We start from the raw sequence: 922,746 nt of genomic DNA, 5'->3' as shown, positions 1-922,746 counted from the left end.
ACCGGATAATAGACATCTTTTAAAAAAATAAGATAATTTTTATCTTGTAATAGGATATTCTAAAAATAAATTATTAAGAGCGTATGGTGGATGCATTGGAATTGGAAGACGATGAAGGACGCGATTACCTGCGATAACCTTCGGGGAGTTGGAAATAAGCTTTGATCCGGAGATTTCCGAATGGGGAAACCCACTATCTTTAATCAGATAGTATTGTACAATGAATTCATAGTTGTGCAGAGTGATACCTAGAGAATTGAAACATCTTAGTACCTAGAGGAAAAGAAAGCGAATGCGATTCCCTTAGTAGCGGCGAGCAAAAAGGGAGCAGCCTAAACCAGTCGTCAGACTGGGTGGGGTTATAGGACTGTCTATTAGGTTCGACCTATGAAGAGTTACAAAATTTATATATAGCAGAAGTTGTTGGGAAGCAACGCCATAGATGGTGAAAGCCCAGTATGCGAAATGTATAAATCTCTTGACAGTATCCTGAGTACGGCGAGGCACGTGGAACCTTGTCGGAATTTGCGCAGACCACTGCGTAAGGCTAAATACTAACCAATTACCGATAGTGAACCAGTACCGTGAGGGAAAGGTGAAAAGTACCCCGAGAGGGGAGTGAAATAGTTTCTGAAACCATATGCTTACAACAAGTCGGAGCCCGTTAATGGGTGACGGCGTGCCTTTTGTAGAATGAGCCGGCGAGTTACGATTACATGCAAGGTTAAGTTGAAAAGACGGAGCCGAAGTGAAAGCGAGCCTGAATAGGGCGTTTAGTATGTGGTCGTAGACCCGAAACCAGGTGATCTAGCCATTAGCAGGTTGAAGTTAATGTAACAGTTAATGGAGGACCGAACCAACGTTCGTTGAAAAGACCGTGGATGACTTGTGGCTAGCGGTGAAATTCCAATCGAACCTGTAGATAGCTGGTTCTCCCCGATATAGTTTTAGGACTAGCGTCAGAATTAGTGCAATGGAGGTAAAGCTCTGAATGTATGATGGCCCCACCTCGGGGTACTTAATGCAATTAAACTGCGAATGCCATTGTTACATATCTGGCAGTCAGTCTATGGGTGATAAGGTCCATGGACGTGAGGGAAATAGCCCAGATCATCAGCTAAGGTCCCCAAATCAATGCTAAGTGGAAAACGATGTGGAATTGTTCAGACAGCTAGGAGGTTGGCTTAGAAGCAGCCATCCTTTAAAGAGTGCGTAACAGCTCACTAGTCGAATGATTCTGCGCGGAAAATGTACCGGGGCTAAGCATTGTACCGAAGTTATGGGTCTATATATATGTTTACATATATTGTGGGCGGTAGGGGAGCGTTCTAATCTGCGACGAAGTTAGACCGGAAGGACTAGTGGAGCGTTTAGAAGTGATAATGCCGGCGTGAGTAACGAAGCATTTGATGCCATACTTCCAAGAAAAGTTTCTAAAGACATCACCATGGTGCCTGTACCGAGAACGGACACACGTGGTCAAGAAGAATATCCTAAGGCAAGCGAGATAACTATAGCTAAGGAACTCTGCAAAATAACCCCGTAAGTTAGCGAGAAGGGGAACTCATAGCAATATAAGTCGCAGTGAAGAGGTCCGGGCGACTGTTTAGCAAAAACACAGCTCTCTGCTAAGTCGTAAGACGATGTATAGGGGGTGACGCCTGCCCAGTGCTGGAAGGTTAAAGAGATTTGTTAGCGGAAGCGAAGCTTTGAACTAAAGCCCCAGTGAACGGCGGCCGTAACTATAACGGTCCTAAGGTAGCGAAATTCCTTGTCAGGTAAGTTCTGACCCGCACGAAAGGCGTAACGATCCGGACGCTGTCTCGGCTATAGACTCGGTGAAATATTAGTACCTGTGAAGATGCAGGTTACCCGCGATTAGACGGAAAGACCCCGTGGAGCTTTACTACAACTTGATATTGAATTTTGGTGTAGTTTGTACAGCATAGGTGGGAGACGTTGATATGCAGACGCTAGTAGGCATGGAGTCACCATTGGGATACCACCCTTGCTATATTGAAATTCTAACTTGAGACCATAATCTGGTCTAAGGACAGTGTCTGGTAGATAGTTTGACTGGGGCGGTAGCCTCCTAAAAAGTAACGGAGGCGCCCAAAGGTACCCTCAATATGAATGGAAATCATATGTAGAGCGCAAAGGTAAAAGGGTGCTTGACTGCGAGACATACAAGTCGAGCAGAAACGAAAGTTGGGCTTAGTGATCCGGCGGTGCTGTGTGGAAAGGCCGTCGCTCAACAGATAAAAGTTACCCCGGGGATAACAGGCTAATCTCTCCCAATAGTTCATATAGACGGGGAGGTTTGGCACCTCGATGTCGGCTCATCGCATCCTGGAGGTGTAGTTGCTTCCAAGGGTTGGGCTGTTCGCCCATTAAAGCGGTACGCGAGCTGGGTTCAGAACGTCGTGAGACAGTTTGGTCCCTATCTGTCGTGGGCGCAAGAAATTTGAGGAAAGTTGTTCCTAGTACGAGAGGACCGGAATGGACCTACCTCTGGTGCACCAGTTGTCACGCCAGTGGCACAGCTGGGTAGCTATGTAGGTCATGAATAAGCGCTGAAAGCATCTAAGCGCGAAGTCAGTTCCAAGATGAGATTTCTCATTCGAAAGAAGTAAGATCCCTTGAATACTACAAGGTTGATAGATCAGGTGTGTAAGCATAGTGATATGTTCAGCTTACTGATACTAATAGATCGAGGATTTATTGAAGAATATATTCTCTATTGCAAATCAAAAGTAATCAAATTTAAAGATGTCTGTTTCTAGTTTTTAGGGAGCAATTGCTAAACTATTTGGTGTCCATGGCGGAGTAGTCACACCTGTTCCCATCTCGAACACAGCAGTTAAGCACTCCAGCGGCGAAAATACCAGCAATGGGAAAATAGCACGATGCCAAATTTTTTTAATTTTTACATTAAAATAAGTAAATAATTTTATGGAAATTATCCCCACATGTACTAGTGTGGAGGAAAAAATGAATTGAAATGAATTCAATAGCATATTTCAAAATGAAAATGATTGTTTGAAATATATAGCGAAGTTTAAAGTAATGAAATGTATCAGGTGTGCTTCTTCTAGTTTGAATACTTCTGATTTAAAAAGAATAAGATGTTTGAAATGTCATCAAACATTTATTATTCTTCATGACACCATTTTTCACAAGTCACAAACACCTTTGACATCTTGGTTTTATCTCATCTTTAGATGAATAAACACAAAGCATGGTATACCATCAACAGATGTTGCAAGGGAATTGGGTGTGACATATAAAACAGCTTGAATAATGGTTCATGAAATCAGAACTAGAATTTGGAATCAAGATGCAGGGTTCATTGATGATGGCACAGCACAGATGGATGAAATGTATCTTTCACATGTAGGTTTTAAAAAACAAGGATCTTCCTTGTTTTTTAAAACCTTGATTGTTGGAGTTTATGAGAAAACCAGCAACAAACTAATTGTGAAAGTATTGAAAAAAGCAGATGAGAAAAACCTTTTATGATTTGCATTGAAACACATTTCTACTGGGTGTTGTCTATTTACGGATTATTGGAAGGGATATGGAAGTTTCAAAAACTTCTATCACAAACATGAAATCGTAAATCATGAAGTTGGGTATGTGTCATCAACAGGTGTAAACACAAACCAGATTGAATCTGCATGAAAACACATCCGACGAACTTTCCGAACACACATAAAAATTTCGAAACACAATATTCATTTATATGCAAATGAAGCTGCATATAAATTCAATAAGATACCTAGTTTTGAAACTATAATTTTGTGTTTGATTTAGATACATGTGGGGATAATTTCCTAAATAGGCTTTTATCTCCATTTATGTACTATTTTTAATTTATGATTGTTTTAAACTACTTATACGCTCTGCTATTGATAAATCATTTTTTATTCATCAATAAATAGTAATGATAAATCCAATTAATGATATATAAGTTATATATTGTAGTAAACTACAAAGTCCATAGATTAGTTTTTCTTTACGATTTGATCCAACATTAATTCCGGTGACGATTTCACCAACGGATCTAATATTAAAAATTCATAAAATAGCATTAATAATAAATAAAAAATTATTAATTAAACGTTTTGTTTGCATATTACTCTCCTTTAAACTAAAAATATTAATAATAATAATTTTAACATTTTAGCTATAAAATATATTATTTTAAACATTACCTTTATTATTAATAATAAAATAATATTAAATTAGAAATAATCTTGATGCTTTATCATAAGAAGTGTAACAAATATTAATGTAAAAGAAATTGATATTAATTATTTTCCTTCTTTTTTATATATAAAAAAGAAGGAAAAACAATGATAAAATATTATTAATAAAAATTATTAATAAAAATTAAAAGGAAAATAGTATGCCAAAATTATTAAAAAACAGGTATAATTACCAGTCACTCCAATATCTGGCTGTAACTATTAGAACCATATACCCTCTATTTAAATGGTTTTTCACTAATGTATTTTCCAGATTTTGTTGAAATCTATTGACAAAATAAACATCATCGGGATTTGTCAATAACTGCATTAGAAAGGTATACTCAATTTTCATCTTCTGAATTTGCAGTGAGACAATTTATTATAAAACATGAAAAGCGTATGATGCAACAAATGCTTGCTTGATCTAAGTATGATAATGACCATGTGCGACGACTTGCTAGTGAAGGCTGTCGTCCTCAATTACCATGATGACAGGCATTAACAAATTTTAAAAAAATCCATATCCAATCCTTAAAATTTTAGAACAATTAAAAGCCGATCCCTCTTTTTATGTTCGTAAAAGTGTATCAAATAATTTAAATGATATTTCTAAAACACATCCTGACTTGGTTACAAAAATTGCAAAGGAATGATATGGTAAAAATAATCAGACTGATTGGATTGTAAAGCACGGTTGTAGGACCCTTTTGAAAAAAGGCAATATGGAGGTAATGAAAATCTTTGGTTTTACCAATATTGATTGTGTAAATGTGATTGATTTTGCTTTAGATGCCGAATTTGTTTCTATTCGAGAAAATATGACTTTTTCTTTTAAGATTGAGACAAAAAAAATAATCAAGGTACGATTAGAATATGGTATTGATTATGTGAAAGCAAGTGGTAAACGGAATCGTAAAATATTCCAAATATCAGAGATATATTTAAAGGAAAATATGAAGAAATTTTACGCAAAAAGACATTGCTTTGCAGATATAAGTACAAGGAAACATTACCCAGGAATTCATTCAATTACACTTATTGTGAATGGTACTGATTGAGATACATTAGATTTTAAGATATTGTCTATTAAATAGTGTAACTAATTATTTGATTAACCTAAATATCGATTTTATTACGATTACAAAATTAGAAAATTAAAAGATTTGTTTTTTTATTTTAAAAGATTTAATATATATTGTATACTATAAAAAACTATTATTAGTATAGAAAAAAGGGTCTTTATGAAAAAAATAATAAAAACATTAAGTGTTTTAACACTTGCAACAACGACAGGAAATTTAACTAATTTATTAAACAGAATTGAAGAAAAAACTAATATTGCAACTAATTATATGCAAAATAAAAAAGGTTTAGAAAATAAACATAGTGCAATTAACTCAGATATAATAGTAAATAATAATTTAGGACTTATTAATAGCGGTAAGGATTTAGCACCATCTAAAATGAGTTTACTAATATGTATTATTGAAGCAAATCATGCAATTAAATCATTAATAGTTAATGATTTTGATATTAAAAGACAAGATACTAGTATTGCTACAATTATTGGTAAAGGTGATTATATAGGAACAGTTAATTTGTATTATAGTATTACTAATTTTGTTTCTCAAAAATTAACAAATGGAAACATTTATGCTTTAGGTGTTGATTCACAAGGTAATATTTTTAGAGCGCAAGAAGATAAGGTTTATAAGATTACTCCAACAGGATTACTAATTTTGATGGCAGGATTAGAAGGTTATTGGGCAGTTAGAGCTTTAGTAATTGATAATGAAGATAATTTTTATGTTGGTAGTGATAGTGGTGTATGCAAAATGAGTAAAAATAGAAGCACTAGTTTAATGCAAGAAACAAATGGTGATCATATTAGAAGTTTAGCGGTTGGTCCAGATGGTTCAATTTATGCTGGTGATGATAATCGTGGAATAATTTATAAAACTGATAAAATAAGTCAAACTTTTTGGAATATTTCAACAAATAAACGATGGACATCAAATTGATAGTTTAGTAGTTGACAAGGATAATACTGTTTTTGCTGGTTCTTGAAATGGTCGTCTTTATAAGATAAAGAAGGTAATATATGAGGTAATCTTAGAAACAAATCCAAACCACGAGGTTAAACGTTTAGTCATTGATAGAGATAATAATTTATTTGTTGGTATTTACTCCAATAAAGTATATAAAAAAATAGAAGGTACAGATTTATGTTCTGAATTATCTGGAATAAAAAATACTGATGATCATATTTTTGCTTTAGCAGTTGGTCCAGATGATTCAATTTATGCTGCTGGATCGCAAGGAATCTTATATACAACTAAAAATTTTAATAAAATATAGGTTATATATAAGTAATTAGTATTAAAATTAAATAAAAATAAAAGACTTGCTTGCTAATTATATAGTAAGTTTTTTTATTTTTATTTAATTTTATGTACTAACATATTAAAAAAAATCTTGTAATTTATTAAAAATCTAATATAATAATACTTGACATAAAGAAAGTAGTTTTTACTCTCACCTGATAACTAAGTTGTTATAGGTTCAATGCTTTAAATTTTTATTTTTAAAATAAAGTTTTGTAGTGGTGAGTGTGCTTTTTAGCACACTTTTATTTATGCAAATTAAAGGAGGTATGTATGGCTTTTAAAAATAATGATAATTTATGAAATAGTAATATTCCCTTTTATGAATTTTTATTAATTGGTAATGATGGTACTAATTATGGTTTAATGAAAAAAAATGATGCTTTAAAAAAAGCAGAAGATTTAGGATATGACCTATTATGTATATCACCAAATGCTAAACCACCTGTTTGTAAAATGTTTAAATTTGATACATATCGTTTTGAACAACAAAAAAAGGAAAAAGAAGTTAAAAAAGCACAAAAATTAACAATTGTTGAAGAAAAAGAAATTCGACTAAGTGTTGTTATTGATAACAATGATATTAAAACAAAGGCAAATAAGGCTCGTAAATTTCTAAGTAATGGTAACAAATTAAAAGTTACATTAAAATATCGTGGTCGTCAATTACATAATCCTGAAGCAGGATTTGAAGTAATTACAAAATTTTATAAAGAATTAGAAGATATTTGTATTTATGATAAAAACTTTGATAAAAAACAAAAAAATATACAAACTATTTATCTTTTTCCAAAAAATAAAAATCAAGAAAATTAATAATAGGAGGTAAAATATGCCAAAAATGAAAACAAAAAAAGCTTTAAAAAAAAGAATTAAAGTAACAGGAAGTGGTAAATGAATTCGTAGTGGTGCTTTTGTTTCTCACTTAGCTCAAAATAAAACAACAAAACAAAAACGTCAATTACGTGGGTGAAGTGAAGTATCTGCTTCTGACTATAAGCGTTTAAAAGATTTAATTTAGGAAGGTGACAAAATAAATGGCTAGAGTTAAAGGCGGTTATACAACTAATCATCGTCGTAAAAAAATACTAAAAGCAGCAAAAGGATATTATGGAGCAAAACATAGTTTATATCGTACAGCAAATGAACAAGTAATGAACTCATTAGCATATGCTTATCGTGATCGTAAAAATTGTAAACGTGAGTTTCGCAAGTTATGAATTCAAAGAATTAATGCAGCTGTTCGTAATTATGATTTATCATATTCACGTTTTATTGATGGCTTAAATAAAGCTAATATTAATCTTAATCGTAAAATATTGTCTGAGTTATCAATTAATCAACCAGAAGAATTTGAGAAATTAGTTTTGGCATCAAAATCTGCTTTAGCAAAATAATTAATTTCAAATTTTATATAAATTAAAAACACTTGAAATAAATTAAATTTATTATAAGTGTTTTTAATTTATAAAATTATGATAAGTTTTGGAAATGTATTTAATATAAATTTCAAAGAATATTTTTTTATTACAAACTTTGTTTTATAATATATTTAATGGTAAAATTTAAAAATAAATTCGCTTCTTAGTATAAAAATAAGAAAGAAATTTAAAAAAGAGGGAGCCATTATGCAATTTGTTTTTCTTGGATTTTTTGATGGTAATCCACAAGCAGTTATTAATCCTTTATTTGGTATGTATTATTGAATTGGCTTATCTATATCATTATTCTTGATAATTAGTTTATTTATTTTTAAAAGGTTTTATGCTAATTTAAGTAAGTGCTATAGTTTTAAATGTAGTTTAGGTATTTTTCAAATACTTTTATATATTAGTTTTTATATTGTTCATGGATTGAATGGTGATAATTATCAATGGTATGATTATTTTCCTTTTCAATTATGTTCGGTATTTAATATTACTAGTGGTATATTATTAATTATTCCTAATAAAAGTTTATTTAATATTACTTTTCCTTTAATTGGTCCTGTTATTTTGGCATTTTTATTACCAGATAAAACAAAATGAGTTTTTGGTCCACAGCATTTTCTTTATTGAAATTATTATTTTATTCATATTATTATTCTTTTTTCTTATTTACTTTTATATTTATATGGTCATATTGAATATGACAAAATATATATCAAAAAAAGTATATTATATTTAACTTTATTTGGTGGTGGTGTTTTAATTTTTAATACTTCTTTTGGTACTAATTACTTATTTATTGGAAATGCCGGTTATACAGCAAGTTTTGGTAAAAAAGTATTAGACACTTCAGTGTGGTTACCAATTTTACGTTTTACATTTATGTCTGTTGTTGGTATTTCATTACTAGTTTTAACATATATTTTTATTATAAAAACTTTATCTCCTTTTTATTTAGAAAAAGGAACAAAAATTAATCCTATTTACAAAGATAAAAAATCATTAATTACAAAATTTTATAAAAAATTAAATTTAAAAGATAAAAAAATAATGAAATCTTAATTAATAATTAAAAAAAGAAAGTGAGTTAATTATGTTAAATTCAAAACAATTTTCAACAATTATCCAACTTCAAAATGAGTTAGATAAAAAAATAATTATTAATCGCGGTGTTAGCGATATTAAAACATTAAATTCTAGATTTTTAGCACTTTTAGTTGAATTAGGTGAATTTGCAAATGAACAAAGATGTTTTAAATATTGAAGTTCAAAACCAAGTAGTGAAAAATCAGTAATGCTTGAAGAATATATTGATAGTCTTCATTTTATTCTTAGTATCGGTAATAGCATTAATATTGATTTTAAAAATTTTAGTTTTTCAGAAAAAACAAATTATCAAGATCTTAATCTTGCATTCATTGATTTATTTGCTTTTGTTACAACTTTTTTTAAATCAAAATCAAGTAATGATTTTTTTGAATTATTAAATATTTATTTTACAATTGGTAAAAAATGTAACTTTAATAGTGAAGACATTATTTCTTGTTATATTTATAAAAATGAAATAAATCATTTACGACAATCACAAAATTATTAATGGAAATAAGTGATAGTTTTATTTAGGAGATTAAAATGACTAATGTTAAAATTTTCAATTATAATAATACAAAATGAGAGTACATTATTACATATAAACAACAAAAACATATGTATTTAAAAGTGCGCAACGATCAAATTATTATTAGTGCTCCATTTTTTATGCAAGAAAAATTAATTGAAGATTTCATTTTAAAAAGTTTACCTAAAATTTTAAAAAAGAAAACTATATTAAAACCTAATATTGTTATTAATAATAATGACAGTTATCTTTATTTTTTAAGTAAAAAATATAAATTAATTACTAAGTATAATTCAAAAAAAACCATTATTTATTTTGAATTTAATAATTTTGTAGTATGCACAAATATTCAAGATGATAAGCAAATATTAATTAAAATTCAAAAATTTTTAAAAGAAGAGTCAAAAAATATTTTTATGATTCGTTTACAATATTGATCAGAAATTATGAATATTGAGTTTTCAGTACTAAAAATTCGTTCGATGTTAAATAAATGAGGTGTTTGTCAACCAAATACTAAAATCATTACACTTAATTATAAATTAATTCATTTTGATTATGCTGTAATTGATTATGTTATAATTCATGAGTTAACGCATATAATTCATGATCATCATAAAAAACCATTTTGAAATTTTGTTGCTCAATATTGTCCAGATTTTCAAGATTGTCAAAAAATATTAAAACAAGGAGTTATGGATGAAACAAATAACCTCACTTAAAAATCCAATAATTAAAAAATTAGTTTTATTACATGAAAGAAAACATCGCAATGTTAAAAAAATGTTTTTAATTGAAGGAGAACATTTAATTAGTATTGCATTATTAAAAAAAAGATTACTTGCAGTATATGTTGATGAGAAGTATTTAGAAAAATATGCAAATTTATTAAAAGATTGTAATAATATTGAAGTTATTGTTGTAAATAGTATGATTATTAAAAAAATTTCACAACAAAAAACACCACAACCAATAATTGGCGTTTGTAATATTGTTAAACCTTTAAATTATTTTTATTCTTTTCATATTCTTCTAATTGATACAATTCAAGATCCAGGTAATTTAGGAAATATTTTACGCAGTGTTGCTGCTTTTAATATCTCTGAAGTATATTTATCGAATGAAAGTGTTGATTTATATAATCACAAAGTAATTAGTGCAAGTCAAGGAGCTATTTTTTATACTAATGTGTATTATGAAAATTTTGATCAATTTTTATTAAAAGTAAAAAATGCAAATTATATTATTTATGGTACATTTCTACATGAAGATAATAGTACTAATTTATCTGAAATTACCTTTAAGCAAAAGAATGCTTTTTTATTTGGCAATGAAGGACAAGGCATTAATAAAAAGTATAAAGATAAAATTAATAGTAATGTTTTTATTCCAACTTCTTTTAATGTTGAATCATTAAATTTAGCAACAAGTGTAGCAATAGTAACGTATTGCTTATTTACTAGTAATATATCTAGTAATATATTAAAATAAATTATACTTATTTTGAATTATAAAAATTTAATTATACATATTAACAAATTAATGGAGGAATAGAATGTTAGCGGTTAACGATTTAAAAAAAAGATTAGAAATGATTAGACAGCAAGCATTTAATAATATTGATGAAGTTGCTGATTTACATAAATTGCAAGTTTTAAAATCACAATATTTAGGTAAAAATTCGGATATTAATAATATATTAAAATCTTTAGAAAAGTTTCCTCATAATTTTAGAATTGAAATCGGTAAAGCAGCTAATAAATTAAAAAAAGAAATTAATGAATATATAATAAAAAAATTTAATGAAATTGAGAAAGATAACATTAATGATCGTCTTAAATCTTCAGAAATTGATTTAACACTACCGGGTATTGATTTTAATATTGGTCACATCAATCCTCTATTAAAAACTGTTACCGAAATATCTGAAATTTTTAAAAATTTGGGTTATCAAATCATTAGTGGTAATGAAGTAGAAAATGAAGAATATAATTTTAATCGCTTAAATTTACCATTTGATCATCCAGCAAGAGATATGCAAGATACTTTTTATCTTGAAAATAATAATGACAAACTTAATCGTTGATTATTAAGAACACATGCTACAAATATGACTGCACGCATTCTTAGCGAGCAAGATAAAAATTCAAAAGAAACCACGGCTATTATTAGTTTAGGAAATGTTTATCGAAAAGATGATGATGATGTTACTCATTCTCATCAATTTATGCAAGTTGATGGGTTTTTAGTTGGTTCTAACATTACTTTTGCAAATTTAAAATGAACATTAAATTATTTTTGTCAGCAATTTTTTGGTATGGAAACTAAAACAAGATTACGTCCTAGTTATTTCCCATTTACGGAGCCTTCAGTTGAAGTAGATGTAAGTTGCCCAAAATGTAATACAGAAGGTTGTTCATTATGTAAGTATACTGGTTGAATTGAAGTTTTAGGTGCTGGTATGATTCATCCAAATGTTTTTATTGCTGCTGGTTTAGATGAAACAACAGCAGGTTTTGCCTTTGGTGTAGGCATTGAAAGAATTACTATGATTAAATATGGCATTGACGATATCAGATTATTTTATAATAATGATTTTCGATTATTAAAACAATTTTAAAAATTAAAAGGAGTATAAAATAAAATGATAGTTTCACGTAAAATCATTTCGCAGTGATTGAATATTAATAGCATTAAAGATTATGAAATCGTTGATGCTTTAAATAGTTTAGGTTTTGAGGTTGATCAAGTAAAAAATTTAATGTTTAGTAATACAAACTTAGTTGTTGGTCAAATTACTAAAATTACCAAACATCCTAAATCGAATAAATTAAATATTTGTGAAGTAACAGTAGGTACTGAAATGTTAACTATAGTTTGTGGTGCACCAAATGTAGTTATTGGTATTAAAGTTGTTGTAGCAAGGATAGGAAGTGTTTTAGGTAATGGTCTTACTATTTTTGAAAGAACAATTCAAGATGTTGTTTCTTCAGGAATGCTTTGTTCATTAACAGAATTAGGATTAAGGGGTATTGTTCAGAATAAAGAAGAATTAAGTGGTATTATTCATTTACCAGATGATGCAATGATTGGTAATATTAATCCGTTACAATATTTAAATTTAGATGATACAATTTTTTTTGTTGATTTAACAGTAAATCGTAGTGATTGTTTGGGTATTTATAGTATTGCTAGAGAATTAAGCGGTTATTTTAAAATTCCTTTAAAAAACATGGAAGTTAGTAGTATAGGAAAATTTGATAATAAAAGTCAAGTTAGTGTTCTTAATGGTAAAATTCAAGCTTTAGCAACATTAAAGATTGAATTTGATGATAAATCTGTAATAACACCAATTTGAATTAGAAGAACACTACAACTTGCAAATATTGTACCCAAAACTTTATCAGAAGATATTATTCATTTAGTAATGTTAGAATTGGGTCAACCCTTAATTACTTTTAGTGCTGATGTTTTAAAAAAACCATCTTTAAATATTTCACCTAAATCATACCCAGAAGGTAATTTGCAAATTAAAGAGGGCGATATTTTATTACACGATAAATATTTGGCTTTTAGTGTTTTAGGAGTTAGTCATAATATTGAATATGAAGTTAAACCAAGTTCCAAAGAAGTTTTTATATTTTCAATTAATCCTGATGTTACCTTAATGAGTAAACAAACAAAACGACATGGTGCTCTTATTAATACATTATTAGAACGTTTAACAAGACCAGTTGTTCCTGACTATTATTTAATTGCTTTACAACGTTATTTGTTTATTTTAGGACAATTGCAAGTTAAATATGAAATTACCGGTTTTAGTAATGAAGTTCCTTATCAAGTTAAAACAAAAGTGATTAACTTTAATTTTAATTTTATTAATAAAATTTTAGGTACAAAATTTGAGGTTAATGAAATAATTAATTATTTGACTATTATTGGTTGTCAAATTGAAATTGATGCAAAAAATAAAGAAATTTTAAAAGTAACAGTCCCTAATCATCGTAGTGATTTAAATAACGCTAATGATTTTAGTGAAGAAGTTGCCAGAGTATTTGGATATGATAAATTACCAGTTATTAAACCACAATTTAATGTATCATTTAAGTCACCAACAGCATTGGAAAATTTAATGATGAAATGAAGACAACATTTAACAAGTTATGGTTTTAATCAAGTAAAAACATATAGTTTAACAAGTATGCAGAGATTAAATGATTTTAATTTTTTTAAATATAAAATACCTGTAAAATTAGAAGCACCGTTGACATTAACAAGAGAAGTTATGCGTTTTAGTTTGACAGATAGTTTATTAAGAATTTGTCAATATAATTATGCACGTAAAGAAACACAATTAAAAATTTTTACTGATCAAACTATTTATACAGGTGATGAAACTGATGATAATCATCATTTAGCTTTTATGATTATGGATAATTTTTGGTCAAAAATTAATGCTAATAAAATTACTAATAGTACGTATTATTTTATTAAAGGTTTTTTAGATGGTTTTTTAGCAAAAGTTATGCCAAATTTATTTAACTCTATTGTTTATAAAAAAAATAATAATTCTTTAATGCATCCGTATTTAAGCGCAGATATTTTTTATGAGCAAGAACATATTGCTACTATTGGCGCACTGCATCCACAAACTGAAAAAATAATGAATGTTGAAAAAATATTCTTAGCAGAAATTAATTGTAGTAAGTTAGTTAAAATCATAGAAGAACAACAAAAAGTAGTTTCTAAATTTAAGATTTGATCAAAATTTAATGTTTTAAGTCGTGATATATCAATTATTGTTAATAGCGATATTCAATTTTCTGATGTAAAAAATGCTATAATGTTTGCAAATATTGATTTTTTAGAACAAATATCTTTGGTAGATTTTTATAATGATGAAAAATTAAAATCACAACATCAACACTCATTAACTTTTAATTTGAAATTTAATAGTCAAGAAGAACAATTAGATGAAACAAAAGTAAGTGGACAAATAAGTAATATTCAAGAAATATTAAAGAAAAAATTTCAAGCAATTATTCGTTAAAAATATAACAAAATATTAAATAATAACATTAATATATTTTTTATTATATTAAATTTTAAATTGGGTGAGATGATATGAAAATGTTAAACAAAGATAATTTAAGTTTTTATAAAATGGCATTATTATTTATGATTCCAATTTGTGCACAATCTTTAATTGAAACATTAATAAACTTAATGAATAATTTTGTGGTTGGTCAATTTGGAAATGATGATGCTATTGCCGGAGTTGCATTGTCAAGTAATATTTATGATATGGTTTGATATATCTTTTTTTCTATTGTTGCTACCGGTAATATTTTTACTGCTCAATATTTAGGTATTAAAGATAAGAAGAAAATTCAAGAAACTACTAATATAAAATTATTTTATACTTTAATTTTTTCAATATTTTTTGTTGTAATATTAGAATTATTTAGTAAACAAATTATGGGAGTAATTCTTGGTGCTGAAGATAATTCTCAACAAAATGCTATTGGTATTGCTGAAGAATATAGTAAATTAATTCCTTGAAATTACCCATTGTTAGGTTTTGCTTTTATTATGTCAATTACTATTAATACATGTGGTAATGTTAAAACACCATTGATAACTTCTATTTGTTCATTACTCTTAAATACATTTTTAGTTTGTATTTTATCATTACCATATAGTGGGGGACCACAATTAGGTATTGAAGGATTAGCAATAAGTTTAATTATTTCAAGAGCAGTAGAATGTTTTATATTGTTAGGTTATTTAATTTATAAAAAACCAATTTATGCTCATAATTTAAATATTTTTAAATTTACAAAAGATTTACATAAAAAATATATTATTACTTTTATTCCTTTATTTGCTAGTCAAGTATTATTTGGTTTTTCAGTAGTAATGTTAACAGCTTTATATTCTCATTTTGGTGATACTGAAGTTGTTGCCGCTGTGCAAATTGTTGGTAGTGTTGTTGCTATTTTTTATTCTACTTTTAGGGGATATAATGCTTTAGTTGGATATGCTATTGGTAGCAAGTTAGGTTCAGGAGAACTAGTACTGGCTAAAGAAAATGCTAAGAAGATATTAAAATTGAGTTTTGCTATTTCAACTGTTATTGCTTTAATTATGGCTTTTATCCCTTTATGTACTATTTTTAAATGTTATCACATAAATGGAGATAAAATCCTATCTAGGAAATTATCCCCACATGTATCTAAATCAAACACAAAATTATAGTTTCAAAACTAGCTATCTTATTGAATTTATATGCAGCTTCTTTTGCATATAAATGAATATTGTGTTTTAAAACTTTTATGTGTGTTCGGAAAGTTCGTCGGATGTGTTTTCATGCAGATTCAATCTGGTTTGTGTTTACACCTGTTGATGACACATACCCAACTTCATGATTTACGATTTCATGTTTGTGATAGAAGTTTTTGAAACTTCCATATCCCTTCCAAGAATCCGTAAACAGACAACAACCAGTAGAAATGTGTTTCAATGCAAATCATAAAAGGTTTTTCTCATCTGCTTTTTTCAATACTTTCACAATTAGTTTGTTGCTGGTTTTCTCATAAACTCCAACAATCAAGGTTTTATTCAGCAAGGATCTTCCTTGTTTTTTAAAACCTACATGTGAAATATACATTTCATCCATCTGTGCTGTGCCATCATTAATGAACCCTGCATCTTGATTCCAAATTATAGTTCTGATTTCATGACTCATTCTTCAAGTTGTTTTATATGTCACACCCAATTCCCTTGCAACATCTGTTGATGGTATACCATGCTTTGTTTTTATTCATCTAAAGATGAGATAAAACCAAGATGTCAAAGGTGTTTGTGACTTGTGAAAAATGGTGTCATGAAGAATAATAAGATGTTTGATGACATTTCAAACATCTTATTCTTCTCAAATCAGAAACATTCAAACTAGAAGAAGCACACCTGATACATTTCATTACTTTCAACTTCGGTATATATTTCAAACAATCGTTTTCATTTTGAAATATGCTATTGAATTCATTTCAATTCATTTTTTCCTCCACACTAGTACATGTGGGGATAATTTCCTTAATTATTTTGGGTAGTGCTTTTTGAGTTCCAAAAGTATTATTTCCAAATTTATCTAATAATGCTATGAAACTTGCAGTTTGATATATGGCTTTTTCAGCAGTAACTTATTTTTTTATTAATATGATGCAACCATTATTTAGTTTTCTTTATGTTGGCGGCTATACTTTAATTATTAGTATTGCTGATCTATTTTTAATTTGATTTATCAATATTTTTATTACTTTTGCTTTATTGCAGTGAACTGACTTAAGTATTAAAATGGTAATTATAATTTCGTGTTTAAGTAAATCAGCTGATTTTATTTGTGCTTATGTATTTTATAAAATAATTCCTTGAAATAAAAATATTATTAATTCTAAAGTAGAAAATGTACCTCATCCGACATTTGAACCGCATGGATAATATAAAAATCCCTTTTTAAAAACATATAACTCATATCTACTATATTTGATATATTTCAAGAAGATATGTTTTGATCAAATGTTAGATTATCAGCAAACATATTACTTAAAGAAGTAATTTTTGTTGGTAATTGATCTGGTACTTTTTCAACTATTCTTGGCATTTTAACAGCTTGAATTTCTCTAATTCCATTTTCAAAAAATCCGATTTGAATAATTTCTTTACTATCTATATTTGATAAATCTTTTTTATTTGTTTCTACTTTTGTTCCTGTTTTGTCAATATAAATTGTATCTTGCTGTATTTTATTTTGTGTAATATTAGTATTTTGTTTGATAGTGTTTAAGAAACTAGTTAAATTACCTGTGGTTGTTGCAAGTGTTAAAACACTTAATGTTTTGATTAATATTTTCATCAAGATTTCCTTTTTTGTTTTTCCCCAATAAATTCTTAAGTTTAAGAAGTTAATTTATATTTTAACTCGTTTAAAAATAAATGCAATAAGTGTTTAGTTTATGATAAAAATAAAAATATATAAATATTAGGAAAATTTTTTTATGTTATTAGTAAGGTTAAATGTAATAAAAAAGTTATATAATATATTTTTTGCATACAATTTGTTTTTTTAAAAAAAATATTATATATTAGGTTTATTGCGTTTAAAGTCAAGTTTTATATTGAATTTATTAGAAAGAAGTTAAAATATGGCAAACAGCAGAGAAGTTATTACTAATAATTTAAATAATCAAAGTATAAAAAGTTTATTATTAATTGATGAATTTAGTAATAAAATTGGTGATGCATTACTTATTATTGATTTAGAAAAAAAAGAAGCCATTTTAGAAAGTATATTTATTTAAGAAAAATATCGTAAGCAACAATATGGTAGTTTACTTATTTACAAAATTTTTGAGATATGTCATAGCAATAATATCGAAAACCTTATTTTATTATCAGATCCAACTAATGTTACTGTCGGTGAATTTTATGAAAAATTAGGATTCACTTATGCATGAAATAAAAAAAACTTTTTTTATGATTATGAAATTAATATACCTCATGCAATTTTTAATAAAAGAGATGATATTGAAAAGTGAAAAAATATTAAAATAAAAGAAATTTTTATTGATTTTGATAAGTCAAAATCAAAAGCTATAAATGATGAACAAAAGATATTAGAGGATAGTGAAATATTATCTAGTATTTTAGATGAAGTTTTAATACATGAAGAATCAATTTTAAAGGAAGATTATCAAAAAGTTATTGATTGATTTAATCAACAAAGAGAACAAATAATCAAAAATCCAAAACAATGATTAAATACTTTAACCCCCAAACAAGTAGAGGTTGTTAAAAATGAGGCAAAAAAATGATGAAATAACTTAAAACTAGAACAAAGAAAAATAAAATTATTAGAAAAACAAACATATCAAAAAAAGACAATAAAAAAAGATGATACTCCTTTATTGTGTGATTTTGATCAAAATATAAAAAATAAATTAGACTGCATGCAGTCTATGAAAACATCAACTTCTGTTCTTAAAAAAGATAATTTTAATATATAGATTTTTTCTTTTCTCAAATGTCTTGTTTTTTAAAATTAACAATGTAAAATAAAATACATAATTAATTTAAAATATAAAAAAGTAAAATTAAATAGTAATTTAGAGACTTAGTGGTTGCTGTAAACTAAGCAAGTTTAATTTGAAGGTAGTTTATATTATTAGTAATTTAAATAATAATTAAGTGCATTTACTTTGTAAATGAATTAGGATGGTACCGCGTTAAGAAACGTTCCTATTTGTGGAATGTTTTTTTATTTTAAAAAGGAGTATAACAAATGAATAGAAATTTAAACAAAAAATATAATCATATTGAAATTGAAAAGGATCGTTATCAACAATGAGTAAAATCTGGATTATTTAAGGCAAATGTTAGTTCTATTAATCCTACATTTTCTATTATCTTACCACCACCCAATGTAACCGGACTTTTACATTTAGGTCATGCTTGAGATAGTACTATCCAAGATTTATTAATTCGTTATAAACGTTTACAAGGATTTAATACTTTATTTATACCCGGTATGGATCATGCTGGCATTGCCACTCAGGTTAAAGTTGCACAACGTATTAAAGAAGAACAAAAACTTAATTTGCAAGAATTAGGTAAAGATAAATTTTTACAACAAGCATGAAAATGAAAAACAGAATATGCACAAAACATAAGAAAACAGTGAGCAAAACTTGGCTTAGCATTAGATTATTCGCATGAAGTATTTACTTTAGATGAAAATGTTAAGCAAGCAGTTAATGAAGTAGTTGTAAAGTTATATAAAGAAGGTTTAGTTTATCGAGGAAAAAAGATAGTAAATTGAGATCCAGAATTAAAAACCGCTATTTCTAATATTGAAGTGAATTATCATGAAACAAAAGGAAAAATGTATTATTTAAAATATTTTATAGAAAATAGTAGTGAATTTATTACTATTGCTACTACCAGACCAGAAACAATGTTTGCTGATCAGTGTATAGTTGTAAATAGTAAAGATAAACGTTATTTACAATTTATTGGTAAAATGGTTATTAATCCGGCTAATAAAATGTTAATTAAAGTTATTGCTGATGATTATGTTGATATGAATTTTGGAACGGGTGCTATGAAATGTACACCGGCTCATGATGCTAATGACTATGAAATTGCATTACGTCACAATTTAGCAATGCCTATTTGTATGAATGTTGATGGAACTATGAATGAATTAGCACAATCATATATTAATCAAGATCGAATGGTATGTCGTAAACAATTAGTTGAACAATTAAGAAAAGAAAATTTAGTTGTAAAAGTTGAAGACCATCTTCATCAAGTTGGTTATTCAGAAAGAAGTAACGCTATTATTGAACCATATTTATCACAACAATGATTCATAAAAATGAAACCATTAGTTGAAATGATTATTGATAAACAAAAAAATAAGAAAACAAAGATTGATTTTCATCCAATATTATTTGAACAACAACTTTTGCAGTGATTAAATAATATTCAAGATTGATGTATTTCCCGTCAATTGTGATGGGGTCATTCGCTTCCGGTTTGATATCATAAAAAAACTAAGAAAATTTATGTTGATACTAACCCACCATCACCAATTAACGATTATATTCAAGAATCAGACATATTAGATACATGATTTTCTAGCGGTTTATGACCTTTTGTAACCTTGGGTTGACCACAAAATAATGTTGATTTGCAAAAATATTATCCAATATCAGTATTAGTTACTGCTTATGATATTTTATTTTTTTGAGTTGCACGAATGATGTTTATGGGTTGAAAATTTACTAATCAAAAACCATTTACTAATGTTTTAATTCATGGTTTAATTCGTGATGAACAAGGTAGAAAAATGTCAAAATCATTAAATAATGGCATTGATCCAATGGAAGTTATTAAAAAGTATGGTGCGGATGCTTTACGTTACTTTTTAGTTAGCAATTGTGCTCCCGGTCAAGATTTAAGATTTAGTATTACTAAAGTTGAGTCAGCTTGAAATTTCAATAATAAGTTATGAAACGCTGCACGTTATGTACTAATGAATATTGATGATAAGTTTCAATTAGATGAAAATATTGTCTATAATAATTCGTTATCATTTATTGATCAATGAATTTTACAAGAACTTAATCAATTGATTATTTATGTAGAGCAATATATGGAAAAATATGAATTTGTTTTAGTAGTTAAAGCACTATCAAATTTTATATGAAATAAATATTGTTCTTGATATATTGAATTAAATAAAGTTAATTTCCAAAATCAAGAGCAACAAAGTAACTCATTACAAACATTATATTATGTTTTACAGCAAATTATTATTATGGTTCATCCCTTTATTCCCTTTATTACAGAAGCAATTTATGAAGAAATAGGGTATAAAAATAGCATTTTAACAAATAAGTTTCCTAAAGTTAAAGTTATGGAAAAAACAAAAGATGTAACACAATTTGTTGAAATATTAATTGAAATTATTGGTAATATTCGAGAAATTCGTAAAGAACTTAATTTATCTTTAAAATTACCGTTAACTATTCATATCAATACGACTAATTCTTTTTTTGAAGTAGAAAAAAATACTTTAAATCCTTATTTATTACAATTAACTAATAGTCAAATTGTTACTATTAGTGATAGTCAGTTGTCTGTTAATAATAAAATAATTAAAATTATTAATTCAGCAGTAATAGAAATTAATGTTTCAAATTTATTTAATAAGGAAGAACAATTAGCAAAATTAAAAAAGGAATTAGTTTATATTGAAAATGAAATAAAACGTAGTAAAGATATTTTAAATAACCAACAATTTTTAGCAAAAGCACCACCAACAAAAGTTGAAATAGAAAAGCAGAAATTAGAAAAGTATCAAAATCAAAAAAAATTAATCAATGCCAAGATTAAAGAATTATAAAAAACTTTTATTTTAATTCAAGTTGAAAAATTTTATTATTTTCCAATTTAATATCATCAATACCTACTGAAAAATCAATAAATTCTTTACCATTTCAATGCTCAATGTATCAAAATTTTTTATCTTCTTGAGTACCTTTTTTACCTTTTACAGCAACCAAAAATCTTCCCAATTGACTTTTTTCAACAGTAAAATCATTAGAACAAGCACTTAATAAATTACCAATTGTATTAAAAGTAGTAATATAATTAGTTTTTTCAAGAATAGTTTCCTTGCCGTTGATAGCTGTAATTTCAATATTAGTAGTAATGCTATTTTGATTAGTAGTACCATTTAAGAATTTTGGGATATAAATAATATTTAGTATTAATGAAGTTCCTAATATTAATATAATAGAAGGAAATTATCCCCACATGTACTAGTGTCGAGGAAAAAATGAATTGAAATGAATTCAATAGCATATTTCAAAATGAAAACGATTGTTTGAAATATATAGCGAAGTTGAAAGTAATGAAATGTATCAGGTGTGCTTCTTCTAGTTTGAATGTTTCTGATTTGAGAAGAATAAGATGTTTGAAATGTCATCAAACATTTAGTATTCTTCATGACACCATTTTTCACAAGTCACAAACACCTTTGACATCTTGGTTTTATCTCATCTTTAGATGAATAAACACAAAGCATGGTATACTATCAACAGATGTTGCAAGGGAATTGGGTGTGACATATAAAACAGTTTGAAGAATGGGTCATGAAATCAGAACTAGAATTTGGAATCAAGATGCAGGGTTCATTGATGATGGCACAGCACAGATGGATGAAATGTATCTTTCAAATGTAGGTTTTAAAAAACAAGGAAGATCCTTGTTTTTTAAAACCTTGATTGTTGGAGTTTATGAGAAAACCAGCAACAAACTAATTGTGAAAGTATTGAAAAAAGCAGATGAGAAAAACCTTTTATGATTTGCATTGAAACACATTTCTACTGGGTGTTGTCTATTTACGGATTCTTGGAAGGAATATGGAGGTTTCAAAAACTTCTATCACAAACATGAAATCGTAAATCATGAAGTTGGGTATGTGTCATCAACAGGTGTAAACACAAACCAGATTGAATCTGCATGAAAACACATCCGATGAACTTTCCGAACACACATAAAAGTTTCAAAACACAATATTCATTTATATGCAAAAGAAGCTGCATATAAATTCAATAAGATACCTAGTTTTGAAAATATAATTTTGTGTTTGATTTAGATACATGTGGTGATAATTTCCTAGATAGGCTTTTATCTCCATTTATGTGATAAAATTTAAAAATAGTACATAAAGGGATAAAAGCCTATTATTAATATAGAAAAACCTATTAAAATTAATTCATATAGTTTAAAAACTAATGAAATTAGAGAAAATAAATGAGATATTGAATTAAAAAATAATCCAACACCAAATATTAAAAATTGAAAAGAAGTAGGAACAAGAGAAAAAAATAAATGAGATAATTGACAAATTACTTATGATTTTCAAGAGAATAAACATTATAGAGTTTATTATTCTTGAAGTATATATAATCGATTTTATACTATTCAAGAATTTATTATAACGGATAACAAAATTGCTGGTGTACAAATACAAACATTTAATGATAGTGCTAATATAGTAATTTTATCAGTTCAACATGCAAAATGGATTACTATTTATACTGGAAAAGGTAATTTAAAAGGTAATTTATGAAAATTAGAAGAATTACAGGAATAATATTATGTTTTTTAAAATTATAAAAATTATTTTAGGTTTAATAGGAGTTTTATTATCTTCTGCGGTTGCTGGTTTAATTATATTCATTATTGTAAAAATTGTATTAAAAATTAATCAAATATTTTAAAAAAAAGTGGTGAATATTATTCTAGGTAGATTTTTAAGAAGAGATAAAAGCACTAATAATGAAAAAAAACTAAATTAACTTTTTTAAAAAGTAAAAGTACACATGCTTCTATTTTAAGTTATTTTGGTTTTAATGATTTTAACCATGAAACTTATTTTACTGATTTTGTAGCAGAAAATAATGCTAATTTATATAATGCTCCATTAGATATTAATAATGAAACCATTAAACATTATTTAATTCAACAAGAATTTTATAGAAAAAACTGAAACTCTATTTTTAAATTAAGTAAATTAGGAATTAGTGGTTATTTAATTTTTATTGCTAATGATGATTTATATTTTCAAGTCGTAGATATACAACAAAGAGTTTATGACATTACTGGTAAATTAATTCAATGTACTATTTTTTATGACAGTTATCAACAAAATGCACAAACTGTAAGATTATTTGAAGTTTATACACTAAATAATGAACAAGTAACAATTAACCGTGAATTTATAGTGTTAGTGATAGTAAAAAACAATTTCCATTATCTTTTAAAGAATATATTAATAATCCAAATTTAGAACAAGAACAAACATTAAATATTAATTATATTCCAATAGCAATTATGCGAAATAAAGCAAATGAGTTAGCAGATTGCAATAAAGTAACGGATAAAATTAAAGCATTAGATGTTATCTATGAACAAATTGTTTTAGATACTATTTTAAACTCACCCAAATTTATTTTTAATTCAGCTTATGCTAATGTAAAAGATTTATTAGAAGATGCTGTACAAATATTAGTTACTAAAAAAAATTATATTTTTAAAAGTGGTGGAGATAATAACGAACAAAACGAAAATATTAATATGACCAGTAGTAACTTTAAAGGTAAAAATTTAACTGATATATACGATTGAAATGTTAATGAAATATTTAAACGTTGTGGTATTCATATACCAAGTCAAAAGAAATCTGCACAACAATCAGTTCCCGAAAGTACAGCAGTAAATATTTCAACTATTAATTACATTGAATAAAAATTATGACAATTTAATATTGATATTATTAAATTTATTAAAATATTAGTACGTATGGATAAAGATGTATTAAATAGTAAAACATTTAATATTAATGATGAAGAAATTAATAATCTAACTGTTAAATTAAGATTATTTAATCCCGAAAATAACCAATTAATAGGAGAGAAAAATGGACAATCAAAACAACAAACCACAAACGAAGTTTCCACAGAAACAAACTAAACTTAATCAAGCAGAAATAGAAAATGATTATTTAATTGATAATATTCCTTATGACTTTACTAATATGATGAAAGGTACTAGTGACCCCGATATTAATAGAGCATAAGATGAATTTAAAAAAAGAACTATATATATTTATGAAATTGAACGTTTATTTAAAAATAATGAAAATAATACTTTAAGATTTTCAGCAAATACTATTAAAATTTGTTTTATTGATATTGATAAAGTATTAAAAACTACTGCTGTTGAAACATCTGATTTTACTATGCAGTTAAATCAAAGAGCAAGTACTAATATTAATGATAATACTATTGAATATAGTATGACTGATATTAGAAACTTAATATTTCAATAAATAAATTTATTAAATCAATTTAAGTTATATGCTGTATCTATTAATGAACCTTTAAGTGAAGATAATATTGATAATTTATATATCATTAATAACCATTCTCAACCTTATCAAAATCCAAAAACTAGAAGCACTAAAAGTATTACTATTATTAAAATTAAAGATTTTAAAACAAGAGATGGTTATCCAATCATTATTAAATTACAAAAACCATTAGATAAAGATACAAAAGTAATTAGTTTAAAAATTAAAGTCCCTAGAAGCATGATTTTCGGCAATATAAAGGTACTTGGTGAAGTTGACAATATGGAAGTATACCGGAAGTATACCCAAGTTATTTGTTAAAGATAAGATAGCATTTGCCCTATTATCAATGCCTATTGAAACTCAACCAAAAGTTAGAATATTACAACAATGATTTAGTGAGCAAATATTACCTTGAAATTTAGCAAAACAATTTATAGGTCAAGAAAAATCAGTTTTAGATTTAATTGCTATTGGTGGGGGAACTGAAACAAGAAAAGAAATTATTAATAATGCAAAAATAACATATGCAAAAATTGGTCAATATGATGGACGACCAGCACCAGTACCTAAAAAATTAGCTGATTTTGAAATGAAAAAGAATGAACAATATACATTATATAGTCATAGAGAACCAACCCCACCATATCCTAGTAGATATATTGCTATTTAATTATCACAGAACTTTAATGATATTGAAATTGAAGTAAATGATAAACCACCAATTGATAGTTTACAAAAAGTATTATTAGATATGTTAACTTATACATATAGTTATAATAGAAACCTTGATGGTGCACAGTATACTAATAATAATCCTTCCAATAAAATAGCAGAATTAAGACAAAAATTTGAAGAACAAAAACCAGAAGATGTAATTACTAATTTATTTAAACAATGAAAATTAGATTATCCAAATTATATAAATTTACCGCAAATACAAATATTTAAACAAATAGTTATTATGTTATCAAATAATATTTATTCAAATATGTCAATTAATAAAAGTTTAAATGATGATAACAAGATTTTATTACCTTATTACTTTGAATTAAAATCAAATTCTATTCATACTGGTACTGGTGAAATTTGAAATTTTAAAGACGCAAAAGTATTATTAAAATCTATATACTTTGATTTTACAGATATTAATAATATTAAATTAAAAAATAATGATATCAGTCAAAACGAATTGTTTAAACTAGATGATAACCAATTTAATTGATTATCTATTACAAATGAATTAGAAAGTAATAACATTCCGTCATTAATTCCAGCGGATTGGACTCTTGGTAATGGTGAATATGGAAAATACTTTACAAGAGTAGTTATTAAAAATACTAAGATTGAAAACGCATTAAACTTATATGGTTCAAATAAATTTCAATTATTTTCTAAATTAGAATTTTATAAAGAAATATCAAAAATTGATAATAATAATGAATTTGAATTACAAATTGAAAAACCGATTAATAACTTAAATAGGATTGAAATCAGTGTAATATTTGTTGCTGGTAGTTATGATTTAATTTTAGTAACTGATAAACAAGAAATAATTTTAAAAAATATTAATTTAGGAAATTATCCCCACATGTACTAGTGTGGAGGAAAAAATGAATTGAAATGAATTCAATAGCATATTTCAAAATGAAAACGATTGTTTGAAATATATAGCGAATTTGAAAGTAATGAAATTTATCAGGTGTGCTTCTTCTAGTTTGAATGTTTCTGATTTGAGAAGAATAAGATGTTTGAAATGTCATCAAACATTTAGTATTCTTCATGACACCATTTTTCACAAGTCACAAACACCTTTGACATCTTGGTTTTATCTCATCTTTAGATGAATAAACACAAAGCATGGTATACCATCAACAGATGTTGCAAGGGAATTGGGTGTGACATATAAAACAGCTTGAAGAATGGTTCATGAAATCAGAACTAGAATTTGGAATCAAGGTGCAGGATTCATTGATGATGGCACAGCACAGATGGATGAAATGTATATTTCACATGTAGGTTTTAAAAAACAAGGAAGATCCTTGTTGAATAAAACCTTGATTGTTGGAGTTTATGAGAAAACCAGCAACAAACTAATTGTGAAAGTATTGAAAAAAGCAGATGAGAAAAACCTTTTATGATTTGCATTGAAACACATTTCTACTGGGTGTTGTCTATTTACGGATTCTTGGAAGGGATATGGAAGTTTCAAAAACTTCTATCACAAACATGAAATCGTAAATCATGAAGTTGGGTATGTGTCATCAACAGGTGTAAACACAAACCAGATTGAATCTGCATGAAAACACATCCGACGAACTTTTCGAACACACATAAAAGTTTCAAAACACAATATTCATTTATATGCAAAAGAAGCTGCATATAAATTCAATAAGATACCTAGTTTTGAAACTATAATTTTGTGTTTGATTTAGATACATGCGGGGATAATTTCCTAGATAGGCTTTTATCTCCATTTATGTGATAAAATTTAAAAATAGTACATAAAGGGATAAAAGCCTTAATTTATTTGATAAATATAACGAAAATATTACCTATATTAACTTAGAAAGTTAATTATTAAAGTAATTTGGTGTATAAGTACCATCCCATTTTATTATCTTGTTCATTAGCAGTATTTAAAGCAAAATACAAGTATGTTTTGTCAGGACTTATTGCTTTATTTCATCATATAATACTGCTTCCATGTATTGCTTGTCCATCTGGTGTTAAATAATAATCTAATTTTTTATTTTCATGGGTAAGCACCCCCATGATTAATCATATTGTTTCAATGGTTGGACCAGTTAGTGCTAATGCTAATGTTATTTTACTTAAATTTGTTTTTATTCATGTTTTCATCTTAAATTACTCTTTTTTTCCTTGATTTTACTTATAAATTGTACTATTTTTGATTATTTTTACAAGTATGCTTTTAAATGCAAAATAACGCCTAAATTAAAGGTGTTTATTTTGTGATACCTATATATTAATTGTATTGAAATTGTTTATTATATAGCAAATATGAAGATGCTTTTTTTCACAGTAGCATTATTTTTACCCCTAATTACATTTTTATATGGATACAGTGCATAAAACAAAGCATCATATGGGTCTTGATACATATTTTTGTCAGGAATGTTAGTTTTTGCTTCATCATAACGTAATTCTTCTAAACATTGAATTGTTTTTGGTAAATCATCTTTATTTGGATAAAAATTTCCATAACTCATAATATTTCTCATTCAAACTACTCTATTAGTTAATCCGGCTTCTTGATTTAGATTTGAAGCATGTTTAATAGCAGTTTGTGTTATTAAAATAGTATTATGTTCATCAATTAATTTTTGATTTAATCAATCAATTGCTGTTCTTGCTTTATCATCATAAAAATAAATTGCTTGTTCAAAATTCTCAAAATTATCCATTAATCCTAAAATTTCATTAACATAAGCATTAATTTTTTCATTTTCATTTATAAAATCATTTGGGGTAACTACTAATTCACAAATAATATAAGCATCATAATAACCAGTATTATTATATTCTTTAAAACCAATTACCATAAATACAGTATGGTCTTTTGGTCCCGTAGCTCAATCAATACCAACTGAATAAAAATCAAATTTATACATATCTTTTTCTTGATTATAAAATTGTTTTAAATCATATGATTGTTAATATTTTACTGTTTTTTGAAATGGGAAAATTGTTGCATCACTATCTAAAAATTCAAAACCATAAAAAACAGTATTAAATTCATCTGGATTACTTTTTTTCATTTCTAATGATGTTCTTTTTTCAATCTCTGGCAATTTTTCTCAAAACGGTTGAATAGTGAATCTTAAAACAAATAAACCTAAAACACTAAACACATCTTTATTTTAATAATAAACTTTTCCAATTTTTTTAAGATTTTCCATTATTTTATCATTTAATGGTAAAAATGGCGTACATTATTTTAAATAAAATGGATGATATTTATCATAACGATTACATGTAAAAGTAATAAAGAAACTTTTATAAAAATAGCGAGTAATTTTTTTTCCAAAAGTATTACTATATATATTTTTATCAATAAATGTTCAACTTCATTCTTTAATAGGTTATTTTGATACTTTAATTCTGTTGCTTCTAAACATAGAGTTTTGTAAACGTTCATATCGATATGTTAATTGTTTTTCAGTTAATGTTTCTTTTTCTTCTGCCATGATTATTTCATCTGTTCTTGAACCTAAAAAACTTGAACCACCTGCTTCTTTTCCAAAAATTTTATTACCATTAGCATAACCAATAAAGTCAATTTGTTGATTATTAGTAAAGATAATACATCCACCATCCTTAGTAATTTTTCATTTAATGCCATGTGGATTATTCGGTAATAAATTAATATCATACTTATCTAATAAAACTTGACAAACATTCATTAAAGCACCAATTGTTGTTTCACTATGAGTATTTTCATAGCGCCTTACTTCTTGAACACTACTATCACTAAAATTACAACATATAAATAAATCAAATGCTAAACAGTTTCAAGTTTTTCTTGTTCCACGTGCTGTTGGTATAAAACGATAAAAACAATTAGTAGTAAAATATTCTGCTCATTCATCACCGTCCATATGCTTTAAAAATATCTCAACTAAAACCATAATTATTATCACTAAAATTAATATTATATTTTTTATTCAGTTGTGCATAACTACTAATAAAAACCATATTTTACTCCCTAATTTTTATAAAAAATATAATTAAATTATTAACAAACAAAATTTTGAAAGGAAGATTAAAAATGATAAATTTACCATTTGCAAATCATTTTGATTGAGACAAACACGATTTTAATCAAAATGAATTGAATTTAAAACAAACAGAAGAACTATTTAAAGAAATAGATGATTTTTTATGAAATACATGTGATAAAACTAAATATAAATCATATAGATTTAGAAAACGAAAATTAAAAGCAAAAAAAGGTTTATAAAAAAGGTTTATTAAATTATAAACGACGTATTTGTACATATTATAACTCAAAAACACAAAAAAAGGAATTTGTTTCATTGCTAGATAATTATCTTGGTGTTAAAAAATATAGTAAACTTGCACCTAATGTTATTAAACAAATTTTAAAATATTTTGCTGATGGCAAAAAGTATCGTGATGTTTGCGATACTTTTATTGAAGATTTAATAAGTAATAGCACAGTTTGTAGAACATATAAAAAGTTTGAATTACCAAAAGCCAATATTCCAAAAATACCATTGCAACCATTTCAAAATTTATATGTAAATATTGATGATGGACATAGAAAATTTAAGTTTAATGAAAAACACAATACTAAAAAATGTTCTATAAGATTATTAGTATTTTGTACTGGTAAAAATAAGAATAGAAAATTAATTAATAAAAGAGCAGTATGCAAAATAAGAGTATCAAAAACAGAAATTGGTGCTGAAAAAACTGCCAAATTAATTGAAAAATATGGTAATTTATATTTTTAAAATTTTGACCAAGCAAATTTAATAGTTTGTGGAGATAGTGCAAAATGAATTAGAAAAACTACTACAATTTTAAATGCTAAATTTGTTTTAGATAAATTCCATGCTTTTCATGTTTTATATCTTGTTATAATGGCTGGAAGAAGAAAAAATCAAATTGCTAAATTACACTATCAAAATGCAATAACTTTATTTGAAAAAGGTCAATATTATGAATTAATTGATTTTTTACAATCATTAACTTTGCAATATAAAAAATTAAAAGTTGGTTATTTTATTAATGCCAAAGATGGTTTATTAAACCAAGCATTAGTTGAAAATATTGGTTGCTTTACTGAAACTAATATTAAACAAATTTTAAAACATATGATTGGTGATAGAACTTATAACATTGATATGTATACAAAAATGATTAATTTTAAATGCTATCAAATAAATATAGCCATCCAGTTATTATAAAATAAAATTAAAATTTTTAAAAAAAACCAAAAATAAAATAAAACTTATTAAAGATGATTTAATAATAATTTTTGAATTATAAAAGTAAGTATTATTGTTGACTAATATTTTACAAGTGTTAATATTAACTCACAATTGCATATTAAAGTCAAAATTATTCTCGTCTAACTTTATAATTTTAAGACAAATTTGAATATTATTGACAACATCGGTACGCTCCCTAAAAGTTTCAAAAACTTCCATATCCCTTCCAATAATCCGTAAATAGACAACACCCAGTAGAAATGTGTTTCAATGCAAATCATAAAAGATTTTTCTCATCTGCTTTTTTCAATACTTTCACAATTATTTTGTTGCTGGTTTTCTCATAAACTCCAACAATCAAGGTTTTATTCAACAAGGATCTTCCTTGTTGAATAAAACCTACATGTGAAAAATACATTTCATCCATCTGTGCTGTGCCATCATCAATGAACCCTGCATCTTGATTCCAAATTCTAGTTCTGATTTCATGACTCATTCTTCAAACTGTTTTATATGTCACACCCGATTCCCTTGCAACATCTGTTGATGGTATACCATGCTTTGTGTTTATTCATCTAAAGATGAGATAAAACCAAGATGTCAAAGGTGTTTGTGACTTGTGAAAAATGGTGTCATGAAGAATACTAAATGTTTGATGACATTTCAAACATCTTATTCTTCTCAAATCAGAAACATTAAAACTAGAAGAAGCACACCTGATACATTTCATTACTTTCAACTTCGCTATATATTTCAAACAATCGTTTTCATTTTGAAATATGCTATTGAATTCATTTCAATTCATTTTTTCCTCCACACTAGTACATGTGGGGATAATTTCCTTAATTAATAAAGGCATTCAACATATTGTTGCTACTGATGTTCCAGATTTTAGTTTTGTACCAAAATATTATGGAACTAAATCGCAAGTTTTAGCAAAACAATTATCTGATGCTTATAAAACAATTTGAAATCATGAGATATCTTTATACAACTAATTATCCTAATTTTATTATAAGATTTAGTTTAAGAGAAGAATTAAGTAAATATGCGTTGCTATTTCAACAAGAAGGAAAAAAAATATTACTCAAAATGCAATTGAATCTGATTATGCTCATATGGCATTAGATGTTGCTGTTACAGAAACATATGTTAATGGTTCAACAAAAGAAACATTAAATAATTATTTCTTCTTTGATGAAGTTCATCCAACAACATTAGTGCATCAAGCAGTTGCTGAAGATCTTTATAATTTAGTTGAAAAGTGATAATGTTTTAAAACATTAGATATAACAATTAGTATATAAGATAAAAGTTCAATTTTGGAATATTATCAAAAACGAAAGTGTTTTCCGAATATTGAAACACTGAATAATCTTAAAAAAGTTTATTATTTAGGAAAAAATAAAAGTGTGATTATATATGAAACATTATGATATTATAACATTAACATAAAATATATTAATAATTTTGTGAGGTTGGAAACATGGTTTATATTGTTCATGGTCAAGATGAGTATTTAGTAAGAAAAAATATTGAACAATTAATTAAAAAAAATCATAAAAAAGAAAATTATGATTATAATCTATATGAATTACAAGATGATACAATTGTTAATATTATTAATGAAATTCAAATTATGAGTATATTTGAAGAAAATAAAGTAATCGTAATTAATGATAGCAGTAATTTATGGCAAAAATATATTAAAGAAAAAAAATTTGTTAATGCTTTGCTTAATCATAATCAAAAAACAATGATAATTATTAAAAGTTTAAATGTTGATTTTAAAATTAGTAGAGAATTTCAACAATTTAATATTATCAAAATTAAAAATTATACAAAATCACAATTATTATTATTAATTAATAAAGTTTGCAATAGTTTTAAAGTTAACATTACTAAAGAAGCAACTAATTTTCTTTTAGAATACTTGCCAAATGATGTCAGTATTATTTTAAATGAGTTATCAAAATTAAGGTTAATTGGAAAAAAAATAACTTCAGATATTATTATTGAGGTGGTTCCTAAATATTTTGAAACAAATATTTTTAAAACTGTTGAATATATATTAAAAAAAGATTATAATAATTTTTGAACACAATATAACTATTATAATGTTATTAATTATGATAAAATTAAATTGATTAATATTCTTGTATATCAATTAGAATTAATTAGAGATATCAAAATTTTAGTTAAACAAAAAAAAAGTAATGAAGATATTTCCAATATATTAAATATTTCTAAGTTTCAAGTAAAAATATTAGAACAATATTTAAATATTAATTTAAATATTAATAATATTTTGTTAAAATTATATGAATTAGATTACAATATCAAAAAAAGAAAGTTTAATAAAAATATTGCAATTGATTTATTTTTTTTGAATATTTAGTATATAATTATAGATGTTTTAAACTCAAGAGGTGATACATATAATGAAAAGTAATAAAAATACTGATGTTACAGAAAAAAAGTTAGTAGAAGAAAATAGTGACATTACATTGGTTAAACCAAAAGTAAAAAGAGTTACAAAGAAAAAAACCGAAAAAGTGTACTCAGAAGAAGATTTAAATGTTGCATTATACTATGAAATATCAAGTACTATATATAACAGTTTAAATAATTTAATTGTTAGAAAATATATTTTTGCTAATGAAGAACTTTTAAAAATTTTAGAATTACAAATTTCTAATTTATTTTTTCTTGAAAAAGAACTAAAAGAATTAAAAGATAAAAAGTATGCAATAGAATTTTTGCAGTTAATTTCTAATTTAGTAAATCGTATTTTGAGCATTACTAAAAGTTCTCCTAAAAATCGTATTGAAATTCTTGAAGAGCGTAACTTATTAATAGTTACAATTACTAATATTTGTAAGACTGTGGAAAAAGAAAGTCTTGAACGAATAAGACAGTTTGATAATAATACTTTTAATGAATTAAATGATCAAATTACTGCATTAAATAATTTTAGTGATGATTCTACTGAGGTTAAACCAAGTGTTATTCCAAATAATCAGAATGTTGATAAAAATCCTAATATTGGTGGCATTGGAAATTTAGGTAATAATTTAAATATTAATAATCTTGATAATAATAGTTTAGCAAATTTAGCGAAGTTAGGTGTATTACCGCAACATCCTGCTACAAATCCTAAATTTTACCCTTATATGAATAAACCAAAATATATTCCACTTTTAAAGAAAATATTATCTTCTTTTTTCTTATTAACAACAGTGCTAGCAATAGCTACTTATATACTAACTTATTTTATAGCAGGTACTTTTCAAATTAAAGATAATAGTACATCACCCGTTTATTATAATTTTGCACAACAATCAAAAACTATAGTTTTCACTATTTTTACAACAATAGTTTTAAATGGAGGCTTTTTATATTCAATTTTAAAACCACCAAAATTAGGTCGTGATTTATATTCAACATCATATTTTTTAATAGTTATTTTAATTTTTTGAATAATTTATACAATTTCAAATTTAATTTATATGACAACAGATGATTCATTATTAAGAACATTTACTTCTTTTTTAGATAAAGGTGACAAAATTAATCCTAATGCTTTACCCTGATTAAAAGGATTAGCAACTTTTGAAGTTTTTCAAATATTAACATATATTACAGTAGCATCAGCAATTTTACCAATTGCTATTATACTAGTTATTGCTATTCTTAATCCAAAAATTGATCGTAATAAAATTATGAGAGCCAATTCGGAATATCAAAATGCTATTAATAATGCTTTAAGTGGTAAACCCTATGAAATCGATCCATCACTTTTTGATGATAGTTTAGATAATGACAATAAAAAAGATACAAAAGATCATAAATTTTGACGTAATAGTGATTTATTTAAATAATAAAATTAAAAAGGACTTTTAGTCTTTTTTAATTTTATTATTTTTAATTATTATTTTTATTATGCTTGTCTACGTAATTTTGAACTTGCAACTATTGTGTAAATACCAATTAATCCAAGTGCAACTCCTAGATATATTCCATAAGTTTTTGTAAAAGTAAAACTTGTTCTACTTCAAGCTTGAATAAATGGATCCATAGCGTATTTGAATGGATTAAAGTAAGTTGCGTATTTTAAAACAGGACTACTATTAATTAACTCAGCCGGGGAAAATACCCAACTTAAAAGTGCAACTGGAAAATAAATTACATATGATGCTGCAACTAAAGCAGTTACTGATTTGAAAATTGAGGCTAATAACATTCCTAAACCCATTGATGAAAAGAAAATTAAGATAATAAATGGGATAGATTCTCCAATAAAATTTGCTGTTACTATATTACTTCACCCATAAGTACCACCAAACATAATTCCAACTCATAATAAAGATCATAAGAATGTTGCTATCATAAAGAAAAATACAATTATTATAACTGAAAGAACAAAGAAAATTGGTTTAATAATTGTTGCTCCAATTCGCTTCATTAAAACACTATTTTTAAAGGAAATTATTCCCACATGTACTAGTGTGGAGGAAAAAATGAATTGAAATGAATTCAATAGCATATTTCAAAATGAAAACGATTGTTTGAAATATATAGCAAATTTGAAAGAAAACAAATGTATTAGGTGTTTTATTTTTAATTTGAATACTTCTGATTTAAAAAGAATAAGATGTTTGAAATGTCATCAAACATTTAGTATTCTTCATGACACCATTTTTCACAAGTCACAAACACCTTTGACATCTTGGTTTTATCTCATCTTTAGATGAATAAACACAAATCATGGTATACTATCAACAGATGATGCAAGGGAATTGGGTGTGACATATAAAACAACTTGAAGAATGGGTCATGAAATCAGAACTAGAATTTGGAATCAAGATGCAGGGTTCATTGATGATGGCACAGCACAGATGGATGAAATGTATCTTTCACATGTAGGTTTTAAAAAACAAGGAAGATCCTTGCTGAATAAAACCTTGATTGTTGGAGTTTATGAGAAAACCAGCAACAAACTAATTGTGAAAGTATTGAAAAAAGCAGATGAGAAAAACCTTTTATGATTTGCATTGAAACACATTTCTACTGGGTGTTGTCTGTTTACGGATTCTTGGAAGGGATATGGAAGTTTCAAAAACTTCTATCACAAACATGAAATCGTAAATCATGAAGTTGGGTATGTGTCATCAACAGGTTTAAACACAAACCAGATTGAATCTGCATGAAAACACATCCGACGAACTTTCCGAACACACATAAAAGCTTCAAAACACAATATTCATTTATATTCAAATGAAGCTGCATATAAATTCAATAAGATACCTAGTTTTGAAACTATAATTTTGTGTTTGATTTAGATACATGCGGGGATAATTTCCTAGATAGGCTTTTATCTACATTTATGTGATAAAATTTAAAAATAGTACATAAAGGGATAAAAGCCTTTTTAAATTCAACAATTGTTTGTGGAATAATGAAAATTCCTACTGCCATTGGTTGTAACATTGAAATTTAACCAACTAAAGTATGTAAACTTTTTACATTATCACCTTCCATTTGTTTAAAAGCAAAACCTTCTAAGAACAACATTAGAATTGGAAATAAAACTAGAAAGAAGGGTACAAAAAATCCTCGATAATAATATTTAAACATTAAGTTTATTAATGGTCGACTTTTTTCGGGCATTTTGGCTTTATGAATTCATTTATTTTTTTTCTTATTTTTTTTGATTTCAGCATTTTTTTTATTTCTTCATATTGTTTTTTTAAATCAGCTTTTTTATTTTTATCAAACATTTTTCATGTAAAGTTATGAACTGAGCCATATTTTTTACCAATATCTTTAACATTTCCTGCTTCTTTTATAACTCCATTATGAATGTAAATATAATTTTCACAAAATTCTTCAACTTCGCTCATATTGTGAGTAACTAAGATCATTGTCTTATTTTTGTCAATAATATTTTTCTAAAGAATTCAAAAATTTCTGAACGAACTTCAATATCTAACCCCGTAGAAAATTCATCTAAAATAACTAGATCAGGATCATGAATAACAGCTAGTAAAATATTTAAACGTTGTTGTTGTCCACCTGAAAGTGTTTGAATAAACTTATTTTCAATTCCAAGTAATTGATATGTCTTCAGTAACTCTAATAGTTCATCTTCTTTCATTGAAATATTAAAAGTATGTAAATAATATTTAATCATATCCATAACAGATATTCCGGCCGGATATCTAGATTCTTGAAATTGTAAACCATTTACCAGATGTTCTTGACGAATTATTTCACCAGATGTTGGTTTACGAATACCACCAATAATTTCACTTAAAGTTGATTTACCACTACCATTTGCACCAATGATTCCAATTCGATCGCCAGGATTAATAGTTAAATTAACTTTATTTAATGCTACTTTATTTTTATATTTCTTTGTTAGATTTAAAATTTCTACTAGTGGCCGAGACTTATCTATTTTTTCCATATTTTGTTCATTATTTTCCATATATAATACCTCCTGCATTAGATTGTACTATAATTAAGTGTTAAAAAGCAATTATTGAAATTTGTAACAATAAAATAAACATTATTAATTCTAAATATTTTTCCAAAATATTTTTTAATTTTTGTTTTTCATGTATATATAATATAGATTTGAAAATAGTGATTATCTAGTATAGTAATTTAACACTTGCTTTAAATCAACATTTATGAATTCAAATCCCATTTAATTATAAAATCATATACTATTAATGATTACTTTTGTTGTTTTATAAATAAAAGTTATTATATTGTATAATTAATTATATTTGAGAAATTAGATAGAAACTCAGGAATAACCATTGTGGAAAATTTAGTAAGTGAAGAAATAATTGAAGAAACGTATTCAAAAATTAAAGATAAAATTAGTAAGACAAGTTTGATAAAAGCAGATAAACTTTCTTCATTTTCTGGTAATAATATATTTTTAAATTTAGAAAATTTACAAAAAACAGGTAGTTTTAAAATTAGAGGCGCTTTAAATAAAATTCTTAATTTATCAAAGGAACACCAAGCAAAGAGTTTAATTGCTGCTAGTTCTGGTAATCATGCACAAGGAGTCGTTTTAGCAGCTTCAAGTTTAAATTTAGTATCAAAGATATTTATGCCTGTAACAGCACCACTAGCCAAAATTGCTACTACTAAAGAATTTGGTGGTGCTAAATGTACTGTTAAACTTTGTGTTAATATGTTTGATGATGCAATGTCTGAAGCATTAAGACTTGAAAGAGAAGAAGGGTTAACGTTAGTTCATCCATATGATGATAATTTTGTTATTGCTGGTCAAGGTACAATTGGTTTGGAAATATATGAACAAATGAATGCAATGGGTAAAGAAATTGATTATTGTTTAGTTCCAATTGGTGGAGGAGGACTTTTAAGTGGTATTTCAATTTATTTAAAAAGTAAAAATCCAAATATTAAATTTATTGGTATTGAAGCACAAAATGTTGATTCTTATAATCAAGCTTTAAAACAAGGAAAACCATTTAAAATTCAAGGTAAAAGTTCAATTGCTGATGGAATTGCTGTTAAACAAACAGGGGAATTAACATTTAATATTTTAAAGAAAAATGTTAATAAAGTTATTACTGTTAGCGAAGAAGAAATTGCACAAGCAATGTTATTTTTATTAGAAAAATGTAAAATTGTAACTGAAGGTAGTGCTGCTGTTAGTGCTGCTGCTATTCTTTCTGGTAAATTAGATAAAATCATTGGTAAAGATAAAAATGTTGTTTGTGTAATTAGTGGTGGCAATGTTGATATTACTACATTAGGAACAATTATTAATAGTGCCTTAATTAGTTCACATCGACGAGTTCCTTTTTCAGTTAACGGTAAAATTAATAATAGTACTATTAGCGAAATTATTAATATTATTAATAAAAATGGTGCTTCTATTTATAAAATTCACAGTACATTTGATCGTAATAAATTAGATATTAGTAATTTTAGTATTTTTATAGTTATGGATACATGAGATGAATTTCAAAAAAATAAAATTTTTGCTGAGATTAGAGCATCGAGTTCTAACTTTACATTATTAGCTAAATAATTTTTGAATTTGGTATTTTATTAAAACAAAAATTTAGTTTAAAAATATCAATTATATTTTAAAAAGAGACACTATTAATAGTGTCTCTTTTTAAAATAAATTATAGTTATTTTGCTTTTGCTAATTTAGTCATAATTTTAGATTTTTGACGAGCAGCTTTATTAATGTGATAAATGCCTTTAACAACAGCTTTATCAATTAAACTACATACTTCATTAACAAGTACTGTAGCATTTTCTGCTTTGTTTTTTATTGATATTTCAGCTTTTTTTAAAGCAGTTTTAACTTTAGATTTATAACTTTTATTAATTTCATTTCTTTTTTGGTTTGTTTTAATTCTTTTAATTTGTGATGCAATGTTAGCCATTTTTTCTCCTTTTTTTTTGAAAATGTTTTATAGATTAATTACAACAAAAATAATTATAACAAAAATCATAAATGTTGTATAATATTTTTTATTTTTTCAGTATAATTAATGTGTTAGCTTTTTGTTAATAGTATATTTTAATTTTTTTACACTTTTAATGTAAATTATTTGTTTAAAAACTTTAATGATAAATGTAGGTGTGGTAAATAAATGAGTTACTATTTTCGTAACCCTTATCAATTTTCTTACCATAGTATTGGTAGGATTAGAACAAGATTAAAATTGCAGGACTTAAATGATATCCAATTACGTGAATATTGTTTAAAATTGATTAATGAGTCTTATGATATTGAAGAGACAAAAAGTTTTAAATATATTAGAGTAAATAAAACACATCTTTATTTTGTAGTTAAAAAAGATGTTAATTTAATTTTAACAATTTCACCGATGAGTCCAACTAAACTATTAGCAGTAATCGAGGAAAATTTATAAATCAAAAAAGAGGAATAAAAAATGGGAAATTTATCTAGTCAATGATGAATGTTAGCGCTTATAGGGGTAGTTTTAATAATTTTTATTTTTACAACTATTTCAGCAAAAAAAAAGAAAAAAGAAGAGAAAAAACAACGTCAAAAAGAAGTAAAAAATATTATTAAATCCTTTATGCGTGATGAATTAAAATTGCAACATAAAACAGTAGAATTTGAACAAGTAGTTTCACGTAGTAGTAAAGAATATCGCTATCGTGATGTTTTTGATGTAATTGTAAAATTATATGATTCTAAGAAAAATGATTTATTTGCAACTAAAGCATTTGAGGTAGAAGGATTTACTAAGCAATTATCAAAGAAAGAATTTGAAACAATTTGAAAAGTAAATTGTGAATTGGATTTAGAAGAAACACTTAAGAAAATTGAAATGTCAAAAAAACGTAGTGGTAAAATAAAAAAAAAGACAGCAGAAGAAAAAGCAGCAATTAAAAAAGAAAATGAAGCCGTTAAACTTGCAATTGAAGAAGAACGTTTACAAAATAAAGAAAATAAAAAACGTGCTAAAAATTTAGAAAAACCTAAAATTGCAATTCATGATAAATTTTCTGGATGAAAAGATAAATAAATCTTTATTTTTAAGTAGGCAATTGGGTGATATGTAATGAAAATTTATAAAGATGATTATAAGCATTTCCGTATTTGTTGAAAACTTTCATGATTTTTAAATGCAAAAAATTATGCTTTAGCTAAGCATTTAATTGAAGAGAAAAAGATAATAAATTTTGTTGAACTAACGCATACTAAAACAAGTAGTAAATTTAAATCTAATTTAATTACTATTTCTGATTTAGATGATGATACATTTGAAAATAATTATAATGAAGAAGATGATTCTGAATTTTATCTTGGTGAAACAATTGCAGATGGTATTGAAACTGGGCACTATGCTCAAGAATATTTTAAAGTAAAATATTCTTATTTTAATTTTGAGTCTGAACCGGGTAATAATGTCATAGAAATTATTAATAATAAAGAGTATGATGTTTTATTTGAACCAAGATTTGAATATCAGGGCTGTGTTACTAAGTGTGATATTTTAAAACGAAATAATGATGGTTGGGATTTAATTGAAGTAAAAGCAGTAACTTGAGTTAAAGAAGAACATATGTGAGATTTACTTTATCAGTATGATATTTTAACCAAATGTGGAATTAAAGTAGTTAATACTTATATTATGTATTTAAATAATAATTATGTTAAGAAAGAAAAAATAGATTTAAATGAATTATTTATTGTTAATGGATCAACTTGGCAAAAAAGTCCTAATACTAAAAAAAGTTTTAGTCTTTTTGAATCAATTCAAGATGAAATTTTAAATAATAATTTGAAATTACAATATGAAAATATTAAGAATATTATTAAAATTAGTGATATTGATGAAATAGTTAAATTATTAACTTTACCTTATTGTCATAAAAATAGTAATCAATTTTGTCCTCATATTTTTAAATATTTTTCTATTCATAATACTATTTTTGAATTATATCGTTTAAGAAAAACTAAGAAAGCATTGTGATATTATGAAGAAGATTTGTTAGAAATTAATGATGAAAGATTATTACCATTTTTAACAAAGTCTAATTTACATTTAAGACAATATGATGTAATTAAAAATGGTGAAAAATTAATTGATGGCAATAAATTTGTTGATTTAAAAATTCAATACAAAAAGTACCAATATCCAATTTATATGTATGATTTTGAGACTATGAAATCTGCAATACCTAAGTTTAAAAATAGTAAACCATATCAACAAATTCCTTTTCAATACTCTGTCCATGTATTATTAGCACCAGATTTTGATTTTAAAACTTATAAATCAATTAAACATTATGAATTTTTACCAGATGGCAATGATGATCCAAGAGAAATGTTAACAAAAAAAATATGTCATGATTTAATTAATATTCATGGTAAGGGTACGTATGTTGCTTATAATCAATCATTTGAGAAATCTATTCTTAAAAAATTAGCTTATTATTATCCTCAATATAAAAATAAATTATCATTAATCCATGATGGTACTATTGATTTACAAGATTTTTTTAAAGAATTTAAAATTTATAAAGAACAGTTTTATGGTTCTCTTTCAATTAAAAAAACTTTACCAGCATTTGAACCTTCCTTTTCTTATGAAGGATTAGTTATTAAAAAAGGAGATATGGCATCAGAAGTTTTTCGTAGAAGAGTTGAAAATAACATTAGTTTAACTAATTGAATTCATAATTTTCGTGAAAATATGTTAAAATATTGTGCTCAAGATACTTTAGGTATGGTAGTATTATTCTGACATGTAAAAAATATTATTGAAATGTACAAAGCAAAAATTGAGGGCAAAAATTATGAAAAAATTTAAAATTTTATTTATGGGTTCTTCTTTTTTTTCTGAAAATATTTTAAAAACATTGTTAATAACAATGAAAAATGAAGTTGAAATAGTTGGTGTTGTTTGTCAGCCAGATCGTAAAATTGGTCGTAAACAAGAAGTTGTTCCTTTAGTAATTAAACAATTGGCAGAAGAATATCAAATACCTGTTTTCCAACCCGAAAATATTATTGAAAGTTTAAAAGGTTTACAATTATTAAATATTGATGTTATTCTTACTTGTGCTTATGGTCAATTTTTACCAAAAACAATTTTAAATTTACCAAAATATAAATGTTTAAATATTCATGCTTCACTATTACCATCATTGCGTGGTGGTGCTCCTATTCAATGAGCAATTATTAATGGATTACAAACTACTGGTATTACATTAATGAAAATGGTAAGTAAAATGGATGCAGGAGCAATTTATGTTCAACAACAAGTTTCAATTGGTATTGAGGATACATATACTTCTTTAGTTAATAAGTTGATAACTTTAGCACAAAATATGTTAATAAAATATTTATTAAAAATCATTAATAATGAAATACAAGAGCAAGAACAAGATGAAAATAAAGTAACTTTTGGTTTAAATATTAAAAGAAGTGATGAAAAAATTAATTGAAATCTTTCAGCACAATTAATTTCATGTCATGTTCGTGGATTGTATAATACACCAATCGCTTATACTACGTTGAATGATAATATATACAAAATTCATCAAGTAGCAGTAACTAATGAATTATCAAATGCTCTGCCAGGAACAATTGTTGCAATAAATAAATTAGGTATTATTGTTGCCACTAAAATTAATAACATAGTAATTAAGGTTATTCAACCAGCAGGTAAAAAAGAAATTATAGCAGCTTGTTACTATGGTTCTAAAATTAATCCAATTGCAATTGGTTTTATCTTTAAATAGTAAAAAATAACTAATATTTTTTGGTAATCTAGGAGGAAAAGATGTATCTTTTTCGCTCAATTAAATATTTAGCAATGAATGGTATTATTACTGTTTTATTAGTAACAATTGGTTATTGTTCAACTTTTCTTTTTGGTTGAGCAATTACTAGTTTATTTGGTGGAAATTCTACTTTGCAATTATTTGATGCTGTTTTTATTCCGTTTTGTGCATATTTTTGAAGGGCCAATGCTGTTATTTGCAGGACCAATTGCGGGTGGTATTTTTGATTTAATTAGTGGTGTTAAAATTGTGGTTATTCCTATTACAATTTTTATTATAATTTTAATGTTTTTTGTTATTAAGTTATTAATTAATAAATCTTGATGAAGTACTATTTATAATTTCTTTTTTGCTGCTATTTTATTACTTATTTACCCATTGTCTTATTTAGTAATTTATCAAGATTATGCTATTACAGTTAATGAATTAATTACTGATAGTATTCAAGCTATCTTTGCTTATTTTGTTGCTGTTCCACTTTATTATACTCTTAGTAAAAATAAAATTAGATCAAATTATAGTTTTTGAAATGATCAAGAATATGATTTATTAAAAAAACTAAAAAAATAACTGTTTTAGAATAGTTTACTTATTATTAATTATTGATATCTAATATAGACAATATCGTATAATTTTATAAACTTAATATAAGTTTATACCCATTTACTTAAGTTTTAAGGTAAAGGGTTTTAATTAAAATAAGGAGAAAAAGGTTTTATGAATAAAAAAATTAAAAAAAGTTTTAAAAAAATATCTAAGTTAAAAAAAGTAATTAAAAATCATATAATCGATCCAACACCATCTGAAACAGTTATTGCAACTACTGTTCTTTCTGTTGCTGCTATTAGTCGTATTATAATTGGTGCTGGTGGGGTGGTGCACCCGTTATTGCTCCTGCGCTTGCTGGTGTTATTATTGCGGTGGGAACGGTTTCTGCTATGACATATATAGTAGAAAAAATAAATGAATCAGAAAATAATAGTGTTATTGAAGGTAGTAAATCTCAAACAAAGAGATTAACATCATTAATATAGATAAATTAATATAATGAAATGTTACTTTTAATATTTTTTTATTTTAAATAATAGTTAGCGTATATTCGTTATTAAATTGAATTTCACCAATTGAAAATTTTACTTTAATAACATCACCTTTTGAAAAATAAGTTCCATCATTTACGGACTTACTTACTTTAACTTTAAAGTGGTCACCTTGTTTCATAAGATCAGCAATTCTTTCTCCTAAAGAATAAATTGGACTTTTTAGATAGTTTGTTAAATCTGTATCAACTAATAATTTTGATTTAGGTTGTCCAATTTTAAATTCTGGAATATCATTAAAGTTATTTAATGATATGTTAGATGTGGTTGGTAATTTAGGTAATACAAGACCATCATTTGGTTTGGATAAAATATTTAATAAATAATTATCAGATAATTGTTTATTATTTTTTTCAAAAAATATAGTTACTGTACCACCTGTAATTACATAATCTGTATGATCTATTTTTTTATTAATTATTGGTAAGTAAGATTTAACTTTCATGTTAATGGATTGTATATCACTATGTTTAAAAAGTCTATATTTTCCTTGACCACTAACTGCTTTTAATTTTAAAATATCAACTAAAAAGTTAGCACCATCAGCAGATTTAGCTTTAGCAGTTTCGCTATCATTCTCTAATAAATTGCTGGCAGTAATATTGTTTAGTTGAATAGAGTTTCATTTTGTTAATTTAGTTATATTATTTTGATAGATATTTAATTTGATTGTTGAATTATTATTTGAATCTAAAAAATTAAAATCTTTTTGTACTTGTATATTCATTTTTAAATTATCATCTGATTGACATGCAATAAGTGAACTTGTACTAACTGTTGTTAAAATAACTGCTGTGATTAATTTAAATAAAGTTTTCATATTTTTCATATTTTTTCTTTCTCCTTTTAAATCTAGAAAAATTTTAGTTATTTTTAATAATTTAGAATTAATTAAAAATAATTTTCTGATATAAATTATATATGGCTTTTATCCCTTTATGTACTATTTTTAAATTTTATAACATAAATGGAGATAAAATTTAAAAATAGTACATAAAGGGATAATTTCCTTAATTAATTAATTTTCTTCAATAGAACGGTTATCTTTGGTTTTAAAACTGCCTGAATTAGTAAATTGCTTAATTCAATTATAAGTAGCTGCTCTTGTAACATTGTACTCTTTAGCAAGACAAGACACTGACTTACCGCTTTGATATAAAGCTACTATTTGTTTTTTAAATTCATCTGAATATGAGTTAATATTGGCCATAATTATAATTACTTTCTTTTAACTAATTTGTTCACTTGTCTACGTAATTAGTGTCCAATAAAGTGTAACCCATCCAATCTTTTCATATATTGTTAAGTGATAGTTTAATTATATTTATAAGATTATCTGCAACTTTCGATTTAATTTTATTTAAACTTTGATATACTAAAACATAGTAAATAGTTTATAAGCAAAAGATAGGTGAATAAATAATATTATGAGTATCGATAAAAAATACATTAGAAATTTTTCAATTATTGCCCATATTGATCATGGTAAATCAACTTTGGCTGATCGTATTTTAGAATTAACTAATGCTGTTTCAAAAAGGGAAATGAAAAATCAATTGTTAGATTCACTGGATTTAGAACGTGAACGTGGCATTACAATTAAACTAAATAGTGTACAACTTAAATATCAATCATTAGATGGTCATACTTATTTGCTTCACTTAATTGATACTCCAGGTCATGTTGACTTTACTTATGAAGTATCGCGTAGTTTAGCAGCATGTGAGGGTGCCATTTTAGTAGTTGATGCTGCTCAGGGTATTGAAGCACAAACTTTAGCAAATGTATATTTAGCATTAGATAATGACTTAGAAATTATTCCTGTTATTAATAAAATAGATTTACCAAGTGCTGAACCAGAAAAAGTTAAAGAAGAAATTGAAAAAGTATTGGGTTTACCTGCTGATTATGCGCCTTTAATTTCTGCAAAGACAGGTATTAATATTCGCGATGTTTTAGAAGCAGTTATTAAATATATTCCTTATCCAATTGATGCTGACGATAATGAACCATTACGTGCTTTAATTTTTGATTCATTATATGATAAATATCGTGGAGTGATGGCATTTATTAGAATCAAAACTGGTGTAATTAAAGTTGGTGATAAAGTAAGAATGATGTCAACTGGTGCTGAATATGAAATTACTGAATTAGGAGTACGCACACCAAAAGAAGAAAAGAGAGAAATGTTAACAGCTGGTGAAGTTGGTTGAATTAGTGGTGCAATTAAAATAATTAGTGATATTCATGTTGGTGATACGATTACTAGTGTTATTAATCCTGCTGATGCACCATTACCAGGTTATAAAACTTTAAAACCAATGGTTTATTGTGGTTTATATCCAATTGATACTAATAAATATCAAGAATTAAAGGATGCATTATATAAAATTCAATTATCGGATGCCTCATTAATTTTTACTGCTGAAACATCACAAGCTTTAACTTTTGGTTTTCGTTGTGGTTTTTTAGGGTTATTACATATGGATGTTATTCAAGAGCGTTTAGAGCGTGAATATAATTTAGTTTTAATTTCAACAGCTCCTTCTGTAATTTATGAAGTAAATTTAACTAATGGTGAAAAGTTAATAATTGATAATCCAGCAAAATGACCAACTGTGCAAACAATTAAAAGTGTAGAAGAACCATTTGTACAAGTAACAATAATGACACCAGAACAATATGTTGGTGCATTGATGCAATTATGTCAGGATAAACGCGGAACTTATTTAGATCTAAAATATGCTGATAATTTACGAAGAACTCTTATTTATAATATGCCACTGAATGAAATTGTCATTGATTTTTTTGATAAATTAAAATCAATATCAAAAGGTTATGCTTCATTAGATTATGAGTTAATTGGTTATCAGGAGAGTAAATTAGTGAAAATGGATATTTTATTAGCAGGTAATATTGTTGATACATTATCTGTTATTGTTTATAAGGATTTTGCTTATGATCGTGGGCGTGTTTTATGTGAAAAATTAAAAAAATTAATTCCGAAACAAAATTTTGAAGTTGCTATTCAGGCTGCTATTAATAATAAAATTATTACTCGTCAAACTGTGCAAGCAGTTAGAAAAGATGTTATTGCTAAATGTTATGGTGGTGATATTACAAGAAAAAGAAAACTTTTAGAAAAACAAAAAGAAGGAAAGAAAAAAATGAAATCGATTGGTAATGTTGAATTACCACCAGAAGCATTTCGTGCTGTTTTAAAAATAGATGAAGAAAATTAAAAAAATGTATAAATATTTGATTTGTATTTTTATAAATCATATTTTTAGATTAAAATCAGATTTCTCACAATTTTATGTTAAATATATAGTATTTTTTTTAATTCTGCAATTATTTCCGTTTTAATTTTGATGTAATTTTTTTGCATTTCAATATTAATTAAATTTTCTTGAGTTTTTGACTGATTATTTTTAATTATTGCGTGACACTCAATTTCTCTAGAGTAATTTTTAATCATATTTTTTATGTTATTAATCATTTTATATTCCCCATTTCAAAGTTTCATAAATAATTTATTTATATTTGGAAATTATCCCCACATGTACTAGTGTGGAGGAAAAAATGAATTGAAATGAATTCAATAGCATATTTCAAAATGAAAACGATTGTTTGAAATATATAGCGAAGTTGAAAGTAATGAAATGTACCAGGTGTGCTTCTTCTAGTTTGAATGTTTCTGATTTGAGAAGAATAAGATGTTTGAAATGTCATCAAACATTTAGTATTCTTCATGACACCATTTTTCACAAGTCACAAACACCTTTGACATCTTGGTTTTATCTCATCTTTAGATGAATAAACACCAAACATGGAATTCCATCAACAGATGTTGCAAGGGAATTGGGTGTGACATATAAAACAGTTTGAAGAATGGGTCATGAAATCAGAACTAGAATTTGGAATCAAGATGCAGGGTTCATTGATGATGGCACAGCACAGATAGATGAAATGTATCTTTCACATGTAGGTTTTAAAAAACAAGGATCTTCCTTGTTGAATAAAACCTTGATTGTTGGAGTTTATGAGAAAACCAGCAACAAACTAATTGTAAAAGTATTGAAAAAAGCAGATGAGAAAAACCTTTTATGATTTGCATTGAAACACATTTCTACTGGGTGTTGTCTGTTTACGGATTCGTGGAAGGGATATGGAAGTTTCAAAAACTTCTATCACAAACATGAAATCGTAAATCATAAAGTTGGGTATGTGTCATCAACAGGTGTAAACACAAACCAGATTGAATCTGCATGAAAACACATCCGACGAACTTTCCGAACACTGGAATGGCAACCTTTTTTAGGACTGTTTTTTGGTAGACATTTGTGCTTGGTGTTTTATGGGGGTTAAGTAGTTTAGAGTGCTGTGGATTATTATGTTATTGTATCAATCGATATAAGCAAATAATTCTAATTTTAATTGGATTAATGATGTAAAATTTTTATCATTAATAAATTCTGTTTTGAAAGTTTTGAAAGTTGCTTCAGCAACAGCGTTATCATAAGGACAACCTTTTTTGCTTAAAGAGTGGGTAATATTGAAGGCTAATAAAAGTTTATCAATAGTTTTATTATTAAATTCATTACCGCGATCGCTATGAAATATTTGAATATTTTTTAAACAACGATTTGAGCACATAAATGCTTGATATAATAATGATGCATCTTTTTTAGTACCTACACTATGTTCAATAATTTCGCTATTGTGCAGGTCGATTAATAAGCAAATATAGTTTCATTTACCATTAACTTGAACATAAGTTAAATCACTAACAATAACTTCATTTTTAAGCCTATTATTAAAGTCTCTATTAACAAGATTAGTAATTTGACTATCATTGACTTTATTATGATAATTTAGTGTATTTTGATATTAAATTATGTTTATTCATAATTTTTTTAATTTTTCGTCTTGATAAATTAATTTTCTTTTCTTTTAGAACAACTTTTAATCTTCTTGTTCCATAAGCTTCTTTATTTTCTTTAAAAGCACTAATAACAGCTTCATCATACATATTATTTTGAATTTTATCTTCTTTTTTCTTGAAATTAAAATAATATGTTGATTTATAGATTTTTAAAAAACGAGACATTGTGCTAATTTTATATTTAACTTTATTTTTAGTAACAATTTCTATTTTCTGCCTATTATTAGTGCTGCTTGCTTTAAAATATCATTTTCCATTCTTAATTGTTTTAATTCTTTTCTTAATTTAATTAATTCATTTTCTTCAAAAGAACGGTTATCTTTGGTTTTAAAACTGCCTGAATTAGTAAATTGCTTAATTCAATTATAAGTAGCTGCTCTTGTAACATTGTACTCTTTAGCAAGACAAGACACTTACTTACCACTTTGATATAAAGTTACTATTTGTTTTTTTAATTCATTTGAATATGAATTAATATTGGCCATAATTATAATTCCTTTCTTTTAACTAATTTGTTCACTTGTTTACGTAATTAGTGTCCAATAAAGTGTAACCCATCCACACACATAAAAGTTTCAAAACATAATATTCATTTATATGCAAAAGAAGCTGCATATAAATTCAATAAGATAACTAGTTTTGAAACTATAATTTTGTGTTTGATTTAGATACATGTGGAGATAATTTTTTATAATAAATCTAGTATTCATAGAAAAATAAATTAAAAGCAAGTTTAAATAAAATGATATAATAAAAAAGCAATTCCCTAAGAAATTGATAAAATTTTAATTTATTAATAAGTATATTAATAATAATTACTTAAATGGGGAGTAGGGGGTTATGTGAAATTTCTATTAAAAATAATTGATTGTTTGAACCCAATTTCTATTTTTAAAAGTATTAAAAAGTATATAGAAAATAGAGATAAGATTGAAGCAAAATTAATTGATAAAGAAAAGCAAAGACAACATGAAAAAAATTTACAAGATTCTAGATTTAAGCATGAATCACTTGAAAATGAAAAAGACAGAAAATTACAAAAAGAATTAGCTGAAGAAAAAACTAAAAGATTAGGGTTAATATTAGAAAATAAATTAACTATAAGTAGACAAAATTATTATTTAAAACATGATAATAATCCTAAATTAGAATTAGAACTTAAAAGAAAACGAATTAAAGGTAAAAAAATAAAGTAATATTGTATTTACAAAAATATGAGGTTAAAATTGATATAATCACTCTATTGAAGGTGATTTTAAGGAGTTTTGATAATGGATTTAAATATCAATAAAAATTTAAAAACAAAAGTTTTAAATAATTTTTTAAATTTATTAGCAATTAATTTAGCAGATACTTATTTAGAAAACTTAAAAAAATATAAATCAAAAGATGTAGATGAATTATTATTAAATTTTTTAGATCAAGTAGTTTATTTAGTGGATGAAGAAATTGATATAACAAACGTTAAAAATAGTTCTAAAATATCCAAAATGAATACTAAACAAAAAGAAAAATTTAATAATGCTTTAAGAAAAGATAATAAATATCGAAAAATGTGTTCAGTTCTTAATTTTATATATCGAGTAATAAAAGAAGAAGAAACACAAGAGCAAGTATTCAATAATATATATCATTTTTATGAAAAATCTGATACTGAAACTTTAGAAATATTTTCTAATGATTATAAAGAAAATGAAAAATTTGATTTTTTTAAAGAAATAAAATTAAAGTTAAAAAATAGTAATAGCTTTTTATATAAATCAAATTTACAAGCAAATATATAATAAATTAAATTTATTCATAAAACATCTCTAATATTTTATTAGAGATGTTTTATGAATAAACAAAATTATAAATCATTAAAATGATTTATAATTTTACTATTAAATTTTTCAATAAGTATTACAATTTTTTTAAAAAAAGAACTAACTTAAAATTAGTTATTTTAAATTAGATTATTTATTTTTATATATTCTATCAGTAGTTGTTGCATAAATAGTAAAATTATTAGAATTATAAATCAATTCATTAATTGAATTAAGTTTATTTTCATAGAATAAAGTGAATTTTTTTTCTTGATAACTTTTTCATATATTACCATCTTTATCACCAACTAAAACCCCTGTTCCAAAAGTTATTACTGTTGTATTTATTGTTTTTAAAGTTTGCTTATATGGTAAAAATTTACGAATATTAACAGGTTTATAATAAACTTGTTTACTCTTGTTAGTAACAAAAACTGTTTCTTTATTATCAACAGCAATGCTTGTAATACAACCATCTTCTAGTTGTCCAAATAAATTAAAAGGATTACCCCCAATACTTTTAAAAATCATTCCTTCTGTATTACCAGCATAAATTAAGCCATTTTTAGTTGTTTTTAAAACTGTAATGTTACCTGTTGTCCCATCTATTTTTTCTAATTCAGTTGTTGGACTTTAATTAGTATATACCCCTTGATTTGTTCCTATATAAATATTATTTTCTTTGTCAAAAGTCATTGGTAATAATTGATGTGAACTTAAAGTATATTTTTCAGCAAGTTGCTCATTTTTAAGAATATAAACTTTTAATTCATTATTTTTTTCATTATAAGTTCCAACGTAAATTGTTCCATTAGGTGTTGTAATTAGTGATTTTATTTTATAATCATAATTAAGTAAATTTATTTCTTCAAAAGATTGACCATTGTCACTTTTATAAACAATACCTTTATTATTAACAGCATAAGTTTGCTCACCCTTAAAAGTTAAACTATTAATTTCACCAGTAGTGCCTGTCATTTTATTAAAACTAATTTTAGAAACATTGTTTTTATTTAAAAAAGTAGTATTTTGATTGCTATTAATTATTTTATTATTTGATAATATCATCCCTAAACTTGTAACACTGGTAATTAATAATAATAATTGTTTAAATTTCATTTTTATTCCCCCTTTTTTTTAAAAAAAATAAATTAAGATTTAGCAAAAATACATTATTTTTTGTATTTGTTTTTTGGTAAATCTTAATTTAAGTTTATATTTGCAAAAAATAATATACAATAAAAAATCTAAAAAAATGTCAATTACAATTACACTTTATCAAAAATATATACGTAATATGTATTGTTTGCCTTTATTTATATTGTGATTATTAGTTAGTTATGGTATTCTATTATGGTATTCTATATTAAAAGATGGTCTTGTAAGTGAGGTGTTTGTTATGTTAAATTTAGATTTTGTTGGACCTCACGGCATTACTGATACTTATGGTGGATGATTTCATGTTTATGCATTTGCTATTATGTCAGGTATTTTTGCTTCAATTATTGCTTCTTGAGTAAAATTTAAACGTTATCGTGTTCCTACTGATTCTTTAGCATGATCAATAATATTTATTATTCCTGCTTCATTATTTGGTGCTAGTTTTCTTGGCAAGGATTATCCTGATAAGTCAATTATTTTTTTTGTAAAATTTGCATTTTGAAAACCAGGAATGTCTATTCATGGTGGTGTTTTATTTGGCATTATTGCTGGTGCAATTATTTTTTATTTTGTTGGTCGTAAGTATAAAATATCATTATGAATATATGGCGATTTAATTATTCCTAATATTTTATTAGGACAGATATTAGGACGTTGAGGTAATTTCTTTAATCATGAATTACTTGGTAACGTTGTAATTTATGATTCATTATCATGATTACCTGCTTTTATTCGTGATAATTGTTTTAAATTAATTGGTGGACCAAGTGGTAATCCCGAAACGATTAATGGTGAAATTGTTTATCGTGCACCAATATTTCTTTATGAATCGATTGCTAATTTAGGTTTATGATTAGCGATTACATTTATTGTTCCAAATCTTGTTAAATGATTTGGTAAAAAGCCATGAAAAGTGGAACCAGATAAGTTTCAATTTGATTTTAAAGATAATTTTAAATACTGAGGAAAAATAACTTTTAATCCAAAATATTGAAATAAAGTAAATCGTGACCCAAAGCATTTGACTTGAACTAAAATGTGAAATGAAGTTTACTATTATAATCAATTACCAAAAAATGTAGTAAATAAAGCATTAGCAGAAGTCAAACCTTCTGGTAAGAAAATTAATGATTATATAAATAAAAGCAAAAAACTTTATGAAATAAATAATCCACATCATTATCGAATGATGCATGCAGGTGTTCAAATGGGACTTTACTTTTTTGGATGAAATTTAATTAGATTTATTTTAGAGTTACAGCGCCCACCAGAAGATTTATTTTTAATTAATTGTCCAATCCTTGATTATACAATTTTATTATTGATTACTTTCTTTGGTCTGTTTCTAGCAATATTTGCACAATTTGTTGCAGCAAAATATTTACGTAGCGAAGGATGAACATATGAAAAAGAATATTAATAATATTCTTTTTTATTATTAAAATAAATATTATAACAGAAAATAAGCTATTAAATAGATAATATTAATTAGATTTGGTTTTTTTTGTTATAATATTTATATACTAATGTATGAGGTGAAATTAGTGTTAGCAGTAGTAAGTGATGATAGTAGTACTAATACCATTAAGTTTTTAGGTTTTGAGATTCCAATTACTACTTTTTTATATTCAATGGGTGGATTAGCACTTTTGATTTTTCTGTTATTATTATCAATTTTATTAATAATGTATTTACGCAAAAGGATTTCTATTAAAGGATACTTAAGTTTAGAAGAAAAAGATTATCAATTTGAAGATAAAATTTTGGAAATTGAACATGAAATTGCTAAATTACAAAGAAAATTTTATTCAAGTAAACATATTTCTAAAAAGACAAAAAAATATTTTAACTAATTAAATGTAGGTGATGTATATGTCTAAAATAAAATTTAAATTATTTGATAAATTTTTTTCACAAAAAAATAGGTTATCAGATAAAGAAGATTATCAAAAATCAACTAATAATAACACTTATTTTAGTAATGTTGTACCACCAATTAATAAAAATAAAGAAAATATTCATAATTCTGATTTTAATGAAAACGATTATAATGAAAAAAAATATGATGGTAAAAATATACAAGTTACTAGTTCTTATATAATACCTTTACAAGAAAAAAAGACAGTGCCGATCAATGAAAACTTTACTAAAGAAAAAGATATGTATTATTATCAACCACAAACATTTAATACTATGGAAATAGTTAGTTATAAAAATAGTTTTAAAATTCCAAAACCAATTAGCATAGAAATTAAATCAGAGAAGTTAAAACAATTGATTTTATTATTTATTGGTGTTATGACATTAATTATTGCTTCAACTTTTATTGGTTTATATTTTGGTATGATTAACATAAAAATTATTCCTCATCCTGTAATTACTATTCCATTAGCGATTATTGCTCTTACTATTATTTTGATTAATATTATTGAATTTGTGACATTAAGAAGAGAAGTGGATTTATATATTGAAAGAACACTAAAAGGATCGCTATTACCTCCTAATTTTATAATTAGAAATTATCGTAAAATTCATGCTAACTTGATAATTATTAATTGAATAAGTATTAGTAGTTATATTGTTCTTGGTATTATTATTGGCATTATGTTTTTGATTAGTGGTCAGAAATTAACTTTTATTATTCAAAAATGAACAGTTAATGTTCCTGATATTATTAAAGATGCAATAACATTAACAATTATTTTAGGTGTTATTTTCTTTATTCATATGATTAATATTGTTATTTTTAAATTTCGTAAACGTAATATTATAAGTTATTATGGCTATGAAATTATTAATGCACAAGAGTTAAATCAATACAAAAAAAAGATAAATAGAATATGTATGATTATTACTATTGGTTTTACTGCTTTAATATTTTTTGCAATTGTTATTCCAATATTTGTATTAAAAAGAAGAAAAAAAAAGTAAAAAAATATTGAATATTATCTACATATAATTAGTGTGTTATTAAATAAAAACTAATTTATTTTAGTAAATATTTTTATTAAATAATTTAATTTAAAAAAGTAAGTATTTATTAACAATATTTAATTGGTTAATAACTTTTTATAAATTTAATGTATTATTAACTTGTATAAAATATTGAATCCAAAAAATGAAATAAAAAAAACAAAATGGGAAATATGAGAAATTTATAGGGATAGATTTCAAAAGAGAATTAATTTATGAAAAAAATATTAACAACACTAAGTGTTTTAACACTTGGAACAACAGCATTAGCAAATTTAAACAGTTTTTTTAAATACAAATATACATAAGAATAATTTTGAAAAAAAATGATGTTCAACAAAAAACTCAACAAGACACAATTTATATTGATCAAAACGGAAATAAACAAACAACTAATGCACATGATTTATTACTTATAAAAACTAAAGAAATTGTGCAAATTGGTTTTTATAAAAATGAAAAGGGAGAAATTCAAGTTGTTAGAATGTCAGTAACAGTTGAGAAAGTACCTAATCAATTACCATCAGAAATCACATCTTTAAAAAATATGTTTTCTAGTGCTTTTGGTTTTACTGAAAAATTTAATCAAGATATTTCGTCTTGAAATACTTCAAATGTAAGAGATATGAACAGTATGTTTTCTAGTGCTATATCTTTTAATCAAAATATTGGAAAATGAAATACTTCAAAAGTAACAAATATGTCAGCTATGTTTGAAGGTGCAAAACAATTTAATCAAAATATTGAAAAATGAGATACTTCAAATGTAAAATTTATCGGTTATATGTTTAGCAATGTTTTTGATTGATTTTCAATATTTAATCAAGATATATCAAAGTGAAACGTATCTAATGTAGAAGATATGAGTTATATGTTTTATAATGCTAAAATTTTTAATCAAGATCTTTCAAAATGAAATGTAGAAAAAGTAACAGAACATAAAAATTTTAGTGTTAATTCAGGAATTGATAATTCTAACAAATTACCAAAATTTAAAAATTAATTCATTAAAATTTGTTCTATAATTTCTTATTAGTTATAAGTAATTTTTTTTGATTAATATATTATAAAGTGTGTTATATGAAACTTTTATTTTATTTTTAATTATTTTTTAAAAAATGTTGAAAATTTAAATTATAAATTTGTATTTCTCTTTTACTTTTGGAAAATTTTACTTGATAACTAATAGGAAGTTGTCACTAAATAATGATAAATTTTAAAAAAATGTTTTCATTTATTTTTTGATATTATAATTATTCACATTAACTAAAAATAGTATTTAAAAACTTTAATGAGTGTTTGCACATTATAGTTTTTTTATTTTTAATTAATTTTAATAAAAGTAAGGCATTGGTTTATTTTTTAGTTTAAATTTTACAATTAGAAAATTCGAGAATATATAGATAGGATGAGAAAGAAAAGATTAAAAAAATTAAAAAAACAATTTAATGATTATGAAAATAAGCTTAAAGTTTAAAGAAATAAATATTATAATAATAACATTAGAAGCAAAATTAACTGCACTTTTAGAAAAAAATCAATTTAAAATCAAATGATATCGTGAATTACCTTCTAAGTTTGAAGCAAGAGAATATGTTATTAATGTAAAAGATTTAGAAAATACAAAAAAATAGGAATCCCGATGTTATATGAAAAAGATCTTAAGCAATTATTAGAAAAATATAAAAGTACAATTAAAAATAAAAAATATAAAATTGATAAAGAAAATGGTAGTATTGTTGTTGCTGGTGTCAAGAAATTTGAATTAAAATTAGGAAGTTATGGTGGTAGTTTTGAAATTCCTACTTTATTGCAAATTCCTAGTTTTTCTCAAAATGGTAATAGTAATATTCTAGTGAGTGGTAATAATACTGTTAATGGTAATCAATCAGGAACATTATCAGAAAGCGGTGGTACTACTGATAGTGAACACGATAATGATGATAAAGAAACTTTATCAATATTTACTAGTTCAGAAACTTGTAATAATGGTATGTTAGATCAGACAATGTTAGAAACTAAAAATAATGTAGGTTTTTCTTTTTAATATTTTATAAAATATAGTCTATAAAATATTTTTATGAATAGTTTTTTTACATTAGATTGATTATCAATTATTACTCATTCATCTTCTTTGTTTATTTCTGATTTACCATCATTTAGCATATCATATTGTTCTTCATGATTTATTGCTATTGTTATTATCTAATATCATATTATATTCACATTTACTTATATTACTTGATTGGTTTGTTAGATTATTTGAGTTTAATGTAGTTTTCTTTTCATCATTAATTTCTTTAAAAATTTCATTTTTTTTCTATTACTTTTATATTTAATTCTTGTTTTTTATTTTTGTAAAAATTTCATGAATAGTAACCAATTCCACCAGCAAGACACACTAGTCCCACTGTAAGATGATTATTTGGAAGTATTGATTTTAATAAATTAGAAAGTATTTCAGAATTAATTTCGCTCTTATTTGTGTTTAAAAATTTCATTTTTATGTTCCTTTCAAATCAAAATAAAAACCTATTTATTTACAAAAATAAATAGGATAAAAACTTATATTAAATTTTTACTAAATAAATATAGCATAATTTATATATTAATTGTTAATAAGTTATTTAAAATTTGGAAATTATCCCCACATGTACTAGTGTGGAGGAAAAAATGAATTGAAATGAATTCAATAGCATATTTCAAAATGAAAACGATTGTTTGAAATATATAGCGAAGTTGAAAGTAATAAAATGATCAGGTGTGCTTCTTCTAGTTTGAATGTTTCTGATTTAAGAAGAATAAGATGTTTTATATGTCACAAACACCTTTGACATCTTGGTTTTATCTCATCTTTAGATGAATAAACACAAAGCATGGTATACCATCAACAGATGTTGCAAGGGAATTGGGTGTGACATATAAAACAGCTTGAAGAATGGGTCATGAAATCAGAACTAGAATTTTGAATCAAGGTGCAGGATTCATTGATGATGGCACAGCACAGATGGATGAAATGTATATTTCACATGTAGGTTTTAAAAAACAAGGAAGATCCTTGTTGAATAAAAAATTGATTGTTGGAGTTTATGATAAAACCAGCAACAAACTAATTGTGAAAGTATTGAAAAAAGCAGATGAGAAAAACCTTTTATGATTTGCATTGAAACACATTTCTACTGGGTGTTGTCTATTTACGGATTCTTGGAAGGGATATGGAAGTTTCAAAAACTTCTATCACAAACATGAAATCGTAAATCATGAAGTTGGGTATGTGTCATCAACAGGTGTAAACACAAACCAGATTGAATCTGCATGAAAAAACATCCGATGAACTTTCCGAACACACATAAAAGTTTCAAAACACAATATTCATTTATATGCAAAAGAAGCTGCATATAAATTCAATAAGATACCTAGTTTTGAAACTATAATTTTGTGTTTGATTTAGATACATGTGGGGATAATTTCCTAGATAGGCTTTTATCTCCATTTATGTGATAAAATTTAAAAACAGTACATAAAGGGATAAAATCCTAAAATTTTTATAAAAAAGCATATATCCAAAAAAATATTGACTTTCGCGTTAAAGTTATATATATTACAAAATAGTATTTTAATAAAGCTAATAAATTATATATAGAGGAAGATATAAGATGCCATCAAAATTAGTAATCATGGAATCTCCAGTTAAAAGTAAAGCAGTACAATCATATTTAGGTAATGATTATTTAGTGTTATCTTCCGATGGACACATTCGTAATTTAGCAATTAAAGGTCAATATGGTTTGGGAATTGATTTAGAAACTTTTGAACCAATTTACAAAATTGATCGCAAAAAAATGCCAAAGGCAAAAGAATTAAAAAGTAAATTAAAAAGTATTACTCATGTTTATCTAGCAACCGATCATGATCGCGAAGGAGAAGCAATTGCTTATCATTTAGATCAAGTATTAGCAACAAGTAATATATCATCACGAATAACTTTTAATGAAATTACTAAAGATGCAATTTTAACAGCATTTAAATCTCCACATAGTATTGATTTACCATTAGTTCGTAGTCAAGAAGCAAGAAGAATGGTTGATCGTATCATTGGTTTTCGCTTAAGTAATCTATTACAAAAAAAGATCGGTTCACGTAGTGCAGGGAGAGTACAATCAGTAGCATTAAAATTAATAGCAACAAGAGAACGTGAAATTACTAATTTTATTAGTAAAGAATTTTGAACAATTAATAGTACTTATCAAAAAAAAATAATATTAAATTGTGAAAAATATAAAGAAGAACTGTTAGTTATTAATAATGAACAAGAAGTAGTTGCTATTAAAAATGCATTAAGCGATAGTTATCAAGTAATTTCTGTTACTGAACAAAATCGTAAGCGTAATTCATTAAATCCATTTACTACTAGTAGTTTATTACAAGCAGCATCAACGCAATTAAATTTTAGTACTGCTAAAACAACGCTTATTGCTCAGCAATTGTATGAAGGAATTGATGTTAACGGAACACTTACCGGATTTATTAGTTATCCTCGTACTGATTCAATACGTTTAAATGATAAATTTATTGAAAATGCCAAAACATTAATTGTTAATGAATATGGTGACCAATATCTTGGGCAGAAGAAAGAACAGACTAATAAAAAAAATGTGCAAGATGCTCATGAAGCAATCAGACCAACTGATTTAACAATGAATAATAAACGTGCTATTGATTTTTTAAATAAAGATCAATTAAAACTTTATAATTTAATTTATTTTCGTGCCCTTAGTTCATTAATGGCACCAGCACAATTAATTAGTACTACTGTTTTATTTAAAAATAATGATTATCAATTTCGTTTAACAGGACAACAAATCAAGTTTAAAGGATTTTTAACGCTTGATGTAGAAAGTCTTGAAAATGAAGAACTTTTATTTTTACCAAAATTTGAAAAATATCAAATTATTAAAGTTGAGTCAGTAAATTTACAGCAACACTTTACTAAACCAAAACCAAGATACACAGAAGCTAAATTAATTAAAACATTAGAAGAACTAGGAATTGGTCGACCATCAACTTATAATCCAATTATGAACACTATTAAAAAACGCGGTTATGTTATTATTGAAAATAAGTCTTTTAAAGCTACTGAGAAAGGTCTTTTAACTAATGATAAACTTCAAGAGTTTTTTTATGATATTATTAATGAGACATATACTTCACAAGTTGAAACTCAATTAGATCAAATTGCTCATGGTAATTTTGATATGCATCAAGTGGTAAAAGACTTTTGATTTAAGTTTGAACCAAGAATTGATGATGCTTTTGATAAAATGACTGAGTTTAAAATTAAACCAGTTTTATTAGATCAAGATTGTCCACTTTGTGGTGCCCCACTTGTGCAAAGAACAGGAAGATATGGTAAATTTAACGGTTGTTCAGCATTTCCAAAATGTCGATATATTCAAAAACAATTAGAAAAAATTAAACCTTGTTTAGTATGTACAGATGGTTGAATGGTTGTTAAATTTTCAAAACAAAATCGAAAATTTTTAGGATGTACTAATTATCCAAATTGTAAACATGTTGAAAAGTATCAAGAAATAACTTCTGATAAAGAAGTAAAGTAGGTGAAACGCATGTTAAAAGATTATATATTATTAATAGATAAACCTTCATTTATGACATCACAAGATTGTCTTGTTGTTATTAAAAAACGTTTGAAATTAAATAAAATTGGTCATACAGGTACGTTAGATCCTTTAGCAACAGGACTAATGGTAGTACTTGTGAATGAAGCAACCAAAATTAGTGATTTTATTTTAAAAAGTGATAAAGTTTACATTGCAAAAATGCAACTATTTTTAAAAACCGACACCGGCGATATTACTGGTAAAATTATTGAATCAAAACCACATCTTGATTTAAAAGAATCAGAATTAGTTAAAGCACTTGAATTTTATAATAATCGTCAATATGAGCAAATAATTCCTGCTTATGCAGCAGTTAAAATTAATGGTAAAAAACTTTATGAATATGCTCGCGAGAATATTCCTGTTGAATTACCAAAACGTAAGGTTTATATTAAATCTTTAAAATTAATTAGTTTTAATAATGATTTAGTTACTTTTGAAGTAGTATGTTCAAAAGGAACTTATGTTCGAGCTTTGGTTACTGACATTGCTAGAATTTTACATACATCAGCAACTTTAACTTATTTGAGAAGAATTCATCAATCGGGTTTTGATTTAAGTAATACCTTAAATTTAGATGTTATCAATGAAGAAACAGTTAGTAAAAATCATATTAGTATTTATGATGGTGTTAAAAATATTATGCCAGCGATTGTTGTTGATAATAGTAAAAGTGTTATTGATGGTAAACCTTTAGTTATTTATAGTACTAATGAGCCATATGTTTTAGTTGTTAATTCTGAACATTTGCCATTAGCTATTTATCGTAATCAAAAAAATAATTTATACGTAAGCCAACGAGGTTTTAAATGTAATGAAGATATTAAAATTGAAAAATCTAAATATTCAAAATCAAAAATTGATGTCTAAACCAATTATTGCTTGTTGAGGATTTTTTGATGGTATTCATCAAGGTCATCAAGCCTTATTTAAACAATTATTAGTTAATTCAACAATAAATAATTATCAAACATGTATTATTAGTTTTGATAGAAAACCACAAAGTGTAATTAGTAATAAAAATAATGAGGTTTTATTAAGTAATGAAGATAAAATTAAAACAATTGCTAAATATAATTTTGATTATTATTGGGAAATTAAGTTTAGTAAAGAAATAGCAACACTTTCACCAGAGCAATTTATTTCGTGATTATTGGCAAATAATGTTAAAGCAGTAGTTGCTAATCCAAATATTAGGTTTGGTTATCAAGGGCAAGGTAATATTAAAACATTACAACAATCTTCATTACAAGTTTATCTTTGTAATAATATTATTGTTAATAATAACAAAGTTTCTTCAACTTATATTAAACAACTTTTACAAAATAAAGATATTAGTAGTGCTAATCTTTGTTTACAACAAGAGCCATATACAATTAGCGGTAAAGTAGTTCATGGTATTAAAGAGGCTAGAACGATTAATTTTCCAACTGCTAATTTATTGTTACTAACAAACTATTCATTACCAGGTCTTGCTACTTATATTACGCTTACTGAAGTAGATAATAAATGATATCAAAGTATGACAGTAATTATGTTACGTAATAATAAGCCGTTAGTTGAAACTTACTTATTAAACTTTAATCAAGATTTATATGGAAAAATCATTAAAGTTAGATTTTTAGATTTTCTTCGTGATAATTTAAAATTTACTAATTTAGATGATTTAAAAAAACAAGTGGATAAAGATTTAATAGAAACAATTAAATATTTTGCTAATTCTATTAGTAAATTATTAAAGCCATAATAATTGTGATATTCTTTATATTTACAATAATTATTAACATTATAAATACTATTTATTAAAAACTATTTCCAGTAAAATTTAAGGAAATTATCACCACATGTACTAGTGTGGAGGAAAAAATGAATTGAAATGAATTCAATAGCATATTTCAAAATGAAAACGATTGTTTGAAATATATAGCGAAGTTGAAAGTAATGAAATGTATCAGGTGTGCTTCTTCTAGTTTTAATGTTTCTGATTTGAGAAGAATAAGATGTTTGAAATGTCATCAAACATTTAGTATTCTTCATGACACCATTTTTCACAAGTCACAAACACCTTTGACATCTTGTTTTTATCTCATCTTTAGATGAATAAACACAAAGCATGGTATACTATCAACAGATGTTGCAAGGGAATTGGGTGTGACATATAAAACAGCTTGAAGAATGGGTCATGAAATCAGAACTAGAATTTGGAATCAAGATGCAGGGTTCATTGATGATGGCACAGCACAGATGGATGAAATGTATCTTTCACATGTAGGTTTTATTCAACAAGGAAGATCCTTGTTGAATAAAACCTTGATTATTGTAATTTATCAAAAAAAAACCAATAATTTAATTGTAAAAGTATTGAAAAACGCAAAGAGTAAAAATCTTTTGCAGTTTGCAAGAAACCACATTTCTACTGGGTGTTGTCTATTTACGGATTATTGGAAGGGATATGGAAGTTTCAAAAACTTCTATCACAAACATGAAATCGTAAATCATGAAGTTGGGTATGTGTCATCAACAGGTGTAAACACAAACCAGATTGAATCTGCATGAAAACACATCCGACGAACTTTTCGAACACACATAAAAGTTTCAAAACACAATATTCATTTATATGCAAAAGAAGCTGCATATAAATTCAATAAGATACCTAGTTTTGAAACTATAATTTTGTGTTTGATTTAGATACATGTGGGGATAATTTCCTAGATAGGCTTTTATCTCCGTTTATGTGATAAAATTTAAAAATAGTACATAAAGGGATAAAAGACAAATTAAATTTTATTGTATATGCTAATGAAAAATAAAAAATAAAAAAGAGAGTAAATAAATAATGAAATATTGAGTAAAAAAATTTATAAATCAAATAAAAAATAATAATGAAATTTGTGCAAACTGTGATTATAAAGAAAATTTACATAAAAATATTACTTCAAATGATAATTGTCAAATTGTAAATGATGAAACAATGCCATTGTTACAAGAACACACTTCAAATAATAAATGTATAGTTATTGAAATAGAATCAAATAAAATCAGCTGTTAATAATATAGTAGAAATAAATTTACAAGGAAAACAAATTGAACAAAAAAAACAGACTACTAATAAATTACCTAATTATGGTTCAATTTGTTAAGAAATTAAAAAATATAAGGAAATTATCCCCACATGTACTAGTGTGGAGGAAAAAATGAATTGAAATGAATTCAATAGCATATTTCAAAATGAAAACGATTGTTTGAAATATATAGCGAAGTTGAAAGTAATGAAATGTATCGGGTGTGCTTCTTCTATTTTTAATGTTTCTGATTTAAGAAGAATAAGATGTTTGAAATGTCATCAAACATTTAGTATTCTTCATGACACCATTTTTCACAAGTCACAAACACCTTTGACATCTTGGTTTTATTTCATCTTTAGATGAATAAACACAAAGCATGGTATACCATCAACAGATGTTGCAAGGGAATTGGGTGTGACATATAAAACAGTTTGAAGAATGAGTCATGAAATCAGAACTAGAATTTGGAATCAAGATGCAGGGTTCATTGATGATGGCACAGCACAGATAGATGAAATGTATCTTTCACATGTAGGTTTTATTCAACAAGGATCTTCCTTGTTGAATAAAACCTTGATTGTTGGAGTTTATGAGAAAACCAGCAACAAACTAATTGTGAAAGTATTGAAAAAAGCAGATGAGAAAAAACTTTTATGATTTGCATTGAAAAACATTTCTACTGGGTGTTGTCTATTTACGGATTCTTGGAAGGGATATGGAAGTTTCAAAAACTTCTATCACAAACATGAAATCGTAAATCATGAAGTTGGGTATGTGTCATCAACAGGTGTAAACACAAACCAGATTGAATCTGCATGAAAAAACATCCGACGAACTTTCCGAACACACATAAAAGTTTCAAAACACAATATTCATTTATATGCAAAAGAAGCTGCATATAAATTCAATAAGATACCTAGTTTTGAAACTATAATTTTGTGTTTGATTTAGATACATGCGGGGATAATTTCCTAGATAGGCTTTTATCTCCATTTATGTGATAAAATTTAAAAATAGTACATAAAGGGATAAAAGCCAAATATAATTAAGTAAAATGAATGAATTATTTAAATAACTTATTTTAATAGATTAGTTAATTTACTTTCACTAATTTCTTTATATATGTTTAAATTAGTTTGTTCGTATAAATAACAAGCTCAATAGTATCAAATTAAATTTTGATAATTCATTCATTTTTTGACAATAATTGTTTGTTCATTATTTAAATTAAAACAATTAAATCAAGCATTAATTTGGGTTTCAGAAGTTAAACTTTCAGAAGCAAAAGAGGCAATATCAAATAATTCATCATTTCAACAAGCAAAATCTCAATCAATTAAATATCAACAATTATTTTTTTTAACAAAATTATTTAATGTTAAATCATTATGAGATAAAACAATTGTTGTTGGTTGATAAGTAGCAATTCATTTGATTACCTCACTTGTTATTTTTTCTAAGCAAGGATTACTAGTAGTTAAATTACAGTATAAATTAAGTTGTTCTAAGCCTTTTCAAGTTTTAATTAATGATTTATTATCAAATTTAATATTATGTAGTTGTTTTACCAATGATGAAATTTGTTCTAATATTTGTTTATTAATTATTTGTTCGCTTAAATTAATTAAATTATGATAATATGGCATTAAGGTTAATAGTTTATTATTAATATTGACTTCATTAATAGGTAATGTAAATTTTTTTGATTTAATTAATTTAATAACATTAATTTGATTTGTAAAATTCAAAAAAGGTTGCAAAATATCTTTAAATTGTTTTAAAAAAAATGTTTATTTACTAAAAATAAGTCATTGGTTAAACCTTTTGTTTTTAATAGTTCTAATTGATATGGTGGTTTAATAGTTTTAAATTTCAAAATGGCACCTCTATTTTGCTTGTATTGTCCGTAATAAAATTATACAATTTATTAAATAAAAATTATTGAAAGTAAGTGATAGTATGTTAAAAAAAGGTTATATTCATATTTATAAAGGTGAAGGAAGAGGTAAAACCTCAATTCTTAATGGTATGGTAATTAGAGCATTGGGTAATAATCTTAATGTTAGTTACTTACGTTTTTTAAAAAATCGTCCTTCTGGTGAAATTAATTTTTTAAAACAAAATACTAAACTTAAAATTGAAAGTTTTTATGAATCTTCGCAAAAATTTTTTTGAGAAATGGATGAAGAAGAAAAAAATAAATTAAAACAAGAAACTAATTATGGTCTTACTAGATTAAAACTGTTAAGTCAAAGTGATAATACTGATCTTATTGTTGTTGATGAAATTTTAGGGTGTATTCAAAATAATTTGATTAAAGAACAAGACTTAATTGAAATTTTAAAAAATAAAAAAAGACATATTGAAATTGCATTATCTGGTAGATATGCATCTTTTGACTTAGAGCAATGTGCTAATTTAATTAGTGAAGTTAAATCAATTAAACATTATTTTGAACAAGGTCAAATTGCTCGTGAAGGGATTGATTATTAATGACTGCTAAAACCTTATGGTTTGCATCTAATAATATCGGTAAAATTAATGAATTAAAGAGTATATTACAAACAAAGGGATATAATGTCAAATCAATGTTAGATCTTAATTCTCCTCTTGAAATTAATGAAACAGGTACATCATTTATTGAAAATGCAATTTTAAAAGCAACAACACTTGCGAAATTAGTGAATGGTCCTGTTATTGCTGATGATTCAGGATTAGAAATATTGGCTTTAAATAATTTTCCTGGTATTAACTCAGCACGATGAAAGGGAGAAATGTCCTATCATGATGCAATGTTAGACATTTTAGAACAAATGGAAGGTGAAACTAATCGTGCAGCAGTATTTATTTCTGCTATTGCTTATGTTGATTTTGATCATAAGATTACTAAATCATTTATTGGTAAACTTGAAGGTGAAATCACTACTGAGATAAAAGGTAATGATGGTTTTGGTTACGATCAAATATTTTATGTTCCAGTAGTACATGCTACTTTAGGTGAATTGTCATTAGCAGATAAAAATAAAATTTCTCATCGTAATTCAGCAATTGAGCAATTATTAACATTTTTACAAGAACAAAATTAGATATTTAAAATTAAAACAAAAAGGATGATTTAATTTTGTAATAATCATTAACAGATTCATAATTACCATTATTAACTGGTAATAACAATAATATTAAAACTACCACTACTCCTATTTGAAAATCACGAATAAAACCATTTAGTGTAATGGCAACTTTTTTTAGGACTGTTTTTTGGTAGACATTTGTGCTTGGTGTTTTATGGGGGTTAAGTAGTTTAGAGTACTGTGGATTCTTATTTTGTTGTATCAATTGATATAATCAAATAATTTTAATTTTAATTGGATTAATGATGTAAAATTTTTATCATTAATAAATTCTGTTTTGAAAGTTTTGAAAGTTGCTTCAGCAACAGCGTTAGCATAATGACAACTTTTTTTGCTTAAAGAGCGGGTAATATTGAAGGCTAATAAAATTTTATCAATAGTTTTGTTATTAAATTCATTACCGCAATCGCTATGAAATATTTGAATATTTTTTAAACAACGATTTGAGCACATAAATGCTTGATATACTAATGATGCATCTTTTTTAGTACCTACACTATGTCCAATAATTTCGCGATTGTACAAGTCGATTAATAAGCAAATATAGTTTCATTTACCATTAACTTGAAAATAAGTTAAATCACTAACAATAACTTCATTTTTAAGCCTATTATTAAAGTCTCTATTAACATCATCAGTAATTTGACTATCATTGACTTTATTATGATATTTTTCGTTTTTTACTTTATTGTTTGCTAAATTTTCTTTTCTTTTAGAACAACTTTTAATCTTCTTGTTCCATAAGTTTCTTTATTTTCTTTAAAAGCACTAATAACAGTTTCATCATAAATATTATTTTGAATTTTATCTTCTTTTTTCTTGAAATTAAAATAATATGTTGATTTAGAGATTTTTAAAAAACGACACATTGTACGAATTTTATATTTAACTTTATTTTTGATAATAATTTCTATTTTCTGCCTATTATTAGTGCTGCTTTCTTTAAAATATCATTTTCCATTCTTAATTGTTTTAATTATTTTCTTAATTTAATTAATTCATTTTCTTCAACAGAACGGTTATCTTTGGTTTTAAAACTGCCTGAATTAGTAAATTTCTTAATTCAATTATAAGTAGCTTCTCTTGTAACATTGTACTCTTTAGCAAAACAAGACACTGACTTACCACTTTGATATAAAGCTACTATTTGTTTTTTAAATTCATCTGAATATGAGTTAATATTGGCCATAATTATAATTCCTTTTTTTTAACTAATTTGTTCACTTGTTTACGTAATTAGTGTCCAATAAATTGTAACCCATCCACTTTTTAATTTATCTTCATCAATACAAGCATATGTTTTATAATCAACTAAATAATATTTATTTTCTTTTTTATCTAAATAAACTAAATCTGGTGTTCCAGCAATTAAAGTATCACTAATAGGTTTTTCTATAATAAATTCATAATTATTTTTATCTTTAAATTTTTCTTTTAAAAACATAAGTGATTTTTTACAATAAGAATAGTTTATATTATTAGTTAATGGTTTTAATTTTTTTAATAAATTATTAATAATATTTTCTTCATTAATATTTTGTAAATATAATTAATTAAGTTTATGAACTCATTTACCTCGATTTGAAGCATTTTTTAATACTTCTGGTGCTATATGACTATAACCAAAACCTAAATAATTATCAATAATTCTCGAAACTGATATTAATTCTTTATCTTCTAAAAAATATTGATGAGTTTCTTTTTTAAAAATTAATTTACTCATATTCATTTAAACAAAATCCTTTGACACGATTATCAAGTTTAAAAATAATATCATCAATCTTAATAACATTAGTTCTTTTAATAACTTCTGCTACTAATTCTGTAGTTACAATATCAAATCCAAAATATTGATTTATTATCCCTTTATTAATTGATTCTTGATTAACTGTAAATATTTTCATTTTATTTATTCCTTTCATTAATTAAGTTTTTGATTTATCATGTCTGATTCTTCTTTTGAAATATAAACTTCCAATACTAATATTTCATAATGTGTAATAAAAGCATTTTCTAATAAATGATGTTTATAATTTTTATGAAAATTATTAGCATCTATAAAAGTACAAAAAAAACTTTATATTTTGTTTCATCTGTATAATTAAGTTAAGTATCATTTTTGTTACTATCATTAATTTTTATTAATGATATTTTTTTATTTTATAATTTTTATAAGATTTATATTTATTTAATTTAATATTTAATATTTATTTATAAATCATTTAATTTTATTAAAAATTCTGACCAGGAATAATTTTAAATGAATATTTCATATAATTTTTATTTTAAAAAAAATTTTATGCTTGTTATGTTAAAAATGTTGTTTTAACTATTGATATCATTAGAAATGATAGAAATAAATTAGGTATAAAGAATATTGGTAATATTACTAAATTAAGAAATAATAATGTTCCTACTAAGTCTAAATTAATTCAAAAAGCATTACATAATTTTTATAATGCAAGAGTTTTAAGTTTTTTAACTTATCGGCCGTTTAAAAAATGCGTATAAAGTATATTTTTTTGAGAGAAAAATATCTTTAATTGTTATCACAATTATAGCATATTAATTAAAAATTCCTAACTATTTAGGTTTATAATTATTTAATTTTATAACATTAACAAATAACAATATTTTGATTATTAATATGAGCAATTCTTGTATTTAACATATTTACAAATGTTTTATAATTATATGATTTTGCACCATAACCTTTTAAAGATTTAACTAAATGTGAAACAGTACTTTAAGCATGACAACCAATATTTCAATCTTTACCTTGATTAATAATTCCTTGTTCATTATTTTTAAAATAATTAAAAGTTTTTTTCATTAACATTAGGTTTTAAAATATTAATTAATTCATTATAATTACCATTTTTAAAATTAAATGATGTATCAAAATAATTAGGTCAATTTGTATCAGATTTTTTCTTTCCTTTTACATTAATAAATGCTTTTCATAAATAACTAATACCATGAAAATAATCTAATACATATTTTCCACCAAATCATTTAGCCATTGCTCTAATTCATAATGCACCATCTCCACCAATAATTAAATTATTATTTTGTCAAAATATATTAGTTAAATGATTAATTTTAAAATCATAATTATTAACAATAGTTTCGTATACAAATTCATATACTTTATCTTGAGTTATATTATCACTTGGTTTAAAAATCATATATGCTTGTATTTTATTTTGTAATTGATTTCTATTTTTATAAATATTAATTTTATGAGTATAACAATTAAAAATTCTAATACAATATTTTTCAATTATTCCTTGTTCATTTGCTAAATATTCAAAACAATCATCCATATCAATATGTAAATAATCTTTAACTTCATATTTATTTATTGTTAATTGAATTTCAATTTTTGTATTTTTTATTATATTACTATAAGTTTGTTTTGAAATTCCACAATATGGTAACATATCTTTAATATCACATTGTCTTTTACCTTTATGTATTTGTTTTATTATAAATAATGTTAAATTATTAGTACAATTTTTATATTTTTTAATTCCTATTGCTTGTTTAACTGGAATTATATTTTCATTTTTTTCTAAATTTTTATATATTCTTAATGGAAGATAAGATTTTCCAAAAGGATTAATTAATAATTTCATTCTTCTTTGTATTAATTTAAATTTACTTTTATCATATTTATTTTTATATCAATAATAATCATAATCTAATAAATCTTTATCATAATCTTCTAATTTTTGATTTGCATGCTGAATATCAAAAGTATCATAATCATATTTATCATTAATTCAAGGCATGATATTAAATTCTTTCTTAAATTTATGAAATGATTATATGACTATTAAAATTAAAATTTTGTAATTTAATAAAACTAGAAATGATATAATTAAATATATAAGTTTTAAATAAGGTGATAATATGCCAGCAAAAAGAAAATAATTAGGAAATTATAAAGAAAAGATAAATGAATATTTTAGAGATAATAAAAATGTTCCAACAAGAATGACAAAAACTGTTTTAAATTTAGCATTAGGAATTGATAGAAAATATATATTTGATTGCCGACGCTACCAGACAAAATGACAACAAAATTTTTTAAAAGAATATGATAAAGCATGTCAAAAAATTGCAAATTATTTATTACGAAATACTATGAAAGACTCAAAATATCAATGAGAATATTTAAGAAAATGTCATCCAGAAGAATTTGATTATTTACAAAATAATTTAGAAGAAAATAATACAAAAAGTAATATAATTATTAATCTTTGTGAACCAAGAAAAATAGAAAATAATGATTAGAAACCTATAATAAATATAGGTTTTTTTCTTTATTTTAAAGGATAAAAATGATATAATTTATTAAAGCGATTATGTTATTTATTAACATAAGTTACAAGGGAATTTATGAAAAATTTATTAACAAGGGAGCGCATTTAAAATGAATAATTTTAATGTTGATAAAAAAGAGACTTATTCTTTTGAAGAATTACAAGATATATTAAAACAACAAAAAAAATGTTGTATTTGCAGAAGCAAAAGATGAAGTAATTAAAAAAGAATTAGAACCAACAAAAAATAAATTAAATGAATATGAAACAAAAATAAAAGAATATGAAAATAAAATTAATAGTTTTGAAGAGCAACAATTATTTTCAAATATTAAAGATACTAAAAAAGTAAATTTAATTAAAAATTTAATGAGTACTGATAATTATAAATCTTTATCTAAACAAGAAGAATTTAATAAAATAAATGAAGATTATAAAGATTTTTTAATTGATAAAACAGAATCTATTAAACAAGAAAATAAACAACAAGATAATTCAATTAATACTACTGATTTAATTTTAAAATTACATAATAATTCATTAGACCATTTTAAAATTGCTCAAGATTTAAAAAATAAAGCAATAACACAAGGAATGACTAATCAAAAAGAATTAGAAGATTTAGTTGAAATTACTAGAAATGAAGCCTTTGAATCTATTGGTAAATAGAAAGAAGTTTTATTATGGGAGCAATAAAAATACCTGAAGCATTTTTTATTAAAGGTAATAATCCAACAGAAAATGCTATTTTAAGTGTACTTGAATCCCAAGTACGTGGTGAATTAACAAGTGAAAAATCAACAATGTTTATGCGTGGAACTTGTAGTGCTTCTCAAATTGGTGAAATGGCTGGAGTTGGTATTGCAATATATCGTGCAACAGTTCGTGTATTATGAGGTTCAACATGAGATGTAAAAAGTGGTACTAAAAGACAAATTGGTGATGTTTATACAACTAAATTAGAAATTAATAAATATTTAACAATTGATTTTGAAATTCCAGAATTTGATATTGAAATATTTATGAAAGCACCAAAAGATATTGCAGTACAAATTGTTTCAAATTGAACAGCTTCATTTATGAGAAATTTAGGTGAAAACTTAGAATTAATATTTTTAAATGGTATTCAAGATTATGCTGTTGCTAAATCATTAGTATTACCTTTAGATTTAATTAATATGAATGCAGAACAAGCAAAAGAAGCTTATTATAAAATTTGAGCAAGAAATAATAAATTAATTAAATTATTAAATTATATTACTGTAGGAACTAATAGAGAAGATTTAATGGGAGCAACTGGAATTGATAGTAATTTAGGTTTATCAAAAGCATTTACTGTTTTAAATTATAGTCAAATTTCAGCAGATACATTAGCATATGGTAGAAGATATACAAGTTTAATTGCTGGTATGGAATTTTGAGAAAGTTTTTATTTAGAACAAGAATTTATTCATGATACTGAAAAAGCAATGCATTTAGAAAATGATTATAATTTATCAAATACACATGGTTTTGTAGTTAATAGATATATGTGAGGTATGCCTATTTCATTTACTAAAATAAGACAAAAATTAGATAATGATACAGATAATATTAAAATTATTGGTAAATGTTTATTTGCATTACCAAGCGCTATTAGACCTAATTTAATGTATTTAATTAGACCAACTATGCCTACAGTTGAAGAAATAAAAGAAGCAAGAGCAAAAGATTTTTTAACTAATCATAAAAATGAAAACGCAACTTATCAATCAACTTTATATGATGATATAAATAAATTAAATTTAGAAGATGTTATTTATTATAAAAATTTAGGAAAAATTACTATGGCTGGTGATAAACCTACTAATGATGAATTAAAAAATGCAATAGTAAATGCTGGTAATCTTGGTTATGAAAAAGGTAAAAAAGTATAATTTAGTAATATTACATCAATAAGTGCAAAAATTAATGGTGCAAAAGATAGTCCTGATTATTATGGAGTAGTAAATTTAGAATTTACTAAAAAATAATTATGGAATATATTTATAAATATTTTGATGATTATTATTTATTCACCTAAACCAGAAGATTTAACTAGTAGTAATGATTTAAGAGCAATATTATTAGATGAATATCCTAAATTAAGAAATGATTATTTTATAGTAAGTGATGTACATGATAATTTTGCAATATGTGTTGGTAATAATATAAATTGTCAAGGAACAGTTAGAATTCAAATTAAAAAAAATAATCAATTATTAAAAGGAGAAAATAAATATGCCACAACATACTGACACTACACCATTGAGTAATTATACTTTAACTAAATTAATTAGAACTGGAATAAGTCCTATTTGTGCAATTATTGGTACAAGTGCTTATTATGGTCAAGTAATTGTAAATCCAGTATTAGGTTCAATTAATAGTTTATTATTTGGTAAAAAATTAGGAATTGATATATGAAATCTAAATCAAATGCCAAGTTTAAAAATTAAATTATTAAATTCAAGTAAAAAGATAGTATTAGGTTTAGGAACAATTGGTTTAGCAAATTATAGTAAATTTATTAACTCTTCCATTAATCCTAATCAAACAGAAAATCCAATAACAACTAATACTGTTGACCCATTTTCACCAGATTTATTATTAAGTACTACTAATACTACTGATAATCATTTAATGGATTGAGATACATATATTTCATTAAATGCTTATGGTATTGCTAATCTAATTGCAGGAATTACTGAATTAATACCAAGTAAATTTGAAACCATAAGAAAAATAGCAAATATGGCTACTGGTGGTTGTTTAATTTCAAGTGGTGTAGCTATGGGTATAAATAATGATTTTAATAATGCTTATGCAATTCCTACTATTGTTGCTGGTACTAGTGAAATAATTCATAATTTACTACCTATGGAAACAACTAATCATATTGAAGAAATGCAAGAAACATCATTTACTAATGAACATGCTAATTTAGTTAATGCTAATGTTAATAATCATGGTAGTGATTTTCATGAAGTACCATTAAATTGAGACTATAATAATATGAGTTTATAATGTTACCTTTAATTATTCAATGAATTTATTATGCTTTAGCAAGTAATGATATTAAATTAGCATTAATTAATGCTTTAAAAACTTATTATAAAAATAAATCATTAAAAGCAGTATTTGATAGTGAAAATATTAATGAAAAAGAAATACATCAACCATATAGTGTTTTTAATCCAAATATACTTAAAAAATTAACAACTATATTAAAACCAACTGAATTATCTATATTACAAAATGAAATTAATAAATTTAAAAATTCAATAAATAGTTTTAAAAAATCTATTATGCCAACAGAAATTAGAACTGTTAAAAATTATGTAAATAAATTTGATAATTTATTTAAAGAAAATGAAGAAGAAATCCCGAATAATGCATGAGAATTATTATCAAGTTCATGATTTAAAAAAGGAAGATTTATTGTTGATAATAAAAATTTAAAAATTGGAACTTTAACAACATTATTTCAAAGTGATAATGATAAAAGACAAATATGATATGGTCCATATACTTATCCGACATTTCCACAAGAAATATGAATATTAATGACACAAGCAAAAGGTAAAAATGGTACTGGTGCTGGAACTATATTTTGAAAATTTTGAAATAGAAAATGATTACCAAGTAAATTAAGAAAATATGTTAAAAGTGAATTAGCAAAAAAAGGTAAATATTATGGTTCACAAGATACTAGTGTAATTTATCCAAATAATATTAATGTACAAAAAAACTATGCATTTTATTAATAGATTAGAAAAAGGTTTTTTTAAATTAAAAGAATATAAAACTTTATCTAAAAATGAAATAGGAAGTAATCAATGAAGATATGAAAGAAAACAATTATTAAAAAATTCTTTACATACAAGAAAATATATAAAAATTAAACAAAATTCTAATTTTTATAAAACATGAAAGTAGGTGGTAATTATTATTGAATTAGATAAACCAATTAAACCAATTGGTATATGAAATACTATTAATCCATTAATTAAAGATAATAAAGAATATAAAAATTAAATAAGATTTGATTTAATAAAAATAGTAATCATATAGATAAAATTAAAATTTTAATATCAAATATTTTAAAAATAACTAGTCATAGTCTTGGTATGTTTATAATATTATTTTTTACAATAACACCTTGATTAATACCTAAAATACCAATATCAATGGGAATAGGTAATTATACAAATCAATATAATTTTACTTGACCAGACCATTTAATATTAACTTTATTTCCTATTTTTGGTCATATTGGATTAAACTTAGTAACTAAATTAGGTAATTATGGAAAATTAATTAAATATTTATTAATAATAATACCAATTATTATTACAAGTCATTATTTAATATATCAATATAAAAATATTAGAAAACATAAAAAAGAATGTCAATTATGTAAACAACATTCAAATAAAATACAATTGGAGGAATAAAAAATGAATTTTTCAATAGAATTAATATCAGCAGTAATAGGAGGAGCAGTAGCTAGTGGAATATGTATTACTTTAGCATTTTTATTATTTGGTAAATCAATTAAAAAATCAAAACAATCAAATTTAGCAAAAGAATTAAAAAATAATAAAGAATTAGAAACTACATCAACTGCTAAATTACTTGATAGTTTTAATGTAGAACAAGAACAAATTGATAATTTTGTAATAGCAGAAAAATCTAAAAAGAAAGAATTATCAGAAAAAGATAAAAAGAAAGCAACTAAATTTAAAATTTAAAGGGTTTAAATACCCTTTATTTTACATTAATGAGTAAATTATTATGGCTATTAAAGACTCATTAATGTTTATAACAATTGAAGAATTTAAAAATTGAAATGGTTTTAATAAATTAGAATTTGATGATACTACAACACCAAATAATGAAATTTGATTTGCTATTTCAGTAGCTTCTAATAATATTGATTATTTAAGTGGATATTCTATTTCAAAAAAATGACCAGAAACTACATTAACAGAATTTACTGATATTGTTCAAACTGCAACTGCATATTATGTTAGATTTTTATTAACAAAAGATAGTAATTATATTCGTGGTCAATCAAGTATTAGTCAAGGTGGTATGAATTATAGTAAAAATAATCCTACTGACCCTTATTTTATTGTTCCAGAAGTATTTAATTGTTTAAGAAAAATTAAAGAATATCCAAATATTACTGGATTTAATTTAGATGTTTTACCTAAAAGAAATGATTTTTTTAGTAATTTTTATAGTAATTGTGGAGAAGATAGTTCTTTAACAAGATATTTAGAATTAACAAATTTAAAATCATCAGACCCTAGAACTAAAATTACTATTACTCATCCAAAAAATATTATGGGTTCAGTAGTTGATATTGATACTACTGGTATTAAAACTGATATTGATAATTCATTATGAGAAGTTGATAAAGATAATCTTAATTTTATTAAACCAAAAGATAATAAAGATATTAGTGCTAATGATAAAAGAATTATTGATGTTGGTACACCTACTTTTGAAACTTACGCTACAACTAAAGAATATGTTGATAATTTATTAGATAAAAAACAAGATAAATTAATTGCTGTTGAAAATATTAAAATTGAAAATAATGTTATTAGTGCTACTGGTGGTAAAACTGATTTATCTGATTATTATAAAAAATCTGTTTTTGTAAAAGGATATTTTACATATAAAGATGATAGAGACCAATTATGAATAAATGATTCTTCAGATAGTTTTCTTGCTATTACATTATTACATAATAATAAGTATGAACAATTAAAAACAGAAAGTAAACAAATTATTGAAGCAATTAATGAAATATTAGAAAAACAACCACAACCAAGTCCAAGTGGTTCAAATTGAAAAGAAGTAGGAACAAGATAAAAAAATAAATGAGATAATTGACAAATTACTTATGATTTTATAGTTAATAAACGTTATAGAGTTTATTATTCTTGAAGTATATATAATCCAGTTTATACTATTCAAGAATTTATTATAACTGATAAAAAAATTGCTGGTGTACCAATACAAACCTTTAATGATAGTGCTAATATAGTAATTTTATCAGTTCAACATGCTAAATTGATTACTATTTATATTGGAAAAGGTAATTTAAAAGGTAATGTATGAAAATTAGAAGAATTACAGGAATAATATTATGAATAAAGAATTTACTTATTTACATGAAATTAGTTATTGATTATTAAATAAAAGTGATTTTACTCATAGTGAATATAATTTAAGTGGAAGTAGATATTCAAGTAAAACATATAGTATTGCAGAAGAATTAGCAATATTATTTGCTATTTCAATTAAAAATAATAAATTAATTGCTATATATTGTTTTAGAAAATTAAATAAAGATATTAATGAATTAACTAAAGAAATTGATGAAGCTTTAAATAATATTGGTTTTGATTATAAAGATTATAATTTAAAATATCCAAATAAACAAGCAGATTTTCGTTTTAAAGGTAGTAAATCATTTATTAGAGTTATGGGTGTATATAGTAATTCAAATGATATAATACCTTTAAAAGGGCTTTCTAGAAGTGAAATAAAAGGTATTGATTTAGCAATAGAATGATGTGAAGAAGCAAATGAATTTAGTCAACAAGAATTTCAAGCAATTACTTTTGCATTAGGTAATGCTAAAAAAAACTATTAAAATTAGAAGTTGTAATCCAGATAATATTTATCAATATTTTATTGAATATATGAATAATAGAGTACCTTTTAATTTAGATTTAATGAAAGAAAATAATGAACAAATTAAATTAGTATTTGATAATAATATGTTTAAATTATTTCATTATTCAAACTGAAAATTAAATGAACATAATTTAAAACAAGATAAAATTAATGATTTAGAAGAATTAAAAGAATTAGACCCTATTAAAGCACAAAGTTGATATTATGGAGTACCTAGTGTTTTAACTGGTTCTATATTTGCAAGATATTTAGATAAACTTAAAACTGAATTAGATTTTAATGTTAATGAAATAGTTGGTGTTTTAGATTTAGGTTTTGCTACAATTTCACAAGCTCATCCTACTGTTGCTGTTTTATGTTTTATTGGTGAAAATAATAAAACTAAAAGAATACATCAAGAAAGTTAATTTTATCATAGTAATGCAATAATGCAATTTAAAGATACTTATGAATTAGCAAATAATATTATTGATTATTATTTAGATGAAAGTATTAAATTTCAAGCGATGAAATTTGGATTTACTTGTTATGTTGATTATGGTATTGGTGGATTAGCTGTAATTGATATTTTAAAAAAAGAAGTAGAAAAAAGAAAAATAAATTGATTACATTTTACTCCAGTATATAAAACTACAATGTATTTAAGAGATAGAATTGATTGAGATACTATTTGTATGATTAAAGGTATATTAAGTATTAATTGAAAAAGATGTCCTAATACACATGAAGAATTATCAAAAATGCAATGATTAGCAAAATCTAAATTAGAAAATTCAAATAATGAACCACAAATGCTTGATTTATATGATAATTGTTGAGACGCAATAATGTATGCTTCAATGCATAAAATGAAATGATTAATTAATAATATTAATAATGAATTATTAATTAATAAAAATAAATTTTAGGAGTGATAAAAATGAATAATCCATTAGAATATCTTTCTTGTAATAGAAGAGAATTATATAGTGATATTCCTATGATAATTGCTCAAAAATCAACTAAATTATGATTAGGTAAAGGTTTATTATTTGATAGTGAAAAAGATGATATTTTAAAATATTTTACTAATAAAATTATTAGTGATAAATGATTTGAAAAATTATATAAATTTGTAATTCAAGAAATTTTACTTGGAAAAGTATATATAATGCCTATTATTTATAAAGATAATAGTACAAGTTTAAAAGTATTACCTAATTAATTTGCTGGTAGAGTTGCTAAATATAATGAAGAAGAACAATGTGCAGAATTCTTTTTTATAAATGAACAAGCAGATAGCGCAACATTAACTTGAGTAATTGCTGAAAATGGAAAAATAAGATTTGAAACTTATAAAAATGATAATAAAAATGAAAAAGAAATTATTTTAGGAACAGCACATACAAAATTAAAACCTAATTTAACATCAAAATATAGTTATGAAATTAAAAATCCTTGAAATTATTTACCAATATTAGAAATAACAAATTTACCAATGGTTAATTTTTATGGTAATTCAACAACTTTAAATTCATATCCAGATACTTATCCAGTATGAAATTTAATTGAATATTATCATAAATCTTATACTCAAAGAAATGTTGATAGAGAATTAAATGTTACAACTTTATTTGGTGCATTTGATAATGAAACTGTTAAAAATATGATTGAACATGGAAAAATTATTGATAATCCTAAAAAAAATATTGTAGTTAATGTTGGTACTGCTGGATATAATAAATCTGTTGCTGGTGGTATGGAAGTTATACAAGGTAATTTTATAGCAAGTAATTATATTTTAGATAAAGATGATTTAGGGAAAGATATATGAAATGGTGCTGGTTATGATTATAATGAATTTTCTGGTGTAAATTATGAAAATAAAACTAAATCATTATTTAATAATAAAAATGATATGGAAACTACAGAAACTAAAATAAGTCATTATTCATATTATTTTTATAGATTTTTTGATATGTTATTAATTCATGAAAAATTATGAGATGGTATTGGTGATAGACCTTATAGTTTTAAATTTTTACCTATTGCTATGACTGACCAATTATTAAAACAAGAAATGATTAGTCAAAGATTAGCAGATAGAACAATATCATATAAACAAGCTATTGAAGAATTAGATGAAGTAACAAAACAACAAGCTAAAAAAAACATTATAAAGAAATAATGGAAGAAGATAAAGAAGAAATAAAATTATTAGGAGATAATGAAAATGATACATCAACAAATTCAATTAATGAAACATCTACACATTCAATTAAAAATACAACAATTGCTAATTAAAATATGTAGTTATTGAAAAATATTTCCATTTGTTATAAATAATGGTGCTATACCTTTAACTGAAACTGGTTATAAACCTATTAATAGTAAAATAAGTGATTTTGGACAATATCAATTAATATTAACTGGTAATACTCCAGTTGTATGTATTTGAAAAAATAGTACAAAAATATATCAAAAAAATAAAGGAATTATTAATCCAGATACTCATAAAGTTACAGGTCAAGACCAATATTATACAAAACAATATAAAATTGGTGATTATTGAAATGCTTATTTAATTGATGATACAAGTGGTGTTGATTTTAGTAATTTACCAAATAATCAAATATTTAAAACAGTACAAACTAAAAGACAATATACTTTAGTAATGTTTGAAGAACATATTACAATTGATGATTATTTACAATTTTTTGTTGTATTTAATGATGAAAATGAAAATATTGGTGGTAATAGTGGAAAAAATCAAGATAGACAATTATTATATATTTCAAATGTAACCAATTATTATAGTCCTTATAATGGTGCATTTAGTATGCAAGTATTAACTTTTAGTAGTTTAAATGATAGAGTAATAAGTACTGGTCAAAATACACTTGATTTTGTACAATATGCAAGTCCTGGTAGTGGTTATGCTTTACCCTACTATTAAACAAGGAAAAGTAACGTTAAATCGTACTTTAATGCGTGATATAGGAGTAAGATATAGTCATAGACAATCATATGGATTAGAATTATTAACAAGTTGTTATTATTATGGAAGACCAATAATTCAAGGTCAAGAACCAATTCAACAAAATAATGAAGAAATATTTGAAAGTAAAGTATTTGCTTCAAGAAGATTATTTATTGCTGGTAATAATGAAAAATATACAACTGATATTAAAAATAATGGTGGTTTACTTGCTGGTATAAATGATAAAATAACAACAAGTAGTCATCCAGAAACAACATTTTATAATATTATGGACGCTAAACCTACTGGATTTACTAATTTTAAAAATTTTACAGAATGATTAAAAACTTCATTAAATTTTCAAGATAATTTATTTGTAACAAAAGATTTTAAAGGTATGCTTTCTTTTGATAAAGATAAAGCAAGATTAAGTAATGGTACATCAGTAGGAGAAGCAAAATTCTTTTGAGATAGTCAATAAAATATAAATAATTTAACGGGTAATTATAATGTTGATATGAGTAGTAATTTTAAATATAAAGACCCAGATACACATTTAATTATAGGAAGTCCAACTGTTGATTATAGTAAAATATCACAAAAATATATGTCAGCAATATTAAATTTTAATAGTGTTGTATTTTCTCCATTAATACAAATGCCTTATGATAGTAATCAATGATTACCTTTTGCATTAAGTGATATTCCTTTAATTGGTAAATTATTAAATTCTTTAACATTAGGTATATGAAGTAGTTGAGTTATTATTCAAAATGCTCAACAATATAAAAAAATGTTATATTTTAATGGTTTTATGTCAGCATTTTTTACAAGTAATTTAGAAAGTATTATTGGTATTGGTGGTTTAATTCCTTTAAATGTATTTACAAATGATAATGATTTTACTATTGGTAAATTATTAGGTGCCAATGTTTCAACAACTGCTATGACAATGAAATTAAGTGATAGAGTAAGTATTTATCCATGAGACCCTACTACTGGTAAGAAATTAACTACTAAAGAACAAATATCAACTGTTGATTTATCACAAAAGAAAAATAATAAAGTATATATATTAGCAGAAGATACAGAGTTTTTAGATATAGCTTCACCATTTACAAATGAAGATACTAATTGTCAATGAAATCCTACATCAAATGGAGTTATAGATGGTTCAAATTATGCTTATATTATCGATACAATAGTAACTCAAAGTTTACATCAAGGTGAAGAAAGACATACATTTTATAGTGATAATCCTTTTACTTATCAAGGTGATTATAATGAAATATCAGTTGCACAATTTCGTTATAATAATATGGGATTATTTACTAGTAATATGTTTAACTGATTAACTTTGTATAAATTAAATCATGATGAATATGAAGAAAGTGAAGAAACTACATTTTCATATCCTGCAAAAATATTACCACCAAGTCCACAAAATATAGCAAAATCAATAATTATTAATCCGGATTTAAAAATAGAAATGACAACAAATGATGTATCATTAATTGATACAAGTTCGGTATCATATAAACCTAATTTTAATGTTTGACTTACTAATAATTCAAATAAATTAGTTAATTATGAAGTTGATTTAAAATCATTATTAGACCCTACATTATTAATTAAATCTTTTAATAATTTAAAAAGATATTATAAATCAATAACTATTTATTATGATTATGATATTGAAACAAAAGAAGAAATAAAAAATTCTCATGATAATAAATTAGTAGTATATTCTACAAACGAAACTTTTAGACCGGCAAAAAGTGAAAATATAAGTAAAACTATTGATTTAAAAGATTTAATATTAAGTAATAATAATCCAACAATTAATGAATATAAACAATAATTTTTACATCCAAATGATAATAATGATGAAAATTGATTAGCATATATTTATACTTATAGTAATAATAATTCAATGCCATATAATTTAACTGGTTATGAATTTAATCTATCAGTACATTTTGAAAATTATGAAGAACAGTAAATAAAAATTATGAAACAAATTCATGTATTGCGATGAGTATTGTTGATAATAAAAATCTAAAATGAAATTTTTATTTACAAGCAAATTTAGGTAAGATTGAATGTATAAATGATTGAAAAAACAATTTAATATGGTAATGTTTAGTAATCTGTGTAACTTACAAAAATAACTATGTTTAATTAATTCTAGTAAATAAAATTAAATAACTAGAAAGAGTGAGTTACGTATGTCTAAAAAACAAAATATTAATAATAATGATCCAATATCAAAAGCAGTAGATTTATTATTAGAAAATACTGAGGATTTAACAACCGTATTTAAAGAGGGAGGTTTATATAAATAATTAACAAAAAGATTAGTTGAAAAAATGTTGAATTCTGAAATGCAAAATTATTTAGGATATGAAAAAAATCAACATAATAATAGTGATAATGCTCGCAATGGTATAAATTCAAAAAAATTAATAACCCAACAAGGTAAAATTGAGATTAATGTACCACGAGATCGTAATAGTAATTTTGAGCCAGTAATAGTTGCAAAAAGACAAAGAAGATTTGATGGTTTTGATCAACAAGTTCTTTCATTATATGTCAAAGGCATGACTTTATCAGATATTAGAATGCAGTTACAAGAGTTATATCATGGTGCTACTATTCCTGATAGTGTTATTAGTCAAATTACTGATGATGTTATTGATGATGTTAAAGCATGACAAAATCGGCCATTAGAAAGTGTTTATCCGATTGTTTATTTTGATTGTATAGTAGTTAAAGTACGACAAGATAAACGCATTATTAACAAATCAGTTTATATAGCATTAGGAGTTGATTTAGAAGGTAAAAAAAGATGTTTTAGGTTTATGAATTAGTGAAAATGAAGGTTCTAAGTTTTGATTATCTAATTTCACAGAAATGAAAAATCGAGGCTTAAATGATATTCTTATTGCTTGTAGTGACAATTTAACAGGAATGTCAGAAGCAATACAATCAGTTTATCCTAAAACCGAACATCAATTATGCATAGTTCATCAAATTAGAAATAGTTTAAAATATGTTTCATACAAACATAGAAAATCACTAGTTACAGATTTAAAACCAATTTATAGTGCATGTAGTGAAGAACAAGCAATGCAAGCTTTAGAAACTTTTGAAAGTAAATTAAATAAACAATATCCTCAAATTGCTAAATCGTGATATAAAAATTGATTTAATTTAATGGTTTTTATTAGTTATCCTGCAGAAATCAAAAGAGTTATTTATACAACAAATGCTATTGAATCTGTTAATAGTCAATTACGAAAAGTTATTAGAAATAAAAAAGTTTTTCCAAATGATATAACAGTTTTTAAAATATTTTACTTAGCAATTGAAAATATAACAAAAAAATGAACAATGCCCATTCAAAATTGAAATACAGCAATTGCTCATTTTATGATAAAATTTGAAGATAGAATTAATCTAAACTAGTAAATTTGTAAAACAAAGATACACAGATTATTAAAAAGCCTCTTTAATATATACACATGGCAAAAGATATATCAGTAATATTAAAAATAATATTTATAAAATAATTTTAAATTCAAGATAAAAATTATTTTATATGTTAAAATAATTATGTTTATGATAGATTTTTTTATGGAGTACTATTATATGAAAAATATTTTAAAAAAAACAAAATTTAAAGAAAAAAAAACATGATTAATAGTTATTAGTTTTATTTATTTAATTATATCAATTTATTATTTAGGAACATTAATATATTGAGATAAGTTTTATGATAATGTAATTATTATTACTGATGATATGAGTAAATATTTTAGTAGCGGAAGAATGTTTTTAATTAAAATGTTATCTTTATGATTTGTGGTTTCTATTGGTTTTTTTATAGGTTGAGTAATTTTAAAAGTTACAAAAAATAAGATAAAATCTAACCAAAATAATATTCCCCCACAATCTTAAATATTAATGTATATTTTAAAAATACTTACCTAAGGGGTTAGAAAAGGTAAGTTATTGATGTTATTGTTATTCATCTCATAGTTAGAATTAGGTTGGCACCTAATTAAAAATTTACCAATTAAGGTAACTTTTTTGTTTCTAAATTTATTATAAACTTGTTATATTATTTGTAACAAAATTTGTATTATTAATTATTGGTAAATTTTGTTCATTATTAATATTTTTTGAAAAATCATCTGTTCATTTAAATATATTTTTATTGTTTAAAACTTTTTCAGAATTTAATTCTACATTAGTTACATTTTCATTATCAACAAAAATACTTCTTTTACTTCTTTCAGAATAATCATTATATAATTTAATTCCAGAACCATATTTAAGTCAACATTCAAGACTAGCTGCAGAAGCTCTTCAATCTAAATATTGAAAAAGTATAAATTGAAAATAATAATTTTCATTTTCTCAAAATCAAGTAAATCCAACTTTTTGTTTTCCAAAAACTCTTGCTGAAGAATCATAATCATCAATATGTTGAAGAACAATATTAGTATATTGTTCAGCTTCTGCTGGAGAAATATTATCATTAACTTTTACATTTCTAATTATATCGAGAAATTTATAGTTTTTATCATACATAAAATACAAAAGATCATAAGTATCTTCTGGTTTATGATTTTTGGTTTGACCATCATAAATTCAACTTCCTCATTTTATTCTTACTCCTCATCCATCAGAATAAACATCACCTAAAAATTTCAGTCTATTATAATTTTCAATAGGATTTATTTTTCCTAATTTGAAAGTATAAATTACTTTTTGTCTAATTACAGAGTTTGTTGGATCAAAATACATATTTTGATTTTGATGTGCAAGTCCAGTTCAATAAAATTCTTTTGGTTCTATTTTTATACAATATAGAATATTATTTGAATTTCTTCTATTTAGTTTTTGATTATTGTTATATTGACTGTTTAAACAACTTCTTACAATATTATTAATATTTTGTGTTATTTCATTTACTCTGGCTCTACCGAGAAGTATACGTATACCTCCTAATGCAGCAATACTAACCAAATTTGCTAAATTACCATTTGTTCTAAAATTATTTATTATATTGTTAGTATACGCACCTCAAGATGTTACAATTCTATGATAAAAATCTCAAGAACTTCTTTCTGTATTTGAATTAGAAATATTTCTAAGCACTGTTTGAAAACGCATACTTTCTGATGTTGCTAAAATTATAAGTGATAAACTATTTCTTAAATTCGCTGTATTTTGTCCATGTATTATTCCTCCATTTCTATTTCAATTTATTACATCATTAAAAAATTGAAAAATATTGTTTAAACTAATACTGGCTGTATCTGATCCCCTTCTAAGAGAATGATAATCTGAACTAAAAGTTAAATCAATATTTCTATTTACATTATTTATAGTTGTTATTGTAGCATAAAGAAAATAATAATAATTGTTATTTATAGCAAAACCATCTAAATATAAATCATTTCGTCTAAGTACTAATTCTATTATTTGTGCTGTATTTTGTTGTCTATTATCTTGAATTACTCTAATAGGAATAATTAAATATTGATAATTTGAATCTTAATTCAGATAATATATAGTATTTGTTGTACTTTGGTCATTAAGTTCTCTAATAATATCATTATTAACTAAAATTCTAATAACTTCACTTATTCCTACAGAATAAATTCCTTGTTCATCATTTTCCATCAAATTTATAGTAGGAGTTGTTATATATCTATTATTATTTATTGCTCTTTTAATCTTATTTCTACTTTTTTGATGACGGTGTTTGTGATGTTCATTATGTGTAGTTAAATTACTATTTCATAATGGTAAATTTAATAATGATGTTTGATTGTTTGATAAACTTAATTCTTGTTTTTCTATTAATGTTATATCAGTACTATTTTTGCTAGCTCAATCTTTAATATTTTGATTATCAATTGACTTAGCATTAATACCTTGTGTTTTATCATTAAATAATGGTGCAGATAATACTCATAATTTAAATCAATAACTTGGATTAAAATATTTCATAATTTTATACCTCTTTAATTTTAAACATAAAAACCAATTTACTTTAAAATTAAATCAATGAGTTAAAAACTTATATTAAGTTTTATGAATTTATTTTACACCATTATTTTATTTATACTTGTTTAAACTTTTTTATAATATTATTTAATTTCTTTTATTTTATTTTTAAATTGTTTTTTATGAAAATAACACATATTAAAAAATTGAATTGTAGTATCTTCTATATTTAAAGTTTTTAAAGTAACCAATGCTTTACTATTACAATCTTTAACAATACATTTCAATAATACTTTTTCTTGTTTTTGTTTTTGCATTATTTCACTTCCTTAATTAAATAAATCTTCATCTTCTAAACAATTTCTTTCTAAACAATTTCTTCCAGTAAAAACAAAAATTATTATTCATATTATTGCTATTATTATTCATAAAGGTAATAATATTAATCTCATAGTAAATTCTAATAAGTCTTGCATTATTTATTCTCCTTATTTAAATAATATCAACCAATTAATAATGAATCTGCTTCATCATGATTTGATATAGTTATATTTCATTCACATTTTTCATTTAAATAAAAACATATATCTTCACTTATTTTTTTATTTCAATTTTTTAAAGAAATATTAGTAATATTATTATCTATATATCATTTCTTTCATGAAGAAGGACTTATTAACATATCTTTTGTTAATAATTTATTAAATTTTCCTGCAATAAACCCTCTTAAATGCTCTTGTGTTTCATAACCAATACCATTTTTTGAATGAAAAGTACCACGTTCCATTAATAAATCATATTTATTCATATCAATTAAATAACTTATTTGTACTTGTATTTTTTCTCAATCATAATTATAATTTTTAAAACTATAACTATTTATTCATATTGGTTTTTTATTTTCTCATAAAGTAAATCCAGTATTTTTAATACTTGGGTCAATTGAAAGTAAATAATTATTCATAATTTCTATACTCATTTTTATTATTATTTTTTAAATTTTTAAATCTTTCACGAATTTCTTTAAATTTATCAAATAATACTTTTAAATAATTTTCACCCATTAATATTAAAAAATCTTTATTATTACTTGGATTTAATCTTTCCATATCTTCTCTGATAAATTCATCAAATAAAACTGTATTTGTAATCATATATTTTTCAAAATAATCCAATTGTTTTTCACTTGGTTCTCATTTTTCATTAGATAATTTTATATTATTACTATAATTTTGTTGTTTATTATTATTTTGTATTAAATTAACATTATCATTATCTGGGTCAAGTTCATCTTCACTTAATAAAAGTAAATTCATTAAAAAATATCTATAAGCATATGTTTCTGCACTACCTTTTGATTTTGCTATATCTGTATTTTTAGCACAAGCAAAAATATTAAAATCTTCTCTAAATTCTGTATTATCTAAATCAATAATTGAATATTTTTTTTGATATGAAACTTCTATTTCTTTTGTTACATTTTGTATTTTATTATTATTTTTGCTAATAAATTATTTAATATTTTCTATTTTATTTATATTAATATTTTCTGAAATATCTGAATGTAAAATAAGTATATTTAATTCTCTGCATAATACTTTTAATTTATTAAAAATATCACTTAATAATCAATATTTATAATTATTATGAGTATTAAAACCATTTTTAGGTGTATTACCAATTTCTAATTGTAATTTAAGTATTTTTTTATATAAATTATTCATTATAATCACTATTTCTATTATTTTTAATTGCATTTTTAATTAAACCTCTTATAAATTTTGTTATTGTAATATTTTTACTTTGACAAAAATCTTTAATTTCTTGTTTTTCAATATCAGAAACACGAATTCTTATTCAATTACTTAATAATTTATCTTTTGAAATTTTATTTCTAGGTGCCATATTTATTTATCTCCTTTAACATTTAATAATTCTTTTATAATCAATAATTGCTTGTTCTAATTTGTTTACATCTTCATATATAAAATAATCATTACTAATTTTTAAATCTCCATCATCGTCAATTATAACTTCTAAACTACTTTCATATTTGTCATTAAATTCTTCTTGTAATTATTCAAATTTTTCTATTAATTTCATTGCATTTTGTAATTCTAATCTATTCATATTTACACTCCTTTAAAATTTTCTAATTGTAATTAATTAATATAATGGTTATATAACCTATCATAGTTATCACTTGTTAAATACATATCTTCTTCAATCATTTCATTAATACATTTATTACAATAATAACTATTATCAATCTCACTAATTCATATATATTTTTCATTATGAATATTACATTTCATTTTTTAATTCCAATTTATCTTTAATTATTTGTTTTTTTCTAATTATTTCTTGTTCTAATGAATAAATATATTCTGACATTCTATTTATTATTAAATTTATATAGTCTAATTCTTCGTAAATATTATTAAATGCAATAGTTCTTATTTTATTTTTTAAATTTTCTAATACTTTTTCCATATCTTTTTTCATTACTACATCACTCATTTGTTTCTGATTTTGATTAAAATTCATTATATTTTTTCTCCTTTTTGTAAAATATCTTTTATTATTTCTAGTTCGGTCATTCTAATTTCATTTGCTTTAATAAAATTTTCTAATTTTTTAATTTCTTCTTTATATTCTTTAATATTTTCTTTATGTTGATTAATTCTGTCATTAATATATTCTAATGTTGTATTTTTAATCATCATTATCACTCATTAATTTATAAAAACATTTATTACAAGTTCTATTTGCATATGATGAATTTTTATGACAAATATCACATGAACCTTTAATTCTATATTCTCTACATTCCATAATTATTAATCCCTTTCTATAATTTTTAATATTTCTTGTATTTCAATATATTTTTTATTTTTAAGTAATTTTTCATTACATAATTTTTTTATTAATTCTATTTTTTCAACATTAAGTAACATATTTTTTCCTTTAATACTTTAAATAAAATATTTTTTGATTATGAGTTTCTATATTTTTCATTGGCATAACAATATAATTTATTGCTAAATCATTATGTTTATATGGATTATTGATTTTAAAACTTTTCATATCTTGTTCTCATGTAATGTTATATTTAAAACATTCTTGATTTTTATCATTTTTAAAAATATAATAACCATTATATTGTTCATAAAAAGTACAAGCTATTAATTCATTTTCATTAGTAGTAATATCTGAAATATTTTTAATATATTTTAAAATATCACTACCTTTAATACTTTCAATATTTTCTGTAATTGATTTTTTACCTAATTTATAATTAAAATCTTCAATTATTTTTAATGTTATTTTTTTATTATTTTTATTAAAAGTAGTATCTTTAATTGGAAATCATGTTTCATATTCACCAATTTCTAATAACATACCTTTAGTTGTTTCTCTAACTTTATTTTTAATATCTAAATTAACATTAATCATTACAAATCATTTCTATGTATAAGCCTTATCACCTACAGTGATAAAAGGCTTATATACTACTAACTAAATACTTATACTACTCTACGTAAGGCTTATGCTACTGTAAGTAGCATAAGCCTTGGAGGGTAGGGGTTCTAGGGGAAGGGAACCAAAAAAATATCAAATTGTAAAAGAGCAACACAAAAATTACTATTGTAATATTCCAGCACAATAGTCTAAATAATATTTTTATTTAGTTATGTAATAATTAATTACTTTAATAAAGTGCTGGTTTAAGAAAATAATTAATTATAATTGTTTAACAATTAAAAATGAGAGTATTATCTCTCAAGTGATTTTTATAAAATATACCAATTTTTTATTCGGCCAACTTATCATAAAAATGAAACTGATATTAGAAAAGCAAAAAAAGATATTCGTTTATTTTTTATTTTGTTAAAACGTTGATGAAATGACCCTAAACGTTCTAAATATTTAGGTGAATTGAAATATTTTTATGTTTATGAATATCAAGACCGCGGAGAAGTACATTTTCATATATTATTTAATCGTAAAATACCTTATTCAATGATACGTCAATGATGACCACATGCTAGAAATTCTAAGGGTGTTGATTTAAGAGTTGTTTATAAAGGAACTAATGAATTTGTAGTTAAATATTTAATTAAATATGTAACAAAAGTACAAGAAAATATTAAATCATTAAATCAAAAAGATGTTGGCATTCAAGCATATTCTTTTAGTCGTAATTGTAGAAATCCGCTTATAGTTCGTGGTACTAAAATGTTAAATTTACAAGAATTAGTACAAGCATGTGAAAAAGCAAAAGAATTTTATTTATTTAAAACTAAACCAAATGAACAAAGTAGTGCTCAATTAATTGGTGGGAGTTATGATTATAATGTTACTAATGATTATTTTAAAGATTTTCAATACTATGTTAGTTTAGAAAGTTTACGATTTAGGTATTGATTAAAAAATAAGTTTAATAAAAATGATGTTTTAGATTTTCTTTATAAAATTTTTGATAAAAGAAAAATTGAAAAAATATTTTTAAAAAATCGTGTTTTACATTAATTTTAAATTTTTTTAAGTAATATATATATACTATATTTGTATTTTTTTGTGTTTTTGTTATACTTTTATTATAGTAATCATTATTATTTTTTATATTTATTGAAATTTTTGTTAAATATGTTATTATATTGTTATAAATAAATATTTTTTAAAATTAGTTTTTAAATATTATTTAACTTATTTGAATTAGTAAAGCAGTTCCCGACCAGGAATAGTTAAATACTTCATTTAAAAGTTTCTTTTATTAATTTAATTATTAAATAATTGTTTGCCAATTCTTTTATTATTTTTTTATTAAAATTTATAGAAAGGATTGGCAATTTTTATGTTTAAAACTCAATTAGTTAATATTGAAAAAGATAAGATGATACCCGATAAAAATAATCAAGCTAAATTTTTAAATTTTGATGTTTTAACTTTTTCGGAAATTAATAAACAAACAAATATTCCTACTGGTAAGGTAAGGGATAAATGTTATAATCCAACAGTTTTTAATGACTTTTCAAAGTATTTACATAAATTAAATTTAAAAGTTGGTAATTATTATAATTTAGTTTTGGATTTATCCGGTACTATTGTAGATATTACTGAATGAAAATAATAATGTATAAATTAAAAATTAAATAAGGGGTTCATATATGGATTATATATTTTTCATTTTGAACCACAATGGATTAGATTATAATTCATATATAAACTCCTTATATTTTATAAAATATAAGGAGTTTTATTTATGCCTATTAATGAATTTGAACAAACTAGTAATTATACTTTAACTAAAATTTTAAGAACTGGATTAAGTCAATTAAGTGCTATGGTTGGCGTAAGTGCTTATTATGGTCAATATTTAAAAGACCCAGTATTAGGTTTTATTAATTCTTTGTTATTTAGTAAAAAGTTAGGAATTGATATATGGAATATTAATCAAAGACTAATTACTAGAAATAAAGTTATTAATAGTTATAAAAAAATATTTTTAGGTTTAGGAACAATTGGTTTGATTAATTATGTTAATTTTGTTCAATATGTAGATAAGTCAGTGGATGGGTTACACTTTATTGGACACTAATTACGTAGACAAGTGAACAAATTAGTTAAAAGAAAGGAATTATAATTATGGCCAATATTAACTCATATTCAGATGAATTTAAAAAACAAATAGTAGCTTTATATCAAAGCGGTAAGTCAGTGTCTTGTCTTGCTAAAGAGTACAATGTTACAAGAGCAGCTACTTATAATTGAAGGCTTTTATTATCTTTATTAAGATTAACTATTTTTAAATTTTATCACATAAATGGAGATAAAAGCCTATCTAGGAAATTATCCCCACATGTATCTAAATCAAACACAAAATTATAGTTTTGAAATTTTTATGTGTGTTCGGAAAGTTCGTCGGATGTGTTTTCATGCAGATTCAATCTGGTTTGTGTTTACACCTGTTGATGACACATACCCAACTTCATGATTTACGATTTCATGTTTGTGATAGAAGTTTTTGAAACTTCCATATCCCTTCCAAGAATCCGTAAACAAACAACACCCAATAGAAATGTGTTTCAATGCAAATCATAAAAGGTTTTTCTCATCTGCTTTTTTCAATACTTTCACAATTAGTTTGTTGCTGGTTTTCTCATAAACTCCAACAATCAAGGTTTTATTCAACAAGGATCTTCCTTGTTTTTTAAAACCTACATGTGAAAGATACATTTCATTCATCTGTGCTGTGCCATCATCAATGAACCCTGCATCTTGATTCCAAATTCTAGTTCTGATTTCATGATTCATTCTTCAAGCTGTTTTATATGTCACACCCAATTCCCTTGCAACATCTGTTGATGGAATTCCATGTTTGGTGTTTATTCATCTAAAGATGAGATAAAACCAAGATGTCAAAGGTGTTTGTGACTTGTGAAAAATGGTGTCATGAAGAATACTAAATGTTTGATGACATTTCAAACATCTTATTCTTCTCAAATCAGAAACATTCAAACTAGAAGAAGCACACCTGATACATTTCATTACTTTCAACTTCGCTATATATTTCAAACAATCGTTTTCATTTTGAAATATGCTATTGAATTCATTTCAATTCATTTTTTCCTCCACACTAGTACATGTGGGGATAATTTCCTAATTAAATTAAGAAAAGCATGTAAAAAAATTAAGAATGGAAAATGATATTTTAAAGCAAGCAGCATTAATAATAGGCAGAAAATAGAAATTATTATCAAAAATAAACTTAAATATAAAATTCGTACAATGTGTCGTTTTTTAAAAATCTCTAAATCAACATATTATTTTAATTTCAAGAAAAAAGAAGATAAAATTCAAAATAATATGTATGATGAAAATGTTATTAGTGCTTTTAAAGAAAATAAAGAAGCTTATGGAACAAGAAGATTAAAAGTTGTTCTAAAAGAAAAGAAAATTAATTTATCAAGACGAAAAATTAAAAAAATTATGAATAAACATAATTTAATATCAAAATACACTAAATTATCATACAAAAAATATCATAATAAAGTCAATGATAGTCAAATTACTAATCTTGTTAATAGAGACTTTAATAATAGGCTTAAAAATGAAGTTATTGTTAGTGATTTAACTTATGTTCAAGTTAATGGTAAATGAAACTATATTTGCTTATTAATCGACCTGTACAATCGCGAAATTATTGGACATAGTGTAGGTACTAAAAAAGATGCATCATTAGTATATAAAGCATTTATGTGCTCAAATCGTTGTTTAAAAAATATTCAAATATTTCATAGCGATCGCGGTAATGAATTTAATAATAAAACTATTGATAAACTTTTATTAGCCTTCAATATTACCCACTCTTTAAGCAAAAAAGGTTGTTTTTACGATAACGCTGTTGCTGAAGCAACTTTCAAAACTTTCAAAACAAATTTTATTAATGATAAAAATTTTACATCATTAATCCAATTAAAATTAGAATTATTTGATTATATCAATTGATACAACAACATAAGAATCCACAGCACTCTAAACTACTTAACCCCCATAAAATACCAAGCACAAATGTCTACCAAAAAAACAGTAATAAATAAAGTTGCCATTCCACAGTTTCTTTATTAAGAGATGAACCATTTTTTTCACCACCTTGTCCTACTGAACCACCTAAGCCAACGTATCCACCATTTACAACCGTTAAACCGATAATTGATGTCCCTTTTGTAGATTGAGATACTTATATATCTTTAAATAGTTTTGGTATAGTAAATGTTATTAGTGGATTAACTGAATTAATACCTAATAGGTTTCAAAATATAAGAAAGATAGCAAATATGGGTACTGGTGGTTGTTTTATTAGTAGTGGTGTTGCTATTGGTATTAATAATGATTTTAATAATTATTTTGCTATTCCTACGATTATTGCCGGTGCAAGTGAGATTATAAATCAGTTATTGTTACCATTTGGAAATATTAATAATGTTGTTCAAATGCAAGAAGTTTTTACTGATGAAACTGCAAGATTAATTAATGGTAGTGTTAATGATTATCAAAGTGTGGATGATGATGGTATTGTTGATGTTGATTTAAATTATGATAGTGTTTCATTAAATTGAGATTATTCTTATGCTTATACATTAGGGGGTGTTTAAAATGGTTAAATGAGTGGTTGTGATAATTGCTGTGCTTGGTACTTCTTGATTTTTTAAAGATTCTATTAAAAAGTTATTTTGAAAATTTAAACATAAAAAACATGAAGTTATTGAGCATGATTGTTGATATTGTAAAGAACAAAAGCGTAAAGAAAGAGCAAGAAAAGAGTTATAGGAGGGAGGTGATTAGTATGCCAAAAGGATTAAGTGCTTTAATTGATATGATTAAAGGAATAGGTCAAAAATTATTAGAATCTTTTAGTTATGTTTTTAATTGAGTGTTTGCTGGTGATTCTATTATGACAAATTGACCGGTATTAATTCCAATATTTATGATAGTTTTAGTATTTATTAAAGAATTTATTGGACATATTATTAGTGGTTTTAGATAGAATTTATTAATTTGTTTTTAGGAGGTAATAGTTATGATTAAATTATTTTTTGCAATAATTTTTGTTTTTCCTTTATTAGGTAAACTTTTGCCTTCTTTAAATAATATTGTTCAAAATATTTTGCAAAGTTATATTACTGATTTTTCTGGTTTACATAATTTATCTCTCGTTATTAAAAGTTTTATTTTTGGTGATAGTTCACAACAAATAGTTTCTATGCCAGTACCATTATTAGCAATAATTTTAGTTGTTTTTACTTTTTCATTAATTTTAAAGTTATTAAAAATTATATAGGAGTAATCAGTTATGGGTGTTGCTTTTATTTCAAAAGTTTTAGAACTATTTGGACAAATTTTTATGAAATTTTGAAATTTACCAATGGCAGATTTAGGCTTTAATTTAGGTACTTTTGTAGTTTTTATTCTTTTAATTAAATTTGCTATGTCAGTGTTTTTAAGTATTGATATTCAACCAGTTTCTACTAGACAAGGATTTTCAAAAATTAGTAGAGGTTCTAAAAAATTGGGTAAAAGAGTTGCTAGTTCTATTAGAAAAAAAAATAAAAAGAAAGAAGATTAATTATGATGAGTGATTTTGTGAATAGTATATTGCATTTAATTTTTATATTTTCTAATAATGATATTGGTGTATTTTTAAATCAACCAAATATCACTAATGAAGTTTATATTTTATTTAATTTGACTTTTTGGTTAGTATTAGGTGTATTTTTTAATTTTATTTATCCTAGTATTAAATTCATTTTTAAGTCATTGCTTGGGTAGGTGTTAAGTATGAGTGTTTTAGAAATTTATAATAAAATACATCAATGTATTTTTGATTATTGAACTATGTTTATGGGTAATCCAATTGATGTTTTTACTACTATTTTATGAAATTTAGTAGTTTATGGAACTCATTTTTTTATTGGATTTATTATATTTTATGGTTTTTGAATAGTTTTAAAAATTTTCATTGGTAAATAATTATGTGATTTAAGTTTGCTAAATTATTTTTTGTTGTAAATACTTCTGTTCAAGCACCTACTAGTTTAATTGCTTCAAATGACCCTAATGTTGTTAATTATGATATTAAAAAAGAAATGATTAAACACATTAAGTATAATGATTTTAATGATTGATCAACTATTCCATGAAATTCTGCTTATTTTGATGTTGACCAACCGGATTTAAAATTAGTTAGTGGCGAAATTATAGGTGGTTTAGATAATGATTTGGATTTTGAATATCAAAGTGATGTTGTAGGTGTTAAAAAGATAACACTTAATACTGGAACTAGTGTTTATTCTTTTAGGAGATATCAGTTAGATGATATTTCTCGTATTATGTTTAATCATAATTTTGTTCAATATGGTAAAAAAAATCGACTTCTTATTCAAAACTTAAATCATTGAGTTAAACCTTTAAATTTACGTTTTGAATTAAATTTTGAAATTGATAAACCTTTAAGTTTTTATATTCAAGGTTTTATGTTTTATTTTAATTATGAGGCTTTTTTTACATTTACTGGTGATTTTGCTTTTAGTTTTTTAGATTATGTTGGTGATACAAAATATGTTTTTAAAGGAACAATTGGTAATGATGTTTATATGCAAGATTTGTATAATTTTGTTACTATGCCAGTTCGTGTTTCAAATTTAAGACATTTAACTGTATTTTTTGATATTCATGGAACTACAAATTTAACTATTTCGCCGGAGGTTTCATTTGGTCAGATTAATATTTTTTCAAGCGACAAAGTAACACCAGTACTGCCAAATAGCTCTTTTAACCCTGAGTATGAGCGTGTTAGTTGATATGATGTTTTTGGACATTTACGTAATGCTTTTAGATGAGTACTTTATGGAGTTGTTGGTACAGTTTTACTAGTTGAACCATTAAGACAGTTTCTTTTTACCACAGATAGTTTATTACGACATATTTTTTCAGATACTATTAGTACTGCTTTAAATGTTGATATTGTTAGTGGAATAGAAAATATTATACCTTTATGATTATTTGTTAGAGCAATTAGTTTAATTGTAGGTTAGGAGTTTATTATGCCTTTATATGGTTATGTATTATTAATTATAGGTTTAATTATGATTATTTATTTAATTTTTATAACTATTCGTAATGTTAAAATTTTAAAACGAGTTGGTAGTTATATTATTTCAGCACCACCATGTACTGGCAAATCTGCTCTTGCTTGTTGTCTAGCACAAACTCATAAGAAAAGAGTAGTTAGTCTTTTTCCTATTAAATTAAAAAATGGTTATTCTTATTTAGTAAATTATAATGATGTTTTTACTTTTAATCAGTTAGCAAGTAATTATGCTTTTGAGGAAGAAGATTTAATAATTTTAGATGAATTAGCATTAAAAATAAATTCTAATGATTTAGGAATGCAATTTAAAAATCAACAAGAAAGTTTAGGACAATTTTGTAAATTAATAGGTCATATGTTTAATGGTACAATGTATTTGATTGAACAACACCCTAATAGAATACCAGTACAAGCAAGAGAAAAAGTGGAATATGTTGTTCAAGTTAAAAAAATGCGTGTTTTATTATTTTTTGTTGTATTTAATATTAATTTGTATACTAATATTGATGATTATAATAAAGTAGTATTTTCACGACGTAAAACCAAGAAAATTTTTAAGAAAGGTATAATGCCTTCAAGTTATAGTGATGAAGCAATGACTATGACTTTATTTTTTCCTAGATATTGATTGAAAAGGTATAATTCTAGGGCATTGCATTATGTGCATGAACTTAAAAGTGAATTGTCACCTAAGAAACATCTCAAAGAAGCAAGTAGTATTGATATGACTTATAATGATATTAACTCTGCTGGTTTAGATAAATTAGATAATATTTTAAAGAAAAAGGGAGATAAAAATTAAAAAAATGGCCGGAACCAACAAAGAACCTTTTGTTGGGTTGGCCGCGGGGTTTATCCCCGCTGGGGTGAGTTGCGAAGCAACGAGGGGCAAAGCCCCTATTACTTGATATTTTATTAAATAAATGTATGACATATTTATTTTTCTCCTTTATGTTTTTTAATTGTGTTATGATATTGTTAATTAGGTATGTATTTATATATAAAACCCCCTATTTTCTTAAATAATACAAATGTAATTATTAATTAGATTAATTGGTTCTTTATTAAGCCATAATAAGGCTATTCAAATTAATCTATAATTACATTAAGCAATACAGTGTAACATTTTAACTTACTTAACATTAAATGCTCTTTTATTCTGATATAGAAGTATTTACATTTCGTACTCACTATTAGACTTCTACAACAGTTTTATGAAGTTTTAATCTTTTAACAAAAAAAGAACGATAGTTATATCGTTCTTTGTTATTTCTAAATCTATCTATTAAATTAATGCGCCCGAAATGTTTAGAATTATTGTTATTTTTATTAAATTTGCTTATCTACTAAAATTTTAGCACCTTATAAATAAAATACAATAAAAAATAAACACGTATTTTAGTTATATCAATTTATAAAAAATGGAATAAAAAATATTAAGAAATAAAAAAGTAAAAGAAGATATATAATTATCTTCTTTTAAAAATTATATAGTTTTTTAGCAGCAGTTTTTAATAGATTACCTGTGATTAAAGCTGTTAGTTGATCAAAAAACTGATTTGGACCATCAATAGTTTCTCATTCTTGACCAACAGTTATTAGTTTACCTTTATTAACAATAAAAACAATTGGTAAAGCTTTAAATGCTCTTTCTTTATCAACAGGATTTTGAATTTCTTTGACACCTGAATCAGCAACAGGTGCTGAACTATTATCAGAAATTTTATGTTCAAGTAGTCAATGATAAATTTGTTGTTGTCAACTAATTTTTTTATCATTTCAAAATTGGTTAACAATATCACTACTAGGGTTGGCATAAGGAAATTTTTCATAAATTTTAATATCAATAGTTCCATTAGTAGTAACACTGTTTATTTCAGTTTTCTTTTCTGTTAATCAGTTATCTCATTTACTTGCTGCATTATTATTTTTGATTTGCATTGTGTGTAAACCGTCAATAATTTGCTTAGAAAGTGGATTATCAGCAGCACCAAGGATGCCAAAAAAAGCATTCCCACTATTAACATCACTAATAAATTCTTGATATTTTGAATCATCTGTACAAGCACTAACTTGTAAAATGGTTGTTGTGCCTATTATTAAGGCTGCTATTAGTCAAAATTTTTTACGCATTTATTTTCATCACCTCCAATATAATATCATAAATTTATATGAGTAATAAATTAATAATTAAATATAACGTACTAAGTATACTATGTTATAATCTTAATAACAATATAAAAATCAAAAGGAGTAGTTTTTTTCTATATGGACAGTAATTGGTATATTTATTTAATAATATTGCTAGTTTTATTATTTTTAAGTAGTTTTTATTCATCTGCTGAAACATCATTAACTTCTTTAAATGTTATAAGAATTAAATCTATTGGTAAATTACGTAGTAAGAAAAGTCGTCGTGCTAATATTGTATTTAAGTTAGTTAAAAATTATAATGTAACTTTAACAACAATTTTACTTGGTAACACAGTAATTAATGTTGGAATTGGTACTTTAAGTACCATATTATTTATTGATTCTTTTCATGTTTCTCCTGCTTATGGTCCTTTAATATCAACTTTAGTTTCGGCGATTGTTGTTTTAATTATTGGTGAAATTATACCTAAAAGTGTTGCAAAATTACATCCTGAGACAATAGCTTTAAATTATGCATATATTTTGTATATTCTTAATATTATTTTTTATCCAATAACTTTTATTGTTACTTTATTTCAATTTAAAAGTAAAAAACCAACAAGTTCTGAACAAGAACTTATTGAATTGATTTCAATAATTGAAAGAGAAGGAGTTCTTGAAAAAGCAGAACGTGATTTAATTGAATCTGCAATTAAATTTGATGAAAAATCAGTTTTTCAAGCTATGCATCCCAAAAGTAAAATTAAATATATTTATGATGATACGCCACCTAAAGTTATTAAACATATATATTTAGAAGAAAAATATAGTAGAATTCCTGTTTTAGATCATGTTAATCAAAATGTAATTGGTATTTTAAATATTAAAGAATTTATTATTAATATGTTAGAAAATGAAAATCCAGATTTATTACAATTAATGTTACCAGCAATTTTTATTTCTAAGCGTACTAAGTTAAATGAAGCATTGGAAATTTTACAAACGGAAAGAATGCATATAGCTATTGTCTGCAATAATAAAGATAAAAAAGATTTTAATGGTATTATTACACTTGAAGATATTCTTGAAGAATTAGTTGGTGAAATTTATGATGAAACTGATGAAATTGGATTGATACAAGAAATAGGAACACATAAGTTTCGTGTTGATGGTTCTTCAAAACTTGAAGTAGTATTTAAACGTTATTTAAAAAGAAAACCTCCAAATTATAATAAACAAACTGTCCAAGAATGATATATGTTCAAAACAAAAGTAAAGAAAGTAAGGAAAAATAGTCCACTTTTAAAATTTCGAAATTTTTCATTTAAAGTTATAAAGATTCGCAAAGAATTTGCTGTTTTTGAAGTTGAAATTTTTACTAATAAAAAAATTAAAAATAACTGAGAATAGTTAGTGCAGTATTTTTATTTAAATGCTACAATGTAAAATCATAATTATAATTATGATATGAAGGGGAGGTTAATTATGAAAAAATGTATTAAATTAGTAACTATGATTACAGCATTAAATCTTGTAACAGTTAATGGTTTAATGTTAACGTTTTCTCCAGACAGTGATCATTATGTCTATTTAAATAAGCATGATGCTAATGCTAGTTTATTAAAATGAAAACTTTCACCAGAAGATGCAAAGATGGTAAAAAAATATGAATATAAAATCCATCAAATGGCAAGTAAAGAAAGTATTGATGAATTTAATAAGTTGTATGATAATAATAAAAGTGATGTAATTTGAAGTAATTATGATAGTTTACAATATGATTTAACTCATACTAAAATTGGTGGTAAAACCATTGATGTTAATTGAGTTGAAATGTATAAAAAAGCTGGTTTAAATAATGAACAATTACAATTAGCAGAGCAACAACAATTACGTTTTTATAATATTTTTGCTAAAGTTTTTCATAAAAACACTGTTATTAAACTAATTCAAAAAGTAGCACCAGTTGCTGTAAGTGATAGCACAGTAGCATGAACTGCTTTTAATTCAGAAACTGATAATCAATTTATGGGTTATGGTCCTGAATTTGCAAATATTAATTTAATTGATCAACAATTTCAAGAGGGATTTTGATCTTCAGATCAAATAATTAGTGTTACAACTCACGAATATGGTCATGCTTTAAGTAATTTTATTGGTTTAAGTGCTGATGAAAGAAATTCATTTAATGCTAATTGAAAGTGATCAGATAGCAGTTATAGTGATATTAATACTAATATGACATCAGTTTCTCATAAACTAACTGTTAACAATGATAACAAACAAATTTATGATCGTACTTGATATTTAATTGATTATTTAGGTCAACAAGTAAAATTAACTAATATTAAGCAAAAATTATTATTTGGCTTAATAACAGTTAATAGTAATTATGGTCGTAGTGCCTGATTTAATGGTAAATATAATATAAATCTTGATGATGAATTTTTTGCCGAAAGTTTTGCTAGATGAATTTTAACACCTCAGAATCAGCGTGATTGAGGATGAGAATTAGAAAATAGTTTTTTCTTACATTATTTACCAATGGTTTTATAACATTTTACTAGTTAAAAAGGAGAATTATTTCTCCTTTTTTATTATTTGGTATAATAAATTTAAATAAAAGAATTGAGGAAAGTAGGTAATTTTATGTTTGGCAAAAATATCCATGATCATGAATCACAGCAAAATAGTTGTTTAAAATGTCAGTATGAAAAACTTTTTAAAACAGGTAAAATATTATTTGATGAATGAGATAAACAACCACCAGCACCTGCTCAATTACTTAAAATAAAAAAGAAATTAAATGAATTAAAAATTAAAATTGAAGAACAAAAAAATGATTCGGAATTAAAGTTTTGTGCCAATCACCCAGAAATTTTTGACTTCTTGCCTTTAGAAGTTTTATAGTTTTTTGTATTAATAGTATTAAAATATGGCTTTTATCCCTTTATGTACTGTTTTTAAATTTTATCACATAAATGCTGAGAAAAGCCTATCTAGGAAATTATCCCCACATGTATCTAAATCAAACACAAAATTATAGTTTCAAAACTAGGTATCTTATTGAATTTATATGCAGCTTCTTTTGCATATAAATTAATATTGTGTTTTGAAACTTTTATGTGTGTTCGAAAAGTTCGTGGGATGTGTTTTCATGCAGATTCAATCTGGTTTGTGTTTACACCTGTTGATGACACATACCCAACTTCATGATTTACGATTTCATGTTTGTGATAGAAGTTTTTTGAAAACTCCATATCCCTTCCAAGAATCCGTAAACAAACAACACCCAGTAGAAATGTGTTTCAATGCAAATCATAAAAGGTTTTTCTCATCTGCTTTTTTCAATACTTTCACAATTAGTTTGTTGCTGGTTTTCTCATAAACTCCAACAATCAAGGTTTTATTCAACAAGGATCTTCCTTGTTTTTTAAAACCTACATGTATACATTTCATCCATCTGTGCTGTGCCATCATCAATGAACCCTACATCTTGATTCCAAATTCTAGTTCTGATTTCATGACCCATTCTTCAAGCTGTTTTATATGTCACACCCAATTCCCTTGCAACATCTGTTGATAGTATACCATCCTTTGTGTTTATTCATCTAAAGATAAGATAAAACCAAGATGTCAAAGGTGTTTGTGACTTGTGAAAAATGGTGTCATGAAGAATACTAAATGTTTGATGACATTTCAAACATCTTATTCTTCTCAAATCATAAACATTCAAACTAGAAGAAGCACACCTGATACATTTCATTACTTTCAAATTCGCTATATATTTCAAACAATCGTTTTCATTTTGAAATATGCTATTGAATTCATTTCAATTCATTTTTTCCTCCACACTAGTACATGTGGGGATAATTTCCTAAAATATTTATATTTAGTAGAAATTAATGCCCTATTGTTTTAAAAAATAAAACAATAGGTTTTTTTATTTTAGTATATTAAATTTATAAAAAACTTTTTTAAATAAAAACCTATTTACTTTAAAAATAAAGTAAATAGGTTAAAAACTTATATTAATTTTTAAAAACTATATCATATTACAAATATAGAAATAATAGTTAATATATTTTCATTCCTATTAAATATAAATTTCACTTTCTTCATAAAGATTTAATAATTTTGATAAATGATCACCAACTCCACCCTCATCATTAGTTTTAGTAGTAATATCATTGGCAATACTTTTAATAACAATATTACCATTTTTCATTGCTACACCATAGCCAACTTCCATCAACATTTCTTTATCATTAATTTCATCACCATAAGCAATAACATCTCTAATATCAACATTATAATATTGAGCCAAAATGCGAGCTGTCATTCCTTTATCAATAAATTTACTTGAAATTTCAAAGATTAGTTTATTATTATCATAGCGATTTCAAGTATTTACCTTAATTGAGTTTGAATATTTTTCTAAGTCACGATATACTTGATCAAGATTGGTATTTTCTTTAAATTCAATTAAAATGACATTAGCGCTCCCTTTTCAATCACGAATTAATTTACTAATTGTAAAAGTATCATTTTCAATAGTATCTAAATGAAAATAAGTTTCAAAGAAATCATCTTTTTTCAACATACTGCTTTGTTGTAATATTCAATAACCGCGTTTTCAATTTGTTGAAAAATATAGTCTTCATTTAAAATATGTTTAACAATTGTTTCAGAAATTGGAAAAACTAATCTTTTGAATTTTTTGATTGTTGGATCATGAATATGGCCACCATTAAAATTGCATAGTAATGTATTAAGACCTAATTCACGATAAAATTTAATTGATCCACGATAAGGTCGACCAGTGACAATACAAACAATATGCCCTTGTTTTTGAGCATCAATTAGTGCTTTTTTAGTATTAATATGAATTTCTCGACCACCACTTTTTAATAGAGTACCATCTAAATCAACTAGGATTAAATGTTTTTGTTTTTTATTGTATAAAGACATTGTCTCTTCCTCCTATCTTTCTTTCTCGATAAAATTAATACCCATTGTGTCTTGAACAAAGTTTAATTTTTTAGTAGCAATATTATTAGCAAAATTTGCACCTTCTTCTAAATATTTTGCTAATTGTGATGATTTTTCGTTAATAAATTCTTGGTGTTTTTTTTGCATTGGTTCTAATAAATCATTTATTACTTTAATTACTTCTTCTTTTAAAAAACCATAATTGTGATTGCTGAAGTATTGTTCACAAGTTTTGATATCTTTTTTAGTAATGCTAGCATAAATAGTTAATAAATTACTAACTCCAGGCTTATGTTCTGGATCAAATTTAATAATATTTTCTGAATCAGTAACTGCTTTTTTAATTTTATTGGTAACTTCTTGTTTGCTATCGCTTAAAAAAATAGTATTTCTTAGATTAGTATCAGATTTTGACATTTTTTTTTCAGGTTCTTGTAAACTCATAATTTTCTGTGCTTGTTTATCAATAATGATTTTAGGAATTTTGAATAAATCAGTTTTATAATTGTTATTCATTCTTGTTGCTAAAGTTTTTGTCAATTCTAAATGTTGAGTTTGATCAACACCAACTGGCACAAAATCAGCGTCATATAGTAAAATATCAGCAGCCATTAATGCTGGATATGTAAGAATACCTGTTGGAATACTAATCGTTTTATTTTGTTGATTTGTCATTTTTTGACTTTTATCTTTAAATTGTGTCATTCGTTCTAATTCACCGACATAACTATTACATAATAATATATATCCTAATTGACTATGAGCTAAAACATCAGATTGAATAAAAATATGAGATTTATTTGGTATAATACCAGCAGCAAAATATCAAGCAGCAATATCTTTAATATTATCTCTTAATTCTTGTGCTTTTATTGGTAGTGTTAATCCATGTAAATTTGCAACAAATATTAAGAGTTCATGTTCTTCTTGCGATTTTAAAAAATTATTAATTGCTCCCAAGTAGTTACCAAGAGTTAATTTTCCAGTGCTAGTTATTCCGGATATAATACGAGCCATATATTTTGCTTCCTCCAAATTAATTTTTTAATATAATTAATTATCAATGATAAAGTTAAATAATTCAATTAATTATATTAAAATTTGTTTGATTTTGATATAATAAAAACATAAATTAAAAATAGTTTTTTGACCCATAGCTTTTATTTTTTAAGAGTAATGATTTTTTTATTTTATAAAGGAGTTTTTTATGTTATTTGGAGAAGAAAAATATAAGGATGATTTACAAAAATATTTAAAGAAAATAAAAGATCGAAACAATGTGAAAGAATATCTTCAAACTCTTAGTTTAAAACTTAATGAATTAGAAATCAAGAAACAAAATATTGTTGAAAAACAAGCAATTTTTGAATTTGAAAGAAAACAACTAGAAGATATATTGAAGAAAGCTGAAAGTCAATTAAGAAATATCAAAGATAGTGAAGATAAAAAAACATTTATTGAAGAATATGTTAATCAGATGACTGATAAATTAAAAGTAGTTAATGAATATATATACTTTAGAAGTTGAAAGTAAAGAAACTAGTAAAGATATAAAAAACAGAAATCTAGACAGAGTAGATAACAGAAGAACCTTAGAGAGAATTAGAAATGAATTATTTAATTTAAAAAAAATAATTCAATAATCATCTTTTTTTAATGGTATTTTAAAAGCATTAAAAGAAAATATGACAAAATTACAAGAAGAAAAAACTAAAATATTAAATTTAAAAAAAGAAATTTTAAAAAAAGAAGAATTGAAAGTGGAATTACAAAGTTTAGAAAAGTTAATTGCATTAATAAAACAAAAATCAGAAATTGAATTAGAAATTGAAAGATTAGAAAAAAACAAGGAACAATTAACAACAAAGATTGATGTAAATAACGGTCAAATACAATCTATTTTTAATGATAATGAAACTTCTAAAGAACAATTAATCAAAAAAATAGATGAAATAAATTTAAATATTAAAACATTAAATGACAAAATAGATGCAAAAACTAATTCAATTTCTCGTTTAGAAGAAGAAATTGAAAGTAATGATAAAGATATTAATTTAAAAGTAAAAGATTGAACAGATAGTAATTGACGTCGTGTTATTGCACTATTAACTTTTGGTATTTTTTGTAGTTACAAAAGTGTTCAGAAAAAATTAGATAAAGAATTTGTTAATTGAAGTAATATAAATAAAGAAATTGCTGATTTACGAATGACAAATAAAAGTAAAATAAAACAAAAAAAAGATTTGTCTGATGAAATATTAAAACATAAAAAAAGAGACAAATATATTAAAGGAAAATTGACTAGTATTAAAAGCACAATTAAGCAAAAAGAATAATACTAAAGAAATAGAAGATTTAAAAGTAACTAATAGTCAAAAACAATTTTTATTAGAAAATACAATACTAAAAATTAAACAACAAAGAGAAAAATTAAAAAATATTTCAATTGAAAATACGCAACCATTAACTGATTTAGAAATACTTCAAAAAGAAAAAAGTGATAAATTAAATTCATTAAATGCCATTAGTTTAGATAAACTTGATAAAGATATAGAAACAGTAATAGTAAGAGAAAGTTAATTAAAAATAAAAATTAATGAAAATGAATCATCTATTTCAGATTCTAGTTTAGATAATTTTAAGATAGAAGTAGAAATTGAAACAAAAAAACAACTTTTAGAAATAGAACCATTTACTAAAGTAAAGCCACTCTTAGAAAAGATCGATTCTAACGATTCTGGTATGTCAATATCGAGTGAAAATTTCCCAAAAATATTTATAAAAAATATTTTTGGGAAGTTACAGTGTTAAATAAATATAAACACAAATGCCAAATAAACCTTAAAAAATTTAGTTCCAAATTTTATTTACGAACTTTTTTTATTTTTTTTAAAAAAAAGATTGCTTAATTTATAAAATTTGTTAAAAAAAAGAAGAACTAAATATTAGTTTTTAATCCATTAACTTTAATTCAAAGTTAATGGATTTTTATAAAATTGAAAGAAAGAATCAAAAGGTATAAAAATATATGAATACAGAAAAAACAGTTAATTTTTTATTAAAAAGTAAAGAATTTGAAAATTATGAACAAGAATTCAAAAAATTAATCAACATAGGTAATGAATTTCAATTTTTAGAAAGAAAATATATTGAAGAAGGAAATTATCCCCACATGTACTAGTGTATAGGAAAAAATGAATTGAAATGAATTCAATAGCATATTTCAAAATGAAAACGATTGTTTGAAATATATAGCGAAGTTGAAATTAATGAAATTTATCAGGTGTGCTTCTTCTAGTTTGAATGTTTATGATTTGAGAAGAATAAGATGTTTGAAATATCATCAAACATTTAGTATTCTTCATGACACCATTTTTCACAAGTCACAAACACCTTTGACATCTTGGTTTTATTTCATCTTTAGATGAATAAACACAAAGCATGGTATACCATCAACAGATGTTGCAAGGGAATTGAATGTGACATATAAAACAGCTTGAAGAATGGGTCATGAAATCAGAACTAGAATTTGGAATCAAGATGCAGGGTTCATTGATGATGGCACAGCACAAATGGATGAAATGTATCTTTCACATGTAGGTTTTATTCAACAAGGATCTTCCTTGTTGAATAAAACCTTGATTGTTGGAGTTTATGAGAAAACCAGCAACAAACTAATTGTGAAAGTATTGAAAAAAGCAGATGAGAAAAACCTTTTATGATTTGCATTGAAACACATTTCTACTGGGTGTTGTCTATTTACGGATTCTTGGAAGGGATATGGAAGTTTCAAAAACTTCTATCACCAACATGAAATCGTAAATCATGAAGTTGGGTATGTGTCATCAACAGGTGTAAACACAAACCAGATTGAATCTGAATGAAAACACATCCGACGAACTTTCCGAACACACATAAAAGTTTCAAAACACAATATTCATTTATATGCAGCTTCTTTTGCATATAAATTCAATAAGATACCTAGTTTTGAAACTATAATTTTGTGTTTGATTTAGATACATGTGGGGATAATTTCCTAGATAGGCTTTTATCTCCATTTATGTGATAAAATTTAAAAATAGTACATAAAGGGATAAAAGCCAAAAATAATATGATATAATATGTGGGTGAAAGATATAGCAGAAAAGATCTTTCATGTAGTTATTTTCTAATTTTGGTCAAAGATAGTGTGGAAATATATATTATTATAGTAATTTAGAGTTTATTAACTTTTATCTTTAAAAGATAAAAAAAATTAATTTTAAAAAAAGAGTATTTAAATCAAATGTAGTCTAAAAGCAAAGAGGGGTATTGTCATGATTAAAATATATGTTTCGCCAAGTTGTTTGTCTTCAAAAAAAGTTATTCAATTTTTTGATAAACATAAAATTCCATATATTAAACGTAATATTATCCATAATCCATTGACCGATACTGAAATTAAATTATTATTAAGATTTGTACCAAATGGTGTTGGTGATATTATTTCAACAAGAGCAAAGTTTATTAAAACACATGCTATTAATATTGAAAAGTTAACAATGTTACAAGTTTTTGATTTAATTAAAACTTCACCAACTGTTTTAAAACGTCCAATTATTGTTCAAGAAAATAAACAACGTATTCAAATTGGTTATAATGAAGATGAGATTGAATTATTTTTACGTGGTTCTATTGAAAACGAATTTGAAGATTCTTGTGAAATATTTTAATTGAAATATGATTGGAATACATGTTGAAAAATTATAAATTTGCAATTATTGCTAATAAATATGAGAATTCTCAATCATTAGCTAAGGAATTAAGGCCCAAGTTATTGGCCCTTAAAGCACTTGAAGATACTTCTTTTCCAGATATTGTTTTTATTATTGGTGGTGATGGAACATTTTTAAAAGCTGTTCATGATTATAATAATATACTCAATACTGTTAAGTTTGTTAGTTTTAAATGTGGTAATCTTGGTTTTTATGAAAACTTTTTAAACACAGAAGTTGACAAAGTATTAATGTTAATTGATAAAAAAAATAATAATTTAATAGTAAATAAATTTTCATTATTAGAAGTAAATATTAATAATAAGATTTTATATGCTATTAATGAAGTTAAATTTGTTAATTTAACAACGACTCTTTCATGTCAAGTGTTAATTAATAATCAATTATTTGAAAACTTTCGTGGTTCTGGTTTAGTTATTGCAACAAGAACTGGTTCGACGGGTTTAATGAAATCACTTGGTGGTGCTGTTTTAATTTCAAATCATAACTTAATGCAATTTCATGAAATTGCTCCAGTAGCTAATAATAGTTATCGCAGTTTAAATTCACCACTAATTTTGGATGAAAATCATGAAATTACTTTGAAAAATATTCAAAAAGATAGTAAATTGAGCGATTTTGGAAAATTAATTGTTGATACTTTTGATTTTAATGATAAAATAGATGATAAGGTAACAATTAAATTATCAAAATTAACGTTACAAGTTTTAGAATATCGACTTAATCATTATTCTTTACTTGCTAAATTAAAAAAAGCTTTTATTCAAGAAGATTAAGAAAATATTTAAAAATATATTAATTAAGGAAGGTAATCATGCCAATTTGACAAATAGTATTATTAGTTATTGCGTTGTTATTTGCTGTGGCTAGTATTGGGATTTGAATATGAAATATTAGTAAAGCTAAAAAATTACGCAATCAACAAGAAAGTAGTTTAAAACCCATTAATAAACCACAAAAATTCCCATTTAAATTACAAAATTTTATTGTTGATTTAGGAGGAATTGATAATATTAAAGGGACAACAGCAACAGCAAATAAAATTAAGGTAGATATTATTGATCATTCAAAAATTAATTTTAATAATCTTAAAAAAATTAAAAATCGTGGTATTTTAGACCAAGACGATAGTGTTAGTTTAGTCTTAGGAACTTATTGTAATAATTTAAGTATTGCTATTAATGATCTTATTAAATTAAATAATGAGAAATAAGTTATTTTTTGTAATATACATAAATACCATTAATTAAAACATAAGTGTTAGTATATCCCAATTCTCTGAGTGTTAGTGCAGCAGCAGTTGAACGATTTCCTGCATTACAAATAGTTATAATCACTTGATTTTTGCTTTCAATATATTTACTAGGATTTTTAATCAAATCATATTAAGGAATATTAACAATATTAAGTTCACCATTATCATTTGTTATTTTTTTTAAAATTTGATATTCAGCAACATCACGAACATCAATAATTAAAGTTTTATTTTTAATTTTATCAAAGTCTTTATTTAAAATTTCAATTTCATTTTGTATTTTATGTTTAAACATAAGTTATGACATCCTAAAATAAAATTGTTCTATAACTTATTTTAACATTTTATTATGTTATAATGCTCATAGTTGCGACAAAAAATGGAAGTTAAGGAGTAAAATAATGTTAAAAGAAAAATTCCTTTTTAAAGAAGGAAAATATGAATTAATTGTTGAATTAGGTACAATGGCTAATTTAGCAGAAAAATCAGTAAAAATTACTTATGGAAATACAGTTGTATTAACAACTGTATCTTATAATGAAGTTATTAATAATCAAGATTTTTTTCCATTACAAATAGTTTTTCAAGAAAAGTTATATTCAGTTGGTAAGATTCCGGGTGGTTTTTTAAAGCGTGAAGGTCGACCTAGTGAATATGCAACACTATGTGCTAGATTAATTGATCGTTCAATTCGTCCATTATTTCCAAAAGGTTTTGTTAATGAAGTGCAAGTTGTAAATAATGTTTTTGCGTTAGATGATGTTTGTGATGTTAGAGTAAATGCAACTTTTGGGACTTCACTTGCTTTAGGATTAAGTAGTTTGCCATTTCAGGGTCCTAGTGCTACTGTTGTTGTTGGTAAAATAAATGATGAACTTGTCCTTAATCCAACACAAGAGCAATTATTAAATTCAAAAATGGAATTAATTGTTGGTGGAACAAAAGATGCCATCAATATGGTTGAAGCAGGATGTCATGATATTTTAGAAAAAGATATGATTAAAGCATTAAAATTTGCACATGAACATATTATTAAATTAATAATTTTTCAAGAAAGTATCATTGAAAAATTAAAACCAAATAAATTTGAGCCACAGTTAGCATTAATTCCTGTTAATATTGAACAATTTGTAGAAACAAATTGTCAATCACAAATTAGTAAAATTAGTACTACTGTTGATAAAAAAAGTCGAAGTAACTTGATTAAAAATTTAGTTGAAGAAACATTTCAAATTTTTAAAAATGAATTTAATCAAGAAGTTTTAAATATTGGTGAAGAAACAACTATTCATAATTTACGCAAAAGTATTGATCAATTATTACAAAAAGCAATGCGTACTATGATTTTAAAAAATAATGTACGAGTTGATGGACGAAAAGCTGATGATATTAGAAAATTAACAAGTATGATTGATGTTTTACCTATTGTTCATGGTAGTGCAATGTTTACTCGTGGTGAAACACAAGTTTTATCAGTTTTAACTTTGGGTGCACTTGCTGAACATCAAATTATTGATGGATTAGGTAAAGAAGAGTATAAACGTTTTATTCATCATTATAATTTTCCTCCATTTTCTGTTGGTGAAACCGGAAGAATGAGTGTTCCTTCACGACGTGAGATTGGTCATGGCGCCCTTGGTGAAAAAGCATTATTACAAATTATTCCTCTTGAAAAAGATTTCCCTTATACAATTAGATTAGTATCAGAAGTATTAGCATCAAATGGTTCAACTTCACAAGCAGCAATTTGTGCTTCATCAATGGCATTAATGGCTGGTGGTGTACCGATTAGATTTGCAATTGCTGGTATTGCCATGGGTTTAATTAAAAAAGAAAAAGATTTTACAATTTTAACTGACATTCAAGGATTAGAAGATCACTTAGGTGATATGGATTTTAAAGTGGCAGGAACAGCCAATGGTATTTGTGCTTTACAAATGGATATTAAAATTACTGGTATTGATTTTAATATTATTACACAAGTTTTGGAAAAAGCCAGAGTTGCGAGATTACAAGTATTAGCAAACATGAATGAAGTAATTAAAAAGCCTAGAACTACATTGGCACCTAATGCTCCAAAAATTATTCAAAAGTTAATTCCAATTGATAAAATTCGTGATATTATTGGTGTTGGTGGGAAAGTTATTAATAAAATTATTACCGACTGTGATAATGTTAAAATTGATATTGAAGATGATGGACGATTGATGATTTATCATAATGAACAATCAGCCATTGATAAAGCTTGACAAATTATTGAAAGTATTGTTAATCCTGTTCAAATTAAAATCGGCTCTGAATTTGATAGTAAAGTTGTAAAAATTGTTAATTTTGGTGTTTTTGTTAATTTACAAGATAAGATTGATGGTTTAATTCATATTTCAGAATTTTCAAAAAAATTTAATAAACGTATTGATAATTTAAATAATGTTGTTAAAATCAATGATATAATTAAAGTTCGAGTAATTAAAGTTGAAGATAATAGTAAGCTTAGCTTAGAAATTATTGATAAATAATTTGAAACTATTTTTAATGAAAATTAATTACATTTTTATTATTAAATTAGTGTTAAAATACTAATAACATAATATAGCAGCATCTTGGGAATTTAAGTTAAAGTTTTAATTTTTATGTTATTCTAAGATATTAAATTTTATAAAATAAAAATAAAGAAAGTTTAAAACTGGTGAAAAAATGGCAAAGATAAAAGTATTTGCTCTGGGTGGATTAGATGAACGTGGTAAAAACTTATATGTTGTTGAAGTAAATTATAAGATATTTGTATTTGATGCCGGCATTAGACTCCCAGAAAGAGAAATCTTAGGAATTGATATTATTATTCCAGATTATACATATTTAAAAGAAAATAAACATCGTATTCAAGGTATATTTATTTCAAAACCATCTGATGATGCTTTTGGAGCACTACCTTATATTTTAAAAGATTTTAATAAAATAAAACCCGAGTATAAAGTTCCAATCTTTACTAGTAAATTAACTGATTTTATGATTAAGCAGAAATTAGAACGTTTTCGTTTTATTAATCAAAATGAAATTATAATTAAAACTATTGAGCCTGAACAAAAAGTATCGTTTGGTAATGTTATTGTTAAAACATTTAAAACAACTACTTCAATTCCAGGTAGTTTAGGTTTTTTTTTAACTGTAAATAATGGTGAAAATATTAAATTAAATGAAACAATTGTTTATACGGGTGATTATATTTTTGATGGTGAACATCGTAGTGATTTTACTACTGATATTCAACATTTAGCTAGTGTTTCTAAAAATGATGTTTTATTATTAATTAGTGAAGCAACATGTGCCAATAGAAAAGCTTTTACAGCTCCTAAGCATAAAATTCAAACTATTATTGAACCAGTATTAAAAGAAGCACCAGGAAGGGTTATTCTTGCATGTTATGATCAAGATTTATATCGTGTTAGTGAAATTATTAATGCTATTAAAGAAACTGACTCTAAACGTAAAATTGCAGTTTATGGTGCAACTTTATATGATATTTTATTAAAAGTTAATGATTTAAACGCTTTCAATATTGATAAATCACAAATTATTAATTTAGCACAAACAATCGGTACTAAAGATACAGTAATTATTGTTACTGGTAGTGGTGAACGTTTATTTACTAGAATGAATAAAATTGCTATTGGTAATGATGATTATTTAAAACTTGAATCGCAAGATACAATAATTTTAGCAACTCCACCAATTCCAGGAAATGAATTGGCTCATGCAGCCTTATTAGATGACTTAGCACGTACTGATGTTAAAGTTATTAATATATCAGAAAAACAAGCTTGAAGTTTAAATGCTTCTTATGAAGATATTAAGTTAATGGTTAATATTATTGAACCAAAATATTTTTTACCAGTTAAAGGTTTATATAAAGATTTTGTAGCAGCACAAGCAGCAGCCATTGATGCTGGTGTGTTACATAACAATGCTTTAATTCATGATAATGGTGAAGTTATTACTTTTGAAAATGGTAAATTAATTGATAATTTTGTTAAACAGTATGTTGCACGTCCTTCTCGTTTTAATGATAAAAATGCTACTAATAAAACAACAGATAACTTAATAAAAACTGGTGATGTATATGTAGATGGTATTGGTGTTGGTGATATTGGTTCAATTGTTATTAGTGAAAGAAAACAATTACAACGTGATGGTATTTTAATTACAGGAGTGACAATAAATCGTAAAAATAAAGAAATTGTTTCTTTAATTGATGCACAAATGCGTGGTGTTGTTTATTTAACTAATAATGAAGAAATGTTGAAAAAATTGCAAAACATTATTATTAATGTTATTGAAAAATATAAAACTAATAATGCTTTTAGTCTTAGTGAAGTTAAGACTAAAATGAAAAATGATTTACAAGATTATATTAAAAAAGAAACTGGTAAGTTACCTATGATTTTAACAGTTGTTAATGAAATTTAAGGTTAATGATAATATCATTAACCTTAAATTATATAATTTTTTCATACTTAAACTAATTTTAAAATTTATATAATGTTTAGTGAATTAGAACCAGTTTATAAAAATACTAAAGACTATTGAAAATCAATTTAAAATAATTTATAGTGCATTTAGTAAAAAAAACATGAAAATTATTGCTGGAAAATTTGAAAGTAATAAAAAAATTTCTTCAACTGAAACTAATATACAAGTTGAAGAAATTTTTTATTTTATTAATTAAAAATTCAATAACTTTGTAAACTACATTATATAAATTAATAGAAAAATTTAAAATTTAAAAATTTCATGGATTATAATGCCCTTTACCTTTTATTTTTGCTGCATTTTCTGCTTCTGCACGTTCTCTTTTTTGTCTTTCATCTTCTTCAACTGCTCTGGCACGTTCTCTTAATTCTTTAGTTCTATCTTCTTTTAATTTTTCTTGAAAAATTTTTTCTCGTTTTGCTTCTCTTTCTATTCTTTGTTTTTCCATATATTCATTTGCTTCTTTTACACGTTGGCTTTCTTCTTCGGCTTTTCTATTTTTTTCTTCTCTTTCTCTTTCTTTTTTTAATTTTTGTCTTTCTTCTCTTTCGACTTTTAATCTAGCTTGGTCTCTTTCAATTTTTCGTAGTTGTTCTGCTTGTTTTTCGGCTTCTTTTTGTCTTTCTTGTTCTTTTTTTTTATTTTTATTAAAACCTCACATTGTTTATGTCCTCTTTAAAATTAGAAAATAAAAACTTATTTTACTTTAAATAAAGCAACGGGTAAAACTTATATTAAGTTTACAATAATTATATAATATTATATAAATTAATTGTTAAATAAATATAAATAAGAAAAATGATTTATTTTAAATTTTTAAAATCTAGAAAATAATGAATATGAAATTTAAATAATACATTTTTTATGATAAAAGTATTAAAAAAATATTATTGTTTTTTTGCAATAATAAATCAAAAATCGATTATAGAAAGATATTACATATATCAATTATGTTATACTATTTTTATAAGTTATTTTGTGGAGACTGTTAAGAGGTGATATTCTTATGATTAAAAATGGCATTAAAATATCAAAATCTCAATCTCGTGGTGATGAAGTTGGGTTACTTTTTTTCTTATTAGTAATCTTCTTTTTCCTAATAGTTAGTTTAACTAGATTTTCAATAATTGGTAAAGTACTTGATGATTTTCTTTTTTCTTTTTTATTTGGATGAGTGAAATATGCTGTTTATTTATTTATTTATTTAATGATTATTCCTTTAACTTTTGGTTATCGCATGCAATTTAAATTGAAGTATATTTTTGTTACTTTTTTATTTTTAGTGATTAGTTGTTGGACAACACAAACTTTAACTTTAATAATTTTAGGAAAGAATAATTTATGAACTAGTTATTATAATTTAAACATATTAAATATTAGTGAAATATACGTTAAAAAATGATGAAATACAAATGCTATAAATAATTATCTAGGTTTTTTTGCTTCACCAATTTCTTTTAAAGACTTTAGTGTTGAAACCTTTTTTCCAGCATATTCTACTGGTGGCATTATTAGTAATGTTTTAATAGGTATTTTTAATTATGGTTTTTTTGTTACTAATTTAATTGCAAACTTTATTAGTATTTTTTCTTTAACTTGTTTATTTATTTTTAATAAACCTTTTATTTTCTTTAGCAAAATAAAACAAATTATTAAACAAATTATTATTATTAATAATAATAAAAATAAAAAGCAAAAAAATAAAATAAATGCTGATTTAAAACAAAAACATATTAAGTTAAAAAAAGAAAAATTATTAATTGATAAACAAGTTAAAAAATCTTTTAGAAAAGAAAATAATTTTAATAAGGAATCAAAGAAGGAACCACCTATATCACCAGTAAAAAAAGCAGAAATAAAACAAAATGAAATAAAAAAAAATGATAATAGTGACATTATCAATAAACCTTCTTCACCTATTGTTTATTTTAATGAAAATAGTTATTTAACTCCTTTTGGTAAAATTGACCCTGAAAAACAAAAAGATGTAATGAGTAATAGCAAAGGTACTCTTGTAGTTAAAAAAAGTTTAGAAGATAGTATTTTAAATCGTGAAATTATTAATGATAACGAGACTATTATTAATAACGAATCATAAGTAATTAATAATGAATAAAATTAAGAGTTTACTTTAGGATAAAACATTATATTAATGTTAAAATCAAAGTATCTTTTAATTTGTTAATAAATTTAGGTGAACTAATGGCAGAAAAATCTTTACTACAAATGAAAATTAAACTTTTACCTAATATTGCTGGATGCTATTTATTTAAAGATATACATAATAATTTAATTTATGTTGGTAAAGCTAATTCATTAAAAAAACGAGTAACTTCATATTTAAATAAAGCCAGTAATTTTAAAAAAATGTTATTAGTTAATGATATTCATGATATTGAATACATTATGACATCTAATGAAAAAGAGGCTTTAATTTTAGAACAAACATTGATTAAAAAACATCATCCTAAATATAATATTTTGTTAGCAGATGATAAAAAATATCCTTATATTCAAATTACTAATAATCGTGATCCACAATATCGTTATGTACGTAGTGCTACTAAAAAAGAGGGACATTATTATGGACCATTTCCCGATGGTACTGGTGCGCGTGAAATTTTAAAGTTATTGGAACGAATTTTTCCATTACGAAAATGTTCTGGTAATCTTGGTAAACCTTGTTTATATTATTATTTACAGCAATGTTCTGGCGCTTGTTTTAAATCAGTACCTATTACTTATTATGAAGATATGATTAGTAAAATTGATCAATTTTTCAAAGGGAATGTTACTGCTGTTAAAAAAATATTAATTAATAATATGAATATTAGTGTTGAAAACTTACAATTTGAAAATGCTAATCGTATTAAAATTTTGTTATCAAAAATAGATTTATTTTTATCACAACAAGTTGTTGAGTTTCAAGATTATGGAAATCGCGATTTTATTAATTTTTTAATTGAAGACGAAATGGTTGTTTTAATTACTTTATTTTATCGTAATGGTAAATTGCAAGCTAAAGATGAACAAATAGTTCAAAATAATTACTTAGAAATTCAAGATTTAATTCGTAATTATTGTCAACAACTATATAGTAAAAATACATTACCAAATGAAATATATTTACCATCAAATATTGATTTAAAACAATTAAAATTATTATTTCTACAAATAAAATTTATTAATCCAATTAAAGGAACAAAAGAACATATTTTAACATTGGCAAAAACCAATGCCATCTATGCATGAAATAATTATTTACAAACTAATCAGTTTAATGCGCCGTTAAATATGATGAAAGTATTATCACAATGATTAAAAATTCCTAATTTAAATCATTTAGAGGTTTTTGATGTTTCTAATCTTCAACAAAGTGCTAGTGTTGGTGGTATGATTGTTTATAAGAATGGTAATCCTAGTTTTAATGATTATCGCAAATTTTTATTAGATCCAAAAATTGTTGATGATTATCATCGTTTTTGTGAAATGATTTATCGTAGATATTATCATTTAGTTATTAATAAATTGCCACTTCCTGATTTAATTATTGTTGATGGCGGAAAACCACAAATTAGTGCTACATTAGAACAACTAACATTATTAAACTTAACAATTCCTATTATTGGATTAGTTAAAAATAAAAAACATCAAACTGATAAAATTATAAATGATAAAATGCAAATTATTAATATTCCTAAGACTGATGCTTGTTTTTTATTTTTGAGTAAATTACAAGATCAAGTTCATAATTATGCAATTAAATATCATAAAGCGAAGCGAAGTCAATCAATGATAAGTAGTGTTTTATCATCGGTGCCAGGAATTGGTTTACAATTACAAAATAAAATATTACAGCAATTTCCAACTTGACAATTATTGCAAAATGCTACAAAAACAGAACTTTCATCATTAGTTAAATCAAAAGTAATTTTAGAAAAACTATGAAAAGAATTACATAGTTTTGAATAATATGTTATTAAGAAATAAATAATAACGTAAATAATATATTTATCTAAGTTACTAATGTAAAAATATCTTAATGTTTTAAGATATTGAAAATTTTAACGTATTGCTTTCGTTTGTGAAAGAATTTTGCATTTGTAAATCGATACTACTAATATGTTCTCAACTCTCAATACTATTTTTATCTTTTTGCATATAATAGTCAATAATTTTTTTCTATTTTCACTAGCATTTTTATTAATTTCTTTTTTTTCAATTGGATTTCAATTTGGAGATGAAGGAATTAATTGTTTTATAAATACTTTATTTTTATAAGTTAATTGATGTTCTTTTTTAATAGTCAAAGTATTTTTTGGTTGTAATAACATACAAGCATGATTTCATGCCGAATTTCCCGAATTATCTTGATAATCAATATCAACTGGTCATTCATTTATTAAATAAGTTACTAATTTTTGTCAATCATTTAATACTGCTATATGTAATAATGAATAATTTTCTTTTCCAAACTTTAGAATATTAATAAAATCTTTTTTTAAAGAATGATTATTAAGTTCTGAATTAATATTTTTAAGTTTTTAATTTAAATTATGTTTATAGTTATCAATGATTTCAATAATTTCTTCTTGATTATTTTTTCAAATTTCATTATCATTTTGATTATCTTTTATTTCATTAGTTTTTTTAGTTGTTCATTTAAAACATTATTAATGTTTAGTATCATTTCTTTAGCATTTATTAAATTTTCTGCCTTTAGTTGATTTAGTTGATTTATTTGCTCGATTATTCTTGCTATTTTTATATGGTTATTTTTATTGGCCATCATTAAATCTGTATTACCATTTTGATTTGCATAATTAAGATTAGCGTTATTTTCTATTAAACTATTAATAATTTTTAAAAAAACCATTTTCAGCAGCTAAGATTAAAGGACTGTAACCAGATTGATCTGAATAATTAACATTAACATTTTTTGCTAGTAAAGTGTTAACTATTTCCAAATAACCTTTTCAAGTACTTCATATTAAAGTTGTATCACCTTTTTCATTTACATAATTAATATTGGTATTATGTATTATTAAACTATTAACTATATTTAGATAACCATTTCGCGCGCTTCATATTAAAGCATTATTATTTATTTGATTTGTATGATCGGCATTAGCATTATGCGCTATTATAACATTAGCTATATCTAAATATCCGTTTCTAGCGGCTCACTTGAAAGCAGTGTAACCTTTTATATTTTCATGATTAATATTAATATTATGTTGCATTATTAAGATATTAACGATATTTAAGTGTCTGTTTCTAGCGGCTCATATTAAAGTTGTATCACCATAACGATTTTCATGATTAATATTAGCAAAATTATCGATTAAGAGATTAATGATTTCATGGTATTCGTTTCTAGCAGCTAATAATAAAGCAGTATTACCAAATATATTAGCATGATTGATATTAGCATCATTTTCTAGTAAAGTTTTAACGATATTTAAGTGTCCATTTCAGGCGGCTAGTGTTAAAGCACTAAAATTATTTATATTTAAATAATTAACATCAGCACCATTATTTACCAGTAAAATATTAATTGTATCTAAATCGCCATTTCAAGCACTATTTATTAATTTTTCATTTAAATCGTCATTCATTTTTTTACTCCTTTAACAATAAAAAACCCATTTATTTTGTAAACATTAAAATAAGTAAGCGATAAAATTCTATAATCTTTATAAGATTATTATATTTATTTTTTTATATTTATTTTTATATCTGTTTTATTAATAATTAAAAATTATTAGTTAAATATTTATTTTAAATGTATTATCTTAAATTTTGTATAGAAACCTTTAAATTTAAATTATAAAATTGATTTAGTTCTTTTATCGAGATTATCTTTAAATAAATAAATATATGATAAAATGAAAATGAAATAAATTGTAGTAAGGAGTTTTTTTCATGGCAAATAAACCAAAAAACAGTGTTTATAATGAATTATCAATTCAAATTTTAGAAGGTCTAGAAGCAGTTAGAAAAAGACCTGGAATGTATATTGGTTCTACTGATAATCGTGGTCTTCATCATCTAGTTTGAGAAATTGTTGATAATGGTATTGATGAAGCATTAGCTGGTTTTTGTACTAGTATTGTTGTTACTATTAATGTTGATAAGTCAGTTACTGTTGAAGACAATGGTCGTGGTGTTCCAACTGGTATGCATGCTTCAAAAAAAAGTACTCCCGAAGTTATTTATACGGTTTTACATGCTGGTGGAAAATTTGACACTAATAGTTATAAAACCTCGGGTGGTTTACATGGTGTTGGTGCTTCAGTAGTAAATGCTTTAAGTAATTGAATGATTGTTACTATTCATCGTGATAAAAAAATTCATGAAATTAAATTTAAAAATGGTGGTAAGATTGATCAAAGTTTAAAAATGATTGGTAACACTTATAAAACAGGAACTAGGGTACAATTTTTACCTGATTTTCATCGTTTTTTTCTAGGTTGTGATTGAAATGTTCATTTATTTGAACAACATTTACGTGAAAGTGCTTTTTTAATTAATGATTTAAGTATTCAATTAATTGATAAGAGGACAGGTACTGAAGAAACTTTTCATTATGAAAATGGCTTAGTTGCTTTTATGCAATATTTAAATAAAGATAAAAAAAATTTATCACCAATTGTTAGTTTAAAAGGTAAACAAAATAATATTGACGTTGAAATTGTATTACAATATACGGAAGATTATAGCGAAACGTTAGTAGGGTTTGCCAATAACGTTAAAACTGTTGATGGTGGAAGTCATTTAGTTGGTTTTAAAAGTGGTTTAACAAAAGCTATTAATGAATATGCAAGAAAACAAGAATTATTAAAAGCAAAAGATAAAAATTTAGAAGGTAATGATTTGCGAGAAGGTTTGGTTGCTATTGTTTCGTTGCGTATTCCTGAAAATTTAATTCAATATGAAGGTCAAACAAAAGGTAAATTAGGAACGCCCGAAGCAAGAATTGTTGTTGATAATATTGTTAATGAAAGATTTTCATTTTGACTTCACGAAAATAGTGATGCTGCTAAAAAAATTATTGATAAAGCCATTAAAGCTCGTGATATTCGTAATGCTTTAAGAAAAGAACGTGAATCATTGCGTAATAAAAGTAAAGATACGCAAAAATTTTTAGTAGGTAAATTGGTGCCTGCACAAAGTAAAAATCCTAATATTAATGAATTATTTTTAGTGGAAGGAGATTCCGCTGGTGGCAGTGCCAAGTCAGGTCGTGATCGTAAGTTCCAAGCGATATTACCGTTAAAAGGAAAAGTAATTAATGCCGAAAAAACTAAAGTAATTGATCTTTTTAATAATGAGGAAATTAGTATGATTATTAATGCGATTGGTGCTGGTGTTGGTAACGAATTTAGTATTGAAAATTGTAATTATAATAAAGTCATTATTATGACTGATGCCGATACTGATGGTGCCCATATTCAAATTTTATTACTAACTTTTTTCTATCGTTATATGCGAGATTTAATTACTTCGGGTAATATTTATATTGCATTACCGCCTTTATTTAAAATTTCTTTTAAAGAAGAAGAGCAAGAGAAACATGTATATGTTTGAAATGAGTTAGAATTAAAAGATAAAGTTGAAACAATTAAAGGTAAATATGACCTGCAACGTTATAAAGGTTTAGGAGAAATGAATGCTGAACAATTATGAGAAACAACTATGGACCCAAACGTCCGTCAATTAATTAAAATTACTATTGAGGATGCTCTATCAGCAGAAACAGAAATTCAAATATTAATGGGTGATAAACCAGAAAAAAGACGAAAATGAATTGAAGAAAATATTTCTTTTGAAGCTAGTGATTATTAAGAAAAAAGGAGTTTATAAGTTATGAATAGTAAAGAAGAGATTCAACAAAATAATGAACAAATTTTATCTTATCCTATTGATGATATTGTTGCAGAACGTTTTGGTCGATATGCCAAATATATTATTTTAGAACGAGCATTGCCCGATATCCGTGATGGTTTGAAACCAGTTCAACGTCGAATTTTGCATGCTATGAATGATTTGGGTTTAACCAATGATAAAGCATATAAAAAAGCAGCTCGTGTTGTTGGAGAAGTAATTGGTAAATATCATCCTCATGGTGATACAGCGGTTTATGCTGCTATGTGTAGAATGGCACAAGAGTGAAAGTTAGCATGACCATTAGTACAAATGCATGGTAATAAAGGTTCAATTGATGGTGATAATCCTGCTGCAATGCGATATACAGAAGCACGTTTATCATTAATTTCAGAATTATTATTGAAGGATATTAAGAAAAATACTGTTACTTTAATTAAAAATTTTGATGAATCAGAAACAGAACCAACAGTTTTACCTGCCTATTTTCCAAATTTATTAGTAAATGGTGCTTCTGGAATTGCCGTTGGAATGGCAACTAATATTCCGCCTCATAATTTACAAGAAGTAATTAATGCAATTGTCATGAGAATTAATAATCCACAATGTAATTTAAGCGAATTAATGCGTGTTATTAAGGGTCCTGACTTTCCAACCGGAGGAATTATTCAAGGTATTAAAGGTATTAAAGAAGCTTATCGTTCTGGTAAAGGGCGAATTGCAATTCGTGCCAAAACTCATATTAATAATGAAGGTGAAATTCCACAAATAATTATTACCGAAATTCCATTTGAAGTTATTAAACAAGATTTGATTAAAAAAATTGATGATGTTAAAACATTAGCAAAAATTCATGGTATTAAAGAAGTACGTGATGAAACGGATCGTTTTGGTTTACGAATAGTTATTGATTTAGTAGAAGATAGTAAACCGCAAGAAATTTTAAATTATTTATTTAAAAATACCAATTTACAAATTTATTATAACTTTAATTTAGTAGCAATTGCTAACAAAAAACCAGTACAAATGAGTTTAATTAATATGTTAGATTTTTATATTAATCATCAAATTGATGTTGTTACTAAGCGTTCACAATATGACTTAGCACAATTAGAACGAAGATTAGAGATTGTTAATGGTTTAGTTATTGCATTAAGTGAAGTTGATAAAGTAATTAAAATTATTAGAAAATCAACTGACCGTATGCAAGCAAAATTAAATTTAATATCAGCTTTTAATTTTACTGATATTCAAGCAGAAGCAATTGTACAATTGCGTTTATATCGTTTAACTGCTACTGATATTCAATCATTAGTTTTAGAAAAAGCAGATATTGAAAGTAAAATTATTGTTTTACAAGAAATTATTAATAATGAAAATTCACTACGTCAAGTTATTATTACTGAGTTAGAACAAATTAATTCTCATTTTTCTGGATTAAGAAAATCACAAATTAAAGGTGAAATTTCTGAAATTACAATTGATGAAAAAGCAACATTGCGACAAGAAAATGTATTTGTTAGTATTAGTTATGATGGTTGAATTAAGGTAATAAGTAGTAAAGTATTTTTACAAAATCGTGATTATCACGATTTTGGACGTAAGCCAAATGATGTTATTATTGGTGGAGCAATGTTCAATAATTTTAATAATTTATTATTTTTTACAAATAAAGGTAATTATTTTTTAATACCAATTTTTAAATTAGAAGAAAATAAATGGAAAGATAATGGTATTCATGTTAATACGTTATGTAAACTTGAAGGAAATGAAAAAATTATTAGTGTTGCACAAGTTAATAGTTTTGAACAGCCAAATGTAAATATAGTAGTCTCTACTAGATATGGTTTAATTAAAAGAATACCACTTTTAGAGTTAGCAACTACCAGATTTAATAAAACCGCCAAATATGTTAAGTTAAAAGAGAACGATAGTGTTATTAGTGTTAATAGTACTACCGGTCATGATTTTATTGTTATTAGTACTCGCAAGGGTATGACTTTAAAATATTTAGAAACGAAAGTTCCATTATTAACTAAAACTGCAACAGGTGTCAAAGCTTTGAAAATTAATTCTGAAGAAGATGAAGTGGTAGGAATGGCTTGTGGTAATAGTAATGATATTTATGCAATGTTAACATCAGTTGGAACAATTAAACGAATGTTATTCAATACTATTGAACAAACTTTACGAACAACAAAAGGTAATAAAGTAATAAAAGTTCCTAAAAATAACAGTATTAGTATTATTAAAACTTTCTTATCACCAGCAACATCTTTTATTAATATATTAACGAAAAAAGAAAAATGATTAGTGATTAAAGCAAGTGACATTAATCTTAGCAAGGTAAATGAAGGAACTGGCAAAGTAGTTGCTGATGATATTATTGCTGGCGGTAGTAATTTAGTGATTGATTTAAAAACTGATGTTATTGATGCTGATATATCATCAATAACAGAAAATTTTGATGCAAAAGAAAGCAACAATGGTATTTAAAATAAACTTTTTTATTGAAAATTATGGACTTTTTAAAGAATTATTTTTTTTGATTTTCATAATATAAATTTAAATAATAATTTTAGTTAAGAGTGAATAGGATATGACTTATATCAATGCTATAATTATTATTGTAGTGATTTAAGGAGGAAGTATAGATGACAAATAATATTATTAAATATCAATCTCTAATTAATGGTGACTTGTATGAAAATGGTAATTGAATATCAGTTATCAACCCCACCACTAATAAAATAGCAGGCCAAGTTCCTGCCTTAACTAAAGTTGAAATTAAAAAAGTATATGAATCTGCAAAATTTGCTCAAAAAAATTGAGAACAAATGCCTATTTTAAAAAGAATTTCTTTTTTAAATTCTTGAAAACAATTAATTATTCGCGATAAATTAATACTTGCTGAATTAATGACTAATGAAATTGCTAAAGGCACAAAAGCAGCTTGCAGTGAAATTGATAGAACAGTTGAATATATTGAATATACTTTACAAGAAGCATTACGTCTTCATCCTGAATCTTATACAGGTGATAGTTGAGGAAGTATGAACAAATTAGCTTTTTTTGAATATGTACCAAAAGGAATAGTTCTTGCTATTTCCCCTTTTAATTATCCGATAAATTTATCAGTCTCTAAAATATTTCCAGCACTTGTGACTGGTAATAGTGTTGTTTTTAAACCCGCAACACAAGGATCATTAGTGGGATTACACTTAGCTAGATTAGCTAAAGAAGTTAACATTCCTAATGGTGTTTTTAATGCTATAAGTGGTAAAGGTAGTGAAATTGGTGATATTTTAGTTGAAAATGAAGCAATTAATGTTATTTCTTTTACTGGTAGTGCTGTTGTTGGTAATCGTATTTCACAGAAATCTTTAAAAACTGATTTGATTTTAGAATTAGGAGGTAAAGATCCAGCAATAGTGCTTAATGATGCTGATCTTGAAGATACAGCAACCAAAATCATTAAAGGTGCATTTAGTTATTCAGGACAACGCTGTACTGCTATTAAAAGAGTGTTAGTACAAAGAACAATTAGTAGCAAATTAATTCCAATTTTAAAAGAAAAAGTTGAAAAGTTAACTGTTGGTTTGCCCACAGATGATTGTGATATTACTCCTGTTATTGATCAACCAACAGTTGATAATGCTAAAAAATTAATTAAAGATGCTTTAGATAAAGGAGCCAATTGTTTAGTTGGTAATAAATTTAAAGAAAATTTAATGTGACCAACTATTATTACTGACGTAACAACAAAAATGAATTTAGCATGAGAAGAACCTTTTGCACCATTGTTGCCGATTATTATTTTTGATGAAGTAAAAGAAGCAATTAATATTGCAAATGATTCACAATATGGTTTACAAGCTTCTGTTTTTACTACTAATATTAATAGTGCAATGAGTATTGCTAAATTATTAGAAGTTGGAAGTGTTAATATTAACGATCAGTCACAACGTGGTCCCGATCACTTTTCTTTTGTTGGTGTTAAGGATTCGGGTCTTGGCGTACAAGGTATTCGTCCTTTGTTACTTGCTTTTACTAGACCAAAAGGTATTGTTATTAATTGAAAAACAAAAATTTAAAAGAAAAAAGAAAACTTATTTTAATAAAAAAATAAGTTTTCTTTTTTTATTAAAATAGTGGTAAGATAAAAATGTAATAAATTTTTGTCCTTGTTAATTAGATTTTTATTTTTTTAACATTCTTATATAAAAAGCATAATAAAAATATTACATATCATTGTAACTTTTATTTTAAAAAGTAAGTTATTAAAATAGTGCCGAGGATAAAGTACTGTTACATGAAATGCAAAAAATATGGAGGTAAGTAAATATGGCAAAACGAAAAATTGTCCTTGTTGGATGTGGAGCTGTTGGTAGTAGTTTTATTTACAGTGCCATTAATCAAGGTTTAGCCCAAGAATATGTATTAATTGATGCTTTTGATGGTATAGCTGAAGGTAATGCGATTGATTTTGCTGATTGTCAAGCAGCTTTAGATCATCCTTTTATTTCAATTAAGGCTGGAAATTACAGCGATTGTAAAGATGCTGATATTATTGTTATTACTGCTGGAAGACCGCAAAAAGATGGTGAAACAAGATTAAATATGGTAGCAGATAATGCCAAAATTATGAAGAGCATTGCTTTAGAAATTAAAAAATCAGGATTTAAAGGTGTTACTATTATTGCATCTAATCCTGTTGATATTATGACAACTGTTTATCAAAAAATTACACAATTTGATTATCATCAAGTATTAGGTTCTGGTACAATTTTAGATACCTTACGTTTACAATATTTAATTGGAGAAAAAATTTCAGTTAATCCAAAGTCAGTTGCTGCTTATGTAATTGGTGAACATGGTGATTCTTCAATGATTCCTTGAAGTTCGGTTTCGGTAGGTAATAAAACTATTTATCAACAAATTACTGAAAGTAGAATTAAAGAAAAAGATTTAGAAGAATTAAGAAAAGAAGTAGCACAAAGAGCTTATAAAATTATTAAATTAAAACGTACAACTTTTTATGGTATTGGTGCAGCATTGGCATTATTAGTAAGAAATATCCTTGAAGGACAAAATCACGTTTTAGTAGCAGGTGCTTATTTACAAGGAGAATATGGACAGCAAGGTTTTTATATTGGTGTACCAACAATACTTTACGAAAAAGGTTGAAAAAGAGTAGTTCAGTTACCATTAACGAAAGAAGAGCAAACGGCATTTGATAAATCTTGTGCAATTATTAAAGAAACTTTAGAAACAGCTTTTGCTGCTATTAAATAAAAGATAGGAGTAGTTTATTCGTGAATACAACTGTAGAAAATATCAATAATGAAGAAACATTAACAAGTATTGAAACTTATATTGCTGTTTATAAGTATGCATTAAAGAAAGCAGAAAGTCCGTTATTAAAAACTTTTTTAATTGGTATTGCAGTCAGACTTTTTGTTGGTATTGCTTATATTGCTTCTATTTTTGGTAGTAGAGGATTAAGTGATAATGGTATTAAAAATTTAACATTTGGTTTTATTTTTACTTTAGCAATTACTATGATTGTCTTTATGAGCGGTGAACTTTTTACTTCTAATTCCATGATATTTATGCCATTAATAAAAAAACAAGTTAAGTTAACAAGAATGTTAATTAACTTACTAGTATTATTAATTGGTAATTTTATAGGTTGTTTTATTCTTTCATTATTTATATGATGAGCAGGCTTTTTTGATAATCAAGCTTTTTTGGATAATGCTGTTAGTATTTTTAATCATAAATTAGTAATGTCTTGATGAAAAACCTTTTTTAGCGGGATATTATGTAATTTTTTAGTAGCAGGAAGTGTTTATATTTCTCATGCCACTCGTTCATCTACTGCTAAATTTTTATTAATAGGATTAGTAATTATTGTTTTTGCCTTATCTGGTTTTTCTCCCTTTTTATCAAATGCATATGTTTGAGGATTAGGGCCTTTGTTTAATATTTATGGAATTCATAGTGGATTTAATGACTTTTTACAATTTGGTTATCAAGTACAACTTCCAATTTTATTTGGTAATTTTATTGCTGGTGGTATTTTATTACCCGGTATGTATTATTTAATTTTTAGAAAAGAATTACCAAAAATAACATTATAAATATATTATTAGTTTAATATAAAAATTAATCCATTACTTTATTTTTAAGTAATGGATTAATTAATTTTATGAAAATAAATTAATTGTAAATAGAAGTTATTTGATAAGTATATTTTAAAATTTGTCAAATTAAAGATTTTAAAAAGGAGAATGGTTTTGATAAAAAATATTTTTTAGAAAATAGATTAGAATATTTTAATATTAATTTTTTATTGCATTTATTTTTTTTGAAAATTAAAATGTAATTAACTTCTTAAATTTAAGAAGTTAATGGGTAAAAAAGGGGTTTTTCATCATGAAAGCATTATTAAAAACATTAAGTTTTTTAACAATTGCAACAACTGTTAGCAGTTTAAGTAGTATTTTAAATACTAATAATATAGGTACGAATTCTAATCAGTTACAAGATTTAAAATGTAATCTTCAACAAAGTAAAGATGATATTTCTTTAATTAATTTGAATAAAAAAGGTAAATTTTATTTTTTTAATAATAATCTTGGTCTAGTGATTAATGGAAATTAATTATGATTTTTAGATAAGGATAAGAAGTTTTAAGAAATTTCTAATCCTAATCATATAAGATTCACTGAATTCACTAATGGTCAAGGAGGAAATTACGGAATTTTAACAGAAAAATCTACCAAAAACCTGTATTTATTAACCTCTAATTGTATTTTAACTTCATTAAAAATAGAAATATTTAAAGAATTTAATCTTTATGGCAAGGTAACAGTAATTAGTAATGCAAAATTATTAGTTGATACAAAAATTTTAAATGACACTATACTTACTCTTGGAGAAATAAAAGATCAAAAATTAATGCCATTAAAATTTGTTTCTTTATTTCATACAATAAAAGAAATTAACTATATTCGTGATGATGAAGTTATTATTAAGTCAGATAACGGAGACTATAGTCTTTTAATAAGTAATTCCGATTTTACTATTAATAAATTATCGTGAACAGCAAAATATTTTTTTAAAACTAATAGTTAATTTTGAGTAATTAAAGATGATAATAATCAAGTATTAATTTATGATTATGTAAGTAATACATATTCTGAATTAGATCTTTATGGAATTGATATTATTAGATTAAATATTAAAACATATATTTTAAAAAAAGATAGTAAAAATATTCAAATTATTGATTCATCAGGTCAAGTTATTAAAGAAAAATATAATTTTGAAATTTCTGATAATTATGATTTATTGAATATTAATAGTTAATTATTACTTTTATTTGATCGACAACAAAAAATGACAGTTAGAATAATTGAGAGAAATCTTAATTCTGAAAACGAATTAGTTGTATTAAAAAAAATTAATTTAACTAATGAAATAAGTGAAATAAAATTATTAAATAATCAAGAAAAAAGGGGTAAATCTTCAACTAATTTTTTTGTTAAAACATTAAATAATCCAAATTATGTTCTTAATATTGATGCAAATATAAACAAAATTGAGAATTTAGAAGTTAATACTAAAAGTATTCCTGATGGAATGAATGGTGAAATTAATAGATATAATAAAACAGTTAGTATTTTTACACAGTATAAAACTGATGACTTATATTGATATCAAGTGTTTTAAATAATTATCTAGTTACTAATATTTTTTATTTTTAATATTAGTAACATTTTTTCATATAAGGAAGTTTAAAAATAATTCCTTTATTTAATTGAACTAACTATTTAATTATGCAATAATGTTGTATTGTATATAACTCAATTATTATTAAGGAGGCGCACAATGCGTGATGGATTAACTTTAAGATGTGAAGTTTGCAAAGAAGAAAATTATATTGCTGATCGTAATAAAAAAACTAAGCCTGAAAAATTAGAAACAAAAAAACATTGTTCTCGTTGTAATCAACATACACTACATAAAGAAAAGAAATAAGTAAAACTTATTTCTTTTCTTTAATTTGCAGTACAATATACTTAGTTATTAATTAATAATTTATTAAAAGGATTGAATTTAAAATGAAAAATTTAAATAAAAAAGAAATTATTGAAACAATATTAACCAAAAATAAAATAGATGCTATGTTATTTTACTCTCCTGAAAATCGCTTTTGATATAGTGATTTTATTTCAACGTTAGGTTATTTATTGATTAGCAAAAATGATGCAAATTTATTATTAGACGGAAGATATATTACTGAGGGAAAAGAAAATTCCAAAAATGTTAAATGCATTCAATTTAGTAATATTTTTTCTTCGTTTAAAGATTTATTAAAATCACAAAAAATTAAAAAAATTGGTTTTGAAGCAGAATATATTACTATTGCTCAATTAGAAAATTGAAAGCAAGAAATTAAAGATATTGAATTTGTTCCAATTTATGTTAGTTCATTAAGAATGATTAAAGATGAAATTGAAATTGCACGAATTGCAAAAGCTTGTGCTATTGGTGATTTGGCTTTTAATGAAGTTTTAAGTTTTATCCGACCTGGTGTTAGTGAAAAAGATGTTGAAGATATAGTATTACGTTCATTTGTTAAAAATGGTGCAACAAAAGCATCATTTGATACTATTGTTGCTTCTGGAGAAAGAGGAGCAATGCCTCATGGTAAAGCTAGTAATAAAAAAATTGGCAATAATGAGTTAATTACTTGTGACTTTGGTTGTGTATATGAAGGTTTTTGTTCAGATATGACTAGAACTTTTGCGATTGGTAAAGTTAATCCAAAATTAATTGAAATTCATGAAATAGTTAAATCAGCACAAATGGCAGGAATTAAGGCTGTAAAACCAGGTATAGCTATTGCTGAAATTGATAAGATTTGTAGAGAATATATTAAAGAAAAGGATTATGAACAATATTTTACTCATGGTACTGGTCATGGACTTGGTATTGAAATTCATGAATCACCTTGAGTTATTAAAAATGAATCTACTATTTTAGTTCCGGGAATGGTTATTACTGTTGAACCAGGTATTTATATTCCTAATTTAGGTGGTGTTAGAATTGAAGATGATATTTTAGTTACCAAAGATGGTTATCAAATTTTAACAAAATCATCTCGTGAAATTGATATTTGAAAGGAGAAAAAATAAAAATGATTAACGTTAATGATTTTAAACCAGGAATTACTTTTTTACATAATAAAACTGATATTTTAATAGTTATTGAATCAGCACATTCTAAAAGTGGACGTGGACAAGCGCATGTGAAGGTAAAAGCAAAAAATTTAAGAACACAAGCTATTATTAGTATTACTTTTACCGGTGGTGATACAGTTTATCCAACTATTATTGATAAACGACCAGCAATTTATAGTTATGATGATGGTATGTATTCAGTTTTTATGGATAATGAAGATTATAATGAAATTAGGATTGATCAATCACGCTTATCATGAGAAAAAAAATTTTTAGTTCCTGGTAATGAAGTATCATTAAGGGTTTATAAAAATTTAGAAATATTAGGTATTGATTTACCTCATTCGGTAGTATTAGCGGTTGTTGATGCTCCACCAGGAGTCAAGGGAAATAGTGTTTCTAATACGACAAAAACAGCTATTTTAGAAACTGGTTTACAATTACAAGTACCAATGTTTATTAATAGTGGTGATAAAATTGTAGTAAGTACAGATGAAGGGAAATACAAAACTCGCGCTTAAGAAAGGTAAATATTATGGAAATACTTATTGAAGAAAGTAAAGTTGGAACATTAAAATTATCTTCGTTAGTTATTAAAAAATTTATTTATATGTTATTAATTAATGATAACTATCAATTAACATTAGAAGATGTTGAAGTTCTAATGTTAGAAACAACTGATATTACTGCTATTAATAATAATATTGTTGTGCGAATAAAATTAATTGTTAATCCAAATGAAGATTTATTAAATTTAAAAAATAAAATTAATAATTTAATTTTAAGACGTACTGAATCAGCTTTAAATTTATTTTTATTAAATATTCATATAATATTTATTGCTCAAACTAAGGAAGTAGAAATCAACAATGCAAGAACAAAAGAAGATAACCCAGCATCATAAAAGAATTGGCATGATGGAAGTATTATATCAATATTTCCTTGAAGGCCAATCACAACAAGCATTTAAACAATTTCTTTTTGAAGAAGAAGGTAAAAGTTTAATTACTGAACAATGTGAGATATTAAATAAAATAATTGATTATGAATATGATTTAATAGATTTAATTAATAAAAATTTAAAACAAGGATGAGATTTTGAAAATTTAAAACCAATCGAACAAGCAATTTTAATTTTAGCAGTGTATGAAATTGTCCATACTAAAACAGATAAAAAAATTATTATTAATGAAACTATTATTATAACTAAAGCTTATTGTCCAAATGATGCTTATAAATACATTAATGGTGTTTTAGATAAAATAAATAAGTAATTATAACTAGTATATGATTGAATTTAGTTAATAACTATATTTCTAATATAAATATATTATCTTATTTTAAAGATATTTTTTATGTTATAATGCAATATTTTTGTTCAATGTAACTATTTTTTTAAAATTAATAGTTAAAAAATAAAAAAATAAAGTATAATATAATTTAATAAACTTAATATAAGTTTTTACCCATTGTTTTTTTAAAGAAAATTGGTTCTTTTTGTTTTTAAAAAGGAGAAGTATATATGCCATTAACTAAAGAAGAATCTTTTTTTACTATTAGATAAAGAAATTAATAAATTAGATGAAAAAATATCTTATATTGATAAAAAAAATACAGAATTAAAATTAAATATTTCATTAATCGAAGAGGAGGAATTTTTTACATTAGATGAATAAATCAATCAATTAACTGGACAAATACTTGATGAAGAAGATAAAAATATAAAATTAATAGGAGAAATTAAAGTATTAGAAAAAAATATTAAAGTTCTAGAAAAACAAAAAAACCAAAAAAATTGAAAACTAACTTTTTTAAATGTATTTACTTTTGGTATTTTTAAATATTATAAAAACAAAAATATTGATAAGCAAATTAAAGAAATAAGAATTAAGAGAGAATGTTTGAAACAAACGATAAATAATAATAAAAATATTATTAAATTGTTAAAAATTCAAAAATTAAAAATTATTAAAAAAACTAATATTCTTTTAAAAAACTTATTTTTTGTTAACAATCGATTAATTAAAATTAATAAAGAATTTTTTCAACAGTTAGATAATTTAAAAAATCAAATAGCAAAAATAGTAGATCCTATTAATAACGATTCTTCATTAGAACAAAATTCTTCTGGATATAATAGTGATGATGATAGTGATATTGAAGTAATTTCTGAATATGAGCAAGAAAATGATAATGTAAAAATATATTCAAAGTCAAGCAGTATCAATTTTGAAAGACAATTATCAGATATACCAGAAGAAGAAATTACAATAACATCTTCAAGTAAGGATAGTGGTTTTAATGAAGATGATGATGGCAGTGATATTGAAGTACTTTCTAAATCAGTGGAAGAAGATGCTAAAATATTTGAAAGTTGTTGTTTTAGTCAAAATTTAATAAATAATTTCGCGAAAAGTTTTTCTACAGTACCTCCTATTTTACAACAAAGTATTTTAACTAGTTAAAATACTTTGTTTAAAACATATTAGTGAAAAAAATAAAAATAATAATTAAAAATAAAAAAGTAAGTATAATTTAAGTTAAGTATCATTTTTGTTACTATCATTAATTTTTGTTAATGCTATTTTTTTATATTATAATTTTTATAAGATTTATATTTATTTATAAATCATTTAAGGCTTTTATCCCTTTATGTACTATTTTTAAATTTTATCACATAAATGGAGATAAAAGCCTATCTAGGAAATTATCCCCACATGTATCTAAATCAAACACAAAATTATAGTTTCAAAACTAGCTATCTTATTGAATTTATATGCAGCTTTTTTTGCATATAAATGAATATTGTGTTTTTAAACTTTTATGTGTGTTCGGAAAGTTCGTCGGATGTTTTTTCATTCAGATTCAATCTGGTTTGTGTTTACACCTGTTGATGACACATACCCAACTTCATGATTTACGATTTCATATTTGTGATAGAAGTTTTTGAAACTTCCATATCCCTTCCAATAATCCGTAAATAGACAACACCCAGTAGAAATGTGTTTCAATGCAAATCATAAAAGATTTTTCTCATCTGCTTTTTTCAATACTTTCACAATTATTTTGTTGCTGGTTTTATCATAAACTCCAACAATCAAGGTTTTATTCAACAAGGAAGATCCTTGTTTTTTAAAACCTACATGTGAAAGATAAATTTCATCCATCTGTGCTGTGCCATCATCAATGAACCCTGCATCTTTATTCCAAATTCTAGTTATGATTTCATGACACCATTTTTCAAACTGTTTTATATGTCACACCCAATTCCCTTGCAACATCTATTGATAGTATACCATGCTTTGTGTTTATTCATCTAAAGATGAGATAAAACCAAGATGTCAAATGTGTTTGTGACTTGTGAAAAATGGTGTCATGAAGAATAATAAATGTTTGATGATATTTCAAACATCTTATTCTTCTCAAATCAGAAACATTCAAACTAGAAGAAGCACACCTGGTACATTTCATTACTTTCAACTTCGCTATATATTTCAAACAATCGTTTTCATTTTGAAATATGCTATTGAATTCATTTCAATTCATTTTTTCCTCCACACTAGTACATGTGGGGATAATTTCCTCATTTAATTTTATTAAAAATTCTGACCAGGAATGATTTTAAATGAATATTTTATATAATTTTTATGTTAAAAAAAATTTTTTATGCTTGTTATGTTAAAAATGTTGTTTTACCTATTGATATCATTAGAAATGATAGAAATAAATTAGGTATAAAGAATATTGGTAATATTACTAAATTAAGAAATAATAATGTTCGTACTAAGTCTAAATTAATTCAAAAAGTATTACATAATTTTTATAATGCAAGATTTTTAAGTTTTTTAAATTTAACTTATCACAAAAATGAAACTGATATTAGAAAAGCAAAAAAAGATATTCGTTTATTTTTTATTTTGTTAAAACGTTGATGAAATGACCCTAAGCGTGCTAAATATTTAGGTGAATTGAAATATTTTTATGTTTATGAATATCAAGACCGTGGAGCAGTACATTTTCATATATTATTTAATCGTAAAATACCTTATTCAATGATACGTCAATGATGACCACATGCTGGAAATTCTAAGGGTGTTGATTTAAGAGTTTTTTATAAGGGAACTAATGAATTTGTAGTTAAATATTTAAGTAAATATGTAACAAAAGTACAAGAAAATATTAAATCATTAAATCAAAAAGATGTTGGTATTCAAGCATATTCTTTTAGTCGTAATTGTAGAAATCCGCTTATAGTTCGTGGTACTAAAATGTTAAATTTACAACAATTAGTACAAGCATGTGAAAAAGCAAAAGAATTTTATTTATTTAAAACTAAACCAAATGAACAAGGTAGTACTCAATTAATTGGGGGGAGTTATGATTATAATGTTACTAATGATTATTTTAAAGATTTTCAATATTATGTTAGTTTAGAAAGTTTGCGATTTAGGTATTGATTAAAAAATAATTTTAATAAAAATGATGTTTTAGATTTTCTTTATAAAATTTTTGATAAAAGAAAAATTGAAAAAATATTTTTAAAAAATCGTGTTTTACATTAATTTTAAATTTTTTCAAGTAATATATATACTATATTTGTATTTTTTTGTGTTTTTGTTATACTTTTATTATAGTAATAATTATTATTTTTCTGGTCGGAAATAGTAATGATTACTTTTTATATTTATTGAAATTTTTGTTAAATATGTTATTATATTGTTATAAGTAAATATTTTTTAAAATTATTTTTTAAATAGTATTTAATAGTATTTAACTTATTTGAATTGGTAAAACAGTTCCCGACCAGGAATAGTTAAATACTTCATTTAAAAGTTTCTTTTATTAATTTAATTATTAAATAATTGTTTGCCAATTCTTTTATTATTTTTTTATTAAAATTTATAGAAATGATTGGCAATTTTTATGTTTAAAACTCAATTAGTTAATATTGAAAAAGATAAGATGATACCCGATAAAAATAATCAAGGTAAATTTTTAAATTTTGATGTTTTAACTTTTTTGGAAATTAATAAACAAACAAATATTCCTACTGGTAAGGTAAGGGATAAATGTTATAATCCAACAGTTGTTAATGACTTTTCAAAGTATTTACATAAATTAAATTTAAAAGTTGGTAATTATTATAATTTAGTTTTGGATTTATCCGGTACTATTGTAGATATTACTGAATGAAAATAATAATGTATAAATTAAAAATTAAACAAGGGGTTCATATATGGATTATATATTTTTCATTTTGAACCCCAATGGATTAGATTGTAATTCATATATGAACTTCTTATTTTAATAAAAGTAAGGAGTTTTATTTATGCCTAATGAGTTAGAACAAATTAGTTAAAAGAAAGTAATTATAATTATGGCCAATATTTAAAAGACCCAGTATTAGGTTTTATTAATTATTTGTTATTTAGTAAAAAGTCAGGAATTGACATATGAAATATTAATCAAAGACCAACTACTAAAAATAAAGTTATTAATAGTTATAAAAAGATATTTTTAGGTTTAGGAACAATTGGTTTGATTAATTATGTTAAGTTTGTTCAATATGTAGATAAGTCAGTTTCTTTATTAAGAGATGAACCATTTTTTTCACCACCTTGTCCTACTGAACCACCTAAACCAACGTATCAACAATTTACAACTGTTAAACCGATAATTGATGTTTCTTTTGTAGATTGAGATACTTATATATCTTTAACTAGTTTTGGTATAGTAAATGTTATTAGTGGATTAACTGAATTAATACCTAATAGGTTTCAAAATATAAGAAAGATAGCAAATATGGGTACTGGTGGTTGTTTGATTAGTAGTGGTGTTGCTATGGGTATTAATAATGATTTTAATAATTATTTTGCTATTCCTACGATTATTGCCGGTGCAAGTGAGATTATAAATCAGTTATTGTTACCATTTGTAAATATTAATAATTTTTTTCAAATGCAAGAAGTTTTTACTGATGAAAGAGCAAGATTAATTAATGGTAGTGTTAATGATTATCAAAGTGTGGATGATGATGGTATGGTTGATGTTGATTTAAATTCTGATAGTGTTTCAGATATTAATTTAGATAGAGCAAGTTTAAATTGGGATTATTCTTATGCTTATACATTAGGGGGTAAAAAATAATCGTTAAGTGAATAGTTGTGATAATTGCTGTGCTTGGTACTTCTTCGGCTTTTAAAGGTACTATTAAAAAGTTAGTTTGAAAATTTAAACATAGAAAACACAATGTAGTTGACCCAGATTGTTGATATTGTAAAGAACAAAAGCGTAAAGAAAGAGCACGAAAAGAGTTAGAGGAGGGATGTGATTAGTATGCCAAAAGGATTAAGTGCTTTAATAGAAATGATTGGAGGTATTGGCCAAAAATTATTATAATCTTTTAGTTATGTTTTTAACTGAGTATTTGCTGGTGATTCAATAATGACAAATTGACCGGTTTTAATTCCAATATTTATGATGTTTTTAGTATTTATTAAAGAATTTATTGGAAATATTATTCGTGGATTTAGATAGAAAAAATTAAAATTGTTTTTAGGAGGTAATAGTTATGATTAAATTATTTTTTGCAATAATTTTTGTTTTTCCTTTATTAGGTAAACTTTTACCTTCTTTAAATAATATTGTGCAAAATATTTTGCAAAGTTATATTACTGATTTTTCTGGTTTACATAATTTGTCTTTGGTTATTAAAAGTTTTATTTTTGGTGATAGTTCACAGCAAATAGTTTCTATGCCAGTACCATTATTAGCAATAATTTTAGTTGTTTTTACTTTTTCATTAATTTTAAAGTTATTAAAAATTATATAGGAGTAATCAGTTATGGGTGTTGCTTTTATTTCAAAAGTTTTAGAACTATTTGGACAAATTTTTATGAAATTTTGAAATTTACCAATGGCAGATTTAGGCTTTAATTTAGGTACTTTTGTAGTTTTTATTCTTTTAATTAAATTTGCTATGTCAGTGTTTTTAAGTATTGATATTCAACCAGTTTCTACTAGACAAGGATTTTCAAAAATTAGTAGAGGTTCTAAAAAATTGGGTAAAAGAGTTGCTAGTTCTATTAGAAAGAAAAATAAAAAGAAAGAAGATTAATTATGATGAGTGATTTTGTGAATAGTATATTGCATTTAATTTTTATATTTTCTAATAATGATATTGGTGTATTTTTAAATCAACCAAATATCAATAATGAAGTTTATATTTTATTTAATTTGACTTTTTGGTTAGTATTAGGTGTATTTTTTAATTTTATTTATCGTAGTATTAAATTCATTTTTAAGTCATTGTTTGGGTAGGTGTTAAGTATGAGTGTTTGAGATATTTATAATCAAATTCATAAATGTATAGTTGATTACTGAACTATGTTTATGGGTAATTTAATTGATGATTTTACTACTATTTTATGAAATTTAGTAGTTTATGGAACTCATTTTTTTATTGGATTTATTATATTTTATGGTTTTTGAATAGTTTTAAAAATTTTCATTGGTAAATAATTATGTGATTTAAGTTAGCTAAATTATTTTTTGTTGTAAATACTTCTGTTCAAGCACCTACTAGTTTAATTGCTTCAAATGACCCTAATGTTGTTAATTATGATATTAAAAAAGAAATGATTAAACACGTTAAGTATAATGATTTTAATGATTGAGCAACTATTCCATGAAATTCTGCTTATTTTGATGTTGACCAACCGGATTTAAAATTAGTTAGTGGCGAAATTATAGGTGGTTTAGATAATGATTTGGATGTTGAATATCAAAGTGATGTTGTAGGTGTTAAAAAGATAACACTTAATAATAGAACTGGTGTTTATTCTTCTAGGGGATATCAGTTAGATGATATTTCGGTAATGTTTAGTAATCTGTGTAACTTACAAAAATAACTATGTTTAATTAATTCTAGTAAATAAAATTAAATAACTAGAAAGAGTGATTTACGTATGTCTAAAAAACAAAATATTAATAATAATGATCCAATATCAAAAGCAGTAGATTTATTATTAGAAAATACTGAGGATTTAACAACCGTATTTAAAGAGGGAAGTTTATATAAAGAATTAACAAAAAGATTAGTTGAAAAAATGTTGAATTCTGAAATGCAAAATTATTTAGGATATGAAAAAAATCAACATAATAATAGTGATAATGCTCGCAATGGTATAAATTCAAAAAAATTAATAACCAAACAAGTTAAAATTGAGATTAATGTAACACGAGATCGTAATAGTAATTTTGAGCCAGTAATAGTTTCAAAAAGACAAAGAAGATTTGATGGTTTTGATCAACAAGTTCTTTCATTATATGCCAAAGGCATGACTTTATCAGATATTAGAATGCAGTTACAAGAGTTATATCATGGTGCTGATATTAGTGAAAGTGTTATTAGTCAAATTACTGATGATGTTATTGATGATGTTAAAGCATGACAAAATCGGCCATTAGAAAGTGTTTATCAGATTGTTTATTTTGATTGTATAGTAGTTAAAGTACCACAAGATAAACGCATTATTAACAAATCAGTTTATATAGCATTAGGAGTTGATTTAGAAGGTAAAAAAGATTTTTTAGGTTTATGAATTAGTGAAAATTAAGGTTCTAAGTTTTGATTATCTAATTTCACAAAAATGAAAAATCGAGGCTTAAATGATATTCTTATTGCTTGTAGTGACAATTTAACAGGAATGTCAGAAGCAATACAATCAGTTTATCCTAAAACCGAACATCAATTATGCATAGTTCATCAAATTAGAAATAGTTTAAAATATGTTTCATACAAACATAAAAAATCACTAGTTACAGATTTAAAACTAATTTATAGTGCATGTAGTGAAGAAGAAGCAATGCAAGTTTTAGAAACTTTTGAAAGTAAATGAAATAAACAATATCCTCAAATTGCTAAATCGTGATATAAAAATTGAGATAATTTAATGGTTTTTATTAGTTATCCTGCAGAAATCAAAAGAGTGATTTATACAACAAATGCTATTGAATCTGTTAATAGTCAATTACGAAAAGTTATTAGAAATAAAAAAGTTTTTCCAAATGATATGGTAGTTTTCAAAATATTTTACTTAGCAATTGAAAATATAACAAAAAAATGAACAATGCCCATTCAAAATTGAAATACAGCAATTGCTCATTTTATGATAAAATTTGAAGATATAATTAATCTAAACTAGTAAATTTGTAAAACAAAGATACACAGATTATTAAAAAGCCTCGGTTATTCGCCCAATGCTGTTAGTGAACTAGCAGTAAGTATGGGAAACGGCTTACTTCGAAATTTATTTTATAGTGCTAATCATCAACAAAACCATAATTTTAAAATTGATGATTTTGTTTTTTCCAAAGAAATTCGTAATTCAACAATAGGTATTATCGGAACTGGCCGTATTGGTTATCAAGCAGCTAAGGCATGACATGGAATGGGAGCAAAGGTATTGAAATATGATATTTATGAAAGTGATCAAGCAAAAAGTATTCTAACTTATTGTGATTTAAAAAATTTACTTAAAGAATCGGATTTAATTTCATTACATTGTCCATATATTAAAGAAGAAAATTATCATTTAGTTGACAAAAATTTTTTAGCAAAATGAAGCCTGGATCAGTTTTAATTAATGTAGCTCGTGGTGAATTAATGGATTTAGAAGCAGTTTATGATGCAATTAAAATTGGTCATTTAAAAGGTGCTGGTTTAGATTTTTTAGAAAATGAAATCAAAGTTTTTTTTCAAAGATTTTGCTGGAAAACCAACTCCCGATAATATTACAAATAAATTATTATCATTATATCCGCGTATTATTGTGACACCACATATTGGATCATATACTGATGAAGCTGTTAAAAATATGATTGAAATTACTTATGAAAATTTAAAAGTAATTTTATCTGGTCAAGAATTTAAAAATAAAATTTAATTTAATAATTGATTATAGTTATTTTACATACTGTATATGAAAAAAATAATATGAATTTTAATATATACTGATGTATTATGTTATAATAACATCAAACTTAATATTACCTATTTACTTTAAAATAAAGTAAATAGGTTTTTTATTCTAAATTTCAAATAAGAAAAATTAAAAGATATGTCTGTTATAGAAAAAAAGAGAAAAATTAAATAATAAAGTAAAAATAATGTTACTTCCATTGAACTTATTGCAGTGGGTGCTGCAGCGGGTAGCACTATTGGAGTTGTTACTGGTGCTGCAAAAAATTGTTGGTATTGGTGTTGCGGCTGTTAATTTAGTTGCTTCTACGGTTCCTAATGTTGCTACTATTGTTACTGGTGATGATGGCAGTGATGTTGCAAAAGTTGCTACTAATGTAGCCTCTATTACTTGTGCAGCCGGAGGAGTTGCTATTCTTGGTACTTATACTGTTATTGGTTTAGTTGCTGGGGGGGCTGCTGTTGGTGCCATTAGTGGTGCTATCGGTGGTGGTTTTGAAATAACTCAAATGTTAGCAAAAAAAGATGATTAAAAACAAGAAGAGCAAAAATTAGATTTTGAAGGTTCAAAAAAAATTATAAATTCAAATTTAGAAAATTTATATTCTTCAACAAGTGTATACAATTCTAATACATCAACAATGTAAAAAGTAATTTATTAAAACACATTAATTTCTTCTTTATTAAAAAAATATATTTTATTTTTTAAATTTATAGTAGAAAAATGAAAAAATTATTCTTTTTATTACACATTTTTACACTAATAATTTTATATTTATTTTATTTATTAAAAATAAAATAAATAATTGTTTTTTTTAAAAATATTATATAATTTTATTTGTATTATTTAACTTAAAGTTTAGTATAAATAAACAAAATGAGAAAATAATCAATATGAAAATTGGAAGAAAGTTAAAAACTTTAAGATTGAAACACAATTTAACTATGGAAGAGTTAGGGAAACGTTGTGATTTATCAAAGGGATTTATTAGTCAGTTAGAGCATGATGTTTCTTCACTCAGTATTGAAACACTAAAAAGTATTTTAGATATTTTTGATTGTCCATTATCAATCTTTTTTGCTGGTGAAGTAAAAGAAAAAATAGTTTTTAAATCACAAGATGTTACTGTTAGTGACGAAGAAGATTATCAAATAAAATGAATTATTCCTAATGCTCAAAAATTAACATTAGAACCAGTAATTTTAACTTTAAAACCATTTGGTAATTCAAATAAAATTCCGCCATTTCAAGGTCAGATCTTTGGATATGTATTAAGTGGAAAAGTATTTGTTCATTATGGTGCAACGAGAGTAAAAGCAGTAGCTAATGAAGCATTTTATATTAAAGGTAATGAAAAACATTATTTAGAAAATCCCAATAATTCAATTGCAACTATTTTATGAGTTTCAAATCCGCCAATTTTTTAAACCATTTAAAGGAGGAAATTATGAGTGTAAATATTTTAGAATTACGTAATATTACCAAAGAATATGATGGTAAAGTTGTTTTAAAAGGAATTAGTTTAAATATTCATGAAGGTGAATTTCTTACCATTCTTGGTCCTAGTGGTTGTGGTAAAACAACATTATTAAGGATTATTGCTGGTTTTGAACAACAAAACAATGGTCAATTATTGTTTAAAGGTAAGGATTTAACTAAAATTCCAATTCATAAAAGAGAAATAAATACTATTTTTCAAAATTATGCTTTATTTCCACATTTAAATGTTTTTGATAATATTGCTTATGGTTTAAAGTTAAGAAAAATTGATCGTGAAAAAATCAAAAAAGAAGTTAAAAAAGCTTTAGATTTGGTTAAATTAAATGGTATGGAAGATAAAGATGTTAATGATTTATCTGGTGGTCAAAAACAAAGAGTAGCAGTAGCTAGAGCATTAGTTCTTAATCCTAAAATTTTATTATTAGATGAACCTTTTGCTGCTTTGGATTTGAAATTACGTCAACAAATGCAAGTAGAATTAAAAAAAATTCAAGAAGAAATTAATATTACTTTTATCTTTATTACTCATGATCAAGAAGAAGCATTTATTATGTCAGATCGGGTAGTTGTTTTAAATCAAGGTCAAATTCAACAAATTGGGACACCACAAGATATTTACAATGAACCCGAAAATAAATGAACATCACAGTTTGTTGGTAGCTCGAATGTTATTGAAAATGGTTTATTTGTTAATGATTATTGTGTTTGTTTTGACGGTAAAAAATTTGCATGCTCTGATACTGGTTTTGGTGAACAAGAACGTAATATTGATATTGTTATTCGACCAGAAGATATTGATTTAGTTAATGCAGGTAGTGGTTTTTTTGATGGAACTATTAAAACTATTACTTTTAAAGGATTATTATGAGAAATTGAAATTATTGCTAATAAACGCAAATGGATAGTTCATACTACTGATAATTTTGAAGTAGGTAACCGTGTTGGTTTAAAATGAAATGTTGAAGATATTCATGTTATGTGAAAAGAAATTGAAGAGTAAAATGAAAAATTTGTTTAAACGTAATATTAAAACACAAATTTTAAAATCACAAGATATGTTAGTTAATAATTCAAATCCAGAAAAAATTATTGATAATCAAAATAAAAAAAAGTATAGATTTAAAAAATGGTTTAAACTTAAAAAAAATAATGTTTCTTTACAAGAGGTAGCAAAAAATAAATCGAAAATGAAACGAGTAAAAAAGAAAAAAGCATTGTTATGTTGAAAAAAAACAAACCAAAAAATAACTTTTATTAAAAATAAAATCAAAGATAAATCAGTAAATTTTGGTTTTAAATCATGAGTTACGCTTGCTTATCCATATTTATTGGTGATGGTAATTTTAATTGTATTGCCATTATTAATTGTAATTTTATATTCAATTATTAAAGCAACTAATAATGCTTGAATATTTCGTTTTACATTTAGTAATTTTAATGATTTTTTTAAAGAAAATAGATATGTTATGATTTTATTACGTTCAATTGGTTATTCATTTGTTGCCACTTTAATTGCTGTTATTTTTGGTTATCCCATTGCTTATATTATGGCTTTTATGTCCACAAAAATTGCTTCAAAAAATATTTGAGTTTTAGTTACTTTACCAATTTGAATTAACATTTTATTACGTACAATTGGATTACAAATTATTTTTAGTATTTTAGGTCCTAATGTTTTATTAGGAACTCCAATTGGTATTATTTTAGCAATGGTTTATATGTTTATGCCTTTCGTTATTTTACCAATTTATAATTCTTTAGAAAAAACAGATCGCAATTTATTAGAAGCAAGTCAAGATTTAGGAGCTTCTAAGATGAAAACATTTTGAAAAGTTACTTTTCGTTTTTCAGTGCCTGGTATTGTTTCTGGTTTTACTTTGATGATGTTAAGTGCTATGACTTCACTAGTAGTAGTTAAATATATTGGTGAAGGAAAAACTATTTTAATTGCAAATATTATTGAGTCATATTTTTATCGTGGTGCTAATTTTGCTTATGGTGCTGCTATTTCTGTTATTTTAGGTATTATTGTTTTAATTATTATTTTTACTTTAAAAGCGATTGATAGTTGAACTACTGGTAAAAAAATAGGAGGTATTAATTAATGAGATCTTTTTTTAAAAATAGTTATTTAGCTATTATCTTTTTATTATTTTATACTCCAATTTTAGTTTTAATGATATTCTCTTTTAATGGTGGTGATTCAGTTCGCAGTTGAAATTCTTGATCATTGCAGCCTTATTACGATTTATTTCAACAAAGTGAACTTTGAGAATCGGTTAGTGTAACATTAATTGTTGCTTTTATTTCTACTTTTGTTGCTGTTATTATTGGTACGTTTGCTGCTTTGGGTTTAAGTAAAACAAAAAAAATAACACGTAACATTACTTTAGGGATTACTAATATTCCTTTAGTTAATGCTGATATTGTTACTGCTGTTTCTTTAATGTTATTATTTATGGCATTTGGTGTTAGTTTTGGTCTTGGAACATTAATTTTCGCTCATATTTCTTTTAATATTCCTTATGTTATTATTACTGTTTTACCAAAAATTAGATCAATAAATATGTCACAATTAGAAGCAAGTCAAGATTTAGGAGCGACCCCTTGATATACGCTACTTAAAATTGTATTACCAACAATTAAACCAGCAATAATTGCCGGTTCAGCTATTGCGTTTGCTATGAGTTTTGATGATTTTTTAATTTCTTATTTTACTGGTGGTAATACTTCTAACGTTTCAACTTTTATTTATTCTTTAAAACGAATTAAGCCTTATATTAATGCTTTTTCAACAATTATTATTTTATTAATTGCAGTACTTATTATTTCTTGAAATACTTATGTTCTTTGCAAAAAACAAATTAAACAACGTAATGAAAAAATTGATAAAGGTATTTATCATGATAAAAAAATTATTAAAACTGAGAAGTTGTTAACTAAATATTATTTACAATTAAATAGTTTTAACTATAAAAAGGTTAAGAGTAAAGATAGAAAGCGTAAATCATTATATAGTGATGGTAATTTTGAAATTGTAACTGAGCAAGATATTATTAAAATTCAAGATTATATTAAAAATCACCCAAAACTTATTAATCAAATTTCTAAACTTGAAGCAAAACTTGAGATGCAATCAATTTGAATTGAACATATAAAGAATAAGATTAAAAAAAAGAAAGAGTTAAAAGAAGAACGCTCAAAATCAAGAAGAGAGAAGTATCGTTTTTTACTATGACCGTGAAAATTAATTATGATTAGTATCATCTTATTATCAAGTTTTATTAGTTTGGGTGCTTTCTATATTTATACTAATGTTTATGATTTATCAATTGCTAATTGAGGCGAATATATGAATCCCAATATTTTAAAAGAATTTGAAAATAAATATCAAGTTAAAATAAAATATTCAACTTTTGATGATAATGAATCATTGTATGCTAAATTGTATACTACTAGTTATGATGTAATGGTTCCTAGTGATTATATGGTTGCTAAATTAGCAAGTGAAGATAAACTTTTTCCAATTGCAACAAAAAATTCTGCAGGTGATATTGAGTATGATAGTAGAATTGATTTTAATCCAAAAGAAGATATTAATCATGATTTATATGAATTAATGAATAAATATCCAATTGAAAATAGTGATGGAATTTTAAATAAATTTGGTTTAAATAGTTATAGTATTCCTTATTTTTGAGGTGATGTTGTATTAGTAATTAATACTACTAATGCAAATATCATTCGTGATCTTGGTATTAATGATGATGGTTCAAATGTTCAATGAAGTGTTTTAACAGATGCTGCAAAATTGGGTAAACGTATCGTTTTAAATGATGATATGTATAACTTATTTATGACTGCGCTTACTGATTTACACTATAAAAATAAATGAGGAGAAAATACTGGTTCAGGTCAATATAATCAAGTAGGAAATGAATTTTCTGATAATATTAATGCTCATAGTTCAATCGAAATTAAAGATGCAACTGATTGGTTAGAACCAGTTATCAAAAATAAAAATACAAAATTATTAAATGATGATATTGTTGATGAAATTAGCGATAAAAATAAATGGGATGTAGCAATGATGTATAACGGTGATTTATTATCTGCAATTGCTGATAATCCTGATCTTTATAATGGTAAGTACCTTGTTGTTAGACCATATATGGGAACTAATGTTTGAAATGATGATATGGTAATTAGTAAAGATTCTCCTCATAAAGATTTAGCTTTTAAATTTATTAATTATATAATGCAAAAACAAACACAAGTTGATTTAAGTAGTGAATTTGGTTATACCTCACCTTTACAAGCAACTATGGATGAAGTTAGTACTAATTTTTCAACAGAAATTTGAAAGCATGTATATATTCCAAAAGATGGCCAATTACCCGATCCATTAGTTCCAAGTAAGCATCACGAAGGATATTTTAACGGTTTATATACTCGTAGTTTTGACCAACAAATGCAAACTGCTTATAATAGATTATTAGCACGTTAATAAAATAATGGATGGGTTACACTTTATTGGACACTAATTACGTAAACAAGTGAACAAATTAGTTAAAAGAAAGAAATTATAATTATGGCCAATATTAATTCATATTCAAATGAATTAAAAAAACAAATAGTAACTTTATATCAAAGTGATAAGTCAGTGTCTTGTCTTGCTAAAGAGTACAATGTTACAAGAGCAGCTACTTATAATTGAATTAAGCAATTTACTAATTCAGGCAGTTTTAAAACCAAAGATAACCGTTCTATTGAAGAAAATGAATTAATTAAATTAAGAAAAGAATTAAAACAATTACGAATGGAAAATGATATTTTAAAGCAAGCAGCACTAATAATAGGCAGAAAATAGAAATTATTACTAAAAATAAAGTTAAATATAAAATTCGTACAATGTGTCGTTTTTTAAAAATATCTAAATCAACATATTATTTTAATTTCAAGAAAAAAGAAGATAAAATTCAAAATAATATGTATGATGAAGTTGTTATTAGTGCTTTTAAAGAAAATAAAGAAACTTATGGAACAAGAAGATTAAAAGTTTTTCTAAAAGAAAAGAAAATTAATTTATCAAGACGAAAAATTAAAAAAATTATGAATAAACATAATTTAATATCAAAATACACTAAATTATCATACAAAAATTATCATAATAAAGTCAATGATATTCAAATTACTAATCTTGTTAATAGAGACTTTAATAATAGGCTTAAAAATGAAGTTATTGTTAGTGATTTAACTTATGTTCAAGTTAATGGTAAATGAAACTATATTTGCTTATTAATCGACCTGTACAATCGCGAAATTATTGGACATATTGTAGGTACTAAAAAAGATGCATCATTAGTATATCAAGCATTTATGTGCTCAAATCGTTGTTTAAAAAATATTCAAATATTTCATAGCGATCGCGGTAATGAATTTAATAATAAAACTATTGATAAACTTTTATTAGCCTTCAATATTACCCGCTCTTTAAGCAAAAAAAGGTTGTCCTTATGATAACGCTGTTGCTGAAGCAACTTTCAAAACTTTCAAAACAGAGTTTATTAATGATAAAAATTTTACATCATTAATCCAATTAAAATTAGAATTATTTGATTATATTAATTGATACAACAACATAAGAATCCACAGCACTCTAAACTACTTAACCCCCATAAAACACCAAGCACAAATGTCTACCAAAAAACAGTCCTAAAAAAGGTTTCCGTTCCATAAATTGTAATATTAAGTTTAAAAAAATATAAAAAAATATTGTAACTTATAGTATAATTTAATACGAAAGGGGTTAATTCATTGTGGCACGTCGTAAAAAGTGAGAAAAAGAAGACAAAGAAAAAATATGAAACTATTCTATTCAAAAAATGGAGAAATATTTTAAAGGATTATCTGAATTTTGAACATTGAATGTGCAAGTTCCTTGTCCGTGATGTTGTTTGCCAATGATAAAAGGTGCTTATCAAGGTGAACAACCAACTTCAGCATTTGCTTGAAATATTGATCACATTGATGGTGATCCAAATAATAATAGTTTAGAAAATTTACAACCAATGCATGTTGAATGTAATATTAAAAAAAATTAATCATAAATTAAAAATTCAATAGCATATTTCAAAATGAAAACGATTGTTTGAAATATATAGCGAAGTTGAAAGTAATGAAATGTATCAGGTGTGCTTCTTCTAGTTTGAATGTTTCTGATTTGAGAAGAATAAGATGTTTGAAATGTCATCAAACATTTAGTATTCTTCATGACACCATTTTTCACAAGTCACAAACACCTTTGACATCTTGGTTTTATCTCATCTTTAGATGAATAAACACAAAGCATGGTATACCGTCAACAGATGTTGCAAGGGAATTGGGTGTGACATATAAAACAGTTTGAAGAATGGGTCATGAAATCAGAACTAGAATTTGGAATCAAGATGCAGGGTTCATTGATGATGGCACAGCACAGATAGATGAAATGTATCTTTCACATGTAGGTTTTAAAAAACAAGGAAGATCCTTGTTTTTTAAAACCTTGATTGTTGGAGTTTATGAGAAAACCAGCAACAAACTAATTGTGAAAGTATTGAAAAAAGCAGATGAGAAAAACCTTTTATGATTTGCATTGAAACACATTTCTACTGGGTGTTGTCTATTTACGGATTCTTGGAAGAGATATGGAAGTTTTAAAAACTTCTATCACAAACATGAAATCGTAAATCATGAAGTTGGGTATGTGTCATCAACAGGTGTAAACACAAACCAGATTGAATCTGCATGAAAACACATCCGACGAACTTTCCGAACACACATAAAAGTTTTAAAACATAATATTCATTTATATGCAAAAGAAGCTGCATATAAATTCAATAAGATACCTAGTTTTGAAACTATAATTTTGTGTTTGATTTAGATACATGTGGGGATAATTTCCTAGATAGGGTTTTATCTCCATTTATGTGATAAAATTTAAAAATAGTACATAAAAGGATAAAATCCTTAAGAAAAATTATTTTACTATTAGTGTTCTTTTTAATTAAAAATATTCAATCTTTTTTAAAAAGAATATTGTCTTTTTTTATAATAAGTGTAATATTATTTTAAGGACAGAGTATTTCTTTCCTTATAATTTTAATAGGTGTATAGCAAAGTTTATATGATTATTAAAATTATTAATATTAAAATATAAAAACTAAATTTAATTGGTTTACTTTAAACCTTAGTTTTAATAAAATAAAACTAAGGTTTAAACTATTTTAATATTTTTTCCTATTTTAATATTTTAGTTAAAAATAGCAAGTTAAAGCGTTAATTTATATTTTTCACTTTAGATTATTTAAAAAATAATGCTAGGAAATGATTGTTAAAATGAAATATAAAATAAATAGTAATAGTCCGAGTAAAGATATGATTAATCAGGATAAACATAAAAAAATAAAAACAGGATCTAATTCAATATATACAATTAATGTTAAAAAAAATAAGAAGAAAAGAATCTTATTATTTTCGTTGTATTTATTAGCATTTGGTTCTACAACAGTTACTACAATATTACTCTTACATACTACTGCTGCTTTCAATAATTCTGAATTTAATCCTAATTATAATAATAAATTATGAGATGATTATTATCAAAAAAATCATCGTAACTCTGAACCTATTAGTTTAGATTCTACTATTGCTTATTTTAGTAAATCAACAAATATTGTTAATTTTAATGTTATTGAAAATGCTGCTGATAATGGTAATATTGATTTTACAAATGTTTTAAGTAGTATTGATAATAATTTACAAAAAACTGATCCTAAAATTGAAAGTGATATTGATAATGATAATTCAAATTTATTACCAATTAATTTTTTCTTAAATGCTAATTATAATCCAGCAGTTAAATTTACTGTTGGTAAGGATAAAAAACCGATAACTAATAATTCTTTTATTTTGCCAAAGAACTTTAATAAGTCTAAAAGTTATGTTTTAAATTTAACAACTAATGATCAAGCATCAATTTTTGGCATTGAAAATACTAACGTTAATATCGAAATTAATATTAATATTATAAATCAAGTTGCAATTAATATTGCTAGTTTACCAGTTAACTTTTCTGATAATATTATTAATATTACTAATCCTGAAAATGCTACTATTGATTTAATAAAAGATAAATGATTAATTCCAACAATTCAAGATCAATTTGCAACAACTTTAAGTAAAGCATTAAATGTAACCAAAAAAGAAATTAAACCTAGTTATTACAAAATTGAATTTCAAAATGGTTCAGAACCACAAAACTTTACTAAAAGTGTTCCTGTTCAATTTTCAATTACATCTTTAGATAATAATCCTTGAAACTTTACAGGAAAAAAAGATGATTGCACTATAAATGTTAAAAATGATATTGCTGATTTAAGTAGTATGAAAGAATTAACTAATGAAATTGAAACACAATATAATAATGATAAAGATAATAAAAACTTTCAAATTACTTTAGATAATCAAAAAGATAAAAATGGTAACTATATTAATGCTGATTTTAGTTTATCAGAAGATAATCTTAAATTTATTAATGATCAAATTATTAAATGTGTTCAAACAATTTGTCAAAATTATTTCCAAAAAAATTATTCAGATCTTAATATTGAAGATAGTGATTATATAATATCAACAAATTTAAAAGTTGGTGATAATATCTTTAATAATAAATTAGGTAAAAATATTGAAATAAAAATAACTGCTAGTCCTAATGATCATAAATTAACAAAAAGATTAGATAGCATTAAAGCGATTATTCATGGTCATAATCAAAATAATATTACCGGTAATTATTCTTCACCAAAAGATTTTGCATTAAAAGGTATTTGATTAAAAGATGGTCAAGATGCAAATATTTTACAAGAAGGTCAACATTTTTATGAACAAGATAATTTATTAGATAATTGAATTACTAATAAAAATAGTTTATTAAATACAATTAATAAAAATTATTATCATCCAGTTGAGGATGCATTTACTGGACAGTTCACTATGAATTATTTATTAGATGGTGACACAAAACCAAGTGGTATGTCAGTTGATATTAGTAAAGATATTAAAGGTGGTAAGGCAAATAATTTTTGAGATTTAATTACTAAAACAAAAACTATTTTTCTAGAAACCGATGTTGCAGTAACAACAAAATCGGGTTGAGAGTTAAATAATGTAAAACTAGTATTTACTGACAGGGAAACACAACCAACTAAAGATAATACACTTTATACTCTTGATTTATCAGAAAGGTTTGCTGGCAAAACTATTAGTAATCGTGCTACTTTAACATTCCCTGATTTTAATTTTAATTTTAATTACCAATTAGTAAGTTAAAAAAGGAAAAACTAATATGAAACAATTATTAATCATTTTAAGTACATTAACAACATTAACTTTAACAATTAGTAGTATTATTAATACTATTGATGGTAATAATACTACTATTAATAAATTATTAGCAAATAAATCATCAATAAGTGATTCTGTAACTTCATTATTTAATAATCAATATGGTTATTTAAATGATAGTGATATAATAACTAATCAATCAATAATAGATCATAAATATTATAGTTATGATACTAGTCATTCTAATTATTTATTAAGTGATGGTAAGACATTAGCACAAACATTATTTACTGTTGATAATAAAGGTGAATTAGTTTATAAAAAAGATGCTGTAATAACAGCAAAAAATAAAGTTGATGTTAATAATACTAAACAAGAAATGGTTAGTCATAAAAAAATTGATAATATTAATAATATTTATAATCAATATAGTAAAAGTGAATATTCTAAAACATGTTTTAGTGGTGATAATACTGGTTGAGAATATATTCAATTTGGTGGAGTTGAAAAACATATTGATATTTCCCAACAAACAGGTGCTGATAAAGTTGAACATAGCAGTAGTTTAAGCGAAACATTAGGTTTATATTATATTGCAAAAGCAGCACGTGAAAATAAAATTACTAAAGTAGTAGCTGTTAATTTAGGAACATATTTTATGAGTCAAACAAGTATTAAAGATAGTTTTAATAAAGATTTAACTAGTAAAATTATTAATTTAATTAGTACTAATAATAATATTTTTAATTTTATATATGGTTCACCAATGAACGTAAATGATAAAAATTATTCAATCAATTATATTTGTGATAGTAATAATAATATAATTTCTATTTATTATACAAAATGAAATAATGATAATCTTGTTTCAAATATCAATGTTAAAAATTATAAAAGTTATAGTGGTAATAATGATTATGGTATGTGATATTATGGACCTAAAACTGTTATTAGCAATTTTACGCAAGATGGTAAGATTGCTAGTTGAAAAGATTTTATTACTATATATCCAACATTAACTTTTGATGATAATTCATTTTTTTCTGTCTATTGTAAATATGGTAAGGAACAATATAGTGGTTCAAAATTAAGCATTGATACTTCTAAAATTGATACTAGTTACAATTTTAATCATAACTTTTGGTCAGTAAGTGTTAATCATGATGAAGGAATATTTGGATCTCATGTTGAAATAAAAGCTGATGCACAAATTTGACATGATGATCATAATATTTATATTAATTATAGATGATATGAATATTCTAAATTTGCAACGGAAAATGCTTTTTTCTCAACTACACTAAATAAATCATCTTTTATTAACATTATGAAATAAAATTTATAAAATGTTATATCTATTATTATAGATTAATAAGATATTTTAATTTATAAAAAATATTATTTTAGGATTCTAAAAATAGAAAGGGAAAATACAATGAAACAATTATTAATTACTTTAAGTACATTAACAACATTAACTTTAACAAGTAATAGTATTATTAATACTATTGATGCTACTAATACTACTATTAATAAATTATTAGCAAATAAATATCAATAAGTGATTCTGTAACTTCATTATTTAATAATCAATATGGTTATTTAAATGATAGTTATATAATAACTAATCAATCAATAACTGATCATAAGTTTTATAGTTATGACACATCAGCTTTAAAGAGTTATACTTTTGCTAACGCAAGAGATGTTTTTTTAGTAAATAATGAAGGAATTTTAATTTATAATCCTGATATTATTATTCCTGCTGATCAAAAATTAAATATTGAAAATACGATGCAAGAAATGATTAGTCATAAAAAAATAACTACAGTTAAAGCAAATTACAATTCTTATAGTAATAGTCAGTATTCATCTACCGATTTTAGTGGTGATAATACTGATTGACAATATTTGCAATTTGGTGGTGTTAATAAACATATTGATATTTCCCAACAAGCAGGTGCTGATAAAGTCGAACATAGCAATAGTTTAAGTTAAACATCAGGTTTATATTATATTGCTAAAGCAGTAATTGAAAATAATATTAGTCAGTCATTTGCTATTAATTTGGGAATATATTTTATAGCACAAAGTAATTTAAAAGGAAAAATAAAAAATGAATTAATTACTAAAATTATTGATTTAATTATTAATAATAAATATGTTTATAATTTTATGTTAAATATGCCATTTTCAAATGATGATACGAGTTATGCCATTAGTTATATTTTTGATCATAATAATATTATTGATTTAAATTATAATCATTATAGTTACGAAAAAAGTAATACAAGTAATTTTGAAACTCATGTTAGTCCTGGTCCTTTTGCTTCAGTTGATTATACAGGTGATATTTATATTAATTATCAAGATTTATATTATTTAATTAATAATCAAAATAATTGAAATGTAATTTATAAGTATTTTACTAATGGAAACTTATTTGATTATAGTAATATGGAGCATGAAATTGGTGATAATTGAAATTTTAAAAATTTTTGAAATTCTATATTTAAAGATAATTTAACAAAATTTTTAAATAATGTGGCTGTTAATGGAATAATAATTCATATTGACTGTTATGGTATAGATATATGACATCCTTCATTAGTTGATAAATTTTATATTAAAAGTATTTTTCAATGAAATTAAATACTTACATACTAAATTTACTTTTTAAAATGAGCATTTTATTAATCTTCTTAAATAAAATTAATAAAGTGTTATATTTAGTATAGATTAGACAGATATTTTTTATAAAATAATTTTTAGTAAACTTAAAACGAAAGGAGAATGTAACATGAAACAATTACTAATGACATTAACAACATTAACTTTAACAAGTAATAGTATTATTAATACTATTGATGTTGCTAACACTACTGTTAATAAACTATTAACAAATAAATTATCAATAAGTGATTCTGTAACTTCATTATTTAATAATCAATATGGTTATTTAAGTAGTAGTGATTGAATTACTAATCAAATAGATAATAACCATTATAGTTATGATACTAGTCATGCTAATTATTTATTAAGTGATTGTAAGACATCAGCACGAACATTATTTACTGTTGATAATAAAGGTGAATTAGTTTATAAAAAAGATGCTGTAATACCACCAAAAGATAAAGTCGAAGTTGATGCTACTAAACAAGAAATGATTACTCATAAAAAAATTACCACAGTTAAAGATAAATATAATTCATATAGTAAAAGTGAATATTCTCATACATATTTTAGTAGTGATAATACTGATTGACAATATATTCAATTTGGTGGAGTTGAAAAAAATATTGATATTTCTCAACAAGCAGGTGCTGATAAAGTTGAACATAGCAATAGTTTAAGTGAAGCATTAGGTTTATATTATATTGCAAAAGCAGCAAAAAATAATTTAATTGATAATGCTATTGCTAATAAAATAGGTCAATATTTTATGACACAAAGTAGTTTAAAAGAGCAAATTAATGATAATTTAATTATTATTATTATTAATTTAATTAGTAACAATAATAATATTTTTAATTTTATATATAGTGCACCAATGAATGTAAATGATAAAAATTATTCAATTAATTATATTTTTGATAAAGATAATAATTTCCTAGATAGGATTTTATCTCCATTTATGTGATAAAATTTAAAAATAGTACATAAAGGGATAAAAGCCTAATTTAATTGAAGTTTATTATACTGAATTTGATAAATCAAATATAGAAAATAACTTAAATTATAAATAAAATGATTCATATAATTGATTTAGTTCAAATTATAGTGATTATTCTAGTACATATACAATAGTAAAATGAACTGACTATGCAAGCGATTGAAATACTTTTACTAATAAATATCCAACTTTTAATTTTGATGCTAATTCATATTTAAAAGTTTCAACGGGAAGTGGTAAAGAAGACTATAAATCTTTAAATTCTCAAGTCGCAACAACAAATATAAAAACTAATCAACAAAAAGATATTTATAATTCAATTTTTTAAGTCAATATTAATACGTGACCACCATATGATCCAAATTACCCAGGAAGTGTAGGAACTGCTATTGATATTTATTTAGAACTTTGACGTGATGATAATAATATTTATTGAAAATGACATATAATGCAGCTACTTTTTTAGGTTCAACTTCATATTCTGATGTTAAATTAAATAATATAACATTTAATAATATTATGAATTAAATAAATATGTTTTTTCAAAGTAATTATTTATTATTAAATTTAATTACGATTTTAAAAATGGTAAAAAGTAAAAGAAGGTATTGTAAATGAAACAGTTTTTATTAACTCTAAGTACAGTAACAACATTAACAATAGCAAGTAATACAATGTTTAATAGTATGATGATAGTAGATCAAAAAAACAATAGTGCTAGTAAAAAGAAAATACTACCTGTCATTCCAATAAATAAAAATAAATCATTATTTAATAATCAATATGGTTATTTAAATAATAATGATTGAATTACTAATCAATCAATAATAGACAATAAGTATTATAGTTATGATACTAGTCATGCTGATTATCCATTAAGTGATGGTAAGACATTAGCACGAACATTATTTACTGTTGATAATAAAGGTGAATTAATTTATAAAAAAGATGCTATGATACTAGACAAAGATAAAGTTGATGTTAATAATACTAAACAAGAAATGATATTTCATCGTAAAGTTGCTACTATTAATAATCCAACTAACAGTTATAGTGGTAGCCAATATGATATTAATTATTTTGCTGGTGACGGTATTAATTGAAAATATGTTCAACAAAGTGATGTTGAAACTCATATTGATATTTCACAACAAGAAAATGCTAATAATGTTGAAAATAATAATAGTTTAAGTGAAGGTTTAGGACTATATTATATTGCTAAGGCAGTAATAGAATCAGATGGCTCTTTTAAAGAACAAGATGCTGATATTTTAGCACACTATTTTATTACTCAAAGTAGTCTAAACGGTAGTTTAAGTGATGTTTTAATTGACAAAATTGTTCATTTATTGATTACTAATGATAATGCTTATGATTATATGACTAATGTTCCGTTTTTAACTAATGATAATAGGAAGTATACAATTAATTACATTTTTGATGAGTTTAACAATATCATTCAAATTTATTACAGTTATTATGATAAAACTTTTGATCTTTCAACTTTGTCATTAATAATTCCACAACAAGTAATATCAGTAAAAACACCAGAAGCAACTCCAATTACTGATATAAAAGCTAATTTAGTTAGTAAAATTCAAACAGAATTTAAACAAAAATTAAGTCAGCAATTAAAAATTAATTCAGAAGATATTAATGATAAATATTATAATATTTTTATTAAAGATAATAAACAAAATCAAGATTTTACTAACGCAGTAAATATTTATTACAAAATAACTAGTTCTTGAAAAAATAGTAATCAATTAAATTTTGCAGGTACTTATCAAGGACAAGTTAGTGTAATTAATAAGTGTGTTGATTTAAGTAATGAAACAGATTTAAAAAATATTATCGAAAATGCTTACTATCATCAAAATTATAAATCTAAATTATTAAATGTTGATATTGATAATACTATTGATAATAAAAATGTTGACACTAAATTAACACAAACTACTTTTGATTTAATTAATACTAATATTAGTAATACTATTAAATTTATTGTTCAAAATTATTTTAAAACTCATGATACTGAACTTATTATTGATGAAACATATTATGATGTAACAACTACTTTAGCGGTGGGTGATAATATTTTTAATAATAAATTAGGTAAAGATTTTACAATCAGTATTAAAGATAACGGTTCTACTTATAAATTAAAAAATAGTTTAGATAATATTAACGTTACTATTCATTGTCATAATAAAAAAACTATTGCTGGTAATTTTTCAAGAACACCTTTTGATTTAGACGGTATTTGGTTAAAAGATGGTAAAGATGCAAACGTTTTACAGGAAGGTCAACATTTTTATGAACAAAACAAATTATTAGATAAATGAATTTCTAATAAAGATAGTTTATTAAATACAATTGTTAATAATTTTTATTATCCAATTGCTGATAGTTTTGGTGGAAACTTTATTATTAATTATATTGGATGGGTTACACTTTATTGGACACTAATTACGTAAACAAGTGAACAAATTAGTTAAAAGAAAGAAATTATAATTATGGCCAATATTAACTCATATTCAGATGAATTTAAAAAACAAATAGTAGCTTTATATCAAAGTGGTAAGTCAGTGTCTTGTCTTGCTAAAGAGTACAATGTTACAAGAGCAGCTACTTATAATTGAATTAAGCAATTTACTAATTCAGGCAGTTTTAAAACCAAAGATAACCGTTCTGTTGAAGAAAATGAATTAATTAAATTAAGAAAAGAATTAAAACAATTAAGAATGGAAAATGATATTTTAAAGCAAGCAGCACTAATAATAGGCAGAAAATAGAAATTATTACTAAAAATAAAGTTAAATATGAGGCTTTTTAATAATCTGTGTATCTTTGTTTTACAAAGTTACTAGTTTAGATTAATTCTATCTTCAAATTTTATCATAAAATAAGCAATTGCTGTATTTCAATTTTGAATGGGCATTGTTCATTTTTTTGTTATATTTTCAATTGCTAAGTAAAATATTTTGAAAACTACCATATCATTTGGAAAAACTTTTTTATTTCTAATAACTTTTCGTAATTGACTATTAACAGATTCAATAGCATTTGTTGTATAAATCACTCTTTTGATTTCTGCATGATAACTAATAAAAACCATTAAATTATCTCAATTTTTATATCACGATTTAGCAATTTGAGGATATTGTTTATTTCATTTACTTTCAAAAGTTTCTAAATCTTGCATTGCTTGTTCTTCACTACATGCATTATAAATTGGTTTTAAATCTGTAACTAGTTATTTTCTATGTTTGTATGAAACATATTTTAAACTATTTCTAATTTGATGAACTATGCATAATTGATGTTCGGTTTTAGGATAAACTGATTGTATTGCTTCTGACATTCCTGTTAAATTGTCACTACAAGCAATAAGAATATCATTTAAGCCTCGATTTTTCATTTCTGTGAAATTAGATAATCAAAAATTAGAACCTTCATTTTCACTAATTCATAAACCTAAAAAATTTTTTTTACCTTCTAAATCAACTCCTAGTGCTATATAAACTGATTTGTTAATAATGCGTTTATCTTGTCGTACTTTAACTACTATACAATCGAAATAAACAATCGGATAAACACTTTCTAATGGCCGATTTTGTCATGCTTTAACATCATCAATAACATCATAAGTAATTTGAATAATAACACTTTCACTAATATCAGCACCATGATATAACTCTTGTAACTGCATTCTAATATCTGATAAAGTCATGCCTTTGGCATATAATGAAAGAACTTGTTGATCAAAACCATCAAATCTTCTTTGTCTTTTTGCAACTATTACTGGCTCAAAATTACTATTACGATCTCGTGTTACATTAATCTCAATTTTACCTTGTTGGGTTATTAATTTTTTTGAATTTATACCATTGCGAGCATTATCACTATTATTATGTTGATTTTTTTCATATCCTAAATAATTTTGCATTTCAGAATTCAACATTTTTTCAACTAATCTTTTTGTTAATTCTTTATATAAACCTCTCTCTTTAAATACTGTTGTTAAATCCTCAGTATTTTCTAATAATAAATCTACTGCTTTTGATATTGGATCATTATTATTAATATTTTGTTTTTTAGACATACGTAACTCACTCTTTCTAGTTATTTAATTTTATTTACTAGAATTAATTAAACATAGTTATTTTTGTAAGTTACACAGATTACTAAACATTACCTCTTATTCTTCTCAAATCAGAAACATTCAAACTAGAAGAAGCACACCTGATACATTTCATTACTTTCAACTTCGCTATATATTTCAAACAATCGTTTTCATTTTGAAATATGCTATTGAATTCATTTCAATTCATTTTTTCCTCCACACTAGTACATGCGGGGATAATTTCCATTAAAAATTATTAAACATAAGGTTGAATATCGTTTTGATAAAATTATTATTAATTTTTGAAAATTTAGTGTTTTTTCAATTTTACAAGGAATTTCAGTTTTTATGATTAGTATTCCTACAGTTTTTGCATTAAGTCTTGATGTTGTTTATTTTAATAGTACATTTAATAATTACTTACTTATTTTTATTATGCTTGCTACTTTATTTTTAGTTATTGAGACAATTGCAGATTGACAAAAGTTTAGATTTTCCTTAAAGAAAAAACATGATTTATTTTTTATTAATTATGGTTTATGAAAAGATTGTCGTCACCCTAATTATTTAGCAGAAATTGGGTTTTGATATATGATGACAGCATTGTTTATTTGTTATTTATTATTTAAAAATATTAATAGTGATATAAATTAGGCTTTTATCCATTTATGTACTATTTTTAAATTTTATCACATAAATGGAGATAAAAGCCTATCTAGGAAATTATCCCCACATGTATCTAAATCAAACACAAAATTATAGTTTCAAAACTAGCTATCTTATTGAATTTATATGCAGCTTCATTTGAATATAAATGAATATTGTGTTTTGAAGCTTTTATGTGTGTTCGGAAAGTTCGTCGGATGTGTTTTCATGCAGATTCAATCTGGTTTGTGTTTAAACCTGTTGATGACACATACCCAACTTCATGATTTACGATTTCATGTTTGTGATAGAAGTTTTTGAAACTTCCATATCCCTTCCAATAATCCGTAAACAGACAACACCCAGTAGAAATGTGTTTCAATGCAAATCATAAAAGGTTTTTCTCATCTGCTTTTTTCAATACTTTCACAATTAGTTTGTTGCTGGTTTTCTCATAAACTCCAACAATCAAGGTTTTATTCAACAAGGATTTTCCTTGTTGAATAAAACCTACATGTGAAAGATACATTTCATCTATCTGTGCTGTGCCATCATTAATGAACCCTGCATCTTGATTACAAATTCTAGTTCTGATTTCATGACCCATTCTTCAAACTTTTTTATATGTCACACCCAATTCCCTTGCAACATCTGTTGATGGTATACCATGCTTTGTGTTTATTCATCTTTAGATGAAATAAAAACAAGATGTCAAAGGTGTTTGTGACTTGTGAAAAATGGTGTCATGAAGAATACTAAATGTTTGATGATATTTCAAACATCTTATTCTTCTCAAATCAGAAACATTCAAAATAGAAGAAGCACACCTGATAAATTTCATTACTTTCAACTTCGCTATATATTTCAAACAATCATTTTCATTTTGAAATATGCTATTGAATTCATTTCAATTCATTTTTTCCTCCACACTAGTACATGCGGGGATAATTTCCATTAAAAATTATTAAACATAAGGTTGAATATCGTTTTGATAAAATTATTATTAATTTTTGAAAATTTAGTGTTTTTTCAATTTTACAAGGAATTTCAGTTTTTATGATTAGTATTCCTACAGTTTTTGCATTAAGTCTTGATGTTGTTTATTTTAATAGTACATTTAATAATTACTTACTTATTTTTATTATGCTTGCTACTTTATTTTTAGTTATTGAGACAATTGCAGATTGACAAAAGTTTAGATTTTCCTTAAAGAAAAAACATGATTTATTTTTTATTAATTATGGTTTATGAAAAGATTGTCGTCACCCTAATTATTTAGCAGAAATTGGGTTTTGATATATGATGACAGCATTGTTTATTTGTTATTTATTATTTAAAAATATTAATAGTGATATAAATTAGGCTTTTATCCCTTTATGTACTATTTTTAAATTTTATCACATAAATGGAGATAAAAGCCTATCTAGGAAATTATCCCCACATTTATCTAAATCAAACACAAAATTATAGTTTCAAAACTAGCTATCTTATTGAATTTATATGCAGCTTCTTTTGCATATAAATGAATATTGTGTTTTGAAACTTTTATGTGTGTTCGAAAAGTTCGTCGGATGTGTTTTCATGCAGATTCAATCTGTTTTGTGTTTACACCTGTTGATGACACATACCCAAATTCATGATTTACGATTTCATTTTTGTGATAGAAGTTTTTGAAACTTCCATATCCCTTCCAAGAATCCGTAAACAGACAACACCCAGTAGAAATGTGTTTCGATGCAAATCATAAAAGGTTTTTCTCATCTGTTTTTTTCAATACTTTCAGAATTAGTTTGTTGCTGGTTTTCTCATAAACTCCAACAATCAAGGTTTTATTCAACAAGGATCTTCCTTGTTGAATAAAACCTACATGTGAAAGATACATTTCATCCATCTGTGCTGTGCCATCATCAATGAACCCTGCATCTTGATTCCAAATTCTAGTTCTGATTTCATGACCCATTCTTCAAGCTGTTTTATATGTCACACCCAATTCCCTTGCAACATCTGTTGATGGTATACGATGCTTTGTGTTTATTCATCTTTAGATGAAATAAAACCAAGATGTCAAAGGTGTTTGTGACTTGTGAAAAATGGTGTCATGAAGAATACTAAATGTTTGATGATATTTCAAACATCTTATTCTTCTCAAATCAGAAACATTCAAAATAGAAGAAGCACACCTGATAAATTTCATTACTTTCAACTTCGCTATATATTTCAAACAATCATTTTCATTTTGAAATATTCTATTAAATTCATTTCAATTCATTTTTTCCTCCACACTAGTACATGTGGAGATAATTTCCATAAATTATTTATATCATTTATTATGATTATTAAGTCCGTTGTATTTTAATTTTGTAGTAATTAATATTACCGACATACCAATATGAGAAGTAAAACAATGACAAAGGTTACACTCTAATGAAGATTATTACAAATATTTAAATGAAACTAGTTGTGTAATGTGTTATATTGGTAAAAAAATCCCAATTAATAAAGTGAAAAAATTAATATATAAAAAATAAGAACATATGTTCTTATTTTTTATATATTAATTTATTAAATTCTTTTTATTGCACTATTAACAAAATCTTCATTTGGATCAAATTTAGTTTCGTTATTAATATTTCATAATTTTTCTTGCTCTGTTTTAGTAACTTTATTAGGCATTTGTATATCAAGAATAACATGTAAATCACCACGTTTACTACTATTAGGGTAATAGAATCCTTGATTTTTTAAAGTAATTTTGTCACCGTATTGTAGTCCTAATGGTAATTTATGTTTAATTATTCCTTCAAAGGTAGGAATCATAATAATATTTCCCAAAATAATATCTAAGTAAGATACTGGTAATTTAATATACATATCACTACCTTGACGATTTAAGAAAGCGTGTCGCTTAATATTAATACCAACAAATAAATCGCCTTGAGTGCCACCATTATGACCAATTTTACCTTTACCTTTAATTCTAATTTGTTGACCATCAAAAATACTGCGAGGAATATCAAATTCTAATTTTTGATATTCAATATAATAGCGATGTCCTTTGCATTTTAAACATTTTTGACGAATAATTTTACCAAGTCCTTGACATTGGTTGCAAACACCTTGATGTCTAAACATACCTAATGGTGATTGTTGAACATATTCAAGAACTCCTTTACCTTTACATTTATCACATGTACTAATATCATTAGGAGTTCTAGCACCAGTTTCTTTACAATCTTTACAAGCAACATCAATGTTAATGCTAATGGTCATTTTTTTTCCAAAGAATACATCGCGATAACTAATTTCAACTTTTGTTAGGATATTATCACCTGGTGTTTTACCATTATAGCGTTGTTGTTGTTGTTGTCTTCTATTACCACCAAATAAGTCACCAAATAAGTCACCAAATGTTGAACTAAAGTCACCGAAACCACCAAAACCAGAAGAACTGCCAACTCCAGGCATATCATGACCAAATTGATCATATTTTGCTCTCTCATTAGTATCAGATAAAACTTGATAAGCTTCGCTTATTTCTTTAAATCGAGTTTCATCACCACCACTTGGTGAATCAGGATGATATTTTTTTGCAAGCGTACGAAACGCTTTCTTAATTTCATCTGGAGTAGCATTACGTGAAATTCCTAAAATTTCATAATAATCACGTTTTTTACTTGCCATTTTGTCTACCTCTAATTATTTTATTTAGTTGTTGCGTCAACATCAATAACATCATCACTTTTATTATCATCTTTTTTAATATGATCTGTTGGTTCTTGTTTTTGTTGGTTCATAAATTGTTGTGCAGCAGCAAACGCTTGTTTTAATTGTTCTAGTTTTTCTTTTAAATCATCATATTTTTTTTCATCTAGTGATTTTTGTAAGTCATCACGTAGTTTTTTCATTTCAGCAATTTGTGGATTTTCTGCTTCACCTTCTTTTGCTGATTTAGTAACTTCAGCAGTCATTTTATCAATATCATAAATATAGGCTTGTGCTTGATTAGATAATTCAATTTCTTCTTTATGTTTTTCATCGTTTTCACGATTCTTTTCAGCATCTTGTACCATTTTTTCAATTTCGTCTTTACTTAAAGTACCACTATTGCTGATAGTAATTTTTTGTTCTTTATTAGTTTTTAGATCTTTAGCACTAACAGATACAATACCATTAACATCGATATCAAAAGTAACTTCAATTTGTGGAACACCTCTTGGTGCTGGTTCGATACCACTTAATTGGAAACGACCTAGTGAATGATTATCTTTAGCTAGTGGACGTTCTCCTTGTAAAACACTAATATCAACAGCGGGTTGATTGTCTTCAGCAGTTGAAAATACTTGTGACTTTTTAGTAGGAACAGTAGTATTACGAGAAATTAATGGTGTCATTACTCCTCCTAAAGTTTCAATACCTAATGATAAAGGAGTTACATCTAATAGTAAAACGTCAGTAACATCACCCGATAATACTCCTCCTTGAATAGCAGCACCTAAAGCTACTACTTCATCAGGGTTAACACCACGATGCGGTTCTTTACCAATTTCGTTTTTAATAACTTCTTGCACAGCTGGGATTCTTGTTGAACCACCAACTAAAATAACTTCATCAATTTCATTTTTGCTTAATTTAGCTTCTTTTAAGGCATCACGAACAGGAGCAATAGTTCTTTCAACTAGTGATTTTGTTAGTTCATTAAATTTGGCACGTGTTAATTTTTCATTTAAATGTAATGGACCTGAGGCATTCATTGAAATAAACGGTAATGAAATATCAGCTTGTACTACTCCTGATAAGTCTTTTTTCGCTTTTTCAGCAGCATCTTTTAAACGTTGCATTGCCATTTTATCTTTTGATAAGTCAACACCATTACTTTTTTTGAATTCACTAACTAAATGTTGAACAATTAAGTCATCAAAGTCATCACCACCAAGTTTGTTATCACCACTAGTTGATAATACTTCAAATGTTCCACCCGCTAATTCTAGAACTGAAACGTCAAATGTTCCACCACCTAAGTCAAATACTAAAATTTTGTGATCTTTATCTTGTTTATCTAAACCATAAGCAATGGCAGCAGCAGTTGGTTCGTTAATAATTCTTTCTACTTTTAATCCCGCAATAATTCCTGCATTTTTAGTAGCTTCACGTTGTTCATTGTTAAAGTAAGCAGGAACAGTAATAACTGCTTTTGATATTTTTTTGCCTAGTTTTGATTCAGCAAAGGTTTTAATAGTGCGTAAAATTTCTGCAGACACTTGTTCTGGTTTACGTGTTTTAGTAGCGGCTTTAACTGTTTCTTTAGTTCCCATAATTCTTTTAATTGAACTAACAGTATTATCTGGATCAGTAATAGCTTGACGTTTAGCAACTTCACCAACTATAATTTGACCATCTTTGTAAGCAACAACTGATGGTGTTGTTCTTCCACCTTCGGCATTTTCAATAACTTTTGGCTTATCACCTTCCATTACGGCAACACATGAATTAGTTGTTCCTAGATCGATTCCTAAAATGATTTCTTTATTTGTTGTTTTATTTGTAGACATAATATTTTCACTCCTTAATTTTTTTTTGTTTCTGTTTTTTCTTCTTTAGTTTGAAAAACTTTAACTTTAGTGGTGCTAATGACACGATTATGCAATTCATAACCATTAACTATAACTTCAACAATAGTATTATTTTTTACATTTTGATAAACATTGTTTGTATTATCATTAATAATTTCTACTGCCTCATGTTGGTGAGAATTAAATTGATCTCCAACTTTAGCAGTAATTTCTTTTAAACCCTCTTTACCAAGTGCTTTAATTAATTCTTCATAGATAAATTTAAAACCAACTAGGAAATTTTGAACAGCTGCATTATCAGTTTTAAAGTTTAGTGCTCGTTGGAAATTTAATAAAGTATGAACTAAATCTTTAATAATTTTTTGATTAGCATATTTAATGTGTTCTTGATTTTGAATTTCTAATTCTTTAATGGTATTTAATCTAGTAGCTAGCATTAATTGCTTTTGCTGTGAATTAATTTTATTAAGTTCTGTTGTTAATTCTTTAATTTTTGTTTCTAATTCGATTTCTTTATTTAATGATATTTTTTCTTCTTCAACACTTACTGGTGTTTCAGTAACAGGAGTTGAAATAGTTGTATCTTTAGTTTCTGTTGCTGATACGTTATCAATGTTATCTTTTTTAGTTTTTGTCATTTTATCATCTCATTTCTATTTAAAGTTTTTAATCAATGTTTGATTAATCCAATTTAGAATTTCAGTTAGTTTTTCATATTCTAAACGTTTAGGTCCAACAATTGCAATTTGTCCTTGTTCACCATCATGAACTTTAAAAGTAGTAGTAATCATTGCCATATGGTTATTTTCATTGCCCAGTTCTTCACCAATTTTAATTTGTAGTTGATTATTATTTAATTCATCAAAATACATTCATGGTGATTGTGATTCAATGAATTTAATAATTGTTTTAACCTTATTAATATCATTAAATTCAGGATTTTCTAACATATATTGAACACCGTGTGTTGTTGATAGTGGTCGTGAGAAATTAATTAAAGTGTTAACAAATCCTTGAATAATATATTCTGATTTTTGTACTTGTTGTTCAAGAATTGGTTTTAATAAATTTACTTTCTCACTAATTTCACTAATTTTAGTACCGATTAATCTAGTGTTAAAAATATCAATAGCAATTGATAAATCGGTTAATGATGTTTCTTGAATATTAAACGTTTTGTTTTGAACATGACCATTACTAGTAATACAAATTGTTAAAGCATTATCATTACTAATCGGTATTAATTCAATTTTCTTTAAAGTATCTTCATTAAGATTAGGACCAGTAACAATACTAATCAAATTAGTCATTTCACTTAAAATACTACTAGTTTTATTTAATACTTCGGTAATTACTAAGTTACGGTTATTAAATACTTCTGCTATTTTTTTCTTCAAGATTTCTAGTTCTTGGTGTTCACCCATATTCATTAAATTATCAACATAATAGCGATAACCTTTTGTTGAAGGAATACGACCACTAGAACTATGTGCTTTTTCTAATAATCCTAATGTTTCTAATTCAACACATTCATTACGAATAGTAGCACTAGAAAAATTAATATTGTTATTATTTTCTAAAATAGTTTTGCTACCAATTGGTAATCCTGTTTTAATATATTTTTCAACAATGATTTTTAAAATCTGTGATTGTCTGTTACTTAACATTGTTCACCACCTTTTTTAGCATTCATTAACCTTGAATGCCAATACTTATATAATTATAACTGAGAGTGTAATAATATCAAGACTTAATTTAATTTTATTTTTTTACTGAGAATAAACATATTGTCTTTATTGATAGTAATTACCATTCGTTTGTGGGGTATTAGTTCTTCTTTAATAATAGCTTGTGCGATAATAGTTTCAATATGGTGCTGAATATATCGTTTAATCGGTCGTGCGCCATATTCTTCATCATAAGCATCTTTTAGTATTTTATTAACTACTTCTGATTCATAAGATAATTGTAAATTTTTTTCTTGTCTTAATCGTAATAATAAAGTATCTAATTCTTTAATAATAATTTCTGTTATTACTTTTTTACTTAATGGATTGAAGATAACAATTTCATCAATTCGATTAATAAATTCTGGTCGAAATGATTTTTTTAAGATATTTAATGCTTGTTCTTTACTGTTATCTTTACCACTTAATAGTTCTTGTGAACCAAGATTTGAAGTCATAATAATTATTGTGTTTTTAAAGTCAATTAAGAGACCGTGACTGTCTGTAATTCTACCTTCATCAAGAATTTGTAATAAAATATTTAATACTTCAGGATGGGCTTTTTCGATTTCATCAAAAAGAATGATACTGTAAGGATTTCTTCTTACTTTCTCGGTTAATTGTCCACCATTTTCATAACCAACATAGCCAGGAGGTGAACCTAGTAATTTGCTAACTGCGTGTTTTTCCATAAATTCTGACATATCAATACGAACCATATTTTTTTCGCTATCAAATAAAATATCAGCTAAGGTTCTGGCAACTTCAGTTTTTCCAACACCGGTTGGACCCAAGAAAATAAATGAACCAATTGGGCGATTGGGATCTTTAATACCAGCACGAGCTCTAATTAAAGCATCACTTACCAACTGTAGGGCATTACTTTGACCTTTAATTCTCGTATTTAAAGTTAAGGGTAATTTTAATAATTTTTCTTTTTGGGTTGCTAATAAACGAGTAACAGGAATGCCGGTTCATTTTGCAACAACTTTTCCAATATCTTCACTAGTAACATCTTCGCGTAGTAAAGGATTATCTTTTTTTATATTTTCACTATCTTTAAGTTCTTTTTCTAAGTTGGGAATAATACTATATTGTAGTTCACCAGCTTTTGTAAAATTACCTGATAATTGATACAATTCTAGTTCTGATTTAGCATTTTCTAATTTATTTTTTAAACTAGTAATATGGTCTAATGCTGACTTTTCTTTGATTCATTTATCTTCTAATTGTTGTAAAGTATTTTTTTTAGTTTTTAATTGTTTATCGACTTCAATTAGTCTTGTTTGCGAGTTTTCATCTTTTTCTTTGCTTAAGGCCGCTTGTTCAATTTTTAATTGTAAGACTTTTCTTCTTATATCATCTAAATCACTAGGAACCGAAGCAATTTCAGTTTTAATACTAGCACAAGCTTCATCAATTAAGTCAATTGCTTTATCAGGTAAGTAACGATCATTAATATATTTATTAGATAGATAAACAGCTTCTCGTAATGCACTATCATGAATTTTTACACCATGATAAGCTTCAAAACGTTCTTTTAAACCACGTAAGATAGCAGTTGTATCTTCTGTTGTTGGTTCTTTAATAATCATCTTACGAAATCTTCGTTCAAGGGCTGCATCTTTTTCAATGTATTGACGATATTCGTCAAGTGTTGTGGCACCAATACAACGTAGCTCACCACGCGCTAACATTGGTTTTAGTAAATTAGAAGCATCCATTGAACCTTGTGTTCTACCAGCACCAACAATTAAATGTAGTTCATCAATAAATAAAATAATTTTTCCATTAGAATTTTTAATTTGGTTAATAACCGCTTTTAATCGTTCTTCAAACTCACCTTGGAATTTAGCGCCAGCAATTAGTGCTCCCATATCTAGTTCATAAATAATTTTATCTTTTAAGTTACTAGGAACATCACCACGAACAATACGTTGGGCTAAACCTTCAATAATAGCAGTTTTACCAATACCAGGTAAACCGATTAAGACGGGGTTGTTTTTAGTTTTTCGTGAGAGTATTTCTTCTACTTTACGAATATCTTCATCACGTCCAATAATAGGATCAATTTTTCCTGTTTTAGCTTGTACAATTAGATTACGAGCAAATTTATCAAGAATTTTAGGATCATTACTATAGTTAGGGATTTCATTTAATTTCATAATGTCACTCCTCTTTTTAGCACTATAATTACTTGATTGCTAATCATATTAATATACTAACAAATAAAATTAGCAGTTTCAAGTAGTAACTGCTAATTTTATATTTAATTGACTTAGGGATAAGTATTTTCAATTAAAGAAACTTAATATAATATTAATATTTGTGATAGATCTTGTAGGTATTTTAGATCTTAAATATATATTTCTCGTGTAAATAATATATATCATATTTTTAAAAGAATTGATATACTAATTACATAATTGCTAGATAAAAATAAATAATAGTAATTTAATAACTTTTAAATATTAAATTTATAAGGAAATATTATGAAACAATTTAAACAAAAATTAATTTTATTACTTAGTGCTAGCAGTTTATTAGTAACCTCAGTATTAAGTATTAGTTTTAATAATAAAAATCATCAAACTAGTAATAGTAAAGTTAGCGGCTTTCATATTATTGTTAAGTCATCAAATCGTAACTTAGTTAATAGTATTAAATCTTGAAATAATGATTCACAATATTTATATAATAATGTTAAAAATACACCATTAAATGTTAATTTTGATAGTTATGATCAAATTATTAATAATGATTGAACACATAGTAATATTGAAACAAATGATATTATTAATGATCAAAGTTATAGTCAATTAAAAAATATTATTAATGATAATAGTAGTTATTTTAAAAATGCAGAAGTTTTTCTTACTGCAGGTGCTTTTGGTCATACTTTTAATGAAAAAAGTAATAATTTAATTTTACAATATCATCAAACAATTAAAGAAAATATTGATGCAGGACTTTTTGCAAAAATATATGAAGCAAGTGACATTAATAATTTAATGGAAGTTCCATATAATTTACAACCAACTATTAATTTTCAAAATTCTAATTTTGAAACGCGTGCTAAAATATTTCCAATTGGACCATTTGCAAATACTAAGGATAGTTTTAGTAATGAAATGTTTGTTTTATGTGCATCCTCCTTTTAAAAAATCAGGATTAGAAATTTCTATTAATAATGAAAACATAGCAATAAAAAAATTGTTAAAACTAATAGTAATAAAACTTTTGACTATGCTATTTTAAACCAAGATTATAGTAAAAATAAGCCCACTATATATAATGTTAAATGAAATGATAGTGGTGGTAGTACTGTTTTAAGACAAGAAACACTTACTATTAATAGTTCTATGCCAGACATTCAATTTATTAATGAAAAAGAAGATAAATCTTCATTAATTCATCAATATTTTATTAATGATGAAAAAAATAGTAATTTACAAATGATTGCTTTTAATCAAATTAAATCAGAAGCTGTTATTACTGCTAATGTTAGTGAAGATAAATGAACATATCAGCGTGTTGATGATAATCTTGTTCCGCAAGAAGAAAAGGTAACACCTATTTCAAATCAACCATTAAAAACATATCAATCTGAAGATCATACTATTTATTTATTACAAAGAATAGTAAATGATAAAGTTGATAATTCTTCAAGACAATATTTAAATATTTATAATATTAATTCTTTATCAACTAAGTTTTCTGGTTTTACTAATTTTGCTAATAGTCAATATGGTATTAATTTTAATCAGTATTTACAAGAAACTACTAATATAGATTGTGCAATTAATGTACTAAATCCAGGTCAATTACGTTATTGATTATTGTTTTATGAACACGATTTAATTACTCATTTATATGCTAATGTTAAACATGATGAAAAAAATAAAAATAACCCTTTTGCTTTACCAGAAATAAAACCAAAAACAACAACTTTAATTAATAATTGAAATATTATAATTATTGGTAGTACTTTTTTATTAGTTATTATTGCTGTTCCAGTAGTTATATCAATATTAAGAAGAATAAAAATTAAAAAGTAAGCGGTTAATTAAAGTAAGCCTAGTCATTATAGATATAGTTTATTAAATTTTAATCATATAGATAGTATAAAAATTTATGTAATATTGATAAAAATAATTAAATTTTCTATACTAAATATAGAAAATATGATATTATTTTTTTAAAAATTAATATAAGTTTTAAACTCATTACTTATTCAAAAGTAAATGAGTTTTTTTAATTTTTTTAAAAAAAGAGAAGTTAATAATGACTTGATTAGAAGTAGAAAAGGCAATTGCAGATTTAGATGAAAGACAAAAAGATGAAACTAATTTTATATTAGTTGATAGTAATTATCATCCAGAAATGACTAAGAAAAAATACAAATACTGAAAAAAATTTAAAACAAAACATTCAACAGCAGCAAAAAAAATAAAAATTATTTCTGCGTCTACTAAAGGACTTGTTAAGGGGGGTTATGAAGGTATTCCTGAAGGTGCTGTTAGAGGTACTATTATTGGTGCTGGTGCTTTTTTGGTTACATCTTTTTTTCTATCTCCACCTGCTGGCATTATTGTTGCAGGAACTGCTGTTTTAAATGGTGGTGCTACTTATGCAGTTGCTAAAGGTAGTCATGTAACTATTATAAAAGGAAAAGCAGCAGCAAAAAAATTTGATGAAAAGAAAAAAATTACAAAAACAAGATTTAGAAGAAGCACAAAAATACGCAATAAATTCTAATACAGATTTACAAAATAAAACAAAAATTAAATCAAAAAAATCAATTAATTTATAGGATAGGTAATTTTTAATTTCATTAAATTGTGGAAAACTATTTTTATTTTAAATTTTTGTATTAAAATAAGTGTTATTTAATAAATATAAATCTTATTTAATTATTGATAAAAGCATGTTAAAATTGTAAAGAATTATATTATAGAAGAGGATAAGTATGGAAAGTAAAAACCAAGAAGTTAATTTTGAAAATAATATTGAAAATACATTTCCAAGAACTAAGTTTTTTCTAAGTGTTGGTTATTTAATAATACAAGTATTAATTCCGGGAATTATTCTTTTTTTTACTACTAGTACTGATTTTACTTTTACTTTTAAATTGCCTTTTTGAATAATGGTACTTTCTAGTCTAAGTTTAATTATATTTACTTTTATTATAACCTTTATTACATATAAGTTAAAATTACATCAATTAGATCAATTTACATATAGTATTTCATTTGCTTTTGTTTTATCATTATTTTATTTGTCAGGATACTTTTTAACTCCTCAACAAATTTTAATACGTTTTATTATTTCAATCGCTGGTGCTGTTATTGGTATTTTTTTAACGAGTATTATTTTATTATTAGTATTAAGAAAAAAACAAAAAAAATCATATATTAAGATATAATAAGTGATATAAATCTAAAAAAATAAAAGGAAAAGAAGGTGCGTAATATATGTTACGCACCTTTTTAAGTATGTGTTTTTTATTTACTATATAAAAATTATTTAATATCTAATTCTCATACATTTGTAATCGTTCCAGCAAATAGTTTTTTGTCAACTATTAATGATTAATATACTGAAGCATTTAATTCATATTTGTTTTTTACTTGACTAAAACTTGAATCAAGTTCATAAAAATTATTATTATCAGTGGTAGCATATATTTTGTTATTTAAATCTTCTATTGATAAAGAAATAATTTTACCATCTTTCAAATTAATTTTTTCTTTTATTTCATTTTTGATTAAATCATACTGATAAATTTTGTCTTCTGTTGCTAATATTAATTCGGTATCAGATAGTGCTTTAATATCAAAAATAATATTACTTTTATTTTTAAAATCATATTTTAATTTATGGGTTTTAGTTTCTAAATCAATTTCTCATAATTTTCCTTCACTAGTGCCAGCGTATATTTTATTTTCTGTAACTTTAACTAGGGCATTTACATCACTTCAATCGTCAAAACGATATTTTTTAGTATTACCAGTATTAATATCTAATTCATAAACATTACCATCACCAGTACCAACATATAACTTATTTTTTGAACCTTCAATTAAAGTTTTAGAATCACGCTTATCACCAAATCCAGTGAATTTCTTATCTGCAGTTTCAGTTTCTAAATCAATTTCTCAAATTGTATTTGTTATAATACCAACATATACTTTACAATTTGATGCTTTAATTAAACTATTTATACGTTCTTCATTTAATTGATATTTATTGATTTTTGTATTATTAGTAAAATCAATTTCTCAAATATTTCCGTTTTCTGTTGCAGTAAATATTATACTATCTGAGATTTGAAGAAATTTATTTATTTTTCCATCATTTAATTCATATTTATTAAAAATTTGACTTTCACCTATGATAATTGTTAAATTAGTAGTTAATTTTTAAATGAATCATAATTATAATTAATTTTTGCATGGCTTTTATCCCTTTATGTACTATTTTTAAATTTTATCACATAAATGGAGATAAAAGCCTATCTAGGAAATTATCCCTACATGTATCTAAATCAAACACAAAATTATAGTTTCAAAACTAGGTATCTTATTGAATTTATATGCATCTTCTTTTGCATATAAATGAATATTGTGTTTTAAAACTTTTATGTGTGTTCGGAAAGTTCGTCGGATGTGTTTTCATGCAGATTCAATCTGGTTTGTGTTTACACCTGTTGATGACACATACCCAACTTCATGATTTACGATTTCATGTTTGTGATAGAAGTTTTTGAAACTTCCATATCCCTTCCAAGAATCCGTAAATAGACAACACCCAGTAGAAATGTGTTTCAATGCAAATCATAAAAGGTTTTTCTCATCTGCTTTTTTCAATACTTTCACAATTAGTTTGTTGCTGGTTTTCTCATAAACTCCAACAATCAAGGTTTTATTCAACAAGGATTTTCCTTGTTGAATAAAACCTACATGTGAAAGATACATTTCATCCATCTGTGCTGTGCCATCATCAATGAACCCTGCATCTTGATTCCAAATTCTAGTTCTGATTTCATGAACCATTCTTCAAGCTGTTTTATATGTCACACCCAATTCCCTTGCAACATCTGTTGATGTTATACCATGCTTTGTGTTTATTCATCTAAAGATGAAATAAAACCAAGATGTCAAAGGTGTTTGTGACTTGTGAAAAATGGTGTCATGAAGAATACTAAATGTTTGATGACATTTCAAACATCTTATTCTTCTCAAATCAGAAACATTCAAACTAGAAGAAACACACCTGATACATTTTATTACTTTCAACTTCGCTATATATTTCAAACAATCGTTTTCATTTTGAAATATGCTATTGAATTCATTTCAATTCATTTTTTCCTCCACACTAGTACATGTGGGGATAATTTCCTTTTGCATTAATAGAACCAATAACTGTGAAGTCTTCATCTTTTAAATCAATTTCTTTATTTTTAGTAATTTTGTTTAATGAAAATAAATTATTTTTAAAAGAATTTTTAATTTCAGAAATTAATGAATTTTTAATAAATTCAGCATTAATTGAATCATTTAATTCCATTACTGAACTTTGAAAATTAACTTTTGTTGTATATTTTGTTTCATTAATAGCATCAACAATTTTTTCAGAAGAAGCATTAATATTAATTATTAATAAAGTTTCTTTATTTTTAATTTCTCCATAATTAAAAATGATTTTAGCGTTAATTATACCTCATTTATCTAAATCTTTTTGTTTTAAATCTTCTTCATTATTAGTAATTTTATTAAATTTAAAATCTTCGAATTTAAAAGCATTTTTAATATAATTATTTTTTATTTCATTTTTAATAAATTCAGATTTATTAATTTTTTTATTGATAGATTCTAAACTATCTTTCATTGTTATATTAACTGTATATGTATTTTCAATAATATCATCAACAATTTGTTTATCTTAATATTTTACACTGATTTTTAAATCAACAAATTGATTTTTAATTTTTCCATAATTATAATTAATTTTTGCATTAATAAGTCCTATTTTTTTAAAGTCATTGTTATTAATTTCTTAATTTTTTTCATTTATAATTTTATTTAATGAAAATAAATTATTATTAAAATTTTTTTGATTAATTTTATCTAATGAATTTTTAATAAAGTCTGAACTAATGTTTGTTTTTAATTCATCTATAGTACTATTAATTATAATATTATCAAGTGAATAATTAGTTTGATTAATTGCATTTACTATTTTTTGATCATTATTTTTTTGTTTTTCTTTTATTGCATATGATGCAATACTTAAAGACATTGGTAATACAATAGTTAATACACCAACTGTTGCTAGCATTTTTTTGTAACTTAATTTTCTTTTCATCTTTCACCACTCCAAAGCGTTATTATATTGTTTTTCTGTTTGAATTTCAATACTTAAAAAGGAATGAGTTAAATTGAATATCAATTATATTTTAATTCCTAAATAATTTTTTAATGTTTTAATTTACTATTGATCAGTTTACATTAGTTTTAATTTATATTGATTTGTTGAAGATTTTTTTGTGAATTTAGTGAATTTGCTTCTTTTTTTATTGAAGAAAAATCTTGAATCTTATTTACTTTTTTATTGATTTTATATACTTGTTTCAATATTTGATATTCTGGTCTAGATTTTACATAACTACTGTCTTTATCAACAATATATTTACCACTTTTAGCAATTACAATACCACCAGCAGTTGCTTCTAATGTATTCATTAATGATGCTTCTGGATTTAATACTGCATTTAATACACCAGCTCCACCACCACAAATTAATGATGTTCCAACTTTAGTTTTATTTTTATCTTTATTTTTTACAGCTTTTTTAATTTGATAACCTGCTATTCCTCCAGCTGCAGCACCAATCGCAATGTTGGTAACAGGCACTGGATTTGTTCATGAAAGACCGTCAATTGCTCCTAATCCAGCACCAAACAACGGTAAATAATCAATTGTTTCATTAATGATATTTTTATCTTTAGCCATCTCTTTTAATCTTCTTTTCTAAAAATAAAAAAACTCATTTACTTTTGAATAAGTAATGAGTTAAAAACTTATATTAAGTTTAGAAAAATAATATCATAATTTCAATAATAATTATAAAAAGAATATTAATTACATAATCTAGTGTAGATATAATTATAGTTACATTAATTATTTAAATATTAAAGATATAATTTTTTTCTGATTTTTTATCATTATTTTATATTTAAATTATTTGTATAATTACTAATTTTGTATTGCTTTTAATAAAAAATACTTTATAATATTTAAGACTGTTTATGCAGTTTCAACCGCTCTACTTTAGGTTAACAAGTGATTTATTCCACCTATAAGGCGAGTCTAAACTGGAGGTAATAAGAAAAATGTTTGTGGTTATTCAAACAGGAGGAAAACAAATTAACGTTTCCTATGATCAAGAGATTTTTGTTGAAAAACTTGTTGGCAAAGTTAAAGATAAGATTATTTTTGACAAAATATTGATGATTGATCAACAATTCGGTAACCCTTTCCTAAAAGGTGCTGAAGTTCATGGTGAGATTATTAAACAAGATAAATCAAAAAAGATTCGAGTGTTTAAATATAAACCTAAGAAAAATTCAAAAACAATGTATGGACACCGTCAGCCATATACAAAGGTATTAATTACTGATATCTTACTTGGTGGTAAAAGTCTTGTTGATAAGAAAACTGAACAATCAAAATCAGTAATTAAAGATGAAGTAAAAAAAGAAGTAATTTCTGAAGTATTAACTCCTATTATTAAAGAGCCAAAATCAGTATTTAGTAAAGTAAAAAAAGAACTTACAAAAGAAAAAGTTGTTAAAACTAAATCAGTTGTTAAGGATAATATTACAGAGCCAGATAACACTAAAAATGTTGTTAGTGAAGGTAATTTAAAAACTATTTTTGATCATAAAAATATGACTGTTAAAGTTGTTAAAGAAGATGATGAAAATAATAACAAATAATTTAAGGTAATATTAAATTATGGTTAAAGTTACTTATAATTACCAAAATAGTAACATTGTAGAAGTTATAATTACTGGTCATGCTAATTTTTCAAAAATTGGAAATGATATTGTTTGTGCAGGCATTTCAGCCATTGTTATTGGTACATTAAATGCACTTCATGAACTTGATAATAATCAAGTTCAAGTAATTAATAATACTGCTGGATTAGTTAAACTTAAAGTTGCTAGTTTCACTAATAATAGTCAAATCATTTTAAAAACAATGCTTTGACAATTAAAAACTATTAAAGAACAATATCCAAAATATATTAACATAAAAGAGGTGTAATTATGTTTTATAAATTAAATTTACAATTATTTGCTTCAAAAAAAGGAGTGGGTTCAACTCGTAATGGTCGTGATTCACATTCTAAACGTTTAGGTGCTAAAATTGGTGATGGACAAAGTTTAAAAGAGGGAACAATTATTTATCGTCAACGTGGAACTAAAATTCACCCTGGTGAAAATGTAGGACGTGGTGGTGATGATACCTTATTTGCTTTAAAATCAGGAATTGTTAAGTATACTATTTTTAAAAAAAATAAAACACGAGTTTCAGTTATACTTGATAAAAAGTAAAAATAAATTTTTAATAATAAAAACCTATTTTCAATGCTATCATATTTTGAAGATGGGTTTTGTTTGTTTATTTTATGTTTAATGATATGATAGGAGAAAATAATGAAACATCTTACTTTAATAATTACTGGTAGTATTTCAGCAAACAAAGCCTTAATTTTATTAAAACAATTAAAAAAAGGGCTTTTATCCCTTTATATACTATTTTTAAATTTTATCACATAAATGGAGATAATTTCCATTATTTATATAATCTTTTAATTCTTTTTCTAATTGTGTTTTATTTTCTTGTATTATTTTTTGTAAATATCTAATATTTTTTTCTGTTTCTTTTAATTGTTTTTCTAATTTTTCTTTAATACCTTTAGATTCTCTTAATTCTGCTGCTTGTTTTGCTATAGTATATCTAGATTTTCTTAATTCTTTTTCTAAATTTTCATTTTTATCCTTATAATCTTTAAGTTCTGTTTCTAGTTTTTCTTTATCATTTTCTATTTCTTTTAATTTTATTTCTAGTTTTGCATTATTATCTTGAGTTTCTTTTAATTCTTCTTCGAATTTTTCTTTATTATCCATATAATCTTGGATTATTTCTTGTAAATCTTCAATACTTTCTGTTGCTTCTCTTTTAAGTTTGTTTCTAATTTTGTATTTTTATCTTGAATTTTTTTAATTCTTCTTTTAGTTCTTTAACTTTATATTCGAAATTTTTGTTTTCTTTTACTGATTTTGTATAAAGATTGCTTATTTCGTCTAATTTATTACATGTTTCTTGTAATTTTTTATTTAATTTTTCAATTTTTTTATCACATTTATTATTAGTGGTAATAACTCATCAACTATCAACATCAGATTTTTTTACTATATTTTTATCTTTATCATTTATCATTTTTAAAGTACCCCTTTTTAAATATAAATATTTATATTTAATAATTGAGATTTATTAAAATATTTTTGGCTTTTATCCCTTTATGTACTATTTTTAAATTTTATCACATAAATGGAGATAAAAGCCTATCTAGAAAATTATCCCCACATGTATCTAAATCAAACACAAATGGAATGGCAACTTTTTTTAGGACTGTTTTTTGGTAGACATTTGTGCTTGGTGTTTTATGGGGGTTAAGTAGTTTAGAGTACTGTGGATTCTTATGTTGTTGTATCAATTGATATAAGCAAATAATTATAATTTTAATTGGATTAATGATGTAAAATTTTTATCATTAATAAACTCTGTTTTGAAAGTTTTGAAAGTTGCTTCAGCAACAGCGTTATCATAAGGACAACCTTTTTTGCTTAAAGAGTGGGTAATATTGAATGCTAATAAAACTATTGATAAACTTTTATTATTAAATTCATTACCGCGATCGCTATGAAATATTTCAATATTTTTTAAACAACGATTTGAGCAAATAAATGCTTGATATAATAATGATGCATCTTTTTTAGTACCTACACTATGTCCAATAATTTCGCGATTGTACAGGTCGATTAATAAGCAAATATAGTTTAATTTACCATTAACTTGAACATAAGTTAAATCACTAACAATAACTTCATTTTTAAGCCTATTATTAAAGTCTTTATTAACAAGATTAGTAATTTGACTATCATTGACTTTATTATGATAATTTAGTGTATTTTGATATTAAATTATGTTTATTCATAATTTTTTTAATTTTTCGTCTTGATAAATTATGGCTTTTATCCCTTTATGTACTATTTTTAAATTTTATCACATAAATGGAGATAAAAGCCTATCTAGGAAATTATCCCTACATGTATCTAAATCAAACACAAAATTATAGTTTCAAAACTAGGTATCTTATTGAATTTATATGCATCTTCTTTTGCATATAAATGAATATTGTGTTTTAAAACTTTTATGTGTGTTCGGAAAGTTCGTCGGATGTGTTTTCATGCAGATTCAATCTGGTTTGTGTTTACACCTGTTGATGACACATACCCAACTTCATGATTTACGATTTCATGTTTGTGATAAAAGTTTTTGAAACTTCCATATCCCTTCCAAGAATCCGTAAATAGACAACACCCAGTAGAAATGTGTTTCAATGCAAATCATAAAAGGTTTTTCTCATCTGCTTTTTTCAATACTTTCACAATTAGTTTGTTGCTGGTTTTCTCATAAACTCCAACAATCAAGGTTTTATTCAACAAGGAAGATCCTTGTTTTTTAAAACCTACATGTGAAAGATACATTTCATTCATCTGTGCTGTGCCATCATCAATGAACCCTGCATCTTGATTCCAAATTCTAGTTCTGATTTCATGACACCATTTTTCAAGCTGTTTTATATGTCACACCCAATTCCCTTGCAACATCTGTTGATGGTATACCATGCTTTGTGTTTATTCATCTAAAAATGAGATAAAACCAAGATGTCAAAGATGTTTGTGACTTGTGAAAAATGGTGTCATGAAGAATACTAAATGTTTGATGACATTTCAAACATCTTATTCTTTTTAAATCAGAAACATTCAAACTAGAAGAAAAACACCTGATACATTTCATTACTTTCAACTTCGCTATATATTTCAAACAATCATTTTCATTTTGAAATATGCTATTGAATTCATTTCAATTCATTTTTTCCTCCACACTAGTACATGCGGGGATAATTTCCATTTAAATATAAAAGTAGTTTACTAATAGGTCAGTAATAAATTTTATTTTTTTAAATTACTTTAAATAAATATCAAATAAAGTTTATATGTGAAAAAAAACAATATACAATATATTTTTTCAAAGATAAAACTAAATAAAAAAAACTATTTATTTGATTTTAATCAAATTAATAAAAACACTTATAAGTTTTATTTTAATATATAATTTTTCATATATGAAAATAACTTAAATGATATTTAACATTAAAAAAAAACATTTTTTTAATTTTCATAAAGCAAAAATGGTTTACAAAAAATATTAACTAGATATAGTAAATTATTATTTTTTTAACAATAATATCTGTATACTAAAATTATATGAAAAATAAAATAGTATTTTACACAAAAATGTTAACACTATATAATAAGAGTTTTTATTAATATAAAAAAGGAGTAAGAAATGCGTTTTATAGATGTAACAAAATTAAAAGTTACTGCTGGCAAAGGTGGTGATGGTGTTGTTGCTTTTCGTCGTGAACTTTATGTAGCCAAAGGTGGTCCATCTGGTGGAGATGGAGGAAGAGGCGGTAATATTATCTTTATTGGTGATTCGGGTATGAATACTCTATTAGACTTACGTAAAAATAAAGAGATAACTGCTGAAGATGGTAAAAATGGTGCACCCAAAAATATGCATGGACGTAAAGGAACCAATACTTATGTAAAAGTTCCATTGGGTACTATTATTAGAGATAACAAAACTCAAAATATTCTTGGTGATATTATTAAAGATAAACAAGAAATAATAATTGCTGCCGGTGGTCTTGGTGGACTAGGAAATGCTCGTTTTGCTTCGGCAATAAATCGAGTACCTAAAATATGTGAAAAAGGAATGCCTGGACAACATTTTCAAATAATTTGTGAGTTGAAATTATTGGCTAATGCCGGATTAGTTGGGTTGCCTAACGCCGGTAAATCAACATTATTAGGAGCTATTTCTGCTTCAACTCCAACAGTTGCTGATTATCCTTTTGCAACTCTTAATCCGCATTTAGGTGTTGTTAAAGTTGATAAAAATAATAATTTTGTTATGGCGGATTTGCCTGGATTAATAGCGGGAGCTAGTTTAGGAAAAGGACTAGGTTTACAATTTTTGCGTCATATTGAACGTTGTCAAGTTTTAGTACATATGATTGATATTAGTGATAAGACTCAAGATCATTTTTTAAATTATCAATTAATTATGAGTGAATTAGAAAGTTATAATAAAGATTTGACAAAAAAACCGCATTTAATTGTTGCGAATAAAATTGATTTACCAGATGCAGAAACTAATTTAGAGAAATTAAAAGAACAAATTAAATTACCAATAATTGCAATTTCTGCTATGAAACATATTAGTTTGGATATATTAATTAAAGATATTGCTAAAGCTGTTGAAAAAGAACAACTGCATCAAGTTAATAATGATGAAAATAATGAAGAACATATTCTTTATGAATATATTAATAAAGAAGAAGTTCCACAAGTTTTTATTACTAAAATTGCAAGTAATAAATGAACTATTTCTGGTAAAGCCGTTGAAGTAATATATCAAAAAAATTCTTTAAATAATTATCATAATATTTTATTATTTAAAATTAAATTACAAGATTTAGGAATTTATGATGAATTAAGAAAGCAAGGAATAAAAAAAGGTGATCATGTTAAGATTTTTAATTATGATATGATTTGGGAAGAAGAATAAAAAAGAGCAAAGGAAAATAGGAAATGGAAATAGTAATTAGTTTATTGGTAGTTATTTTAATTATTAGTAGTATTGGGGGCTTAATAATTTATATGCAAATTAAAAAAAGTCAGAATGTTACTAGTGACCCAATTGCACAAGACTTTTTAAAAATGCAAGTAGAAACTTTAAAAGAACAATTAAATGATTTTAAAATATCATGAAATGGTTCAGATCGTGATAAAACCGAAAAATTAATTAATTTAATGAGTAATATTGATAATTTTCAAAAAAATTTAGATAAAAAAGAAGATGATTATAAACGCAATGCTGATGTCATTCAAAGACAAGTAGTAGATGTTATTAAAGATTTAGCAAAGTTACAAGAATCATCAACTGTTTTAGGAAAAATTAATGATAATATTCAAAGTTTACAAGAAGTTTTTATTAATACTAAAAAACGTGGTAATGTTGGTGAATTTGTTTTAGAAAAAATTTTGACTAATATGTTGGGTTCAAATCAAAAATTATGAGAACGACAATATAAAACAATTGATGGCAAAGTTGTTGATGCCTATGTAAAAACAGATTCTGAAAAAGAAGGAATTGCTATTGATTCAAAGTTTTCAATTGATAACTATCAAAGGTATTTAGTAAGTGAAGATATTAAAGTTAAAGAAAATTATTTAAAAGATTTTCGTAATGATATTCGTAAACGAATTGATGAAGTTGGAAAATATATTAATATTAAAAATAAGATTTCTAGCGCAGTAATGTTTATTCCTTCTGAAGAAATATTTGCTTTTATTTACGCACAATTTGCTGATGATATTGTTGAATATGCTTTTAAGAAACGTGTTTGAATTACCTCTCCTACTACTTTATCTGCTGTTTTATTTACAGTTGATAAAAATCGTAAAGACATTGATTTCAATAAAAATTTAGAAAAAATGGCAAAAAAATTATGTTTATTCAAAGATGATTTTGATCGTTGGGTTGATAGATGAGAAAAAGTTAAGTCTGGTTTTGATACAACTAATAAAGCCATTGAAACTTTAGATAAAACCCATAATAAAATTGCTGGACATTATAACAATATTTTTGAAATGTCTGAAGAAATAAAAGAGAGTGAATAATTATGAATTTAGAACAATATTTAGATGAAATTATTAAATTTTTACAAAGTGAAGTAAAAAAAGCAAATGCCAAAGGTTTAATTGTTGGTTTAAGTGGTGGTGTTGACTCAGCAGTAGTAGCATTATTGATTAAAAAAGTTTTTCCTAATGATCATTTAGCATTAATTATGCCTTGTTTTTCACCAGATATTGATTTACAATATGCAAATAATTTAGTTAATATTCATAAATTAAATGCCAAAGTAGTTAATTTAAATAATGTTTTTTTAAGTTTTAAAAAAACATTAGAAACTGAAATTAATATAGAAAAATCAAAATTAATTTTAGGAAATTTAAAAGCTAGATTAAGAATGAATACTCTTTATGCATATGCACAAAATCATAATTATTTAGTTGTAGGAACAGATAATAGTGACGAATGACACATTGGTTATTTTACTAAATATGGTGATGGTGGTGTTGATTTATTACCAATTATTCATTTGTTAAAAAAAGATGTTTTTGTTGCAGCAAAGATATTAAAAGTTAATGAAGAGATCATTATTCGTAAGCCAACTGCTGGTTTATGAGGTGGACAAACCGATGAAATGGAAATGCAATTTAAGTATGAACAATTAGATCAATATTTACTAGGAAATAAATCATTAATACCATCATCAGTAATTAATAAAATTGAATTTATGCATCAGAATAGTGCACACAAAAGAATACCTGTACCGCAAGCTCCAAAATGAACAAGAAAAAAATAAAGGAATGAGAATATGGCTGGACATTCACAATATGCAAATATTAAACATCGTAAAGATGCCCAAGATAACAAACGTGGTAAAATTTTTCAAAAATTATCAAGAGAAATTTATGTTGCTGTTAAATTAAGTGGTGCAAATGTTGAAAATAATTCACGATTAAAATTAATGTTAGAAAAAGCACGACGTATAAATATGCCAAAAGATAATATTAATCGTGCTATTAATAAAGCTAGTAATAAAAACGAAACAACTAATTATGAAGCAGTCACTTATGAAGGATATGGACCAATTAATATTGCCATAATTATTCATTGTTTAACTGACAATAAAAATCGAACTGCAAATAATATTCGAAGTTATTTTAATAAATTGGGTGGTCATTTAGCTGCTACTAATTCTGTTCAATATTTATTTCAAACAACGGGGGTAATTCAATTTTCAAGTTTATTATCAGTTGAAGAAATATTGGAGTTAATAATTGATTTTGAAATTTTTAATATTGAAAAAAATGAAGATATTATTGATATTGAAGTTAATCCTAAACAGTTAAATGCTGTAACTAATTTATTAGAAAAAAATAATATTAATGATTTTATTAGTAATGAAATTGTTAATATTCCCCATGAATTGATTACCATTACTGATCAACAACAAATTAAATTAATTGATATATTGTTAGAAACAATTGAAAATGATGATGATGTGCTTTCAATTGAACATAATTTTAAAAAATAAAAAGGTTTATTTTTCTTTTTCATCTAATTAATAGTAAGAATAGAAAAGGAGGAATAAGTCATGGATGAATATTTTTAGGTATTATTAAAGAATTTTATTTTCATAAAATTCTTTTTGAATGTAATGATCATGGATATTTTACTGAAGGTGTTAATTTACAAACATTACCATTAAATATTAAAGTGAAAATTTATGTTTATTTTCATCAAAAACCAACTTATGAACAATTTTTTGGGTTTGTATCAAAACCAATAAAAACCTTTTTTATTCATTTACTTAATATTAGTAATATTGGACCAAAAACTGCTTTAAGATTATTAAATCAACTATCACTTGATAGTATTAAGTTGGCTATAAGTAAACAAGATTATAAGATATTGCAACAGTGTAAAGGTATAACTCATAAAATAGTTAATAATATTATTAACTATTTTAGTAATCATATTAAAGTAGTAAGTAATTTAACAACTAGTCAAAATGAAAAATCAGATTTAGTATTTGATACATTATTAAAATTGGGTTTTAGTTCAATAGTAATTAATAATTTTTTATTAAGAAATATTAATTAAGATTTGGAAGTTGAAGAAATTATTGCATTAGCTATTAAGGAAATAAAATATGGGTATTAGTAGTTTTAATAATTTTATTGGACAAAATAATGTTATTGAACGTATTCTAATTTTAATCAAAGGTATTAAAATTCAAAATATTGCTTTAAGTCATATTTTATTGATTGGTCCTCCTGGTATTGAAAAAACAACTATTGCACGATTAATAGCAGAAGAATTGCAAGCAAATTTTCATATTTTGGAAGGAACAAGCATTAATAAAAATAGCGATATTATTAGTATTTTAGCAAATATCAAACAATCTGATATATTTTTTATTGATGAAATTCATGTTGTTAATTATGAAATACTAGAAGTATTATATTCTGCATTAGAAGGTAATTTTATTAATATTATGATTGGTAAAGATTATAATAATAAAATTGTTAAAATTAATTTACCCTCTTTTACATTTATTGGTGCTACTAATAAAGTAGGAATCTTAACTAAAGCGTTGATAAGTCGTATTCCTAATATTTTACAATTATCTGATTATAATTATCAGGATATTAAAAGTATTATTTAACAAGTTTCTTTAAGTTTAAATTGAAAATTAGAAAATAATATAATAAATATTATTGCTAATCATTGTCGTAATATTCCACGACTCATTATTAACATCATTAAACAATTGTATAATTATTGCGTTGTTATGAATGTAGATTTAAATGAAACTAATATTTTGCAAATTTTATTTTTTTTTGCAATTTTATCCTTTAGGTTTAAATAGTTTACAATTGGCATATTTAGCATTGTTTAATAATGTAAATTTAGATAAAAGTTTGAGTATTGAAACTATTTGTCAACTTTTGAATGAAGAAAGAAAAAATCTTAAAATTCATTATGAACCTTGACTTATTCATTATGGTTTAATTACTAAGACAACTAAGGGTCGTAAAATAACAATTATCGGTAAAGAGTATATTAATAATAATATAATTTCCTAGATAGGCTTTTATCTCCATTTATGTGATAAAATTTAAAAATAGTACATAAAGGGATAAAAGCCTAATTTTATTTAGAAAATAATTATTTTTGATATTACTGTAAAACAATTGTTATTTATAACGAATGTTGGTATTCTTATATAGTGCTTAAATAATATACAATCTATGTTTATACAAATAAATTGATTTAGGAGTGAAGAAATATGAACACTTCTTCTAAGACAATAAAAACTAAAAATCTTGGATTTTTTTTAAGAATTTTTAGTTTAATAATTATTGTTTCTACAATAATAATTTCAGTAGTGTTTAGTGCTAAATATGTTGAAAATAATAGTAAATTAAGTATTGAGTTTGCTGGTGGTTATCAAACACAAGTTGAATATGATGGTAAAGGTAAACAAAAAGATGTTATTAATTTATTAAAAGACAGAGTTGACGCTTTAGGTACTAGTAACGTTGACATTGAAAGCATTACTAGCAGTAATAATAATAAGTATAATTTAGCGTTGAGTAAAGATGCGGGAGTTGATATTTCTACTTTTGTTCATAGTGTATCACGACGTGGTTATTCTTATATTGTTGATAAAGATGGTAATGACTTATTAGCAACCGAAAAAAAAGATGACAAAGATACTACTTGAACAAAAAGAGATAAAAGATTATTAACTAGTGATGTGTTTTCTGCTATTAAAGTTGTTAATAATTATGTTAATCATCGACCAGAACTTGTTTTTGATGTTAAAAATGATTCAGTTTTAAAAGAACTTACTTCTGCCAAAGAAAATACATTTTATATTTATTCAGATATTGGTCAGTTATTAGATTATATTCGAAGTAGTATGGAGGGTATTCGCTCCCTTGCTTTTATAATTGATAATCTTAAAAATGATACTGATGGTAAGATTAAAGCATCATTAACATCATTATTAGATAATAATACACCAGGTCTTGGTAAAGGTACTGATATTTTAGCTAGAGCTAAAGCACAAGACCCTACTTTAGCACGACTATTAAATCCTAATCAAAATGGTCAATTTGGTATTAATTGAATTTATTCTGATAATTTAGGTTCAGTTCATAGTCTTTCTGTTGATACTAATGATGAAAAAAATACATATGATCCTGCTAATCGTTTTGATCCTTCTGCTTCTCCTATTGTTGGTTCACCTATGAATGCATGATTACCTTATATTAAAGATTTACTACGTTTACCAGATGTTTCAGATATTTTACATGAAGATGTTATTGATTATCGTTATATTCCATATTGAGTTGGTGAAGTTAAAGTAACTAGCAATAGTATTTCAATTAATTCAGATACTTTTAATCTCGAAACAGTTGAACAAATGAAAAGTGTTTTAACATCAGGATTTTCAAAAAATATTTTTACTATGTTATCTTATGCTAATGTTAGTCCAACGCTAGGTGCAACATCTTTAAAAATTGCAGTTGTTATTATTATATTAGTTACCTTTGCTCTTATGACTATTGTTCTGTTTTATTATCGTATGTTGGGAATTATTGTTCTAATTATAATATCATTATTTTTATTATTTACTATTGTTAGTTTTGTTTTCATTAATGGTATAATTGCTCCTGAAAGCGTAATTGCTTTAATTATTGGTTTTGCATTATTATTAGATACGATTATTAGTTTGTTGGAACGTTTTAAAAATGAATATATGCAAGGTAAAACTTTGATTAGTGCTTTTAAATCAGCAAATAAGAAAACATTATCCTCTTCATTAGATTGTAGCGCTATTATTTTAATTGTTAATTTAACTATTTTCTGATTTGGAACTCGTGTTATCAAAGGTTTTATTATTATGACTTCTATTGCTACTTTTGGTGTAATTATTTTTGGAATTATCTTATTAAGATTAATGTTATGAACATTATTACGAAATAACTGGTTAGAAAATAAACCTCAACTTTTAGGAACTAATAATATTAGTAGAAAAAGCACTATAGTTTTAAATAATTCAATAGATACAAATAATATTAAAACTGATGATAAAAAAATAAAAAAACAATTAATTTCAGAAAAATGTCAGCTTCAAATTAATTATAAAAATAAAGTTAAAGCATTAATTAAAAAATTTAAAGTTGATAAGCAGAAATTAAAAAAAGAACATAGTAAATCAAGATCAGTTTATAAGTCAAAAGTGAAAGATTTAAAATTAAATCTTTCACAAGAAATTAATAAATTGAAACAAGAGTTAATTAATGCATTAAAACCGTTAAAAATTAAAGAAGGAGAAAAAAATATGTTAAAAGCAGGAAGTATATTAATATTTATTATTTTTATTTTAGAATCAATATTTATAATTCCTTTATTATGAACAATACCCGGTTTTATTTTATACAAAAAAGTAAGTAAAGGTGAAGCGACTACTGATCAAAAAATTGCTTTAGCAATATTAGGAATTATCTTTGGTGCTGCATTAGGTATTATTGGTGGTATTTTTATATTAGTTGATTTAAAAAATGTTTTTTCAAAACTTAAAATAAATAACTGAAATTATTTTCATAAATTAACAAAATCAATTCTTTCGGGCTCTGCTGTTATTGTTCTTGCTTCAGGTATTACTTATGGTGTAATTGGTTCTAATTTTGGTTATGGTTTTGATCAACGAACTGATTTTGTTGGAATGGGTACAATTACTCAAGATCCAAGTGATTCTAGTTACAATATTATTAAAGAAGCAGAATTAGCAAAAGATTTTATTAATAAAGAAATTCAAAATAATAGTCAATTTATTAAATATTTTAAAAATATTAATTTTTCCTTAATTGCTGGTGGTGAAGGAAAACAATATCAGTTTAAGATTATTGTTCAAACAACAGTAAATTCTCAAAGTATGCAGCAAAGGTTTAAGAATTTTTTAGGAGAGATTACTAGAAATTGAAAACAAGAATCTATTTTACAATGAGGAGAAATTGATCTAGTTGTTGCTAAGTCAGGTGTAGATTTATTAGTTAATATGATTATTTCAATTGCTTTATCTTTTATTGTTATTTTAATTTATATTATTATTAGATTTCAATTGACTTATGTTATTCCTTTAATTTTAGCTATTATTTTTAGTTTACTAATGACACTTGCTATTATTAGTATTTTCCAAATTGTAATTTCTACTTCAATTGTTGGAATATTATTGGGAGTAATGATTTTAACAATAATTAGTATTATGTCAATTTTCGATAATATTCGTGAAATTAAGATTAATAATAATCAAACACAAGTTATTAGCACAGAAGAAATAATTAAAATTTCAAATAAAAGTGTTCAAAAGGCTTTACCAAGAACATTATTTATTAATGGTGTAGTTTTAATAACATCAGTAATTGTTATGTTTATTATTCCTAGTTTCTGAATAGTTAGTTTATCATTATTAATAGGTTGTATAGTAAGTTTAGTATCATCTTACTTTATTGCTCCTTTTATTTGAACTTATTTTGAGAAATGAAGAGTTTATAGATATAAAAAACGTATTAATAAAATTAAAAAACATTTCATTGGTGCAGATGAATATGTTATTAAAGGTATTAATGAATAGATGGTTGCAATGACAAAAGAATCATTAAAAAAAATTATTATTAATATTCCTGATTTTCCAATTAAAGGTATCCAATTTAAAGATATTAACCCAATATTAAGTAATCCAGAAGCATTTCAAAGTGTTATTAATATTTTTGTAGATTTTATTAAAAAATGTGAAGCAACAGCAATTTTAGCACCTGAAGCAAGAGGATTTATTTTTGGTGCTGCTATAGCATATAAGTTGGGTATTAAATTAGTTCTTGCACGTAAAAAAGGTAAATTACCAGGTAAAACCTATAAAGTAACTTATGATTTAGAGTACGGTACTGCTATATTAGAAATGCAGCAAAATTTACTTTCGACAAAAGATAAAGTAGTAATAATTGATGATTTGATCGCAACTTCAGGAACAATTAATGCTTGTCTTAATTTAATAAAGCAAAGTAACGCTCAATCAGTTGGCATTGCTACTTTAATTTCGCTTTCTGAATTTGCTAATAAACATCATTTTGATAATATTCCGCTGTTAGAAATAATTAAGTTTTAATAAGTAGTAAATAATGAATAATTTAACTTGTAAAGATTTTAATCAATTATTAGCGGAAGCAAAAACATTTATCAAAGATCCTAAGCAAATTACAAAAATTAAAGTAGCTTATGAATATGCATTATTAAAACATAAAGATCAATATCGAAAGAATGGCGATCCTTATGTTTATCATGTTTTATCAACAGCATATAATTTAGTATTATGACATTTAGATGTCTCTTCAATACAAGCAGGATTTTTACATGATATTTTAGAAGATACACCAACAACTTTTGATGAGTTAGTAGCAGAATTTGGTTTGGAAGTTGCTAATTTAGTTTTAGCTGTAACTAAAGTTAGCCATTTTGCAAAAGAAAAAAGAAATGAAATTAAAGCTAATTATTTACGTAAATTATATTTAAGTTTAGCTCATGATATTCGTGTCATTATTATTAAAATGGCAGATCGTTTACATAATATTAGAACTATTAATTTTTTAAATCCTGAAAAACAAATAATTATTGCTAAAGAAACTTTAGAAGTTTATGCTTCTATTGCTCATCGTCTAGGTATGCGTAAATTACAATCAGAACTAGAAGATCGTTCTTTTGCAGTATTACATCCTAAAGAGTATAAAAAAATTGATAACCTTATTAATTTAGATCGTGAAAAACGTGAAAAATTAGTTAATGAAATTATTAAAGAATTAAGTAAAACATTATCACAACATAAAAATTTAATTTTTAAAATTTATGGTCGTAGTAAACACTTATATTCTATTTATCGTAAAATGTATTATTTTGGAAAAGATTTTGATGATATACATGATATTTTAGCAATTAGAGTTGTTACTAATTCTATTGATAGTTGTTATGCCATTTTAGGTTATATTCATCAAAGTTTTACTCCTGTTCCGGGTAGATTTAAAGATTATATTGCAACACCAAAAAATAATATGTATCAATCATTACATACATCTGTTGTTTTTTATAATGAAATTTATGAATTACAAATTAGAACTGAAGAAATGGAAGATTTTGCTGAAGTAGGTGCAGCTTCGCATTGAAGATATAAAGAAGGGGAAAATAAAAATCCTAAGAAACGTCAAGCAGAAATTGATGAAAAATTAAATATTTTTCAAGAAATATTAAATTTAAATGACTTAAATCCAAATGTTGATGAAAACATATTAGCAGATAATATTGCCAAAGATAATAATTTAGAAAAAGAAATTCGACAAGATATTTTTAGTGATTTAATTTATGTATTAACTCCAAATGGTAATGTTATAACATTACCATTTGGTTCAACTATTTTAGATTTTGCTTTTAAAGTTCATACTGAAATTGGTGAAACAACAGTGGGTGCAAGAATAAATGGTATTTATTCTCCTATTAATACTGTTTTAAAATCAGGGGATATTGTTGAAATTAAAACCGCAAAAACCGCACGTCCTTCTCGTGATTGATTAAATATTGTTAAGACAAATTTTGCTCAACATAAAATAAAAAAATATTTAAATAATCAGCAAGAAAAATTTAATCAAGAAAATAAAATTAAAGATACAGAAAACAAAGAGAAAATAAAAAAAACAAAGAAAAAAATAGAAGAATATATTATTGAAAATCACATTCGTTGAAAAATTGCAAAACGTAATGTTATTATGTCAAGAATTAGATCATTAAAATATAAAACGTATGAAGATTTTTGCTTAGATGTTGCTAATGGAACTTATACAATTGAACAGGCGGTTACTACTATTTTATATAGTGATTCAGCAACATTTCAAGAATTAAAAACTAAACAACAAACAACAATGAATTTAAGTAGTAATAATGAAATTATTATTGAAAATGCCCCCAATACTAAAACATCATTGGCTCATTGTTGCTTACCTATTCCTGATGAACCAATTGCGGGTTATATTACTAAAGGGCAAGGTATTAAAGTTCATCGTTTAATTTGTCCTAATGTTAGTTTGCCAGAGCGGAAAGAACATATTATTGATACTAAGTGAAATTTATTAGCAACCAGTCATCATCTTTATAATTCAAAAATTCAAATTCAATATTTAGATCGACCAGCATTGATGACTGATGTTTTAAATATTTTGGGCTATTTAAAGGCACAAATTCAAAGTATGGATGCTAATAATAAACTTAAGGAAAATCATGGAAGTTTAAAAATTTTAATTAAAGTTTCTAATATTGAACGTTTACATCAAATTATTTCATCAATTAAAAAAATTCCTGATATTATTGCAATAAACAGAATAATTATGTAATATTTTAGTATAATATTTTCAGCATTTAAAAGTAAATTTAAGGTAAACATTAAGAGACGTTGTGGTTGGTGAAAACACTGGTTAACTAATTTTATGACATTAAATATCTTGTATTATTAATTAATTAAATATGATAAATTATAATTAAGTGCATTTATTTTGTAAATGAATTAGGATGGTACCGCGTTAAGAAACGTTCCTAAAATAAAGGAACGTTTCTTTAGAAGATTTATTTTTTATTAAAAGGAGTAAAAAAAAGTATGCAATTTCAAAAACCAAGAGGAACACGTGATATTTATAATGAAGAGGTTATTATATATCGTAATATTATTAAATCTTTAACACAGTGTGCAATTAAATATAATTATCAAGAATTTATTACTCCTATTTTTGAAAATGCTCAACTATTTTTACGAGCTGTGGGAGATACAACTGATATTATTCAGAAAGAAATTTATCAATTTAATGATAAAAATGATAGATTATTAGCTCTTCGTCCTGAAGGAACAGCAGGTATTGTTCGTGCTATAATTGAAAATAAATTATATAAATCTAAGCAAACGTTAAAGTATTTTTATTATGGTTCGATGTTTCGATATGAAAGACCTCAAAAAGGGCGTCAACGTCAATTTAATCAATTTGGTATCGAAACTGTTGGTGTTAAACATCCTTTAGTTGATGTTGAAGTAATGATGATGGCCTTAGAAATGATAAAAAGTTTTTCAATACCAAATTTAACTTTAAATATTAATTATTTTGGATCTAATGAAACAAAAAATAAATATCAAATAGCACTTAAAGAACAATTATTAAATCAAAGTAAGCAATTGTGTGAAAATTGTCAAATTAGAGTTAATGTATCACCACTAAGAGTTCTTGATTGTAAAATTTGTACTAAATTAAATTTAGAAATACCATATTTAAATGATTTTTTAACTAATGAAGAAAAAACATATTTTACAACTATTATTAATAGTTTAAAAAATAATAAAGTTAATTTTATTATTGATGAGCATTTAGTTCGTGGTTTAGATTATTATAATGGTATTATTTTTGAAATAACTACTATTGATTTACGAATTGGTGAAAGTCAAAATACTTTACTTGGTGGTGGTAGATATGATAATTTATTTAATGAATTGGGCTCACCATTAAAAATTACTGCTATTGGTTTTGCAATTGGTATTGAAAGATTAATTTTATTATTGGTAGAAAATAAAAATATTAATAAACCACCAATTATTGATTTACAAATTATTGCTTTAAGCGAATTAGGATTAATAATGTCTTCCGATTTATTATTACAATTACGTAAAGAAAATTATCATATTGATATGGAATATAATTTATATCAAGATAAAAATAAGTCACAGATTATTGATCGTAGTTTAGCCAAAAATATACTATTTTTAAAAGAAAAAAATCAGGTTAGTTTTTATTCTTTTGTTAAAAAAGAAATGATAAAATTAATTTTTGATAATGAACAGCAATTGCTTAGTAAGATTAAAAATTTATTATTAGAGGAGAATGAAGAATATGGAAAAACTCTTTAGAACTCATACATGTGGTAATTTAACGCAGGGTGATATTACAAAAGAAATTATTATTAGTGGTTGAGTTAAAGATATTCGTATTAATAAATTTGGTATTTTTATTGATTTACGTGATATGTACGGAACAACACAAGTCATTGTTAAACCAGATAACGGATATTATCAAGAAATAAAAAATGTTAAAGTTGAATCTGTTTTAAAAGTAATTGGAACAGTTGTCTTACGAAAAAATAAAGATGCAAAAACTGCTAATGATATGATTGAAGTAGTAGCAAAAGATATTAAAATATTAAGCAATTCTATTAATTTACCATTTGTTATTAAAAATGATAATACGCTTGCTAGTGAAGAATTACGTTTACAATATCGCTATTTAGATTTAAGAAGACCAGCAATGAATTATAATATTAAATTTAAACACCAAGTTCTTAGTTGCTTACGAACATTTTTGAATCAAAATAATTTTTTAGAAATTGATACTCCTTGCTTAACAAAATCAACACCAGAAGGTGCTCGTGATTTTTTAGTTCCTGCTCGTATTCAAAAAAAACATTTTTATGCTTTACCACAATCACCACAAATTTATAAGCAATTATTAATGATATCAGGTATTGACAAATATTATCAAATCGCTAAATGTTTTCGTGATGAAGATTTTCGTGCTGATAGACAACCCGAATTTCAACAATTAGACTTAGAAATGGCATTTTCTACTAGTAAAGAAATTAAATTAATAGTAGAAAATATGCTAATAAGTCTTTTTAATACTTTAAAAGTTGGTAATATCCCTTCAACATTTTCATCAATTACCTATGATCAAGCAATGGATTTATATGGTAGTGATAAACCCGATTTACGTTGTACATGTAAGTTAATAAATATTAATATTAACAATAATAGTGATGGATTTATTTATAAGGGTTTTATAGTTAATGATAAAATGAATGAAACAACTATAAAAAAATTAACAGAAATTAGCAATCAGTATGGAGGAAAAACATTAATAATTTATGACTTAATTAAGAAAAAAAATATTCATAATAATTCTAAAGTAAAGTTTGATGATTTAGTTTTATCAGAAGAAATATTAAAAATAAAATATAATAATATTTTTTTAATTTTCGTATATGAACAACAAGATATTGCTAATAAAGTTATGGGTGCTATTAGAAGTTTTTATATTAATGATTTGTCAAAACGAATTAATCATAAAGATTTTATGAATAATATTGAAAACTTTGAATTTATTTGAATTATTGATTGACCAATGTTTGAACAGGAAGAAAATAAATGACAAGCTTGTCATCATCCTTTTACAAGTCCAAAAAATTCTGAAAAATTATTAGATATAAAAAATAAAGATTTAGGAACTTTAACTGCAGATGCTTATGATTTGGTTTTAAATGGTTTTGAAATTGCTGGTGGGAGCATTAGAATTCATGATTATAAATTACAGAAAAAGATTTTTGAATTATTAGATTTAAGTAAAACAGAAATTGAAAATAAATTTGGTTTTTTCTTATCAGCTTTTAATTACGGAGTTCCTCCACATGGTGGTATTGCTTTTGGCATTGATCGGTTATTAATGATTTTAATTAAGAATGAATCAATTCGTGATACTATTGCTTTTCCTAAAAATAATCGTGGTATTTGTTTATTAACAAATAGTCCTAGTGAAATTTCATATGATCAGTTATCAATATTAAATTTGGAATTTAAGAAGTAAAATTTTAATTTTAAAGTGATTAGAAGTTTAATAAAATTAGAAAATATAAATATTAAAAATCTCTAATGAAAAATAATTTAATTATTTTTCATTAGAGATTAATTATGTAATTTAATTGAAATCAATTTTTCAATAATGTTAAATTAATAATTATTAATTTCAATTATATTTTTTTGATATTTGTTAATATTCAAGTTCAATAAATGGTTCACTATCTTTGGTTTTTAGATGTCATATAGCTGGTAAATTTTTTTGAACTAAAGTAAAGACATTATTTGTTGCTAAACATTTATAAAGTGAACCATCATTAGTTTTAGTTTTTCCATCTCCGTTTCATGTAGTAACATATAAAAAATTTGTATTTTTATTAAAAACTAATGATAGTACTCCCTCTTTTATTCCAGACATTGGTTTAAAGTTTGTTTCTCCTGCTAAACATTTGTAAACTTCACCATTACTAGGAGATTGATATGAACCGGTTCAAACTACTGCATAAATATTATCATCATTGTCAAAAGTTAAAGAAGAAACAGATTTATTTATACCATCCATTTTTTTAAAAGTATTTTGATTTTTTTGATATTTATAAACGTTACCTTTAAAACTACTTTCTCTAGTACCTATATAAACATTTTCATTTATTGTTCATATTTCACCATATATTCCTAATATTGGTTTAAAGTTTGTTTCTCCTGCTAAACATTTTATAAAAAGCACTATGTCAAGAACTATTTCTAGTTCCAAGATAAAGATTACCTTTTGTATCAGTTGCTAAAGAACATATTTCACCAGGTATTATTAAATTTATTTTTGGAATTATAATTTTTTTATTATTATTTTTTATTTCTGCTTGTTGTTGAGTTTCTGTTAAGTGTGTTTCTAATTCTGTAATTTTATTTGCAAGATTTGTAATTATTTTTCTTTTATCTAATGCATCTCTTTCTGATTTTGCATAGAGATCACTTATTTCTTTTAAATCATCAAGAGTTTCTTGTAGTTTTTTATTTAATTTTTCAATTTTGGTTTTATATTTATTATTAGTTAGACTTTCTTTTTCTAATATTTTCTTTTTATTATTTATCATTTTTTAATAAGTACCTCTTTCTTTAAATTAATATAAATATTAATTTTTAATGGCTTTTATCTCCATTTATGTGATAAAATTTAAAAATAGTACATAAAGGGATAAAAGCCAAGTTTAATTTTTGTAAAATTAAACTATGATAATACAACTGATAGTGAAAAATATTCGGTTATTGCAGATGATCACTTAATTAAAATTAATGATCTTTTTAAAAATAAATTGTTAAGAACAGGTGCACCACCTCATAAATATAGGTCAGAAAATGCTAATACAGAACATTTTTTAAAAGATTTAGGTTTCAAAACCGGTGATGAAATTGGCGTTTATTCAGATGAAGAATATGCTGAAATTGTTAGTTTAACTGTTAGTATTAAAAATACTTTTGCAGGAGAAATTAAAGAAAAATACACCGAAGATGGTTTTGAATTAGAAGCAGGTAAATGTCAAATTGATATTATCAAAAATAATGAAATTTTAAAATCTTATATTATTAATACAGCCGACAATAAGGATTTAGATGTTAGTGAAGAATTTCGAAAAATTTTACCTGATTTGAAACTTTATAATAATGTGGGAGTTAAAAAAGGAAGTTTAGTCTCTGGTTTTAAATTACAATTTCCATCATATAAACAAAAGCAATGAGAAGCTTTAATTGGTTTATTAAATACAAAAGTTTATACATTTTTTATGATGCCGCTAAAAATGGTAATAAAATTACTGGATTTATTAATATTCAGAGAGTGTGATTACAAGTAGATTTTGGGAAAGTAAATGCACTAAAAGATTCAAGAATTAGATCATTACCAGTTTTAGATTAAAACTATATTAACACAATTATATTTTACAAAAAGAGTAGTTAACAATGCTCTTTTTGTGTTAATTAATAAATTATTTTATCTAATCTTATTTTAATATTTGAGTTTGTTGAATTAATTTATTTTTTCTTTTATTCATAAATAAAATAATTTGATATTTTATTTATGAACTAAATTTATAATTATCAAATAAGAAGGGGTGTTAAAATGATAAATAATGTTGTATTAGTAGGTAAATTAATGAATGAACCAGAAATAATACCAACCAGAGAACAAATTCCAACAAAATGGACCAAGTTTATAATGGCAGTTGAAAGATCTTTTAAAAATCGTCAAAATCAATTTCAAATTGATTTTATCACTATTAAAACTTGAATAGTTAATACAGAGGAATTAAAAACACTATTAAAAAAGAATGCAATTATTGGTATTAAAGGTAGAATTCAAACATTTGCTAATAAATCTAATGATTTTTACTACTAATAAGTTTATAGTCGCTTTATATTTTTTCAAATTAAAACGATATATAGTAAAATAAATTTGTTATAATTTTACTATAATTTATTAGTATAAAAAGTTAGGAGCAAACAAAATGAAAATTGGAATTGTAAGTGATTCAGCTACTGGTTTTACCCTTGAAGATATGAAAAAATATCCTGAAATAATAATTATTCCTTTAAATATTATTGAAGGAGAAAATGCTTATGATGATAATAATATTGATATTGATAGTGAAACAATTCGTAAAAAGATGATTGATGAACACTATATTTTAAAAACTAGTCAAACTAGTCGTGGTAAACTTGAACAATATTGAGATAATGCTTTGAGTAAATATGATCAAATTTTATTTTTACCAATTGCTAATAATGCTTCAGGACAATATGCAAGTTCGCAAGTGTTACAAAAAGAAGAAAAATATAAAAATAAAGTCCATATTTTAGAAACAGGTGCTGCTTCAATACCTTTAAAATTTATGGTTTTAATCGCTTTTACTCTTGTTAAAAATGGAAAAAAAATTCCTGAAATTTTAGAAATTTTAAATAAATTCCGCAAAACTTATGAATCTTATATTGCTCCTAATGATTTAAAATTTTTAGCTCGTGGTGGTAGATTACCAATGAGTAAAGCAAGAATTGGTAATTTTTTACGTTTTAAACCAATTTTAAGATGTAAAGAAACAATTGATAATATTGGTAGAGTTAGAACGTTAAGTAAAACTATGGAAGAAATGTTAGATATTATTACTAAAATTAAAGATGTTACTAAAGAAACAATATATATTATTGATGGTTGATGTAGAAAAGATATTATTGATGAAGCAATTAAAAAAGTAAAAAATAGAGGATTTACCAAATATAAAGTTGAACCATTATGTAATATTTTAAAAACACATACTGGTAATAATACTATTGGTTTTTCAGTAGTACCTAATCAATGAGTAAAAGAAGTCTAATAAAAAAGTAGTTTTATAAAAGATTGATTAAGTAATTCTGTTTTTTTAGAAAAATATATAAAAAAATTTAAATCTAAAAAAGAATGTTAGTAAAGGTTAATTTAGTTTACTAACATTCAGATTTTTTCAACTTATAAATAATAAAATATTAAATATTATGATTTAAATTCTTATTAATAGTTAAAGTTTTAAACTAAAGAAATAATTGAAAAAATTTAATAAAATAAAATTGGCTTTTATCCCTTTATATACTATTTTTAAATTTTATCACATAAATGCTGAGAAAAGCCTATCTAGGAAATTATCCCTGCATGTATCTAAATCAAACACAAAATTATATTTTCAAAACTAGGTATTGGTATGGCAACTTTTTTTAGGACTGTTTTTTGGTAGACATTTGTTCTTGGTGTTTTATGGGGGTTAAGTAGTTTAGAGTACTGTGAATTCTTATGTTGTTGTATCAATTGATATAATCAAATAATTATAATTTTAATTGGATTAATGATGTAAAATTTTTATCATTAATAAACTCTGTTTTGAAAGTTTTGAAAGTTGCTTCAGCAACAGCGTTATCATAAGGACAACCTTTTTTTGCTTAAAGAGCGGGTAATATTGAAGGCTAATAAAAGTTTATCAATAGTTTTATTATTAAATTCATTACCGCGATCGCTATGAAATATTTCAATATTTTTTAAACAACGATTTGAGCACATAAATGCTTGATATAATAATGATGCATCTTTTTTACTACCTACACTATGTTCAATAATTTCGCGATTGTACAGGTCGATTAATAAGCAAATATAGTTTCATTTACCATTAACTTGAACATAAGTTAAATAACTAACAATAACTTCATTTTTAAGCCTATTATTAAAGTCTCTATTAACAAGATTAGTAATTTGACTATCATTGACTTTATTATGATAATTTTTGTATGATAATTTAGTGTATTTTGATATTAAATTATGTTTATTCATAATTTTTTTAATTTTTCGTCTTGATAAATTAATTTTCTTTTCTTTTAGAACAACTTTTAATCTTCTTGTTCCATAAGCTTCTTTATTTTCTTTAAAAGCACTAATAACAGCTTCATCATACATATTATTTTGAATTTTATCTTCTTTTTTCTTGAAATTAAAATAATATGTTGATTTAGATATTTTAAAAAAACGACACATTGTACGAATTTTATATTTAACTTTATTTTTAGTAATAATTTCTATTTTCTGCCTATTATTAGTGCTGCTTGCTTTAAAATATCATTTTCCATTCTTAATTGTTTTAATTCTTTTCTTAATTTAATTAATTCATTTTCTTCAATAGAACGGTTATCTTTAGTTTTAAAACTGCCTGAATTAGTAAATTGCTTAATTCAATTATAAGTAGCTGCTCTTGTAACATTGTACTCTTTAGCAAGACAAGACACTGACTTACCACTTTGATATAAAGCTACTATTTATTTTTTAAATTCATCTGAATATGAGTTAATATTGGCCATAATTATAATTCCTTTTTTTAACTAATTTGTTCACTTGTTTACGTAATTAGTATCCAATAAAGTGTAACCCATCCACCAAGATGTCAAAGGTGTTTGTGACTTGTGAAAAATGGTGTCATGAAGAATACTAAATGTTTGATGACATTTCAAACATCTCATTCTTCTCAAATCAGAAACATTCAAACTAGAAGAAGCACACCTGATACATTTCATTACTTTCAACTTCGCTATATATTTCAAACAATCGTTTTCATTTTGAAATATGCTATTGAATTCATTTCAATTCATTTTTTCCTCCACACTAGTACATGTGGGGATAATTTCCTTTTTAATTTTTTTAGATTTATTTGAAAAAATATTAATTAAACACTTTCTATTTTAAATTATTAAAAGTAAAATAATGTTATTTTTAATAAAACAAGATATAAATATATTAATAGTTTTAAAAAAACTACTAAAATATTTTTAAAATTTAATGGAGGATGAAAATGCAAACTTTTATTGGAATTATAGGTTATTTAGCCGGAATATTATCTATTATAACATTTATTCCACAAGCAATAAAAACAATAAAAACTAAGGAAACTAAACATATAATCTTATTAACTTATATTATTTATAATATTGCTAATCTTTTTTTCTTGATATTTGGAATACTTTCAGTAACATTACCAGTAATGTGACCAGAAGATGCTGATACTCTTGAAATTGCAATTTGAGGTTCTACCTTAATAATACCGTATACAGTAACAATGACTGCAACTAATTGTATTATTTATGTTAAAGTAAAAAATATGAAAACGTTGGGCGAAAATGCTAGAACTTTGGAGGAATAAAAATAATGGCAAATACTGAATGATGAATTATTACTATAATAGGGATTATTGGAGCACTTATTGCTGTTATAGCATTTTGTCCACAATCTTTAAAAACAATAAAAACTAAAAAAACAGATGGTATTTCTTTACTTACATTTATTCTTTATACAACAGCTAACAGTTTATGAGTATTATGGGGCATTATTCATTTATCATATCATGGCGGATCTGAATCAACAATTTTAATGAAAGATTTAGTTATAATTTGTGCTAATACACCTTGTGCAATATGATCAGGAATTATTCTTGGTATTAAAATTAATAATATGTATAAATATGGTGAAGATTGTAAAAAATGAAAAGGAAAAGTAAATATAAAGAGCAACTTTTAATAGTTTATTTTTTATTAAAAATAATAATTTATTACTAAAAATGCATTGTAATGATGCATTTTTTAATAGTTATAATAGTAAAATACTTATCAAAATTAAAATTAATAATTTAAGTTATAATATATGTATAATTAAAAATTTTGTGGGGTTAAATAATGATAATTCAAAATGATGTTTATAAAATTCTAGTACAAGTAATCCTAGAAAAAGGTCATTGTAATGTTTTATTAGCACAAATGATGCGAGATAAAAATCTAACATTATCAGAAAAAGAAGCAATTGAAAAGATAGTACTATGAACTTTAAAAAATCAAATTTATTTAGATTATATATTAAATCAAATATGAAATGTTTTGAAATCAGTAATTACTATTCCTTTTCACATAACTATTTTATTATGAATAGTTTTATATGAAATCTATTTTTTAGAAATTACTAATAAAGAAATCTTCATTGAAAATACTTTAAAAAAAGTAAGCACCATTGATAATAAACTAACATTTATTATTTCTAAAGTATTAGATTTATGTTTTACTGAATTTAGATCAGAATTTAACTTACAAAAAGAAAGTAAACAAAATATTAAATTAATTAAATATAGTTATCCTAGTTGATTATATTCTTTAATAAAATCACAATTTAGTATTAATATTGAAAATCAATTGATAAAAGATAACTTAAGAATGCCATTAATTAGTTTTAGAGTTAATACATTAAAAACTACTGTTAATAAATTGTTAAACAATGAAAATTATAAATCTTTTAACTTTTGTTTAAGCGAGATAGTATCTGATGGTATTATTAGTTCAAAGTCAATTTTTAACACAAAATTATATGAAAATGGTGAAATTATTAAACAAGACCAAGCAAGTATGTTAGTTAGTCATTTTTTAAATCCACAACCATATGATGAAGTATTAGATATGTGTGCAGGAATTGCTAGTAAAACAGCTCATATGGCAACTTTAATGTATAATCACGGTAAGATAGTTTCTTGTGATATCAATGAAGAACGATTAAAAATTGGTGCTACTTATTTAAAAAAATTAGGCGTAACAAATACTGAACTTAAATATGGTGATTCTACAATATTGGATTTTAATAATAAGTTTGACAAAATTTTAATTGATTCTCCTAGTACTGCTTGAGGTTTAATTAAAAGAAAACCAGAAGTTAAACTTATCAATTGAAGTAAAGAAGAAATTAATCACTTAATTACTGTTCAAGCAAAATTATTAAATAAGGCTTATCAACTTTTAAAACCCGAAGCGATAATTGTGTATGTTACTTGTACTTTCAATATTAAAGAAAATCAAAATCAAATTGAGAAGTTTGTTAAAAATCACGCAGATATGACAATCATTGCAGAAAAACAATTTTTTGTTTTTAATAACAATACTGATTTATTTTATATTTGTAAATTAAAAAAAGGAATATAGGGGGTCAGTTTATGAAAATAAATGCTAGTTATAAAACAGATGTTGGTAATTATCGTACAAATAATCAAGATGCCGTTTTATATTTAACAAATAATACGGGACAAGTTATTGGTGTTGTTTGTGATGGTTTGGGTGGTCATAAATGTGGTGAAGTGGCCAGTAATATGGCTGTTAGTATGTTAAAAAAAATTTTTGAAATAACAGATTTTACTAAATTAAAACATGATAAACAAATTCATGCATGATTACAAGAAAAGATAGATATTATTCAAATTGAAATGAATAATTTTAGTTTAAGTAATGAACAAGCGCTTGATATGGGAACAACTATGGTAATAATTTTAATTACTAATAACAAAGCTTATTTAGTAAATATTGGTGATTCACGTATTTATCAATATAGTGAACAAGGATTAAAACAGTTAACAGTTGATCATAATATTTTAAATTTATATTTACAAAAAAACACAACTAAAGAATCAAGTGTTGATTTAAATCACACTTATTGAAAGGCATTAACTAGTGCTCTTGGTCCATGTAAGCCATTAAAAACCGATATTTTTCATTTACCCTTAATAATTCCATCATATTTTCTTTTAACTAGTGATGGTGTTCATGATTTTTTAGAAGAATATGAAATAGTTAATATTTTAGAAAAAAATGGAAATATTAATAACAAAGTTAAGTTATTAATTAAGCAAGCATTACTTAATGTTTCAACTGATAATGTTACTGTATTATTAATGGAAATAAAATTTTAGTCTTTTGACATTTTTGTGTAAAATATAAATTATAAATAAGTTAGTAATTTTTAAAAAATAAAGGAAATTATCTCCACATGTACTAGTGTGGAGGAAAAAATGAATCGAAATGAATTCAATAGCATATTTCAAAATGAAAACGATTGTTTGAAATATATAGCGAAGTTGAAAGTAATAAAATGTATCAGGTGCGCTTCTTCTAGTTTGAATGTTTCTGATTTGAGAAGAATAAGATGTTTGAAATGTCATCAAACATTTAGTATTCTTCATGACACCATTTTTCACAAGTCACAAACACCTTTGACATCTTGGTTTTATCTCATCTTTAGATGAATAAACACAAAGCATTGTATACCATCAACAGATGTTGCAAGGGAATTGGGTGTGAAATATAAAAAAGCTTGAAGAATGGGTCATGAAATCAGAACTAGAATTTGGAATCAAGATGCAGGGTTCATTGATGATGGCACAGCACAGATAGATGAAATGTATCTTTCACATGTAGGTTTTATTCAACAAGGAATATCCTTGTTGAATAAAACCTTGATTTTTGGAGTTTATGAGAAAACCAGCAACAAACTAATTGTGAAAGTATTGAAAAAAGCAGATGAGAAAAACTTTTTATGATTTGCATTGAAACACATTTCTACTGGGTGTTGTCTATTTACGGATTCTTGGAGGGGATATGGAAGTTTCAAAAACTTCTATCACAAACATGAAATCGTAAATCATGAAGTTGGGTATGTGTCATCAACAGGTGTAAACACAAACCAGATTTAATCTGCATGAAAACACATCCGACGAACTTTCCGAACACACATAAAAGTTTCAAAACACAATATTCATTTATATGCAGCTTCATTTGCATATAAATTCAATAAGATACCTAGTTTTGAAACTATAATTTTGTGTTTGATTTAGATACATGTGGGGATAATTTCCTAGATAGGATTTTATCTCCATTTATGTGATAAAATTTAAAAATAGTACATAAAGGGATAAAAGCCAAAATAAATTTAAAAGTAATGGTGAAACTAATGGAAATAAATAAATTATTGAATAATCGTTATCATATTTTAAAAATTATTGGTTCGGGTGGTATGGCTAAAGTTTATGAAGCACAAGATAAATATTTAAATCGGCAAGTTGCTTTAAAAGTAATTAATCCAATTTCACCACTAGATGACTTAATAAAAGAACGATTTTTGCAAGAAATTAGAGCAGTATCTAGAGTTAGACATCCCAATGTTATTTTGGTATATGATGTTTTTATTGATAAGAAAGATTGATGCTTAGTTTTTGAATTATTAGAAGGTAAAACATTAAAAGAATATTTAAGTAATTATTCAGTTTTATCAGTTAATGAAGTTATAGTTATTATGAAAGAAATTTTAAAAGGGGTTAATGCGTGTCATGCAGTCAATATTATTCATCGTGATTTAAAACCTGAAAATATTATTTTAACTAGTAGTGGAGCAATTAAAGTTTTAGACTTTGGTATTGCTGTTATTGATGATTATGAAGTTAAAAAACACGCTAATCAAGTTGTAGGAACAATGAAATATATTGCTCCAGAAGTAGTAAAATTTCAAAAACCAACAATTCAAAGTGATATTTATGCTTTAGGTATTATATTATATGAATTATTAGTTGGTAAACCACCTTTTTTTCATAAAAATCCACAAATATTAGCGGTCAAACATATTAAAGAACCAATGCCATTAATTCATGAATTTAAAAAAAATATTCCACAAAGTTTAGAAAATATTATTTTGAAGGCAACTGCTAAGGATATTAATGATCGCTATCGGACAATTAGTGAATTGAGTAATGATTTAGATTGTTGTTTAAAAATGGAAAATAAAAATAATATTTTATTTAAGAAAAATTACTTAAATTCACAAAAATTAAAAAAACCATTTTATTTAAAAAAAGAATTTTTATCATATTTAATTTTAATTATATTATTACTTATTGGTGTTATTATAAGCATATTAATTTTATATTAATTGGAGGACACTATGAACTTTAAACAAGGAATAGTTATTGGAGTTGCAAATAACTTTGTTGAAGTAAGAATTGAAAATCAAATTTATTCTTGTTTAATCAAAGGAAATTTAAAATTTCAAACAGCAAAAATTTTAGTTGGTGATTATGTTAAAGTTAATTTTAAAGATGATAAAAATCCTTTGGTTGAATCAATTTTGCCTCGATTTAATGAACTATATCGACCAAGCATTGCTAATGTTGATCAAGTATTAATTGTTAGTTCTCTTGTTAATCCTTTTCTTAGTAGTTTTCTATTAAATAAATTATTAACTATTTTTAATTATTATCATTTAAAAATAATTTTAATATTTACAAAAATTGATTTGGTAACTAAAGATAATGAAGTTTGAACAAAAGTTAAAGCATATCAGAATTTAAATTTACCAACAATTTTTATTTCAAATGTTAAAAAAAATGGTATTGAAGATTTAAAAAAAGTTTTTACAAACAAGTTATCAATATTAACAGGTACTTCAGGAGTGGGAAAGAGTTCAACTTTAAATAGTTTGGATAATAATTTAAAACTATGAACACAGGATATTTCTACAAGTTTAAATCGTGGTAAACATACCACAACTAAAACTCGCCTTTATTTTTTACATGATGGTATTATTGCAGATACACCTGGTTTTTCGGTCTTTCAGTTGCAAGGTTTAAGTAGTATTGATATTGCTACTAATTTTCCTAGTTTTACTAATATTTGACAAAATTGTAAGTTTCGTACTTGCTTACATCAGCAAGAACCAGAATGTGCAATTAAAAAAGCAGTTGCAAATAAAATAATTTCTAGTTTTTTTTATGAAGATTATTGTAAAATTTTAATAGAATTCAATAAAATTAATAATTTAAAATAAAGGATGGTAATATATGAAAAAAGAAGTAACAATTGCCGCTAGCATTTTAAATGCTAACTTTCTATCTTTAAAAGATGATTTATTAAATTTACAAAATGCAGGAATTAATTGAATTCATTTTGATGTTATGGATCATCATTTTGTTGAAAATTTAAGTTTTGGTGCAAAAATATTAAGTGATGTATGTAAATTTAGTTCTAATATCAATATTGATTGTCATATGATGGTAAAGATAACAACATTAAAAGTATGTGATTATTTAAAACCATTTATAATTTTACCGCAAGTTAAAAATATTACTTTGCATTATGAAGCATTAACAGAAGATCAATTAAAAGAATTTCTGCAGTGAAAAAACCCTGGTTTTAAAAAAGGAATTGCCATTAATCCTGATACACCAATTTCAAAAATTTATGATTATTTGAAAGATCTTGATACAATTTTAATTATGAGTGTGCAACCAGGTGCGGGTGGACAACGTTTTTTAGATTTAACTATTAATAAAATTAAAATGTTAGTAAAACATATCGATAATAATTTTCCAAATATTACAATTGCTGTTGATGGTGGCATTAATAATTTAACAGCAAATGATTGTATTACTGCTGGTGCTAATTACCTAGTAGCGGGTAGTTATTTATTAAATAGTGATAATTCAGTAAAAAAACAAGTTGCGATGTTAACAAATTATGAAAAATAGTGATATTAAACAATTAGTAATTGTTTGTCGTGATTATAATTTAAATTGAGAACAATTTATTAATCCAATTTTTATTGGTGTTGAAAATGGTGTTTTATCATTATTAAAATATAAAAAACCAATTAAGTTTATTTGTGGTGATAATGATACCATTAATAAACAACAGTTAAAGATTTTAAATGATCAAAGTAAAATAAATAATTTTGAAATTATTACTTTTAATAAAGAAAAAGATTTTATTTATAGTGAACTTGCGATAGTTACTGCAATTTCCAAAAAAATTAATTTTCAACAAATAGTGATAGTAAGTGATGGAATACGTTGGGATATGTTACTTGCTAGTATTAATATAATAAAAAATATGAATGTTTTAACCCAATTTTATTAGGTGAAAATAATTATTGTTTTTTATTAAAAGCAAAATCAGAATATATTTTTTACAATTGACAATTAACATATAAATATATTTCTTAGAATGGCAACTTTTTTTAGGACTGTTTTTTGGTAGACATTTGTGCTTGGTGTTTTATGGGGGTTAAGTAGTTTAGAGTGCTGTGGATTCTTATGTTGTTGCATCAATTGATATAATCAAATAATTCTAATTTTAATTGGATTAATGATGTAAAATTTTTATCATTAATAAATTCTGTTTTGAAAGTTTTGAAAGTTGCTTCAGCAACAGCGTTATCATAAGGACAACCTTTTTTGTTTAAAGAGTGGGTAATATTGAAGGCTAATAAAACTATTGATAAACTTTTATTATTAAATTCATTACCGCGATCGCTATGAAATATTTCAATATTTTTTAAACAACGATTTGAGCACATAAATGCTTGATATACTAATGATGCATCTTTTTTAGTACCTACACTATGTCCAATAATTTCGCGATTGTACAGGTCGATTAATAAGCAAATATAGTTTCATTTATCATTAACTTGAACATAAGTTAAATCACTAACAATAACTTCATTTTTAAGCCTATTATTAAAGTCTCTATTAACAAGATTAGTAGATTTGACTATCATTGACTTTATTATGATAATTTTTTTATGCTAATTTAGTTTATTTTGATATTAAATTATGTTTATTCATAATTTTTTTAATTTTTCGTCTTGATAAATTAATTTTTTTTCTTTTAGAACAACTTTTAATCTTCTTGTTCCATAAGTTTTTTTATTTTCTTTAAAAGCACTAATAACAGCTTCATCATACATATTATTTTGAATTTTATCTTCTTTTTTCTTGAAATTAAAATAATATGTTGATTTAGAGATTTTTAAAAAACGACACATTGTACGAATTTTATATTTAACTTTATTTTTAGTAATAATTTCTATTTTCTGCCTATTATTAGTGCTGCTTGCTTTAAAATATCATTTTCCATTCTTAATTTTTTTAATTCTTTTCTTAATTTAATTAATTCATTTTCTTCAACAGAACGGTTATCTTTGGTTTTAAAACTGCCTGAATTAGTAAATTGCTTAATTCAATTATAAGTAGCTGCTCTTGTAACATTGTACTCTTTAGCAAGACAAGACACTGACTTACCACTTTGATATAAAGCTACTATTTGTTTTTTAAATTCATCTGAATATGAGTTAATATTGGCCATAATTATAATTTCTTTCTTTTAACTAATTTGTTCACTTGTTTACGTAATTAGTGTCCAATAAAGTGTAACCCATCCACTAATTATTAAAAAAGGAAAATGTTTAGTTTTTTTTACATAAATAATTTTTTAAAATTTAGAAAAACTAATTATTATTTTATGCCAAAAGTATATTAATAAAATCTTAAAAAAAAGATAGTATAATAAAAATCATAAACTTAATATAAGTTTTCTAACCCTTATTTTTATTAAAAATAAATGAGTTTTTTTATTTTTTAAAAGAGGAGAAATTAAAAAATGGTAAAAGAAAAAATGTTATCTGCAACAGAGTTAATAAAAAAAATTGAAAGTATAAAGTTAAGATATCAAAAACAACATAATACTCAAATTCCTTATTTTAAAAGAATTATTGAAGAATTAAAAGGAATATCTTTGGTTGCAGATATTCCTAATGTTATTAAAAATCTTAAATATCTTCAATATAATTGTGGAAAAAGTACAAAAAAATATTCTGATAAATCAAAAATGCCAATTTTATCTTTGTTTACTGTAACTATTAGTTTTTTAGAAGCACAAGCAAATAAAAAAACATTGGCAATAGATTTTAAAAATATATATAAATATGATTTAAGTAATGTTTTAACTACTTCAGAAGATAAGTTATTTGTATTAGGTTCACAAACTGATTTAGAAGTTGAAATAAAGCATAGAGATAGTTCTAAAAGTTTAGATTATTTAACACTATATGATAGTTCAGACATTAGTGAAATTTTTAAAGAAATGCAAGAAAAAATACATGATTTAAAAATACTAAAAGAAGCTAAAAATAAAATATGTGGACAAATTAATAATTTTAATTTGAATTTCAAAAATGAAAAACAATTAGCAAGAAGATGGTGACATTGACCACTTAAATTTTTGACTTGTGGAATGTGAGAAAGTAATAAAATTAAAGCAATTAATAATAAATATAGTAAGGATAGTTTTGATAAATTAATTTGCAAACATAATGGATTAAATACTAAAATTAATAAGTTAGAAAGTGATATCGAAATTTTAAAAACTAAAGTTAATAAATTAGAAAAGAAAACTAAAATATTAGGAAATAGTAGTTTAAATTATGGTAAAAAATGAAAATCAATAAATGATTTAGATGAACATAATATTGTAGAAAAGAGTTTTTCATATCAAAATTTATTATAAGACGTTATTATTTGGTGATAATTTATTTTTTTAATTTAAAATAAAAATTAATCTCTTTAAAATTTTATTTTTAAAGAGATTAATAATATTTTTTGTTAAAAGGATATAATTTAAGCAACAAGAAATAATTATATTTATAAAGTTAATAATTAACACTAATAAATGTAAATTATAGATTTATTAATGTATAAGGTGTATTAAAATTAAAATTAGTGTAGTCAATTTTCTTATTTTTATGTAGAAGTAGTTATTTTATCAAACTAGGAATCCTTTACATTATTTATTGTAAAAATTATTAAGTTACAAAATGATAAAATTAATATATAAAAAGTAAAGGAGGAAGTAAATGGAAAAAATTGGTGCTGCAGTTTATTTACATTTAGCAAATTTAGAAGAAATTAAAAATTATACCGAATTATTAGCCAAGAACAATATTAAAACTATTTTTATAACTTTAATTATTTTTAAAAAAACAGATTATGAAAATTTAAAAAAATTACTAGTATTAACACAAATTGCTAAAAAGTATAATATGCATGTTTTTGCAGATATTAATATTGAATTTATTAATGAATTTAATCTGAATCTTAATAAACAACTTGATTTCATAAAGTTTTTTAAAATGTATGGTTTATCCGGTATTCGTTGCAACGAAGGAATTGATATTAAACATCAAGCAAGATTAAGTCGAAATCGTTTAAATTTTAAAATATTTATTAATGGTTCATATGTTGTTAATGATATCAACTACTTAATATTATTTTATAAAGCTAATGTTAATAACCTTATTAGTTGTTATAATTTTTATCCACAAAAATGGTACTGGTGCTGATATTGACTTTTTTGTTTAAATCAATCTGAAAGCGTTGTTAATAAAATTCCATTTGCCAGCTTTGTTACATTATTAGGAAAAGATAAAATTGGACCTTGAAAATATAATGATAATTTACCAACATTAGAACTGCATCGTGATTGAACATTGGTAATACAAATTCGTCATTATATTGCTTTATGCATTGATATGATAATTATTGCTAACCAGTTTTTAACAGAATATGATTTGAAAATGATAAATGAAATTGATTATAAAAATTTATCGTTAAAAATTGAGTTAAATTCTAATATTACTGATAGTGAACAACAGATTCTTTTTGACAAAAATATTCATAAAGTTAGATCTGATTTAGCACGAGATATAATTCGTAGTGTTATTTCTCGAGTTATATATCAATAATTAGATATTCCTGCTAACAATACTAATCAATGATTAGAAAAAGGTTATGTTGTTATTATTAATAATAAATCACATAATTATCGCGGTGAATTACATATTATTACAAATAAAATTAAAAATAATGGTATTCGTAACGTTGTTGGTAAACTTTCTAAAGAAGATTTAAATTTTATTCCATTTTTAGTATCAAATCATTCATTTAGATTTATTTTATAAATAAATTTTTATTTTATTTATTAAAAACATAAACATTTAAAATATGATAAAATCATTAAGTATTATTAAATAATAGTTAGTAAGTGTGAAATTTTAAAAGATAATCTTACTTTTAATTTTTTTTAAAATAAAAAGTTTAATATTGTATAAAAATATTGATAATTTTTTAATTTACTAATATAATTGTTAAAGTAAAATAAAAAATAGGAGCTGACATGAATGCATTCAGTGAAAAAATCACCATCATCAGACAACAAAGAAAACGAAGAACGAACAAGTAGTGAACAAGATTTTCAACGTCTTTTAAAAGGATTTAGTAAAAAGGCCCAAGAGACTAAAAGAGCAGAAAAAAGACATAAACATTTTCTTTCTGCGCGTGATGAAAAACGCGAAAAACAAAGCGCTGCTGCTAAAAAGAAAAAACATCGTAAGTAATAAAAAGGAAAAAATGGTAATCGCTGTTAATTATTATTGGCGGTGATTTTTTATATGAAATATCATTTTGTTCAACAAGAAACAAAAAATGATTGTTGTTTGGCATGTCTTGCTATGATATATAGGTTTTATTTTAAGAAGAAGTTATTAATTAATGACATAAAAAAAGATATATTTTTAACAAAATCGGGAATTAATCTTTTAGAATTAAAACAATTGGCTAGTAATTATAATTTATTATTAAAAGCTTATAATATTAATTTTGATAAATTAAAATCACTAATAATTGTTAAACCATTAATTATTAAAATATATAATGCTAATGTTGGATTTCTTTTTGTAGTTATTTACAAAAAGAAAAAAAATAAATGACTGGTGGCAAATCCAGAAAATATTGAACTTAGTTGAATAAAATTAAAAATTTTTCACCATTTTTGATTCCAAATTATTTATATTATTCATTAATTATAATAATTAATAACGGAAATTATCCCCAGATGTACTAGTGTGGAGGAAAAAATGAATTGAAATGAATTCAATAGCATATTTCAAAATGAAAACGATTGTTTGAAATATATAGCGAAGTTGAAAGTAATGAAATGATCAGGTGTGCTTCTTCTAGTTTGAATGTTTCTGATTTAAGAAGAATAAGATGTTTGAAATGTCATCAAACATTTAGTATTCTTCATGACACCATTTTTCACAAGTCACAAACACCTTTGACATCTTGGTTTTATCTCATCTTTAGATGAATAAACACAAAGCATGGTATACCGTCAACAGATGTTGCAAGGGAATTGGGTGTGACATATAAAACAGCTTGAAGAATGGGTCATGAAATCAGAACTAGAATTTGGAATCAAGATGCAGGGTTCATTGATGATGGCACAGCACAGATAGATGAAATGTATCTTTCACATGTAGGTTTTAAAAAACAAGGAAGATCCTTGCTGAATAAAACCTTAATTGTTGGAGTTTATGATAAAACCAGCAACAAGCTAATTGTGAAAGTATTGAAAAAAAGCAGATGAGAAAAAACTTTTATGATTTGCATTGAAACACATTTCTACTGGGTGTTGTCTGTTTACGGATTCTTGGAAGGGATATAGAAGTTTCAAAAAATTCTATCACAAACATGAAATCGTAAATCATGAAGTTGGGTATGTGTCATCAACAGGTGTAAACACAAACCAGATTGAATCTGCATGAAAACACATCCGACGAACTTTCCGAACACACATAAAAGTTTCAAAACACAATATTCATTTATATGCAAAAGAAGCTGCATATAAATTCAATAAGATACCTAGTTTTGAAACTATAATTTTGTGTTTGATTTAGATACATGTGGGGATAATTTCCTAGATAGGCTTTTATCTCCATTTATGTGATAAAATTTAAAAATAGTACATAAAGGGATAAAAGCCTTAATAATTTATTTTTGGTTACTACCTTTTTTATAGCACAAGTATTTTATAACCATTTTATTAATCAAATTATTTTAAATAATAGTTTACAGTTAGCAATGATTTTATTATTAAGTTTCTTTTTTATTAATTTAATGAAAATTTTAATTGAATATATTTTAAATAAAATATGTCAAAAATTTTATTTTTATTTCAATAACTTTTTAGTATATTTATTTCATAATAAATGATTTAAAAGTAAACCAATAAAAATACAAAAATATAATGGTAGTGATTTTTTTACAAATATATCAAGATATTAATAATATATCAACTATGTTTTGTCATAATAGTTTAGAGATAATTATTAATTTTATTACTAGTGTTATTGTTAGCATAGTTTTGATTAAGATTCATTTTATGATTTGATTAGTAAATTTATTAAATGGTTTTATAACACTATTAATTAATTTTATAATAATGTTATGAAAAAAACCATTAGTAAAAAAAGAACTAGTGAATGGGTTACAATATAAGAATGACAAAAATTTTTTTCAATATCAATTAATAAAATAGTATTAAAAGATTGTTATTTTAATTTAAGAAATAAAGTAGTTTTTAGTAATTTAAATTTAATATTAAAACAAAGTAATATTATTATTGGTCCTTCTGGCGTTGGTAAAACAACATTACTATCATTATTAACTCAGAAATATGTACCTTTAAAAGGTAAAATTTTAATTAATAATGAAATTTGATTAGATAATTTTTCATATGAATTTTGACAAAAAAATGTATTTATTTACATTCAAATTCTATTATTCATAACGGTACAGTTTTAGAAAATATTTTATAATTTAATATTACAAAAGAAAAATTAATAAATTTTCAAAAATTAGGATTTAATGATCTCTTGGGTAGTTTAGGTTTAACAACATTTTATTATTGTCAAGAATATGGGGCTAATCTTAGTCAAGGTCAAAAACAAATAATTATTTTCTTAAGTTTATTTTTTTATGATTGAAAAGTAATTTTATTAGATGAAATTTTGAGTAACATCAATAATGATTTAACACTAGTAAAATTATTTAAAAATGTAATTGATTTAAATAATTATAAAAGTATAGATGGTAATGAATAATGATTTTTTTTAGAAAAAGTACTTATTTATTAGTAAGTAGTTCAATTTTCCTTTTTTTAGGACTCTTATTAGTTTTAAAAATTATTAATATTCCTCATGTTTATGCTGGTAATGGTCAAACTATTTTTATAAGTGAGACAAGATATGAAAATAAGGGACACTTTGCTTATTTATTAGATTTTAAAAGAGAAGAATTTTTAAAGTTTAATAGTTTTAATCAAATTACTATTTTTTTCTCTATTAATAAATGTTATTTAACAATTTTTTTCCAAAATGAAATGATAATAATCAACTTTTAATTGAAGAAAATATTAATTCTAATACATATTTAAATCAAATGGTATTAATAATTATTGGTGAAGAAAGTTTGTTAACATTTATTTGAAATAATATTACAACATAAATGTAAATATTGATATAATTTATTCAAAAAGAAGTTAGGTAGATAAATGCCATCAAAAATTAATATTGTAAATATTTACAATGATCATAACTATGACATTAAAAATTTTAATATTTTATCAGAAAAGATTTTAAATGCAGTAGTTATTAAGTTAAAACAGAAAATTACATGGTGTATTGCTGTTATTTTTAATGACGAACAGACTAGTATTGAATTAAATAAAATGTATCGTCATAAAGATTATGTTCCTGATGTTTTATCATTTGGAAATAATGATGATGATTTTCCAAATATTAATATTGATATTAGAGATTTAGGTGATGTTTATATTTGTTATTCAAAGGCATTAGCGCAAGCACAAGAATATGGCCATAGTTTAATTAGAGAATTATCATTTCTTTTTATTCATGGATTACTTCATACATTAGGATATGATCATCAAAATAGCGTAGAAGAAAAGGTTATGTTTGATTTACAAGATGAAATTTTAAATATTCTTGGTATTACTAGAAAATAAGGAGTGGTATAATGGAACAAGTTATAGATTTATTAGTATTATTGAAAAAAGCAAAAGCAATACAAAAAAATGCTTATGCTCCTTATTCTTTATTTAGAGTTGCTGCAATAGTAATTTTGAAAAATAGTAAAGAAGTGTTAGGAGTAAATGTTGAAAATGCTGCATACTCAGTAGGCATTTGTGCTGAAAGAGCGGCTTTGTCACAAGTTATTGCTCAAGGTTATAAAAAAGAAGATATTATTAGTCTATTTTTAATTACTGATAGTGAAACTGTTGGTTCTCCTTGTGGTATGTGTCGTCAATTTATGATTGAAATTATGCCAGAAACATGTCCTATTTATATTAGTAATAAAAATGAAAATAATGATACTAAAACAATTTTTAAAATATTAGTAAAAGACTTATTACCTTTAGCGTTTAAACCAAGTTCATTGAAAGGGAATTAATTTATGAATAATAATTTTAAATCAGGTTTTGTTAGTTTTATTGGTAGAAGTAATGTTGGAAAATCAACTTTATTAAATACCATTCTTCAAGAAAAAAAGGCAATTGTGTCTAATAAACCACAAACAACCAGAAATCAAATTCAAGGTATTTATAATAGTGATGATATGCAAATCATATTTTTTGATACTCCCGGCATTCATAAACATAATAACCAACTTGGACGAATGATGAATCGCGATGCTAACCGCGCCACTAAAGAAACTAACATTATTTGTTTATTAGCGCCATGTAATGAATACATTGGAAATAGCGATAAACATATTATTAAATTATTATTAGAAAGGGTAAATACAACTATTCTACTTTTATTAACTAAGGTTGATTTAGTAACAAAAGAAAAATTAATGGATAAAATTAATGAGTGAAAAGATTTATTACCATTTAAAGAAATAATTCCAATTTCTGCTATAAAAGAAATGAATTTAGATATATTATTGAAAAAACTATATGAGTATTTACCAATTGGTGAAAAGAATTATTTAATCGAAAATAACGATGATGTTTCAGATAATACTTTAATTAAGGAAATTATTCGTGAAAAAATTTTAAATTTAACAGAAGAAGAAATTCCTTATAGTGTAGCAGTATTAATTGAAAGTATTAATTATAATCCAAATACTAATATTACTGATATTAATGCTGTTATTGTTGTTGAACGATACTCACAAAAAGGAATTATTATTGGTAAAGAAGGTAGTATGATTAAAGAAATTGGAATAAGAGCTAGAACAGATTTAGAAAGTATTTTTGATTCTAATATTATATTAAAAACTTTTGTAAAAGTAATACCTGATTGAAGAAATAATCCTAGAAAATTAAAAGAGTTAGGTTATAGTTAAAATATGTTTAATATTGATACTGGTTTGATTTTAAACATTAACTACATTTAACTACATTAAATCAATAAATAATGTTACTATTTTAACATCAAATTATGGTGTTAAAATAGTTTATTTACCATAAATAAAAATCAATTTAAATAAATATAGTCTTTTAGATTGTTGAATTTTTATTTTTAATCAAAATTATGATTATTCAAACTTATGTATAACATATAAAAAAATAAAAAGTTTTAATAGTTTTATAAATGAAAAAAGTTATCAATTGATTAAGAGTTTTAACAAGATAGTTATTAATTATTTAGAAAAAATTAGTATTAATAATAAAAATATCTTTTCTTTTTTATTTAATTTATATGAACAGTTAATGATAAATAGTAATTTTAAGAAAGTTTATGTTTTTTTCTTATTTCATAGTTTAATATTTCAAGGAATTTAGTTTAACTTTACTAATTGTATTAATTGTAATCAAATAACTAATTTGTATTTAATTAATTATGATTTAGGTGGTGTTTTTTTGTAAAAGTTGTTCTTTAAAATTAGCTATAATTAATTTTGACATTGTTTTGTTTAAAAAAATATATCAACTTTATTTATTAAATTATCAAGATATTAATAAATGAAAAGTTGAAAAAGAAGAACTTAATAAAATTCTTAATATTTTAGAAAACCACTGTCAAAAATATAATAATAAATTAATAATTACATAAATATTTATTGTTTTTAATAATATATAAAACTTATAATAGGTTGACAAAACCTATCTATGAACATATTATTAACAAGATTATTCTTTTTAGAGATTTTATGTATTATTTAAGATAATTAAGAAAATTTTTATGATTAATGGAGGGGCAATGATTAATAAAATTATCAATGATAAGTCAATGAAGGAAATAATTACTCATTTAAAAGAAAATGGTTTTATTTTTCAAGGATCAGAAATTTATTCAGGTCTTGCTAATAGTTGAGATTATGGTCCGCTTGGTGTAGCACTTAAAAATAATATTAAGAAAAGTTGATGAGTTTTTTTTGTCGAAAAAAATCCATACAATGTTGGGTTAGATAGTTCAATTATTATGAAATCTAAAGTTTGAGAAGCTTCAGGGCATTTGAGTAATTTTAGTGATCCATTAATTGATTGTAAAAAATGTAAGTATCGCTTTCGAGTTGATAATTTAATTAATCATTATTTTCCTAGTATTAATTGTGATAATTGAAGTAATGAAAAATTAGAAACATATATTAATCAAAATCATATTAAATGTATTAAATGCAATAATGAAGATTGAACTAAAGTTAGACAATTTCAATTAATGTTTGAAACATATCAAGGTGTTTTAAAAGAAGATAAAAATAAAATTTATTTAAGACCTGAGACCGCACAAGGAATATTTATAAATTTTAATAATGTAAGAAATAGTTGTAATAAAAAAGTACCATTTGGTATTGGTCAAATTGGTAAAAGTTTTAGAAATGAGATAACTCCTGGTAATTTTATTTTTCGTACTAGAGAATTTGAACAAATGGAATTAGAATTTTTCTTTATTCCAAAGGATAAAAATGATAATACTTGATTTAATTATTGAGTTGATCAATGTAAAGAATTTTTCTCTCTAGTAGGTTTATTGAATTCAAAAAATATAAAATTTAAAAATCATGAACAAAATCAACTAGCACATTATGCATTAGCAACTACTGATATTGAATATAATTTTCCTTTTGGTATGAGTGAATTATGTGGTATAACTAATCGCGGGAATTATGATTTAACAAAACATAGTGAGAATTCTGGTGTAAATTTTGAGATTCAAGATCCTAATGTTACAGTAAAAAGAATGGTTATTCCTTCAGTTATTGAACCTTCAATTGGTGTTGAAAGGCTTTTATTAGCTTTAGTTTGTGAAGCATTTACAAAAGAAGTTTTAAAAGACGATAAAGAACGGTTAGTGTTAAAATTAAATAAGAGTATTTGCCCTTATCAAGTAGCTGTTATGTCTTTAAATAAAACAAAATTGGGTAAAGAGGCATATGAAATTTTTGAAATGTTAAATAAAACACAATTAAGAGTAATTTATGAAGCATCATCAAGTGTTGGTAAATCTTATCGTTATCAAGATGGTATTGGTACTATGTATTGTGTAACAATTGATTATGACACAAAAACTAAAGGTACTGTTACAATTAGAGATCGTGATATTACAAATCAAGTTATAGTTAAAGTTGATCAACTTAAAGAATATTTATATGACAAATTAGACATTATTTGTTAGAATTGTGTGAAAAAATATGGATATCGAGTTTAATAAAAAAATTAATGAAGTTAAAGCAAAAATTAATATTGTCGAAGTTATGGGTAAATATTTAAATTTGATCCGTAAAGGCAATAATTTTTGAGTTATATGTCCTTTTCATGAAGACTCTACTCCTTCATTATCAATTTCACAAGAAAAACAAATTTATAAATGTTTTTCTTGTGGTGAACAAGGAAATGTTTTTATTTTTTTACAAAAATATAAAAATATTAATTTTATTAATGCTCTTAAAGAAGCAGCAGATAATGTTAATTTAAATTTAAAAGAGTTTGATATTAATTTATCTGAATTTAATGTTGAAACTAAAAAAAATCCACTAAAAATTTTAAATAATATTGCAATGAATTTTTTTAGTTATCAGTTACTAACTGATATTGGTCAAGAAGCAATGAAATATTTACAAAATCGTAATATTACTACTGAAAATATTAAATATTTTAATATTGGTTATGCACCTATTAATAATGAATTAATAGATTATCTTAATGCACAAGGTTATAAAGATAATATTGAATTTGTAAAATTAGGACTTATGAAAATTAATAATAAGGATCAACTTCTTCCTACCTTTTCAAATCGAATTATGTTTGCTATTAAAGATGAAGATGGAGACTGTGTTGGTTTTTCTGCAAGAAATTATAATAGAGAAGATAAAAGTTATAAATATATTAATAGTCCAGAAACAGATTTTTTTAAGAAAAGTAAAATTTTATATAACTTTAATAATGTTAGAAATTATATTAAAAAAAATGAAGTTATTTATTTGACTGAAGGTTTTATGGATGTTATTGCTCTAAATAATCAAAATATTAAAAATGTTGTTGCTTTAATGGGAACAAATTTAACAAAAGAACATATTTTACTTTTAAAAAAAATTACTACTAATATTATTATTTTTTTAGATGGTGATTTACCAGGAAAAATAGCATCTTTAAAAATAGTTAGTGTTTTATTATCAAATAATTTTAAAGTAAAAATTATCAATAATGATACTAAATTTGATCCTGATGAATTAATAAATAAATTTCCTCAAAAATTTTATGAAATAATAAAAAAAACTATTCATCCTTTTGAATTTGCAATTAATTTATCATTAACTAAATATAACATTAAAAAAGATAGTTATGAACTTAATGAATTTTTAAAATCATTAGTTCCAATTTGAACAAAAATCAATGATGTTATTACTCAAAAGTTTTATTTAAATATGTTAGCAAAAATAACTAATTTATCCACTGAAGACTTAATACAAATTTTAAATATTGATAATAATTTAGTAACTACAACTTTTAGTATCAAAAATAAATCTAAAATAGAAGTAAAAAATATTTTTTTTGAAGCACAAGAACAACTTATTTTTTTAGTAATGTTATCAAGAAATGTTTATTTAATTTTAGAAAAAGAAAAATTTATTTTTCCAAATCAAGATTTTATGAATTTATACTTTTTAATTAGTCAAAAATATCAAAATAATCAAATAGAAGCAATTAATTTTGATTTAATTTTAGAAGAACTTAAAGGTAATTCACTTTTAAATATTTTAGAAAAACTTCTTGATAAGTATAAAAATAAAAAGTTTGATTTAAAACCTCAAATTATTAATGATTACTTAAAAATTATTAATAACCAACTAATTGATTATGAAATAAAAATGATCAATGATAAATTGAAATCTGAAAAAAATATTGAAAAACAAATATTGTTATTAAAAGAAATATCAGTATTAAAAAATAAAATAAAGAAAAAATAAGTATGATGATAAATTAAGGATAAGGTGAAAATATGGCTGCTATACAACAAAAAACGAAATTGAAAAAACTTTTAACTTTAGAGGAAGTAGAAAGTAATTTAATTAAAAAATTAGAAAAGAGTCAAACAAAAGAATTAAAACAAGAAGATGTCATTAAAGATTTTGCACATTTAAAATTAGATGATGATACGATTGAGGAAATTTTTGATCGGTTAGAAAAAGAAGGAGTAGTCTTTACTGATATTTTAATGGATGAAGTTGAAGATGATGCTAATTTTCCCGATATTGATGATGAACAATTACCTGATGATTTAGATATTGATATTTTAGTTAGTGATTTGAGTTTTAAAAATACAATGGGGATCTCTAATGATACAAGAAGAAAAGATGGAATTAAGTCTTACTTTAATATTTTGGGAACAAGTCAAATATTGAGTCAAGGTGAGGAAATTAAATATGCTAAAATGTTAGAATCAAAAGATGTTGAGGAAAGAACATATGGTCGTGAGCAATTAATTAAATCAAATTTAAAATTAGTAGTTTCTGTTGCTAGAAAACATTTAAATCGTGGTTTAGATTTTTCTGATTTAATTGAAGAAGGTAATATTGGTCTTATTAAAGCAGTTGATAAATTTGATTATCGCCGTGGTTTTAAATTTTCAACTTATGCTACTTGATGAATTAGACAATCAATTACACGAAGTTTAGCTGATCAAGGTAAAATGGTTCGTGTACCTGTTCATATGGTTGAAAGAATTAATAAGTTAACAAGAATTGAAAGAAACTTAACACAAGAATTAGGTCGTGATCCTACTCATGAGGAAATTGCCAATAAAATGGGACAAAACATGACAGCCGATCGTGTTCGTGAAATTAAAAAACTTGCTATTGAACCAGTATCTTTAGAAAAACCAATTGGTGAAGAAGATGATACACATTTTGGTGATTTTATTAAAGATAAAAATATGCTATCTCCCGATGAATATGCTGAAAGACATTGATTAAGAGAACAATTGGATCGTGTTTTTGCTGAAGTATTAACAAAACGAGAAGAAAAAGTTATTAGAATGCGTTTTGGAATTTTACCAACAAAATTAAGAACATTATTAGAACTTTGTGAAGATGAAAAAGAAATTACTGAATTAAAAACAGTAGTTAATAATTTACAGTTACACTATGATACTAGTTTAGATAAAACAGAATTGTTCAGTGATAAGGTTGTTCATCGTCATATTACTAAGTACGATTCTCCAAAAACTCTAGAAGAAGTTGGTAAAGAATTTATTGTTACAAGAGAAAGAATTAGACAAATAGAAGCAAAGGCAATTAGAAAATTAAAACATCCGTCTAAATCTAAACATATTAAAGAATTTTATAAAGGATAATAGTTAACATGTTAACTATCAATAATATAATTAATGTTTTAGAAACATATTTTCCTTTAAAAGATGTTTGTGAATGAGATTTTTCAGGAATACAAATTAAATCAAAAACAAAAACCAATATTAATAAAATTTTAGTTTGTTTAGATGTTACTAATGAAGTTTTAACTGAAGCCATTAATAATAATATTGATTTAATAATTTCTCATCATCCATTAGTTTTTGCTAAAGATATTAATCAATCTAATATTTCAAATTGAAAAAAAGAATTATATAGTAAAATACTAATAGCAGATATTAATGTATATTCATTACATACTAATTTTGATATATCATTAGTAGGTATGAATATGTTGATGGCTAAAGAATTAAGAATTAAAAATATTCATTTTATTAATGAAGAAAAGTTGGCAATAGTTGGTAAATTTGATAGACAAATGCCATTAAAAGAATTGATTAATAACTTAAAAAAAAATTTTAATGTTGCAAACATACAATTGGTTAATAATAAATTGAGTGATAACAATATAGTGACTGTTGCTTTATCTGCTGGTGCTGGTGGTGATATTATTAGTAATTTATCTAGCAATATTGATTTATTAATTACTGGAGAAATGAAATGAAACTATATTATGGAAGCTAAAGATAGAAAAATTAATGTTATTTTGGTTGGTCATTATATGGAACAAAAATTTGTTGATTTTCTTTTTCAATTACTTATTGAAAAATTATCAACAAAAGTTAAAGTTTTTAAATATAATTTAGAAAATCCTATTACTTTTTTTTAAACTTATAAAATTTAAAAAGAAAAAAAACTATTTTTTAAATAAAAATAAGTTTTAGGGGGTTGATAAATATGATTTTAGAAGATTTAGAACCAATGACTGATCAAGAGTGTCAGGCAGTTAGTGGTGGTTTTGCTCAATTTTTAATGGGTGCCGTGTTAGCGGGGATAGCAATTCCTGTTATTAAAAATTTATGAAATAGTGTTTCAGGAAGTATTAAGTTACCAGGTGGTATTGAAAGTCAAAAAAATATTTTAAAATTATTATTCCCGAATATGTTTTTAATTTAGTTAATTCATATTATCAAAATTTAACGCAAGAACATTTTTATTTATTATTATTAAATAATCAAAATAAATTAATTCATCAAAATTTATTATATAAGGGTACTAATGATATTATGAAAATTGATGTTAAAGATATGTTGCATTTGGCACTTATTCATAAATCAAGTAAAGTAATTTGTATTCATAATCATCCTAGTGGTAATAGTGAACCTTCACTATCTGATTTATATATCACCGAAGAAATTAAAAAAAATTTTCAGGTTTTTAATATTAACTTAGTTGATCATATTATTATTGGCAAAGGTAATTATTTTAGTATAAATTTAAATAAAAAAGGCTTTTATCCCTTTATGTACTATTTTTAAATTTTATCACATAAATGGAGATAAAAGCCTATCTAGGAAATTATCCCCACATGTATCTAAATCAAACACAAAATTATATTTTCAAAACTAGGTATCTTATTGAATTTATATGCAGCTTCTTTTGCATATAAATGAATATTGTGTTTTGAAACTTTTATGTGTGTTTGAAAAGTTCGTCGGATGTGTTTTCATGAAGATTAAATCTGGTTTGTGTTTACACCTGTTGATGACACATACCCAACTTCATGATTTACGATTTCATGTTTGTGATAGAAGTTTTTGAAACTTACATATTCCTTCCAATAATCCGTAAACAGACAACACCCAGTAGAAATGTGTTTCAATGCAAATCATAAAAGGTTTTTCTCATCTGCTTTTTTCACATACTTTCACAATTAGTTTGTTGCTGGTTTTCTCATAAACTGCAACAATCAAGGTTTTATGTTTTTTAAAACCTACATGTGAAAGATACATTTCATCTATCTGTGCTGTGCCATCATCAATGAACCCTGCATCTTGATTCCAAATTCTAGTTCTGATTTCATGACCCATTCTTCAAGCTGTTTTATATGTCACACCCAATTCCCTTGCAACATCTGTTGATGGTATACAATGCTTTGTGTTTATTCATCTAAAGATGAGATAAAACCAAGATGTCAAAGTTGTTTGTGACTTGTGAAAAATGGTGTCATGAAGAATACTAAATGTTTGATGACATTTCAAACATCTTATTCTTCTTAAATCAGAAACATTCAAACTAGAAGAAGCACACCTGATACATTTCATTACTTTCAACTTCGCTATATATTTCAAACAATCGTTTTCATTTTGAAATATGCTATTGAATTCATTTCAATTCATTTTTTCCTCCACACTAGTACATGTGGGGATAATTTCCATAAAAAATATTATAAGCTTAAATAAAAACTTAAAAAAATACATTACTTAAATTTAAAAATATAGTAAAATTATTATGGTTTAGTTTGTAAATAATATTTAACTTACCAAGAATGGACTAGTTATTAAACATAGTTTGTTATTAGATATTGATAAGAAAGGAGAAAAATATGTCAACAATTAAACCTAGCAATGAATCATTTACTGCCCAACCGTCACTATTTGGAAAAATTATGGTTTATTTATCTTTTGTTTTAATATTTCCAATAATTTTATTTATTGTTTCTCGTAATAATTTTCTAAGATTACAACAATCAATTGAAGAAACTGCTTCTGATATTGATGTACAATTAAAGCGTCGTTTTGATTTATTAACAAAATTAGTAGATGCTACTAAAGGTTATATGAAATTTGAAAAAAGTACATTAACAGATGTTGTATCTTTACGAAGTGGAAAAATGGAAACAATGAGTGATCTTTCAAAAGCAGATAGTGGACTTAATGCAGCTTTTGGAAAATTTAATGCTTTATTAGAAAATTATCCTGATTTAAAAGCAAATACTACTGTTTTCCAATTACAATCAGGTGCCAAAGATTGTGAAGATAATATTGCTGCTGCTAGAATATTTTATAATGCTAATGTTAAAGTGTTCAATAGTAAAATTAAAACCTTTCCAAGTAATGTTGTAGCATCAACATTAAATTTAGTTTCAAAAGATTACTTTCTTGCATCAGATAGCGATCGTCAAGATATTAAAATTGACTTATAAAATTAAATTTATTTTTGAAAATATATTTAAATTAGTTTTTTATTCCTTTCTTTAGACAAATAAATTGTTTTGAATAAACATTTATTATTTGTTTGAAGAAAGGGTATTTTATTTAAAATTAAAATTTATATTAATTAGATTTAATTATTTTAGGCTTTTATCCCTTTATGTACTATTTTTAAATTTTATCACATAAACGGAGATAAAAGGCTATCTAGGAAATTATCCCCACATGTATCTAAATCAAACACAAAATTATAGTTTCAAAACTAGGTATCTTATTGAATTTATATGCAGCTTCTTTTGCATATAAATGAATATTGTGTTTTGAAACTTTTATGTGTGTTCGGAAAGTTCGTCGGATTTTTTTTCATGCAGATTCAATCTGGTTTGTGTTTACACCTGTTGATGACACATACCCAACTTCATGATTTACGATTTCATGTTTGTGATAGAAGTTTTTGAAACTTCCATATCCCTTCCAAGAATCCGTAAATAGACAACACCCAGTAGAAATGTGTTTCAATGCAAATCATAAAAGGTTTTTCTCATCTGCTTTTTTCAATACTTTTACAATTAGTTTGTTGCTGGTTTTCTCATAAACTCCAACAATCAAGGTTTTATTCAACAAGGATCTTCCTTGTTGAATAAAACCTACATGTGAAAGATACATTTCATCCATCTGTGCTTTGCCATCATTAATGAACCCTGCATCTTGATTCCAAATTCTAGTTCTGATTTCATGACCCATTCTTCAAGCTGTTTTATATGTCACATCCAATTACCTTGCAACATCTGTTGATAGTATACCATGCTTTGTGTTTATTCATCTAAAGATGAGATAAAACCAAGATGTCAAAGGTGTTTGTGACTTGTGAAAAATGGTGTCATGAAGAATACTAAATGTTTGATGACATTTCAAACATCTTATTCTTCTCAAATCAGAAACATTCAAACTAGAAGAAGCACACCTGATAAATTTCATTACTTTCAACTTCGCTATATATTTCAAACAATCGTTTTCATTTTGAAATATGCTATTGAATTCATTTCAATTCATTTTTTCCTCCACACTAGTACATGTGGGGATAATTTCCTTTTTTTATTTTTTTATTATTTATTTCATTTTTTATTTAAGAAAAATTATATTTTGGTATAATCTAACTCATTAAGTAAGTGCTTAATAAATATTAAAGGAAGTAGTAAAGTAATATGAATATTTTTTTTCAAATTTTTTCAACTTTTTCTTTTTTAATGTTTTTATTATGAATTTTTTTGTTTGCATATTTATTTTTAAAAATTATTAAAAATAATGGAATAGCAACTTTTTTTAGGACTGTTTTTTGGTAGACATTTGTGCTTGGTGTTTTATGGGGGTTAAGTAGTTTAGAGTGCTGTGGATTCTTATGTTGTTGTATCAATTGATATAATCAAATAATTCTAATTTTAATTGGATTAATGATGTAAAATTTTTATCATTAATAAATTCTGTTTTGAAAGTTTTGAAAGTTGCTTCAGCAACAGCGTTATCATAAGGACAACCTTTTTTGTTTAAAGAGTGGGTAATATTGAAGGCTAATAAAAGTTTATCAATACTTTTATTATTAAATTCATTACCGCGATCGCTATGAAATATTTGAATATCTTTTAAACAACGATTTGAGCACATAAATGCTTGATATACTAATGATGCATCTTTTTTAGTACCTACACACTATGTCCAATAATTTCGCGATTGTACAGGTCGATTAATAAGCAAATATAGTTTCATTTACCATTAACTTGAACATAAGTTAAATCACTAACAATAACTTCATTTTTAAGTCTATTATTAAAGTATCTATTAACAAGATTAGTAATTTGACTATCATTGACTTTATTATGATAATTTTTGTATGATAATTTAGTGTATTTTGATATTAAATTATGTTTATTCATAATTTTTTTAATTTTTCGTCTTGATAAATTAATTTTTTTTCTTTTAGAACAACTTTTAATCTTCTTGTTCCATAAGTTTCTTTATTTTCTTTAAAAGCACTAATAACAGTTTCATCATGAATATTATTTTGAATTTTTATTTTTTTTCTTGAAATTAAAATAATATGTTGATTTAGAGATTTTTAAAAAACGAGACATTGTACGAATTTTATATTTAAGTTTATTTTTGATAATAATTTCTATTTTCTGCCTATTATTAGTGTTGCTTGCTTTAAAATATCATTTTCCATTCTTAATTGTTTTAATTCTTTTCTTAATTTAATTAATTCATTTTCTTCAACAGAACGGTTATCTTTGGTTTTAAAACTGCCTGAATTAGTAAATTGCTTAATTCAATTATAAGCAGCTGCTCTTGTAACATTTTACTCTTTAGCAAGACAAGACACTGACTTACCACTTTGATATAAATCTACTATTTATTTTTTAAATTCATTTGAATATGAGTTAATATTGGCCATAATTATAATTCCTTTCTTTTAACTAATTTGTTCGCTTGTCTACGTAATTAGTGTTCAATAAAGTGTAACCAATCCAATATTTGCTTATTAATCGACCTGTAAAATCGCGAAATTATTGGACATAGTGTAGGTACTAAAAAAGATGCATCATTAGTATATCAAGCATTTATGTGCTCAAATCGTTGTTTAAAAAATATTGAAATATTTCATAGTGATCGCAGTAATGAATTTAATAATAAAACTATTGATAAACTTTTATTAGCCTTTAATATTACCCACTCTTTAAGCAAAAAAGGTTGTCCTTATGATAACGCTGTTGCTGAAGCAACTTTCAAAACTTTCAAAACAGAATTTATTAATGATAAAAATTTTACATCATTAATCCAATTAAAATTATTTGATTATATCAATTGATACAACAACATAAGAATCCACAGCACTCTAAACTACTTAACCCCCATAAAACACCAAGCACAAATGTCTACCAAAAAACAGTCCTAAAAAAGGTTGCCATTCCAGTAACCCATCCAATATTGTGTGTTTTTATTGGTATTATTTTTTAAGAAAAGTAAAAAATATTTTTATAATATAATTTATTAAAATACAATTCTATTTTTATGTTTAAAAATAATTTTTTTAAAATATAAAAAATATGCTACAATATACAGGCTTAATTTAATGAAAATAAGCAACACATTTGTGAATTCATTGCCTAGTGCTTTTTAATTAAAAAGTGGCTAATGTTAGAAATAAATGGAAGAAAAACAAATTAGAAGGAGACAATATGTCAGTTGTAAGACGTGAACAACTCCTTGAAGCGGGAGTTCAGTTTGGTCACCAAACTAAAAGATGAGATCCAAAGATGCGTAAATATATTTTTGGTCAAAGAAATGGTATTCATATTATTGATTTACAAAAATCAATTCGTAAATTAGATGAAGCTTGTCACTTTGTTAAAGAAACTAGTGAAAATGGTGGTAAAGTTTTATTTGTAGGTACAAAAAAACAAGCCAAAGAAGCTGTGCAAGAACTTGCAATTAGTTGTAATTCACCTTATGTAACAGAACGTTGATTAGGTGGTAATTTAACTAATTTTAAAACTATTAAATCAAGTATTAAAAAGTTAATTGATATTGAAAATAAAGAAAAAAGTGGAGAAATTAAACTTTTAACAAAAAAAGAGCAAATGTTAGTAATTAAAGAAAAAGCACGTTTAGAACGTAACCTTGGTGGTATTAGAAATATGTATAAATTACCAGAAGCTATTTTTGTTACTGATACTATTACTAATAAAATTGCTGTCGAAGAAGCAGTTAAACTTGGTATCAAAATTATTGCGATTTGTGATAGTAATTCAAATCCAGATAATATTGATTATATTATTCCTGGTAATGATGATGCTACAAAATCAATTACTTTAATTACAAAGAAAATTGCTGAAGCTATTAATGAAGGACAAAGTGTAAAACCAGTTATTGATAAAAAAGAAATAGTAGTAGAAGAAACTACTAGTCTTGATGAAAATAAAACTGAAAATGGAATTGAAAAAAATAAAGAATAAAGGAGAATATTTTATATGTCAGAAGTTAAAGTAGATGTTAAATTATTGAAAAAATTAAGAGATACAACCGATTTACCAATTACTGATTGTAAAGAAGCTTTGATGGAAAAAAATAATATTTTTGAAGCAGCACTTTCCCTATTAAAAATTAAAGGTTTAGCAAAAGCAGAAAAAAAAAGTATTAATAAAGCCACTGAAGGGGTTACTAAAGTTGTTATTAGTGGTAATAATGCAATTATTTCTGAATTAAATTGTCAAACTGAACAAGTTGCTGATTTAGAAGATTTTAATGATTTATTTACTAAGATTTTAGAAACAATTTTAAAACATCAACCTAAAACTATTGAAGAAGTTTTAATGTTAAAAGCTGATGGAAGTAGTGAAAGTTTAAATGATGAGATAAGATTTGCTATCGCTAAATTAGGTGAAAATATTGTTTTAAATCGTTTTCAATATTTAAGTAAAAATAGTGATGAAGTTTTTGGTTCATATATCCATGGTGGTGGTAAATATAGTGGTTTAGTTATTATCAAAGGTGTTGATAAGGAAAGTGATATTCCAAATAATGTTGCTATGCAATTAGTATCAGCAGATGCTAAATATATTGATATTGATCACATACCCGCAACAGTTCGTGATAAAGAATTATCAATTATTAGTGAAAAAACAAAAGAAGAAGAAAAATTGAAAGCAAAAAAACGTCCTGATAATATTCTTAAAAATATTATAAGAGGTCGTTTTGAAAAAGTATTATCTGAATTAACTATTGTTGATCAACTTTATATTAAAGATAATACAATTAAGGTTAAAGAGTATTTAACTAAAAATCATGCTACAATTATAGCTATGATACGTTATCAATTAGGTGAAAAAATTGATAGTTCTGCCAAATAAACATTTAGGAGGTAAATAAAGTGAATTTTCAAATTATATATTATATTGCATTAGTAATGTTTATATTATTATTAGTTATTCTTGTTTGAGGATGATATAGTTTTAATAAACCAAAAACAACTATTAAATTTTTGAATTTAAAATTATTAGTAGCAACATTAATAGTTGGGGTAATTGGTTTAGTTATCTCGATTTTTCCAATTGGAATGCAAGTTTGAACATTTGAACCAGAATATATTAAATCTGATCCTGCTTTTTTAAGTTTATTAATAGTAGAGTATATATTTTTAGTTATCATGTTAGGATTAGCATATATTTTTAGTTTTGATTTTGGTATCGCAGTTGATGAACATAATATTTATTTCTTTGGACAAAGCGTTAATACTAGTAAAATTGTTGCATTGGAACAAAAGAAAAATGTTTTAAAAATTGTTTATGAACAGGGTATTAAAAAAATTAAAAAACGTTTAACAATTATTACTCCACAAGCACAACTTTTTGTTAAAGATCATTTAGCACAAAAAGTTATTGCTAACGTTGAATTAGAAACTATCGCTGAAAGCGCAAATAATGATTCATTATCTAGTGATAACAGTAAATAAATAAGAAGCCACAAAGCAATCTGTGGCTTTTTATAATATTAAATTTAAGGAGGATGATCAAAAATGGAACAATTTAAATATAAACGAATATTATTAAAAATTAGTGGTGAAGCTTTAGGTGATGGTAGTAATGAATTATATAATAATGAAAGTATTGATAATGTTTGTCAACAAATTCAAACCCTAGTTAAGGCAAAAGTAGAAGTTGGTTTAGTAATTGGTGGTGGTAATATTTGACGTGGTGCTAAACAAGGAGAAAAGATTGGTTTAAAAAGAATTAATGCTGATTATATGGGAATGTTAGCAACTATTATGAATGCTTTGGTAATTGAATCAAAGTTAAAAGCGCTTAACGTAAAAGTTATTGTGCAAACATCATTGGAGATTAATCAAGTTGCTGAACATTTTTATTACAAAAAAGCTATTAGTAGTTTTGAAAAAGGCTATGTTTGTATTTTTGCTGGTGGTACTGGTTTACCATACTTTACAACGGATACTGCAGCAGCACTTCGTGCTACTGAAATTAATGCGGATATATTATTAATGGCAAAAAATGGCGTTGATGGTGTTTATGATAAAGATCCAAATATTAACAAAAATGCTATTCGTTATTCACATTTATCATATCAAGATATTACTAATAAACAATTAAAAGTAATGGATTTAACTGCTTCAACAATGTGCATGGAAGCTAACTTGAAAATTATGGTATTTGATATTAAGGTTGAAAATAATATCATTAAAGCAGTACAAAATAAAGCAATTGCAACTATTATTAGCAATAAAAATTAACAAATTAAAGGAGAGAAGATAATATGAAACTATTAGATTTTATTTTATCTATTTTACAAAAAAGCAAAACATCAATCATAATTTTATTTCCAGAAGGTGATAATGAAAAAGTACAGGCAGTAGCATTAAAAATTATTAATGATAATTCACCTGTTAAAAATTTTATTACACCATTTTTATTATTTAATAATGATAAAGAAATTCCTAGTAATATTAAAAATTCTAATATTAAAACATTATCTATTGAAGAAAATCAAGTAACAAATTTTACTAATCAATTATATGAATTAAGAAAAGCAAAGGGTTTAACTTTAGAAGCAGCTAATAAATTGGTATTAAGTCGTAATTACTATGGAATGATGTTATTAAATAATAAAGAAGTTAATGGTTTTGTTGGTGGTATTACTTTTACTACTGCTGATATTTTACGTCCGGCTTTACAAATTATTGGACCAAAAGCAGGTACTAAAACTGTTTCAAGTACATTTATTATGAATAAAAATGAAGAAATATTTTTATTTAGTGATGGTTCAATTAATTTAAATCCAACAGCTGAACAATTAGCAGATATTGCAAAATCTACAATTCACTTTGGCGAACTTTTAGAATTTAATCCAATTAAATTAGCAATGTTATCTTATTCTACTAATACTAGTGGTAGTGGTGAAAGTGTTGATAAAGTACGTAATGCTACTAACTTTGTTCAGCATTTAAAATTAAAGAATGTGCAAGTAGCAGGACCAATTCAATTTGATGCTGCTTGAGATCAAGAAGTGCGAAATAAAAAAATCCCAGAATTAACAATTAAAAATCATTGTAATGCATTTATTTTCCCAACTTTAGATGCTGCTAATATTGGTTATAAAATTGCCCAAAGATTAGGTGATTATAAAGCTATTGGTCCTATTGTTTTGGGTTTAAATCAGCCAGTTAATGATCTTTCTCGTGGTGCTACTATTGATGACATTTATTACACAGCATTGATCACTGCTATTCAAACATTAATTAAGAATTAATAAGGAGATAAAACAAATATGTCAGAACAAAATAAAATTTTAGTTATTAATGCTGGAAGTAGTTCTATTAAATTTCAACTTTTTAATACTATTAATAATGATAAACAACCTCATTTTACTATTCTTTGTAAAGGTTTAGTTGAAAGGATAGCTATTAAAAATAGTAATTTTATTATTGAAATTGCTAATGGTAATAACTTTATTAAACATGAAGTAACGAAAGATATTGCCGATCATGTTATAGGAGCACAAACAGTTATTGATGCATTAATTGAGTATAAGGTCATTAATAATTTTGATGATATTAAACGAATTGGTCATCGTATGGTTCACGGTGGTCAAAAATTTAATAACTCAATTGTTATTGATGAGAAAGTCATTGCTGGTATTAAAGCATGTATTCCATTAGCACCATTACATAATCCACCAGCTTTAAAAGGATTATCATCTTTTCAAAAATTAGTTCTACATGCTAAACATGTGGCAGTATTTGATACTTCATTTCATAGTACTATTCCTGAAGAAAAATATCTTTACTCAGTTCCATATGATTGATATAAAACATATGAGGTAAGAAGATATGGTTTTCATGGTACTAGTTATCGTTATATTTTAGATAAATTAACTAATATTTTAAATAAACCAAAAGATAAGATTAATGCTATTATTTGTCATTTAGGTAATGGTGCTAGTATTTGTGCTATTAAAAATGGTAAAAGTTTTAATACTAGCATGGGATTAACACCATTAGATGGTTTAATTATGGGTTCTAGAAGTGGTATCATTGACCCTTCTATTCATGATTATATGTGTAATGTTAAAGCAGAAGCAACTATTGAAACTATTACTAATGATTTAAATAAAAGTTCAGGTTTATTAGGAATTAGTGGATATTCTTCTGATTTACGTGATGTTCTTGCAAGTAGTAATGATAAAAACCATAAATATCATTTACAATCACAATTAGCAATAAAAATGTTTGTTCAAAGAATTGCTAATTATATTGTTCAATATGGTAATGATTTAGATAGTAATATTGATGCATTAGTATTTACAGCAGGTATTGGTGAAAATTCTGCAATTATTCGTCAATTAGTTATTGAGGAAATTAAAGTGTTTACTTTAAAATTAGTAACTAATAAAAATAATGATAAGTATAATGATTACTTAGAAATTAGTGATAAACAATCAGAAGTTCCTATTTTTAAAATTAGAACAAATGAAGAATTAATTATTTGTCAAGATACATATAATTTATTAAAAAATGTTTAAAAAATAAAAAAAATATATTAAGGTTTTTTTGTTTTGATATATAATGTTTAAATTAAGTGAAAATACTTAATAATTATCAAATTTTAATTAAAAATAAATACCTTAAAGATTCAAGGAGAAAAAAGTATGACATATAAAGACATTAAAGAAAAGAAAATTTTTAAAATTTTTGAAAAAGATGAAATTGAAAATTTTGATAAAAGCATGATAAATAAAATAAATAATTATGACAAAAAAATAAACAAACTAATAAGCCGTTCTTAAATAATAATTGAGATACTTGTCGTGGCTTATTAGAAATTAATAAATATCATCATTATCATGATGGAAGTAGTCCATCAGCAATGGCAATTTCAGCTTCTTAAAATTATTGTTATATTCATTTACTGAACAAAGAAAGAGTTGTAACTATTAAATAAAAAGTGATAAAATAATGTATATATTTGTATTTGTGATTACACAATAAAAGAAATTGAAAAAAAGTAATAAGTAAGAGAGGATTTTAGCATGGAAAGAAAACAAAAGATAGTTGTTATAGGTGTTAATCATGCCGGAACAACAACATTAAAGGCAATTATGAGGTCTAATCCAAATAGTGAAGTAGTAGCATATGATCGTAATGATAATATTTCATTTTTAGGATGTGGAATTGCGCTTTGAGTTGGTAAAGAATTTACTGATCCAAAAGGATTATTTTATGCCACAATTGAAAAGTTAAGAGCATTAGGTGTTAAAATTAAAGAAAAACATGAAATGATTAAATATGATAGTAAAGCAAAAACTGTTACTATTAAAAATTTAGATACTAATGAAGTATTTATTGAAAGTTATGATAAGTTAGTATTAGGAATTGGTTCATGACCAATCTTAAATCCAGGTGGTAAAGAAATTCCTGGTTTAATTGCTCATAAAGATGGTGTGATTGTTAAAGATACTTTAAATGGTGTTAAATTAACAAATGGCATTCATTTATCAAAACTATACCAACATGCTCAAAAAATTATTTCTGATTTGAGTAAACCGGAAGTAAAAAAAGTAGTAGTAATTGGTGCAGGTTATATTGGTATTGAATTAGTAGAAGCTTTTTATAAAGATAAAAAAGAAGTTACTTTAATTGATTTTGAAAATCGTATTATGCCTCGTTATTATGATGAAGAATTTACAAATGATGTTGAAGCAGATATGAAAAAAGTAGGAGTAAAATTACAATTAGGAGAAACTTTACAAGAATTTATTATTAAAGATGATAAAGTGAGTGAAGTAAAAACTAATAAAGGAACATATAAAGCTGATTTAGTAATTATGGCTGTTGGTTTCTTACCAAATACTGCTATCTTGAAAGATGAGAATGGTAAAGTTCAACTTAACTTAGATCTTCGTGGTGCAATTGAAGTTAATGAATATTTTCAAACTTCAGATCCTAATGTTTATGCAATTGGTGATTGTATTAATATTCGTTCAAATGCTTGAAATAAAAATGTTAATATTGCCTTAGCAACTAATGCTGTACGTAGTGGTTTAATTGCTGGATTAAATGTTGCAAAAACAGATCCTAAAACAAGAATCGCCTTTCCTGGTGTTCAAGGAACAAATGCAATTGCTATTTTTGGTTGAAAGTTATGTGCTACTGGTTTATCAGAAGTTTCTGCAAAAGCAATTTTAGGTTCTAATAATGTAGAAGCATATTTTTATCAAGATACAGTGTTTCCACCTTTTATGAGTGAAAATCATGAAGTAAAAATTAAAATTATATGAGAAAAGAGTTCTCGTCGTATTGTTGGAGCTGAAATTGGTTCAACTCATGATCATACAGAAACAATTGCAATGTTTTCATTAGCAATATTGAAAAAGCTTACTATTGATGAAATTCCATTAATTGATATGTATTTTTTACCACACTTTAATAAACCTTATAACTTTGTTACTGCGGCAGCACTTTTAGCAACAGGAATTTTAACAAAAGAAGATGTTACATATCCAGATCCATATTTAAAAGGTAAGAAAAAATAGATTGCCTTATCAAATTAATTTTGAGAGTAATAAAATATAAGGGTTAGTAATGAAAAATATTTAAAACTTAGATCAAGAATGACTTCACTAGTTAAAGAAAGTAAATATAAAATTGCTTGATAATTAAAAATTATTTTGATATTTACTTTTCCATTATGGATTATTCCTTTTTTAATTACTAATTTTTTTATTGGTTTAATGATGGAAATGTTATGGAAAATTTTCAACGAATTGGACGAAGTACTAATCCAAATTTTGATAAAATTGATCTCAATACTTTGAGTTTTTATAATCGAGATATGGAATTACAAAATTATCTACAACTAATGATTGATGATAGTAATTGGGATATGATGGAAGCACAAGATATGACGATAACTACTTATGATAATCGCTTGTTATCAGCTTTTTTTATTAATAATAATCAATCTAATAAAAATCATAAATGAATAATTGCAACTCATGGTTGACAACAAAATCGCTATAGCATTTTATATTTAGTTAAACATTTTTATGAGTAGGGATATAGTATTGTTACTTATCATACAAGAGGTCATGGTAGTAATAATATTCATGATGCAATTACTTTTGGCAATAAAGAAGCAGATGATTTATATGCTGTTATTTTAAGTCTTAATAATTATTTAACAGAAACAGATTTTAAACAACCCCCCAATATTCCTTTAATTGGTAATAGTATGGGCGCTAGTACTGTTTTGGAAACAATATCTCGATTTGATACTGGTAAATTTGGTGTTAAATGTGCAATTTCTGATTGTGGATTTGATATTTTTATTCATATTATTAAAATTATGGGTAAACAATACTTTAACCTTCATTGATTTTGATTTTATTATGGTGTTAAATTTTTCTTTAGGTTAAAAGATAAATTTAATATTAATAGTATTGATCCTATTAATAAATTAAAATATTGTTCTTCAATTCCTGTATTATTTATTCATGGTAATGATGATGAAACTGTACCAGCAACAATGGCACAAAAAATGTATTAAGAGAAAATAAATTATGAAGAAGAAACAATAAGTGAATTATTAATTATGCCATTTGCTAAACATATAAGAGCCATCACTACCGATTATGATACATATTGCAAAACTACTTTAAAATTTGTTAATAAATGAACAAATTTTAAAACTGAAGATAAAGGAGATTAAATTAATAATGATTTATTATATTAATAATAGCAAAGACCCATATTTTAATTTAGCAGCCGAAGAATATTTGATTACTAATCCTTATATAACTGATGAAATCTTATTATTATGACAAAATAATAATACTATTGTTGTTGGTAGAAACCAAAATACAATTGAAGAAATTAATAATGAATATGTAAGAACAAAAAAAGTTAATGTTGTACGAAGATTATCTGGTGGTGGAGCTGTTTATCAAGATTTAGGAAATTTAAATTTTACTTTTATTTTTGATAAAAATAAAGATAATGCTCGTAATTATGCTCTTTTTACAAAACCAATAGTTAATGTTTTACAAAGTCTAGGTTTAAATGCTCAATTTAGTGGTAAAAATGATATTTTAGTTGATGATAAAAAAATATCGGGTAATGCCCAATATACATATAAAAATCGAATTTTACATCATGGTACTATTCTTTTTAATGTTGATATGCAAATGTTACCAAAAGTATTAAAACCTGATTTGGATAAATTAAAATCAAAAGGTATTAAATCAGTACAAGCACGAGTAACAAATATTTTACCATTATTAAATCCACCAATAACAATTAAAGAATTTCAAAATTTAATTATTGAACAATTAAAAAGTACAAAAAATACAAAGATTATGGAATTTTCTGAAAAAATGATTGCTGATATTGAATCATTAGCAAATACTAAATATCGAACTTGAGATTGAGTTTATGGTAAATCTCCAGATTTTGATTTAAAGCATAAAACACTTTTTCCTAGTAAAGGAACTATTCAAATTTGAATGAATGTTAAGGCAGGAATTATTGAAAATATTAAAATATATGGTGATTTCCTAGGCTCAGCAGGTACTACTAGTTTAGAAAAAAAACTAGAAAAACAAAAAAATAATTTAGCAACTATTACTAATATCATTGAAAATGCTAATATTAATGAAATTTTTGGTGAAAATTTTCTTGTTGAAGAAATCATAAAAAGTATAATAAAATAATGAATAAAATTCTTATTTATAATATCCTTACTTTTATAACTAATATTAAAGAGGAAATATGAAGAAATATTTATGGATTTTATTTATAATGTTTATTTTTATAACACCAATTAGCAATGTTAAATGTTATTACATTTTTAGTAAATAATAGTTTTGATCAAACAAATAGTATAAATGATATTCTTTATCCAACACGCGGTTGACCAAAAAAAGATAGAAATCAATTAAATGTTTGACAATTTTTATATCAAGATGCTATTGATAAAGTAGGTAAAACTAATGATGATATTGTTAATGGTTTTAATAATTTTTATCTTGCTGAATTTGATAAATACCTTGATTCAGCAAGATAAAAATGCTGGTAAATCTGGCTATGATGAAATTGGTATACCAACAGCAGATATTAATAATTATATTAATAATAAAATTATTCATTCACAATCAATGCAAATATACATGGCCTTAACATTGCGAACATATTTTATTGAGTTTACTATTAATAAAATTAATGATCCAAGTAGTAATTATATTAATGAAAATGAATATTTAAACTTATGAGTTATGAAGTATTTTGAAGCTGGTTTTTTATTTTCAATGAGTAAAAATTTGAATTCAAGATTTAGGTAGAACAATTGAAAAATCAATTGATATTGATTTTTATACTTTTGATAAATATGTGGAACGAAATAACAAAGGTGAATATATGTGAAATAAACCACCCATTGCCAATACAGTAAAGCCACTATTAATTTTGGATTCTGATATGAAAAAAATGTTTAATCAATTATATGAAGAAATTTTAAATAATAATTTACAAAGAAAATAAAAATGATTATTCTAGAAAATATAAGTAAAAATTATGGTAAAAATCAGGTTTTAAAAAATATTAATTTAGAGATACCTGTTTCACAATCACTTGCTATTTTAGGTACTACTGGTTCTGGTAAAACTACTTTGGTTGAAATTATTTCACAAGTTTTAAAACCAACATCAGGTAAAGTATTATTTCTTGATGATGTTGGTAAAAAGGTTAGTCGGAAAATTGGTGTTCAATTTCAAGAAGGTTATTTACCGGTTGGTACACGAATTATTGTTTTAATTAAATTTTATAAAAATAAAAAATATATTAAAAGCGAAGAAGGCAAAGGATTAATTGATTTTTTTGAGTTAAATGATATTTTGAAAAAAAGAAATTTTTTTTACTTTCTGGTGGTCAAAGACAAATATTTAATTGTTTTTTATCAATTTTAAATGATCCTGAAATTTTAATTTTAGATGAGTTAGTTACTGGTTTAGATTTAAAAATGTAAATTAAACTTGTTAATTTTATTAAGTCATGAAAAGAAATTAAAAAAATTAATTTATTAATTTTTTCACACACACCAGAAGAAGTTGAATTACTTTGTGATCGGGTAGTAATTTTAAAAAATGGTGAAATTTATCAAGACCAAAGTATTGATGCAATTATAAAAAAATATGGTAGTTTACGTAAAATGATGGTGTAGTATTATCAAAATGAAGTTAATGTTAACTAAAGAATTATTCAAACAAAGTACTGTTTCTAAAATTTTCAAGACTTTTTTCTTTAATTTCAAAAGTAATTTTTGTAAATCCTAGAACTTATATTTTTGTATTTTTATTAGGTTTTTTAATTTCTGCATTATCATCGTGATTATGAAATAATTATAGTTATTATCAGATTTTACCCCCCATTTTGTTAAATTTTTTATCAATATCAGTTTTTATTTCATCTTTTTATTTAGGAATATTTATGATTGAGTGGCGAAAGAAAAATTTTTTAAAAAGAATAAAAATAATTGGTATTAATGAATATTATATTATTTTAACATTTTTTTATCAAATTTAATAATGGTATCATTATCAGTAAGTATTAATATTATTTGTTATAGTATTTATTCTTTAATTTCAATATTTAATTTTCATCTAAATTTGCTTTCTAATATTAGATGATTTATTTGAATTTTCTATATATTTGCTATGATATTATTAACATTTTTTTAACAGTTGCTAACATATTTATTACAACATTTTTTCCTAATTTTAATTTATCATTTTTAATGCTTGCTGTTGTTACCATATTTTTCATTATTTTTTCGGATGTTTTAATTCAACCAACAGTAACTAACAATAATTTAATATTTATTATTATTGGTTATTTGTGTCCAACTAAATATTTTATTTGGTTTAATATGTTGATTACTTCATATCAATTTTTAGATTCACTAGGAATAAGTCAAATTATTCAAAATTATAATGAAATATCATTTGTTGTTTTTACTAGTATTTGGCAAACATTAATTGGAATCTTGATATTTACTATGTTGTTTTCTTATTTATCAAAAAGATTTTTTAATTAAGGAATGAAAAAATAAAAATTAATGAAAAAAATATTAATACTTTTTGGTGTTTTTAGTTTAATTTCTGCTCCTGCTATTTTAGTAGTTGCTTGTAATATCGGTAGTTTAGATGGTAGTGATTATTTAAATTGTTTACCAAATTTTGACTGAACAAATTCAGATTATGGAGATGGTATTATATTGAAGTCAAAATTATTCTCGTCTAACTTTATAATTTTAAGACAAATTTGAATATTATTGACAACATCGGTACGCTCCCAATATTTTTTATAAATATTTTTGGGAAATTTTAACTCGATATTGACAGTTATTAATTAAAAAAATATATTTTTTTCAAAATTATTATCACTACTATTTTCCTATATTTCATCAATAAGAAATTATAAAAGATTCTGCAATTACTATAATAATGTTATATATGATTGTAAAAAAATATTGACGTTGAACATATATTATTGTATATCATAATATTTATATAAATTAATACATATAAGTATTAAGTTTAATATATAATTTTATTAATTTCTTTTTCTGTAATAAACTTATCAATCTTCCCTTGCGCTAAGATTGGGCTACCGCCACCCTTACCATTATATGTTTTTAATATTTTTTGTAAAATATTATTACTTTGATACTGTTTATTATTATGCAATTCTTTACTTGAAGCAACTAATACTAAATATTCTTGATTATTAATTTTATTAATAAAAATAATAATAATATTTTGATATTGATTACGATAATGTTCAATTATTTCTCTTAATATTTTAATATCTAAATTTTCAAAATTTGCAATTAATAGTTTATAACTATTTTCATTTTTTGGAACTAAAGTTAAATATTTTTTCACTATTTTCTGACGATTTAATTCTTCAAAATTAATTTGTCATTTTTTAAATAAACTATGTAATTCTAATAATAACATTTTTCCTTTTCTTCAATCAGCAGCTACCACTTTTAAGTTATTAATAGCATCATATATTTTTTCAATTTCTTCTTGCATACAATTATCTTTATTTTTTTGATATTGCATAAATAAATTATTGCTTTGTTCTTTAATCATTATTATTTGTTGTGCTAAGTATTCATTAATAGTTTTTAATGATGTTAAAGCATGAATTCGATAAGAACCAGAACCTTTTGATTCAACATTAGTTATTAATAATTGTTCTATTTCTTGTGAATTATAACAATGAGTACCCCCACAAAGTTCAATTGAAAAATCACCAAATTTAATTACTCGAACTTTTTCTTCATATTTTTCACCAAAAAAAGCTAAAGTTCCAATTTTGATTGCTTCTTCATATGTACAATAAATAATTTCACAAGGATATTTACCTTTAATTCATTTACTTACTTGTTGTTCTATACTTATAATTTGTTCTAAAGTTAACATTTGATAATGACTAAAATCTAATCGTAAATATTGATAATTATTAAAACTTCCAGATTGCATAACATGTAAACCTAATAATTTTCTTAAAGCAGCATGTAATAAATGAGTTCCTGAATGATTTTTTCTTGTATAAAAACGATGTGAACTATTAATTTGTGCTTCAAAAATTTCTGTTTGTGTTAATTCACCTTTTACTTCCACTTGATGAATATGCTGTTTTTGTGGTCCTTGTTGTACATCAATAACAAAGGCTGTTCCATTTTCTCCTTTGATAATACCATCATCAGATGCTTGTCCCCCCTTTTCTGCATAAAAAGGCGTTTCATTTAAAATTAAATAACCTTTTTCATTTTTTAAAAATTTTACCTCATGCTCTGATTTAAACATAAAAACAATATTTGTATTTATTTGTTCTTTATCATAACCAACAAAGGTTGAAGGAACTTTTAAATTAGTTAGTAATGAAGATTGAATTGTTAATGCTTGATGATTAATTCTTACTTTTCTTGCATTATCTTTACTGTTATCCAATAACTTTTGAAAACCTTTTAAATCAACAGTAGCATTTTCTTCATTTGCAATCTCTAATGTTAATTCAATAGGATAACCATAGGTATCAAATAATTTAAAAGCCGCAGTTGCATCTACTTTTTTATTATTACTAATAACTTGTAATAATAATTGTTTTCCTGTTATTAATGTTGTTCAAAATTTTAATTCTTCGCTTTTAATAATATTAGTTACTAAATCCACTTTTTCATGTAATTCTTGATAATTTTGAACCATAACTTTTATAATAATTGAAACTAACTTAAACAAAAATGGTTCATTAATATTAAGTTTTTGTCCATATACAACAGCTCTTCTAATCAATCTTCGTAATACATAACCACGATCTTTATTACTAGGAAAAACACCATCACTAATTGCAAAAACTAAGCAACGAATATGATCAGCAATAATTTTAAATGCAGTATTAATAGTTTTTTGCTTAATCTCTTGTGTAAAATAATTATTAATATCATAACGAAAATTTGTCAATTTTTCACATTCATGAATAATATTTTGAAATAAATCAGTATCAAAGTTAGTTGGCACATCTTGTAAAATTGCTACTAGTCTTTCTAATCCTGCACCAGTATCAATATTTTTTCTTGGTAAATCAGTATAATTATTTTTGCCATCATTATTAAATTGTGAAAAAACAATATTTCAAATTTCAATATAACGATCATTTTCAATATCATCTTTTAATAATTTAATACCAATATTTTCGGGATCATATTTAATACCACGATCATAATAAATTTCAGTATTAGGGCCACAAGGACCTTTACCCATATCTCAAAAGTTAGTAGATCTTGTACCTTTAATAATACGTTCTTTTGGTAATTTAATAATATTTAATCATAAATTATATGTTTCTTCATCTTCATTAAAAACTGTTACATATAATAAATTAGCATCTAAATTTAATCATTTTTTACTAGTTAAAAATTCTCATCCTCAAATAATAGCTTCTTTTTTAAAATAATCACCAATTGAAAAATTACCTAACATTTCAAAAAAAGTTTGATGTCTTGCTGTAATACCAATATTTTCAATATCATTAGTTCTAATTGCTTTTTGTGAATTTGCTAATCTTTTAGCAATTGGGGTTTGTCGTCCATCAAAATATGGTTTTAATGTAGCAACTCCAGAATTAATCCACAATAGTGAAGGATCATCATTTGGAACAAGTGATGCACTTTCTAAAATGTGATGATTATAACTTTTAAAAAAATTTAATCAAGTTGTTCTAACTTTATCTGTTGTTCATTTTATTGACATAATAATTTCTCCTCAAAATAATAAAAATTCCTATCAAAATAGGAACGTTTTTTAACGCGGTACCATCCTAATTCACTTACAAAGTAAACGCGCTTAATTAATGATTAAAATTGTTAAATTAGGAGCTTCTAATTAATAATGATTAAGTGCTTACACTATTCACTCTCGCTGAAAACTAATTATTATTAATAATACTTATCTAATTTAGATTAATATAAATATTAATTTCAATTTTAATATTAAGCATAAATATTAGTTATTACAAGCAAAAAGATAAAATTATGAAATATTTTTATAAATTAAAAAGAAAAAAATATTAATTATTAACTTTATATAATAAAAATTACAAGAAAGATTTTTTCTATTTAATTAAAAATATAATTTAACTGGTATTTTTTTTATTGTATATTCATTTTTTCAGATATAAACTTTAGTTAAGATTTGCTTAGAATAACTTTTAAAAAATAAAAATTTATCATTAAATTATATAAAATTAATTCATTTAATTCAATATTACTTACTATTTAATATAGTAACTAATTTAATATATTAATGCATTTTTTATATTTTTAAATCTATAATTTTGAATAAAAAAATATTTTAAGTAAATCTTAAATATAAAAAATAAAAATGATAATTAATTGAAATTTTACAATCAAATCTAGCATTAAAAATTTTATTAATTTATTAAAATTAATCTTTGTAAGAACAATAACTATTAAATTACTATTCATTTTTTTAAAATGAAATTTTAAACAATTTAATTTATTTATTATTTCAAAAAACAAAAAAATAATTTAATTTCTACTCTAAATTTGTGTTTTATTAAAATATTACTATAAAAGGAGTCCAAAAATAAATCAAATTAATAAATAAAAAGGAGACAAATTTTATGTCAAGTAAACTAAATACTAATGATAATGATAAACTACAAGAACTAAAAAATAAATTAGAAGAATTAGAAAAAAACTAGCAGACACAGAAGTTGCAAAAAAAGAAATAGAAATTAAACTAGAAGAAACTAACAAAGCAAAAGAAGAAATGCAAACTAAGTTGAATGAAGCCAACAAAGAAATTCAAGCATTATTAAAAGAAATTGAAAAAATACAAGAACTAAAAAATAAACTAGAAGAAGCCAACAAAGAAAGATATATTGGATTGGTTACACTTTATTGAACACTAATTACGTAGACAAGTGAACAAATTAGTTAAAAGAAAGGAATTATAATTATGGCCAATATTAACTCATATTCAAATGAATTTAAAAAATAAATAGTAGATTTATATCAAAGTGGTAAGTCAGTGTCTTGTCTTGCTAAAGAGTAAAATGTTACAAGAGCAGCTGCTTATAATTGAATTAAGCAATTTACTAATTCAGGCAGTTTTAAAACCAAAGATAACCGTTCTGTTGAAGAAAATGAATTAATTAAATTAAGAAAAGAATTAAAAAAATTAAGAATGGAAAATGATATTTTAAAGGAAGCAGCACTAATAATAGGCAGAAAATAGAAATTATTATCAAAAATAAAGTTAAATATAAAATTCGTACAATGTCTCCTTTTTTAAAAATCTCTAAATCAACATTGGAATGACAACTTTTTTTAGTACTGTTTTTTGGTAGACATTTGTGCTTGGTGTTTTATGGGGGTTAAGTAGTTTAGAGTGCTGTGGATTCTTATGTTGGAATGGCAACCTTTTTTAGGACTGTTTTTTGGTAGACATTTGTGCTTGGTGTTGGTAATGTTTAGTAATCTGTGTAACTTACAAAAATAACTATATTTAATTAATTCTAGTAAATAAAATTAAATAACTAGAAAGAGTGAGTTACGTATGTCTAAAAAACAAAATATTAATAATAATGATCCAATATCAAAAGCAGTAGATTTATTATTAGAAAATACTGAGGATTTAACAACCGTATTTAAAGAGGGAAGTTTATATAAAGAATTAACAAAAAGATTAGTTGAAAAAATTTTGAATTCTGAAATGCAAAATTATTTAGGATATGAAAAAAATCAACATAATAATAGTGATAATGCTCGCAATGGTATAAATTCAAAAAAATTAATAACCCAACAAGGTAAAATTGAGATTAATGTACCACGAGATCGTAATAGTAATTTTGAGCCAGTAATAGTTGCAAAAAGACAAAGAAGATTTGATGGTTTTGATCAACAAGTTCTTTCATTATATGCCAAAGGCATGACTTTATCAGATATTAGAATGCAGTTACAAGAGTTATATCATGGTGCTGATATTAGTGAAAGTGTTATTAGTCAAATTACTGATGATGTTATTGATGATGTTAAAGCATGACAAAATCGGCCATTAGAAAGTGTTTATCCGATTGTTTATTTTGATTGTATAGTAGTTAAAGTACGACAAGATAAACGCATTATTAACAAATAAGTTTATATAGCACTAGGAGTTGATTTAGAAGGTAAAAAAAATTTTTTAGGTTTATGAATTAGTGAAAATGAAGGTTCTAATTTTTGATTATCTAATTTCACAGAAATGAAAAATCGAGGCTTAAATGATATTCTTATTGCTTGTAGTGACAATTTAACAGGAATGTCAGAAGCAATACAATCAGTTTATCCTAAAACCGAACATCAATTATGCATAGTTCATCAAATTAGAAATAGTTTAAAATATGTTTCATACAAACATAAAAAATCACTAGTTACAGATTTAAAACCAATTTATAGTGAATGTAGTGAAGAACAAACAATGCAAGCTTTAGAAACTTTTGAAAGTAAATGAAATAAACAATATCCTCAAATTGCTAAATCGTGATATAAAAATTGAGATAATTTAATGGTTTTTATTAGTTATCCTGCAGAAATCAAAAGAGTGATTTATACAACAAATGCTATTGAATCTGTTAATAGTCAATTACGAAAAGTTATTAGAAATAAAAAAGTTTTTCCAAATGATATGGCAGTTTTCAAAATATTTTACTTAGCAATTGAAAATATAACAAAAAAATGAACAATGCCTATTCAAAATTGAAATACAGCAATTGCTCATTTTATGATAAAATTTGAAGATAGAATTAATCTAAAATAGTAAATTTGTAAAACAAAGATACACAGATTATTAAAAAGCCTCGAATAAGATGTTTGAAACATCATCAAACATTTAGTATTCTTCATGACACCATTTTTCACAAGTCACAAACACCTTTGACATCTTGGTTTTATCTCATCTTTAGATGAATAAACACAAATCATGGTATACCATCAACAGATGTTGCAATGGAATTGGGTGTGACATATAAAACAGTTTGAAGAATGAGTCATGAAATCAGAACTAGAATTTGGAATCAAGATGCAGGGTTCATTGATGATGGCACAGCACAGATGGATGAAATGTATCTTTCACATGTAGGTTTTAAAAAACAAGGAAGATCCTTGTTTTTTAAAACCTTGATTGTTGGAGTTTATGAGAAAACCAGCAACAAACTAATTGTGAAAGTATTGAAAAAAGCAGATGAGAAAAACCTTTTATGATTTGCATTGAAACACATTTCTACTGGGTGTTGTCTATTTACGGATTCTTGGAAGGGATATGGAAGTTTCAAAAACTTCTATCACAAACATGAAATCGTAAATCATGAAGTTGGGTATGTGTCATCAACAAGTGTAAACACAAACCAGATTGAATCTGCATGAAAACACATCCGACGAACTTTCCGAACACACATAAAAGTTTCAAAACACAATATTCATTTATATGCAAAAGAAGCTGCATATAAATTCAATAAGATACCTAGTTTTGAAACTATAATTTTGTGTTTGATTTAGATACATGTGGAGATAATTTCCTAGATAGGCTTTTATCTCCATTTATGTGATAAAATTTAAAAATAGTACATAAAGGGATAAAAGCCTAATTTATATCACTATTAATATTTTTAAATAATAAATCACAAATAAACAATTCTGTCATCATATATCAAAACCCAATTTCTGCTAAATAATTAGGGTGACGACAATCTTTTCGTAAACCATAATTAATAAAAAATAAATCATGTTTTTTCTTTAAGGAAAATCTAAACTTTTGTCAATCTGCAATTGTCTCAATAACTAAAAATAAAATAGCAAGCATAATAAAAATAAGTAATTAATTATTAAATGTACTATTAAAATAAACAACATCAAGATTTAATGCAAAAACTGTAGGAATACTAATCATAAAAACTGAAATTACTTGTAAAATTGAAAAAATACTAAATTTTCAAAAATTAATAATAATTTTATCAAAACGATATTCAACCTTATGTTTAATAATTTTTAATGGAAATTATCCCCACATGTACTTGTGGAGGAAAAAATGAATTGAAATAAATTCAATAGCATATTTCAAAATGAAAACGATTGTTTGAAATATATAGCGAAGTTGAAAGTAATGAAATGTATCAGGTGTGCTTCTTCTAGTTTGAATGTTTCTTATTTGATAATAATAAGATGTTTGAAATGTCATCAAACATTTAGTATTCTTCATGACGCCATTTTTCACAAGTCACAAACACCTTTGACATCTTGGTTTTATCTCATCTTTAGATGAATAAACACCAAACATGGTATACCATCAACAGATGTTGCAAGGGAATTGGGTGTGACATATAAAACAGCTTGAAGAACGGGTCATGAAATCAGAACTAGAATTTGGAATCAAGATGCAGGGTTCATTGATGATGGCACAGCACAAATGGATGAAATGTATATTTCACATGTAGGTTTTAAAAAACAAGGAAGATCCTTGCTGAATAAAACCTTGATTGTTGGAGTTTATGAGAAAACCAGCAACAAACTAATTGTGAAAGTATTGAAAAAAGCAGATGAGAAAAACCTTTTATGATTTGCATTGAAACACATTTCTACTGGGTGTTGTCTATTTACGGATTCTTGGAAAGAATATGGAAGTTTCAAAAACTTCTATCACAAACATGAAATCGTAAATCATGAAGTTGGGTATGTGTCATCAACAGGTGTAAACACAAACCAGATTGAATCTGCATGAAAACACATCCGACGAACTTTCCGAACACACATAAAAGCTTCAAAACACAATATTCATTTATATGCAAAAGAAACTGCATATAAATTCAATAAGATACCTAGTTTTGAAACTATAATTTTGTGTTTGATTTAGATACATGTGGGGATAATTTCCTAGATAGGCTTTTATCTTCATTTATGTGATAAAATTTAAAAATAGTACATAAAGGGATAAAAGCCTAATTTATATCACTATTAATATTTTTAAATAATAAATCACAAATAAACAATGCTGTCATCATATATCAAAACCCAATTTTTGCTAAATAATTAGGGTGACGACAATCTTTTCATAAACCATAATTAATAAAAAATAAATCATGTTTTTTCTTTAAGGAAAATCTAAACTTTTGTCAATCTGCAATTGTCTCAATAACTAAAAATAAAATAGCAAGCATAATAAAAATAAGTAAGTAATTATTAAATGTACTATTAAAATAAACAACATCAAGACTTAATGCAAAAACTGTAGGAATACTAATCATAAAAACTTAAATTCCTTGTAAAATTGAAAAAATACTAAATTTTCAAAAATTAATAATAATTTTATCAAAACGATATTCAACCTTATGTTTAATAATTTTTAATGGAAATTATCCCCACATGTACTAGTGTGGAGGAAAAAATGAATTGAAATGAATTCAATAGCATATTTCAAAATGAAAACGATTGTTTGAAATATATAGCGAAGTTGAAAGTAATGAAATGTATCAGGTGTGCTTCTTCTAGTTTGAATGTTTCTGATTTGAGAAGAATAAGATGTTTGAAATGTCATCAAACATTTAGTATTCTTCATGACACCATTTTTCACAAGTCACAAACACCTTTGACATCTTGGTTTTATCTCATCTTTAGATGAATAAACACAAAGCATGGTATACCGTCAACAGATGTTGCAAGGGAATTGGGTGTGACATATAAAACAGCTTGAAGAATGGGTCATGAAATCAGAACTATAATTTGGAATCAAGATGCAGGGTTCATTGATGATGGCACAGCACAGATGGATGAAATGTATCTTTCACATGTAGGTTTTAAAAAACAAGGAAGATCCTTGTTTTTTAAAACCTTGATTGTTGGAGTTTATGAGAAAACCAGCAACAAACTAATTTTGAAAGTATTGAAAAAAGCAGATGAGAAAAACCTTTTATGATTTGCATTGAAACACATTTCTACTGGGTGTTGTCTATTTATGGATTATTGTAAGGGATATGGAAGTTTCAAAAACTTCTATCACAAACATGAAATCGTAAATCATGAAGTTGGGTATGTGTCATCAACAGGTGTAAACACAAACCAAATTGAATCTGCATGAAAACACATCCGACGAACTTTCCGAACACACATAAAAGTTTCAAAACACAATATTCATTTATATGCAAAAGAAGCTGCATATAAATTCAATAAGATACCTAGTTTTGAAACTATAATTTTGTGTTTGATTTAGATACATGTGGGGATAATTTCCTAAATAGGCTTTTATCTCCATTTATGTGATAAATTTTAAAATAGTACATAAAGGGATAAAAGCCTTTTTAATAATAAAAAACTACCTAATCTTAGAACTCAAATATTATAAAGAACAAACAACGAAATTTGGACAGGGCTAAAATTTTGCTTGCAAGCAACAATGATCGCACTTAAACAAATAAAACTTAAACAATAAATAATATCAGTTAAAATAGCAGTTTTAAAAATAAAAGCTATCATAAAGAAAATAAAATTAATAGTTAATGATATTAAAAATATTCAAATTATAATATAAAAATCCATAATAAATAACCCTTAAATTATATTAAATATATTTCAATTATAACAACTAATGAAAGAGACTTATCAAAGATAAATAGTAAAGAAATTATTCAAATTAGATTTTTTAAAAATATATTAGGAGAAATTCAAGTTGTTAGAATGCCAAGAACAATTGAAAAAGTACCTAATCAATTACCATCAGAATTTACATCTTTACAATTTATGTTTATATTTTGTGAAACATTTAATCAAGATATTTCATCTTGAGATACATCAAAAGTAAAAAGTATGAATGGTATGTTTTGAAATGCAATATCTTTTAATCAAAATATATCAAATTGAAATACTTCGAATGCAGTATATATGAATTTTATGTTTTATGGTGCTAAATTATTCAATTAAGATCTTTCAATTTGAAATGTAAAAAAAGTAACAGAACATAGTAACTTTGGAAATTATTCAGGAATTACTAATCCTAATAAATTACCAAAATTTAAAAATAATATTATAACAATATATTAATTAATATATTACTAAGTTTTCTTGCCTTTTATATTAATACTTAAAGTGTTAAAATGAAGATGGATAGAAAATATTTCCTAGTTTTGGATTAATATTATCATTCCTAAAATTTATAGAAACTATTATTAATCGAAAATATCATTTTAATTTATCACATATATAAAAAAGGTGTTTAAAATGAAAAATTTAATTACTGCCCTAAGTGTTTTAACACTTTGTACAACTATAGGAAATTTAAGTAGTAACTTAAAGACTAATCAAAAAACAGAAGCTGTTAATACTATTTTAAACCAAGATATAAAAAAAGTAAGTAATGTTGATTTATCTAATATTACTGCTGACAATAACGTTTGAAAATATCTAACAAAAAATAACGTAGCAACATATGCAGGTGGCGAAAACTATTATCAATATTATTTTGCTTACCATGTTATTGGATTAAATCATGATACATTACATAAATTAAATAATGCGATTGGTTCAGGAATAGGATCAGTCTCTGCTGTCCTAGGTGTTGCCTTACCAGCATTAGTTCCAATAATTGGTACAGTTGCAGCAATATTAATTGCACAATGATACATATGACAAATTACTGACTATGATAATGGTAATGGAGTTGTTATTGATATGATTGGTTTAACACCAACATGAATCGTTAATGTTTCATCACAATAAAAAATAATAATTTTATTTTTAAATTTAAATTATAAAAAACATTAATCAAGTACATAAAACTTTCAAACTCACCACTACGTGGAGGATTCAACTTATAGTTCCAACAAATTAGTTCAACTATAAGTTTTTTTTATTTATATTTTTTGATAAATTTGATTGATAAGTACTTGTTGAATGTTGATTTTGTAAATCATTAGAATTTATTTCATCTTTAAAATATTTAAATACATCAATTCCTTCTTCTATACTATTTTTAATTATTTTTTCATTAATACTTCTAAAATAATTTTCTTTTCAAATTTCATATTGGTTTCTTTTTTGTTTATTTTTAAAATAATTATTAATTATTTGTTTCTTATGTTTTTTATTTGAAAATTTAATATCTTTATTATAGTTATTTATTATTTTTTGTTTTAATTTTTGATCAAAATATCGATGATAACCAATTCCATCATAATGAAAATATGATACTTTTCAACACCTTCTTTCAATATCATTAAGAATATTTACTAATTCAATATTTAACATATTATTTGTATTTAATTCCTCTTTTAAAGCATCTAAAAATTGAATATTTTTAATTAGTTCATTTTCATACTCATTATCTTCTAATATTTCACAGTTACTTAATAAATTTTTATAGTTTGCTCAATTAATTATAAAATTTTGTAAATTGTTATTTATAATATTTTTAAACTGTCTATTGTCAATTATTATTTCTTTCATAGAATTCTCATCTCTTTGGATGGGTTACACTTTATTGGACACTAATTACGTAGACAAGTGAACAAATTAGTTAAAAGAAAGGAATTATAATTATGGCCAATATTAACTCATATTCAGATGAATTTAAAAAACAAATAGTAGCTTTATATCAAAGTGGTAAGTCAGTGTCTTGTTTTGCTAAAGAGTACAATGTTACAAGAGCAGCTACTTATAATTGAATTAAGCAATTTACTAATTCAGGCAGTTTTAAAACCAAAGATAACCGTTCTGTTGAAGAAAATGAATTAATTAAATTAAGAAAAGAATTAAAACAATTAAGAATGGAAAATGATATTTTAAAGAAAGCAGCACTAATAATAGGCAGAAAATAGAAATTATTATCAAAAATAAAGTTAAATATAAAATTCGTACAATGTGTCGTTTTTTAAAAATCTCTAAATCAACATATTATTTTAATTTCAAGAAAAAAGAAGATAAAATTCAAAATAATATTTATGATGAAACTGTTATTATTGCTTTTAAAGAAAATAAAGAAGCTTATGGAACAAGAAGATAAAAAAATATTAAACACAAGAAAAGAAAATTAATTTATCAAGACGAAAAATTAAAAAAATTATGAATAAACATAATTTAATATCAAAATACACTAAATTATCATACAAAAATTATCATAATAAAGTCAATGATAGTCAAATTACTAATCTTGTTAATAGAGACTTTAATAATAGGCTTAAAAATGAAGTTATTGTTAGTGATTTAACTTATGTTCAAGTTAATGATAAATGAAACTATATTTGCTTATTAATCGACCTGTACAATCGCGAAATTATTGGACATAGTGTAGTACTAAAAAAGATGCATCATCAGTATATCAAGCATTTATGTGCACAAATCGTTGTTTAAAAAATATTGAAATATTTCATAGCGATCGCGGTAATGAATTTAATAATAAAACTATTGATAAACTTTTATTAGCCTTCAATATTACCCGCTCTTTAAGCAAAAAAGGTTGTCCTTATGATAACGCTGTTGCTGAAGCAACTTTCAAAACAGAGTTTATTAATGATAAAAATTTTAAATCATTAATCCAATTAAAATTAGAATTATTTGATTATATCAATTGATACAACAACATAAGAATCCACAGCACTCTAAACTACTTAACCCCCATAAAACACCAAGCACAAATGTCTACCAAAAAACAGTCCTAAAAAAAGTTGCCATTCTACTTTCTTTTAATCTACAAATAAAAATCATTTACTTTGAAATTAAAGTAATGAGTAAAAACTAATATTGAATATCAAATTTATATTTTTTTCATAATAAGAAATTAATTACAATATTTTATTATATTGACTTTATTTTTTCTTTAAAATATTATCCAATTTATCTAAACGAGCAGATTTAATATCACTATAAATCATATCAATACTACTTGTTTCTTTAAAGTATTTTTTAGAAAATGATTCACTTTTAACTTCATGCATATAATGTGAAGTCCTAGAATTATATTTTTTCAATCAACATCTAGGCTAACATTAAAAATTTAAACAACATAATTAACATTTTTCGCTGATTTATCGCTTTCAATATTTTTTTTAGCATCTGCTAATTTAATGGCTACCATTTTCGTAATTCCTTGATTTTGCATAGTTGTACCATATAATACATCACAATTTTCCATTGTGCCTGGACGATGAGTAACAATAATAAATTGTGTATATTGTGAAAAACTACGAACATATCTAGCAAAACGCTCTAAATTAGCTGGATCCAATGGCGCTTCAACCTCATCTAATATTGTCAATGGCAATGTCTTGACTTTTAAAATAGCAAATAATACTGCTAATGCAACTAATGATTTTTCACCACCTGATAATAAGTTTAAATTACTAATTCTTTTACCAGGAGGATTAGCAAGCACTTCCACACCTGTATTTAAAATATCATCAGGTGATGTATATCGTAAACTACAAGTTCCTCCACCAAATAAAGTTTGAAATGTTTCGGGCAATATCATATTAATTGCTTTTATTGTTTCATCAAATTGCGTTACCATAACATTATCCATTTCATCAATTGCTGTTAACAACGATTGTGATGCTAATTGCAATTCATCATGTTTAGTTTTTAAACGTAAATAACGTTCATTTTCATTTTCAAATTCTTCAATAGCATTAATATTTACAAATCCTAAATCTTCAATCTCACTACGTAATTGTTGTACCAAATTACGTGCTTGTTGTTCATCTGCTAATGGTTCACTATAATATTCTCTAGCATATTCATAAGTTAAATTATAAGTTTCAACTAAACGTCTTAAATGTTGTTCTACTTTTGACTCCATTTTTACTTGCTCAAGTTTTTGATTATTTAATTTATCACTAGTCATAAAATGTTCTTGATTTAAACTATATAATTCATTTTCTAAAGTTTGCATTTGTTCTAATAATTGATGTTTCTGTTTACGAATTAATTGTAATTGACTTTTTATTGTCGCTTGATCATATTTAGAATTTTCATATTGAATAAAAATATCATTTAATTGATTTGTAGTATCAATATCTAATTTTTTACCAGTCAATGTTTGATATTGAGTAGTTAATAATTGTGATTGATTAGTGATATCACTAATTTCACTAATCAATTTATTTATTGTTAAAATAATTGTCAACTTTTGACCTTGATAATTATTTAATTCGCTTTCAATACTTGTTCTTTGGACATTTATATTAACTAATTGTTGTTCTAATGATTTAATTTCTTCTTTTAATTCAGAAACTATTAACTTTTCTTTAAAAACATTAATACTATTTTGATGTTGATAACCTCCAACAATAGCACCTCCAGCTTTAATTAATTGACCATCTAAAGTTACACATTGATATTTAGCAGCAATTAATTGTGAAATAACTCTTGCGCTTTCTAAGTCTTCACAAATAATAGTACGACCTAAAAGAAAATTAATAATCGGCTGAATTCTATTATCAACTGCTGTAACTAAATGATGAGCAAAACTTAAATAACCCGATTTACTATTAACAATAATTTCATCTTCTTTAGTCGCTGTTCGAACTTGAATTGAATTTAAAGGTAAAAAAGTGGCAATTCCCGCTTTATTTTGTTTTAAAAATTCAACAGCCTTGGTTGCATCTTTGTTAGTCGCCGTAACAATGTTTTTTAAAGTATTGCCCAATACTTTAACAATCGCTTCACTATAAAAATCGGGCACCGAAATTAAATCACTCACTACTCCAATGATGCCATATAGTTTATCTTTATTATTTAAAATCGTTTGAACACCCAAATATTTTTGATTTTGTCGTTGTTGATAATTAATTATCGATTCTAATTGTGCTTTTTTTTCGCCTAAACCACGATGAATATTATTTTGTCCTAAAATTAAATCTTGATGTTGAACATTTAGTTCTTCAAATAAATTATTAATTTTATCAAAATTTTCTTGTTCTTTTTTTTGTAAAAAAGTTTTTTGTTCAATAATAGTAAGCAAAGTTTCAATTTCATTTTTTAATTTTTCAACTTCTGTTTGATCTTTTATTTCATTTTGTTTTGTTTTCATTAATGATTTTTGTTGTTCTAAAACTTGCAATAAACTATTAACATTAGATAAATTCATTTCTAAACTATTAATGTTTTTATCTAAATCATAACTTTTATTTTTTAAAAATTTTAATTGTTGTTCATTCTTACTAATATTTAAATTAAGTTGTTTTTGTAAAATTTCATTATCATTTATACTGACTGTTGTAAGTTTTAATTGATTATGATATGTCTCCAAATCTTTAACAATAATAGTAATTTCATATTTTTTTAAATTATCACGTAATTCAACATAAGTTTTAGCTTTCTGTGCTTGTTTTGCTAATGGTTCAATTTTTCTACTTATTTCACTAATAATATCATTAACTCGAACTAAATTTTCATTAGTACGCTCTAATTTACGTAATGACTCTTCTTTCCTCTTTTTGTATTTTGAAACACCCGCAGCCTCTTCAAATAAAGTTCTTCTTTCTTCTGGTTTATAATCAGCAAATCGTGAAACATTACCTTGACTAATAATTGCAAGTGAACCCTTAGCTAAACCTGTACCCATAATAATTTCTTGTACATCTTTTAAACGAACACGAGCTTTATTAATGTAATATTCATTTTCTGAACTATTACGAAAAGTTTTTCTAGTAATTTGTACTTCATTAAAATCAACTTTAAATATTTTATTAGTATTATCAAAAACTAAAGTAACTTGAGCACTATTTAATGGTTGTTTACCTTTAGCACCATTAAAAATTATATCTTCACTACTTTCACCACGTAATGATTTAACTGATTGTTCACCTAAAACTCAACGAATAGCATCATTAATATTAGACTTTCCAGAACCATTAGGACCAACAATACCTACAACATTAGTATCAAATTCTATTGTTAAAGGCTCTGCAAATGACTTAAAACCATATGCTTCAATTCTTTTTAAGAATGCCATCTTACCTCACCTATTTTAAAATATATATTTATATTTTACCATGAATCAGTTTAATATTTATTGTTAATATTTAGCAGAAATATTACTTTATTTGCATTATTCTTTGTTCTTTAATTGTTTTATAATAAAATTTATTAATTCAAAAATAAAATAATGTAGTACTAATAATGGAAATTATCCCCCCATGTACTAGTGTGGAGGAAAAAATGAATTGAAATGAATTCAATAGCATATTTCAACATGAAAACGATTGTTTGAAATATATAGCGAAGTTGAAAGTAATGAAATGTATCAGGTGTTTTTCTTCTAGTTTGAATGTTTCTGATTTAAAAAGAATAAGATGTTTGAAATGTCATCAAACATTTAGTATTCTTCATGACACCATTTTTCACAAGTCACAAACACCTTTGACATCTTGGTTTTATCTCATCTTTAGATGAATAAACACAAAGCATGGTATACCATCAACAGATGTTGCAAGGGAATTGTGTGTGACATATAAAACAGTTTGAAAAATGGTGTCATGAAATCAGAACTAGAATTTGGAATCAAGATGCAGGGTTCATTGATGATGGCACAGCACAGATGGATGAAATGTATCTTTCACATGTAGGTTTTATTCAACAAGGATCTTCCTTGCTGAATAAAACCTTGATTGTTGGAGTTTATGAGAAAACCAGCAACAAACTAATTGTGAAAGTATTGAAAAAAGCAGATGAGAAAAACGTTTTATGATTTGCATTGAAACACATTTCTACTGGGTGTTGTCTATTTATGGATTCTTGGAAGGGATATGGAAGTTTCAAAAACTTCTATCACAAACATGAAATCGTAAATCATGAAGTTGGGTATGTGTCATCAACAGGTGTAAACACAAACCAGATTGAATCTGCATGAAAACACATCCGACGAACTTTCCGAACACACATAAAAGCTTCAAAACACAATATTCATTTATATTCAAATGAAGCTGCATATAAATTCAATAAGATACCTAGTTTTGAAACTATAATTTTGTGTTTGATTTAGATACATGCGGGGATAATTTCCTAGATAGGCTTTTATCACATAAATAGAGATAAAAGCCTAAAATATTTTATAATAAAAATACTATTTATATATAAAATAGGGGTTACATAAATCCACTATTATAAATAGTACTACTTAAAGGGGAGGAAAAATGAGCAAATTATTAACATCAATACCAAAAAAAGATGGTTTTTTTTGCCCCAATTGAATCAATAGAACATAAAGACACATGAATGATTTGATCGCTTATGAAAGATGATTGACAAAAAGAATGTCAACCAGCACGAACTGTTTTTGCAAAAATAGCCAACTCAATCAATAAACATGAACCAGTAAAAATTATTATTAATAAAAGTAATTGAAATGAAGCTCGCAAACTATTAGATCCAACTATCAAATTAATCGATATCAAATATCAAGATAGTTGAGCGCGTGATATGGGACCAATTTATTTAATAAATAAAAAAGGACAACGAAGAGCTGTTCACTTTTACTTCACTGCATGAGGCATGAAAAATGAACCAATTGTTAATCCACCAGGTTGAAATTGAAATTATGAAATTGATAATCAAGTTGGAATTGAAATGACTAAAAATAGTAACATTGATTATTATCAAGCACCAATTGTATTAGAAGGCGGAAGCATTCATCAAGATGGTGAAGAAACAATTTATACTACAGAAGAATGTTTATTAAATCCTAATCGAAATCCTGATTTAACAAAAGAAGAGATTGAAGAACATTTAAAACAATATTTAAATGCACAAAAAACAATATGAATTCCTCGTTGTGTTTATAATGATGAAACAAGTGGTCATGTTGATAATCTACTACATATCATTAGGTAATGTTTAGTAATCTGTGTAACTTACAAAAATAACTATGTTTAATTAATTCTAGTAAATAAAATTAAATAACTAGAAAGAGTGAGTTACGTATGTCTAAAAAACAAAATATTAATAATAATGATCCAATATCAAAAGCAGTAGATTTATTATTAGAAAATACTGAAGATTTAACAACCGTATTTAAAGAGGGAGGTTTATATAAAGAATTAACAAAAAGATTAGTTGAAAAAATGTTGAATTCTGAAATGCAAAATTATTTAGGATATGAAAAAAATCAACATAATAATAGTGATAATGCTCGCAATGGTATAAATTCAAAAAAATTAATAAACCAACAAGGTAAAATTGAGATTAATGTACCACGAGATCGTAATAGTAATTTTGAGCCAGTAATAGTTGCAAAAAGACAAAGAAGATTTGATGGTTTTGATCAACAAGTTCTTTCATTATATGCCAAAGGCATGACTTTATCAGATATTAGAATGCAGTTACAAGAGTTATATCATGGTGCTGATATTAGTGAAAGTGTTATTATTCAAATTACTGATGATGTTATTGATGATGTTAAAGCATGACAAAATCGGCCATTAGAAAGTGTTTATCCGATTGTTTATTTTGATTGTATAGTAGTTAAAGTACGACAAGATAAACGCATTATTAACAAATCAGTTTATATAGCATTAGGAGTTGATTTATAAGGTAAAAAAAGATTTTTTAGGTTTATGAATTAGTGAAAATGAAGGTTCTAAGTTTTGATTATCTAATTTCACAGAAATGAAAAATCGAGGCTTAAATGATATTCTTATTGCTTGTAGTGACAATTTAACAGGAATGTCAGAAGCAATACAATCAGTTTATCCTAAAACCGAACATCAATTATGCATAGTTCATCAAATTAGAAATAGTTTAAAATATGTTTCATACAAACATAGAAAATCACTAGTTACAGATTTAAAACCAATTTATAGTGCATGTAGTGAAGAACAAGCAATGCAAGATTTAGAAACTTTTGAAAGTAAATGAAATAAACAATATCCTCAAATTGCTAAATCGTGATATAAAAATTGAGATAATTTAATGGTTTTTATTATTTATCCTGCAGAAATCAAAAGAGTGATTTATACAACCAATGCTATTGAATCTGTTAATAGTCAATTACGAAAAGTTATTAGAAATAAAAAAGTTTTTTCAATTGCTCATTTTATGATAAAATTTGAAGATAGAATTAATCTAAACTAGTAAATTTGTTAAACAAAGATACACAGATTATTAAAAAGCCTCTATCATTACACCTGGTCATGTTGTTTTAACATGAACTGATGATAAAAATGATCCTCAATATGAGCGAAGTTTAGAAACTTTAACGTTTCTTAAAAATAGTACAGATGCTAAAGGACGAAAAATAAAAGTAACTAAATTACATCAACCAGCACCATTATTTATAACTAAGTCAGAGGCAGAAAATCGTGAAAAAAGTCCTCGTTTTGCTAATCGTACCGAAGTATTTCGCATGCCAGCTAGTTATGTTAATTTCTATATTACAAATAAAGCAATCATTATTCCTGCTTTTAATGACCCAATATGGGATAAAAACGCAATTAATGTTTTACAAAATTGTTTTCCTAATCATAAAATTAATTCATTTTATAAACGTGAAGTACTATTAGGTGGTGGCAATATTCACTGTATAACACAACAAGAATTATAAAAATAACAAATAAGCAAATTAAAACAATAAATCTCTTCTAATTTAGAAGGAATTTTTATTCTAAAATTAATGTAAGAACAATTAAAAAATAAAAACCTATTTGTTCAAGATTAACTTAATTCATTTTTAAATTCATAAATATGAATATCAGTTTTATCAACAACAAAACCAATAACATACGAAATACCACAAAGAAAATCTATAATTCTTCTTCGATCATTTTCAACAGTTGTTGTTAAATTAACTTTAATTGGTTTTTGTAAAATCATAGCATTAGCAATTGATTCAATTTCTTGATAATTTTTAGGAGCAAATTCTTGTATTTGTTCTTGAAAACTGGTTTTATAATTACTATTTTCATCATTGTCTTTATATTTTTTACTTCTTCATCCCATAATTAATTAAACTCCCTTTCGTCTTCGTAAAAATGATGGTAAATCATCATCTGCTTCCATTGCTGCTTCTTGGACTAAATTTTGTTGTGCTTCTTCTTTTTTCTTTGTTTGTTCTTTAATTTCTTCGCTTAAATATTGAGTCTTATTAGTAATAAATTCATGATTATCAACTTTTGAACTATAAACAAAATTATTAGCATTAGCACCTTCTTCATCAAAACCAGTAGCAATAACTGTTACAATCATTTCATCATTTAAATTTTCATTAACAGCGACACCAAAAATGATATTAACATCATTACCCGCAGCATCACGAACTAAATCAACAGCAATATTAGCATCAGTTAATGTCATTGTTGTTCCACCAGTAACATTAACAATAGCATTTTTAGCACCCTTAATTGTCACATCATCAAGTAAAGGAGAAGAAATAGTTTTTGTTGCGGCTTGTTTAGCTTTATGTTCACCCTTTGACATTCCAATACCAAATAAGGCATTACCTTTATTTTCAATAATAGTACGAACATCAGCAAAATCTAAATTTATTAAAGCAGGAACAGCAATTAAGTCAGTAATAGTCTGTACACCTTGACGTAAAATATTATCTGCTTCTTTAAACGAATCTTTAAGAGGAATATTACCAATTACTTGTAATAATTTATCATTAGAAATAATAATAATTGCATCAACTTGTTTCTTTAAATTTTCAATTCCAACTACGGCATGAGCATTACGATTACGTCCTTCAAATTTAAATGGTTTAGTAACAATAGCAATTGTTAAAGCACCACATTCTTTAGCAATTCTTGCAACAATTGATGCAGCACCAGTACCAGTACCACCACCCATACCAGCAGCAATAAAAACCATATCTGCACCATCTAAAGCACTTTTAATCTCTGCTTCACTTTCAATTGCGGCTTGTTTACCAATTTCGGGATTAGCTCCCGCTCCAAGTCCCTTTGATAATTCTTTGCCCAAAATAATTTTATTTTCAGCTGGAGATGCATTAACTACTTGTGCATCAGTATTAGCAACATAAAAATCAACACCTTGTACCTCTGCTTCAATCATTCTATTAACAGCATTATTACCAGCACCACCAACACCAATTACCCGAATTGATGCTATTGGTTTAAATTGTGAATTATTATGTTCCATTTTATTTTCCTCCTGATTAATCAAATTGTCTTCTTCTATTTACTACCATCATTATACTGATAATTTGGTTGAAATGGGTAATTATAATGCTTATTATCATGATTATTAGAATGCGTATAATGATTTAATTTTGATACAATTTCTGGTTTATGTATTGATGAAATATAATTATTACTAAAAACATTTACTAAATGTTGGTAGTGAGTATTACCGATTAAAGTAGTTCACTGATAACTATATGCACCAGGAGTTTGGCTAAGCATATATTTTACTTCTTTTAGTTTGCTATTATTTTTAAAATAGTTGGCAAAACCACATAAACCAATAGTAATTCCCGTAAAAATAATTTCCATATCTGAACTATTATTATCACTAACTTCATCAAGAAAATATTCAATACAAGCAATAATTTCATTAATTTGTTTTTTAACTGTTGCTTGTAGATCTGTTTTTGTTAAACGAACAATAGATTTTGTTTGCTCATCAACATACTTATCAACAACAACATCGCATAAATAATTACTACTTATATTAATAATTTTTTGTAAATATCTTTCAGTTTTATCATAACCACAATGCATTTGCTTCATTAATGATTGAATTATTTGATTTCAACCAATTTTAATATTGGTTGTTGCAAATAATACTGAATTACTAAAAACACTAATCTTAGTACTATTAATATTTCAATCAACTAAAACTGTATTACGATTAAAATCAGTATTTTTAATATTACATACTAATGCAAATTGATCTAAAGTAACCGTTAACAATTCTGTTTCGGCATTAGTTAATACTTCGAGGTGAGAATTATATAAACTTTTAGGTAATGAATAAACTAAAGCATCAACATGCATAACTTGTCCTTTTTTAGCAATTGGTAATTGTTCATTACCAATTGCATGATCAACTTTAAAATTGTATGGTTTAGTTAAACAAATAATTTCACTATTATCAATAGTAATGTTTTTAACCATTTCAATCACTTTACTACAATCTTCATCAGTAATAATGTGGTTAGCATCTTTAAAATCAAGTGATGCTTGTGATTGATAAATTTTTAAATTATTTGAAGGTAAAGTTAAGGCAATACGTTGTACTTTTATATTTAAAGTATTATTAATTTTATTAATAATTTGCCTTAATAACTTACCTGTAGCAATTGAATTAATAATTACACCATTTTCAGAAAACTGTTCAGTATCAACAGTTTCTTTATATAAAACCTGAATTTGATTATTAACATAATTATTAACCATAACTTTTAAACTAAAGTCTTCAATTTGACATACAACATATAATTCTTGAAAATTCATATTGTTCACCTCCAAACATTTTTATGAATCAATATAAGTAATAACTCTTAACTTTGCACTTCGTGCTCTTGGATTTTTATTTATTTCATCAGGCTTTGGTGTAATTGGTTTTTTAATTATTAATTGATATTTTGTTTTTCAATTATTGTGAACTGGTAATTTAGCATATAATTGCGCTTGTGGATCAATTAAAACTTCATTAAAAGTTTGTTTAACAATACGATCTTCTAAAGAATGAAAACTAATAACAACAATTCTACCATTAGAATTTAATAATTTCAAAGATTGTTTTAAAGAAGATTTTAATGTTTCTAACTCGTTATTAACAGCAATTCTTAATGCTTGAAAAGTCTTTTTGGCAGGATGATGATGCTTATTTAATACTCTTACTGGTAATGATTTTTTAATAATCATAACCAATTGTAAAGTGGTATCAATTGTTTGAAAAGTTCTTGTTTTAATAATATTTTTAGCAATACTACTAGCAAATACTTCTTCACCATAATTTTTAATAATTGTTTTTAATTGCTCATAATTATAATTATTAACAATATCTCACGCATTTAATTTTTGACTTTGATCCATACGCATATCTAACTTAGCATCTTTCATATAACTAAATCCTCTAATATCATCATCAACTTGTGGTGATGATATACCTAAATCATATAATATACCATCAACTTTAGTAATATTTCTTTTTAAAAACTCAGATTGAATATTAGCAAAATTACTTTTAATTATTTCATATTTATCTTTAAAATCTTTTAAAATAATTTTACTATTATCAATGGCCATTTGATCTTGATCAAAAGCATATAGTTTGCCAGAGGTAAGTTTTGATAGTATAACTTTACTATGACCTCCTCGTCCTAATGTACAATCGACATAAATACCATCAGGTTTAATATTTAAGAAATCAATTGCTTCTGTTAACATTACAGAAATGTGTCTTGCATTGATATTATTCATAATTTTTATATCTCATCTAGAGCTGCTGCCGCTGACTCAAATTTATCCTTTGTATCTTGATTAAAACTATTTCAATTAGTTTCTGATCAAATCTCAATTTTATTGGATAGTCCAATCATAATTACTTTTTGTTTAATATCAGTTAGTGTCAATAATGAATGTGGAATATTAATGCGACCTTTACTATCAATAGTTAATTCTTCTGAATTAGCAAATACTTGTCTTGCCAAAATTCTGGCTTCTTTCTGACCTTCAGATTGTGATAAGATTTTATCTTGTCATTTAATAAATTCAATTTCGTTACGAATAACTAAACAGCCTTCAAAACCTTTAGAAACAATAACAATCTCATTGTTATGAAAATAACTTCTAAACTTAGAAGGAATTATCATTCGTTTCTTTTCATCTAATGTTGAGAATGATTGTCCTAGTAGCATAATATCACCCACACTTTCCCACTATTACCCATATTATATAACCTTTGGCATATAATTGCAATTGATTACTTTAAATGTATGACTAGCCAGTAAAATAAAAGAGCATACAATAATAAAAATAAAAACTCATTTACTTTAAAAAAATAAAGAAATGAGTTAAAAGTTTTTAAATTTACCGTTTGTCAATATTATATTATTCTAAGTTTTATTATAGTTAATTACTTAGAAATTAAATACTTTTGATCAAATTAAATAGTGTTATTAATAAAAAAGTTTTTAAATTTAGGTAATTTATTATAATCAGAAATTGCTGAACCAACAGCAAAATGAGTGTGATCTAGTACATTGGATACATCTCACTTTGAAAGATCTTGATCAAATAATACTGAGCCAGCAAACATACCAGTCATAATTCTTACATTGGATACATCTCAAGTTGATAAATTTTGATTAAATGCTAAAGTATTGGCAAATGTACCAACCATATCTTCTACACTAGATACATCTCAAGCTGATAAATCTTGATTTAAATAAAAAACAACCAGTAAACATGAGGCTTTTTAATAATCTGTGTATCTTTGTTTTACAAATTTACTAGTTTAGATTAATTCTATCTTCAAATTTTATCATAAAATGAGCAATTGCTGTATTTCAATTTTGAATGGGCATTGTTCATTTTTTTGTTATATTTTCAATTGCTAAGTAAAATATTTTAAAAACTGCCATATCATTTGGAAAAACTTTTTTATTTATAATAACTTTTCGTAATTGACTATTAACAGATTCAATAGCATTTGTTGTATAAATAACTCTTTTGATTTCTGCAGGATAACTAATAAAAACCATTAAATTATCTCAATTTTTATATCACGATTTAGCAATTTGAGGATATTGTTTATTTCATTTACTTTCAAAAGTTTCTAAATCTTGCATTGCTTGTTCTTCACTACATGCACTATAAATTGGTTTTAAATCTGTAACTAGTGATTTTCTATGTTTGTATGAAACATATTTTAAACTATTTCTAATTTGATGAACTATGCATAATTGATGTTCGGTTTTAGGATAAACTGATTGTATTGCTTCTGACATTCCTGTTAAATTGTCACTACAAGCAATAAGAATATCATTTAAGCCTCGATTTTTCATTTTTGTGAAATTAGATAATCAAAACTTAGAACCTTCATTTTCACTAATTCATAAACCTAAAAAATCTTTTTTACCTTCTAAATCAACTCCTAATGCTATATAAACTGATTTGTTAATAATGCGTTTATCTTGTCGTACTTTAACTACTATACAATCAAAATAAACAATCGGATAAACACTTTCTAATAGCCGATTTTGTCATGCTTTAACATCATCAATAACATCATCAGTAATTTGACTAATAACACTTTCACTAATATCAGCACCATGATATAACTCTTGTAACTGCATTCTAATATCTGATAAAGTCATGCCTTTGGCATATAATGAAAGAACTTGTTGATCAAAACCATCAAATCTTCTTTGTCTTTTTGCAACTATTACTGGCTCAAAATTACTATTACGATCTCGTGGTACATTAATCTCAATTTTACCTTGTTGGGTTATTAATTTTTTTGAATTTATACCATTGCGAGCATTATCACTATTATTATGTTGATTTTTTTCATATCCTAAATAATTTTTCATTTCAGAATTGAACATTTTTTCAACTAATCTTTTTGTTAATTCTTTATATAAACCTCCCTCTTTAAATACGGTTGTTAAATCCTCAGTATTTTCTAATAATAAATCTACTGCTTTTGATATTGGATCATTATTATTAATATTTTGTTTTTTAGACATACGTAACTCACTCTTTCTAGTTATTTAATTTTATTTACTATAATTAATTAAATATAGTTATTTTTGTAAGTTACACAGATTACTAAACATTACCGTAAACATACCACTCATACTTCTTACATTAGATACATCTCAAGTTGAAATATTACCATTAAATGATGAAGTACCAGCAAACATACCACCCACACTTCTTACATTAGATACATTTCACTTTGAAAGATCTTGATTAAATTTTAAACTACCATTAAACATAACAAGCATATCTGTGACATTAGATACATCTCAATTTGAAATATTACCATTAAATGAAGTAGCACCAGCAAATACACTCAACATACTTGTTAATCTAGATACATCTCAAGTTGAAATATTACCATTAAATGATGAAGCACCCAAAAACATAAAATTTAAAGAAGTTATTTCTGGTGGTAATTTGTCAGGTACTTCTTTAATTGTTTCTGGCATTCTAACAACTTGAATTTCATTTTGTTGGTTTTTATAAAAACCAATTTGAGTAATTTTGGTAGTTTTTATATTTGATAAATCTCTTTTATTAGTTGTTTGTTCTTTTCCATCTTTATCAATGTAAATTGTATCTTGTTGTGTTTTTTTATCTAAAAGTTAAATTTTTTGTGGAGTTTTATTTAAAACAGTATTTAAAGTTCCAATAGATGTTCCAAATGCTAAAACACTTAATGCAGTAATCAATGTTTTCATATTGAAAACCTCTCTTTTTATCTTATTAAATAACTTTTTATTAAATCTATAAGTTATTTATATCTTAGAATGTTTTTTAAGATAATGCAATAACAAATATTTATACTCCCACAAAACACTACTTTTAGCATAAAATTAACAAATCAAGCAATAAAAATCACTAGCAACAATAAAGATGCTAGTGATTTTTTATTATTAAATTTTAAAAATCTATTTAAATAAATTTAACAAAAAAACTATTACTAATTAGCAACAAAAACTGAATTAACAGAGTTTAATGAAGATGAATCATTATCAATATTTGTTTCATTACATCTTGTCTTAAACTCTTCATCATTAATTAATAAAGTACCATTTTCTTCATTATCCAATATGCTCTGATTTTCATTATTAGTTTCAAAATCAATAGGATTTCAAAATTTATTTATTAATCAATTAGTAGTTCCAGAAACTCCATCAAGTGTAGCAAAAATTGGAGCAATAATTTTTGAATCAAGACCAGGTGTTAAAAATAATGGTCCTCCTCCAATAACTGCAGCAAAAGGACATAATAAATTAAAACCATCTTCAATTGACTTTAATATTTTATTAGTTGTTGAATCTTTATTAGTAAAATAAATATGTGTAAGTGTTGTTGTTCCAACCAAAACAACAGAAATAGCAGATATTTCAAAACTAATAAATGGTAGTAAATTAGGAATTGTTAAATCTCAATTACTTGCTTTAGTAAATATTGTTTTAATAAAAGGCTTTTATCCCTTTATGTACTATTTTTAAATTTTATCACATAAATCGAGATAAAAGCCTATCTAGGAAATTAACATTTAATGTTGTAACTATATATGAGGTATTTGTTAATATTTTTCAAACTTCTATTAATGTTGCTACTTTTTTACTATCTGGTAAAAAAGTAAATGTTGTCCCAAAAACACCCCTATTTAAAGCAGTTGCTAAATTTAATCATTGTGAAACTTGACGAGCATTATGTAATAATTTAGTAGTTGCAACAGCACTACCAGCAGCAATAGCATTTAAAGCAATAGTAATAATTTTTTTATATTGTTCTTGATTATTTATCATTTAATTACTCTTCTTTCTAAGTTAAAATTTCTCTAATTAAACAGCAAAAAACCTGTTTAGGTAATAATACTAAACAGGCTTAATGATTTAAGCACATATTTCTTGTCTGTTCATATACATTATAAAATCAAAACATTTAAAAAACAATATTCAAAATAAAGAAAATAGAAAAATATTAAGTAATGTAAACAACAATCTTTACATTACTTTTTTTCTTCAATGGTATTTAAAATATTGATTAAATTTCCTGCGGTTGTTGCAAGTGTTAAAACACTTAATCTTGTTAATAATAATTTCATAATTAATCCCCTTTATTTCCCCCAATAACTTTTTCTTAAATCTATAAGTTATCTATATTTTAAATTGTTTAAAGAAAAATGCAATAACCGTCTTGTATATTAAGATACTTTTTAAATTAAAATATCTAATTATTGAAGAAAATTATTAAAAATTATTGACTAATATGAAATAATTTTATTTTAAAGATTTTACTTGTAAGAAAATTAGCATTTTTAAATGTAATATCATAACTTTTATTATTTAAATTATTTTTAATTTTATAACTTAAAACTGCACTAACACTACCATCATCATGTTTAAATGTATTCATTGCAATATCACTTAAAGTAAAATAACTATTATTGTTAATATCAAAATATTTACTATACATATCTTTATATAAATTTTCTTGGTCCTTTAACATATTATCAAGAATACCATTATGATGTGTTTTATCAACTATTATATTTAGTAAGTAATTTAAACTACTAGTAGAAGTATTTAATCAATTAGAAAAGTTTGCAAAAACACTATCTTGTTTAAAATTAGTTTCACCACCAAATTGAACACCTAATAATTGTAATATTTCTTTAGTTTTAATAATATTATCTGTTGTTGGATGATTAATAATATATTTAAGATTATTTAAAGCATTAATAAAATCTTTACTACCGAAAGTTAAATCTAAATATTTTACTAAATCTTTTAAATCAATTAATGGATTTGTTGTTAAATATTTATTAGTAAACTCAAATATTTTATTAATTGCGTCACTAATTGGAACATTTTTAATTGCTGATTCTAAACTATTAACAACTTGTTGAGGAATATCACTAATAGTTGAAATAAAAGAAAATTTCTTTTGAATCTCAGGTAATGTTCAATATGAATCAGTTCATGCAAAGGTAGCTTTCGCAATAATATCTTCACCAAAAGGTCCGGTCATTAAATTGGTAACTAATTTAAGCATATTATCTTTTGAAGATATTAATTCTTGAAAAATAGTTAATTCTTTTTTTAGTTGAACTGTATTATTTTTAAGTAGTGTTTTATCATTTCAAGTAATACTATCAATACCAAAAGTTGGATTAGTTAATTTTAATAATTCGCTTTTAACCATTGGTATTATTGTTTTTATTAAATAAGGTCATGCCACTGGATTTGTTAAAATCTTATTAATAGTTTCACTAAATGTAGCATTAAAATTATCATAATTAAAAACAATAGGTCCAGCAACTCATAAAGCATATTTAATATTATCGCTAATTATTTCACCAATATATTTTTCTGATATTGACTTAAACATATAATTAAAATTAACACCAGCTATATATTCATAAAATTGATTTCAATTTCAATTTTTTGCTTCATCTTTAACATAGTATCACTTTTCATGACTTGGAATATTTCAAACTTGAGCAAATGTCGCTTTCTTTGACATATAATCTTGCATTTTTTCAAAAGTAGTATTACCACTAAAATTATCTTCTTGATCTCAATCTGCTAATAATTCATCAATAGTATTGGTTATAATTGGAATATAATTAGTATAAGATAAGTAATCATTAATATTTGGTATTAAATTTTTAATATTTTTTTAACATTCCATCAATCATATTAACAGTATCATCATTAGATAAAATAGAATTATTTAAATAATTTTTAACCATTGGCAATATGTCACGATAACTACTATAGCTATTAATATTATTGGTGATAGTATCAACTTTAGATTGATTAATACCATTAGGTTGAAATAAAGACTGAATAGTATTAATACTATTACCATCTAAGTTGCTAGTTCAATCATTAATAAAATCATTTCCATTATTCTTACCTGTAAGATTATCAATTTGAATAGAAGGGGCTTGATTATACAAATTATTTAATAAATTATTAGTATTAAAACCTTTATTTTTACCAATTAATAACGATTTACCAACAATAGAGGTTTCATTAGCATACTTAGTTGCTGTTTTAGTATCAACATTATTTTTAGCAAAATTATTAATACTAATATTTTTTGTATCAATTGTGAATGCTAAAAGCGACATACTAGAACTTAATAAAAAGATGGTAGTAAAAAATAAATTTAATTTTCGTCTCATATTTTACACTCCATTTATAATGATTTTCTTATTATTATAAACTATTACAAAATAATGTACAGTAAATTTTATTTTTAAAAAAAATATCTACTAATAAGTTAAATTAGTAGACACTTAATACATTTTAATTATGAATTTAATTAGATATTCCGTTTTTGTTAAGTTAGGACTAATAACTAGTAAAGGAATATTTATAAATTTATGAGAAAGTATGTTTATTATGTTTTTTTTGGTGTAGAAGCATTAGTTTGTGTTTTATTAAAAACATGTGTTGGTTTAACTGAATGATTATTCTCTTGAGTAAAATGAGACTATTTTTTTGTGTTGATGTAATTTATTATTACATTTATTAAACAAATGTTTAATCAAACGTAAGGGATTTACTATACAGTGATGATGATGACATAAAATATCAACAATATTAGTTAATAAATAATTAACATTTTTATTAGCTTCCAAATTATGTTGGATAGGTTTTTCTAAAATGCTATAAAAGGTAGGAATAATATTATTATAATTAGCGATATCTCTTTCCTGTAAATATGTTAACATTTCCAAAACTTTTTTATTATTTACTAAATCATTATTACTTTTAAACTTTCTATTCTTGATAATGCTATGATAAGAATTTGGAACACATAAACGATATTTTATTTTCCTTGATGATTTTATTTTCTTTTTTCTTAATTTCAGAAAAAATATTATTATAAAACCAATTAAAAAAATAATAATCATGATAATAATTAAAATAACTATTAACTTCATATATTGCTCCCTAATTTTATTTTTAATTAATAAGTAATAATTTAACATTTTATTTTATAAAATAAGGCTTTTATCCCTTTATGTACTATTTTTAAATTTTATCACATAAATGGAGATAAAAGCCTATCTAGGAAATTATCCCCACATGTATCTAAATCAAACACAAAATTATAGTTTCAAAACTAGGTATCTTATTGAATTTATATGCAGCTTCTTTTGTATATAAATGAATATTGTGTTTTGAAACTTTTATGTGTGTTAGGAAAGTTCGTCGGATGTGCTTTCATGCAGATTCAATCTGATTTGTGTTTACACCTGTTGATGACACATACCCAACTTCATGATTTACGATTTCATGTTTGTGATAGAAGTTTTTTGAAACTTCCATATTCCTTCCAAGAATCCGTAAACAGACAACAACCAGTAGAAATGTGTTTCAATTCAAATCATAAAAGGTTTTTCTCATCTGCTTTTTTCAATACTTTCACAATTAGTTTGTTGCTGGTTTTCTCATAAACTCCAACAATCAAGGTTTTATTCAACAAGGATCTTCCTTGTTTTTTAAAACCTACATGTGAAAGATACATTTCATCCATCTGTGCTGTGTCATCATCAATGAACCCTGCATCTTTATTCCAAATTCTAGTTCTGATTTCATGACCCATTCTTCAAACTTTTTTATATGTCACACCCAATTCCATTGCAACATCTGTTGATAGTATACCATCCTTTGTGTTTATTCATCTAAAGATGAGATAAAACCAAGATGTCAAAGGTGTTTGTGACTTGTGAAAAATGGTGCCTGTGAGAATGCTAAATGTTTGATTATATTTCAAACATCTCATTCTTTTTAAATCAGAAGTATTCAAATTAAAACTAAAACACCTGATACATTTCATTACTTTCAACTTCGCTATATATTTCAAACAATCGTTTTCATTTTGAAATATGCTATTGAATTAATTTCAATTCATTTTTTCCTCCACACTAGTACATGTGGGGATAATTTCCTAAAATAAAATACTTTTTATTAAAAATAATAACGTTTAGCAGAACCTATCTTTCTTTCAACTAAACTAAATAAGATAAAGATAAAAATAAATCTTAAAATTTCAATACCAATTAAAATAAATAATATAATTACTGAATGATTATTAAAATTAAGAATATTATTATCATATTCATCAGGTCTTGGTAGGTTAGGAATAAAATAAAGTACTACTAAAGTTAAAGCAAAAGATAAAGTAGCAATAATCGCATTTAAGGGTACTATTACTAGACCAGCACTTATTTTTTTGATAGTATCTACTTTTAAATTTTTACTTTTATTGCACAATTTAAAAAGATAGTAGTAAATAAAATAAAAAGAAACAATAAATAAAATATTAGAAATATTATCAAAGAAAATTTGAATTGGTGGATGATCACTATCTGCTAATAAATGTAATCAAGGTTCGATAAAACCAATTGCTAATGTATAATATAAACCAATAATTGGTAAAGCAAAAGCAATAATTAATGAATCAAAAATTCTTAATGGTAAAATTACTCCCATAAACTGAATAGGTATTTCAATTAATGAAGAAGCAACAGCTAATCCCAATAAAATTCCTGTCAAAGTAATATTAAAAATTTGTTGTTTTGAATTAATCTTTATTTTTTTCTTTGTTTTTATATCTACTTTTTCTTTTTCTTGGTCAACACTTTTAGCTCTCATTATAACTTCTCCTTTTTAAAATAGGTATTTAATTAAATAAATACTTATTTATAAAAATTATAAATTAATTTTAATTAAAAAACAAGACATTTATTAAATTTTTATAAAAACTATTAATACTACTCTAATTTAGAAAATTAATTAACAATGAAAATATCATAATAATAATTTGATAAATAATTTTTATTACAATAAAAATAACAAAAACACAAAAAAATAAATTATAATATTAATCATTAATTTAAACAGTGTTAAATCCTTATATAGATATTTTTCTGTATTAGGATTTTTATTAAATTAAATATTGAAAAAGAAAAAGAAGATTAAAAGATGGCAAAAAAATATACACCCGAAATAAAAGAAAAATTATTACAATATTTACAAGATGGTAAAAGTTATGATGAAATCAAAAAAGAAACTGGCATTTCAAAAAAAACAATTTGAATTTGAAAACAAAAAGCAAGAAAGAATGAACTTAAAACAAAATATTCAGTCAACTCAACTCCAAGAGATATATTAGAAGAAGCTATCAATATTGCGGAAATAAATTGTGATAATAATGAAAATCAAAATTATAAAGAAGAATTTTTAAATCAACAACAAGCAATAAATTTATTATCAGTAAATATTAACAAACAAATAGAAAACAACTATTTTGATAATTCAGAAGAAGATAGTGATTCAGAACGATTAGTAATTGATGAAGATTATAAAGAAGAAGTAAATATTTGAAGACCTTGAGAAGAGTCAGAAAAAAACAAAATAGTGAAGAATCTTTAGTAATAGAAATAAAAAAAGATCAATTAAAATATATTATTTAAATATTAAAATGTTGTACTAAAATTTGTACTAGCCTAACTAATAATAAATATAAAAACAAAACTGAAGTAAATTTAATTAAATTAAATGGTACAAATACAATTCAAATCTTATCTTTAAGATCACCAGCACCATACATGTCTAAAATAAAAGTTCAATTATAAAAAGCACTAATTAATGATACTAAAATACAAGTAATAACAATTGTTGGTATTTCAATAATCATTAATCGTTTTCAAGAATTATTAGATTGCGTTTTTCAAAATGGTAATTGCTTAAATAATAATTTAAAACTACTATATAATAACAATAAAGTAATAGTATTTAACATATAAGCAAATTCACCAATTGGTTCAGCATTACCAGAAGGAAAATGAGGTAAGATTAAACTTAGTCAAGGAACAATAATGGCAATTAACAAACTATAAGGAAGTTTAATAATTAACAATGCAATTAAATTAATAGTATTACCAAAATCAATTTTTAAAAAAGGTAAAAAAATAGGTAGTGTTTCTAATAAGGTCATTAATGTCGTAACTGCTAATAAAATACTAACTAATGCTATCCTATGAGTAGTTAGTTTTAAAGAATTATTCATATTAATTTTAAATTGTTGTCACTTTTTCTCATATTTTAAACTCATCTTTTACTCCTTAAAATACATTTATTATTTTAATTATATATAAAAAAACGTTTATTTATTATATAATAAAATTAATTTTTAAAAGGAGATGAAGTATTAATGAATAAAAGTAAAAATAACATTGTGCAAATGGTAGTTGAAATTCCCAAAGGATCAAGTAATAAATATGAATATGATTGAAAATCTAAAACTATGATATTAGATCGTGTTCTTTATGGTGCTAATTTTTATCCCGGTGAATATGGATATATTCCTGAAACTTTAGATTACGATGGTGATCCTTTAGATATTATTAGTTTAATTACTTATCCAACTTTCCCTGGTTGCTTAGTAGAAGTTAGAATTTTAGGAATGATTAAAATGATTGACGGTGGTGAAGTTGATACTAAATTATTTGGTGTTGTTAATTCTGATCCACGCTTTAATGAGTATCAAGATCTAAAAGATGTACCACAACATTTACGTGATGAAATTGTTAATTTCTTTCTACAATATAAAGAATTACAAAAAAAGAAAGTCATAATTGAAGGTTGAGGTAACTTAAAAGAAGCATTAACTGAACTTACAACATGTAAAAATATGTTTAAACAATATCAAAATGAAATGAATAACTTACCAAAATCACAATTAGTGTCATTATTAAACAAAAAATAAAATTGGGAGCGTACCGATGTTGTCAATAATATTCAAATTTGTCTTAAAATTATAAAGTTAGACGAGAATAATTTTAACTTCAATATGCAATTGTGAGTTAATCTTAACACTTGTAAAATATTAGTCAACAATAATACTTACTTTTATAATTCAAAAATTCTTATTAAAGTTTGTTTTAATAATTTTTATTTTTGGTTTTTTTTAAAATTTAAAATATTAATTTATAATAACTGGATGGCAGTATTTATTTGATAGCATTTAAAATTAACCATTTTTGTATACATATCAATGTTATAGGTTCTATCACCAATCATATGCTTTAAAATTTGTTTAATATTGGTTTAAGTAAAACAACCAATATTTTCAACTAATGCTTGGTTTAATACACCATCTTTTGCGTTAATAAAATAACCAACTTTTAATTTTTTATATTGTAAAGTTAATGATTGCAAAAAATCAATTAATTCATAATATTGACCTTTTTCAAATAAATTTATTGCATTTTGATAGTGTAATTTAGCAATTTGATTTTTTCTTCTTCCAGACATTATACCAAGAAATAAAACATGAAAAGCATGGAATTTATTTAAAATAAATTTAGCATTTAAAATTGTAGCAGAAGTTTTAATTAATTTTGCACTATCGCCACAAGGATTAAATTTGCTTGGTCAAAGTTTTCAAAATATAAATGACCATATTTTTGAATAAATTTAGCTGTTTTTTCTGCGCCAATTTCTGTTTTTGATACTCTTATTTTACAAACTGCTCTTTTATTAATTAATTTTCCATTTTTTTTACCAGTACAAAATACTAATAATCTCATAGAACATTTTTTACAATTTTTAGTATTGTGTTTTTCATTAAACTTAAATTTTCTATGTCCATCATCAATATTTATATATAAAGTTTGATTTGGTTGCAATAGTATTTTAGGGATATTTGCTTTTGGTAATTCAAATTTTTGATATGTTCTACAAACTGTACTATTACTTATTAAATCTTCAATAAAAGTATCACAAACATCACGATATTTTTTTTATCATCAGAAAAATATTTTAAAATTTGTTTAATAACATCTGGTGCTAATTTACTATACTTTTTAACACCAAGATAGTTATCTAGCAATGAAACAAATTCCTTTTTTTGTGTTTTTGGGTTATAATATATACAAATACATCGTTTATAATTTAATAAACCTTTTTTTGTTTTTAATTTTCTTTTTCTAAATCTATATGATTTATATTCAGATTTATCACATGTACTTCATAAATAATCATCTATTTCTTTAAATAATTCTTCTGTTTGTTGTAAATTTAATTCATCTTGATTAAAATAGTGTTTGTCTCAATCAAAATGATTTGCAAATGGTAAATTTATCATTTTTAATCTTCCTTTCAAAATTTTGTTTGTTAATAATTTAATTATATTTTTTATAAAAATTAGGGAGTAAAATATGGCTTTTATTAGTAGTTATGCACAACTTAATAAAAAATATAATCTTAATTTTAGTGATAATAATTATGGTTTTAGTTGAGATATTTTTAAAGCATATGGATGGTGATGAATGAGCATAATATTTTACTACTAATTGTTTTTATCGTTTTATACCAACAGCACGTGGAACAAGAAAAACTTGAAACTGTTTAGCATTTGATTTATTTATATGTTGTAATTTTAGTGATAGTATTGTTCAAGAAGTAAGGCGCTATGAAAATACTCATAGTGAAACAACAATTGGTGCTTTAATGAATGTTTGTCAAGTTTTATTAGATAAGTATGATATTAATTTATTACCGAATAATCCACATGGCATTAAATGAAAAATTACTAAGGATGGTGGATGTATTATCTTTCCTAATAATCAACAAATTGACTTTATTGGTTATGCTAATGGTAATAAAATTTTTGGAAAAGAAGCAGGTGGGTCAAGTTTTTTAGGTTCAAGAACAGATGAAATAATCATGGCAGAAGAAAAAGAAACATTAACTGAAAAACAATTAACATATCGATATGAACGTTTACAAAACTCTATGTTTAGAAGTAATCGTATTAAAGTATCAAAAGAACCTATTAAAGAATGAAGTTGAACCTTTATTGATAAAAATATATATAGTAGTACATTTGGACAAAAAATTACTCGTTATTTTTATAAAAGTTTCTTTATTACTTTTACATGTAATCCATATGATAAATACCATCCATTTTATTTAAAATACTGTACTCCATTTTTACCATTAAATGATGAAGTCATAGAAAATCTTAAAGAATTTGGCAAAATTTATTACGAAAATCAAGATATGTTTAGTGGTTTAGGTTTATTTGTTTTAAGATTTACTATTCAACCGTTTTGAAATAAATTACCAGATATTCAGAAAAGAACATTATTAGAAATGGAAAAAAGTAATCCTGATGAATTTAATACTGTTTATTATGGTGGATGGGTTACAATTTATTGGACACTAATTACGTAAACAAGTGAACAAATTAGTTAAAAGAAAGGAATTATAATTATGGCCAATATTAATTCATATTCAGATGAATTTAAAAAATAAATAGTAGATTTATATCAAAGTTGTAAGTCAGTGTCTTGTCTTGCTAAAGAGTACAATGTTACAAGAGCAGCTACTTATAATTGAATTAAGCAATTTACTAATTCAGGCAGTTTTAAAACTAAAGATAACCGTTCTATTGAAGAAAATGAATTAATTAAATTAAGAAAAGAATTAAAACAATTAAGAATGGAAAATGATATTTTAAAGCAAGCAGCACTAATAATAGGCAGAAAATAGAAATTATTACTAAAAATAAAGTTAAATATAAAATTCGTACAATGTGTCGTTTTTTAAAAATATCTAAATCAACATATTATTTTAATTTCAAGAAAAAAGAAGATAAAATTCAAAATAATGTATGATGAAGCTGTTATTAGCGCTTTTAAAGAAAATAAAGAAGCTTATGGAACAAGAAGATTAAAAGTTGTTCTAAAAGAAAAGAAAATTAATTTATCAAGACGAAAAATTAAAAAAATTATGAATAAACATAATTTAATATCAAAATACACTAAATTATCATACAAAAATTATCATAATAAAGTCAATGATAGTCAAATTACTAATCTTGTTAATAGAGACTTTAATAACAGGCTTAAAAATGAAGTTATTGTTAGTGATTTAACTTATGTTCAAGTTAATGGTAAATGAAACTATATTTGCTTATTAATCGACCTGCACAATAGCGAAATTATTGAACATAGTGTAGGTACTAAAAAAGATGCATCATTATTATATCAAGCATTTATGTGCTCAAATCGTTGTTTAAAAAATATTCAAATATTTCATAGCGATCGCGGTAATGAATTTAATAATAAAACTATTTATAAAATTTTATTAGCCTTCAATATTACCCGCTCTTTAAGCAAAAAAAGGTTGTCCTTATGATAAGGATGTTGCTGAAGCAACTTTCAAAACTTTCAAAACAGAATTTATTAATGATAAAAATTTTACATCATTAATCCAATTAAAATTAGAATTATTTGATTATATCAATTCATACAACAACATAAGAATCCACAGCACTCTAAACTACTTAAACCCCATAAAACACCAAGCACAAATGTCTACCAAAAAACAGTCCTAAAAAAGGTTGCCATTCCAACATATCTTCTTCAATCATGTTATTTATACATTTATTACAATAATATGTATTTTCTAATTCACTAAATCATATATATTTTTCATTATGAATATTACATTTCATTATTTTCACCAATTAATTTATAAAAACATTTATTACAATTTCTATTTCCATATGATGAATTTTTATGACAAATATCACATGAACCTTTAATTCTATATTCTCTACATTCCATAATTATTAATCCGTTTCTATAATTTTTAATATTTCATCTATTTCAATATATTTTTGATTTTTAAGTAATTTTTCATTACATAAATTTTTAATTAATTCTATTTTTTCAACATTTAATAACATATTAATTTCCTTTAATACTTTAAATAAAATATTTTTTCATTATGAGTATTTATATTTTTCATTGGTGTAACAATATAATTAATTGCTAAATCATTATCGTTATATGGATTATTTATTTTAAAACTTTTCATGCCTTGTTCTCATGTAATGTTATATTTAAAACATTCTTGATTTTTATCATTTTTAAAAATATAATAACCATTATATTGTTCATAAAATTCACAAGATATTAATTCATTTTCATTTCTAGTAATATTTGGAATATTTTTAATATATTTTAAAATATCACTACCTTTAACACTTTCAATATCTTTTGTAATTTATTTTTTACCTAATTTATAATAAAAATCTTCAATTATTTTTAATGATATTTTTTTATTTTTTTTCATCAATAATAGTATCTTTAATAGGAAATCATGTTTCATATTCACCAATTTCTAATAACATACCTTTAGTTGTTTCTTTAATTTTATTTTTAATATCTAAATTAACATTAATCATTACGTATCCTTTCTATGTATAAGCCTTTTTTATCACCTACAGTGATAAAAAAGGCTTATATACTACTAACTAAACTTATCTACTATACGTAAGCCTTATGCTACTGTAAGTAGCAAAGCCTTGGAGGGTAGGGGTTCTAGGGGAAGGGAACCAAAAAAATATCAAATTGTAAAAGAGTAACACAAAAATTACTATTGGAATATTCCAGCACAATAGTCTAAATAATTTTTTTATTTAGTTATGTAATAATTAATTACTTTAATAAAGTGCCGGTTTAATAAAATAATTAATTATAATTGTTTAACAATTAAAAAATGAGAGTGTTATCTCTCATTTAAGTTCTTATTAAATCTAACCATTAACTTGATACGCCCCTGGTCAAATCTTTAATACTTTAAACATTCCTAAAAATCATGAATTTTGTTCAATAAATGTTAAATGATTTAAAAAATGAAAAGAGTAAAAACTGATATTATGAAAAATTTATGTACTTCCCAAAGGTAACAATAACTGATTTATAATCTCACTTGCACCGGCAATAATCGTAGGAATAGCAAAATAATTATTAAAATCATTATTAATACCCATAGCAACACCACTACTAATCAAACAACCACCAGTTCCCATATTTACTATCTTTCTTATATTTTGAAACCTATTAGGTATTAATTCAGTTAATCCACTAATAACATTCGCTATACCAAAACTATTTAAAGATATATAAGTATCTCAATCTATAAAAGGGACATCAATTATCTGTTTAACGGTTGTAAATGGTGGATACGTTGGCTTAGGTGATTCAGTAGGAAAAGGTGGTCAAAAACATGGTTCATCTCTTAATAAAGAAACTGACTTATCTACATATTGAACAAACTTAACATAATTAATCAAACCAATTGTTCCTAAACCTAAAAATATCTTTTTATAACTATTAATAACTTTATTTCTAGTAGTTAGTCTTTGATTAATATTTAATATGTCAATTCCTAACTTTTTACTAAATAACAAAGAATTAATAGAACCTAATACTGGGTCTTTTAAATATTGGCCATAATAAGCACTTACGCCAAACATAGCACTTAATGGACTTAATCCAGTTCTTAAAATTTTAGTTAAAATATAATTACTAGTTTGCTCTAATTCCAAAGGCATAAATAAAACTCCTTACTTTTATTAAAATAAGAAGTTCATATATGAATTACAATCTAATCCATTGGGGTTCAAAATGAAAAATATATAATCAATATATGAACCCCTTATTTAATTTTTAATTTATACATTATTATTTTCATTCAGTAATATCTACAATAGTACCGGATAAATCCAAAACTAAATTATAATAATTACCAACTTTTAAATTTAATTTATGTAAATACTTTGAAAAGTCATTAACAACTGTTGGATTATACCATTTATCCCTTACCTTACCAGTAGGAATATTTGTTTGTTTATTAATTTCCAAAAAAGTTAAAACATAAAAATTTAAAAATTTACCTTGATTATTTTTATCGGGTATCATCTTATCTTTTTCAATATTAACTAATTGAGTTTTAAACATAAAAATTGTTAATCTTTTCTATAAATTTTAATAAAAAAATAATAAAAGAATTGGCAAACAATTATTTAAAAACTAATTTTAAAAAATATTTAATTATAACAATATACTAACATATTTAACAAAAATTTCAATAAATATAAAAAGCAATCATTACTATTTCCGACCAGAAAAATAATAATGATTACTATAATAAAAGTATAACAAAAACACAAAAAAATACAAATATAGTATATATTACTTGAAAAAATTTAAAATTAATGTAAAAAACGATTTTTTAAAAATATTTTTTCAATTTTTCTTTTATCAAAAATTTTATAAAGAAAATCTAAAACATCATTTTTATTAAACTTATTTTTTAATCAATACCTAAATCGTAAACTTTCTAAACTAACATAGTATTGAAAATCTTTAAAATAATCATTAGTAACATTATAATCATAACTCCCACCAATTAATTGAGTACTACCTTGTTTATTTGGTTTAGTTTTAAATAAATAAAATTCTTTTGCTTTTTCACATGCTTGTACTAATTGTTGTAAATTTAACATTTTAGTACCACGAACTATAAGCGGATTTCTACAATTACGACTAAAAGAATATGCTTGAATACCAACATCTTTTTGATTTAATAATTTAATATTTTCTTGTACTTTTGTTACATATTTACTTAAATATTTAACTACAAATTAATTAGTTCCCTTATAAACAAATCTTAAATCAACACCCTTAGAATTTCCAGCATGTGGTCATCATTGACGTATCATTGAATAAGGTATTTTACGATTAAATAATATATGAAAATGTACTGCTCCACGGTCTTGATATTCATAAACATAAAAATATTTCAATTCACCTAAATATTTAGAACGTTTAGGGTAATTTCATCAACGTTTTAACAAAATAAAAAAGGAGTATTTTGTAAATTATGATAAGTTGTTATACTAATAATATCAAAAATAATTTTTTTACTTTATAATTAAAGTAGTAAAATCAAAAAATAAAGGAATGGTGGTATTTAATATGAGTGTATTACCGTTAAATATTATTTTGACTGTAATTTCAGCAGATATTGGAACAGTTATTGCTGAAATAGCGGTTTTATTTGGAATAACCATTTCTTTATTAATGACAATTCTTATTTTAATAGTTATGAATACTTTTATTCGTGGTCAAAAAGTTTGATGAACAACAAGAAAAAAATCTCATATGAAACTACTAGCGACTTCAGAAAAGAGAATGTTAGCAAGTGTTTTAGCAGAAGCAGTGATTAAATTAGCAGAAGAAAAAATTGGAGCACTAATTACTATTGAAAGGAATGTTTCATTAAATGAATATACTGATTTGGGAGTAAAAATTGATGGTGAAGTTACTTCACAACTATTACAGTCTATTTTTATTAAAGGTTCACCATTGCATGATGGTGCAGTTATTATTCGTTTAGGTCGTATTGAATGTGCCTCTACTTATTTTCCACTAACTAATAAAAAAATATCTAGTCAATTTGGTTCACGTCATCGTGCTGCTATTGGAATATCAGAGCAAACCGATGCAGTATCAGTTATTGTCAGTGAAACTAATGGTTCTGTTTCAATAGCTCGTAGTGGTAAGTTTTTACAAGTTGAAAACTTAAATAATCTTGTTCGTACACTATATGATGAATTAGCTTCAACTAAAGAAATGGTTCAACAAGTATAATAATGAAAAGTTTGTTATTAGTAGATATTGGTAATACATTAATTAAGATTGCTATGATTAATGATAGTGAAATTATTGAACAATGAGCAGTAATAGAAACCAAAAGTAAAAATGCAATTAATCAATTGAAAAAAGCATTTAAATTAAATAAAAAATTAAATATTGAAGAAACTGTTATTAGTTGTGTTGTTCCAAATTTTTTAATAATAATAGAAAAATTAATTGTTTTTACATATAATTTAAAACCGTTAATTGTTGATTTTAATTTGCTAAGTTCTTTACCTTTAAAACTTAATTTAGAAAATCGCCAATTAGGTAGTGATTTGATAGCATTATCATATGCTGCTTATACTAAGTATCACAATGCGATAGTTGTTAGTTTGGGAACTGCTACTACCTATAGTATTGTTGTTAATGATGTTTTGGTTGGCGTTATTATTGGACCTGGATTTAGTACAAGTAAAGCAGCATTGATTGATAATGCTGCTTTACTTGTCGATTTTGAAATGCAACATTATCAATCAATGTTAGGTAAAAATACTAATCATGCTTTATCAATTGGTTATGGTTATGGTTTTAGTGCAATGATTAATAGTATAGTTGTTAGAATTCAAAATGAAACAAATATTAGTTTACCTGTAATTTTAACAGGAGGTAGTGTACCAATTTTAAAATCTTATTTTGATTTTTCTTATATTTATGAACCACAAATGTTATTTTTAGGTTTAGTTGATATTATTAAATATTTTAGAAGTAATAATAAAATAAAAGATTAATATCTTTTAATATATTTAAAATATAAGGAAAGGAGAAAAAAACTATGTTGATGTTAATAAAAATTTATAAATTAACTAGTGCACAAATTATTATAATAACTATTATTAGTTTATTAATTTTTACTATTATCGTTTTAACAAGTTTATTAGTAATTTTTAGTTCGTATAAAAATAAACAATTTATGGTTTATAAAAATTTGCAATATATTCAAAATATTAATATTAAAGAAAGATTAAATCGTATTAATCAAATGGTACAAGCAAATGAACAATATAGTTCTATTTTAGGAATTTGAATTAGTCGTTATAATCTTTTTTTAAAAAAAGATTTAAATAAGGTTTTTAAAAATTATATTCAAATTTTAAAATTACAAAATAATAAAGAATTATGAAAAAGATATAAATTAATGTATAGAATGTATAATAAGAGTAATAATTTAAAAAATCAGTTGCAGTTATTAACAATTGAAATAGATTATTTTATTAGTATTGATCAATTATTACGAGAATATCAATTATTTTTTAAACAAAATTTTAATTATTTACAAGATCAAATGATCAAGATTAATTTACAAAACGATCTTAATCGAGAACAATTAGATGAAGTTATTAAAATAATTAATGATATGTTTAAAGAATTAGAAACAAATATTAATGCTATTAATGTTAGTCAAATTATTACTATTTTAAGTAAGATTGCGATTGCTGTTGTAACATTGGCAGAAATTTTAGATAATTTACCAACACTTCGTTATATTATAACATATGAAATTAAACAGAAAATGGCTGCCTTAAAAAATAAATATCAAATGATAAAAATAAATAATACTTTACTTTTACAATACGAACAATTAGTAGCAAACGTTGATGAAAAGTTAAGTTTTATTAATAAACAAATTAATAATTTACAATACAAAAAAGCTAAGGTTAACACTCAAGAAATATTAAAATTAATTGCCACTTTTAGTAATAAAATTGATAAAGAACAAATATTTTATAATATTTTTAAACAAAATTATGAAAAATTTTTAGTTATGAGTTTTAATTTTAATGAAATATTTGAAACTATTAAAAATGAAATTACTCTTTCAAATAAAATTAATTCTAAAATGATAGAAAATAGCAAAATAACTAACTTAGAAACTATTATTAATAAGCAACTTGCTTCTGTTAATCATTTTGATAATTTATTAATCATAGAACATCAAAAATCAATAAAAAATACTAGTTATGAAACATTAGTGATGTTATTAGCGGCGTTATTTGAAAATAGTATTGTTGTTTTTAATAGTTTAAAAGAGTATAATAAATTGTTGAATGAACAAAATAAAGCAAAAATTAAATTTAAAACTTATGTTGATAAAATCAATTCAATGATGTTACAAATTGATAATATTTTAAATAATATTAATTTTTATTATTTAAATGAAATTTATAAAGAAAAGTTTAGTGATTTACAATATTTAATAAATGGTACTATTTTAAATTTTAAAAATGGAAATTATGATAATTCTTATTTTAGTAAATTTAATGATTTACAAAATAAAATTTTTCATCTTTATACTGAATTAAAAATGGAAATTACTATTCATAAATTATCACATTTAACTCTTGTTTATGCTAACCGTCATCGTTCAATTAATCAGCAACTTAATAGTAAATTTAATGAAATTGAAAATAATATCACTAATAATCATAATCAAAAAGCATTAACATTATTATCGGAATTAATGGAATAAATTTTAAAAAAGAGGAAAATTAAATGGTACCAATTATTATTATTCGTTATGGTGAATTAACAACTAAAAGTAAAAATCGGATTGATTTTATTAAACAATTAAAAATAAATATTAAGTATGCTCTTAGTGATTATAAACAAATAAATATTATTCATTTTCATGATCGGATGGAACTAACCAATTTATCTCTTGATGTAATGAATGATGCTATTAATATTTTGGTGAAAATATTTGTTATTAGTTCATTATCACCTGCTTTTAGAATTGCTAAAAATATGGAAATATTATCAGAAAAAGTAATATCATTAATTTTAAGTCAAGATCTAACAAATTTTAAAACATTTAAACTTTTTGTTAGTCTTAGTGATAAGAGTTTTTCATTAAATTCAGAACAAATAGTTAAAATTATAGAAGCTATAATTTTAAAAAAAACAGATTTAAAAGTTAATGTTACTAATCCTGATTTAAAAATAAATATCAAAGTTAATAAGGATGATATTTATTTATTTGCAAATAAAATTATTGGTGCTGGTGGATTTCCAGTAGGTAGTTCAGGGAAATTATTATTATTATTATTATTGAGCGGTGGTATTGATTCCCCTGTAGCAGCATATAAATTAATGAAACGAGGATTACAAGTTCAATATTTACATTTTGCTACTCCACCTTTTACTTTACAAACAGCATTAAAAAAAGTAGAAACTTTAGTTCAAATTTTAGCACCTTATAATGCTGGTAGTAAAAATTTATATATTTGCTATTTTACTAACTTGCAAAATGAATTAAGTCATATTAAGAAAGAAAGTTATCGTATTACTTTAATGCGTAGAATGTTTATTATAATTGCTAGTTTATTTGCAGAAAAATATAAAATTCAAGCATTAGCAACTGGTGAAGCAATTGTTCAGGTTGCTTCACAAACATTAGCAAGTATTAATGCTATTAATATTGTTAGCAATTTACCAATTTTGCGTAGTTTAATTGTCGAAGATAAAGTTGATATTATTAATCTTGCTAAAAAAATTGGTACTTATGAAACATCAATTTTAACATTCGCTGATTGTTGTTCATTATTTGTTCCCAAAAACCCTGTTACACAACCAAAGATTAAAGAATGTGAACTTTTAGAAAATGATTTAAAGCAAATAATTGATTGAGAACAAATTTTAATAAATAGTTTTAAAGATATTGAAAAAATATAAATAAAACTATTAATAATTTAATATTTTTAATAAATTGCAGTTTATTTATTTTAAATATAAAAAAAGAGTGAAGTTTGACTCTTTTTGTTATTTTTTAATAGTAAACTATAAAATATTACAATAAGTATTTTGATTACTTGTTAAAGGTTGATTTTTTAAATCGATTGCATTTATTTCATTTACTAATAATTTTTTTTCAATATCAATTTCTAATTGAGCAAGTTTTAAATTTATTTGTAATTTTTGATATGGATTTGGTTCTCTAAAATCAATATTGGTTGTTATTTTTTGTACTTCATTTGCTAATTCTTGAAGAGATTTAACTTCAAAATTATTTTTATTGGTTGTAACATTAAGAATAGTAGGTAATCCAAATTTATATCATTGTTTTATTTCTTGTTCATAAATTTCATAGGATAATCTTTCAACTATTTTTGGGTGTTTGTTTTTAGCAGCTATTGTTAAAGCTGTATCACCATTTTCAATAGTATCTAGTAAAAGATTAGCATAGTTATAATAACCATTTGTTTTTAAATATTTGGCTATAATTATTTGTCCATTAATGTTATTTAATATTCAAGGATCAGGTCTATTTTTAACTACATGATAAATATTAACATCATTGATATTAGCTACATTTAAATGACCATTTTGCGCTGCTCATATTAAAGCGGTTATATCATCGCATATATAATTAACATTGCCACCATTTTTAATTATTTTTTTAATTACTTGTAGTTCACCACTTTTAGCAGCTTTTATTAAATTAATATGGCTTTTATCCCTTTATGTACTATTTTTAAATTTTATCACATAAATGGAGATAAAAGCCTATCTAGGAAATTATTTCCACATGTATCTAAATCAAACACAAAATTATAGTTTCAAAACTAGGTATCTTATTGAATTTATATGCAGCTTCATTTGCATATAAATGAATATTGTGTTTTGAAACTTTTATGTGTGTTCGGAAAGTTCGTCGGATGTGTTTTCATGCAGATTCAATCTGGTTTGTGTTTACACCTGTTGATGACACATACCCAACTTCATGATTTACAATTTCATGTTTGTGATAGAAGTTTTTGAAACTTCCATATCTCTTCCAAGAATCCGTAAATAGACAACACCCAGTAGAAATGTGTTTCAATGCAAATCATAAAAGATTTTTCTCATCTGCTTTTTTCAATACTTTCACAATTAGTTTGTTGCTGGTTTTCTCATAAACTCCAACAATCAAGGTTTTAAAAAACAAGGATCTGGAATGGCAACTTTTTTTAGGACTGTTTTTTGGTAGACATTTGTTCTTGGTGTTTTATGGGGGTTAAGTAGTTTAGAGTACTGTGGATTCTTATGTTGTTGTATCAATTGATATAAGCAAATAATTATAATTTTAATTGGATTAATGATGTAAAATTTTTATCATTATTAAACTCTGTTTTGAAAGTTTTGAAAGTTGCTTCAGCAACAGCGTTATCATAAGGACAACCTTTTTTGCTTAAAGAGTGGGTAATATTGAATGCTAATAAAATTTTATCAATAGTTTTATTATTAAATTCATTACCGCGATCGCTATGAAATATTTCAATATTTTTTAAACAACGATTTGTGCACATAAATGCTTGATATACTGATTATGCATCTTTTTTAGTACTACACTATGTTCAATAATTTCGCGATTGTACAGGTCGATTAATAAGCAAATATAGTTTCATTTACCATTAAATTGAACATAAGTTAAATCACTAACAATAACTTCATTTTTAAGCCTATTATTAAAGTCTCTATTAACAAGATTAGTAATTTGACTATCATTTACTTTATTATGATAATTTTTGTATGATAATTTATTGTATTTTGATATTAAATTATGTTTATTCATAATTTTTTTAATTTTTCGTCTTGATAAATTAATTTTCTTTTCTTTTAGAACAACTTTTAATCTTCTTGTTCCATAAGCTTCTTTATTTTCTTTAAAAGCACTAATAACAACTTCATCATACATATTATTTTCAATTTTATCTTCTTTTTTCTTGAAATTAAAATGGAAATTATCCCCACACTAGTACATGTAGGGATAATTTCCATTAATATTTTGAATGTCCATTTTTTTCTTCTTATTTGATTAAAAATAACAAACTCACTTACTTTAAAATGAAGTAATAAGTTGATAACTTGTATTAAGTTTATGCAGATTTTAGCATATTATTGGTTTTAATATACAAAAAATATATTATAATTTTTCCAAGTTATTTATTATTAATTATATGGAAAAAATAATGTTTATTTTAAGTGTTTTAAATAGTTTTGTATTGAAAACAATAACTAAAGAATAACGTAGCAAGATAAAATGATGTTAAAATTAACTTGTAATATAAGTCATTCAAGAATTGTAGGGGATAGTATGAAATATATAGTTAATTTAAATGTTCGTTCTAATTATTCATTTCTTTCATCAACTATTAAAATAAGTGATTATATTGAATTTGCTAAAAAAAATAATTTAAAAGTTCTATCTTTAGTAGATAAAAATATAATGTATGGTGCTTATGAATTTTGTAATTTATGTATAGAGAATTATATTAAACCATTAATTGGTTTAAATTGTGTTTGAGAAAGTGCTAGTGATAAAGTTGAATTAACTATTATGGCGACTTCATATGCTGGTTATCAAAGATTAATAGAACTTTCTACTATTATTAGTACTAATAATAATATTGTTACTACTAATGATGTAAAAAAATATCTTAATCAAACACGTGAAGTTTTAGTTATTATTCATGCTAATAACAAAAATATTAGATATATTAAAAATAATTATGATATTTTAAATTCAACAGGTCATGAACTAGTTTATTTTGGTTTAGTACCTAGTGATATGGATAATATTACTTTATTAAAATCGATTACATCTAATATTATTCCAATTGATTTGGTTTTATATTTAGATGAAAAACAACATCGTACTTATCAAACTTTACAAGCTATTAAAGAACAAAAAACATTAAAATCAGAAGATTTATCAAAAAGTAATGAGTTTTTATATAAAACTAAACAAGATTTAATACAACATTATCCAAATGAAATTATTGAAAACATTGAAAAGGTTATTTGATTATGTAATTTAAAATTTCCTAAGAATAAGCCAAATAGTGCAGAATTAAGTTTACCAAAATTTACTTGCCCTAATAATCTTACTAGTAATTTATATTTGCAAGAATTATGTAAGCAGGGATTAGATGCGCATTTTCAAAGTCGTGAAATTCCTGAAAAATACGTTAAAAGAGTTTTATATGAATTACAAGTAATTAATGAAATGGGTTTTGCTGATTATTTTTTAATTGTTAATGATTATGTTAAATTTGCAAAAAGCAAGAATATAATGGTTGGACCAGGTAGAGGAAGTGTTGCTGGTAGTTTAGTGGCATATGTTTTAGGAATTACTGGTGTTGATCCTATTGCTTATAATTTAATTTTTGAAAGATTTTTAAATCCAGAACGAATATCATTACCAGACATTGATATCGATTTTGAAGATACAAGAAGAGATGAAGTTATTAAATATATTCATCAAAAATATGGCAAAGAACATGTTGCATATATTGTTACTTTTCAAACAATTGCTAGTAAAATGGCAATTCGTGATTTGGGAAGAGTTTTTCAAGTTAATATCGAAGATATTAATGAAATGACAAAATTAATACCAATTCAATATAATTTTGAAATAGATATGGCTATTAAACAATCACCAAAATTAGCATGATATGCAAATAAGTATCCTTTATTGTTTACTTTAACCAAAGAAATTCTTGGTTTTCCACGACAAACTAGTACTCATGCAGCAGGAATCGTTATTACAAGTGCAGCATTAGTTACTGCTATCCCATTACAATTAGGATTTCAAGGTATTTATCAAACGCAATTTCCAATGCAAACCCTAGAAGCTCTTGGTTTGATAAAAATGGATATTTTAGGATTACGTAATTTAACTATTTTGCAAAATATTTTACAACAAGTAAGTAAACATTATTTTTTAAATTTAAAATTATCTCAAATTCCTTTAAATGATGAAAAAAGTTTTAGAATTATTAAAAATGGTGATACAACCGGTATTTTTCAATTGGAATCTTCAGGAATGCGTCAAATTTTAATTAAAATGAAAGTTGATAACTTAGAAGATATTATTGCTAGTTCTTCTTTATTTCGTCCTGGACCACAAGAGTACATTCAAGATTATATTAATCGTAAATTAGGAAAACAAAAAGTTGCGTATATTCATGAAGATTTAAAACCTTATTTAGCATCAACTTATGGCATTATTATTTATCAAGAACAAATATTATTAATTTTACAGAAAGTTGCTGGTTATTCATTAGGAAAAGCTGATTTAATTCGTCGTGCAATTAGTAAAAAAGATACTACAGTTATGAAAGAACAAGTAAACTCATTTATTAAAAGTGCTGTTAATAGAGGTTATTCATCAAGAGTTGTTAAGAAAATATGAGAAGATATTGAAAAATTTGCTGGTTATGGATTTAATCGATCTCATGCTGTTGCTTATTCATTAATTAGTTATTATTTAGTTTATTTAAAAGCAAATTATCCATTGGCATTTATGGTATCGTTATTAAGTAGTGTTATTGGTAATGATCAAAAAATGTTACAATATTTGAATGAATGTCAAAAATATCAAATTAAAGTTTTACCACCATCAATTCAATTTTCTGGAATTGATTTTTTAATTGATGATGCTAAAAAAGCTATTCGTTATAGTTTACAAGCAATTAAGCAAATGAGTCAAGGTAGTTGTAGTAATCTTATTAAAGAACTTACTAGTAATGGATTTTTTCAAGATTTTTTTAATTTTTGTGCTCGAGCAATATTTATTGGTTTGAATCGTAAAAACATTGAACATTTAATTGCCGCTGGTGCTTTAGATGATATTCAATCAAATCGAACAATGTTATTATTAAACTTGGATGCTGCATTAGAATATGCCAATATGGTGCAGGTAAAAGATGAAACTAGTGGCAAATTATCATTAAATTTTAATTTAATTGCTAACCCAATTATGTTACAAAGAGAAGATGATTGAAATAATAATAGTATTAATGAACATCGTGCATTAGGGCTTTACTTAAAATATAATCCTAAATTACTATGAAAAGAGCAATTAGATCCTCATAATAAAGCTATTGATTTAGCATATATTAATAATTATGTTGATCAACATGTTAGAGTATATGGAGTTATCAATAATATTAGAGTAATTAAAACTAAAACTAAAAAATTAATGGCTTTTTTTGAAATGCAAAATGATAGTAATGTTATTGAAGTAACGGTTTTTGAAAAGTTATATCAAATATACCAAGAATATTTACAAGTTAATAAAGTAATTTTAATGGAAGGAAAGGTAGAAATTTATAATGATAATATTAAGTTAATTTTATCAAGAGTAATTAAAAATTTATAGTAAGCATATAATTTTATCTATGCTTACTATATTAAATAATAAATATAATCAATGGTTTTTAAGTTTCTTAGTTTAATTTCTAATAATAAATAAAAAATTAATGAACATAATAATTATTAATAATTTCACAATTTTCAATAGCATCTCAAAAGTTATTATCTACTTTTTTTATTTTTAAATATTTATTTAAAAAGATTAGTAATATAGTTATAAATAATAAAATTGGACTTAAAATTATAGCAAAAACAATTCTAATTTTTAGTTGTACTAATGATTTAAGATTATAGTTTTCAACAATATTTTGGAAGAGGTAATTTTTACAAAAATATAATTTATTATTAGTTAATATATAAATTAAACCATGTTCTTTTATTAAATTAAAACCATTTTCTTTTGTTATTATTTCTTGTTTTCGATAATAATTATAAAAAGAAGGAATATATTTTATATCATTTTTTTATGTTAAAAAAATCTATTAAGGTTAAAGATGTAAATATAACCAAAATAGTTAAAATCAATAGTGATAGTGTTATTAAATTTATTTTTTTAAGTTTCTGAATTTTCATTTCTAAAAATCTCCTTATATTTTATTTATAGGTTAATTTTATTTGTTAGGAAAGTATTATAATATATTTTTTAGGCTTTTATCCCTTTATGTACTATTTTTAAATTTTATCACATAAATGCCGAGAAAAGCCTATCTACGGACTTCTCCTCACATTTTTAAATCAAACATAGCATTACAGTTTCAAAACTAGGTATCTTGTTGAATTTATATGCAGCCTCTTTAGTATATAAACGAACATAATGTTTTGCAACTTTTATATGTGTTTTAAATGCTCTTCTTATATGTTTTCAAACTGATTCAATTTGGTTGGTATTTACACAAGTTTTTGAAACATAGACATCTTGATGGTTAACTGTTTCATGCTTAGTAAAAACTGATTTAAAATCGCAATATTCTTTTCAAGAATCAGTATATACAAGACATTTTGAAGAAATGTGGTTTCTTGAAAACTGCAAAAGATTTTTACTCTTTGCGTTTTTCAATACTTTTACAATTAAATTATTGGTTGTTTTTTAAAACCCATATGTGAAAGATACATTTCATCAATTTGTACTGTACCTTCAACAATAAATTGAGGTTTTTGTTTTGCAATACGTGTTCTGATTTCATGACCCATTCTTCAAGCTGTTTTATATGTCACACCCAATTCCCTTGCAACATCTGTTGATATTATACCATGCTTTGTGTTTATTCATCTAAAGATGAAATAAAACCAAGATGTCAAAGGTGTTTGTGACTTGTGAAAAATGGTGCCTGTGAGAATGCTAAATGTTTGATTACATTTCAAACATCTCATTATTTTTAAATCAGAAGTATTCAAATTAAAACTAAAACACCTAATACATTTGTTTTCTTTCAAATTTGCTATATATGCAAGACATTGCTGTTCAGTTTGAAAAGCATTGATGAATTCATTCAGTGTCATTGTTTTCTCCACAAGTACATGCGGGGAGAAGTACTGTTTTTAATTAAATAAAATTAAATTATAAAATATTTATATATTATTTTAATAACGATTTGCTATTATTTTTTTGTTTTTTTGTTATATTATAAGTAGTAATATTTATTACCAATTTTGCGGTGAATTGCAAAGCAACGAGCATTAAAATCAAAATATATTTATTCTAAAAGTAGTTTAGTATTTTATTTTAAAGTAACTATTTTTCTTTTAAAGGAGCACACATTACCATGACAATTAAAGATGTTCAAAGAGATGGTAATTGTTTATTATGAGCAGTAATTGTTTCATATTTAGAACAAGTTAAAACTAATAAAAATCAATTTAAAACAAGATATAAATCACTTTTTGGTATAGAAATCGGCTGAGAACGAATTTTTAATTTTGCTGATTTTAATTTTACTGATAAAGAAAATGAAAAATTAGTTAAAGTCTTTCGTAATCGTATTTGTGATTATATTGAAACAAATTTAGATACAAAACGGCCAAATAATAAAGCTAACTTTAGATCAATGTTATTAGATAGTGAAATCAATAAAAAAAATAAAGAATTGTATCTTAACAATAGTGAAGATACACAAATAAGAAAAACTTTAGAACAAATGAGAAAAAATGGTGAAATAACAGGTTCTGTTAAAATTGAAGCAATTTGTAATATTTTAAATTGTGATATTATTAGAATTAATGAAGATTTTGATGTTGCAAGTAGGGAAAGATTTGAATCAGATAATGTAATTGCTAATAATGAGGTGAAGTTATACTATCAAGCTCGACATTATCAATATTTTTCAAATGTTACTAATCAAAAACCAGAAAAAAGGAATGAGGAAGAAACTACAAAAGTAGTGACGCCTTCATTTGAAGTTAATTCAAGTAATAATAGTTCTCAAGAAAGTATTTTATTTCCAAGAGAGGAAAGTGCTGATTTTTTAATTAATGCTAGATTGAAACTTAAAAATCAGTTGTCTGATAAAGAAATTAATGAAGAAACACAAAATGCTATAATTGATATTTTTATTGAGAATATAATTAAAGTACCAGCGCATCAAAAAAATGAAATATTAGAAAAATCTATTTTTGAATTAAATAATCAAGATCAATTATTTACAAATCCTAATCTTGTTTTTGAATCATTTATTAAACCAATAATTAATGGTTCTAAAACAGGAGATCAACAATTATTAAAAGAAAGTACTAATACAAATACTAATTAATTAGTATTATCAATTTTATATTTATTGATTTGTTATATTAATAAAAAATAACCAAATATTTGGTTATTTTTAGTATATTTTAAATTTATTTTACTTGGTAATTAATAGTTGTATTTATTTGGTATTGAGAACCTGGTATTGATTTGCAATCTTCAGTTTTATACATATTCATTTGAATATTCTCAAATTTTAATGTTTTATTTTCATTATCAATTAACATTTTTTCTCTTTTATAGTAAATGTTAATATGTTGTTCTACTAAACCTAGTCTATAGTGTGATAATCTAATTTCTCTTATATAATTTTCTAAATTTAAAAAAATGTCAGTTTTATTTGAATCTGTAGGTTCTTCATTTATAACTCAAGGTTCTATTTTAAATTTTGCTTCCATAGTTTTTTCAAGAAATGCAAAATATTCCTTATATGCCTCAACATATTCCTTGCCATATCTTTCTTTATCATTAGCAACTTTAGTTTTTTTAATAATTTTTTCTAATCTTTCTTCTTCAGTATCAACTTTTGTAATTATAATATTTACTTTTCCTGTATATTTACTGTCGGCTTTAGCATGTAGTTCTACTGAGCCAGCATTTTCTTCTGATGCTGCTTTGAAGTTTTTAATTTTAACATCATTAGCAGTTACATCTTTGTTTTGTTTAATGATTTCATCAAGAACTGTTTTTTCGGTATTAAATTTGTTACAGTCAACTTCTAACTTAATAATGATAGAACTTAATTCTTTTTTTGATTCTGATTTTGTGCTTTTTGTAGCAACGACAGCTAATACACCAGTTGCAATTAATATTTTTTTATAATTTAGTTTTTTTTTCATATTTAACCACTCAAACTTTTTATTTTATCATTTTTGCTACCTTAATGTCAAATCGCAACAATTGATTGAAGAAATATTGATGACTATTATTGATTATTTATATTTGTATTTTTATTAAAATTTGACTTATAGAAAATAAATAAATATAATTATTGTTATAAAATTTATAAATTTTTTTTGACCGATACTTTAATTTTTAAAGTAAACAAAGTTTAACCTAAATAATGTGAAATATAAAAATATAATGGATAATAAAAAATACTACTAATTATTTTTTTTATAGTAAGCTCTAGTAAGCATGTGATATCGTTTGTTCATTTTAGTTACTAGAATTATCGATATGTACTTAAAAGAAGAAATAATAAAAATAACTATTTTAAAAAAAGAATGAAGGGGATAATATAATGAAAAAAATATATGATAATTATCAAGATACTAACTTTAATTATAAAAATATAATATCAACAAAAAATGTAAAACAAACACAGGATGACAATGGTAATTTGTATTATACAACTTTTGATAGTTCTAATCTTCATACACATGGACAAAAAATTTGAAAATATAATATCAGTACCAGAAATAATGAAATTTATTGAGAAAATAAAGAATTAAAAGTAGGTTCTTTTCACATGATAATTGATATTAAAGGTAATATTTATTTAACTTCTGCTGGTGGAGTACTAATTCTTAATAATAAAAATCAATCTAAAACTATGCCATTAGTTTCGGGTATGGTAACTGATATTATTTATTTGAAAAATAATATTTATGTATCAACTTTTGATGGCTTTTATAAATATAATATTAATACTTAAATTATTGAAAAAATAAATTTACCAAACAATCTAATAGTTAATTCTATATTTATTGATAAAAATGAAAATATTTATCTTCCTATTTATAGATCTATAAATAAACCTATAAGTTATAGTGTGTTAATTATAAAAAAAGGTCAATCTGAAGCCAAACCAATAATTGGAGATGATTTTTTTTAACATTAACGATACAATGTGAATAACAGAAATAAATAGTAAAATATATTTTTATAGTTTAAATTTAGCAAGTAAAAAAGCAAAATTATATTATAGTGATTTAGATAGTAATAAAGTAAATTATGTATTAGATTTATCAATTAATGTTCAAACATTATTTAATTTAAATAATGAACTTGGTTTAGTAACACATGAAAATGGAAATACAGTAATTGAAGTTTTAAATATTGATAGTATAGAAAAAAATATGAAATAAAAAATAGTGTTTATGAGCAAGCAATGCAAATACAAAAATTTAATATTTTATCTCTTCTAAATGAAGACAAAATTGATTATTTAAGTTGATAATCTTCTTTGTTAACTTATAAAAAACAATAAAAAACAATTTAAAAATGCATCTTAAAGATGCATTTTATTGTTATTCTAAAAATTAAAACTTAAAGCAATTATTAAATATTTGCTTTAAGTTTAGTAGCAATAATATCAATAGCTACAGTATTATGAAAATCAAAAGAAATAATAATATCAGCATAACGTTTAGTTGGCTCAACAAAATCATCATGCATAGGTTTAACGGTTAATGCATATTGTTGTAAAACACTGTCAAGAGTACGATTTCTAAAACTAACATCTCGTTTAATTCTTTTTAGTAGTCTAGTATCACTATCAGTATCAACAAAAATTTTGATAGTAGATAATTCACGAATAATAGGATTTTCTAAAGCAAAAATACCATCCAGAATGATAACATCACCCGGACCAATAATCTCAGTGTTTTTACTGCGACTATTGATTTTAAAATCATAAATAGGCTCTTCAATAGCATTGCCGAGTAATAATTGTTCTAAATCATGAATTAATAATTTCATATCAATAGCATTAGGGTGATCAAAATTAGTTTTTTTTCTTTCTTCAACTTTTAAATTACTAAGGCCATGATAATAATTATCCATTTGTACAAAAATGACATTTTTTTTATTATAAGCTTCAGCAATTTTTTCTGCTACTGTTGTTTTTCCTGAAGCACTGCCGCCAGCGATAGCGATTAAATTAATTTTTTTATATTTCACATTTATCTCCTAAAATTTAAGATTGAGTTATTTTATCAAAGTATGATTGTAAAATAATAGCAGCAGCCAATTGATCTTTAACTTGTTTTCTTTTATTTGAAGAAACATTAGATTTAATTAATATTTGCTGCGAAGAATAGGTAGTTCTTCTTTCATCTTGTAAAACAATATTTAGTTTATCATTATTTTGTGTTAATTTAAATTTATCAATAAAATTTAAAACAATTTTTGCGCTGGGGCCGACTGTGCTATCCATGTTTAAAGGGTAACCAAAAACAAGAATATCAGCATCATATTCTTTAATAGCATTTTGGAGTTGGATAATAGCATTATTAAAATCATGCTCTGGGAAACGAATAGTTTTTCAAGAAAAAGCAATTTTTCCTTCACCACGAGCAAGTCCTAATGTTTTACTACCTAAATCAATGCCTAAATATTTCATAAATTTATTATACTTAATATTTTTTTTAATTTTAATAATATATTAATTTTATAAAAAAATATTTTTTATATTGTAAGTATAATAAAAATGTATTATGTCTATACATTTTTATCTTTTTTATTTTGTTTTTTTTATTCTGCAATTGTTTTTCTTTCTTTTTCAGCTTCTTCAATTCTTTTTTTTAATCTTTCTTCTTCAAATTGTTTTTTATTTTCTGCATCTTGTTTTCTTAACTTTTCAATTTATTTATCTTTATCCATAATAAAAAGTTCCTCTTTCCTAATGTTAAATTTTGGATTATTTTTTTCTTTTTTTTAAAAATATCAATAAATTAGTATAAATATTTTTTAAAAAAAATAGGCTTTTATCCCTTTATGTACTATTTTTAAATTTTATCACATAAACGGAGATAAAAGCCTATCTAGGAAATTATCCCCACATGTATCTAAATCAAACACAAAATTATAGTTTCAAAACTAGGTATCTTGTTGAATTTATATGCAGCCTCTTTAGCATATAAATTAACATGATGTTTTGAAACTTTTATGTGTGTTCGAAAAGTTCGTGGGATGTGTTTTCATAAAGATTCAATCTGGTTTGTGTTTACACCTGTTGATGACACATACCCAACTTCATGATTTACGATTTCATGTTTGTGATAGAAGTTTTTGAAACTTCCATATCCCTTCCAAGAATCCGTAAATAGACAACACCCAGTAGAAATGTGTTTCAATGCAAATCATAAAAGTTTTTTCTCATCTGCTTTTTTCAATACTTTCACAATTAGTTTGTTGCTGGTTTTATCATAAACTCCAACAATTAAGGTTTTATTCAGCAAGTATCTTCCTTGTTTTTTAAAACCTACATGTGAAAGATACATTTCATCCATCTGTGCTGTGCCATCATCAATGAACCCTGCATCTTGATTCCAAATTCTAGTTCTGATTTCATGACCAATTCTTCAAGTTGTTTTATATGTCACACCCAATTCCCTTGCAACATCTGTTGATGTAATTCCATGTTTGGTGTTTATTCATCTAAAGATGAAATAAAATCAAGATGTCAAAGGTGTTTGTGACTTGTGAAAAATGGTGTCATGAAGAATACTAAATGTTTGATGACATTTCAAACATCTTATTCTTCTCAAATCAGAAACATTCAAACTAGAAGAAGCACACCTGATACATTTCATTACTTTCAACTTCGCTATATATTTCAAACAATCGTTTTCATTTTGAAATATGCTATTGAATTCATTTCAATTCATTTTTTCCTCCACACTAGTACATGTGGAGATAATTTCCAAAAAATATATTTTTAAGTTATATTATGAATTAAGCAAATAAAATCATTTTTTTTGTTTGATAATGGAAATTGATCTGAATCATAATCAGTGCTATTTATTAACTTTGGATCTATTTTTTTTGTATTTGAATATATTACTTTATAAGCCTTATTTACTTCATTTATACTGTCTTTCATTTTTATTACTTCTGATTTATTAAAAATTGGAATATCACTATTATTTTCAAATTCTATTAATTTTTCTTCTAGTAAATTTATGTTTGGTTTATGAAAATATCTAATTTTTTTTATTAAAGTTTCAAAACTAAAGATTTTATAAAAATTTGAAATAGAAAGAGAAATCATTTGAGAACCTGTTGCTAAGAAAAAAAATAATCATGTTTCTCATTTTTTTTAATTTTAATTCAAGTAGATCATGAGATTTTGTAACTTCATATTTAGTAAGTAGTGGTGTTCGTTTTAGTAATATTAGTAAAAACAGCATTGAAAAAAAATAACAAAATTGCCATTGAAAATTTTCCACAATTTGATTGTTTTTTAATTCAGTTTGAAATTATTTGAGGACAAATATTAGTTTTAATTTTTAATGTTTCTAATCCTCATTTAAATATATAATTAACTGGTCGTATAGAAAAATAAGTGATTGTATTTGCTAATATAATATTTGGTTTAGTAAAATATTTAATTAAATCACTTATTTTAAAGTTTTATTGTATAGCATTTGCTATTGAACCTGTCATTATAGAATGTGCCATTAGTCATGTTACTAATTCTAAAAATAAATCAAATAATGAATAATTTATTCTTTCTTTTCATTCTAAAGTATCTAAATTTGTTTTTTTAATTTATTTAAATTATCAATCACTTTATTTGCCGAAGATGTTAATTCTTTTATTATACTATTATTAATAGGCTTCTTTAAACAATTAAAGTCACTAACTTCTTCCTTTCTTTTTTAAAATTTGGATGATATTCAAAATCTGTAGGTTTTGGAATATTATTAAGTTTTTTTATTAAATTATTAATACGTTTTATTCGTGACATATTATTTTTTAATTTTACTTAATTTTCTTCATATAAAAGGGTTAAAAATTCATGTTTATATTTTTTAAATGTTTCAATAGGAATTTTTTTAATTTTAAAATCATTTATTGGATTACTTTTTTAACTTTGGATTATATTTAAAATTGTATTTCTTGATCAATCAGCAATTGCTGAGGTAAAAAATGTCGTTAAAATAGTATCAATGAATGTTGTGAAATAGTTTTGTTTATTTTGAAATATTCCATAAAAATAATCTTCTGATGTATATTCTTGCTCATCAAAAATATATTTAGAAATTATTATTTGTGCATTTTTGCCAGTAAATGCAATATAAACTAGTAGTAATCCTAACAATAAATTAGGTAATGTTTTTTTAATTTTGACATTTATTGAAATATTGCTAGACGAAGTAGGATTATCAATAATTTTTTGCATATATGTTAAATACTGATATAAATTTAATAAATTATCATAATTAATATTAATACTTAATTCTTGATTAAATGAGGTAATATTTTGGATCTGATTTTTCGCCTCCTTTAACTTTGATAGGAGAGAAATCTAAAAGTTTATTATTGTTTAGGTCATCTGATAATTTGTCAATGTTTTTATATTTTTTAACGTGTTTATATAATTTATTATTTTTAATTAAAAATATTTCAAAAATAATTCGACTATTTGGAAAAGCAATTCTTTTAGTTCAACATTTAAAATCATTTTTGTTTTTGTCATAAATTGTCATATACGATTCATAAATAACTGAATCAAGTTCATTAGATTTATTTCTAATTTCAGTTTTATATTTTCATTCTCCTTTATTATTTTTTCATTTCTTTGTTTTTCGACCAAAGCGATTATTATTTTTTGTTAATTTTATTTTTTTTAAATTTATCATTTTTACTCCTTTTTAATTACAAAAGTTTTATTTAATATAATGTTAATTTGTTATTAATAACAGTAAGTATATATTTTAAAAAGGATCATATTCTTTTAACAAGATCCTCAAAAGTAGTAGTATTAATTTTTTTGAATTATTTTTACTACAAAATTTATAAGTATTTCAAAATCATATCTGAAAAAATACTATTTATAAGTAAAGTTTTTAGTTGTGTTATTAATTTTTCCCCAATGCGTTCTTAGATATATAATAAGAAGTAACTAAATTCTAAAGTTTTTAAAATAAAATACAATAAAAATTATTTTTAATTAACTTTATTTTTTTTTTTTTAATTCTTTGATTATTTTTGATTTTAGTAAAATTATGATAAGATATTTTTATATTTATATTAGTTTTTTGCTTTTAAAGTTTTTTTTAATAAAATAAATAAAAGGTTTTTGGTCTTTTAAAAAAACTGGTGTAAATAAAAACAATTATTTAGAAAATCAATATCAAAATAATTAGATATAAATTGTTTTTTAACTTTTTACTAGCAAATAATGAAATATTCATATTTAAAATAAATAAATGCAGTATTAGTTGGATTGTTAATCTTAAGGAATTAAAAAAATTAACGTATAATTAAAATATCAATAATATAGTATTATTTAAGGTTTCTTAAATTATTTTTTGTTTTTAGGAGGAACTATGAAAATTGCTTTTGATGTAATGGGTTCAGACCATGGTAGTTTGCCCGCTATTGCTGCAGCGTTAGAAGTTATTAAAGAATTCAAAAATGTTGAAATTTGTTTAGTTGGTGATGAAAAACAAATTAATGGAAACTTGCAGATTTTATTAAAAAATAAGCCATTATCATCAAGAATAACAATACTAGCAACAACCCAAGTAATAACTATGAATGATGGTCCACTCGCTGGTATTAGAATGACTGATTCTTCTATGAATCAAGCCATTCAGTTAGTTAAAAATAAAAAAGCAGATGGGATTCTAACTTCGGGTTCAACTGCTGCCTATCTTGGTGCTTGTCATTTTTTATTAGGCGAAATCAAAGGCATTAAACGTCCGGCATTCATGCCAATTATGCCTACTTTAATAAAAGATCGACAAGTAGTATTATTGGATGTTGGAGCAAATATTGAAAACACTGTTGATGAATTAATTAATTTTACATTAATGGGTCATATTTATTGTCAAACTATTCAAAATATTTCACGTCCTAAAATTGGTTTATTAAATATTGGTATTGAAGAAAGCAAAGGTCCAGAAGTAGCTAAAGCAACATATGCTAAACTAAAACAATTAACACAAAAAAATGAAAAGTTAAGTTTTTTAAATTTTCACGGTAATATTGAACCACGAAATGTTTTAAGTGGTGATGTTGATATTATTATTTGTGATGGTTATTCAGGTAATATTGTTTTAAAATCAGTTGAAGGCATGGCATCATTATTATTTACATTAATTAAAAATGGTTATAAAAAAAATTTATGAACTAAATTTTTAGGTTTAATGTCAATTGGTATTTTTAAAAATATTAAAAAGAATTTTGATTATAAGAATACAGGTGGTGCTCAATTAATAGGTATTAATGGTATTGCTTTTAAAGCACATGGATCTAGTGATAAAAAATCTTATTATAGTACTTTAAAACTTTTAATTCGTGCTATTGAGCAAGATGTTACTAATAAAATAGCTAAACAAATTCAAGAATTATAATTTATAAATAAGTATTAAGGAGAAAAATATGATTAATATTGAACATATTTTAAAATCGAGTATTTTAGAAAAAATTAAATCTAATCGTAATTATCGTGAAGCGTTTACTCATCGTTCTTTTTCAAACGAACATAATTTAGATTATTCATATGAGCGATTAGAATTTTTGGGTGATTCGATTTTAGGGGAAAATATTTCAACTTACATTTGGCACTTATTTCCAAATAAAGATGAGGGACAATTAACAAGTTTACGTAGTAAAGCAGTTAGACAAGAAACATTGGCAGCAGTGGCAATTGCTCTAGGATTACAAGATTATTTATTTTTGGGAAATGGTGAAAAAAATACAGGTGGGCAACAACGCGAAAGTATTTTATCAGATGTTTTTGAATCATTTCTTGCTGCAGTATATCTTGATTTAGGAAATAGTGCCGTTAAAAAAATCTTAGATTTAACTTTATTTGAATTAATTAAAACTAATCAGTTAGAAACAATTATTGATTATAAAACTAAATTACAAGAATTAGTACAGGCAGAAAAAAGAGATCCTATTAATTATAAAAATATGGAACAAATTAAAAAAGATAATATTACTTATTTTATTGTTCATGTGTATTTAGATAATAAAATACTAATGGGGAAAGGAGTAGGAACAAATAAAAAGAAAGCTGAGCAAGAAGCAGCAAAGTCAGCTTTAGCAAAACTGTCAAAATCTAATTTATTAATAAGTGATCATAAGAAGGGATAATCATGTTTAAATTATTACGTAATTATATTCGTGAACAAAAAAACAATTTATTACAAATGTTTGGTTTAGGTTTTTTAGTAATGATTATGATTATTGCCTTTTTATCATTAAATTTTTCTAATAATTATTTATTTGAACAATATGTTAACGATATTGCTCATAATGAATTTAACCAATATACATTTTTTTCACCAGTGGAATATGTTAATTTTGATGGAAAATATAATGAAAAAGATAAAAACGGTTCTTATTTAAATAATATTAATTATTATCAAAAAGATAATACTATTGATAAAGAAAAGATGGCAAAAGCTACTTTTCAGTTAACAATACCAGATGTTACTAGACCTGATATATATCGTTTTAATTTTTATGGTGGTGTTGCTAGTAGTAAAGAATATTTTGCTATTGGTGATAGTCTTTTTAATGATACTAGCCATAATTATATTGATTTTAAAATTAATATTCCTATTAATTATCCATCTTATGATACTCATAAAGCAACGATAGAACAATATGCTAATATTCTAAATCAATATCTATATGATCCATTACATCCAGAAAATGCAACAAATTTTATGATCACTAGTGAAGCTGCTTTACAGTTTTATAATGATAATTTTAAAGGAAAAACTAAGTATCCATATGCTAATCGAAACTATAGTGAAATAGATATTAAAAATGAAGCTAAGTTATATGAAATAATGTCAATGGGAATGTTATATAAAGATATTGAATGACAACATGCTGTTATGGTCCGTGATTTATTAATTACTAGTAAAAATTTTGCTTTTATTGAAACAGGACCTGAATATATTGTTAATAAAGCAATTATTGTCAAAGATGGTGGCCCAAGTTTAACAGAAAAACCATTACAAGATAATGAAATTTTAATTTACAAACATTTTGCTGAACTAAATAATTTACATATTGGTCAAAATTATGTAATTGCTGGACAAACGTTTATTATTCGTGGTTATGCTACAAGCTCATTAGCAGCATTTGTTGGTCGTTATTTTGGTAATTCACTTGATTTAAAAAATAATACTGTTGCTTTTACTAATGGTAATACGATGCGCAAAGTTGAATCTGATTTAAAGGCATTTAGCAGTAATATTGATGATTTTTTTTTAGGTATTAATCCTGACTTGGCTAAAAATATTGATTCACAAATAAATAATGAATGAATTTATAATTATCTTAATGCAATTTATAAAACACCTACTGATATAGCAAGTACAAAATATTATAATAATGGTATTGAATATAATAAAATAATTTCACCTTTAAATATCAATAATACTAGATTTTATACTAGTATGCAAGAATGATCTTTTAGTTCCATTAATAATAGAATTAATGTTATTGAAGAGATTTCTAGTTTATTTTTAATTTTAATTTTTATTGTGACTACTATTATTATTTTTATTATTACTTTTAAAATGATTGATCGTAATAAAAAATTAATTGGAATTTTAAAAGCAACAGGATATAAAAGTTGACAGTTAAGTATATCATTAGTAATTTCAATTATTGCTCCTTTAATTATTTTTGCTATTATTGGTGTTTTAATTTCGATTCCAGTTGCGCATTATTTAATTTATATTACTAATATTAGTACTGTTGCCTTAATTAGTTATGGTTGGTACTTTAATATTGTTACCGCTATTTTATTACTTGTTATTCCAATCATTAGTTTAACTTTCATTAGTTTTTTAATGCTATTATTTTTATTAAGAAATAAACCCTTAGATTTAATTACTAATAATATTTCAAAACAAAAATATAAAATAAATATTAGTTCAACTTTCACTTTTATTGCAAGATATGTGATTGGTAGATTTAGTTATCGTAATAAGTTGGCCGTTACTACTTCACTACGTAGTTTTGGTAAAACATCAATTATGTGTTTTACTAGTGTTTTTGCTGCAACATTAGTATTCTTTGCGCTTACTGCTAGTGGTTTAGTTAATAATATGTTAGGTTCACAATTTGCGGGAACTAATTTTAATTATCAAAATGGTTATCAATTTGATGATAATATTAAAACTAACTTTATTAATAACGAAAATAAATTAATGTATCAATTTAATAGTGTTGATAATATTAAAAGTAAAATTTCATTATATCCAGAATTATTAGCGGCAATTAAACAATTTGATCCTCTTAATCCTAATAAATCAATTGTGATTAATGTTCAAAATCGTTATATTATGGGAAGTGAATTATTAAAAATAAAACAATGAATTGATGCTAATCCATCAAAGATTCCATCAATAATTAAGAATTTTTTAGAAAAAAATAAAATATTATTTAATTATTTAACCAATAATAATGGTAAAAACAATACTGATTTATTGATAAGTTTTGGTTTAATTCCTTATGATGAACAGTATGAAGTACCATACACACAATTAGAACTTGATAAGGCTAATCTGTTACTTCCTAATCAGCGTGGTGCTGTTTTTGATAATGATACACAAACCTTATCAAAAGAATCTTTTAAAAATTGAAGTGCACCAAGAACTGCTTATGGTATTGATGATAGTTTAAGTGATTTTTTATCTCTAAATTTTAGTATAAGTGATTTCTCTACTTTTAGTAAATTAAATTTAACTGATATGGAAGTTTCTAATAATTGGCAAGATAAACAATTTATTAATATTCGTAATCATTTAATTCAAAAATTAGGAATTAAAAATCCAGATAGTAGTGCTGTTCAATTTATTCCAATGGCTACTTCTGCTTTACCTTCGGTTTTTAATGTTTATAATGGTGGAGAACAACTTAATAATAGTGTTATTTATAGGTATAAAGGATTAGATAATCAAACAAAATATATAATTGGTGTTGCTTATGATTATATTAATAAATTAGATCCAAAAATAATAGTAATGCCCAAACTTTGACTTAATGAGATTTTATTTGGTAGTAAAAGTGATTTATTAGAAAATAATTTTGCTAATAGTAAATTAAGCAAATTTACTGATAATGAGTTTAAACATTACTTACCAATTATTAGTAATAAAAATGATTATAATATTGATTTAGCACAAATTTCACACTCAGGATATTTGGAAAGTAAAGGTATTAGTACTTCATTATCATCGGTGTATGATATTAGTAATTTACTTAGTATTATGAAGAATAATCAATATAGTTTACAAATAATCATTTCATTTTTTGGTATTTTTAGTGTTATATTATCATTAATGATTATTGTTATTGTTACTAATATTAGTGTTCGTGATAATTTAATATTAATTAATATTTTACGAAGTTTAGGTTATACTGCATTAGAAGTTTCTTATAATTTCTTTCTGGTAATAATACCGGCATTGGTAATGAGTAGTTTGGTTGCTGTTTTTATTGTTCCTTCTTTAGTAATGGTACTTTCTAATTTATTAGCAACTTTTGCAAAAATCGCATTTCCTATTGTTTTTCGTTGATGATATTTTGCATTGATGATTAGTATAAATATTTTAATTTATTTAGTCTCATACATTATTACTTGAAAGTTAAACGTTAATAATAAACAATTAATGACATTAACTAAATAATATATAATCTGGTTTACTGCTTAAAATAAAAAATTACACATTAAAATGTTTTAATTTTAAAAAATATTTTTAAATTGATAAAATTAATTTAATTATCATTTTTGTTACTATCATTAATTTTTATTAATGATATTTTTTTTATGTTATAATTTTTTATAAGATTTATATTTATATTTGTTTAATATTTGTTTATAAATCATTTAATTTTAAAAAAATTCTTGAAGCGGATGATTTTAAATGAATATTTCATACAATTTTTATGTTAATAAAATTTATTATGCTTGTTATATTAAAAATGTTGTTTTACCTATTGATATTATTAGAAATGATAGAAATAAATTAGGTATAAAGAATATTGGTAATATTACTAAATTAAGAAATAATAATGTTCGTACTAAGTCTAAATCAATTCAAAAAGAATTACATAATTTTTATAATGCAAGAGTTTTAAGTTTTTTAACTTTAACTTATCACAAAAATGAAACTAATATTAGAAAAGCAAAAAAGATATTTGTTTGTTTTTTATTTTGTTAAAACGTTGATGAAATGACCCTAAAAGTTCTAAATATTTAGGTGAATTAAGATATTTTTATGTTTATGAATATTAAAAACGTGGAGTAGTTCATTTTCATATATTATTTAATCGTAAAATACCTTATAGTATGATAACTAAATGATGACCACATGTTGGTAATAATAAAGGCATTGATTTAAAAGTTGTACATAAAGGTACAAATGAATTTGTAGTTAAATATTTAAGTAAATATGTAACAAAAGTTCAAGAAAATATTAAGTCTTTAAATCAAAAAGATGTTGGTATTCAAGCATATTCTTTTAGTAGAAATTGTAGAAATTCGTTTATAGTTCGTGGTAGTAAAACTTTAAGTTTACAAGAATTAGTACAAGCATGTGAAAAAGCAAAGGAATTTTATTTGTTTAAAAGTAAACCAGATGAGCAAGGTAATACTCAATTAATTGGTGGAAGTTATGATTATGTTGCTAATAGTGATTATTTTAAAGATTTTCAATATTATGTTAGTTTAGAAAGTTTGCGATTTAGGTATTATTTAAAAAATAAATTTAATAAAAATGATGTTTTAGATTTTCTTTATAAAGTTTTTAATAAAAGTAAAATTGAAAAAATATTTTTACAAAAAAGAATTTTACATTAATTATATTTTTATTATTTTTTGTAATATTTGTATTTTTTTGTGTTTTTGTTATACTTTAACTGTGTAAACATTGTGTTTTAGCTTCAAGGAACACATTGTTTACTTTTTTTTGTGTTTATATTTATTGAAATTTTTATTAAATATGTTAATATTTGCTTATAAGTTTATATTAATTTGAAATTAGTTTTTAAGTTAATGTTTAACTTATTTTAATTGGTTAACAATTCCTTGAAGCGGATAGTTAAATATTAATTTAAGAAATTTTTATTTATTAAATTGAATTTTATAGTTATGTATTTTTAAGGAAATTATCCCCACATGTACTAGTGTGGAGGAAAAAATGAATTGAAATGAATTCAATAGCATATTTCAAAATGAAAACGATTGTTTGAAATATATAGCGAAGTTGAAAGTAATGAAATGTATCAGGTGTGCTTCTTCTAGTTTGAATGTTTCTGATTTGAGAAGAATGAGATGTTTGAAATGTCATCAAACATTTAGTATTCTTCATGACACCATTTTTCACAAGTCACAAACACCTTTGACATCTTGGTTTTATCTCATCTTTAGATGAATAAACACAAAGCATGGTATACTATCAACAGATGTTGCAAGGGAATTGGGTGTGACATATAAAACAGCTTGAAGAATGGGTCATGAAATCAGAACTAGAATTTGGAATCAAGATGCAGGGTTCATTGATGATGGCACAGCACAGATGGATGAAATGTATCTTTCACATGTAGGTTTTATTCAACAAGGAAGATCCTTGTTGAATAAAACCTTGATTGTTGGAGTTTATGAGAAAACCAGCAACAAACTAATTGTGAAAGTATTGAAAAAAGCAGATGAGATAAAACCTTTTATGATTTGCATTGAAACACATTTCTACTGGGTGTTGTCTATTTACTGATTATTGGAAGGGAAGGGATATGGAAGTTTCAAAAACTTCTATCACAAACATGAAATCGTAAATCATGAAGTTGGGTATGTGTCATCAACAGGTGTAAACACAAACCAGATTGAATCTGCATGAAAACACATCCGACGAACTTTTCGAACACACATAAAAGTTTCAAAACACAATATTCATTTATATGCAAAAGAAGCTGCATATAAATTCAGTTAAGTATCATTTTTCTTATTTTTCTTAGAATATTTATTTCTATAATAACAAGTACGTCATACATTATTTTCAATTTCTTTCTTTTCAGTCTGTAATATATTATCCAACTTGTCTAATCCTACTGCTCTAATATCATCAACAGTAAAATCTAATGCTTGTGACTGTTCATAGTCTTTAACGCTACTTAATTCACTCTTTAACGAATGAATATAATTTAAAGCACGACTATTATATCTTTGTAAATAAGACATAGGAAATCATAAACTAAAAGTCATAGTTTCACCACTATAACTAGGTGGTAATCCACCACGTTTAATTATTTTATTAGTTTGTCTTTTAGATAATATAACTTTATTATAATCATCATCATTAGTATAAATATTTAGTTTAAACTTAACTAAAAATAACAAAATAAGCATTCTTTTAACTTGCACAATATATTCCGCTTTTTCACGTGCTTGTTTTGGTATTCTATCGGGGTGTTGTTCAATCATATACATAATTCCATTAAAATTATGACCTATTAATTTAAAAAACATTCCCAAACTTTCTTGTGTTTCTTTAAATTCGAGTGACAAATCATTACTATTAATTTTTAAACCTAATTCATCAAAAACAAGCATATCATTCTCTTTAAAAGCATAATTACTATTTAATTGATTAAATTTAAAAACATCATCATAAGAACAACGATAACTATATTCATTACGTACTTTAATAGGAATAGGACTGACTACCCTACCCCTATTTTTTTGTGCTAAACAACAAGCAAGAGCAGATTTACCAGTACGTGGTGGTGCTGAAATAATATAACTACCTACACGTTGTAATATCTTTATATTTTTTCTAGTTATTAAAAATGGATAAAGTATTATTAATAATAAAACTCCTAAAAATAAATAACCATATCCAACCATTATTTAACCACCTTACTTTTATTTTTTAACTTATTTTTAATTCAAAAACAAAATTCTACAAAATATGAACTTAAAATAAAGGGAAAAATAAAATCAAAAAAGAAAATTAAAAATTTTGAACCAAAACTAGCATTTTCAAAAAATAACTTTAATTTATCTACATCAAAATCAAAAAAATAACGCAGTAAGCGATGATATTAAAAAACAAAAAAACAACTCCACTAAAAATTTCAAATAAGTCTTTATTTTTGATAATAAACTCCTAACCAATTAAAAATCCAACTGCTTTTAAAAATACTCATAATGTTAATAATTGTTCTAAACCACTAGTAAAATCAACATTTAAAACAGAACTAATAGTATCATCAAAAATACGTCTTAATAATCCATCAAGTTTAGTAAAAAATTCTCTTAATGGTTCAACTGGTAAAACTTTACCAACAACACCATATAGTACTCATCTAAAAGCATTACGTAAATGTCCAAAAAAATCATATCAACTAACACGCTCATAATCAGGGTTAAAAGAACTATTTGACGGTACTGGTGTTACTTTGTCGCTTGAAAAAAATTAATCTGACCAAATGAAACCTCCGGCGGAATAGTTAAATTTGTAGTTCCATGAATATCAAAAAATACAGTTAAATGTCTTAAATTTGGAACACGAACTGGCATAGTAACAAAATTATACAAATCTTGCATATAAACATCATTACCAATTGTTCCTTTAAAAACATATTTTGTATCACCAACATAATCTAAAAAACTAAAAGCAAAATCACCAGTAAATGTAGAAAAAGCCTCATAATTAAAATAAAACATAAAACCTTGAATATAAAAACTTAAAGGTTTATCAATTTCAAAATTTAATTCAAAACGTAAATTTAAAGGTTTAACTCAATGATTTAAGTTATGAATAAGAAGTCGATTTTTTTACCATATTGAACAAAATTATGATTAAACATAATACGAGAAATATCATCTAACTGATATCTCCTAAAAGAATAAACACCAGTTCCAGTATTAAGTGTTATCTTTTTAACACCTAAAACATCACTTTGATATTCAACATCCAAATCATTATCTAAACCACCTATAATTTCGCCACTAACTAATTTTAAATCCGGTTGGTCAACATCAAAATAAGCATAATTTCATGGAATAGTTGCTCAATCATTAAAATCATTATACTTAACGTGTTTAATCATTTCTTTTTTAATATCATAATTAACAACATCAGGGTCATTTGAAGCAATTAAACTAGTAGGTGCTTGAACAAAAGTATTTACAACAAAAAAAATTTAGCAAACTTAAATCACATAATTATTTACCAAATAAACATTTTAAAATTCACCATGAACCATAAAACAAAACAAATCCAATAAAAAAATAAGTTCCATAAACTACTAAATTTCATAAAATAGTAGTAAAATCATCAACTGGATTACCTATAAACATAGTTCAATAATCAACAATACATCGATGTATTTTATTGTAAATTTCTAAAACACTCATACTTAACACCTACCCAAACAATGACCTAAAAACAAATTTAATACTACGATAAATAAAATTAAAAAATACACCTAATACCAACCAAAAAGTCAAATTAAACAAAATATAAACTTCATTAGTAATATTTGGTTGATTTCAAAATATTTGAATATCTTTACTAGAAAATATAAAAATAAAATGCAATATACTAAGAACAAAATTAGACATAATTAATTACCTAAATTTATTCTACTAACATCTTGTGTTTGTTTATGACCCTTAGCAATTGCTTTACCAACTGAAAAAGAAGCCTTACCAATTTTTTTAAAGCCATAACCTAAACCTAATGTTGGTAACATTAATTCAGGCAAAATAACCCTAAATGCAAATCTAAGCAAAATCAAAAATATCATCAACGTACCCAAATTAAAACCTAAATCACCAAGTGGAAAACTAAAAAAATTCATAAAAATTGAAGAAAAGAATTGCATAACTGTTGTAATAAAAGGTATAAACATAATTTCACATCCTAATGTCTTGTAAATCTAAATAATCCTAAAATTAAATAAAATACAAAACTAACATTTATTAAGGCAAGAATAGGCAAAGGTAAAGTGTATAAACTATCATAAAAAAACGACTTAATAAAAAGTGGAATGGCAATTTTTTTTAAGACTGTTTTTTGGTAGACATTTGTGCTTGGTGTTTTATGGGGGTTAAGTAGTTTATAGTACTGTGGATTCTTATGTTGTTGTATCAATTGATATAATCAAATAATTCTAATTTTAATTGGATTAATGATGTAAAATTTTTATCATTAATAAACTCTGTTTTGAAAGTTTTGAAAGTTGCTTCAGCAACAGCGTTATCATAAGGACAACCTTTTTTGTTTAAAGAGTGGGTAATATTGAAGGCTAATAAAACTATTGATAAACTTTTATTATTAAATTCATTACCGCGATCGATATGAAATATTTCAATATTTTTTAAACAACGATTTGAGCACATAAATGCTTGATATACTAATGATGCATCTTTTTTAGTACCTACACTATGTCCAATAATTTCGCGATTGTACAGGTCGATTAATAAGCAAATATAGTTTAATTTATCATTAACTTGAACATAAGTTAAATCACTAACAATAACTTCATTTTTAAGCCTATTATTAAAGTCTCTATTAACAAGATTAGTAATTTGACTATCATTGACTTTATTATGATAATTTTTGTATGATAATTTAGTGTATTTTGATATTAAATTATGTTTATTCATAATTTTTTTAATTTTTCGTCTTGATAAATTAATTTTCTTTTCTTTTAGAACAACTTTTAATCTTCTTGTTCCATAAGCTTCTTTATTTTCTTTAAAAGCACTAATAACAGTTTCATCATACATATTATTTTGAATTTTATCTTTTTTTTCTTGAAATTAAAATAATATTTTAATTTAGATATTTTTAAAAAACGACACATTGTACGAATTTTATATTTAACTTTATTTTTAGTAATAATTTCTATTTTCTGCCTATTATTAGTGCTGCTGCTTTAAAATATCATTTTCCATTCTTAATTGTTTTAATTCTTTTCTTAATTTAATTAAGGAAATTATCTCCATTTATGTGATAAAATTTAAAAATAGTAAATAAAGGGAGAAAAACCATAATCATTATAATTGGAACTACCATATGTTGGATAATATTAGTAAATTATGCATAAAAGGTTTGTAGTTGATTTATTAAAGTTGGTAATAACATAACATTAAAAACAATACCTGTAATAGTAATAAAACTTGTTACTGCTAAAGTCATATATTGGCCAAATCATTTACTATTAATTCTACCTTCTTGTTCTCAAAAAATAGCAGATGATATTAATCAAATAATAACAAAAAGATTAGTTTGAATTGTAAAAAAAGAAAAATAATTTAAAATAAAATCTCCTTTATCTTCAGTAAATCACATTCAGTTTCTAGCATCTTTTTTTGTTGATCAGTTACAGTAATTCCATTAATTAAAGGTGATAATAATCCATATAATAAAACTACTAGAAAAAATAAACCAAAACCTAATTTAAAATAAAATTTTCAATCCTTAATACAATCATATCAACTTAAATCCATAATATATTTCCCCCTTTGTTTAATTGTAACACTTATTAGTTTTTAATACAGAAACTTATTTCAACATTTTTTTTCTTTTACCACTACTTATAATTTTTACTTTTTATTAATCCAAAAATAAAAATTTTGGCTGATTATGGTTACCAAAAATTACAAAAAATTCATAAAAAACATTTTTAACATTTAAAAAATGTATAAAAAATCCTATTACTTTAAAATTAAAGTAATAGGATTTAAAATAAACTTAATATCAAGTTTATAAAATTATTGTAATATAGTTTTTTATAATATTATATTTTTAGGAAATTATCCCTACATGTACTAGTGTGGAGGAAAAAATGAATTGAAATGAATTCAATAGCATATTTCAAAATGAAAACGATTGTTTGAAATATATAGCGAAGTTGAAAGTAATAAAATGTATCAGGTGTGCTTCTTCTAGTTTGAATACTTCTGATTTGAGAAGAATAAGATGTTTGAAATGTCATCAAACATTTAGTATTCTTCATGACACCATTTTTCACAAGTCACAAACACCTTTGACATCTTGGTTTTATCTTATCTTTAGATGAATAAACACAAAGCATGGTATACCATCAACAGATGTTGCAAGGGAATTGGGTGTGACATATAAAACAGCTTGAAGAATGAATCATGAAATAAGAACTAGAATTTGGAATCAAGATGCAGGGTTCATTGATGATGGCACAGCACAGATGGATGAAATGTATCTTTCACATGTAGGTTTTAAAAAACAAGGAAGATCCTTGTTGAATAAAACCTTGATTGTTGGAGTTTATGAGAAAACCAGCAACAAACTAATTGTGAAAGTATTGAAAAAAGCAGATGAGAAAAAACTTTTATGATTTGCATTGAAACACATTTCTACTGGGTGTTGTCTGTTTACGGATTCTTGGAAGGGATATAGAAGTTTCAAAAACTTTTATCACAAACATTAAATCGTAAATCATGAATTTGGGTATGTGTCATCAACAGGTGTAAACACAAACCAGATTGAATCTGTATGAAAACAAATCCCACGAACTTTTCGAACACACATAAAAGTTTCAAAACACAATATTAATTTATATGCAAAAGAAGCTGCATATAAATTCAATAAGATACCTAGTTTTGAAACTATAATTTTGTGTTTGATTTAGATAAATGTGGGGATAATTTCCTAGATAGGCTTTTATACTAATTAACACCATTAAATGTTTTTAATATTTAATTCTAAACTATCAAATCAAAAACTAATTAATATTATTTTTAATAATATCTGTTATTTCTTTAATAGCAATATCTAAGTAATCATTAATAACAATATAATCATATTCATGTTGAACTTTAAATTCTTCTTTTGCTTTATTTAACCTTTTCTCAATAATTGCTTCTGACTCACTAGCACGCATACGAATTCTTTGTTCTAATTCTTGATAAGAAGGAGGCATAATAAAAATACTCATAATATCATTGCGATGTTCATAATTTTTTAAAACTTGACTAGCACCATCAACCTCAATTTCCAAAATAACATTATAACCTTGATTTTGCAAATTTAAAACATAACTCTTACTAGTACCATAGTAATTACCAATAAAATTTGTATATTCTAAAAAATCATTACCTTTAACATGATTTAAAAAAGTTGATACATCAACAAAAAAATAATTAATGCCATCTTGTTCTTTATTACGTGGTTTTCTTGTTGTCATCGAAACTGAATATGCTAAATTTAATGATTTATCAGCAAATAATTTAGCAATAATTGCACCCTTACCAACACCACTTGGTCCAGAAAGAATAATTAATTTTCCTTTTTTTTGTGCCATTTAGATTCTACTTTCTACTTTTCATAAAATTGAATTATTTTAATATATATTTTACCGTATTTTTTATTAGATACTACTTTAAAATGGAAATTTAATTGTAAATTTTCAAGTGGTACATTTGTTTCTAAAACAATTAAAGCATTATTAGCAAGTAAATTATTTTTATAAAAGAAATCAATAATTCACTGTTGACAAGTAATATTTAAAAAAGGTGGATCAATAAAAACAATATCACACTGTTGTACTAGTGTTTTACTAAAAATTTGATAATCCAAATTACTTAATTTAACTTGTTCTTGTAAATTACAAGCAAAACAATTTTGATTAATAATATTACAAGCAGCTTTGTTAATATCATTTGCAAAAGCAAATTTTGCCCCTCGTGATAAACTTTCAAGAATTAAATTACCACTTCCAGCAAATAAATCAACAACAATTTTATCTTCAAAACTACAATAATTTAACATAATATTAAAAATATTTTCTTTAATTCGATTTAATGTTGGCCGTGTTGATAAACCATCTAAAGTAATTATTTTTTTTCCTTTTAATTTTCCAGCAATAATTTTCATGTTTTCTCCAAAATTTAGTTTATAATAACTTTATCATTAAATTTGATAAAAGCAAATTAGTTTAATTTATTATTTATTACAAACTGATGAAAGGATCTGCAATGTTAAACAAATTACAAAACGAAGTACCATCAGCATCTTGAATTACTGAAGATACAAAACCTAGTTTATTAAAAACTTGTGCTGATGTTATTTTACCCTTAACACCTAAAGATGAAAATATTATGAAACGTATGATTGATTGAGTAAAAGCATCACAAGATAAAGAATTTAATGCTAACAACATTTTAACCGAAGCTATTGGTATTGCTGCACCACAAATTGGAGAAAATATAAAAATGTATTATATTTTATTACCAATTCCTGATAAAAATGAAAAGATTATTTACTATGAACATGCATTAATAAATCCAAAAATCATTGGTAAAAGCGAACAAATAGTTTATTTAAAAAAAGGTGAAGGTTGTTTAAGTGTAACTAATCACCCTCATGAAGGTTTAGTTCCACGTAATTATAAAATCAATGTTACAGGTTATGACTATTTAAAAAAGAAGAAAGTAACTTTAACTGTTAGAGGTTATGAAGCAATTGTTTTTCAACATGAGCAAGACCATTTAGAAGGAAAACTCTTTTATCATCACATTAATAAGGATAATCCTTGACTTAATGATGATAAATGGATTATGATATAAAGTAGAATGATAAACTTAAGTTTTTGAATTGTCTTATTATAGTTAAATATAATATACCAAATAAGTAATAAGTAAAAACATGATTAAATTCATTACATTTTTTTATGTTATGTTTTATGTTATTTTCTTATAATTTTAAAATGAATGAAGGAGAAAAAATATGAGTGATACATCCACAAAAAATACTATGCCAGTTAAAAAGTTCGTCACGAAAATCTTTGCGCTTGGTGGGCTAGAAGAAGTTGGAAAAAATACTTATGTAATTGAACAAGATAATGAAATTATTATTATTGATGCTGGAGTAAAATTTGCTGATGCTTCTATGCCAGGAATTGAAGCAGTAATTCCTGATTATAGCTACCTAAAAGAAAATAAACATAAAATTAAAGGAATATTTATTACTCATGGTCATGAAGATCATATTGGTGGTATACCATACTTATTAAAAGAAATTAGTGATATTCCAGCTATCTACGCTCCTAATTTAGCAGCAGTTTTAATTCGTCATAAAATTAAAGACAAAGGGATAAAATCAAAAATAAAAATAAATATTGTTGATGGTAATAGTAAAATTAAAACTAACAGATTTATTATTAGTTTCTTTGCTGTTAATCATTCAATTCCTGATGCATATGGAATTTGTGTAGAAAATTCAAATGGAACTGTTGTTACAACAGGTGATTATAAATTTGATTGAACACCTTTAGGTCATAAAGCAGATATTGATAAAATGGCACAAATGGGTCAAAAAGGAGTAACATTATTTTTAGCAGATTCAACCAATGCTGAAGTACCCGGTTATACAATGACAGAAATGCTTGTTGTTAAAAGAATTAGTGAAATATTTGCTAAAGCGAAGGCCAGAATTTTAATTTCTACTTTTGCTTCTAATGTACACCGTTTACAACAAATTATTGAAGTTGCAACAAAACATAATAGAAAAGTTATTGTTGTTGGAAGAAGTTTAGAAAGAATAGTTAATGTTATTCGTCAAATGGGACATTTAAAAGTTCGTGATAGTTCATTTATTAAAGCAGAAGAAACTAAAAAATATGATAATAATCAAATTGTTATTATTTGTACGGGTTCCCAAGGTGAACCAATGGCGGCATTATCAAGAATTGCTAATCGCGAACATCGTCAAATAAAAATTATACCCGGCGATACAGTAATATTCTCTTCATCAGCAATTCCCGGTAACCGTGCTGATGTTGAAAGAGTAGTTAATAAACTAACACGACTTAGTGCGATTGTTGAAGAAAATTCACCATTAAATTGATTACATACTTCTGGTCATGCTTCACAAGAAGAACAAAAACTAATGTTAAATTTAATTAAACCATCATACTTTATGCCAATGCATGGTGATTATAGAATGTTAAAAGTTCATAAAGAAACAGCTGTATCAATCGGAATCCCCGAAGAAAATATATTTATTTGTGCTAATGGTGATCCAATTATTATGGATAATGGTAAATGTTCTTTAAGTGATAAACGAATTGCTGCCGATCCTATTTATGTTGATGGTGGAAAAGATATGTCAGGAGTAACAACTGCTGCAGTAATCCGTGATAGACAAATTCTTTCTAAAGATGGTTTAATTGCAATTGTTGTTTCTATTGATTCACAAAATAATAAATTATTAGCACCACCAACATTTATTTCTCGCGGTTCTTTCTATGTTCGCGATGCAGCACCTTTAGTATCTGAAGCAATATCATTACTAACAAAAGCTATTAATGAAGTATTAAAAAGCGAAAGACCTACTTTTGCCACGATAAAAAATGCTATCAAATCAACATTAGCACCTTATATATTTAAAAAGAAAAGAAGAAACCCTTTAATTATTCCTGTTATATTAAATAAAAAATAGTTTTAAAAACTATTTTTTATTTTTTTGATATATTTTATTAAAATAATTAGCATTGAGTATGATGTTATTATTAAGGGTTAACTATTAATTCTTCTCCTACAAAAATCATAAATTCACCGATTTTAAATCTAACTGATTTTATCAGTGCCTATAAAATTACCTGTTGATTTATCATTTTTTGTTACTAATAATTTTAGTGATCATTTATTTAATAATTTTTGGATTCCAAAGATTGTTTTAACATTATCTTTAGAATTATCTAACATTGAAGTCAAATCACTCTTAATTTGATAGGCTTTTATTAATCAAACTGACTTGTAAATTAATAATATTTTCAAAAATATTTAATTTTAAAACTTTAAGTGGTTTAATATTTTTTTCATTTTCATTTATTTCTTCTCTTAAATTTCTTGTTTTCAATTTTATTTCTTTAATTTCTTTATTAACTTTTTTGTTTCTAACATATTTAAAAATACCAAAACTAATAGTATTTACAAAAGTTATTTGTCAATTTTTTTCTGCTTTTTTTCTCTTAAATCTTGAATATCACGTTCAAGTAAATCAATTTTATCTAATATTTCTTTATTTTTTTCTTCAAAATCAAATATTTTTTGTTCTAAATCCTTAATTTGAGTTATTGACAAACTAATACTATCAAATAATTCTGTATCACCCTCTTCTTCAAAAGGATTTTTCTTAGATGGATATATAGAATGTTCTAATTCTTCAAAGTTTTTATTTTTTAAAATAGAATCTAATTGTTCAAATATTTCTTTATATCTCTTAACTTCATTTTCATATAACTGACCTTGTAAATCAATAATTTCTTTTAAAATATTTAATTTTTAATTTTTAAATGGTTGTGCATTTTTTTCTTTTTCTTCAATTTCTTCTATTAAAGTTTTTATATTTAATTCTGTTTCATTAATTTGTTTATTAATATTTGAAAATAGTTGTATTTTTTTTGATTTTTTTAGTTTTTTTAAACGTTTAATTTTATTTTCTAAAGATTAAATTTGCTCAACTATTTCTTGACTTTTTTTCTCAATAAAAAATATTTCTTTATCCAATTCTTCTTTTGCTTTTTTAAATATATTAATTTTTTCGATTAACATTTTTTTATCCTTTTAAAATTAAAAAACCCATTTACTTATAAATAAAGCAATAGGTTAAAAACTATATTTAGTTTATCAAGTAATAGGGGCTTTGCCCCTCGTTGCTTCGCAACTCACCCCAGCGGGGATAAACCCCGCGGCCAACCCAACAAAAGGTTCTTTGTTGGTTCCAACTATTTTTTTAATTTTTATGTCCCTTTTTCTTTAAAATATTATCTAATTTATCTAAACCAGCAGATTTAATATCATTATAAGTCATATCAATACTACTTGCTTCTTTGAGATGTTTCTTAGGTGACAATTCACTTTTAAGTTCATGCACATAATGCAATGCCCTAGAATTATACCTTTTCAATCAATATCTAGGAAAAAATAAAGTCATAGTCATTGCTTCACCACTATAACTTGGAGGCATTATACCTTTCTTAAACTTTTTCTTGGTTTTACGTCGTGAAAATACTACTTTATTATAATCATCAATATTAGTATACAAATTAATATTAAATACAACAAAAAATAATAAAACACGCATTTTTTTAACTTGAACAACATATTCCACTTTTTCACATGCTTGTACTGGTATTCTATTATGGTGGTGTCCAATCAAATACATTGTACCATTAAACATATGACCTATTAATTTACAAAATTGTCCTAAACTTTCTTGTTGATTTTTAAATTGCATTCCTAAATCATTAGAATTTATTTTTAATGCTAATTCATCTAAAATTATTAAATCTTCTTCCTCAAAAGCATAATTAATTGCTAACTGATTAAAAGTAAAACCATCATTATAATTTACTAAATAAGAATAACCATTTTTTAATTTAATAGGAAAAGGACTAACTACTCTTTTCTTATGATTTTGTGCTAGACAACAAGCAAGAGCAGATTTGCCAGTAAGTGGTGGTGCTGAAATAATATAACTACCAAATCTTTTTAAAATTTTAACATTACGAATAGTTATACAAATTGGATAAATAATCATAATTAAACCTATAACTAATAATACATAACCATATCAAGGCATAATAAACTCCTAACCTACAATTAAAATAATTGCTCTAACAAATAATCATAAAGGTATAATATTTTCTATTCCACTAACAATATCAACATTTAAAGCAGTACTAATCGTATCTGAAAAAATATGTTGTAATAAACTATCTGTGGTAAAAAGAAACTATCTTAATGGTTCAACTGGTAAAACTTTACCAACAACTCCATAAAGTACTCATCTAAAAGCATTACGTAAATGTCCAAAAACATCATATCAACTAACACGCTCATAATCAGGGTTAAAAGGACTATTTGGCGGTACTGGTGTTACTTTGTCGCTTGAAAAAAATATTAATCTGACCAAATTAAACCTCCGGCGGAATAGTTAAATTTGTATTTCCATGAATATCAAAAAATACAGTTAAATGTCTTAAATTTTTAACACGAACTGGCATATTAACAAAATTATACAAATCTTGCATATAAACATCATTACCAATTGTTCCTTTAAAAACATATTTTGTATCACCAACATAATCTAAAAAACTAAAAGCAAAATCACCAGTAAATGTAGAAAAAGCCTCATAATTAAAATAAAACATAAAACCTTGAATATAAAAACTTAAAGGTTTATCAATTTCAAAATTTAATTCAAAACGTAAATTTAAAGTTTTAACTCAATGATTTAAGTTATGAATAAGAAGTCGATTTTTTTTACCATATTGAACAAAATTATGATTAAACATAATACGAGAAATATCGAGTCTTTTTAATAATCTGTGTATCTTTGTTTTACAAATTTACTAGTTTAGATTAATTCTATCTTCAAATTTTATCATAAAATGAGCAATTGCTGTATTTAAATTTTGAATAGGCATTGCTCATTTTTTTGTTATATTTTCAATTGCTAAATAAAATATTTTGAAAACTTCCATATCATTTGGAAAAACTTTTTTATTTCTAATAACTTTTCGTAATTGACTATTAACAGATTCAATAGCATTTGTTGTATAAATCACTCTTTTGATTTCTGCAGGATAAATAATAAAAACCATTAAATTATCTCAATTTTTATATCACGATTTAGCAATTTGAGGATATTGTTTATTTCATTTACTTTCAAAAGTTTCTAAAACTTGCATTGCTTCTTCTTCACTACATGCACTATAAATTGGTTTTAAATCTGTAACTAGTGATTTTTTATGTTTGTATGAAACATATTTTAAACTATTTCTAATTTGATGAACTATGCATAATTGATGTTCGGTTTTAGGATAAACTGATTGTATTGCTTCTGACATTCCTGTTAAATTGTCACTACAAGCAATAAGAATATCATTTAAGCCTCGATTTTTCATTTCTGTGAAATTAGATAATCAAAACTTAGAACCTTCATTTTCACTAATTCATAAACCTAAAACATCTTTTTTACCTTCTAAATCAACTCCTAATGCTATATAAACTGATTTGTTAATAATGCGTTTATCTTGTGGTACTTTAACTACTATACAATCAAAATAAACAATCGGATAAACACTTTCTAATGGCCGATTTTGTCATGCTTTAACATCATAAATAACATCATCAGTAATTTGACTAATAACACTTTCACTAATATCAGCACCATGATATAACTCTTGTAACTGCATTCTAATATATGATAAAGTCATTCCTTTGGCATATAATGAAAGAACTTGTTGATCAAAACCATCAAATCTTCTTTGTCTTTTTGCAAATATTACTGGCTCAAAATTACTATTACGATCTCGTGGTACATTAATCTCAATTTTACCTTGTTGGGTTATTAATTTTTTTGAATTTATACCATTGCGAGCATTATCACTATTATTATGTTGATTTTTTTCATATCCTAAATAATTTTGCATTTCAGAATTCAACATTTTTTCAACTAATCTTTTTGTTAATTCTTTATATAAACCTCCCTCTTTAAATACGGTTGTTAAATCCTCAGTATTTTCTAATAATAAATCTACTGCTTTTGATATTGGATCATTATTATTAATATTTTGTTTTTTAGAAATACGTAACTCACTCTTTCTAGTTATTTAATTTTATTTACTAGAATTAATTAAACATAGTTATTTTTGTAAGTTACGCAGATTACTAAACATTACCGAATAACCAGGTACATATACCATTTCAAAACCTAATTCATGAGCTTTTTTTAAATCAATATGATTATAACCAACATTTCTAGTTAATAAATATTTAACGCCATATTCTTTCATTTTTAATAAATTTTGCTCATAACAGTCACAATTAGCAGGAACCATTACTGCTTCATGTTCCTTTGCCGTTTCAATATTATCCTTTGTTAAATAATCTTCAATTAACGTTAAATCATATCCATAATTTTTATTTAATGTTTCAAAAAAAGCTTTTCTGTTTTACGAACAGCATAACAAACCATTTTAATTTTTTTCGCCATATTTTTATTCCCTTTCTTTTGTTTATATTTTAACTAAATAACGGTGTTGCGCCAATCGCTGTAGTAATAATTACTCAAAATAATAATGAAATAATTGAAAATAATGTAGCAATTAATGTTAAATTACTTTTTAACAATGGCTGTTTTTTATAAGCAATTGAATAGGCAACAATAACTGCTGCTGGGGGGCTGCTAACATAATTACAATAATGCCTAATCCAGCAGTATCTAATTTTCATGCTCCAGTTTCTTTTCCAATTGCCGCAACCGCACAAACTAATGCTAATCCAAATAATGGTGCAAAAATAATTTTCATTACCATTCCAAATCATACTTTTTTTATCTTGTGCAGCATCTTTAAAATTACCTTTTGCTAAAGTAATTCCAATTGCCAATCATGCTAATGGCGTACATAATGCCTCTAAAGTTTTTGTTACCTTAAACAACGGTGGAAATGTATTGTCTAATCGTAATGGTGAAAAATATTGACCACTAGTAATATCATTTTGATCAGGAACAATAGCAATTCCAGGAATTAATTGTGTAACTCAAAAAATAAATCCAACCATAGTTGCAATTAAAATTGGATTTAAAAAAATCTGCTTTACATTCTTTATTAAATTTTCTCTTTTTATTACTTTCATTTCTGATTTAATTTGTGCATATCCATCAGTATTTAGTTTTGTATCAACAATAAAATCAGCACCAGTTTGTTCTTTTGTTACTACTGCTGCTTTAATAGGTTTGCTCATTACAATAAACCCTAATGAATATAAAAATATTTAGCAACTATTCCCAGTATCATATAGAATAAAAAACCAACTAGTAAAATTGTAACTTGCGTTTTAACTTGCTCTGTTGTTGTATTTGTCATAAAACCATCAAAAGCTAAAGATGGTAAACCAACAACCATAACAATTTTAATTAAAACCGCTTCTCATTCTTTTTTAAATGTCCCTCTCTTCGTTAAAAATCAACCTAAAAAAATTACAAATATCGTTGCTAAAATTGCACTTCAAAATCCTCAAGCTTTTAATGTATTTATAACAACTTGACCAACATCAGCTTGTAAATAAAATTGCATATTTCTTTCTATTTCTCCCTTCTTTAATACTTTCTTCTTTCTCTAAAATCTAAGTATTTTGTAACTACTTATGTGTTATTATATAACTTTCAAATAAATAAAAAACTAATTTACCAAATTTTGAATATTGTGTATAGAATAATAAATTTGATAAATTAAAGTTGTAATATTTTTTTAAAGTTATAGACCCATTCTTTTCATAGTTCTAATTGGTGATTTTTCTCTATTATTCTCTTTTGGAATAAATCCATTTACTCTAGTTTCACTAGCTTCTTTTTCTAACTCTTTTAGTTTATTTTTTCATTCTTGAAATTCTGATCATATTTCTTTTGTTTTTTCTTCGGATTCAATTTGATACTTTTCCTTTTTATTTTCAGCAAAAACATCTTTTATTTTTTTTATATGTTTAGGTTCTAAATATTTTGAAAATGCAATATTTTCTTGTCATTTTTCGTTTCATTGATTGATTGGTAATATTTTTTTGAAAATTCCTTTCTTTTAAATTTTCGATTTAATTCTTTTTTTAAAATTTAAAAAGTTTTTGATTCATTTTTTTCTAATAATTTTTGATTTTCTAAATTATTTAATCTATTTTCTAGTTCTTTTATTTTTTGTTTTAATTCAATTTGATACTTGTCTTTTACATTTGAAGACATTACTGGTCTTAATTTTTTAGCACATTCACATAAAATTTTGTAACAAATACCAGCAACAATACCAGCAATAGTAAAAGGTAATCAACCCATAATAGCACTTGAAACAACAAATGTACTAATTATTGGTGTGATAATTATTTTAGCAATAGGAGATGTGGCACCCCACGCAATAAAAAATATTAAACCATGAAAAATATTTCATATAAACCTTTTAAAAATTAAATATTTATCTTGTACTTCTTCTGTAATATTATCTTGTTTTTGATTTGTAATAGTTCTTACAAATTCTAAAAATGGTGTTCTAATGATAGTTGTATGTTTAGATTCTTTTTTTATAAGCTTTTCATTATTTTTAATTTCATTTAAAAATTGCTTATACCGTAAATGTCTAATTTGTTGAACAATTTCATTTTTTTCAAAATAAGTTAATAATTCTCAAACTTTTTTTCTTTTATCATCATGTAATCTTAATAAAAAAAGGTTTTATCTTCTCTTTTTATTATTTCATCATAAATAAAATAATATTAATTTTGTTTCTTAATAATTGTTCTAAATTGAAAACATTTTTTATCTTTTTCATCAAAATGATTTTCAAATTTACATGTTTCACCATGATGTCAATTTTGATGACACCTAATAAAATATTCATAAATTCACTCCTAATTTAAATCATTTTTATTAATAGTTATACTTATTATAACATAGATCATTAAATTTTATTTTTTACAAGTTTGGTAAATTTAATTTAGATTTAACTGTTGATGATTGAGTTTGTAAATCAATTGCGTTGATATCTTTTTTTCAATGTCATCAAAATCACTATCACATTCTAAATTACTTTCTAATTAATTAATTTTGTATTTTAATCTTTCTTCCAAATTCATATCGGAACATTCAATATCATTTATTTTAAATTATTTTCCATCAAAAAATAACTCATATACTATTGTTTCTTCAGATTTATCATTTGTATTTAATAAACCAGAATAATTAGATTCCTCTTTATTTGGATTTTTCAAAGTAACACTTAATTTATACATACCAAATGATAAACATAGTTCATCAAGGGGTAAAGAAATATTTTTAGTTCAAATTATTTTCTTAGAATCTTTATTAATACAATTCAATACTACTGATTGTAAACATTCTTTTTCTAATCCTAATAATTGCTTTGAAATAGTTATTTCTGTTGTTAATTATTTACGAAATATTTGTGTTACTGCTACTCAAAGTATTTTTAACGCAGCTGATTCTTTATTAGGTGGCATTTTTAACTTTAATCTATCTAAATGACTAATTTTTGTTTGACTTTTTTTCTTTTTTCATAAATTTTCTCCATTCAAATTAATAATCTTATTTAATTTTATTATATGACCAAGTTCTCCATTAATAATTAATATTTTAACTATTAATAAATTCATTATTTAAATAACATAGTTATTCGAAAATTATTATTTTTATTTATTTTATTGTTTTATTTAACATATCTTTTTATCTTCCTTTTCTCTAAAAATTTAATTTAATAAAAATTATAGTTTATTTTTTTAATCTATCAATAAATATGCTTGTTACTAATTTTATTAACATTATAAAATGTAAGTAAATATTATCATCTTAATAAAAAGACTTTCATTTTATTTAAAAAACCAATATTAATACAATAATATATTAATATTATTCATTTTTCCAGTTCAATTAATTACACGACACTATCTTAATTTTTAATTTGATATAATTATAAAAAGAGTAAGTATATTAAAAATAGATTGGGGTATTTTTATGATAGAAGAAATAAATTATAGTTCAATGAAAGAACCAAAAATTTATTGTATTTGTCTATATAGCAAATTAACAATTCTTATTAATGGCCTTCTAATTACTACAAGTTTAATGATAGGTTGGGGTTTATGAGCAACTATTGGTCGAGATGCAGTTGATAACTATATTAAATGATTCAATAATCCACAACAGCCTAATTCTAATTTACAAATCAGTTTCAATATAATAAGTATTATTGTTTTCATAGTTTCTGGTTTATCTTTTACATTAGTAGTCGTACCTTTTATTTTTTTTAAAACTAAAAATAGTGTATCAGCACTTTTTTGTTTAATAAGTTTTATTTTTTCAGCAATATTTGTTATCTTTCTTATTGTATTTTTTATTTTTAGATTTAAAACTTTTACTTTCTTAGCTAATAAAAAAGACGGCGAAATAATAAATACAACTGGTAACTTTCTAATAACTTTTTTACCATGAATGTTGGCTGAGCTATTTTCAATACTTTTATTAATCCACAGTCTCTGATTAATTATTAATATTACCTCTAAATATAAATCAAATACACTATTAATGCCTATTGCTAAACCAAAAGCAAAACAAGAAACAGTAATAGCAAAACAAGAAGTTGATGATACGATAACGCTTCCTAACATCGTACCAATACCAGTACCTCAAAATAATGAAGAACAACAAATAGCAAACCAAGAAACTAACAATAGTGTTCTTAAACAAGATCTAACACAAGAAAAAATAATTACTAATCCTTCAACAGCAACTGTCTATTATACTAATCATGAACTATCACAAACACCAACGCTAGGTGCTTATCATGCCGAAACTGTTTCACCAACACCATGTACTCTTACTAATCTTAAATCCGAATCTATTACAAATGAAGAAGAAATAAATGATAATATCGAAAATGCAACAATATATTCAAAACCAACAGTTGAAAAAACAAGTGTAGAAGATACAACAATATATTCAAAATCACCAACAACAGAAAGTAATATTAATACCGAAACTAATTACCAATCAAAAAATCAAGGTGGTTTTGATGTTAAAGACAGTAGTTATTCTGAATCTGAAACATCTAATTTTAATGAACAAGTAAAAACAATAACTGTTGAAGAAACACAACCAATAATAGATAAAACAAACACAAAAACAAAAAAAGAAACAATCGAAGTGCAAAAAGTTACTACTCACCATTGAACATTAGAACAAATTGAAACTGTTTGAGAAAAAGCAGAAATAATTGATGGTGTTAGTGATAAATTATATCGTAAAGATTATGGTGGTGCTTGAATGTTTCGTGATTCATTTACCACTGATTATAGCTCAGCAGATAACTTAGAAACTTACTCTTGAACTATTGTTCTACATCGTCCTACTAGTCAACAAGGAACAACTGAATTATATAATCTAGATCCAATGAATATTGTTAATGCAAAAAGTAAAGGTGAAAATTACCCTTCTTGAAAAACTAAAATTTCTTCAAAAGGAAATAAAAATATTGCAAAAGAACAACATTGAAAAGCAAGAACATAAATATAATAGTAATTTAAAATAAATATAGTATCATTTATTTATGAATACACAAACTACTATTGAACATTTATATATAGAAATACCTAATTTTAAACATGAAGTAAATACTAACTATTCTTATTTTATAGAAAGCATTAAAAAAGAATTAACAAATATAATAAATAAATACCAATTAAACTTAAAAACAATTTATCTTGCTAACAAAAATAAGTCAGTTTTACCAATTATTTTTTTAGAACAATTATTAATACTACTTAAACAATTGACAACCACTATCAAAGAATACAACTTTGAATGTACTATTAATAATACTAACTTCACAACTCTACAATTATTGTCCAAATTTCAAATTAAACGATTAATTTGAAAAATAATTAGTTTTCAAAATCAATTAAATAACAAATTTAATTATCAACAAAGTATAAAAATTATTAATGATGCTATTAACTTAAAAATTAATAATTTCTCAATTGATTTAAAATATAATCTTCCTCATCAAACAGTAATTGATGTTAATAATGATTTACAAATATGTATGCAATTAAAAACAACTCATATTAGCTATGATAGTTATAATCACAAACAAAATCTTACTATTAAAAGATACATTAATAATTTCTTAAAAAAACACAAATATGATAACTATGAATACTATAGTTATAGTAAAAATAATAATAATCAATCAAAATATATTATTGCATATTGTTTATTAGAAAACTATTATGGAATTGGTCCAAATGCTGTTTCATATATTAAAACAGAAGATAAAGCAATAATAATTACTAATAGCAATAACATTAATAATAACAATCAAAAAAATAGTATTTTATCAACAAATGAAATTTTAATCCAAAAATTAATACAAGGTTTATTACTAAAAAAGGGAATAAAATTTAACAAAAGTGATAACATTCTAGAGCAGCCACTGATTAGTAAATTAATCAAAAATAAACAAATAAAAATAAAAAATAATCATTTATCTTGCACAAATAGTTCCTGATTATTGTTAAATGATTTAATAGTTGATATTATAACTAATACTACTATTTAAATTTATATATCAAGGAGTGAATAAATATGAAATTCAATGAAAAATTGTTAAAAGAAAAATATTTTCCGCAAGCACTAACAAAAATAAAAGAAATTGTTAAAATTCAATCATATGCTCAACCACCCACAACAACAGCACCTTATGGGCCTGGTGTTAAAGAAGTATTAGATTATGCTATTAATTTAGTGCAAGAATTAGGTTTTAAAACTTATCGTGACAAAAACAATAAATATGGATATTTAGAATATGGTGATGGTAAAGAAATATTTGCCATATTAGGTCATCTTGATGTTGTACCACCAGGTAATTTAGAAGAATGAAAAATTCCACCTTTTTCGCCAGAAATTATTAATGATATTTTATATGGACGAGGTGTATTAGATGATAAAGGTCCAACAATTATTATTCTATACTGTTTAAAATATTTAAAAGATCATGGTTATCAACCAAATCGTCGAATTAGGGTTATCTTTGGTTTAACTGAAGAAACAACATGAGATTCAATTAACACATATATGAAGCAAGAAGGTACTCCAACTTTTGGTTTTACTCCTGATGGTATGTTTCCGCTAGTATATGCTGAAAAAGGAATTATTAACTTAGATATTATTGGTACAGGTCATAAATACATTGTTATTAATGCAGGTGATGTTTACAATGTCACTTGTTCTACTAGTAATATTAATGGTGTTGATATTGAATCATTTGTTAAAATTGGGAAAAACAAGAATTATCAAATTGAAAATAATAATCAACAAATTACCATTCATGGTAAACCAGCACATGGGTCACGACCAGATGAAGGAATTAATGCAGGATTAAGAAGTTTATTAATTTTAAATGAACTTAAAGTTGAACATAATCTAATTAAATTTGTTGGTGATATTTTACAAGAAGATACTGCTTTAACAAAATATTTTGGTGATTTAGATGATGAATCTGGAAGTTTTACTATTAATGTTGGCATTGTTGAAATTAATAGCAAAAATTCAAAATTAGGATGTAATATCCGTATTCCAGTTAAAACTGATTTACAAGAAATTTTAAATAGATTAACAAAAATATTAAAACCTTATAATTTAACAATAAAACAACAACATTATGATAAACCATTATATATGCCACAAGAATCAACAATTGTTATTAAATTAATGGAAATTTATCAAGAAGTTACTGGTGATAAAAAAGCAAAACCAATTGCAATTGGTGGTGGAACTTATGCTAGAGCAATGCCAAATTGTGTAGCATTTGGTGCAATATTTGATCATACTAACTCAACTGAACATCAATATAATGAATTTATTAAAGTTGACAAATTATGAAAATCAATGTTAATTTATGTACGTGCTATTAGTACACTGGGAAGTTTAGAAATTGGTAAATTATAAAAAAAGTTAGAATAGTTTATTCTAACTTTTTTTATTTTCATTCAAATAAATTTTATGCAATTGAAGGATTTCTAGGACAACCACCAAATGCAGGACCATTAATACTATTAATAACACTCACCAATTCATCATTAAAGTTATTAGTTAATTGTCGTTCATCACTACTATTAATACTCATATAATTACTATTAGTTACTATTTCCTCTAATTCATTATTTAGAGTAGACTTAAAAAATTTCTGTCATTGTTTTTTAGCATATTTATTTAATACTTTATTACCAATAGTATCATTGATAATTAAACCAAACATAATAGCAAACATTGGAACTTGAAAAAATGTAGATTCAAATTCTGGTAATCTATCAGCAGTATACATAACAGCTGCGGTTTTAATTGCATTATCTATTATAGTTGCTATTACCATTGCTGTTAAATAACCACCACTTTTTAAAAGACTCATACATTTTGATTGTTGAGAAAATAATGATTCTAACTCATCATTTTCATTAATATTATTATTTAAACAATTAAAATATCTTTTTAAAGCAAACCACATATATGTTTTTGTTAAATATTCTATACCCTTATCTATTAAGATAGAAGTATAACACAAAAATTCTGCTCGTATAATTGTTGATAAAATATTTGGTCCATAAATAATTTTACTTCAATATTCAGTTAAACTAGTTAAAGAACCAACTGAATACATACTAGAAGCCGTAATCATAAAATGATTCGAAATTCAATATCCAACTTTTGCTATTAGCATTTTTCCAAAGATAGTTGTTTTTGAAAGACATGAATAACCTTCTTCAACACCAATTTCAGAATATAAAGATAAAAGTAGACTCATTTCTTGATCAGCAGTTCTATTAAATACTGTTCTTCCTTCTTGTCAAATTTTTTCTGCTCCCCATTTTCATAAATTCATTGCTTTTGTACTAATTACCAATTGTACTGGAGTTAATCCAAAATCAACTAAATTATTTAAAGGATTTACTTTATTTCAATCAAATGATCCAATACTAGTAACTGTTACCTGAAATACTCGTTGTACAGTTTTAAAACCAACTGCTGCTGTTAATAAACCAGCTGTTCCAATTATTTTTTTAGTATCTGATCATATTAAACTACTTCAACTATTATTAATAGTATTTGCTTCTATATTACTATCTATATTATTATTTATTAATAACTCTTCTTCTTGTGGCATTTTTTCTCTTCTCTCTATTTCTTTATTAAAACATAAAAAAAACATTAGTAACAAACTTTACAAAAGTGGTTATAAACCATATTTTGTTAAATTGCTTTGGCTTTTATCCCTTTATGTACTATTTTTAAATTTTATCACATAAATGGAGATAAAAGCCTATCTAGGAAATTATCCCCACATGTATCTAAATCAAACACAAAATTATAGTTTCAAAACTAGGTATCTTATTGAATTTATATGCAGCTTCTTTTGCATATAAATTAATATTGTGTTTTGAAACTTTTATGTGTGTTCGAAAAGTTCGTGGGATTTGTTTTCATACAGATTCAATCTGGTTTGTGTTTACACCTGTTGATGACACATACACAACTTCATGATTTACGATTTCATGTTTGTGATAGAAGTTTTTGAAAATTCCATATCCCTTCCAAGAATCCGTAAATAGACAACACCCAGTAGAAATGTGTTTCAATGCAAATCATAAAAGGTTTTTCTCATCTGCTTTTTTCACATACTTTCACAATTAGTTTGTTGCTGGTTTTCTCATAAAATCCAACAATCAAGGTTTTATTCAACAAGGATCTTCCTTGTTGAATAAAACCTACATGTGAAAGATACATTTCATCCATCTGTGCTGTGTCATCATCAATGAACCCTGCATCTTGATTCCAAATTCTAGTTCTGATTTCATGACCCATTCTTCAAGCTGTTTTATATGTCACACCCAATTCCATTGCAACATCTGTTGATAGTATACCATCCTTTGTGTTTATTCATCTAAAGATGAGATAAAACCAAGATGTCAAAGGTGTTTGTGACTTGTGAAAAATGGTGTCATGAAGAATACTAAATGTTTGATGACATTTCAAACATTTAGTATTCTTCTCAAATCAGAAACATTCAAACTAGAAGAAGCACACCTGATCATTTTATTACTTTCAACTTCGCTATATATTTCAAACAATCGTTTTCATTTTGAAATATGCTATTGAATTCATTTCAATTCATTTTTTCCTCCACACTAGTACATGTGGAGATAATTTCCATTGCTTTTATGTGTTTTAACATTAGTATAAAGGATTATCACTTAATAATCAATATGTAAATTCAATAATTTAAAAATATTTATTTGGGTATTTATTATATATTTGTTACAATTATTAAGCATTTATGAAAAGTACTAAGGAGTAATAAAATGACAGAAAAAAAACGCATTGTTGTTGGTATGAGTGGTGGAGTTGATTCATCAGTAACAGCAGCACTTTTACAAGCAGAAGGCCATGAAGTTATTGGTCTTTTTATGCGTAATTGAGATTCACTTTTAAATAATGATTTACAAGGTAACAATAATCAAGATATTTGTCCACAAGAACAAGATTATCTTGATGCTTTAACTGTTTGCCAAAAATTAAATATTAAATTAGAAAGAATTGATTTTGTTAAGGAATATTGAGATAATGTTTTTACTTATTTTCTTGAAGAATTTAAAAAAAGTCGTACTCCCAATCCCGATATTTTATGTAACAAATATATTAAATTCGATGCTTTTTTAAAATATGCACAAAAAAATTTACAACCAGATTATATTGCAATGGGGCACTATGCACGAATTAACTACAACCCAATTACTAAACAATATCAGTTATTAAAAGGAATTGATGATAATAAGGATCAAAGTTATTTTTTATGTCAATTAACACAAAAACAATTAAAATATAGTTTATTTCCTTTAGGTAATAAAACTAAAAATGAAGTTAGGGAATTAGCAAAAATATATAATTTACCAACAGCAACAAAAAAAGATTCTACTGGCATATGTTTTATTGGTAATCGTAATTTTCAAACATTTTTAACAAATTATTTACCAACTAATCCGGGCAAAATTGTTGATATTAATACCAAAACTACTATTGGTAATCACAATGGTGTTTACTACTATACACTTGGCCAAAGAAAAGGTATTAATCTTTCAGGAATGAAAGTTCCGTATTTTGTTGTTGAAAAAGATGTTACTAATAATATCCTTTATGTTGCTAATGATAATGAAAATAAATGACTAATGAATAGCGATTGTACTGTTAAATCATTGAATTGAATTAATAATAGTACATTAAAAAAATCTTTAAAATGTAATGCAAAATTTCGCTATCGTCAACCTGATGTTGCTGTTATTATTAATTTTATTAATAATGATGAAATTAAGGTTGAATTTTCAGAAAAAATACGCGCTATTACGCCTGGTCAAACCGCTGTTTTTTATGATGGTGATATTTGTCTTGGTGGTGGAGTTATTGACCAAATATTTCGCTAATCAATTATTAAAAAAACTAATATAAATAATAAAATTTTAATTGCATATTTTTTTATAATTTTCAAGATTCAAAAATTACTATTAAACTATTTTTTTAGTTTTTAGATAATTTTATTTCATTTTCTTTTTTACTTTTTTAAAATATAAAATAACCTATTATTATAAAAGTTATAGAAAAAAACAAAAAAGAGAGTTTTAATGAAAAAAATATTAACAATATTAACTTAGCATCTACAATAACTATTAAAAATTGTATTAGTAATTTTAACTTAAAGACAATCACATTACAAAATGATTGTTTTAAAAAAAAATAATGTTCATCAAAGCAATAATGATTTTATTTTTTCTGATTTATATAAAAATAATAAAGGCGAAATATATTCAATAACTAATGATGGTATTTATAAATATACTAATGATAAAAATACATTCATAAAAATAAAAGGCATAAATGGATTAATAATAAACTTAAAATTTGACGCAAAAGATAATATTTATTTTTTAAAAACTAATGGCATTTATAAATGTCTAGTCAATAAAAATGAATTTAAAAAAATGAAAGTAAAAACTAATACTGGATGGGTTACACTTTATTGAACACTAATTACGTAGACAAGTGAACAAATTAGTTAAAAGAAAGGAATTATAATTATGGCCAATATTAACTCATATTCAGATGAATTTAAAAAATAAATAGTAGCTTTATATCAAAGTGGTAAGTCAGTGTCTTGTCTTGCTAAAGAGTACAATGTTACAAGAGCAGCTACTTATAATTGAATTAAGAAATTTACTAATTCAGGCAGTTTTAAAACCAAAGATAACCGTTCTATTGAAGAAAATGAATTAATTAAATTAAGAAAAGAATTAAAAAAATTATGAATAAACATAATTTAATATCAAAATACACTAAATTATAATACAAAAATTATCATAATAAAGTCAATGATAGTCAAATTACTAATCTTGTTAATAGAGACTTTAATAATAGGCTTAAAAATGAAGTTATTGTTAGTGATTAACTTATGTTCAAGTTAATGGTAAATGAAACTATATTTGCTTATTAATCGACCTGTACAATCGCGAAATTATTGGACATAGTGTAGGTACTAAAAAAGATGCATCATTAGTATATCAAGCATTTATGTGCTCAAATCGTTGTTTAAAAGATATTTAAATATTTCATAGTGATCGCGGTAATGAATTTAATAATAAAAATATTGATAAACTTTTATTATCCTTCAATATTACCCACTCTTTAAACAAAAAAGGTTGTCCTTATGATAACGCTGTTGCTTCAGCAACTTTCAAAACTTTCAAAACAGAGTTTATTAATGATAAAAATTTTACATCATTAATCCAATTAAAATTAGAATTATTTGATTGTATCAATTGATACAACAACATAAGAATCCACAGCACTCTAAACTACTTAACCCCCATAAAACACCAAGCACAAATGTCTACCAAAAAACAGTCCTAAAAAAGGTTACTATTCCATAAAAAGTTTTTAATATTAATATTTAACTATTCCTTGGATGGAACTTTTACCAATTCAAATAAGTTAAATACTATTTAAAAACTCATCTAAAACAATATAAAATTATAATAATATATTACTAAATTTTATAAAAATATCAATAAATATACAAATAAAAAAAGTAAGCATTCTTTAATTCCAGCCAAGAAAAATAAAAAATACTTACTATAAATTAAGTATATCAAAACATCAAAAAAATACAAATATAGTATATATATTACTTGCAAAAAATTAAAATTAATGTAAAATAAAATTTTTTAAAAATATTTTTTCAATTTTAGTTTTATCAAAAACTTTATAAAGAAAATCTAAAACTTCATTTTTATTAAATTTATTTTTTAATCAAAACCTAAATCGCAAACTTTCTAAACTTACATAATATTGAAAATCTTTAAAATAATCACTAGTAGCAACATAATCATAACTTCCACTAATTAAATTTGTAATACCTTGTTAATTGGGTTTAGTTTTAAACAAATAAAATTCCTTTGCTTTTTCACATGCTTGTACTAATTCTTGTAAACTTAAAGTTTTACTACCACGAACTATAAACGAATTTCTACAATTTCTACTAAAAGAATATGCTTGAATACCAACATCTTTTTGATTTAAAGACTTAATATTTTCTTGAACTTTTGTTACATATTTACTTAAATATTTAACTACAAATTAATTTGTACCTTTATGTACAACTTTTAAATCAATGCCTTTATTATTACCAACATGTGGTCATCATTTAGTTATCATACTATAAGGTATTTTACGATTAAATAATATATGAAAATGAACTACTCCACGTTTTTAATATTCATAAACATAAAAATATCTTAATTCACCTAAATGTTTAGAACGTTTAGGGTCATTTCATCAACGCTTTAAACGTTTAAAAAATAATTGTAAATCATGTTTTGCTTTTCTAATATCAGTTTCATTTTTATGATAAGTTAAGGTTAAAAAAATTAAAATTCTTGCATTATAAAAATTATGTAATGCTTTTTGAACTAATTTACACTTAGTACGAACATTATTATTTCTTAACTTAGTAATATTACCAATATTCTTTATACCTAATTTATTTCTTTCATTTTTTAAAATATCAATAGGTAAAACAACATTTTTAACATAACAAGCATAAAAAATCTTTTTAACATAAAAATTATATGAGATATTTATTTATAAATATTTCTTGGCTGAAATTTTTATAACAATAAAAATTGAATGATTTATAAATAAATATAAATCTTTATATATCTTATCATACAAAATAAAAAAAGTTTAAATAAAGTTGAAATAAAAATTTGTCAAAAATAATAAATACTAAAAATGTATTAGTTATAATAACTAATACATTTTTAAACTTTTTTTTATTCTTCGTCTTCACGCCATTCGCCTTCTGACATCAATAATTCTTTACGTACATTTTTAGCAATTATATAATTAGGGTTTTTATCATCACCATTAATTAAAACATTACGTACTAAATAATTTTCAATTTCATTTTGTATATTTTTTGCAACAAAAGGTCAATCATCTTTCACTCTAAATTCGCTATCCAATTCTTCTTGTAATTTAGGATTTGTAAGTGCTCTTTTTCTTTGCATTGGTTTATAATAAGCAAAGTATCAAATTAGAGCAAATGCAATGCTAGCAATTAAATAAACTAATTGTAAAACATTAGAAGTTATATCAGATATTCCTTTTGTAGTATCAGTTCCACCTTTACCAATAAGATTTGCTCCTGAAATTAAACCATTGATTAAAGATCTTAATCATTCTTCAAATTGTCAAACTAAGAAAAGTGTTGCTGCAAGTCAAATAATAATTTCAAAAATATTCTTTTTCAATTTCTTTTCTATAGACAACTTAATTGCAATGGAAAGTACAAAAACATAAATAATAACCATAATAATACCTGCTTCAGCAGTTAATGTTCCATAATTAACAATCGAACTTAAAACTAATTGTCCATCCTTATAAACAGGATGTAACGTATCAACTATTACTCCAATAATATCAGGTAAAATTAATCATACAAAAGCTGAAGAAAAAGTAATAATTAAATTTAATCTAGAAGCTTTAAACGGAATGTTATCTTTTGATAATTCTTTATATTTAGGTGAAATATACCCCTCAACAGATAATGGTTCTAAAATAGCACCACTATATAAAGCATTTTGCATTCCAGCATTAGACTTTAATGAAATAGTACAAATTAACATTACAAGGATACCAATTATTCCTAATCATTGTGTATGATCTTTATCACCTAAAATTTTAAAAATACTTAAGTTGGGATTATCTGAAAAATTACCAGCAACAGCACCAATCATAAGAATTGTTACTGCCATATAAAAAATAGTAGATAAAATCATAACAATAACCAATGAACGACTAATATTTTTTTCAGGATTTCTAACATTTTTACCAATTGTTGAATAGGTTTCAAATCCTAAAAAGAAAAAGAAACACATGGCAAAAGATTCTGAAAAGTTATTAGCAGTTAATTGTTGATGAGAAGTAGTCATATCTCAATTTGAAGTTCCTGCCATCAAAAATAATATAATAGTTGCTATGATTAATAAAAAAGTTGTTCCTCATTTTAAATAACTAGAAATATTCACAAATTTTTTAAATGCAGCGATTCCTAAAAACAATACACAAGAACTTAAACCATAAATTAGAATTCCAATCAAATCTAATCCTAAATGTTGTCATACTCCTCAATTAGCATATAAAAAAGAAGATGGATCAGTAAAGTTAATTCTAATCATCGATACAATTTGTGAACTAATTATAACAGGTAAAGTAGCATACTGTAAAAAAGAAATTAATCAACCTCAAAAGCGACCATAACTACTTCTAACATAAATATAAGCAGCACCATTATTACCTGGATGTACTCTTGAAAGTCTTGAGAAAGCTCAAGCACAAGTTCCTGCAATTAAACCTTCTACTAAAAAAATTCAAATCATATGAGAACCTAAATTTAAACTATCTTTATTAATTAAAATTGCAAAGTTAGCAGTAAAAGTAATTCCAACAGTATAATTAAAACCAAACCAGACTAATTCTGATAAGGTTAATTTATGATTTGTCCTTTCTTTTTTCTTAAAAAGTTTTAACATAATATTTTCCTTTCAATTATAATAATTATATACCTTTAAAGTGATTTCATTAATTAATGAAATAGTCAATAAAATCAAAAAAATAAAAAAATATATGTAATTTATAATAACTAATTTTATTTTAAAATACTACTTTTTTAATAAGTTATTTTAAAAAATAAGCTTAAACATCTTTTATTCTACATGATAAATAGTGTATTATATAATAATACTTTTAAAAAAAATAAAGAAGGAGGTATTAATCATATATGGGAATTACCAAAAAGAAAAAATTTCGTTTATTTCCATTTAAAATGCCAACAGTAATTACAGTCTTATTCTTTATTATTGCTCTAATTATCATTATTTCTTGGATTCCAGGAACAACAGGTAAATGATTAGAAGATGAATCAAAGCCTGTAAGTACTGATAACCCTTGACAAGACGGTGGACCATTAGGTATCATGGACTTATTTTTGGCTCCAATTAAAGGTTTCATTGGTAGCAGTGATATTATTGTTTTTGTTTTAGTAATTGGTGGATATATTGGCATAGTTATGAAATCAGGTGCACTAGATGCAGGAATTGGTCGTTTAGTTAAACGTCTAAACGGAAAAGAAATTTGAATTATTCCTTCAATTATGACTATCCTATCGATTGGTGGAACAGTTGAAGGAATGTGTGAAGAAACTATTCCTTACTATTTAATTATTATTCCAGCAATGTTAGCTGCTGGTTTTGATGTTGTTACAGCTGTATTAATGATTTTATTGGGTGCTGGTGTTGGTGTTATGTTTTCAACACTTAATCCCTTTGCTATTGCCACAGCTTCACAAGCTAGTGGTTTAAATCCTGGTGATGGAATCATCTGACGTTTAATTTGTTGATTTTTAGCAACTATCGGTACTATTGCTTTTGTTATGTGATATGCAATCCGTGTTAAACGTAATCCTGAAAAATCAGTTGTTTTTCACTTACATAGTGAGCATCATGAAGAATTTATTAATAAAGAAGAAATACCTGAATTTACTAAATGTCGTAAAATTATTTCATCACTATTTGGATTAACATTTTTAATTATGGTGATTTGTATTATTCCATGAGGTAAAATTACAGGAACAACTATTTTTGATGATTTTCACAATACATTAATTAAATATTTTCCATATTTCACAAGTCAAATTAATGCATTTGGTGACTGAAACATTGAAATGTTAGCTTTCTTATTTTTCTTTGTTTCAATTATCATTGCAGCAATTGATTGAAAAGGCGAAGAACAATATGTTCGTAATTTTATTAGTGGTTCTTCAGAATTATTAGGTGTTGCTTTAATAATTGCTGTTGCTGGTGGAATTGGTTGATCATTACAACATTCAGGAATGCAACATGTTGTTGTTGGACAATTGCAAAGTATTGATAAATTACCAAGATTTGCTATTGTTATTATTGGTTTTTTTGCTTTTCTTTTGATTGCCTTTGTTATTCCTTCAACATCAGGATTTGCAAAAGCCGTTTTACCTATTGTTTCAAAAATAGTAATTCCTTTAGGATTAGGTTCAGGAATGATTACTACTTTTGTTATGGCTAGTGGTTGAATTAATTTATTTGCACCAAGTGCAGGTGTAATGATGGCAGGACTTGCCATTGCTAAAGTTCCTCTAGCAAGTTTTTATCGAGTAATTTGACCATATACTATTGGTATTACTGTCTTTGCCTTAATAATGTTAAGTATTGGAACTTTATTACCTCAATCAATATTTTAGTAGAATTTAAAGCACTATGTTAATTAAAACTTTTCTCTAATTAGAGAAAAGTTTTTTTATTTTTTATTTCATTTTTATAAAATTAAACAGCATTTGGGAAAACATTCACTTTCACGATTTGTTTGCGTTTGTTTATTATTTAGTAGACTTAATTGATCATCTGCTAATTCTGAAATTTCTACAACTTCATCTTCTGGTAAAAAAATTTGTTCTAATATTTTATGGCTTTTTCTCCCTTTATGTACTATTTTTAAATTTTATCACATAAAGGGAGAAAAGCCATTTTTAATTAAAATCTTAAATATTTTTAATATATTTTTATTATATTAAAAATTAAAATTATAAGTGTTTTTTTTATTTAATTTTACTATTAATAATTTACAAATAAACTCTTAAATGTGTAAAAAACCATAAAATTTTTTGGAAATTATCCCCACATGTACTAGTGTGGAGGAAAAAATGAATTGAAATGAATTCAATAGCATATTTCAAAATGAAAACGATTGTTTGAAATATATAGCGAAGTTGAAAGTAATGAAATGTATCAGGTGTGCTTCTTCTAGTTTGAATGTTTCTGATTTGAGAAGAATGAGATGTTTGAAATGTCATCAAACATTTAGTATTCTTCATGACACCATTTTTCACAAGTCACAAACACCTTTGACATCTTGGTTTTATCTCATCTTTAGATGAATAAACACAAAGCATGGTATACCGTCAACAGATGTTGCAAGGGAATTGGGTGTGACATATAAAACAGTTTGAAGAATGGGTCATGAAATCAGAACTAGAATTTGGAATCAAGATGCAGGGTTCATTGATGATGGCACAGCACAGATAGATGAAATGTATCTTTCACATGTAGGTTTTAAAAAACAAGGAAGATCCTTGTTTTTTAAAACCTTGATTGTTGGAGTTTATGAGAAAACCAGCAACAAACTAATTGTGAAAGTATTGAAAAAAGCAGATGAGAAAAACCTTTTATGATTTGCATTGAAACACATTTCTACTGGGTGTTGTCTATTTACGGATTCTTGGAAGAGATATGGAAGTTTTAAAAACTTCTATCACAAACATGAAATCGTAAATCATGAAGTTGGGTATGTGTCATCAACAGGTGTAAACACAAACCAGATTGAATCTGCATGAAAAAACATCCGACGAACTTTCCGAACACACATAAAAGTTTCAAAACACAATATTCATTTATATGCAAAAGAAGCTGCATATAAATTCAATAAGATACCTAGTTTTGAAACTATAATTTTGTGTTTGATTTAGATACATGTGGTGATAATTTCCTAGATAGGCTTTTATCTCCATTTATGTGATAAAATTTAAAAATAGTACATAAAGGGATAAAAGCCAATTTTTTTTATGTATTATAATAGTGTTAGTGAGTTATTTAAAATAATATGTTTTACATAAGATTATTGAAGATAATTTCTCACATCTATTCTAGATTTAACTGAGGAGGTTAAGAAAAAAATGAGGAATATGAGAACATTATTAAAGTTATTAGGTGCTAGTGTCATAACAACAGTACCAGTAACTACTGTTATAGCTTGTGTTAACAACAAAGAAGATCAGCTAAAAATATTACTAGATCAAGTATCAATAAATTTAGGTTTAACAAATGATGAAGGAAACGGTTTAAAAACTATTAGACTTGATTGAGAAAAAGATACATCCTTTTTCTGAATTGATAACTCCTATATTTTGGTTACTAAATTATTAAAAAATGAGGTAACTACTGGTCAAGCCAAAGCTAAAGATAAAGACAGTTTCTATTTTTTAAAATCTGTTTTACAACAGAAATTAACATCAGGAACAACACCTGAAGATGGTACTTTTGATGCAGCGGAAGTTGCTAAAATTAAAAATAAAATATCTAATATAAAAGTTTCTACTAGTAAATTTGTAGAACCAAATGATGATGAAAAACTTGTAGTTGGTGATGGAACATATAATTTACAATTCTTTAAAGAAGATGGTAAAACAAATTTAGGGGATAAATATACAGTAAAAGTTATGACTGGAACTGATGCTTTATTTAATATTTTTGCAAGTGATAGTCCTGCTAAGTTAAGTTATAATGAATTTGTTTATGAAGGAAGTTCTATTGAGCATTTCCAAGCGGGTTATAAATTAGAAGAAACTGTTAATAAATGATTAAAAGATAAAACAGAATTACCATTAATAAGCAAAAGCAGAACTGAAAAAGCTATTAAATTTAATAACTTTGAACAATTAGTTGGTTGAAAAGCAAAATTTAATGTTATAAGTTTTGAAAGATGAGGAGCATTCCCTCGTCCAAATCATTTAACAGACGGAGATGAACTAACACTTTCTATTGCTTTAGTAAAAAACCAAGAAACTATTTCTTTAAAGTCAACAACAATAATAAGAATAAACACTCAATAGTAAAATAATAATGATATGATTAGCATAAAATCATTATTCAACTTTTCTAAAATATATTAATTAAGGTAATAACTAGTCTAGTATTACCTTAATTTTTACTTCAAAATAATATATATTATTTTAATTCTTCGCTATTAATTTTCATTGCTGAGATTTGTTTTAATTGAAATTGTTCATGCACTACTGCTTCAAATTCTAAAAAAACACCTACTTTAAAATTAAGAAAAGCATCATTAACATATTTTTTATTATTAAAAATTAAAAATGCCAATTGTTCAAAAGCATAATTTAAAATTTTATCAGAATTTGGTTCTAAAGAAAGATAACAAAATATTTGTTCATTCCTTAAATATTGAGATATCTCAATTTAGGGTGAGTAAAGTTAATAGTTATAATTTAATTTTATTTAAATAAAAGACAACTTTAGATTATTAATTTTTTTTATATTATATACCTTTTTATAGATATAATCAAGTATTTTAGAATATTATTTTAATTCATCTAAAGTAAAAATTCCTAACTATTTAGGTTTAGATTTATTAAGTTTTTAAAATATTAAAGTAAAAGATTTAATTTATTAATTCTTGCTGAATTAATAATAAGCATATTATCAAGTACTTTATCATTATAAATTTTAGCACCATATTTTTTTAAAGATTTAACTAAATGTGATACATCGCTTTCAGCACAAACTCCTTGATTTCAATTTTCTTTTTGATTTATAACTCCTTCTTTATTATTTTTAAAATATTTATATATTTGCTCATCAACTTTATTTTCTTTTAAAAAATCTAATAATTGATAATATTCACCATTAACAAATAAATCATATGCATTTGTTAATTTTTTATTATCTACTTTTCTATTAAAAATAAATCCTTTTTTAAGTGCTTTAAATGCATGATGTCTATCAATTACATAAGGAATATTTTCATTTTTAGCAGTAGTTTTAATTCAAGGCGCACCATCACCAATAAATACTAAACTACTTTTAGAATAAATATAGGCTTTTATCCCTTTATGTACTATTTTTAAATTTTGTCACATAAATGGAGATAAAATCATATCTAGGAAATTATCCCCACATGTATCTAAATCAAACACAAAATTATAGTTTCAAAACTAGGTATCTTATTGAATTTATATGCAGCTTCTTTTGCATATAAATTAATATTGTGTTTTGAAACTTTTATGTGTGTTCGGAAAGTTCGTCGGATGTGTTTTCATGCAGATTCAATCTGGTTTGTGTTTACACCTGTTGATGACACATACCCAACTTCATGATTTACGATTTCATGTTTGTGATAGAAGTTTTTGAAACTTCCATATCCCTTCCAATAATCCGTAAATAGACAACACCCAGTAGAAATGTGTTTCAATGCAAATCATAAAAGGTTTTTCTCATCTGCTTTTTTCAATACTTTCACAATTAGTTTGTTGCTGGTTTTCTCATAAACTCCAACAATCAAGGTTTTATTCAACAAGGATCTTCCTTGTTTTTTAAAACCTACATGTGAAAGATACATTTCATCCATCTGTGCTGTGCCATCATCAATGAACCCTGCATCTTGATTCCAAATTCTAGTTCTGATTTCATGACCCATTCTTCAAGTTGTTTTATATGTCACACCCAATTCCCTTGCAACATCTGTTGATAGTATACCATGCTTTGTGTTTATTCATCTAAAGATGAGATAAAACCAAGATGTCAAAGGTGTTTGTGACTTGTGAAAAATGGTGTCATGAAGAATACTAAATGTTTGATGACATTTCAAACATCTTATTCTTCTCAAATCAGAAACATTAAAAATAGAAGAAGCACACCTGATACATTTCATTACTTTCAACTTCGCTATATATTTCAAACAATCGTTTTCATTTTGAAATATGCTATTGAATTTATTTCAATTCATTTTTTCCTCCACACTAGTACATGTGGGGATAATTTCCATAAAAATTTAGGAAAAATTACTATGGCAGTAACTACTCCTACTAATGATGAATTAGAAACTGTAATATTAAATATTGGTAATAATGGTTATGAAAAAGGTAAAGTAACATTTAGTAATATTACATCAACAAGTGCTATTATTTCTGGTAATAATAAAGATTATTATGGAACAGTAAAATTATAATTTACTAAAAAATAATTATGGAATATATTTATAAATATTTTAATGAAAAAGCACATATTACTATTTATTCTGCTAAACCAGAAGATTTAACCACAAGTAATGATATTAGAGCAATTTTATTAGATGAATATCCTAAATTAAGAAATGATTATTTTATAGTAAGTGATGTACATGATAGTTATGCAATATGTGTTGGTAATAATAAAAATTGTCAAGGAACAGTTAGAATTCAAATTAAAAAAACTAATCAATTATTAAAAGGAGAAAATAAATATGCCACAACAAAATTCTGAGACTACACAATTGAGTAACTATACTTTAACTAAATTAATTAGAACTGGTATAAGTCCAATTTGTGCAATGATAGGTACAAGTGCTTATTATGGGCAAGTAATTGCAAATCCAGTATTAGGTTCAATTAATAGTTTATTATTTGGTAAAAAATTAGGTTTAGATATATGAAATTTAAATCAAAGACCAAATACTAAAACTAAATTAATTAATAGTTCTAAAAAAATATTATTAGGTTTAGGAACAATTGGTTTAGCAAATTATAGTAAATTTACTAACTCTTCTATTAATCCCAATCCAACATAAAATCCAATAGCAACTACTACTGTTGACCCATTTCCACCAGATTTATTATTAAGTACTACTAATACTACTGATAATCATTTAATGGATTGAGATACATATATTTCATTAAATGCTTATGGTATTTCAAATCTTATTAGTAGATTAACTGAATTAATCCCAAATATATTTGAAACTATACGTAAAATAGCAAATATGGCAACTGGTGGTTGTTTAATATCTTCTGGAGTTGCTATGGGTATTAATAATGATTTTAATAATGCTTATGCCATTCCAACTATTGTTGCTGGTGCAAGTGAAATTATTCATAATTTATTACCTATGGAAAAAAAATTTATTTAGAAATGCAAGAAACAAGTTTTACAAATGAAACAGCACAGTTAATCAATGATAATATATTTTCAATTAATAGTGAAACAAATAGTCAATATGGTAGTGATAATATGAGCGAAGTACCATTAAATGATGATAATGGTTCATTAACTTGAGATTATAATCATATGAGTTTATAATGCTTCCTTTAATTATTGAATGAATATATTATGCATTAGCAAGTAATGATATTAAATTAGCATTAATAAATGCTTTAAAAAATTATTATAAAAATCAATCATTAAAAGCAATATTTGATAGTGAAAATGTTAATGAAAATGAAATACATCAACCTTATTCATTTTTCAATCAAATATATCGTTTTGCTTCAGAAATTAGAACAGTTAAAAATTATGTAAATAAATTTAATAATTTATTTAAAGAAAATGAAGAAGAAATACCAGATAATGCATGAGAAGTATTATCAAGTTCATGATTTAAAAAAGGAAGATTTATTGTTGATAATAAAAATTTAAAAATCGGAACTTTAACAACATTATTTCAAAGTGATAATGATAAAAAACAAATATGATATGGTCCTTATACTTATCCAGCATTTCCACAAGAAATATGAATATTAATGACACAAGCAAAAGGCAAAAATGGTACTGGTGCTGGAACTATATTTTGAAAATTTTGAAATAGAAAATGATTACCAAGTGAATTAAGAAAATATGTTAAAAGTGAATTAGCAAAAAAAAGGTAAATATTATGGTTCACAAGATACTAGTGTAATTTATCCAAATAATATTAATGTACAAAAAACTATGAATTTTATTAATAGATTAGAAAAGGGATTTTTTTAAATTAAAAGAATATAAAACTTTATCTAAAAATGAAATAGGAAGTAATCAATGAAGATATGAAAGAAAACAATTATTAAAAAAATCTTTACATACAAATAAATATATAAAAATTAAAAGAAATTCTAATTTTTATAAAACATGAAAGTAGGTGGTAATTATTATTGAATTAGATACACCAATTAAACCAATTGGTATATGAAATACTATTAATCCATTAAGTAAAGATAATAAAGAATATAAAAGATTAAATAAAATTTGATTTAATAAAAATAGTACTCATATAGATAAAATAAAAATTTTAATATCAAATATTTTAAAAATAACTATTCATATTATTGGTATGTTAATAACATTATTTTTTACAATAACACCTTGATTAATACCTAAAATACCAATAGAAATGTGAATAGGTAATTATACTAATCAATATAATTTTACTTGACCAGACCATTTAATATTAACTTTATTTCCTATATTTAGTCATATTGGATTAAATATTATTACTAAATTAGGTAATTATGGAAAATTAATTAAATATATATTAATAACAATACCAATTATTATTACAAGTCCTTATTTAATATATCAATATAAAGAAATTAAAAAACATAAAAAAGAATGTCATTTATGTAAACAACATTCAAATAAAATACAATTGGAGGAATAAAAAATGAATTTTTCAATAGAATTAATATCAGCAGTAATAGGAGGAGCAGTTGCTAGTGGAATATGTATTACTTTAGCATTTCTATTATTCGGAAAATCAATTAAAAAATCAAAACAATCTAATTTATCAAAAGAATTAAAACGTAATAAAGAATTAGAATTTATTACAGCAAATATCAAACAATTAAATACTCATTTACAATTAGAAACTACATCAACTGCAAAATTACTTGATAGTTTTAATGTAGATAAAGAACAAGTAGATAATTTTGTTTTATTACAAAAATCTAAAAAGAAAGAATTAACTGAAAAAGATAAACAAAAAGCAACTAAATTTAAAATTTAAAGGGTTTAAATACCCTTTATTTTACATTAATGAGTAAATTATTATGGCTATTAAAGACCCAATTTTATTTATAACAGTTGAATAATTTAAATTATCTAAATATTTTAATGAATTATTATTTGATAAAGTTATTGCTCCAGATAATGAAATTTGATTTGCAATATCTGTAGCAAGTAGTAATGTTGATTATTTAAGTGGTTTTAATATTTCAAAAAAATGACCAGAAATAACACCAACTGATTTTACTGATAATATTCAAACAGCAACTACTCATTATGCTAGATTTTTATTAACTAAAGATGTAGATTATTTACGTGGTCAATGTTCAATTAGTCAAGGTTGTTTAACTTATAGTGAAACTAATCCAGATGACCCATATTTTATACCTCCAGAAGTATTTAATTGTTTAAGAAAAATTAAAGAATATCCAAATATTAAAGGTTTTAATTTAAAAGGTATAGAATCACAAAAAAATAATTGATTTAATAAATTTAGGCTTTTATCCCTTTATGTACTATTTTTAAATTTTATCACATAAATGTAGATAAAAGCCTATCTAGGAAATTATCCCCACATGTATCTAAATCAAACACAAAATTATAGTTTCAAAACTAGGTATCTTATTGAATTTATATGCAGCTTCTTTTGCATATAAATGAATATTGTGTTTTGAAACTTTTATGTGTGTTCGAAAAGTTCGTCGGATGTGTTTTCATGCAGATTCAATCTGGTTTGTGTTTACACTTGTTGATGACACATACCCAAATTCATGATTTACGATTTCATTTTTGTGATAGAAGTTTTTGAAACTTCCATATCCCTTCCAATAATCCGTAAATAGACAACACCCAGTAGAAATGTGTTTCAATGCAAATCATAAAAGGTTTTTCTCATCTACTTTTTTCACATACTTTCACAATTAGTTTGTTGCTGGTTTTCTCATAAAATCCAACAATCAAGGTTTTATTCAGCAATGATCTTCCTTGTTTTTTAAAAACTACATGTGAAAGATACATTTCATCCATCTGTGCTGTGCCATCATTAATGAACCCTGCATCTTGATTCCAAATTCTAGTTCTGATTTCATGACCCATTCTTCAAACTGTTTTATATGTCACACCCAATTCCCTTGCAACATCTGTTGATGGTATACCATGCTTTGTGTTTATTCATCTTTAGATGAAATAAAACCAAGATGTCAAAGGTGTTTGTGACTTGTGAAAAATGGTGTCATGAAGAATACTAAATGTTTGATGACATTTCAAACATTTAGTATTCTTCTTAAATCAGAAACATTCAAACTAGAAGAAGCACACCTGATACATTTCATTACTTTCAACTTCGCTATATATTTCAAACAATCGTTTTCATTTTGAAATATGCTATTGAATTCATTTCAATTCATTTTTTCCTCCACACTAGTACATGTGGGGATAATTTCCTTATTTTATTTCAAATTATAGTGAAGATAGTCTATTAAATGCATATATACCATATAATAATATAAAATCATTAGATTTTAGAACTAAAATTACTATTAGTCATCCACAAAATTTATTAAGACCAATAGTTAATATTGATACTACTCGTATTAAAACAGATATTGATAATTCATTGTGAGAAGTTGATAAAGATAATCCTAATTTTATTAAACCAAAAGATGATAAAGGTATTGATGTTAATGGTAAAAGAATAATTGATGTTGGAACTCCTACATTTTTAAGTGATGCTAGTACTAAAGAATATGTTGATAGAAAAATAGATGAAGAATGTGGATATTTAGATACTATTAAACAAAATAAATTAACAGCAGGTAAAAATATTACTATTGATGATGATATTATTAGTGATAATGGTGGTAGTGGTGAATCATTATGAATAATAGACCCTAATTCTCCTAATATTATTCAACCTAAAGAAAAAAGAATTATTACTTCAAATAATACTAGAATTGTTGATATAGGAGACCCTACACAACCACAAGATGCTGTAAATAAAAGATATGTTGATAATAAAATACAACCAATTCCAAGTATTCCACAATGAAAAGAAGTGTGCTTGGTGTTTTATGGGGGTTAAGTAGTTTAGAGTGCTGTGGATTCTTATGTTGTTGTATCAATTGATACAATCAAATAATTCTAATTTTAATTGGATTAATGATGTAAAATTTTTATCATTAATAAATTCTGTTTTGAAAGTTTTGAAAGTTGCTTCAGCAACAGCCTTATCATAAGGACAACCTTTTTTGTTTAAAGAGTGGGTAATATTGAAGGCTAATAAAAGTTTATCAATAGTTTTATTATTAAATTCATTACCGCGATCGCTATGAAATATTTGAATATTTTTTAAACAACGATTTGAGCACATAAATGCTTGATATACTAATGATGCATCTTTTTTAGTACCGTACACTATGTCTCATAATTTAGCGATTGTACATGTCGATTAATAAGCAAATATAGTTTCATTTACCATTAACTTGAAAATAAGTTAAATCACTAACAATAACTTCATTTTTAAGCTTATTGAGGATTTTTAATAATCTGTGTATCTTTGTTTTACAAAGTTACTAGTTCAGATTAATTCTGCCTTCAAATTTTATCATAAAATGAGCAATTGCTGTATTTCAATTTTGAATGGGCGTTGTTTATTTTTTTGTTATATTTTCAATTGCTAAGTAAAATATTTTGAAAACTGCCATATCATTTGGAAAAACTTTTTTATTTATAATAACTTTTCGTAATTGACTATTAACAGATTCAATAGCATTTGTTGTATAAATCACTCTTTTGATTTCTGCAGGATAACTAATAAAAACCATTAAATTATCTCAATTTTTATATCACGATTTAGCAATTTGAGGATATTGTTTATTTCATTTACTTTCAAAAGTTTCTAAAACTTGCATTGCTTCTTCTTCACTACATGCACTATAAATTGGTTTTAAATCTGTAACTAGTGATTTTTTATGTTTGTATGAAACATATTTTAAACTATTTCTAATTTGATGAACTATGCATAATTGATGTTCGGTTTTAGGATAAACTGATTGTATTGCTTCTGACATTCCTGTTAAATTGTCACTACAAGCAATAAGAATATCATTTAAGCCTCGATTTTTCATTTCTGTGAAATTAGATAATCAAAACTTAGAACCTTCATTTTCACTAATTCATAAACCTAAAAAATCTTTTTTACCTTCTAAATCAACTCCTAGTGCTATATAAACTGATTTGTTAATAATGCGTTTATCTTGTTGTACTTTAACTACTATACAATCAAAATAAACAATCGGATAAACACTTTCTAATGGCCGATTTTGTCATGCTTTAACATCATCAATAACATCATCAGTAATTTGACTAATAACACTTTCACTAATATCAGCACCATGATATAACTCTTGTAACTGCATTCTAATATATGATAAAGTCATGCCTTTGACATATAATGAAAGAACTTGTTGATCAAAACCATCAAATCTTCTTTGTCTTTTTGCAACTATTACTGGCTCAAAATTACTATTACGATCTCGTGGTACATTAATATCAATTTTACCTTGTTGGGTTATTAATTTTTTTGAATTTATACCATTGCGAGCATTATCACTATTATTATGTTGATTTTTTTCATATCCTAAATAATTTTGCATTTCAGAATTCAACATTTTTTCAACTAATCTTTTTGTTAATTCTTTATATAAACCTCCCTCTTTAAATACGGTTGTTAAATCCTCAGTATTTTCTAATAATAAATCTACTGCTTTTGATATTGGATAATTATTATTAATATTTTGTTTTTTAGACATACGTAACTCACTCTTTCTAGTTATTTAATTTTATTTACTAGAATTAATTAAACATAGTTATTTTTGTAAGTTACACAGATTACTAAACATTACCAGCTTATTATTAAAGTCTCTATTAACAAGATTAGTAATTTGACTATCATTGACTTTATTATGATAATTTTTGTATGATAATTTAGTGTATTTTGATATTAAATTATGTTTATTCCTAATTTTTTTAATTTTTCGTCTTGATAAATTAATTTTCTTTTCTTTTAGAACAACTTTTAATCTTCTTGTTCCATAAGCTTCTTTATTTTCTTTAAAAGCACTAATAACAGCTTCATCATACATATTATTTTGAATTTTATCTTCTTTTTTCTTGAAATTAAAATAATATGTTGATTTAGATATTTTTAAAAAACGAGACATTGTACGAATTTTATATTTAACTTTATTTTTAGTAATAATTTCTATTTTCTGCCTATTATTAGTGCTGCTTACTTTAAAATATCATTTTCCATTCTTAATTGTCTTAATTCTTTTCTTAATTTAATTAATTCATTTTCTTCAATAGAACGGTTATCTTTGGTTTTAAAACTGCCTGAATTAGTAAATTGCTTAATTCAATTATAAGTAGCTGCTCTTGTAACATTGTACTATTTAGCAAGACAAGACACTGACTTACCACTTTGATATAAAGCTCCTTTTTATTTTTTAAATTCATCTGAATATGAGTTAATATTGGACATAATTATAATTCCTTTCTTTTAACTAATTTGTTCACTTGTCTACGTAATTAGTGTCTAATAAAGTGTAAACCATCCATATTTATGCATTTATTACAATAATATGTATTTTCTAATTCACTAAATCATATATATTTTTCATTATGAATATTACATTTCATTATTTTCACCAATTAATTTATAAAAACATTTATTACAAGTTCTATTTCCATATGATGAATTTTTATGACAAATATCACATGAACCTTTAATTCTATATTCTCTACATTCCATAATTATTAATCCCTTTCTATAATTTTTAATATTTCATCTATTTCAATATATTTTTGATTTTTAAGTAATTTTTCATTACATAAATTTTTAATTAATTCTATTTTTTCAACATTTAATAACATATTAATTTCCTTTAATACTTTAAATAAAATATTTTATTATTATGAGTTGATATATCTTTCATTGGTGTAACTATATAATTTATTGCTAAATCATTATCGTTATATGGATTATTTATTTTAAAACTTTTCATGCCTTGTTTTCATGTAATGTTATATTTAAAACATTCTTGATTTTTATCATTTTTAAAAATATAATAACCATTATATTGTTCATAAAATTCACAAGATATTAATTCATTTTCATTTCTAGTAATATTTGGAATATTTTTAATATATTTTAAAATATTACTACCTTTAACACTTTCAATATCTTTTGTAATTGATTTTTTACCTAATTTATAATAAAAATCTTCAATTATTTTTAATGCTATTTTTTTATTTTTTTCATCAATAATAGTATCTTTAATAGGAAATCATGTTTCATATTCACCAATTTCTAATAACATACCTTTAGTTTTTTCTTTAATTTTATTTTTAATATCTAAATTAACATTAATCATTACGTATCCTTTTTATGTATAAAGCCTTATCACTTACAGTGATAAAAAAGGCTTATATACTACTAACTACTTATCTACTATACGTAAGGCTTATGCTACTGTAAGTAGCAAAGCCTTGGAGGGTAGGGGTTCTAGGGGAAGGGAACCAAAATTTCTGAAATTTTAAAAGAGCAACACAAAAATTACTATTGGTTAATTCCAGCACAATAGCCTAAATAATTTTTTTTATTTAGTTATGTAATAATTAATTACTTTAATAAAGTGCTGGTTTAATAAAATAATTAATTATAATTGTTTAACAATTAAAAAATGAGAGTGTTATCTCTCATTTAAGTTCTTATTAAATCTAACCATTAACTTGATACGCCCTTATTAAAAATAATGGTATTCATCCTAATTCTTTATAATTAATAGTATATTCAGTTATTAACTCTGCAAAAATATTATCATTACCTACTCAATCAGCGCTAAATTCTAGATTTTTATTAATAGTAATAATAAGAGCATTTGTTATTTTTTTACTTCATTGTAAAAATAGTTCTCATCGTTCAAGAATAACAAAAACTATTTCATCAATCAAAGTATATTGCATTGAGGATTCTTCTGCTAAAGCTGAAACTTTAGAAACAATATTACTACTTAAAAAATTAGATAATAATCTTACTTTATCACTTATTTGTAAATTTTTATTTTTCTTGTAAATTTTAATAATACGTTTACATGTACTTTTTTTCAAAACTAATTTAGCAGTACCGAGACGTTGATTTGAAAAATATACAAATGCTAGTAAATTATAACCGAATTTCTTTGTCATTATAATTCCCCTGACTATATTTAAATTATAAATCAAGTAATAGGGGCTTTGACCCTCGTTGCTCTGCAACTCACCCCAGAGGGGCTAAACCCCGCGGCCAACCAACCAAGGTTCTGGTTGGCACTGACGAATAATATAGGTTTATTCTATTTTAACATTTTTCTTATTTTTCTTAGAATGTTTATTTCTATAATAACAAGTACGGCATACAATATTTTCAGTTTCTTTCTTTTCAGTTTGTAATATATTATCCAACTTATCTAATCCTACTGCTCTAATATCATCAACAGTAAAATCTAATGCTTGTGACTGTTCATAGTCTTTAACGCTACTTAATTCACTTTTCAACGAATGAATATAATTTAAAGCACGACTATTATATTTTTGTAAATAGGATTTAGGAAATCATAAACTAAAAGTCATAGTTTCACCACTATAACTAGGTGGTAATCCACCACGTTTAATTATTTTTTTAGTTTGTCTTTTAGATAATACAACTTTATTATAATCATCAACATTAGTATAAATATTTAGTTTAAACTTAACTAAAAATATCAAAATACGCATTCTTTTAACTTGCACAATATATTCTACTTTTTCACGTGCTTGTTGTGGTATTCTATCGGGGTGTTGTTCAATCATATACATAATGTCATTAAAATTATGACCTATTAATTTACAAAACATTCCCAAACTTTCTTGTGTTCCTTTAAATTCGGGTGACAAATCATTACTATTAATTTTCAAACCTAACTCATCTAAAACAACCATATCGCACTCTTTAAAAGCATAATTACTATTTAATTGATTAAATTTAAAAACATCATCATAAGAAGAACGATAACTATATTCATTACGTACTTTAATAGGAATAGTACTAACTACTTTACCCTTATGTTTTTGCGCTAAACAACAAGCAAGAGCAGATTTACCAGTACTTGGTGCTGCTGAAATAATATAACTACCTACACGTTGTAATATCTTTATATTTTTTCTAGTTATTAAAAATGGATAAAGTATTATTAATAATAAAAATCCTAAAAGTAAATAACCATATCAAGGCATTATTTCAACTCCTAACCAACTAAAAATCCAACTGCTTTTAAAAATACTCACAATGTTAAAACTTGTTCTAAACCACTAGTAAAATCAACATTTAAAACAGAACTAATAGTATCATCAAAAATACGTCTCAATAATCCATGAAGTTTAGTAAAAAACTATCTTAATGGTTCAACTGGTAAAACTTTACCAACAACTCCATAAAGTACTCATCTAAAAGCATTACGTAAATGTCCAAAAACATCATATCAACTAACACGCTCATAATCAGGGTTAAAAGAACTATTTGGCAGTACTGGTGTTACTTTGTCGCTTGAAAAAAATATTAATCTGACCAAATGAAACCTCCGGCGGAATAGTTAAATTTGTAGTTCCATGAATATCAAAAAATACAGTTAAATGTCTTAAATTTGGAACACGAACTGGCATAGTAACAAAATTATACAAATCTTGCATATAAACACCATTACCAATTGTTCCTTTAAAAACATATTTTGTATCACCAACATAATCTAAAAAACTAAAAGCAAAATCACCAGTAAATGTAGAAAAAGCCTCATAATTAAAATAAAACATAAAACCTTGAATATAAAAACTTAAAGGTTTATCAATTTCAAAATTTAATTCAAAACGTAAATTTAAAGGTTTAACTCAATGATTTAAGTTATGAATAAGAAGTCGATTTTTTTACCATATTGAACAAAATTATGATTAAACATAATACGAGAAATATCATCTAACTGATATCTCCAAAAAGAATAAACACCAGTTCCAGTATTAAGTGTTATCTTTTTAACACCTACAACATAACTTTGATATTCAACATACAAATCATTATCTAAACCACCTATAATTTCGCCACTAACTAATTTTAAATCCGGTTGGTCAACATCAAAATAAGCAGAATTTCATGGAATAGTTGCTCAATCATTAAAATCATTATACTTAACGTGTTTAATTATTTCTTTTTTAATATCATAATTAACAACATTAGGGTCATTTGAAGCAATTAAACTAGTAGGTGCTTGAACAGAAGTATTTACAACAAAAAATAATTTAGCAAACTTAAATCACATAATTATTTACCAAATAAACATTTTGGATGGGTTACACTTTATTGGACACTAATTACGTAAACAAGTGAACAAATTAGTTAAAAGAAAGAAATTATAATTATGGCCAATATTAACTCATATTCAGATGAATTTAAAAAACAAATAGTAACTTTATATCAAATTGGTAAGTCAGTGTCTTGTCTTGCTAAAGAGTACAATGTTACAAGAGCAGCTACTTATAATTGAATTAAGCAATTTACTAATTCAGGCAGTTTTAAAACTAAATATAACCGTTCTGTTGAAGAAAATGAATTAATTAAATTAAGAAAAGAATTAAAACAATTACGAATAGAAAATGATATTTTAAAGCAAGCAGCACTAATAATAGGCAGAAAATAGAAATTATTACTAAAAATAAAGTTAAATATAAAATTCGTACAATGTGTCGTTTTTTAAAAATATCTAAATCAACATATTATTTTAATTTAAAGAAAAAAGAAGATAAAATTCAAAATAATGTATGATGAAGCTGTTATTAGTGCTTTTAAAGAAAATAAAGAAGCTTATGGAACAAGAAGATTAAAAGTTGTTCTAAAAGAAAAAAAATTAATTTATCAAGACGAAAAATTAAAAAAATTATGAATAAACATAATTTAATATCAAAATACACTAAATTATCATACAAAAATTATCATAATAAAGTCAATGATAGTCAAATTACTAATCTTGTTAATAGAGACTTTAATAATAGGCTTAAAAATGAAGTTATTGTTAGTGATTTAACTTATGTTCAAGTTAATGGTAAATGAAACTATATTTGCTTATTAATCGACCTTTACAATCGCGAAATTATTGGACATAGTGTAGGTACTAAAAAAGATGCATCATTATTATATCAAGCATTTATGTGCTCAAATCGTTGTTTAAAAAATATTCAAATATTTCATAGCGATCGCGGTAATGAATTTAATAATAAAACTATTGATAAACTTTTATTAGCCTTCAATATTACCCGCTCTTTAAGCAAAAAAGGTTGTCATTATGATAAGGCTGTTGCTGAAGCAACTTTCAAAACTTTCAAAACAAAGTTTAATAATGATAAAAATTTTACATCATTAATCCAATTAAAATTAGAATTATTTGCTTATATCAATTGATACAACAACATAAGAATCCACAGCACTCTAAACTACTTAACTCCCATAAAACACCAAGCACAAATGTCTACCAAAAAACAGTCCTAAAAAAGGTTGCCATTCCAGAATTGCTATTCATGGTAAACTTATAATCTTTCGTTGTCATCATCATTGAAGAATTTAAACCTAATTGATTACTTTTTAAATATTTATCAATTATCAATAAATGAAATTTATTTTCATTTTCTTTTACAATTCTTGATTGCATTAAAAATTGTTCTTGTTCTGTCATTAAAGACAGTTTTTTGATAAAATCTTTAGTAATTTGTAATCTAACATTAAAATTTTTAATTTTGCCATCTACCACTATTTTTTCTCTCTCTAATGTTTTACATTTTTGTAACTTATTCTTTAATGTTGCTTTACAATAAAGTTTTACAATTGATAATTTCCATAATTATTTTAATTTAATAAATGTATATACCTAATATAGCTATTTTTCTATATTAGGATTTTTATTAAATTAAATATCCAAATAAAAAAGGAAAAATAAAATGTTAAAAAAAATATATAAAGAAATATTTTCAACTATGTTAGTAATTGATAATAAAGATAATAAATTTTGTTTTAAAATAAATATAATTAAAACTTCTAATAAAATTAGACAAAAATACAATATTAAAAAAGAAATAATCAATGACTTATTATTACCATATAAAAACGTTACTAGTTATTCTACTGAATTATTTCCACTACACTATTTATTAGAAAATATTAGCAAAGGCATTATTGTTAATAATGCCTTTCAAAAAATATTAAATAAAAATATAATAAATAAAATAGAAAAAATCTATAAAAAATATCAAGATTTTGACCATGATTTTCAAAAAAGATTCTTTTATTTAGAAGTTGCCTATAATATTAAAACACCTACAAGTCAATTAGAAAAGAATTTACAAAAATATGGACTTCAATCATTTAAAAATATTTTAATAAATCAAGGAACTAAATCAATTAAAGAAGTTTTTAATATTCAAAATAATAAATTATTAGCAACAGATATAAATAAATTAGATAATAATTTATTACCAGTAAATAATTGTAATAATAAAAGTTTCTCTATTATATAAATCCACTATATTTTTTAACGGGCGCACAACTAATACAATGAATATCACAAATACCATAATTTTGTAATGCTATCTGATGATTTTTTGTATAATACCCTTTATGATTTTTAAACTCATAATTAGGATATTTAGTATCATAATCAATCATAATTTTATCTCTTACTACTTTAGCAATAATCGAAGCGCTAGCAATATTAAGTGATTTTTGATCACCTTTAACTATTGCTTCAACTTTTCCTAGAAAATTAGGAAATTGCGGTTTTTCAAAATCAACTAAACACACATCAGGTACTATTTTTAATTTATTAAATGCTTCTATCATTGCTAAAATACTAGTCTGCTTAGGATTATGAATATTAACAAATTGATGACTTTTAATACTAACAGCAACTGTTAGTGCATTATCAATTATAATTTGATACATTGCTATTCGTTGTTTTGCTGATAATTGTTTTGAATCTTTAATTAAAGGATGATTAAAGATTGGTTTTAGAATAACGCTTGCAACAACAATTAGTCCTGCAATAGTTCCCCTTCCCACTTCATCAAAACCAGCAATTAATGTTCCTGATGAATAATTATCAATTTCGTATCGTAAACTACTTTTCATGTTTTAAAATCTTAGGTGGTATTTCAAATGAAATTAATCCTAATTTCCCTACTTGTAAATCATTAATAAATAAATTCATGGCACGATGAGTATTATCTTCATCATTAGCCAATTTTAAATGATATTTTTGTGCTAATTTCTTAAAATAAATAAATAATGTTTCATCATTAATATTTTTAATTTCAAAATTAATATTATAATATTTTACTAATCTTTCATAATAATTCTCAAGTAAAAAGGTTAAAGCAAAATTAGCCATTTCTTCTAAAAATAAATGTTTAACAGGAATTGCTTTAATTAAAGCTAAAATCATTACTACTTTTTGATCATTCATTTTTGGTGGTAAAATACCAGGACTATCTAACAAATCAATCGTTGGATTTAATTTAATTCATTGTTGACCTCTAGTAACACCAGGTATATTAGCAGTTTGTGTCACTTTACGTTGTAATAAATTATTTATAAATGTTGACTTACCCGTATTTGTTAATCCCATAATTAATACCTTAATTTTTGGATTAACAATACCTTTTGCCAATTGTTTTTCCATTTGTGGCTCCATTAATTTAGTAATTAAATTTAATAACTGCGGTTTCATTTTTGTAGTTAATGATTTTGCCAATAAAACAGAAAAACCTTGACTTTCAAAAAAATTAACTCATTCTTTAGTAAAATTATCATCTGCTAAATCAACTTTGTTAAGAACAATAATTCTTATTTTTTTCTCTAATAAACGATCTAATAAAGTACTTTTTGTTGCTAATGGTGCTCGTGCATCTAAAACTTCAATTGCAACATCAATAATTGGTAACTTAGTTTCAATTGCTTTAATGGCTTTCATCATATGACCAGGGAATCAATGAATTTGATTATGGATACTTTCATTAGGCATTTTTTTAACTCCTTTAATAAATTTTATTATTATTTTATATCAATTTAGAAAACCACTATTGATTTTAATAACGGTGGTTTAATTGTTATTTAACAGGTTTTACTGTTTTAATTTCTTTAATTCTAGCAACTTTACCGCTTAATTTACGTAAGTAGAAAATACGTGCTCTTCTTACTTTACCCTTACGAATAACATTAATTTTATCAATTAATGGTGAATTTAAAGCAAATGTTTTTTCGACACCTTTACCACCAACAGTTTTACGAACAATAACATTTTGCGTAATTCCTGAACCTTTGCGAGCAATAACTACCCCTTCAAACATTTGAATACGTTCTTTTTTTTCTTCTTTAATTTTAGAAAATACTTGGATTGTATCTCCAGATTTAAAATTAGGAAGATTATGATTTAGTTGACTTTCACTAACTAATTTAATAATTGCATTTTGCATGTTTTATTTTTCCTTTCGTTTATTTTTTTTAAGTGAAGATTTATATTCTTCAATTATTATTTTATCTTTTGCAGATAATTGATATTTTTTAAATAAATCAATTCTTTTTTTATAAGTATTAATTAATGCTTGTTGATGACGATATTCTGCTATCTTTTCATGGTGACCACCAATTAGAACCTCTGGAACTTTCATACCTAGTAATTCTTCTGGTCTTGTATATGTTGGATAATCCAATAATGAATTATTAAAAGAATCATTAAGATGAGATTGATGTTGAATAACATTAGGAATTAACCTAGTAATACAATCAATAATAACCATTGCTGGTAATTCACCACCAGTTAATACATAATCACCAATTGAAATCTCTTTATCAATATAAGACATAATGCGTTCATCAATACCTTCGTAATGACCACAAACTAAAATATAATTAATATTTTTTTGACTATATTTATAAGCTAATTGTTGATTTCATTGTTGACCTTGTGGACTAAGTAAAATTGTTTTAGCCTCAGGATATTTAAGTTTTACGCTATTAATAGCATTAATTACTGGCATTGCTTGTAAAACCATACCATTGCCACCACCATAAGGAGCAGCATCAACTTGTTGGTGTTTATTATTAGCAAAACTTCTAATATCAATAATATCAATGCTAATTTGTTTTTTAGTAATAGCTCGTTTGATAATTGATGTTTGCATAAAATCATTAAAAGCATTGGGAAATAAAGTTATAATTGTGAATTGGTTTTTAGTCATTATTAATTAATCCTACAATAATATTAAAATAAACTTTTTGTTCTTCTTTATTAATTTTATTAATAAATACTTTATTATTAGGAATAAAAAAGGTTTTTTTATTAGTCATTTTTATTTCTCATAAACCTTGATGATTATTATCTAAGAAAGCAATAACTTTTCCTAAAAAAGCATTATTATTAGCATCAAATGCTTCATAATTTAGAATATCTTCATAAAATCAAGGTAAGTTGTCATTAATTATTTCTTCATTATTAATAACTAAATTTTTATTTTTCATACCTTCTACTAACTCAATAGTATTATAATTTTCAAATGTTAATAATAAAAACTGCTTATGATTTCTTACTCTTGAAATAATTAAAGGTGTTAGTTGTTTAGTTTCTTCTAAATAAACTGTTGTTTTTTCTTTTCATGAAAATTTATTACCATAATAATTACATAAAACCTTAACTTCACCAATAAGACCATGAGTATTAACAATAGTACCTAATTCTAAATATTTCATCTTAAAACTCATTAATTACTAATTTAATAGTATTATTTTCTAAATATGCTTTACTTTCAATAATTGTTGATAATGCACGAATAGTATTTCCTTTTTTACCAATCAATACTGATATTAATGATTTTGGTACCATTAATATTAAATCATAGTGATTTTTTTCTACTAATTCGCGAATCTCAACTTCACAAATTTTATCAAGTAAAATTGGTTCAATTAAATGTTCTAACAATGTTACATACATATTAATTAATCACTTGTAGCATATTTTAATATTAAGTAGCAGGTGCTTATTCTTTTTTAATAGAATTAGTAGTACCAGTTTTTTTATTTTTTACAGTAACTTTTTTTGTTATTTTTTTAGGTTTGCTACTTTTTCTCTCTTGTCTTAAATTATGAAATTTAGTCATAATTCCTTCTGCTGATAATAAACTACGAACAGTTTCTGTTGGTTGAGCACCATTTGATAAAAATTTTAATGCTTTTACTTCATCGATAGTTACTTGTTTTTCTTTGCTTGTTAGATTATAAGTACCTAATTTATCAATATATCTACCATTAATTTTTGTTCGTGCATCAATCGCAACAATTCTGTAATTAGGTTGCACTGATTTACTTTTTCCTGTTGGTATTAAGCGTAATTTAACCATAAATTACCTCCTTCTATTAATTTGTGGCAAATAAACCTTTTTAATAATATCTTATTCACATAATGATGTCAAGTTAAAATACTTAACAGATAAAAAGATTTTAAAATAATAATTTCTTTATTTTTACTAAGTTACATATTTTTTCTAAATAAATAAGTTTTTTTTATTAAAAACACTTACTGATGTAAGTATTTAAATAATTTATTTATTAATATTTAATTATTAAAATAATTGTTAATTTTAATAACTACATTTATCTATTTACATTTTTGGCAAAATTGGTTTACTAAAAATACTGGTTGATTGAGAACTTACATCATCATCATTAATAAATAGATTTAATTTTTCTGGATAAGAAGATTCTTCACTATCGCTACTTGCATTTTAGTCAAAACCACTATCTTGTGAACAAAATGACCTTCTTTTTTTTACTTAGTACTTCAATTGCTTCCTCTGCAATTTCACATTCAGGTTCATTATTAGTTTTTTCACTGAGCATTTTTTTAAATTCTTCTTCTAAAATGTCAACTTCTTCAAGAACACTAGTTATTTCAAACATATTTTTCTTTATTTTTTCAATCAAAATAGTAGTTTTTTTCTTCTTTTAGTTTTTTATTTTCTAATTCTTTCGCTTTTATCAATTCTTCATTATTAATTTTATAATTTTCTAATTCTTCTTGTTGAACTGTTATTTTTTTATTTCAATCTCAAAAACCAAAAGTAATAATTTTTAAAAAAATATTTTTTCATTTACTAATTTTTCAATTAATTCATTATATATTTCTATATTTTCTCTTATTTCATGATAATAATATTGTTGCATCAAATCTATACTATTAATATTATTTGTATTTAAACTTTTTATAAACTTATTTATATTAACTAAATCATTTACCATTCTTCTTTACCTCTTATTTTTTTATTAATAAACCCATTTACTTAAAAAAAGCAATGGGTAAAAAACTTATATTAAACTTAATAATTATATTTTACATATTATTTTTTTGTTTTACAAAATTTATTTATTTTTCATAAAATTAGTTTTTTTACTCTTATTAAAGTCAAAATACTATAATTTTAATAATCTATTTTATAATTAATTTATAGTAAAAAATGCTTTTAACCAATAATTATCGCTAATACTAAAGTTTTTTTTACAATTAATAATAATTTCCAAAAAGAAGAAGTTTCGAATATTATGTGTTAGAATAAGAATACAAGATTCACACTATCACATCTTGTCCCATAAGTGTTTAACTAAGTTTTTGATTATAAAATTAATATTTAAAAAATTAGAAAAAATATAGGCTTTTATCCCTTTATATACTATTTTTAAATTTTATCACATAAATGCTGAGAAAAGCCTATCTAGGAAATTATCTCCACATGTATCTAAATCAAACACAAAATTATAGTTTCAAAACTAGGTATCTTATTGAATTTATATGCAACTTTTTTTGCATATAAATGAATATTGTGTTTTGAAACTTTTATGTGTGTTCGAAAAGTTCGTCTGATATGTTTTCATGCAGATTCAATCTGGTTTGTGTTTACACCTGTTGATGACACATACCCAACTTTATGATTTACGATTTCATGTTTGTGATAGAAGTTTTTGAAACTTCCATATCCCTTCCAAGAATCCGTAAACAGACAACACCCAGTAGAAATGTGTTTCAATGCAAATCATAAAAGTTTTTTTCTCATCTGCTTTTTTCAATACTTTCACAATTAGTTTGTTGCTGGTTTTATCATAAACTCCAACAATCAAGGTTTTATTCAACAAGGATCTTCCTTGTTTTTTAAAACCTACATGTGAAAGATACATTTCATCCATCTGTGCTGTGCCATCATCAATGAACCCTGCATCTTGATTCCAAATTCTAGTTCTGATTTCATGACCCATTCTTCAAGCTGTTTTATATGTCACACCCAATTCCCTTGCAACATCTGTTGATAGTATACCATCCTTTGTGTTTATTCATCTAAAGATAAGATAAAACCAAGATGTCAAAGGTTTTTGTGACTTGTGAAAAATGGTGTCATGAAGAATACTAAATGTTTGATTACATTTCAAACATCTTATTCTTCTCAAATCATAAACATTCAAACTAGAAGAAGCACACCTGATACATTTCATTACTTTCAACTTCGCTATATATTTCAAACAATCGTTTTCATTTTGAAATATGCTATTGAATTCATTTCAATTCATTTTTTCCTCCACACTAGTACATGTGGGGATAATTTCCAAAATATAAAAGTTTATAAAAAACTTGCATAACAAATTATACTTATTTAAAAATTATTAGACTCCCTTGTATAAAGAATTTAAGATAAAATATGAGTATTACTTCAATTTTAAATTATATGTTGATGTTATATAAATATAATAATAGTAACATACTTTAAAATCATTAAATAATTTTAAAAATAACATTTAAGAATTTAAAGTTAATAATATTTTTTTAAACAAGTTAAAAAAATATTAAAATTGGTAATTTTTACTAAAATTTAAAAAAGTCATTTATAATGATAGAAGATTAAAAGAGATAACTGACTTTTAAAATATATTTTAATTAAAAGTTATCAAATTATAAAAGAAAGTTAGGTGCCAAATAATGTTAATTAATATAACAACTAATAATTGCATCATTAAAATAGAGGTTTTTTATTTCAATGTTTCATTGATGCAAACTTAACTATTGAACAAAAAAATACATCTGATTATCTAATGATTTAAAAAATTTTTAAATATTTTTTCAAGTTATTTAAAAAACTAAAGTTAATAGTTATTTTTTAACTTGTTTAAAAAAATATTAAAATTGGTAATTTTTACTAAAATTTAAAAAAGTCATTTATAATGATAGAATATTAAAGAAGATAGTTGACCTTAAAACACTTTTTAATTAAATTATTAAAACTACAAAAAAAGAAAGTTAGGTGCCAAATAATGTTAATTAACAAAACAGCTGATGAGTGTATCATTGAAACTGGCGGTGCTTTATTCCAATGTTTCGTTGATACAAATTTAACTGTTGATCAAAAAAAAATGTGTATAAATTGAATTGTTTTATTTTTAAACTATCAAGATGCAGTTATTCTTTGTGATGAAGAAAAAATTAATAGTTTACAAAAAGAACTTTCAGAAACATTCACAACAGATTATTATAAAAACGCTTTAAAAGAATTTAATAATGCAAATCTTATATATAAAAAAACTATACTTACCAATTTTAAAAACATATGTTTTGAAAATACTTCACAAGATATTATTAATATTATCACTCAATTCCATCAGTCATTTATTAAAACAATAGATGAACATAAAAAAACACTTACCTTTTTGAATTTAAATAAAATATATGAAAATCTTTTATTATTATTTTTTATAATTCACTACCATTTAGGCTATCAATTTAAACAAGAATTAATTCCAATCATTAGAAGTTTCACTAATATGATTAAAATTCCTATTTATATTGAACAAAATAATAGTCATGTTAAAATGTTATTAATGAAAAAAAATTTGCAAGATAATGAACAATTATTTGAAGATCTTGAATTAATTCAATTGAGAAATTTTATTCATAGTTTAGATGATATATTTGATAATGGTCTTAATATTAGTAGTGCCATTGAAAAATTAATATTAAGTAGACCACATAAAATAAAACATTCAATGAATATGTTATTTAAAAAACACGGTATTAAACTACAAGAAATACTTTGAAAAAATAACAAAGAAAGTAATCCTACCATTGGTAATATGATTATGCACTTATTTGCTTATGAAACATATTATGTGCAAAGAAATCACAACTATGAAACATATGAACAACTAGTATTAAATAATGTTTTAACAGATCCTCTTTTTCAAAAAATATTTGTTGAATATAAAACAAAAAATCAAATTAATAAGGTTATTTAAAAATTATTAAGGAAATTATCCCCACACTAGTACATGTGGGGATAATTTCCTTAATAATTTATGTAATGAAAATTTAGAAAATATACAATTTGAACAAATAACTACATGAAATAAATATTTACAAAAAGAAATTAACAGTAATACCACTAATTATTTTTTTGACAAAAAAAGAAGAAGTAATACTTTTTATTATTTTCTATTTTTTATTAACTTTGTATCATTCTAATTCTAAATCTTGTGCAACATCCATAACTACTTCTGACATTGTTGGATGTGGATGACAAGAAGAGGCTAATTCAACAATAGTACCTTCTGTTTGCATAATATTAACAATTTCAGCAATTATATCAGTAGCCGTTGAACATAAAATATGAGCACCTAGGATTTCTCCATATTTTTTATCAATAATTATTTTAACAAAACCATCAGTCTCACCATCAGCCAATGCCTTACCATTAATAGTAAATGGTATTTTCTTCATCAAATATTCTTTACCTAAAGATTTACATTCAGTTTCAGTTAAACCAACACTTGCCACTTCTGGGAATGAATAAATACAACTAGGCATTTTATTATAATCTACTTCTTGCTCTTTCAATGGATGATTATCAGCATCCGTTCTACCTTCTTTAACTAAAATATTATTAAGCGCTGCTAATCCTTGTTTTCATGCAACGTGAGCAAGCATTCTTTGACCATTAGCATCTCCAATTACATATATATTATCAATAACATTATTGTTAGCATCTAAAACTTCCAATTTATTATTTACGGCAAATGCTTGATTAGGCTTAATTTGAATTCCCAAATTAGTAAAACCTTCAGTAATCGGTGTTCTTCCAGTACTTAATAAACAATAGTCACTAGTTACTGTTAATGGTTTTTTATGTTCTTTATCGGTTGCAGCATAATAAGTTAAAGTTTTATTATTAAATTCATTAACACTATGACCAGTAATAATATTAACACCATTTTTTTCAAGAATTTTAGTTAAAGTTGTGCTAATATCTTCATCTAGTAATGCTAAAATACGATCTAAATATTCAATAATAGTAACTTTAGTACCAAGTGTACTAAATAAACAAGCAAACTCAATTCCAATAACACCACCACCAATAATAGTTAGTGTTTTTGGAACTTCTTTTAAAGAAAGAATTTCAGTCGAAGTTAATAATGTTTGGTTTGTTTTTAAATCTTTTTCACTTAAACCTTGTGGACCATTAGGATTATCAAACATTTTTACTTTTGAACCAGTAGCAATTATCATATATTTAGTAGTATATTTCTTTTCTTTACCATCTTTATCTTTCACTAAAATCGTATTTTTATCAATAGCACTTCCAATCCCTAATAATTGTTCTACTTTATTAGATTTCATTAAAAAGCCAACACCACCAGTTAAACCTTTAACAACAGCAGCTTTACGATCTTGCATTACTTTTCAATTAATTTCAATATTTTTTTTATCTTTAATAGAAACACCATATTTATCAGCATTTTCAATATAATGAAAAACTTTTGCACCCTTTAGTAACGTCTTAGTAGGAATACATCCAACATTTAAACAGACTCCACCTCAGTTATCTTTTTCAACAATTGCAGTTTTTAAACCCATCTTTGCTGCTCGAGCCGCTGTTACATAACCACCAGGGCCTGCTCCGATAATTATTAAATCAAAATCATAGTTAGACATTTTTTACATTTTCTCCTTAAGCTAAAATTAATGTTGGATTTTCTAATAACTCTTTAAGTCGAGAAAGGAAATAACCAGCAGGTGCACCATCAATAACACGATGATCAATTGAAAGTGATAATGGAAAGAACTTATGTTCAACAATTTTACCATCAGCAATAATTAGTTTTTTTTGCATCATCCCTAGACCCAAAATTGCTACCTCTGGATAATTAATAACTGGTGTTCCCATTTCAATTCCTGCTGAACCAAAATTAGTAATGGTAAATGATCCACCTTGCATTTCATCACCTTTTAATAGCCCCTTACGAGCTTTATCACCTAATGAATTAACTTGTCTTGCTATTTCAAATAATGAAAGTTGATCAGCATTTTTAATAACAGGAACTACTAAACCCTTTTCAGTATCAGCTGCCATACCAATGTTATAATATTTTTTAACAAGAATTTCATTATTAGCCATGTTGAAAGTTGAATTAAGTAATTTAAATCGTTCTTCTTTTAACGCTTTAGCAACAGCCTTTACAAAGAATGGCATAAATGTTAATTTAGCACCACCATCTGGATCTTTTTTCGCTGGTTCTTTTAAAGTTGCACGTAATTGTACTAAGTTTTCAGCATCAACATTAATCATTAAACTAACATGTGGTGCTGTATAAATTGACAATGACATTTGATTAGCAACAGCCTTACGAATTCCTGATAATGGTAAATGTTCAATATTACCAAAACTTTCGATTTTAGTAACATTAATACCTTGTGAACTAATAGTTGTCGCAGAAACTGAAGATATTGAATTAATAGGTGTTGTTGATGCAGTAGCACTAGTTGTTGTACCACCATTCTTGGCATTTAATAAATCATCTTTTAAAATTCTACCACGAGGACCAGTTCCTTTAATTGTTCCCATATCAACACCTAAGTCACGAGCCATTCTACGTGCTAATGGTGTTGCTAATACTTTACCCGTTTGTTGAATAGGTTGCACATTTTGTTTTGGTAATTCAACTGGTGATACTGTAGATTTACTAGCAACTGATTCAGATTTTGGTGAAGAAGGACTTTTATTATCACTAATCGTTCCACCAAACTCAACAATAACAGCACCTGATTTAATACTATCTCCTTCTTTAACAAGAATCTTAGAAACTTTACCATCCGCTTCGGATTTAATACTATCTGAAGCTTTATCTGCTTCAATATCAACAACATTATCACCTTTTTTTACATTATCTCCAACTTTAACATGAATTTGAGTTACAGTAACTTCATCGATTCCATCCATATCTTTAAACTTCAATTCCATTTTTTCACTTTCCTTTCTTTAAACAACTAACTAAACTGGATAATTCATCATTAGTTTAACTTTTTTTATAATTTTATCTGGACTAATTATAAATCATTTTTCACCTTTAGACAGTGGAACAGTAATATCATAACCTGTTAATCTTGTTGGAGGACATTCTAAATATTCAAAACACTTTTCATTAACAACGGTAATAATTTCTGAAGCAACTGAAAATGAACGAACCGCTTCTGAAACAACTAATAATCTTCTTGTTTTTTTAACAGAATTAACAACTGTTTCTTCATCTCATGGTTGTAATGTTTGTAAATCAATTAATTCAATTTTAAAATTTTCTTTTTCTTCTAAAATTTTAACAGCAGCTTCACAATCATAAACTTTTGAACCATAAGTTACAATCGTTAAATCAGGTTTTTCTTCAGACTTATATTCTTTAAGAACTTTAGCTTTACCAAGAACAGCCACTTCATAACCATCACTAACTTCTTCTCTAACATCATATGTATAATTATTGCTAGTATAACTATTGAAATAAGTTCCTAAACATTCTAAAACAATAACAGGATCTGGACTTTCAATTGCTGCCAATAATAATTTTTTAGTATCATTAGGTTTTGAAGTCATAACTACTTTTAAACCTGGAATATGACAAAATAAAGCTTCAATTGCTTCTGAATGATGCTCCAAAGCACCATTATTACCATTATTTCAATCATATGAAGGCATACGTACTACCATTGGACAAGTGAATCTACCACGAGAACGATTTCTCATTCGTGCAGCATGACATAACAATTGTTGAAAAGCAGGGAAAGCAAATCCTGAAAATTGCATTTCAATAATTGGATTTAAACCATTAATTGCCATTCCAACGGCACTACCAGCAATAACTGTTTCAGCAATTGGTGCATCAAAACAACGATTAACTCCGAATTTTGCTTGTAAACCTTTAGTTGCTCGAAAAACACCACCAACATTACCGGCATCTTCACCATAAACAACAACATTAGGTTTTTTTTTCATTGCTAATTCTAAGGCTAAAGTAATAGCTTGCACATTATTTCTTTTCATAATTATTTTTTCTCTCCTTCATTGAAGAAAAATTTTGCTTCTGCTTTTTGTTCTATTAATTGTGGTGTTAATTTTTCATATGTATAATCAAATATTTCATCAATTGAAACATTTTCATTTTTTAATGCTCAAGTAATTGCATCATTAACTTTTTTAGTAATTTGTTTATCTAATTCTGCTTGTTTCTTGTCATCTCAAAGTTTAATTGATTTTAAATATTCTCTAATACGATCAATTGGATCTTTTTTTAATCATTCTTGTTCAATTTTATAATCTTCAGCAGAAAAATAATCTTTTTTAATATCAAAAGCAGAATGCGCATTTTGACGATAAGTAACAGCTTCAATTAATGAAGGACCATTACCTTTATTTGCTCTTTCAATTGCTTCTTGTGTAGCATAATAAACAGCAAAAAAATCATTACCATCAACACGAATATTAGGTACGCAAAATGCTGTTCCTTTTTGTGCAAAAGTTGGACTCATTGTTGCTTTAGCAGTTGGTGTATCTAATGATCACTGATTATTTTCAACAAAGAAAACAACAGCTAATTTATGGATAGCAGCAAAATTAATTGCTTCAGAAAACTCACCTTCAGAAGTACCACCATCACCAATCGTAGTAATAACAATTCCTTTATCTTTTTTATATTTTTCAGCAAAAGCAATACCTGTTGCATGTGAATATTGAGTAGCAATTGGAATATTAACTGGTAAAATATTAACACCTTTCGGCATTTGACTTCCCATTTCATTTCCTAATCAATATTGAATTACTTTTTCAACTGGATATCCAGCAGTAATTCATGCTGCATTATTACGATAGGCTGGTACTAATCAATCAATACCTGGTCGTAAACAACTAGCATAAGCAACTTCAACACCTTCTTGACCTTTTGAAGATAAAAAGTTAATAACTTTTCCGATTACTTTTGGAATTCCATTTACTAATTTAACTTGTCCTTTTTCATCTTTTTCATAGTTTAATTTCATTTGCATTTGTTCTTGTATTCGTGAAAAACACATGTTTTCATATGCTTTTAATAAAACCTTACTATCAAATTTTTTTAAATAATCAACAAAATTAGGATTAATTACTCCTTTTTCATTTAATATTTGAAAAATTTCTTTTTGGGGATTATCAAATTTCTCAACTCACATTTAAATTTTCCTCCTAAATATTTTAGTTAATTGCAGTTACACTTTTAATTATACTAATTTTTAAAATAATGAATGAACATACCTTTTCATTATACTACTAATAATTGTTGGTTCAAGATAATTTGTACTAAAATATTAATTTATCTCCTGTTTTATTAATATCGTTGTTTATTTATTTTTTACAACATAAAGCCCTAATTTTATTAGGGCTTTATAATAAAATTTATAATCATAAAACATTATCAAGATAATAAATATACAATAAAAATATTTTTATTTAATGTAAGATAAATATTCTTCATATCCTTCTGTAATTATTTCTGATAATGGAATAAAACGTAAAGATGCTGAATTAATACAATAGCGTAAACCGCCTTCTTTTTGTGGACCATCCTTAAAAACATGCCCTAAATGAATATCAGTTTTTTTAGAACGTACTTCAGTATGCTGCAACATTAGGTTAGTGTTATCTTCCTTTTTAAGGATAACTATTTCACTAATTGGTCTTGTAAAACTTGGTCAGCCATGACCAAAATTACATTTATCTGATGATGCAAATAATGGTTCACCTGATAAAATATCGACATAAATTCCCTTTTCCTTATTATCTCAATATTTATTTTTAAAAGGAAGTTCCGTTACTAAATTTATAATGACCTCATATTGTAAAGTAGTTAACTCATTAATAGTTTTAATTTTTCATTTTTGTTTCATATTTTTATTACCTTTTTCTAAACAAAATATTAATTTTTAGTTGAATAATTATTTTCTAACTTTCTTAACTCATCCCTAGTATCTTTAGGTAAACTTTCACCATAATCCATAAGTTTAACCATTTCCTTAAAAGCAACTTTAGGAATAGCTAATTTTTCAATATCTTTTTAAGTAATATGTAAATTAATTTTATCAATTTGCATAGTTTTTATTTTTCTAACAAAATCAGGTTCGGCTACAAAAACAGAAGATAATCATATCATATCCCCATATTCTAAGGCTTTTAAACATTTATCAGGACTATTTATACCACCACTCACAATAACAGGAATACGTTGATTAATGTGTTTATAAACAACTTTATTCACTAATTGATTAAAATATTTCCCCTGAGATTGAACTTTATATTTATATATATTTCTTCCCCAACTGGCTAGTGCTAAATAATCAATTTTAATGCTTATTAATACCTGATCCATGAATTGTAAAAAAATCTTCAATTAGATAACCTATTTCTTGACTTCTAGTTTCTTCAACTGTAGATCGATATCCTAAAATAAAATTTTCACTAGCGTGCTTATCAATTGTTTCTCTTACTGCTTGTAAAATTTCTAATCCCAAACGTGAACGATTTTCTAAATTTTGATTACCATAAATGTCATTTCTTTGATTACTAATTACTGAAAAAAAGCTTGAATTAAAAGTTTTTGTGCTGAAGAAATTTCGACACCATCAAAACCAACTTCAATAGCCCTTAAGGTAACTTTTTGATAATCTTTAATTAATTATTTGATTTGCTTAATACTCAGTTCTTGAACTTCATGTGGAAAAGGATACATAAAAGATCGTTTAGAAGGTCCAACTACATAACCTAAACGATTTAAACTAATTATAGAAAAACGACCTGAATGTTGTGCTAACTGTAAAATAGCTTTTGCACCTTTTGATTTCATAGCATTAGCAACTTCTCATAATGAATCAATATGTTCGTCATTAGCAGCAGAAAAACCAAATTCAAAAATTTGTCCCTCTAAATTAATATAAGCAGCACTAGATATCGCTAAGTATGCACTATGAGCTCTTTTAAGAGCATAATCAATATCTTCTTTAATAGCAAAACCATCATAACTAGAAACATTTAAGGTAATTGGTGAAAATAACTTATAATATTTTTTATTTATGTTAACTCAAAATTAATTGTAACAATTGGTCATTATCTATTTTCTTTAAAAAATATGAATAAATATCCAATTCTTGTAATTTTATTTTTAAATCTTGTTTAATCATTTTAGTACCTTCAAGACCTTTCTCAAAAATAGTTAAATCTTTTGTAGCAAAAAAATCACCACTAATTTTGCAACTTTTAATTTTACCATTATCAATTATTAATGAAATATTCATTGTTCCAATTTCTAAACGTGCTTCACGATTATATTGATAGCGGGGACTTAAACCATAAAACCATTCTCAATTCTTATACTTTTGATCAACTAACTTATCAATTTCTAGTCATTGCTCATTTGATAAAACGTATCGTTCAACATCTGCTATTTTTTCTACATTCATCAATCGTTTAATAATTTCATCTTTAAACTCAAAAATAGTTAATTTTTTGAATTGTTCATTAAGGTGATTTTTTAATTTATCTACTCTTTGATTAATTGATTTAATTCCTTTTGATTCAATTTTTTTACGACTTGGTTTAAGTGCCAAGATCATAGCATCCAAATCAATATCATAAAGTAATGAATAACCACCATAAATAATATTTTCTTCTTTTAACATAGCTGCTCCAGAAACTTTTTTACGATTAATTGTCAAATCATTTTTTCCACTTTGCATGATATTTTTAATCCCCATATCTTTAAGCACTTTTATAATTGTCTTATAGAATTCTTGGTAATTAGCATAAATCTAATTAGTATTAGAATTTAATGGAATTAAAAAACAAAAATTTACTGAATTTGAATCAATAAAAATAGTTCCTCCTCCAGTATCACGACGCACAACTGGAATATTATTTTTATCCAAATATTATTTATTAACTTCAACCTCTGGATTTTGAAAATATCCCAATTGAAGAGGCTTTTTAATAATCTGTGTATCTTTGTTTTACAAAGTTACTAGTTCAGATTAATTCTGCCTTCAAATTTTATCATAAAATGAGCAATTGCTGTATTTCAATTTTGAATGGGCGTTGTTCATTTTTTTTGTTATATTTTCAATTGCTAAGTAAAATATTTTGAAAAATGCCATATCATTTGGAAAAACTTTTTTATTTCTAATAAATTTTCGTAATTGACTATTAACAGATTCAATAGCATTTGTTGTATAAATCACTCTTTTGATTTCTGCAGGATAACTAATAAAAACCATTAAATTATCTCAATTTTTATATCACGATTTAGCAATTTGAGGATATTGTTTATTTCATTTACTTTCAAAAGTTTCTAAAGCTTGCATTGCTTCTTCTTCACTACATGCACTATAAATTAGTTTTAAATCTGTAACTAGTGATTTTTTATGTTTGTATGAAACATATTTTAAACTATTTCTAATTTGATGAACTATGCATAATTGATGTTCGGTTTTAGGATAAACTGATTGTATTGCTTCTGACATTCCTGTTAAATTGTCACTACAAGCAATAAGAATATCATTTAAGCCTCGATTTTTCATTTTTGTGAAATTAGATAATCAAAACTTAGAACCTTCATTTTCACTAATTCATAAACCTAAAAAATCTTTTTTACCTTCTAAATCAACTCCTAATGCTATATAAACTGATTTGTTAATAATGCGTTTATCTTGTGGTACTTTAACTACTATACAATCAAAATAAACAATCTGATAAACACTTTCTAATGGCCGATTTTGTCATGCTTTAACATCATCAATAACATCATCAGTAATTTGACTAATAACACTTTCACTAATATCAGCACCATGATATAACTCTTGTAACTGCATTCTAATATCTGATAAAGTCATGCCTTTGGCATATAATGAAAGAACTTGTTGATCAAAACCATCAAATCTTCTTTGTCTTTTTGAAACTATTACTGGCTCAAAATTACTATTACGATCTCGTGTTACATTAATCTCAATTTTACCTTGTTTGGTTATTAATTTTTTTGAATTTATACCATTGCGAGCATTATCACTATTATTATGTTGATTTTTTTCATATCCTAAATAATTTTGCATTTCAGAATTCAACATTTTTTCAACTAATCTTTTTGTTAATTCTTTATATAAACTTCCCTCTTTAAATACGGTTGTTAAATCCTCAGTATTTTCTAATAATAAATCTACTGCTTTTGATATTGGATCATTATTATTAATATTTTGTTTTTTAGACATACGTAACTCACTCTTTCTAGTTATTTAATTTTATTTACTAGAATTAATTAAACTAGGTTCAATTAAAATCATAATATTCTTCCAATTTTATTAAGTTTGTAAATCAATTTTAATTATCTTCAAGTTCTAAAAATTCTTTTTCAACTACATCTGTTAATTTCAAAATTAAATTATCTTTAGACTTTTTTGAATTGAAAAGAGTTGGATTTTCAATTGCTCTTTGATTATATTCCAAAACCTTTACTGTTAGTGGAATGCGCGCGCATGCAAAATAGCTTTTGAAGCCTCTACTGTTAATACTAAATCATTTTTATTAACTACATCATTTTCTGTATTATATTTAACATAACACGCCATACCCATATCATCTTGTAATTTGGGTGTAGGACTAATTATGTATATATTATCTTTTTTTCTATTATTAAACAATTTGGATTTTTTTTCATTTTTTACCCCCTAAAATAAAATAAGAAATGTTCAATGAATAAATTAAGACTATAGTAACTTTTCTTAACTCTATCTAATTATTATTCATTTCATATTTATTGATAAAATTTTTTATCTCATTAATATAAGTTTGATGAGCATTTGGCAAAGTTTCAACATGACCAATATTTTCTAAAAATAAATAATTATAATTTTTATTATTACCTTTAATTTGAAAATTATGAATAACATTTGACATGAAAAATGGGACAAAATGATCTTTTTTACCATGAATTAATAAGGTAGGAAATTTAAATCCTGTTTTTAGTTTTTTTAATAAATCATATTCTAAAATATTTGTATTTGTAAATTTTTGATATCTTTTAGATATACCATTACTAATTAATCATCAAGGTTTTTTATAACGATATTGCATGACGTAACGAAATTGAACAAGTAAATTAGAGAATCCACAATCAATAATTGCTCAATTAATTGAACTGATTGGTGCATAATTCAACAAATAATAATTAATTGTTGATGCACCCATACTATTACCAATTAAACCAATTGTTTCAACTTGATAATTAGTCTTTAATCAATTAATTAAACAATTAACATCTTGCGCACAAGTAAGACCAGTATCACTATATTGACCATAAGTTTTACCATGAGCAACACTATCAAATGTTAAAATATTATATCCTTCTTGATAAAATCAAGACACTAACCTTAAAGCTAAATATTTATTTTCAGTTCAACCATGAAAACCAATAACTCATTTCTTACTTTTATTTTTTTGAATAACAGCTAAACAACTAATATCTTCATTATTATTATTTTTAATAACAAATTCTTGATAATTTTCTTTTTTTCAATCAATTGGATAACCATATTTATTAAGTTCTTTAATCTTACAATCATAATAATGATAATCAAAACTATTAATATCAACTAATTGATCATCATTAATTTTAATATTTCCTTCTTTTTGATAAGTAAAACAAAATTTAAAAAATTGTTTTTGATATTTTTTTGAATAAAAATAAACAAAAGGAAATAATAAAATAACTAATAAAATTTTGCTAAAAGAATAACAAAATTTTTGATAACCATTCATTAAAATTTCGTCACTAACAAAAACATTTATTACCTTCATTTCCCAGTCTCTCCTATCTAACAAATTTTTATCAAATCCATATTTGATTAAAAAAATAACTAGTTTTATTTCTTATGTACCGTGTCTTTTTTTTGTTACAATCTAATTTTCCTTAAAAAATATTTTTTTTCAAGATCTGTTTTTAAATTTCATAATTTTTCTTTTTTTAATTATAAAAATAATATATTATTCAATTTGTTAAGTATCATTTTTGTTACTATCATTAATTTTTATTAATGATATTTTTTTATGTTATAATTTTTATAAGATTTATATTTAATATTTATTTAATATTTATTTATAAATCATTTAATTTTATTAAAAATTCTGACCAGGAATGATTTTAAATGAATATTTCATATAATTTTTATGTTAAAAAAATTTTTTATGCTTGTTATGTTAAAAATGTTGTTTTACCTATTGATATCATTAGAAATGATAGAAATAAATTAGGTATAAAGAATATTGGATTACGGGTGAGTAAAGTTAATTTAATATCAGTTGGTGTAACTTCACCATTAGTTTTACGATAACCACTATCTGCCATTTTTAATGTTTCTATATCATTATATCAACTAACACTTTTTGAAACTGTAGCACCATTACGATAAAAAATTATTTTTAATTCTTGAATATTTGGATCACTAGCAGTAACTACTTTATAATTAAATTCTTTAATAATTTCGGCCATAACATTATAATCTAAAACTGTACCATTGGGAGCAGCGCCGTTTGGTTCATTATTAATAAATCAACCATCAAAGCCATTATAATTAGCAATATTAATTAAAATATCAACTATTTTATAAGTACCATCACTATTTTTGCTAAGAAAATCTTTTAACATTTCTTTTGTTAAACCATGATATCCATCAAGAAAAAGATTACCAAATATTGGTGTTCCATTAATGTGTGCAATATCAATAACATCAGCTGATGGTGGAACAATTGGCCCTTCAAATCAAGAACCTGATCAATTAATAAAATAATTAGTATATTGTCAATTTAATGGTGTATTTTCAAATAGATTTTTTGTCCCCACTATTGTATTATCAAAAGTACGATGTTTTCGTGTTGAAAATCCTAGTTGATTATAATTAATATTGGCTTTTATCTCCGTTTATGTGATAAAATTTAAAAATAGTACATAAAGGGATAAAAGCCTATTTTAATTTCAAGAAAAAAGAAGATAAAATTCAAAATAATATGTATGATGAAGCTGTTATTAGTGCTTTTAAAGAAAATAAATAAGCTTATGGAACAAGAAGATTAAAAGTTGTTCTAAAAGAAAAGAAAATTAATTTATCAAGACGAAAAATTAAAAAAATTATGAATAAACATAATTTAATATCAAAATACACTAAATTATCATAAAAAAATTATCATAATAAAGTCAATGATAGTCAAATTACTAATCTTGTTAATAGAGACTTTAATAATAGGCTTAAAAATGAAGTTATTGTTAGTGATTTAACTTATGTTCAAGTTAATGATAAATGAAACTATATTTGCTTATTAATCGACCTGTACAATCGCGAAATTATTGGACATAGTGTAGGTACTAAAAAAGATGCATCATTAGTATATCAAGCATTTATGTGCTCAAATCGTTGTTTAAAAAAATATTCAAATATTTCATAGCGATTGCGGTAATGAATTTAATAACAAAACTATTGATAAACTTTTATTAGCCTTCAATATTACCCGCTCTTTAAGCAAAAAAAGTTGTCATTATGCTAACGCTGTTGCTGAAGCAACTTTCAAAACTTTCAAAACAGAGTTTATTAATGATAAAAATTTTACATAATTAATCCAATTAAAATTATAATTATTTGCTTATATCAATTGATACAACAACATAAAAATACACAGCACTCTAAACTACTTAACCCCCATAAAACACCAAGCACAAATGTCTACCAAAAAACAGTCCTAAAAAAGGTTGCCATTCCAGTTGAAGATGGAGTTGTTATTAATAATCCTGAAAATGATATAAAATATTTATTAGAGCAACAAGCAATAACTGAAGCAAAAAAACAAATTTAAATGGTTTATTTAAAAAATTTAATTCATTTAATATAAATGAAATCAATGAAACACAACCATCAGTAAGTGAGCATTTTTCAGATTCACGATATACTGTGATTTAGTTTAGTTTAAATTAATATTAATCACTCTTTTTATAAGAGTGATTTTTTATGATTATATATTTTATTTTTTTAAAAAAATATATACTTTTCTTAGATATTTTTTAAGAGTTAGAAAAAAAATAATTTAAATTTTATATTTTTTAATTTAAAGATAAAGAATAAGATAAAACTTTATAAAATTATGTAGTAGATATTAAAGTTGGTTGATAACAAATTAAACTATGAATACCACTTTTACCAAGAATAAGTTCTCGAGCATCAAATAAAAAAATTTGTTTATTATTAAATACATTTGTTTTTGATAAAATATCTAGAAGTTTAGTTTCGCTTTCTTCATCATTGAAAGTAGGAATAATAACAACTTTGTTACTTATATATAAGTTAAGGTAACTAGTGACAAGTTTTTGATTTGCTAGGATACGATTATGATAAATGTTAAAATCAATCATTTTAATATCATCACTATTACGAATGTCATTTTTTGGTAGAGTAATTTTTATAATTTTATATTTTTTGCCATGAGCATTTATTGATTTTGATAATACATCTCAACAATTTTTAACAGCAAGATAACGATCATCAATAGTATTTTCTGTTCAACTTAATAAAATAGTATTACTATCAACTATACACATGATATTATCTAATCTTCCTTTGGTTTCATCATATGGTAATCCATAAGGTATTCAAATAATATTTACAACATTTAGATAGTCTTTTAAATACATTTCTATTTGTTCTTGTGCTAAATTAGGATTACGTTCTTGGCACAAAATACCTTCATAACTAGCAAAACAAGTACCTTTACCATCTAACATAATCATGCTAGATTCTAAAATGATTGGTAGGAAATAGTAATCAATTTTTTGTAGTTCAAATATTTTGTATGCTACCATATCATCATCATTTCAAGGTGAATAAATACCTGCTATTTCTCCACCTCAAGCATTAAAATTAAATTTTAAGCCTCTAATATTCTTTGTTTCTTTATTTTGAAGAAAGATTGGACCATAATCACGAATAAATCAATCATTAGTAGAAATTTCGATAATTGAAATATTTTTATTTAATAAATTTCTAACATTATTAAATTTATTTTTACTAACAATCATATTTACATGTTCATGTTCACTAATAATATCAGCAATTTTACTTATTTTTTCTTGTGCTGGTTTATCACCTAATCTTCAATTATCGGTTCTTTCTGGTCATGCCATTCAACATTGTTGATGTTCTAAAAATTCAGGAATAACATAAAAATCATCACTATTTGGTGTTGAATAATTTTTTTGTGCCATTAATAGTAGCTTTCCTTTCTTACTTAGTAGCTACTGAATAATTCCCTTATTTTATTGATGATTCCTTTTTTATTATAATAATAATTTTATTTTTTTAAATAGTGTTTTATAGTAATTATTAAATAATTATTATAAAAAAAATTTTAATTTTTTTTATTCATTTGAAGAATTATTATTTTTAATATTTTTTAATATTTTTTCAATGTTTTTAACTCTAGTGTTGGTATTATCATATTTAAAGCGTAATTCTGGAACTTTATATTTATTACTTGTTTTAGCAAGTGCGCTTCGACAAAAACCTTTCGCTTTTTCTAAAGCATTACTAATGGTTTTAATATCTAAATTATCTAAGTAAACTGCTCAATAAATGGTAGCATAACTGTTATCTTTTGTTATTTTTACATTAGTAATAGTGATATCTTTGAAAAGAATATTTTTTGATTCTTTTTTTAATATATTAGTAATTTCTTTTTTTAATAAACTTTCTTGTTGTTCAAATTTAATGATAGACATCCTATTTTGTCTCCACTTCTTCTACTAAATATGATTCAATAATATCATTTTCTTTTAAGTTATTAAAATTTCTAATAGTAATGCCGCATTGAGTTTCTTTTTTAGCAATTTTTAAATCATTTTTTTCATGTTTTAAACCACTGATTTCACCGTTATAAATAACAACATCATTACGAATGATATGAACTTTGCTATTACGTTGAATGAAACCATTAATGACAACACAACCAGCAATTGTTCCTAATTTTGAAAAATGAAAAGTTTTAATAACTCGTGCTTGACCAAGAATTTTATTTTCATAAGTTGGTTCTAATAAACCTTTAGCAGCCAATTCTAATTCTTCAGTTATTTTATAAATGATATTATGTAATCTAATTTCAACACCGGCATTGTTAGCAACTTCACGAATAACATGATTGGGGCTAACATTGAAACCATAAATAATACTTCCTGAAGTTTGAGCAAGTTTAATATCTGATTCACTAATACCACCAATAGTTGCTCTAATAAACTTAACAGTAATATCATTAACATTAATTTTATTTACTGCTTGAACGATTGCTTGCACTGAACCTTGAGTATCTGCTCGTAAAATAACATTAATTTGTTTTAATTCACCTGTAGCAACATCTTGTGTTAAATTACCTAAACTAATTTGTCGATTATTTCTAATTTTATTTGTTTCTTCTGTCTGTCGTACTAGTGCTACTTTTCTTGCTAATTTATCATCATTAAAAACAATAAAAGATTCACCAGGAGTAGGGGCTGTTTCAAATCCTAAAACTTGAACAGGCATTGAAGGTCCGGCTTTAGTAATTATTTTACCAGTATCATTAATAAGGCGTTTAATTTTTCCTTTAACACTACCCGCAACTACAATATCAGTAACTTTTAGTGTTCCACCTTGTATTAATAAAGTACAAATTGAACCAACATTTTTATCATGATGAGATTCGATAACAGTTCCATTAGCAAATCGATTTGGATTAGCATTTAGTTCTTTTAATTCAGCAATTACTAATATCGCTTCTAATAATTCATCAATTCCTTGATTTTTTAAAGCACTACCATAAACAAAAATAGTATCGCCACCTCATTCTTCACTAGTTAAATCACAATTAGCTAGTTCATTCATAATGCGATCAGTATTAACATTTGGTTTATCTATTTTATTAACAAAAACAATAATTGAAACGCCAGCTACTTTTGCATGGTCAATTGCTTCACGAGTTTGTGGCATCACACCATCATCACCAGCAACTACTAGAACAACAATATCAGTAATTTTAGAACCACGTGAACGCATTTCAGTAAATGCTTCGTGACCTGGGGTATCAATAAAAGTAATTAATTTATTATTAGTTTTAATTTGATAAGCACCAATATGTTGAGTAATACCACCGTGTTCTTGATTAGTAACTTTAGAATTACGGATAGTATCTAATAGTGTTGTTTTTCCATGATCAACATGGCCCATAATTGTAACAACAGGTGGTCGAGTTACTAAATTTTTTTTATCATCTTCAAGATTAATATTTTCTAATAAGTTTTCATATGTTACCACTTTAGTTTTTTCAAAATCAATATTTCATTCCAAACAAATTTCAAACATTAATTCTTGAGTTAATATTTGATTTTGATTAAATAGTTTGCCTTGTTTCATGAAGTATTTAATAATGTCAGTTACTGGATGATGCAATGCTTTAGCAAATTCTGAAATAGTTAATGGTTCGTTATATAAAAATACTCCTTTTTCATTAATTTGAGATGTTTTTTGTTTTAGTTGTTGATTAATATTTTGTGTTTGTTGAGATATTCGTTTTTTTGCCATTTGCATCCCGCCTTTCGCTTGGGAAAATTAATCTCAATTTTTTTTAATTTCATTAATTAATTGTTCATAAAATTCATTTGGAATTTTTGTTTTTAATGCTCGTTCTAATGCCTTATTTTTAATAAGCAAAGGTATTAATTCAAGTTTAGGTTGGATGTAGGAACCTCGACCATTTTGTTTGCCAGTTTTATCAATGAATAATTGTCCTTCTTTATTAATAACAATTCTAATTAATTCACGTTTAGGTAAAATAGTATTTGTAACTATACATTTACGCATTGGTATTTTTTTACTTTGAATTAAAGGTATTTTATTCATAATGACCTACTTTATTGTTTATTGATTTTTATTTTTTCATTGCATTTTTTTTAATAATTCAGATATAAACTTTTCATATTCACTTTCTTTAATATTACCATTTCAAGTAAATTTAATATTATTTTCATTTGCTTGTTCTAATGAAGTAATATTAATATTTCAGTGAGTTACACCGGCAACTAATTTAGCAGCCATACCATTTTTACCAATAGCTAATGATAATTGTTCAGTAGGAACAATAATATTTGCTTGTTTTTCTTCTTCATTAATATCAATTGAAATAACTTTAGCTGGTGTTAAAGCGTTAATTATATATTCTTTTATATTAGGATTTCAGGCAATAATGTCAATTTTTTCGTCACTTAATTCTTGCGTAATTAGTTTTGTTCTTTCGCCTTTTGGGCCAATACATGCACCAATACCATCAATGCTTGGATCATGACTAACAATTGCAACCTTAGCTCTAATTCCAGGAATACGAGCAATATCTTTAACTTCGATTACGCCTTGTGCGATTTCAGGAACTTCTAATTCTAGTAAACAACGTAAAAAATTAACGTGAGTTCTTGATGCTAAAATTTGACCATAGTTTTTATTTTTAATAATATCTTCAACATAAAATTTGATATAAGTATTATTAGCAATTGGTTTATTTTTTGGTAAGTTCTCACTAGGGATTTGATTTTGTTTTGGTAAGAAAGCATAGGCTCTACCAATTTTAATTAACATATAAGTTTCTTCAACTCTTTCAATAGTACCAATTAATATGTGATCCTTTTTATCAATAAATTCATCATAAATTGATGTTTTTTCTGCTTCACGAATTGATTGTTTAACTACTTGAATGGCTTTAAAAATTGATAAACGAGAGAATTGATCACTAGGAATTATTTGCGTATATGTATCACCAATTGTTAAGCCGGGATTCTTTGTTTTAATAGTTGAAAGTGCAATTTCTAATTCAGGATCTTCAACTTTTGGAACAACAATTAAATCCTTTAAAATTTTAATAGTACCTTTATTTTGATCAATTTCAATTCTGATATTTGTACTATCATCACGATGACTTTGATATTCATATGCTTTTTTTAGTCCTTCTTTTAAAGCTTCAATGATATCTTCTTTTGCTATTTGTTTTTCTTCAGAAATTTCATTTATGGCATTTAAAATGATTTGACTAATTTCTTTGTCCACTTTTTCTCCTCCTTGTTTTTTATAAACATTGTTGTTTATTATTTAATATTATTTGAAATAGATTTATTTCAAAATGAAAATATACTTAAATAAAAAAATAAAATATATTACACTAGAAATAATAAAGACAGCTGGTAGCTGTCTTGCTATAATTCTAATTCATTGTTCATTATACAATATTATTAATTTGAAAACAATAGAAATTTATTAAATGATAGACTTTTATTATCGTAAATTATATTGTAGAAATATCTTTCATTATATTAATGGTAATTTTCAAGTTTTAAATTGATTAAATATAATTATTTATATAGTCGTAATTGTTTTTGTTATATTATCATTGAAAGATATAACTGGATGGGTTACACTTTATTAGACACTAATTACGTAGACAAGTGAACAAATTAGTTAAAAGAAAGGAGTTATAATTATGGCCAATATTAACTCATATTCAGATTAATTTAAAAAATAAATAGTAGTTTTATATCAAAGTGGTAAGTCAGTGTCTTGTCTTGCTAAAGAGTACAATGTTACAAGAGCAGCTACTTATAATTGAATTAAGCAATTTACTAATTCAGGCAGTTTTAAAACCAAAGATAACCGTTCTGTTGAAGAAAAAGAAAAAAAGAAACTAGGCATATAAAATTAATTTTGAATTATCAAAAAGTGTGTCTAATTTACATAAATAATGTTTTCAAAATTTGACAAATTATTTTATAGTTTTATAATTATAGTAAATTAATTAAATTAAGAAAAGAATTAAGACAATTAAGAATGGAAAATGATATTTTAAAGCAATCAGCACTAATAATAGGCAGAAAATAGAAATTATTATCAAAAATAAACTTAAATATAAAATTCGTACAATGTGTCGTTTTTTAAAAATCTCTAAATCAACATATTATTTTAATTTCAAGAAAAAAGAAGATAAAATTCAAAATAATATGTATGATGAAGTTGTTATTAGTGCTTTTAAAGAAAATAAAGAAGCTTATGGAACAAGAAGATTAAAAGTTGTTCTAAAAGAAAAGAAAATTAATTTATCAAGACGAAAAATTAAAAAAATTATGAATAAACATAATTTAATATCAAAATACACTAAATTATCATACAAAAATTATCATAATAAAGTCAATGATAGTCAAATTACTAATCTTGTTAATAGAGACTTTAATAATAGGCTTAAAAATGAAGTTATTGTTAGTGATTTAACTTATGTTCAAGTTAATGGTAAATGAAACTATATTTGCTTATTAATCGACCTGTACAATCGCGAAATTATTGGACATAGTGTAGGTACTAAAAAAGATGCATCATTAGTATATCAAGCATTTATGTGCTCAAATCGTTGTTTAAAAAATATTTAAATATTTCATAGCGATCGCGGTAATGAATTTAATAATAAAACTATTGATAAACTTTTATTAGCCTTCAATATTACCCGCTCTTTAAGCAAAAAAAGTTTGTCCTTATGATAACGCTGTTGCTGAAGCGACTTTCAAAACTTTCAAAACAAAGTTTATTAATGATAAAAATTTTACATCATTAATCCAATTAAAATTAGAATTATTTGCTTATATCAATTGATACAATAACATAATAATCCACAGCACTCTAAACTACTTAACTCCCATAAAACACCAAGCACAAATGTCTACCAAAAAAAAGTCCTAAAAAAAGTTGCTATTCCAAAATTTAAAAATAGTACATAAAGGGATAAAATCCTAAATAAATTAATTTTTCTAGTAATTTTCTTTCTTTGAAATTTTAATTAAAAAAATGTATTTTTATTTTCTGTTCTTAATTTTTAAATATAAAAAATAATAAGAATGTTCAGTTAATGAAAAATTTAATCGTAACATTTTTGCAATTATTTTTTTTAAAAAAAGCAAAATAACACTTTCTAATGAAAAATATTATAAAAAGAACACCAAATAAAAAAGAATGTATAATTAAGAACAGAAAATAGTTTATATTTTTCAGAAAAATTATCTAAAGGGGAAAAACAATATGAGAAACATGAAAACATTACTACGATTAATGAGTGCTGCTGCTTTAACAACAGTTGCAGCAAGTTCAGTTGTTGCATGTGGAACTCAAACAAAAGCGCCAGCATTGAATGGCAAATACGCAACATTACCTACAATGATATAGTGATGAAAATACAAGTACAATTAAGCAAGAACTAAAAAAGGATGAAAGTGTTTCTGGTAAAGAAAATTATTCAATTGCTATTGTTGCTGCTGATAATACAAAAATTACAGCAACTAAATTTAATGAAAAATTATTAAAAGCAGGTGATAGTGCTGATTCTAATAAATCTCAAGCAGTAAGTGACGATTCTTCAGCCTTTTTAAAAGATTTAGGATTTACACCTGATAGCAAGAAGTTTTATTCAGTTGATGATGTTAAAGGCATTACTGCTTTATCTGCAAAAGTTGAAAGTATTGAAGCAGGTAAAATTGAAGCAAATAGTGGAAATACTGATTTTAATGTTGCTGCTGGTACTTGTCAAATTAATATTATTGATAAGGCAACTAAAGAAGATTCCAAATCTGTAAAAAAATATACTATTAATACTCTTAAGAAAGATACATTAGGTGTTCCTACTCAAGTAGGTACGCTTGTACAATCAGCAAAATTAGATTTAACTAAAGCTAATGGATTTGAACAAGACAAAGATGTACTTAAGTCTTTACCTTAAAAAACTGATAATTCTAAAGAAAAAAATCTATATAATTATTTAGTTAACTTATTTAGTAAAGATAAAGTATCATTAGTTTGAACTTCTGATACTCAAGGTCAAACAGCGATACTTAAGTATGCAGTTAAAAAAGTATACTTAACCGTAAAATTCGGAGAAGTAAAAGTTACAACTACTCTAGATTTTGGAACTCCACAAGTTTAAATATATTTTAAAAGATTGTAATTGCAATCTTTTTTAATTTATATTATTTTTTATCATTTAAAAAATATTATTAATAATTAAAATTATAAAAATAGTTTCAAATCAAGAAGAATATATAATAAATAGCAGAAAATAATTTATATTTTTTAGAAAATTATCTAAAAGGGGAGAAAACATTATATGAAAAATATAAAAACATTATTACGATTAATGGCTGCTACTACTTTAATTACAACTGTAGCAAGTTCAATTGTTGCCTGTGATTTTGAAACAAAAGGACCAATATTAAATGGTAAATATGCAAAATTATTAGACTGATATAGTGACAAAAAGATGAAACTACTGGTAAAGAAAAGTATTCAATTGAGGCTGATGACACAAAAATTATGATGACTAATTTTAAAAACAGTTTATTAAACGCAAACGAAATTAGAAATCCAAATCAAGCAAAAGATTCTGATGCTGCAGCATTTTTGAAAGAATTAGGAATTACAAGTGGTAGTGAAAATGAAGAATATTCATCTGATGATTTTAAAAAAATTACTACCCTATCTGCAAAAATTACAAGTACTGAAGCGGGTAAAACTGAAGAAAATAATACAGGAACTGATTTTAAAGTTCTTGCTGGTACTTGTCAAATTGATATTATAAGCAAAGATGATGATAGTGTAGTAAAATCTTATACTATCAATACTGCTAAAAATTCTGGATTAAACATTTCAAAGATAGTTATTACTGAGCTTATTAGTGATAAAAATGCTTTAAAATTAACTGCTACGCAAGGATTTAAACAAGGTGAGTCTGTTGCTGATTTTAAATTAGTAATAAATTCAGAAAGTAAACAAAAACAATTTGATTCTCTAGTTCAAATATTTAATACAAATGTTAGTACTCAGTTCCATGCTAGAGTTGATGATGGTCCATTAGTAACAGGAAATTTTAGAAATTTAAAAGTTTATTTAGCAATATATTTTGGTGGTGTTCATCTTTTACCTAGAATAGATTGTGGTATACCACCAACTGTTTAAATCATTAAATATTTTAAAAAATATAATGACAGTTATTGTTAATTATCATATTTTTTTGTTAATATTAATACAAATGAAAATTATTAATAATTAGAAATTTGAAATCAGAAGAAATTAAAGTTATAACATTTATAAGTTAAAAAACTAAACTTTAAAATTATTAATTATAAAAATTAAAGAAGGAGAAAAAATATGTTAAAAGCAGGAAGTATATTAATATTTATTATTTTTATTTTAGAATCAATTTTTATAATTCCTTTATTATGAACAATACCCGGTTTTATTTTATACAAAAAAGTAAGTAAAGGTGAAGCGACTACTGATCAAAAAATTGCTTTAGCAATATTAAGAATTATCTTTGGTGCTGCATTAGGTATTATTGGTGGTATTTTTATATTAGTTGATTTAAAAAATGATGAAAATAAAATCCAAAGATATTAATAAAAAACATCATTAATTAATGATGTTTTTTATTTTTTTAAATAGTTTTCCATTGGTTTTAATAAAAATTATTATATAATTTTTATAGTTTGATTTAAAAACAACTTAAAATTATTAACTAGGAGGAAAACAAATATGGAAGTTATTATTTTAGAAGCCACAAATCTGATGAATGAAATAATTTTACGTTATAAAAATGAAATTAACAAAATTCGCACCGGAAGAGTTAATCCTAATATCTTAGAAGGAGTTAATGTTAAATGTTATGGTGGTGTTGATAGTTTAAGTAATATTGCGCAAGTTAAAGTAGCAGAAGCACATCAATTATTAATTAAACCATATGATCGTAGTTTAATTAAAGACATTACAGAAGCTGTTACAAAAGTTGATTTGAAATTACAAATTAAAAGCGAAGCAGAGAATATACGTTTAATTTTCCCACAATTAACAGAAGACGTTCGTAAATCTTTAGTTAAAGATTTGAGTAAAAAAACTGAAGAATATAAAGTTAAAATCCGTAATTGTCGACGTGATGCTGTTCAAAATCTGAAAAAAATAAAATTACCAGAAGATCAAGAAAAGCATGCAGAAACTACAATTCAAGATTTAACTGATAGTAAAATTAAAGAACTTGTATTAATAGAAAACAATAAAAAAGCCGATTTAATGAAAATTTAGCAATAAAGCAATAAATAGTTAGGGGTTAAATATTGTGAAAAAAAAGATAATAAATAAAGAAAATATAAAATCTAAAGTTTCTTTTTTTGCAAAACTTAGTAATTTTTTTAGAACCTATCGAAATCGTATTCTTACAAGTTTTATGTTAATTGCTTGTGCCATATTATGAATGTTTATTGGCGCAGTTTATTTAGAACCAATTTTTGGTAATAAACCACAGTGATCAGCCTATACATTTATGATAATTAATACTTTAATTTTTGTTGATTGTTTATGAGAAATTATTAATTTAAGAAAACAATCAAATTGATCAGTTGTACTTAAAATTTTTATAATTTTAACAGGAGTCATACTTTTATGAGTTCCACTTGGTAAGAAAACTTTTGGCCGATATATTTATAATCATTATTGATTTGAAACTTGAATGACTTTATTAACTTTATTATTTTTCATTTGTATTTTTCTTTTAATTACTTGACGAAGTAAAAATTTTCAATTAAGTGATGTTGTTTTTATTTTTACTTGAATTATTTATTTAGTATTTGTTGTTAAAGCTGTTAATTTTTTAATGTTATCAGAAATTAAACTTTCAAAACTAGGATGACCAACATTATTGTTTTTATTCATTATTGTTATGTCTAATGATGTTGGTGCTTTTATTGGTGGTATAATTTATGGTAAAACAAAAATGGCACCAAGTATATCACCAAATAAAACTTGAGAAGGTGCTATTACCGGTTTAATAACAGCAATTATTTTAAGTATGATAACAGTGATTATTTTTTTAGAAACAAGTAATTATAATCCATTGCCTTTTTTAGAAGTTAATAGTAAAGCACCAATCTATATTGCTTATTTTGCTACTAGTTTTATTCTTTCAATCGTTAGTCAAATGGGTGATTTATTATTTTCTTATTTGAAACGTAATTATCATGTTAAGGATTTTTCAAATATTCTACCTGGACATGGAGGATTATTAGATCGTTTAGATTCATTTTCAACAGTAGTTATTTTTGGTTCTCTAATTACTCTAGAAGCTATTGCTTAATATATAAAATTTAAGGATGAAGTTATGTATATATTTTTAGCCATTTTAATTGGTTTATTTACAATATTATTTTTAATTACCTTGCATGAATTTGCTCATTTTGTAATTGCTAAATTATCAGGAGCATATGTATATGAATTTGCTATTGGTATGGGACCAAAACTTTTGCAGTGAGGTAAAAAAGAAACACGTTATACTTTAAGACTATTACCATTGGGTGGTTATGTTTCTATTGCTTCAGAAATTGCTGATGCTCCTAAAGGACGAGAAGATGAAGTAATTGATAGTAAACGAATGATGGAAAACTTGCAACCTGGTAAAAAAGCAGTTTTCATTAGTGCAGGTCCACTAATGAATTTATTATTAGCTTTTATTTTATTAATGATCGGATATGGAATTTATCCACATAAATATGATCCTAACTTGCCACCAACTTATGCAACAACAGGACCATTATATGAAACTGTTCAAAAATATAATGAATATAATCCAACTTTTAAAATTTTAGATACTGATGCTATTACTAGTATTTATAATACTGGTGATATTGAATCTAAACAATCAATTAAATCATATTATGATTTAGAAGCATGATTAAGTAAATATAATAAAAAGACTACTAATGGTACAGTTATTGCTGATTACGAAATTACTTTTGATAATAAAGATGATAAAAATGTTACTTTTAAACCAGTAGAACAAAAAGGAGTACTATTCATTGGTGTTAGTCAAGGTAGTTATTATTTAAATGCAGGACAAGTTATTATTAATGGTATCATTGATGGTTTTAAAGATAGTTACAGTCTTTTACAAGCATTGGGACAATTAGTTACTTTTCATTGACAAAATTTATCAGGACCTGTTGGTATTGTTAAATCAACTAATAGTTTTTTAAATCCTGATTTATCATCAACACAAGCAGCAAGTACATATTTTCGTTGATCAGCATTATTATCATCTAATTTATTTTTATTAAATATGTTACCAATTCCGCCATTGGATGGTTATAAATTTGTTGAAAATGCAGTTGAAGCAGTAACAAGAAAAAAATTAAATGAAAAATATAAAATTATTGTTACTATTGCTGGAGCTATATTATTTTTAGTTATCTTTATTGCTATTACTATTAAAGATATTTTTTTTAATTATTTACTTTAAAATAAAATCCTATTATAAATAGGATAATAAATTTGAATGAAAAAGTTTTGAGCAATTTTCTTAATTATTTATATTTTAAAAAAATAGTAACTATTTTAAGTGAACAATATTGTTCGCTTTTTATTTTATTTTGAAATATACTTTATAAGTATAAAAAATAAAATTTATATCGATTATTTGCTCCTAAGAGAATTATTTTTTCTTCAACAAATTTTTGAATATCTATCATTGCATTTTCTGTTAATGTATTAAGATTAGACAAATTAGAATTAGTTTGCAAACTTTTTTTAGACTTTCAACGTAAATCTTTCTTAAATCACTACTAATATTAACTTTAGTAATACCAGCTTTAATTGCTATAGTTAATTGTTCATCATTAATAGTAATATTATCATGTAATACTAAAAAATTTCAGGCATTTTAATAGCAATTTCTTTAATTAGAGAAATTTTTAAATCTTGTCTATTATCTTGATGATGGCTATTGATAGCAGTAAATACAAGACCATTAATATTAGTTTAATTTCTAAATAATATTGCTTGTTCAATTAAATTAATATCATTAGTAATATCTCCTTTTGTATTATTGTAAAAAATCTCTTATTCAACAATAATACCCAAAGGAGCAGCAAAATGAACAATATCTTTGGTTTTTTCAATATTTTCTTTAATTGGATAGTTACTGTAATTTAACATAACTGAACTAAAATCAGATGTAATTTTAGTTTTAATAAAGTGTGGATCAAGACAGTGGTCTAGTTGTAAAAAAATTGGTACTTTTGCACGATTAATAACATTATTAATAATAGCAAGTACATATTTTAAATCAATACAATTAATAGTGTTAGGTGTTATCATTAAAAATATTGGTGCTTTTTGTTTTTCGGCTGCATTAGTAATTGCAATTAACATTTCTAAATTATCAAAGTTAAAACTTGGGATTGCGTATTTGTTAATTTGTGCATGTTTTAACATTGTTTTCAAGTTAATTTTCAATTACAATCACTTAACTTTTCTTTTTTATTTAATTATATCAATAATATTTATCATGTAAGGAATATAAGATATGTTTTAAATTTTTACTTTTTTCTTTTCTTTTTAATTTTTATTTTCTTTTTTTTATTAAGTTGACGTAATATTTTTTGATAAAAATCATATAAACGATGTTCAGAAGTTTGATAACGTTTGAACATTAAGTTATTAATTCAAATATAAAAATATTGTAAACTGAAAACTAAACCAAAAACAAAAACAACGGCAATAGCAGCAATTAATCATCCATATTCTCCATTTGAATAATCAAAGAAAAAATATGGATATCATGTATCTCTTGGTGGATGAGGGACTAAGCCCTTACTGATAGTATCTTGATAATCTAAATAACGTAAATGACCTCTAATTAGAATAACAATACAATAAATTGCTGGATAAATAACAATTAATCATAAATATATTTTATGTTGTTGTTTCATATTAATATATTGATGACCTGACGTAACAATAAAGCTAGTAATCATAATTATTGGCATTAATAAATGTAAAATTAATGTTGCAATTCAATTATAAGCACTGTATTGTTTTGAATCTTGTTCAGCAGTAAAAATACCTATTCAAAATACTAGCATCGTAATAGTAATATAAACAGCAACTGCTAATCGAGTTTGAAAACTTGGTTTAGTACCACGAAAATAAGAATCAAATAAATAAACACAAAAATAAATAACAACCATATAATTACTCTCAGTAGTAAAAAAAGCATAGTAGTTACTTACTCGTTCACCATATCCTAAATGTTTAAATTTTTTCATTGGATAATATATTGCACTAATTAAATCAATAATTAAAAATAAAATTATCATTATTAATGCAGATAAACGTATATAAAAGTTGGCTTTGTTACTTAATTTATATATAATAATCCCACATCTTTTCTTTTTTTCTTTGTATTATAATTCTAACATTAATTGTGTATTTTCTTCTAAATGTTCTAATACTCCTAACTCATTTAATAGTTGATAATTAGTTTTAGTAATATTAGTTCGTAGTTGTAAATCATTTTTTGAAGTAATTGCTTGTTCACTCCTTGCTTTAACAATTGAATTAGCCACAATTTCACCCAATCCATCTAAAGTAATAAATGGTGGTAAAATTTGTTTTTCACCATTTATTACTTTAACTTGAAAAAGTTTAGCATCAGAATGTTCTAAACTAATATTGCTAAATTTAATATTTCTAGCATTCATTTCTAATGCCACTTCTAATAATGGGATTAAATCTTTTTCTTTAGTAGTAAATGTATTTTTTTGACCATCATTTTTTCTTAATCTGTTATTAATATCTTTTAATTTATTAGTAATAGCACCAATACCTTGTAACATAGTTTTAATATCAAAAATTTCGCATCTTGTTGTAAAATAAGTAGCATAATATTCATGTGGATAATAAACTTTAAATCAAGCTACTCTTCATGCCATTAATACATAAGCAGTAGCGTGTGATTTAGGAAACATATATTTAATTTTTTTGCAAGATTGAATGTATCAATTAGGAACTTTCTTTTCTTGCATTAACTTTTCATATTCTTGTTTAATGCCTTTTCCTTTACGGACATCTTCCATAATATTAAAAGCAATTTTTGCTGGTAAGCCTTGATATACTAAATAAGTCATAATATCATCACGACAACCAATTACATCTTTTAGTTTTAAACCTTGTTGTGAAATTAATTCATCAGCATTATTTAATCAAACGTCAGTACCATGTGATAAACCAGATATTTGTACTAATTCAGAAAATGAAGTAGGTAATGTATCACTTAACATTTTACGAACAAAACCAGTACCAAATTCAGGGATACCAATTGCTCCTGTTTTTTCGCCAAGTAAATCATCACTAGTAATATTTAAGGAACTTAAATTAGAAAACAATGATAAAACTTTTTCATCTTGATTAGGAATTGTTTTTGGATCAATACCAGTTAAATTTTCTAACATTTTTAATGCTGTTGGATCAACATGACCTAGAATATCTAATTTTAATAAATTATCATGAATAGCATTAAAATCAAAGTGGGTAGTTTTTCATGTAGAACTAGTATCATCAGCTGGAAAATTAATTGGTGTAAAATCATTAATATTATATTCTTTTGGTACAACAATAATACCACCAGGATGTTGACCAGTTGTTCTTTTAATACCAACACATCCTTGACTTAGTAACTCTAGTTTTGCTGCACGCATATCTGATTGACCAATTTTTTCTGCATAAGCTTTAACATAACCATAAGCTGTTTTATTGGCAATTGTTGAAATTGTTCCGGCACGAAAAACATTTTTTTCACCAAACATTTCTTTAGTAAAATCATGAGCTTTATTTTGATATTCACCAGAAAAGTTTAAATCAATATCAGGTGTTTTATCACCATCAAATCCTAAGAATGTTTCAAAAGGAATATCATGACCATCAGTAATTAAATCAATATTGCATTGTGAACACATTTTTTTTGGTAAATCATAACCACATTTATAAGAACCATTACTAATAAATTCACTAGTTTTACATTGTGGACATAAATAGTGTGGTTGTAGTGGGTTAACCTCAGTAATGTTAGCAAAAGTAGCTACTAAAGATGAACCAACTGAGCCACGACTACCAACAAGATAACCATCTTGTAAAGATTTTTCTACTAATTTGTGTGCAATTCAATAAACAACAGCAAAACCATGAGTAATAATTGCATCTAATTCACGAGTTAAACGTTTTTCTACATATGTTGGTAATGGATTACCGTAACGATTTCATGCTTGTTCATAACAAAAATTACGTAATTTAGTATCAACATTAACAATACTTGGTGTAAATAAGCCATCTTTGATTGGTTTAATCATTTCAAATTGTTTAGCTAATTGCAAAGGATTATTAATAACAATATCATTAATTAAATTAGGGTCATCTAAAAAAATAAATTCTGTTAACATTTGATTAGTAGTTCTTAAATGTTGATCAGGATATGATGTAACTTTACCTTTACGATCAAATAATGGGTGCAATAAACCACCAATTGCTTTGCTATTAATAATAACATCACGATACATTTTTTCATAGGGATGTAAATAGTGGGCATCGCTAGTAGCAATTACTAATTTATTTAATTTAAGAGCATTATTAATAATTTTTTTAATAGTATCATGTAATTGTTCTTTAGTAATATTTCCCAACTGTATTAAGTGTTTATAAACAGCAGGTGGTTGGATTTCAATAAAATCAAATCATTTCATTATTTTAATTAGTTCTTCTTCACTTTTATTTAATGCTGTTTCAAAAACAGCACCATTTATACAACTACTACCAATTAATAATTCTTTTCTATTTTCATTAATTGCTTCTGATATGATTTTTGGTGTTTTATAAAAATACTTTGTATGAGATAGTGAAACTAATTTATATAAATCTTTTAAACCTAATTGATTTTTTGCAAAAATAGTAATATGTTCACCACGAAGTTTATAATTAATTTGTTCATTAATTAAGTTATTAATTTCTTGTAAATTAATACAATTAAATTCTGTTTTTAATTGTTGTAACATTTTTAAAAATACTTGTGCTAATACATTAGCATCATAATCAGCACGGTGAGCAATTTCATCATCATATTTAATGCCATAAGTACGACAAATAGTACCTAATCGATAATATTTTAGTTGTGGTAGAATTGTTCTAGATAATTGCAAAGTATCAATGACAGGATTATTTAAAGGCATGAAACCCAATTGTTTCATTGCTGCTTGTAAAAAACCAAAGTCAAAGTTAGCATTATGAGCAACTATTGTTTTATTACCAATTATTTCAATAATTGTTGGCAATATTTGTTGTAATGTTTGTTTATCTTTTAGCATAACATTGGTAATACTAGTAAGTTCAGTAATATGTTCAGGTACGGGATTATTTGGTTTAATTAAAATTGTATCTTGTTTTAAAATCATATTGTCTTTAACAATTGTATAACCAAATTCAATAATTTCGTGATAATTGGTTGATAAACCAGTTGTTTCTAAGTCAAGAACAATGTATTCTAAATCTAATAATGATGTATTAATATTATTTTTAGTAATACTAATATTATTGGGGATTAAATCCATTTCAACACCATACATTACTTTTAAGTTTGGATTTTTTTTAGCAGCATTAGCAATATCTGGGTATGCTTGTACATTTAAATGATCAGTAAAACCAATTGCTTGGTGTCCTCATTTAGCTACTTGATTGATATAATCACTTGCTGAAGTAATACCATCCATAGCACTCATTTTAGTATGAGTATGAAATTCAATTCTTTTGGTTTTAGCATCATCATTATTGTTAGCATTTTTATTATTTAAATCGATAATTAAATCATCAATTCATAGTACTTGTTCTTTACTATAATTATCATAACGACTATTAGCATTGATTTTTATTCAATCATCAACTTTAATATTATCAAATTTCTCATCTGGTTGATCTCTATTAATAAATGCTTTGCAAGTAATTGCATCGCTATAATCAGTAATTCAAAATGAATAAAATCATTTTTGAGTTTTGGTTAAAAATTTATTAATTTTAAAAACTTTACCACTAATAATAATATTGGGTTCGTCGCCAATGATATCTTTAATGCTATGAGTTGGGTCTGTTATTTCTAAATTAACTTTTGCTTTTTTGCGATAAGTAGTGGTACTAAAATTTTTACTTACATTATTTTTAGTAATTTTAGTTTTTAAATTGTTGGTAATTTTACTAATTTCTGTTTTAGATTCATTTTCATAACTAATAAATGGTTGCTCTCCTTTATTTATTTTAGTTTTTAATTGAATTTTTTTAAAACCATATTGTTGAAAGTAATTAATAAATTGTAAAAATTCATTAGTTATTAATTTCTCTTCAATACTATTATGAATAGTAATGGTAATAATATTATTTTTATAATTAATTGCTGAGTCGGGTAAAGAATAATAAATGCCAGCTAATAGTTGCAATTTATGAGTTTTAATATAATGAAAATATGTTAATACAGTTGATTCATCAGCAGTAAGAGAAACATTAAAATCAACACTAATATTCGAAACAGGTAATTTTTCAAAATGTTGTTCAAAACTTTTTAAAGTAGTAGTTGTTAGAAAATTAGGTAAGTTGATGGTAATTATTACTTGTTGATTATGATGAAAATATTGTACTTTTTTAATAGTGGCATGATTAAATTCATTATTAACATCATTAAAATCTATTTCATGAAAAAGTTTTTGCAAATCTTGGTTCATATATTTTTCCCTCTCTTAATACTAAATAATTAACAATAATAACTATATTTTAATTAAAATATATTAAATCATTATTCTAATGTTTAATCAAATTTCATATTTTAATTATAACTTAATTAAAATTCTTATTCTTATATAAAAAAAGTATGAAATTTTAGTTATAAAAAAATAAAAACAAAATATTTTAATTACAATAAAAAGTAATGCCTAATATTTAGGCATTACTTTTTATCATGAAGGTGGTATTGGATTATTACGTTTTAGGTAATGTTTCGGTTTCAAAAATATCATTTATATTATTCCCATTAAAATTTGAATTTAATTGTTGATTTCATGTTTGTATAGATGGTTTATTAAAAGATTTTTTTGTTCTTTTGTAAAAAATTGAATTTGTTCTTTGGTAAATGCTGCCTTTTGATTAGAAATAAATCATTCTAATTGTTTTGGAGTTAATGATTCAATTTGAAATTTAAATTCATAAAAATCATATTCTATTGTTAATTGATTATTAATTGTTTTTAATGCTTTTCTTATTCCTTTTTCTAGTAGCGAAAACTTATTATAACTGAAATTTTTTATTTGTTCTGTTGTAAATGCTTGTATTTGTATTTTTGTAAGTGCTTTCATTTGTTTTTTTGAAAAAGCATAAAGCAGTAAATTATTTTTTGTAAATAAGGGAATTAAGTCGGAATTAATTGTTGAAACTTGATATGGGCTTAATAGTTGCAATAATTGTCTTCAAATTGGTAACCCATTATTATCATTTGCTTTAATGATACTTAAAATAAATTTATCAATTTCTTGTTTATTGACATTGTTTGTAAATGATTGTATTTGTGTTTTAGTAAGTCCTTTAAGTTCTGCTTTGCTAAATAATATTTGATTTTCTGTAGGCATATCCTTTAATCTTTGTTCTTTTCATTTAAATTTAATTTAATAAAAATCCTAATATAGAAATTATTTATATATTAGGTATGAACATTTATTAAATTATAAAATAATTATAATATAAATTAATTATGGAAATTATCCCCACATGTACTAGTGTGGAGGAAAAAATGAATTGAAATGAATTCAATAGCATATTTCAAAATGAAAACGATTGTTTGAAATATATAGCGAAGTTGAAAGTAATGAAATGTATCAGGTGTGCTTCTTCTAGTTTGAATGTTTCTGATTTGAGAAGAATAAGATGTTTGAAATGTCATCAAACATCTTATTCTTCTTCATGACACCATTTTTCACAAGTCACAAACACCTTTGACATCTTGGTTTTATCTCATCTTTAGATGAATAAACACAAAGCATTGTATACCATCAACAGATGTTGCAAGGGAATTGGGTGTGACATATAAAACAGTTTGAAGAATGGGTCATGAAATCAGAACTAGAATTTGGAATCAAGATGCAGGGTTCATTGATGATGGCACAGCACAGATGGATGAAATGTATCTTTCACATGTAGGTTTTATTCAACAAGGAAGATCCTTGTTGAATAAAACCTTGATTGTTGGAGTTTATGATAAAACCAGCAACAAAATAATTGTGAAAGTATTGAAAAAAGCAGATGAGAAAAATCTTTTATGATTTGCATTTAAACACATTTCTACTGGGTGTTGTCTATTTACGGATTCTTGGAAGGGATATGGAAGTTTCAAAAACTTCTATCACAAAAATGAAATCGTAAATCATGAAGTTGGGTATGTGTCATCAACAGGTGTAAACACAAAACAGATTGAATCTGCATGAAAACACATCCGACGAACTTTTCGAACACACATAAAAGTTTCAAAACACAATATTCATTTATATGGAAATGAATATGCATATAAATTCAATAAGATACCTAGTTTTGAAACTATAATTTTGTGTTTGATTTAGATACATGTGGAGATAATTTCCTAGATAGGATTTTATCTCCATTTATGTGATAAAATTTAAAAATAGTACATAAAGGGATAAAAGCCTTAATTATTTTTGTTATATTATGCATTTTATGAATTATAATTTAATATTTTTTAAATGAATATGTAATTTTTTTTAGACAGAAGTTACTGTTAAACTTCTGGTTCTCATAACTGGTTCTTTTGATGAATTTGCTAGTTCATTAGATACTTTAATGTAATCAGGAGTAATATTTGCTTTTGATACTTTTTTTGTAGAAACAAAACCACTTAATGTTAAAAATTCGTTAAATCGTGATTCTTTAATGTCATTAGGATTAACATTTTTTTTGATACTCTTACTGTGGGGATAGTAGGATTTGTTCTTAAAAATTTGTTAATTCTTGATTCTTTTCTTCCGAAATTTGTAGTAGTAGCCATTCCATAAGCTATTAAAGTTGTACCAACAGCAATTGTACCAATAGCAACTGGTAATAATGAAGCACCACCAGTCATAGGTGCTGCAGCAACACAAGCTGTTGTTATTCCTGCAGTTGTTGTTAATGTTCCTGTAGTTATTGTGACACCAGCAATTACTTTTCTTTTTGTACTTATTTCACTAGGAATAATACTTTTCTTCCTTTTCTTTTTCAATATTTAATTTAATAAAAATACTAATATAGAAATTATTTCTATATTAGGAATGAACAATTATTAAATTATAAAAAAAATTATAATATAAAAAAATAAAAATATTACTTAAAGGTACATAATGAAATATCAAAATAATATTAAATATATTATTATTATTATTATTATTTTATTGAAAAGTAGCCAATTAATAATTGCATTTTTTAATCAAACAAGTTAAGATTACTTATGGTAAATGTTATGCCCACGTAGCTCAGTGGATAGAGCACCGCCCTTCTAAGGCGGGGGTCAGAAGTTCGAATCTTCTCGTGGGCGCCATTAAATTTTAAAATACTAAGAAGGTTTAACTAAATAATGATAAATCATGACAATTATTATCAAGACATTATTAGTAAAATTAACCACCTCATTAGTGAAAATAAATGAGATCAAGCAATGAAGTTGGTCAAACATGAATTAGAGATGCCTTATATTCCTATTCATCATGAAGTTACATTACAAGAGTTACATCATAATATTACTACTCATATTAGATTAAATAGTAAAAATGAAAGTCATGAGTGAAATTTAGAGAGAATAAGTCATGTATTAATGAATACATTTGATGAAGATCTTCATCCGGTGGCATTTTATTATTTACAAAGTCATAATGCTAGGTTAATTTTGCCAACAATTAAGATTTATCTTACAAATAAAAATATAAATAATATAAATAAAACACAACTATTATTTACATTAAATAATCAAGGTATTGATGAACAAATAGAAGTAATAAAAGGTCATGATACATTTAAAATTAATCCAAAAAAAATAACACAATGACAAGAATCACTGGTTTATTTAAAGATTACAAAAATATTTGAAGATGAAGTTCATATTGATAATCCAGGTATTTATGGTATTTGCTTGTTTTTATTGGATAGTTATTTTGAGAATTTGTTTCCAAAATTACCTAATAAAAATCAAGCAGCAGCATTAGCAGCTGCTTTGTATATTCGTGCTTGTAGTTTACAATTTATTAGTGTAAAATTGGTAGAAAGTGCTAAAAAATTTAAAACTACTACTACTTTAATAAAAAAATACTTAAGTATTATTATTAAACAACAAATTACATAAGGAGAGATTTGAAAAATGACATTAAATATTATAAAAGATGAAAAAAATGGTCTTGGAAAATGACATGTTACAATTGATGCTAAACCTTGAAAAGATCAATTAGCAAAAGCTGAAAATAAATTGATTGCACAAGTAGAAATTCCTGGATTTCGTAAAGGAAAAGTTCCTACTAAAATGGCTAAAAAATATGTAACTGAAGAACAAACTTTACAAACAGCAACAAAAGCAGTTATTACTATTGCTTATGATTTTGCCTTAAAACAAAAACCTAACTTAATGCCTACTAATCAACCCGAAGTTAATGTGGAAAAATCTACTATTAAAGAGTGTGAAATAATGTTTTTATTTGATTTACCAGCAGAAATTACTATTGGTAAATATCGTGGTATTGATATAGTAAAACCTGTAGCAACTGTTAATCAAGAAGAAATTGATACTCAAATTAAACTATTACAAGATCGTTTTGCTATTTTTAATCCAAAAGAAAAAGGAAAATTAGAAAAAGGTGATACTGCAGTTTTTAATTTTACTGGTTTTTTAGAAGGTAAAAAATTCCCTGGCGGTGAAGCTAAAAACATGGAATTAGAAATTGGTTCTGGTAAATTTATTCCTGGTTTTGAAGAAGGAATGATAGGTATGGAATCTAAATCTAAAAAAACTATTGAAGTAACTTTCCCAGAAGATTATCATGTTCCAAATTTAAAAGGTCAATTAGTACAATTTGAAATTGAATTAAACGAAATAAAAACAAAAGTTATTAATGAAGATTTAGAAGAGTTAGTAAAAGATGTTAACATTCCGGATGTTACTATTACTGAACAATTATTAGAAAATATTAAAAAACAAATTGAAGTACAAAAAACAATGACAATTAAGGAACAATTTATGGAAGAACTTATTGCTAAAATTGTTAAAGATTCAAAAATAATAATTCCAAATTTTGCTGTTAAAAATGAAACTGAACGTTTAAAAAATGAATTTAAAAAACAATTAGCTAATCAAAACTTTACAATTGAAAACTATATGGCAGCAACCGGTTTATCTCATGAAGAAATTATTAATGAAATAAAAAAGGATGCAATTATGCAACTTCAGAATTTTTTAGTTATTGAAGAAATTATTAAACAAGAAAAAATAGAAATTACCGAAGAAGAAGTTCAAAAACAATTAACAACATTTGCCGACCAATTTAAAATAAGCATTGAAGAAGTTAAAGCAAATATTAAAGATTTAAGTTTAGTGATTACTACCCTAAAACGTAATAAAGCCTTTGATTTATTATGAGAAAGTAACGGTAAAAACCAAAATCAAACAACAATTTCTTAATTAATTTAATTTGATAATTATTATATAACCTAATTACCAATTTAATAATTAGGTTATTTTATCGTTTATTTTTTTTCAAAAAGTAAAAATTATAAAAAAAATAAATGTAATAAAATATTACTAGTATAAATTAAATATGAATTAATAAGTGCTGCTGTAATAGTATAGTATAAATCAAAAAGGAAATTATCTCCACATGTACTAGTGTGGAGGAAAAAATGAATTGAAATTAATTCAATAGCATATTTCAAAATGAAAACGATTGTTTGAAATATATAGCGAAGTTGAAAGTAATGAAATGTATCAGGTGTGCTTCTTCTAGTTTGAATGTTTCTGATTTGAGAAGAATAAGATGTTTGAAATGTCATCAAACATTTATTCTTCTTCATTACACCATTTTTCACAAGTCACAAACACCTTTGACATCTTGGTTTTATCTTATCTTTAGATGAATAAACACAAAGCATGGTATACTATCAACAGATGTTGCAAGGGAATTGGGTGTGACATATAAAACAGCTTGAAGAATGGGTCATGAAATCAGAACTAGAATTTGGAATCAAGATGCAGAGTTCATTGATGATGGCACAGCACAGATGGATGAAATGTATATTTCACATGTAGGTTTTAAAAAAAAAGGAAGATCCTTGTTGAATAAAACCTTGATTGTTAAAGTTTATGAGAAAACCAGCAACAAACTAATTGTGAAAGTATTGAAAAAAGCAGATGAGAAAAACCTTTTATGATTTGCATTGAAACACATTTCTACTGGGTGTTGTCTATTTACGGATTCTTGGAAGGGATATGGAAGTTTCAAAAACTTCTATCACAAACATGAAATCGTAAATCATGAAGTTGGGTATGTGTCATCAACAGGTGTAAACACAAACCAGATTGAATCTGCATGAAAACACATCCGACGAACTTTTCGAACACACATAAAAGTTTCAAAACACAATATTAATTTATATGCAAAAGAAGCTGCATATAAATTCAATAAGATAGCTAGTTTTGAAACTGTAATGCTATGTTTGATTTAGATACATGTGGGGATAATTTCCTAGATAGGCTTTTATCTCCGTTTATGTGATAAAATTTAAAAATAGTACATAAAGGGATAAAAGCCATCAAAAATTAGATATTTTAGCAATTAAGTATTGCAAGTGCTAATGTTTTATATTATAATCCAGTTAATACATTATTTGAGGTGAGACAATGAAGATAAAAAATATTACTAATATTCCAGTACTAGTAACAAGAGGAAGTTTTGTTTTCCCAACAGTTGAAATAGAACTAGAAGTTGGCAGACATAAATCAGTAGCGGCAATTAATGAATCGGTAGTTAAGTTTAATTCAGAAATTATTTTAGTTTCGCAAAAGGATCCAAAAGTAGATAATCCTCAATTAAGTGAAGTCTACAATCATGGTACTTTGTGTAAAGTGCAAATTCAAAAAAGTCATAATGATGGTACACTTACCGTATCTTTTTATGGACAACAAAGAGTTAAAGTTTCTAAGTTTTATGATGATAAATTTTATACAGGAGATGCTGAAACTTTAGTTAGTCCTAATGTTTCAAAATCATTAGAAGAAAAGTTGATCCAAAGAATTGTAAATAATTTACAACAGATTTTAGATGTTCATGGTTCAATTCCACAAGGTGTAATTAGTCAAATCACCGATGGAATGAAAGTTAGTGAAATTATTGATAAAATGTCTCAATTTTTACCATTTTTAACTATCAATAAACGCCAAGAAATTTTACAAGAAATTGATATTAATAAACGTTTAGATTTATTATTGAAAGATATTGGTGGTCAAAAACAAGTTGGTGCCATTGAAAAGGATTTAACAGCTAAAATTAAAGATCGTATTGATGAACAACAACGTGAATATTATTTACGAGAAAGATTGCGTGCTATTAAAGAAGAATTAGGAGAAATTGATGGTAAGTCTAATGAAATGAAACGTTATTTAGAACGTTTAGAAACAGAAGAGTTTCCTGAAGCAATCAAAACTCGTGTTAAAGAAGAAATTAGTCGTTATGAAGATATGCCACAAGCTTCAAGTGAATCAAATATAATTCGTACATACATTGATTGAATGATGACTTTACCTTGATTTCAAAAAAGTGAAGAAAAATTTGATTTAATTAATGCAAAAAAAATTCTTGATAAATATCACTATGGTTTAGAAAAAGTTAAAGAAAGAATTATTGAATATCTTGCTGTTAAAAAAATGGCTAAGGCAATGCCAGGGCAAATTATTTGTTTAGTTGGTCCTCCTGGTGTTGGTAAGACTTCTTTAGCTAAATCAATTGCTGAAGCAATGGGGCGTACTTTCGTTAAAGTTTCACTTGGTGGAGTTAAAGATGAATCTGAAATTCGTGGTCATCGTAAAACTTATATTGGTGCGATGCCAGGAAGAATTATCCAAGGTATGAAACGTGCTAAAGTTATTAATCCATTATTTTTATTAGATGAAATTGATAAAATGTCATCTGATTATCGTGGTGATCCAGCTAGTGCTATGTTAGAAGTATTAGATCCTGAACAAAATGCTAATTTTTCAGATCATTATATTGAAGAAAATTATGATTTATCACAAGTTATGTTTCTAGCAACAGCTAATTATATGGAAGGTATCCCTGAACCATTAAAAGATCGAATGGAAATTATTATGCTTTCTTCATATACAGAATTAGAAAAAATTGAAATTGCAAAAAAATATTTAATTCCTCGTGTTATTGAAATTACTGGTTTAAATAATAAAATGTTAAAATTTAAACCAAATTCAATTGAAGAAATAATTAAATATTATACAAGAGAATCAGGTGTTCGACAATTAGAAAGATTATTAAATAAAATTGCTCGTAAATTTATTGTTAAACTTTTGAATAAAAAAATTAGTACTGAAGAAATTGTTGCTGATAATGTTAAAGATTATTTAGGAAAACAAATTTTCGATTATACTAAAAAAGAAAATGAATCACAAATTGGAGTGGTAACTGGTCTTGCTTATACTCAATATGGTGGTGATATCTTACCAATTGAAGTAAACTACTTTAAAGGAAAAGGTAATTTAGTATTAACTGGTAAATTAGGTGAAGTTATGAAAGAATCTGCTACTATTGCTTTAGATTATATTAAAGCAAATGCTATTACTTTCAATATTCCTGATACTTTCTTTGCAGAACATGATATTCATATCCATGTTCCTGAAGGAGCAGTGCCAAAGGATGGTCCAAGTGCTGGTATTACTTTAACAACTGCAATTATTTCTGCTCTGACAACTAGACCTGTATCAAAAGATATTGGTATGACAGGTGAAATTACACTTCGTGGTCATGTATTACCAATTGGTGGATTAAAAGAAAAATCAATTTCTGCCCATCGTAGTGGACTAAAAACAGTTTTAATTCCAAAAGCTAATATAAAAGACTTAGAAGATATTCCAGAAGAAGTAAAGAAAAAAATAAATATTGTTTCAGTTGAATTTTATTCTGAAGTATATGATTTTATTTTTAATAAACATAAATCAAAAATTCACTCACCTATTAATAATATTAAACCAACTTCAAGTATTATTGATGAAGGTTAAAATCTAATTAAATTATTAATAACTATAACTTTAAAAAAGTAAATACTTGTTTTTAGTATTTACTTTTTTTATATAAAATTTTTTTATATTTGTGATAAATTTTATTTGCTTTAATTTGTTACAGAAAAATTAATTTCCGAATTTACACTTTTAATTATATTTTTTTTGTTAATTCGTAATATTAGTTCATTTATTTTTACTAAATTTTGTTGTTTAATTTCTTTGATTTTTGTTAAAATAGTTATTTTTGTTTCTATTTTTTTATTTCAATTAAATAATCCAATAGTAAGTATTTTCATTAGGTTTTTATCTCTTTATGTACTATTTTTAAATTTTATCACATAAATGGAGATAAAAGCCTTATTTTTTCACAATAACTTCTTATTTTTAAGAAGTGAATATATTTTATTTTTTTTAAAATAAATTTCAAATAAAAATAGAACAAATTTTAATTTAAACTAAAAATCATAAAAAAATATTTTGAATGTTATAATAGTAGTAAATATGGATTAATTTGCATATATTATATAAAGCAGGAGTGGCATTGTCTGATAAATAACATATAACCTGATCTAGTTAGTACTAGCTGAGGGAGACTTTATTTTTTATATTTTAAAAAATGATAACTCCTTTTTGTTATGTAAGATAAATTAAAGGAGTTATCATTTTATTATGTTTAAAGAACAACTATTAACAACTATCAATTATAATAAAATTAAAAGCAAACTGGGGGTAGGAATGTTAATTAAAGCATCAGCCATTTTTAGTTTAATTACTCTTTTAACATTAACAGTTATTATTAGTATTTTACCTGCTAGTAGTATTAATCACTTTTTTAAAGTTACTACTATTATTGGTTGACAATTTTATAGTAGTAAAATTTATTTAATATTAATTCTTTGTTTATTATTAATTTTATCGATTTTATTATCTGTTATTACATGAACAGTTAAAATAGAAGATATGCATAAAAATATTGTTATTATTACATTACTATCAATTTTTAGTATCAATCCCATTGCATTAATTTTTAATTTAATTAAACATTATCAATGACAAAAAGAAGAACCTTTTGCCATTTTAAAAACAAGATGATGAACTAATTTTAAATTTGCATTTGGTATTAAACGATGATTAGTTATTGATTATACAATTATTGGTTTATTTACTGGTGTAACTATTGCTTGTGCTTTTATGGACCAAAATTTATTACCAAAAATGCCATACGGCGGCGGTATTGCTATTAAATATATACCTTTAATGGTTATTAGTTATATTATTGGCTTTGCAGGTGGATGATTAACGGGTATGATTAGTGCTTTAATGTCATTATTATTTATTGGTGGTGGTTATGTTATTAATGCTTGAAGTTATTTATTAGATTATTTTTTGCCAATGACAACGCCTGCTATTATTTCATTATTACGTTTTAATTTAAAAGATGATAAATCAATTTTTACTTATATTAATTATTTTTTACATTGTTTTTTAGTTTGTTTAATTATTTATTTTTGACAAACAATAGCAGGATATTTTATTTGATCACAAATTACTAATGATGACGGAAGTAAAAATATTTGATCAGGATTTAATCCTCTTTTTTACTCATTAGTTTACAATTTTATTCATATTTTTTTGTTTACTTATCCAATTATGCAGTTAACAATACCTTTTATTTATCGTGGTTTAGTTAGTCATTATGTAGAAAGATATCGTTAGAATAGTAATTGTAATTACTATTTCTTTTTTAAATAGCATTATAATATTAATTGATAGAAAGAGTGATTATAATGAAAAATGATGAAATAATCAAAGAAGATATTATTATTATGGATGGTAATATTAAATTAATGAATAAAGCATTAAATGAGAAAAAGGTTGTATTAGTAGCAATTGAATTAGGAAAACATGCTCAACATACAATTGATATTGGTTGATCTGAACATTTTCAAGCATATGCTAAATTTAAAGTACAACTACTACTGGTACTTGTTTTTGTAAAAAACCAGCAACTCATTTAGTTTATTTTTGACGATAATAAGATAATATAATTTTTAAATAATTTAATTAACTACTAGATGAGAATTAAAAATAAATTCTTTATCTAATTGATTTTGATATTCTGGATTTGTTATTAATTTTTTTTATTTTTGGTTTATAATAAGTAAAATAAATAATAGTAGCAATTATAATAAATACTCAAAACATTAAAAACTTAATCGCAATTGCAATTAATATGATTCCTTTGTTGCTTACTAAATCATGAATCATATTATAATTAAAAATAATGAATTGACTAATTAAAAATAATAAACAGATAATAAACATAATTCATTCAATAACTTTTATTTTTATTTTTTTATAATAACCCATAACACAAGTTGCTGCTATAACAAAAAGATAAACAAAGATTGTTATATTAGTTGTAAATCCCAACATTTTGTTATAATTAAAACTAATTCCAATTAAATCCGGAATTATTAGCATAATAATACAAACCATAATTGTAATTATAAAATTAATAGTATTACCATACATTGCAATATTTTCTTTATTTAATTTTGCTATTTTTTCACTAATGTATCCTTCTTTGGATAATGGTTGTAGCATAGCTCCAGAATATAGTGCTATTTGTATTACACCATTTAATTTAATTGATAAAGTACAAATAACTAGTAAAATGATACAGGTTGTACCAGCAATGCCAGCAATAACATTATTTGGGTTATAATTATTACCACCATTTGCTCATCCGTTATTACCATTAGGTCCCTGTGAACTGATGGTACCAATAATTAAAATTGTAATCATTAAATAAAAAATAGTTGTCAAAAATAAGACAATAATTGTTCCCCTACCTAAATTTTATTAGGATTTTTAACATTTTTTCCAATAACAGTAAAGGTCTCAAAACCAAAGAAAAAGTAGAAAAAATTACTAAAAGCATTATTAAAAATATTAATTGTAAAATGAAGATGTTTAGTACCAACAAATGCTTGTTGATAAACTATAGTGCCGTTTTTGATTACCAGAATAATGGAACAAATAATCAAAAAACAAGTTGACAGTCATTTAATGATTCCTGAAATATTAACAAATCAACGAAAACCTCTTAATCCAAAATAGATACAACTTGTAACCAAACAATAAACTGTAATTCCTAAACTATCAATAAATAAATTAGATCATCTATCAGGTAATCAAGAAAAAAATGATAATTGGTTTAAGTTAATTCTAAACATTGAAATAATACCACCAATAACAGTATGGTAAAATGATATATTGCATAAAGCAAATTATTCATCCTCAAAAACGACCAAAAGTTGCTCTAACATAAATATATGCTCCAACCATTATTACCAGCATAAACTTTACTACATTTTAAAAAAAGCACATGCACTAATACTAGCCATTATAGCGCCTAAAATCATAATTCAGATTAGATGTAATCCAACTCCGCCATTATTTCAATAATATATTCCTATAAAAGACATAGGAAAAACTATTGTGCAAGTATAATTAAATCCAAAGTCACACCAGTTCTTCTAAGCCTATTTTTTGCTGCTTTGTTTTTTGTTTTAAAGACTTATTTAAAACTTTTTGTGTGTTCATAGAATCCTCCTTTGAATTTATTTAATATTAACGATAATTATATAGTATATTTTATTTGAAATACAATAAAAAATATTTCTTTTTTGTAGAAAATAAATATTAGCAAATAGTTTAATAACATTGATTTATAATTAACAAAATATTTAAAATATAATTTAATCAATAAGTAAACATTGCAACTTGTTAAATGATTATGATATTATGGTTTTATGATTACTTTACCTGAACATATTAAAGGAGAAAAAAATGAGTTATAATCACCAACAAATAGAAAAAAAATGACAGCAGTATTGATTAAAAAATGAAACTTTTAAAACAAACATTGATGATAATAAAAAACCAAAATCATATATTCTTGATATGTTCCCTTATCCTTCAGGATCAGGTTTACATGTTGGCCATCCTAAAGGTTATTGTGCTACTGATGTTATTTCTCGAGTTAAAATAATGAATGGTTTTAATGTTTTGCATCCAATTGGTTGAGATTCTTTTGGTTTACCAACTGAGCAATATGCCTTAAATACAGGTAATAATCCAGAGACATTTACTAAACAAAACATTAATAATTTTCGTAAACAATTACAAAGTATTGGTCTAAGTTTTGATTATAATAAAGAAGTTAATACTACAGATCATCAATATTATAAGTGAACACAATGAATTTTCATTAAACTTTATGAACAAGGGTTAGCTGAAATTAAAGATGTTGAAGTTAATTTTTGTGAACAATTAGGAACTGTTTTAGCTAATGAAGAAATAATTAACATTAATGGTCATATGGTTTCTGAACGTGGTAATTTACCAGTTATTAAAAAACCAATGCGTCAGTGGGTTTTAAAAATTACTAAGTATGCTGAAAAATTATTAAAAGGATTAGATGATTTAGACTGACCAAATAGTGTTAAGGAATTACAACGTAATTGAATTGGTAAAAGTGTTGGAACACTAGTTGATTTTATAGTTGAAAATAATAAATGTAAGGTTTCTATTTTTACTTCAAGGGTTGATACTATTTTTGGTGTTTCATTTTTAGTACTTGCTCCTGAACATCCATTAATTCATGATTTAACAACTAGTGAATATTCGCAAGCAGTTACTCAATACTGTTTAGATGCTAAAACTAAAACAGATTTAATGCGTCAAGGAGATGATACTTTAAAATCTGGTGTTTTTACTGGAAGTTATGCTATTCACCCTTTTACTAAAAGTAAATTACCAATTTGAGTTGGTGATTATGTTTTAAATCATTATGGGACGGGAGCAATTATGTGTGTTCCTGCACATGATAGTCGTGATTTTATTTTTGCTAAAAATAAAAATTTACCAATCAATTTTATTATGAAAACTAATAATAAAAATGAACCATTTTTGGGTACTAGTGAATATATTAACTCTGATTTTATTAATGGTAAGGATTTAGAAACAACTACTAATTTAATTGTTAAAAAATTACTAACTTTAAAACAAGGAAAAGTACATACTGCATATAAGTTACGAGATTGACTTTTTTCTCGTCAACGTTATTGAGGTGAACCTTTTCCGATAATTTATTGAGAAGATGGTACAATGTCAACAGTAGATGAACAACAATTACCAGTATTATTACCAAAAATGACTAATATTAAGCCATCTAATTCGGGGAATGCACCTTTAACTAATGCACCAAATTCCTGATTACATGTAACTAGAAAAGATGGTGTAAAAGGAAAAAGAGAAATTAATACAATGCCACAATGAGCAGGTAGTTGTTGATATTATTTAGCATATATTTTAAAAAATGATGATGGTACTTATTGTGATTTTAATAGTGCTATTGCGCAAAAACGTTTTAACTATTGATTACCGGTTGATTTATATATTGGCGGTCAAGAACACGCTGTTTTACATTTATTGTATGCTCGTTTCTGACATTTAGTACTATATGATTTAAAGTTAGTTAATGTTAAAGAGCCATTTTTAAAATTGGTAAATCAAGGTATGATTCTTGGTGAAAATAATGAAAAAATGTCTAAATCACGCGGTAATGTTGTTAATCCAGATGATATTATTAATGAGTATGGTGCTGACACTTTACGAATATATGAAATGTTTATGGGACCATTAACAGCGTCTTTACCGTGATTAAATAGTGGTTTAGTTGGTTGTTATAAGTTTTTAATGCGTATTTATCGTCTTGTTAATAAAGATGAGTATAAAATAAAAATTACTACTAAGAATGATAAATCATTAGATACGATTTATCATCAAACTGTAAAAAAAGTAACTAATGATATTAACAATTTAAATTTTAATACTGCTATTGCACAACTTATGATTTTTATCAATGCTTGTTATAAAGCACCAACTATTTATCAACAATATTTAGTTAATTTTTTAAAATTATTAAATCCATTTGCTCCACATATTGCCGAAGAATTATGATTTCAATTCGGTAATAAAGAAAGTATTAATAAAAGTCAGTTCCCAAGTTATGATGAAAAATTTTTGATTACTAGTGAAGTTACTATTGCTATTCAGATTAATGGTAAAACGAAAATAACTTTAGTAGTAAAAGAAAATTTAAATAATCAAGAATTTTTAAAAGTAGTTAATAATGAAGAAAAAGTAAAATATTGATTGCAAGATAAAACAATTATTAAGACAATTTGTATACCAAATAAGATTGTTAATTTTGTTGTTAAGTAAAGGAGGAATAATGAAAGTTGCTATTATTTTTGCAGCAGGAATTGGCAGTAGATTACAACCTATCTCAAATAATGTTCATAAATCGTTAATTAAATTTAAAGGTTTAACTTTAATCGAACGTATAATTAATCATTTAATTGAAATACATGATTTAAAAAAAATTATTGTCATTACTGGTCATTTAAAAGATGAATTTAATTTTCTTACTCATAAATATTCAAAATTAATCTTAATAAATAATCAACATTTCCTTGATTATAATAGTGGTTATGCTTTGACATTAGTATCATCATATTTTAATGGTCAAGATGATATTTTTATTATTTCTGGTGATATGATTAGTACAAAAAATATTTTTTTAAATAATTTTTCAACTAATATGATGGCCGCTATTAATCGTGATCATGATAATATCAAAGAAGATTGAAGTTATAAATTAAACAAGGATGGTAATATTATTGATATTATTAAAAGTAAAAAAAAGGATAGTTTCTTGGCAGGAGAATGAAGTTATATTACTAAAAAATGAGCAAAAGTTCTTGTTGTGGATTTAATAAATCCACAACAAGAACTTGTATTGCAAACAACAATGGTTGGTAAATATTTAATTAGTAATAGTATTAAACATAATTTTGAATTAAAACCTTATGTTTTATCATTTGATTGCCATTGGGATGTTGATAATATTATTGATTTAGAAAGAACTAATAAATATTTTAAATAATTTAAGTAGTTAATTTTTTTCCAGAAGTTATTGTTGAAACTACTGGAATTTCTTCACGATTACAACTATGTGCAACATTTTGGAATGGATTAGTAGTATTACCTTTTAATTTTAGTGCTACTGTTGTTGTTTCTACTACTGTTTCATTTTCTGGATCTAGTGCATCTACTTCTTTAAAACTAACTTGTCCATTACTATTTGTAGAAACATTATTGTTTTGATTAACATTATCTTTATTTTTAATAATATTAACTGACTGATTTAGTTTAGGCTTTTTAGTTCGATTATTAAATAGTGAAACTAAAAGTTTTTTTAATCATATGTATGGAAAAAAAGAAATATAAGCGACATCTTTTGCAAATTTTACAATTCAATTTCTACTAATACCACCAGAAGAAGTATTTGCTTTTTCTTTTTTATCTTTTTCACCTTGTAATTTCTCAAAAATTTCTTTATTTGGTTGTTGCTGTTGTTGTGCTGACATAATTTTTCACATCCTTTTTTATTTAAAAATAATTAGGTTTTACTTATATAATAAAAAAGAATAAGTCGAACCTAATGGTCTTTAATAATTTAGTTTATTATGATGTTAGTATAACATATTTTCAATTTTTAAGCACAATAATTAAAAAAATAACATTCTTACTTTTGAGTTAATAAATCATAATTTTATTTAAAAATATTTATTTTATCTTTTAATTTTTATTAAAATTTTATACTGTATTTTGGATATTTTTAAAAATAAATATTTGAAAGAAAGGGAGAAAAAATATTATGAATGATAAAGAAAAAGCAGCAAAATTATTATATGATGCAGACAAGAAAGTAGAAAACTTGATTTATTACTTGCAAAAGCTAAGAAACAAGAAGAGACATTAAAAAAAATTGAAGAAGAAAAACAAATAAACAAACATAAATCAAGAAATCCGAAAATTTAAATATCATTATTTAATTTTAGATAAAAACTCATGCAATAAAATTACAATTTTATATATTTTTAATATAGTTCTAAATTTATTATTTTATTTTAAAAATAAATATATTGAAATTAAAGGTTATTTAGAAAAATTAAATAACATTTATAAATTTAAAAAATATCCATAAATTAAAATAATTAAAATCTTAGTTATTATGTTTAATAATACTTACTGACAATAGATATTTTTCATAAATTAATATTTATTAATTTATGGGGAGCATTAATTTAATAGATAGATTTAGAAATAACAAAGAACGATATAACTATCGTTCTTTGTTTGTTAAAGATTAAAACTTAATAAACTGTCGTAGAAGTCTAATAGTGAGTACAAAATGTAAATACTTCTATATCAGAATAAAAGCGTGCATTTAAGATGTAAATAGAATTGTTAAGTGAATTTAATTGAGATTGATTTGTACAAGCGAGAAGGAAGCAATTAACCGACAACCCCTGTTTTATCTATATTTTAAGTCACTACACAGTAAAGGAAAAGGGGATTTATATATAAATAAATACCTCATTAATAATATTATAACACAATAACAAAAATAAAGAAAAATAAAAAATGAAAATATTTACAGTTAATCAAGAATCAATTAATAAAGGAATAATAAATCAATATTTTGGATTTGATATTGTAACTACAGAATTAGTAGCAGAAGTTATTAAAAGAACTAATGTTATTAATATTGATGATATTATTTTTAAACTTGATAATCATATCAAAGGATTTTGTTTAAATGAATATGAGTAAATTAATTTTTAAAAAAGAAACTCATCAATATTTTTTAGAAGATAAAGAATTAATATCAGTTTCGAGAATTATTGATAATTATTTAGGTTTTGGTTATAGTCATATAGCACCATAAGTATTAAAAAAATGCTTCCAATCGTGGTAAATGAGTTCATAAATTAAATGAATTATATTTACAAAATATTAATCAAGAAAATATTATTAATAATTTATTAAAAAAATTAAAACCAGTAACTAATAATATAAATTATTCTTATTGTAAAAAATCACTTATGTTTTTAAAAGAAAAATTTAAAGATAAAAATAATTATGAATTTATTATAGAAAAACCTATTACTGATACTTTAGTTGCAGGAACACAAGATTTAGTTTATTTAGATAAAAAAGAAAATAAATATTATTTAGTTGATTATAAAAATTATGCTTGTATTGATGAAGATATATTAAAAAGAATTAAATTACAATTAACGGCTTATTATTTACTGATTAGAAAGTTGGGCATTGACATATCTAATAAAACTTATGTTTATTTAAATAATAAAAATACTCAACAAGAAATAGAAATTTAAATAACAAATGAATGATTAGAAGCAAAAATAAATTAGGAAATTATCCCCACATGTACTAGTGTCGAGGAAAAAATGAATTGAAATGAATTCAATAGCATATTTCAAAATGAAAACGATTGTTTGAAATATATAGCGAAGTTGAAAGTAATGAAATGTATCGGGTGTGCTTCTTCTAGTTTGAATGTTTCTGATTTGAGAAGAATAAGATGTTTGAAATGTCATCAAACATTTAGTATTCTTCATGACACCATTTTTCACAAGTCACAAACACCTTTGACATCTTGTTTTTATTTCATCTTTAGATGAATAAACACCAAACATGGAATTCCATCAACAGATGTTGCAAGGGAATTGGGTGTGACATATAAAACAGCTTGAAGAATGAGTCATGAAATCAGAACTAGAATTTGGAATCAAGATGCAGGGTTCATTGATGATGGCACAGCACAGATGGATGAAATGTATCTTTCACATGTAGGTTTTAAAAAACAAGGAAGATCCTTGTTTTTTAAAACCTTGATTTTTGGAGTTTATGATAAAACCAGCAACAAACTAATTGTGAAAGTATTGAAAAAAGCAGATGAGAAAAACTTTTTATGATTTGCATTGAAACACATTTCTACTGGGTGTTGTCTATTTACGGATTATTGGAAGGGATATGGAAGTTTCAAAAACTTCTATCACAAAAATGAAATCGTAAATCATGAAGTTGGGTATGTGTCATCAACAGGTGTAAACACAAACCAGATTGAATCTGCATGAAAACACATCCGACGAACTTTTCGAACACACATAAAAGTTTCAAAACACAATATTCATTTATATGCAAAAGAAGTTGCATATAAATTCAATAAGATACCTAGTTTTGAAACTATAATTTTGTGTTTGATTTAGATACATGTGGGGATAATTTCCTAGATAGGCTTTTATCTCCATTTATGTTATAAAATTTAAAAATAGTACATAAAGGGATAAAAGCCATAAATTATTTTAAAGGAGAAAATAAAATTGGAATATAAATTGGAATATTGTAAAAATAAAAAATGTAATTTTAATGAATTATTAGTTAAAAATCTTAATGCTAGAATTGAATTTTTAGAATATCAAATTGAAGAAATAAATTTAAATCAATTAAATTTATGAGAATTAGATGTTTTAAGAGGTCAAATTAAAGAATGATTAAGAAGAAATAAAAATGATTAATGAAAAATCAATTAAAGAAAAAAACTATTTATTCTTGTAATTCAATTGAATTTGATAAATTACCTAAAAAATTAGATAGTAATCTAAATAATTGAATTGTTATTAATAGTTAATCATACTAAAAATATTGAAGTACATTTAGATAATAGATTTAAAACAATTAAAAAATGATAGGAGAAAAAATAATGGATAATCAAACTTTAATTTTATTAAAACATATAGGAAAAATTAATAAAAAATTAGATGAAATTTTAGAATTATTAAATAAAAAAGGAGAAGAAAATAATGAATAAAGAAAAATTACTTAAATATATGAAAGATATAATTAAATGAACAAAAAAAATTAATTATAAAAACTCTGATTTTGACAAAAATATTTTAAATTTATTAATTGAAAAAATCGAAAAAAGTGAATTTGATAATGAGTAATACTAAAAATGAATTAAAAATTCCTAATTTTATTAAAAGTAATAAAGAATAATATGTAAAATTTAGAAATTATTATGAAATGATTATAAATTCTATTAAATATTTAAAAACTATGAATAATCAAAGTTTAATTAATGCATTAATTAATTTATATAAGTTAAATCTTTCTATTAATCCTATTAAAAAAGAATTAGCATTAATACCTTATGGTGATGAATTACAAGTTCAAATTCAAGAAGATGGTTGATTAAAATTATTACAAAGAACTGGATTAGTAATTGATTTTCAAAGAGAAAAAATAACAACTGCACATAAATTTAATCAAGAAAATAATAAATGAGAAATTAATCCAGCATTAATTTTTGAAAGAAAAACTATTAATACAATTGGTTATTATTGTTATATTTCACTTTTAGATAAAAATGGTAAAATTAATAATTTTTATAAGGGAATGACTGTTGAAGAAATTAATCAACATAAAGATAAATATGGCAAAACTTATAATAAAAAAAGTCAAGAATGAAAATTAAATCACATATGAACTTCTGCTTTTGACCAAATGGCTTTAAAAACAGTAGTTAAAGCACTTATTCGTGAAATTAATAAAACACCAATTATAGTATTAAATAATCAAGATGATATTAATTTAGCACTTCAATTAGACCAAGGGGTAGTAATTGATGAAGAAACAATTGCTTATAAAGATAATACTGGTGATGAAGTTAAAATTATTAATTCAAATAATAATATTGATAATACTGATTTAAATTCTGCTTTATCTAAATTAAAAGAATTATAAAAAGAAAAAGAAATTATAAAAAATTTTGAAGTGTAATATGAATAAAGAAAAATTAATTAATTGATTAAATAAACAAATTAGTATTTGTTTATGTGATTCTTTAAAAGAAGTCGGTAAACTTACTGCTTATTATAAAGTAATTGAATTTATAGAAAAGGAGGAATTTGATAATGAATAAAGAATATTGTAAAAGATGTGATTATCAATTTAGTAATTCATGATATACCCAAAAATATGATGATAATATATGTACTGATTGTTTTGCTGAAGAAGGTGAATGAAATGAAGAATTAGAGGGAAGTGATGATGAAGATGACTAAACAAGATATTTTAGAAATAATAGATAAATTAAAAGAATTAAAAAATCTAGATGGAATAACTATCAATATAAAAATTGAAGATATTAATATAGAAAATAATTAAGGAGGTTATTTAATGCCTTGATGAGGGATTTTATTAATAGTAATAGTTAGTACACCAGTTGCAATAATATCATTATTTTGACTAGTTGTTCTTATTCTAGGAGCAATAGCAATAATAAAAGTGTAACCCATCCATAATATATTATTATTACTTGCTTTACCAACTGTTTGAAAAGTACCACTTCAAATACTAAAATTATCATTAACAGCACCACTTCTATTATCTGGCATACTATAAAATGTTATTTTAAAATTACTTTTACCAACAACTTTAATATCAATCATATCAATTGCTCATTTAACAATATTTTTATTAGTAAAATCTGGTACTTGTAATAATGAATTTGTAGAATCATCTTTGGGTAATAATATTGCATTATTAGGAAATATTTGACCTAAATTTTCAGTATTATAATTATGATAACCATAACTTTCTCCAGTATTTGTATTAAATATTTCTAAATTCATAGTATCAGTTAATTTAAATGTAAATGATATCATATGACTTGCTGTACCTAATACTGATTTAATAGTATCTTATGTTTCATTTCTAAATACATCTAATGGAATTAATGCTAGATTAGTACTTTGTGAACTATATAATAATGTTGTATAAAAATTATATAATTCAGCAGATATTAAACCATTTATATAAGGAAATTGAGGTATTAATAAATTACTACTTAACTTTGCACCAATATCTAAACCACCAACAAAAGCATTCATAAATGAGCCAAATATAGGTATAGTATTAAGATTAATTTTAATAGTTTCTCTAACTGTTAAAGGTATTTCACTAATAGGATTATATATAAAATAATGTAAAGCATTAATAGTATTTAATTGCTTAAATTTATTATTATTCATATTATAATGAGTATTACCAATAAATTTTTTATTATTTTTATTATAATATTGAAAATAGGGATTATCAGCAGTTGCATAATTATAATCTTCTATTTCAGCACCATCTAAAAAATTATTATCTCAATAATTTACTAATCTATTTGAAACATCAACTTTATTAGTATTTTTAGTTTTTTCAACATTAGTTCTTAAATGACCTTCATAATGTTTAGTTGCACCATCATCATAATTTGGAGCAATTACTTTTTGTCAATCTTGATAACTATCCATAACTGATTGTCCTTGAACAGTTAATACATAATTTCTTTCTGGTAATGCTTGAAAACTTACTGGGTCATAAGTTGAACATTGATATTGTCATGGAAATAATAATTTACTAGGATATTGTCTATATTTATGTTGTTTAGTATTTAATAGGATTATTATCAATATCTCTACCTCATAATGCTATTGAAATAGGTTTTACTGAACCATAAAAAGATATTTGACAATGAGTAACTGGTAATGGAGTTAAATAATTTGAATCTAAAATAATATTATTATTTTCATCTAATGCTGGTAATGCAATTAGGGTCGCCCGGCGCCCCTAATTGCACATATTGATTAATTGCTAATCCACTATGTGCTAATTTATCAATTAATGAACTAAAAGTACATTGAATATAAGCCAATTATTTATTTTCATTATTATAAGTTTTACTAGCAACTTCAAGAATATATCATTGTCTATCAACTTTAATTGATTTATCAGTATTTATAACTTTATTAATTTCTGGAATCATATAAAGTTTGTATAAATTTGAAACAATATTATTAATAAAACTAAAATTCTTTTTTTCGGTAATGTTTAGTAATCTGTGTAACTTACAAAAATAACTATGTTTATTTAATTCTAGTAAATAAAATTAAATAACTAGAAAGAGTGAGTTACGTATGTCTAAAAAACAAAATATTAATAATAATGATCCAATATCAAAAGCAGTAGATTTATTATTAGAAAATACTGAGGATTTAACAACCGTATTTAAAGAGGGAGGTTTATATAAAGAATTAACAAAAAGATTAGTTGAAAAAATGTTGAATTCTGAAATGAAAAATTATTTAGGATATGAAAAAAATCAACATAATAATAGTGATAATGCTAGCAATGGTATAAATTCAAAAAAATTAATAACCCAACAAGGTAAAATTGAGATTAATGTAACACGAGATCGTAATAGTAATTTTGAGCCAGTAATAGTTTCAAAAAGACAAAGAAGATTTGATGGTTTTGATCAACAAGTTCTTTCATTATATGCCAAAGGCATGACTTTATCAGATATTAGAATGCAGTTACAAGAGTTATATCATGGTGCTGATATTAGTGAAAGTGTTATTAGTCAAATTACTGATGATGTTATTGATGATGTTAAAGCATGACAAAATCGGCCATTAGAAAGTGTTTATCAGATTGTTTATTTTGATTGTATAGTAGTTAAAGTACCACAAGATAAACGCATTATTAACAAATCAGTTTATATAGCATTAGGAGTTGATTTAGAAGGTAAAAAAGATTTTTTAGGTTTATGAATTAGTGAAAATGAAGGTTCTAAGTTTTGATTATCTAATTTCACAAAAATGAAAAATCGAGGCTTAAATGATATTCTTATTGCTTGTAGTGACAATTTAACAGGAATGTCAGAAGCAATACAATCAGTTTATCCTAAAACCGAACATCAATTATGCATAGTTCATCAAATTAGAAATAGTTTAAAATATGTTTCATACAAACATAAAAAATCACTAGTTACAGATTTAAAACTAATTTATAGTGCATGTAGTGAAGAAGAAGCAATGCAAGCTTTAGAAACTTTTGAAAGTAAATGAAATAAACAATATCCTCAAATTGCTAAATCGTGATATAAAAATTGAGATAATTTAATGGTTTTTATTAGTTATCCTGCAGAAATCAAAAGAGTGATTTATACAACAAATGCTATTGAATCTGTTAATAGTCAATTACGAAAATTTATTAGAAATAAAAAAGTTTTTCCAAATGATATGGCAGTTTTCAAAATATTTTACTTAGCAATTGAAAATATAACAATAAAATGAACAATGCCCATTCAAAATTGAAATACAGCAATTGCTCATTTTATGATAAAATTTGAAGATAGAATTAATCTAAACTAGTAAATTTGTAAAACAAAGATACACAGATTATTAAAAAGCTTTTTTTCATTTGGAATATTAATAACTTCATTTTTAATTGCTTGTTTTTGAATGAAACTATTATCATTTGGAGTAGCACTATAAGTAATACCTAATTGGTCACTTAAAATATTTCCATAAAATACATCACCAATTTGTAATTGTTTATATGCTTCATCTGGATTATCTTTATTTTGAATAGGATAATAAGAATGATCTCATACTGCTTGTATTGCTTCTCTTCCAGTAAAGATTTTACTAAATTAAGTAATCATTAGGAATACTAGTTGGTGGTTTATAACCAGTTTCTGTTGAATTTATAGCACCTAAAATAATAGTAAAAGGACATACACGAAATTGTAAATCTTTATTTTGTGTAAAATCTTTTTCAATTTCACCTGTACTTTTTCATACAGTTTTAATTAATTGATGATTTATTTTCGGTATCATTTTTAGTTTCTCCTAAAAAAGTATTATTAAATTCAATTTCTTCTTTTTGATATTTTCATTTTCATCAATAATTTGTTGTGCTTCTTCTTCATTAACACCATATCTTTTAACAATAATTATTTTAATATTAGTAATCCTTAATCTTAATTCTGCTTTATCAATTTCAAGTGATTTTAATCTATCTGTAATAGTATTTTCTTTAATTTCAAATGTTCATTTAGATTTATCACCATCTAATCCCATTAATATAAAACATCTTTGAAATATTTCATTTCAATCACTTTGATTTAAAGTTCTTTTAATTCTTGTAGTTTCCATATCTATTGAATTAGTAATTAATACTTCTGCTTCAGTTTTTTGACTTGTAGTATCATTTACTGGATTATATCCACTACCCTCAAATGCTTTATCAATAATAAATTGAATAAATTCTGCATATTTATCTAATATTGGACTACCTTGTAAAATAGCAATTGGTGGTGTTCCACTAGTACTTCCTAAACTTCTTAAATTTGCTTGTAAAATAAATTTACCTATTAATTTTTTTAAATCAAAAGCAGTTTTAGATTGATTTATTTCTTGTTCAGTAATATCTAAAAATACACGAGTAACATTATATTCAAGTTCATGTTCAATTGATTCAAATGTTTTATTTAATAATTTTTGTATTTTTTAATTGGAGTCATATCTGGATAATAATCACCAATAACTCCACCAAAGAAATTCTTTTTAGGTAAATTTTGCATAAATTTAACTGGAATAATCCCTAAATTATGATTTTCTATTAAAGGTAATTGTAAATCTTTACTTATTTTTTCTTGTAAACCATCTAATGTAATAAAATCACTAGTAAAATATCTAATTATTTGATTTGGAGTATATGTTGTTTTAACATAAATACTTTGGTCATCATATTGTAATCTTGACCAAGTACTAGCACCTTGTTCAGTTTCTAATACTCTTGCAACTCTTGATTGAGCATATGGTTGCGCAAAATTTAATGATATTCTACCAGTTTTACTTCTATCAATTTGAACAACACTATAACCATAACCAGATTTAATATGACAATCTTGATAAAATAAACTATCAAAATTATTTCATTCTTTTAATTTTTCAATTGCTCTTTTATATTCTTCATGTTCGCTTGTTAAATTATAACCATTACCTCATAATAATTTACTTGCATGATTTGCTATAATTTCTTGAATATTTATCATGCATCAATTAAGAGTTAATATTTCAGTATTATGATTATTCATATGTTACTTCCTTTCAAAATAAGGATTTTTATCTGCACTTAAATTTCTAATATATGGTTCTATAGCATAATCAAAAGCATCTCGTAAATGTTCATTACCTGCTAATGGTATTTGTTTAATACTTTTTTCATCTCATACAGAAAGTCTAAATTCATCTAATAATGCTTGTGCATTCATACTAATATTTAAACGTTCTGATGCCATTAAAGCGACATTCTTACCTATTCTAAACTCAAGTCTTAACTTCACACAATATTTAAAATATAACCATGAATTAACTTGATATTTAATTGCTGTATCATTAAGCATTTCAATAAATGTATAATTACTAAAATCACAATATACAGTTAAACCATATTCATATAACAAATTATTTTCTTTTGCTAATTTAATATAAAATTCAATTACTAATCTTGCTAATTGTTTATTATCATATCTAACTAATTTATTTTCTATTTTTAAACAATCAATAACATTAACAAATTTAAAATTATAATCAAAACCTATTAATAAACATGCTAAAGCATCATCTTTAAACCCATAATCTAATCCAGCACTAAATCTATAACTTGGTTGTAATAAACGTGATATCTTATGAATTAAATGTGAATATATTCCGCCAGATTCATAACCTACTAAACCATGACTTCTTACTCTTGCATATATTGGGTCTAATTTTTCTATTTCTAATAATTGTTGTTTATCACTATCTTTTAAATGAGTATTTAATTTTCAATTTTGATAATGATAAATAGTATTATCAATAATAGTAAATTGTTCATATTCATTAATAATTTGTTTTTCATTTTGAGGACAAGCACTTATAGTTTTTTTAATAAATTCATTTAAAATACTTCAAGGATTACAACTTTCAATCTCTACTAATTGATTTGCTCCTCTTATTGCATCTTTTAAATCTTGATAATCATTTTCAGTAATTTCATATCTTTCATCACTTCATATAATTACATAATCATATAAATAATTACTTGCTAATCCAGTTAATTTAACATTACTATTATCTTGTGAATGTAAATATTTACAAGTTATTTTACTACCATTAAATTCAATAGTTTTTTTAGTTTCACTAATAATAAAATTAATACTAGAATATGTTGCTCTAATAATTTGTTTTAATTCTTGTCAACTATCATTTAATTGTTTTGACATATTAATAATTAAATAAGCATGAATATTAATATTATCTAAAATTAATAAAATACCAATAAATTCAATATTACTAAATGTTTTACCAGATTTTCTACTACCTAATTGTTTAATTTTAGTAATATTTAAAGGTTGTTTTAAATACATTATTTTAGCAATATCTAATAAATAACCAAAATTACTTAACATTTATTCTTACCTTTATTTTCTAAATTAATAGTTATAAGGGCAATCTTATCACTACTTTTTTTATCAATTTTAGTAGATAATTGATATTTATTAACAAATGCTCTTTCTAAATATCATGCTGAAGCATTAGGACTTGAAGTTAAAAATCTTTGTAAATTTAAATGGTCAATTTGCATATGTGCTCATTTTATTTGTTGTAAAAAAGTATTTTTTTTTTTTTTTTTGTTTTCAAGTTAAAATAGTACTTTCAGTAATATTTAAATAAAGGCTTTTATCCCTTTATGTACTATTTTTAAATTTTATCACATAAATGGAGATAAAAACCTATCTAGGAAATTATCCCCACATGTATCTAAATCAAACACAAAATTATAGTTTCAAAACTAGGTATCTTGTTGAATTTATATGCAGTTTCTTTTGCATATAAATGAATATTGTGTTTTGAAACTTTTATGTGTGTTCGGAAAGTTCGTCGGATATGTTTTCATGCAGATTCAATCTGGTTTGTGTTTACACCTGTTGATGACACATACCCAACTTTATGATTTACGATTTCATGTTTGTGATAGAATTTTTTGAAACTTCCATATTTCTTCCAAGAATCCGTAAACAGACAACACCCAGTAGAAATGTGTTTCAATGCAAATCATAAAAGTTTTTTTCTCATCTGCTTTTTTCAATACTTTCACAATTAGTTTGTTGCTGGTTTTCTCATAAACTCCAACAATCAAGGTTTTAAAAAACAAGGATCTTCCTTGTTTTTTAAAACCTACATGTGAAAGATAAATTTCATCCATCTGTGCTGTGCCATCATCAATGAACCCTGCATCTTTATTCCAAATTCTAGTTCTGATTTCATGACACCATTTTTCAAGCTGTTTTATATGTCACACCCAATTCCCTTGCAACATCTGTTGATGGAATTCCATGTTTGGTGTTTATTCATCTAAAGATGAGATAAAACCAAGATGTCAAAGGTGTTTGTGACTTGTGAAAAATGGTGTCATGAAGAATACTAAATGTTTGATGACATTTCAAACATCTTATTCTTTTTAAATCAGAAGTATTCAAATTAAAACTAAAACACCTAATACATTTGTTTTCTTTCAAATTTGCTATATATTTCAAACAATCGTTTTCATTTTGAAATATGCTATTGAATTCATTTCAATTCATTTTTTCCTCAACACTAGTACATGTGGGAATAATTTCCTTATTAAATTTATTTTTTAAATAATACCTAAATCGCAAACTTTCTAAACTAACATAATATTGAAAATCTTTAAAATAATCACTATTAGTAACATAATCATAACTTCCACCAATTAATTGAGTATTACCTTGCTCATATGGTTTACTTTTAAATAAATAAAATTCTTTTGCTTTTTCACATGCTTGTACTAATTCTTGTAAACTCAACATTTTAGTTCCACGAACTACAAGCGGATTTTTACAATTTTTACTAAAAGAATATTCTTGAATACCAACATCTTTTTGGTTTAATGATTTAATATTTTCTTGTACTTTTGTTATATATTTACTTAAATACTTAACTACAAATTTATTTGTTCCTTTATGAACAACTCTTAAATCAATACCCTTAGAATTTCCGGCATGTGGTCATCATTGACGAATCATAGAATAAGGTATTTTACGATTAAATAAGATATGAAAATGAACCGCACCACGGTCTTGAAATTCATAAACATAAAAATGTTTCAATTAACCTAAATATTTAGAACGTTTAGGGTCATTTCATCAACGTTTTAACAAAATAAAAAATAAACGAATATCTTTTTTTGCTTTTCTAATATCAGTTTCATTTTTGTGATAAGTTAAAGTTAAAAAACTTAAAACTCTTGCATTATAAAAATTATGTAATGCTTTTTGAATTAATTTAGACTTAGTACGAACATTATTATTTCTTAATTTAGTAATATTACCAATATTCTTTATACCTAATTTATTTCTATCATTTCTAATAATATCAATAGGTAAAACAACATTTTTAACATAACAAGCATAATAAATTTTATTAACATAAAAATTGTATGAAATATTCATTTAAAATCATCTGCTTCAATAATTTTTAATAAAATTGAATGATTTATAAACAAATATTAAACAAATATAAATATAAATCTTATAAAAAATTATAAAATAAAAAAAATATTATTAATAAAAATTAATGATAGTAACAAAAATGATAATTAACATATTATTATAACAAATCATGTTAATAAAATCCATGCTTTTGATGAATATTTTTTTCAAAATAGAGATAAAGATAGATATAAAGTTGCTAAAAAATGTAATCGTAGTATTATTTTTGAATTTGGTAAAATGATTTTTAATCAAAGAGTTTATTGAGATAAATTAAAGAAAGAATATTATTATCCAGTTTATGAAGAGTTTAATATTGAGAAAAGAGTAAAAATTATTAGTTGATTAAAAGAAGAAATAATATCATATATTGGAAGAAAGAAACATTATCAAGATATACAAGATATTTTAAATGGCTTTTATCCCTTTATGTACTATTTTAAAATTTATCACATAAATGGAGATAAAAGCCTATTTAGGAAATTATCCCCGCATGTATCTAAATCAAACACAAAATTATAGTTTCAAAACTAGGTATCTTATTGAATTTATATGCAGTTTCTTTTGCATATAAATGAATATTGTGTTTTGAAAGTTTTATGTGTGTTCGAAAAGTTCGTCGGATGTGTTTTCATGCAGATTCAATCTGGTTTGTGTTTACACCTGTTGATGACACATACCCAACTTCATGATTTACTATTTCATGTTTGTGATAGAAGTTTTTGAAACTTCCATATCCCTTCCAAGAATCCGTAAATAGACAACACCCAGTAGAAATGTGTTTCAATGCAAATCATAAAAGATTTTTCTCATCTGCTTTTTTCAATACTTTCACAATTATTTTGTTGCTGGTTTTATCATAAACTCCAACAATCATCAATGAACCCTGCATCTTGATTCCAAATTCTAGTTCTGATTTCATGACTCATTCTTCAAGCTGTTTTATATGTCACACCCAATTCCCTTGCAACATCTGTTGATGGTATACCATGCTTTGTGTTTATTCATCTTTAGATGAAATAAAACCAAGATGTCAAAGGTGTTTGTGACTTGTGAAAAATGGTGTCATGAAGAATACTAAATGTTTGATGACATTTCAAACATCTTATTTTTTTTAAATCAGAAACATTCAAACTAGAAGAAGCACACCTGATACATTTCATTACTTTCAACTTCGCTATATATTTCAAACAATCGTTTTCATTTTGAAATATGCTATTGAATTCATTTTAATTCATTTTTTCCTCCACACTAGTACATGTGGGGATAATTTCCTAATTTAATTAACAAATATTTAGATTTGCTAGTTTTATTGTTTGAAGTTAGAAAATCTATCCGTTATATTTATTCGTCCAAGTTTAACGCGTGAAGCAAAAGTACAGGCATTTGCAAAAAGTTTTGGTAAAATTTGAGATAGTAATAAAAGTAAAACATTTGAAAATATTCAAAAAGAGTTAAGTAAAAAATTTGAAAAAAATAAACAAGATGTAAAAACTCAATAATTTTCAAAAATTTATGCTCAAAAAGTTCAACAATGAAATGAAAATTGAAATGAAACAGTTAAATTTTCACAAAATTTAAAACCTAGAGATATCAGCAAAATAAAAGAAGTTTTTAATGAAAGTGATGCAACTAAAAAGCATATGTGTGATGGTTTTTTTATAAACCAAAACAAGTATGAGAAGAATTAAAAGAAGAAAAAATAATGGAAAATGTAAGAAATTTATTTGAAAATCCTGAAAAAAAATGATAATCTTGAAAGAGAAGATATTAGAAAAAAATCACCAGTTAAAAATATGAGAAGAGCAAGTTTATAATTTAAAAAAAGAGACACATTATGGATGAAAAAGAAAAAGTAGATAAAATACTCACTAAATCAGCTATGCAAAGAGCTAAAGATATGAAAGAAAGACTAGCACAAAAAGCTGAGAAAGCAGCACGTGAAAAGGAAAAAGCAGATAGTGCTAAAAAAGATCAGCAATCAAAAAAAATATTTCATTTTCAAAATAAATATTTTTTTAAAAGTCTACTGATAAATAAAAAAAGTTAGGTAATACTTATTTTAAAAATAAGTATTACCTAACTTTTTTTATGTTAAATTTTTAATAAATTTTAGAACTTCATCATAGTTTGGTTCTAATGTTACTTCTTTAACAATCTGTAAATATATAACTTTGTTATTTTTATCAATAATGCTAATAGTACGTGCTAATAATTGGATTTCATCAATTAATAAATTAGTAGTATTACTAAAATTATTTTCATTATTACGATAATCACTTCAAATATGAAAATTATTATTCATTTTTAGTTTTTCACAAAAGCGATTTTGAGCAAATGGTAAATCTTTGGAAATACTAATGATAACTAAATCTTTTAATTTATTGGCTTCTTTATTAAAGTGTATAGTTTGTAAAGCACAAGTTTTAGTATCAATGCTTGGTACACTAGAAATAATTTTAAATTTATTAGTGAATTGTTCCAAATTCATATTATCCATTGTTTTATTAACTGCAGAAAATGATAAAGTATCTCCAACTTTGATTATTTCATTTTTAATATGAACGGGTTTACCTTTAATTGTTAATTGCAACATAATATTTTTTCTCCTTTTTTATCAAATGTATTTATAATATTATTATAACTAAATTTATTAAAGATAATCTATTAAGGAGTAACAAAGTGTTAAAAATTTTAAATAAATTTAAAATTGTGATTCAAAAATTTAAAGTGGTTTTTAAAGCAGTGGGGACTAAACACATTTATAAAAATAAAAGAACAATTATTAAAAGTATTGCACTATGTTTTATTCCGTTTTTATATGCGTTTATTGCTTTATGAGCTTTTTTTAATCCATTGGGAAATATTAATCGTTTACCAATTGCTTTAGTTAATAATGATAGTTCTGCAGTAGGAATTAATCGTGTTATTAATAGACATAATTTAAATTTGGATAATGAAAATCCTAATAGTAGTGGTGCTTATAAATTTAAAATTAATGATTTACAAATTAACAATGAGAAAAAAACATTTACTGTTTATTATTATGATGATTGAAAAAGTTATTATCAACATCAAAATGACAAAACTTTTTTAACTGAAATTATTATTGATAGTTGTTTTACTAAGGATTTTAATGATTTTTTAAAAAAAACTTTTAAAGTAGTTATTGAAAATATTAAAACTCCAGAAAGAATTTGGAATCTTATTAATCAAATTACTATTAGACCAAAAATTAGTTTACAAGCTTCATATAAAGTTAGTCCGATTTTAGGTGAAATTAATGATTTTGCTTTAAATGCATTAAAAGATAATATTTTTAGTAAGTTTTTACCTGTTGTTATTAGTGATCAAGTATTTGATTATTGAGATAAAGATGCTTCTGATTCAGGTTATCAGCATTTACAACTAATTTTAAAAGAAATTTATGGTATTATTTCAATTGCTGTTCCTGGTTTAGGTCCTCATGCTGAAAAATTTAATGCTAATATTGATAGTGTAACAAGCAACAGAGATATTAAACATATTAAAGTTTTAGAACATGATTATTGAATGAATCATACTTTATTGGCAACTATTAACTTTATTAATTTTAATATTAATATTGAAGGTCAAGATAAATCTCCTTATGGATTTGGTTTAGGACCATATTTCATGTGTATTGGAATGTGAGTAGGTACTTTATTATTAACTTTTACTTTTATTAGAAATAAAGATATTCCAAAATCTAAATTTTGATCAAACTATTTAGCTAAATCAGCATGAATGATTATTTTTGGTTTAATTCAGTCAACAATTTTAGTAACTTCATTATTACTATTATTTAATAATATTGATTTATGACAACGTTTTTGACAAATGTTTTTATACATGTGATTAATAGCAATTATTTTTGACTTGGTTGTTCAATCAATTGCTCACATGTTTCGTAATCATGATTTAGGTAGATTTTTAATTGTTATTCTTTTAATATTACAACTTTCTTCATCAAGTGGTACTTTTCCTGTTGAATTAGAACCCAAGTTTTTTCAAGTAATGTATAATTTTTTACCATTTAGTTATGCAATAAAAGGACTAAGAGAAATTCTTATTAATCCTAATCCAATGACTATTTTATGAAGTATTGGTTGTTTATTAATATTTATTATTATTTTAGTACCATTATCATTGTTACTTAATTGATGATATGATCATAAAGATGCAAAAAATCAAGTTAGAAATAAAAAAATTAAATTAGTTATTAATAATTCTTCATCATTAAAAAATAAAACTACTACTGATGAAAATTAAACATTATATTTTTAGGTGTTCTTTTTTATTAATATTTTCTAATAAAAATAGAGTACTTTAAAGAATGTTATATATTATTTTTTCAAAAAAAATTAATTTATAAAATAAAAAACATAAAAAAGTAAAATAAGAAAATGACTTATGTATTAAAAAATTATTAATAATGTTACTATAACATATTTTGCTAGTTAAGGGACTATGCTTTCAATTAATACTCATGTTTCTAATAATAAATTAATTAAAATTTCTTTTGTAATAACCACGAAACATTTTCAAAATTGGAAGGAGTAAGTGGTGTAATTTAATTAATAACTAGCGAACAAAAAGGCAAAGTTTATTATGTGTAGAAATATATGATATATTCATATAGTTTAAAGATAATTTTATGATGTATTGTTAGTTGTTTAATAGTAAAAATAAAAGTACTTTAATTATTAATCAAAATGGAAAATTTTCTTAGCCCACACTTTATATATAATTTGATAAAATAGACTTAGAAAATATTAGAGTTAGGAGTAGAAAATGAAGAAAATTATTTTAAATCCAAATATTTGTGCTGATGAGATTGAACTTACTATTAAAAAACAAGGATGAGAAATTATTGATAAAAAATATGATTTTTATCAACCATACGTTAGTATTTTTGATAATTTAAATTATGAAGCAAAAGTAGATTTATATATTGCTTTTAAAACTGCAGGTAACTTTGTTCATAAGGTATATTGCTATTTTTTAGAATTTGATACAAATAATATTTTTAAAATATCAGAAATTAAATCACCAGAACATCCTAAGGGACAAATGACAACACGAGTTGCTGATTTTAAGTATTATAAAAATACTGGTAATCTAGGTTTTACTCCTTATAAAAGCGCAATATCTGGTCAACCATATAACTTAAGTCATAATTATCACAGTTTTTTTAATTCATTAATTGAATCAGAAGCAAGAAATGAATTAAACTATGTTTGTATTTTATTAAAATATGATAATCATGCTCGAAGCAAGAAAAGACTTCGATATTTTGTTAATTCGTATAAAAAGTTTATTAAATCATTTCTTTTTAAATTTGAAAAATTTGAAATTAGAAAAACATGTGCCTTATTAAGAGCAGAAATATTAAAAGGACAAAAAAAGAAAAAAGTTAGCAAGCCCGCAAAGCGAAACGTTATTAAACCTAATAATAGTGAAACCGTTATTATTGAAGGTAATTTAAAAACTATTTTTGATCATAAAAATATGACTGTTAAAGTTATTAAAGAAACAGATAATATAGAAAAATCTACTTTAGAATCTAAAAATAAACTTAAAAATAGTAATCAAAAAAATAAAAAATAAATGTTCATAAACCTTCACTTAAAATTGTTAAAGAAGTGTTATAATTATTTATAAAAGGGAGGAAATATTTATTATGCTACTAAGTTTTATTTTATATACAACTTCATTTGAATCCGAACACTTAGATTCTTTTTTAGCAAAGATTTTTGTAAATAAAAAAACTAATTTTGAAGTTGTTGTTGTTGATGATGGCATTAACAATGAAAATTTGGAGATATTTAGTAAATATTTTAAATTATATCCACAAAATTTAAAAATGATTACTAATTATCAAGTATCAGGTATTGCCATTAGTCGTAATCTTGGTCTTAAATATATTTCCGGACAATATGTAGTTATTTTAAATCCAACTGAAATTCTTAGCGTTAATTTTATTGAAACAGTTAATAAAATTTTAGATAATAATAAAGATTTAGATTGTATTGAATATTGTGTTCGTTATGAATTTGATATAAATAATGTTTTTCATTCAACAATTAGAACTGAAGTTAATAAATTATATAATTTAAATACAACACAAGGAAAAATAGTCTTTGCCTTAACAACACCAGTTTTAACAACAAAAATCATGAAAGTTAGTATTATTAATGAATATAATTTACAATTTCGTAAAGAAATCCAATTTGATAGTTTATTTTTATACTCATTTTTAGCACATTGTAAAACATATTATGCAATTAATGAAACATTATTAACGTCTAAAAATAACACATTGGAAAATGATAATATTTTTGAACTAATGCATCAATGAATACATATTTTAAACTATTATAATAATTATAAAATTAAAAAAGTTTTATATGAAGAGTTGGAATATGCTTTTGTTAGATACTATCTATATACTCTTTTAAGATTTATTAGTATTTCTAAAAAACCTGCATTAATTGAAAAAACATATAATCGTGTCAAAGAAATTATTGAATTTAAATTTAAAAATTTTAAAAAAAATTCTTATTTTAATACTATTAATCCAAATGATAAATTTACCACTTATGCTCCTGATCTAAGTACTTATTTTAAGAAATATTTTAAAGATAATAATATTAGAGATGATTCAAAATATTGAGAGTAAAAAAATGAATATTAAAAAATTAGATACAACCGAAACATATATAATAGTTAAAACATGAAAACGTATTATTGCACGTATTTTTGACGTGATTTTTGTTAGTTTAATCCCATTAATAATTGGATTAGCAATCCATTATTTAGATAATAAAGGTAATCAAGAATCATGACAATTAATAATTATTTTTATTATTAATATAATTATTGTTATTATATATTTTGTTATTATCCCATGAAAATGAAAGGGTCAAACTTTAGGAAAATTAATTTTTCAAATAAGATTAGTAAATGAAAAAAATCAAGATTTAAAGTTAAAACATTTTTTTTATCGTGAACTATTTTTAGTTTTTATTCCTCTATTATTAACCACTTCAATAATTCTTTTTATGAAATTGACTTTTAATGAAAACATTGCTACTATTAATAGTAATAGTACTTTAAATTATTTATTAAATATTCTTATTCGTTCTGTAGTTAGTTTTGATTTTGCTTGGTATTGCGGGATTATGATCGTCACTAAAATTGATAAATATCATCAGCTATTCTTTGATCGTAATCATAAAACTTTTGTCATTAACAAGAAACCGCTTGCAACTAATAAATGGAAGATATCAACTAACGTTAATGATCCACATATTCATTTAGTTTATTCTCAACCAGGAAATATTAATGATGACGAATTAGAAAATATAAATAGTCTTTAATAGTATATACTCTTACTAACTTAAGGATAAATAACATGGATAAAACAAAACTTTTAGAAAATCTAAATGAACAACAACTACAAGCAATTATTAATGTTGATGGCCCATGTCGTATTATTGCGGGGGCTGGAGTTGGAAAGACGCTGGTTATAACATATAAGATTGCTTACTTAATTAATGTAATTAAAATTGCTAGTGAAAAAATATTGGCATTAACTTTTACTAATAAAGCAGCACGTGAAATGAAAGAACGAATAATGCAACTTTTAAATGATATTAACATTAATGTTAATATTGTTACTTATCATGCATTATGTGCCAAAATATTAAGAAGAGATATTCATCATTTAAATATTAATAATAATTTTAATATTATTGATCAAGAAGATCAACGAAAAATATTAAAAGATATTTTTCAAAAAGAATTTTCACATAAAGCTGAATTGCAGGAGTTAAGAGTATTAAGTTCTAATATTTCTAACTGAAAAAATAATTATCTTTCTCAAGATGAATTATTAGCTGATTATCAAAATCAAGATGAGTGAATTTTACGTATCAAAGTTTTTGAATCGTATAAAAAATATCAATTTATTAATTCATGTTTAGATTTTGATGATTTATTATTATTAGTTGAACGTCTATTTAAAGAATTTCCACATATTTTAACAAAATGAGAAAAGAAATTTGATTTTATTTTAGTTGATGAATTTCAAGACACTAATGATATTCAATATAATATTTTATTGTCACTTGCTAAAAATCATAAAAATATTACTGTAGTTGGTGATCCCGATCAAACTATTTATAGTTGAAGAGGAGCAAATATTAATTTAATATTGAATTTTACTAAACAATTTCCTAATACACAAACATTTATTTTAAATCAAAATTATCGTTCAACAACTAAGATTTTAAATACAGCTAATAGTTTAATTAAAAATAATGTTCAACGTATTGAAAAAGAACTGTTTACTAAAAATGATCTTGGTAATGATATTGTTATGTATCATGCTAGTAGTAGTGATCAAGAAGCACATTGAGTTGCAACAACTGTTAAAAAAATTCATTTAAAATATCATTTAGATTTGAATAAAATTGCTATTCTTTATCGTAATAATTATTTATCAAAAGATTTAGAACAAGCTTTGATTAATAATAATATAAATTATAAAATTTTTGGTGGTTATAAATTTTTTGAACGTAAAGAAATTAAAGACATTTTGGCATATTTAAAAATTATTGTTTGAAATGATAATATATCAATGATTAGAATTTTAAATGCAACACCTAAAATTGGACCAAAAGCTATTGATAACTTATTATTACTTGCTAATGAACAATCACTAACTTTAAATGAATACTTATTTAAATTTCAGTATGGATTACCAAAAAATTATCGTCAACATTTACAACCTTTAATTAATTTAATTAATGAGATGCAAACTAATATCAAAGATGTTACTTCTTTACATAACATGGTTGAAAATTTATTAAATAAAACTAATTATTTAAAAAAACTAGAAGATAATCTTGAAAAAGAAAGAATTGAAAATGTTCAACAATTATTAGAACAATTGCTTGAATATGATAGTAGTAATAATAAATTACAAGGCGAAGAATTATTAACGTCATTTTTACAAGAAGTAAGTTTATATACTGATTTAGATGAAAATAGTACTAATAAAGCCGTTAATTTAATGACAATTCACAGTGCTAAAGGTTTAGAATTTGATGTTGTTTTTATAGTTGGCATTAATGAAGGTATTTTGCCTGGAATAGGTAAATCTAGTATAGAAAACTTAGATAAAATTGAAGAAGAACGACGACTTTTTTATGTTTCAATTACTAGGTCAAAAAAATGATTATTTTTATCTAGTGCCAGTGGATATTCATATATCTTGGATCGTATGAAACAAACATCTCGTTTCTTAAAAGATTTAGATCTTAAATATTTAAAAATCATTAATAAAGAACATCAAGAAATGGCAGCAACTTATCAAAATCGTAATCATTCTAAATTTAATTACTATAAAGCTGATAATAAAGATAAGGTTGAAATAACTAATAATTGAAATGTTGGAGATATAATTATTCATGAAATTTTTGGCAAAGGTATTATTACTAAATTAATTGGTGATAAAATTCAAGTTGTTTTTCATAAAAATCATGGTGGTATTAGAATTATTAGTTCTAATCATAGTGCTATTAAAAAATTTGTATAAATTTATTTTTATTAAAAATGTCTATTTTTTGGACATTTTTAAGTATTTTTAATTAATTTCTTATAAAAAAGTACTTTTTTATAAGAAATTTTTTTTATTACATATTAATTTTTTCAAGTATAAAATTAAAATTAAGATTTATTTTAATGAAAGGAAAAAAAGTAATTATGATAAAAATAAATTTAGAAGCGTGAAAAGGTTTAATTCGTAATTGAATTGAAGTTAACTCTAATCGTGATGGTCAATCAGTTACTAATAAATTTAAACAACATGCTAACTATTTATTCCAACCTTATTATGATGGAGGATTATGAATAGGAACAACTCCTAGAGACTTAATTAATGGTAAAGAAATTATATTACATGATGGTAAAAAAGTTTTTAATAAAATAAAAGATTTAAAATATATTACTTTGGCTTTTGTTCAGCAAGCAATTGCAATTAAAGATAAGTTAGAATTAACTATTGCTGGACAGTCTTTGGGCGCCGGATATGATTATTGATTAGAAAATAAATTGAAACCAGAAGTGGTTAAACCTTTAGTAAAGAATGATGGTTTTAATAATATTGTTATTGCTTATGGTTCTGCTGCTTCAACTGTTGGTTATAATCCATGATATTTTGCATATACGCTATCTAATAAAGATATTAATAAAGCAGTAGCAATGCTACAACCAGCTTTGATTGAGTATCAAGAACGCATTACTAAATTTGCAGGTTTTTAAACTAAAGATAGAGGCTTTTTAATAATCTGTGTATCTTTGTTTTACAAATTTACTAGTTTAGATTAATTCTATCTTCAAATTTTATCATAAAATGAGCAATTGTTGTATTTCAATTTTGAATGGGCATTGTTCATTTTTTTGTTATATTTTCAATTGCTAAGTAAAATATTTTGAAAACTGTCATATCATTTGGAAAAACTTTTTTATTTCTAATAACTTTTCGTAATTGACTATTAACAGATTCAATAGCATTGGTTGTATAAATCACTTTTTTGATTTCTGCAGGATAACTAATAAAAACCATTAAATTATCTCAATTTTTATATCACGATTTAGCAATTTGAGGATATTGTTTATTTTATTTACTTTCAAAAGTTTCTAAAGCTTGCATTGCTTGTTCTTCACTACATGAACTATAAATTGGTTTTAAATCCGTAAATAGTGATTTTTTATGTTTGTATGAAACATATTTTAAACTATTTCTAATTTGATGAACTATGCATAATTGATGTTCGGTTTTAGGATAAACTGATTGTATTGCTTCTGACATTCCTGTTAAATTGTCACTACAAGCAATAAGAATATCATTTAAGCCTCGATTTTTCATTTTTGTGAAATTAGATAATCAAAACTTAGAACCTTCATTTTCACTAATTCATAAACCTAAAAAATCTTTTTTACCTTCTAAATCAACTCCTAATGCTATATAAACTCATTTGTTAATAATGCGTTTATCTTGTCGTACTTTAACTACTATACAATCAAAATAAACAATCGGATAAACACTTTCTAATGGCCGATTTTGTCATGCTTTAACATCATCAATAACATCATCAGTAATTTGACTAATAACACTTTCACTAATATCAGCACCATGATATAACTCTTGTAACTGCATTCTAATATCTGATAAAGTCATGCCTTTGACATATAATGAAAGAACTTGTTGATCAAAACCATCAAATCTTCTTTTTCTTTTTGCAACTATTACTGGCTCAAAATTACTATTACGATCTCGTGGTACATTAATCTCAATTTTACCTTGTTGGGTTATTAATTTTTTTGAATTTATACCATTGCGAGCATTATCACTATTATTATGTTGAATTTTTTCATATCCTAAATAATTTTGCATTTCAGAATTCAACATTTTTTCAACTAATCTTTTTGTTAATTCTTTATATAAACTTCTCTCTTTAAATACGGTTGTTAAATCTTCATTATTTTCTAATAATAAATCTACTGCTTTTGATATTGGATCATTATTATTAATATTTTGTTTTTTAGACATACGTAACTCACTCTTTCTAGTTATTTAATTTTATTTACTAGAATTAATTAAACATAGTTATTTTTGTAAGTTACACAGATTACTAAACATTACCTTTAATATCAAAATACACTAAATTATCATACAAAAATTATCATAATAAAGTCAATGATAGTCAAATTACTAATCTTGTTAATAGAGACTTTAATAATAGGCTTAAAAATGAAGTTATTGTTAGTGATTTAACTTATGTTCAAATTAATGGTAAATGAAACTATATTTGCTTATTAATCGACCTGTACAATCGCGAAATTATTGAACATAGTGTAGGTACTAAAAAAGATGCATCATTAGTATATCAAGCATTTATGTGCTCAAATCGTTGTTTAAAAAATATTCAAATATTTAATAGCGATCGCGGTAATGAATTTAATAATAAAAGTTTATCAATAGTTTTATTAGCCTTCAATATTACCCGCTCTTTAAGCAAAAAAGGTTGTCCTTATGATAACGCTGTTGCTGAAGCAACTTTCAAAACTTTCAAAACAGAGTTTATTAATGATAAAAATTTTACATAATTAATCCAATTAAAATTAGAATTATTTGCTTATATCAATTGATACAACAACATAAGAATCCACAGTACTCTAAACTACTTAACCCCCATAAAACACCAAGCACAAATGTCTACCAAAAAACAGTCCTAAAAAAAGTTGCAATTCCATTTCTATAGGCAATAAATTATGAATAATTTCACTTATTCCTGCAACTATAGTAGGTACTGCATAAGCATTATTAAAATCATTATTAATACCCATAACAACACCACTTGATATTAAACATCCACCAGTAGCCATATTTGCTATTTTACGAATAGTTTCAAATCTATTAGGAATTAATTCAGTTAATCCACTGATAAGATTTGAAATACCATAAGCATTTAAACTAATATAAGTATCTCAATCCATTAATGACTGATTTTCTTGTTTATTTAACAATAATCATGGAGGACCTTCTGTTGTAGTTTTAGTAGTTATTGGAGTTGGTGTTGTAGGAATAATAGGATTAATATTATTTTCTGTTCATTTACTATAATTTGCTAATCCAATTGTTCCTAATCCTAATAATATTTTTTTACTACTATTAATTAATTTAGTTTTAGTATTTGGTCCTTGATTTAAATTTCATATATCTAAACCTAATTTTTTACCAAATAATAAACTATTAATTGAACCTAATATTGGATTATCTATTACTTGACCATATTAAGCACTTGTACCTATCATTGCACAAATAGGACTTATACCAGTTCTAATTAATTTAGTTAAAGTATAATTATTTGTTTCCGTTTTTATTCTCCTTGTTTTTTATTTTTTTCCCATTTTTGGTCATTTTCATCTCATTTTTCAAATTTTTTATTTATTAAGTATAATTTGAATATTGGCATTTTATTCTCCTTTATTTGTTTTTATCAGTTCTCTTATAACATCTAATAATGAATCTACTACATAAAAATTTAATTCAAATTCATAATTTCTAATTTTAATTTTTTCCTTTTGCATTTATTTGTTCTCCTTTAATTTTCTAATTTTTTAATTGTTACTTTAATTCAACCTTGATAAACATAATTATCACCAACTATTAATGCAACATTACTTTCTGGGTCAGAAACAATTATGTGTTTTGATTTAACATTTGGGTATTGTCTTAAAATAATTGTTCTAATATCATTACTTGTATGAATTACTTTTGGAAATGGTGATAATATTTCAATTTCATCTTTATTTTCAAATAAAGTAGGTAATATTATCATTAATCAAAGTCTCCTTCATTAATATAAATCTGAAGATTAAATAAAACACTTTCTTTTCCTAATTTAAATGAATCACTAGAATTAGATTCTTTATTTTCTTTTAGAGTTGTTATAATAAAATTAATTAATTTTTTCTTATTAATAAAATTTTTATGCCTTGATTTATTAATTTCATCAACTTTAATTCTATGTTCTTTACAATATGCTCTACAATATTCATCAAATTGCTCATCTGTCATATTTTCACATTGTCTTTGTCTTTGTTCATTTTTAATTTCATCATAATGTGGTTCATGAATAAATTTTTCAAATGTTATTGTTTCAGTTCATGTACATCTATTCATTACTTATTCTCCTTATTTTTAATTTAATTAGCAATTTCACTTAATATTTTTAATACTTTATATTCATTTTTTAATTCTTTAATAATAAATATTAACAATATTATTAGTGTTATGCTTGTTATTAATATTGGTACTATTAATAAAATTTTTCATAATATCATTTTTTACTCTTTTCATTTTTTAAATCATTTAACATTTATTGAACAAAATGCACGATTTTTAGGAATGTTTAAAGTATTAAAGATTTGACCAGTTACTATAATTTCATCATTTTTGTTTAATAAAATACATCGTTTATAAAATTTTGGGTTATTAAAAATTAAAGTAACATAGTTTAATCCATTTCATTGACCTCTAACACTATAATATAATTCTTTATTACCTTTTTCGTAATATTTTTATTCAATAGCATTACTTAGTTTTACTGTTAATTTCACATAATTGGATTTATCTTTCATTTTTATAATTCCTTATAATTGGGTTTGCTTATACGCATCTTGTTCATGTTTTGTTAATTTTATATTTTCTTGATAATCTCAATTCATAATATCTTGTACTAATACCATTAATGCACCAATAATTTTAGGTGTTGCTAAGGAATTGGTTAATAATTGTTTTGGGTTTAAATAAAAATTTTCTACACTTACTAATACTTTTTTATTATTTAAAAATTTCTTAAAATATTTTAATTTTTTTTTATAAATATTTTTACATTCTAAAATAGTTTTTGCTTGGAATGTTTCATGAAAAATAATATTATTAGTTTCATTTGAATATATAACAATTCCGTTATTGCCAATACCAGCTGGGTCAATACCAATCTTTATTTCATATTGCATTATTAATCAAATTCTCCATTTTTAATTTCATCTCTTAATTTAATAATAAATCCGAATATTAATTACTTCTTTTTTAAAATCTTCTCTTAATTTTTCTATATTATTTAAATGTTCTTTTATTATTACTTGATTACGTTTTTTATTATATTCATTAATAATTTCTTGGTCTTTATAAAAAATGGTTTTTGTTTATTCATATTTATACCTCCTACTTAACCTAACATTTAAAATACAGTCATAACAAATTGCTTTATTATTTTTGTCTCTTAAAAAGTTTTGTCTTGTTTTTATATCATCATTATTAAAGAATAAATAATCTAATTTATGTTGTTTACATGTTCAACAAAAATACTTTTTCATAATAGTTCTTTCTAATATATTCTGTTGCTTGTAGCATAAAGAATATATATTTTTATTTTTATATTATTAATACTATTCGTTTTATTCATTCCAGAAATTCTGGGCTCAAAAATAAATTGTGAAATTTTAAAAAACATTGAGGCATTTGATTCAATATTTATTTAATTTGTGTTTAACAAATTAATATTTTAATTGAACCGGCACCGCTCAATTTTTTTTTACAAGTTTGAAATTTATTTTCTCGCCCAAAAAAACTTTTTTAAAAAAAATAAAAAATAAAACCAACACTTGCTCACTGGGGAGTGGCAAGGTTGGTTAAATAAAGAATAGAATTAATATAGTAGGTTCACTAAGCAGGTCTATATATACTAGTTTCCAATCCGCTCCCACCCCAAGGATTACCATTAAATGGTTAGTATATTTTATTAGGTATCACTCCGCTTTTTATTTATCCATGCAAGTCCACATGCTCTAGCTACTATTTTTAACAACTGTGTTGTAGTTCACTTTTTTAGTTCCCTAACACGTGTTGATAATAGTGTTAAAGAGGTTTATTAAAAATTTTAAAATTTTACAATTACAAAAAAAGACAAGAATTTTATTCTCGTCTTTTATCAATTATTTTTAATTTAAGGGTTTAAAAAAGAAAGGAGCTATTTTTAAAACTTTTTAGTTATTGACATCTTCGACACGTTCCCAAAAGAAATTATCAATAAATTTTGTAGTTTAAATAAAATTAAAGACATAGAAATAATAAGAAATTTTTTAATTTTAAATATTTTTAGATCAACTTTTATTAAACCCCTTAGTAAGGTAATAAATCAACATGGTAAAATATTTTACAAAAATTTTTCAGAACTTTTAGTAAACGTTAATATTTCTGAAGATAAAAATGATATAAGAAATAGTTTTGAAAAATTTAAAGATTCTTTAAACTTTAATAATTATGGAATTTTCTTATTGTCTAATAATTTAATGTTTATCGCTAATTTACCAATTTATAACTTTGATGATATTTTTTTTTGCAATACCTTTCCCACCAATAGGATTTTTATGTTTTTTAAAGCCAGGGTATATAATTAAGTCTTTTTGCGAAGAAGAAAAATATGAATTTACATTTATAAAATCAACTAAGATAATTTATGATAATAAGGGTTATTGTAGTATTAAAAGTGTATTTGATTATGACGAATCTAAAATTAAATTAGATAATATAACCTTTTGATTCTCTTATTTTTTATTAGCGCTCTGATTTACTAATTATGGTTTTAATAAAGTAGAAATATATTTTATTGGCAACGAAAACTCAATTGAGTTGTTTATGGAAGTTTTAAGATCTAATAACTTTTTTCAAAAACGAAAAGATTATGTTAATAATACTGATAATTATAAGAATAATACTTTTTTTGTTGTAACAAAAGAAGAAGATAAATTTTAACTTGGTTTCGGATTTTTTTATATCATTAAAAAAATAAAACTGGAATCATTAATTATCAAAACCTATACTATAATTTGGTTCATAAAATAAAATAATGGTTTTTAATTTAGTAAAGTCAATTAAAGACTATTGTGCTAAACTCTATAATTATAAAACTTTTGTTAATCTTCTTAATTTAATATTAGATTATATTAATCAATTAAAAACAATTAATATTTATTGTGTTCAAATTTTTGAAATAGTAGAGATCAATAAACTATTAGGTAGAAAATTTTTGAAAAAAATGTAAAAATTAAAACAATTAAGTGTATTTTAATTTAAAGAAGTATAACTATTTTAATATATTATACTCTCTTATTACTTTTAATGTACCAAAAAATACTCAGTCCTAGGTTCTTTAAATCATTGATGTTTACTCCTATTTTTGATATAAATAATTTGTATTTAAAATAATACAAATTATTTATTGAAAATAAAAGAATATTATTCTTAAATATTTGGTAGTTTTAAGAACTTTATTCACTAAAATAAAGTTCTTTTGATTTTAGTATACAATTAAATTATACGTTTGAAGAAAGGTTGGTTGATAATGCAATTTTTTAAAAAGAAGCATATAGAACAAAAAACAACAACCATGTTTAAACAATTTTCGCAACTATCGAAAGAAGAAGTTATCCAACAATTAGATGGTAGTATGTACGGATTAAAAAAAGAAGAAGTAGAAGACAGACTTAAAAAATATGGTAAAAATGTTTTTTCTCATAAACGATTTGTTTGATACAAAAAATTAATGCACAATATTTTTAACCCTTTTATTATTGTTTTAATGATAATAGTTATCTATAATTTTATTAGTTACAGTATTATTGATACTAATACTGATAAAAATGTTGATTTGTACAGTGCTATTATTGTTTTAGTAATGATTATTTTGAGTGTTTTTATATCTTACTTTCAAGATTATCGTTCCTATAAATCTTCAGAAAAATTACGACAATTAATTGAAACAACAGCCAGTGTTTTTCGATTTAGTAATAAAAATAAAAAAATTGATTTTAATGATTTGAATAGTGTTGCCAATTTTACAAAAGAAGTATTAATTGAAAATTTAGTACCAGGTGATATTATTTTCTTATCTTCTGGTGATATGATTCCTGCTGATGTTCGAATTTTAGTTTCAACCGATCTATTTATTAATCAATCGGCACTAACTGGTGAAACATTTCCTGTTGAAAAACACTCTATTAATACTAAAGATGATAATAAAAAAAGTAGTATCCTAGAATTAGAAAACATATGTTTTATGGGTACTAGTATTGTTTCAGGTGGTGCTATTGCTATTGTTATTGCATCAGGTGTTAATACTTATTTTGGATCAATTGCTAGTGCAGTAACTAGTAAACGTCCTGTTACTAGTTTTAATAAAGGTATTAAAAAAGTTACTTACATTCTTATTGGTTTTATGTGTGTAATGGTACCATTAATATTTATTGTTAATGTAATTACTAAAAATAATATTTTAACAGCGTTAATATTTTCAATATCAGTTGCTGTTGGTATTACCCCTGAAATGCTACCAATGATTGTTAGTGCTAACTTAGCAAAAGGTGCAATTAGATTATCACATAAAAAAGTAATTGTTAAAAATTTAACTAGTATTCAAAGTTTTGGTGCAATGGATGTTTTATGCACTGATAAAACTGGTACTTTAACTGAAGATAGAATTGAGTTGGTTAAACACTTAGATCCAGAAGGTGTTGAATCAAACAAAGTTTTAGAAATGGCATATTTAAATAGTTCTTTACAAACTGGATTAAAAAATAATATTGATAAAACAATTGTCCAACACATTAAAGCTCATCATAATAAAATAGTTGAAATGCCCTATCGTAAAATTGATGAAATACCTTTTGATTTTATAAGAAGACGAATGTCAATAGTAGTTTCAAAAAATAAAATTAATAATACTTTAATTTGCAAAGGAGCAGTAGAAGAAATATTAAAAATTTGTACTAAAGTTGAAATTGGAGGGAAAGTAATTGCCTTAACTGATAAAATTAAAGAAAATGTTTTAAAATTAAGTACGGAATTAAATAATGATGGTTTACGAGTAATTGCAATCGGTTATCAAGATTTTGCTAGTGACAAAACAATTTTTAAAATAGAAGATGAATCTAATTTAGTTTTATTAGGATATATAGGCTTTTTAGATGTACCTAAACCTAGTGCTATTAAAGCAATAACAACTCTTAATCAACACGGAATTGATGTTAAAATTTTGACTGGTGATAATGAAATTGTTACTAAAGCAATTTGTAAAAAGGTGGGGTTAGAACTAGGAATTCCTTTATTAGGTAGTGACATTGAAGATATGAATGATCAACATTTACAAGCATTAGTAAATAAAACTACTATTTTTGCGAAAATGGACCCATTACAAAAATCAAGAATTATTGATATTTTAAAGTTAAATGGTCACACTGTTGGCTTTTTAGGTGATGGTATTAATGATGCTGTTGCTTTGCATCACGCTGATGTTGGAATATCTGTTAATAGTGCTACAGATATTGCCAAAGAAGCATCTGATATTATTTTATTAGAAAAAGATTTAGATGTTTTAGAGCAAGGAGTGATCAGTGGTAGAAATACTTTTGGTAATATTTTAAAATATATTAAAATTACTATTTCTTCTAATTTTGGTAATTCATTAAGTATTTTAATTGCTTCAATTTGATTACCTTTTTTACCAATGATGGCAATTCAAATTTTACTACAAAATTTATTATATGATATTTCTCAATTAGCAATTCCTTGAGATAGGGTTGATGAAGACTTTATTAAAAAACCACAAAAATGAAATGCAAAAAGCATTTTACCTTTTGCATTATGGAATGGACCGCTAAGTTCAATATTTGATATAACCACCTTTTTATTTTTAGGATACGGTTTACATATCTTTGCTAATTTTGCTAATGTAGATCCTAATAGTGCTGCTGGCATATATCAACAATCATTATTTCATACTGGATGATTTATTTTAGGAGTTACTTCACAAACATTAATTGTACAATTATTACGAACTTCTAAGGTACCTTTTATTCAAAGTATGCCATCTCATCAACTATTTTTAACAACAATTATAATTACTGTTATTGGCATTAGTATTCCATATACAAAATTAGGAGCTACTATTGGTTTAACACCAATTCCTTTAATTTTTTATGCTTATTTAGCTGGCGTTGTCATTGTTTATTTCATTGCTAGTCAATTATTAAAAATGATATATATAAAGGTTAATAAACGCTGATTGTAAACTAAATTTTAATTTTAAGATAAATGTATTGGATTTTTTTAAAAATTATGATAAAAATAAGTTTAAAACTAAAGAAATTTTTTGTATTCCTGTTACTTTTAATAAAGTAACAGGAATTTCATATTATAGATAGGAACGGATAAAAGTATGCTAACATTAAATTACCTTATTGATCAATTTCAAAAGAAAAAAATTAAATTTTCTATTATTGAAGATTTTATGAATAATCCAAACATTAGTGATGAGGAAGTTATTGGTTTAGATAATAACAATAGAAATGCCCTTCATAATAGTTTTTTTATTAGATTTAGATGAAGGAGCAGAAATAGAAGATGAATATAACTATGATCCACACGAGGAAGGTTGAGAAACTTCAAGTGAATTAATAGAATTTACAACTAATAAAATAAAATTTATTAATCAATTAATAAATTTTAAAAAAAATGATAAAATTTTTTTAAATCAACAAGATATTGAAAGAAATTAACCTTTACATTTAGCAATTATGAAACAATATATTGTAGACTGAAAACTTGGAGGAGAGTTTAAAAATATAGCAAAGCAACTAATTAATAATTCACAAGTTAATCCCAATTTAGTAAATTTGCAAAATGAAACTCCATTTTGCAAATTATTAATACAAGAAATTAATAAAGTTGATACATATCCGACAAATAAAGAAATTCGTGAATTAGTTAATGATTTTCAAAATAATTCTCATTTTAATATTAATAGTGTTAATAATAAAAATCAAAATCTTTTACATATTATTGCTAAAGAAGGTAATAAAACTGATTTTAGAATTAATTTTGCCATCACCAAAAAAACTAATTTTTATCAAATAGATGATAATGGTAATATACCTTATGAAATAGCAATCCTAAACAACAATTTTGATATGTTAGAAATAATAGAAAATTGCAAATATTTTGATATTAATACACCTATTGATGAGTATAATAACACTATATTACATAGAGCAATTAGAAGTAATAATAAAAAAATTATAAAAACACTATTATTAAAAAATGAAAATGGTGATTTAGAAATTAATTTTGATATTAAAAATAAAAATAATGAAAAACCTTTTAAATTTGAAGATATGATAATTGATTTATTACATCAATTACCAAGAAATCGAAATCGAAATCAAATGATGATTATTGATTTTTTAATAACAAATGAATGTAATTATAATAATTATATAACTAGAGAAGGATTAACTTGATGAACTTTAGCTATTAAATATAACTTAAAAGAAGTTACTAATTAGTTGGTTAATAGTGTATTAACTGATATTAACAAAATAGATAGTAATCCTTTTAAAAATAATAATGGAAATTATCCCCACATGTACTAGTGTATAGGAAAAAATGAATTGAAATGAATTCAATAGCATATTTCAAAATGAAAACGATTGTTTGAAATATATAGCGAAGTTGAAAGTAATGAAATGTATCAGGTGTGCTTCTTCTAGTTTGAATGTTTCTGATTTGAGAAGAATAAGATGTTTGAAATGTCACAAACACCTTTGACATCTTGGTTTTATCTCATCTTTAGATGAATAAACACAAAGCATGGTATACCATCAACAGATGTTGCAAGGGAATTGGGTGTGACATATAAAACAGCTTGAAGAATGGGTCATGAAATCAGAACTAGAATTTGGAATCAAGATGCAGGGTTCATTAATGATGGCAAAGCACAGATGGATGAAATGTATCTTTCACATGTAGGTTTTATTCAACAAGGAAGATCATTGTTGAATAAAACCTTGATTGTTGGAGTTTATGAGAAAACCAGCAACAAACTAATTGTGAAAGTATTGAAAAAAGCAGATGAGAAAAACCTTTTATGATTTGCATTGAAACACATTTCTACTGGGTGTTGTTTGTTTACGGATTCTTGGAAGGAATATGGAAGTTTCAAAAACTTCTATCACAAACATGAAATCGTAAATCATGAAGTTGGGTATGTGTCATCAACAGGTGTAAACACAAACCAGATTGAATCTGCATGAAAAAAAATCCGACGAACTTTCCGAACACACATAAAAGTTTCAAAACACAATATTCATTTATATGCAGCTTCATTTGCATATAAATTCAATAAGATACCTAGTTTTGAAACTATAATTTTGTGTTTGATTTAGATACATGTGGGGATAATTTTCTAGATAGGCTTTTATCTCCATTTATGTAATAAAATTTAAAAATAGTACATAAAGGGATAAAAGCCAATAAAAATTATCTTTTTGATAATGAGATAAAAGAAGAAGTAGATAGTATGTTAGATGATTTATCATATGTTGATTCAAAAATTATAATATCTATTAAAAAAACTTCCAAATTGTCCTAATTTTAATGAATTACAAAAAGATGTTTTAGAACAACGAGTAACTGCTTTCCATAATTTCAAAAAATATCAAACTGATCAAAATTTATCTGATAATGAAAAAGCAATTTTTAAGATATACCTAGATGCAATATTAAATGAAGATGATACAAATTGATCAGAAGAAAAGAAAACAGATTTTAATAAAGTAAAAGAATGATTAACAAAAGAAGAAGTTAACAAAGAAAAGCGTAAATTAGAAAATACAGAAAAAAATGATAGCGAAAAAAGAAGAAAGTTATCAATTGGATAACTACTACTAAAACTTTTCTTAAAAATTAATATTTTAATAAAAATAGCTGTAAAATAATAGTAAATAGTTTCCGTATTATTTATAAAAATAGATAAAAATTATTGTAAAGTTAATTAAATTTGTTAATATTGTTACATTTTATAAATAAAAATATTTTTATTTTTCAAAATATATATTAATTTTCTTTATTATATTAGATTTAAGGGAGCAAAAATAAATGAAAAAAATACAAATAATAACAATATTATTATTTATTTTAACTATTCTATTTATAATTTATGGTTTAATTATCATAGATTTTTGTGATTATCATTCTCATATTCGTAATCAAACAACGTTAAAGTTTGAAAATATAGAAAGAAATGGATTTCAAATATTAGCTACAACTAGCATATATCATATTTTAGAATATTCACCAAAATACGTATGTTATATAAGTAAAAATATTGGAAATTATTATAATTGAATAGAATTACAAATTTGAGTTATTTTCTGTATAATTTTAGTAACTTTGGTAATGTTTAGTAATCTGTGTAACTTACAAAAATAACTATGTTTAATTAATTCTAGTAAATAAAATTAAATAACTAGAAAGAGTGAGTTACGTATGTCTAAAAAACAAAATATTAATAATAATGATCCAATATCAAAAGCAGTAGATTTATTATTAGAAAATACTGAAGATTTAACAACCGTATTTAAAGAGGGAGGTTTATATAAAGAATTAACAAAAAGATTAGTTGAAAAAATGTTGAATTCTGAAATGCAAAATTATTTAGGATATGAAAAAAATCAACATAATAATAGTGATAATGCTCGCAATGGTATAAATTCAAAAAAATTAATAACCCAACAAGGTAAAATTGAGATTAATGTACCACGAGATCGTAATAGTAATTTTGAGCCAGTAATAGTTGCAAAAAGACAAAGAAGATTTGATGGTTTTGATCAACAAGTTCTTTCATTATATGTCAAAGGCATGACTTTATCAGATATTAGAATGCAGTTACAAGAGTTATATCATGGTGCTGATATTAGTGAAAGTGTTATTATTCAAATTACTGATGATGTTATTGATGATGTTAAAGCATGACAAAATCGGCCATTAGAAAGTGTTTATCCGATTGTTTATTTTGATTGTATAGTAGTTAAAGTACGAAAAGATAAACGCATTATTAACAAATCAGTTTATATAGCATTAGGAGTTGATTTATAAGGTAAAAAAGATTTTTTAGGTTTATGAATTAGTGAAAATGAAGGTTCTAATTTTTGATTATCTAATTTCACAGAAATGAAAAATCGAGGCTTAAATGATATTCTTATTGCTTGTAGTGACAATTTAACAGGAATGTCAGAAGCAATACAATCAGTTTATCCTAAAACCGAACATCAATTATGCATAGTTCATCAAATTAGAAATAGTTTAAAATATGTTTCATACAAACATAGAAAATAACTAGTTACAGATTTAAAACCAATTTATAGTGCATGTAGCGAAGAACAAGCAATGCAAGCTTTAGAAACTTTTGAAAGTAAATGAAATAAACAATATCCTCAAATTGCTAAATCGTGATATAAAAATTGAGATAATTTAATGGTTTTTATTATTTATCCTGCAGAAATCAAAAGAGTGATTTATACAACAAATGCTATTGAATCTGTTAATAGTCAATTACGAAAAGTTATTAGAAATAAAAAAGTTTTTCCAAATGATATGGCAGTTTTCAAAATATTTTACTTAGCAATTGAAAATATAACAAAAAAATGAACAATGCCCATTCAAAATTGAAATACAGCAATTGCTCATTTTATGATAAAATTTGAAGATAGAATTAATCTAAACTAGTAAATTTGTAAAACAAAGATACACAGATTATTAAAAAGCCTCCCAATTTTATTTTATGTAATTACCTTATTAATTTTTACTAATATTTGTTTAAAAATAAAAAATAAAAGAAATAACAATTTTTGAGATGCAATCGAAAATTGTGAAATAATTAACAATTACTATATTCATTAAAATTTAATAATTTATATTTATTATTATTTCAATACTAATAATAATATATTATTTTTTACTATTATTATTTTTCTACATTTCAATAATGTTAAATGTTATTATATTTATATAGTTTAATACTACCCTAAAATAATAAAAAATTGTCTAAAGTATTTTAAAATTCAAAAATTAGATAAATATTCTTTATTTTTTTTATTTTTACATTATTTCATTGGTTGGTATAATAATAATTTCATTTAAAGTATCATCAGCAGGTAATTCAATTGCTTGTTTTATTGTTAGTGCTATTCGTTCGGCAGATATGCTATAATTTTTATAATATTCTTTAAATTCAGAACTAAATTCTTTATTAGTTACTCTATTGAATAATTCATTATTAATTGCTCCAGGTGAAATTACTGTAATTCTAATATTAGTTTTATCCTTTGCTACTTCTTCTCTTAATGATTCACTAATTGCTCTAAATGCTCATTTTGTTGCTGAGTAAACTGCTTCACCAGTATGAGCAAAATGACCAGCAATTGATGAAATATTAATGATATGACCTGAATTTTGTTGATACATTAATGGTAATGATGCAGCAATACCATAAAGTGTTCCTTTAATATTGACATCAATTGTTTCATCTCAGTCTTTAATGTTTTTTTGTTTTAAAGATGTTAGTATCATAATTCCTGCATTATTAATGCAAACATCAATTTTATTAAATTTTTTAATTGCAAATTGTGCTAGTTTTTCTACCTCATGATGTTTGGTGACATCAGTTACTAAATAATTTGCTTCACCATTTTTATTTTTAATACTAGTAACTAATGCCTTAAGTTTTTTTTCTCTTCTTGCAGCTAAAATTAATTTATGACCGGCGCTTTCTAATAACTTAGTTGTTTCCATAACAATACCACTAGAAGCCCCTGTGATTACGATGACTTTTGATTTCATGTTTATTCACCTCTAAACTATTGATCAACAATGATCATTTTTTTATTTTTAATAATTAATGCAATTAAAATTGCTTTTAAAAGAAATGTTTAATAAATGTATGTATAATTAATGAATATTAAATTAAAGAAAAAATAATGATTTACAAAACTAAGTAATTGTAAATTCTCTGCTTAAGAAAATAAAGAAGAAACAGGCGTAAAAAAATGGTAAATTATAAAAAAATTAATTGATTTATTTTAGCAATTATTATTCTTGGGTTTTTATTTATGATAATTGGATTAAGTTTACTTACTAGCAAAGTGTTAATAGGAGGTCATACAGAATTAGTCACTAATGGTTTTGGATTAATCGCAGGAAAATATAAAGAGTATTCTCATTTAAATGGAATTTTAGATGTATTTAATAATAATTTAAATGATTGATTTAACATTTCAAATGTAAGATGTGGTGTTGTTTTTACAATATTTTTAACTCCTATATTTTTATCTATAAGTATAATTTGTTTTTTATATAATTATTATATTTTTAAATTTTCTAAAAATTAAAATAACAATAACATTATTTTTGATAAATATTTATTAGAACTTATGTATTTTTATTTAGTTAATTAATGAATCTAATCATTATTATTAAAATGAGCAATTTTGACAGTATATTCAAAAGTTTCACTTGAAGTTACATCAACAACTTTGCCTTCAATCATTACCTTTATTGTTATTGGATAATTCATTTTGTAATTTAAAAATTGATCACCTACTAAAATTGCTTCTATTCTGCATTTTTCTAAATGTTCTTTAAATGAATTTTTTAAATTTGGAATAGTAACATTGTTTAAAGCATTACAGAGTCATAATAAGGTTTTATTAATACTGGCTTGATTATAAGCCGCTTGAAACAAATTACTCATATAATCTAATATTACTTGTTCAGTGATAATGTTATATTTTTTTCTGTTGTTGTTTTTCTATCCCTTACTGCAAACATTCCACTTGGATAGTCATTATTTTTAATAAGAATATTCTAGTGAGTGGTGATAAGTCTAAAAGTTGAGTAATATAAATATTCATACTATTTAAGTTTTCTTTAATTTGATTAACATCATTAAAATCAAAAACAGGTACTTTATATCTTACCGTTTCATAATTATTATTAGTGTTATTTTTATTTTTATTATAATTTTAATTTTTTCATTGATATTTTTATTGTTCATTAGTACTTCTCCTTTTATTTAATAATATAACCTAGGTTATTTAGTAATACTAAATTGACCTAGGTACTAAGAAAATATAAAAAATATTATATTTTATTAATTACTAAAATTATTTAATTACGCTTTTTTAACTGCTTTAACAGTAAAGTGGAATTTAACTGATGAACTAGCAGTTACTTGTGGCGCATTAGGTACGGTTGCTACAACCTTAAAAATGAAATACATTTTATAATCTAGTTCATCTCCTGAAGCTATATATGCATTTAAACATTTTTTTGTATGTTCTTCAAATTGATTTTCTAAATCGTTAATAGAAACATCTGTTTGACTAGCAATTGATCATCCTCATTGTTGACCTTGTGCTAATATATATGCTTTTGGAGCTGTTTCTTGAAGTCTAGTAAGTAAATATTGTGGTACAATTGTTGTTATAACAGCACTTGTTACTAATACGAATGTTCCATTTGGATATTGTTCATTTTTTAAAAACGCAACTTTTTCTGTAGCTGGTAAAGCTTCTAATATTTGATTAATATATGGAACCATACTGTTTAAGTTAGCTTGCACACTAATAGGATCAACGTTATCTAGTACATTAATATTATTACTATCAGTATTTCCAGTAGTAGTTGTATGTTCAATTTTTAAATGCCCTAAAATTAATGTAGTTTTTTGCATATTTTATTCTCCTTTGTTACTAAAATAAATTATTATTTTTAGTTTTAGTTTATTTTAAGATTAAGATTTACCTAATGTAATATTTTTTTATTTTTAATATCGATAATAGTAAGATATTTATAATAATGTGAAAGTGATATTAGATAAAAATATTTTTTGAAAATATTAATTTAAGTCTATAATTGAAAAAAAGAATATACAATAAAAAAATAATGCCTTCATAAAAATATAAATTTTTCTAATATTTTATTTTAATAATGTTTAAAACAAAACTAATCAAAAACAATTATTTTTTAAAATATTATCAATATTATCACTAGTTAAATTTGTATAGGAAATTATCCCCACATGTACTAGTGTATAGGAAAAAATGAATTGAAATGAATTCAATAGCATATTTCAAAATGAAAACGATTGTTTGAAATATATAGCGAAGTTGAAAGTAATGAAATGTATCAGGTGTGCTTCTTCTAGTTTGAATGTTTCTGATTTGATAAGAATGAGATGTTTGAAATATCATCAAACATTTAGTATTCTTCATGACACCATTTTTAACAAGTCACAAACACCTTTGACATCTTGGTTTTATCTCATCTTTAGATGAATAAACACAAAGCATGGTATACTATCAACAGATGTTGCAAGGGAATTGGGTGTGACATATAAAACAACTTGAAGAATGGGTCATGAAATAAGAACTAAAATTTGGAATCAAGATGCAGGGTTCATTGATGATGGCACAGCACAGATGGATGAAATGTATCTTTCACATGTAGGTTTTAAAAAACAAGGAAGATCCTTGTTGAATAAAACCTTGATTGTTGGAGTTTATGAGAAAACCAGCAACAAACTAATTGTGAAAGTATTGAAAAAAGCAGATGAGAAAAACCTTTTATGATTTGCATTGAAACACATTTCTACTGGGTGTTGTCTATTTACGGATTCTTGGAAAGAATATGGAAGTTTCAAAAACTTCTATCACAAACATGAAATCGTAAATCATGAAGTTGGGTATGTGTCATCAACAGGTGTAAACACAAACCAGATTGAATCTGTATGAAAACAAATCCCACGAACTTTTCGAACACACATAAAAGTTTTAAAAGACAATATTCATTTATATGCAAATAAAGCTGCATATAAATTCAATAAGATACCTAGTTTTGAAACTATAATTTTGTGTTTGATTTAGATACATGTGGGGATAATTTCCTATATAGGCTTTTATCTCCATTTATGTGATAAAATTTAAAAATAGTACATAAATGGAGATAAAAGCCTATGTATATTATAATGATTTTATTATTTATGTTATAATCAAGAAAATTATTATTACTATTAAAAATAAATCAGTATTGGAATTTTTTAAATATTAATTTGTGGGTGCTTTAATGACAAGAATGGAAAAGTATAAAAGTTTACGTGAACAAATTGCTAAAGAAATTAAAGAAAATAGTAAACTTTGAGAACAAGAACAAAAAATAGAAAATTATTATCAGCAACTAATAAAAATTGATCAATCATATTTTGAGCCAATTTTTCAAAAATTAAATTCTGATTTAAATTTAGTTAATTTTGAAAATTATTTTATTAAAAATAATGAACAACATTTAGATGATAATGATAAATTAATATTGGAAAATATGTTAGAAAATATTAATAATATTTTAAAAAAATATAGTGAAAATATTGATTTTGAAATAGTTGATGTGCCATTAATAAGTACTAACTTGGAATATCAAACGTTAATTAATAGTATGCATAATAAAATAAATGAATTTCAAAAAGACTTAGAAAGTAAAATTCATGATGTCAAAAATTTTGTTAAAAATTTAGAATTTAAATATAAAAAGTATAAAATAAATAATAGTGATCTTAATAAAGGACTAAAAAAAATTAATCAAGAACATAATAATTTTCAAGATGAATTACAAAAAATTAAAATTAAGCATAATTATAAATGAAGTTTAACAGTATTTAGTATTATCATTATTTGTTTAATTTTAATAGTCGTGTTAGTATTATCATTAATATTATTTATTAAGTAGAGAATGGAGGAAAACAATGTACCCAAAGATTAATATTGCAATAGATGGTCCAGCAGCTAGTGGTAAATCAGCAGCAGCATATTTGCTTTCTAAAAAAATTGATTATCAATTTATGGATACAGGAATTATGTATCGTATTTTTACTAATCATTGTTTAAAAAATAAAATTGCTTTTGAAAGTGAAGAAGAAATACTTGCAGCACTACAACTTTTTGATATAAGATGGGTTAATGGTCAGTTTTTATTTAATGATCAACCACTAACAGAAGAAATTTATGATAAAAATGTTACTAGTAAAGTACCAATAATTGCTTCGTTATCTGAAGTTAGAAAAGTTATGGTTGCTAGAATTCAAGAAATGGTTAGAAGTAAAGGCTTTATTGTCGTTGGCAGAGATATTAGTAGTGTTGTTTTACCTGATGCTCAATTAAAGATTTTTTTAACTTCTAGTTTACACGCTCGTAGTGAAAGAAGATATAAACAGTATATTAAAGAGGGTATTAATATTACGCAAGAACAAGTATATAACGATATGGTAATTCGTGATAATGTTGATAAAACTCGTAGCACTGGGCAACTAGTAATTGTTGAAGATGCAGTTATTTTAGATAATAGTGATTATAATTTACAAACGACCGTTGATAAATTAAAAATTTTATATGATAATTACTTTAGTCATAAAAAATAATATTTTAAATATAAGGATTTGAATAAAATGAATAAGTTACCAAAAGTAGTAATTGTAGGACGAACTAATGTTGGTAAATCTTCAATTTTTAATCGTATATTACAAAAAAAAGTAGCAATAATTGAAGATATGCCTGGAGCAACTAGAGATCGAATTTACGGCATTGGTGAATGATTAACACAAAATTTTGTGATTATTGATACGGGTGGTATTACTAAAACGATTACTAATTTTACTCAACAAATCAATCAACAAGTTAATATTGCTTTAGCTGAGGCTGATATTGTTTTATTTGTTTGTTCTTATCAAGAAGGTCTAACTCACGAAGATGAAGATATTGCCAAATTATTATACAGAACTAAGAAACCGGTTATTATTATTGCAAATAAATATGATAATGTTCAAAAAGATAATGCTAAAATTTATGATTATTTAAAAGTTGGCTTTGGCGAACCAATTTTATTATCTGCTAGTCATGGTGTTGGTTTTGGTGATTTATTAGATATGATAATTACTAAGTTACCAAAAGAGGTTCATACAGAAAAAAAAGAAAATATTAATTTAGCAATTATTGGTCGTCCCAATGTTGGTAAATCAAGTTTAGTTAATACTATTCTTCAAGAGAATAGAGTTATTGTTTCACCAATAGCAGGAACAACAACTGATGCTATTGATAGTAATTTTGTTTATAATAAAAAACAATATTGTGTTATTGATACTGCGGGAATTCGTAGAAAAGGAAAAATTACTGAAGATTTAGAAAAATATAGTTTAATTAGAACTACTAATGCCATTGAACGTAGTGATATTGTTTTGTTTTTATTAGATGGTAGTGTTGAAATTCAAGAACAAGATTTAACAATAGCAGGAATAGCAAAAAATTTAGATAAGCCAGTTATTATTATTGTTAATAAATGAGATTTAGTTAAAAAAAATGAAAAAACAATGCAAGAGTTTACTAAAAAAATAAAAGAAAAATTTAAATATCTTGAGTATTCTTTTGTTGTATATTTATCTGCTTTAGAAAATACTAGAATTCATACTTTATTTGCTACTATTAATGAAGTATTAGTTAATATGAATTTAAGAATTAAAACAAGTATTATTAATGAAATAATTAATAAAGCTCAATTAATTAATGAGCCGCCTTACTTTAAAGGTGGTAGATTAAAGATATATTACACAACACAGGTTGAAAAAAATCCGCCTACTTTTATTTTAATGGTAAATGATCCACAACGATGTCATTTTTCTTATGAACGTTTTTTAATTAATCAAATTCGTGAACGATTTGGTTTTCAGGGTGTACCAATTAAATTAAGATTTAGAATGCGTAAGTCATTGTATAATAAACAATAAAAAAGTGTAAAATTTTGTGATTATATTTATTTTAAAGAAAATTATTGTATAATAATATTTATTAAGATAAAAAACTAATGATTAGAAAGTGTAAATGATTATGCTAAATTTTTTAACATTAGAATCGCACAATAAAAGTTTATCAACATCGGCAATGTGAATAATGTTTATCATTGGTTTGATTTGTATTGGTATTATTTTTCTTGTTTTTTTTATTTAAAAGAAAATTACGTAAAGAAAGAAGCCTGATTAACGAGCAATTTTTATTTAAACCAAAAAAAGTTACATATCAAGTTTTTCATTTTTGAAATAAAGTTCTTTATATATTTTTAATTTTTTGTGCAACAGTTGGTGCCATTGTGCTATTATCAGTTTCAATAAGTTCAATGTTTTAATTTTGAAAAATTAAGAAAAAGTTTTAGGAAGGGGTTAAAATATGGGTTTAGTTTTCTGAAAAAAAACATAAAGAAAAAAATCAAACACAAAATAGTAATATTGAATTAAAAACCTCAAAAGAAAAAAGTCCTTGAAATAATGTTTTAAAATTTTTACAAGACTTAGGTAAAGCATTACAGTTTCAATCGCAGTATTACCATTCGCTGCTATTTTAAACAGATTTGGAGCATTAGGACTTACATTTACTACTACAACTGCTGCTGGTGTTATGCATGTTACTAATGAAGTGGGTTATTGAATTTCATATATTATTCAACAACCAGAAAAAATAGTATTTGATAATTTACCATTATTATTTGCTTTGGGTTTAGCATTTGGTTTAGTTAAAGATCATCGTGGTGAAGCTGCATTAGTTGGAGCAGTATTTTATTTGACAATAGTTGCAATGACGTCAATTGAACAATCATTACCAGAAATGTTATATAAAAATGTTTTAACTTTTACATCAAGTAAAGGTGAAAAATTTTCGTCATTATTTTATGTAGAAGAATTTGGAACAGATGGTAAAACTATTATCGGTGGTATTTATGTATTAAACATTGGTGTTTTTGGTGGAATTGTAGCGGGGTGTTTATCTGCAGTTTTATATAATAAATATAAAGAAATCAAACTTTCTCAAGCGTTATCATTCTTTGGTGGTAGAAGATTTGCACCAATGGTGGCTTTAGCAATAACTATTCCCACTGCTTTGGCATTTGCTATTGTTTGACCATGAATTCAATTAGTATTAATGAAATTTGGTCAATTAGTTGCTAATCCAAATAATCCACCAGTTGCTATTCCAGGAACAACTGTTTATGGAATATTAAATCGTTTATTATTACCTTTTGGATTACATCAAATCTTAAATACTTTTTTTTGATTTCAATTACCAATTAATGGTCAGATAATATCTCCAATTACAGGTGCTGCATCTGGAACAACGGAATGAGTAAATGGAGACATTAATGCTTTTACTAGAGGTATTGAAGGATCTAGATTTTTTCAATCAGGTTTCTTTCCTATTATGATGGGTGGTATTCCCGCTGTTGCCTTAGCTATGATTATGGCAACTAAAAAAGAAAATAGAAAAATGGTATCAGGATTTTTAGGAGGAGTTGCTTTAGTTTCTTTTATTAGCGGAATCACTGAACCCATTGAATTTTCATTTGTATTTATTGCCCCTTTATTATTGGTAATTCATGTCTTATTAACAGGGATATTTATTGCAATAACGACAGCATTGCATATCCAAGTTGGTTTTGGTTTTAGTGCTGGAATTATTGACTATTGCATTTCTTTTGCTCAATCATGCTACTGGTGCTTATCATATTACTTCAAATCCACTATGAGTATTATTATTAATTGTGGCTGCTGGTGGAGTTTATTTTATTGTATTTTATACATTAATTACTAAAATGAATATTGAAACACCAGGAAGAGAAGAAGATTTTGGTGTTGAAGAAAGTAAAGTAACAACAAAATCAGAGTTAAGCAATAAAAATCTTAAAACTGATAAATATACACTAATGTCAACAAAATTAATTGAAGCAATTTGTACAGATAATTTTGTTGAAATTGATAATTGCGCTACTAGGTTACGTTTGATTGTTAAAGATACATCACGTGTTAATTTGGCAAAAGTTAAGGTCGAAGGAGCATTTGGTACTAAAATTTTAAGTAAAGAAGTTTTGCAAATTGTTATTGGTACCGATGTTGAACATGTAGCCAATGCAATAAAGGCACAGTTACAAAATTCAGCAACTTTGAATATTAAAACTAAAGTTAATCTATAATTGAAAGTGATTATTACAATATAATATTAAAGTTACTAGAGCTCATATAACTATTTAATAGCTATATGAGCTTTTAATTGATTAAAAAAGATAGGAGTAAAAATAATGTCAGTAGGTAAACATTTAATTACTAACATTTTACAAAAAATAAAATCACAAGTACCAACATTAACTAAAGAAGATATTATTACTGCACTTAATATTATTTATATAACTTGTTCAGAATATAATGCTATTGATAGTTCTATTAGTAATATTGCCAAATATTATCAACAATAAGATGAAAAATTTGATAGTCAATTGTTTAGAAAAAATTTGCATAGTTCTTTGCAATATATTGATCAAGCCAATTTATACAGTTTGAAAAGTTTGATTTCAATTATTTTAATAATTAATGTTTTTAATCATCCTTTATTATTTAGTGATTTTAGTGATTTTATTAAAAAAAATATTACTAATATTGAATTTATGAAAACAAAAATAGAAATCCTGAAAAATGATAATATTTTTTGGCTTTTATCCCTTTATGTACTATTTTTAAATTTTGGATGGGTTACACTTTATTGGACACTAATTACGTAGACAAGTGAACAAATTAGTTAAAAGAAAGGAATTATAATTATGGCCAATATTAACTCATATTCAGATGAATTTAAAAAATAAATAGTAGCTTTATATCAAAGTGGTAAGTCAGTGTCTTGTCTTGCTAAAGAGTACAATGTTACAAGAGCAACTACTTATAATTGAATTAAGCAATTTACTAATTCAGGCAGTTTTAAAACCAAAGATAACCGTTCTATTGAAGAAAATGAATTAATTAAATTAAGAAAAGAATTAAGACAATTAATAATGGAAAATGATATTTTAAAGCAAGCAGCACTAATAATAGGCAGAAAATAGAAATTATTACTAAAAATAAAGTTAAATATAAAATTCGTACAATGTATCGTTTTTTAAAAATATCTAAATCAACATATTATTTTAATTTCAAGAAAAAAGAAGATAAAATTCAAAATAATATGTATGATGAAACTGTTATTAGTGCTTTTAAAGAAAATAAAGAAGCTTATGAAACAAGAAGATTAAAAGTTGTTCTAAAAGAAAAGAAAATTAATTTATCAAGACGAAAAATTAAAAAAATTATGAATAAACATAATTTAATATCAAAATACACTAAATTATCATAAAAAAATTATCATAATAAAGTCAATGATAGTCAAATTACTAATCTTGTTAATAGAGACTTTAATAATAGGCTTAAAAATGAAGTTATTGTTAGTGATTTAACTTATGTTCAAGTTAATGGTAAATGAAACTATATTTACTTATTAATCGACCTGTACAATCGCGAAATTATTGAACATAGTGTAGGTACTAAAAAAGATGCATCATTAGTATATCAAGCATTTATGTGCTCAAATCGTTGTTTAAAAAATATTCAAATATTTAATAGCGATCGCGGTAATGAATTTAATAATAAAAGTTTATCAATAGTTTTATTAGCCTTCAATATTACCCGCTCTTTAAGCAAAAAAGGTTGTCCTTATGATAACTCTGTTGCTGAAGCAACTTTCAAAACTTTCAAAACAGAGTTTAATAATGATAAAAATTTTACATCATTAATCCAATTAAAATTAGAATTATTTGATTGTATCAATTGATACAACAACATAAGAATCCACAGCACTCTAAACTACTTAACCCCCATAAAACACCAAGCACAAATGTCTACCAAAAAAACAGTCTTAAAAAAGGTTGCCATTCCACTATTTCATTTACAAAAGTAAGAAATAAATTAGATAATGCTACAGATAATATTGGTATTATTGGTAAAGCATTATATTAATTACCAGCAGCAATAAGACCTAATTTAATGTATATTATTCAAGAAAAAATGCCAACAGTTGAAGAAATTAAAGAAGCAAGAGCAAAAAATTATAAAATTGATGAAACTAATATTAATGCTACTTATCAAAGTACTGATTATGATAATATGAATATTTTAGATTTACAAGATGAAATTTATTATAAAAATTTAGGAAAAATTATTATGGCTGGTGATAAACCTACTAATGCTGAATTAGATACTGCAATAGTAAAAGTTGGTAATAATGGTTTTGAATCAACTAAAGCAACATATAGTAATATAACTGATACATCTGCTATTATGACTGTTAATAAAACTGATTATTATGGAACAGTAAAATTAAGTTTTACAAAGGCATAATATTATGACTTATATTTATGATATTTTTAATAATAAATCACATATTATTATAAATTCACCAAAACCAGAAGATTTAAATAGTTCAAAAGATATATTAGCAATATTACTTTATGAATTTCCAACTTTAAATCCAAATTATGTTATTGTATAAAATCCACATGAAAGTTTTGATGTTTGTGTTGGAGATAATGTTAATTATAAAGGTAAAATACTTATTCAAATTAAAAAAAATACTAAATTATTAAAAGGAGAAAATAAACACGCCACAACAACATGTTGAGACTACACAATTGAATAATTATACTTTAATTAAATTAATAAGAATTGGAATAGCACCATTAAGTGCAATGATTGGTACAAGTGCTTATTATGGTCAATTAATAGGTAATCCAGTATTAGGAAGTATAAATGCTTTATTATTTTCGAAAAAATTAGGAATTGATATATGAAATTTAAATCAAATTACTAGTATTAAAACTAAATTATTAAATAGTTCTAAAAAAATATTACTAGGTTTAGGAACAATTGGTTTAGTTAACTATTCAAAGTTTGTTACCAATGATATTAATCCTAATCCAACAGAAAGTCCAACAACAGTAAATCCATTTCCACCAGATTTATTATTAAGTAATACTACTATTACCCATAATTATTTAATGGATTGAGATACATATATTTCTTTAAATAGTTATGGTATTTCAAATCTTATTAATGGAATTACAGAATTAATTCCTAATAGATTTGAAACAATAAGAAAGATTTGTAATATGGCTACTGGTGGATGTTTAATATCTTCTGGAGTTGCTATGGGCATTAATAATGATTTTAATAATGCTTATGCAATACCTACAATAATTGCTGGTGCATCTGAAATCATTTATAATTTATTACCTATGGAAACTACATATCATAATCAAGAAATGCAAAAAACAACATTTAATAATGAAACTTCAAGATTAATAAATGATAATACAAGTCAATATGGTAGTGATAATATGAGTGAAGTACCATTAAATTTTGATAATGCTTCATTAAATTGAGATTATAACCATATGAGTTTATAATGTTACCTTTAATTATTAGAATTATCTATTCTGCATTAGAAACTAATGATATTAGAACTGCAATTATTAGTTTATTAAAGTTATATAGTAAAAATCAAAGTTTAAAATCAGTTTTAGATAGTGAAAATGTTAATGAAGATGAACTTGACCAACCATATTCAACATTTAATCCAAATATTATTAAAAAACTTATTTCAATTCTAAAACCTAATGAATTAACAGAATTAAAAACTCAATTAGATAAATTAGTATTTAAACCTATAAATAAAATTAATAAGTTATTTAAAGAAAATGATAATCAAGAATCACAATCTAATGAAAAAAATAATAAAGATGATAAAGGTTGATTAATATTATAAGTTCATGATTTAAAAAAGGTTTATTTTATAAATCTAATCAGTCATTAAAAGTTGGAATATTACAAGGTTTATTTCAATCAGATACTTCTAAAAATAAACGTTGATATGGTGTATATACTTATCCAAATGTACCAGAAGAAACTTGAAATTTAATGAAAGTTCAAAAAGGTAAAAATTGTAATGGTGCTGGAACAATATTTTGAAAATATTTTTTAAGAGGGTTTTTACCAAGTCAAATACGTTTATATGTAAAGAAACAATTAAAAGAACAGAAAGGTATTAGTAAAGGTAAACAACGTTATAACGTTATTAAATCAATTAATATTAATGTTTTAAAAACAACTGCATTTATTAATAGATTAGAACGTGGATTTTTTAAACTTAAAGAATTTAAAACTTTACCAAAAACTGAATTAGGTAGTAGAGCATGAAGAGTAGAAAGAAAAGAATATTTAACTTTTCATAAAACTAATAATTTAAATAAAAATATTGGTATTTCAATTTATAAAAATAAAAGTAAATATAAAACATGAAAGTAGGTGATTATATGGATATAGATTTAACAAAACCAATTAAACCAATTGGTATATGAAATACTATTAATCCAATATCAAAAGATAATAAAGAATATAAAAGATTAAATAAGATTTGATTTAATAAAAATAGTACTCATATAGATAAAATTAAAATTTTAATATCAAATATTTTAAAAATAACAAGTCATATTATTGGTATGTTAATAACATTATTTTTTACAATAACACCTTGATTAATACCTAAAATACCAATATCAATGGGAATAGGTAATTATACTAATGAATATAATTTTACTTGACCTGACCATTTAATATTAACTTTATTTCCTATGTTTGGTCATATTGGATTAAATTTAGTTACTAAATTAGGTAATTATGGAAAATTAATTAAATATTTATTAATAACTATACCAATTATTATTACAAGTCCTTATTTAATATATCCATATAAAGAAATTAAAAAACATAAAGAAGAATGTCATTTACGTAAACAACATTCAAATAAAATACAATTGGAGGAATAAAAAATTAATTTTTCAATAGAATTAATATCAGCAGTAATAGGAGGAGCAGTTGCTAGTGGAATATGTATTACTTTAGCATTTCTATTATTTGGAAAATTAATTAAAAAATCAAAACAATCAAATTTAGCAAAAGAATTAAAACGTAATAAAGAATTAGAATTTATTACAGCAAATATTAAACAATTAAATACTCATTTACAATTAGAAACTACATCAACTGCTAAATTACTTGATAGTTTTAATGTAGATAAAGAACAAGTAGATAATTTTGTTTTATTACAAAAATCTAAAAAGAAAGAATTATCAGAAAAAGATAAACAAAAAGCAACTAAATTTAAAATTTAAAGGGTTTAAATACCTTTTATTTTTACATTAAGGAGTAAATTTTATTATGGCAATTAAAGAACCAATTTTATTTATAACAATTGAAGAATTTAAAAATTCTAAATATTTTAATTAATTATTATTTGATAAAGTAACTACTCCAGATAATGAAATTTGATTTGCAATATCTGTAGCAAGTAATAATATTGATTATTTAAGTAGTTTTACTATTTCAAAAAAATGACCAGAAATAACACCAACTGATTTTACAGATAATATTCAAACAGCAACTACTCATTATGTTAGATTTTTATTAACTAAAGATGTTGATTATTTACGTGGTCAAGGTGCAATTAGTCAAGGTGGATTAACTTATAGTGAAACTAATCCAGATGACCCATATTTTATACCTCCAGAAGTATTTAATTGTTTAAGAAAAATTAAAGAATATCCAAATATTAAAGGTTTTAATTTAAAAGGTATAGAATCACAAAAAAATAATTGATTTAATAAATTTATTTCAAATTATGGTGAAGATAGTTTATTAAATGCATATATACCATATACTAATATAAAATCATTAGATTCTAGAACTAAAATTACTATTAGTCATCCACAAAATTTATTAAGACCAATAGTTAATATTGATACTACTCGTATTAAAACAGATATTGATAATTCATTATGAGAAGTTGATAAAGAAAATCCTAATTTTATTGCTCCAAAAGATGATAAAGGTATTGATGTTAATGGTAGAAGACTTATTGATGTTGGTACACCTACATTTTTAACTGATGCAACCAATAAAGTATATGTTTATAATTTATTAGATAAAAAACAAGATAAATTAATTGCTGGCACTAATATAACTATTGATGAAAATAATAAAATTAGTGCTACTGGTGGTAAAGTAGATTTATCTGATTATTATAAAAAATCTGTTTTTATGAAAGGATATTTTACATATAAAGATGATAGAGACCAATTATGAATAAATGATGCTTCAAATAGTTCTCTTGCTATATCATTATTGCTTAATAATAATTATGATGGAAAATTAGAAACTACTGATAAAACTATTGCTGGTGCTATTAATGAAATTAATAAAAAACAACCAAGTCCAAGTGGTTCAAATTGAAAAGAAGTAGGAACAAAAGTTAATATAAATCATATTAAATATACTTTTAAATCAAATACTAAATATAAAATTTATTATAATTTTGAAAGTCAATCAAGTATTAAAAAATTTGCTTTTATTTGTAAAGAATTTTTATATGGTGAGTTAAATTAGTGAGGTTCAAACTTTGGATTGAGATAATATTAATGGTAGAATGATGCTTTCTTTACAGATGCAGAATGATACAATTGCTATTGTTAGTGACCCTACAAGATTTGGTCAACTTTTAAAATTAGAAGAATTACAGGAATAATATTATGAATAAAGAATTTACTTATTTACATGAAATTAGTTATTGATTATTAAATAAAAGTGATTTTACTCATAGTTAATATAATTTAAGTGGAAGTAGATATTCAAGTAAAACATATATTATTGCTGAAGAATTAGCAATATTATTTGCTATTTCAATTAAAAATAATAAATCAATTGCTATATATTGTTTTAGAAAATTAAATAAAGATATTAATGATTTAGTTAAAGAAATATATAATGCTTTAATAACAATTGGATTAAATGATTATAAAGATTTTAGTTTAAAATATCCAAATAAACAAGCAGATTTTCGTTTTAAAGGTAGTAAATCATTTATTAGAGTTATGAGTGTATATAGTAATTCAAATGATAGAATACCATTAAAGGGCTTTCTAGAAGTGAAATTAAAGGTTTTGATTTAGCAATTGAATGATGTGAAGAAGCAAATGAATTTAGTCAACAATAATTTCAAGCAATAACATTTGCATTAGGTAATGCTAAAAAAAGAATTAAAAGAAAAAGTTGTAATCCAGATAATATTTATCAATATTTTATTGAATATATGAATAAAATAGTACCTTTTAATTTAGAAATTATGAAAGAAAATAATGAACAAATTAAATCAGTATTTGATAATAATATATTTAAATTATTTCATTATTCAAATTGAAAAGTAAATTCTCATAATTTGACATTAGATATGATTAATGATTTAGAAGAATTAAAAGTATTAGACCTTATTAAAGCACAAAGTTGATATTATGGGGTACCTAGTATTCTTACTGGTGCTATATTTGCAAGATATTTAGATAAAGTAGGTACTAAATTAGATTTTAAAGTACAAAAATTAAGTGGTGGATTAGATATTGGTATGGCAACAAGTAGTAGTGGTCATCCTACTACTGCTTCATTATGATTTATTGGTGAAAATGATAAATGTAGAAGAGCGCATAAAGAAAGTGAATTTTATCATAGTAATGTTACTATGCAATATAAAGATACTGATACTTTAGCAAATGATATTATTAATTATTATATTAATGAAAGTAAACGTTATATAACAATGTTATTTGGTTTTATTTGTTATGTTGATTATGGTAATGGTGGATTAGTATTTATTGATGTTTTAAAAAGTTGAGTTAAAAAACGTAATATAACATGATTAAAATTTATAGCAGTAGATAAATCAATTTTATATTTAAATGATAGAATTGATTTTACAACAATTTGTATGCTTAAAAATATTATTAGTTTTAATTGAGAAAAATGTCCAGAAACTAAAAGACAATATAGTTTAATGCAATGATTAGATAAAAATAAATTAGATAGTAATAATAATGCTCTTAAAATGTTAGATTTACATGATGATACTTGAGATAGTGATATGTATGCTTTAATGCATGAAATGAAATGATTAATTAATGGTATTAATAATAAATTATTAATTAATAAAAATAAATTTAATGGTGATGAATTATGATAAATACAATGGAATATTTAAGTTGTGATAAAACAAACTGATATATTGATATACCTATGATTATTACTCAAAAATCAACTAAATTATGATTAGGTAAAGGTTTTTTATTTAATTCAAGTAAAAAATAAATATTAGATTATTTAAATGAAATTAATTTAAAAGATAAATGATTAGAAAAATTTTATAAATTTGGTTTACAAAATAGTTTAATGGGTAAAGTATTTATTATGATTATAATAAATGAAGATAATAGTAAATCACTTAAAATATTACCTAATAGTTTTTGTGGTAGAGTTGCTAAATATAATGAACAAGAACAATCAGCAGAATTTTATTTTATTAATGAACAAGCAGATAGTGCAACTTTAACATGAGTAACAATTCAAAATGGAAAAGTTAAATATGAAACATATAAAGATAATAATAAAGATATTATTTTAGGTTCTACAAGAACAAAATTAAAACCAAATATTATTCAATTAAAAATTTATGAAATTAAAAATCCATTTAATTATATACCTATTTTTGAAATAACTAATTTACCAATTATTAATTTATATGGTAATGCTACAACTTTAAATGCTTATCCAGATTGTACACCAGTATGAGATTTAATTTGAGATTTAAATCGTGTAATTAGACAAAAAAGATTAGAAAGAGAATTAAATGTTACTACTTTATTTGCTGCTTTAGATAATGAAACAGTTAAAGAAATGCAAGAAAATGGTAATATTATTGAAAATCCTAAAAAAGATATGTTTGTTAATGTTGGTAGTGCTGGTTATGATAAAAATGGTAATGGTGGTATGCAAATTATTCAAGGTAACCCTAAATTTAATGAATATTGATTAGATTATAATGGTACTGCTAAAGTAATATTTAATGGTGCTGGATATGATTATGATAAACATGGTAATGATGTTTATACTAATAAAACACAAAGTATGTTTAATAATAAATTTGATATGGAAACTACAGAAATAAAAATAGCATTTTATAGTGCTTATTTTTATCGTATATTTGATTTATTACTTATTAGTGAAAATTTATGAAATGGTATTGGAGAAAGACCTTATAGTTTTAAATTTATTCCAATTGCTATGACTGACCAAATAGTACAAGACCAAATTATTAATTCAAGATTAAATAATTGCACAATGACAATAATTGAAGCAATTGGTGAATATGATAATATTGACCAATTAATGGCTGAAAATAAATTAGAAAATATTATTAATGAAAATCAAAAAATAAATAAAGATTTAGGAGATAATTAAAATGAGCAGACATCAACAAATACAATTAATGAAACACGCTCACATGAGATTAAAAATGCAACAAATATTAATTAAAAGACAAAGTCATTGAAAAATATTTCCATTTATTATAAATAATGGTGCAATACCTTTAACTGAAACTGGTTATAAACCAATTAATAGTAAAATTAGTGATTTTGGTCAATATGAATTAATATTAACTGGTAATACTCCAGTTGTATGTATTTGAAAAAATAGTACAAAAATATATCAAAAAAATAAAGGTAAAATTGACCCAGTAACTCATAAAGTTACAGGTCAAGATGAATTTTATACAAAAGAATATAAAATTGGTGATTATTGAAATGATTATTTAATTGATGATACAAGTGGTGTTGATTTTAGTAATTTACCAAATAATCAAATATTTAAAACAGTACAAACTAAAAGACAATATATTTTAGTAATGTTTGAAGAACATATTACAATTGATGATTATTTACAATTTTTTGTTGTATTTAATGATGAAAATGAAAATATTGTTGGTAATAGTAGTAAAAATCAAGATAGACAATTATTATATATTTCAAATGTAACAAATTATTATAGTCCTTATAATGGTGCATTTAGTATGCAAGTATTAACTTTTAGTAGTTTAAATGATAGAGTAGTTGCAAGTGGTCAAAATACACTTGATTTTGTACAATATGCTTCACCAGGTAGTGGTTATGCTTTTACTACTATTGAAAAAGGAAAAGTAACTTTAAATCGTACCTTAATGTCTGATATAGGAGTAAGGTTTTCTCATAGACAATCATATGGATTAGAATTATTATCAAGTTGTTATTATTATGGAAGACCTATTATTCAAGGACAAGAACCAATACAACAAAATAATGAAGAAATATTTGAAAGTAAAGTATTTGCTTCAAGAAGATTATTTATTGCTGGTAATAATGAAAAATCTACAACTGATATTAAAAATAATGGTGGTTTACTTGCTGGTATAAATGATAAAATAACAAAAAGTAGTCATCCAGAAACTACATTTTATAATATTATGGATGCAAAACCTACTGGATTTACTAATTTTAAAATTTACAGGTAATGTTTAGTAATCTGTGTAACTTACAAAAATAACTATGTTTAATTAATTCTAGTAAATAAAATTAAATAACTAGAAAGAGTGAGTTACGTATGTCTAAAAAATAAAATATTAATAATAATGATTCAATATCAAAAGCAGTAGATTTATTATTATAAAATACTGAAGATTTAACAACCGTATTTAAAGAGAGAGGTTTATATAAAGAATTAACAAAAAGATTAGTTGAAAAAATGTTGAATTCTGAAATGCAAAATTATTTAGGATATGAAAAAAATCAACATAATAATAGTGATAATGCTCACAATGGTATAAATTCAAAAAAATTAATAACCCAACAAGGTAAAATTGAGATTAATGTACCACGAGATCGTAATAGTAATTTTGAGCCAGTAATAGTTGCAAAAAGACAAAGAAGATTTGATGGTTTTGATCAACAAGTTCTTTCATTATATGTCAAAGGCATGACTTTATCAGATATTAGAATGCAGTTACAAGAGTTATATCATGGTGCTGATATTAGTGAAAGTGTTATTAGTAAAATTACTGATGATGTTATTGATGATGTTAAAGCATGACAAAATCGGCCATTAGAAAGTGTTTATCAGATTGTTTATTTTGATTGTATAGTAGTTAAAGTACGACAAGATAAACGCATTATTAACAAATCAGTTTATATAGCATTAGGAGTTGATTTAGAAGGTAAAAAAGATTTTTTAGGTTTATGAATTAGTGAAAATGAAGGTTCTAAGTTTTGATTATCTAATTTCACAAAAATGAAAAATCGAGGCTTAAATGATATTCTTATTGCTTGTAGTGACAATTTAACAGGAATGTCAGAAGCAATACAATCAGTTTATCCTAAAACCGAACATCAATTATGCATAGTTCATCAAATTAGAAATAGTTTAAAATATGTTTCATACAAACATAGAAAATAACTAGTTACAGATTTAAAACCAATTTATAGTGCATGTAGTGAAGAACAAGCAATGCAAGCTTTAGAAACTTTTGAAATTAAATGAAATAAACAATATCCTCAAATTGCTAAATCGTGATATAAAAATTGAGATAATTTAATGGTTTTTATTATTTATCCTGCAGAAATCAAAAGAGTGATTTATACAACAAATGCTATTGAATCTGTTAATAGTCAATTACGAAAAGTTATTAGAAATAAAAAAGTTTTTCCAAATGATATGGAAGTTTTCAAAATATTTTACTTAGCAATTGAAAATATAACAAAAAAATGAACAACGCCCATTCAAAATTGAAATACAGCAATTGCTCATTTTATGATAAAATTTGAAGATAGAATTAATCTAAACTAGTAACTTTGTAAAACAAAGATACACAGATTATTAAAAAGCCTCATTTTACAGAATGATTAAAAACTTCATTAAATTTTCAAGATAATTTATTTGTAACAAAAGATTTTAAAGGTATGCTTGCTTTTGATAAAGATAAAGCAACTAAAAGTAATGGTACAGCAATTGGTAATGCTAAATTCTTTTGAGATAGTGAATGAAATATAAATAATTTAACGGGTAATTATAATGTTGATATGAGTAGTAATTTTAAATATAAAGACCCAGATACTCATTTAATTATTGGTAGTCCAACTGTTGATTATAGTAAAATATCACAAAAATATATGTATGCTATATTAAATTTTAATAGTGTAGTATTTTCACCATTAATACAAACGCCTTATGATAGTAATCAATGATTACCTTTTGCATTAAGTGATATTCCTTTAATTGGTAAATTATTAAATGCTTTAACATTAGGGATTTGAAGTAGTTTAGTTATTACTCAAAATGTTCAACAATATAAAAAAATGTTAGATTTTAATGGTTTTATGAGTGCATTTTTTACTAGTAATTTAGAAAGTATTATTGGTAATGGTGGTTTAATTCCATTAAATGCTTTTACAAATGATAATGATTTTACTATTGGTAAATTATTAGGAGCTAATGTTTCAACAACTGCTATGACTATGAAATTAAGTGATAGAGTAAGTGTTTATCCATGAGACCCTAATACTGGTAAAAAATTAACTACAAAGGAACAAATAAGTACAGTTGATTTATCACAAAAGAAAAATAATAAAGTTTATATTTTAGCAGAAGATACTGATTTTTTAGATATTGCTTCACCATTTACAAATGAAGATAAAGATTGTCAATGAAATCCTACAAGTAACGGAATTATTGATGGTTCAAATTATGCTTATATTATTGATACAATTGTAACTCAATCATTACATCAAGGTGAAGAAAGACATACATTTTATAATGATAATCCATTTACTTATCAAGGTGATTATAATGAAATATCAGTTGCTCGATTTCGTTATAATAATATGGGTGCTTTAACTGGTAATGCTTTTAATTGAACAACTTTATATAAATTAAATCATGATGAATATGAAGAAAGTGAAGAAACTACATTTTCATATCCAGCAAAAATATTACCACCAAGTCCACAAAATATAGCAAAAAAAATTGTTATTATTCCAGATTTAAAAATTGATATGACAACAAATGATGTATCATTAATTGATACAAGTTCGGTATCATATAAACCTAATTTTAATGTTTGACTTACTAATAATTCAAATAAATTAGATAATTATGAAGTTGATTTAAAATCATTATTAGACCCAACCTTATTAATTAACACTTTTAATGATTTAAAAAGATATTATAAATCAATAACTATTTATTACAATTATGTTATTGAAACAAAGGAAGAAATAAAAAATTCTCATGATAATAAATTAGTAGTATATTCTACAAACGAAACTTTTAGACCGGCAAAAAGTGAAAATATAAGTAAAAATATTGATTTAAAAGATTTAATATTAAGTAATAATAATCCAACAATTAATGAATATAAACAAGAATTTTTACATCCAAATGATAATAATGATGAAAATGGGTTAGCATATACTTATACTTATACTTATAGTAATAATAATTCAATGCCATATAATTTAACTGGTTATGAATTTAATCTATCAGTACATTTTGGAAATTTAGGAAGAACAGTAAATAAAAATTATGAAACAAATTCATGTATTGAGATGAGTATTATTGATAATAAAAATTTAAAATGAAATTTTTATTTACAAGCAAATTTAGGTAAAATTAAATGTATAAATGATTGAAAAAATAACTTAATATATACACACGGAAAAAGATATATCAGTAATATTAAAACTAGTATTTATAAAATAATCATGTTAATGATAAATTTTTTATGGAGTACTATTATATGAAAAATATGTTAAGAAAAATAAAATTCAAAGAAAAAAAACATGATTAATAGTTATTAGTTTTATTTATTTAAGGAAATTATCACCACATGTACTAGTGTGGAGGAAAAAATGAATTGAAATGAATTCAATAGCATATTTCAAAATGAAAACGATTGTTTGAAATATATAGCGAAGTTGAAAGTAATGAAATGTATCAGGTGTGCTTCTTCTAGTTTGAATACTTCTGATTTAAAAAGAATAAGATGTTTGAAATGTCATCAAACATTTAGTATTCTTCATGACACCATTTTTCACAAGTCACAAACACCTTTGACATCTTGGTTTTATCTCATCTTTAGATGAATAAACACAAAGCATGGTATACCATCAACAGATGTTGCTAGAGGAATTGGGTGTGACATATAAAACAGCTTGAAGAATGGATCATGAAATCAGAACTAGAATTTGGAATCAAGATGCAGGGTTCATTGATGATGGTACAGCACAGATGGATGAAATGTATCTTTCACATGTAGGTTTTATTCAACAAGGAAGATCCTTGTTGAATAAAACCTTGATTGTTGGAGTTTATGAGAAAACCAGCAACAAACTAATTGTGAAAGTATTGAAAAAAGCAGATGAGAAAAACCTTTTATGATTTGCATTGAAACACATTTCTACTGGGTGTTTTCTATTTACGGATTCTTGGAAGAAATATGGAAGTTTCAAAAAACTTCTATCACAAACATGAAATCGTAAATCATGAAGTTGGGTATTTGTCATCAACAGGTGTAAACACAAACCAGATTGAATCTGCATGAAAACACATCCGACGAACTTTCCGAACACACATAAAAGTTTCAAAACACAATATTCATTTATATGCAAAAGAAACTGCATATAAATTCAATAAGATACCTAGTTTTGAAACTATAATTTTGTGTTTGATTTAGATACATGTGGGGATAATTTCCTAGATAGGCTTTTATCTCCGTTTATGTGATAAAATTTAAAAATAGTACATAAAGGGATAAAATCCTTATTTAATTATATCTATTTATTATTTAGGAACATTAATCTATTGAGATAAATTTTATGATAATGTAAGTATTATTACTGATGATATGACTAAATATTTTAGTAGTGGCAGAATGTTTTTAATTAAAATGTTATCTTTGTGATTTGTAGTTTCTATTGGTTTTTTTATAGGTTGAGTAATTTTAAAAGTTACAAAAAATAAAATAAAAACTAATCAAAATAATATTCCTCCACAATCTTAAATATTAATGTATAATTTAGTCTAATATTTATCAAGGGTTATAGAGAAAGATAAGTATATAATTTTATTGTTATATTATTAGTAGGTTGGCGCCTAATTAAAAAGTTACCAATTAAGTTAACTTTTTTGTTTATATTTTTATAAACTTGTTATTTCTCTAATTTAATATTGGAGAAATTTTTAATTTATTTAAAATAAAATTATTTTACTTAATTGAATTTTATTTTATATTTTTAAATTTTAGGACATAAATTATTACCAGCATATAAACCAGTTGCAATTCCTGTAACACCACCTACTAATAAAGCAATAATAGTTCCTGCCCCAGGCACAATACTACCAATACCAGCACCAATTGCAAAACCACCTGCTGTAAAGACAGCTAAAGTAGGTCTAGTACACTGTGGACTTGGTTCATTTCTATATTGTCTTTTTGTTCTTTCATGAAATTTATTAATATTTTGTATATCATCATAATTTAAATTAGTCTTTGTCCCTTTTATATTGTTGTCATTTAATTTATTACCTCATTCTTGAGCTTGTAAATGTCTTTTATAAATCATTTCAACAACTTCGTCTTTTTGTTGTTGTTCTGTTTTTTGTAAATTTTGAATATTAGTAAAATTTGTTTCATTACTATTAGTAATATTTGCTATTTGCATTATTTACTCCTTATTTAAATAATATCAACCAATTAATAATGAATCTGCTTCATCATGATTAGTAATATTAAAATCTCATTCATTTTCTGAAATAATGATTTGTGCCATTGCTAATGATGTTTTTTTTGTTCATTTTTCATTTTTAATATCTAAATATGCTCCAAAAGGTCTATTTTTATATCATTTCTTTCACGTCAGATTATGAACTAACATATCTTTTGTTATTAATTTATTAAATCAACCAGCAATAAATCCTCTTAAATGTTCAAATGTTTCTTTACATTTACCTTTATTAATAAAACCTTGCTCAATACATAAAGATAATTGTTCTCAATATAAACCATTAACTTTATTTAAAATAATATTATGTATCAATTCCATATAATTTTCATAATTATAATTTTTAAAACTATAACTATTTATTCAAATTGGTTTTTTATTTTCTCATAAAGTAAATCCAGTATTTTTAATACTTGGGTCAATTGAAAGTAAATAATTAGTCATTATCATTTTTTCAAAGAATATATGTTGTTATTAATTTATTTTTTTCATTAATTTTTGGTAATTCACTATTATTAATATCTAATAATTTATTTTGAAATTCTAATGTTTGTTTTAATTCTTTTATTTGATTATTTAAATTTTCAAATTTTCTTTCTAATTTTTGTTTTTCATACTTTTTTCTTTCAACTTTTAAATCATTCTTTTTAATAAATTTATTTTCTTTTTTCTTAAAAACTCAATCTACTATTTTATTTCTTAAATTATTTTATGGAATACTAATATAACCTAAACCAATAGAAACAGTTACTAATACTGGTTTAATAGAACTAATTCCTAAAATTATAATAGTTGGAATTAAACCTAATGTTGTACTAAATATTATACATCCAGTAATTACCATAAATTTTAAAATTCATCATATATATTTTTTCATTTTATTTATTCTCCTTATTTTTAGTTAAATTATTAACTATTATTTTTAAACAATTCATACATCAATAATTTGTTAATAAAATTCTTTTATTACAATATTTACATTTATTCATAATTTCTATACTCATTTTTATTATTATTTTTTAAATTTTTAAATCTTTCACGAATTTCTTTAAATTTATCAAATAATACTTTTAAATAATTTTCACCCATTAATATTAAAAAATCTTTATTATTATTTGGATTTAATCTTTCCATATCTTCTCTTATACATTCATCAAATAAAACTGTATTTGTAATCATATATTTTTCAAAATAATCTAATTGTTTTTCACTTGGTTCTCATTTTTCATTAGATACTTTTATATTACTAGTATAATTTTGTGATTTATTAGTTATAATTAAATTAACATTATCATTATCTGGGTCAAGTTCATCTTCACTTAATAAAAGTAAATTCATTAAAAAATATCTATAAGCATAAGTTTCTGCACTACCTTTTGCTTTTGCTATATCTGTATTTTTAGCACAAGCAAGTATATCAAAATATTTAATTTCTTTATCATTATCTAAATCAATAATTGTATATCTTTTAAAATAAGTTATTTCTACTTCTTTAGTATCTAAATAATTTATTTTTCTATCAGTTGTTAATATATCTTCATGTGTAATCACAATATTTAATTCTTTACATAATAATTTAAATTTATTAAAAATATCACTTAATAATCAATATTTATAATTTCCAAATTTATTAAAATCATTTTTAGATGTACTACCAATTTCTAATTGTAATTTAAGTATTTTTTTATATAAATTATTCATTATAATCACTCTTTCTATTTTTTGTTTTTTTAATTGCATTTTTAATTAAATTTCTTACAAATTCAGATACAGTTATATTTTTTTCTTTACAAAATTCTTTTAAGTTTTGAAATTCTAATTCTCTAAATCTAATTATTAATATTTTATTTAATAATTATTCTTTAGATATATTTTTAGGTGACATTATTTATTCACTACTTTCTTTTTTAAAAGTATTTTTAATACTTTCACCATATAGACCATTTTCAATATCTTGAAAAAATTGTTGTAAATTATTTTTTATTTCTTGAAAAATTTTATTTTTCATTATTTTTACACTCCTTTAAAATTTTCTAATTGTAATTCATTAATATAATATTCATATAAGTAATCTCAATTATTTGATGTTAAATACATATCTTCTTCAATCATGTCATTAATACATTTATTACAATAATAATTATTATCAATTCCATGTAATTCAGAAAATCATATATATTTTTCATTATGTATATTACATTTCATCATTATTACTCATTAATTTATAAAAACATTTATTACAAGTTCTATTTCCATATGATGAATTTTTATGACAAATATTACATGAACCTTTAATTCTATATTCTCTAGATTCCATAATTATTTATCCCTTTCAATAATTTTTAATATTTCTTGTATTTCAATATATTTTTGATTTTTTAATAATTTTTCATTACATATTTTTTTTATTAATTCTATTTTTTCAACATTTAATAACATATTTAATTTCCTTTAATACTTTAAATAAAATGTTTTTTTTCATTATGAGTTTCTATATTTTTCATTGGTGTAATAATATAATTTATTGCTAAATCATTATGTTTATATGGATTATTGATTTTAAAACTTTTCATATCTTGTTCTCATGTAATGTTATATTTAAAACATTCTTGATTTTTATCATTTTTAAAAATATAATAACTATTATATTTTTCATAAAATTCACAAGATATTAATTCATTTTCATTTGTATTAATATTTGGAATATTTTTAATATATTTTAAAATATCACTATCTTTAACACTTTCAATATCTTTTGTTATTGATTTTTTACCTAATTTATAATAAAAATCTTCAATTATTTTTAATGCTATTTTTTTATTTTTTTCATCAATAATAGTATCTTTAATAGGAAATCATGTTTCATATTCACCAATTTCTAATAACATACCTTTAGTTGTTTATTTTAATTTTATTTTTAATATCTAAATTAACATTAATCATTACGTATCCTTTCTATGTATAAGCCTTTTATCACCTACAGTGATAAAAGGCTTATATACTACTAACTAAACTTATCTACTATACGTAAGGCTTATGCTACTGTAAGTAGCAAATCCTTGGAGGGTAGGGGTTCTAGGGGAAGGGAACCAAAAAATATCAAGTTGTAAAAGAGTAACACAAAAATTACTATTGGTTAATTCCAGCACAATAGCCTAAATAATTTTTATTTAGTTATGGAATAATTAATTACTTTAATAAAGTGCTGGTTTAATAAAATAATTAATTATAATTGTTTAACAATTAAAAAATGAGAGTATTATCTCTCATTTAACTTATTTTTAAATATAACCATTAACTTTATACGACCACTAATGAAACACAATTATTGAATAATAATGCATCTGAAATTAGTGACAAAGAGCGTGATAGTTGAATTAATAAAGTTGGAATTTGATTTGGTGCTTTATTTTATAATAGAATGGGACAAACTGTAGTACAAGGTGCTTATACTAAAAGTCCATATTTCATTCGTCAAAATATTGCTAAAGCTTATAGTGATTCCAATGCTCCTTTTAATGTTGCTTTTAATGTTGTGCCTTTTGATAAAGAAACTGATGAATTAGGAACTTACTTTATTGGTACTCCTGAAAAATTATTTAAACAAAATAAGTATTTATTGAAAGTTTTTGGTTTACAAAATCAACAACAGTTAGGCAAACCTTCAATGATGAAATTATATGATGCTGGTGGTTCTTCATTAAATCCAATTTTAGAACAAGAAAATAGTGATGATAGTATTAGTCTTGTTATTAATCAAACGATTGCTAAACAATTAAATTTAAAAATAAATGATAAATTTAAAATGAGTAGTAATGGTAATACTATGAAATTTAAAGATAATAATAAATTGAAACCTTTTGATTTGGATAAAATTAATATTGATAACATTGTTGGTGATAGTAAAAATGTTAATAATGTAACATTATTAAAACAACAAACTGGTTATACACAAGTTGATGAGTTAAAGGATGGGGCTTATGATAATATGGGTATTAATGCTACAAATATGTTAAAAGAAGTTGCTGCTGGTAAGGTTGTTAATTCTTATAATGATAAGATAAGTTCTAAAACAACAACGTATAAAGTGGTTGGTATATATAATGGTTATGGTCAACCTAATGGTTATATTAGTAAAACTAATGCTGATAAAGTTTTATCATTTAATAAAACAAAAAAATTTTTATTTTTATTATTTAAAAAAGAATGAGAAGACAAAAAAAACAACTTGTGATGTTGATTTTGGTAAATTAAAATCATTTAATGAATATCAAAATTTTCTTAATCAATTAAATGATCCCGTTATTTTTAAACTTAATCAAGTATTTGAAAATGAAAATCCAATCTTTAATTTTAAATTTTCAAATTCGCAATCATTACCAGATATAACTAATTCATTTTCAACTTCGCAAATGTATGGAGATTACAGTGCTTTTGGTTTAAATGGTGGTACTGATGGGCTGCTCTGGTACTTATCAAGGTTATGGTGCAGGTAGTGCTGTTAATATTACGCCACAAGATATCCATCATCAGTTATTAAATCAAATTACTGCTTTAGTTGATACAGTATTGGTTGCATTTATTATCTTTTCATTAATCATTTCGTTCATTATTATTTTATTAACAAGTAATTTAGTAATTTATGAAAATCGTAAAACAATAGCAACAATGAAAACACTTGGTTATAGTGATGCAAAAATAACTAATATTGTTATTGGTATGTATTTACCAGTGATTGCTGTTATGTTTGTTATTGGTTTTCCCGTAGGATGAATAATTAATAAGTTTATTCTTAACTATTTAGCTGCTAATACAACATGGGTTTTACCGTTATTATTTGTTTGATGATTACCACTTGTGGTTGGTTTAATTGTCTTTGGTATTTATGCAACAACCTTTATTATTGATTGATATGCCATGAAGAAGATTAATCCAATTAAAACTTTAAATGAAATTGATTAAAGACAGAAGGGAATAAAAACATGAAAAATGATAAAAAAAACTAAAAATTCAAGTGAACAAGTAACCAAAAATAAGTTAGAATCTAGTTTTACAAAGAAGTCAGTATCTAAAAATGAAGGTGCAATACCGCCAGTAACACATAAATCTCATGATAAACAAGAATCAAAGGAAGAAATAGAAGCTAATAAAGACAAATTGCAATCTTTTAAAGATAATCAAAAAGCAATTAAAAAATTAACAAAAAATCATTCAAAAGAAATTTTAGCAGGTAAAATTATATCAATGACTAATAATACTCCTGATACTCAAACTAATGTTATTGAATTATTTGATGTTAAAAAATCTTACTTAACTGGAGACTTAGAATATGAAGTATTAAAAGAAGTTAATTTAAAAATTAAATTAGGTGATTTTGTTGTTATCTTAGGACCATCGGGAAGTGGTAAGACAACATTATTAAATATTATTTCGGGATTGGATAAACCTAATAATGGTGATGTTTTTGTGGCGGGATACAATTTATCTTTATTAAAAGATAGTCATTTAACTAAATTTAGACGAGATAATGTTGGTTTTATTTTTCAACAATACAATTTATTAACTAACTTAACTGCTCGTGAAAATGCTGAAGTTGGTGAAAATCTTGCTAAAAATAAAAAATATGAGTATTGATGATATTTTTCAAGTTATTGAAATGGATGAACATATGAATAAATTTCCAAGTCAATTATCAGGTGGACAACAACAAAGAGTATCGATTGGTAGAGCACTAGCAAAAAATCCGAAAATTTTATTTTGTGATGAGCCAACAGGAGCACTTGATGAGGAAATGGGGCGTAAGATATTAGAGATTTTATTGGATGTTAATCGAGAATATAAAACATCAATTATTATGGTCACTCATAATCCTAACTTTCAATATGTTGCAAATACTGTTATTAACGTTAAAAATGGTAAAATTATTAGTGTAAATAATAATGAAAAACCAATGAAACCAAATGAAATAAATTGATCATAAGAAAAGGGTATAGATGGGGGTTGATTTAATAAATACTTGTATAAAAAAAATATTAAATTATAAGAATCTAATAGAAAATACTATATTTTATTTAGTTTAATTATTTTTTAGAAAGAAAAAGGTGCAAGGTAATGAGCATTAGTTTAATTACATTTATTATATGAATATGTTTAGTAATTTGAATAGTATTTTTAATTTGAGGTATAAGTTTATGTAATAGTAATAATGCATTAGGCATCATATTATTATTTTTAACATTAAATTTAATTGGTTTAATAATAGGAATTTCTTTATTATATAATAAAAATAAGCAAAATGTAGATAACAAAAAAATATTAATAGTAATATCAAAATAGAAGAATTAAGTTAAACATTCCTTTTTAGAAATTTTAATATTAAATTAAAAAATCATACCTTAATTTAATACAATTAAAAAATGGGCGGTTGTCAAAGTTACAAAATAATTTTTGCTTTTATCCCTTTATGTACTATTTTTAAATTTTATCACATAAATGGAGATAAAAGCCTATCTAGGAAATTATCACCACATGTATATAAATCAAACACAAAATTATAGTTTCAAAACACAATATTCATTTATATGCAGCTTCTTTTGCATATAAATGAATATTGTGTTTTGAAACTTTTATGTGTGTTCGGAAAGTTCGTCGGATGTGTTTTCATTCAGATTCAATCTGGTTTGTGTTTACACCTGTTGATGACACATACCCAACTTCATGATTTTGGAATAGCAACCTTTTTTAGGACTATTTTTTGGTAGACATTTGTGCTTGGTGTTTTATGGGGGTTAAGTAGTTTAGAGTGCTGTGGATTTTTATGTTGTTGTATCAATTTATATAATCAAATAATTCTAATTTTAATTGGATTAATGATGTAAAATTTTTATCATTATTAAACTCTGTTTTGAAAGTTTTGAAAGTTGCTTCAGCAACAGCGTTATCATAAGGACAACCTTTTTTGTTTAAAGAGTGGGTAATATTGAAGGCTAATAAAACTATTGATAAACTTTTATTATTAAATTCATTACCGCGATCGCTATGAAATATTTCAATATTTTTTAAACAACGATTTGAGCACATAAATGCTTGATATACTAATGATGCATCTTTTTTAGTACCTACACTATGTCCAATAATTTCGCGATTGTACAAGTCGATTAATAAGCAAATATAGTTTCATTTACCATTAACTTGAAAATAAGTTAATCACTAACAATAACTTCATTTTTAAGCCTATTATTAAAGTCTCTATTAACAAGATTAGTAATTTGACTATCATTGACTTTATTATGATAATTTTTGTATGATAAGGTAATATGTTTTAGAGATTTTTAGAGGCTTTTTAATAATCTGTGTATCTTTGTTTTACAAAGTTACTAGTTTAGATTAATTCTATCTTCAAATTTTATCATAAAATGAGCAATTGCTGTATTTCAATTTTGAATGGGCATTGTTCATTTTTTTTGTTATATTTTCAATTGCTAAGTAAAATATTTTGAAAACTGCCATATCATTTGGAAAAACTTTTTTATTTCTAATAACTTTTCGTAATTGACTATTAACAGATTCAATAGCATTTGTTGTATAAATCACTCTTTTGATTTCTGCAGGATAACTAATAAAAACCATTAAATTATCTCAATTTTTATATCACGATTTAGCAATTTGAGGATATTGTTTATTTCATTTACTTTCAAAAGTTTCTAAAGCTTGCATTGCTTGTTCTTCGCTACATGCACTATAAATTGGTTTTAAATCTGTAACTAGTTATTTTCTATGTTTGTATGAAACATATTTTAAACTATTTCTAATTTGATGAACTATGCATAATTGATGTTCGGTTTTAGGATAAACTGATTGTATTGCTTCTGACATTCCTGTTAAATTGTCACTACAAGCAATAAGAATATCATTTAAGCCTCGATTTTTCATTTTTGTGAAATTAGATAATCAAAACTTAGAACCTTCATTTTCACTAATTCATAAACCTAAAAAATCTTTTTTACCTTCTAAATCAACTCCTAATGCTATATAAAATGATTTGTTAATAATGCGTTTATCTTGTCGTACTTTAACTACTATACAATCAAAATAAACAATCGGATAAACACTTTCTAATGGCCGATTTTGTCATGCTTTAACATCATCAATAACATCATCAGTAATTTGACTAATAACACTTTCACTAATATCAGCACCATGATATAACTCTTGTAACTGCATTCTAATATCTGATAAAGTCATGCCTTTGACATATAATGAAAGAACTTGTTGATCAAAACCATCAAATCTTCTTTGTCTTTTTGCAACTATTACTGGCTCAAAATTACTATTACGATCTCGTGGTACATTAATCTCAATTTTACCTTGTTGGGTTATTAATTTTTTTGAATTTATACCATTGCGAGCATTATCACTATTATTATGTTGATTTTTTTCATATCCTAAATAATTTTGCATTTCAGAATTCAAAATTATTTCAACTAATCTTTTTGTTAATTCTTTATATAAACCTCCCTCTTTAAATACGGTTGTTAAATCTTCATTATTTTCTAATAATAAATCTACTGCTTTTGATATTGGATCATTATTATTAATATTTTGTTTTTTAGACATACGTAACTCACTCTTTCTAGTTATTTAATTTTATTTACTAGAATTAATTAAACATAGTTATTTTTGTAAGTTACACAGATTACTAAACATTACCGATTTGACTATCATTGACTTTATTATGATAATTTTTGTATGATAATTTAGTGTATTTTGATATTAAATTATGTTTATTCATAATTTTTTTAATTTTTCGTCTTGATAAATTAATTTTCTTTTCTTTTAGAACAACTTTTAATCTTCTTGTTCCATAAGCTTCTTTATTTTCTTTAAAAGCACTAATAACAGCTTCATAATACATATTATTTTGAATTTTATCTTCTTTTTTCTTGAAATTAAAATAATATGTTGATTTAGAGATTTTTAAAAAAGGAGACATTGTACGAATTTTATATTTAACTTTATTTTTGATAATAATTTCTATTTTCTGCCTATTATTAGTGCTGATTGCTTTAAAATATCATTTTCCATTCTTAATTTTTTTAATTCTTTTCTTAATTTAATTAATTCATTTTCTTCAACAGAACGGTTATCTTTGGTTTTAAAACTGCCTGAATTAGTAAATTGCTTAATTAAATTATAAGTAGCTGCTCTTGTAACATTGTACTCTTTAGCAAGACAAGACACTGACTTATCACTTTGATATAAAGTTACTATTTGTTTTTTAAATTAATCTGAATATGAGTTAATATTGGCCATAATTATAACTCCTTTCTTTTAACTAATTTGTTCACTTGTCTACGTAATTAGTGTTCAATAAAGTGTAACCCATCCATTTACGATTTCATGTTTGTGATAGAAGTTTTTGAAAATTCCATATCCCTTCCAATAATCCGTAAATAGAAAACACCCAGTAGAAATGTGTTTCAATGCAAATCATAAAAGGTTTTTCTCATCTGCTTTTTTCAATACTTTCACAATTAGTTTGTTGCTGGTTTTATCATAAACTCCAACAATCAAGGTTTTAAAAAACAAGGATCTTCCTTGTTGAATAAAACCTACATGTGAAAGATAAATTTCATCCATCTGTGCTGTGCCATCATCAATGAACCCTGCATCTTGATTCCAAATTCTAGTTCTGATTTCATGACCCATTCTTCAAGTTGTTTTATATGTCACACCCAATTCCCTTGCAACATCTGTTGATGGTATACCATGCTTTGTGTTTATTCATCTAAAGATTAGATAAAAACAAGATGTCAAAGGTGTTTGTGACTTGTGAAAAATGGTGTCATGAAGAAGAAACATTCAAACTAGAAGAAGCACACCTAATACATTTCATTACTTTCAACTTCACTATATATTTCAAAAAATCGTTTTCATTTTGAAATATGCTATTGAATTCATTTTAATTCATTTTTTCCTCCACACTAGTACATGTGGGGATAATTTCCAAAATAAATACAGAGACACAATTATTATAAATTAAAAATTTAGTTGTTTTTTTAAAAAAACAAAAAAATAAAACTTATTAAATATACTTTAATAAGAATTTTTGTTGTGTATAAATATTAAATTTATTTTAGTAATTTTTAAAAATAAGCATTTTAGTTGCATTTAAGTTAAAAAAATTATATCATTTAGATACAATTTCATAAAAACCCAAATTATTTCTTGTCTAAAAAATAATAAGACTATATAATTTTTGATTTATTCCGGATTTTTGACAATCTCCCAAATAAAATAATAATAAGTATTATGATATTAAAGTATGACTTAAAAATATTTAAATGAAACTTGCAAAAAAGTAATTATTTTAAAGCTGATTGATAAATTATTAAGATATTTTTGTTGAAGATAAATCATAAAATTTACCTTTAATAATATATACTATTGTTTCACAAATGTTAACTAAGTGATCACCTAGTCTTTCAATATACATCAACTGTTGCATTGTTGATGTATATTGAGAGAGTTGATCATTATTTTTGTTTACTTTTAACATATTGACAATGTTTTTCATTGATTCACGAAAACGATTATCAATATCAATATCATATTCTGCTGCTTGATAAGCTTTATTAATATCATTTTCATTTATAGATTCACCAATTAAATCCATCATTTTAAATACTTTTTTCATTAATCCTGATAATTGAGATGTTAATTTAATTTCTGGTTTATATTTGACATTAAATTTGGATAAATTTTTAGCATAATTTGAAATACGTTCTAAATCACGAATAATATTCATATAGCCAATAATAGTACGTAAGTCAGTAGCAAAAGGATTTTGTTGAGCAATACTTCAAATTGCAGTAATTGTTAAACTTTCAGCGACTGTTCTAATTTCTTTATCGGTTTCAACAATTCTTTTTGACATGTCAAAATCTTGTGTTTCCATTGCTATTAAAGCGTCTTTATGTTCTTTTTTTACTTCTTTTAATAAAGTTAATAAGTTTTGTTTTAAATTTATGATATCTAAATCAAATCTACGGTTAATTATTTTCATTTTTTCCTCCTTTCTCTATAATTAATTATATATATTTTTAACCAAATCTGCCGGTAATATAATCTTCTGTTCTTTTATCTTTTGGTCGTGAAAATATTTTTTTAGTATTATTATATTCAATGACTTCTCCATTTAAGAAAAAGGCAGTTTTATCAGAAATTCGTGCTGCTTGTTGCATTGAATGTGTAACAACAATAATTGTAAAGTCTGATTTTAAATCATTCATTAAGTCTTCAATTTTAGATGCGGCAATCGGATCTAGAGCTGAAGTTGGTTCATCCATTAATAGTACTTCTGGTTTTAGGGCAATAGCGCGAGCAATACATAAACGTTGTTGTTGTCCACCTGATAATGATAATGCTGAATCGAATAATTGTTGAGCAACTTCATCTCATAAAGCCGCTTTTTTTAAAGCATCTTCGACAATTTGATTTAGAATCTTTTTATTTTTAATGCCTTGATTTTTTGGGCCATATGCCACATTTTCATAAATTGACATTGGAAAGGGATTAGGTTTTTGAAATACCATTCCAACTTTAGTTCGTAATGAAATAATATTTTTTTTATTTTCATAAATATCTTCATTATTAAATAATATTTGTCCATTAATTTTAACACCATCAATTAAATCATTCATTCTATTTAAAGTTCGTAGTAATGTTGATTTGCCACAACCACTTGGTCCAATAAAAGCGGTTACTTGATTACGACTTATTTCTAAATTTATATTAAATAAAGCCTGTTTTTTGCCATGATTATAGAAGAAATTTAAATTTTTAATAGTAAAAACATAATTACTTTTTGGAATATTTTCTATATTTGATAAATTATTTGATTTTTTATTAAATTTATCTTTCGCTTTTAAAAAGTAAGGTTTAATTACATTTACTTTTCTTTTTTTATTGCTATTCGCTGATTCTTTCTTGCTTTCATTTTTTCTTTTAATAATTCAATTGAGCATTTTGTTTTCACCCCGATTCCTGTTGTTAAACTTTTTTCAAAATGTTTTGCTATAAAGTTTAAAATAAATATTAGTATAACTGTTATTAGTGCTGTTTGGTACATTATTCCTAATTTATTAGGGTCATTTGATTCTTTATTAACTAATAAAATATGGGTTGTTAAAGTTTGTCCTGAACTTAAGAAACCTTTATTGGGAAAAGCAACAGTGCTTCCTAATGTTAGATAAACTGGTGCTGATTCACCAATAATTCTACCCATTGATAAAATCATACTAGTAATAATGCCACCAATGGCAGCTGGAATAACTACTTTTCTTATTGTTTCAAATTTACTAGCACCTAGTGCTAATGATGCTTCGCGATATTCAATAGGTACTGATTTTAATGTATCTTCTACTGCTTTAATAATAAGTGGTAAAATAACAATTGTTAATGTTAAACTAGCAGCAATTGCTGAGAAACTTATTTGTAAGAAAGTAATAAAAAAAGTAAATCCAAACATACCAAAGATAATTGATGGCGTAGAAGCTAAGGTATTTAGCACAAAACGTAATATTGAAGCAAATCAACCATTTTTGGCATATTCGTGAAGATAAATTGCACCAATAATACCTAATGGCATAGCAATAGTAATTGTTGTTAATACCAATAAACATGTCATTGTGATAATTGATAAGTAACCTTCATCACCAGTTGTTCAAATTAAAGCTGCAAAATTAAAATTGAAAATGCTACTACCAGCATTACCACTAATGTTGAAGATACCATTAATAATAATATCACCAATAATTCAAATAATTAATCCCATAGTAATAAAACAAGATAGCCCCATAAAGAATAATCGAAAATAGTCTTTAAAGTGTTTTCAGCCTTGATTTTTAATAGTTTTTTCACTAATAGTTAACATTAGTTGATTATCAGATAGATTTATTTTTTTTAAATTATAATTTCGTGGTTTTTTATGACCTTTTGCTTTTTTATCACTACGTTTATAAATTATTAAAACAATAAAGTTAATTATTGAAACTATAATAAATAAAAATAAACCAATTCCATATAATGCTGATATTTGTTGAGAACTAACTGCTTCTCCAATTTCTAGTCCAATTACTCCCGCTAAAGTAGAAATTGAACTAAATAAAAATGCAAGTGGACCATGTGCAAAATTTGGGGTTAGAGTACTATTACCAGCAATCATAACAACGGCCATTGTTTCGCCGATGACTCTTCCAAATCCAAAAATTATTGCACCAATGATTTTGGTTTTTGCCGCTTTAAAAATGACTTTAAAACTAGTGTCAGTCCTGCTAATACCTAGTGCTAATGATGCATATAGATAAGATTTTGGTACTCGAGTAGTAGCATTAACAGATAATGAAATAATTGTTGGTAATGCCATCATTGATAAAATAAAACTTGCAGTCATCATATTTTCTTTGGTTGGTGCTCCCATTTTTACAAAAATAGGACCAATGGTCATTAAACCAAAAGCACCAAAAACAACTGAAGGAATACCAGATAATAATTCTACTAAAGTTAATGTTGTTTTTTTTAATTTTGGTGGTAAAAATTCACATATAAATAATGATGTTAGTAAGCTTAAAGGAATAGCAAGTATCATTGAAAATAGTGCAACTCAAAAAGTGGCAACGATAAAGGCAATAATACCAAAACTATTAGCACTAGGTAATCATTTACTATTTCCTAACATTTTAAATCAATTTAGAAAACTCATATTACTAAATGTTTGACCGATAATAAAACCAATTAATAATGAAGCGGCAATTAGTGCTAATGAAGATATAGACAATACACAAATTTTAGCAATCAGATCATAAGTATGTTTTTTTTGTTCACTAATAAAAACATTTTTTGAATCATGATTTTTATTAAAATGATTAAAAGTTATTTTATGTCAAAACTTTTTAAAAGATTTGGATTTCATTTATTAATACTCCTTTATGGAAAATTGTTTAATCACTGATTTAAATCATAATTTAATTTGTCAGTTAATGGTACTGCTGATTGTGCGTACTGAGCTTCTGAAAAAGTAGGAACTACGTATTCGTTATGACCTGGATAGTCAGGAATAAACAAGAATTTTAGAAATTTAACTAAAGTATTAATTTGTTTAAAATTTTTATTTATTAAACCTGTAAATAGTCGTGATAACTGATAAGTACCATTTTTAATGGTATCTAAACTTGGAGCAATATTTTCTCAATTAGCAATATGAATATTAGTGAATTGTTTATTCGAATCTAATTGTTTTTTATCTGAATATGAACTATAGCTAACACCACCACTAGACATATTAAACATTTGTGTACTTGAATTAACAGTTATTGCTTGTGGATAATATGCTTTTGAATCACCCAGAACTTTTTCATTAAAAACATCTCGTGTTCCTGAACCATTTTCTCTAGTATAAGGTAAAATTTTGAGGTCACAAGTTGGTTTGATTCAACCTTGATTTGGTTCTGAAGTATTTTGTGGAAATAAATCTCTTCAGAAAATAGAAGATTTAGTTAAATACATTTTTTTTACTTTATCTTGTGTAAAATTTAGAGGTTTATTATTACCTAAGCAATCTTGTGGCAAATTATAAACTAAAATCATGCCATCTTTTGATAAAACAAAAGAAATTAAATTATTATTAAGAGTTGTATATTCTTTTGAAAGTCAGCCAATACCAAACATATTTTTATTAACGGGAATTACTGCTGCATCTGAACCTAAACTGTTATAAGTAAAGTCTGATTCTTTATGATTATCGGGATAGCCTTCCATTAATGTATGCATTAAAGGTGCTACTGAAGTTGAACCGCCCATAATAAAATAGGGTTTATGACTAACTAAAGTTACAATAAAAATACTAATCATTGTGATTAATCAAAATAATGACAAAATTCTTTTTTTTAGCATATAAATCCACCCAACTGAGAGTTTTCTTTATCATACACGTATTATAACAATATAATTGATAAAAACTAGAAAAATTATTTCATTTTTATAAAAAATGTAGTTTCTAGACTATATTATTAATATTTTTTTAGTAATTAAAAAATGGTATTAAATTAACTTAATACCATTTTATTAAATATTTTTAATTTAATATAAAAAATAAAAGAAAAGTATTTTTTTCTTTTATTAGTATTCTTTATTTATATATTTCAAAAGATAAAATAACTTTATTTTTTATTATCTAAAGCATTATTTTTCTTTAAAGTTTTTAAAGTACGAGCGCTAATCATTAAAGTTTTTCCACCAATTTTTACTGGTTGTAAGTTTGGATTTCATTTTCTTCTAGAAGAGTTCATCGCATGCGAACGGTTGTTACCAGTTAGTGGACCAATACCACTTAAAGCACATTTTCTTGCCATAGTTATTTTCTCCTTATTAATGTTTTAACTAATAAATAATACCATATTTATTTATTTATTTTAAAAAAAATTAAAATTTATTTGTAAAAAATTGAATATTTACTATAACATTATTTTAATAAGAAAAATTTAAATTATATATGGAAATTATCCCCACATGTACTAGTGTGGAGGAAAAAATGAATTGAAATGAATTCAATAGCATATTTCAAAATGAAAACGATTGTTTGAAATATATAGCGAAGTTGAAAGTAATGAAATGTATCAGGTGTGCTTCTTCTAGTTTGAATGTTTCTGATTTGAGAAGAATAAGATGTTTGAAATGTCATCAAACATTTATTATTCTTCATGACACCATTTTTAACAAGTCACAAACACCTTTGACATCTTGGTTTTATCTCATCTTTAGATGAATAAACACAAAGCATGGTATACTATCAATAGATGTTGCAAGGGAATTGGGTGTGACATATAAAACAGTTTGAAAAATGGTGTCATGAAATCAGAACTAGAATTTGGAATAAAGATGCAGGGTTCATTGATGATGGCACAGCACAAATGGATGAAATGTATCTTTCACATGTAGGTTTTATTCAACAAGGATCTTCCTTGTTGAATAAAACCTTGATTGTTGGATTTTATGAGAAAACCAGCAACAAACTAATTGTGAAAGTATTGAAAAAAGCAGATGAGAAAAACCTTTTATGATTTGCATTGAAACACATTTCTACTGGGTGTTGTCTATTTACGGATTCTTGGAAGGGATATGGAAGTTTCAAAAACTTCTATCACAAACATGAAATCGTAAATCATGAAGTTGGGTATGTGTCATCAACAGGTGTAAACACAAACCAGATTGAATCTGTATGAAAACAAATCCCACGAACTTTTCGAACACACATAAAAGTTTTAAAAGACAATATTCATTTATATGCAAATAAAGCTGCATATAAATTCAATAAGATACCTAGTTTTGAAACTATAATTTTGTGTTTGATTTAGATACATGTGGGGATAATTTCCTAGATAGGCTTTTATCTCCATTTATGTGATAAAATTTAAAACAGTACATAAAGGGATAAAAGCCTTATATATTTTTTTTAAAAAAATAAAAAATATGTTATAAATAAACTATATTATACAAATTTTTAAGAAATCTTGGAGGAAAAAAATGAATTGTATTATTTATGCTGTGCAAATTGATGATGAAAAAAAGATTGGTTTACATGCACGACCAATAGCCAAAATTGCAATTGCTATTAGTAAGTATAAAAATATTGAGGTAGAAGTCATTAAATTACCTGATAATGCAGATATTACGAAATCAGTAAAACTTACTGGTAATGAAACTAAAGTTAAAGCTAAGTCAGTTCTTAATTTTCTAGGTTTACAAGCAAAAAATTTTAGTAAAATTGCTTTTATTATTACAAAAATGGATGAGAAAGAAGAAGATAAAAAACTTGAAGAAGTTAAATGAGAAATTATTTCTTTATTAAAAGAAGAAAAATTAATAAAGTAAATGGTTTTAAAATATTAAATTATATAAATGGAGGCATTTAATGAGCGAAATTAACAAAAATAAAGAAATAATAATTTCAGAACAAGGTTTAGAAAAGTTAAAAACTGAATTATATAAACGAATTAATGTTGAACGTGAATCAATAAAAGAACGATTAAAAGCAGCTAGGGCTGATGGTGATTTATCAGAAAATGCTGATTATACTAGTGCGCGTGAAGAGCAAGGCAAAAATGAAGCACGCATTCAAGAACTTGAAACGATTATTACTAGTGCTGTTATTCTTGAAGAACAAAAACAACGTAAAAATAGTAATATCAAAGCAGTTCGTGTTGGTAGTTGAGTAACAATTGTAAAAATTAAAGATGGTAAAATTGTTAATGAAACAAAAGAAAAATTTAAAATTGTTGGAAGTATTGAAAGTAATCCATTTGAAGGATTAATTTCAAATGAGTGCCCATTAGCAGTATCAATTATGAATTGTGTTGTTGGTGATATTGTTGATATTAAAGGTATTAAAGAAACATATAGGTTAAAAATTATAGAAGTAAAAAATCAATTATAAGTTTTGTTTTCTTTAGTATTTAAATTACTTTGTTGTTTGATTTTTTCAAAATTATTATATGGGATTTTTAAGCAATCATTTAGTAATTCTTTTATGTTATAATTTTCAATATTAAATTTTTCACATATTTTTTTTAAAGAAAGTTTAGTTTCAAAGTATGTTTCATCATTTTTAATAGTTATACCTTCTTTAATAATTTTATTTTTTAAGTAATTAATTTCAGTTATATATGATGAATTTGGTAATTTTTTTTATTAATTTCAAATTTTGGTAAATTAAAAGTTGCTGTTATTACTCATGGGATATCTATTTTTTTAGATGCAACTGCATTATGGTAACCATTTTTTAAAAATTCTTGTAATTATTTAGAAAAAATGGTTACTTTTGAACTATTGTAAATTGAATGTTGAACATTAATTAGATCTTTTTGATTATAATCAATCATTATTTCTAAATTTAAACGTTTACTTTTTAATTTAAAAGTATTATTTTTTAATATTGTTTTTATAATTTCATATGATTTTGGCATATAAATATCCTTTCTTTTTTTTAACTTATTAATAATTATGGCTTTTATCCCTTTATGTACTATTTTTAAATTTTATCACATAAATGGAGATAAAAGCCTATCTAGGAAATTATCTCCACATGTATCTAAATCAAACACAAAATTATAGTTTCAAAACTAGGTATCTTATTGAATTTATATGCAGCTTCTTTTGCATATAAATGAATATTGTGTTTTGAAACTTTTATGTGTGTTCGAAAAGTTCGTCGGATGTGTTTTCATGCAGATTAAATCTGGTTTGTGTTTACACCTGTTGATGACACATACCCAACTTCATGATTTACGATTTCATGTTTGTGATAGAAGTTTTTGAAACTTCCATATCCCCTCCAAGAATCCGTAAATAGACAACACCCAGTAGAAATGTGTTTCAATGCAAATCATAAAAAGTTTTTCTCATCTGCTTTTTTCAATACTTTCACAATTAGTTTGTTGCTGGTTTTCTCATAAACTCCAAAAATCAAGGTTTTATTCAACAAGGATATTCCTTGTTGAATAAAACCTACATGTGAAAGATACATTTCATCTATCTGTGCTGTGCCATCATCAATGAACCCTGCATCTTGATTCCAAATTCTAGTTCTGATTTCATGACCCATTCTTCAAGCTTTTTTATATTTCACACCCAATTCCCTTGCAACATCTGTTGATGGTATACAATGCTTTGTGTTTATTCATCTAAAGATGAGATAAAACCAAGATGTCAAAGGTGTTTGTGACTTGTGAAAAATGGTGTCATGAAGAATACTAAATGTTTGATGACATTTCAAACATCTTATTCTTCTCAAATCAGAAACATTCAAACTAGAAGAAGCGCACCTGATACATTTTATTACTTTCAACTTCGCTATATATTTCAAACAATCGTTTTCATTTTGAAATATGCTATTGAATTCATTTCAATTCATTTTTTCCTCCACACTAGTACATGTGGGGATAATTTCCATAATTATTTAATACTAAATTAATTATATATTATGTTGGATTTTAATGTAGTAATAGGAGTTTTAAATAACATTATAAGTTTAATTTAAAAAGATATTATTAAAATATTATTATTTTAGAATAATAAGTTATTTGGTGTACGAGGAAAAGGAATAACATCTTTAATATTATTAATACCAGTAATAAACATTAAAAATCTTTCTAGACCTAAACCAAAACCAGCACTTGGTGCATATCCATATTTTCTTAAATCAAAATATCATTGTAGATCATTACCTTCAATTTTGAATTGGGTTTTATTTTTTAGTAATTGTTCATAATTATCTTCACGAACAGAACCACCAATTAATTCACCAATCCCTGGAACTAATAAATCCATAGCTGCAACTGTTTTTTGTTGTGGATTATTACTATCAATTGGATTAAGTTTCATGTAAAAAGCTTTGATGGTTTGTGGATAGTTAATAACAAAAGTTGGTTGTTTAGTTATTTCTTCACATAAATATCTTTCATGTTCTGATTGTAAATCAATTCCTCATTTAATTTCATTAAATTCAAATTTTTTTCCTTTTTTTTGTGCATTTAAAAGTAATTCAATGACTTCTGTATAAGTAATAACTTTAAAATCAGAGTTAAAATCGGCAATTTTTTCTAATTTTTCAATTAGTGATTGTTCATTTTTAGTTTCTTGTTTTTGTTCTAAGAATTTTAATTCTGAATTACAATTATTTAGAACATCTCTAATAACAGTTTTTATTAGTTTTTGGGCTAGTATAATGTTATCTTGTAGATTACTAAAGGTAAATTCTGGTTCTACCATTCAAAATTCTGCTGCGTGACGTGTAGTATTAGATTTTTCAGCACGAAATGTTGGTCCAAATGTGTAAACTTTTTGTAAAGATTGAGCGTAGGCTTCAGCATTTAACTGACCACTAACAGTTAATGAGGCTTTTTTCCCAAAAAAATCCTTTTCATATTTATCATTAGTTATAGTAGTAACAATAAAATTTTCACCAGCACCTTCAGCATCATTAGCTGTAATAAGAGGACTATGTAGGTAAATAAATTGATTATCATGGAAAAATTTATGAATAGATCATGATACTTGATCACGAATTCTAAATAATGAAAAGAAAGTATTAGTACGAACACGTAAGTGTGCGTGTTCACGAAGAAATTCATTTGTATGTTCTTTTTTTTGGATTGGATAATCATTAGCGCATATGTTGTAGACAGTAGCAGTAATTACTTTTAGTTCAAATGGTTGTTTCGCATTTGGTGTTAAAATTAAATTACCAGTAATAGTAACAGCACTACCAGTAGTAACATTAGTTAAATTGTTATTATTTTCTAAATTTGGATCATATACTACTTGTAAGTTATTAATTGAAGAACCATCGTTTAAATCTAAAAACCCAACTTTTTTACTATTTCGATTAGAACGAACCCAACCGTTAACAGTTACTTGTGTTGGTATTTTTTTAGTTTTATTGTTACTATTAATAAATAAATTATTAATTGTGTAAATCATTATTGTTCCTCCTATTTATTTTTATATAATAAATAAATTATATATTAACTATTATCTTAGTAGGGAATTATTTATGATTTTTTTCATTAATATTTGGGATAAATTTTATTTTTAGTTAGTATAAAATTTGAAATTCAATTTTAAGTTAATGTTATAATATTACTTATAGTAAAGGGGGTTTATTATGGGCAAATTTTTAAAGTTAATTACTAATGGCTTTATGACAGGTGTTAGTGAACCATGATGTAATAATGAAGGAGTTGCAGTTTTACCTTTTGTATATAAATATAATCAATATTGATTTTTATTAATGAAAGAAAAGAATCTTTTATTTGAAAATAAAAAGATATCATTTGTTAGTACTCTAACAGGTGGTTGTAAATTAGGTAAATCATCACTAGAAACTGTTAAGAATGAAATTTTAGAAGAGACAGTAATTAATATTAGCAGTTTAAAACTTGATTGTATTTATAGACTTGGTAGTTATTATGCTAATAAAACTTCAATAAAAATATGACATTTTTATGCTGTTGATTTATCTAGTTTGAATTTAGATTTAAAGTTAAGTTATTTTGGTAAAGGTGATGGTAGTATTGGTGAAAATGGTATTAATGGTATTTTTATTAATGAGAGTGAACTAGATAAAGTTAAAAGAAAGAAAATATGTTTAAAGATATAAATTTAAATTTATAAAAAGAAAGAAAAATATAAAAGAATTTTTATTATCAATACCCAAAGATCTTAATAAAATTCCATTTTCTGCTAAAGTAGCTATTATTTGTTTAGGAATTTTTATGTTATGAAATACATTTTTTGATTTGAATCATTTTATTAATCCTAATTTATATCCTTCGGTCTGAACTATTGTAAATCGTCAAACTTATCATCCTTGACAGCAAGTATTATTATTATTAAATGGTATTGCTGCTTTTACTAATGTTATTTGTATAATTTTAATTTCGTTTGGTAAAATTTCTAATTTTTTTTGATGTTTTTTTTACTTTTAGTATTTATGGTTGTATTGCTTTAGTTTGAGATTATGTTGGTGATATGCAGTTGAATTTATTTTTCTTTTTGCCTTTTCAATTTATTGGCTATAGTTTATGGAAATTTCATTTAGATTCACAACAAGAAATAATTTCTAAACGTTTAAATTTAAAAACAAGTATTGTTACTATTTACTTTGCAATTGTTTTATCAGTATTTTTTTATTTTGAAATTCCTTAATTTTCACGTGTAATTTTAGGGAAATATGATTTTGATGGTAATACTTTTCAACAAGTTTTACCACATATTCTAGATTCATTAACTAATTATTTAAGTATTGTTGCGCAAATACTAATGTTATTACGTTTTCGTGAACAATGAATTTTTTTGAATAATTGTTAATATTTTTCAAATAGCTATGTATTCGGGAGCTGCTCATAATCGTTTGGATGTAAATCTTTTATTAATGTGAATTGTTGCTCTTGGTAATTCATGCTTTGGTTTTTATCAATGATTTTTTGTAAGAAGTAAAGAAAAAGTGGTAGTTAAAAAAGAAACATATGAACATTAATATCTTTTAAATAAGAAAAATAATAATTTAGAAAATAAGTTATTTTTTTGTATAATAGTTTGTAAAGTATAAAATAATTATCAAAGAAGGTTATTATGAAAAAGAATGTATATATATTAAAAAATTTAGATGACACTAATACTCTTGCCAAAATAATTGTTAAAATTGCTAAACCAAATTTAATTTTATTATTAAATGGTCCACTTGGTAGTGGTAAAACGCAAATTACTAAATTAATTGGTAATTTACTTGGAGTTAAAAATATTATTAATTCACCAACTTTTATTATTTGAAATAAGTATCAAACTAAATATGAATGAAATTTAATTCATATGGATGCTTATCGTTTAATTAATCCTCATTTAGAAGAATATTATGAAATAATGATGAATAATTTTATGATAATTGAATGATCAGAAAGATTAAAAATTAATTTTAATAATTATTCATATATTGCTATAGATTTTAAAATTATTGATATTAATAGTAGAAAAATAGTTATTAATCCTAATCTTCTTACAAAAGAGGAAGAAAAGTATTTATTTGACGCATTAAAAAAAATATAGAATTTTATTTATAAAAAAAGTAGGAAAAATTCTACTTTTTTTATACTTGTATATGAAAGTAATTAAGCATAATACTATTAATAGTACTTTGACTAATTAAACCAAGTTTTTGATATTGTTTTAATACTTCTAAAGTATAGTTATTATAATCAACAGAATAATAATTATTTAAACCTCAAAGTAAACCAGCAAATAATACTAATGAACCAATAGCAATTGGACTAAAAGCATAATACACAGTTATTTTACGATTATGATATCCGATTAAAGAAGCAAATAATCATCCTGTGACAAAAGCAATCATTCAATATAATAATGTCACTACTTGTTGATCAGTTATAAATCAAAATATTAGCATTAATAAAATAGTTGTAAAGAAACGATTCATAATTGGAGTTTTAAATAATTTATAATTTCAAATGAAAGGTAACATTGCTCCTAATGAAATTACAGGAAAAACTCAAAATCCTGACATGATATTAATATTATCAACAACACTTTGTAAAATACCGGTTAGAATCATTGCACCAATTCAAATGAAAATTGCTTTTCATCATCCATAAAATCCTTCAACAAATCTTCCAACATGATAAAACATTCAAAGTGAAAATATTAAATTAATAGGAGCTGAAGGATTTATATCATTACCAGCAAATGGATAAATTAATCACCTTCAATATTGATAAGCACCAAATATTAAGTTATGATAATTGGCACCAAAAAGCAAATGTTGTTGTTTATAATCTAATGCTAATCAATCATCTTGACTAAGATTTATAATTACTAGAAAAACAACAAGTGTAATAATAGGAATTATAAAAAGAAATCAGGTAACTGCCAAATTAGCATTAGTACATTTTTTTAATGTTTCGCTTAAGTAACGACGGTTTTGAAAATTAACTTTTTTTCAATTATCACTTAAATTTCCAATACTATTATCTTCATTAGTCACTTCATTATTTTCAGTTTCAGTTTCAAGTTGGGGTAAGTCTACCTTAATAAATTTAGTAATACTAGGATAAAATTTAGATAATTCTTGAACAATTTTATCACTAGTAGCAATAATAACATCAACTGCTGGTGACCTTCGATTTTCGTTTTGGTTATCATCATTTAAGATAACCATTAAATAACGAATATCTTTAACACCTTCATCTGCTAATTGTTTATGTAAAATTTCATAAACTTCATCTTTGTTTTTTAAATGGTGATGATTAAAATTATTTTCTTTAATAATTTTAATGATATGATAAGTATTACTATCTTTATTAGTTAGATATACTTCACCTTTAACATGTAGTTTTAATTCTTTAGGAACATTAAATGGTCGATAATCTTGATGACTAATAAAATAATCAACTAATTGTAAACCTAAAATATCTAGAATATTATCATCCATTATTTAACACTTTCCTTTCGTAATAATTGTAATTTATTTTCAAAAAAATCAGGTAAGTTACATTCAAAAGTCATAACTTTTTTAGTTGTGGGATGAGTAAAAGTAATGACTTTAGCATGTAAGTATTGTCCAATATTAGCATTTTCCAATTTAAATTTGCTGTATAAAGGGTCATTTACAATTGGATGTTCAATTCACTCAAAATGAACACGAATTTGGTGTGTTCGACCAGTTTCTAATTGACATTGAACTAAAGTATAGTCTTTAAATCGCTCAATAACTGTAAAATGAGTAGTTGCTTTCTTACTATTTTGTTCATTGACCATCATTTTTAGACGATTATTATTGCTTCTAGCAATAGGTGCTTTAATGGTTCCTGATCTACCTTTAATTGTACCATGAACTAACGCAATATAAATTCGTTTAATTTCATGTTTTTGTAATTGTTCTGCTAAAATATGATGACTAATTTTATTTTTAGCTACTAATAATAATCCTGTCGTTTGTTTGTCAATACGATGAACAATGCCTGGACGTAAATTATTTTCTTCAATATTTTCAATTTTAGATTGGAATAATAATCCGTTAACTAAAGTATTATCTCAATTACCTGCTCCTGGGTGGACAGCCAAATTATTAGGTTTGTTAATAACAAGAATTTCATTATCCTCATAAACTATTTCAAAATCAATTGCAGTTGCTTTTAAAGTGTTATCTTTGTCATTTTTAATAACAATATTTATTTCATCATTATTTTTTAATAATAAATTAGCTGATGAAATAGTTTTATTATTAACTACTACTTGACCATTAGTGATTAAATTTTGGATAAAATTTCGTGAATAATGATGTTCTGTTAATACCATTGCTAAATATTTGTCGATGCGGATATTTTTGTTTTCATGATATTTTAGTTTTATCATCTTTTGATTTTCTGTCATTGATGATTGTTGTAAATGTTCCATTGTTGACTTCATTATTGTGTTCTCCAAACTTTTCTTGATAGGAATTAATTATGGTTCCAATAATTATTTGTAGAATAATAATTGTGATACCAATGGTAATGAATATATCCGCAGTATTAAAAATAGTATATGGTGGGAATAGTTGTCATAATAAAAAGTCAATAACACCACCTTTGTGTAAAAATCTATCTGTTAAATTACCGATTGTTCCTGCAATAACAAAACTGAGACCTAGTGCTCTGTTAATAGATTTAGTAAATAATAGTCAGGTGCTACTAGCAATTGCTACTAGAAAAGCAAAAGTTATTAGAAAGATTCTTTGATTTTGAAAAAAACTAAAAGCAGAACCATAATTAATAATAAATTTTAAATTAATAAATCAGGGTATAAATTTATATTCTTCACCAGCTTTTATTCCGTTTTGTACTGCTAATTTTATCATTTGATCAGTGACAATTAGAATAATAATTGCGCAAAAACAAATTATTTTAGTTAATCATTTTCAATCACGTGTTTTTAAATGATTTTTAATTGCTAATCAAGAAAATTCCATAATTACTTCTTTCTAAACTAATATTAGTTATTTACATTATTAATGATAACACTTCAAAACAACGATTACAAACATCTTCTTTTGTTTCATTAACAATTAATCAACAGCGAGGACATTTAGTACCATCTTTTGTTTTAACATTAATAGTTCAATCATTAACGTTGCTATTATTATAATTAATATTAACTTCACTAACAATTAATAATTGTGCTAATTCTTTTTCATCAATTGTTGATAAGATATTATGATTATCTTTAAAAATAATAGTTACTATTGTTTCTAGGGCTGTTTTAACAATTTTGTCTTTTTTAGCTTGTTCAATAACTTTATTAACTTCATTTTTAAAGTTAATAAAATATTCTCATTTTTCCATTAGTTTTGTTGCTTTGTTTAAATTTCATGGTTGTGGAAATTTTTTTAAATGAATAGAATCACTACTTGTGTTTAAATCTTTTTTAGTTAAACTTTGGAATGCTTCTTCAGTAGTGTGTGGTAAAATAGGGGCTAATAAACCAATTAAAGTTTTTACTATTAAAAACATTGTTATTTGTACTTGTTTTCTTCTAATGTCATTTTTGCTATTAACATATAAAATATCTTTAGTAAAATCACAATAAAAAGCAGACAAATCATTAGTAACAAAATTTAAAATTAAATGATAGATAGTATTAAATTGGTAAGTTTGATAATTTTCATTAATTTTAATCACTAATCCGTTTAATTTATTTAAAATATATTGATCAACTTCTGATAAACTATTAATAATTTCTTCTTCTGTTTTATTTTCAATAGTTTTGATATCTAAATCAAATAAATTACCTAGTAAGAAACGAAAAATATTTCTGATTTTACGATAGTTTTCACTAACTTGTTTTAAAATTTCAGTACCAATTCTTGTATCATCAGTAAAATCAACACTGGCTACTCATAATCGTAAAATATCAGCACCATTAGTATCACAAATTGATTTAAAACTAATAACATTACCAATTGATTTTGACATTTTATTTCCTTTAGCATCAGTTACAAAACCATGTGCTAACAAGTTTTTATATGGACTACTATTATGAGTAATGGTTCCTGTTGTTAAACTTGAATTAAATCAACCACGAAATTGATCATTACCCTCCAAATATAAATCTGCTGGTCAAGGTAAATTATTATTTTTAATAACTGCTAAGTGGGAAACACCACTATCATATCAAACATCCATGATATCTTGTTCTTTATAAAAAATACCATTTGGGCTATCTTTATGTTGATATTTAGGTGGTAATAAATCTTTTGCTTCTTTTTCAAATCAAATATTTGAACCATGTTTAGCAAATAAATCAGCCACATGATTAATAAGGTTTATATCCATGATTGGTTCTTTTTTTTCAGTGTAAAAAATTGGAATTGGTAATCCTCAAGCACGTTGACGAGAAATGCATCAATCATAGCGATTATTTGTCATTAATAACATTCTTTTTTTTGCTCATTCAGGAACAAAATTTACTTTATTAATATTTTTAGTAAGTAATGGTTTGATTTTTTCAATAGCGATAAATCATTGTAAAGTAGCACGATAAATAACGGGTTTTTTAGTTCGTCAATCATGTGGATATTGATGTTTAAATCATTTCATACCAATTAATGTATCATTATTTTTTAAGCGCTCAACAATAATTTTATTAGTATCATCATAAAACTTATTGACTAATTGTTCATCATTGATTTCTGCTGTAAATTGACCTTGATCATTAATTGGACAAATAATTTTGATATTATGTTTTAATCCTAAATCAAAATCTTCTTCACCAAACGCTGGAGAAGTATGAACAATTCCAGTTCCATCATTTATAGTAACATGAGAACCATGAACGATTGGGGTTTTTCTTTGATATAATGGATGTAATGCTGTTAATCCAATTAAATCTTTACCAGAAATTGTTTTAACAATTGTAAAATCGGTGATGTTGTTTGCTTTAGTAAAAGAATTAATCAATGGTTGTGCAATAATATATTGTTGTTCATTAGTCTTAATAATACTATATGTAAATTCTTCATTTACTGCTAACATTTGATTGCTAGGAATGGTTCATGGTGTTGTTGTTCAAATTACTAGTGAGGTAGGTAAGTTAAATATTTTTTTTTCATCATTCAGTAAAAAGGCAACATAAATAGCAGCACTAGTTTTTGTTAAATATTCAACTTCAGCTTCAGCTAAGGCACTTTCACTTGATGGTGATCAATATACAGGATATAAATTACGATATACTAGTTTTTTTTCTACCATTTTAGCAAAAACTTTAATTTGTTCAGATTCATATTTTTTATCATAAGTAACATAATGAACTTTAAAATCTGTTAATAATCCTAATGTTTTAAATTGATTAATTTGATTAGCAACTTGCAGTTCTGCATATTTTTGACATTGTTTTCTAAAATCTGATACTGATATTGTTTTACGATTAATTCCTGAGTTAGTAACTGCTGTTTCAATAGGTAAACCATGCGTATCTCAACCTGCAATATAGGGTGTATAATAATTGCTACTATTATAATAGCGAACAATAATATCTTTTAAAATTTTATTTAATGCATGTCCTAAATGTAGATCACCGTTAGCATATGGAGGTCCATCATGAAGGATAAAAGTTTTCGTAGATTTTTTATTTTTGTTAATTAGTTGTTGATATATTTTTTGGTCTTGTCAATATTTTTGTAGTTGTGGTTCTTTTATAGTTAAATTAGCACGCATTTCAAAGTTAGTTTGAGGCATTAATAATGTATCTTTATAGTTTTTATTCATGTATATTATTCTCCTTTAAAATAACAAGTTTTATTTGTACTAATTATTCTTTTTTATTCTTAAATCATTATACTAGTAATTACTTGAAATTTGTATAATATTTACTTTATTTTAATAATAAGATTTTATAAAACTTAAAAGTTAAAAATATTACTTTTAGTCAGTATTATTTTATAATAAAGTATAAACTTATTAAAGTTTATAAAAAAATTTTTTTTAATAATGTTAAAAAAGAGGTTAATGAATAATGTTAAAAATTTTTATTTCATATCATCATTTAAGAGAACAAAAAGCAAAGGATAAATTATCAGAATTAATTTTGGAATGTTATGGAGAATATTTTGAAGTGAAAGACGTATCTGTAAAACTAGGTGATATTGATTCGCAATTGCCTCCTAAAAAGATATTTAAAACTATTAGAGAAGAGTATGTAAAAGATTCAGATATTACTATAGTTATTTTAGGAAAACATACAAAATGTAGAAAACATATTTATTGAGAAATTGTGGCTTCATTATCAATATATGGTAGCCTCCATCGAAGGGGAAAAAATGGTTTATTAATACTTTTAACTGATGATTTTATTAAAAAAGCAAAAAAAATTGTGATTTTAATGATAATGATTACAAAACTTTAATTAATAACCAAAATTCTACTCCAAGAATTTATGAAAATGTAATAAATAACTATGCAATTGTTGAAAGTTTTTCAAATATAGTTTCAAATCCTTTAAGGTTAAAAAAATTACTTGATAAATGTCAAAATAAAGTTAAAACTGAAAAATTGAAAAAAAATTGTTCTCTTCAAAGAAATAAATTTGTTTGAAGAAAATATATAAGATTGTCCAAAAAAATCCAAAAATAAACTAAATTGTTATTTTTTTCACAAAAACATAAATCAAAAAATAAATTTTTTGAAGAAATTAAAACTGAAGTTAATAATAGTGAACATTATTCTGAAAATCTTTTTAGTTATGAAAATATTTTCAAAAATTTTCATTTTTTTTATTAAAAATTAAAGAATATAGTTTTTTATCAATTATTTAAGAAATTTTATGTAACTCAGAATGTTGTTTTAAATAATATTTTTAATTACAAAAAATAAATAATTAAAGGAAATTATCCCCACATGTACTAGTGTGGAGGAAAAAATGAATTGAAATGAATTCAATAGCATATTTCAAAATGAAAACGATTGTTTGAAATATATAGCGAAGTTGAAAGTAATGAAATGTACCAGGTGTGCTTCTTCTAGTTTGAATGTTTCTGATTTGAGAAGAATAAGATGTTTGAAATGTCATCAAACATTTAGTATTCTTCATGACACCATTTTTCACAAGTCACAAACACCTTTGACATCTTGGTTTTATCTCATCTTTAGATGAATAAACACCAAACATGGAATTCCATCAACAGATGTTGCAAGGGAATTGGGTGTGACATATAAAACAGTTTGAAGAATGGGTCATGAAATCAGAACTAGAATTTGGAATCAAGATGCAGGGTTCATTGATGATGGCACAGCACAGATAGATGAAATGTATCTTTCACATGTAGGTTTTAAAAAACAAGGATCTTCCTTGTTGAATAAAACCTTGATTGTTGGAGTTTATGAGAAAACCAGCAACAAACTAATTGTAAAAGTATTGAAAAAAGCAGATGAGAAAAACCTTTTATGATTTGCATTGAAACACATTTCTACTGGGTGTTGTCTGTTTACGGATTCGTGGAAGGGATATGGAAGTTTCAAAAACTTCTATCACAAACATGAAATCGTAAATCATAAAGTTGGGTATGTGTCATCAACAGGTGTAAACACAAACCAGATTGAATCTGCATGAAAACACATCCGACGAACTTTCCGAACACACATAAAAGTTTCAAAACACAATATTCATTTATATGCAAAAGAAACTGCATATAAATTCAATAAGATACCTAGTTTTGAAACTATAATTTTGTGTTTGATTTAGATACATGTGGGGATAATTTCCTAGATAGGATTTTATCTCCATTTATGTGATAAAATTTAAAAATAGTACATAAAGGGATAAAAGCCTTATTTTATAAAATAAAATGTTAAATTATTACTTATTAAGCATATAGATATATATTAATAGTTAATTATAAATATCAAAAATAAATAAAATTAAAAATGTTTTATTTTTTTTAGTAAATAAAACTAAAAAAAACTTATTTTAGTAGTATAATAAAAATAATTACTTAGTTAATGGTAAGTAAATATTCATTGCGGTTGGCATATAACAGTAAATAGGAGTTACCATTATTGGTAACTCTTTTATTTTAAATAATTATTATATACCTCAAAATTTAATAATATTTAAATTATTTATAATAATATGAAAATAAAAAAATATTGTAAAAATTTCTAAAATTTGTTAAAAGATAAGTGTAAAACTAAATATAGTTTTTGACCCTTTGCTTTGTTTATAAGTAAATAGGTTTTATTTTACTAAAAAAATGTATAAAATGCGTGATAATGATAAAAGAAAATCAACAACATTTCAGCGAATAATGGAAAATAATCCAGAAAATATTTTTGCTCAAACCGATGGTTCTATAAAAAAAAGACATGGAGGTTTAGCAATAAAATCTTCTAAAAGTGAAAATAGTTTAAATGAAGCAAATAATGATAGTAATGTTTTAAATAAATATAAATATAATTATCTTACAATTATAGAAGATCAAAAGATAAGTAAACTTAGAGAAGAAATTTTTAATTTTACAAAACAATCAGAAGATGTCAAAAGAACAAATGATGTTTTAAATAAAAAAGGAAATTATCCCCACATGTACTAGTGTATAGGAAAAAATAAATTGAAATGAATTCAATAGCATATTTCAAAATGAAAACGATTGTTTGAAATATATAGCGAAGTTGAAAGTAATGAAATGTATCAGGTGTGCTTCTTCTAGTTTGAATGTTTCTGATTTGATAAGAATGAGATGTTTGAAATGTCATCAAACATTTAGTATTCTTCATGACACCATTTTTCACAAGTCACAAACACCTTTGACATCTTGGTTTTATCTCATCTTTAGATGAATAAACACAAAGCATGGTATAACATCAACAGATGTTGCAAGGGAATTGGGTGTGACATATAAAACAGCTTGAAGAATGGGTCATGAAATCAGAACTAGAATTTGGAATCAAGATGCAGGGTTCATTGATGATGGCACAGAACAGATAGATGAAATGTATCTTTCACATGTAGTTTTTAAAAAACAAGGAAGATCCTTGTTTTTTAAAACCTTGATTGTTGGAGTTTATGAGAAAACCAGCAACAAACTAATTGTGAAAGTTTTGAAAAAAGCAGATGAGAAAAACCTTTTATGATTTGCATTGAAACACATTTCTACTGGGTGTTGTCTGTTTACGGATTATTGGAAGGAATATGTAAGTTTCAAAAACTTCTATCACAAACATGAAATCGTAAATCATGAAGTTGGGTATGTGTCATCAACAGGTGTAAACACAAACCAGATTTAATCTTCATGAAAACAAATCCGACGAACTTTTCAAACACACATAAAAGTTTCAAAACACAATATTCATTTATATGCAAAAGAAGCTGCATATAAATTCAATAAGATACCTAGTTTTGAAACTATAATTTTGTGTTTGATTTAGATACATGCGGGGATAATTTCCTAGATAGGCTTTTATCTCCATTTATGTGATAAAATTTAAAAATAGTACATAAAGGGATAAAAGCCATAAAAAATTAACTATTGTTAAAGAAAATCTTTTTGAATTAGAAATTATTCAACTTAAACAATTACTTGATGATTTAAAACGTAAAGAAAGAAAAAAACAACTGATAGTGAACTTAGAGAATATTTTGCTCTTAAAGAAACAATATCAGATAAAGAATTAGAAATTGAAAAACAAAGAAATATAAAAAAAGAATTGAATAATAATATTGAAAAAAATAATTTTAAAATTGAAGAATTAGAAAATACTATAAGCAATTTAAACAATGAACTAGATAGTTATAGTGATGATTGGATGCCGTCATCATTAAAAGAAAATATTAATAGAAGAATAGAAATACAAAGAAAAATTGATGAAGAAAATTTAACTGAAGAGCAAAAACTAGAAATATTTTATAATATTTCTAAGTTAAAAAAAGAAATAAAAAAAAGAAGAAAATATTAAAAGTCAAAATGTTCAAAAAAATTATGAAGAAATTTTTCTAATTGAAGATAAGATATTTTATATAACAACTTTAGTTTATAATGATGAATCAATTTTTGAAGAAATAATATATTTTGATAATAATGAAAAAAAATGCAATTGAAGTTTGAAAACAGACTAAAAAGTATCAGAATATTGAAGAATATAAAAAAAGCACTTGTTTAATTGATAAAGAAAATGCAAATAATATTAGCACAATGCCAGTTAAAGAATTATTAAAAGAACAAATGGAATTAAAATCAAAGCGATCTAAAACGGAGTGAAAAGTTTGGGTTATTGTTTTAGTTATTACTATTGTTATTACTGTTCTTCCAAATTTGCTTCCTGTGATTTTAGCTTCTTATTTGGCTGCTGCAATAGTGGCAACAATTAAGATTGATATTGATATTGCTTCAGTTTTTATTAGTGGAGGTTTTAAAGCAATTACATCAGTTTTTTCAACTGCATCAAAAAAAGTTGAATCATGAATTTATAATAAATTATTTAAAAATAATAAAGATAAAAAAGAAGTTAAATCAGTATCTAAGGATTTAACAAGTTATAAATTAGAAACTAAGTTAGAAACACAATTTAATATATTAAAACAAGAACTGGATAGTAGAAAACTTAAAACTATAAATGAACTAATGAATGATAAAACAATAATAAATGTTGAAAATAATATAATTCCAGTTGAAAACCAGTTGATGTAGATAAAGCTAATTCTATGGGTAATATGCAACCTCCTACAAATGTAAGACAACGACGTTATTCATTTTAAAATATAACGATAATTAGTTTAATTATTCTTACTTAATTAAGTAAGAATAATTTTTTATATATTTTTATATATATTTTTTATTAAAAATATATAATTTTATTGATTATTTAAAAGTAGAAAAAATATTCAAAAAGCGAAAGGAATAATAAATTATGCCATGACAATCTATTGAGAATAATAAAGAAAAACAAGAAGCACGTGCTAAAAATGCTGATAAAATAAATAAAGCTTGGGTAGAAAAAAATATTCAAAAAGAAGAGAAAGAGTTTATAAAAATCTTGAGTTAGATAAATCAAACATAAATAGTGAATCTTCTTCAAGTGAAAACAAAAACTCTAGTAGTAAAAACAGTAACCAGTTATAAAAAAAACATTTTTTTTAATTAAGTATTGATGAAATTAGCATTTATGTTATTAAAAATAGTGTTTTATATCTTAAAAGATATATAATAAAAAATTATTTATTTAATCTTTTGTAAATTTTTCTTGATTTTAATATATATATATCATATAATATACAATCTAGAATAAGCCAAAGACAGCAACGGACTTTTGTCTTAATTATGTTGCTCAGGTAATTTCCATCATTATATATGCATGTGATTTACTCGGTTTTGCTCCGAGTTTTATTTACTACTTATTGCTAGTTATTTCAGAATAATAAGGAGGTGTACTTATGCGCCCAGCAATGGTTGAAAAACAAAAAACTATTGATTTAATTGCTAAGCAAATTAATGATTCAAAAACAACAATTGTTGTACAATATAAAGGTATGAATGTTGAAGAAATTAGTTCTTTACGTAAGGAATTAAGAACTAAAGGTGCAACATTCACTATTTATAAGAATAATTTAGTTGCTCGTGCTTTAAAAAAAGAATATTCATCGCTTGAAAGTAGTTTAGTTGGCCCAAATGGTTTTATCTTTGGATTTGAAAACGAGTTAGAAACAGTTAAAATAGTTTCTAATTATGCTAAAATTAATAAATTATTAGTATTAAGAGGTGGCATTTTTGAAGGGAAAGTTATTGACCAAAGTGAGTTACAAAAAATAGCTTCATTACCATCAAAATTAGAATTAATTTCAATGTTAGCTTCTTGTTTACAAGCGCCAGTTCGCAATTTAGCTTTAGCAATTAAAGCAGTAGCCCAACAAAAAGAAAACGCATAATTAACACTTATTAAATAAAAAAATATATGGAGGAAAAAATAATGGAAAATATTACAAATAAACAAATTATTGAACATGTTAAAACAATGACAGCAGTTCAATTAAAAGAATTAGTTGAATTAATTGAAACAACTTTTGGAGTAACTGCAGCAGTTGCTTCTGCACCAGCAGCAGCTAAAGAAGAAGCAACAAAACCATCAACAGTTTCTGTAATCTTAAAAGAAGTAGGAGACAAAAAAGTTGATGTTATTAAAGCAGTTAAAGCAATTGTTGGTGGTACAATGTCTTTAATGGACGCTAAAAAAATGGTTGATGCAGTAGCAACAGGACCACAAAAGATTTTAGAAAATATTGATACAGCAAAAGCAACAGAACACGAAGCAACGTTAAAAGCCGTTGGTGCTATTGTTGAAGTTAAGTAGTTCAAATATTAAAAATTTATATGAAAACCAGTTTTAATTAATACTGGTTTTCTGTTTGTTATTTAACTAAAAATTATCAACTTAAAACTTAATATTTTATCAAACTAATTAGTAAATTAATACTAATTAACTGAAATCAAATTATTTGATTTTAATAAATTTTTAAAATTGGAGATGAACCAATGTCATATACTACAAAACAATTTGGTCATTATGCTAAAAGACGTGACTATACTAAAGTATCAGGAAATTTAGATCTTCCTGATTTAATTTCAATTCAACGTGATACTTATAAATGATTTATTGATACAGGAATACAAGAAGTATTTAATGAAATATTTCCGGTAACTGATAATGATAATCGTATTATTTTATCATTGATTGATTGAGAATTTCGTAAACCAAGAAGAACATTAAAAGAAGCAAAAGATGAGTCAAAAACTTATGAAGCACCAATCTATACAAAATTATCTTTATCAATTCATGAAAATAATTGTCATTTAACTATTGCTGCTAAAGATAATATTTTAGATTATTTAATGCGTTGAATTAAAGACCAATTTGGTATTAAAAACATTAATGAACCAAAAGTTAGCGATAATATATATTATTTTGAAGAAAAAAATGTTCATGCTAATAGTGAATTTTCAACTATTGAAGTTACTATTAAAGGTAGAGAAGAAGATGTTTTAATTGTTGATTATACATTAACTCGTGAAGGAGATGTATTTTTAGGTGATTTTCCATTAATGACACAAAAAGGAACATTTATTATTAATGGAAGTGAAAAGGTTGTTGTTTCACAATTAGTTCGTTCACCAGGTGCATATTTTAAAATTGAAATTGATCCAAAAACCGGATTATATAAATTTTTAGGTGATTTAATTCCATCACGTGGAACTTGACTAGAATTTGAAACTGATTCTAAACGTAATAAATTAGTTCGTAATAAAAATACAATTAAAGATATTATTCAAGTTAAAATTGAAAAATCACGTAAAATTGCAGTAACCACTTTACTTACTGCCTTAGGATTAACTAAAGATGATGTTATTAATATCATTGGTAAAGATGATGTTTTATTAAATACTTATGAATATGATGAACATCAAAATTGACCAGCAGCAGTACAAGAAATTTATAAAAAAATTAAATCCGGAGAAACTGCCAGTGTTGATGGTGCTGCAAAATTTTTAACTGGATTATTATTTGATTCAAAAAAATATGATTTAACAAAAGCAGGAAGATATAAGCTAATTCAAAAATTAGCTATTACAGATCGTGTTTTAAATTACACTCTAGCTGAAGATATTAAAGATATTAGAGGTAATGTTGTTTTATCCAAAAAAACAGTAATTGGTAAATCACAATTAGAAATTCTAAAAACAGTATTAGAAGAAGGAGCATGTTTAGTACCTTTAAAAACATTAATCAGTGATAGTGAACCAAAACATTATGTGCAGTTAATTAAAGTTTATAATGATAAAGAAAGATTAAATGAAGTTATTAATGTCGTTGGAATTAATCCTAAATGTAAAGAAGTAATTATTACTATTGCTGATATTTTAGTAACCCTTTCTTATATTTTAAATTTTATTCATGGTATTGGTAATGCTGATGATATTGATCACTTAGCAAATCGTCGTATTCGTACAATTGGAGAATTACTACAAAACCAATTTCGTATCGGAATGGGACGTATTGAAAAAAACATTAAAGAAAAAATGTCAACTACTGATAGTGATAAAATGAAACCAGCAAATATTACAAATAATAAACCATTAACAGCTGTTATTGGTGAGTTTTTTAACTTATCACAATTATCACAATTTATGGATCAAACTAATCCATTAGCAGAATTGGCTAATAAAAGACGTTTAACTGCTTTAGGACCTGGTGGATTATCACGTGATCGTGCTAGTTTAGAAGTTCGTGATGTTCACTATTCTCACTATGGAAGAATTTGTCCAATTGAAACTCCTGAAGGACCTAATATTGGTTTAATCAATAATTTAGCCACTTATGCTCGTATTAATGAATACGGTTTTATTGAAACACCTTACCGTCAAGTAATTGCAGGTAAAATTACTAATGAAATTAAATATTTAACTGCCGGTGAAGAAAAGAATTATATCATTGCACAAGCTAATATTGAATTAGATACTAATAATGTTATTAAAAATAATAATGTTATTGCTCGTAGTAATGGTCAAAATATTATTGTTGGACCAAACGAAGTTGAATATATTGATGTTTCACCAAAACAAATTGTGTCAATAGCTACAAGTTGTATTCCTTTTTTAGAAAATGATGATGCTAACCGTGCTTTAATGGGAGCTAATATGCAACGTCAAGCAATTCCATTATTAAAACCCCAAACACCAATTGTTGGTACGGGTGTTGAGTATGCTGTTGCTCGTGACTCAGGATTAGCTATTGTTGCTAATTTACCGGGAGTTGTACAATATGTTGATTCTCATGAAATTATTATTAAATCAGAAGATGAAATAACAACTTATGAGTTAAGTCGTTTTGAACGTAGTAATCAAGGAACAGCAGTAACTCATGTGCCATTAGTAAAAGTTGGTGATAAAGTTGAAGTTAATCAAATTTTAGCAGATGGACCTTCGATGAAAGATGGCGAACTTGCATTAGGACAAAATGTAATTATTGCTTTCATGACTTGACATGGTTATAACTATGAAGATGCTATTATTATTAATGAACGTTTAGTAAAAGATGATGTTTATACTTCAATGCATATTGAAGAATATAATTTAGAATGTCGAAAAACAAAACAAGGTAAAGAAGAAATTACACGTGAAATCCCTAATACTTCTGAACAATCAAGACGTTATCTTGATGATGAAGGAATTGTTTTAATTGGAACTGAAGTTAAAGAAGGAGATATTCTTGTTGGTAAAGTTACACCAAAAGGTCAAACACAATCAACTGCTGAAGAAAAATTATTAGCAGCTATTTTTGGTGAAAAATCACGTAATGTTAAAGATAATTCATTACGAGTACCTAATGGCGGTGCTGGAATTGTTCAAGGTATTAAACGTTATAAACGTGAAGATGGTTTTGACTTACCTTCAGAAGTAGAAGAAGTAGTTAAAGTATTTATTGTACAAAAACGTAAAATCCGAGAAGGAGATAAAATGGCTGGAAGACACGGAAATAAAGGTGTTATTTCTAAAGTATTACCAATTGAAGATATGCCTTTCCTAGAAGATGGAACACCGGTTGATATTATGTTAAATCCATTAGGAGTACCATCGCGGATGAATATTGGACAAATTCTTGAATTACACTTAGGAATGGCTGCTAAAACTTTAGGAATTAAAGTAGCAACCCCTGTTTTTGATGGTGCAAAAAATCAAGACTTGTTAGATATTATGAAAGAAGCAAAATATAATGATTTTGATAAATTAACATTATATGATGGTTTAACTGGTGAAGAGTTTGCTAAGAAAATTTCTGTTGGTGTTATGTATATGCTAAAACTATCACATATGGTAGATGATAAATTACATGCTCGTAATGTGGGTCCATATTCATTAATTACTCAACAACCATTAGGTGGTAAGGCACAAAATGGTGGACAAAGATTTGGAGAAATGGAAGTTTGAGCATTAGAAGCTTATGGTGCTGCTCATACTTTACAAGAAATCCTAACTATTAAATCTGATGATATTAAAGGTAGAATTAAAACTTATGAAGCGATTCTACGTAATAAACAGATTCCAATGCCAGGTATCCCTGAATCATTTAATGTTTTAACAAAAGAACTACAAGGTTTAGGAATAAATATTGTGTTAATTGACGAAAAAGGTCAAGAACAAAAAGTGGTAACTTACGATGAAGAAGTCGAAAGTTATCTTGAGGATTAGAAAAGGAGTAATAAATATATGCAAATGCAAAAAAATTCAAAACATTATACTGCCCTTAAAATTTCTCTTGCTTCTCCAGATCAAATTCGCTCATGATCACATGGAGAAATTACAAAGCCAGAAACAATTAATTATAAGTCATTAAAACCTGAAAAAGATGGATTATTTGATGCACGAATATTTGGACCAACTAAAAATTATGAATGTACTTGTGGTAAATATAAGAAAATAAAAAATAAAGGTAAAGTTTGTGAACGTTGTTTAGTAGAAATTACTGAAGCAATTGTTCGACGTGAACGTTTAGGACACATTGAGTTAGAAGAGCCAGTAACTCATATTTGAATGTTAAAGGCTTCTCCTTCAAGAATTGCGTTAGCATTAGATATGAAAACTAAAGACTTAGAAGAAGTAGCATATTTTGTTTCTTATATTGTTTTAGATCCAGGGACCGCTAAAGGTTTAAAACAAAAAATGATTATGGATTTAGGTAATGCTAAATCTTCAACTGATACTCGTAATCGTTTACGTAAAGTATTTGCACAAATTTTAGAACAATTAGAACCTTCTTCTTTTGCTTATACTCGTGCTCAAATGTTAACTGATACTTTAGCAGATACTTCACGTCCATTTTCAATGGATGAATGTGCTCAATTTATTACTAAACATACTGGAACAAAATTTGGAATTGGTGCTTCAGCTATTGAGTATTTATTAAAAAATATTAATTTAGAAAAAGAATTTCTTGCCATTAAAAAACAATTGACAAACAAGAAATCACAAACTGATCGTAGAAAACTAGAACGTCGTTTAGATGTTATTGATTCATTTGCTAAATCAGGAAATAAACCAGAATGAATGGTATTACACGCTATTCCGGTGATTCCACCTGATATTCGTCCAATTATTCAGTTAGATGGTGGTCGTTTTACAACATCAGAAATTAATGATTTATATCGAAGAATTATTATTCGTAATGAACGCTTAAAAAAAGTAAAACAAATGGGAGCACCAATCTTAATTATTAATAATGAAAAAAGAATGTTGCAAGAATCAGTTGATGCTTTATTTGATAATGAACGTAAAGCACGTCCAGTAACAGGAAGAGATAAACGTCCATTAAAATCTTTAACTTCAACATTAAAAGGAAAACAAGGACGTTTCCGTCAAAACTTATTAGGTAAGCGTGTTGATTATTCAGGTCGAAGTGTTATTGCTGTTGGTCCGGAATTAAAAATGTATCAATGTGGTATTCCTCGTGATATGGCAATTATTTTGTTCAAACCTTTTGTTGTGCAAAGATTAGTTCATCAAGAATTAGCTTTAAATATTAAAATTGCTGAAAAATTAATTGAAATCCAAGATGAACGAATTTGAGATGTTTTAGAAGAAGTAATTAAAGATCGTCCTGTTTTATTAAACCGTGCCCCAACTTTACATCGTTTAGGAATTCAAGCATTTGAACCAATTCTAGTTAAAGGGAAAGCTATTCGTTTACATCCACTAGTAACTCCTGCTTTTAATGCTGACTTTGATGGTGACCAAATGGCTGTTCACGTGCCAATTACTCAAGAAGCAGTAGCTGAAGCAAGAAGTTTAATGTTAGGTTCAAAAAATATTTTAAGTCCTAAAGATGGTAAACCAATTGTTACGCCAACTCAAGATATGGTTCTTGGTAATTATTATTTAACTATTGAAAAATTAGATGAATTAGGTCAAGGTTCAATTTTTAAAGATGTTAATGAAGCAATTAAAGCTTATGATACAAAACAAGTTTCATTAAATGCTATTATTGGAATTCGTGTTGCTAGTTTAGGTGCAAGTAAATTTGCTGCTACCGATCAAAACAAATTTTTAATTACTACTATTGGTAAGATTATTTTTAATCAAATGTTTTCAGAAAGAATGCCATTTATTAATCGCCCAAATATTATTAATTTAACTGAAACTCATAATGAAGATTTAGTTACAACTGATGTTGATTTTCGTGAATTTATTAAAAAAAGAGTTATTGTTGAACCATTTAAGAAAAAAGATTTAGCAGATATTATTCATAAATATTTTAAAACTTTTGGAACTCAATTAACTGCACAAATGTTAGATAAAATGAAAAATCTTGGTTTTAAATTTTCAACAATTTCAGGAACAACAATTTCTGCAGGCGATGTTGTATCTTATTCAGGTAAAACAAGATTATTTAAAGAAGCAGATGAATATGTTAAAACAATTAACAAGTTTTATAAACAAGGTATGTTAACTAATCGTGAGCGTCATTACCATATTATTAATAAATGAAGTAGTATTAAAAATAATATTCAAGTTGAACTAGAAACAGTTTTAAGAAAAGATATTGAAAATCCAATCTTTATGATGTGAGATTCAGGTGCTAGAACTAATATTAGTAATTTTACTCAATTAGTAGGGATGCGTGGTTTAATGAATAATCCAAAAGGAGAAGTTATTGAATTACCAATTAAATCTTCATTCCGTGAAGGATTAAATGTTTCAGAGTTCTTTATTTCTACCCATGGTGCTCGTAAAGGAATGGCAGATATGGCGCTTAAAACTTCTGACTCAGGTTATTTAACAAGAAGACTAGTTGACGTTTCACAAGATATTATTGTTACTGAAGAGGATTGTAATACCGGTAATGGCTTTATAATTAGTGACGTTGTTGACCAAAAACGTAATAATATTATTGTGCCCTTACGTGACCGTTTATTTGGACGTTTTGTTCAAGGTAATGTTGTTGATAGTAAAAATAATGTAATTGTTGCAAATAATGAATTAATTACTGAAAAATTAGTAGAAACAATATTAGAGGCAAAAATTACAAAAATAAATATTCGTTCAGTTTTAACTTGTGAAGCAAGTTATGGTGTTTGTCAAAAATGTTATGGTATTAATTTAACAACAGGTTCTATTGTTGCTATTGGTGAAGCAGTTGGAATTATTGCGGCGCAATCAATTGGTGAACCAGGAACTCAACTAACGATGAGAACTTTCCATACTGGAGGAGTTGCTGGTGTTAGTGATATTACCCAAGGATTACCAAGAATTAAAGAATTATTAGATATTACTAATCCCAAAGGTGCAGTTGCTATTATTAGTGAGTTTGATGGTAAAGTAACAGATATTCGTGAAGAGCAAGGAATTTATACAATTACTGTAAAGTCAAAACTTGACTATAAAGAATATAAAACTCAATATAATGCGCAGGTAAGAATTAAAATTGGTGATAATGTTAAGATTGGCCAAAAACTAACTGAAGGTGCAATTAATATTACACAATTACTAGAAGTAGCAGGAATCATTGAAGTTCAACAGTATATTTTAAAAGAAGTACAACGTGTTTATCGTTTACAAGGAATTGAAATTTCTGATAAGTATATTGAAATTATTATAAAACAAATGTTGAATCGTATTTTTGTAGTTGAAGGTAATGATTCACCATTATTGCCTGGAGCGATTGTTGATATCAAAGAATTTAAGAATGTTAATGCCAAAATTATTGTTGCTGGTAAAAAACCCGCTTTTGGTCATCCAATTATTTTAGGGATTAAAAAAGCACCATTAGAATCAGAATCATTCTTGGCTGCTGCTTCTTTCCAAGATACAACAAGAGTATTAACTAATGCTGTTATTAAGTCAAAACAAGATAATTTACGTGGTTTAAAGGAAAATGTTATTTTAGGAAACTTGATACCGGCCGGTACTGGTTTAATGCCAACTGAGAAGTTAATAGGTATGGGTAATTCTTCACTTGAAGAAGAATACTAAATTAAAATAAAAAGTGAGAATAAAATTCTCACTTTTTAAATATTTATATTTTATTTGGAAATTATCCCCACATGTACTAGTGTGGAGGAAAAAATGAATTGAAATGAATTCAATAGCATATTTCAAAATGAAAACGATTGTTTGAAATATATAGCGAAGTTGAAAGTAATGAAATGTATCAGGTGTGCTTCTTCTAGTTTGAATGTTTCTGATTTAAGAAGAATACTAAATGTTTGAAATGTCATCAAACATTTAGTATTCTTCATGACACCATTTTTCACAAGTCACAAACACCTTTGACATCTTGGTTTTATCTCATCTTTAGATGAATAAACACAAATCATGGTATACCATCAACAGATGTTGCAAAAGAATTGGGTGTGACATATAAAACAGCTTGAAGAATGGGTCATGAAATCATAACTATAATTTGGAATAAAGATGCAGGGTTCATTGATGATGGCACAGCACAGATGGATGAAATGTATCTTTCACATGTAGGTTTTAAAAAACAAGGAAGATCCTTGCTGAATAAAACCTTGATTGTTGGAGTTTATGAGAAAACCAGCAACAAACTAATTGTGAAAGTATTGAAAAAAGCAGATGAGAAAAACCTTTTATGATTTGCATTGAAACACATTTCTACTTGGTGTTGTCTATTTACGGATTCTTGGAAAGAATATGGAAGTTTCAAAAACTTCTATCACAAAAATGAAATCGTAAATCATGAATTTGGGTATGTGTCATCAACAAGTGTAAACACAAACCAGATTGAATCTGCATGAAAACACATCCGACGAACTTTTCGAACACACATAAAAGTTTCAAAACACAATATTCATTTATATGCAAAAGAAGCTGCATATAAATTCAATAAGATACCTAGTTTTGAAACTATAATTTTGTGTTTGATTTAGATACATGTGGTGATAATTTCCTAGATAGGCTTTTATCTCCATTTATGTGATAAAATTTAAAAATAGTACATAAAGGGATAAAAGCCTATTATTTTACTAGTTGTATGTTTTAAAAATAGGATAAATATATTTCTGGACATTATTGTGTATAATTAATTTTTCCAAAATTTATAAATTTTTTTGTTTTTTTATTAAACTCTTGCATTGTTTTTTCAGATTTTTCTTTTGCTTCACATTCTTCTGAATTATCTTTTTTATGGAGATGTATTCTTTTAAAATTTTAGTCTTTCAGTATACTTGTTTCTTGTAGTTCACTACCAATTCCACTATCTTTACTATTATGTTTTAAAGATAATTTTCTTAAAAGATTACTTTTATTATCATCTTTAGTAAAGTTCGTTGTAGTTTCTTGTAGTAATTGATTATTAATTTCACTATCTTGAATTGAAGTTAATATTACATTATCTATTTTTTCCTCTAATTTAAAAGGTACTACAATATTACTATCATCATATTCCTTAAAATCATTATCTTTACTCAAAGTTAATATTGCACCATTTATTTTTTCCTCTGATTTAGAAGGTACTACACTATCATTATCATCATTTTTTTTGTTAACACCATTATCTTTATTTGAAGATAATTTTGCATTTTCTATTTCTTCGTCTGATTCAGAAAGTATTTCAATATCACTATCTTCTTCTTTAAAACCATTATCTTTATTTGAAGATAATTTTGCATTATCTATTTCTTTTTTTTCATTAAAAACAGTATCTTTATTATTATCTTTTAAAACAGTTGGTTTTAAAAAACTAGGGCTGATAACATTTTGATAAAAAATTTCTTCTTTTTTATGATTAGATTGAACTTTATCAAGTAAATTTTTAAGAATTATTATATTTGAAAAGATTTCATCATAATTAGCAATAATCGCATGTTTATTTATTACGGCTTCATATATTCTTTGACCAGCATTTTCTTGGGTGATTAAAGAAGAATAATCACAAGTATTATTAAAATTACAATTTGCTTTTGCTTTTTTAATAAAATCATCAGTTAAAAGTATTATAAAACTATTTATCTTCTTTCTTCTATTTAAACTTCCATATTTATTTAATGAAGCTTCAATTTCTCAGTCAATATGTTGTCTACATTTTGTATGTATTCCTAGAATAAGAATAGTAATAGTTGTATCTTTTAAATGATTTTGTCTAATAGTTTTAGCGATTTTTTGATTTGTTCATGTGGTATCAATATCTCCTAGCATACTTTTTAATTAACTCTGCTAATTGGTTTCTTTCTTCTTGTTCTCTTAGATGATGATATGAAATAAAAATTTTTCTCACTGTTTAACTCCTTTTTTAACATTATTAAGACTTATGTTTTATAATTTTTTTGATTATAAAACATAATTCTTAATAGGTAATTTTAAAGATATTGTTTTAAAAATTTAAATTTGTTTTTTACTTATATTTTATTTAAACATTTAATATTTTAATCTGTGTAGTTTAATAATTTTTTGATTTGTTCATTAGTTGCAGTTGAAAGTGAAAGTATTGAAATAAAATAAAAGTATTTGTTTTCTATTAAATCTTTTCTAACTTTATCAATTTGTTTTCAAAAATCTTCGATTTCTTCTTTACTTAAATTTTAATCATTAATGATGAAATTACCATTAGTATCTATTTTTGTTAGTGATCTACTAGCAATTAAGATTGGTCTGATTTTTAAATTCATAATTTTTAAAATTACATCTATTACTAAGTTATTGTTATCAGAAGTTAATAATATTTGTTTACTTTCATCAAAAGTATTTTTAATACTTTTGATTGTTTCAGAAACTCTTCCTTCGGATTTATTTACTAATATTGAACTTGTCAAAATTATAAAAAAATTTCAGGTCTTTTTTGTTGGTTTTTTATTAACTCCACTTTCTGATTTTAGGAATTTTTTAAATAAATTTATATCAACATCTCTAATAAATATTTCTTTAAAATATTTTCTTAATTTTATTTTTAATTCTTTTTTCGTTCCTATGATTTGACTAAAATCATTTGAAGAAAGTATCTTTTTAACTTTGGTTTTTTGTTTATAATTTAATAAAAATTTTATTAGTAAAAACATTAAAAGTAATATAAAAAAAATAAGTAAAGCAATACTTGAAATATAAGCTATTCAATTAAATATTTTAGTTGTAGTCAATCTGCTTTTCTTTAGTTTTATCCATAAAATGTTAAACATAATAGCACAAAAAAATATATAACTTTTATATTTATAATTTGGGGTATTAGTTTAAAAAAAATAAAAAAATTTAGTATTATAATTTTTTAATTAAATAGTTACTTGTTTTGTGTTAGTTATTAATTTTAGGAAATTATCCCCACATGTACTAGTGTGGAGGAAAAAATTAATTGAAATGAATTCAATAGCATATTTCAAAATGAAAACGATTGTTTGAAATATATAGCGAAGTTGAAAGTAATGAAATGTATCGGGTGTGCTTCTTCTATTTTGAATGTTTCTGATTTGAGAAGAATAATATGTTTGAAATGTCATCAAACATTTAGTATTCTTCATGACACCATTTTTCACAAGTCACAAACACCTTTTATGATTTGCATTGAAACACATTTCTACTGGTTGTTGTTTGTTTACGGATTCTTGGAAGGGATATAGAAGTTTCAAAAACTTCTATCACAAACATGAAATCGTAAATCATGAAGTTGGGTATGTGTCATCAACAGGTGTAAACACAAACCAAATTGAATCTGCATAAAAACATATCCGACGAACTTTCCGAACAAACATAAAAATTTCGAAACACAATATTCATTTATATGCAAAAGAATCTGCATATAAATTCAATAAGATACCTAGTTTTGAAACTATAATTTTGTGTTTGATTTAGATACATGTGGAGATAATTTCCTAGATAGGCTTTTATCTCCATTTATGTGATAAAATTTAAAAATAGTACATAAAGGGATAAAAGCCTAATTTTATTTTAGTGTCTTATTAATATTTGTTAAAAATTATTATCATATTAATAATAATATTCAATTTTAATTATATACATATATAATTAAAAAAATCTATTAAAAAGCAACATAATATAAGAATTTTTTAAAAAAAATATTTTTTGGAATGGCAACCTTTTTTAGGACTGTTTTTTGGTAGAAATTTGTGCTTGGTGTTTTATGGGGGTTAAGTAGTTTAGAGTGCTGTGTATTTTTATGTTGTTGTATCAATTGATATAAGCAAATAATTATAATTTTAATTGGATTAATTATGTAAAATTTTTATCATTAATAAACTCTGTTTTGAAAGTTTTGAAAGTTGCTTCAGCAACAGAGTTATCATAAGGACAACCTTTTTTGCTTAAAGAGCGGGTAATATTGAAGGCTAATAAAAGTTTATAAATATTTTTATTATTAAATTCATTACCGCGATCGCTATGAAATATTTGAATATTTTTTAAACAACGATTTGATCACATAAATGCTTGATATACTAATGATGCATCTTTTTTAGTACCTACACTATGTTCAATAATTTCGCGATTGTACAGGTCGATTAATAAGCAAATATAGTTTCATTTACCATTAACTTGAACATAAGTTAAATCACTAACAATAACTTCATTTTTAAGCCTATTATTAAAGTCTCTATTAACAAGGGGCGTATCAAGTTAATGGTTAGATTTAATAAGAACTTAAACGAGAGATAACACTCTCATTTTTTAATTGTTAAACAATTATAATTAATTATTTTATTAAACCAGCACTTTATTAAAGTAATTAATTATTACATAACTAAATAAAAAAAATTATTTAGACTATTGTGCTGGAATATTCCAATAGTAATTTTTGTGTTGCTCTTTTAAAATTTCAGAAATTTTGGTTCCCTTCCCCTAGAACCCCTACCCTCCAAGGCTTATGCTACTTACAGTAGCATAAGCCTTACGTATAGTAGATAAGTAGTTAGTAGTATATAAGCCTTTTTTATCACTGTAAGTGATAAGGCTTTATACATAAAAAGGATACGTAATGATTAATGTTAATTTAGATATTAAAAATAAAATTAAAGAAAAAACTAAAGGTATGTTATTAGAAATTGGTGAATATGAAACATGATTTCCTATTAAAGATACTATTATTGATGAAAAAAATAAAAAAATAGGATTAAAAATAATTGAAGATTTTTATTATAAATTAGGTAAAAAATCAATTACAAAAGATATTGAAAGTGTTAAAGGTAGTGATATTTTAAAATATATTAAAAATATTCCAAATATTACTAGAAATGAAAATGAATTAATATCTTGTGAATTTTATGAACAATATAATGGTTATTATATTTTTAAAAATGATAAAAATCAAGAATGTTTTAAATATAACATTACATGAGAACAAGGCATGAAAAGTTTTAAAATAAATAATCCATATAACGATAATGATTTAGCAATTAATTATATTGTTACACCAATGAAAAATATAAATACTCATAATGAAAAAATATTTTATTTAAAGTATTAAAGGAAATTAATATGTTATTAAATGTTGAAAAAATAGAATTAATTAAAAATTTATGTAATGAAAAATTACTTAAAAATCAAAAATATATTGAAATAGATGAAATATTAAAAATTATAGAAACGGATTAATAATTATGGAATGTAGAGAATATAGAATTAAAGGTTCATGTGATATTTGTCATAAAAATTCATCATATGGAAATAGAACTTGTAATAAATGTTTTTATAAATTAATTGGTGAAAATAATGAAATGTAATATTCATAATGAAAAATATATATGATTTAGTGAATTAGAAAATACATATTATTGTAATAAATGTATAAATAACATGATTGAAGAAGATATGTATTTAACATCAAATAATTGAGATTACTTATATGAATATTATATTAATGAATTACAATTAGAAAATTTTAAAGGAGTGTAAAAATGAATCAATTAGAATTACAAAATGCAATGAAATTAATAGAAAAATTTGAATAATTACAAGAAGAATTTAATAGTAAATATGAAGATTTAGAAATTAACATTAATGCTGATGGTGATTTAAAAATTAGTTGTGATTATTTTAATTATAAAAATGTAAATCAATTAGAACAAGTAATTATTGATTATAAAAGAATTATTAAAGGTTAAAGAGAAAGTAGTGAATAAATATGGTAGCAGCACCTAAAAAGAAACCAGAAGATTTAATGATTAAGCAAATTATTATTCATTTAAGATTTACTGAAAAAGATTATAAAAAATTAAAAGAAATTTGTGAAGAAAAAAATATGAAAATTAATGGATTTATAAGAAGTTTAATTAAAAAAGCAATAAATAAATAAATAAATAGAAAGAGTGATAAATAATGAATAATTTATATAAAAAAAGGCTTTTATCCCTTTATGTACTATTTTTAAATTTTATCACATAAATGGAGATAAAAGCCTTGGTTTTTTATGTTTAAAATAAAGAGGTATAAAATTATGAAATATTTTAATCCAAGTTATTGATTTAAATTGTGAGTATTATCTGCACCATTATTTAATTATAAAACACAAGGTATTAATGCTAAGTCAATTGATAATAAAAAGATTAAAGATTGAGTTAGTAACAATACAGGTTTAGAATCAATAAATCAAGAAATTAATTTTACAAAATCAAGTAATAATTATCAACCATATAGTTTAAATGAAACAAATCAAAATATTAATCCAATTTATCAAACATAACTAGAAACAAGTACACATAAACATCGTCATAAAAAAAATAGAAACAGACATAAAAGACAACCTAATCCAAATCGAAGAGCAATTTTTCAATTAACTGAACAATTAACTATTGATAGTAATAATCGCCAACAATATAGAAATAGTTTTCAATCAGTTCTTCGCTCATTAGTAAATAATAATATATTAAGAGTTGTTTTTGATAATACCGAAAATACAAATTGAGGAGAAATTAATATAATATTTACTTTAAATACTCAAAATTATGGTTATTTTAGGCTTCCAATTGTAATTAGATGACAACAAAATGAACAAAGTATTCAAAGAAATTTTGAATTAGTTTTAAGAACCGATAATTTATATATTCAAGGTTTTATAGTTCCTGAAAGAGGTTCTAATATAGGAGAAATGTCTACTTATTATCATTTTAATTTTGATAATATTAATCCAAATATGCAACCTAGAGCTGTTCAAGATGGAACAGTTCCACATTTAATAAACATTGATGGAATGCAAAATAAACAGTTAACTGGAATTAGTCCAGATTATATAGATATGATTCCAACTCAAAATAACAATATTAATTGAAATAGTATTGTTGATGCTTTTATAGTATTAACTAATGATATTAATGTTTCTGAAGAGCATAGTTTAGGAAACTTAGCCAGATCTTTGGGACAAGTTGTTTTTATGAATGCAGAAGCAATAAGATTTCCAGATATTTATGCCCGTATTGTAACACATTTAGTTAATAGAGATGAAAATTTAGAATTTAACCTAAGAAGTGAAATTTATATAATTTTAGTTAGTTGAAGTCAAAGATCAAGAAATAATCGTCTTCAACAAAGACTAATAGAAGCTGTTAATAATATTAATAATCCATACTGAAATGGTTTCACAATGTTAGACCTTACAAGAGAATTAAATTCACCGTCAGTTCAAGTTTTACTTGGCTATATTAATTTTAGATTAAGAAATAATGGAGGAAATGTAAATTGTCGTAGAGGAAAAAGAGAAATAAAAAAATACTTATTGACATGAAAAATTTGGTGATTTAAAGAAAAAAAGTGATAAAATTCAAGGAAAAATAACTGCAATAAAATTTTTATAAAATGATAGTACTGAAAATCAATGAGTTAAAAAAGGTCATATATTTGTAGGAACAAATAATGGTTTTTATACAATTAATGAAAATGGTGAAGTTTCTAAAAGAATGACAAGTATAAATTATGCTTACATAACTAATGAAGAATGTGAAATATACTATTTAAAATTTAAAGATTGAAGTTATGAAAAAAAATATGGAAAGTTGTAATTTAAATAAAGAAATAAAATTATATTATAATAATGATAAATCAGAAGAAGTTAGTGATAATAATTGATATAGTAATCCAAACAATAAATCACTTTTTAAAACATTTAATGTTTTAAAAAGTGATCCGATTGATAATTATAAAAAAATAGAATTTTTAGGTACTAATCAAAATTTTAAAAAAACAAGAACCAGTTGAGAAAATACTGATTATTGACCTGATAAGATAATTAGTGATTTTAATGGTCAAGATTATACAAAAATTATTACAAATTTAGGTGAAATAAAAAATAATTTAAATAATGATGATATTCTTTATTGATCACGTCTTCAAAATTTTAAAGAAAAATGAGGTGGTGCTTCGATTGAAGGCGCACAAAGTTTTGGTTTTAATTATTATCGAGAATACAGAAATGGTAATTTTTATTTACAATTTCTAATTAGAGAATATGCAACTTGCTGAGCTTCTAGTATTGGTGGATCTCAATTTATGGGAGTTGGTAACGGTATTAGATTATATAATGATGATGAATCTATAAGAACAAAAAGAGAAATCTTTGAAGAAAAAAATGAATTTAAAAATCTAACTAAATGAACTGATCAATTTACAAAATCTATTAATTATGAACAATATTTATCAATTGATAATAAAACAAATTTTGTTACAAATAATATAACAAGTTTATAATTAAAATTTAAAAATATAAAAAAAAAGTTACCAATAGGGTAAATTTTTAATTAGGTGCCAACCTAATTATAAATCTATAACTAATAAATAAATAATAATAAAACATCTATAACTTACCCTATTTAACCACTTAGGTAATTATTTTTATATTATACATTAATATTTAAGATTGTGAGGAAATATTATTTTGTTGTTTATTATCTATTTTTTCTTTTAATTTTATAAATTCATAATTTTTTATAATTAAAAATAGTATATAAATTATATAAATAATTAACATCATTATTAATATTAAAATATTATCATAATAAGATTTTGTTAAAAATAAAAATATTTTACTAATAATTAAAGGAATTATACCTAATCATAAAATAATATATGTTTTTTTACTCTCTTTTATTAATCAACCAATAGCACTAATTATAAATGCTAATGAAAGACTAATATAAACTATTTGTGTTCCGATTTCATTACTAATCAATTTTATAAACCCCTTTATCTAGAATTTAAAATTATTTTATATATATTTGCTTTAAGAGTATTAATATATAATCTAGCATATGCTAATTTATCTTTTTCTTCATATTCTCTAATATATCACATATCCTCAATTTTTCCTAATGTTACTTGTAAATAAAAGGTTCAATTAAAATTTTTATTATTTATTATGCTAAATCCTATTGCTTGTTTATTATTAAATTCTATATCTCATCCACCAATATTTCCATTATCAGTTATATTAAAATTATAATCATTTAATTGATAATCAGTATCAGTTCTTCCATAAATATATGATGTTCCACTTTCTTCTGGAAGTCCTATTGGATTACTATGTTTATTATGATTTCAATGGTAAAGATGTGCGCCATTATGTGGTGGTATATCTCTTAAAATTAAATCTTTTAAATTAATAGTTATACTTGCATTTTTAATTTCTTTTGCCGGATTAAAACTTTCAGTTAGAGAAAAGTTAGTATAATAATCCGTTAATACACTAGTAGTAGAATTATTATAAACTTCTTGTTCTGTTTCAATATCATAATTATAATAAATAGTTATTGATTTATAATATCTTTGCAAATCATTAAATGTATTAATTAATAAAGTTGGGTCTAATAAAGATTTTAAATCAACTTCATAATTAACTTCTTTACTTTTATTAGCAAGTCATCAATTTTCAGTATTATCTTTTACTGGTATTGAAATTGTATCTGTTAATGGTAAATTATTTGCTGTCATTTCTACTTTTAAATCTGGAATAATAATTATTGATTTTGCTATATTTTGTGGACTTGGTGGTAATATTTTTGCAGGATATGAAAATGTAGTTTCTTCAGTTTCAGAATATTAATCATGATTTAATTTATATAAAGTAGTTCAATTAAAAGCATTACCAGTTAAATAACCCATATTATTATAACGAAATTGTGCAACTGCTATTTCATTATAATCACCTTGATAAGTAAAAGGATTATCACTATAAAATGTATGTCTTTCTTCACCTTGATGTAATGATTGAGTTACAATTGTATCAATAATATAAGCATAATTTGAACCATCAATAACTCCATTACTTGTAGGATTTCATTGACAATTAGTATCTTCATTTGTAAATAGTGAAGCAATATCTAAAAACTCAGTATCTTCTGCTAAAATATAAACTTTATTATTTTTCTTTTGTGATAAATCAACAGTTGATATTTGTTCTTTTGTAGTTAATTTTTGACCAGTAGTAGGGGTCTCATGGATATACTGATACTCTATCACTTAATTTCATAGTCATAGCAGTTGTTGAAACATTTGCACCTAATAATTTACCAATAGTAAAATCATTATCATTAGTAAAAGCATTTAAAGTAATTAAACCACCATTACCAATAATACTTTCTAAATTACTTGTAAAAAATGCACTCATAAAACCATTAAAATATAACATTTTTTTATATTGTTGAGCATTTTGAGTAATAACTCAACTACTTCATATACCTAATGTTAAAGCATTTAATAATTTACCAATTAAAGGAATATCACTTAATGCAAAAGGTAATCATTGATTACTATCATAAGGAATTTGTATTAATGGAGAAAATACAACACTATTAAAATTTAATATTGCTGACATATATTTTTGTGATATTTTACTATAATCAACAGTTGGACTTCCTATAATTAAATGTGTATCTGGGTCTTTATATTTAAAATTACTACTCATATCAACATTATAATTACCCGTTAAATTATTTATATTTCATTCACTATCTCAAAAGAATTTAGCTTCTCCTACTGATGTACCATTACTTAATCTTGCTTTATCTTTATCAAAAGAAAGCATACCTTTAAAATCTTTTGTTACAAATAAATTATCTTGAAAATTTAATGAAGTTTTTAATCATTCTGTAAAATTTTTAAAATTAGTAAATCCAGTAGGTTTAGCATTCATAATATTATAAAATGTTGTTTCTGGATGACTACTTGTTGTTATTTTATCATTTATACCAGCAAGTAAACCACCATTATTTTTAATATTAGTTGTAGATTTTTCATTATTACCAGCAATAAATAATCTTCTTGAAGCAAATACTTTACTTTCAAATATTTCTTCATTATTTTTTATTATTGGATCTTGACATTGTATTATTGGTCTTCCATAATAATAACAAATTTATAATAATTCTAATCCATAACTTTGTCTATGACTATATCTTAATCCTATATCTTTCATTAAAGTACGATTTAATGTTACTTTTCCTTTTTGAATAGTAGGAAAAGCATAACCACTACCCGGGCTTGCATATTGTACAAAATCAAGTTTATTTTGACCACTAGAAACTACTCTATCATTTAAACTACTGGATGGGTTACACTTTATTGGACACTAATTACGTAGACAAGTGAACAAATTAGTTAAAAGAAAGGAATTATAATTATGGCCAATATTAACTCATATTCAGATGAATTTAAAAAATAAATAGTAGCTTTATATCAAAGTGGTAAGTCAGTGTCTTGTCTTGCTAAAGAGTACAATGTTACAAGAGCAGCTACTTATAATTGAATTAAGCAATTTACTAATTCAGGAAGTTTTAAAACCAAAGATAACCGTTCTATTGAAGAAAATGAATTAATTAAGGAAATTATCCCCACATGTACTAGTGTATAGGAAAAAATGAATTGAAATGAATTCAATAGCATATTTCAAAATGAAAACGATTGTTTGAAATATATAGCGAAGTTGAAAGTAATGAAATGTATCAGGTGTGCTTCTTCTAGTTTGAATGTTTCTGATTTGAGAAGAATAAGATGTTTGAAATGTCATCAAACATTTAGTATTCTTCATGACACCATTTTTGACAAGTCACAAACACCTTTGACATCTTGGTTTTATCTCATCTTTAGATGAATAAACACCAAACATGGAATTCCATCAACAGATGTTGCAAGGGAATTGGGTGTGACATATAAAACAGCTTGAAGAATGGGTCATGAAATCAGAACTAGAATTTGGAATCAAGATGCAGGGTTCATTAATGATGGCACAGCACAGATGGATGAAATGTATCTTTCACATGTAGTTTTTAAAAAACAAGGAAGATCATTGCTGAATAAAACCTTGATTGTTGGAGTTTATGAGAAAACCAGAAACAAACTAATTGTGAAAGTATTGAAAAAAGTAGATGAGAAAAACCTTTTATGATTTGCATTGAAACACATTTCTACTGGGTGTTGTCTATTTACGGATTATTGGAAGGGATATGGAAGTTTCAAAAACTTCTATCACAAAAATGAAATCGTAAATCATGAATTTGGGTATGTGTCATCAACAAGTGTAAACACAAACCAGATTGAATCTGCATGAAAACACATCCGACGAACTTTTCGAACACACATAAAAGTTTCAAAACACAATATTCATTTATATGCAAAAGAAGCTGCATATAAATTCAATAAGATACCTAGTTTTGAAACTATAATTTTGTGTTTGATTTAGATACATGTGGGGATAATTTCCTAGATAGGTTTTTCTCAGCATTTATGTGCTCAAATTTAAAAATAGTATATAAAGGGATAAAAGCCTTAATTAAATTAAGAAAAGAATTAAAACAATTAAGAATGGAAAATGATATTTTAAAGCAAGCAGCACTAATAATAGGCAGAAAATAGAAATTATTATCAAAAATAAAGTTAAATATAAAATTCGTACAATGTGTCGTTTTTTAAAAATATCTAAATCAACATATTATTTTAATTTCAAGAAAAAAGAAGATAAAATTCAAAATAATATGTATGATGAAGCTGTTATTAGTGCTTTTAAAGAAAATAAAGAAGCTTATGAAACAAGAAGATTAAAAGTTGTTCTAAAAGAAAAGAAAATTAATTTATCAAGACGAAAAATTAAAAAAATTATGAATAAACATAATTTAATATCAAAATACACTAAATTATCATACAAAAATTATCATAATAAAGTCAATGATAGTCAAATTACTAATCTTGTTAATAGAGACTTTAATAATAGGCTTAAAAATGAAGTTATTGTTAGTGATTTAACTTATGTTCAAGTTAATGGTAAATGAAACTATATTTGCTTATTAATCGACCTGTACAATCGCGAAATTATTGAACATAGTGTAGGTACTAAAAAAGATGCATCATTAGTATATCAAGCATTTATGTGCTCAAATCGTTGTTTAAAAAATATTCAAATATTTCATAGCGATTGCGGTAATGAATTTAATAATAAAACTATTGATAAACTTTTATTATCATTCAATATTACCCACTCTTTAAACAAAAAAGGTTGTCCTTATGATAACGCTTTTGCTGAAGAAACTTTCAAAACTTTCAAAACAGAATTTATTAATGATAAAAATTTTACATCATTAATCCAATTAAAATTAGAATTATTTGATTATATCAATTGATACAACAACATAAGAATCAACAGTACTCTAAACTACTTAACCCCCATAAAACACCAATCACAAATGTCTACCAAAAAACAGTCCTAAAAAAAGTTGCCATTCCACTACTAAAAGTTAAAACTTGCATACTAAATGCACCATTATAAGGACTATAATAATTTGTTACATTTGAAATATATAATAATTGTCTATCTTGATTTTTACCACTATTACCACCAATATTTTCATTTTCATCATTAAATACACAAAAAAATTGTAAATAATCATCAATTGTAATATGTTCTTCAAACATTACTAAAGTATATTGTTTTTTAGTTTGTACTGTTTTAAATATTTGATTATTTGATAAATTACTAAAATCAACACCACTTGTATCATCAATTAAATAAGCATTTCAATAATCACCAATTTTATATTGTTTTGTATAAAATTCATCTTGACCTGTAACTTTATGAGTTACTGGGTCAATTTTACCTTTATTTTTTTGATATATTTTTGTACTATTTTTTCAAATACATACAACTGGAGTATTACCAGTTAATATTAATTCATATTGACTAAAATCACTTATTTTACTATTAATTGGTTTATAACCAGTTTCAGTTAAAGGTATTGCACCATTATTTATAATAAATGGAAATATTTTTCAATGTGATTGTTTTTTTAATCATTATTTGTTGCATCTTTAATCTCATGTGAGCGTGTTTCATTAATTGTATTTGTTGATGTCTACTCATTATTATTACCTCCTAAATCTTTATTTAATTTTTGATTTTCATTAATAATATTTTCTAATTTATTTTCAGCCATTAATTGGTCAATATTATCATATTCACCAATTGCTTCAATTATTGTCATTGTGCCATTATTTAATCTTTAATTAATAATTTGGTCTTGTACTATTTGGTCAGTCATAGCAATTGGAATAAATTTAAAACTATAAGGTCTTTCTCCAATACCATTTCATAAATTTTCACTAATAAGTAATAAATCAAATATACGATAAAAATAAGCACTATAAAATGCTATTTTTATTTCTGTAATTTCCATATCATATTTATTATTAAACATACTTTGTGTTTTATTAGTATAAACATCATTACCATGTTCATCATAATCATAACCAGCACCATTAAATATTGCTTTAGCAGTACTATTATAATCTAATCAATATTCATTAAATTTTGGGTCACCTTGAATAATTTGCATACCACCATTACCATTTTTATCATATCCAGCACTACCAACATTAACAAACATATCTTTTTTAGGATTTTCTGCAATATTACCATTTTCTTGCATTTCTTTAACTGTTTCATTATCTAATGCAGCAAATAAAGTAGTAACGTTTAATTCTCTTTCTAATCTTTTTTGTCTAATTACACGATTTAAATCTCAAATAAAATCTCATACTGGTGTACAATCTTGATAAGCATTTAAAGTAGTTTAATTACCATATAAATTTATTATTGGTAAATTTGTTATTTCAAAAATAGATATATAATTAAATGTATTTTTAATTTCATAAATTTTTAATGGAATAATATTTGGTTTTAATTTTGTTCTTGTAGAACCTAAAATAATATCTTTATTATTATCTTTATATGTTTCATATTTAACTTTTCCATTTTGTATTGTTACTCATGTTAAAGTTGCACTATCTGCTTGTTCATTAATAAAATAAAATTCTGCTGATTGTTCTTGTTCATTATATTTAGCAACTCTACCACAAAAACTATTAGGTAATATTTTAAGTGATTTACTATTATCTTCATTAACTATAATCATAATAAATACTTTACCCATTAAACTATTTTGTAAACCAAATTTATAAAATTTTTCTAATCATTTATCTTTTAAATTCATTTCATTTAAATAATCTAATAATTCTTTTTTACTTGAATTAAATAAAAAAACCTTTACCTAATCATAATTTAGTTGATTTTTGAGCAATAATCATAGGTATATCAATATATCAATTTGATTTATCACAACTTAAATATTCCATTGTATTTATCATAATTCATCACCATTAAATTTATTTTTATTAATTAATAATTTATTATTAATACCATTAATTAATCATTTCATTTAATGCATTAAAGCATACATATCACTATCTCAAGTATCATCATGTAAATCTAACATTTTAGGAGTATTATTATTACTATCTAATTTCTTTTTATCTAATCATTGCATTAAACTATATTGTCTTTTAGTTTCTGGACATTTTTCTCAATTAAAACTAATAATATTTTTAAGCATACAAATTGTTGTAAAATCAATTCTATCATTTAAATATAAAATTGATTTATCTACTGCTATAAATTTTAATCATGTTATATTACGTTTTTTAACTCAACTTTTTAAAACATCAATAAATACTAATCCACTATTACCATAATCAACATAACAAATAAAACCAAATAACATTGCTATATAAAGTTTACTTTCATTAATATAATAATTAATAATATCATTTGCTAAAGTATCAGTATCTTTATATTGCATAGTAATGTTACTATAATAAAATTCACTTTCTTTATGCGCTCTTCTACTATTTTCATTTTCACCAATAAATCATAATGAAGCAGCAGTTGGATGACCGCTTGAACTTGTTGCCATACCAATATCTAATCCACCAGTTAATCTTTCTACTTTAAAATCTAATTTAGTACCTACTTTATCTAAATATCTTGAAAATATAGCACCAGTAAGAATACTAGGAACTCCATAATATCAACTTTGTGCTTTAATAGGGTCTAATACTTTTAATTCTTCTAAATCATTAATCATATCTAATGTCAAATTATGAGCATTTACTTTTCAATTTGAATAATGAAATAATTTAAATATATTATTATCAAATACTGAATTAATTTGTTCATTATTAGTTTTCATAATTTCTAAATTAAAAGGTACTATTTTATTCATATATTCAATAAAATATTGATAAATATTATCTGGATTACAACTTTTTATTTTAATTCTTTTTTTAGCATTACCTAATGCAAATGTAATTGTTTAAAATTCTTGTTGACTAAATTCATTTGCTTCTTCACATCATTCAATTGCTAAATCAAAACCTTTAATTTCACTAGGAGAAAGTCTTTTTAAAGGTATTCTATCATTTGAATTACTATATACACCGATAACTCTAATAAATGATTTACTACCTTTAAAACGAAAATCTACTTGTTTATTTGGATATTTTAGACTAAAATCTTTATAATCATTTAATCCAATTGTTATTAAAGCATTATATATTTCTTTAACTAAATCATTAATATCTTTATTTAATTTTCTAAAACAATATATAGCAATTGATTTATTATTTTTAATTGAATTAGCAATACTATATGTTTTACTTGAATATCTACTTCCACTTAAATTATATTCACTATGAGTAAAATCACTTTTATTTAATAATCAATAACTAATTTCATGTAAATAAGTAAATTCTTTATTAATAATATTATTCCTGTAATTCTTCTAATTTTAAAAGTTGACCATATCTTATAGGGTCACTAACAATAGCGATTGTATCCTTCTGCATTTGTAAAGAAAGCATTATTCTACCATTAATATTATCTCAATCCAAAGTTTGAACCTCAGTATTTAACTCACCATATAAAAATTCTTTACAAATAAAAGCAAATTTTTTAATACTTGTTTGACTTTCAAAATTATAATAAATTTTATATTTAGTATTTGTTTTAAAAATATATTTAATGTGATTTATATTAACTTTCGTTCCAACTTCTTTTCATTGTGCAATACTTGGAATTGGTTGTATTTTATTATCAACATATCTTTTATTTACAGCATCTTGTGGTTGTGTAGGGTTCTCCTATATCAACAATTCTAGTATTATTTGAAGTAATAATTCTTTTTTCTTTAGGTTGAATAATATTAGGATAATTAGGGTCTATTATTCATAATGATTAACCATTAGCACTAATAATATCATCATCAATAGTAATATTTTTACCTGCTGTTAATTTATTTTGTTTAATAGTATCTAAATATCCACATTCTTCATATATTTTTCTATCAACATATTCTTTAGTACTAGCATCACTTAAAAATGTATGAGTTCCAATAGTAATTATTCTTTTACCATTAACATCAATACCTTTATCATCTTTTGGTTTAATAAAATTAGGATTATCTTTATCAACTTCTCATAATGAATTATCAATATCTGTTTTAATACCAGTAGTATCAATATTAACTATTGGTCTTAATAAATTTTGTTGATGACTAATAGTAATTTTAGTTCTAAAATCTAATGATTTTATATTATTATATGATATACATGCATTTAATAGACTATCTTCACTATAATTTGAAATAAATTTATTAAATCAATTATTTTTTTGTGATTCTATACCTTTTAAATTAAAACTTTTAATATTTGGATATTCTTTAATTTTTCTTAAACAATTAAATACTTCTGAAGGTATAAAATATGGGTCATCTGGATTATTTTCACTATAAGTTAAACCACCTTGACTAATTGAACCTTGACCACGTAAATAATCTACATCTTTAGTTAATAAAAATCTAGAATAATGAGTAGTTGCTGTTTGAATATTATCAGTAAAATCAGTTGGTGTTATTTCTGGTCATTTTTTTGAAATAGTAAAACCACTTAAATAATCAATATTACTACTTACTACAGATATTGCAAATCAAATTTCATTATCTGGAGTAGTAACTTTATCAAATAATAATTCATTAAAATATTTAGATAATTTAAATTCTTCAACTGTTATAAATAAAATTGGGTCTTTAATAGCCATAATAATTTACTCCTTAATGTAAAATAAAGGGTATTTAAACCCTTTAAATTTTAAATTTAGTTGCTTTTTGTTTATCTTTTTCAGTTAATTCTTTCTTTTTAGATTTTTGTAATAAAACAAAATTATCTACTTGTTCTTTATCTACATTAAAACTATCAAGTAATTTTGCATTTGATGTAGTTTCTAATTGTAAATGAGTATTTAATTGTTTAATATTTGCTGTAATAAATTATAATTCTTTATTACGTTTTAATTCTTTTTCTAAATTAGATTGTTTTGATTTTTTAATTGATTTTCCGAATAATAGAAATGCTAAAGTAATACATATTCCACTAGCAACTGCTCCTCCTATTACTGCTGATATTAATTCTATTGAAAAATTCATTTTTTATTCCTCCAATTGTATTTTATTTGAATGTTGTTTACATAAATGACATTCTTTTTTATGTTTTTTAATTTCTTTATATTGATATATTAAATAAGGACTTGTAATAATAATTGGTATTGTTATTAATATATATTTAATTAATTTTCCATAATTACCTAATTTAGTAATAATATTTAATCCAATATGAGTAAATATAGGAAATAAAGTTAATATTAAATGGTCTGGTCAAGTAAAATTATATTGATTAGTATAATTACTTATTCCCATTTCTATTGGTATTTTAGGTATTAATCAAGGTGTTATTGTAAAAAATAATGTTATTAACATACCAATAATATGACTTGTTATTTTTAAAATATTTGATATTAAAATTTTAATTTTATCTATATGAGTACTATTTTTATTAAATCAAATCTTATTTAATCTTTTATATTCTTTATTATCTTTTGATATTGGATTAATAGTATTTCATATACCAATTGGTTTAATTGGTGTATCTAATTAAATAATAATTACCACCTACTTTCATGTTTTATAAAAATTAGAATTTCTTTTAATTTTTATATATTTATTTGTATGTAAAGATTTTTTTAATAATTGTTTTCTTTCATATCTTCATTGATTACTTCCTATTTCATTTTTAGATAAAGTTTTATATTCTTTTAATTTAAAAAATCCTTTTTCTAATCTATTAATAAAATTCATAGTTTTTTTTGTACATTAATATTATTTGGATAAATTACACTAGTATCTTGTGAACCATAATATTTCCCTTTTTTTGCTAATTCACTTTTAACATATTTTCTTAATTCACTTGGTAATCATTTTCTATTTCAAAATTTTCAAAATATAGTTCCAGCACCAGTACCATTTTTACCTTTTGCTTGTGTCATTAATATTAATATTTCTTGTGGAAATGCTGGATAAGTATAAGGACCATATCATATTTGTTTTTTATCATTATCACTTTGAAATAATGTTGTTAAAGTTCCAATTTTTAAATTTTTTTTATCAACAATAAATCTTCCTTTTTTAAATCATGAACTTGATAATACTTTTCATGCATTATCTGGTATTTCTTCTTCATTTTCTTTAAATAAATTATTAAATTTATTAATTTCATGTTGAAGTATACTTAATTAACTTGGTTTTAATATACTTATTAATTTTTTAAGTATATTTGGATTTAAAAATGAATAAGGTTGATGTATTTCATTTTCATTAACATTTTCACTATCAAATACTGATTTTAATGATTGATTTTTATAATAATTTTTTAAAGCATTTATTAATGCTAATTTAATATCATTACTTGCTAATGCATAATATATTCACTCAATAATTAAAGGAAACATTATAAACTCATATGATTATAATCTCAAGTTAATGAACCATTATCATCATTTAATGGTACTTAGCTCATATTATCACTACCATATTGACTATTTGTTTCACTATTAATTGAAAATCTATTATCATTGATTAACTGTTCTGTTTCATTTGTAAAACTTGTTTCTTGCGTTTCTACATCAAATTTTCTTTCCATAGGTAATAAATTATGAATAATTTCACTTGCACCAGCAACAATAGTTGGAATGGCATAAGCATTATTAAAATCGTTATTAATACCCATTGCTACACCGCTTGATATTAAACAACCACCAGTTGCCATATTTGCTATTTTACGTATAGTTTCAAATCTATTTGGGATTAATTAAGTTAATCCACTAATAAGATTTGAAATACCATAAGCATTTAATGAAATATATGTATCTCAATCCATTAAATGATTATCAGTAGTATTAGTAGTACTTAATAATAAATCTGGTGGAAATGGGTCAACAGTAGTAGTTGTTATTGGATTTACTGTTGTTGGACTTTCTGTTGGATTAGGATTAATATCATTGGTAACAAACTTTGAATAGTTAACTAAACCAATTGTTCCTAAACCTAATAATATTTTTTTAGAACTATTAATTAATTTAGGTTTAGTATTTGGTCTTTGATTTAAATTTCATATATCTAAACCTAATTTTTTACCAAATAATAAACTATTAATTGAACCTAATACTGGATTTGCAATTACTTGCCCATAATAAGCACTTGTACCTATCATTGCACAAATTGGACTTATACCAGCTCTAATTAATTTTAATAAAGTATAGTTATTCAATGGTGTAGTCTCAGCATGTTGTGGCATTTTTAATTTCTCTTTTTAATAATTGATTAGTTTTTTTAATTTGAATTCTAACTGTTCCTTGACAATGAATATTATCTCCAACACATATAGCAAAATTATCATGTACATTACTTACTATAAAATAATCATTTCTTAATTTAGGATATTCATCTAATAAAATTGCTCTTATATCATTACTTGTAGTTAAATCTTCTGGTTTAGGATAATAAATAGTAATATGTGCTTTTTCATTAAAATATTTATATATAAATTCCATAATTATTTTTTAGTAAATTCTAGTTTTACTGTTCCATAATAATCTTTATTATTACCATAAATAATAGCACTTGTTGATGTAATATTACTAAATGTTTTTTTACCTTTTTCATAACCATTATTACCAATATTTATTATTATATTTTCTAATTCATCATTAGTAGTAGTAGTTCCTGCCATAGTAATTTTTCCTAAATTTTTATAATAAATTACATCTTGTAAATCTAAAATATTCATATTATCATAATCAGTACTTTGGTATGTTGCATTAATATTAGTTTTATCAACTTTATAATTTTTTGCTCTTGCTTCTTTAATTTCATCTATTGTTGGCATTTTTTCTTGAATAATATACATTAAATTAGGTATTATTGCTGCTGGTAATAAACTAATGCTTTACCAATAATACGAATATTATCTGTAGCATTATCTAATTTATTTCTTACTTTAGTAAATGAAATAGGCATACCTCACATATATCTGTTATAAACTACACCAAATAAATCTAATAATTTATAATCTTTTTCTAAATGCATACCAGAAACAGTATCATGAATAAAATCTTGTTCTAAATAAAAACTTTCATAAAATTCCATTCCCATAATTTGATTTGTATATCTTTTACCAGTTGCTAAAGTATTTGCTGCAATTTGTCCATAATTTAATAATATAAATGCTTTTGCAAGATTAAAACTACTATCAATACCACAAGCACCAGTTAAATCTGCTTTATTAATACCAACTGTAATATCATCTACTTTTTTAATTAATTTATTATTTCTTTCTCCAATTGTATAATAAGCATTTAATGCTTGTTCTTTAGTCATATTATTTAAATTTAAAGGTAATACTAATGATTTAGCAATTGCATAATCTTTTGTACCTTGTAAAAATATTAATTCAAAATTTTCTCTTAAATTTCTCATAAATGAACTTGTTCAATTTGAAACAATTTGTGTTGCTACATTTGCTGGTGAAGTCATAAATCTTTCAATATCAAATTCTGGAATATTAAAATCAATTGTTAATTATTTATCAAAAATTAATGTTGTTGTTTTAACTATTCCTTTTTGTCTTTTAGTACCAGTAAATTCATCTCATGTTGAACCTCATAATACACGAATAGTTGCTCTATAAATTGCCATTGCTACACCACTAATATTTGCTATTTGGTCAGCAGTAACAGTATTTCTCATAAATAAAGTACTTAATTCACCACGAACTTGTGCTTCAATTACACTTAAAACAACATTTTCAGTAGGAGAATTACCACCAATAATAAATGCTTTAGGTATTTGCGGAATTGCCATTTTATCCTCTTTCTATTTAATAGATTGAAATGCATTTCCTCTTGCTAAATTTACAAGTTTTTCTAAGTCATTAACATCAGTAATACCTGTAGTTTTTGCTTTTTCATTTAATTTCCTTTCTAATTCTTCTGGATTAATACTATTTGTATGTAAATCTAAAAGAGTTTTAGGATTAAAATCATTTGAATTAAGTTTATTTTCTTGTTGAATAGTTTCTATTTTATCAATTAAAAAATATTTATAATCTTCATTTATTTTAGTAAATGCTTCTTGTTTAGATAAAGATTTATAATTATCATTACTCATTAAATTTTTAATTAAATTTACTTTTTTAGTATCTTTAATATTAGAAAATAATTGTTGCTCTTCAAAACTATTAATTTTATTTTAATATTCTTTTATTTTAGTTTCATATTCACTTAATTTAGGTTCAATATTTTTTTTACTTTCAGCATATACTACATTTCTATGTTGTTTTAGTAAATTTTTAACATCATCTAAACTATAATTCTCTTTTTTATCAAAAGTAAAATCACTCATAATTTTAATCTCCCTTTATTAATTTTTAATAATTCACTTGTTTAATATGTCACTTTTATATATGTTATTTAACATATTAACTTTATATAATTATATCATTTTTATCCTTTAAAATAAAGAAAAAAACCTATATTTATTATAGGTTTCTAATCATTATTTTCTATTTTTCTTGGTTCAGAAATATTAATAATTATATTACTTTTTATACTATTATCATCTTCATTAATATCAAATTCATTTGGATGAGATTTTAATCAATGTGTATAAATTAATTCTGGTTTTAATAATGCTTTTTCTAACATATGAGTTGAAATAATGCTACGTGCTTTATCATAAATTTTTAAAAAATTACATTGTCATGGATTGCTTCTGCGTCGTCAATCAAATATAAATTTTCTATCAATTCCAAGAGCATTATTTAATCCTTGTGGTGTTAATGTTTTATTTTTAGTTCTTAAATAATTACTAATTGTAACATCATAATTTCCTAATTCTTTTCTTTTTGCTGACATATTATCACCTTATTTTAAAACAATATTAAAACAATTAAAACAATATATATTTAATTATATCATTTTACAATTATCATATTTCCAAACTTTTTTTCTAAAATTATTATAATCAAAATCATAAATTAAGAAAGGAAATAATATTATGAATTTTCTTAACAATGAACTTAATTATGATGAACTTGATAATCAAATTAAAAATAATGGTTTAAATTATTTTACAAATCTATTAAAATCATATGATGATTTTTGACATCAAAATATATATGATAAAACTAAGCATAAATATGTTAAAACTGCTCCAAGAAGTCCAAATACTCAATATGGTAAAATAAATAATGGAAATTATCCCCACATGTACTAGTGTGGAGGAAAAAATGAATTGAAATGAATTCAATAGCATATTTCAAAATGAAAACGATTGTTTGAAATATATAGCGAAGTTGAAAGTAATGAAATGTACCAGGTGTGCTTCTTCTAGTTTGAATGTTTCTGATTTGAGAAGAATAAGATGTTTGAAATGTCATCAAACATTTAGTATTCTTCATGACACCATTTTTCACAAGTCACAAACACCTTTGACATCTTGGTTTTATCTCATCTTTAGATGAATAAACACAAAGCATGGTATACTATCAACAGATGTTGCAAGGGAATTGGGTGTGACATATAAAACAGCTTGAAGAATGGGTCATGAAATCAGAACTAGAATTTGGAATCAAGATGCAGGGTTCATTGATGATGGCACAGCACAGATAGATGAAATGTATCTTTCACATGTAGGTTTTATTCAACAAGGAATAACCTTGTTGAATAAAACCTTGATTGTTGGAGTTTATGAGAAAACCAGCAACAAACTAATTGTGAAAGTATTGAAAAAAGCAGATGAGAAAAACCTTTTATGATTTGCATTGAAACACATTTCTACTGGGTGTTGTCTATTTACGGATTCTTGGAAGGGATATAGAAGTTTCAAAAACTTCTATCACAAACATGAAATCGTAAATCATGAAGTTGGGTATGTGTCATCAACAGGTGTAAACACAAACCAAATTGAATCTGCATGAAAACACATCCGACGAACTTTCCGAACACACATAAAAGTTTCAAAACACAATATTCATTTATATGCAAAAGAAACTGAATATAAATTAAATAAGATACCTAGTTTTGAAAATATAATTTTGTGTTTGATTTAGATACATGTGGGGATAATTTCCTAGATAGGCTTTTATCTCCATTTATGTGATAAAATTTAAGAATAGTAAATAAAGGGATAAAAGCCTTAATAATTTTTATCGTAGATGTTATTTAATATTAGAAACTAATGAATATTATTATCCTTTAGATGATTATATAAAAATTAAAAAAAGAAAAAGAACACTTACAAGTTTAGATCATAAAATAATAAAAAATTCAGGCAATGGTAAAAGACAATCTGATGTACAAGATACTATAAAAAATACTAATTTTTCTAAAACATATATGACTAATTTAATGAAAAATGCAGTAATAGGTATTGAAGAAATAAAAGGAAAAAAAAGTAGTTTTACCAACTGAAAAATTATTTGTAAATATGGATGATTGTTTTATAAGTTCTTTATTTGATAATAAAAAACAAAAAAATCGTATTCGTACAATTAGTGCAAATAAAGGTAAAGATTTAGAAAAATCTACTAAAAGTAGAAATGTTTTAAAAGATAAAAAAATTACTTATATGAAAACTAAAAATAGTCAAAGAATTAAAAGACAAGAATTAATTGATAAAATTTATGAATTTCTTGATTTACAATATATTTATTCTAAAAGTAGTTTAGTATTTATTGGTGATGGTGCGCCTTGAATTAAAAATACTGCTAAAAATGAAAATATTCCTTATGTAATTGATAGACATCATGCATTTAAAGCACTTAAAAAAGGATTTATTTTTAATAGAAAAGTAGATAATAAAAAATTAACAAATGCATATGATTTATTTATAAATGGTGAATATTATCAATTATTAGATTTTTTAAAAGAAAATAAAGTTGATGAGCAAATATATAAATATTTTAAAAATAATAAAGAAGGAGTTATAAATCAAAAAGAAAATTGAAATCAAGGAGTTTGTGCTGAAAGTGATGTATAAAATTTAGTTAAATCTTTAAAAGGTTATGGTGCTAAAATTTATAATGATAAAGTACTTGATAATATGCTTATTATTAATTCTTGCTGAATTAATAAATTAAATCTTTTACTTTAATATTTTAAAAACTTAATAAATCTAAACCTAAATAGTTAGGAATTTTTACTTTAGATGAATTAAAATAATATTCTAAAATACTTGATTATATCTATAAAAAGGTATATAATATAACCAACAATTAATAATTTAAAGTTGTCTTTTATTTAAAGAAAATTAAATTATAACTATTAACTTTACTCACCCTATTTATACATAGACATAATAAAAATTAAATATTTATTAAGTGTATTTTACAAATTTTTGAATATGTATATAAAATAAATAATAAAATTAAAACTTAGATAAAAAAATATTTTTTGTTAAAATATAATTAATTTGATTTATGAAAGAGGTAATGATTATGAAACAATATTTAGATTTATGTCAATATGTTTTAGAAAAAGGATATAAAAAAGCTGATAGAACAGGCACTGGTACTGTTTCTACTTTTGGTTATCAAATGCGCTTTGATTTACAAAAAGGTTTTCCCATATTAACTACAAAAAAAGTTCATTTTGCTTCTATTGTTCATGAGTTATTATGATTTATTGCTGGTGATACTAATATTGAATATTTAGTTAAAAATAATGTTAGAATTTGAAATCAGTGACCTTATAAGAAATTTATGGAAAGTAAAAAATATAAAAACGAAACTTTAGAAGAATTTGTTGAAAAAATTAAAACTGATCATCAATTCGCTCTTGAATTTGGTGATTTAGGACCTGTTTATGGTAGACAATGACGTAATTTTAATGGTGTTGATCAGTTGCAGGAGTTAATAGAAAATTTAAAAAACAATCCTTTTTCACGAAGACACATTTTATCAGCATGAAATCCTGCAGAAATTAAAAATATGGCACTACCACCATGTCATACTTTAATTCAATTTTACGTTTCTGATGATAAAAAATTATCTTGTCAATTATATCAACGTAGTGCAGATATTTTTTTAGGAGTTCCTTTTAATATTGCTTCTTATGCATTATTAACAATAATGTTAGCACAAATATGTGGCTATCAGTTAGGAGAATTTATTCACACTTTAGGTGATGCTCATATTTATAGTAATCATTTTTCACAAATTAATGAACAATTAAGTAGAAAACCAAAATCATTACCAATTTTAGTTATTAATAAAAATATTACTAATTTATTTAATTTTAAATTTGAAGATTTTAAATTAGAACAATATGATCCATATTCGTTGATTAGAGGTCAGGTTGCAGTATAATGGTAATTTTAGTTTGAGCAATGACCAAAGAAAAGGTAATTGGTTTTAATAATAAATTGCCCTGAAAAATTAAAGAAGAAATGCAATATTTTCAGAGCATTACTTTAAATAAAAATGTATTAATGGGTTCAAAAACTTTTGAAAGTATTGGCAATCCATTAAAAAATCGTTACAATATAGTTGTTACTAATCATCAAGAACGTTATCAACAATTTCTAAATGATAATAATATTACTTTCACAAATGATATTATTTCATATTTAAAACAATATCAAGGTAATAAAAAAAAAGATATTTGTATTATTGGTGGTGCTGAAATTTATAAGCAGGCATGAGATTATGCTAATTATTTATATGTTTCAGTCATTAAAAATTTATATAATGGTGATCTTTTATTTCCTATTAGTAATTTTTCTGATTTTAAATTAATCAAAACAACAGAATTTGTAGAATTTGTGGCGAATGTGTATCAAAGAAAGGAAAAAAAATAATAATGAACATTTGAAAAGCAATTTTAACTTGACCTTATTTATTACAAACTTATAGTAAATCAGGTTCAATGACAAGAAAGGTATTAAAAGACCCAAGTTTAGTTTCTGAAGCAAAACGATATATTTGATTGAAAAAACGTGTGCGTTATATTAAATGATTATATAATATTAAATTAACCGTTCATAACATTGAGAATTGACCAAAAAGAAAAGGTTGTGTAATGGTTGCCAATCATCAATCAAATTTTGATCCATTATTAGTATTATCGGTAAATGATTATAGTTTATATGCACCTTTAGGTTTTATTGCAAAAGAAGAATTAAAAAAAAGCCATTTGGCACGAAGATTTATTTTTTTAATTGATGTTTTATTTATTGATCGTAATAATCCACGAACAGCCGTTACGGCTTTTCAAGAAGCAAAGGAATTAATTAGAATTCCGCGTACAATGATGATTTTTCCAGAAGGAACAAGAAGTAATCAACAAGAAATGCAAGAATTTAAAGCAGGTGCTTTTAATATGGCATATCAATCTTATGTACCAATTATTCCTGTTACTATTATTAATTCTTATCAAATTTTTGATCGAAAATATAAAGGCAAAAAAGATATTCATCTTATTTTTCATAAGCTAATTGAGCCAAGTGAATTTATTAAATTATCTACTTATGTATTATCAAAGCAAGTATTTAATATTATTAAAAAAGGAATTGATGATTTTAACAATAATAAAATTTAAGTAGTAATAATAAAAGGTTGTTAATTAACAACCTTTTATGATGTTTAAGAATCAATAATTAATTTCTGATGTGATTTTTGTTTTTTATAATTACGTAAATTTTTTACTGATGTAATTATTAGTGAAGAAGATGTATATCAAATTATTACGATAATTAATCATAGTAGGATATTAATAAATTGTTCTTTATTTAAGCCAAGACCATTTTGTAATAATAAGAATACACTTAAGTAAGCACAAATAACACCAATTGATCCACCTAGTGTGAAAGCAATTGCTGGTTTAATTTCATAGTTTTTATCTTTAATAAAACGTGTGCCAGCAACTGGCATTAAAAAAGCTGCAGATCCCATCATAATTGGAAAAGCACATTCAGCGTTAAGACCTAATAAATAAGTAGTTGCCATTGCTGGAGCATAAATACCAATGCCTAATGCCATGAAAGCACCAAGGATAAAGAATATACTAATACCAACCAAATATTTTCATCAAATATCAAGACTATTATTATTACCCGCTGTTGGCATAATTCCAATTTGTTTTTGACCTAAAAGCATGATAATTGAAACAATAAATAATAGAATACCAATAAATAGTTGTGATTAACTAAGTTTAATTTTATTTGCGATAATGGCGCCTAAATAGGCACCTAATGTTGCAGCAGAAATTAATGAAACTAGTGTTGGTCATGATACTTGAATTAAAGCAATAAAAATAATTGCTTCTAAGCGAGTAGGAATACTATGACCAACATTCATAATTCCTAAAATTTTTTTATCATTACGTACTTGTTTTGTTAATTTTAATAAAATAATACTTACTGCAAATGAACCAATACCAATTTTATCACAAAAATCAGCAATAAAACCAATTATTTCTATTTTTCAAAATCGTTGTTTAAAATTATCTTCAAAATTATGGATATGTTCTTCATCAAATTGTGATTAACTATTTTTTATAAGATATCATGTAAAAATTGCTACTATTATTAACAAAATAGTAATAAAAATAATAGCAACAATTGAGGGTTTTCAAATATTTGTTAAAAATAAAGTAAGTAATAATACAAATAAAGAAATAGGAATTATTAATAAACTATAGTATATTGTTTTTTTATTCATAGTTATGTCCTTTTTTTTAGATTTACTTTATGTTATTTAAGATTTTATCATGAAAAAATCCAAAAAAATATTATTATCTTTTAATTTTTTTTATTTCTTTCTTTAAAAATTATATTTTTAAAGAATTTGATTTATCACATTTGTTCTGTAAATTATGATTTTGTAAATCTATAGAATTTATTTGTTCTTTTCAATAATTTGATTCATTAATTATATTTTGTATTTCTAAATGTCCATTTCTAGTATCTCAGTTAAAGCACTATCACCATTAGCATCTAAATTAGTAATATCTATATCATTTTTTATTAAAGTGTTAACTACATCTAGGTGTCCTTCTTTGGCAACTCATATTAGAGCATTATTACCATATTTTGTTTTATGATTAATAATATCACTATTTTTTGTTAATAAAGCGTTAACTACTTCTGTGTGTCCGTTTCTGGCAGCTCATATTAAGGCATTTTCAACAACATTATTTTCGCGATTAATATTAATATCATTCTTTATTAAAATTTTTACTATATCTAAGTGTCCGTTTTTATCTGCTATTATTCAAGAAGTATTATTAAATTTAGTTCTATGTAGAATTACATCAGAGTTTATTTTAATTAAAGTATCAACTATTTCCAAATAACCTTTTCTGGCGGCTATTATTAAAGCACTATCACCATTAGCATCTATGTGATTAACATCAACATTTTTTGTTTTTAGAAAATTGATAACTATTTCTGTGTGTCTGTTTTCAATAACTAATATTAAAAACGTGTTTTTATTTTTGTCTATATAATTAAAAGCAGCATTATGTTTTAATAAATTATTAATTATTTCTGTGTGTCAATTTTCGGTGGATATTGTTAAAGCAGTATCACCAAAGTCATTTATATAATTAATAATATCACTATTTTTTTGTTAATAAAGCGTTAACTACTTCTGTGTGTCCCTTTTTAGCAGCCATTCTTAAAGCATCATCAAAAAAATCATTTATATGGTTAATATTAGCGTTATTTTTTAATAAAATTTGAACAATTTTTAAATTACCATGTTCAGCAGCTATTGTTAATGGACTATTATGATGTTCATCTACATAATTAACATCAACATTATTTTTTAGTAAAGTTTGGGTCAATTCTAAATCATCATGTTTAGCGGCTTTAATTAATTTTTCATTTTTATTAATTTTTATAGTTGTATTTAATTTAGATATTTCTTTTAAATTAGACATTTTTTTCTCATATCAAATTAAAAAACCTATTTATTTTAAAACTAAAATAAATAGGTTAAAAACTTATATTAAGTTTGAAAAAATTATATCATAAGATTTATTTCTATAGTAAATATAGATAATTGCTATTTAAAATTGCAAACTTTAATATTAATTAGCCGTTATAATCATTTTTTAAATACTTTAATGTATCCCGTTTTTATTAATTTACTTAGCACACAATAAGTAATGATTATTCCTAAAACAATTGGAATATAGACTGGCGGTGGTCCTATCATATTCATTTGATGACCAATGTAAGTATAAGGTAAACCTAATCCAATGGTACAAATAACAATTCCCATTATATTCACCGGTCAAGTACCACGACTTTGAATAAAATGAATTTTTTCAGTTCTAAACATTTGTACTATTAATGTTTGTGTTAATAAACCTTCAATAAATCATCCTGAGTTGAACATATTAATATTTTCTGCAGAAGGATTACCAAAGACACCAAATCCAAATCCTAAAATTGCAAAAGTAGAGATATCAAAAATGCTACTTATAGGTCCATTAATAAAAGCAAATGGTAACATTCCTTTTGGATTTCAGCGTTGTGGTTTTAATAAAAATGATGGATCAACAAGATCAAAGATGTTTGTGACTTGTGAAATATCATATAATAAATTTTGAAATAATAATTGTACTGGTGACATTGGTGCAAAAGCAAATCATGCTGATGCTACTAGCACACTAAAGACATTACCAAAGTTAGAAGCAATCTTAATTTTAATATATTTTAAAATATTACCAAAAATACAACGACCTTCAATAATCTCTTTTTCTAATCCTAATAATGATTTTTCTAATAAAATGATATCTGATGCTTCTTTTGCAATATCAGTAGCATTATCAACAGAAATTCCAACATCAGCATTTCTTAATACTAAAGCATCATTAATACCATCACCCATGAAACCAACGACGTGATCATTACTTTTTAAAGTTTGAATAATCTTTGCCTTTTGTAATGGGTTTAGTTTAACAAAAATATTATTATTTTCAACAATTCTTTTTAATTCATATTTAGTAGAAATTAATCCTTTAATTTCTAGATTAACACGATTATAAATTGCTCTTGTAACTAATTCATTATCACAAGTTAATATTTTAAGATCAACACCATGTGTTTTTAGCAATTTAATCATTTTTGTTGCTGTAGGTTTTGGTGTATCAAGAAAAGTTACAAAACCAAGAAAAATTAAATTTTTTTCGTTTGTTTCATTATATTTATTATTAGTAAGATTTGTATTTTCATATGAGACACCTAAGACACGTAATCCTTGTTCATTTAATTTTGTTATTTTTTTATTAACCATTTTCATTAAATCAGAATTTAATGGTATTACTTTATCTTGATAAACTATACGATTACATGTATTAATAACTTCTTCAATTGCACCTTTACAAATTAATTTTTTATTATTTAAGGAAATTATCTCCACATGTACTAGTGTGGAGGAAAAAATGAATTGAAATGAATTCAATAGCATATTTCAAAATGAAAACGATTGTTTGAAATATATAGCGAAGTTGAAAGTAATGAAATTTATCAGGTGTGCTTCTTCTATTTTGAATGTTTCTGATTTGAGAAGAATAAGATGTTTGAAATATCATCAAACATTTAGTATTCTTCATGACACCATTTTTCACAAGTCACAAACAACTTTGACATCTTGGTTTTATCTCATCTTTAGATGAATAAACACAAAGCATGGTATACCATCAACAGATGTTGCAAGGGAATTGGGTGTAACATATAAAACAGCTTGAAGAACGGGTCATGAAATCAGAACTAGAATTTGGAATCAAGATGCAGGGTTCATTGATGATGGCACAGCACAGATGGATGAAATGTATCTTTCACATGTAGGTTTTAAAAAACAAGGAAGATCCTTGTTGAATAAAACCTTGATTGTTGGAGTTTATGAGAAAACCAGCAACAAACTAATTGTGAAAGTATTGAAAAAAGCAGATGAGAAAAACCTTTTATGATTTGCATTGAAACACATTTCTACTGGGTGTTGTCTATTTACGGATTATTGGAAGGAATATGGAGTTTTCAAAAAACTTCTATCACAAACATGAAATCGTAAATCATGAAGTTGGGTATGTGTCATCAACAGGTGTAAACACAAACCAGATTGAATCTGCATGAAAACACATCCGACGAACTTTCCGAACACACATAAAAGTTTCAAAACACAATATTCATTTATATGCAAATGAAGCTGCATATAAATTCAATAAGATACCTAGTTTTGAAACTATAATTTTGTGTTTGATTTAAATACATGTGGGGATAATTTCCTAGATAGGCTTTTATCTCTGTTTATGTGATAAAATTTAAAAATAGTACATAAAAGGATAAAAGCCTTATTTAATTTATCTTCTAAAACAACTGTTAATTTACGACGATTAAAATCAAAAGGAATTTCATCAATTTTTTGATAATAATTACTTATATTTTTTAATTTGTTTTTTTCTCCAAATTCAAGTATTGAATTATCCATTGGATTTTTTATTCCTGTTTGAAAATAACTATTTAAATAAATAAACTTAATTAAGTCATTATTTGTTTTATTATCCAATGTTATATGGTTTACTACTTCAATATTATCATTAGTTAAAGTTCCTGTTTTATCAGTACATAAAATATCAATTGCACCTAAATTTTGAATAGCAGCTAGTTGTTTAACAACTACTTTTTGTTTACTCATTTTACTAGCACCTCGCGCTAGATTAGAGGTAACAATCATTGATAGCATTTCAGTAGTCAAACCAACAGCAACCGAAATTGAAAAAATAAATGCTGCAGGTCAATTGTTTTTTTAAAAGACTATTGATAATTAACACAATGGGTACCATTACTAGAATAAAGCAAATTAACATTAAAGTAACGCGTTTAATTCCTTTGGAAAAAATGCTTAATGGACGTTGTTTATTTATTGTATCAGCAATAGTAGCGAAGTAGGTGTTAGTAGCTGTTGTTATAACAATAGCAATTGCACTTCCAGAAACAACACTTGTTCCCATAAAACAAATATTTTGTAAATAAAATAAGTTTTGATATGCAGGATCTTTAATAGCGTGTTTTTCAGCAGGTAGTGATTCTCTTGTTAATGATGATTGATTAATAAATAATCATTGCTTAATAAAATTTTTAAATCAGCAGGAATTAAATCACCGGCTGATAAATAAATTAAATCACCTGGTAATAATTCATTAACATTTATTTCTTGTGCTTGTTTAATTATTTTAATTGATTTTTCTTTAGTAATTTGATTAATGCTTATATTACGAATAACAGTAGCTGTATTTTTGACCAAAATTGTTAAATGTTTAGTAATAAAAAAAGCTCGTATTGATTGAATGTAAATTAGGGTTCCACTTAATAAAATCATAGTTAAAACAATAATAGCGGCAACCAATGAATAAATTGAAGTATAATTTGTTGTAAAATATGAGAATAAATTATAGATAGTAATAATTGCTAAAATTATATTGAATGGTCCAAAATATGCTTTTAAAAATTCTAAAATTCAATTAAATTTTGTATTTTTTAAAGTATTAATACCATATTTTTTTCTTCTTATTTCATTTTGGTCTGTTTTAAAACCAAAATTATGTAAATCTAAATTTTTTAGTAATTGTTTTTGGTTAAAATGTGCGATTTGTTTAATATAATCAACATTTGTGTAAACTAATGGTTTTTTAAAACTAAATTGTAATTTAAAATAAATTTTGTTTAAAAAAATCTTCATAATTTCTTTACCTCCTTATTTTTCTTATTTTAAGACTTTTAAATAAGGATTTAGAAATTTATTAACACGCTAAAAAAATATTTTTTTAGTAAAAATACTAGGAGAATATTTGACTGAATCTTTATTTAAAAGTACGCTTTTAAAATTACTAATTTTTAAATTAGTATTATTTTTCTTATTATAAATGGAATCGCTGTCAGTCATGATATCACTCTCCTTTATCCTTTGACATTTTAACATGTTTCTCTTTAAAAAGATAACTTTTTTTAATTTATATAATTTTAAGAAAAAGATGATTACTATAAAATATTCGAATTTATTTTATGTTATTATTAATTAATGTTACGTGTTACTTTAATAATTAAAATAATAGGAGGTAAACATGAATACATTTGTAATAGTTGGTATTATTATAATAGCAATAGCTATTATTAGTTTTATGTTATTATTTAAAATTATAAAATGACGTGCTATTTTTATTATTGTTGGTGGTATCATTTTGGCTGCAATATTTTTTAGTTTTGGTATATGACCATTAGATAATATTCATTTTACTAATTTTATTAATATTAATAAAAATTAAAATAATAAAGGAAATTATCCCCACATGTACTAGTGTGGAGGAAAAAATGAATTGAAATGAATTCAATAGCATATTTCAAAATGAAAACGATTGTTTGAAATATATAGCGAAGTTGAAAGTAATGAAATGTATCAGGTGTGCTTATTCTAGTTTGAATGTTTCTGATTTGAGAAGAATAAGATGTTTGAAATGTCATCAAACATTTAGTATTCTTCATGACACCATTTTTCACAAGTCACAAACACCTTTGACATCTTGGTTTTATCTCATCTTTAGATGAATAAACACAAAGCATGGTATACCATCAATAGATGTTGCAAGGGAATTGTGTGTGACATATAAAACAACTTGAAGAATGGGTCATGAAATCAGAACTAGAATTTGGAATCAAGATGCAGGGTTCATTAATGATGGCAAAGCACAGATGGATGAAATGTATCTTTCACATGTAGGTTTTAAAAAAAAAGGAAGATCCTTGTTGAATAAAACCTTGTTTGTTGGAGTTTATGAGAAAACCAGCAACAAACTAATTATAAAAGTATTGAAAAAAGCAGATGAGAAAAACCTTTTATGATTTGCATTGAAACACATTTCTACTGGGTGTTGTCTATTTACGGATTCTTGGAAGGAATATGGAATTTTCAAAAAACTTCTATCACAAACATGAAATCGTAAATCATGAAGTTGGGTATGTGTCATCAACAGGTGTAAACAAAAACCAGATTGAATCTGCATGAAAACACATCCGACGAACTTTTCGAACACACATAAAATTTTCAAAACACAATATTCATTTATATGTAAAAGAAGCTGCATATAAATTCAATAAGATACCTAGTTTTGAAACTATAATTTTGTGTTTGATTTAGATACATGTGGGGATAATTTCCTAGATAGGCTTTTATCTCCGTTTATGTGATAAAATTTAAAAATAGTACATAAAGGGATAAAAGCCTTAATAAATAATAATTAGTTTAAATCTTAACTATTGACTATAATATATTTTTGAATAAGAGGTAAAAAATGGAACAAATTAAGCAAGCACAATTTTTAAGTAGTGCTATTAAAGAAAAACAATGGCCGCAGGATGAAATTCCTGAATTTTGTTTTGTTGGTCGCAGTAATGTTGGTAAATCAACATTTTTAAATACAATTTGTAATAATGGTAAGTTAGCTAGAGTTTCACAAACACCTGGTAAAACACAAATGCTAAATTTTTTTACAATTAATAATAATATTTGTCGCTTTGTTGATGTTCCTGGCTATGGTTTTGCTAAAGTATCAAATGAAAAAAAAATCAAATTTGCGACAATGATGGATGAATATTTTCAGTCACGAAAAAATTTAAAAGCAGTTTTTTTATTATTAGATTTAAGACATGCACCCAGTAAAGATGATATTGATATGTTGGAATATTTACAACATTATCATTTAAAAATTCATTTAATTGCTACTAAAGTTGATAAAGTGAAAAATAGTCAATTAGTAAAAAATAAAAAATTAATATTATCAACTTTAAAACTTAGTACTAATACTCCTATTATTTTATTTTCTAGTATTAGTAAACAAGGAATTGATTTAGTAATTAGTAAATTAGCAGATGATGTTAATACTGATGAAGTTGAAGTAGAAACTTAATAGTATAATATTTGTTGCTATAAAAAAAAGATAAAAGTTGTTTAATATATATATATATATATATATATATTAAAAATATCAATATTCAGTATAGAATATAATAATAATTAAACTTAATATAGTTTTTAACTCATTATTTTGATAAAAATTAATGAGTTTTTATTTGAAAGGAAGATTAAAAGAAATGCCTATAAAAAATGAAATTTTACAAAATCTTGAAGCAAAATCAAAAGAAAATGTAGAACAAAAACCTACAAAATGAAAATAATTTAAAACAAAACATCGAACAACCGCAAAAATTATAAAAGTGACTAAAGGTGTTGCTACTGGTGGTGCTGTTGGTGATTTGTATATTAATCCTATTGCTCAAATGAGCGGTTTAGTTGCTGCTACTGTTGCGGGTGTTGTCAGTGCTGTTAGTAACCGTTCTGAAGAACAATTAGAAACTGATATTATAACTGCTGCTGCTATTGGTGGGATTGACAATGCTGTAATAACACCTGTTTTTATTCCTGTTGGTGCTGGTATTGCTGCTGTTGGTGGTGCTATTATTTTTGGCATAGATGCAGCAAAAAAATTTGATGAAAAACAAAGAAGACAAATTGAAGTTGACAATGATAACTTTGCAGATAAAAAAACCGCTATAAATAATATAGATTCACAAATTGAAGTAAAAATAGAATCAAAGAAAATTGTCAGTTTATAATTAATTTTTAGATTTAAGGTAGTCTATGTTATAATGTAAATATATTACTTTTTAATTACTTTTTAAGGTAATAAATCCCCAATCATGTTATTGGGGATTTATTGTTTTTAATATTTTTTAACATTAAAATGTGTATAATTTATTTTTGTATATATTGTGTGTTAAAAAATAATAAAAAAGATTAAAATATTAAAATTTGAGGAGATGAAGTTAATATGAATAATACAAGTGATATAAATGATAATTTTGTTATTAGTAGAGCAGTACTGTCAGATGTTTCATGTACCTCTTGTGCTAGTGTCATCGAAAGACATTTTACTAAAGAAGATGGTATTACTGTTAGTATCAATTTTGCTACTAAAAAAGCACAATTTAGTTATGATCCTAAGTTTTGAAATGAAAAAAAAATTAAAAAAGCAATGCATCATTTAGGATATAAAATTTGTAAGTTTGAAACTGAGATTAAAGATATAAAAACGAGTCACCAAGTTGATATGAAAGATATTACAGATGATCATAGTAGTCATAGTCATCATAGTAGTCATAGTCATAATAGTGAACAACATCAATTTCATATGTCAGAACAACATCATAATCATCAACATAATGTCAAATTACGTGATTTAATTGAACTTATTATTGGTTGAATATTGTTACTACCGTTATTATTAATTATGATACCTAATACTTCATTTTTTGATAGTTTACGTAATCCTTATGTTCAACTTGCACTAGCAATTCCAATTCAATTTTATTTTGGTCGTAAATTTTATATTGGTATTTATCGAGAATTAATTAAACAAAAATGACCTGGTATAAATACTTTAGTAGCACTAGGAACAACAACGGCATTTATTTTTTCTATTTATTTAATGATAATTAATAAAACCAAACACTTATATTTTGAAGTTAGTGCTTCAATTATTATGATTGTTTTACTTGGTGATTTAATTAGTGCTGTTGCACAGAAAAGGGCTACTAGTGGCTTAGAAAGTTTAATGTCATTAAAGCCAAAATCAATCTTAAAATATGATTATAATACCAAAACAGAAACTTTTATTAATATTGAAGATGTACAATTAAATGATATTTTAATTATTCGAAAAGGTGAAAATATTCCTACTGATGGTCAATTAATTAGTGAAGAAGCATTTATTAATGAATCAATGTTAACTGGTGAATCGCAAGTTATTACGAAACAAGTTAACCAAAATTTAATTGGTGGAACTAATAATGTTGGTGATAGTTTTAGGATGAAAGCAACTAAAATTGGTAAAGACACAGTATTAGCAAGTATTATTAAGGCAGTTGAAGATGCACAATCTCAGAAACCAAAATTACAAAAATTGGCTGATAAAATTTCTGGGTGATTTACACCAACTGTTATTTTAATTGCCATTTTAGTTTTTCTTATTCGTTATTTCGCAGTAGGTAATGGTGTGCAAGAATCATTAGAAATTGCAATTGCAACTTTAATAATTGCTTGTCCTTGTGCATTAGGAATTGCAACACCATTAGCAGTTACTGTTGGAATTAATAAAGCAGCAAAAATAGGAATCATTTATAATAAGGCTAGTGCTTTTGAAAAAATTACTAAGATTGATACCATTTGTTTTGATAAAACAGGAACATTAACTACTGGTAATTTGGTTATTACTAAAATTTATGGTCAAGAAAAACATGTTAATAAGGCAATTGCTATGGAAAAGCATTCAACACATCCTTTGGCTTTAGCTTTTTCTTTATATTCTAATACTAATAATGTTAGACAATCATTGACAATTACCGAGGTTAAAGAACAAATTGGTTTTGGTATTAAAGCAAAATATCAAACTGAAGAATTACAAATTTCATCACTTGAAAATTTACAAAAAGCAAAAATGCCATTTAGTCCATTTCTAAAAACATTTGACTTTGAAACAGTTACTCCTAGCCAGAAAGTATTGGCATTGGCAATTAATAAAGTTGTTACTAATATTTTTATTTTAGAAGATGAATTACAAACAAATGCATTATTAACAATTAAAAAAGTTAAAAAACAGGGAATTGAGGTTATTTTAATTAGTGGTGATAATGAATCACAAACACTTGCTATTGCTAATCGTGTTCGTATAGAAACATACTTTGCTAATGTTACACCACAAGGTAAATCACAAATTGTTGCTGATTTACAAGCAAAAAGTAAAAAAGTAGCGTTTGTTGGTGATGGTATTAATGATGTTATTGCCTTAGAACAATCTGATTTATCAATTGCAATGGGCTCTGGTAGTGATATTGCTAAAAAAATTGGTGATATTACTATTCTTGATAATGATATTAGTATTGTTTATAAGGCTATTGTTTTAACTAAAAAAACTAAAAATAATATTTGAATGAATTTTATTTGAGCATTTAGTTATAATATTATCATTATTCCATTAGCTGCTGCCGGATTTATTATTCCACCGTTGGCTGCAATTGCAATGGCTCTTTCTGATATAACTGTTGTTGGAAATTCATTAATTTTTAAATGAAGAAAATATAAATATTAGATAATATATAATGGTCAATATTAACTCATATTCAGATGAATTTAAAAAATAAATAGTAGATTTATATCAAAGTGGTAAGTCAGTGTCTTGTCTTGCTAAAGAGTACAATGTTACAAGAGCAACTACTTATAATTGAATTAAGCAATTTAATAATTCAGGCATTTTTAAAACCGAAGATAACCGTTCTGTTGAAGAAAATGAATTAATTAAATTAAGAAAAGAATTAAAACAATTAAGAATGGAAAATGATATTTTAAAGAAAGCAGCACTAATAATAGGCAGAAAATAGAAATTATTATCAAAAATAAAGTTAAATATAAAATTCGTACAATGTGTCGTTTTTTAAAAATCTCTAAATAAACATATTATTTTAATTTCAAGAAAAAAGAAGATAAAATTCAAAATAATATGTATGATGAAGCTGTTATTAGTGCTTTTAAAGAAAATAAAGAAGCTTATGGAACAAGAAGATTAAAAGTTGTTCTAAAAGAAAAGAAAATTAATTTATCAAGACGAAAAATTAAAAAAATTATGAATAAACATAATTTAATATCAAAATACACTAAATTATCATACAAAAATTATCATAATAAAGTCAATGATAGTCAAATTACTAATCTTGTTAATAGAGACTTTAATAACAGGCTTAAAAACGAAGTTATTGTTAGTGATTTAACTTATGTTCAAGTTAATGGTAAATGAAACTATATTTGCTTATTAATCGACCTGTACAATCGCGAAATTATTGGACATAGTGTAGGTACTAAAAAAGATGCATCATTATTATATCAAGCATTTATTTGCTCAAATCGTTGTTTAAAAAATATTGAAATATTTCATAGCGATCGCGGTAATGAATTTAATAATAAAACTATTGATAAACTTTTATTAGCCTTCAATATTACCCGCTCTTTAAGCAAAAAAGGTTGTCCTTATGATAAGGCTGTTGCTGAAGCAACTTTCAAAACTTTCAAAAAAGAATTTATTAATGATAAAAATTTTACATCATTAATCCAATTAAAATTAGAATTATTTGATTGTATCAATTGATACAACAACATAAGAATCCACAGCACTCTAAACTACTTAACCCCCATAAAACACCAAGCACAAATGTCTACCAAAAAACAGTCCTAAAAAAGGTTGCCATTACAAAATGTTTGATGACATTTCAAACATCTTATTCTTCTCAAATCATAAACATTCAAACTAGAAGAAACACACCTGATACATTTCATTACTTTCAACTTCGCTATATATTTCAAACAATCGTTTTCATTTTGAAATATGCTATTGAATTCATTTCAATTCATTTTTTCCTCTACACTAGTACATGTGGGGATAATTTCCTATATAAATTAATAATAAATAAAAAAGTACTTTAATTTTTTAAAAGGGGGAATTTAAATGGCTAGACAAAATGAAGAAAAAAAAGCAGAGTTTGATCAAAAGATATCTATTTTACAGAAAATGATAGGTATTATAGAAGAAAAAAATAATTTTGAACCAAAGCCTAATGAAAAGTTGATTAGAATTAATCAACTGATAATTGATGATTATAAGAACAAACTTTCTCTATTAGTAAAAGAAAGAGAAAATAATGATTGAGAAACAATTAATTTAGAAGATATTTATAAACCATCTACAAGTCAAAATAAATGAATTTTATCAAAAATATAAACTTACTTTTCTCTATAACCATACTAGGTAAGTATTTTGATTATACTTTATCATTGTTGATTTGTATAGCAATTTTAGTGTTTTTTTAAAATTTCCCAAAAATATTTTTTTTATATTTAAAAGAGTCAGATTTAAAATCTGACTCTTTTAAGCAATTATCTGTCTATCTATTTGTTTTTAGGATTTTCTTCAGCATTAGCTCATAATGCTGCTGCTTTTCCAAAAGCCTCAGTGTGTTTTAATTCTGGGTATTCTGCTTTAACCTTTGGCAATGTAGTTTTCATAAAAATATTAAAAACAGTAGGTTTTTTTTGCTGCCATATTTTCCTTCTTTTTTCACTTTTCTTATATTATAATAATAATATATTTTAATTATTAGTGTGTTAATAAACTATAAGAGTATATTTTTAAAAATATTAAGTTTTTATTTTTTAAAAACATAATTATTAATAATGTATCCAACTCCATGTTCATCATTATTTGGAGCAATAGTTTTACCATATGGTTTTAAAGCAATATTAGCATTTTCCATTACTATTGGATGACCAGATACTTCAAACATTGGTAAATCATTAAATCCATCACCAATCGTTAATGCATCTTTAGTGTCAATATTTAAATGATTACATAATCATTGTAGTGCCGAACCTTTATTAATGTTTTTATTACCAATTGAAAAAACATTTGTATGATATTGAACAATTGTTAAATCTGGAAAGTTAGTTTTAAAACTATTAATGAATTTTGTAATTTCATTAGCCTTTCAATATTTTTCTAAAATAACCATTACTTTTGAGATTGGCATTTTAATATCAGTACTATTAGTTAACTTAATAATTTTAATTTGCAGATTTTCAACTCATGTACTTCAACTATTAGCCGCATGGTTAACATACAAAGTATCAATACTATTAAAATGTAAAATCATTTTTTTATTATATTTGGTTAATCATTCATAAAGTTTAATTGTTGTTTCTGAATTTAATTGTTGTAAATAAATTCATTTTTGTTTAGTATATGATCAAATTTCAGCACCATCATTACCAATAATATAACCATCATATTTTTCAGCATTAATCATTTTACCAACATGAATAGCATTTTCACCATATCTACCTGTATTAATTACAACTTTAATATTATTTTTTTGAGCTTTTAAACAAGCATTAAGATTAATTTCACTTAAGGCACTGCCACTATCAAATAAAGTACCATCTACATCAGTAAAAATTATTTTTACCATCAATCATTTCCTGCTTTCTTTTTTTCTATTATTTTATTAATATTATAAAGATAAAATAATAAAATACTATATATTTCCATAGAATAAAATTTCTTAAATTAAAATAAAATATTATGTTTAAAATATAATATTTTATTTTAATTTTGGCTTTTATCCCTTTATGTACTATTTTAAATTTTATCACATAAATGCTGAGAAAAGCCTATCTAGGAAATTATCCCCACATGTATATAAATCAAACACAAAATTATAGTTTCAAAACTAGGTATCTTATTGAATTTATATGCAGCTTCTTTTGCATATAAATGAATATTGTGTTTTGAAACTTTTATGTGTGTTCGGAAAGTTCGTCGGATGTGTTTTCATGCAGATTCAATCTGGTTTGTGTTTACACCTGTTGATGACAAATACCCAACTTCATGATTTACGATTTCATGTTTGTGATAGAAGTTTTTTGAAACTTCCATATTTCTTCCAAGAATCCGTAAATAGAAAACACCCAGTAGAAATGTGTTTCAATGCAAATCATAAAAGGTTTTTCTCATCTGCTTTTTTCAATACTTTCACAATTAGTTTGTTGCTGGTTTTCTCATAAACTCCAACAATCAAGGTTTTAAAAAACAAGGATCTTCCTTGTTTTTTAAAACCTACATGTGAAAGATACATTTCATCAATCTGTGCTGTGCCATCATCAATGAACCCTGCATCTTGATTCCAAATTCTAGTTCTTATTTCATGACCCATTCTTCAAGTTGTTTTATATGTCACACCCAATTCCCTTGCAACATCTGTTGATGGTATACCATGCTTTGTGTTTATTCATCTAAAGATGAGATAAAACCAAGATGTCAAAGGTGTTTGTGACTTGTGAAAAATGGTGTCATGAAGAATACTAAATGTTTGATGATATTTCAAACATCTCATTATTCTCAAATCAGAAACATTCAAACTAGAAGAAGCACACCTGATACATTTCATTACTTTAAACTTCGCTATATATTTCAAACAATCGTTTTCATTTTGAAATATGCTATTGAATTCATTTCAATTCATTTTTTCCTCCAAACTAGTACATGCGGGGATAATTTCCTTAATTTTTTATTATATAAAAATGTTAAAAAAGAAAAAAACCTTTAATGAAAAACATAAAGGTTAACAAAATAATGTATGGTGCGGAACAAGGGACTTGAACCCTCATGCCTTTCGGCGCCAGAGCCTAAATCTGGTGCGTCTGCCAGTTTCGCCAATTCCGCATTTTTGGTGTCTCGTATAGGTCTCGAACATACAACCCTAAGATTAAGAGTCTGATGCTCTGCCAATTGAGCTAACGAGACATCTAGGGGAATAAAAAAACAAGTAATTATAATACTTGCAGTCTAAATATTAATTAATGGTGACTCGTACGGGGATCGAACCCGTAATGTAGGAATGAAAATCCTATGTGTTTACCAATTCACCAACGAGCCGTAGAAAACAAGAGTTTAGAATAATGGCGCCCAGTATAGGATTTGAACCTATGACACTTCGATTAACAGTCGAATGCTCTGCCGCTGAGCTAACTGGGCATTTACTAAACCTTAATTATTATATTGAAGAAAAGTATAATTTGCAATAACTAATAAAGTTTTTTTTATTTTTTTCTTGATTACGGCAATGTATATGCTTTATTAATCATTTTTTTAAATTAAATATGGCTTTTATCCCTTTATGTACTATTTTTAAATTTTATCACATAAATGTAGATAAAAGCCTATCTAGGAAATTATCCCCGCATGTATCTAAATCAAACACAAAATTATAGTTTCAAAACTAGGTATCTTATTGAATTTATATGCAGCTTCATTTGAATATAAATGAATATTGTGTTTTGAAGCTTTTATGTGTGTTCGGAAAGTTCGTCGGATGTGTTTTCATGCAGATTCAATCTGGTTTGTGTTTAAACCTTTTGATGACAAATACCCAACTTCATGATTTACGATTTCATGTTTGTGATAGAAGTTTTTGAAACTTCCATATCCCTTCCAAGAATCCGTAAACAAACAACACCCAGTAGAAATGTGTTTCAATGCAAATCATAAAAGGTTTTTCTCATCTGCTTTTTTCAATACTTTCACAATTAGTTTGTTGCTGGTTTTCTCATAAACTCCAACAATCAAGGTTTTATTCAACAAGGATCTTCCTTTTTTTTAAAAACTACATGTGAAAAATACATTTCATCCATCTGTGCTGTGCCATCATCAATGAACCCTGCATCTTGATTCCAAATTCTAGTTCTGATTTCATGACCCATTCTTCAAGCTGTTTTATATGTCACACCCGATTCCCTTGCAACATCTGTTGATGGTATACCATGCTTTGTGTTTATTCATCTAAAGATGAGATAAAACCAAGATGTCAAAGGTGTTTGTGACTTGTGAAAAATGGTGTCATGAAGAATACTAAATGTTTGATGACATTTCAAACATCTAATTCTTTTTAAATCAGAAACATTCAAACTATAAGCAGCCCAACTGATACATTTCATTACTTTCAACTTCGCTATATATTTAAAACAATCGTTTTCATTTTGAAATATGCTATTGAATTCATTTCAATTCATTTTTTCCTCCACACTAGTACATGTGAGGATAATTTCCATAAATATAATAATAACTTAAGTATTATTTGTAATAATGAATACTATTAATGGTAAAAATAATTAGAAAGAAGTAAACATAGAAATTATGTAGAATTACATTATCAATATAAAAGGGTTTTAATTTATGAAGTTATTATTAGCAACATTAAGTTTTTTAACATTTGGAACAACTGTAGGAACTTTTGGAAATGTATTAAGTACGAATCTAAGCAAAATAAATAATAGTATTAAAGAAACTTATACTATAATTCCTAATTCATTTAGTTTGAAAAGTGAATTAAGAAAAGAAAAAATGAATACTGATAATATTGATGTTGATATGTTAGATGGAATGACAAAGGCTATTATTCGTTATATGCCAGATACAACAGATTTACCTTTTTTAGTTAAAGAGGTTAATTTTCTTCGACTAAGTAATGATATTAGTCGAATAATAACTAAAAAAGCATTGCCTTATAGTAAAAGTTTTGAAAAAAACGGAATAGTTGATAAAGATTTAATTTTAGAAGCAATTAATATTATGAATGGTACTAAGTTTTCTAATAATGATTTAGATGTACTGATTAATCAAGATAATAAAAATATTTCTTTAATAGCAAAAAGTAATAGTCACTTTCAAGAGAAAATAGATATTTTAAATAAGCCAGTAGAATTTTCGGATATTTTTTATGAACAAAATCTTGGAAAAATTTATTTTAATACTGATATGTATGAAAAAAGCACATTCTTACATCCAACAAGTCAATTTGGGAGATTTGCAACAGTTATGGAATATTTAGGAAATCGTAATAAATTAATAAAATTTTATGAAAATGAGATTACATCTGCTTTAACTAGTTCAGCATTAAAAATATATGAGTTAAGTTTTCCCAATTTTAATAATGAAGGAAAGATTGAATTTAGTTTTGCAATTGAAAATATTATGAATTATTCATCATTTAAAGCAAACTTTTTACCATTACCAACAGAAAATAATCAAGTTTTTATTAACTACCAAGGTAAACAACCAAAAAATGATGAAGAAATTGATATTAAGTTAGAAGGATTATATACAGAAAATAATAAAAATAAATTATTTTATGATGTTGTAGTAAAAACACTTGGTAAAAAATTTGCTAATAAGTATAAAGATATTTTATATAATGAATTTCTTATTGAGGGTTTTAATAAAAAATTAAAAACTGCAAAAATAACTCCTAAACCAGGATCAAAAATATTTGCTTTTTAAACAAAAGTATCAGAAATTTATACAGAAATCCCTTATTATAAGTTAAATATTTCATGATAACATAATTAAATTAATATAAATCCCTAATTATTTAAATATAGATTCAGGAGATAAAGTTATGAGAAAAATAATTAGATTTTTTTAAAATTATATTTTGGTTAGTGCAACAACAATAAATGTTATTGCTTGTAGGTGGGGTTGTACTAATAATGATTATGATTTTGCTGATGAAAATGAGCAAGATATTTCTGGTAATTATATTGTTCCTGATATCAATAAGAGAATTAATAAAGTAGTAAGTGATCGCATAATTTTTTTTGAAGGCGAAGATGTGGCTAGTTTAAAACAATGATATTTAAAAAATTCGCAAAATTGATTTAGTAAAACTAGTAAAAAATTAAACTTTTTTACTAATTTAGAAGAAAAAATTCAATATCAGGCAAAAAAAGAGTCGATTAATGAATTTAACTTGTTAGCAAATAATAAGAGTAATTTTACAGACTTTTCTGATTTACAAAATCAAATTAATACTACTAATCTTGGCAAAAATTATACAAATGTTAATTGGGATACATTAATTAATTCATCTACAATAAATGCTACTGAAAAAGCAGAGATAAAAGATAAATTAGTTCGATTTTATAATATATTTGCACAAATTTATGGCAAAAAAAATGTTCTTAAACTTTTATATCGAGTAGCTAAAATTAATAAAAATGGTTTATTTGGCTTTGTTAAATCTGGTTATGTTTATGATTCACAATTTCAAAATTATTCATTAGTTCAAGTTATGGCAATAAATTCAAATTCTCTTAGTAAAAGAACTCAATATTGGCAATATGTTAGTGGTTATAAAGCTTCAAAAAGTATTATTAGAACAATTGTTCATGAATATGGTCATGCTTTAGGTTCTTTTATTCGTTTAAATTTTCAATGAAAACAAAGAATAAATTCACTTGCAGATAATGTTCCTAAAAAATGATGAAATAATTATTTTAATTCATCTTATTTATTAAAAGATAATCTAGAAAAAGGAGAAATAAATGATGAAACTAATTATATGATTTCATCATTAGCAAATGGTACAAAAATTAACGTTCCGATTTATCAAAAGCTTTTAGCATATGGTATTGTGAGAAGTGAATATGGCCGAGAATCACATTTTGATTTATTTGCCGAAGCCTTTGATCAGTGAATAGATACTGAAGAAAGTCAACGTAATATTGCATGAGAAAAATTAGATAATTTTTTTAGAATTGATTTGCCTAAAACATTATAAATAAAAAATGAATGTGAAATTTGAGTTTAGTTAAATACAAGAAAAATAAAATTATGTTATTAAAAACATAAGAACTTATAGGAAATAAGGCTTATTGTAATCCTTATTTCCTATAATAATTTCTATAATATTTTTTCATTATCTTTAATTTTACTGTTTAAATTTTTATTATTTAAATGGAAATTATCCCCGCATGTACTAGTGTGGAGGAAAAAATGAATTGAAATGAATTCAATAGCATATTTCAAAATGAAAACGATTGTTTGAAATATATAGCGAAGTTGAAAGTAATGAAATGTATCAGGTGTGTTTCTTCTAGTTTGAATGTTTCTGATTTGAGAAGAATAAGATGTTTGAAATGTCATCAAACATTTAGTATTCTTCATGACACCATTTTTCACAAGTCACAAACACCTTTGACATCTTGGTTTTATTTCATCTTTAGATGAATAAACACAAAGCATGGTATACCATCAATAGATGTTGCAAGGGAATTGGGTGTGACATATAAAACAGCTTGAAGAATGGGTCATGAAATCAGAACTAGAATTTGGAATCAAGATGTATGGTTCATTGATGATGGCACAGCACAGATGGATGAAATGTATCTTTCACATGTAGGTTTTAAAAAATGTAAAGAACTATCAAAATAAACACTATTTGTTGAAATAGTTTCTTTTAAAAACTTAAATTTTAATAATTCTAAATTATTTTTTTCAATATTATTTAATCTTTTCTTAAGCCAATTTTTCTTTAACATTTAATTTCCTAATTTAATTATATTTATTATTTAATTGATAGCAAATCATTAAATTTTCTAATAACATGGCAATAGTCATTGGTCCAACACCACCAGGCACAGGAGTAATTGCTGAAGCGGTATTTTTCATTATTTCAAAATTAATATCACCAACAACTTTTTTTTCTTTACCTTGATAATTAATTGCTACATCAATAATAACAACATCACGTTTAACTTGACTACTATTAATAATATTATAGACACCAGTAGCACTACAAATGATATCAGCTTCTTTAGTATAAATAGTTAAGTCTTTAGTTAATTTATGAACAATGCTAACAGTTGCTCCCATATTAGTTAATGATAAAGCCAATGGTTTACCAACAATATTACTATCATTAACGATAGTAATATTTTGTTTAGAAATGGGAATTTGATAGTGATTTAGTAATTTTAAAATACCTTTTACTGTACAAGGTAACATTGCTTTTTTATCACCTTGTAATAATCTTCCGGCATTAATATTTGTTAAACCATCAACATCTTTATTAATAGTAATGCTATTAATAATTGCTAATGTATCTAAATGTTTTGGTAGTGGTAATTGTACTAAAATTCCATCAATATTATTGTCACTATTTAATTGTTCAATTTTATTAATTATTTCTTTTTGTGTTACTGTTGTTGTTAGTGAAAATACTTGTCCATCAATACCACATTCTTGACATGCTTTAATTTTAGTTCGTACGTACATTTGTGATGCTAAATCTTCACCAATAATTATTACTGCTAGTTTAGGTTTACGATTAGTAATAGTTATTGTTAGTGATTTAATTTTTGCTTTAATTTGCTGGGCAATTATTTTACCATCTAAAATTTTTATCATATGTGTTCACCGTTTCTTAATTTAATTAATTCATTTTCTTCAACTCTACTTATCGTTGGTTTTGATTTACGATCACTTCAAGCAAGAACAGTAGTTGATACTCCTAATTGTCCCACAAACATGACAAAAATTAAACTAAGTTGACTAAAAATACCTAATTTGGAATTATCAAATAATGAAAGTCCTGTTGTTCCAAAAGCAATTGAAACATCAAAAATTACTTGCGCAAAGGTCATATCAGAATTATCTGTTATAAAAACATTTTCATTTGTGATAATCATTACTGATACAAAAACTAAAATAAAACCAAGTGTACCGACTATAAATGACATACGAACAGTTTGATTAGGAATTTTACGCTTGAATACAAAAACATCATTACGGCCACGTGCAATATTAAAAATTGTTAAAATAATAATTGCTAAAGTTGTCGTTCTAATTCCTCCGGCGGTACTTGCTGGTGAAGAACCAATTCACATCATTAATGATTGGATCATTTGTTAGGCAAGGTGAAATTTATTTAAGTCAACTGTATAGTATCAAGCATTTCTTGTTGACATTGTATTAAAAACAGCCATAATTGCATCAGATGTCGATAAATTTTTAAAAATGGGCTCTTGCCTTGACGGAGTTATGACATTACGTGAAAAATATTCAATAAACATAACACTACTAACACCCAATATCGCAACTAAAAAATATTTTATTAATGTTAGTTTAGTGAATAAACTAAATCTAAATTTTTTACCATGAGTTTTACTTTTAATTCAATGATATAAATCATAATAAACAGGAAAACCAATTCCACCAATTACAAATTCAATAATAAAAATTCAATGCACAAAATAATCACTCTGAAAAGGTTCTAATGAAGTTATACCAACTATATTAAATCCAGCGTTATTAACAGCAGAAATTGAGTGGAAAATTCCCGATCATAATGCTAATAGTATGTGATTATAGTAACCTGTATTATTGTTTAGACCATATTCTATTCCTGAGATAGGCACAAAATAAAAATATAAAAATAAAACAATTGCTCCCAAAAATTCAGTAATTGTCATAACAATAATACCAATTTTTAATAAATCAATAGTCGTTCCTAATTTATTAGAACCACGTTCACCTTGCATTAGTAATCTTTCTCTTAAACTAGTATGTCGATTAAATACAAATAATGATAATATTGCTAGTTTAACTGTAATTAAACCAATACCACCAAATTTAATTAAAATTAAAATAATAAATTGACCAAATAAAGTAAAATCATTAGCAGTACTTTTTACTGTTAAACCAGTGTCAGAAAACGCACTACTAGCAGTAAAAAGGGCAGGCAAAAGTTTCATTGTCCTTTTGTTGTGGCAATTGGTGTCATTAAAAGTATTGTTCCAACTAATAAAGTGAAAAAATATAAATTAAACATTTGTCGGGGAAGGGTTTTACCAACAAAAATAATTTTAAAAATATTTTTTACACTACGATAATTAACCTTAGATAGCATCAAAAAACTCCTAAAATAACATTTTCTTTTATTATTATACTATACTATAGTCATTTCTATTAAATATTAGTTTTAAATGTAAAATACCAATATTTTAAGAATTAGTTTATAATTTAGTATAATATAACATATTTAAGTAAATATTATTTAAGTAAATATTATTTAAGGAAGAAGAATATAGATGTCTTCATCAGAAAATGATTTTTGTGTCATTGGTTTAGGTAAATTCGGAATTTCAGTTGTTAAAAATTTAGAATAATTAGGTAAAATTACATTAACTATTGATAAAAGAGAAGACCGTTGTCAATTAGTTTCATCAATAACTTCTGAAACTTTAATTTTAGATTCGACTAATCGTGATGCATTAAATGATGCTGGAATTCATAAAGTGCAAAATATTATTATTGCTATTGGTTCTGATTTAGCAGCTTCAATTGTTACTACTGTTCATGTTTTAGCAATTCATCGTGAACACAATACATTATCATCACTTAATCTTATTGCTAAAGTTGTTGTTAGTACTCACCAAATAATTTTAGAAGCAATTGGTATTACTAATATTATTTTATCTGAAACAGAAGCCGGTAAGAAAACTGCATATCGTGCTATTTGAAAATTAGGAATAGATTTAACTGCAGTTGATGAAAAGTACTCAATAGCTAATGTAATTGTTAAAAATACTAAGTTTACAAATAAAAAACTAGAAACTTTAAAAATTCCTAGCAATTATAAAATTAACTTAGTTGCGATTAAACGTCATGGTAAAGTTATTATTCCTAGCAGAAATGAAATATTAATGGTAAATGATGAACTATTATTTATTAGTTCTAATGAAAATATTAATTCTGTTTGTAATGATTTTTCAATTGGTGATACTAATAAAATATTTGAGCCTACTATTATTAAAACGGTAAAGAAAAAGCGTTCATTTTGAAATTGATTCAGAAGAAATAAGAAAAAGAAAAAAAATAAAAAATTAAAGAAAAAGGAAGTTAAGAAAGAAAAAAATACTAATAAAAAAAGAAAATTAATTATAAAAAAAATGTTTTTTATTTTTAGAAATATTAATGTAGGCTTTTATCCTTTTATGTACTATTTTTAAATTTTATCACATAAATGAAGATAAAAGCCTATCTAGGAAATTATCCCCACATGTATCTAAATCAAACACAAAATTATAGTTTCAAAAATAGGTATCTTATTGAATTTATATGCAGCTTCTTTTGCATATAAATGAATATTGTGTTTTGAAACTTTTATGTGTGTTCGAAAAGTTCGTCGGATGTGTTTTCATGCAGATTCAATCTGGTTTGTGTTTACACCTGTTGATGACACATACCCAACTTCATGATTTACGATTTCATGTTTGTGATAGAAGTTTTTGAAACTTCCATATCCCTTCCAATAATCCGTAAATAGACAACACCCAGTAGAAATGTGTTTCAATGCAAATCATAAAAGATTTTTCTCATCTGCTTTTTTCAATACTTTCACAATTATTTTGTTGCTGGTTTTATCATAAACTCCAACAATCAAGGTTTTATTCAACAAGGAAGATCCTTGTTTTTTAAAACCTACATGTGAAAGATACATTTCATCCATCTGTGCTGTACCATCATCAATGAACCCTGCATCTTGATTCCAAATTCTAGTTCTGATTTCATGATCCATTCTTCAAGCTGTTTTATATGTCACACCCAATTCCGTTGCAACATCTGTTGATGGTATACCATGCTTTGTGTTTATTCATCTAAAGATGAGATAAAACCAAGATGTCAAAGGTGTTTGTGACTTGTGAAAAATGGTGTCATGAAGAATACTAAATGTTTGATGACATTTCAAACATCTTATTCTTTTTAAATCAGAAGTATTCAAACTAGAAGAAGCACACCTGATACATTTCATTACTTTCAACTTCACTATATATTTCAAAAAATCGTTTTCATTTTGAAATATGCTATTGAATTCATTTTAATTCATTTTTTCCTCCACACTAGTACATGTGGGGATAATTTCCTTAATGTATTATCATTGTAATAAAAATTATATGTTTTAATCTAAATATAAGTTTTTAACCGATTGCTTTATTTTTTAAAGTAAATAGGTTTTTTTTATTTTTTGAAAGGAAAATATTATGTATACAATGGAAAAAAATAAGAAAGTACTAATTAAAAAAATAGAAAAAATTTTTAAAATAATTCAAAGTATTCAAAAAAATTTAAGCAAAGAAAGAATACCGAAACATAACCAAAAACCTGAGGTTGGAACTAAAAAATTAAAATATGCTCAAAGGCCTGAAGTGAAAGCAAGAAAACGAGAATCTTATCAAAGATGGTCCCAAAAAAATAAAGAAAAAATGAAAGAACATACTCAAAGTAATATAGAGTGATATGATACTCAAATTTGCAAAAATTCAAAAGATATTAAAACAAAATATGCGACAGTAATAGTAAAGCAAAAAGTTGATGATACGATAATGCTTTCTAACATCGTACCAATGCCAGTAACTAAAAGTAATGAAGAACAAGAAATAGTACACAAGGCAGATATATTTAACGTTAATGATTTATCTAATGGTATTAATAACATTGAAACTAATATGTTTGAAAGACCAGAGATACCTAAAATGCCCTAGATTATTGATATTAATGATTTCTTTGATGTTGTTAATACTAAAATTGAGATATTTGAAAGACCAGAGATACCTAAAACGACCGAGATTATTAATATCATTTTAGACATGTCAGAAAATAAGATATTTTCTAATGTCAATGGTAAAGTAATTAGTAATAGTATTTAAAAGGAAAAAATATCAAAAGTATAAGTAAAGAATATTAATAGAATCTAATTTTGAAATAACTAGAGATGATATCTATAAATATTTAATGATTTACTAAATTAAAGGAAATTTATTTATTTAGTATTTAAAATAATAATTTTATGTAAAGGATGAAGAACAATGGACAATTATATTTATTTTTTAGTAATAAATGAACACAATATAAAATAAAATATTTGGATAAAAAAATACCAATTCTAAAAGGGAAATTCGATTCACTTAAAATTATTGAAGATTGAACAAATTCCTTAATCTTAGAATTAAATGATGGAATAAATAATTATTCATATAATTTTTAATTAACTACTTTAAAAGAAATCTTTTTACCAAAAATACTTGAAGATTTTATTAATTTTAAAAAAATAAAAGTATTAAATTTATTTATTAATAAACAAATTGAAAAAGATAATTTTTCTAAAAAACATTTAAAGAAAATTTTATTAAAAGTATAAATGTTTAGAGTTTATTTTAATAGTAAATTGATAGAAGCAGAAAGCGATTTACTAACTTTAAATAGTAAAATAAAACTTTTATGAAAAGAGATTTTTGATAGGGACATAAAATTTTTACAAAAACAACAGCAGAAGTTAAAACAAAAAAATATCTTGATAGAGAATCAAAAGACAAAATTAAAAGAAAATACTGAAGATATTAAAGATAAATTAGAAAAAGAATTAAAAGCTGATTATCAAAATAATAAACTTACTAATTTTAAAGTTCTTTTAGAAATACCAAAAAAAGCAAATTTTAAAATAGCATCTTTAGAAAAACAAATTACTAATTTAGAAATTAAACAATATGAATTACATGTTCAAATGCAAACATTACAACAAAAAAGTAATGAATTAAATGAAAAGATACAACAATTACAACAAAAAAATAATGAATCAAATTTGAATCAAAGAAATATTAATGATCAAACAATAACTATCTAATTAAATAAACCAGAATTGACAAATAAAACATTAGTTAATAATTTAACAATGTCATTACAATTTTTAAGACCAACAAATAATTTTAATTAAAATTAAGAAAGTTACTTAAAAGAATAAAAACAAATATTTTATTAAAATATTCATTAATTGTTAATAAGACAAATGATGATTTAGTAATTAAAGAAAATTTAATTGAAGATGTAAATTTTAAATAAAATATTAGTATATAATTGATAATAAAAATATTCAAAGTATAATATAAAAATTCATAATTAAAAATTGATTGAAAACTATAATTAGTTTTCAATCAATTTTTTTAATATTTCTTTAGAAACTTGTGGATTTGCTTGTCCTTTAGTTAGTTTCATTAATTCACCCATAAAAAATTTTAATGCTTTTTCTGGATTGACTTTATAAATAGTAATCATGTTTTCATTTGCTTTTAAAATTGTGATTAATATTTTTTCTAAATCATTACTATCACTTACTAAAGTAATACCTAATGTTCTAATAAGATCGGTAGGGCTTTTTTCACTATTAATCATAATTGCATTTAATAACTGTTTACTTTGTTTATCATTAATTTTTTGCTCATAAACTAGACTAACTAATTGTGATAGATTATTAGCAGTAAGTTCGCTGTTTTTAATAGTAATGTTATTAATATTACAATAAGCTTGCACAGGACCTACTAAATAATTAAACGTAGGTAATGTTAAATTATTAATGGCAACTGTTTGTTCAAAAATAGTTAATATTTCTACTTTGTCAATTAATAAATTAATATCTTTTGTTGGTAAATTGTATTGTTTTTTTAATCTTTCCATTATTTGTTTAGGCAATTCAAGAAGATTTTTAGCAATCATTTTGATTCATTTTTCGTCTAGTTGAATTGGAAAAATATTTGGTTCAGGAAAGTATTTATAATCAATTTTATTTTCTTTGCTACGCATGCTAACGGTTTTATTAGTTTTTTCATCAAATCTTCTAGTTTCAAGATTAATTTTTTGTTTTTTATTTAAAATATTAGTTTGACGATTAATTTCATCATTTATTGCTAAAGTAATATTATGTGTAGAATTTAAATTTTTAATTTCAACTTTGGTACCTAAAGTATCACTACCATGTGGTTTTAACGATATATTAATATCGCATCGTAATGAACCTTCATTCATTTTAGCATCACTAACTTGTAAATGAATTAATAATTGACGTAGAGTATTAATATATGCTACTACTTGTTCGCTTGTGTTAAAAATTGGTTTAGTAACAATTTCTAATAAGGGAATTCCTGCTCGATTATAGTCTAGTAATGTTTTTTTATTATTATGAATTTGTTTTGCTGTGTCTTCTTCAATATGTAAGCGTTCAAAGTTAACAATAAATTCTTCATTATTTACAACTATTGATAATTCACCGTTTGTACCAATTGGATGAAAAAATTGTGTGATTTGATAACCTTTAGGTAAATCGGGATAAAAATAACTTTTTCGATCAAAACGTAATAGTGGATCAATATTCATTTTTAAAGCAGTACATGTTTCAATTGCCATTATAATAACAGTTTGATTAACTGTTGGTAATGTTCCTGGATAGCCACAATCAATGGCATTAATTTGAGTATTTGGTTTTTGACCAAAAGTATTGGCGGCGTTGGAAAAAAATTTAGTTTTAGTTTTTAATTCACAGTGGATTTCGATACCCATTACAATATCATATTTATTATTCATGATCATCACCTAGTAGTTTATTATTAAAATTAATTTTTTTACTTAAAAATGAAGCAATATTCAATATAACTTGATCATTGAAAGGTGCACCATTAATATTAAAACCAATCGGTAAACCATTAACAGTAGTTAACGGAATATTAATGCTTGGTCCACCATTTAAGTTAGAAAGTAGTAGTAAATCTTCTAAATAATCATGTTCACTTTTAATAACTTTTTTTTGTTCTAATACATCTTTAATTTTTGGAGCTGGATTAATATTTGGCATAATAATGAAAGCATCATATTTTTTAAAGATAGTATTTAAATGTTCAACAATTAATCTTCTTATTTTTTTAGCTTTGTTAAATAATTCTTCTTGATGATTTTCAGATAAAGCATATGCACCAATAATGTATCTGCGTTTTACCATATCACCGAAACCAAATGTTCGTGAATTTGTCATAACTTCTTGATAATTTTTACCATTTTTACGGACACCAAAATTAATACCAGTTAGATTTGCATGGCAACTGGTTGCTTCAGCAAAAGAAATAATCATGTAGACTGGTAATAAAGATTGTAATAATTCTTTATTAAATTCAATTTGTTGAACTTTTGCACCACCATCAGTTAAATGCTTTATTGCTTCATTAAAACTAGATTTAACTATATCATTTCACTGATAATCATTATAATTTAAAATAGCAATATTTTTACCTTCTATATTTTGATTTAAGTTTTTAGTATAGTCTTTTTCTTTACTTTGAACACTAGTAAAGTCTTGTTCATCAAATAAAGCAATACTATCCAAGACAATGGCAATATCTTCGACATGATTAGTAAATATACCAACTGTGTCTAAACTTGGAGCATAAGGAAAAACACCATTTCGTGAAATTAAACCATACGTTGGTTTAAAACCGACAATACCACAATAAGCGGCAGGTTTACGTATTGAATCACCAGTATCTGTTCCTAAAGCAAATGGTACAATTCCAGCAGCGACTAAAGCTGCACTGCCACTAGAACTACCACCAGTGATATGTTTTAAATTCCAAGGGTTTAAGACATGACCAGTAGCTGCATATAAACCATCTCCACCCATTCCTAGTTCATCAAGAGCAGTTTTAGCTATATTAATGGCTTTATTATTTGTTAATAACATATTAACAGTACTGTCATAATTAGGAATAAAATTAGCAAGAATTTTTGATGAACCTGTTGTTAAGAAATTAATAGTAGCAATATTATCTTTCATTACAAATGGAATTGCTGCTAATAAATTATCATTAATTTCTTGTTCAGTAATTAATTTTGTTTGTTTAATGACATTTTGTTCTAGTGAAGTAACAACAGCATTTAATTTTTTGAATTGTTCTAATCGTTTGTATACTAATTTAGTTAATTGATCTGGAGTAAGTATTTTTGTTTTTAATAATTCATGAAGTTGACGAATTGAAAGTTGATGGTAATTAATTTTCATGATTAATCACCTGATTAATACTAATGTAATTATTTTCAACTTCTGGAGCAATATTTAAAAAACTTTTAGACGTTAAATTAGCTCCAACATTATCAGAACGTAATAAATTATTAATAATAGGAAATGGGTAATTTAAAGGTTCAATATCATTTGTATTAATATTTGTTACAATTTCCATTTGTTTTTCAATAGCTTTAAATTCTAGTAAAAGATTTTCACATTGTTCTTCACTTAAATTGAACATAAGTTCGTTAGCAAATTCATGTAGCATTTTTGTTGTCATTTTCTTTTCGATTTTATCCATTTTTTGCTACCTCTTTCAATAAATTTTGTAATTGTTCTTCATTAATAATTTTAACATTAAGTTTGCGTGCTTGTGCTAATTTATTTCCTGGATTTTCTCCAACAATTAAATAAGAAGTATTATTACTAATAGTATTGGTAATTTTAGCACCATAGTTATTTAATAATTCAATGAATTCGTTACGACTTTTAGTTAAATTTCCTGTTAAGACAAAAGTTTTACCATTCAATACTTGTGATTGGTTTTTTTGTAAATAATTAAAGTTAAGTTTAAAGTTTTGCAAGTTATTAATTAGTTGTTGATTAGTAGGATTAAGTAAATAATCAATAACACTAGTAGCGATTGTTGGACCAATTTCATTAGTATTAGTTAGATCATCAAAGGTTGCTTCCATTAAGTTATTTAAAGTTAAATATTTTTTTGCAAGAATAATTGCTGTTTTTTGACCAACATGGCGAATTCCCAAACCGAATAAAAGTCTTTCTAAGGAATTTTGTTTTGATAGAATAATTGAATTAGCAAGATTAGTGAAAGATTTTTCACCAAAACGTGGTAATGATAGTATTTCTTTTCGTAAATTAACTAAATTGTAAATATCACTAATAGTTTTAATTCATTTTAAATCTAAAAAACGTAATAATATTTTTTCATTTAAACCAATAATATCCATAGCATTTCTTGAACAGAAGTGCATTAATGATTTAATAATTCGTGATGGACAGTCACTATTAATGCAAAATTGATCAACTTCTGGCGGAACTTGTTCTAATTTTGTTTTACAAACCGGACAATGGATAACTTTTTTAAAAATAATATTGTTTATTTGACGATTACTAATAATTGGTGCAATTACTTCTGGAATAATATCACCAGCTTTTTTAACACTTACTAAATCATTAATACGTAAATCACGATTAATAATATAATCACCATTATGAAGTGTGGCAAAAGTAACGGTAGTACCAGCAATTATCACTGGTTGTAATCTAGCATTATAGGTTATTTTTCCTGTTCTACCAACAGTTGGAAATATATCTAAAAGTTTAGTAACACTAGTAACAGCAGGAAATTTATAAGCTATTGCTCATTTTGGTGCCTTATTAGTTCTTCCTAACATATCATAACTGGTTAGATCATTAATTTTAATGACAATACCATCAATTTCATATGGTAATGTATTTCTTAACTTTTCATATTTCTGAATATAAGTTCATACTTCTTCAATATTTTTACATAACTGTCATTGTTCATTAATTTTGAAACCATATTTTTGTAAGGTAAATAATGCTTGTTCATGGGTTTTAATATTATCATTAGTAGCATTAATATAATAGTAAAGAAAACCATCTAATTTTCTTGAATTAACAATATTAATATCAAGTTGACGAATAGTACCAGCTGCAGCATTGCGAGGATTAGCAAAGAGTGGTAAGTTTTGTTGTTGTTTTTCATTAATGCGATTAAATTCTTCTTTACTTAAATATATTTCTCCTCTTACTTCTAATTTAGAATTAATTGGTATTATTTTTGGTATTGTTTTAATTGTCAAAATATTATTGGTAATGTCTTCACCAGCAATTCCATCACCTCTGGTAGCAGCAGTTTTTAATTCTCTTTTTTCATAAGTTATGGAAATTGATAGACCATCAATTTTTAGTTCACAAACATATTCAATGTTATTTTCTGATAATGTTTTTTTAATTTGTTGATCAAATTTTAGTAAATCTTCATAGTTAAAGGCATTACCCAAACTTAGCATTGGTTGTTGGTGAAAAATTTTTGTTAAAGAATTAATTGGTTTATAACCAACAGTTTTAGTTGGAGAATCATTACTATTAAATTGGGGATATTGTTCTTCTAATTTTACTAATCTATGATAGGCGCTATCATAAAGTTCATCACTAACAGTAGGTGTATCTAAAACATGATATTCATAATTTCATTGTTTAATTTGGTTTCTTAATTGTATTATTTCAATTTTAATATCATTATTTTTGTTACTCATATTACTTTCTCCCCTAATTGGTTTGTTAATAAGACATAATTAATTATAAATTAATTATTACTTTAATTGTAATATTGTTTTATAAAAGTATAATTTAGTAATGTAAATAAAATAAATAAATAATAATATACATTTTTTTAAAAAAATGATTATAATAAAATTAGTATTAAAAAATAATGACTAATTAATTATTTTGTTTTTAAACTCCTATTAAGTTTATTTGACTTAAATTTTTTTTTGTATATAACTAGACACATTTTTTAATATTAACCTTTGATAACTTTTAAGTATAGTATTAAAACTAAAAATAATTACTTTAATTTTATATGAGTTAGGAGTAAGTTATGAAAGATACATATGCATCTGTTCGTTTAGCACAAAAGCCAGAAAATGCTTTTGCTTGTCATCGTTGTGGTAGGGTTATTTTAATTGCCGAATTTTTAGAAGCAAAAAATATTCAATTGAATTGTAATCGATGTGGTTTTAAAAAACATGTTGAAAAAATCAAAATAGAAAAAAAAGCAGAAATTAAAAAAACTAGAATTGTTGATATTTCTTCCAAAAATTCTTCTAAAAAATAACTTATCTTAGATTAATATTAATATTAATAATATTATAAAAAAAAGAACTCAACTGAGTTCTTTTTTACTTATTTTTTATTTTTTTCATTTAAATACTCTTGATAATTATTATTTACTTGTTCTCAATTGATAACTTTTAATAATGCTTGTAAGTATTTCTCTTGTTCGTTTTTATATTGTAGATAATGTGCATGTTCTCATACATCAATAGCGATCAATGGGTACATGTTCAATAATCATGAATTGTCTTGATTAAAACTTTTGTATAGTCTTAATGTACGATTATTATCAATTACTAATCATGCTCAACCACTTCCAAAAATATCCATGGCAGTTTTTGTTAAAGCAACTTCAAATTTTTCATAAGATTCAAAGCGATTAATGATTGCTTTACCAATAGCTGATTTTTCATTAAAACCTTTATTTTTCCCCGATAGTGAAAAGAAAAGATTATGATTAATTACTCCCCCACCAAATTGTCGAATGCTACTTTGTAATTTTTTTACATTACAAGTTTTTTTATCCTCACATATATATTCTAATTTACAATAATTACTTAATAAACGATTTAGTTCCCCTTTAGTTTCAAGATTATAATCAGAAAAAACTTTCGGATGTTTATCCATCACTAATTTTAAAGAAGTTAAATATTTCTTATGAAGTTCTTTATAATGATGTTTAACTGTTTCTTGTGAAATATAAGGTTCTAAAGCATCATAATTATATGGTAAATCGATAATATTAATCTTGTATTTAGGCATTCTTTTCTATCCTCCTTTTCTTTTTAAACTCTTTACATATAAATATTGCATTGCATTATAATAAATTAATGTAAAATTACAAGTTTATTATATTACAAGATTTCTCACTATATGTTATACTAAAATTAATATTAAATACTAATTTTACTAACAAAGGGTGAAATTTTTCGTGCATTACTTATACATGTTTAATAAAAAATTTAATCAAATTAATGTTTCTCACAACAATGATATCATACGTAGAATTAATGTAAACCAAACTGATGACATTAATAGTAATAATTTAGAAAAAAATGAACAAAAACAATCATTTATTGATAAATTTACTTCAAAATCACTTAGTTGTGATGACATAAATAACTTTAATTTCAAAACAGCAAGTTGAACTCTAACAATAATTTATCTTATATCTTTTATTATAATTCCAATTCTTTATAGTTTAATCGAAACTTATGCTGTAAAAGATACTAGTCAAAGTTCATTTCTTAGTCTTTTTATTTTTAGTTTATTGCCAATTTTTGGCTTAGTTTTTTCACTTGGTATTGATTGAGAAACTATGATTAAAAAAGGAGGGTGGGCTGCTTATAGTCATAGTGTATTTGGTTTTATTAGTGTAGTATTTGTTCTTTTATTTTTTATTGCAACAAAAGTTATTAGTGGTAAAGATGATGATGTAACTTCGCTTGCTACTACATTTTTAATTCAACAGTTATTTCAATTGTTAGGATCAATTTTAGTATTATTATTTTGTAGATCATTACGTGAGAGAATTATTACTACTTTAAAAGAAGCAAAATTAGATTTAATAACTTGAGTTACCATTTTTGCTGTTATTGGTACTATTTTAAATATTATTTTCAACATAATTCCTAAATTTAGTGAATTTAATATGTTAACAAGTAATAATACTTCAAAAAATCAAGATGTTTTAAACTTATTAATGAATAGTCCGTATGGCATTTTTGTTTTAGTTCTTAGTACTATTTTTATTGCTCCAATTAATGAAGAAATATCATATCGTCATGGTACTTTTACCATTGTTCGTTATCGTTGATTAGCATATGCAACTTCATTAATTTATTTCCCATCAATGCATGTTATGGATAGTGGTGATTGAAATAATATTATTGGCTATTTAGGATTTAGTATTATATTACCCTTATTATTTATAATGACACGGGGTAATACTACATATACTATTGGTTTACATGCTTTTTCTAATCTAATTGCAACTATTTCTGTTTTTATTAATAAAAATTAAAAGGAGAAATTATGACTACCTTAACAATTACTGCCAATGATGCTGATCAAACTTTAATTAATTATTTAAAAAAAGTATTTAAAACACTACCACTGTCAAAAATTTATCGTTTATTTAGAACAAAAAAAATCAGAGTTAATAATAAAACTACTATTGATTTTAAATATCGCTTACAAGAAAATGATTTAGTAGTCATTTATGAAAGTAATTTAGTTGTTAACTATAAACCAGAAAAAATTACTAAAGAAGCACCAATTGAATTGTTTTATGAAGATGATAATTTTTTAATTGTTAATAAAGATCATAATATTGTTGTCCACCAACCATATGGTTCTTGATTAGATAACATGGTAAAATATTATTTACAACAAAAATACCCGAAGAAGAAACGTGAGCAAACATTTAATATTAGTCATCAGTATCGTTTAGATAAACTAACTAAGGGTTTAATTATTTATCCAAAAAATAAAATGACACAAAACGCACTTCATAATGCTAATAAAAATGGTCAAATTATTAAAAAATATTTGGCTATTTGTTCTGATCAATTAACTAAAAAATTAAATATTTCTGGTTATATTACTCATGATGAGTTAACAATGAAAATGAAATTTTCAATTGAACCAAGTGAACAAAGTAAAAGTTGTAGCACCATCTTTACACCAATATTTAATACTAAAGACTTTACTTTAGTTGAGTGTCAATTAGTTACTGGTAGAAAACATCAAATTCGTAGTACTTTACAATTTTTAAATTTGCCAATTGTTGGTGACACTAAGTATGGGTCAACAATAGTTACCCCTAATAAAATTGCATTATTTGCTTATTATTTGTCATTTAATGATTTAGAAGAACCATTTACTTATTTGAATGATCAAAATTTTATAATAAAAGATTTAAAAACAGATTTAATTAAACAGATTAAAAAAGAAAAATGATAAAATTAATATATACTAATATATAGATTACATTTTTATTTTTTTGCTATTTTTTATTTTTAATAGTGATTAATAATATTGAACTTTTAATTTTGGGTTGTTAACATATTTAAATAAAAAACAAAATTAGTTTTATTTATATAGATTGGGTGAAGTAATGACAACTAAAAAAGGTATTTTTAATACAATTGTTGGTGTTATCATGACAATTGTTATCTCTATTTTACAGTTAACTTTTCTTTATGTTACTGGTTTAGCATACGGTGAAAAAATTAATGGTTTAATTCGTGTTATTATTTCTTTTTTGACTTACCTTAGTTTGACAGAAGGAGGACTTGGTTTAATTACCATTTTTTCTTTATATCGTCCGTTACAAAATGATGATTATGAAACCGTCAACGATATTATTAATACGACAAGAAAAAATTATCATCATTCAGGAAGAATATATTTAATTATTCTTGTCAGTGCTGGTTTTATTTTAGGATTAGCTAGTGTTCATTTACCAGAAATTGGTTTAGATATGGAAATTCCTTTTTGACAAGTAGTACTTATTATTATTTCTTTAGGATCACGTGAATTAATCTTTTTTTATTTTAGTGGTGCTTATCAAAATTTAATTCAAGCTGATCAAAAAGGTTATTTAAATCGTTTAATTTTTATTTTTTCAGAGATTATTATGTATATTTTACTAATGACGTTATTAGTTATTAGAAAGTCTGATGGTAAACCGATAGATATGTATATTCCTTTTTTTGCTTATTTTGTTTGTGGTGTATTAAAAGCATTTGTTACTTTTATCGTTATTAAAATTGAATATCCATGATTACAACATAAAAAATGAACACAACAAAAAAGGATGCTAAAACAATCGTGATGAGTAGCCCTGAATCGTTTACCTGACATGATTATTTCTAACATTGATATTATTTTAATTACTTTATTTTTATCACTGACAACAACATCAATTTACACTATTTATATTATTATTGCTACAACGATGCGCTCAATTGCTTTAATTTTAATTAGTTCTTTTCGCGAAGTTTTTGGATATTGAATTGCCAAAAGTGGGCGAATTAGATGAACTGTGTATACTAAATTTGAGTTATATGCTTATATGATTGCTGGTTTTTTATTTATTAATCAATTTATTATTACTCAATATTTAGTGTCTGCTTTAAGTATTACAAATATTAATAATTATGATGGTAATTTTGATTCTTCAAAAAATCTTTTTATTAATTTATTTTTGTCACAACCATGATTTATTTTACTTTTATCTTTAAAAAATACAATTCAAGTGGCAACCGAACCAGGAAAAGTTATTGTAAATGCTACTGTAAAACACAAAGAAACAATTTGAGGTTCATATATTCAATCAATAATCAATCTTGTTTTAGGTGTTATTTTGGGTTGAATACTATCAAATTTAGGTTGAAAACATCAAAGTTATCAATATTTATCATTAAGTTTATATATGATTCTTTTATCAAGTTGTATTGGTTGAGTTTGTCGTTTAATTTCAATCTGAGTTTATGTTTGAAAACATTTGACGTATAATAGTGATTTACGTTTTATTATTCAAAATACTTTAGTGTTAATTATTCCAATTTTAGCAGTAATATTATTTGGATGTCTTTATTTCTTTGATAAATATCCACCAACATATAATTTCACAGATTATAGTTTTGTATTACGAGTTATCGGTTATTCGTTATTGTATTCATCAATTTTAATTTTTGGTTTAGCAATGACTATTAATTTTCGTCAGTTTTGATCAATTTTTAATTTTAAGAAATTTTTTACTAATTTATTTTCACGTAAACGTAAGCAAAAAGCATTTATGAATCAAGAAGTACAAGAATTTTTTAAAGATAGTAATAAACCTAAAAATAACTTTACTAATAAAACTTTTGATTGAACTGCTACTTATCAAAGTACCAATATGAACGTTGATGACTTTATTGAAAAAGAGTTGTTACGAAGAAAAAAAGAAGTAGATAATAAAAGTGAAACAAAAGAATCTGAAAATTCTTCTATTCGCGTTGGTATTTATAAAATTAGAGGTTAGTTTATTTAAGGAGTGAATTACATGTTATTAAATGAAGAATGATTTGAAGAAAATATTGTTGAAGAAAAATATTTATAATTATTAAAGCGTAATTATCCTCAACATCAACTTAAAGATTTATTATTATTAAACATTGATTTACGTTTATTGTATTTAAAGCATTTTTTAATGATTGAAAATTATTTAAAAAATGCTTTATTACATCAACTTTTTAATGATAATGTTCAAAATTTAGATAATGCTACTTTTCTTAATCCAGAACACCTAGCTCAAATAAAAACAGCTTTAGGTTTGATTCGTGCTGGTTATAATAAATATAATAAAAGTGGTATTTTAAAATCACGAACAATACGCAGTTTAATAGAAGTTATATCATTTGAATAAACAATGAAATTATTACAAACTTTAAATGATAAAAGTATCGCTAAGATTGCTCATTATTTTGGTATCAAAGAATTTAATGATAGTAAAATTTTATTAGAACAGTTAGAGTATATTAAAGATGTTCGTAATTATTTATCACAGAATTTTAAAGTATTAGCAATTCAATTTAAGTATAAAGAACGGTTCGCTTATTATGAACAAACTTTAAGTGCAAATAATGATCATCATTATTTGCACTTATTAATTACTCGTTTTTCTAGTAAAAACCAATTAATAGAGCCATTTAATGTTGATTATGAAAATTTATTTAATAGTTATGATGTTAAAATTAATGATTGTGTTAAGGAAGATACTCAAAGTATAATCCATACTTAATATAGAAAAATTATTAAATTTTAGTATATTTAATTTAATAATTATATTATGATGATATCAATTAATTACTAGTGTAAAATAAACCATTGTCGTTTAAAAACGACAATGGTTTATTTTATTTAGAGTTAATGAAAATTAAAGAAAGTAGGAAAAGAAATGAAGTCAGAGTATAATGAAAAAAAAGATTTAAAAATTACAGAATTAAAATGATTTGACTTATTAAAAGAGTTATTTCCTTAGGAAATTATTAGTAAAAAAAATCTTTTTCAGATAATGAATCATTTTTATAAAAATTTAGAAGTAAAATATAAAGGTATATCTAATTATTTTGCTCAAAATATTGAAAAAACCGAAAATAGTATATTACTTAATACAATTTTTAATTTAAACAAAATGAAAATCACAGATAATATACAAAAGAGTTTTTTAAATTGTTTATTATTGAAAGGTAATGCTGAACAATTATATGTAAGTTTGTTAAAAATATCAGAAGTACAAAAGGCGCTTGATCAATTTATTGAAAGAAATAGTGAATCAGTTACAAGAAGTTTTTTTGCAACAGTAGTATTAGATATCAATAAAGAAGATACAGTATCTACTTTCGTTATTGAAAAAAATAATATTTCTTTATAATTAATTATATTTATAAACTTAAAATATTAGAAAATAATAAAAAACATTAAAGAAAATGGTTTAAATATTTAAGTATTTTATTAAAAAAAGAATTATAAAAATTACTATTATCCTATTTAAAATTTATTTAAATATAATATTTTAAGTTATAAAAATAATTAGAAATACTTAATTATTTATTTGATAGTATGTCGTAAATAATTAATAATTTTATTTTTTTATATAAAATATAATATTAAATTAATAAAAAATAAACTTATCAAAATATAATTTGATATTGATATTTGAACATAAAAAATAAAAACGTTATACTATCTCTGGAGTTAAATGGTAAAAGAATTATTGTTAAATATATTTAAATATATTAATTATTAATGTTTTAAATTATTATCAAAATAGTATTTAAAAATATTAACAAAAGTAAATTTATAATTAAAGTCAATTTTTATTAACAATATTAAAATATTAATGTAATTTTATAATTAATAATAACTTACAGTCAAATATTAATTTAATTGAATATGCTTTTATAAAACGTTCTAATTTTTAAAAATTTTCTTATCAAAAACCATAAAAATAATCTTAGTTTGAAAAAACCAAAAACTATTTTTTAGATAGTTTTTTTTATTAATAGTTAATAATAATTATCAAAGTTTGCGAAAAATAATCATAATGTTTTATAAAACAAAATTAAAAATAAACTTGATAAAAATAACTTCAAAGATAAGAATAGTTATTGTTTTTTAGTTACATTTAAATTTTTAAATGTAAGTTTAAAGAAATAGAAATTAAAAAAATAAAATTTAATTATTAATTTAATTTATTTTTTATTTAAAGCAATAACTAATAAAAAGGAAATTTAACTAATGAATGATAATGAAGTTAATTTACTAAATGAAATTAAGAAACAAATAGAAAGATTTGATGGAAAAGCTAGCATATTATCAGCTATTGCCGGTGCTCTTTTAGGACTGTCTTTTGGCTGAATACCAATATTTAAAAGTATTGAAAATTGTTGTAATATAACAATTAAAACATGTTTTTTAATTATTTTTGTATTTTTATATGTAATGTTTTTATGTTTAGCATTTTTATTTTTTATTTTAACAATTTTTCCAAGAAGTAAACCTAAAAAAATTAATAAAGTAAAAACAAATAATTCTAATATGTATTATAAAGATTTACAAAAAATGAAATCCGATAGTATTAGAGAAGGAATTTTACAAAATAAAGAAAACTATTTATCAGAACAAATTCAAATTAATTCTATTATAGCTTGTAAAAAACATAAAATGTTAGTTTTAGGTATTTTATTTTTAATTTTATCAATATTTTCAATTGTTATTTCTGTTTCACTTTATATATTTGTGACATAAAAAATAATTAAAGTATAAATTTTAATTTATATATAAAAATATTTACTGATATAAAAAAGAGTTTGATTGTTTAAAGTTTTAAGCACTCTTAATAGAGTGCTTTTTTATTTTAATAAGTATATTTATTTAATTAATTATTAAAATGTGTACACTTATTTTGGATATTTTTTTTAACAAAATAAAAAAATATCCAAATAATATTATGAAAAAAATATTTTTGTCGATTAAAAAATATCTAAAAAGAAAAAAATGTACTTGTATTTATTAAAATATGATAATCATATACAAAATGTGAAAAAATAGCATTAGAGTAAGTAAAAAATATATAAGATAAAGAAGGGAAAATAAAATATGGAAATTTATATTAATAAAAATGTTGAAAAATGTGAAAATAATGGATTTTTAGAGAAACACTTTCAAGGTTTTGTTAAAACTGCTCAAGAAGAAAATGTAGTTATTATTTTAAGACCCGTTAATCCAATTACTAAATATTTGTTACCACAAAAATATCCAACAAAATCATCAAGTATTAAAAATAAAAGTTCTGATTGAGGTATACAATCTGGCTTTATAATTTCTTTAGATGAGTTAACATTTTTAAGTAAGATAGGATTAAAAGATAATGAAACACAAACTGAAAAAATAGATCTTCTTTGTAAGAAATTTTCAATAAAATTAAATAAAAATAAAAAAGATAATAAAATAAATCCTGTTTCTTTAAAATTAAAAAATAATGAAACTATTTTAAAAATTACTAATGAACATGTTTTCTTTTTATTAGTTAACATGGAAAAATTTGGAATTATTGATGCTGAATTTTTTTTGGATAAAATTTTTGTTAAATGTTGTCAACCAAAAAATAAAAAAAATGAGATAGTACTTTATTTAGAAAAAGAAAAAAATAATAATATGTATAATGTTTATTATATTTTTGCGCTTGATGATGAAAATAATATTAAAAATTTAAATAATAGAGATTTAAAAGAAATAATAGAAATTTGTAAAGAAAAAAACCAATAATTCCTGATTATGATATTTTTGCGGTTTGTTGAGAAATAGATGATGCAATAAAAAATCATCAACCACGAATACCTACAAATTCATTTGCAGCATTTAAACTAAATAGTTGATCAGTTGGTTATAAAGAAAGATATTTTAAAAAAATTTTTAAAAAACCTAATAGTCGCGCAAAAGGCAAAGATTTTGAACAAGATGAAGAAGGTGGAGGAAATGTATTGGATAAAACTAAAGAATTTCTTGATAAATTAAATAAAAATTTAGGATATGAAAGAGGATTAAAGAATGAATTATGTCTGATTCATCATACTTTTGAACTTGTTAATCCTTATTCTAAAGGTTTTAATGAAAATTTTTATACATTTTTTACCTAATCAACAATTATTAACTGATTTTACATTTCCCAATGGAATAAAAGTAGATAAACAGACTATTTATTATTTTGCTGTTTATTAACCTTTTAATGATGGAATTTTTTTATGAGGAAAATTTCTAGAACATTTTTTGTTTTATATAAAAACAAAAGAATATTATGTTCCAAGTAATTGTTTTGTAAAACAAACTGATTTTTTAGGTTTTGCTAATTCATTTAATTCTTGAGTTAGAAAAATAAGAGAAGAACAAAGTGAAAGACGGAAATCTAATGAACTAAGTTTATCAGTTAATGTTGAAGCAGTAAATAGTTTAGAAAATGATAAACCTAATTCCAAAAAAATAAAAGAGCAGTTATTTTGTATTAATTCACATTTGTCTTTGTGTTAGATTCTTTTTTTTTAAATTGTTGTTTTAAGTATCAATCATAAATAATAGCAATAATAGTTAAAATGAAACCAATACTAAGAAAACCAGAAATAATATAACCTAAAGTATTACCACGCGCTTCATTAATTGTTCAATTAACTGCTAAATTTCTTAGATTATTAATTTCTGTTGCATTCATATTTTCTAGTTCCTTAAAAGTATAATTAAGTTTTAAAGCAGCATTTCATAATTTTATACCAGTATCAGTAGTTCAAAATTCAACAATAGGTAAATTATTACCATGATAAATAGTAAAATATTGTCAGTTGCTAATATTATTTCAATTAACAGTTTGTAGTAAATATACATTATTATTGCTTTTGGCATTTAATTTAAAAGTAGTTTTTGGTTTTAATGTTCATAAATTCATTTTATTCATAGTAGTACTATCAATAGTAATAATATTTACAAATTGGATAGTATTATCATAGTTAAAATTAATTGTAAAACCGTCATTAGTATTAGTGCTATTAATATCATATAAATTATTATTTACTATTCCAACATATTTAATATTAGTATTAGTACTATTATCTAGTGTTGGCAAAATATTTTGATTATATATTAATACATGGTAAGTTATTATTTCATCTTCAAATTTAATATTAATTTCAGAATTACTATTAATAATAGTCGTAATACTATTATTAATATTTGGTAATAATGGTTGATTATCATTAATAGTAATATCTTTTAGCTCATCATTAGTTACATTTAAAATTAAACTATTATTACTAATTCAATTATTAGTACTATTAACTGCAGTGATTTTATCTTTATCAATATATGAATTAATAAAATTAGTTAATTGTTCATCTTTAGTTTTATTAAATTTAATAGTATTAATTCGACTTCAATTGTTATTTTTACTATCACTTAGTAATAATTTACTTGTATTATTATTAATAAAACCAAGATTATCATTTATTCTTTGGAAATTGGCACAATAACCAATTTTAGTAAAAGTACCTAATTCATTTACAAAATAGCCAATTTCTTGTTCATCAATAAAAACACCTAAACCATCATGAAGTAAAATGAAATTATTCATATAATGTTCATTAATTTTTGTAAGTTTAATATCATTACTATAAGTAATGCTTAAATGATAAGATTGTCCAAAAAATTTGGAGTTATTTTTGAGATTTACGTTTAAAATCCCTTGATTGTTACCAGTCTTGCTAAAAAAAACAGTAGTAGTACTAAACAGTGGTTCCTTATTAATAATTAATGGTTTTGTTGTAGCATTACCATTATCATCTATTGTTAAATAAAATAATTGCCCATTAACATCACGAATAATGCCACCATTATCATTAATGGCAACAAAAGAATTTAATAGTATTGGATTAGGAACATTAATATTAATTGGTTTGATATTACCATCAACTTTTAGAATATAAGAATTTTGATCACCACCAACAAAAACGCCAAAAGTAGCATTTATAGTAGTAAAACTAGTTTTACCTTTTCCATAATGATAGGGAGTAACTAAGTTAGTTACTTTTCCGTCTGTATTAATTAAGTCAGCACCAATATCGGTACTAACGATATTATTACCAAAGTTAGTAAAAGTATGATTTGGAGTTTCAATGGCAGTAGCATCATCACTAATACCATTTTTAGTCATTAAAAATGAATTATTAATAAAATTACTATCATCACTTTTATGAAAATTATTTAAGGTAGCAATTCCTAAGTTATCATCAAATCTAATAAAATTACTAATTTGTAAGTCTAAATTATTATATGTGCCATCCTTATTTAATAAATAAGATTGTGCTTGTGAATTTGTAAAAATACCAGCAATAGAATTAGTTGAATCATTTTCATTTCAATTATAAAAATTTCCACTTTCAAAAGCTAAGGTTAAACTTTGTTCGTTTAGGATAGTATTTTCTGATTTTATTTCTTTATGATGATAATTATTTATTTTCACTTGGCTTAAATTAGTAAAAGTGACTAGTGAAATAGTAACTAGTGTATATAAAATTTTAAACATATTATCAATTCCTTTAATATAAATTAATATTAATTATAAAGATTTTGAAGATAGTGTATAGCAAAATAATAAAAATAAGTTACAATTTATATATGATATTTTATAAATTAAGGAATGATTATAATTATGAAAAAAATTTTAACATTAATGGGTACTATTTCTTTTGGTAGTGGAATAGTAACGCCAGTTTTAGCTTGTTCTGATCAACAACAAGATAGTATTTTAAAAGCAATTACTAATGGTAATGGTAATTATAATGGTTGAGAAGCAACTTTATCAAAAGTTGGTATTAAAAAACCAGTGGATGTTCCTATTGATGGTCAAAGACCTGAAAAAGAACAAGTTATTAAAAATGAAGCATTAGAAAACAGTCTTGCACAATCACTTGCCAAATTAATTTTAGATAAAAGAAATATTAAAGAACCAACTTGATTTGATAGTGAATTAGAAGTGGGTACTAAATGTTATTATTTTACGATTGATAATGGTAAAATAGATGAATCAACAAAAGCAAGAACTTGAGATGTTGATGCTTCAACTGGTAGAATTAGTATTAATATTACTTATCAAGTTGGAGTAGTAAATAATGATAAAATTTTTAAAGTTGAACAATACATAAAAAAAATTTTTAATATAAAATGTTCTTATACACAAAGCGATTACATAGTTTATAGTTGTGTTAGTGATGTTACTAAATTATCAGAACAAATAGTACCAATTAGTGTTGATGAAAAAACTAAACCTGATATTGATAAAACATATGCTGATTTTTCTCAAAAAACTAAAACTTTAGTTCAAGAAGGAATAAGTTTAGCATTAAATAATAATCCTCATGTTAATTCTGTTAATATTAATATCAAAGGAATTGATGGTCAAAAAGTTACAAGTTCTGGTCCTAATAAATTAGAACTTAAAGTTAATTTTGTGATTAGTTTTCAAGATTCATTAATTGACATGTCTTTACCTTCGCCTTATGATGATAGTAATTATGTTCCAACAATACTTAAATTTAATAGTTAAAAAGGAGTTTAATATGTCCAATAATTCAGAAGCAAAAAATAAAGATAAAGAGCCACCGTTAATTTTTGATGCCTTTACTTTTAAAAATATTGGTGTTAAGCAAGAGATCCATTCTTCATGAAAAAACTTTAATTGAAAAATAACTTCCAAAAATTTATTATTAATTTTTATTGGTGCTTTTTTAACAACTGTTTCCTTTTTTTATTTTATTAATCGTGCTGGTTTATATACTAATGGTTTATCAGCTTTTGCACAATTAATAGCTAAATTTATTGCCTTATCTTATAATGGCAGTATTACTGAACAAGAAACAACCCAAGCATTTTGATTTTATCCAGTATATTTTCTTATTAATGGTCCTATCATTATTTGAGGATTATTCAAGGTTGGATTTCGTTTTACTCTTTATACTATTATTTATTTGTTATTTCAAAACGTAATTAACTTTTTGTTAACATCAATTGATGTTCTTAAAAATTTTCAAGTTTTAGGTAATGAGCGATTAAAAGGTACTACAGATTATTGGAACTTAGTTTTACCATGTACTTTTATTTTTGCTGCTTTAGGTGGATTAATTTATGGTGCTGGTATTGGTATTTTATTTAAAACTGGTGGATCTAGTGGTGGTATGGATTTTATTAGTACTTATATTTCTATGAAACGTAAATATTCAATTGCTACTATTATTAGAAATACTAATATTATTATTGTTGTTATTGTTTTAATTCTTGATGGAACTTTTTTACAGAAAACTAGTCTTGTTGATAATTTTTTAGTTAGACCTTATTTTATGTCAACACTTGTTTATATTTATGTAGCAGTTTTTGTTATGAATAGAGTTTATCCAAAATATATGTTGATGAGTGTCTTTATTATTTCTAATGAATTAGAGCAAATCCGTAATGATATTTATCGAAATAATTATTTACGTGGTGGTAATATTTGAAATGTGAAAGGTTTGTATTCAGGTAATGAATATAAAATGATGATGACAACAATGTCATTATTAGAATATAATTTTTTTAAAACAAAAATAGTTAGAATTGATCCTAAAGTTTTTATGGTAGCAGTTCCTGCAAAATATATGCATGGTGGTAATGCAGGTAAACCTCCACAAAATGCACCTGTTAATATTACTGAAATTAATGATTTTTTAGAAAAAAACTAATAATATATATGTTATAATGTAATTAATTTTATAATAGTAGGTTTTTAGACTTCTAAATAGATTATTACATCTATAGTTAGTATTTTTCTATTTTTTATAAAACAAAATTAGTTATAAACTATATTAAGAATTAAAAAAGAATGGAATAATTATGAAACATAATTTATCACCAAAGGTTGTAAATGAGATTGTTAATAATATTCATACTGAATATAATAATGATAGTAATCATTGATGAATTAAATTAATAAATAATCGTTTATGAATTAGTTTATGAATTATTACTATCATTATTGCTCTAGTTGCTATTGGTGCTAGTATTGGTATTAACAAATCATCATTTATTAAAAAACCATTTACCATTATTAGTATTATTGGATTCATTGTTGGATGTTTTTTATTAGTACAGAGTTTTGTATTAAAAACTAAAATTCATGAAAAATTAATAGAAGAATTACCAATTATTAACTATTATCAATGAGTTATTAAAGATAATAATTCACAAATAAATTTAACAACTATTAGTGATTATTGAACAATTGAACCACAAGGTAATTTACCTTTAAATGAACAACCTAATTATTATAATTATTGCGAACAAGTAATGATAGGAAGTATTAATGGTCAAAATTTTAACTATGGAAGTATCATTAACCAAAAAGTTATGTATGAAACAAGTTCTGGGTATAATAGTGCTGCTCAAGTTATTGAAACAGAAAAAATTACTTGTTATTATACACGTTTTGTTTATTACACAACTATTATTAGGAATAATAATTTTACAATGACATTAACACCACGTAATATATTTTCAAAAAAATTTCGTAGTAAAAAGAAAGTTCAATTAGAATCACATTTATTTGAAGATTTATTTGAAGTAAAATGTGATAATCAAATTAAATTAAGATTAATTTTAGAACCAAAAGTAATGAATTTACTTAATGAATTTGCTTATAGTTTAGGAAATAAGGATTTACCAGTTATTCACATAGAAAATGAACAATTAATATTAAGTTGAAAATATGAATTAGGAAAAAATCCTTATAATGATGGAAAAGGAAAATTGATGGTTTTACCCGCTACTACTAATCTTGAAAAGTTTATTAATAAATTATTAGCAATGATTAGTAAAGATATTTTAAATTTAACGCAAGCACAAATGTGAGTTAATAGCTTACAATTATAATAATAATTTATATAAATTACTTTACAATAATTTAAAAATAAGGTAGATAAAATTATGAATAACTATGAATTATTAAAATCAAGTTGAAAATGATTTAACAATAAATATTTGATGCAGACGATCTTATGAATATTGTTAACAATTTGTTTGATTATTTGTGCAATTTTATGAGAAGTTAAAAGTAGTATTTTTAATAAAATTTTAACATTTGATTTTTTTAATAATGCTAGTATTACTGATGAAACTATTATTACTTTAAAAACTTATTTATATATTGCTATTTTTAGTAGTTGTATTGCAAGTAATACTTTAATATTTATTCAAATCAGATGTTGAATGAAAAAATATATTGAAAATAAATATAAGGTAATTTCAAATTTTGAAAATAATTTCTTTATTTTTAAAGCTTTATTAGTATTAAATGTTTCTAGCAACATTACTTATATTTTTTGTTTTACTAATGTTTTTACCACATTATTTGTTTTAACTTATTGATTTTGTTATTTTATTATTTATATTATTTTAGAAAAAATATTAGAAGAAAAAAATCAGATTCTTGGTAATCCTTGATGAAAAGATATAGAAAAACGATCATTATTTATTATTTTAGGTTTTGAAGTTTTATATTTAATTGTAAAAAATTCAATTTTGAATTTTACTAAGGGTGCTATTAATATTGATCAAGTTTTAAAGTACTTTATTCCCGCTAGTTCTTTAGCATTAATATTAGCAGTCTTTATTCAAAGTTTAGTTAAAAACGATGTTAAAACTATTTTAAAAAATATTAAAGATGTTAAAACCAAAGTTGATGATTTTAAAATATTTTATAATTGAGATTATAAAAATATCATTAGTGATTTTCTATTTGTTAAAGAAGCACCCATAATTATTCGAAATGAATTAAAACAAAAAGTATTAACTAATGAAGAAAAAAATAAAATATTTGAACTTTTACATGAAATTTATCAATTTCTAATATTTGTTGAAAAACAAAATATTAAAGTTAGTGAGTTGAAATATATTTATTATCATTTATTTTATGAAATAACAGATCGCGCTGAAATTTCACAAATTAAAAATAGAATCATTAATACAAAAAAGAAAAATTTGAAGATAATAATAAAAAAGTAGTGATTATCTAAGGAAGTTTATTATGAAAAAAATATTAAAAATTATAAGTGTTTTTGCATTTACTAGTATTACTAGTATTAATATTAGTGCATGTGATGTTTTTCAAAATTCATCAGTTGATTATCAGCAATTATTAGAAGATGCTGCAAATTTAATTGCTAATAATACTTATCCCAATTTTACTAATTTTTTAAAACCCGAAAATAAAACTCATGTTTCTGATTTTAAAAAATTAATTGAAGACAATATTTGGAACTTGTTTAATAATGCTCCAAAAGATTTTAGTAATATTACTTATGAAATTACTAATGGTCAAGATGAAATAAAAAAAATTAATAGTACTAACATTAAAATTCATTTAACTGTTTATAATAATTCTGCAGTAAAAGATTGTAGTTTTGATGCTAATTTTAGTCCATTACAAGATTATATAAATGAAAAATTAGAACCATTAGTTAATGGAAAACAATATTTATCAATTAATAAAAAGGATAGTGGTAGATTTTATAATAATTTAGTTACTGCTGGTGCTACTTTTAAAAGAGAAGAAAAAAATCAAAAAGAACAATATTTAAGAAATAATTCAGATGCAGCTGAAAATTTTTGAAAATCATTTCAAGAGTCAATTCCTTCTGAAGAAGTGAAAAACCCTTTACTTGGTAATATTTTAGTTCCACTGTTAAATTTTATTCCAAAAAAACCCGTTACTTGGTTAACTTTTGATAATTTTAAACCATATTTGTTAAATGCTGGTGGATATAATAATGTTATTGCTATTACTGGTAATAAAAAAATTGATGATAAATATTATGATTATATAAAAATTGGATTAGAGGGTAAAAATTCAAAGGATATTGCTTTTGGTAATAAATATGAAGGTTTAACTTTTATTTTTACTACTAATAGTTAATTAATAAATTTTTAGTTCCTTTTTGAAAAGATAAAAATTAATAATAAAAATTACTTTTATAACTAATTTTGTATTAAAAAAATTAAAAAAATATAGACAAGTTATAAAACACATGCTATTATTTTTTTATACCTTTTTAGGTTAAATAATATATGCGACTAAAAGAAGTAGTTTCATGTAATAATTATATTACTGGATGCTACTTTTTATTTTAAAAAAGTAGCAACTTAAAAAAATATTATTATATATGAAAGAAGTGTTTAAAATGTCTCCTTTATTTACAGGTAATCAAAATCCTAATATTCGTAGAATGTCTGATGATAGTGCAATAAGTTTATTGGGTTCAAGTGGTGATTTTTCTAGCATATCTAATAGTAGTACAATATCTATTTTTGAAGAAACTGCTATTAAAGAAAACAAATATTTATCAAAAATAACTAAACTTTTAGGTAAAAATATTACTTTTATTGTTGCTCTTTCTGGTAATATCACTGCTCAAATGATAATTAGTACTACTGTTCCTAAAACACCATGAAATTGACAAACTATTAAGGATAGTTTGATATTTAGTGGTATACTTATTGGTTGTGATACAACTATTGAACCTTTTATTTTTGATTCAATCGAAAATATTGAAAATTGAGTTATAGATAAATGAAAAAAACAATGAAAATAATATTAATGTAGGAAAAGAAATAATAAAAGTTATTCCTTTCTTATTATTTTTAAGTTATTCTGGTGTAATTTTGGATAGAGCTTCTAATAATATTTTAGATAGTTGAATTTACATTGAAATTCTTGGACAGACAACTATTGAATTTACTAGTTATGTGTTAAATATGACTTTTCATGGTGCAATCATTTCTAGGATAGAAAAAGTAATAAAATTAGGTTGAGAAAAAGTTAAAAGTTTATTTAATAACAATATTAATGATATAGAAAATCAACTTCTTAATATAGTGAACAAAATAGTGATGAAAATAGTAATTTTTTTTATAAAAATATTTTACCATTATTTTTTATAACACCAATATCAACGGCTATAACATGAGGTACTGAGAATTATATAACTAATCAAGAATTTACTTGAAAAAAACTGTCAACAGATGCTCCAAAAGTTATTGGTGGTATAACTCTTTCTCTAGTTTCATCTTTACTTAATTGTATGGTTAATAAAGAAGGAATACCATTTCTTCCAAAACTGAGTACTGTTATAGATACTATTAAAAGATGAACTGGTTATCAACAAAATAATGGTAATATTGAACAATCAGTAACATCATGTCAATCCTCTATTAATGATTCTTGTTTAGTAGATGTTTTTAGTGAATTAGAAAGTATTGAAGAATTTTCTAGTGTTATTGGACAATTATGTAATGAAGAAGAATGAAATTTTGAAAAATCAAAACTATCTTTTGAAAGTGATGAAGAATTTTTTTATGCTGTTGAAGAGCAGAAAATAGATAGTAATTTTGGATCTACTACTAAGCCAAGAAATAAATGTGGAACATTCAATAACTATTGTGAGGGTACAAATTCTTTGGATGGTGGAATTAGTAGTTCAATTCTTAAAACAGAGTTTGAACAATCATTTATTTCAAAGCCACGCTCATTTACTATATAAAAACAGTATATAGTAAATGTATAATAATATTTCTATATTATATAATTATGTGATTTTGAAATTTAATAAATCAAAAAAAGTATTTTAGTAAATTAAACTACTTTTTTTATTGTATATTTATTTTTTCAATTATAAATTTAAATTGGGATTTAATCAAAATACCATATAATTCAATATTATTTTATACTTTTTTAAATTTACAATTGTTTATATTAAATAAAATTAAAAAAATTATATTTTTGATGAATCTTAATATTGGTACAAGGAAACTACTGATATAAATCAGAACTATTCTGATATTTTTATTTTTAAATTTAATTAAAAATCAGATTATAAAAAATGTTATTTTTAACATATATAGAAGAAGAAAAAATCAATGGATACTAGTGATGAAGAAAATATTTCTGTAGAAGATTTACAAAAGCAACTAGAAAAAATTACTCAAGAAAAAGAGGAAGTTCAATCTAAATTAGATGAAACTAGTAAGGCTAAAGAAGAAGTAGAGTCTAAGTTAGAAGAAGCGAATAAAGAAATTGAAAAATTAAGAAAACAATTAAATGAAAAAGATAATAACGAAATAAAGCCTAATCCTAAAATTGAATTATTAAAAGAGAAATTAGAAAGACTTGAAAAGAAATTAAAAGAAAAGGAAAAAGAAATTCAAAATATTAAAAATGATCCAAAGTCATTAGAGAACTTAGAAACTAATATAGAAGAAAAAGAAACTATTGAAAAACAAATCAATAGTGTTAAAAAACAATTGGAAATTTTAATAAAAGAAGAAGAAAAAAATAAGATTCATTTAATTAATTGTCAAATTTTACAAGAGCAATTAAAAGAGAAAAATGAAAAACTTGATAATTGTCAATCTAATGAAAAAAATGATAATAGTCAATGTTGTGAAACAATTAATAAAAAGATGGATCAACAATTAGTAGTTATACTTCAATCCTTGGTGTAACAGGTTACTATCAACAAGAATTACAATTTCATACTAGAGCAAAAATGCCTTGTTTTAAATGCCATACTATTATCAAAAAAATAAAAATAATTTAATTAAAGAAAAAGAACAATTTGTAAAAGATGCTGATTATGATAAAGCAGCTAAAATTGATAAAGAAATTAAAGATTTAGAACAAAAACAAAAAGATTTAGAAAAAGAACTTTTAGAAAATAATAAAAAAGAACTTCAAGAAAAAATAAATAATAATAATAATAATAATAGTAACAATAATATTTGTTCTAAAGAATAAGTTATTGGTGAATTTACTATTACAAAGGTAACCACAATTGAAGCATTTAATAGTACTAATAGTATTAGAGAAATGATTGCTAATAAAATAAAAATCTGGATGGGTTACACTTTATTGGACACTAATTACGTAGACAAGTGAACAAATTAGTTAAAAGAAAGGAATTATAATTATGGCCAATATTAACTCATATTCAGATGAATTTAAAAAACAAATAGTAGCTTTATATCAAAGTGGTAAGTCAGTGTCTTGTCTTGCTAAAGAGTACAATGTTACAAGAGCAGCTACTTATAATTGAATTAAGCAATTTACTAATTCAGGCAGTTTTAAAACCAAAGATAACCGTTCTATTGAAGAAAATGAATTAATTAAATTAAGAAAAGAATTAAAACAATTAAGAATGGAAAATGATATTTTAAAGCAAGCAGCACTAATAATAGGCAGAAAATAGAAATTATTATCAAAAATAAACTTAAATATAAAATTCGTACAATGTGTCGTTTTTTAAAAATCTCTAAATCAACATATTATTTTAATTTCAAGAAAAAAAATAAAAATTCAAAATAATATTCATGATGAAACTGTTATTAGTGCTTTTAAAGAAAATAAAGAAGCTTATGGAACAAGAAAATAAAAAAATATTAAACACAAGAAAAGAAAATTAATTTATCAAGACGAAAAATTAAAAAAAATTATGAATAAACATAATTTAATATCAAAATACACTAAATTATCATAATAAAGTCAATGATAGTCAAATTACTAATCTTGTTAATAGAGACTTTAATAATAGGCTTAAAAATGAAGTTATTGTAGTGATTTAACTTATGTTCAAGTTGATGGTAAATGAAACTATATTTGCTTATTAATCGACCTGTACAATCGCGAAATTATTGGACATAGTGTAGGTACTAAAAAAGATGCATCATTATTATATCAAGCATTTATTTGCTCAAATCGTTGTTTAAAAAATATTGAAATATTTCATAGCGATCGCGGTAATGAATTTAATAATAAAAGTTTATCAATAGTTTTATTAGCATTCAATATTACCCAATCTTTAAGCAAAAAAGGTTGTCCTTATGATAACGCTGTTGCTGAAGCAACTTTCAAAACTTTCAAAACAGAGTTTAATAATGATAAAAATTTTACATCATTAATCCAATTAAAATTAGAATTATTTGCTTATATCAATTGATACAACAACATAAGAATCCACAGCACTCTAAACTACTTAACCCCCATAAAACACCAAGCACAAATGTCTACCAAAAAACAGTCCTAAAAAAAGTTGCCATTCCAGTTACTAAAATTATTGATTTAATTATTGATAATAAAGATATTTATAATTTTATTTATAATCTACTATTTAATATTAGCGACAAAAACTATTCATTAAACTATATTTTTGATAAAGATAATAATTTAATTGAAATTTATTATAATAAATTTAAAAATGATAATATTACACAAAATGTAAATTTTAATTATACTACTAATTATAATGGAACAGATTCTACAAATGTTTATAATAGTGAGCAAAAAAATATAAAAATTATCCCCACATGTACTAGTGTGGAGGAAAAAATTAATTGAAATGAATTCAATAGCATATTTCAAAATGAAAATGATTGTTTGAAATATATAGCGAAGTTGAAAGTAATGAAATGTATCAGGTCTGCTTCTTCTAGTTTGAATGTTTCTGATTTGAGAAGAATAAGATGTTTGAAATGTCATCAAACATTTAGTATTCTTCATGACACCATTTTTCACAAGTCACAAACACCTTTGACATCTTGGTTTTATCTCATCTTTAGATGAATAAACACAAAGCATGGTATACCATCAACAGATGTTGCAAGGGAATTGGGTCTGACATATAAAACAGCTTGAAGAATGGGTCATGAAATCAGAACTAGAATTTGGAATCAAGATGCAGGGTTCATTGATGATGGCACAGCACAGATGGATGAAATGTATCTTTAACATGTAGGTTTTAAAAAACAAGGAAGATCCTTGCTGAATAAAACCTTAATTGTTGGAGTTTATGAGAAAACCAGCAACAAACTAATTGTGAAAGTATTAAAAAAAGCAGATGAGAAAAACCTTTTATGATTTGCATTGAAACACATTTCTATTGGGTGTTGTTTGTTTACGGATTCTTGGAAGGAATATGGAAGTTTCAAAAACTTCTATCACAAACATGAAATAGTAAATCATGAAGTTGGGTATGTGTCATCAACAGGTGTAAACACAAACCAGATTGAATCTGCATGAAAACACATCCGACGAACTTTCCGAACACACATAAAAGTTTCAAAACACAATATTCATTTATATGCAAAAGAAACTGCATATAAATTCAATAAGATACCTAGTTTTGAAACTATAATTTTGTGTTTGATTTAGATACATGTGGGGATAATTTCCTAGATAGGCTTTTATCTCCATTTATGTGATAAAATTTAAAAATAGTACATAAAGGGATAAAAGCCAAAAATATATTTTCAAATTGAACTAACTATGCTAAATCTTGTGATGACTTTACTACTTTATTTCCTATTATCAGTTTTGATAATAATTCTTTTATTTCTGCTGGTGATTCAAGTCAAAGTACTCAAAAACATAATATTAAAATTAGCACAAAAGATATAACAGAAGCGATTGATAATTCTGCTAAAATTGAAAATAATTTTTCTGTAAGTGGTTTTATGTGACATGCATATATTAATTCATCTGTTTTTATTTGACATGATTCTTCTGGTATTTATATTAAATTTTGAATTGGTGAAGATTCATTTTTTTATAATGATATTCTTACTTTTTCTATAGTATTAGATAAAGCTACTTTTAATAATTCAATTAATAGTTAGTTTATATTAAAAGAATGTAAATTTGAAAAATATTTATTTAAGTATAAAGGATATTTAATTAAAAATGCTGGAAAATTACCAGTATTTTTAAAGTTTTATTTAAAAATAAATTATATTAGAAAATTAAACTATTATTTATTCAAACTCTGATTTAGGCAATACATATTTATCGATAGCTTTTGCAACACCACCACAAGTATTTTTACTAGTAACATCATATGCTATTTCTTTTAAATTAGGATGAGCATTTTGCATTGCAATACCATATTTAGCCCACTTTATTAATTTATAATCATTCATACCATCACCACAAGCTAGTACTTGGTCAGGAGTAATATTTCATTTTTTGCATAAAAATTGTACAGCAACAGCTTTATTAACACCAATTGGATTAATTTCGATAACACTATGAGAAGAAGTAGCAAGTTCTAAATCTTTTATAGTATTTAATTGTTCTAAAATTGGATTAACTTGTTTTTTCTTTTTACAAAATAATAAAATTTTATACATACCATCATCGGTATTATCATCAATTTGTTTAGTTGGTAGGTTATTAAAATTTTCCATAATTTTAACTTTTAGTGATCTACGATTAATTAAGCCTGTTTTATTATCGGTACTATATCCTCACATTGCTAAATTATTTTTATTAGCAAATTTAACTATTGTTTGTATTTGCTCTTTTGTTAATGATTTTTCATATAATATATCTAATCTATTATCATTAGTAATATCAAGGATGTTACCACCATTATAACAAATAATATGACCGGTTTTTTCGTGCATTAAACATGCTTTTGCAATATCAATGGTTGAACTTGGTGCTCTTCCTGTTGCAATAATAACTTTAATATTTTTTTGATATGCTTTTTGAATTGCAATTAGATTTTTAGGATGAATTTTTCATCTACTTTTTAGTAAAGTTCCATCTAGATCAAGAACAATTAATTTAATAGCCATTATAAATACCTTATTTTCCCATTTCTTCGATAATATTAGTCATATCTTTTTCAGAAACTAAACTAAAAGTTTTTTTAACTTCTTTTCCTTCTTTATTAAAATAAATTAATGTTGGAATTGATTGGATTTCATATTCTTTTGCTAGTTCTTTAGCTTTGTCAATATCAACTTTAATAAAATTAATATTTTTGTGTTTTTCGTCATTAGCAACATTTTCAAATCTCGGCCCTAACATTTTACAAGGACCACATCATTCTGCTGAAAAATCAATTACTGTTATTTTTTTTGATTGTAAAAGTTGCTCAACTTCTTTTATAGAATTAATATGTTGTATTTTGCTTTCATTATGCATGTGTTCACTACCTTTTCTTTTAATTTATTTTATGGTTTAATTCTATCATTAGTTTTAATTTTTAAAACATTAAACGATAAAATAATTTTTTTAATTTTAGTTATTACTATATAAATATTTATAATTTTTTTAGAATAAATTTATAAGAAAATTGTAAATTATTTTGGAAATTATCCCCACATGTACTAGTGTAGAGGAAAAAATGAATTGAAATGAATTCAATAGCATATGGAATGGCAACTTTTTTTAGGACTGTTTTTTGGTAGACATTTGTGCTTGGTGTTTTATGGGGGTTAAGTAGTTTAGAGTGCTGTGGATTCTTATGTTGTTGTATCAATTGATACAATCAAATAATTATAATTTTAATTGGATTAATGATGTAAAATTTTTATCATTAATAAACTCTGTTTTGAAAGTTTTGAAAGTTGCTTCAGCAACAGCGTTATCATAAGGACAACCTTTTTTGCTTAAAGAGTGGGTAATATTGAAGGCTAATAAAATTTTATCAATAGTTTTATTATTAAATTCATTACCGCGATCGCTATGAAATATTTGAATATTTTTTAAACAACGATTTGAGCACATAAATGCTTGATATAATAATGATGCATCTTTTTTAGTACCTACACTATGTCCAATAATTTCGCGATTGTACAGGTCGATTAATAAGCAAATATAGTTTCATTTACCATTAACTTGAACATAAGTTAATCACTAACAATAACTTCATTTTTAAGCCTATTATTAAAGTCTCTATTAACAAGATTAGTAATTTGACTATCATTGACTTTATTATGATAATTTTTGTATGATAATTTAGTGTATTTTGATATTAAATTATGTTTATTCATAATTTTTTGAATTTTTCGTCTTGATAAATTAATTTTCTTTTCTTTTAGAACAACTTTTAATCTTCTTGTTCCATAAGCTTCTTTATTTTCTTTAAAAGCACTAATAACAGTTTCATCATACATATTATTTTGAATTTTATCTTTTTTTTCTTGAAATTAAAATAATATTTTAATTTAGAGATTTTTAAAAAACGACACATTGTACGAATTTTATATTTAACTTTATTTTTAGTAATAATTTCTATTTTCTGCCTATTATTAGTGCTGCTTGCTTTAAAATATCATTTTCCATTCTTAATTGTCTTAATTCTTTTCTTAATTTAATTAATTAATTTTCTTCAACAGAACGGTTATCTTTGTTTTTAAAACTGCCTGAATTAGTAAATTGCTTAATTCAATTATAAGTAGCTGCTCTTGTAACATTGTACTCTTTAGCAAGACAAGACACTGACTTACCACTTTGATATAAAACTACTATTTGTTTTTTAAATTCATCTGAATATGAGTTAATATTGGCCATAATTATAATTCCTTTCTTTTAACTAATTTGTTCACTTGTTTACGTAATTAGTGTCCAATAAAGTGTAACCCATTCAATTTGTCATCAAAAGGTGTAAACACAAACCAGATTGAATCTGCATGAAAACACATCCGACGAACTTTCCGAACACACATAAAATTTTCAAAACACAATATTCATTTATATGAAAAAGAAACTGCATATAAATCCAATAAGATACCTAGTTTTGAAACTATAATTTTGTGTTTGATTTAGATACATGAGGGGATAATTTCCTAGATAGGCTTTTATCTCCGTTTATGTGATAAAATTTAAAAATAGTACATAAAGGGATAAAAGCCATATTTTTTTTAAAATTAAAGAAATATCTTTTCAATTTTAGAATATATCTGTTATAATCTGAAATATATAGGTTAGAACTAAACAATTTGAGAAGGGGATAAATAAATTATTGCTACATTTTATAAAACTGTTTAATAAATAAATGTAAATGAATTTTAAAAGGTGTAGAGTTAATGTTTATTTATGGTATTTCAAAAAAATAGTTTGGTAGAGAGTTATTTTTTAATTTTTAATATTATTTATTTTTCCACAAAAACAAAAATTGTAAAAACCTATGTGTTAAAGTATGTTTATATTAAGTTTTTAAGAGCAGGTTATTTGGGTTACTATAATTTATGCATCCTTTTAGAAGGAGAGTAAAAAAAATGTCTGTTTTTAATAGACTTGCATGTGTTTTTAAGCCACCTGCAAAAAAAGAAATTTTTAGTGAAGACTTAAAGCAAGTTAATAAAAAATTTATTATTTTACGTAATCAAGTTTTTGGTTTTAGCATTTTATCATATATTCTTTACTACTTTACTCGTCAAGCGTATACAGTAGCGGGTTCTGCTTTAGAAAGCAATGGTAGCATAACTAAAATGGAGTATGCTTTAATGGGAACAATTTTTGCGGTTGTTTATGGGGGTGCTAAATTTATTGTTGGAAATGTCGCTGACCGTAGTTCAGGAAGAGTAATCATGATTGTTGGATTATTTGTTTCTTCTATTTTAAATATTATTATGGGTGGTGTAGTTGCTTTTGCTGGAACTAAAATTAGTGTTGGCCCATTTGTAATGATGTTGAGTTTGATTGCGATGTTGGCTGTTTTCCAAGGTATGGGTTGACCAGCTACAGCTAGACTATTTTCTCATTGATTTACTGATAAAGAACGTTCAGGACGTATTGGAATTTGAAACTCAGGACAAAATATTGGTGCTGCTTTATTACCAGTTGTTGTTATTTCTTTAGTAACAGTACTTGATCCGGGTGGAACAATTTATGGTTTATATTTTTGAATTCCTAGTATTTTTGCTTTAGTTATGATTCCATTATGTTTATGAGGATTACGTGATCGCCCCGAAGCAGAAGGGTTACCTACTGTTGAAAAATGAAAAGGTGTTCTAGAACATAAAGAAGAAAAAGCAGAACTTAATTGAAAAGAAATTTTTGTAAAGTATATTTTAAAAAATAAATTTTTATGAATATTAGCATTTGCTAATATTTGAGTATATGTTGTACGACAAGGAATGGCAGGATGAACATTAATTTTAATGAAAGATGTTCATGGTTTAGATTTAAAACATAGTAAATGATTTGCTGCCTGTTTTGAATTATCTGGTTTATTTGGTGGTATTTCTGCAGCATATTTTGCTAAGTGATTTTTTAATAATCGTAAAGCACCATTAATGATATTTGGATTATTAATTGCACTTTGTGGACTGGTTTTATTGCAAGTTGCTCCTCGTGGTAATATGCCTATGCTTATTTCTGCTTTAATGATTGCTGGTTTTGGTGTTTATATGCCACAAGCGATGATTGGTGCTACTGCTATTGAACTAACAAATAAGAAAGCAGCCGCTACTGCTTCAGGATTTACAGGATTATCTGGTTATTTTCTTGGTGATGCTTTTTTTTCAAAAGTAGTAATTGCTGGTTTTGGTAATGAAAACTGAGATTATGTATTTTATTACTTTTATGGTTGTATTGCTGCTGCTATTATTTCATTAACTTTACTATGAACAAAAAATCAAGATAATAAAATATTATAAAAATATTATTAAATTAGCACCCTTATTATGGTGCTAATTTTTTTTATTTAAAATGATATTTTAATAATAAAATTAATAAAATTTTATTAATTTTCAAAGTTGCGGTGTTATAATAAATTTAAGACACACAAAATTATTGGTTATTAGCCTACTAGTATTATTTTTTATTTTTACTAAGTAGTTTTTTTTATGTTTTTTTGTAATGTCTTAAAGGAAAAATATATTGTTATTTTAAAATAAATCTAGTTATATATTCTTATTTTTTATTTAATGAAATTACAATATATTATTTATGGGGTTTTTCTTTTACATATTGATAGAAAAAATAAAATTTAGTTGATTCAATTATTCTTTGTAAGTAAAACAATAATTTCTTATATATATAAATATATATATTATGAACTTTTAGTTTTAATTTAAATAGTTCTATTAAAAAGAGATATTGGAATAAAATCAATAAATATAAGAAAATTGAATTAATATAAAAACATATAAATAGAACATTTAACACAAATATTAAAATTTCAAAATAAAACGTATATTTCTTTAAAAAGAAAATTAAAATATTGTGTTAATTTTAAAATATGTTTAAAAAATCTTTGGAAACTTTTCTCAATCTTTATGCAATAAAATTTTAATTATACATAATAGAGAAAACGTGTTATTAATATAAGTTTAAAAAGGAAAGAAGCAAAGACAAATGTGTCCAATAAATGGTAATAGTGCCAGTATAAGAAATCAAAATATGGAATCTTTAGTGGTGGGAGTAGAAAAAAATAATGAAATAGTTATTACTAAAACTAAAAAAATTAGGAAATTATCCCCACATGTACTAGTGTCGAGGAAAAAATGAATTGAAATAATTTTTCAATAGCATATTTAAAAATGAAAACAATTGTTTGAAATATATAGCGAAGTTGAAAGTAATGAAATGTATCGGGTGTGCTTCTTCTAGTTTGAATGTTTCTGATTTGAGAATACTAAATGTTTGAAATGTCATCAAACATTTAGTATTCTTCATGACACCATTTTTCACAAGTCACAAACACCTTTGACATCTTGGTTTTATCTCATCTTTAGATGAATAAACACAAAGCATGGTATACCATCAATAGATGTTGCAAGGGAATTGGGTGTGACATATAAAACAGCTTGAAGAATGGGTCATGAAATCAGAACTAGAATTTGGAATCAAGATGCAGGGTTCATTGATGATGGCACAGCACAGATGGATGAAATGTATCTTTCACATGTAGGTTTTAAAAAACAAATAGTAACTTTATATCAAAGTGGTAAGTCAGTGTCTTGTCTTGCTAAAGAGTACAATGTTACAAGAGCAGCTACTTATAATTGAATTAAGCAATTTACTAATTCAGGCAGTTTTAAAACTAAATATAACCGTTCTGTTGAAGAAAATGAATTAATTAAATTAAGAAAAGAATTAAAACAATTACGAATGGAAAATGATATTTTAAAGCAAGCAGCACTAATAATAGGCAGAAAATAGAAATTATTACTAAAAATAAAGTTAAATATAAAATTCGTACAATGTGTCGTTTTTTTAAAATCTCTAAATCAACATATTATTTTAATTTCAAGAAAAAAGAAGATAAAATTCAAAATAATATGTATGATGAAGCTGTTATTAGTGCTTTTAAAGAAAATAAAGAAGCTTATGGAACAAGAAGATTAAAAGTTGTTCTAAAAGAAAAGAAAATTAATTTATCAAGACGAAAAATTAAAAAAATTATGAATAAACATAATTTAATATCAAAATACACTAAATTATCATACAAAAATTATCATAATAAAGTCAATGATAGTCAAATTACTAATCTTTTTAATAGAGACTTTAATAATAGGCTTAAAAATGAAGTTATTGTTAGTGATTTAACTTATGTTCAAGTTAATGGTAAATGAAACTATATTTGCTTATTAATCGAACTGTACAATCGCGAAATTATTGGACATAGTGTAGGTACTAAAAAAGATGCATCATTAGTATATCAAGCATTTATGTGCTCAAATCGTTGTTTAAAAAATATTCAAATATTTCATAGCGATCGCGGTAATGAATTTAATAATAAAACTATTGATAAACTTTTATTAGCCTTCAATATTACCCACTCTTTAAGCAAAAAAGGTTGTCCTTATGATAACGCTGTTGCTGAAGCAACTTTCAAAACTTTCAAAACAGAGTTTAATAATGATAAAAATTTTACATCATTAATCCAATTAAAATTAGAATTATTTGATTGTATCAATTGATACAACAACATAAGAATCCACAGCACTCTAAACTACTTAACCCCCATAAAACACCAAGCACAAATGTCTACCAAAAAACAGTCCTAAAAAAAGTTGCCATTCCAAGCCAAAATTAAAATATAAACAAAAAAAACAACAAAAGATTATTGATGAAGTATTATCTCAATTACCAAATATAAAAAATCAAGCAAATGGAAATACTGCTAGTGATGGAAGAAGTTTTCTTACTAGAAGAATAAATGGTCATATTAATAATATTAATGAATGAGATGAAAATGATGTGCAAGATATAAATAACTCAGATAGAGAATATCTTATTCCTAATAATAATCATAATCATGATCGTTCTATTATCCAATGCGTAACTATCTAATTATATTAATATAGTGAAAAGATTCCTACTTTTAATTTCATTAAAAGTAGGAATTAATATATATGAAAAATATTTAAAAATATTAAAATCATTTTTATTTATAAAAAGTTTAAATTATAATAAATATTGTATACAATATTTCATTTTTTTTATTATAATTTAGTAGACTATTAATAAACATATTTTATAAGGAGTGAACTATATATAATGTTAAAAATGAAAGGTATTGGTGCTAGTAATGGCATTGCTCTAGCCAAAGCATTAATCTTAAAAAATGAAACTATCAAAACTAATCCTAAAAAAATTAATGAAAAAGAAATAGAAGGAGAAATTAAAAAGTTACATGATGCCTTAAAAATAGCAGGTGATGAAATTAAACAACTAATCCAAAATACAACAAAAACTTTGGGTGAAGAAAAAGCCGCTGTTTTTGAAGCTCATTTTTTAGTAACAACTGATCCAGTATTAATTGAAGATAGTGAAAAGTTAATTAAAGAAGAAAAATATAATGCTGCTAATGCTTTAGAAAGCACTGCTAATAAAGCAATTGCAACATTGCAAGCAATGGATGATGATTATTTTCGTGAACGTGCTGCTGATGTTATTGATGTTCGTGATCGAATTTTACGTAAAATTTTAAATATTAAAACTATTGATTTAAGTGCAATTAAAGAAGAAACAATTATTGTTAGTCATGATCTAACACCTTCAGAAACAAGTCAATTAAATCCTAAGTTTGTTAAAGGATTTTTATGTGATATTGGTGGTAGAACTTCTCATGCAGCAATTATGGCTCGTAGTCTTGGTATTCCAGCAGTTCTTGGATTAAAAAATGTTACTACAAAAGTAAAAAATAATCAATTTTGTGTATTAGATGGTAATACTGGTGAAATTGGAATTGATTTAAATAGTAGTGAAAAAAATAAATGAGTTGCTAAACAAAACGCATGAATTGAAGAACAAAAAGAATTATTAGTATTTAAAGGTAAATTAACTAAAACCAGTGATAATCATGAAGTAAAGTTAGAAGCAAATATTGGTTCACCTAAAGATATGATTAAAGCAATTGAATATGATGCACAAGGAGTAGGACTTTTTAGAAGTGAATTTCTTTATATGGAAAGTAGTGATTTTCCAAGTGAAGATATTCAATTTGAAGAATATAAAAAAGTATTGTCTGCTACTAAACATAAAGTTGTTATTAGAACTTTAGATATTGGTGGTGATAAAGAATTATCATATTTAGATTTACCAAAAGAAATGAATCCTTTCCTTGGTTATCGTGCCATTCGTTTGTGTTTAGATCGTAAAGATATTTTTAAAACTCAGTTACGTGCTTTAATTCGTGCTTCAACTTTTGGTAAATTAGCTATTATGTTTCCAATGATTGCTACTGTTGAAGAATTTAAAGCAGCTAAATCAGTATATGAAACTTGCAAAAAAGAATTAATTAAAGAAAAAGTTAAAATTAGTGATGATATTCAAGTTGGAATGATGATTGAAATTCCAGCAGCAGCAGTTAATGCAGAAATATTTGCTAAATATGCGGATTTCTTTTCAATTGGAACTAATGATTTAATTCAATATAGTTTAGCCGCTGATCGTATGTCAGAAAAAGTGTCTTATTTATATCAACCATATCATCCATCAATTTTACGTTTGATTAAGATGACAATTGATGGTGGACATAAATATAATCGTCCTGTTGCCATGTGTGGTGAAATGGCTGGTGATAAAATTGCTGTTCCACTACTAGTTGGTCTAGGGCTAGATGAATTTTCAATGTCTGCATCTAGTGTTTTAGAAACTAGAAAAATTATTAGTACTTTAAATAAAAAGGATACAGAAATATTAGCATCAAAAGCATTACAATGTGAAACTAATGAAGAAGTTAAATCAATAGTAGAAAAATTTTTATCAAAAAAATAAAAATATTATTTATTTTTAAAGTTACATTATTTAATGTTAAAATTATAAACATCTAATTTACATAATTTTGAGGAGAATCGACATATGTTTTTCAAGAAAAAAAAACAATTACCTTTATTAATTTATGCACCAGTTACTGGTAAAGTTATTAACCTTAGTAAAGTTGAAGATCCAGTATTTGCTCAGGAAATGTTAGGGACTGGTTTTGCTATTATTCCTGAATATAAAGGTAAAGATGGAGTTGAATTTGTATCACCATTTGATGGAAAATTAGCAACAGTATTTAATACAGGACATGCTTATGGTATTAAAGATGTAAATACAGGTATTGAATGTTTAGTTCATATTGGTATTGATACTGTTGAATTAGCTGGTAAGGGCTTTGATATTAAAGTTGAACAAGGTAAACCAATTAAAAAATCAGAAGTAATGGTAGTTGCTAATTTACAAGAAGTTAAGAATAAAGGTAAAAAAGTAACAACACCAATTGTTTTCACTAATGAAACAATGGAAGGTTATGTTGTAAAGCAAGTAGTAAAAGATAATGAACAAGTAACGGTTGGTCAATTAATTGCTGAAGTAACTAAGAAATAAATATTTTTATTAAAACAAAACCTTAAATGGTTTTGTTTTAATAAAAATAAAATTAATTTGATAAAATATTAGTAAGTATTTATATATTATTGGAGGGTATCATTTATTATGGATAATTTTTGGCAACATTATTGATGAGCAATACTTATCGTAGTTTTAGCTATGTTAATAATACTTTATATTTTATATAGAATTTATCAAATTTTCCATATTGATTATCACTGAGAACTGAATCGTCATTTTCCACAATGAAGTAACGAGGGAATCATTACTAGGGATAACTATTTTTTACATACTGAATTTAAATTTGTTGATAATAGTAAATATATTATTATTGGTATTCATGGTATGAGTGCCTCTTTAACAGACTTTAAAACAGCTGCTAATTTTTTTACTAAACATGGTATTTCATTTTTAAGTTTTGATCAACGAGGTTGAGGAGAAAATGAAAAATGAAAATATCATACTTTAGGAACAACTATTAATGATATTAAAGATATTATAACGGTTTTGAATGAACGTTATCCTAATAAAAAAATTTTATTAATGGGTGAATCATTAGGTTCTACATTAACAGCATTAGCAATTAAAAGATTACCAAAAATGATTGATGGTGCAATTTTAACTAATTTTGTTACTAAGAAACAAATATTTAAAATAAAACCTTCATTAGTTTGTCATGCAATTTGAGGATTTCTATTTTATAAACATCATCCATTACCTATTACTTTTGATATGAAAACAATTTCTATTAACTCTAATTATATTAAAAAAGGGAAAATTAGAGCAATGACTAATATGAAATTTACATTATTATTTTCCTTACAAGCACAAAAATTAAGTAAACAAGTACCGAAAAATCTTAATAGTGCTAAATGTCCGGTTTTGATTGTTCAATATGCAAAAGATATATTTGCTGATTTTGATAAAATTGCAAAAAATAATAAACATTGAAGACAGGGGATAACTTATAGTTTTTATGAAGAAGGTAATCATGCAATTTTAAATGAACCCAATATTAATATTATTTTAGAAGATATTTTAACTTGAATAGAAAAAGAACATATATAATGATTATTTATGATATTAGATCAAAAAAATAATTAGAAAATTTAAAAATAGTAAATAATAGTTGATTGCGTAATTTTTATTTTATAGTTATAATAGTATTTATAATTTAATAATTGCTCATACCTAGTATAGCTAAATTACTATACTAGGTTTTATTAAATTAAAATTATATGTGAAAAGGAAGATAAAAATTATGAATATTATTGCAGATCAAAAATAATTAATGAATTAAATTGAAGGTTTATTAGAATAAATTGAAAATAAAATTGAAGTAGAAAGAAGAATTTATGAAACTCAAAAAGAAATATTAGGTGATATTTCAGATTCTGTAGGGACTCCTGCCTATATGAAAACATCTGAACTAGTACAATATATTAAACAACAATTAAATGAGGAAAAGTTAAAAACAAATCCTAATATTAAACAATTAATTTCAATTGCGTCAGAACTTAATGAAGTAAAAGAAAAAATAGATGTCATAGGTCAAGAGTATAATTGACGTAATGCTAGAAAATATCAAACATCTAATAATCCTGAATTTTTAAAAAGAATTGAAAACCTTAAAGTTGAGTGTTTAGAAATTCACGAATAATATTTAATTAATAATTCTAATCAAATGGTAGAAAACCAATCATCAGCATCTAATCAAAGTAGTGTAAGACAACATTCATTGTAAAAATGATGCCTTAATTAAGGCATCATTTTTTTATATATTAAATTTAATTATTTTTTAAATTGAAAACTAATATTATCTAAATCAATTGCTAAACTACAACCAGCAATTAAATTTGGTGATGAAGTAACACGTGCATTTCATTGATAATAAATATTATTATCATCATGGTATACATAAAGATCAATAATTGGAAGTTGAATAATAAGATCAGAAATTGCTACAAGTTTATAAGGATTTTGTAGTTCATATTTAATATTTTTATTAGTAGTAATATTATTAGTATCACCAGTAAGATTATTATTTTCTTTATATATACCCATATTATTAATTGATAGTTTAGAATTATTAAAATTAAATTTAGGATAAAGTTGTGAAAATTGTTCTCAATTTTTTGCATATTTAGTTCAATTTAAAATGATTTGTTGATCACTATTTTTTGATCAATCATTTTTATTAATATTGCTAAAGTCTTCTTTATAATGATAGTTAATACTTTGTTTTATATTTTGGACATTTCATTTTGTATAGTAAATCGCTACTAAGTTATTATCATTATCAAAAATAAAGTTTAATGAATAATCTTTTATATTTAGGAAAAGGGGTGAATTTTTAATAAAGTTAAAGATGTTATTATTTTCAACAATTAAGTTAATAATATTATTTGTTAATTGGTTACTAATTAGTTTGTTTAAACTGCTTTTATTAATGAATTGTTGACTAATATTATAAGCTATTGCTAAAGAAATTTTATTATTAATAGCAGCATCAGCAATGTAATATAATCCTAAGTTCTCACTAAGGTTGTTATTATTTTCGATTTTAGAAGCACCAGCAATGTTAGAAATATCAATATTTTGTTCAAGACCACCAAATTGTAAATATGTTCAATTATTGTCACCAATCAAATTATTTTGTTGATATTCACTAAAATTGTAAGCATCAGAATAATTAGGATTGCTTTTAAGTGATGTTACTTTCTTCTTGGTAATCATTTCTTGTTTTGTATTTTCAATATCTGATTTATCTTTATTAGGAATAGTAACTTTGGTATTATAAACTAGGTTACCTGTTGTATCTACTAAGAAGACGTTTCTAGCATTGGTAAAAGTGTAACTTTTTAATGCTGAAGTATCATAACTATAAAATTTATGATCGGTTGTTGATTGGTTAGTAATTCAGTCACTATTATTTAAATATTGATATTGATTATTAAATAATGATGTTTGATTAGTAGTAGCGTTTGCTTTTTGTAAATCATTTTTGCTAGTATTAAAGTGATTCACACTAGTTAAAATAGTGGTAATTGTTGCTAGTGAAAAAATACCAACTGTTAAAATATTTATTGTTTTTCTCATATTTTATACCTTTAAAGTTAATATATAATTTTAATAAAGATATAAAGTTTATATCATCATTAAAATTATAACGATATTAAACTATCGTTATTTATATTATAGTACTTTTATGGAAATTATACAATTATGAGTTAAATATTTATTTTACTTTTATTTTTTAGTTAAATTTTTACTTTTATATATGTTTAAAATTTCAAAAGAAAAATAAACAAGTTCATACACATCATATAAATAATTTACTAAAGTTTTAATATTAGTGATAATACTACATTTAGATTTTTCTAATATAATTAAATCATTACTAATACTTGTAATATTAACTCTAGAATTTCGTAATTTTTGTATTTGGTTTTTATCATAAAATCACTTTTTTTCTTTAGAAGCCTCATTTAATAAAACTGAACCAAAAAATTTATATATTCATATATAACTTTCTAATTTAACTATTGCGTTAAGTTTATCTTCATAGGAATTATTATTTTTCATATTATTATATTTCTTACTAAATTTGAAAATATTAATTTTATTTTTTAATTTAAATATGGGAATATTAATGATTCATTAAAAATTTTACCCCATAATTCCAGCTTCATATAAATGTTTAAAGTGACCTTCTTTAACTTTTAATTCATCAAAAGTACCAACTTGAACTAAACCTTTTTCTTTTTCTAAAACTAAAATCTTATCAACAGTTTTAATTGTTGATAAACGATGGGCAATAATAATACTAGTACGACCAATCATTAATTTATTAAATTGTGCTTGTATTTCCTTTTCGACAATATTATCTAAAGCACTAGTAGCTTCATCTAAAATTAATAGTTCTGGATTTTTTAAAAAGATACGAGCGATAGCTACTCTTTGTTTTTGACCACCAGATAAGTTAATCCCGCGTTCACCTAAAATTGTATTATAACCATTAGGTAATTGTTCAATGTAATCATGTAAGTTAGCTTTACTTACAGCAATTTTGATTTCTTCTAAAGTTGCTCCTTGCTTAGTATAACTAATGTTTTCGGCAAATGTGCCAAATAAAATTTGTGGATCTTGTTCAATATAGCCAATATGATGTAAGTATTGTGCTAAGTCAATATCACGTAAATCAGTATTATTATTAATTAAAATCTTTCCTTCAGAAGGGTCATAGTAACGTAGTAATAACTTAGAAATAGTAGTTTTTCCGACACCAGTTGCACCAACAATAGCATAACTTTTACCTTTTTCAAAAGTGAAAGAGAAGTTATTTAAAATTCAGTCTTCTTTTTCATCGTAGCGGAAATTAACATTTTCAAAAATAATATCACTAGTAATTTGTTTTACTGGTAAGGATTTTTCTTTATTAACTATTTTTGGTTTAATATTAAGAATTTCATTAACTCTTAAAATTGAAGTTGATGTTTTAGCTCAATTACCTAAGAATTGAATACTTTGAATAACTGGAAAAATTAAAGTGTTGACTGCTAATAAAAAAGCAATTAGTGTTGGAATACTAATTATGTGTTTACTTACAAACATGAAACCAGCAACTAAACCAACAATGTTAATTCCTGTTAGTAATGTAATTAGTAATGCTCTAGTAAAACTTTCAAAAGTAATAGTTTTTTTTGCTGCTTGGTAATATTTAAGATGTTCATTAGAAAATCTTTTATTTTCACTTTTTTCTGTAGCATTACTTTTAATTAAAGTAATAGTATTTAGTCGATCAGTAATATCAGCATTAACTTCAGTATAAACTTTTCTTCATTTATAGTTTAAATAACGAATAATTTGAACATTTAATACTGATATTATTAAAATTGATAAAACAATACCTAAAACAATTAATGATAATTGTCAATTTAAAGAAAAAATAACGTAAATTGAACCAAAAAAGGTCACAATTGAACTAAGCATAGTTAAAGGAATAGATTGCATGTTTTCACCAATAACACTAGTATCACTAATTAGTTTTGTTAAAGTGTCACCAATTTTGCGGTCTTCATAATATGACATATCTAAATCTAGTAAATGTTTTAAAACTTTATTTCGATATTCAATTTCAACTTTAACACCAATGATGCTTCCTGTTAAATTACGAAAGTACATAAATAATCCTGATGCAATTTGTAAACTAATTAAAATATAAGCTAAAGTAGTAATTTTTTCTCATTGAAAACCATCGGGGGTAGCTAAAAAATTATTAGTAATTTTAGGAATAATTACTGAAATTATTGAAGAAGCAATAGTGGTTAGTATTGCAATTAGATAAAGTAGCGGATATTTTTTAAAGTATTTAATAACTGCGCTTAAGAAACCACTTTTTTTTATTTTTAATTCGTTATAATCGGTCATGCTTTTTTTTATTTTTGCTGTTGTTTTTTCTTTTTTCGGCGAAGCAGTAATTTTTGTTTTATTTTTTTTGGACATAATATTTGATCTCCTTATTAATAATTTATTTTTATTTGTTATAGTGGTAATCCCAATTCTTTTAATGGAATATAATTAAAAAAAAACGACAATTACTATCTATTATATAATTTAAAGTATCTTTATATTCTGGTTTTTTAAATCAATCACTTAATAAATATCAGTATTCAATTTTGTAATTTAATATTGATAAATTTTTTTGTCATTGTTTTCTTTTAAAATCACAAGTTTGTAGTTTTTCATCAACACTTCCAGCAACATTTTGTGTTTTAATTTCAATAATGAAAAAAGTATTATTCTTATATACAAAAATACTGTCATATGGTAGTAATTTTTTTGATAAAAAGTAATTTCAGTTTAAATTGTGGTGTTTTTCTAAATAAACATAGATTGCATGTTTTTTGAAAATATTAGCAACATGTTCTCCCATATAAAACAATTCAAATGCATCATTTCGTTTTAAATTGTGAATTTCAATCATATTTTTAATTTCATAATTTTCCTGTTTTTTAAAAAATGAATATAACTATTTTTCTCCTTCAAAAGCGAGACCAGTTTTTGTATTTGCACCACCGATTCCATTTTTAACCATTATTATCATCTAATCTTTTTTTTGCTAGATAAAAATATTCAATATTATTTTCAATTCCTATGAAATTTCTATTGTGCATTTTACATGCAAGACCAGTTGTGCCACTACCCATAAACGGATCTAAGACAATATCATTTTCATTAGTACAAGCAATTATAATTCTTTTTAAAAGATCTAATGGTTTTTGTGAAGGATGTTTACCATAAATTTTTTCAAATGGTTTAGGGGTAGTTATTGCTCAAACACTTCGCATTTGCTTATCTTCATTCTTAAAATTATCTTCTTCTCGTTTAGAATATTTAATATCTTTGTAATTAAAAAAATGTTTAGAATTGATATCTTTTTTTGATCATATTAATGTTTCATGACTAGCAGTAAAATTTCTACAACCAATATTAGGTTTACAATTAGTTTTGTATCAAGCTATATCATTAAGAATGTGAAAATTTAGTTCTTGTAAAATAAAACCACAAATATAAATAGAATGATAAGTTCCGGTAGTTATTAAAGTTCCATTTGGTTTTAAAATTCTTTCGCATTCTTTAATTCATTTTTGATGAAATTTATAATTTTCAAGAAAACCTTTACTTTTATCTCATTCACTTTTATTAACAGATGTTCTTTTGCCGGCGTTAACACTATAACCATCATTTGATAAAAAATAAGGTGGATCGATAAAAATAAAATCAACTAATTCATTTTTCATTTTTTTCATTTCAACAAAACTATCTCCAAAAATAAGATTTATTTTTTTAACTTGATTTGAATTTGAATTATCTATTTTAAGTTTAACTGTTTTTCCATTTTTGGTTTCTAATTCTTTACTCACTAAACTCATTATTAGTACTCCTTAGTTACAATTATTTGTTTATATTATTACAATACTATTTAGTTTATTAAACTTCTTTTTTCTTTAATATTATATATTAAATAATTAATAAATAAGTATTTTACTATAGATACTATTTGTTAATTTTTATTACTTCACTCTTCATATATTGTTAAAAAATTATTATTTAATGGTTTTTTTTGTTCTAGTAAATGTTTTTTTAAAATTTCTAGATAGTATTTAAAAGCAACAGTTAAATCTTGAAAGGCAAGTTTTCTTAATTCTTCAACATAATAATGGTTACGTTCAATTGATATTTTATCTGCTAATAATACTATTAATTCTAAAGGTTTCATTTCGGTTGCACCAGTAGTGTGTTTAGCAATTGCATGAAGAACTAAATCATCATGGTACTGATAATGATTTTTTAAATACAATGCTGCTACATAACCATGTCAAACTGGAAATGGTTCTTGTAAAATTTCTTTATTATATTTTGTTAAATATTTAGTCATTTTATTTTTACTTCATTGTTTGCAAAGGTCATGATAAGTTCCAGCAATTAGCGCTCTATTAGCATCTTCATTATAATGGATTGCTAATTTAACAGCTATTTTACCAACATTAATACAATGTTCAGTTCTATTGTTATCCAAATTTGCTTTTAAACGCTCATAACTATATATTAAATTATTGTTAATATAATCATTAATTTTAATATCAATTTGATTAATAATTTCATCATTTCTAATTTTGGCAGAGCTAATATCACTACTTGGTCGAACTACTAAATTTTGACACTTGTATTTTGACATTAGTTCTAATGTTTTACGATAATGAGGGCGATTAACAACAATAATTTTAACTAAATTAATTAACTGTTCAATTCCTTGTCATTTATTTAAGGTATATAAATTATCAGAACCGATAATAAAAAATAATTTGTGATTTGGATAGTTTTCAATAAAGTAGTTAATAGTATTAATAGTATAACTAGGTTGTTTACTTGTTAGTTCATAATCATTTAATTTTATTCAAGAATAGTTTTTAATAACTAAATTAATCATATCAACTCTTTGTTGAACGCTGGCACTGACACTATCTTTTAACGGATTTTGTTTTGTTGGTAAAATTCAAACTTCATCAAGTGAAAATTTATGATAGGCTGTATTTGCAATGTTCAAATGTTGATTATGAAATGGATCAAAAGTTCCACCGAAAATACCAATTCTTTTCATTATTTGCTAGTTCCTAATGATTCTAAAATTTCTTTATTATATTTTTTTGTTCTTATCATTTTAATTTCATGTAAATAAGGTGGATGACCGTTAATTCATGGCGTTTCTAAAATTTTTATTTTAGTAAGCAACAATGGATGGTAAATAATGTTAATTAAAGTTTGAAAACCAAGGTAACCCATTCCTAAGTTAGCATGACGATCTTTATGAGCATTGATTGGGTTTTTAGAATCATTAACATGAATAACTAATAATTTATCTAATCCAATAAGTTGATCAAATTGTTGTATTACTTTTTCTAAATTATTATTAAGATCATAACCAGCATCAGATAAATGGCAAGTATCTAAACAAACCCCAATTAGTTCGGGTCTTTTTACATTATTAATAATATATTGAAGTTGTTCAAAAGTAGTTCCTACTTCACTACCTTTTCCTGACATTGTTTCCAAAGCAATTTTTACAGTTTGTTTTTCTAAACATGCTGCATTTAGTCCTTTAACAATTTGATCTAAAGCAGTTTGTGGTAAAGCACCAACAGCGCTACCTGGATGTAAAACCAAAGTTTTAATGCCAATATCTTGACAGCGAATTATTTCTTGTTGTAAGAAATCTACTGCTAATTGGTAAGTACTTTTGTTAATACTATTAGCCAGATTAATAATGTAAGGAGCATGAACAATAAGATTATTAATATCAATATTTTTTTCAATTAGTTTTTCTGTAAATTCTTTAATAAATAATACTTTGGTTGGTTTACGGATTGTATTTTGTGGAGCACCTGTATAAAACATAAACGTATTGGCATTATAACTTAGAGCTTCTTCAAGAGCACCTAATAAATATTTTGGTGCTTTCATTGAAACATGAGTTCCAATAATTAATTTGTTATTTTCCATCTTGCTTCCTCTTTCATTATTAATTTTTATCAAAAAGTTTTTTTCTTCTTGCAATTGCTTGTGTTTTTTTAATTTTCTTAATTGATGCTTTAATGTGTTGTTTTCTTGTTTCTTTTTTTATTGCTTCTAAATCTTTATTAAATTTTTTCTTATAACCAGGAGTTACATTTTTATTTTTTTTAAAGCGATTAATAACATATTGCTCTTCTTTATTTCTTTCTATTTTTCGTTTATGAGCAACGATGTTGTAATTAGTAATTTCTGGTAGTAACTTATTATCTTTAATTTTATAGTATTCTATTGGAACATTTAAATTTTTTAACTTATGAATAGTAGAATTATCACTCTTATCATAAAATACATAAGAAATACCTGAATAGTTAGCTCGTCCTGTTCGCCCTGCTCGATGAAAATAATATTCTAGATTATTTGTCGGTAATTGTAAAGAGATAACATGAGATACCCCTTCAATATCAATACCACGTGCTGCAATATCTGAACAAACAACATATTGATATTCAAAATTTTTAATACGTTTAAAAGTTTGAGAACGTTCTCGTGCTGGTAATCCACCATGTAAGATTGCTATTTTTTTATTTTCTTTAATTAAGATGTTTGCAATTTCTTCAATATTTTCTTTGTTATTAACAAAAATTAAACATAAATAAGGATCAAACGTTGTTAATAATGACTGTAGTTGTTTTTTACTATCTTGATGATGACGATTAATAAAAATATGTTTAATTTTTTGAGATTTATTATCAATACTAATTGTAGTAGCGTTAGTAATATATTTTTTTAATCAAGTAACTAGTTGGGGTAATATTGTTGCTGAAAAAGTCATAATTTGAGTATTTTTATTCATTTTAGTAATTAAAAAATCTAAATCTTCCATGAATCCCATATCAAATAACATATCACATTCATCAATAACTAAAGTGTTAGTAGTAGTAATTGCTAACATATTAAGTTCATATAAACGTTTTAATCTAGTTGGAGTGCCAATTACAATTTGTGGTTGATTATTACTTAAATTATTACTTTGACGAATAATATCTTTGCCACCCACTAAAGAAGCAATGCTAATATTTTGAACTTTGATTAAAGCTTTTAAAAAATTGAACGTTTGTTGAGCAAGTTCACGAGTAGGTGTAATAATAACTGCTTGTGTTACTTTTAAAGTAACATTACAATTATTTAAAATTGGAATTAAATAAGTATGAGTTTTACCACTACCAGTAGAGCTTTTAATAATTAAGTTTTTATTAGTTAATGCTAAAGGAATAATTTCGGTTTGGACTGGTGTTGGATTAATTAGTTTTTCTTTTTTTAAATTTTCAATTAGTCATGGTTGTAAATTAAATTGTTGAAATGACATACGTTTACCTTTTTCTTTAATGCAATATTAATATTTTATCTTATTTTTACTAAGTTCTTTAAAAAAAGATAAAAAACTTTATTAAAAGTAATAATAATTACTATTTTAATGTTTAAGATTATTAATTTTCAAAAAATAAAAAACACATCAGTAATTTATACAACTAATTGTTTATCTAAATTTCTACTCTAATAAAAGTAAAATGTCAATAGAATATTTTTAATCATGTAAAATTAATTTAGAAAAAATTTAAGGGCTTAGAAAAGGGGTTTGTAATTTATGTCAGAAGAAGATGAAGAAGAAAAGAAAAAGAAGAAGAAGAGGAAGAAAAAAAATAAAAAAAATCAAATGATTTGATTTCTAAATAATCATAAATTAGTGATAATAAAGGAATTTTAGCAGTAATTTTCAAAAACAAAACAAATCTGCAATTAAAACCTGAAGACAAATTGAGAATGACAAGTCCAGAAACTGTAAAGGAGGTTATTAAAGAGAGATTAATTGAAAATAATCAACAATCAAATTTAATAAAAGAAAAAATTATTTTAGGTGATTTAAAATATAATAATATGAACATTAAACCAACTACTTTAACAGTTGAAATGACTTATGATGACCCTTTAGTTATTGGAAGTGTAATTTTAAATGTAATTTATCCAAAATAAAAAATAAGAAGAACTTGTTTATAAAATCACGCAAATTTATATATTAATAAAATTTAGGGAGTTATTTATATGCAAAATAATTTCCTTTTCTAAATTAAAAAAGAAGATAAAATCAAGAACATAAACTTATATTAAGTTTATGGATACACTATTTTATTTTAAAAAGGAAATATAAAATTTGGATATAATGTTAGAGAATAACAATAACGAAAAAACAAAAGATGAATCTATTTTTGTACCTTCTTCCGCTATTTTTGTAGAAATTTAATTTGAAAACATTAAAACTAAAAAACAAAAACATGCAGAAAGACAAAAACAATATTTTGAAAAAAATAAATCAAATCCTGAATTTATTAGAAAAAAAAGAGAAGGAGAAAAAAGACGCAGAAAAAAATATATTGAAAAGAAAAAAAATAAATAACTTATTGATAAGCAAATTCAATTAATGATTAATGAAGTTAATAACTTTGCTAATTATGAAACAATACAGATAGAAGATACATTGCAAAAAAATCAAAAAATTTTACCTTTAAATGATATTATTGATATTGAATCAGAATATTGAGTATCTACAGTTAACTGTGTAAATTATAATCATTTTAATCTTTAAACAAAAAATCGTAAGTATTACTTACGATTTCTATTTTGTTTACGTTCATTTTCAGTCAATAATTTTTTACGCATACGAATATTTTGTGGTGTTACTTCAACTAATTCATCGCTAGCAATAAATTCTAAAGATTCTTCTAAACTAAAAATAGTTGGTGGTGTTAATCTAACAGCTTCATCATTACCTGAACTTCTAGTATTTGTTAATTGTTTTGCTTTACAAGGATTAACATCTAAATCTTTATCACGATTACTTAAACCAATAATCATCCCTTCATACACTTTAGTTTGTGGTTTAACAAATAAAGTACCACGTTCTTCTAAAGAATTTAAAGCATAAGGTAATGTTGTCCCTGTAATCATACTTACTAGAACGCCATTTCTATTATTATTAATTTCGCCTTTTAATGGTTCATATGTAAGGAAACTACGAACCATAACACCCGTTCCGCGAGTAATATTAACGTATTGACGACCAAATCCAATTAATCCTCTTGTCGGAATATGAAAAATAATTTTATCACGAACATTATCAGAATCCATATTAGTCATAATCCCTTTTCTTAGATTTAAATTATTAATAACAGTACTACTATATTCAGTAGGATGATTTAAAATAATTTCTTCTACTGGTTCAGTGGTGTGTCCTTTTTCATCTTTTTTAAATACTACTTCCGGTTTAGAAATACCTAATTCAAAGCCTTCGCGACGCATATTTTCAATTAAAACAGATAAATGTAATTCACCACGACCAAAAACTTTAAAACCATCAGCATTACTTCCAGACAATTGTTCTATTTTTAAACCAACATTAGTTTCTAATTCTCTTGTTAAACGTTCTTTAATTTTATTACTAGTTACTAGTTTACCTTCAGTTCCAGAAAATGGTGAATTATTGACAAGGAAATTCATTGACATTGTTGGAGCTTGGATTGTAATTGGTTCCATTGGCACAACATTATCTTTATCACAAATAGTATTACCAATTGTTATATTTTCAATACCTGCTATGCAAACAATATCACCAGCAACAGCGTTTTTAACAGCTACTCGTTTTAATCCTTGATAAACAAATAAATATTTTACTTTTGCTTTTCTTTTTAAATCATAATCAACAACAACAATTATTTCTTGTCCTTCAGAAATAGTACCTTGAAATAATCTACCAATTCCAATTCTGCCAATAAAAATATCATAATCTAATGAACTAATTTGGATTTGTAAGGGCTCATTATATTTTACTAATTTAGAAATTTTAGCATGTTTAATAATTGTTTCAAATAATGGTTCTAAATTTTCACTTGATTGATTCAGTTCATATTGGGCAATACCTTGTTTAGTAATTCCATAAAGTGTTGGAAAGTCTAACTGTTCATCATTAGCATTTAATTCCATAAAAAGTTCTAATACTTCATCTTTTACTTCTTCAATTCTTTGGTCCTTTTTATCAATTTTGTTAATCATTAAAATTGGATTTAAGTTATGTTCTAGTGATTTTTGCAATACAAAACGAGTTTGTGGCATTGGTCCTTCAACACTATCAACTAGTAAAATAACACAGTCTACTGTTTTCATAATTCTTTCAACTTCAGAGGAAAAGTCAGCATGACCAGGTGTATCAATAATATTAATTTTTGTATTACCATGCATGATTGAACAATTTTTAGAATAAATAGTAATTCCTCGTTGACGTTCTTGATCATTACTATCCATTATTTGTTCAACAATAACTTGGTTTTGATGAAAAATATTTGATTGCTTTAATAAAGCATCAACTAATGTTGACTTTCCAACATCGACGTGTGCTATCACTGCAATATTAATAATTTTTTGTTCAGCAGAAACTTTTTCTTGTTCAGACATTATTCATTCTCCGTTATTCTTAAATTTTAACATTATATAAATTATACGCAATATTTTTAAATTTAGTAAAATAATTAAAAAAATAATTTATTTAAAGTGATTTTTTTGACATATAATAATTATCTAAATGTTATGATTTGTGAATTTTTTCATTTTCATCAGTTTTATTTCTATATGTAGTTTTATCATTATTGTGGATGGGTTACACTTTATTGGACACTAATTACGTAGACAAGTGAACAAATTAGTTAAAAGAAAGAAATTATAATTATGGCCAATATTAATTCATATTCAGATGAATTTAAAAAACAAATAGTAGATTTATATCAAAGTGGTAAGTCAGTGTCTTGTCTTGCTAAAGAGTACAATGTTACAAGAGCAACTACTTATAATTGAATTAAGCAATTTACTAATTCAGGCAGTTTTAAAACCAAAGATAACCGTTCTGTTGAAGAAAATGAATTAATGGGTGAGTAAAGTTAATAGTTATAATTTAATTTTCTTTAAATAAAAGACAACATTAAATTATTAATTGTTGGTTATATTATATACCTTTTTACATTTATAATCAAGTGTTTTAAGTTATTATTTTACAATTATCTAAACTAAAAATTCCTAACTATTTAGGTTTAAATTTATTAAGTTTTAAAATATTAAAGTAAAAGATTTAATTTATTAATTCTTGCTGAATTAATTATAAGCATATTATCAAGTACTTTATCATTATAAATTTTAGCACCATATCCTTTTAAAGATTTAACTAAATGTGATACATCTCTTTCAACACAAACTCCTTGATTTCAATTTTCTTTTTGATTTATAACTCCTTCTTTATTATTTTTAAAATATTTATATATTTGCTCATCAACTTTATTTTCTTTTAAAAAATCTAATAATTGATAATATTCACCATTAACAAATAATTCATATGCATTTGTTAATTTTTTATTATTTACTTTTCTATTAATAATAAATCCTTTTTTAAGTGCTTTAAATGCATGATGTCTATCAATTACATAAGGAATATTTTCATTTTTAGCAGTAGTTTTAATTCAAGGCGCACCATAACCAATAAATACTAAACTACTTTTAGAATAAATATATTGTAAATCAAGAAATTCATAAATTTTATCAATTAATTCTTGTCTTTTAATTCTTTGACCATTTTTAGTTTTCATATAAGTAATTTTTTTATCTTTTAAAACATTTCTACTTTTAGTAGATTTTTCTAAATCTTTACCTTTATTTGCACTAATTGTACGAATACGATTTTTTTGTTTTTTATTATCAAATAAAGAAATTATAAAACAATCATCCATATTTACAAATAATTTTTCAGTTGGTAAAACTACTTTTTTTTCTTTTATTTCTTCAATACCTATTACTGCATTTTTCATTAAATTAGTCATATATGTTTTAGAAAAATTAGTATTTTTTATAGTATCTTGTACATCAGATTGTCTTTTACCATTGACTGAATTTTTTATTATTGTATGCTCTAAACTTGTAAGTGTTCTTTTTTTTTTTTTTTAATTTTTATATAATCATCTAAAGGATAATAATATTCATTAGTTTCTAATATTAAATAACATCTACGATAAAAATTATTTATTTTACCATATTTAGTATTTGGACTTCTTGGAGCGGTTTTAACATATTTATGCTTAGTTTTATCATATATATTTTGATGTCAAAAATCATCATATGCTTTTAATAGATTTGTAAAATAATTTAAACCATTATTTTTAATTTGATTATCAAGTTCATCATAATTAAGTTCATTGTTAAGAAAATTCATAATATTATTTCCTTTCTTAATTTATGATTTTGATTATAGTAATTTTAGAAATAAAGTTTGGAAATATGATAATTGTAAAATGATATAATTAAATATATATGTTTTAAAATAAGGTGATAATATGCCAACAAAAAAAAGAATTAGGAAATTATAAAGAAAAGATAAATGAATATTTTAGAGATAATAAAAATGTTCCAACAATAATGACAAAAAATGGTTTAAATTTAGCATTAGGAATTGATAGAAAATATATATTTGATTGCCGACGCTAACAGACAAAATGACAACAAAATTTCTTGAAAGATTATGATAAAGCATGTCAAAAAATTGCTAATTATTTATTACGAAATGCTATGAAAGACCCAAAATATCAATGAGAATATTTAAGAAAATGTCATCCAGAAGAATTTGATGATTTACAAAATAATTTAGAAGAAAATAACTCAAAAAGTAATATAATTATTAATCTTTGTGAACCAAGAAAAATAGAAAATAATGATTAAAAACCTATAATAAATATAGGTTTTTTCGTTTATTTTAAACGATAAAAATGATATAATATAATAAAGCGATTATGTTATTTTTAACATGAGTTACAAGGGATTATCAAAAAAGCGATTATTAAACAAGGGAGTATTTTTATGTATAATTTTGAAGTTAAAGAAAAAAAGAAACTTATACTTTTGAAGAATTACAAGAAACTTTAAAACAACAAAGAAATGTTGTATATGCTCAAGCAAAAGATGAATTTCTTAAAAAAGAATTAGAACCTAAATTAAGTGAATATTAAACAAAAATAAAAGAATATGAAAATAAAATTAATAGTTTTGAATAGCAACAATTATTTTCTAATATTAAAGATACTAAAAAAGTAAATTTAATTAAAAATTTAATGAGTATTGATAATTATAAATCTTTATCTAAACAAGAAGCATTTAATAAAATAAATGAAGATTATAAAGATTTTTTAATTGATAAAATAGAACCTATTAAACAAGAAAATAAATTTAATTCAAATAATTTTAATCCTAAAACTCTTTTAGATTTACATACAAATAGTATTAATCCAGAAGAATTAGAAAGGAAATTAAATGAAAAAGCAAAAACTACAGGTATTACTGATGTTAATGAATTAGAAAAACTTGTAAATTTAGCTAGAGGAAATGCATTTCAATCTATTAAATAGAAAGAGGATAAAATGGCAATTCCACAAATACCTAAAGCATTTATTATTGGTGGTAATTCTCCTACTGAAAATGCTGTTTTAAGTGTACTTGAAGCACAAGTTCGTGGTGAATTAACTGCTGAATTAAGTACTTTATTTATGATAAATACTGTTACTGCTGACCAAATAGCAAATATTAGTGGTGTAGCAATGGCAATATATAGAGCAACTTTTCGTGTATTATGAGGTTCAACATGAGATGAATTTACTGGTACTAAAAGACAAAAAGGAATAGTTAAAACAACAACATTAATTATTGATAAAGAATTAACAATTGATTTTAATATTCCAGAATTTGATATTGAAAGATTTATGACTTCACCAGCAAATGTAGCAACACAAATTGTTTCAAATTGAACAAGTTCATTTATGAGAAATTTAAGAGAAAATTTTGAATTAATATTTTTACAAGGTACAAAAGATTATGCAATTGCTAAATCATTAGTATTACCTTTAAATTTAAATAATATGACTAAAGAACAAGCATTAAATGCTTATTATACAATTAGAGAAAGAAATAATAAATTAATTAAAAAAGTAGATGATATTACAGTTGGTATTAATAAAGCAGATTTAACTGGTGCTGGTGGTATTGATAGTAGTTTTAATCTTGCAAAAGCATTTATATTATTAAATTATGGACAAATTGCAGCAAATACTTTAGCAACTGGTAAAAGATATACAAATCAAATTATGGGAATGGAATTTTATGAAAGTTTTTATTTAGAACAAGATTTTATTCATGATACTGTTTCTGGTATGAATTTAGAAAAAGATTATAAATTATTAGATTTATTTGGTTTAGTTTATAACAGATATATGTGAGGTATGCCTATTTCATTTACTAAAGTAAGAAATAAATTAGATAATGCTACAGATAATATTCGTATTATTGGTAAAGCATTATATTCATTAGCAGCAGCAATAATACCTAATTTAATGTATATTATTCAAGAAAAAATGCCAACAATAGATGAAATTAAAGAAGCAAGAGCAAAAAATTATAAAGTTGATACAACTAATATTAATGCAACATATCAAAGTACTGATTATGATAATATGAATATTTTAGATTTACAAGATGTAATTTATTATAAAAATTTAGGAAAAATTACTATGGCAGGAACTACTCCTACTAATGATGAATTAGAAACTATAATAATAAATATTGGTAATAATGGTTATGAAAAAGATAAAACAACATTTAGTAATATTACATCAACAAGTGCTATTATTTCTGGTAATAATAAAGATTATTATGGAACAGTAAAACTAGAATTTACTAAAAAATAATTATGGAATTTATATATAAATATTTTAATGAAAAAGCACATATTACTATTTATTCTCCTAAACCAGAAGATTTAACTACAAGTAATGATATAAGAGCAATTTTATTAGATGAATATCCTAAATTAAGAAATGATTATTTTATAGTAAGTAATGTACATGATAATTTTGCTATATGTGTTGGAGATAATATTCATTGTCAAGGAACAGTTAGAATTCAAATTAAAAAAACTAATCAATTATTAAAAAGAGAAATTAAAAATGCCACAACATGCTGAGACTACACCATTGAATAACTATACTTTATTAAAATTAATTAGAGCTGGTATAAGTCCAATTTGTGCAATGATAGGTACAAGTGCTTATTATGGGCAAGTAATTGCAAATCCAGTATTAGCTTCAATTAATAGTTCTAAAAAAATATTATTAGGTTTAGGAACAATTGGTTTAGCAAATTATAGTAAATTTAATAACTCTTCTATTAATCCCAATCCAACAGAAAATCCAATTACTACAACAACAGTAGACCCTTTTCCACCAGATTTATTATTTAGTAATAATGATAAACAATCTTTTATGGATTGAGATACTTATATTAGTTTAAATGCTTATGGTATTTCAAATCTTATTAATGGAATTCTAGAATTAATTCCAAATAGATTTGAAACTATACGTAAAATAGCAAATATGGCAACTGGTGGTTGTTTAATATCTTCTGGAGTTGCTATGGGTATTAATAATGATTTTAATAATGCTTATGCCATTCCAACTATTGTTGCTGGTGCAAGTGAAATTATTCATAATTTATTACCTATGGAAAGAAAATTTGATGTAGAAATGCAAGAAACAAGTTTTACAAATGAAACAGCACAGTTAATCAATGATAATAGATTTTCAATTAATAGTGAAACAAATACTCAATATGGTAGTGATAATATGAGCGAAGTACCATTAAATGATGATAATGGTTCATTAACTTGAGATTATAATCATATGAGTTTATAATGTTTCTTTTAATTATTGAATGAATATATTATGCATTAGCAAGTAATGATATTAAATTAGCATTAATAAATGCTTTAAAAAATTATTATAAAAATCAATCATTAAAAGCAGTATTTGATAGTGAAAATGTTAATGAAAATTAAATACATCAACCTTATTCATTTTTAAATAAAAATATACTTAAAAAATTAATAACTATATTAAAAACAAGTGAATTAAGTATACTTCAACATGAAATTAATAAATTTAAAAATCCAATAAATAGTTTTAAAAAATCTATTATGCCAACAGAAATTAGAACAGTTAAAAATTATGTAAATAAATTTAATAATTTATTTAAAGAAAATGAAGAAGAAATACCAGATAATGCATGAGAAGTATTATCAAGTTCATGATTTAAAAAAGGAAGATTTATTGTTGATAATAAAAATTTAAAAATCGGAACTTTAACAACATTATTTCAAAGTGATAATGATAAAAAACAAATATGATATGGTCCTTATACTTATCCAGCATTTCCACAAGAAATATGAATATTAATGACACAAGCAAAAGGTAAAAATGGTACTGATGCTGGAACTATATTTTGAAAATTTTGAAATAGAAAATGATTACCAAGTGAATTAAGAAAATATGTTAAAAGTGAATTAGCAAAAAAAGGGAAATATTATGGTTCACAAGATACTAGTGTAATTTATCCAAATAATATTAATGTAAAAAAAGTAGTGTAGAAATCAAAAAAAATGAAATAGGAAGTAATCAATGAAGATATGAAAGAAAACAATTATTAAAAAAATCTTTACATACAAATAAATATATAAAAATTAAAAGAAATTCTAATTTTTATAAAACATGAAAGTAGGTGGTAATTATTATTGAATTAGATACACCAATTAAACCAATTGGTATATGAAATAATATTAATCCATTAAGTAAAGATAATAAAGAATATAAAAGATTAAATAAAATTTTATTTAATAAAAATAGTACTCATATAGATAAAATAAAAATTTTAATATCAAATATTTTAAAAATAACTATTCATATTATTGGTATGTTAATAACATTATTTTTTACAATAACACCTTGATTAATACCTAAAATACCAATAGAAATAGGAATAGGTAATTATACTAATCAATATAATTTTACTTGACCAGACCATTTAATATTAACTTTATTTCCTATATTTAGTCATATTGGATTAAATATTATTACTAAATTAGGTAATTATGGAAAATTAATTAAATATATATTAATAACAATACCAATTATTATTACAAGTCCTTATTTAATATATCAATATAAAGAAATTAAAAAACATAAAAAAGAATGTCATTTATGTAAACAACATTCAAATAAAATACAATTGGAGGAATAAAAAATGAATTTTTCAATAGAATTAATATCAGCAGTAATAGGAGGAGCAGTTGCTAGTGGAATATGTATTACTTTAGCATTTCTATTATTTGGTAAATTAATTAAAAAATCAAAACAATCAAATTTAGCAAAAGAATTAAAACGTAATAAAGAATTAGAATTTATTACAGCAAATATTAAACAATTAAATATTCATTTACAATTAGAAACTACATCAACTGCAAAATTACTTGATAGTTTTAATGTAGATAAAGAACAAGTAGATAATTTTGTTTTATTACAAAAATCTAAAAAGAAAGAATTAACTGAAAAAGATAAACAAAAAGCAACTAAATTTAAAATTTAAAGGGTTTAAATACCCTTTATTTTACATTAAGGAGTAAATTATTATGGCTATTAAAAACCCAATTTTATTTATAACAGTTCAAGAATTTAAATCATCTAAATATTTTAATGATTTATTATTTGATAAAGTTACTACTCCAGATAATGAAATTTGATTTGCAATATCTGTAGCAAGTAGTAATATTTATTATTTAAGTGGTTTTACTATTTCAAAAAAATGACCAGAAATAACACCAACTGATTTTACTGATAATATTCAAACAGCAACTACTCATTATGTTAGATTTTTATTAACTAAAGATGTAGATTATTTACGTGGTCAAGGTTCAATTAGTCAAGGTGGATTAACTTATAGTGAAACTAATCCAGATGACCCTTATTTTATACCACCAGAAGTATTTAATTGTTTAAGAAAAATTAAAGAATATCCAAATATTAAAGGTTTTAAATTAAAAGATATAGAACCACAAAAAAATAATTGATTTAATAAATTTATTTCAAATTGTGGTGAAGATAGTCCATTAAATGCATATATACCATATAATAATATAAAATCATTAGATTTTAGAACTAAAATTACTATTAGTCATCCACAAAATTTATTAAGAACAATAGTTAATATTGATACTACTGGTATTAAAACAGATATTGATAATTCATTATGAGAAGTTGATAAAGATAATCCTAATTTTATTAAACCAAAAGATGATAAAGGTATTGATGTTAATGGTAAAAGAATAATTGATGTTGGAACTCCTACATTTTTAAGTGATGCTAGTACTAAATAATATGTTGATATAAAAATAGATGAATAATGCTGATATTTAGATACTATTAAACAAAATAAATTAATAGCAGGTAAAAATATTACTATTGATGATGATATTATTAGTGCTAATGGTGGTAGTGGTGAATCATTATGAATAATAGACCCTAATTCTCCTAATATTATTCAACCTAAAGAAAAAAGAATTATTACTTCAAATAATACTAGAATTGTTGATATAGGAGACCCTACAAAACCACAAGATGCTGTAAATAAAAGATATGTTGATAATAAAATACAACCAATTCCAAGTATTCCACAATGAAAAGAAGCTGAAACAAAAGTTAATATAAATCACATTAAATATATTTTTAAAACAAATACTAAATATAAAATTTATTATAATTTTGAAAGTCAAACAAGTATTAAAAAATTTGCTTTTATTTGTAAAGAATTTTTATATGGTGAGTTAAATACTGAGGTTCAAACTTTGGATTGAGATAATATTAATGGTAGAATAATGCTTTCTTTACAAATGCAGAAGGATACAATCGCTATTGTTAGTGACCCTATAAGATATGGTCAACTTTTAAAATTAGAAGAATTACAGGAATAATATTATTAATAAAGAATTTACTTATTTACATGAAATTAGTTATTGATTATTAAATAAAAGTGATTTTACTCATAGTGAATATAATTTAAGTGGAAGTAGATATTCAAGTAAAACATATAGTATTGCTAATTCAATTAAAAATAATAAATCAATTGCTATATATTGTTTTAGAAAATTAAATAAAGATATTAATGATTTAGTTAAAGAAATATATAATGCTTTAATAACAATTGGATTAAATGATTATAAAGATTTTAGTCTAAAATATCCAAATAAACAAGTAGATTTTCGTTTTAAAGGTAGTAAATCATTTATTAGAGTTATCGGTGTATATAGTAATTCAAATGATAGAATACCTTTAAAAGGACTTTCTCCTAGTGAAATTAAAGGTTTTGATTTAGCAATTGAATGATGTGAAGAAGCAAATGAATTTAGTCAACAAGAATTTTAAACAATTACATTTGCATTAGGTAATGCTAAAAAAAGAATTAAAATAAAAAGTTGTAATCCAGATAATATTTATCAATATTTTATTGAATATATGAATAAAATAGTACCTTTTAATTTAGAAATTATGAAAAATAATAATGAACAAATTAATTCAGTATTTGATAATAATATATTTAAATTATTTCATTATTCAAATTGAAAAGTAAATGCTCATAATTTGACATTAGATATGATTAATGATTTAGAAGAATTAAAAGTATTAGACCCTATTAAAGCACAAAGTTGATATTATGGAGTTCCTAGTATTCTTACTGGTGCTATATTTGCAAGATATTTAGATAAAGTAGGAACTAAATTAGATTTTCAATTAGAAAGATTAACTGGTGGATTAGATATTGGTATGGCAACAAGTTCAAGTGGTCATCCTACTGCTGGAAGTTTATGATTTATTGGTGAAAATGAAAATAGTAGAAGAGCGCATAAAGAAAGTGAATTTTATTATAGTAATGTTACTATGCAATATAAAGATACTTATACTTTAGCAAATGATATTATTAATTATTATTTAAATGAAAGTAAACGTTATATAGCAATGTTATTTGGTTTTATTTGTTATGTTGATTATGGTAATGGTGGATTAGTATTTATTGATGTTTTAAAAAGTTGAGTTAAAAAACGTAATATAACATGATTAAAATTTATAGCAGTAGATAAATCAATTTTATATTTAAATGATAGAATTGATTTTACAACAATTTGTATGCTTAAAAATATTATTAGTTTTAATTGAGAAAAATGTCCAGAAACTAAAAGACAATATAGTTTAATGCAATGATTAGATAAAAAAAATTAGATAGTAATAATAATACTCCTAAAATGTTAGATTTACATGATGATACTTGAGATAGTGATATGTATGCTTTAATGCATGAAATGAAATGATTAATTAATGGTATTAATAATAAATTATTAATTAATAAAAATAAATTTAATGGTGATGAATTATGATAAATACAACGGAATATTTAAGTTGTGATAAAAGTAATTGATATATTGATATACCTATGATTATTGCTCAAAAATCAACTAAATTATGATTAGGTAAAGGTTTTTTATTTAATTCAAGTAAAAAAGAAATATTAGATTATTTAAATGAAATGAATTTAAAAGATAAATGATTAGAAAAATTTTATAAATTTGGTTTACAAAATAGTTTAATGGGTAAAGTATTTATTATGATTATAGTTAATGAAGATAATAGTAAATCACTTAAAATATTACCTAATAGTTTTTGTGGTAGAGTTGCTAAATATAATGAACAAGAACAATCAGCAGAATTTTATTTTATTAATGAACAAGCAGATAGTGAAACTTTAACATGAGTAAAAATACAAAATGGAAAAGTTAAATATGAAACATATAAAGATAATAATAAAGATATTATTTTAGGTTCTACAAGAACAAAATTAAAACCAAATATTATTCCATTAAAAATTTATGAAATTAAAAATCCATTTAATTATATACCTATTTTTGAAATAACAAATTTACCAATAATAAATTTATATGGTAATGCAACTACTTTAAATGCTTATCCAGATTGTACACCAGTATGAGATTTAATTTGAGATTTAAATCGTGTAATTAGACAAAAAAGATTAGAAAGAGAATTAAATGTTACTACTTTATTTGCTACATTAGATAATGAAACAGTTAAAGAAATGCAAGAAAATGGTAATATTGCAGAAAATCCTAAAAAAGATATGTTTGTTAATGTTGGTAGTGCTGGATATGATAAAAATGGTAATGGTGGTATGCAAATTATTCAAGGTGACCCAAAATTTAATGAATATTGATTAGATTATAATGGTACTGCTAAAGCAATATTTAATGGTGCTGGTTATGATTATGATGAACATGGTAATGATGTTTATACTAATAAAACACAAAGTATGTTTAATAATAAATATGATATGGAAACTACAGAAATAAAAATAGCATTTTATAGTGCTTATTTTTATCGTATATTTGATTTATTACTTATTAGTGAAAATTTATGAAATGGTATTGGAGAAAGATTTTATAGCTTTAAATTTATTCCAATTGCTATGACTGACCAAATAGTACAAGACAAAATTATTAATTCAAGATTAAATAATGGCACAATGACAATAATTGAAGCAATTGGTGAATATGATAATATTGACCAATTAATGGCTGAAAATAAATTAGAAAATATTATTAATGAAAATCAAAAATTAAATAAAGATTTAGGAGATAATGAAAATGATACATCAACAAATTCAATTAATGAAACATCTACACATTCAATTAAAAAGACAACAATTGCTAATTAAAAGATGTAGTTATTGAAAAATATTTCCATTTGTTATAAATAATGGTGCTATACCTTTAACTGAAACTGGTTATAAACCTATTAATAGTAAAATAAGTGATTTTGGACAATATGAATTAATATTAACTGGTAATACTCCAGTTGTATGTATTTGAAAAAATAGTACAAAAATATATCAAAAAAATAAAGGTAAAATTGACCCAGTAACTCATAAATCTAGTGGTCAAGACCAATATTATACAAAACAATATAAAATTGGTGATTATTGAAATGCTTATTTAATTGATGATACAAGTGGTGTTGATTTTAGTGGTTTACCAAATAATCAAATATTTAAAACAGTACAAACTAAAAGACAATATACTTTAGTAATGTTTGAAGAACATATTACAATTGATGATTATTTACAATTCTTTTGTGTATTTAATGATGAAAATGAAAATATTGGTGGTAATAGTGGTAAAAATCAAGATAGACAATTATTATTTATTTCAAATGTAACAAATTATTATAGTCCTTATAATGGTGCATTTAGTATGCAAGTATTAACTTTTAGTAGTTTAAATGATAGAGTAGTTGCAAGTGGTCAAAATACACTTGATTTTGTACAATATGCAAGTCCTGGTAGTGGTTATGCTTTCCCTACTATTCAACAAGGAAAAGTAACGTTAAATCGTACTTTAATGCGTGATATTGGTGTACGTTATAGTCATAGACAAAGTTATGGATTAGAATTATTAACAAGTTGTTATTATTATGGTAGACCAATAATTCAAGGTCAAGAACCTATAAAACAAGGAAATGAAGAAATATTTGAAAGTAAAATATTTGCTTCAAGAAGATTATTTATTGCTGGTAATAATGAAAAATATACAACTGATATTAAAAATAATGGTGGTTTACTTGCTGGTATAAATGATAAAATAACAACAAGTAGTCATCCAGAAACAACATTTTATAATATTATGGACGCTAAACCTACTGGATTTACTAATTTTAAAAATTTTACAGAATGATTAAAAAATTCATTAAATTTTCAAGATAATTTATTTGTAACAAAAGATTTTAAAGGTATGCTTTCTTTTGATAAAGATAAAGCAAGATTAAGTAATGGTACATCAGTAGGAGAAGCAAAATTCTTTTGAGATAGTGAATGAAATATAAATAATTTAACGGGTAATTATAATGTTGATATGTCAAGTAATTTTAAATATAAAGACCCAGATACTCATTTAATTATAGGAAGTCCAACTGTAGATTATAGTAAAATAACACAAAAATATATGTCAGCAATATTAAATTTTAATAGTTTTGTATTTTCTCCATTAATACAAATGCCTTATGATAGTAATCAATGATTACCTTTTGCATTAAGTGATATTCCTTTAATTGGTAAATTATTAAATTCTTTAACATTAGGTATATGAAGTAGTTGAGTTATTACTCAAAATATTCAACAATATAAAAAAATGTTATATTTTAATGGTTTTATGAGTGCATTTTTTACAAGTAATTTAGAAAGTATTATTGGTAATGGTGGTTTAATTCCATTAAATGTATTTACAAATAATAATGATTTTACTATTGGTAAATTATTAGGTGCTAATGTTTCAACAACTGCTATGACAATGAAATTAAGTGATAGAATAAGTGTTTATCCATGAAACACTACTACTGGTAAGAAATTAGAAATTAAAGAACAAATATCAACTGTTGATTTATCACAAAAGAAAAATAATAAAGTTTATATTTTAGCAGAAGATACTGAGTTTTTAGATATTGCTTCACCATTTACAAATGAAGATACTGAATGTCAATGAAATCCTACAAGTAATGGTGTAATTGATGGTTCAAATTATGCTTATATTATTGATACAATTGTAACTCAAAGTTTACATCAAGGTGAAGAAAGACATAAATTTTATAGTGATAATCATTTTACTTATCAAGGTGATTATAATGAAATAGCAGTTGCACAATTTCGTTATAATAATATGGGTTATTTAACTGGTAATGCTTTTAATTGAACAACTTTGTATAAATTAAATCATGATGAATATTCAGAAAGTGAAGAAACTACTTTTAGTTATCCAGCAAAAATATTACCACCAAGTCCTCAAAATATAGCAAAACAAATTGTAATAATTCCAAAAAATCCAAGTATAGAAGTTAATATACCAAAAACAGTTATATTTACTCATACACAAGATAAATTAATATGAGATTATAATTCATGAGTAGAAAATATAGTTTCTAAAATCAAACCATTAGAAATAAATATTAATTTTAAAGATTATTTAGACCCTACATTATTAATTAATAATTTTAATGATTTAAAGAGATATTATAAAAGCATAGATGTATATTTAAGTTATGAATATGAAACAGAAGAATGATTTAATCTTGAATTAAGTAGTTGTTTTAAAACAGAAAACTTTAACCCATCTAAATCTCAAACTTTTGTTTTTTCAAGAGAATTAAAAGAATTAGCAATATACAATCAACCATTAAAGTTAAAACATTATGAAGATAATAAAATAACATATCAAGGATATCATCAAGGATTATATGCTGGATACTGAGGTAACGGTAAAATAGGATTAGAAATTAATAGAAATGAATATAATTTATATAGTATTGAAAATACTTATATGCAATCTAAAATTGATGATTATATTGTTGCACAAAGCATTGAAAATAAAAAAGATACAATGTTAGGATTTTTTGATTTTTATTATAAAGAATTTAATTTAATTGTCCAATTATTTCCAAATATCATGCAATTAGAACTTGCGCTTTTTAGTGAAAAAGATATTTTAAGACCAATAACACAATATATAAGATATTATAAATACTATAAATTAACTATTTCAAAAATAGTATTTAATCCTAGATAATTTGTTATAATAAAAACCATTAATGATAAGTAGGTGAATAATTTCATGAAAAAATTAATTAGAATTTTAACAACAATAATTTTATCAAGTACATCTAGTGCTAGTATAATTGCTTGTAATAATAATCCAGATGTTTTACCACAAAAATATGATATATTTTTTAGTGAAATTAAAGAAATTAATGTTGAAACATTTGACAAAAAAACCTTTTATTTTCTTTAAAATTGATAAAAAAAATATTATTGGTAAAACTTCTATACCGGATAATATAAATTATCTTTATGAAAAAGCAAAATATGTTTATTTTGTTGTAAATAATAATAGTAATTTAAAACAAATTTTAAATGTATATAAACTTAATGAAAACTCTACAAAAAAAGAAATAAAAGATAAATTATCTAATACTGTTATTAAAAATGCTAATATTAATGTTTCTAAAAATGGTTCTCCTTATTTTAATATTATTGTAAATTCTTTTTCAGGAAAAATATAAAATAATATTTTTCCACAATCTTAAATAATGTATAATATAAAAGTACTTACTTAAGTAAGTATAATTCATTCTGTATATGATTAGGTTGGCACCTAATTAAAAAGTTACCATATAGGTAACTTTTTTTATTTATATTTTTATAAACTTGTTACATTATTTGTAACAAAATTTGTTTTATTATCAATTGGTAAATGTTGTTCATGATTAATAAAATTGGTAATATTTTTGTTTCATTTTAATGTGTTTTGTAATTCATTGTTTTCTTCTAAATCATCTATAAAAGATATTTCTCTTTTCTTTCTATTCTTTTCTACTTTATCATTACTTCATCCTATGAAATGTAAATGATATTTTTCACCTATATTATTTGTTACAAAAGCACTACCAAGAACATCAAGTTCAATATTAACTATTGGAAAATTTAGATTATCAAATCTACTAATATCTGGGTTATCTTTAAATACTTGATCACCATTTACAAAATAAAAACCATTTTCAGTACCAATATATATTGCTTTGTTAACTACATGATCTTTATCATCATTATGAGTTACTACTTTTACAATATTTACTTTAAAATTATCTTTATCAATTTTTGTGTGACCTCATACAAACAAATTTAAACGAAATAGTTTTCTTGCGTTGTTAATAACGTAAGCACTACCTTTGTGGTCTAAAATTATATCTTTTATTGAAAAATTTAAATTATCAAATCTTTCAGTATATTGATTATCATTATAAACTTTATCACTATTTATAAAATAAACACCGTTTTCAGTACCAATATACAATGCTTCTTTAACAATATGACTACCTTCATCAGGTTTTTCATTCATACATTTGATAATATTTACTTTATTTCCAGTATTGATAGTTCCCATTTTTCTAATACCTCATCTATTATCAAAACCATAATATTTAGTAAAAGTGTAAATTATTCCCATATTATTTGTTACATAAGCGTTTCCATTATTATCTAATATAATATTTTCTACCGGAAAGTTTAATTCTTCAATTTTATCGATTCTTTCTCCATGAATTAAATATACTCCATTATCTGTACCAATATAAATATCTCCTGCTTTTAAATTTAAACCTTTACCACCAACTTTTTCATCTAAAATTTTTATTGTAGTTATTTTTCCTTGAATTTTATCAATTTGTGGTTTTAAATCACAAAATTTTTCATGTCAATAATTATTATTTGTTATTTGTCTTGCTTTTCTTCTATTACAATTATTTAAATTTGGTTTAATAAAATAAGATAATATAATTCTAATATTGCTATGTGCCAGAATATTTGTAAGTTGATTTATTGGCAAAATTAATATTCTTGATAAGAAATTTACAAAATGTTCATCGTCTCTTCTTCTTAAATAGCCAAATTAAGTCAATATATTTCTTGATTCTTGATTTGAATTTGGATTAGGTCTTCTATCATTTGGAGTTGAAAGTAAATCTATTATAAGAGATTGAGTACGAAATTCATCATTTCAATTAACTAATATATTGTAAATAGGATTGCGATTATTACGTCCTAAAGTAATATATTGATTATTATTAACTAATTGTTGAATAATATGAGTATGAAGTGATCAAAATCTTAATTATTCTGCAGTAACTAAAATTACATAACCCAAAGATCTAGCTAAATTCCCTAAAGCACCTTCTATCAAAATTCCTTGCTCATTAAAATTATCATCCATACGATTTATCAATTGAAAAAAAGAACCAAAAATATTACTTCAATAAATATTTTCATCGTTTTCACGTATCATATCCCTGTAATCTGGACTAATTCCATTTAACACTATATTATTTTGTATTCCTTCAATTCGTTTTAAAAGAGGAATTGAACCATCTCTAACAGCTTGTGGTTGCATATTCATATTGATATTTCTAAAATCAAAATGATAATAATTATGGAAATTATCCCCACATGTACTAGTGTGGAGGAAAAAATGAATTGAAATGAATTCAATAGCATATTTCAAAATGAAAACGATTGTTTGAAATATATAGCGAAGTTGAAAGTAATGAAATGTATCAGGTGTGCTTATTCTAGTTTGAATGTTTCTGATTTGAGAAGAATAAGATGTTTGAAATGTCATCAAACATTTATTATTCTTCATGACACCATTTTTCACAAGTCACAAACACCTTTGACATCTTGGTTTTATCTCATCTTTAGATGAATAAACACAAAGCATGGTATACTATCAATAGATGTTGCAAGGGAATTGTGTGTGACATATAAAACAGCTTGAAAAATGGTGTCATGAAATCAGAACTAGAATTTGGAATCAAGATGCAGGGTTCATTGATGATGGCACAGCACAGATGGATGAAATGTATCTTTCACATGTAGGTTTTATTCAACAAGGATCTTCCTTGCTGAATAAAACCTTGATTGTTGGAGTTTATGAGAAAACCAGCAACAAACTAATTGTGAAAGTATTGAAAAAAGCAGATGAGAAAAACGTTTTATGATTTGCATTGAAACACATTTCTACTGGGTGTTGTCTATTTATGGATTCTTGGAAGGGATATGGAAGTTTCAAAAACTTCTATCACAAACATGAAATCGTAAATCATGAAGTTGGGTATGTGTCATCAACAGGTGTAAACACAAACCAGATTGAATCTGCATGAAAACACATCCGACGAACTTTCTGAACGCACATAAAAGTTTCAAAACACGATATTAATTTATATGCAAAAGAAGCTGCATATAAATTCAATAAGATACCTAGTTTTGAAACTATAATTTTGTGTTTGATTTAGATACATGTGGGGATAATTTCCTAGATAGGCTTTTATCTCCATTTATGTGATAAAATTTAAAAATAGTACATAAAGGGATAAAAGCCATAATTATTATTAACTATAAATCCTTGAAGATATAAATTATCTGTTCTTAAAACTAATTCTAAATTATTTTCAATACTTTGTGTATTTTGTTGTCATCGAATTGCAACTGGTAATCTAAAATAACCATAATTTGATTCAGGATTTAAAGTAAAAATAGTATTATCTTCAAAAATAAAATCAGCATTAACTAATACATTTAGATCTCTAATTCTTGTTAATACTCCTCTATCAACTAATTCATTAATAATAGTTTGAAAACTAGTTTGATATTCTATTCGATTATTTTCATTAATAATTAATTTTTCATTTAATTTAAAAATTTCTTTAGATGGTCTTGGATTTGGTGTAACTTGTTTTTTAATTCTTTTACTTTTTTTATGTCGATGTTTATGTTTACTTTTTTCTAAATCTGTTTGATAAATTGGATTAATATTTTGATTTGTTTCATTTAAATTATATACTTGATAATTACTTATATTTGTAAAAATGTTTGATTCATTTATTGATTCTAAACTAGTTGTATTGTTGTTAGCTCAATCTTTAATCTTTTTATTATCAATTGACTTAGCATTAATACCTTGTGTTTTATCATTAAATAATGGTGCAGTTAATACTCATAATTTAAATCAATAACTTGGATTAAAATATTTCATAATTTTATACCTTTTTCCTCTTTATTTTAAAAAAAAGCCCATATAGTTTAAAATAAAGTAATGAGTTAAAAAATTATATTAAGTTTTATAATTTTATTCTAAACCATTATTTTTTTTATACTTGTTTAAACTTTTTTATAATATTCTTTTATTTCTTTAACTTTATTTTTAAATTGTTTTTTTATGAAAAAAACACATATTAAAAAATTGTTCTATACTACTTTCTATATCTAAAGTTTTTAAAGTAACTAATACTTTACTATTACAATCTTTAACAATACATTTAAGTAATACTTTTTCTTGTTTTTGTTTTTGCATTAATTATTATCCTTTTTACAATTACATAAATTAATTGATATGTTTAATTGTTTTAATTTTTTTAAATTTTCTGATGATTCAATAATTGCATTTTTTGTAAAAATATCCATATCAAATTTTAATTCTATTATTTATTCTCCTTATTTAAATAATATCAACCAATTAATAAACTATCTGCTTCATCATGATTATTAACTGTTATATTTCATTTATTTTCTTTAATAATTTCTTCAGCAACATATATACTTAATTCTTTATCTCAAGGTCTTAATCAAAAAATTGGTGGGTCATAATGTAAATCCAGTATTTTTTATTGATGGGTCAATTGAAAGTAAATAATTATTCATAATTTCTATATTCACTTTTATTATTATTTTTTAAATTCTTAAATATTTCACGAATATCTTTAAATTTATCAAATAATACTTTTAAATAATTTTCACCCATTAATATTAAAAAAATCTTTATTATTACTTGGATTTAATCTTTCCATATCTTCTCTTATACATTCATCAAATAAAACTGTATTTGTAATCATATATTTTTCAAAATAATCTAATTGTTTTTTCACTTGGTTCTCATTTTTCATTAGACACTTTTATATTATTACTATAACTTTGTTGTTTATTATTATTTGTAATTAAATTAACATTATCATTATCTGGGTCAAGTTCATCTTCACTTAATAAAAGTAAATTCATTAAAAAATATCTATAAGCATAAGTTTCTGCACTACCTTTTGCTTTTGCTATATCTGTATTTTTAGCACAAGCAAGTATATCAAAATATTTTAATTCTTTATCATTATCTAAATCTATAATTGTATATCTTTTAAAATAAGTTATTTCTACTTTTTTAGTATCTAAATAATTTATTTTTCTATCAGTTGTTAATATATCTTCATGTGTAATAACAATATTTAATTATTTACATAATAATTTAAATTTATTAAAAATATCACTTAATAATCAATATTTATAATTTCCAAATTTATTAAAACCATTTTTAGGTGTACTACCAATTTCTAATTGTAATTTAAGTATTTTTTTATATAAATTATTCATTATTTATTACTCTTTCTATTTATTTATTTATTGCTTTTTTAATTAAACTTCTTATAAATCCATTAATTTTCATATTTTTTTCTTCACAAATTTCTTTTAATTTTTTATAATCTTTTTCAGTAAATCTTAAATGAATAATAATTTGCTTAATCATTAAATCTTCTGGTTTCTTTTTAGGTGCTGCTACCATATTTATTCACTACTTTCTCTTTAACCTTTAATAATTCTTTTATAATCAATAATTACTTGTTCTAATTGATTTACATTTTTATAATTAAAATAGGAAATTATCCCCACATGTACTAGTGTGGAGGAAAAAATGAATTGAAATGAATTCAATAGCATATTTCAAAATGAAAACGATTGTTTGAAATATATAGCGAAGTTGAAAGTAATGAAATGTATCAGGTGTGCTTCTTCTAGTTTGAATGTTTCTGATTTGAGAAGAATAAGATGTTTGAAATGTCATCAAACATTTAGTATTCTTCATGACACCATTTTTCACAAGTCACAAACACCTTTGACATCTTGGTTTTATCTCATCTTTAGATGAATAAACACAAAGCATGGTATACCATCAACAGATGTTGCAAGGGAATTGGGTGTGACATATAAAACAGCTTGAAGAATGAGTCATGAAATCAGAACTAGAATTTGGAATAAAGATGCAGGGTTCATTGATGATGGCACAGCACAGATGGATGAAATGTATCTTTCACATGTAGGTTTTAAAAAACAAGGAAGATCCTTGTTTTTTAAAACCTTGATTGTTGGAGTTTATGAGAAAACCAGCAACAAAATAATTGTGAAAGTATTGAAAAAAGCAGATGAGAAAAATCTTTTATGATTTGCATTGAAACACATTTCTACTGGGTGTTGTCTATTTACGGATTATTGGAAGGGATATGGAAGTTTCAAAAACTTCTATCACAAACATGAAATCGTAAATCATGAAGTTGGGTATGTGTCATCAACAGGTGTAAACACAAACCAGATTGAATCTGCATGAAAACACATCCGACGAACTTTCCGAACACACATAAAAGTTTCAAAACACAATATTCATTTATATGCAGCTTCTTTTGCATATAAATTCAATAAGATACCTAGTTTTGAAACTATAATTTTGTGTTTGATTTAGATACATGTGGGGATAATTTCCTAGATAGGCTTTTATCTCCATTTATGTGATAAAATTTAAAAATAGTACATAAAGGGATAAAAGCCTTAAAATAATCACAACTAATTTTTAAATCACCACCAGCATTAATGTTAATTTCTAAATCTTCATATTTACTATTAAATTCTTCTTGTAATTCTTCAAATTTTTCTATTAATTTCATTGCATTTTGTAATTCTAATTGATTCATTTTTACACTCCTTTAAAATTTTCTAATTGTAATTCATTAATATAATATTCATATAAGTAATCTCAATTATTTGATGTTAAATACATATCTTCTTCAATCATGTTATTAATACATTTATTACAATAATATGTATTTTCTAATTCACTAAATCATATATATTTTTCATTATGAATATTACATTTCATTATTTTTACCAATTAATTTATAAAAACATTTATTACAAGTTCTATTTCCATATGATGAATTTTTATGACAAATATCACATGAACCTTTAATTCTATATTCTCTACATTCCATAATTATTAATCACTTTCTATAATTTTTAATATTTCATCTATTTCAATATATTTTTTATTTTTAAGTAATTTTTCATTACATAAATTTTTAATTAATTAGATTTTTTCAACATTTAATAACATATTAATTTCCTTTAATACTTTAAATAAAATATTTTTTCATTATGAGTATTTATATCTTTCATTGGTGTAACAATATAATTAATTGCTAAATCATTATCGTTATATGGATTATTTATTTTAAAACTTTTCATGCCTTGTTCTCATGTAATGTTATATTTAAAACATTCTTGATTTTTATCATTTTTAAAAATATAATAACCATTATATTGTTCATAAAATTCACAAGATATTAATTCATTTTCATTTCTAGTAATATTTGGAATATTTTTAATATATTTTAAAATATCACTACCTTTAACACTTTAAATATCTTTTGTAATTGATTTTTTACCTAATTTATAATAAAAATCTTCAATTATTTTTAATGCTATTTTTTTATTTTTTTCATCAATAATAGTATCTTTAATAGGAAATCATGTTTCATATTCACCAATTTCTAATAACATACCTTTAGTTGTTTCTTTAATTTTATTTTTAATATCTAAATTAACATTAATCATTACGTATCCTTTCTATGTATAAGCCTTATCACCTACAGTGATAAAAAATGCTTATATACTACTAACTACTTATCTACTATACGTAAGGCTTATGCTACTGTAAGTAGCATAAGCCTTGGAGGGTAGTGGTTCTAGGGGAAGGGAACCAAAAAAATATCAAATTGTAAAAGAGTAACACAAAAATTACTATTGGAATATTCCAGCACAATATTCTAAATAATTTTTTTTATTTAGTTATGTAATAATTAATTACTTTAATAAAGTGCTGGTTTAATAAAATAATTAATTATAATTGTTTAACAATTAAAAAATGAGAGTGTTATCTCTCATTTAAGTTCTTATTAAATCTAACCATTAACTTGATGCGCCCTGAATAAGGAAATTATTTCCACATGTACTTGTGGATGAAAAAATGAATTGAAATAATTTTTCAATAGCATATTTAAAAATGAAAACGATTGTTTGAAATATATAGCGAAGTTGAAAGTAATGAAATGTATCAGGTGTGCTTCTTCTAGTTTGAATGTTTCTGATTTGAGAAGAATAAGATGTTTGAAATGTCATCAAACATTTAGTATTCTTCATGACACCATTTTTCACAAGTCACAAACACCTTTGACATCTTGGTTTTATCTCATCTTTAGATGAATAAACACAAAGCATGGTATACCATCAACAGATGTTGCAAGGGAATTGGGTGTGACATATAAAACAACTTGAAGAATGGGTCATGAAATCAGAACTAGAATTTGGAATCAAGATGCAGGGTTCATTGATGATGGCACAGCACAGATGGATGAAATGTATCTTTCACATGTAGGTTTTATTCAACAAGGATCTTCCTTGTTGAATAAAACCTTGATTGTTGGAGTTTATGAGAAAACCAGCAACAAACTAATTGTGAAAGTATTGAAAAAAGCAGATGAGAAAAACCTTTTATGATTTGCATTGAAACACATTTCTACTGGGTGTTGTTTGTTTACGGATTCTTGGAAGGGATATGGAAGTTTCAAAAACTTCTATCACAAACATGAAATCGTAAATCATGAAGTTGGGTATGTGTCATCAACAGGTGTAAACACAAACCAGATTGAATCTGCATGAAAACACATCCGACGAACTTTCCGAACACACATAAAAGTTTCAAAACACAATATTCATTTATATGCAAAAGAAACTGCATATAAATTCAATAAGATACCTAGTTTTGAAACTATAATTTTGTGTTTGATTTAGATACATGTGGGGATAATTTCCTAGATAGGATTTTATCTCCATTTATGTGATAAAATTTAAAAATAGTACATAAAGGGATAAAATCCATTAATGATTTATTTTAAAAGAATTAAAACAATTAAGAATGGAAAATGATATTTTAAAGCAAGCAGCACTAATAATAGGCAGAAAATAGAAATTATTACTAAAAATAAAGTTAAATATAAAATTCGTACAATGTCTCGTTTTTTAAAAATCTCTAAATCAACATATTATTTTAATTTCAAGAAAAAAGAAGATAAAATTCAAAATAATATGTATGATGAAGCTGTTATTAGTGCTTTTAAAGAAAATAAATAAACTTATGGAACAAGAAGATTAAAAGTTGTTCTAAAAGAAAAGAAAATTAATTTATCAAGACGAAAAATTAAAAAAATTATGAATAAACATAATTTAATATCAAAATACACTAAATTATCATACAAAAATTATCATAATAAAGTCAATGATAGTCAAATTACTAATCTTGTTAATAGAGACTTTAATAATAGGCTTAAAAATGAAGTTATTGTTAGTGATTTAACTTATGTTCAAGTTAATGATAAATAAAACTATATTTGATTATTAATCGACTTGTACAATCGCGAAATTATTGGACATAGTGTAGGTACTAAAAAAGATGCATAATTATTATATCAAGCATTTATTTGCTCAAATCGTTGTTTAAAAAATATTGAAATATTTCATAGCGATCGCGGTAATGAATTTAATAATAAAAGTTTATCAATAGTTTTATTAGCATTCAATATTACCCAATCTTTAAGCAAAAAAGGTTGTCCTTATGATAACGCTGTTGCTGAAGCAACTTTCAAAACTTTCAAAACAGAGTTTAATAATGATAAAAATTTTACATCATTAATCCAATTAAAATTAGAATTATTTGATTATATCAATTGATACAACAACATAAGAATCCACAGCACTCTAAACTACTTAACCCCCATAAAACACCAAGCACAAATGTCTACCAAAAAACAGTCCTAAAAAAAGTTGCCATTCTACTTGTTAATTTCTATTCATCAATTCAAGTAATTTTTGTTTTCTTTCATTCATATTTTTACCTCTTTCCATTTTTTTGATAGTCTGATCTCAAATTTCTTAATAATTATAATTTTTGTACAAGTACTAAAATTTCTATAATAACTAACTTATATCTAATTTTTAAATTTAATATCTATTTAATTTAAAATTTTTCTATAAACTTTTTTAAAAGTTTTACACACTTTAATAATAACACTTTATAGAAATTGATAAAATTATAATAAATATTTCATTTTTTTATAAAACTATATTTTTATTTATTATTTTTTAAAAAATAATAAATAAAAACTGATAAAATCAAATTACAAAGTTATTTTAGATATTTCGGAGGCAAAAATAATGACAAATAAAGTATTAGTAATTCGTTCTTCTATGATTAAAAAAGAACTATCTTATTCTGAAAGTTTAGTATCTCGTTTTGTTAAATATTATCGTGAATTTCATCCAGAAGATTCGATAATTGAATTAGATTTAAATCAAATACCAATGGCAAGTATTACTATTACGCAAAAAAACTTTACTTCATATTTTAATGAAAAAGATTCTGATTATTATATTAATCAACTAAAAAATGTTAATAAAGTTATATATACAACACCAATGACAAATTTTAATGTTACTAGCATGACAAAAAATTATTTAGATCACATCTTAGTTGCTGGTAAAACTTTTGATTATAAATATACCAAACAAGGTGAAGTTAGAGGATTATTACCACATTTAAAAGTTCAAATTTTGGCGACACAAGGAGCACCATATGGTTGATATTTATGAGGCAATCACGCAATTTATTTAAAAGGAACATGAGAATTTGTAGGTGCTAAAGTAGTAGAACCAATTCTTATTTGTGGTACTAAGGTTCAAGAACTTCATCAAAATGATGCTAATTTACTTATTGGTTCTAAAATATTAGCAAAAGGTGGAGGTTTGCCGACATTAGGACCAGAAAAAACGATGGATAAATTTGAACAGTATATTAAAGAAGCTGCAAAAAAGTTTTAACTTTAAAAAATAAAAATTTTTAGTCAAAAAAATATAATTTTTGTGAATTTACCTTCAAAAAGTAGTAAAGTAAAATTGAATTCTTAAATAAAGTTAAAATAAAATAAAATGATGAAAAAATGAAAAAAATATTGACAGCATTAAGTGTTTTAACACTTGCATCAGTTGCAGGAAGTTTAACTGTAACTGTTTTAAACACAAGTTCACAAAAAAATTATGTTTTAAATAATAAAACTCAACAAGATACAATTTACATTGATAAAAATGGCAAACAAATAACAACTAATGAAAGAGATTTATCAAATATAAATAGTAAAGAAATTGTTCAAATTGGATTTTATAAAAATGATCAGGGAGAAATTCAAGTTGTTAATATGCCAAGAACAATTGAAAAAGTACCTAATCAATTACCATCAGAATTTACATATTTACAATTTATGTTTATATTTTGTGAAACATTTAATCAAGATATTTCATCTTGAGATACATCAAAAGTAAAAAGTATGAATGGTATGTTTTGACATGCAATATCTTTTAATCAAAATATATCAAATTGAAATGTATCAAATGTTATGAAATACGAATGTTTTTCTTTTGAATCAGGAATTGATAACTCAAAAAAATTACCAAAGTTTAAAAAAATTTTTAATAATTTAAATTAATTTAAGATTTTTATAGTTTTTTTTATCCTAAATCTTCGTCCTTTATTAGAATTTCACGTCTAGGATTTTGTTCAATTATTAATTGTTTGTAAATTGTATCACGATATTTTACACAACCATCAATAACGTTATCTAAAGGATTTGGAGCAGTCCGCACTTCAAAAAGATCTCCTTCATATTTTTTACGCATTGGTTTTGTACCTTTATCAGTTTTAACTTCAATATAATATTATTTTGCTAATTCTTCTTGAATAAATTTATCAAGTTGTTTAATATAAGCTCCACCACCACAAATTGTGATTCCCTTACCTTTTTTCTTTAAATCACTAATACTTCCAGCAGCTTTGTCACCAGAATTTCTTAGTACTCTACGAATAGCTGGAATAATATGTTCTTTGAATTGAACTTGCATAACATTTTCACGAATTTCTTCTGGTGTAATTTCAATAGTTTTAGAAATTGACATTGTTTCTCCTGGCTGAGAATTTAATCTAGGTAATGAAAAACCCGAAATTGTGTATGGTTTTTCATCTTGATATTTCATAAGTGAGCCAATATTTTTAATAACATCTTCAGCTTCTTTTATTCCAACTTTTAAGGTATGTTTTTTTATAATATATTCTTGAAATTTTTGTATTAAATAGTCACCAGCACAATGTGTTGTATATGAATACAATATTGAATTATTACTAATAATAGCAACATCAGTACTGCCACCACCAATATCAATGCACATAATTGCACTTCCAAAAATATCTTGCCCTGAACATAAGGCTGACATTTTTACTTCTTCTTGTACAAATCCACGGAGTGCTCCTAAACGATATACAATATTTTCTAAAGCTTCTTTTTGTACTAAATTAATTTCACTTGGTGTTGCCATCAACACAATCAAGTTACGATTTTTATCTAATTTTCATTTTTTTTTATAAAGTTATTTTTGCTTTGTTTTAAATCTTTAATTTCAAGTCTAAAATCTTGAAAAATTTTAGTAAGAATACGTTGTAAAGCATCTGGATCAGCAATATTACCATCACGAACTGAACGTTTAATAATAACGTTTTCATTTGTTTTGTCAGTTAAAGCATTAGCCTCTTCTCCGTAAATAATTCTATTTTTTTCATATTCTTCAGCTAAATAGGTTGGAGCATCATATCTAAGACCTATATTAATATGTCTAGCTTTAAAGTTTTCTGTTCCGATATCTAAAGCTAATCATTGATAATCAGTTATTGATTTAAGTTTGTTATTTTTCTGATTTAAATTTTCTTTTCTTGTTTTAAACATTTCTCTAATTTTCCCTTTCTTTAAATACTGAAATTTTATCCAAGTAATAGGGGCTTTGCCCCTCCGTTGCTCTGCAACTCACCCCAGAGGGGCTAAACCCCGCGGCCAACCAACCAAGGTTATGGTTGGCACTGACTAATAATATGGGTTTATTCTAATTTACAAAATTAAAGAATTACAATTTCTTTCATTTTTATAAACAAATCTTAAATTATTAATATTTTCTATATCTTTTTCTAATAATTTTGTTGTTTCAGTTGTCTCGTTAATATCTATTTTTAAAAATAATTTATTATAACTTTCTTTAATTTCTTTAATTTCTTCTTCTAACTTTTCTAAACGTTTTATTAATAATTTCTGCTTATCATCTTTATTATCATCAAATAAAGATTTTTTTATATTATTTCAAATACAATTCATAGCACCACCAAATTGAATAAAATTCATTCAAAATATACCAACAATAGAAATACTTATAACACTAGTAGTTAAAGAATATTCAAAAATTTGTTTTTTTCATCAATTAAAATCAAAAAAAATAATTTCTTTTCCGCTGTTAATTTTAGTTGCTAAAATATTCCAAATATTATTTGATTGTAAAGTAATCATACCAACTAAACTTCATATTGTTAATGGCTTTTATCCCTTTATGTACTATTTTTAAATTTTATCACATAAATGGAGATAAAAGCCTATCTAGGAAATTATCCCCACATGTATCTAAATCAAACACAAAATTATAGTTTCAAAACTAGGTATCTTATTGAATTTATATGCAGCTTCTTTTGCATATAAATGAATATTGTGTTTTGAAACTTTTATGTGTGTTCGAAAAGTTCGTCGGATGTGTTTTCATGCAGATTCAATCTGGTTTTTGTTTACACCTGTTGATGACACATACCCAACTTCATGATTTACGATTTCATGTTTGTGATAGAAGTTTTTGAAACTTCCATATCTCTTCCAAGAATCCGTAAATAGACAACACCCAGTAGAAATGTGTTTCAATGCAAATCATAAAAGGTTTTTCTCATCTGCTTTTTTCAATACTTTCACAATTAGTTTGTTGCTGGTTTTCTCATAAACTCCAACAATCAAGGTTTTATTCAGCAAGGATCTTCCTTGTTTTTTAAAACCTACATGTGAAAGATACATTTCATCCATCTGTGCTGTGCCATCATCAATGAACCCTGCATCTTGATTCCAAATTCTAGTTCTGATTTCATGACCCATTCTTCAAGCTGTTTTATATGTCACACCCAATTCCCTTGCAACATCTGTTGATGGAATTCCATGTTTGGTGTTTATTCATCTAAAGATGAGATAAAACCAAGATGTCAAAAGTGTTTGTGACTTGTGAAAAATGGTGTCATGAAGAATACTAAATGTTTGATGACATTTCAAACATCTTATTCTTCTCAAATCAGAAACATTCAAACTAGAAGAAGCACACCTGATACATTTCATTACTTTCAACTTCGCTATATATTTCAAACAATCGTTTTCATTTTGAAATATGCTATTGAATTCATTTCAATTCATTTTTTCCTCTACACTAGTACATGTGGGGATAATTTCCTTGTTAATTTTATTTTTTTAATATTTTTTAATTTATATAATTTTTCTAATAAAAATTTCATTTTTTTCTCCTTATGTAAATCAAAAACTCATTTACTTTAAAAAATAAAGTAATGGGTTAAAACTTATATTTAGATTAATTTTATACGTTTATTTTACTACTTTTTTCCTAGAATGTTTATTTTTATAATAACAAGCACGACATACAGTATTTTTAATTTCTTTCTTTTCAGTCTGTAATATATTATCCAACTTATCTAATCCTACTACTCTAATATCATCAACAGTAAAATCTAATGCTTGTGATTGTTCATAGTCTTTAAAAGTACTTAATTCACTCTTTAACGAATGAATATAATTTAAAGCACGACTATTATATTTTTGTAAATAAGACCTAGGAAATCATAAACTAAAAGTCATAGTTTCGCCACTATAACTAGGTGGTAATCCACCACGTTTAATTATTTTCTTAGTTTGTCTTTTAGATAAGACAACTTTATTATAATCATCAACATTAGTATAAATATTTAGTTTAAACTTAACTAAAAATAACAAAATACGCATTCTTTTAACTTGAACAATATACTCTACTTTTTCACGTGCTTGTTTTGGTATTCTATCGGGGTGTTGTTTAATCATATACATAATTCCATTAAAATTATGACCTATTAATTTACAAAACATTCCCGAACTTTCTTGTGTTTCTTTAAATTCGAGTGACAAATCATTACTATTAATTTTCAAACCTAACTCATCTAAAACAACCATATCGTACTCTTTAAAAGCATAATTACTATTTAATTGATTAAATTTAAAAACATCATCATAACTACAACGATAACTAAATTCATTACGCACTTTAATAGGAATAGGACTAACTACTCTTCCTTTATTTTTTTGTGCTAAACAACAAGCAAGAGCAGATTTACCAGTACGTGGTGGTGCTGAAATAATATAACTACCAACTCGTTGTAATATCTTTATATTTTTTTTAGTTATTAAAAATGGATATAGTATTATTAATAATATAACTCCTAAAAGTAAATAACCATATCAAACCATTATTTAACCACCTTACTTTTCTTTTTTAACTTATTTTTAATTCAAAAACAAAATTCTACAAAATATGAACTTAAAATAAAGGAAAAAATAAAATCAAAAAAGAAAATTAAAAATTTTGAACCAAAACTAGCATTTTCAAAAAATAACTTTAACTTATCACAAAAATGAAACTGATATTAGAAAAGCAAAAAACAACTCCACTAAAAATTTCAAATAAATCTTTCTTTTTCATAATAAACTCCTAATCAACTAAAAATCCAACTGCTTTTAAAAATACTCATAATGTTAAAACTTGTTCTAAACCACTAGTAAAATCAACATTTAAAACAGAACTAATAGTATCATCAAAAATACGTCTCAATAATCCATCAAGTTTAGTAAAAAAATTCTCTTAATGGTTCAACTGGTAAAACTTTACCAACAACACCATATAGTACTCACCTAAAAGCATTACGTAAATGACCAAAAACATCATATCAACTAACACGCTCATAATCAGGGTTAAAAGAACTATTTGGCGGTACTGGCGTTACTTTCTCACTTGAAAAAATATTAATCTGACCAAATGAAACCTCCGGTGGAATAGTTAAATTTGTAGTTCCATGAATATCAAAAAATACAGTTAAATGTCTTAAATTTGGAACACGAACTGGCATAGTAACAAAATTATACAAATCTTGCATATAAACATCATTACCGATCTTCCCTTTAAAAACATATTTTGTATCACCAACATAATCTAAAAAACTAAAAGCAAAATCACCAGTAAATGGAGATAAAAGCCTCATAATTAAAATAAAACATAAAACCTTGAATATAAAAACTTAAAGGTTTATCAATTTCAAAATTTAATTCAAAACGTAAATTTAAAGGTTTAACTCAATGATTTACATTATGAATAAGAAGTCGATTTTTTTTACCATATTGAACAAAATTATGATTAAACATAATACGAGAAATATCATCTAACTGATATCTCTTAAAAGAATAAACACCAGTTCCAGTATTAAGTATTATCTTTTTAACACCTACAACATCACTTTGATATTCAACATCAAAATCATTATCTAAACCACCTATAATTTCGCCACTAACTAATTTTAAATCCGGTTGGTCAACATCAAAATAAGCAGAATTTCATGGAATAGTTGCTCAATCATTAAAATCATTATACTTAACGTGTTTAATTATTTCTTTTTTAATATAATAATTAACAACATTAGGGTCATTTGAAGCAATTAAAATAGTAGGTGCTTGAACAGAAGTATTTACAACAAAAAATAATTTAGCAAACTTAAATCACATAATTATTTACCAAATAAACATTTTAAAATTCACCATGAACCATAAAACAAAATAAATCCAATAAAAAAATTGTGTTCCATAAACTACTAAATTTCATAAAATAGTAGTAAAATCATCAACTGGATTACCTATAAACATAGTTCAATAATCAATGATACATTGATTTATTTTATTGTAAATTTCAAAAACACTCATACTTAACACCTACCCAAACAATGAGCTAAAAACAAATTTAATACTACGATAAATAAAATTAAAAAATACACCTAATACTAACCAAAAAGTCAAATTAAACAAAATATAAACTTCATTAGTAATATTTGGTTGATTTAAAAATATTTCAATATCTTTACTAGAAAATATAAAAATTAAATGCAATATACTAAAAACAAAATTAGACATAACTATTTACCTACAAACTTCCCTTTTTTATTCTCAATACCCTTAGCATTATTATCTAAACGTTTTCTTTCAGCAAGTTGTTTACCAACTCATGATAAACTTATATAAAATTTAACAAAAGCACGACCCATAGTTTTAACATTGTGTCCTAAATCTAATGCTGGTAACATTAATTCGGGTAAAATAACCCTAAATGCAAATCTAAGCAAAATCAAAAATATCATCAACGTACCCAAATTAAAACCTAAATCACCAAGTGGAAAACTAAAAAAATTCATAAAAATTGAAGAAAAGAATTTAATAACTTTTGTAATAAAAGGTATAAACATAATTTCACATCCTAATGTCTTGTAAATCTAAATAATCCCAAAATTAAATAAAATACAAAACTAACATTTATTAAAGCAAGAATAGGCAAAGGTAAAGTGTATAAACTATCATAAAAAAACGACTTAATAAAAAGTGTCACAATATGTAACCCAGCAAAAGTGGATGGTTTACACTTTATTGGAAACTAATTACGTAGACAAGTGAACAAATTAGTTAAAAGAAAGGAATTATAATTATGGCCAATATTAACTCATATTCAGATGAATTTAAAAAACAAATAGTAGCTTTATATCAAAGTGGTAAGTCAGTGTCTTGTCTTGCTAAAGAGTAAAATGTTACAAGAGCAGCTACTTATAATTGAATTAAGCAATTTACTAATTAAGGCAGTTTTAAAACCAAAGATAACCGTTCTGTTGAAGAAAATGAATTAATTAAATTAAGAAAAGCATGTAAAAAAATTAAGAATAAAAAATGATATTTTAAAGCAAGCAGCACTAATAATAGGCAGAAAATAGAAATTATTATCAAAAATAAAGTTAAATATAAAATTCGTACAATGTGTCGTTTTTTAAAAATATCTAAATCAACATATTATTTTAAGGAAATTATCTCCACATGTACTAGTGTATAGGAAAAAATGAATTGAAATGAATTTAATAGCATATTTCAAAATGAAAACGATTGTTTGAAATATATAGCGAAGTTGAAAGTAATGAAATGTATCAGGTGTGCTTCTTCTAGTTTGAATGTTTCTGATTTGAGAATAATGAGATGTTTGAAATATCATCAAACATTTAGTATTCTTTATGACACCATTTTTCACAAGTCACAAACACCTTTGACATCTTGGTTTTATCTCATCTTTAGATGAATAAACACCAAACATGGAATTCCATCAACAGATGTTGCAAAAGAATTGGGAGTGACTTTGAAAACTGCCTGAAGAATGGGTCATGAAATAAGAACTAGAATTTGGAATCAAGATGCAGGGTTCATTGATGATGGCACAGCACAGATGGATGAAATGTATCTTTCACATGTAGGTTTTATTCAACAAGGAAGATCCTTGGTGAATAAAACCTTGATTGTTGGAGTTTATGAGAAAACCAGCAACAAACTAATTGTGAAAGTATTGAAAAAAGCAGATGAGAAAAACCTTTTATGATTTGCATTGAAACACATTTCTACTGGGTGTTGTTTGTTTACGGATTCTTGGAAGGGATATGGAAGTTTCAAAAACTTCTATCACAAACATGAAATCGTAAATCATGAAGTTGGGTATGTGTCATCAACAGGTGTAAACACAAACCAGATTGAATCTGCATGAAAACACATCCGACGAACTTTTCGAACACACATAAAAGTTTCAAAACATAATATTCATTTATATGCAAAAGAAGCTGCATATAAATTCAATAAGATACCTAGTTTTGAAACTATAATTTTGTGTTTGATTTATATACATGTGGGGATAATTTCCTAGATAGGCTTTTATCTTCATTTATGTGATAAAATTTAAAAATAGTACATAAAGGGATAAAAGCCTATTTTAATTTAAAGAAAAAAGAAGATAAAATTCAAAATAATATTCATGATGAAGCTGTTATTAGTGCTTTTAAAGAAAATAAAGAAGCTTATGGAACAAGAAGATTAAAAGTTGTTCTAAAAGAAAAGAAAATTAATTTATCAAGACGAAAAATTAAAAAAATTATGTGGATGGGTTACACTTTATTGGACACTAATTACGTAAACAAGTGAACAAATTAGTTAAAAGAAAGTAATTATAATTATGGCCAATATTAACTCATATTAATATGAATTTAAAAAATAAATAGTATATTTATATCAAAGTGGTAAGTCAGTGTCTTGTCTTGCTAAAGAGTACAATGTTACAAGAGCAGCTACTTATAATTGAATTAAGCAATTTACTAATTCAGGCAGTTTTAAAACCAAAGATAACCGTTCTGTTGAAGAAAATGAATTAATTAAGGAAATTATCCCCACATGTACTAGTGTGGAGGAAAAAATGAATTGAAATGAATTTAATAGCATATTTCAAAATGAAAACGATTGTTTGAAATATATAGCGAAGTTGAAAGTAATGAAATGTATCAGGTGTGCTTCTTCTAGTTTGAATGTTTCTGATTTGAGAAGAATAAGATGTTTGAAATGTCATCAAACATTTAGTATTCTTCATGACACCATTTTTCACAAGTCACAAACACCTTTGACATCTTGGTTTTATCTCATCTTTAGATGAATAAACACAAAGCATGGTATACCATCAACAGATGTTGCAAGGGAATTGGGTGTGACATATAAAACAGCTTGAAGAATGGGTCATGAAATCAGAACTAGAATTTGGAATCAAGATGCAGGGTTCATTGATGATGGCACAGCACAGATGGATGAAATGTATCTTTCACATGTAGGTTTTAAAAAACAAGGAAGATCCTTGTTGAATAAAACCTTGTTTGTTGGAGTTTATGAGAAAACCAGCAACAAACTAATTGTGAAAGTATTGAAAAAAGCAGATGAGAAAAACCTTTTATGATTTGCATTGAAACACATTTCTACTGGGTGTTGTCTATTTACGGATTCTTGGAAGGGATATGGAAGTTTCAAAAAACTTCTATCACAAACATGAAATCGTAAATCATGAATTTGGGTATGTGTCATCAACAGGTGTAAACACAAACCAGATTGAATCTGCATGAAAACACATCCGACGAACTTTCCGAAAACACATAAAAGTTTCAAAACACAATATTCATTTATATGCAGCTTCTTTTGCATATAAATTCAATAAGATACCTAGTTTTGAAACTATAATTTTGTGTTTGATTTAGATACATGTGGGGATAATTTCCTAGATAGGCTTTTATCTCCATTTATGTGATAAAATTTAAAAATAGTACATAAAGGGATAAAAGCCTTAATTAAATTAAGAAAAGAATTAAAACAATTATGAATAAACATAATTTAATATCAAAATACACTAAATTATCATAAAAAAATTATCATAATAAAGTCAATGATAGTCAAATTACTAATCTTGTTAATAGAGACTTTAATAATATGCTTAAAAATGAAGTTATTGTTAGTGATTTAACTTATGTTCAAGTTAATGGTAAATGAAACTATATTTGCTTATTAATCGACCTGTACAATCGCGAAATTATTGGACATAGTGTAGGTACTAAAAAAGATGCATCATTAGTATATCAAGCATTTATGTGCTCAAATCGTTGTTTAAAAGATATTCAAATATTTCATAGCGATCGCGGTAATGAATTTAATAATAAAAGTTTATCAATAGTTTTATTAGCCTTCAATATTACCCACTCTTTAAACAAAAAAGGTTGTCCTTATGATAAGGCTGTTTCTGAAGCAACTTTCAAAACTTTCAAAACAGAATTTATTAATGATAAAAATTTTACATCATTAATCCAATTAAAATTAGAATTATTTGATTGTATCAATTGATACAACAACATAAGAATCCACAGCACTCTAAACTACTTAACCCCCATAAAACACCAAGCACAAATGTCTAGCAAAAAACAGTCCTAAAAAAGGTTGCCATTCCATGTTTTAAGAAATTATTCTTTCAAAGTATTGTCACTATAACTTACAATTTTATTATTTAAATTTAAATTTTTATTAATACCAATATTGGCAATTGTATTAAGAATTGATATTTGTAATGTTTTTACTCTAAAAGATAAATCATGAATTTCAGTTTCATTTAAGACACGAAGTTCTCCATTGATTAAGTATTCATCACCAATTCTAAAGTTTTTAATTCAAGTTGCGCGATTAAGATCAGCATAACTAATATCTTCCTCGCGAAAACTTAAAATAGAATTATTATTAGATTTTTTCAATTTAATAATAGATAAGTTATCACCTAATAAGCCTAAATAAGCCTAGGCTTTGATCATGTTGCTCAATTGAATTTCTAATAATAGGAATTATTAAACATTTTTGATCAGGAGTTTGTGTTCAAATGATAACTGTTTCAAGTTTGCAACCATTACAATATTGATAATTACAATTTATATTTTCACATCTAGTTTCGTTAGTTGTTTTTGTTAATGGCACATTGGCAAAATAAATGCCACAATTTATAATATTATGCATTTAATAAACATCATTTTCTAAAGTTTTAATAATACTTTTACTATAAACAAACTTAATTACCATAAAAGAGTAAATTTGACCTTAAACTTAATACTTTTAAAGTATAATGATATAAATTTTAAAATGTTTTTAATTATTAGTCTGTATAAATTTTGGTTTAAGGGTAAGTGGGAATATTAATTTATGAAATTGGAATAGATATTAAATTGAGTTTTTAAACTAAATTAAAGACTCATATCAATAAATTAAAATACAAAATTCTTACATGAAAATTACTCATATAAGGGCATAAAGCCAAATTTACAATTTTAAATTAATTAAACTGATGTTTTATCCTAAAGTTTTAGGACAAATATATAATAACAAATTTAAACCAAATTACAATAGAATCTCATACTGTATATAATATATTTTGATTAATTACCACTATAAATTTATTATTAATACTTTTAATTAATTTTATATTCTAAATATTATTTATTTTATTTTAAAAAACAAAAAAATAAATAAAAGTAATACTTAAGTACTACTTTTATAATATAATTTCTCTAATTAAGTTAAAAAAATAATATTTTAAACTATAAATTAAAATTCAGGCAAATTTAACTTTAAACTAGTAGTAAAATAACCTCTTACAAACTGAGTATCTTTTTCATTATTTGCTGTAACTGTTTCAACACTAACAAATTTAAAAATAAATGCTTTTTGATTTCAATCATAATTGTAACTAACTGTTTGTTGAACTTTATTCATATTTCCTTCATGTGAAATACTATTATCAATAAACTTTGTATCACTAGATACAATAACTGAATTCTTACTTTGAACATTATAATAATCTTTTCTATTTATATGAAAATCGGCATTACTTTTTATATCAGTTAATTCTATATATTTTAATTTTGAAGGATCACTAAAAAGAACAATAACATTTTTTTCAAAAGTTTTAGTTGTAGTTTCTCCATTATCAGCAAAAATAGGGTATTCAACAATATCAATTTGTTGTATTACATCATGTAAATTATCAACATTTATTAAATTGGAATTTTTTACATATGAATTTAATATCGAAGAAGTTGAAAATATTGATGCTGCTGATACTGCTATTGTTGTTAACATTGATAAATTTTTTTTCATAAATAACACCTCTTTTTTAATAACTTCTTAAAATCTTAAGAAGTTGGATACATCATAAACCTTTCTTTTAAAAAACAATAAAAAACATTTATTTATTATAAATGTTTTTTAATAATTTTTACGATTAAAATAAAAAATGAAATTCATTATTAGCGATTTTTTTGATAATTATATACTAATTTAAGTACTGTTTTTAAAGGTAATATTCTAATAATAGTTCTTGTAATTTTATTAGAAATTCCTGTAATAATAAAACTTTTTCTTTTTGTTTTTAAGGCTGTTTGTAAAGACTTTTTAGCATAAGTTTCAGTATCTAAAACTGGTAATAATGAACTATAATTTTCTTTATTTTCTTTACCATTACTACTACGATTTCAAAATTCAGTTTTTAATGGACCTGGACAAATTGTAATTACTCTTACTTTACTTTTTGCTCTTTTTAATTCATAATTAACTGCAACACCTAAACTTCAAACATATGATTTAGAAGCATAATAACTAGCAAAAACAGGCCCTGGACTAAAAGCTGCCATACTTCCAATATTAATAACACGACCATAATTATTTTTACTAAAACGTTGAACAAATAACTTTGTTAAAATATGTAAACAAGAAATATTTAAATTAATCATATTTAATTCTTGTTCTAACATGCTATCTGCAAATGTTCCTCAAACACCATAACCAGCATTATTAATAACTACTGTTACATTTAATTCTTTTGATAACTCAAATAATTTATAAATATTTTTTAAATCAGATAAATCTAAATCATAATTTTTAACTTGTAAGTGTGGATACTTATCTGCTAATTCTAATATTTTTTTACTATCACGTGATACCCCTAATACGTGATAACCTTGTGCTAATAATGCTTGACAGTAATAATATCCCAATCCTTTAGACGCTCCCGTAACTACTGCTCACTGATTCAAAACAATTACTTTATTTATCATTTATATTAATACTCCTTTTATTTTTAGATATTAAACATTTTTTTACTATTTGAACTAATATAATTATAAGCGCTAAAAATACTTAATATTGTAGCAACGTACATTGGTATCATTACTAATTGATTAATTAAGCCATATTGATCATTATTACTATGACCATTAACACTACCATTTAAAAATCGTCAATTAATAAAAAATAAAATTGTAATTCCTAACATTTGTACTGCTGCCTTTATTCTACCATATTTATCAGCAGCCATTACTGTGCCTTTAGTAGCCAAAATTTGACGAACTACATCAATAATAAAATCACGTAATACCAAAATAACTACCATTCAAACTGGAATTATAGTAGCACATGCCATTACAATTAAAACACCATTAGTTAAAAGTTTATCTGCAATTGAATCAAAAAATTTACCAAAAGTTGTTACCTGATTAAATTTTCTTGCTCATCATCCATCAATAAAATCACTAATGGCAGCAATAATAAATAAAATTGCTGCTATTAACCAACTAATTGGTAAACTATAACTATTAATATTAATACTTGTTATTCAAAGATGATAAAAATTATCATTATCTATTGGACCAATAATCATTAAACTAACAATAATTGGAACTAATATTAATCTTATTAAAGAAATAATATTGGGAACACTCATATTTAAAATCCTTTCATATAAGTTTATTTATAATATTTAACATTATTGTGTACTTACCTTTTTTAGCATAATTTATAAAAAGTAAAACTTATATTTTTGATCTATTCATGAAATAAGTATATCGTTATTTTCTATATCTATCAATAATATACATTTATATATTAAAATAAATATTCTTTTATATACAATTTCTTAACTATTGTTTGTTTTTTCTTTTTCTGATTTTTATCTTTCGGCAGCGGCTTGTGGATTTTTTCTTTTCTCAATATAATAGAATAAGCCAATATAACTTAAATAATAATCTTTATTAAAATCAATTAAACGTGAAGCATTTGTAACAGTTGCTTGTCCTGCCGGTTTACTTCCTCATTCATAAAACGGAATTAAACGTGTTTTTGCTGGATTATGTTTTGCTAAAAAAATAACAGCAGTATCAAAATCTAATTTCATTAACTCACTACCTGTAATTAATTTTTTACCTTGTAATGATGAATTAATATTATCAGCTTTTTTATCTTTATTACCAGAATGGCTATAATTAATAATTGTTTTTTCACCGAACATATCTGAATATTTATTAGCAGTTTGTAAATCCATAGTTTGCAAAAAAGTATGCAAAATACAGTTATTAAAAATAGTTTCTGCTGTTTCTTTACCATATTTTTGTGTTAATTGTTGTAAATCTTGCATAATCATCATGAAAAAAATATTACGACTTCGTGCAACAGTAATCATTTGTGCCATACTAGCAATCGTTGGTATATTACCAAACTCATCAAATAAAAAGTATAAAGGACGTGGTAATTTAATATCAGGCAAAGTACTTGCATAACGAATTGTATTTTTATATAACTGTGCAATAAACATTGATACAAAAGCATTACGTTCATTACTTTCATCAGGAACAACTAAGAAAACAGCACTTGTTTTTTTTACAATTTCATCTAAATTTATATCATTACTACAACTAATATTTCGTGTCACTGGATCAGTAAATAAACGTAATCCATTAGCAACCATTTGACTAATTGATCCCGCAGTTTCTTCAGCACCTTCTAATGCACCTAAACCAATTTGACGAGCTAAACTATGAGTTGGCATTTTTTTTAGAATTTCAACATATCGTTGACGATTAGTAGCAACAATAGCAGCATTTGACATACTAAAGTATTTTAAAGGAACATCAGGTTGATCTTCAAGTTGTTCTAGCATAAATAACATAATTGATTTAACAACTTGCATCGCTGATTGATTTCAAAATTTTTGTTTTGGATCTGATTCAGGAAATAAGGCTTCAACAATATCATTAATTCATGATAATGCCATTGATTCATAAGTAATTGATTCATTTAAAGGATTATTTTCTTTTTTTAAACGCATTGATTCTACATAAAAATCATATACTTTAACAAAAGGATTTCATGAATTAGATACTGATGTATCACGTAAATTAATAACATAAACATCGTAACCATTATCTTTTAATATTTTAGAATGATTTTGAAATAATTCTCCTTTTGGGTCAGTAATAACCATTGATGGTTTAATTTTTGATTGGGCATTTAAATATATAGTTGGAATAACTAATTTTTGAGTTTTACCACTTCCTGTTCCCCCAATTACAATATTATGAGCATTAGACTTAATATTAAATTGGACACCACCAATTTTATTTTTTGTTGTTTGAACAACAATACCGTAATCATTTTCAACAGTTTTTGATAAAGGAAAGGTATTAGCAATTTCAGTGGGTGTTAATCAAGCAGCAGATCCATACACTTTATTTTTTGAATCACGTAAAAAGCGACTTTTATTATGAGTTTCACGATAAATTTTATATTTATGAATCATAAAGTAAGATAATAAAACTGAAAATTCAATAAGAAATAAAATTAAAAATATTAGTCAATAATTAATAACATCCTGTATTAAAAATTTAAGTGTAAATGGTTGTTGATTATCTCCACTATGAGAAAACATGTTACGAACAAAGACTAAAGCATAAACTAATAAAGTATTTATTAATACTAAAAAGGGTATAACAATTATAATTACTGCTGGTAGTACTCATTTTTTTTGACGAATAAATTTCATTTTTATGTTCCTTTATTTTTTATATATTTTATAATAATTTATATTTTACCCATATTGGGAAATAACACCAGCAATACCTGATATTATTAATAATAAAATACCAATACTTACATTTCGTCTTTAACGATAACTTTTTTTCTTTTTAAATTCATTTTTTGTTTTTTTAAATTTCATGATTATTTCTCCAAGATTTTAATATTTTATTTTTTTATTCATCAGAATCTCCTCTTCTTGCATTCTTTCTAATATTATTTAAATTTACAACAGGTTCTTTAAAAGCAGCATTAGCAATATTTTTTAATCCAACAAAAGGACTTTTTAAATTATTTTTTGTATCTTGTCATTTAGTACCATGATCATTAGAATTTTGAAATTTACCAATTCCTTTAGCAAATCCTTTAGTACCTTTACCTAAATAACGCGTGATACCATTTTTTAATAGTCCATTTGCTTTCTTTTCGCTACCATCAGGATTTCTTCAATCTTTAGCACCACCAAATGCAATTTGTTTTCCAAGTTTTAATGCACCAGCACCACCGGCTGCAAGGCTAGCAAAATTGCGAGCTTTACCCATAATATTTCCAGCAATAGCTGCTCCATTGGAATCAATAGCACTTTGTACACCTAAGTTTTGTGTTACTAAGTGATTAATAATTTTTTGAGTTCTTAAACAACTAATAGCACCGGCTGTACAAAATAATGTATATAGAACTTGTTTTTCAAGTCAACTAAAATTAGTATTATTAGTAATATCTACTATTGCTTTTGGTAATATTTCAAGGAATATATAAATAGGTAACATCGTTCCTGGACCAATAATAAACTTACCTATTACCATTTCTTTTCAAACACCCAATCTTTTTCCTTGATCAACAGGCATTATAGCGGCAACAATTGGTGATATTGAAAATAAAAGTAATAAATCAATAATTCTTTCAACCAATGTCATTGATGCAACAAATAATACATATAAAGTAAATCACACCGCAATAATTTCAAGAATAAAGTTTCAATGTTTTAAATACAAAATATCAGGCATTGAAAAAACACCATTAGGATGCAAAGAACTATAATAATCAGGAGCACCAATACCTCATAATAAATCAGCTAAACTAGCATTTTTTCCTAAAGCTGTAATTTGTAAAACTGCCAATAATCCTGTCATTAGATAATTTATAGCACTCATAAAAAATGGAATGAAAACAATTACTAAAAAAGCTAAAAATGTATTTTTTATAGCTTTACCTAGTTTTTCTCTAATTGTATGTGTTTCAGTAAATTGGATAATAATTAATTGCATAATAAACATAATAAGTATTACACCAATTGAAACAACAGCTAATACTGAAAAAAATATTGGTAAGTTTTTACTATTAAGTGGATCTTCATTAAATTTTCCAAAAATTAAATTAGTTATTGCATCAGTTGTTAAATAATCAAATATACCATGTGGTCTTAATAAAACATCAATTAAATATAATGGTCCTTGAATAAAAATAAGTCAAGGTATAAATAATAAAACTCCTAGTATAATATCTGTTAGTCAATCCATATTTTCATCTCTTTTCTTTTCATAACTTAATATCAAGTTAATATATAACTTTCTTTAGTTAGTAGGAAGAATATTTGGATTACCACCAAAGGCCTGCACAAGAGCAATTATTATTGCTGATGCAGTAATACCAATAATTGGTGCAATTAATGTATACATAAACGCTTTTTTAATCTCACTTCTACGTTGTGGATCATCACCAGCAGCCGCTAAATCTTTTGCCAATATAATTATTTTAAAAACACTAAATGCAATTAAAGCAGCAATTAGCAATCCTGCAACTGCCGAAACATAAGGTTTTGCTACATCAATGATTTTATTTATATCAGGTCCATCTGATAGATAATTAAAAATCATAAGTTTTTCCTCCTTAAATAATAAAAAAATAAAATTATTTACTAATCAAAATTGTTTATAAAGCATGAATTTATCTAATAATATAATAAACTCTATTTTACTCCTTAAAGAGATAAATTAGGACTTACAGTCAAATTCATATGTTATAAATAATGTTGATACACATTAATTATAGTTGGTTTTAAAATAAAGTAAATAAAAATTTTCAATTTTATCAACTTATTTTTTATTATTTTATAAAATTTATTATTTAAATAAAATCATATTAATAAAACTTATAAGTTTTATTAATATGAAAGTATCTTTATTTAGTTTAAAAATAAATTAACAATTATTGATGAAATCGATAATGTATAAAAAATATACTAATTTTCAATTTCTTTATTTTTTATATTTTTAATTGCTTGTGTTTCAGCATCACTAACATTAATATTTAAACACATACGATATAAACTAGAAATAGCAAAAAGACATTCACCAACTTTAGCACGAGCAATAAAATCAGTTTCATTAGCAGAAATGCCACCATATGAAGAATACAATTCATTTAATGCTGCTAAATCATGAGGTTGTAAGTTTAATACTTTTAAATATTGACTTGAGTTAATAATAGCAGTAGTATATTTTTTAATTTCTTCAGAACCAAGAAAATCGTTAATATTTTGTGTAATAATATTTATCATACCTGTATACTTACGAATTCTCTTAACAATTTGATACATAAATAATAATGCTGCTGGAAATTCTTTATCAATAAGTAAATGGGCTTCATCAATAGTAATTGAAATTCATTGTTGTTTATTATTAATTTCGTTATCATTTTTATTCTTTCGTACTTCATTTTCAATATATTTCAAAATTAAAAACATTTGAGCGTTAACTAAACGTTTATTCCCTGATTGTGTTAAAGTATATAAATCATAAACTTGTAATATACTACTGCTATTAATATTAGTATGAGCATTTCATAAATTAGCATCAGTACCACCAGTTGCAAATCTTGATAATATAATTAGTAAATTTTTTAATTCATTTTTACTTCTAATCTCTTCTTCTTTAACCATATCAGATTCAATAATATCATATAAATCTTGAAAAATTGGAAATTGATTTGGTTTTAATAAATGAATTTTTGTTCGAGAAGTAATACCAAATTTTTCATACATTAAATTTACATAAATCATTAATAAACTTGATTCATTTCTCGTTAATCCACCAGTAGAAATGTTTAAAAATTGTTCTAAGAATTGCATATGTGGTGCTAAAATATCACGAGTATTATTATCATTATTATTATCATCACTCAGTGCCAATGTAATTTGAAATGGATTAATATTGCCAGAAGAACCATCACCAACATCAATTCAACTTCCATCATGATAATTACATAAATCGCGATATTCACGTTCAGGATCAATAACAATTACTTTATGACCAAGCATAATTTGATAATTTACTTCTTTTTTAGAAGTATAAGATTTTCCTGAACCACTAGTACCAATAATTAGTTGATTATGATTTTTACGAGTACTACTTTTAGTTCTTTGATCAAAAAATACTTTATTACCACTTTCATTAAATCCAAGAAATAATCCTTGTTTATCATTTAATTCTTGATTTAAAAAAGGAAAACTAGCACCTATTGTTAAACATGGCATTTCGTGACCTGTTTCTTTAAATCAATCAGCACTATCTGGCATTACTGATAAAAAAGCTTCTAATTGACGATAATATAATTTATCAAACTTCATATTATTGTTTTTTATTTCGTATTCGGCAGTACTAATATTTTGTTTAAGTTGCTTACAATCAGCACCATTAATTAATAAATACATATTAGTATTAAATATTTTTTCACCACCACCAGCAATTTGATCTAATAATTCATTTAATGATTGATAATGATAATCATAATCTCTTCGTTCTGATAATGATTTTGTCATAAAATTTAAAGTTGCTAAATTTTGCATAGCTTTATTCAATTGTTTTTTAGCACTTTCTTCACTGATACTATTAAAAGTAAAGATTAAACTAGTATTAGGAATATTTACTAAATTTACTAATCAGACTGCTGAAACTTCAAATGGATAATCATATATGTTATAAACAGTTTGAAAACAATTAGCAAATTCTAAATTATTCTTATGAACTAACAATTCTTTAATCGCCAAATCATTAGTTAAATCTTTACTTTTAACAGTTTCTTCTTTTTTTATAGTAAACATTTCTTCTAAGGAAGCATTTTCATTAGAATTTATTAATTTACTATAAACAACCATCATTTCAAAACAATTAATATCACTAGCTTTAACACCACTACGACTGATATAATTTTTAAAAGCATTTACTTCTTCTTTTAATTTTTCTTGATTTGATGAATAAAAAAATAAGTAAAAAAATGGTTGCGTCATTTCATTTTGATTTTGAATTTCATTATTAGCATTAATTGCTGATATCATTTGTAATTTTCTTGCTAATTTTGCTTTTTCACTAATATTTTCTAAATCAATTTTTTCGAGTTGTTCTTTATAAAAATTAGTTTGTGCAGTTATATCTAAAGGCATATCAATCTTTATTAAAGACATAGAAATATTAATAATTTTAAAAGCTGCAGCTAAATCTTTAATTTTATTTGAGGCTTCTTCATTAGATAATAATGTAATATTAAAACCCTCCAATAATAAAGCTCTAGTATAATTTGTATTTTTCACATTTAATTGCATCACATTCTTACTAATAATTTTTTTAAATGGTACTAATATTTGTGAATTTTTTTCAGATTTGTAATAATGATTTTTACTATGAAATTTAAATCATAATAAAATAATTTCTCATCCTTTTTTTCTTGGTTGTCAATAAAAAGTAAGTGGAATAGTAGCACAACCAACTAAAATAACAGCTAATATTTTAAAAATAATATCAATTTGCAACAATAAAATAATAATTGAAGCAAATCCAACTACCATTAAAATAATTAATAAATCAATTAAACCAACACTTCTCCAAATTTGTAATTTTACAAATTTAATAGTTTTAGGAATTAAAAATTTCATTTATCTTTTCTTTTGAAATTTCATTAGAATTTAGCGCTGAATTTGGTTTACTGTTTATTTTCTCTATCTTTATACTATTAACACGCTTCTTAAAGCCACAACGACTGCAATTAACTTGCATATTTATTCCTTCTAAGTAATCAACTATCAAAATTACTCTACCACATCGATAGCAAGCAAAAGAATTTTGTGGCTTTTGAGCTAATCGAACAGATGTATACGTATCTTTCATAATCATTGTCTCCTAACTGAATTTAATTTGTTTACTAAACACAATTCAAAGTTATCTTGTTCCCTAAATATTATTAAGCAACTGAAAAAGAAAAAATAAATTTTTGTTATATTTTTAATTTAAAATAACCCACTATTTAAACACTATTTTCTTTTTAAAATCTAGTTTTACTTTAAAAAATAAATTAAATTTTTAAAAACAAAGAAGAAAATTTTAAAAAATTTTAATAAAATAATATCTATAAAAACTCAATAAATCAAAGTTTTATACATTTCTTGAGTTAAATAAATTTTAACAAATTAACTAAAAATAACAAATTTTTTTATTTTTCTAACTTTTTATTAACTTATCTAATCCTGGAATATTTGGCATTTCTCCTTTTTTAATCTGACCAGCAATTTGATCCATAACTTTTTTAGTTTTTTCAAATTGGTTTAACACTTTATTTAATTCTTTTTCTGAACGACCTGAGCCTTTTAATACTCTTGCTTTTCTACTTGGATAACGTAAAATTTGTGGTTTTTCACGTTCTTGAACAGTTGTTGAAGCAATAATATATTCTGCTATTTTTAAATCAGTTTCAGCATCACTAATTTTAGCATCACTAATTTTAGCAGACATACCAGGAATCATTTTTACAAGTGATCCCAATTTACCCATTTTTTGAATTTGCTTCATTTGATTAACAAGGTCATTCAAATCAAATTGACCTAACATCATTCTATTCATAGTTTCTTCAACATCACGAGTTGAAACTATACTTTCGGCCTTCTCCATTAATGTAGTAAGATCACCCATTCCTAAAATACGTTCTGCCATTCTTTCTGGATAAAAAACCTCTAAATCAGTTACCTTTTCACCCATTCCTAAGAATTTAACAGGAATCTTTGTTAAATAAGAAATTGAAAGAGCTGAACCACCCTTAGCAGTACCATCTAATTTAGTGATTATGCTTCCAGTAATAGGAATAGTATTATTAAACTCAATAGCAACATTAATTATATCTTGTCCTGCCATACCATCACAAACAAGTAAAACTTCTTTTGGTGAAGTAATTTTTCTTATTTCTGCTAGTTCTTGCATTAATTTTTCATCAATGTGTAATCTTCCAGCTGTATCAATTAATATTACATCAAACTTATTTTTATTAGCATATATTTGAGCATTTTTAACAATATTAGTAGGAGTTTCATTTTTTTGAGAAAAAACTTCAATATTCAATTGTTTTCCTAAAACTTTTAATTGTTCAATAGCAGCTGGACGATAAATATCTCCTGCAATTAGTAAACATTTTTTTTGATATTTATCTGTTAACAACTTTGCTAGTTTAGATATTGTTGTTGTTTTACCAGAACCTTGTAAACCAACTATCATAATAACAGTAGGATTAGTAGATAAGTCTAATTCAACATTCTTAGTACCCATAATCTTTGTTAATTCATCATGAATAATTTTAATTAACATTTCTTTTTGATCTAAGCCTTCTTTAATAAATTCACCTTTTGCTTTATTAATAATTTCATTAGTTAAAGTTTTAACCACCCTAAAATTAACATCAGCCTCTAACAAAATTAATCTGAATTCTTTAATTGTTGCTTCCATATTTTCCATGGTTAAAGTTTTTTTACTTAAATTTTTTTCTAATGTTTTTTGTACTTTTTTTGACATAATGTCAGCAAAACTCATATTTATATTCTCCTTTATTTTTAAGACTATATTATTTTAACACTAAAATAATAATGAAAAAATAAATTAAACATAAAAAATAAATATTTGAATTAACAAATTATATATTTTATAAAGTTAAAAGAGAACCCTTAGGTTCTCTAAAAAACAATTAATTAATTTTTTAATTAATTAATTCTGTTGCTCTTACTTCACGAATAACAGTAATATGAATATCGCCTGGTATTGTAATCATTTGTTCTAATTTTTGTTTTAAGTTTCTTGCTAATATATGAGCATCAAAATCATTAATAACTTTAGGATCAACAATAACTCTAATTTGTCTTCCGGCCTGAACAGCATATGCTTTTTCTACGCCTTTAACAGATTTACACAAATCTTCAATTTCTTTAATTCTAGTTATAAATTCTTCTAATGAATTATTTCTTGAACCAGGTCTAGCTGCTGATAATGTATCAGCAGCTGAAACTAAAGAAGAATAAACATTATCTTTTGCAACATCACCATGATGAGAATGAATAGCATTAATAATAATATCACTTTCACCATATTTTTTTGCTAAAATCACACCATTATAAACATGTGAACCTTCTAATTCATAATCAGCGGCTTTACCAATATCATGTAATAAACCAGCACGTTTTGCAATATTAACATCTAAACCCAATTCAGCTGCCATTGCTCCTGCAAGTTTAGCAACTTCAAAGGAATGCAATAAAACATTTTGACCATAACTTGTACGATATTTTAATCTTCCAATATAAGATACTAACTCTGGTTCAAAACCAGTTAATTTTAACTCATCAATAATTTTTTTACCATCAACTTTAAAACCTTCATTTAATTCCTGCTCATGAAATCTCAAGATTTCTTCAATTCTAATTGGATGAATTCTTCCATCTTTAACTAAATCTTCTAAAGCTCTAGTTGCAATTTCTCTTCTGATCGGATTAAATGAAGAAATTTGAATTGTTTCTGGCGTATCATCAATGATAATATCTACACCTGCTGTTAACTCAAAAGATTTAATATTTCTACCCTCTTTACCAATAATTCTGCCTTTCATTTCTTCATTAGGCAAATTAACATATGATACTGACTTATCAACAATAAAATTACTTGCATAACGTTCTATTGCTTCACTAACAATATTATTGGCTAACTTTTTAGATTGAAGTTTAATATTATATTCATGATTTTTAATAATTTTATTAAATTCTAATGATAATTTTTCTTTTAATTTACTAAACAATTCATCTTTTGCTTCATTTCGACTCATACCAGAAATTTTTTCTAATTCCATAATAATTTGATCAATTTTTTGATGATATTCTAATTTAACATTTTTTACAATTTCACGTTGATGATAAAGATTTTGTGTTTGTGTTTCAATTATTTCTTCACGTTCACTTAATTTGCGTTCTCTTTTATTTAAAAGTTTTTCATATTCTAAATTTTGTTCTTTACGATATTCAATTTCTAAATACAAATCTTTTTTCATTTTACTTATTTCAATTTTTGCATCGGCTCTTGAGGATTGAATTAATTTTTGAGATTCTTTTTCTCTCTTTAAAATATTAGTAAAACTTTGTTGTTCTTTAATTTTTAAATACATTTTTCTAATTAGAAATCCAGCAATTATCCCTACTATCATTGCTAGAAAAATTGATATACCTACTCACATTCCAAACTGTTGACTACTTATATTTGATAATATAGCTAACATATTTTTTTCCATTTATATTTTTCTCCTTGCTGTAAAACACCTACAAGAAAAAGAATCCTTACACTCAAAAAGTTAAATAAAATTAAAATTTTATATTTTTCTTTTTTAATATCTACACACAAATAAGTAGGATAATAATCCTACATTAATTTTATCATGTTTTAAATATTAATTTTTAAAACATGATTCGTTTCTTAATTTGTTCTAAAAGAAAAGTATTTGCTTCTAAACTTTCTTTTGCTTTTATTTTTCCTTGTCCTAATTTTACATCTTCATAAGTGTATCAGCCACCAGATTTATTAATAACTTCTTTCTCAACAGTAATTGTAATGATTTCACTAATTTTTGAAAATCATTCTTCAAAACAAAAATCAAGAATTGCTGTTTTAAATGGTGGTGCTACTTTATTTTTTACAACTTTTATTTTTATTTTATGACCAATTATTTTATTACTTTTGATTAATTGTTCACCTTTACGTACTTTTAGTCTAATTGTACTATAAAAGCGTAATGCTTTTCCTCCGGGTGTTATTTCAGGATTACCATATATAATACCAACTTTTTCTCGAATTTGATTAATAAATAAAACAATACAATTAGTTTTTGCGATACTTCCACTAATTTTTCGTAATGCCTTAGACATTAATCGCGCTTGAGCACCAATTGTTTGAACATTCATATCACCATCAAGTTCAATTTGTGGAACTAATGCAGCTACTGAATCAACAACAATCATATCTAAAGCCTTTGATTTAACAAGAATATCTAGTATTTCTAATGCTTGTTCTCCTGAATCTGGTTGTGTAATTAATAAACGACTAATATCAACACCTAATTTTTGACTATATTGACGATCTAATGCATGTTCAGCATCTATAAATGCTATTCTACCATTTTGTTTTTGAACTTCTGCTAAAGACATTAATGCTAATGTAGTTTTACCTGCAGATTCTGGTCCATAAGCTTCAATAATACGACCTTTTGGAAAACCTTTAACACCTAAAATATCATCTAATAATATAATTCCTAAACTAATAACTTCAATATCACCAATACCACTATCACTTAGTAACATAATAGCACCTTTGCCAAATTCTTTTTCAATTTGCTTAATGGTCTTTTCTAATAATTGCTCTTTTTCTTTAATATTTATTTCCATAAAATCACCCTACAAAATATTAATAACTATGTAAGATAATTACTTTTTAAATTTTAAAAACTTAATAAATTTTTTTTTAAAATAACTACTGCTTTTGCTACTATAGTTGATCTAATTTCGTTTCTATTACCTGAAATATTTAACACTTCACATCAAACATTATCATTGATAACAATACCTACATATACTAAACCAACCGGTTTATTTTCTAGAGCATTAGGTCCTGCATTTCCAGTAAAACTAACAGCAATATTTGTTTTTAAAATTTTTTGTGTATTTAAAGCCATTTCTATAGCACATTGTTTACTTATTACACCATATTTTTCAATGGTTGTTTTTTTAATTTTAACAATATTGATTTTTGATTCATTAGTATACGTTATAAAACCACCACTAAAATATTTAGAAGCACCAGCAATACTAGTAATCTCTTGAGCAAAAAGTCCACCAGTAATACTTTCACAACAACTAATTCTAAAATTAAATTTATCTAATAAAACTAAAAGTTCAGTCATTTTTAAACCTTCAATCTAATATTTCAAATTGAAAAAAAGAAGAAAAAAATCATAAGCCACGTTCTGTTCTTGCTTCTTGCAAGTGCTAACCATTTATCTACTATTGTAAACAATAGTTCGGTTTATTATTCATTTCTAATAAACCAATGCCCCTACCTAAATTTGGGTTTCTCGCTTGTGGGGTTTATCTCGTTCCAACTTTTAAGTTTCCTTAAAACTCGTCTCTATGACACTTTTATAGACTAGAACCTTATTTAATAAAAAACTTAGGTTTTTGTCAGCCGTCAGAATTACTGCTTAGAGTTATCGTTTTCTCTAACACAAACATTACTTTCATCACAGAAAGTGCGAGCGTGGACTTTCCTCTACATACTAATGCAGCGATTAGCTCATTTTTTATTCTTTTAGAAGAAAATTATAACATATTTATTCTTCATGTACAATACTTTCTAATTTGCTTAATCTCGTAATAATATCAACATTTTCTACACCTTTTTCTTCTAATTTTTGTTTTTCTTGTTTTAAAACTAAAATTTGTGTTTTTAAAATATCAATTTCTTTAAGTAACTTGTAATTATTATTTTCTAAAATTGCATTTTGCTTTTTTAGTTTATTTACAAATTCTTCTAGTATTTCATAATTAGTAGCTACTAAATCAAGAAATAAATCTACTTCTTTAGAATCATAACCTTTATAATCAACAGTAAATTCTTTATCTATAATATCTTTTTTACAAATATTCATATTTATAACTCCTTTAATTAAAAGAAAAACTATTCCAAAGTTAGTAATATTCTATATGTAAGGGGGAATTAAAATAATGTTTTATGCTAACCACGGAATGTTTCTTGAAACTATAATTAATTATACTATTGAAATTATAAATAATGAAAAACAAGCACTAATTTTTAAACAAAATTCACCAATTTTATATCAAAACAATAAAATTTTTAAAGAAAAAAGTAATGTTGATTATCATGGAGTTTATCATGGTAAATATTTGTGTTTTGAAGCAAAAAGTACTAACTCTTTAACATTACCATGAAATAATTTTAAAAAACATCAACTTGAATACTTAGAAAATGCTTTTTATCTTAATGCTATTAGTTTTGTTATTATTTATTTTTCACAACATAATGCCTTTTTCTTATTTTTTTGAGAAAAATTAAAATTTTTAAAAGTTCAAAAAAAAGCACTGACATATAAAAAAATAGAATAAAATGGATATAAATTAGAAATTATATATCCATTTTATCTTGATTTTTTAAAATTTTTAATTTAAGAAGCTAAAGTTTCTGTTTGTTGATTAGTATGTTTTTTAAATTCAGAACTAGCTTTAAATTTAGGTGCTTTAGTAGCACTAATTACAATAGATTCACCAGTTTGGGGATTACGACCTGTTCTTGCTTCACGAATAATAGTTTCAAATATTCCAAATTTTGGTATATTAATTTTACCACCATTTGCAACTTCAACTTTTATCTCTTCAAAAAATAAATCAATAATATTAGTCGCTAAGGCAATTGTGACGTCAGACTTTTGCGCCACTATCTTAATAATTTCTGTCTTTGTTTTAGAATTACTTTTTGCCATAAAAGATTTCCTCCTAATGTTTTAAGAATTATAATTATAATGTCTATTATAGATATTATTATAACTACGTTATCTTCAAACCAATTTAAAAATGTTACTGGTCTGTAATCAAATTATATAGTAACATTTTATAAAGTGAACCATAAAATGTATTTTTTTTCTAAAAAAATGATAAAATTACTTTAGTTAAGTATCCTTTTTCACCGCAAGTGTAAACTTTGATACTTTTTTTATTATTTTATGATAAGATATATAAAGATTTATATTGATTTATAAATCATTCAATTTTATTAAAAATTATTGCACGGGATGTTTTATAAATGAATATTTCATATAATTTTTATGTTAAAAAAATTTTTATGCTTTTTATGTTAAGAATGTTGTTTTACCTATTGATATGTTAAAAAATGAAAGAAATAAGTTAGGTATAAAGAATATTGGTAATAATACTAAATTAAGAAATAATAATGTTCTTACTAAATGTAAATTAGTTCAAAAAGCATTACATAATTTTTATAATGCAAGGATTTTAAGTTTTTTAACTTTAACTTATCATAAAAATGAAACTGATATTAAAAAAGCAAAACATTATTTACAATTATTTTTTAAAAGTTTAAAACGTTGATGAAATAACCCTAAACGTTCTAAACATTTAGGTGAATTAAAATATTTTTATGTTTATGAATATCAAAAACGTGGTGCAGTTCATTTTCACATATTATTTAATCGTAAAATACCATATAGTATGATTACTACATGATGAACACATGCCGGTAATAATAAAGGTATTGATTTAAAAGTTGTACATAAAGGAACAAATGAATTTGTTGTTAAATATTTAAGTAAATATGTAACAAAAGTACAAGAAAATATTAAATCATTAAATCAAAAAGATGTTGGTATTCAAGCATATTCTTTTAGTCGTAATTGTAGAAATCCGCTTGTAGTTCGTGGTACTAAGACTTTAAGTTTACTAGAATTAGTACAAGCATGTAAAAAAGCAAAAGAATTTTATTTATTTAAAACAAAGCCAAATGAACAAGGTGTTACTAATTTAATTGGTGGAAGTTATGACTATGTTGCTAATAGTGATTATTTTAAAGATTTTAATTATTATGTAAGTTTAGAAAGTTTACGATTTAGGTATTGATTAAAAAATAAATTTAATAAAAATGATGTTTTAGATTTTCTTTATAAAGTTTTTAATAAAAGGAAAATTGAAAAAATATTTTTAAAAAAAAGAATTTTACATTAATTATATTTTTATTATTTTTTTGTAATATTTGTATTTTTTTGTGTTTTTGTTATACTTTAATTGTAGTAAGTATTATTGTTGTCCGTGCAAGGAATGATAATGCTTACTTTTTGTTTGTATATTTATTGATATTTTGATGAATTATGTTATTATATATTTATAAGTAAATATGTTTTAGATTAGTTTTTAAATAGTATTTAACTTATTTGAATTGGTAACAATTCCTTGCACGGGATAGTTAAATATTAATATTAAAAACTTTTTATTTATTAAATTAATTTTATAGTTATGTATTTTTAATTTAATTATTTATAATTGTTTGCCAATTCAATTTATATTTTATATAGAAAGAAGTTGGCAATTTTTATGTTTAAAGTTCAATTGGTTAATATTGATAAAAATAGAATGATACCGGATAAAAATAATCATGGTCAAAATTTGAAATTTGATGTTTTAACTTTTTTAGAAATTAATAAACAAACTAATATACCTACCGGTAAAGTAAGGAATAAATGATATAACCCGTTAGTAGTTAATGATTTTACACAATATTTACATAAACTTAGTTTTAAAGTTGGTAATTATTATGATTTAAAATTAGATTTATCCGGTACTATTTTAGATATTACTGAATGAAAATAATAATGTATAAATTAAAAATTAAATAAGGAGCTTATATATGGATTATATATTTTTCATTAAGCCCCAATGGATTAGATTATAATTCATATACAAGCTCCTTATAGTATATAAAGTAAGGAGTTTTATTTATGCATTTGTAATTAGAGCAAACTAGTAATTATACTTTGACTAAAATATTAAGAACTGGATTAAGTCCTTTAAGTCCTATGGTTGGTGTAAGTGCATATTATGGTCAATATTTAAAAGACCCAGTATTAGGTTCTATTAATTCTTTGTTATTTAGTAAAAAGTTAGGAATTTATATATGAAATATTAATCAAAGACCTACTATTAGAAATAAAGTGATTAATAGTTATAAAAAGATATTTTTAGGTTTAGGAACAATTGGTTTAATTAATTATGCAAAGTTTGTTCAATATGTAGATAAGTCAGTTGCTTTATTAAGAAATGAACCTTGTTTTTAGCTACCTTGCACTACTGAAAACCCAAAACCAACGTATTCACCATTTACAACTATTAAACCGATAATTGATGTGTTTTTTATAGATTTAGATACTTATATATCTTTAAATAGCTTTGGTATAGCGAATGTTATTAGTGGTTTAACTGAATTAATACCTAATAGGTTTCAAAATATAAGAAAGATAGCGAATATGGGAATTGGTGGTTGTTTGATTAGTAGTGGTGTTGCTATGGGTATTAATAATAATTTTAGTAATTATTTTGCTATTCCTACGATTATTGCCGGAGAAAGTGAGATTATTAATACTTTATTGTTACCTTTGGGAAGTACATATAATAATACAGATTTACAAGAAGTATTTACAGATGAAAGAGCAAGATTAATTAATGTTAGTGTTAGTGATTATCAAAGTACAAATGACAGTATTGTTGATATTGATTTAATGGAATGGCAACCTTTTTTAGGACTGTTTTTTGGTAGACATTTGTGCTTGGTGTTTTATGGGGGTTAAGTAGTTTAGAGTGCTGTGGATTCTTATGTTGTTGTATCAATTGATATAATCAAATAATTCTAATTTTAATTGGATTAATGATGTAAAATTTTTATCATTAATAAACTCTGTTTTGAAAGTTTTGAAAGTTGCTTCAGCAACAGCGTTATCATAAGGACAACCTTTTTTGCTTAAAGAGCGGGTAATATTGAAGGCTAATAAAAGTTTATCAATAGTTTTATTATTAAATTCATTACCGCGATCGCTATGAAATATTTGAATATTTTTTAAACAACGATTTGAGCACATAAATGCTTGATATACTAATGATGCATCTTTTTTAGTACCTACACTATGTTCAATAATTTCGCGATTGTGCAGGTCGATTAATAAGCAAATATAGTTTCATTTACCATTAACTTGAAAATAAGTTAAATCACTAACAATAACTTCATTTTTAAGCCTATTATTAAAGTCTCTATTAACAAGATTAGTAATTTGACTATCATTGACTTTATTATGATAATTTTTGTATGATAATTTAGTGTATTTTGATATTAAATTATGTTTATTCATAATTTTTTTAATTTTTCGTCTTGATAAATTAATTTTCTTTTCTTTTAGAACAACTTTTAATCTTCTTGTTCCATAAGCTTCTTTATTTTCTTTAAAAGCACTAATAACAGTTTCATCATACATATTATTTTGAATTTTATCTTTTTTTTTCTTGAAATTAAAATAATATGTTGATTTAGAGATTTTTAAAAAATGACACATTGTACGAATTTTATATTTAACTTTATTTTTAGTAATAATTTCTATTTTCTGCCTATTATTAGTGCTGCTTGCTTTAAAATATCATTTTCCATTCTTAATTGTTTTAATTATTTATTAATTCATTTTCTTCAATAGAACGGTTATCTTTGGTTTTAAAACTGCCTGAATTAGTAAATTGCTTAATTCAATTATAAGTAGCTGCTCTTGTAACATTGTACTCTTTAGCAAGACAAGACACTGACTTACCACTTTGATATAAAGCTACTATTTGTTTTTTAAATTCATCTGAATATGAGTTAATATTGGCCATAATTATAATTCCTTTCTTTTAACTAATTTGTTCAATTGTCTACGTAATTAGTGTCCAATAAAGTGTAACCCATCCACTTTTTTATTAAAAAAACATTTACTATAAAATAACAAAAAGATATTATAGTATTTTCATATAAAAATTGAATATTAGATTATAACTACTTTTTTAAAACAAGATTGTTAACATTAATCTAAGATATTTATATACTTTAATAAAACTTGCTACCTTTATTTTATATAAAAAGTAGTTTTAAAATAGAAATTAAATGGAAATAAAATAAAAATAAAATAAATTTATATCTATAAAGAGATAATTATGACAAAAATCTAAAAAAAATAAAGGAAATTCGTTTTGAAGGATTAAAAGATTTAACAGGAGCAGTATTATCACCTCATGATGCCTTTCTTGTTTTAAGAGGACTATCAAATTTAGAATTACGATTATGAAGAACTTGCAAAAATGCAAGAATAATTGCAGCAAGATTAAAAGAACATCCTAAGATTAAAAAAAGTATTTTATCCTGGACTAACTAATTCAGCAACAGAACAAGTACTTTATGAACAACAAATGAAATTACCGGGAGCAATGATTAGTTTCGAATTAAAATGTGGATATGATGGAGGAATCAAACTATTAAATAATTTAAAATTAATAATTTTGGCAGTTTCTTTAGGTGGAGTTGAGTCATTGATTGAACATCCTGCTTCAATGACGCATTCTACTTATAATGCACAAGAATTAGCAGATGCAAATATTTCAGAAGGTCTTGTTCGTCTTTCAATTGGTATTGAATATGTTGAAGATTTATGAAATGATTTGGAACAAGCATTAAAAAAACTATAATAATTATTTATATATAAAACAATTTATTAGCAATATGCAACCATCAATAACATGTTTCCACTTAAACAAAAATCAGTATAACCATTTGGTAAAATAAATGAGTCACCTTTTTTAATACTAGTATCATCAATTATACCATTACCATCTAATACTGAGATTTGCAATCATCTAGTATTAGGATAACTATAATGCTTAATTCCCTCGTTAATTAATTTAATTAACTTAAAAAACTTATTATCAACTAAATAATTATCATGACCATTAGCTTCACTACTATTTAAATCAGGAGTTAAAACAATAGTTGATGCTTCTTTCAAATGCAAATTTCGTAAATTACCAAGTTCATCTTTACGACCATAATCATATAAACGATATGTAATATCTGATGATTGTTGTAGTTCAAAAACCATAGTATGTGCCAATAAGCCATGAATTTTTAGAGAAGGAACATAAATAAATTGATCTTTTTTAATTGTAATATATTTTAATAGTTTATGTCATTGTTCTTTTACCAATCATTGATTAAACTGATCTTTGGTTTTAGCATTATGACCCAAAATAACTTTACCTTTGGGTAAACATTCTAATATATACCAACATTCAGTTTTTCCTAAACATTGATGATTTTTTTCTGCGAATTTATCATCAGGGTGAATTTGAACGCTTAAACTATCATTTGCGTCTAAAATTTTTGTTAACAACGGATATTCTTTATTAATCACATTACCTGAACTATCAAGATTAGCAAATAAACTGGGTTGCTGTTTAAACAATTCTGCTAAACTTAATCCCTTATACTCGCCATTTAAAACATAACTCATTCCATTGGGATGAGCACTAACTAATCATGCTTCACCAATTGGTGTATTTTTAGGTAAATCAAAATTAAATTTGTGTGCTAATTTTTGACTACCTCATAATTTGTGAATAAAAGCAGGTTTTAAAAAAATTATTTGTGATGTGCTATTATTCATATTCACTCTCCTAAACTTTGATTATTTGTTCAATTAAACTTTATTTTTACTATTTTTAGATTTAGATTTTTTACTATTAAATATTTTCGTGATTATTTCATTCATTAATTTAAAAACCTTAATATTACGTGATTGAATAATTAATAATCCACCATATACTAAACAAGTAACAATAATTCCAACAATAATGGCTAAAAAGAATAAAAGAATACTTACCCAAAGCACATAATTAACTTAACTAACTGCGCCTAAGATAGCAACAACAGGACCGCCATGACCCGCACAGCATAAGTTAATAAAAAAGCACCAGCAATAATACCAGCAACAGCGCTACCAATAATATTACTAATAATAGCACGTTTTGAATCTCTTACTGCAAAAGGAATCGCACGACCAGAAATACCAATACACCCCATTAACATTGCTGTTAAACCTAATGTACGTTCACTTTCATTAAAGAATTTACGAAAAATCAAAGTTGTTAAACCCATTCCAAGTGGTGCAACAGGAATAGCTGCAGCTACTGCTCCCATAAATAATTGTGAACTAGGATCAGCAGTTATCGTTGTGAAGCTGCTAAAAAAGCAACTTTGTTAATTGGACCACCCATATCAAATCCAATCATGGATCCTAGCAACATTCCAATTGCTGCCATTGCTTCACGTGGCATGTTACTACAATAGGAATAAAGAAAATCGGCATAATTGGAGCAATAGTCTTTGGTACTTTTCAAGTAATAATTCATCTTACTAAATATCCAACACTTGGACCAATTAATAATGCTCCTAAAAATCCAGCAGAAACCTTTGGCTCTAAACCAGCAATTGGATAAACTAATCCTTCTGTATTAGCAACATATGCACTTACACCATTGCCGGAACCAAGGCGGCACGTCCTGCAATTAAATTAGCGATAAAACCAGCTAAAATTGGAATCATTAATGTAAAAGCAATACTTCCATCTTGATTCATAAAATAAAGAAAATGATTGTGTGGTAACTTGGAAATATCAAAATCAGCACCATAAAATGCTTTAGCAATACCAATTGATAATGCTAACATAATTCCACCAAAAACAACAAATGGAACCATATAGCCAACACCAGCCATAATATGTTTCATAATTCCTTGTTTATCAGTAGTAAATAAATCATTTGATTTATTTACTTTTTCCACTTTTTGTCCCGATTCTTACTTGTTTATTTAATAAGGTTTTGCGTTAGCAAAAGCATCATTAACAATACTTTCAGGATTTTTAATGATGCTTTCAGGATTTTTAATAACTTTGCTAATTTCTACTTTATATAATGGTTTATTATTAAAACGTTCTAATTTTAAATCTGCAACACCGGCCGATACTGCAATAATAACTAAATCAGCATTGGCAATATCAGTTGCTGTAAAAGCACCTTTAATATCAATACTACCATGAGTTTCAACTTTAATATTATAGCCTAAATTTTTTGCAGCAATTTCTAATTTATCTTGTGCAATATAAGTATGTGCTACCCCAACTGGACAAGCAGTAATTGCTATAATATTTTTAGTTTTTTTCGAAGAACCTTTCATATTTTCACTAATAGTTTTACCACTAGTTTCAACATTAGGTTTATTATTAATATTTAGTGATTGAATAATTACTTTTTTATCTTTTGAATTAAATAATATTGATTGAAATTACGGTTTTGTTAATCTTTGTGCCACTTTTGATAAAATTTCCAAGTGTTTATTACCAGCACTTTTTAGCGGCACAATTAAAGCAATTATTGCTTTAACGGGTTTTTCATCTAGCGCTTTCCAAGGAATTGGGGGTTTAAAACGAATAATAAAAATTCCTGATTTAACAATATCTTCATTACGAGCATGCGGCACAGCAACACCATCACCAAAACAAGTAGTTCCTTCTCCTTCTCTTTGTAGAAAACTATTAACTAGTGATTTTTCACTAATATTTTTTTTCAAAAAACCTAATTTTTTAGCAGAAGTTGCTATTTCTTGAAAAGCTTCTGCTTGTGTTTTAAAATCAGATTAAAGAAAAAAGTGTTCTAATGTCAAAATATCATCTTGTTTAGACAACATACTTCATCTCCTTACTTAATAAATATTCATGACATAATATTAAATTATTATTTTTAAAAAACAATTTTTTTATTTAAAAAATTAATTAAATTTTTTAATTACTTTATTAGTTTTAATTCTATTTTCTAAATATCAACCTTTATGCTTTGATTTTAATAAATATGTTGTTACTAAATCATTAAAATAAGTAATAGCAAATAATGGAGAAATAAATATTTCTTGTGCTTCATAAAGTCCTGAAGAAACAATATTAAATGTTCAATCAGCATAAGTCACTAATTCAGTTTTATCTTGTGATGTAACAACTGCAATTTTAGCATTATTCTTTTTAGCAAGTTTAGCTGCTTCAACAATAGTAGCGGTTTTACCTGATAATGAAAAAAGAATTATTACATCTTCTGGAATAATTAAAGAAGCATGCATTAAAATACTATCATCATCTTTATTTAAATAGATTGATCGTAAACCAAACCGATATAATTTATTTGATAAATCCTCCGCACCTAAACCAGAATGACCAATGCCTGCTAAATAAATACAAGCTTTACGATTATCATCTATTCAATTAATAAATCTTTGTAATTCCTCATAATTAATCGTTGAATCATTTAAATCCATCAGTTTTTTATAATGTTCTTTTAAAACACTACGATCACCAAAAAACTCACGATTTAAAGCTTTGAAAGTAGTTTCTTGCGCAGCTAAACTAATGATAAATTCACGATAACCTTTAAATCCCAACTTCTTAATTAAATTATAAACAACACTATAACCAACAGTATTTTCTTTAGACAAAGAACTAATAGTAACTTTATCAATTTTTTGACTATTCTTATTAATATAGTTAATAATAACTTTTTCTTTTTTTGTGAAATTATTTTCTTCCTTTGATACTCTAGATCAAAAATTATCATTGATAAGCATGTAAAAACTCCTTTTTAAACTAATGTAAAATATTTAAATATTATTATTTTTTAATTATGTGATGAAAATGGATCATTAATATAATATGGTTGCAAATCTTCCATGTTTTTTACTTCGATAAAATATGGTGACAACTTTTGAAAATTTTCCACAATATTACACTTTTCTAAATTTTCAATTATTTTATAATCTAGTAAATCACTAATAATACCAATTTTAGCATTTTCATCTACTAATTGCGGCTGAATAATTATTTTTCCATTATCACATACGGCCAAATAACTTTTATTATTGTATGCTGACAAAACACTTATTGATTTTATTAATCCTGCCTGTAATAATAAACTATTAATAGTAAAAACCGTTAAAAAAATATTCAAAACTTTAAGTGTTTTGACAAAAGTAATTGCTACTCTAATTCCAGTATAACTGCCAGGACCATTTGCAATAACTACTTTTGAGATATCTTTTAATTTTATTTTACATTTTACAAGTAAATTAGTAATAGTTGGAATTGCCAATTCTGTTTGTTTTTGTCAAGCAATAAATGATGAACTTGCTAAAATTTTATTACCTTGCAAAATCACCACTGTTAATTTGTTATTTGTTGTATCTAAATATAATTGATACATAACATCACCTTATTATTTCATTTAGTTGCTATTAATAATTTTCTAATATCTTACATACTTATTATAATATCATGTATAATGTAATTAAAATAGAAAAAATATAGAATTGTGAGTTGATCCATATGGGAATAAGAAAAAATATAGGATTTAAAAGTAATTTTTCTGATTTTTTACTTTGATCTGGAATAATTATTGCTGTTATAGGTCTAATAATGCAATTTGCAATAGTTTTAATTGATTATAAACCAATAACAGTTGGAACACCTAATCCTCATAATTTATGAACTCCAGATGGCCCATGAGTTGGTATTTGAACAATGATTTCTACCTTTACTATTCAATCAAATTTTTTAGTTTTTCTTTTCTTTTGTTTTGTATTAACAAATCGTTTTCATGACAATCGCGCACAATTTGTTTTTGGGCGATTTTCATTAGCAATTAGTGTTTATATTACCGTAACTCTTATAGTATTTTTTGTTGTATTATTTAAACCAATGATAAATAATTTAGATAGTAATAATAGTATTAGCATATTAAATTTTATAAATACATTTTTATTACATTTAATAGTACCAGTGATAGTGATTTTATATTTTATGTTTTCTGCTGGTAAATACTACTGAAAACTCGGAAAACAAACATATCTTTGAATACCAATTATTTCTATTTACATGTTTGCATATTTAGGTTATGCACTTGCTAAAGGAAATTTTGTTGGTTTTTTAAGAAAAGGAACGACAGAAATTGATTATTCATTTCCATATCCATTTTTAGATTTTCATAAAAGTTTAACTACTTTCTTTATTTATATCTTTGCAATTTTAATCTTATACATAATTTTGATGTTACTTTTTACTCTTTATAATAATATTCTTTATAAGAAAAATAATAAACCAATAGTAGCTTTAAGAGATACAAATTTTTAATGTAAAATAATTGTAGGGAAGAATATATATTTGTGAAAAGTAAAATTTGAAATTGTATTATTTTTTTAAATATTATTTTGTTATTTTTTCCTCCTTTTTCTTAATATATTTTAGGAAATTATCCCCACATGTACTAGTGTGGAGGAAAAAATGAATTAAAATGAATTCAATAGCGTATTTCAAAATGAAAACGATTGTTTGAAATATATAGCGAAGTTGAAAGTAATGAAATGTATCAGGTGTGCTTCTTCTAGTTTGAATGTTTCTGATTTAAGAAGAATAAGATGTTTGAAATGTCATCAAACATTTAGTATTCTTCATGACACCATTTTTCACAAGTCACAAACACCTTTGACATCTTGGTTTTATCTCATCTTTAGATGAATAAACACAAAGCATGGTATACCATCAATAGATTTTGCAAGGGAATTGGGTGTGACATATAAAACAACTTGAAAAATGGTGTCATGAAATCAGAACTAGAATTTGGAATCAAGATGCAGGGTTCATTGATGATGGCACAGCACAGATAGATGAAATGTATCTTTCACATGTAGGTTTTAAAAAACAAGGAAGATCCTTGTTTTTTAAAACCTTGATTGTTGGAGTTTATGAGAAAACCAGCAACAAACTAATTGTGAAAGTATTGAAAAAAGCAGATGAGAAAAACGTTTTATGATTTGCATTGAAACACATTTCTACTGGGTGTTGTCTATTTATGGATTCTTGGAAGGGATATGGAAGTTTCAAAAACTTCTATCACAAACATGAAATCGTAAATCATGAAGTTGGGTATGTGTCATCAACAGGTGTAAACACAAACCAGATTGAATCTGCATGAAAACATATCCGACGAACTTTCCGAACACACATAAAAGTTTCAAAACACAATATTAATTTATATGCAAAAGAAGCTGCATATAAATTCAATAAGATACCTAGTTTTGAAACTATAATTTTGTGTTTGATTTAGATACATGTGGGGATAATTTCCTAAATAGGCTTTTATCTTCATTTATGTGATAAAATTTAAAAATAGTACATAAAGGGATAAAAGCCATATTTTATTTTAAAATTATATAAAAAATTCTTGTATAGCATATATAGCATACAAGGACTTAAAGTCAAATATAAAATTAAAATCGGCATTACCTAAATATTTTTTAAACATTTATAACTACCATTTTCATTGTAACTCACTAAAAAGAAAAAAAAGTAATAACGTTTTTTACACTTATAATTTTATATCTTTATATAATATATTGTATTTTAACAAGTACTACTTAAAAATAATAAACTTTATTTTAAATATTTCTTTTTACGAATAATAACAACAACTATTGGAATTATAGTTAAAAAACTAATAATGAAGCCACAAATGATAATAATATTTCAATTATTAACTAACATTTTAGTTGTTAATGGTATATTAACATCTCAGGGACGATCTGAATTATTACTTTGTAAATAATTAACATAATTTTGTTTAGTAATATCACCTTGATATTGAATAAATCATGATAAAAACTCACCAGCAGCAATATTTTTTAAATCTTCAATTTTAATACTATTATTAGTAGCACTAGTTAAATATTGTTGAAAACCTGCTAATAAATTATTATTTTTTTCAAAAAAATCAGTACAATTTGGAAAATTAGGTATTTTTATATTGCTTCTATAAACAGTAATATATTGTTCAGAAGCAGCTTGACGTTGTAAGTCAGATGTATCTAAACCTATACAATAAACTTGAAAATTACTTCCTTGATTAAGAGTTAAATTATCACCATCTTTAATAGGTGTTCCTGAATCATTTTTTGCTTTTTGTAAAGTTTGTGAATCAACTTTTCATTTTAGTCAATGTTGTTGTGAATCACTAATATTTACTTTAGCTTTCTCAATAGCTTTATTCATAACTATTAATGTATTTTTATTATCTTGTGAATTATTTTGAACTAAATATTGAGGTGTAATTACAGGATTTTCTTTAACTTTTTCATCACTAATAGTAGTAAATTGAATATTTGAACTATTATTTGTTAACTTAATAGTTTTACTATAGCCACTATCTTTAACACTAACATTAAAACTAGTTGATTTTAAATGATCGTCTGGTTTATGATTTAATATTGCATAACTAATTGAACCATTATCAAAAACTTCATCATTTTTATCATTTATTAATAATTTTTTATTCTTATCATTTTTATTTTTTGCTAAAATAGCTAACATTGGTTGATTAGTATCATTGGGATTACCATTATTAAGTAGTAAAATTGCTAACCGATCTTGAACGCTTTTATGACTATTTAAAAAATCATCGCTTGGTTTAATCATATAAGGAATACTAAAATAATTATTAAAATCTGCCCTAGGATTTACCGTTGCAAAAATACTATTGTTAATCTGTGTTGGTAAACTATTATCATGGTAACCAACATAAACATAACCAAAACTAGCAATATCATTAAAACTTTGTTTAGCAACACTACGACCAATAACTTTATCAGTAAAATATTTAATACCATTATCTGGTAAGATATTATTAGTTTTGTTTTCGATTTGTTCCTTAAATTTCTTATTAACTTCTTTACTAATATCATCATTTGAATTATTATTAACCTTATTAATAAGGTCTGATCAATCATTAAATTGTTCTGTTATTACTTCTTTATGCAATCTAATAAAATCTTCATACTTATTATTAATTGAATTTCAAGTATTGGCTTCACTAATTAAATTTTTATTATTTTCCTTAACAGTAATATGAAACCCAGAAAGTTTGTTACTGTCATTAACAGTACTAATATTAGATTGATGATTAGTAACTATCATTAAACTACTAGTAAGAGATAATGCCAAAGCCAAACTTATTGTTTTAAAACTAAAAGATAAGAAATTTGTCATTATGATTACTCCTTTTTTACCTATTATTTGTGTTTATAATTATAATATTAAATTAAGCATATTTAATTAAATACTTAAAATCTTAGTTTTAATAAAATAAAAATAAGGATATATAATCAATTATTAAACTTTTTGTTAAATCAACATATATAATTTTAATACTTATATAATTACTTATATATTCATTAAAATTATAAGGATAAAAATTATATCCTTAACATTAATAATAAACTTTATTACCAAAAAATCAAGATTAAATAATTAATAAGTTAATTTTTTTTAACTTATTAAGTTTTTTAAATAATCAGTTAGTAAATATTAATAGTGATAAGAAAAAAATTGATATACTAAATAAGTAGCATATTAAATCATAATAAAAAATTAAATTTCCTATCAAAAATTTAATTAAATTTAATTCTAATATAAATAGGAGAAAAAATATGAATTGAAAAAATAGTAGTGAATACCCATTAAAAAAAAGAAATATTATTAAATTTATTTGACGTTTATTTGGTCTACTTATTATTTATTTATTCTTAATTTTTGATTTAATAATTACTATTAATTATCCCAATGCTTTCATTGTTCCTAATGTTGATAAACCAACTGAAAGATTGGCAATTTATTATTTTTATTTTACAACTCAAACTAATTATTTAGTACTCATTTATTTATTTGCTTTTTTATTTGAAAGTAAATTTAAAGAAAATTAAAAACCAATTTTTTATATTTTATTAAGCATTACTATTTATATTACAATTACAATGTTAGTATTTTGAATAGGTATCATTAGTAATAGCCAAGAAAGAAGTAAATATGGAACTGATATTTATTTATGATTTAAAACAATAATTCTAAATCTAATTATGCCAATTGTTATGATTTTAAATTTTGCTTTATCATGTGGACGTGATTTTTATTCACTAAAAAATTATCATAAACTTTATATGTGCTTTATTTTATTTTCTCCTTGTTTTTATGTAGTAATGGTAATGGTTCGTGGTGTATACTACGTGTTAAAAAAGGAGAAAATATTAATACTTGTTATCCTTACTTTTTTTTCAACTACCAAAAATATGGTGTAGGAATATTAGTTACTGCTATTATCTTTCTGTTAATTATTAGTATTGGTTTACAATACTTTTATTTATGAATTAATAACATACAATATAAAAAAAGCATGATGATGATAAACCAAATTTTCCAATCATTACTTATCCTTATGGTTTTAAATTATAAAAAATAAAATAAGGCTTTTAATTTCTAAAGCCTTATTTATAAAATTTATTAAATATTTTTAATTATTCATTTACCATAGAAACTACTTCTTCCGGTTTATTAGTAACCGGAAGATATTTACCAATAATTAATAATACACCTGAAGCAATATTAAGTCCTAAAAAAATAATATTAATACCACTAATAAAATTAAAATTTGATGAAAACATAGTTATTAAAGAAAAACCTAACCTGCTAAAACCAAAGTTACAATTCCAACAGCTAAACCACTATTAGCATTTCCTTTTAAAACATTATTGCACATAATAATTATTGCAATTGAAAATCCAATAGCAATTAAAAGTCCAAAAATCAATCCAACAATAAATATTGTACTAACTCCTGATGTTAATGAAGTGTGATCATATTTTGTAAAACTTTTAAAATGACACTACTTGCTGTTGCTAAAATAATTGTAATAATTACACTTCAAATAATATTTATAATATTTGTTATGAATCTAATTTTAGCTACAATATATAATTTTTTTATCTAATTTCTTTTCAATATTATCCATTTTTTCTCCTTTTTTCTTAAAATCTTTTTTTACATTTTAATACTCTCAATCTTAACATAAAAAAAATTTAAATTTTAAATTAAATACTAACACAAACAAAAAAATTTGGCATCGTGCTATTTTCCCATTGCTGGTATTTTCGCCGCTGGAGTGCTTAACTGCTGTGTTCGAGATGGGAACAGGTGTGACCACTCCGCCATGGACACCAAATAGTTTAGCAATTGCTGCCTAAAAACTAGAAACAGACATCTTTAAATTTGATTACTTTTGATTTGCAATAGAGAATATATTCTTCAATAAATCCTCGATCTATTAGTATCAGTAAGCTGAACATATCACTATGCTTACACACCTGACCTATCAACCTTGTAGTATTCAAGGGATCTTACTTCTTTCGAATGAGAAATCTCATCTTGGAACTGACTTCGCGCTTAGATGCTTTCAGCGCTTATTCATGCCCTACATAGCTACCCAGCTGTGCCACTGGCGTGACAACTGGTGCACCAGAGGTAGGTCCATTCCGGTCCTCTCGTACTAGGAACAGCTTTCCTCAAATTTCTTGCGCCCACGACAGATAGGGACCAAACTGTCTCACGACGTTCTGAACCCAGCTCGCGTACCGCTTTAATGGGCGAACAGCCCAACCCTTGGAAGCGACTACACCTCCAGGATGCGATGAGCCGACATCGAGGTGCCAAACCTCCCCGTCTATATGAACTATTGGGAGAGATTAGCCTGTTATCCCCGGGGTAACTTTTATCCGTTGAGCGACGGCCTTTCCACACAGCACCGCCGGATCACTAAGCCCAACTTTCGTTCCTGCTCGACTTGTATGTCTCGCAGTCAAGCACCCTTTTACCTTTGCGCTCTACATATGATTTCCATTCATATTGAGGGTACCTTTGGGCGCCTCCGTTACTTTTTAGGAGGCGACCGCCCCAGTCAAACTACCCACCAGACACTGTCCTTAGACCAGATTATGGTCTCAAGTTAGAATTTCAATATAGCAAGGGTGGTATCCCAATGGTGACTCCATGCCTACTAGCGTCTGCATATCAACGTCTCCCACCTATGCTGTACAAACTACACCAAAATTCAATATCAAGTTGTAGTAAAGCTCCACGGGGTCTTTCCGTCTAATCGCGGGTAACCTGCATCTTCACAGGTACTAAGATTTCACCGAGTCTATAGCCGAGACAGCATCCGGATCGTTACGCCTTTCGTGCGGGTCAGAACTTACCTGACAAGGAATTTCGCTACCTTAGGACCGTTATAGTTACGGCCGCCGTTCACTGGGGCTTCAGTTCAAAACTTCGCTTACGCTAACAAATCTCTTTAACCTTCCAGCACTGGGCAGGCGTCACCCCCTATACATCGTCTTACGACTTAGCAGAGAGCTGTGTTTTTGCTAAACAGTCGCCCGGACCTCTTCACTGCGACTCATATTGCTATGAGTTCCCCTTCTCGCTAACTTACGGGGTTATTTTGCAGAGTTCCTTAGCTATAGTTATCTCGCTTGCCTTAGGATATTCTCCTTGACCACGTGTGTCCGTTCTCGGTACAGGCACCATGGTGATGTCTTTAGAAACTTTTCTTGGAAGTATGGCATCAAATGCTTCGTTACTAAGCGAACCGTTCACTCCCCATCGTACTTCAAGGTTAACGCTGTGCGGATTTGCCTACACAACCCTCTTTGTACTTAGCCCAGCACTACCAACCACTGGGACATTTTAGCCTTCTCCGTCATTCCATCAGTCACCATGGTGGTACAGGAATATCAACCTGTTATCCATCGACTACGCCTTTCGGCCTCGCCTTAGGTCCTGACTAACCCTGGGTGGACGAACCTAGCCCAGGAAACCTTGGTCAATCGGCATGAAGGATTCTCACCTTCAATCGTTACTCACACCGGCATTCTCACTTCTAAACGCTCCACTAGTCCTTCCGGTCTAACTTCGTCGCAGATTAGAACGCTCCCCTACCGCCCACAATATATGTAAACATATATATAGACCCATAGCTTCGGTACAATGCTTAGCCCCGGTACATTTTCCGCGCAGAATCATTCGACTAGTGAGCTGTTACGCACTCTTTAAAGGATGGCTGCTTCTAAGCCAACCTCCTAGCTGTCTGAACAATTCCACATCGTTTTCCACTTAGCATTGATTTGGGGACCTTAGCTGATGATCTGGGCTGTTTCCCTCACGTCTATGGACCTTATCACCCATAGACTGACTGCCAGATATGTAACAATGGCATTCGAAGTTTAATTGCATTCAGTACCCCGAGGTGGGGCCATCATACATTCAGAGCTTTACCTCCATTGCACTAATTCTGACGCTAGTCCTAAAACTATATCGGGGAGAACCAGCTATCTCCAGGTTCGATTGGAATTTCACCGCTAGCCACAAGTCATCCACGGTCTTTTCAACGAACGTTGGTTCGGTCCTCCATTAACTATTACATTAACTTCAACCTGCTCATGGCTAGATCACCTGGTTTCGGGTCTACGACCACATACTAAACGCCCTATTCAGGCTCGCTTTCACTTCGGCTCCGTCTTTTCAACTTAACCTTGCATGTAATCGTAACTCGCCGGCTCATTCTACAAAAGGCACGCCGTCACCCATTAACGGGCTCCGACTTGTTGTAAGCATATGGTTTCAGAAACTATTTCACTCCCCTCTAGGGGTACTTTTCACCTTTCCCTCACGGTACTGGTTCACTATCGGTAATTGGTTAGTATTTAGCCTTACGCAGTGGTTTGCGCAAATTCCGACAAGGTTTCACGTGCCTCGCCGTACTCAGGATACTATCAAGAGATTTATACATTTCGCATACTGGGCTTTCACCATCTATGGCGTTGCTTCCCAACAACTTCTGCTATATATAAATTTTGTAACTCTTCATAGGTCGAACCTAATAGACAGTCCTATAACCCCAGTCTGACGACTGGTTTAGGCTGTTCCCTTTTCGCTCGCCGCTACTAAGGGAATCGCATTCGCTTTCTTTTCCTCTAGGTACTAAGATGTTTCAATTCTCTAGGTATCACTCTGTACAACTATGAATTTATTGTACAGTACTATCTGATTAAAGATAGTGGGTTTCCCCATTCGGACATCTTCGGATCAAAGCTTATTTCCAGCTCCCCGAAGCTTATCGCAGGTAATCGCGTCCTTCATCGTCTTCCAATTCCAAGGCATCCACCATACGCTCTTAATAATTTATTTTTAGAATATCCTATTGCAAGATAAAAATTATCTTATTTTTTTTTAAAAGATGTCTATTATCCAGTTTTTAAAGAACAATTGCTCAGAGAAAACAATCCCTGAAAACTAAACAGAACAAAAGAAGTAATCCAATAAATCATTCATCTATTTTTTTGTTGTCTTGGTTTCTTATTAGAAACTAAACTCCATAGAAAGGAGGTGATCCATCCCCACCTTCCGGTAGGGATACCTTGTTACGACTTAACCCCAATCATCAACCCTGCCTTTGGCAGCTCCCTCCTTGCAGTTAGGACACCGACTTCTGGCATTGCCAACTCTCGTGGTTTGACGGGCGGTGTGTACAAGACCCGAGAACGTATTCACCGCGACATTGCTGATTCGCGATTACTAGCGATTCCGACTTCATGAAGTCGAGTTGCAGACTTCAATCCGGACTGAGACTGACTTTTTGAGATTTGCTTGACCTCGCGGTTTAGCGACTCTTTGTATCAGCCATTGTAGCACGTGTGTAGCCCAGGTCATAAGGGGCATGATGATTTGACGTCGTCCCCACCTTCCTCTAGCTTACACTAGCAGTCTCCTTAGAGTCCCCAACTTAATGCTGGCAACTAAGGACAAGGGTTGCGTTCGTTGCTGAACTTAACCAAACATCTCACGACACGAACTGACGACAACCATGCACCACCTGTATCCTTATTAACCTCTACTATATCTCTATAGCTTCGCAAGGTATGTCAAGACCTGGTAAGGTTCTTCGCGTTGCTTCGAATTAAACCACATGCTCCACCGCTTGTGCGGGTCCCCGTCAATTCCTTTGAGTTTCACTCTTGCGAGCATACTACTCAGGCGGAGTACTTAATGCGTTAGCTACAGCACTGCCTCATGGCAACACTTAGTACTCATCGTTTACGGCGTGGACTACTAGGGTATCTAATCCTATTTGCTCCCCACGCTTTCGTGCCACAACGTCAGTAATAGGCCAGTTAGCCGCCTTCGCCACTGGTGTTCCTTCATATATCTACGCATTCCACCGCTACACATGAAATTCCACTAACCTCTCCTATACTCTAGTAATGTAGTTTCCAAGGCGGTTAGGGGTTGAGCCCCTAAATTTAACCTCAGACTTGCAAAACCGTCTACGCACGCTTTACGCCCAATAAATCCGGATAACGCTTGCCACCTATGTATTACCGCGGCTGCTGGCACATAGTTAGCCGTGGCTTTCTGGTAAGGTATGGTCGATACTAAAATCATTTCCTATTCTAGCACTTCTTCCCTTACAACAGACCTTTACAATCCGAAGACCTTCATCAGTCACGCGGCATTGCTCCATCAGGCTTTCGCCCATTGTGAAAAATTCCCTACTGCTGCCTTCCGTAGAAGTTTGGGCCGTGTCTCAGTCCCAATGTGGCCGTTCATCCTCTCAGATCGGCTACGCATCGTTACCTTGGTAAGCCATTACCTTACCAACTAGTTAATGCGCCGCATCCTCATCAATTAGCGAAACAAATGCTCCTTTCATTATTTATCATTGCAAATAAATAACATATGCGGTATTAGCTGTCGTTTCCAACAGTTATTCCCCACTAAATGGTAGGTTAGATACGTGTTACTCACCCGTTCGCCACTAAAGTATTGCTACTTTCGTTCGACTTGCATGTATTAGGCATGCCGCCAGCGTTAATCCTGAGCCAGGATCAAACTCTCAATAAAATTGTTTTTTGTTAAAAGATGATGTCTGACTTATTTAATTTTTAATAAAAAATTGACGGATTAATTATTGTTCTATTTAGTTTTCAAAGATTGTTTTTTCTAGTTTGTAACCCATTTATTTTTGGGACAATAACAATAGTACAACATGCCATAATTATTGTCAACCTAATTATCATAAAAAAACATTATTTTTTTAAAATTAAAATCATTAAAATTTTATATAAAGTAAAAAAAATAAAATATTATTTATTCTACTAAAAATTTAATAGTAATATAATCACTCTTAATTGTTAATTGATATTGACCAATACCAATAAAGTCATACAACTTTAAAGCAAGATTTTTAAATTTTTTATTACAATCATTATTTAAAAATAATATTTTTTCAATATTATTATTTTGTAAATCTTTCACTAATTTTGAATTAATCGTTTTATTTTCTGGTATTGATCAGTAATATTCTTTTGTTAATTTATTATAACTAGTTAATTTACTATAATTTGTTCCATAAATATCTGCAAAAATTACTGATTTATTTTCATTAAATGTCAAATGACCCGCTTGAAAGGCAATAATTTTTAAAGGTCCAAGTTTTTTATTAAAATTAACACGATTAATTGTACATAGTGCCTGATGTACAGTAAATGTTGATTGATAAGATAATAAAGGATAATCTTGATTAAAATGTTCATTAAGTAACAATGTTTCATAATCTAGTTTATATTTAAGAATAATTTTTAGTTCATTAACAACTAATTTGTTATTTTCAATGAAATTTGTAACTAAACATGGTATTTCATTAAAATTTGGAAAAATACGATTAAATACTTTATTACTTGTAACCTCATATAATAATGATGCTATTAATAAATTGTCATAATGATAATTAATTAATTCAGTATCTAATTCTTGACTTAATCTTAAATAAAAATAATTAACTATTTGATAATCATTTAAAAATAAGAATTGTTTTAAGATATTTTGATTACGATTAGTATCATTATCATGGGTTTGATAATTTTTTATTTTTTTTGCTATTCGTAAATAAAAATCATTTAAAAAATTATAAAATTCTTGAATTGTCAAATCATAATCAATTAATATTTTAAAAATAGCATTATCATTATAAAGTTGATAATATGATTGAATTAACAAATAAATTTTTTTTCGTGATTGATATCATTGCTTTAAATTAGTTAAAATGACGTTTTGACTTCTTGGTTCTAAAGTAATAGTACATCCATAAGGTAAATTAAAACTATTAGGTAATTGTTTATTAAAATTTATAATATGTGAGTTCGAAAGATTTTTAATAAAAATGGTTATGTCATATTTTTTATCAATATTAGTAATTAAATCATAAACCTATAAACAATGTTTAGTTTCTGTTTTTCTCAATCCTCTTCCTAATTGCTGTAAATATACTGTTTTTGAATTAGTTGGTCGTAATAAAATAATAGTATCAATTTCAGTAATATCAATTCCTTCATTAAAAATATTTACTACACATAAATAATTAATAATTCTATTTTTAAAATCATTAATTATTTTACTACGATTAGTTTGATTTTTACTTGTTAAAAAGTCTGCTTTTAAGCCCTGATTTTGCAAAAATCTAGCAACAATTTGTGCATTAGTAATGTTAATACAAAAAATTAAACAAATCCGATTACTATAAAATCCAATATAGTCATTAATTACATATAATAATAACTTATTTCTTGCTTCAGTATTTAATTTTTTAAATAATTGTTGATCATTATTTAAATCAATAACAGTTAAATCAGCAGTAATGTCATCAATAAAATAATAATCAAATGGTGATAAAAGTTTTTCATTAATTGCATCTCACAATCGTAATTCATGTGCAAACTCATTATCAAAATAATTAATAATGTTTTTATTATCTTCTCGTTCTGGTGTTGCTGTTAAACCAATAATTTGTTTAAAATGAAAATAATTAAAAATTGTCTGAAAAGTTTTGGCAGCCAAATGATGAGCTTCATCAAAAATAATAATATCAAATTGTTGACGTTTAAACTTATTTAGATGTCTATGTACAGTTTGTACTGTTGCAAATAAATATTGTTCTTGAAAATTATTTTGTTTACTATTTAAAATAGTTGCAAATTTTTTATCATTTATTAATTTTCGAAAAGTAATAATTGCTTGTTCAATAATTTCTCTTTGATGTGCTAAAAATAAAATTGAAGGTTTTTGATTATTATTTTCTTTGATTTAATTTATTAATTAAGGCAATTTGAAAATCATAAAGAAAATAATTAGTTGCTAATCATTGTTCATCTTTTTTATTTACAAGCAATCTATTATATTCAATTCGTGATAGTAATTGTAATCGTTGTTGTTCATCATTTAAATCAACTAAATTATCATTTCATAATTTATAATACTGATTTAAAATGTTTTGATATAGTTGCTTATTATCAAATTCATTAATTTTAATATTTCATTCACGACCACTAGCTAAACCTTTTTGTGTTAAATTTGATGAACCAATTATTGCTGAAGAAAAACCTGAATTTCGTTTAAAGATGGCAGCTTTAATATGAATTCTTTCACTACGTTTTTCTAAATTATTTTCAACTTTAACTTTAATATTAGGATACTTTTTTATTATTTTAACTAATGCATATAAATTAACAAATAAAGCCATATCATCAAAAGTAGTAGTAATAAAATTAATAGTAATATTATGACTTAAAGCATAAGCAAATGATGAACGTAACTTATTAATAATTGAATTTGATATAAAAGGATAAATAAATTATACTTCATCACAAGTTCTAATTTCCTGATTTAAATGATTAATTAATGCTTGTTGGTTTTCATTAGTAAATAAATAATTATCACTTAATCTAATATTAGAAGTTAAATGATTATCTATGATATTATCATTTACTTGTAATAAAATGTTATTACTAAATTTATTAGTAGTAAAATTAATTATGATTTGATTTAAAAAATCAATTTTTGCTTCTGGTGATTTAATCGTTTTTAATTTTTCAATTAAAGTATTATTTAGTTGTTTAACTAAATAATGATCAATGTCTTTAATTAATTCATTTTCATCATTAATATGTGATGTTTGGAAATTATTGCTAATATAATCACTAATCTTTAATAATAAATCATAATAGCCCTTATTTTTCATACTCTACACTTCCTAATAAATAGTGTCTATTTTAATTTATTATTAACTATTATAAAATAATTTTGTAAAGTAAAAAACCTCTTATTTATTTAAAATATTATTTTAAATAAATAAGAGGAAGGTAATCTAAGATAAAATATATTCATATTTTATTTTTTTTCTGTTGATGATGTTTTTTCTGCTTATAATGGATTAGTAATACTTACACCTTTGTATGTCTTGCATTTCATACAGGCATGATGTGGTTTAGTAATTGCTCCACAATTTAAACAGTTAGTTGTAGTTGTTGCAGATAAACTATCATGGGCACGACGTGTATTTTTACGCATTTTTGACGTTCTTCTTGCTGGTACTGCCATATTCTGTTGCCTCCTTACTTTCATATCTCATAAATTATATATTGATTTATCAGAAAAATCTATTTTTTTTGATAAGTTTTTCAAATTTTTGGAAATAAAATACTAATAAATCAAATATTTTATTTATTTTTATAAATTTAAAAATATTTTAATTATTTTATAATCCTAAAATAAGTTATTTATAATCGTGTTACATATTTATATTGAAACGAATTGTCTATATTTAAGTCTTTTATATCAATTTCTTTTTTAACTTCAGTTAATTCATTATGTAAGTAGTTAATTTCAGATTTTACTTGCTCAAACATTCTTTCATAAATTTCCAAAATAACATCTTTATTTATATTTTCTAATTGTTTTTCAATATTAATTTCTTTCATAATAACATCAATTAATTGATTTTTTTGTTTTATTAGCAAATTTAATTTTGAAATTTATTTATTTTCATTACTTATATTTTGTCATCTTTTTAATTTAAATTTTATAAAAAAGTTTCTTCTTTTTTTAATATCTAAACTTTCTTTTTTGTATTGTTCTTGTTCAGTATTTGTCATTTAATATCTTCCTTTCAAAATAAAAACTCATTTATTTATATTAAAATAATGAGTTAAAAAATAATATTAAGTTTAGTTACGATTTATCATACTATGTTTTATTAAATATAATAAAGATAAATAACAACAGATTTCCACTTATCTTTTTTTATTTTTTGTTTTATAATATTCTTAACAAGAATAATACTTATTGGTTAGAATTAATTAAAAAAATGAATAATAATAATAATAATAATAATAATAATATACATTTAATATTAGATGAAACAAGTGCAATGCATTTACAACATGAGCAATATTTCATAATTGGTGTTTATCTTATTGATAATATAAACTATATAAGAAGTAAATGTCAAAAAATTGAAAAAAACTTGAGAATTAATAATAAATATATAAGTGAATTAAAAGAAATTAAAGGTGTTAAGTTAAAAAATGAGCACTTAGTAAACTATATTTCATATATTTATAAAAATTCAAAAAGTTTTATACCAGTTTCAATTTTAATAGACAAAAATAAATTAAATAAGAAAAAATGAAATGAAAATGAAGCATTTAATTTTTTTGTTAAATATTTATTAAATAATTTAATAAAATTAAATATTATAGAAAAAAAATATAAAAATATAGTTATTCATATTGATAATAGAACAATTAGTACCAAATTTAAAAATTCTTTAGAAACTCATTTAAATCTAAATTTTTATAATTATAACATTAACTTTTCTGTTGAAATTAAAGATTCAAAAATATATCCAGAAATTAGAGGTGCAGACATTATTTGTTATGCTCTTTATAGAATATATAATCATTATAATAGTATAAAAACAAATCAATTGTGAAATTTTTTAAATATGGAAAATATAAAATTACTAACATACCAAGCTTTTTTTCCATATTCGTTATTAATAAATAATTAATTTATTAAAAAGATTAAAAGTCTTGAATTATTGAAACAAAGTGATAACATTATATTGTAAAACCTATTGCAAGTTGATAACAGTTTGAAATCTAACTGCGGTGTAAACGCAGAACCCATTAGGCAAATCCCTTTAATTAGGGATTTTTTATTGACAAAAATTATCTAAATAAATGAATCTGCTAACAATAAAGGATTATCAGTACTCTATTCATTTTATTTTTAAGTTTTCATTTCGTTCATAACATCAAATTATTATAAATATAATTTAATAATCAAAAATTAATTTTTAAAAAATTAGAACAAGTAATGATGATGAAAATAATAATATTTTGAAAAAAGAAGATATTTTTTAAATCATCAATTTTATCATTTATTTTTTTTATTTTTTCTTCTGCTTTTTTTTCTAAATTATATTTTCTTGGAAAATATAAATTTCATTTATCAATTTTTCTTGGTAAAAAATTTAATAATAAATATTTTAAAGCAACATTATTTTCAATAATTTTCTTATCAAAATTATTCTTTTCGAAAGAGTAATATAAGCATTTTTCAAAAATAATTTTATCTATTAAAGAAAAAAGTTCTTTAAAAATAATTCTTAAATATCAGTTCTTATCAAAATCATTAGTTTTCATAAATTGATTATAATTATTTAAAATAATAAATAAATCAAGAAAAGTATTACTGTACTTTTTATTATAAATAGTTTCAATCTCTTTAAATAACAAAAACAAGTGATTACTATCTTTACTAAGATTAATTAGTATATCTATTTTTTTAAAAGGAACGATATCAATATTTTTATTTTACATTAAATACCACTATTGTTTAATTAAGTAATTATCAACATCTTTAATATTAATGTCTATTGTTATTTCATTTTCTGTTTTAGGTATTCTATTTTTTCCTTCATATTTATTATTCATTTCTTTTACTTTGTCAATAATTTCACTATTAATAGTTTGTTTACCAAAATTATTTGTAAATTCTTTTGCAATTTGAGTTAATAATTTATCAAGTTTATTAAATAAAATTAACTTTTCATTAACTTTGTTTGCTTCTTCAAATTTAAATGACATATTTTTAAATTCTTTCTTAATTAAATTTTAATTTTGATACTCTTCTTAATAACGTTTATTACATTTATAAACTTATTAAGTTAATGATATAAAACCTAAACTTGATTTTTTTATTAAAATAGTTTACTCATTTCATTACTTTAATAGTTCTTGATTTACATTAATTAATAAGCAGCCTTAGTTTCTTGTCCTGAAATAATAGAAACACCATTACTAGTACCAATTCTAGTAGCACCAGCATTAATCATCGCCATTGCATCATCTTGATTTTTAATACCACCAGAAGCTTTAATTGCAACACGAGGACCAATATTTGCTTTCATTAATTTAATATCAGCAACCGTTGCACCACCATTAGCAAAACCAGTTGAAGTTTTAATAAAATCTGCTTTTACTTTAGTTACTAACTGACAAGCAATAATTTTTTGTTCTGTTGTTAATAAACTACACTCAATTATTACTTTTAAAATAATATTTTGTGGACATGCATTACGAACTGCTTGTAGATCTTGCAATACAAGTTTTTGATCATTATCCTTTAGTGCCCCAATATTAATAACAACATCAATTTCTTGAGCACCATATTTAATCGCATTAATTGTTTCTGCTACTTTAGTTTGTGTAGTATTGGCACCCAATGGAAAACCAACGACTGTACATACTTTAACATTACTATTTTTTAATAAAGTAACAGCACGATTAATATAAAATGGATTAATACAAACTGCTTTAAAATAATAAGTTTTTGCTTCTTTACATAATGTATCAATCATTGATAATGTTGCTTCTGGTTTTAGTAATGTATGATCAATATATTCATTTAAATTAATATTACTTTTCATAAACTTCAACTCCTAATTCATTTTCACTTTTAATAATTGCTTCAATAACTTCAAGATTCATTAAACTATGATTTAATCAATAATCTCGACTTAAATAATCTTTATTTTTAATCATTTTTACAAAATCATTTAATTCATATGTCATTAAACTTTCTTCATTGGTATTATCTGCGATTTCTTTTATTCCGTTTTTAGTATAAACCTTAATTCCGCTTAATGGATGAACTTGTGATAAAACAAGACTACTATTATGACCTATAAATTCACTTTGTGCATAAGAGGTTACTCCTTTACTACAAGTAATAGTAGTAATAGTTCCATTTTCATGATTCAAAATAACATGATTACTTAAATTAACATCATTAGGTAATTTAATTGCCATCGCTTTAACTGTTTTTACTTTACCTAATAAATACAATACTAATTGTAATGGATATACTAAACTATCATAAGTTTAACCTTTACCAAAATCTTTATCAAAAACAGAATCATATATTCCTTTTTCAACTGATGGCATTCTTGAAGAAATACGATTAAAATTAAGGTTAACTACTTCTGGATTTATTTCATGAACTAATTTTTTTAATTTAGAAAAAATAGGTAAATGAACAGTAACATAAGATTCTAATAAAATTATTTTTTTACTTCTTACTAAAGAAATTAGGTCTTTAACTTCTTCAACTGTAAAAGTAATAGTTTTTTCTACCAAAACATGAATATTATTATTTAAAAATAATTTACTTTGTTTGTAATGCAAACCATTTGGTGAAGCAATATAAATAGCATCAATATATTCTATCATTTTATTTAAATCATCAGTACTATGGGCAATATTATATTTTTTTTGCTCATGTTTCTGCTTTATCTAAACTTCTTGAATATATACAAGTTATTTTAAATTTTTTATTAGTTAACGCTTGCTTTATAAATCTTTGAACAATTTTTCCAGTTCCAATAATACCAATTCTAATCATCTTGTACTCCTCTAACTTTTTAAACTTGTTTCATAATTAATGATTGACATTAAAAATAAAGGTGCAGTTTCAGCACGTAAAATTAATTTTCCCAAACTTGTAATGGCAACCTTTTTTAGGACTGTTTTTTGGTAGACATTTGTGCTTGGTGTTTTATGGGGGTTAAGTAGTTTAGAGTGCTGTGGATTCTTATGTTGTTGTATCAATTGATATAATCAACTAATTCTAATTTTAATTCCATATCTAATGTGTCATGTTCAATTAAATATTCAATTCATTTTTCTTTATTAATACAATTTTTATGACTTGATTTATTAATTTCATCAACTTTAATTCTATGTTCTTTACAATATACTCTACAATATTCATCAAATTGCTCATCTGTCATATTTTCACATTGTCTTGGGCGCATCAAGTTAATGGTTAGATTTAATAAGAACTTAAATGAGAGATAACACTCTCATTTTTTAATTGTTAAACAATTATAATTAATTATTTTATTAAACCAGCACTTTATTAAAGTAATTAATTATTACATAACTAAATAAAAAAAATTATTTAGAATATTGTGCTGGAATATTCCAATAGTAATTTTTGTGTTACTCTTTTACAATTTGATATTTTTTTGGTTCCCTTCCCCTAGAACCACTACCCTCCAAGGCTTATGCTACTTACAGTAGCATAAGCCTTACGTATAGTAGATAAGTAGTTAGTAGTATATAAGCATTTTTTATCACTGTAGGTGATAAGGCTTATACATAGAAAGGATACGTAATGATTAATGTTAATTTAGATATTAAAAATAAAATTAAAGAAACAACTAAAGGTATGTTATTAGAAATTGGTGAATATGAAACATGATTTCCTATTAAAGATACTATTATTGATGAAAAAAATAAAAAAATAGCATTAAAAATAATTGAAGATTTTTATTATAAATTAGGTAAAAAATTAATAACAAAAGATATTGAAAGTGTTAAAGGTAGTGATATTTTAAAATATATTAAAAATATTCCAAATATTACTAGAAATGAAAATGAATTAATATCTTGTAAATTTTATGAACAATATAATGGTTATTATATTTTTAAAAATGATAAAAATCAAGAATGTTTTAAATATAACATTACATGAGAACAAGATATAAAAAGTTTTAAAATCAATAATTCATATAAACATAATGATTTAGCAATAAATTATACTGTTATGCCAATGAAAGAAATAAATACTCATAATGAAAAAATATTTTATTTAAAGTATTAAAGGAAATTAATATGTTATTAAATGTTGAAAAAATTGAATTAATAAAAAATTTATGTAATGAAAAATTACTTAAAAATCAAAAATATATTGAAATAGATGAAATATTAAAAATTATAGAAAGGGATTAATAATTATGGAATGTAGAGAATATAGAATTAAAGGTTCATGTGATATTTGTCATAAAAATTCATCATATGGAAATAGAACTTGTAATAAATGTTTTTATAAATTAATAAGTGAAAAAAATGAAATGTAATATACATAATGAAAAATATATTAATTAGTGAAATTGATAATAATTATTATTGTAATAAATGTATTAATAACATGATTGAAGAAGATATGTATTTAACATCAAATAATTGAGATTCTTTATATGAATATTATATTAATGAATTACAATTAGAAAATTTTAAAGGAGTTTAATAATATGCAAAATAAAGATTTTCAAGATATCAAAAATGTTCAATTGGATTTAAATTAGGAGAATATGGTGGAAGAAATAAAGAATTATTTATGAAAGAAGAAAGTAGTGAATAAATATGACAGCAGCACCTAAAAAGAAACCAGAAGATTTAATGATTAAACAAATTATTATTCATTTAAGATTTACTGAAAAAGATTATGAAAAATTAAAAGAAATTTGTGAAGAAAAAAATATGAAAATTAATGGTTTTATAAGAAGTTTAATTAAAAAAGCAATAAATAGAAAGAGTGATAAATAATGAATAATTTATATAAAAAAATACTTAAATTACAGTTAGAAATTGGTAGTACACCTAAAAATGGTTTTAATAAATTTAAATTATTATGTAAAGAATTAAATATTGTTATTACACATGAAGATATATTAACAACAGATAGAAAAATTAATTATTTAGATACTAATGAAGTAGAAATAACTTATTTTAAAAGATATACAATTATAGATTTAGATAATGATAAAGAATTAAAATATTTTGATATACTTGCTTGTGCTAAAAATACAGATATAGCAAAAGCAAAAGGTAGTGCAGAAACTTATGCTTATAGATATTTTTTAATGAATTTACTTTTATTAAGTGAAGATGAACTTGACCCAGATAATGATAATGTTAATTTAATTCAAAATAATAAACCACAAAATAATTACGTTAATAATATAAAAACATCTAATGAAAAATGAGAACCAAGTCAAAAATAATTAGATTATTTTGAAAAATATATGATTACAAATACAGTTTTATTTGATGAATGTATAAGAGAAGATATGGAAAAATTAAATCCAAGTAATAATAAAGATTTTTTAATATTAATGGGTGACAATTATTTAAAAGTATTATTTGATAAATTTAAAGAAATTCGTGAAAGATTTAAAAATTTAAAAAATAATAATAAAAATGAGTATAGAAATTATGAATAATTATTTACTTTCAATTGACCCAAGTATAAAAAATACTTGATTTACTTTATGAAAACCTTGTTGTAAACATAATAAATCTTGAAATGAAGAATGTAATTTTTTAATTGATAAAGAATGTGAAATAACTTCTGCTATTCCAGTTTTAATTCTTAGTTATGATTTTAATAAATATGAACATTATGATTTTATAGAAAAAATTATTGAACAATTATCTATAAAAGCAAGTGAAGAAGATGCTCATTATAAATGGTCTAAATATAGATATTGAGTCGAAGACTTTAATGTAGTTATAGAACGTGGATTTAATAATAAATTAAATGCTCGTAGTTCAGAAAAAATGCAATCATTAAGAGGTCATATATTTAGTTTACTATATCAATATTATATTCCAGAAAAACATTGAATATTACCAAGACAATGACAAAGTTGATATAGATTAAATTTTAATATTGATGATATTTTTTTAATTAAATAAACTAAAGAAATATCAATTAAATTAGCAAATGAATTAATAATTAAACAAAAATGAAATATAACAATATCAAATCATGATGAAGCAGATAGTTTATTAATTGGTTGATATTATTTAAATAAGGAGAAATAATGTAAGACTTATTAGAATTTATTATGAGATTAATATTATTACCATTATGAATAATAATTGCAATAATATGAATAATAATTTTTGTTTTTACTGGAAGAAATTGTTTAGAAGATGAAGATTTATTTAATTAAGAAAGTGAATTAATGCAAAAACCAAAACAAGAAAAAGTATTATTAAAATGTATTGTTAAAGATTGTAATAGTAAAGTATTAGTTACTTTAAAAACTTTAGATATAGAAAGTAGTATAGAACAATTTTTTAATATGTGTTTTTTTCATAAAAAACAATTTAAAAATAAAGTTAAAGAAATAAAAGAATATTATAAAAAAGTTTAAACAAGTATAAAAAAAATAATGGTGTAGAATTTAACCAAACTTAATATAAGTTTTTAACTCATAATTTTATATTTTTAAAATCAATGAGTTTTTTATGTTTAAAATAAAGAGGTATAAAATTATGAAATATTTTAGTCCAAGTTATTAATTTAAATTATGAGTATTAACTGCACCATTAATTAATGATAAAACTATAGGTATTAATGCTAAGTCAATTGATAATAAAAAGATTAAAGATTGAGTTAGTAACAATACTAGTTTAGAATCAATAAATGAACCAAACAGTTTTACAAATACAAGTAATTATCAATCATATAGTTTAAATGAAACAAATGAAAATATTAATCCATTTTATCAAACAGAATTAGAAACAAGTACACATAAACATCGTCATAAAAAAAGCAGAAGAATTAAAAAACAAGTTACGACACATCCAAAGACGTCTAAAGAAATTTTGCAATTAAATGAAAAATTAATTATTAATCAAAATAATCGAAGAGAATATCAAACTAGTTTTCAAATTATTATCAACGAATTAGTTGATAGAGGAGTATTAAGAAGAATTAGAGATTTAAATTTATTAGTTAATCCTGATTTTATTTCTGAGGATAATACTATTTTGGCTTTAAATTCTGAATCAAATTATGGTTATTTTAGACTTCCAGTTGAAATTAGAGGAGAACAAAATGGACAAAGTTTTTCTAGAAATTTAGAATTAGTTTTAAGAACAGATAATTTATATGTAGAAGGATTAATGGTTAATAATAATTATTATCATTTTGATTTTAGTAATATTGATAATAGAAGACAACCTGCTGCTGTTAGAGATGGTTCAGTTCCACATTTAACAAGAATTGATAGAACAAATAATATTAATTTAAGTAACATTCGACCAGATTATATAGATTTATTACCTGATGAATTAAGTCATAGAATTTATTGAACTGATATTTATCAAGCATTTTTGGAAATATCTAATATAGGAAGTATGTCTTTATATGATAATATTCGTTATTCCTTGGGAAGAGTAATTGTAATTACAGCAGAATCATTAAGATTTTGATCACTTCATACTCATATTATTCAACAATTAGTTAATAATAATGATGGATATATTGTTTTACAACGTAATATTGAGAATCCTATTTATAATACATTAGTTAATTGAAATGAAGAATCTCGTATTCAATCTCTTATAATTTATTTACTTTCAACTGGAAATGATAGAAGACCTAACCCAAGTTCAAATCAAGAATCGATAAATATATTGACTGAATTTGGATATTTAAGAAGAAGAGATAATGAATCATTTATTAATTTATTAGCAAGAATATTAATTTTACCAATAAATCAACTTACAAATATTCTAGGACATAGCAATATTAGAATTATATTATCTTATTTTATTAAACCAAATTTAAATAATTGTAATAGAAGAAAAGCAAGACAAATAACAAATAATAATTATTGACATGAAAAATTTTGTGATTTAAAACCACAAATTGATAAAATTCAAGGAAAAATAACTACAATAAAAGTTTTAGATGAAAATAATAAAGGTAAATTAACATCAGGAGAGGTTTATGTTGGTACAACTAATGGTTTTTATTTAATTCATAGTAACGGTGATGTTCAAAAGTTTAATAATATTGATGAAGAAGTAACAAGTATAAAAGTATTTGATAAAGATAAATTTTATATAATAACAAAAAGAAATGAAATTTATTTTTTGAGAACAGATAGAATTGCAAGTGATGGTCATTTATTTGGAGAAATATTATCAAATATAAAAAGTTCTGATTTAAATAAAGAATTAAAAATCTATTATGAAAATAATAAAAAAAATATTCAACACATTTTTAATCCTGACCCTGCAGGAAATAATTATTGATCTACTGAATTTAAAATTTTAAATTTAGGAAAAATTAATCCGGTTGATAATTATAAAAAGATAGAATTTCTAGGTGATATTGATAATGATTGTTGAGGAACACTTGTTGAATGAATTAATTCTTTAGCTTCTATAGTTTATACAAATGATTGTGGTGCAAGTTGAGGTGAATATAAAAAATGAAAATTAAATGGTCCAAGTAAAAGTATTAAAACATTTTTAAAAGAAAGAAATAATAAATTTGATGATATTATTGAAAATACAAAAAATAATATATCTCCAAATAAAGAACAAATATTACAGAAATTTACTGATGAAGTTCAAAATGAAAAAAGTATAAGTATTAACCAAAGATTCGGTTTAACTTTTTATTGAGAAAATGAAAATTATTATTTAAAAGTATTTACATTACAATATTGTGAATGATGAGGTAGTAATTATCAATTTAATTATCGTACAAAAATTGGTAATGGTATTAAATTATACAATGATGAATGAAACGATAATTTTTCAAAATATATTAATAATGAACAAAATTTACCAATAATTAATAATACCAATTTTGTTAAAAGTAATATAACAAGTTTATAATAATTTATAAAGAAAAAAAGTTACCAATAAGGTAACTTTTTAATTAGGTGCTAAACATAACTCTAACTATAAGACGAATACATAAGATATCTATAAATTTACCTTTTTTAACTCCTTAGGTAAGTATTTTTATATTATACATTAATATTTAAGATTGTGGGGAAATATTATTTTCAAAAAAATGCAATAAATAGAGAAGCAACTATTATTATTAAAATTACTGTTGCTGTTATAATAATAGTTGGTAATGTTTAGTAATCTGTGTAACTTACAAAAATAACTATGTTTAATTAATTCTAGTAAATAAAATTAAATAACTAGAAAGAGTGAGTTACGTATGTCTAAAAAACAAAATATTAATAATAATGATCCAATATCAAAAGCAGTAGATTTATTATTAGAAAATACTGAGGATTTAACAACCCTATTTAAAGAGGGAGGTTTATATAAAGAATTAACAAAAAGATTAGTTGAAAAAATGTTGAATTCTGAAATTCAAAATTATTTAGGATATGAAAAAAAATCAACATAATAATAGTGATAATGCTCGCAATGGTATAAATTAAAAAAAATTAATAACCCAACAAGGTAAAATTGAGATTAATGTACCACGAGATCGTAATAGTAATTTTGAGCCAGTAATAGTTGCAAAAAGACAAAGAAGATTTGATGGTTTTGATCAACAAGTTCTTTCATTATATGCCAAAGGCATGACTTTATCAGATATTAGAATGCAGTTACAAGAGTTATATTATGGTGCTGATATTAGTGAAAGTGTTATTAGTCAAATTACTGATGATGTTATTGATGATGTTAAAGCATGACAAAATCGGCCATTAGAAAGTTTTTATCCGATTGTTTATTTTGATTGTATAGTAGTTAAAGTACGACAAGATAAACGCATTATTAACAAATCAGTTTATATAACACTAGGAGTTGATTTAGAAGGTAAAAAAGATGTTTTAGGTTTATTAATTAGCGAAAATGAAGGTTCTAATTTTCGATTATCTAATTTCACATAAATGAAAAATCGAGGCTTAAATGATATTCTTATTGCTTGTAGTGACAATTTAACAGGAATGTCAGAAGCAATACAATCAGTTTATCCTAAAACCGAACATCAATTATGCATAGTTCATCAAATTAGAAATAGTTTAAAATATGTTTCATACAAACATAGAAAATCACTAGTTACAGATTTAAAACCAATTTATAGTGCATGTAGTGAAGAACAAGCAATGCAAGCTTTAGAAACTTTTGAAAGTAAATGAAATAAAAAATATCCTCAAATTGCTAAATCGTGATATAAAAATTGAGATAATTTAATGGTTTTTATTAGTTATCCTGCAGAAATCAAAAGAGTGATTTATACAACAAATGCTATTGAATCTGTTAATAGTCAATTACGAAAAGTTATTAGAAATAAAAAAGTTTTTCCAAATGATATGGCAGTTTTCAAAATATTTTACTTAGCAATTGAAAATATAACAAAAAAATGAACAATGCTCATTCAAAATTGAAATACAGCAATTGCTCATTTTATGATAAAATTTGAAGATAGAATTAATCTAAACTAGTAAATTTGTAAAACAAAGATACACAGATTATTAAAAAGCCTCTAATAGTTGCTAAGAAAAATTTATAATAATAAATTTTATCAACAAATTTTTTTTCTATTTTATGAATTGTAATTTTTTTTGTATCCATAATTTACTTTTTGATTATAAATTAATAATATTATAATATCATAATTATCTTGAATTTACTACTATTTTATATATATTTACTTTAATAGTATTAATATGTATTCTAGCATATGCTTTATTATCTTCACCAATTTTTCCTACAATATATCACATATCTTCAATTTTACCTAATGTTGATTGTAAATAAAAATTTCACCTAAAATTTTTATTATTAACTATACAAAAACCTAATAATTGATTATTTTCATATTTTGTGTTTCAACCACCAATATTACCATTATCATTTATAGCAAATTTATAACCATTTAACTGATAATCAGTATCAGTTCTTCCATACATATATGCTATTCCAATCTCTTTTTCAAGTTGTACTGTAGTACCTTGTTTATTGTGATTTCAATGATAAATATGGTTTCCATCACGTGGTTTTGTATCTCTTAAAATTAAATCTTTAAGTATAATTTCTTGAAATCCAGTATGTTTCTTTGGATTTGCAAAATTTTCTTGAACAGAAAAATCAGTATATATAGTTGATGTTATAGTACGAATTGAATTATTATGAACTTCTTGTATTGTTTCAATATCATAATCATAATATATAGTTATACTTTTATAATATCTTTGTAAATCATTAAAAGTATTAATTAATAATGTAGGGTCTAATAAAGATTTTAAATCAACTTTATAATTAACTAATTTATTTGAATTAGCATTTCATCAATTATCTAAATTATCTTTTACTGGAATTGAACTTGTATCTGTTAAAGGTAAATTATTTGCTATCATTTCTATTTTTAAATCTGGAATAATAATTATTGATTTTGCTATATTTTGAGGACTTGGTGGTAATATTTTTGCTGGATATGAAAATGTAGTTTCTTTACTTTCTTCATATTCATCATGATTTAATTTATACAAAGTTGTTCAATTAAAAGCATTACCAGTTAAATAACCCATATTATTATAACGAAATTGTGCAACTGCTATTTCATTATAATCACCTTGATAAGTAAAAGGATTATCACTATAAAATGTATGTCTTTCTTCACCTTGATGTAATGATTGAGTTACAATTGTATCAATAATATAAGCATAATTTAAACCATCAATTACACCATTACTTGTAGGATTTCATTGACATTAAGTATCTTCATTTGTAAATGGTGAAGCAATATCTAAAAATTCATTATCTTCTGCTAAAATATAAACTTTATTATTTTTCTTTTGTGATAAATCAACAGTTGATATTTGTTCTTTAATTTCTAATTTCTTACCAGTAGTAGGGTTTTATGGATAAACACTTATTCTATCACTTAATTTCGTTGTCATAGAAGTTGTTGAAACATTAGCACCTAATAATTTACCAATAGTAAAATCATTATTATTTGTAAATACATTTAATGGAATTAAACCACCATTACCAATAATACTTTCTAAATTACTTGTAAAAAATGCTGACATAAAACCATTAAAATATAACATTTTTTTATATTGTTGAATATTTTGAGTAATAACTCAACTACTTCATATACCTAATGTTAAAGAATTTAATAATTTACCAATTAAAGGAATATCACTTAATGCAAAAGGTAATCATTGATTACTATCATAAGGCATTTGTATTAATGGAGAAAATAAAACACTATTAAAATTTAATATTGCTGACATATATTTTTGTGATATTTTACTATAATCAACAGTTGGACTTCCTATAATTAAATGTGTATCTGGGTCTTTATATTTAAAATTACTACTCATATCAACATTATAATTACCCGTTAAATTATTTATATTTCATTCACTATCTCAAAAGAATTTAGCTTCTCCTACTGATGTACCATTACTTAATCTTGCTTTATCTTTATCAAAAGAAAGCATACCTTTAAAATCTTTTGTTACAAATAAATTATCTTGAAAATTTAATGAAGTTTTTAATCATTCTGTAAAATTTTTAAAATTAGTAAATCCAGTAGGTTTAGCATCAATAATATTATAAAATGTTGTTTCTGGATGACTACTTGTTGTTATTTTATCATTTATACCAGCAAGTAAACCACCATTATTTTTAATATTAGTTGTAGATTTTTCATTATTACCAGCAATAAATAATCTTCTTGAAGCAAATACTTTACTTTCAAATATTTCTTCATTATTTTGTTGTATTGGTTCTTGACCTTGTATTATTGGTCTTCCATAATAATAACAAATTGATAATAATTCTAATCCATAACTTTGTCTATGACTATATCTTACTCCTATATCTTTCATTAAAGTACGATTTAATGTTACTTTTCCTTTTTGAATAGTAGGAAAAGCATAACCACTACCCGGGCTTGCATATTGTACAAAATCAAGTGTATTTTGACCACTAGAAACTACTCTATCATTTAAACTACTAAAAGTTAAAACTTGCATACTAAATGCACCATTATAAGGACTATAATAATTTGTTACATTTGAAATATATAATAATTGTCTATCTTGATTTTTTCTACTATTACCACCAATATTTTCATTTTCATCATTAAATACAACAAAAAATTGTAAATAATCATCAATTGTAATATGTTCTTCAAACATTACTAAAGTATATTGTCTTTTAGTTTGTACTGTTTTAAATATTTGATTATTTGGTAAATTACTAAAATCAACACCACTTGTATCATCAATTAAATAAGCATTTCAATAATCACCAATTTTATATTGTTTTGTATAATATTGGTCTTGACCTGTAACTTTATGAGTATCTGGATTAATAATTCCTTTATTTTTTTGATATATTTTTGTACTATTTTTTCAAATACATACAACTGGAGTATTACCAGTTAATATTAATTGATATTGTCCAAAATCACTTATTTTACTATTAATAGGTTTATAACCAGTTTCAGTTAAAGGTATAGCACCATTATTTATAACAAATGGAAATATTTTTCAATAACTACATCTTTTAATTAGCAATTGTTGTCTTTTTAATTGAATGTGTAGATGTTTCATTAATTGAATTTGTTGATGTATCATTTTCATTATCTCCTAAATTTTTATTTAATTTTTGATTTTCATTAATAATATTTTCTAATTTATTTTCAGTCATTAATTGGTCAATATTATCATATTCACCAATTGCTTCAATTATTGTCATTGTGCCATTATTTAATCTTGAATTAATAATTTGGTCTTGTACTATTTGGTCAGTCATAGCAATTGGAATAAATTTAAAACTATAAGGTCTTTCTCCAATACCATTTCATAAATTTTCACTAATAAGTAATAAATCAAATATACGATAAAAATAAGCACTATAAAATGCTATTTTTATTTCTGTAGTTTCCATATCATATTTATTATTAAACATACTTTGTGTTTTATTAGTATAAACATCATTACCATGTTCATCATAATCATAACCAGCACCATTAAATATTGCTTTAGCAGTACCATTATAATCTAATCAATATTCATTAAATTTTGGGTCACCTTGAATAATTTGCATACCACCATTACCATTTTTATCATATCCAGCACTACCAACATTAACAAACATATCTTTTTTAGGATTTTCTGCAATATTACCATTTTCTTGCATTTCTTTAACTGTTTCATTATCTAATGTAGCAAATAAAGTAGTAACATTTAATTCTCTTTCTAATCTTTTTTGTCTAATTACAAGATTTAAATCTCAAATTAAATCTCATACTGGTGTACAATCTGGATAAGCATTTAAAGTAGTTGCATTACCATATAAATTTATTATTGGTAAATTTGTTATTTCAAAAATAGGTATATAATTAAATGGATTTTTAATTTCATAAATTTTTAATGGAATAATATTTGGTTTTAATTTTGTTCTTGTAGAACCTAAAATAATATCTTTATTATTATCTGTATATGTTTCATATTTAACTTTTCCGTTTTGTATTGTTACTCATGTTAAAGTTGCACTATCTGCTTGTTTATTAATAAAATAAAATTCTGCTGATTGTTCTTGTTCATTATATTTAGCAACTCTACCACAAAAACTATTAGGTAATATTTTAAGTGATTTACTATTATCTTCATTAACTATAATCATAATAAATACTTTACCCATTAAACTATTTTGTAAACCAAATTTATAAAATTTTTCTAATCATTTATCTTTTAAATTCATTTCATTTAAATAATCTAATATTTCTTTTTTACTTGAATTAAATAAAAAACCTTTACCTAATCATAATTTAGTTGATTTTTGAGCAATAATCATAGGTATATCAATATATCAATTACTTTTATCACAACTTAAATATTCCATTGTATTTATCATAATTCATCACCATTAAATTTATTTTTATTAATTAATAATTTATTATTAATACCATTAATTAATCATTTCATTTCATGCATTAAAGCATACATATCACTATCTCAAGTATCATCATGTAAATCTAACATTTTAGGAGTATTATTATTACTATCTAATTTCTTTTTATCTAATCATTGCATTAAACTATATTGTCTTTTAATTTCTGGACATTTTTCTCAATTAAAAATAATAATATTTTTAAGCATACAAATTGTTGTAAAATCAATTCTATCATTTAAATATAAAATTGATTTATCTACTGCTATAAATTTTAATCATGTTATATTACGTTTTTTAACTCAACTTTTTAAAACATCAATAAATACTAATCCACCATTACCATAATCAACATAACAAATAAAACCAAATACCATTGCTATATAACGTTTAATTTCATTTAAATAATAATTAATAATATCATTTGCTAAAGTATCAGTATATTTATATTGCATAGTAACATTACTATGATAAAATTCACTTTCTTTATGCGCTCTTCTACTATTTTCATTTTCACCAATAAATCATAAACTTCCAGCAGTAGGATGACAACTTGAACTTGTTGCCATACCAATATCTAATCCACCAGTTAATCTTTCTACTTTAAAATCTAATTTAGTACCTACTTTATCTAAAAATCTTGCAAAAATAGCACCAGTTAAAATACTAGGTACACCATAATATCAACTTTGTGCTTTAATTGGGTCTAATACTTTTAATTCTTCTAAATCATTAATCATATCTAATGTTAAATTATGAGCATTTACTTTTCAATTTGAATAATGAAATAATTTAAATATATTATTATCAAATACTGAATTAATTTGTTCATTATTAGTTTTCATAATTTCTAAATTAAAAGTTACTATTTTATTCATATATTCAATAAAATATTGATAAATATTATCTGGATTACAACTTTTTATTTTAATTCTTTTTTTAGCATTACCTAATGCAAATGTAATTGCTTGAAATTATTGTTGACTAAATTCATTTGCTTCTTCACATCATTCAATTGCTAAATCAAAACCTTTAATTTCACTACGAGAAAGTCTTTTTAAAGGTATTCTATCATTTGAATTACTATATACACCCATAACTCTAATAAATGATTTACTACCTTTAAAACGAAAATCTGCTTGTTTATTTGGATATTTTAGACTAAAATCTTTATAATCATTTAATCCAATTGTTATTAAAGCATTATATATTTCTTTAACTAAATCATTAATATCTTTATTTAATTTTCTAAAACAATATATAGCAATTGATTTATTATTTTTAATTGAAATAGCAATTAATATTGCTAATTCTTCAGCAATACTATATGTTTTACTTGAATATCTACTTCCACTTAAATTATATTCACTATGATTAAAATCACTTTTATTTAATAATCAATAACTAATTTCATGTAAATAAGTAAATTCTTTATTCATAATATTATTCCTGTAATTCTTCTAATTTTAAAAGTTGACCATATCTTATAGGGTCACTAACAATAGCGATTGTATCCTTCTGCATTTGTAAAGAAAGCATTATTATACCATTAATATTATCTCAATCCAAAGTTTGAACCTCAGTATTTAACTCACCATATAAAAATTCTTTACAAATAAAAGCAAATTTTTTAATACTTGTTTGACTTTCAAAATTATAATAAATTTTATATTTAGTATTTGTTTTAAAAATATATTTAATGTGATTTATATTAACTTTTGTTCCAACTTCTTTTCATTGTGGAATACTTGGAATTGGTTGTATTTTATTATCAACATATCTTTTATTTACAGCATCTTGTGGTTTTGTAGGGTCTCCTATATCAACAATTCTAGTATTATTTGAAGTAATAATTATTTTTTCTTTAGGTTGAATAATATTAGGAGAATTAGGGTCTATTATTCATAATGATTCACCACTACCACCATTAGCACTAATAATATCATCATCAATAGTAATATTTTTACCTGCTATTAATTTATTTTGTTTAATAGTATCTAAATATCCGCATTCTTCATCTATTTTTATATCAACATATTATTTAGTACTAGCATCACTTAAAAATGTAGGAGTTCCAACATCAATTATTCTTTTACCATTAACATCAATACCTTTATCATCTTTTGGTTTAATAAAATTAGGATTATCTTTATCAACTTCTCATAATGAATTATCAATATCTGTTTTAATACCAGTAGTATCAATATTAACTATTGGTCTTAATAAATTTTGTGGATGACTAATAGTAATTTTAGTTCTAAAATCTAATGATTTTATATTATTATATGGTATATATGCATTTAATGGACTATCTTCACCACAATTTGAAATAAATTTATTAAATCAATTATTTTTTTGTGGTTCTATATCTTTTAATTTAAAACCTTTAATATTTGGATATTATTTAATTTTTCTTAAACAATTAAATACTTCTGGTGGTATAAAATAAGGGTCATCTGGATTAGTTTCACTATAAGTTAATCCACCTTGACTAATTGAACCTTGACCACGTAAATAATCTACATCTTTAGTTAATAAAAATCTAACATAATGAGTAGTTGCTGTTTGAATATTATCAGTAAAATCAGTTGGTGTTATTTCTGGTCATTTTTTTGAAATAGTAAAACCACTTAAATAATCAATAATACTACTTGCTACAGATATTGCAAATCAAATTTCATTATCTGGAGTAGTAACTTTATCAAATAATAAATCATTAAAATATTTAGATGATTTAAATTATTGAACTGTTATAAATAAAATTGGGTTTTTAATAGCCATAATAATTTACTCCTTAATGTAAAATAAATGGTATTTAAACCCTTTAAATTTTAAATTTAGTTGCTTTTTGTTTATCTTTTTCAGTTAATTCTTTCTTTTTAGATTTTTGTAATAAAACAAAATTATCTACTTGTTCTTTATCTACATTAAAACTATCAAGTAATTTTGCAGTTGATGTAGTTTCTAATTGTAAATGAGTATTTAATTGTTTAATATTTTCTGTAATAAATTCTAATTCTTTATTACGTTTTAATTCTTTTGCTAAATTTGATTGTTTTGATTTTTTAATTAATTTGCCAAATAATAGAAATGCTAAAGTAATACATATTCCACTAGCAACTGCTCCTCCTATTACTGCTGATATTAATTCTATTGAAAAATTCATTTTTTATTCCTCCAATTGTATTTTATTTAAATGTTGTTTACATAAATGACATTCTTTTTTATGTTTTTTAATTTCTTTATATTGATATATTAAATAAGGGCTTGTAATAATAATTGGTATAGTTATTAATAAATATTTAATTAATTTTCCATAATTACCTAATTTAGTTACTAAATTTAATCCAATATGACCAAACATAGGAAATAAAGTTAATATTAAATGGTCTGGTCAAGTAAAATTATATTGATTAGTATAATTACCTATTTCCAGTGATATTGGTATTTTAGTTATTAATCAAGGTGTTATTGTAAAAAATAATGTTATTAACATACCAATAATATGACTAGTTATTTTTAAAATATTTGATATTAAAATTTTTAGTTTATCTATATGAGTACTATTTTTATTAAATCAAATTTTATTTAATCTTTTATATTCTTTATTATCTTTACTTAATGGATTAATAGTATTTCATATACCAATTGGTTTAATTGGTGTATCTAATTCAATAATAATTACCACCTACTTTCATGTTTTATAAAAATTAGAATTTCTTTTAATTTTTATATATTTATTTGTATGTAAAGATTTTTTTAATAATTGTTTTCTTTCATATCTTCATTGATTACTTCCTATTTCATTTTTAGATAAAGTTTTATATTCTTTTAATTTAAAAAATCCCTTTTCTAATCTATTAATAAAATTCATAGTTTTTTGTACATTAATATTATTTTGATAAATTACACTAGTATCTTGTGAACCAAAATATTTACCTTTTTTGCTAATTCACTTTTAACATATTTTCTTAATTCACTTGGTAATCATTTTCTATTTCAAAATTTTCAAAATATAGTTCCAGCACCAGTACCATTTTTACCTTTTGCTTGTGTCATTAATATTCATATTTCTTGTGGAAATGCTGGATAAGTATAAGGACCATATCATATTTGTTTTTTATCATTATCACTTTGAAATAATGTTGTTAAGGTTCCAATTTTTAAATTTTTATTATCAACAATAAATCTTCCTTTTTTTAAATCATGAACTTGATAATACTTCTCATGCATTATCTGGTATTTCTTCTTCATTTTCTTTAAATAAATTATTAAATTTATTTACATAATTTTTAACTGTTCTAATTTCTATTGGCATAATAGATTTTTTAAAACTATTTATTGGATTTTTAAATTTATTAATTTCATGTTGAAGTATACTTAATTCACTTGGTTTTAATATACTTATTAATTTTTTAAGTATATTTGGATTTAAAAATGAATAAGGTTGATGTATTTCATTTTCATTAACATTTTCACTATCAAATACTGCTTTTAATGATTGATTTTTATAATAATTTTTTAAAGCATTTATTAATGCTAATTTGATATCATTACTTGCTAATGCATAATATATTCATTCAATAATTAAAGGAAACATTATAAACTCATATGATTATAATCTCAAGTTAATGAACCATTATCATCATTTAATGGTACTTCGCTCATATTATCACTACCATATTGAGTATTTGTTTCACTATTAATTGAAAATCTATTATCATTGATTAACTGTGCTGTTTCATTTGTAAAACTTGTTTCTTGCATTTCTACATCAAATTTTCTTTCCATAGGTAATAAATTATGAATAATTTCACTTGCACCAGCAACAATAGTTGGAATGACATAAGCATTATTAAAATCATTATTAATACCCATAGCAACTCCAGAAGATATTAAACAACCACCAGTTGCCATATTTGCTATTTTACGTATAGTTTCAAATCTATTTGGAATTAATTCTAGAATTCCATTAATAAAATTTCAAATACCATAAGCATTTAAACTAATATAAGTATCTCAATCCATAAAAGATTTTTTATCATTATTACTAAATAATAAATCTGGTGGAAAAGGGTCTACTGTTGTTGTAGTAATTGGATTTTCTGTTGGATTGGGATTAATAGAAGAGTTAGTAAATTTACTATAATTTGCTAAACCAATTGTTCCTAAACCTAATAATATTTTTTTAGAACTATTAATTGAACCTAATACTGGATTTGCAATTACTTGCCCATAATAAGCACTTGTACCTATCATTGCACAAATTGGACTTATACCAACTCTAATTAATTTTAATAAAGTATAGTTATTCAATGGTGTAGTCTTAGCATGTTGTGGCATTTTTAATTTCTTCTTTTAATAATTGATTAGTTTTTTTAATTTTAATTCTAACTGTTCCTTGACAATGAATATTATCTCCAACACATATAGCAAAATTATCATGTACATTACTTACTATAAAATAATCATTTCTTAATTTAGGATATTCATCTAATAAAATTGCTCTTATATCATTACTTGTAGTTAAATCTTCTGGTTTAGGAGAATAAATAGTAATATGTGCTTTTTCATTAAAATATTTATATATAAATTCCATAATTATTTTTTAGTAAATTCTAGTTTTACTGTTCCATAATAATCTTTATTATTACCAGAAATAATAGCACTTGTTGATGTAATATTACTAAATGTTGTTTTACCTTTTTCATAACCATTATTACCAATATTTATTATTATAGTTTCTAATTCATCATTAGTAGGAGTAGTTCCTGCCATAGTAGTTTTTCCTAAATTTTTATAATAAATTACATCTTGTAAATCTAAAATATTCATATTATCATAATCAGTACTTTGATATGTTGCATTAATATTAGTTGTATCAACTTTATAATTTTTTGCTCTTGATTCTTTAATTTCATCTGTTGTTGGCATTTTTTCTTGAATAATATACATTAAATTAGGTCTTATTGCTGCTGGTAATGAATATAATGCTTTACCAATAATACGAATATTATCTGTAGCATTATATAATTTATTTCTTACTTTAGTAAATGAAAGAGGCATACCTCACATATATCTGTTATAAACTACACCAAATAAATCTAATAATTTATAATCTTTTTCTAAATGCATACCAGAAACAGTATCATGAATAAAATCTTGTTCTAAATAAAAACTTTCATAAAATTCCATTCCCATAATTTGATTTGTATATCTTTTACCAGTTGCTAAAGTATTTGCTGCAATTTGTCCATAATTTAATAATATAAATGCTTTTGCAAGATTAAAACTATTATCAATACCACAAGCACCAGTTAAATCTGCTTTATTAATACCAACTGTAATATCATCTACTTTTTTAATTAATTTATTATTTCTTTCTCCAATTGTATAATAAGCATTTAATGCTTGTTCTTTAGTCATATTATTTAAATTTAAAGGTAATACTAATGATTTAGCAATTGCATAATCTTTTGTACCTTGTAAAAATATTAATTCAAAATTTTCTCTTAAATTTCTCATAAATGAACTTGTTAAATTTGAAACAATTTGTGTTGCTACATTTTCTGGTGAAGTCATAAATCTTTCAATATCAAATTCTGGAATATTAAAATCAATTGTTAATTCTTTATCAATAATTAATGTTGTTGTTTTAACTATTCCTTTTTGTCTTTTAGTACCAGTAAATTCATCTCATGTTGAACCTCATAATACACGAACAGTTGCTTTATAAATTGCCATTGCTACACCACTAATATTTGCTATTTGGTCAGCAGTAACAGTATTTCTCATAAATAAATTACTTAATTCAGCAGTTAATTCACCACGAACTTGTGCTTCAAGTACAATTAAAACAGCATTTTCAGTAAAAGAATTACCACCAATAATAAATGCTTTAAGTATTTGTGGAATTGCCATTTTATCCTCTTTCTATTTAATAGATTGAAATGAATTTCCTCTTGCTAAATTTACAATTTTTTCTAATTCATTAACATCAGTAATACCTGTAGTTTTTGCTTTTTCATTTAATTTCCTTTCTAATTCTTCTGGATTAATACTATTTGTATGTAAATCTAAAATAGTTTTAGGATTAAAATCATTTGAATTAAGTTTATTTTCTTGTTTAATAGGTTCTATTTTATCAATTAAAAAATATTTATAATCTTCATTTATTTTATTAAATGCTTCTTGTTTAGATAAAGATTTATAATTATCAATACTCATTAAATTTTTAATTAAATTTACTTTTTTAGTATCTTTAATATTAGAAAATAATTGTTGCTCTTCAAAACTATTAATTTTATTTTCATATTCTTTTATTTTTGTTTCATATTCACTTAATTTAGATTCTAATTCTTTTTTAAGAAATTCATCTTTTGCTTGAGCATATACAACATTTCTTTGTTGTTTTAAAGTTTCTTGTAATTCTTCAAAAGTATAAGTTTCTTTTTTTTCTTTAACTTCAAAATTAGACATAAAAATACTCCCTTGTTTAATAATCGCTTTTTTGATAATCCCTTGTAACTTATGTTAAAAATAACATAATCGCTTTATTATATTATATCATTTTTATCGTTTAAAATAAAGGAAAAAACCTATAATAAATATAGGTTTTTAATCATTATTTTCTATTTTTCTTGGTTCACAAAGATTAATAATTATATTACTTTTTGAGTTATTTTCTTCTAAATTATTTTGTAAATCATCAAATTCTTCTGGATGACATTTTCTTAAATATTCTCATTGATATTTTGGGTCTTTCATAGCATTTCGTAATAAATAATTAGCAATTTTTTGACATGCTTTATCATAATCTTTCAAGAAATTTTGTTGTCATTTTGTCTGGTAGCGTCGGCAATCAAATATATATTTTCTATCAATTCCTAATGCTAAATTTAAACCAGTTTTTGTCATTCTTGTTGGAACATTTTTATTATCTCTAAAATATTCATTTATCTCTTCTTTATAATTTCCTAATTCTTTTCTTTTTGCTGGCATATTATCACCTTATTTTAAAACATATTAAAACATATATATTTAATTATATCATTTTACAATTATCATATTACCATTCTTTATTTTAAATTATTAATTTTATTGAATTCTATTAAAATTTTACAATAATCTTCATAAAAAAAACTAGAAATTATTTTACAAATCTATTAAAAGCATATGATGATTTTTGACATCAAAATATATATGATAAAACTAAGCATAAATATGTTAAAACTGCTCCAAGAAGTCCAAATACTCAATATGGTAAAATAAATAATTTTTATCGTAGATGTTATTTAATATTAGAAACTAATGAATATTATTATCCTTTAGATGATTATATAAAAATTAAAAAAAGAAAAAGAACACTTACAAGTTTAGAGCATACAATAATAAAAAATTCAGGCAATGGTAAAAGACAATCTGATGTACAAGATACTATAAAAAATAATAATTTTTCTAAAACATATATGACTAATTTAATGAAAAATGCAGTAATAGGTATTGAAGAAATAAAAGAAAAAAAAGTAGTTTTACCAACTGAAAAATTATTTGTAAATATGGATGATTGTTTTATAAGTTCTTTATTTGATAATAAAAAACAAAAAAATCGTATTCGTACAATTAGTGCAAATAAAGGTAAAGATTTAGAAAAATCTACTAAAAGTAGAAATGTTTTAAAAGATAAAAAAATTACTTATATGAAAACTAAAAACGATCAAATAATTAAAAGACAAGAATTAATTGATAAAATTTATGAATTTCTTGATTTACAATATATTTATTCTAAAAGTAGTTTAGTATTTATTGGTGATGGTGCACCTTGAATTAAAACTACTGCTAAAAATGAAAATATTCCTTATGTAATTGATAGACATCATGCATTTAAAGCACTTAAAAAAGGATTTATTATTAATAGAAAAGTAAATAATAAAAAATTAACAAATGCATATGAATTATTTGTTAATGGTGAATATTATCAATTATTAGATTTTTTAAAAGAAAATAAAGTTGATGAGCAAATATATAAATATTTTAAAAATAATAAAGAAGGAGTTATAAATCAAAAAGAAAATTGAAATCAAGGAGTTTGTGCTGAAAGCGATGTATCACATTTAGTTAAATCTTTAAAAGGATATGGTGCTAAAATTTATAATGATAAAGTACTTGATAATATGCTTATAATTAATTCAGCCTTATTGAAATACTGAAAAATTTTAAAAATGATATTATTAAAAATAAAAAATTACAAGAGGAAATAAAAACAGCAAACGATTTTGCTGATAATATTATTGAAAAAACTCAACACTACACCAACCTTTAGGAAACTTATAAAAAGTTGTTATATTTAAAAAATAAATTATTCTTTTATTTTAACTCTTTTGACTCAATTTCATCAATGTTGTTACTTCTTCTTCTGTCAAATAACGATATTCACCCATTGTTAAACCTTTTAAAGTAATATTAGCAACTTGTAAACGTTTTAAAGTAATTACTCTACTTCCTACTGCTTTAATCATACGTTTAACTTGTTGATTTTGTCCCTCATTAATGGTTAGATGTAGTAAAGTATTTTCTTTTTTTATATTTTTATAAATTATTTTAACAATAGCAGGAGAAGTTGTAAATGAAGTTGATAAAATAATACCGTCTTGTAGTTTTTTAATAACATTTGATGACAAAATACCACTTGCCAATACTTCATATACCTTATCTATTTTATAACGAGGATGAATAATAGCATTAGTAAATTCACCATCATTAGTCATTAACAACAAACCTGAAGTATCAAAATCTAAACGACCGACTGGGTAAATTCTACTATTAATATTAGTAAAATAATTCATTACCGTTGGTCGATTTTTAGGATCACTGACTGTTGTTAAACAATTAGGTGGTTTATAAAATGCTAAATAAATATGATTAGATTGCTTAATAATTTGATTATTAACTTTAATAACATCACTACTTGTAACTTTAAAACCTAACGTTGTAATAATTTGCCCATTAACTGTTAATTGCCCATTAATAATTAGTAATTCTGCTTTTCGTCGTGAACATACTCCAGAATTAGCAATAGCTTTTTGCAAGCGTTCTAAATCATTATTCATTAGTAAAGTTGTAGATTTCTTGTTCATCATTTTGGTTATTAAATTGAGGCAAAGTTGGTAATTGAGTTAAAGATTCGATATTAAAATGATCCATAAATTCATCAGTTAAATCATATAAAATTGGTTTTCCTGGTAATTCACTACGACTAATCTCAGTAATTAAATTTAAACTTTTTAGTTTAAAAATAATAGAATCACAATTTACACCACGAATATCTTCAATTTGTGGTTTAGTAACTGGATGATTATAAGCAATAATAGCTAGTGTTTCTAAAGCTGCTTGTGATAAACGTATTAAAGGTTGTTGTTTTAATACTTGATAGCGATTATAATGAATAGGTTTTGTTGTTAATTTATAAATATTACCAACTTTAATTAAACTTAAACCACTGGTATCATCATTATTTAGTTTCATTTGTAAAGACGCAATTAAATTTTCAACAGTCTTTGGTTTTTTTGTTAATTCTAAATATTCAGCAAGTGTTAATAAATCAAGGCCTTCATTGCCAGCAATAAATAATAAACCTTGTAAAACTGCTAATCTTTCGTTTGTTTTTCAATTGCTATTATTCATTTTTCTCACCTCGATAAATTACTGTAATTTCAGTAAAAGTATTAGTTTGTATAATATGTAAAATTTGATGATTTGCAAGATCTAAAATTGCAATAAAAGTAATAATAAAATAATGTAAAGTTAATGCTTTAGGAAAAAATAATTGTTCTAAAGTAAAGTGTTGCTTGGTGTTTTTTTTCAGTAACTGTTTAATTTCTTTAGCTCGATCTTCAGCTGAAATTAAGTTTAATGCTAAATTAACTGGTAATTTATTTTCATTTTGTAGTCTATTAAATAAGTTTAACATTGCTTGTGTTAATTTATTAATATTATTTTTTACCAAAATTGGTGTAATTTCATCAACTAAATATGTTTTTAAATCACTAGTTGTTTTTGTTAATAATTGGGTTCTATATAGAGCCTGTTCTTTAAAATAATTACTTATTTCTTTAAATTTTTTATATTCTAATAAACGAGCAATTAATTTTTGACGATTAACTTCATTTTCATAAGCACTATCTACCACTAGTTCTTGTTTTGGTAATAATTGTTTGGATTGCAATTCTAATAAATAAGCAGCAATCGGTAAATATTCACTTACTAAATCAATGTTTTTAATTAATTCTTCATTAATAAAATGAACATATTGGTTAGTAACATCATTTAGATTTAAATCTAAAATATCAATATTTTTTTCTTTAATTAAATGCAAAAGCAAATCCATTGGTCCTTGAAAAGATTCAATTGTAATTACTGGTTGTAACATTATTCTCGTTCCCTCAATATCATTTTATACTTATTAATATTAATTATAACTTAATTTAATAGTACTTGATTAATCTTTAATAAATAAAAAAACTTATTTTTAATTTTTTAATGATTAAACTAAGTTTTAAAAGTTATTATATATTTAAATATTATTATGGAAATTATCACCACATGTACTAGTGTGGAGAAAAAAATGAATTGAAATGAATTCAATAGCATATTTCAAAATGAAAACGATTGTTTGAAATATATAGCGAAGTTGAAAGTAATGAAATGTATCAGGTGTGCTTCATCTAGTTTGAATGTTTCTGATTTGAGAAGAATAAGATGTTTGAAATGTCATCAAACATTTAGTATTCTTCATGACACCATTTTTCACAAGTCACAAACACCTTTTACATCTTGGTTTTATCTCATCTTTAGATGAATAAACACAAAGCATGGTATACCATCAACAGATGTTGCAAGGGAATTGGGTGTGACATATAAAACAACTTGAAGAATGGGTCATGAAATCAGAACTAGAATTTGGAATCAAGATGCAGGGTTCATTGATGATGGCACAGCACAGATGGATGAAATGTATCTTTCACATGTAGGTTTTAAAAAACAAGGAAGATCCTTGTTGAATAAAACCTTGATTGTTGGAGTTTATGAGAAAACCAGCAACAAACTAATTGTGAAAGTATTGAAAAAAGCAGATGAGAAAAACCTTTTATGATTTGCATTGAAACACATTTCTACTGGGTGTTGTTTGTTTACGGATTCTTGGAAGGGATATGGAGGTTTCAAAAAACTTCTATCACAAACATGAAATCGTAAATAATGAAGTTGGGTATGTGTCATCAACAGGTGTAAACACAAACCAGATTGAATCTGCATGAAAACACATCCGACGAACTTTCTGAACACACATAAAAGTTTCAAAACAAAATATTCATTTATATGCAGCTTCTTTTGCATATAAATTCAATAAGATAGCTAGTTTTGAAACTATAATTTTGTGTTTGATTTAGATACATGTTGGGATAATTTCCTAGATAGGCTTTTATCTCCATTTATGTGATAAAATTTAAAAATAGTACATAAAGGGATAAAAGCCATTATTATTTAACTTCACGTAAAGTAATATGAATATTTTCAACATTTATTTCAAATTTTGATGATGTATCTGGTAATATTCCCGTTAGGTCATATTCTAATTTAAAGTTTAAATTAAAATAACCATTTTTTTCGTTAGGATTAAGATTAAATCCACTTTCGGGATTAGTAATAGTTATTACACTATCATTTCATTTGGGAACAAGAATACTATAAATTTTATTAATATTAGCAAAATAACCATTTGTTATAACTTGTTTTTTTATTTTTCCATCTTTGTCATAATCTGAATACTTGTCTGAAACTTTTGGGAATTCCTGTACTGTATCAACTGTTCACTCAGAAAATATTTTTGAAATTTGTGTTGTTGCATCAACAAAAGTTTGGTTAATCTTAATAGCAGTTTTACTTTCAATATCACCAGTATTAAAAGTAGATTTACCATTATTACCAATTAAGAAATCAATGGTAATATTACTAACATTACCATTGAATACAATTGATTTATCATCATTATTAGTAATCGTTGGGTTTGTCATTTTAAATAAAGTTGATTTAGCATCATTTGAAAAATCACCTGAAAACACAAAACCTAAACCTAAATCAGAATATTGAACTTTATCTTTAATAGCAACATTTAAATTTTGTTTGATATATGATAACTGAGTTCTAACAATATCTTCTTTTGAAGGTGCATCAATTTTTCCAGTTATTGGTAAATTTTCAACATTAATATTTAGATTACCTTTAGTAATTTCTTCTTTAATAAAGTCTCTAATCGCATCTGCTTTTTTTTGATCACTAGTATGACTTGTATCATTATTAATTGTAATTTTAATATCTTTAGTAACTGATGGTAAAGTTAAATAAGAGATTTCCGCTTTTACTCATAAATAACCATTGACTAATTCACTACCGGTTGTTAAAAAAAACTTAGCTTTTTCTTTTTCATCATTATCATTATCTTTTTTGGGAACATAGTCCATAATTTTGACATGTGCATCAGGATGATATCAATTTGTTGGATGTTCATTGGTACTTTCTTTAAGTTTATTAGAAAAAAAGTTACCAATGGCGGTTTGCACAGAAGTATCTAATTCGCTAAAAATTTTACCTTTCATTTCTCCTATATTGGTATCATCTGATAAATTAAGATCATTTTTAATTTTCAGACTACTATCAGTAACAAAAGAGGCAGCAAAATTAAGAATATCCCTTGGAATCATTTGATTATTTTCACTATCACAAGCAACAACTGTTACAACTGGTGTTGTTGCTAAAGCAAGTGTGCCCAGTAATTTTAATAAAGATTTCACAAAAACGCTCCTTATCATTTCATTTAATTAATATTTTTAAAATACTGTAACATTATAAACAATTTTAAACTAAATTACATTATTATTTCTAAAATTATTGGTTTAATATCGTATTTTTTAATAGTAATCTGAAATGTAGAAATTGCCAAATCTAAAAATTGTTGATGGAAATGTTGATCTTTATTAGTATGGAGTTCCATAATTACACTATTTTTTTCAACTTTTTGACCATGAATTTGTTTTAAATAAATTCCTGCCACTGGATCAATGATATCAGTTTTCGTAGTTCTTCCTGCTCCTAATATTACTGATAATTCACCTAAAGCATAATTATTAGTAAAATCTAAATAGCCCGATAATTGCGCCTTAACTTTAATAATATATTTAACTGGTGGTAATTTATCAATATTATCAAGATATTTAGTATCTCCACCTTGACTTTTAACAAAATCATAAAAAATTTGTAGTGGTTTTTCACTAGTAAACATAGCATTAACTTTATCAATACCCTCTTTTAAGGTTTTTACCTTTTTAGCTCCCAATAAGGCTAAAGCTACTAAATTACTAACAAGGATTTTCAAATCTTCTGGTCCTTTATTTTTTAAACTTAAAATAACTTCTTGTAATTCTAGTGCATTACCAATTGTTCGTCCTAAAGGCTTATTCATATCACTAATAATAGCATAAATTTTTTTATTAAAAGTTTTACCAATATGTACCATTAATTTTGCTAACTCTCTTGCAGTTAATATATCCTGAACAAAGGCACCTTTTCCGCATTTAATGTCTAGTAAAATTAAATCAGCGCCCATTGCTATTTTTTTAGACATAACACTAGCAGCAATTAATGGTAATGAATCAACTGTTCCTGAAACATCACGTAATGCATATATTTTTTTATCAGCAGGCACTAAATTACTAGTTTGACTAATAATACTCATACCAACTTTATTAACAACTTTAATAAAATCTGATATTGCTAAATCACATTTAAAATTTGGAATTATTTCCAGTTTATCAATAGTACCACCAGTAATGCCCAATCCTCTTCCAGAAATTTTTGCAACCTTTAATCCACAAGCAGCAGCTATTGGACAAAATACTAAACTAGTTTTATCACCAACACCACCAGTTGAATGTTTATCAATACTAAAACCAGTAATTTGTGATAAATCCATGGTTTCACCACTATTAATAATAGCTTTTGTATATTCTACTAATTCATCATTAGTCATTCCCTGAAAATAAACAGCCATTGCTCAAGCACTAATTTGATAGTCTGGTATTGTTTCATTCGCAATACCTTCTGTTAAAAATTTTAGTTCTTCTTTATTTAAACTTTGTCCTAATTTCTTTTTAGAAATTAAATCAATCATATACATTTTAATAAAACACCTTACTTTCTTTTTATGAAATAACAATTGCAATTGCAATTGCATTAGTTTCATTATGTGATAAAGATAAAAGTAATTGATAGTTCTTAACGATAGTTATTGGTTGATTATATTGATTATAGCTAATATCAATATTTTTAAATGTTAACTTTTCTTGTGGTAATGCCTTAAAAATTGCTTCTTTTAATGCTCATCTTCCTGCCAAAAATTCCTGTTGACGTTGTAAAGAATATTGATTAAAAAGTATAATTTCTTTTTTACTTAAAATTATTTTAGCAAGTTCTTCAATATTTTCTATTCGATTTACTTCAATAATATCTATACCTACACTACGCATTGTTAACTCCTTATATAAAATAAAAGGTTAAAACCCTAAAATCCTTGTTTTTATTATATAATTAATATGAAAGAAAGTGTGATATTAATTTCAATAAATCAAATAAATTTTGAAAAGATGGTGGTATATTAATGACATTTTACTTAAATCAAAAACAAAAATCATTAATTAAAGAACACTACCAAAACTATAAAGTTGATAATAAAAATAGTAGTTATGAATTATTTCAATATCATAATATAACAATTGAAATTTATCAAGAAAAAGTTATTTTTAAAGGTACTAAAGAGGATATTATTGCAGAATATCGCAGTATTTGAAATCAACTTGATGAAAATCAATCACCAGTCATTGGCAATGCTGAATTTGGTATTAATAATTTTTTTGGTCCACTTGTTATTATTAGTTCTTATATTGGTTCGGGTAATTTAGAAAAATTACGTTTACTTAATATTCGCGATTATAAAGACTTATCACAAAGTAAATTTATTGAATTAGCACAAGATATTATGAAAACAATTATTTTTGAGTCAGTAATCATTAACAATCGTAAATATAATCAATGAATTGATGCGGGTTATAGCCCCAATATTATTAAAACATGAGGAGAAAATCAAGCATTAGTTCGTATGTTACAACATAGAATTCAATATGATACTATAGTTATTGATCAATATATTAATGAAGATACATATTATAAATACATTGAAAATATGAAAGATAATCGTAATAAAATTATTAAAGATAAAGTTCAATTTGTTACTAATGCAGAAAGTAAGTATTTAGTTATCGTTTGTAGTACTATTATTAGTCGTTATTTATTTTTAGAAGAAATTAAAAAAATAAAAGGTATTGACACTAATACAATTCCATTAGGTACTGGAAAAGAAGTTAATATATTTTTAGAAAAAATTAAAAACGAAAAAACAATTGAATTTAATAAATTTCTTGAACGTCATAGCAAAAAATCATTTACTGAATTTTTTAAATAAATAATTAAAACTTAATTTTTATTAACTATATATAAAAAGATATTTTTTATTTAAAAACTATTAAATAAATGATATAATCCAAATCAGATATATTTTTAAGTCCTATTTTGTTTATAAAAACAAAATAGGACTTTTATAATTAAAGGAGAAAATAAAATGTCAAATGAAGAAAAAAACCTTTATTAGAAAAAAATAAACATAGTAATTATGGAGTTACTCATCAACAACCTTCTATAAATAATAGTAATTCAAGTAGTACTGAAAGTCTTAATAGTTCAAGTACAATTATCAAAATAGAAGATAGTGAAGAAAATAATTGAATAAATTGTAGTAGTCGTTATGGAGGAACAACACAAAAAATCCTTGATAATAATGGAAATTGAAAATATGAAACCCAAATTAGAAATAACTTTGATAGTTTAACTTTTTTTAATGAAAGCACTATTACCATTAATAACAATCAATACTGACAAAAACTAACATTTGTTGAAAAAAATGGAACAGTAATTATAGTGATTTTAGAATTATTAAAAATAAACTTTAATAGAAATACAATAGAAATATATAAAAAAGAATACAATGATATTGATAAATATATTGATGATAATTTAGATTTAAAAATTTTTCAAAAAAAAGAAAGAAAATTATCACCCGAAGATCAATTCTTAGAAGGTATTACTATAAAAACTATTAATAATCTTAATAAATTTAGGAAATTATCCCCACATGTACTAGTGTGGAGGAAAAAATGAATTGAAATGAATTCAATAGCATATGGAATGGCAACCTTTTTTAGGACTGTTTTTTTGGTAGACATTTGTGCTTGGTATTTTATGGGGGTTAAGTAGTTTAGAGTGCTGTGGATTATTATGTTGTTGTATCAATTGATATAATCAAATAATTCTAATTTTAATTGGATTAATGATGTAAAATTTTTATCATTAATAAAATTTGTTTTGAAAGTTTTGAAAGTTTCTTCAGCAACAGCGTTATCATAAGGACAACCTTTTTTTTGCTTAAAGAGCGGGTAATATTGAAGGCTAATAAAAGTTTATCAATAGTTTTATTATTAAATTCATTACCGCGATCGCTATGAAATATTTGAATATCTTTTAAACAACGATTTGAGCACATAAATGCTTTATATACTAATGATGCATCTTTTTTAGTACCTACACTATGTCCAATAATTTCGCGATTGCACAGGTCGATTAATAAGCAAATATAGTTTCATTTATCATTAACTTGAACATAAGTTAAATCACTAACAATAACTTCATTTTTAAGCCTATTATTAAAGTCTCTATTAACAAGATTAGTAATTTGACTATCATTGACTTTATTATGATAATTTTTGTATGATAATTTAGTGTATTTTGATATTAAATTATGTTTATTCATAATTTTTTTAATTTTTCGTCTTGATAAATTAATTTTCTTTTCTTTTAGAACAACTTTTAATCTTCTTGTTCCATAAGCTTCTTTATTTTCTTTAAAAGCACTAATAACAGCTTCATTATACATATTATTTTGAATTTTATCTTCTTTTTTCTTGAAATTAAAATAATATGTTGATTTAGAGATTTTTAAAAAACGACAAATTGTACGAATTTTATATTTAACTTTATTTTTAGTAATAATTTCTATTTTCTGCCTATTATTAGTGCTGCTTGCTTTAAAATATCATTTTCCATTCTTAATTGTTTTAATTCTTTTCTTAATTTAATTAAGGAAATTATCCCCACATGTACTAGTGTGGAGGAAAAAATGAATTGAAATGAATTCAATAGCATATTTCAAAATGAAAACGATTGTTTGAAATATATAGCGAAGTTGAAAGTAATGAAATGTATCAGGTGTGCTTCTTCTAGTTTGAATGTTTATGATTTGAGAAGAATAAGATGTTTGAAATGTCATCAAACATTTAGTATTCTTCATGACACCATTTTTCACAAGTCACAAACACCTTTGACATCTTGGTTTTATCTTATCTTTAGATGAATAAACACAAAGGATGGTATACTATCAACAGATGTTGCAAGGGAATTGGGTGTGACATATAAAACAGCTTGAAGAATGGGTCATGAAATCAGAACTAGAATTTGGAATCAAGATGCAGGGTTCATTGATGATGGCACAGCACAGATGGATGAAATGTATCTTTCACATGTAGGTTTTAAAAAACAAGGATCTTCCTTGTTGAATAAAACCTTGATTGTTGGAGTTTATGAGAAAACCAGCAACAAACTAATTGTGAAAGTATTGAAAAAAGCAGATGAGAAAAAACTTTTATGATTTGCATTGAAACACATTTCTACTGGGTGTTGTCTATTTACGGATTCTTGGAAGGGAAGGGATATGGAAGTTTCAAAAACTTCTATCACAAACATGAAATCGTAAATCATGAAGTTTGGTATGTGTAATCAACAGGTGTAAACACAAACCAGATTGAATCTGCATGAAAACACATCCGACGAACTTTCGGAACACACATAAAAGTTTCAAAACACAATATTCATTTATATGCAAAAGAAGCTGCATATAAATTCAATAAGATACCTAGTTTTGAAACTATAATTTTGTGTTTGATTTAGATACATGTGGTGATAATTTCCTAGATAGGCTTTTATCTCCATTTATGTGATAAAATTTAAAAATAGTACATAAAGGGATAAAAGCCTTAATTAATTCATTTTCTTCAACAGAACGGTTATCTTTGTTTTTAAAACTGCCTGAATTAGTAAATTGCTTAATTTAATTATAAGTAGCTGCTCTTGTAACATTGTACTCTTTAGCAAGACAAGACACTGACTTATCACTTTGATATAAAGTTACTATTTGTTTTTTAAATTCATCTGAATATGAATTAATATTGGCCATAATTATAATTACTTTCTTTTAACTAATTTGTTCACTTGTACTGTTAATGCTGTTAAAAAAGAAACTGCATTAGTTACTGAATATGGATTTAAAAAAGCCACAAAATTATTTTATGAAAAATTTGTTAGATGAACAACATTAGGATTTTCAATTGGTGTAACAGCAATTGATATGATTGCTTTTGCTATTTCTGATTTTTATAAAGATGTATTTAATCAACCAATAACTATAAAAAAAATAACAGAAATATTAACTAGTTGTTGTGGATTTACTAAAAAAGAAGCAATTTTTCTTGAAAAACATTTAGAAAAATTAGAAAACAATGGAAAATTTACAACTTTTGATGAATTGTTTAAAAAATATCAGGAAGAAGAATTTGAAGATTCTGGTATTTAAGAAATTTTATCACAACAAATAGAATCAAAAAAATCATCAAACGGAAAAGAAACTGATGACGAAACATCAATAGAAGAATTTCCTATTGACGATCCATATCAATTTGCAAATGATATAAATAACCAACCATCGACAAGTACAGGAATATACTATTCAATGCCATTCAACTAAAAACACTATTTAAACTTAATTTTTTTCTAAAAAATGTAAACTGATTTTGGGTATTTTAGATGTATAAGAATAAATATGCCAAAAAAGTAGTAAGAAAGGAATTTTTATGGATGAAAAAAATAAAAGAGAAAATTGCAGTTAATAAATTAAAAAAAGAAGCCGAAAAAGCTGAAAAAGAAAGACAACAACAAGAAATCAAAAATAAGAAAAAAAATGAAAATAAAAAAACTTTATAAAAATAATATTTAAAGAAAAAATGAATAATTTTAATATTTTGGTTTTCTTTTTCATTTTGAATTATTATCAACATTACGTTTAAAATCATTTCTATTGTTATGAGATGAAAAATTTAATTTAGTCGGTACTTTAACAACATTTTTAGGTAAATCTCAACCTGTAGTATCTAGTAAAGTAATTTCGTGATTTTGATAATATTGAATTTCTTGAATTTCATTATATTGAACTCTATTACTTACTAAAGTAATAGCAGTGCCTTGTGCTCCAGCACGAGCTGTTCTACCAATACGATGAGTATAGTATTCATATTCGCGTGGAATATCATAATTAAAAACATAATCAATACCATTAATGTCAATTCCTCTAGCAACAACATCAGTAGCAATTAGTACTTTAACATTACCATTTTTAAATTGTCTCATTGCTGCCATACGTTCTCTTTGACTTTTATCACCGTTAATAACAGCACATTTAATATTATTTTGTTCTAATAATTGTGCGATTTTGTTAGTAAAAGCTTTTGTATTTGAAAAAACAATACTTAATTGTGGTTGTAATTTTTGATATAAAGCAACTAATGCAGTTTCTTTTGTTATATTACGACAATTAAAATAATATTGTTTAATATTTGCTTGTTGTAATTTTTGACTTTCATCTTCAACACTAATACTAACTGGATTATTTTGATAATCATCAGCAATTTTTAAAACTGGTTTTGACATTGTCGCTGAAAAAAGAACAGTTTGAATATTTTGAGGTGAATTTTCAAATAAGAAATCAATATCTTTTTTAAATCCCATTTTTAACATTTCATCTGCTTCATCTAAAACTAATGTTTTAATTGAATTTAATCTTAAACTACCACGATTAATATGATCAGTAATTCTTCCTGGTGTTCCAACAACTATGTTACTAGTTCTTAAATCATATAATTGATTTCTAATATTAACACCACCACATAATAAAGCAACATTAACGCCATTTAAAAAATAAGCATATTTTTTTACTTGTTTAGCAACTTGGATTGCTAATTCTCTAGTTGGACAAACAATAATGGCTTGATTACGATATAATTTTATATCTAAATTATGTAATATAGGTAAGACAAAGGCAGCAGTTTTTCCGGTTCCGGTATGACTTTTTCCAATAATATCTTTTTTTTGTAAAGAAACTGGAATTGTCTTCTTTTGAATTGGTGTTGGGGTAATATAACCTCATTTAGCAATAGCAGCAGTTAATTCTTGTTTTAAATTTAGTTCTGTAAAACTCATATATTTCTCCTTAAAAATAAATTTTTAATAAATTTAGAAAAAATGATAATTATAACCTGAAAAATAACCTCTAAAAGAGGATTATTTTAAAAAAGGATTAGTTTTATTTATTATTTATATATAATATACTTACTTACATTTTAAAGTATTAATTCATCTAATTTTTCTAAAATTAAAAGTTGTCAAATAATTTCATGATATTATTTATTTCTTTGACATCATCAACAACTTTTTTTGATATTTTTTTATCAATTATATCTTAAAATAAAATTGCGAATTAATCAACAACTTAAATATAATACACTATTTTTAATTAAATGTAAAGATAAATTTATAAAAATGAAAATATAAAAATAATAATTAAAATACTATACAAATTTTTAAATTTATTAAAATTAAAAATTTAAATGGCTTTTATCCCTTTATGTACTATTTTTAAATTTTATCACATAAATGGAGATAAAAGCCTATCTAGGAAATTATCCCCACATGTATATAAATCAAACACAAAATTATAGTTTCAAAACTAGGTATCTTATTGAATTTATATGCAGCTTCTTTTGCATATAAATGAATATTGTGTTTTGAAACTTTTATGTGTGTTCGAAAAGTTCGTCTGATGTGTTTTCATGCAGATTCAATCTGCTTTGTGTTTACACCTGTTGATGACACATACCCATCCATAAAAATGATTTACTCATATTTTAATTGTTAACGGCAGCAAGATGATATATAATGATCTAATAGAACCAAATTTAGATAGTGAAAATAGTAGTTTAGATTGAAAGGAGAGGAAATAAAAAATGTTAGAAAAAGAAACCAAAACAAATTTAACAGAAACAACACATAAAAAAATAATTAAAAATAGTGACTTTCTAATTAATGCTACTGACATTGTTAAAGTATACGGTGATAAAACGGTTTTAAATAAATTAAATATTCAAATTAAAGCTGGTGAGCGAATTGGAATCATTGGTGCAAATGGTAGTGGTAAGTCAACACTGACAGAAATTATTGCTGGTATTAGACATGCAACTTCAGGAATTATTGAAAAAAAAGAAGGTATTGTTATTGGTTTCCAATTTCAAGAATCAAAATATCCACCAGGAATTACTATTATGGATATGCTTACTTATTATTTAGAAACATTTAATATCGAAATCAATGTTGGTCAATTAAACGAATTATTAAATACCTATCAATTATCAGCTGCTAAAAATAAAAATATTATGTTTCTATCTGGTGGTCAACAACAACGACTTAATATATTATTAAGTGTTATTCATAAACCTGACTTGGTTATTTTAGATGAAGTATCAACTGGTTTAGATATTGAAGTTAAAGAAGAAATATTTGATTTTTTACAAAAAAATATTGTTGAAAAAAATGTAGCAATGATTTTAGTTACTCATAACATGAGTGAAATTGAAAATTTCTGTACACGTATCATTTATATGCACGATGGTGACATTATTGAAAAACGGACTGTTGAAGAGGTTGTTAAAGAATATGGTTCAGTTCATAACTATACATCTCAACAATTTCAAAAATATAAAAAACCTACTATTGCTGCAGAAAAAGAAGCATTATCTAAGAAAAAAGATCAGCAAGATCCAAACAAAATTGTAAATGCCGCAAAAACACACCCTTCTAAACAAAAACCGTTATTGAATTTAATGTTTAAATATTATCTAAAAGGCTTCTTTGTCCCATTTTTTCTAATTGTTTATCCAATTCTAATCTTGGGAATTCAAGGAGAATCAATACGGCATACTGGTGCTGATGTTTTTGGTACCATTACTGCCGTTAAACAAATGATTGCTGGTATTGCGATTGTTAATATTATTTCAGTTGGAATATTTATTATTCCTCAAACAATTATTGAATTTAAATTATCTGTATTACTAAAAAGAATTGGTACAACTAATATTCATCCTTTATTTTTTGTTACTGCTGTAATTATCATCGGTTTATTTGCTTCAATAATTTCTTTCTTATGAACATTATTATGAGGTGGCATTTACTTTGGTGGTACGTATGGATGAAGTGTTATTGCTCTTCCTACTCAAATTGGTGCTTCGATTCCATGAATTATTATTATTTTTATTACTACTATTGGTTTAGGAATAATGTTAGCATCATTATTTAAGACTATTACTTCATTTATTGCTGTTGCCAACGTATTATATTTACCTGTTGCTTACTTAAGTGGCTCAATTATGCCTATTGATTGAATTACAAGTAGTAAAGTATTAAATATTATTAGTTATTTCTCACCATTTAAATACTCTACTTTGCCTTACTTTGAATGTTGAAATGGAACATTTAAAATGACATGAGAAATGTATTTATATGGAGGTATTAGTTTAATAATACTAGCAATTTTTATGGGAATTGCTGCTCGCAAATTAAAATGACAAGATTAATAATCTAAATTTAAAAGTGATTGGGAATTCCCAATCACTTTTAATATTTAATTTTTCAACTATTAAATAAAGAAACTTTTTTAGTATCTTTAAAAAATTATGATATTTTTATCTTGTATACTTTATTATTACTATTAGTGTTTGCTGCAAATAAATAATTATCATTAATTACTAATGAACCAATTTCACAAACATATAAATCAAAAGGTGCTCATAAATCAGATATTTCTTGATCATTTTTATAAATCTTACCTTCAACTAAATCTGTTTGTGTTCTGGCATATCAATCATTACCCACTGCTACCAATGAAAAAACTTGTGAATCTAAATGAGCTATTTCTTGACCATTTTTATAAACTTTGCTATTGTAACTATTTTGAACTTCTGTACTTATATATCAATCACTTTTATTATTACTCATCGCTAAAGAATAAGCATTCATGTATCCTTTGAAAGTATAAAAAATCATTATATTTACTTTTATATTTTTTTCACCTTTAAAAAGTCGTGAATTTGATTTAACAGTTATTTTTATGTCTAATATTCCTGCATTAATATCATTACTTATTATTTGAGAACCATCAATTTTAGTAATTTCTACATCTTCTAACTTTAAACGTATCAAACTAGGTTTTGTTTCACTCAACTCATAAACTAATTGTTCCTTAAAATTTTCAATAATTTGATCAGTATTTTCTCACTTAAAATTAATCTCTGCTGGGAAGATAGATAAATCATTTCTATCTTCAATGATACTTAAATTACTTATTGTTATCCAATCAAATTTTGCAAATGCCTTATTTTTAGCAGTTACTTTAATTTTTATATCAATATTGCTTATATTAGCCAAATTAACGATACTATCATCTGCTAATTGTTCCCCTTCATTAGTTCAAATAGAAATTAATATGCTTTTATCATTTTTTATTTCACCAGTATTTTTATAAATACCTCATGATGACTTCTCAATTTGATAACGAATAGTACAATATGCAAGCCCGGGTAGTGGTTATGCTTTTTGTAAACTCTAAAGTTCTTTTTAAATCATTTATATTTAAATTAATCTTTTGATCTATAAGAATATAGTTAACTGTAATATTGTCTTTTTTTCCAGTAAAATTTTCTCCTTTAGCTGCAATTTTAACCTTTAAAACTAAGGAATTATTAATATCACTATCTTGTATATTTATTGTAGTTCCTGCTTTATAAACATCATAATCACTAGCTGTTATCGTGCTTAAATTTGGTAATGTTCTTATTTTTTCTTCTAATTTAGCCAAGAAATCTGATTTTGTATTTGCAGATAATTCTTCTAAATTAATACATTTTTTTATTTTATATGAAATATCATTTTTTTTACAATTGGAAAGTCTGGTTTACCACAACTAATAGCACTGGTGCTTGTTATTGATCTTAAAATAATAGAACTTAAGATATTTAGTAGTTTTTTCATAATATTTCTCCCCTCATCTTTTATATTGTCTTTTTTTCATCATTATTTTATAAAATTAGTACTTTCAATACGTTATTCTTCATTATATTGACTTTACTAGTTTTCTTTTACTTAGAATATTCTTATAGAATTTTATTTTTATTTAAATTTATCTACCACATTGATAAATAATTATTAATAATATGTTTGGATATTCTTTTTTAGATAATGATAAGTAACATTTAGTAGTAATAATTGATATTTAATTTTACCTTTTTCTTTTGAATTATTAAATTTTTCTAAGATAATTATATAATATTTCTGTATTCTTACAACAATTTTTTCATATGATTATTTTTAAATTTTAACATTAATATATATAGCTAACTAAAGTAATGTTTACTTATATCTTGAAAAACAAAATCAATTGCTTTTTTAATATTTGGTCAATAATTTGGTAATATTTTTCTTATATTATGTTTTATAGCAAATCAAAAATGTTCAATTGGATTTAAATTAGGAGAATATGGTGGAAGAAATAATAGTTTGCATCCAGCATTTTCAATTAATTGTTGTGTTAATTTAGATTTATGAAACGTTGCATTATCTAAAACTATAATTTGTCCATGCTTTAATACTGGAATTAGTATATTTTTTACATATGATTCAAAAATTTTACTGTTGCAATGTCCTTCAAATGCTCATAGAGCTTTTAATTTACCTTTATTTAGTGAAACAATTATACTCATTCTTTTTATTTTATATGCGGATTTATTATCAAATAATATTTTACCTTTTTCAGATCAACCATATTTATAAAATTCATTATCATCAATTCCAGATTCATCAATATATACTAAATCTTCATTCATTATTTTAGTTATTTCTTTTAAAAAATCTTCTTGTTTATTTTTATCTCTTTGTTCATATAGAAAAGTTTTTTTTATATGTATAATTTAGTTTTTTAAAATAGTTATAAACTGTTTCTTTAGTCATATCACCAAATTTTTCAATCACTTTTTGAACTGTAACATCTTTATTTTGCGCTAAATAATTTTTTAATTCATCTAAATCCTTTATTTTGTGGCTATGTCCTTTTTGATAATTTAAAATTGGTTTTATATGCCCAGTTTCTTTTTTTCTTTTTCTTCATAAGAATAAAGTCTTTCTAGTAATATTGAACAATTTACAAATTTCTTTAATTTTCATGTTTTTACTTTCATAGGCTTCTATTACTTTTCTTCGTAAGTCTTCACTGTATGGTTTTGGCATAATTTAATCTTCCTAATCTATTTTAAATATTGCTGAATTGTACTTTTAAATTCAAAAACTGTTTAAATTACATATTATTATTTTACATTATTTATGAGTAAACATTAATTTAGTTAGCTATATATATAAGTATTCATCAAACTTAATTTTGACAAACAATAAAAATGAAATTTTTTTTAAATGTTGAACTAAAAAATAACTAAAACTATTTAAACATTAGTTCGTTAACTAAATCTAAACTTACTACTCATTGATAAGAGTTTAATATAATATCTAATGTAAAATTTAACATTTCAACAATATTTTCTAATAATTTTTTTTCACTATTAGCAATAACTAAATTTAATAAATTAGCAGTAGAACTATTATCAGAACCAATATTCATATAATGAAACATTAGAGTGACTTGATTTTTATTAATATAAATACGTGGTATTTTTTCTTGTGTATTTGCTAAATCAACCATTTTGCTCATTACTTTTGGTACTAATAACTTTCTTAACTTAATTGGATCACTATAATCAAGAGCAAATAACTTTTCAAATGCTGCTGATTCAAGTTGATCACCACGATTTGAACCCATAATTCTTGAACCTAATGTTTCAGGAACAATCGTTGTTATTACATCTTGCATATCAATTAAACATGTAAAATAAAGATATCGATTACATGTAGTACTAGTAGTTGTAGTTTTTCCTGTCTTGTAAGTTCTAGTAATTTTTTCTAACGTTGTTCCACAATTAAAATTTTTATCATTAATACTAACAATAATAACTTTTTCAGTTCAAACACGATGATTAAAATCACTACCAATAACTAAGAATTTTTGTGGTACAATGGTAAAATTATTAGTAACATTAGTAATTTCAACTGCTTTAAAAGTAGAATTAACTGCCATTTTTAAATAATTAATATTATATTCTAAAAATTCTCGTTTTATTTTTTTGGAAAAAGTTTGTCCAACTGTTACTAACAATGTTCCAACTAAAATAAAAATAATAGCAATAATAACTATTACTAAATAAAATGTGCTAGACACTTTTTCAGGTAATAAACTACTCAGAAAAATTATCCCTAACATAATAGTAAAAAAAACCTAATGCCAAAATAATATAAGCAATAATTTTATATACATTGCTTATAAACATTCGCTTAAAGGAAGTATTTAAAATCTTGTTATAAATTGAATGTATATTTTCTTTAATAATTTTTAATTCATTCTCATTAAATTTTATAATACTATTATTTCTGCTCATTTTTCCTCCCATATATTAATTGGCTTTTATCTAGGAAATTATCCCCACATGTATCTAAATCAAACACAAAATTATAGTTTCAAAACTAGGTATCTTATTGAATTTATATGCAGCTTCTTTTGCATATAAATGAATATTGTGTTTTGAAACTTTTATGTGTGTTCGGAAAGTTCGTCGGATGTGTTTTCATGCAGATTCAATCTGGTTTGTGTTTACACCTGTTGATGACACATACCCAACTTCATGATTTACGATTTCATGTTTGTGATAGAAGTTTTTGAAACTTCCATATCCCTTCAAATAATCCGTAAATAGACAACACCCAGTAGAAATGTGTTTCAATGCAAATCATAAAAGGTTTTTCTCATCTGCTTTTTTCAATACTTTCACAATTAGTTTGTTGCTGGTTTTCTCATAAACTCCAACAATCAAGGTTTTATTCAACAAGGAAGATCCTTGTTGAATAAAACCTACATGTGAAAGATACATTTCATCCATCTGTGCTGTGCCATCATCAATGAACCCTGCATCTTGATTCCAAATTCTAGTTCTGATTTCATGACCCATTCTTCAAGCTGTTTTATATGTCACACCCAATTCCCTTGCAACATCTGTTGATGGTATACCATGCTTTGTGTTTATTCATCTAAAGATGAGATAAAACCAAGATGTCAAAGGTGTTTGTGACTTGTGAAAAATAGTATCATGAAGAATACTAAATGTTTGATGACATTTCAAACATCTTATTCTTTTTAAATCAGAAACATTCAAACTAGAAGAAGCACACCTGATACATTTCATTACTTTCAACTTCGCTATATATTTCAAACAATCGTTTTCATTTTGAAATATGCTATTGAATTTATTTCAATTCATTTTTTCCTCCACAAGTACATGTGGGGATAATTTCCATAATTAATTATGCTAAGTTTGTTCGGTATGTAGATAAGTCAGTTTCTTTATTAAGAGATGAACCATATTTTTGACCACCTTGACTAATTGAACCGCCTAAACCAACGTATCCACCATTTACAACTGTTAAACCGATAATTGATGTTTCTTTTGTAGATTGAGATACTTATATATCTTTAACTAGTTTTGGTATAGCGAATGTTATTAGTGGTTTAACTGAGTTAATACCTAATAAATTTCAAAATATAAGAAAGATAGTAAATATGGGAACTGATGGTTGTTTGATTAGTAGTGGTGTTGCTATCGGAATTAATAATAATTTTAATAATAATTTTGCTATTCCTACGATTATTGCCGGCGCAAGTGAGATTATAAATCAGTTATTGTTGCCATTAGGAAATACACATAATAATACAGAATTACAAGAAGTATTTACTGATGAAAGAGCAAGATTAATTAATGGCAGTGTTAATGATTATCAAAGTACAGATGACGGTATGGTGGTTGATGTTGATTTAAATGATGATAGTATGTCAGAGATTAATTTAGATAGAGCAAGTTTAAATCGAGATTATTCTTATGCTTATACACTAGGTGGTGTTTAAAGTGAAAATATATATGTGATGAATTTTAAAATTTATGGCATTAACTGGATGTATTACATTTAGTATATTTTTAGGATTAATTCCTAGCATTATAGTTTTAGGAATTGTTGCAACTAAACCAGTATCTATCTTAATTGGTATTGTTGTGGGTTATATTGGTATTCCATTAAATAATATTAAAAATAAAATAACAAATTGATTTTTTAAGAGAAAAGAAAATAAATTTATTAAAAAGAATGATTTAAAAGTTGAAAGAAAAAGATATGAAAAACAAAAATTAGAGAGAAAATTTCAAAATTTAGTAATAATTTCTATTTTATGCCTATTATTAGTGCTGATTGCTTTAAAATATCATTTTCCATTCTTAATTGTCTTAATTATTTTCTTAATTTAATTAATTCATTTTCTTCAACAGAACGGTTATCTTTGGTTTTAAAACTGCATGAATTAGTAAATTGCTTAATTCAATTATAAGTAGCTGCTCTTGTAACATTGTACTCTTTAGCAAGACAAGACACTGACTTACCACTTTGATATAAATCTACTATTTATTTTTTAAATTCATCTGAATATGAATTAATATTGGCCATAATTATAACTCCTTTCTTTTAACTAATTTGTTCACTTGTCTACGTAATTAGTGTCCAATAAAGTGTAACCCATCCATTGTTTTTAGGAGGTAATAGTTATGATTAAATTATTTTTTGCAATAATTTTTGTTTTTCCTTTATTAGGTAAACTTTTACCTTCTTTAAATAATATTGTGCAAAATATTTTGCAAAGTTATATTATTGATTTTTCTGGTTTACATAATTTATCTCTGGTTATTAAAAGTTTTATTTTTGGTGATAGTTCACAACAAATAGTTTCTATGCCAGTACCACTATTAGCAATAATTTTAGTTGTTTTTACTTTTTCATTAATTTTAAAGTTATTAAAAATTATATAGAAGTAATCAGTTATGGGTGTTGCTTTTATTTCAAAAGTTTTAGAACTATTTGGACAAATTTTTATGAAATTTTGAAATTTACCAATGGCAGATTTAGGCTTTAATTTAGGTACTTTTGTAGTTTTTATTCTTTTAATTAAATTTGCTATGTCAGTGTTTTTAAGTATTGATATTCAACCAGTTTCTACTAGACAAGGATTTTCAAAAATTAGTAGAGGTTCTAAAAAATTGGGTAAAAGAGTTGCTAGTTCTATTAGAAAGAAAAATAAAAAGAAAGAAGATTAATTATGATGAATAATTTTGTGAATAGTATATTGCATTTAATTTTTATATTTTCTAATAATGATATTGGTGTATTTTTAAATCAACCAAATATCACTAATGAAGTTTATATTTCCTTTATAATTTGACTTTTTGGTTAGTATTAGGTTTATTTTTTAATTTTATTTATCGTAGTATTAAATTCATTTTTAAGTCATTGCTTGGGTAGGTGTTAAGTATGAGTGTTTTAGAAATTTATAATAAAATACATCAATGTATTGTTGATTATTGAACTATGTTTATAGGAATTCCAATTGACCAATTTACTACTATTTTATGAAATTTAGTAGTTTATGGTACACAGTTTTTTATTGGATTTATTATATTTTATGGTTTTTGAATAGTTTTAAAAATTTTCATTGGTAAATAATTATGTGATTTAAGTTTGCTAAATTTTTTTTGTTGTAAATACTTCTGTTCAAGCACCTACTAGTTTAATTGCTTCAAATGACCATGATGTTGTTAATTATGATATTAAAAAAGAAATGATTAAACACGTTAAGTATAATGATTTTAATGATTGAGCAACTATTCCATGAAATTATGCTTATTTTGATGTTGACCAACCGGATTTAAAATTAGTTAGTGGCGAAATTATAGGTGGTTTAGATAATGATTTGGATGTTGAATATCAAAGTGATGTTGTAGGTGTTAAAAAGATAACACTTAATACTGGAACTGGTGTTTATTCTTTTAGGAGATATCAGTTAGATGATATTTCTCGTATTATGTTTAATCATAATTTTGTTCAATATGGTAAAAAAATCGACTTCTTATTCATAACTTAAATCATTGAGTTAAACCTTTAAATTTACGTTTTGAATTAAATTTTGAAATTGATAAACTTTTAAGTTTTTATATTCAAGGTTTTATGTTTTATTTTAATTATGAGGCTTTTTTTACATTTACTGGTGATTTTGCTTTTAGTTTTTTAGATTATGTTGGTTATACAAAATATATTTTTAAAGGAACAATTGGTAATGATGTTTATATGCAAGATTTGTATAATTTTGTTACTATGACAGTTCGTGTTCCAAATTTAAGACATTTAACTGTATTTTTTGATATTCATGGAACTACAAATTTAACTATTCCGCCGGAGGTTTCATTTGGTTAGATTAATATTTTTTCAAGCGACAAAGTAACAACAGTACCGCCAAATAGTCCTTTTAACCCTGATTATGATCGTGTTAGTTGATATGATGTTTTTGGACATTTACGTAATGCTTTTAGATGAGTACTTTATGGATTTGTTTGTAAAGTTTTACCAGTTGAACCATTAAGATAGTTTATTTTTATCACAGATAGTTTATTACGACATATTTTTTCAGATACTATTAGTACTGCTTTAAATGTTGATATTGTTAGTGGAATAGAAAATATTATACCTTTATGATTATTTATTAGAGCAATTAGTTTAATTGTAGGTTAGGAGTTTATTATGCCTTGATATGGTTATGTGTTATTAGTTATAGGTTTAATTATGATTATTTATCCAATTTTTATAACTATTCGTAATGTTAAAATTTTAAAACGAGTTGGTAGTTATATTATTTCAGCACCACCACGTACTGGAAAATCTGCTCTTGCTTGTTGTCTAGCACAAACTCATAAGAAAAGAGTAGTTAGTCCTTTTCCTATTAAATTAAAAAATGGTTATTCTTATTTAGTAAATTATAATGATGTTTTTACTTTTAATCAATTAGCAAGTAATTATGCTTTTGAGGAAGAAGATTTAATAATTTTAGATGAATTAGCATTAAAAATAAATTCTAATGATTTAGGAATGCAATTTAAAAATCAACAAGAAAGTTTAGGACAATTTTGTAAATTAATAGGTCATATGTTTAATGGTACAATGTATTTGATTGAACAACACCATAATAGAATACCAGTACAAGCAAGAGAAAAAGTGGAATATGTTGTTCAAGTTAAAAAAATGCGTGTTTTATTATTTTTTGTTGTATTTAATATTAATTTATATACTAATATTGATGATTATAATAAAGTAGTATTTTCACGACGTAAAACCAAGAAAATGTTTAAGAAAGGTATAATGCCTCCAATTTATAGTGGTGAAGCAATGACTATGACTTTATTTTTTCCTAGATATTGATTGAAAAGGTATAATTCTAGGGCATTACATTATGTGCATGAACTTAAAAGTGAATTGTCACCTAAGAAACATCTCAAAGAAGCAAGTAGTATTGATATGACTTATAATGATATTAAATCTTCTGGTTTAGATAAATTAGATAATATTTTAAAGAAAAAGAGAGATAAAAATTAAAAAAAATGGCCGGAACCAACAAAGAACCTTTTGTTGGGTTGGCCGCGGGGTTTAGCCCCGCTGGGGTGAGTTGCGAAGCAACGAGGGGCAAAGCCCCTATTACTTGGAATACTAAAATATAGTAAGAATTTAGGAGAGAAAGATATGGAACTTACAATTAATATTTTATCTTGAATTGGAGTAATTTTAAATATTATTGTTTTAATTCCCCAAAGTTTTAAAATAATTAGCACCAGAGATACAAAATCATTATCATTATATATGTATATTATTTTTGTACTATCAGCAATAACATGAATTATTTTTGCAATATTGTCTAATCAACCTGCTATTAATGTTATTTTCCGCTGATCTTTATTAGTTTTAATAGCAACAACTGCTATTTTTTGCAAGTATTATTTTAATTCTAAAAATTAATAATATTTTTAGAAAAAAAAAAAACCATAGTTTCAATTAGCTAATAAGAATTAAAGGATTTTCATTAATATATTTAATTCATCATTTAAAACCATGACCACCATTTTCATCAATTACTAGATTAGTAGTAATTTTTCTATTAGTTAATATTTTTTTTAATTCAATAGTATTACTTTCATATTTTGTTACTAATTTGCCTTCAAAAAACTTTGGTTCTTTTTTTCCTACCCATAGTTCAACTATTAAAGGTTGATTATTATTTAAAACTTTAGTTTTTAAATCTTCAATAATTTGTGAATTAAATCAAATTGCTGGCGAAAATAATAATAATTTTGTAAATTGTAATTTTGATAAATATAACATTTGTAAACAAAAATATGCCCCCAAAGAACAACCAATGGCATTTAAATTTTTAATTTTTAAATTAAACTTTTTAATAACAAATGGTATAACCTCATTAATAATAAATTCTAAGTAATTTTTACCATTACCACCAAGAAAATCAATATTACTTTTTTTTAATTCAGGAAAATATTTTGTCATTAATATTTTTACATCATCATTGGTATAAGTTGCTAAATCATTAAAACGAGTCATATTATTGGTACTACCAATACCAATAAAAATACAATTACTACTATTTTCAAATAAAATATTACTATTACTATTAAGTAACATATCTTTACCATCAAAAACTAAATAAACTTCATAAGCAATATTTTGATCATAAATAGAAGGTAAAGCGATAATAATATCTTTATTAATATTTAAAAATTTACTTTTAATATTATCAACTTTTACATCACAATTATTCATATTTTTTCTCCTTAATTTATTGATAATTTCCTAACAAAGAATAATTCATTATTCTAATATAAAAATTAAAATTAGTTTGTTCTAAGCGCATAGCGCATTTAACTAATTCATCTAAAATTATCAACTTATTAGTAAATAAAGTTTCATATGAAAAAAAAGCTTTTAAATTTAAATCAGTACTATCTTTTGTCAACAATGTTTTTCTAGTTTCTAAATCCAACAAATAAAATAACATTAATAAACTTCCAAACTCATAATTATTTTTTATGTTTGTTTCATTCTTAGTTAAATTAATAAAAATATTACCACTAATATTTACCAATCTTTTAATTATTAGCAAACTTTCTTTTTTCAAATTAGAATTATTAATCAAAAAATCAGGTAATACTACTTTTGAAGTATCATCAAACCAAACTTTTATTTGATCTTTACATCCAAGTAATAATAAAAGTTCCTTGGCATTTTGATAATCATCTAACTGTTTTTCTTGACGCTTAAAAGTAGGAATTAAAGCAGAAATAGTTAATATAAAATTTGCAACTAATCTTAAATATTCTTTATAAGAAATTTTATTGAAATATAAATAAACACTTATTATTTTCATAAACATTAAATTTTGATTACTATTAAATATTAAGTTATAAGTATTACGATAATCTTTTGCTTTTAAATGACCTAATTTTTTTTTAATTTCGCGCTTAAAAAAATAATTACTTTTTAAAAGCAAAAGATGGTTAAATAATCGATATTCGGGAATCATTTTTTACTTCCAATCTAATTATATATTTGGAAATTTACTTACTGATTTGCCTACTTTAAATTCACTTTGAAAATTACTATTAAAATCTGTTTTTTTAATTGAAAAAATATCATGACTAAATACTCCATTTGGACTTGTTTTTGTAACTACTTTATATTTATCAGTTTTTGTAACACCATTTGTAAACATTATATTATATGAACCTTTTACAATATAAAAATCATTTTTATTTGTTACTGGATTTAAATCAACATTAATATTTGAAATAATAGTAGTTACATTATTTAATTCTTTTTCATTAAAAATAGTATCTTCTAATTTTGTGCCACTATCAATTTTAATATTTAAAACATTTTTTAAAAATTGAAAACTTTCTTCATCTTTAGCTTTTTTATCATTTTTAATCAAATTTATTACCTTAATATTAGTTGTATTGATTTTTCAAGTTACTTGTGATTTATCATTTTCATCAATATTAATAGTAGGCATTAATAATCCTTCACCAGTAGCATTAGTCAATTTTAAACCTTGTGAAACTTTTGCATTTAATAAATTTTCTTCGAAATCTTGATTATAACATGAAATAACTGAACTTGTGCTAACTGTAGTTAAAGCAATTGCCGACATTAATCTTAATACCGATTTTATAATATTCATATTTTTCTCCTCAATCTTTAAATCTTTTTTACTATACCTATTATATATAATTTTTGTTATATTACATTAATTATTATTTTATTATGATTTGAGTGTTTACTTAAAATTTAATCTGTATAATTAAATGAAAATTACCTTTATATTTGTAAAGTTTGTTTATTATTAATTGTTAAAAAAATATTATCATCTTCAATTAAATTTATTTTATTTTTAAAATAATCAAAAGCATCAATAGCAACTTCATCAATATCATAATAATAATTTATAATGTTAAATCTATTTTTATTAGCATTTTTATCTTTTTTATTTAAAGGTTTAATAAAAGAAGATTCTTTTCTTGATAATAAATCAATATTTTTTTCTAAAAATATTTTATCTTCTTCATTTATTTGAACTTTTGATTTAATTGCTAAAGCATTTTCTTTTTTTAGTAACATACAAGCATGATTTCATGCCGAATTCCCCGAACTATCTTTATAATCAATATCAACCGGTCATTTTGTTACTAAATAAGTTACTAATTTTTGTCAATCATTTAATACTGCTATATGCAATAATGAATAATTTTCTTCTTCAAATTTTAGACTATTAATAAATTTTTTTTTAAAAAAAAGATTTAGTTGTCAATCAATATTTTTGGTTTTTTTATTAATATAATCTTCATAATTTTGCAATATTTTAATAAATTTTCTTTCTATTTTTTTTGAATAAATTCTTTCTTTATTTTTATTAAAAATAATATTCATTTTATTTATCATTTTTTTAACATTTAATAAATTTTCTCTTTTTAAACTATTTACTTCAATAATTATCTTTTTTATCTGTCAATGATTATATTTGGTTCCAAATAATAAAGCAGTATTGCCATTTACATCTAAATCATCAATATTAGCATTATGTGCTAATAAAGTTTTAACTATATCCAAATGTCCATTTTTAACAGCAACAATTAAAGCGGTTTCTTCAATTATATTTTCATGATTAACATTAGCGCCATTTTTGATTAAAGTATTAACTATTTCTAAATGACATTTTTCAGCAGCTCACATTAAAGCACTCAAACCATCAATAGTTACATGATTAACATTAGCGCCATTTTTGATTAAAGTATTAACTACTTCTAAATGACCTCTACCAGTAGCAGCAATTAAAGCAGTATAACCACAAATTTTTGTTATAGAATAAACATTTGCACCTTTATTTAATAACAAATTAACTACTTCTAAATGACCATTCCTCGCAGCTCACATTAAAGGCGTATCACCATTTTCATTTATAAAATTAACATTAGCTCCCAATTCTAATAAAGTTCTGACTATTTCTAAATGACCATTCCTCGCAGCCCACATTAAAGGCGTATAACCAAACATATTTTTTCTATTAACATTAGGATAATTTGTTAATAAGGCATTAGCTATTTCTAAATAATTAGATTTAATTGCTAATATTAAAGCAGTATTACCATTTATAGAGACATGATTAATATTAGTGCCATTTTCTAGTAAATCATTAAATATTTCTGTATATCCATTTTTAGCAGCCACTAACAAAGCAGTTTCGCCATATCGATTTTCATGATTAACATTAACATTAAGTGTTAATAAAGTTTTAACTATTTCCAAATTTCCATTTTCAGTAATGAAAATTAAAGCAGTATTACCAAATTGATCCTCACAACTAACATTAGCATTATGTTCTAATAACAGATTAACTATTTTTGTATATTTTTTTTTAGCAGCTAAGATTAAAGCAGTATTACCATTTACAGATATGTAATTAATATTAGCATTATGTTCTAATAAAACATTAACTATTTCTAGATAAATTTTTTCAGCGGCCCATATTAAAGGCGTATAACCAGTTATATCAATATAATCAATATTAATATCATATTTTAATATTTTATTAACTACATCTAACTTTTTATTTTTAATAGCATCTATCATTTTTGCTTCTTTGTTATTAATATTTATATTTATTCCAAATATTTCTCTAACTCACTCAAACATATTCTTTTCCTTTCGTTGTTTTTAAAAAAGAATGTATTTAAAATATTATTCTTTAAAATTTACCTTCATTATATATTTTTTTCTCCATTTTACAATGTTTAATACCAGCGTCCAAAAATATTTCAGAACAAACTTTATAAACAAAATTTTTATAAAAATTTAGTGATTGAATTTTGGCATGAAGAGATATAACATTAAATTGATTTTTAATTGCAACTTTTTCCATAAATTCCATTAATTTTTTACCAATACCCAATTTACGATATTCTTGCAATATACACACTCTTTCAATCTTTACAATATCTTCAACTTTTCGCATTCTACTAGTAGCTATTGGTTTATTATTATCATCAAAAACTAAAAAGTGAATCGATACATCTTCAAATTGATCAATTTCTTCTTCAAAAGGAACCTTTTGCTCATTAACAAAAAATTTTTTTCTAATCAAAAATGATTGTTCTAAAATTTCAATATTATTAACTATTTCAATTTTCATGTTTTCTCCTTAAATATAAATAATATTTTAAATTAATTATATAATTAATTTTTAAATTTAATTTAACAATTAGTAAATTTTACCAATTAATAAGTGAATTTTTAATTAGTGCTATAATTTAAGTAAGCGATTTTAAAAAATATTTTTTTGGGGGAGGGAATAAATTTTGGAAGTACAAAAAATTCAATTTAAAAAATTACGACCGCATAATTTTTTTGGGAGGACATTATTTTGTTTTATTATTTTTTTTGAATAATATTTATTACATTACTAATTACTGCATTAGTCTTATTTTTAAATGAAAGAACAAGAATTAATAAACAAAATAATGTTAAAGAACTACTAGAACAAATTGATAACGCAAAACAAGAAAGTGACAAAACTCCTTTCTATAAAAAATTAATGGATATTTATTATCCATTAATTGATTTTTCATTAATGTCATTTATTTTTACTCAACATGATGATCACCAATAAGTGACTGAGGAAGTGCATGAACACAACGTTTAAATAGCATTAATAAATGCTTATTCATATATCTTTATTACAATTTTAATCGCTTTAATTGCTTTACTTTTTTATATTATTATCATCATTAAACTTTATCGTCGTCGAGCATTTCAAAGAAAATATGGTTTAACAACTCAATTTGCAAATGATTATCCAATTTATGATATTAAAATGTATCTAGGTTTTACAGTTAATTTAGCTATTATTTTTAGTTTTTCAATTTTCTAACAACTATCATTGTATTAATTTATGGTATTATATTGGTATTAACTTCTTATTTCTTTTGATATATTTTAAAAATTAAAACAGAAATATTAAGTATGCATAAATGATGAAAAACACCAAACTTTGCTTTATTTTTATCTGTTATTTTATTCCAAAATGGTTATACTTTATTAAAATCAATATTTGCTCAAAAGTTTAATGTTAACTTAGACTTAATTTTATCAATTATTTTACCAATTGGAACAATTACCATCTTTATTACCTTATTAATCAAAAATATGCTTAATTCACAAGTTACAGCAGTAAAAAATGCTATTAAAACAATTGGTGCTAAAATTAGTGCTTTTCAAATTTTCTATTATACATAAAAAGAAAAATATTTAAAAGATTACATGTTTGTTAGTCAGTTGCCAACACTTGTTCGTATAAATAGAATTAACACCAAACAAGCAGTAACGCTAATGGCAACTATTGATGAAACAATAATATTTTTTAAAAACCACTTTCATAAACCAAAAGAATTAAACTATATGCTTTTTCACTTATTTAATAGAATAACTGATATTGAAGAAATTGAAGAAATCAAAAATAATATTCTTAAAATAGAAAAAAATAATAATAAAAATTTAACAAAAAAGTTTTAAAAATAGTTAATACCATAGAAAATAATAAAATTTGTTATAATTGAGTAGAGTAATTATGATATGAGGAAAGGAAGTTATATACATGTGACCATTTAAAAAAAGGGATAAAACCGGAGAAGCAAAAGATCAAAAAAAATGTGATGGTTGTTGGAAAATGAAAAGTTCATCTGAATGTACTAAAGCAGCAGATGGTAAATGTTTGTGTAAAGATTGTGCTAAATAAATATATTAAATAAGTGTGTTAATGACACACTTATTTAATATATTTAGAAAGAAATGATATAATGAAATGATTCAATAAAAAAAACAAAAAAACTGATGATGAATCTTTAACAAAAACCGTAAAATGTTTTGATTGCGGAATGATGTTTGAACCTTTTGACATTCTTGATACAAAATAAGGGAAATCTTTATGTAAAAAATGTTTCATTAAAGAAGAAGAAAAATAAATTAATGATGTGTTTTGCTAAACACATTTTTTATTATTTAAAATAAAATAAATAACTATTTTCACAATATTTTATTATAATTACTATGATAAATTAAATTAATTAAAAGGAGAAAAAATGAACATTTTTATAGAAATATTTGGGTATCTTGCAGCCATTTGTATTCCTTTGGCATTCTTACCACAAACTATTAAACTAATAAAAACAAGAAATACTTCAGGTCTTTCTATTTTTTCATATAGTATCTATCAACTGGGAGGTCTTACTTTTTTAATATTTGGCATACTTCGTAATGATATTCCCATGATTACTTGTCAAACTATTACTGCTATACTAAATTTCATAATAATTGGGATTATTGTTAACAATTTAATTAAACAAAAAAATAAGGAGGAAAAAAATGTCTAATATTGCAATTGATATTATTGGATATATAGGTGCCTTTTTTATTTCAGTTGCCTTTTTACCACAAACTATTAAACTAATTAAAACTAAAAACACAAAAGGTTTATCGTTAATTTCTTATAGCATATATCAAATAGGATTAACTTCATTCATAATTTATGCTAGTTTAATTAAAAACATTCCCTTACTAGCAGCAAATGCCTTTGGCACAGTTATTAATATCATATTATTAACATTAATAATTTATAATTTATATTATAATAATAAATATAAAAAGAACAATTTAACTTCCAAAAAATAAAATATTTATTAACATAATACTTGCACAAGAATGGAGAAAAAAATGGAACATATTAATCTATTAGGAACTTTTATTTTTATTATCATTGGTTATTTAATTGGCTCAATCTCACCTTCAATTATTATTAGTAAAATAAAATTTAAAACCGATGTTAGAAATTATTACTCTAAAAATGCTGGTGCTACTAATTCAACACGAGTTATGGGTGGTAAATGAGGAGCTATTATTTTAATTATTGATGGTTTTAAGCCCGCTATTCCTATTTTAATTGCATACGGTTTAACCTTTATCAATATTACTAATCCTAATTATGAAACAATGTTTAAACAAGCATATATTTATCCAACTGGTCTTGCTGCAATTATTGGTCACTGTTGACCACTATTTTATGGTTTTCGTGGTGGTAAAGGAGCTGCATCTTCATTAGGAGTACTATTAATGATTAATCCTATTTATTGCGTTATCACAATTGCTAGTTGATGATTTATTTTATATTTAAGTAGAATGTCATCTTTATCTTCAATGTTAATGATGATACTTGCTTTTATCTTATCATGAATACCGAATATGCCACTGCATGCTTTTTTTTCCCAACAAGACACTCAATACTATATTGTTAATATAACTATGGCTCTAATTTGAATATTAATTATTATTCGTCATTGAGATAATTGTAAAAGAATTCTTAATCATACTGAACGTAAAGTGACTATTTTTGATAAAAAAAATAAAAAAGCAAATGAAGAAAAAAATAAAAAATCATCTCTTTATACAAAATTAATAAAAATATTTTTTTAAAAAATGCTTGTTTTATGTTTAAAATTAATGTACTATTATAACCGTGTTGACTTAACATTGTTAATATTCTCTCCGATATTAGCTTTGCTTAATCCGAATTATATTTAAAGGAGAGTTATCAAATATGGAACAAATTAAACAAGATGAATTGATTAAAAAATTTCGCTTAAATGCCAAAGATACTGGTTCTTCTGCAGTTCAAATTATTAATTTAACAAAAAGAATTTTAGAATTAACAGCCCATCTACAAGTACAAAAAAAAGATATTACTGCAAAACGAAGTTTGTTAAAAATGGTAGCAAGCAGAAAACGTTTCTTAAAATACTTTAAAAAACAAGATGTTGCTACATACAATAAATTATTAACAGCACTATCACTAAAAGATAACTAATATTAAATCAGTATTTACTTATTAATACTGATGGCTTTTATCCTTTTATGTACTATTTTTAAATTTTATCACATAAACGGAGATAAAAGCCTATCTAGGAAATTATCTCCACATGTATTTAAATCAAACACAAAATTATAGTTTCAAAACTAGCTATCTTATTGAATTTATATGCAGCTTCTTTTGCATATAAATGAATATTGTGTTTTGAAAATTTTATGTGTGTTCGGAAAGTTCGTCGGATGTGTTTTCATGCAGATTCAATCTGGTTTGTGTTTACACCTGTTGATGACACATACCCAACTTCATGATTTACGATTTCATTTTTGTGATAGAAGTTTTTGAAACCTCCATATTCCTTCCAAGAATCCGTAAATAGACAACACCCAGTAGAAATGTGTTTCAATGCAAATCATAAAAGGTTTTTCTCATCTGCTTTTTTCAATACTTTCACAATTAGTTTGTTGCTGGTTTTCTCATAAACTCCAACAATCAAGGTTTTATTCAACAAGGATCTTCATTGTTGAATAAAACCTACATGTATACATTTCATCCATCTGTGCTGTGCCATCATCAATGAACCCTGCATCTTGATTCCAAATTCTAGTTCTGATTTCATGACCCATTCTTCAAGCTGTTTTATATGTCACACCCAATTCCCTTGCAAAATCTGTTCATGGAATTCCATGTTTGGTGTTTATTCATCTAAAGATGAGATAAAACCAAGATGTCAAAGGTGTTTGTGACTTGTGAAAAATTGTGTCATGAAGAATACTAAATGTTTGATGACATTTCAAACATCTTATTCTTCTTAAATCAGAAACATTAAAAATAGAAGAAGCACACCTGATAAATTTCATTACTTTCAACTTCGCTATATATTTCAAACAATCATTTTCATTTTGAAATATGCTATTGAATTCATTTCAATTCATTTTTTCCTCCACACTAGTACATGCGGGGATAATTTCCATACTGATTTTTTTATATACATATAAATAATATTAAAAATAGAAATAGATTTAAAAATGATTTAAACGATAATAAAATTAATACTAAAAGTGTTATAATATAATTATAATTTAATATATGTTTCTAACCCATTTATTTTTCACTAAAATAAATGGGTTTTTGATTTCAAAAAGAAGGAACAAAATAATGAATGATAAAGATATTAATGGTGAAAAAATAATATCAGTTATTTTAAATTCTGTCACTTCATATCAAAATATTACATATTTTAATTATTGGGATTATATAATTAAAGAAGAAAAAATTAGTTCTGAAATAAAAAAAAGTAGCAATAATTTAATAGAAAAAAATACTAATCTAAATTATACAAACCAAAATGGTGATAGTACTTTAATAGTAGCAAGTCATTATTATCAACTTATAGATTCCATTAAAATTTTAATAGAAAATGGCGCTAATATCAATCACGCAAACCAAAATGGTGATACGGCTTTGACTATCATTATTAATAATAGTTTATTTTATGATAAAAACATAAAAAATATATTAGAAAACATATTTTATCAAAAGTATGAAGAATATATTACAAATAAGGCGAAAGTAGAAATTATTAAATACAGGCCAGAATTTTCAAATAACTCATTATTTCATGATATTAAAGATAATATATTAATACATTTAAATACAAATAATTCAGTAAAAAATATAAAAGAAAATTTAATATTAATTTGATTAAAAATCGATAAGAAAAAAAATTAAAAATTGAACAAAGAATAAAGAAAATATTTAAATGTAACATTAATAAATTAAATACTAATCAAGAAAAAGAAAAAAAATGACAGAAAAAAATTAAACAAGAATTAAAAGAATAAAATTATCCACAAAATAAGCCATCAACAAGCGGATATATAAAACATTAAATTTATCACAAATATAATGAATAAAAATTATCGTTTTTTAGTAGTACTTTGTTGACGTTTCATTGCTTGCATTACTGATTTAATTTGAGATTCAGTAGGTTTACGCCCCATTTGTAAATACATTGCACGAATCATATTTTCATTAATAGGAGGATTTTTCTGTAATTGTTTTTCGAAAATCTTCTTAGTAACAATAAAACCAACTAATCCACCAATTAACGCACTAGCAATGCCAATGATTAATACTGCTCATCAAACCATAATTATTAATTTCTCCTTACTTACTGTTTAAAAACTTATTAATTTTATCACACACTTGATTTGATGTAAAGCCATATTTTTCTAGTACTACCTTATCAGGTGCAGAAATACCAAAAGTACTTAAGCCAATAACAAAGCCATTACCTGCAACATATTTATATCAACTATCTTTAGAACCCATTTCAATAGCAACTTTTATAATATCATTAGGTAAAATTTTATTTTGATATGTTTTATCTTGTTTATCAAAAATAAAAGTAGAAGGCATTGAAACTACACGAACATTAAGTTTTTGATCACTTCATAGTTGTTCTTGACTAGCAATAGCCAACGAAACTTCACTACCGGTAGCAATAATAATTAAATCTAAAGCTTTACTACTCTTCTCTTTACTAATAATATAAGCACCTTTTTGAACTGCCTCAATATTACTATTTGCAAGTTGTGGTAAATTTTGTCTAGTAATAATAATAGCACTAGGGTTAGTTTTGCTAGATAATGCCATTAAATATGCACCAATTGTTTCTTTTGTATCAGCGGGGCGAATTACATTAAAATTAGGAATAGTTCTTAACATTGTTAGTTGTTCAACTGGTTCATGGGTAGGACCGTCTTCGCCAACTGCAATACTATCATGACTAAAAATAAACAAAGATGGAATTGACATTAAAGCTGCTAATCGTAATGCAGGCTTTATATAATCACTAAACACAAGAAAAGTAGAACCAAAAGGAATTGTGCCTTGATGTAACGTCATACCGTTAACAATAGCGCCCATTCCAAATTCTCTTACTCCATAATGAATATGTCTTCCTGAATGTTCAAGAGGTAAAAAGTCTTTATCTGTTACTAATGCTTTAGTTGAGCCAGCTAAATCAGCACTACCACCAATTAATGTTGGACAATGAGCTGATAAAAGTTTTAAAATATTACCAGAGTCTACTCTTGTTGCTTGTGGATTTACTCCAATAATTGAAGTTCAATCAATTTTATTTAATTGATAATCTTCATTAAAAATTTCATTTTTCAATGCTGATTTAATTTCATTATACAATTTTGGATATAATTTTGCATATTTTTTAACTTTTTGATTTCAAACTAATTCTATTTTAGAACCATGATTAAGTGCTGTTTGTGTGAAATAAGTACTTACTTCTTTTGGAACAGTAAATTCAGGATATTCTCAGTTTAAATTTTTAGCAACTGTTTTAATATCTTCCATTAAAGGAGAGCCATGAACACTGGGTGTTCCTTGTTTACTAGCCCCATAACCAATTATAGTTTTAATTTCAATTAAAGTTGGTTTATCACTAAGTTTTGCTTTTTTAATAGCTTCAGAAATAAGTTTATCATCTTCACCATCTTCAACTTTTAAATAATTTCACTCTAATGCTTGAAGACGCATTTTTAAATTTTCTGAATATACTAATTTAACAGATGAATCTAATTGAACATCATTTGAATCATATAAAATAATTAGTTTATTTAATTTAAAATGTCCAGCAAAACTAAGTGCTTCTTGCGCAATACCTTCTTGTAAATCACCATCACCACAAATTGCATATGTATAATGATCAATAATATTAAGATCTTTTTGATTATATTTAGCACCAAGAAAACTCTCAGTAAGTGTCATTCCAACAGCATTAGCGATACCCTGACCTAATGGTCCAGTAGCCGTCTCTACTCCATAGTCTAAATGATATTCGGGATGACCAGGTGTATTACTATTTAATTGACGGAATTGTTTTATATCATTGATTGTATATTTATAACCAGCATGATGTAATATTGAATATAATAAAGCACTACCATGACCTGCTGATAAAACAAATCGATCACGATTAAATCATTTTGGATTTTTTGGATTAAAAGATAAATGATTTTTGAATAAAGAAAAAGTCATTGGTGAAGCACCTAAAACAATACCAGGATGGCCACTTTTAGCAGCATTAACTGCTTGTACTCCTAACATACGAATTGAATTAATAGTTAATTTATCTAAATTAATTTTATTTTCCATAATTTCTCCTTAAATTTATAATAGTTATTATTTAATATAATATTAACAATATTCTTAATAAAATAGGTAATTTTTTAAAAATAATTAAAAAAGTATAAATAATAATAACAAAAAATATAATTTTATTTTAACTAATTTGAATCTTTTAACAAATTAAAAAAGAAAAGTTCACCCCAAGATAAAAAAATAATATTTCATCTTAAATAAGATAACTCTTTTCTTAATATTTTACATTTGTGATGTTCTTGGTTTATTTAAATTTGTTAATGGTGCGTTTGTTGAGTCATTGTTTACTTGTTGTTTATTAAAATCTTTTCCAGATGATTTTGAAAATAATGTTGGATTTATTTTTGGCTTTTTACTACATGATTCTGATATTTTTTTTATTTTTTACTAATTTCTAATTTAATTTTCTTATTTTTATTAATTTTTCCAAAAGTTACTAATTTAATAAATAAATTTAAAAATTTATTTATTTTTTGTTGTTCTAAAACTTTAATTTCTTCTATTTCAGATTTTTTTGATTACTTTCATTAAATTTGATTGTCTTTTTGCTGATTTTTCAAGTTCTTCTTGTTCTTCTAAATATAAACCAATTACTTTATTATTTCTTTCTTGTCTTTTTAATGATAAAGCCTCTAATGTAATTGCTCTATCAATATCTTCTCTTTCTTTCTCAGATACTTCTTCTGATTGTAATGTTTTATAAGGTTCATCAACAACTACAAAACCAAATTCATCATCTTCATTGGTTGCTTGTAAATCTAAACTACTTTCATAAAGAGATGGTGAAATGGTTGGTTTGGAAATTATTCCCTTGTCTTGATGATTATTATTTGTATGTTGAATTTGAGGTTGAACAATCTTACTTCCTTTGGGTCTTACTTCTTGTTTTAGTATTTCCTCTTCAGTAACTAATTTTTTTTGTCTCTACTTTAAATTTTTGTGATGAGGGCATTGATGTTTCTTTAAATTCTTTTACTATTATGTCAGATTGTCTTTCTTTTTCTAACGATAATTTTTTTGCCAGTTCCACTTGTTCTTCTTCTTCTGATAATCTCATGACTTCATAAATAAGACCTGGATCAATTGCAAGTTGTTCCATTTGTTCAAGTGTGAATGTTCTCATTTGTTCCGTTGTAAATACTGGTATTTGTTTTTTATCAATCGCTTCTCTTTGCTCTTTTGTCAATGAACGGATTTGTTGTTTTGTGAATGCAAATGTTGGCGATAATTTTAATTTTCTAATATAAGTTTCAGCTGCCATTATTTTTTCTTCCTTTCTAAAAATAAAAAACCCATTTATTTTAAAATTAAAATAAGAGGATTAAAAAATTTTATATTCTTTTGTAGAATATTATCATAATAATAATATTTTTCCAATAAATTCGTATTATTTTTTTCATTGGGTTATAAATAAATATTATAACTTAAAAAAGGACTTATTTAATATGCAAATTATTAATATTGAAACATATTGTAAAGTACGTTTAATACACATTATTTATTTAAGTTTTTTAGTTTTTGCTAATTTCAAATAAAATGTTTATAATTAAATCAACATTTTTTAATGACTAAAGTGTTATAAAATATATATTTATTAATTTTTTAAATAATTATTTAAAAAATAGAGGTATAAAATTATGAATAAATATTTAATTTTTTTAAGTGTGTGATACCACCTTTAACTTTTTTAGGAAACAATATTAATAATATAAATATTGAAAATACTGTACTAATAAATCAATTAGAAGAAAATAATGCTTCATTCAATAACCAATTTAACTATTTAAGCAATAGTGAGTGAATTACTAATCAATCAATAACAGATCATAAATTTTATAGTTATGATACATTATCTTTAGCAAAATACACTTTTCTTAAAGCAAGGAATACTTTTTTAGTAGATAACTATGGTAACCTAGTTTATAACCATAATATAAATATTCCAGATAAAGATAAAGTAAATATTGAAAATACAAAATAAGAAATGAACAGCCACAAAAAAGTAACTATTATTAAAGATAATTATAATCCATATAGTAAAATTTAATATTCTGATTCATACTTTACTGGTTATAATAATTGAAAATATATTCAACAAGGTGATATTGAAAAACATATTGATATTTCACAACAAGCAGGTGCTGATAAAGTTGAAAATAGCAATAATCTAAATGAAACACTAGGTTTATATTATATTGCTAAAGCAACACATGATAATAAAATTAGTAAGACAATAGCTAATAACTTAGCAATGTATTTTATTAATCAAACTAGTTTAAAAGGGCAAATTAACAATCAATTAACTAGTAACATTGTTAATTTAATTATTGATAATCAAAATGTTTATAATTTTTTGAATAAATCACCACTAACATTAACTACTAAAAACTATTCATTAAATTGAATTTTTGATAAAAGTAATAATCTAGTTGCTATTTATTATAATAATTGAAAAAACACTAATAATATTATTAATGATAAAATAAAATATTCTTTTTCAGATTGACATAATGGAACATCAATCGCTACTTATAATTCTAATGTTTATAATATTCTTAAGTGAAGCAATTATGCGAGAGACTGAAATACCTTCAGTAATATGTATCCAAATTTTTCTTTTATTAATTCATATTTCAAAGTATTAACTTCAACAGGAATTGAAAGTAGTCCAACACTATCAACTAATACTGCAAAAATGGAACAATATAAAAACCCCTGTAATGCTAATATTCTTTTTATTGCTTATATTAATACTAAAGATGGTGGAGTATGAGGAACAGAAATTGCTCTTAACTTAGATCTTTGACATGATAATGATAATATTTACTTTCAATGGTATTGTTTTTTAAATTCTTCATTTGGTCGTATGACATATGTTAACATTGCATTAAACAACATTAATTTTCATAACATAATGAACAATTATTAATTGTATTTACAATTTTTAATTAATAAACAAAATTAATAATAAGGACAAAGTTTATTTTGTCCTTATTATGACTATAAAAATATATTTTTTATTATTATAATAATTTAAGTAAATCTATTCGAAAAAATTTATCTAATTTTTCTCATCCAAAATCACGATTTTGTTCAGGAGTCATTATTTAACGACCAAAAGCTTATGGAAATAAGTCAATATATGATGTTCTTCCATATCAACTTCTAACAATACCATAACTTAAAATTTTTTGATAAGATTTATTATTAATCTTAGTTCCATTTGATAATGATGAAATCATATATTTTCTTGCATCAAAATTATTATTTTGTTTATTACGAATTAAAGAATCCAAAATATGACCATATTCATGTACCATAACTTCCATTCCATACTTTATATCTCTAAAAATCTGTATCAAGTATTATTTTAGTATTACACATATTATCATTACAAGAACCAAAATATGATTCTCCTGACATATTTATTTTTAGACTGTTCTCACAATTTTTGATCTAATTCAATTTTTTCTAACATTTTAAAAACATTATTTTTTCCATATAATTGAACTAAAATATTATAAAAACGACATATTGCTGTTTTTAATTCATCGATGTTTGCATTTATATGATAATTACTAATTGTTTTAATAAATGATTCAAAATCAATTTTGCCATCAAATAAAAGATGATGATCATTAAATTGTTTTTTTTAAATCTTCAAAATATTCAAAATTATCATTATTATTTTCCAACTTTTTAAAAGAATTATTTGATTCTTCATTTGCTTTAAATTTAACTTGTTCATTTAAAATTAAGGGTGAGTAAAGTTAATAGTTATAATTTAATTTTCTTTAAATAAAAGACAACATTAAATTATTAATTATTGGTTATATTATATACCTTTTTACATTTATAATCAAGTGTTTTAAGTTATTATTTTACAATTATCTAAACTAAAAATTCCTAACTATTTAGGTTTAAATTTATTAAGTTTTAAAATATTAAAGTAAAAGATTTAATTTATTAATTCTTGCTGAATTAATTATAAGCATATTATCAAGTACTTTATCATTATAAATTTTAGCACCATATCCTTTTAAAGATTTAACTAAATGTGATACATCGCTTTCAGCACAAACTCCTTGATTTCAATTTTCTTTTTGATTTATAACTCCTTCTTTATTGTTTTTAACATATTTATATATTTGCTCATCAACTTTATTTTCTTTTAAAAAATCTAATAATTGATAATATTCACCATTAACAAATAATTCATATGCATTTGTTAATTTTTTATTATTTACTTTTCTATTAATAATAAATCCTTTTTTAAGTGCTTTAAATGAATGATGTCTATCAATTACATAAGGAATATTTTCGTTTTTAGAAGTAGTTTTAATTCAAGGCGCACCATCACCAATAAATACTAAACTACTTTTAGAATAAATATATTGTAAATCAAGAAATTCATAAATTTTATTAATTAATTCTTGTCTTTTAATTCTTTGATCATTTTTAGTTTTCATATAAGTAATTTTTTTATCTTTTAAAACATTTCTACTTTTAGTAGATTTTTCTAAATCTTTACCTTTATTTGCACTAATTGTACGAATACGATTTTTTTGTTTTTTATTATCAAATAAAGAACTTATAAAACAATCATACATATTTACAAATAATTTTTCATTTGGTAAAACTACTTTTTTTTCTTTTATTTCTTCAATACCTATTACTGCATTTTTCATTAAATTAGTCATATATGTTTTAGAAAAATTAGTATTTTTTATAGTATCTTGTACATCAGATTGTCTTTTACCATTGCCTGAATTTTTTATTATTGTATGCTCTAAACTTGTAAGTGTTCTTTTTCTTTTTTTAATTTTTATATAATCATCTAAAGAATAATAATATTCATTATTTTCTAATATTAAATAACATCTACGATAAAAATTATTTATTTTACCATATTGAGTATTTGGACTTCTTGGAGCAGTTTTAACATATTTATGCTTAGTTTTATCATATATATTTTGATGTCAAAAATCATCATATGCTTTTAATAGATTTGTAAAATAATTTAAACCATTATTTTTAATTTGATTATCAAGTTCATCATAATTAAGTTCATTGTTAAGAAAAATCATAATATTATTTCCTTTCTTAATTTATGATTTTGATTATAGTAATTTTAGAAATAAAGTTTGGAAATATGATAATTGTAAAATGATATAATTAAATATATATGTTTTAAAATAAGGTGATAATATGCCAGCAAAAAGAAAAGAATTAGGAAATTATAAAGAAAAGATAAATGAATATTTTAGAGATAATAAAAATGTTCCAACAAGAATGACAAAAACTGGTTTAAATTTAGCATTAGGAATTGATAGAAAATATATATTTGATTGCCGACGCTACCAGACAAAATGACAACAAAATTTCTTGAAAGATTATGATAAAGCATGTCAAAAAATTGCTAATTATTTATTACGAAATGCTATGAAAAACCCAAAATATCAATGAGAATATTTAAGAAAATGTCATCCAGAAGAATTTGATGATTTACAAAATAATTTAGAAGAAAATAACTCAAAAAGTAATATAATTATTAATCTTTGTGAACCAAGAAAAATAGAAAATAATGATTAAAAACCTATAATAAATATAGGTTTTTTTCTTTTATTTTAAACGATAAAAATGATATAATATAATAAAGCGATTATGTTATTTTTAACATAAGTTACAAGGGATTATCAAAAAAGCGATTATTAAACAAGGGAGTATTTTTATGTCTAATTTTGAAGTTAAAGAAAAAAAAAGAAACTTATACTTTTTAAGAATTACAAGAAACTTTAAAACAACAAAAAAATGTTGTATATGCTCAAGCAAAAGATGAATTTCTTAAAAAAGAATTAGAACCTAAATTAAGTGAATATGAAACAAAAATAAAAGAATATGAAAATAAAATTAATAGTTTTGAAGAGCAAAAATTATTTTCTAATATTAAAGATACTAAAAAAGTAAATTTAATTAAAAATTTAATGAGTATTGATAATTATAAATCTTTATCTAAACAAGAAGCATTTAATAAAATAAATGAAGATTATAAAGATTTTTTAATTGATAAAATAGAACCTATTAAACAAGAAAATAAACTTAATTCAAATGATTTTAATCCTAAAACTATTTTAGATTTACATACAAATAGTATTAATCCAGAAGAATTAGAAAGGAAATTAAATGAAAAAGCAAAAACTACAGGTATTGCTGATGTTAATGAATTAGAAAAACTTATAAATTTAGCAAGAGGAAATGCATTTCAATCTATTAAATAGAAAGAGGATAAAATGGCAATTCCGCAAATACCTAAAGCATTTATTATTGGTGGTAATTCTCCTACTGAAAATGTTGTTTTAAGTGTAATTGAAGCACAAGTTCGTGGTGAATTAAGTACTTTATTTATGAGAAATACTGTTACTGCTGACCAAATAGCAAATATTAGTGGTGTAGCAATGGCAATTTATAGAGCAACTGTTCGTGTATTATGAGGTTCAACATGAGATGAATTTACTGGTACTAAAAGACAAAAAGGAATAGTTAAAACAACAACATTAATTTTTGATAAAGAATTAACAATTGATTTTAATATTCCAGAATTTGATATTGAAAGATTTATGACTTCACCAGCAAATGTAGCAACACAAATTGTTTCAAATTGAACAAGTTCATTTATGAGAAATTTAAGAGAAAATTTTGAATTAATATTTTTACAAGGTACAAAAGATTATGCAATTGCTAAATCATTAGTATTACCTTTAAATTTAAATAATATGACTAAAGAACAAGCATTAAATGCTTATTATACAATTGGAGAAAGAAATAATAAATTAATTAAAAAAGTAGATGATATTACAGTTGGTATTAATAAAGCAGATTTAACTGGTGCTTGTGGTATTGATAGTAGTTTTAATCTTGCAAAAGCATTTATATTATTAAATTATGGACAAATTGCAGCAAATACTTTAGCAACTGGTAAAAGATATACAAATCAAATTATGGGAATGGAATTTTATGAAAGTTTTTATTTAGAACAAGATTTTATTCATGATACTGTTTCTGGTATGCATTTAGAAAAAGATTATAAATTATTAGATTTATTTGGTGTAGTTTATAACAGATATATGTGAGGTATGCCTATTTCATTTACTAAAGTAAGAAATAAATTAGATAATGCTACAGATAATATTCGTATTATTGGTAAAGCATTATGTTTATTACCAGCAGCAATAAGACCTAATTTAATGTATATTATTCAAGAAAAAATGCCAACAATAGATGAAATTAAAGAAGCAAGAGCAAAAAATTATAAAGTTGATAAAACTAATATTAATGCAACATACCAAAGTACTGATTATGATAATATGAATATTTTAGATTTACAAGATGTAATTTATTATAAAAATTTAGGAAAAATTACTATGGCAGGAACTACTCCTACTAATGATGAATTAGAAAATATAATAATAAATATTGGTAATAATGGTTATGAAAAAGGTAAAAAAACATTTAGTAATATTACATCAACAAGTGCTATTATTTATGGTAATAATAAAGATTATTATGGAACAGTAAAACTAGAATTTACTAAAAAATAATTATGGAATTTATATATAAATATTTTAATGAAAAAGCACATATTACTATTTATTATCCTAAACCAGAAGATTTAACTACAAGTAATGATATAAGAGCAATTTTATTAGATGAATATCCTAAATTAAGAAATGATTATTTTATAGTAAGTAATGTACATGATAATTTTGCTATATGTGTTGGAGATAATATTCATTGTCAAGGAACAGTTAGAATTCAAATTAAAAAAACTAATCAATTATTAAAAAGAGAAATTAAAAATGCCACAACATGCTGAGACTACACCATTGAATAACTATACTTTATTAAAATTAATTAGAGCTGGTATAAGTCCAATTTGTGCAATGATAGGTACAAGTGCTTATTATGGGCAAGTAATTGCAAATCCAGTATTAGGTTCAATTAATAGTTCTAAAAAAATATTATTAGGTTTAAAAACAATTGGTTTAGCAAATTATAGTAAATTTACTAACTCTTCTATTAATTCCAATCCAACAGAAAATCCAATTACTACAAAAACAGTAGACCCTTTTCCACCAGATTTATTATTTAGTAATAATGATAAACAATATTTTATGGATTGAGATACTTATATTAGTTTAAATGCTTATGGTATTTCAAATCTTATTAATGGAATTCTAGAATTAATTCCAAATAAATTTGAAACTATACGTAAAATAGCAAATATGGCAACTGGTGGTTGTTTAATATCTTCTGGAGTTGCTATGGGTATTAATAATGATTTTAATAATGCTTATGCCATTCCAACTATTGTTTCTGGTGCAAGTGAAATTATTCATAATTTATTACCTATGGAAAGAAAATTTGATGTAGAAATGCAAGAAACAAGTTTTACAAATGAAACAGCACAGTTAATCAATTATAATAGATTTTCAATTAATAGTGAAACAAATACTCAATATGGTAGTGATAATATGAGCGAAGTACCATTAAATGATGATAATAGTTCATTAACTTGAGATTATAATCATATGAGTTTATAACGTTTCCTTTAATTATTGAATGAATATATTATGCATTAGCAAGTAATGATATTAAATTAGCAGTAATAAATGCTTTAAAAAATTATTATAAAAATCAATCATTAAAAGCAGTATTTGATAGTGAAAATGTTAATGAAAATGAAATACATCAACCTTATTCATTTTTAAATCCAAATATACTTAAAAAATTAATAACTATATTAAAAACAAGTTAATTAAGTATACTTCAACATGAAATTAATAAATTTAAAAATCCAATAAATAGTTTTAAAAAATCTATTATGCCAGCAGAAATTAGAACAGTTAAAAATTATGTAAATAAATTTAATAATTTATTTAAAGAAAATGAAGAAGAAATACCAGATAATGAATGAGAAGTATTATCAAGTTCATGATTTAAAAAAGGAAGATTTATTGTTGATAATAAAAATTTAAAAATTGGAACTTTAACAACATTATTTCAAAGTGATAATGATAAAAAACAAATATGATATGGTCCTTATACTTATCCAGCATTTCCACAAGAAATATGAATATTAATGACACAAGCAAAAGGTAAAAATGGTACTGGTGCTGGAACTATATTTTGAAAATTTTGAAATAGAAAATGATTACCAAGTAAATTAAGAAAATATGTTAAAAGTGAATTAGCAAAAAAAGGTAAATATTATGGTTCACAAGATACTAGTGTAATTTATCCAAATAATATTAATGTACAAAAAACTATGAATTTTATTAATAGATTAGAAAAGGGATTTTTTAAATTAAAAGAATATAAAACTTTATCTAAAAATGAAATAGGAAGTAATCAATGAAGATATGAAAGAAAACAATTATTAAAAAAATCTTTACATACAAATAAATATATAAAAATTAAAAGAAATTCTAATTTTTATAAAAAATGAAAGTAGGTGGTAATTATTATTGAATTAGATACACCAATTAAACCAATTGGTATATGAAATACTATTAATCCATTAAGTAAAGATAATAAAGAATATAAAAGATTAAATAAAATTTGATTTAATAAAAATAGTACTCATATAGATAAAATAAAAATTTTAATATCAAATATTTTAAAAATAACTATTCATATTATTGGTATGTTAATAACATTATTTTTTTACAATAACAACTTGATTAATACCTAAAATACCAATATCACTGGGAATAGGTAATTATACTAATCAATATAATTTTACTTGACCAGACCATTTAATATTAACTTTATTTCCTATGTTTGGTCATATTGGATTAAATTTAGTAACTAAATTAGGTAATTATGGAAAATTAATTAAATATTTATTAATAACTATACCAATTATTATTACAAGTGCTTATTTAATATATCAATATAAAAAAATTAAAAAACATAAAAAAGAATGTCATTTATGTAAACAACATTCAAATAAAATACAATTGGAGGAATAAAAAATTAATTTTTCAATAGAATTAATATCAGCAGTAATAGGAGGAGCAGTTGCTAGTGGAATATGTATTACTTTAGCATTTCTATTATTTGGCAAATTAATTAAAAAAACAAAACAATCAAATTTAGCAAAAGAATTAAAACGTAATAAATAATTAGAATTTATTACAGCAAATATTAAACAATTAAATACTCATTTACAATTAGAAACTACATCAACTGCAAAATTACTTGATAGTTTTAATGTAGATAAAGAACAAGTAGATAATTTTGTTTTATTACAAAAATCTAAAAAGAAAGAATTAACTGAAAAAGATAAATAAAAAGCAACTAAATTTAAAATTTAAAGGGTTTAAATACACTTTATTTTACATTAAGGAGTAAATTATTATGGCTATTAAAAACCCAATTTTATTTATAACAGTTCAATAATTTAAATCATCTAAATATTTTAATGATTTATTATTTGATAAAGTTACTACTCCAGATAATGAAATTTGATTTGCAATATCTGTAGCAAGTAGTAATATTGATTATTTAAGTGGTTTTACTATTTCAAAAAAATGACCAGAAATAACAACAACTGATTTTACTGATAATATTCAAACAGCAACTACTCATTATGTTAGATTTTTATTAACTAAAGATGTAGATTATTTACGTGGTCAAGGTTCAATTAGTCAAGGTGGATTAACTTATAGTGAAACTAATCCAGATGACCCTTATTTTATACCACCAGAAGTATTTAATTGTTTAAGAAAAATTAAAGAATATCCAAATATTAAAGGTTTTAAATTAAAAGATATAGAACCACAAAAAAATAATTGATTTAATAAATTTATTTCAAATTGTGGTGAAGATAGTCCATTAAATGCATATATACCATATAATAATATAAAATCATTAGATTCTAGAACTAAAATTACTATTAGTCATCCACAAAATTTATTAAGACCAATAGTTAATATTGATACTACTCGTATTAAAACAGATATTGATAATTCATTATGAGAAGTTGATAAAGAAAATCCTAATTTTATTGCTCCAAAAGATGATAAAGGTATTGATGTTAATGGTAGAAGACTTATTGATGTTGGTACACATACATTTTTAACTGATGCAACTAATAAAGTATATGTTGATATTTTATTAGATAAAAAAAAGATAAATTAACAGCAGGTAAAAATATTACTATTGATGATGATATTATTAGTGCTAATGGTGGTAGTGGTGAATCATTATGAATAATAGACCCTAATTCTCCTAATATTATTCAACCTAAAGAAAAAAGAATTATTACTTCAAATAATAATAGAATTGTTGATATAGGAGACCCTACACAACCACAAGATGCTGTAAATAAAAGATATGTTGATAATAAAATACAACCAATTCCAAGTATTCCACAATGAAAAGAAGTTTGAACAAAAGTTAATATAAATCACATTAAATATATTTTTAAAACAAATACTAAATATAAAATTTATTATAATTTTGAAAGTCAAACAAGTATTAAAAAATTTGCTTTTATTTGTAAAGAATTTTTATATTGTGAGTTAAATACTGAGGTTCAAACTTTGGATTGAGATAATATTAATGGTAGAATAATGCTTTCTTTACAAATGCAGAAGGATACAATCGCTATTGTTAGTGACCCTATAAGATATGGTCAACTTTTAAAATTAGAAGAATTACAGGAATAATATTATGAATAAAGAATTTACTTATTTAAATGAAATTAGTTATTTATTATTAAATAAAAGTGATTTTACTCATAGCGAATATAATTTAAGTGGAAGTAGATATTCAAGTAAAAAATATAGTATTGCTGAAGAATTAGCAATATTAATTGCTATTTCAATTAAAAATAATAAATCAATTGCTATATATTGTTTTAGAAAATTAAATAAAGATATTAATGATTTAGTTAAAGAAATATATAATGCTTTAATAACAATTGGATTAAATGATTATAAAAATTTTAGTCTAAAATATCCAAATAAACAAGCAGATTTTCGTTTTAAAGGTAGTAAATAATTTATTAGAGTTATGGGTGTATATAGTAATTCAAATGATAGAATACCTTTAAAAGGACTTTCTCGTAGTGAAATTAAAGGTTTTGATTTAGCAATTGAATGATGTGAAGAAGCAAATGAATTTAGTCAACAAGAATTTCAAGCAATTACATTTGAATTAGGTAATGCTAAAAAAAGAATTAAAATAAAAATTTGTAATCCAGATAATATTTATCAATATTTTATTGAATATATGAATAAAATAGTACCTTTTAATTTAGAAATTATGAAAACTAATAATGAACAAATTAATTCAGTATTTGATAATAATATATTTAAATTATTTCATTATTCAAATTGAAAAGTAAATGCTCATAATTTAACATTAGATATGATTAATGATTTAGAAGAATTAAAAGTATTAGACCCTATTAAAGCACAAAGTTGATATTATGGAGTTCCTAGTATTCTTACTGGTGCTATATTTGCAAGATATTTAGATAAAGTAGGAACTAAATTAGATTTTCAAGTAGAAAGATTAACTGGTGGATTAGATATTGGTATGGCAACAAGTTCAAGTGGTCATCCTACTGCTGGAAGTTTATGATTTATTGGTGAAAATGAAAATAGTAGAATAGCGCATAAAGAAAGTGAATTTTATCATAGTAATGTTACTATGCAATATAAAGATACTGATACTTTAGCAAATGATATTATTAATTATTATTTAAATGAAAGTAAACGTTATATAGCAATGTTATTTGGTTTTATTTGTTATGTTGATTATGGTAATGGTGGATTAGTATTTATTGATGTTTTAAAAAGTTGAGTTAAAAAACGTAATATAACATTATTAAAATTTATAGCAGTAGATAAATCAATTTTATATTTAAATGATAGAATTGATTTTACAACAATTTGTATGCTTAAAAATATTATTAGTTTTAATTGATAAAAATGTCCAGAAACTAAAAGACAATATAGTTTAATGCAATGATTAGATAAAAAGAAATTAGATAGTAATAATAATACTCCTAAAATGTTAGATTTACATGATGATACTTGAGATAGTGATATGTATGCTTTAATGCATGAAATGAAATGATTAATTAATGGTATTAATAATAAATTATTAATTAATAAAAATAAATTTAATGGTGATGAATTATGATAAATACAATGGAATATTTAAGTTGTGATAAAAGTAATTGATATATTGATATACCTATGATTATTGCTCAAAAATCAACTAAATTATGATTAAGTAAAGGTTTTTTTATTTAATTCAAGTAAAAAAGAAATATTAGATTATTTAAATGAAATGAATTTAAAAAATAAATGATTAGAAAAATTTTATAAATTTGGTTTACAAAATAGTTTAATGGGTAAAGTATTTATTATGATTATAGTTAATGAAGATAATAGTAAATAACTTAAAATATTACCTAATAGTTTTTTTTGGTAGAGTTGCTAAATATAATGAACAAGAACAATCATCAGAATTTTATTTTATTAATGAACAAGCAGATAGTGCAACTTTAACATGAGTAACAATACAAAACGGAAAAGTTAAATATGAAACATATACAGATAATAACAAAGATATTATTTTAGGTTCTACAAGAACAAAATTAAAACCAAATATTATTCCATTAAAAATTTATGAAATTAAAAATCCATTTAATTATATACCTATTTTTGAAATAACAAATTTACCAATAATAAATTTATATGGTAATGCAACTACTTTAAATGCTTATCCAGATTGTACACCAGTATGAGATTTAATTTGAGATTTAAATCTTGTAATTAGACAAAAAAGATTAGAAAGAGAATTAAATGTTACTACTTTATTTGCTACATTAGATAATGAAACAGTTAAAGAAATGCAAGAAAATGGTAATATTGCAGAAAATCCTAAAAAAGATATGTTTGTTAATGTTGGTAGTGCTGGATATGATAAAAATGGTAATGGTGGTATGCAAATTATTCAAGGTGACCCAAAATTTAATGAATATTGATTAGATTATAATGGTACTGCTAAAGCAATATTTAATGGTGCTGGTTATGATTATGATGAACATGGTAATGATGTTTATACTAATAAAACACAAAGTATGTTTAATAATAAATATGATATGGAAACTACAGAAATAAAAATAGCATTTTATAGTGCTTATTTTTATCGTATATTTTATTTATTACTTATTAGTGAAAATTTATGAAATGGTATTGGAGAAAGACCTTATAGTTTTAAATTTATTCCAATTGCTATGACTGACCAAATAGTACAAGACCAAATTATTAATTCAAGATTAAATAATGGCACAATGACAATAATTGAAGCAATTGGTGAATATGATAATATTGACCAATTAATGTCTGAAAATAAATTAGAAGATATTATTAATGAAAATCAAAAATTAAATAAAGATTTAGGAGGTAATAATAATGAACAGACATCAACAAATACAATTAATGAAACACGCTCACATGAGATTAAAGATGCAACAAATAATGATTAAAAAACAATCACATTGAAAAATATTTCCATTTATTATAAATAATGGTGCAATACCTTTAACTGAAACTGGTTATAAACCAATTAATAGTAAAATAAGTGATTTTGGTCAATATGAATTAATATTAACTGGTAATACTCCAGTTGTATGTATTTGAAAAAATAGTACAAAAATATATCAAAAAAATAAAGGTAAAATTGACCCAGTAACTCATAAAGTTACAGGTCAAGATGAATTTTATACAAAACAATATAAAATTGGTGATTATTGAAATGCTTATTTAATTGATGATACAAGTGGTGTTGATTTTAGTGGTTTACCAAATAATCAAATATTTAAAACAGTACAAACTAAAAGACAATATACTTTAGTAATGTTTTAAGAACATATTACAATTGATGATTATTTACAATTTTTTTGTGTATTTAATGATGAAAATGAAAATATTGGTGGTAATAGTGGTAAAAATAAAGATAGACAATTATTATATATTTCAAATGTAACAAATTATTATAGTCCTTATAATGATATAGTAGTAAGATATAGTCATAGACAAAGTTATGGATTAGAATTATTATCAAGTTGTTATTATTATGGAAGACCAATAATTCAAGGTCAAGAACCAATTCAACAAAATAATGAACAAATATTTGAAAGTAAAGTATTTGCTTCAAGAAGATTATTTATTGCTGGTAATAATGAAAAATCTACAACTGATATTAAAAATAATGGTGGTTTACTTGCTGGTATAAATGATAAAATAACAACAAGTAGTCATCCAGAAACAACATTTTATAATATTATGGATGCTAAACCTACTGGATTTACTAATTTTAAAAATTTTACAGAATGATTAAAAACTTCATTAAATTTTCAAGATAATTTATTTGTAACAAAAGATTTTAAAGGTATGCTTTCTTTTGATAAAGATAAAGCAAGATTAAGTAATGGTACATCAGTAGGAGAAACTAAATTATTTTGAGATAGTGAATGAAATATAAATAATTTAACGGGTAATTATAATGTTGATATGAGTAGTAATTTTAAATATAAAGACCCAGATACACATTTAATTATAGGAAGTCCAACTGTTGATTGTAGTAAAATATCACAAAAATATATGTCAGCAATATTAAATTTTAATAGTGTTGTATTTTCTCCATTAATACAAATGCCTTATGATAGTAATCAATGATTACCTTTTGCATTAAGTTATATTCCTTTAATTGGTAAATTATTAAATTCTTTAACATTAGGTATATGAAGTAGTTGAGTTATTACTCAAAATATTCAACAATATAAAAAAAATGTTATATTTTAATGGTTTTATGAGTGCATTTTTTGCAAGTAATTTAGAAAGTATTATTGGTAATGGTGGTTTAATTCCATTAAATGTATTTACAAATAATAATGATTTTACTATTGGTAAATTATTAGGTGCTAATGTTTCAACAACTGCTATGACAATGAAATTAAGTGATAGAATAAGTGTTTATCCATGAAACCCTACTACTGGTAAGAAATTAGAAATTAAAGAACAAATATCAACTGTTGATTTATCACAAAAGAAAAATAATAAAGTTTATATTTTAGCAGAAGATACTGAGTTTTTAGATATTGCTTCACCATTTACAAATGAAGATACTGAATGTCAATGAAATCCTACAAGTAATGGTGTAATTGATGGTTCAAATTATGCTTATATTATTGATACAATTGTAACTCAATCATTACATCAAGGTGAAGAAAGACATACATTTTATAGTGATAATCATTTTACTTATCAAGGTGATTATAATGAAATAGCAGTTGCACAATTTCGTTATAATAATATGGGTTATTTAACTGGTAATGCTTTTAATTGAACAACTTTGTATAAATTAAATCATGATGAATATTCAGAAAGTGAAGAAACTACTTTTAGTTATCCTGCAAAAATATTACCACCAAGTCCTCAAAATATAGCAAAACAAATTGTAATAATTCCAAAAAATCCAAGTATAGAAGTTAATATACCACAAACAGTTATATTTACTCATACACAAGATAAATTAAGGAAATTATCCCCACATGTACTAGTGTATAGGAAAAAATGAATTGAAATGAATTCAATAGCATATTTCAAAATGAAAACGATTGTTTGAAATATATAGCGAAGTTGAAAGTAATGAAATGTATCAGGTGTGCTTCTTCTAGTTTGAATGTTTCTGATTTGATAAGAATGAGATGTTTGAAATATCATCAAACATTTAGTATTCTTCATGACACCATTTTTAACAAGTCACAAACACCTTTGACATCTTGGTTTTATCTCATCTTTAGATGAATAAACACAAAGCATGGTATACTATCAACAGATGTTGCAAGGGAATTGGGTGTGACATATAAAACAGCCTGAAGAATGAATCATGAAATCAGAACTAGAATTTGGAATAAAGATGCAGGGTTCATTGATGATGGCACAGCACAGATGCATGAAATTTATCTTTCACATGTAGGTTTTATTCAACAAGGATCTTCCTTGTTGAATAAAACCTTGATTGTTGGAGTTTATGAGAAAACCAGCAACAAACTAATTGTGAAAGTATTGAAAAAAGCAGATGAGAAAAACCTTTTATGATTTGCATTGAAACACATTTCTACTGGGTGTTGTCTATTTACGGATTATTTGAAGGGATATGGAAGTTTCAAAAACTTCTATCACAAACATGAAATCGTAAATCATGAAGTTGGGTATGTGTCATCAACAGGTGTAAACACAAACCAGATTGAATCTGCATGAAAACACATCCGACGAACTTTCCGAACACACATAAAAGTTTCAAAACACAATATTCATTTATATGCAAAAGAAGCTGCATATAAATTCAATAAGATACCTAGTTTTGAAACTATAATTTTGTGTTTGATTTAGATACATGTGGAGATAATTTCCTAGATAGGCTTTTATCTCCATTTATGTGATAAAATTTAAAAATAATACATAAAGGGATAAAAGCCTAAATTAATATGAGATTATAATTCATGAGTAGAAAATATAGTTCCTAAAATCAAACCATTAGAAATAAATATTAATTTTAAAGATTATTTAGACCCTACATTATTAATTAATACTTTTAATGATTTAAAGAGATATTATAAAAGCATAGATGTATATTTAAGTTATGAATATGAAACAGAAGAATGATTTAATCTTGAATTAAGTAGTTTTTCTACAACAGAAAACTTTAACCCATCTAAATCTCAAACTTTTGTTTTTTCAAGAGAATTAAAAGAATTAGCAATATACAATCAACCATTAAAGTTAAAACATTATGAAGATAATAAAATAACATATCAAGGATATCATCAATGATTATATGCTGGATACTGAGGTAACGGTAAAATAGGATTAGAAATTAATAGAAATGAATATAATTTATATAGTATTGAAAATACTTATATGCAATCTAAAATTAATGATTATATTGTTGCACAAAGAATTGAAAATAAAAAAGATACAATGTTAGGATTTTTTGATTTTTATGATAAAGAATTTAATTTAATTGTCCAATTATTTCCAAATATCATGCAATTAGATCTTGCGCTTTTTAGTGAAAAAGATATTTTAAGACCAATAACACAATATATAAGATATTATAAATACTATAAATTAACTATTTCAAAAATAGTATTTAATCCTAGATAATGTGCTATAATAAAAACCATTAATGATAAGTAGGTGAATAATTTCATGAAAAAATTAATTAGAATTTTAACAACAATAATTTTATCAAGTACATCTAGTGCTAGTATAATTGCTTGTAATAATAATCCAGATGTTTTACCACAAAAATATGATATATTTTTTAGTAAAATTAAAGAAATTAATGTTGAAACATTTGACAAAAAAACCTTTTATTTTCTTTAAAATTGATAAAAAAAATATTATTGGTAAAACTTCTATACCGGATGATATAAATTCTCTTTATGAAAAAGCAAAATATGTTTATTTTGTTGTAAATAATAATAGTAATTTAAAACAAATTTTAAATGTATATAAACTTAATGAAAACTCTACAAAAAAAGAAATAAAAGATAAATTATCTAATACTGTTATTAAAAATGCTAAGGTAATGTTTAGTAATCTGTGTAACTTACAAAAATAACTATGTTTAATTAATTCTAGTAAATAAAATTAAATAACTAGAAAGAGTGAGTTACGTATGTCTAAAAAACAAATACTAATAATAATTCATCGAATACTGAACAAAAAGATTAGTTGAAAAAATGTTCAATTCTGAAATGAAAAATTATTTAGGATATGAAAAAAATCAACATAATAATAGTGATAATGCTCGCAATGGTATAAATTCAAAAAAATTAATAACCCAACAAGGTAAAATTGAGATTAATGTACCACGAGATCGTAATAGTAATTTTGAGCCAGTAATAGTTTCAAAAAGACAAAGAAGATTTGATGGTTTTGATCAACAAGTTCTTTCATTATATGCCAAAGGCATGACTTTATCAGATATTAGAATGCAGTTACAAGAGTTATATCATGGTGCTGATATTAGTGAAAGTGTTATTAGTCAAATTACTGATGATGTTATTGATGATGTTAAAGCATGACAAAATCGGCCATTAGAAAGTGTTTATCCGATTGTTTATTTTGATTGTATAGTAGTTAAAGTACGACAAGATAAACGCATTATTAACAAATCAGTTTATATAGCATTAGGTGTTGATTTAGAAGGTAAAAAAGATGTTTTATGTTTATGAATTAGTGAAAATGAAGGTTCTAAGTTTTGATTATCTAATTTCACAGAAATGAAAAATCGAGGCTTAAATGATATTATTATTGCTTGTAGTGACAATTTAACAGGAATGTCAGAAGCAATACAATCAGTTTATCCTAAAACCGAACATCAATTATGCATAGTTCATCAAATTAGAAATAGTTTAAAATATGTTTCATACAAACATAGAAAATAACTAGTTACAGATTTAAAACAAATTTATAGTGCATGTAGTGAAGAACAAGCAATGCAAGCTTTAGAAACTTTTGAAAGTAAATGAAATAAACAATATCCTCAAATTGCTAAATCGTGATATAAAAATTGAGATAATTTAATGGTTTTTATTAGTTATCATGCAGAAATCAAAAGAGTGATTTATACAACAAATGCTATTGAATCTGTTAATAGTCAATTACGAAAAGTTATTAGAAATAAAAAAGTTTTTCCAAATGATATGGCAGTTTTCAAAATATTTTACTTAGCAATTGAAAATATAACAAAAAAAATGAACAATGCCCATTCAAAATTGAAATACAGCAATTGCTCATTTTATGATAAAATTTGAAGATAGAATTAATCTAAACTAGTAAATTTGTAAAACAAAGATACACAGATTATTAAAAAGCCTCAATGCTAATATTAATGTTTCTAAAAATGGTTCTCCTTATTTTAATATTATTGTAAATTCTTTTTCAGGAAAAATATAAAATAATATTTTTCCACAATCTTAAATAATGTATAATATAAAAGTACTTACTTAAGTAAGTATAATTCATTCTGTATATGATTAGGTTGGCAACTAATTAAAAAGTTACCATATAGGTAACTTTTTTTATTTATATTTTTATAAACTTGTTACATTATTTGTAACAAAATTTGTTTTATTATCAATTGGTAAATGTTGTTCATGATTAATAAAATTGGTAATATTTTTGTTTCATTTTAATGTGTTTTGTAATTCATTGTTTTCTTCTAAATCATCTATAACAGATATTTCTCTTTTCTTTCTATTCTTTTCTACTTTATCATTACTTCATCCTATGAAATGTAAATGATATTTTTCACCTATATTATTTGTTACAAAAGCACTACCATGACCATCAAGTTCAATATTAACTATTGGAAAATTTAGATTATCAAATCTACTAATATCTGGGTTATCTTTAAATACTTGATCACCATTTACAAAATAAACACCATTTTCAGTACCAATATATATTGCTTTGTTAACTACATGATCTTTATCATCAGTATGAGTTACTACTTTTACAATATTTACTTTAAAATTATCTTTATCAATTTTTGTGTGACCTCATCCAAACAAATTTAAACGAAATAGTTTTCTTGCGTTGTTAATAACGTAAGCACTACCTTTGTGGTCTAAAATTATATCTTTTATTGAAAAATTTAAATTATCAAATCTTTCAGTATATGGATTATCATTATACACTTTATCACTATTTATAAAATAAACACCGTTTTCAGTACCAATATACAATGCTCCTTTAACAATATGACTACCTTCATCAGGTTCTTCATTCATACATTTGATAATATTTACTTTATTTCCAGTATTGATAGTTCCCGTTTTTCTAATACCTCATCTATTATCAAAACCATAATATTTAGTAAAAGTGTAAATTATTCCCATATTATTTGTTACATAAGCGTTTCCATTATTATCTAATATAATATTTTCTACCAGAAAGTTTAATTCTTCAATTTTATCGATGCTTTTTAATAATCTGTGTATCTTTGTTTTACAAATTTACTAGTTTAGATTAATTCTATCTTCAAATTTTATCATAAAATGAGCAATTGCTGTATTTCAATTTTGAATGGGCGTTGTTCATTTTTTTGTTATATTTTCAATTGCTAAGTAAAATATTTTGAAGACTGCCATATCATTTGGAAAAACTTTTTTATTTATAATAACTTTTCGTAATTGACTATTAACAGATTCAATAGCATTTGTTGTATAAATCACTCTTTTGATTTCTGCAGGATAAATAATAAAAACCATTAAATTATCTCAATTTTTATATCACGATTTAGCAATTTGAGGATATTGTTTATTTCATTTAATTTCAAAAGTTTCTAAAGCTTGCATTGCTTGTTCTTCACTACATGCACTATAAATTTGTTTTAAATCTGTAACTAGTGATTTTTTATGTTTGTATGAAACATATTTTAAACTATTTCTAATTTGATGAACTATGCATAATTGATGTTCGGTTTTAGGATAAACTGATTGTATTGCTTCTGACATTCCTGTTAAATTGTCACTACAAGCAATAAGAATATCATTTAAGCCTCGATTTTTCATTTCTGTGAAATTAGATAATCAAAACTTAGAACCTTCATTTTCACTAATTCATAAACCTAAAACATCTTTTTTACCTTCTAAATCAACTCCTAATGCTATATAAACTGATTTATTAATAATGCGTTTATCTTGTCATACTTTAACTACTATACAATCAAAATAAACAATCGGATAAAAACTTTCTAATGGCCGATTTTGTCATGCTTTAAAATCATCAATAACATCATCAGTAATTTGACTAATAACACTTTCACTAATATCAGCACCATGATATAACTATTGTAACTGCATTCTAATATCTGATAAAGTCATGCCTTTGACATATAATGAAAGAACTTGTTGATCAAAACCATCAAATCTTCTTTGTCTTTTTGCAACTATTACTGGCTCAAAATTACTATTACGATCTCGTGGTACATTAATCTCAATTTTACCTTGTTGGGTTATTAATTTTTTTGAATTTATACCATTGCGAGCATTATCACTATTATTATGTTGATTTTTTTCATATCCTAAATAATTTTGCATTTCAGAATTCAACATTTTTTCAACTAATCTTTTTGTTAATTCTTTATATAAACCTCCCTCTTTAAATACGGTTGTTAAATCCTCAGTATTTTCTAATAATAAATCTACTGCTTTTGATATTGGATCATTATTATTAATATTTTGTTTTTTAGACATACGTAACTCACTCTTTCTAGTTATTTAATTTTATTTACTAGAATTAATTAAACATAGTTATTTTTGTAAGTTACACAGATTACTAAACATTACCATTTTATCAATTCTTTCTCCATGAATTAAATATACTCCATTATCTGTACCAATATAAATATCTCCTGCTTTTAAATTTAAACCTTTACCACCGACTTTTTCATCTAAAATTTTTATTGTAGTTATTTTTCCTTGAATTTTATCAATTTGTGATTTAAAACCACAAAATTTTTCATGTCAATAATTATTATTTGTTATTTGTCTTGCTTGTTTTCTATTACAATTATTTAAATTTGGTTTAATAAAATAAGATAATATAATTCTAATATTGCTATGTTCCAGAATATTTGTAAGTTGATTTATTGGCAAAATTAATATTCTTGATAAGAAATTTACAAAATGTTCATCGTCTCTTCTTCTTAAATAGCCAAATTCAGTCAATATATTTCTTGATTATTGATTTGAATTTGGATTAGGTCTTCTATCATTTGGAGTTGAAAGTAAATCTATTATAAGAGATTGAGTACGAGATTCTTCACTTCAATTAACTAATGTATTGTAAATAGGATTGCGATTATTACGTCCTAAAGTAATATATTGATTATTATTAACTAATTGTTGAATAATATGAGTATGAAGTGATCAAAATCTTAATGATTCTGCAGTAACTAAAATTACATCACCCAAAGATCTAGCTAAATTCCCTAAAGCACCTTCTATCAAAATTCCTTGCTCATTAAAATTATAATCCATACGATTTATCAATTGAAAAAAAGAACCAAAAATATTACTTCAATAAATATTTTCATCGTTTTCACGTATCATATCCCTGTAATCTGGACTAATTCCATTTAACACTATATTATTTTGTATTCCTTCAATTCGTTCTAAAAGAGGAATTGAACCATCTCTAACAGCTTGTGGTTGAATATTCATATTGATATTTCTAAAATCAAAATGATAATAATTATTATTAACTATAAATCCTTGAAGATATAAATTATCTGTTCTTAAAACTAATTCTAAATTATTTTCAATACTTTGTGTATTTTGTTGTCATCGAATTGCAACTGGTAATCTAAAATAACCATAATTTGATTCAGGATTTAAAGCAAAAATAGTATTATCTTCAAAAATAAAATTAGCATTAACTAATACATTTAGATCTCTAATTCTTGTTAATACTCCTCTATCAACTAATTCATTAATAATAGTTTGAAAACTAGTTTGATATTCTATTCGATTATTTTCATTAATAATTAATTTTTCATTTAATTTAAAAATTTCTTTAGATGGTCTTGGATTTGGTGTAACTTGTTTTTTAATTCTTTTACTTTTTTTATGTCGATGTTTATGTTTACTTGTTTCTAAATCTGTTTGATAAATTGGATTAATATTTTGATTTGTTTCGTTTAAATTATATACTTGATAATTACTTATATTTGTAAAACTGTTTGATTCATTTATTGATTCTAAACTAGTGGTATTGTTGTTATCTCAATCTTTAATCTTTTTATTATCAATTGACTTAGCATTAATACCTTGTGTTTTATCATTAAATAATGGTGCAGTTAATACTCATAATTTAAATCAATAACTTGGATTAAAATATTTCATAATTTTATACCTCTTTTCTCTTTATTTTAAAAACAAAAATCCCATATACTTTAAAATAAAGTAATGAGTTAAAAAATTATATTAAGTTTTATAATTTTATTCTACGCCATTATTTTTTTTATACTTGTTTAAACTTTTTTATAATATTCTTTTATTTCTTTAACTTTATTTTTAAATTGTTTTTTTATGAAAAAAACACATATTAAAAAATTGTTCTAGATTTTTATATCAAAAAGGTTTTTTATGCTTCTTATGTTAAAAACGTTGTTTTGCCTATTTCTTTTTTAAATAATGTTGGAAATATCAGGGGTAAATCTTATGTTGGTAATAAACAGAAATTAAGAAATAATACTTCTCGTACTAAAACTAATTTGATACAAAAAGCATTACATAATTTTTATGATAGTCAAATGTTAAGTTTTCTTACTTTAACTTATAAAGATAATATGCAAGATATTAGAAAAGCAAAAAAAGATATTCGCTTATTTTTTCTTAAATTAAAGAAATGATGAAATGACCCTAAACTTTCTAAATATTTAGGTGAATTGAAACATTTTTATGTTTATGAATATCAAACTCGTGGAGCAGTTCATTTTCATATATTATTTAATCGCAAAATACCTTATAGTATGATAATTGATTGATTACCACATTCTGAGAAACAAGGTATTAAGTTAAATGTTGTTAAGAAAGGTACAAATGAATTTGTAATTAAATATTTGGGAAAATATGTTACAAAAGCGTTAGATGATGTTAAATCTTTAAATCAAGCAGATATAGGTATAAAAGCATATGCTTTTAGTCTTAATTGTAAAAATCCTATTGTAGTTCGTGGTATTAAAAAGATGAGAATTCAAGATATAATTAATGCAATTTTTAATGCTACAAATGTATTTTATTTTAAATATCAAAGAGATAGTAGTGGTGAAACTGTTATGATTGGGGGTATTATTGAAAGTACTGTTGTAAATGATTATTTTAAAGATTATGAAGATTATGAAAAATATGTATATTTAAGTGCTTTATCGCATAAACATTATTTACAGACTAGTGAAATAGGTTATTTAATTCAAAAAGATAAAGATGTTTTGAATTAGGTAGATAAAGTTTTTGGTAATAAAGTTGAGATAATAGATTTTAAGAAAAGAGTTTTGCACTAGAAAAAAAACTATTTTTTTATATTTTTACTTGTATATATATAATTGTTATTGTCAAAATAATTTAAAGTTACCTTAGCAGGCCTTACCTTATTTTGGCATTTTTTTGTTTTTACTTGAAATATATAAATATCTGTATATTTATAACTAAGATGGTTTTACCTACATCTTAACTTGGTTTTAATTAACCGTTTGCTAAGGAGGTTAAGTTTTTTTATGTTTAAAGTACAGTTAGTTAATATTGAAAAAGGGCGTATTATTGACGATAAAAATAATAAAGGTCAAACATTAAAGTTTGATGTTTTGAAGTTTGTAGAAATAAATAAACAAACAAGCGTGCCAACTGGTCAAACACGTGATAAATGATATAATCCGGAATTTGCTAGTGATTTTAATAATTGTTTATCTATTGTTGATTTAAAAGTTGGTAATTTTTATTCACTTGAACTTGATTTAAGCGGTAATATTAAAAAAACTTTCTAATTGAAAATAGTTATTTATTAAAAGGGTAATTTTAAATAATTATTAATATGTTAGGAGTTAATTTTAAATTATGGCTAAAAATGATAATTGTTCATGTGAACAAGCATTTCATTTAGCGATTTATATGTGTAAACTTTGTGACCAAGTGATTTGTCCTAAAAGAGTTTTACAAAACTTATATACTAGAAAATATTATTGTCCAAATTGTATATTAGATATTGCTTTAAATAAATCAATGAGACAACAAGAAAGTAAGTTAAATTATGAGACATAAGTGTAGTGATTGGACTTATGAGCGAGTATATGGTTGTGAAATGTGTTATAGAGTTGCTAATGAAATGGAACGAATAAGAAAAGAGAATAAAAGAAATAAGTAAAAATTGAATAAGCTCCTTATTAGTATATAAAGTAAGGAGTTTTATTTATGCCTAATGAGTTAGAACAAACTAGTAATTATACTTTAACTAAAATATTAAGAACTGGAATAAGTACATTAAGTGCTATGGTTGGAGTTAGTGCTTATTATGGTCAATATTTAAAAGACCCAATTTTAGGTTCTATTAATTATTTGTTATTTAGTAAAAAGTTAGGAATTGATATATGGAATATTAATCAAAGACCAACTACTAGAAATAAAGTTATTAATAGTTATAAAAAGATATTTTTAGGTTTAGAAGCAATTGGTTTAATTAATTATGCTAATTTTGTTCATTATGTAGATAAGTCAGTTTCTTTATTAAGAGATGAACCGTGTTTTTGACCACCTTGCCCTACTGAACCCCTAATTCCTACTCCAATACCAACACCTAAGCCAGTAGTTGATAATCCTTTTGTAGATTGAGATACTTATATATCTTTAAATAGTTTTGGTATAGCGAATGTTATTAGTGGTTTAACTGAATTAATACCTAATAGATTTCAAAATATAAGAAAGATAGCAAATAGGGATACTGGTGGATGTTTGATTAGTAGTGGTGTTGCTATGGGTATTAATAATGATTTTAGTAATTATTTTGCTATTCCTACGATTATTGCTGGAGCAAGTGAGATTATAAATACTTTATTGTTACCGTTAGGATATACACATAATAATACATAATTACAAGAAGTATTTACTGATGAAAGAGCAAGATTAATTAATGGCAGTGTTAATGATTATCAAAGTACAGATGACGGTATGGTGGTTGATGTTGATTTAAATGATGATAGTATGTCAGAGATTAATTTAGATAGAGCAAGTTTAAATTGAGATTATTCTTATGCTTATACACTAGGTGGTGTTTAAAGTGAAAATATATATGTGATGAATTTTAAAATTTATGGCATTAACTGGATGTATTACATTTAGTATATTTTTAGGATTAATTCCTAGCATTATAGTTTTAGGAATTTTTGCAATTAAACCAGTATCTATCTTAATTGGTATTGTTGCGGGTTATATTGGTATTCCATGAAATAATATTAAAAATAAAATAACAAATTGAGTTTTTAAGAGAAAAGAAAATAAATTTATTAAAAAGAATGATTTAAAAGTTGAAAGAAAAAGATATGAAAAACAAAAATTAGAAAGAAAATTTCAAAATTTAAATAATCAAGTAAAAGAATTAAAACAAACATTAGAATTTCAAAGTAAATTATTAGAAATTAATAATGAAAATTTAAGAAATAATGAACAAAATAAAACTATAAGAACATTTATTTTATAAGGAGTGAATTAATTTTATGAAAAAAGATAAATGAAAAATATGCCAAGACAAAAATTGCATAAGAAAAAAGCAAAAAGAAATTTTGACCAAAGATTAAGCGAAAATATGAATTATGATGATTTTTTATTAGGGGGTAAAAAATAATGGTTAAGTGAATAGTTGTGATAATTGCTGTGCTTAGTACTTCTTGGGCTTTTAAAGGTACTATTAAAAAGTTATTTTGAAAATTTAAACATAGAAAACACAATGTAGTTGACCCAGATTGTTGATATTGTAAAGAACAAAAGCGTAAAGAAAGAGCAAGAAAAGAGTTAGAGGAGGGAGGTGATTAGTATGCCAAAAGGATTAAGTGCTTTAATAGAAATGATTGGAGGTATTGGCCAAAAATTATTAGAATCTTTTAGTTATGTTTTTAACTGAGTATTTGCTGGTGATTCGAGGCTTTTTAATAATCTGTGTATCTTTGTTTTACAAAGTTACTAGTTTAGATTAATTCTATCTTCAAATTTTATCATAAAATGAGCAATTGCTGTATTTCAATTTTGAATGGGCATTGTTCATTTTTTTGTTATATTTTCAATTGCTAAGTAAAATATTTTGAAAACTGCCATATCATTTGGAAAAACTTTTTTATTTCTAATAACTTTTCGTAATTGACTATTAACAGATTCAATAGCATTTGTTGTATAAATCACTCTTTTGATTTCTGCAGGATAAATAATAAAAACCATTAAATTATCTCAATTTTTATATCACGATTTAGCAATTTGAGGATATTGTTTATTTCATTTACTTTCAAAAGTTTCTAAATCTTGCATTGCTTGTTCTTCACTAAATGCACTATAAATTGGTTTTAAATCTGTAACTAGTGATTTTCTATGTTTGTATGAAACATATTTTAAACTATTTCTAATTTGATGAACTATGCATAATTGATGTTCGGTTTTAGGATAAACTGATTGTATTGCTTCTGACATTCCTGTTAAATTGTCACTACAAGCAATAAGAATATCATTTAAGCCTCGATTTTTCATTTCTGTGAAATTAGATAATCAAAACTTAGAACCTTCATTTTCACTAATTCATAAACCTAAAACATCTTTTTTACCTTCTAAATCAACACCTAATGCTATATAAACTGATTTGTTAATAATGCGTTTATCTTGTCGTACTTTAACTACTATACAATCAAAATAAACAATCGGATAAACACTTTCTAATGTCCGATTTTGTCATGCTTTAACATCATCAATAACATCATCAGTAATTTGACTAATAACACTTTCACTAATATCAGCACCATGATATAACTCTTGTAACTGCATTCTAATATCTGATAAAGTCATGCCTTTGGCATATAATGAAAGAACTTGTTGATCAAAACCATCAAATCTTCTTTGTCTTTTTGAAACTATTACTGGCTCAAAATTACTATTACGATCTCGTGGTACATTAATCTCAATTTTACCTTGTTGGGTTATTAATTTTTTTGAATTTATACCATTGCGAGCATTATCACTATTATTATGTTGATTTTTTTCATATCCTAAATAATTTTTCATTTCAGAATTCAACATTTTTTCAACTAATCTTTTTGTTAATTCTTTATATAAACCTCCCTCTTTAAATACGGTTGTTAAATCCTCAGTATTTTCTAATAATAAATCTACTGCTTTTGATATTGGATCATTATTATTAATATTTTGTTTTTTAGACATACGTAACTCACTCTTTCTAGTTATTTAATTTTATTTACTAGAATTAATTAAACATAGTTATTTTTGTAAGTTACACATATTACTAAACATTACCGGTGATTCAATAATGACAAATTGACCGGTTTTAATTCCAATATTTATGATGGTTTTAGTATTTATTAAAGAATTTATTGGACATATTATTCGTGGATTTAGATAGAAAAAATTAAAGTTGTTTTTAGGAGGTAATAGTTATGATTAAATTATTTTTTGCAATAATTTTTGTTTTTCCTTTATTAGGTAAACTTTTACCTTCTTTAAATAATATTGTGCAAAATATTTTACAAAGTTATATTACTGATTTTTCTGGTTTACATAATTTGTCTTTGGTTATTAAAAGTTTTATTTTTGGTGATAGTTCACAGCAAATAGTTTCAATGCCAGCACCATTGTTAGCAATTATTTTAGTGCTTTTTACTTTTTCATTAATTTTAAAATTATTAAAAATAATATAGGAGTAATTTATTATGGGTGTTTCTTTTATTTCAAAAGTTTTAGAACTATTTGGACAAATTTTTATGAAATTTTGAAATTTGCCAATGGCAGATTTAGGTTTTAATTTGGGAACTTTTATTTTTTTTATTGTTTTAATAAAGTTTGCAATGTCAGTTTTTTTAAATATTGATATTCAGCCAGTTTCTACATCTGGGACTGTAAAATTTTTAAATCAATCAAATAGTACTGATGAATTTTATATTTCCTTTATAATTTGACTTTTTGATTGGTATTAGGTGTATTTTTTAATTTTGTTTATCGTAGTATTAAATTTATTTTTAGGTCATTATTTGGGTAGGTGTTAAATATGAGTGTTTGAGATATTTATAATCAAATTCATAAATGTATAGTTGATTACTGAACTATGTTTATTTCAATCTGGTTTGTGTTTACACCTGTTGATGACACATACCCAACTTCATGATTTACGATTTCATGTTTGTGATAGAAGTTTTTGAAACTTCCATATCCCTTCCTTCCAAGAATCCGTAAATAGACAACACCCAGTAGAAATGTGTTTCAATGCAAATCATAAAAGGTTTTTCTCATCTGCTTTTTTCAATACTTTTACAATTAGTTTGTTGCTGGTTTTCTCATAAACTCCAACAATCAAGGTTTTATTCAACAAGGAAGATCCTTGTTGAATAAAACCTACATGTGAAAGATAAATTTCATCCATCTGTGCTGTACCATCATCAATGAACCCTGCATCTTTATTCCAAATTCTAGTTATGATTTCATGACACCATTTTTCAAACTGTTTTATATGTCACACCCAATTCCCTTGCAACATCTATTGATAGTATACCATGCTTTGTGTTTATTCATCTAAAGATGAGATAAAACCAAGATGTCAAAGGTGTTTGTGACTTGTGAAAAATGGTGTCATGAAGAATACTAAATGTTTGATGACATTTCAAACATCTTATTCTTCTCAAATCAGAAACATTCAAACTAGAAGAAGCACACCTGATACATTTCATTACTTTCAACTTCGCTATATATTTCAAACAATCGTTTTCATTTTGAAATATGCTATTGAATTCATTTCAATTCATTTTTTCCTCCACACTAGTACATGTAGGGATAATTTCCTATGATATTAAAAAAGAAATGATTAAACACGTTAAGTATAATGATTTTAATGATTGAGCAACAATTCCATGAAATTCTGCTTATTTTGACATTGACCAACCGGATTTAAAATTAGTTAGTGGTGAAATTATTGGTGGTGTAGATAATGATTTGGATTTTGAATATCAAAGTGATGTTGTAGGTGTTAAAAAGACAACACTTAATATTGGAACTGGTGTTTATTCTTTTAGGAGATATCAGTTAGATGATATTTCCCGTATTATGTTCAATCATAATTTTATTCAATATGGTAAAAAAAATCGGCTTCTTATTCATAATTTAAATCATTGAGTTAAACCTTTAAATTTACGTTTTGAATTAAATTTTAAAATTGATAAACCTTTAAGTTTTTATATTCAAGGTTTTATGTTTTATTTTAATTATGAGGCTTTTTCTACATTTACTGGTGATTTTTCTTTTAGTTTTTTAGATTATGTTGGTGATAAAAAATATGTTTTTAAAAGAAAGATTGGTAATGATGTTTATATGCCATATTTGTATAATTTTGTTACTATGCCGGTTCGTGTTCCAAATTTAAGACATTTAACTGTATTTTTTGATATTCATGGAACTACAAATTTAACTATTCCACCGGAGGTTTCATTTGGTCAAATTAATATTTTTTCAAGTGAGAAAGTTGTACCAGTGACACCAAATAGTCTATTTAATCCTGAATATGAAAGACCAAGTTGATATGATGTTTTTGGACATTTACGTAATGCTTTTAGATGACTACTTTATGTTGTGGATGGGTTACATTTCTTGGACACTAATTACGTAGACAAGTGAACAAATTAGTTAAAAGAAAGGAGTTATAATTATGGCCAATATTAACTCATATTCAGATGAATTTAAAAAACAAATAGTAGCTTTATATCAAAGTGGTAAGTCAGTGTCTTGTCTTGCTAAAGAGTACAATGTTACAAGAGCAGCTACTTATAATTGAATTAAGCAATTTACTAATTCAGGCAGTTTTAAAACCAAAGATAACCGTTCTGTTGAAGAAAATGAATTAATTAAATTAAGAAAAGAATTAAGACAATTAAGAATGGAAAATGATATTTTAAAGCAAGCAGCACTAATAATAGGCAGAAAATAGAAATTATTACTAAAAATAAAGTTAAATATAAAATTCGTACAATGTCTCGTTTTTTAAAAATCTCTAAATCAACATATTATTTTAATTTCAAGAAAAAAGAAGATAAAATTCAAAATAATATGTATGATGAAGTTGTTATTAGTGCTTTTAAAGAAAATAAAGAAGCTTATGGAACAAGAAGATTAAAAGTTGTTCTAAAAGAAAAGAAAATTAATTTATCAAGACGAAAAATTAAAAAAATTATGAATAAACATAATTTAATATCAAAATACACTAAATTATCATACAAAAATTATCATAATAAAGTCAATGATAGTCAAATTACTAATCTTGTTAATAGAGACTTTAATAATAGGCTTAAAAATGAAGTTATTGTTAGTGATTTAAATTATGTTCAAGTTAATGATAAATGAAACTATATTTGCTTATTAATCGACCTGTACAATCGCGAAATTATTGGACATAGTGTAGGTACTAAAAAAGATGCATCATCAGTATATCAAGCATTTATGTGCTCAAATCGTTGTTTAAAAAATATTGAAATATTTCATAGCGATCGCGGTAATGAATTTAATAATAAAACTATTGATAAACTTTTATTAGCCTTCAATATTACCCGCTCTTTAAGCAAAAAAGTTTGTCCTTATGATAACGCTGTTGCTGAAGCAACTTTCAAAACAGAGTTTATTAATGATAAAAATTTTAAATCATTAATCCAATTAAAATTAGAATTATTTGATTATATCAATTGATACAACAACATAAGAATCCAAAGTACTCTAAACTACTTAACCCCCATAAAACACCAAGCACAAATGTCTACCAAAAAACAGTCCTAAAAAAGGTTGCCATTCCAGATTATTAAAAGGTATCTATAAAGAAAAAATTAATTTTAATAAGCTTAGAAATGAAAATGAAATTTATGATAAAAATAAAGAATCAGTACCTAATGATTGATTTAAAGATAAAGAAACACATAAAGAAGCAAATGTATTGATTTTTTTATGGTAATACAGAAAATGGTTATTTTTACCCTATAAAAATAAATATAAATTAATTAATTTATTTAAACTTTTTTATTTTTTTTCCTTTAAATTTTGATGTTTATAGAACATTCTATTTTCAATACTTGCAATACGAGCAGTTGATTCACCAACATTAATATTAACCAATGCTTCATCAATTGCATAGATTTTTGCATCTAAGTTATCTAAATGATGTAAAATTTCAGCTTCTATTGTTTTTGGTAAGACAGGTGAGCCATATTCATATTTACCATGACTAGCTAATATTAGATGCTGTAATAAAACTACGATTTCTTCCTCTAAGTTAATATTTAATTCCTTACAAGCAAGTGTAACTTGCATTGCACCTAATGAAATATGACCAATCATTTTACCTGATAGTGTATATGAACTAATAGGATTATTATTTAATTCAACCATTTTTCCATAATCATGCATAATGATTCCTGCATATAATAGTTCAATATTAATATTACGATCATTATAAAGCGCTACTACTTGTTTTGCCATTCTTAGCATTGTTACTGAGTGTCATAATAAACCGCTTTGAACAGCATGATGCATTTTAACTGCTGCTGGTCATTTTTTATAATCATCAATATTTTTTTTATTAAAACATTGGATTAATACTTTTTTTAAAATTGGATTTTTAAATTCATTTATTGTTTGACTAATTTCAGTTCATGCTTCAATAATATTAATTGGTGCTTGTGTAAGTAATAAATCATAATATTCACTAGGATTAGTAATAATAGTTCAATTATTAATTTTTAGTTGTATTTCATTATTATAATTAATACTATTTGCTTCAATTTTAATTACTTGTCCTATTGTTAATTGTTCAATAGTTTCTTTGCCTACGTCTCAAATTCTTGCTGAAATTGTCCCAGTTTTATCTTGTAATTGTAAGTTTAAATAATTAGTATTGTTAGAAGCAACACCTTGAATTACTCGATTAATAATTACTACTAAACTTAAAACATTATTAGGTTTAATATCTTTAATTACAGTCATTTTTTATTTTCTTTCTATCATTTTATATCTTTGATATTTATATATTTGATAGCTAATTCTTCATACATTTTTTTCATTTTTAATTGTGCATCATTAATGGTTTTATCAACACAAACAAAATAGAATTTAATTTTTGGCTCAGTTCCACTAGGTCTAACAGCAAATCATGAACCATCACTGAAGTAAAATTTTAGTAAATTTTGCGATGGCATTCCATGTAAACCAGTTTGATAATCTTCAACTTTAATTGTTTTAATATTATTAAGTGTTGGTATTTTACTAGTTCTTAATGTTTCTAACATATTATTAATAGTATTTTGTCCTGTTTTTCCTTTTAAAATAAGATTAACAGTATAACAGTAATAATATCCAAATTTTTGATAAATATTTTCTAAAACATCAACTAATGTTTTTTGTGAATTTTGATAATATCAAGCCGCTTCTGCTGCTACTATTGCTGATTGAATACCATCTTTGTCACGAGTAATATCTTTAATAACATAACCATATGCTTCTTCAAAACCAAAAACAAAGTTAATGTTACGTGCTTTTTCTTTTAGCATTTCTGCACCAATTCATTTAAAGCCAGTTAACGTTTTAATGACTTGACATCCGTATGATTTAGCAATCATATCAGATAAATTGGAAGTAACAAATGTATTGTACATAACGGGATTTTTTGGCATTGTTTTATTAAGTTGATAATGGCTTAATAAATATTCTAATAAAATTGGTGCTGTTTCATTACCTGTTAATAATACATAATCATTATTATGTTTTACAGCAATACCAATGCGATCAGCATCAGGATCATTTAAAATAATTAATGGTGCATCATGTTTTTTAGCGTGTTTAATTGCTAAATCAAATGTTGGTTTTACTTCGGGATTGGGCGACACCACACCTTTAAAATCAGGATCATAGTTAGCTTGCTCTGTTACTAAAATAATTTCATAACCGCATTGTTCTAAAATTGGTTTAACTCATTCACGACTAGTACCGTGTAGATTAGAAAATACAATTTTAAAGTTACGATTTTTAACTTGTGGATAAAACTGTAAATTTTTAATATCATTACGATAATTATCTTCTACTGTTGAAGGCACTTCTTTAATTAGGTTAGTATCATAATCGAATGTTAATTGAAAATCATCAGGCAATTGTTCTATTTTATTGCTAATTATATTGGTAACATTAGGAAGAAATTGACAGCCATATTGATCATAAATTTTATAACCATTATATTCAGGAGGATTATGACTGGCAGTAATAACAATTCCAGCAAGAGCATTAACTTTTCTAATACTATATGAAAGTACTGGTGTTGGTCTTAAACCATTATTTTTAAATAAAAAAACAGGAATTTTATGTTTGGCTAAAGTTTTTGCTGTTAACATTGTAAATTCTGCTGAAAAGTGACGATTATCATGAGCAATAATAACACCACGAAGTAAGTCTTTTTCAGAAAAAGCAGATTTTAAATATTGAATAAATGCGACAGTTGCTTTCATAATAATAATTTCATTAATTCTGCCGGTACCAACTCCAGTAATACCACGCATGCCAGCTGTACCAAATTCTAAAGTTCTAGTAAAAGCATCTTCAATTTCATTTTTAGACATTGTAGTTAATTGTTTTTTTAAGTGTTGTGGTAAGTTTTGCTTTTTTCAAATTTCATATGTTTTTAGTACATTCATTATTATTTCTCCTTTATAATAAAAAATTAAGTTTATAGGTAAATCATACTATAAAATAAGAAGAAAATAAATTTTAGTAGTTAATCTAAACAGAAACTTTTAATTAAATAATAAAAAATAAGGCTTTTATCCCTTTATGTACTATTTTTAAATTTTATCACATAAATGTAGATAAAAGCCTATCTAGGAAATTATCCCCACATGTATATAAATCAAACACAAAATTATAGTTTCAAAACTAGGTATCTTATTGAATTTATATGCAGCTTCTTTTGCATATAAATGAATATTGTGTTTTGAAACTTTTATGTGTGTTCGGAAAGTTCGTCGGATGTTTTTTCATGCAGATTCAATCTGGTTTGTGTTTACACCTGTTGATGACACATACCCAACTTCATGATTTACGATTTCATGTTTGTGATAGAAGTTTTTGAAACTTCCATATCCCTTCCAATAATCCGTAAATAGACAACACCCAGTAGAAATGTGTTTCAATGCAAATCATAAAAGGTTTTTCTCATCTGCTTTTTTAAATACTTTTACAATTAGTTTGTTGCTGGTTTTCTCATAAACTCCAACAATCAAGGTTTTATTCAACAAGGATCTTCCTTGTTTTTTAAAATTTACATGTTAAAGATTGGATGGGTTACACTTTATTGGACACTAATTACGTAGACAAGTGAACAAATTAGTTAAAAGAAAGGAATTATAATTATGGCCAATATTAACTCATATTCAGATGAATTTAAAAAACAAATAGTAACTTTATATCAAAGTGGTAAGTCAGTGTCTTGTCTTGCTAAAGAGTACAATGTTACAAGAGCAACTACTTATAATTGAATTAAGCAATTTACTAATTCAGGCAGTTTTAAAACCAAAGATAACCGTTCTGTTGAAGAAAATGAATTAATTAAATTAAGAAAATAATTAAAACAATTAAGAATGGAAAATGATATTTTAAAGCAAGCAGCACTAATAATAGGCAGAAAATAGAAATTATTACTAAAAATAAAGTTAAATATAAAATTAGCACAATGTCTCGTTTTTTAAAAATCTCTAAATCAACATATTATTTTAATTTCAAGAAAAAAGAAGATAAAATTCAAAATAATATGTATGATGAAGCTGTTATTAGTGCTTTTAAAGAAAATAAAGAAGCTTATGGAACAAGAAGATTAAAAGTTGTTCTAAAAGAAAAGAAAATTAATTTATCAAGACGAAAAATTAAAAAAATTATGAATAAACATAATTTAATATCAAAATACACTAAATTATCATACAAAAAATATCATAATAAAGTCAATGATAGTCAAATTACTAATCTTGTTAATAGAGACTTTAATAATAGGCTTAAAAATGAAGTTATTGTTAGTGATTTAACTTATGTTCAAGTTAATGATAAATGAAACTATATTTGCTTATTAATCGACCTGTGCAATCGCGAAATTATTGGACATAGTGTAGGTACTAAAAAAGATGCATCATTAGTATATAAAGCATTTATGTGCTCAAATCGTTGTTTAAAAAATATTCAAATATTTCATAGCGATCGCGGTAATGAATTTAATAATAAAACTATTGATAAACTTTTATTAGCCTTGAATATTACCCACTCTTTAAACAAAAAAGGTTGTCCTTATGATAACGCTGTTGCTGAAGCAACTTTCAAAACTTTCAAAACAGAATTTATTAATGATAAAAATTTTACATCATTAATCCAATTAAAATTATAATTATTTGATTATATAAATTGATGCAACAACATAAGAATCCACAGTACTATAAACTACTTAACCCCCATAAAACACCAAGCACAAATGTCTACCAAAAAACAGTCTTAAAAAAGGTTGCCATTCCAAATTTCATTACTTTCAACTTCGCTATATATTTCAAACAATCGTTTTCATTTTGAAATATGCTATTGAATTCATTTCAATTCATTTTTTCCTCCACACTAGTACATGTGGGGATAATTTCCAAAAATAAAATTATTAAAAATTTCAATTTCAATCTTTAATAATTTTATTTTATTTTTATATTGATTGTGAATTGGTTTTATTTAGAATTGTTATTCGTTGTTTGTCGTTTTTAATAGAATTTATTGCTTTAATGTTTATTTTTTTATTTGGTTCTGAAGTTTTAATTACTTTATATAATGGTACTTGTTTGTTATCTTTATTAAGATACTGATCACTAGTAATAGTACCAACAAGCTTTTCATTATTATTTAGTAATATTTAAGCAAGAGATGTTGTTATTGGTAATTGTGGTTTAATTTTTCTTGAATTTGTTGTTGTTTTTTCTTTAAAAACTTGTTTTTCTTTTTCTGTTATAAGATTTTCTGTTTTTTTACTATATAGAACTTCTAAATATCTTCTTTTTTAAATTAAAAACCTATTTACTTTAAAATAAAAGTAAATAGGTAAAAACTTATATTAATTTTAGAAAAATTATATCATATTATCTATATTTAATATAGATATTTTTCATTTAGTCTTGTATTAGATAACTATTGTTTAATTAGAAATAGTTATGGAAATTATCCCCACATGTACTAGTGTGGAGGAAAAAATGAATTGAAATGAATTCAATAGCGTATTTCAAAATGAAAACGATTGTTTGAAATATATAGCGAAGTTGAAAGTAATGAAATGTATCAGGTGTGCTTCTTCTAGTTTGAATGTTTCTGATTTGAGAAGAATAAGATGTTTTATATGTCACAAACACCTTTGACATCTTGTTTTTATCTCATCTTTAGATGAATAAACACAAAGCATGGTATACCATCAACAGATGTTGCAAGGGAATTGGGTGTGACATATAAAAAAGTTTGAAGAATGTGTCATGAAATCATAACTAGAATTTGGAATCAAGATGCAGGGTTCATTGATGATGGCACAGCACAGATGGATGAAATGTATATTTCACATGTAGGTTTTAAAAAACAAGGAATATCCTTGTTGAATAAAACCTTGATTTTTGGAGTTTATGAGAAAACCAGCAACAAACTAATTGTAAAAGTATTGAAAAAAGCAGATGAGAAAAACTTTTTATGATTTGCATTGAAACACATTTCTACTGGGTGTTGTCTATTTACGGATTATTGGAAGGGATATGGAAGTTTCAAAAACTTCTATCACAAACATGAAATCGTAAATCATGAAGTTGGGTATGTGTCATCAACAGGTGTAAACACAAACCAGATTGAATCTGCATGAAAACACATCCGACGAACTTTCCGAACACACATAAAAGTTTCAAAACACAATATTCATTTATATGCAGCTTCTTTTGCATATAAATTCAATAAGATACCTAGTTTTGAAACTATAATTTTGTGTTTGATTTAGATACATGTGGGGATAATTTCCTAGATAGGATTTTATCTCCATTTATGTGATAAAATTTAAAAATAGTACATAAAGGGATAAAATCCATAGTTATTTCCTTAGAAGTTTTATAATTTAATTATTTATAAAAAAAACATGTATAGGAAATTAAATATTAATACTTATATAAGTGTTAATTATAATTTTCATCAAAAGTATTATCTTTTATGTTATTATATATTCATAATTTAATAACTGTTCAATAACTGTTCAATAACTGTTCAGTCCTAATATAGATATATTTCTATATTAGGATTTTTATTAAATTAAAGTTTTAAAGAAAAGGAAAAAAGATTAAAAGAAATTCCTAAAGATAAAACTAAAACAAATTAATTAAAGTAGCAGTAAGCAATAGTACAGTTCTTGCTTATGCTTGAGACCCCAGATTAGTCAATAAGAAACATTGTGAGGTTAAGTTACAAATTATGAAACAAATGATTATTTTTGTTTATATTGTTACACCTGACTATGTAGATATGAAAAACTTAGTTAAAAAATGACAAAAACAAGTGAGTGATTTAATAAATAAAACTGAAGTTCCAATCAGTGAATATAAAAATTTTTCTTTTAAAAACAATTTCAGGACAATTATAAATAAAGATTGCATTTGCAATCTTTATTTATCTCTTTATATTAATTTTAAGTTATTAATTTTTTTTATTGATTTTACTTGGAATTTCTTGTAAATGAGTTACAATTGTATTAAAGTTTTAAAGGAACTTTGGAACAAAATATTTTGGTTTTTTTATAGAACTCGTTTAAATTTTTGTATTTAAATTAGGTTTTTTGTTTTATTATATCGTTTAAAGGAGTGAGAAATATGAAATCACAATTTTATAGAGATGGAATAATTTATTATGCAATGAATTTAGAAAAGTGAGCAAATGTTGAAAATAAAACTTATTTTATAAAATATCATGATGTGATTTTAAAATTAACTGACATCATTAATTGGTATGATTTAAAAAATATTTCTGAAGTAAAAGTTTATAAGTTCTTAGCAGATGCTTTTAATAGTCTAATTTTAAAAGAAGTAGGGGATAACTAATGAAAATTAATTTAGAAGAATGCACAAATAATAAAATAAAATATTTAGAATCATTACCAGAAAAAACTAATGGAATGTCTTTAGTTATGTATCCAGTAAATTCATGAGCAGAAATAGTTAATAAATGTGCTTGTAGTAATTCTAGTGATGAAGAAACAGCAGTAGTACTAAAAACTAAAAAAGGTCATAAAATATAAACCATTATAAAAAAATAAAAGCCGTAATTAATACGCCTTTTATTTTTTTATAATGGAGCGGGTGATGGGAATCGAACCCACGTCTTCAACTTGGAAGGCTGTAATAATACCATTATACGACACCCGCAGTTATGTTAACCACCATGTATTTATATCATATTACTAAAATTAAAGTCAACTACTTTTGATAAACAAGTTAAAAAAATTATTTTTTAATCTTTTTTTTCAATATGTTTATTTTTTTCTTTAAAGAAAAAAGAAAAAAATACAAAAATAATTGAAGCTATAGCAAAAAAATGAGCAATTAATCATATAATTCAGAATTTATTAATATTTAAACTGAAAAGGAAAGTTGTACACAATATTGTGATAATTAGTGACAATGTTAAAAATACTAATAAAAAACAAATTTTATTAGTAACTCATATTGGCATAATAAAAATAAATAGAATTATACTAGTAATTGGTCAAATCATAATTTGAATTGAAGTATTCATAATTTTGGCAACAAATGAGTTTTGAGATTTAGGAAAAAAATTATTAGTCATAAACATTAGTCAAACTAAAAATAAAAATAAAGAAGTAATTGTTAAAGTTATTTTGCTAATTAATAAAATTTGTTTTAATTTATTTTTTTCCATTTCACTCACCATTTAATAATAAGTTTTGTAATCTGGCATTTTGATGCCAGATTACAAAAAAACCTAATTATAATACTTTATAATAAGTATACTAAAATATTTTAAAAAAATATTATTCTTTGTTTTTTTTCTTTTCTTTTTTGTTTTTTATGACTTTTAAAATCCATTATGACAAAGAAAATAAAAAGACCAATAATACTTACTAAAGAAATTACCATTAAAATAATTGCTCCAACATCCATTTTTTTAACCTCTTTCAGTTTTTGTTTTTATTTTAAATAATTTATTAAAACCATTATGAATATTTTTATGATAAGTTAAGATAAAAGTTAAAAGTAAAAATAATCCAACACCAAGTGTTAGACCAACTGTACCATAGACAAAATTAGCATTGATAATATTAATAATAAAATCATAGATACCAGTAGCAATATTAATTAAAATTAAAATTGGTGCGATAATTAAAATTACTATTTTATATATTTTTGTTCATTTCATTCATGAATTTTCATTATTATATAATTTTAATGTATCATATAGTTTTCAGCCATATGGACTAATACCAATTGATAAAATAAACCCAATTATTAGTAATCAAATTTGTGCTACTCAGATTGCTAGCCCATTAAACAGCGCTGGTGAATTACTAAAGGTAAATAATACTGATACTGCCATTGCTCCTACTAATGATATTGCTAATGCTTGTTTGCGCTTTAAATGAATTTCATATTCTAGACCGTTTACCATTGATTCAACTTGACCAATTAGTGAGGACATACCCGCAAAGAAAAGTGTAACAAAAAATAATATTGCTAAAATATTTCCTAAAATAGGAACTTGATTATTAATAATAGCAAATAATTGTGGTATTACTTGGAAAATCAAAGCAGGACCTGCTTGAAATACATCTTTAATATCAGTTTTACCTTGATTTTGAGCAATTGCACCTATTGAATTAAAAACAATAATTGTTGTTAATATACCAATAACGCTAGTACCAAAGGCTACTACAAAAGCTTGATTAGTACTATCTTGTTTTTCAGGAGCATGAGCTGCATAAATATAGATGGTTCCTGTACATGTTGATAACATAAAGAATGATTGACCAAAAGCATCTTTTCATAATCCAGGATTTAATAATTCTTTAGCATCTAAATCAAACATTACATTTAATCCAAGTTTAGCACCCGATAATGTACTAGTATAAATTGCTAAAATAATAATCATTAAAAATAAAAATGGAATCATAATTTTATTGGCTTTTTCAATTCCTTTTTCAACACCACCTAATAGAATAATAACCAAAATAATTCATACACCAATTGTTGCAAGTAAAATCATTCAATTTAAGTTACCTAGGCTATTTAAATTGCTAATATCTTGATCATTTGTTTGTTGTAAAATATTATGATAAAAATAAGAACCTTTATTTAAATTAGAAGTAAAACTAATAATAATATTAATTAAAGTTCATCCTACTAAAACACTATAATAAGTACTTAGTAAAATAACGGTTGTTGAATGCAATCAAGAGAAAAAAGCACCCTTTTTACCTCCAACCTCACTAAAAAATTCAATATGATTTTTGCGATATTTATTACCAATTGTCATTTCAATAAATAAAACTGGTATTGCACAAATTACCATACATATTAAAAAAGGGATTAGAAAAGCACCATGATGGTTATACATTTGATTTGGAAATCCTCAAATACCACCTAATCCTACTGCCGAACCCATTACTGAAAGTAAGAATCCTAATTTTGAGATATTTAAGCGTTGTTTTTTCATATTAATAAATGACCTCCTTTATAACAGTTAATTATACAAAAAAAATATTTTATTAAATAAAATGATATTATTAAAAATAAATAATAAGAAAAAAACAATGGTTTTGAGTAAATTTTAAAAAAGATTAATAAAAAATAAAACTTTTCCTTATATAAGGAAATAATAAAAATTTATTTTTTAGTGTTATTAATTTAATTATTTAAGTTTTTAAAATTATTTTTCATAATTTTAATATTAATGATTATATTACTTTCATTTATTTAATATAGGGTTATAATACAAGAAGTAATAAATAAAGACTAGAGTTTAACTCATATTTAAGGATTGTAATTCTTAATATGGGTTTTTTTATATTAATTTTATTACTTTAAATTATTTTTTAGAAAGGATGAAAAATATGGATTTATCACCAGCAAGAAGTTATTCTTCTACAGAACAATTATTACCAAATGATTTAATATCAACTAATAATAGAAATAGGGTATCACCTACTATAAGAGATGTATTACTTACTATTGGTAATTCAATGGTAACTATGGGTAACTATTTATTATATCAAGATGGAGTATTATCACTAGTAACAGCATTATGTTTTATGGTGGAAGGCGCAGTTAATTCAAAATTTTCGTTAACTAATTTAATATTAAGATATCTAAATATTAATAATGTAAGGATTAATAATTTATTAACAGGAGTAAGTTTTGCAACAGCACCATTATTACCACTAGCAGTAGCTTGACTTAACTGACCAACACCCAATCCAGATACATTACATGTTACATATGCTTTTATTACAGCAGCAGCATCTTCAAGTTTAAATCACATAGTGACAATCAGTAAAAAAATATCAGAATGTTGTGCACCTAATAATGAAGAAAATGTAATAAATCAACAACGTAATATATGACAAAAAATAGGTAATACAGCAGCAAGTTTATTAGCACCAATAACTATTGCTAGTGCAATTACTGGTGTTAGTCTTTTTGCATATCATGAATTAAGTAATCCAAATAATAATGATGATGATCAACCATTTTATAAAAAAAGATCAATTGCTTTTTGAGAAACAATAGCTGGTTTTGCAACAGTTGGTACTGGTTTATTAATAAATACTGGAATGGAATTATATGAAAATTGATGTGTGGATGTTAATAATTTTGATGAAGAAGATACTTATGAAAATGTTTCTAGCAGTACATCTTCGCCATCATCATAAAGTTCTGAAGATAGTGATGATAATACTTCATTATTAAGTAAATCTTTTAATCCAGAAAAAATTAAGAATGGAGAGGAAACACAATCAGTCATGTCAACTTCTCATGTTGTTGAAATACCTGATCCTAAACCACTTAATATAGCAACATTAAATTCTGAAGAACGTTTGCCTATTAAACAACCATCTTCAGAACGTCGATTATCATTTTAATAATATTTAATGTTATAAAAATAAAAAGGTATTCTTAAAAGAATACTTTTTTATACTAATAATTTAATATTAGTGGTGCCCAGAGCGGGACTCGAACCCGCATGATTTCTCGGTAGATTTTGAGTCTACTGCGTCTGCCATTTCGCCATCTGGGCAAAATATAGTTTACTTATTTATAAAAAATGAGGAATACTTCCTCGTCATTAATAAATATATAAAATGGTGCCCAGAGCGAGACTCGAACTCGCACAACCTGTAAAAGTCATCGGATCTTAAGCCCGACGTGTCTGCCATTTCACCACCTGGGCATCAAATGGTGTCCCCGGCAAGGATCGAACTTGCGACACCTCGGTTAAAAGCCGAGTGCTCTACCGCTGAGCTACGAGGACAAATTAATAAAATATATGGCTGAGGTGGTTGGATTTGAACCAACGCATGACGGCGTCAAAGGCCGTTGCCTTACCGCTTGGCTACACCCCAATAAGTAATATGGTGGAGGGGGAGGGAGTCGAACCCCCGAACTCGAAGAGATCTGGTTTACAGCCAGGTGCAGTTGGCCACTTTGCTACCCCTCCATAAATAATAATGGTGCTGATGACAGGAATCGAACCTGCAACCTACGGTTTACAAAACCGTTGCTCTGCCGGATTGAGCCACATCAGCAGGTAAATGGTGGAGTATGACGGACTTGAACCGCCGACCTATTGCTTGTAAGGCAATTGCTCTCCCAGCTGAGCTAATACTCCTTATTTTTTGTTTTATTAGAATTATTTATTCTTAAAAAACCTTAATCATTATAATAGATATTTTTCACATTTACAATTATTTTTTAAAGATAATGTAAAATTATTTTATTTTTAATTATTTTTTAAAAGAAAACTTAAGAGAAAAAACCAAAAAAAATAATTTTATGTTAAATATTACTATTTTATACCTATTTTCAGTTTTTATATATTTAAAATATAATATTTTTTTATATTTTGCTACATTTTTTTTGATCAATATTTATATTAAAAGAAAGTGAAAATTTATGCAAAAAATTTGAAAAAAATTATCAAAGTTAGATAAAATTAGCTTTTACGTATTTATAACTATGTTAATAGTAATGATTTTAGGATTAATTTTAATTGGAACAGTATCTTGAACAGTTAAACCTCTAGGAGCTAAACTGGCTGAAAGTCATGATAGGTTTTGAATTTTAAGAAATTCTCATCCTTGAACTATTGGAGATTTTATTAAGGGTAGTATAACTAATTTTGGTGTTACTATGTCATTAACTGATTATTTTGATAAATTAAAAATTGCAGTTGCTGCATTAGGTGGAACTGCAACTTTAACAGGTCCAGCAGCACAGTTACAAATAGGATTAATCTTATCGGTTATTGCTACTCAAATCTTATTGTTTACAAGTATTATTATTTTTGGATACAGTTGTTATTTAAAAGTAGTAAAAAAATAAAAATAGCAATTTATTAATTTTAAAAAATTGCTATTTTTCACATTAAAGTAAGAATTTTTTTATTTATTTTATAGCAGTAATATAACAATGATATAATTAAAAAAAATAGGTGATAATAATGATAACTAAAAATTGATGAAAAAAATTACCTCTTGATGAAAAAATAATTACTATTTTATTTTTTTCTGGTTTTATATTTTTATTATTAGGGTTAATTATGTTATTAAGTATTAAAATAGAAAACATTTTTAATGGATTTAATTTTATTTATATAAATGGTGTAGTTGATAGTTTAACCTATCAAAGTAGTCAAGGAATAACAGTAGATATTTTCTTTTTAAAAGTAGGAATTATTTTTACTATTTTCTTAATTCCAATTTGTTCTGGCTGTAGTATAATTTGATTTATTATTAAACGATTAATTTTTAAAAAATAGAGGTGAATAATGAAAAATAATGATTCATTTATTGAAATGATAAATAAAACTTTGGATAAAACAGTTAATTTAGATTTTAAAACTTTAAAAGGTCATAATATTATATTTATTGTTGGTATGGTTAATGGCTTTGCTAAAAAAGGAAATTTATTTTCACCTAATATTAATTCAATTATTAAACCAATTAAAAATTTATTAGCAAAAGTAAATACTAATGAAACCAAAGTTATTGCTTTTAATGATGCTCATAATGAACATAGTCCCGAATTCCATACTTTTCCTAGTCATTGTTTGGAAAATACTATTGAATCAGAGTTAGTAGAAGAATTAAAATTTGACAATATTAAGATTATTAAAAAAAATAGTACTAACGGTTTTTTTGCTTTTGATTTTAAGCCAAATTTACAATGAGATAACATTATTATTGTTGGTTGTTGTACTGATATTTGTATTTATCAATTTGCTATTAGTTGTAAAACTTGATTTAATCAGCACAATAAAGAAGTAAATGTTATTGTTCCAATGACAATGACAAATACTTATGATCAACCAGAGCATCCAGCTCATATTTTAAATCAATATGCATTATATTCAATGCTTAAAAATGGCATTACTATTGTTAAGGATGTTATTTAATTAAATGAAATAAATGAAAAATTATCTTTCATTTTTATTGAATGTATTAATCAAGGTTTTTCTTCAGAAAAACCACAATATTCTATTCAAGAACAAATAACTAAGCATATAGTAGAAAGTTTTTTTAATTAAAGAACAAAAAATGGTAAATGAAATAAATCAATTTGATTTTATAAATGCACCATCAACTAGTATTGGTATATATCATTTACCATCATTTAAAATACAACTTAACTTATAATTACATTTATTTAAATTATTATTTGCAAAAAAATGTCATAATATAATATTGTAAATTAATAAGTAAAGAACAACTAAGTAAGTTATATAAAAACCATTCTTTTCAGAATGGTTTTTATATGTTTTATTAAATTTATTATTAGGAAATTATTTTTTACCTAATAATTTAAACATTTTCTTTTTGTATACTTCAACACCAGGTTGGTTAAATGGGTCAACACCCAATAATTTTGCACTAACAGCACAAGCTTTCATAAAGAAATAACTAGCATAACCAAACATTTTGCTATCCATTGTATCTCATTCTAATAAAATATTTGTAGTTTTTCCTACTATTTCATCACTATGAGCTTCAATAGTTCCTTGTAAGGCAATATTATTAATTTCATGTAAAGAATGTTTTGTTAAATAATTTAATTGATCATTGTTTTCTTTATCAAGTGGAATTTTGATATCTTCATTAGGTTTTTTGATTTTTATTACTGTTTCAAAAAACATTTTTGAACCTTCTTGAATAAATTGGCCCATTGAATGTAAATCAGTTGAAAAAACAACACTAGTTGGTAATAATCCTTTGCCATCCTTACCTTCTGATTCACCAAATAATTGTTTTCATCATTCACATAACATTTGCATTTGTAATTCATAGCTTACTAAAATTTCAACTGCTTTATTATTAGTTTTATGTAAATGATAGCGAGAAACTGAATATAAATAAGCATCATTAACATCAATTTTATCACTTTTACATTCTTTTGCTGCTAATTGTGCACCAGCAATAATTTCTTCACAGTTAATTCCTGCTACCATCATCGGAAAAATACCAACAGGAGTTAAAACAGAGTATCTACCACCGATATTATCGGGGATAACAAAACTTTCATATCCTTCTTCTTTTGCCAAATCATGGAGTACTCCTCTTGTTTTATCAGTAGTAGCGATAATTCTGTTATTAACAATATTCTTATTTTTCTTTTGTTTAATTAATAGTTCTTTTAACAAACGAAAGGCAATTGCTGGTTCAGTAGTAGTTCCTGATTTAGAAATAACATTAATGGCAAATTCTTTATCTTTTAAATATGATAAAACTTGGTGAACATAAGTTGAACTCATAGTATTACCCATATAAATTACTTTAACAGGAGCAGTATTATTAAATAAACCTTGCACCATATCAATTCCTGCTCTAGCACCTAAATATGATCCACCAATACCAATTACTACTAAAACTTGTATTTCTTTTTGTAGTTTCAATGCTAGATTTTTCATTCGCTTTCAAGACTCTTGAAAAGTAATGTCTTTTTGGTATGCAAATGGAAAATCAATTCATCCTAATCAACCATCTTCATTTTTAGCATTACTTTCAAGTTCGACGTTAATCGCCGTTACTTTTTCTTGATATAAAGTTGATAATTCTTTCATATCTAAATTAGTAAACTTTAAATTAGTTTTTATCACTATTCTATAACCTCCTTATAGTATTTAAAATTAAAATATTAATTCGTAATAATACTATTTAATATTTATAATAAAAATATAGTTGTAAAAATTTTAGATTGGAAGAAAAATAGTATTTTAATTATTTTCTTCTTTTTTAAATCAATTATCAACAGTTTCTCTTATTGGTGCAAATCCTTTACCATTTTCTTCAATTGAAGAATTATTCTTTTCAACTAATCCTTGTTCTTTTGTACTTAAACTTAATTGTTGTTTAGTATTATCAATACCTGTTATTTCTGCTTTAACTGATGTACCAATTGTAAAATAATCACTAACATTTTTAACAAATTTAGGGGTAATACGACTAATGTGAATTAAACCAGAAAATCCATTTGGACACTTACAAAAAACTCCAAATTCCTTTATTCCAGTTGGAGTTACGGTAATAATGTCACCAACTTGAAATTGTTGAACATTTGATTCATTTTCTTCATTTTCTTCATTTTCTTCATTTTTAATAATTGTACTCATAATAAGTTAATTCCTCTTTCTTTTGTATAATTTAATAATACATAAAAATATTATAACATTATATTTAATATTGAAGTTAAAATTAATAATATTAATTTTATGAATTTCTAAACATTAGAATGAGAAATTATTAATTGATTTTAAATTTAAAGATTATTAGAATATTAAATTTGTTAGCAACTTGTTTGTTTTTAAAGAAATGAATGTTATTTGTAACAATATCACTAATTTTTTTAATATTTTTCTTTATTTTATACTTAAAACGGTAATTTAAAATAAATATTTTTATTTTATATAAATATTATTAAAAATATTGTAATTTATTATAGTAATCAATATTTTTCAAGTAATTCTTCTAGAAAAGTTCCCTTGATTTTTTTTAATGCACCTCTACGGAAAATTTTTAAGATGAGAGGAACTTGTATATCATTATTTTTTTTCTTATCTCATAAAATATGAGTTGAATTCAATAGTACTCTAATATCATATGCTGAAGCAAAAACTTCTGGTATTCCTCTATCAACGTTTAATAATTTATAGACGGCTTCCATAGCAGTTCTCACTGAATATTCGGTTGGAAAAACTGTATCATCTTCAGTTTCTGGATGGGTTACACTTTATTGGACACTAATTACGTAGACAAGTGAACAAATTAGTTAAAAGAAAGGAATTATAATTATGGCCAATATTAACTCATATTCAGATGAATTTAAAAAATAAATAGTAGCTTTATATCAAAGTGGTAAGTCAGTGTCTTGTCTTGCTAAAGAGTACAATGTTACAAGAGCAGCTACTTATAATTGAATTAAGCAATTTACTAATTAAGGCAGTTTTAAAAACAAAGATAACCGTTCTGTTGAAGAAAATGAATTAATTAAATTAAGAAAAGAATTAAGACAATTAAGAATGGAAAATGATATTTTAAAGCAAGCAGCACTAATAATAGGCAGAAAATAGAAATTATTACTAAAAATAAAGTTAAATATAAAATTCGTACAATGTGTCGTTTTTTTAAAATCTCTAAATCAACATATTAGAGGCTTTTTAATAATCTGTGTATCTTTGTTTTACAAAGTTACTAGTTTAGATTAATTCTATCTTCAAATTTTATCATAAAATGAGCAATTGCTGTATTTCAATTTTGAATGGGCATTGTTCATTTTTTTGTTATATTTTCAATTGCTAAGTAAAATATTTTAAAAACTGCCATATCATTTGGAAAAACTTTTTTATTTCTAATAACTTTTCGTAATTGACTATTAACAGATTCAATAGCATTTGTTGTATAAATCACTCTTTTGATTTCTGAAGGATAAATAATAAAAACCATTAAATTATCTCAATTTTTATATCACGATTTAGCAATTTGAGGATATTGTTTATTTCATTTACTTTCAAAAGTTTCTAAATCTTGCATTGCTTGTTCTTCACTACATGCACTATAAATTGGTTTTAAATCTGTAACTAGTGATTTTCTATGTTTGTATGAAACATATTTTAAACTATTTCTAATTTGATGAACTATGCATAATTGATGTTCGGTTTTAGGATAAACTGATTGTATTGCTTCTGACATTCCTGTTAAATTGTCACTACAAGCAATAAGAATATCATTTAAGCCTCGATTTTTCATTTCTGTGAAATTAGATAATCAAAACTTAGAACCTTCATTTTCACTAATTCATAAACCTAAAAAATCTTTTTTACCTTCTAAATCAACTCCTAATGCTATATAAACTGATTTGTTAATAATGCGTTTATCTTGTCGTACTTTAACTACTATACAATCAAAATAAACAATCGGATAAACACTTTCTAATGGCCGATTTTGTCATGCTTTAACATCATCAATAACATCATCAGTAATTTGACTAATAACACTTTCACTAATATCAGCACCATGATATAACTCTTGTAACTGCATTCTAATATCTGATAAAGTCATGCCTTTGGCATATAATGAAAGAACTTGTTGATCAAAACCATCAAATCTTCTTTGTCTTTTTGCAACTATTACTGGCTCAAAATTACTATTACGATCTCGTGGTACATTAATCTCAATTTTACCTTGTTGGGTTATTAATTTTTTTGAATTTATACCATTGCGAGCATTATCACTATTATTATGTTGATTTTTTTCATATCCTAAATAATTTTGCATTTCAGAATTCAACATTTTTTCAACTAATCTTTTTGTTAATTCTTTATATAAACCTCCCTCTTTAAATACGGTTGTTAAATCCTCAGTATTTTCTAATAATAAATCTACTGCTTTTGATATTGGATCATTATTATTAATATTTTGTTTTTTAGAAATACGTAACTCACTCTTTCTAGTTATTTAATTTTATTTACTAGAATTAATTAAACATAGTTATTTTTGTAAGTTACGCAGATTACTAAACATTACCACATATATTATTTTAATTTCAAGAAAAAATAAGATAAAATTCAAAATAATATGTATAATAAAGTTGTTATTAGTGCTTTTAAAGAAAATAAAGAAGCTTATGGAACAAGAAGATTAAAAGTTTTTCTAAAAGAATAGAAAATTAATTTATCAAGACGAAAAATTAAAAAAATTATGAATAAACATAATTTAATATCAAAATACACTAAATTATCATAAAAAAATTATCATAATAAAGTCAATGATAGTCAAATTACTAATCTTGTTAATAGAGACTTTAATAATAGGCTTAAAAATGAAGTTATTGTTAGTGATTAACTTATGTTCAAGTTAATGGTAAATGAAACTATATTTGCTTATTAATTGACCTGTACAATCGCGAAATTATTGGACATAGTGTAGGTACTAAAAAAGATGCATCATTAGTATATCAAGCATTTATGTGCTCAAATCGTTGTTTAAAAGATATTCAAATATTTCATAGCGATCGCGGTAATGAATTTAATAATAAAACTATTGATAAACTTTTATTAGCCTTCAATATTACCCGCTCTTTAAGCAAAAAAGGTTGTCCTTATAATAACGATGTTGCTGAAGCAACTTTCAAAACTTTCAAAACAGAATTTATTAATGATAAAAATTTTACATCATTAATCCAATTAAAATTAGAATTATTTGATTGTATCAATTGATACAACAACATAAGAATCCACAGTACTCTAAACTACTTAACCCCCATAAAACACCAAGCACAAATGTCTACCAAAAAACAGTCCTAAAAAAAGTTGCCATTCCAGAATTTATATGCAAAAGAAGCTGCATATAAATTCAATAAGATATTTAGTTTTGAAACTATAATTTTGTGTTTGATTTAGATACATGTAGGGATAATTTCCTAGATAGGCTTTTATCTCTATTTATTTGATAAAATTTAAAAATAGTACATAAAGGGATAAAAGCCTTAAATAATTTTCACCCATTAATATTAAAAAATCTTCATTATTACTTGGATTTAATCTTTCCATATCTTCTCTTATACATTCATCAAATAAAACTGTATTTGTAATCATATATTTTTCAAAATAATCTAATTGTTTTTCACTTGGTTCTCATTTTTCATTTGTTATTTTTACATTATTAATATAATTTTGTAATTTATTATTATTTTGTATTAAATTAACATTATCATTATCTGGGTCAAGTTCATCTTCACTTAATAAAAGTAAATTCATTAAAAAATATCTATAAGCATAAGTTTATGCACTACCTTTTGCTTTTGCTATATCTGTATTTTTAGCACAAGCAAGTATATCAAAATATTTTAATTCTTTATCATTATCTAAATCTATAATTGTATATCTTTTAAAATAAGTTATTTCTACTTCTTTAGTATCTAAATAATTTATTTTTCTATCTGTTGTTAATATATCTTCATGTGTAATAACAATATTTAATTCTTTACATAATAATTTAAATTTATTAAAAATATCACTTAATAATCAATATTTATAATTTCCAAATTTATTAAAACCATTTTTAGGTGTACTACCAATTTCTAACTGTAATTTAAGTATTTTTTTATATAAATTATTCATTATAATCACTCTTTCTATTTATTTATTTATTGCTTTTTTAATTAAACTTCTTATAAATCCATTAATTTTCATATTTTTTTCTTCACAAATTTCTTTTAATTTTTTATAATCTTTTTCAGTAAATCTTAAATGAATAATAATTTGCTTAATCATTAAATCTTCTGGTTTCTTTTTAGGTGCTGCTACCATATTTATTCACTACTTTCTCTTTAACCTTTAATAATTCTTTTATAATCAATAATTACTTGTTCTAATTGATTTACATTTTTATAATTAAAATAATCACAACTAATTTTTAAATAACCATCAGCATTAATGTTAATTTCTAAATCTTCATATTTACTATTAAATTCTTTTTGTAATTCTTCAAATTTTTCTATTAATTTCATTGCATTTTGTAATTATAATTGATTCATTTTTACACTCCTTTAAAATTTTATAATTGTAATTCATTAATATAATATTCATATAAGTAATCTCAATTATTTGATGTTAAATACATATTTTCTTCAATCATGTTATTTATACATTTATTACAATAATATGTATTTTCTAATTCACTAAATCAAATATATTTTTCATTATGAATATTACATTTCATTTTTTTCACCTATTAATTTATAAAAACATTTATTACAAGTTCTATTTCCATATGATGAATTTTTATGACAAATATCACATGAACCTTTAATTCTATATTCTCTACATTCCATAATTATTAATCCCTTTCTATAATTTTTAATATTTCTTGTATTTCAATATATTTTTTATTTTTAAGTAATTTTTCATTACATAAATTTTTAATTAATTCTATTTTTTCAACATTTAATAACATATTAATTTCCTTTAATACTTTAAATAAAATATTTTTTCATTATGAGTATTTATATCTTTCATTGGTGTAACAATATAATTAATTGCTAAATCATTATCGTTATATGGATTATTTATTTTAAAAATTTTCATGCCTTGTTCTCATGTAATGTTATATTTAAAACATTCTTGATTTTTATCATTTTTAAAAATATAATAAACATTATATTGTTCATAAAATTCACAAGATATTAATTCATTTTCATTTCTAGTAATATTTGGAATATTTTTAATATATTTTAAAATATCACTACCTTTAACACTTTCAATATCTTTTGTAATTGATTTTTTACCTAATTTATAATAAAAATCTTCAATTATTTTTAATGCTATTTTTTTATTTTTTTCATCAATAATAGTATCTTTAATAGGAAATCATGTTTCATATTCACCAATTTCTAATAACATACCTTTAGTTGTTTCTTTAATTTTATTTTTAATATCTAAATTAACATTAATCATTACGTATCCTTTCTATGTATAAGCCTTGAATGGTAGGAGTTCTAGGGGAAGGGAACCAAAAAAATATCAAATTGTAAAAGAGCAACACAAAAATTACTATTGGAATATTCCAGCAAAATAGTCTAAATAATTTTTTTATTTAGTTATGTAATAATTAATTACTTTAATAAAGTGCTGGTTTAATAAAATAATTAATTATAATTGTTTAACAATTAAAAAATGAGAGTGTTATCTCTCATTTAAGTTCTTATTAAATCTAACCATTAACTTGATACGCCCCTGCATTTGGACCATTACAAAACTGATTATTATGATAACGTTCCTCCATTTTAATTTCTTGAATTTTTGGAAGGATTTTATTACCTTTAAAAATTGTGTTCCAGCTCCAACAAGTGCAACATTATCTGATAAACTATCACCAATAACGTATAAATTATCAACTTGTTCTATAGCTTGTTCTTCTTTATTTAAATAACAATGCTTCGAATTAATAGTTAATAAAGATAATGAACTTAAAAGTGTAGCACACGTTAAGTTATATCAACGCATGTTTATTTGCCTCCTATGTATTTTTTCTTCATTTTCTTTAGAAATATTTATTTTTTAGTATTAAGATTTACTAAAAATATCATTTGTTGTTGTTTTAATTTTGAATTCATTTTGATAAAAAATATAAAATAATTTTAATTAATTCAGTTTTTATAAAATTCAAGTGTGTATAAACTAAACTAATGAGTATTTTTAGTCTTTTTAAAATAATTAGGAAATTATCCCCACATGTACTAGTGTGGAGGAAAAAATGAATTGAAATGAATTCAATAGCATATTTCAAAATGAAAACGATTGTTTGAAATATATAGCGAAGTTGAAAGTAATAAAATGTATCAGGTGTGTTTCTTCTAGTTTGAATGTTTCTGATTTGAGAAGAATAAGATGTTTGAAATGTCATCAAACATTTAGTATTCTTCATGACACCATTTTTCACAAGTCACAAACACCTTTGACATCTTGGTTTTATTTCATCTTTAGATGAATAAACACAAAGCATGGTATAACATCAACAGATGTTGCAAGGGAATTGGGTGTGACATATAAAACAGCTTGAAGAATGGTTCATGAAATCAGAACTAGAATTTGGAATCAAGATGCAGGGTTCATTGATGATGGCACAGCACAGATGGATGAAATGTATCTTTCACATGTAGGTTTTATTCAACAAGGAAGATCCTTGTTGAATAAAACCTTGATTGTTGGAGTTTATGAGAAAACCAGCAACAAACTAATTGTGAAAGTATTGAAAAAAGCAGATGAGAAAAACCTTTTATGATTTGCATTGAAACACATTTCTACTGGGTGTTGTCTATTTACGGATTCTTGGAAGGGATATGGAAGTTTCAAAAACTTCTATCACAAACATGAAATCGTAAATCATGAAGTTGGGTATGTGTCATCAACAGGTGTAAACACAAACCAGATTGAATCTGCATGAAAACACATCCGACGAACTTTCCGAACACACATAAAAGTTTCAAAACACAATATTCATTTATATGCAAATGAAGCTGCATATAAATTCAATAAGATACCTAGTTTTGAAACTATAATTTTGTGTTTGATTTAGATACATGTGGGGATAATTTCCTAGATAGACTTTTATCTCCATTTATGTGATAAAATTTAAAAATAGTACATAAAGGGATAAAAGCGAATAATTATTATAAGTAAATCTTAATTTAAGTCTATAATTGAAAAAATGAATATACAATAAAAATAAAAAAAGATAATTTGATTAATTAAACTATCTTTTATTTATTGATTAGTGTATTTAATTTTAGATTAAAATATTAATTAGTAAAAATATAGTCTAATGGTATATCTCAATTATCGTGATTAATTATATAATGAGTTTTTTGAATAGCAAAACCAAGTCCTATTTTACTAAAGTTAAATTTATTTTTAGATAAATAACGGTCGTAAAAACCTTTACCATAACCAATACGGTAATAATCTTTATCAAAGGCAATCAATGGTACTAACATACAATTAATTTGACTTCCTATAACTTTTTGACAATTTAAACTTGGTTGTCCGATTTTAAAATCATTATCAAATACGATATCGTTTCAACTATTAATAAAATAAAATTCCAAATGTTCACCATTCATTCTTGGTAAACAAACTTGTTTTAGATTTTTTCATAATAATTCAATAATTTCTTTAGTTTCTACTTCATATGGTAAGGAATTATAAAGAGCAAATACATTATTTTGTTTAAAATAATGTGATTCATTAAATTTATTGAAAATAATTTTATTTCACTTTTGATAATTATTTTTAGAAACATTTTTTAATTTTTTTAAATAAATGGTTCTTAAACTAATTTTATCCTTAATTTCCATTTCCATTTTTTTCACATTCTTTCTCAATTATTTTATTAATACCATTAATACCAATAAGGGCACATTTAATTCGATTACGCTGTCTTGGTACATTTTTAAAAGCAATCATATTTTCAATTATTTTATCATTAAATTGCTTTTCTGATAACATTGCTTGATAATTAATAATAATTTCTTTTATTTGTGATATTGTTTTACCTTCAATTAAAATACAAAAAAGATCGGTTGCTGCAGTTGAAATAGCACACCCAATTCCAGTAAAGCGTACGCTATTAATAACTTTATTTTTAATAGAAATTTCAAAATGAAAATTATCAACACATGATTCATTGTTTTGATGATATGTCAAACTATTTGGTAAATTTTTAAAACCTTTATTTTTTGGATTACTATAGTGTTCAACAATTAGTTTGCGATAATAGTCTTGATTGTTATTAAAAGAATTCATTTAAAAAATCTCCTCCTTCATTAATCCCTTTTTTTAAAGCTATTACTAATAAGTCAATATCTTTTTTACAATTATATATGTAAAAACTAAGACGAATTGTTACTTCGGTGTTAATTATATTAGGTAATAATTTAGCACAATAAGTTCCACTTCGTACGCATATATTTTGTGTTCCTAAAAAATTAGCAACATCTTGTGCAAATACTTTTTTAATATTAAATATTATGTTACTACTATTGCCATCAATATTATAAATTTCAATATTATTTCCTAAATGCGCTGTTAATTGTTCAATTGCGTATTTTTTTAGTAAAATTTCATGATTTCTAATATTTTCAATACCAATGTTTAATAAATACTTAATAGCTGCACCCAGTCCAAATACACCTGCAATATTTTGTGTTCCACCTTCAAAACGATAAGGACTATCTAATAAGTTAAATTTACCTTTTTCATAAATATCACCATTCATGCCCCCACCCAATATTAGTGGATCTAGCATATTTAATCATTCGTTTTTTCCTCAAAAGACACCGATTCCAGTTGGACCAAAAACTTTATGACCAGAAAATCCAAAAAAATCAATATTTCAATTTTTAACATCAGTTTTTATATGTCCTATTGATTGTGCACCATCTATTATTACTAAAATATTTTTAAAAATTCAATTATCACTTTTAACATTTTTTTTACCATATTCTTTAATAAAATTAGTTAATGTTTCAGTATCATTTTCTATTGCTAAAGAATTATTAATATTTGCAAAAGCAACTATTCTGGTTTTAGGTGTTAAAAATTTTTTTAAACTTTCAACAGTAATGACTCCTTGTTTATTTGTTTCAATAAATTTTATTTTAATTTTTTTAGTTTGTATCAAACGATAAAATGGTAAGAGTAATGAGCTATGTTCTAAAGTTGTTAATAAAATTTCATCATTTTCTTGTAAATATTTTTCTAAACCAAAAGCAATTTGATTATAAGCAAAAGTTGCTGAAGGATAAAAAACTATTTCGTTTTCGTTACTATTAATAAATTTACTAATTGTTTTTCTAGTATCTTCAAATATATCATTTCCCTTAACAGCAAGTTGATAATCTTGACTATGTGGATTAATACAATATTTTTTATAATAATCGCTAACAGCATCAATAACTATTTGTGGTTTTAGTGAAGAAGCGGCTGTATCTAAATAAACTAAATCAGGATTATTTTTAAAAAAGGGAAAATCAGTTTTAAAGGTATTATCATTAATGTTTATTTTTTTATTCATATTTACTCCTATATCATTACACCAAATATAATATACTTATACTAATTATTATACACTTAATTTTGTGCTAATTTTCTTAAAATTAAAAAATGAATAAAATATTATTTGTGCACTATAAAGTAATAATATTTAAAAAAATTAATATTTTAAATTTTTTAAAATAAATAATTGGTAATTAGTTATTTCATTTTAAAATTAATTAGAAAAAACTATCCCTTAAATATAAATTTTATGTTAAGATATCTTAGTAAAATAAATTAAAAAATCTTTTTTTTGCTATAGATTTAATTAAAAGGAGTGAATAAAGTGCGCAATATTCTTGCCTTAGTTGCAGCTTTCACGTTATCATCAACATCAACTATGTCTATTATAGCTTGTAATAATTCAAATGAAAGAGGCACAACTAATGTTTTCGACTGAAATAGTGCTTTTATAGATACAAGTACTACGACTGACACCTTTTTTAATTACTTATTAAATAATCCCAATAGTGGATGAGGTAAAACATTATATACTGATATTAATCAATATATTAATCTTTCAATTTTAAAAAATACTCCAAAATATAAAGATGATTATCTTGCTGCTTTGACAGCAGCTCAATCTGAAATGGAAAATAAAATAAAATCATTACAAGCAAAATATGGTCGTTCATGAGAAAAACAATGAAAGAAAGTATTGGGCGATGATGATGTTAATACTTACATTGATAATATTTTAAAAAAGAGTGCTTTAGGTATTATTCAACGTAGTTATGTTACTAGTAATTATAAGGATTATAAATACTACAATCAAAATGAAATTAATATTTGATTAAAGGATTTATGAGAACAAGTAAAGAGTGAAAACAATCCAAATGGTACTTATGATAATGTACAAGAATACATTAATGGTAAAACAGGTAGTATCGTTGCTGGTAAATATTCTAGCAAAATTTGAATTGTTGCTAATGCTAATAATTCAGAATCAGATGCTATTGCAAAATTAAACCATAATGTCAAAATTGCTAAAACATGAACTGGTGTTAATATTAGTCTTCCTGTTGTAAAAACTAGTGATGATAAAAATGATAGTAATTATGAAACAGATTCATACAATACTATTGATGGCTTATTAAGTGCTAATCAATCTAAAATAGCTAAAGTAATGTTAAGAAATCAAGAATTAATTTGAACTCGTCAAATTGTTATTCCTTTTGACTCTACTGCTAAACCTTTACAAGAAAAGATTAATGCTTATCAGTTTTCTCAAAATAAAACTAAAATTAATGAAATTTTAAACAATATTAGAACCAATGGTTTCGATCAAACATTCACTGAAGAAAAAGGTGCCGCTACTACTGATGTTAGTAAAACTGGTGATTTGGGATTAATGGATATTACTAAATCTTCACAAGAGAATAGTCCTTTTTATTATTACTTATATCGTTATGTAACTAGTGCTGAAGGTGTTGGTAAAAATGTTGATGGTATTCAACCATATAAATTAACACAATTTACTTCACCAACTGACAAGGAAAAGGGTTTAGAGGACTTAATTCCTTATATAGACCGTGATAGTATTAAAGATAAAGGTAAAGATGGTACTAGTCAATATAATGATTTAGTTTATATGAAAGATAAAAAAGGACCACAACTTCCTGATGCTGCAGTTAATAATGGACCTGGAGTTGGTATTTTTATTGATACTGGTGGTATTCATTTTATTCAAACGCCAGGTATCACATATCAACAGCAAGATAAACCTAAAAGCGATGAATTAACTTATAATATAATTAAAACATTTAAAAATCATAGAAAAGATACTTATCAGTGAAAAGACTTAGCACCATTATCTGAGCGTCCAGGTGGATTATCTGATTCTCCTTATCTTGATTATTTACAAACTGATTTTTTACTACAAAAATATACTCCAAATAGAACTCCTACTTTTAATTTAAATGATACATTAACAGCCTTTACTAGAGGTACTGGTAGCCTTGGTGATGCAAATTGATGAGATTATAATTTATACCTTAATAATAACTCGAGTTTAATTCATTGAAATTTACAGGATATATTTAGTTCAAGTCCTCTTGATCCAACTGATAATAAAATTAATGATTTTGTTGAAAAAATGAAAAGTTGATTTGATAAAACTAAAGAAAATCGTTGAAATAATAGACAAGGTATTAATATTAATGCAACATTTAAGGATAATATTATAAAAACTAATAATACATGAGATGGCTTTACACAAGATGCACCAGTTGCTCGTATGGATATTAATATTGCTAATTATCTAGATGTTGTTGGGAAACGAACATTATGATGATATGATCCAAGTATCATTAGTTCTTAGACGGGAGGTATAAAAAATGAAAAACATAAAAAAGATTTTACCATTATTAACTTCAGTTACTCTTTTATCTGGCCCTGTATTATTATTAGTTGCTTGTGATAATGAACGTGATATGAGTAATTTACCTAGTGGTAAAATTCCTGATGATTATAAAAATCGTGTATTATTTAATTTTTTAGGAGTAAACTTTAATGAAACGATTTCTGCTCAGTTTAAGAATACTTATTCACAAGGTCTTGATTTTATTTTAAAAGATGTCGAAGGAACAATTGCTCAGCAAAAATTTTATGAATTTTTTCATAAGAAACTTCATTATAGTGAAGACACAAAAAATGCAGATGGTACTACTACAATGGGAGAAGCCAATAAAGCTTTTATAAAACTTAAAGATGATTTAGGATTAAGTTTATTAACTCAAAAGTACTTAAGTGGTATTAATACAGCTAATTCACTAGATAAAGTATCAGCAGCAGATAATAATGAGTTATTATTTCAAAATCAAAGTTGACATCAGGATGGTACAAGTAAATTTAATTATCAAAATGTAGAATTTTATAAAGAAAAAAATAAAGATACTGATAAAGTTAATGATCCTGATCAAATATTTACTCCTGATAGTTTATATAAAGATTATGGTGATAAAGATTCTGCTTTTGATGAACAATTAGCTGCCATTGCTAAACATCCAGATGACAATTATAGTAATGAAATTGGTAAATTATTACCAAATGATGCTAAAAAATGAAATAGTAGTGCTGGTATTAATAAAACACAAAAAGGTCTTTCTGGTACTGATATTCCAACTTATTCAAAATATTTAAAACGTTTCCAATGATGATTACGTTTTCGTTATCAACAATATTATCAATATGAAATTTTACCAGCATTAAATCAAACTTTATTTACAATGTCTTATATTTTAGACAATATTGTTGATATTAAAGATAATGAAACAGGTAAACCTATAATTTCAACCCAAACAAATAACCTTTACATAAGTCAATTACAAGATACTACTGGTTGACAAAAGAGTAACTATAATGTAAATTGAAACTTTACTACTGATTTAGCAAATGCGCAAAGCATTGATCAAAAATGAAATAGTAGTCCTTCTAAACCTCCAAAGTGAGAGTCAATTGTTAAAGATGGTGATCCAACAAAAAACGAAGGAAAAACTTTAAATTCTGATTTTTTTACTCAATTAACAAGCGGTAATGCCTCAACTATTAGTGAAATTGATCCTAATTTTGGTGATAATGGTTTCTTAAGTACTGCTACTACTACCCAAGAAGCTGCAAGTTGAGTAACTAATGGTGGATTACATTACACTACGAATAATAATATTGCTACATTTACTTATTCTGCTCCTATTTATTTCCTAAACCTTTTACAAAATTTAGATTTTAGTTTTTTGAATAATAAAAACAAAGGCTGAGTTCCAGAAATTAGTAATTTAATTCATTCATGAAACAATAGTGGTAATGCTAGTCTTGAGACAGATTTCTCTAAGTATATAAGGGGTGATGCTAACGAAAGCACTATTACCCAAGAAACAAAGTGAAATATATTTTGACAAATGTTATATTCTATATCTGCTAGTGATTCTGCAACTAAAGATTCACCAGTAGCTGAAAACTTTAAAATCGCTGCTCAAAATTTATTTCCAACATATATTCCAAAAAATAATATATATGAAGAAGGATTTTGAAATAAGGTAAAAGAGTTTTATCCATAATAATACTTAATATTTTAAGTTATACTTATAAAGTAAGTTGAGGTGAAATATATGACAAATAAAGCATGCATTTTTTGTACAATTATTAAAGATACAAATAACTTAATTTTTGAAGATACAAATACAGCAGCATTCATGGATATCAATCCCGTAACTAAAGGACACATTCTAGTAATTCCAAAGCAACATTTTGAAACTTTTATTGATACTACACCTAAAATAGTGAGTGATGTTAGTATCACAACTCATAAAATTGCTAATTTGCTAATAAAAACTATTCCCAAAATTAAAGGATTTAATATTTTAATTAATAATGGTAGCGAAGCATTTCAAGAAGTATTTCATTATCATGTTCATATTATTCCAAAATATATTCGTGAAAAAGAGTTTTTAATTAATAGGACAAAAGAAAATATTACAATTGATGATATTAATAATCTTAAAAAAATACTAAAATCGCAATTAATGTAAAAAATATTTAAGGAGGAAAAAAATGAAAAGTCTTAAGTTATTAACTTTACCTAAAATATTAATGCTAATTGGTGCTGTATGAATTATTGTTTTTAGTTTATTGTATGCAGCGGGAGTTATAACTTATAGTTTCTATGGCTGAAATGAAAATGGAGCTACATTAGTTATAATAGGTATTATTTATATTCTAATACCATTTTCAGTTAAACCTGGATTATGATCAAGACTATGAGCACTATTTATATCATTTTTTTCAGTTATAATAGTTATTGGTTTATTTGTTGGCAAAGATGTAGATTATAAGTCAACATGAACTTATATTAATGCTTTACCACATATTATCATGGCGTTTGGCTCTATTTTATGACTTATTTAATAGTAAATAAGTCATAAAATAATTATTAATAACTTAAAATATTGGTTGAAAATAGTATTAAACCAATTTTTAATAAATAATTAATAATATTTTTGGAGTTTATTTTCAACATAAATAATAAGAAAAAAATATTATAATAGTTATTATTATCAAATTTTATAAAAATTATTAATTGATTAGTGGCATAACTATCTTTTTGTTTTCATCAAAAAAGCATTTTTTATTAATGATGCTATAATTTTAAGCATTAATAAAAAAAGATAAAGGAGATTGAGATATGAAAAAAAGAAAAGTATTACATTGTTCAATTTGTAATAAAGAAATTAATGGTAATGATTTAGCTTCAAACTCAAAAACAGCAAGAAAAAATATGAAATGCCCAGAGTGTGCTAATCAATAATTTTTGATTATTAATAAAATTTATATTATTATCAATATCCCTTATCAACTAATTTTAAAAATTTTTATTGATTGTTTTAGAAATCTAAAACAATTTTCATCTTAATTGTTAATAAAATAAATTATAAATAAAAACAATACTAGTCTATATCTATTGATATCAAAGGCAATAATATAAAGAACTTATTTCTGAAATCAAAATATGGAGGAGTATTATATGTCTAAAAAAAATAAAAATTCAAAAATTATTGCGGGAATAATTAGTTCTGCGGTTTTAATTAGTGGTGCAACTACTGGTATTTTATATAATTCTGAAATGGAAGAAAATATTGAAGAAGAAATTGAAATTGAAAAGAAAAAAACTTAGAAATAATTTTTCCTTTAGGAAAAAGAAATTTAGGTAAAATTTATATTGGACAAAACATAACTGCTATAAATGATGATGAAAAAGTAAAAAAAGAAATTATAGATATTTTTAGTAATAAATATAATATAGATGTAACTAGTTTGGAAATTAAAATTGTTAATAACCAAAATCAAGCAATAATTACTTCAATAAATGAAGATATTTATATTGGAACAGTAAAGCTTAAGTATAGTCCTAATAGATCTTTTGTAACGTTAGATTATATTGTTCCTGATTTGAATATAAGAGATAAACAAGTTCCTACTTATTCTTATCAACATCATCAAGAAATTTTATTTGGAAAAAATGATATTTTAAATGATAATGAATTTAATCATTTACCTGCTGTAAATGATTTTATTTGGGCGCATCAAGTTAATGGTTAGATTTAATAAGAACTTAAATGAGAGATAACACTCTCATTTTTTAATTGTTAAACAATTATAATTAATTATTTTATTAAACCAGCACTTTATTAAAGTAATTAATTATTACATAACTAAATAAAAAAATTATTTAGACTATTGTGCTGGAATATTCCAATAGTAATTTTTGTGTTGCTCTTTTACAATTTGATATTTTTTTGGTTCCCTTCCCTTAGAACCCCTACCCTCCAAGGCTTATACATAGAAAGGATACGTAATGATTAATGTTAATTTAGATATTAAAAATAAAATTAAAGAAACAACTAAAGGTATTTTATTAGAAATTGGTGAATATGAAACATGATTTCCTATTAAAGATACTATTATTGATGAAAAAAATAAAAAAATAGCATTAAAAATAATTGAAGATTTTTATTATAAATTAGGTAAAAAATCAATTACAAAAGATATTGAAAGTGTTAAAGGTAGTGATATTTTAAAATATATTCAAAATATTTCAAATATTACTAGAAATGAAAATGAATTAATATCTTGTGAATTTTATGAACAATATAACGGTTATTATATTTTTAAAAATGATAAAAATCAATTACAAAAGATATTGAAAGTGTTAAAGGTAGTGATATTTTAAAATATATTCAAAATATTTCAAATATTACTAGAAATGAAAATGAATTAATATCTTGTGAATTTTATGAACAATATAACGGTTATTATATTTTTAAAAATGATAAAAATCAAGAATGTTTTAAATATAACATTACATGAGAACAAGGCATGAAAAGTTTTAAAATAAATAATCCATATAACGATAATGATTTAGCAATTAATTATATTGTTACACCAATGAAAGATATAAATACTCATAATGAAAAAATATTTTATTTAAAGTATTAAAGGAAATTAATATGTTATTAAATGTTGAAAAAATAGAATTAATTAAAAATTTATGTAATAAAAAATGACTTAAAAATCAAAAATATATTGAAATAGATGAAATATTAAAAATTATAGAAAGGGATTAATAATTATGGAATGTAGAGAATATAGAATTAAAGATTCATGTGATATTTGTCATAAAAATTCATCATATGGAAATAGAACTTGTAATAAATGTTTTTATAAATTAATAAGTGAAAAAAATGAAATGTAATATACATAATGAAAAATATATATGAATTAGTGAAATTGATAATAATTATTATTGTAATAAATGTATTAATGACATGATTGAAGAAGATATGTATTTAACATCAAATAATTGAGATTATTTATATGAATATTATATTAATGAATTACAATTAGAAAATTTTAAAGGAGTGTAAAAATGAATCAATTAGAATTACAAAATGCAATTAAATTAATAGAAAAATTTGAAGAATTACAAGAAGAATTTAATAGTAAATATGAAGATTTAGAAATTAACATTAATGCTGATGGTGATTTAAAAATTAGTTGTGATTATTTTAATTATAAAAATGTAAATCAATTAGAACAAGTAATTATTGATTATAAAATAATTATTAAAGGTTAAAGATAAAGTAGTGAATAAATATGGTAGCAGCACCTAAAAAGAAACCAGAAGATTTAATGATTAAGCAAATTATTATTCATTTAAGATTTACTAAAAAAGATTATAAAAAATTAAAAGAAATTTGTGAAGAAAAAAATATGAAAATTAATGGATTTATAAGAAGTTTAATTAAAAAAGCAATAAATAAAGGCTTTTATTATTTTTATTAAGATTAACTATTTTTAAATTTTATCACATAAATGTAGATAAAAGTCTATCTAGGAAATTATCCCCACATGTATCTAAATCAAAGAGGCTTTTTAATAATCTGTGTATCTTTGTTTTACAAATTTACTAGTTCAAAATTGAAATACAGCAATTGCTCATTTTTTTGTTATATTTTCAATTGCTAAGTAAAATATTTTGAAAACTTCCATATCATTTGGAAAAACTTTTTTATTTCTAATAACTTTTCGTAATTGACTATTAACAGATTCAATAGCATTTGTTGTATAAATCACTCTTTTGATTTCTGCAGGATAAATAATAAAAACCATTAAATTATCTCAATTTTTATATCACGATTTAGCAATTTGAGGATATTGTTTATTTCATTTACTTTCAAAAGTTTCTAAATCTTGCATTGTTTGTTCTTCACTACATTCACTATAAATTGGTTTTAAATCTGTAACTAGTGATTTTTTATGTTTGTATGAAACATATTTTAAACTATTTCTAATTTGATGAACTATGCATAATTGATGTTCGGTTTTAGGATAAACTGATTGTATTGCTTCTGACATTCCTGTTAAATTGTCACTACAAGCAATAAGAATATCATTTAAGCCTCGATTTTTCATTTCTGTGAAATTAGATAATCAAAAATTAGAACCTTCATTTTCACTAATTCATAAACCTAAAAAATTTTTTTTACCTTCTAAATCAACTCCTAGTGCTATATAAACTGATTTGTTAATAATGCGTTTATCTTGTCGTACTTTAACTACTATACAATCGAAATAAACAATCGGATAAACACTTTCTAATGGCCGATTTTGTCATGCTTTAACATCATCAATAACATCATAAGTAATTTGAATAATAACACTTTCACTAATATCAGCACCATGATATAACTCTTGTAACTGCATTCTAATATCTGATAAAGTCATGCCTTTGGCATATAATGAAAGAACTTGTTGATCAAAACCATCAAATCTTCTTTGTCTTTTTGCAACTATTACTGGCTCAAAATTACTATTACGATCTCGTGGTACATTAATCTCAATTTTACCTTGTTGGGTTATTAATTTTTTTGAATTTATACCATTGCGAGCATTATCACTATTATTATGTTGATTTTTTTCATATCCTAAATAATTTTTCATTTCAGAATTCAACATTTTTTCAACTAATCTTTTTGTTAATTATTTATATAAACCTCCCTCTTTAAATACGGTTGTTAAATCCTCAGTATTTTCTAATAATAAATCTACTGCTTTTGATATTGGATCATTATTATTAATATTTTGTTTTTTAGAAATACGTAACTCACTCTTTCTAGTTATTTAATTTTATTTACTAGAATTAATTAAACATAGTTATTTTTGTAAGTTACACAGATCACTAAACATTACCAAAAATCTTGGTGAGTATCCATATAAAAATCCTTAGCAACACTATTATAAAAATAGCAAATTTTATATTTTAATAACAAACAAATCTTAACATAAAAAATTAGAAAAGCAAACACAAAACAAAAATGATAATTTTCTATTACTGGTAAAGAAAATATGATATTATATTATTAAAATTTAATATAATTTTTTAACCTATTTACTTTATTTCAAAATAAATAGGTTTTTTGTTTTAATTTAGAAAAGGAAGATAAAGAAATCCCTAAAAATAAATTTTTAACAGCTATTGAAGAAGGTGACTTACAAACAGTTAAAACTTTACTATTTGATTCTGATAACAATAATTTTGATATGAAGGGTGCCTTAATAACTGCTGCTGATTATGGTCACGTTGAAATAGTTAGATTTTTAATCCAAAATAATACTGATATCAATCATATAAATAAAAATTATGATACATCTTTATTATTAGCTACCAAAAAAGGTCACATAAAAATAGTTAATCTTTTAATAACAAACGGCGCTAACGTTAATTATATAAACAAAAATGATGATACATTTTTATTATTAGTTGCTAAACAAGGTCACACAGAAATAGTTAATCTTTTAATAACAAACGGTGCTAACATTAATCATAAAACAAAATTTGGCAATACTGCTTTAACAAAAGCCGCTAAAAATGGCCATTTAAATGTAGTTGATTTATTAATAGCCAATGATGCTGACATTAATCAAATAAATTTACGTGGTGAAACTGCTTTAATAAGATCACAAAAACAAAAACATAAAAAAGTAGAAAAAATTTTAACAAAACAATGTTCTTTAGAATCTAATAAAAATGAAATCAACGCAACTAATTATAATAATAAACCATCAATAAAGGTTACTGTTCTTTTGTACTAAAAAAAAAGTAACCTTGTTAAATGTTTAATCTTATCTATTATAAAACTTTTTATTATTTATGCAATATTTTTAATTATAAATTAATTAATAGGATTATTAAAATTATTATCTTCGTGCACACATTTTCCAACATGAATATCATTAATACTGTTTTTTAATAAAACACTAACATTTTCTAAATTAACTCCACCACCAGCAAGAATTTTTATTAATAAATTTAATTTCTTTAATTCTTTAAATTTATTAATATTATTCACAATATTATCTTGACCACCAGAAGTTAAAACTGTAGTAAAACCTAATTTTACTAACTGTTCTAAAGCTTGTTTTTTATTAAAAATTTCATCAAAAGCACGATGAAAAGTTATTTTTAAAGGCTTTGCTAATTTAATAATTTTACTCATTCTTTCAACATCAATATTATTATCTTTAGTTAAAATACCACAAACAATACCTGATGCATGAGTTGTTTTAATAAATTCAATATCTCTTTTAAAGATTTTAAAATCATTATCAGTAATATTAAAACCATTATTATTATTTCTAACCATAACCATTACTGGTTTCAATGAAATTTTACATGCTTCAGCAATCAATTCATAACTTGGAGTATAACCACCAAATTCCATAGCAGTACAAAGTTCAACTTGATCAGCTAAAGAATTATTAATTTTTTCTATATCTTTTAAAGATGTAGCTATTACTTCTAAAAACATAAAATATTTCTCACCATCTTATTTTTTTGGTAAATAAGTTTTCAATAAACTAACTTTATCTAATTTCTCTCAAGGTAATTGTAAATCATTTCTACCGAAATGACCATAAGTTGATAATTGTTGATAATTTTGTTTAAATAACTCTAATTTATCAATCATAGCACTAGCAGAACAATCAAAGACTTGATAAATTATTTCTGTTAATTTTGCCTCTGTTAAACCCGAAATAATAGTTTGATGAGTATTAACAAATATTGCAATTGGTTCAGGAGTTCCAATTGCATAAGCTAATTGTACTTCACAAATCTTTGCTAATTTAGCAGCAACAATATTTTTAGCAATATACCTAGCATAATAAGCACCCGTTCTATCAACTTTAGTGGGATCTTTTCCTGAAAAAGCTCCCCCACCATGACAAGCAGCTCCACCATAAGTATCAACCATTAATTTTCTTCCTGTTAAACCAGTATCACCAGCAGGTCCACCAATTACAAATTTACCGGTTGGATTAATTAAATATTTAAAATCAAGATTTAAATGATATTTATTAGCAATATATTGCATAATTTCTGTATGAATAAATGTTTTAAATTGTTTTTCATCATAATTTGCTTGATGTTGAATGCTCATTAAAATAGTATGTATTTTTAAATTTTTAGGGTCTTCTTGATGAATAGTAACTTGCGCTTTCATATCAATAAGTGCATACTTAAATTTTTTTTCCTTTCGTAATTTTGTAGCTCGTTTAATTAATTCATGTGCTAAAACAATTGCTAATGGCATATATTCTGATGTTTGCTGACATGCATAACCAAACATTATTCCTTGATCACCAGCACCAATTTGATGATTTTTTAATTCAACACCTTGTAAAATATCAGGTGATTGTTCATGAATTAACACTTTAATTTCACAAGTAAAACCATTTAATCCAATTTCATCATTTATATAACCAATTTCAGTAATAACTTTTCGCGCAATTGCTTGATAATCAACTTGAACTTGACTATGAACTTCACCACCAATTAAAACAAAATTTGTAGTAATAAAAACCTCACATGCTACTTTGGCATGTGGATCTTGTTTTAAAAAAGCATCCAAAATTGCATCAGCAATTTGATCGCAAATCTTATCAGGATGACCAGGAGCAACAGACTCACTAGTAAAAAGAGGATGGGTAATATTAGGTATTAATTTCATATTTTTTAACCTTTCTCAAGTAAAATATTTTTTGTAATTCATGGCATAATTTCATTATCAAATATATCTTTAATATTAGGTTCATTAATTAAAGCATGTTTACCATCAAAAATAAAAACATAACTATGATGTTTCTTCCAATATTTTTTATTAATTTTAAGTTGATGAAAATCACTAAATACATCATCAGCGCTTTGCAAGATTAACGTTGGAAGTTTTGAATTACTAATTTCCATTATACTTTTTTTATTAATTTTTTTAAATTGTAGTAAAAAACGTAATGATCAATTTTGACGATTACTATATCTTTGATTTATATTAGTAATATGATCATTATTACTAGAAATATATTGATTTTCAACATAGATTGGCATTTGAATATTAGAATTAAAAATAAAAGCAAAACAAAAACAAATAATAAAACTTAATGAAAATTGATAAAGATTTTTTTTAGTTACTAAATTACTAGTAATTAATGCTGATACTTGTGAATTATTTTTAACAGTATGACTAGCAATAGCTGCGCCTAATGATTCACCAAAAACAATAATTTTTTGATTGGGATATTTAGATTTTACTGCACTTATTATATCTTTTAAATCATTAATATCAGTACCTAATGATTTAAATTTTCAATCTTGTCCATTTTTACCATTACCTCTTCGATCATAAGTAATCAAAGATAGTTGTGATTTTTTACAAAAAGAACTTAGTAATTTAAAATCATCTTTTTGACCTTGCAAGCCATGAGCGCCAATAATAATGACTGTACTTTTATCAACCATTTGCTTAAATAATTTTACTTCATAACCATCACGTAAAATAATTACTTTTTCTCGTATTTCAGCAGCTTGTTGTACATGAACATTGTCTTTAATTTTTGCCATTAATAAAATTCTTAAAATTATTAAAATTACTAATATACTAATCCCAATTAAAATCGAATATAAACCATTTTGTTCAGTAAAAAAATTAGCATTGTTTCATATCATGTTAAAGTTAGTCTCTTCCTATATTTGTAATTATTCGTAAATTTTAAAATTAGGTGCTTGTGGATGAATAAAAATACGTTCAATTTTTTGTGCTTTATTTGTTTCATCATTAATAGTTAATAAAACAGCTGAAAATTGACCTTCACCATCTGCTGGACTAAATTTTGCCGGCATACTTTTTTTATCACGAATAATAACTTCTTCAGCTTTAGCACCAATAATAGAATAAAACGGACCTGTCATTCCAACATCACTAATAAAAGCGGTACCTTTTGGTAATAAACGATTATCTGCTGTTTGAACATGAGTATGAGTTCCTACCACACAAGTAACTTGACCATCAAAATTTCAAGCAAAAGATAACTTTTCCGCTGTTGCTTCAGCATGAAAATCAATAATATGAATGTCACTTTTTTCTTCACTATTTTGTTTATCAATCGTAATAAGTTGTTCAAGAGCAAAATAAGGATTATCAGATTTATCCATGAAAGTACGACCAATTAAGTTTGTTACACGCACTTTTTTATTACCAACTTTAACTAAAATTGTACCATTACCTGGATGATAAGGATTATAATTTAAAGGACGCAATAAATCGGGAGTTGTATTAATATACTTAGCAACATCAGGATGACCAAAAATATGATTACCGGTAGTAATAATATCAATACCAGCATTTTTTAATTCATCATAGTGTTTTTTACATAATGATTTACCATGCGTACTATTTTCACCATTCGCAACTACTAAATCAATCTTAAATTGATTTTCATATTCCTTTTTTATTTTAGGAATTCAATATTTAACCATTTGTCTACCAACAATACTGTAAATATCACCAATTATTAAAATTTTCATTAATTTTCACCTGCTTTATTCTATTTTATCAATTTCTTGTAAAACTTTAATAAAATTATACTTTTCCGTATATTTTTCATATATTACTTGTCGTTGTTTATATTTTTCATAAAGATGCAACTTACTTTCATATTTATTTAATAAAATAATAACTTTTTGTAGACTATCATGAACAGCCGTTCGTGATACTTTTTGTAAATCAGCGATTTCTTGTAAAGATAAATTCTCAATAAAGTAATTTGTAAAATATTGTTTTTGTTTTGCTGTTAATAATGTATTATAAAAAGCAAATAAACTATAATATAAAACTTGTTTTTCTAAACTATTCATTTTCATAATCCACAAACAAATCACTTGTTAAACTAAAAATATACTTATCTAAATGAAACTCTTCCAAGTCATTAATACCTTCACCAAAACCCATTAATTTAACAGGAATATCTAATTCTTCCTTAATAGCAAGAATAATACCACCTTTAGCAGTGCCATCCATTTTTGTTAAAATAATGCCAGTCAAAGAAACAATTTTCATAAATTCTTGCGCTTGATTAATACCGTTTTGTCCAGTTGTACCATCAATTACTAACAATGTTTCATTAGCTTCATGTCCTAATTTCTGATTAATAATTTTATTAATCTTTTTTAACTCCTGCATCAAATTAACTTTATTTTCTAATCTTCCTGCTGTATCAACAATAATAACATCACAACCTTCAGATTTAGCTGCTTCAATTCCAGCATAAACAACACTAGCTGGATCTTGCTTTGGTGTTCCTAAATAACAAGGAATGCCAATTCTTTCTGCTCAAATTTGTAATTGTTCAACTGCACCAGCACGAAAAGTATCAGCAGCAACTAGAATTGGTTTTTTACCTTGTGTCTTTAATTTAGCTGCTAATTTAGCTGCTGATGTTGTCTTACCATTACCATTAACACCAACAACTAAAAATAAAGAAATATTATTACTACTAAAATTTAATCTTGTAGAAACCAACTGACCATCAGTATAAATAACAAACATTTTATCAATAATAATATCATTAATATCTTTTGGTTTTGTTAATTTTTGGATTTTGGCTTCATGACGAATTTCATCAGTAATAGTTTCTGCCATTTTGTATCCAACATCTGCTAAAATTAATACTTCAGTTAATTCTTCAAAATATTGTTCATCAAGTTGATGATAACGCGCTGCTAATGCTTTAATTTTAGATGCAAATAATGTTCTTGACTTTTTAAGGCCCTGATCATATTTAGTTGTCTTTTGACCAAATAATTTTGTCTTTAAATTTTTAAAAAATGCCATATTTTCACCTACATTGTTTATTATACCAATAAATAACTAGTTATTTATGACATTAATACTTTAATTTTATTAAAATATTAATAATACGATTTAAAAGTTTTATTTAATAAGTAATTTATTATATTTTAATTTAATAATAAATCCAAAAAATATCAATCAATTTTTCTTGATTTTAGCTAAAAATAAAAGATTGATTTTGCAATATTTTTAACTTGTTTTATTAAATACATGATGAATTTGATGGTTTATATCCACTTGTTGAAGGTTGATTTTGTAAATCCATTGCATTTATTTTTTTAGTTTTATTAAAACTTAATCGGTTGATTTTTTCTTCAAATACATGTTTCTCATTATTAGCAAATGCTTTTTCTAATAATAAATTTTTAAGTTGATCAGTCTTAATTAAAATATCCTTATTTATATATTTGTTATTATTAACAAAACCAAAAGTAATAATAATATAAGGCTTTTATCCCTTTATGTACTATTTTTAAATTTTATCACATAAATGGAGATAAAAGCTTATCTAGGAAATTATCCCCACATGTATCTAAATCAAACACAAAATTATAGTTTCAAAACTAGGTATCTTATTGAATTTATATGCAGCTTCATTTGAATATAAATGAATATTGTGTTTTGAAACTTTTATGTGTGTTCGGAAAGTTCGTCGGATGTGTTTTCATGCAGATTCAATCTGGTTTGTGTTTACACCTGTTGATGACACATACCCAACTTCATGATTTACGATTTCATGTTTGTGATAGAAGTTTTTTGAAACCTCCATATTCCTTCCAAGAATCCGTAAATAGACAACACCCAGTAGAAATGTGTTTCAATGCAAATCATAAAAGGTTTTTCTCATCTGCTTTTTTCAATACTTTCACAATTAGTTTGTTGCTGGTTTTCTCATAAACTCCAACAATCAAGGTTTTAAAAAACAAGGATCTTACTTGTTTTTTAAAACCTACATGTGAAAGATACATTTCATCCATCTGTTCTGTGCCATCATCAATGAACCCTGCATCTTGATTCCAAATTCTAGTTCTGATTTCATGACCCATTCTTCAAGCTGTTTTATATGTCACACCCAATTCCCTTGCAACATCTGTTGATGGTATACCATGCTTTGTGTTTATTCATCTAAAGATGAGATAAAACCAAGATGTCAAAGGTGTTTGTGACTTGTGAAAAATGGTGTCATGAAGAATACTAAATGTTTGATGACATTTCAAACATCTTATTCTTCTCAAATCAGAAACATTCAAACTAGAAGAAGCACACCTGATACATTTCATTACTTTCAACTTCGCTATATATTTCAAACAATCGTTTTCATTTTGAAATATGCTATTGAATTCATTTCAATTCATTTTTTCATCTGCACTAGTACATGTGGGGATAATTTCCTAATATAATTTAACACTGAATTTATTTTTTTCTGTTCAAAACATGCAATATCTCTTTCAATATTGGTAATTCTTTTAGTTATATTTAATAAAATTTGTTGATTTTTTTTATTCTTAATTTTTTCATTTTTTTAAAAAAATTCAGAAACTTTCTTATCTTTTGAAAAATCTTTGGCAAAAGATAAACTATCATTACCCATTTTATTTTTCTCAATAAAAAGTTTTCATCTGTTAATATTCTTTTTGCTTCATTCAATTCTTGAATTTTAAGTTTTGATTGAGGATTATTATTTTTATCTGGGTGAGTTTTTAGAGCAGTCTGTTTGAATTTTTTTTTAATTTCTGCTAGTGATGCTTTTGGTAATACATTTAATATATCATAATAATTAGAAATTAATGATTCATCTTTCAAAATTCTTTTTTTCTCCTTTCAAAATAAAAAACCCATTTACTTTAAAATAAAGTAATGAGTTAAAAACTATATTTAGTTTTCAAATAAAGTATACATATTTGACTATTAATTTGGTAAATTTAAATATTTAAATTTACCAAACATTCTTTAGTGAACTTTATTTTATTCATCAGATTTTAATTATTCAATTAAATTCATTTTATTTAATTCATGATTATGAATAATAAATGTTGATATATATATACCACCAATTATGATAAAACTTACTGGTAATATTCATCATGTTATTGTAAATGGTAAAGCCACACCAACAAAACTAATAAGAATATTAATTAAACCATAAATGGCAAGGTAACCTAGGGCAAACCCTAAAATATAACCAAATAATGCTCAAGGTGTAAAAATACCTAAAGTAAAAGAATTAATTTCTCAATTAGTATATCCTTCTGCTTTCATATGAGCCATAAAACGACGAAATTGATCGGTAAATAAATCAGTAATCATAATAACAATTAATATTGAACAAATAATCGTTGTCACAATAAATAAAGCACTAGCACTGAAAGCAATATCTGACATTTTAGTAAGCATTGCTTGTTGTCTTGATAATAAATAATTTTTTTTGACCATTGGTATATTTTGATTACCACTTAAAATAGTGGTTGCATAAATAGTATAATCATCTAAATTTGATTTAAAACTCATTCTTCCAATTAAATCAAAAACATTAGCATTAGCACTTAACTTACCATTAAATCATTGAAATACATCCGTTCCTGAATAATAAGGATTATCATCAATATAACTATAGCCCATAATTTCATTAGCTCATTTTTGATCAACATAGGCTTTAGGAGTATCATAAGATTCTTGAATTCCCACAACTTGATATGTATGAAGTGGATTATCATTACCCGTAATATTTTTTCATCATGTTGGCATGTTATTTTTAATATCTGCTTGTAAACTATCAGCATTAATATTATTTTCTTTAGTTAAAATATTATTATTAACCATTCCCATAAATCATTCTGCTGGGCAGTTTAATAAAATACTTAATGGAACTTTAGGATCAAATCCATTATATGGCTTTACCAAATCATATGAAAAAGGTCTAATTCATTTACCTGTTGAATCGGAAATACGTGATAAATCAAAATCAATAGTTTTAGCATTATCAGTTGTTGGAATTTTACCACTTTTAGCACTACCACTAATATCAGAAGGCAATTTTAATCAAATATCATTAACATTATTTCAAGTACTAGGTTCATTATTTATAATTGGTTGTCCTTTTTCATCATACATACCATTATACCTAGTGCCATGGATATCACTATATTCTTTACTATTATCAGATAATTTTATTTTTTGATCACCACGATAATTTCATTTTGTTCCACTTTTTGATCAGATGCCACCATTTGTAGTATAAGAATCTGTTGGTGGTTTTTCACCGTAATATCAATTTTCTTTTGGTAAAGGAACACTTTTACCATCAATATTTTTATAACATAAAGTATTAACTTGTGGTACACCACTAAATTGTGAACCAACATCTAATCCAAATTTAGATTGAAAAGCACGATTGATAACCATTGGAATAGCATTAGCATTAGCATTATATTTTAAAGCTTTAACTTCATCATTTTTTAATACTAACATCGCAGTATTGGGATTAATCCCAATAACATCCATTAGTTCTTTTTTAGCAATTTTTGTACTTTCATCAACACCAACTTTAAACTGTGTTACTAATTCTTCATCTGGTCCATTAATATCACCATTATTAGTAGTTTTTGGATTAAAAGCAATAGTATTATGACCAATACTAAAATAATCATAAGGATCTTCTTTAATATTAGGTCTTGGCAAACTATCAATACTCTGACGAACAAAGCCCGGTAATACTTGCTTTAAAATTTCTTTAATTGCCTCTGGACCAGGTGGCACTCCAGGATTGGGAACTTGCAAAATATTAGGTAATTGGCCACTTACAAAATTAACAATATTATATGAAATTATTTTTGATGGTGTATTATCTTCTTTACTTAAATCAGTTATTAACTGATTACTAAAAGCTTTGCCACCTAATCAACTATATGATCAAACTAAATCATTAAGATCTAATGTCCCTGTTGATTGTTCTTGATAATAAGAGGACATTTTTTTTATAAACTCTGCTCTTTCAGATTCAGGAAAAGATGAATCGAAAGTAAAAATATCAGCAAAATTATTAGTTAATTTTTCTTTTTTAAACAATAATGGATTATATCATCCAACACGTACCTTTTTCTCATCATAAACAATTTTATCTTCAGGTCAAGGCATAGCACCATAAGTTGGATAATACTTCTCACCGCTTGGTCGATTAAAAAAATCTCATGAATATAATCCATATTTACTCATTGGCATATTCGGCATTGGTGTTTGATACTCATAATAATTTTTATATTTTTGAGTTTTGAAATAATTAACTTTTAAGCTATTAATAGTGGCAGGAACTAGTGTTGTTGCTACAATTGAAAGTGAAGCTAAAGTAATAACTCCCGAAGTAACTAAAATTTTTTTTCAACTAGTTTTTGACAACGATAATAAAAAACGAAGACGAAAATTATTTTGTAAAAACTTGCTAGTTCTATTTTTAGGAACACCTAAAGCTAAATCACTATCTTTTTTAATTAAAAATAAAGGATCACGCTTTAAAAGACGAAAGGCAGTTAATAAAGTAACAATTGTAATAAAACTAATAATTAAAAAAATTGAAATAAATAATGGAACAACATCAAAGTTAAAAACATTATATGGTAAAACAAATAAAGTATTAAAAATCTCAGTTAAATATACCTGAATTACAAGACCAACAATTCAGCCAATTGGAATTGCAATTAATAGCGTTAATAATGGATATGCCAAATAAGAAATCGTAATTTCTCATGTTTTATAACCTATTGATTTTAAAATACCCATTGAAACTTGTCCGTGTTGGATTGCTTTTTTAACAATTAAAGTGGTGATAAAAATAACAACCGTTAGTAAAAATAATACTCCTGCTATTGCTGCAAATAAAAATCCAATTATTGCTGAATTAAATATTTTTTCTTTACTATTATAAAGTGAAAACTGACTATTACTACTTGTAACTACAGGATTTGGATTAATAAGGTATGTAGAAGATGATTGTGGTGTTGGATCTGTATTACCATATTTCTCAACTAAATAATTATTATAATCATATTGATTTAAATCACTAACACCATTATCACTAAATATTGTTTTTTGAAAAAAATCATTAAATAAATCAACATCAAATTCATGAATACTATTTTTAGAAATATTATTTCATTTTGTAAAATACATTAAAGTATTATCGGTTTTATCTGCTGTCTTATATCAATTTCCATCATTTCATGCTGAAGGTGTAACATAAGCAATAAATTCAGTTCTTGTATTGGGAATTGGATCTAAGTCACTAATCGTTGGATAAATATCATAAGCATCACCACCAATACCACTAACAATAAAGTCAGTACCATTAATATTAATATGATCGCCTGGTTTATACGCTTTATTACTTTTATTTTTTCTTGCATATTGTGGCGTAATAACTATTTCATTTTTACTTGTTGGTGCAACACCTTCAAATACTTTTAGATTAGTATGATTTAAAGCATTAGGTAAACCAATATCAATAATTTTAGTATTAATTTGAGTATTATTAATTACTCCAGCACTGGCAGTAAATTGATTACGAACATATAAATCACGCATTTGTAATGCTGCAACCGCACGAATTAAATATGTAGAAAATGCATCTCTTTCAGTGCCATCACTAATCACATTATAGTTAAAAGGTGAATGATAACCAATAGAAGTATTAGTAAAATTAGTATAAATGTTACTATCTGATTCTGTTGCAGAAAAATTACGATAAATTCTCATTCATTGACCATTCATACCATAATCATTATCTAATCTTGGATCGGGTTCAGTTTCCTTAACTACTTTAATAAAAAGTTCATTTCTTTCTGTTGGATCTTGCAAATTAACACTATCAGGAATAGTAGCATCATTAGAAGAAGATCTAAAATTTATTTTATTTTCTAAAATTCAAGTGGTAACTTTATCATTATCGGTCTCCTTTAATATTGGGTCTGTTGAATGTTTTGTAATCCATTCCTTAATAAAAGTATTAATAGATTGAAGAATATTGGGTGCTGTTTTTTTTAAGAAAAAATCGCGATATAAATCATCTGCTTCTGTTTTAAAATGTTTTTTTAAATTTTCATTAGCAGCATTTTTTGATTTTAATAATAATTGACCATAGATGCTTGCTTTAACATTATTATTATTCAAATTAAAAACTAAAGGATTATCCGGATTTGTTCATCTTATATCATTAAACCCAGTAATATTGCCTGTATTATCACGAGTATAATCAATAGTTAAGTTATCTTTAGTGATTGGTAGTATTTCTTGATCTGTACCTATTTTTGTATCATCAAAATAAAGCGCTTTAGTACTTTTACTATTAGTTCCATCTTGAACATAAAATCGACCTAACTTTAAACTAAAAGCTTGATTAGCAATTTGTTTAATACCTTGTGACACTGGTGAATAAGGTAAAACAGCATCAAACTTAAGATCATTTAATCCTAATTGATTACTTCCTTCAATCATTCTAACGTATGATATTCAACTTCCAGTAACCAAAGAAGTTGCAAAAGCAGTAAGTAATAGTAAAATAACTAATTGTAATTTACTTTTTCATGTAGCAACTAAAGTCTGCTTTAATAGTAACGCATTCTTAAATAAACTTTTTTTTGATTTCTTATTAGTAGATACCATTTTTTTATTATTCGCTTTTTCGCGTTTATTTAACCTTGCCATTACAGTTCTCCCTAATTCCTGAAATTAAAATTTTGCATTTAATTTTAATTATTAAGTTCACATATTGATTAATAATATCACACTTATACAAAATTAATATATAGGATAATTTTAAAATAAATAATAGATAGTTTTTATATTCTTTGTTTGATATATTACCATATTTAAATTGTTTATTTAAATAAATTTTAAAATTAAAATAACTAATGATACAATTTGTAAGAAATAAATTTAATTATTTTCAGAGTTAAATCTATTAAATTTTAGTAAAATAAAATTGACAAAAATAACACTTTATTTAAGGAGAACTGCTATGAAAAAAGTATTTACCAAGTTAGGAATTATCTTAATAGCAAGTGCCACTATTTTACCTCTATCAGCTTGTACCTTTAATTTTTATGTTAACCGTGTAACTAATAGTATCGCTAAAACTTTTGCTGACCAAACTTCTGCTTTAATTAAAAGTATGGTTATGTCAAAAGAGTTAGGTGCTGATACTAGTAATACTAATGATGATATTATGGGAAAAATTAAAAATAATAGTATTAATAATTTAACTAAAAATACTATTTTAGATAATTGAGGTGATTTACAAACACGTTGAGGGGAAAATGGAAAAATTGATGTAAATAACTTTGATCCTGATAATTTTTTTAAAGCTTCTGGAACAGGTGAATTAACTAAAACCATCAATAGTAAAAAGCAAGTTAATGATTTTTTTTCATCACTTGATTATATTAGAACTATATCAATTATGGCTAACCCACAATTAGAAAATATAGTTGTTGGTGCTGGTATGGACCCCATTTCTAGTTTTTTAAAATCATTACAAGGTGGCGGAAGAACTGGTCAAGTTGGATTACAATTAGTTGCTAATTTAATTAATAACTATGGTCCTAATTTTTTAAATCCGCTAACTATAATATTTGGTAATTTAATCAATGGCAGTTGATCTGATCAACAAAGTTCTACACCCACTGATGAAGAAACATTAACTAAGTTTATGAATAATTGAAAAGATGATAGTGGTCAACCTTATAGCGCTTGAAATGATGATGGAAAATGAAAAATAGATCCACACGCTAAAGTGGTAATAGATGTACCACTTTATCCTGGTCACATAGTAAGTGATTGAAAATCAAAGCAAGATTATGATTTATATCATGGTGGAACTTTAATTAATTACTTGTTTTGAAAAATGAGTAAAGATAATAAAATTTTTGGTAAAGATGGTAAAACTCCACGATATTTAGGTAATATTCTTTCAGAACATATAACACTTGATGGGAGTTGACTAAAGCCAAAGGAAATAAAAGTTAATTTTGATGATATAGGTTTTTTTGATGATATTAAAAGATACCTTTCCTATCTTTTAACTAATCCACTTTATATCTTAACAATTATTGAAGCAATTATTCCGGTTATTAAAAAATGAATATTAGATATGCCAGATATTACTGAAGGTGTTAAAAACTTAACAATTGGTAATGGTTATCCATCAAAGCCAAGTGCTGGTAGCTATAATTTACTTGATATTATCAATACTATAAAATCTTTAATTAACCAACCAGAAAAATTAAAACAAATACTTCTAACCGTATTTGGTAAAACTACAGCAGAAAATCGTGGTTTTGATACATTTCTTTATGATATTAAACTTAATTTAACAATACCAAATCCAACCTCTATATCAGCAATTTTAACCTTAGGTGGACTTATTGGTAATAATGGATATCCAGATGTTGATAAATTAATTGATACTATTATCAATAGTATCAATACAGATAGTGTTAAAAATATTATTGATAGTATTACTGATCTAATTACCAAAATTTCAGAACAATATCCAGGTAATGAAGGTATTAATATTGATCTACAAGAATTAGAGAATTTTTTATTTAATAATAATGATGGTCTCTTAATAATTCTTAAAAATGATACTATTGTTACTCTAAAAAACATAATTAATAAAAGTGATGTAACAGCAACCGATGTCGAAGAATTATATAAATCATTAGGCGGACACATTAATCCAGAATATCCAGCTTTTACTAAAGGTTCAATACTTGATATTTTACAAAAAACTATGTTTGAACCAAACAGTCAACTAAATAATATCTTAAATTTATTACTTGGTACTACTGATGAAAGTCATAAATTAGGAATTAAAAATAATATTACTGCTAATAATAATCAATGAATTAAAGATAACTATGAAGTTTATTTTGATGCTGATAACATAACCGGCATTAATAAAAAAATAGGTAATACTTCTAATATTACTATGACTAAAAATACCATCAATAATATCGAAACAATTAATTTAAAATATGATTTTACATATAAAATTAAAAACACTACATATCATTTTATTATCACTGCTATTGATATTGAAAATTTAATTGATTTTCAAGGTATACGTACTTTTAAATTTAAAAGTATTACTTTAGTAAAATAAAAAGGCTTTTATCCCTTTATGTACTATTTTTAAATTTTATCACATAAATGAAGATAAAAGCCTATCTAGGAAATTATCCCCACATGTATCTAAATCAAACACAAAATTATATTTTCAAAACTAGGTATCTTATTGAATTTATATGCAGCTTCTTTTGCATATAAATGAATATTGTGTTTTGAAACTTTTATGTGTGTTCGGAAAGTTCGTCGGATGTGTTTTCATGCAGATTCAATCTGGTTTGTGTTTACACCTGTTGATGACACATACCCAACTTCATGATTTACGATTTCATGTTTGTGATAGAAGTTTTTGAAACTTCCATATCCCTTCCAAGAATCCGTAAATAGACAACACCCAGTAGAAATGTGTTTCAATGCAAATCATAAAAGTTTTTTCTCATCTGCTTTTTTCAATACTTTCACAATTAGTTTGTTGCTGGTTTTCTCATAAACTCCAACAATCAAGGTTTTAAAAAACAAGGATCTTCCTTGTTGAATAAAACCTACATGTGAAAGATACATTTCATCCATCTGTGCTGTGCCATCATCAATGAACCCTGCATCTTGATTCCAAATTCTAGTTCTGATTTCATGACACCATTTTTCAAGCTGTTTTATATGTCACACCCAATTCCCTTGCAACATCTATTGATGGTATACCATGCTTTGTGTTTATTCATCTAAAGATGAGATAAAACCAAGATGTCAAAGGTGTTTGTGACTTGTGAAAAATGGTGTCATGAAGAATAATAAGATGTTTGATGACATTTAAAACATCTTATTCTTCTCAAATCAGAAACATTCAAACTAGAAGAAGCACACCTGATACATTTCATTACTTTCAACTTCGCTATATATTTCAAACAATCGTTTTCATTTTGAAATATGCTATTGAATTCATTTCAATTCATTTTTTCCTCGACACTAGTACATGTGGGGATAATTTCCAATAAAAAACTAATTTTAATGTATTATTTACTAGATATTTAATAAAAAAATAATAGTTATCATAATAATAATTATTTTTAACTATAAAATATATGACTATATACTATACAATTTTAATTTTAATGCTATACTTATAATTAAGTGCTTATTAATCTCATTATATCAGATATTATTATCAGATTTATCAATTAGGCGCCAGAAAGAAGAGGCATTGTTAATGGAAAACAATCAAACAATAGAAGCATTATTAGAAGAAATTAAAGTTTTAAAAGAAACAGTAATTACTATTAATGCAAGTTTAACAACACTTGTAAAAATAACAGAAGAACGTGAAAAACGTTTTGCTGAACGTGGAGCAAGAACACAAGGGGATAGAAATTCTTCTGATCGTGGAAACTTTAGACCACGTTCTGACCGTGGTGATTCTAGTTGAGGAAACAGTGGTGGATTTAGCAGACGAGACCGTGACGACCGTAATCGTAAGGGATAATTTAAACAAATAAAAAAAACTTATAGCTAAGATTTAGTTATAATTTTTTTTATTTGTTTAAATGTATAATGAAATTAAATATTAAAAATAACTATTTTAATTTCACTAATTTGTTAATTTTTCAAAATCTAAAACCCCATCAACTCAACTATTATTAAAATTAGTATCATGAGTTGTCAATAATACAGTGCCTTCAAATTCTTGCAATGCTTTTAATAAAGACTCTTTAGCTAAAACATCAATATGATTAGTTGGCTCATCTAAAATTAATAAGTTATAAGGTTTTAATGCCAATGCTGCTAATCTAACCTTAGTTTGTTCACCACCAGAAAGTAAGTTCATTGGTTTCATTACTAAATTACTACGCAAACCAAAACTTGCTAAAATTCTTCTAATCTCAACATCATTTAATTTAATATCTAACTCTTTTAAATAATTAAATGGAGTAGTACTAGTCATTACTTCAGTTTGATGAAAATACGCTACTTGCATTCGATCATCTAAATTAATATTTCCAGCAAGTGCTGGAATATTACCAGCTAACGTTTGCAAGAAAGTAGTTTTACCAATTCCATTATACCCTTTAAAAACTCACTTACTACCAGTCTTAATAACAAAAGTAAGCGGCTTAATTAATGGTTTATGATAACCTATTTCAAGGTTTTTAACTTGGACAGCAATTGAACTTGTTGTTTTATAATACTTAAAATAAAACTTCGGAGGAGACTGGATTTGCTGTTTTTCTAAAACATTAATTTTAGATAATTTTTTTCTTCTTGATTCAGCACTTTTAGCAGTCGAAGCACGTGCTGCATTTTTACTAATATAAGTTTCTAATTTTTCAATTAATTTCTTTTGATTTGAATATGCTGATTCATATTGACGATTATGTAAACTTTTTTGTTCTAAAAAAATTTCAAAATTACCAACATAACGAGTAATCATATAATTATCAATATCAAAAATAATATTACATGTTGTATTAATAAAATTACGATCATGTGACACCAATAAAAATGCACTAGGGTAATTTTGTAAAAAATTAGCTAATCAATTAATTTGTTCAATATCCAAAAAATTAGTTGGTTCATCAAGTAATAAAAAATCATCTTCATTTAATAATAATTTTGCTAATAAAACTTTTGCTTTTTGACCACCACTTAAACTACCTAAAGTTTTTTCTAAAAGTTGTAAATTAATACCCAATCCATCAACTAAACGACCAATTTTTTTACTAATAGTATCAAATCCTTGGTGTATCAATTCATCTTGAATTTTCATTGCTTTCGTTAATAACTCTTCACTATAATTATTAGCCATTTCTGCATATAAGTTTTCCATTTGTTGTTCGCGTTCAAAAAGTTTTTGATAACTTTCACGCAAATATTGTAAAACTGTTAATTCTAAATTAACCTCTTGATGTTGATCCAAATACCCAATTTTAATTTTAGGATGAATATTTAAATTAATATGATCTGCAGATACTCTTCCATTAATAATATTTAATAATGTTGTTTTACCAACACCATTCATACCAATTAATGCCACATGTTCACCTTTATTAATTTGTAAAGCGGCGTTTTTATATAAAACTTTTCCACCATTAGCATGTGTTAAATTCTCAATTGTGACAATACTCATCTTATACCTCATTAATATTTTTTAATTACTTAGTAATAATAACATGAATATTAACCATAAAATAAGAGAAAAGAGAAAATAGTATTAATTTTATAGATTAAAATTTTATTATTTTCAACAAAATTGTTAACTTATTAATTATATTGAAATAAACATTTTACTTTATTTCAAGTATTAGCTGAAATTGGAATATTATTAATACTCTTTGCATCAAATTTTTCTTGAATTTGATGAGAAAATTTTCTATTTTTAATTATATTAATATTTTGTTCAAAAATTGATCTAATTTCATCAAAAGGTATGTTTTTTTTGAGTACTTAAATAGTTTTTTAAAACTCTAGAATTGATATTATGAAAATCTATTTCTTTTAAGTCCTCCATTTCTAGTTTTTTTGCTTTTTTTGATTCTACTAACTTTCACATTTTTTTAATAAAGGTTTAATTCCATATTCTTTTAGTAACTGAACGCCTAATACTGCTACAATTGCTAAAACTATACATCAACCTATAGGCAGAGTAGTGTAAGTGTTGCTATTCCTAAAGCTGCAGGAGTTCATCAACAAAACTCCATTACAACGGTAATTTTAAGAGCAAGAACAGAAATAATTCCCGAAACAACACCAAAAAGATAAGTTTCAAGGGCAAAAATAAAAAATTTTCCAATTCACCTACCTAATTTACCTAAAATATTTTTACTTTCTTTAATCTTTTCATCATTATTAATGACACCATTAACATTTTTTTTATTTTTAAAATCCAAAATAGATTTTTTTCTAATAACTACTTGATTATCATTTCCATTTTTTATGAATTGACTTTCTTCTAAAAGTTCTTTTTTACAAAAATAAACTCTATATTGTTCTATTATTTTTTGTTCAACATCAGTTTTTTTATTATTAATATATACTATCTTTTCTCATATCTAATCATTACTAAAATAAATTCTCGTCACAATGCAAGGACCATTATCTTTATCTTTTATTTTCTCAAAAAAATATTCATAAATTATAATATTCTTATTAATTTCTGTTTTATATACAAAATCATTTTCTGATTTTATTTTAGGCTTTTATTAGTGTTTAAAAATTTCATAATATGTAAAAATTTTTACTAAAAATAAAAACTCTATTAATGCACTAAGATTTTTAAAAAAATTAAGATAAGTAGGGTAAAATTATTGCAATTTTTCCAAAAATATTTATCAAAAAAATCAAAAACTTATATAGAGTATGAATATATTTTTGAAAAAAACTGAAAATATAAATTATTTCTAAAAATAATAACAAATTTCCTTGCAATTTAAATATTATTTGTTATTATTCTTATAAGGATTTAGATAGCCTAGGTCCTTTAAAATTAAGGTAATATATAAAAATTTAAAATTAATCTAAAATCCCAAATTTAAACTCTATAACCCCAATAACCTTAAGTTTTATTTATAAATAACCCCCCTTTTTTTATAAATGACATATTACCTTAGCAATAATTCTTGTTTATACAAGAGCTGAAAAGCTCTTGTTTTTTATATATAAAAAAGAAAAAATGAATTTAAAAATTAAAAATTGAATGTTATAATAAAACTTAAGGATCTATTTATAAATATCCTTAATATTTAAATAATTAAGTTACAGAAATCTAATCACTATAAATATAATAATTCTCTTAAAATTAACCCTAAAACCTTATATTTATAATGTTTTCTACACAATTAAATCTGTAACTTAATTATTGTTCGATAGCAAGAAAAAAATCTTGTTTTTTTTATATGATAATTTTTTAATTTTATATCAAGTTATACTTACTTATTGTTATAATAATTTTATGAAATTAGGTGAATAAATGAAAAAAGCATTAATTATTGATGGTAACAATTTATTATTTAAAGCATATTATGCTACTGCATACCAAGGAGTTAATCTACATTCGCTACAGGGTATTCCAACTAATGCCGTCTATGCTTTTATTAGAATGCTGACTAAGTACTTAAAATCTAACAACTATGCTAGTGTTTTTGTTGCATTTGATGCTGGTCGTAAAACATTTCGTCATGAAAATTTAGCAACATATAAAGGAAAAAGAAGTGAAACTCCGGTTGAGTTAATTGAACAATTTAATTTAGTTAAAATATTTTTAGACTTAGCACAAATTCCTTGGGGACAAATAAATAATTATGAAGCTGATGATATTATTGGCAGCATTGTTAAAAATAAAGTTGCTAGTAATTATCAAATTGATATTATGAGTAGTGATAAAGATTTATTACAACTATTAGATAACAATATTAAAATTCTTAATCCACAAAAAGGGATGAGTGATTTAAAGGTTATTACTATTTCTACATTTCAATCAGAATATGAATTATTACCTTATCAAGTTACCGATTTAAAGGGATTAATGGGTGATAGTTCTGATAATTTAGCAGGCATTAAAGGAATTGGTCAAAAAACTGCTATTAGTTTATTAAAAGAATATGACACATTAGAAAACATTATTGAAAATGTAGAACAATTAAAACCAAATGTTAGTAAACTAATTAAACTTAACTTTAATAATGGTATTATTTGTAAACAACTAGCACAACTTAATTTAAATACACCAATTACTGGTAATTTAGAAACGTTTAATTATAATGTTGAAAATTTAAATAATGAAAAGTTACAAGACTTTTACAAACAATATAATATGAACTCTTTATTAACACAAGACACTAATCCTAAAACTAATAAAAATAGTACATCTCACGTTCAAATTATAAATAAGTGAAGTCAAGAATGAAATTGTGATTCAAATTACTTATGATTAGAAATTTTTGGTGATAATTATAATCGTGATAATATTATTGGTTTTGGTATTAAAAATAAAAAAGGAACATTTTATATTAATAAAATCAATGCAATTAATTGTTCTAATTTTCAACATTTCTTACAAAATAAAAAAATACAAAAAATAACTTGAGATTTAAAAAAGGTTATTATCTCAGGACTACGTTTAAAATTAATAATAAATAATATTATTTTTGACCATATGTTAGCTGCTTACCTTCTTTATGCTAATGAAAAAATATTACCAGAAAACATTGCTGTTATGCTCAATGTCAATGTTAAAGATAATTTAAGCGCTGATGATTTCTATGGCAAAGGTATTAAAAAAAATATTCCCAATGATGAAAAAGAAATAGCTATTTTTTTAGAAAAAAAATTAAATTTTTTAACAGATTCTCATCTCATTCTTATAAAAAAATTAAAAGATACTAATAACTGAAATTTATATCAAGAGATTGAACTACCTGCTGCTTTTGTATTAGTAAATATGGAGTGTAATGGTGTTAACATTGATCAAAAAAAATTAAAACTACTAACTGATAAAAATTTACTAAAAATCCAAGATTTAGAATTACAAATTAAAAAAGAAAGTAATAGTAATTTAAATCCAAATTCACCAAAACAAATTAGTGAATACTTATTTAAAGAATTAAAATTACCTAATTATAAAAAAGGTAGTACTGCTTTTGAAGTTTTAATTAGTTTAAAAAATCAACATACAATCATCGATATTCTTTTAGAATATCGTAAATTACAAAAATTATATTCCACTTACTTACTTGGTTTACAAAAATATATTTTTGATGATGGTAAAATTCATAGCATTTATAATCAAGTGCAAACCAGTACTGGCAGGTTATCTTCATTAGATCCTAATATGCAAAATATTAGTATTCGCGATAAAGAACAAAGAGAAGTTCGCAAAATCTTTATTCCAAGCAAACCACATACTAAAATACTATCCTGTGATTATTCGCAAATTGAATTAAGAATATTAGCTCATATTAGTGAAGATGAAAATTTAATTAAAGCTTTTCAGCAAAAGCATGATATTCATCGCGAAACTGCAAGTAAAATATTAAATATACCTTTAGCAGAAGTTACTAACGAACAAAGACAAAATGCAAAAGCTATTAATTTTGGCATTGTTTATGGCATTTCTAGTTTTGGTTTATCACAACAAATACGAATTAAAGTTGAAGATGCTAAAATATTTATTAATAAATATTTTTCGGTTTTTCCAAAAATTAAAAGTTATATTAATAATATAATTGATTTTTGTGAAAAAAATGGATACGTTCAAACAATTTTTAATCGTAGAAGAGAAGTAATGGAAATTACAAATAAAAATAAGGTGATTCAAAATTTTGGTAAACGAATAGCAATGAATATGCCAATTCAAGGTAGTGCTGCTGATATTTTAAAATTAGCAATGAATAAAATTTATGAAGAAATAAAAAATCAAAATATTGATGCAATATTAATTGCACAAATTCATGATGAATTAATTTTTGAAGTTGAAGATAATAAAGTTAATGATGTTATTACTAAAATTACTAAAATTATGTCTAATGTTACTAAATTAAAAGTTCCCTTATTAATTAATACTAGTATTGGTGATAACTGATTTGAATTAAAATAAATTAGTTTATTATATTTTATTGGAAGGAAAATAAAAATGCCAGAATTACCCGAAGTTGAAACTGTTCGCAAAACTTTACAACCACTTTTAACTAATCATAAAATTATTGGTGTTAGAATTCTTTTAAATAAAATTATCAAAACACCAAGTATTGAACAATTCACAAAACAAATTATTGGACAAACAATAAATGATGTTCAAAGAGTTGGTAAATTATTAATATTTATATTAGATGATTATGTATTATTAAGTCATTTACGAATGGAAGGAAAATATTATTTTCAACAAAATAATCAATCAATAAATTGAAAACATGTCTTATTAATATTAGAATTAGACAATAAATACGAATTAAGATATCATGACACAAGACAGTTTGGAACTTTTCATTTACAAACTAAAAATGAATATCAAAAAATAAAACCTTATATTAATGTTGGTCTAGAACCTTTTAATAAAAATGTTACTGCTGAATATTTAAAAAATAAATGAAAAAATAAAAGTCAAAGTATTAAAGCAACATTATTAGAACAAAATATTATGAGTGGTTTAGGAAATATTTATGCAGATGAAGTATTATTTTATGCTATTATCCATCCGCAAAGTATTACTAAAAACTTAACACTTAAACAATTACAAGAAATCATTAATAAAGCAAGATTTGTGCTTAATAAATCAATAAAACTTGGTGGATCAACAATTAGTAGTTATACTTCAAGCCTTGGTGTAACAGGTTACTATCAACAAGAATTACAAGTTCATACTAGAGCAAAAATGCCTTGTTTTAAATGCCATACTATTATCAAAAAAATAAAAATAAACCTTCGCGGAACTTACTTTTGTAATCACTGTCAAATTAAATATTAACTGTGGAAAACTCAAAAGTATATATTAATAAAGAATATTTTTAATAAAAAAAGTGGAATAAATGTGGATAAGTATGTGTTTTAATCATTTCACTTTATTTATATTCTTTATGTGCATATAATTATCATAGCATGAAAGAAATCGATAGTAAAAAGAAAGTTAGGGAATGAATATGAACAGAACAATAAATGATATTGATATTTTTAAGTTGAACCAATCAGAATATATTAGTAACGAAGATTACCAAATTTTATTTATGTTATATCAACCAATAATTGGTATTGAAGCAATAAATTTATATTTAACTTTAGTTCAAGAAAAGTTATTAACAAGACGTATTAATCTTGATTTCAATCACGGACGAATTAAATCTTTATTAAAAATAACTTACACTCAATTACTTGTTGCTTTCCAACAACTTGAATCTGTTAACCTTATTAATACTTACTACTATTCTTTAAAATCTACTTACATTTATCAATTGTGTTCTCCCTTATCTGCTGATGATTTTTTTGCTAATACCCATTTAAACTCAGAACTACTTAAACAATTAGGAACTTTAAATTACGAAAGACAAAAATTTTATTTTTTTAAAAATGATATTGAAATTACAGAAAATTATGTTAATATTACTCAACAGGAAAATACTATCCCTCAATCTTTAAAATTAAAAACAGCACTTAATAATATTTATGCTAAACAAGAACAAACATCAATCTCTAGACCAATTTATTCATTTCAAAATAAAAATAAAATTAACACTATGAAAGTTAATTTAAATTCTAATGGTAATACAATTATATCTAAAGATAATTCTGATGTTATTAATACCAAATTAAATTTAATGCAACAAAAATTACCTGAAGAATATTTAAAAAATTTAACTGGTAAAATACCAACTGATAAATTAAAAACAACATTAGAAATATTAACTAATAACTTTCAATTAAATAATGCTGTAATTAACTGCTTAATTGAATATGTTTGATTTAAAAATAATAAACGTTTAGAACCAAACTATATTATTAAAATTGCTGAAACCTTTCAAAAAAATCAAATTAATAGTATTGATGATGCTTTATCTCATTTAAAACTTGCTTATGCTCGTAGCAAAAAAAATCCACAGCAACAATTTCAACAAGAATCATTATGATCTACTACAGAACAATCAACAACAAATAATTTCAATAAAAAATTAATTAAAAAATATAAGGTTGATAATATTAATAAAAAAGATATAACATTAACTCAAGAAGAAATAAAGAATATTTTAAAGGAATTTGATGCCCATTAATTTAATTATTAAAAGACACTATTATTAAGTAAGGAAATGATTATCATGAAACTTAAAGCGACAACTATCTTAAAAAAAAACATTAACAATGCTGAACTTCATGACTTTATTAAAAAAAACAACTTAACTAACAGCAAACTAGAACCATATGTTGAATTATTAAAAACTTATATTGATAGCTACAATTTATGTAAAAAACGAGAAAATCTTAGCAAATGTCTACAAAATGTTAAAGGATATCGTTATAAACTAGTAATGTTACCTAATCAAAAAATAAGTTTAGTACTAACGGATTGTCTTCATTCTATTAATAGATCTGTCCAACAACAAGTACATAATAATTTTTTAATTAAATACTATGATGATAAACTTTTATCACTTTCATGAAGTAAAAATTTTAATGCCTCAACTAATGCAAGAAAAGAAATCATCCAGTATTTACATCAATCTTTAAAACACAAAAGTTATCAAGGTTTATACTTATATGGTGACACAGGTAGTGGCAAAACTTTTATTTTTATCTTATTTGCAAATAAATTAATTCAAAAAAATCAAACTGTTTGTTTTATTGTATGACCTGAATTTGTTATGGACATTAAAAAAAGTTTTAAAAATGATACTGATACTAATCAGCAAATTGAACAATTAAAATCATGTGACTTATTATTTATTGATGATTTAGGCGGTGAAACCGTTAGCGCTTGAGAGCGTGATGAATTATTATTTAGTATTCTTAATGCACGAATTTTACCATTAAAAACTACATTTATTAATTCTAACTATAGCATTAGTGAACTATATCAACATTATTATTTAAAAAATAGTAAATCAGAAGAAATTAAAGTTAAACGCTTATTAGAACGTATTCAAACTTTAACTATACCAATTGAATTAACTGTTGAAAAATCACAAACTACAATTGAAAATAATAATATTGACAATATTAATAATGAAATAGAATATATACCAATATAAAATATAGTTTTTTTCATAAAAAAATAAAATAATGAAAACTATAATTAAAATAAAGGAAATAATTTACTAATAAAATAAATTTTTTATAAATAAATCCATATTTTATGACAAATATTAACAATATTTGTTTATAATATACCTAGTCATTAATCAATATAAAAAAACAAACACACAAAAGGAGTGACTTAATAATGGCAATTAAAATTGCAATTAATGGATTTGGGCGCATTGGCCGCCTTGCCTTCCGTCAATTATTTGACAAAAAAGAAATTGATATTGTTGCTATCAATGATTTAGGAAATGTAGAAGCCCTAGCATATCTATTACAATATGATTCAGCACATAGAACTTGAAAACATGGAAAAATAAAAGCAGACAAATCAAAAAATACTATTAATGTTGATGGTAAAATAATTAAAGTTTTTCAAGAAAAAGACCCAAAAGCATTACCATGAAAAGCCAATGCTGTTGATATCGTAATTGAAGCAACTGGACGTTTTACAACAAAAGAATTAGCACAAGCACATATTGATGCTGGAGCTAAAAAAGTTGTGATTTCAGCACCAGCTAAGGGAGACTTAAAAACTATTGTTTATAATGTTAACCATGATATTCTAAAAAGTACTGATAATATTATTTCTGGTGCTTCATGTACTACTAATTGTCTTGCTCCTGTTGTTCATGCTCTAGAATCAGAATTTGGAATTATTAAAGGATGAATGACAACAGTTCATGCTGCAACTAATGACCAACGTTTACTAGACTTAGAACATTCAGATTTCAGAAGAGGACGTAGTGCTATGTCTAATATTGTTCCTGCAGCTACAGGTGCTGCTGCAGCTATTGGTTTAGTTATCCCTTCTGTTAAAGGAAAACTAGATGGTTCAGCAATGCGTGTTCCAATCATTACTGGTTCAATTGTTGATTTAACAATTGAATTAAAGAAAAATGTTACTGTTGAACAAGTTAATGCAGCAATGAAAAAACATAGTAGCGAATCATTTGCTTATAATGAAGATCCAATTGTTTCAACTGATATTATTGGTTCAAGTTTTGGTTCAAGTTTTGATGCAACATTAACAAAAGTTATTGAAGTTGAAGGTAAACAAATTGTTAAAGTTTTTGCTTGATATGATAATGAAATGTCATATGTATCGCAATTAGTAAGAACAGTAATACATTTAGCAAAGCTAAAATAATTTTTAAATAGTTTAATTAAAATATTAAACTACAAAAATGCATCTTACCAATTACAAGATGCATTTTTATTAATCGTTTTAAAAATATATTAAAATTATAATATGAAAAAAGGAGATGAAAATTATATGAATAAAAAAAAATTAAAGGAGCTTGATTTTAAAAATAAAAAAGTTATTGTTCGTTTTGACTTCAATGTACCATTAGAAAATAATAAAATTACCGATGATACAAGAATAAAAGCAAGCATCGAAACTATTAAGTATTTACAAAATCAAGATGCAAAAATAATCATGTTATCACATCTTGGAAGAATTAAATCTGAAGCTGATAAAGCGAAAAATACTTTAGCGCCTGTTGCAAAAAGACTAAGTGAAATCTTAAAAGAAAATGTAATATTCATTAATGAAACTCGTGGTACAAATCTTGAAACAGCTATTAATAATCTTAAAAACAAAGAATTACTTTTAATAGAAAATACTCGTTTTGAAGATTTAAATGGTAATAAAGAATCTACTAATAATCCCGAATTAGGTAAATATTGAGCACATTTAGGTGATGTATTTCTTAATGATGCTTTTGGTACTGCACACCGTGCTCATGCATCTAATGTTGGTATTGCTACTAATATCAAAAATAGTTGTGTTGGTTTATTAATTGAAAAAGAATTAACAATGCTTAATAAAATCACCGTTAATCCAGAGCATCCTTTTATAGCAGTACTTGGTGGTGCTAAAGTATCAGATAAAATTGATGTTATCAAACAATTATTAACAAAAGCTGATAAAGTTCTTGTTGGTGGTGGTATGGCTTATACTTTTATGAAAGCATTGAATTATAAAATTGGTGATTCATTATTAGAAAAAGATAAAATTGATATTGCTAAAGAAATTATTGAATTAGGAAAAGAAAAATTAATACTACCTATTGACTTTGTAATTGCTCCGGAATTTAAGGATATCAAAGGTAAAATTACTACTAATGAAAATATTGATGATGGATATGAAGGAATGGATATTGGTCCAAAAACAATTAAATTATTTGAAAATACTTTAATTAATGCTAAAACTGTTTTTTGAAATGGACCATTAGGAGTTTTTGAAATGAGTAACTTTGTTAATGGAACAAAAAATATTTGTAAAACTATTTCACAATTAAAAGGTGCATTTACACTAATTGGCGGTGGTGATAGTGCAGCAGCAGCAGTTAAATTTGGATATGAAAATAAATTTAGCCATATTTCAACTGGTGGAGGTGCTTCGTTAGAATATCTAGAAGGTAAGGATTTACCTGGTATTAATGCTATAGAAAATAAATAGCGAAAATATATGATTACTCAAGATCAAACAACAAGTGTTTTTATTCTTATTAGTTTATTTTTAATTGCGATGGTTTTAATATTTCAATTATTCCAATTTATTTTTTGATTAATTATTATTTTAAAAAGTAAAAAAAATGATACTAAATTAAAACCTAGCTATCAACAAGCATTATCCAATGAAAATATTAATTGTCAAATATTTAAAAGTAAATTTACTTTTAAATATCTTAACTATAATTTTAAAATATTTTTGGAAATTATCTCCACATGTACTTATGGAGGAAAAAATGAATTGAAATGAATTCAATAGCATATTTCAAAATGAAAACGATTGTTTGAAATATATAGCGAAGTTGAAAGTAATGAAATGTATCAGGTGTTTTTCTTCTAGTTTGAATGTTTCTGATTTAAAAAGAATAAGATGTTTGAAATGTCATCAAACATTTAGTATTCTTCATGACACCATTTTTCACAAGTCACAAACACCTTTGACATCTTGGTTTTATCTCATCTTTAGATGAATAAACACAAAGCATGGTATACCATCAACAGATGTTGCAAGGGAATTGGGTGTGACATATAAAACAGCTTGAAGAATGGGTCATGAAATCAGAACTAGAATTTGGAATCAAGATGCAGGGTTCATTGATGATGGCACAGCACACAGATGGATGAAATTTATCTTTCACATGTAGGTTTTATTCAACAAGGATCTTCCTTGTTGAATAAAACCTTGATTGTTGGAGTTTATGATAAAACCAGCAACAAAATAATTGTGAAAGTATTGAAAAAAGCAGATGAGAAAAATCTTTTATGATTTGCATTGAAAAACATTTCTACTGGGTGTTGTCTGTTTACGGATTCTTGGAAGGGATATGGAAGTTTCAAAAACTTCTATCACAAACATGAAATCGTAAATCATGAAGTTGGGTATGTGTCATCAACAGGTGTAAACACAAACCAGATTGAATCTGCATGAAAACAAATCCGACGAACTTTCCGAACACACATAAAAGTTTCAAAACACAATATTCATTTATATGCAAAAGAAACTGAATATAAATTAAATAAGATACCTAGTTTTGAAAATATAATTTTGTGTTTGATTTAGATACATGTGGGGATAATTTCCTAGATAGGCTTTTATCTCCGTTTATGTGATAAAATTTAAAAATAGTACATAAAGGGATAAAAGCCATATTTTTTTTAAAATTAAAAAGTCGTGATTTTAATGAAACCACTACTTGCAATAAATATCAAACTTTAAGTAGTGTACTTGTTATTAAGTGAAAAAATAATTCTCAAAAATGAAGTAATTTAGCTCTACCAATTATTAATTTATTTTTTATAAATGGTGTTATTATTACTATTATTTGTGCTTTATTATATTATATTCCATAATTGGAATGGCAACCTTTTTTAGGACTGTTTTTTGGTAGACATTTGTGCTTGGTGTTTTATGGGGGTTAAGTAGTTTAGAGTGCTGTGGATTCTTATGTTGTTGTATCAATTGATATAATCAAATAATTTTAATTGGATTAATGATGTAAAATTTTTATCATTAATAAAATCTGTTTTGAAAGTTGCTTCAGCAACAGCGTTATCATAAGGAAAACCTTTTTTGCTTAAAGAGTGGGTAATATTGAAGGCTAATAAAAGTTTATCAATAGTTTTATTATTAAATTCATTACCGCGATCGCTATGAAATATTTGAATATTTTTTAAACAACGATTTGTGCACATAAATGCTTGATATACTAATGATGCATATTTTTTAGTACCTACACTATGTCCAATAATTTCGCGATTGTACAGGTCGATTAATAAGAAAATATAGTTTCATTTATTATTAACTTGAAAATAAGTTAAATCACTAACAATAACTTCATTTTTAAGCCTATTATTAAATTCTCTATTAACAAGATTAGTAATTTGACTATCATTGACTTTATTATGATAATTTAGTGTATTTTGATATTAAATTATGTTTATTCATAATTTTTTTAATTTTTCGTCTTGATAAATTAATTTTCTTTTCTTTTAGAACAACTTTTAATCTTCTTGTTTCATAAGATTCTTTATTTTCTTTAAAAGCACTAATAACAGCTTCATCATACATATTATTTTGAATTTTATCTTCTTTTTTCTTGAAATTAAAATAATATGTTGATTTAGAGATTTTTAAAAAACGAAAAATTGTACGAATTTTATATTTAACTTTATTTTTAGTAATAATTTCTATTTTCTGCTTATTATTAGTGCTGCTTGCTTTAAAATATCATTTTCCATTCTTAATTTTTTTAATTCTTTTCTTAATTTAATTAATTAATTTTCTTCAACAGAACGGTTATCTTTGGTTTTAAAACTGCCTGAATTAGTAAATTGCTTAATTCAATTATAAGTAGCTGCTATTGTAACATTGTACTCTTTAGCAAGACAAGACACTGACTTACCACTTTGATATAAAGTTACTATTTGTTTTTTAAATTCATCTGAATATGAGTTAATATTGGCCATAATTATAATTACTTTCTTTTAACTAATTTGTTCACTTGTTTACGTAATTAGTGTCCAATAAAGTGTAACCCATCCAAATAGCTTCATCATACATATTATTTTGAATTTTATCTTCTTTTTTCTTGAAATTAAAATAATATGTTGATTTAGAGATTTTTAAAAAACTACAAATTGTACGAATTTTATATTTAACTTTATTTTTAGTAATAATTTCTATTTTCTGCCTATTATTAGTGCTGCTTGCTTTAAAATATCATTTTCCATTCTTAATTTTTTTAATTCTTTTCTTAATTTAATTAATTAATTTTCTTCAACAGAACGGTTATATTTGGTTTTAAAACTGCCTGAATTAGTAAATTGCTTAATTCAATTATAAGTAGCTGCTCTTGTAACATTGTACTCTTTAGCAAGACAAGACACTGACTTATCACTTTGATATAAAATTACTATTTGGTTTTTTAATTCATTTGAATATGAATTAATATTGGCCATAATTATAATTCCTTTTTTTTAACTAATTTGTTCACTTGTCTACGTAATTAGTGTTCAATAAAGTGTAACCCATCCAAACAGCTTCATCATACATATTATTTTGAATTTTATCTTCTTTTTTCTTGAAATTAAAATAATATGTTGATTTAGAGATTTTTAAAAAACGACAAATTGTACGAATTTTATATTTAACTTTATTTTTAGTAATAATTTCTATTTTCTGCCTATTATTAGTGCTGCTTGCTTTAAAATATCATTTTCCATTCTTAATTGTTTTAATTCTTTTCTTAATTTAATTAATTCATTTTCTTCAACAGAACGGTTATCTTTGGTTTTAAAACTGCCTGAATTAGTAAATTGCTTAATTCAATTATAAGTAGCTGCTCTTGTAACATTGTACTCTTTAGCAAGACAAGACACTGACTTACCGCTTTGATATAAAGCTACTATTTATTTTTTAAATTCATCTGAATATTAGTTAATATTGGCCATAATTATAATTACTTTCTTTTAACTAATTTGTTCACTTGTCTACGTAATTAGTGTCCAATAAAGTGTAACCCATCCAAACCCATCCAAACAGCTTCATAATACATATTATTTTGAATTTTATCTTCTTTTTTCTTGAAATTAAAATAATATGTTGATTTAGATATTTTTAAAAAACGACACATTGTACGAATTTTATATTTAACTTTATTTTTGATAATAATTTCTATTTTCTGCCTATTATTAGTGCTGCTTGCTTTAAAATATCATTTTTTATTCTTAATTTTTTTACATGCTTTTCTTAATTTAATTAATTCATTTTCTTCAACAGAACGGTTATCTTTGGTTTTAAAACTGCCTGAATTAGTAAATTGCTTAATTCAATTATAAGTAGCTGCTCTTGTAACATTGTACTCTTTAGCAAGACAAGACACTGACTTACCACTTTGATATAAAGCTACTATTTGTTTTTTAAATTCATCTGAATATGAGTTAATATTGGCCATAATTATAATTCCTTTCTTTTAACTAATTTGTTCACTTGTCTACGTAATTAGTTTCCAATAAAGTGTAAACCATCCAAAATAGTACATAAAGGGATAAAAGAAAATTTTTTAATAATTGATGATTAAATAAATTTCTATTATCTAAAATACAAATTAAAAATAAACTTAGTGGTTAATACCTAGTTATAGCGATAAAACTATAATATATATTTAAATCTCATTTATAAAAGTATAGTAATCTTGCTTTAAATTATATACCATGTTTATTATTATAAAAGTAAATATCTTAAGAAAAATAAAAAAATGTTAAAATAAATACATAATTTTAGATATATTTTTATTAATTATTATTTTGAAAGGGGTGTTAAAATGAAATATTTTAATCCAAGTTATTGATTTAAATTATGAATATTAATTATTCCATTATTTCATAATGAAAAACAAAAAGTACAATCTATGCCAATAAAATAATTAAGTAACCTAACAACCTTACAAGAATCATTAACCAATTTACAACAACTACCAATTAATTTAAAACAAGCCGAAATTTTTAATCATAAACATCGTCATAAAAAAAGATAGGCTTTTATTCCTTTATGTACTATTTTTAAATTTTATCACATAAATGGAGATAAAACCCTATCTAGGAAATTATCCCCACATGTATCTAAATCAAACACAAAATTATAGTTTCAAAACTAGGTATCTTATTGAATTTATATGCAGCTTCTTTTGCATATAAATGAATATTATGTTTTAAAACTTTTATGTGTGTTCGGAAAGTTCGTCGGATGTGTTTTCATGCAGATTCAATCTGGTTTGTGTTTACACCTGTTGATGACACATACCCAACTTCATGATTTACGATTTCATGTTTGTGATAGAAGTTTTTAAAACTTCCATATCTCTTCCAAGAATCCGTAAATAGACAACACCCAGTAGAAATGTGTTTCAATGCAAATCATAAAAGGTTTTTCTCATCTGCTTTTTTCAATACTTTCACAATTAGTTTGTTGCTGGTTTTCTCATAAACTCCAACAATCAAGGTTTTATTCAACAAGGATCTTCCTTGTTTTTTAAAAACTACATGTGAAAGATACATTTCATCTATCTGTGCTGTGCCATCATTAATGAACCCTGCATCTTGATTCCAAATTCTAGTTCTGATTTCATGACCCATTCTTCAAACTGTTTTATATGTCACACCCAATTCCCTTGCAACATCTGTTGATGGTATACCATGCTTTGTGTTTATTCATCTAAAGATTAGATAAAACCAAGATGTCAAAGGTGTTTGTGACTTGTGAAAAATGGTGTCATGAAGAATACTAAATGTTTGATGACATTTCAAACATCTTATTCTTCTCAAATCAGAAACATTCAAACTAGAAGAAGCACACCTGATACATTTCATTACTTTCAACTTCGCTATATATTTCAAACAATCGTTTTCATTTTGAAATATGCTATTGAATTCATTTCAATTCATTTTTTCCTCCACACTAGTACATGTGGGGATAATTTACAAAAAAAATTGAAAGGGAAAAATAAGATAATGTTAAAAAAATTATTTATGGAAATTAAACAAAGAAAAACTAAAAAAAATAAATAAAATAAAAGAAAATTTAGTTTTTATTGATAGAATAAATTTACTTATAGAAAAAATTGAAAATTTTAAAATTAATTTTATTGAAATTACAATATATGCACAAGATATAAACTTAACTTCTTACTATCTCTCAAAACATAATCTTGAAAATAATTCTAATAAATATTATTTTAAAACAAAAAATGAAGCAATAATATTTTTGAAAAAATATAAGAAAATCTATGAGCAACGAATAACAAAAACTAAAGAAAAATATGGAAAATCAATACCATTATTAAATGGTTTGCAACTTAATCAAGAACAATCACTATTAAAAGGAACAGACTTAATAAGCACAGTATCATTAAAAAATAACAATAATGTTTTAATAAAAATTAAATTGACTGAACAAATTGAAAATATATATACAAGTCTTTTCATAACAAATAATCAAAAAAGTGATAATACAAGTCTTTTGGAATTTGAAGATCAACAAGCAGACACGTTAACACTACTTTCTGATATTTACTATGATAGCACACCAACCCAATCACAACAAAATTTAAGTTCTTTTATTGTTGATACTAGTACAAACACTAAAGAACAAAGTCCTGAAAAAATAGAAAAAATAAAAGATGAAAAAAAATATGAGTTTCTTAATTCTGAAAAATCACAAATAGTAAAAAATAAACTAGCACAAAAAGTAGTATATAACATATAAAAACTTTTAAATAAATTAACTAATGTTATTCTTTTAAATTAAAAAAAGAATAACATTTTTAATAAAAAATTAAAGATTGACTACTATCATTTAATTCTGAATTATTATCTCAATTATCCAACATATCATTAATTGCTCTAATTGAAATAGGATCAAATCTAATTAATTGATTATTAACATCAATAATTAAGTTATCTACCATTCTTTCCAATTCTCATTGAAACATTAATGGTTTTTCTTTATTTTGTAATTCTTCTTTTTTATTGTTCAATTTTGTTAATATTTCTATTAAGATAACTGTACTATTTTCATTTCAGTTATTATTTATATTTACAAAATCATTTCTTAAATTTTCAATATCACTAATATTTTTATTTATATACCCTGCTTCTGCTCTCTTTTCATATCATTCAGGAAATAATTTTTTGTGTACAAATGGTCCCATAGTAAATAATACTAATAACGAACTAGTAACAGCACCCATTAGCATTTGAATTGGTAATGAAAATTTATTTTCATTACTACCAAGTGCTTTAACATTTTTTTCATTACATAAATATGTTATACAAATTCCTGGTATTGTACTAAACAAAAACCCACTACTAATAATACTCACTTTTTTTTATATATTTAATCCTTGATAATTATATATTAATTGTTGTCTACTATCTTCTGATATTCCTTCTTGTCTTATCATAATTTACTCCTATTTTTTAATTTGAGTTAATAAAATTAATTACTAATATCTTAACATAAAAACTAAAATTAATATTTTAATAAACAATTAATTAATATATTTAATATTCTAAAATAAAAAAAATAAAAAATAATTAATGGAAATAAGTTTATTAAATAATAAAATAATTAAAACTTCTTTTCATTTTTAATATAATCTCATATATTATCCTTTCAAAGTTGCTAACATTACAGTTTTAATAGTATTTAAACAATTTTCTGATTGTTGAAATACCTTTGATGCAGAAGATCGAAATACTTCATCAGTAACTTCTAATTTACCTGTTCCACCATATTGTTTAACAATATCTTGAGTAATTTGTGTATTACCATCATGAAAACTTGGTAAATAATGTAAAAATATAACATCTGATTTTGCAATTTTCATTTTTTCATTATTAACTTGATATGGCATTAATTATTTAATTCGTTGTTTTAATAAAACTTTATCTTCACATACAGATGTTCAAACATCAGTAGCAACTACGTCAGCATCTTTACTTGCTATTTTATAATATTCTGTTAAAATAATAGAAAAACCCGTTTCTTGAGCAATTTCTTGACATTGTTTTAATAGTTGAGGATATGGTCATAAATTTTTATTAGCACAGATTACTAAATTCATTCCTAATTTTGCACTAATAATCATATAACTATTAACCATATTAAAACGAGCATCTCCAAAATAAACAAATTTAATACCTTTAACATCTTTATTTTTTTACACTCTTGAATTGTCATAATATCGGCTAGCATTTGTGTTGGATGATATAAATCAGTTAAGCCATTTCATATTGGAACACCGGCATTTTCAGCTAATTCTTCAACATCATTTTGTTTATATCCACGAAATTGATTACCATTATAAATTCTACCAAGAAATTTAGCGGTATCAACAATTGATTCTTTAATTCCTAATTTACTACTAGTTGGATCAAAATATGTTGAATGCATTCCTAAATCACAAGCAGCAACTTCAAACGCGCTTCTTGTTCGTAATGAATCTTTTCGATATAATAAAGCAACACTATATCCTTTTAACGGCTGTTTTTCTATTCCTTTTTGTTTTGCAATTTTTAAAGTAGCAACTAATTCTAATAAGTAATAAATTTATTCTGAAGTAAAATCTAATAAAGAAATAAAATTTCTGCCTTTTAAATTAATATCCATGATATGTTTTCTTCCTTTCAGTTCCTAATATCTTTATTTAATTTAACATTGATATACAATATGGGCAACACTCTGGCCACATGACAATTCAGAATTAGTAATTTCATAAACATTAATATGTATTATTATATTTAATTTTTAACTCAAATTTATTAACAGCAAGTAATTATTTTGTTAATAAATTGTTGAACTGAAAGTTGTTTTAAATATTTTTCTAGTGAAATAATATATTATTTTTTTAGAATTCCATTCTTTAAAAATTTGATTGATTAAGTAAGAACATATTTTTTTATCTTGGATAATACTCGTTACAACAAACTTTTTAATATAAAATACTCCAATACCATTTCTGATAAAAATTTTAGCAAGTAATAAAACTATTTTTAATTTATTAATTTTTGAATATATATTAATAGCAGACTTACTTTGCATTCAGTATTTTCCTTAACTTAAAATATTCTTTTTTCTATCTAATAGTTAACATTTAAAACCTTTTTTTATATTTTTGCAATACATATACAAAAAATTACTAATGAATATATATTAAATTAATAAGTGTATTTTATTGTATATTTAAAATTTAAAACTATCAAAATAAAATTTTAAATATACAATAATAAATGAAAATGAAAAATATTGGTTTAGTAATTAAATGTAAAATTAAAAAAAACTTTAAAAATTACTAAAATAGAATATTTTATAAAAGTTTTTGAAAATAATGTTTTATCAATAAAACTTAATATAATTTTAAATTTAAAATTTGTACCTATAATTTAGGTAAAAATTTTTATTATTTCTCATTTTGCTGTGTATACATCACAATACGTAAAATAAGTTGTAATATTTCATAAATCATACGAATCAAGTAATAAATAAACTTAATTTGGAAAATTCAACTAATAGCACGTATTTCTTTTTCATTTAAAATACCAACAAGATTTTGACAAATTTCTTTTCTTGATTTAGCATAAAAAATCATTTGCATTGAAGAAAAAAGAATTAATAAAATACTACCTAAAATTGATAAAACAATTGAAAATATATTGGAGATAGCTGCCGATAAAGTAATTCAAGAATTAGCAGGTGAAAGAGCAAATAGAATAGCAAGTGCAAAAGGAATTAAAACAAAAAATAATGTTATTTTACGAGAAAAATCTCATCAAAAAGTATTAAAACGACTACTATTTGAACTACTTACTGCCCAAGTACTTTCCATTGCCATTGCTAAAGTATAAACAGAACGACGGTGATAAGTTCATGGTAATAATCTTAAAGTAAAATTACCATTATTAAATAAATATGGACTTAAATAAAAAAACCTAGGTTCAACAGTAATAATATTAATATTACCAAATCCCTTAAATTTTATTCTTTTTGCATTAATACCGTATGTTTTTAAATATTTTTGAGATAACTCGCCACCAGTTAAATTAGCGCTATTTTCACGATGGAATCAAGAATACTTAATTCAAGTGAAAAATCAAATCATACTAACAACAAACAAAATTATACCAACAATAGCTACTAAGCTTGCTAAAATAATTAAACTGGTTGATCAAGTCTTTGGATCATTTGGATTAACTGAGGATAATAATAAATTAGTCATAATCTTCTCCTTTCTAACTATTTGAATAGAGTCTACAATATTATAACATAGTATTATTCCACCACGAAAAGAAAGTTATAAACTTCTTGATCACCATCAACAATTTCATATTCAATATCATAATCTTCATCTAAAATTTTTTTCATAAAATTAATTTGATCTTTTGAATAACCTTTACCTTTAAAAATAGTAATTATTTCTGCACCATCTCAAATTAATTTAGTAAACAATACTTTAATTACATTAAATAAATTTTCATTTGAAGCAATAATTTTTTCTTTACCATCTTTATTACGAAAACTAACAGCAGAAAAAAAGTGTTTTTTTCCAATTTTAATACCATCTATTTCAACATCACGATCAGCAACTGTTATATAACCAAAAGCAGCAGATTTAATATCACTTCACATATTTTTATTATTTTCTTTTGCACTTAATTCAGGATTAAAATTTAAAGCAGCACGCATACCTTGAGCAATATTTTTAGCAGGTAATACAAAAACTTTTGATTTTTTTTCTAATTTTCTTGCTTGTTCTGCTACTAAAAATAAATTACTATCATTTGGTAAAATAAAAACATTTTTTGCATCGACAATTTCAATTGCCTTTAAAAAGTCATCTGTTGATGGATTAATTCTTTTTGAATACATAATAATATTGTTAACCTTTAATTCATCTCTAAAAAAGGTTTCAATTCCTCTACCGGGAACAGCAGCAATTAAAGCAAATTTATTATTTAATTTACGAATTGGTTTAGTAGTTTGTGTATGTGCTTTTGCCTGTTCGGTCATATTTTCAATTTTTACTTTTAAAATTTCACCAAATTTCTGAAAATAATTTAAAATTTGACCCGGTTTTAAAGTATGAACATGAACTTTAATTAAATCTTCATCATCTACTAAAACTATTGATTGACCATCCATTGTTTCTAAATCAGTTCGTGTTTTGCTTAAATTAAAATCTAACTTACTAACTTTATTTAGTTTTACAATAACTTCTGAACAATAACCAAAGTTTTCTTGATTTAAAACCATTTCTAATTTTGCTGTATCTTGTTGTTCTAATTTTTTCTTTGGTGAAATAGTTTTAGCATGCTTTAAACCATACACCATACCTTCAACAATATAAACTAAACCAGCACCACCCGAATCAACAACTCCTACTTTTTTTAAAATTGGTAATAAATCAGGTGTTCTTTTTAACGATTCATTCATTCCTTCTAGTAATTTTTCAAAAATATAAAGCGAATCTTTGCCTGTTATTTCTAATTCATTAATATAACTAGCACCATCTTTAATAATAGTAAGAATAGTACCTTCTACTGGTTTCATAACTGCACGATATGCATAATCTTGTGCACTTTTTCAAGATTTTAATAAATCCTCATTACTAATGAAATCATTTTTTAAATCTTTTGTTTTTATAGTTTGAAAAAAACCACGAAAAATTTGAGATAAAATAACTCCAGAATTACCACGCGCACCCATCATTAAACCACGAGAAAAAGTAGTAGCAAATGTTTTTAAACTATCATATTCTTTGCCATTTAATTCTTTTATACCATTCATCATTGTTAAATTCATATTTGTTCCAGTATCACCATCAGGTACGGGGAAAACATTTAATTTATCAACTTCAAAATGATGATTATAAAGATTATTAGCGCCGCTAATAAGCATAACTTTTAAGGTTTTAATATCAATTTTTTTCATTTAATTTCACCTTATATTTTCTTTTATTCTTCAATTAAATCATGAACAAAAATGTTAAGTACTATATAGTCTTGATGTTTAATAATCTTTTCAACAATATATTTTAAATTTTTCTGAGTTTGATTCATAATATTTCAAATATTATTATTAAAAAAACAAACTATATTAATATCAATAATTAAACCTAAATCAGACTTGTTAACTTTAATTCCATAATTATTATTTTTTTCATAAATATTGGCAACACCTGGTACAGATAAACTACTTTCTGATAATGCTTTTTTAATAATGTTCATAATATCTTTATCTTTTTCCACATAATCACCCCTATTATATTAATAATAAATTAAATTTATATAAAATAAAATCTCTTATAATTTTTATAGTCTCTTACATTATACCTAATATAATATATCAAGACAATAATAATCTTAAAGATAAAGATATTATATATTGATAATGGTTTTTTCTATATAAAAACATAATTAAGAAAAAATAAACTACCTATTTATTAAATATAAAATAATATCTATAATTTTAAAAATTAATATTAATATTACTTTACTAATATTAATACAATAATAATTAAATAATTACTTATTCTTAACTGTCTTATTTTTATACTTAAACATTATATAATAGAAAATAATAAAATTTAAAATATATAAAATACTATCTAACCAAAAGTATAATTAATAATTAAACTATACTTCAAAAATTTACTATATAAATTTTAGGCATTTTTGCGTTTTTAATCGTAATCTTATTTTTTGCAAAAATTGCAAATACAATTTTCATAATAATAATTACATATTTCAATAAATTACCTCCTATTTTATATAAAAAGATTATCATTTTTTAAAATAAAAATTAATTTAATGATAATGAAAATATATTAACTTCTTAATAACTAAATTTAACGTTCAACTACTTATTAACCATTGTAATTTTATATACATAAAATTTAATAATTTTGAAAGGAACAATAAATATGTTAAAAATATCTACTAATTATTTACCAGATCCTACTGAATATGCTAAAGTTTTTTTTGTGAATATATATTCAAAACTTTAATAGAAAAAATAATATATTTTTATACAACAGTCAATGGGTTTCTAGATCAAAAATTTATTACATTTTTGACTAATGAAAAAATTGCTAATGAATTTAATAAAACAAAAAATATGGATTTAGAAACATTAATAAAAGAATTTTATGATGTGTATCATAAAATTAAAATTCCACTAATAACAATAAATAAAAAATTAACAAAAGAAATTGAAAAAGCAGTAAGTGAAATATTTAATAATACAACTACTTTAACTATAATTTTTTATAAAATTTGTATAAAAGATAACGCAACTAATAATGATATTAGTGATTTTTTTATTGAAAAATATACAAAAAAATTATTAATACTTTTAAAAATCTTTATTATATTTTTTATTACTATAACTATATCAAACATTTTAGAATTAGAGATAACAAAAAAAAGAAACATATTTCAACAAAAAAATATCCAGATAATTTAAATAGGAAATTATCACCACATGTACTAGTGTGGAGGAAAAAATGAATTGAAATGAATTCAATAGCATATTTCAAAATGAAAACGATTGTTTGAAATATATAGCGAAGTTGAAAGTAATGAAATGTATCAGGTGTGCTTCTTCTAGTTTGAATGTTTATGATTTGAGAAGAATAAGATGTTTGAAATGTCATCAAACATTTAGTATTCTTCATGACACCATTTTTCACAAGTCACAAACACCTTTGACATCTTGGTTTTATCTCATCTTTAGATGAATAAACACAAAGCATGGTATACCATCAACAGATGTTGCAAGGGAATTGGGTGTGACATATAAAACAGCTTGAAGAATGGGTCATGAAATCAGAACTAGAATTTGGAATCAAGATGCAGGGTTCATTGATGATGGCACAGCACAGATGAATGAAATGTATCTTTCACATGTAGGTTTTATTCAACAAGGAAGATCCTTGTTGAATAAAACCTTGATTGTTGGAGTTTATGAGAAAACCAGCAACAAACTAATTGTAAAAGTATTGAAAAAAGCAGATGAGAAAAACCTTTTATGATTTGCATTGAAACACATTTCTACTGGGTGTTGTCTATTTACGGATTATTGGAAGGGATATGGAAGTTTCAAAAACTTCTATCACAAACATGAAATCGTAAATCATGAAGTTGGGTATGTGTCATCAACAGGTGTAAACACAAACCAGATTGAATCTGCATGAAAACACATCCGACGAACTTTCCGAACACACATAAAAATTTCGAAACACAATATTCATTTATATGCAAATGAAGCTGCATATAAATTCAATAAGATACCTAGTTTTGAAACTATAATTTTGTGTTTGATTTAGATACATGTGGGGATAATTTCCTAAATAGGCTTTTATCCCCATTTATGTGATAAAATTTAAAAATAGTACATAAAGGGATAAAAGCCTTTAAATATACAATTAATTAAAGAAATAAAAAAAAGTCTTGAATATGCCATTTTAATAATAAACAAAATGGATACAAATATTTATAAGCGAAATTTAAAAATAACACCAGAAGAAAATTTACAAAAAAAGCACAAGATGCAGAAAATGAAAAATATGATGCATCATATTTAAATAAAAAAACTAATGCTAATAATTGTATACTTTCATAAACGTTTTCTTTAATCTTTATTTTCTGTTACGTCAATAATAACTTCACTATTATCATTAAGAATTTCTTTACTTATAAATTGACCAACGCTTTCAGCACCAGTTTTATCAGCAACAGTTTTTAAACGACTTAATTGTTTTTCCAACGGAACCAATGTTTTATTAATGCCAACATAAAGATCGTGATTTTCTACTAAACACTGTAAAAAATTATTATTTAATAACTGAATATGAACGGAAATATTATATGTATGATTACTATTTCTTTCAATACAAACTTTAGCAATCATATCTTTTTTAATATATTTAGAATACTTTTCTTGTAAATAATTAAAATTTTTAGCAACAGCATTTTTAATTTCATAAGTAATATTAATATTTTTTCCATGGACAATAACTTGCATGATTAATTTCTCCTATCTTTTAATTATTATATAAATTTTCCCATAAACAAATAAATTTTAAAAGATAATAGTGTAATTAAATTTAAATTATTAACAACTAAGCAAAATACAAATTATATTTATAATATGTTCAATATAATCTTCAGTTAAATTAATGATTAATACTCTATTTTTTATCTTTTCATGATTTTTGTTTTAAAAAATTTTGTTTTCCATTAAAAGCAATAGCTGTTTTTCAACGTGGATAATTATTACCTTTAGTAATAGCATTAGTATTATTCATTGGTTGTAAATTACTAATATCAGAAGTGCCTCCATGAAATAAAGGTCGTTGATGTATAATAGTTCAATTATAACTCTTAGGATCATCATCAAGTTTAACATTAATAATAAAGTTATTCCTAAACATTAGCGCACCTGCATAGTCTTTTCGATATAACTGTGGATTATAATCATCAATAATTTCTCCTTTATTTCATACTTCTTCAATTTGTTGTGGTGTTCAAGTTACTTCGCTATTAACAACATTTACTACTATTATTAGTTTGAACAGGATTCAGATTACTAGTTACTTGATTATCAAGTAATTTTGATTGTGGAAGTGCACCTCCACCAGTATTATTAATAACTATATTTATACCTTGTGTTGATTTATCGTGTTCATTAAAAAATCGATATGTAAATGATGGTCCAATAGTTTGTTCACCAAAAAGAGAATTTTTTTCAACACTCGCGGATATTTCTGTTGCTGATAAAGCATTATTATTTGTCAATGATAATGCTTTTTTTCATTTATTTCTTAGATTAGCTATTATTAATCATAAAGAAAAAAGTACTAAAAAGAAACTAAAAATTAATGCAAAGCCTCAAAGCAAAATAAAAAATAAAAAATTAATATTTTTTTGTCCATAACATAACTATAAATTTTTTTATAACCATAACTTATTAATAATCCTGAACCAATAAGTAAGACAAGCAAAATTACTACTACTATTAATGCTCATACTAAAGTTATTACTCCATATTTATTTAAAAAAATAAATGGAATTGTAATAAACAACTAGAGTAATAACCGAAAAAATTAAAGTAAAAATTGTTAAAATCTGAAAAGTAAGAGTAAATGTAATGCCTTTACTATTAATTACTTCAGTTAAAATTGTTAAAATTTCGTTAACATTAGTACGATAAAGTATAAGTAATAATACTCAACTTATAATCAAAGTTATTACCATTAACCCCGAACTAACAATAATTCCTCAACGATTATGAGAATTAATGTTTCTATAATTATCTGCTGACACTTCCATACTAAAACCTCACAACTCTAAAATTTCATATATTAAATTCTATCATAAATGATGATTAACATGTTTAACGACAATTATGAAATATAAATGAAAATATAACCTTTATAAAAATACTTCTTGAAAATTAAAACACTTTTATCCCTTTATGTACTATTTTTAAATTTTATCACATAAATGAAGATAAAAGCCTATCTAGGAAATTATCCCCACATGTATCTAAATCAAACACAAAATTATATTTTCAAAACTAGGTATCTTATTGAATTTATATGCAGCTTCTTTTGCATATAAATGAATATTGTGTTTTGAAACTTTTATGTGTGTTCGGAAAGTTCGTCGGATGTGTTTTCATGCAGATTCAATCTGGTTTGTGTTTACACCTGTTGATTACACATACCCAACTTCATGATTTACGATTTCATGTTTGTGATAAAAGTTTTTGAAACTTCCATATCCCTTCCAAGAATCCGTAAATAGACAACACCCAGTAGAAATGTGTTTCAATGCAAATCATAAAAGGTTTTTCTCATCTGCTTTTTTCAATACTTTCACAATTAGTTTGTTGCTGGTTTTCTCATAAACTCCAACAATCAAGGTTTTAAAAAACAAGGATCTTCCTTGTTGAATAAAACCTACATGTGAAAGATACATTTCATCCATCTGTGCTGTGCCATCATCAATGAACCCTGCATCTTGATTCCAAATTCTAGTTCTGATTTCATGACACCATTTTTCAAGCTGTTTTATATGTCACACCCAATTCCCTTGCAACATCTATTGATGGTATACCATGCTTTGTGTTTATTCATCTAAAGATGAGATAAAACCAAGATGTCAAAGGTGTTTGTGACTTGTGAAAAATGGTGTCATGAAGAATAATAAGATGTTTGATGACATTTCAAACATCTTATTCTTCTCAAATCAGAAACATTCAAACTAGAAGAAGCACACCTGATACATTTCATTACTTTCAACTTCGCTATATATTTCAAACAATCGTTTTCATTTTGAAATATGCTATTGAATTCATTTCAATTCATTTTTTCCTCGACACTAGTACATGTGGGGATAATTTCCTTAAATAATTAAATAAGGAATTAGAAATTAGTAAAATAAGATCAGAAATACAAAAAAAAGATTAGAAACAGAAAGATTAGAAGCAGAAAATTTAATTAAGCAATAAGAAATTGAAAAATTAAAGTTAGAAATAAATGAAAATGAATTAATTATTTTAACTAAACAAATAGAATATAAAAAAATAGAATTAGAAAAAAGGAAGATATAAGCAGAAAATTTGATTAGGGAAAAAGAACTTGAACAATTAAGTCTAGAAAGAAGTAGGGTACAACAAGATATTTTAACTAAGCAGTTAGACCTTGCAAAATTAGAAATGACTACCACGTTAGAAGCAGATAAAAGATTAGTACAATCTCAATTAAATAGTACATTAAAAGTAGAAAGTTTATTTGATATTTTAGAAAAAAATAGATTAGCAAAAAAAAGATAGTAGAAGGAAATTTTTTGAAGATGAATCATTAGATGAAAGATTAAATATTGAAGAAATAAATCAGAATCACAAAATGAACAATCTTTAACAAAAAATTATTCGCAAGAACGTTGCAAATTTAAAGTTTATTAAGAGGCTTTTTAATAATCTGTGTATCTTTGTTTTACAAATTTACTAGTTTAGATTAATTCTATCTTCAAATTTTATCATAAAATGAGCAATTGCTGTATTTCAATTTTGAATGGGCATTGTTCATTTTTTTTGTTATATTTTCAATTGCTAATTAAAATATTTTGAAAACTGCCATATCATTTGGAAAAACTTTTTTATTTCTAATAACTTTTCGTAATTGACTATTAACAGATTCAATAGCATTGGTTGTATAAATCACTCTTTTGATTTCTACAGGATAACTAATAAAAACCATTAAATTATCTCAATTTTTATATCACGATTTAGCAATTTGAGGATATTGTTTATTTCATTTACTTTCAAAAGTTTCTAAAGCTTGCATTGCTTGTTCTTCACTACATGCACTATAAATTGGTTTTAAATCTGTAACTAGTGATTTTTTATGTTTGTATGAAACATATTTTAAACTATTTCTAATTTGATGAACTATGCATAATTGATGTTCGGTTTTAGGATAAACTGATTGTATTGCTTCTGACATTCCTGTTAAATTGTCACTACAAGAAATAAGAATATCATTTAAGCCTCGATTTTTCATTTCTGTGAAATTAGATAATCAAAACTTAGAACCTTCATTTTCACTAATTCATAAACCTAAAACATCTTTTTTACCTTCTAAATCAACTCCTAATGCTATATAAACTGATTTGTTAATAATGCGTTTATCTTGTCGTACTTTAACTACTATACAATCAAAATAAACAATCGGATAAACACTTTCTAATGGCCGATTTTGTCATGCTTTAACATCATCAATAACATCATCAGTAATTTGACTAATAACACTTTCACTAATATCAGCACCATGATATAACTCTTGTAACTGCATTCTAATATCTGATAAAGTCATGCCTTTGGCATATAATGAAAGAACTTGTTGATCAAAACCATCAAATCTTCTTTGTCTTTTTGCAACTATTACTGGCTCAAAATTACTATTACGATCTCGTGGTACATTAATCTCAATTTTACCTTGTTGGGTTATTAATTTTTTTGAATTTATACCATTGCGAGCATTATCACTATTATTATGTTCATTTTTTTCATATCCTAAATAATTTTGCATTTCAGAATTCAACATTTTTTCAACTAATCTTTTTGTTAATTATTTATATAAACCTCCCTCTTTAAATACGGTTGTTAAATCTTCAGTATTTTCTAATAATAAATCTACTGCTTTTGATATTGGATCATTATTATTAATATTTTGTTTTTTAGACATACGTAACTCACTCTTTCTGGTTATTTAATTTTATTTACTAGAATTAATTAAACATAGTTATTTTTGTAAGTTACACAGATTACTAAACATTACCTTTATTAAAATATTATGATACATTTTTATTAAGTTAAATCTAAATTTTAATTGGAAATTATCCCCACATGTACTAGTGTGGAGGAAAAAATGAATTGAAATGAATTCAATAGCATATTTCAAAATGAAAACGATTGTTTGAAATATATAGCGAAGTTGAAAGTAATGAAATGTATCAGGTGTGCTTCTTCTAGTTTGAATGTTTCTGATTTGAGAAGAATAAGATGTTTGAAATGTCATCAAACATTTAGTATTCTTCATGACACCATTTTTCACAAGTCACAAACACCTTTGACATCTTGGTTTTATCTCATCTTTAGATGAATAAACACCAAACATGGAATTCCATCAACAGATGTTGCAAGGGAATTGGGTGTGACATATAAAACAGCTTGAAGAATGGGTCATGAAATCAGAACTAGAATTTGGAATCAAGATGCAGGGTTCATTGATGATGGAACAGCACAGATTGATGAAATGTATCTTTCACATGTAGGTTTTAAAAAACAAGGAAGATCCTTGCTGAATAAAATCTTGATTGTTGGAGTTTATGAGAAAACCAGCAACAAACTAATTGTGAAAGTATTGAAAAAAGCAGATGAGAAAAACCTTTTATGATTTGCATTGAAACACATTTCTACTGGGTGTTGTCTATTTACGGATTCTTGGAAGGGATATGGAAGTTTCAAAAACTTCTATCACAAACATGAAATCGTAAATCATAAAGTTGGGTATGTGTCATCAACAGGTGTAAACACAAACCAGATTGAATCTGCATAAAAACATATCAGACGAACTTTTCGAACACACATAAAAGTTTCAAAACACAATATTCATTTATATGCAAAAGAAGCTGCATATAAATTCAATAAGATACCTAGTTTTGAAACTATAATTTTGTGTTTGATTTAGATACATGTGGGGATAATTTCCTAGATAGGATTTTTAATAATCTGTGTATCTTTGTTTTACAAATTTACTAGTTTAGATTAATTCTATCTTCAAATTTTATCATAAAATGAGCAATTGCTGTATTTCAATTTTGAATGGGCATTGTTCATTTTTTTGTTATATTTTCAATTGCTAAGTAAAATATTTTGAAAACTTCCATATCATTTGAAAAAAACTTTTTTATTTCTAATAACTTTTCGTAATTGACTATTAACAGATTCAATAGCATTGGTTGTATAAATCACTCTTTTGATTTCTACAGGATAACTAATAAAAACCATTAAATTATCTCAATTTTTATATCACGATTTAGCAATTTGAGGATATTGTTTATTTCATTTAATTTCAAAAGTTTCTAAAGCTTGCATTGCTTGTTCTTCACTACATGCACTATAAATTGGTTTTAAATCTGTAACTAGTGATTTTTTATGTTTGTATGAAACATATTTTAAACTATTTCTAATTTGATGAACTATGCATAATTGATGTTCGGTTTTAGGATAAACTGATTGTATTGCTTCTGACATTCCTGTTAAATTGTCACTACAAGCAATAAGAATATTATTTAAGCCTCGATTTTTCATTTCTGTGAAATTAGATAATCAAAACTTAGAACCTTCATTTTCACTAATTCATAAACCTAAAACATCTTTTTTACCTTCTAAATCAACACCTAATGCTATATAAACTGATTTGTTAATAATGCGTTTATCTTGTCGTACTTTAACTACTATACAATCAAAATAAACAATCGGATAAACACTTTCTAATGGCCGATTTTGTCATGCTTTAACATCATCAATAACATCATCAGTAATTTGACTAATAACACTTTCACTAATATCAGCACCATGATATAACTCTTGTAACTGCATTCTAATATATGATAAAGTCATGCCTTTGGCATATAATGAAAGAACTTGTTGATCAAAACCATCAAATCTTCTTTGTCTTTTTGCAACTATTACTGGCTCAAAATTACTATTACGATCTCGTGGTACATTAATCTCAATTTTACCTTGTTGGGTTATTAATTTTTTTGAATTTATACCATTGCGAGCATTATCAATATTATTATGTTGATTTTTTTCATATCCTAAATAATTTTGAATTTCAGAATTCAACATTTTTTCAACTAATCTTTTTGTTAATTCTTTATATAAACCTCACTCTTTAAATACGGTTGTTAAATCCTCAGTATTTTCTAATAATAAATCTACTGCTTTTGATATTGGATCATTATTATTAATATTTTGTTTTTTAGACATACGTAACTCACTCTTTCTAGTTATTTAATTTTATTTACTAGAATTAATTAAACATAGTTATTTTTGTAAGTTACACAGATTACTAAAAATTACCTATTTATTTTCTTTATCTAAAGTTTTTTTTGCAATAACAACAGTTTCATTATTACAATTATTTAAATTTTGTAATTGCGTTTCCATATCTTTTATCCTTTTCAATTGTTTATTTACATTTTTATATATATGTACTTATTTTTTTATGAATTGATAATGAACAATTATTACTTGTTTCTACATTTACTATTTTTGTTAAATTAAATTCTTGAGAGATCGGTGATGAAGTAATATTTAAACTAGTTATGTTATTAAGTTTTGCTAATTCTTCTCTTACTTTAACTAATTCAAGTTCAACTTTAGTTCTTTCTAATTGTTTTTTAACAATTTTTGCTCTTACTGTTTCTAACAGTAATTCTTCTAATTTTCTCTGAAGAATACTTGATTTTTCATTATTCTCATCTTCTAGTTCTACTTTCTCTTGTTTATTTTGTTTAATCGTAGCTTTAATAACTACACCCATCATAGCACCAGATGTGCCTGCACTAGCTGCTATTCCTAAATCAGAACATTGAAAGCCATCAATTCCACCAGCCGCTAATGTTACTACTGTAGCAGTACCGGCAGCTATTATAGGTAAATTTTTTTCGAAAACTTTTTTTCTTGATAGTGAAGGTTTAACAACTTCCACTACATAATTATTTTCATCTTGCATTGAAGAAGCAAATGAATATTTACTAATATCCATTTTTATTTCTCTCTTTCTAATCTATGAAAAATATCCTTCTGATTAATATAATTTAATAAAAAACTAATATAAATAAAAAATACTTATATTAGTAATGAACATATATTAAAATATTAATAATACTATCACAAATATTGATTTTAATAAAATTTAATATTTCATTTTATTACTAAAATAATTTAGGAAATTAAATATTCACCTACTGTATAAGATAAAATAATAACTATTACTCCAATTAAAAATCCAAAAATAATTCTCATTGTTACTGTTTGTCTTAAAGAACCATATCTTCCAGCTCCATAAAATTGAGCACCAAAAATACTAACACCGTTGATAAAACCTCCCATAACGGCATAAATAATAACAAAAATTTGATTAGAAGCAGTAACTCCCTAAACAGCAATTTGTCCTGCTGAATATTGCAAATGATAAAAATGTTCTAAACCATTATCTTTTCATCAACTTCAATTATCTCAAAGTCCTAATGAAGTAAAAATATCCCTAATATGATTATTCATTGGCTTTAAATCACTAATAAAACTATCCTTTAATTCTGCAACCATAATATTATCTAGTAAATTCATTGATGCTGATAATATTTGTTGCAATACTGCTGGAATAATAATCATTAATGCTAATAAATATAATTTTTTAGTAGCAAAAAAATTACTAATTTTATGTGGATTTGCTCTATTATTAATTTTAAATCCACTAATTTTCATAATTTCACCCTTATCATTAATTTGCTCTATATTATAATAATAATTTTACATCATTTAAATAATGAGGTTTGAAATTTAATATATAAAAAATACTAAACTACTAAGTAAAATCTCTACGATTAAATACTAATCATGAAGAACAAAATAAACCAATACCAATCAAAACATAGACAGTCAATAAAACTGGAAAATTAATAATTTTACTATTAGTTGCTTTATTGGTATCAACTTGATAATTTGTGTTAACTTTATTAAAACTAACTAAATAAGTATCTGCTGTCATAGAATACTCCCCTGGATTAGCAAAGATTGAACTTTGTTCAGTCGATATTCCATCTCAAATATATTTTAATTGATAAAAAATATTTAAATAACGCATTGCTTTAACTTGTGATGTCTTAGTATTAAGAGCATCATATTGTGATTGAGAAAGAGATGTATTTAAACCCATAATCATAAAATTTACTGAATAATCAACATTATTGCTACCAACACCATTTGATCTTTTGGGATCAAGGTTATCTAGTCCAACTTTTTTACCTGTCATTAATTCTTCAAAACTTTGTTCTTTTCATTGACGAAAAGCATTACTAATATTGTAAATATGAGTTACTAAGTCCTTAGGAGCATCAGTAGTTGGTGGAGTAATAGTACTACCATTCTTAATTGCTAATACTATTGTTTGTTCTTTTTGATAATCATAATTATTAGGATACTTAACTTCTTTAATATATGTATCGTAAATACTAAACATAGCCTTTTGAATAGATTCAATAGTAGTTGTTGGGTCTTTTCTATATACATCATTAATTCAATCAATATCAGTTTTATCTAATTTAGCTTTTACATTATTATAAACTGCTAATGACTGTGAAACAACATAATATGTAGGATCAAATGTTACTAAACCATTAATTAATGTCGCAAAAATATTGAATAAAGCAGCCATTCCGATCATAATTGCAACTAAAGCCTTAGCATTTAAAATTAATGAAAATAAAATAGCAATTGAAGAAATAATTAAGGAAATTAATAATATAAAAAATACTAAAAAAGAATAACAATTACTAAAAACCTATCACTAATTAAAATATCTGATTAATGATAGGTTTTTAATATAACTTTTTATATTATTAATAAATCAATTGATTTATATCTTTATTATAATTTTAATTTGATTTAAATAAAAAAAATAAACAAAACTGTTTATTTCATAATTTCACATATAATGGTGGGACTAAATGGACTTGAACCATCGACCTTACGCTTATCAAGCGTGCGCTCTAACCAGCTGAGCTATAGTCCCAAAAAGAGCAACAGAGATATTATATATTTGTTCAAGCACGATTGCAATATATAATAACAATATTTTATTTAATTTTTATTTAATATTCTTATAATAAAAATTTATATTTTTAAAAGTAAAAAAAATTTTGTATAATTTATTCATACAAGGTTTTTTTTATTAAGAAGAGATTGAGAATGACAAAGATTAAAATACATAACTTAAAAATTGAAAAATGAGATGAAAATTTAGGAAAAGAAGCAACACTAAATGATGATAATATAAAAGATATAAATGAGAATGAGAATATAGAGAAAATTAATGATGATATTATTGCAAAATCACCTAAGTTTTCATAATAATATTTTTATTGTATATTTATTAAAATTTTTTAATAAAAAATACTAAATATGAATTAAGTAAAATGATATAATTTATATATAATTTACTTGAATTTACTTGAATTTACTTGAATTACTTGATTTACTTGTTAAATTATATAAGTTTGAGAGGTAAAAAAATGAATGACAATAAAAATGAAATGAAAATAAAACTCAAAGAAATTTATTTATTAAAATATAAAACAAACCAAAGTGATGACATAAAATATAAAGCATTTGAAACATTAGAATTAGCAACAATATTTCATCTAAGTTTTAAAGAAATAGTAACAAAATTTGGATACCCTAATCGCGAAATTATTCACTATGAAATTATTGTAATACCATTTAATTTAGATGCAAGTAGAATATTGAATCAAATTAATAAATCAAAATAATATAGTTTTTAACTTATTATTTTTATTATCTAAAAATGTTTTTTTATATTTAAAGAGGTATCAAAATGAAAAAAGTTAAAATATTACAATTAACAACTATAATATTATTTGCAATCACAGTTTTAATTATAATTACTGGTCTATACTTAATTTGATTTAGTAACTTTTATTTTAAATTCAATAATAATGAACAATGCCATTCAAATTTTAAAGATGGATATACAATGTTAAAACATTTTGGTTTAAGTTATACTATTAGCACTTCAGCAAGTTCTTTCTGTAATTTAAGTCATTTTCCTGATAATTACTATCCTTGAATTCAATTAAAAATAGTACATAAAGGGATAAAAGCCAATTTTATTTTATTCTTTTAAAAAATAACTTCCCTTGATAATTTTGATTGGTTTTATCATTATAATTTTTGCTTCCAATATATAAATTATTATCTACAGGTAATAAACTCACTACAACACCATAATCTTTATTTCAACCAAATACTTCAGTAAAATTAATACCACCATCAGATTACTTATATAATACACCTTTAAAAAATTTATTATCAATAACTGTGAACTCTACTTCCAACATATAAATCATTATTAACAACAGCTAAACTTCAAATCTCACCATAATTTTTATTATTTTTTCAACCAATAGTTTCTGTTATTTTTTCTCCTTTAAGAGAAAGTTTAAATAGTCTAATTTCATATAGTTGATTTCTACTTCCAATATATAAATTATTACCAAAAACTATTAAACTCCAAACTTCACCATTATTTTGATTTCATTTTTTTAACAATTCTAATATTCCATTAGGTTTAAATATTAATAAATTTCCAGTATATGTACCAGTTTTAGTACCAATATACAAATCATTATCAATAAACGCTAAACTTCTAACTTCACCATATGTTTCAATTCAATCCTTAATTTCTGATACTTTTCTATTAGATTCAATCATAAATAACTTACCATAACAATCAGAAGTTCTTGTTCCAACATATACATTATTGCCCATAACTACTAAACTATAAACTTCTCCTGTTATTTCTGATATTTGTGTCAAAATATTTTGTTCAGGAGAATATCTAAAAAGTCCATTAGCAAAAGTTGCTACATAAACAGTTCCATCATTAGTAACAACTAAACTAGAAATATAACCATTAATACCAGTAATTAGTGTTATTATTTTATCTTTTGTATTACTTGCATTATCTTTAATTTTATATACACCATTACTAGTTTCGACATATAAATCATTTTTTATATTTAATAAAGTTGATATTACACCATAAGATTCAGGTCAATTAAAAATATTTAATTTTTCTTGATATACCGCCTCATTTTGAACTAATATTTAAGAAATTGCTCTAATACCCCTGATTAATCCACCAGCCAAAACTGTCTCACCAACCATACCTACAATAACTTTTCTTTTTCTTCTAATTTCTTTTGGCATAAATTAAAATCTCTCCTTAATTTTTTTAAATTAATTTTACATTATTCTTAAAACAAATTATTGATATTCTTATTTTAAACATATATAGTGTTTATAATAAAAACACCTTCAATTTATCTAAAGAAATACAAATTAAAAAGGCTTTTATCCCTTTATGTACTATTTTTAAATTTTATCACATAAATGGAGATAAAAGCCTATCTAGGAAATTATCCCCACATGTATCTAAATTAAACACAAAATTATAGTTTCAAAACTAGGTATCTTATTGAATTTATATGCAGCTTCTTTTGCATATAAATGAATATTGTGTTTTAAAACTTTTATGTGTGTTCGGAAAGTTCGTCGGATGTGTTTTCATGCAGATTCAATCTGGTTTGTGTTTACACCTGTTGATGACAAATACCCAACTTCATGATTTACGATTTCATGTTTGTGATAGAAGTTTTTGAAACTTCCATATCCCTTCCAAGAATCCGTAAATAGACAACACCCAGTAGAAATGTGTTTCAATGCAAATCATAAAAGGTTTTTCTCATCTGCTTTTTTCAATACTTTCACAATTAGTTTGTTGCTGGTTTTCTCATAAACTCCAACAATCAAGGTTTTATTCAACAAGGATCTTCCTTGTTGAATAAAACCTACATGTGAAAGATACATTTCATTCATCTGTGCTGTGCCATCATCAATGAACCCTGCATCTTGATTCCAAATTCTAGTTCTGATTTCATGACTCATTCTTCAAACTGTTTTATATGTCACACCCAATTCCCTTGCAACATCTGTTGATGGTATACCATGCTTTGTGTTTATTCATCTAAAGATGAGATAAAACCAAGATGTCAAAGGTGTTTGTGACTTGTGAAAAATGGTGTCATGAAGAATACTAAATGTTTGATGACATTTCAAACATCTTATTCTTCTCAAATCAGAAACATTCAAACTAGAAGAAGCACACCTGATACATTTCATTACTTTCAACTTCGCTATATATTTCAAACAATCGTTTTCATTTTGAAATATGCTATTGAATTTATTTCAATTCATTTTTTCCTCCACACTAGTACATGTGGGGATAATTTCCATAAAAAAGAAAGTCATTTAAATAAAGAAATAAATTATAAGCAAAAATAATATATAAAATTATAGTAATACTATAAATATAATAAAAAAAGATTCTCAGACTCTTTTTTTATTATATTAACGTTTTGAAAATTGTGGTGCTTTTCTGGCTGCTTTTAAACCATATTTTTTACGTTCTTTTTTACGTGCATCACGAGTTAATAATCCAAATTGTCTTAATAATGTTCGATAATCTTCTGACACCTTAACTAAAACATTAGATAAAGCTAAACGTGCTGCACCAGCTTGACCAGTTCTTCCGCCACCTTCAACTTTGATATTAATATCAAAGTTTTCTAACATATTAGTTACTTTTAAAGGCAATAACATATCTTGAACTAAGATTTCTTGTTCTAAATATTTTAAAGGCTCAAAACCATTAATTAATATTTTTGATTGACCAGTATTTTTTAAATGAACACGGGCAGTTGACGTTTTACGTCCGCCTGAACTTGAATAAGTTACGGGTTTATTAGATGTTGTCATAAAAGTTTACTCCTCTTGGCCTAATATTAAAACTTCAGGGTTTTGGGCTTGATGTTGATGTTGATCATTGTTATAAACATGAAGATGTGTAAATTGCTTACGACCTAAGGTAGTATTTGGTAGCATACCCTTAATCGCTATTTCTACTAATTCAGAAGCATCTTTAGCAATCATACTTTGTGCATTACGTACACGTAATCCACCAGGATATTGTGAATGGTTATAGTACTTCTTATCTTGTAATTTATTACCTGTTAATTTAATTTTGTTTGCATTAATAATGATGATATAATCTCCACAATCTAAATGTGGTGTAAATGAAGGTTTATTTTTACCACGCAATATCATTGCAACTTTAGTTGCAAGACGTCCTAAAATTAAACCACTGGCATCAATAACATATCATTTTTTTTCAATGTTACTGAAATTCATTGTTGTTTGACGCATTTTTTTCTCCTTACAGTGTAATTTTTACCGGGACTACATTGCTTAAAGCATTAATAATTATATAGAAACTTATTTAAAAAAACAAGTATTATCAAAGATTTAATAATTATTTTTACACAAAATTATAGATTACAAAATAAAATAGGCTTTTATCCCTTTATGTACTATTTTTAAATTTTATCAAATAAATGGAGATAAAATCATTTTATTATATAAATTTAAATTATTTTTTTAAAAAAATAATAACTAAAATTTAATGATATTTAATTGTAAAAATGAAAAAATAATATTTGACAAATAACATTACTTATCCTATAATTAACAAGCATTCACGAAAGCAGCAAATAAGTATTATTAAGTTGCAAATAGTTTATCCTCAAAGATTATTCTTTTTATTAGTAGAATTTTCTATTAATCTTAATAGTAACCAGTGCTGTTCTGGCGAATTGTAAACTATCTTAATGAGAACTTATTAAACTCTCTTTGTGTTTGTATACGTTCCAAGGAGGTTTTTATTATGTCAAGATATACTGGTCCAGTTTTTAGAAAATCAAGAAGATTAAACTTCTCAATTCTTGAATCTGGTAAAGAATTTGCAAAAGGAAAAAAGCGAACATTCGCTCCTGGACAACACGGTCAAAAAAGAATTAAACTTTCTAACTATGGATTACAATTACAAGAAAAACAAAAAATTCGTTTCACTTATGGTTTAAATGCTCGTCAAATGAAAAATTTATTTGATGAATCAAAAAAAACTCATGGTGTTACTGGTACTAACTTGTTGGTATTCTTAGAATCAAGATTAGATAATATTGTTTTTCGTTTAACTTTATCTTTAACAAGAAAAGGTGCTCGTCAATTAGTAAATCATGGTCATGTTTTAGTTAATGGTAAAAAAGTTAATATTCCTTCATATCGTATTAAAATAGGAGATAAAATTACTATTACTGAAAAAGCACAAAAAAATGCAAAAATTATTGAAGCATTAAGCGCTAACGCTTCAACATTACCATTTATTGAATTCAATAAAAAAACATTTATTGGTACATATGTACGTCATCCACTACGTGACGAACTAAATACTGATATTAATGAAGCGTTAGTTGTTGAATCATATGGACGTGCTTAAAATTAATAATTAATTTAAAATCTGTTATCAACTGATAACAGATTTATTTTGGCTTTTATCCCTTTATGTACTATTTTTAAATTTTATCACATAAATGGAGATAAAAGCCTATCTAGGAAATTATCACCACATGTATCTAAATCAAACACAAAATTATAGTTTCAAAACTAGGTATCTTATTGAATTTATATGCAGCTTCATTTGCATATAAATGAATATTATGTTTTAAAACTTTTATGTGTGTTCGGAAAGTTCATCAGATGTGTTTTCATGCATATTCAATCTGGTTTGTGTTTACACCTGTTGATGACACATACCCAACTTCATGATTTACGATTTCATGTTTGTGATAGAAGTTTTTAAAACTTCCATATCCCTTCCAAGAATCCGTAAATAGACAACACCCAGTAGAAATGTGTTTCAATGCAAATCATAAAAGGTTTTTCTCATCTGCTTTTTTCAATACTTTCACAATTAGTTTGTTGCTGGTTTTCTCATAAACTCCAACAATCAAGGTTTTAAAAAACAAGGATCTTCCTTGTTTTTTAAAACCTACATTTGAAAGATACATTTCATCCATCTGTGCTGTGCCATCATCAATGAACCCTGCATCTTGATTCCAAATTCTAGTTCTGATTTCATGACCCATTCTTCAAGCTGTTTTATATGTCACACCCAATTCCCTTGCAACATCTGTTGATGGTATACTATGCTTTGTGTTTATTCATCTAAAGATGAGATAAAACCAAGATGTCAAAGGTGTTTGTGACTTGTGAAAATGGTGTCATGAAGAATACTAAATGTTTGATGACATTTCAAACATCTTATTCTTCTCAAATCAGAAACATTCAAACTAGAAGAAGCACACCTGATACATTTCATTACTTTCAACTTCGCTATATATTTCAAACAATCGTTTTCATTTTGAAATATGCTATTGAATTCATTTTAATTCATTTTTTCCTCCACACTAGTACATGTGGGGATAATTTCCTTTATTTTTTAGATGGTAAATGTCAATAAAAGCATTTATCATTTTTTTGTTTTTGAAAAAATAAAATATAAATTAATTATCTATCAATAAATTTCCTTAAAACAAAACTAACAATTAATTTTTCTCCTACTACTATGTCAATTAAATTAAATGATATAATGTTAATTATAGATGAGGAAAGGAAAAATAAAAATGATTAAAAATGAAATTTCTGAGAAAATAGTTAGTATTACTTTTGTAATAGCTGTTATGATAAAAGCTATTGGTTGATTAGGAATTAATAAAAAAAATAAAAAGAAATATTTAATTTTATGAATAGCTATAATTCCTTTAATTTTTAGTAAAGTATTTTCATTTTTTACTAAAAATTATTATGACAATATTTTACTAATATCAGTACTAACGATATCTTATTTAATTTATATAGGTTTTTTAATCGTTAGTACTTATCGATTTATTAAGATAAAAGACAAAAAAGAAATTAATAATAAACAAGTAGAAAATACTATTGATTTAATAAAAAATAAAATATTGTAAAAGTTACCTTTTGGGGTAACTTTTACATGTTCTCTATAAATAATGATATTAATATAAGTTCATATTATATAGCATTAAGAAAACTATTTGAACCATTACTATTATTAGGAATATGTTCTTGATTTGCTGCATCGTTAAAATTTTGTTGTCTTATTGGACCATTTTCTAAAATTTGATTAATTCTTGTTTGCAAGTCAGGATTATTAGTTTCTGGATGGGTTACACTTTATTGGACACTAATTACGTAAACAAGTGAACAAATTAGTTAAAAGAAAGGAATTATAATTATGGCCAATGTTAACTCATATTCAGATTAATTTAAAAAACAAATAGTAGCTTTATATCAAGGTGGTAAGTCAGTGTCTTGTCTTGCTAAAGAGTACAATGTTACAAGAGCAGCTACTTATAATTGAATTAAGCAATTTACTAATTCAGGCAGTTTTAAAACCAAAGATAACCGTTCTGTTGAAGAAAATGAATTAATTAAATTAAGAAAAGAATTAAAACAATTAAGAATGGAAAATGATATTTTAAAGCAAGCAGCACTAATAATAGGCAGAAAATAGAAATTATTATCAAAAATAAACTTAAATATAAAATTAGCACAATGTGTCGTTTTTTAAAAATCTCTAAATCAACATATTATTTTAATTTCAAGAAAAAAGAAGATAAAATTCAAAATAATATGTATGATGAAGCTGTTATTAGTGCTTTTAAAGAAAATAAAGAAGCTTATGAAACAAGAAGATTAAAAGTTGTTCTAAAAGAAAAGAAAATTAATTTATCAAGACGAAAAATTAAAAAAATTATGAATAAACATAATTTAATATCAAAGTACCCAAATTAAAACCTAAATCACCAAGTGGAAAACTAAAAAAGATGCATCATTAGTATATCAAACATTTATGTGCTCAAATCGTTGTTTAAAAAATATTCAAATATTTCATAGCGATCGCGATAATGAATTTAATAATAAAACTATTGATAAAATTTTATTAGTCTTCGATATTACCCACTCTTTAAACAAAAAAAGTTGTTCTTATGATAAGGCTGTTGCTGAAGCAACTTTCAAAACTTTCAAAACAGAGTTTATTAATGATAAAAATTTTACATCATTAATCCAATTAAAATTAGAATTATTTGATTATATCAATTGATACAACAACATAAGAATCCACAGCACTCTAAACTACTTAACCCCCATAAAACACCAAGCACAAATGTCTACCAAAAAACAGTCCTAAAAAAAGTTGCCATTCCACATTTTTTAAAAAGTAGTTCTAAATCAAAATCAGCAAAATTATAAATAAAAAATGATGTATACTGTGATTGTAATTTGTATTAATCAAGAATGGAAAGGGAAATAATTCTTGTTTGCAAGTCAGGATTATTAGGTTCTTTATATTTATTAGCGTTTTTTCATCTTGAATTTGGTGCTTCAATTTCTTCTTTTTTAGTAACTAATTCTTTAGATAATTCTTCTAATTTTTTAAACTTTTCTAATTCATCAACATTATTAAGAACATTTACTATTTCTTTTTTTTTAATAGTTGGATATTAATTCGATGTTGAAGTGACATATAAAAAAAAGTATAAGAAACAGAATATCCTGCTTTACTTTCTGCATTATAAATTTTCTCTTCAACTTCTATATAGTCATTAATATTATTAATTAATTTACCTATATTTATTCTGAAACTATCAATCATATTTTTCTTATATTCTTTAGGTGTGTTTTCTAATGTTTTTCTTAATAAATCATCTAACATATTCTTTATCTTCCTTTGATTATTAAAATTAACTTAATAAAAATCCTAATATAGAAAATATCTATACTAGGAAAGAACATTTATTAAATTACTAGGTAATAATATCATATTTTTTTTAAAACACAAAGAAAAAAATACTACTCCAGTTATAAATAAAAATTAAATGCCTCAACTATTTTTTTATTTTTATTAAAACGGATTATAAATATTTTTTAAATTTTGAATAATATGTTCTCTCGCTATTTCATCTTTAATTGAATTAGTAAAAGAAGAAATTTTAGGCTTTAAAAGATTATAACGATCCATATTTTGTGGAAGTGTAGTATCTATTATTGGAATATATTTTAAATTATCATCGAATATTTGTACTACTTCCGAATATAAATTAAGTATATTAGCATAAGCATTAAAAACTGATACCATATAATTAACATCTAAAAAATTATCAACTCCGTGTTGTTGCAAGAGATCTATAATTATTTTTTTATTAGCAATGATATCACCTGTTGATTCCATTTCTTTTAGAGCATTAGCAATTTTATCGGTTTCATCTACTCTTAATATACCTATCATTTTTAACTTTTCAACAGTACTGTAACATTCCTCATAAGTTGTATTATTTTTTAATTCATTTATACTTTGTTTTAATGTTTCACTATTTTGATATAAATCAATAACAGTGTTAATGTCTGTTACATTAACATTTAAAAAAGGAAGATTATTATCAATACTACTAAATATTTTATGAGTAACAGAAATTGTCGGTATTTCATTTTTAATAACACCATAACTTAATGATTTATTACCGAAAACACTAGTACCCATCATAATAATTACGATACTACCTAAAATACTCATTCTAATAAAATTAATTAAAATTCCAACTGTAGCATTTATTGCTTTATGTTCGATTTTATTTTTATTAAAAAGTACAAAATATAAAATAATATAGATTATTCAAAATAAAATATTAATGCCAATAATTCAAACAATAGCATATATCAAAAATCCAATATTATCAGTTAATAAATTCTTAAATGAAGCAAAACTACCGCTAAGGTCACTAAACCATGGTGATACCATATTTTTAAAAGAATTTATTAACATTGGTTTAAATGCCAACATTAAACCAATACTAATTAAATTACCAGCACTAATAAATATTAATGCTCTTCCCCCAATAAAAAAACCAGTAACAATACCAAAAATAATAATAGCAAAAATAATAATATCCCATAATAATGGAGAAACATTAATAAATATCATATTTAAATACCCTTCTTTATTTATGAACAACTATAAAATAATGACGCTTACCTTTTTTAATAACTGTTACTTGATTATTAATTGCGTTTTTTTTACTAATAAGAAAATTTATATTGGTAATTTTTTCACCATTAACGACAATTGAACCTTGCATAATTAGTTCTCTTGCTATTCTTTTTGAATTACAAATTTGATTATTAACTAAAAAATCAATTATTTTTTCATTATGATTAAGATTAAAATGTGGTACATCTTTTAAAACTTGTAAAATCTCAAATGATTTCATTTGATGAATCCGATCGTGGAAAAAAGCATTAGTAATATTAATAGCACTAAAATATCCATTTAATTTATGAATAAATACTGTTAATAAAACTGCTAAAATCTTTTGTCCATAATGTTGCTTAACATCACTATTATGAATTACCAAAATTTTTGCTATTTGTTCTTCACTAAATAAAGTTAAAGAATTAAAAAAAGTAGGCAAATCTTTATCTTCTTGATTAAATAAAAATTGATATAACTCATAAGGTGAAGTTTTTTCGCTATTTAAAAATATAGCACCTTTTTCGCTTTTACCAAATTTTTCACCATTAGATTTAGTTAATAAATTAATAGTAATACCAGCAGCATGATGTTCATCACCTTTTTGTTTTCTAATTAAATCTAAACCAGCAGTAATATTCCCTCATTGATCACTACCACCAGATTGAATATAACATTGCTCTTTTTCATATAAATGATAAAAATCATACGCTTGTAATACCATATAAGAAAATTCAGTATAAGAAAATCCAGAATTTAAACGATTAGCAATCATTTCTTTTCCTAACATTTGATTAATATTAAAATGCTTACCAATATCACGCAAAAAAGTTGTAACTGTTAGTGGACCTAATCATGTTTGATTATTAATAATTTTAATTGGCTTAATTTTATTGTTTAATGTTCCCAATGGTAATTTTAAAAATGTAATTCAAGTTTCTACATAACTATCACAATAATTTAACAATTGTTTAAAAGAAAGATTATTTAAATCACTTTTCATAGTAATTCACTTTTGATCAAAATTACAAGTTTCATATAAAGTCTTTAGTACTGATGCTGATAATCCTAATTCTTCTCAAGGTAAGGGCAATGTTTTTAAAATACTACTTAAAGTCTGTTGATATTGATTATTTGGATTAATACTTTTAATAATCATCTCTAATGTTTCATATTCTTTATCATTTAATAAATTACATGTTTTAATTAATTCTAATGATGTTAAATTATCAATATTTTCATAACTTAATAATGTCACTAACTGCTCTTTTATTTTTCTAACATTAGTTTGTAACACATTTTCATATAATAAATTACGTTCTTTATTTTTACCACTTGGATCACCGATCATTGCCGTTGTACCACCAATAACAGCAATTGGTTGAAAACCAAATATAGCAAAACGATGCAATAAAATAATTTGTAGTAAATTACCTAAATGTAATGAATCATTAGTTGGATCAAAACCACAATATATTCCTTTTCCTAATTTTCCTGCATTAATTACTTTATCTATGCTACTAATATCTTTTAAGATATTACGTCATTTTAATTCGTCAATAATATTGGATTTTATTATATTATTCATAGCATCTCCTATTTATTTTCATCTAAAATATCATCAACTAACAAATCAATAGTTGTAATAACTGTATCGTTATTATTACTTGCATTATTGTAATTAATAGATGTAGTTTCTTTAAATATTTTATCGTGAAATTATAGATAGCGCGATGGTAAACTATCATATATTTGTTGTTGTTCTCTATTTTTTTTAATTTGTGCAATTCTAGTATTATCAAGATTACTAGAATTATTATACGTTACTTCTTTTTCACGAAAAATATTTTCTTTAGTTTTTTTATCAACATATTGCTCAATAGTGCTAGAACTGCTATCGGCTTTTTTAATATTAATTGGAATCGTAGTTATTTTTTGATGATTAAGACCAAATATAGGTGAAATAATACTACTTAATTGATAAGGTTCTTTTTTAGCGTTATCAACATTAGTAGTAACATTTTCAATTTCAACTTATGTATTTTCTATTGTCATAATAACTCCTTAATGATAATCAATAATTAAATTATAACATTTTAATGATTAATTATTCCTAATATAAGGTGAATAAATTTCATAATCTTCATTAAGATAAAATAATTACTAGTGAATATCAATTAATTTTATAAAAAGTACTAATAACTTTTCTCAAATTTATTTTTAATAAAAAATAAAATAATAAAAAAGTAGTACTTGTTTATAAAGTACTACTAAAAGTGTATAAAATTGATTTTATTCAACACTAAATGTGTCATATAAATTTGAAGTATCAATATTATCAAACCCTACAGCAAAAAACTCACTAATAGATGAATCCAACCCATTAATTATTTTTAAGATTGCAACTAAAGATACGTTTCTTGTTCCTCTTTCAGCATCAGAAATATAATTACGATGTAGGCCGCTTGCTTCTCCAAGTTTCTCTTGTGAAAATTTTCTACCTTTTTGATTACGTAAAGTTTTCATTCGTTTTCCAAAAGCATTCAATAAATCTTGACGACCTTTGCTTAAAATTTCTTTCTTTTTCATTGTATGGCCTCCTCTTATACTTTTATTATTAACTTACAATGTTTCTTGATACTTTTTCTTAATTTCGCGAATTAAATGATTAACCCCAGACTTAGTAATGACAAAACCAGTTTCTTGATAGTAAAGTTCACCCAATTCTGAAAGTGATGCTTCAGGATTTTTTAATCTTAAATTTGAAATAATTTGAACTTTTAATGACAACGCTTTGAAAAGTTTTTTATCTTTTAAAACAGAAATCATTATAACTTGCTGGTCTCCAGCATTTAAAATTTTTTGTTGATTAGAAATATCAATATTATTAAAACGATTAATATTATTAAATAATTCTCGTGAAATGCGTTTATCTTCAAAAGCGAAAACTGCTTGTGGACAATCAATTATTTTTAAAAAGTCAGAAATTATATTAGATTTTTTTAGATAAAGCACCGTTTTATTACGACGTTTTATTGTTTTAAAGTTTAATTTAAAAGTTTGTAATAAAATATTTTTAATTTTTTTAGCCAACATATCATTATGAAATTGTAATTCCAAATGGTAGTTAGGTGTTGAAGGAGAATTGATACTGCCAACTACAAGGAAGATTCCTGCGATATACGCTCTTATACAATGCTCTTTTATTATATGCTGGTGCATAGCTTCTTTCTCAATAAAAAGATATTTATCTTGAAGCATTAAATCATTAATAATAAAATTGATTTTATTATTAATACGAATATTATACACCTTTGGACGCTCAAATTTATTTAAAACATCCACCATAACTATCAATTTTACGTCTTTATATTGATTTTTTAAAAATTTATATATTAACCTAGTTGTTTTGTTATGAAAATTATGAATAATAATCTCATTATTTATTTTATCTGAATTTGTAATCTTACCATTAATAATCGAATATGCTGATAGCAAAGATTTCTGACAACAATTTTTAAAACTTTTTTGACAGATTTCATCTTTTACACTTGTTGTAAATGATATCATTACTATCACCTCAATTGTACACTTTATTCATTAAAATTATCAATAAAATTTATTAAATATTGTGCTGCAATCGCTCCATCGTTAACAGCAGTTACTATTTGTCTTAAATTTTTAGCAATTACATCACCAGCTGCATATAATCCCGGGATTTTAGTTTGGCACTTATCATTAACTATAATATAACCATTGCTATCGCAAATATCTAAATCTTTAACAAATTTTGTAACAGGATCAGAACCAATATAAGGAAATAAGGCATCAGTAGTAATTTTACTAATTTCCTTAGTTTTAATATTTTGAATTTCTAATTTACCTACTTTTTTCTTATCCTCAGTACCTAATACTTTTAATACAACATGATCAGTTATTAAATTAATATTTTCATTATTTTTAACTTTATTAACGGTTTTATCATCAGCACGAAATTGATCACGACGATGAATAAGATTAACTTTATTAGTAAATCTTGTTAAATATAAAGATTCTTCACAAGCAGCATAACCACCGCCAACTACACTAATAATTTTATTCTTAAATAAAGCACCATCACAAACAGCACAATAAGAAACACCGCGATTAGCATATTCCTCTTCACCAGGAACACCAATTTTACGTTCTAATGAACCAGTAGCTATAATTACTCCTTTAGAAATAAGAACATCACCACTACTTAAAAGGACTGTTTTAATTTTATGATTTTCACTATCTGTAATTTTAATAACTTCATCAGTAACAAATTCAACTTGTAGTTTCTCAACTTGCTTTTGCATTTTTTCTGATAATTCAGGTCCTAAAATATAATCATAACCTGGATAATTTTCAATTTCAGAAGTTTTAATCATTTTTCCACCAACAATATATTTTTCAATAATCACAGTTTTAAGATTTGCTCTTTGTGCATAAATAGCAGCTGTCATTCCTGCTGGACCACCACCAATAACTACTAAATCATAATCATATTTATTTTCTTTATTAGTATGATTTTTCATATAATCATTCTCCTTTACGAAATCTTGATGGTGCAATAATTTGTGCAAATATTACTAAAATAACACCTAAAATAATTCACATTCCAGAAACTATCATTGAAGTTGAAACATTGGCTATTTTCATAATGTCTCTATTATCACGAAGTGGTTCTAAAATCATTCTAATAATACCATAAAAGACAAAGTATAAACTACCTGATACTCCTGCATATGTTACTCGATAATTATTAGGATTATACATAGTATTTAAAGATTTAGAATGTGGTTGCATATTATATTTAATCTTTAAATATCATTTTTTTATCTTTGATTTAACTTTTGAATGTGTTTTAACATCTTTTCAAGGTATTTTTTCAAAATTTTTAACACTATTCTTATTGGGTGTAAAATCAAAATATGCTTGTTTTCAACTTTCATATTTAAATTTACGATATCCATGAATTTTTTTAATAACCATTCAAGGTTTTAAAAAATCTTTTCCAACAATTGGATTAGTCTTTAAAGGCGAAATAAATTGCGAAGAATCTAATTTTCATGGTTTTTTACTAAATATTTGTCCTGTTTTTGGTACAAAAAAAGTTAAAAAGAATCAACCAAATAATGAAGATAATGACTCATATAAAAATAAAGGTTGACGATAAACAGCAACAGGATCTGGTTTATTGCTATTAAAACCATAATGCAAATGATTATTTATTCATGTTGGTAATCAGTTGAAAAGATGACCAACATCAGCTCCTAGTAATTCTTGATTAAAAAAATTACCTCATCTACCAATCGCTTGACCTAATAAAATATTTGGAACAATACAATCAATAAAAACTCACATTGAAATTTGTAACTGTTTTGAAGTACGATAAAAAATAAAGAATCCTATTATCATTCCAACTGTAACGCCTCCTTCAATTGCCATACCACCTCTTCAAACGGCAACTACATCAAGTGCATTTTCAATTGTGCTAGTATTATTAAGAACATATCATGCTCTTGCTCCTATTAATCCTGCTAATGCAATAACTAATGTTCCTCATTCTAAAGTTTTAGTTGGAATATTACGACGATATAATTTTATTCATGAAGCAATGACAGCAGTTAAAAACCCTACTGCCATTAATACCGAATAAATATGAATTCCCATTCCCGGAATATCGGTAATTAAACTATTGTATCCATCATCATTAATCATATTTTTTTCCTTTTTGATAATTTAATAATTAAATTATTTCTTTTTTGTTAAATTTCTAATTATTTGTTTTTGAAAACTAACAGTAGTGTCTTGACCTTCATCTTTTAACTTTAAACTAATAACTGCTGCTTCAATTAAATCAGCTAAATTTCTTCCTGTACTAACAGGAATAATTATTTTAGGCACTTTAATTTGAAAAAAAACATCAAAGTTATTATGTTCACCAAGTCGATCAACTTTAGTTCAACCATCATTTTCAATTCTAATTAAATTAATAATTAAATTTACTTGACTCTCATGCATTATAACATGATATCCATACATTTTGGTAATATCTAGGATACCTATTCCTCTAATTTCAATTAAATTTTTAATAATCGGATTAACTTTTCCTACAATTTTATTATTGACTTTTAAAATATCAATACTATCATCACCAACAAATAAGTGCCCATTACGTAATAAATCTAATGTTGTTTCTGATTTACCAATACCACTTTCACCTGTAATTAGGACACCATAACCAAAAATATTTACTAAAGTACCATGTAAACTTTTAGATTCAGATAAACGTTCAACAATATACGTAGAAACTGTTGCTGCAAATTCAGAAGTAAAAAATAATACTTCAATAATTGGAACTGTTGAATTAATCACTTTAGCACAGTCACATAATTCTTTTTTAAATTTAAAATTAGGTGTTACAAAAATAGCAGGAATATGATCTTCTAAAATATTACTAAAATGGTTCTTAAATTCTGTTTTTGGTAAAGAGGAAATATATTCGCTTTCTTTACTGCTTAATAAAATTATACGACGACTACGTGAGATTTGTTTAGTTTTAAATCCTGTTAACTCTAAACCACCACGATTAGTACCAATATTAGTAATAATTCTTTTTTCAATTGGAATTTTGGGATTAATATATAAAATTGTTAAATTAAATTTTGTTACTATTTCGCCAACACTAAGGTTTTCCATACTTAATTTCCTGCCTTTTATAATTAAAATTTTTGATTAATTTTAAACATAATATAATTATATATAATATATCAACAGAAAGTTTATTATTAACAAAAATATACATAATTTTCTAAAAACATTAAAAAAACTATTGAATAATATAATAAAAAATTACTAAACATTTCATTATTAAATAAAGATTATTATGATATAATTTTTTAAAAATTGTTAAAAATTAAAATATTAGAAATTGGTATTAACTTTTTATGAATAGCAACTATATTCCTTTTCAATTAGTATTAAAAAAAATTATGTCATCATCTATCAATCAAAATTTAAATCATATTTATGAAACTATTGATAAAAATAAAAATGAAAAAAATACTGGTGATTTAGTTTCTGAAAAATGAGATTACCATTTTATTAATTATTTAGGACAACTAAGTCCAATTAAAAGTGGCACACCTCCACAATTACCACCAAGAAATAAAATATAAATGGCTTTTATCCTTTTATGTACTATTTTTAAATTTTATCACATAAATGGAGATAAAAGCCTATCTAGGAAATTATCCCCACATGTATCTAAATCAAACACAAAATTATAGTTTCAAAACTAGGTATCTTATTGAATTTATATGCAGCTTCTTTTGCATATAAATGAATATTGTTTTTTGAAACTTTTATGTGTGTTCGGAAAGTTCGTCGGATGTGTTTTCATGCAGATTCAATCTGGTTTGTGTTTACACCTGTTGATGACACATACCCAACTTCATGATTTACGATTTCATGTTTGTGATAGAAGTTTTTGAAACCTCCATATTCCTTCCAATAATCCGTAAATAGACAACACCAAGTAGAAATGTGTTTCAATGCAAATCATAAAATGTTTTTCTCATCTGCTTTTTTCAATACTTTCACAATTAGTTTGTTGCTGGTTTTCTCATAAACTCCAACAATCAAGGTTTTAAAAAACAAGGATCTTCCTTGTTTTTTAAAACCTACATGTGAAAGATACATTTCATCCATCTGTGCTGTGCCATCATCAATGAACCCTGCATCTTGATTCCAAATTCTAGTTCTGATTTCATGACCCATTCTTCAAGCTGTTTTCAAAGTCACTCCCAATTCTTTTGCAACATCTGTTGATGGAATTCCATGTTTGGTGTTTATTCATCTAAAGATGAGATAAAACCAAGATGTCAAAGGTGTTTGTGACTTGTGAAAAATGGTGTCATGAAGAATACTAAATGTTTGATGACATTTCAAACATCTCATTCTTCTCAAATCATAAACATTCAAACTAGAAGAAACACACCTGATACATTTCATTACTTTCAACTTCGCTATATATTTCAAACAGTCGTTTTCATTTTGAAATATGCTATTGAATTCATTTCAATTCATTTTTTCCTCTACACTAGTACATGTGGGGATAATTTCCATATAAATAAATATTACTAGTTAATATTATCTAAAATTTGAATAATAGTTTTAACTATCTTTGCAGCATTTTTTTTCATTCTTAAGAACATGTAAATAATCTTTTAAATATTTAAAATTTTCTATATCATTTTCTATTTTTATAAATATTTCTTTAGCAGCATAACCAGTTGAAGCTATAGGAATTATTATTTTATTTTTATTTCTAGCAATTTCAAATTCATTTAATACACCTTTTGATAAAACAATATTATTATTTTCATCCATTTTATTACCAAAAATAAATAGTACAATGTCTGCTTTATCTATTAACTGATTACGATATTCTGGTCAACTTTTTTTAAATTGTTGAGGAAATAGTCATACATCAAGAATTTTATCCAAAACAATACTATTTTCTTTAGCATACTTAACAGCACCACTTACTATTTCATCACCAACGCCGATTCCAAATGCATTTATTATTTTCTTATTTTCTTTACATAAGAAATTTGATAAATCAAATACAAATTTTTTTCTTTTCTTTATAGTACCAAATTCTTCATAATTATTAGCTATACCCGAAATAAAAATATTTCTCTTCAAATTATTATTAGTTGCAGAATTAAATATTTCTACTTTTGAATCGCAATAATTGTTTAATAATAATGTTTTAAAATTAATGTTTTTAAAACAATTGTGGTTTATAGAATTGAATAACTTAACATAAATTGTAAGAGAAAAAGAATCGTTTGAAAACCGTAATTCTGTTTCAGGAATAAATTTACTATATAAACTATTTTCTCCTATTGTTCCATCGCCATAACCATAATATTTATCATTAATATCCAAATTAAGTGCAGTTAAATCAATTGCATAATAATATCATACTTTAGTGCTTATTTTTGAAGCATAATGAGTACCTAAAAAGTAAATAGGTGTATCTTTTGTTAAAAAAATGCCAGTTTCTTCTCTCATTTCATTATAAACTGTTTCCAAATGATTATTATTTTCCACTCCACCAGTAATTTAACTATATTTACCCAACTTATTTTTATTAAATAAAGGATTACTCTCACATGTTTGCATAAAATAACAACTACCATCATCTTTAATTATAAATGGTAATATTGCAACACCTTTGTTATTACATAAAGGTTCTTCAACTCCATGCATAAAATAAACTTTAATTGGGTGAGTAAAGTTAATAGTTATAATTTAATTTTCTTTAAATAAAAGACAACTTTAAATTATTAATTTTTCTTTATATTATATACCTTTTTATAAATATAATCAAGTATTTTAGAATATTATTTTAATTCATCTAAAGTAAAAATTCCTAACTATTTAGGTTTAGATTTATTAAGTTTTTAAAATATTAAAGTAAAAGATTTAATTTATTAATTCTTGCTGAATTAATTATAAGCATATTATCAAGTACTTTATCATTATAAATTTTAGCACCATATCCTTTTAAAGATTTAACTAAATGTGATACATCACTTTCAGCACAAACTCCTTAATTTCAATTTTCTTTTTTATTGATAACACCTTCTTTATTATTTTTAAAATATTTATATATTTCTTCATTTACATTATTTTCTTTTAAAAAATCTAATAATGGATAATATTCACCATTAACAAATAAATCATATGCATTTGTTATTTTTTTATTATCTACTTTTCTATTAAAAATAAATCCTTTTTTAAATGCTTTAAATGCATGATGTCTATCAATTACATAAGGAATATTTTCTTTTTTAGCAGTAGTTTTAATTCAAGGTGCACCATCACCAATAAATACTAAACTACTTTTATTATAAATATATTGTAAATCAAGAAATTCATAAATTTTATCAATTAATTCTTGTCTTTTAATTATTTCACCATTTTTGGTTTTCATATAAGTATTTTTTTTCTCTTTTAAAACGTTTCTACTTTTAGTAGATTTTTCTAAATCTTTACCTTTATTTGCACTAATTGTACAAATACGATTTTTTGTTTTTTATTATCAAATAATGAAGATATAAAACAATCATCCATATTTACAAATAATTTTTCAGTTGGTAATATTACTTTTTTCTCTTTTATTTCTTCAACACCTATTACTGCATTTTTCATTACATTAGTAATATATGTTTTTGAAAAATTACTATTTTTTATAGTATCTTGTACATCACTTTGTCTTTTACCATTGCCTGAATTTTTTATTATTGTATGTTCTAAACTTGTAAGTGTTCTTTTTCTTTTTTTAATTTTTATATAATCATATAAAGGATAATAATATTCATTAGTTTCTAATATTAAATAACATCTACGATAAAAATCATTTATTTTACCATATTGAGTATTTGGACTTCTTGGAGCAGTTTTAACATATTTATGTTTAGTTTTATCATATATATTTTGATGTCAAAAATCATCATATGCTTTTAATAGATTTGTTAAATAATTTAAACCATTGTTTTGAATTTGATTATCAAGTTCATCATAATTAAGTTCATTACTAAGAAAATTCATAATATTATTTTCTTTCTTAATTTATGATTTTGATTATAGTAATTTTAGAAATAAAGTTTAAAAATATGATAATTGTAAAACGATATAATTAAATATATATGTTTTAAAATAAGGTGATAATATGCCAGAAAAAGAGAAAAAATATGGTGAAAAATTAAGTGTTAATTATAAAACTCAAATTGATAATTATTTAAGAACCAAGAAAGTTATATTAACACCACAAGGATTAAATAATGCACTTGTAATTGATAGAAAATTTGTTTATGATTGACGACGTAGAAGCAATCCATGACGTAAAAATTTTATTAAAGATTATGATAATGCAAGAGCAATAATTTCAACTCATATGTTAGAAAAATCATTAGTAAAACCAGAATTAATTTATAAACATTGACAAGTTAGTTATCCAAATGAATTTGATATTAATGAAGATGATAATAACACACAAAGTAATATAATAATTAATATTTCTGAACCTAGAAAAATATAAAATAATGATTAGAAATCTATAATAAATATAGTTTTTTTTCTTTATTTTAAAGGCTAAAAATGATATAATATAATAAAGCGATTATGTTATTTTTAACATAAGTTACAAGGGATTATCAAAAAAGCGATTATTAAACAAGGGAGTATTTTTATGTCTAATTTTGAAGTTAAAGAAAATAAAGAAACTTATACTTTTGAAGAATTACAAGAAACTTTAAAACAACAAAGAAATGTTGTATATGCTCAAGAAAAAGATGAATTTCTTAAAAAAGAATTAGAACCTAAATTAAGTGAATATGAAACAAAAATAAAAGAATATGCAAATAAAATTAATAGTTTTGAAGAGCAACAATTATTTTCTAATATTAAAGATACTAAAAAAGTAAATTTAATTAAAAATTTAATGAGTATTTATAATTATAAATTTTTATCTAAACAAGAAGCATTTAATAAAATAAATGAAGATTATAAAGATTTTTTAATTGATAAAGGCTTTTATTCCTTTATGTACTATTTTTAAATTTTATCACATAAACGGAGATAAAAGCCTATCTAGGAAATTATACCTACATGTATCTAAATCAAACACAAAATTATAGTTTCAAAACTAGGTATCTTATTGAATTTATATGCAGCTTCATTTGCATATAAATGAATATTGTGTTTTGAAACTTTTATGTGTGTTCGGAAAGTTCGTCGGATGTGTTTTCATGCAGATTCAATTTGGTTTGTGTTTACACCTGTTGATGACACATACCCAACTTCATGATTTACGATTTCATGTTTGTGATAGAAGTTTTTGAAACTTCCATATCCCTTCCAAGAATCCATAAATAGACAACACCCAGTAGAAATGTGTTTCAATGCAAATCATAAAAGGTTTTTCTCATCTGCTTTTTTCAATACTTTCACAATTAGTTTGTTGCTGGTTCTCTCATAAACTCCAACAATCAAGGTTTTATTCAACAAGGATCTTCCTTGTTTTTTAAAACCTACATATGAAAGATACATTTCATCTATCTGTGCTGTGCCATCATCAATGAACCCTGCATCTTGATTCCAAATTCTAGTTCTGATTTCATGACTCATTCTTCAAACTGTTTTATATGTCACACCCAATTCCCTTGCAACATCTGTTGATGGTATACCATGCTTTGTGTTTATTCATCTAAAGATGAAATAAAACCAAGATGTCAAAGGTGTTTGTGACTTGTGAAAAATGGTGTCATGAAGAATACTAAATGTTTGATGACATTTCAAACATCTTATTCTTCTCAAATCAGAAACATTCAAACTAGAAGAAGCACACCTGATACATTTCATTACTTTCAACTTCGCTATATATTTCAAACAATCGTTTTCATTTTGAAATATGCTATTGAATTTATTTCAATTCATTTTTTCCTCCACACTAGTACATGTGGGGATAATTTCCTAGATAAAATATAACCTATTAAACAAGAAAATAAACTTAATTCAAATGATTTTAATCCTAAAACTCTTTTAGATTTACATACAAATAGTATTAATCCAGAAGAATTAGAAAGAAAATTAAATGAAAAAGCAAAAACTACAGGTATTACTGAACCTAACGAATTAGAAAAACTTGTAAATTTAGCTAGAGGAAATGCACTTCAATCTATTAAATAGAAAGAGGATAAAATGGCAATTCCACAAATACCTAAAGCATTTATTATTGGTGGTAATTCACCTACTGAAAATGCTGTTTTAAGTGTACTTGAAACACAAGTTCGTGGTGAATTAAGTACTTTATTTATGAGAAATACTATTACTGCTGACCAAATAGCAAATATTAGTGGTGTAGCAATGGCAATATATAGAGCAACTTTTCGTGTATTATGAGGTTCAACATGAGATGAATTTACTGGTACTAAAAGACAAAAAGGAATAGTTAAAACAACAACATTAATTATTGATAAAGAATTAACAATTGATTTTAATATTCCAGAATTTGATATTGAAAGATTTATGACTTCACCAGCAAATGTAGCAACACAAATTGTTTCAAATTGAACAAGTTCATTTATGAGAAATTTAAGAGAAAATTTTGAATTAATATTTTTACAAGGTACAAAAGATTATGCAATTGCTAAATCATTAGTATTACCTTTAAATTTAAATAATACGACTAAAGAACAAGCATTAAATGCTTATTATACAATTGGAGAAAAAAATAATAAATTAATTAAAAAAGTAGATGATATTACAGTTGGTATTAATAAAGCAGGTTTAACTGGTGCTTGTGGTATCGATAGTAGTTTTAATTTAGCAAAAGCATTTACATTATTAAATTATGGACAAATTGCAGCAAATACTTTAGCAACTGGTAAAAGATATACAAATCAAATTATGGGAATGGAATTTTATGAAAGTTTTTATTTAGAACAAGATTTTATTCATGATACTGTTTCTGGTATGCATTTAGAAAAAGATTATAAATTATTAGATTTATTTGGAGTAGTTTATAACCGCTATATGTGAGGTATGCCTATTTCGTTTACAAAAGTAAGAAATAAATTAGATAATGCTACAGATAATATTCGTATTATTGGTAAAGCATTATATTCATTACCAGCAGCAATAAGACCTAATTTAATGTATATAATTCAAGAAAAAATGCCTACAATATATGAAATTAAAGAAGCGAGAGCAAAAAATTATAAAGTTGATGCAACTAATATTAATGCAACATATCAAAGTACTGATTATGATAATATGAATATTTTAGATTTACAAGATGTAATTTATTAAAAAAATTTAGGAAAAATTACTATGGCAGGAACTACTCCTACTAATGATGAATTAGAAACTATAATAATAAATATTGGTAATAATAGTTATGAAAAAGGTAAAACAACATTTAGTAATATTACATCAACAAGTGCTATTATTTCTGGTAATAATAAAGATTATTATGGAAAGTAAAACTAGAATTTACTAAAAAATAATTATGGAATATATTTATAAATATTTTGATGAAAAAGCACATATTATTATTTATTCACCTAAACCAGAAGATTTAACTACAAGTAATGATATTAGAGCAATTTTATTAAATGAATATCCTAAATTAAGAAATGATTATTTTATAGTAAGTAATGTATATGATAATTTTGCTATATGTGTTGGAGATAATATTCATTGTCAAGGAACAGTTAGAATTCAAATTAAAAAAACTAATCAATTATTAAAAGGAGAAATTAAAAATGCCACAACATGCTGAGACTACACCATTGAATAACTATAATTTATTAAAATTAATTAGAGCTGGTATAAGTCCAATTTGTGCAATGATAGGTACAAGTGCTTATTATGGGCAAGTAATTGCAAATCCAGTATTAGGTTCAATTAATAGTTCTAAAAAAATATTATTAGGTTTAGGAACAATTGGTTTAGCAAATTATAGTAAATTTACTAACTCTTCTATTAATCCCAATCCAACAGAAAATACAATTACTACAACAACAGTAGACCCTTTTCCACCAGATTTATTATTTAGTAATAATGATAAACAATCTTTTATGGATTGAGATACTTATATTAGTTTAAATGCTTATGGTATTTCAAATCTTATTAATGGAATTCTAGAATTAATTCCTAATAGATTTGAAACTATACGTAAAATAGCAAATATGGCTACTGGTGGATGTTTAATATCTTCTGGAGTTGCTATCGGTATTAATAATAATTTTAATAATTATTTTGCTATTTCTACGATTATTGCGGGAGCAAGTGAAATTATCCATAATTTATTACCTATGGAAACTACAAATCATATTCAAGAAATGCAAGAAACATCATTTAATAATGAAACTGCAAGATTAATTAATGATAATGTAAGTAATTATGGTAGTGATAATATGAGCGAAGTACCATTAAATTTTGATAATGCTTCATTAAATTGAGATTATAATCATATGAGTTTATAATGTTTCCTTTAATTATTGAATGAATATATTATGCATTAGCAAGTAATGATATTAAATTAGCATTAATAAATGCTTTAAAAAATTATTATAAAAATCAATCATTAAAATCAGTATTTGATAGTGAAAATGTTAATGAAAATGAAATACATCAACCTTATTCATTTTTAAATCCAAATATACTTAAAAAATTAATAACTATATTAAAAACAAGTGAATTAAGTATACTTCAACATGAAATTAATAAATTTAAAAATCCAATAAATAGTTTTAAAAAAACTATTATGCCAACAGAAATTAGAACAGTTAAAAATTATGTAAATAAATTTGATAAGTTATTTAAAGAAAATGAAGAAGAAATACGAGATAATGCATGAGAAGTATTATCAAGTTCATGATTTAAAAAAGGTAGATTTATTGTTGATAATAAAAATTTAAAAATTGGAACTTTAACAACATTATTTCAAAGTGATAATGATAAAAGACAAATATGATATGGTCCTTATACTTATCCAGCATTTCCACAAGAAATATGAATATTAATGACACAAGCAAAAGGTAAAAATGGTACTGGTGCTGGAACTATATTTTGAAAATTTTGAAATAGAAAATGATTACCAAGTGAATTAAGAAAATATGTTAAAAGTGAATTAGCAAAAAAAGGTAAATATTATGGTTCACAAGATACTAGTGTAATTTATCCAAATAATATTAATGTACAAAAAACTATGAATTTTATTAATAGATTAGAAAAGGGATTTTTTAAATTAAAATAATATAAAACTTTATCTAAAAATGAAATAGGAAGTAATCAATGAAGATATGAAAGAAAACAATTATTAAAAAAAATCTTTACATACAAATAAATATATAAAAATTAAAAGAAATTCTAATTTTTATAAAACATGAAAGTAGGTGATTATATGGATATAGATTTAACAAAACCAATTAAACCAATTGGTATATGAAATACTATTAATCCAATATCAAAAGATAATAAAGAATATAAAAGATTAAATAAGATTTGATTTAATAAAAATAGTACTCATATAGATAAAATTAAAATTTTAATATCAAATATTTTAAAAATAACAAGTCATATTATTGGTATGTTAATAACATTATTTTTTACAATAACACCTTGATTAATACCTAAAATACCAATAGAAATGGGAATAGGTAATTATACTAATCAATATAATTTTACTTGACCAGACCATTTAATATTAACTTTATTTCCTATATTTAGTCATATTTGATTAAATATTATTAATAAATTAGGTAATTATGGAAAATTAATTAAATATATATTAATAACAATACCAATTATTATTACAAGTCCTTATTTAATATATCAATATAAAGAAATTAAAAAACATAAAAAAAGAATGTCATTTATGTAAACAACATTCAAATAAAATACAATTGGAGGAATAAAAAATGAATTTTTCAATAGAATTAATATCAGCAGTAATAAGAGGAGCAGTTGCTAGTGGAATATGTATTACTTTAGCATTTCTATTATTTGGAAAATAAATTAAAAAATCAAAACAATCTAATTTAGCAAAAGAATTAAAACGTAATAAAGAATTAGAATTTATTACAGCAAATATTAAACAATTAAATACTCATTTACAATTAGAAACTACATCAACTGCAAAATTACTTGATAGTTTTAATCTAGATAAAGAACAAGTAGATAATTTTGTTTTATTACAAAAATCTAAAAAGAAAGAATTATCAGAAAAAGATAAACAAAAAGCAACTAAATTTAAAATTTAAAGGGTTTAAATACCCTTTATTTTACATTAAGGAGTAAATTTTAATGGCAATTAAAGACCCAATTTTATTTATAACAGTTGAATAATTTAAAAATTCTAAATATTTTAATGAATTATTATTTGATAAAGTTACTACTCCAGATAATGAAATTTGATTTGCAATATCTGTAGCAAGTAGTAATATTGATTATTTAAGTGGTTTTACTATTTCAAAAAAATGACCAGAAATAACACCAACTGATTTTACTGATAATATTCAAACAGCAACTACTCATTATGTTAGATTTTTTATTAACTAAAGATGTAGATTATTTACGTGGTCAAGGTTCAATTAGTCAAGGTGGTTTAACTTATAGTGAAACTAATCCAGATGACCCTTATTTTATAACTCCAGAAGTATTTAATTGTTTAAGAAAAATTAAAGAATATCCAAATATTAAAGGTTTTAATTTAAAAGTTATAGAACCACAAAAAAATAATTGATTTAATAAATTTATTTCAAATTATAGTGAAGATAGTCCATTAAATGCATATATACCATATAATAATATAAAATCATTAGATTTTAGAACTAAAATTACTATTAGTCATCCACAAAATTTATTAAGACCAATAGTTAATATTGATACTACTGGTATTAAAACAGATATTGATAATTAATTATGAGAAGTTGATAAAGATAATCCTAATTTTATTAAACCAAAAGATGATAAAGGTATTGATGTTAATGGTAAAAGAATAATTGATGTTGGAACTCCTACATTTTTAAGTGATGCTAGTACTAAAGAATATGTTGATAGAAAAATAGATGAAGAATGTGGATATTTAGATACTATTAAACAAAATAAATTAACAGCAGGTAAAAATATTACTATTGATGATGATATTATTAGTGCTAATGATGGTAGTGGTTAATCATTATGAATAATAGACCCTAATTATCCTAATATTATTCAACCTAAAGAAAAAAGAATTATTACTTCAAATAATACTAGAATTGTTGATATAGGAGACCCTACACAACCACCCTACACAACCACAAGATGCTGTAAATAAAAGATATGTTTATAATAAAATACAACCAATTCCAAGTATTCCACAATGAAAAGAAGTTGGAACAAAAGTTAATATAAATCACATTAAATATATTTTTAAAACAAATACTAAATATAAAATTTATTATAATTTTGAAAGTCAAACAAGTATTAAAAAATTTGCTTTTATTTGTAAAGAATTTTTATATGGTGAGTTAAATACTGAGGTTCAAACTTTGGATTGAGATAATATTAATGGTAGAATAATGCTTTCTTTACAAATGCAGAAGGATACAATCGCCATTGTTAGTGACCCTATAAGATATGGTCAACTTTTAAAATTAGAAGAATTACAGGAATAATATTATGAATAAAGAATTTACTTATTTACATGAAATTAGTTATTGATTATTAAATAAAAGTGATTTTACTCATAGTGAATATAATTTAAGTGGAAGTAGATATTCAAGTAAAACATATAGTATTGCTGAAGAATTAGCAATATTAATTGCTAATTCAATTAAAAATAATAAATCAATTGCTATATATTGTTTTAGAAAATTAAATAAAGATATTAATGATTTAGTTAAAGAAATATATAATGCTTTAATAACAATTGGATTAAATGATTATAAAGATTTTAGTCTAAAATATCCAAATAAACAAGCAGATTTTCGTTTTAAAGGTAGTAAATCATTTATTAGAGTGTATATAGTAATTCAAATGATAGAATACCTTTAAAAGAACTTTCTCGTAGTGAAATAAAAGGTTTTGATTTAGCAATTGAATGATGTGAAGAAGCAAATGAATTTAGTAAACAAGAATTTCAAGCAATTACATTTGCATTAGGTAATGCTAAAAAAAGAATAAAAATAAAAAGTTGTAATCCAGATAATATTTATCAATATTTTATTTAATATATGAATAATATTGTTCCATTTAATTTAGAAATTATGAAAAAAAATAATGAACAAATTAAATCAGTCTTTGATAATAATATTTTTAAATTATTTCATTATTCAAATTGAAAAGTAAATGCTCATAATTTGACATTAGATATGATTAATTATTTAGAAGAATTAAAAGTATTAGACCCTATTAAAGCACAAAGTTGATATTATGGTGTACCTAGTGTTTTACAAGGTGCTATATTTGCAAGATATTTAGATAAAGTAAATACTAAATTAGATTTTCAAGTATCTAAAATAACTGGTGGTTTAGATATAGGTATGGCAACAAGTAGTAGTGGTCATCCAACTGCTGCTTCATTATGATTTATTGGTGAAAATGATAAATGTAGAAGAGCACATAAAGAAAGTGAATTTTATCATAGTAATGTTACTATTCAATATAAAGATACTGATACTTTAGCAAATGATATTATTAATTATTATATTAATGAAAGTAAACGTTATATAGAAATGTTATTTGGTTTTATTTGTTATGTTGATTATGGTAATGGTGGATTAGTATTTATTGATGTTTTAAAAAGTTGAGTTAAAAAACGTAATATAACATGATTAAAATTTATAGCAGTAGATAAATCAATTTTATATTTAAATGATAGAATTGATTTTACAACAATTTGTATGCTTAAAAATATTATTAGTTTTAATTGAGAAAAATGTCCAGAAACTAAAAGACAATATAGTTTAATGCAATTATTAGATAAAAAGAAATTAGATAGTAATAATAATACTCCTAAAATGTTAGATTTACATGATGATACTTGAGATAGTGATATGTATGCTTTAATGCATGAAATGAAATGATTAATTAATGGTATTAATAATAAATTATTAATTAATAAAAATAAATTTAATGGTGATTAATTATGATAAATACAACGGAATATTTAAGTTGTGATAAATCAAATTGATATATTGATATACCTATGATTATTGCTCAAAAATCAACTAAATTATGATTAGGTAAAGATTTTTTATTTAATTCAAGTAAAAAAGAAATATTAGATGTGGAATGGCAACCTTTTTTAGGACTGTTTTTTGGTAGACATTTGTGCTTGGTGTTTTATGGGGGTTAAGTAGTTTAGAGTGCTGTGGATTCTTATGTTGTTGTATCAATTGATATAATCAAATAATTCTAATTTTAATTGGATTAATGATGTAAAATTTTTATCATTAATAAATTCTGTTTTGAAAGTTTTGAAAGTTGCTTCAGCAAAAGCGTTATCATAAGGACAACCTTTTTTGTTTAAAGAGTGGGTAATATTGAAGGATAATAAAAGTTTATCAATAGTTTTATTATTAAATTCATTACCGCGATCACTATGAAATATTTCAATATTTTTTAAACAACGATTTGTGCACATAAATGCTTGATATACTAATGATGCATCTTTTTTAGTACATACACTATGTCCAATAATTTCGCGATTGTACAGGTCGATTAATAAGCAAATATAGTTTCATTTACAATTAAATTGAGGGTGAGTAAAGTTAATAGTTATAATTTAATTTTCTTTAAATAAAAGACAAAATTAAATTATTAATTTTTGTTTATATTATATACCTTTTTACATTTATAATCAAGTGTTTTAAGTTATTATTTTACAATTATCTAAACTAAAAATTCCTAACTATTTAGGTTTAAATTTATTAAGTTTTAAAATATTAAAGTAAAAGATTTAATTTATTAATTCTTGCTGAATTAATTATAAGCATATTATCAAGTACTTTATCATTATAAATTTTAGCACCATATCCTTTTAAAGATTTAACTAAATGTGATACATCGCTTTAAGCACAAACTCCTTGATTTCAATTTTCTTTTTGATTTATAACTCATTCTTTATTATTTTTAAAATATTTATATATTTGCTCATCAACTTTATTTTATTTTAAAAAATCTAATAATTAATAATATTCACCATTAACAAATAATTCATATGAATTTGTTAATTTTTTATTATTTACTTTTCTATTAATAATAAATCCTTTTTTAAGTGCTTTAAATGAATGATGTCTATCAATTACATAAGGAATATTTTCATTTTTAGCAGTAGTTTTAATTCAAGGCGCACCATCACCAATAAATACTAAACTACTTTTAGAATAAATATATTGTAAATCAAGAAATTCATAAATTTTATCAATTAATTCTTGTCTTTTAATTCTTTGATCATTTTTAGTTTTCATATAAGTAATTTTTTTATCTTTTAAAACATTTCTACTTTTAGTAGATTTTTCTAAATCTTTACCTTTATTTGCACTAATTGTACGAATACGATTTTTTTGTTTTTTATTTTCAAATAATGAAGATATAAAACAATCATACATATTTACAAATAATTTTTCAGTTGGTAATACTATCTTTTTTTTCTTTTATTTCTTCAATACCTATTACTGCATTTTTCATTAAATTAGTCATATATGTTTTAGAAAAATTAGTATTTTTTATAGTATCTTGTACATCAGATTGTCTTTTACCATTGCCTGAATTTTTTATTATTGTATGTTCTAAACTTGTAAGTGTTCTTTTTCTTTTTTTAATTTTTATATAATCATCTAAAGGATAATAATATTCATTAGTTTCTAATATTAAATAACATCTACGATAAAAATTATTTATTTTACCATATTGAGTATTTGGACTTCTTGGAGCAGTTTTAACATATTTATGCTTAGTTTTATCATATATATTTTGATGTCAAAAATCATCATATGCTTTTAATAGATTTGTAAAATAATTTAAACCATTATTTTTAATTTGATTATCAAGTTCATCATAATTAAGTTCATTGTTAAGAAAAATCATAATATTATTTCCTTTCTTAATTTATGATTTTGATTATAGTAATTTTAGAAATAAAGTTTGGAAATATGATAATTGTAAAATGATATAATTAAATATATATGTTTTAAAATAAGGTGATAATATGCCAGCAAAAAGAAAAGAATTAGGAAATTATAAAGAAAAGATAAATGAATATTGGAAATTATCCCCGCATGTACTAGTGTGGAGGAAAAAATGAATTGAAATGAATTCAATAGAATATTTCAAAATGAAAACGATTGTTTGAAATATATAGCGAAGTTGAAAGTAATGAAATGTATCAGGTGTGCTTCTTCTAGTTTGAATGTTTCTGATTTGAGAAGAATAAGATGTTTGAAATGTCATCAAACATTTAGTATTCTTCATGACACCATTTTTGACAAGTCACAAACACCTTTGACATCTTGGTTTTATCTCATCTTTAGATGAATAAACACCAAACATGGAATTCCATCAACAGATGTTGCAAGGGAATTGGGTGTGACATATAAAACAGCTTGAAGAATGAATCATGAAATCAGAACTAGAATTTGGAATAAAGATGCAGGGTTCATTGATGATGGCACAGCACAGATAGATGAAATGTATCTTTCACATGTAGGTTTTATTCAACAATGAAGATCCTTGTTGAATAAAACCTTGATTGTTGGAGTTTATGAGAAAACCAGCAACAAACTAATTGTGAAAGTATTGAAAAAAGCAGATGAGAAAAAAACTTTTATGATTTGCATTGAAACACATTTCTACTGGGTGTTGTCTGTTTACGGATTCTTGGAAGGGATATAGAAGTTTCAAAAAATTCTATCACAAACATGAAATCGTAAATCATGAAGTTGGGTATGTGTCATCAACAGGTGTAAACACAAACCAGATTGAATCTGCATGAAAACACATCCCACGAACTTTTCGAACACACATAAAAGTTTCAAAACACAATATTCATTTATATGCAAATGAAGCTGCATATAAATTCAATAAGATACCTAGTTTTGAAACTATAATTTTGTGTTTGATTTAGATACATGTGGTGATAATTTCCTAGATAGGGTTTTATCTCCATTTATGTGATAAAATTTAAAAATAGTACATAAAGGGATAAAAGCCTGAATATTTTAGAGATAATAAAAATGTTCCAACAAGAATGACAAAAACTGGTTTAAATTTAGCATTAGGAATTGATAGAAAATATATATTTGATTGCCGACGCTACCAGACAAAATGACAACAAAATTTATTGAAAGATTATGATAAAGCATGTCAAAAAATTGCTAATTATTTATTACGAAATGCTATGAAAGACTCAAAATATCAATGAGAATATTTAAGAAAATGTCATCCAGAAGAAGTAATATAATTATTAATCTTTGTGAACCAAGAAAAATAGAAAATAATGATTAAAAACCTATAATAAATATAGGTTTTTTTCTTTATTTTAAACGATAAAAATGATATAATATAATAAAGCAATTATGTTATTTTTAACATAAGTTACAAGGGATTATCAAAAAAGCGATTATTAAACAAGGGAGTATTTTTATGTCTAATTTTGAAGTTAAAGAAAAAAACTTATACTTTTGAAGAATTACAAGAAACTTTAAAACAACAAAGAAATGTTTTATATGCTAAAGAAAAAAATGAATTTCTTAAAAAATAATTAGAACCTAAATTAAGTGAATATGAAACAAAAATAAAAGAATATGCAAATAAAATTAATAGTTTTGAAGAGCAACAATTATTTTCTAATATTAAAGATACTAAAAAAGTAAATTTAATTAAAAATTTAATGAGTATTGATAATTATAAATCTTTATCTAAACAAGAAGCATTTAATAAAATAAATGAAGATTATAAAGATTTTTTAATTGATAAAATAGAACCTATTAAACAAGAAAATAAACTTAATTCAAATGATTTTAATCATAAAACTCTTTTAGATTTACATACAAATAGTATTAATCCAGAAGAATTAGAAAGGAAATTAAATTAAAAAGCAAAAACTACAGGTATTACTGATGTTAATGAATTAGAAAAACTTGTAAATTTAGCAAGAGGAAATGCATTTCAATCTATTAAATAGAAAGAGGATAAAATGGCAATTCCGCAAATACCTAAAGCATTTATTATTGGTGGTAATTCTCCTACTTAAAATGCTGTTTTAAGTGTACTTGAAGCACAAGTTCGTGGTGAATTAAGTACTTTATTTATGAGAAATACTGTTACTGCTGACCAAATAGCAAATATTAGTGGTGTAGCAATGGCAATTTATAGAGCAACTGTTCGTGTATTATGAGGTTCAACATGAGATGAATTTACTGGTACTAAAAGACAAAAAGGAATAGTTAAAACAACAACATTAATTATTGATAAAGAATTAACAATTGATTTTAATATTCCAGAATTTGATATTGAAAGATTTATGACTTCACCAGCAAATGTAGCAACTCAAATTGTTTCAAATTGAACAAGTTCATTTATGAGAAATTTAAGATAAAATTTTGAATTAATATTTTTACAAGGTACAAAAGATTATGCAATTGCTAAATCATTAGTATTACCTTTAAATTTAAATAATATGACTAAAGAACAAGCATTAAATGCTTATTATACAATTGGAGAAAGAAATAATAAATTAATTAAAAAAGTAGATGATATTAAAGTTGGTATTAATAAAGCAGATTTAACT

Annotated in this window: 1121 protein-coding genes, 14 tRNA genes, 5 rRNA genes, 1 other RNA gene, 49 pseudogenes and 2 other annotated features (1 of these 1192 only partly in view); of the genes and pseudogenes, 638 read left to right on the top strand and 552 right to left on the bottom strand. The window is 24.2% G+C overall.

All coding sequences use genetic code 4. The features are described from left to right. The first annotated feature begins 63 nt into the window (after positions 1-63). The 3 genes from AC6I4F_RS07480 (at position 64) to AC6I4F_RS07470 (ending at position 3,813) form a co-directional block, all read left to right on the top strand. Positions 64-2,726 (top strand): 23S ribosomal RNA (locus AC6I4F_RS07480). An 82-nt stretch (positions 2,727-2,808) separates the two neighbouring features. Continuing rightward, positions 2,809-2,915: ribosomal RNA gene (gene rrf, locus AC6I4F_RS07475) — 5S ribosomal RNA — on the top strand. A gap of 37 nt (positions 2,916-2,952) precedes the next feature. Further along, entirely contained in the window at positions 2,953-3,813 is an 861-nt protein-coding gene (locus tag AC6I4F_RS07470; RefSeq protein WP_497873423.1) for an IS1595 family transposase, read from the top strand. A 60-nt stretch (positions 3,814-3,873) separates the two neighbouring features. Here AC6I4F_RS07470 and AC6I4F_RS07465 read toward each other — a convergent pair whose 3' ends face one another. Continuing rightward, positions 3,874-4,134 carry a hypothetical protein gene (locus tag AC6I4F_RS07465; protein WP_497873422.1) on the bottom strand — a complete coding sequence of 87 codons (261 nt, stop codon included), beginning with the start codon at positions 4,132-4,134 and terminating at the stop codon, positions 3,874-3,876. 359 nt (positions 4,135-4,493) lie between these two features. On the opposite strand from AC6I4F_RS07465, the pseudogene AC6I4F_RS07460 reads away from it, so the two are divergent. From AC6I4F_RS07460 to AC6I4F_RS07405, 12 genes and pseudogenes are all read left to right on the top strand, one after another. Beyond that, positions 4,494-5,344, top strand: a pseudogene (locus AC6I4F_RS07460) (DNA alkylation repair protein); the annotation flags it as partial. Between the two features lie 147 nt (positions 5,345-5,491). Continuing rightward, positions 5,492-6,274 carry a hypothetical protein gene (locus AC6I4F_RS07455; protein ID WP_497873421.1) on the top strand — a complete coding sequence of 261 codons (783 nt, stop codon included), beginning with the start codon at positions 5,492-5,494 and terminating at the stop codon, positions 6,272-6,274. A gap of 633 nt (positions 6,275-6,907) precedes the next feature. Continuing rightward, on the top strand, positions 6,908-7,450 hold the full coding sequence (infC, locus tag AC6I4F_RS07450) for a translation initiation factor IF-3 (RefSeq protein WP_497873420.1): 543 nt from the start codon (positions 6,908-6,910) through the stop codon (positions 7,448-7,450). A gap of 16 nt (positions 7,451-7,466) precedes the next feature. Continuing rightward, a complete protein-coding gene (gene rpmI / locus AC6I4F_RS07445; protein WP_342266291.1) occupies positions 7,467-7,655 on the top strand; it encodes a 50S ribosomal protein L35 in 189 nt (62 codons plus the stop codon). A 16-nt stretch (positions 7,656-7,671) separates the two neighbouring features. After that, positions 7,672-8,031, top strand: a complete 360-nt coding sequence (rplT, locus tag AC6I4F_RS07440) for a 50S ribosomal protein L20 (protein WP_252320320.1) — start codon at positions 7,672-7,674, stop codon at positions 8,029-8,031. Positions 8,032-8,262: 231 nt separating this feature from the next. Next, a complete protein-coding gene (locus tag AC6I4F_RS07435; protein ID WP_497873419.1) occupies positions 8,263-9,123 on the top strand; it encodes a TMEM164 family acyltransferase in 861 nt (286 codons plus the stop codon). A 31-nt stretch (positions 9,124-9,154) separates the two neighbouring features. Then, on the top strand, positions 9,155-9,658 hold the full coding sequence (locus AC6I4F_RS07430) for a dUTP diphosphatase (RefSeq protein ID WP_497873418.1): 504 nt from the start codon (positions 9,155-9,157) through the stop codon (positions 9,656-9,658). A 35-nt stretch (positions 9,659-9,693) separates the two neighbouring features. Further along, positions 9,694-10,401 carry a M48 family metallopeptidase gene (locus AC6I4F_RS07425; protein WP_497873417.1) on the top strand — a complete coding sequence of 236 codons (708 nt, stop codon included), beginning with the start codon at positions 9,694-9,696 and terminating at the stop codon, positions 10,399-10,401. Then, on the top strand, positions 10,379-11,170 hold the full coding sequence (locus AC6I4F_RS07420; protein WP_497873416.1) for a TrmH family RNA methyltransferase: 792 nt from the start codon (positions 10,379-10,381) through the stop codon (positions 11,168-11,170). The genes AC6I4F_RS07425 and AC6I4F_RS07420 overlap by 23 nt, the downstream gene beginning before the upstream one ends. Before the next feature lie 64 nt (positions 11,171-11,234). Beyond that, positions 11,235-12,299, top strand: coding sequence for a phenylalanine--tRNA ligase subunit alpha (gene pheS, locus AC6I4F_RS07415; protein WP_497873415.1), 1,065 nt, complete (start codon positions 11,235-11,237; stop codon positions 12,297-12,299). A gap of 24 nt (positions 12,300-12,323) precedes the next feature. Continuing rightward, positions 12,324-14,729, top strand: coding sequence for a phenylalanine--tRNA ligase subunit beta (gene pheT, locus AC6I4F_RS07410; protein ID WP_497873414.1), 2,406 nt, complete (start codon positions 12,324-12,326; stop codon positions 14,727-14,729). Positions 14,730-14,803: 74 nt separating this feature from the next. Beyond that, positions 14,804-15,937: an MATE family efflux transporter gene (locus tag AC6I4F_RS07405; RefSeq protein WP_497873413.1), complete on the top strand. Its 1,134-nt coding sequence runs from the start codon at positions 14,804-14,806 to the stop codon at positions 15,935-15,937. Here AC6I4F_RS07405 and AC6I4F_RS07400 read toward each other — a convergent pair. Both AC6I4F_RS07400 and AC6I4F_RS07395 read right to left on the bottom strand, forming a co-directional pair. After that, complete coding sequence (locus AC6I4F_RS07400; protein ID WP_497873412.1) at positions 15,915-16,535, bottom strand: IS1595 family transposase; 621 nt, start codon at positions 16,533-16,535, stop codon at positions 15,915-15,917. The genes AC6I4F_RS07405 and AC6I4F_RS07400 overlap by 23 nt on opposite strands. Continuing rightward, positions 16,507-16,737, bottom strand: a complete 231-nt coding sequence (locus AC6I4F_RS07395; protein ID WP_497873411.1) for a hypothetical protein — start codon at positions 16,735-16,737, stop codon at positions 16,507-16,509. Before AC6I4F_RS07395 ends, AC6I4F_RS07400 begins: the two co-directional genes overlap by 29 nt. A gap of 22 nt (positions 16,738-16,759) precedes the next feature. Here AC6I4F_RS07395 and AC6I4F_RS07390 point away from each other — a divergent pair, with 22 nt between their 5' ends. After that, positions 16,760-17,179, top strand: coding sequence for a hypothetical protein (locus AC6I4F_RS07390; RefSeq protein ID WP_497873410.1), 420 nt, complete (start codon positions 16,760-16,762; stop codon positions 17,177-17,179). Here AC6I4F_RS07390 and AC6I4F_RS07385 read toward each other — a convergent pair. After that, the gene (locus tag AC6I4F_RS07385; RefSeq protein WP_497873409.1) at positions 17,133-17,594 is read right to left on the bottom strand and encodes a BspA family leucine-rich repeat surface protein; all 462 of its coding nucleotides are present in this window, start codon (positions 17,592-17,594) and stop codon (positions 17,133-17,135) included. The two genes, AC6I4F_RS07390 and AC6I4F_RS07385, sit on opposite strands and share 47 nt — an antisense overlap. A gap of 289 nt (positions 17,595-17,883) precedes the next feature. On the opposite strand from AC6I4F_RS07385, the gene AC6I4F_RS07380 reads away from it, so the two are divergent. From AC6I4F_RS07380 to AC6I4F_RS07370, 3 genes and pseudogenes are all read left to right on the top strand, one after another. Continuing rightward, positions 17,884-18,039 (top strand): hypothetical protein, encoded by a 156-nt coding sequence (locus AC6I4F_RS07380; protein ID WP_497873408.1) that lies wholly within the window; start codon positions 17,884-17,886, stop codon positions 18,037-18,039. A 15-nt stretch (positions 18,040-18,054) separates the two neighbouring features. Beyond that, positions 18,055-18,744: pseudogene (locus tag AC6I4F_RS07375) on the top strand (N-acetyltransferase); the annotation flags it as partial. Between the two features lie 275 nt (positions 18,745-19,019). Next, the gene (locus AC6I4F_RS07370) at positions 19,020-21,647 is read left to right on the top strand and encodes a valine--tRNA ligase (RefSeq protein WP_497873407.1); all 2,628 of its coding nucleotides are present in this window, start codon (positions 19,020-19,022) and stop codon (positions 21,645-21,647) included. 7 nt (positions 21,648-21,654) lie between these two features. On the opposite strand, the gene AC6I4F_RS07365 is transcribed toward AC6I4F_RS07370, so the two are convergent. Beyond that, the gene (locus tag AC6I4F_RS07365) at positions 21,655-21,807 is read right to left on the bottom strand and encodes a hypothetical protein (protein WP_497873406.1); all 153 of its coding nucleotides are present in this window, start codon (positions 21,805-21,807) and stop codon (positions 21,655-21,657) included. Positions 21,808-22,082: 275 nt separating this feature from the next. Between AC6I4F_RS07365 and AC6I4F_RS07360 the strand changes: the two genes are divergently transcribed. The 3 genes from AC6I4F_RS07360 to AC6I4F_RS07350 all read left to right on the top strand — a co-directional run bounded on the left by AC6I4F_RS07360 (position 22,083) and on the right by AC6I4F_RS07350 (position 24,890). Beyond that, positions 22,083-22,904: an IS1595 family transposase gene (locus tag AC6I4F_RS07360; protein WP_497873405.1), complete on the top strand. Its 822-nt coding sequence runs from the start codon at positions 22,083-22,085 to the stop codon at positions 22,902-22,904. 1,241 nt (positions 22,905-24,145) lie between these two features. After that, entirely contained in the window at positions 24,146-24,559 is a 414-nt protein-coding gene (locus AC6I4F_RS07355) for a hypothetical protein (protein ID WP_497873404.1), read from the top strand. Between the two features lie 172 nt (positions 24,560-24,731). Continuing rightward, on the top strand, positions 24,732-24,890 hold the full coding sequence (locus AC6I4F_RS07350) for a hypothetical protein (RefSeq protein ID WP_497873403.1): 159 nt from the start codon (positions 24,732-24,734) through the stop codon (positions 24,888-24,890). 29 nt (positions 24,891-24,919) lie between these two features. Here AC6I4F_RS07350 and AC6I4F_RS07345 read toward each other — a convergent pair whose 3' ends face one another. Further along, positions 24,920-25,228, bottom strand: coding sequence for a hypothetical protein (locus tag AC6I4F_RS07345; RefSeq protein WP_497873402.1), 309 nt, complete (start codon positions 25,226-25,228; stop codon positions 24,920-24,922). Between the two features lie 284 nt (positions 25,229-25,512). Between AC6I4F_RS07345 and AC6I4F_RS07340 the strand changes: the two genes are divergently transcribed. From AC6I4F_RS07340 to AC6I4F_RS07330, 3 genes are all read left to right on the top strand, one after another. After that, positions 25,513-25,836, top strand: coding sequence for a hypothetical protein (locus AC6I4F_RS07340; protein ID WP_497873401.1), 324 nt, complete (start codon positions 25,513-25,515; stop codon positions 25,834-25,836). An 81-nt stretch (positions 25,837-25,917) separates the two neighbouring features. Continuing rightward, complete coding sequence (locus tag AC6I4F_RS07335) at positions 25,918-26,763, top strand: hypothetical protein (RefSeq protein WP_497873400.1); 846 nt, start codon at positions 25,918-25,920, stop codon at positions 26,761-26,763. A 13-nt stretch (positions 26,764-26,776) separates the two neighbouring features. Then, positions 26,777-27,598 (top strand): IS1595 family transposase, encoded by an 822-nt coding sequence (locus AC6I4F_RS07330; protein WP_497873399.1) that lies wholly within the window; start codon positions 26,777-26,779, stop codon positions 27,596-27,598. Between the two features lie 145 nt (positions 27,599-27,743). On the opposite strand, the gene AC6I4F_RS07325 is transcribed toward AC6I4F_RS07330, so the two are convergent. The 4 genes from AC6I4F_RS07325 to AC6I4F_RS07310 form a co-directional block, all read right to left on the bottom strand. After that, positions 27,744-28,025, bottom strand: a complete 282-nt coding sequence (locus AC6I4F_RS07325) for a hypothetical protein (RefSeq protein ID WP_497873398.1) — start codon at positions 28,023-28,025, stop codon at positions 27,744-27,746. Between the two features lie 149 nt (positions 28,026-28,174). Continuing rightward, a complete protein-coding gene (locus tag AC6I4F_RS07320; RefSeq protein ID WP_497873397.1) occupies positions 28,175-28,798 on the bottom strand; it encodes a hypothetical protein in 624 nt (207 codons plus the stop codon). Positions 28,799-28,840: 42 nt separating this feature from the next. Beyond that, positions 28,841-28,978 carry a hypothetical protein gene (locus tag AC6I4F_RS07315; protein WP_497873396.1) on the bottom strand — a complete coding sequence of 46 codons (138 nt, stop codon included), beginning with the start codon at positions 28,976-28,978 and terminating at the stop codon, positions 28,841-28,843. Between the two features lie 291 nt (positions 28,979-29,269). Continuing rightward, positions 29,270-29,815 (bottom strand): hypothetical protein, encoded by a 546-nt coding sequence (locus AC6I4F_RS07310; protein WP_497873395.1) that lies wholly within the window; start codon positions 29,813-29,815, stop codon positions 29,270-29,272. Between the two features lie 140 nt (positions 29,816-29,955). Between AC6I4F_RS07310 and AC6I4F_RS07305 the strand changes: the two genes are divergently transcribed. From AC6I4F_RS07305 to AC6I4F_RS07295, 3 genes are all read left to right on the top strand, one after another. Then, positions 29,956-30,147, top strand: coding sequence for a hypothetical protein (locus tag AC6I4F_RS07305; protein WP_497873394.1), 192 nt, complete (start codon positions 29,956-29,958; stop codon positions 30,145-30,147). A 76-nt stretch (positions 30,148-30,223) separates the two neighbouring features. Continuing rightward, on the top strand, positions 30,224-30,664 hold the full coding sequence (locus AC6I4F_RS07300) for a hypothetical protein (protein ID WP_497873393.1): 441 nt from the start codon (positions 30,224-30,226) through the stop codon (positions 30,662-30,664). A 129-nt stretch (positions 30,665-30,793) separates the two neighbouring features. Beyond that, complete coding sequence (locus AC6I4F_RS07295) at positions 30,794-31,120, top strand: hypothetical protein (RefSeq protein WP_497873392.1); 327 nt, start codon at positions 30,794-30,796, stop codon at positions 31,118-31,120. A 220-nt stretch (positions 31,121-31,340) separates the two neighbouring features. Here the strand turns inward: AC6I4F_RS07295 and AC6I4F_RS07290 are convergent, their stop codons facing one another. After that, a complete protein-coding gene (locus AC6I4F_RS07290; RefSeq protein ID WP_497873391.1) occupies positions 31,341-32,003 on the bottom strand; it encodes an IS1595 family transposase in 663 nt (220 codons plus the stop codon). Between AC6I4F_RS07290 and AC6I4F_RS07285 the strand changes: the two genes are divergently transcribed. The 4 genes from AC6I4F_RS07285 (at position 31,972) to AC6I4F_RS07270 (ending at position 35,025) form a co-directional block, all read left to right on the top strand. Further along, positions 31,972-32,142, top strand: coding sequence for a hypothetical protein (locus tag AC6I4F_RS07285; protein ID WP_497873390.1), 171 nt, complete (start codon positions 31,972-31,974; stop codon positions 32,140-32,142). The genes AC6I4F_RS07290 and AC6I4F_RS07285 overlap by 32 nt on opposite strands. A 120-nt stretch (positions 32,143-32,262) precedes the next feature. After that, a complete protein-coding gene (locus tag AC6I4F_RS07280; RefSeq protein WP_497873389.1) occupies positions 32,263-32,415 on the top strand; it encodes a hypothetical protein in 153 nt (50 codons plus the stop codon). Positions 32,416-32,630: 215 nt separating this feature from the next. Beyond that, the gene (gene holA, locus AC6I4F_RS07275) at positions 32,631-33,542 is read left to right on the top strand and encodes a DNA polymerase III subunit delta (protein ID WP_497873388.1); all 912 of its coding nucleotides are present in this window, start codon (positions 32,631-32,633) and stop codon (positions 33,540-33,542) included. 43 nt (positions 33,543-33,585) lie between these two features. Next, complete coding sequence (locus tag AC6I4F_RS07270) at positions 33,586-35,025, top strand: hypothetical protein (protein WP_497873387.1); 1,440 nt, start codon at positions 33,586-33,588, stop codon at positions 35,023-35,025. A 59-nt stretch (positions 35,026-35,084) separates the two neighbouring features. Here the strand turns inward: AC6I4F_RS07270 and AC6I4F_RS07265 are convergent, their stop codons facing one another. After that, complete coding sequence (locus AC6I4F_RS07265; RefSeq protein WP_497873386.1) at positions 35,085-35,642, bottom strand: hypothetical protein; 558 nt, start codon at positions 35,640-35,642, stop codon at positions 35,085-35,087. Positions 35,643-35,664: 22 nt separating this feature from the next. On the opposite strand from AC6I4F_RS07265, the gene AC6I4F_RS07260 reads away from it, so the two are divergent. Continuing rightward, positions 35,665-36,486, top strand: a complete 822-nt coding sequence (locus tag AC6I4F_RS07260) for an IS1595 family transposase (protein ID WP_497873385.1) — start codon at positions 35,665-35,667, stop codon at positions 36,484-36,486. Here AC6I4F_RS07260 and AC6I4F_RS07255 read toward each other — a convergent pair. The 3 genes from AC6I4F_RS07255 to AC6I4F_RS07245 all read right to left on the bottom strand — a co-directional run bounded on the left by AC6I4F_RS07255 (position 36,464) and on the right by AC6I4F_RS07245 (position 37,634). Beyond that, entirely contained in the window at positions 36,464-36,634 is a 171-nt protein-coding gene (locus AC6I4F_RS07255) for a hypothetical protein (RefSeq protein ID WP_497873384.1), read from the bottom strand. The two genes, AC6I4F_RS07260 and AC6I4F_RS07255, sit on opposite strands and share 23 nt — an antisense overlap. 155 nt (positions 36,635-36,789) lie before the next feature. Continuing rightward, entirely contained in the window at positions 36,790-37,047 is a 258-nt protein-coding gene (locus AC6I4F_RS07250) for a hypothetical protein (protein WP_497873383.1), read from the bottom strand. Positions 37,048-37,058: 11 nt separating this feature from the next. After that, positions 37,059-37,634, bottom strand: a complete 576-nt coding sequence (locus AC6I4F_RS07245) for an ATP-binding cassette domain-containing protein (RefSeq protein ID WP_497873382.1) — start codon at positions 37,632-37,634, stop codon at positions 37,059-37,061. Positions 37,635-37,973: 339 nt separating this feature from the next. On the opposite strand from AC6I4F_RS07245, the gene ilvA reads away from it, so the two are divergent. After that, positions 37,974-39,224, top strand: coding sequence for a threonine ammonia-lyase (gene ilvA, locus AC6I4F_RS07240; RefSeq protein WP_497873381.1), 1,251 nt, complete (start codon positions 37,974-37,976; stop codon positions 39,222-39,224). A 106-nt stretch (positions 39,225-39,330) separates the two neighbouring features. Here ilvA and rpsT read toward each other — a convergent pair whose 3' ends face one another. Continuing rightward, entirely contained in the window at positions 39,331-39,591 is a 261-nt protein-coding gene (gene rpsT / locus AC6I4F_RS07235) for a 30S ribosomal protein S20 (protein WP_338960848.1), read from the bottom strand. 513 nt (positions 39,592-40,104) lie between these two features. Here rpsT and AC6I4F_RS07230 point away from each other — a divergent pair. From AC6I4F_RS07230 to AC6I4F_RS07210, 5 genes are all read left to right on the top strand, one after another. Further along, entirely contained in the window at positions 40,105-40,707 is a 603-nt protein-coding gene (locus AC6I4F_RS07230) for a hypothetical protein (RefSeq protein WP_497873380.1), read from the top strand. Between the two features lie 36 nt (positions 40,708-40,743). Beyond that, positions 40,744-42,498, top strand: coding sequence for a DUF2779 domain-containing protein (locus AC6I4F_RS07225; RefSeq protein WP_497873379.1), 1,755 nt, complete (start codon positions 40,744-40,746; stop codon positions 42,496-42,498). After that, positions 42,485-43,432, top strand: a complete 948-nt coding sequence (gene fmt, locus AC6I4F_RS07220; RefSeq protein ID WP_497873378.1) for a methionyl-tRNA formyltransferase — start codon at positions 42,485-42,487, stop codon at positions 43,430-43,432. The genes AC6I4F_RS07225 and fmt overlap by 14 nt, the downstream gene beginning before the upstream one ends. A 228-nt stretch (positions 43,433-43,660) precedes the next feature. Next, the gene (locus AC6I4F_RS07215; RefSeq protein ID WP_497873377.1) at positions 43,661-44,044 is read left to right on the top strand and encodes an ECF transporter S component family protein; all 384 of its coding nucleotides are present in this window, start codon (positions 43,661-43,663) and stop codon (positions 44,042-44,044) included. 147 nt (positions 44,045-44,191) lie between these two features. After that, positions 44,192-44,425 carry a hypothetical protein gene (locus AC6I4F_RS07210; RefSeq protein ID WP_497873376.1) on the top strand — a complete coding sequence of 78 codons (234 nt, stop codon included), beginning with the start codon at positions 44,192-44,194 and terminating at the stop codon, positions 44,423-44,425. A gap of 126 nt (positions 44,426-44,551) precedes the next feature. On the opposite strand, the gene AC6I4F_RS07205 is transcribed toward AC6I4F_RS07210, so the two are convergent. Continuing rightward, complete coding sequence (locus AC6I4F_RS07205; protein WP_497873375.1) at positions 44,552-45,403, bottom strand: hypothetical protein; 852 nt, start codon at positions 45,401-45,403, stop codon at positions 44,552-44,554. 189 nt (positions 45,404-45,592) lie between these two features. Then, positions 45,593-45,784: a transposase gene (locus AC6I4F_RS07200; RefSeq protein WP_497873374.1), complete on the bottom strand. Its 192-nt coding sequence runs from the start codon at positions 45,782-45,784 to the stop codon at positions 45,593-45,595. A 223-nt stretch (positions 45,785-46,007) separates the two neighbouring features. On the opposite strand from AC6I4F_RS07200, the gene lepA reads away from it, so the two are divergent. Both lepA and AC6I4F_RS07190 read left to right on the top strand, forming a co-directional pair. Further along, on the top strand, positions 46,008-47,816 hold the full coding sequence (lepA, locus tag AC6I4F_RS07195) for a translation elongation factor 4 (RefSeq protein ID WP_497874685.1): 1,809 nt from the start codon (positions 46,008-46,010) through the stop codon (positions 47,814-47,816). Positions 47,817-48,117: 301 nt separating this feature from the next. Then, on the top strand, positions 48,118-48,942 hold the full coding sequence (locus AC6I4F_RS07190) for an IS1595 family transposase (RefSeq protein WP_497873373.1): 825 nt from the start codon (positions 48,118-48,120) through the stop codon (positions 48,940-48,942). Here the strand turns inward: AC6I4F_RS07190 and AC6I4F_RS07185 are convergent. From AC6I4F_RS07185 to AC6I4F_RS07175, 3 genes are all read right to left on the bottom strand, one after another. After that, entirely contained in the window at positions 48,892-49,368 is a 477-nt protein-coding gene (locus AC6I4F_RS07185) for an integrase core domain-containing protein (protein WP_497874684.1), read from the bottom strand. The genes AC6I4F_RS07190 and AC6I4F_RS07185 overlap by 51 nt on opposite strands. 70 nt (positions 49,369-49,438) lie before the next feature. Then, positions 49,439-49,684, bottom strand: a complete 246-nt coding sequence (locus AC6I4F_RS07180) for an IS3 family transposase (protein ID WP_497873372.1) — start codon at positions 49,682-49,684, stop codon at positions 49,439-49,441. A 41-nt stretch (positions 49,685-49,725) separates the two neighbouring features. Beyond that, positions 49,726-49,932 (bottom strand): transposase, encoded by a 207-nt coding sequence (locus tag AC6I4F_RS07175; RefSeq protein WP_497873371.1) that lies wholly within the window; start codon positions 49,930-49,932, stop codon positions 49,726-49,728. Positions 49,933-50,361: 429 nt separating this feature from the next. Here AC6I4F_RS07175 and AC6I4F_RS07170 point away from each other — a divergent pair, with 429 nt between their 5' ends. Both AC6I4F_RS07170 and AC6I4F_RS07165 read left to right on the top strand, forming a co-directional pair. Then, complete coding sequence (locus AC6I4F_RS07170) at positions 50,362-50,715, top strand: hypothetical protein (protein WP_497873370.1); 354 nt, start codon at positions 50,362-50,364, stop codon at positions 50,713-50,715. Between the two features lie 75 nt (positions 50,716-50,790). Next, entirely contained in the window at positions 50,791-51,303 is a 513-nt protein-coding gene (locus tag AC6I4F_RS07165; protein WP_497873369.1) for a hypothetical protein, read from the top strand. Between the two features lie 171 nt (positions 51,304-51,474). Here AC6I4F_RS07165 and AC6I4F_RS07160 read toward each other — a convergent pair whose 3' ends face one another. After that, positions 51,475-51,855 (bottom strand): hypothetical protein, encoded by a 381-nt coding sequence (locus AC6I4F_RS07160; RefSeq protein ID WP_497873368.1) that lies wholly within the window; start codon positions 51,853-51,855, stop codon positions 51,475-51,477. 102 nt (positions 51,856-51,957) lie between these two features. Continuing rightward, entirely contained in the window at positions 51,958-52,443 is a 486-nt protein-coding gene (locus AC6I4F_RS07155) for a hypothetical protein (protein ID WP_497873367.1), read from the bottom strand. Positions 52,444-52,723: 280 nt separating this feature from the next. On the opposite strand from AC6I4F_RS07155, the gene AC6I4F_RS07150 reads away from it, so the two are divergent. The 7 genes from AC6I4F_RS07150 to AC6I4F_RS07120 all read left to right on the top strand — a co-directional run bounded on the left by AC6I4F_RS07150 (position 52,724) and on the right by AC6I4F_RS07120 (position 57,667). Continuing rightward, on the top strand, positions 52,724-53,905 hold the full coding sequence (locus tag AC6I4F_RS07150) for a prolipoprotein diacylglyceryl transferase (RefSeq protein ID WP_497873366.1): 1,182 nt from the start codon (positions 52,724-52,726) through the stop codon (positions 53,903-53,905). A gap of 124 nt (positions 53,906-54,029) precedes the next feature. Continuing rightward, the gene (locus tag AC6I4F_RS07145) at positions 54,030-54,338 is read left to right on the top strand and encodes a hypothetical protein (protein ID WP_174480536.1); all 309 of its coding nucleotides are present in this window, start codon (positions 54,030-54,032) and stop codon (positions 54,336-54,338) included. Between the two features lie 19 nt (positions 54,339-54,357). Beyond that, a complete protein-coding gene (locus tag AC6I4F_RS07140) occupies positions 54,358-55,416 on the top strand; it encodes an MSC_0882 family membrane protein (protein WP_497873365.1) in 1,059 nt (352 codons plus the stop codon). Positions 55,417-55,774: 358 nt separating this feature from the next. After that, the gene (locus AC6I4F_RS07135; protein WP_497873364.1) at positions 55,775-56,461 is read left to right on the top strand and encodes a BspA family leucine-rich repeat surface protein; all 687 of its coding nucleotides are present in this window, start codon (positions 55,775-55,777) and stop codon (positions 56,459-56,461) included. 451 nt (positions 56,462-56,912) lie between these two features. After that, the gene (locus AC6I4F_RS07130; protein ID WP_497873363.1) at positions 56,913-57,092 is read left to right on the top strand and encodes a hypothetical protein; all 180 of its coding nucleotides are present in this window, start codon (positions 56,913-56,915) and stop codon (positions 57,090-57,092) included. An 8-nt stretch (positions 57,093-57,100) separates the two neighbouring features. Then, positions 57,101-57,505 carry a hypothetical protein gene (locus AC6I4F_RS07125; protein ID WP_497873362.1) on the top strand — a complete coding sequence of 135 codons (405 nt, stop codon included), beginning with the start codon at positions 57,101-57,103 and terminating at the stop codon, positions 57,503-57,505. Between the two features lie 33 nt (positions 57,506-57,538). Continuing rightward, positions 57,539-57,667 carry a hypothetical protein gene (locus tag AC6I4F_RS07120; RefSeq protein WP_497873361.1) on the top strand — a complete coding sequence of 43 codons (129 nt, stop codon included), beginning with the start codon at positions 57,539-57,541 and terminating at the stop codon, positions 57,665-57,667. A 91-nt stretch (positions 57,668-57,758) separates the two neighbouring features. On the opposite strand, the gene AC6I4F_RS07115 is transcribed toward AC6I4F_RS07120, so the two are convergent. Next, positions 57,759-57,959: a hypothetical protein gene (locus tag AC6I4F_RS07115; RefSeq protein ID WP_497873360.1), complete on the bottom strand. Its 201-nt coding sequence runs from the start codon at positions 57,957-57,959 to the stop codon at positions 57,759-57,761. A gap of 133 nt (positions 57,960-58,092) precedes the next feature. Between AC6I4F_RS07115 and AC6I4F_RS07110 the strand changes: the two genes are divergently transcribed. The 7 genes from AC6I4F_RS07110 to AC6I4F_RS07080 all read left to right on the top strand — a co-directional run bounded on the left by AC6I4F_RS07110 (position 58,093) and on the right by AC6I4F_RS07080 (position 65,155). Continuing rightward, positions 58,093-58,254 carry a hypothetical protein gene (locus tag AC6I4F_RS07110; RefSeq protein WP_497873359.1) on the top strand — a complete coding sequence of 54 codons (162 nt, stop codon included), beginning with the start codon at positions 58,093-58,095 and terminating at the stop codon, positions 58,252-58,254. A gap of 19 nt (positions 58,255-58,273) precedes the next feature. Next, a complete protein-coding gene (locus tag AC6I4F_RS07105) occupies positions 58,274-58,909 on the top strand; it encodes an IS1595 family transposase (protein WP_497873358.1) in 636 nt (211 codons plus the stop codon). Positions 58,910-59,114: 205 nt separating this feature from the next. After that, positions 59,115-61,076, top strand: a complete 1,962-nt coding sequence (gene topA, locus AC6I4F_RS07100; protein WP_497873357.1) for a type I DNA topoisomerase — start codon at positions 59,115-59,117, stop codon at positions 61,074-61,076. Positions 61,077-61,085: 9 nt separating this feature from the next. Then, the gene (gene truB / locus AC6I4F_RS07095) at positions 61,086-62,009 is read left to right on the top strand and encodes a tRNA pseudouridine(55) synthase TruB (protein WP_497873356.1); all 924 of its coding nucleotides are present in this window, start codon (positions 61,086-61,088) and stop codon (positions 62,007-62,009) included. Beyond that, positions 62,002-62,886 carry a riboflavin biosynthesis protein RibF gene (gene ribF / locus AC6I4F_RS07090; RefSeq protein WP_497873355.1) on the top strand — a complete coding sequence of 295 codons (885 nt, stop codon included), beginning with the start codon at positions 62,002-62,004 and terminating at the stop codon, positions 62,884-62,886. The genes truB and ribF overlap by 8 nt, the downstream gene beginning before the upstream one ends. 119 nt (positions 62,887-63,005) lie before the next feature. Then, positions 63,006-63,827: an IS1595 family transposase gene (locus AC6I4F_RS07085; protein WP_497873354.1), complete on the top strand. Its 822-nt coding sequence runs from the start codon at positions 63,006-63,008 to the stop codon at positions 63,825-63,827. 506 nt (positions 63,828-64,333) lie between these two features. Then, entirely contained in the window at positions 64,334-65,155 is an 822-nt protein-coding gene (locus tag AC6I4F_RS07080) for an IS1595 family transposase (RefSeq protein WP_497873353.1), read from the top strand. A gap of 125 nt (positions 65,156-65,280) precedes the next feature. Here AC6I4F_RS07080 and AC6I4F_RS07075 read toward each other — a convergent pair whose 3' ends face one another. Continuing rightward, a complete protein-coding gene (locus AC6I4F_RS07075; RefSeq protein WP_497874795.1) occupies positions 65,281-65,952 on the bottom strand; it encodes a phosphotransferase in 672 nt (223 codons plus the stop codon). Positions 65,953-66,163: 211 nt separating this feature from the next. Here AC6I4F_RS07075 and AC6I4F_RS07070 point away from each other — a divergent pair, with 211 nt between their 5' ends. Continuing rightward, positions 66,164-66,697 (top strand): cob(I)yrinic acid a,c-diamide adenosyltransferase, encoded by a 534-nt coding sequence (locus tag AC6I4F_RS07070; protein WP_497873351.1) that lies wholly within the window; start codon positions 66,164-66,166, stop codon positions 66,695-66,697. Then, positions 66,697-67,290: an RdgB/HAM1 family non-canonical purine NTP pyrophosphatase gene (rdgB, locus tag AC6I4F_RS07065; protein ID WP_497873350.1), complete on the top strand. Its 594-nt coding sequence runs from the start codon at positions 66,697-66,699 to the stop codon at positions 67,288-67,290. Before AC6I4F_RS07070 ends, rdgB begins: the two co-directional genes overlap by 1 nt. Before the next feature lie 159 nt (positions 67,291-67,449). On the opposite strand, the gene AC6I4F_RS07060 is transcribed toward rdgB, so the two are convergent. From AC6I4F_RS07060 to AC6I4F_RS07030, 7 genes are all read right to left on the bottom strand, one after another. Further along, positions 67,450-67,926: a transposase gene (locus AC6I4F_RS07060; RefSeq protein WP_497874683.1), complete on the bottom strand. Its 477-nt coding sequence runs from the start codon at positions 67,924-67,926 to the stop codon at positions 67,450-67,452. A gap of 104 nt (positions 67,927-68,030) precedes the next feature. Then, positions 68,031-68,204: a transposase gene (locus AC6I4F_RS07055; RefSeq protein ID WP_497873349.1), complete on the bottom strand. Its 174-nt coding sequence runs from the start codon at positions 68,202-68,204 to the stop codon at positions 68,031-68,033. 107 nt (positions 68,205-68,311) lie between these two features. Beyond that, positions 68,312-68,524 (bottom strand): transposase, encoded by a 213-nt coding sequence (locus AC6I4F_RS07050; RefSeq protein WP_497873348.1) that lies wholly within the window; start codon positions 68,522-68,524, stop codon positions 68,312-68,314. Between the two features lie 39 nt (positions 68,525-68,563). Continuing rightward, complete coding sequence (locus tag AC6I4F_RS07045; RefSeq protein WP_497873347.1) at positions 68,564-68,779, bottom strand: hypothetical protein; 216 nt, start codon at positions 68,777-68,779, stop codon at positions 68,564-68,566. Between the two features lie 105 nt (positions 68,780-68,884). Next, positions 68,885-69,058, bottom strand: a complete 174-nt coding sequence (locus AC6I4F_RS07040; protein ID WP_497873346.1) for a hypothetical protein — start codon at positions 69,056-69,058, stop codon at positions 68,885-68,887. Continuing rightward, entirely contained in the window at positions 69,051-69,239 is a 189-nt protein-coding gene (locus AC6I4F_RS07035) for a hypothetical protein (protein ID WP_497873345.1), read from the bottom strand. Before AC6I4F_RS07035 ends, AC6I4F_RS07040 begins: the two co-directional genes overlap by 8 nt. A gap of 912 nt (positions 69,240-70,151) precedes the next feature. After that, positions 70,152-71,129: a hypothetical protein gene (locus AC6I4F_RS07030; RefSeq protein ID WP_497873344.1), complete on the bottom strand. Its 978-nt coding sequence runs from the start codon at positions 71,127-71,129 to the stop codon at positions 70,152-70,154. Positions 71,130-71,334: 205 nt separating this feature from the next. Between AC6I4F_RS07030 and AC6I4F_RS07025 the strand changes: the two genes are divergently transcribed. From AC6I4F_RS07025 to AC6I4F_RS06930, 20 genes and pseudogenes are all read left to right on the top strand, one after another. Further along, positions 71,335-71,634, top strand: a complete 300-nt coding sequence (locus AC6I4F_RS07025) for a hypothetical protein (RefSeq protein ID WP_497873343.1) — start codon at positions 71,335-71,337, stop codon at positions 71,632-71,634. Positions 71,635-72,032: 398 nt separating this feature from the next. Beyond that, positions 72,033-72,332, top strand: coding sequence for a hypothetical protein (locus tag AC6I4F_RS07020; RefSeq protein ID WP_497873342.1), 300 nt, complete (start codon positions 72,033-72,035; stop codon positions 72,330-72,332). Positions 72,333-72,346: 14 nt separating this feature from the next. Next, positions 72,347-73,579 (top strand): hypothetical protein, encoded by a 1,233-nt coding sequence (locus AC6I4F_RS07015; protein WP_497873341.1) that lies wholly within the window; start codon positions 72,347-72,349, stop codon positions 73,577-73,579. A gap of 123 nt (positions 73,580-73,702) precedes the next feature. Then, the gene (locus AC6I4F_RS07010; protein ID WP_497873340.1) at positions 73,703-73,957 is read left to right on the top strand and encodes a hypothetical protein; all 255 of its coding nucleotides are present in this window, start codon (positions 73,703-73,705) and stop codon (positions 73,955-73,957) included. Beyond that, a complete protein-coding gene (locus tag AC6I4F_RS07005) occupies positions 73,923-74,708 on the top strand; it encodes a hypothetical protein (RefSeq protein ID WP_497873339.1) in 786 nt (261 codons plus the stop codon). The genes AC6I4F_RS07010 and AC6I4F_RS07005 overlap by 35 nt, the downstream gene beginning before the upstream one ends. Beyond that, the gene (locus AC6I4F_RS07000; protein ID WP_497873338.1) at positions 74,708-75,448 is read left to right on the top strand and encodes a hypothetical protein; all 741 of its coding nucleotides are present in this window, start codon (positions 74,708-74,710) and stop codon (positions 75,446-75,448) included. The genes AC6I4F_RS07005 and AC6I4F_RS07000 overlap by 1 nt, the downstream gene beginning before the upstream one ends. Next, entirely contained in the window at positions 75,435-75,620 is a 186-nt protein-coding gene (locus AC6I4F_RS06995; protein WP_497873337.1) for a hypothetical protein, read from the top strand. The genes AC6I4F_RS07000 and AC6I4F_RS06995 overlap by 14 nt, the downstream gene beginning before the upstream one ends. 251 nt (positions 75,621-75,871) lie before the next feature. After that, positions 75,872-76,138, top strand: coding sequence for a hypothetical protein (locus AC6I4F_RS06990; RefSeq protein ID WP_497874794.1), 267 nt, complete (start codon positions 75,872-75,874; stop codon positions 76,136-76,138). A 3-nt stretch (positions 76,139-76,141) separates the two neighbouring features. Next, a complete protein-coding gene (locus AC6I4F_RS06985) occupies positions 76,142-76,435 on the top strand; it encodes a hypothetical protein (protein ID WP_497873335.1) in 294 nt (97 codons plus the stop codon). Positions 76,436-76,478: 43 nt separating this feature from the next. Beyond that, on the top strand, positions 76,479-77,567 hold the full coding sequence (locus tag AC6I4F_RS06980) for a hypothetical protein (protein ID WP_497873334.1): 1,089 nt from the start codon (positions 76,479-76,481) through the stop codon (positions 77,565-77,567). Between the two features lie 277 nt (positions 77,568-77,844). After that, positions 77,845-78,354 carry a hypothetical protein gene (locus tag AC6I4F_RS06975; protein ID WP_497873333.1) on the top strand — a complete coding sequence of 170 codons (510 nt, stop codon included), beginning with the start codon at positions 77,845-77,847 and terminating at the stop codon, positions 78,352-78,354. A gap of 49 nt (positions 78,355-78,403) precedes the next feature. Beyond that, entirely contained in the window at positions 78,404-78,805 is a 402-nt protein-coding gene (locus AC6I4F_RS06970) for a hypothetical protein (protein WP_497873332.1), read from the top strand. Between the two features lie 21 nt (positions 78,806-78,826). Next, positions 78,827-79,306 carry a hypothetical protein gene (locus AC6I4F_RS06965; protein ID WP_497873331.1) on the top strand — a complete coding sequence of 160 codons (480 nt, stop codon included), beginning with the start codon at positions 78,827-78,829 and terminating at the stop codon, positions 79,304-79,306. An 11-nt stretch (positions 79,307-79,317) separates the two neighbouring features. Beyond that, positions 79,318-79,602, top strand: coding sequence for a hypothetical protein (locus AC6I4F_RS06960; protein WP_497873330.1), 285 nt, complete (start codon positions 79,318-79,320; stop codon positions 79,600-79,602). Positions 79,603-79,875: 273 nt separating this feature from the next. Continuing rightward, positions 79,876-80,565 carry a hypothetical protein gene (locus tag AC6I4F_RS06955; protein WP_497873329.1) on the top strand — a complete coding sequence of 230 codons (690 nt, stop codon included), beginning with the start codon at positions 79,876-79,878 and terminating at the stop codon, positions 80,563-80,565. A 45-nt stretch (positions 80,566-80,610) separates the two neighbouring features. Beyond that, positions 80,611-81,333, top strand: coding sequence for a hypothetical protein (locus AC6I4F_RS06950; RefSeq protein WP_497873328.1), 723 nt, complete (start codon positions 80,611-80,613; stop codon positions 81,331-81,333). Continuing rightward, a complete protein-coding gene (locus AC6I4F_RS06945; RefSeq protein WP_497873327.1) occupies positions 81,308-81,838 on the top strand; it encodes a hypothetical protein in 531 nt (176 codons plus the stop codon). Before AC6I4F_RS06950 ends, AC6I4F_RS06945 begins: the two co-directional genes overlap by 26 nt. A gap of 36 nt (positions 81,839-81,874) precedes the next feature. Next, positions 81,875-83,218 (top strand): hypothetical protein, encoded by a 1,344-nt coding sequence (locus tag AC6I4F_RS06940; RefSeq protein ID WP_497873326.1) that lies wholly within the window; start codon positions 81,875-81,877, stop codon positions 83,216-83,218. 367 nt (positions 83,219-83,585) lie between these two features. Continuing rightward, positions 83,586-84,825: pseudogene (locus tag AC6I4F_RS06935) on the top strand (IS256 family transposase). Positions 84,826-85,008: 183 nt separating this feature from the next. Then, a complete protein-coding gene (locus AC6I4F_RS06930; RefSeq protein ID WP_497873325.1) occupies positions 85,009-85,317 on the top strand; it encodes a hypothetical protein in 309 nt (102 codons plus the stop codon). Positions 85,318-85,464: 147 nt separating this feature from the next. On the opposite strand, the gene AC6I4F_RS06925 is transcribed toward AC6I4F_RS06930, so the two are convergent. The 12 genes from AC6I4F_RS06925 to AC6I4F_RS06870 form a co-directional block, all read right to left on the bottom strand. Continuing rightward, on the bottom strand, positions 85,465-86,847 hold the full coding sequence (locus AC6I4F_RS06925; RefSeq protein ID WP_497874682.1) for a ribosome-inactivating family protein: 1,383 nt from the start codon (positions 86,845-86,847) through the stop codon (positions 85,465-85,467). A 75-nt stretch (positions 86,848-86,922) separates the two neighbouring features. Beyond that, a complete protein-coding gene (locus tag AC6I4F_RS06920; protein WP_497873324.1) occupies positions 86,923-87,381 on the bottom strand; it encodes a hypothetical protein in 459 nt (152 codons plus the stop codon). A gap of 140 nt (positions 87,382-87,521) precedes the next feature. Beyond that, positions 87,522-87,695 carry a hypothetical protein gene (locus AC6I4F_RS06915; RefSeq protein WP_497873323.1) on the bottom strand — a complete coding sequence of 58 codons (174 nt, stop codon included), beginning with the start codon at positions 87,693-87,695 and terminating at the stop codon, positions 87,522-87,524. 12 nt (positions 87,696-87,707) lie between these two features. Continuing rightward, positions 87,708-87,854 (bottom strand): hypothetical protein, encoded by a 147-nt coding sequence (locus AC6I4F_RS06910; protein ID WP_497873322.1) that lies wholly within the window; start codon positions 87,852-87,854, stop codon positions 87,708-87,710. Then, positions 87,854-88,342 carry a hypothetical protein gene (locus AC6I4F_RS06905; RefSeq protein ID WP_497873321.1) on the bottom strand — a complete coding sequence of 163 codons (489 nt, stop codon included), beginning with the start codon at positions 88,340-88,342 and terminating at the stop codon, positions 87,854-87,856. Before AC6I4F_RS06905 ends, AC6I4F_RS06910 begins: the two co-directional genes overlap by 1 nt. Next, complete coding sequence (locus AC6I4F_RS06900; RefSeq protein WP_497874681.1) at positions 88,335-88,814, bottom strand: ERF family protein; 480 nt, start codon at positions 88,812-88,814, stop codon at positions 88,335-88,337. The genes AC6I4F_RS06905 and AC6I4F_RS06900 overlap by 8 nt, the downstream gene beginning before the upstream one ends. Positions 88,815-88,889: 75 nt before the next feature. After that, positions 88,890-89,102 (bottom strand): ERF family protein, encoded by a 213-nt coding sequence (locus AC6I4F_RS06895; protein WP_497873320.1) that lies wholly within the window; start codon positions 89,100-89,102, stop codon positions 88,890-88,892. After that, the gene (locus tag AC6I4F_RS06890) at positions 89,095-89,283 is read right to left on the bottom strand and encodes a hypothetical protein (protein WP_497873319.1); all 189 of its coding nucleotides are present in this window, start codon (positions 89,281-89,283) and stop codon (positions 89,095-89,097) included. Before AC6I4F_RS06890 ends, AC6I4F_RS06895 begins: the two co-directional genes overlap by 8 nt. A gap of 257 nt (positions 89,284-89,540) precedes the next feature. Beyond that, positions 89,541-89,693 (bottom strand): hypothetical protein, encoded by a 153-nt coding sequence (locus AC6I4F_RS06885; protein WP_497873318.1) that lies wholly within the window; start codon positions 89,691-89,693, stop codon positions 89,541-89,543. Next, positions 89,683-89,925 carry a hypothetical protein gene (locus tag AC6I4F_RS06880; RefSeq protein WP_497873317.1) on the bottom strand — a complete coding sequence of 81 codons (243 nt, stop codon included), beginning with the start codon at positions 89,923-89,925 and terminating at the stop codon, positions 89,683-89,685. Before AC6I4F_RS06880 ends, AC6I4F_RS06885 begins: the two co-directional genes overlap by 11 nt. Then, positions 89,925-90,101 carry a hypothetical protein gene (locus AC6I4F_RS06875; RefSeq protein WP_497874793.1) on the bottom strand — a complete coding sequence of 59 codons (177 nt, stop codon included), beginning with the start codon at positions 90,099-90,101 and terminating at the stop codon, positions 89,925-89,927. Before AC6I4F_RS06875 ends, AC6I4F_RS06880 begins: the two co-directional genes overlap by 1 nt. 244 nt (positions 90,102-90,345) lie before the next feature. Beyond that, positions 90,346-90,834, bottom strand: a complete 489-nt coding sequence (locus AC6I4F_RS06870) for a hypothetical protein (RefSeq protein WP_497873315.1) — start codon at positions 90,832-90,834, stop codon at positions 90,346-90,348. A gap of 345 nt (positions 90,835-91,179) precedes the next feature. On the opposite strand from AC6I4F_RS06870, the gene AC6I4F_RS06865 reads away from it, so the two are divergent. From AC6I4F_RS06865 to AC6I4F_RS06850, 4 genes are all read left to right on the top strand, one after another. Further along, positions 91,180-91,911, top strand: a complete 732-nt coding sequence (locus AC6I4F_RS06865; protein WP_497874680.1) for a rolling circle replication-associated protein — start codon at positions 91,180-91,182, stop codon at positions 91,909-91,911. A gap of 325 nt (positions 91,912-92,236) precedes the next feature. Continuing rightward, positions 92,237-92,512, top strand: coding sequence for a hypothetical protein (locus AC6I4F_RS06860; protein ID WP_497873314.1), 276 nt, complete (start codon positions 92,237-92,239; stop codon positions 92,510-92,512). A 132-nt stretch (positions 92,513-92,644) separates the two neighbouring features. Beyond that, complete coding sequence (locus tag AC6I4F_RS06855) at positions 92,645-92,980, top strand: hypothetical protein (protein WP_497873313.1); 336 nt, start codon at positions 92,645-92,647, stop codon at positions 92,978-92,980. Positions 92,981-93,027: 47 nt separating this feature from the next. Beyond that, positions 93,028-93,270: a transposase gene (locus AC6I4F_RS06850; protein ID WP_497873312.1), complete on the top strand. Its 243-nt coding sequence runs from the start codon at positions 93,028-93,030 to the stop codon at positions 93,268-93,270. On the opposite strand, the gene AC6I4F_RS06845 is transcribed toward AC6I4F_RS06850, so the two are convergent. Further along, complete coding sequence (locus AC6I4F_RS06845; protein ID WP_497873311.1) at positions 93,265-94,005, bottom strand: IS1595 family transposase; 741 nt, start codon at positions 94,003-94,005, stop codon at positions 93,265-93,267. The two genes, AC6I4F_RS06850 and AC6I4F_RS06845, sit on opposite strands and share 6 nt — an antisense overlap. On the opposite strand from AC6I4F_RS06845, the gene AC6I4F_RS06840 reads away from it, so the two are divergent. The 9 genes from AC6I4F_RS06840 to AC6I4F_RS06800 all read left to right on the top strand — a co-directional run bounded on the left by AC6I4F_RS06840 (position 93,973) and on the right by AC6I4F_RS06800 (position 98,834). Beyond that, entirely contained in the window at positions 93,973-95,010 is a 1,038-nt protein-coding gene (locus AC6I4F_RS06840) for an IS3 family transposase (RefSeq protein ID WP_497873310.1), read from the top strand. The two genes, AC6I4F_RS06845 and AC6I4F_RS06840, sit on opposite strands and share 33 nt — an antisense overlap. Positions 95,011-95,219: 209 nt before the next feature. After that, entirely contained in the window at positions 95,220-95,537 is a 318-nt protein-coding gene (locus tag AC6I4F_RS06835) for a hypothetical protein (protein WP_497873309.1), read from the top strand. A gap of 1 nt (position 95,538) precedes the next feature. Beyond that, the gene (locus AC6I4F_RS06830) at positions 95,539-95,712 is read left to right on the top strand and encodes a hypothetical protein (protein ID WP_497873308.1); all 174 of its coding nucleotides are present in this window, start codon (positions 95,539-95,541) and stop codon (positions 95,710-95,712) included. Positions 95,713-95,728: 16 nt separating this feature from the next. Next, a complete protein-coding gene (locus AC6I4F_RS06825) occupies positions 95,729-95,929 on the top strand; it encodes a hypothetical protein (RefSeq protein ID WP_497873307.1) in 201 nt (66 codons plus the stop codon). 33 nt (positions 95,930-95,962) lie between these two features. Then, complete coding sequence (locus AC6I4F_RS06820) at positions 95,963-96,223, top strand: hypothetical protein (protein ID WP_497873259.1); 261 nt, start codon at positions 95,963-95,965, stop codon at positions 96,221-96,223. A gap of 12 nt (positions 96,224-96,235) precedes the next feature. Next, positions 96,236-96,508, top strand: a complete 273-nt coding sequence (locus AC6I4F_RS06815) for a hypothetical protein (RefSeq protein WP_497873258.1) — start codon at positions 96,236-96,238, stop codon at positions 96,506-96,508. Between the two features lie 212 nt (positions 96,509-96,720). Next, complete coding sequence (locus AC6I4F_RS06810) at positions 96,721-96,912, top strand: hypothetical protein (RefSeq protein WP_497873306.1); 192 nt, start codon at positions 96,721-96,723, stop codon at positions 96,910-96,912. Between the two features lie 2 nt (positions 96,913-96,914). Beyond that, positions 96,915-97,976 carry a hypothetical protein gene (locus AC6I4F_RS06805; RefSeq protein ID WP_497873305.1) on the top strand — a complete coding sequence of 354 codons (1,062 nt, stop codon included), beginning with the start codon at positions 96,915-96,917 and terminating at the stop codon, positions 97,974-97,976. 9 nt (positions 97,977-97,985) lie between these two features. Then, positions 97,986-98,834 carry a hypothetical protein gene (locus tag AC6I4F_RS06800; protein ID WP_497873304.1) on the top strand — a complete coding sequence of 283 codons (849 nt, stop codon included), beginning with the start codon at positions 97,986-97,988 and terminating at the stop codon, positions 98,832-98,834. A gap of 677 nt (positions 98,835-99,511) precedes the next feature. Here the strand turns inward: AC6I4F_RS06800 and AC6I4F_RS06795 are convergent. Beyond that, complete coding sequence (locus AC6I4F_RS06795; RefSeq protein ID WP_497873303.1) at positions 99,512-100,165, bottom strand: hypothetical protein; 654 nt, start codon at positions 100,163-100,165, stop codon at positions 99,512-99,514. 135 nt (positions 100,166-100,300) lie between these two features. Here AC6I4F_RS06795 and AC6I4F_RS06790 point away from each other — a divergent pair, with 135 nt between their 5' ends. The 3 genes from AC6I4F_RS06790 to AC6I4F_RS06780 all read left to right on the top strand — a co-directional run bounded on the left by AC6I4F_RS06790 (position 100,301) and on the right by AC6I4F_RS06780 (position 103,075). Further along, positions 100,301-101,575, top strand: a complete 1,275-nt coding sequence (locus AC6I4F_RS06790) for a hemolysin family protein (RefSeq protein ID WP_497873302.1) — start codon at positions 100,301-100,303, stop codon at positions 101,573-101,575. 75 nt (positions 101,576-101,650) lie between these two features. Next, a complete protein-coding gene (locus AC6I4F_RS06785; protein ID WP_497873301.1) occupies positions 101,651-102,721 on the top strand; it encodes a hypothetical protein in 1,071 nt (356 codons plus the stop codon). A gap of 93 nt (positions 102,722-102,814) precedes the next feature. Next, entirely contained in the window at positions 102,815-103,075 is a 261-nt protein-coding gene (locus AC6I4F_RS06780; protein ID WP_497873300.1) for a hypothetical protein, read from the top strand. 189 nt (positions 103,076-103,264) lie between these two features. Here the strand turns inward: AC6I4F_RS06780 and AC6I4F_RS06775 are convergent, their stop codons facing one another. From AC6I4F_RS06775 to trpS, 5 genes are all read right to left on the bottom strand, one after another. Further along, on the bottom strand, positions 103,265-103,642 hold the full coding sequence (locus AC6I4F_RS06775; protein WP_497874792.1) for a hypothetical protein: 378 nt from the start codon (positions 103,640-103,642) through the stop codon (positions 103,265-103,267). Further along, a complete protein-coding gene (locus AC6I4F_RS06770; RefSeq protein ID WP_497873298.1) occupies positions 103,599-104,006 on the bottom strand; it encodes a transposase in 408 nt (135 codons plus the stop codon). Before AC6I4F_RS06770 ends, AC6I4F_RS06775 begins: the two co-directional genes overlap by 44 nt. A gap of 255 nt (positions 104,007-104,261) precedes the next feature. Beyond that, positions 104,262-104,768: an HAD hydrolase family protein gene (locus AC6I4F_RS06765; protein WP_497873297.1), complete on the bottom strand. Its 507-nt coding sequence runs from the start codon at positions 104,766-104,768 to the stop codon at positions 104,262-104,264. After that, positions 104,726-105,136: an HAD-IIB family hydrolase gene (locus AC6I4F_RS06760; protein WP_497873296.1), complete on the bottom strand. Its 411-nt coding sequence runs from the start codon at positions 105,134-105,136 to the stop codon at positions 104,726-104,728. The genes AC6I4F_RS06765 and AC6I4F_RS06760 overlap by 43 nt, the downstream gene beginning before the upstream one ends. A gap of 12 nt (positions 105,137-105,148) precedes the next feature. Beyond that, entirely contained in the window at positions 105,149-106,174 is a 1,026-nt protein-coding gene (trpS, locus tag AC6I4F_RS06755) for a tryptophan--tRNA ligase (protein WP_497873295.1), read from the bottom strand. Between the two features lie 190 nt (positions 106,175-106,364). Between trpS and AC6I4F_RS06750 the strand changes: the two genes are divergently transcribed. The 7 genes from AC6I4F_RS06750 to AC6I4F_RS06720 all read left to right on the top strand — a co-directional run bounded on the left by AC6I4F_RS06750 (position 106,365) and on the right by AC6I4F_RS06720 (position 111,145). Next, positions 106,365-106,691, top strand: a complete 327-nt coding sequence (locus tag AC6I4F_RS06750; RefSeq protein WP_497873294.1) for a hypothetical protein — start codon at positions 106,365-106,367, stop codon at positions 106,689-106,691. 151 nt (positions 106,692-106,842) lie between these two features. Next, a complete protein-coding gene (locus AC6I4F_RS06745; RefSeq protein WP_497873293.1) occupies positions 106,843-107,493 on the top strand; it encodes a hypothetical protein in 651 nt (216 codons plus the stop codon). Positions 107,494-108,185: 692 nt separating this feature from the next. Beyond that, positions 108,186-108,338, top strand: a complete 153-nt coding sequence (locus AC6I4F_RS06740; protein WP_497873292.1) for a hypothetical protein — start codon at positions 108,186-108,188, stop codon at positions 108,336-108,338. Positions 108,339-108,351: 13 nt separating this feature from the next. After that, positions 108,352-109,173, top strand: a complete 822-nt coding sequence (locus AC6I4F_RS06735) for an IS1595 family transposase (RefSeq protein ID WP_497873291.1) — start codon at positions 108,352-108,354, stop codon at positions 109,171-109,173. Positions 109,174-109,473: 300 nt separating this feature from the next. Beyond that, positions 109,474-109,869: a Spx/MgsR family RNA polymerase-binding regulatory protein gene (locus AC6I4F_RS06730; protein ID WP_174481244.1), complete on the top strand. Its 396-nt coding sequence runs from the start codon at positions 109,474-109,476 to the stop codon at positions 109,867-109,869. Between the two features lie 20 nt (positions 109,870-109,889). Next, positions 109,890-110,708, top strand: a complete 819-nt coding sequence (locus AC6I4F_RS06725; RefSeq protein WP_497873290.1) for an NAD(+)/NADH kinase — start codon at positions 109,890-109,892, stop codon at positions 110,706-110,708. Between the two features lie 38 nt (positions 110,709-110,746). Next, positions 110,747-111,145, top strand: a complete 399-nt coding sequence (locus AC6I4F_RS06720) for a PTS sugar transporter subunit IIB (protein ID WP_497873289.1) — start codon at positions 110,747-110,749, stop codon at positions 111,143-111,145. 1 nt (position 111,146) lies between these two features. Here the strand turns inward: AC6I4F_RS06720 and AC6I4F_RS06715 are convergent, their stop codons facing one another. Both AC6I4F_RS06715 and AC6I4F_RS06710 read right to left on the bottom strand, forming a co-directional pair. Next, positions 111,147-111,311, bottom strand: coding sequence for a rhodanese-like domain-containing protein (locus tag AC6I4F_RS06715; RefSeq protein WP_497873288.1), 165 nt, complete (start codon positions 111,309-111,311; stop codon positions 111,147-111,149). A gap of 6 nt (positions 111,312-111,317) precedes the next feature. Beyond that, positions 111,318-111,482 carry a hypothetical protein gene (locus AC6I4F_RS06710; protein WP_497873287.1) on the bottom strand — a complete coding sequence of 55 codons (165 nt, stop codon included), beginning with the start codon at positions 111,480-111,482 and terminating at the stop codon, positions 111,318-111,320. Between the two features lie 106 nt (positions 111,483-111,588). Between AC6I4F_RS06710 and AC6I4F_RS06705 the strand changes: the two genes are divergently transcribed. Together AC6I4F_RS06705 and AC6I4F_RS06700 are read left to right on the top strand one after the other, a co-directional pair. Continuing rightward, on the top strand, positions 111,589-113,703 hold the full coding sequence (locus tag AC6I4F_RS06705) for a polyribonucleotide nucleotidyltransferase (RefSeq protein ID WP_497873286.1): 2,115 nt from the start codon (positions 111,589-111,591) through the stop codon (positions 113,701-113,703). Positions 113,704-113,881: 178 nt separating this feature from the next. After that, positions 113,882-115,651, top strand: a complete 1,770-nt coding sequence (locus tag AC6I4F_RS06700) for a ribonuclease J (RefSeq protein WP_497873285.1) — start codon at positions 113,882-113,884, stop codon at positions 115,649-115,651. A gap of 313 nt (positions 115,652-115,964) precedes the next feature. Here AC6I4F_RS06700 and AC6I4F_RS06695 read toward each other — a convergent pair whose 3' ends face one another. Continuing rightward, entirely contained in the window at positions 115,965-116,375 is a 411-nt protein-coding gene (locus tag AC6I4F_RS06695; RefSeq protein WP_497873284.1) for a hypothetical protein, read from the bottom strand. Positions 116,376-116,720: 345 nt separating this feature from the next. Here AC6I4F_RS06695 and AC6I4F_RS06690 point away from each other — a divergent pair, with 345 nt between their 5' ends. Further along, positions 116,721-117,812 (top strand): hypothetical protein, encoded by a 1,092-nt coding sequence (locus tag AC6I4F_RS06690; protein WP_497874791.1) that lies wholly within the window; start codon positions 116,721-116,723, stop codon positions 117,810-117,812. Between the two features lie 104 nt (positions 117,813-117,916). Continuing rightward, a complete protein-coding gene (gene uvrC / locus AC6I4F_RS06685) occupies positions 117,917-119,686 on the top strand; it encodes an excinuclease ABC subunit UvrC (protein ID WP_497873282.1) in 1,770 nt (589 codons plus the stop codon). Between the two features lie 92 nt (positions 119,687-119,778). Here uvrC and AC6I4F_RS06680 read toward each other — a convergent pair whose 3' ends face one another. The 3 genes from AC6I4F_RS06680 to AC6I4F_RS06670 all read right to left on the bottom strand — a co-directional run bounded on the left by AC6I4F_RS06680 (position 119,779) and on the right by AC6I4F_RS06670 (position 121,332). Further along, positions 119,779-120,048 (bottom strand): hypothetical protein, encoded by a 270-nt coding sequence (locus tag AC6I4F_RS06680; protein ID WP_497873281.1) that lies wholly within the window; start codon positions 120,046-120,048, stop codon positions 119,779-119,781. A 299-nt stretch (positions 120,049-120,347) separates the two neighbouring features. Then, entirely contained in the window at positions 120,348-120,590 is a 243-nt protein-coding gene (locus AC6I4F_RS06675) for a hypothetical protein (RefSeq protein ID WP_497873280.1), read from the bottom strand. Continuing rightward, positions 120,568-121,332, bottom strand: coding sequence for an ankyrin repeat domain-containing protein (locus AC6I4F_RS06670; protein WP_497873279.1), 765 nt, complete (start codon positions 121,330-121,332; stop codon positions 120,568-120,570). The genes AC6I4F_RS06675 and AC6I4F_RS06670 overlap by 23 nt, the downstream gene beginning before the upstream one ends. 307 nt (positions 121,333-121,639) lie before the next feature. On the opposite strand from AC6I4F_RS06670, the gene parE reads away from it, so the two are divergent. From parE to AC6I4F_RS06595, 15 genes are all read left to right on the top strand, one after another. Then, positions 121,640-123,562 (top strand): DNA topoisomerase IV subunit B, encoded by a 1,923-nt coding sequence (parE, locus tag AC6I4F_RS06665; protein ID WP_497873278.1) that lies wholly within the window; start codon positions 121,640-121,642, stop codon positions 123,560-123,562. 21 nt (positions 123,563-123,583) lie between these two features. Further along, positions 123,584-126,097 (top strand): DNA topoisomerase IV subunit A, encoded by a 2,514-nt coding sequence (gene parC, locus AC6I4F_RS06660; RefSeq protein ID WP_497873277.1) that lies wholly within the window; start codon positions 123,584-123,586, stop codon positions 126,095-126,097. 158 nt (positions 126,098-126,255) lie between these two features. Next, positions 126,256-127,695: an NADP-dependent glyceraldehyde-3-phosphate dehydrogenase gene (locus tag AC6I4F_RS06655; protein ID WP_497873276.1), complete on the top strand. Its 1,440-nt coding sequence runs from the start codon at positions 126,256-126,258 to the stop codon at positions 127,693-127,695. A gap of 250 nt (positions 127,696-127,945) precedes the next feature. Beyond that, a complete protein-coding gene (locus AC6I4F_RS06650; protein WP_497873275.1) occupies positions 127,946-128,896 on the top strand; it encodes an L-lactate dehydrogenase in 951 nt (316 codons plus the stop codon). A 20-nt stretch (positions 128,897-128,916) separates the two neighbouring features. Further along, the gene (locus AC6I4F_RS06645; RefSeq protein WP_497873274.1) at positions 128,917-129,744 is read left to right on the top strand and encodes a formate/nitrite transporter family protein; all 828 of its coding nucleotides are present in this window, start codon (positions 128,917-128,919) and stop codon (positions 129,742-129,744) included. Positions 129,745-130,039: 295 nt separating this feature from the next. After that, positions 130,040-130,267 (top strand): hypothetical protein, encoded by a 228-nt coding sequence (locus AC6I4F_RS06640; protein ID WP_497873273.1) that lies wholly within the window; start codon positions 130,040-130,042, stop codon positions 130,265-130,267. Positions 130,268-130,564: 297 nt separating this feature from the next. Continuing rightward, positions 130,565-130,741, top strand: a complete 177-nt coding sequence (locus tag AC6I4F_RS06635; RefSeq protein WP_497873272.1) for a hypothetical protein — start codon at positions 130,565-130,567, stop codon at positions 130,739-130,741. Positions 130,742-131,005: 264 nt separating this feature from the next. Further along, entirely contained in the window at positions 131,006-131,338 is a 333-nt protein-coding gene (locus AC6I4F_RS06630) for a hypothetical protein (protein WP_497873271.1), read from the top strand. Between the two features lie 159 nt (positions 131,339-131,497). Next, entirely contained in the window at positions 131,498-131,647 is a 150-nt protein-coding gene (gene rpmG, locus AC6I4F_RS06625; RefSeq protein WP_174481164.1) for a 50S ribosomal protein L33, read from the top strand. Between the two features lie 83 nt (positions 131,648-131,730). Beyond that, positions 131,731-132,807 (top strand): M24 family metallopeptidase, encoded by a 1,077-nt coding sequence (locus tag AC6I4F_RS06620; protein WP_497873270.1) that lies wholly within the window; start codon positions 131,731-131,733, stop codon positions 132,805-132,807. Between the two features lie 2 nt (positions 132,808-132,809). Next, positions 132,810-133,373 (top strand): elongation factor P, encoded by a 564-nt coding sequence (gene efp, locus AC6I4F_RS06615; protein WP_497873269.1) that lies wholly within the window; start codon positions 132,810-132,812, stop codon positions 133,371-133,373. 14 nt (positions 133,374-133,387) lie between these two features. Next, positions 133,388-133,756, top strand: coding sequence for a hypothetical protein (locus AC6I4F_RS06610; protein ID WP_497873268.1), 369 nt, complete (start codon positions 133,388-133,390; stop codon positions 133,754-133,756). Then, complete coding sequence (nusB, locus tag AC6I4F_RS06605) at positions 133,722-134,126, top strand: transcription antitermination factor NusB (RefSeq protein WP_497873267.1); 405 nt, start codon at positions 133,722-133,724, stop codon at positions 134,124-134,126. The genes AC6I4F_RS06610 and nusB overlap by 35 nt, the downstream gene beginning before the upstream one ends. Positions 134,127-134,753: 627 nt before the next feature. Then, positions 134,754-135,317: a hypothetical protein gene (locus AC6I4F_RS06600; protein ID WP_497873266.1), complete on the top strand. Its 564-nt coding sequence runs from the start codon at positions 134,754-134,756 to the stop codon at positions 135,315-135,317. Between the two features lie 113 nt (positions 135,318-135,430). Beyond that, positions 135,431-135,598: a hypothetical protein gene (locus AC6I4F_RS06595; protein WP_497873265.1), complete on the top strand. Its 168-nt coding sequence runs from the start codon at positions 135,431-135,433 to the stop codon at positions 135,596-135,598. Positions 135,599-135,665: 67 nt separating this feature from the next. Here the strand turns inward: AC6I4F_RS06595 and AC6I4F_RS06590 are convergent, their stop codons facing one another. Both AC6I4F_RS06590 and AC6I4F_RS06585 read right to left on the bottom strand, forming a co-directional pair. Continuing rightward, positions 135,666-136,133, bottom strand: a complete 468-nt coding sequence (locus AC6I4F_RS06590; RefSeq protein WP_497873264.1) for a transposase — start codon at positions 136,131-136,133, stop codon at positions 135,666-135,668. Continuing rightward, positions 136,066-136,398 carry a hypothetical protein gene (locus tag AC6I4F_RS06585; protein WP_497873263.1) on the bottom strand — a complete coding sequence of 111 codons (333 nt, stop codon included), beginning with the start codon at positions 136,396-136,398 and terminating at the stop codon, positions 136,066-136,068. The genes AC6I4F_RS06590 and AC6I4F_RS06585 overlap by 68 nt, the downstream gene beginning before the upstream one ends. A 101-nt stretch (positions 136,399-136,499) precedes the next feature. Between AC6I4F_RS06585 and AC6I4F_RS06580 the strand changes: the two genes are divergently transcribed. From AC6I4F_RS06580 to AC6I4F_RS06450, 27 genes and pseudogenes are all read left to right on the top strand, one after another. Then, entirely contained in the window at positions 136,500-137,414 is a 915-nt protein-coding gene (locus AC6I4F_RS06580; RefSeq protein ID WP_497873262.1) for a rolling circle replication-associated protein, read from the top strand. Positions 137,415-137,775: 361 nt separating this feature from the next. Next, positions 137,776-138,051: a hypothetical protein gene (locus AC6I4F_RS06575; protein WP_174481169.1), complete on the top strand. Its 276-nt coding sequence runs from the start codon at positions 137,776-137,778 to the stop codon at positions 138,049-138,051. Positions 138,052-138,273: 222 nt separating this feature from the next. Beyond that, a complete protein-coding gene (locus AC6I4F_RS06570) occupies positions 138,274-138,999 on the top strand; it encodes a hypothetical protein (protein ID WP_497873261.1) in 726 nt (241 codons plus the stop codon). A gap of 17 nt (positions 139,000-139,016) precedes the next feature. After that, on the top strand, positions 139,017-139,187 hold the full coding sequence (locus tag AC6I4F_RS06565; RefSeq protein WP_497873260.1) for a hypothetical protein: 171 nt from the start codon (positions 139,017-139,019) through the stop codon (positions 139,185-139,187). 236 nt (positions 139,188-139,423) lie between these two features. Further along, complete coding sequence (locus AC6I4F_RS06560; RefSeq protein ID WP_497873259.1) at positions 139,424-139,684, top strand: hypothetical protein; 261 nt, start codon at positions 139,424-139,426, stop codon at positions 139,682-139,684. A 12-nt stretch (positions 139,685-139,696) separates the two neighbouring features. Continuing rightward, positions 139,697-139,969, top strand: coding sequence for a hypothetical protein (locus AC6I4F_RS06555; protein ID WP_497873258.1), 273 nt, complete (start codon positions 139,697-139,699; stop codon positions 139,967-139,969). A gap of 212 nt (positions 139,970-140,181) precedes the next feature. Further along, positions 140,182-140,373 (top strand): hypothetical protein, encoded by a 192-nt coding sequence (locus AC6I4F_RS06550; RefSeq protein ID WP_497873257.1) that lies wholly within the window; start codon positions 140,182-140,184, stop codon positions 140,371-140,373. 2 nt (positions 140,374-140,375) lie between these two features. Beyond that, entirely contained in the window at positions 140,376-140,762 is a 387-nt protein-coding gene (locus AC6I4F_RS06545; protein ID WP_497873256.1) for a hypothetical protein, read from the top strand. Positions 140,763-140,819: 57 nt separating this feature from the next. Further along, positions 140,820-142,058, top strand: a pseudogene (locus tag AC6I4F_RS06540) (IS256 family transposase). 81 nt (positions 142,059-142,139) lie between these two features. After that, positions 142,140-142,645: pseudogene (locus AC6I4F_RS06535) on the top strand (NAD(P)-dependent oxidoreductase). Continuing rightward, entirely contained in the window at positions 142,593-142,799 is a 207-nt protein-coding gene (locus AC6I4F_RS06530; protein WP_497873255.1) for a hypothetical protein, read from the top strand. The pseudogene AC6I4F_RS06535 and the gene AC6I4F_RS06530 overlap by 53 nt, the downstream one beginning before the upstream one ends. A gap of 289 nt (positions 142,800-143,088) precedes the next feature. Then, on the top strand, positions 143,089-143,367 hold the full coding sequence (locus AC6I4F_RS06525; protein WP_497873254.1) for a hypothetical protein: 279 nt from the start codon (positions 143,089-143,091) through the stop codon (positions 143,365-143,367). Between the two features lie 361 nt (positions 143,368-143,728). Then, entirely contained in the window at positions 143,729-144,262 is a 534-nt protein-coding gene (locus AC6I4F_RS06520) for a helix-turn-helix domain-containing protein (RefSeq protein ID WP_497873253.1), read from the top strand. Between the two features lie 20 nt (positions 144,263-144,282). Further along, the gene (gene potA / locus AC6I4F_RS06515) at positions 144,283-145,335 is read left to right on the top strand and encodes a spermidine/putrescine ABC transporter ATP-binding protein (RefSeq protein ID WP_497873252.1); all 1,053 of its coding nucleotides are present in this window, start codon (positions 144,283-144,285) and stop codon (positions 145,333-145,335) included. A gap of 1 nt (position 145,336) precedes the next feature. Next, positions 145,337-146,440, top strand: coding sequence for a spermidine/putrescine ABC transporter permease (potB, locus tag AC6I4F_RS06510; protein ID WP_497873251.1), 1,104 nt, complete (start codon positions 145,337-145,339; stop codon positions 146,438-146,440). Then, a complete protein-coding gene (locus AC6I4F_RS06505) occupies positions 146,440-148,842 on the top strand; it encodes an extracellular solute-binding protein (RefSeq protein WP_497873250.1) in 2,403 nt (800 codons plus the stop codon). The genes potB and AC6I4F_RS06505 overlap by 1 nt, the downstream gene beginning before the upstream one ends. 84 nt (positions 148,843-148,926) lie before the next feature. Continuing rightward, a pseudogene (locus AC6I4F_RS06500) lies at positions 148,927-150,054 on the top strand (IS3 family transposase). A gap of 100 nt (positions 150,055-150,154) precedes the next feature. Next, positions 150,155-150,439, top strand: a complete 285-nt coding sequence (locus AC6I4F_RS06495) for an HNH endonuclease signature motif containing protein (RefSeq protein ID WP_497873249.1) — start codon at positions 150,155-150,157, stop codon at positions 150,437-150,439. Between the two features lie 47 nt (positions 150,440-150,486). Further along, positions 150,487-151,260, top strand: coding sequence for an IS1595 family transposase (locus AC6I4F_RS06490; RefSeq protein WP_497873248.1), 774 nt, complete (start codon positions 150,487-150,489; stop codon positions 151,258-151,260). 455 nt (positions 151,261-151,715) lie between these two features. After that, positions 151,716-153,707 carry a hypothetical protein gene (locus AC6I4F_RS06485; protein ID WP_497873247.1) on the top strand — a complete coding sequence of 664 codons (1,992 nt, stop codon included), beginning with the start codon at positions 151,716-151,718 and terminating at the stop codon, positions 153,705-153,707. A gap of 16 nt (positions 153,708-153,723) precedes the next feature. Continuing rightward, the gene (locus tag AC6I4F_RS06480; RefSeq protein WP_497873246.1) at positions 153,724-155,058 is read left to right on the top strand and encodes a hypothetical protein; all 1,335 of its coding nucleotides are present in this window, start codon (positions 153,724-153,726) and stop codon (positions 155,056-155,058) included. 99 nt (positions 155,059-155,157) lie between these two features. After that, a complete protein-coding gene (locus AC6I4F_RS06475) occupies positions 155,158-155,283 on the top strand; it encodes a hypothetical protein (protein ID WP_497873245.1) in 126 nt (41 codons plus the stop codon). 242 nt (positions 155,284-155,525) lie between these two features. Continuing rightward, positions 155,526-155,720, top strand: coding sequence for a hypothetical protein (locus AC6I4F_RS06470; RefSeq protein WP_497873244.1), 195 nt, complete (start codon positions 155,526-155,528; stop codon positions 155,718-155,720). Positions 155,721-155,789: 69 nt separating this feature from the next. Beyond that, positions 155,790-156,374, top strand: coding sequence for a hypothetical protein (locus AC6I4F_RS06465; protein WP_497873243.1), 585 nt, complete (start codon positions 155,790-155,792; stop codon positions 156,372-156,374). Between the two features lie 148 nt (positions 156,375-156,522). Next, entirely contained in the window at positions 156,523-157,365 is an 843-nt protein-coding gene (locus AC6I4F_RS06460) for a hypothetical protein (protein WP_497873242.1), read from the top strand. A gap of 644 nt (positions 157,366-158,009) precedes the next feature. Further along, the gene (locus tag AC6I4F_RS06455) at positions 158,010-159,872 is read left to right on the top strand and encodes a hypothetical protein (protein ID WP_497873241.1); all 1,863 of its coding nucleotides are present in this window, start codon (positions 158,010-158,012) and stop codon (positions 159,870-159,872) included. Between the two features lie 39 nt (positions 159,873-159,911). Continuing rightward, on the top strand, positions 159,912-160,190 hold the full coding sequence (locus tag AC6I4F_RS06450) for a transposase (protein ID WP_353306568.1): 279 nt from the start codon (positions 159,912-159,914) through the stop codon (positions 160,188-160,190). Positions 160,191-160,261: 71 nt separating this feature from the next. Here AC6I4F_RS06450 and AC6I4F_RS06445 read toward each other — a convergent pair. Both AC6I4F_RS06445 and AC6I4F_RS06440 read right to left on the bottom strand, forming a co-directional pair. Next, positions 160,262-161,500: pseudogene (locus AC6I4F_RS06445) on the bottom strand (IS256 family transposase). A gap of 82 nt (positions 161,501-161,582) precedes the next feature. Further along, positions 161,583-161,768, bottom strand: coding sequence for a hypothetical protein (locus tag AC6I4F_RS06440; RefSeq protein ID WP_497873240.1), 186 nt, complete (start codon positions 161,766-161,768; stop codon positions 161,583-161,585). Positions 161,769-161,869: 101 nt separating this feature from the next. Between AC6I4F_RS06440 and AC6I4F_RS06435 the strand changes: the two genes are divergently transcribed. After that, entirely contained in the window at positions 161,870-162,175 is a 306-nt protein-coding gene (locus AC6I4F_RS06435) for a DUF1295 domain-containing protein (protein WP_497873237.1), read from the top strand. An 85-nt stretch (positions 162,176-162,260) separates the two neighbouring features. Here the strand turns inward: AC6I4F_RS06435 and AC6I4F_RS06430 are convergent, their stop codons facing one another. Then, a complete protein-coding gene (locus tag AC6I4F_RS06430; RefSeq protein WP_497873239.1) occupies positions 162,261-162,797 on the bottom strand; it encodes an IS1595 family transposase in 537 nt (178 codons plus the stop codon). Between the two features lie 57 nt (positions 162,798-162,854). Next, positions 162,855-163,121 (bottom strand): hypothetical protein, encoded by a 267-nt coding sequence (locus AC6I4F_RS06425; protein ID WP_497873238.1) that lies wholly within the window; start codon positions 163,119-163,121, stop codon positions 162,855-162,857. Between the two features lie 101 nt (positions 163,122-163,222). Here AC6I4F_RS06425 and AC6I4F_RS06420 point away from each other — a divergent pair, with 101 nt between their 5' ends. Next, positions 163,223-163,528 (top strand): DUF1295 domain-containing protein, encoded by a 306-nt coding sequence (locus AC6I4F_RS06420; RefSeq protein WP_497873237.1) that lies wholly within the window; start codon positions 163,223-163,225, stop codon positions 163,526-163,528. Between the two features lie 85 nt (positions 163,529-163,613). Here the strand turns inward: AC6I4F_RS06420 and AC6I4F_RS06415 are convergent, their stop codons facing one another. From AC6I4F_RS06415 to AC6I4F_RS06385, 7 genes are all read right to left on the bottom strand, one after another. Continuing rightward, positions 163,614-164,150 carry an IS1595 family transposase gene (locus AC6I4F_RS06415; RefSeq protein ID WP_497873236.1) on the bottom strand — a complete coding sequence of 179 codons (537 nt, stop codon included), beginning with the start codon at positions 164,148-164,150 and terminating at the stop codon, positions 163,614-163,616. Positions 164,151-164,207: 57 nt separating this feature from the next. Then, positions 164,208-164,474 carry a hypothetical protein gene (locus AC6I4F_RS06410; RefSeq protein WP_497873235.1) on the bottom strand — a complete coding sequence of 89 codons (267 nt, stop codon included), beginning with the start codon at positions 164,472-164,474 and terminating at the stop codon, positions 164,208-164,210. 254 nt (positions 164,475-164,728) lie between these two features. Further along, positions 164,729-165,847: a DnaJ C-terminal domain-containing protein gene (locus tag AC6I4F_RS06405; RefSeq protein ID WP_497873234.1), complete on the bottom strand. Its 1,119-nt coding sequence runs from the start codon at positions 165,845-165,847 to the stop codon at positions 164,729-164,731. A 20-nt stretch (positions 165,848-165,867) separates the two neighbouring features. Further along, on the bottom strand, positions 165,868-167,715 hold the full coding sequence (gene dnaK / locus AC6I4F_RS06400; RefSeq protein ID WP_497873233.1) for a molecular chaperone DnaK: 1,848 nt from the start codon (positions 167,713-167,715) through the stop codon (positions 165,868-165,870). A gap of 14 nt (positions 167,716-167,729) precedes the next feature. After that, positions 167,730-168,374, bottom strand: a complete 645-nt coding sequence (locus AC6I4F_RS06395; protein WP_497873232.1) for a nucleotide exchange factor GrpE — start codon at positions 168,372-168,374, stop codon at positions 167,730-167,732. Positions 168,375-168,389: 15 nt separating this feature from the next. Then, a complete protein-coding gene (gene hrcA / locus AC6I4F_RS06390) occupies positions 168,390-169,403 on the bottom strand; it encodes a heat-inducible transcriptional repressor HrcA (RefSeq protein WP_497873231.1) in 1,014 nt (337 codons plus the stop codon). 83 nt (positions 169,404-169,486) lie between these two features. Further along, positions 169,487-171,628 carry an ATP-dependent Clp protease ATP-binding subunit gene (locus tag AC6I4F_RS06385; protein WP_497873230.1) on the bottom strand — a complete coding sequence of 714 codons (2,142 nt, stop codon included), beginning with the start codon at positions 171,626-171,628 and terminating at the stop codon, positions 169,487-169,489. A gap of 327 nt (positions 171,629-171,955) precedes the next feature. Between AC6I4F_RS06385 and AC6I4F_RS06380 the strand changes: the two genes are divergently transcribed. From AC6I4F_RS06380 to AC6I4F_RS06365, 4 genes are all read left to right on the top strand, one after another. Then, entirely contained in the window at positions 171,956-172,624 is a 669-nt protein-coding gene (locus AC6I4F_RS06380) for a hypothetical protein (RefSeq protein ID WP_497873229.1), read from the top strand. Positions 172,625-172,825: 201 nt separating this feature from the next. After that, positions 172,826-173,521, top strand: coding sequence for a hypothetical protein (locus AC6I4F_RS06375; RefSeq protein ID WP_497873228.1), 696 nt, complete (start codon positions 172,826-172,828; stop codon positions 173,519-173,521). Positions 173,522-173,747: 226 nt separating this feature from the next. Continuing rightward, a complete protein-coding gene (locus tag AC6I4F_RS06370; RefSeq protein WP_497873227.1) occupies positions 173,748-174,221 on the top strand; it encodes a hypothetical protein in 474 nt (157 codons plus the stop codon). 211 nt (positions 174,222-174,432) lie between these two features. Continuing rightward, positions 174,433-174,888: a DxFTY motif-containing membrane protein gene (locus tag AC6I4F_RS06365; RefSeq protein WP_497873226.1), complete on the top strand. Its 456-nt coding sequence runs from the start codon at positions 174,433-174,435 to the stop codon at positions 174,886-174,888. A 166-nt stretch (positions 174,889-175,054) separates the two neighbouring features. Here the strand turns inward: AC6I4F_RS06365 and AC6I4F_RS06360 are convergent, their stop codons facing one another. Continuing rightward, complete coding sequence (locus tag AC6I4F_RS06360; protein WP_497873225.1) at positions 175,055-175,201, bottom strand: hypothetical protein; 147 nt, start codon at positions 175,199-175,201, stop codon at positions 175,055-175,057. 49 nt (positions 175,202-175,250) lie between these two features. Here AC6I4F_RS06360 and AC6I4F_RS06355 point away from each other — a divergent pair, with 49 nt between their 5' ends. Further along, entirely contained in the window at positions 175,251-175,496 is a 246-nt protein-coding gene (locus AC6I4F_RS06355; protein WP_497873224.1) for a hypothetical protein, read from the top strand. A gap of 509 nt (positions 175,497-176,005) precedes the next feature. On the opposite strand, the gene AC6I4F_RS06350 is transcribed toward AC6I4F_RS06355, so the two are convergent. From AC6I4F_RS06350 to AC6I4F_RS06335, 4 genes are all read right to left on the bottom strand, one after another. Continuing rightward, positions 176,006-176,872 carry an IS1595 family transposase gene (locus AC6I4F_RS06350; protein ID WP_497873223.1) on the bottom strand — a complete coding sequence of 289 codons (867 nt, stop codon included), beginning with the start codon at positions 176,870-176,872 and terminating at the stop codon, positions 176,006-176,008. Beyond that, the gene (locus AC6I4F_RS06345; protein WP_497873222.1) at positions 176,841-177,353 is read right to left on the bottom strand and encodes a hypothetical protein; all 513 of its coding nucleotides are present in this window, start codon (positions 177,351-177,353) and stop codon (positions 176,841-176,843) included. The genes AC6I4F_RS06350 and AC6I4F_RS06345 overlap by 32 nt, the downstream gene beginning before the upstream one ends. Positions 177,354-177,521: 168 nt before the next feature. Beyond that, positions 177,522-177,830 (bottom strand): hypothetical protein, encoded by a 309-nt coding sequence (locus AC6I4F_RS06340; protein WP_497873221.1) that lies wholly within the window; start codon positions 177,828-177,830, stop codon positions 177,522-177,524. 149 nt (positions 177,831-177,979) lie between these two features. Further along, positions 177,980-178,477, bottom strand: a complete 498-nt coding sequence (locus AC6I4F_RS06335) for a hypothetical protein (RefSeq protein WP_497873220.1) — start codon at positions 178,475-178,477, stop codon at positions 177,980-177,982. Positions 178,478-178,773: 296 nt separating this feature from the next. Beyond that, positions 178,774-178,846: a sequence feature (ribosomal protein L21 leader region), on the top strand. 11 nt (positions 178,847-178,857) lie between these two features. Here AC6I4F_RS06335 and rplU point away from each other — a divergent pair. From rplU to rpmA, 3 genes and pseudogenes are all read left to right on the top strand, one after another. Beyond that, positions 178,858-179,148 (top strand): annotated as a pseudogene (gene rplU, locus AC6I4F_RS06330) (50S ribosomal protein L21); the annotation flags it as partial. Positions 179,149-179,482: 334 nt separating this feature from the next. After that, a complete protein-coding gene (locus tag AC6I4F_RS06325; RefSeq protein WP_281748879.1) occupies positions 179,483-179,794 on the top strand; it encodes a ribosomal-processing cysteine protease Prp in 312 nt (103 codons plus the stop codon). Between the two features lie 2 nt (positions 179,795-179,796). After that, a complete protein-coding gene (gene rpmA, locus AC6I4F_RS06320) occupies positions 179,797-180,084 on the top strand; it encodes a 50S ribosomal protein L27 (protein ID WP_174481212.1) in 288 nt (95 codons plus the stop codon). A 207-nt stretch (positions 180,085-180,291) separates the two neighbouring features. Here the strand turns inward: rpmA and AC6I4F_RS06315 are convergent, their stop codons facing one another. Next, a complete protein-coding gene (locus AC6I4F_RS06315) occupies positions 180,292-180,660 on the bottom strand; it encodes a hypothetical protein (RefSeq protein WP_497873219.1) in 369 nt (122 codons plus the stop codon). Positions 180,661-180,724: 64 nt separating this feature from the next. After that, positions 180,725-180,973 (bottom strand): hypothetical protein, encoded by a 249-nt coding sequence (locus AC6I4F_RS06310; RefSeq protein ID WP_497873218.1) that lies wholly within the window; start codon positions 180,971-180,973, stop codon positions 180,725-180,727. Positions 180,974-181,038: 65 nt separating this feature from the next. Here AC6I4F_RS06310 and AC6I4F_RS06305 point away from each other — a divergent pair, with 65 nt between their 5' ends. Continuing rightward, entirely contained in the window at positions 181,039-181,179 is a 141-nt protein-coding gene (locus AC6I4F_RS06305; protein ID WP_497873217.1) for a hypothetical protein, read from the top strand. An 88-nt stretch (positions 181,180-181,267) separates the two neighbouring features. On the opposite strand, the gene AC6I4F_RS06300 is transcribed toward AC6I4F_RS06305, so the two are convergent. The 3 genes from AC6I4F_RS06300 to AC6I4F_RS06290 form a co-directional block, all read right to left on the bottom strand. Beyond that, complete coding sequence (locus AC6I4F_RS06300) at positions 181,268-181,636, bottom strand: transposase (protein WP_497874679.1); 369 nt, start codon at positions 181,634-181,636, stop codon at positions 181,268-181,270. Positions 181,637-181,869: 233 nt separating this feature from the next. Further along, positions 181,870-182,427, bottom strand: coding sequence for an IS1595 family transposase (locus tag AC6I4F_RS06295; protein ID WP_497873216.1), 558 nt, complete (start codon positions 182,425-182,427; stop codon positions 181,870-181,872). After that, positions 182,360-182,731 (bottom strand): transposase, encoded by a 372-nt coding sequence (locus AC6I4F_RS06290; RefSeq protein WP_497873215.1) that lies wholly within the window; start codon positions 182,729-182,731, stop codon positions 182,360-182,362. Before AC6I4F_RS06290 ends, AC6I4F_RS06295 begins: the two co-directional genes overlap by 68 nt. A 438-nt stretch (positions 182,732-183,169) precedes the next feature. Here AC6I4F_RS06290 and obgE point away from each other — a divergent pair, with 438 nt between their 5' ends. From obgE to aspS, 12 genes are all read left to right on the top strand, one after another. Then, the gene (gene obgE, locus AC6I4F_RS06285; protein ID WP_497873214.1) at positions 183,170-184,456 is read left to right on the top strand and encodes a GTPase ObgE; all 1,287 of its coding nucleotides are present in this window, start codon (positions 183,170-183,172) and stop codon (positions 184,454-184,456) included. A gap of 23 nt (positions 184,457-184,479) precedes the next feature. Then, positions 184,480-185,571: a DNA recombination protein RmuC gene (locus AC6I4F_RS06280; RefSeq protein ID WP_497873213.1), complete on the top strand. Its 1,092-nt coding sequence runs from the start codon at positions 184,480-184,482 to the stop codon at positions 185,569-185,571. 2 nt (positions 185,572-185,573) lie between these two features. After that, positions 185,574-186,320, top strand: a complete 747-nt coding sequence (gene nadE / locus AC6I4F_RS06275) for an NAD(+) synthase (protein WP_497873212.1) — start codon at positions 185,574-185,576, stop codon at positions 186,318-186,320. A gap of 12 nt (positions 186,321-186,332) precedes the next feature. Beyond that, positions 186,333-187,055, top strand: coding sequence for a YebC/PmpR family DNA-binding transcriptional regulator (locus AC6I4F_RS06270; RefSeq protein WP_497873211.1), 723 nt, complete (start codon positions 186,333-186,335; stop codon positions 187,053-187,055). 182 nt (positions 187,056-187,237) lie between these two features. After that, entirely contained in the window at positions 187,238-187,624 is a 387-nt protein-coding gene (locus AC6I4F_RS06265) for a helix-hairpin-helix domain-containing protein (protein WP_497873210.1), read from the top strand. A gap of 49 nt (positions 187,625-187,673) precedes the next feature. Next, positions 187,674-188,189 carry an AAA family ATPase gene (locus tag AC6I4F_RS06260; protein ID WP_497873209.1) on the top strand — a complete coding sequence of 172 codons (516 nt, stop codon included), beginning with the start codon at positions 187,674-187,676 and terminating at the stop codon, positions 188,187-188,189. Between the two features lie 175 nt (positions 188,190-188,364). Further along, the gene (locus AC6I4F_RS06255; RefSeq protein ID WP_497873208.1) at positions 188,365-188,610 is read left to right on the top strand and encodes a Holliday junction DNA helicase RuvB C-terminal domain-containing protein; all 246 of its coding nucleotides are present in this window, start codon (positions 188,365-188,367) and stop codon (positions 188,608-188,610) included. Between the two features lie 203 nt (positions 188,611-188,813). Continuing rightward, positions 188,814-192,170 carry a protein translocase subunit SecDF gene (gene secDF / locus AC6I4F_RS06250; protein ID WP_497873207.1) on the top strand — a complete coding sequence of 1,119 codons (3,357 nt, stop codon included), beginning with the start codon at positions 188,814-188,816 and terminating at the stop codon, positions 192,168-192,170. Between the two features lie 9 nt (positions 192,171-192,179). Next, positions 192,180-192,701, top strand: a complete 522-nt coding sequence (locus tag AC6I4F_RS06245; protein WP_497873206.1) for an adenine phosphoribosyltransferase — start codon at positions 192,180-192,182, stop codon at positions 192,699-192,701. Between the two features lie 13 nt (positions 192,702-192,714). After that, positions 192,715-194,967 carry a RelA/SpoT family protein gene (locus AC6I4F_RS06240; RefSeq protein WP_497873205.1) on the top strand — a complete coding sequence of 751 codons (2,253 nt, stop codon included), beginning with the start codon at positions 192,715-192,717 and terminating at the stop codon, positions 194,965-194,967. Between the two features lie 260 nt (positions 194,968-195,227). Beyond that, a complete protein-coding gene (hisS, locus tag AC6I4F_RS06235; protein ID WP_497873204.1) occupies positions 195,228-196,520 on the top strand; it encodes a histidine--tRNA ligase in 1,293 nt (430 codons plus the stop codon). Further along, a complete protein-coding gene (gene aspS / locus AC6I4F_RS06230; RefSeq protein ID WP_497873203.1) occupies positions 196,504-198,246 on the top strand; it encodes an aspartate--tRNA ligase in 1,743 nt (580 codons plus the stop codon). The genes hisS and aspS overlap by 17 nt, the downstream gene beginning before the upstream one ends. A gap of 183 nt (positions 198,247-198,429) precedes the next feature. Here the strand turns inward: aspS and AC6I4F_RS06225 are convergent, their stop codons facing one another. Together AC6I4F_RS06225 and AC6I4F_RS06220 are read right to left on the bottom strand one after the other, a co-directional pair. Further along, positions 198,430-198,963 carry a hypothetical protein gene (locus AC6I4F_RS06225; RefSeq protein WP_497873202.1) on the bottom strand — a complete coding sequence of 178 codons (534 nt, stop codon included), beginning with the start codon at positions 198,961-198,963 and terminating at the stop codon, positions 198,430-198,432. After that, complete coding sequence (locus AC6I4F_RS06220; protein ID WP_497873201.1) at positions 198,923-199,330, bottom strand: hypothetical protein; 408 nt, start codon at positions 199,328-199,330, stop codon at positions 198,923-198,925. The genes AC6I4F_RS06225 and AC6I4F_RS06220 overlap by 41 nt, the downstream gene beginning before the upstream one ends. A 219-nt stretch (positions 199,331-199,549) precedes the next feature. Between AC6I4F_RS06220 and AC6I4F_RS06215 the strand changes: the two genes are divergently transcribed. From AC6I4F_RS06215 to AC6I4F_RS06200, 4 genes are all read left to right on the top strand, one after another. Next, on the top strand, positions 199,550-200,086 hold the full coding sequence (locus AC6I4F_RS06215) for a hypothetical protein (RefSeq protein WP_497873200.1): 537 nt from the start codon (positions 199,550-199,552) through the stop codon (positions 200,084-200,086). 266 nt (positions 200,087-200,352) lie between these two features. Further along, entirely contained in the window at positions 200,353-200,628 is a 276-nt protein-coding gene (locus AC6I4F_RS06210; RefSeq protein ID WP_497873199.1) for a single-stranded DNA-binding protein, read from the top strand. 109 nt (positions 200,629-200,737) lie between these two features. Continuing rightward, positions 200,738-201,601 carry a DegV family protein gene (locus AC6I4F_RS06205; RefSeq protein WP_497873198.1) on the top strand — a complete coding sequence of 288 codons (864 nt, stop codon included), beginning with the start codon at positions 200,738-200,740 and terminating at the stop codon, positions 201,599-201,601. Positions 201,602-201,830: 229 nt separating this feature from the next. After that, the gene (locus AC6I4F_RS06200; protein WP_497873197.1) at positions 201,831-201,953 is read left to right on the top strand and encodes a hypothetical protein; all 123 of its coding nucleotides are present in this window, start codon (positions 201,831-201,833) and stop codon (positions 201,951-201,953) included. A 21-nt stretch (positions 201,954-201,974) separates the two neighbouring features. On the opposite strand, the pseudogene AC6I4F_RS06195 reads toward AC6I4F_RS06200, so the two are convergent. Together AC6I4F_RS06195 and AC6I4F_RS06190 are read right to left on the bottom strand one after the other, a co-directional pair. Continuing rightward, positions 201,975-203,060, bottom strand: a pseudogene (locus AC6I4F_RS06195) (IS3 family transposase). Positions 203,061-203,123: 63 nt separating this feature from the next. Next, positions 203,124-203,390, bottom strand: a complete 267-nt coding sequence (locus AC6I4F_RS06190) for a hypothetical protein (protein WP_497873196.1) — start codon at positions 203,388-203,390, stop codon at positions 203,124-203,126. 200 nt (positions 203,391-203,590) lie between these two features. Between AC6I4F_RS06190 and AC6I4F_RS06185 the strand changes: the two genes are divergently transcribed. The 9 genes from AC6I4F_RS06185 to AC6I4F_RS06145 all read left to right on the top strand — a co-directional run bounded on the left by AC6I4F_RS06185 (position 203,591) and on the right by AC6I4F_RS06145 (position 210,503). Continuing rightward, positions 203,591-203,938 carry a SemiSWEET family sugar transporter gene (locus AC6I4F_RS06185; RefSeq protein ID WP_497873195.1) on the top strand — a complete coding sequence of 116 codons (348 nt, stop codon included), beginning with the start codon at positions 203,591-203,593 and terminating at the stop codon, positions 203,936-203,938. Positions 203,939-203,943: 5 nt separating this feature from the next. Then, positions 203,944-204,312, top strand: a complete 369-nt coding sequence (locus AC6I4F_RS06180) for a SemiSWEET family sugar transporter (RefSeq protein ID WP_174481526.1) — start codon at positions 203,944-203,946, stop codon at positions 204,310-204,312. Between the two features lie 155 nt (positions 204,313-204,467). Then, positions 204,468-205,751: a methyltransferase domain-containing protein gene (locus AC6I4F_RS06175; protein ID WP_497873194.1), complete on the top strand. Its 1,284-nt coding sequence runs from the start codon at positions 204,468-204,470 to the stop codon at positions 205,749-205,751. A gap of 11 nt (positions 205,752-205,762) precedes the next feature. After that, complete coding sequence (locus tag AC6I4F_RS06170; RefSeq protein ID WP_497873193.1) at positions 205,763-206,512, top strand: protein phosphatase 2C domain-containing protein; 750 nt, start codon at positions 205,763-205,765, stop codon at positions 206,510-206,512. 99 nt (positions 206,513-206,611) lie between these two features. Then, the gene (locus AC6I4F_RS06165; protein ID WP_497873192.1) at positions 206,612-207,292 is read left to right on the top strand and encodes an IS1595 family transposase; all 681 of its coding nucleotides are present in this window, start codon (positions 206,612-206,614) and stop codon (positions 207,290-207,292) included. Between the two features lie 257 nt (positions 207,293-207,549). Then, positions 207,550-208,521 carry a serine/threonine-protein kinase gene (locus tag AC6I4F_RS06160; protein WP_497873191.1) on the top strand — a complete coding sequence of 324 codons (972 nt, stop codon included), beginning with the start codon at positions 207,550-207,552 and terminating at the stop codon, positions 208,519-208,521. A gap of 12 nt (positions 208,522-208,533) precedes the next feature. Further along, on the top strand, positions 208,534-209,415 hold the full coding sequence (gene rsgA / locus AC6I4F_RS06155; protein WP_342217843.1) for a ribosome small subunit-dependent GTPase A: 882 nt from the start codon (positions 208,534-208,536) through the stop codon (positions 209,413-209,415). Between the two features lie 13 nt (positions 209,416-209,428). Continuing rightward, positions 209,429-210,115 carry a ribulose-phosphate 3-epimerase gene (locus AC6I4F_RS06150; RefSeq protein WP_497873190.1) on the top strand — a complete coding sequence of 229 codons (687 nt, stop codon included), beginning with the start codon at positions 209,429-209,431 and terminating at the stop codon, positions 210,113-210,115. Beyond that, a complete protein-coding gene (locus AC6I4F_RS06145; protein WP_497873189.1) occupies positions 210,105-210,503 on the top strand; it encodes a hypothetical protein in 399 nt (132 codons plus the stop codon). Before AC6I4F_RS06150 ends, AC6I4F_RS06145 begins: the two co-directional genes overlap by 11 nt. Positions 210,504-210,603: 100 nt before the next feature. Here AC6I4F_RS06145 and AC6I4F_RS06140 read toward each other — a convergent pair. The 3 genes and pseudogenes from AC6I4F_RS06140 to AC6I4F_RS06130 all read right to left on the bottom strand — a co-directional run. After that, positions 210,604-211,159: pseudogene (locus AC6I4F_RS06140) on the bottom strand (IS3 family transposase); the annotation flags it as partial. Positions 211,160-211,191: 32 nt separating this feature from the next. Then, entirely contained in the window at positions 211,192-211,410 is a 219-nt protein-coding gene (locus AC6I4F_RS06135; protein WP_497873188.1) for a transposase, read from the bottom strand. A gap of 41 nt (positions 211,411-211,451) precedes the next feature. Then, on the bottom strand, positions 211,452-211,730 hold the full coding sequence (locus tag AC6I4F_RS06130) for a transposase (protein ID WP_497873187.1): 279 nt from the start codon (positions 211,728-211,730) through the stop codon (positions 211,452-211,454). Positions 211,731-212,024: 294 nt separating this feature from the next. Here AC6I4F_RS06130 and AC6I4F_RS06125 point away from each other — a divergent pair, with 294 nt between their 5' ends. The 19 genes and pseudogenes from AC6I4F_RS06125 (at position 212,025) to AC6I4F_RS06035 (ending at position 226,512) form a co-directional block, all read left to right on the top strand. Next, complete coding sequence (locus AC6I4F_RS06125; RefSeq protein WP_497873186.1) at positions 212,025-212,930, top strand: hypothetical protein; 906 nt, start codon at positions 212,025-212,027, stop codon at positions 212,928-212,930. A gap of 346 nt (positions 212,931-213,276) precedes the next feature. Beyond that, positions 213,277-214,380, top strand: a pseudogene (locus AC6I4F_RS06120) (MupG family TIM beta-alpha barrel fold protein). A gap of 219 nt (positions 214,381-214,599) precedes the next feature. Further along, positions 214,600-214,815 carry a hypothetical protein gene (locus AC6I4F_RS06115; protein ID WP_497873185.1) on the top strand — a complete coding sequence of 72 codons (216 nt, stop codon included), beginning with the start codon at positions 214,600-214,602 and terminating at the stop codon, positions 214,813-214,815. A gap of 54 nt (positions 214,816-214,869) precedes the next feature. Next, positions 214,870-215,280 carry a cysteine peptidase family C39 domain-containing protein gene (locus tag AC6I4F_RS06110; protein ID WP_497873184.1) on the top strand — a complete coding sequence of 137 codons (411 nt, stop codon included), beginning with the start codon at positions 214,870-214,872 and terminating at the stop codon, positions 215,278-215,280. 98 nt (positions 215,281-215,378) lie between these two features. Continuing rightward, on the top strand, positions 215,379-215,924 hold the full coding sequence (locus AC6I4F_RS06105) for a hypothetical protein (protein WP_497873183.1): 546 nt from the start codon (positions 215,379-215,381) through the stop codon (positions 215,922-215,924). Next, entirely contained in the window at positions 215,869-216,156 is a 288-nt protein-coding gene (locus tag AC6I4F_RS06100; protein ID WP_497874790.1) for a transposase, read from the top strand. Before AC6I4F_RS06105 ends, AC6I4F_RS06100 begins: the two co-directional genes overlap by 56 nt. 622 nt (positions 216,157-216,778) lie before the next feature. Continuing rightward, entirely contained in the window at positions 216,779-217,063 is a 285-nt protein-coding gene (locus AC6I4F_RS06095; RefSeq protein ID WP_497874678.1) for an ATP-binding cassette domain-containing protein, read from the top strand. A gap of 71 nt (positions 217,064-217,134) precedes the next feature. Next, positions 217,135-217,362 (top strand): hypothetical protein, encoded by a 228-nt coding sequence (locus AC6I4F_RS06090; RefSeq protein ID WP_497873181.1) that lies wholly within the window; start codon positions 217,135-217,137, stop codon positions 217,360-217,362. Between the two features lie 247 nt (positions 217,363-217,609). Then, on the top strand, positions 217,610-217,765 hold the full coding sequence (locus AC6I4F_RS06085) for a hypothetical protein (RefSeq protein ID WP_338962511.1): 156 nt from the start codon (positions 217,610-217,612) through the stop codon (positions 217,763-217,765). A gap of 46 nt (positions 217,766-217,811) precedes the next feature. Further along, the gene (gene ybeY / locus AC6I4F_RS06080; protein ID WP_497873180.1) at positions 217,812-218,282 is read left to right on the top strand and encodes an rRNA maturation RNase YbeY; all 471 of its coding nucleotides are present in this window, start codon (positions 217,812-217,814) and stop codon (positions 218,280-218,282) included. An 11-nt stretch (positions 218,283-218,293) separates the two neighbouring features. Further along, a complete protein-coding gene (gene cdd / locus AC6I4F_RS06075) occupies positions 218,294-218,728 on the top strand; it encodes a cytidine deaminase (RefSeq protein ID WP_497873179.1) in 435 nt (144 codons plus the stop codon). Between the two features lie 3 nt (positions 218,729-218,731). Further along, complete coding sequence (gene era / locus AC6I4F_RS06070; protein WP_497873178.1) at positions 218,732-219,628, top strand: GTPase Era; 897 nt, start codon at positions 218,732-218,734, stop codon at positions 219,626-219,628. Positions 219,629-220,194: 566 nt separating this feature from the next. Next, complete coding sequence (locus tag AC6I4F_RS06065; protein ID WP_338979228.1) at positions 220,195-220,338, top strand: hypothetical protein; 144 nt, start codon at positions 220,195-220,197, stop codon at positions 220,336-220,338. Between the two features lie 147 nt (positions 220,339-220,485). Beyond that, positions 220,486-221,901 (top strand): glycine--tRNA ligase, encoded by a 1,416-nt coding sequence (locus AC6I4F_RS06060; RefSeq protein ID WP_497873177.1) that lies wholly within the window; start codon positions 220,486-220,488, stop codon positions 221,899-221,901. Positions 221,902-221,917: 16 nt separating this feature from the next. Further along, a complete protein-coding gene (dnaG, locus tag AC6I4F_RS06055; protein ID WP_497873176.1) occupies positions 221,918-223,693 on the top strand; it encodes a DNA primase in 1,776 nt (591 codons plus the stop codon). Between the two features lie 32 nt (positions 223,694-223,725). Further along, on the top strand, positions 223,726-225,078 hold the full coding sequence (locus tag AC6I4F_RS06050) for a sigma-70 family RNA polymerase sigma factor (protein WP_497873175.1): 1,353 nt from the start codon (positions 223,726-223,728) through the stop codon (positions 225,076-225,078). Between the two features lie 8 nt (positions 225,079-225,086). After that, positions 225,087-225,863 (top strand): Nif3-like dinuclear metal center hexameric protein, encoded by a 777-nt coding sequence (locus AC6I4F_RS06045; RefSeq protein ID WP_497873174.1) that lies wholly within the window; start codon positions 225,087-225,089, stop codon positions 225,861-225,863. Between the two features lie 68 nt (positions 225,864-225,931). Next, complete coding sequence (locus tag AC6I4F_RS06040; protein WP_497873173.1) at positions 225,932-226,150, top strand: hypothetical protein; 219 nt, start codon at positions 225,932-225,934, stop codon at positions 226,148-226,150. Then, a complete protein-coding gene (locus tag AC6I4F_RS06035) occupies positions 226,120-226,512 on the top strand; it encodes a JAB domain-containing protein (RefSeq protein ID WP_497874677.1) in 393 nt (130 codons plus the stop codon). The genes AC6I4F_RS06040 and AC6I4F_RS06035 overlap by 31 nt, the downstream gene beginning before the upstream one ends. Before the next feature lie 105 nt (positions 226,513-226,617). Here the strand turns inward: AC6I4F_RS06035 and AC6I4F_RS06030 are convergent, their stop codons facing one another. After that, positions 226,618-227,412, bottom strand: coding sequence for a hypothetical protein (locus AC6I4F_RS06030; RefSeq protein WP_497873172.1), 795 nt, complete (start codon positions 227,410-227,412; stop codon positions 226,618-226,620). A 167-nt stretch (positions 227,413-227,579) separates the two neighbouring features. Here AC6I4F_RS06030 and AC6I4F_RS06025 point away from each other — a divergent pair, with 167 nt between their 5' ends. After that, positions 227,580-228,179 (top strand): LemA family protein, encoded by a 600-nt coding sequence (locus AC6I4F_RS06025; protein ID WP_497873171.1) that lies wholly within the window; start codon positions 227,580-227,582, stop codon positions 228,177-228,179. A 238-nt stretch (positions 228,180-228,417) separates the two neighbouring features. On the opposite strand, the gene AC6I4F_RS06020 is transcribed toward AC6I4F_RS06025, so the two are convergent. The 4 genes from AC6I4F_RS06020 to AC6I4F_RS06005 form a co-directional block, all read right to left on the bottom strand. Further along, positions 228,418-228,954, bottom strand: coding sequence for an IS1595 family transposase (locus tag AC6I4F_RS06020; RefSeq protein ID WP_497873170.1), 537 nt, complete (start codon positions 228,952-228,954; stop codon positions 228,418-228,420). A 6-nt stretch (positions 228,955-228,960) separates the two neighbouring features. Continuing rightward, a complete protein-coding gene (locus AC6I4F_RS06015) occupies positions 228,961-229,239 on the bottom strand; it encodes a hypothetical protein (protein WP_497873169.1) in 279 nt (92 codons plus the stop codon). 270 nt (positions 229,240-229,509) lie between these two features. Beyond that, complete coding sequence (locus tag AC6I4F_RS06010) at positions 229,510-229,848, bottom strand: IS3 family transposase (protein ID WP_497873168.1); 339 nt, start codon at positions 229,846-229,848, stop codon at positions 229,510-229,512. Positions 229,849-229,886: 38 nt separating this feature from the next. Then, positions 229,887-230,117: a hypothetical protein gene (locus tag AC6I4F_RS06005; protein ID WP_497873167.1), complete on the bottom strand. Its 231-nt coding sequence runs from the start codon at positions 230,115-230,117 to the stop codon at positions 229,887-229,889. A 584-nt stretch (positions 230,118-230,701) separates the two neighbouring features. Between AC6I4F_RS06005 and AC6I4F_RS06000 the strand changes: the two are divergent. From AC6I4F_RS06000 to AC6I4F_RS05920, 17 genes and pseudogenes are all read left to right on the top strand, one after another. Then, positions 230,702-231,136, top strand: a pseudogene (locus AC6I4F_RS06000) (transposase); the annotation flags it as partial. Between the two features lie 283 nt (positions 231,137-231,419). Continuing rightward, the gene (rpsB, locus tag AC6I4F_RS05995; RefSeq protein WP_497873166.1) at positions 231,420-232,196 is read left to right on the top strand and encodes a 30S ribosomal protein S2; all 777 of its coding nucleotides are present in this window, start codon (positions 231,420-231,422) and stop codon (positions 232,194-232,196) included. Between the two features lie 15 nt (positions 232,197-232,211). Then, the gene (gene tsf, locus AC6I4F_RS05990) at positions 232,212-233,090 is read left to right on the top strand and encodes a translation elongation factor Ts (RefSeq protein WP_497873165.1); all 879 of its coding nucleotides are present in this window, start codon (positions 232,212-232,214) and stop codon (positions 233,088-233,090) included. 20 nt (positions 233,091-233,110) lie between these two features. Continuing rightward, positions 233,111-233,692 (top strand): hypothetical protein, encoded by a 582-nt coding sequence (locus AC6I4F_RS05985; RefSeq protein ID WP_497873164.1) that lies wholly within the window; start codon positions 233,111-233,113, stop codon positions 233,690-233,692. A 63-nt stretch (positions 233,693-233,755) separates the two neighbouring features. Further along, positions 233,756-234,484 (top strand): UMP kinase, encoded by a 729-nt coding sequence (gene pyrH / locus AC6I4F_RS05980; RefSeq protein ID WP_497873163.1) that lies wholly within the window; start codon positions 233,756-233,758, stop codon positions 234,482-234,484. 23 nt (positions 234,485-234,507) lie between these two features. Beyond that, positions 234,508-235,500 (top strand): phosphate acetyltransferase, encoded by a 993-nt coding sequence (gene pta / locus AC6I4F_RS05975; RefSeq protein ID WP_497873162.1) that lies wholly within the window; start codon positions 234,508-234,510, stop codon positions 235,498-235,500. Positions 235,501-235,518: 18 nt separating this feature from the next. Continuing rightward, complete coding sequence (locus AC6I4F_RS05970; protein ID WP_497873161.1) at positions 235,519-236,772, top strand: acetate kinase; 1,254 nt, start codon at positions 235,519-235,521, stop codon at positions 236,770-236,772. A 126-nt stretch (positions 236,773-236,898) separates the two neighbouring features. Further along, positions 236,899-237,036 (top strand): hypothetical protein, encoded by a 138-nt coding sequence (locus AC6I4F_RS05965; RefSeq protein ID WP_497873160.1) that lies wholly within the window; start codon positions 236,899-236,901, stop codon positions 237,034-237,036. A 243-nt stretch (positions 237,037-237,279) separates the two neighbouring features. Next, the gene (locus tag AC6I4F_RS05960; RefSeq protein WP_497873159.1) at positions 237,280-238,782 is read left to right on the top strand and encodes an FAD-dependent oxidoreductase; all 1,503 of its coding nucleotides are present in this window, start codon (positions 237,280-237,282) and stop codon (positions 238,780-238,782) included. Between the two features lie 212 nt (positions 238,783-238,994). Beyond that, complete coding sequence (locus tag AC6I4F_RS05955; protein WP_497873158.1) at positions 238,995-239,303, top strand: hypothetical protein; 309 nt, start codon at positions 238,995-238,997, stop codon at positions 239,301-239,303. 177 nt (positions 239,304-239,480) lie between these two features. Beyond that, positions 239,481-239,795, top strand: coding sequence for an alpha/beta hydrolase family protein (locus tag AC6I4F_RS05950; RefSeq protein WP_497873157.1), 315 nt, complete (start codon positions 239,481-239,483; stop codon positions 239,793-239,795). Positions 239,796-239,964: 169 nt separating this feature from the next. After that, positions 239,965-240,957: a lipoate--protein ligase gene (gene lplA / locus AC6I4F_RS05945; RefSeq protein ID WP_497873156.1), complete on the top strand. Its 993-nt coding sequence runs from the start codon at positions 239,965-239,967 to the stop codon at positions 240,955-240,957. Between the two features lie 116 nt (positions 240,958-241,073). Continuing rightward, complete coding sequence (locus AC6I4F_RS05940; protein ID WP_497873155.1) at positions 241,074-241,310, top strand: hypothetical protein; 237 nt, start codon at positions 241,074-241,076, stop codon at positions 241,308-241,310. After that, complete coding sequence (locus AC6I4F_RS05935; RefSeq protein ID WP_497873154.1) at positions 241,252-241,584, top strand: hypothetical protein; 333 nt, start codon at positions 241,252-241,254, stop codon at positions 241,582-241,584. Before AC6I4F_RS05940 ends, AC6I4F_RS05935 begins: the two co-directional genes overlap by 59 nt. A 76-nt stretch (positions 241,585-241,660) precedes the next feature. Further along, the gene (locus AC6I4F_RS05930) at positions 241,661-241,783 is read left to right on the top strand and encodes a hypothetical protein (protein WP_497873153.1); all 123 of its coding nucleotides are present in this window, start codon (positions 241,661-241,663) and stop codon (positions 241,781-241,783) included. A 2-nt stretch (positions 241,784-241,785) separates the two neighbouring features. After that, complete coding sequence (locus AC6I4F_RS05925) at positions 241,786-242,208, top strand: ATP-binding cassette domain-containing protein (protein WP_497873152.1); 423 nt, start codon at positions 241,786-241,788, stop codon at positions 242,206-242,208. A gap of 1,148 nt (positions 242,209-243,356) precedes the next feature. Further along, positions 243,357-243,608, top strand: coding sequence for a lipoprotein (locus AC6I4F_RS05920; protein ID WP_497873151.1), 252 nt, complete (start codon positions 243,357-243,359; stop codon positions 243,606-243,608). Between the two features lie 229 nt (positions 243,609-243,837). Here the strand turns inward: AC6I4F_RS05920 and alaS are convergent, their stop codons facing one another. Next, complete coding sequence (gene alaS / locus AC6I4F_RS05915; RefSeq protein ID WP_497873150.1) at positions 243,838-246,561, bottom strand: alanine--tRNA ligase; 2,724 nt, start codon at positions 246,559-246,561, stop codon at positions 243,838-243,840. A gap of 1,041 nt (positions 246,562-247,602) precedes the next feature. Between alaS and AC6I4F_RS05910 the strand changes: the two genes are divergently transcribed. The 3 genes and pseudogenes from AC6I4F_RS05910 (at position 247,603) to AC6I4F_RS05900 (ending at position 250,367) form a co-directional block, all read left to right on the top strand. Continuing rightward, positions 247,603-247,752, top strand: a complete 150-nt coding sequence (locus tag AC6I4F_RS05910; RefSeq protein WP_497873149.1) for a hypothetical protein — start codon at positions 247,603-247,605, stop codon at positions 247,750-247,752. Positions 247,753-248,391: 639 nt separating this feature from the next. After that, a pseudogene (locus tag AC6I4F_RS05905) lies at positions 248,392-249,630 on the top strand (IS256 family transposase). Between the two features lie 53 nt (positions 249,631-249,683). Then, positions 249,684-250,367 carry an IS1595 family transposase gene (locus tag AC6I4F_RS05900; RefSeq protein ID WP_497873148.1) on the top strand — a complete coding sequence of 228 codons (684 nt, stop codon included), beginning with the start codon at positions 249,684-249,686 and terminating at the stop codon, positions 250,365-250,367. A gap of 85 nt (positions 250,368-250,452) precedes the next feature. On the opposite strand, the gene AC6I4F_RS05895 is transcribed toward AC6I4F_RS05900, so the two are convergent. After that, positions 250,453-250,671, bottom strand: a complete 219-nt coding sequence (locus tag AC6I4F_RS05895; RefSeq protein ID WP_497873147.1) for a DUF1295 domain-containing protein — start codon at positions 250,669-250,671, stop codon at positions 250,453-250,455. Between the two features lie 225 nt (positions 250,672-250,896). Here AC6I4F_RS05895 and AC6I4F_RS05890 point away from each other — a divergent pair, with 225 nt between their 5' ends. Then, positions 250,897-251,718: an IS1595 family transposase gene (locus tag AC6I4F_RS05890; protein ID WP_497873146.1), complete on the top strand. Its 822-nt coding sequence runs from the start codon at positions 250,897-250,899 to the stop codon at positions 251,716-251,718. Between the two features lie 85 nt (positions 251,719-251,803). On the opposite strand, the gene AC6I4F_RS05885 is transcribed toward AC6I4F_RS05890, so the two are convergent. Beyond that, positions 251,804-252,109, bottom strand: coding sequence for a DUF1295 domain-containing protein (locus tag AC6I4F_RS05885; protein WP_497873145.1), 306 nt, complete (start codon positions 252,107-252,109; stop codon positions 251,804-251,806). Between the two features lie 101 nt (positions 252,110-252,210). Here AC6I4F_RS05885 and AC6I4F_RS05880 point away from each other — a divergent pair, with 101 nt between their 5' ends. The 3 genes from AC6I4F_RS05880 (at position 252,211) to AC6I4F_RS05870 (ending at position 254,573) form a co-directional block, all read left to right on the top strand. After that, positions 252,211-253,071: an IS1595 family transposase gene (locus AC6I4F_RS05880; protein ID WP_497873144.1), complete on the top strand. Its 861-nt coding sequence runs from the start codon at positions 252,211-252,213 to the stop codon at positions 253,069-253,071. 464 nt (positions 253,072-253,535) lie between these two features. Beyond that, positions 253,536-253,778 carry a BspA family leucine-rich repeat surface protein gene (locus AC6I4F_RS05875; RefSeq protein ID WP_497873143.1) on the top strand — a complete coding sequence of 81 codons (243 nt, stop codon included), beginning with the start codon at positions 253,536-253,538 and terminating at the stop codon, positions 253,776-253,778. 288 nt (positions 253,779-254,066) lie between these two features. Continuing rightward, positions 254,067-254,573, top strand: coding sequence for a hypothetical protein (locus AC6I4F_RS05870; protein WP_497873142.1), 507 nt, complete (start codon positions 254,067-254,069; stop codon positions 254,571-254,573). A 117-nt stretch (positions 254,574-254,690) separates the two neighbouring features. Here AC6I4F_RS05870 and AC6I4F_RS05865 read toward each other — a convergent pair whose 3' ends face one another. Further along, positions 254,691-255,299, bottom strand: coding sequence for a hypothetical protein (locus AC6I4F_RS05865; RefSeq protein ID WP_497873141.1), 609 nt, complete (start codon positions 255,297-255,299; stop codon positions 254,691-254,693). Positions 255,300-255,391: 92 nt separating this feature from the next. Between AC6I4F_RS05865 and AC6I4F_RS05860 the strand changes: the two are divergent. Next, a pseudogene (locus AC6I4F_RS05860) lies at positions 255,392-256,510 on the top strand (IS3 family transposase). 147 nt (positions 256,511-256,657) lie between these two features. Here AC6I4F_RS05860 and AC6I4F_RS05855 read toward each other — a convergent pair. Both AC6I4F_RS05855 and AC6I4F_RS05850 read right to left on the bottom strand, forming a co-directional pair. Further along, positions 256,658-256,786 (bottom strand): hypothetical protein, encoded by a 129-nt coding sequence (locus tag AC6I4F_RS05855; RefSeq protein ID WP_353307014.1) that lies wholly within the window; start codon positions 256,784-256,786, stop codon positions 256,658-256,660. Positions 256,787-256,845: 59 nt separating this feature from the next. After that, positions 256,846-259,803: an SMC hinge domain-related protein gene (locus AC6I4F_RS05850; protein WP_497873140.1), complete on the bottom strand. Its 2,958-nt coding sequence runs from the start codon at positions 259,801-259,803 to the stop codon at positions 256,846-256,848. Between the two features lie 167 nt (positions 259,804-259,970). On the opposite strand from AC6I4F_RS05850, the gene AC6I4F_RS05845 reads away from it, so the two are divergent. The 5 genes and pseudogenes from AC6I4F_RS05845 to AC6I4F_RS05825 all read left to right on the top strand — a co-directional run. Continuing rightward, entirely contained in the window at positions 259,971-260,342 is a 372-nt protein-coding gene (locus AC6I4F_RS05845) for a transposase (RefSeq protein ID WP_497873139.1), read from the top strand. Further along, positions 260,293-260,832 (top strand): transposase, encoded by a 540-nt coding sequence (locus tag AC6I4F_RS05840; protein ID WP_497873138.1) that lies wholly within the window; start codon positions 260,293-260,295, stop codon positions 260,830-260,832. Before AC6I4F_RS05845 ends, AC6I4F_RS05840 begins: the two co-directional genes overlap by 50 nt. A gap of 233 nt (positions 260,833-261,065) precedes the next feature. After that, entirely contained in the window at positions 261,066-261,680 is a 615-nt protein-coding gene (locus tag AC6I4F_RS05835; RefSeq protein ID WP_497873137.1) for an agmatine deiminase family protein, read from the top strand. A gap of 89 nt (positions 261,681-261,769) precedes the next feature. Further along, positions 261,770-262,919, top strand: a pseudogene (locus tag AC6I4F_RS05830) (IS256 family transposase). Positions 262,920-262,962: 43 nt separating this feature from the next. After that, positions 262,963-263,388: pseudogene (locus AC6I4F_RS05825) on the top strand (agmatine deiminase family protein); the annotation flags it as partial. Positions 263,389-263,498: 110 nt separating this feature from the next. Here the strand turns inward: AC6I4F_RS05825 and sepF are convergent. From sepF to AC6I4F_RS05750, 15 genes are all read right to left on the bottom strand, one after another. Next, a complete protein-coding gene (sepF, locus tag AC6I4F_RS05820) occupies positions 263,499-263,783 on the bottom strand; it encodes a cell division protein SepF (protein WP_286642494.1) in 285 nt (94 codons plus the stop codon). Positions 263,784-263,789: 6 nt separating this feature from the next. Further along, positions 263,790-264,944 carry a cell division protein FtsZ gene (gene ftsZ / locus AC6I4F_RS05815; protein WP_497873136.1) on the bottom strand — a complete coding sequence of 385 codons (1,155 nt, stop codon included), beginning with the start codon at positions 264,942-264,944 and terminating at the stop codon, positions 263,790-263,792. A 35-nt stretch (positions 264,945-264,979) separates the two neighbouring features. Next, a complete protein-coding gene (locus AC6I4F_RS05810) occupies positions 264,980-266,260 on the bottom strand; it encodes a hypothetical protein (RefSeq protein ID WP_497873135.1) in 1,281 nt (426 codons plus the stop codon). Between the two features lie 21 nt (positions 266,261-266,281). Continuing rightward, positions 266,282-267,232 carry a 16S rRNA (cytosine(1402)-N(4))-methyltransferase RsmH gene (rsmH, locus tag AC6I4F_RS05805; protein WP_497873134.1) on the bottom strand — a complete coding sequence of 317 codons (951 nt, stop codon included), beginning with the start codon at positions 267,230-267,232 and terminating at the stop codon, positions 266,282-266,284. A 5-nt stretch (positions 267,233-267,237) separates the two neighbouring features. Beyond that, complete coding sequence (gene mraZ, locus AC6I4F_RS05800) at positions 267,238-267,669, bottom strand: division/cell wall cluster transcriptional repressor MraZ (protein WP_497873133.1); 432 nt, start codon at positions 267,667-267,669, stop codon at positions 267,238-267,240. A 248-nt stretch (positions 267,670-267,917) separates the two neighbouring features. Next, complete coding sequence (locus AC6I4F_RS05795; protein ID WP_497874676.1) at positions 267,918-268,187, bottom strand: BspA family leucine-rich repeat surface protein; 270 nt, start codon at positions 268,185-268,187, stop codon at positions 267,918-267,920. 76 nt (positions 268,188-268,263) lie between these two features. After that, positions 268,264-269,502 carry an IS256 family transposase gene (locus AC6I4F_RS05790; protein WP_497873132.1) on the bottom strand — a complete coding sequence of 413 codons (1,239 nt, stop codon included), beginning with the start codon at positions 269,500-269,502 and terminating at the stop codon, positions 268,264-268,266. A gap of 57 nt (positions 269,503-269,559) precedes the next feature. Further along, a complete protein-coding gene (locus AC6I4F_RS05785; RefSeq protein WP_497873131.1) occupies positions 269,560-269,967 on the bottom strand; it encodes a BspA family leucine-rich repeat surface protein in 408 nt (135 codons plus the stop codon). Positions 269,968-270,461: 494 nt separating this feature from the next. Then, positions 270,462-270,866, bottom strand: a complete 405-nt coding sequence (locus tag AC6I4F_RS05780) for a hypothetical protein (protein WP_497873130.1) — start codon at positions 270,864-270,866, stop codon at positions 270,462-270,464. A 133-nt stretch (positions 270,867-270,999) separates the two neighbouring features. Continuing rightward, positions 271,000-271,299 (bottom strand): hypothetical protein, encoded by a 300-nt coding sequence (locus AC6I4F_RS05775; protein WP_497873129.1) that lies wholly within the window; start codon positions 271,297-271,299, stop codon positions 271,000-271,002. A gap of 451 nt (positions 271,300-271,750) precedes the next feature. Then, positions 271,751-273,019 carry a hypothetical protein gene (locus tag AC6I4F_RS05770; RefSeq protein WP_497873128.1) on the bottom strand — a complete coding sequence of 423 codons (1,269 nt, stop codon included), beginning with the start codon at positions 273,017-273,019 and terminating at the stop codon, positions 271,751-271,753. Positions 273,020-273,164: 145 nt separating this feature from the next. Then, positions 273,165-273,686 carry a hypothetical protein gene (locus AC6I4F_RS05765; protein ID WP_497873127.1) on the bottom strand — a complete coding sequence of 174 codons (522 nt, stop codon included), beginning with the start codon at positions 273,684-273,686 and terminating at the stop codon, positions 273,165-273,167. A gap of 288 nt (positions 273,687-273,974) precedes the next feature. Next, positions 273,975-274,499 carry a hypothetical protein gene (locus AC6I4F_RS05760; protein WP_497873126.1) on the bottom strand — a complete coding sequence of 175 codons (525 nt, stop codon included), beginning with the start codon at positions 274,497-274,499 and terminating at the stop codon, positions 273,975-273,977. A 152-nt stretch (positions 274,500-274,651) separates the two neighbouring features. Continuing rightward, positions 274,652-275,377 (bottom strand): hypothetical protein, encoded by a 726-nt coding sequence (locus AC6I4F_RS05755; RefSeq protein ID WP_497873125.1) that lies wholly within the window; start codon positions 275,375-275,377, stop codon positions 274,652-274,654. Between the two features lie 104 nt (positions 275,378-275,481). Continuing rightward, positions 275,482-276,168 carry a hypothetical protein gene (locus AC6I4F_RS05750; RefSeq protein ID WP_497873124.1) on the bottom strand — a complete coding sequence of 229 codons (687 nt, stop codon included), beginning with the start codon at positions 276,166-276,168 and terminating at the stop codon, positions 275,482-275,484. 330 nt (positions 276,169-276,498) lie between these two features. Between AC6I4F_RS05750 and AC6I4F_RS05745 the strand changes: the two genes are divergently transcribed. Next, positions 276,499-276,948, top strand: coding sequence for a hypothetical protein (locus tag AC6I4F_RS05745; protein ID WP_497873123.1), 450 nt, complete (start codon positions 276,499-276,501; stop codon positions 276,946-276,948). 37 nt (positions 276,949-276,985) lie between these two features. On the opposite strand, the gene AC6I4F_RS05740 is transcribed toward AC6I4F_RS05745, so the two are convergent. Then, positions 276,986-277,630 carry a hypothetical protein gene (locus AC6I4F_RS05740; protein WP_497873122.1) on the bottom strand — a complete coding sequence of 215 codons (645 nt, stop codon included), beginning with the start codon at positions 277,628-277,630 and terminating at the stop codon, positions 276,986-276,988. Between the two features lie 99 nt (positions 277,631-277,729). Here AC6I4F_RS05740 and AC6I4F_RS05735 point away from each other — a divergent pair, with 99 nt between their 5' ends. Continuing rightward, the gene (locus AC6I4F_RS05735) at positions 277,730-278,284 is read left to right on the top strand and encodes an inorganic diphosphatase (protein WP_497873121.1); all 555 of its coding nucleotides are present in this window, start codon (positions 277,730-277,732) and stop codon (positions 278,282-278,284) included. Between the two features lie 341 nt (positions 278,285-278,625). On the opposite strand, the gene AC6I4F_RS05730 is transcribed toward AC6I4F_RS05735, so the two are convergent. From AC6I4F_RS05730 to AC6I4F_RS05720, 3 genes are all read right to left on the bottom strand, one after another. Then, positions 278,626-278,832 (bottom strand): hypothetical protein, encoded by a 207-nt coding sequence (locus AC6I4F_RS05730; RefSeq protein ID WP_497873120.1) that lies wholly within the window; start codon positions 278,830-278,832, stop codon positions 278,626-278,628. An 80-nt stretch (positions 278,833-278,912) separates the two neighbouring features. Further along, entirely contained in the window at positions 278,913-279,206 is a 294-nt protein-coding gene (locus tag AC6I4F_RS05725; RefSeq protein ID WP_497873119.1) for a hypothetical protein, read from the bottom strand. A 71-nt stretch (positions 279,207-279,277) separates the two neighbouring features. Further along, positions 279,278-279,664, bottom strand: a complete 387-nt coding sequence (locus AC6I4F_RS05720) for a UPF0236 family transposase-like protein (protein WP_497873118.1) — start codon at positions 279,662-279,664, stop codon at positions 279,278-279,280. Positions 279,665-279,737: 73 nt separating this feature from the next. On the opposite strand from AC6I4F_RS05720, the gene AC6I4F_RS05715 reads away from it, so the two are divergent. From AC6I4F_RS05715 to AC6I4F_RS05695, 5 genes are all read left to right on the top strand, one after another. Further along, entirely contained in the window at positions 279,738-279,872 is a 135-nt protein-coding gene (locus tag AC6I4F_RS05715; RefSeq protein WP_497873117.1) for a hypothetical protein, read from the top strand. A 157-nt stretch (positions 279,873-280,029) separates the two neighbouring features. Continuing rightward, a complete protein-coding gene (locus AC6I4F_RS05710; protein WP_497873116.1) occupies positions 280,030-280,755 on the top strand; it encodes a hypothetical protein in 726 nt (241 codons plus the stop codon). Positions 280,756-280,866: 111 nt separating this feature from the next. Then, the gene (locus AC6I4F_RS05705; RefSeq protein WP_497873115.1) at positions 280,867-281,073 is read left to right on the top strand and encodes a hypothetical protein; all 207 of its coding nucleotides are present in this window, start codon (positions 280,867-280,869) and stop codon (positions 281,071-281,073) included. A gap of 117 nt (positions 281,074-281,190) precedes the next feature. Further along, positions 281,191-281,724, top strand: a complete 534-nt coding sequence (locus AC6I4F_RS05700; protein WP_497873114.1) for a DDE-type integrase/transposase/recombinase — start codon at positions 281,191-281,193, stop codon at positions 281,722-281,724. 43 nt (positions 281,725-281,767) lie between these two features. Then, complete coding sequence (locus AC6I4F_RS05695; protein WP_497874675.1) at positions 281,768-281,920, top strand: IS3 family transposase; 153 nt, start codon at positions 281,768-281,770, stop codon at positions 281,918-281,920. Here AC6I4F_RS05695 and AC6I4F_RS05690 read toward each other — a convergent pair. The 7 genes from AC6I4F_RS05690 to AC6I4F_RS05660 all read right to left on the bottom strand — a co-directional run bounded on the left by AC6I4F_RS05690 (position 281,870) and on the right by AC6I4F_RS05660 (position 285,181). Then, positions 281,870-282,040 carry a hypothetical protein gene (locus AC6I4F_RS05690; protein ID WP_497873113.1) on the bottom strand — a complete coding sequence of 57 codons (171 nt, stop codon included), beginning with the start codon at positions 282,038-282,040 and terminating at the stop codon, positions 281,870-281,872. The two genes, AC6I4F_RS05695 and AC6I4F_RS05690, sit on opposite strands and share 51 nt — an antisense overlap. Then, positions 282,030-282,152, bottom strand: coding sequence for a hypothetical protein (locus tag AC6I4F_RS05685; RefSeq protein ID WP_497873112.1), 123 nt, complete (start codon positions 282,150-282,152; stop codon positions 282,030-282,032). Before AC6I4F_RS05685 ends, AC6I4F_RS05690 begins: the two co-directional genes overlap by 11 nt. 497 nt (positions 282,153-282,649) lie before the next feature. Then, a complete protein-coding gene (locus AC6I4F_RS05680; protein ID WP_497873111.1) occupies positions 282,650-282,775 on the bottom strand; it encodes a hypothetical protein in 126 nt (41 codons plus the stop codon). Positions 282,776-283,258: 483 nt separating this feature from the next. Next, positions 283,259-283,927, bottom strand: coding sequence for a hypothetical protein (locus tag AC6I4F_RS05675; protein ID WP_497873110.1), 669 nt, complete (start codon positions 283,925-283,927; stop codon positions 283,259-283,261). Between the two features lie 130 nt (positions 283,928-284,057). Further along, positions 284,058-284,333, bottom strand: a complete 276-nt coding sequence (locus tag AC6I4F_RS05670; protein WP_497873109.1) for a hypothetical protein — start codon at positions 284,331-284,333, stop codon at positions 284,058-284,060. A 254-nt stretch (positions 284,334-284,587) separates the two neighbouring features. After that, complete coding sequence (locus tag AC6I4F_RS05665; protein WP_497873108.1) at positions 284,588-284,881, bottom strand: hypothetical protein; 294 nt, start codon at positions 284,879-284,881, stop codon at positions 284,588-284,590. A 138-nt stretch (positions 284,882-285,019) separates the two neighbouring features. Continuing rightward, positions 285,020-285,181 carry a rolling circle replication-associated protein gene (locus AC6I4F_RS05660; protein WP_497873107.1) on the bottom strand — a complete coding sequence of 54 codons (162 nt, stop codon included), beginning with the start codon at positions 285,179-285,181 and terminating at the stop codon, positions 285,020-285,022. Positions 285,182-285,353: 172 nt separating this feature from the next. On the opposite strand from AC6I4F_RS05660, the gene AC6I4F_RS05655 reads away from it, so the two are divergent. The 4 genes from AC6I4F_RS05655 to thiI are packed head-to-tail and all read left to right on the top strand — an operon-like array spanning position 285,354 to position 289,745. Next, positions 285,354-286,028 (top strand): diadenylate cyclase, encoded by a 675-nt coding sequence (locus tag AC6I4F_RS05655; RefSeq protein WP_497873106.1) that lies wholly within the window; start codon positions 285,354-285,356, stop codon positions 286,026-286,028. 2 nt (positions 286,029-286,030) lie between these two features. Beyond that, positions 286,031-286,804 carry a type III pantothenate kinase gene (locus AC6I4F_RS05650; RefSeq protein WP_497873105.1) on the top strand — a complete coding sequence of 258 codons (774 nt, stop codon included), beginning with the start codon at positions 286,031-286,033 and terminating at the stop codon, positions 286,802-286,804. A gap of 50 nt (positions 286,805-286,854) precedes the next feature. Further along, complete coding sequence (locus tag AC6I4F_RS05645) at positions 286,855-288,543, top strand: hypothetical protein (RefSeq protein WP_497873104.1); 1,689 nt, start codon at positions 286,855-286,857, stop codon at positions 288,541-288,543. A 23-nt stretch (positions 288,544-288,566) separates the two neighbouring features. Further along, entirely contained in the window at positions 288,567-289,745 is a 1,179-nt protein-coding gene (gene thiI, locus AC6I4F_RS05640) for a tRNA uracil 4-sulfurtransferase ThiI (protein ID WP_497873103.1), read from the top strand. 105 nt (positions 289,746-289,850) lie between these two features. On the opposite strand, the gene AC6I4F_RS05635 is transcribed toward thiI, so the two are convergent. The 4 genes from AC6I4F_RS05635 to AC6I4F_RS05620 all read right to left on the bottom strand — a co-directional run bounded on the left by AC6I4F_RS05635 (position 289,851) and on the right by AC6I4F_RS05620 (position 291,747). Further along, the gene (locus AC6I4F_RS05635) at positions 289,851-290,231 is read right to left on the bottom strand and encodes a hypothetical protein (protein ID WP_497874674.1); all 381 of its coding nucleotides are present in this window, start codon (positions 290,229-290,231) and stop codon (positions 289,851-289,853) included. Positions 290,232-290,604: 373 nt separating this feature from the next. Continuing rightward, complete coding sequence (locus tag AC6I4F_RS05630) at positions 290,605-290,997, bottom strand: transposase (RefSeq protein ID WP_497873102.1); 393 nt, start codon at positions 290,995-290,997, stop codon at positions 290,605-290,607. A gap of 130 nt (positions 290,998-291,127) precedes the next feature. Continuing rightward, positions 291,128-291,358 (bottom strand): hypothetical protein, encoded by a 231-nt coding sequence (locus AC6I4F_RS05625; protein WP_497873101.1) that lies wholly within the window; start codon positions 291,356-291,358, stop codon positions 291,128-291,130. After that, the gene (locus AC6I4F_RS05620) at positions 291,337-291,747 is read right to left on the bottom strand and encodes an IS3 family transposase (RefSeq protein ID WP_497873100.1); all 411 of its coding nucleotides are present in this window, start codon (positions 291,745-291,747) and stop codon (positions 291,337-291,339) included. Before AC6I4F_RS05620 ends, AC6I4F_RS05625 begins: the two co-directional genes overlap by 22 nt. Positions 291,748-292,146: 399 nt before the next feature. On the opposite strand from AC6I4F_RS05620, the gene AC6I4F_RS05615 reads away from it, so the two are divergent. Further along, on the top strand, positions 292,147-295,215 hold the full coding sequence (locus tag AC6I4F_RS05615) for a DNA polymerase III subunit alpha (RefSeq protein ID WP_497873099.1): 3,069 nt from the start codon (positions 292,147-292,149) through the stop codon (positions 295,213-295,215). Between the two features lie 723 nt (positions 295,216-295,938). On the opposite strand, the gene AC6I4F_RS05610 is transcribed toward AC6I4F_RS05615, so the two are convergent. Together AC6I4F_RS05610 and AC6I4F_RS05605 are read right to left on the bottom strand one after the other, a co-directional pair. After that, a complete protein-coding gene (locus tag AC6I4F_RS05610) occupies positions 295,939-296,265 on the bottom strand; it encodes a transposase (protein WP_497873098.1) in 327 nt (108 codons plus the stop codon). Between the two features lie 11 nt (positions 296,266-296,276). Further along, a complete protein-coding gene (locus AC6I4F_RS05605; protein ID WP_497873097.1) occupies positions 296,277-296,708 on the bottom strand; it encodes a hypothetical protein in 432 nt (143 codons plus the stop codon). A 263-nt stretch (positions 296,709-296,971) separates the two neighbouring features. On the opposite strand from AC6I4F_RS05605, the gene AC6I4F_RS05600 reads away from it, so the two are divergent. Then, the gene (locus AC6I4F_RS05600) at positions 296,972-297,955 is read left to right on the top strand and encodes an OTU domain-containing protein (protein WP_497873096.1); all 984 of its coding nucleotides are present in this window, start codon (positions 296,972-296,974) and stop codon (positions 297,953-297,955) included. Positions 297,956-298,040: 85 nt separating this feature from the next. Here AC6I4F_RS05600 and AC6I4F_RS05595 read toward each other — a convergent pair whose 3' ends face one another. After that, positions 298,041-298,787, bottom strand: a complete 747-nt coding sequence (locus tag AC6I4F_RS05595; RefSeq protein WP_497873095.1) for a hypothetical protein — start codon at positions 298,785-298,787, stop codon at positions 298,041-298,043. A gap of 404 nt (positions 298,788-299,191) precedes the next feature. Between AC6I4F_RS05595 and AC6I4F_RS05590 the strand changes: the two genes are divergently transcribed. Beyond that, complete coding sequence (locus AC6I4F_RS05590) at positions 299,192-299,605, top strand: hypothetical protein (RefSeq protein WP_497873094.1); 414 nt, start codon at positions 299,192-299,194, stop codon at positions 299,603-299,605. A gap of 193 nt (positions 299,606-299,798) precedes the next feature. Continuing rightward, positions 299,799-300,038 (top strand): hypothetical protein, encoded by a 240-nt coding sequence (locus AC6I4F_RS05585; RefSeq protein ID WP_497873093.1) that lies wholly within the window; start codon positions 299,799-299,801, stop codon positions 300,036-300,038. A gap of 193 nt (positions 300,039-300,231) precedes the next feature. Here AC6I4F_RS05585 and udk read toward each other — a convergent pair whose 3' ends face one another. The 6 genes from udk to AC6I4F_RS05555 all read right to left on the bottom strand — a co-directional run bounded on the left by udk (position 300,232) and on the right by AC6I4F_RS05555 (position 304,538). Then, positions 300,232-300,852, bottom strand: coding sequence for a uridine kinase (gene udk / locus AC6I4F_RS05580; protein ID WP_497873092.1), 621 nt, complete (start codon positions 300,850-300,852; stop codon positions 300,232-300,234). Between the two features lie 16 nt (positions 300,853-300,868). Beyond that, entirely contained in the window at positions 300,869-301,294 is a 426-nt protein-coding gene (gene ruvX / locus AC6I4F_RS05575; protein ID WP_174481257.1) for a Holliday junction resolvase RuvX, read from the bottom strand. A 445-nt stretch (positions 301,295-301,739) separates the two neighbouring features. Further along, complete coding sequence (locus AC6I4F_RS05570) at positions 301,740-302,600, bottom strand: IS1595 family transposase (protein ID WP_497874789.1); 861 nt, start codon at positions 302,598-302,600, stop codon at positions 301,740-301,742. A gap of 11 nt (positions 302,601-302,611) precedes the next feature. Then, a complete protein-coding gene (locus AC6I4F_RS05565) occupies positions 302,612-302,944 on the bottom strand; it encodes a hypothetical protein (RefSeq protein WP_497873090.1) in 333 nt (110 codons plus the stop codon). 819 nt (positions 302,945-303,763) lie between these two features. Further along, positions 303,764-304,078 (bottom strand): hypothetical protein, encoded by a 315-nt coding sequence (locus AC6I4F_RS05560; protein ID WP_497873089.1) that lies wholly within the window; start codon positions 304,076-304,078, stop codon positions 303,764-303,766. 64 nt (positions 304,079-304,142) lie between these two features. Further along, on the bottom strand, positions 304,143-304,538 hold the full coding sequence (locus AC6I4F_RS05555; RefSeq protein ID WP_497873088.1) for a hypothetical protein: 396 nt from the start codon (positions 304,536-304,538) through the stop codon (positions 304,143-304,145). Positions 304,539-305,228: 690 nt separating this feature from the next. Between AC6I4F_RS05555 and plsX the strand changes: the two genes are divergently transcribed. From plsX to AC6I4F_RS05525, 6 genes are all read left to right on the top strand, one after another. Beyond that, positions 305,229-306,257: a phosphate acyltransferase PlsX gene (plsX, locus tag AC6I4F_RS05550; RefSeq protein WP_497873087.1), complete on the top strand. Its 1,029-nt coding sequence runs from the start codon at positions 305,229-305,231 to the stop codon at positions 306,255-306,257. A gap of 28 nt (positions 306,258-306,285) precedes the next feature. Next, on the top strand, positions 306,286-307,005 hold the full coding sequence (gene rnc, locus AC6I4F_RS05545) for a ribonuclease III (protein WP_497873086.1): 720 nt from the start codon (positions 306,286-306,288) through the stop codon (positions 307,003-307,005). Between the two features lie 2 nt (positions 307,006-307,007). Continuing rightward, positions 307,008-310,565: an FtsX-like permease family protein gene (locus tag AC6I4F_RS05540; protein WP_497873085.1), complete on the top strand. Its 3,558-nt coding sequence runs from the start codon at positions 307,008-307,010 to the stop codon at positions 310,563-310,565. Positions 310,566-310,802: 237 nt separating this feature from the next. Next, positions 310,803-311,099 (top strand): hypothetical protein, encoded by a 297-nt coding sequence (locus AC6I4F_RS05535; RefSeq protein ID WP_497873084.1) that lies wholly within the window; start codon positions 310,803-310,805, stop codon positions 311,097-311,099. Positions 311,100-311,227: 128 nt separating this feature from the next. Continuing rightward, a complete protein-coding gene (locus AC6I4F_RS05530; protein WP_497873083.1) occupies positions 311,228-311,737 on the top strand; it encodes a hypothetical protein in 510 nt (169 codons plus the stop codon). 340 nt (positions 311,738-312,077) lie between these two features. Further along, entirely contained in the window at positions 312,078-312,866 is a 789-nt protein-coding gene (locus AC6I4F_RS05525; protein ID WP_497873082.1) for an IS1595 family transposase, read from the top strand. On the opposite strand, the gene AC6I4F_RS05520 is transcribed toward AC6I4F_RS05525, so the two are convergent. The 7 genes from AC6I4F_RS05520 to AC6I4F_RS05490 all read right to left on the bottom strand — a co-directional run bounded on the left by AC6I4F_RS05520 (position 312,863) and on the right by AC6I4F_RS05490 (position 317,237). After that, positions 312,863-313,780 carry a hypothetical protein gene (locus AC6I4F_RS05520; protein WP_497873081.1) on the bottom strand — a complete coding sequence of 306 codons (918 nt, stop codon included), beginning with the start codon at positions 313,778-313,780 and terminating at the stop codon, positions 312,863-312,865. The genes AC6I4F_RS05525 and AC6I4F_RS05520 overlap by 4 nt on opposite strands. Before the next feature lie 549 nt (positions 313,781-314,329). Further along, positions 314,330-314,602, bottom strand: coding sequence for a hypothetical protein (locus AC6I4F_RS05515; RefSeq protein WP_497873080.1), 273 nt, complete (start codon positions 314,600-314,602; stop codon positions 314,330-314,332). An 83-nt stretch (positions 314,603-314,685) separates the two neighbouring features. After that, positions 314,686-314,988: a hypothetical protein gene (locus AC6I4F_RS05510; RefSeq protein ID WP_497873079.1), complete on the bottom strand. Its 303-nt coding sequence runs from the start codon at positions 314,986-314,988 to the stop codon at positions 314,686-314,688. Between the two features lie 115 nt (positions 314,989-315,103). After that, the gene (locus tag AC6I4F_RS05505) at positions 315,104-315,295 is read right to left on the bottom strand and encodes a hypothetical protein (protein WP_497873078.1); all 192 of its coding nucleotides are present in this window, start codon (positions 315,293-315,295) and stop codon (positions 315,104-315,106) included. A 209-nt stretch (positions 315,296-315,504) separates the two neighbouring features. After that, a complete protein-coding gene (locus AC6I4F_RS05500) occupies positions 315,505-315,633 on the bottom strand; it encodes a hypothetical protein (RefSeq protein WP_497873077.1) in 129 nt (42 codons plus the stop codon). Positions 315,634-315,943: 310 nt separating this feature from the next. Further along, positions 315,944-316,684, bottom strand: a complete 741-nt coding sequence (locus AC6I4F_RS05495; RefSeq protein ID WP_497874673.1) for an IS3 family transposase — start codon at positions 316,682-316,684, stop codon at positions 315,944-315,946. Between the two features lie 298 nt (positions 316,685-316,982). Beyond that, a complete protein-coding gene (locus AC6I4F_RS05490; protein WP_497873076.1) occupies positions 316,983-317,237 on the bottom strand; it encodes a Pr6Pr family membrane protein in 255 nt (84 codons plus the stop codon). A 496-nt stretch (positions 317,238-317,733) separates the two neighbouring features. Here AC6I4F_RS05490 and AC6I4F_RS05485 point away from each other — a divergent pair, with 496 nt between their 5' ends. After that, positions 317,734-318,354, top strand: coding sequence for an IS1595 family transposase (locus AC6I4F_RS05485; RefSeq protein ID WP_497873075.1), 621 nt, complete (start codon positions 317,734-317,736; stop codon positions 318,352-318,354). A gap of 24 nt (positions 318,355-318,378) precedes the next feature. Next, complete coding sequence (locus AC6I4F_RS05480; RefSeq protein ID WP_497873074.1) at positions 318,379-318,555, top strand: transposase; 177 nt, start codon at positions 318,379-318,381, stop codon at positions 318,553-318,555. 93 nt (positions 318,556-318,648) lie between these two features. Here AC6I4F_RS05480 and gmk read toward each other — a convergent pair whose 3' ends face one another. Both gmk and AC6I4F_RS05470 read right to left on the bottom strand, forming a co-directional pair. Then, positions 318,649-319,227, bottom strand: a complete 579-nt coding sequence (gmk, locus tag AC6I4F_RS05475; RefSeq protein ID WP_497873073.1) for a guanylate kinase — start codon at positions 319,225-319,227, stop codon at positions 318,649-318,651. A gap of 14 nt (positions 319,228-319,241) precedes the next feature. After that, complete coding sequence (locus tag AC6I4F_RS05470) at positions 319,242-319,799, bottom strand: RsmD family RNA methyltransferase (protein WP_497873072.1); 558 nt, start codon at positions 319,797-319,799, stop codon at positions 319,242-319,244. A gap of 101 nt (positions 319,800-319,900) precedes the next feature. Between AC6I4F_RS05470 and def the strand changes: the two genes are divergently transcribed. Both def and AC6I4F_RS05460 read left to right on the top strand, forming a co-directional pair. After that, positions 319,901-320,491, top strand: a complete 591-nt coding sequence (def, locus tag AC6I4F_RS05465) for a peptide deformylase (RefSeq protein WP_497873071.1) — start codon at positions 319,901-319,903, stop codon at positions 320,489-320,491. Positions 320,492-320,651: 160 nt separating this feature from the next. Beyond that, complete coding sequence (locus tag AC6I4F_RS05460) at positions 320,652-322,364, top strand: ribonuclease J (RefSeq protein WP_497873070.1); 1,713 nt, start codon at positions 320,652-320,654, stop codon at positions 322,362-322,364. Positions 322,365-322,492: 128 nt separating this feature from the next. Here AC6I4F_RS05460 and AC6I4F_RS05455 read toward each other — a convergent pair whose 3' ends face one another. The 13 genes from AC6I4F_RS05455 to AC6I4F_RS05395 form a co-directional block, all read right to left on the bottom strand. Further along, entirely contained in the window at positions 322,493-322,630 is a 138-nt protein-coding gene (locus AC6I4F_RS05455) for a hypothetical protein (RefSeq protein WP_497873069.1), read from the bottom strand. 16 nt (positions 322,631-322,646) lie between these two features. Then, positions 322,647-322,784 carry a hypothetical protein gene (locus AC6I4F_RS05450; RefSeq protein ID WP_497873068.1) on the bottom strand — a complete coding sequence of 46 codons (138 nt, stop codon included), beginning with the start codon at positions 322,782-322,784 and terminating at the stop codon, positions 322,647-322,649. 80 nt (positions 322,785-322,864) lie between these two features. Beyond that, a complete protein-coding gene (locus AC6I4F_RS05445) occupies positions 322,865-323,008 on the bottom strand; it encodes a hypothetical protein (protein WP_497873067.1) in 144 nt (47 codons plus the stop codon). A gap of 652 nt (positions 323,009-323,660) precedes the next feature. Continuing rightward, positions 323,661-324,509 carry a hypothetical protein gene (locus AC6I4F_RS05440; RefSeq protein ID WP_497873066.1) on the bottom strand — a complete coding sequence of 283 codons (849 nt, stop codon included), beginning with the start codon at positions 324,507-324,509 and terminating at the stop codon, positions 323,661-323,663. 153 nt (positions 324,510-324,662) lie between these two features. Then, positions 324,663-324,842, bottom strand: coding sequence for a hypothetical protein (locus AC6I4F_RS05435; RefSeq protein WP_497873065.1), 180 nt, complete (start codon positions 324,840-324,842; stop codon positions 324,663-324,665). 1 nt (position 324,843) lies between these two features. Next, positions 324,844-325,224 carry a hypothetical protein gene (locus AC6I4F_RS05430; protein ID WP_497873064.1) on the bottom strand — a complete coding sequence of 127 codons (381 nt, stop codon included), beginning with the start codon at positions 325,222-325,224 and terminating at the stop codon, positions 324,844-324,846. Positions 325,225-325,281: 57 nt separating this feature from the next. Further along, positions 325,282-326,484, bottom strand: a complete 1,203-nt coding sequence (locus tag AC6I4F_RS05425; protein ID WP_497874672.1) for an IS256 family transposase — start codon at positions 326,482-326,484, stop codon at positions 325,282-325,284. A gap of 93 nt (positions 326,485-326,577) precedes the next feature. Then, complete coding sequence (locus AC6I4F_RS05420; protein WP_497874671.1) at positions 326,578-326,817, bottom strand: hypothetical protein; 240 nt, start codon at positions 326,815-326,817, stop codon at positions 326,578-326,580. A gap of 139 nt (positions 326,818-326,956) precedes the next feature. Next, positions 326,957-327,679 (bottom strand): AEC family transporter, encoded by a 723-nt coding sequence (locus AC6I4F_RS05415; protein ID WP_497873063.1) that lies wholly within the window; start codon positions 327,677-327,679, stop codon positions 326,957-326,959. An 11-nt stretch (positions 327,680-327,690) separates the two neighbouring features. Continuing rightward, positions 327,691-328,011, bottom strand: a complete 321-nt coding sequence (locus AC6I4F_RS05410) for an AEC family transporter (protein WP_497873062.1) — start codon at positions 328,009-328,011, stop codon at positions 327,691-327,693. 530 nt (positions 328,012-328,541) lie between these two features. Then, the gene (locus tag AC6I4F_RS05405; protein WP_497873061.1) at positions 328,542-328,757 is read right to left on the bottom strand and encodes a hypothetical protein; all 216 of its coding nucleotides are present in this window, start codon (positions 328,755-328,757) and stop codon (positions 328,542-328,544) included. 824 nt (positions 328,758-329,581) lie between these two features. Further along, the gene (locus tag AC6I4F_RS05400) at positions 329,582-329,794 is read right to left on the bottom strand and encodes a hypothetical protein (protein ID WP_497873060.1); all 213 of its coding nucleotides are present in this window, start codon (positions 329,792-329,794) and stop codon (positions 329,582-329,584) included. A 69-nt stretch (positions 329,795-329,863) separates the two neighbouring features. Next, positions 329,864-330,088: a hypothetical protein gene (locus AC6I4F_RS05395; RefSeq protein WP_497873059.1), complete on the bottom strand. Its 225-nt coding sequence runs from the start codon at positions 330,086-330,088 to the stop codon at positions 329,864-329,866. Between the two features lie 358 nt (positions 330,089-330,446). Here AC6I4F_RS05395 and AC6I4F_RS05390 point away from each other — a divergent pair, with 358 nt between their 5' ends. Genes AC6I4F_RS05390 through AC6I4F_RS05380 form a run of 3 tightly spaced genes read left to right on the top strand, consistent with a single transcriptional unit; the run spans position 330,447 to position 334,436 of the window. Then, on the top strand, positions 330,447-331,997 hold the full coding sequence (locus tag AC6I4F_RS05390; protein WP_497873058.1) for a hypothetical protein: 1,551 nt from the start codon (positions 330,447-330,449) through the stop codon (positions 331,995-331,997). A 40-nt stretch (positions 331,998-332,037) separates the two neighbouring features. Continuing rightward, positions 332,038-333,048, top strand: coding sequence for a hypothetical protein (locus AC6I4F_RS05385; RefSeq protein WP_497873057.1), 1,011 nt, complete (start codon positions 332,038-332,040; stop codon positions 333,046-333,048). Positions 333,049-333,074: 26 nt separating this feature from the next. Next, the gene (locus tag AC6I4F_RS05380) at positions 333,075-334,436 is read left to right on the top strand and encodes a Sapep family Mn(2+)-dependent dipeptidase (RefSeq protein WP_497873056.1); all 1,362 of its coding nucleotides are present in this window, start codon (positions 333,075-333,077) and stop codon (positions 334,434-334,436) included. Between the two features lie 52 nt (positions 334,437-334,488). Here AC6I4F_RS05380 and AC6I4F_RS05375 read toward each other — a convergent pair whose 3' ends face one another. The 3 genes from AC6I4F_RS05375 to AC6I4F_RS05365 all read right to left on the bottom strand — a co-directional run bounded on the left by AC6I4F_RS05375 (position 334,489) and on the right by AC6I4F_RS05365 (position 336,717). After that, complete coding sequence (locus tag AC6I4F_RS05375; RefSeq protein WP_497873055.1) at positions 334,489-335,649, bottom strand: hypothetical protein; 1,161 nt, start codon at positions 335,647-335,649, stop codon at positions 334,489-334,491. A gap of 184 nt (positions 335,650-335,833) precedes the next feature. Next, the gene (locus AC6I4F_RS05370; protein ID WP_497873054.1) at positions 335,834-336,160 is read right to left on the bottom strand and encodes a transposase; all 327 of its coding nucleotides are present in this window, start codon (positions 336,158-336,160) and stop codon (positions 335,834-335,836) included. A gap of 362 nt (positions 336,161-336,522) precedes the next feature. Beyond that, positions 336,523-336,717: a hypothetical protein gene (locus AC6I4F_RS05365; protein ID WP_497873053.1), complete on the bottom strand. Its 195-nt coding sequence runs from the start codon at positions 336,715-336,717 to the stop codon at positions 336,523-336,525. A 127-nt stretch (positions 336,718-336,844) separates the two neighbouring features. On the opposite strand from AC6I4F_RS05365, the gene mnmA reads away from it, so the two are divergent. From mnmA to AC6I4F_RS05350, 3 genes and pseudogenes are all read left to right on the top strand, one after another. Next, the gene (gene mnmA / locus AC6I4F_RS05360) at positions 336,845-337,960 is read left to right on the top strand and encodes a tRNA 2-thiouridine(34) synthase MnmA (protein WP_497873052.1); all 1,116 of its coding nucleotides are present in this window, start codon (positions 336,845-336,847) and stop codon (positions 337,958-337,960) included. Positions 337,961-338,251: 291 nt separating this feature from the next. After that, positions 338,252-338,572, top strand: coding sequence for a hypothetical protein (locus tag AC6I4F_RS05355; protein ID WP_497873051.1), 321 nt, complete (start codon positions 338,252-338,254; stop codon positions 338,570-338,572). Between the two features lie 81 nt (positions 338,573-338,653). After that, positions 338,654-339,440: pseudogene (locus AC6I4F_RS05350) on the top strand (IS3 family transposase). A gap of 1,421 nt (positions 339,441-340,861) precedes the next feature. On the opposite strand, the gene AC6I4F_RS05345 reads toward AC6I4F_RS05350, so the two are convergent. Then, complete coding sequence (locus tag AC6I4F_RS05345; RefSeq protein WP_497873050.1) at positions 340,862-342,622, bottom strand: APC family permease; 1,761 nt, start codon at positions 342,620-342,622, stop codon at positions 340,862-340,864. A gap of 248 nt (positions 342,623-342,870) precedes the next feature. Between AC6I4F_RS05345 and AC6I4F_RS05340 the strand changes: the two genes are divergently transcribed. The 3 genes from AC6I4F_RS05340 to AC6I4F_RS05330 all read left to right on the top strand — a co-directional run bounded on the left by AC6I4F_RS05340 (position 342,871) and on the right by AC6I4F_RS05330 (position 346,788). Then, positions 342,871-344,364, top strand: a complete 1,494-nt coding sequence (locus tag AC6I4F_RS05340; RefSeq protein ID WP_497873049.1) for a YfcC family protein — start codon at positions 342,871-342,873, stop codon at positions 344,362-344,364. Between the two features lie 420 nt (positions 344,365-344,784). Next, positions 344,785-345,645: an IS1595 family transposase gene (locus AC6I4F_RS05335; protein WP_497873048.1), complete on the top strand. Its 861-nt coding sequence runs from the start codon at positions 344,785-344,787 to the stop codon at positions 345,643-345,645. 207 nt (positions 345,646-345,852) lie between these two features. Continuing rightward, positions 345,853-346,788 (top strand): hypothetical protein, encoded by a 936-nt coding sequence (locus AC6I4F_RS05330; RefSeq protein WP_497873047.1) that lies wholly within the window; start codon positions 345,853-345,855, stop codon positions 346,786-346,788. Positions 346,789-346,903: 115 nt separating this feature from the next. On the opposite strand, the gene AC6I4F_RS05325 is transcribed toward AC6I4F_RS05330, so the two are convergent. The 3 genes from AC6I4F_RS05325 to AC6I4F_RS05315 all read right to left on the bottom strand — a co-directional run bounded on the left by AC6I4F_RS05325 (position 346,904) and on the right by AC6I4F_RS05315 (position 348,740). Further along, a complete protein-coding gene (locus AC6I4F_RS05325; RefSeq protein ID WP_497873046.1) occupies positions 346,904-347,059 on the bottom strand; it encodes a hypothetical protein in 156 nt (51 codons plus the stop codon). Between the two features lie 284 nt (positions 347,060-347,343). Further along, positions 347,344-347,853 carry a hypothetical protein gene (locus AC6I4F_RS05320; RefSeq protein ID WP_497873045.1) on the bottom strand — a complete coding sequence of 170 codons (510 nt, stop codon included), beginning with the start codon at positions 347,851-347,853 and terminating at the stop codon, positions 347,344-347,346. Positions 347,854-347,879: 26 nt separating this feature from the next. After that, on the bottom strand, positions 347,880-348,740 hold the full coding sequence (locus tag AC6I4F_RS05315; protein ID WP_497873044.1) for an IS1595 family transposase: 861 nt from the start codon (positions 348,738-348,740) through the stop codon (positions 347,880-347,882). 21 nt (positions 348,741-348,761) lie between these two features. Here AC6I4F_RS05315 and AC6I4F_RS05310 point away from each other — a divergent pair, with 21 nt between their 5' ends. From AC6I4F_RS05310 to AC6I4F_RS05275, 8 genes are all read left to right on the top strand, one after another. Continuing rightward, positions 348,762-348,923 carry a hypothetical protein gene (locus tag AC6I4F_RS05310; protein ID WP_497873043.1) on the top strand — a complete coding sequence of 54 codons (162 nt, stop codon included), beginning with the start codon at positions 348,762-348,764 and terminating at the stop codon, positions 348,921-348,923. A gap of 17 nt (positions 348,924-348,940) precedes the next feature. Beyond that, on the top strand, positions 348,941-349,234 hold the full coding sequence (locus tag AC6I4F_RS05305; protein WP_497873042.1) for a hypothetical protein: 294 nt from the start codon (positions 348,941-348,943) through the stop codon (positions 349,232-349,234). Beyond that, positions 349,197-349,520, top strand: coding sequence for a hypothetical protein (locus AC6I4F_RS05300; RefSeq protein ID WP_497873041.1), 324 nt, complete (start codon positions 349,197-349,199; stop codon positions 349,518-349,520). Before AC6I4F_RS05305 ends, AC6I4F_RS05300 begins: the two co-directional genes overlap by 38 nt. Positions 349,521-349,601: 81 nt before the next feature. Beyond that, positions 349,602-349,859: a hypothetical protein gene (locus AC6I4F_RS05295; RefSeq protein ID WP_497873040.1), complete on the top strand. Its 258-nt coding sequence runs from the start codon at positions 349,602-349,604 to the stop codon at positions 349,857-349,859. A 2-nt stretch (positions 349,860-349,861) separates the two neighbouring features. Beyond that, on the top strand, positions 349,862-350,029 hold the full coding sequence (locus AC6I4F_RS05290; protein WP_497873039.1) for a hypothetical protein: 168 nt from the start codon (positions 349,862-349,864) through the stop codon (positions 350,027-350,029). Further along, the gene (locus AC6I4F_RS05285; protein ID WP_497873038.1) at positions 350,029-350,595 is read left to right on the top strand and encodes a hypothetical protein; all 567 of its coding nucleotides are present in this window, start codon (positions 350,029-350,031) and stop codon (positions 350,593-350,595) included. Before AC6I4F_RS05290 ends, AC6I4F_RS05285 begins: the two co-directional genes overlap by 1 nt. A 248-nt stretch (positions 350,596-350,843) precedes the next feature. After that, positions 350,844-351,362, top strand: a complete 519-nt coding sequence (locus AC6I4F_RS05280; RefSeq protein WP_497873037.1) for a hypothetical protein — start codon at positions 350,844-350,846, stop codon at positions 351,360-351,362. A gap of 3 nt (positions 351,363-351,365) precedes the next feature. Then, complete coding sequence (locus AC6I4F_RS05275; protein WP_497873036.1) at positions 351,366-351,707, top strand: hypothetical protein; 342 nt, start codon at positions 351,366-351,368, stop codon at positions 351,705-351,707. Positions 351,708-352,287: 580 nt separating this feature from the next. On the opposite strand, the gene AC6I4F_RS05270 is transcribed toward AC6I4F_RS05275, so the two are convergent. Together AC6I4F_RS05270 and AC6I4F_RS05265 are read right to left on the bottom strand one after the other, a co-directional pair. Further along, entirely contained in the window at positions 352,288-352,626 is a 339-nt protein-coding gene (locus AC6I4F_RS05270; RefSeq protein ID WP_497873035.1) for a transposase, read from the bottom strand. A gap of 246 nt (positions 352,627-352,872) precedes the next feature. Beyond that, on the bottom strand, positions 352,873-353,112 hold the full coding sequence (locus tag AC6I4F_RS05265) for a hypothetical protein (protein WP_497873034.1): 240 nt from the start codon (positions 353,110-353,112) through the stop codon (positions 352,873-352,875). A 209-nt stretch (positions 353,113-353,321) separates the two neighbouring features. Here AC6I4F_RS05265 and AC6I4F_RS05260 point away from each other — a divergent pair, with 209 nt between their 5' ends. Continuing rightward, positions 353,322-353,786, top strand: coding sequence for a hypothetical protein (locus AC6I4F_RS05260; RefSeq protein WP_497873033.1), 465 nt, complete (start codon positions 353,322-353,324; stop codon positions 353,784-353,786). Positions 353,787-353,822: 36 nt separating this feature from the next. On the opposite strand, the pseudogene AC6I4F_RS05255 reads toward AC6I4F_RS05260, so the two are convergent. The 10 genes and pseudogenes from AC6I4F_RS05255 to AC6I4F_RS05210 form a co-directional block, all read right to left on the bottom strand. Next, positions 353,823-354,074 (bottom strand): annotated as a pseudogene (locus tag AC6I4F_RS05255) (IS3 family transposase); the annotation flags it as partial. A 202-nt stretch (positions 354,075-354,276) separates the two neighbouring features. Next, positions 354,277-355,515 (bottom strand): annotated as a pseudogene (locus AC6I4F_RS05250) (IS256 family transposase). 57 nt (positions 355,516-355,572) lie between these two features. Then, on the bottom strand, positions 355,573-355,926 hold the full coding sequence (locus AC6I4F_RS05245; protein ID WP_497873032.1) for an IS3 family transposase: 354 nt from the start codon (positions 355,924-355,926) through the stop codon (positions 355,573-355,575). 467 nt (positions 355,927-356,393) lie between these two features. Continuing rightward, positions 356,394-356,516, bottom strand: coding sequence for a hypothetical protein (locus AC6I4F_RS05240; protein WP_497873031.1), 123 nt, complete (start codon positions 356,514-356,516; stop codon positions 356,394-356,396). Between the two features lie 133 nt (positions 356,517-356,649). After that, complete coding sequence (locus tag AC6I4F_RS05235) at positions 356,650-357,138, bottom strand: hypothetical protein (RefSeq protein WP_497873030.1); 489 nt, start codon at positions 357,136-357,138, stop codon at positions 356,650-356,652. 346 nt (positions 357,139-357,484) lie between these two features. Continuing rightward, a complete protein-coding gene (locus tag AC6I4F_RS05230) occupies positions 357,485-357,952 on the bottom strand; it encodes a hypothetical protein (RefSeq protein ID WP_497873029.1) in 468 nt (155 codons plus the stop codon). 141 nt (positions 357,953-358,093) lie between these two features. Further along, on the bottom strand, positions 358,094-359,017 hold the full coding sequence (locus AC6I4F_RS05225) for a hypothetical protein (RefSeq protein ID WP_497873028.1): 924 nt from the start codon (positions 359,015-359,017) through the stop codon (positions 358,094-358,096). Positions 359,018-359,172: 155 nt separating this feature from the next. After that, the gene (locus AC6I4F_RS05220) at positions 359,173-359,352 is read right to left on the bottom strand and encodes a hypothetical protein (RefSeq protein ID WP_497873027.1); all 180 of its coding nucleotides are present in this window, start codon (positions 359,350-359,352) and stop codon (positions 359,173-359,175) included. Next, a complete protein-coding gene (locus AC6I4F_RS05215) occupies positions 359,297-359,590 on the bottom strand; it encodes a hypothetical protein (protein ID WP_497873026.1) in 294 nt (97 codons plus the stop codon). The genes AC6I4F_RS05220 and AC6I4F_RS05215 overlap by 56 nt, the downstream gene beginning before the upstream one ends. Positions 359,591-359,673: 83 nt before the next feature. Continuing rightward, positions 359,674-360,090 (bottom strand): hypothetical protein, encoded by a 417-nt coding sequence (locus AC6I4F_RS05210; protein ID WP_497873025.1) that lies wholly within the window; start codon positions 360,088-360,090, stop codon positions 359,674-359,676. A 99-nt stretch (positions 360,091-360,189) separates the two neighbouring features. On the opposite strand from AC6I4F_RS05210, the gene AC6I4F_RS05205 reads away from it, so the two are divergent. The 3 genes from AC6I4F_RS05205 (at position 360,190) to AC6I4F_RS05195 (ending at position 361,313) form a co-directional block, all read left to right on the top strand. Continuing rightward, on the top strand, positions 360,190-360,468 hold the full coding sequence (locus AC6I4F_RS05205) for a transposase (protein ID WP_497873024.1): 279 nt from the start codon (positions 360,190-360,192) through the stop codon (positions 360,466-360,468). Between the two features lie 117 nt (positions 360,469-360,585). Beyond that, entirely contained in the window at positions 360,586-360,726 is a 141-nt protein-coding gene (locus AC6I4F_RS05200) for a hypothetical protein (RefSeq protein WP_497873023.1), read from the top strand. Next, positions 360,708-361,313 (top strand): IS3 family transposase, encoded by a 606-nt coding sequence (locus tag AC6I4F_RS05195; protein WP_497873022.1) that lies wholly within the window; start codon positions 360,708-360,710, stop codon positions 361,311-361,313. The genes AC6I4F_RS05200 and AC6I4F_RS05195 overlap by 19 nt, the downstream gene beginning before the upstream one ends. Here the strand turns inward: AC6I4F_RS05195 and AC6I4F_RS05190 are convergent. Then, entirely contained in the window at positions 361,294-361,572 is a 279-nt protein-coding gene (locus AC6I4F_RS05190) for a hypothetical protein (protein ID WP_497873021.1), read from the bottom strand. The genes AC6I4F_RS05195 and AC6I4F_RS05190 overlap by 20 nt on opposite strands. A 187-nt stretch (positions 361,573-361,759) precedes the next feature. Here AC6I4F_RS05190 and AC6I4F_RS05185 point away from each other — a divergent pair, with 187 nt between their 5' ends. Continuing rightward, complete coding sequence (locus AC6I4F_RS05185) at positions 361,760-362,335, top strand: hypothetical protein (RefSeq protein WP_497873020.1); 576 nt, start codon at positions 361,760-361,762, stop codon at positions 362,333-362,335. Here AC6I4F_RS05185 and rnhB read toward each other — a convergent pair. From rnhB to AC6I4F_RS05130, 11 genes are all read right to left on the bottom strand, one after another. After that, positions 362,328-362,945: a ribonuclease HII gene (gene rnhB, locus AC6I4F_RS05180; protein WP_497873019.1), complete on the bottom strand. Its 618-nt coding sequence runs from the start codon at positions 362,943-362,945 to the stop codon at positions 362,328-362,330. The genes AC6I4F_RS05185 and rnhB overlap by 8 nt on opposite strands. Next, a complete protein-coding gene (ylqF, locus tag AC6I4F_RS05175; RefSeq protein WP_497873018.1) occupies positions 362,935-363,837 on the bottom strand; it encodes a ribosome biogenesis GTPase YlqF in 903 nt (300 codons plus the stop codon). Before ylqF ends, rnhB begins: the two co-directional genes overlap by 11 nt. An 85-nt stretch (positions 363,838-363,922) precedes the next feature. Next, positions 363,923-364,288 (bottom strand): 50S ribosomal protein L19, encoded by a 366-nt coding sequence (gene rplS, locus AC6I4F_RS05170; RefSeq protein ID WP_497873017.1) that lies wholly within the window; start codon positions 364,286-364,288, stop codon positions 363,923-363,925. Between the two features lie 3 nt (positions 364,289-364,291). Then, complete coding sequence (gene trmD, locus AC6I4F_RS05165) at positions 364,292-365,053, bottom strand: tRNA (guanosine(37)-N1)-methyltransferase TrmD (protein ID WP_497873016.1); 762 nt, start codon at positions 365,051-365,053, stop codon at positions 364,292-364,294. Beyond that, positions 365,046-365,561 carry a ribosome maturation factor RimM gene (rimM, locus tag AC6I4F_RS05160; RefSeq protein ID WP_497873015.1) on the bottom strand — a complete coding sequence of 172 codons (516 nt, stop codon included), beginning with the start codon at positions 365,559-365,561 and terminating at the stop codon, positions 365,046-365,048. Before rimM ends, trmD begins: the two co-directional genes overlap by 8 nt. A 1-nt stretch (position 365,562) precedes the next feature. Then, positions 365,563-365,802, bottom strand: a complete 240-nt coding sequence (locus tag AC6I4F_RS05155) for a KH domain-containing protein (RefSeq protein WP_338962636.1) — start codon at positions 365,800-365,802, stop codon at positions 365,563-365,565. Positions 365,803-365,848: 46 nt separating this feature from the next. Then, positions 365,849-366,208, bottom strand: coding sequence for a 30S ribosomal protein S16 (rpsP, locus tag AC6I4F_RS05150; protein WP_497873014.1), 360 nt, complete (start codon positions 366,206-366,208; stop codon positions 365,849-365,851). Between the two features lie 397 nt (positions 366,209-366,605). Beyond that, positions 366,606-366,791 (bottom strand): hypothetical protein, encoded by a 186-nt coding sequence (locus AC6I4F_RS05145; protein WP_497873013.1) that lies wholly within the window; start codon positions 366,789-366,791, stop codon positions 366,606-366,608. Between the two features lie 147 nt (positions 366,792-366,938). Beyond that, the gene (locus tag AC6I4F_RS05140; protein ID WP_497873012.1) at positions 366,939-367,106 is read right to left on the bottom strand and encodes a hypothetical protein; all 168 of its coding nucleotides are present in this window, start codon (positions 367,104-367,106) and stop codon (positions 366,939-366,941) included. Between the two features lie 494 nt (positions 367,107-367,600). Further along, positions 367,601-367,888 carry a transposase gene (locus tag AC6I4F_RS05135; RefSeq protein ID WP_497874670.1) on the bottom strand — a complete coding sequence of 96 codons (288 nt, stop codon included), beginning with the start codon at positions 367,886-367,888 and terminating at the stop codon, positions 367,601-367,603. After that, positions 367,788-368,462: a hypothetical protein gene (locus tag AC6I4F_RS05130; protein ID WP_497873011.1), complete on the bottom strand. Its 675-nt coding sequence runs from the start codon at positions 368,460-368,462 to the stop codon at positions 367,788-367,790. Before AC6I4F_RS05130 ends, AC6I4F_RS05135 begins: the two co-directional genes overlap by 101 nt. Positions 368,463-369,161: 699 nt before the next feature. Here AC6I4F_RS05130 and AC6I4F_RS05125 point away from each other — a divergent pair. Beyond that, entirely contained in the window at positions 369,162-370,139 is a 978-nt protein-coding gene (locus AC6I4F_RS05125) for a hypothetical protein (protein ID WP_497873010.1), read from the top strand. A gap of 196 nt (positions 370,140-370,335) precedes the next feature. Here the strand turns inward: AC6I4F_RS05125 and lpdA are convergent, their stop codons facing one another. From lpdA to AC6I4F_RS05055, 14 genes and pseudogenes are all read right to left on the bottom strand, one after another. After that, entirely contained in the window at positions 370,336-371,832 is a 1,497-nt protein-coding gene (lpdA, locus tag AC6I4F_RS05120; protein ID WP_497873009.1) for a dihydrolipoyl dehydrogenase, read from the bottom strand. Between the two features lie 16 nt (positions 371,833-371,848). Next, complete coding sequence (locus AC6I4F_RS05115) at positions 371,849-373,138, bottom strand: dihydrolipoamide acetyltransferase family protein (protein ID WP_497873008.1); 1,290 nt, start codon at positions 373,136-373,138, stop codon at positions 371,849-371,851. Between the two features lie 30 nt (positions 373,139-373,168). After that, a complete protein-coding gene (locus AC6I4F_RS05110; RefSeq protein ID WP_497873007.1) occupies positions 373,169-374,209 on the bottom strand; it encodes an alpha-ketoacid dehydrogenase subunit beta in 1,041 nt (346 codons plus the stop codon). 2 nt (positions 374,210-374,211) lie between these two features. Further along, complete coding sequence (locus AC6I4F_RS05105; protein ID WP_497873006.1) at positions 374,212-375,369, bottom strand: thiamine pyrophosphate-dependent enzyme; 1,158 nt, start codon at positions 375,367-375,369, stop codon at positions 374,212-374,214. A 273-nt stretch (positions 375,370-375,642) separates the two neighbouring features. Next, the gene (gene msrB, locus AC6I4F_RS05100; protein ID WP_497873005.1) at positions 375,643-376,083 is read right to left on the bottom strand and encodes a peptide-methionine (R)-S-oxide reductase MsrB; all 441 of its coding nucleotides are present in this window, start codon (positions 376,081-376,083) and stop codon (positions 375,643-375,645) included. Between the two features lie 167 nt (positions 376,084-376,250). After that, positions 376,251-376,451: a hypothetical protein gene (locus AC6I4F_RS05095; RefSeq protein ID WP_497873004.1), complete on the bottom strand. Its 201-nt coding sequence runs from the start codon at positions 376,449-376,451 to the stop codon at positions 376,251-376,253. A gap of 85 nt (positions 376,452-376,536) precedes the next feature. Next, a pseudogene (locus AC6I4F_RS05090) lies at positions 376,537-376,832 on the bottom strand (oxidoreductase). A 36-nt stretch (positions 376,833-376,868) separates the two neighbouring features. Then, a complete protein-coding gene (locus AC6I4F_RS05085) occupies positions 376,869-377,036 on the bottom strand; it encodes a hypothetical protein (protein WP_497873003.1) in 168 nt (55 codons plus the stop codon). A 229-nt stretch (positions 377,037-377,265) separates the two neighbouring features. Then, positions 377,266-377,649: a lipoate protein ligase C-terminal domain-containing protein gene (locus tag AC6I4F_RS05080; protein ID WP_497874669.1), complete on the bottom strand. Its 384-nt coding sequence runs from the start codon at positions 377,647-377,649 to the stop codon at positions 377,266-377,268. 15 nt (positions 377,650-377,664) lie between these two features. Further along, positions 377,665-378,114: pseudogene (locus AC6I4F_RS05075) on the bottom strand (lipoate--protein ligase family protein); the annotation flags it as partial. A 92-nt stretch (positions 378,115-378,206) separates the two neighbouring features. Beyond that, positions 378,207-379,446, bottom strand: a pseudogene (locus AC6I4F_RS05070) (IS256 family transposase). Between the two features lie 109 nt (positions 379,447-379,555). Next, entirely contained in the window at positions 379,556-379,681 is a 126-nt protein-coding gene (locus AC6I4F_RS05065) for a hypothetical protein (RefSeq protein ID WP_497873002.1), read from the bottom strand. A 285-nt stretch (positions 379,682-379,966) separates the two neighbouring features. After that, positions 379,967-381,031 carry an alpha/beta hydrolase gene (locus AC6I4F_RS05060; RefSeq protein WP_497873001.1) on the bottom strand — a complete coding sequence of 355 codons (1,065 nt, stop codon included), beginning with the start codon at positions 381,029-381,031 and terminating at the stop codon, positions 379,967-379,969. 394 nt (positions 381,032-381,425) lie between these two features. Further along, entirely contained in the window at positions 381,426-382,073 is a 648-nt protein-coding gene (locus tag AC6I4F_RS05055; RefSeq protein WP_497873000.1) for an endo-beta-N-acetylglucosaminidase, read from the bottom strand. A 224-nt stretch (positions 382,074-382,297) separates the two neighbouring features. On the opposite strand from AC6I4F_RS05055, the pseudogene AC6I4F_RS05050 reads away from it, so the two are divergent. Together AC6I4F_RS05050 and AC6I4F_RS05045 are read left to right on the top strand one after the other, a co-directional pair. Next, positions 382,298-382,405 (top strand): annotated as a pseudogene (locus tag AC6I4F_RS05050) (hypothetical protein); the annotation flags it as partial. Positions 382,406-382,876: 471 nt separating this feature from the next. Continuing rightward, positions 382,877-383,077, top strand: a complete 201-nt coding sequence (locus AC6I4F_RS05045) for a hypothetical protein (RefSeq protein ID WP_497872999.1) — start codon at positions 382,877-382,879, stop codon at positions 383,075-383,077. A gap of 283 nt (positions 383,078-383,360) precedes the next feature. Here AC6I4F_RS05045 and AC6I4F_RS05040 read toward each other — a convergent pair whose 3' ends face one another. The 5 genes from AC6I4F_RS05040 to nusA all read right to left on the bottom strand — a co-directional run bounded on the left by AC6I4F_RS05040 (position 383,361) and on the right by nusA (position 388,335). After that, positions 383,361-384,479 carry an agmatine deiminase family protein gene (locus AC6I4F_RS05040; protein WP_497872998.1) on the bottom strand — a complete coding sequence of 373 codons (1,119 nt, stop codon included), beginning with the start codon at positions 384,477-384,479 and terminating at the stop codon, positions 383,361-383,363. Between the two features lie 153 nt (positions 384,480-384,632). Then, on the bottom strand, positions 384,633-384,992 hold the full coding sequence (rbfA, locus tag AC6I4F_RS05035; RefSeq protein WP_497872997.1) for a 30S ribosome-binding factor RbfA: 360 nt from the start codon (positions 384,990-384,992) through the stop codon (positions 384,633-384,635). A 1-nt stretch (position 384,993) separates the two neighbouring features. Beyond that, positions 384,994-386,823, bottom strand: a complete 1,830-nt coding sequence (gene infB / locus AC6I4F_RS05030; protein ID WP_497872996.1) for a translation initiation factor IF-2 — start codon at positions 386,821-386,823, stop codon at positions 384,994-384,996. A 27-nt stretch (positions 386,824-386,850) separates the two neighbouring features. Beyond that, entirely contained in the window at positions 386,851-387,141 is a 291-nt protein-coding gene (gene rnpM / locus AC6I4F_RS05025; RefSeq protein WP_497872995.1) for an RNase P modulator RnpM, read from the bottom strand. A gap of 18 nt (positions 387,142-387,159) precedes the next feature. Further along, positions 387,160-388,335: a transcription termination factor NusA gene (gene nusA / locus AC6I4F_RS05020; protein WP_497872994.1), complete on the bottom strand. Its 1,176-nt coding sequence runs from the start codon at positions 388,333-388,335 to the stop codon at positions 387,160-387,162. Positions 388,336-388,837: 502 nt separating this feature from the next. Here nusA and AC6I4F_RS05015 point away from each other — a divergent pair. The 11 genes and pseudogenes from AC6I4F_RS05015 (at position 388,838) to AC6I4F_RS04965 (ending at position 395,596) form a co-directional block, all read left to right on the top strand. Beyond that, positions 388,838-388,978 (top strand): hypothetical protein, encoded by a 141-nt coding sequence (locus AC6I4F_RS05015; protein WP_497872993.1) that lies wholly within the window; start codon positions 388,838-388,840, stop codon positions 388,976-388,978. Between the two features lie 223 nt (positions 388,979-389,201). Then, positions 389,202-389,702, top strand: a complete 501-nt coding sequence (locus AC6I4F_RS05010) for an IS3 family transposase (RefSeq protein ID WP_497872992.1) — start codon at positions 389,202-389,204, stop codon at positions 389,700-389,702. A 112-nt stretch (positions 389,703-389,814) separates the two neighbouring features. Next, a pseudogene (locus AC6I4F_RS05005) lies at positions 389,815-390,009 on the top strand (IS3 family transposase); the annotation flags it as partial. A gap of 336 nt (positions 390,010-390,345) precedes the next feature. After that, positions 390,346-390,489 (top strand): hypothetical protein, encoded by a 144-nt coding sequence (locus tag AC6I4F_RS05000; protein ID WP_497872991.1) that lies wholly within the window; start codon positions 390,346-390,348, stop codon positions 390,487-390,489. Next, positions 390,455-391,039, top strand: a complete 585-nt coding sequence (locus AC6I4F_RS04995; RefSeq protein ID WP_497872990.1) for a hypothetical protein — start codon at positions 390,455-390,457, stop codon at positions 391,037-391,039. Before AC6I4F_RS05000 ends, AC6I4F_RS04995 begins: the two co-directional genes overlap by 35 nt. Positions 391,040-391,423: 384 nt before the next feature. After that, on the top strand, positions 391,424-391,660 hold the full coding sequence (locus AC6I4F_RS04990; protein ID WP_497872989.1) for a hypothetical protein: 237 nt from the start codon (positions 391,424-391,426) through the stop codon (positions 391,658-391,660). After that, the gene (locus tag AC6I4F_RS04985; protein ID WP_497872988.1) at positions 391,633-392,271 is read left to right on the top strand and encodes a hypothetical protein; all 639 of its coding nucleotides are present in this window, start codon (positions 391,633-391,635) and stop codon (positions 392,269-392,271) included. The genes AC6I4F_RS04990 and AC6I4F_RS04985 overlap by 28 nt, the downstream gene beginning before the upstream one ends. Before the next feature lie 192 nt (positions 392,272-392,463). Beyond that, positions 392,464-392,712: a hypothetical protein gene (locus AC6I4F_RS04980; protein ID WP_497872987.1), complete on the top strand. Its 249-nt coding sequence runs from the start codon at positions 392,464-392,466 to the stop codon at positions 392,710-392,712. Between the two features lie 135 nt (positions 392,713-392,847). Further along, on the top strand, positions 392,848-393,390 hold the full coding sequence (locus AC6I4F_RS04975) for a ribosome-recycling factor (protein WP_497872986.1): 543 nt from the start codon (positions 392,848-392,850) through the stop codon (positions 393,388-393,390). Between the two features lie 34 nt (positions 393,391-393,424). After that, the gene (locus tag AC6I4F_RS04970; RefSeq protein ID WP_497872985.1) at positions 393,425-394,438 is read left to right on the top strand and encodes a phosphatidate cytidylyltransferase; all 1,014 of its coding nucleotides are present in this window, start codon (positions 393,425-393,427) and stop codon (positions 394,436-394,438) included. Between the two features lie 24 nt (positions 394,439-394,462). Continuing rightward, entirely contained in the window at positions 394,463-395,596 is a 1,134-nt protein-coding gene (locus tag AC6I4F_RS04965; RefSeq protein WP_497872984.1) for a site-2 protease family protein, read from the top strand. A gap of 240 nt (positions 395,597-395,836) precedes the next feature. Here the strand turns inward: AC6I4F_RS04965 and AC6I4F_RS04960 are convergent, their stop codons facing one another. The 5 genes from AC6I4F_RS04960 to AC6I4F_RS04940 all read right to left on the bottom strand — a co-directional run bounded on the left by AC6I4F_RS04960 (position 395,837) and on the right by AC6I4F_RS04940 (position 402,788). After that, a complete protein-coding gene (locus AC6I4F_RS04960; RefSeq protein ID WP_497874668.1) occupies positions 395,837-395,995 on the bottom strand; it encodes a hypothetical protein in 159 nt (52 codons plus the stop codon). Between the two features lie 200 nt (positions 395,996-396,195). Continuing rightward, positions 396,196-396,570, bottom strand: coding sequence for a class II fructose-bisphosphate aldolase (locus AC6I4F_RS04955; protein ID WP_497872983.1), 375 nt, complete (start codon positions 396,568-396,570; stop codon positions 396,196-396,198). Between the two features lie 104 nt (positions 396,571-396,674). Beyond that, on the bottom strand, positions 396,675-397,454 hold the full coding sequence (locus AC6I4F_RS04950) for a Pr6Pr family membrane protein (protein WP_497872982.1): 780 nt from the start codon (positions 397,452-397,454) through the stop codon (positions 396,675-396,677). An 87-nt stretch (positions 397,455-397,541) separates the two neighbouring features. After that, positions 397,542-401,891, bottom strand: a complete 4,350-nt coding sequence (locus tag AC6I4F_RS04945) for a PolC-type DNA polymerase III (protein WP_497872981.1) — start codon at positions 401,889-401,891, stop codon at positions 397,542-397,544. 318 nt (positions 401,892-402,209) lie between these two features. Continuing rightward, positions 402,210-402,788, bottom strand: a complete 579-nt coding sequence (locus tag AC6I4F_RS04940) for a hypothetical protein (RefSeq protein WP_497872980.1) — start codon at positions 402,786-402,788, stop codon at positions 402,210-402,212. 122 nt (positions 402,789-402,910) lie between these two features. On the opposite strand from AC6I4F_RS04940, the gene AC6I4F_RS04935 reads away from it, so the two are divergent. Together AC6I4F_RS04935 and AC6I4F_RS04930 are read left to right on the top strand one after the other, a co-directional pair. Beyond that, positions 402,911-403,180, top strand: a complete 270-nt coding sequence (locus AC6I4F_RS04935) for a hypothetical protein (protein ID WP_497872979.1) — start codon at positions 402,911-402,913, stop codon at positions 403,178-403,180. Then, positions 403,152-403,772 (top strand): IS1595 family transposase, encoded by a 621-nt coding sequence (locus AC6I4F_RS04930; RefSeq protein WP_497872978.1) that lies wholly within the window; start codon positions 403,152-403,154, stop codon positions 403,770-403,772. The genes AC6I4F_RS04935 and AC6I4F_RS04930 overlap by 29 nt, the downstream gene beginning before the upstream one ends. On the opposite strand, the gene AC6I4F_RS04925 is transcribed toward AC6I4F_RS04930, so the two are convergent. Together AC6I4F_RS04925 and AC6I4F_RS04920 are read right to left on the bottom strand one after the other, a co-directional pair. Then, positions 403,750-403,884: a hypothetical protein gene (locus tag AC6I4F_RS04925; protein WP_497872977.1), complete on the bottom strand. Its 135-nt coding sequence runs from the start codon at positions 403,882-403,884 to the stop codon at positions 403,750-403,752. The two genes, AC6I4F_RS04930 and AC6I4F_RS04925, sit on opposite strands and share 23 nt — an antisense overlap. Positions 403,885-404,071: 187 nt before the next feature. Further along, on the bottom strand, positions 404,072-404,428 hold the full coding sequence (locus tag AC6I4F_RS04920; protein ID WP_497872976.1) for a hypothetical protein: 357 nt from the start codon (positions 404,426-404,428) through the stop codon (positions 404,072-404,074). Between the two features lie 239 nt (positions 404,429-404,667). Here AC6I4F_RS04920 and AC6I4F_RS04915 point away from each other — a divergent pair. The 4 genes from AC6I4F_RS04915 to AC6I4F_RS04900 all read left to right on the top strand — a co-directional run bounded on the left by AC6I4F_RS04915 (position 404,668) and on the right by AC6I4F_RS04900 (position 407,907). Continuing rightward, positions 404,668-404,743, top strand: a tRNA-Arg gene (locus AC6I4F_RS04915). Positions 404,744-404,779: 36 nt separating this feature from the next. Next, the gene (locus tag AC6I4F_RS04910) at positions 404,780-405,541 is read left to right on the top strand and encodes a DUF3196 family protein (RefSeq protein WP_497872975.1); all 762 of its coding nucleotides are present in this window, start codon (positions 404,780-404,782) and stop codon (positions 405,539-405,541) included. 15 nt (positions 405,542-405,556) lie between these two features. Continuing rightward, entirely contained in the window at positions 405,557-406,867 is a 1,311-nt protein-coding gene (gene tig, locus AC6I4F_RS04905; protein ID WP_497872974.1) for a trigger factor, read from the top strand. 266 nt (positions 406,868-407,133) lie between these two features. Then, positions 407,134-407,907, top strand: a complete 774-nt coding sequence (locus AC6I4F_RS04900) for an IS1595 family transposase (protein WP_497872973.1) — start codon at positions 407,134-407,136, stop codon at positions 407,905-407,907. On the opposite strand, the gene AC6I4F_RS04895 is transcribed toward AC6I4F_RS04900, so the two are convergent. After that, positions 407,873-407,995 carry a hypothetical protein gene (locus AC6I4F_RS04895; RefSeq protein ID WP_497872972.1) on the bottom strand — a complete coding sequence of 41 codons (123 nt, stop codon included), beginning with the start codon at positions 407,993-407,995 and terminating at the stop codon, positions 407,873-407,875. The genes AC6I4F_RS04900 and AC6I4F_RS04895 overlap by 35 nt on opposite strands. Before the next feature lie 87 nt (positions 407,996-408,082). On the opposite strand from AC6I4F_RS04895, the gene lon reads away from it, so the two are divergent. Beyond that, positions 408,083-410,467, top strand: a complete 2,385-nt coding sequence (gene lon / locus AC6I4F_RS04890) for an endopeptidase La (RefSeq protein ID WP_497872971.1) — start codon at positions 408,083-408,085, stop codon at positions 410,465-410,467. 110 nt (positions 410,468-410,577) lie between these two features. Here the strand turns inward: lon and AC6I4F_RS04885 are convergent, their stop codons facing one another. Continuing rightward, complete coding sequence (locus AC6I4F_RS04885; RefSeq protein ID WP_497872970.1) at positions 410,578-410,766, bottom strand: hypothetical protein; 189 nt, start codon at positions 410,764-410,766, stop codon at positions 410,578-410,580. A 373-nt stretch (positions 410,767-411,139) separates the two neighbouring features. On the opposite strand from AC6I4F_RS04885, the gene AC6I4F_RS04880 reads away from it, so the two are divergent. Both AC6I4F_RS04880 and AC6I4F_RS04875 read left to right on the top strand, forming a co-directional pair. Continuing rightward, positions 411,140-412,186, top strand: a complete 1,047-nt coding sequence (locus tag AC6I4F_RS04880) for an energy-coupled thiamine transporter ThiT (protein WP_497872969.1) — start codon at positions 411,140-411,142, stop codon at positions 412,184-412,186. A 71-nt stretch (positions 412,187-412,257) separates the two neighbouring features. Continuing rightward, positions 412,258-412,488 (top strand): hypothetical protein, encoded by a 231-nt coding sequence (locus AC6I4F_RS04875; protein WP_497872968.1) that lies wholly within the window; start codon positions 412,258-412,260, stop codon positions 412,486-412,488. A gap of 79 nt (positions 412,489-412,567) precedes the next feature. Here the strand turns inward: AC6I4F_RS04875 and AC6I4F_RS04870 are convergent, their stop codons facing one another. Continuing rightward, on the bottom strand, positions 412,568-413,278 hold the full coding sequence (locus tag AC6I4F_RS04870) for a hypothetical protein (RefSeq protein ID WP_497872967.1): 711 nt from the start codon (positions 413,276-413,278) through the stop codon (positions 412,568-412,570). Positions 413,279-413,325: 47 nt separating this feature from the next. Next, positions 413,326-413,709, bottom strand: a complete 384-nt coding sequence (locus tag AC6I4F_RS04865) for a hypothetical protein (protein WP_497872966.1) — start codon at positions 413,707-413,709, stop codon at positions 413,326-413,328. A 616-nt stretch (positions 413,710-414,325) separates the two neighbouring features. Between AC6I4F_RS04865 and leuS the strand changes: the two genes are divergently transcribed. Both leuS and AC6I4F_RS04855 read left to right on the top strand, forming a co-directional pair. Continuing rightward, on the top strand, positions 414,326-416,764 hold the full coding sequence (leuS, locus tag AC6I4F_RS04860; protein WP_497872965.1) for a leucine--tRNA ligase: 2,439 nt from the start codon (positions 414,326-414,328) through the stop codon (positions 416,762-416,764). A gap of 10 nt (positions 416,765-416,774) precedes the next feature. Continuing rightward, positions 416,775-417,488: a sugar phosphate nucleotidyltransferase gene (locus AC6I4F_RS04855; protein ID WP_497872964.1), complete on the top strand. Its 714-nt coding sequence runs from the start codon at positions 416,775-416,777 to the stop codon at positions 417,486-417,488. Between the two features lies 1 nt (position 417,489). Here the strand turns inward: AC6I4F_RS04855 and AC6I4F_RS04850 are convergent, their stop codons facing one another. Then, positions 417,490-417,972 (bottom strand): hypothetical protein, encoded by a 483-nt coding sequence (locus AC6I4F_RS04850; protein ID WP_497872963.1) that lies wholly within the window; start codon positions 417,970-417,972, stop codon positions 417,490-417,492. Between the two features lie 1,060 nt (positions 417,973-419,032). Here AC6I4F_RS04850 and AC6I4F_RS04845 point away from each other — a divergent pair. From AC6I4F_RS04845 to AC6I4F_RS04805, 9 genes are all read left to right on the top strand, one after another. Next, a complete protein-coding gene (locus tag AC6I4F_RS04845; protein ID WP_497874631.1) occupies positions 419,033-419,221 on the top strand; it encodes a hypothetical protein in 189 nt (62 codons plus the stop codon). Beyond that, on the top strand, positions 419,214-419,336 hold the full coding sequence (locus AC6I4F_RS04840) for a hypothetical protein (RefSeq protein ID WP_497874630.1): 123 nt from the start codon (positions 419,214-419,216) through the stop codon (positions 419,334-419,336). Before AC6I4F_RS04845 ends, AC6I4F_RS04840 begins: the two co-directional genes overlap by 8 nt. Positions 419,337-419,493: 157 nt before the next feature. Beyond that, positions 419,494-419,790, top strand: a complete 297-nt coding sequence (locus AC6I4F_RS04835; RefSeq protein ID WP_497874629.1) for a hypothetical protein — start codon at positions 419,494-419,496, stop codon at positions 419,788-419,790. Positions 419,791-419,862: 72 nt separating this feature from the next. After that, positions 419,863-420,684: an IS1595 family transposase gene (locus AC6I4F_RS04830; RefSeq protein ID WP_497874628.1), complete on the top strand. Its 822-nt coding sequence runs from the start codon at positions 419,863-419,865 to the stop codon at positions 420,682-420,684. A gap of 114 nt (positions 420,685-420,798) precedes the next feature. After that, positions 420,799-420,993 (top strand): hypothetical protein, encoded by a 195-nt coding sequence (locus AC6I4F_RS04825; protein ID WP_497874627.1) that lies wholly within the window; start codon positions 420,799-420,801, stop codon positions 420,991-420,993. Positions 420,994-421,278: 285 nt separating this feature from the next. Beyond that, on the top strand, positions 421,279-421,422 hold the full coding sequence (locus AC6I4F_RS04820; RefSeq protein WP_497874626.1) for a hypothetical protein: 144 nt from the start codon (positions 421,279-421,281) through the stop codon (positions 421,420-421,422). Between the two features lie 79 nt (positions 421,423-421,501). Then, complete coding sequence (locus tag AC6I4F_RS04815; protein WP_497874625.1) at positions 421,502-422,221, top strand: recombinase RecT; 720 nt, start codon at positions 421,502-421,504, stop codon at positions 422,219-422,221. 37 nt (positions 422,222-422,258) lie between these two features. Further along, positions 422,259-422,399, top strand: a complete 141-nt coding sequence (locus tag AC6I4F_RS04810; protein WP_497874624.1) for a hypothetical protein — start codon at positions 422,259-422,261, stop codon at positions 422,397-422,399. Then, the gene (locus AC6I4F_RS04805; RefSeq protein ID WP_497874623.1) at positions 422,392-422,541 is read left to right on the top strand and encodes a hypothetical protein; all 150 of its coding nucleotides are present in this window, start codon (positions 422,392-422,394) and stop codon (positions 422,539-422,541) included. The genes AC6I4F_RS04810 and AC6I4F_RS04805 overlap by 8 nt, the downstream gene beginning before the upstream one ends. A 108-nt stretch (positions 422,542-422,649) precedes the next feature. Here AC6I4F_RS04805 and AC6I4F_RS04800 read toward each other — a convergent pair whose 3' ends face one another. Both AC6I4F_RS04800 and AC6I4F_RS04795 read right to left on the bottom strand, forming a co-directional pair. Further along, positions 422,650-423,144 (bottom strand): hypothetical protein, encoded by a 495-nt coding sequence (locus tag AC6I4F_RS04800; RefSeq protein WP_497874622.1) that lies wholly within the window; start codon positions 423,142-423,144, stop codon positions 422,650-422,652. 36 nt (positions 423,145-423,180) lie between these two features. Then, the gene (locus AC6I4F_RS04795; protein WP_497874621.1) at positions 423,181-423,939 is read right to left on the bottom strand and encodes a hypothetical protein; all 759 of its coding nucleotides are present in this window, start codon (positions 423,937-423,939) and stop codon (positions 423,181-423,183) included. Positions 423,940-424,443: 504 nt separating this feature from the next. Between AC6I4F_RS04795 and AC6I4F_RS04790 the strand changes: the two genes are divergently transcribed. Further along, positions 424,444-425,682 (top strand): IS256 family transposase, encoded by a 1,239-nt coding sequence (locus tag AC6I4F_RS04790; protein ID WP_497874620.1) that lies wholly within the window; start codon positions 424,444-424,446, stop codon positions 425,680-425,682. Between the two features lie 276 nt (positions 425,683-425,958). On the opposite strand, the gene AC6I4F_RS04785 is transcribed toward AC6I4F_RS04790, so the two are convergent. From AC6I4F_RS04785 to AC6I4F_RS04745, 9 genes are all read right to left on the bottom strand, one after another. Further along, a complete protein-coding gene (locus AC6I4F_RS04785; protein ID WP_497874619.1) occupies positions 425,959-426,150 on the bottom strand; it encodes a hypothetical protein in 192 nt (63 codons plus the stop codon). A gap of 12 nt (positions 426,151-426,162) precedes the next feature. Then, positions 426,163-426,468, bottom strand: coding sequence for a hypothetical protein (locus tag AC6I4F_RS04780; RefSeq protein WP_497874618.1), 306 nt, complete (start codon positions 426,466-426,468; stop codon positions 426,163-426,165). Positions 426,469-426,803: 335 nt separating this feature from the next. After that, positions 426,804-427,412: a hypothetical protein gene (locus AC6I4F_RS04775; protein ID WP_497874617.1), complete on the bottom strand. Its 609-nt coding sequence runs from the start codon at positions 427,410-427,412 to the stop codon at positions 426,804-426,806. Positions 427,413-427,415: 3 nt separating this feature from the next. Beyond that, complete coding sequence (locus AC6I4F_RS04770; RefSeq protein ID WP_497874616.1) at positions 427,416-428,768, bottom strand: phage terminase large subunit; 1,353 nt, start codon at positions 428,766-428,768, stop codon at positions 427,416-427,418. Further along, complete coding sequence (locus AC6I4F_RS04765) at positions 428,762-428,944, bottom strand: hypothetical protein (RefSeq protein WP_497874615.1); 183 nt, start codon at positions 428,942-428,944, stop codon at positions 428,762-428,764. The genes AC6I4F_RS04770 and AC6I4F_RS04765 overlap by 7 nt, the downstream gene beginning before the upstream one ends. Before the next feature lie 176 nt (positions 428,945-429,120). Next, positions 429,121-429,408 (bottom strand): transposase, encoded by a 288-nt coding sequence (locus AC6I4F_RS04760; protein WP_497874667.1) that lies wholly within the window; start codon positions 429,406-429,408, stop codon positions 429,121-429,123. Further along, on the bottom strand, positions 429,308-429,679 hold the full coding sequence (locus AC6I4F_RS04755; RefSeq protein ID WP_497874813.1) for a hypothetical protein: 372 nt from the start codon (positions 429,677-429,679) through the stop codon (positions 429,308-429,310). Before AC6I4F_RS04755 ends, AC6I4F_RS04760 begins: the two co-directional genes overlap by 101 nt. Continuing rightward, on the bottom strand, positions 429,612-430,490 hold the full coding sequence (locus AC6I4F_RS04750) for a transposase (RefSeq protein ID WP_497874812.1): 879 nt from the start codon (positions 430,488-430,490) through the stop codon (positions 429,612-429,614). Before AC6I4F_RS04750 ends, AC6I4F_RS04755 begins: the two co-directional genes overlap by 68 nt. Beyond that, the gene (locus AC6I4F_RS04745) at positions 430,491-430,832 is read right to left on the bottom strand and encodes a hypothetical protein (RefSeq protein WP_497874613.1); all 342 of its coding nucleotides are present in this window, start codon (positions 430,830-430,832) and stop codon (positions 430,491-430,493) included. A gap of 279 nt (positions 430,833-431,111) precedes the next feature. On the opposite strand from AC6I4F_RS04745, the gene AC6I4F_RS04740 reads away from it, so the two are divergent. Then, positions 431,112-431,393 carry a hypothetical protein gene (locus AC6I4F_RS04740; RefSeq protein ID WP_497874612.1) on the top strand — a complete coding sequence of 94 codons (282 nt, stop codon included), beginning with the start codon at positions 431,112-431,114 and terminating at the stop codon, positions 431,391-431,393. Here the strand turns inward: AC6I4F_RS04740 and AC6I4F_RS04735 are convergent. Then, positions 431,371-431,763 (bottom strand): transposase, encoded by a 393-nt coding sequence (locus AC6I4F_RS04735; protein WP_497874611.1) that lies wholly within the window; start codon positions 431,761-431,763, stop codon positions 431,371-431,373. The genes AC6I4F_RS04740 and AC6I4F_RS04735 overlap by 23 nt on opposite strands. 118 nt (positions 431,764-431,881) lie before the next feature. Further along, entirely contained in the window at positions 431,882-432,061 is a 180-nt protein-coding gene (locus AC6I4F_RS04730) for a hypothetical protein (RefSeq protein ID WP_497874610.1), read from the bottom strand. 126 nt (positions 432,062-432,187) lie between these two features. On the opposite strand from AC6I4F_RS04730, the gene AC6I4F_RS04725 reads away from it, so the two are divergent. Both AC6I4F_RS04725 and AC6I4F_RS04720 read left to right on the top strand, forming a co-directional pair. Beyond that, positions 432,188-432,373, top strand: coding sequence for a hypothetical protein (locus AC6I4F_RS04725; protein WP_497874609.1), 186 nt, complete (start codon positions 432,188-432,190; stop codon positions 432,371-432,373). Positions 432,374-432,708: 335 nt separating this feature from the next. Further along, positions 432,709-432,921: a hypothetical protein gene (locus AC6I4F_RS04720; protein ID WP_497874608.1), complete on the top strand. Its 213-nt coding sequence runs from the start codon at positions 432,709-432,711 to the stop codon at positions 432,919-432,921. 39 nt (positions 432,922-432,960) lie between these two features. On the opposite strand, the gene tpx is transcribed toward AC6I4F_RS04720, so the two are convergent. Then, on the bottom strand, positions 432,961-433,467 hold the full coding sequence (tpx, locus tag AC6I4F_RS04715; protein ID WP_497874607.1) for a thiol peroxidase: 507 nt from the start codon (positions 433,465-433,467) through the stop codon (positions 432,961-432,963). Between the two features lie 86 nt (positions 433,468-433,553). On the opposite strand from tpx, the gene AC6I4F_RS04710 reads away from it, so the two are divergent. The 6 genes from AC6I4F_RS04710 to AC6I4F_RS04685 all read left to right on the top strand — a co-directional run bounded on the left by AC6I4F_RS04710 (position 433,554) and on the right by AC6I4F_RS04685 (position 441,218). Beyond that, positions 433,554-435,161, top strand: a complete 1,608-nt coding sequence (locus tag AC6I4F_RS04710) for a YhgE/Pip family protein (protein WP_497874606.1) — start codon at positions 433,554-433,556, stop codon at positions 435,159-435,161. Between the two features lie 522 nt (positions 435,162-435,683). Continuing rightward, the gene (locus tag AC6I4F_RS04705; protein WP_497874605.1) at positions 435,684-436,499 is read left to right on the top strand and encodes a hypothetical protein; all 816 of its coding nucleotides are present in this window, start codon (positions 435,684-435,686) and stop codon (positions 436,497-436,499) included. Between the two features lie 73 nt (positions 436,500-436,572). After that, a complete protein-coding gene (locus AC6I4F_RS04700) occupies positions 436,573-437,571 on the top strand; it encodes a glycosyltransferase family A protein (RefSeq protein WP_497874604.1) in 999 nt (332 codons plus the stop codon). A gap of 4 nt (positions 437,572-437,575) precedes the next feature. Then, positions 437,576-438,271 carry an RDD family protein gene (locus AC6I4F_RS04695; protein WP_497874603.1) on the top strand — a complete coding sequence of 232 codons (696 nt, stop codon included), beginning with the start codon at positions 437,576-437,578 and terminating at the stop codon, positions 438,269-438,271. Positions 438,272-438,306: 35 nt separating this feature from the next. Continuing rightward, entirely contained in the window at positions 438,307-440,493 is a 2,187-nt protein-coding gene (locus AC6I4F_RS04690; protein ID WP_497874602.1) for an ATP-dependent helicase, read from the top strand. Positions 440,494-440,660: 167 nt separating this feature from the next. After that, entirely contained in the window at positions 440,661-441,218 is a 558-nt protein-coding gene (locus tag AC6I4F_RS04685) for a hypothetical protein (RefSeq protein ID WP_497874601.1), read from the top strand. Positions 441,219-441,270: 52 nt separating this feature from the next. Here AC6I4F_RS04685 and AC6I4F_RS04680 read toward each other — a convergent pair. Further along, positions 441,271-442,509, bottom strand: a pseudogene (locus AC6I4F_RS04680) (IS256 family transposase). An 89-nt stretch (positions 442,510-442,598) separates the two neighbouring features. On the opposite strand from AC6I4F_RS04680, the gene AC6I4F_RS04675 reads away from it, so the two are divergent. Next, on the top strand, positions 442,599-443,066 hold the full coding sequence (locus AC6I4F_RS04675; protein ID WP_497874666.1) for a DDE-type integrase/transposase/recombinase: 468 nt from the start codon (positions 442,599-442,601) through the stop codon (positions 443,064-443,066). A gap of 78 nt (positions 443,067-443,144) precedes the next feature. On the opposite strand, the gene AC6I4F_RS04670 is transcribed toward AC6I4F_RS04675, so the two are convergent. The 4 genes from AC6I4F_RS04670 to AC6I4F_RS04655 all read right to left on the bottom strand — a co-directional run bounded on the left by AC6I4F_RS04670 (position 443,145) and on the right by AC6I4F_RS04655 (position 445,484). Further along, positions 443,145-443,456, bottom strand: a complete 312-nt coding sequence (locus AC6I4F_RS04670; RefSeq protein ID WP_497874600.1) for a hypothetical protein — start codon at positions 443,454-443,456, stop codon at positions 443,145-443,147. Positions 443,457-444,064: 608 nt separating this feature from the next. Next, the gene (locus tag AC6I4F_RS04665; RefSeq protein ID WP_497874599.1) at positions 444,065-444,301 is read right to left on the bottom strand and encodes a hypothetical protein; all 237 of its coding nucleotides are present in this window, start codon (positions 444,299-444,301) and stop codon (positions 444,065-444,067) included. Further along, a complete protein-coding gene (locus AC6I4F_RS04660) occupies positions 444,301-444,645 on the bottom strand; it encodes a hypothetical protein (protein ID WP_497874598.1) in 345 nt (114 codons plus the stop codon). The genes AC6I4F_RS04665 and AC6I4F_RS04660 overlap by 1 nt, the downstream gene beginning before the upstream one ends. 470 nt (positions 444,646-445,115) lie before the next feature. Continuing rightward, positions 445,116-445,484 (bottom strand): hypothetical protein, encoded by a 369-nt coding sequence (locus tag AC6I4F_RS04655; RefSeq protein ID WP_497874597.1) that lies wholly within the window; start codon positions 445,482-445,484, stop codon positions 445,116-445,118. Positions 445,485-446,853: 1,369 nt separating this feature from the next. On the opposite strand from AC6I4F_RS04655, the gene AC6I4F_RS04650 reads away from it, so the two are divergent. The 7 genes and pseudogenes from AC6I4F_RS04650 (at position 446,854) to AC6I4F_RS04620 (ending at position 455,088) form a co-directional block, all read left to right on the top strand. Further along, positions 446,854-447,282: an acylphosphatase gene (locus AC6I4F_RS04650; RefSeq protein ID WP_497874596.1), complete on the top strand. Its 429-nt coding sequence runs from the start codon at positions 446,854-446,856 to the stop codon at positions 447,280-447,282. Positions 447,283-447,871: 589 nt separating this feature from the next. Continuing rightward, positions 447,872-450,595: a magnesium-translocating P-type ATPase gene (gene mgtA, locus AC6I4F_RS04645; protein ID WP_497874595.1), complete on the top strand. Its 2,724-nt coding sequence runs from the start codon at positions 447,872-447,874 to the stop codon at positions 450,593-450,595. A gap of 277 nt (positions 450,596-450,872) precedes the next feature. Beyond that, positions 450,873-451,082 carry a hypothetical protein gene (locus AC6I4F_RS04640; RefSeq protein ID WP_497874594.1) on the top strand — a complete coding sequence of 70 codons (210 nt, stop codon included), beginning with the start codon at positions 450,873-450,875 and terminating at the stop codon, positions 451,080-451,082. Positions 451,083-451,100: 18 nt separating this feature from the next. Next, the gene (locus tag AC6I4F_RS04635; protein WP_497874593.1) at positions 451,101-451,868 is read left to right on the top strand and encodes an ankyrin repeat domain-containing protein; all 768 of its coding nucleotides are present in this window, start codon (positions 451,101-451,103) and stop codon (positions 451,866-451,868) included. 100 nt (positions 451,869-451,968) lie between these two features. Next, positions 451,969-452,163, top strand: a complete 195-nt coding sequence (locus AC6I4F_RS04630; protein WP_497874592.1) for a hypothetical protein — start codon at positions 451,969-451,971, stop codon at positions 452,161-452,163. After that, positions 452,112-452,747, top strand: a complete 636-nt coding sequence (locus tag AC6I4F_RS04625; RefSeq protein WP_497874591.1) for an IS1595 family transposase — start codon at positions 452,112-452,114, stop codon at positions 452,745-452,747. Before AC6I4F_RS04630 ends, AC6I4F_RS04625 begins: the two co-directional genes overlap by 52 nt. Before the next feature lie 1,102 nt (positions 452,748-453,849). After that, positions 453,850-455,088 (top strand): annotated as a pseudogene (locus tag AC6I4F_RS04620) (IS256 family transposase). 372 nt (positions 455,089-455,460) lie between these two features. Here the strand turns inward: AC6I4F_RS04620 and AC6I4F_RS04615 are convergent. Further along, complete coding sequence (locus tag AC6I4F_RS04615; RefSeq protein ID WP_497874590.1) at positions 455,461-456,201, bottom strand: SDR family oxidoreductase; 741 nt, start codon at positions 456,199-456,201, stop codon at positions 455,461-455,463. Between the two features lie 206 nt (positions 456,202-456,407). Between AC6I4F_RS04615 and AC6I4F_RS04610 the strand changes: the two genes are divergently transcribed. Beyond that, on the top strand, positions 456,408-456,749 hold the full coding sequence (locus AC6I4F_RS04610) for a hypothetical protein (protein ID WP_497874589.1): 342 nt from the start codon (positions 456,408-456,410) through the stop codon (positions 456,747-456,749). 71 nt (positions 456,750-456,820) lie between these two features. On the opposite strand, the gene AC6I4F_RS04605 is transcribed toward AC6I4F_RS04610, so the two are convergent. Both AC6I4F_RS04605 and AC6I4F_RS04600 read right to left on the bottom strand, forming a co-directional pair. Next, entirely contained in the window at positions 456,821-457,111 is a 291-nt protein-coding gene (locus AC6I4F_RS04605; protein WP_497874588.1) for a hypothetical protein, read from the bottom strand. 420 nt (positions 457,112-457,531) lie between these two features. Beyond that, positions 457,532-458,092, bottom strand: a complete 561-nt coding sequence (locus AC6I4F_RS04600) for a hypothetical protein (RefSeq protein ID WP_497874587.1) — start codon at positions 458,090-458,092, stop codon at positions 457,532-457,534. A 370-nt stretch (positions 458,093-458,462) separates the two neighbouring features. Between AC6I4F_RS04600 and AC6I4F_RS04595 the strand changes: the two genes are divergently transcribed. The 16 genes from AC6I4F_RS04595 to AC6I4F_RS04520 all read left to right on the top strand — a co-directional run bounded on the left by AC6I4F_RS04595 (position 458,463) and on the right by AC6I4F_RS04520 (position 469,128). After that, complete coding sequence (locus AC6I4F_RS04595) at positions 458,463-459,284, top strand: IS1595 family transposase (protein ID WP_497874586.1); 822 nt, start codon at positions 458,463-458,465, stop codon at positions 459,282-459,284. 187 nt (positions 459,285-459,471) lie between these two features. Then, on the top strand, positions 459,472-460,140 hold the full coding sequence (locus tag AC6I4F_RS04590; RefSeq protein WP_497874585.1) for a hypothetical protein: 669 nt from the start codon (positions 459,472-459,474) through the stop codon (positions 460,138-460,140). 16 nt (positions 460,141-460,156) lie between these two features. Beyond that, a complete protein-coding gene (gene cmk, locus AC6I4F_RS04585) occupies positions 460,157-460,828 on the top strand; it encodes a (d)CMP kinase (protein WP_497874584.1) in 672 nt (223 codons plus the stop codon). 27 nt (positions 460,829-460,855) lie between these two features. Continuing rightward, the gene (gene der, locus AC6I4F_RS04580) at positions 460,856-462,187 is read left to right on the top strand and encodes a ribosome biogenesis GTPase Der (RefSeq protein WP_497874583.1); all 1,332 of its coding nucleotides are present in this window, start codon (positions 460,856-460,858) and stop codon (positions 462,185-462,187) included. A 568-nt stretch (positions 462,188-462,755) separates the two neighbouring features. Continuing rightward, on the top strand, positions 462,756-464,039 hold the full coding sequence (locus tag AC6I4F_RS04575) for a PTS transporter subunit EIIC (RefSeq protein ID WP_497874665.1): 1,284 nt from the start codon (positions 462,756-462,758) through the stop codon (positions 464,037-464,039). Beyond that, positions 463,924-464,418 carry a PTS transporter subunit EIIB gene (locus AC6I4F_RS04570; protein ID WP_497874582.1) on the top strand — a complete coding sequence of 165 codons (495 nt, stop codon included), beginning with the start codon at positions 463,924-463,926 and terminating at the stop codon, positions 464,416-464,418. Before AC6I4F_RS04575 ends, AC6I4F_RS04570 begins: the two co-directional genes overlap by 116 nt. Positions 464,419-464,523: 105 nt before the next feature. Beyond that, on the top strand, positions 464,524-464,697 hold the full coding sequence (locus AC6I4F_RS04565) for a hypothetical protein (RefSeq protein WP_497874581.1): 174 nt from the start codon (positions 464,524-464,526) through the stop codon (positions 464,695-464,697). A gap of 414 nt (positions 464,698-465,111) precedes the next feature. Further along, positions 465,112-465,318, top strand: a complete 207-nt coding sequence (locus AC6I4F_RS04560; protein WP_497874580.1) for a hypothetical protein — start codon at positions 465,112-465,114, stop codon at positions 465,316-465,318. Between the two features lie 41 nt (positions 465,319-465,359). Further along, positions 465,360-465,605 carry an IS3 family transposase gene (locus AC6I4F_RS04555; RefSeq protein WP_497874579.1) on the top strand — a complete coding sequence of 82 codons (246 nt, stop codon included), beginning with the start codon at positions 465,360-465,362 and terminating at the stop codon, positions 465,603-465,605. 33 nt (positions 465,606-465,638) lie between these two features. After that, entirely contained in the window at positions 465,639-466,205 is a 567-nt protein-coding gene (locus tag AC6I4F_RS04550) for an integrase core domain-containing protein (RefSeq protein ID WP_497874664.1), read from the top strand. A 107-nt stretch (positions 466,206-466,312) separates the two neighbouring features. After that, complete coding sequence (locus tag AC6I4F_RS04545; RefSeq protein WP_497874578.1) at positions 466,313-466,645, top strand: hypothetical protein; 333 nt, start codon at positions 466,313-466,315, stop codon at positions 466,643-466,645. 4 nt (positions 466,646-466,649) lie between these two features. Continuing rightward, positions 466,650-466,796 (top strand): hypothetical protein, encoded by a 147-nt coding sequence (locus tag AC6I4F_RS04540; RefSeq protein WP_497874577.1) that lies wholly within the window; start codon positions 466,650-466,652, stop codon positions 466,794-466,796. Positions 466,797-466,935: 139 nt separating this feature from the next. Beyond that, positions 466,936-467,709: a hypothetical protein gene (locus AC6I4F_RS04535; RefSeq protein ID WP_497874576.1), complete on the top strand. Its 774-nt coding sequence runs from the start codon at positions 466,936-466,938 to the stop codon at positions 467,707-467,709. Next, on the top strand, positions 467,709-468,068 hold the full coding sequence (locus AC6I4F_RS04530; protein WP_497874575.1) for a hypothetical protein: 360 nt from the start codon (positions 467,709-467,711) through the stop codon (positions 468,066-468,068). Before AC6I4F_RS04535 ends, AC6I4F_RS04530 begins: the two co-directional genes overlap by 1 nt. After that, positions 468,053-468,607, top strand: coding sequence for a hypothetical protein (locus AC6I4F_RS04525; protein WP_497874574.1), 555 nt, complete (start codon positions 468,053-468,055; stop codon positions 468,605-468,607). The genes AC6I4F_RS04530 and AC6I4F_RS04525 overlap by 16 nt, the downstream gene beginning before the upstream one ends. An 8-nt stretch (positions 468,608-468,615) precedes the next feature. Continuing rightward, positions 468,616-469,128 carry a hypothetical protein gene (locus AC6I4F_RS04520; RefSeq protein ID WP_497874573.1) on the top strand — a complete coding sequence of 171 codons (513 nt, stop codon included), beginning with the start codon at positions 468,616-468,618 and terminating at the stop codon, positions 469,126-469,128. An 849-nt stretch (positions 469,129-469,977) separates the two neighbouring features. Here the strand turns inward: AC6I4F_RS04520 and AC6I4F_RS04515 are convergent. Further along, positions 469,978-470,256: a hypothetical protein gene (locus AC6I4F_RS04515; protein WP_497874572.1), complete on the bottom strand. Its 279-nt coding sequence runs from the start codon at positions 470,254-470,256 to the stop codon at positions 469,978-469,980. A gap of 142 nt (positions 470,257-470,398) precedes the next feature. Between AC6I4F_RS04515 and AC6I4F_RS04510 the strand changes: the two genes are divergently transcribed. The 10 genes and pseudogenes from AC6I4F_RS04510 (at position 470,399) to AC6I4F_RS04465 (ending at position 478,891) form a co-directional block, all read left to right on the top strand. Then, a complete protein-coding gene (locus AC6I4F_RS04510) occupies positions 470,399-470,743 on the top strand; it encodes a hypothetical protein (protein WP_497874571.1) in 345 nt (114 codons plus the stop codon). 13 nt (positions 470,744-470,756) lie between these two features. Continuing rightward, complete coding sequence (locus tag AC6I4F_RS04505) at positions 470,757-470,882, top strand: hypothetical protein (RefSeq protein ID WP_497874570.1); 126 nt, start codon at positions 470,757-470,759, stop codon at positions 470,880-470,882. Between the two features lie 564 nt (positions 470,883-471,446). Continuing rightward, positions 471,447-472,367, top strand: a complete 921-nt coding sequence (locus AC6I4F_RS04500; protein WP_497874569.1) for a hypothetical protein — start codon at positions 471,447-471,449, stop codon at positions 472,365-472,367. Beyond that, positions 472,361-472,492: a hypothetical protein gene (locus AC6I4F_RS04495; RefSeq protein ID WP_497874568.1), complete on the top strand. Its 132-nt coding sequence runs from the start codon at positions 472,361-472,363 to the stop codon at positions 472,490-472,492. Before AC6I4F_RS04500 ends, AC6I4F_RS04495 begins: the two co-directional genes overlap by 7 nt. Before the next feature lie 81 nt (positions 472,493-472,573). Next, a complete protein-coding gene (locus AC6I4F_RS04490) occupies positions 472,574-473,641 on the top strand; it encodes a hypothetical protein (RefSeq protein ID WP_497874567.1) in 1,068 nt (355 codons plus the stop codon). A gap of 1 nt (position 473,642) precedes the next feature. After that, positions 473,643-474,728: a hypothetical protein gene (locus AC6I4F_RS04485; protein WP_497874566.1), complete on the top strand. Its 1,086-nt coding sequence runs from the start codon at positions 473,643-473,645 to the stop codon at positions 474,726-474,728. A 167-nt stretch (positions 474,729-474,895) separates the two neighbouring features. After that, positions 474,896-476,056: pseudogene (locus AC6I4F_RS04480) on the top strand (IS256 family transposase). Between the two features lie 113 nt (positions 476,057-476,169). Then, positions 476,170-478,020: a hypothetical protein gene (locus AC6I4F_RS04475; RefSeq protein WP_497874565.1), complete on the top strand. Its 1,851-nt coding sequence runs from the start codon at positions 476,170-476,172 to the stop codon at positions 478,018-478,020. 96 nt (positions 478,021-478,116) lie between these two features. Beyond that, on the top strand, positions 478,117-478,413 hold the full coding sequence (locus tag AC6I4F_RS04470; RefSeq protein ID WP_497874564.1) for a hypothetical protein: 297 nt from the start codon (positions 478,117-478,119) through the stop codon (positions 478,411-478,413). Beyond that, the gene (locus AC6I4F_RS04465) at positions 478,382-478,891 is read left to right on the top strand and encodes a transposase (protein WP_497874563.1); all 510 of its coding nucleotides are present in this window, start codon (positions 478,382-478,384) and stop codon (positions 478,889-478,891) included. The genes AC6I4F_RS04470 and AC6I4F_RS04465 overlap by 32 nt, the downstream gene beginning before the upstream one ends. Positions 478,892-479,499: 608 nt before the next feature. Here AC6I4F_RS04465 and AC6I4F_RS04460 read toward each other — a convergent pair. The 7 genes from AC6I4F_RS04460 to AC6I4F_RS04430 all read right to left on the bottom strand — a co-directional run bounded on the left by AC6I4F_RS04460 (position 479,500) and on the right by AC6I4F_RS04430 (position 482,876). Then, positions 479,500-479,928 (bottom strand): hypothetical protein, encoded by a 429-nt coding sequence (locus tag AC6I4F_RS04460; protein ID WP_497874562.1) that lies wholly within the window; start codon positions 479,926-479,928, stop codon positions 479,500-479,502. 3 nt (positions 479,929-479,931) lie between these two features. Further along, positions 479,932-480,432 carry a hypothetical protein gene (locus AC6I4F_RS04455; protein ID WP_497874561.1) on the bottom strand — a complete coding sequence of 167 codons (501 nt, stop codon included), beginning with the start codon at positions 480,430-480,432 and terminating at the stop codon, positions 479,932-479,934. Positions 480,433-480,697: 265 nt separating this feature from the next. Then, positions 480,698-480,865 (bottom strand): hypothetical protein, encoded by a 168-nt coding sequence (locus tag AC6I4F_RS04450; RefSeq protein WP_497874560.1) that lies wholly within the window; start codon positions 480,863-480,865, stop codon positions 480,698-480,700. Between the two features lie 104 nt (positions 480,866-480,969). Beyond that, positions 480,970-481,689, bottom strand: coding sequence for an ERF family protein (locus AC6I4F_RS04445; RefSeq protein WP_497874559.1), 720 nt, complete (start codon positions 481,687-481,689; stop codon positions 480,970-480,972). Between the two features lie 312 nt (positions 481,690-482,001). After that, complete coding sequence (locus AC6I4F_RS04440) at positions 482,002-482,193, bottom strand: hypothetical protein (protein WP_338977477.1); 192 nt, start codon at positions 482,191-482,193, stop codon at positions 482,002-482,004. Then, entirely contained in the window at positions 482,183-482,305 is a 123-nt protein-coding gene (locus AC6I4F_RS04435) for a hypothetical protein (protein ID WP_497874558.1), read from the bottom strand. Before AC6I4F_RS04435 ends, AC6I4F_RS04440 begins: the two co-directional genes overlap by 11 nt. Positions 482,306-482,447: 142 nt before the next feature. Beyond that, positions 482,448-482,876, bottom strand: coding sequence for a hypothetical protein (locus tag AC6I4F_RS04430; protein WP_497874557.1), 429 nt, complete (start codon positions 482,874-482,876; stop codon positions 482,448-482,450). Between the two features lie 440 nt (positions 482,877-483,316). On the opposite strand from AC6I4F_RS04430, the gene AC6I4F_RS04425 reads away from it, so the two are divergent. From AC6I4F_RS04425 to AC6I4F_RS04410, 4 genes and pseudogenes are all read left to right on the top strand, one after another. After that, complete coding sequence (locus tag AC6I4F_RS04425; protein ID WP_497874556.1) at positions 483,317-484,237, top strand: hypothetical protein; 921 nt, start codon at positions 483,317-483,319, stop codon at positions 484,235-484,237. A 206-nt stretch (positions 484,238-484,443) separates the two neighbouring features. Further along, positions 484,444-484,950, top strand: a complete 507-nt coding sequence (locus tag AC6I4F_RS04420; protein ID WP_497874555.1) for an FtsX-like permease family protein — start codon at positions 484,444-484,446, stop codon at positions 484,948-484,950. Positions 484,951-485,124: 174 nt separating this feature from the next. Next, positions 485,125-485,968: pseudogene (locus tag AC6I4F_RS04415) on the top strand (ABC transporter ATP-binding protein). 436 nt (positions 485,969-486,404) lie between these two features. Further along, positions 486,405-486,545 (top strand): hypothetical protein, encoded by a 141-nt coding sequence (locus AC6I4F_RS04410; RefSeq protein WP_497874554.1) that lies wholly within the window; start codon positions 486,405-486,407, stop codon positions 486,543-486,545. On the opposite strand, the gene AC6I4F_RS04405 is transcribed toward AC6I4F_RS04410, so the two are convergent. The 11 genes and pseudogenes from AC6I4F_RS04405 to rpmB form a co-directional block, all read right to left on the bottom strand. Continuing rightward, positions 486,499-486,723 (bottom strand): hypothetical protein, encoded by a 225-nt coding sequence (locus tag AC6I4F_RS04405; protein WP_497874553.1) that lies wholly within the window; start codon positions 486,721-486,723, stop codon positions 486,499-486,501. The genes AC6I4F_RS04410 and AC6I4F_RS04405 overlap by 47 nt on opposite strands. Positions 486,724-486,735: 12 nt before the next feature. Further along, entirely contained in the window at positions 486,736-487,149 is a 414-nt protein-coding gene (locus AC6I4F_RS04400; protein ID WP_497874663.1) for a transposase, read from the bottom strand. A gap of 215 nt (positions 487,150-487,364) precedes the next feature. After that, positions 487,365-488,604, bottom strand: a pseudogene (locus tag AC6I4F_RS04395) (IS256 family transposase). Positions 488,605-488,686: 82 nt separating this feature from the next. Then, the gene (locus AC6I4F_RS04390) at positions 488,687-488,980 is read right to left on the bottom strand and encodes an IS3 family transposase (RefSeq protein ID WP_497874552.1); all 294 of its coding nucleotides are present in this window, start codon (positions 488,978-488,980) and stop codon (positions 488,687-488,689) included. Between the two features lie 41 nt (positions 488,981-489,021). Next, positions 489,022-489,228 carry a hypothetical protein gene (locus AC6I4F_RS04385; RefSeq protein WP_497874551.1) on the bottom strand — a complete coding sequence of 69 codons (207 nt, stop codon included), beginning with the start codon at positions 489,226-489,228 and terminating at the stop codon, positions 489,022-489,024. A gap of 111 nt (positions 489,229-489,339) precedes the next feature. Beyond that, positions 489,340-489,849 carry a hypothetical protein gene (locus tag AC6I4F_RS04380; protein WP_497874550.1) on the bottom strand — a complete coding sequence of 170 codons (510 nt, stop codon included), beginning with the start codon at positions 489,847-489,849 and terminating at the stop codon, positions 489,340-489,342. A 529-nt stretch (positions 489,850-490,378) separates the two neighbouring features. Next, the gene (gene phoU / locus AC6I4F_RS04375; RefSeq protein ID WP_497874549.1) at positions 490,379-491,053 is read right to left on the bottom strand and encodes a phosphate signaling complex protein PhoU; all 675 of its coding nucleotides are present in this window, start codon (positions 491,051-491,053) and stop codon (positions 490,379-490,381) included. Between the two features lie 37 nt (positions 491,054-491,090). Continuing rightward, positions 491,091-492,014: a phosphate ABC transporter ATP-binding protein PstB gene (pstB, locus tag AC6I4F_RS04370; RefSeq protein ID WP_497874548.1), complete on the bottom strand. Its 924-nt coding sequence runs from the start codon at positions 492,012-492,014 to the stop codon at positions 491,091-491,093. Further along, positions 491,939-493,960 carry a phosphate ABC transporter permease PstA gene (gene pstA, locus AC6I4F_RS04365; RefSeq protein ID WP_497874547.1) on the bottom strand — a complete coding sequence of 674 codons (2,022 nt, stop codon included), beginning with the start codon at positions 493,958-493,960 and terminating at the stop codon, positions 491,939-491,941. The genes pstB and pstA overlap by 76 nt, the downstream gene beginning before the upstream one ends. A 14-nt stretch (positions 493,961-493,974) precedes the next feature. Beyond that, entirely contained in the window at positions 493,975-494,940 is a 966-nt protein-coding gene (locus tag AC6I4F_RS04360) for a PstS family phosphate ABC transporter substrate-binding protein (protein WP_497874811.1), read from the bottom strand. A gap of 266 nt (positions 494,941-495,206) precedes the next feature. Continuing rightward, complete coding sequence (rpmB, locus tag AC6I4F_RS04355) at positions 495,207-495,398, bottom strand: 50S ribosomal protein L28 (RefSeq protein ID WP_497874545.1); 192 nt, start codon at positions 495,396-495,398, stop codon at positions 495,207-495,209. 140 nt (positions 495,399-495,538) lie between these two features. Between rpmB and AC6I4F_RS04350 the strand changes: the two genes are divergently transcribed. The 4 genes from AC6I4F_RS04350 (at position 495,539) to greA (ending at position 497,479) form a co-directional block, all read left to right on the top strand. Beyond that, positions 495,539-495,910: a transposase gene (locus tag AC6I4F_RS04350; RefSeq protein WP_497874544.1), complete on the top strand. Its 372-nt coding sequence runs from the start codon at positions 495,539-495,541 to the stop codon at positions 495,908-495,910. After that, entirely contained in the window at positions 495,843-496,400 is a 558-nt protein-coding gene (locus AC6I4F_RS04345; protein ID WP_497874543.1) for an IS1595 family transposase, read from the top strand. Before AC6I4F_RS04350 ends, AC6I4F_RS04345 begins: the two co-directional genes overlap by 68 nt. 169 nt (positions 496,401-496,569) lie before the next feature. Further along, entirely contained in the window at positions 496,570-496,917 is a 348-nt protein-coding gene (locus AC6I4F_RS04340) for an HPr family phosphocarrier protein (protein WP_497874542.1), read from the top strand. 40 nt (positions 496,918-496,957) lie between these two features. Then, entirely contained in the window at positions 496,958-497,479 is a 522-nt protein-coding gene (gene greA / locus AC6I4F_RS04335) for a transcription elongation factor GreA (RefSeq protein WP_497874541.1), read from the top strand. 361 nt (positions 497,480-497,840) lie between these two features. On the opposite strand, the gene AC6I4F_RS04330 is transcribed toward greA, so the two are convergent. The 3 genes from AC6I4F_RS04330 to asnS form a co-directional block, all read right to left on the bottom strand. Next, the gene (locus AC6I4F_RS04330; RefSeq protein WP_497874540.1) at positions 497,841-498,008 is read right to left on the bottom strand and encodes a hypothetical protein; all 168 of its coding nucleotides are present in this window, start codon (positions 498,006-498,008) and stop codon (positions 497,841-497,843) included. Between the two features lie 266 nt (positions 498,009-498,274). Further along, positions 498,275-498,994, bottom strand: a complete 720-nt coding sequence (locus tag AC6I4F_RS04325; protein ID WP_497874539.1) for an IS1595 family transposase — start codon at positions 498,992-498,994, stop codon at positions 498,275-498,277. Positions 498,995-499,107: 113 nt separating this feature from the next. After that, positions 499,108-500,523, bottom strand: a complete 1,416-nt coding sequence (gene asnS / locus AC6I4F_RS04320; RefSeq protein ID WP_497874538.1) for an asparagine--tRNA ligase — start codon at positions 500,521-500,523, stop codon at positions 499,108-499,110. 184 nt (positions 500,524-500,707) lie between these two features. Here asnS and AC6I4F_RS04315 point away from each other — a divergent pair, with 184 nt between their 5' ends. The 4 genes from AC6I4F_RS04315 to tsaE all read left to right on the top strand — a co-directional run bounded on the left by AC6I4F_RS04315 (position 500,708) and on the right by tsaE (position 502,647). Beyond that, complete coding sequence (locus AC6I4F_RS04315; protein WP_497874537.1) at positions 500,708-501,202, top strand: NUDIX hydrolase; 495 nt, start codon at positions 500,708-500,710, stop codon at positions 501,200-501,202. Between the two features lie 115 nt (positions 501,203-501,317). Then, positions 501,318-501,530, top strand: coding sequence for a hypothetical protein (locus tag AC6I4F_RS04310; protein ID WP_497874536.1), 213 nt, complete (start codon positions 501,318-501,320; stop codon positions 501,528-501,530). A gap of 350 nt (positions 501,531-501,880) precedes the next feature. Continuing rightward, entirely contained in the window at positions 501,881-502,081 is a 201-nt protein-coding gene (locus AC6I4F_RS04305) for a hypothetical protein (protein ID WP_497874535.1), read from the top strand. A gap of 95 nt (positions 502,082-502,176) precedes the next feature. Continuing rightward, entirely contained in the window at positions 502,177-502,647 is a 471-nt protein-coding gene (gene tsaE / locus AC6I4F_RS04300) for a tRNA (adenosine(37)-N6)-threonylcarbamoyltransferase complex ATPase subunit type 1 TsaE (RefSeq protein ID WP_497874534.1), read from the top strand. A 40-nt stretch (positions 502,648-502,687) separates the two neighbouring features. Here the strand turns inward: tsaE and AC6I4F_RS04295 are convergent, their stop codons facing one another. Genes AC6I4F_RS04295 through ileS form a run of 4 tightly spaced genes read right to left on the bottom strand, consistent with a single transcriptional unit; the run spans position 502,688 to position 508,358 of the window. Further along, positions 502,688-504,046, bottom strand: coding sequence for a hypothetical protein (locus AC6I4F_RS04295; protein WP_497874533.1), 1,359 nt, complete (start codon positions 504,044-504,046; stop codon positions 502,688-502,690). After that, positions 504,046-504,912 (bottom strand): RluA family pseudouridine synthase, encoded by an 867-nt coding sequence (locus AC6I4F_RS04290; RefSeq protein ID WP_497874532.1) that lies wholly within the window; start codon positions 504,910-504,912, stop codon positions 504,046-504,048. Before AC6I4F_RS04290 ends, AC6I4F_RS04295 begins: the two co-directional genes overlap by 1 nt. Continuing rightward, positions 504,857-505,564 carry a signal peptidase II gene (gene lspA, locus AC6I4F_RS04285; RefSeq protein WP_497874531.1) on the bottom strand — a complete coding sequence of 236 codons (708 nt, stop codon included), beginning with the start codon at positions 505,562-505,564 and terminating at the stop codon, positions 504,857-504,859. Before lspA ends, AC6I4F_RS04290 begins: the two co-directional genes overlap by 56 nt. A 31-nt stretch (positions 505,565-505,595) precedes the next feature. Continuing rightward, positions 505,596-508,358: an isoleucine--tRNA ligase gene (gene ileS / locus AC6I4F_RS04280; protein WP_497874530.1), complete on the bottom strand. Its 2,763-nt coding sequence runs from the start codon at positions 508,356-508,358 to the stop codon at positions 505,596-505,598. Between the two features lie 247 nt (positions 508,359-508,605). Here ileS and AC6I4F_RS04275 point away from each other — a divergent pair, with 247 nt between their 5' ends. The 13 genes from AC6I4F_RS04275 (at position 508,606) to AC6I4F_RS04215 (ending at position 523,515) form a co-directional block, all read left to right on the top strand. After that, positions 508,606-508,995 (top strand): TIR domain-containing protein, encoded by a 390-nt coding sequence (locus AC6I4F_RS04275; RefSeq protein ID WP_497874529.1) that lies wholly within the window; start codon positions 508,606-508,608, stop codon positions 508,993-508,995. 513 nt (positions 508,996-509,508) lie between these two features. Then, complete coding sequence (locus AC6I4F_RS04270; RefSeq protein WP_497874528.1) at positions 509,509-510,330, top strand: IS1595 family transposase; 822 nt, start codon at positions 509,509-509,511, stop codon at positions 510,328-510,330. A 517-nt stretch (positions 510,331-510,847) separates the two neighbouring features. After that, positions 510,848-511,177 (top strand): hypothetical protein, encoded by a 330-nt coding sequence (locus AC6I4F_RS04265; RefSeq protein ID WP_497874527.1) that lies wholly within the window; start codon positions 510,848-510,850, stop codon positions 511,175-511,177. Positions 511,178-511,238: 61 nt separating this feature from the next. Then, positions 511,239-511,871 carry an IS1595 family transposase gene (locus AC6I4F_RS04260; protein WP_497874526.1) on the top strand — a complete coding sequence of 211 codons (633 nt, stop codon included), beginning with the start codon at positions 511,239-511,241 and terminating at the stop codon, positions 511,869-511,871. 420 nt (positions 511,872-512,291) lie between these two features. Continuing rightward, entirely contained in the window at positions 512,292-512,540 is a 249-nt protein-coding gene (locus AC6I4F_RS04255) for a hypothetical protein (protein ID WP_497874525.1), read from the top strand. Positions 512,541-512,662: 122 nt separating this feature from the next. Then, a complete protein-coding gene (locus AC6I4F_RS04250) occupies positions 512,663-513,271 on the top strand; it encodes a hypothetical protein (RefSeq protein ID WP_497874524.1) in 609 nt (202 codons plus the stop codon). A gap of 220 nt (positions 513,272-513,491) precedes the next feature. Beyond that, positions 513,492-513,626: a hypothetical protein gene (locus AC6I4F_RS04245; RefSeq protein WP_497874523.1), complete on the top strand. Its 135-nt coding sequence runs from the start codon at positions 513,492-513,494 to the stop codon at positions 513,624-513,626. Between the two features lie 226 nt (positions 513,627-513,852). Further along, positions 513,853-513,978: a sequence feature (ribosomal protein L10 leader region), on the top strand. 36 nt (positions 513,979-514,014) lie between these two features. Next, positions 514,015-514,506 carry a 50S ribosomal protein L10 gene (gene rplJ / locus AC6I4F_RS04240; RefSeq protein WP_497874522.1) on the top strand — a complete coding sequence of 164 codons (492 nt, stop codon included), beginning with the start codon at positions 514,015-514,017 and terminating at the stop codon, positions 514,504-514,506. Between the two features lie 41 nt (positions 514,507-514,547). After that, on the top strand, positions 514,548-514,928 hold the full coding sequence (rplL, locus tag AC6I4F_RS04235) for a 50S ribosomal protein L7/L12 (RefSeq protein WP_252320298.1): 381 nt from the start codon (positions 514,548-514,550) through the stop codon (positions 514,926-514,928). A gap of 182 nt (positions 514,929-515,110) precedes the next feature. Beyond that, positions 515,111-518,821: a DNA-directed RNA polymerase subunit beta gene (gene rpoB / locus AC6I4F_RS04230; protein ID WP_497874521.1), complete on the top strand. Its 3,711-nt coding sequence runs from the start codon at positions 515,111-515,113 to the stop codon at positions 518,819-518,821. Positions 518,822-518,845: 24 nt separating this feature from the next. Beyond that, positions 518,846-522,598, top strand: a complete 3,753-nt coding sequence (gene rpoC, locus AC6I4F_RS04225) for a DNA-directed RNA polymerase subunit beta' (RefSeq protein ID WP_497874662.1) — start codon at positions 518,846-518,848, stop codon at positions 522,596-522,598. A gap of 54 nt (positions 522,599-522,652) precedes the next feature. Next, positions 522,653-522,931, top strand: coding sequence for a hypothetical protein (locus AC6I4F_RS04220; protein ID WP_497874520.1), 279 nt, complete (start codon positions 522,653-522,655; stop codon positions 522,929-522,931). After that, positions 522,832-523,515 carry an IS1595 family transposase gene (locus AC6I4F_RS04215; RefSeq protein ID WP_497874519.1) on the top strand — a complete coding sequence of 228 codons (684 nt, stop codon included), beginning with the start codon at positions 522,832-522,834 and terminating at the stop codon, positions 523,513-523,515. Before AC6I4F_RS04220 ends, AC6I4F_RS04215 begins: the two co-directional genes overlap by 100 nt. Positions 523,516-523,795: 280 nt before the next feature. Here the strand turns inward: AC6I4F_RS04215 and AC6I4F_RS04210 are convergent, their stop codons facing one another. Both AC6I4F_RS04210 and AC6I4F_RS04205 read right to left on the bottom strand, forming a co-directional pair. After that, the gene (locus AC6I4F_RS04210; protein ID WP_497874518.1) at positions 523,796-524,782 is read right to left on the bottom strand and encodes a TIR domain-containing protein; all 987 of its coding nucleotides are present in this window, start codon (positions 524,780-524,782) and stop codon (positions 523,796-523,798) included. A gap of 383 nt (positions 524,783-525,165) precedes the next feature. Next, the gene (locus AC6I4F_RS04205) at positions 525,166-525,639 is read right to left on the bottom strand and encodes a hypothetical protein (protein ID WP_497874517.1); all 474 of its coding nucleotides are present in this window, start codon (positions 525,637-525,639) and stop codon (positions 525,166-525,168) included. Between the two features lie 270 nt (positions 525,640-525,909). Here AC6I4F_RS04205 and AC6I4F_RS04200 point away from each other — a divergent pair, with 270 nt between their 5' ends. Continuing rightward, positions 525,910-526,191, top strand: coding sequence for a hypothetical protein (locus tag AC6I4F_RS04200; protein ID WP_497874516.1), 282 nt, complete (start codon positions 525,910-525,912; stop codon positions 526,189-526,191). After that, complete coding sequence (locus tag AC6I4F_RS04195; RefSeq protein WP_497874515.1) at positions 526,136-526,291, top strand: transposase; 156 nt, start codon at positions 526,136-526,138, stop codon at positions 526,289-526,291. The genes AC6I4F_RS04200 and AC6I4F_RS04195 overlap by 56 nt, the downstream gene beginning before the upstream one ends. Positions 526,292-526,801: 510 nt before the next feature. Here the strand turns inward: AC6I4F_RS04195 and AC6I4F_RS04190 are convergent. Then, a complete protein-coding gene (locus AC6I4F_RS04190) occupies positions 526,802-527,149 on the bottom strand; it encodes a DDE-type integrase/transposase/recombinase (protein WP_497874661.1) in 348 nt (115 codons plus the stop codon). A 412-nt stretch (positions 527,150-527,561) separates the two neighbouring features. Here AC6I4F_RS04190 and AC6I4F_RS04185 point away from each other — a divergent pair, with 412 nt between their 5' ends. The 7 genes from AC6I4F_RS04185 to AC6I4F_RS04155 all read left to right on the top strand — a co-directional run bounded on the left by AC6I4F_RS04185 (position 527,562) and on the right by AC6I4F_RS04155 (position 531,262). Continuing rightward, positions 527,562-528,050, top strand: a complete 489-nt coding sequence (locus AC6I4F_RS04185) for a hypothetical protein (RefSeq protein ID WP_497874514.1) — start codon at positions 527,562-527,564, stop codon at positions 528,048-528,050. A gap of 133 nt (positions 528,051-528,183) precedes the next feature. After that, a complete protein-coding gene (locus AC6I4F_RS04180) occupies positions 528,184-528,306 on the top strand; it encodes a hypothetical protein (protein WP_497873031.1) in 123 nt (40 codons plus the stop codon). After that, positions 528,296-528,478: a hypothetical protein gene (locus tag AC6I4F_RS04175; protein WP_497873846.1), complete on the top strand. Its 183-nt coding sequence runs from the start codon at positions 528,296-528,298 to the stop codon at positions 528,476-528,478. The genes AC6I4F_RS04180 and AC6I4F_RS04175 overlap by 11 nt, the downstream gene beginning before the upstream one ends. A 229-nt stretch (positions 528,479-528,707) precedes the next feature. After that, positions 528,708-528,878 carry a hypothetical protein gene (locus AC6I4F_RS04170; protein WP_497873845.1) on the top strand — a complete coding sequence of 57 codons (171 nt, stop codon included), beginning with the start codon at positions 528,708-528,710 and terminating at the stop codon, positions 528,876-528,878. A 141-nt stretch (positions 528,879-529,019) separates the two neighbouring features. Continuing rightward, a complete protein-coding gene (locus AC6I4F_RS04165) occupies positions 529,020-529,265 on the top strand; it encodes a hypothetical protein (protein WP_497874513.1) in 246 nt (81 codons plus the stop codon). An 81-nt stretch (positions 529,266-529,346) separates the two neighbouring features. After that, complete coding sequence (locus AC6I4F_RS04160) at positions 529,347-530,336, top strand: ribosome-inactivating family protein (RefSeq protein WP_497874660.1); 990 nt, start codon at positions 529,347-529,349, stop codon at positions 530,334-530,336. A 227-nt stretch (positions 530,337-530,563) separates the two neighbouring features. Continuing rightward, a complete protein-coding gene (locus tag AC6I4F_RS04155; RefSeq protein ID WP_497874512.1) occupies positions 530,564-531,262 on the top strand; it encodes a hypothetical protein in 699 nt (232 codons plus the stop codon). Between the two features lie 163 nt (positions 531,263-531,425). On the opposite strand, the gene AC6I4F_RS04150 is transcribed toward AC6I4F_RS04155, so the two are convergent. The 4 genes from AC6I4F_RS04150 to AC6I4F_RS04135 all read right to left on the bottom strand — a co-directional run bounded on the left by AC6I4F_RS04150 (position 531,426) and on the right by AC6I4F_RS04135 (position 533,702). Further along, entirely contained in the window at positions 531,426-531,743 is a 318-nt protein-coding gene (locus tag AC6I4F_RS04150) for a hypothetical protein (protein WP_497874511.1), read from the bottom strand. A 14-nt stretch (positions 531,744-531,757) separates the two neighbouring features. Then, positions 531,758-532,501, bottom strand: a complete 744-nt coding sequence (locus AC6I4F_RS04145) for a hypothetical protein (protein WP_497874510.1) — start codon at positions 532,499-532,501, stop codon at positions 531,758-531,760. A 108-nt stretch (positions 532,502-532,609) separates the two neighbouring features. After that, complete coding sequence (locus AC6I4F_RS04140) at positions 532,610-533,029, bottom strand: hypothetical protein (protein WP_497874509.1); 420 nt, start codon at positions 533,027-533,029, stop codon at positions 532,610-532,612. Then, positions 532,929-533,702, bottom strand: a complete 774-nt coding sequence (locus tag AC6I4F_RS04135) for a hypothetical protein (protein WP_497874508.1) — start codon at positions 533,700-533,702, stop codon at positions 532,929-532,931. The genes AC6I4F_RS04140 and AC6I4F_RS04135 overlap by 101 nt, the downstream gene beginning before the upstream one ends. A 558-nt stretch (positions 533,703-534,260) precedes the next feature. Between AC6I4F_RS04135 and AC6I4F_RS04130 the strand changes: the two genes are divergently transcribed. From AC6I4F_RS04130 to AC6I4F_RS04115, 4 genes are read left to right on the top strand one after another with little or no spacing between them, the layout of a single operon-like run. Then, entirely contained in the window at positions 534,261-534,419 is a 159-nt protein-coding gene (locus AC6I4F_RS04130) for a hypothetical protein (RefSeq protein WP_497874507.1), read from the top strand. A gap of 6 nt (positions 534,420-534,425) precedes the next feature. Continuing rightward, positions 534,426-535,247 carry an IS1595 family transposase gene (locus tag AC6I4F_RS04125; protein WP_497874506.1) on the top strand — a complete coding sequence of 274 codons (822 nt, stop codon included), beginning with the start codon at positions 534,426-534,428 and terminating at the stop codon, positions 535,245-535,247. 44 nt (positions 535,248-535,291) lie between these two features. Beyond that, entirely contained in the window at positions 535,292-535,420 is a 129-nt protein-coding gene (locus AC6I4F_RS04120; protein ID WP_497874505.1) for a hypothetical protein, read from the top strand. Next, the gene (locus tag AC6I4F_RS04115) at positions 535,363-536,268 is read left to right on the top strand and encodes an IS3 family transposase (RefSeq protein ID WP_497874659.1); all 906 of its coding nucleotides are present in this window, start codon (positions 535,363-535,365) and stop codon (positions 536,266-536,268) included. Before AC6I4F_RS04120 ends, AC6I4F_RS04115 begins: the two co-directional genes overlap by 58 nt. Here the strand turns inward: AC6I4F_RS04115 and AC6I4F_RS04110 are convergent. From AC6I4F_RS04110 to AC6I4F_RS04010, 21 genes are all read right to left on the bottom strand, one after another. Further along, positions 536,249-536,473: a hypothetical protein gene (locus AC6I4F_RS04110; protein ID WP_497874504.1), complete on the bottom strand. Its 225-nt coding sequence runs from the start codon at positions 536,471-536,473 to the stop codon at positions 536,249-536,251. The two genes, AC6I4F_RS04115 and AC6I4F_RS04110, sit on opposite strands and share 20 nt — an antisense overlap. 437 nt (positions 536,474-536,910) lie before the next feature. Further along, complete coding sequence (locus AC6I4F_RS04105) at positions 536,911-537,039, bottom strand: hypothetical protein (RefSeq protein ID WP_497874503.1); 129 nt, start codon at positions 537,037-537,039, stop codon at positions 536,911-536,913. A gap of 18 nt (positions 537,040-537,057) precedes the next feature. Beyond that, the gene (locus tag AC6I4F_RS04100; RefSeq protein WP_497874502.1) at positions 537,058-537,483 is read right to left on the bottom strand and encodes a hypothetical protein; all 426 of its coding nucleotides are present in this window, start codon (positions 537,481-537,483) and stop codon (positions 537,058-537,060) included. A gap of 144 nt (positions 537,484-537,627) precedes the next feature. Next, positions 537,628-538,047 carry a hypothetical protein gene (locus AC6I4F_RS04095; protein ID WP_497874501.1) on the bottom strand — a complete coding sequence of 140 codons (420 nt, stop codon included), beginning with the start codon at positions 538,045-538,047 and terminating at the stop codon, positions 537,628-537,630. A gap of 225 nt (positions 538,048-538,272) precedes the next feature. Further along, on the bottom strand, positions 538,273-539,115 hold the full coding sequence (locus AC6I4F_RS04090; protein WP_497874500.1) for a hypothetical protein: 843 nt from the start codon (positions 539,113-539,115) through the stop codon (positions 538,273-538,275). Between the two features lie 541 nt (positions 539,116-539,656). Further along, the gene (locus AC6I4F_RS04085) at positions 539,657-539,782 is read right to left on the bottom strand and encodes a hypothetical protein (RefSeq protein WP_497873677.1); all 126 of its coding nucleotides are present in this window, start codon (positions 539,780-539,782) and stop codon (positions 539,657-539,659) included. Positions 539,783-540,125: 343 nt separating this feature from the next. Further along, entirely contained in the window at positions 540,126-540,986 is an 861-nt protein-coding gene (locus AC6I4F_RS04080; protein WP_497874499.1) for a hypothetical protein, read from the bottom strand. A 229-nt stretch (positions 540,987-541,215) separates the two neighbouring features. Continuing rightward, positions 541,216-541,371, bottom strand: coding sequence for a hypothetical protein (locus AC6I4F_RS04075; protein ID WP_497874498.1), 156 nt, complete (start codon positions 541,369-541,371; stop codon positions 541,216-541,218). A 3-nt stretch (positions 541,372-541,374) separates the two neighbouring features. Then, positions 541,375-541,701, bottom strand: coding sequence for a hypothetical protein (locus AC6I4F_RS04070; RefSeq protein WP_497874497.1), 327 nt, complete (start codon positions 541,699-541,701; stop codon positions 541,375-541,377). A 192-nt stretch (positions 541,702-541,893) separates the two neighbouring features. Beyond that, on the bottom strand, positions 541,894-542,079 hold the full coding sequence (locus AC6I4F_RS04065) for a hypothetical protein (protein ID WP_497874298.1): 186 nt from the start codon (positions 542,077-542,079) through the stop codon (positions 541,894-541,896). Next, positions 542,058-542,267: a hypothetical protein gene (locus tag AC6I4F_RS04060; protein WP_497874496.1), complete on the bottom strand. Its 210-nt coding sequence runs from the start codon at positions 542,265-542,267 to the stop codon at positions 542,058-542,060. Before AC6I4F_RS04060 ends, AC6I4F_RS04065 begins: the two co-directional genes overlap by 22 nt. A 246-nt stretch (positions 542,268-542,513) precedes the next feature. Next, entirely contained in the window at positions 542,514-542,729 is a 216-nt protein-coding gene (locus AC6I4F_RS04055) for a hypothetical protein (protein WP_497874495.1), read from the bottom strand. Positions 542,730-542,788: 59 nt separating this feature from the next. Beyond that, the gene (locus AC6I4F_RS04050; protein ID WP_497874810.1) at positions 542,789-543,046 is read right to left on the bottom strand and encodes a hypothetical protein; all 258 of its coding nucleotides are present in this window, start codon (positions 543,044-543,046) and stop codon (positions 542,789-542,791) included. 42 nt (positions 543,047-543,088) lie between these two features. Next, positions 543,089-543,574, bottom strand: coding sequence for a hypothetical protein (locus tag AC6I4F_RS04045; RefSeq protein ID WP_497874493.1), 486 nt, complete (start codon positions 543,572-543,574; stop codon positions 543,089-543,091). Then, positions 543,540-543,830, bottom strand: a complete 291-nt coding sequence (locus AC6I4F_RS04040; protein WP_497874232.1) for a hypothetical protein — start codon at positions 543,828-543,830, stop codon at positions 543,540-543,542. The genes AC6I4F_RS04045 and AC6I4F_RS04040 overlap by 35 nt, the downstream gene beginning before the upstream one ends. Before the next feature lie 2 nt (positions 543,831-543,832). Beyond that, the gene (locus tag AC6I4F_RS04035; protein ID WP_497874492.1) at positions 543,833-544,165 is read right to left on the bottom strand and encodes a hypothetical protein; all 333 of its coding nucleotides are present in this window, start codon (positions 544,163-544,165) and stop codon (positions 543,833-543,835) included. Positions 544,166-544,197: 32 nt separating this feature from the next. Continuing rightward, the gene (locus AC6I4F_RS04030) at positions 544,198-544,812 is read right to left on the bottom strand and encodes a hypothetical protein (RefSeq protein ID WP_497874491.1); all 615 of its coding nucleotides are present in this window, start codon (positions 544,810-544,812) and stop codon (positions 544,198-544,200) included. Between the two features lie 45 nt (positions 544,813-544,857). Continuing rightward, the gene (locus AC6I4F_RS04025; RefSeq protein WP_497874490.1) at positions 544,858-545,139 is read right to left on the bottom strand and encodes a hypothetical protein; all 282 of its coding nucleotides are present in this window, start codon (positions 545,137-545,139) and stop codon (positions 544,858-544,860) included. 12 nt (positions 545,140-545,151) lie between these two features. Continuing rightward, positions 545,152-545,445 carry a hypothetical protein gene (locus AC6I4F_RS04020; RefSeq protein WP_497874489.1) on the bottom strand — a complete coding sequence of 98 codons (294 nt, stop codon included), beginning with the start codon at positions 545,443-545,445 and terminating at the stop codon, positions 545,152-545,154. 81 nt (positions 545,446-545,526) lie between these two features. After that, complete coding sequence (locus AC6I4F_RS04015) at positions 545,527-545,679, bottom strand: hypothetical protein (protein WP_497874488.1); 153 nt, start codon at positions 545,677-545,679, stop codon at positions 545,527-545,529. A gap of 146 nt (positions 545,680-545,825) precedes the next feature. Beyond that, positions 545,826-546,191, bottom strand: coding sequence for a hypothetical protein (locus AC6I4F_RS04010; protein WP_497874487.1), 366 nt, complete (start codon positions 546,189-546,191; stop codon positions 545,826-545,828). A gap of 142 nt (positions 546,192-546,333) precedes the next feature. Here AC6I4F_RS04010 and AC6I4F_RS04005 point away from each other — a divergent pair, with 142 nt between their 5' ends. From AC6I4F_RS04005 to AC6I4F_RS03980, 6 genes are all read left to right on the top strand, one after another. Then, on the top strand, positions 546,334-546,552 hold the full coding sequence (locus AC6I4F_RS04005) for a hypothetical protein (protein ID WP_497874486.1): 219 nt from the start codon (positions 546,334-546,336) through the stop codon (positions 546,550-546,552). Then, positions 546,527-547,387, top strand: a complete 861-nt coding sequence (locus tag AC6I4F_RS04000) for an IS1595 family transposase (RefSeq protein WP_497874809.1) — start codon at positions 546,527-546,529, stop codon at positions 547,385-547,387. The genes AC6I4F_RS04005 and AC6I4F_RS04000 overlap by 26 nt, the downstream gene beginning before the upstream one ends. A 377-nt stretch (positions 547,388-547,764) precedes the next feature. After that, positions 547,765-548,316: a hypothetical protein gene (locus AC6I4F_RS03995; RefSeq protein ID WP_497874484.1), complete on the top strand. Its 552-nt coding sequence runs from the start codon at positions 547,765-547,767 to the stop codon at positions 548,314-548,316. Between the two features lie 457 nt (positions 548,317-548,773). After that, positions 548,774-549,643 (top strand): thymidylate synthase, encoded by an 870-nt coding sequence (gene thyA / locus AC6I4F_RS03990; RefSeq protein WP_497874483.1) that lies wholly within the window; start codon positions 548,774-548,776, stop codon positions 549,641-549,643. Beyond that, positions 549,643-550,134, top strand: coding sequence for a dihydrofolate reductase (locus AC6I4F_RS03985; protein ID WP_497874482.1), 492 nt, complete (start codon positions 549,643-549,645; stop codon positions 550,132-550,134). The genes thyA and AC6I4F_RS03985 overlap by 1 nt, the downstream gene beginning before the upstream one ends. 68 nt (positions 550,135-550,202) lie before the next feature. Further along, on the top strand, positions 550,203-550,874 hold the full coding sequence (locus AC6I4F_RS03980; RefSeq protein ID WP_497874481.1) for a lysophospholipid acyltransferase family protein: 672 nt from the start codon (positions 550,203-550,205) through the stop codon (positions 550,872-550,874). Positions 550,875-550,918: 44 nt separating this feature from the next. Here AC6I4F_RS03980 and AC6I4F_RS03975 read toward each other — a convergent pair whose 3' ends face one another. From AC6I4F_RS03975 to AC6I4F_RS03955, 5 genes are all read right to left on the bottom strand, one after another. Next, positions 550,919-551,401, bottom strand: coding sequence for a hypothetical protein (locus tag AC6I4F_RS03975; protein WP_497874480.1), 483 nt, complete (start codon positions 551,399-551,401; stop codon positions 550,919-550,921). A gap of 75 nt (positions 551,402-551,476) precedes the next feature. Beyond that, on the bottom strand, positions 551,477-551,632 hold the full coding sequence (locus AC6I4F_RS03970; RefSeq protein ID WP_497874479.1) for a hypothetical protein: 156 nt from the start codon (positions 551,630-551,632) through the stop codon (positions 551,477-551,479). A gap of 588 nt (positions 551,633-552,220) precedes the next feature. Further along, the gene (locus AC6I4F_RS03965; RefSeq protein ID WP_497874658.1) at positions 552,221-552,817 is read right to left on the bottom strand and encodes an ankyrin repeat domain-containing protein; all 597 of its coding nucleotides are present in this window, start codon (positions 552,815-552,817) and stop codon (positions 552,221-552,223) included. Between the two features lie 76 nt (positions 552,818-552,893). Continuing rightward, positions 552,894-553,217 carry an ankyrin repeat domain-containing protein gene (locus AC6I4F_RS03960; protein WP_497874478.1) on the bottom strand — a complete coding sequence of 108 codons (324 nt, stop codon included), beginning with the start codon at positions 553,215-553,217 and terminating at the stop codon, positions 552,894-552,896. A 161-nt stretch (positions 553,218-553,378) separates the two neighbouring features. Continuing rightward, positions 553,379-554,704, bottom strand: a complete 1,326-nt coding sequence (locus AC6I4F_RS03955) for an HAD-IC family P-type ATPase (protein ID WP_497874477.1) — start codon at positions 554,702-554,704, stop codon at positions 553,379-553,381. Positions 554,705-554,726: 22 nt separating this feature from the next. On the opposite strand from AC6I4F_RS03955, the gene AC6I4F_RS03950 reads away from it, so the two are divergent. Continuing rightward, on the top strand, positions 554,727-555,500 hold the full coding sequence (locus tag AC6I4F_RS03950; RefSeq protein WP_497874476.1) for a hypothetical protein: 774 nt from the start codon (positions 554,727-554,729) through the stop codon (positions 555,498-555,500). 26 nt (positions 555,501-555,526) lie between these two features. Here AC6I4F_RS03950 and AC6I4F_RS03945 read toward each other — a convergent pair whose 3' ends face one another. The 3 genes and pseudogenes from AC6I4F_RS03945 to AC6I4F_RS03935 form a co-directional block, all read right to left on the bottom strand. Continuing rightward, positions 555,527-555,979, bottom strand: a complete 453-nt coding sequence (locus AC6I4F_RS03945; RefSeq protein WP_497874475.1) for a hypothetical protein — start codon at positions 555,977-555,979, stop codon at positions 555,527-555,529. A gap of 286 nt (positions 555,980-556,265) precedes the next feature. Next, positions 556,266-556,346 (bottom strand): annotated as a pseudogene (locus AC6I4F_RS03940) (hypothetical protein); the annotation flags it as partial. A gap of 32 nt (positions 556,347-556,378) precedes the next feature. Continuing rightward, entirely contained in the window at positions 556,379-557,023 is a 645-nt protein-coding gene (locus AC6I4F_RS03935) for a cation-transporting P-type ATPase (RefSeq protein WP_497874474.1), read from the bottom strand. 382 nt (positions 557,024-557,405) lie between these two features. On the opposite strand from AC6I4F_RS03935, the gene AC6I4F_RS03930 reads away from it, so the two are divergent. The 6 genes and pseudogenes from AC6I4F_RS03930 (at position 557,406) to AC6I4F_RS03905 (ending at position 563,618) form a co-directional block, all read left to right on the top strand. Next, positions 557,406-557,606 (top strand): hypothetical protein, encoded by a 201-nt coding sequence (locus tag AC6I4F_RS03930; RefSeq protein ID WP_497874473.1) that lies wholly within the window; start codon positions 557,406-557,408, stop codon positions 557,604-557,606. A 46-nt stretch (positions 557,607-557,652) separates the two neighbouring features. Next, entirely contained in the window at positions 557,653-558,426 is a 774-nt protein-coding gene (locus AC6I4F_RS03925) for a transposase (RefSeq protein ID WP_497874472.1), read from the top strand. A 203-nt stretch (positions 558,427-558,629) separates the two neighbouring features. Next, positions 558,630-559,244, top strand: a complete 615-nt coding sequence (yihA, locus tag AC6I4F_RS03920; RefSeq protein WP_497874471.1) for a ribosome biogenesis GTP-binding protein YihA/YsxC — start codon at positions 558,630-558,632, stop codon at positions 559,242-559,244. A gap of 307 nt (positions 559,245-559,551) precedes the next feature. After that, positions 559,552-559,950: a hypothetical protein gene (locus AC6I4F_RS03915; protein WP_497874470.1), complete on the top strand. Its 399-nt coding sequence runs from the start codon at positions 559,552-559,554 to the stop codon at positions 559,948-559,950. A 215-nt stretch (positions 559,951-560,165) separates the two neighbouring features. Beyond that, entirely contained in the window at positions 560,166-562,481 is a 2,316-nt protein-coding gene (locus AC6I4F_RS03910) for a heavy metal translocating P-type ATPase (protein WP_497874469.1), read from the top strand. Positions 562,482-562,533: 52 nt separating this feature from the next. After that, a pseudogene (locus tag AC6I4F_RS03905) lies at positions 562,534-563,618 on the top strand (IS3 family transposase). Here the strand turns inward: AC6I4F_RS03905 and AC6I4F_RS03900 are convergent. Further along, on the bottom strand, positions 563,615-563,794 hold the full coding sequence (locus AC6I4F_RS03900) for a hypothetical protein (protein WP_497874468.1): 180 nt from the start codon (positions 563,792-563,794) through the stop codon (positions 563,615-563,617). The pseudogene AC6I4F_RS03905 and the gene AC6I4F_RS03900 sit on opposite strands and share 4 nt — an antisense overlap. Before the next feature lie 94 nt (positions 563,795-563,888). On the opposite strand from AC6I4F_RS03900, the gene AC6I4F_RS03895 reads away from it, so the two are divergent. Next, positions 563,889-564,161 (top strand): hypothetical protein, encoded by a 273-nt coding sequence (locus AC6I4F_RS03895; RefSeq protein WP_497874467.1) that lies wholly within the window; start codon positions 563,889-563,891, stop codon positions 564,159-564,161. Positions 564,162-564,585: 424 nt separating this feature from the next. On the opposite strand, the gene AC6I4F_RS03890 is transcribed toward AC6I4F_RS03895, so the two are convergent. The 8 genes from AC6I4F_RS03890 to AC6I4F_RS03855 all read right to left on the bottom strand — a co-directional run bounded on the left by AC6I4F_RS03890 (position 564,586) and on the right by AC6I4F_RS03855 (position 568,042). Next, positions 564,586-565,404, bottom strand: a complete 819-nt coding sequence (locus AC6I4F_RS03890) for a Cof-type HAD-IIB family hydrolase (RefSeq protein WP_497874466.1) — start codon at positions 565,402-565,404, stop codon at positions 564,586-564,588. Positions 565,405-565,683: 279 nt separating this feature from the next. Beyond that, positions 565,684-566,457, bottom strand: a complete 774-nt coding sequence (locus AC6I4F_RS03885) for an IS1595 family transposase (RefSeq protein ID WP_497874465.1) — start codon at positions 566,455-566,457, stop codon at positions 565,684-565,686. A 115-nt stretch (positions 566,458-566,572) separates the two neighbouring features. After that, positions 566,573-566,657: transfer RNA gene (locus AC6I4F_RS03880), tRNA-Leu, on the bottom strand. A 5-nt stretch (positions 566,658-566,662) separates the two neighbouring features. Then, positions 566,663-566,738 (bottom strand) — tRNA-Lys (locus tag AC6I4F_RS03875). Positions 566,739-566,795: 57 nt separating this feature from the next. Next, positions 566,796-566,870 (bottom strand) — tRNA-Glu (locus tag AC6I4F_RS03870). 24 nt (positions 566,871-566,894) lie between these two features. After that, positions 566,895-566,969: transfer RNA gene (locus AC6I4F_RS03865), tRNA-Asn, on the bottom strand. A 213-nt stretch (positions 566,970-567,182) separates the two neighbouring features. Beyond that, positions 567,183-567,572 carry a transposase gene (locus AC6I4F_RS03860; protein WP_497874464.1) on the bottom strand — a complete coding sequence of 130 codons (390 nt, stop codon included), beginning with the start codon at positions 567,570-567,572 and terminating at the stop codon, positions 567,183-567,185. Continuing rightward, entirely contained in the window at positions 567,521-568,042 is a 522-nt protein-coding gene (locus tag AC6I4F_RS03855; protein ID WP_497874463.1) for a hypothetical protein, read from the bottom strand. Before AC6I4F_RS03855 ends, AC6I4F_RS03860 begins: the two co-directional genes overlap by 52 nt. A gap of 124 nt (positions 568,043-568,166) precedes the next feature. Here AC6I4F_RS03855 and AC6I4F_RS03850 point away from each other — a divergent pair, with 124 nt between their 5' ends. From AC6I4F_RS03850 to AC6I4F_RS03840, 3 genes are all read left to right on the top strand, one after another. Then, a complete protein-coding gene (locus tag AC6I4F_RS03850; protein ID WP_497874462.1) occupies positions 568,167-569,270 on the top strand; it encodes a hypothetical protein in 1,104 nt (367 codons plus the stop codon). Positions 569,271-569,424: 154 nt separating this feature from the next. After that, complete coding sequence (locus tag AC6I4F_RS03845) at positions 569,425-570,549, top strand: hypothetical protein (RefSeq protein ID WP_497874461.1); 1,125 nt, start codon at positions 569,425-569,427, stop codon at positions 570,547-570,549. Positions 570,550-570,725: 176 nt separating this feature from the next. Then, entirely contained in the window at positions 570,726-571,202 is a 477-nt protein-coding gene (locus AC6I4F_RS03840) for a hypothetical protein (protein ID WP_497874460.1), read from the top strand. A 120-nt stretch (positions 571,203-571,322) separates the two neighbouring features. On the opposite strand, the gene AC6I4F_RS03835 is transcribed toward AC6I4F_RS03840, so the two are convergent. Then, entirely contained in the window at positions 571,323-572,177 is an 855-nt protein-coding gene (locus AC6I4F_RS03835) for a bifunctional 5,10-methylenetetrahydrofolate dehydrogenase/5,10-methenyltetrahydrofolate cyclohydrolase (RefSeq protein WP_497874459.1), read from the bottom strand. Beyond that, positions 572,171-573,523: pseudogene (locus AC6I4F_RS03830) on the bottom strand (TrkH family potassium uptake protein). Before AC6I4F_RS03830 ends, AC6I4F_RS03835 begins: the two are co-directional and overlap by 7 nt. Before the next feature lie 414 nt (positions 573,524-573,937). Here AC6I4F_RS03830 and AC6I4F_RS03825 point away from each other — a divergent pair. After that, positions 573,938-574,780 carry a potassium channel family protein gene (locus AC6I4F_RS03825; protein WP_497874657.1) on the top strand — a complete coding sequence of 281 codons (843 nt, stop codon included), beginning with the start codon at positions 573,938-573,940 and terminating at the stop codon, positions 574,778-574,780. 56 nt (positions 574,781-574,836) lie between these two features. On the opposite strand, the gene AC6I4F_RS03820 is transcribed toward AC6I4F_RS03825, so the two are convergent. Further along, entirely contained in the window at positions 574,837-575,610 is a 774-nt protein-coding gene (locus AC6I4F_RS03820) for an IS1595 family transposase (RefSeq protein ID WP_497874458.1), read from the bottom strand. A gap of 211 nt (positions 575,611-575,821) precedes the next feature. On the opposite strand from AC6I4F_RS03820, the gene AC6I4F_RS03815 reads away from it, so the two are divergent. Beyond that, the gene (locus AC6I4F_RS03815) at positions 575,822-576,313 is read left to right on the top strand and encodes a hypothetical protein (protein WP_497874457.1); all 492 of its coding nucleotides are present in this window, start codon (positions 575,822-575,824) and stop codon (positions 576,311-576,313) included. Between the two features lie 809 nt (positions 576,314-577,122). Further along, on the top strand, positions 577,123-577,452 hold the full coding sequence (locus tag AC6I4F_RS03810; protein WP_497874456.1) for a hypothetical protein: 330 nt from the start codon (positions 577,123-577,125) through the stop codon (positions 577,450-577,452). 296 nt (positions 577,453-577,748) lie between these two features. Here the strand turns inward: AC6I4F_RS03810 and gatB are convergent, their stop codons facing one another. From gatB to ligA, 4 genes are read right to left on the bottom strand one after another with little or no spacing between them, the layout of a single operon-like run. Next, positions 577,749-579,182 carry an Asp-tRNA(Asn)/Glu-tRNA(Gln) amidotransferase subunit GatB gene (gatB, locus tag AC6I4F_RS03805; protein WP_497874455.1) on the bottom strand — a complete coding sequence of 478 codons (1,434 nt, stop codon included), beginning with the start codon at positions 579,180-579,182 and terminating at the stop codon, positions 577,749-577,751. Beyond that, positions 579,175-580,647 (bottom strand): amidase family protein, encoded by a 1,473-nt coding sequence (locus AC6I4F_RS03800; RefSeq protein WP_497874454.1) that lies wholly within the window; start codon positions 580,645-580,647, stop codon positions 579,175-579,177. The genes gatB and AC6I4F_RS03800 overlap by 8 nt, the downstream gene beginning before the upstream one ends. Next, complete coding sequence (gene gatC, locus AC6I4F_RS03795) at positions 580,637-580,951, bottom strand: Asp-tRNA(Asn)/Glu-tRNA(Gln) amidotransferase subunit GatC (RefSeq protein WP_497874453.1); 315 nt, start codon at positions 580,949-580,951, stop codon at positions 580,637-580,639. The genes AC6I4F_RS03800 and gatC overlap by 11 nt, the downstream gene beginning before the upstream one ends. After that, positions 580,944-582,956 carry an NAD-dependent DNA ligase LigA gene (ligA, locus tag AC6I4F_RS03790; RefSeq protein WP_497874452.1) on the bottom strand — a complete coding sequence of 671 codons (2,013 nt, stop codon included), beginning with the start codon at positions 582,954-582,956 and terminating at the stop codon, positions 580,944-580,946. Before ligA ends, gatC begins: the two co-directional genes overlap by 8 nt. A 344-nt stretch (positions 582,957-583,300) precedes the next feature. On the opposite strand from ligA, the gene AC6I4F_RS03785 reads away from it, so the two are divergent. Beyond that, positions 583,301-583,537: a hypothetical protein gene (locus AC6I4F_RS03785; RefSeq protein WP_497874451.1), complete on the top strand. Its 237-nt coding sequence runs from the start codon at positions 583,301-583,303 to the stop codon at positions 583,535-583,537. A gap of 68 nt (positions 583,538-583,605) precedes the next feature. On the opposite strand, the gene AC6I4F_RS03780 is transcribed toward AC6I4F_RS03785, so the two are convergent. After that, complete coding sequence (locus tag AC6I4F_RS03780) at positions 583,606-584,298, bottom strand: superoxide dismutase (protein WP_497874450.1); 693 nt, start codon at positions 584,296-584,298, stop codon at positions 583,606-583,608. A gap of 169 nt (positions 584,299-584,467) precedes the next feature. Between AC6I4F_RS03780 and AC6I4F_RS03775 the strand changes: the two genes are divergently transcribed. The 10 genes from AC6I4F_RS03775 (at position 584,468) to AC6I4F_RS03730 (ending at position 593,115) form a co-directional block, all read left to right on the top strand. Beyond that, positions 584,468-585,559, top strand: coding sequence for a CPBP family intramembrane glutamic endopeptidase (locus tag AC6I4F_RS03775; protein ID WP_497874449.1), 1,092 nt, complete (start codon positions 584,468-584,470; stop codon positions 585,557-585,559). An 11-nt stretch (positions 585,560-585,570) separates the two neighbouring features. Next, complete coding sequence (locus AC6I4F_RS03770; RefSeq protein WP_497874448.1) at positions 585,571-586,500, top strand: pseudouridine synthase; 930 nt, start codon at positions 585,571-585,573, stop codon at positions 586,498-586,500. 154 nt (positions 586,501-586,654) lie between these two features. Beyond that, positions 586,655-588,568, top strand: coding sequence for a hypothetical protein (locus tag AC6I4F_RS03765; protein WP_497874447.1), 1,914 nt, complete (start codon positions 586,655-586,657; stop codon positions 588,566-588,568). 168 nt (positions 588,569-588,736) lie between these two features. Next, the gene (locus tag AC6I4F_RS03760) at positions 588,737-588,952 is read left to right on the top strand and encodes a hypothetical protein (protein WP_497874446.1); all 216 of its coding nucleotides are present in this window, start codon (positions 588,737-588,739) and stop codon (positions 588,950-588,952) included. Between the two features lie 3 nt (positions 588,953-588,955). Further along, entirely contained in the window at positions 588,956-589,327 is a 372-nt protein-coding gene (locus AC6I4F_RS03755; protein WP_497874445.1) for a hypothetical protein, read from the top strand. A 273-nt stretch (positions 589,328-589,600) separates the two neighbouring features. Then, on the top strand, positions 589,601-589,960 hold the full coding sequence (locus tag AC6I4F_RS03750) for a hypothetical protein (protein WP_497874444.1): 360 nt from the start codon (positions 589,601-589,603) through the stop codon (positions 589,958-589,960). A gap of 866 nt (positions 589,961-590,826) precedes the next feature. After that, complete coding sequence (locus tag AC6I4F_RS03745) at positions 590,827-591,336, top strand: Pycsar system effector family protein (RefSeq protein WP_497874443.1); 510 nt, start codon at positions 590,827-590,829, stop codon at positions 591,334-591,336. A gap of 351 nt (positions 591,337-591,687) precedes the next feature. Beyond that, positions 591,688-592,356 carry an anthrax toxin-like adenylyl cyclase domain-containing protein gene (locus AC6I4F_RS03740; protein WP_497874442.1) on the top strand — a complete coding sequence of 223 codons (669 nt, stop codon included), beginning with the start codon at positions 591,688-591,690 and terminating at the stop codon, positions 592,354-592,356. A gap of 215 nt (positions 592,357-592,571) precedes the next feature. Next, a complete protein-coding gene (locus AC6I4F_RS03735) occupies positions 592,572-592,727 on the top strand; it encodes a hypothetical protein (RefSeq protein ID WP_497874441.1) in 156 nt (51 codons plus the stop codon). A 130-nt stretch (positions 592,728-592,857) separates the two neighbouring features. Continuing rightward, on the top strand, positions 592,858-593,115 hold the full coding sequence (locus AC6I4F_RS03730) for a hypothetical protein (protein WP_497874440.1): 258 nt from the start codon (positions 592,858-592,860) through the stop codon (positions 593,113-593,115). Here the strand turns inward: AC6I4F_RS03730 and AC6I4F_RS03725 are convergent. Then, on the bottom strand, positions 593,090-595,156 hold the full coding sequence (locus tag AC6I4F_RS03725; RefSeq protein WP_497874439.1) for a hypothetical protein: 2,067 nt from the start codon (positions 595,154-595,156) through the stop codon (positions 593,090-593,092). The genes AC6I4F_RS03730 and AC6I4F_RS03725 overlap by 26 nt on opposite strands. A gap of 126 nt (positions 595,157-595,282) precedes the next feature. Between AC6I4F_RS03725 and AC6I4F_RS03720 the strand changes: the two genes are divergently transcribed. The 13 genes and pseudogenes from AC6I4F_RS03720 (at position 595,283) to AC6I4F_RS03660 (ending at position 606,321) form a co-directional block, all read left to right on the top strand. Next, the gene (locus AC6I4F_RS03720) at positions 595,283-596,176 is read left to right on the top strand and encodes a hypothetical protein (protein ID WP_497874438.1); all 894 of its coding nucleotides are present in this window, start codon (positions 595,283-595,285) and stop codon (positions 596,174-596,176) included. Positions 596,177-596,189: 13 nt separating this feature from the next. Next, positions 596,190-597,344: a YitT family protein gene (locus AC6I4F_RS03715; protein ID WP_497874437.1), complete on the top strand. Its 1,155-nt coding sequence runs from the start codon at positions 596,190-596,192 to the stop codon at positions 597,342-597,344. 151 nt (positions 597,345-597,495) lie between these two features. Then, positions 597,496-598,530 carry a DUF3137 domain-containing protein gene (locus AC6I4F_RS03710; RefSeq protein WP_497874436.1) on the top strand — a complete coding sequence of 345 codons (1,035 nt, stop codon included), beginning with the start codon at positions 597,496-597,498 and terminating at the stop codon, positions 598,528-598,530. A gap of 111 nt (positions 598,531-598,641) precedes the next feature. Beyond that, positions 598,642-599,661 (top strand): hypothetical protein, encoded by a 1,020-nt coding sequence (locus AC6I4F_RS03705; protein WP_497874435.1) that lies wholly within the window; start codon positions 598,642-598,644, stop codon positions 599,659-599,661. A 22-nt stretch (positions 599,662-599,683) separates the two neighbouring features. Next, positions 599,684-600,571, top strand: coding sequence for a hypothetical protein (locus AC6I4F_RS03700; protein ID WP_497874434.1), 888 nt, complete (start codon positions 599,684-599,686; stop codon positions 600,569-600,571). A 265-nt stretch (positions 600,572-600,836) separates the two neighbouring features. Continuing rightward, positions 600,837-601,247, top strand: coding sequence for a hypothetical protein (locus AC6I4F_RS03695; protein ID WP_497874433.1), 411 nt, complete (start codon positions 600,837-600,839; stop codon positions 601,245-601,247). Positions 601,248-601,736: 489 nt separating this feature from the next. Beyond that, entirely contained in the window at positions 601,737-602,195 is a 459-nt protein-coding gene (locus tag AC6I4F_RS03690) for a hypothetical protein (RefSeq protein ID WP_497874432.1), read from the top strand. Positions 602,196-602,571: 376 nt separating this feature from the next. Next, entirely contained in the window at positions 602,572-603,156 is a 585-nt protein-coding gene (locus AC6I4F_RS03685; RefSeq protein WP_497874431.1) for a hypothetical protein, read from the top strand. Between the two features lie 58 nt (positions 603,157-603,214). Further along, entirely contained in the window at positions 603,215-603,448 is a 234-nt protein-coding gene (locus AC6I4F_RS03680) for a hypothetical protein (protein WP_497874430.1), read from the top strand. Between the two features lie 172 nt (positions 603,449-603,620). Then, positions 603,621-604,733 (top strand): annotated as a pseudogene (locus AC6I4F_RS03675) (IS3 family transposase). Further along, the gene (locus AC6I4F_RS03670) at positions 604,643-605,434 is read left to right on the top strand and encodes a hypothetical protein (protein ID WP_497874429.1); all 792 of its coding nucleotides are present in this window, start codon (positions 604,643-604,645) and stop codon (positions 605,432-605,434) included. Before AC6I4F_RS03675 ends, AC6I4F_RS03670 begins: the two are co-directional and overlap by 91 nt. 27 nt (positions 605,435-605,461) lie before the next feature. Beyond that, a pseudogene (locus tag AC6I4F_RS03665) lies at positions 605,462-605,857 on the top strand (transposase); the annotation flags it as partial. A gap of 302 nt (positions 605,858-606,159) precedes the next feature. Continuing rightward, entirely contained in the window at positions 606,160-606,321 is a 162-nt protein-coding gene (locus AC6I4F_RS03660) for a hypothetical protein (RefSeq protein ID WP_497874428.1), read from the top strand. A 135-nt stretch (positions 606,322-606,456) separates the two neighbouring features. Here the strand turns inward: AC6I4F_RS03660 and AC6I4F_RS03655 are convergent, their stop codons facing one another. The 5 genes from AC6I4F_RS03655 to AC6I4F_RS03635 all read right to left on the bottom strand — a co-directional run bounded on the left by AC6I4F_RS03655 (position 606,457) and on the right by AC6I4F_RS03635 (position 609,004). Then, the gene (locus AC6I4F_RS03655) at positions 606,457-607,281 is read right to left on the bottom strand and encodes an HAD family hydrolase (protein ID WP_497874427.1); all 825 of its coding nucleotides are present in this window, start codon (positions 607,279-607,281) and stop codon (positions 606,457-606,459) included. Between the two features lie 10 nt (positions 607,282-607,291). Next, the gene (gene trxA / locus AC6I4F_RS03650) at positions 607,292-607,633 is read right to left on the bottom strand and encodes a thioredoxin (RefSeq protein WP_497874426.1); all 342 of its coding nucleotides are present in this window, start codon (positions 607,631-607,633) and stop codon (positions 607,292-607,294) included. A gap of 354 nt (positions 607,634-607,987) precedes the next feature. Beyond that, positions 607,988-608,299, bottom strand: coding sequence for a transposase (locus AC6I4F_RS03645; protein WP_497874656.1), 312 nt, complete (start codon positions 608,297-608,299; stop codon positions 607,988-607,990). A gap of 41 nt (positions 608,300-608,340) precedes the next feature. Beyond that, positions 608,341-608,607, bottom strand: coding sequence for an IS3 family transposase (locus AC6I4F_RS03640; RefSeq protein WP_497874425.1), 267 nt, complete (start codon positions 608,605-608,607; stop codon positions 608,341-608,343). Positions 608,608-608,812: 205 nt separating this feature from the next. Further along, complete coding sequence (locus AC6I4F_RS03635) at positions 608,813-609,004, bottom strand: transposase (protein WP_497874424.1); 192 nt, start codon at positions 609,002-609,004, stop codon at positions 608,813-608,815. A 78-nt stretch (positions 609,005-609,082) separates the two neighbouring features. Between AC6I4F_RS03635 and AC6I4F_RS03630 the strand changes: the two genes are divergently transcribed. The 9 genes from AC6I4F_RS03630 (at position 609,083) to AC6I4F_RS03590 (ending at position 617,921) form a co-directional block, all read left to right on the top strand. Further along, positions 609,083-609,259, top strand: a complete 177-nt coding sequence (locus AC6I4F_RS03630) for a hypothetical protein (protein WP_497874423.1) — start codon at positions 609,083-609,085, stop codon at positions 609,257-609,259. 452 nt (positions 609,260-609,711) lie between these two features. Then, entirely contained in the window at positions 609,712-611,094 is a 1,383-nt protein-coding gene (locus AC6I4F_RS03625) for an MFS transporter (RefSeq protein WP_497874422.1), read from the top strand. A gap of 700 nt (positions 611,095-611,794) precedes the next feature. After that, positions 611,795-611,968, top strand: a complete 174-nt coding sequence (locus AC6I4F_RS03620; protein WP_497874421.1) for a hypothetical protein — start codon at positions 611,795-611,797, stop codon at positions 611,966-611,968. A gap of 25 nt (positions 611,969-611,993) precedes the next feature. Beyond that, positions 611,994-612,182, top strand: coding sequence for a hypothetical protein (locus AC6I4F_RS03615; protein ID WP_497874420.1), 189 nt, complete (start codon positions 611,994-611,996; stop codon positions 612,180-612,182). Positions 612,183-612,322: 140 nt separating this feature from the next. After that, a protein-coding gene (locus AC6I4F_RS03610) for an IS3 family transposase (protein ID WP_497874655.1) occupies positions 612,323-613,449 on the top strand; the annotation gives its coding sequence in 2 pieces (ribosomal slippage) (positions 612,323-612,566 and positions 612,566-613,449; 1,128 coding nt in all). Positions 613,450-613,939: 490 nt separating this feature from the next. After that, the gene (ptsP, locus tag AC6I4F_RS03605; protein ID WP_497874654.1) at positions 613,940-615,664 is read left to right on the top strand and encodes a phosphoenolpyruvate--protein phosphotransferase; all 1,725 of its coding nucleotides are present in this window, start codon (positions 613,940-613,942) and stop codon (positions 615,662-615,664) included. A gap of 84 nt (positions 615,665-615,748) precedes the next feature. Further along, positions 615,749-616,258 carry a PTS sugar transporter subunit IIA gene (locus AC6I4F_RS03600; protein ID WP_497874419.1) on the top strand — a complete coding sequence of 170 codons (510 nt, stop codon included), beginning with the start codon at positions 615,749-615,751 and terminating at the stop codon, positions 616,256-616,258. 108 nt (positions 616,259-616,366) lie between these two features. Then, positions 616,367-617,329 (top strand): alpha/beta hydrolase, encoded by a 963-nt coding sequence (locus AC6I4F_RS03595; protein WP_497874418.1) that lies wholly within the window; start codon positions 616,367-616,369, stop codon positions 617,327-617,329. A gap of 346 nt (positions 617,330-617,675) precedes the next feature. Continuing rightward, positions 617,676-617,921, top strand: coding sequence for a hypothetical protein (locus tag AC6I4F_RS03590; protein WP_497874417.1), 246 nt, complete (start codon positions 617,676-617,678; stop codon positions 617,919-617,921). Between the two features lie 131 nt (positions 617,922-618,052). On the opposite strand, the gene AC6I4F_RS03585 is transcribed toward AC6I4F_RS03590, so the two are convergent. From AC6I4F_RS03585 to AC6I4F_RS03550, 8 genes and pseudogenes are all read right to left on the bottom strand, one after another. Next, positions 618,053-619,360: a hypothetical protein gene (locus tag AC6I4F_RS03585; protein WP_497874416.1), complete on the bottom strand. Its 1,308-nt coding sequence runs from the start codon at positions 619,358-619,360 to the stop codon at positions 618,053-618,055. 150 nt (positions 619,361-619,510) lie between these two features. Further along, positions 619,511-619,846, bottom strand: coding sequence for a hypothetical protein (locus AC6I4F_RS03580; protein WP_497874415.1), 336 nt, complete (start codon positions 619,844-619,846; stop codon positions 619,511-619,513). An 84-nt stretch (positions 619,847-619,930) separates the two neighbouring features. Continuing rightward, complete coding sequence (locus AC6I4F_RS03575; RefSeq protein WP_497874414.1) at positions 619,931-621,766, bottom strand: ABC transporter ATP-binding protein; 1,836 nt, start codon at positions 621,764-621,766, stop codon at positions 619,931-619,933. A gap of 38 nt (positions 621,767-621,804) precedes the next feature. Then, positions 621,805-622,358, bottom strand: a pseudogene (locus AC6I4F_RS03570) (hypothetical protein). Next, the gene (locus AC6I4F_RS03565) at positions 622,351-623,196 is read right to left on the bottom strand and encodes a DNA-methyltransferase (RefSeq protein WP_497874413.1); all 846 of its coding nucleotides are present in this window, start codon (positions 623,194-623,196) and stop codon (positions 622,351-622,353) included. The pseudogene AC6I4F_RS03570 and the gene AC6I4F_RS03565 overlap by 8 nt, the downstream one beginning before the upstream one ends. A 131-nt stretch (positions 623,197-623,327) precedes the next feature. After that, positions 623,328-624,425: a nicotinate-nucleotide adenylyltransferase gene (locus AC6I4F_RS03560; RefSeq protein WP_497874412.1), complete on the bottom strand. Its 1,098-nt coding sequence runs from the start codon at positions 624,423-624,425 to the stop codon at positions 623,328-623,330. Then, positions 624,425-625,324, bottom strand: a complete 900-nt coding sequence (locus tag AC6I4F_RS03555; RefSeq protein ID WP_497874411.1) for a deoxyribonuclease IV — start codon at positions 625,322-625,324, stop codon at positions 624,425-624,427. The genes AC6I4F_RS03560 and AC6I4F_RS03555 overlap by 1 nt, the downstream gene beginning before the upstream one ends. 19 nt (positions 625,325-625,343) lie before the next feature. Further along, a complete protein-coding gene (locus tag AC6I4F_RS03550; RefSeq protein ID WP_497874410.1) occupies positions 625,344-626,702 on the bottom strand; it encodes a DEAD/DEAH box helicase in 1,359 nt (452 codons plus the stop codon). A gap of 455 nt (positions 626,703-627,157) precedes the next feature. Between AC6I4F_RS03550 and AC6I4F_RS03545 the strand changes: the two genes are divergently transcribed. Continuing rightward, on the top strand, positions 627,158-627,367 hold the full coding sequence (locus tag AC6I4F_RS03545; protein ID WP_425382305.1) for a hypothetical protein: 210 nt from the start codon (positions 627,158-627,160) through the stop codon (positions 627,365-627,367). A 445-nt stretch (positions 627,368-627,812) separates the two neighbouring features. Next, positions 627,813-627,977, top strand: coding sequence for a hypothetical protein (locus AC6I4F_RS03540; protein WP_497874409.1), 165 nt, complete (start codon positions 627,813-627,815; stop codon positions 627,975-627,977). Between the two features lie 17 nt (positions 627,978-627,994). Here AC6I4F_RS03540 and typA read toward each other — a convergent pair whose 3' ends face one another. Beyond that, positions 627,995-629,839 (bottom strand): translational GTPase TypA, encoded by a 1,845-nt coding sequence (gene typA, locus AC6I4F_RS03535; protein WP_497874408.1) that lies wholly within the window; start codon positions 629,837-629,839, stop codon positions 627,995-627,997. Between the two features lie 270 nt (positions 629,840-630,109). Here typA and AC6I4F_RS03530 point away from each other — a divergent pair, with 270 nt between their 5' ends. Beyond that, complete coding sequence (locus tag AC6I4F_RS03530) at positions 630,110-630,316, top strand: transposase (RefSeq protein WP_497874407.1); 207 nt, start codon at positions 630,110-630,112, stop codon at positions 630,314-630,316. Between the two features lie 176 nt (positions 630,317-630,492). On the opposite strand, the gene AC6I4F_RS03525 is transcribed toward AC6I4F_RS03530, so the two are convergent. Both AC6I4F_RS03525 and AC6I4F_RS03520 read right to left on the bottom strand, forming a co-directional pair. Beyond that, positions 630,493-631,248: an Mbov_0401 family ICE element transposase-like protein gene (locus AC6I4F_RS03525; protein WP_497874406.1), complete on the bottom strand. Its 756-nt coding sequence runs from the start codon at positions 631,246-631,248 to the stop codon at positions 630,493-630,495. A gap of 89 nt (positions 631,249-631,337) precedes the next feature. Then, the gene (locus AC6I4F_RS03520) at positions 631,338-631,637 is read right to left on the bottom strand and encodes a UPF0236 family transposase-like protein (protein WP_497874808.1); all 300 of its coding nucleotides are present in this window, start codon (positions 631,635-631,637) and stop codon (positions 631,338-631,340) included. Positions 631,638-631,750: 113 nt separating this feature from the next. Here AC6I4F_RS03520 and AC6I4F_RS03515 point away from each other — a divergent pair, with 113 nt between their 5' ends. From AC6I4F_RS03515 to AC6I4F_RS03430, 18 genes are all read left to right on the top strand, one after another. Then, positions 631,751-631,909 (top strand): hypothetical protein, encoded by a 159-nt coding sequence (locus AC6I4F_RS03515; protein ID WP_497874404.1) that lies wholly within the window; start codon positions 631,751-631,753, stop codon positions 631,907-631,909. 24 nt (positions 631,910-631,933) lie between these two features. Then, positions 631,934-632,140 carry a hypothetical protein gene (locus AC6I4F_RS03510; protein WP_497874403.1) on the top strand — a complete coding sequence of 69 codons (207 nt, stop codon included), beginning with the start codon at positions 631,934-631,936 and terminating at the stop codon, positions 632,138-632,140. A gap of 389 nt (positions 632,141-632,529) precedes the next feature. Beyond that, positions 632,530-632,823, top strand: coding sequence for a hypothetical protein (locus tag AC6I4F_RS03505; protein WP_497874402.1), 294 nt, complete (start codon positions 632,530-632,532; stop codon positions 632,821-632,823). Between the two features lie 12 nt (positions 632,824-632,835). Beyond that, a complete protein-coding gene (locus AC6I4F_RS03500) occupies positions 632,836-634,155 on the top strand; it encodes a hypothetical protein (RefSeq protein ID WP_497874401.1) in 1,320 nt (439 codons plus the stop codon). A gap of 2 nt (positions 634,156-634,157) precedes the next feature. Continuing rightward, positions 634,158-634,448, top strand: a complete 291-nt coding sequence (locus AC6I4F_RS03495; RefSeq protein WP_497874400.1) for a hypothetical protein — start codon at positions 634,158-634,160, stop codon at positions 634,446-634,448. Continuing rightward, the gene (locus AC6I4F_RS03490) at positions 634,414-635,157 is read left to right on the top strand and encodes a hypothetical protein (RefSeq protein WP_497874399.1); all 744 of its coding nucleotides are present in this window, start codon (positions 634,414-634,416) and stop codon (positions 635,155-635,157) included. Before AC6I4F_RS03495 ends, AC6I4F_RS03490 begins: the two co-directional genes overlap by 35 nt. After that, positions 635,157-635,300 (top strand): hypothetical protein, encoded by a 144-nt coding sequence (locus tag AC6I4F_RS03485; RefSeq protein WP_497874398.1) that lies wholly within the window; start codon positions 635,157-635,159, stop codon positions 635,298-635,300. Before AC6I4F_RS03490 ends, AC6I4F_RS03485 begins: the two co-directional genes overlap by 1 nt. A 138-nt stretch (positions 635,301-635,438) precedes the next feature. Further along, complete coding sequence (locus AC6I4F_RS03480) at positions 635,439-635,888, top strand: hypothetical protein (RefSeq protein ID WP_497874397.1); 450 nt, start codon at positions 635,439-635,441, stop codon at positions 635,886-635,888. A gap of 131 nt (positions 635,889-636,019) precedes the next feature. Next, positions 636,020-636,538, top strand: a complete 519-nt coding sequence (locus AC6I4F_RS03475; RefSeq protein WP_497874396.1) for a hypothetical protein — start codon at positions 636,020-636,022, stop codon at positions 636,536-636,538. Between the two features lie 3 nt (positions 636,539-636,541). Further along, entirely contained in the window at positions 636,542-636,883 is a 342-nt protein-coding gene (locus AC6I4F_RS03470; protein WP_497874395.1) for a hypothetical protein, read from the top strand. A gap of 43 nt (positions 636,884-636,926) precedes the next feature. Then, the gene (locus tag AC6I4F_RS03465) at positions 636,927-637,670 is read left to right on the top strand and encodes a hypothetical protein (RefSeq protein ID WP_497874394.1); all 744 of its coding nucleotides are present in this window, start codon (positions 636,927-636,929) and stop codon (positions 637,668-637,670) included. Positions 637,671-638,138: 468 nt separating this feature from the next. Beyond that, on the top strand, positions 638,139-638,264 hold the full coding sequence (locus AC6I4F_RS03460; protein ID WP_497873677.1) for a hypothetical protein: 126 nt from the start codon (positions 638,139-638,141) through the stop codon (positions 638,262-638,264). Positions 638,265-638,805: 541 nt separating this feature from the next. After that, a complete protein-coding gene (locus tag AC6I4F_RS03455) occupies positions 638,806-639,567 on the top strand; it encodes a hypothetical protein (protein WP_497874393.1) in 762 nt (253 codons plus the stop codon). 23 nt (positions 639,568-639,590) lie between these two features. Next, complete coding sequence (locus AC6I4F_RS03450; protein WP_497874392.1) at positions 639,591-639,725, top strand: hypothetical protein; 135 nt, start codon at positions 639,591-639,593, stop codon at positions 639,723-639,725. Next, a complete protein-coding gene (locus tag AC6I4F_RS03445; protein WP_497874391.1) occupies positions 639,719-641,071 on the top strand; it encodes a hypothetical protein in 1,353 nt (450 codons plus the stop codon). The genes AC6I4F_RS03450 and AC6I4F_RS03445 overlap by 7 nt, the downstream gene beginning before the upstream one ends. After that, on the top strand, positions 641,001-643,967 hold the full coding sequence (locus AC6I4F_RS03440) for a hypothetical protein (protein ID WP_497874390.1): 2,967 nt from the start codon (positions 641,001-641,003) through the stop codon (positions 643,965-643,967). The genes AC6I4F_RS03445 and AC6I4F_RS03440 overlap by 71 nt, the downstream gene beginning before the upstream one ends. A gap of 45 nt (positions 643,968-644,012) precedes the next feature. Continuing rightward, entirely contained in the window at positions 644,013-644,189 is a 177-nt protein-coding gene (locus tag AC6I4F_RS03435; protein ID WP_497874055.1) for a lipoprotein, read from the top strand. Continuing rightward, positions 644,161-644,460 (top strand): hypothetical protein, encoded by a 300-nt coding sequence (locus tag AC6I4F_RS03430; RefSeq protein ID WP_497874389.1) that lies wholly within the window; start codon positions 644,161-644,163, stop codon positions 644,458-644,460. Before AC6I4F_RS03435 ends, AC6I4F_RS03430 begins: the two co-directional genes overlap by 29 nt. Before the next feature lie 137 nt (positions 644,461-644,597). Here AC6I4F_RS03430 and AC6I4F_RS03425 read toward each other — a convergent pair whose 3' ends face one another. Next, a complete protein-coding gene (locus tag AC6I4F_RS03425) occupies positions 644,598-645,782 on the bottom strand; it encodes a hypothetical protein (RefSeq protein WP_497874388.1) in 1,185 nt (394 codons plus the stop codon). Between the two features lie 285 nt (positions 645,783-646,067). Then, on the bottom strand, positions 646,068-646,343 hold the full coding sequence (locus AC6I4F_RS03420; protein WP_497874387.1) for a hypothetical protein: 276 nt from the start codon (positions 646,341-646,343) through the stop codon (positions 646,068-646,070). 39 nt (positions 646,344-646,382) lie between these two features. Between AC6I4F_RS03420 and AC6I4F_RS03415 the strand changes: the two genes are divergently transcribed. Next, positions 646,383-646,754, top strand: a complete 372-nt coding sequence (locus AC6I4F_RS03415) for a hypothetical protein (RefSeq protein ID WP_497874386.1) — start codon at positions 646,383-646,385, stop codon at positions 646,752-646,754. Next, positions 646,705-647,244: an IS1595 family transposase gene (locus AC6I4F_RS03410; RefSeq protein ID WP_497874385.1), complete on the top strand. Its 540-nt coding sequence runs from the start codon at positions 646,705-646,707 to the stop codon at positions 647,242-647,244. Before AC6I4F_RS03415 ends, AC6I4F_RS03410 begins: the two co-directional genes overlap by 50 nt. Positions 647,245-647,300: 56 nt before the next feature. Here the strand turns inward: AC6I4F_RS03410 and AC6I4F_RS03405 are convergent, their stop codons facing one another. The 5 genes from AC6I4F_RS03405 to AC6I4F_RS03385 form a co-directional block, all read right to left on the bottom strand. Then, the gene (locus AC6I4F_RS03405; protein WP_497874384.1) at positions 647,301-647,984 is read right to left on the bottom strand and encodes a hypothetical protein; all 684 of its coding nucleotides are present in this window, start codon (positions 647,982-647,984) and stop codon (positions 647,301-647,303) included. 168 nt (positions 647,985-648,152) lie between these two features. Beyond that, positions 648,153-648,302, bottom strand: a complete 150-nt coding sequence (locus tag AC6I4F_RS03400; RefSeq protein ID WP_497874383.1) for a hypothetical protein — start codon at positions 648,300-648,302, stop codon at positions 648,153-648,155. Between the two features lie 470 nt (positions 648,303-648,772). Beyond that, a complete protein-coding gene (locus tag AC6I4F_RS03395) occupies positions 648,773-649,168 on the bottom strand; it encodes an ERF family protein (protein WP_497874653.1) in 396 nt (131 codons plus the stop codon). A gap of 57 nt (positions 649,169-649,225) precedes the next feature. Then, positions 649,226-649,366, bottom strand: coding sequence for an ERF family protein (locus AC6I4F_RS03390; RefSeq protein WP_497874382.1), 141 nt, complete (start codon positions 649,364-649,366; stop codon positions 649,226-649,228). Positions 649,367-649,385: 19 nt separating this feature from the next. Beyond that, the gene (locus AC6I4F_RS03385) at positions 649,386-649,556 is read right to left on the bottom strand and encodes a hypothetical protein (protein ID WP_497873845.1); all 171 of its coding nucleotides are present in this window, start codon (positions 649,554-649,556) and stop codon (positions 649,386-649,388) included. Positions 649,557-649,685: 129 nt separating this feature from the next. Here AC6I4F_RS03385 and AC6I4F_RS03380 point away from each other — a divergent pair, with 129 nt between their 5' ends. Further along, a complete protein-coding gene (locus AC6I4F_RS03380; protein ID WP_497874381.1) occupies positions 649,686-650,507 on the top strand; it encodes an IS1595 family transposase in 822 nt (273 codons plus the stop codon). On the opposite strand, the gene AC6I4F_RS03375 is transcribed toward AC6I4F_RS03380, so the two are convergent. The 4 genes from AC6I4F_RS03375 to AC6I4F_RS03360 form a co-directional block, all read right to left on the bottom strand. Next, entirely contained in the window at positions 650,485-650,736 is a 252-nt protein-coding gene (locus AC6I4F_RS03375) for a hypothetical protein (RefSeq protein WP_497874380.1), read from the bottom strand. The genes AC6I4F_RS03380 and AC6I4F_RS03375 overlap by 23 nt on opposite strands. Positions 650,737-650,738: 2 nt before the next feature. Then, positions 650,739-650,921: a hypothetical protein gene (locus AC6I4F_RS03370; protein WP_497873846.1), complete on the bottom strand. Its 183-nt coding sequence runs from the start codon at positions 650,919-650,921 to the stop codon at positions 650,739-650,741. Continuing rightward, positions 650,911-651,033 (bottom strand): hypothetical protein, encoded by a 123-nt coding sequence (locus AC6I4F_RS03365; RefSeq protein ID WP_497873665.1) that lies wholly within the window; start codon positions 651,031-651,033, stop codon positions 650,911-650,913. Before AC6I4F_RS03365 ends, AC6I4F_RS03370 begins: the two co-directional genes overlap by 11 nt. Before the next feature lie 424 nt (positions 651,034-651,457). After that, positions 651,458-651,655 (bottom strand): hypothetical protein, encoded by a 198-nt coding sequence (locus AC6I4F_RS03360; protein WP_497874379.1) that lies wholly within the window; start codon positions 651,653-651,655, stop codon positions 651,458-651,460. Between the two features lie 462 nt (positions 651,656-652,117). Between AC6I4F_RS03360 and AC6I4F_RS03355 the strand changes: the two genes are divergently transcribed. From AC6I4F_RS03355 to AC6I4F_RS03330, 6 genes and pseudogenes are all read left to right on the top strand, one after another. Then, entirely contained in the window at positions 652,118-652,891 is a 774-nt protein-coding gene (locus tag AC6I4F_RS03355; protein ID WP_497874378.1) for an IS1595 family transposase, read from the top strand. A 90-nt stretch (positions 652,892-652,981) separates the two neighbouring features. Beyond that, the gene (locus AC6I4F_RS03350) at positions 652,982-653,230 is read left to right on the top strand and encodes a hypothetical protein (RefSeq protein WP_497874377.1); all 249 of its coding nucleotides are present in this window, start codon (positions 652,982-652,984) and stop codon (positions 653,228-653,230) included. 12 nt (positions 653,231-653,242) lie between these two features. Next, positions 653,243-653,479: pseudogene (locus tag AC6I4F_RS03345) on the top strand (IS3 family transposase); the annotation flags it as partial. Between the two features lie 78 nt (positions 653,480-653,557). Continuing rightward, a complete protein-coding gene (locus tag AC6I4F_RS03340; protein ID WP_497874652.1) occupies positions 653,558-653,914 on the top strand; it encodes a transposase in 357 nt (118 codons plus the stop codon). 396 nt (positions 653,915-654,310) lie between these two features. Beyond that, positions 654,311-654,973: an FMN-dependent NADH-azoreductase gene (locus tag AC6I4F_RS03335; RefSeq protein ID WP_497874376.1), complete on the top strand. Its 663-nt coding sequence runs from the start codon at positions 654,311-654,313 to the stop codon at positions 654,971-654,973. 119 nt (positions 654,974-655,092) lie between these two features. Continuing rightward, positions 655,093-655,635 carry a BspA family leucine-rich repeat surface protein gene (locus AC6I4F_RS03330; protein WP_497874375.1) on the top strand — a complete coding sequence of 181 codons (543 nt, stop codon included), beginning with the start codon at positions 655,093-655,095 and terminating at the stop codon, positions 655,633-655,635. Between the two features lie 22 nt (positions 655,636-655,657). On the opposite strand, the gene AC6I4F_RS03325 is transcribed toward AC6I4F_RS03330, so the two are convergent. The 10 genes from AC6I4F_RS03325 to AC6I4F_RS03280 all read right to left on the bottom strand — a co-directional run bounded on the left by AC6I4F_RS03325 (position 655,658) and on the right by AC6I4F_RS03280 (position 661,439). Then, positions 655,658-655,792 carry a hypothetical protein gene (locus AC6I4F_RS03325; RefSeq protein WP_497874374.1) on the bottom strand — a complete coding sequence of 45 codons (135 nt, stop codon included), beginning with the start codon at positions 655,790-655,792 and terminating at the stop codon, positions 655,658-655,660. Positions 655,793-655,864: 72 nt separating this feature from the next. After that, positions 655,865-656,524 carry a rod shape-determining protein gene (locus tag AC6I4F_RS03320; RefSeq protein WP_497874373.1) on the bottom strand — a complete coding sequence of 220 codons (660 nt, stop codon included), beginning with the start codon at positions 656,522-656,524 and terminating at the stop codon, positions 655,865-655,867. Between the two features lie 20 nt (positions 656,525-656,544). Further along, positions 656,545-656,922, bottom strand: coding sequence for a rod shape-determining protein (locus tag AC6I4F_RS03315; RefSeq protein ID WP_497874372.1), 378 nt, complete (start codon positions 656,920-656,922; stop codon positions 656,545-656,547). A gap of 159 nt (positions 656,923-657,081) precedes the next feature. Beyond that, complete coding sequence (locus tag AC6I4F_RS03310) at positions 657,082-657,531, bottom strand: hypothetical protein (protein ID WP_497874371.1); 450 nt, start codon at positions 657,529-657,531, stop codon at positions 657,082-657,084. Between the two features lie 111 nt (positions 657,532-657,642). After that, entirely contained in the window at positions 657,643-658,464 is an 822-nt protein-coding gene (locus AC6I4F_RS03305; RefSeq protein WP_497874370.1) for an IS1595 family transposase, read from the bottom strand. 186 nt (positions 658,465-658,650) lie between these two features. Then, positions 658,651-659,562: a hypothetical protein gene (locus AC6I4F_RS03300; protein ID WP_497874369.1), complete on the bottom strand. Its 912-nt coding sequence runs from the start codon at positions 659,560-659,562 to the stop codon at positions 658,651-658,653. 374 nt (positions 659,563-659,936) lie between these two features. Further along, positions 659,937-660,350 carry a hypothetical protein gene (locus AC6I4F_RS03295; RefSeq protein ID WP_497874368.1) on the bottom strand — a complete coding sequence of 138 codons (414 nt, stop codon included), beginning with the start codon at positions 660,348-660,350 and terminating at the stop codon, positions 659,937-659,939. Continuing rightward, positions 660,310-660,867 (bottom strand): hypothetical protein, encoded by a 558-nt coding sequence (locus AC6I4F_RS03290; RefSeq protein WP_497874367.1) that lies wholly within the window; start codon positions 660,865-660,867, stop codon positions 660,310-660,312. The genes AC6I4F_RS03295 and AC6I4F_RS03290 overlap by 41 nt, the downstream gene beginning before the upstream one ends. A gap of 6 nt (positions 660,868-660,873) precedes the next feature. Further along, positions 660,874-661,062: a hypothetical protein gene (locus AC6I4F_RS03285; RefSeq protein WP_497874366.1), complete on the bottom strand. Its 189-nt coding sequence runs from the start codon at positions 661,060-661,062 to the stop codon at positions 660,874-660,876. Between the two features lie 209 nt (positions 661,063-661,271). Then, positions 661,272-661,439 carry a hypothetical protein gene (locus AC6I4F_RS03280; protein WP_497874365.1) on the bottom strand — a complete coding sequence of 56 codons (168 nt, stop codon included), beginning with the start codon at positions 661,437-661,439 and terminating at the stop codon, positions 661,272-661,274. 797 nt (positions 661,440-662,236) lie between these two features. Between AC6I4F_RS03280 and AC6I4F_RS03275 the strand changes: the two genes are divergently transcribed. Next, positions 662,237-663,082, top strand: coding sequence for an IS1595 family transposase (locus AC6I4F_RS03275; protein ID WP_497874364.1), 846 nt, complete (start codon positions 662,237-662,239; stop codon positions 663,080-663,082). Between the two features lie 378 nt (positions 663,083-663,460). Next, on the top strand, positions 663,461-664,399 hold the full coding sequence (locus tag AC6I4F_RS03270) for an IS1595 family transposase (RefSeq protein ID WP_497874363.1): 939 nt from the start codon (positions 663,461-663,463) through the stop codon (positions 664,397-664,399). Positions 664,400-664,425: 26 nt separating this feature from the next. Here the strand turns inward: AC6I4F_RS03270 and AC6I4F_RS03265 are convergent, their stop codons facing one another. Further along, a complete protein-coding gene (locus AC6I4F_RS03265; protein WP_497874362.1) occupies positions 664,426-664,578 on the bottom strand; it encodes a hypothetical protein in 153 nt (50 codons plus the stop codon). A gap of 99 nt (positions 664,579-664,677) precedes the next feature. Between AC6I4F_RS03265 and AC6I4F_RS03260 the strand changes: the two genes are divergently transcribed. Next, the gene (locus AC6I4F_RS03260; protein WP_497874361.1) at positions 664,678-665,172 is read left to right on the top strand and encodes a transposase; all 495 of its coding nucleotides are present in this window, start codon (positions 664,678-664,680) and stop codon (positions 665,170-665,172) included. A 29-nt stretch (positions 665,173-665,201) separates the two neighbouring features. Here the strand turns inward: AC6I4F_RS03260 and AC6I4F_RS03255 are convergent, their stop codons facing one another. The 15 genes from AC6I4F_RS03255 to AC6I4F_RS03185 form a co-directional block, all read right to left on the bottom strand. Continuing rightward, positions 665,202-665,486: a hypothetical protein gene (locus AC6I4F_RS03255; protein WP_497874360.1), complete on the bottom strand. Its 285-nt coding sequence runs from the start codon at positions 665,484-665,486 to the stop codon at positions 665,202-665,204. An 841-nt stretch (positions 665,487-666,327) separates the two neighbouring features. Next, on the bottom strand, positions 666,328-666,879 hold the full coding sequence (locus tag AC6I4F_RS03250) for a hypothetical protein (protein ID WP_497874359.1): 552 nt from the start codon (positions 666,877-666,879) through the stop codon (positions 666,328-666,330). Between the two features lie 149 nt (positions 666,880-667,028). Next, positions 667,029-667,835, bottom strand: coding sequence for an SDR family NAD(P)-dependent oxidoreductase (locus AC6I4F_RS03245; RefSeq protein WP_497874358.1), 807 nt, complete (start codon positions 667,833-667,835; stop codon positions 667,029-667,031). 23 nt (positions 667,836-667,858) lie between these two features. Next, the gene (gene pgsA, locus AC6I4F_RS03240) at positions 667,859-668,500 is read right to left on the bottom strand and encodes a CDP-diacylglycerol--glycerol-3-phosphate 3-phosphatidyltransferase (protein WP_497874357.1); all 642 of its coding nucleotides are present in this window, start codon (positions 668,498-668,500) and stop codon (positions 667,859-667,861) included. Positions 668,501-668,725: 225 nt separating this feature from the next. Next, positions 668,726-670,594 (bottom strand): VirD4-like conjugal transfer protein, CD1115 family, encoded by a 1,869-nt coding sequence (locus AC6I4F_RS03235; RefSeq protein WP_497874356.1) that lies wholly within the window; start codon positions 670,592-670,594, stop codon positions 668,726-668,728. Between the two features lie 208 nt (positions 670,595-670,802). Further along, positions 670,803-672,146 (bottom strand): Mbov_0396 family ICE element transmembrane protein, encoded by a 1,344-nt coding sequence (locus tag AC6I4F_RS03230; protein ID WP_497874355.1) that lies wholly within the window; start codon positions 672,144-672,146, stop codon positions 670,803-670,805. A 54-nt stretch (positions 672,147-672,200) separates the two neighbouring features. Further along, the gene (locus AC6I4F_RS03225) at positions 672,201-672,569 is read right to left on the bottom strand and encodes a hypothetical protein (protein ID WP_497874354.1); all 369 of its coding nucleotides are present in this window, start codon (positions 672,567-672,569) and stop codon (positions 672,201-672,203) included. Between the two features lie 299 nt (positions 672,570-672,868). After that, positions 672,869-675,556, bottom strand: coding sequence for an Mbov_0397 family ICE element conjugal transfer ATPase (locus AC6I4F_RS03220; RefSeq protein WP_497874353.1), 2,688 nt, complete (start codon positions 675,554-675,556; stop codon positions 672,869-672,871). Beyond that, positions 675,537-675,788: a hypothetical protein gene (locus AC6I4F_RS03215; protein ID WP_497874352.1), complete on the bottom strand. Its 252-nt coding sequence runs from the start codon at positions 675,786-675,788 to the stop codon at positions 675,537-675,539. Before AC6I4F_RS03215 ends, AC6I4F_RS03220 begins: the two co-directional genes overlap by 20 nt. A 330-nt stretch (positions 675,789-676,118) precedes the next feature. After that, the gene (gene ffh, locus AC6I4F_RS03210; protein ID WP_497874351.1) at positions 676,119-677,474 is read right to left on the bottom strand and encodes a signal recognition particle protein; all 1,356 of its coding nucleotides are present in this window, start codon (positions 677,472-677,474) and stop codon (positions 676,119-676,121) included. 163 nt (positions 677,475-677,637) lie between these two features. Continuing rightward, positions 677,638-679,212 (bottom strand): ribonuclease Y, encoded by a 1,575-nt coding sequence (gene rny, locus AC6I4F_RS03205; protein ID WP_497874350.1) that lies wholly within the window; start codon positions 679,210-679,212, stop codon positions 677,638-677,640. Positions 679,213-679,375: 163 nt separating this feature from the next. Then, positions 679,376-680,359, bottom strand: a complete 984-nt coding sequence (recA, locus tag AC6I4F_RS03200; protein ID WP_497874349.1) for a recombinase RecA — start codon at positions 680,357-680,359, stop codon at positions 679,376-679,378. 53 nt (positions 680,360-680,412) lie between these two features. Then, positions 680,413-680,874, bottom strand: a complete 462-nt coding sequence (locus AC6I4F_RS03195; protein ID WP_497874348.1) for a CinA family protein — start codon at positions 680,872-680,874, stop codon at positions 680,413-680,415. Between the two features lie 47 nt (positions 680,875-680,921). Next, positions 680,922-681,271, bottom strand: an RNA gene (gene rnpB / locus AC6I4F_RS03190) — RNase P RNA component class B. A 29-nt stretch (positions 681,272-681,300) separates the two neighbouring features. Further along, positions 681,301-681,618, bottom strand: coding sequence for a DivIVA domain-containing protein (locus tag AC6I4F_RS03185; RefSeq protein WP_281749393.1), 318 nt, complete (start codon positions 681,616-681,618; stop codon positions 681,301-681,303). Positions 681,619-681,694: 76 nt separating this feature from the next. Here AC6I4F_RS03185 and AC6I4F_RS03180 point away from each other — a divergent pair, with 76 nt between their 5' ends. Continuing rightward, complete coding sequence (locus AC6I4F_RS03180; RefSeq protein WP_497874347.1) at positions 681,695-682,093, top strand: Holliday junction resolvase RecU; 399 nt, start codon at positions 681,695-681,697, stop codon at positions 682,091-682,093. 59 nt (positions 682,094-682,152) lie between these two features. Here AC6I4F_RS03180 and AC6I4F_RS03175 read toward each other — a convergent pair whose 3' ends face one another. Continuing rightward, positions 682,153-682,467: an HU family DNA-binding protein gene (locus AC6I4F_RS03175; RefSeq protein ID WP_353306633.1), complete on the bottom strand. Its 315-nt coding sequence runs from the start codon at positions 682,465-682,467 to the stop codon at positions 682,153-682,155. A gap of 397 nt (positions 682,468-682,864) precedes the next feature. Here AC6I4F_RS03175 and AC6I4F_RS03170 point away from each other — a divergent pair, with 397 nt between their 5' ends. The 4 genes from AC6I4F_RS03170 (at position 682,865) to AC6I4F_RS03155 (ending at position 685,338) form a co-directional block, all read left to right on the top strand. Continuing rightward, positions 682,865-683,722 (top strand): rolling circle replication-associated protein, encoded by an 858-nt coding sequence (locus AC6I4F_RS03170; protein WP_497874346.1) that lies wholly within the window; start codon positions 682,865-682,867, stop codon positions 683,720-683,722. A 366-nt stretch (positions 683,723-684,088) separates the two neighbouring features. Further along, positions 684,089-684,364 carry a hypothetical protein gene (locus tag AC6I4F_RS03165; RefSeq protein WP_497874345.1) on the top strand — a complete coding sequence of 92 codons (276 nt, stop codon included), beginning with the start codon at positions 684,089-684,091 and terminating at the stop codon, positions 684,362-684,364. A gap of 164 nt (positions 684,365-684,528) precedes the next feature. Beyond that, positions 684,529-684,828, top strand: a complete 300-nt coding sequence (locus AC6I4F_RS03160) for a hypothetical protein (protein WP_497874344.1) — start codon at positions 684,529-684,531, stop codon at positions 684,826-684,828. 69 nt (positions 684,829-684,897) lie between these two features. Then, positions 684,898-685,338 carry a hypothetical protein gene (locus AC6I4F_RS03155; RefSeq protein ID WP_497874343.1) on the top strand — a complete coding sequence of 147 codons (441 nt, stop codon included), beginning with the start codon at positions 684,898-684,900 and terminating at the stop codon, positions 685,336-685,338. Here AC6I4F_RS03155 and AC6I4F_RS03150 read toward each other — a convergent pair. Next, positions 685,288-686,404: pseudogene (locus AC6I4F_RS03150) on the bottom strand (IS3 family transposase). The gene AC6I4F_RS03155 and the pseudogene AC6I4F_RS03150 overlap by 51 nt on opposite strands. 338 nt (positions 686,405-686,742) lie before the next feature. Here AC6I4F_RS03150 and AC6I4F_RS03145 point away from each other — a divergent pair. Beyond that, positions 686,743-686,940, top strand: coding sequence for a PLP-dependent transferase (locus AC6I4F_RS03145; RefSeq protein WP_497874651.1), 198 nt, complete (start codon positions 686,743-686,745; stop codon positions 686,938-686,940). Further along, a complete protein-coding gene (locus AC6I4F_RS03140) occupies positions 686,900-687,250 on the top strand; it encodes a PLP-dependent transferase (protein ID WP_497874650.1) in 351 nt (116 codons plus the stop codon). Before AC6I4F_RS03145 ends, AC6I4F_RS03140 begins: the two co-directional genes overlap by 41 nt. Before the next feature lie 26 nt (positions 687,251-687,276). On the opposite strand, the gene AC6I4F_RS03135 is transcribed toward AC6I4F_RS03140, so the two are convergent. Genes AC6I4F_RS03135 through AC6I4F_RS03125 form a run of 3 tightly spaced genes read right to left on the bottom strand, consistent with a single transcriptional unit; the run spans position 687,277 to position 688,757 of the window. Next, positions 687,277-688,224 (bottom strand): type I phosphomannose isomerase catalytic subunit, encoded by a 948-nt coding sequence (locus AC6I4F_RS03135; RefSeq protein WP_497874342.1) that lies wholly within the window; start codon positions 688,222-688,224, stop codon positions 687,277-687,279. 33 nt (positions 688,225-688,257) lie between these two features. Next, positions 688,258-688,449: a hypothetical protein gene (locus tag AC6I4F_RS03130; RefSeq protein ID WP_497874341.1), complete on the bottom strand. Its 192-nt coding sequence runs from the start codon at positions 688,447-688,449 to the stop codon at positions 688,258-688,260. 23 nt (positions 688,450-688,472) lie between these two features. Further along, positions 688,473-688,757 carry a hypothetical protein gene (locus tag AC6I4F_RS03125; RefSeq protein ID WP_497874340.1) on the bottom strand — a complete coding sequence of 95 codons (285 nt, stop codon included), beginning with the start codon at positions 688,755-688,757 and terminating at the stop codon, positions 688,473-688,475. A gap of 6 nt (positions 688,758-688,763) precedes the next feature. On the opposite strand from AC6I4F_RS03125, the gene AC6I4F_RS03120 reads away from it, so the two are divergent. After that, entirely contained in the window at positions 688,764-688,907 is a 144-nt protein-coding gene (locus AC6I4F_RS03120; RefSeq protein ID WP_497874339.1) for a hypothetical protein, read from the top strand. A 180-nt stretch (positions 688,908-689,087) separates the two neighbouring features. Here the strand turns inward: AC6I4F_RS03120 and AC6I4F_RS03115 are convergent, their stop codons facing one another. The 5 genes and pseudogenes from AC6I4F_RS03115 to tsaB form a co-directional block, all read right to left on the bottom strand. Then, the gene (locus AC6I4F_RS03115) at positions 689,088-689,399 is read right to left on the bottom strand and encodes a hypothetical protein (RefSeq protein ID WP_497874338.1); all 312 of its coding nucleotides are present in this window, start codon (positions 689,397-689,399) and stop codon (positions 689,088-689,090) included. Between the two features lie 27 nt (positions 689,400-689,426). Further along, complete coding sequence (locus AC6I4F_RS03110; RefSeq protein ID WP_497874337.1) at positions 689,427-689,792, bottom strand: PTS fructose transporter subunit IIB; 366 nt, start codon at positions 689,790-689,792, stop codon at positions 689,427-689,429. A gap of 108 nt (positions 689,793-689,900) precedes the next feature. After that, positions 689,901-690,236 (bottom strand): annotated as a pseudogene (locus AC6I4F_RS03105) (PTS sugar transporter subunit IIA); the annotation flags it as partial. A gap of 147 nt (positions 690,237-690,383) precedes the next feature. After that, entirely contained in the window at positions 690,384-691,226 is an 843-nt protein-coding gene (locus AC6I4F_RS03100) for a MurR/RpiR family transcriptional regulator (RefSeq protein WP_497874336.1), read from the bottom strand. A 50-nt stretch (positions 691,227-691,276) separates the two neighbouring features. Beyond that, positions 691,277-691,858 (bottom strand): tRNA (adenosine(37)-N6)-threonylcarbamoyltransferase complex dimerization subunit type 1 TsaB, encoded by a 582-nt coding sequence (tsaB, locus tag AC6I4F_RS03095; protein ID WP_497874335.1) that lies wholly within the window; start codon positions 691,856-691,858, stop codon positions 691,277-691,279. Between the two features lie 212 nt (positions 691,859-692,070). Here tsaB and AC6I4F_RS03090 point away from each other — a divergent pair, with 212 nt between their 5' ends. The 3 genes from AC6I4F_RS03090 to AC6I4F_RS03080 all read left to right on the top strand — a co-directional run bounded on the left by AC6I4F_RS03090 (position 692,071) and on the right by AC6I4F_RS03080 (position 693,757). Beyond that, positions 692,071-692,784: a hypothetical protein gene (locus tag AC6I4F_RS03090; RefSeq protein ID WP_497874334.1), complete on the top strand. Its 714-nt coding sequence runs from the start codon at positions 692,071-692,073 to the stop codon at positions 692,782-692,784. 198 nt (positions 692,785-692,982) lie between these two features. Further along, entirely contained in the window at positions 692,983-693,267 is a 285-nt protein-coding gene (locus AC6I4F_RS03085; protein WP_497874333.1) for a transposase, read from the top strand. Beyond that, positions 693,218-693,757 (top strand): IS1595 family transposase, encoded by a 540-nt coding sequence (locus AC6I4F_RS03080; protein WP_497874332.1) that lies wholly within the window; start codon positions 693,218-693,220, stop codon positions 693,755-693,757. The genes AC6I4F_RS03085 and AC6I4F_RS03080 overlap by 50 nt, the downstream gene beginning before the upstream one ends. A 326-nt stretch (positions 693,758-694,083) precedes the next feature. On the opposite strand, the gene AC6I4F_RS03075 is transcribed toward AC6I4F_RS03080, so the two are convergent. Further along, positions 694,084-695,691, bottom strand: coding sequence for a hypothetical protein (locus AC6I4F_RS03075; protein WP_497874331.1), 1,608 nt, complete (start codon positions 695,689-695,691; stop codon positions 694,084-694,086). A gap of 440 nt (positions 695,692-696,131) precedes the next feature. On the opposite strand from AC6I4F_RS03075, the gene AC6I4F_RS03070 reads away from it, so the two are divergent. Next, on the top strand, positions 696,132-696,404 hold the full coding sequence (locus AC6I4F_RS03070) for a hypothetical protein (RefSeq protein WP_497874330.1): 273 nt from the start codon (positions 696,132-696,134) through the stop codon (positions 696,402-696,404). A gap of 588 nt (positions 696,405-696,992) precedes the next feature. Here AC6I4F_RS03070 and AC6I4F_RS03065 read toward each other — a convergent pair. The 11 genes from AC6I4F_RS03065 to AC6I4F_RS03015 all read right to left on the bottom strand — a co-directional run bounded on the left by AC6I4F_RS03065 (position 696,993) and on the right by AC6I4F_RS03015 (position 706,379). Beyond that, entirely contained in the window at positions 696,993-697,139 is a 147-nt protein-coding gene (locus AC6I4F_RS03065) for a hypothetical protein (RefSeq protein WP_497874329.1), read from the bottom strand. 17 nt (positions 697,140-697,156) lie between these two features. Beyond that, positions 697,157-697,285 (bottom strand): hypothetical protein, encoded by a 129-nt coding sequence (locus tag AC6I4F_RS03060; RefSeq protein ID WP_497874328.1) that lies wholly within the window; start codon positions 697,283-697,285, stop codon positions 697,157-697,159. Positions 697,286-697,589: 304 nt separating this feature from the next. After that, positions 697,590-697,696: ribosomal RNA gene (gene rrf / locus AC6I4F_RS03055) — 5S ribosomal RNA — on the bottom strand. 82 nt (positions 697,697-697,778) lie between these two features. Continuing rightward, positions 697,779-700,716, bottom strand: a 23S ribosomal RNA gene (locus AC6I4F_RS03050). 191 nt (positions 700,717-700,907) lie between these two features. Then, positions 700,908-702,429, bottom strand: a 16S ribosomal RNA gene (locus AC6I4F_RS03045). 246 nt (positions 702,430-702,675) lie between these two features. Next, positions 702,676-703,584, bottom strand: a complete 909-nt coding sequence (locus AC6I4F_RS03040; protein WP_497874327.1) for a hypothetical protein — start codon at positions 703,582-703,584, stop codon at positions 702,676-702,678. A 210-nt stretch (positions 703,585-703,794) separates the two neighbouring features. Next, positions 703,795-704,607, bottom strand: coding sequence for a DEAD/DEAH box helicase (locus AC6I4F_RS03035; protein WP_497874649.1), 813 nt, complete (start codon positions 704,605-704,607; stop codon positions 703,795-703,797). A 46-nt stretch (positions 704,608-704,653) separates the two neighbouring features. Next, a complete protein-coding gene (locus tag AC6I4F_RS03030) occupies positions 704,654-705,103 on the bottom strand; it encodes a phospholipase D-like domain-containing protein (RefSeq protein ID WP_497874326.1) in 450 nt (149 codons plus the stop codon). Between the two features lie 111 nt (positions 705,104-705,214). Further along, the gene (locus AC6I4F_RS03025; protein WP_497874325.1) at positions 705,215-705,601 is read right to left on the bottom strand and encodes a hypothetical protein; all 387 of its coding nucleotides are present in this window, start codon (positions 705,599-705,601) and stop codon (positions 705,215-705,217) included. Positions 705,602-705,783: 182 nt separating this feature from the next. After that, positions 705,784-705,960 (bottom strand): 50S ribosomal protein L32, encoded by a 177-nt coding sequence (rpmF, locus tag AC6I4F_RS03020; protein WP_497874324.1) that lies wholly within the window; start codon positions 705,958-705,960, stop codon positions 705,784-705,786. Positions 705,961-706,139: 179 nt separating this feature from the next. Then, positions 706,140-706,379: a hypothetical protein gene (locus AC6I4F_RS03015; RefSeq protein WP_497874323.1), complete on the bottom strand. Its 240-nt coding sequence runs from the start codon at positions 706,377-706,379 to the stop codon at positions 706,140-706,142. A 347-nt stretch (positions 706,380-706,726) separates the two neighbouring features. On the opposite strand from AC6I4F_RS03015, the gene AC6I4F_RS03010 reads away from it, so the two are divergent. Then, entirely contained in the window at positions 706,727-707,431 is a 705-nt protein-coding gene (locus AC6I4F_RS03010; RefSeq protein WP_497874322.1) for a DUF3800 domain-containing protein, read from the top strand. A gap of 823 nt (positions 707,432-708,254) precedes the next feature. Here the strand turns inward: AC6I4F_RS03010 and AC6I4F_RS03005 are convergent. The 6 genes from AC6I4F_RS03005 to AC6I4F_RS02980 form a co-directional block, all read right to left on the bottom strand. Then, entirely contained in the window at positions 708,255-708,512 is a 258-nt protein-coding gene (locus tag AC6I4F_RS03005) for a hypothetical protein (protein WP_497874321.1), read from the bottom strand. A gap of 164 nt (positions 708,513-708,676) precedes the next feature. Continuing rightward, the gene (deoC, locus tag AC6I4F_RS03000; protein WP_497874320.1) at positions 708,677-709,354 is read right to left on the bottom strand and encodes a deoxyribose-phosphate aldolase; all 678 of its coding nucleotides are present in this window, start codon (positions 709,352-709,354) and stop codon (positions 708,677-708,679) included. Then, the gene (locus tag AC6I4F_RS02995; protein WP_497874648.1) at positions 709,344-709,796 is read right to left on the bottom strand and encodes a Clp protease/crotonase-like domain-containing protein; all 453 of its coding nucleotides are present in this window, start codon (positions 709,794-709,796) and stop codon (positions 709,344-709,346) included. Before AC6I4F_RS02995 ends, deoC begins: the two co-directional genes overlap by 11 nt. Positions 709,797-709,808: 12 nt before the next feature. Continuing rightward, the gene (locus tag AC6I4F_RS02990) at positions 709,809-710,156 is read right to left on the bottom strand and encodes a Gfo/Idh/MocA family protein (protein ID WP_497874319.1); all 348 of its coding nucleotides are present in this window, start codon (positions 710,154-710,156) and stop codon (positions 709,809-709,811) included. 31 nt (positions 710,157-710,187) lie between these two features. Continuing rightward, the gene (locus AC6I4F_RS02985; RefSeq protein ID WP_497874318.1) at positions 710,188-710,328 is read right to left on the bottom strand and encodes an NAD(P)-binding domain-containing protein; all 141 of its coding nucleotides are present in this window, start codon (positions 710,326-710,328) and stop codon (positions 710,188-710,190) included. Positions 710,329-710,443: 115 nt separating this feature from the next. Next, positions 710,444-710,740 (bottom strand): IS3 family transposase, encoded by a 297-nt coding sequence (locus AC6I4F_RS02980; protein WP_497874317.1) that lies wholly within the window; start codon positions 710,738-710,740, stop codon positions 710,444-710,446. Positions 710,741-711,102: 362 nt separating this feature from the next. On the opposite strand from AC6I4F_RS02980, the gene AC6I4F_RS02975 reads away from it, so the two are divergent. The 10 genes and pseudogenes from AC6I4F_RS02975 to AC6I4F_RS02930 all read left to right on the top strand — a co-directional run bounded on the left by AC6I4F_RS02975 (position 711,103) and on the right by AC6I4F_RS02930 (position 717,991). Continuing rightward, positions 711,103-711,591: a hypothetical protein gene (locus AC6I4F_RS02975; protein ID WP_497874316.1), complete on the top strand. Its 489-nt coding sequence runs from the start codon at positions 711,103-711,105 to the stop codon at positions 711,589-711,591. 133 nt (positions 711,592-711,724) lie between these two features. Then, a complete protein-coding gene (locus AC6I4F_RS02970) occupies positions 711,725-711,847 on the top strand; it encodes a hypothetical protein (RefSeq protein WP_497874315.1) in 123 nt (40 codons plus the stop codon). A gap of 8 nt (positions 711,848-711,855) precedes the next feature. Next, positions 711,856-712,017: a hypothetical protein gene (locus AC6I4F_RS02965; RefSeq protein WP_497874314.1), complete on the top strand. Its 162-nt coding sequence runs from the start codon at positions 711,856-711,858 to the stop codon at positions 712,015-712,017. Between the two features lie 116 nt (positions 712,018-712,133). Further along, positions 712,134-712,316 (top strand): hypothetical protein, encoded by a 183-nt coding sequence (locus AC6I4F_RS02960; protein ID WP_497874313.1) that lies wholly within the window; start codon positions 712,134-712,136, stop codon positions 712,314-712,316. Continuing rightward, complete coding sequence (locus AC6I4F_RS02955; protein ID WP_497874312.1) at positions 712,316-712,774, top strand: ERF family protein; 459 nt, start codon at positions 712,316-712,318, stop codon at positions 712,772-712,774. Before AC6I4F_RS02960 ends, AC6I4F_RS02955 begins: the two co-directional genes overlap by 1 nt. Positions 712,775-712,795: 21 nt before the next feature. Next, positions 712,796-712,993 (top strand): hypothetical protein, encoded by a 198-nt coding sequence (locus AC6I4F_RS02950; RefSeq protein WP_497874311.1) that lies wholly within the window; start codon positions 712,796-712,798, stop codon positions 712,991-712,993. Beyond that, complete coding sequence (locus AC6I4F_RS02945; RefSeq protein ID WP_497874310.1) at positions 712,986-713,468, top strand: hypothetical protein; 483 nt, start codon at positions 712,986-712,988, stop codon at positions 713,466-713,468. Before AC6I4F_RS02950 ends, AC6I4F_RS02945 begins: the two co-directional genes overlap by 8 nt. A 272-nt stretch (positions 713,469-713,740) precedes the next feature. Then, positions 713,741-713,932 (top strand): hypothetical protein, encoded by a 192-nt coding sequence (locus AC6I4F_RS02940; protein ID WP_497874309.1) that lies wholly within the window; start codon positions 713,741-713,743, stop codon positions 713,930-713,932. 454 nt (positions 713,933-714,386) lie between these two features. Next, positions 714,387-716,414 (top strand): hypothetical protein, encoded by a 2,028-nt coding sequence (locus tag AC6I4F_RS02935; protein ID WP_497874308.1) that lies wholly within the window; start codon positions 714,387-714,389, stop codon positions 716,412-716,414. A 337-nt stretch (positions 716,415-716,751) separates the two neighbouring features. Continuing rightward, positions 716,752-717,991: pseudogene (locus AC6I4F_RS02930) on the top strand (IS256 family transposase). 174 nt (positions 717,992-718,165) lie between these two features. Here the strand turns inward: AC6I4F_RS02930 and AC6I4F_RS02925 are convergent. The 6 genes from AC6I4F_RS02925 to AC6I4F_RS02900 all read right to left on the bottom strand — a co-directional run bounded on the left by AC6I4F_RS02925 (position 718,166) and on the right by AC6I4F_RS02900 (position 724,028). Beyond that, positions 718,166-719,077 (bottom strand): hypothetical protein, encoded by a 912-nt coding sequence (locus AC6I4F_RS02925; protein ID WP_497874307.1) that lies wholly within the window; start codon positions 719,075-719,077, stop codon positions 718,166-718,168. A 330-nt stretch (positions 719,078-719,407) separates the two neighbouring features. Beyond that, complete coding sequence (locus AC6I4F_RS02920) at positions 719,408-721,141, bottom strand: hypothetical protein (RefSeq protein WP_497874306.1); 1,734 nt, start codon at positions 721,139-721,141, stop codon at positions 719,408-719,410. Next, on the bottom strand, positions 721,071-722,423 hold the full coding sequence (locus tag AC6I4F_RS02915; protein ID WP_497874305.1) for a hypothetical protein: 1,353 nt from the start codon (positions 722,421-722,423) through the stop codon (positions 721,071-721,073). The genes AC6I4F_RS02920 and AC6I4F_RS02915 overlap by 71 nt, the downstream gene beginning before the upstream one ends. Continuing rightward, complete coding sequence (locus AC6I4F_RS02910) at positions 722,417-723,337, bottom strand: hypothetical protein (protein ID WP_497874304.1); 921 nt, start codon at positions 723,335-723,337, stop codon at positions 722,417-722,419. The genes AC6I4F_RS02915 and AC6I4F_RS02910 overlap by 7 nt, the downstream gene beginning before the upstream one ends. Positions 723,338-723,433: 96 nt before the next feature. Beyond that, positions 723,434-723,898, bottom strand: a complete 465-nt coding sequence (locus tag AC6I4F_RS02905) for a hypothetical protein (protein ID WP_497874303.1) — start codon at positions 723,896-723,898, stop codon at positions 723,434-723,436. Between the two features lie 4 nt (positions 723,899-723,902). Further along, positions 723,903-724,028, bottom strand: coding sequence for a hypothetical protein (locus tag AC6I4F_RS02900; protein ID WP_497874302.1), 126 nt, complete (start codon positions 724,026-724,028; stop codon positions 723,903-723,905). Between the two features lie 130 nt (positions 724,029-724,158). Between AC6I4F_RS02900 and AC6I4F_RS02895 the strand changes: the two genes are divergently transcribed. After that, the gene (locus AC6I4F_RS02895; RefSeq protein WP_497874301.1) at positions 724,159-724,908 is read left to right on the top strand and encodes a hypothetical protein; all 750 of its coding nucleotides are present in this window, start codon (positions 724,159-724,161) and stop codon (positions 724,906-724,908) included. Between the two features lie 375 nt (positions 724,909-725,283). Here AC6I4F_RS02895 and AC6I4F_RS02890 read toward each other — a convergent pair whose 3' ends face one another. From AC6I4F_RS02890 to AC6I4F_RS02845, 10 genes are all read right to left on the bottom strand, one after another. Beyond that, positions 725,284-725,625 carry a hypothetical protein gene (locus tag AC6I4F_RS02890; protein WP_497874300.1) on the bottom strand — a complete coding sequence of 114 codons (342 nt, stop codon included), beginning with the start codon at positions 725,623-725,625 and terminating at the stop codon, positions 725,284-725,286. A 3-nt stretch (positions 725,626-725,628) separates the two neighbouring features. Beyond that, entirely contained in the window at positions 725,629-726,147 is a 519-nt protein-coding gene (locus AC6I4F_RS02885) for a hypothetical protein (RefSeq protein WP_497874299.1), read from the bottom strand. Further along, positions 726,148-726,333 carry a hypothetical protein gene (locus AC6I4F_RS02880; RefSeq protein WP_497874298.1) on the bottom strand — a complete coding sequence of 62 codons (186 nt, stop codon included), beginning with the start codon at positions 726,331-726,333 and terminating at the stop codon, positions 726,148-726,150. It abuts the gene before it with no gap. Between the two features lie 32 nt (positions 726,334-726,365). Next, positions 726,366-726,692 (bottom strand): hypothetical protein, encoded by a 327-nt coding sequence (locus tag AC6I4F_RS02875; protein ID WP_497874297.1) that lies wholly within the window; start codon positions 726,690-726,692, stop codon positions 726,366-726,368. After that, entirely contained in the window at positions 726,634-727,059 is a 426-nt protein-coding gene (locus AC6I4F_RS02870; RefSeq protein WP_497874296.1) for a hypothetical protein, read from the bottom strand. The genes AC6I4F_RS02875 and AC6I4F_RS02870 overlap by 59 nt, the downstream gene beginning before the upstream one ends. Next, positions 727,059-727,802, bottom strand: a complete 744-nt coding sequence (locus tag AC6I4F_RS02865; RefSeq protein ID WP_497874295.1) for a hypothetical protein — start codon at positions 727,800-727,802, stop codon at positions 727,059-727,061. The genes AC6I4F_RS02870 and AC6I4F_RS02865 overlap by 1 nt, the downstream gene beginning before the upstream one ends. Then, entirely contained in the window at positions 727,786-728,058 is a 273-nt protein-coding gene (locus tag AC6I4F_RS02860) for a hypothetical protein (RefSeq protein WP_497874294.1), read from the bottom strand. The genes AC6I4F_RS02865 and AC6I4F_RS02860 overlap by 17 nt, the downstream gene beginning before the upstream one ends. Positions 728,059-728,060: 2 nt before the next feature. Beyond that, positions 728,061-729,380: a hypothetical protein gene (locus tag AC6I4F_RS02855; RefSeq protein ID WP_497874293.1), complete on the bottom strand. Its 1,320-nt coding sequence runs from the start codon at positions 729,378-729,380 to the stop codon at positions 728,061-728,063. Between the two features lie 12 nt (positions 729,381-729,392). Next, a complete protein-coding gene (locus AC6I4F_RS02850) occupies positions 729,393-729,938 on the bottom strand; it encodes a hypothetical protein (RefSeq protein ID WP_497874292.1) in 546 nt (181 codons plus the stop codon). 138 nt (positions 729,939-730,076) lie between these two features. Beyond that, on the bottom strand, positions 730,077-730,460 hold the full coding sequence (locus AC6I4F_RS02845; RefSeq protein WP_497874291.1) for a hypothetical protein: 384 nt from the start codon (positions 730,458-730,460) through the stop codon (positions 730,077-730,079). A gap of 122 nt (positions 730,461-730,582) precedes the next feature. Between AC6I4F_RS02845 and AC6I4F_RS02840 the strand changes: the two genes are divergently transcribed. Next, positions 730,583-731,719 (top strand): Mbov_0401 family ICE element transposase-like protein, encoded by a 1,137-nt coding sequence (locus tag AC6I4F_RS02840; RefSeq protein WP_497874647.1) that lies wholly within the window; start codon positions 730,583-730,585, stop codon positions 731,717-731,719. Between the two features lie 111 nt (positions 731,720-731,830). Here AC6I4F_RS02840 and AC6I4F_RS02835 read toward each other — a convergent pair whose 3' ends face one another. From AC6I4F_RS02835 to AC6I4F_RS02825, 3 genes are read right to left on the bottom strand one after another with little or no spacing between them, the layout of a single operon-like run. After that, positions 731,831-732,568, bottom strand: a complete 738-nt coding sequence (locus tag AC6I4F_RS02835; RefSeq protein ID WP_497874290.1) for a pseudouridine synthase — start codon at positions 732,566-732,568, stop codon at positions 731,831-731,833. Continuing rightward, entirely contained in the window at positions 732,561-733,142 is a 582-nt protein-coding gene (gene scpB, locus AC6I4F_RS02830) for an SMC-Scp complex subunit ScpB (protein ID WP_497874289.1), read from the bottom strand. Before scpB ends, AC6I4F_RS02835 begins: the two co-directional genes overlap by 8 nt. Beyond that, positions 733,135-733,887 carry a segregation/condensation protein A gene (locus AC6I4F_RS02825; protein WP_497874288.1) on the bottom strand — a complete coding sequence of 251 codons (753 nt, stop codon included), beginning with the start codon at positions 733,885-733,887 and terminating at the stop codon, positions 733,135-733,137. The genes scpB and AC6I4F_RS02825 overlap by 8 nt, the downstream gene beginning before the upstream one ends. A 156-nt stretch (positions 733,888-734,043) precedes the next feature. Between AC6I4F_RS02825 and AC6I4F_RS02820 the strand changes: the two genes are divergently transcribed. Both AC6I4F_RS02820 and AC6I4F_RS02815 read left to right on the top strand, forming a co-directional pair. After that, positions 734,044-734,715 (top strand): IS1595 family transposase, encoded by a 672-nt coding sequence (locus tag AC6I4F_RS02820; RefSeq protein WP_497874287.1) that lies wholly within the window; start codon positions 734,044-734,046, stop codon positions 734,713-734,715. Then, positions 734,669-734,905 (top strand): transposase, encoded by a 237-nt coding sequence (locus tag AC6I4F_RS02815; protein ID WP_497874286.1) that lies wholly within the window; start codon positions 734,669-734,671, stop codon positions 734,903-734,905. The genes AC6I4F_RS02820 and AC6I4F_RS02815 overlap by 47 nt, the downstream gene beginning before the upstream one ends. 90 nt (positions 734,906-734,995) lie before the next feature. Here the strand turns inward: AC6I4F_RS02815 and AC6I4F_RS02810 are convergent, their stop codons facing one another. The 3 genes from AC6I4F_RS02810 to AC6I4F_RS02800 all read right to left on the bottom strand — a co-directional run bounded on the left by AC6I4F_RS02810 (position 734,996) and on the right by AC6I4F_RS02800 (position 738,037). Further along, positions 734,996-736,306, bottom strand: coding sequence for a hypothetical protein (locus tag AC6I4F_RS02810; RefSeq protein ID WP_497874285.1), 1,311 nt, complete (start codon positions 736,304-736,306; stop codon positions 734,996-734,998). Between the two features lie 74 nt (positions 736,307-736,380). Continuing rightward, entirely contained in the window at positions 736,381-737,688 is a 1,308-nt protein-coding gene (locus AC6I4F_RS02805; RefSeq protein WP_497874284.1) for a thymidine phosphorylase, read from the bottom strand. A gap of 25 nt (positions 737,689-737,713) precedes the next feature. Then, positions 737,714-738,037, bottom strand: coding sequence for a holo-ACP synthase (locus AC6I4F_RS02800; RefSeq protein WP_497874283.1), 324 nt, complete (start codon positions 738,035-738,037; stop codon positions 737,714-737,716). Positions 738,038-738,168: 131 nt separating this feature from the next. Here AC6I4F_RS02800 and AC6I4F_RS02795 point away from each other — a divergent pair, with 131 nt between their 5' ends. Then, positions 738,169-739,029, top strand: a complete 861-nt coding sequence (locus AC6I4F_RS02795) for a hypothetical protein (RefSeq protein WP_497874282.1) — start codon at positions 738,169-738,171, stop codon at positions 739,027-739,029. Positions 739,030-739,541: 512 nt separating this feature from the next. Then, complete coding sequence (locus tag AC6I4F_RS02790) at positions 739,542-739,877, top strand: hypothetical protein (RefSeq protein ID WP_497874281.1); 336 nt, start codon at positions 739,542-739,544, stop codon at positions 739,875-739,877. Between the two features lie 70 nt (positions 739,878-739,947). Here AC6I4F_RS02790 and AC6I4F_RS02785 read toward each other — a convergent pair whose 3' ends face one another. Then, on the bottom strand, positions 739,948-740,553 hold the full coding sequence (locus tag AC6I4F_RS02785; protein WP_497874280.1) for a DDE-type integrase/transposase/recombinase: 606 nt from the start codon (positions 740,551-740,553) through the stop codon (positions 739,948-739,950). 243 nt (positions 740,554-740,796) lie between these two features. Between AC6I4F_RS02785 and AC6I4F_RS02780 the strand changes: the two genes are divergently transcribed. Next, on the top strand, positions 740,797-741,429 hold the full coding sequence (locus AC6I4F_RS02780; RefSeq protein WP_497874279.1) for a hypothetical protein: 633 nt from the start codon (positions 740,797-740,799) through the stop codon (positions 741,427-741,429). Positions 741,430-741,439: 10 nt separating this feature from the next. Continuing rightward, positions 741,440-741,574, top strand: a complete 135-nt coding sequence (locus AC6I4F_RS02775) for a hypothetical protein (protein ID WP_497874278.1) — start codon at positions 741,440-741,442, stop codon at positions 741,572-741,574. A 209-nt stretch (positions 741,575-741,783) separates the two neighbouring features. On the opposite strand, the gene AC6I4F_RS02770 is transcribed toward AC6I4F_RS02775, so the two are convergent. Beyond that, positions 741,784-741,909 carry a hypothetical protein gene (locus tag AC6I4F_RS02770; protein ID WP_497874277.1) on the bottom strand — a complete coding sequence of 42 codons (126 nt, stop codon included), beginning with the start codon at positions 741,907-741,909 and terminating at the stop codon, positions 741,784-741,786. A gap of 27 nt (positions 741,910-741,936) precedes the next feature. Between AC6I4F_RS02770 and AC6I4F_RS02765 the strand changes: the two genes are divergently transcribed. Continuing rightward, a complete protein-coding gene (locus tag AC6I4F_RS02765; protein WP_497874276.1) occupies positions 741,937-742,305 on the top strand; it encodes a hypothetical protein in 369 nt (122 codons plus the stop codon). A 281-nt stretch (positions 742,306-742,586) separates the two neighbouring features. Then, positions 742,587-742,712, top strand: a complete 126-nt coding sequence (locus AC6I4F_RS02760; protein ID WP_497874275.1) for a hypothetical protein — start codon at positions 742,587-742,589, stop codon at positions 742,710-742,712. 30 nt (positions 742,713-742,742) lie between these two features. On the opposite strand, the gene AC6I4F_RS02755 is transcribed toward AC6I4F_RS02760, so the two are convergent. Together AC6I4F_RS02755 and AC6I4F_RS02750 are read right to left on the bottom strand one after the other, a co-directional pair. Then, positions 742,743-743,984 carry a DEAD/DEAH box helicase gene (locus tag AC6I4F_RS02755; RefSeq protein ID WP_497874274.1) on the bottom strand — a complete coding sequence of 414 codons (1,242 nt, stop codon included), beginning with the start codon at positions 743,982-743,984 and terminating at the stop codon, positions 742,743-742,745. Between the two features lie 471 nt (positions 743,985-744,455). After that, a complete protein-coding gene (locus AC6I4F_RS02750) occupies positions 744,456-744,668 on the bottom strand; it encodes a hypothetical protein (protein ID WP_497874273.1) in 213 nt (70 codons plus the stop codon). Positions 744,669-744,787: 119 nt separating this feature from the next. On the opposite strand from AC6I4F_RS02750, the gene AC6I4F_RS02745 reads away from it, so the two are divergent. After that, positions 744,788-746,410 (top strand): ABC transporter ATP-binding protein/permease, encoded by a 1,623-nt coding sequence (locus AC6I4F_RS02745; RefSeq protein WP_497874272.1) that lies wholly within the window; start codon positions 744,788-744,790, stop codon positions 746,408-746,410. Positions 746,411-746,507: 97 nt separating this feature from the next. On the opposite strand, the gene AC6I4F_RS02740 is transcribed toward AC6I4F_RS02745, so the two are convergent. The 7 genes from AC6I4F_RS02740 to AC6I4F_RS02710 form a co-directional block, all read right to left on the bottom strand. After that, complete coding sequence (locus AC6I4F_RS02740) at positions 746,508-747,260, bottom strand: hypothetical protein (RefSeq protein ID WP_497874271.1); 753 nt, start codon at positions 747,258-747,260, stop codon at positions 746,508-746,510. Between the two features lie 91 nt (positions 747,261-747,351). Continuing rightward, positions 747,352-747,690: a hypothetical protein gene (locus AC6I4F_RS02735; RefSeq protein ID WP_497874270.1), complete on the bottom strand. Its 339-nt coding sequence runs from the start codon at positions 747,688-747,690 to the stop codon at positions 747,352-747,354. A gap of 50 nt (positions 747,691-747,740) precedes the next feature. Continuing rightward, entirely contained in the window at positions 747,741-747,863 is a 123-nt protein-coding gene (locus AC6I4F_RS02730; protein WP_497874269.1) for a lipoprotein, read from the bottom strand. A 362-nt stretch (positions 747,864-748,225) separates the two neighbouring features. After that, on the bottom strand, positions 748,226-748,714 hold the full coding sequence (locus AC6I4F_RS02725; RefSeq protein WP_497874268.1) for an IS630 family transposase: 489 nt from the start codon (positions 748,712-748,714) through the stop codon (positions 748,226-748,228). Positions 748,715-748,754: 40 nt separating this feature from the next. After that, entirely contained in the window at positions 748,755-749,114 is a 360-nt protein-coding gene (locus AC6I4F_RS02720) for a helix-turn-helix domain-containing protein (RefSeq protein ID WP_497874267.1), read from the bottom strand. Positions 749,115-749,319: 205 nt separating this feature from the next. Beyond that, positions 749,320-750,153, bottom strand: coding sequence for a DUF3137 domain-containing protein (locus AC6I4F_RS02715; RefSeq protein ID WP_497874266.1), 834 nt, complete (start codon positions 750,151-750,153; stop codon positions 749,320-749,322). A 271-nt stretch (positions 750,154-750,424) separates the two neighbouring features. Next, the gene (locus AC6I4F_RS02710) at positions 750,425-751,246 is read right to left on the bottom strand and encodes an IS1595 family transposase (protein ID WP_497874265.1); all 822 of its coding nucleotides are present in this window, start codon (positions 751,244-751,246) and stop codon (positions 750,425-750,427) included. Positions 751,247-751,266: 20 nt separating this feature from the next. On the opposite strand from AC6I4F_RS02710, the gene AC6I4F_RS02705 reads away from it, so the two are divergent. Together AC6I4F_RS02705 and AC6I4F_RS02700 are read left to right on the top strand one after the other, a co-directional pair. After that, complete coding sequence (locus tag AC6I4F_RS02705; protein WP_497874264.1) at positions 751,267-751,887, top strand: hypothetical protein; 621 nt, start codon at positions 751,267-751,269, stop codon at positions 751,885-751,887. A 1-nt stretch (position 751,888) separates the two neighbouring features. Beyond that, positions 751,889-752,281 (top strand): hypothetical protein, encoded by a 393-nt coding sequence (locus tag AC6I4F_RS02700; protein ID WP_497874263.1) that lies wholly within the window; start codon positions 751,889-751,891, stop codon positions 752,279-752,281. On the opposite strand, the gene AC6I4F_RS02695 is transcribed toward AC6I4F_RS02700, so the two are convergent. Next, positions 752,265-752,405 carry a hypothetical protein gene (locus tag AC6I4F_RS02695; protein WP_497874262.1) on the bottom strand — a complete coding sequence of 47 codons (141 nt, stop codon included), beginning with the start codon at positions 752,403-752,405 and terminating at the stop codon, positions 752,265-752,267. The genes AC6I4F_RS02700 and AC6I4F_RS02695 overlap by 17 nt on opposite strands. A gap of 170 nt (positions 752,406-752,575) precedes the next feature. On the opposite strand from AC6I4F_RS02695, the gene AC6I4F_RS02690 reads away from it, so the two are divergent. From AC6I4F_RS02690 to AC6I4F_RS02665, 6 genes are all read left to right on the top strand, one after another. Further along, on the top strand, positions 752,576-752,836 hold the full coding sequence (locus AC6I4F_RS02690) for a hypothetical protein (protein WP_497874261.1): 261 nt from the start codon (positions 752,576-752,578) through the stop codon (positions 752,834-752,836). Positions 752,837-752,848: 12 nt separating this feature from the next. Next, the gene (locus tag AC6I4F_RS02685) at positions 752,849-753,121 is read left to right on the top strand and encodes a hypothetical protein (RefSeq protein WP_497873258.1); all 273 of its coding nucleotides are present in this window, start codon (positions 752,849-752,851) and stop codon (positions 753,119-753,121) included. 214 nt (positions 753,122-753,335) lie between these two features. Next, complete coding sequence (locus AC6I4F_RS02680) at positions 753,336-753,527, top strand: hypothetical protein (protein ID WP_497874260.1); 192 nt, start codon at positions 753,336-753,338, stop codon at positions 753,525-753,527. Between the two features lie 115 nt (positions 753,528-753,642). Continuing rightward, positions 753,643-753,945, top strand: coding sequence for a hypothetical protein (locus AC6I4F_RS02675; protein ID WP_497874259.1), 303 nt, complete (start codon positions 753,643-753,645; stop codon positions 753,943-753,945). Between the two features lie 83 nt (positions 753,946-754,028). Further along, on the top strand, positions 754,029-754,274 hold the full coding sequence (locus AC6I4F_RS02670) for a hypothetical protein (RefSeq protein ID WP_497874258.1): 246 nt from the start codon (positions 754,029-754,031) through the stop codon (positions 754,272-754,274). Between the two features lie 324 nt (positions 754,275-754,598). Further along, positions 754,599-755,447, top strand: a complete 849-nt coding sequence (locus AC6I4F_RS02665; RefSeq protein ID WP_497874257.1) for a hypothetical protein — start codon at positions 754,599-754,601, stop codon at positions 755,445-755,447. Here the strand turns inward: AC6I4F_RS02665 and AC6I4F_RS02660 are convergent. The 6 genes from AC6I4F_RS02660 to AC6I4F_RS02635 all read right to left on the bottom strand — a co-directional run bounded on the left by AC6I4F_RS02660 (position 755,444) and on the right by AC6I4F_RS02635 (position 760,602). Then, positions 755,444-755,839, bottom strand: a complete 396-nt coding sequence (locus AC6I4F_RS02660) for a hypothetical protein (RefSeq protein WP_497874256.1) — start codon at positions 755,837-755,839, stop codon at positions 755,444-755,446. The genes AC6I4F_RS02665 and AC6I4F_RS02660 overlap by 4 nt on opposite strands. Positions 755,840-755,900: 61 nt before the next feature. Continuing rightward, complete coding sequence (locus AC6I4F_RS02655; protein WP_497874255.1) at positions 755,901-756,680, bottom strand: alpha/beta hydrolase-fold protein; 780 nt, start codon at positions 756,678-756,680, stop codon at positions 755,901-755,903. Positions 756,681-756,696: 16 nt separating this feature from the next. Then, positions 756,697-757,440, bottom strand: a complete 744-nt coding sequence (locus AC6I4F_RS02650) for a hypothetical protein (RefSeq protein WP_252320766.1) — start codon at positions 757,438-757,440, stop codon at positions 756,697-756,699. Positions 757,441-757,458: 18 nt separating this feature from the next. After that, positions 757,459-758,097, bottom strand: a complete 639-nt coding sequence (locus AC6I4F_RS02645; RefSeq protein WP_497874254.1) for a hypothetical protein — start codon at positions 758,095-758,097, stop codon at positions 757,459-757,461. Between the two features lie 137 nt (positions 758,098-758,234). After that, entirely contained in the window at positions 758,235-760,106 is a 1,872-nt protein-coding gene (locus AC6I4F_RS02640; RefSeq protein ID WP_497874253.1) for an ankyrin repeat domain-containing protein, read from the bottom strand. A gap of 52 nt (positions 760,107-760,158) precedes the next feature. Further along, complete coding sequence (locus tag AC6I4F_RS02635) at positions 760,159-760,602, bottom strand: GNAT family N-acetyltransferase (RefSeq protein ID WP_497874252.1); 444 nt, start codon at positions 760,600-760,602, stop codon at positions 760,159-760,161. A 231-nt stretch (positions 760,603-760,833) separates the two neighbouring features. On the opposite strand from AC6I4F_RS02635, the gene AC6I4F_RS02630 reads away from it, so the two are divergent. From AC6I4F_RS02630 to rpsO, 8 genes are all read left to right on the top strand, one after another. Further along, a complete protein-coding gene (locus tag AC6I4F_RS02630; protein ID WP_497874251.1) occupies positions 760,834-761,079 on the top strand; it encodes a hypothetical protein in 246 nt (81 codons plus the stop codon). 353 nt (positions 761,080-761,432) lie between these two features. Next, positions 761,433-761,705, top strand: a complete 273-nt coding sequence (locus AC6I4F_RS02625; protein WP_497874250.1) for a hypothetical protein — start codon at positions 761,433-761,435, stop codon at positions 761,703-761,705. Between the two features lie 24 nt (positions 761,706-761,729). Continuing rightward, the gene (locus tag AC6I4F_RS02620; protein ID WP_497874249.1) at positions 761,730-761,981 is read left to right on the top strand and encodes a hypothetical protein; all 252 of its coding nucleotides are present in this window, start codon (positions 761,730-761,732) and stop codon (positions 761,979-761,981) included. Between the two features lie 82 nt (positions 761,982-762,063). Next, entirely contained in the window at positions 762,064-762,204 is a 141-nt protein-coding gene (locus AC6I4F_RS02615) for a hypothetical protein (RefSeq protein ID WP_497874248.1), read from the top strand. Between the two features lie 343 nt (positions 762,205-762,547). Beyond that, a complete protein-coding gene (locus AC6I4F_RS02610) occupies positions 762,548-762,838 on the top strand; it encodes a SemiSWEET family sugar transporter (protein ID WP_497874247.1) in 291 nt (96 codons plus the stop codon). Next, the gene (locus AC6I4F_RS02605; protein WP_497874246.1) at positions 762,831-763,136 is read left to right on the top strand and encodes a SemiSWEET family sugar transporter; all 306 of its coding nucleotides are present in this window, start codon (positions 762,831-762,833) and stop codon (positions 763,134-763,136) included. The genes AC6I4F_RS02610 and AC6I4F_RS02605 overlap by 8 nt, the downstream gene beginning before the upstream one ends. 42 nt (positions 763,137-763,178) lie before the next feature. Continuing rightward, complete coding sequence (plsY, locus tag AC6I4F_RS02600; RefSeq protein ID WP_497874245.1) at positions 763,179-763,934, top strand: glycerol-3-phosphate 1-O-acyltransferase PlsY; 756 nt, start codon at positions 763,179-763,181, stop codon at positions 763,932-763,934. Positions 763,935-764,058: 124 nt separating this feature from the next. Continuing rightward, positions 764,059-764,325, top strand: coding sequence for a 30S ribosomal protein S15 (gene rpsO / locus AC6I4F_RS02595; protein WP_252319942.1), 267 nt, complete (start codon positions 764,059-764,061; stop codon positions 764,323-764,325). A gap of 118 nt (positions 764,326-764,443) precedes the next feature. Here the strand turns inward: rpsO and AC6I4F_RS02590 are convergent, their stop codons facing one another. Both AC6I4F_RS02590 and AC6I4F_RS02585 read right to left on the bottom strand, forming a co-directional pair. Then, the gene (locus tag AC6I4F_RS02590; RefSeq protein ID WP_497874244.1) at positions 764,444-764,944 is read right to left on the bottom strand and encodes a transposase; all 501 of its coding nucleotides are present in this window, start codon (positions 764,942-764,944) and stop codon (positions 764,444-764,446) included. After that, a complete protein-coding gene (locus AC6I4F_RS02585; RefSeq protein WP_497874243.1) occupies positions 764,826-765,299 on the bottom strand; it encodes a hypothetical protein in 474 nt (157 codons plus the stop codon). Before AC6I4F_RS02585 ends, AC6I4F_RS02590 begins: the two co-directional genes overlap by 119 nt. A gap of 184 nt (positions 765,300-765,483) precedes the next feature. Here AC6I4F_RS02585 and AC6I4F_RS02580 point away from each other — a divergent pair, with 184 nt between their 5' ends. Beyond that, positions 765,484-766,056 (top strand): hypothetical protein, encoded by a 573-nt coding sequence (locus AC6I4F_RS02580; protein WP_497874242.1) that lies wholly within the window; start codon positions 765,484-765,486, stop codon positions 766,054-766,056. A 188-nt stretch (positions 766,057-766,244) separates the two neighbouring features. On the opposite strand, the gene AC6I4F_RS02575 is transcribed toward AC6I4F_RS02580, so the two are convergent. From AC6I4F_RS02575 to AC6I4F_RS02565, 3 genes are all read right to left on the bottom strand, one after another. Then, the gene (locus AC6I4F_RS02575; protein WP_425383090.1) at positions 766,245-766,478 is read right to left on the bottom strand and encodes a YneF family protein; all 234 of its coding nucleotides are present in this window, start codon (positions 766,476-766,478) and stop codon (positions 766,245-766,247) included. A 16-nt stretch (positions 766,479-766,494) separates the two neighbouring features. After that, positions 766,495-768,501: a transketolase gene (tkt, locus tag AC6I4F_RS02570; RefSeq protein WP_497874241.1), complete on the bottom strand. Its 2,007-nt coding sequence runs from the start codon at positions 768,499-768,501 to the stop codon at positions 766,495-766,497. Between the two features lie 865 nt (positions 768,502-769,366). Further along, the gene (locus tag AC6I4F_RS02565; protein WP_497874240.1) at positions 769,367-769,768 is read right to left on the bottom strand and encodes a hypothetical protein; all 402 of its coding nucleotides are present in this window, start codon (positions 769,766-769,768) and stop codon (positions 769,367-769,369) included. A gap of 405 nt (positions 769,769-770,173) precedes the next feature. Here AC6I4F_RS02565 and AC6I4F_RS02560 point away from each other — a divergent pair, with 405 nt between their 5' ends. Both AC6I4F_RS02560 and AC6I4F_RS02555 read left to right on the top strand, forming a co-directional pair. Continuing rightward, positions 770,174-770,488: a hypothetical protein gene (locus AC6I4F_RS02560; RefSeq protein ID WP_497874239.1), complete on the top strand. Its 315-nt coding sequence runs from the start codon at positions 770,174-770,176 to the stop codon at positions 770,486-770,488. Positions 770,489-770,758: 270 nt separating this feature from the next. After that, entirely contained in the window at positions 770,759-771,436 is a 678-nt protein-coding gene (locus AC6I4F_RS02555; RefSeq protein WP_497874238.1) for a hypothetical protein, read from the top strand. Positions 771,437-771,629: 193 nt separating this feature from the next. Here the strand turns inward: AC6I4F_RS02555 and AC6I4F_RS02550 are convergent, their stop codons facing one another. Together AC6I4F_RS02550 and AC6I4F_RS02545 are read right to left on the bottom strand one after the other, a co-directional pair. Then, positions 771,630-771,827 (bottom strand): hypothetical protein, encoded by a 198-nt coding sequence (locus AC6I4F_RS02550; protein ID WP_497874237.1) that lies wholly within the window; start codon positions 771,825-771,827, stop codon positions 771,630-771,632. A 624-nt stretch (positions 771,828-772,451) separates the two neighbouring features. After that, entirely contained in the window at positions 772,452-773,594 is a 1,143-nt protein-coding gene (locus tag AC6I4F_RS02545) for an Mbov_0401 family ICE element transposase-like protein (protein ID WP_497874236.1), read from the bottom strand. A gap of 121 nt (positions 773,595-773,715) precedes the next feature. Here AC6I4F_RS02545 and AC6I4F_RS02540 point away from each other — a divergent pair, with 121 nt between their 5' ends. The 8 genes from AC6I4F_RS02540 to AC6I4F_RS02505 all read left to right on the top strand — a co-directional run bounded on the left by AC6I4F_RS02540 (position 773,716) and on the right by AC6I4F_RS02505 (position 778,538). Further along, entirely contained in the window at positions 773,716-774,099 is a 384-nt protein-coding gene (locus AC6I4F_RS02540; RefSeq protein ID WP_497874235.1) for a hypothetical protein, read from the top strand. A gap of 392 nt (positions 774,100-774,491) precedes the next feature. Next, a complete protein-coding gene (locus tag AC6I4F_RS02535) occupies positions 774,492-774,785 on the top strand; it encodes a hypothetical protein (RefSeq protein WP_497874234.1) in 294 nt (97 codons plus the stop codon). Positions 774,786-774,797: 12 nt separating this feature from the next. Continuing rightward, the gene (locus AC6I4F_RS02530) at positions 774,798-776,105 is read left to right on the top strand and encodes a hypothetical protein (RefSeq protein WP_497874233.1); all 1,308 of its coding nucleotides are present in this window, start codon (positions 774,798-774,800) and stop codon (positions 776,103-776,105) included. Between the two features lie 2 nt (positions 776,106-776,107). Next, positions 776,108-776,398: a hypothetical protein gene (locus tag AC6I4F_RS02525; protein WP_497874232.1), complete on the top strand. Its 291-nt coding sequence runs from the start codon at positions 776,108-776,110 to the stop codon at positions 776,396-776,398. Continuing rightward, positions 776,364-777,107 carry a hypothetical protein gene (locus AC6I4F_RS02520; protein WP_497874231.1) on the top strand — a complete coding sequence of 248 codons (744 nt, stop codon included), beginning with the start codon at positions 776,364-776,366 and terminating at the stop codon, positions 777,105-777,107. Before AC6I4F_RS02525 ends, AC6I4F_RS02520 begins: the two co-directional genes overlap by 35 nt. Before the next feature lie 281 nt (positions 777,108-777,388). After that, positions 777,389-778,018 carry a hypothetical protein gene (locus AC6I4F_RS02515; protein WP_497874230.1) on the top strand — a complete coding sequence of 210 codons (630 nt, stop codon included), beginning with the start codon at positions 777,389-777,391 and terminating at the stop codon, positions 778,016-778,018. Beyond that, entirely contained in the window at positions 778,019-778,258 is a 240-nt protein-coding gene (locus tag AC6I4F_RS02510; protein ID WP_497874229.1) for a hypothetical protein, read from the top strand. A gap of 85 nt (positions 778,259-778,343) precedes the next feature. Beyond that, the gene (locus AC6I4F_RS02505; protein ID WP_497874228.1) at positions 778,344-778,538 is read left to right on the top strand and encodes a hypothetical protein; all 195 of its coding nucleotides are present in this window, start codon (positions 778,344-778,346) and stop codon (positions 778,536-778,538) included. A gap of 1,121 nt (positions 778,539-779,659) precedes the next feature. Here AC6I4F_RS02505 and AC6I4F_RS02500 read toward each other — a convergent pair. Continuing rightward, a complete protein-coding gene (locus AC6I4F_RS02500; protein WP_497874227.1) occupies positions 779,660-779,983 on the bottom strand; it encodes a hypothetical protein in 324 nt (107 codons plus the stop codon). A 130-nt stretch (positions 779,984-780,113) separates the two neighbouring features. Between AC6I4F_RS02500 and AC6I4F_RS02495 the strand changes: the two genes are divergently transcribed. The 13 genes and pseudogenes from AC6I4F_RS02495 to AC6I4F_RS02435 form a co-directional block, all read left to right on the top strand. Further along, entirely contained in the window at positions 780,114-780,239 is a 126-nt protein-coding gene (locus AC6I4F_RS02495) for a hypothetical protein (protein WP_497873677.1), read from the top strand. Positions 780,240-780,243: 4 nt separating this feature from the next. Beyond that, on the top strand, positions 780,244-780,573 hold the full coding sequence (locus tag AC6I4F_RS02490; RefSeq protein ID WP_497874226.1) for a hypothetical protein: 330 nt from the start codon (positions 780,244-780,246) through the stop codon (positions 780,571-780,573). Between the two features lie 12 nt (positions 780,574-780,585). Next, positions 780,586-781,506, top strand: a complete 921-nt coding sequence (locus AC6I4F_RS02485) for a hypothetical protein (protein ID WP_497874225.1) — start codon at positions 780,586-780,588, stop codon at positions 781,504-781,506. Between the two features lie 33 nt (positions 781,507-781,539). Next, a complete protein-coding gene (locus AC6I4F_RS02480; protein WP_497874224.1) occupies positions 781,540-781,725 on the top strand; it encodes a hypothetical protein in 186 nt (61 codons plus the stop codon). Between the two features lie 238 nt (positions 781,726-781,963). Next, positions 781,964-783,076 carry a hypothetical protein gene (locus tag AC6I4F_RS02475; protein WP_497874223.1) on the top strand — a complete coding sequence of 371 codons (1,113 nt, stop codon included), beginning with the start codon at positions 781,964-781,966 and terminating at the stop codon, positions 783,074-783,076. After that, on the top strand, positions 783,057-783,455 hold the full coding sequence (locus AC6I4F_RS02470) for a hypothetical protein (protein ID WP_497874222.1): 399 nt from the start codon (positions 783,057-783,059) through the stop codon (positions 783,453-783,455). The genes AC6I4F_RS02475 and AC6I4F_RS02470 overlap by 20 nt, the downstream gene beginning before the upstream one ends. Before the next feature lie 420 nt (positions 783,456-783,875). After that, positions 783,876-784,394 carry a hypothetical protein gene (locus tag AC6I4F_RS02465; protein WP_497874221.1) on the top strand — a complete coding sequence of 173 codons (519 nt, stop codon included), beginning with the start codon at positions 783,876-783,878 and terminating at the stop codon, positions 784,392-784,394. Further along, positions 784,381-785,226 (top strand): hypothetical protein, encoded by an 846-nt coding sequence (locus AC6I4F_RS02460; RefSeq protein WP_497874220.1) that lies wholly within the window; start codon positions 784,381-784,383, stop codon positions 785,224-785,226. Before AC6I4F_RS02465 ends, AC6I4F_RS02460 begins: the two co-directional genes overlap by 14 nt. Next, positions 785,166-785,987: an IS1595 family transposase gene (locus tag AC6I4F_RS02455; protein ID WP_497874219.1), complete on the top strand. Its 822-nt coding sequence runs from the start codon at positions 785,166-785,168 to the stop codon at positions 785,985-785,987. Before AC6I4F_RS02460 ends, AC6I4F_RS02455 begins: the two co-directional genes overlap by 61 nt. A gap of 528 nt (positions 785,988-786,515) precedes the next feature. Then, positions 786,516-786,761, top strand: coding sequence for a hypothetical protein (locus AC6I4F_RS02450; protein ID WP_497874218.1), 246 nt, complete (start codon positions 786,516-786,518; stop codon positions 786,759-786,761). A gap of 45 nt (positions 786,762-786,806) precedes the next feature. Continuing rightward, positions 786,807-786,983 carry a lipoprotein gene (locus tag AC6I4F_RS02445; protein WP_497874217.1) on the top strand — a complete coding sequence of 59 codons (177 nt, stop codon included), beginning with the start codon at positions 786,807-786,809 and terminating at the stop codon, positions 786,981-786,983. Next, positions 786,955-787,221, top strand: coding sequence for a hypothetical protein (locus AC6I4F_RS02440; RefSeq protein ID WP_497874216.1), 267 nt, complete (start codon positions 786,955-786,957; stop codon positions 787,219-787,221). The genes AC6I4F_RS02445 and AC6I4F_RS02440 overlap by 29 nt, the downstream gene beginning before the upstream one ends. Positions 787,222-787,321: 100 nt before the next feature. Then, positions 787,322-788,441 (top strand): annotated as a pseudogene (locus tag AC6I4F_RS02435) (IS256 family transposase); the annotation flags it as partial. 257 nt (positions 788,442-788,698) lie between these two features. Here the strand turns inward: AC6I4F_RS02435 and AC6I4F_RS02430 are convergent. The 4 genes and pseudogenes from AC6I4F_RS02430 to AC6I4F_RS02415 all read right to left on the bottom strand — a co-directional run bounded on the left by AC6I4F_RS02430 (position 788,699) and on the right by AC6I4F_RS02415 (position 792,514). Continuing rightward, positions 788,699-789,505 (bottom strand): hypothetical protein, encoded by an 807-nt coding sequence (locus AC6I4F_RS02430; RefSeq protein WP_497874215.1) that lies wholly within the window; start codon positions 789,503-789,505, stop codon positions 788,699-788,701. 120 nt (positions 789,506-789,625) lie between these two features. Then, positions 789,626-790,864 (bottom strand): annotated as a pseudogene (locus AC6I4F_RS02425) (IS256 family transposase). A 57-nt stretch (positions 790,865-790,921) separates the two neighbouring features. After that, positions 790,922-791,338, bottom strand: coding sequence for a hypothetical protein (locus AC6I4F_RS02420; RefSeq protein ID WP_497874214.1), 417 nt, complete (start codon positions 791,336-791,338; stop codon positions 790,922-790,924). A gap of 12 nt (positions 791,339-791,350) precedes the next feature. Next, positions 791,351-792,514: a hypothetical protein gene (locus tag AC6I4F_RS02415; protein WP_497874213.1), complete on the bottom strand. Its 1,164-nt coding sequence runs from the start codon at positions 792,512-792,514 to the stop codon at positions 791,351-791,353. Positions 792,515-792,783: 269 nt separating this feature from the next. On the opposite strand from AC6I4F_RS02415, the gene AC6I4F_RS02410 reads away from it, so the two are divergent. From AC6I4F_RS02410 to AC6I4F_RS02380, 7 genes are all read left to right on the top strand, one after another. Beyond that, positions 792,784-793,611, top strand: a complete 828-nt coding sequence (locus AC6I4F_RS02410) for a rolling circle replication-associated protein (RefSeq protein WP_497874807.1) — start codon at positions 792,784-792,786, stop codon at positions 793,609-793,611. Positions 793,612-793,887: 276 nt separating this feature from the next. Then, on the top strand, positions 793,888-794,154 hold the full coding sequence (locus tag AC6I4F_RS02405; RefSeq protein WP_497874211.1) for a hypothetical protein: 267 nt from the start codon (positions 793,888-793,890) through the stop codon (positions 794,152-794,154). Positions 794,155-794,224: 70 nt separating this feature from the next. Further along, positions 794,225-794,428 (top strand): hypothetical protein, encoded by a 204-nt coding sequence (locus tag AC6I4F_RS02400; protein ID WP_339049248.1) that lies wholly within the window; start codon positions 794,225-794,227, stop codon positions 794,426-794,428. A 150-nt stretch (positions 794,429-794,578) separates the two neighbouring features. Continuing rightward, the gene (locus AC6I4F_RS02395; RefSeq protein WP_497874210.1) at positions 794,579-795,253 is read left to right on the top strand and encodes a hypothetical protein; all 675 of its coding nucleotides are present in this window, start codon (positions 794,579-794,581) and stop codon (positions 795,251-795,253) included. Between the two features lie 187 nt (positions 795,254-795,440). Next, positions 795,441-795,860, top strand: a complete 420-nt coding sequence (locus AC6I4F_RS02390) for a hypothetical protein (RefSeq protein WP_497874209.1) — start codon at positions 795,441-795,443, stop codon at positions 795,858-795,860. A 143-nt stretch (positions 795,861-796,003) separates the two neighbouring features. Further along, positions 796,004-796,192, top strand: coding sequence for a hypothetical protein (locus tag AC6I4F_RS02385; RefSeq protein ID WP_497874208.1), 189 nt, complete (start codon positions 796,004-796,006; stop codon positions 796,190-796,192). A gap of 1 nt (position 796,193) precedes the next feature. Next, a complete protein-coding gene (locus tag AC6I4F_RS02380; protein ID WP_497874207.1) occupies positions 796,194-796,343 on the top strand; it encodes a hypothetical protein in 150 nt (49 codons plus the stop codon). Here AC6I4F_RS02380 and AC6I4F_RS02375 read toward each other — a convergent pair. After that, positions 796,340-797,578: an IS256 family transposase gene (locus tag AC6I4F_RS02375; RefSeq protein ID WP_497874206.1), complete on the bottom strand. Its 1,239-nt coding sequence runs from the start codon at positions 797,576-797,578 to the stop codon at positions 796,340-796,342. The genes AC6I4F_RS02380 and AC6I4F_RS02375 overlap by 4 nt on opposite strands. A gap of 233 nt (positions 797,579-797,811) precedes the next feature. Here AC6I4F_RS02375 and AC6I4F_RS02370 point away from each other — a divergent pair, with 233 nt between their 5' ends. Next, on the top strand, positions 797,812-798,072 hold the full coding sequence (locus AC6I4F_RS02370) for a hypothetical protein (RefSeq protein WP_338956747.1): 261 nt from the start codon (positions 797,812-797,814) through the stop codon (positions 798,070-798,072). A gap of 12 nt (positions 798,073-798,084) precedes the next feature. Then, positions 798,085-798,348, top strand: coding sequence for a hypothetical protein (locus AC6I4F_RS02365; RefSeq protein ID WP_497874205.1), 264 nt, complete (start codon positions 798,085-798,087; stop codon positions 798,346-798,348). 65 nt (positions 798,349-798,413) lie between these two features. On the opposite strand, the gene AC6I4F_RS02360 is transcribed toward AC6I4F_RS02365, so the two are convergent. Both AC6I4F_RS02360 and AC6I4F_RS02355 read right to left on the bottom strand, forming a co-directional pair. Then, positions 798,414-798,905, bottom strand: a complete 492-nt coding sequence (locus AC6I4F_RS02360) for a hypothetical protein (RefSeq protein WP_497874204.1) — start codon at positions 798,903-798,905, stop codon at positions 798,414-798,416. Further along, a complete protein-coding gene (locus tag AC6I4F_RS02355; protein WP_497874203.1) occupies positions 798,838-799,170 on the bottom strand; it encodes a transposase in 333 nt (110 codons plus the stop codon). Before AC6I4F_RS02355 ends, AC6I4F_RS02360 begins: the two co-directional genes overlap by 68 nt. A 55-nt stretch (positions 799,171-799,225) precedes the next feature. Between AC6I4F_RS02355 and AC6I4F_RS02350 the strand changes: the two genes are divergently transcribed. Both AC6I4F_RS02350 and AC6I4F_RS02345 read left to right on the top strand, forming a co-directional pair. Further along, positions 799,226-800,044: a hypothetical protein gene (locus AC6I4F_RS02350; RefSeq protein WP_497874202.1), complete on the top strand. Its 819-nt coding sequence runs from the start codon at positions 799,226-799,228 to the stop codon at positions 800,042-800,044. A 22-nt stretch (positions 800,045-800,066) separates the two neighbouring features. Next, positions 800,067-801,184 (top strand): IS3 family transposase gene (locus AC6I4F_RS02345; protein WP_497874201.1). Its coding sequence is split into 2 segments (ribosomal slippage): positions 800,067-800,310 and positions 800,310-801,184, totalling 1,119 coding nucleotides; the frame shifts between segments, so codons are not numbered across the junction. 237 nt (positions 801,185-801,421) lie between these two features. On the opposite strand, the gene AC6I4F_RS02340 is transcribed toward AC6I4F_RS02345, so the two are convergent. The 3 genes and pseudogenes from AC6I4F_RS02340 to AC6I4F_RS02330 form a co-directional block, all read right to left on the bottom strand. After that, a complete protein-coding gene (locus AC6I4F_RS02340) occupies positions 801,422-802,384 on the bottom strand; it encodes a 3'-5' exoribonuclease YhaM family protein (RefSeq protein WP_497874200.1) in 963 nt (320 codons plus the stop codon). A gap of 14 nt (positions 802,385-802,398) precedes the next feature. Continuing rightward, positions 802,399-804,006, bottom strand: coding sequence for a phospho-sugar mutase (locus tag AC6I4F_RS02335; RefSeq protein WP_497874199.1), 1,608 nt, complete (start codon positions 804,004-804,006; stop codon positions 802,399-802,401). 258 nt (positions 804,007-804,264) lie between these two features. After that, positions 804,265-804,687: pseudogene (locus AC6I4F_RS02330) on the bottom strand (transposase); the annotation flags it as partial. 108 nt (positions 804,688-804,795) lie between these two features. On the opposite strand from AC6I4F_RS02330, the pseudogene AC6I4F_RS02325 reads away from it, so the two are divergent. Continuing rightward, positions 804,796-805,922: pseudogene (locus AC6I4F_RS02325) on the top strand (IS3 family transposase). Here AC6I4F_RS02325 and AC6I4F_RS02320 read toward each other — a convergent pair. Then, a complete protein-coding gene (locus tag AC6I4F_RS02320; protein WP_497874198.1) occupies positions 805,903-806,061 on the bottom strand; it encodes a hypothetical protein in 159 nt (52 codons plus the stop codon). The pseudogene AC6I4F_RS02325 and the gene AC6I4F_RS02320 overlap by 20 nt on opposite strands. 552 nt (positions 806,062-806,613) lie before the next feature. On the opposite strand from AC6I4F_RS02320, the gene AC6I4F_RS02315 reads away from it, so the two are divergent. The 4 genes from AC6I4F_RS02315 (at position 806,614) to AC6I4F_RS02300 (ending at position 808,715) form a co-directional block, all read left to right on the top strand. Beyond that, entirely contained in the window at positions 806,614-806,847 is a 234-nt protein-coding gene (locus AC6I4F_RS02315) for a hypothetical protein (protein WP_497874196.1), read from the top strand. After that, a complete protein-coding gene (locus AC6I4F_RS02310; protein ID WP_497874195.1) occupies positions 806,796-807,431 on the top strand; it encodes an IS1595 family transposase in 636 nt (211 codons plus the stop codon). The genes AC6I4F_RS02315 and AC6I4F_RS02310 overlap by 52 nt, the downstream gene beginning before the upstream one ends. Before the next feature lie 859 nt (positions 807,432-808,290). Next, complete coding sequence (locus AC6I4F_RS02305) at positions 808,291-808,518, top strand: hypothetical protein (protein ID WP_497874194.1); 228 nt, start codon at positions 808,291-808,293, stop codon at positions 808,516-808,518. Next, positions 808,518-808,715: a hypothetical protein gene (locus AC6I4F_RS02300; protein WP_497874193.1), complete on the top strand. Its 198-nt coding sequence runs from the start codon at positions 808,518-808,520 to the stop codon at positions 808,713-808,715. Before AC6I4F_RS02305 ends, AC6I4F_RS02300 begins: the two co-directional genes overlap by 1 nt. Before the next feature lie 53 nt (positions 808,716-808,768). Here the strand turns inward: AC6I4F_RS02300 and AC6I4F_RS02295 are convergent. The 3 genes from AC6I4F_RS02295 to AC6I4F_RS02285 form a co-directional block, all read right to left on the bottom strand. Then, a tRNA-Gly gene (locus tag AC6I4F_RS02295) sits at positions 808,769-808,842 on the bottom strand. 615 nt (positions 808,843-809,457) lie between these two features. Further along, positions 809,458-809,598, bottom strand: a complete 141-nt coding sequence (locus AC6I4F_RS02290; protein ID WP_497874192.1) for a hypothetical protein — start codon at positions 809,596-809,598, stop codon at positions 809,458-809,460. A 4-nt stretch (positions 809,599-809,602) separates the two neighbouring features. Further along, positions 809,603-811,147 (bottom strand): sodium-dependent transporter, encoded by a 1,545-nt coding sequence (locus AC6I4F_RS02285; protein WP_497874191.1) that lies wholly within the window; start codon positions 811,145-811,147, stop codon positions 809,603-809,605. 397 nt (positions 811,148-811,544) lie between these two features. Between AC6I4F_RS02285 and AC6I4F_RS02280 the strand changes: the two genes are divergently transcribed. Next, positions 811,545-812,363: a hypothetical protein gene (locus AC6I4F_RS02280; protein WP_497874190.1), complete on the top strand. Its 819-nt coding sequence runs from the start codon at positions 811,545-811,547 to the stop codon at positions 812,361-812,363. A gap of 283 nt (positions 812,364-812,646) precedes the next feature. On the opposite strand, the gene AC6I4F_RS02275 is transcribed toward AC6I4F_RS02280, so the two are convergent. The 7 genes from AC6I4F_RS02275 to AC6I4F_RS02245 all read right to left on the bottom strand — a co-directional run bounded on the left by AC6I4F_RS02275 (position 812,647) and on the right by AC6I4F_RS02245 (position 813,319). Then, positions 812,647-812,728 (bottom strand) — tRNA-Leu (locus AC6I4F_RS02275). Between the two features lie 65 nt (positions 812,729-812,793). Beyond that, positions 812,794-812,881: transfer RNA gene (locus tag AC6I4F_RS02270), tRNA-Leu, on the bottom strand. 6 nt (positions 812,882-812,887) lie between these two features. Beyond that, positions 812,888-812,962, bottom strand: a tRNA-Lys gene (locus tag AC6I4F_RS02265). Between the two features lie 16 nt (positions 812,963-812,978). Continuing rightward, positions 812,979-813,053: transfer RNA gene (locus AC6I4F_RS02260), tRNA-Gln, on the bottom strand. 10 nt (positions 813,054-813,063) lie between these two features. Beyond that, positions 813,064-813,148 (bottom strand) — tRNA-Tyr (locus AC6I4F_RS02255). Between the two features lie 11 nt (positions 813,149-813,159). After that, positions 813,160-813,236, bottom strand: a tRNA-Thr gene (locus AC6I4F_RS02250). 7 nt (positions 813,237-813,243) lie between these two features. Next, positions 813,244-813,319 (bottom strand) — tRNA-Val (locus tag AC6I4F_RS02245). Positions 813,320-813,603: 284 nt separating this feature from the next. Between AC6I4F_RS02245 and AC6I4F_RS02240 the strand changes: the two genes are divergently transcribed. The 3 genes from AC6I4F_RS02240 to AC6I4F_RS02230 all read left to right on the top strand — a co-directional run bounded on the left by AC6I4F_RS02240 (position 813,604) and on the right by AC6I4F_RS02230 (position 815,104). After that, positions 813,604-814,032, top strand: coding sequence for a hypothetical protein (locus AC6I4F_RS02240; protein ID WP_497874189.1), 429 nt, complete (start codon positions 813,604-813,606; stop codon positions 814,030-814,032). 118 nt (positions 814,033-814,150) lie between these two features. Beyond that, entirely contained in the window at positions 814,151-814,468 is a 318-nt protein-coding gene (locus AC6I4F_RS02235) for a hypothetical protein (protein ID WP_497874188.1), read from the top strand. 9 nt (positions 814,469-814,477) lie between these two features. Further along, positions 814,478-815,104 (top strand): cysteine hydrolase family protein, encoded by a 627-nt coding sequence (locus AC6I4F_RS02230; RefSeq protein ID WP_497874187.1) that lies wholly within the window; start codon positions 814,478-814,480, stop codon positions 815,102-815,104. Positions 815,105-815,491: 387 nt separating this feature from the next. Here the strand turns inward: AC6I4F_RS02230 and AC6I4F_RS02225 are convergent, their stop codons facing one another. The 4 genes and pseudogenes from AC6I4F_RS02225 to AC6I4F_RS02210 all read right to left on the bottom strand — a co-directional run bounded on the left by AC6I4F_RS02225 (position 815,492) and on the right by AC6I4F_RS02210 (position 819,614). Next, a complete protein-coding gene (locus AC6I4F_RS02225) occupies positions 815,492-816,802 on the bottom strand; it encodes a glucose-6-phosphate isomerase (RefSeq protein ID WP_497874186.1) in 1,311 nt (436 codons plus the stop codon). Positions 816,803-816,919: 117 nt separating this feature from the next. Beyond that, positions 816,920-817,315, bottom strand: a complete 396-nt coding sequence (locus AC6I4F_RS02220) for a S1 RNA-binding domain-containing protein (RefSeq protein WP_497874185.1) — start codon at positions 817,313-817,315, stop codon at positions 816,920-816,922. A 323-nt stretch (positions 817,316-817,638) separates the two neighbouring features. Continuing rightward, positions 817,639-817,917 (bottom strand): annotated as a pseudogene (locus AC6I4F_RS02215) (oleate hydratase); the annotation flags it as partial. Positions 817,918-818,393: 476 nt separating this feature from the next. After that, positions 818,394-819,614 carry an IS256 family transposase gene (locus AC6I4F_RS02210; RefSeq protein WP_497874646.1) on the bottom strand — a complete coding sequence of 407 codons (1,221 nt, stop codon included), beginning with the start codon at positions 819,612-819,614 and terminating at the stop codon, positions 818,394-818,396. Between the two features lie 425 nt (positions 819,615-820,039). On the opposite strand from AC6I4F_RS02210, the gene AC6I4F_RS02205 reads away from it, so the two are divergent. Continuing rightward, complete coding sequence (locus tag AC6I4F_RS02205) at positions 820,040-820,504, top strand: transposase (RefSeq protein ID WP_497874645.1); 465 nt, start codon at positions 820,040-820,042, stop codon at positions 820,502-820,504. 138 nt (positions 820,505-820,642) lie between these two features. On the opposite strand, the gene AC6I4F_RS02200 is transcribed toward AC6I4F_RS02205, so the two are convergent. The 8 genes from AC6I4F_RS02200 to AC6I4F_RS02165 form a co-directional block, all read right to left on the bottom strand. Continuing rightward, complete coding sequence (locus AC6I4F_RS02200) at positions 820,643-820,957, bottom strand: hypothetical protein (protein WP_497874184.1); 315 nt, start codon at positions 820,955-820,957, stop codon at positions 820,643-820,645. Between the two features lie 24 nt (positions 820,958-820,981). Next, a complete protein-coding gene (locus AC6I4F_RS02195) occupies positions 820,982-821,320 on the bottom strand; it encodes an ERF family protein (RefSeq protein WP_497874183.1) in 339 nt (112 codons plus the stop codon). A gap of 18 nt (positions 821,321-821,338) precedes the next feature. Continuing rightward, entirely contained in the window at positions 821,339-821,509 is a 171-nt protein-coding gene (locus AC6I4F_RS02190) for a hypothetical protein (protein WP_497873845.1), read from the bottom strand. A 20-nt stretch (positions 821,510-821,529) separates the two neighbouring features. Beyond that, positions 821,530-821,709, bottom strand: a complete 180-nt coding sequence (locus AC6I4F_RS02185; RefSeq protein WP_497874182.1) for a hypothetical protein — start codon at positions 821,707-821,709, stop codon at positions 821,530-821,532. A gap of 47 nt (positions 821,710-821,756) precedes the next feature. After that, entirely contained in the window at positions 821,757-821,921 is a 165-nt protein-coding gene (locus AC6I4F_RS02180; RefSeq protein ID WP_497874181.1) for a hypothetical protein, read from the bottom strand. Continuing rightward, positions 821,911-822,033 (bottom strand): hypothetical protein, encoded by a 123-nt coding sequence (locus AC6I4F_RS02175; RefSeq protein ID WP_255495881.1) that lies wholly within the window; start codon positions 822,031-822,033, stop codon positions 821,911-821,913. Before AC6I4F_RS02175 ends, AC6I4F_RS02180 begins: the two co-directional genes overlap by 11 nt. A 133-nt stretch (positions 822,034-822,166) precedes the next feature. After that, positions 822,167-822,655 carry a hypothetical protein gene (locus AC6I4F_RS02170; RefSeq protein ID WP_497874180.1) on the bottom strand — a complete coding sequence of 163 codons (489 nt, stop codon included), beginning with the start codon at positions 822,653-822,655 and terminating at the stop codon, positions 822,167-822,169. A gap of 228 nt (positions 822,656-822,883) precedes the next feature. Beyond that, complete coding sequence (locus AC6I4F_RS02165; protein ID WP_497874179.1) at positions 822,884-823,204, bottom strand: hypothetical protein; 321 nt, start codon at positions 823,202-823,204, stop codon at positions 822,884-822,886. A 250-nt stretch (positions 823,205-823,454) separates the two neighbouring features. Here AC6I4F_RS02165 and AC6I4F_RS02160 point away from each other — a divergent pair, with 250 nt between their 5' ends. Continuing rightward, positions 823,455-824,276, top strand: a complete 822-nt coding sequence (locus AC6I4F_RS02160; RefSeq protein ID WP_497874178.1) for an IS1595 family transposase — start codon at positions 823,455-823,457, stop codon at positions 824,274-824,276. Positions 824,277-824,499: 223 nt separating this feature from the next. Here AC6I4F_RS02160 and AC6I4F_RS02155 read toward each other — a convergent pair whose 3' ends face one another. Genes AC6I4F_RS02155 through AC6I4F_RS02145 form a run of 3 tightly spaced genes read right to left on the bottom strand, consistent with a single transcriptional unit; the run spans position 824,500 to position 826,772 of the window. Beyond that, entirely contained in the window at positions 824,500-825,060 is a 561-nt protein-coding gene (locus AC6I4F_RS02155; RefSeq protein WP_497874177.1) for a 5-formyltetrahydrofolate cyclo-ligase, read from the bottom strand. Beyond that, positions 825,044-825,502 (bottom strand): Fe-S cluster assembly sulfur transfer protein SufU, encoded by a 459-nt coding sequence (gene sufU, locus AC6I4F_RS02150; RefSeq protein WP_497874176.1) that lies wholly within the window; start codon positions 825,500-825,502, stop codon positions 825,044-825,046. Before sufU ends, AC6I4F_RS02155 begins: the two co-directional genes overlap by 17 nt. Further along, positions 825,489-826,772 carry an aminotransferase class V-fold PLP-dependent enzyme gene (locus AC6I4F_RS02145; RefSeq protein ID WP_497874175.1) on the bottom strand — a complete coding sequence of 428 codons (1,284 nt, stop codon included), beginning with the start codon at positions 826,770-826,772 and terminating at the stop codon, positions 825,489-825,491. The genes sufU and AC6I4F_RS02145 overlap by 14 nt, the downstream gene beginning before the upstream one ends. Positions 826,773-827,078: 306 nt before the next feature. Between AC6I4F_RS02145 and AC6I4F_RS02140 the strand changes: the two genes are divergently transcribed. The 12 genes from AC6I4F_RS02140 (at position 827,079) to AC6I4F_RS02085 (ending at position 834,628) form a co-directional block, all read left to right on the top strand. Further along, positions 827,079-829,112: a hypothetical protein gene (locus AC6I4F_RS02140; RefSeq protein WP_497874174.1), complete on the top strand. Its 2,034-nt coding sequence runs from the start codon at positions 827,079-827,081 to the stop codon at positions 829,110-829,112. A gap of 16 nt (positions 829,113-829,128) precedes the next feature. Beyond that, a complete protein-coding gene (locus AC6I4F_RS02135; RefSeq protein WP_497874173.1) occupies positions 829,129-830,847 on the top strand; it encodes a hypothetical protein in 1,719 nt (572 codons plus the stop codon). A 51-nt stretch (positions 830,848-830,898) separates the two neighbouring features. Further along, a complete protein-coding gene (locus AC6I4F_RS02130; protein ID WP_497874172.1) occupies positions 830,899-831,318 on the top strand; it encodes an HIT family protein in 420 nt (139 codons plus the stop codon). A 22-nt stretch (positions 831,319-831,340) separates the two neighbouring features. Then, on the top strand, positions 831,341-831,694 hold the full coding sequence (locus AC6I4F_RS02125) for a hypothetical protein (protein WP_497874171.1): 354 nt from the start codon (positions 831,341-831,343) through the stop codon (positions 831,692-831,694). Positions 831,695-831,971: 277 nt separating this feature from the next. After that, the gene (locus AC6I4F_RS02120; protein WP_497874170.1) at positions 831,972-832,094 is read left to right on the top strand and encodes a hypothetical protein; all 123 of its coding nucleotides are present in this window, start codon (positions 831,972-831,974) and stop codon (positions 832,092-832,094) included. A gap of 216 nt (positions 832,095-832,310) precedes the next feature. Beyond that, the gene (locus AC6I4F_RS02115; protein ID WP_338957692.1) at positions 832,311-832,460 is read left to right on the top strand and encodes a hypothetical protein; all 150 of its coding nucleotides are present in this window, start codon (positions 832,311-832,313) and stop codon (positions 832,458-832,460) included. A gap of 140 nt (positions 832,461-832,600) precedes the next feature. Next, positions 832,601-832,885, top strand: a complete 285-nt coding sequence (locus AC6I4F_RS02110) for a hypothetical protein (protein WP_497874169.1) — start codon at positions 832,601-832,603, stop codon at positions 832,883-832,885. Positions 832,886-833,141: 256 nt separating this feature from the next. Then, entirely contained in the window at positions 833,142-833,516 is a 375-nt protein-coding gene (locus AC6I4F_RS02105) for a hypothetical protein (protein ID WP_497874168.1), read from the top strand. Between the two features lie 399 nt (positions 833,517-833,915). Continuing rightward, positions 833,916-834,038 (top strand): hypothetical protein, encoded by a 123-nt coding sequence (locus AC6I4F_RS02100; protein ID WP_497874167.1) that lies wholly within the window; start codon positions 833,916-833,918, stop codon positions 834,036-834,038. Beyond that, entirely contained in the window at positions 834,028-834,210 is a 183-nt protein-coding gene (locus AC6I4F_RS02095; RefSeq protein ID WP_339041181.1) for a hypothetical protein, read from the top strand. Before AC6I4F_RS02100 ends, AC6I4F_RS02095 begins: the two co-directional genes overlap by 11 nt. 2 nt (positions 834,211-834,212) lie before the next feature. Then, positions 834,213-834,419, top strand: coding sequence for a hypothetical protein (locus tag AC6I4F_RS02090; protein ID WP_497874166.1), 207 nt, complete (start codon positions 834,213-834,215; stop codon positions 834,417-834,419). Positions 834,420-834,439: 20 nt separating this feature from the next. After that, a complete protein-coding gene (locus AC6I4F_RS02085) occupies positions 834,440-834,628 on the top strand; it encodes a hypothetical protein (RefSeq protein ID WP_497874165.1) in 189 nt (62 codons plus the stop codon). Positions 834,629-834,718: 90 nt separating this feature from the next. Here the strand turns inward: AC6I4F_RS02085 and AC6I4F_RS02080 are convergent. Next, positions 834,719-835,942, bottom strand: a pseudogene (locus AC6I4F_RS02080) (IS256 family transposase). A 330-nt stretch (positions 835,943-836,272) separates the two neighbouring features. Between AC6I4F_RS02080 and AC6I4F_RS02075 the strand changes: the two are divergent. Then, the gene (locus AC6I4F_RS02075; protein WP_497874644.1) at positions 836,273-836,938 is read left to right on the top strand and encodes an ankyrin repeat domain-containing protein; all 666 of its coding nucleotides are present in this window, start codon (positions 836,273-836,275) and stop codon (positions 836,936-836,938) included. An 80-nt stretch (positions 836,939-837,018) separates the two neighbouring features. On the opposite strand, the gene AC6I4F_RS02070 is transcribed toward AC6I4F_RS02075, so the two are convergent. From AC6I4F_RS02070 to AC6I4F_RS02030, 9 genes are all read right to left on the bottom strand, one after another. Then, the gene (locus tag AC6I4F_RS02070; protein ID WP_497874164.1) at positions 837,019-837,654 is read right to left on the bottom strand and encodes a copper homeostasis protein CutC; all 636 of its coding nucleotides are present in this window, start codon (positions 837,652-837,654) and stop codon (positions 837,019-837,021) included. 18 nt (positions 837,655-837,672) lie between these two features. After that, a complete protein-coding gene (gene metK, locus AC6I4F_RS02065; RefSeq protein ID WP_497874643.1) occupies positions 837,673-838,848 on the bottom strand; it encodes a methionine adenosyltransferase in 1,176 nt (391 codons plus the stop codon). An 11-nt stretch (positions 838,849-838,859) separates the two neighbouring features. After that, positions 838,860-839,846 (bottom strand): serine aminopeptidase domain-containing protein, encoded by a 987-nt coding sequence (locus AC6I4F_RS02060; protein WP_497874163.1) that lies wholly within the window; start codon positions 839,844-839,846, stop codon positions 838,860-838,862. 30 nt (positions 839,847-839,876) lie between these two features. Next, a complete protein-coding gene (locus tag AC6I4F_RS02055) occupies positions 839,877-840,704 on the bottom strand; it encodes a TIGR00282 family metallophosphoesterase (protein WP_497874162.1) in 828 nt (275 codons plus the stop codon). Between the two features lie 15 nt (positions 840,705-840,719). Further along, positions 840,720-841,034, bottom strand: a complete 315-nt coding sequence (ylxM, locus tag AC6I4F_RS02050; RefSeq protein WP_174481096.1) for a YlxM family DNA-binding protein — start codon at positions 841,032-841,034, stop codon at positions 840,720-840,722. Then, positions 841,027-842,010, bottom strand: coding sequence for a signal recognition particle-docking protein FtsY (ftsY, locus tag AC6I4F_RS02045; RefSeq protein WP_497874161.1), 984 nt, complete (start codon positions 842,008-842,010; stop codon positions 841,027-841,029). The genes ylxM and ftsY overlap by 8 nt, the downstream gene beginning before the upstream one ends. 599 nt (positions 842,011-842,609) lie before the next feature. Continuing rightward, positions 842,610-843,383 (bottom strand): hypothetical protein, encoded by a 774-nt coding sequence (locus AC6I4F_RS02040; RefSeq protein WP_497874160.1) that lies wholly within the window; start codon positions 843,381-843,383, stop codon positions 842,610-842,612. 121 nt (positions 843,384-843,504) lie between these two features. Then, on the bottom strand, positions 843,505-843,831 hold the full coding sequence (locus AC6I4F_RS02035) for a J domain-containing protein (protein ID WP_497874159.1): 327 nt from the start codon (positions 843,829-843,831) through the stop codon (positions 843,505-843,507). Between the two features lie 180 nt (positions 843,832-844,011). After that, positions 844,012-848,721 carry an FtsX-like permease family protein gene (locus tag AC6I4F_RS02030; protein WP_497874158.1) on the bottom strand — a complete coding sequence of 1,570 codons (4,710 nt, stop codon included), beginning with the start codon at positions 848,719-848,721 and terminating at the stop codon, positions 844,012-844,014. A gap of 313 nt (positions 848,722-849,034) precedes the next feature. Between AC6I4F_RS02030 and AC6I4F_RS02025 the strand changes: the two genes are divergently transcribed. Next, a complete protein-coding gene (locus AC6I4F_RS02025) occupies positions 849,035-851,179 on the top strand; it encodes a hypothetical protein (RefSeq protein ID WP_497874157.1) in 2,145 nt (714 codons plus the stop codon). Positions 851,180-851,268: 89 nt separating this feature from the next. Here the strand turns inward: AC6I4F_RS02025 and AC6I4F_RS02020 are convergent, their stop codons facing one another. From AC6I4F_RS02020 to AC6I4F_RS02010, 3 genes are read right to left on the bottom strand one after another with little or no spacing between them, the layout of a single operon-like run. After that, on the bottom strand, positions 851,269-851,712 hold the full coding sequence (locus tag AC6I4F_RS02020; protein WP_497874642.1) for a transposase: 444 nt from the start codon (positions 851,710-851,712) through the stop codon (positions 851,269-851,271). Positions 851,713-851,758: 46 nt separating this feature from the next. Then, complete coding sequence (locus AC6I4F_RS02015) at positions 851,759-851,890, bottom strand: hypothetical protein (RefSeq protein ID WP_497874156.1); 132 nt, start codon at positions 851,888-851,890, stop codon at positions 851,759-851,761. Next, positions 851,862-852,131 (bottom strand): hypothetical protein, encoded by a 270-nt coding sequence (locus AC6I4F_RS02010; RefSeq protein ID WP_497874155.1) that lies wholly within the window; start codon positions 852,129-852,131, stop codon positions 851,862-851,864. Before AC6I4F_RS02010 ends, AC6I4F_RS02015 begins: the two co-directional genes overlap by 29 nt. A 215-nt stretch (positions 852,132-852,346) precedes the next feature. On the opposite strand from AC6I4F_RS02010, the gene AC6I4F_RS02005 reads away from it, so the two are divergent. Beyond that, positions 852,347-852,619, top strand: a complete 273-nt coding sequence (locus AC6I4F_RS02005) for a hypothetical protein (protein WP_174480642.1) — start codon at positions 852,347-852,349, stop codon at positions 852,617-852,619. Positions 852,620-852,724: 105 nt separating this feature from the next. Here the strand turns inward: AC6I4F_RS02005 and AC6I4F_RS02000 are convergent, their stop codons facing one another. Together AC6I4F_RS02000 and AC6I4F_RS01995 are read right to left on the bottom strand one after the other, a co-directional pair. Beyond that, positions 852,725-854,260: an ABC-F family ATP-binding cassette domain-containing protein gene (locus AC6I4F_RS02000; protein WP_497874154.1), complete on the bottom strand. Its 1,536-nt coding sequence runs from the start codon at positions 854,258-854,260 to the stop codon at positions 852,725-852,727. Between the two features lie 505 nt (positions 854,261-854,765). Then, a complete protein-coding gene (locus AC6I4F_RS01995) occupies positions 854,766-855,020 on the bottom strand; it encodes a hypothetical protein (protein WP_497874153.1) in 255 nt (84 codons plus the stop codon). A gap of 1,079 nt (positions 855,021-856,099) precedes the next feature. On the opposite strand from AC6I4F_RS01995, the gene polA reads away from it, so the two are divergent. The 9 genes from polA (at position 856,100) to AC6I4F_RS01950 (ending at position 865,489) form a co-directional block, all read left to right on the top strand. Beyond that, positions 856,100-858,724, top strand: coding sequence for a DNA polymerase I (gene polA, locus AC6I4F_RS01990; protein ID WP_497874152.1), 2,625 nt, complete (start codon positions 856,100-856,102; stop codon positions 858,722-858,724). Between the two features lie 36 nt (positions 858,725-858,760). Next, complete coding sequence (gene mutM / locus AC6I4F_RS01985; RefSeq protein WP_497874151.1) at positions 858,761-859,591, top strand: DNA-formamidopyrimidine glycosylase; 831 nt, start codon at positions 858,761-858,763, stop codon at positions 859,589-859,591. Positions 859,592-859,763: 172 nt separating this feature from the next. Next, on the top strand, positions 859,764-860,885 hold the full coding sequence (locus AC6I4F_RS01980; protein ID WP_497874150.1) for a DnaD domain protein: 1,122 nt from the start codon (positions 859,764-859,766) through the stop codon (positions 860,883-860,885). A 45-nt stretch (positions 860,886-860,930) separates the two neighbouring features. Beyond that, complete coding sequence (locus AC6I4F_RS01975; protein WP_497874149.1) at positions 860,931-861,860, top strand: ATP-binding protein; 930 nt, start codon at positions 860,931-860,933, stop codon at positions 861,858-861,860. Between the two features lie 191 nt (positions 861,861-862,051). Further along, complete coding sequence (gene gap, locus AC6I4F_RS01970; RefSeq protein WP_497874148.1) at positions 862,052-863,059, top strand: type I glyceraldehyde-3-phosphate dehydrogenase; 1,008 nt, start codon at positions 862,052-862,054, stop codon at positions 863,057-863,059. A gap of 126 nt (positions 863,060-863,185) precedes the next feature. Beyond that, on the top strand, positions 863,186-864,376 hold the full coding sequence (locus AC6I4F_RS01965) for a phosphoglycerate kinase (protein WP_497874147.1): 1,191 nt from the start codon (positions 863,186-863,188) through the stop codon (positions 864,374-864,376). A 9-nt stretch (positions 864,377-864,385) separates the two neighbouring features. After that, complete coding sequence (locus AC6I4F_RS01960; protein ID WP_497874146.1) at positions 864,386-864,688, top strand: hypothetical protein; 303 nt, start codon at positions 864,386-864,388, stop codon at positions 864,686-864,688. After that, positions 864,666-865,073, top strand: a complete 408-nt coding sequence (locus tag AC6I4F_RS01955) for a transposase (protein ID WP_497874145.1) — start codon at positions 864,666-864,668, stop codon at positions 865,071-865,073. Before AC6I4F_RS01960 ends, AC6I4F_RS01955 begins: the two co-directional genes overlap by 23 nt. Then, on the top strand, positions 865,046-865,489 hold the full coding sequence (locus AC6I4F_RS01950) for a transposase (protein ID WP_497874144.1): 444 nt from the start codon (positions 865,046-865,048) through the stop codon (positions 865,487-865,489). Before AC6I4F_RS01955 ends, AC6I4F_RS01950 begins: the two co-directional genes overlap by 28 nt. Here AC6I4F_RS01950 and AC6I4F_RS01945 read toward each other — a convergent pair. The 8 genes from AC6I4F_RS01945 to AC6I4F_RS01910 all read right to left on the bottom strand — a co-directional run bounded on the left by AC6I4F_RS01945 (position 865,455) and on the right by AC6I4F_RS01910 (position 869,871). Then, positions 865,455-865,577, bottom strand: coding sequence for a hypothetical protein (locus AC6I4F_RS01945; protein WP_497874143.1), 123 nt, complete (start codon positions 865,575-865,577; stop codon positions 865,455-865,457). The genes AC6I4F_RS01950 and AC6I4F_RS01945 overlap by 35 nt on opposite strands. Before the next feature lie 220 nt (positions 865,578-865,797). Next, the gene (locus AC6I4F_RS01940; protein ID WP_497874641.1) at positions 865,798-866,259 is read right to left on the bottom strand and encodes a DDE-type integrase/transposase/recombinase; all 462 of its coding nucleotides are present in this window, start codon (positions 866,257-866,259) and stop codon (positions 865,798-865,800) included. A gap of 70 nt (positions 866,260-866,329) precedes the next feature. Then, the gene (locus tag AC6I4F_RS01935) at positions 866,330-866,497 is read right to left on the bottom strand and encodes an IS3 family transposase (protein WP_497874142.1); all 168 of its coding nucleotides are present in this window, start codon (positions 866,495-866,497) and stop codon (positions 866,330-866,332) included. Positions 866,498-866,703: 206 nt separating this feature from the next. Next, positions 866,704-866,895 carry a transposase gene (locus AC6I4F_RS01930; protein WP_497874141.1) on the bottom strand — a complete coding sequence of 64 codons (192 nt, stop codon included), beginning with the start codon at positions 866,893-866,895 and terminating at the stop codon, positions 866,704-866,706. Positions 866,896-867,195: 300 nt separating this feature from the next. Continuing rightward, positions 867,196-867,387 carry a transposase gene (locus AC6I4F_RS01925; RefSeq protein ID WP_497874140.1) on the bottom strand — a complete coding sequence of 64 codons (192 nt, stop codon included), beginning with the start codon at positions 867,385-867,387 and terminating at the stop codon, positions 867,196-867,198. A gap of 213 nt (positions 867,388-867,600) precedes the next feature. Beyond that, complete coding sequence (locus tag AC6I4F_RS01920; protein ID WP_425377244.1) at positions 867,601-867,807, bottom strand: hypothetical protein; 207 nt, start codon at positions 867,805-867,807, stop codon at positions 867,601-867,603. 119 nt (positions 867,808-867,926) lie between these two features. Then, positions 867,927-868,382 (bottom strand): transposase, encoded by a 456-nt coding sequence (locus AC6I4F_RS01915; protein ID WP_497874139.1) that lies wholly within the window; start codon positions 868,380-868,382, stop codon positions 867,927-867,929. Positions 868,383-869,049: 667 nt separating this feature from the next. After that, the gene (locus tag AC6I4F_RS01910; protein WP_497874138.1) at positions 869,050-869,871 is read right to left on the bottom strand and encodes an IS1595 family transposase; all 822 of its coding nucleotides are present in this window, start codon (positions 869,869-869,871) and stop codon (positions 869,050-869,052) included. A 319-nt stretch (positions 869,872-870,190) separates the two neighbouring features. Between AC6I4F_RS01910 and AC6I4F_RS01905 the strand changes: the two genes are divergently transcribed. After that, on the top strand, positions 870,191-870,691 hold the full coding sequence (locus AC6I4F_RS01905) for a hypothetical protein (protein WP_497874137.1): 501 nt from the start codon (positions 870,191-870,193) through the stop codon (positions 870,689-870,691). Between the two features lie 58 nt (positions 870,692-870,749). Here AC6I4F_RS01905 and AC6I4F_RS01900 read toward each other — a convergent pair whose 3' ends face one another. From AC6I4F_RS01900 to AC6I4F_RS01880, 5 genes and pseudogenes are all read right to left on the bottom strand, one after another. Beyond that, the gene (locus tag AC6I4F_RS01900; protein ID WP_497874136.1) at positions 870,750-871,283 is read right to left on the bottom strand and encodes a hypothetical protein; all 534 of its coding nucleotides are present in this window, start codon (positions 871,281-871,283) and stop codon (positions 870,750-870,752) included. Positions 871,284-871,592: 309 nt separating this feature from the next. Beyond that, positions 871,593-872,536, bottom strand: a pseudogene (argF, locus tag AC6I4F_RS01895) (ornithine carbamoyltransferase). 850 nt (positions 872,537-873,386) lie between these two features. Next, positions 873,387-874,202 carry a hypothetical protein gene (locus AC6I4F_RS01890; RefSeq protein ID WP_497874135.1) on the bottom strand — a complete coding sequence of 272 codons (816 nt, stop codon included), beginning with the start codon at positions 874,200-874,202 and terminating at the stop codon, positions 873,387-873,389. Between the two features lie 53 nt (positions 874,203-874,255). After that, complete coding sequence (locus tag AC6I4F_RS01885) at positions 874,256-875,914, bottom strand: DAK2 domain-containing protein (RefSeq protein ID WP_497874134.1); 1,659 nt, start codon at positions 875,912-875,914, stop codon at positions 874,256-874,258. Between the two features lie 23 nt (positions 875,915-875,937). Further along, positions 875,938-876,231, bottom strand: a complete 294-nt coding sequence (locus AC6I4F_RS01880) for a hypothetical protein (RefSeq protein ID WP_497874133.1) — start codon at positions 876,229-876,231, stop codon at positions 875,938-875,940. 823 nt (positions 876,232-877,054) lie between these two features. Here AC6I4F_RS01880 and AC6I4F_RS01875 point away from each other — a divergent pair. Together AC6I4F_RS01875 and AC6I4F_RS01870 are read left to right on the top strand one after the other, a co-directional pair. Further along, on the top strand, positions 877,055-877,447 hold the full coding sequence (locus AC6I4F_RS01875; RefSeq protein ID WP_497874132.1) for a hypothetical protein: 393 nt from the start codon (positions 877,055-877,057) through the stop codon (positions 877,445-877,447). A 40-nt stretch (positions 877,448-877,487) separates the two neighbouring features. Next, positions 877,488-878,309, top strand: coding sequence for an IS1595 family transposase (locus AC6I4F_RS01870; protein WP_497874131.1), 822 nt, complete (start codon positions 877,488-877,490; stop codon positions 878,307-878,309). Positions 878,310-878,614: 305 nt separating this feature from the next. Here the strand turns inward: AC6I4F_RS01870 and hpf are convergent, their stop codons facing one another. From hpf to AC6I4F_RS01845, 5 genes are all read right to left on the bottom strand, one after another. Then, the gene (gene hpf, locus AC6I4F_RS01865; RefSeq protein ID WP_497874130.1) at positions 878,615-879,007 is read right to left on the bottom strand and encodes a ribosome hibernation-promoting factor, HPF/YfiA family; all 393 of its coding nucleotides are present in this window, start codon (positions 879,005-879,007) and stop codon (positions 878,615-878,617) included. 166 nt (positions 879,008-879,173) lie between these two features. Beyond that, the gene (locus tag AC6I4F_RS01860; RefSeq protein ID WP_497874129.1) at positions 879,174-879,416 is read right to left on the bottom strand and encodes a hypothetical protein; all 243 of its coding nucleotides are present in this window, start codon (positions 879,414-879,416) and stop codon (positions 879,174-879,176) included. A 109-nt stretch (positions 879,417-879,525) separates the two neighbouring features. Continuing rightward, the gene (locus AC6I4F_RS01855) at positions 879,526-879,780 is read right to left on the bottom strand and encodes a hypothetical protein (RefSeq protein WP_497874128.1); all 255 of its coding nucleotides are present in this window, start codon (positions 879,778-879,780) and stop codon (positions 879,526-879,528) included. A gap of 921 nt (positions 879,781-880,701) precedes the next feature. After that, positions 880,702-881,088 (bottom strand): transposase, encoded by a 387-nt coding sequence (locus AC6I4F_RS01850; protein WP_497874127.1) that lies wholly within the window; start codon positions 881,086-881,088, stop codon positions 880,702-880,704. 35 nt (positions 881,089-881,123) lie between these two features. After that, positions 881,124-881,354 (bottom strand): hypothetical protein, encoded by a 231-nt coding sequence (locus AC6I4F_RS01845; protein WP_497873630.1) that lies wholly within the window; start codon positions 881,352-881,354, stop codon positions 881,124-881,126. Positions 881,355-881,608: 254 nt separating this feature from the next. Between AC6I4F_RS01845 and AC6I4F_RS01840 the strand changes: the two genes are divergently transcribed. Further along, on the top strand, positions 881,609-881,821 hold the full coding sequence (locus tag AC6I4F_RS01840) for a hypothetical protein (protein WP_497874126.1): 213 nt from the start codon (positions 881,609-881,611) through the stop codon (positions 881,819-881,821). A gap of 174 nt (positions 881,822-881,995) precedes the next feature. Here the strand turns inward: AC6I4F_RS01840 and AC6I4F_RS01835 are convergent. Further along, positions 881,996-883,235, bottom strand: a pseudogene (locus AC6I4F_RS01835) (IS256 family transposase). Between the two features lie 144 nt (positions 883,236-883,379). On the opposite strand from AC6I4F_RS01835, the gene AC6I4F_RS01830 reads away from it, so the two are divergent. Next, positions 883,380-884,108 (top strand): IS1595 family transposase, encoded by a 729-nt coding sequence (locus AC6I4F_RS01830; RefSeq protein ID WP_497874125.1) that lies wholly within the window; start codon positions 883,380-883,382, stop codon positions 884,106-884,108. A gap of 199 nt (positions 884,109-884,307) precedes the next feature. Here AC6I4F_RS01830 and AC6I4F_RS01825 read toward each other — a convergent pair. The 5 genes and pseudogenes from AC6I4F_RS01825 to AC6I4F_RS01805 form a co-directional block, all read right to left on the bottom strand. After that, positions 884,308-885,547 (bottom strand): annotated as a pseudogene (locus tag AC6I4F_RS01825) (IS256 family transposase). A gap of 214 nt (positions 885,548-885,761) precedes the next feature. After that, positions 885,762-886,328, bottom strand: coding sequence for a hypothetical protein (locus AC6I4F_RS01820; RefSeq protein ID WP_497874124.1), 567 nt, complete (start codon positions 886,326-886,328; stop codon positions 885,762-885,764). A gap of 179 nt (positions 886,329-886,507) precedes the next feature. Further along, positions 886,508-886,708: pseudogene (locus tag AC6I4F_RS01815) on the bottom strand (MATE family efflux transporter); the annotation flags it as partial. Between the two features lie 12 nt (positions 886,709-886,720). Next, positions 886,721-887,050 carry a hypothetical protein gene (locus AC6I4F_RS01810; protein WP_497874123.1) on the bottom strand — a complete coding sequence of 110 codons (330 nt, stop codon included), beginning with the start codon at positions 887,048-887,050 and terminating at the stop codon, positions 886,721-886,723. A 100-nt stretch (positions 887,051-887,150) separates the two neighbouring features. Then, a complete protein-coding gene (locus AC6I4F_RS01805; RefSeq protein WP_497874122.1) occupies positions 887,151-887,999 on the bottom strand; it encodes a hypothetical protein in 849 nt (282 codons plus the stop codon). Between AC6I4F_RS01805 and AC6I4F_RS01800 the strand changes: the two genes are divergently transcribed. Then, complete coding sequence (locus tag AC6I4F_RS01800; RefSeq protein ID WP_497874121.1) at positions 887,983-888,111, top strand: hypothetical protein; 129 nt, start codon at positions 887,983-887,985, stop codon at positions 888,109-888,111. The genes AC6I4F_RS01805 and AC6I4F_RS01800 overlap by 17 nt on opposite strands. 168 nt (positions 888,112-888,279) lie before the next feature. Here the strand turns inward: AC6I4F_RS01800 and AC6I4F_RS01795 are convergent. Further along, a tRNA-Ile gene (locus AC6I4F_RS01795) sits at positions 888,280-888,356 on the bottom strand. 176 nt (positions 888,357-888,532) lie between these two features. On the opposite strand from AC6I4F_RS01795, the gene AC6I4F_RS01790 reads away from it, so the two are divergent. Both AC6I4F_RS01790 and AC6I4F_RS01785 read left to right on the top strand, forming a co-directional pair. Continuing rightward, a complete protein-coding gene (locus AC6I4F_RS01790; RefSeq protein ID WP_497874120.1) occupies positions 888,533-888,694 on the top strand; it encodes a hypothetical protein in 162 nt (53 codons plus the stop codon). 161 nt (positions 888,695-888,855) lie between these two features. Continuing rightward, the gene (locus tag AC6I4F_RS01785; RefSeq protein ID WP_497874119.1) at positions 888,856-889,113 is read left to right on the top strand and encodes a hypothetical protein; all 258 of its coding nucleotides are present in this window, start codon (positions 888,856-888,858) and stop codon (positions 889,111-889,113) included. Positions 889,114-889,669: 556 nt separating this feature from the next. On the opposite strand, the gene AC6I4F_RS01780 is transcribed toward AC6I4F_RS01785, so the two are convergent. The 4 genes from AC6I4F_RS01780 to rplM form a co-directional block, all read right to left on the bottom strand. After that, positions 889,670-890,179 carry a hypothetical protein gene (locus AC6I4F_RS01780; RefSeq protein WP_497874118.1) on the bottom strand — a complete coding sequence of 170 codons (510 nt, stop codon included), beginning with the start codon at positions 890,177-890,179 and terminating at the stop codon, positions 889,670-889,672. Positions 890,180-890,797: 618 nt separating this feature from the next. Next, on the bottom strand, positions 890,798-891,658 hold the full coding sequence (locus AC6I4F_RS01775) for an IS1595 family transposase (RefSeq protein WP_497874806.1): 861 nt from the start codon (positions 891,656-891,658) through the stop codon (positions 890,798-890,800). A 114-nt stretch (positions 891,659-891,772) separates the two neighbouring features. Then, positions 891,773-892,180 carry a 30S ribosomal protein S9 gene (gene rpsI / locus AC6I4F_RS01770; protein WP_497874116.1) on the bottom strand — a complete coding sequence of 136 codons (408 nt, stop codon included), beginning with the start codon at positions 892,178-892,180 and terminating at the stop codon, positions 891,773-891,775. A 6-nt stretch (positions 892,181-892,186) separates the two neighbouring features. After that, positions 892,187-892,627 (bottom strand): 50S ribosomal protein L13, encoded by a 441-nt coding sequence (gene rplM / locus AC6I4F_RS01765; RefSeq protein WP_497874115.1) that lies wholly within the window; start codon positions 892,625-892,627, stop codon positions 892,187-892,189. Between the two features lie 517 nt (positions 892,628-893,144). Between rplM and rpsD the strand changes: the two genes are divergently transcribed. Then, on the top strand, positions 893,145-893,756 hold the full coding sequence (rpsD, locus tag AC6I4F_RS01760) for a 30S ribosomal protein S4 (protein WP_497874114.1): 612 nt from the start codon (positions 893,145-893,147) through the stop codon (positions 893,754-893,756). A 136-nt stretch (positions 893,757-893,892) separates the two neighbouring features. Here rpsD and AC6I4F_RS01755 read toward each other — a convergent pair whose 3' ends face one another. Together AC6I4F_RS01755 and AC6I4F_RS01750 are read right to left on the bottom strand one after the other, a co-directional pair. Beyond that, the gene (locus tag AC6I4F_RS01755) at positions 893,893-894,513 is read right to left on the bottom strand and encodes an IS1595 family transposase (RefSeq protein WP_497874113.1); all 621 of its coding nucleotides are present in this window, start codon (positions 894,511-894,513) and stop codon (positions 893,893-893,895) included. Continuing rightward, positions 894,477-894,665 carry a hypothetical protein gene (locus tag AC6I4F_RS01750; protein ID WP_497874112.1) on the bottom strand — a complete coding sequence of 63 codons (189 nt, stop codon included), beginning with the start codon at positions 894,663-894,665 and terminating at the stop codon, positions 894,477-894,479. Before AC6I4F_RS01750 ends, AC6I4F_RS01755 begins: the two co-directional genes overlap by 37 nt. Positions 894,666-894,942: 277 nt before the next feature. Here AC6I4F_RS01750 and AC6I4F_RS01745 point away from each other — a divergent pair, with 277 nt between their 5' ends. Then, on the top strand, positions 894,943-895,287 hold the full coding sequence (locus AC6I4F_RS01745) for a hypothetical protein (RefSeq protein WP_497874111.1): 345 nt from the start codon (positions 894,943-894,945) through the stop codon (positions 895,285-895,287). A 64-nt stretch (positions 895,288-895,351) separates the two neighbouring features. On the opposite strand, the gene AC6I4F_RS01740 is transcribed toward AC6I4F_RS01745, so the two are convergent. Then, positions 895,352-895,480, bottom strand: a complete 129-nt coding sequence (locus tag AC6I4F_RS01740) for a hypothetical protein (RefSeq protein ID WP_497874110.1) — start codon at positions 895,478-895,480, stop codon at positions 895,352-895,354. A gap of 166 nt (positions 895,481-895,646) precedes the next feature. Here AC6I4F_RS01740 and AC6I4F_RS01735 point away from each other — a divergent pair, with 166 nt between their 5' ends. From AC6I4F_RS01735 to AC6I4F_RS01725, 3 genes are read left to right on the top strand one after another with little or no spacing between them, the layout of a single operon-like run. Further along, complete coding sequence (locus AC6I4F_RS01735; RefSeq protein ID WP_425377244.1) at positions 895,647-895,853, top strand: hypothetical protein; 207 nt, start codon at positions 895,647-895,649, stop codon at positions 895,851-895,853. A 41-nt stretch (positions 895,854-895,894) separates the two neighbouring features. Further along, positions 895,895-896,134 (top strand): IS3 family transposase, encoded by a 240-nt coding sequence (locus AC6I4F_RS01730; protein ID WP_497874109.1) that lies wholly within the window; start codon positions 895,895-895,897, stop codon positions 896,132-896,134. A gap of 58 nt (positions 896,135-896,192) precedes the next feature. Continuing rightward, positions 896,193-896,531 (top strand): transposase, encoded by a 339-nt coding sequence (locus tag AC6I4F_RS01725; RefSeq protein ID WP_497874108.1) that lies wholly within the window; start codon positions 896,193-896,195, stop codon positions 896,529-896,531. Between the two features lie 285 nt (positions 896,532-896,816). On the opposite strand, the gene AC6I4F_RS01720 is transcribed toward AC6I4F_RS01725, so the two are convergent. From AC6I4F_RS01720 to hprK, 8 genes are all read right to left on the bottom strand, one after another. Continuing rightward, positions 896,817-897,056: a hypothetical protein gene (locus AC6I4F_RS01720; protein WP_497874106.1), complete on the bottom strand. Its 240-nt coding sequence runs from the start codon at positions 897,054-897,056 to the stop codon at positions 896,817-896,819. 189 nt (positions 897,057-897,245) lie between these two features. After that, on the bottom strand, positions 897,246-898,322 hold the full coding sequence (locus AC6I4F_RS01715; RefSeq protein WP_497874105.1) for a hypothetical protein: 1,077 nt from the start codon (positions 898,320-898,322) through the stop codon (positions 897,246-897,248). Between the two features lie 16 nt (positions 898,323-898,338). Next, positions 898,339-899,955: a tyrosine--tRNA ligase gene (gene tyrS, locus AC6I4F_RS01710; protein ID WP_497874104.1), complete on the bottom strand. Its 1,617-nt coding sequence runs from the start codon at positions 899,953-899,955 to the stop codon at positions 898,339-898,341. 704 nt (positions 899,956-900,659) lie between these two features. After that, a complete protein-coding gene (locus tag AC6I4F_RS01705) occupies positions 900,660-900,956 on the bottom strand; it encodes a helix-turn-helix domain-containing protein (protein WP_252319896.1) in 297 nt (98 codons plus the stop codon). 33 nt (positions 900,957-900,989) lie between these two features. Continuing rightward, positions 900,990-901,937, bottom strand: coding sequence for a DNA-binding protein WhiA (whiA, locus tag AC6I4F_RS01700; RefSeq protein ID WP_497874103.1), 948 nt, complete (start codon positions 901,935-901,937; stop codon positions 900,990-900,992). Positions 901,938-901,960: 23 nt separating this feature from the next. Further along, positions 901,961-902,926 carry a thioredoxin-disulfide reductase gene (gene trxB / locus AC6I4F_RS01695; RefSeq protein WP_497874102.1) on the bottom strand — a complete coding sequence of 322 codons (966 nt, stop codon included), beginning with the start codon at positions 902,924-902,926 and terminating at the stop codon, positions 901,961-901,963. After that, positions 902,910-904,112, bottom strand: a complete 1,203-nt coding sequence (locus tag AC6I4F_RS01690; RefSeq protein WP_497874101.1) for a prolipoprotein diacylglyceryl transferase — start codon at positions 904,110-904,112, stop codon at positions 902,910-902,912. The genes trxB and AC6I4F_RS01690 overlap by 17 nt, the downstream gene beginning before the upstream one ends. Positions 904,113-904,145: 33 nt before the next feature. Next, positions 904,146-905,093: an HPr(Ser) kinase/phosphatase gene (hprK, locus tag AC6I4F_RS01685; protein ID WP_497874100.1), complete on the bottom strand. Its 948-nt coding sequence runs from the start codon at positions 905,091-905,093 to the stop codon at positions 904,146-904,148. Between the two features lie 293 nt (positions 905,094-905,386). On the opposite strand from hprK, the gene AC6I4F_RS01680 reads away from it, so the two are divergent. Further along, the gene (locus AC6I4F_RS01680) at positions 905,387-905,572 is read left to right on the top strand and encodes a hypothetical protein (RefSeq protein ID WP_497874099.1); all 186 of its coding nucleotides are present in this window, start codon (positions 905,387-905,389) and stop codon (positions 905,570-905,572) included. An 88-nt stretch (positions 905,573-905,660) separates the two neighbouring features. Here AC6I4F_RS01680 and AC6I4F_RS01675 read toward each other — a convergent pair whose 3' ends face one another. The 5 genes from AC6I4F_RS01675 to AC6I4F_RS01655 all read right to left on the bottom strand — a co-directional run bounded on the left by AC6I4F_RS01675 (position 905,661) and on the right by AC6I4F_RS01655 (position 909,017). Then, on the bottom strand, positions 905,661-906,521 hold the full coding sequence (locus tag AC6I4F_RS01675) for an IS1595 family transposase (protein ID WP_497874098.1): 861 nt from the start codon (positions 906,519-906,521) through the stop codon (positions 905,661-905,663). 48 nt (positions 906,522-906,569) lie between these two features. Beyond that, the gene (locus AC6I4F_RS01670) at positions 906,570-907,514 is read right to left on the bottom strand and encodes a hypothetical protein (protein WP_497874097.1); all 945 of its coding nucleotides are present in this window, start codon (positions 907,512-907,514) and stop codon (positions 906,570-906,572) included. Between the two features lie 12 nt (positions 907,515-907,526). Then, complete coding sequence (locus tag AC6I4F_RS01665) at positions 907,527-907,673, bottom strand: hypothetical protein (protein ID WP_497874096.1); 147 nt, start codon at positions 907,671-907,673, stop codon at positions 907,527-907,529. A 343-nt stretch (positions 907,674-908,016) separates the two neighbouring features. Then, positions 908,017-908,400 (bottom strand): hypothetical protein, encoded by a 384-nt coding sequence (locus AC6I4F_RS01660; protein WP_497874095.1) that lies wholly within the window; start codon positions 908,398-908,400, stop codon positions 908,017-908,019. Positions 908,401-908,450: 50 nt separating this feature from the next. Next, positions 908,451-909,017 carry a UPF0236 family transposase-like protein gene (locus AC6I4F_RS01655; RefSeq protein WP_497874094.1) on the bottom strand — a complete coding sequence of 189 codons (567 nt, stop codon included), beginning with the start codon at positions 909,015-909,017 and terminating at the stop codon, positions 908,451-908,453. A 121-nt stretch (positions 909,018-909,138) separates the two neighbouring features. On the opposite strand from AC6I4F_RS01655, the gene AC6I4F_RS01650 reads away from it, so the two are divergent. Both AC6I4F_RS01650 and AC6I4F_RS01645 read left to right on the top strand, forming a co-directional pair. Next, positions 909,139-909,507, top strand: a complete 369-nt coding sequence (locus AC6I4F_RS01650) for a hypothetical protein (protein WP_497874093.1) — start codon at positions 909,139-909,141, stop codon at positions 909,505-909,507. Between the two features lie 150 nt (positions 909,508-909,657). Next, complete coding sequence (locus AC6I4F_RS01645; protein WP_497874092.1) at positions 909,658-910,026, top strand: hypothetical protein; 369 nt, start codon at positions 909,658-909,660, stop codon at positions 910,024-910,026. A 56-nt stretch (positions 910,027-910,082) separates the two neighbouring features. Here the strand turns inward: AC6I4F_RS01645 and AC6I4F_RS01640 are convergent, their stop codons facing one another. Beyond that, positions 910,083-910,904 (bottom strand): IS1595 family transposase, encoded by an 822-nt coding sequence (locus AC6I4F_RS01640; RefSeq protein WP_497874091.1) that lies wholly within the window; start codon positions 910,902-910,904, stop codon positions 910,083-910,085. A 264-nt stretch (positions 910,905-911,168) separates the two neighbouring features. Here AC6I4F_RS01640 and AC6I4F_RS01635 point away from each other — a divergent pair, with 264 nt between their 5' ends. From AC6I4F_RS01635 to AC6I4F_RS01585, 11 genes are all read left to right on the top strand, one after another. Continuing rightward, a complete protein-coding gene (locus AC6I4F_RS01635; RefSeq protein ID WP_497874090.1) occupies positions 911,169-912,278 on the top strand; it encodes a hypothetical protein in 1,110 nt (369 codons plus the stop codon). A 21-nt stretch (positions 912,279-912,299) separates the two neighbouring features. Continuing rightward, the gene (locus AC6I4F_RS01630) at positions 912,300-912,452 is read left to right on the top strand and encodes a hypothetical protein (protein WP_497874089.1); all 153 of its coding nucleotides are present in this window, start codon (positions 912,300-912,302) and stop codon (positions 912,450-912,452) included. 25 nt (positions 912,453-912,477) lie between these two features. After that, positions 912,478-912,768 (top strand): hypothetical protein, encoded by a 291-nt coding sequence (locus tag AC6I4F_RS01625; RefSeq protein WP_497874088.1) that lies wholly within the window; start codon positions 912,478-912,480, stop codon positions 912,766-912,768. After that, entirely contained in the window at positions 912,734-913,456 is a 723-nt protein-coding gene (locus AC6I4F_RS01620) for a hypothetical protein (RefSeq protein WP_497874087.1), read from the top strand. Before AC6I4F_RS01625 ends, AC6I4F_RS01620 begins: the two co-directional genes overlap by 35 nt. Beyond that, entirely contained in the window at positions 913,456-914,229 is a 774-nt protein-coding gene (locus tag AC6I4F_RS01615; protein ID WP_497874086.1) for a hypothetical protein, read from the top strand. The genes AC6I4F_RS01620 and AC6I4F_RS01615 overlap by 1 nt, the downstream gene beginning before the upstream one ends. Before the next feature lie 147 nt (positions 914,230-914,376). Next, on the top strand, positions 914,377-914,856 hold the full coding sequence (locus AC6I4F_RS01610) for a hypothetical protein (protein ID WP_497874085.1): 480 nt from the start codon (positions 914,377-914,379) through the stop codon (positions 914,854-914,856). A gap of 654 nt (positions 914,857-915,510) precedes the next feature. Next, positions 915,511-915,894, top strand: coding sequence for a hypothetical protein (locus AC6I4F_RS01605; protein WP_497874084.1), 384 nt, complete (start codon positions 915,511-915,513; stop codon positions 915,892-915,894). 610 nt (positions 915,895-916,504) lie between these two features. Next, positions 916,505-916,630: a hypothetical protein gene (locus tag AC6I4F_RS01600; protein WP_497873677.1), complete on the top strand. Its 126-nt coding sequence runs from the start codon at positions 916,505-916,507 to the stop codon at positions 916,628-916,630. Between the two features lie 4 nt (positions 916,631-916,634). Further along, the gene (locus AC6I4F_RS01595) at positions 916,635-917,009 is read left to right on the top strand and encodes a hypothetical protein (RefSeq protein WP_497874083.1); all 375 of its coding nucleotides are present in this window, start codon (positions 916,635-916,637) and stop codon (positions 917,007-917,009) included. Positions 917,010-917,188: 179 nt separating this feature from the next. After that, entirely contained in the window at positions 917,189-918,100 is a 912-nt protein-coding gene (locus tag AC6I4F_RS01590; RefSeq protein ID WP_497874082.1) for a hypothetical protein, read from the top strand. 2 nt (positions 918,101-918,102) lie between these two features. Then, a complete protein-coding gene (locus AC6I4F_RS01585) occupies positions 918,103-918,312 on the top strand; it encodes a hypothetical protein (RefSeq protein ID WP_497874081.1) in 210 nt (69 codons plus the stop codon). Here AC6I4F_RS01585 and AC6I4F_RS01580 read toward each other — a convergent pair. From AC6I4F_RS01580 to AC6I4F_RS01570, 3 genes are all read right to left on the bottom strand, one after another. Then, positions 918,262-918,681 (bottom strand): transposase, encoded by a 420-nt coding sequence (locus AC6I4F_RS01580; RefSeq protein ID WP_497874640.1) that lies wholly within the window; start codon positions 918,679-918,681, stop codon positions 918,262-918,264. The genes AC6I4F_RS01585 and AC6I4F_RS01580 overlap by 51 nt on opposite strands. Before the next feature lie 463 nt (positions 918,682-919,144). Further along, entirely contained in the window at positions 919,145-919,567 is a 423-nt protein-coding gene (locus AC6I4F_RS01575; RefSeq protein WP_497874080.1) for a hypothetical protein, read from the bottom strand. Then, a complete protein-coding gene (locus AC6I4F_RS01570) occupies positions 919,530-920,045 on the bottom strand; it encodes a UPF0236 family transposase-like protein (protein ID WP_497874079.1) in 516 nt (171 codons plus the stop codon). Before AC6I4F_RS01570 ends, AC6I4F_RS01575 begins: the two co-directional genes overlap by 38 nt. 121 nt (positions 920,046-920,166) lie before the next feature. Between AC6I4F_RS01570 and AC6I4F_RS01565 the strand changes: the two genes are divergently transcribed. From AC6I4F_RS01565 to AC6I4F_RS01535, 7 genes are all read left to right on the top strand, one after another. Continuing rightward, positions 920,167-920,319 carry a hypothetical protein gene (locus tag AC6I4F_RS01565; RefSeq protein ID WP_497874078.1) on the top strand — a complete coding sequence of 51 codons (153 nt, stop codon included), beginning with the start codon at positions 920,167-920,169 and terminating at the stop codon, positions 920,317-920,319. After that, positions 920,259-920,849 (top strand): hypothetical protein, encoded by a 591-nt coding sequence (locus AC6I4F_RS01560; RefSeq protein ID WP_497874077.1) that lies wholly within the window; start codon positions 920,259-920,261, stop codon positions 920,847-920,849. Before AC6I4F_RS01565 ends, AC6I4F_RS01560 begins: the two co-directional genes overlap by 61 nt. Continuing rightward, positions 920,767-921,081, top strand: coding sequence for a transposase (locus AC6I4F_RS01555; RefSeq protein ID WP_497874076.1), 315 nt, complete (start codon positions 920,767-920,769; stop codon positions 921,079-921,081). The genes AC6I4F_RS01560 and AC6I4F_RS01555 overlap by 83 nt, the downstream gene beginning before the upstream one ends. Before the next feature lie 123 nt (positions 921,082-921,204). Continuing rightward, positions 921,205-921,417: a hypothetical protein gene (locus tag AC6I4F_RS01550; RefSeq protein WP_497874075.1), complete on the top strand. Its 213-nt coding sequence runs from the start codon at positions 921,205-921,207 to the stop codon at positions 921,415-921,417. Positions 921,418-921,846: 429 nt separating this feature from the next. After that, entirely contained in the window at positions 921,847-922,050 is a 204-nt protein-coding gene (locus AC6I4F_RS01545; RefSeq protein ID WP_497874074.1) for a hypothetical protein, read from the top strand. A gap of 216 nt (positions 922,051-922,266) precedes the next feature. Beyond that, complete coding sequence (locus AC6I4F_RS01540; protein WP_497874073.1) at positions 922,267-922,554, top strand: hypothetical protein; 288 nt, start codon at positions 922,267-922,269, stop codon at positions 922,552-922,554. Positions 922,555-922,635: 81 nt separating this feature from the next. Then, positions 922,636-922,746 carry the start of a hypothetical protein gene (locus tag AC6I4F_RS01535; RefSeq protein WP_497874072.1) on the top strand. Its footprint extends 714 nt past the window's final position, so only the first 111 of its 825 coding nucleotides appear in the window; it begins with the start codon at positions 922,636-922,638; its stop codon lies off the right edge, out of view.

This window comes from Spiroplasma ixodetis (assembly GCF_059729505.1).
Note: the sequence above shows the minus strand (reverse complement) of the source record. Positions and strands in the feature narration are given on the sequence as shown.